Origin of the sequence: Promicromonospora sp. NFX87 (assembly GCF_048564965.1) — a bacterium.
Classification (GTDB): Bacteria; Actinomycetota; Actinomycetes; order Actinomycetales; family Cellulomonadaceae; genus Promicromonospora.
The window spans coordinates 2,450,113-3,347,149 of sequence record NZ_CP183413.1 but is presented as its reverse complement, the minus strand read 5'-3'; the positions used below and the strand labels follow the sequence as shown (position 1 = coordinate 3,347,149).

The 897,037-nt window shown below is 71.7% G+C and carries 830 protein-coding genes, 1 tRNA gene, 5 pseudogenes and 2 riboswitches (2 of these 838 running past the window's edge); of the genes and pseudogenes, 431 read left to right on the top strand and 405 right to left on the bottom strand.

Features of this window, described 5'->3' with window-relative positions:
- The 6 genes in view from ACNYC2_RS15100 to ACNYC2_RS15075 are tightly spaced (at most 2 nt apart) and all read left to right on the top strand, a layout consistent with a single transcriptional unit that may run on beyond the window.
- Window positions 1-1,241, top strand: the 3' portion of a protein-coding gene (locus ACNYC2_RS15100; RefSeq protein WP_419702581.1) for a fumarylacetoacetate hydrolase family protein. Its footprint begins 328 nt before the window's first position; the window shows 1,241 of its 1,569 coding nt (coding positions 329-1,569); its start codon lies off the left edge, out of view; the stop codon is at window positions 1,239-1,241.
- Window positions 1,238-1,996: a GntR family transcriptional regulator gene (locus ACNYC2_RS15095; RefSeq protein ID WP_419702580.1), complete on the top strand. Its 759-nt coding sequence runs from the start codon at window positions 1,238-1,240 to the stop codon at window positions 1,994-1,996. Before ACNYC2_RS15100 ends, ACNYC2_RS15095 begins: the two co-directional genes overlap by 4 nt.
- Window positions 1,993-3,528 (top strand): 5-carboxymethyl-2-hydroxymuconate semialdehyde dehydrogenase, encoded by a 1,536-nt coding sequence (gene hpaE, locus ACNYC2_RS15090; protein ID WP_419702579.1) that lies wholly within the window; start codon window positions 1,993-1,995, stop codon window positions 3,526-3,528. Before ACNYC2_RS15095 ends, hpaE begins: the two co-directional genes overlap by 4 nt.
- 2 nt (window positions 3,529-3,530) lie before the next feature.
- Window positions 3,531-4,643 (top strand): 3,4-dihydroxyphenylacetate 2,3-dioxygenase, encoded by a 1,113-nt coding sequence (gene hpaD, locus ACNYC2_RS15085; protein WP_419702578.1) that lies wholly within the window; start codon window positions 3,531-3,533, stop codon window positions 4,641-4,643.
- Window positions 4,640-5,446, top strand: coding sequence for a 2-oxo-hept-4-ene-1,7-dioate hydratase (gene hpaH, locus ACNYC2_RS15080; protein WP_419702577.1), 807 nt, complete (start codon window positions 4,640-4,642; stop codon window positions 5,444-5,446). The genes hpaD and hpaH overlap by 4 nt, the downstream gene beginning before the upstream one ends.
- The gene (locus ACNYC2_RS15075; protein ID WP_419702576.1) at window positions 5,431-6,234 is read left to right on the top strand and encodes an HpcH/HpaI aldolase family protein; all 804 of its coding nucleotides are present in this window, start codon (window positions 5,431-5,433) and stop codon (window positions 6,232-6,234) included. The genes hpaH and ACNYC2_RS15075 overlap by 16 nt, the downstream gene beginning before the upstream one ends.
- Here ACNYC2_RS15075 and ACNYC2_RS15070 read toward each other — a convergent pair.
- A complete protein-coding gene (locus ACNYC2_RS15070) occupies window positions 6,231-6,791 on the bottom strand; it encodes a TetR/AcrR family transcriptional regulator (RefSeq protein WP_419702575.1) in 561 nt (186 codons plus the stop codon). The genes ACNYC2_RS15075 and ACNYC2_RS15070 overlap by 4 nt on opposite strands.
- A gap of 136 nt (window positions 6,792-6,927) precedes the next feature.
- On the opposite strand from ACNYC2_RS15070, the gene ACNYC2_RS15065 reads away from it, so the two are divergent.
- Window positions 6,928-8,442 carry an MFS transporter gene (locus tag ACNYC2_RS15065; protein WP_419702574.1) on the top strand — a complete coding sequence of 505 codons (1,515 nt, stop codon included), beginning with the start codon at window positions 6,928-6,930 and terminating at the stop codon, window positions 8,440-8,442.
- A gap of 45 nt (window positions 8,443-8,487) precedes the next feature.
- On the opposite strand, the gene ACNYC2_RS15060 is transcribed toward ACNYC2_RS15065, so the two are convergent.
- Window positions 8,488-8,940: a zf-HC2 domain-containing protein gene (locus tag ACNYC2_RS15060; RefSeq protein WP_419702573.1), complete on the bottom strand. Its 453-nt coding sequence runs from the start codon at window positions 8,938-8,940 to the stop codon at window positions 8,488-8,490.
- A gap of 319 nt (window positions 8,941-9,259) precedes the next feature.
- Between ACNYC2_RS15060 and ACNYC2_RS15055 the strand changes: the two genes are divergently transcribed.
- Window positions 9,260-10,108 (top strand): glycosyltransferase family 2 protein, encoded by an 849-nt coding sequence (locus ACNYC2_RS15055; protein ID WP_419702572.1) that lies wholly within the window; start codon window positions 9,260-9,262, stop codon window positions 10,106-10,108.
- Between the two features lie 24 nt (window positions 10,109-10,132).
- Here ACNYC2_RS15055 and ACNYC2_RS15050 read toward each other — a convergent pair whose 3' ends face one another.
- Entirely contained in the window at window positions 10,133-11,275 is a 1,143-nt protein-coding gene (locus ACNYC2_RS15050) for an epoxide hydrolase family protein (RefSeq protein WP_419702571.1), read from the bottom strand.
- Window positions 11,276-11,336: 61 nt separating this feature from the next.
- On the opposite strand from ACNYC2_RS15050, the gene ACNYC2_RS15045 reads away from it, so the two are divergent.
- On the top strand, window positions 11,337-12,299 hold the full coding sequence (locus tag ACNYC2_RS15045; RefSeq protein ID WP_419702570.1) for a helix-turn-helix transcriptional regulator: 963 nt from the start codon (window positions 11,337-11,339) through the stop codon (window positions 12,297-12,299).
- Window positions 12,300-12,364: 65 nt separating this feature from the next.
- On the opposite strand, the gene ACNYC2_RS15040 is transcribed toward ACNYC2_RS15045, so the two are convergent.
- Window positions 12,365-12,910, bottom strand: a complete 546-nt coding sequence (locus tag ACNYC2_RS15040; RefSeq protein ID WP_419702569.1) for a ferritin — start codon at window positions 12,908-12,910, stop codon at window positions 12,365-12,367.
- Between the two features lie 72 nt (window positions 12,911-12,982).
- Between ACNYC2_RS15040 and ACNYC2_RS15035 the strand changes: the two genes are divergently transcribed.
- Window positions 12,983-13,378, top strand: a complete 396-nt coding sequence (locus ACNYC2_RS15035; protein ID WP_419702568.1) for an ArsR/SmtB family transcription factor — start codon at window positions 12,983-12,985, stop codon at window positions 13,376-13,378.
- Between the two features lies 1 nt (window position 13,379).
- Window positions 13,380-13,880: an SRPBCC family protein gene (locus ACNYC2_RS15030; protein ID WP_419702567.1), complete on the top strand. Its 501-nt coding sequence runs from the start codon at window positions 13,380-13,382 to the stop codon at window positions 13,878-13,880.
- A gap of 68 nt (window positions 13,881-13,948) precedes the next feature.
- Here ACNYC2_RS15030 and ACNYC2_RS15025 read toward each other — a convergent pair whose 3' ends face one another.
- A complete protein-coding gene (locus tag ACNYC2_RS15025; protein ID WP_419702566.1) occupies window positions 13,949-14,434 on the bottom strand; it encodes a MarR family winged helix-turn-helix transcriptional regulator in 486 nt (161 codons plus the stop codon).
- An 89-nt stretch (window positions 14,435-14,523) separates the two neighbouring features.
- On the opposite strand from ACNYC2_RS15025, the gene ACNYC2_RS15020 reads away from it, so the two are divergent.
- The 3 genes from ACNYC2_RS15020 to ACNYC2_RS15010 are packed head-to-tail and all read left to right on the top strand — an operon-like array spanning window position 14,524 to window position 16,949.
- The gene (locus ACNYC2_RS15020; protein ID WP_419702565.1) at window positions 14,524-15,588 is read left to right on the top strand and encodes an LLM class flavin-dependent oxidoreductase; all 1,065 of its coding nucleotides are present in this window, start codon (window positions 14,524-14,526) and stop codon (window positions 15,586-15,588) included.
- The gene (locus ACNYC2_RS15015) at window positions 15,588-16,247 is read left to right on the top strand and encodes an NADPH-dependent F420 reductase (protein ID WP_419702564.1); all 660 of its coding nucleotides are present in this window, start codon (window positions 15,588-15,590) and stop codon (window positions 16,245-16,247) included. Before ACNYC2_RS15020 ends, ACNYC2_RS15015 begins: the two co-directional genes overlap by 1 nt.
- A 57-nt stretch (window positions 16,248-16,304) precedes the next feature.
- The gene (locus tag ACNYC2_RS15010) at window positions 16,305-16,949 is read left to right on the top strand and encodes a GNAT family N-acetyltransferase (protein ID WP_419702563.1); all 645 of its coding nucleotides are present in this window, start codon (window positions 16,305-16,307) and stop codon (window positions 16,947-16,949) included.
- A 43-nt stretch (window positions 16,950-16,992) separates the two neighbouring features.
- Here ACNYC2_RS15010 and ACNYC2_RS15005 read toward each other — a convergent pair whose 3' ends face one another.
- The gene (locus ACNYC2_RS15005; protein ID WP_419702562.1) at window positions 16,993-18,165 is read right to left on the bottom strand and encodes a MarP family serine protease; all 1,173 of its coding nucleotides are present in this window, start codon (window positions 18,163-18,165) and stop codon (window positions 16,993-16,995) included.
- A 301-nt stretch (window positions 18,166-18,466) separates the two neighbouring features.
- On the opposite strand from ACNYC2_RS15005, the gene ACNYC2_RS15000 reads away from it, so the two are divergent.
- Window positions 18,467-19,990, top strand: coding sequence for an alanine/glycine:cation symporter family protein (locus ACNYC2_RS15000; RefSeq protein ID WP_419702561.1), 1,524 nt, complete (start codon window positions 18,467-18,469; stop codon window positions 19,988-19,990).
- 76 nt (window positions 19,991-20,066) lie between these two features.
- On the opposite strand, the gene ACNYC2_RS14995 is transcribed toward ACNYC2_RS15000, so the two are convergent.
- From ACNYC2_RS14995 to ACNYC2_RS14970, 6 genes are all read right to left on the bottom strand, one after another.
- Window positions 20,067-21,017 carry a 3-hydroxyacyl-CoA dehydrogenase family protein gene (locus ACNYC2_RS14995; protein WP_419702560.1) on the bottom strand — a complete coding sequence of 317 codons (951 nt, stop codon included), beginning with the start codon at window positions 21,015-21,017 and terminating at the stop codon, window positions 20,067-20,069.
- Window positions 21,014-21,481 carry a ribose-5-phosphate isomerase gene (locus ACNYC2_RS14990; protein ID WP_419702559.1) on the bottom strand — a complete coding sequence of 156 codons (468 nt, stop codon included), beginning with the start codon at window positions 21,479-21,481 and terminating at the stop codon, window positions 21,014-21,016. The genes ACNYC2_RS14995 and ACNYC2_RS14990 overlap by 4 nt, the downstream gene beginning before the upstream one ends.
- Entirely contained in the window at window positions 21,478-23,256 is a 1,779-nt protein-coding gene (locus tag ACNYC2_RS14985) for a dihydroxyacetone kinase family protein (protein WP_419702558.1), read from the bottom strand. The genes ACNYC2_RS14990 and ACNYC2_RS14985 overlap by 4 nt, the downstream gene beginning before the upstream one ends.
- Window positions 23,253-24,218 carry a sugar phosphate isomerase/epimerase family protein gene (locus tag ACNYC2_RS14980; RefSeq protein WP_419707837.1) on the bottom strand — a complete coding sequence of 322 codons (966 nt, stop codon included), beginning with the start codon at window positions 24,216-24,218 and terminating at the stop codon, window positions 23,253-23,255. The genes ACNYC2_RS14985 and ACNYC2_RS14980 overlap by 4 nt, the downstream gene beginning before the upstream one ends.
- 138 nt (window positions 24,219-24,356) lie before the next feature.
- Window positions 24,357-25,409 carry a LacI family DNA-binding transcriptional regulator gene (locus ACNYC2_RS14975; RefSeq protein ID WP_419702557.1) on the bottom strand — a complete coding sequence of 351 codons (1,053 nt, stop codon included), beginning with the start codon at window positions 25,407-25,409 and terminating at the stop codon, window positions 24,357-24,359.
- 114 nt (window positions 25,410-25,523) lie between these two features.
- Window positions 25,524-26,117, bottom strand: coding sequence for a TetR/AcrR family transcriptional regulator C-terminal ligand-binding domain-containing protein (locus ACNYC2_RS14970; RefSeq protein WP_419702556.1), 594 nt, complete (start codon window positions 26,115-26,117; stop codon window positions 25,524-25,526).
- Between the two features lie 116 nt (window positions 26,118-26,233).
- Between ACNYC2_RS14970 and ACNYC2_RS14965 the strand changes: the two genes are divergently transcribed.
- Window positions 26,234-27,154, top strand: a complete 921-nt coding sequence (locus ACNYC2_RS14965) for an alpha/beta hydrolase (RefSeq protein WP_419702555.1) — start codon at window positions 26,234-26,236, stop codon at window positions 27,152-27,154.
- A gap of 32 nt (window positions 27,155-27,186) precedes the next feature.
- On the opposite strand, the gene ACNYC2_RS14960 is transcribed toward ACNYC2_RS14965, so the two are convergent.
- The 6 genes from ACNYC2_RS14960 to ACNYC2_RS14935 all read right to left on the bottom strand — a co-directional run bounded on the left by ACNYC2_RS14960 (window position 27,187) and on the right by ACNYC2_RS14935 (window position 35,607).
- Entirely contained in the window at window positions 27,187-27,981 is a 795-nt protein-coding gene (locus ACNYC2_RS14960; RefSeq protein ID WP_419702554.1) for an SDR family NAD(P)-dependent oxidoreductase, read from the bottom strand.
- Between the two features lie 338 nt (window positions 27,982-28,319).
- The gene (locus ACNYC2_RS14955; protein ID WP_419702553.1) at window positions 28,320-30,344 is read right to left on the bottom strand and encodes a zf-HC2 domain-containing protein; all 2,025 of its coding nucleotides are present in this window, start codon (window positions 30,342-30,344) and stop codon (window positions 28,320-28,322) included.
- A gap of 118 nt (window positions 30,345-30,462) precedes the next feature.
- A complete protein-coding gene (locus ACNYC2_RS14950; protein ID WP_419702552.1) occupies window positions 30,463-30,981 on the bottom strand; it encodes a mycothiol transferase in 519 nt (172 codons plus the stop codon).
- 86 nt (window positions 30,982-31,067) lie between these two features.
- Window positions 31,068-32,960 carry a PhoX family protein gene (locus tag ACNYC2_RS14945; protein ID WP_419702551.1) on the bottom strand — a complete coding sequence of 631 codons (1,893 nt, stop codon included), beginning with the start codon at window positions 32,958-32,960 and terminating at the stop codon, window positions 31,068-31,070.
- A 197-nt stretch (window positions 32,961-33,157) separates the two neighbouring features.
- Window positions 33,158-34,195 (bottom strand): L-idonate 5-dehydrogenase, encoded by a 1,038-nt coding sequence (locus ACNYC2_RS14940; protein WP_419702550.1) that lies wholly within the window; start codon window positions 34,193-34,195, stop codon window positions 33,158-33,160.
- A complete protein-coding gene (locus ACNYC2_RS14935) occupies window positions 34,192-35,607 on the bottom strand; it encodes an MFS transporter (protein WP_419702549.1) in 1,416 nt (471 codons plus the stop codon). Before ACNYC2_RS14935 ends, ACNYC2_RS14940 begins: the two co-directional genes overlap by 4 nt.
- A gap of 176 nt (window positions 35,608-35,783) precedes the next feature.
- Here ACNYC2_RS14935 and ACNYC2_RS14930 point away from each other — a divergent pair, with 176 nt between their 5' ends.
- Window positions 35,784-36,494: a GntR family transcriptional regulator gene (locus ACNYC2_RS14930; RefSeq protein WP_357506879.1), complete on the top strand. Its 711-nt coding sequence runs from the start codon at window positions 35,784-35,786 to the stop codon at window positions 36,492-36,494.
- Between the two features lie 247 nt (window positions 36,495-36,741).
- Here ACNYC2_RS14930 and ACNYC2_RS14925 read toward each other — a convergent pair whose 3' ends face one another.
- The 7 genes from ACNYC2_RS14925 to ACNYC2_RS14895 all read right to left on the bottom strand — a co-directional run bounded on the left by ACNYC2_RS14925 (window position 36,742) and on the right by ACNYC2_RS14895 (window position 44,098).
- Window positions 36,742-38,586 (bottom strand): DUF222 domain-containing protein, encoded by a 1,845-nt coding sequence (locus ACNYC2_RS14925; RefSeq protein ID WP_419702548.1) that lies wholly within the window; start codon window positions 38,584-38,586, stop codon window positions 36,742-36,744.
- Window positions 38,587-38,897: 311 nt separating this feature from the next.
- Window positions 38,898-39,659 (bottom strand): ABC transporter permease, encoded by a 762-nt coding sequence (locus ACNYC2_RS14920; RefSeq protein WP_419702547.1) that lies wholly within the window; start codon window positions 39,657-39,659, stop codon window positions 38,898-38,900.
- Between the two features lie 11 nt (window positions 39,660-39,670).
- The gene (locus ACNYC2_RS14915; RefSeq protein WP_419702546.1) at window positions 39,671-40,486 is read right to left on the bottom strand and encodes an ABC transporter ATP-binding protein; all 816 of its coding nucleotides are present in this window, start codon (window positions 40,484-40,486) and stop codon (window positions 39,671-39,673) included.
- A gap of 167 nt (window positions 40,487-40,653) precedes the next feature.
- Entirely contained in the window at window positions 40,654-41,496 is an 843-nt protein-coding gene (locus tag ACNYC2_RS14910; RefSeq protein WP_419702545.1) for a DUF4097 family beta strand repeat-containing protein, read from the bottom strand.
- 92 nt (window positions 41,497-41,588) lie between these two features.
- Window positions 41,589-42,149 (bottom strand): histidine kinase, encoded by a 561-nt coding sequence (locus tag ACNYC2_RS14905; protein WP_419702544.1) that lies wholly within the window; start codon window positions 42,147-42,149, stop codon window positions 41,589-41,591.
- A 117-nt stretch (window positions 42,150-42,266) separates the two neighbouring features.
- Window positions 42,267-42,935 (bottom strand): response regulator transcription factor, encoded by a 669-nt coding sequence (locus tag ACNYC2_RS14900; RefSeq protein ID WP_419702543.1) that lies wholly within the window; start codon window positions 42,933-42,935, stop codon window positions 42,267-42,269.
- Window positions 42,932-44,098, bottom strand: coding sequence for a sensor histidine kinase (locus tag ACNYC2_RS14895; protein WP_419702542.1), 1,167 nt, complete (start codon window positions 44,096-44,098; stop codon window positions 42,932-42,934). The genes ACNYC2_RS14900 and ACNYC2_RS14895 overlap by 4 nt, the downstream gene beginning before the upstream one ends.
- Window positions 44,099-44,307: 209 nt before the next feature.
- Between ACNYC2_RS14895 and ACNYC2_RS14890 the strand changes: the two genes are divergently transcribed.
- The 3 genes from ACNYC2_RS14890 to ACNYC2_RS14880 all read left to right on the top strand — a co-directional run bounded on the left by ACNYC2_RS14890 (window position 44,308) and on the right by ACNYC2_RS14880 (window position 47,653).
- On the top strand, window positions 44,308-45,003 hold the full coding sequence (locus tag ACNYC2_RS14890; RefSeq protein ID WP_419702541.1) for an ABC transporter ATP-binding protein: 696 nt from the start codon (window positions 44,308-44,310) through the stop codon (window positions 45,001-45,003).
- Window positions 45,000-46,283, top strand: a complete 1,284-nt coding sequence (locus tag ACNYC2_RS14885; protein ID WP_419702540.1) for an ABC transporter permease — start codon at window positions 45,000-45,002, stop codon at window positions 46,281-46,283. Before ACNYC2_RS14890 ends, ACNYC2_RS14885 begins: the two co-directional genes overlap by 4 nt.
- Before the next feature lie 179 nt (window positions 46,284-46,462).
- Window positions 46,463-47,653, top strand: a complete 1,191-nt coding sequence (locus ACNYC2_RS14880; protein WP_419702539.1) for a zinc-dependent alcohol dehydrogenase — start codon at window positions 46,463-46,465, stop codon at window positions 47,651-47,653.
- Between the two features lie 37 nt (window positions 47,654-47,690).
- Here the strand turns inward: ACNYC2_RS14880 and ACNYC2_RS14875 are convergent, their stop codons facing one another.
- Window positions 47,691-48,356: a UdgX family uracil-DNA binding protein gene (locus ACNYC2_RS14875; RefSeq protein WP_419702538.1), complete on the bottom strand. Its 666-nt coding sequence runs from the start codon at window positions 48,354-48,356 to the stop codon at window positions 47,691-47,693.
- A 177-nt stretch (window positions 48,357-48,533) separates the two neighbouring features.
- Here ACNYC2_RS14875 and ACNYC2_RS14870 point away from each other — a divergent pair, with 177 nt between their 5' ends.
- The 5 genes from ACNYC2_RS14870 (at window position 48,534) to ACNYC2_RS14850 (ending at window position 57,217) form a co-directional block, all read left to right on the top strand.
- On the top strand, window positions 48,534-49,955 hold the full coding sequence (locus ACNYC2_RS14870) for a BadF/BadG/BcrA/BcrD ATPase family protein (RefSeq protein ID WP_419702537.1): 1,422 nt from the start codon (window positions 48,534-48,536) through the stop codon (window positions 49,953-49,955).
- A gap of 417 nt (window positions 49,956-50,372) precedes the next feature.
- Window positions 50,373-51,422, top strand: a complete 1,050-nt coding sequence (locus ACNYC2_RS14865; RefSeq protein ID WP_419702536.1) for a DUF4037 domain-containing protein — start codon at window positions 50,373-50,375, stop codon at window positions 51,420-51,422.
- Window positions 51,423-51,496: 74 nt separating this feature from the next.
- Window positions 51,497-53,104, top strand: coding sequence for a DUF3375 domain-containing protein (locus tag ACNYC2_RS14860; protein WP_419702535.1), 1,608 nt, complete (start codon window positions 51,497-51,499; stop codon window positions 53,102-53,104).
- On the top strand, window positions 53,097-53,831 hold the full coding sequence (locus ACNYC2_RS14855) for a DUF4194 domain-containing protein (RefSeq protein ID WP_419702534.1): 735 nt from the start codon (window positions 53,097-53,099) through the stop codon (window positions 53,829-53,831). Before ACNYC2_RS14860 ends, ACNYC2_RS14855 begins: the two co-directional genes overlap by 8 nt.
- Window positions 53,828-57,217, top strand: coding sequence for an ATP-binding protein (locus ACNYC2_RS14850; protein ID WP_419702533.1), 3,390 nt, complete (start codon window positions 53,828-53,830; stop codon window positions 57,215-57,217). Before ACNYC2_RS14855 ends, ACNYC2_RS14850 begins: the two co-directional genes overlap by 4 nt.
- Window positions 57,218-57,323: 106 nt before the next feature.
- Here the strand turns inward: ACNYC2_RS14850 and ACNYC2_RS14845 are convergent, their stop codons facing one another.
- The 5 genes from ACNYC2_RS14845 to ACNYC2_RS14825 form a co-directional block, all read right to left on the bottom strand.
- Complete coding sequence (locus ACNYC2_RS14845; RefSeq protein WP_419702532.1) at window positions 57,324-57,989, bottom strand: M15 family metallopeptidase; 666 nt, start codon at window positions 57,987-57,989, stop codon at window positions 57,324-57,326.
- Window positions 57,990-58,121: 132 nt separating this feature from the next.
- A complete protein-coding gene (locus ACNYC2_RS14840) occupies window positions 58,122-59,228 on the bottom strand; it encodes a sensor histidine kinase (protein ID WP_419707836.1) in 1,107 nt (368 codons plus the stop codon).
- Window positions 59,229-59,253: 25 nt separating this feature from the next.
- Window positions 59,254-59,946: a response regulator transcription factor gene (locus ACNYC2_RS14835; protein ID WP_419702531.1), complete on the bottom strand. Its 693-nt coding sequence runs from the start codon at window positions 59,944-59,946 to the stop codon at window positions 59,254-59,256.
- A gap of 103 nt (window positions 59,947-60,049) precedes the next feature.
- Entirely contained in the window at window positions 60,050-60,757 is a 708-nt protein-coding gene (locus tag ACNYC2_RS14830) for an SDR family oxidoreductase (RefSeq protein WP_419702530.1), read from the bottom strand.
- Window positions 60,754-62,010: an MFS transporter gene (locus ACNYC2_RS14825; RefSeq protein ID WP_419702529.1), complete on the bottom strand. Its 1,257-nt coding sequence runs from the start codon at window positions 62,008-62,010 to the stop codon at window positions 60,754-60,756. The genes ACNYC2_RS14830 and ACNYC2_RS14825 overlap by 4 nt, the downstream gene beginning before the upstream one ends.
- An 82-nt stretch (window positions 62,011-62,092) precedes the next feature.
- Between ACNYC2_RS14825 and ACNYC2_RS14820 the strand changes: the two genes are divergently transcribed.
- On the top strand, window positions 62,093-62,566 hold the full coding sequence (locus ACNYC2_RS14820; RefSeq protein ID WP_419702528.1) for a winged helix-turn-helix transcriptional regulator: 474 nt from the start codon (window positions 62,093-62,095) through the stop codon (window positions 62,564-62,566).
- Window positions 62,567-62,638: 72 nt separating this feature from the next.
- On the opposite strand, the gene ACNYC2_RS14815 is transcribed toward ACNYC2_RS14820, so the two are convergent.
- From ACNYC2_RS14815 to ACNYC2_RS14780, 8 genes are all read right to left on the bottom strand, one after another.
- Window positions 62,639-64,408: an ABC transporter ATP-binding protein gene (locus ACNYC2_RS14815; protein ID WP_419702527.1), complete on the bottom strand. Its 1,770-nt coding sequence runs from the start codon at window positions 64,406-64,408 to the stop codon at window positions 62,639-62,641.
- A gap of 125 nt (window positions 64,409-64,533) precedes the next feature.
- Entirely contained in the window at window positions 64,534-66,882 is a 2,349-nt protein-coding gene (locus ACNYC2_RS14810; protein WP_419702526.1) for a PQQ-dependent sugar dehydrogenase, read from the bottom strand.
- 105 nt (window positions 66,883-66,987) lie between these two features.
- Window positions 66,988-68,001, bottom strand: coding sequence for a ThuA domain-containing protein (locus ACNYC2_RS14805; RefSeq protein WP_419702525.1), 1,014 nt, complete (start codon window positions 67,999-68,001; stop codon window positions 66,988-66,990).
- A 96-nt stretch (window positions 68,002-68,097) separates the two neighbouring features.
- Window positions 68,098-68,868 (bottom strand): ABC transporter ATP-binding protein, encoded by a 771-nt coding sequence (locus ACNYC2_RS14800; RefSeq protein WP_419702524.1) that lies wholly within the window; start codon window positions 68,866-68,868, stop codon window positions 68,098-68,100.
- Window positions 68,858-69,613, bottom strand: a complete 756-nt coding sequence (locus ACNYC2_RS14795; protein WP_419702523.1) for an ABC transporter ATP-binding protein — start codon at window positions 69,611-69,613, stop codon at window positions 68,858-68,860. The genes ACNYC2_RS14800 and ACNYC2_RS14795 overlap by 11 nt, the downstream gene beginning before the upstream one ends.
- On the bottom strand, window positions 69,610-70,650 hold the full coding sequence (locus ACNYC2_RS14790) for a branched-chain amino acid ABC transporter permease (protein ID WP_419702522.1): 1,041 nt from the start codon (window positions 70,648-70,650) through the stop codon (window positions 69,610-69,612). The genes ACNYC2_RS14795 and ACNYC2_RS14790 overlap by 4 nt, the downstream gene beginning before the upstream one ends.
- Window positions 70,634-71,518 carry a branched-chain amino acid ABC transporter permease gene (locus ACNYC2_RS14785; RefSeq protein ID WP_419702521.1) on the bottom strand — a complete coding sequence of 295 codons (885 nt, stop codon included), beginning with the start codon at window positions 71,516-71,518 and terminating at the stop codon, window positions 70,634-70,636. The genes ACNYC2_RS14790 and ACNYC2_RS14785 overlap by 17 nt, the downstream gene beginning before the upstream one ends.
- Window positions 71,519-71,522: 4 nt before the next feature.
- Window positions 71,523-72,764 carry an amino acid ABC transporter substrate-binding protein gene (locus ACNYC2_RS14780; protein ID WP_419702520.1) on the bottom strand — a complete coding sequence of 414 codons (1,242 nt, stop codon included), beginning with the start codon at window positions 72,762-72,764 and terminating at the stop codon, window positions 71,523-71,525.
- A gap of 150 nt (window positions 72,765-72,914) precedes the next feature.
- Here ACNYC2_RS14780 and ACNYC2_RS14775 point away from each other — a divergent pair, with 150 nt between their 5' ends.
- Window positions 72,915-73,952 carry a LacI family DNA-binding transcriptional regulator gene (locus ACNYC2_RS14775; RefSeq protein WP_419702519.1) on the top strand — a complete coding sequence of 346 codons (1,038 nt, stop codon included), beginning with the start codon at window positions 72,915-72,917 and terminating at the stop codon, window positions 73,950-73,952.
- A 290-nt stretch (window positions 73,953-74,242) separates the two neighbouring features.
- Here ACNYC2_RS14775 and ACNYC2_RS14770 read toward each other — a convergent pair whose 3' ends face one another.
- The 3 genes from ACNYC2_RS14770 to ACNYC2_RS14760 form a co-directional block, all read right to left on the bottom strand.
- Window positions 74,243-75,064: an alpha/beta fold hydrolase gene (locus ACNYC2_RS14770; protein ID WP_419702518.1), complete on the bottom strand. Its 822-nt coding sequence runs from the start codon at window positions 75,062-75,064 to the stop codon at window positions 74,243-74,245.
- Window positions 75,061-75,573 carry a PadR family transcriptional regulator gene (locus ACNYC2_RS14765; RefSeq protein ID WP_419702517.1) on the bottom strand — a complete coding sequence of 171 codons (513 nt, stop codon included), beginning with the start codon at window positions 75,571-75,573 and terminating at the stop codon, window positions 75,061-75,063. The genes ACNYC2_RS14770 and ACNYC2_RS14765 overlap by 4 nt, the downstream gene beginning before the upstream one ends.
- 93 nt (window positions 75,574-75,666) lie before the next feature.
- Entirely contained in the window at window positions 75,667-77,043 is a 1,377-nt protein-coding gene (locus tag ACNYC2_RS14760; protein WP_419702516.1) for a serine hydrolase domain-containing protein, read from the bottom strand.
- Between the two features lie 133 nt (window positions 77,044-77,176).
- Between ACNYC2_RS14760 and ACNYC2_RS14755 the strand changes: the two genes are divergently transcribed.
- Window positions 77,177-77,902 (top strand): TetR/AcrR family transcriptional regulator, encoded by a 726-nt coding sequence (locus ACNYC2_RS14755; protein ID WP_419702515.1) that lies wholly within the window; start codon window positions 77,177-77,179, stop codon window positions 77,900-77,902.
- A 146-nt stretch (window positions 77,903-78,048) separates the two neighbouring features.
- Window positions 78,049-79,323, top strand: a complete 1,275-nt coding sequence (locus tag ACNYC2_RS14750; RefSeq protein ID WP_419702514.1) for an ATP-grasp domain-containing protein — start codon at window positions 78,049-78,051, stop codon at window positions 79,321-79,323.
- Between the two features lie 96 nt (window positions 79,324-79,419).
- Here the strand turns inward: ACNYC2_RS14750 and rpmF are convergent, their stop codons facing one another.
- From rpmF to rpmB, 6 genes are all read right to left on the bottom strand, one after another.
- A complete protein-coding gene (gene rpmF, locus ACNYC2_RS14745; protein WP_116674867.1) occupies window positions 79,420-79,590 on the bottom strand; it encodes a 50S ribosomal protein L32 in 171 nt (56 codons plus the stop codon).
- A 91-nt stretch (window positions 79,591-79,681) separates the two neighbouring features.
- On the bottom strand, window positions 79,682-79,849 hold the full coding sequence (gene rpmG / locus ACNYC2_RS14740) for a 50S ribosomal protein L33 (RefSeq protein ID WP_419702513.1): 168 nt from the start codon (window positions 79,847-79,849) through the stop codon (window positions 79,682-79,684).
- Window positions 79,849-80,166 carry a type B 50S ribosomal protein L31 gene (locus tag ACNYC2_RS14735; protein ID WP_419702512.1) on the bottom strand — a complete coding sequence of 106 codons (318 nt, stop codon included), beginning with the start codon at window positions 80,164-80,166 and terminating at the stop codon, window positions 79,849-79,851. The genes rpmG and ACNYC2_RS14735 overlap by 1 nt, the downstream gene beginning before the upstream one ends.
- Before the next feature lie 16 nt (window positions 80,167-80,182).
- Window positions 80,183-80,305, bottom strand: coding sequence for a type B 50S ribosomal protein L36 (gene ykgO / locus ACNYC2_RS14730; protein ID WP_189671490.1), 123 nt, complete (start codon window positions 80,303-80,305; stop codon window positions 80,183-80,185).
- A gap of 67 nt (window positions 80,306-80,372) precedes the next feature.
- A complete protein-coding gene (gene rpsN, locus ACNYC2_RS14725; RefSeq protein WP_419702511.1) occupies window positions 80,373-80,678 on the bottom strand; it encodes a 30S ribosomal protein S14 in 306 nt (101 codons plus the stop codon).
- Window positions 80,678-80,914 (bottom strand): 50S ribosomal protein L28, encoded by a 237-nt coding sequence (gene rpmB / locus ACNYC2_RS14720; protein ID WP_129787203.1) that lies wholly within the window; start codon window positions 80,912-80,914, stop codon window positions 80,678-80,680. The genes rpsN and rpmB overlap by 1 nt, the downstream gene beginning before the upstream one ends.
- A 129-nt stretch (window positions 80,915-81,043) precedes the next feature.
- Here rpmB and ACNYC2_RS14715 point away from each other — a divergent pair, with 129 nt between their 5' ends.
- On the top strand, window positions 81,044-82,267 hold the full coding sequence (locus tag ACNYC2_RS14715; RefSeq protein WP_419707745.1) for a GTP-binding protein: 1,224 nt from the start codon (window positions 81,044-81,046) through the stop codon (window positions 82,265-82,267).
- Window positions 82,268-82,355: 88 nt separating this feature from the next.
- Here ACNYC2_RS14715 and ACNYC2_RS14710 read toward each other — a convergent pair whose 3' ends face one another.
- Window positions 82,356-82,871 (bottom strand): GNAT family N-acetyltransferase, encoded by a 516-nt coding sequence (locus ACNYC2_RS14710; protein WP_419707744.1) that lies wholly within the window; start codon window positions 82,869-82,871, stop codon window positions 82,356-82,358.
- A 74-nt stretch (window positions 82,872-82,945) separates the two neighbouring features.
- On the opposite strand from ACNYC2_RS14710, the gene ACNYC2_RS14705 reads away from it, so the two are divergent.
- The 5 genes from ACNYC2_RS14705 to ACNYC2_RS14685 all read left to right on the top strand — a co-directional run bounded on the left by ACNYC2_RS14705 (window position 82,946) and on the right by ACNYC2_RS14685 (window position 86,321).
- Complete coding sequence (locus ACNYC2_RS14705; RefSeq protein ID WP_419707743.1) at window positions 82,946-83,113, top strand: hypothetical protein; 168 nt, start codon at window positions 82,946-82,948, stop codon at window positions 83,111-83,113.
- Between the two features lie 277 nt (window positions 83,114-83,390).
- Window positions 83,391-84,710 (top strand): ricin-type beta-trefoil lectin domain protein, encoded by a 1,320-nt coding sequence (locus ACNYC2_RS14700; RefSeq protein WP_419707742.1) that lies wholly within the window; start codon window positions 83,391-83,393, stop codon window positions 84,708-84,710.
- 163 nt (window positions 84,711-84,873) lie between these two features.
- Window positions 84,874-85,488, top strand: a complete 615-nt coding sequence (locus tag ACNYC2_RS14695) for a DUF4291 domain-containing protein (RefSeq protein WP_419707741.1) — start codon at window positions 84,874-84,876, stop codon at window positions 85,486-85,488.
- A gap of 28 nt (window positions 85,489-85,516) precedes the next feature.
- Window positions 85,517-85,858: a hypothetical protein gene (locus tag ACNYC2_RS14690; protein ID WP_419707740.1), complete on the top strand. Its 342-nt coding sequence runs from the start codon at window positions 85,517-85,519 to the stop codon at window positions 85,856-85,858.
- A 124-nt stretch (window positions 85,859-85,982) separates the two neighbouring features.
- A complete protein-coding gene (locus ACNYC2_RS14685; RefSeq protein ID WP_419707739.1) occupies window positions 85,983-86,321 on the top strand; it encodes a YciI family protein in 339 nt (112 codons plus the stop codon).
- Between the two features lie 9 nt (window positions 86,322-86,330).
- Here the strand turns inward: ACNYC2_RS14685 and ACNYC2_RS14680 are convergent, their stop codons facing one another.
- From ACNYC2_RS14680 to ACNYC2_RS14670, 3 genes are all read right to left on the bottom strand, one after another.
- Window positions 86,331-86,462 carry a hypothetical protein gene (locus tag ACNYC2_RS14680; RefSeq protein WP_419707738.1) on the bottom strand — a complete coding sequence of 44 codons (132 nt, stop codon included), beginning with the start codon at window positions 86,460-86,462 and terminating at the stop codon, window positions 86,331-86,333.
- Window positions 86,459-86,737, bottom strand: coding sequence for a VOC family protein (locus ACNYC2_RS14675; RefSeq protein ID WP_419707737.1), 279 nt, complete (start codon window positions 86,735-86,737; stop codon window positions 86,459-86,461). The genes ACNYC2_RS14680 and ACNYC2_RS14675 overlap by 4 nt, the downstream gene beginning before the upstream one ends.
- Window positions 86,738-86,837: 100 nt before the next feature.
- Window positions 86,838-87,446 carry a TetR family transcriptional regulator gene (locus tag ACNYC2_RS14670; RefSeq protein ID WP_419707736.1) on the bottom strand — a complete coding sequence of 203 codons (609 nt, stop codon included), beginning with the start codon at window positions 87,444-87,446 and terminating at the stop codon, window positions 86,838-86,840.
- Window positions 87,447-87,538: 92 nt separating this feature from the next.
- Between ACNYC2_RS14670 and ACNYC2_RS14665 the strand changes: the two genes are divergently transcribed.
- From ACNYC2_RS14665 to ACNYC2_RS14650, 4 genes are all read left to right on the top strand, one after another.
- Window positions 87,539-88,477 carry an aldo/keto reductase gene (locus ACNYC2_RS14665; protein WP_419707735.1) on the top strand — a complete coding sequence of 313 codons (939 nt, stop codon included), beginning with the start codon at window positions 87,539-87,541 and terminating at the stop codon, window positions 88,475-88,477.
- A 606-nt stretch (window positions 88,478-89,083) separates the two neighbouring features.
- Window positions 89,084-90,334: a hypothetical protein gene (locus tag ACNYC2_RS14660; RefSeq protein WP_419707734.1), complete on the top strand. Its 1,251-nt coding sequence runs from the start codon at window positions 89,084-89,086 to the stop codon at window positions 90,332-90,334.
- Window positions 90,325-91,095, top strand: a complete 771-nt coding sequence (locus ACNYC2_RS14655) for a glycerophosphodiester phosphodiesterase (protein WP_419707733.1) — start codon at window positions 90,325-90,327, stop codon at window positions 91,093-91,095. Before ACNYC2_RS14660 ends, ACNYC2_RS14655 begins: the two co-directional genes overlap by 10 nt.
- Before the next feature lie 197 nt (window positions 91,096-91,292).
- Window positions 91,293-91,841 carry a DUF1062 domain-containing protein gene (locus ACNYC2_RS14650; protein ID WP_419707732.1) on the top strand — a complete coding sequence of 183 codons (549 nt, stop codon included), beginning with the start codon at window positions 91,293-91,295 and terminating at the stop codon, window positions 91,839-91,841.
- A gap of 72 nt (window positions 91,842-91,913) precedes the next feature.
- On the opposite strand, the gene ACNYC2_RS14645 is transcribed toward ACNYC2_RS14650, so the two are convergent.
- Window positions 91,914-92,507: a TetR/AcrR family transcriptional regulator gene (locus ACNYC2_RS14645; protein ID WP_419707731.1), complete on the bottom strand. Its 594-nt coding sequence runs from the start codon at window positions 92,505-92,507 to the stop codon at window positions 91,914-91,916.
- 105 nt (window positions 92,508-92,612) lie between these two features.
- Here ACNYC2_RS14645 and ACNYC2_RS14640 point away from each other — a divergent pair, with 105 nt between their 5' ends.
- Window positions 92,613-93,239 (top strand): FMN-dependent NADH-azoreductase, encoded by a 627-nt coding sequence (locus ACNYC2_RS14640; protein WP_419707730.1) that lies wholly within the window; start codon window positions 92,613-92,615, stop codon window positions 93,237-93,239.
- Window positions 93,240-93,252: 13 nt separating this feature from the next.
- Here ACNYC2_RS14640 and ACNYC2_RS14635 read toward each other — a convergent pair whose 3' ends face one another.
- On the bottom strand, window positions 93,253-94,149 hold the full coding sequence (locus ACNYC2_RS14635) for a hypothetical protein (RefSeq protein WP_419707729.1): 897 nt from the start codon (window positions 94,147-94,149) through the stop codon (window positions 93,253-93,255).
- Window positions 94,150-94,223: 74 nt separating this feature from the next.
- Here ACNYC2_RS14635 and ACNYC2_RS14630 point away from each other — a divergent pair, with 74 nt between their 5' ends.
- From ACNYC2_RS14630 to ACNYC2_RS14620, 3 genes are all read left to right on the top strand, one after another.
- Window positions 94,224-94,562, top strand: a complete 339-nt coding sequence (locus ACNYC2_RS14630; protein ID WP_419707728.1) for a nucleotide pyrophosphohydrolase — start codon at window positions 94,224-94,226, stop codon at window positions 94,560-94,562.
- Window positions 94,563-94,657: 95 nt separating this feature from the next.
- On the top strand, window positions 94,658-95,176 hold the full coding sequence (locus ACNYC2_RS14625) for an N-acetyltransferase family protein (protein ID WP_419707727.1): 519 nt from the start codon (window positions 94,658-94,660) through the stop codon (window positions 95,174-95,176).
- Between the two features lie 98 nt (window positions 95,177-95,274).
- Complete coding sequence (locus ACNYC2_RS14620) at window positions 95,275-95,562, top strand: DUF1330 domain-containing protein (RefSeq protein WP_419707726.1); 288 nt, start codon at window positions 95,275-95,277, stop codon at window positions 95,560-95,562.
- A gap of 71 nt (window positions 95,563-95,633) precedes the next feature.
- Here the strand turns inward: ACNYC2_RS14620 and ACNYC2_RS14615 are convergent, their stop codons facing one another.
- The 6 genes from ACNYC2_RS14615 to ACNYC2_RS14590 form a co-directional block, all read right to left on the bottom strand.
- A complete protein-coding gene (locus tag ACNYC2_RS14615) occupies window positions 95,634-95,933 on the bottom strand; it encodes a hypothetical protein (protein ID WP_419707725.1) in 300 nt (99 codons plus the stop codon).
- Between the two features lie 118 nt (window positions 95,934-96,051).
- Entirely contained in the window at window positions 96,052-96,756 is a 705-nt protein-coding gene (locus tag ACNYC2_RS14610; protein WP_419707724.1) for a DUF6998 domain-containing protein, read from the bottom strand.
- A gap of 4 nt (window positions 96,757-96,760) precedes the next feature.
- Window positions 96,761-98,002 carry a hypothetical protein gene (locus ACNYC2_RS14605; RefSeq protein WP_419707723.1) on the bottom strand — a complete coding sequence of 414 codons (1,242 nt, stop codon included), beginning with the start codon at window positions 98,000-98,002 and terminating at the stop codon, window positions 96,761-96,763.
- A 350-nt stretch (window positions 98,003-98,352) separates the two neighbouring features.
- Window positions 98,353-99,027, bottom strand: coding sequence for a GNAT family N-acetyltransferase (locus ACNYC2_RS14600; protein WP_419707722.1), 675 nt, complete (start codon window positions 99,025-99,027; stop codon window positions 98,353-98,355).
- A gap of 243 nt (window positions 99,028-99,270) precedes the next feature.
- Window positions 99,271-100,320 carry a protein-L-isoaspartate O-methyltransferase family protein gene (locus tag ACNYC2_RS14595; RefSeq protein WP_419707721.1) on the bottom strand — a complete coding sequence of 350 codons (1,050 nt, stop codon included), beginning with the start codon at window positions 100,318-100,320 and terminating at the stop codon, window positions 99,271-99,273.
- A gap of 118 nt (window positions 100,321-100,438) precedes the next feature.
- Window positions 100,439-101,290, bottom strand: a complete 852-nt coding sequence (locus tag ACNYC2_RS14590; protein WP_419707720.1) for an HAD family hydrolase — start codon at window positions 101,288-101,290, stop codon at window positions 100,439-100,441.
- Window positions 101,291-101,479: 189 nt separating this feature from the next.
- Here ACNYC2_RS14590 and ACNYC2_RS14585 point away from each other — a divergent pair, with 189 nt between their 5' ends.
- Entirely contained in the window at window positions 101,480-102,799 is a 1,320-nt protein-coding gene (locus ACNYC2_RS14585; RefSeq protein WP_419707719.1) for a hypothetical protein, read from the top strand.
- On the opposite strand, the gene ACNYC2_RS14580 is transcribed toward ACNYC2_RS14585, so the two are convergent.
- Both ACNYC2_RS14580 and ACNYC2_RS14575 read right to left on the bottom strand, forming a co-directional pair.
- Window positions 102,783-103,604 (bottom strand): alpha/beta hydrolase, encoded by an 822-nt coding sequence (locus tag ACNYC2_RS14580; protein WP_419707718.1) that lies wholly within the window; start codon window positions 103,602-103,604, stop codon window positions 102,783-102,785. The genes ACNYC2_RS14585 and ACNYC2_RS14580 overlap by 17 nt on opposite strands.
- A gap of 188 nt (window positions 103,605-103,792) precedes the next feature.
- A complete protein-coding gene (locus ACNYC2_RS14575) occupies window positions 103,793-104,179 on the bottom strand; it encodes an HAD family hydrolase (RefSeq protein ID WP_419707717.1) in 387 nt (128 codons plus the stop codon).
- A gap of 253 nt (window positions 104,180-104,432) precedes the next feature.
- On the opposite strand from ACNYC2_RS14575, the gene ACNYC2_RS14570 reads away from it, so the two are divergent.
- The 4 genes from ACNYC2_RS14570 to ACNYC2_RS14555 all read left to right on the top strand — a co-directional run bounded on the left by ACNYC2_RS14570 (window position 104,433) and on the right by ACNYC2_RS14555 (window position 110,393).
- On the top strand, window positions 104,433-106,142 hold the full coding sequence (locus tag ACNYC2_RS14570; protein WP_419707716.1) for an Eco57I restriction-modification methylase domain-containing protein: 1,710 nt from the start codon (window positions 104,433-104,435) through the stop codon (window positions 106,140-106,142).
- The gene (locus ACNYC2_RS14565) at window positions 106,139-108,499 is read left to right on the top strand and encodes a sensor histidine kinase (RefSeq protein WP_419707715.1); all 2,361 of its coding nucleotides are present in this window, start codon (window positions 106,139-106,141) and stop codon (window positions 108,497-108,499) included. The genes ACNYC2_RS14570 and ACNYC2_RS14565 overlap by 4 nt, the downstream gene beginning before the upstream one ends.
- Window positions 108,496-109,641: a hypothetical protein gene (locus tag ACNYC2_RS14560; protein ID WP_419707714.1), complete on the top strand. Its 1,146-nt coding sequence runs from the start codon at window positions 108,496-108,498 to the stop codon at window positions 109,639-109,641. Before ACNYC2_RS14565 ends, ACNYC2_RS14560 begins: the two co-directional genes overlap by 4 nt.
- A gap of 131 nt (window positions 109,642-109,772) precedes the next feature.
- Window positions 109,773-110,393, top strand: a complete 621-nt coding sequence (locus tag ACNYC2_RS14555) for a hypothetical protein (RefSeq protein ID WP_419707713.1) — start codon at window positions 109,773-109,775, stop codon at window positions 110,391-110,393.
- Window positions 110,394-110,603: 210 nt separating this feature from the next.
- Here the strand turns inward: ACNYC2_RS14555 and ACNYC2_RS14550 are convergent, their stop codons facing one another.
- The 4 genes from ACNYC2_RS14550 to ACNYC2_RS14535 form a co-directional block, all read right to left on the bottom strand.
- Window positions 110,604-111,080: an epimerase gene (locus ACNYC2_RS14550; protein ID WP_419707712.1), complete on the bottom strand. Its 477-nt coding sequence runs from the start codon at window positions 111,078-111,080 to the stop codon at window positions 110,604-110,606.
- Window positions 111,077-111,157: a hypothetical protein gene (locus ACNYC2_RS14545; RefSeq protein WP_419707835.1), complete on the bottom strand. Its 81-nt coding sequence runs from the start codon at window positions 111,155-111,157 to the stop codon at window positions 111,077-111,079. Before ACNYC2_RS14545 ends, ACNYC2_RS14550 begins: the two co-directional genes overlap by 4 nt.
- A gap of 409 nt (window positions 111,158-111,566) precedes the next feature.
- Window positions 111,567-112,205 (bottom strand): response regulator transcription factor, encoded by a 639-nt coding sequence (locus ACNYC2_RS14540; RefSeq protein ID WP_419707711.1) that lies wholly within the window; start codon window positions 112,203-112,205, stop codon window positions 111,567-111,569.
- The gene (locus ACNYC2_RS14535; RefSeq protein ID WP_419707710.1) at window positions 112,196-113,386 is read right to left on the bottom strand and encodes a sensor histidine kinase; all 1,191 of its coding nucleotides are present in this window, start codon (window positions 113,384-113,386) and stop codon (window positions 112,196-112,198) included. The genes ACNYC2_RS14540 and ACNYC2_RS14535 overlap by 10 nt, the downstream gene beginning before the upstream one ends.
- A 128-nt stretch (window positions 113,387-113,514) precedes the next feature.
- Here ACNYC2_RS14535 and ACNYC2_RS14530 point away from each other — a divergent pair, with 128 nt between their 5' ends.
- On the top strand, window positions 113,515-114,168 hold the full coding sequence (locus ACNYC2_RS14530; RefSeq protein WP_419707709.1) for a DedA family protein: 654 nt from the start codon (window positions 113,515-113,517) through the stop codon (window positions 114,166-114,168).
- On the opposite strand, the gene ACNYC2_RS14525 is transcribed toward ACNYC2_RS14530, so the two are convergent.
- The gene (locus ACNYC2_RS14525; RefSeq protein ID WP_419707708.1) at window positions 114,110-114,757 is read right to left on the bottom strand and encodes a TetR family transcriptional regulator; all 648 of its coding nucleotides are present in this window, start codon (window positions 114,755-114,757) and stop codon (window positions 114,110-114,112) included. The genes ACNYC2_RS14530 and ACNYC2_RS14525 overlap by 59 nt on opposite strands.
- 9 nt (window positions 114,758-114,766) lie before the next feature.
- Here ACNYC2_RS14525 and ACNYC2_RS14520 point away from each other — a divergent pair, with 9 nt between their 5' ends.
- The 7 genes from ACNYC2_RS14520 to ACNYC2_RS14490 are packed head-to-tail and all read left to right on the top strand — an operon-like array spanning window position 114,767 to window position 120,862.
- Window positions 114,767-115,474: a biotin transporter BioY gene (locus ACNYC2_RS14520; protein WP_419707707.1), complete on the top strand. Its 708-nt coding sequence runs from the start codon at window positions 114,767-114,769 to the stop codon at window positions 115,472-115,474.
- Window positions 115,471-116,679, top strand: a complete 1,209-nt coding sequence (locus ACNYC2_RS14515) for an AMP-binding protein (RefSeq protein ID WP_419707706.1) — start codon at window positions 115,471-115,473, stop codon at window positions 116,677-116,679. Before ACNYC2_RS14520 ends, ACNYC2_RS14515 begins: the two co-directional genes overlap by 4 nt.
- Window positions 116,669-117,838, top strand: coding sequence for a thiolase family protein (locus ACNYC2_RS14510; RefSeq protein ID WP_419707705.1), 1,170 nt, complete (start codon window positions 116,669-116,671; stop codon window positions 117,836-117,838). The genes ACNYC2_RS14515 and ACNYC2_RS14510 overlap by 11 nt, the downstream gene beginning before the upstream one ends.
- The gene (locus tag ACNYC2_RS14505) at window positions 117,835-118,521 is read left to right on the top strand and encodes an energy-coupling factor ABC transporter ATP-binding protein (RefSeq protein WP_419707704.1); all 687 of its coding nucleotides are present in this window, start codon (window positions 117,835-117,837) and stop codon (window positions 118,519-118,521) included. The genes ACNYC2_RS14510 and ACNYC2_RS14505 overlap by 4 nt, the downstream gene beginning before the upstream one ends.
- Window positions 118,515-119,111 carry an energy-coupling factor transporter transmembrane component T family protein gene (locus ACNYC2_RS14500; RefSeq protein ID WP_419707703.1) on the top strand — a complete coding sequence of 199 codons (597 nt, stop codon included), beginning with the start codon at window positions 118,515-118,517 and terminating at the stop codon, window positions 119,109-119,111. Before ACNYC2_RS14505 ends, ACNYC2_RS14500 begins: the two co-directional genes overlap by 7 nt.
- Window positions 119,108-119,422: a CHY zinc finger protein gene (locus ACNYC2_RS14495; protein ID WP_419707702.1), complete on the top strand. Its 315-nt coding sequence runs from the start codon at window positions 119,108-119,110 to the stop codon at window positions 119,420-119,422. Before ACNYC2_RS14500 ends, ACNYC2_RS14495 begins: the two co-directional genes overlap by 4 nt.
- A gap of 27 nt (window positions 119,423-119,449) precedes the next feature.
- Window positions 119,450-120,862, top strand: a complete 1,413-nt coding sequence (locus ACNYC2_RS14490) for a serine hydrolase domain-containing protein (protein WP_419707701.1) — start codon at window positions 119,450-119,452, stop codon at window positions 120,860-120,862.
- Window positions 120,863-120,959: 97 nt separating this feature from the next.
- Here ACNYC2_RS14490 and ACNYC2_RS14485 read toward each other — a convergent pair whose 3' ends face one another.
- The 4 genes from ACNYC2_RS14485 to ACNYC2_RS14470 are packed head-to-tail and all read right to left on the bottom strand — an operon-like array spanning window position 120,960 to window position 124,466.
- On the bottom strand, window positions 120,960-122,150 hold the full coding sequence (locus ACNYC2_RS14485; protein WP_419707700.1) for an ABC transporter permease: 1,191 nt from the start codon (window positions 122,148-122,150) through the stop codon (window positions 120,960-120,962).
- Complete coding sequence (locus ACNYC2_RS14480; protein ID WP_419707699.1) at window positions 122,147-122,899, bottom strand: ABC transporter ATP-binding protein; 753 nt, start codon at window positions 122,897-122,899, stop codon at window positions 122,147-122,149. Before ACNYC2_RS14480 ends, ACNYC2_RS14485 begins: the two co-directional genes overlap by 4 nt.
- Entirely contained in the window at window positions 122,896-123,963 is a 1,068-nt protein-coding gene (locus ACNYC2_RS14475) for an efflux RND transporter periplasmic adaptor subunit (RefSeq protein WP_419707698.1), read from the bottom strand. The genes ACNYC2_RS14480 and ACNYC2_RS14475 overlap by 4 nt, the downstream gene beginning before the upstream one ends.
- A complete protein-coding gene (locus ACNYC2_RS14470) occupies window positions 123,960-124,466 on the bottom strand; it encodes a hypothetical protein (RefSeq protein WP_419707697.1) in 507 nt (168 codons plus the stop codon). Before ACNYC2_RS14470 ends, ACNYC2_RS14475 begins: the two co-directional genes overlap by 4 nt.
- Before the next feature lie 225 nt (window positions 124,467-124,691).
- Here ACNYC2_RS14470 and ACNYC2_RS14465 point away from each other — a divergent pair, with 225 nt between their 5' ends.
- From ACNYC2_RS14465 to ACNYC2_RS14450, 4 genes are all read left to right on the top strand, one after another.
- Window positions 124,692-125,363, top strand: coding sequence for a response regulator transcription factor (locus ACNYC2_RS14465; RefSeq protein WP_419707696.1), 672 nt, complete (start codon window positions 124,692-124,694; stop codon window positions 125,361-125,363).
- Entirely contained in the window at window positions 125,360-126,556 is a 1,197-nt protein-coding gene (locus ACNYC2_RS14460) for a HAMP domain-containing sensor histidine kinase (RefSeq protein WP_419707695.1), read from the top strand. Before ACNYC2_RS14465 ends, ACNYC2_RS14460 begins: the two co-directional genes overlap by 4 nt.
- A 9-nt stretch (window positions 126,557-126,565) precedes the next feature.
- Window positions 126,566-127,456: a neutral zinc metallopeptidase gene (locus ACNYC2_RS14455; protein WP_419707694.1), complete on the top strand. Its 891-nt coding sequence runs from the start codon at window positions 126,566-126,568 to the stop codon at window positions 127,454-127,456.
- 156 nt (window positions 127,457-127,612) lie between these two features.
- Window positions 127,613-129,322 (top strand): aminoacyl--tRNA ligase-related protein, encoded by a 1,710-nt coding sequence (locus ACNYC2_RS14450; RefSeq protein ID WP_419707693.1) that lies wholly within the window; start codon window positions 127,613-127,615, stop codon window positions 129,320-129,322.
- Between the two features lie 441 nt (window positions 129,323-129,763).
- On the opposite strand, the gene ACNYC2_RS14445 is transcribed toward ACNYC2_RS14450, so the two are convergent.
- On the bottom strand, window positions 129,764-131,026 hold the full coding sequence (locus ACNYC2_RS14445; protein WP_419707692.1) for an MFS transporter: 1,263 nt from the start codon (window positions 131,024-131,026) through the stop codon (window positions 129,764-129,766).
- A 161-nt stretch (window positions 131,027-131,187) separates the two neighbouring features.
- Window positions 131,188-133,494, bottom strand: coding sequence for a family 43 glycosylhydrolase (locus ACNYC2_RS14440; RefSeq protein ID WP_419707691.1), 2,307 nt, complete (start codon window positions 133,492-133,494; stop codon window positions 131,188-131,190).
- Between the two features lie 320 nt (window positions 133,495-133,814).
- Between ACNYC2_RS14440 and ACNYC2_RS14435 the strand changes: the two genes are divergently transcribed.
- Window positions 133,815-135,413, top strand: a complete 1,599-nt coding sequence (locus tag ACNYC2_RS14435; protein ID WP_419707690.1) for an ABC-F family ATP-binding cassette domain-containing protein — start codon at window positions 133,815-133,817, stop codon at window positions 135,411-135,413.
- Window positions 135,414-135,532: 119 nt separating this feature from the next.
- On the opposite strand, the gene ACNYC2_RS14430 is transcribed toward ACNYC2_RS14435, so the two are convergent.
- From ACNYC2_RS14430 to ACNYC2_RS14420, 3 genes are read right to left on the bottom strand one after another with little or no spacing between them, the layout of a single operon-like run.
- Window positions 135,533-136,468 (bottom strand): SURF1 family protein, encoded by a 936-nt coding sequence (locus tag ACNYC2_RS14430; protein WP_419707689.1) that lies wholly within the window; start codon window positions 136,466-136,468, stop codon window positions 135,533-135,535.
- Window positions 136,465-136,716 carry a hypothetical protein gene (locus ACNYC2_RS14425; protein ID WP_419707688.1) on the bottom strand — a complete coding sequence of 84 codons (252 nt, stop codon included), beginning with the start codon at window positions 136,714-136,716 and terminating at the stop codon, window positions 136,465-136,467. The genes ACNYC2_RS14430 and ACNYC2_RS14425 overlap by 4 nt, the downstream gene beginning before the upstream one ends.
- An 11-nt stretch (window positions 136,717-136,727) precedes the next feature.
- Window positions 136,728-137,090 (bottom strand): DUF3099 domain-containing protein, encoded by a 363-nt coding sequence (locus ACNYC2_RS14420; RefSeq protein WP_419707687.1) that lies wholly within the window; start codon window positions 137,088-137,090, stop codon window positions 136,728-136,730.
- Window positions 137,091-137,339: 249 nt separating this feature from the next.
- Here ACNYC2_RS14420 and fabG (ACNYC2_RS14415) point away from each other — a divergent pair, with 249 nt between their 5' ends.
- The 3 genes from fabG (ACNYC2_RS14415) (at window position 137,340) to ACNYC2_RS14405 (ending at window position 139,575) form a co-directional block, all read left to right on the top strand.
- Entirely contained in the window at window positions 137,340-138,086 is a 747-nt protein-coding gene (gene fabG, locus ACNYC2_RS14415) for a 3-oxoacyl-ACP reductase FabG (RefSeq protein ID WP_419707686.1), read from the top strand.
- Window positions 138,087-138,247: 161 nt separating this feature from the next.
- Complete coding sequence (gene fabI, locus ACNYC2_RS14410) at window positions 138,248-139,018, top strand: enoyl-ACP reductase FabI (RefSeq protein ID WP_419707685.1); 771 nt, start codon at window positions 138,248-138,250, stop codon at window positions 139,016-139,018.
- Between the two features lie 17 nt (window positions 139,019-139,035).
- Window positions 139,036-139,575: a SixA phosphatase family protein gene (locus tag ACNYC2_RS14405; RefSeq protein WP_419707684.1), complete on the top strand. Its 540-nt coding sequence runs from the start codon at window positions 139,036-139,038 to the stop codon at window positions 139,573-139,575.
- Between the two features lie 94 nt (window positions 139,576-139,669).
- Here ACNYC2_RS14405 and serB read toward each other — a convergent pair whose 3' ends face one another.
- Both serB and glgC read right to left on the bottom strand, forming a co-directional pair.
- Window positions 139,670-140,296, bottom strand: coding sequence for a phosphoserine phosphatase SerB (gene serB / locus ACNYC2_RS14400; protein WP_419707683.1), 627 nt, complete (start codon window positions 140,294-140,296; stop codon window positions 139,670-139,672).
- 174 nt (window positions 140,297-140,470) lie between these two features.
- The gene (gene glgC, locus ACNYC2_RS14395) at window positions 140,471-141,712 is read right to left on the bottom strand and encodes a glucose-1-phosphate adenylyltransferase (RefSeq protein ID WP_419707682.1); all 1,242 of its coding nucleotides are present in this window, start codon (window positions 141,710-141,712) and stop codon (window positions 140,471-140,473) included.
- Window positions 141,713-141,787: 75 nt separating this feature from the next.
- Between glgC and glgA the strand changes: the two genes are divergently transcribed.
- Entirely contained in the window at window positions 141,788-143,110 is a 1,323-nt protein-coding gene (glgA, locus tag ACNYC2_RS14390) for a glycogen synthase (protein ID WP_419707681.1), read from the top strand.
- 22 nt (window positions 143,111-143,132) lie between these two features.
- On the opposite strand, the gene ACNYC2_RS14385 is transcribed toward glgA, so the two are convergent.
- Window positions 143,133-143,894 carry a hypothetical protein gene (locus ACNYC2_RS14385; RefSeq protein ID WP_419707680.1) on the bottom strand — a complete coding sequence of 254 codons (762 nt, stop codon included), beginning with the start codon at window positions 143,892-143,894 and terminating at the stop codon, window positions 143,133-143,135.
- Between the two features lie 43 nt (window positions 143,895-143,937).
- Here ACNYC2_RS14385 and ACNYC2_RS14380 point away from each other — a divergent pair, with 43 nt between their 5' ends.
- The 9 genes from ACNYC2_RS14380 (at window position 143,938) to ACNYC2_RS14340 (ending at window position 153,264) form a co-directional block, all read left to right on the top strand.
- The gene (locus ACNYC2_RS14380) at window positions 143,938-144,723 is read left to right on the top strand and encodes an ABC transporter ATP-binding protein (protein WP_419707679.1); all 786 of its coding nucleotides are present in this window, start codon (window positions 143,938-143,940) and stop codon (window positions 144,721-144,723) included.
- A gap of 271 nt (window positions 144,724-144,994) precedes the next feature.
- Window positions 144,995-145,423, top strand: a complete 429-nt coding sequence (locus ACNYC2_RS14375) for an NfeD family protein (protein ID WP_419707678.1) — start codon at window positions 144,995-144,997, stop codon at window positions 145,421-145,423.
- Window positions 145,424-145,558: 135 nt separating this feature from the next.
- Complete coding sequence (locus tag ACNYC2_RS14370) at window positions 145,559-146,725, top strand: SPFH domain-containing protein (RefSeq protein ID WP_419707677.1); 1,167 nt, start codon at window positions 145,559-145,561, stop codon at window positions 146,723-146,725.
- 148 nt (window positions 146,726-146,873) lie between these two features.
- Window positions 146,874-147,650: a TetR/AcrR family transcriptional regulator gene (locus tag ACNYC2_RS14365; protein ID WP_419707676.1), complete on the top strand. Its 777-nt coding sequence runs from the start codon at window positions 146,874-146,876 to the stop codon at window positions 147,648-147,650.
- Window positions 147,651-149,426 (top strand): ABC transporter ATP-binding protein, encoded by a 1,776-nt coding sequence (locus ACNYC2_RS14360; protein ID WP_419707675.1) that lies wholly within the window; start codon window positions 147,651-147,653, stop codon window positions 149,424-149,426.
- Window positions 149,427-149,512: 86 nt separating this feature from the next.
- Window positions 149,513-151,438, top strand: a complete 1,926-nt coding sequence (locus ACNYC2_RS14355) for an ABC transporter ATP-binding protein (protein ID WP_419707834.1) — start codon at window positions 149,513-149,515, stop codon at window positions 151,436-151,438.
- 176 nt (window positions 151,439-151,614) lie between these two features.
- Window positions 151,615-152,208: a hypothetical protein gene (locus tag ACNYC2_RS14350; RefSeq protein ID WP_419707674.1), complete on the top strand. Its 594-nt coding sequence runs from the start codon at window positions 151,615-151,617 to the stop codon at window positions 152,206-152,208.
- Complete coding sequence (locus ACNYC2_RS14345; protein ID WP_419707673.1) at window positions 152,208-152,438, top strand: helix-turn-helix domain-containing protein; 231 nt, start codon at window positions 152,208-152,210, stop codon at window positions 152,436-152,438. Before ACNYC2_RS14350 ends, ACNYC2_RS14345 begins: the two co-directional genes overlap by 1 nt.
- Before the next feature lie 22 nt (window positions 152,439-152,460).
- On the top strand, window positions 152,461-153,264 hold the full coding sequence (locus ACNYC2_RS14340; RefSeq protein ID WP_419707672.1) for an endo-1,4-beta-xylanase: 804 nt from the start codon (window positions 152,461-152,463) through the stop codon (window positions 153,262-153,264).
- On the opposite strand, the gene ACNYC2_RS14335 is transcribed toward ACNYC2_RS14340, so the two are convergent.
- The gene (locus ACNYC2_RS14335) at window positions 153,261-153,575 is read right to left on the bottom strand and encodes a hypothetical protein (RefSeq protein ID WP_419707671.1); all 315 of its coding nucleotides are present in this window, start codon (window positions 153,573-153,575) and stop codon (window positions 153,261-153,263) included. The two genes, ACNYC2_RS14340 and ACNYC2_RS14335, sit on opposite strands and share 4 nt — an antisense overlap.
- Before the next feature lie 63 nt (window positions 153,576-153,638).
- On the opposite strand from ACNYC2_RS14335, the gene ACNYC2_RS14330 reads away from it, so the two are divergent.
- Window positions 153,639-154,400: a helix-turn-helix transcriptional regulator gene (locus tag ACNYC2_RS14330; protein ID WP_419707670.1), complete on the top strand. Its 762-nt coding sequence runs from the start codon at window positions 153,639-153,641 to the stop codon at window positions 154,398-154,400.
- Window positions 154,397-154,729 carry a PCC domain-containing protein gene (locus ACNYC2_RS14325; RefSeq protein ID WP_419707669.1) on the top strand — a complete coding sequence of 111 codons (333 nt, stop codon included), beginning with the start codon at window positions 154,397-154,399 and terminating at the stop codon, window positions 154,727-154,729. Before ACNYC2_RS14330 ends, ACNYC2_RS14325 begins: the two co-directional genes overlap by 4 nt.
- A 51-nt stretch (window positions 154,730-154,780) precedes the next feature.
- On the opposite strand, the gene ACNYC2_RS14320 is transcribed toward ACNYC2_RS14325, so the two are convergent.
- From ACNYC2_RS14320 to ACNYC2_RS14260, 13 genes are all read right to left on the bottom strand, one after another.
- Complete coding sequence (locus ACNYC2_RS14320; protein ID WP_419707668.1) at window positions 154,781-156,244, bottom strand: hypothetical protein; 1,464 nt, start codon at window positions 156,242-156,244, stop codon at window positions 154,781-154,783.
- Between the two features lie 477 nt (window positions 156,245-156,721).
- Window positions 156,722-157,069 (bottom strand): hypothetical protein, encoded by a 348-nt coding sequence (locus ACNYC2_RS14315; RefSeq protein WP_419707667.1) that lies wholly within the window; start codon window positions 157,067-157,069, stop codon window positions 156,722-156,724.
- Between the two features lie 533 nt (window positions 157,070-157,602).
- Window positions 157,603-158,769, bottom strand: a complete 1,167-nt coding sequence (locus tag ACNYC2_RS14310) for a hypothetical protein (protein ID WP_419707666.1) — start codon at window positions 158,767-158,769, stop codon at window positions 157,603-157,605.
- A complete protein-coding gene (locus ACNYC2_RS14305; RefSeq protein ID WP_419707665.1) occupies window positions 158,766-159,467 on the bottom strand; it encodes a hypothetical protein in 702 nt (233 codons plus the stop codon). Before ACNYC2_RS14305 ends, ACNYC2_RS14310 begins: the two co-directional genes overlap by 4 nt.
- 162 nt (window positions 159,468-159,629) lie before the next feature.
- On the bottom strand, window positions 159,630-161,084 hold the full coding sequence (locus ACNYC2_RS14300; protein ID WP_419707664.1) for a hypothetical protein: 1,455 nt from the start codon (window positions 161,082-161,084) through the stop codon (window positions 159,630-159,632).
- Window positions 161,085-161,630: 546 nt separating this feature from the next.
- Window positions 161,631-162,035, bottom strand: coding sequence for a hypothetical protein (locus tag ACNYC2_RS14295; protein WP_419707663.1), 405 nt, complete (start codon window positions 162,033-162,035; stop codon window positions 161,631-161,633).
- A 1-nt stretch (window position 162,036) separates the two neighbouring features.
- Window positions 162,037-162,444, bottom strand: coding sequence for a hypothetical protein (locus tag ACNYC2_RS14290; protein ID WP_419707662.1), 408 nt, complete (start codon window positions 162,442-162,444; stop codon window positions 162,037-162,039).
- Window positions 162,444-162,767 (bottom strand): hypothetical protein, encoded by a 324-nt coding sequence (locus tag ACNYC2_RS14285; protein ID WP_419707661.1) that lies wholly within the window; start codon window positions 162,765-162,767, stop codon window positions 162,444-162,446. The genes ACNYC2_RS14290 and ACNYC2_RS14285 overlap by 1 nt, the downstream gene beginning before the upstream one ends.
- A 66-nt stretch (window positions 162,768-162,833) precedes the next feature.
- On the bottom strand, window positions 162,834-164,354 hold the full coding sequence (locus tag ACNYC2_RS14280) for a hypothetical protein (protein WP_419707660.1): 1,521 nt from the start codon (window positions 164,352-164,354) through the stop codon (window positions 162,834-162,836).
- A gap of 3 nt (window positions 164,355-164,357) precedes the next feature.
- Complete coding sequence (locus ACNYC2_RS14275; RefSeq protein WP_419707659.1) at window positions 164,358-165,428, bottom strand: phage portal protein; 1,071 nt, start codon at window positions 165,426-165,428, stop codon at window positions 164,358-164,360.
- A 132-nt stretch (window positions 165,429-165,560) separates the two neighbouring features.
- Window positions 165,561-166,211, bottom strand: a complete 651-nt coding sequence (locus ACNYC2_RS14270) for a hypothetical protein (protein ID WP_419707658.1) — start codon at window positions 166,209-166,211, stop codon at window positions 165,561-165,563.
- A 347-nt stretch (window positions 166,212-166,558) separates the two neighbouring features.
- Entirely contained in the window at window positions 166,559-167,701 is a 1,143-nt protein-coding gene (locus ACNYC2_RS14265) for an AAA family ATPase (RefSeq protein WP_419707657.1), read from the bottom strand.
- A gap of 490 nt (window positions 167,702-168,191) precedes the next feature.
- Window positions 168,192-169,646: a recombinase family protein gene (locus ACNYC2_RS14260; RefSeq protein ID WP_419707656.1), complete on the bottom strand. Its 1,455-nt coding sequence runs from the start codon at window positions 169,644-169,646 to the stop codon at window positions 168,192-168,194.
- A gap of 135 nt (window positions 169,647-169,781) precedes the next feature.
- On the opposite strand from ACNYC2_RS14260, the gene ACNYC2_RS14255 reads away from it, so the two are divergent.
- Window positions 169,782-170,219: a hypothetical protein gene (locus ACNYC2_RS14255; RefSeq protein ID WP_419707655.1), complete on the top strand. Its 438-nt coding sequence runs from the start codon at window positions 169,782-169,784 to the stop codon at window positions 170,217-170,219.
- Window positions 170,220-170,279: 60 nt separating this feature from the next.
- Here the strand turns inward: ACNYC2_RS14255 and ACNYC2_RS14250 are convergent, their stop codons facing one another.
- A complete protein-coding gene (locus tag ACNYC2_RS14250; RefSeq protein ID WP_419707654.1) occupies window positions 170,280-171,047 on the bottom strand; it encodes an SDR family oxidoreductase in 768 nt (255 codons plus the stop codon).
- A 101-nt stretch (window positions 171,048-171,148) separates the two neighbouring features.
- On the opposite strand from ACNYC2_RS14250, the gene ACNYC2_RS14245 reads away from it, so the two are divergent.
- The gene (locus ACNYC2_RS14245) at window positions 171,149-171,982 is read left to right on the top strand and encodes a helix-turn-helix transcriptional regulator (RefSeq protein ID WP_419707653.1); all 834 of its coding nucleotides are present in this window, start codon (window positions 171,149-171,151) and stop codon (window positions 171,980-171,982) included.
- Window positions 171,983-171,989: 7 nt separating this feature from the next.
- Here the strand turns inward: ACNYC2_RS14245 and ACNYC2_RS14240 are convergent, their stop codons facing one another.
- Both ACNYC2_RS14240 and ACNYC2_RS14235 read right to left on the bottom strand, forming a co-directional pair.
- Window positions 171,990-172,853, bottom strand: a complete 864-nt coding sequence (locus ACNYC2_RS14240; protein WP_419707652.1) for a haloalkane dehalogenase — start codon at window positions 172,851-172,853, stop codon at window positions 171,990-171,992.
- The gene (locus tag ACNYC2_RS14235) at window positions 172,846-173,331 is read right to left on the bottom strand and encodes a MarR family winged helix-turn-helix transcriptional regulator (RefSeq protein ID WP_419707651.1); all 486 of its coding nucleotides are present in this window, start codon (window positions 173,329-173,331) and stop codon (window positions 172,846-172,848) included. The genes ACNYC2_RS14240 and ACNYC2_RS14235 overlap by 8 nt, the downstream gene beginning before the upstream one ends.
- Window positions 173,332-173,375: 44 nt before the next feature.
- On the opposite strand from ACNYC2_RS14235, the gene ACNYC2_RS14230 reads away from it, so the two are divergent.
- Window positions 173,376-173,813 (top strand): YchJ family protein, encoded by a 438-nt coding sequence (locus ACNYC2_RS14230; protein WP_419707650.1) that lies wholly within the window; start codon window positions 173,376-173,378, stop codon window positions 173,811-173,813.
- Window positions 173,814-174,066: 253 nt separating this feature from the next.
- Here the strand turns inward: ACNYC2_RS14230 and ACNYC2_RS14225 are convergent, their stop codons facing one another.
- Both ACNYC2_RS14225 and ACNYC2_RS14220 read right to left on the bottom strand, forming a co-directional pair.
- Window positions 174,067-174,678, bottom strand: coding sequence for a DNA-binding response regulator (locus tag ACNYC2_RS14225; protein ID WP_419707649.1), 612 nt, complete (start codon window positions 174,676-174,678; stop codon window positions 174,067-174,069).
- Window positions 174,675-175,880 (bottom strand): sensor histidine kinase, encoded by a 1,206-nt coding sequence (locus tag ACNYC2_RS14220; protein WP_419707648.1) that lies wholly within the window; start codon window positions 175,878-175,880, stop codon window positions 174,675-174,677. Before ACNYC2_RS14220 ends, ACNYC2_RS14225 begins: the two co-directional genes overlap by 4 nt.
- A 187-nt stretch (window positions 175,881-176,067) precedes the next feature.
- Here ACNYC2_RS14220 and ACNYC2_RS14215 point away from each other — a divergent pair, with 187 nt between their 5' ends.
- Complete coding sequence (locus ACNYC2_RS14215) at window positions 176,068-176,976, top strand: hypothetical protein (protein ID WP_419707647.1); 909 nt, start codon at window positions 176,068-176,070, stop codon at window positions 176,974-176,976.
- Window positions 176,977-177,092: 116 nt separating this feature from the next.
- Here ACNYC2_RS14215 and ACNYC2_RS14210 read toward each other — a convergent pair whose 3' ends face one another.
- On the bottom strand, window positions 177,093-178,595 hold the full coding sequence (locus ACNYC2_RS14210; protein ID WP_419707646.1) for an RICIN domain-containing protein: 1,503 nt from the start codon (window positions 178,593-178,595) through the stop codon (window positions 177,093-177,095).
- A 116-nt stretch (window positions 178,596-178,711) separates the two neighbouring features.
- On the opposite strand from ACNYC2_RS14210, the gene ACNYC2_RS14205 reads away from it, so the two are divergent.
- The gene (locus tag ACNYC2_RS14205; RefSeq protein ID WP_419707645.1) at window positions 178,712-181,585 is read left to right on the top strand and encodes a hypothetical protein; all 2,874 of its coding nucleotides are present in this window, start codon (window positions 178,712-178,714) and stop codon (window positions 181,583-181,585) included.
- On the opposite strand, the gene ACNYC2_RS14200 is transcribed toward ACNYC2_RS14205, so the two are convergent.
- Window positions 181,560-182,189: a sigma-70 family RNA polymerase sigma factor gene (locus tag ACNYC2_RS14200; protein WP_419707644.1), complete on the bottom strand. Its 630-nt coding sequence runs from the start codon at window positions 182,187-182,189 to the stop codon at window positions 181,560-181,562. The genes ACNYC2_RS14205 and ACNYC2_RS14200 overlap by 26 nt on opposite strands.
- Before the next feature lie 362 nt (window positions 182,190-182,551).
- Here ACNYC2_RS14200 and ACNYC2_RS14195 point away from each other — a divergent pair, with 362 nt between their 5' ends.
- The 4 genes from ACNYC2_RS14195 (at window position 182,552) to ACNYC2_RS14180 (ending at window position 185,669) form a co-directional block, all read left to right on the top strand.
- Window positions 182,552-183,634, top strand: a complete 1,083-nt coding sequence (locus ACNYC2_RS14195) for a DNA polymerase IV (RefSeq protein ID WP_419707643.1) — start codon at window positions 182,552-182,554, stop codon at window positions 183,632-183,634.
- A gap of 80 nt (window positions 183,635-183,714) precedes the next feature.
- Window positions 183,715-184,557, top strand: a complete 843-nt coding sequence (locus tag ACNYC2_RS14190) for a TrmH family RNA methyltransferase (protein ID WP_419707642.1) — start codon at window positions 183,715-183,717, stop codon at window positions 184,555-184,557.
- A 110-nt stretch (window positions 184,558-184,667) separates the two neighbouring features.
- Complete coding sequence (locus ACNYC2_RS14185; protein WP_419707641.1) at window positions 184,668-185,429, top strand: SDR family NAD(P)-dependent oxidoreductase; 762 nt, start codon at window positions 184,668-184,670, stop codon at window positions 185,427-185,429.
- Window positions 185,430-185,474: 45 nt separating this feature from the next.
- The gene (locus ACNYC2_RS14180; protein WP_419707640.1) at window positions 185,475-185,669 is read left to right on the top strand and encodes a CGNR zinc finger domain-containing protein; all 195 of its coding nucleotides are present in this window, start codon (window positions 185,475-185,477) and stop codon (window positions 185,667-185,669) included.
- A 223-nt stretch (window positions 185,670-185,892) separates the two neighbouring features.
- Here the strand turns inward: ACNYC2_RS14180 and ACNYC2_RS14175 are convergent, their stop codons facing one another.
- The 3 genes from ACNYC2_RS14175 to ACNYC2_RS14165 are packed head-to-tail and all read right to left on the bottom strand — an operon-like array spanning window position 185,893 to window position 188,770.
- A complete protein-coding gene (locus ACNYC2_RS14175) occupies window positions 185,893-186,654 on the bottom strand; it encodes a glucose 1-dehydrogenase (RefSeq protein ID WP_419707639.1) in 762 nt (253 codons plus the stop codon).
- Window positions 186,651-187,679, bottom strand: a complete 1,029-nt coding sequence (locus ACNYC2_RS14170; protein WP_419707638.1) for a zinc-dependent alcohol dehydrogenase — start codon at window positions 187,677-187,679, stop codon at window positions 186,651-186,653. Before ACNYC2_RS14170 ends, ACNYC2_RS14175 begins: the two co-directional genes overlap by 4 nt.
- Entirely contained in the window at window positions 187,676-188,770 is a 1,095-nt protein-coding gene (locus tag ACNYC2_RS14165; RefSeq protein WP_419707637.1) for a C-terminal binding protein, read from the bottom strand. The genes ACNYC2_RS14170 and ACNYC2_RS14165 overlap by 4 nt, the downstream gene beginning before the upstream one ends.
- A 149-nt stretch (window positions 188,771-188,919) precedes the next feature.
- On the opposite strand from ACNYC2_RS14165, the gene ACNYC2_RS14160 reads away from it, so the two are divergent.
- From ACNYC2_RS14160 to ACNYC2_RS14140, 5 genes are read left to right on the top strand one after another with little or no spacing between them, the layout of a single operon-like run.
- Entirely contained in the window at window positions 188,920-190,296 is a 1,377-nt protein-coding gene (locus tag ACNYC2_RS14160; protein WP_419707636.1) for an ABC transporter substrate-binding protein, read from the top strand.
- Window positions 190,293-191,255: a carbohydrate ABC transporter permease gene (locus ACNYC2_RS14155; RefSeq protein WP_419707635.1), complete on the top strand. Its 963-nt coding sequence runs from the start codon at window positions 190,293-190,295 to the stop codon at window positions 191,253-191,255. Before ACNYC2_RS14160 ends, ACNYC2_RS14155 begins: the two co-directional genes overlap by 4 nt.
- Window positions 191,242-192,150: a carbohydrate ABC transporter permease gene (locus ACNYC2_RS14150; protein WP_419707634.1), complete on the top strand. Its 909-nt coding sequence runs from the start codon at window positions 191,242-191,244 to the stop codon at window positions 192,148-192,150. Before ACNYC2_RS14155 ends, ACNYC2_RS14150 begins: the two co-directional genes overlap by 14 nt.
- The gene (locus ACNYC2_RS14145; protein ID WP_419707633.1) at window positions 192,147-192,995 is read left to right on the top strand and encodes an amidohydrolase family protein; all 849 of its coding nucleotides are present in this window, start codon (window positions 192,147-192,149) and stop codon (window positions 192,993-192,995) included. Before ACNYC2_RS14150 ends, ACNYC2_RS14145 begins: the two co-directional genes overlap by 4 nt.
- The gene (locus ACNYC2_RS14140) at window positions 192,992-193,987 is read left to right on the top strand and encodes an aldo/keto reductase (RefSeq protein WP_419707632.1); all 996 of its coding nucleotides are present in this window, start codon (window positions 192,992-192,994) and stop codon (window positions 193,985-193,987) included. Before ACNYC2_RS14145 ends, ACNYC2_RS14140 begins: the two co-directional genes overlap by 4 nt.
- A 107-nt stretch (window positions 193,988-194,094) precedes the next feature.
- Here ACNYC2_RS14140 and ACNYC2_RS14135 read toward each other — a convergent pair whose 3' ends face one another.
- Window positions 194,095-195,264 carry a mandelate racemase/muconate lactonizing enzyme family protein gene (locus tag ACNYC2_RS14135; protein WP_419707631.1) on the bottom strand — a complete coding sequence of 390 codons (1,170 nt, stop codon included), beginning with the start codon at window positions 195,262-195,264 and terminating at the stop codon, window positions 194,095-194,097.
- A 111-nt stretch (window positions 195,265-195,375) separates the two neighbouring features.
- Here ACNYC2_RS14135 and ACNYC2_RS14130 point away from each other — a divergent pair, with 111 nt between their 5' ends.
- The 4 genes from ACNYC2_RS14130 (at window position 195,376) to ACNYC2_RS14115 (ending at window position 201,385) form a co-directional block, all read left to right on the top strand.
- Complete coding sequence (locus tag ACNYC2_RS14130; RefSeq protein WP_419707630.1) at window positions 195,376-196,152, top strand: FadR/GntR family transcriptional regulator; 777 nt, start codon at window positions 195,376-195,378, stop codon at window positions 196,150-196,152.
- A gap of 195 nt (window positions 196,153-196,347) precedes the next feature.
- Entirely contained in the window at window positions 196,348-198,375 is a 2,028-nt protein-coding gene (locus tag ACNYC2_RS14125; protein ID WP_419707629.1) for a right-handed parallel beta-helix repeat-containing protein, read from the top strand.
- 118 nt (window positions 198,376-198,493) lie between these two features.
- Window positions 198,494-200,599, top strand: coding sequence for a beta-galactosidase (locus tag ACNYC2_RS14120; RefSeq protein WP_419707628.1), 2,106 nt, complete (start codon window positions 198,494-198,496; stop codon window positions 200,597-200,599).
- A gap of 255 nt (window positions 200,600-200,854) precedes the next feature.
- Entirely contained in the window at window positions 200,855-201,385 is a 531-nt protein-coding gene (locus ACNYC2_RS14115) for an AAA family ATPase (protein WP_419707627.1), read from the top strand.
- 43 nt (window positions 201,386-201,428) lie between these two features.
- On the opposite strand, the gene ACNYC2_RS14110 is transcribed toward ACNYC2_RS14115, so the two are convergent.
- Entirely contained in the window at window positions 201,429-202,130 is a 702-nt protein-coding gene (locus ACNYC2_RS14110; protein ID WP_419707626.1) for a FadR/GntR family transcriptional regulator, read from the bottom strand.
- Window positions 202,131-202,363: 233 nt separating this feature from the next.
- Between ACNYC2_RS14110 and ACNYC2_RS14105 the strand changes: the two genes are divergently transcribed.
- From ACNYC2_RS14105 to ACNYC2_RS14090, 4 genes are read left to right on the top strand one after another with little or no spacing between them, the layout of a single operon-like run.
- Window positions 202,364-203,500, top strand: coding sequence for an aminotransferase class V-fold PLP-dependent enzyme (locus ACNYC2_RS14105; protein ID WP_419707625.1), 1,137 nt, complete (start codon window positions 202,364-202,366; stop codon window positions 203,498-203,500).
- A 53-nt stretch (window positions 203,501-203,553) separates the two neighbouring features.
- On the top strand, window positions 203,554-204,858 hold the full coding sequence (locus ACNYC2_RS14100) for an ABC transporter substrate-binding protein (protein ID WP_419707624.1): 1,305 nt from the start codon (window positions 203,554-203,556) through the stop codon (window positions 204,856-204,858).
- A gap of 1 nt (window position 204,859) precedes the next feature.
- Window positions 204,860-205,801, top strand: a complete 942-nt coding sequence (locus ACNYC2_RS14095) for a carbohydrate ABC transporter permease (RefSeq protein WP_419707623.1) — start codon at window positions 204,860-204,862, stop codon at window positions 205,799-205,801.
- Entirely contained in the window at window positions 205,798-206,616 is an 819-nt protein-coding gene (locus tag ACNYC2_RS14090) for a carbohydrate ABC transporter permease (RefSeq protein ID WP_419707622.1), read from the top strand. The genes ACNYC2_RS14095 and ACNYC2_RS14090 overlap by 4 nt, the downstream gene beginning before the upstream one ends.
- A 58-nt stretch (window positions 206,617-206,674) precedes the next feature.
- Here the strand turns inward: ACNYC2_RS14090 and ACNYC2_RS14085 are convergent, their stop codons facing one another.
- Window positions 206,675-207,496 (bottom strand): MHYT domain-containing protein, encoded by an 822-nt coding sequence (locus ACNYC2_RS14085; protein ID WP_419707621.1) that lies wholly within the window; start codon window positions 207,494-207,496, stop codon window positions 206,675-206,677.
- A 222-nt stretch (window positions 207,497-207,718) separates the two neighbouring features.
- Window positions 207,719-208,540 carry an MHYT domain-containing protein gene (locus ACNYC2_RS14080; protein WP_419707620.1) on the bottom strand — a complete coding sequence of 274 codons (822 nt, stop codon included), beginning with the start codon at window positions 208,538-208,540 and terminating at the stop codon, window positions 207,719-207,721.
- 306 nt (window positions 208,541-208,846) lie between these two features.
- Between ACNYC2_RS14080 and ACNYC2_RS14075 the strand changes: the two genes are divergently transcribed.
- From ACNYC2_RS14075 to ACNYC2_RS14065, 3 genes are all read left to right on the top strand, one after another.
- Window positions 208,847-209,824, top strand: a complete 978-nt coding sequence (locus tag ACNYC2_RS14075; RefSeq protein WP_419707619.1) for a siderophore-interacting protein — start codon at window positions 208,847-208,849, stop codon at window positions 209,822-209,824.
- Window positions 209,825-210,469: 645 nt separating this feature from the next.
- Window positions 210,470-211,927 (top strand): VWA domain-containing protein, encoded by a 1,458-nt coding sequence (locus tag ACNYC2_RS14070; RefSeq protein ID WP_419707833.1) that lies wholly within the window; start codon window positions 210,470-210,472, stop codon window positions 211,925-211,927.
- Between the two features lies 1 nt (window position 211,928).
- Window positions 211,929-213,419: an extracellular solute-binding protein gene (locus tag ACNYC2_RS14065; RefSeq protein WP_419707618.1), complete on the top strand. Its 1,491-nt coding sequence runs from the start codon at window positions 211,929-211,931 to the stop codon at window positions 213,417-213,419.
- 15 nt (window positions 213,420-213,434) lie between these two features.
- Here ACNYC2_RS14065 and ACNYC2_RS14060 read toward each other — a convergent pair whose 3' ends face one another.
- Together ACNYC2_RS14060 and ACNYC2_RS14055 are read right to left on the bottom strand one after the other, a co-directional pair.
- Window positions 213,435-214,013, bottom strand: coding sequence for a YbaK/EbsC family protein (locus ACNYC2_RS14060; RefSeq protein WP_419707617.1), 579 nt, complete (start codon window positions 214,011-214,013; stop codon window positions 213,435-213,437).
- Window positions 214,014-214,023: 10 nt separating this feature from the next.
- The gene (locus tag ACNYC2_RS14055) at window positions 214,024-214,560 is read right to left on the bottom strand and encodes a YbhB/YbcL family Raf kinase inhibitor-like protein (RefSeq protein ID WP_419707616.1); all 537 of its coding nucleotides are present in this window, start codon (window positions 214,558-214,560) and stop codon (window positions 214,024-214,026) included.
- Window positions 214,561-214,656: 96 nt separating this feature from the next.
- Between ACNYC2_RS14055 and ACNYC2_RS14050 the strand changes: the two genes are divergently transcribed.
- The gene (locus ACNYC2_RS14050) at window positions 214,657-215,415 is read left to right on the top strand and encodes a GNAT family N-acetyltransferase (protein ID WP_419707615.1); all 759 of its coding nucleotides are present in this window, start codon (window positions 214,657-214,659) and stop codon (window positions 215,413-215,415) included.
- 160 nt (window positions 215,416-215,575) lie between these two features.
- On the opposite strand, the gene ACNYC2_RS14045 is transcribed toward ACNYC2_RS14050, so the two are convergent.
- The gene (locus ACNYC2_RS14045; RefSeq protein ID WP_419707614.1) at window positions 215,576-216,199 is read right to left on the bottom strand and encodes a QsdR family transcriptional regulator; all 624 of its coding nucleotides are present in this window, start codon (window positions 216,197-216,199) and stop codon (window positions 215,576-215,578) included.
- A 151-nt stretch (window positions 216,200-216,350) separates the two neighbouring features.
- Between ACNYC2_RS14045 and ACNYC2_RS14040 the strand changes: the two genes are divergently transcribed.
- The 12 genes and pseudogenes from ACNYC2_RS14040 (at window position 216,351) to ACNYC2_RS13985 (ending at window position 228,620) form a co-directional block, all read left to right on the top strand.
- A complete protein-coding gene (locus ACNYC2_RS14040; protein ID WP_419707613.1) occupies window positions 216,351-217,166 on the top strand; it encodes an SDR family oxidoreductase in 816 nt (271 codons plus the stop codon).
- A 41-nt stretch (window positions 217,167-217,207) separates the two neighbouring features.
- Window positions 217,208-217,822: a TetR/AcrR family transcriptional regulator gene (locus tag ACNYC2_RS14035; protein ID WP_419707612.1), complete on the top strand. Its 615-nt coding sequence runs from the start codon at window positions 217,208-217,210 to the stop codon at window positions 217,820-217,822.
- 3 nt (window positions 217,823-217,825) lie between these two features.
- Complete coding sequence (locus ACNYC2_RS14030; protein WP_419707611.1) at window positions 217,826-218,845, top strand: NADPH:quinone oxidoreductase family protein; 1,020 nt, start codon at window positions 217,826-217,828, stop codon at window positions 218,843-218,845.
- The gene (locus ACNYC2_RS14025) at window positions 218,842-219,600 is read left to right on the top strand and encodes an SDR family NAD(P)-dependent oxidoreductase (RefSeq protein ID WP_419707610.1); all 759 of its coding nucleotides are present in this window, start codon (window positions 218,842-218,844) and stop codon (window positions 219,598-219,600) included. The genes ACNYC2_RS14030 and ACNYC2_RS14025 overlap by 4 nt, the downstream gene beginning before the upstream one ends.
- 105 nt (window positions 219,601-219,705) lie before the next feature.
- Complete coding sequence (locus ACNYC2_RS14020; RefSeq protein WP_419707609.1) at window positions 219,706-220,512, top strand: ABC transporter ATP-binding protein; 807 nt, start codon at window positions 219,706-219,708, stop codon at window positions 220,510-220,512.
- Window positions 220,398-221,003: pseudogene (locus tag ACNYC2_RS14015) on the top strand (ABC transporter ATP-binding protein); the annotation flags it as partial. The gene ACNYC2_RS14020 and the pseudogene ACNYC2_RS14015, both read left to right, overlap by 115 nt.
- 255 nt (window positions 221,004-221,258) lie before the next feature.
- A complete protein-coding gene (locus tag ACNYC2_RS14010) occupies window positions 221,259-222,158 on the top strand; it encodes a branched-chain amino acid ABC transporter permease (RefSeq protein WP_419707608.1) in 900 nt (299 codons plus the stop codon).
- A gap of 11 nt (window positions 222,159-222,169) precedes the next feature.
- Entirely contained in the window at window positions 222,170-223,237 is a 1,068-nt protein-coding gene (locus tag ACNYC2_RS14005; protein WP_419707607.1) for a branched-chain amino acid ABC transporter permease, read from the top strand.
- 5 nt (window positions 223,238-223,242) lie between these two features.
- A complete protein-coding gene (locus ACNYC2_RS14000; protein WP_419707606.1) occupies window positions 223,243-224,517 on the top strand; it encodes an ABC transporter substrate-binding protein in 1,275 nt (424 codons plus the stop codon).
- Window positions 224,518-224,584: 67 nt separating this feature from the next.
- A complete protein-coding gene (locus ACNYC2_RS13995) occupies window positions 224,585-225,682 on the top strand; it encodes a phosphotransferase family protein (RefSeq protein WP_419707605.1) in 1,098 nt (365 codons plus the stop codon).
- Window positions 225,682-226,971 (top strand): acyl-CoA dehydrogenase family protein, encoded by a 1,290-nt coding sequence (locus tag ACNYC2_RS13990; protein WP_419707604.1) that lies wholly within the window; start codon window positions 225,682-225,684, stop codon window positions 226,969-226,971. The genes ACNYC2_RS13995 and ACNYC2_RS13990 overlap by 1 nt, the downstream gene beginning before the upstream one ends.
- Window positions 226,968-228,620 (top strand): AMP-binding protein, encoded by a 1,653-nt coding sequence (locus tag ACNYC2_RS13985; protein WP_419707603.1) that lies wholly within the window; start codon window positions 226,968-226,970, stop codon window positions 228,618-228,620. Before ACNYC2_RS13990 ends, ACNYC2_RS13985 begins: the two co-directional genes overlap by 4 nt.
- Window positions 228,621-228,702: 82 nt before the next feature.
- Here ACNYC2_RS13985 and ACNYC2_RS13980 read toward each other — a convergent pair whose 3' ends face one another.
- On the bottom strand, window positions 228,703-229,122 hold the full coding sequence (locus ACNYC2_RS13980; RefSeq protein WP_419707602.1) for an acyl-CoA thioesterase: 420 nt from the start codon (window positions 229,120-229,122) through the stop codon (window positions 228,703-228,705).
- A gap of 142 nt (window positions 229,123-229,264) precedes the next feature.
- Here ACNYC2_RS13980 and ACNYC2_RS13975 point away from each other — a divergent pair, with 142 nt between their 5' ends.
- The 5 genes from ACNYC2_RS13975 (at window position 229,265) to ACNYC2_RS13955 (ending at window position 234,160) form a co-directional block, all read left to right on the top strand.
- Window positions 229,265-230,464, top strand: coding sequence for an acyl-CoA dehydrogenase family protein (locus ACNYC2_RS13975; protein ID WP_419707601.1), 1,200 nt, complete (start codon window positions 229,265-229,267; stop codon window positions 230,462-230,464).
- 71 nt (window positions 230,465-230,535) lie between these two features.
- Complete coding sequence (locus ACNYC2_RS13970; protein ID WP_419707600.1) at window positions 230,536-231,759, top strand: acetyl-CoA C-acetyltransferase; 1,224 nt, start codon at window positions 230,536-230,538, stop codon at window positions 231,757-231,759.
- On the top strand, window positions 231,759-232,886 hold the full coding sequence (locus ACNYC2_RS13965; RefSeq protein WP_419707599.1) for a zinc-binding dehydrogenase: 1,128 nt from the start codon (window positions 231,759-231,761) through the stop codon (window positions 232,884-232,886). The genes ACNYC2_RS13970 and ACNYC2_RS13965 overlap by 1 nt, the downstream gene beginning before the upstream one ends.
- 51 nt (window positions 232,887-232,937) lie before the next feature.
- Window positions 232,938-233,687, top strand: a complete 750-nt coding sequence (gene fabG, locus ACNYC2_RS13960) for a 3-oxoacyl-ACP reductase FabG (RefSeq protein ID WP_419707598.1) — start codon at window positions 232,938-232,940, stop codon at window positions 233,685-233,687.
- Window positions 233,684-234,160, top strand: coding sequence for a MaoC family dehydratase (locus tag ACNYC2_RS13955; protein WP_419707597.1), 477 nt, complete (start codon window positions 233,684-233,686; stop codon window positions 234,158-234,160). Before fabG (ACNYC2_RS13960) ends, ACNYC2_RS13955 begins: the two co-directional genes overlap by 4 nt.
- A gap of 385 nt (window positions 234,161-234,545) precedes the next feature.
- Here ACNYC2_RS13955 and ACNYC2_RS13950 read toward each other — a convergent pair whose 3' ends face one another.
- Window positions 234,546-235,172: a hypothetical protein gene (locus ACNYC2_RS13950; protein ID WP_419707596.1), complete on the bottom strand. Its 627-nt coding sequence runs from the start codon at window positions 235,170-235,172 to the stop codon at window positions 234,546-234,548.
- Between the two features lie 256 nt (window positions 235,173-235,428).
- Between ACNYC2_RS13950 and ACNYC2_RS13945 the strand changes: the two genes are divergently transcribed.
- Entirely contained in the window at window positions 235,429-236,301 is an 873-nt protein-coding gene (locus tag ACNYC2_RS13945) for a TIGR02391 family protein (RefSeq protein WP_419707595.1), read from the top strand.
- A gap of 160 nt (window positions 236,302-236,461) precedes the next feature.
- Here the strand turns inward: ACNYC2_RS13945 and ACNYC2_RS13940 are convergent, their stop codons facing one another.
- From ACNYC2_RS13940 to ACNYC2_RS13925, 4 genes are all read right to left on the bottom strand, one after another.
- The gene (locus ACNYC2_RS13940; protein ID WP_419707594.1) at window positions 236,462-237,265 is read right to left on the bottom strand and encodes a hypothetical protein; all 804 of its coding nucleotides are present in this window, start codon (window positions 237,263-237,265) and stop codon (window positions 236,462-236,464) included.
- A gap of 267 nt (window positions 237,266-237,532) precedes the next feature.
- A complete protein-coding gene (locus tag ACNYC2_RS13935) occupies window positions 237,533-238,102 on the bottom strand; it encodes a hypothetical protein (RefSeq protein WP_419707593.1) in 570 nt (189 codons plus the stop codon).
- On the bottom strand, window positions 238,099-239,526 hold the full coding sequence (locus tag ACNYC2_RS13930) for an SIR2 family protein (RefSeq protein WP_419707592.1): 1,428 nt from the start codon (window positions 239,524-239,526) through the stop codon (window positions 238,099-238,101). Before ACNYC2_RS13930 ends, ACNYC2_RS13935 begins: the two co-directional genes overlap by 4 nt.
- A gap of 517 nt (window positions 239,527-240,043) precedes the next feature.
- Window positions 240,044-242,419, bottom strand: a complete 2,376-nt coding sequence (locus tag ACNYC2_RS13925) for a P-loop NTPase fold protein (RefSeq protein ID WP_419707591.1) — start codon at window positions 242,417-242,419, stop codon at window positions 240,044-240,046.
- 843 nt (window positions 242,420-243,262) lie between these two features.
- Between ACNYC2_RS13925 and ACNYC2_RS13920 the strand changes: the two genes are divergently transcribed.
- Together ACNYC2_RS13920 and ACNYC2_RS13915 are read left to right on the top strand one after the other, a co-directional pair.
- Entirely contained in the window at window positions 243,263-244,069 is an 807-nt protein-coding gene (locus ACNYC2_RS13920; RefSeq protein ID WP_419707590.1) for a hypothetical protein, read from the top strand.
- A 130-nt stretch (window positions 244,070-244,199) separates the two neighbouring features.
- Window positions 244,200-245,000 carry a hypothetical protein gene (locus ACNYC2_RS13915; protein WP_419707589.1) on the top strand — a complete coding sequence of 267 codons (801 nt, stop codon included), beginning with the start codon at window positions 244,200-244,202 and terminating at the stop codon, window positions 244,998-245,000.
- Window positions 245,001-245,480: 480 nt separating this feature from the next.
- Here ACNYC2_RS13915 and ACNYC2_RS13910 read toward each other — a convergent pair whose 3' ends face one another.
- Entirely contained in the window at window positions 245,481-245,951 is a 471-nt protein-coding gene (locus ACNYC2_RS13910) for a hypothetical protein (protein WP_419707588.1), read from the bottom strand.
- Window positions 245,952-246,175: 224 nt separating this feature from the next.
- Between ACNYC2_RS13910 and ACNYC2_RS13905 the strand changes: the two genes are divergently transcribed.
- Window positions 246,176-246,679 carry a hypothetical protein gene (locus ACNYC2_RS13905; RefSeq protein ID WP_419707587.1) on the top strand — a complete coding sequence of 168 codons (504 nt, stop codon included), beginning with the start codon at window positions 246,176-246,178 and terminating at the stop codon, window positions 246,677-246,679.
- 96 nt (window positions 246,680-246,775) lie between these two features.
- Here ACNYC2_RS13905 and ACNYC2_RS13900 read toward each other — a convergent pair whose 3' ends face one another.
- Together ACNYC2_RS13900 and ACNYC2_RS13895 are read right to left on the bottom strand one after the other, a co-directional pair.
- Entirely contained in the window at window positions 246,776-247,225 is a 450-nt protein-coding gene (locus ACNYC2_RS13900; protein WP_419707586.1) for a hypothetical protein, read from the bottom strand.
- Window positions 247,226-247,525: 300 nt separating this feature from the next.
- A complete protein-coding gene (locus ACNYC2_RS13895) occupies window positions 247,526-247,654 on the bottom strand; it encodes a hypothetical protein (protein WP_419707585.1) in 129 nt (42 codons plus the stop codon).
- A gap of 219 nt (window positions 247,655-247,873) precedes the next feature.
- Between ACNYC2_RS13895 and ACNYC2_RS13890 the strand changes: the two genes are divergently transcribed.
- The 5 genes and pseudogenes from ACNYC2_RS13890 (at window position 247,874) to ACNYC2_RS13870 (ending at window position 253,497) form a co-directional block, all read left to right on the top strand.
- Entirely contained in the window at window positions 247,874-248,146 is a 273-nt protein-coding gene (locus ACNYC2_RS13890) for a hypothetical protein (protein WP_419707584.1), read from the top strand.
- Complete coding sequence (locus tag ACNYC2_RS13885; RefSeq protein WP_419707583.1) at window positions 248,143-249,795, top strand: DNA polymerase Y family protein; 1,653 nt, start codon at window positions 248,143-248,145, stop codon at window positions 249,793-249,795. The genes ACNYC2_RS13890 and ACNYC2_RS13885 overlap by 4 nt, the downstream gene beginning before the upstream one ends.
- Window positions 249,788-252,868, top strand: coding sequence for a PHP domain-containing protein (locus tag ACNYC2_RS13880; RefSeq protein ID WP_419707582.1), 3,081 nt, complete (start codon window positions 249,788-249,790; stop codon window positions 252,866-252,868). The genes ACNYC2_RS13885 and ACNYC2_RS13880 overlap by 8 nt, the downstream gene beginning before the upstream one ends.
- A gap of 25 nt (window positions 252,869-252,893) precedes the next feature.
- A pseudogene (locus ACNYC2_RS13875) lies at window positions 252,894-252,941 on the top strand (hypothetical protein); the annotation flags it as partial.
- 343 nt (window positions 252,942-253,284) lie between these two features.
- The gene (locus ACNYC2_RS13870; protein WP_419707581.1) at window positions 253,285-253,497 is read left to right on the top strand and encodes a hypothetical protein; all 213 of its coding nucleotides are present in this window, start codon (window positions 253,285-253,287) and stop codon (window positions 253,495-253,497) included.
- 64 nt (window positions 253,498-253,561) lie between these two features.
- Here the strand turns inward: ACNYC2_RS13870 and ACNYC2_RS13865 are convergent, their stop codons facing one another.
- Window positions 253,562-255,454, bottom strand: a complete 1,893-nt coding sequence (locus ACNYC2_RS13865; RefSeq protein ID WP_419707580.1) for an RICIN domain-containing protein — start codon at window positions 255,452-255,454, stop codon at window positions 253,562-253,564.
- A 141-nt stretch (window positions 255,455-255,595) separates the two neighbouring features.
- Here ACNYC2_RS13865 and ACNYC2_RS13860 point away from each other — a divergent pair, with 141 nt between their 5' ends.
- From ACNYC2_RS13860 to ACNYC2_RS13810, 11 genes are all read left to right on the top strand, one after another.
- Window positions 255,596-256,219 (top strand): TetR family transcriptional regulator, encoded by a 624-nt coding sequence (locus ACNYC2_RS13860; RefSeq protein ID WP_419707579.1) that lies wholly within the window; start codon window positions 255,596-255,598, stop codon window positions 256,217-256,219.
- Between the two features lie 224 nt (window positions 256,220-256,443).
- Window positions 256,444-258,177 (top strand): LamG-like jellyroll fold domain-containing protein, encoded by a 1,734-nt coding sequence (locus ACNYC2_RS13855; protein ID WP_419707578.1) that lies wholly within the window; start codon window positions 256,444-256,446, stop codon window positions 258,175-258,177.
- A 260-nt stretch (window positions 258,178-258,437) separates the two neighbouring features.
- The gene (locus ACNYC2_RS13850; protein ID WP_419707577.1) at window positions 258,438-258,572 is read left to right on the top strand and encodes a hypothetical protein; all 135 of its coding nucleotides are present in this window, start codon (window positions 258,438-258,440) and stop codon (window positions 258,570-258,572) included.
- 128 nt (window positions 258,573-258,700) lie between these two features.
- Window positions 258,701-258,934 carry a hypothetical protein gene (locus tag ACNYC2_RS13845; RefSeq protein WP_419707576.1) on the top strand — a complete coding sequence of 78 codons (234 nt, stop codon included), beginning with the start codon at window positions 258,701-258,703 and terminating at the stop codon, window positions 258,932-258,934.
- An 11-nt stretch (window positions 258,935-258,945) separates the two neighbouring features.
- On the top strand, window positions 258,946-259,419 hold the full coding sequence (locus ACNYC2_RS13840; RefSeq protein ID WP_419707575.1) for a hypothetical protein: 474 nt from the start codon (window positions 258,946-258,948) through the stop codon (window positions 259,417-259,419).
- A gap of 87 nt (window positions 259,420-259,506) precedes the next feature.
- Window positions 259,507-259,821 (top strand): ankyrin repeat domain-containing protein, encoded by a 315-nt coding sequence (locus ACNYC2_RS13835; RefSeq protein ID WP_419707574.1) that lies wholly within the window; start codon window positions 259,507-259,509, stop codon window positions 259,819-259,821.
- 213 nt (window positions 259,822-260,034) lie between these two features.
- Window positions 260,035-262,575 (top strand): malto-oligosyltrehalose synthase, encoded by a 2,541-nt coding sequence (gene treY, locus ACNYC2_RS13830; protein WP_419707573.1) that lies wholly within the window; start codon window positions 260,035-260,037, stop codon window positions 262,573-262,575.
- The gene (gene treZ, locus ACNYC2_RS13825) at window positions 262,572-264,410 is read left to right on the top strand and encodes a malto-oligosyltrehalose trehalohydrolase (protein WP_419707572.1); all 1,839 of its coding nucleotides are present in this window, start codon (window positions 262,572-262,574) and stop codon (window positions 264,408-264,410) included. Before treY ends, treZ begins: the two co-directional genes overlap by 4 nt.
- A 73-nt stretch (window positions 264,411-264,483) precedes the next feature.
- Window positions 264,484-265,431 (top strand): phosphotransferase family protein, encoded by a 948-nt coding sequence (locus ACNYC2_RS13820; protein WP_419707571.1) that lies wholly within the window; start codon window positions 264,484-264,486, stop codon window positions 265,429-265,431.
- 130 nt (window positions 265,432-265,561) lie between these two features.
- A complete protein-coding gene (locus ACNYC2_RS13815; RefSeq protein ID WP_419707570.1) occupies window positions 265,562-266,332 on the top strand; it encodes a hypothetical protein in 771 nt (256 codons plus the stop codon).
- Between the two features lie 127 nt (window positions 266,333-266,459).
- Window positions 266,460-268,229: a thiamine pyrophosphate-requiring protein gene (locus ACNYC2_RS13810; protein ID WP_419707569.1), complete on the top strand. Its 1,770-nt coding sequence runs from the start codon at window positions 266,460-266,462 to the stop codon at window positions 268,227-268,229.
- A gap of 55 nt (window positions 268,230-268,284) precedes the next feature.
- Here ACNYC2_RS13810 and ACNYC2_RS13805 read toward each other — a convergent pair whose 3' ends face one another.
- Both ACNYC2_RS13805 and ACNYC2_RS13800 read right to left on the bottom strand, forming a co-directional pair.
- Window positions 268,285-269,730 carry a dihydrolipoyl dehydrogenase family protein gene (locus tag ACNYC2_RS13805; RefSeq protein WP_419707568.1) on the bottom strand — a complete coding sequence of 482 codons (1,446 nt, stop codon included), beginning with the start codon at window positions 269,728-269,730 and terminating at the stop codon, window positions 268,285-268,287.
- 2 nt (window positions 269,731-269,732) lie between these two features.
- The gene (locus tag ACNYC2_RS13800) at window positions 269,733-270,290 is read right to left on the bottom strand and encodes a hypothetical protein (protein ID WP_419707567.1); all 558 of its coding nucleotides are present in this window, start codon (window positions 270,288-270,290) and stop codon (window positions 269,733-269,735) included.
- A gap of 151 nt (window positions 270,291-270,441) precedes the next feature.
- On the opposite strand from ACNYC2_RS13800, the gene ACNYC2_RS13795 reads away from it, so the two are divergent.
- Together ACNYC2_RS13795 and ACNYC2_RS13790 are read left to right on the top strand one after the other, a co-directional pair.
- On the top strand, window positions 270,442-271,029 hold the full coding sequence (locus tag ACNYC2_RS13795; protein ID WP_419707566.1) for a TetR/AcrR family transcriptional regulator: 588 nt from the start codon (window positions 270,442-270,444) through the stop codon (window positions 271,027-271,029).
- Window positions 271,030-271,087: 58 nt separating this feature from the next.
- Window positions 271,088-272,494 (top strand): threonine/serine ThrE exporter family protein, encoded by a 1,407-nt coding sequence (locus ACNYC2_RS13790; protein WP_419707565.1) that lies wholly within the window; start codon window positions 271,088-271,090, stop codon window positions 272,492-272,494.
- A gap of 22 nt (window positions 272,495-272,516) precedes the next feature.
- On the opposite strand, the gene ACNYC2_RS13785 is transcribed toward ACNYC2_RS13790, so the two are convergent.
- Both ACNYC2_RS13785 and ACNYC2_RS13780 read right to left on the bottom strand, forming a co-directional pair.
- A complete protein-coding gene (locus ACNYC2_RS13785; protein WP_419707564.1) occupies window positions 272,517-274,937 on the bottom strand; it encodes a protein kinase domain-containing protein in 2,421 nt (806 codons plus the stop codon).
- A 153-nt stretch (window positions 274,938-275,090) separates the two neighbouring features.
- The gene (locus ACNYC2_RS13780; protein WP_419707563.1) at window positions 275,091-275,450 is read right to left on the bottom strand and encodes a MerR family transcriptional regulator; all 360 of its coding nucleotides are present in this window, start codon (window positions 275,448-275,450) and stop codon (window positions 275,091-275,093) included.
- 52 nt (window positions 275,451-275,502) lie between these two features.
- On the opposite strand from ACNYC2_RS13780, the gene ACNYC2_RS13775 reads away from it, so the two are divergent.
- Window positions 275,503-276,531, top strand: coding sequence for an aldo/keto reductase (locus ACNYC2_RS13775; RefSeq protein ID WP_419707562.1), 1,029 nt, complete (start codon window positions 275,503-275,505; stop codon window positions 276,529-276,531).
- Between the two features lie 108 nt (window positions 276,532-276,639).
- Here ACNYC2_RS13775 and ACNYC2_RS13770 read toward each other — a convergent pair whose 3' ends face one another.
- The gene (locus tag ACNYC2_RS13770) at window positions 276,640-277,104 is read right to left on the bottom strand and encodes an HtaA domain-containing protein (protein ID WP_419707561.1); all 465 of its coding nucleotides are present in this window, start codon (window positions 277,102-277,104) and stop codon (window positions 276,640-276,642) included.
- 146 nt (window positions 277,105-277,250) lie between these two features.
- On the opposite strand from ACNYC2_RS13770, the gene ACNYC2_RS13765 reads away from it, so the two are divergent.
- The gene (locus ACNYC2_RS13765; protein WP_419707560.1) at window positions 277,251-278,324 is read left to right on the top strand and encodes a glycerophosphodiester phosphodiesterase family protein; all 1,074 of its coding nucleotides are present in this window, start codon (window positions 277,251-277,253) and stop codon (window positions 278,322-278,324) included.
- Between the two features lie 109 nt (window positions 278,325-278,433).
- Here the strand turns inward: ACNYC2_RS13765 and ACNYC2_RS13760 are convergent, their stop codons facing one another.
- Window positions 278,434-278,895, bottom strand: a complete 462-nt coding sequence (locus ACNYC2_RS13760) for an ArsR/SmtB family transcription factor (RefSeq protein ID WP_419707559.1) — start codon at window positions 278,893-278,895, stop codon at window positions 278,434-278,436.
- Entirely contained in the window at window positions 278,896-279,540 is a 645-nt protein-coding gene (locus tag ACNYC2_RS13755; RefSeq protein WP_419707558.1) for an SRPBCC family protein, read from the bottom strand. It abuts the gene before it with no gap.
- A 171-nt stretch (window positions 279,541-279,711) separates the two neighbouring features.
- On the opposite strand from ACNYC2_RS13755, the gene ACNYC2_RS13750 reads away from it, so the two are divergent.
- A complete protein-coding gene (locus ACNYC2_RS13750; RefSeq protein WP_419707557.1) occupies window positions 279,712-280,356 on the top strand; it encodes an N-acetyltransferase family protein in 645 nt (214 codons plus the stop codon).
- A gap of 41 nt (window positions 280,357-280,397) precedes the next feature.
- Here the strand turns inward: ACNYC2_RS13750 and ACNYC2_RS13745 are convergent, their stop codons facing one another.
- Window positions 280,398-280,793 carry a hypothetical protein gene (locus ACNYC2_RS13745; protein ID WP_419707556.1) on the bottom strand — a complete coding sequence of 132 codons (396 nt, stop codon included), beginning with the start codon at window positions 280,791-280,793 and terminating at the stop codon, window positions 280,398-280,400.
- A gap of 80 nt (window positions 280,794-280,873) precedes the next feature.
- Window positions 280,874-282,031, bottom strand: a complete 1,158-nt coding sequence (locus tag ACNYC2_RS13740) for a trans-sulfuration enzyme family protein (RefSeq protein ID WP_419707555.1) — start codon at window positions 282,029-282,031, stop codon at window positions 280,874-280,876.
- 59 nt (window positions 282,032-282,090) lie between these two features.
- Here ACNYC2_RS13740 and ACNYC2_RS13735 point away from each other — a divergent pair, with 59 nt between their 5' ends.
- Entirely contained in the window at window positions 282,091-282,561 is a 471-nt protein-coding gene (locus ACNYC2_RS13735) for an Lrp/AsnC family transcriptional regulator (protein WP_357447876.1), read from the top strand.
- Window positions 282,562-282,614: 53 nt separating this feature from the next.
- Here ACNYC2_RS13735 and ACNYC2_RS13730 read toward each other — a convergent pair whose 3' ends face one another.
- From ACNYC2_RS13730 to ACNYC2_RS13720, 3 genes are all read right to left on the bottom strand, one after another.
- On the bottom strand, window positions 282,615-283,682 hold the full coding sequence (locus ACNYC2_RS13730; RefSeq protein ID WP_419707554.1) for a serine protein kinase RIO: 1,068 nt from the start codon (window positions 283,680-283,682) through the stop codon (window positions 282,615-282,617).
- A gap of 257 nt (window positions 283,683-283,939) precedes the next feature.
- Window positions 283,940-286,195: a serine/threonine protein kinase gene (locus tag ACNYC2_RS13725; RefSeq protein ID WP_419707553.1), complete on the bottom strand. Its 2,256-nt coding sequence runs from the start codon at window positions 286,193-286,195 to the stop codon at window positions 283,940-283,942.
- Between the two features lie 101 nt (window positions 286,196-286,296).
- Complete coding sequence (locus ACNYC2_RS13720; protein WP_419707552.1) at window positions 286,297-287,547, bottom strand: hypothetical protein; 1,251 nt, start codon at window positions 287,545-287,547, stop codon at window positions 286,297-286,299.
- A gap of 198 nt (window positions 287,548-287,745) precedes the next feature.
- Here ACNYC2_RS13720 and ACNYC2_RS13715 point away from each other — a divergent pair, with 198 nt between their 5' ends.
- The gene (locus ACNYC2_RS13715; RefSeq protein ID WP_419707551.1) at window positions 287,746-289,575 is read left to right on the top strand and encodes an ATPase; all 1,830 of its coding nucleotides are present in this window, start codon (window positions 287,746-287,748) and stop codon (window positions 289,573-289,575) included.
- 103 nt (window positions 289,576-289,678) lie between these two features.
- Here the strand turns inward: ACNYC2_RS13715 and ACNYC2_RS13710 are convergent, their stop codons facing one another.
- Window positions 289,679-290,497 carry a metal-dependent hydrolase gene (locus tag ACNYC2_RS13710; RefSeq protein ID WP_419707832.1) on the bottom strand — a complete coding sequence of 273 codons (819 nt, stop codon included), beginning with the start codon at window positions 290,495-290,497 and terminating at the stop codon, window positions 289,679-289,681.
- 169 nt (window positions 290,498-290,666) lie between these two features.
- Window positions 290,667-291,152 carry an N-acetyltransferase family protein gene (locus ACNYC2_RS13705; RefSeq protein ID WP_419707550.1) on the bottom strand — a complete coding sequence of 162 codons (486 nt, stop codon included), beginning with the start codon at window positions 291,150-291,152 and terminating at the stop codon, window positions 290,667-290,669.
- A 160-nt stretch (window positions 291,153-291,312) separates the two neighbouring features.
- Here ACNYC2_RS13705 and ACNYC2_RS13700 point away from each other — a divergent pair, with 160 nt between their 5' ends.
- Window positions 291,313-292,374, top strand: coding sequence for an LLM class flavin-dependent oxidoreductase (locus tag ACNYC2_RS13700; RefSeq protein ID WP_419707549.1), 1,062 nt, complete (start codon window positions 291,313-291,315; stop codon window positions 292,372-292,374).
- A gap of 79 nt (window positions 292,375-292,453) precedes the next feature.
- Here ACNYC2_RS13700 and ACNYC2_RS13695 read toward each other — a convergent pair whose 3' ends face one another.
- Window positions 292,454-292,924 carry an HNH endonuclease gene (locus ACNYC2_RS13695; protein WP_357506283.1) on the bottom strand — a complete coding sequence of 157 codons (471 nt, stop codon included), beginning with the start codon at window positions 292,922-292,924 and terminating at the stop codon, window positions 292,454-292,456.
- Between the two features lie 579 nt (window positions 292,925-293,503).
- Entirely contained in the window at window positions 293,504-294,781 is a 1,278-nt protein-coding gene (locus ACNYC2_RS13690) for an arginine deiminase (RefSeq protein WP_357506281.1), read from the bottom strand.
- Between the two features lie 181 nt (window positions 294,782-294,962).
- Here ACNYC2_RS13690 and ACNYC2_RS13685 point away from each other — a divergent pair, with 181 nt between their 5' ends.
- Entirely contained in the window at window positions 294,963-295,112 is a 150-nt protein-coding gene (locus ACNYC2_RS13685; protein ID WP_419707548.1) for a hypothetical protein, read from the top strand.
- A gap of 46 nt (window positions 295,113-295,158) precedes the next feature.
- Here ACNYC2_RS13685 and ACNYC2_RS13680 read toward each other — a convergent pair whose 3' ends face one another.
- The 4 genes and pseudogenes from ACNYC2_RS13680 to ACNYC2_RS13665 all read right to left on the bottom strand — a co-directional run.
- Complete coding sequence (locus ACNYC2_RS13680) at window positions 295,159-295,860, bottom strand: DUF1684 domain-containing protein (protein WP_419707547.1); 702 nt, start codon at window positions 295,858-295,860, stop codon at window positions 295,159-295,161.
- A gap of 42 nt (window positions 295,861-295,902) precedes the next feature.
- Window positions 295,903-296,445 carry an intradiol ring-cleavage dioxygenase gene (locus ACNYC2_RS13675; protein ID WP_419707546.1) on the bottom strand — a complete coding sequence of 181 codons (543 nt, stop codon included), beginning with the start codon at window positions 296,443-296,445 and terminating at the stop codon, window positions 295,903-295,905.
- Between the two features lie 396 nt (window positions 296,446-296,841).
- Complete coding sequence (locus ACNYC2_RS13670; protein WP_419707545.1) at window positions 296,842-297,009, bottom strand: nitroreductase/quinone reductase family protein; 168 nt, start codon at window positions 297,007-297,009, stop codon at window positions 296,842-296,844.
- Window positions 297,010-297,112: 103 nt separating this feature from the next.
- Window positions 297,113-297,178: pseudogene (locus ACNYC2_RS13665) on the bottom strand (nitroreductase/quinone reductase family protein); the annotation flags it as partial.
- Window positions 297,179-297,402: 224 nt separating this feature from the next.
- On the opposite strand from ACNYC2_RS13665, the gene ACNYC2_RS13660 reads away from it, so the two are divergent.
- On the top strand, window positions 297,403-297,795 hold the full coding sequence (locus ACNYC2_RS13660; protein WP_419707544.1) for a VOC family protein: 393 nt from the start codon (window positions 297,403-297,405) through the stop codon (window positions 297,793-297,795).
- Window positions 297,796-297,834: 39 nt separating this feature from the next.
- On the opposite strand, the gene ACNYC2_RS13655 is transcribed toward ACNYC2_RS13660, so the two are convergent.
- Together ACNYC2_RS13655 and ACNYC2_RS13650 are read right to left on the bottom strand one after the other, a co-directional pair.
- Window positions 297,835-298,764, bottom strand: a complete 930-nt coding sequence (locus ACNYC2_RS13655; RefSeq protein WP_419707543.1) for a M23 family metallopeptidase — start codon at window positions 298,762-298,764, stop codon at window positions 297,835-297,837.
- A 149-nt stretch (window positions 298,765-298,913) separates the two neighbouring features.
- A complete protein-coding gene (locus tag ACNYC2_RS13650) occupies window positions 298,914-299,252 on the bottom strand; it encodes a PEP-utilizing enzyme (protein ID WP_419707542.1) in 339 nt (112 codons plus the stop codon).
- Between the two features lie 66 nt (window positions 299,253-299,318).
- Between ACNYC2_RS13650 and ACNYC2_RS13645 the strand changes: the two genes are divergently transcribed.
- A complete protein-coding gene (locus ACNYC2_RS13645) occupies window positions 299,319-299,966 on the top strand; it encodes a transcriptional regulator (protein ID WP_419707541.1) in 648 nt (215 codons plus the stop codon).
- A gap of 45 nt (window positions 299,967-300,011) precedes the next feature.
- Window positions 300,012-300,605, top strand: a complete 594-nt coding sequence (locus ACNYC2_RS13640) for a histidine phosphatase family protein (protein WP_419707540.1) — start codon at window positions 300,012-300,014, stop codon at window positions 300,603-300,605.
- A 13-nt stretch (window positions 300,606-300,618) separates the two neighbouring features.
- On the opposite strand, the gene ACNYC2_RS13635 is transcribed toward ACNYC2_RS13640, so the two are convergent.
- Window positions 300,619-301,068: an NUDIX hydrolase gene (locus ACNYC2_RS13635; protein ID WP_419707539.1), complete on the bottom strand. Its 450-nt coding sequence runs from the start codon at window positions 301,066-301,068 to the stop codon at window positions 300,619-300,621.
- 183 nt (window positions 301,069-301,251) lie between these two features.
- On the opposite strand from ACNYC2_RS13635, the gene ACNYC2_RS13630 reads away from it, so the two are divergent.
- Genes ACNYC2_RS13630 through ACNYC2_RS13620 form a run of 3 tightly spaced genes read left to right on the top strand, consistent with a single transcriptional unit; the run spans window position 301,252 to window position 303,941 of the window.
- Window positions 301,252-302,028, top strand: a complete 777-nt coding sequence (locus ACNYC2_RS13630) for a hypothetical protein (protein ID WP_419707538.1) — start codon at window positions 301,252-301,254, stop codon at window positions 302,026-302,028.
- Window positions 302,029-302,082: 54 nt separating this feature from the next.
- Window positions 302,083-303,267 (top strand): sensor histidine kinase, encoded by a 1,185-nt coding sequence (locus ACNYC2_RS13625; RefSeq protein WP_419707537.1) that lies wholly within the window; start codon window positions 302,083-302,085, stop codon window positions 303,265-303,267.
- Complete coding sequence (locus ACNYC2_RS13620) at window positions 303,264-303,941, top strand: response regulator (protein ID WP_419707536.1); 678 nt, start codon at window positions 303,264-303,266, stop codon at window positions 303,939-303,941. The genes ACNYC2_RS13625 and ACNYC2_RS13620 overlap by 4 nt, the downstream gene beginning before the upstream one ends.
- A gap of 26 nt (window positions 303,942-303,967) precedes the next feature.
- Here the strand turns inward: ACNYC2_RS13620 and ACNYC2_RS13615 are convergent, their stop codons facing one another.
- Complete coding sequence (locus tag ACNYC2_RS13615; RefSeq protein WP_419707535.1) at window positions 303,968-304,669, bottom strand: TetR/AcrR family transcriptional regulator; 702 nt, start codon at window positions 304,667-304,669, stop codon at window positions 303,968-303,970.
- Between the two features lie 125 nt (window positions 304,670-304,794).
- On the opposite strand from ACNYC2_RS13615, the gene ACNYC2_RS13610 reads away from it, so the two are divergent.
- A complete protein-coding gene (locus tag ACNYC2_RS13610) occupies window positions 304,795-306,039 on the top strand; it encodes an FAD-dependent monooxygenase (protein ID WP_419707534.1) in 1,245 nt (414 codons plus the stop codon).
- Window positions 306,040-306,128: 89 nt separating this feature from the next.
- Here ACNYC2_RS13610 and ACNYC2_RS13605 read toward each other — a convergent pair whose 3' ends face one another.
- From ACNYC2_RS13605 to ACNYC2_RS13595, 3 genes are all read right to left on the bottom strand, one after another.
- Window positions 306,129-306,770 carry a cation transporter gene (locus ACNYC2_RS13605; protein WP_419707533.1) on the bottom strand — a complete coding sequence of 214 codons (642 nt, stop codon included), beginning with the start codon at window positions 306,768-306,770 and terminating at the stop codon, window positions 306,129-306,131.
- Window positions 306,771-306,872: 102 nt separating this feature from the next.
- Window positions 306,873-307,694 (bottom strand): ABC transporter permease, encoded by an 822-nt coding sequence (locus tag ACNYC2_RS13600; RefSeq protein WP_419707532.1) that lies wholly within the window; start codon window positions 307,692-307,694, stop codon window positions 306,873-306,875.
- Complete coding sequence (locus ACNYC2_RS13595; RefSeq protein WP_419707531.1) at window positions 307,691-308,749, bottom strand: ATP-binding cassette domain-containing protein; 1,059 nt, start codon at window positions 308,747-308,749, stop codon at window positions 307,691-307,693. Before ACNYC2_RS13595 ends, ACNYC2_RS13600 begins: the two co-directional genes overlap by 4 nt.
- A gap of 115 nt (window positions 308,750-308,864) precedes the next feature.
- Here ACNYC2_RS13595 and ACNYC2_RS13590 point away from each other — a divergent pair, with 115 nt between their 5' ends.
- Together ACNYC2_RS13590 and ACNYC2_RS13585 are read left to right on the top strand one after the other, a co-directional pair.
- On the top strand, window positions 308,865-309,881 hold the full coding sequence (locus ACNYC2_RS13590) for a helix-turn-helix transcriptional regulator (protein ID WP_419707530.1): 1,017 nt from the start codon (window positions 308,865-308,867) through the stop codon (window positions 309,879-309,881).
- 72 nt (window positions 309,882-309,953) lie between these two features.
- Window positions 309,954-310,490, top strand: a complete 537-nt coding sequence (locus ACNYC2_RS13585; protein WP_419707529.1) for a hypothetical protein — start codon at window positions 309,954-309,956, stop codon at window positions 310,488-310,490.
- Between the two features lie 40 nt (window positions 310,491-310,530).
- Here ACNYC2_RS13585 and ACNYC2_RS13580 read toward each other — a convergent pair whose 3' ends face one another.
- Together ACNYC2_RS13580 and ACNYC2_RS13575 are read right to left on the bottom strand one after the other, a co-directional pair.
- Window positions 310,531-311,226 (bottom strand): response regulator, encoded by a 696-nt coding sequence (locus ACNYC2_RS13580; protein ID WP_419707528.1) that lies wholly within the window; start codon window positions 311,224-311,226, stop codon window positions 310,531-310,533.
- A complete protein-coding gene (locus tag ACNYC2_RS13575; RefSeq protein ID WP_419707527.1) occupies window positions 311,223-312,938 on the bottom strand; it encodes an ATP-binding protein in 1,716 nt (571 codons plus the stop codon). The genes ACNYC2_RS13580 and ACNYC2_RS13575 overlap by 4 nt, the downstream gene beginning before the upstream one ends.
- A 128-nt stretch (window positions 312,939-313,066) precedes the next feature.
- Between ACNYC2_RS13575 and ACNYC2_RS13570 the strand changes: the two genes are divergently transcribed.
- Together ACNYC2_RS13570 and bla are read left to right on the top strand one after the other, a co-directional pair.
- Window positions 313,067-314,479: a cation:dicarboxylate symporter family transporter gene (locus ACNYC2_RS13570; RefSeq protein WP_419707526.1), complete on the top strand. Its 1,413-nt coding sequence runs from the start codon at window positions 313,067-313,069 to the stop codon at window positions 314,477-314,479.
- Window positions 314,480-314,614: 135 nt separating this feature from the next.
- Window positions 314,615-315,577 (top strand): class A beta-lactamase, encoded by a 963-nt coding sequence (bla, locus tag ACNYC2_RS13565; protein ID WP_419707525.1) that lies wholly within the window; start codon window positions 314,615-314,617, stop codon window positions 315,575-315,577.
- Between the two features lie 32 nt (window positions 315,578-315,609).
- On the opposite strand, the gene ACNYC2_RS13560 is transcribed toward bla, so the two are convergent.
- The 5 genes from ACNYC2_RS13560 to ACNYC2_RS13540 all read right to left on the bottom strand — a co-directional run bounded on the left by ACNYC2_RS13560 (window position 315,610) and on the right by ACNYC2_RS13540 (window position 322,099).
- Window positions 315,610-316,818, bottom strand: a complete 1,209-nt coding sequence (locus ACNYC2_RS13560) for an adenosylhomocysteinase (RefSeq protein ID WP_419707524.1) — start codon at window positions 316,816-316,818, stop codon at window positions 315,610-315,612.
- Between the two features lie 267 nt (window positions 316,819-317,085).
- Window positions 317,086-318,414: an enolase C-terminal domain-like protein gene (locus tag ACNYC2_RS13555; protein ID WP_419707523.1), complete on the bottom strand. Its 1,329-nt coding sequence runs from the start codon at window positions 318,412-318,414 to the stop codon at window positions 317,086-317,088.
- Window positions 318,411-320,030, bottom strand: a complete 1,620-nt coding sequence (locus ACNYC2_RS13550) for an aldehyde dehydrogenase (NADP(+)) (RefSeq protein WP_419707522.1) — start codon at window positions 320,028-320,030, stop codon at window positions 318,411-318,413. The genes ACNYC2_RS13555 and ACNYC2_RS13550 overlap by 4 nt, the downstream gene beginning before the upstream one ends.
- Window positions 320,031-320,095: 65 nt before the next feature.
- Complete coding sequence (kdgD, locus tag ACNYC2_RS13545; RefSeq protein WP_419707521.1) at window positions 320,096-321,016, bottom strand: 5-dehydro-4-deoxyglucarate dehydratase; 921 nt, start codon at window positions 321,014-321,016, stop codon at window positions 320,096-320,098.
- A 198-nt stretch (window positions 321,017-321,214) separates the two neighbouring features.
- A complete protein-coding gene (locus tag ACNYC2_RS13540) occupies window positions 321,215-322,099 on the bottom strand; it encodes a LysR family transcriptional regulator (protein ID WP_419707520.1) in 885 nt (294 codons plus the stop codon).
- 197 nt (window positions 322,100-322,296) lie between these two features.
- On the opposite strand from ACNYC2_RS13540, the gene ACNYC2_RS13535 reads away from it, so the two are divergent.
- From ACNYC2_RS13535 to ACNYC2_RS13520, 4 genes are read left to right on the top strand one after another with little or no spacing between them, the layout of a single operon-like run.
- Complete coding sequence (locus ACNYC2_RS13535; protein WP_419707519.1) at window positions 322,297-323,316, top strand: tripartite tricarboxylate transporter substrate binding protein; 1,020 nt, start codon at window positions 322,297-322,299, stop codon at window positions 323,314-323,316.
- 6 nt (window positions 323,317-323,322) lie between these two features.
- On the top strand, window positions 323,323-323,832 hold the full coding sequence (locus tag ACNYC2_RS13530) for a tripartite tricarboxylate transporter TctB family protein (RefSeq protein WP_419707518.1): 510 nt from the start codon (window positions 323,323-323,325) through the stop codon (window positions 323,830-323,832).
- A gap of 41 nt (window positions 323,833-323,873) precedes the next feature.
- The gene (locus ACNYC2_RS13525; protein ID WP_419707517.1) at window positions 323,874-325,415 is read left to right on the top strand and encodes a tripartite tricarboxylate transporter permease; all 1,542 of its coding nucleotides are present in this window, start codon (window positions 323,874-323,876) and stop codon (window positions 325,413-325,415) included.
- The gene (locus ACNYC2_RS13520; RefSeq protein WP_419707516.1) at window positions 325,412-325,807 is read left to right on the top strand and encodes a universal stress protein; all 396 of its coding nucleotides are present in this window, start codon (window positions 325,412-325,414) and stop codon (window positions 325,805-325,807) included. Before ACNYC2_RS13525 ends, ACNYC2_RS13520 begins: the two co-directional genes overlap by 4 nt.
- A gap of 61 nt (window positions 325,808-325,868) precedes the next feature.
- Here the strand turns inward: ACNYC2_RS13520 and ACNYC2_RS13515 are convergent, their stop codons facing one another.
- Together ACNYC2_RS13515 and ACNYC2_RS13510 are read right to left on the bottom strand one after the other, a co-directional pair.
- Window positions 325,869-326,570 carry a FadR/GntR family transcriptional regulator gene (locus ACNYC2_RS13515; RefSeq protein WP_419707515.1) on the bottom strand — a complete coding sequence of 234 codons (702 nt, stop codon included), beginning with the start codon at window positions 326,568-326,570 and terminating at the stop codon, window positions 325,869-325,871.
- Between the two features lie 133 nt (window positions 326,571-326,703).
- A complete protein-coding gene (locus tag ACNYC2_RS13510; RefSeq protein ID WP_419707514.1) occupies window positions 326,704-327,837 on the bottom strand; it encodes an L-talarate/galactarate dehydratase in 1,134 nt (377 codons plus the stop codon).
- An 80-nt stretch (window positions 327,838-327,917) separates the two neighbouring features.
- On the opposite strand from ACNYC2_RS13510, the gene ACNYC2_RS13505 reads away from it, so the two are divergent.
- From ACNYC2_RS13505 to ACNYC2_RS13490, 4 genes are read left to right on the top strand one after another with little or no spacing between them, the layout of a single operon-like run.
- Entirely contained in the window at window positions 327,918-328,859 is a 942-nt protein-coding gene (locus ACNYC2_RS13505) for an NAD-dependent epimerase/dehydratase family protein (protein ID WP_419707513.1), read from the top strand.
- 19 nt (window positions 328,860-328,878) lie between these two features.
- Complete coding sequence (locus tag ACNYC2_RS13500) at window positions 328,879-329,283, top strand: ArsR/SmtB family transcription factor (protein ID WP_419707512.1); 405 nt, start codon at window positions 328,879-328,881, stop codon at window positions 329,281-329,283.
- Complete coding sequence (locus ACNYC2_RS13495) at window positions 329,280-330,059, top strand: cation diffusion facilitator family transporter (protein WP_419707511.1); 780 nt, start codon at window positions 329,280-329,282, stop codon at window positions 330,057-330,059. Before ACNYC2_RS13500 ends, ACNYC2_RS13495 begins: the two co-directional genes overlap by 4 nt.
- Entirely contained in the window at window positions 330,052-330,984 is a 933-nt protein-coding gene (locus ACNYC2_RS13490; RefSeq protein WP_419707831.1) for a cation diffusion facilitator family transporter, read from the top strand. Before ACNYC2_RS13495 ends, ACNYC2_RS13490 begins: the two co-directional genes overlap by 8 nt.
- A gap of 35 nt (window positions 330,985-331,019) precedes the next feature.
- On the opposite strand, the gene ACNYC2_RS13485 is transcribed toward ACNYC2_RS13490, so the two are convergent.
- Window positions 331,020-331,628 carry a TetR/AcrR family transcriptional regulator gene (locus ACNYC2_RS13485; RefSeq protein ID WP_419707510.1) on the bottom strand — a complete coding sequence of 203 codons (609 nt, stop codon included), beginning with the start codon at window positions 331,626-331,628 and terminating at the stop codon, window positions 331,020-331,022.
- A gap of 84 nt (window positions 331,629-331,712) precedes the next feature.
- Here ACNYC2_RS13485 and ACNYC2_RS13480 point away from each other — a divergent pair, with 84 nt between their 5' ends.
- A complete protein-coding gene (locus ACNYC2_RS13480; protein ID WP_419707509.1) occupies window positions 331,713-332,144 on the top strand; it encodes a nitroreductase/quinone reductase family protein in 432 nt (143 codons plus the stop codon).
- A gap of 97 nt (window positions 332,145-332,241) precedes the next feature.
- On the opposite strand, the gene ACNYC2_RS13475 is transcribed toward ACNYC2_RS13480, so the two are convergent.
- Entirely contained in the window at window positions 332,242-333,354 is a 1,113-nt protein-coding gene (locus tag ACNYC2_RS13475) for an epoxide hydrolase family protein (protein ID WP_419707508.1), read from the bottom strand.
- Window positions 333,355-333,559: 205 nt separating this feature from the next.
- Here ACNYC2_RS13475 and ACNYC2_RS13470 point away from each other — a divergent pair, with 205 nt between their 5' ends.
- Window positions 333,560-335,476: an HNH endonuclease gene (locus tag ACNYC2_RS13470; RefSeq protein ID WP_419707507.1), complete on the top strand. Its 1,917-nt coding sequence runs from the start codon at window positions 333,560-333,562 to the stop codon at window positions 335,474-335,476.
- A 36-nt stretch (window positions 335,477-335,512) separates the two neighbouring features.
- Here the strand turns inward: ACNYC2_RS13470 and ACNYC2_RS13465 are convergent, their stop codons facing one another.
- From ACNYC2_RS13465 to ACNYC2_RS13425, 9 genes are all read right to left on the bottom strand, one after another.
- Window positions 335,513-338,287, bottom strand: coding sequence for a beta-L-arabinofuranosidase domain-containing protein (locus tag ACNYC2_RS13465; protein WP_419707506.1), 2,775 nt, complete (start codon window positions 338,285-338,287; stop codon window positions 335,513-335,515).
- Window positions 338,280-339,728 (bottom strand): aminopeptidase P family protein, encoded by a 1,449-nt coding sequence (locus ACNYC2_RS13460; RefSeq protein WP_419707505.1) that lies wholly within the window; start codon window positions 339,726-339,728, stop codon window positions 338,280-338,282. The genes ACNYC2_RS13465 and ACNYC2_RS13460 overlap by 8 nt, the downstream gene beginning before the upstream one ends.
- Window positions 339,725-341,065 (bottom strand): alpha/beta fold hydrolase, encoded by a 1,341-nt coding sequence (locus ACNYC2_RS13455; protein WP_419707504.1) that lies wholly within the window; start codon window positions 341,063-341,065, stop codon window positions 339,725-339,727. The genes ACNYC2_RS13460 and ACNYC2_RS13455 overlap by 4 nt, the downstream gene beginning before the upstream one ends.
- A complete protein-coding gene (locus ACNYC2_RS13450) occupies window positions 341,062-341,925 on the bottom strand; it encodes an ATP-binding cassette domain-containing protein (RefSeq protein WP_419707503.1) in 864 nt (287 codons plus the stop codon). Before ACNYC2_RS13450 ends, ACNYC2_RS13455 begins: the two co-directional genes overlap by 4 nt.
- Complete coding sequence (locus ACNYC2_RS13445; protein WP_419707502.1) at window positions 341,922-342,806, bottom strand: ABC transporter ATP-binding protein; 885 nt, start codon at window positions 342,804-342,806, stop codon at window positions 341,922-341,924. The genes ACNYC2_RS13450 and ACNYC2_RS13445 overlap by 4 nt, the downstream gene beginning before the upstream one ends.
- Window positions 342,803-343,795, bottom strand: a complete 993-nt coding sequence (locus ACNYC2_RS13440) for an ABC transporter permease (RefSeq protein ID WP_419707501.1) — start codon at window positions 343,793-343,795, stop codon at window positions 342,803-342,805. Before ACNYC2_RS13440 ends, ACNYC2_RS13445 begins: the two co-directional genes overlap by 4 nt.
- Window positions 343,795-344,730 carry an ABC transporter permease gene (locus ACNYC2_RS13435; RefSeq protein WP_419707500.1) on the bottom strand — a complete coding sequence of 312 codons (936 nt, stop codon included), beginning with the start codon at window positions 344,728-344,730 and terminating at the stop codon, window positions 343,795-343,797. The genes ACNYC2_RS13440 and ACNYC2_RS13435 overlap by 1 nt, the downstream gene beginning before the upstream one ends.
- A gap of 4 nt (window positions 344,731-344,734) precedes the next feature.
- The gene (locus ACNYC2_RS13430; protein WP_419707499.1) at window positions 344,735-346,441 is read right to left on the bottom strand and encodes an ABC transporter substrate-binding protein; all 1,707 of its coding nucleotides are present in this window, start codon (window positions 346,439-346,441) and stop codon (window positions 344,735-344,737) included.
- Window positions 346,442-346,530: 89 nt separating this feature from the next.
- Window positions 346,531-348,429 (bottom strand): glycoside hydrolase family 127 protein, encoded by a 1,899-nt coding sequence (locus tag ACNYC2_RS13425; protein WP_419707498.1) that lies wholly within the window; start codon window positions 348,427-348,429, stop codon window positions 346,531-346,533.
- A 238-nt stretch (window positions 348,430-348,667) separates the two neighbouring features.
- Here ACNYC2_RS13425 and ACNYC2_RS13420 point away from each other — a divergent pair, with 238 nt between their 5' ends.
- From ACNYC2_RS13420 to ACNYC2_RS13390, 7 genes are all read left to right on the top strand, one after another.
- Window positions 348,668-349,348 carry a GntR family transcriptional regulator gene (locus tag ACNYC2_RS13420; protein WP_357506185.1) on the top strand — a complete coding sequence of 227 codons (681 nt, stop codon included), beginning with the start codon at window positions 348,668-348,670 and terminating at the stop codon, window positions 349,346-349,348.
- A 96-nt stretch (window positions 349,349-349,444) separates the two neighbouring features.
- On the top strand, window positions 349,445-350,620 hold the full coding sequence (locus tag ACNYC2_RS13415) for an NAD(P)/FAD-dependent oxidoreductase (protein WP_419707497.1): 1,176 nt from the start codon (window positions 349,445-349,447) through the stop codon (window positions 350,618-350,620).
- Complete coding sequence (locus ACNYC2_RS13410) at window positions 350,617-350,934, top strand: (2Fe-2S)-binding protein (protein WP_419707496.1); 318 nt, start codon at window positions 350,617-350,619, stop codon at window positions 350,932-350,934. The genes ACNYC2_RS13415 and ACNYC2_RS13410 overlap by 4 nt, the downstream gene beginning before the upstream one ends.
- Window positions 350,931-352,391 (top strand): FAD-dependent oxidoreductase, encoded by a 1,461-nt coding sequence (locus tag ACNYC2_RS13405; protein WP_419707495.1) that lies wholly within the window; start codon window positions 350,931-350,933, stop codon window positions 352,389-352,391. Before ACNYC2_RS13410 ends, ACNYC2_RS13405 begins: the two co-directional genes overlap by 4 nt.
- Entirely contained in the window at window positions 352,388-353,305 is a 918-nt protein-coding gene (locus ACNYC2_RS13400) for a dihydrodipicolinate synthase family protein (protein WP_419707494.1), read from the top strand. Before ACNYC2_RS13405 ends, ACNYC2_RS13400 begins: the two co-directional genes overlap by 4 nt.
- 75 nt (window positions 353,306-353,380) lie before the next feature.
- On the top strand, window positions 353,381-354,382 hold the full coding sequence (locus ACNYC2_RS13395; RefSeq protein ID WP_419707493.1) for a proline racemase family protein: 1,002 nt from the start codon (window positions 353,381-353,383) through the stop codon (window positions 354,380-354,382).
- Window positions 354,383-354,449: 67 nt separating this feature from the next.
- Window positions 354,450-355,967 (top strand): aldehyde dehydrogenase (NADP(+)), encoded by a 1,518-nt coding sequence (locus ACNYC2_RS13390; protein WP_419707492.1) that lies wholly within the window; start codon window positions 354,450-354,452, stop codon window positions 355,965-355,967.
- A 25-nt stretch (window positions 355,968-355,992) separates the two neighbouring features.
- Here the strand turns inward: ACNYC2_RS13390 and ACNYC2_RS13385 are convergent, their stop codons facing one another.
- Together ACNYC2_RS13385 and ACNYC2_RS13380 are read right to left on the bottom strand one after the other, a co-directional pair.
- On the bottom strand, window positions 355,993-356,991 hold the full coding sequence (locus ACNYC2_RS13385) for an aldo/keto reductase (protein ID WP_419707491.1): 999 nt from the start codon (window positions 356,989-356,991) through the stop codon (window positions 355,993-355,995).
- Between the two features lie 56 nt (window positions 356,992-357,047).
- Window positions 357,048-358,217 (bottom strand): epoxide hydrolase family protein, encoded by a 1,170-nt coding sequence (locus ACNYC2_RS13380; protein WP_419707490.1) that lies wholly within the window; start codon window positions 358,215-358,217, stop codon window positions 357,048-357,050.
- Between the two features lie 113 nt (window positions 358,218-358,330).
- Here ACNYC2_RS13380 and ACNYC2_RS13375 point away from each other — a divergent pair, with 113 nt between their 5' ends.
- Both ACNYC2_RS13375 and ACNYC2_RS13370 read left to right on the top strand, forming a co-directional pair.
- Entirely contained in the window at window positions 358,331-358,960 is a 630-nt protein-coding gene (locus ACNYC2_RS13375) for a TetR/AcrR family transcriptional regulator (RefSeq protein WP_419707489.1), read from the top strand.
- Window positions 358,957-360,561 (top strand): CocE/NonD family hydrolase, encoded by a 1,605-nt coding sequence (locus tag ACNYC2_RS13370; RefSeq protein WP_419707488.1) that lies wholly within the window; start codon window positions 358,957-358,959, stop codon window positions 360,559-360,561. The genes ACNYC2_RS13375 and ACNYC2_RS13370 overlap by 4 nt, the downstream gene beginning before the upstream one ends.
- A gap of 191 nt (window positions 360,562-360,752) precedes the next feature.
- On the opposite strand, the gene ACNYC2_RS13365 is transcribed toward ACNYC2_RS13370, so the two are convergent.
- On the bottom strand, window positions 360,753-362,360 hold the full coding sequence (locus ACNYC2_RS13365; RefSeq protein ID WP_419707487.1) for an ABC transporter permease: 1,608 nt from the start codon (window positions 362,358-362,360) through the stop codon (window positions 360,753-360,755).
- On the bottom strand, window positions 362,357-363,253 hold the full coding sequence (locus ACNYC2_RS13360) for an ATP-binding cassette domain-containing protein (protein ID WP_419707486.1): 897 nt from the start codon (window positions 363,251-363,253) through the stop codon (window positions 362,357-362,359). The genes ACNYC2_RS13365 and ACNYC2_RS13360 overlap by 4 nt, the downstream gene beginning before the upstream one ends.
- Window positions 363,254-363,368: 115 nt before the next feature.
- On the opposite strand from ACNYC2_RS13360, the gene ACNYC2_RS13355 reads away from it, so the two are divergent.
- Complete coding sequence (locus ACNYC2_RS13355; RefSeq protein ID WP_419707485.1) at window positions 363,369-364,694, top strand: histidine kinase; 1,326 nt, start codon at window positions 363,369-363,371, stop codon at window positions 364,692-364,694.
- Window positions 364,691-364,900 carry a response regulator gene (locus tag ACNYC2_RS13350; RefSeq protein ID WP_419707484.1) on the top strand — a complete coding sequence of 70 codons (210 nt, stop codon included), beginning with the start codon at window positions 364,691-364,693 and terminating at the stop codon, window positions 364,898-364,900. Before ACNYC2_RS13355 ends, ACNYC2_RS13350 begins: the two co-directional genes overlap by 4 nt.
- A gap of 651 nt (window positions 364,901-365,551) precedes the next feature.
- Here the strand turns inward: ACNYC2_RS13350 and ACNYC2_RS13345 are convergent.
- Window positions 365,552-365,773 carry a hypothetical protein gene (locus ACNYC2_RS13345; RefSeq protein ID WP_419707483.1) on the bottom strand — a complete coding sequence of 74 codons (222 nt, stop codon included), beginning with the start codon at window positions 365,771-365,773 and terminating at the stop codon, window positions 365,552-365,554.
- Window positions 365,774-365,940: 167 nt separating this feature from the next.
- Between ACNYC2_RS13345 and ACNYC2_RS13340 the strand changes: the two genes are divergently transcribed.
- The gene (locus tag ACNYC2_RS13340) at window positions 365,941-369,153 is read left to right on the top strand and encodes an efflux RND transporter permease subunit (protein ID WP_419707482.1); all 3,213 of its coding nucleotides are present in this window, start codon (window positions 365,941-365,943) and stop codon (window positions 369,151-369,153) included.
- A gap of 19 nt (window positions 369,154-369,172) precedes the next feature.
- Here ACNYC2_RS13340 and ACNYC2_RS13335 read toward each other — a convergent pair whose 3' ends face one another.
- The 4 genes from ACNYC2_RS13335 to ACNYC2_RS13320 all read right to left on the bottom strand — a co-directional run bounded on the left by ACNYC2_RS13335 (window position 369,173) and on the right by ACNYC2_RS13320 (window position 377,258).
- On the bottom strand, window positions 369,173-369,778 hold the full coding sequence (locus tag ACNYC2_RS13335) for a dihydrofolate reductase family protein (RefSeq protein WP_419707481.1): 606 nt from the start codon (window positions 369,776-369,778) through the stop codon (window positions 369,173-369,175).
- A complete protein-coding gene (locus tag ACNYC2_RS13330) occupies window positions 369,775-370,653 on the bottom strand; it encodes a metalloregulator ArsR/SmtB family transcription factor (RefSeq protein ID WP_419707480.1) in 879 nt (292 codons plus the stop codon). Before ACNYC2_RS13330 ends, ACNYC2_RS13335 begins: the two co-directional genes overlap by 4 nt.
- Window positions 370,654-370,709: 56 nt before the next feature.
- Window positions 370,710-376,805 carry an Ig-like domain-containing protein gene (locus ACNYC2_RS13325; RefSeq protein WP_419707479.1) on the bottom strand — a complete coding sequence of 2,032 codons (6,096 nt, stop codon included), beginning with the start codon at window positions 376,803-376,805 and terminating at the stop codon, window positions 370,710-370,712.
- A gap of 126 nt (window positions 376,806-376,931) precedes the next feature.
- Window positions 376,932-377,258, bottom strand: coding sequence for a hypothetical protein (locus ACNYC2_RS13320; RefSeq protein WP_419707478.1), 327 nt, complete (start codon window positions 377,256-377,258; stop codon window positions 376,932-376,934).
- Window positions 377,259-377,455: 197 nt separating this feature from the next.
- On the opposite strand from ACNYC2_RS13320, the gene ACNYC2_RS13315 reads away from it, so the two are divergent.
- The 7 genes from ACNYC2_RS13315 (at window position 377,456) to ACNYC2_RS13285 (ending at window position 387,597) form a co-directional block, all read left to right on the top strand.
- The gene (locus tag ACNYC2_RS13315) at window positions 377,456-378,445 is read left to right on the top strand and encodes a heavy-metal-associated domain-containing protein (protein WP_419707477.1); all 990 of its coding nucleotides are present in this window, start codon (window positions 377,456-377,458) and stop codon (window positions 378,443-378,445) included.
- Between the two features lie 10 nt (window positions 378,446-378,455).
- The gene (locus ACNYC2_RS13310) at window positions 378,456-380,810 is read left to right on the top strand and encodes a heavy metal translocating P-type ATPase (RefSeq protein WP_419707476.1); all 2,355 of its coding nucleotides are present in this window, start codon (window positions 378,456-378,458) and stop codon (window positions 380,808-380,810) included.
- A complete protein-coding gene (locus ACNYC2_RS13305) occupies window positions 380,807-381,016 on the top strand; it encodes a YHS domain-containing protein (RefSeq protein WP_419707475.1) in 210 nt (69 codons plus the stop codon). Before ACNYC2_RS13310 ends, ACNYC2_RS13305 begins: the two co-directional genes overlap by 4 nt.
- 104 nt (window positions 381,017-381,120) lie before the next feature.
- The gene (locus ACNYC2_RS13300; RefSeq protein ID WP_419707830.1) at window positions 381,121-381,429 is read left to right on the top strand and encodes a metal-sensitive transcriptional regulator; all 309 of its coding nucleotides are present in this window, start codon (window positions 381,121-381,123) and stop codon (window positions 381,427-381,429) included.
- A 154-nt stretch (window positions 381,430-381,583) separates the two neighbouring features.
- Window positions 381,584-383,707 carry a heavy metal translocating P-type ATPase gene (locus ACNYC2_RS13295; RefSeq protein ID WP_419707474.1) on the top strand — a complete coding sequence of 708 codons (2,124 nt, stop codon included), beginning with the start codon at window positions 381,584-381,586 and terminating at the stop codon, window positions 383,705-383,707.
- Window positions 383,708-383,829: 122 nt separating this feature from the next.
- On the top strand, window positions 383,830-386,544 hold the full coding sequence (locus ACNYC2_RS13290; RefSeq protein ID WP_419707473.1) for a glycoside hydrolase family 97 catalytic domain-containing protein: 2,715 nt from the start codon (window positions 383,830-383,832) through the stop codon (window positions 386,542-386,544).
- Window positions 386,545-386,643: 99 nt separating this feature from the next.
- On the top strand, window positions 386,644-387,597 hold the full coding sequence (locus tag ACNYC2_RS13285) for a DUF808 domain-containing protein (protein ID WP_419707472.1): 954 nt from the start codon (window positions 386,644-386,646) through the stop codon (window positions 387,595-387,597).
- On the opposite strand, the gene ACNYC2_RS13280 is transcribed toward ACNYC2_RS13285, so the two are convergent.
- Both ACNYC2_RS13280 and ACNYC2_RS13275 read right to left on the bottom strand, forming a co-directional pair.
- A complete protein-coding gene (locus ACNYC2_RS13280; protein ID WP_419707471.1) occupies window positions 387,587-388,297 on the bottom strand; it encodes a GNAT family N-acetyltransferase in 711 nt (236 codons plus the stop codon). The two genes, ACNYC2_RS13285 and ACNYC2_RS13280, sit on opposite strands and share 11 nt — an antisense overlap.
- Before the next feature lie 84 nt (window positions 388,298-388,381).
- The gene (locus tag ACNYC2_RS13275; protein WP_419707470.1) at window positions 388,382-388,876 is read right to left on the bottom strand and encodes a DoxX family protein; all 495 of its coding nucleotides are present in this window, start codon (window positions 388,874-388,876) and stop codon (window positions 388,382-388,384) included.
- Between the two features lie 144 nt (window positions 388,877-389,020).
- On the opposite strand from ACNYC2_RS13275, the gene ACNYC2_RS13270 reads away from it, so the two are divergent.
- Window positions 389,021-389,902 carry a sigma-70 family RNA polymerase sigma factor gene (locus ACNYC2_RS13270; RefSeq protein WP_419707469.1) on the top strand — a complete coding sequence of 294 codons (882 nt, stop codon included), beginning with the start codon at window positions 389,021-389,023 and terminating at the stop codon, window positions 389,900-389,902.
- A gap of 10 nt (window positions 389,903-389,912) precedes the next feature.
- Here ACNYC2_RS13270 and ACNYC2_RS13265 read toward each other — a convergent pair whose 3' ends face one another.
- Window positions 389,913-390,980 (bottom strand): LacI family DNA-binding transcriptional regulator, encoded by a 1,068-nt coding sequence (locus ACNYC2_RS13265; protein ID WP_419707468.1) that lies wholly within the window; start codon window positions 390,978-390,980, stop codon window positions 389,913-389,915.
- A 133-nt stretch (window positions 390,981-391,113) separates the two neighbouring features.
- On the opposite strand from ACNYC2_RS13265, the gene ACNYC2_RS13260 reads away from it, so the two are divergent.
- From ACNYC2_RS13260 to ACNYC2_RS13245, 4 genes are read left to right on the top strand one after another with little or no spacing between them, the layout of a single operon-like run.
- Window positions 391,114-392,430, top strand: a complete 1,317-nt coding sequence (locus tag ACNYC2_RS13260; protein ID WP_419707467.1) for an ABC transporter substrate-binding protein — start codon at window positions 391,114-391,116, stop codon at window positions 392,428-392,430.
- A 7-nt stretch (window positions 392,431-392,437) separates the two neighbouring features.
- The gene (locus ACNYC2_RS13255) at window positions 392,438-393,334 is read left to right on the top strand and encodes a carbohydrate ABC transporter permease (RefSeq protein WP_419707466.1); all 897 of its coding nucleotides are present in this window, start codon (window positions 392,438-392,440) and stop codon (window positions 393,332-393,334) included.
- The gene (locus ACNYC2_RS13250; protein WP_419707465.1) at window positions 393,331-394,170 is read left to right on the top strand and encodes a carbohydrate ABC transporter permease; all 840 of its coding nucleotides are present in this window, start codon (window positions 393,331-393,333) and stop codon (window positions 394,168-394,170) included. Before ACNYC2_RS13255 ends, ACNYC2_RS13250 begins: the two co-directional genes overlap by 4 nt.
- Window positions 394,171-394,181: 11 nt before the next feature.
- Entirely contained in the window at window positions 394,182-397,028 is a 2,847-nt protein-coding gene (locus ACNYC2_RS13245; protein WP_419707464.1) for a family 78 glycoside hydrolase catalytic domain, read from the top strand.
- A gap of 24 nt (window positions 397,029-397,052) precedes the next feature.
- On the opposite strand, the gene ACNYC2_RS13240 is transcribed toward ACNYC2_RS13245, so the two are convergent.
- Window positions 397,053-397,808, bottom strand: a complete 756-nt coding sequence (locus tag ACNYC2_RS13240) for an SDR family NAD(P)-dependent oxidoreductase (protein ID WP_419707463.1) — start codon at window positions 397,806-397,808, stop codon at window positions 397,053-397,055.
- Between the two features lie 173 nt (window positions 397,809-397,981).
- Here ACNYC2_RS13240 and ACNYC2_RS13235 point away from each other — a divergent pair, with 173 nt between their 5' ends.
- From ACNYC2_RS13235 to ACNYC2_RS13205, 7 genes are all read left to right on the top strand, one after another.
- Window positions 397,982-399,931, top strand: a complete 1,950-nt coding sequence (locus ACNYC2_RS13235) for a glycoside hydrolase family 76 protein (RefSeq protein ID WP_419707462.1) — start codon at window positions 397,982-397,984, stop codon at window positions 399,929-399,931.
- Window positions 399,928-401,259, top strand: coding sequence for a glycoside hydrolase family 125 protein (locus ACNYC2_RS13230; protein WP_419707461.1), 1,332 nt, complete (start codon window positions 399,928-399,930; stop codon window positions 401,257-401,259). The genes ACNYC2_RS13235 and ACNYC2_RS13230 overlap by 4 nt, the downstream gene beginning before the upstream one ends.
- On the top strand, window positions 401,256-402,143 hold the full coding sequence (locus ACNYC2_RS13225) for a carbohydrate ABC transporter permease (protein WP_419707460.1): 888 nt from the start codon (window positions 401,256-401,258) through the stop codon (window positions 402,141-402,143). Before ACNYC2_RS13230 ends, ACNYC2_RS13225 begins: the two co-directional genes overlap by 4 nt.
- Window positions 402,140-403,012 carry a carbohydrate ABC transporter permease gene (locus ACNYC2_RS13220; RefSeq protein ID WP_419707459.1) on the top strand — a complete coding sequence of 291 codons (873 nt, stop codon included), beginning with the start codon at window positions 402,140-402,142 and terminating at the stop codon, window positions 403,010-403,012. The genes ACNYC2_RS13225 and ACNYC2_RS13220 overlap by 4 nt, the downstream gene beginning before the upstream one ends.
- 32 nt (window positions 403,013-403,044) lie before the next feature.
- Window positions 403,045-404,298 carry an ABC transporter substrate-binding protein gene (locus ACNYC2_RS13215; RefSeq protein ID WP_419707458.1) on the top strand — a complete coding sequence of 418 codons (1,254 nt, stop codon included), beginning with the start codon at window positions 403,045-403,047 and terminating at the stop codon, window positions 404,296-404,298.
- A 47-nt stretch (window positions 404,299-404,345) separates the two neighbouring features.
- On the top strand, window positions 404,346-405,389 hold the full coding sequence (locus ACNYC2_RS13210) for a glycoside hydrolase family 76 protein (protein WP_419707457.1): 1,044 nt from the start codon (window positions 404,346-404,348) through the stop codon (window positions 405,387-405,389).
- Between the two features lie 88 nt (window positions 405,390-405,477).
- A complete protein-coding gene (locus tag ACNYC2_RS13205) occupies window positions 405,478-406,572 on the top strand; it encodes a GntR family transcriptional regulator (protein WP_419707456.1) in 1,095 nt (364 codons plus the stop codon).
- A gap of 98 nt (window positions 406,573-406,670) precedes the next feature.
- On the opposite strand, the gene ACNYC2_RS13200 is transcribed toward ACNYC2_RS13205, so the two are convergent.
- Window positions 406,671-408,605 carry an HNH endonuclease gene (locus ACNYC2_RS13200; RefSeq protein WP_419707455.1) on the bottom strand — a complete coding sequence of 645 codons (1,935 nt, stop codon included), beginning with the start codon at window positions 408,603-408,605 and terminating at the stop codon, window positions 406,671-406,673.
- Window positions 408,606-408,980: 375 nt separating this feature from the next.
- Between ACNYC2_RS13200 and ACNYC2_RS13195 the strand changes: the two genes are divergently transcribed.
- A complete protein-coding gene (locus tag ACNYC2_RS13195) occupies window positions 408,981-410,882 on the top strand; it encodes a glycoside hydrolase family 76 protein (RefSeq protein ID WP_419707454.1) in 1,902 nt (633 codons plus the stop codon).
- Between the two features lie 50 nt (window positions 410,883-410,932).
- On the opposite strand, the gene ACNYC2_RS13190 is transcribed toward ACNYC2_RS13195, so the two are convergent.
- Window positions 410,933-411,358 (bottom strand): ANTAR domain-containing protein, encoded by a 426-nt coding sequence (locus ACNYC2_RS13190; RefSeq protein ID WP_419707453.1) that lies wholly within the window; start codon window positions 411,356-411,358, stop codon window positions 410,933-410,935.
- A 123-nt stretch (window positions 411,359-411,481) separates the two neighbouring features.
- On the opposite strand from ACNYC2_RS13190, the gene ACNYC2_RS13185 reads away from it, so the two are divergent.
- The gene (locus ACNYC2_RS13185; protein ID WP_419707452.1) at window positions 411,482-411,958 is read left to right on the top strand and encodes a heme-degrading domain-containing protein; all 477 of its coding nucleotides are present in this window, start codon (window positions 411,482-411,484) and stop codon (window positions 411,956-411,958) included.
- Window positions 411,959-411,994: 36 nt separating this feature from the next.
- Here ACNYC2_RS13185 and ACNYC2_RS13180 read toward each other — a convergent pair whose 3' ends face one another.
- Window positions 411,995-412,636 carry a ricin-type beta-trefoil lectin domain protein gene (locus tag ACNYC2_RS13180; RefSeq protein ID WP_419707451.1) on the bottom strand — a complete coding sequence of 214 codons (642 nt, stop codon included), beginning with the start codon at window positions 412,634-412,636 and terminating at the stop codon, window positions 411,995-411,997.
- Between the two features lie 177 nt (window positions 412,637-412,813).
- Between ACNYC2_RS13180 and ACNYC2_RS13175 the strand changes: the two genes are divergently transcribed.
- The gene (locus ACNYC2_RS13175) at window positions 412,814-413,545 is read left to right on the top strand and encodes an SDR family NAD(P)-dependent oxidoreductase (RefSeq protein WP_419707450.1); all 732 of its coding nucleotides are present in this window, start codon (window positions 412,814-412,816) and stop codon (window positions 413,543-413,545) included.
- 79 nt (window positions 413,546-413,624) lie between these two features.
- Window positions 413,625-414,884: a hypothetical protein gene (locus ACNYC2_RS13170; protein WP_419707449.1), complete on the top strand. Its 1,260-nt coding sequence runs from the start codon at window positions 413,625-413,627 to the stop codon at window positions 414,882-414,884.
- 19 nt (window positions 414,885-414,903) lie between these two features.
- Here ACNYC2_RS13170 and ACNYC2_RS13165 read toward each other — a convergent pair whose 3' ends face one another.
- On the bottom strand, window positions 414,904-415,557 hold the full coding sequence (locus ACNYC2_RS13165; RefSeq protein WP_419707448.1) for a hypothetical protein: 654 nt from the start codon (window positions 415,555-415,557) through the stop codon (window positions 414,904-414,906).
- Window positions 415,558-415,622: 65 nt separating this feature from the next.
- Between ACNYC2_RS13165 and ACNYC2_RS13160 the strand changes: the two genes are divergently transcribed.
- Window positions 415,623-416,321 carry a hypothetical protein gene (locus ACNYC2_RS13160; protein WP_419707447.1) on the top strand — a complete coding sequence of 233 codons (699 nt, stop codon included), beginning with the start codon at window positions 415,623-415,625 and terminating at the stop codon, window positions 416,319-416,321.
- A gap of 16 nt (window positions 416,322-416,337) precedes the next feature.
- Here the strand turns inward: ACNYC2_RS13160 and ACNYC2_RS13155 are convergent, their stop codons facing one another.
- Window positions 416,338-416,640, bottom strand: a complete 303-nt coding sequence (locus ACNYC2_RS13155) for a hypothetical protein (RefSeq protein ID WP_419707446.1) — start codon at window positions 416,638-416,640, stop codon at window positions 416,338-416,340.
- Between the two features lie 94 nt (window positions 416,641-416,734).
- Entirely contained in the window at window positions 416,735-418,591 is a 1,857-nt protein-coding gene (recQ, locus tag ACNYC2_RS13150) for a DNA helicase RecQ (protein WP_419707445.1), read from the bottom strand.
- Window positions 418,592-418,655: 64 nt separating this feature from the next.
- On the opposite strand from recQ, the gene ACNYC2_RS13145 reads away from it, so the two are divergent.
- From ACNYC2_RS13145 to ACNYC2_RS13135, 3 genes are all read left to right on the top strand, one after another.
- Entirely contained in the window at window positions 418,656-421,148 is a 2,493-nt protein-coding gene (locus tag ACNYC2_RS13145) for a DUF1963 domain-containing protein (protein ID WP_419707444.1), read from the top strand.
- A complete protein-coding gene (locus ACNYC2_RS13140) occupies window positions 421,043-422,278 on the top strand; it encodes a DNA polymerase IV (RefSeq protein WP_419707443.1) in 1,236 nt (411 codons plus the stop codon). Before ACNYC2_RS13145 ends, ACNYC2_RS13140 begins: the two co-directional genes overlap by 106 nt.
- Before the next feature lie 178 nt (window positions 422,279-422,456).
- Window positions 422,457-424,244, top strand: coding sequence for an RICIN domain-containing protein (locus tag ACNYC2_RS13135; RefSeq protein WP_419707442.1), 1,788 nt, complete (start codon window positions 422,457-422,459; stop codon window positions 424,242-424,244).
- Between the two features lie 15 nt (window positions 424,245-424,259).
- Here ACNYC2_RS13135 and ACNYC2_RS13130 read toward each other — a convergent pair whose 3' ends face one another.
- Window positions 424,260-425,426 carry an aminotransferase class I/II-fold pyridoxal phosphate-dependent enzyme gene (locus ACNYC2_RS13130; RefSeq protein ID WP_419707441.1) on the bottom strand — a complete coding sequence of 389 codons (1,167 nt, stop codon included), beginning with the start codon at window positions 425,424-425,426 and terminating at the stop codon, window positions 424,260-424,262.
- Between the two features lie 190 nt (window positions 425,427-425,616).
- Here ACNYC2_RS13130 and ACNYC2_RS13125 point away from each other — a divergent pair, with 190 nt between their 5' ends.
- The 3 genes from ACNYC2_RS13125 (at window position 425,617) to ACNYC2_RS13115 (ending at window position 430,205) form a co-directional block, all read left to right on the top strand.
- Entirely contained in the window at window positions 425,617-427,683 is a 2,067-nt protein-coding gene (locus tag ACNYC2_RS13125; protein ID WP_419707440.1) for a family 43 glycosylhydrolase, read from the top strand.
- A 50-nt stretch (window positions 427,684-427,733) separates the two neighbouring features.
- The gene (locus ACNYC2_RS13120) at window positions 427,734-429,425 is read left to right on the top strand and encodes a glycoside hydrolase family 27 protein (protein WP_419707439.1); all 1,692 of its coding nucleotides are present in this window, start codon (window positions 427,734-427,736) and stop codon (window positions 429,423-429,425) included.
- 198 nt (window positions 429,426-429,623) lie between these two features.
- Complete coding sequence (locus tag ACNYC2_RS13115) at window positions 429,624-430,205, top strand: response regulator transcription factor (protein WP_419707438.1); 582 nt, start codon at window positions 429,624-429,626, stop codon at window positions 430,203-430,205.
- Here the strand turns inward: ACNYC2_RS13115 and ACNYC2_RS13110 are convergent.
- From ACNYC2_RS13110 to ACNYC2_RS13030, 17 genes are all read right to left on the bottom strand, one after another.
- The gene (locus ACNYC2_RS13110) at window positions 430,145-430,321 is read right to left on the bottom strand and encodes a hypothetical protein (RefSeq protein ID WP_419707437.1); all 177 of its coding nucleotides are present in this window, start codon (window positions 430,319-430,321) and stop codon (window positions 430,145-430,147) included. The genes ACNYC2_RS13115 and ACNYC2_RS13110 overlap by 61 nt on opposite strands.
- Window positions 430,318-434,487, bottom strand: coding sequence for a hypothetical protein (locus ACNYC2_RS13105; RefSeq protein ID WP_419707436.1), 4,170 nt, complete (start codon window positions 434,485-434,487; stop codon window positions 430,318-430,320). The genes ACNYC2_RS13110 and ACNYC2_RS13105 overlap by 4 nt, the downstream gene beginning before the upstream one ends.
- A gap of 48 nt (window positions 434,488-434,535) precedes the next feature.
- Complete coding sequence (locus ACNYC2_RS13100) at window positions 434,536-435,588, bottom strand: hypothetical protein (RefSeq protein ID WP_419707435.1); 1,053 nt, start codon at window positions 435,586-435,588, stop codon at window positions 434,536-434,538.
- 49 nt (window positions 435,589-435,637) lie between these two features.
- Window positions 435,638-436,252: a hypothetical protein gene (locus ACNYC2_RS13095; protein ID WP_419707434.1), complete on the bottom strand. Its 615-nt coding sequence runs from the start codon at window positions 436,250-436,252 to the stop codon at window positions 435,638-435,640.
- On the bottom strand, window positions 436,245-439,364 hold the full coding sequence (locus ACNYC2_RS13090; protein ID WP_419707433.1) for a LamG-like jellyroll fold domain-containing protein: 3,120 nt from the start codon (window positions 439,362-439,364) through the stop codon (window positions 436,245-436,247). The genes ACNYC2_RS13095 and ACNYC2_RS13090 overlap by 8 nt, the downstream gene beginning before the upstream one ends.
- Window positions 439,361-440,668, bottom strand: coding sequence for a baseplate J/gp47 family protein (locus ACNYC2_RS13085; protein ID WP_419707432.1), 1,308 nt, complete (start codon window positions 440,666-440,668; stop codon window positions 439,361-439,363). Before ACNYC2_RS13085 ends, ACNYC2_RS13090 begins: the two co-directional genes overlap by 4 nt.
- A gap of 5 nt (window positions 440,669-440,673) precedes the next feature.
- Window positions 440,674-441,153, bottom strand: a complete 480-nt coding sequence (locus ACNYC2_RS13080; RefSeq protein WP_419707431.1) for a hypothetical protein — start codon at window positions 441,151-441,153, stop codon at window positions 440,674-440,676.
- On the bottom strand, window positions 441,150-441,497 hold the full coding sequence (locus ACNYC2_RS13075; RefSeq protein ID WP_419707430.1) for a hypothetical protein: 348 nt from the start codon (window positions 441,495-441,497) through the stop codon (window positions 441,150-441,152). Before ACNYC2_RS13075 ends, ACNYC2_RS13080 begins: the two co-directional genes overlap by 4 nt.
- 7 nt (window positions 441,498-441,504) lie before the next feature.
- Window positions 441,505-443,226, bottom strand: coding sequence for a hypothetical protein (locus ACNYC2_RS13070; protein WP_419707429.1), 1,722 nt, complete (start codon window positions 443,224-443,226; stop codon window positions 441,505-441,507).
- Window positions 443,223-443,636, bottom strand: coding sequence for a hypothetical protein (locus ACNYC2_RS13065; RefSeq protein WP_419707428.1), 414 nt, complete (start codon window positions 443,634-443,636; stop codon window positions 443,223-443,225). Before ACNYC2_RS13065 ends, ACNYC2_RS13070 begins: the two co-directional genes overlap by 4 nt.
- On the bottom strand, window positions 443,633-444,154 hold the full coding sequence (locus ACNYC2_RS13060; RefSeq protein ID WP_419707427.1) for a hypothetical protein: 522 nt from the start codon (window positions 444,152-444,154) through the stop codon (window positions 443,633-443,635). The genes ACNYC2_RS13065 and ACNYC2_RS13060 overlap by 4 nt, the downstream gene beginning before the upstream one ends.
- A 2-nt stretch (window positions 444,155-444,156) precedes the next feature.
- A complete protein-coding gene (locus tag ACNYC2_RS13055) occupies window positions 444,157-444,435 on the bottom strand; it encodes a hypothetical protein (protein WP_419707426.1) in 279 nt (92 codons plus the stop codon).
- A gap of 16 nt (window positions 444,436-444,451) precedes the next feature.
- A complete protein-coding gene (locus ACNYC2_RS13050; protein ID WP_419707425.1) occupies window positions 444,452-444,847 on the bottom strand; it encodes a hypothetical protein in 396 nt (131 codons plus the stop codon).
- An 11-nt stretch (window positions 444,848-444,858) separates the two neighbouring features.
- On the bottom strand, window positions 444,859-445,977 hold the full coding sequence (locus tag ACNYC2_RS13045) for a hypothetical protein (RefSeq protein WP_419707424.1): 1,119 nt from the start codon (window positions 445,975-445,977) through the stop codon (window positions 444,859-444,861).
- Window positions 445,978-446,062: 85 nt separating this feature from the next.
- Complete coding sequence (locus tag ACNYC2_RS13040) at window positions 446,063-446,884, bottom strand: hypothetical protein (RefSeq protein ID WP_419707423.1); 822 nt, start codon at window positions 446,882-446,884, stop codon at window positions 446,063-446,065.
- A 93-nt stretch (window positions 446,885-446,977) separates the two neighbouring features.
- A complete protein-coding gene (locus ACNYC2_RS13035; RefSeq protein ID WP_419707422.1) occupies window positions 446,978-447,766 on the bottom strand; it encodes a hypothetical protein in 789 nt (262 codons plus the stop codon).
- Window positions 447,767-447,825: 59 nt separating this feature from the next.
- Window positions 447,826-449,067, bottom strand: a complete 1,242-nt coding sequence (locus ACNYC2_RS13030; RefSeq protein ID WP_419707421.1) for a PA2928 family protein — start codon at window positions 449,065-449,067, stop codon at window positions 447,826-447,828.
- Between the two features lie 184 nt (window positions 449,068-449,251).
- Here ACNYC2_RS13030 and ACNYC2_RS13025 point away from each other — a divergent pair, with 184 nt between their 5' ends.
- Genes ACNYC2_RS13025 through ACNYC2_RS13010 form a run of 4 tightly spaced genes read left to right on the top strand, consistent with a single transcriptional unit; the run spans window position 449,252 to window position 454,357 of the window.
- On the top strand, window positions 449,252-450,511 hold the full coding sequence (locus ACNYC2_RS13025) for a hypothetical protein (protein ID WP_419707420.1): 1,260 nt from the start codon (window positions 449,252-449,254) through the stop codon (window positions 450,509-450,511).
- A complete protein-coding gene (locus ACNYC2_RS13020; protein WP_419707419.1) occupies window positions 450,508-451,527 on the top strand; it encodes a hypothetical protein in 1,020 nt (339 codons plus the stop codon). Before ACNYC2_RS13025 ends, ACNYC2_RS13020 begins: the two co-directional genes overlap by 4 nt.
- The gene (locus ACNYC2_RS13015; protein WP_419707418.1) at window positions 451,524-453,161 is read left to right on the top strand and encodes a tetratricopeptide repeat protein; all 1,638 of its coding nucleotides are present in this window, start codon (window positions 451,524-451,526) and stop codon (window positions 453,159-453,161) included. The genes ACNYC2_RS13020 and ACNYC2_RS13015 overlap by 4 nt, the downstream gene beginning before the upstream one ends.
- A complete protein-coding gene (locus ACNYC2_RS13010; protein ID WP_419707417.1) occupies window positions 453,158-454,357 on the top strand; it encodes a CHAT domain-containing protein in 1,200 nt (399 codons plus the stop codon). Before ACNYC2_RS13015 ends, ACNYC2_RS13010 begins: the two co-directional genes overlap by 4 nt.
- A 247-nt stretch (window positions 454,358-454,604) precedes the next feature.
- Here ACNYC2_RS13010 and ACNYC2_RS13005 read toward each other — a convergent pair.
- Window positions 454,605-454,689 (bottom strand) — tRNA-Leu (locus ACNYC2_RS13005).
- A 154-nt stretch (window positions 454,690-454,843) separates the two neighbouring features.
- Here ACNYC2_RS13005 and ACNYC2_RS13000 point away from each other — a divergent pair.
- The 16 genes from ACNYC2_RS13000 (at window position 454,844) to ACNYC2_RS12925 (ending at window position 472,144) form a co-directional block, all read left to right on the top strand.
- Window positions 454,844-455,395, top strand: a complete 552-nt coding sequence (locus tag ACNYC2_RS13000; protein ID WP_419707416.1) for a GNAT family N-acetyltransferase — start codon at window positions 454,844-454,846, stop codon at window positions 455,393-455,395.
- 99 nt (window positions 455,396-455,494) lie between these two features.
- The gene (locus ACNYC2_RS12995) at window positions 455,495-456,682 is read left to right on the top strand and encodes an AI-2E family transporter (protein ID WP_419707415.1); all 1,188 of its coding nucleotides are present in this window, start codon (window positions 455,495-455,497) and stop codon (window positions 456,680-456,682) included.
- 4 nt (window positions 456,683-456,686) lie between these two features.
- Window positions 456,687-457,853, top strand: coding sequence for an AI-2E family transporter (locus ACNYC2_RS12990; RefSeq protein ID WP_419707414.1), 1,167 nt, complete (start codon window positions 456,687-456,689; stop codon window positions 457,851-457,853).
- A 50-nt stretch (window positions 457,854-457,903) separates the two neighbouring features.
- A complete protein-coding gene (locus ACNYC2_RS12985; RefSeq protein ID WP_419707413.1) occupies window positions 457,904-459,313 on the top strand; it encodes a replication-associated recombination protein A in 1,410 nt (469 codons plus the stop codon).
- Window positions 459,314-459,524: 211 nt separating this feature from the next.
- Entirely contained in the window at window positions 459,525-460,151 is a 627-nt protein-coding gene (rpsD, locus tag ACNYC2_RS12980; RefSeq protein ID WP_275004421.1) for a 30S ribosomal protein S4, read from the top strand.
- Between the two features lie 239 nt (window positions 460,152-460,390).
- Window positions 460,391-460,780 (top strand): DUF948 domain-containing protein, encoded by a 390-nt coding sequence (locus tag ACNYC2_RS12975; RefSeq protein WP_419707412.1) that lies wholly within the window; start codon window positions 460,391-460,393, stop codon window positions 460,778-460,780.
- The gene (locus ACNYC2_RS12970; RefSeq protein WP_419707411.1) at window positions 460,777-461,031 is read left to right on the top strand and encodes a hypothetical protein; all 255 of its coding nucleotides are present in this window, start codon (window positions 460,777-460,779) and stop codon (window positions 461,029-461,031) included. Before ACNYC2_RS12975 ends, ACNYC2_RS12970 begins: the two co-directional genes overlap by 4 nt.
- Window positions 461,032-461,222: 191 nt before the next feature.
- Window positions 461,223-463,919 carry an alanine--tRNA ligase gene (gene alaS, locus ACNYC2_RS12965; protein ID WP_419707410.1) on the top strand — a complete coding sequence of 899 codons (2,697 nt, stop codon included), beginning with the start codon at window positions 461,223-461,225 and terminating at the stop codon, window positions 463,917-463,919.
- An 80-nt stretch (window positions 463,920-463,999) separates the two neighbouring features.
- Entirely contained in the window at window positions 464,000-464,509 is a 510-nt protein-coding gene (ruvX, locus tag ACNYC2_RS12960) for a Holliday junction resolvase RuvX (protein WP_419707829.1), read from the top strand.
- A gap of 170 nt (window positions 464,510-464,679) precedes the next feature.
- The gene (gene mltG, locus ACNYC2_RS12955) at window positions 464,680-465,696 is read left to right on the top strand and encodes an endolytic transglycosylase MltG (RefSeq protein WP_419707409.1); all 1,017 of its coding nucleotides are present in this window, start codon (window positions 464,680-464,682) and stop codon (window positions 465,694-465,696) included.
- 278 nt (window positions 465,697-465,974) lie between these two features.
- Complete coding sequence (locus ACNYC2_RS12950) at window positions 465,975-467,087, top strand: endolytic transglycosylase MltG (protein ID WP_419707408.1); 1,113 nt, start codon at window positions 465,975-465,977, stop codon at window positions 467,085-467,087.
- Between the two features lie 2 nt (window positions 467,088-467,089).
- Window positions 467,090-467,971, top strand: a complete 882-nt coding sequence (locus ACNYC2_RS12945; protein WP_419707407.1) for a shikimate dehydrogenase — start codon at window positions 467,090-467,092, stop codon at window positions 467,969-467,971.
- Between the two features lie 53 nt (window positions 467,972-468,024).
- Window positions 468,025-469,269, top strand: a complete 1,245-nt coding sequence (gene aroC, locus ACNYC2_RS12940; RefSeq protein ID WP_419707406.1) for a chorismate synthase — start codon at window positions 468,025-468,027, stop codon at window positions 469,267-469,269.
- A gap of 32 nt (window positions 469,270-469,301) precedes the next feature.
- Entirely contained in the window at window positions 469,302-469,856 is a 555-nt protein-coding gene (locus tag ACNYC2_RS12935) for a shikimate kinase (RefSeq protein WP_419707828.1), read from the top strand.
- A 5-nt stretch (window positions 469,857-469,861) separates the two neighbouring features.
- A complete protein-coding gene (gene aroB, locus ACNYC2_RS12930; protein ID WP_419707827.1) occupies window positions 469,862-471,025 on the top strand; it encodes a 3-dehydroquinate synthase in 1,164 nt (387 codons plus the stop codon).
- A 360-nt stretch (window positions 471,026-471,385) separates the two neighbouring features.
- Complete coding sequence (locus tag ACNYC2_RS12925; protein ID WP_419707405.1) at window positions 471,386-472,144, top strand: excalibur calcium-binding domain-containing protein; 759 nt, start codon at window positions 471,386-471,388, stop codon at window positions 472,142-472,144.
- Window positions 472,145-472,206: 62 nt separating this feature from the next.
- Here ACNYC2_RS12925 and ACNYC2_RS12920 read toward each other — a convergent pair whose 3' ends face one another.
- Together ACNYC2_RS12920 and ACNYC2_RS12915 are read right to left on the bottom strand one after the other, a co-directional pair.
- Window positions 472,207-472,980 carry a glycerophosphodiester phosphodiesterase gene (locus ACNYC2_RS12920; protein ID WP_419707404.1) on the bottom strand — a complete coding sequence of 258 codons (774 nt, stop codon included), beginning with the start codon at window positions 472,978-472,980 and terminating at the stop codon, window positions 472,207-472,209.
- Between the two features lie 82 nt (window positions 472,981-473,062).
- Window positions 473,063-474,073 (bottom strand): alpha/beta hydrolase, encoded by a 1,011-nt coding sequence (locus ACNYC2_RS12915; RefSeq protein ID WP_419707403.1) that lies wholly within the window; start codon window positions 474,071-474,073, stop codon window positions 473,063-473,065.
- A gap of 109 nt (window positions 474,074-474,182) precedes the next feature.
- Here ACNYC2_RS12915 and ACNYC2_RS12910 point away from each other — a divergent pair, with 109 nt between their 5' ends.
- A complete protein-coding gene (locus ACNYC2_RS12910; protein ID WP_419707402.1) occupies window positions 474,183-475,568 on the top strand; it encodes an alpha-hydroxy-acid oxidizing protein in 1,386 nt (461 codons plus the stop codon).
- Between the two features lie 108 nt (window positions 475,569-475,676).
- Window positions 475,677-477,119, top strand: coding sequence for an MFS transporter (locus tag ACNYC2_RS12905; RefSeq protein WP_419707401.1), 1,443 nt, complete (start codon window positions 475,677-475,679; stop codon window positions 477,117-477,119).
- Between the two features lie 57 nt (window positions 477,120-477,176).
- Here the strand turns inward: ACNYC2_RS12905 and ACNYC2_RS12900 are convergent, their stop codons facing one another.
- Entirely contained in the window at window positions 477,177-478,304 is a 1,128-nt protein-coding gene (locus tag ACNYC2_RS12900; protein ID WP_419707400.1) for a sigma-70 family RNA polymerase sigma factor, read from the bottom strand.
- Window positions 478,305-478,434: 130 nt separating this feature from the next.
- Between ACNYC2_RS12900 and ACNYC2_RS12895 the strand changes: the two genes are divergently transcribed.
- Window positions 478,435-478,797, top strand: coding sequence for a YrdB family protein (locus tag ACNYC2_RS12895; RefSeq protein WP_419707399.1), 363 nt, complete (start codon window positions 478,435-478,437; stop codon window positions 478,795-478,797).
- Between the two features lie 82 nt (window positions 478,798-478,879).
- Here ACNYC2_RS12895 and ACNYC2_RS12890 read toward each other — a convergent pair whose 3' ends face one another.
- Window positions 478,880-479,236, bottom strand: coding sequence for an iron chaperone (locus ACNYC2_RS12890; protein WP_419707398.1), 357 nt, complete (start codon window positions 479,234-479,236; stop codon window positions 478,880-478,882).
- A 220-nt stretch (window positions 479,237-479,456) separates the two neighbouring features.
- Here ACNYC2_RS12890 and ACNYC2_RS12885 point away from each other — a divergent pair, with 220 nt between their 5' ends.
- On the top strand, window positions 479,457-481,376 hold the full coding sequence (locus ACNYC2_RS12885; protein WP_419707397.1) for a DUF222 domain-containing protein: 1,920 nt from the start codon (window positions 479,457-479,459) through the stop codon (window positions 481,374-481,376).
- Between the two features lie 177 nt (window positions 481,377-481,553).
- On the opposite strand, the gene ACNYC2_RS12880 is transcribed toward ACNYC2_RS12885, so the two are convergent.
- Window positions 481,554-483,032 carry an MFS transporter gene (locus tag ACNYC2_RS12880; RefSeq protein ID WP_419707396.1) on the bottom strand — a complete coding sequence of 493 codons (1,479 nt, stop codon included), beginning with the start codon at window positions 483,030-483,032 and terminating at the stop codon, window positions 481,554-481,556.
- Window positions 483,029-484,078 carry an alcohol dehydrogenase catalytic domain-containing protein gene (locus ACNYC2_RS12875; RefSeq protein WP_419707395.1) on the bottom strand — a complete coding sequence of 350 codons (1,050 nt, stop codon included), beginning with the start codon at window positions 484,076-484,078 and terminating at the stop codon, window positions 483,029-483,031. Before ACNYC2_RS12875 ends, ACNYC2_RS12880 begins: the two co-directional genes overlap by 4 nt.
- Before the next feature lie 125 nt (window positions 484,079-484,203).
- On the opposite strand from ACNYC2_RS12875, the gene soxR reads away from it, so the two are divergent.
- The 3 genes from soxR (at window position 484,204) to ACNYC2_RS12860 (ending at window position 485,953) form a co-directional block, all read left to right on the top strand.
- Window positions 484,204-484,692, top strand: a complete 489-nt coding sequence (gene soxR / locus ACNYC2_RS12870; RefSeq protein ID WP_419707394.1) for a redox-sensitive transcriptional activator SoxR — start codon at window positions 484,204-484,206, stop codon at window positions 484,690-484,692.
- Window positions 484,693-484,849: 157 nt separating this feature from the next.
- Window positions 484,850-485,446, top strand: coding sequence for a hypothetical protein (locus ACNYC2_RS12865; protein WP_419707393.1), 597 nt, complete (start codon window positions 484,850-484,852; stop codon window positions 485,444-485,446).
- Window positions 485,447-485,482: 36 nt separating this feature from the next.
- Window positions 485,483-485,953 carry a type II 3-dehydroquinate dehydratase gene (locus ACNYC2_RS12860; protein ID WP_419707392.1) on the top strand — a complete coding sequence of 157 codons (471 nt, stop codon included), beginning with the start codon at window positions 485,483-485,485 and terminating at the stop codon, window positions 485,951-485,953.
- Window positions 485,954-485,977: 24 nt separating this feature from the next.
- Here the strand turns inward: ACNYC2_RS12860 and ACNYC2_RS12855 are convergent, their stop codons facing one another.
- A complete protein-coding gene (locus ACNYC2_RS12855; protein WP_419707391.1) occupies window positions 485,978-486,787 on the bottom strand; it encodes a hypothetical protein in 810 nt (269 codons plus the stop codon).
- 7 nt (window positions 486,788-486,794) lie between these two features.
- Entirely contained in the window at window positions 486,795-487,445 is a 651-nt protein-coding gene (locus ACNYC2_RS12850) for a hypothetical protein (protein WP_419707390.1), read from the bottom strand.
- A gap of 265 nt (window positions 487,446-487,710) precedes the next feature.
- On the opposite strand from ACNYC2_RS12850, the gene ACNYC2_RS12845 reads away from it, so the two are divergent.
- The 18 genes from ACNYC2_RS12845 (at window position 487,711) to ACNYC2_RS12760 (ending at window position 507,396) form a co-directional block, all read left to right on the top strand.
- Window positions 487,711-488,220, top strand: coding sequence for a hypothetical protein (locus tag ACNYC2_RS12845; protein ID WP_419707389.1), 510 nt, complete (start codon window positions 487,711-487,713; stop codon window positions 488,218-488,220).
- A gap of 140 nt (window positions 488,221-488,360) precedes the next feature.
- Window positions 488,361-488,924, top strand: a complete 564-nt coding sequence (gene efp, locus ACNYC2_RS12840) for an elongation factor P (RefSeq protein WP_357452682.1) — start codon at window positions 488,361-488,363, stop codon at window positions 488,922-488,924.
- Between the two features lie 91 nt (window positions 488,925-489,015).
- Window positions 489,016-489,432: a transcription antitermination factor NusB gene (gene nusB, locus ACNYC2_RS12835; protein ID WP_377131284.1), complete on the top strand. Its 417-nt coding sequence runs from the start codon at window positions 489,016-489,018 to the stop codon at window positions 489,430-489,432.
- Window positions 489,433-489,469: 37 nt separating this feature from the next.
- Window positions 489,470-490,669 (top strand): MFS transporter, encoded by a 1,200-nt coding sequence (locus ACNYC2_RS12830; protein WP_419707388.1) that lies wholly within the window; start codon window positions 489,470-489,472, stop codon window positions 490,667-490,669.
- A 124-nt stretch (window positions 490,670-490,793) separates the two neighbouring features.
- Complete coding sequence (gene pyrR / locus ACNYC2_RS12825; protein ID WP_419707387.1) at window positions 490,794-491,459, top strand: bifunctional pyr operon transcriptional regulator/uracil phosphoribosyltransferase PyrR; 666 nt, start codon at window positions 490,794-490,796, stop codon at window positions 491,457-491,459.
- The gene (locus ACNYC2_RS12820) at window positions 491,456-492,496 is read left to right on the top strand and encodes an aspartate carbamoyltransferase catalytic subunit (RefSeq protein ID WP_419707386.1); all 1,041 of its coding nucleotides are present in this window, start codon (window positions 491,456-491,458) and stop codon (window positions 492,494-492,496) included. The genes pyrR and ACNYC2_RS12820 overlap by 4 nt, the downstream gene beginning before the upstream one ends.
- Entirely contained in the window at window positions 492,493-493,848 is a 1,356-nt protein-coding gene (locus tag ACNYC2_RS12815; RefSeq protein WP_419707385.1) for a dihydroorotase, read from the top strand. Before ACNYC2_RS12820 ends, ACNYC2_RS12815 begins: the two co-directional genes overlap by 4 nt.
- Window positions 493,845-494,429 carry a hypothetical protein gene (locus ACNYC2_RS12810; RefSeq protein WP_419707384.1) on the top strand — a complete coding sequence of 195 codons (585 nt, stop codon included), beginning with the start codon at window positions 493,845-493,847 and terminating at the stop codon, window positions 494,427-494,429. The genes ACNYC2_RS12815 and ACNYC2_RS12810 overlap by 4 nt, the downstream gene beginning before the upstream one ends.
- A gap of 8 nt (window positions 494,430-494,437) precedes the next feature.
- Window positions 494,438-495,730, top strand: a complete 1,293-nt coding sequence (carA, locus tag ACNYC2_RS12805) for a glutamine-hydrolyzing carbamoyl-phosphate synthase small subunit (RefSeq protein ID WP_419707826.1) — start codon at window positions 494,438-494,440, stop codon at window positions 495,728-495,730.
- On the top strand, window positions 495,730-499,134 hold the full coding sequence (gene carB / locus ACNYC2_RS12800) for a carbamoyl-phosphate synthase large subunit (protein ID WP_419707383.1): 3,405 nt from the start codon (window positions 495,730-495,732) through the stop codon (window positions 499,132-499,134). Before carA ends, carB begins: the two co-directional genes overlap by 1 nt.
- Window positions 499,131-500,042 (top strand): orotidine-5'-phosphate decarboxylase, encoded by a 912-nt coding sequence (gene pyrF / locus ACNYC2_RS12795; protein ID WP_419707382.1) that lies wholly within the window; start codon window positions 499,131-499,133, stop codon window positions 500,040-500,042. The genes carB and pyrF overlap by 4 nt, the downstream gene beginning before the upstream one ends.
- Before the next feature lie 267 nt (window positions 500,043-500,309).
- Complete coding sequence (gene mihF, locus ACNYC2_RS12790; RefSeq protein ID WP_116675126.1) at window positions 500,310-500,621, top strand: integration host factor, actinobacterial type; 312 nt, start codon at window positions 500,310-500,312, stop codon at window positions 500,619-500,621.
- A gap of 31 nt (window positions 500,622-500,652) precedes the next feature.
- Window positions 500,653-501,234 (top strand): guanylate kinase, encoded by a 582-nt coding sequence (gmk, locus tag ACNYC2_RS12785; protein WP_377131267.1) that lies wholly within the window; start codon window positions 500,653-500,655, stop codon window positions 501,232-501,234.
- Between the two features lie 129 nt (window positions 501,235-501,363).
- Window positions 501,364-501,699, top strand: coding sequence for a DNA-directed RNA polymerase subunit omega (rpoZ, locus tag ACNYC2_RS12780; protein WP_357508611.1), 336 nt, complete (start codon window positions 501,364-501,366; stop codon window positions 501,697-501,699).
- A gap of 14 nt (window positions 501,700-501,713) precedes the next feature.
- Window positions 501,714-502,988 carry a bifunctional phosphopantothenoylcysteine decarboxylase/phosphopantothenate--cysteine ligase CoaBC gene (gene coaBC / locus ACNYC2_RS12775; protein WP_419707381.1) on the top strand — a complete coding sequence of 425 codons (1,275 nt, stop codon included), beginning with the start codon at window positions 501,714-501,716 and terminating at the stop codon, window positions 502,986-502,988.
- Window positions 502,989-503,079: 91 nt separating this feature from the next.
- Window positions 503,080-504,270, top strand: a complete 1,191-nt coding sequence (gene metK / locus ACNYC2_RS12770; RefSeq protein ID WP_377131262.1) for a methionine adenosyltransferase — start codon at window positions 503,080-503,082, stop codon at window positions 504,268-504,270.
- Window positions 504,271-504,358: 88 nt separating this feature from the next.
- A complete protein-coding gene (locus tag ACNYC2_RS12765; RefSeq protein WP_419707380.1) occupies window positions 504,359-506,734 on the top strand; it encodes a primosomal protein N' in 2,376 nt (791 codons plus the stop codon).
- Window positions 506,731-507,396, top strand: coding sequence for an HAD family hydrolase (locus ACNYC2_RS12760; RefSeq protein ID WP_419707379.1), 666 nt, complete (start codon window positions 506,731-506,733; stop codon window positions 507,394-507,396). Before ACNYC2_RS12765 ends, ACNYC2_RS12760 begins: the two co-directional genes overlap by 4 nt.
- A gap of 41 nt (window positions 507,397-507,437) precedes the next feature.
- Here ACNYC2_RS12760 and ACNYC2_RS12755 read toward each other — a convergent pair whose 3' ends face one another.
- Window positions 507,438-508,187: a hypothetical protein gene (locus tag ACNYC2_RS12755; protein WP_419707378.1), complete on the bottom strand. Its 750-nt coding sequence runs from the start codon at window positions 508,185-508,187 to the stop codon at window positions 507,438-507,440.
- 107 nt (window positions 508,188-508,294) lie between these two features.
- On the opposite strand from ACNYC2_RS12755, the gene fmt reads away from it, so the two are divergent.
- Window positions 508,295-509,242 carry a methionyl-tRNA formyltransferase gene (fmt, locus tag ACNYC2_RS12750; protein ID WP_419707377.1) on the top strand — a complete coding sequence of 316 codons (948 nt, stop codon included), beginning with the start codon at window positions 508,295-508,297 and terminating at the stop codon, window positions 509,240-509,242.
- Window positions 509,243-509,295: 53 nt separating this feature from the next.
- Complete coding sequence (locus tag ACNYC2_RS12745; RefSeq protein WP_419707376.1) at window positions 509,296-510,840, top strand: RsmB/NOP family class I SAM-dependent RNA methyltransferase; 1,545 nt, start codon at window positions 509,296-509,298, stop codon at window positions 510,838-510,840.
- On the opposite strand, the gene ACNYC2_RS12740 is transcribed toward ACNYC2_RS12745, so the two are convergent.
- Window positions 510,837-511,184 (bottom strand): hypothetical protein, encoded by a 348-nt coding sequence (locus ACNYC2_RS12740; RefSeq protein ID WP_419707375.1) that lies wholly within the window; start codon window positions 511,182-511,184, stop codon window positions 510,837-510,839. The two genes, ACNYC2_RS12745 and ACNYC2_RS12740, sit on opposite strands and share 4 nt — an antisense overlap.
- A gap of 282 nt (window positions 511,185-511,466) precedes the next feature.
- A complete protein-coding gene (locus ACNYC2_RS12735; RefSeq protein ID WP_419707374.1) occupies window positions 511,467-511,895 on the bottom strand; it encodes a DUF1761 domain-containing protein in 429 nt (142 codons plus the stop codon).
- A gap of 79 nt (window positions 511,896-511,974) precedes the next feature.
- Here ACNYC2_RS12735 and rpe point away from each other — a divergent pair, with 79 nt between their 5' ends.
- From rpe to ACNYC2_RS12675, 12 genes are all read left to right on the top strand, one after another.
- A complete protein-coding gene (gene rpe, locus ACNYC2_RS12730; RefSeq protein ID WP_419707373.1) occupies window positions 511,975-512,637 on the top strand; it encodes a ribulose-phosphate 3-epimerase in 663 nt (220 codons plus the stop codon).
- A gap of 205 nt (window positions 512,638-512,842) precedes the next feature.
- Window positions 512,843-514,012, top strand: a complete 1,170-nt coding sequence (locus tag ACNYC2_RS12725) for a sensor histidine kinase (protein ID WP_419707372.1) — start codon at window positions 512,843-512,845, stop codon at window positions 514,010-514,012.
- Entirely contained in the window at window positions 514,009-514,695 is a 687-nt protein-coding gene (locus ACNYC2_RS12720) for a response regulator (protein ID WP_419707371.1), read from the top strand. Before ACNYC2_RS12725 ends, ACNYC2_RS12720 begins: the two co-directional genes overlap by 4 nt.
- A gap of 101 nt (window positions 514,696-514,796) precedes the next feature.
- Window positions 514,797-515,450 (top strand): DUF2306 domain-containing protein, encoded by a 654-nt coding sequence (locus tag ACNYC2_RS12715; RefSeq protein WP_419707370.1) that lies wholly within the window; start codon window positions 514,797-514,799, stop codon window positions 515,448-515,450.
- Between the two features lie 58 nt (window positions 515,451-515,508).
- A riboswitch (FMN riboswitch) is annotated at window positions 515,509-515,643 on the top strand.
- Between the two features lie 117 nt (window positions 515,644-515,760).
- Window positions 515,761-516,915, top strand: a complete 1,155-nt coding sequence (gene ribD, locus ACNYC2_RS12710; RefSeq protein WP_419707369.1) for a bifunctional diaminohydroxyphosphoribosylaminopyrimidine deaminase/5-amino-6-(5-phosphoribosylamino)uracil reductase RibD — start codon at window positions 515,761-515,763, stop codon at window positions 516,913-516,915.
- Complete coding sequence (locus ACNYC2_RS12705; RefSeq protein ID WP_419707368.1) at window positions 516,915-517,556, top strand: riboflavin synthase; 642 nt, start codon at window positions 516,915-516,917, stop codon at window positions 517,554-517,556. Before ribD ends, ACNYC2_RS12705 begins: the two co-directional genes overlap by 1 nt.
- A gap of 23 nt (window positions 517,557-517,579) precedes the next feature.
- Complete coding sequence (gene ribB / locus ACNYC2_RS12700) at window positions 517,580-518,977, top strand: 3,4-dihydroxy-2-butanone-4-phosphate synthase (protein WP_419707367.1); 1,398 nt, start codon at window positions 517,580-517,582, stop codon at window positions 518,975-518,977.
- A complete protein-coding gene (gene ribH / locus ACNYC2_RS12695; RefSeq protein WP_419707366.1) occupies window positions 518,974-519,459 on the top strand; it encodes a 6,7-dimethyl-8-ribityllumazine synthase in 486 nt (161 codons plus the stop codon). Before ribB ends, ribH begins: the two co-directional genes overlap by 4 nt.
- 127 nt (window positions 519,460-519,586) lie before the next feature.
- The gene (locus ACNYC2_RS12690) at window positions 519,587-520,258 is read left to right on the top strand and encodes a hypothetical protein (protein WP_419707365.1); all 672 of its coding nucleotides are present in this window, start codon (window positions 519,587-519,589) and stop codon (window positions 520,256-520,258) included.
- A 65-nt stretch (window positions 520,259-520,323) separates the two neighbouring features.
- On the top strand, window positions 520,324-520,587 hold the full coding sequence (locus ACNYC2_RS12685; protein ID WP_108494143.1) for a phosphoribosyl-ATP diphosphatase: 264 nt from the start codon (window positions 520,324-520,326) through the stop codon (window positions 520,585-520,587).
- Between the two features lie 56 nt (window positions 520,588-520,643).
- The gene (gene hisG, locus ACNYC2_RS12680) at window positions 520,644-521,507 is read left to right on the top strand and encodes an ATP phosphoribosyltransferase (RefSeq protein ID WP_419707364.1); all 864 of its coding nucleotides are present in this window, start codon (window positions 520,644-520,646) and stop codon (window positions 521,505-521,507) included.
- Between the two features lie 5 nt (window positions 521,508-521,512).
- Window positions 521,513-522,016: a PH domain-containing protein gene (locus ACNYC2_RS12675; protein ID WP_419707363.1), complete on the top strand. Its 504-nt coding sequence runs from the start codon at window positions 521,513-521,515 to the stop codon at window positions 522,014-522,016.
- A 93-nt stretch (window positions 522,017-522,109) separates the two neighbouring features.
- Here the strand turns inward: ACNYC2_RS12675 and ACNYC2_RS12670 are convergent, their stop codons facing one another.
- Together ACNYC2_RS12670 and ACNYC2_RS12665 are read right to left on the bottom strand one after the other, a co-directional pair.
- A complete protein-coding gene (locus ACNYC2_RS12670) occupies window positions 522,110-523,189 on the bottom strand; it encodes an IS30 family transposase (protein WP_419705570.1) in 1,080 nt (359 codons plus the stop codon).
- Between the two features lie 218 nt (window positions 523,190-523,407).
- Window positions 523,408-525,420 carry a DEAD/DEAH box helicase gene (locus tag ACNYC2_RS12665; protein ID WP_419707362.1) on the bottom strand — a complete coding sequence of 671 codons (2,013 nt, stop codon included), beginning with the start codon at window positions 525,418-525,420 and terminating at the stop codon, window positions 523,408-523,410.
- A gap of 363 nt (window positions 525,421-525,783) precedes the next feature.
- Here ACNYC2_RS12665 and ACNYC2_RS12660 point away from each other — a divergent pair, with 363 nt between their 5' ends.
- From ACNYC2_RS12660 to ACNYC2_RS12620, 9 genes are all read left to right on the top strand, one after another.
- Window positions 525,784-526,338, top strand: a complete 555-nt coding sequence (locus tag ACNYC2_RS12660) for a CDP-alcohol phosphatidyltransferase family protein (protein ID WP_419707825.1) — start codon at window positions 525,784-525,786, stop codon at window positions 526,336-526,338.
- Window positions 526,335-527,273 (top strand): DUF881 domain-containing protein, encoded by a 939-nt coding sequence (locus tag ACNYC2_RS12655; protein ID WP_419707361.1) that lies wholly within the window; start codon window positions 526,335-526,337, stop codon window positions 527,271-527,273. Before ACNYC2_RS12660 ends, ACNYC2_RS12655 begins: the two co-directional genes overlap by 4 nt.
- The gene (locus ACNYC2_RS12650) at window positions 527,270-527,602 is read left to right on the top strand and encodes a small basic family protein (protein ID WP_108494149.1); all 333 of its coding nucleotides are present in this window, start codon (window positions 527,270-527,272) and stop codon (window positions 527,600-527,602) included. Before ACNYC2_RS12655 ends, ACNYC2_RS12650 begins: the two co-directional genes overlap by 4 nt.
- A 2-nt stretch (window positions 527,603-527,604) precedes the next feature.
- On the top strand, window positions 527,605-528,363 hold the full coding sequence (locus ACNYC2_RS12645) for a DUF881 domain-containing protein (protein WP_419707360.1): 759 nt from the start codon (window positions 527,605-527,607) through the stop codon (window positions 528,361-528,363).
- A gap of 257 nt (window positions 528,364-528,620) precedes the next feature.
- Window positions 528,621-529,094: an FHA domain-containing protein gene (locus tag ACNYC2_RS12640; RefSeq protein ID WP_116675148.1), complete on the top strand. Its 474-nt coding sequence runs from the start codon at window positions 528,621-528,623 to the stop codon at window positions 529,092-529,094.
- Window positions 529,091-529,921 carry a MerR family transcriptional regulator gene (locus ACNYC2_RS12635; RefSeq protein WP_419707359.1) on the top strand — a complete coding sequence of 277 codons (831 nt, stop codon included), beginning with the start codon at window positions 529,091-529,093 and terminating at the stop codon, window positions 529,919-529,921. Before ACNYC2_RS12640 ends, ACNYC2_RS12635 begins: the two co-directional genes overlap by 4 nt.
- A gap of 133 nt (window positions 529,922-530,054) precedes the next feature.
- Window positions 530,055-530,564, top strand: coding sequence for a bifunctional nuclease family protein (locus ACNYC2_RS12630; RefSeq protein WP_357508774.1), 510 nt, complete (start codon window positions 530,055-530,057; stop codon window positions 530,562-530,564).
- Between the two features lie 122 nt (window positions 530,565-530,686).
- On the top strand, window positions 530,687-531,277 hold the full coding sequence (locus ACNYC2_RS12625; RefSeq protein ID WP_116675150.1) for a MerR family transcriptional regulator: 591 nt from the start codon (window positions 530,687-530,689) through the stop codon (window positions 531,275-531,277).
- 125 nt (window positions 531,278-531,402) lie between these two features.
- A complete protein-coding gene (locus tag ACNYC2_RS12620; RefSeq protein WP_419707358.1) occupies window positions 531,403-532,080 on the top strand; it encodes an MBL fold metallo-hydrolase in 678 nt (225 codons plus the stop codon).
- A gap of 12 nt (window positions 532,081-532,092) precedes the next feature.
- On the opposite strand, the gene ACNYC2_RS12615 is transcribed toward ACNYC2_RS12620, so the two are convergent.
- Window positions 532,093-533,322, bottom strand: coding sequence for a phospholipase D-like domain-containing protein (locus ACNYC2_RS12615; protein WP_419707824.1), 1,230 nt, complete (start codon window positions 533,320-533,322; stop codon window positions 532,093-532,095).
- Window positions 533,323-533,654: 332 nt separating this feature from the next.
- Here ACNYC2_RS12615 and ACNYC2_RS12610 point away from each other — a divergent pair, with 332 nt between their 5' ends.
- Complete coding sequence (locus ACNYC2_RS12610) at window positions 533,655-535,292, top strand: FAD-binding oxidoreductase (RefSeq protein WP_419707357.1); 1,638 nt, start codon at window positions 533,655-533,657, stop codon at window positions 535,290-535,292.
- A gap of 12 nt (window positions 535,293-535,304) precedes the next feature.
- On the opposite strand, the gene ACNYC2_RS12605 is transcribed toward ACNYC2_RS12610, so the two are convergent.
- Together ACNYC2_RS12605 and ACNYC2_RS12600 are read right to left on the bottom strand one after the other, a co-directional pair.
- Window positions 535,305-536,336 carry a tyrosine-type recombinase/integrase gene (locus ACNYC2_RS12605; protein WP_419707356.1) on the bottom strand — a complete coding sequence of 344 codons (1,032 nt, stop codon included), beginning with the start codon at window positions 536,334-536,336 and terminating at the stop codon, window positions 535,305-535,307.
- A 79-nt stretch (window positions 536,337-536,415) separates the two neighbouring features.
- Window positions 536,416-537,003: a TetR/AcrR family transcriptional regulator gene (locus ACNYC2_RS12600; RefSeq protein ID WP_419707355.1), complete on the bottom strand. Its 588-nt coding sequence runs from the start codon at window positions 537,001-537,003 to the stop codon at window positions 536,416-536,418.
- A 55-nt stretch (window positions 537,004-537,058) separates the two neighbouring features.
- On the opposite strand from ACNYC2_RS12600, the gene ACNYC2_RS12595 reads away from it, so the two are divergent.
- Window positions 537,059-538,147 carry an FAD-dependent oxidoreductase gene (locus tag ACNYC2_RS12595; RefSeq protein WP_419707354.1) on the top strand — a complete coding sequence of 363 codons (1,089 nt, stop codon included), beginning with the start codon at window positions 537,059-537,061 and terminating at the stop codon, window positions 538,145-538,147.
- Window positions 538,148-538,214: 67 nt separating this feature from the next.
- Window positions 538,215-539,261 (top strand): zinc-binding dehydrogenase, encoded by a 1,047-nt coding sequence (locus ACNYC2_RS12590; protein ID WP_419707353.1) that lies wholly within the window; start codon window positions 538,215-538,217, stop codon window positions 539,259-539,261.
- Window positions 539,262-539,304: 43 nt separating this feature from the next.
- On the opposite strand, the gene ACNYC2_RS12585 is transcribed toward ACNYC2_RS12590, so the two are convergent.
- Window positions 539,305-539,883 (bottom strand): TOPRIM nucleotidyl transferase/hydrolase domain-containing protein, encoded by a 579-nt coding sequence (locus tag ACNYC2_RS12585; RefSeq protein WP_419707352.1) that lies wholly within the window; start codon window positions 539,881-539,883, stop codon window positions 539,305-539,307.
- 544 nt (window positions 539,884-540,427) lie between these two features.
- Here ACNYC2_RS12585 and ACNYC2_RS12580 point away from each other — a divergent pair.
- The gene (locus ACNYC2_RS12580; RefSeq protein WP_419707351.1) at window positions 540,428-541,366 is read left to right on the top strand and encodes a hypothetical protein; all 939 of its coding nucleotides are present in this window, start codon (window positions 540,428-540,430) and stop codon (window positions 541,364-541,366) included.
- Between the two features lie 131 nt (window positions 541,367-541,497).
- On the opposite strand, the gene ACNYC2_RS12575 is transcribed toward ACNYC2_RS12580, so the two are convergent.
- From ACNYC2_RS12575 to ACNYC2_RS12565, 3 genes are read right to left on the bottom strand one after another with little or no spacing between them, the layout of a single operon-like run.
- Window positions 541,498-541,872 carry a nuclear transport factor 2 family protein gene (locus ACNYC2_RS12575; RefSeq protein WP_419707350.1) on the bottom strand — a complete coding sequence of 125 codons (375 nt, stop codon included), beginning with the start codon at window positions 541,870-541,872 and terminating at the stop codon, window positions 541,498-541,500.
- A 13-nt stretch (window positions 541,873-541,885) separates the two neighbouring features.
- Complete coding sequence (locus ACNYC2_RS12570; protein WP_357508681.1) at window positions 541,886-542,266, bottom strand: MmcQ/YjbR family DNA-binding protein; 381 nt, start codon at window positions 542,264-542,266, stop codon at window positions 541,886-541,888.
- Window positions 542,267-542,322: 56 nt separating this feature from the next.
- Window positions 542,323-542,982 carry a DNA-binding response regulator gene (locus ACNYC2_RS12565; protein WP_419707349.1) on the bottom strand — a complete coding sequence of 220 codons (660 nt, stop codon included), beginning with the start codon at window positions 542,980-542,982 and terminating at the stop codon, window positions 542,323-542,325.
- Between the two features lie 107 nt (window positions 542,983-543,089).
- Here ACNYC2_RS12565 and ACNYC2_RS12560 point away from each other — a divergent pair, with 107 nt between their 5' ends.
- Together ACNYC2_RS12560 and ACNYC2_RS12555 are read left to right on the top strand one after the other, a co-directional pair.
- Window positions 543,090-544,046, top strand: coding sequence for an oxidoreductase (locus ACNYC2_RS12560; protein ID WP_419707348.1), 957 nt, complete (start codon window positions 543,090-543,092; stop codon window positions 544,044-544,046).
- 52 nt (window positions 544,047-544,098) lie between these two features.
- The gene (locus ACNYC2_RS12555) at window positions 544,099-544,998 is read left to right on the top strand and encodes an NmrA family NAD(P)-binding protein (RefSeq protein WP_419707347.1); all 900 of its coding nucleotides are present in this window, start codon (window positions 544,099-544,101) and stop codon (window positions 544,996-544,998) included.
- Window positions 544,999-545,013: 15 nt separating this feature from the next.
- Here the strand turns inward: ACNYC2_RS12555 and ACNYC2_RS12550 are convergent, their stop codons facing one another.
- Complete coding sequence (locus ACNYC2_RS12550; protein WP_419707346.1) at window positions 545,014-546,111, bottom strand: acyl-CoA desaturase; 1,098 nt, start codon at window positions 546,109-546,111, stop codon at window positions 545,014-545,016.
- Between the two features lie 98 nt (window positions 546,112-546,209).
- Entirely contained in the window at window positions 546,210-547,499 is a 1,290-nt protein-coding gene (locus ACNYC2_RS12545; RefSeq protein WP_419707345.1) for a sensor histidine kinase, read from the bottom strand.
- A gap of 103 nt (window positions 547,500-547,602) precedes the next feature.
- Here ACNYC2_RS12545 and ACNYC2_RS12540 point away from each other — a divergent pair, with 103 nt between their 5' ends.
- Entirely contained in the window at window positions 547,603-548,292 is a 690-nt protein-coding gene (locus tag ACNYC2_RS12540) for a response regulator (RefSeq protein ID WP_419707344.1), read from the top strand.
- A 33-nt stretch (window positions 548,293-548,325) separates the two neighbouring features.
- Here ACNYC2_RS12540 and ACNYC2_RS12535 read toward each other — a convergent pair whose 3' ends face one another.
- On the bottom strand, window positions 548,326-550,728 hold the full coding sequence (locus ACNYC2_RS12535) for an ATP-binding cassette domain-containing protein (protein ID WP_419707343.1): 2,403 nt from the start codon (window positions 550,726-550,728) through the stop codon (window positions 548,326-548,328).
- 124 nt (window positions 550,729-550,852) lie between these two features.
- Here ACNYC2_RS12535 and ACNYC2_RS12530 point away from each other — a divergent pair, with 124 nt between their 5' ends.
- Window positions 550,853-551,776 carry a PhzF family phenazine biosynthesis protein gene (locus ACNYC2_RS12530; RefSeq protein WP_419707342.1) on the top strand — a complete coding sequence of 308 codons (924 nt, stop codon included), beginning with the start codon at window positions 550,853-550,855 and terminating at the stop codon, window positions 551,774-551,776.
- A gap of 31 nt (window positions 551,777-551,807) precedes the next feature.
- On the opposite strand, the gene ACNYC2_RS12525 is transcribed toward ACNYC2_RS12530, so the two are convergent.
- The 3 genes from ACNYC2_RS12525 to ACNYC2_RS12515 all read right to left on the bottom strand — a co-directional run bounded on the left by ACNYC2_RS12525 (window position 551,808) and on the right by ACNYC2_RS12515 (window position 553,213).
- Window positions 551,808-552,221, bottom strand: a complete 414-nt coding sequence (locus ACNYC2_RS12525; RefSeq protein WP_419707341.1) for a VOC family protein — start codon at window positions 552,219-552,221, stop codon at window positions 551,808-551,810.
- A gap of 20 nt (window positions 552,222-552,241) precedes the next feature.
- Window positions 552,242-552,751 carry a helix-turn-helix transcriptional regulator gene (locus tag ACNYC2_RS12520; RefSeq protein WP_419707340.1) on the bottom strand — a complete coding sequence of 170 codons (510 nt, stop codon included), beginning with the start codon at window positions 552,749-552,751 and terminating at the stop codon, window positions 552,242-552,244.
- 90 nt (window positions 552,752-552,841) lie between these two features.
- Window positions 552,842-553,213, bottom strand: a complete 372-nt coding sequence (locus ACNYC2_RS12515) for a hypothetical protein (protein ID WP_419707339.1) — start codon at window positions 553,211-553,213, stop codon at window positions 552,842-552,844.
- A 251-nt stretch (window positions 553,214-553,464) separates the two neighbouring features.
- Between ACNYC2_RS12515 and ACNYC2_RS12510 the strand changes: the two genes are divergently transcribed.
- Complete coding sequence (locus tag ACNYC2_RS12510) at window positions 553,465-554,133, top strand: AAA family ATPase (protein WP_419707338.1); 669 nt, start codon at window positions 553,465-553,467, stop codon at window positions 554,131-554,133.
- Window positions 554,134-554,160: 27 nt separating this feature from the next.
- Here ACNYC2_RS12510 and ACNYC2_RS12505 read toward each other — a convergent pair whose 3' ends face one another.
- The 3 genes from ACNYC2_RS12505 to ACNYC2_RS12495 all read right to left on the bottom strand — a co-directional run bounded on the left by ACNYC2_RS12505 (window position 554,161) and on the right by ACNYC2_RS12495 (window position 556,918).
- Window positions 554,161-554,859: a GAF and ANTAR domain-containing protein gene (locus ACNYC2_RS12505; protein ID WP_419707337.1), complete on the bottom strand. Its 699-nt coding sequence runs from the start codon at window positions 554,857-554,859 to the stop codon at window positions 554,161-554,163.
- Complete coding sequence (locus ACNYC2_RS12500) at window positions 554,856-555,677, bottom strand: GAF and ANTAR domain-containing protein (protein WP_419707336.1); 822 nt, start codon at window positions 555,675-555,677, stop codon at window positions 554,856-554,858. Before ACNYC2_RS12500 ends, ACNYC2_RS12505 begins: the two co-directional genes overlap by 4 nt.
- Window positions 555,678-555,895: 218 nt before the next feature.
- A complete protein-coding gene (locus ACNYC2_RS12495; protein WP_419707335.1) occupies window positions 555,896-556,918 on the bottom strand; it encodes an LLM class flavin-dependent oxidoreductase in 1,023 nt (340 codons plus the stop codon).
- A 112-nt stretch (window positions 556,919-557,030) separates the two neighbouring features.
- Here ACNYC2_RS12495 and ACNYC2_RS12490 point away from each other — a divergent pair, with 112 nt between their 5' ends.
- Entirely contained in the window at window positions 557,031-557,210 is a 180-nt protein-coding gene (locus ACNYC2_RS12490) for a hypothetical protein (protein ID WP_419707334.1), read from the top strand.
- A gap of 72 nt (window positions 557,211-557,282) precedes the next feature.
- On the opposite strand, the gene ACNYC2_RS12485 is transcribed toward ACNYC2_RS12490, so the two are convergent.
- Window positions 557,283-558,659, bottom strand: coding sequence for an NAD-dependent malic enzyme (locus ACNYC2_RS12485; RefSeq protein ID WP_419707333.1), 1,377 nt, complete (start codon window positions 558,657-558,659; stop codon window positions 557,283-557,285).
- 570 nt (window positions 558,660-559,229) lie between these two features.
- On the opposite strand from ACNYC2_RS12485, the gene ACNYC2_RS12480 reads away from it, so the two are divergent.
- A complete protein-coding gene (locus ACNYC2_RS12480) occupies window positions 559,230-559,730 on the top strand; it encodes a GNAT family N-acetyltransferase (protein ID WP_419707332.1) in 501 nt (166 codons plus the stop codon).
- Here the strand turns inward: ACNYC2_RS12480 and ACNYC2_RS12475 are convergent.
- The 3 genes from ACNYC2_RS12475 to ACNYC2_RS12465 form a co-directional block, all read right to left on the bottom strand.
- Window positions 559,681-560,493: a tyrosine-protein phosphatase gene (locus tag ACNYC2_RS12475; protein ID WP_419707331.1), complete on the bottom strand. Its 813-nt coding sequence runs from the start codon at window positions 560,491-560,493 to the stop codon at window positions 559,681-559,683. The genes ACNYC2_RS12480 and ACNYC2_RS12475 overlap by 50 nt on opposite strands.
- Window positions 560,494-560,590: 97 nt before the next feature.
- Complete coding sequence (locus ACNYC2_RS12470) at window positions 560,591-561,547, bottom strand: ribonuclease Z (protein WP_419707330.1); 957 nt, start codon at window positions 561,545-561,547, stop codon at window positions 560,591-560,593.
- Between the two features lie 80 nt (window positions 561,548-561,627).
- A complete protein-coding gene (locus ACNYC2_RS12465) occupies window positions 561,628-561,966 on the bottom strand; it encodes a hypothetical protein (protein WP_377131149.1) in 339 nt (112 codons plus the stop codon).
- Window positions 561,967-562,171: 205 nt separating this feature from the next.
- On the opposite strand from ACNYC2_RS12465, the gene ACNYC2_RS12460 reads away from it, so the two are divergent.
- Window positions 562,172-563,536 (top strand): hypothetical protein, encoded by a 1,365-nt coding sequence (locus tag ACNYC2_RS12460; protein WP_419707329.1) that lies wholly within the window; start codon window positions 562,172-562,174, stop codon window positions 563,534-563,536.
- 16 nt (window positions 563,537-563,552) lie between these two features.
- Here the strand turns inward: ACNYC2_RS12460 and galE are convergent, their stop codons facing one another.
- Window positions 563,553-564,575 (bottom strand): UDP-glucose 4-epimerase GalE, encoded by a 1,023-nt coding sequence (gene galE / locus ACNYC2_RS12455; RefSeq protein WP_419707328.1) that lies wholly within the window; start codon window positions 564,573-564,575, stop codon window positions 563,553-563,555.
- A 78-nt stretch (window positions 564,576-564,653) separates the two neighbouring features.
- Here galE and ACNYC2_RS12450 point away from each other — a divergent pair, with 78 nt between their 5' ends.
- The gene (locus ACNYC2_RS12450; protein WP_419707327.1) at window positions 564,654-565,358 is read left to right on the top strand and encodes a LysE family translocator; all 705 of its coding nucleotides are present in this window, start codon (window positions 564,654-564,656) and stop codon (window positions 565,356-565,358) included.
- Here ACNYC2_RS12450 and ACNYC2_RS12445 read toward each other — a convergent pair.
- Window positions 565,270-566,211, bottom strand: a complete 942-nt coding sequence (locus ACNYC2_RS12445) for a redoxin domain-containing protein (protein WP_419707326.1) — start codon at window positions 566,209-566,211, stop codon at window positions 565,270-565,272. The genes ACNYC2_RS12450 and ACNYC2_RS12445 overlap by 89 nt on opposite strands.
- 117 nt (window positions 566,212-566,328) lie before the next feature.
- Between ACNYC2_RS12445 and ACNYC2_RS12440 the strand changes: the two genes are divergently transcribed.
- From ACNYC2_RS12440 to ACNYC2_RS12420, 5 genes are all read left to right on the top strand, one after another.
- Entirely contained in the window at window positions 566,329-567,588 is a 1,260-nt protein-coding gene (locus ACNYC2_RS12440; RefSeq protein ID WP_419707325.1) for an MFS transporter, read from the top strand.
- Between the two features lie 31 nt (window positions 567,589-567,619).
- Window positions 567,620-569,080 (top strand): tyrosine-type recombinase/integrase, encoded by a 1,461-nt coding sequence (locus tag ACNYC2_RS12435; RefSeq protein WP_419707324.1) that lies wholly within the window; start codon window positions 567,620-567,622, stop codon window positions 569,078-569,080.
- 177 nt (window positions 569,081-569,257) lie between these two features.
- Complete coding sequence (locus ACNYC2_RS12430) at window positions 569,258-569,674, top strand: YciI family protein (RefSeq protein ID WP_419707323.1); 417 nt, start codon at window positions 569,258-569,260, stop codon at window positions 569,672-569,674.
- Window positions 569,675-569,719: 45 nt separating this feature from the next.
- Window positions 569,720-570,877, top strand: coding sequence for an RNA polymerase sigma factor (locus ACNYC2_RS12425; RefSeq protein ID WP_419707823.1), 1,158 nt, complete (start codon window positions 569,720-569,722; stop codon window positions 570,875-570,877).
- Window positions 570,878-571,025: 148 nt separating this feature from the next.
- Window positions 571,026-573,191 carry an MMPL family transporter gene (locus ACNYC2_RS12420; protein ID WP_419707322.1) on the top strand — a complete coding sequence of 722 codons (2,166 nt, stop codon included), beginning with the start codon at window positions 571,026-571,028 and terminating at the stop codon, window positions 573,189-573,191.
- 34 nt (window positions 573,192-573,225) lie between these two features.
- On the opposite strand, the gene ACNYC2_RS12415 is transcribed toward ACNYC2_RS12420, so the two are convergent.
- Window positions 573,226-573,999 carry a TioE family transcriptional regulator gene (locus ACNYC2_RS12415; protein ID WP_419707321.1) on the bottom strand — a complete coding sequence of 258 codons (774 nt, stop codon included), beginning with the start codon at window positions 573,997-573,999 and terminating at the stop codon, window positions 573,226-573,228.
- A gap of 58 nt (window positions 574,000-574,057) precedes the next feature.
- Here ACNYC2_RS12415 and ACNYC2_RS12410 point away from each other — a divergent pair, with 58 nt between their 5' ends.
- The 4 genes from ACNYC2_RS12410 (at window position 574,058) to ACNYC2_RS12395 (ending at window position 578,843) form a co-directional block, all read left to right on the top strand.
- On the top strand, window positions 574,058-575,278 hold the full coding sequence (locus tag ACNYC2_RS12410) for an erythromycin esterase family protein (protein WP_419707320.1): 1,221 nt from the start codon (window positions 574,058-574,060) through the stop codon (window positions 575,276-575,278).
- 287 nt (window positions 575,279-575,565) lie between these two features.
- Complete coding sequence (locus tag ACNYC2_RS12405; RefSeq protein ID WP_419707319.1) at window positions 575,566-576,537, top strand: DNA-binding protein; 972 nt, start codon at window positions 575,566-575,568, stop codon at window positions 576,535-576,537.
- A 93-nt stretch (window positions 576,538-576,630) separates the two neighbouring features.
- Complete coding sequence (locus ACNYC2_RS12400; protein ID WP_419707318.1) at window positions 576,631-577,050, top strand: VOC family protein; 420 nt, start codon at window positions 576,631-576,633, stop codon at window positions 577,048-577,050.
- Window positions 577,051-577,190: 140 nt separating this feature from the next.
- Window positions 577,191-578,843, top strand: a complete 1,653-nt coding sequence (locus ACNYC2_RS12395; RefSeq protein ID WP_419707317.1) for a DUF222 domain-containing protein — start codon at window positions 577,191-577,193, stop codon at window positions 578,841-578,843.
- 17 nt (window positions 578,844-578,860) lie between these two features.
- Here ACNYC2_RS12395 and ACNYC2_RS12390 read toward each other — a convergent pair whose 3' ends face one another.
- Complete coding sequence (locus ACNYC2_RS12390; RefSeq protein WP_419707316.1) at window positions 578,861-579,826, bottom strand: virginiamycin B lyase family protein; 966 nt, start codon at window positions 579,824-579,826, stop codon at window positions 578,861-578,863.
- Window positions 579,827-580,038: 212 nt separating this feature from the next.
- Between ACNYC2_RS12390 and ACNYC2_RS12385 the strand changes: the two genes are divergently transcribed.
- Together ACNYC2_RS12385 and ACNYC2_RS12380 are read left to right on the top strand one after the other, a co-directional pair.
- On the top strand, window positions 580,039-581,961 hold the full coding sequence (locus tag ACNYC2_RS12385; RefSeq protein WP_419707315.1) for a S9 family peptidase: 1,923 nt from the start codon (window positions 580,039-580,041) through the stop codon (window positions 581,959-581,961).
- 21 nt (window positions 581,962-581,982) lie between these two features.
- The gene (locus ACNYC2_RS12380) at window positions 581,983-583,260 is read left to right on the top strand and encodes a CehA/McbA family metallohydrolase (protein ID WP_419707314.1); all 1,278 of its coding nucleotides are present in this window, start codon (window positions 581,983-581,985) and stop codon (window positions 583,258-583,260) included.
- Here the strand turns inward: ACNYC2_RS12380 and ACNYC2_RS12375 are convergent.
- The 6 genes from ACNYC2_RS12375 to ACNYC2_RS12350 form a co-directional block, all read right to left on the bottom strand.
- A complete protein-coding gene (locus ACNYC2_RS12375; RefSeq protein ID WP_419707313.1) occupies window positions 583,250-584,644 on the bottom strand; it encodes an MFS transporter in 1,395 nt (464 codons plus the stop codon). The two genes, ACNYC2_RS12380 and ACNYC2_RS12375, sit on opposite strands and share 11 nt — an antisense overlap.
- A gap of 14 nt (window positions 584,645-584,658) precedes the next feature.
- Window positions 584,659-585,471: a ChbG/HpnK family deacetylase gene (locus tag ACNYC2_RS12370; RefSeq protein ID WP_419707312.1), complete on the bottom strand. Its 813-nt coding sequence runs from the start codon at window positions 585,469-585,471 to the stop codon at window positions 584,659-584,661.
- A 50-nt stretch (window positions 585,472-585,521) separates the two neighbouring features.
- Window positions 585,522-586,091, bottom strand: coding sequence for a hypothetical protein (locus tag ACNYC2_RS12365; protein ID WP_419707311.1), 570 nt, complete (start codon window positions 586,089-586,091; stop codon window positions 585,522-585,524).
- Window positions 586,092-586,354: 263 nt separating this feature from the next.
- On the bottom strand, window positions 586,355-587,005 hold the full coding sequence (locus ACNYC2_RS12360) for a hypothetical protein (protein ID WP_419707310.1): 651 nt from the start codon (window positions 587,003-587,005) through the stop codon (window positions 586,355-586,357).
- Window positions 587,006-587,132: 127 nt separating this feature from the next.
- Window positions 587,133-587,804, bottom strand: a complete 672-nt coding sequence (locus ACNYC2_RS12355) for an FMN reductase (protein WP_419707309.1) — start codon at window positions 587,802-587,804, stop codon at window positions 587,133-587,135.
- Window positions 587,801-588,979, bottom strand: a complete 1,179-nt coding sequence (locus ACNYC2_RS12350) for an LLM class flavin-dependent oxidoreductase (RefSeq protein ID WP_419707308.1) — start codon at window positions 588,977-588,979, stop codon at window positions 587,801-587,803. Before ACNYC2_RS12350 ends, ACNYC2_RS12355 begins: the two co-directional genes overlap by 4 nt.
- A gap of 330 nt (window positions 588,980-589,309) precedes the next feature.
- Between ACNYC2_RS12350 and ACNYC2_RS12345 the strand changes: the two genes are divergently transcribed.
- Window positions 589,310-589,654 (top strand): RNA polymerase-binding protein RbpA, encoded by a 345-nt coding sequence (locus ACNYC2_RS12345; RefSeq protein WP_026365682.1) that lies wholly within the window; start codon window positions 589,310-589,312, stop codon window positions 589,652-589,654.
- 88 nt (window positions 589,655-589,742) lie between these two features.
- Here ACNYC2_RS12345 and lnt read toward each other — a convergent pair whose 3' ends face one another.
- From lnt to ACNYC2_RS12305, 8 genes are all read right to left on the bottom strand, one after another.
- Complete coding sequence (gene lnt / locus ACNYC2_RS12340; protein WP_419707307.1) at window positions 589,743-591,389, bottom strand: apolipoprotein N-acyltransferase; 1,647 nt, start codon at window positions 591,387-591,389, stop codon at window positions 589,743-589,745.
- Window positions 591,390-591,451: 62 nt separating this feature from the next.
- Entirely contained in the window at window positions 591,452-593,248 is a 1,797-nt protein-coding gene (locus tag ACNYC2_RS12335; protein ID WP_419707306.1) for an amidohydrolase, read from the bottom strand.
- Window positions 593,249-593,319: 71 nt separating this feature from the next.
- Window positions 593,320-596,268, bottom strand: coding sequence for a DEAD/DEAH box helicase (locus tag ACNYC2_RS12330; protein ID WP_419707305.1), 2,949 nt, complete (start codon window positions 596,266-596,268; stop codon window positions 593,320-593,322).
- 65 nt (window positions 596,269-596,333) lie between these two features.
- Window positions 596,334-597,107, bottom strand: coding sequence for a twin-arginine translocase subunit TatC (gene tatC / locus ACNYC2_RS12325; RefSeq protein WP_419707304.1), 774 nt, complete (start codon window positions 597,105-597,107; stop codon window positions 596,334-596,336).
- A 3-nt stretch (window positions 597,108-597,110) separates the two neighbouring features.
- Window positions 597,111-597,410, bottom strand: coding sequence for a Sec-independent protein translocase subunit TatA (gene tatA / locus ACNYC2_RS12320; RefSeq protein WP_419707303.1), 300 nt, complete (start codon window positions 597,408-597,410; stop codon window positions 597,111-597,113).
- Between the two features lie 138 nt (window positions 597,411-597,548).
- Window positions 597,549-597,881 (bottom strand): hypothetical protein, encoded by a 333-nt coding sequence (locus ACNYC2_RS12315; protein ID WP_419707302.1) that lies wholly within the window; start codon window positions 597,879-597,881, stop codon window positions 597,549-597,551.
- A 66-nt stretch (window positions 597,882-597,947) separates the two neighbouring features.
- Window positions 597,948-598,913, bottom strand: a complete 966-nt coding sequence (locus ACNYC2_RS12310; protein WP_419707301.1) for a helix-turn-helix transcriptional regulator — start codon at window positions 598,911-598,913, stop codon at window positions 597,948-597,950.
- Window positions 598,906-600,048 (bottom strand): helix-turn-helix transcriptional regulator, encoded by a 1,143-nt coding sequence (locus ACNYC2_RS12305; protein ID WP_419707300.1) that lies wholly within the window; start codon window positions 600,046-600,048, stop codon window positions 598,906-598,908. Before ACNYC2_RS12305 ends, ACNYC2_RS12310 begins: the two co-directional genes overlap by 8 nt.
- Before the next feature lie 34 nt (window positions 600,049-600,082).
- Between ACNYC2_RS12305 and ACNYC2_RS12300 the strand changes: the two genes are divergently transcribed.
- Genes ACNYC2_RS12300 through ACNYC2_RS12265 form a run of 8 tightly spaced genes read left to right on the top strand, consistent with a single transcriptional unit; the run spans window position 600,083 to window position 606,693 of the window.
- The gene (locus ACNYC2_RS12300) at window positions 600,083-601,270 is read left to right on the top strand and encodes a DUF3866 family protein (protein ID WP_419707299.1); all 1,188 of its coding nucleotides are present in this window, start codon (window positions 600,083-600,085) and stop codon (window positions 601,268-601,270) included.
- On the top strand, window positions 601,267-602,010 hold the full coding sequence (locus ACNYC2_RS12295) for a DUF4129 domain-containing protein (protein WP_419707298.1): 744 nt from the start codon (window positions 601,267-601,269) through the stop codon (window positions 602,008-602,010). The genes ACNYC2_RS12300 and ACNYC2_RS12295 overlap by 4 nt, the downstream gene beginning before the upstream one ends.
- A complete protein-coding gene (locus ACNYC2_RS12290) occupies window positions 602,007-602,504 on the top strand; it encodes a hypothetical protein (RefSeq protein ID WP_419707297.1) in 498 nt (165 codons plus the stop codon). Before ACNYC2_RS12295 ends, ACNYC2_RS12290 begins: the two co-directional genes overlap by 4 nt.
- Entirely contained in the window at window positions 602,497-603,507 is a 1,011-nt protein-coding gene (locus ACNYC2_RS12285; protein WP_419707296.1) for an AAA family ATPase, read from the top strand. Before ACNYC2_RS12290 ends, ACNYC2_RS12285 begins: the two co-directional genes overlap by 8 nt.
- Complete coding sequence (locus ACNYC2_RS12280; RefSeq protein ID WP_419707295.1) at window positions 603,504-604,877, top strand: DUF58 domain-containing protein; 1,374 nt, start codon at window positions 603,504-603,506, stop codon at window positions 604,875-604,877. Before ACNYC2_RS12285 ends, ACNYC2_RS12280 begins: the two co-directional genes overlap by 4 nt.
- Window positions 604,874-605,482, top strand: a complete 609-nt coding sequence (locus tag ACNYC2_RS12275) for a hypothetical protein (RefSeq protein WP_419707294.1) — start codon at window positions 604,874-604,876, stop codon at window positions 605,480-605,482. The genes ACNYC2_RS12280 and ACNYC2_RS12275 overlap by 4 nt, the downstream gene beginning before the upstream one ends.
- 25 nt (window positions 605,483-605,507) lie before the next feature.
- Window positions 605,508-606,020 carry a Dps family protein gene (locus ACNYC2_RS12270; RefSeq protein WP_419707293.1) on the top strand — a complete coding sequence of 171 codons (513 nt, stop codon included), beginning with the start codon at window positions 605,508-605,510 and terminating at the stop codon, window positions 606,018-606,020.
- A gap of 40 nt (window positions 606,021-606,060) precedes the next feature.
- A complete protein-coding gene (locus ACNYC2_RS12265) occupies window positions 606,061-606,693 on the top strand; it encodes a GNAT family N-acetyltransferase (protein WP_419707292.1) in 633 nt (210 codons plus the stop codon).
- A gap of 58 nt (window positions 606,694-606,751) precedes the next feature.
- On the opposite strand, the gene ACNYC2_RS12260 is transcribed toward ACNYC2_RS12265, so the two are convergent.
- Entirely contained in the window at window positions 606,752-607,357 is a 606-nt protein-coding gene (locus ACNYC2_RS12260; protein ID WP_419707291.1) for a tyrosine-type recombinase/integrase, read from the bottom strand.
- A 90-nt stretch (window positions 607,358-607,447) separates the two neighbouring features.
- On the opposite strand from ACNYC2_RS12260, the gene ACNYC2_RS12255 reads away from it, so the two are divergent.
- The 6 genes from ACNYC2_RS12255 to ACNYC2_RS12230 all read left to right on the top strand — a co-directional run bounded on the left by ACNYC2_RS12255 (window position 607,448) and on the right by ACNYC2_RS12230 (window position 615,270).
- Entirely contained in the window at window positions 607,448-608,122 is a 675-nt protein-coding gene (locus tag ACNYC2_RS12255) for an IMPACT family protein (protein ID WP_419707290.1), read from the top strand.
- A gap of 64 nt (window positions 608,123-608,186) precedes the next feature.
- Window positions 608,187-609,578, top strand: coding sequence for an ABC transporter substrate-binding protein (locus ACNYC2_RS12250; RefSeq protein WP_419707289.1), 1,392 nt, complete (start codon window positions 608,187-608,189; stop codon window positions 609,576-609,578).
- A complete protein-coding gene (locus ACNYC2_RS12245) occupies window positions 609,575-610,525 on the top strand; it encodes a carbohydrate ABC transporter permease (protein ID WP_419707288.1) in 951 nt (316 codons plus the stop codon). Before ACNYC2_RS12250 ends, ACNYC2_RS12245 begins: the two co-directional genes overlap by 4 nt.
- A 40-nt stretch (window positions 610,526-610,565) precedes the next feature.
- Window positions 610,566-611,414 carry a carbohydrate ABC transporter permease gene (locus ACNYC2_RS12240; RefSeq protein ID WP_419707287.1) on the top strand — a complete coding sequence of 283 codons (849 nt, stop codon included), beginning with the start codon at window positions 610,566-610,568 and terminating at the stop codon, window positions 611,412-611,414.
- Entirely contained in the window at window positions 611,411-612,877 is a 1,467-nt protein-coding gene (locus ACNYC2_RS12235) for a Gfo/Idh/MocA family protein (protein ID WP_419707286.1), read from the top strand. Before ACNYC2_RS12240 ends, ACNYC2_RS12235 begins: the two co-directional genes overlap by 4 nt.
- Complete coding sequence (locus ACNYC2_RS12230) at window positions 612,874-615,270, top strand: alpha-N-acetylglucosaminidase TIM-barrel domain-containing protein (protein WP_419707285.1); 2,397 nt, start codon at window positions 612,874-612,876, stop codon at window positions 615,268-615,270. The genes ACNYC2_RS12235 and ACNYC2_RS12230 overlap by 4 nt, the downstream gene beginning before the upstream one ends.
- A gap of 75 nt (window positions 615,271-615,345) precedes the next feature.
- Here ACNYC2_RS12230 and ACNYC2_RS12225 read toward each other — a convergent pair whose 3' ends face one another.
- Genes ACNYC2_RS12225 through ACNYC2_RS12215 form a run of 3 tightly spaced genes read right to left on the bottom strand, consistent with a single transcriptional unit; the run spans window position 615,346 to window position 618,467 of the window.
- Window positions 615,346-616,773 carry a UTP--glucose-1-phosphate uridylyltransferase gene (locus ACNYC2_RS12225; RefSeq protein WP_419707284.1) on the bottom strand — a complete coding sequence of 476 codons (1,428 nt, stop codon included), beginning with the start codon at window positions 616,771-616,773 and terminating at the stop codon, window positions 615,346-615,348.
- Window positions 616,774-616,811: 38 nt separating this feature from the next.
- A complete protein-coding gene (locus ACNYC2_RS12220; protein ID WP_116675226.1) occupies window positions 616,812-617,432 on the bottom strand; it encodes an L-threonylcarbamoyladenylate synthase in 621 nt (206 codons plus the stop codon).
- 39 nt (window positions 617,433-617,471) lie between these two features.
- Window positions 617,472-618,467 (bottom strand): threonine ammonia-lyase, encoded by a 996-nt coding sequence (locus ACNYC2_RS12215; RefSeq protein WP_419707283.1) that lies wholly within the window; start codon window positions 618,465-618,467, stop codon window positions 617,472-617,474.
- A gap of 95 nt (window positions 618,468-618,562) precedes the next feature.
- Between ACNYC2_RS12215 and ACNYC2_RS12210 the strand changes: the two genes are divergently transcribed.
- Together ACNYC2_RS12210 and ACNYC2_RS12205 are read left to right on the top strand one after the other, a co-directional pair.
- Entirely contained in the window at window positions 618,563-619,483 is a 921-nt protein-coding gene (locus tag ACNYC2_RS12210) for a LysR family transcriptional regulator (RefSeq protein ID WP_377131048.1), read from the top strand.
- 48 nt (window positions 619,484-619,531) lie between these two features.
- Window positions 619,532-619,990, top strand: coding sequence for a VTT domain-containing protein (locus ACNYC2_RS12205; protein WP_419707282.1), 459 nt, complete (start codon window positions 619,532-619,534; stop codon window positions 619,988-619,990).
- A gap of 63 nt (window positions 619,991-620,053) precedes the next feature.
- On the opposite strand, the gene ACNYC2_RS12200 is transcribed toward ACNYC2_RS12205, so the two are convergent.
- Together ACNYC2_RS12200 and ACNYC2_RS12195 are read right to left on the bottom strand one after the other, a co-directional pair.
- Window positions 620,054-620,638 carry a DinB family protein gene (locus ACNYC2_RS12200; protein WP_419707281.1) on the bottom strand — a complete coding sequence of 195 codons (585 nt, stop codon included), beginning with the start codon at window positions 620,636-620,638 and terminating at the stop codon, window positions 620,054-620,056.
- A complete protein-coding gene (locus tag ACNYC2_RS12195) occupies window positions 620,635-621,531 on the bottom strand; it encodes a class I SAM-dependent methyltransferase (protein ID WP_419707280.1) in 897 nt (298 codons plus the stop codon). Before ACNYC2_RS12195 ends, ACNYC2_RS12200 begins: the two co-directional genes overlap by 4 nt.
- Before the next feature lie 131 nt (window positions 621,532-621,662).
- On the opposite strand from ACNYC2_RS12195, the gene ACNYC2_RS12190 reads away from it, so the two are divergent.
- The gene (locus tag ACNYC2_RS12190) at window positions 621,663-622,796 is read left to right on the top strand and encodes a hypothetical protein (protein ID WP_419707279.1); all 1,134 of its coding nucleotides are present in this window, start codon (window positions 621,663-621,665) and stop codon (window positions 622,794-622,796) included.
- 4 nt (window positions 622,797-622,800) lie between these two features.
- Here ACNYC2_RS12190 and ACNYC2_RS12185 read toward each other — a convergent pair whose 3' ends face one another.
- The gene (locus ACNYC2_RS12185) at window positions 622,801-623,724 is read right to left on the bottom strand and encodes an EamA family transporter (protein WP_419707278.1); all 924 of its coding nucleotides are present in this window, start codon (window positions 623,722-623,724) and stop codon (window positions 622,801-622,803) included.
- A 771-nt stretch (window positions 623,725-624,495) separates the two neighbouring features.
- Between ACNYC2_RS12185 and ACNYC2_RS12180 the strand changes: the two genes are divergently transcribed.
- On the top strand, window positions 624,496-626,430 hold the full coding sequence (locus tag ACNYC2_RS12180; RefSeq protein ID WP_419707277.1) for an HNH endonuclease: 1,935 nt from the start codon (window positions 624,496-624,498) through the stop codon (window positions 626,428-626,430).
- 223 nt (window positions 626,431-626,653) lie between these two features.
- On the opposite strand, the gene ACNYC2_RS12175 is transcribed toward ACNYC2_RS12180, so the two are convergent.
- Window positions 626,654-627,334 (bottom strand): pyridoxamine 5'-phosphate oxidase family protein, encoded by a 681-nt coding sequence (locus tag ACNYC2_RS12175; RefSeq protein WP_419707276.1) that lies wholly within the window; start codon window positions 627,332-627,334, stop codon window positions 626,654-626,656.
- 106 nt (window positions 627,335-627,440) lie between these two features.
- On the opposite strand from ACNYC2_RS12175, the gene ACNYC2_RS12170 reads away from it, so the two are divergent.
- Window positions 627,441-628,886 (top strand): PLP-dependent aminotransferase family protein, encoded by a 1,446-nt coding sequence (locus ACNYC2_RS12170; RefSeq protein WP_419707275.1) that lies wholly within the window; start codon window positions 627,441-627,443, stop codon window positions 628,884-628,886.
- A gap of 28 nt (window positions 628,887-628,914) precedes the next feature.
- On the opposite strand, the gene ACNYC2_RS12165 is transcribed toward ACNYC2_RS12170, so the two are convergent.
- The 9 genes from ACNYC2_RS12165 to ACNYC2_RS12125 form a co-directional block, all read right to left on the bottom strand.
- Window positions 628,915-630,768, bottom strand: coding sequence for an ABC transporter ATP-binding protein (locus ACNYC2_RS12165; protein WP_419707274.1), 1,854 nt, complete (start codon window positions 630,766-630,768; stop codon window positions 628,915-628,917).
- Entirely contained in the window at window positions 630,765-632,633 is a 1,869-nt protein-coding gene (locus ACNYC2_RS12160; RefSeq protein ID WP_419707273.1) for an ABC transporter ATP-binding protein, read from the bottom strand. The genes ACNYC2_RS12165 and ACNYC2_RS12160 overlap by 4 nt, the downstream gene beginning before the upstream one ends.
- Window positions 632,634-632,709: 76 nt before the next feature.
- Window positions 632,710-633,501, bottom strand: a complete 792-nt coding sequence (gene ddaH / locus ACNYC2_RS12155) for a dimethylargininase (protein ID WP_419707272.1) — start codon at window positions 633,499-633,501, stop codon at window positions 632,710-632,712.
- Between the two features lie 9 nt (window positions 633,502-633,510).
- Window positions 633,511-636,108 carry a GNAT family N-acetyltransferase gene (locus ACNYC2_RS12150; RefSeq protein WP_419707271.1) on the bottom strand — a complete coding sequence of 866 codons (2,598 nt, stop codon included), beginning with the start codon at window positions 636,106-636,108 and terminating at the stop codon, window positions 633,511-633,513.
- 23 nt (window positions 636,109-636,131) lie between these two features.
- Window positions 636,132-638,597 carry a GNAT family N-acetyltransferase gene (locus tag ACNYC2_RS12145; protein ID WP_419707270.1) on the bottom strand — a complete coding sequence of 822 codons (2,466 nt, stop codon included), beginning with the start codon at window positions 638,595-638,597 and terminating at the stop codon, window positions 636,132-636,134.
- Window positions 638,594-639,973 carry a lysine N(6)-hydroxylase/L-ornithine N(5)-oxygenase family protein gene (locus tag ACNYC2_RS12140; RefSeq protein ID WP_419707269.1) on the bottom strand — a complete coding sequence of 460 codons (1,380 nt, stop codon included), beginning with the start codon at window positions 639,971-639,973 and terminating at the stop codon, window positions 638,594-638,596. The genes ACNYC2_RS12145 and ACNYC2_RS12140 overlap by 4 nt, the downstream gene beginning before the upstream one ends.
- The gene (locus ACNYC2_RS12135) at window positions 639,970-641,577 is read right to left on the bottom strand and encodes a pyridoxal phosphate-dependent decarboxylase family protein (RefSeq protein WP_419707268.1); all 1,608 of its coding nucleotides are present in this window, start codon (window positions 641,575-641,577) and stop codon (window positions 639,970-639,972) included. The genes ACNYC2_RS12140 and ACNYC2_RS12135 overlap by 4 nt, the downstream gene beginning before the upstream one ends.
- 189 nt (window positions 641,578-641,766) lie before the next feature.
- Window positions 641,767-645,537 carry an Ig-like domain-containing protein gene (locus tag ACNYC2_RS12130; RefSeq protein WP_419707267.1) on the bottom strand — a complete coding sequence of 1,257 codons (3,771 nt, stop codon included), beginning with the start codon at window positions 645,535-645,537 and terminating at the stop codon, window positions 641,767-641,769.
- A 53-nt stretch (window positions 645,538-645,590) separates the two neighbouring features.
- Window positions 645,591-646,475: a glycoside hydrolase family 16 protein gene (locus ACNYC2_RS12125; RefSeq protein ID WP_419707266.1), complete on the bottom strand. Its 885-nt coding sequence runs from the start codon at window positions 646,473-646,475 to the stop codon at window positions 645,591-645,593.
- A gap of 211 nt (window positions 646,476-646,686) precedes the next feature.
- Between ACNYC2_RS12125 and ACNYC2_RS12120 the strand changes: the two genes are divergently transcribed.
- From ACNYC2_RS12120 to ACNYC2_RS12110, 3 genes are all read left to right on the top strand, one after another.
- A complete protein-coding gene (locus ACNYC2_RS12120) occupies window positions 646,687-647,073 on the top strand; it encodes a hypothetical protein (protein ID WP_419707265.1) in 387 nt (128 codons plus the stop codon).
- Window positions 647,074-647,162: 89 nt separating this feature from the next.
- Complete coding sequence (locus ACNYC2_RS12115) at window positions 647,163-647,903, top strand: alpha/beta fold hydrolase (protein ID WP_419707822.1); 741 nt, start codon at window positions 647,163-647,165, stop codon at window positions 647,901-647,903.
- Window positions 647,900-649,543: a SpoIIE family protein phosphatase gene (locus tag ACNYC2_RS12110; protein ID WP_419707264.1), complete on the top strand. Its 1,644-nt coding sequence runs from the start codon at window positions 647,900-647,902 to the stop codon at window positions 649,541-649,543. The genes ACNYC2_RS12115 and ACNYC2_RS12110 overlap by 4 nt, the downstream gene beginning before the upstream one ends.
- An 11-nt stretch (window positions 649,544-649,554) precedes the next feature.
- Here ACNYC2_RS12110 and ACNYC2_RS12105 read toward each other — a convergent pair whose 3' ends face one another.
- Window positions 649,555-649,926, bottom strand: coding sequence for a VOC family protein (locus ACNYC2_RS12105; protein WP_419707263.1), 372 nt, complete (start codon window positions 649,924-649,926; stop codon window positions 649,555-649,557).
- A gap of 69 nt (window positions 649,927-649,995) precedes the next feature.
- On the opposite strand from ACNYC2_RS12105, the gene ACNYC2_RS12100 reads away from it, so the two are divergent.
- Entirely contained in the window at window positions 649,996-650,442 is a 447-nt protein-coding gene (locus ACNYC2_RS12100; RefSeq protein WP_419707262.1) for a MarR family winged helix-turn-helix transcriptional regulator, read from the top strand.
- Between the two features lie 79 nt (window positions 650,443-650,521).
- On the opposite strand, the gene ACNYC2_RS12095 is transcribed toward ACNYC2_RS12100, so the two are convergent.
- Entirely contained in the window at window positions 650,522-652,747 is a 2,226-nt protein-coding gene (locus ACNYC2_RS12095; protein WP_419707261.1) for a carbohydrate-binding protein, read from the bottom strand.
- 240 nt (window positions 652,748-652,987) lie between these two features.
- A complete protein-coding gene (locus ACNYC2_RS12090) occupies window positions 652,988-654,004 on the bottom strand; it encodes an NADPH-dependent oxidoreductase (protein WP_419707260.1) in 1,017 nt (338 codons plus the stop codon).
- Between the two features lie 113 nt (window positions 654,005-654,117).
- Here ACNYC2_RS12090 and ACNYC2_RS12085 point away from each other — a divergent pair, with 113 nt between their 5' ends.
- Together ACNYC2_RS12085 and ACNYC2_RS12080 are read left to right on the top strand one after the other, a co-directional pair.
- On the top strand, window positions 654,118-654,489 hold the full coding sequence (locus ACNYC2_RS12085; RefSeq protein ID WP_419707259.1) for a hypothetical protein: 372 nt from the start codon (window positions 654,118-654,120) through the stop codon (window positions 654,487-654,489).
- Between the two features lie 120 nt (window positions 654,490-654,609).
- Complete coding sequence (locus ACNYC2_RS12080; RefSeq protein WP_419707258.1) at window positions 654,610-655,293, top strand: DsbA family protein; 684 nt, start codon at window positions 654,610-654,612, stop codon at window positions 655,291-655,293.
- Window positions 655,294-655,428: 135 nt separating this feature from the next.
- Here ACNYC2_RS12080 and ACNYC2_RS12075 read toward each other — a convergent pair whose 3' ends face one another.
- On the bottom strand, window positions 655,429-655,599 hold the full coding sequence (locus ACNYC2_RS12075; protein WP_419707257.1) for a hypothetical protein: 171 nt from the start codon (window positions 655,597-655,599) through the stop codon (window positions 655,429-655,431).
- Between the two features lie 96 nt (window positions 655,600-655,695).
- Here ACNYC2_RS12075 and ACNYC2_RS12070 point away from each other — a divergent pair, with 96 nt between their 5' ends.
- Together ACNYC2_RS12070 and ACNYC2_RS12065 are read left to right on the top strand one after the other, a co-directional pair.
- On the top strand, window positions 655,696-657,699 hold the full coding sequence (locus tag ACNYC2_RS12070; protein ID WP_419707256.1) for a Hint domain-containing protein: 2,004 nt from the start codon (window positions 655,696-655,698) through the stop codon (window positions 657,697-657,699).
- Window positions 657,696-658,235, top strand: a complete 540-nt coding sequence (locus ACNYC2_RS12065) for a hypothetical protein (RefSeq protein ID WP_419707255.1) — start codon at window positions 657,696-657,698, stop codon at window positions 658,233-658,235. Before ACNYC2_RS12070 ends, ACNYC2_RS12065 begins: the two co-directional genes overlap by 4 nt.
- A 19-nt stretch (window positions 658,236-658,254) precedes the next feature.
- Here ACNYC2_RS12065 and ACNYC2_RS12060 read toward each other — a convergent pair whose 3' ends face one another.
- Together ACNYC2_RS12060 and ACNYC2_RS12055 are read right to left on the bottom strand one after the other, a co-directional pair.
- Window positions 658,255-658,941 carry a PAS and ANTAR domain-containing protein gene (locus ACNYC2_RS12060; RefSeq protein ID WP_419707254.1) on the bottom strand — a complete coding sequence of 229 codons (687 nt, stop codon included), beginning with the start codon at window positions 658,939-658,941 and terminating at the stop codon, window positions 658,255-658,257.
- A 129-nt stretch (window positions 658,942-659,070) separates the two neighbouring features.
- The gene (locus ACNYC2_RS12055) at window positions 659,071-659,430 is read right to left on the bottom strand and encodes a winged helix-turn-helix transcriptional regulator (protein ID WP_419707253.1); all 360 of its coding nucleotides are present in this window, start codon (window positions 659,428-659,430) and stop codon (window positions 659,071-659,073) included.
- Between the two features lie 64 nt (window positions 659,431-659,494).
- On the opposite strand from ACNYC2_RS12055, the gene ACNYC2_RS12050 reads away from it, so the two are divergent.
- Window positions 659,495-660,145: an NADPH-dependent F420 reductase gene (locus tag ACNYC2_RS12050; protein ID WP_419707252.1), complete on the top strand. Its 651-nt coding sequence runs from the start codon at window positions 659,495-659,497 to the stop codon at window positions 660,143-660,145.
- Between the two features lie 56 nt (window positions 660,146-660,201).
- On the opposite strand, the gene ACNYC2_RS12045 is transcribed toward ACNYC2_RS12050, so the two are convergent.
- Both ACNYC2_RS12045 and ACNYC2_RS12040 read right to left on the bottom strand, forming a co-directional pair.
- Entirely contained in the window at window positions 660,202-660,663 is a 462-nt protein-coding gene (locus ACNYC2_RS12045) for a hypothetical protein (RefSeq protein ID WP_419707251.1), read from the bottom strand.
- An 86-nt stretch (window positions 660,664-660,749) separates the two neighbouring features.
- Entirely contained in the window at window positions 660,750-661,979 is a 1,230-nt protein-coding gene (locus ACNYC2_RS12040; RefSeq protein WP_419707250.1) for a hypothetical protein, read from the bottom strand.
- 21 nt (window positions 661,980-662,000) lie between these two features.
- On the opposite strand from ACNYC2_RS12040, the gene ACNYC2_RS12035 reads away from it, so the two are divergent.
- The gene (locus ACNYC2_RS12035; protein WP_419707249.1) at window positions 662,001-662,240 is read left to right on the top strand and encodes a hypothetical protein; all 240 of its coding nucleotides are present in this window, start codon (window positions 662,001-662,003) and stop codon (window positions 662,238-662,240) included.
- On the opposite strand, the gene ACNYC2_RS12030 is transcribed toward ACNYC2_RS12035, so the two are convergent.
- From ACNYC2_RS12030 to ACNYC2_RS12010, 5 genes and pseudogenes are all read right to left on the bottom strand, one after another.
- Complete coding sequence (locus tag ACNYC2_RS12030; RefSeq protein ID WP_419707248.1) at window positions 662,235-662,756, bottom strand: flavodoxin family protein; 522 nt, start codon at window positions 662,754-662,756, stop codon at window positions 662,235-662,237. The genes ACNYC2_RS12035 and ACNYC2_RS12030 overlap by 6 nt on opposite strands.
- 726 nt (window positions 662,757-663,482) lie before the next feature.
- Window positions 663,483-664,298, bottom strand: a complete 816-nt coding sequence (gene pflA, locus ACNYC2_RS12025; RefSeq protein ID WP_419707247.1) for a pyruvate formate-lyase-activating protein — start codon at window positions 664,296-664,298, stop codon at window positions 663,483-663,485.
- Window positions 664,298-666,111 (bottom strand): annotated as a pseudogene (locus ACNYC2_RS12020) (pyruvate formate lyase family protein). The gene pflA and the pseudogene ACNYC2_RS12020 overlap by 1 nt, the downstream one beginning before the upstream one ends.
- Window positions 666,112-666,137: 26 nt before the next feature.
- Window positions 666,138-667,148, bottom strand: a complete 1,011-nt coding sequence (gene adhP / locus ACNYC2_RS12015) for an alcohol dehydrogenase AdhP (RefSeq protein ID WP_419707246.1) — start codon at window positions 667,146-667,148, stop codon at window positions 666,138-666,140.
- A gap of 212 nt (window positions 667,149-667,360) precedes the next feature.
- Window positions 667,361-668,263 (bottom strand): Acg family FMN-binding oxidoreductase, encoded by a 903-nt coding sequence (locus ACNYC2_RS12010; RefSeq protein WP_419707245.1) that lies wholly within the window; start codon window positions 668,261-668,263, stop codon window positions 667,361-667,363.
- Window positions 668,264-668,586: 323 nt separating this feature from the next.
- Here ACNYC2_RS12010 and ACNYC2_RS12005 point away from each other — a divergent pair, with 323 nt between their 5' ends.
- Window positions 668,587-669,219 (top strand): hypothetical protein, encoded by a 633-nt coding sequence (locus ACNYC2_RS12005; RefSeq protein WP_419707244.1) that lies wholly within the window; start codon window positions 668,587-668,589, stop codon window positions 669,217-669,219.
- A gap of 104 nt (window positions 669,220-669,323) precedes the next feature.
- Window positions 669,324-670,205: a universal stress protein gene (locus tag ACNYC2_RS12000; protein WP_419707243.1), complete on the top strand. Its 882-nt coding sequence runs from the start codon at window positions 669,324-669,326 to the stop codon at window positions 670,203-670,205.
- Window positions 670,206-670,264: 59 nt separating this feature from the next.
- Here the strand turns inward: ACNYC2_RS12000 and ACNYC2_RS11995 are convergent, their stop codons facing one another.
- The 3 genes from ACNYC2_RS11995 to ACNYC2_RS11985 form a co-directional block, all read right to left on the bottom strand.
- Window positions 670,265-671,200 carry a universal stress protein gene (locus tag ACNYC2_RS11995; RefSeq protein ID WP_419707242.1) on the bottom strand — a complete coding sequence of 312 codons (936 nt, stop codon included), beginning with the start codon at window positions 671,198-671,200 and terminating at the stop codon, window positions 670,265-670,267.
- 78 nt (window positions 671,201-671,278) lie between these two features.
- Window positions 671,279-673,189 (bottom strand): heavy metal translocating P-type ATPase, encoded by a 1,911-nt coding sequence (locus tag ACNYC2_RS11990; protein WP_419707821.1) that lies wholly within the window; start codon window positions 673,187-673,189, stop codon window positions 671,279-671,281.
- A gap of 73 nt (window positions 673,190-673,262) precedes the next feature.
- Window positions 673,263-673,790: a flavodoxin family protein gene (locus tag ACNYC2_RS11985; RefSeq protein WP_419707241.1), complete on the bottom strand. Its 528-nt coding sequence runs from the start codon at window positions 673,788-673,790 to the stop codon at window positions 673,263-673,265.
- Window positions 673,791-673,994: 204 nt separating this feature from the next.
- Between ACNYC2_RS11985 and ACNYC2_RS11980 the strand changes: the two genes are divergently transcribed.
- Window positions 673,995-674,954, top strand: a complete 960-nt coding sequence (locus tag ACNYC2_RS11980; RefSeq protein WP_419707240.1) for an Acg family FMN-binding oxidoreductase — start codon at window positions 673,995-673,997, stop codon at window positions 674,952-674,954.
- A gap of 83 nt (window positions 674,955-675,037) precedes the next feature.
- Here the strand turns inward: ACNYC2_RS11980 and ACNYC2_RS11975 are convergent, their stop codons facing one another.
- From ACNYC2_RS11975 to ACNYC2_RS11965, 3 genes are all read right to left on the bottom strand, one after another.
- Window positions 675,038-675,568, bottom strand: coding sequence for a flavodoxin family protein (locus ACNYC2_RS11975; RefSeq protein ID WP_419707239.1), 531 nt, complete (start codon window positions 675,566-675,568; stop codon window positions 675,038-675,040).
- 107 nt (window positions 675,569-675,675) lie between these two features.
- Entirely contained in the window at window positions 675,676-675,930 is a 255-nt protein-coding gene (locus ACNYC2_RS11970) for a tryptophan 7-halogenase (protein ID WP_419707238.1), read from the bottom strand.
- A 106-nt stretch (window positions 675,931-676,036) separates the two neighbouring features.
- Window positions 676,037-677,806, bottom strand: coding sequence for an FAD-dependent oxidoreductase (locus ACNYC2_RS11965; RefSeq protein WP_419707237.1), 1,770 nt, complete (start codon window positions 677,804-677,806; stop codon window positions 676,037-676,039).
- A gap of 75 nt (window positions 677,807-677,881) precedes the next feature.
- On the opposite strand from ACNYC2_RS11965, the gene ACNYC2_RS11960 reads away from it, so the two are divergent.
- Together ACNYC2_RS11960 and ACNYC2_RS11955 are read left to right on the top strand one after the other, a co-directional pair.
- Window positions 677,882-678,046, top strand: coding sequence for a hypothetical protein (locus ACNYC2_RS11960; protein ID WP_419707236.1), 165 nt, complete (start codon window positions 677,882-677,884; stop codon window positions 678,044-678,046).
- Between the two features lie 11 nt (window positions 678,047-678,057).
- On the top strand, window positions 678,058-678,318 hold the full coding sequence (locus ACNYC2_RS11955) for a metal-sensitive transcriptional regulator (protein ID WP_419707235.1): 261 nt from the start codon (window positions 678,058-678,060) through the stop codon (window positions 678,316-678,318).
- A 16-nt stretch (window positions 678,319-678,334) separates the two neighbouring features.
- Here the strand turns inward: ACNYC2_RS11955 and ACNYC2_RS11950 are convergent, their stop codons facing one another.
- Window positions 678,335-681,205: a cation-translocating P-type ATPase gene (locus ACNYC2_RS11950; RefSeq protein ID WP_419707234.1), complete on the bottom strand. Its 2,871-nt coding sequence runs from the start codon at window positions 681,203-681,205 to the stop codon at window positions 678,335-678,337.
- Window positions 681,202-681,483 (bottom strand): dsRBD fold-containing protein, encoded by a 282-nt coding sequence (locus tag ACNYC2_RS11945; protein ID WP_419707233.1) that lies wholly within the window; start codon window positions 681,481-681,483, stop codon window positions 681,202-681,204. The genes ACNYC2_RS11950 and ACNYC2_RS11945 overlap by 4 nt, the downstream gene beginning before the upstream one ends.
- A gap of 210 nt (window positions 681,484-681,693) precedes the next feature.
- Between ACNYC2_RS11945 and ACNYC2_RS11940 the strand changes: the two genes are divergently transcribed.
- From ACNYC2_RS11940 to ACNYC2_RS11930, 3 genes are all read left to right on the top strand, one after another.
- Complete coding sequence (locus ACNYC2_RS11940; RefSeq protein ID WP_419707232.1) at window positions 681,694-682,464, top strand: SDR family oxidoreductase; 771 nt, start codon at window positions 681,694-681,696, stop codon at window positions 682,462-682,464.
- Between the two features lie 147 nt (window positions 682,465-682,611).
- On the top strand, window positions 682,612-683,193 hold the full coding sequence (locus ACNYC2_RS11935) for a hypothetical protein (protein WP_419707231.1): 582 nt from the start codon (window positions 682,612-682,614) through the stop codon (window positions 683,191-683,193).
- Between the two features lie 95 nt (window positions 683,194-683,288).
- Window positions 683,289-683,942, top strand: coding sequence for a response regulator transcription factor (locus ACNYC2_RS11930; protein ID WP_419707230.1), 654 nt, complete (start codon window positions 683,289-683,291; stop codon window positions 683,940-683,942).
- 60 nt (window positions 683,943-684,002) lie between these two features.
- Here ACNYC2_RS11930 and ACNYC2_RS11925 read toward each other — a convergent pair whose 3' ends face one another.
- The gene (locus tag ACNYC2_RS11925) at window positions 684,003-685,685 is read right to left on the bottom strand and encodes a GAF domain-containing protein (protein ID WP_419707229.1); all 1,683 of its coding nucleotides are present in this window, start codon (window positions 685,683-685,685) and stop codon (window positions 684,003-684,005) included.
- A gap of 139 nt (window positions 685,686-685,824) precedes the next feature.
- Here ACNYC2_RS11925 and ACNYC2_RS11920 point away from each other — a divergent pair, with 139 nt between their 5' ends.
- A complete protein-coding gene (locus tag ACNYC2_RS11920; protein ID WP_419707228.1) occupies window positions 685,825-686,703 on the top strand; it encodes a universal stress protein in 879 nt (292 codons plus the stop codon).
- Between the two features lie 87 nt (window positions 686,704-686,790).
- Here ACNYC2_RS11920 and ACNYC2_RS11915 read toward each other — a convergent pair whose 3' ends face one another.
- Window positions 686,791-689,280 (bottom strand): phosphoketolase, encoded by a 2,490-nt coding sequence (locus ACNYC2_RS11915; protein ID WP_419707227.1) that lies wholly within the window; start codon window positions 689,278-689,280, stop codon window positions 686,791-686,793.
- 180 nt (window positions 689,281-689,460) lie between these two features.
- Between ACNYC2_RS11915 and ACNYC2_RS11910 the strand changes: the two genes are divergently transcribed.
- Window positions 689,461-690,417, top strand: coding sequence for a universal stress protein (locus ACNYC2_RS11910; protein WP_419707226.1), 957 nt, complete (start codon window positions 689,461-689,463; stop codon window positions 690,415-690,417).
- Between the two features lie 25 nt (window positions 690,418-690,442).
- Here the strand turns inward: ACNYC2_RS11910 and ACNYC2_RS11905 are convergent, their stop codons facing one another.
- From ACNYC2_RS11905 to ACNYC2_RS11875, 7 genes are all read right to left on the bottom strand, one after another.
- On the bottom strand, window positions 690,443-691,159 hold the full coding sequence (locus tag ACNYC2_RS11905; protein ID WP_419707225.1) for a helix-turn-helix transcriptional regulator: 717 nt from the start codon (window positions 691,157-691,159) through the stop codon (window positions 690,443-690,445).
- Window positions 691,160-691,195: 36 nt separating this feature from the next.
- Window positions 691,196-691,606, bottom strand: coding sequence for a nuclear transport factor 2 family protein (locus tag ACNYC2_RS11900; protein WP_419707224.1), 411 nt, complete (start codon window positions 691,604-691,606; stop codon window positions 691,196-691,198).
- 116 nt (window positions 691,607-691,722) lie between these two features.
- Window positions 691,723-691,956, bottom strand: coding sequence for a hypothetical protein (locus tag ACNYC2_RS11895; protein ID WP_419707223.1), 234 nt, complete (start codon window positions 691,954-691,956; stop codon window positions 691,723-691,725).
- On the bottom strand, window positions 691,931-693,460 hold the full coding sequence (locus tag ACNYC2_RS11890; RefSeq protein WP_419707222.1) for a hypothetical protein: 1,530 nt from the start codon (window positions 693,458-693,460) through the stop codon (window positions 691,931-691,933). Before ACNYC2_RS11890 ends, ACNYC2_RS11895 begins: the two co-directional genes overlap by 26 nt.
- A gap of 23 nt (window positions 693,461-693,483) precedes the next feature.
- On the bottom strand, window positions 693,484-693,900 hold the full coding sequence (locus ACNYC2_RS11885; protein ID WP_419707221.1) for a FixH family protein: 417 nt from the start codon (window positions 693,898-693,900) through the stop codon (window positions 693,484-693,486).
- On the bottom strand, window positions 693,897-695,351 hold the full coding sequence (locus tag ACNYC2_RS11880; protein ID WP_419707220.1) for a hypothetical protein: 1,455 nt from the start codon (window positions 695,349-695,351) through the stop codon (window positions 693,897-693,899). The genes ACNYC2_RS11885 and ACNYC2_RS11880 overlap by 4 nt, the downstream gene beginning before the upstream one ends.
- 197 nt (window positions 695,352-695,548) lie before the next feature.
- Window positions 695,549-696,250, bottom strand: a complete 702-nt coding sequence (locus ACNYC2_RS11875; RefSeq protein WP_419707219.1) for a TetR/AcrR family transcriptional regulator — start codon at window positions 696,248-696,250, stop codon at window positions 695,549-695,551.
- A gap of 131 nt (window positions 696,251-696,381) precedes the next feature.
- On the opposite strand from ACNYC2_RS11875, the gene ACNYC2_RS11870 reads away from it, so the two are divergent.
- The 4 genes from ACNYC2_RS11870 (at window position 696,382) to ACNYC2_RS11855 (ending at window position 698,375) form a co-directional block, all read left to right on the top strand.
- The gene (locus tag ACNYC2_RS11870) at window positions 696,382-696,813 is read left to right on the top strand and encodes an Rrf2 family transcriptional regulator (protein WP_419707218.1); all 432 of its coding nucleotides are present in this window, start codon (window positions 696,382-696,384) and stop codon (window positions 696,811-696,813) included.
- 14 nt (window positions 696,814-696,827) lie between these two features.
- A complete protein-coding gene (locus tag ACNYC2_RS11865) occupies window positions 696,828-697,439 on the top strand; it encodes an NADPH-dependent F420 reductase (protein ID WP_419707217.1) in 612 nt (203 codons plus the stop codon).
- Window positions 697,440-697,486: 47 nt separating this feature from the next.
- The gene (locus ACNYC2_RS11860) at window positions 697,487-697,915 is read left to right on the top strand and encodes a nuclear transport factor 2 family protein (RefSeq protein WP_419707216.1); all 429 of its coding nucleotides are present in this window, start codon (window positions 697,487-697,489) and stop codon (window positions 697,913-697,915) included.
- Between the two features lie 79 nt (window positions 697,916-697,994).
- Window positions 697,995-698,375, top strand: a complete 381-nt coding sequence (locus tag ACNYC2_RS11855; RefSeq protein WP_419707215.1) for a nuclear transport factor 2 family protein — start codon at window positions 697,995-697,997, stop codon at window positions 698,373-698,375.
- Window positions 698,376-698,445: 70 nt separating this feature from the next.
- On the opposite strand, the gene ACNYC2_RS11850 is transcribed toward ACNYC2_RS11855, so the two are convergent.
- The gene (locus tag ACNYC2_RS11850) at window positions 698,446-698,916 is read right to left on the bottom strand and encodes a MarR family winged helix-turn-helix transcriptional regulator (RefSeq protein WP_419707214.1); all 471 of its coding nucleotides are present in this window, start codon (window positions 698,914-698,916) and stop codon (window positions 698,446-698,448) included.
- Window positions 698,917-699,035: 119 nt separating this feature from the next.
- Here ACNYC2_RS11850 and ACNYC2_RS11845 point away from each other — a divergent pair, with 119 nt between their 5' ends.
- A complete protein-coding gene (locus ACNYC2_RS11845; RefSeq protein ID WP_419707213.1) occupies window positions 699,036-699,980 on the top strand; it encodes an alpha/beta fold hydrolase in 945 nt (314 codons plus the stop codon).
- Window positions 699,977-700,474 (top strand): ester cyclase, encoded by a 498-nt coding sequence (locus ACNYC2_RS11840; RefSeq protein ID WP_419707212.1) that lies wholly within the window; start codon window positions 699,977-699,979, stop codon window positions 700,472-700,474. Before ACNYC2_RS11845 ends, ACNYC2_RS11840 begins: the two co-directional genes overlap by 4 nt.
- On the opposite strand, the gene ACNYC2_RS11835 is transcribed toward ACNYC2_RS11840, so the two are convergent.
- The 4 genes from ACNYC2_RS11835 to ACNYC2_RS11820 all read right to left on the bottom strand — a co-directional run bounded on the left by ACNYC2_RS11835 (window position 700,423) and on the right by ACNYC2_RS11820 (window position 703,337).
- The gene (locus ACNYC2_RS11835) at window positions 700,423-700,779 is read right to left on the bottom strand and encodes a VOC family protein (RefSeq protein ID WP_419707211.1); all 357 of its coding nucleotides are present in this window, start codon (window positions 700,777-700,779) and stop codon (window positions 700,423-700,425) included. The two genes, ACNYC2_RS11840 and ACNYC2_RS11835, sit on opposite strands and share 52 nt — an antisense overlap.
- Before the next feature lie 196 nt (window positions 700,780-700,975).
- Complete coding sequence (locus ACNYC2_RS11830; protein WP_419707210.1) at window positions 700,976-701,494, bottom strand: hypothetical protein; 519 nt, start codon at window positions 701,492-701,494, stop codon at window positions 700,976-700,978.
- A 209-nt stretch (window positions 701,495-701,703) separates the two neighbouring features.
- Window positions 701,704-702,321, bottom strand: coding sequence for a hypothetical protein (locus ACNYC2_RS11825; protein ID WP_419707209.1), 618 nt, complete (start codon window positions 702,319-702,321; stop codon window positions 701,704-701,706).
- A gap of 152 nt (window positions 702,322-702,473) precedes the next feature.
- Complete coding sequence (locus ACNYC2_RS11820) at window positions 702,474-703,337, bottom strand: helix-turn-helix domain-containing protein (protein ID WP_419707208.1); 864 nt, start codon at window positions 703,335-703,337, stop codon at window positions 702,474-702,476.
- 142 nt (window positions 703,338-703,479) lie between these two features.
- Between ACNYC2_RS11820 and ACNYC2_RS11815 the strand changes: the two genes are divergently transcribed.
- Window positions 703,480-704,250, top strand: coding sequence for an SDR family NAD(P)-dependent oxidoreductase (locus tag ACNYC2_RS11815; protein ID WP_419707207.1), 771 nt, complete (start codon window positions 703,480-703,482; stop codon window positions 704,248-704,250).
- A 207-nt stretch (window positions 704,251-704,457) separates the two neighbouring features.
- Window positions 704,458-707,430, top strand: a complete 2,973-nt coding sequence (locus tag ACNYC2_RS11810; protein ID WP_419707206.1) for a glycosyl hydrolase — start codon at window positions 704,458-704,460, stop codon at window positions 707,428-707,430.
- Between the two features lie 14 nt (window positions 707,431-707,444).
- Here ACNYC2_RS11810 and ACNYC2_RS11805 read toward each other — a convergent pair whose 3' ends face one another.
- Window positions 707,445-708,020: a TetR/AcrR family transcriptional regulator gene (locus ACNYC2_RS11805; RefSeq protein WP_419707205.1), complete on the bottom strand. Its 576-nt coding sequence runs from the start codon at window positions 708,018-708,020 to the stop codon at window positions 707,445-707,447.
- Between the two features lie 67 nt (window positions 708,021-708,087).
- Here ACNYC2_RS11805 and ACNYC2_RS11800 point away from each other — a divergent pair, with 67 nt between their 5' ends.
- The 4 genes from ACNYC2_RS11800 to ACNYC2_RS11785 all read left to right on the top strand — a co-directional run bounded on the left by ACNYC2_RS11800 (window position 708,088) and on the right by ACNYC2_RS11785 (window position 711,806).
- Entirely contained in the window at window positions 708,088-708,963 is an 876-nt protein-coding gene (locus tag ACNYC2_RS11800) for an MBL fold metallo-hydrolase (protein ID WP_419707204.1), read from the top strand.
- An 11-nt stretch (window positions 708,964-708,974) separates the two neighbouring features.
- A complete protein-coding gene (locus ACNYC2_RS11795; protein ID WP_419707203.1) occupies window positions 708,975-710,153 on the top strand; it encodes a hypothetical protein in 1,179 nt (392 codons plus the stop codon).
- Window positions 710,154-710,357: 204 nt separating this feature from the next.
- Window positions 710,358-711,287, top strand: a complete 930-nt coding sequence (locus tag ACNYC2_RS11790) for a hypothetical protein (protein ID WP_419707202.1) — start codon at window positions 710,358-710,360, stop codon at window positions 711,285-711,287.
- Window positions 711,288-711,323: 36 nt separating this feature from the next.
- Complete coding sequence (locus ACNYC2_RS11785) at window positions 711,324-711,806, top strand: GNAT family N-acetyltransferase (protein WP_419707201.1); 483 nt, start codon at window positions 711,324-711,326, stop codon at window positions 711,804-711,806.
- A 58-nt stretch (window positions 711,807-711,864) separates the two neighbouring features.
- On the opposite strand, the gene ACNYC2_RS11780 is transcribed toward ACNYC2_RS11785, so the two are convergent.
- Both ACNYC2_RS11780 and ACNYC2_RS11775 read right to left on the bottom strand, forming a co-directional pair.
- Window positions 711,865-712,299 carry a hypothetical protein gene (locus ACNYC2_RS11780; protein ID WP_377130919.1) on the bottom strand — a complete coding sequence of 145 codons (435 nt, stop codon included), beginning with the start codon at window positions 712,297-712,299 and terminating at the stop codon, window positions 711,865-711,867.
- Between the two features lie 193 nt (window positions 712,300-712,492).
- A complete protein-coding gene (locus tag ACNYC2_RS11775) occupies window positions 712,493-713,107 on the bottom strand; it encodes a CGNR zinc finger domain-containing protein (RefSeq protein WP_419707200.1) in 615 nt (204 codons plus the stop codon).
- A gap of 133 nt (window positions 713,108-713,240) precedes the next feature.
- On the opposite strand from ACNYC2_RS11775, the gene ACNYC2_RS11770 reads away from it, so the two are divergent.
- The 5 genes from ACNYC2_RS11770 to ACNYC2_RS11750 all read left to right on the top strand — a co-directional run bounded on the left by ACNYC2_RS11770 (window position 713,241) and on the right by ACNYC2_RS11750 (window position 718,118).
- Window positions 713,241-714,173, top strand: coding sequence for a pyridoxamine 5'-phosphate oxidase family protein (locus tag ACNYC2_RS11770; RefSeq protein WP_419707199.1), 933 nt, complete (start codon window positions 713,241-713,243; stop codon window positions 714,171-714,173).
- A gap of 102 nt (window positions 714,174-714,275) precedes the next feature.
- Window positions 714,276-714,788, top strand: a complete 513-nt coding sequence (locus ACNYC2_RS11765) for a CGNR zinc finger domain-containing protein (RefSeq protein WP_419707198.1) — start codon at window positions 714,276-714,278, stop codon at window positions 714,786-714,788.
- A gap of 100 nt (window positions 714,789-714,888) precedes the next feature.
- Window positions 714,889-715,941: a transporter gene (locus tag ACNYC2_RS11760; RefSeq protein WP_419707197.1), complete on the top strand. Its 1,053-nt coding sequence runs from the start codon at window positions 714,889-714,891 to the stop codon at window positions 715,939-715,941.
- Between the two features lie 269 nt (window positions 715,942-716,210).
- Window positions 716,211-717,176 carry a pentapeptide repeat-containing protein gene (locus ACNYC2_RS11755; protein ID WP_419707196.1) on the top strand — a complete coding sequence of 322 codons (966 nt, stop codon included), beginning with the start codon at window positions 716,211-716,213 and terminating at the stop codon, window positions 717,174-717,176.
- 141 nt (window positions 717,177-717,317) lie between these two features.
- The gene (locus ACNYC2_RS11750) at window positions 717,318-718,118 is read left to right on the top strand and encodes a hypothetical protein (RefSeq protein WP_419707195.1); all 801 of its coding nucleotides are present in this window, start codon (window positions 717,318-717,320) and stop codon (window positions 718,116-718,118) included.
- A gap of 1 nt (window position 718,119) precedes the next feature.
- On the opposite strand, the gene ACNYC2_RS11745 is transcribed toward ACNYC2_RS11750, so the two are convergent.
- The gene (locus ACNYC2_RS11745) at window positions 718,120-718,350 is read right to left on the bottom strand and encodes a hypothetical protein (RefSeq protein ID WP_419707194.1); all 231 of its coding nucleotides are present in this window, start codon (window positions 718,348-718,350) and stop codon (window positions 718,120-718,122) included.
- Window positions 718,351-718,432: 82 nt separating this feature from the next.
- Here ACNYC2_RS11745 and ACNYC2_RS11740 point away from each other — a divergent pair, with 82 nt between their 5' ends.
- Window positions 718,433-719,188 carry an alpha/beta fold hydrolase gene (locus tag ACNYC2_RS11740; RefSeq protein WP_419707193.1) on the top strand — a complete coding sequence of 252 codons (756 nt, stop codon included), beginning with the start codon at window positions 718,433-718,435 and terminating at the stop codon, window positions 719,186-719,188.
- Here ACNYC2_RS11740 and ACNYC2_RS11735 read toward each other — a convergent pair.
- Window positions 719,157-719,708, bottom strand: coding sequence for a DUF1990 family protein (locus ACNYC2_RS11735; protein ID WP_419707192.1), 552 nt, complete (start codon window positions 719,706-719,708; stop codon window positions 719,157-719,159). The two genes, ACNYC2_RS11740 and ACNYC2_RS11735, sit on opposite strands and share 32 nt — an antisense overlap.
- Before the next feature lie 68 nt (window positions 719,709-719,776).
- On the bottom strand, window positions 719,777-721,024 hold the full coding sequence (locus tag ACNYC2_RS11730) for a hypothetical protein (RefSeq protein ID WP_419707191.1): 1,248 nt from the start codon (window positions 721,022-721,024) through the stop codon (window positions 719,777-719,779).
- A 175-nt stretch (window positions 721,025-721,199) separates the two neighbouring features.
- Between ACNYC2_RS11730 and ACNYC2_RS11725 the strand changes: the two genes are divergently transcribed.
- Complete coding sequence (locus tag ACNYC2_RS11725; protein WP_419707190.1) at window positions 721,200-722,309, top strand: pectinesterase family protein; 1,110 nt, start codon at window positions 721,200-721,202, stop codon at window positions 722,307-722,309.
- Here ACNYC2_RS11725 and ACNYC2_RS11720 read toward each other — a convergent pair.
- Complete coding sequence (locus ACNYC2_RS11720) at window positions 722,306-723,547, bottom strand: hypothetical protein (protein ID WP_419707189.1); 1,242 nt, start codon at window positions 723,545-723,547, stop codon at window positions 722,306-722,308. The two genes, ACNYC2_RS11725 and ACNYC2_RS11720, sit on opposite strands and share 4 nt — an antisense overlap.
- 211 nt (window positions 723,548-723,758) lie before the next feature.
- Between ACNYC2_RS11720 and ACNYC2_RS11715 the strand changes: the two genes are divergently transcribed.
- The 3 genes from ACNYC2_RS11715 to ACNYC2_RS11705 all read left to right on the top strand — a co-directional run bounded on the left by ACNYC2_RS11715 (window position 723,759) and on the right by ACNYC2_RS11705 (window position 728,036).
- Entirely contained in the window at window positions 723,759-724,781 is a 1,023-nt protein-coding gene (locus ACNYC2_RS11715) for a hypothetical protein (RefSeq protein ID WP_419707188.1), read from the top strand.
- Between the two features lie 73 nt (window positions 724,782-724,854).
- Window positions 724,855-725,499, top strand: coding sequence for a C39 family peptidase (locus ACNYC2_RS11710; protein ID WP_419707187.1), 645 nt, complete (start codon window positions 724,855-724,857; stop codon window positions 725,497-725,499).
- A 152-nt stretch (window positions 725,500-725,651) separates the two neighbouring features.
- Window positions 725,652-728,036, top strand: a complete 2,385-nt coding sequence (locus tag ACNYC2_RS11705) for a glycoside hydrolase family 3 C-terminal domain-containing protein (RefSeq protein WP_419707186.1) — start codon at window positions 725,652-725,654, stop codon at window positions 728,034-728,036.
- A 13-nt stretch (window positions 728,037-728,049) separates the two neighbouring features.
- Here ACNYC2_RS11705 and ACNYC2_RS11700 read toward each other — a convergent pair whose 3' ends face one another.
- The 3 genes from ACNYC2_RS11700 to ACNYC2_RS11690 form a co-directional block, all read right to left on the bottom strand.
- A complete protein-coding gene (locus ACNYC2_RS11700) occupies window positions 728,050-728,661 on the bottom strand; it encodes a TetR family transcriptional regulator (RefSeq protein ID WP_419707185.1) in 612 nt (203 codons plus the stop codon).
- A gap of 7 nt (window positions 728,662-728,668) precedes the next feature.
- On the bottom strand, window positions 728,669-729,556 hold the full coding sequence (locus ACNYC2_RS11695; protein WP_419707184.1) for a hypothetical protein: 888 nt from the start codon (window positions 729,554-729,556) through the stop codon (window positions 728,669-728,671).
- A gap of 123 nt (window positions 729,557-729,679) precedes the next feature.
- A complete protein-coding gene (locus ACNYC2_RS11690) occupies window positions 729,680-730,708 on the bottom strand; it encodes a peptidoglycan recognition family protein (RefSeq protein ID WP_419707183.1) in 1,029 nt (342 codons plus the stop codon).
- 135 nt (window positions 730,709-730,843) lie between these two features.
- On the opposite strand from ACNYC2_RS11690, the gene ACNYC2_RS11685 reads away from it, so the two are divergent.
- From ACNYC2_RS11685 to ACNYC2_RS11675, 3 genes are all read left to right on the top strand, one after another.
- A complete protein-coding gene (locus tag ACNYC2_RS11685; RefSeq protein ID WP_419707182.1) occupies window positions 730,844-731,203 on the top strand; it encodes a GntR family transcriptional regulator in 360 nt (119 codons plus the stop codon).
- A 123-nt stretch (window positions 731,204-731,326) separates the two neighbouring features.
- Window positions 731,327-732,115 carry a DUF899 family protein gene (locus tag ACNYC2_RS11680; protein ID WP_419707181.1) on the top strand — a complete coding sequence of 263 codons (789 nt, stop codon included), beginning with the start codon at window positions 731,327-731,329 and terminating at the stop codon, window positions 732,113-732,115.
- Between the two features lie 96 nt (window positions 732,116-732,211).
- Window positions 732,212-732,940 (top strand): alpha/beta fold hydrolase, encoded by a 729-nt coding sequence (locus ACNYC2_RS11675; protein ID WP_419707180.1) that lies wholly within the window; start codon window positions 732,212-732,214, stop codon window positions 732,938-732,940.
- A gap of 22 nt (window positions 732,941-732,962) precedes the next feature.
- Here the strand turns inward: ACNYC2_RS11675 and ACNYC2_RS11670 are convergent, their stop codons facing one another.
- From ACNYC2_RS11670 to ACNYC2_RS11660, 3 genes are all read right to left on the bottom strand, one after another.
- The gene (locus tag ACNYC2_RS11670; protein WP_419707179.1) at window positions 732,963-733,436 is read right to left on the bottom strand and encodes a hypothetical protein; all 474 of its coding nucleotides are present in this window, start codon (window positions 733,434-733,436) and stop codon (window positions 732,963-732,965) included.
- Window positions 733,437-733,532: 96 nt separating this feature from the next.
- A complete protein-coding gene (locus ACNYC2_RS11665) occupies window positions 733,533-734,438 on the bottom strand; it encodes a serine hydrolase (RefSeq protein ID WP_419707178.1) in 906 nt (301 codons plus the stop codon).
- Window positions 734,435-735,409 (bottom strand): LysR family transcriptional regulator, encoded by a 975-nt coding sequence (locus ACNYC2_RS11660; RefSeq protein ID WP_419707177.1) that lies wholly within the window; start codon window positions 735,407-735,409, stop codon window positions 734,435-734,437. The genes ACNYC2_RS11665 and ACNYC2_RS11660 overlap by 4 nt, the downstream gene beginning before the upstream one ends.
- Window positions 735,410-735,505: 96 nt before the next feature.
- Between ACNYC2_RS11660 and ACNYC2_RS11655 the strand changes: the two genes are divergently transcribed.
- Together ACNYC2_RS11655 and ACNYC2_RS11650 are read left to right on the top strand one after the other, a co-directional pair.
- Entirely contained in the window at window positions 735,506-736,534 is a 1,029-nt protein-coding gene (locus ACNYC2_RS11655) for an MBL fold metallo-hydrolase (RefSeq protein ID WP_419707176.1), read from the top strand.
- Between the two features lie 29 nt (window positions 736,535-736,563).
- Window positions 736,564-736,995, top strand: a complete 432-nt coding sequence (locus ACNYC2_RS11650; protein ID WP_419707175.1) for a hypothetical protein — start codon at window positions 736,564-736,566, stop codon at window positions 736,993-736,995.
- Window positions 736,996-737,026: 31 nt separating this feature from the next.
- Here ACNYC2_RS11650 and ACNYC2_RS11645 read toward each other — a convergent pair whose 3' ends face one another.
- The gene (locus ACNYC2_RS11645) at window positions 737,027-737,830 is read right to left on the bottom strand and encodes an SDR family NAD(P)-dependent oxidoreductase (RefSeq protein WP_419707174.1); all 804 of its coding nucleotides are present in this window, start codon (window positions 737,828-737,830) and stop codon (window positions 737,027-737,029) included.
- A 111-nt stretch (window positions 737,831-737,941) separates the two neighbouring features.
- Between ACNYC2_RS11645 and ACNYC2_RS11640 the strand changes: the two genes are divergently transcribed.
- Window positions 737,942-738,652 (top strand): TetR/AcrR family transcriptional regulator, encoded by a 711-nt coding sequence (locus ACNYC2_RS11640; RefSeq protein ID WP_419707173.1) that lies wholly within the window; start codon window positions 737,942-737,944, stop codon window positions 738,650-738,652.
- 296 nt (window positions 738,653-738,948) lie between these two features.
- Here the strand turns inward: ACNYC2_RS11640 and ACNYC2_RS11635 are convergent, their stop codons facing one another.
- Both ACNYC2_RS11635 and ACNYC2_RS11630 read right to left on the bottom strand, forming a co-directional pair.
- Window positions 738,949-739,878: an aminoglycoside phosphotransferase family protein gene (locus ACNYC2_RS11635; protein ID WP_419707172.1), complete on the bottom strand. Its 930-nt coding sequence runs from the start codon at window positions 739,876-739,878 to the stop codon at window positions 738,949-738,951.
- A 68-nt stretch (window positions 739,879-739,946) separates the two neighbouring features.
- Entirely contained in the window at window positions 739,947-740,843 is an 897-nt protein-coding gene (locus ACNYC2_RS11630) for an NADP-dependent oxidoreductase (RefSeq protein WP_419707171.1), read from the bottom strand.
- Window positions 740,844-740,981: 138 nt separating this feature from the next.
- Between ACNYC2_RS11630 and ACNYC2_RS11625 the strand changes: the two are divergent.
- A pseudogene (locus tag ACNYC2_RS11625) lies at window positions 740,982-741,269 on the top strand (MarR family winged helix-turn-helix transcriptional regulator); the annotation flags it as partial.
- 181 nt (window positions 741,270-741,450) lie between these two features.
- On the opposite strand, the gene ACNYC2_RS11620 reads toward ACNYC2_RS11625, so the two are convergent.
- From ACNYC2_RS11620 to ACNYC2_RS11605, 4 genes are all read right to left on the bottom strand, one after another.
- A complete protein-coding gene (locus ACNYC2_RS11620) occupies window positions 741,451-742,677 on the bottom strand; it encodes a YibE/F family protein (RefSeq protein ID WP_419707170.1) in 1,227 nt (408 codons plus the stop codon).
- A 57-nt stretch (window positions 742,678-742,734) separates the two neighbouring features.
- The gene (locus tag ACNYC2_RS11615) at window positions 742,735-743,568 is read right to left on the bottom strand and encodes an HAD family hydrolase (protein WP_419707169.1); all 834 of its coding nucleotides are present in this window, start codon (window positions 743,566-743,568) and stop codon (window positions 742,735-742,737) included.
- 118 nt (window positions 743,569-743,686) lie between these two features.
- Entirely contained in the window at window positions 743,687-744,277 is a 591-nt protein-coding gene (locus ACNYC2_RS11610) for a putative glycolipid-binding domain-containing protein (RefSeq protein WP_419707168.1), read from the bottom strand.
- Window positions 744,278-744,287: 10 nt separating this feature from the next.
- Window positions 744,288-744,818, bottom strand: a complete 531-nt coding sequence (locus ACNYC2_RS11605) for a TetR/AcrR family transcriptional regulator (protein ID WP_419707167.1) — start codon at window positions 744,816-744,818, stop codon at window positions 744,288-744,290.
- Window positions 744,819-744,914: 96 nt separating this feature from the next.
- Here ACNYC2_RS11605 and ACNYC2_RS11600 point away from each other — a divergent pair, with 96 nt between their 5' ends.
- Complete coding sequence (locus ACNYC2_RS11600) at window positions 744,915-745,370, top strand: DoxX family membrane protein (protein ID WP_419707166.1); 456 nt, start codon at window positions 744,915-744,917, stop codon at window positions 745,368-745,370.
- 16 nt (window positions 745,371-745,386) lie between these two features.
- On the opposite strand, the gene ACNYC2_RS11595 is transcribed toward ACNYC2_RS11600, so the two are convergent.
- Both ACNYC2_RS11595 and ACNYC2_RS11590 read right to left on the bottom strand, forming a co-directional pair.
- Window positions 745,387-746,148: a MerR family transcriptional regulator gene (locus tag ACNYC2_RS11595; protein ID WP_419707165.1), complete on the bottom strand. Its 762-nt coding sequence runs from the start codon at window positions 746,146-746,148 to the stop codon at window positions 745,387-745,389.
- 106 nt (window positions 746,149-746,254) lie between these two features.
- Window positions 746,255-747,214 carry a D-alanyl-D-alanine carboxypeptidase family protein gene (locus ACNYC2_RS11590; RefSeq protein ID WP_419707164.1) on the bottom strand — a complete coding sequence of 320 codons (960 nt, stop codon included), beginning with the start codon at window positions 747,212-747,214 and terminating at the stop codon, window positions 746,255-746,257.
- A gap of 12 nt (window positions 747,215-747,226) precedes the next feature.
- Here ACNYC2_RS11590 and ACNYC2_RS11585 point away from each other — a divergent pair, with 12 nt between their 5' ends.
- From ACNYC2_RS11585 to ACNYC2_RS11575, 3 genes are all read left to right on the top strand, one after another.
- Entirely contained in the window at window positions 747,227-747,838 is a 612-nt protein-coding gene (locus tag ACNYC2_RS11585) for an RNA polymerase sigma factor (RefSeq protein WP_419707163.1), read from the top strand.
- A 1-nt stretch (window position 747,839) separates the two neighbouring features.
- The gene (locus tag ACNYC2_RS11580; RefSeq protein WP_419707162.1) at window positions 747,840-748,793 is read left to right on the top strand and encodes a hypothetical protein; all 954 of its coding nucleotides are present in this window, start codon (window positions 747,840-747,842) and stop codon (window positions 748,791-748,793) included.
- Window positions 748,794-748,995: 202 nt separating this feature from the next.
- Window positions 748,996-750,159, top strand: coding sequence for a Cmx/CmrA family chloramphenicol efflux MFS transporter (locus ACNYC2_RS11575; protein WP_419707161.1), 1,164 nt, complete (start codon window positions 748,996-748,998; stop codon window positions 750,157-750,159).
- Window positions 750,160-750,280: 121 nt separating this feature from the next.
- Here ACNYC2_RS11575 and ACNYC2_RS11570 read toward each other — a convergent pair whose 3' ends face one another.
- Together ACNYC2_RS11570 and ACNYC2_RS11565 are read right to left on the bottom strand one after the other, a co-directional pair.
- The gene (locus ACNYC2_RS11570) at window positions 750,281-751,186 is read right to left on the bottom strand and encodes a LysR family transcriptional regulator (protein ID WP_419707160.1); all 906 of its coding nucleotides are present in this window, start codon (window positions 751,184-751,186) and stop codon (window positions 750,281-750,283) included.
- An 81-nt stretch (window positions 751,187-751,267) separates the two neighbouring features.
- Complete coding sequence (locus tag ACNYC2_RS11565; RefSeq protein WP_419707159.1) at window positions 751,268-751,972, bottom strand: type 1 glutamine amidotransferase domain-containing protein; 705 nt, start codon at window positions 751,970-751,972, stop codon at window positions 751,268-751,270.
- A 268-nt stretch (window positions 751,973-752,240) separates the two neighbouring features.
- Window positions 752,241-752,343: riboswitch (SAM riboswitch) on the top strand.
- 8 nt (window positions 752,344-752,351) lie between these two features.
- On the opposite strand from ACNYC2_RS11565, the gene metE reads away from it, so the two are divergent.
- Window positions 752,352-754,748 (top strand): 5-methyltetrahydropteroyltriglutamate--homocysteine S-methyltransferase, encoded by a 2,397-nt coding sequence (gene metE, locus ACNYC2_RS11560; RefSeq protein WP_419707158.1) that lies wholly within the window; start codon window positions 752,352-752,354, stop codon window positions 754,746-754,748.
- A gap of 96 nt (window positions 754,749-754,844) precedes the next feature.
- Here metE and ACNYC2_RS11555 read toward each other — a convergent pair whose 3' ends face one another.
- The 6 genes from ACNYC2_RS11555 to ACNYC2_RS11530 all read right to left on the bottom strand — a co-directional run bounded on the left by ACNYC2_RS11555 (window position 754,845) and on the right by ACNYC2_RS11530 (window position 761,955).
- Window positions 754,845-756,452: a ricin-type beta-trefoil lectin domain protein gene (locus ACNYC2_RS11555; RefSeq protein ID WP_419707157.1), complete on the bottom strand. Its 1,608-nt coding sequence runs from the start codon at window positions 756,450-756,452 to the stop codon at window positions 754,845-754,847.
- Window positions 756,453-756,597: 145 nt separating this feature from the next.
- Entirely contained in the window at window positions 756,598-757,602 is a 1,005-nt protein-coding gene (locus ACNYC2_RS11550; protein WP_419707156.1) for a LacI family DNA-binding transcriptional regulator, read from the bottom strand.
- Window positions 757,603-758,796 (bottom strand): sugar ABC transporter permease, encoded by a 1,194-nt coding sequence (locus ACNYC2_RS11545; protein WP_419707155.1) that lies wholly within the window; start codon window positions 758,794-758,796, stop codon window positions 757,603-757,605.
- Window positions 758,793-759,608 carry an ATP-binding cassette domain-containing protein gene (locus ACNYC2_RS11540; protein ID WP_419707154.1) on the bottom strand — a complete coding sequence of 272 codons (816 nt, stop codon included), beginning with the start codon at window positions 759,606-759,608 and terminating at the stop codon, window positions 758,793-758,795. The genes ACNYC2_RS11545 and ACNYC2_RS11540 overlap by 4 nt, the downstream gene beginning before the upstream one ends.
- Window positions 759,605-760,723: a substrate-binding domain-containing protein gene (locus ACNYC2_RS11535; protein ID WP_419707153.1), complete on the bottom strand. Its 1,119-nt coding sequence runs from the start codon at window positions 760,721-760,723 to the stop codon at window positions 759,605-759,607. The genes ACNYC2_RS11540 and ACNYC2_RS11535 overlap by 4 nt, the downstream gene beginning before the upstream one ends.
- A gap of 113 nt (window positions 760,724-760,836) precedes the next feature.
- Entirely contained in the window at window positions 760,837-761,955 is a 1,119-nt protein-coding gene (locus ACNYC2_RS11530; protein ID WP_419707152.1) for an ROK family transcriptional regulator, read from the bottom strand.
- Window positions 761,956-762,292: 337 nt separating this feature from the next.
- Here ACNYC2_RS11530 and ACNYC2_RS11525 point away from each other — a divergent pair, with 337 nt between their 5' ends.
- From ACNYC2_RS11525 to ACNYC2_RS11495, 7 genes are all read left to right on the top strand, one after another.
- Window positions 762,293-763,582: an ABC transporter substrate-binding protein gene (locus tag ACNYC2_RS11525; protein WP_419707151.1), complete on the top strand. Its 1,290-nt coding sequence runs from the start codon at window positions 762,293-762,295 to the stop codon at window positions 763,580-763,582.
- Between the two features lie 111 nt (window positions 763,583-763,693).
- Window positions 763,694-764,596 carry a carbohydrate ABC transporter permease gene (locus ACNYC2_RS11520; protein ID WP_419707150.1) on the top strand — a complete coding sequence of 301 codons (903 nt, stop codon included), beginning with the start codon at window positions 763,694-763,696 and terminating at the stop codon, window positions 764,594-764,596.
- Window positions 764,593-765,486, top strand: a complete 894-nt coding sequence (locus ACNYC2_RS11515; protein WP_419707149.1) for a carbohydrate ABC transporter permease — start codon at window positions 764,593-764,595, stop codon at window positions 765,484-765,486. Before ACNYC2_RS11520 ends, ACNYC2_RS11515 begins: the two co-directional genes overlap by 4 nt.
- 39 nt (window positions 765,487-765,525) lie before the next feature.
- Window positions 765,526-765,942 carry a GNAT family N-acetyltransferase gene (locus ACNYC2_RS11510; protein WP_419707148.1) on the top strand — a complete coding sequence of 139 codons (417 nt, stop codon included), beginning with the start codon at window positions 765,526-765,528 and terminating at the stop codon, window positions 765,940-765,942.
- Between the two features lie 32 nt (window positions 765,943-765,974).
- Window positions 765,975-766,982, top strand: coding sequence for a helix-turn-helix transcriptional regulator (locus ACNYC2_RS11505; protein WP_419707147.1), 1,008 nt, complete (start codon window positions 765,975-765,977; stop codon window positions 766,980-766,982).
- Window positions 766,983-767,096: 114 nt separating this feature from the next.
- Window positions 767,097-771,524 carry a S8 family serine peptidase gene (locus tag ACNYC2_RS11500; protein WP_419707146.1) on the top strand — a complete coding sequence of 1,476 codons (4,428 nt, stop codon included), beginning with the start codon at window positions 767,097-767,099 and terminating at the stop codon, window positions 771,522-771,524.
- A gap of 129 nt (window positions 771,525-771,653) precedes the next feature.
- Window positions 771,654-772,940 (top strand): amidohydrolase, encoded by a 1,287-nt coding sequence (locus tag ACNYC2_RS11495; RefSeq protein WP_419707145.1) that lies wholly within the window; start codon window positions 771,654-771,656, stop codon window positions 772,938-772,940.
- A 2-nt stretch (window positions 772,941-772,942) separates the two neighbouring features.
- On the opposite strand, the gene ACNYC2_RS11490 is transcribed toward ACNYC2_RS11495, so the two are convergent.
- On the bottom strand, window positions 772,943-773,878 hold the full coding sequence (locus ACNYC2_RS11490; RefSeq protein ID WP_419707144.1) for a TIGR03619 family F420-dependent LLM class oxidoreductase: 936 nt from the start codon (window positions 773,876-773,878) through the stop codon (window positions 772,943-772,945).
- Between ACNYC2_RS11490 and ACNYC2_RS11485 the strand changes: the two genes are divergently transcribed.
- Complete coding sequence (locus ACNYC2_RS11485) at window positions 773,868-774,341, top strand: hypothetical protein (protein WP_419707143.1); 474 nt, start codon at window positions 773,868-773,870, stop codon at window positions 774,339-774,341. The genes ACNYC2_RS11490 and ACNYC2_RS11485 overlap by 11 nt on opposite strands.
- Before the next feature lie 14 nt (window positions 774,342-774,355).
- Here ACNYC2_RS11485 and ACNYC2_RS11480 read toward each other — a convergent pair whose 3' ends face one another.
- The gene (locus tag ACNYC2_RS11480; RefSeq protein ID WP_419707142.1) at window positions 774,356-774,988 is read right to left on the bottom strand and encodes a TetR family transcriptional regulator; all 633 of its coding nucleotides are present in this window, start codon (window positions 774,986-774,988) and stop codon (window positions 774,356-774,358) included.
- A gap of 65 nt (window positions 774,989-775,053) precedes the next feature.
- Here ACNYC2_RS11480 and ACNYC2_RS11475 point away from each other — a divergent pair, with 65 nt between their 5' ends.
- Window positions 775,054-775,902, top strand: coding sequence for an SDR family NAD(P)-dependent oxidoreductase (locus ACNYC2_RS11475; protein WP_419707141.1), 849 nt, complete (start codon window positions 775,054-775,056; stop codon window positions 775,900-775,902).
- A gap of 16 nt (window positions 775,903-775,918) precedes the next feature.
- Here ACNYC2_RS11475 and ACNYC2_RS11470 read toward each other — a convergent pair whose 3' ends face one another.
- On the bottom strand, window positions 775,919-776,359 hold the full coding sequence (locus ACNYC2_RS11470) for an ACT domain-containing protein (protein ID WP_419707140.1): 441 nt from the start codon (window positions 776,357-776,359) through the stop codon (window positions 775,919-775,921).
- Window positions 776,356-776,829: an OsmC family protein gene (locus ACNYC2_RS11465; protein ID WP_419707139.1), complete on the bottom strand. Its 474-nt coding sequence runs from the start codon at window positions 776,827-776,829 to the stop codon at window positions 776,356-776,358. Before ACNYC2_RS11465 ends, ACNYC2_RS11470 begins: the two co-directional genes overlap by 4 nt.
- Window positions 776,830-776,893: 64 nt before the next feature.
- Between ACNYC2_RS11465 and ACNYC2_RS11460 the strand changes: the two genes are divergently transcribed.
- Entirely contained in the window at window positions 776,894-777,607 is a 714-nt protein-coding gene (locus ACNYC2_RS11460) for an ArsR/SmtB family transcription factor (RefSeq protein WP_419707138.1), read from the top strand.
- Window positions 777,608-777,611: 4 nt separating this feature from the next.
- Here the strand turns inward: ACNYC2_RS11460 and ACNYC2_RS11455 are convergent, their stop codons facing one another.
- Window positions 777,612-778,367, bottom strand: a complete 756-nt coding sequence (locus ACNYC2_RS11455; RefSeq protein WP_419707137.1) for a hypothetical protein — start codon at window positions 778,365-778,367, stop codon at window positions 777,612-777,614.
- Window positions 778,368-778,440: 73 nt separating this feature from the next.
- Window positions 778,441-778,848: a winged helix-turn-helix transcriptional regulator gene (locus tag ACNYC2_RS11450; protein WP_419707136.1), complete on the bottom strand. Its 408-nt coding sequence runs from the start codon at window positions 778,846-778,848 to the stop codon at window positions 778,441-778,443.
- 91 nt (window positions 778,849-778,939) lie between these two features.
- Here ACNYC2_RS11450 and ACNYC2_RS11445 point away from each other — a divergent pair, with 91 nt between their 5' ends.
- Both ACNYC2_RS11445 and ACNYC2_RS11440 read left to right on the top strand, forming a co-directional pair.
- Window positions 778,940-779,797 carry an SDR family oxidoreductase gene (locus tag ACNYC2_RS11445; RefSeq protein WP_419707135.1) on the top strand — a complete coding sequence of 286 codons (858 nt, stop codon included), beginning with the start codon at window positions 778,940-778,942 and terminating at the stop codon, window positions 779,795-779,797.
- Between the two features lie 109 nt (window positions 779,798-779,906).
- The gene (locus tag ACNYC2_RS11440) at window positions 779,907-780,920 is read left to right on the top strand and encodes a zinc-dependent alcohol dehydrogenase family protein (protein ID WP_419707134.1); all 1,014 of its coding nucleotides are present in this window, start codon (window positions 779,907-779,909) and stop codon (window positions 780,918-780,920) included.
- Between the two features lie 118 nt (window positions 780,921-781,038).
- On the opposite strand, the gene ACNYC2_RS11435 is transcribed toward ACNYC2_RS11440, so the two are convergent.
- On the bottom strand, window positions 781,039-781,443 hold the full coding sequence (locus ACNYC2_RS11435; protein WP_419707133.1) for a RidA family protein: 405 nt from the start codon (window positions 781,441-781,443) through the stop codon (window positions 781,039-781,041).
- A 141-nt stretch (window positions 781,444-781,584) separates the two neighbouring features.
- On the opposite strand from ACNYC2_RS11435, the gene ACNYC2_RS11430 reads away from it, so the two are divergent.
- Window positions 781,585-782,250 carry a TetR/AcrR family transcriptional regulator gene (locus tag ACNYC2_RS11430; RefSeq protein WP_419707132.1) on the top strand — a complete coding sequence of 222 codons (666 nt, stop codon included), beginning with the start codon at window positions 781,585-781,587 and terminating at the stop codon, window positions 782,248-782,250.
- Between the two features lie 7 nt (window positions 782,251-782,257).
- Here the strand turns inward: ACNYC2_RS11430 and ACNYC2_RS11425 are convergent, their stop codons facing one another.
- From ACNYC2_RS11425 to ACNYC2_RS11415, 3 genes are read right to left on the bottom strand one after another with little or no spacing between them, the layout of a single operon-like run.
- Entirely contained in the window at window positions 782,258-783,976 is a 1,719-nt protein-coding gene (locus tag ACNYC2_RS11425; protein ID WP_419707131.1) for a SulP family inorganic anion transporter, read from the bottom strand.
- Entirely contained in the window at window positions 783,973-784,416 is a 444-nt protein-coding gene (locus ACNYC2_RS11420) for an ArsR/SmtB family transcription factor (protein ID WP_419707130.1), read from the bottom strand. The genes ACNYC2_RS11425 and ACNYC2_RS11420 overlap by 4 nt, the downstream gene beginning before the upstream one ends.
- Window positions 784,417-784,459: 43 nt before the next feature.
- The gene (locus ACNYC2_RS11415; RefSeq protein ID WP_419707129.1) at window positions 784,460-785,167 is read right to left on the bottom strand and encodes a FadR/GntR family transcriptional regulator; all 708 of its coding nucleotides are present in this window, start codon (window positions 785,165-785,167) and stop codon (window positions 784,460-784,462) included.
- Between the two features lie 189 nt (window positions 785,168-785,356).
- Between ACNYC2_RS11415 and ACNYC2_RS11410 the strand changes: the two genes are divergently transcribed.
- Window positions 785,357-786,010: a gluconokinase gene (locus ACNYC2_RS11410; protein WP_419707128.1), complete on the top strand. Its 654-nt coding sequence runs from the start codon at window positions 785,357-785,359 to the stop codon at window positions 786,008-786,010.
- Window positions 786,010-787,461, top strand: a complete 1,452-nt coding sequence (locus tag ACNYC2_RS11405) for a gluconate:H+ symporter (protein WP_419707127.1) — start codon at window positions 786,010-786,012, stop codon at window positions 787,459-787,461. The genes ACNYC2_RS11410 and ACNYC2_RS11405 overlap by 1 nt, the downstream gene beginning before the upstream one ends.
- Window positions 787,462-787,483: 22 nt before the next feature.
- Here ACNYC2_RS11405 and ACNYC2_RS11400 read toward each other — a convergent pair whose 3' ends face one another.
- The 4 genes from ACNYC2_RS11400 to ACNYC2_RS11385 form a co-directional block, all read right to left on the bottom strand.
- A complete protein-coding gene (locus tag ACNYC2_RS11400; protein ID WP_419707126.1) occupies window positions 787,484-788,479 on the bottom strand; it encodes a hypothetical protein in 996 nt (331 codons plus the stop codon).
- Between the two features lie 41 nt (window positions 788,480-788,520).
- Entirely contained in the window at window positions 788,521-789,492 is a 972-nt protein-coding gene (locus ACNYC2_RS11395) for an alpha/beta hydrolase (RefSeq protein WP_419707125.1), read from the bottom strand.
- Between the two features lie 130 nt (window positions 789,493-789,622).
- A complete protein-coding gene (locus ACNYC2_RS11390) occupies window positions 789,623-790,276 on the bottom strand; it encodes a response regulator (RefSeq protein WP_419707124.1) in 654 nt (217 codons plus the stop codon).
- A gap of 1 nt (window position 790,277) precedes the next feature.
- Complete coding sequence (locus ACNYC2_RS11385) at window positions 790,278-791,669, bottom strand: sensor domain-containing protein (RefSeq protein WP_419707123.1); 1,392 nt, start codon at window positions 791,667-791,669, stop codon at window positions 790,278-790,280.
- Between the two features lie 131 nt (window positions 791,670-791,800).
- Here ACNYC2_RS11385 and ACNYC2_RS11380 point away from each other — a divergent pair, with 131 nt between their 5' ends.
- Window positions 791,801-793,417: a glycosyltransferase family 2 protein gene (locus ACNYC2_RS11380; protein WP_419707122.1), complete on the top strand. Its 1,617-nt coding sequence runs from the start codon at window positions 791,801-791,803 to the stop codon at window positions 793,415-793,417.
- A 130-nt stretch (window positions 793,418-793,547) separates the two neighbouring features.
- Here ACNYC2_RS11380 and ACNYC2_RS11375 read toward each other — a convergent pair whose 3' ends face one another.
- The 7 genes from ACNYC2_RS11375 to ACNYC2_RS11345 form a co-directional block, all read right to left on the bottom strand.
- Entirely contained in the window at window positions 793,548-797,498 is a 3,951-nt protein-coding gene (locus tag ACNYC2_RS11375; protein ID WP_419707121.1) for a LamG-like jellyroll fold domain-containing protein, read from the bottom strand.
- Between the two features lie 577 nt (window positions 797,499-798,075).
- Complete coding sequence (locus ACNYC2_RS11370; protein ID WP_419707120.1) at window positions 798,076-800,310, bottom strand: TIM-barrel domain-containing protein; 2,235 nt, start codon at window positions 800,308-800,310, stop codon at window positions 798,076-798,078.
- On the bottom strand, window positions 800,307-802,421 hold the full coding sequence (locus tag ACNYC2_RS11365; RefSeq protein ID WP_419707119.1) for a glycoside hydrolase family 127 protein: 2,115 nt from the start codon (window positions 802,419-802,421) through the stop codon (window positions 800,307-800,309). Before ACNYC2_RS11365 ends, ACNYC2_RS11370 begins: the two co-directional genes overlap by 4 nt.
- Window positions 802,422-802,453: 32 nt before the next feature.
- Window positions 802,454-803,296, bottom strand: coding sequence for a carbohydrate ABC transporter permease (locus ACNYC2_RS11360; RefSeq protein ID WP_419707118.1), 843 nt, complete (start codon window positions 803,294-803,296; stop codon window positions 802,454-802,456).
- Complete coding sequence (locus ACNYC2_RS11355; RefSeq protein ID WP_419707117.1) at window positions 803,293-804,243, bottom strand: carbohydrate ABC transporter permease; 951 nt, start codon at window positions 804,241-804,243, stop codon at window positions 803,293-803,295. The genes ACNYC2_RS11360 and ACNYC2_RS11355 overlap by 4 nt, the downstream gene beginning before the upstream one ends.
- A 95-nt stretch (window positions 804,244-804,338) precedes the next feature.
- Window positions 804,339-805,640, bottom strand: coding sequence for a sugar ABC transporter substrate-binding protein (locus tag ACNYC2_RS11350; RefSeq protein WP_419707116.1), 1,302 nt, complete (start codon window positions 805,638-805,640; stop codon window positions 804,339-804,341).
- Window positions 805,641-805,703: 63 nt separating this feature from the next.
- Entirely contained in the window at window positions 805,704-806,726 is a 1,023-nt protein-coding gene (locus ACNYC2_RS11345) for a LacI family DNA-binding transcriptional regulator (RefSeq protein WP_419707115.1), read from the bottom strand.
- 190 nt (window positions 806,727-806,916) lie between these two features.
- On the opposite strand from ACNYC2_RS11345, the gene ACNYC2_RS11340 reads away from it, so the two are divergent.
- From ACNYC2_RS11340 to ACNYC2_RS11330, 3 genes are all read left to right on the top strand, one after another.
- Entirely contained in the window at window positions 806,917-808,620 is a 1,704-nt protein-coding gene (locus tag ACNYC2_RS11340) for a hypothetical protein (protein ID WP_419707114.1), read from the top strand.
- 170 nt (window positions 808,621-808,790) lie between these two features.
- Window positions 808,791-809,879 (top strand): LacI family DNA-binding transcriptional regulator, encoded by a 1,089-nt coding sequence (locus ACNYC2_RS11335; protein WP_419707113.1) that lies wholly within the window; start codon window positions 808,791-808,793, stop codon window positions 809,877-809,879.
- 36 nt (window positions 809,880-809,915) lie between these two features.
- Window positions 809,916-812,042, top strand: a complete 2,127-nt coding sequence (locus tag ACNYC2_RS11330; protein ID WP_419707112.1) for a beta-galactosidase — start codon at window positions 809,916-809,918, stop codon at window positions 812,040-812,042.
- Here the strand turns inward: ACNYC2_RS11330 and ACNYC2_RS11325 are convergent, their stop codons facing one another.
- Window positions 812,043-812,606 carry a MarR family winged helix-turn-helix transcriptional regulator gene (locus ACNYC2_RS11325; RefSeq protein WP_419707111.1) on the bottom strand — a complete coding sequence of 188 codons (564 nt, stop codon included), beginning with the start codon at window positions 812,604-812,606 and terminating at the stop codon, window positions 812,043-812,045.
- 119 nt (window positions 812,607-812,725) lie between these two features.
- On the opposite strand from ACNYC2_RS11325, the gene ACNYC2_RS11320 reads away from it, so the two are divergent.
- Together ACNYC2_RS11320 and ACNYC2_RS11315 are read left to right on the top strand one after the other, a co-directional pair.
- Window positions 812,726-813,172: a pyrimidine dimer DNA glycosylase/endonuclease V gene (locus ACNYC2_RS11320; RefSeq protein WP_419707110.1), complete on the top strand. Its 447-nt coding sequence runs from the start codon at window positions 812,726-812,728 to the stop codon at window positions 813,170-813,172.
- Complete coding sequence (locus tag ACNYC2_RS11315) at window positions 813,169-815,319, top strand: MMPL family transporter (protein WP_419707109.1); 2,151 nt, start codon at window positions 813,169-813,171, stop codon at window positions 815,317-815,319. The genes ACNYC2_RS11320 and ACNYC2_RS11315 overlap by 4 nt, the downstream gene beginning before the upstream one ends.
- A gap of 86 nt (window positions 815,320-815,405) precedes the next feature.
- Here ACNYC2_RS11315 and ACNYC2_RS11310 read toward each other — a convergent pair whose 3' ends face one another.
- Together ACNYC2_RS11310 and ACNYC2_RS11305 are read right to left on the bottom strand one after the other, a co-directional pair.
- Entirely contained in the window at window positions 815,406-816,200 is a 795-nt protein-coding gene (locus ACNYC2_RS11310) for a ferredoxin reductase (protein ID WP_419707108.1), read from the bottom strand.
- A complete protein-coding gene (locus ACNYC2_RS11305) occupies window positions 816,193-816,855 on the bottom strand; it encodes a sulfite oxidase-like oxidoreductase (protein ID WP_419707107.1) in 663 nt (220 codons plus the stop codon). Before ACNYC2_RS11305 ends, ACNYC2_RS11310 begins: the two co-directional genes overlap by 8 nt.
- A 143-nt stretch (window positions 816,856-816,998) precedes the next feature.
- Here ACNYC2_RS11305 and ACNYC2_RS11300 point away from each other — a divergent pair, with 143 nt between their 5' ends.
- The 7 genes from ACNYC2_RS11300 to ACNYC2_RS11270 all read left to right on the top strand — a co-directional run bounded on the left by ACNYC2_RS11300 (window position 816,999) and on the right by ACNYC2_RS11270 (window position 823,341).
- Window positions 816,999-817,775, top strand: coding sequence for an NPP1 family protein (locus ACNYC2_RS11300; protein ID WP_419707106.1), 777 nt, complete (start codon window positions 816,999-817,001; stop codon window positions 817,773-817,775).
- Window positions 817,724-818,404, top strand: a complete 681-nt coding sequence (locus ACNYC2_RS11295) for an alpha/beta fold hydrolase (protein ID WP_419707820.1) — start codon at window positions 817,724-817,726, stop codon at window positions 818,402-818,404. The genes ACNYC2_RS11300 and ACNYC2_RS11295 overlap by 52 nt, the downstream gene beginning before the upstream one ends.
- A gap of 92 nt (window positions 818,405-818,496) precedes the next feature.
- Window positions 818,497-819,933, top strand: coding sequence for an NAD(P)/FAD-dependent oxidoreductase (locus ACNYC2_RS11290; protein WP_419707105.1), 1,437 nt, complete (start codon window positions 818,497-818,499; stop codon window positions 819,931-819,933).
- Window positions 819,923-821,497: a cytochrome b gene (locus ACNYC2_RS11285; protein ID WP_419707104.1), complete on the top strand. Its 1,575-nt coding sequence runs from the start codon at window positions 819,923-819,925 to the stop codon at window positions 821,495-821,497. The genes ACNYC2_RS11290 and ACNYC2_RS11285 overlap by 11 nt, the downstream gene beginning before the upstream one ends.
- 4 nt (window positions 821,498-821,501) lie before the next feature.
- Entirely contained in the window at window positions 821,502-821,996 is a 495-nt protein-coding gene (locus tag ACNYC2_RS11280; protein ID WP_419707103.1) for a MarR family winged helix-turn-helix transcriptional regulator, read from the top strand.
- A 110-nt stretch (window positions 821,997-822,106) separates the two neighbouring features.
- The gene (locus tag ACNYC2_RS11275; RefSeq protein ID WP_419707102.1) at window positions 822,107-822,913 is read left to right on the top strand and encodes an MBL fold metallo-hydrolase; all 807 of its coding nucleotides are present in this window, start codon (window positions 822,107-822,109) and stop codon (window positions 822,911-822,913) included.
- A complete protein-coding gene (locus ACNYC2_RS11270; RefSeq protein WP_419707101.1) occupies window positions 822,904-823,341 on the top strand; it encodes a nuclear transport factor 2 family protein in 438 nt (145 codons plus the stop codon). Before ACNYC2_RS11275 ends, ACNYC2_RS11270 begins: the two co-directional genes overlap by 10 nt.
- Window positions 823,342-823,405: 64 nt before the next feature.
- On the opposite strand, the gene ACNYC2_RS11265 is transcribed toward ACNYC2_RS11270, so the two are convergent.
- Window positions 823,406-823,681: a DUF1905 domain-containing protein gene (locus ACNYC2_RS11265; RefSeq protein WP_419707100.1), complete on the bottom strand. Its 276-nt coding sequence runs from the start codon at window positions 823,679-823,681 to the stop codon at window positions 823,406-823,408.
- A 99-nt stretch (window positions 823,682-823,780) separates the two neighbouring features.
- Between ACNYC2_RS11265 and ACNYC2_RS11260 the strand changes: the two genes are divergently transcribed.
- The 4 genes from ACNYC2_RS11260 to ACNYC2_RS11245 all read left to right on the top strand — a co-directional run bounded on the left by ACNYC2_RS11260 (window position 823,781) and on the right by ACNYC2_RS11245 (window position 828,181).
- Window positions 823,781-824,434, top strand: a complete 654-nt coding sequence (locus ACNYC2_RS11260) for a TetR/AcrR family transcriptional regulator (RefSeq protein ID WP_419707099.1) — start codon at window positions 823,781-823,783, stop codon at window positions 824,432-824,434.
- On the top strand, window positions 824,431-825,780 hold the full coding sequence (locus tag ACNYC2_RS11255) for an FAD-binding oxidoreductase (RefSeq protein WP_419707098.1): 1,350 nt from the start codon (window positions 824,431-824,433) through the stop codon (window positions 825,778-825,780). Before ACNYC2_RS11260 ends, ACNYC2_RS11255 begins: the two co-directional genes overlap by 4 nt.
- 135 nt (window positions 825,781-825,915) lie before the next feature.
- A complete protein-coding gene (locus ACNYC2_RS11250; RefSeq protein ID WP_419707097.1) occupies window positions 825,916-827,277 on the top strand; it encodes a jacalin-like lectin in 1,362 nt (453 codons plus the stop codon).
- Between the two features lie 328 nt (window positions 827,278-827,605).
- Window positions 827,606-828,181: an SgcJ/EcaC family oxidoreductase gene (locus tag ACNYC2_RS11245; RefSeq protein WP_419707096.1), complete on the top strand. Its 576-nt coding sequence runs from the start codon at window positions 827,606-827,608 to the stop codon at window positions 828,179-828,181.
- On the opposite strand, the gene ACNYC2_RS11240 is transcribed toward ACNYC2_RS11245, so the two are convergent.
- Genes ACNYC2_RS11240 through ACNYC2_RS11230 form a run of 3 tightly spaced genes read right to left on the bottom strand, consistent with a single transcriptional unit; the run spans window position 828,144 to window position 831,175 of the window.
- On the bottom strand, window positions 828,144-829,565 hold the full coding sequence (locus ACNYC2_RS11240) for an ATP-binding protein (protein WP_419707095.1): 1,422 nt from the start codon (window positions 829,563-829,565) through the stop codon (window positions 828,144-828,146). The genes ACNYC2_RS11245 and ACNYC2_RS11240 overlap by 38 nt on opposite strands.
- Window positions 829,562-830,272, bottom strand: coding sequence for a response regulator transcription factor (locus ACNYC2_RS11235; RefSeq protein ID WP_419707094.1), 711 nt, complete (start codon window positions 830,270-830,272; stop codon window positions 829,562-829,564). The genes ACNYC2_RS11240 and ACNYC2_RS11235 overlap by 4 nt, the downstream gene beginning before the upstream one ends.
- A gap of 57 nt (window positions 830,273-830,329) precedes the next feature.
- On the bottom strand, window positions 830,330-831,175 hold the full coding sequence (locus tag ACNYC2_RS11230) for an SDR family oxidoreductase (RefSeq protein ID WP_419707093.1): 846 nt from the start codon (window positions 831,173-831,175) through the stop codon (window positions 830,330-830,332).
- Between the two features lie 111 nt (window positions 831,176-831,286).
- On the opposite strand from ACNYC2_RS11230, the gene ACNYC2_RS11225 reads away from it, so the two are divergent.
- Entirely contained in the window at window positions 831,287-832,189 is a 903-nt protein-coding gene (locus tag ACNYC2_RS11225) for a helix-turn-helix transcriptional regulator (protein WP_419707092.1), read from the top strand.
- A gap of 53 nt (window positions 832,190-832,242) precedes the next feature.
- Complete coding sequence (locus ACNYC2_RS11220; protein WP_419707091.1) at window positions 832,243-833,046, top strand: DUF4184 family protein; 804 nt, start codon at window positions 832,243-832,245, stop codon at window positions 833,044-833,046.
- A 402-nt stretch (window positions 833,047-833,448) separates the two neighbouring features.
- Here the strand turns inward: ACNYC2_RS11220 and ACNYC2_RS11215 are convergent, their stop codons facing one another.
- From ACNYC2_RS11215 to ACNYC2_RS11190, 6 genes are read right to left on the bottom strand one after another with little or no spacing between them, the layout of a single operon-like run.
- Complete coding sequence (locus ACNYC2_RS11215; protein WP_419707090.1) at window positions 833,449-835,173, bottom strand: ABC transporter ATP-binding protein; 1,725 nt, start codon at window positions 835,171-835,173, stop codon at window positions 833,449-833,451.
- Complete coding sequence (locus ACNYC2_RS11210; protein WP_419707089.1) at window positions 835,170-836,807, bottom strand: ABC transporter transmembrane domain-containing protein; 1,638 nt, start codon at window positions 836,805-836,807, stop codon at window positions 835,170-835,172. Before ACNYC2_RS11210 ends, ACNYC2_RS11215 begins: the two co-directional genes overlap by 4 nt.
- Complete coding sequence (locus tag ACNYC2_RS11205) at window positions 836,804-837,631, bottom strand: ABC transporter ATP-binding protein (RefSeq protein ID WP_419707088.1); 828 nt, start codon at window positions 837,629-837,631, stop codon at window positions 836,804-836,806. Before ACNYC2_RS11205 ends, ACNYC2_RS11210 begins: the two co-directional genes overlap by 4 nt.
- Window positions 837,628-838,674 carry a FecCD family ABC transporter permease gene (locus ACNYC2_RS11200; protein WP_419707087.1) on the bottom strand — a complete coding sequence of 349 codons (1,047 nt, stop codon included), beginning with the start codon at window positions 838,672-838,674 and terminating at the stop codon, window positions 837,628-837,630. Before ACNYC2_RS11200 ends, ACNYC2_RS11205 begins: the two co-directional genes overlap by 4 nt.
- Window positions 838,671-839,684: a FecCD family ABC transporter permease gene (locus tag ACNYC2_RS11195; RefSeq protein WP_419707086.1), complete on the bottom strand. Its 1,014-nt coding sequence runs from the start codon at window positions 839,682-839,684 to the stop codon at window positions 838,671-838,673. The genes ACNYC2_RS11200 and ACNYC2_RS11195 overlap by 4 nt, the downstream gene beginning before the upstream one ends.
- The gene (locus tag ACNYC2_RS11190) at window positions 839,684-840,724 is read right to left on the bottom strand and encodes an ABC transporter substrate-binding protein (RefSeq protein ID WP_419707085.1); all 1,041 of its coding nucleotides are present in this window, start codon (window positions 840,722-840,724) and stop codon (window positions 839,684-839,686) included. Before ACNYC2_RS11190 ends, ACNYC2_RS11195 begins: the two co-directional genes overlap by 1 nt.
- 130 nt (window positions 840,725-840,854) lie before the next feature.
- Between ACNYC2_RS11190 and ACNYC2_RS11185 the strand changes: the two genes are divergently transcribed.
- The gene (locus ACNYC2_RS11185) at window positions 840,855-841,661 is read left to right on the top strand and encodes a helix-turn-helix domain-containing protein (RefSeq protein ID WP_419707084.1); all 807 of its coding nucleotides are present in this window, start codon (window positions 840,855-840,857) and stop codon (window positions 841,659-841,661) included.
- 28 nt (window positions 841,662-841,689) lie between these two features.
- On the opposite strand, the gene ACNYC2_RS11180 is transcribed toward ACNYC2_RS11185, so the two are convergent.
- The 6 genes from ACNYC2_RS11180 to ACNYC2_RS11155 form a co-directional block, all read right to left on the bottom strand.
- Window positions 841,690-842,520, bottom strand: a complete 831-nt coding sequence (locus ACNYC2_RS11180) for a transglutaminase-like domain-containing protein (RefSeq protein ID WP_419707083.1) — start codon at window positions 842,518-842,520, stop codon at window positions 841,690-841,692.
- Window positions 842,521-842,570: 50 nt separating this feature from the next.
- The gene (locus tag ACNYC2_RS11175; protein ID WP_419707082.1) at window positions 842,571-842,903 is read right to left on the bottom strand and encodes a hypothetical protein; all 333 of its coding nucleotides are present in this window, start codon (window positions 842,901-842,903) and stop codon (window positions 842,571-842,573) included.
- Window positions 842,904-842,992: 89 nt separating this feature from the next.
- Entirely contained in the window at window positions 842,993-845,017 is a 2,025-nt protein-coding gene (locus tag ACNYC2_RS11170) for an HNH endonuclease (protein ID WP_419707081.1), read from the bottom strand.
- 438 nt (window positions 845,018-845,455) lie between these two features.
- Complete coding sequence (locus ACNYC2_RS11165) at window positions 845,456-846,388, bottom strand: DNA-3-methyladenine glycosylase family protein (RefSeq protein WP_419707080.1); 933 nt, start codon at window positions 846,386-846,388, stop codon at window positions 845,456-845,458.
- Window positions 846,389-846,418: 30 nt separating this feature from the next.
- On the bottom strand, window positions 846,419-847,135 hold the full coding sequence (locus tag ACNYC2_RS11160) for an esterase/lipase family protein (RefSeq protein ID WP_419707079.1): 717 nt from the start codon (window positions 847,133-847,135) through the stop codon (window positions 846,419-846,421).
- Window positions 847,132-847,932 carry an alpha/beta fold hydrolase gene (locus ACNYC2_RS11155; protein WP_419707078.1) on the bottom strand — a complete coding sequence of 267 codons (801 nt, stop codon included), beginning with the start codon at window positions 847,930-847,932 and terminating at the stop codon, window positions 847,132-847,134. Before ACNYC2_RS11155 ends, ACNYC2_RS11160 begins: the two co-directional genes overlap by 4 nt.
- 84 nt (window positions 847,933-848,016) lie before the next feature.
- On the opposite strand from ACNYC2_RS11155, the gene ACNYC2_RS11150 reads away from it, so the two are divergent.
- Window positions 848,017-849,612, top strand: a complete 1,596-nt coding sequence (locus tag ACNYC2_RS11150) for an NAD-dependent epimerase/dehydratase family protein (RefSeq protein WP_419707077.1) — start codon at window positions 848,017-848,019, stop codon at window positions 849,610-849,612.
- Here the strand turns inward: ACNYC2_RS11150 and ACNYC2_RS11145 are convergent.
- The 5 genes from ACNYC2_RS11145 to ACNYC2_RS11125 all read right to left on the bottom strand — a co-directional run bounded on the left by ACNYC2_RS11145 (window position 849,609) and on the right by ACNYC2_RS11125 (window position 852,912).
- Window positions 849,609-849,860 (bottom strand): CDGSH iron-sulfur domain-containing protein, encoded by a 252-nt coding sequence (locus ACNYC2_RS11145; protein WP_419707076.1) that lies wholly within the window; start codon window positions 849,858-849,860, stop codon window positions 849,609-849,611. The two genes, ACNYC2_RS11150 and ACNYC2_RS11145, sit on opposite strands and share 4 nt — an antisense overlap.
- A gap of 10 nt (window positions 849,861-849,870) precedes the next feature.
- Complete coding sequence (locus ACNYC2_RS11140; RefSeq protein ID WP_419707075.1) at window positions 849,871-851,025, bottom strand: YihY/virulence factor BrkB family protein; 1,155 nt, start codon at window positions 851,023-851,025, stop codon at window positions 849,871-849,873.
- A 69-nt stretch (window positions 851,026-851,094) separates the two neighbouring features.
- On the bottom strand, window positions 851,095-851,721 hold the full coding sequence (locus ACNYC2_RS11135) for a DUF3618 domain-containing protein (protein ID WP_419707074.1): 627 nt from the start codon (window positions 851,719-851,721) through the stop codon (window positions 851,095-851,097).
- A complete protein-coding gene (locus tag ACNYC2_RS11130) occupies window positions 851,718-852,167 on the bottom strand; it encodes a phage holin family protein (RefSeq protein WP_419707073.1) in 450 nt (149 codons plus the stop codon). The genes ACNYC2_RS11135 and ACNYC2_RS11130 overlap by 4 nt, the downstream gene beginning before the upstream one ends.
- Window positions 852,151-852,912, bottom strand: coding sequence for a hypothetical protein (locus ACNYC2_RS11125; RefSeq protein ID WP_419707072.1), 762 nt, complete (start codon window positions 852,910-852,912; stop codon window positions 852,151-852,153). The genes ACNYC2_RS11130 and ACNYC2_RS11125 overlap by 17 nt, the downstream gene beginning before the upstream one ends.
- Window positions 852,913-853,154: 242 nt before the next feature.
- Here ACNYC2_RS11125 and ACNYC2_RS11120 point away from each other — a divergent pair, with 242 nt between their 5' ends.
- From ACNYC2_RS11120 to ACNYC2_RS11095, 6 genes are all read left to right on the top strand, one after another.
- The gene (locus tag ACNYC2_RS11120; protein WP_419707071.1) at window positions 853,155-854,336 is read left to right on the top strand and encodes an iron-containing redox enzyme family protein; all 1,182 of its coding nucleotides are present in this window, start codon (window positions 853,155-853,157) and stop codon (window positions 854,334-854,336) included.
- A gap of 119 nt (window positions 854,337-854,455) precedes the next feature.
- Window positions 854,456-855,244, top strand: coding sequence for a PAS and ANTAR domain-containing protein (locus ACNYC2_RS11115; RefSeq protein WP_419707070.1), 789 nt, complete (start codon window positions 854,456-854,458; stop codon window positions 855,242-855,244).
- 253 nt (window positions 855,245-855,497) lie between these two features.
- Window positions 855,498-856,757, top strand: a complete 1,260-nt coding sequence (locus ACNYC2_RS11110) for a sugar ABC transporter substrate-binding protein (RefSeq protein ID WP_419707069.1) — start codon at window positions 855,498-855,500, stop codon at window positions 856,755-856,757.
- Window positions 856,754-857,635 (top strand): carbohydrate ABC transporter permease, encoded by an 882-nt coding sequence (locus tag ACNYC2_RS11105; RefSeq protein ID WP_419707068.1) that lies wholly within the window; start codon window positions 856,754-856,756, stop codon window positions 857,633-857,635. Before ACNYC2_RS11110 ends, ACNYC2_RS11105 begins: the two co-directional genes overlap by 4 nt.
- Entirely contained in the window at window positions 857,632-858,498 is an 867-nt protein-coding gene (locus ACNYC2_RS11100; protein WP_419707067.1) for a carbohydrate ABC transporter permease, read from the top strand. Before ACNYC2_RS11105 ends, ACNYC2_RS11100 begins: the two co-directional genes overlap by 4 nt.
- 35 nt (window positions 858,499-858,533) lie before the next feature.
- Window positions 858,534-859,778 (top strand): enolase C-terminal domain-like protein, encoded by a 1,245-nt coding sequence (locus ACNYC2_RS11095; RefSeq protein ID WP_419707066.1) that lies wholly within the window; start codon window positions 858,534-858,536, stop codon window positions 859,776-859,778.
- Between the two features lie 14 nt (window positions 859,779-859,792).
- On the opposite strand, the gene ACNYC2_RS11090 is transcribed toward ACNYC2_RS11095, so the two are convergent.
- Genes ACNYC2_RS11090 through ACNYC2_RS11075 form a run of 4 tightly spaced genes read right to left on the bottom strand, consistent with a single transcriptional unit; the run spans window position 859,793 to window position 863,669 of the window.
- Window positions 859,793-860,545 carry a succinate dehydrogenase/fumarate reductase iron-sulfur subunit gene (locus ACNYC2_RS11090; protein WP_419707065.1) on the bottom strand — a complete coding sequence of 251 codons (753 nt, stop codon included), beginning with the start codon at window positions 860,543-860,545 and terminating at the stop codon, window positions 859,793-859,795.
- Window positions 860,542-862,536, bottom strand: coding sequence for a fumarate reductase/succinate dehydrogenase flavoprotein subunit (locus ACNYC2_RS11085; protein WP_419707064.1), 1,995 nt, complete (start codon window positions 862,534-862,536; stop codon window positions 860,542-860,544). Before ACNYC2_RS11085 ends, ACNYC2_RS11090 begins: the two co-directional genes overlap by 4 nt.
- An 18-nt stretch (window positions 862,537-862,554) precedes the next feature.
- Complete coding sequence (locus ACNYC2_RS11080; RefSeq protein WP_419707063.1) at window positions 862,555-863,379, bottom strand: hypothetical protein; 825 nt, start codon at window positions 863,377-863,379, stop codon at window positions 862,555-862,557.
- Window positions 863,376-863,669 (bottom strand): hypothetical protein, encoded by a 294-nt coding sequence (locus ACNYC2_RS11075; RefSeq protein WP_419707062.1) that lies wholly within the window; start codon window positions 863,667-863,669, stop codon window positions 863,376-863,378. The genes ACNYC2_RS11080 and ACNYC2_RS11075 overlap by 4 nt, the downstream gene beginning before the upstream one ends.
- 132 nt (window positions 863,670-863,801) lie before the next feature.
- On the opposite strand from ACNYC2_RS11075, the gene ACNYC2_RS11070 reads away from it, so the two are divergent.
- Together ACNYC2_RS11070 and ACNYC2_RS11065 are read left to right on the top strand one after the other, a co-directional pair.
- A complete protein-coding gene (locus tag ACNYC2_RS11070) occupies window positions 863,802-864,833 on the top strand; it encodes a protein kinase family protein (protein ID WP_419707061.1) in 1,032 nt (343 codons plus the stop codon).
- A gap of 56 nt (window positions 864,834-864,889) precedes the next feature.
- Entirely contained in the window at window positions 864,890-865,384 is a 495-nt protein-coding gene (locus ACNYC2_RS11065) for a hypothetical protein (protein WP_419707060.1), read from the top strand.
- 459 nt (window positions 865,385-865,843) lie between these two features.
- On the opposite strand, the gene ACNYC2_RS11060 is transcribed toward ACNYC2_RS11065, so the two are convergent.
- Both ACNYC2_RS11060 and ACNYC2_RS11055 read right to left on the bottom strand, forming a co-directional pair.
- Complete coding sequence (locus tag ACNYC2_RS11060; protein WP_419707059.1) at window positions 865,844-866,719, bottom strand: oxygenase MpaB family protein; 876 nt, start codon at window positions 866,717-866,719, stop codon at window positions 865,844-865,846.
- 33 nt (window positions 866,720-866,752) lie between these two features.
- Complete coding sequence (locus tag ACNYC2_RS11055) at window positions 866,753-867,619, bottom strand: formate/nitrite transporter family protein (RefSeq protein WP_419707058.1); 867 nt, start codon at window positions 867,617-867,619, stop codon at window positions 866,753-866,755.
- A 246-nt stretch (window positions 867,620-867,865) separates the two neighbouring features.
- Here ACNYC2_RS11055 and ACNYC2_RS11050 point away from each other — a divergent pair, with 246 nt between their 5' ends.
- Window positions 867,866-869,257 (top strand): pyridine nucleotide-disulfide oxidoreductase, encoded by a 1,392-nt coding sequence (locus ACNYC2_RS11050; RefSeq protein ID WP_419707057.1) that lies wholly within the window; start codon window positions 867,866-867,868, stop codon window positions 869,255-869,257.
- Here the strand turns inward: ACNYC2_RS11050 and ACNYC2_RS11045 are convergent.
- Genes ACNYC2_RS11045 through ACNYC2_RS11030 form a run of 4 tightly spaced genes read right to left on the bottom strand, consistent with a single transcriptional unit; the run spans window position 869,254 to window position 872,512 of the window.
- Window positions 869,254-870,192, bottom strand: coding sequence for a Ppx/GppA family phosphatase (locus ACNYC2_RS11045; RefSeq protein ID WP_419707056.1), 939 nt, complete (start codon window positions 870,190-870,192; stop codon window positions 869,254-869,256). The two genes, ACNYC2_RS11050 and ACNYC2_RS11045, sit on opposite strands and share 4 nt — an antisense overlap.
- Window positions 870,193-870,229: 37 nt before the next feature.
- Window positions 870,230-870,664, bottom strand: coding sequence for a VOC family protein (locus ACNYC2_RS11040; protein ID WP_419707055.1), 435 nt, complete (start codon window positions 870,662-870,664; stop codon window positions 870,230-870,232).
- Window positions 870,665-870,716: 52 nt separating this feature from the next.
- Window positions 870,717-871,823 carry a Gfo/Idh/MocA family protein gene (locus ACNYC2_RS11035; protein ID WP_419707054.1) on the bottom strand — a complete coding sequence of 369 codons (1,107 nt, stop codon included), beginning with the start codon at window positions 871,821-871,823 and terminating at the stop codon, window positions 870,717-870,719.
- A complete protein-coding gene (locus tag ACNYC2_RS11030) occupies window positions 871,808-872,512 on the bottom strand; it encodes a ThuA domain-containing protein (RefSeq protein ID WP_419707053.1) in 705 nt (234 codons plus the stop codon). Before ACNYC2_RS11030 ends, ACNYC2_RS11035 begins: the two co-directional genes overlap by 16 nt.
- Before the next feature lie 164 nt (window positions 872,513-872,676).
- Between ACNYC2_RS11030 and ACNYC2_RS11025 the strand changes: the two genes are divergently transcribed.
- Window positions 872,677-873,717 carry a LacI family DNA-binding transcriptional regulator gene (locus ACNYC2_RS11025; RefSeq protein WP_419707052.1) on the top strand — a complete coding sequence of 347 codons (1,041 nt, stop codon included), beginning with the start codon at window positions 872,677-872,679 and terminating at the stop codon, window positions 873,715-873,717.
- Between the two features lie 3 nt (window positions 873,718-873,720).
- On the opposite strand, the gene ACNYC2_RS11020 is transcribed toward ACNYC2_RS11025, so the two are convergent.
- Window positions 873,721-875,403 carry an acyltransferase gene (locus tag ACNYC2_RS11020; RefSeq protein ID WP_419707051.1) on the bottom strand — a complete coding sequence of 561 codons (1,683 nt, stop codon included), beginning with the start codon at window positions 875,401-875,403 and terminating at the stop codon, window positions 873,721-873,723.
- Window positions 875,404-875,419: 16 nt separating this feature from the next.
- Entirely contained in the window at window positions 875,420-876,457 is a 1,038-nt protein-coding gene (locus tag ACNYC2_RS11015) for a DNA topoisomerase IB (RefSeq protein ID WP_419707050.1), read from the bottom strand.
- A gap of 77 nt (window positions 876,458-876,534) precedes the next feature.
- Here ACNYC2_RS11015 and ACNYC2_RS11010 point away from each other — a divergent pair, with 77 nt between their 5' ends.
- Both ACNYC2_RS11010 and ACNYC2_RS11005 read left to right on the top strand, forming a co-directional pair.
- Window positions 876,535-877,794 (top strand): immunity protein Imm33 domain-containing protein, encoded by a 1,260-nt coding sequence (locus ACNYC2_RS11010; RefSeq protein ID WP_419707049.1) that lies wholly within the window; start codon window positions 876,535-876,537, stop codon window positions 877,792-877,794.
- 47 nt (window positions 877,795-877,841) lie between these two features.
- The gene (locus ACNYC2_RS11005; RefSeq protein ID WP_419707048.1) at window positions 877,842-878,291 is read left to right on the top strand and encodes an SRPBCC family protein; all 450 of its coding nucleotides are present in this window, start codon (window positions 877,842-877,844) and stop codon (window positions 878,289-878,291) included.
- Window positions 878,292-878,323: 32 nt separating this feature from the next.
- Here the strand turns inward: ACNYC2_RS11005 and ACNYC2_RS11000 are convergent, their stop codons facing one another.
- A complete protein-coding gene (locus ACNYC2_RS11000) occupies window positions 878,324-879,790 on the bottom strand; it encodes a non-reducing end alpha-L-arabinofuranosidase family hydrolase (RefSeq protein ID WP_419707047.1) in 1,467 nt (488 codons plus the stop codon).
- A 431-nt stretch (window positions 879,791-880,221) separates the two neighbouring features.
- Between ACNYC2_RS11000 and ACNYC2_RS10995 the strand changes: the two genes are divergently transcribed.
- Entirely contained in the window at window positions 880,222-881,208 is a 987-nt protein-coding gene (locus tag ACNYC2_RS10995; RefSeq protein WP_419707819.1) for a TerC/Alx family metal homeostasis membrane protein, read from the top strand.
- A gap of 123 nt (window positions 881,209-881,331) precedes the next feature.
- On the top strand, window positions 881,332-881,817 hold the full coding sequence (locus tag ACNYC2_RS10990; protein WP_419707046.1) for a hypothetical protein: 486 nt from the start codon (window positions 881,332-881,334) through the stop codon (window positions 881,815-881,817).
- Between the two features lie 22 nt (window positions 881,818-881,839).
- On the opposite strand, the gene ACNYC2_RS10985 is transcribed toward ACNYC2_RS10990, so the two are convergent.
- Window positions 881,840-883,906 carry an MDR family MFS transporter gene (locus tag ACNYC2_RS10985; protein WP_419707045.1) on the bottom strand — a complete coding sequence of 689 codons (2,067 nt, stop codon included), beginning with the start codon at window positions 883,904-883,906 and terminating at the stop codon, window positions 881,840-881,842.
- Window positions 883,907-884,084: 178 nt separating this feature from the next.
- On the opposite strand from ACNYC2_RS10985, the gene ACNYC2_RS10980 reads away from it, so the two are divergent.
- The gene (locus ACNYC2_RS10980) at window positions 884,085-887,375 is read left to right on the top strand and encodes a family 78 glycoside hydrolase catalytic domain (protein WP_419707044.1); all 3,291 of its coding nucleotides are present in this window, start codon (window positions 884,085-884,087) and stop codon (window positions 887,373-887,375) included.
- Between the two features lie 64 nt (window positions 887,376-887,439).
- Here ACNYC2_RS10980 and ACNYC2_RS10975 read toward each other — a convergent pair whose 3' ends face one another.
- Window positions 887,440-887,634, bottom strand: a complete 195-nt coding sequence (locus ACNYC2_RS10975) for a CsbD family protein (RefSeq protein ID WP_419707043.1) — start codon at window positions 887,632-887,634, stop codon at window positions 887,440-887,442.
- Between the two features lie 66 nt (window positions 887,635-887,700).
- Entirely contained in the window at window positions 887,701-888,552 is an 852-nt protein-coding gene (locus tag ACNYC2_RS10970; RefSeq protein ID WP_419707042.1) for an endonuclease/exonuclease/phosphatase family protein, read from the bottom strand.
- A 79-nt stretch (window positions 888,553-888,631) separates the two neighbouring features.
- On the opposite strand from ACNYC2_RS10970, the gene ACNYC2_RS10965 reads away from it, so the two are divergent.
- On the top strand, window positions 888,632-889,216 hold the full coding sequence (locus ACNYC2_RS10965; RefSeq protein ID WP_419707041.1) for an iron transporter: 585 nt from the start codon (window positions 888,632-888,634) through the stop codon (window positions 889,214-889,216).
- Here ACNYC2_RS10965 and ACNYC2_RS10960 read toward each other — a convergent pair.
- From ACNYC2_RS10960 to ACNYC2_RS10950, 3 genes are all read right to left on the bottom strand, one after another.
- A complete protein-coding gene (locus ACNYC2_RS10960; RefSeq protein WP_419707040.1) occupies window positions 889,213-893,067 on the bottom strand; it encodes a S8 family serine peptidase in 3,855 nt (1,284 codons plus the stop codon). The genes ACNYC2_RS10965 and ACNYC2_RS10960 overlap by 4 nt on opposite strands.
- An 86-nt stretch (window positions 893,068-893,153) precedes the next feature.
- Window positions 893,154-893,837 (bottom strand): PAS and ANTAR domain-containing protein, encoded by a 684-nt coding sequence (locus ACNYC2_RS10955; RefSeq protein ID WP_419707039.1) that lies wholly within the window; start codon window positions 893,835-893,837, stop codon window positions 893,154-893,156.
- 144 nt (window positions 893,838-893,981) lie between these two features.
- Window positions 893,982-894,878, bottom strand: coding sequence for an SDR family oxidoreductase (locus ACNYC2_RS10950; protein WP_419707038.1), 897 nt, complete (start codon window positions 894,876-894,878; stop codon window positions 893,982-893,984).
- Between the two features lie 96 nt (window positions 894,879-894,974).
- Between ACNYC2_RS10950 and ACNYC2_RS10945 the strand changes: the two genes are divergently transcribed.
- Window positions 894,975-895,544, top strand: a complete 570-nt coding sequence (locus tag ACNYC2_RS10945; RefSeq protein WP_419707037.1) for a TetR/AcrR family transcriptional regulator — start codon at window positions 894,975-894,977, stop codon at window positions 895,542-895,544.
- Here the strand turns inward: ACNYC2_RS10945 and ACNYC2_RS10940 are convergent.
- Both ACNYC2_RS10940 and ACNYC2_RS10935 read right to left on the bottom strand, forming a co-directional pair.
- Window positions 895,531-895,917: a VOC family protein gene (locus tag ACNYC2_RS10940; RefSeq protein ID WP_419707036.1), complete on the bottom strand. Its 387-nt coding sequence runs from the start codon at window positions 895,915-895,917 to the stop codon at window positions 895,531-895,533. The genes ACNYC2_RS10945 and ACNYC2_RS10940 overlap by 14 nt on opposite strands.
- A gap of 118 nt (window positions 895,918-896,035) precedes the next feature.
- Window positions 896,036-896,440, bottom strand: a complete 405-nt coding sequence (locus ACNYC2_RS10935) for a nuclear transport factor 2 family protein (RefSeq protein WP_419707035.1) — start codon at window positions 896,438-896,440, stop codon at window positions 896,036-896,038.
- A gap of 133 nt (window positions 896,441-896,573) precedes the next feature.
- Here ACNYC2_RS10935 and ACNYC2_RS10930 point away from each other — a divergent pair, with 133 nt between their 5' ends.
- On the top strand, window positions 896,574-896,912 hold the full coding sequence (locus tag ACNYC2_RS10930; RefSeq protein ID WP_419707034.1) for an Imm51 family immunity protein: 339 nt from the start codon (window positions 896,574-896,576) through the stop codon (window positions 896,910-896,912).
- 26 nt (window positions 896,913-896,938) lie between these two features.
- On the opposite strand, the gene ACNYC2_RS10925 is transcribed toward ACNYC2_RS10930, so the two are convergent.
- Window positions 896,939-897,037, bottom strand: partial view of a DUF4240 domain-containing protein gene (locus ACNYC2_RS10925; protein WP_419707033.1) — the end only. Its footprint extends 690 nt past the window's final position; the window shows 99 of its 789 coding nt (coding positions 691-789); the start codon falls outside the window, past its right edge; the stop codon is at window positions 896,939-896,941.

Genomic DNA, 897,037 nt, shown 5'->3' with positions numbered 1-897,037 from the left:
ACGACCTCGGCGTCTACGACCTGCGCTGGGCCGACAAGGGCTCGAACGTGCGCTCCAAGGGCCGCGACGGCTACACGCCCGTCGGCCCGGCGCTCATCGACGCCCGCACGGTCGATCCCGCCGGGCTGCGCGTCCGCACCTGGGTCAACGGCGAGCTCGTGCAGGAGGACACCACGGACGAGGACGCGCTGCTGTTCCCGTTCGCACAGCTCGTGGCCGACCTGTCCCAGCACCTCACGCTGGAGACCGGTGACGTCGTGCTCACGGGCACGCCCGCCGGTTCGAGTGTGGTGGTGCCGGGCGACGTCGTCGAGGTCGAGGTGGACGCCCCGGCGGCCCCCGGCGCGCCGACGTCGGGCCGCCTGGTCACGACGGTGGTGCAGGGCGACGTGCCGTTCTCCGACGTCGGCGCAGGACCCAAGGTCGACGACACGCAGCGGGCGGAGGCGTGGGGGAGCCGCGAGGCGGCGGGCCTGGCGCCGGAGCCGGGTGCCGGGACGGATGCCGGGACGGAGCCGTTCGCGCTCACCGACGAGCTCGCGGACAAGCTGCGGCGTGCGCCCGTCGCGGGGCTCTCCGCCCAGCTGCGCAAGCGCGGCCTGGACAACGTGATCATCGAGGGCGTGCGGCCCAACGTGCCCGGCGCGACGATCGTCGGCCGCGCGCGGACCCTGCGGTTCGTGCCGAACCGGGAGGACCTGTTCGCCGCGCACGGCGGCGGTTACAACGCCCAGAAGCGGATGTTCGACACCGTCGGCGCCGGCGAGGTCATCGTGATCGAGGCGCGCGGCGAGAAGGGGTCGGCGACCCTCGGCGACGTCCTGGCCCTGCGCGCGCAGGTGCGCGGGGCGGCGGGCGTGGTCACCGACGGCGGCGTGCGCGACTTCGAGGCCGTGGCCGCGACGGGGCTCCCCGTCTTCTCGGGCGGTCCGCACCCGGCCGTGCTCGGCCGCCGGCACGTCCCCTGGGACACCGACGTCGCGGTCGCCTGCGGCGGTGCGACGGTGCTGCCCGGTGACATCGTCGTGGGCGACGCGGACGGCGTCGTCGTCGTGCCGCCGCACCTGGCCGAGGAGGTGGCCGACGCGACGATCGCCCAGGAGGAGCAGGACACCTGGGTCGCGCAGCAGGTGGCCGCCGGCCACCCCGTGGACGGGCTCTTCCCGCCGAACGCCGAGTGGCGGGCAAAGTACGAGGCGTCCCGGGCCCTGGCCCCTGACGAACAGGGGGAGTCGCGATGACCGGCGGCGACGGGACGGCGTCGGCTGTCGAGACCGCGTTCGCCGGCGCGCTCAGCAAGTCCCAGCTCGCGTACGACTACCTGCGCGACCGCATAGCGCTGCACGAGCTCAGTCCCGGCTACCGCCTCGTGCTGCAGAGCATCGCCGACGAGCTGGCGATGAGCGTCGTGCCGGTGCGCGAGGCGATCCGGCGGCTGGAGGCCGAGGGCCTGGTCACCTACGAGCGCAACGTCGGCGCGCGGGTCGCGATGGTCGACGAGCACGGTTACGTCGACGCGATGCAGGCCCTGGGCGTCGTCGAGGGGGCAGCCACCGGCCTGTCCGCGCCCGCCATCTCGGCCGCGGACCTCCAGCGGGCGACCGAGGTGAACGACCACCTGCGCGCGGTGCTCGACCACTTCGACCCCCACGCGTTCACCGCACTGAACCGGCAGTTCCACTCCGTGCTGTTCGAGTCGTGCCCCAACAAGCTGCTGCTCGACATGGTCCACAAGGGCTGGGCCCAGCTGTCCGGCCTGCGGGACTCCACGTTCGCGTTCGTCCCCGGCCGGGCCAGGGACTCCGTGGCAGAGCACACCCACATCCTCGACCTGATCGCCGGCGGTGCCGACCCGCTCGAGGTCGAGATCGCCGCACGCGACCACCGCTGGGCGACCATGCAGGCCTTCCTGGACGCCCGCGCCGACAGGGCAGACAGGGCAGGCAGGGCCGACAGAGCAGTGCCCCGCCCGACACCACTCAGGGAGACACCGTGACCGACGCGCCGACCAACCAGCCGACCCGCCACGTGCCGGCCGACCTGCCCGGCCGCATCCAGCACTACATCGGCGGAAAGTTCGTCGACTCCGCCGACGGCGACACGTTCGACGTGCTCGAACCGGTGACCAACGACGTCTACCTGCAGGCGGCGGCGGGAAAGCAGGCCGACGTCGACCTGGCCGTCGCCGCGGCGCGCGACGCCTTCCTGAACGGGCCCTGGCCCAGGATGCTGCCGCGCGAGCGCTCGCGGGTCCTGCACCGGATCGCGGACATCGTCGAGTCCCGCGACGCCCGGCTCGCCGAGCTGGAGAGCTTCGACTCGGGCCTGCCGATCACGCAGGCGCTGGGCCAGGCCCGCCGTGCCGCCGAGAACTTCCGGTTCTTCGCCGACCTGGTGGTGGCGCAGGCGGACGACACCTTCAAGGTTCCCGGTCGGCAGATCAACTACGTCAACCGCAAGCCGATCGGCGTCGCGGGCCTCATCACGCCCTGGAACACGCCGTTCATGCTCGAGTCCTGGAAGCTCGGGCCGGCGCTCGCGACGGGCAACACCGTGGTGCTCAAGCCCGCCGAGTTCACGCCGCTGTCGGCGTCGCTGTGGGCGGGCATCTTCGAGGAGGCGGGACTCCCGGCAGGCGTGTTCAACCTGGTCAACGGCCTCGGCGAGGAGGCTGGCGACGCCCTGGTCAAGCATCCGGACGTACCGCTGATCTCGTTCACGGGGGAGAGCAGCACCGGCCAGCTCATCTTCGCCAACGCCGCCCCGCACCTGAAGGGCCTGTCGATGGAGCTGGGCGGCAAGTCGCCGGCCATCGTCTTCGCCGACGCCGACCTGGGCGCCGCGATCGACGCGACGATCTTCGGCGTCTTCTCGCTCAACGGCGAGCGCTGCACCGCGGGCAGCCGCATCCTCGTGGAGCGGGCGGTCTACGACGAGTTCGTCGAGCGCTACGCCGAGCAGGCGAAGCGGGTAGTCGTCGGTGACCCGCAGGACCCGCGGACCGAGGTGGGCGCGCTGGTGCACCCCGAGCACTACGACAAGGTGATGTCCTACATCGAGATCGGTAGAGGCGAGGGCCGGCTCGTGGCGGGCGGCGGCCGTCCGGAGGGCTTCGAGACCGGCAACTACGTGGCGCCGACGGTCTTCGCCGACGTGCCGCCGTCGGCCCGGATCTTCCAGGAGGAGATCTTCGGCCCGGTCGTGGCGATCACCCCGTTCGACACCGAGGGGGAGGCGCTCGCCCTGGCCAACGGCGTGAGGTACGGGCTGGCCGCCTACGTGTGGACCAACGACCTGAAGCGCGCGCACAACTTCTCGCAGGCCGTCGAGGCGGGCATGGTCTGGCTCAACTCGAACAACGTGCGCGACCTGCGCACGCCGTTCGGCGGGGTCAAGGCGTCCGGTCTCGGGCACGAGGGCGGCTACCGCTCGATCGACTTCTACACCGACCAGCAGGCCGTGCACATCACGCTCGGCAAGGTGCACAACCCGACTTTCGGCAAGCAAACTTTCGGCAAGGGAGCCTGAAGATGACCGACCCGATCCCCACGCCTCTGGCGCCCGCGCCGGACATCCTGCGGTGCGCCTACATGGAGCTCGTGGTCACGGACCTGGCTGCCTCGCGGAGCTTCTACGTCGACGTGCTCGGCCTGGTCGTCACCGAGGAGGACGACGACGCGGTCTACCTGCGCAGCCTCGAGGAGTTCATCCACCACAACCTGGTGCTGCGCAAGGGTCCGGTGGCCGCCGTCGCCGCCTTCTCGTACCGGGTGCGCAGCCCCGAGGAGCTGGACCGCGCGGTCGCGTTCTACACGGAGCTCGGCTGCCGCGTCGAGCGTCGCGCCGAGGGCTTTACGAAGGGCATCGGGGACTCGGTGCGGGTGATCGACCCGCTCGGCTTCCCGTACGAGTTCTTCTACGACGTCGACCACGTCGAACGCCTCGCGTGGCGGTACGACCTGCACACCCCTGGCGCGCTGGTGCGCCTGGACCACTTCAACCAGGTGACGCCGGACGTGCCGCGCGCCGTGAAGTTCATGGAGGACCTCGGCTTCCGCGTCACCGAGGACATCCAGGACGCCGAGGGTACGACGTACGCCGCCTGGATGCGCCGCAAGCCGACGGTGCACGACACGGCGATGACGGGCGGCGACGGCCCGCGCATGCACCACGTCGCGTTCGCGACGCACGAGAAGCACAACATCATCGCGATCTGCGACAAGCTCGGCGCGCTGCGGCTGTCCGACCACATCGAGCGTGGCCCCGGCCGGCACGGCGTCTCCAACGCCTTCTACCTCTACCTGCGCGACCCGGACGGGCACCGCGTGGAGATCTACACGCAGGACTACTACACCGGCGACCCGGACAACCCCGTGGTGACCTGGGACGTGCACGACAACCAGCGCCGCGACTGGTGGGGCAACCCGGTGGTGCCGTCCTGGTACACCGAGGCGTCGCTCGTCCTGGACCTGGACGGCAGGCCCCAGCCGGTCGTCGCGCGGACCGACACCTCCGAGATGGCCGTGACCATCGGGGCCGACGGGTTCTCCTACACGCGGCCGGAGGACTCCGCCCGCGCAGGTGACGACGACGTGCTGCCGTCGTGGAAGCAGGGCGAGTACAAGCTGGGACACCAGCTGTGACGGGCGCGGGGGAGCGCACGCTGGACGACGCGACGATCACCACCATCGCCGACGAGCTGGCCCGCGCCGAGGCCGAGCGCACCACCGTGCCGCTCCTGACGGCGCGATACCCCGGCATGACCGTCGAGGACTCCTACGCGGTGCAGAACACGTGGCGCCGGCGCGGCATCGAGGCCGGACGGCGCCCGGTGGGCCGCAAGATCGGGCTGACGTCGAAGGTCATGCAGGCCGCCACGGGCATCACCGAGCCGGACTACGGCGCGATCTTCGCCGACATGGTCTTCGACAACGGCTCGGTCATCGAGCACTCGCGGTTCTCGAACGTGCGGATCGAGGTGGAGCTGGCCTTCGTGCTGCGCGAGCGGCTCAAGGGGCCGGACGCCACGGTGTTCGACGTCCTGCGCGCGACCGAGTACGTGGTGCCGGCCCTGGAGATCCTGTCGTCGCGGATCGAGATGTCCGGGCGCACCATCGTCGACACGATCAGCGACAACGCGGCCATGGGCGGCATGGTCTACGGCGGCAACCCCGTGCGCGTCGGCGAGACCGACCTGCGCTGGGTCTCGGCGCTGCTCTACCGCAACGAGACCATCGAGGAGTCCGGTGTGGCCGCCGCGGTGCTCAACCACCCGGCCACCGGCGTCGCCTGGCTGGCGAACAAGCTCGCCCAGCACGACGACGCGCTGGAGCCCGGGGAGATCGTCCTCGCCGGCTCGTTCACGCGGCCCGTGTGGATCGAGCCCGGCGACACCGTGCTTGCCGACTACCGAGAGCTGGGGACCGTCTCGTGCCGATTCGTCTGACCCTCCCGCCCACGTTCCGCGACCGCATCGCCGGCTCCGACCGGCCGCAGATCGGCATGTGGGTGTGCACCGGCAGCCCGCTCGTGGCGGAGATCTGCGCGGGCGCAGGCCTGGACTGGCTGCTGATCGACGGCGAGCACTCGCCGATCGGCCTGGAGACGACGTCGGCGCTGCTCCAGGCCGTGGCGCCGTACCCGGTCACGCCGGTCGTGCGGGCGCCGTCGGACGACGCGGTGGTGCTCAAGCAGCTGCTCGACCTGGGGGCCCAGAACCTGCTGGTGCCCATGGTCGACACGGCCGAGCAGGCGGCCGCCGTCGTACGGGCGGTGCGCTACCCGCCGCGCGGCATCCGCGGCGTGGGCAGCGCGCTGTCCCGGGGCGCGCGCTGGAACCGCGTGGAGGGCTACATGGCCGACGCCGACCAGCACGTCTCGCTGTTCGTGCAGGTCGAGTCGGTCACCGGCGTCGAGAACGCGGCACAGATCGCGGCGGTCGACGGGGTCGACGGCGTCTTCGTGGGCCCCTCCGACCTGGCCGCCTCGATGGGCGTGCTCGGGCAGCAGACACACCCCGACGTCACAGCGGCGGTCCGGGCGACCTTCGAAGCGGTGCGCGCCGCGGGCAAGCCGGTCGGCGTCAACGCCTTCGACCCGGCGGTGGCCCGGTCGTACCTGGAGGCGGGGGCGTCCTTCGTGCTGGTCGGGGCCGACGTGGCGCTGCTGGCCCGCGGGTCGGAAGCCCTGGCGGACACCTGGATCGGCAGCGGCGAGGACGAGGCAGCCGGCTAGCGGTCGACGAACGTCAGCGCCAGCAGGTGTTCGCGGAGCCGCGTCAGCTCCTCCGGCGCGGGCTCCATGCCCCAGACCGGCTGGGCGCTGACGCCGTCCGCGGCCGCGAGGACGAGCGAGAGGACGTCCTCGGGGAGGCCGTCGGCCCGCAGGTCCTCCTGCCAGCGCTGCGCGTCGGCGCGTGCGAGCTCGGTGACCGCGTCCACCGTCGACAGGTGCGCGATCACCACCAGCGCGTCGCGCGACGCCGCCGGGTCCAGCGCACCCTCGATCGACACCCGCACGTAGCCGCGCACCAGGCGCCCGGGAGCGTCGTCGTCCGAGGGGACGGCGGCCAGCACCGCGACCCGGAACCGCTCGAGCCAGTCGGCGGCCATCGCCAGCAGGAGCTCCTGCTTGCTCGCGAAGTGGTAGAGCAGCCCGCCCTTGGAGACCCCCGCGCGGCGTGCGACGTCGTCGAGGGTCGCCGAGATCCCGCGCTCGCGGACCAGGCGGCTCGCCGCGTCCAGCAGCGCGGCGCGCGTCTGCTCCGGGTCCCTGCCCGCCGTCCGACCCACTGACCAGCACCCCACCGTCTGCTCTCGACACGCATCTCGACACGCACTGCTCGGCATGGACTATAGGGCCCACCGACCGGACCCCCGACCAGAGCCTGCGACAAGAACTGTACCGGCTGGACGGTACAGTAGTCAGGTGACCGCTTCATCTCCCGCCCTCTCCACGCGCCGCCGGTGGGCCGCCCTCGCCGTCCTCGTGCTGGCGGTCGGCCTGCTCGCCATCGACGGCACCGTCCTCTACCTGGCGGTCCCGTCACTGACCCGCGACCTCGCACCGACCGCCACCCAGGTGCTCTGGATCGGCGACATCTACTCGCTCGCCATCGCCGGGCTTCTCGTCGCGATGGGCACGCTGGCCGACCGGGTCGGGCGCAAGCGCCTCCTCCTCATCGGGTCGACGGCGTTCGGCGCGGCCTCCGCGCTCGCGGCCTTCGCGCCTAGCGCCGAGATCCTCATCCTCGCCCGCCTCCTGCTCGGCGTGGCGGGCGCGACGATCATGCCCTCGACGCTCTCGCTCATCCGCACGCTGTTCCCCGAGGCGCGCGAGCGCAGCCGGGCCATCGCGGTGTGGTCGGCGGCGGCCGGTGGTGGCGCCGCGGTCGGGCCGCTGGTGGGCGGTGCGCTGCTCGAGCACTTCTGGTGGGGTTCGGTCTTCCTCGTGAACGTCCCCGTGGTCATCGTGCTGGTCATCGCGGGCGCGGTGCTGCTGCCCGAGGCGAAGGACCCCGAGCCCGGGCGCCTCGACGTCCTGTCGGTCGTGCTGTCGTTCGCGGCGGTGATGCCGCTGGTGTGGTCGATCAAGCACGCGGCCTCCGAGGGCGTGGACGCGCTGGCGGTCGGGGTGCTGGCGCTCGCGGTGCTCTCCGGCCTCGGTTTCGTGCGGCGTCAGGCCCGGCTGGTCGCCGACGGGCGCGGTCCGCTGCTCGACGTCGGGCTCTTCAAGATCCCCGCGTTCAGCGGAGCCGTGGCGGCGAACCTGATAGCGATCTTCGCGCTCACCGGCATGCTGTTCTTCTTCTCGCAGTACCTCCAGCTCGTGCGGGGCTACTCGCCGCTGGTCGCCGGAATCGCCGAGCTGCCGGCCACCATCGCGTCCATCGTCGTGGTCGTGGTGGTGGGCTGGTCCATCACGCGGTTCGGCCGGGGCCCCGCCATCGCCCTCGGCCTCGGGGTCACGGCGCTCGGCATGGTCGCGATCGCGGTGGCCGAGGGCGCGGACCACTACGCGTGGCTCGCGCTCGCCCTCGTGCCCGCCGGCCTGGGGGTCGGTCTGGCGATGACCCTGACCACCGACGCCGTCGTCTCCGCGGTGCCGCCCGCGAAGGCGGGCGGGGCCTCGGCGATCTCCGAGACCGCCTACGAGCTCGGGGTCGCGCTGGGCGTCGCGGTCCTGGGCTCGCTCGTCACGCTCGGCTACCAGGCGCGCGTCGCGCTGCCCGCCGACCTGACGGCAGATGACCGGGCGCAGGCGAGCGACTCGCTCGCCTCGGCAGTAGCGGTCGCGGGCGACCGGGCGGACGTCCTCGACGCGGCCAGGGAGGCGTTCGTCGCCTCCCTGCAGGTCGCGTGCGTGGTGGCGGCCGTGCTGACCGCGGTCGCCGCCCTGGTCGCGTGGCGGCTCATCCCGGCAGAGGGCAAGAACGCCGGGTGAGCCCTGCGGGCCCGGTCGTTGTCGACCCTGCGAAGCTGCGTCGGCTCAGTCCTGTGTGTCGACGCCGGCCCGCGGCGCGCGGTGCCGCCCGCCCCGGTGGCCGTCGGCGACCAGCCGTCGCCTGAGTCCGCGCAGCGTCCAGGAGACCTGGCGGACGTCGATGAACGCACGCGTGCAGCCGGCGCAGCCGTCCAGGTGGAGCTCGACACGGTGACGCCGGCTGGGCGCGAGGCGTCCGTGGAGGTAGTCGTGCAGGGCGGCGCGGGCGACGCGGCACTCGGGCCGGCGTGCGTTCCTGGCGCGGGTGGCGGCGGACCGTCCGGGAACCTCGACGGTGTCGGCCTGATTGGCGGGGTCGGACAGGTCGGCGAGCGCGGAGCGGAGCTGGGCGACGGCGGTCGGCTGGGCGGCGGCCGGCTTGGTGACCGGCCTGCCGACCGGTGCGGCGCCCGGCTCCGCGCGCAGCTCGTCGACCCGAGGATCGCCCGTGGTCGTCATGCGAACCTGTCCCTCTCGATGCCTGGTGTTCCGACCTGGTGACTCGGCCTGGTGATTCAACCCGGTGTGCCGACTGCCTGGTGTTCCGACCCGCTCGGCAAGAGTTCCACGAGTCGGGCGTCCCGCAACTCGGGCACGATGCCCGACGCTATCTCCGCAGGCCCTGCGCCCGGCTCACGCCATGCCGATGCCATGCCGACGCTTCGGCGATGTCTCGTCGATTCCCGGCCGACGCCCCCGCCGTCGTCCCAGATGCGGCTGGGCGGACCCGTGCCCAGGCTGGTGGTGCCCGACGAGTCGAAGCGCTGAGAGGACCACGGTGGAAGCCGAGGACGATCGTGTCACCATCGTGGTCGCGAGCCGGAACCGGCGCAGCGACCTGCTCGCCTCCCTGCCCCGCCACCGGGCGCCGGTGATCCTGGTGGACAACGGCTCCGCGGACGGCAGCGCCGACGCCGTCGCGGCAGCGCACCCGAACGTCACGGTGATCCGGCTGCCCCGGAACCTCGGGGCCGCGGCCCGGACCGTCGGGGTACGGGCAGCGACCACGCAGTTCGTGGCGTTCGCCGACGACGACTCGTGGTGGGCGCCCGGCGCGCTGCGGGCGGCGGCGGACGCGCTCGCCGAGCACCCACGGCTCGGCCTCGTCTGCGCCAAGATCCTCGTGGGCCCGGAGGAGCGCGTCGACCCGGTCAGCGAGCTGATGGCGGCGTCGCCCCTGCCGCGTGTCGGCGCCACACCCGGGGAGCCGCTGCTGGGGTTCGTCGCCTGCGCCGCGATGGTGCGCCGCAGCGCGTTCCTCTCCTCGGGCGGGTTCGACACGGTCGTGCGGTTCCCCGGCGAGGAGGAACGGCTGGCGCTCGACCTCGCGGCCGGCGGCTGGGCGATGTCGTACGTCAGGGACGTGGTGGTGCACCACCACCCGTCGCCGAGCCGGCAGCCGCCGGGCAAGCGGCAGCACGGGATGGCCCGGGCGGCGACGCTCACGGCGCTCATGCGGCTGCCGTGGCGCGACGCCGTCGGCCGGATCCGGCACGTCGCGGCGCAGGGCCCGGACCACCGGTCCGGCGTGGTCCGGGGCCTGCGGGAGGCACCGGCGGCGCTCCGCCACCGCCGTCCGATCCCGGGCGAGGTGGCCGCCATGCGGAAGCTCCTGGCTCGGTGGTGACTGACCGGTGGTGACCGGCCGCGCTCAGCGCAGTCGGCGGAAGAACCCGCGGATGTCGTCGATCAGCAGGTCCGGTGCGTCGTGCGCCGCGAAGTGGGAGCCCGTGTCGTAGACGTTCCACGACACGATGTTCTTGTGGTCCCGCTCCGCGAACGCGCGGATCGAGTGGAAGTCCCAGGCGAAGTTGGCCAGCCCGATCGGCACGGTGGTCGGCTCGGACGGCTTGTCCGTGGCGTGGAAGTCCTCGTAGTAGAGACGCGCCGACGACGCCGCCGTGTTCGTGAGCCAGTAGATCATCGTGTTCGTGAGCACGTAGTCCGGGTCGAGGTTCGGGCCGAGCAGCTGCGCGTTCCAGCCGAGCTGCCCCACCGGCGAGTCCGCCAGCGCGTGCGAGAGCGTCTGCGGGGCGGTCGACTGCAGCTTGTCGTACGCGCCGCCGTTCTCCAGCCACCACGCCAGGAACTCGACGTTCTTCTGGTCCTCCGGTGACAGGCCCTCCAGCTCGGCGGGATCGCCGGACGGGAACGAGAAGATCTGGGTCACGTGCACCCCGAGCACGTGCTCGGGGTCGTGGCGCCCGACCTCCGGCGAGATGAGGGAGCCGCCGTCGTTGCCGTGCGCGCCGTACCGCTCGTACCCGAGGCGGCGCATCAGCTCGGCCCACGCCTTGGCGATCCGGTACCGGTTCCAGCCCTTGTCGGTGGTGTGGCCCGAGAAGCCGAAGCCCGGCACCGACGGGATCACCAGGTGGAACGCGTCCGCCGGGTCACCGCCGTGGGCCCGCGGGTCGCTGAGGCGGTCGACCACGTCCAGGTACTCGACGACCGTCGTCGGCCAGCCGTGCGTGAGCAGCAGGGGAGTCGCGTCCGGCTCGGGGGAGCGGACGTGCATGAAGTGCACGTTCTGCCCGTCGATGGTCGTGGTGAACTGCGGGTACCCGTTGAGCCGCGCCTCCCAGGCGCGCCAGTCGTACTCCTCGCGCCAGCGCCGGACGAGGCCCTGCAGGTAGTCGAGCGGGACGCCGTAGTCGCCTCCGGCGTCCGGCAGCTCGTTGGTCCAGCGCACGCGGGAGAGGCGCTGGTCGAGGTCGTCGAGGTCGGCCTGGGGGATGTCGATGCGGAACGGGTGGATGGCCTGCTCGTTGATGTCGCGCTCGTTGGTGTCCATGTCTCCACTCTGACGGCCCATTAGGAAGACCTGCTTCCTCATAGCGTGCGAATCTTGGGCCATGTTGGAAACCTCGGCGCGGCTCCTGCGCCTGCTCTCGCTCCTCCAGCTCCCGCGCGACTGGACCGGTACCGAGCTGGCCCAGCGGCTCGGGGTGAGCGGGCGGACCGTACGCACCGACGTCCAGCGCCTGCGCGACCTCGGCTACCCGGTCGCGGCCACCCGCGGGAACGTCGGCGGCTACCGCCTCGGCGCCGGTGCGGACCTGCCGCCGCTGCTGCTCGACGACGACGAGGCGGTAGCGGTCACCGTCGGGCTCCGGACGGCGACGGGCGGCGCCATCGCGGGGATCGAGGAGGCGTCGCTCCGAGCGCTGGCCAAGCTGGAGCAGGTGCTGCCGTCCCGGCTGCGCCGCCGGGTCAGCGCGCTGCAGACCTTTACGGTGCCGGTGCCTCGCGACGACGCGGGACCGTCCGTCGACACGGAGATCCTGACAGGGCTCGCCGCCGTCTGCCGCGACCGCGAACGGCTCCGGTTCGACTACGCGGACCACTCCGGCGCGGACACCGTGCGCGCCGTCGAGCCGTACCGGCTGGTCAGCTGGGGCCGCCGCTGGTACCTCTTCGCGTGGGACCTGGACCGGGAGGACTGGCGGACCTTCCGCGTCGACCGGATGCGGCCGCGCATCCCTACCGGCCCGCGGTTCGCTCCACGCGAGCTGCCCGACGACGTCGCGGCGTACGTGTCGAGCCGGGTCTCCGCCGCCGCGTGGCGCTACCGGGCGCGCGTCACCGTGCACGCCCCTGCCGAGGTGGTGGGCGAACGGATCAGCCCGGCGGTCGGCGTCGTCGAACGCGTCGACGAGCACACGTGCGTGCTGGACACCGGCGCCGACACCGTGGAGACGCTCGGCGCGCACCTGGGACTGCTGGACGCGGACTTCGAGGTGACGGGCCCGCCGGAGCTCGTCACCCACCTCCGCCGTCTGGCCGCCCGCTACGCCCGCTCGACCCCGGACCGTTGAGTGCTGGGTATTTGCCCTTCCCGAGCAAGAAAGGGGGCAAATATCCAGCACTCAACGGGAGGTGGTCAGAGGGATCCGCCCGCGGCCTTCGGGGCGGCGGCGGACTCGCCCGCGTCGCCGATCGTCTCGCGCGCCACGTAGTTCTCCAGGTCGAACAGGTTGTCGCCGGCGCGCTTGGCGACGGTGACGAGAGTGGTCGCCGATGCGACCTCCTCGACCTGCTCCTCGAGGAACCACATGAGGAACTGCTCGCCCAGGGCGTCGCCCTCCTCGCGCGCCGCGCGGAAGATCGCCTCGATCTGCCGCGTGACCTGCTGCTCCTGGTCCAGCGCGAGCTGGAGCGGCTCGATCACGTCGGCGAAGTCGTTGCGCACCGCGGGGGTCCCGGGGATCTGCACGGGCAGGCCGCGGTCCAGGTGGTACTGCACGATCATCATCCCGTGGTTGCGCTCCTCGAGCGCCTGCCGGTAGAAGTGCGCGGCCAGCTGCGGCAGGTCGTGGCTGTCGAACCAGACAGCGATCGCCACGTACTGCAGGTGCGCGGCCAGCTCGTGGCCCACCTGCTCGCCCAGCAGGCGCAGGTACTGCGAATTCTCCGAGGTCGTCGTCATGCCCCTCACGCTACCCGGGGTCGGGGACACTCCGCGTCTTGACGCATGCCGATATGGGTATATGTTTGAGCCATGGCACGAGCAGCGACCACAACCGACGCGTTCAACGCGGTGGCCGAGCCGCGCCGCCGCGAGATCCTCGACGCCCTGGCCGGCGGCGAGCTCGCGGTGGGCGACCTGACCGAGCTGCTCGGGCTCGCCCAGCCGCAGGTGTCCAAGCACCTGCGGGTCCTGAGGGAGGTGGGGCTGGTGGACGTGCGCGACGACGGGCGCCGGCGCCTGTACCGCGTGAACGCCGCGCCGCTGCGCGCGGTCCACGACTGGGTGGTCGGGTACGAGCGGCTCTGGAACGAGCGGTTCGACCTGATCGACGACGTCCTCGACGAGCTCACCCGAACGACGTCCGACGCATCCGAGTCATCTGAGTCAGCAACGGCAACCGAAAATGAAACGGGAAGAGGAGATTGACATGGCAACCACCACCAAGGGCAGCGCGGTCCTGACGCTGCCCAGCGACACCGAGATCCTGGTCACCCGGGAGTTCAACGCACCGCGCCACCTCGTGTGGAAGGTGCTCACCGAGCCCGACCTGATCAAGCGCTGGTGGGCCGGGCAGCGCGGGACCGTGACGAGCGCGTCGGTCGACCTCCGGGTCGGCGGCACGTGGCGGTACGTCATGACGGCCGACGGCGGGTTCGAGGTGGGCTTCCACGGCGAGTTCCGCGAGATCGACGCGCCGGCGGGCATGGTGCAGACGGAGGTCTACGAGGGGGCGCCGGACGGCGACTCGGAGCCCACCCTGAACCACTACACGCTCGTCGAGCGGGACGGGCGCACCACGCTCACGGTCCGCACGGTCACCTCCAGCAAGGAGCTGCGCGACCTGATCGTCGACTCGGGCATGGAGGGCGGCATGCAGGAGGGCTACGACCTCCTGGAGGAGCTGGCGGTCGCCCTGGCGGGGTCCTGACCCCGCCACGTCGTTGAGTGCTGGGTATTTGTCCCCGCGCGAGCCGGAACTCGACAAATATCCAGCACTCAACGGAGGGCGGTTCGGAGGGCTGCCGTCAGCTCCTCGACCTGGGTCAGCTGGGCCGGGGTCAGGGCGTCCACGAACAACTCGCGGACCGCGCGCAGGTGCGGGACCGACGCGCTCCGGAAGGCGCGTGCGCCCTCGTCGGTGAGCACCACCTCGGCGCCGCGGTAGTCGACGGCGCAGTCGTCGCGGCGGATGAGGCCGCGCCCCTCCATGCGCCGGATGTGATGGGACAGCCTGCTGCGCTCCCAGCCGACGGCGTCCGCGAGCTCGGAGGAGCGCAGCCGGCGCCCGTCCGCCTCGCTCAGGGCGAGCAGCACCGCGTAGTCGCCGGGCGACAGCGCCGACTCCTCGTGCAGACGGCTGCTCAGCCGCGTGTTCAGCGCCTGCGCGGTCTCGATGAACCCGCGCCAGATGCGCAGCTCGTCCGCCGTCGGCGACTGCCGGGTGCCGGCCCGGCCCGGGCGGAGCGGCGTGTCCTGCGTCACGGTGACCTCCAGTGATTGACGTGTCAACCATATCGGGTACATGATTGACACGTCAATCAAATGTGCAGGGCAGTCGTGGAGGAGTCCTTATGGGCGACATCGAGATCGAGTTCGGCATCGACACTTTCGGCGACCTGCCGCGGAACGACCGCGGCGAGGTCATGTCCCACGGCGCGGCCATCCGCAGCACCGTCGAGGAGGCGGTGCTCGCGGACCAGATCGGGATCGACGTGATCGCCGTCGGCGAGCACCACCGGCCCGAGTTCGCGATCTCCACGCCGGAGACGGTGCTGGCCGGCATCGCGACCGCTACCTCGAAGATCAAGCTCGCCTCGGGCGTGACCGTCCTGAGCTCCGACGACCCGGTGCGGGTCTTCCAGCGGTTCGCGACCGTCGACGCGCTGTCCAACGGCCGGGCCGAGGTCATCCTCGGACGCGGCTCGTTCACCGAGTCGTTCCCGCTGTTCGGCTACGACCTGCGCGACTACGACCAGCTGTTCGAGGAGAAGATCGACCTGTTCGTGAAGCTCCTCGACGAGAAGCCGGTCACCTGGGAGGGCAAGCTGCGGCCCTCGCTGGAGAACGCCGACGTCTTCCCCAAGACGGACTCGGGCCGCCTGACCACCTGGGTCGGCGTGGGCGGCTCGCCGCAGTCGGTGATCCGCACCGCCCAGTACGGGCTGCGGCTGATGCTCGCGATCATCGGCGGCGCGCCCGAGCGGTTCGTGCCGTACGTCGACCTCTACCGCCGGGCGACCAGGGAGCTCGGCACCACCGCCTACCCCGTGGGCATGCACTCGCCGGGCTTCGTCGCCGAGACGGACGAGAAGGCGATGGAGCTGTTCTACCCGGGGTACAAGGTGATCCGCGACCGCATCGGCGCCCTGCGCGGCTGGCCGCCCCTGCGCCGCGAGGAGTTCGAGGCGGACGTCGCCGAGGGCTCGCTCTACGTGGGCTCGCCCGAGACCGTCGCCCGCAAGATGGCCCGCGCCATCGGCGCCCTCGACGTCGGCCGGTTCGACCTCATCTACTCCTCGGCGGGCACGGTGCGCGCGAGCGACCGGCTCCGCGCCGTAGAGCTCTACGGCACGCAGGTCATCCCGATGGTCCGCGAGCTGCTCGCCGAGCAGCCGGCGAAGGTCGAGGTCGCGTGATGGCGGCGGCTCCCGTGCGCACCCTCGGGATCCTCGGCGCCGGCAAGGTCGGCACCGTGCTGGCCCGCCTCGCCGTCGCCGCCGGATACCGCGTGCTCGTGGCGGGCTCCGGCGACCCGGCCCGGATCGCGCTCACCGTGGAGGTCCTCGCTCCGGGGGCCCGCGCGGTCGACGGGGAGACGGCGGCCCGCGAGGCGGACGCCGTCGTCCTCGCCCTGCCGCTCGGCAAGTACCGGTCGATCCCGGCCGCTGCGCTGGAGGGCAAGCTCGTCGTCGACTCGATGAACCACTGGTGGGAGATCGACGGGCCCCGCGACGGGATCCTGCCGGCGGGGGAGTCCACGAGCGAGCTCGTCCAGGCCGCGCTCCCGGGCACGCGCGTCGTCAAGGCGTTCAACCACATGGGCTATCACGACCTCGAGGACGGAGCCCGGCCGGCCGGCGCGCCCGGCCGCAAGGCGATAGGGATCGCCGGCGACGACCAGGCCGACGTCGCGGCGGTGGCAGAGATCGTCGACGCGCTCGGCTTCGACCCGGTGGTCGTCGGAAAGCTCGCCGAGGGGGTCCGCATGGAGCCCGGCACGCCGGCCTTCGGCGCGAACGTCGATGCCGGGCGGCTCGGGGAGATGCTGGACGGCGACCGCTCGACCGCTCGGTAGCATCAGGCTGCCGCCGGTCAGGTCGGCACCGGACGCACACTGGGCGCAAGGGGAGTGATGGTGACGCGGCTCGCACGCCAATGGGTGCTCGGCTGGGCGGTCTCGCGGGGGACCGAACCGCCCGTCGAGCAGGCGGAGGGTTTCTTTATCGACGTCGGCCTGCCGCACCACGTGGCACGGCACGTGCTGCTCGACGCCGACGAGGCCGCCGTCGAGCCCGCCGTCCGCAAGGTCGCCGGATCGGTCACGGTGCCGAACACGTGGCTCAAGGCGTTCGTCGCGCCGGAGCTCGTCACGTCCTGGCTCCCGCCGGGCTGGACGTCCGGGCCGCCGACCTTTCTCATGGCCACGGAGCTGCGTCCGGCGGAGGTGCGCGCCCCGGACGGGTACACGCTCACCTCCGAGAGCAGCGCGGGCGTGACCTTCGTCCGCGTGCTCTCCACCGACGGCGCGGTCGCCGCCCGCGGACAGATCGCGGTGACCGGCGAGAGCGCCGTCGTCGACCAGGTGGAGACCGATCCCGCTCACCAGCGCCGCGGCCTGGGCAGCCTGGTGATGCGCACGCTGGCGAACGACGCCGTGGCACGAGGTGCCTCGACGGGTGTGCTCGGCGCGAGCGCCGAGGGGCGTGCCCTGTACGAGGCGCTGGGCTGGCAGGTGCACGCGCCGCTCGCCGGGTTCGTCTACCGGGCGACGGCCTGAGCCGGCGCGGTCGTACTCTCCTCAGCGGCCGCCGTTCAGGCGGTCAGCTCGCGCACTGCCCCGTCGACACCGCGGTGTCCAGCTCGGTGGCCCGGTCGGCGACCGGGAGCAGCTCGGCGCTCGTCATCGCGTAGCCGATGTTCTCCTCGGAGACGTCGCGCGCGAAGATGACGCCGGCCACGTCGCCGCCGGTGGTCAGGAGCGGGCCTCCCGAGTTGCCGGGGCGTACCTCGGCGGCCAGGGAGTAGACCTCGCGGTCGTTCGCGCCGCGCCCGTACGAGTCCGGCACGCGGGTGGTGCTGACGCTGAGCACCCCGGCGCTGCCCGAGGTGAACGGGCCGCCGTAGGGATACCCCTGGACGACGGCGCGGTCGCCCACCGAGAGGGTCGGCGCGATGTCGAGCGGGTCGGCGGCCAGCCCGTTGACGGCGATCACCGCGAGGTCGTCGACGGGGTCGTAGTAGACGACCCGGCCCTCCCGGACCTCGCCGCCGGGCAGCTCGACGACCGGAAGGTCCACGCCCGCGACGACGTGGGCGTTGGTCACCAGGCGGTCGGGCGCCACGACGAAGCCCGACCCGGTCGAGCTCTTCCCGCACGCGTACGCGATGCCCGAGATCCGGGCGACCGACTGCGCGGAGGCCTCCAGCTCGGCGTTGTCGAGGTCGACGGCGGGCACCACGGGCGTGTCGCGCGGCACCATCAGGATGTTCAGGCGGGGCAGGCCGTCGTCGAGCACGATGGAGCGCATCTCGGCGAGCGGCCGGCCCACGGCGGGCGGCGTCAGCTCGTCGATGGTGCGCAGGACGGTGGACGACGAGACCGCCGAGGCGACGCCGGGCGCGCCGGTGGCGCTCACCGCGTTGCCGACGAACGAGAGCGCGAGGGCGACGACGCCCACGTTCGCAACCCCGCCCAGCAGCCGTTCGAGCGGGCGGAGCGACGTGCGGTCCACGCCCTGGCGCAGGCTCCGGCCCATCCCCGCCCCGACGGACGCGCAGAACAGCGGCAGCAGGATGGCCACGGCGACGGAGACCGGCCCGCGCCACTCGGACGTGGGCAGCAGGTCGTTGACGGCGGGGACCGCCCAGAAGGCGGCGACGCCGCCGACGATGAGGCCGATCAGGCCGCCGAGCGTGGCCAGGAGGCCACGGCTCAGACCCGCCATGAGGGCCAGGAACAGCACCACGAGAAGCACCAGGTCGAACAGCTGCACGGGGCTCCTTCGGGGGCGGTGGCCTGCGGGCGGTCGGGCGGGATGAGATGACCGTAAGCGCTGAACCTGCGAGCCGCGGCCCGCGACGCACGTCCATCACCCGATCCGCCGATTTGCGGTGAGAAGTTCACCGCCACTTTCACCTTTCTTTCGGCGGTCCGGTGCGCGGTGGTGCGCGTGGCGCACGCATGTTCGTGCGCGCGCGTTCGTGGAGGAGCGCGCACGCAGGTTAGTGTGCCGCCCGCGGGCGGAGGACTTTTCACCCGCGCGTTTGTCCGAATCCTCCTACCCTGGAGCACGTATGAGCTTTGCTGACCGCATAGTCGCCGCCAACGAGCTGATCTGGTCGATCCCGCTGATCGCCCTCTGCCTCCTCGCCGGTCTGTACTTCTCCCTCCGCACCGGGTTCCTCCAGGTCCGGCACATCCCCGACATGCTCAGCCAGCTCAAGAGGGGCGAGAAGTCGGAGAACGGCACCTCCTCGTTCCAGTCGCTGATGATGTCGCTCGCGGGTCGCGTGGGGATGGGCAACATCGGCGGTGTCGCGACGGCGATCGCCTTCGGCGGTCCCGGCGCGGTGTTCTGGATGTGGACGTCGGCGTTCCTCGGCGCCGCGACCTCGTTCATCGAGTGCACCCTCGGCCAGATCTACAAGGAGAAGGACCCGGACACCGGTGAGTACCGCGGGGGCCCGGCGTACTACTTCGAGAAGGCGTACAAGCACAAGGCCCGTGGTCTGTCGCTGACCTACGGGATCGTCTTCGCGGCCGTCACCATCCTCGCGATGAGCTTCTTCCTGCCGGGCGTCCAGGCCAACGGCATGGCCTCGGCCATGAACAACGCGTGGGGCGTGCCCACCTGGGTCACCGCCGTCGGCCTGGTGATCCTGCTGGCGTTCATCGTCATCGGTGGCGTCAAGCGCATCGCGCACTTCGCCGTGATCGTGGTCCCCACCATGGCCCTGCTCTATATCCTCATCGCCGCCGTCGTGTTCTTCATGAACTTCAGCGAGATCCCCCGCGTGTTCGAGCTGATCTTCGGCAGCGCCTTCGGCGTCCAGCCGGTGTTCGGAGCGATCCTCGGCCTCGCCGTGAGGTGGGGCGTGCAGCGCGGCATCTACTCCAACGAGGCCGGCCAGGGCACCGGCCCGCACGCCGCTGCCGCCGCCGAGGTCTCGCACCCCGCCAAGCAGGGTTTCGCGCAGTCCTTCGCGGTGTACGTCGACACCCTGTTCGTCTGCTCGGCGACCGCGTTCATCATCATCTCGACCGGCATGTTCAACACCTTCGCCGGGGAGACCTGGCCGAGCGAGACGATCCACGAGGGCCACGGCGGCCTGAGCGTCGACGTCGAGCCCGGACCGGGCTTCGTGCAGCAGGGCCTGGACTCGGTGTTCCCGGGCGCCGGCCCGTCGTTCATCGCCATCGTGCTCGCGTTCTTCGTGTTCACCACGATCGTCGCGTACTACTACATGGCCGAGACGAACCTGACCTACCTCACCCGCAAGATGAAGAACCGTCTCGTGGCGCGGGGCCTGCTGCGGGTGCTGCAGGCTCTGGTGCTGGTCTCGGTGGCCTACGGCGCCGTGACCACCGCCGGTGCGGCGTGGGGTCTCGGCGACATCGGTGTGGGCTCGATGGCCTGGCTGAACATCGTCGGCATCCTGTTCCTCCAGGGCCCCGCCCTGAAGGCGCTCAAGGACTACCGCGAGCAGAAGAAGCGCGGCCTGGACCCGCAGTTCGACCCGCGCCGGCTCGGCATCGAGAACGCCACGTTCTGGGAAGACCGCGCCGACCACCACCTCCAGGCCACGGCCAGCAAGTAGCCCGCCCGAGATCGTTGAGTGCTGGGTATTTGCCCTTCTGGGGCGTGAGAAAGGGCAAATACCCAGCACTCAACGGTCAGTCGTCGAGGGGGGAGGGGCCCAGGTCGTCCAACAAGCCCTGCATGCGGGCGTAGGCCTTGTTGCGGTAGGCCACCAGCTCCGCCGTCCGGGCCGGGTCGATCTCCCGGAAGCCGCCGCCGCTCTTGGTGCCCAGGTGTCCCGAGTCGACCCGTTCCTGGAGGATCGGCGGCGTCGCGAACCGCTCGGGGAACGTCGTCTGCAGCGAGCGGTAGCAGAACGCGTACACGTCGAGCCCGGCCATGTCGGCGATCGCGAACGGCCCGAAGAACGGGAGCCGGAAGCCGAACGTGGTCCGGGCGATCATGTCGATGTCCTCCACCGAGGCGACGCCCTCGTCCACGAGCTTGGTCGCCTCGTGGAACAGGGCGTACTGCAGGCGGTTGAGCACGAACCCGGTGGCGTCCGTCAGCCGCGCGCTGCGCTTGCCGACCTGCGCCAGCAGCGCCTCGACCGGTTCGAGCACCGCTTCGTCGGTCCCGGCGTGCGGGATCAGCTCGACGCCGGGGATGAACGGCGCCGGGTTGCTGAAGTGCACGCCCAGGAAGCGCTCGGGCGCGCTGACCTGCTCGGCGAGCTGCGTGATCGAGATCGTCGACGTGTTGCTGCCGATGATCGCCGTCGGGTTGGCCGCGCTGATCCGGGCGAGCGTCGCGTGCTTGAGCTCCAGGATCTCCGGCACCGCCTCCTCGACGAACCGGGCGCCCTCGACCGCCTCCTCGACGGACGCCGCGGCGCTCAGCCGGGCCCGGACCGTCTCCGTGGCGCCCTCGGGGAACAGCCCCTCCGCCTCGAACTCCGCGGTCTCCTTCAGGATCCGCTCCAGGTTCCCGGCCGCCACCTCCGCCGAGACGTCCGCGAGCCGCACCTCGTTGCCCGCCAGCGCGAGCACCTGCCCGATCCCGCCCCCCATGTACCCCGACCCGACGATAGCGATGTGCTCGCTCATGCGTTCTCCTCCTCGTACGTTCCGATGGACGCCACCTTCCGGGCCGACGGCGAGGCCTCGTCGAACCGGTAGCCGAGCCACTCGGCGACCAGCCGCTTGGCGAGCTCCAGCCCGATGACGCGCTGCCCCATGGTCAGCACCTGGGCGTTGTTGCTCAGCACGGCACGTTCCACCGAGTAGCTGTCGTGCGCGGTCACCGCGCGGATGCCCGGCACCTTGTTCGCCGCGATGGCGACGCCGAGGCCCGTGCCGCAGAACAGCAGGGCCCGGTCGGCCTCACCCGCGGCGACCCGGCGGGCGGCGTCGACCGCGACGTGCGGGTAGTCCGTGTGCTCCTCGCCGCTCACCCCGACGTCGGTCACCGACTCGACCCGCGGGTCGGCCAGGAGCTGCGCCTTCAGCGCGTCCTTGTACTCGAGGCCTGCGTCGTCGCTGCCGACGACGAGGCGCAACCGGTCGGTCATGAGGTACGTCCTTCTGTCCGGGCGATGTGGGTCTGGGTGATGCTGGTCGGGGTGACGCTGGTCTGGGTGATGGCGGTCAGCACGAGCGCCAACGAGGTGGCGCCCGCGTCGGGATGGCCGAGGCTTCGTTCGGCGAGCGGCCGGGCCCGGCCGAGCGCGGGCCGCAGCTCGGACGTCGCCCGAGCGGCCGCCGTGGCGTCCTCGGCCGCAGCGGCGAGCGCATCGGCCAGCGGCAGGCCGTCGGCGGCAGCGGCCTCCAGCCGCTCGACGTACGGCACGAGCGCGTCGACCATGGTCTTGTCGCCGACCTTCGCCCGGCCCAGGCGCACCACCGTGTCCAGGGCGGCGCGTGCGGCGGCCGCTACCTGGGTGGCGTCCACGTCGTCCTGGTCGAGCGCGGGCGCGATCGAGGTCAGCGCGGCGCCCCACAGTGCGCCCGACGTGCCACCGGCGATCTCGCTCCAGCCCTCGCCGGCCGCTCGTAGGACGGCGCTCAGGCCGGAGTCCCGGGCCACGGTCGCCGCGTCGAGCGCGGCGTCGATCCCGCGGCGCATGCCGACGCCGTGGTCGCCGTCGCCCGCTATCGCGTCGATGCGGCCCAGCTCGTCCTCGTGCTCGTGGAGCGTCGCCTGCGTCGCCGCCAGCAGGACCAGCGCGCGGTCGGCCCGCGCGACCGACGCCGGTGAGGCGGTCCTGACCGGCTCGGAGCCGGACGACGCCGGGCCGGGGCTCGCGGCGGCGCGGGCGCCGTCGTCCGACCTGTTGGGGGAGTTCTGTTCGACCCGCCCCTTGCGGTACGCGGGCGTGTACGCGGGAGCCCGCCAGAGCTCCTCGAGCTTCTCGGTGAGCCAGAACAGCGTCACCGACACGCCGGCCATGTCCAGGCTCGTCACCAGCTCGCCGCACTCCGGCTCGACGACGGTCAGGCCCACGTCCCCGAGCCGCGCGGCCACCTGGCCGTAGAGCACGAAGAGCTCCTCGTACTTGACGGTGCCCAGCCCGTTGACCAGGACGGCGACCCGGTCGCCGCGGTCCTCCGGCACGTCCGCCAGCAGCTCGGAGACCAGGATCTCGGCGATCTCGGCGGCCGAGCCCATCGGCACGTCCCGGATCCCCGGCTCGCCGTGGATGCCCAGCCCCACCGACATCATGCCCTCGGGCACCGTGAACAGCGGGCCGTCGGCCCCGGGGAAGGTGCACCCGCCGAACGCCACCCCCAGGGTCCGCGTGCGGTGGTTCGCCGCGATCGCGAGCCGCTCCACCTCGTCGAGCGAGTCCCCACGCTCGGCGGCCGCGCCGGCGACCTTGAACACCACGAAGTCACCCGCGATGCCACGCCGGTCGGCGATCCGGTCGGCCGGGGCGCTCGCGATGTCGTCCGTCACCAGGAGGGTGCGCGTGTCGATCCCCTCGGCGCGCAGCCGCTCCTGCGCCGCGCCGAAGTGCAGGACGTCGCCCGCGTAGTTGCCGTAGCTGAACAGCACGCCGCCGCCGGCGTCGGCCCCGCGGGCCACCCGGTAGGCCTGCCCCGCGGACGGCGACGTGAAGATGTTGCCGCAGACGGCGCCCGCGGCCAGTCCCGCGCCGACCACGCCGGCGAACGCCGGGTAGTGCCCCGAACCGCCGCCCACCACGACCGCGACGTGGCCGTCTGCGAGGGGGTCGGCGCGCACCACACCGCCGTCCACCCTGCGGACCAGGTCGCCGTGCACGGCGGCGAACCCGGCCAGGGCGTCCTGGACGAAGCCCTCCGCCGTGTCGAGCACCCGCGTCATCGGGCCGCTCCGGTCAGGTCGGGCTGGCGCACCCGGCTGGTGCCGAGCGCGTAGCCGTGCCGCTTGGGCAGCACGTGCCGGCGCAGGTAGTCGCGGTTGGCCGCGCACACGCTGAGCCCGTCGCCGCCGTAGTTCTCCGTGCAGATCACGCCCTGGAACCCGTTGGCGAGCGCCGTCCGGAACGCGGACCGGTAGTCGATCAGGCCGAACTGCATGGGCGCGGGGACGGAGAAGTAGGCGTCGCGCTCCAGGTCCTCGTCGCGCGAGTAGTTCTTGACGTGCCAGAAGTTCGTGTACGGCAGGGTCTTCTCGACCAGCTCCTGCCACGGCTCGACCGGCCGGTGGAGGCGGACCAGGTTGGCGATGTCCGGGTTGAGGCCCACCTCCGGCAGGCCGATGTCCTCGACCAGCCGGACGGCGGAGTCGGCGGTACCCAGGAACGTGTCCTCGTACATCTCCAGGGACAGCAGCACACCCACCTCGGCGGCGTGCCGGCCCAGCTCCTGGAAGCGGGACACGGCCAGGGGCCGGTCGTCCGGGTCGTCGTGGTGCCCGGGGGCGGTCCAGAACCACAGCTGTTCCTTCTGCTGCGCGGTCAGCGCCTGGTGCAGGCCGACCGAGACGACGCCGATGCCCAGCGCGGCCGCCGCGTCGATCGTGCGGTGGCTGTAGGCGAGGTTCGCCGCGCCGTCCTTGGCGTCGATGACGCTGCGCCGGATCGCCGAGACCGAGGCCAGGCCGAGGCCGAGGTCCCGCGCCGTGCCGGCGAGCCGGTCCAGCGACGGCCCGTCCAGGTCGCCCGGCCGCAGCCAGGAGTCCGTCAGGTCGACGTGGTCGAACCCGGCGTCGGCGATGTCGGTGAGCACCTCGTGCCACACCGCGGGGTCGTCCTGGGCGGGGCCGTCCGGCGTCACCGCGGGGAACGGCAGGGTGCTGGCCGCGATCGGCCAGTCGGCCGCCAGGAGGCGCCCGGCCGGCTGCTCGGTGCCGCCGGACGCCGTCCGGTCAGCCGTGGTGGTCTGTTCCGTGGTCAACTCTGACCTCCGTCCTGGGCACGCCGGTCTCCGTTGAGCCGGGTCGTGCCCTCGTTGGTGAAGTGGTTACTGCTCGGCGGGCGGGCTGGTGGACCCGCGGACCACCAGCTCGGTCGCGAGCTCGATGTGGCGCGAGACCGGCTCCTGGCCGCCCGCCAGAGCCAGGACGCTGTCCAGCGCGACGCGCCCCATCTCCCACAGCGGCTGCCGGACGGCAGTGAGCGGTGGTGTGGACCATGCCGCGAGGTAGGTGTCGTCGTAGCCGACGACGCTCAGGTCGCGCGGCACGTCGAGCCCGTGCCGGCGCGCCGCCGCCAGCACCCCCATGGCCTGGGTGTCGCTGGCGGCGAAGACCGCGGTCGGCCGGAGGCCGGACCGGAACCAGCGGTCGGCGACCGCGAAGCCGGAGTCGTAGTCGAAGCCCGTGAACTCCACGAGCTCCTCGTCGACGGGGACGTTCGCCGAGGCGAGCGCGGCCCGGAACCCGTGGACGCGCGCGGTCGCCGCGACCGACTGCGGGCGCCCGCCGAGCGCGGCGATCCGCCGGTGGCCGAGGCCGAGCAGGTGCTCCGTGGCCGACATGCCGCCGGTGAAGTTCGTCGAGCCGACGCTCGGGACGTCCGGGTTCGTCAGGTCGAGCGGGTCGATGACGACGACGGGCAGGTGCTCCTGGCTCAGCCCGGAGACGTGCTCGGGGCTGAGGTCCGCCGTGAGGATGATCGCCCCGGTACGGCCGGCGCCCGACAGACGGCGAGCCCAGTCGCCCGGCGCCAGCCAGCCGGCGTCGGGTGCCGCCCGGTGAAAGCGGCTGACCACGATGTCGGCGTCGGCCGTCTCGGCGGCGTCGGTCACCCCGCGCAGCACCTCCATCGCGTACGGGGTGGTGAGCTGGTCCGCCATCACCTCGATGCTGCGCTGCGCCAGCGGTCCGCGCGTGCCACGGCGCACGTAGCCGAGCTCCTCGATCGCCGCCTTGACCCGTGCGCGGGTCTCCACGGCGACGTCCGTGTGCCCGTTGAGGACCTTGGACACCGTCGGCATCGAGACGGCGGCGGACCCGGCGACGTCCGCGAGGGTGGGACGTTTGCCCGCAGTTCTTTCGAAATGTTTCGCTGGCACGCCTTCGAATCTAGCCCAGTCCCGGGCGGATGGGCAACGTTTTCGACGAAGAGAACAGTGCCGTTGGTCAGGGCGAGCGATGGGGTAGTTCCGTCGAAATATTTCGACGGACTGCTACGAGGAGGACGGCGGGGCGGTGGGAGCCAGGAGGGCGTCGATGATCCCGGCCATGGTCTCGGGCATGGGCAGCCGGGCGAGCGTCCTGAAGAGCAGGGTGCCGAGCAGGGCGTCGGCCACGGACTCGGGGCTGACGGCGGGGCTGAGCTGGCCGGCGTCCTGCCCCTGCCTGAGCCGGGCCACCAGGGACTCGTAGGTGGGCCGCATGATGTGTTCGTAGAGCCGGCTCGCGTCCTGCTCGGGGCCGGTCGCCGCGGTGACGAGCGCCCGGACGACCTGCAGGAAACGCGAGTCGTTCATCTTGACGGCCGAGGTTGCGGACCACGCCTTCAGATCGTCGCCGAGGTCGCCGGTGTCGGGGAGGTCCAGGGCGGGCAGCCGGAGGAGGCCCTCGATGACGGCGTCCGCGACGACCATCGACTTGGCCGACCACCAGCGGTAGATCGTCTGCTTGCCGGCCCCGGCGCGCGAGGCGATCGCGTCGATCGTGACGTGGTCGTAGCCCAGCTCCGTGGTGAGGGCCGCGGCGGCCTCGAGGATCGCCAGCCGGGTCGCCTCGCTGCGCGGCCGGCCGATCCTCGTGCCTGTCATGTGCCGATCCTATGGGCTAGTCTGCATTTACGAGACATGAAGTCTCGATAGTCGCGAGGGAGCACCATGGCTGACGAAGTGGTTGACGTTGTGGTTGTCGTGATCGGCGCGACGACATGAAGCTCTCCGAGGTGAACCCGGAGCTCCGGCGTGCCTACCGGTTCATGCGGACGACGCCGGTGAGCAACCCGCTGCTGCTCCGGCTCATGCAGCGCCTGACGCCGCTGATGCCCGATGCCAGGGCGCCGCAGGGCGCGACGCTGGAGAAGGTCCGGTTCGGCGACGCGGATGGTGTGCGCGTCTACACGCCGTCGGGCGGAGGCTCCGGTGCTGCGTTGCTGTGGATCCACGGCGGCGGCCTGGTGATCGGCGCGGCGGCCATGGACGACCGCAGATGCTTCGCCATCGCCGAGGAGCTCGGCGTGGTGGTCGTGTCGGCGGAGTACCGGCTGGCGCCCCAGCATCCGTTCCCGCTGCCGCTCGACGACTGCCTGGACGCCTGGGACTGGCTGCAGCAGAACGCGGCCGCGCGCGGGATCGACCCCCGGCGTGTGGCGGTCGGCGGCCAGAGCGCGGGCGGCGGGCTGGCCGCGGCGCTCGCGCAGCGTCTTCACGATCGGGGCGGCGTGCAACCGGTCGCACAGTGGCTGTTCTGCCCGATGCTCGACGACCGGACCGCGGCGAACCGTGAGCTCGACGCCGTCCGGCACATCGTCTGGCACAACCGGTCCAACCGGACCGGCTGGAGCGCCTACCTCGGGACCGCGGGTGCCGCGGAGGTGCCCGACTACGCCGTGCCCTCCCGGCGGACGGACCTCACGGGCCTCCCGCCCGCGTGGATCGGTACAGGCGACATCGACCTCTTCCACGACGAGAACAAGGCGTACGCGGAACGGCTGACGGCGGACGGCGTCCCCACGACGTTCGACGTGGTCTCCGGCGGCCCGCACGCCTTCGAGTCGCTCGGCGCGGGCGCCGACGTCTCGGTGGCCTATCTCAGCCGGGCGCACCGCTGGCTGCGGGAACGCCTCGGCTGAGACGCCGGGCCGGGCCGGGCTGCCCGAGGGGGTCAGGGGACTATCGAGTCCACGTAGCCGCCGTCGACCCGGACGGCGGCGCCCGTCGTCGCCGAGGCGAGCGGGGAGCTGAGGTAGGCGACCATGTTCGCGATCTCCTCCGGCTCGATCAGCCGCTGGAGCAGCGACTGCGGGCGGTGCAGCCGCATGAACTCGCGCTGTGCCTCGTCCCAGGGCAGGGCGGGGTCCACCAGCTCGTACACGAACTTCTCGACCCCGCCGGTGTGCGTGGGACCGGCGATGACGGAGTTGACCGTGACGCCGGTGCCCGCGGCCTCCTTCGCGAAGCCGCGGGAGACGCCCAGCAGCGCCGTCTTGGAGACGCCGTAGTGGATCATCTCGGCGGGGATGACTATCGCGGAGTCGCTCGCGATGTTGAGCACGCGCCCCCAGCCGCGCGCCGTCATGCCCGGCAGCGTGGAGCGGATCAGGCGGACGGCGGCGAGCACGTTGACGTCGAAGTACCGGCGCCACTCGTCGTCGTCGATCTCGAGCGGCGGCATGCTGCCGAAGATGCCCAGGTTGTTGACCAGGATGTCGACGTCGCCGGTGGCGGCGAGCACCTCCGCGGCGCCGGACGCGGTGGTGACGTCGCCGACCGCGGCGACCAGCTCACGGTCCGCGGACTCCGTCCGGAGCTCGCCGATCGTGTCCGCCACGCCCTCCGCGCGGCGCCCGTTGATCGCCACCCGGGCGCCCGCGTCGGCGAGCGTGGCGGCGATCGCGCGGCCGATGCCCTGCGTCGAGCCGGTCACGAGCGCGGTCTTGCCGGTCAGATCGATGCGCATGTTGTCCCCTTGCTGTGTTGTTGCCGCCCGGCGCGCGGCTGCGTCGTCTCGCGCGTGACCGGGCTGTTCTGCAGGTGACTGGGTCGTCCTGCACGTGGTTCGGTCGGTGAGGTGAACCCGTGGAGCAGGTGCCAGGCCTGTTGAATTTCGTCCAGCCTGGCCCGCCCCAGTTCACCCAGGCTGAACGATTCAGCACAGCCCGCAAAACCGGTCCCCAGCCGAACATATTCCGGCCTGGCTGGCACCTTCGGAAACGGTGCACCTCGCCAGAGAGGCCGGGGACGAGACGGCTGTCGACGCCGTCGTCGAACCGGTCGTCGCCGCTGTGGACCGACTCCCTAGCCCTCTTCGGCGCGGGTCCACCGCTCCCAGAGCCACAGGATCAGGACGATCAGCAGAAAGCCGGGTATCCCGATGACGCCGAGCTTGGCGAGCCAGCTCGTCACCTCGGCTCCGATGCCGATCTCCCCGCCGTCGGCGGTCGTGGTGCCGTCGCCGTTGCCGCCATCAGCGCCGGTGTCGGTGCCGGTGCTGTCGCCATCACGACTGCCGTCGCCAGTGCCGTCTCGGCCGCCCGTGCTCGGATCGCCTCCCGCAGCGGGCCGGCCGCCTGTGTTGCTGCTGCCTGTGTCGCTGCTGCTCGTGTCGCTCCGGCCTGTGTCGCTTCCGCCTGTGTTGCTCCGACCTGTGTTGCTCCGGCCTGTGTCACTTCCGTCCGCGTCGCTCCAGCCTGTGTCACCGCCGTTGGCGGAGCCAGTTCCGGGGTTGTCCGATCCGCCGTTCTGCCCGTCGGACGGCTCCCCGCCGATGCCGAGCCAGGCGATCCAGTCGGTCACCGCCGCGCCGATATCGGGAAGCGGGTCGTCGGCAGTTCCGGGACCTTCAGCGCCGCCACCTTCGACGCCGCCGCCGTCGAAGGAGTTGGTGCCAGGTCCGGGGTCCGACCCGGCTCCGCCTTCGGATGGGTTGTTCGCACCGTTCGCTGAGTCGCTGCCGCCACTGCCCGTGTCGCCGGACCCGCCTGCTCGGTTGCTTCCACTTGCGCCATCGTCACCTGCGCCGGCTCCATCGTCCGCACCGCCATCGCCCGCTGCACCGTCACCAGTGCCGCCCTCTGCACCGCCACCGGTGCCGGAGCCGGCATCGCCGCCGTCACTGCCCGGGTCTTCGCCGCTGCTGCTGGGATCGCCGCCCTCACTGGAACCATCGCCCTCATCGGAACCATCGGCGCCAGCGCCAGCGTCATCGCCAGCATCACCGCTCCCGGCACCAGCACCAGCCTCGCCGCCAGCACCTTCGCCGGCAGCCCCTTCGCCGCCAGCACCCTCACCGCCAGCCCCCTCGCCCTCACTGCCAGCGCCCGCGCCACCACCCTCGCCGCCCGCGCCACCGCCCGCGCCAGCACCACCGCCCTCACCACCACCGGGAATCGGAGCAGACTCAGCCGCAGGCGGATCAGCAGCCTGGTTCGCGACGAGCGCGGCGGCGCCACCTCCGAGGGCGAGCGCCGCGAGGACCCCCGCGGCGATCGCCGCCTCCTTCTTGCCGAACGGGCGCGGTGCGCCCGCCCCAGCTGCGCCTGCTCCACCCGCACCCGCCGCTCCGCCGGCAGCTCCGGCCGCCGCTCCGCCGACCGCAGCGCCGAGGGCTCCGGTGGCGATTGCCCCAGCGATGACGTGCTGTCCGAGGTCGCGGAGCATCCACGAGACCTCGCGGACGTCGACGAACGCCCGGGTGCACTCGGCGCACCCGTCCATGTGCGCCTCGAACCGGTTGCGGCGGCGGGGGAGCAGCCGGTCCTTGAGGTAGTCGTGCATGGCGGCGCGGGTAGTCCGGCACTCGGGTTCGTTGACGCCCTGGGCGTGCGCTGCGGCAAAGGCGCCGGCGAGGCGTTCCTCGGCGCGACGCAGCCGCATGGTCACGGCGTGGGGCCGCACGCCGAGGTTGGTCGCGATGTCGGCGACCGCTCGGTCGTGGACATGGCGTTCTAGCAGGAGCTGGCGGTCGTCGTCGGCGAGGTCGGACAGTGCGGTGCGCAGCATGGAGACGTCGGCGTGGCGTTCGGCGTCGAGCTCTGCTCCGGCGACAGGCGGCGTCAGGCCGTCGAGGGTGTCGTCCTCGACGGGGTGGGCGCGGCCGGCCTCACGGGTCATGGAGATCGCTTCGTTGACCGCCGCTCGTCGCCAGTACGGTGCGGGGTCGTCGATCGTGCCGCCGGTGGACACGATCCGGACCATCTTCTCCAGGGCGCGGCTGGCGGCTTCCTCGGCGTCGATGCCGGGCACGCGTGCGGCGACCGAGCGTACGACGTTGGGGCGATGCACCATCCAGTCGTCGATCTGCAGTGCGCGTGCCGCCGTCATCTCGGATGCCCCCTTCCGATCCGCGATAATTCCACCGCGATCAGGAGGACGCACGACGAATCACACGATGTGCGTCAACGCACCGATTGGCCGGTAAGCGCCGTTTCCTGCCCGCCGGTCACCGCACGCGTCGGCGCAGCACGACGCCGCGGAGGAAGCCCGCCTGGCCGGCGTGCTGCATGTCGTCGTTGATCACGCTGACCAGCCGGACGCCGAGGGTGACCGGCGGGTCCCACGACTCGTCGATCACCCGGTCGAGGTCGTCGTCGGACAGGGTGCTCAGGTACCGCAGCGTGCGCTCGTGGACGGCGTCGTGGTAACCCGTGAGCAGGTCGCCCGACGGGACGCGGACGGCGGAGACCTCGTCGGCGTCGTGCCCGTACCCGGTCTCCTCGGCGGGGAAGGGCAGCCCGAAGCGGCGGTCCCACCCGTCGTCCGACCAGACCTGGCTGGTGCCCGCGGCGTCCGCGACGTGGTCGTCCTGGACCCGGGTCAGGTGCCAGACGAGCCAGGTGATCGAGTTCGAGTCCTCGTCGAGACGGAACGCGAGCTCCTCGCCCGACAGTCCGATGACCGAGCGGTGCACCGTCTCCTTGATCCGGCCGAACGCGTCCGCGAGCAGATCCGTACCACGCATAACGAGCCCCTCCTGTGCCTTGCCGTCCCGGCCCACGATGCCACGGGCCACGATGCCATGGCGCCGCGGGCCTCGCGCAGAGAGGGCTAGGCGCCGACCACCCCGCCGTCCTCCCGGGTGATGACGATCGTGGCGGACCGCGGGCGGCCGGTCGGGCTGTAGTCGGGCCAGCTCGAGCTGGCGCGCGGGTTCTCCGGGGTGCCCGTGTCGCCGGGGTGCTGGATGTTGACGAACAGGGAGCGGCCGTCCGGGGTGGCGGTGATGCCCGTGATCTCGCAGCGCGGCGGACCGACCAGGAACCGGCGGATGTCGCCCCGGCGGGTGTCCGCGACGAGCATCTGGTTGTTCTGGCCGGCGCCGTCGACCAGCGGCTGGGTGCCGTCGGTGAGGATCCAGAGCCGGCCCACGGCGTCGAACCAGAGGCCGTCGGGGGAGCCGAACGCCTGGTCCGGCGGCACGGTGGCGCCGCTGGCCTGGTCCCCGGCCAGGAGGAAGATGTCCCAGTCGAACCGGACGGCGCTCGGGTTGCCGTTCTCGTCGATCTTCATGATGTGCCCGAACCGGTTGTTCAGCCGGGGGTTCGCCGCGTCCACGGTCTCTGTGCGGGCGGTGTTGTTCGTGCAGGTGAAGTAGACCGCGCCGGTGCCCGGCTGCACGGTGCACCACTCGGGCCGGTCCATCGGCGTCGCGCCGACGGCGTCGGCCGCGAGGCGCGTGTGGATCAGCACCTCGGCCTGGTCCGCGAAGCCGTCCGCCGCGGTCAGGCCCGGCTCGCCGTGCACCAGGGGGAGCCACCGGCCGGAGCCGTCCTCGTCGAACCGGGCGACGTACAGCGTGCCCTCGTCGAGCGGGCTGCGCCCGGCCCGGCGCGCCTTGGCGATCGGCTCCGCGCCCACGAACTTGTAGAAGTAGTCGAACTGCGTGTCGTCACCCATGTAGACGACGGCCTCGCCGCGGCGCCCCCGCACGACGACGGCGTTCTCGTGCTCCATGCGGCCCAGCGCCGTGCGCTTCTTCGGCGTCGACTCCGGGTCGAAGGGGTCGACCTCCACCACCCAGCCGAACCGGTTGAACTCGTTGGGCTCGGTCCGCATGTCGAACCGGCTCTCGGTGGTGTGCCAGGGGTACGGGCTCTCCGAGCCGATGCCGTAGCGCTCCTCGACCGACCCGGCGGGCGGCGGCTGCTCGCCGTAGTAGAAGTACTTGTTGATCGTCTCCTCGCACGTCAGGTACGTGTGCCACGGGGTGGGGCCGCTGGCGCAGTTGTTCAGGGTGCCCAGCACCCGCACACCCTCGGGGTCCGCGCTCGTGCGCATCAGGGAGTGCTTGGCCGCAGGGCCGGTGATCTCGATCGGCGTGGTCATGGTGATCCGGCGGGCGAACCTCGACTCGGCGACCTCCCAGCCGCCGTCGCGGTCCTCCTCGACCTGGATGACCGAGACGCCGTGGGCCGCCATCGACTTGGCGGTCTTCTCGGGCGACCAGGCCGCGCGCCCGTCCGTGTGCAGCAGGTTCTCGGTGGTGGCCTCGTGGTTGACGCAGAGCAGGCCGGAGCGGCGGTCCCGGAGCGGGAAGAACCACATGCCGTCGTGGTGGTCGCCCGCCTGCTGGGCCTGGTCGGCGGCGGTGTTGCTCGCGTCCTCGGCGAAGGCCGGCCCGGAGGGGACGATCGGGTGGCCCCACGGGTAGAGCACCTGGTAGCGGTAGCCGGGCGGCAGCACGACGGCGTCGGCGGTGCTGGGCGCGACGGCGGGGAAGCCGAGCAGCGGCCGCCCGGGGCCGTGCCCGCCGCCATGCCCGCCGCCATGCCCACCACCATGGTCCGTGCTCTCCAGGACGCCGGCCGCGGCGTCCGGCGCGGGGGCCCCGAAGAATGCCGCGGCCGCGGCGGCCAGGCCGCCGGCCATCGCGGTCCGGCGGGACAGGCGGAGCTCGGCGAGCTCGGAGATCGACGGCGGACGGGGCATGTCGGCGTTCACTGAGGCTCCAACCTTGGGGGCGCGGACCGCTGGGCGGCCGGGACGCGTGCCACGGTAGGTAGCCGAGATGGCCGGGTCCCCACACCCATGTGAACGACGGCGAAAGACGGTCCGAGCGCAGGTCAGGCCCGAGTGCGGGTCAGGCTCGACCGCACTCGGAGCCTGACCCGAACTCGGAGGCCATGCCCACGCCGGGCTCAGCCCTCGGACAGCCGGATCAGCACCTTGCTGCTGCCCTGGCCGGCCGCGGCGGCCAGCGCCTCGCCCGCCTGCTCGATGCCGAAGCGGTGCGTGACCACCGCGGACACGTCGAGCCCGTCGCCCAGGGCGGCGAGGGCGTCGCCGATCTCCTCGACGAACCGGTAGGCCCCGACCCACGTGATCTCGCGGGTGACGAGGTCGCCGAGGGCAGCTGGGACAGGTGTGCCGGGCAGGTTGCCGACCTGGACGAGGGTGCCGCCGCGCGCGGTGGCCCGCAGCACCCCGCCCAGCGCCGCCGGCGCGCCCGAGGCCTCGAAGACGAGCTCGCAGTCCTCGGGCAGCCGGTCGCCCGAGCCGATGTCGAGAACCCGGTCGGCGCCCAGCTCCTTGGCCACGGCCAGCGACGACGCGGAGAGGTCGGCCGCGGTGACCGACGCCGCGCCCGCGTGCTTCGCGGCGGCGACGACAAGGCAGCCGATGGGGCCTGCGCCGTTGACCAGCACGTCACGTCCACGGACACCCGTGCCGATCCGGCCCGCGCGGTTGACCGCGTGCATCGCCACGGCCAGCGGCTCGGCGAGGGCGCCCTGCTCGGTGCTCACGCCGTCGGGCAGCCGTCGCAGCTGCTCGGCCCGGACCGCCCGCAGCTCGCTGAACCCGCCGTCGGTGTGCGGGTGGAAGGCCGCCGAACCGAAGTACCGCACCTGCGAGTGCAGGTTGGTCCGACCACCCAGCCGTCGTGGCAGGACGGAACCGTCGGCGGCCTGCGCCGGGTGCACGGTGACCGGCGTGCCGGGCTCCCAGCCGGTGACGTCGGGCCCGCTCGCGACCACCCGGCCGGCCACCTCGTGGCCGAGGACCAGGGGGTCGCGCAGGACGGCGGTGCCGGAGGCGCCGTTCTTCCAGTAGGACACGTCCGACCCGCAGACCCCGCCCCACTCCATCGCGACGACCACCTCGCCGGGCCCGGCGACGGGGTCCGGGCGCTCCTCGACCCGCAGGTCGCCGGCGCCGTGGACGACTACCGCCCTCATACGGCGTCCTCCAGCCGGACCAGGTCGCGGCCACGGGTCTCGGGGGCGAGCCGGGCGGCCACCAGGGTGATGAGGGAGTAGACGATGAGCATCGCGGCGATCGGCCACCAGCTGCCGGTCGCCGCGGTGAGCGACGCGGCGATGACCGGACCGATGGCGGTGGCGAGGATGCCGCCGATCTCCTTGGAGAGGGCCAGCTGCGTGAACCGGGTCCGTGCGCCGAACAGCTCGGCCATGGTCACGCTCTCCAGTGCGAACAGGCCGAGGACGCCGAGGTTGAGCCCGGCGATCATGCCGAGCATCAGGCCGGTGGTGGTGCCGCTGGTGATCAGGAGCATCATCGGGAAGGCGAGCGCGATGGTGATCAGGGACAGCGCGGTGTACATCGAGCGCCGGCCGAACCGGTCGCCGAGCATGCCGATCAGGGGCACCGTCGCGAAGCCGATGATGGAGCCCCACATGATGGCCTCGGTGGCCAGCGCGCGGTCCATCGTGAGCGTGGTGGCGACGTAGCCGACCAGGAAGGTCTGCACCAGCCCGGAGTTGCCCGCCTGGCCGAACCGCAGGGCCAGCGCCAGGAAGAACGCCTTGCCCTTGCGCTGCTTGAGGGCCGCCTGGAGCACGGGCTCCGCGGTGGCGGTCCTGGCGTCGTCGTGGGAAGGCTCGTTGTTGCGGGAGAGCTCGTCGCGGGAGAGGGCGACGCCGTCGACGACGTCGGCGCGGGCCTCGAAGACCGGGCTCTCCTTGACGTTGGTGCGGATCCAGACGGCGAAGATCATGAGCACGAAGCTGAGCAGGAACGGCAGCCGCCAGCCCCAGCTCAGCAACTGCTGCTCGCTGAGCACCGCAAGCAGCAGCGCCCACAGGGCCGACGCCGCCAGGGTGCCGGAGTTGGTCCCGAGCGAGACCAGCGAGGCGACGAGGCCGCGACGTCGGACGGGCGCGTACTCGGCGAGCAGCACCGTGGCGCCGGCGATCTCGGCGCCCGCGCCGAAGCCCTGGACCAGCCGCAGCACCACGAGCAGGATCGGCGCCAGGATGCCGACCGTCTGGTACGTGGGCAGGACGCCGATCAGGGTCGTGGACACGCCCATGAGCGCCACGGTGATGAACAGGACCTTGCGGCGGCCGAGCCGGTCACCCATGCGGCCGAAGTAGATCGCGCCCGCGAGCCGCGCCACGTAGCCGACGCCGTAGGTGGCCATCGCGGCGATCAGGCCGATCGCGGGGCTGACGTCGGGGAAGAAGATCTGGTTGAACACGATCGCCGCCGCCAGCGAGTACAGCTGGAAGTCCATGAACTCCATGGCCGTACCGAGCCAGCCGGAGACGGCGGCCTTGGTGAGGTCCTTGGTCGACCGGGTGACGGTCTTGTCCGGGGGAGTGCCCGACGGGCTACCTGATGGGGTCATAGCTGTTTCCGCCATTGGAAGAGTGCTCCTTGCCTTCTTGACTTGCCTTGGCTGACGTCGCTGTCTGGAATGCCGGTCAACGATGTGTGGCAGTTCTTGTATGTAAGCAGCGTCGACAAGGAGGTGTCAACTGTCGTGGTGTGGAAGTGCGCCGCCTCTCGCCTAGACTCGCAGGCATGGGGGAAGCCTCGAACCGGTCCAACAGGCGAGTCGTCTACGAGACGCTGCGCCGCAAGGTGCTCACCCTCGAGCTGCCGCCTGGCGCCTCCCTGTCGGAGAACGAGCTCGCGGCCTCGCTCGGCGTCAGCCGGACGCCGGTGCGCGAGAGCCTGATCCTCCTCGGCGAGGAAGGCCTGGTCAGGGTGTTCCCCAAGGTCGGTTCCTTCGTGTCCCGGGTGGACGCCGAACGTGTGGCGGACGCGCAGTTTCTCCGCGAGGCGGTCGAGCTTGCCGCGTTCGACGACATCCCGGAGACCCTCGACCCGGACCTGGTCGCCGAGCTGCGCGCCAACCTGGAGCAGCAGCGGGAGGCGCGGCACGACCTCGAGAAGTTCTTCGAGCTGGACGAGGCGTTCCACCACGGGCTCCTGCGCCTCAGCGGGCACGGCAGGGCGTGGTCGACGGTCGTCGCCGCCAAGGGCCACCTGGACCGCGCGCGCCGCCTCGGCCTGCAGGAGACGAACGGCATGGGCCGCTTCGTCGACGAGCACCACTCCATCCTCGACGCGGTGGTCGCCGGTGACATCTCCAGCGCCCGCGACAGCCTCCGGGGTCACCTCCGCGCCGTGTTCGACGACATCGAGAAGACCCGGCAGCGCTCGCCGGAGCTCTTCGCCGCGGACGACGGGTCCGTCCCGGTGCGCCGGAGCATCGCGGTCTGGGAGTAGAGGGCGGCCAGGGGCTGGCACGGCCGGGTGAGCACGCCCGGACCATCGCTGGCCGGCCTGGCGGGCGCATTGGGACGACGTGGTTCGACCTGAGCTGGGTGGCCTGCGTTGGGCGTCCTGATGCGGCCGTCCTGATGCGGCCGATCTGAGTCGGGCGACCTTGCTCGGTCTGCGGGCTCGTGTGGCCAATCAGGTCTGACGGGGTCGGACCCGATTGGCGAGTTCGGCCGGCTGCGGGTTCGCCGGGTCAGGCGGCTTCGGTGGTGGGTGGAGGTTGGGCCCCGATGGCTTCGGGGAGGCGGATGCGGTGCCCGCGGGCGTCGGTGAAGGCCCACCCGGTCTCCAGCAGTGCACCGGCTGTGGTGTTCGTGGCCGGCTTGCCGGTCCAGTGCATGGTGATGCCCTTGGTGTCGACGAGCTGGTGGTGGTACCAGCACAGCAACGCACTGTTGGTCACCGCCGTGTCGCCGCCGTCGGCCCAGTGGGTGAGGGCGTGGTGGACCTCGCACCGCGACGGCGGCTGATCGCACCCTGGGTAGACGCAGTGCTGGTCTCGGGCGATGACGGCGCGGCGCATCTGCCCTGACACGGTGCGTTGGGCGCGTCCGACGTCAAGGACTGCGCCGTCGGGTCCGAACACGATCCGGGTGATCGCGCTGTGACACGCCAGGCGGCGTACGAGTGCGCGTGGGGCGCGACCCCCGGTCTCGGTGAATACCGGGCCACCGGAGGACAAGAACCCGGACACGGTCGTAGCCGCGGTGCTCCAGCCACCCGGACCTCCGGTCGGACTTTCGGTGAGGCTCCCGCCAGGGCTTCCACTCGGGCTTCCACTCGGGCTTCCCGCCGGGCTTCCGGCCGCTGGGCCGGTGCTCACCGGCCCTGCACCGACATCCGCACCCGCACCCGTGCCGGTGCCGCTGCCGGTGCTCGTGCCGGTGCTGGTGCTCGTGCCTGTGCTGGTGCTGGTGCCCGGCATGCTCGGACCCACGCCCGGGCGGTTGCCACGTGCTGGTGCGGCCTGTCCGCAGGTCAGGCACAGGCCGTCCCGGGTCCGGGTGACCTGGGTGACGAACTCGTCCCAGGACACCGTGACGTTCAGGTGCGGTGCGATCGCCGCGCCCGGGGAGGCCTGGTTCGTGTCCAGCACCACCCGCGCCACATCCGCGAGGCCTTGTGCCCGGCGCTGGGTCGTCGTCCGGGTGTCTTCTGCTGACGGGGCACCCAGGACGGCGTTGATCGCGGTCGTGAGCTGCAGGCCGTGCTCGTCGGTCAGGAACCCGGCGACGTGGTATCCGCCGAACGTCTTGGCCAGGTCGAAGAACTCGCCCTGGGCGGCCTTGTCATCGTCCACATCGTCGGTGTCGGGGTCGATGATGGTCGCGAACCGGCGCGCCACCTTGCGGAACTGGTCCGCGTTCAACACATTGGCTTCGCGCAAGACGACGCCTTCACCGGTGACCAGGTTCCCCTCGGTGACCGCGCCCTCCAGGACCTGGGTGACCAGCTCACGGGTGGTGGTGCCGTCGGGGTCGTCTACTGGGTCGGGGAAGTCGACCGCAACAGACTGGACGAACTGTTCCGGTGTCGTGGTGTGACCCGTGCGGGTGTCGATCAGCCAGGCCAGTGCGTCGGTGCGGGTCTCGCTGGTGGGTGCGACCTCGGTCATCACCCGGGCGTGGTCGACACCCAGCGTTCCCGCGACCAGCCGCTCCCGCGTCACGGGCAGCGCGGTCGCGAGACGCCGGGCGATCGTCATGTCCTTACCCGCGGTCGACGCGGAGATCCCCTCGCGCAGCCGCAGCCAGGTCGTGAACGTGCGAGCCGCGCCACCCGAGCGCCAAGAGCCCTCGTTCTCGATGCGGGGCAGCAGGGTGTAGCGGACCCCGTCCAGGCGGCCGGTCAGCCGGCGGATCCGGGTGTGCGCATCAGCCAGGCGAGTGACCGTCGGCGCGTCCCACCCGGTCAGGGTCTCGGGGTCCGTCAGGGCGGTGAGGTGGTCTATCTCGTTCTCGATCCGAGCCAGCACGTCCTCGATCGAGGCGGCAGCGGGCAGGCCACCGGCAGGTCCGCTGTTCGTTGTCTGCTCCACCGTGCCCACCCCCGCCCGACTCGCTCACTTGCCTCTAGTTCTGACTTCCTCGCTGTACCTATTATCTCGAACACTCGTGCCATTTGCTCGCCCGATTTCAAATCTGTGGATAACTTCTGACCGCCTCAAAGCGGGCTCCCGAAGGCCGTCGTGGAAGCCCTGGAAGTACTCCCACGCTCAGGTCGTCGATCAGGCCTCGGACGGGAGGGCTCACTCGCACCGCAACGAAGAACGGTCCTCGACCGCACACCGGACGGTGCGCGGTCGAGGACCGTGGTCGAGTTAGCTCCGTCGTCGTGAGGAGTCCGCCGTCAGGAGATCTTGCGGCGGTACGTGGCGGTGGCCAGGACGAAGGCGACCGCAAGGATGCCGACGCACCAGCCGAGCGCCACCCAGATGTCCGTGCCCACCGGCTGCTGGGCGAGGAGGTCGCGGATGGTGTCGACGATCGACGTCACCGGCTGGTTCTCCGCGAACCAGCGCACCGGTCCGGGCATCGTCTCGGTGGGCACGAACGCCGAGCTGACGAAGGGCAGGAAGATGAGTGGGTAGGAGAACCCGCTGGCGCCGTCCACGGTCTTGGCCGACAGGCCGGCGATGACCGCGAGCCAGGTCAGAGCCAGCGTGAAGAGAACCAGGATGCCCGCGACGCCGAGCCAGGCCAGCACTCCTGCTCCCGAGCGGAAGCCCATGAGCAGGGCCACCAGCACGACGATGGTCACCGAGACCAGGTTGGCGACCAGCGACGTCAGGACGTGTCCCCAGAGCACCGCCGAACGCGCGATCGGCATGGACTGGAACCGCTCGAAGATGCCGCCCTGCATGTCCAGGAACAGCCGGTAGGCCGTGTACGCGATACCTGACGCGATGGTGATGAGCAGGATGCCGGGCAGCAGGTAGTTCACGTAGCTGCCGGTGCCGGTGTTGATCGCGCCGCCGAAGACGTAGACGAACATCAGCATCATCGCGATCGGCGTGACCGCCGTCGTGATGATCGTGTCCGGGCTGCGGAGGATGTGGCTCAGGGATCGCCCGGTCAGTACGGCGGTGTCGCCGAAGAAGTGCTTGCTCATGGTCTCGTTCCTCACTTGTCCGTGCTGACGGGGCTGCTGGCGGTGTCGCCGGCGGTGTTCTCGCCGACGACGGCGAAGAACACGTCCTCCAGGGTGGGCTGCTTCTCGACGTACTCGACCTTGGCCGGCGGCAGCAGGGCCTTGAGCTCGGCGAGCGTGCCGTCGACGATGATGCGGCCCTGGTGCAGGATCGCGATCCGGTCGGCCAGCTGCTCGGCCTCGTCGAGGTACTGCGTGGTCAGCAGGACCGTCGTGCCGTTCCGGGCGAGCTCCTTGACGGCCTCCCACACCTCGATGCGGGCCTGCGGGTCGAGGCCGGTGGTGGGCTCGTCGAGGAAGATGATCGGCGGGTTGCCGATCAGGCTCATCGAGATGTCCAGCCGGCGCCGCATGCCACCCGAGTAGGTGCCGGCCTTGCGCCCGCCGGCCTCCGTGAGCGAGAACCGAGCCAGGAGGTCGTCGGCGATCTTGCCGGGGTTCGCCAGGTGCCGCAGCCTCGCGACCAGGATCAGGTTCTCGCGACCGGTGAGGACCTCGTCGACCGCGGCGAACTGGCCGGTCAGGCTGATCGACTCGCGCACGTCGGCGGCCTGCGTGGCGACGTCGTACCCGTTCACGCTCGCGGTGCCGGCGTCGGCCTTGAGCAGGGTGGACAGGATCTTGACGACCGTCGTCTTGCCCGCGCCGTTGGAACCCAGCAGGGCGAAGATGCTGCCCCGTGCGACCTCGAGGTCCACGCCCTTCAGGACGTGCAGGTCCTTGTACGACTTCTCGACGTTGCGCACTCGGATCGCGGGCTCGCGGCTCCGCTCGGTGTTCGTGCTCATGTTCTTCCCTTTCTGGGGAACGCTGGGGAACGGTTTTTGGGTAGGAGGTAGCCAGGAAGGTGGTTCGGGTTGGTTCTCGGGCCGACGACGCAGGCCCGGGCCTCAGGTCAGGCGGGGCTCACGCCCGGCCGGTGCTCGATGAGTTCGGGAAGGAAGTTCAGGGAGCCTCAGGGCCGCCGGACGATGACGTCGCCCCAGCCCGTGCTGGCGTGGATCTCCGCGGTGGCCTCGTTCTCGACGGGGCCGTCCGTGGGGGTGAGCTGGTTGCGGACGGTTCCGTGCTCCGACGCGATGTCGAGCCACGCGGCCGTGCCCTCGGGTACATCCACCTCGATCGAGCCGTAGGACGTCGTGAGCGTGACGCTGCCCGACTCGACCCGGTCGACGCGGATGCCGGCATGCGCCGACTTCACGCTGAGGGTGCCGTGGACGCGGCCCACGGTGATCTCGGAGTGCGCCCCGACGACGTCGAGCGTTCCCGTCACGGACCCGACGGTCGTCGTCCCGTTGCTGGCGCGGACGGTGCCCTCGCCGGAGAACTCCGTGATCCGGACGCCGCCGGCGCTCACCTTCATGGAGGTGGGTCCGGTGGCCCGGCCGACGACGACCGATCCGGCTGAGACCTTGAGGTCCAAGCGGGCCGCCTCGTCGATCCGGACGTCGCCGCCGTTGAGGGTGAGGTCGACGTTGCCGAGCAGGCCCTCGGAGTAGAGGGAACCGGCCTTGCCGCTGAGGTGCGAGCCGATCGGCAGCTCGATGCTGACCTTCGCGCCGCCGGCCGCGAACGGAAGGACGTACTGCTTCCAGGAGGACGGGTAGATGATCGTGACGGCGTCACCGTCACGCTGGACGCGGGTCTCCTCGGCGGCGCGCACCGAGCCCGACTTGGCGGGGTCGGCGGGCAGGACGGTCACGACGACGTCGTCGCGCTCGGAGGCGACCACGTGCAGGTTGCCGAAGGGCACGTCCACGACGACCGGGACGGGGCTGGTGGCGGGGAAAGTGGGCATGACGGCTCCAGGTGAGGACAAGGGCGGGAAGGTGAGAGGGCAGCGTGCGGGCTGCGGGGTGAGTGGTGTCCAAGTGGTGTCGCGACGGCGGGTCAGCGCACCCAGCCAGTGAGGCGGTTACCGCTCGGCAGCCCGGGGCCGGGCTGCGGGGCGGGACGCCCGGTGGGCTGGTCGAGCGCGGCGGCGACCGCCCGCACCAGCCAGGTGTTGACCGAGACGCCGTCACGGGCGGCGGCAGCCTCGGCCTGCGTCTTGAGGTGGTCGGGGAGGCGCAGGGTGGTGCGCGTGGTGGCGCCCGCGTCGGCGTCGGCTGCCGCGGTACCTGCCGACCCGGTCGGGTTGGGCGACGTCGCAGCCTGCTCGGCGACGGCGGTGGTGACGGCGGTGGGCACCGAGGCGGGCGCGGCGGCCGCGGGTGCCGCGACGACGAACTCGGGCTCGCCGCCGCGCAGCCGTACGTCGACCGAGCCGGGTGCGAGCTCCGCGGAGATCTCGCCGGCCGCGGCGGACAGGGCCTCGAGCAGGACGAGCCGGGCGGCGGCGTCGAGCGGAGCGGTCAGCCGTCCGGCGATCTCGCGCACCTCTTCCCCGCCCGCGGCAGCCGCGGTGGAGAGCTGGCGCTGCAGCTCGTCGACATATCTCGTGAGGTCCATGACCCCACTATGACACCACCCGTGGTGTCAGTGCAAGGTCTATGACGTCATCTGTGACACCAAAGCGGTGTCACGTGGTGTCGCAGGGATAGAACCGCAGGTCAGAGGCGTGATGCCTCAACGACCGCCCGGCTGGACGAGCCCGTTCTCGTACGCGGCGATGACGAGCTGCGCGCGGTCGTGCGCGTTCAGCTTGGTCATGACCCGGTTCACGTGCGTCTTGGCGGTGTGCGGGGAGATCGCCAGCAGCTCCGCGATATCGGCGTTGGAGCGGCCGGTACCGACGAGCGCCAGCACCTCCGACTCGCGTTCGGTCAGGTCGTGCAGCGCCCGCGACGGCTCGCTGGTGTGCAGCCGCTCGGACCGCACGTACCTGTCGATCAGCGTCCGGGTGGCGACGGGGGACAGCAGGGCGTCCCCGCGGTGGACCGCCCGGATCGCTGCGGCGATGTCGTCCCGTTCCGCCCCCTTGCCGATGAAGCCGCTCGCCCCGGCGCGCAGCGCGCCGACGATGTACTCGTCCTCCTCGAACGTGGTCAGCACGAGCACCCGGACCGCCGCGAGGTCCGGGTCCGCGCAGATCTCCCGCGTCGCGGAGATGCCGTCCATACCGGGCATCCGGATGTCCATCAGCACGAGGTCCGGACGGCGCTCGCGGGCCAGCGCGATCGCCTCGTACCCGTCGGCCGCCTCCCCGGCGATGGACAGGCCGTCGCTGTGCGTGATCAGGTCGGCGATCGCCGAGCGGATCAGCGCCTGGTCGTCGGCGATGAGCACGGAGATCACTGGTGGCTCCCTGGTACTGGGGTGGGCAGGTCCGCGTCCAGCGCCCACGAGCCGACGCCGGACCTGCCGTGGGTGAGCGTGCCGCGGACGGCCTCGACACGCTCGCGCGCCCCGGTGAGGCCGTGCCCGGCGGCGGCACCCGTGACCCGCGCGGGGACGGGGTTGACCACCGTGACGTGCAGCCGGTCCGGCAGGTACTCGAGCACCACGTGCGCACGGTGCTCGACGCCGTGCTTGTGGGCGTTGGTCAGCGCCTCCTGGATGACCCGCAGCGCGACGACGTCGACCGCGGCGGGCAGCTCGCGCGCCTCGCCGATCCTGCGCACCGTGACGTCGAGGCCGTGGCCCCGGAACTGCCGCAGGACGTCGTCGAGCTGGGCCAGGCCGACCGGTACGGCGCCCGGCCCGGCGCCGGGCGAGCCGGGGTCGCGCAGCGTGGCGAGCAGGTCGCCGATCTGGGTGAGCACGGTTCGCGAGGCCTGGCGGATGACGGAGAGCGAGTGCTCGGCGTCGTCGGGCCGCTCGCGCAGCGCGGAGCCCGCGACGCCCGCGTGCAGGTTGATGACCGCGATCTGGTGCGCGACGGCGTCGTGCAGGTCGCGGGCGATCGCGAGCCGGTCCTCGGCGACGCGCTGGTTGGCGAGGGCCTCCCGCGTCGCCTCGGCGCGCTCCGCGCGTTCGGTGATCGCCACGAACTGCTCGCGTTGCACCCGGATCACGTCGCCGAGCGCGCCGAAGAGCAGGATGAGAAGCATGAACTGCCCGAAGCCGCGGCCGATCGCGACGGCGGCCGCGGAGCTCACGAGGACGCCGGCGCCGAGCACCAGCCACAACGCACGACGGCGGGTCAGCGCGCCGCTCGCCGTGAACGCGGCGATCGCCACCGCGAGCACCACCCCGGGATTGAACAGCCCGGTCGGCACGCTGAGCCACACGAGGGCCACCGTCGTCGCGACGGTCAGCACCGGCCGTCGTCGGCGCAGCAGGAGCAGCACGGCCGCCACCAGTGCGATGGCGAAGAAGCCGCCGTGCCACTCCGGCATCCGGGCTTCCTCGACCGGGAGCGGGCTCGTCAGCAGTACCGCGAAGGATGCCGCGGCGTGACCGGCCCACGCGGGGATCCGGTGGGTGTGGCCGAGCTGCACGTCGTCGTTCCGTAGCATCTCGTCCCCCTGTCCGCAGTCCGCCCTTTGCCGGCTGCGCCCCGCCAAGCATCCCGTACCCGGCGGGTGCGCGCGTCCCGCCCAGGGGGTATGGGGGAGTACTACCAGCGCGGTACTCAAGAGTCATCGTCAGGGCGATTCGCGCGGGGGCGCCGTCGCCGAGAGTTGGTCACGTCAACAACTCCGGCACCACGAGAGAGGCGGCCGACGTGGTCTCCCCACTGCTCTCCGTCAGCAACCTGCACAAGACCTACGGCTCCGGCCCCAGCGCCTTCGAGGCGCTCCGGGGCCTGGACCTGGACATCGCCGAGGGCGAGTCCCTGGCGATCATCGGCAAGAGCGGCTCGGGCAAGTCGACGCTCATGCACCTGCTCGCGCTGCTCGACCGGCCGACGTCGGGCAGCATCACGCTCGACGGGACCGACACGTCGAAGCTCTCCGCCAAGCAGCTCAACCAGACCCGCAACAGCGCCTTCGGGTTCGTGTTCCAGCAGTTCTTCCTCAATGCCCAGGCGAGCGTGCTGGACAACGTGACCCTGCCGCTGAAGATCGCGGGCGTCGCCCGCCGCGAGCGCACCGCCCGTGGGATGGCGGCCCTGGCGCAGCTCGAGCTCGACGACAAGGCCGACAACAAGGCGAACGACCTGTCCGGCGGCCAGAAGCAGCGCGTGGTCATCGCGCGGGCGCTGATCAACGAGCCGCGCGTGATCTTCGCCGACGAGCCGACCGGCAACCTGGACACCGCGACGGGCACCGTCGTCGAGGACATCCTCTTCGACCTCAACCGCAGGCGGGGCATCAACCTGGTGGTCGTCACGCACGACGAGGACCTGGCGTCCCGCTGCGACCGCAGCATCTTCATCCGCGACGGCCTGATCGCCGCGCGCGAGGCGGTGGCGGCATGAAGATCGTCGACGTCGTGGGCACAGCCTTCCGCAACGCCTTCCGCTCCCGCCTGCGCACCAGCCTGACGGTGCTGGCCATCTTCATCGGAGCCTTCACGCTCTCCCTGACCAACGGCCTGGGCACCGGCGTCAACCGGTACCTCGACGACACCGTCGCCTCCGTGGGGGTCGACGACGTCATGACGGTCACGAAGACGAACGAGGACGCGCCGACCGACGGCGGTCCCACCGAGTACGACCCCAACCAGATCGAGGCGGACGGCCCGCCCGGGACGACGACCACCGCCCTGACCGACGACGACATCGACACGATCGCGGACGTCGACGGCGTGCTGAGCGTCGACCCGACCAAGAGCGTCCTGGCGGACTACGTCCAGCACGACGACGGGACGAAGTATCAGCTCTCGATCTCCCAGTTCGTGCCGGGGATGGAGGTCGAGCTCGCGTCCGGCCAGCAGGTCGACCTCGACGCCGCCGACCCCGAGCTCGTGCTGCCCGAGAGCTATGTCGAGCCGCTGGGCCTGGGCTCCGACGCCGACGCCGTCGGGCAGACGGTCACCCTGGCGGTCACCGACGGCACCGGGAAGCAGGTGACGACGGACGCGACAGTCGTCGGCATCGCCGAACCCGGCGTGGTCACGATGAGCGGCGCGATCCCGAACGACGTCCTCACGGAGAAGCTCTACGACCTGCAGACGACGGGGGCGCCCGAGGCCGAGACGGCGCGCTACGCGCAGGCCTCCGTGTCGTTCGACGCCGCGGCCGGCGAGGAGGCGACCACCGCCCTGCAGGACCGCCTCGAGGACGCCGGCTACACCGCCAGCACCCTGGAGGACCAGCTCGGCGCGCTCACCTCCGTCATCGACGGCATCGTGCTCGTCCTGAACGGGTTCGCCGTGATCGCCCTGATCGCGGCCGGCATCGGGATCGTCAACACGCTGTTCATGGCCGTCCAGGAGCGCACCCGCGAGGTCGGGCTGATGAAGGCGATGGGCCTGTCCAGCGGCCGCGTCTTCTCGCTGTTCAGCATCGAGGCCGTGGTCATCGGCCTGATCGGCAGCGCGGTGGGCGTGCTCGGCGCGATCGGCGTCGGACAGCTCGTGAACAGCGTGGCCGGGGACCTCCTGGTGGACCTGCCGGGCCTGACGCTCGTCGCGTTCGACCCGGTGAGCGTGGCCACGGTCGTGCTGGGCGTCATGGTCATCGCGTTCCTCGCGGGCACCCTGCCGGCCCTGCGCGCGGCCCGCCAGGACCCGATCTCGTCCCTCCGCTACGAGTAACGGTCACCGAACCGCTCAACCGTTGGCCGAGCTTGTCGAGACCCCGCGAGTCACTCGGGAGGTCTCGACAAGCTCGACCAACGGTTGAGCGGTGTGTTCGGGCAGAGATGCGGGTGGGGGCGGCCGGTGCCAGCGTGGACGTGTTGCCAGACCCCTACTGCACGGACGAGGAGCGGACGATGAGAGCACTCACATGGCAGGGCCGGGAGAACGTCAGCGTCGAGACGGTTCCCGACCCACGGATCGAGGAGCCGAACGATGCGATAGTGCGCGTGACCTCGACGGCCATCTGCGGGTCCGACCTGCACCTGTACGGCGTCCTTGGCGCGTTCCTCGACTCCGGTGACGTGCTCGGGCACGAGGCGATGGGCATCGTGGAGGAGGTCGGCTCGCTCGCGGGGAACCTCCGCGTCGGCGACCGCGTGGTGGTCCCGTTCGGGATCGCCTGCGGCCAGTGCTGGATGTGCACGCACGGCCTGCAGTCGCAGTGCGAGACCACGCAGGTCACGGCCGAGGACAGCGGGGCGGCGCTCTTCGGCTACACCAAGCTCTACGGGCAGGTTCCGGGCGGCCAGGCCGAGTACCTCCGGGTGCCGCAGGCGCAGTACGGCCCCGTCGTCGTGCCGGACGACGGCGCGCCCGACGAGCGGTACCTGTACCTCTCGGACGTGCTGCCCACCGCGTGGCAGGCCGTCGAGTACGCACAGGTGCCCGACGGCGGGTCGGTGGTCGTGCTCGGCCTCGGACCGATCGGCCAGATGGCCGCCCGCGTGGCCGCCCACCGCGGCGCCGGGCTCGTCATCGGCGTCGACCTGGTGCCGGAGCGGCTGGCGATGGCGGCCAGGCACGGCGTCACGGTCCTCGACTCCGAGCGCGACGACGTCCTGGCCGCCGTCCGCGACCTCACGCAGGGGCGCGGTCCCGACTCGGTGATCGACGCCGTCGGCATGGAGGCGCACGGCTCGCCGGTCGCCGAGACCATGCAGAAGGCTGTCGGCTTCCTGCCGGACGCCGTCAGCAAGCCGCTCATGGAGCGCGCGGGCACGGACCGCCTCGCCGCGCTGTACGCGGCGATCGACCTCGTGCGCAGGGGCGGCGTCATCTCCCTCTCCGGCGTGTACGGTGGCGTGCGGGACCCGCTGCCGATGCTGCGGCTGTTCGACAAGCAGGTGACGATCCGGCAGGGACAGGCGAACGTCCGGCGCTGGACCGACGAGCTGCTGCGGCTCGTGGCCGACCCCGCCGACCCGCTCGGCGTGCTCGACCTGCGGACACACCGCTGGCCGCTCGAACGTGCTGCCGAGGCCTACGCCATGTTCCAGCGCAAGGAGGACGGCTGCGTGAAGGTGGTGCTCGACCCAGCGGCCTGAGCGGCTCGCGCGGCTCGGTCGTCAGGCTGCAGGACTGTCAGGCGGCAGCGTCAGCCGCGGTCCGCAGGTCGGCGACGAACGCGTCGAACGTGGCGCCGAACTCCGCGCGGTCCCGCAGCCGCAGCAGCGCCGACGGGTGCGTGGTGATCAGCACGTCGTGCGGCTCGCCGTCGAGCAGCTGTCCGCGCTCGGCGCCGATCCGGACCGGGCGGCCCAGTACCGCTCGCCCCGCCGTCGCCCCGAGCGCCACCACCACCCGCGGCCGCACCGCCGCCAGCTCGGCCTCCAGCCACGGCACGCACGCGCGAATGTGCGCGACGTCGGGCGTCTTGTGCAGCCGTCGCTTGCCCCGCTCCGTGAACCGGAAGTGCTTGACGGCGTTGGTCAGGTACACCTCGTCGGGGTCCAGGTCCGCCGCGTGCAGCGCATCGGCGAGCACCCGGCCCGCCGGGCCGACGAACGGCTCACCCTCCCGGTCCTCACGGTCGCCCGGCTGCTCACCGACCAGGACGAGTGCAGCGTCGGCCGGTCCGGACGAGAACACCGCCTGCGTCGCCGGCCCCCACAGCTCGCAGCCCCGGCAGTCGTGCACCGCCCGGGCGAGCGACTCGACGTCGGCGCTCGCGGGCACCCACTTCTCGGCCCCGGGGCGGGCCGGCTTCGTTCCGGCAGTCGTGCTACCTGCAGTCGTGCTACCTGGCACGGGACACCTCCTCGCATCGGTGTCTCCAGCCTGTCCCTACCCTGGTCCGCTCGCTCTGCGTATGACACTCCACGCATAGCGGACCGGGTGATATCGAGGCACTATGACCCGGTGCCGATGGTCACTGGACAACAACATAGAGCTGAGATCCCCGGAGCGGACGCCGGGGTAGCTGGTGTGGACATCGGCGGGACGGGGTCGCGCCTGCGGGTCGACAACGGACGGCCCGGCGGGGTCTACGAGCTCACGGGCCCGCCCGCGACCATCGTGAACGGGCGCTCGACGGTGCCCGACGTGGTGCGGGGCCTCTGCCGCGAGTTCGCGGCCGAGTTCGGCGGGCGGCCCCGGGTCGCGGCGGCCGCCGTCGGGATGCGGGGGTTCCGGTCGCAGACGCAGTCGGGGAGCCTGGACCCGAACCGCGTGCACGACATCCTGGCCGAGGAGCTGCGCACCGACTCGACAGCGGTGTCGAGCGACGCGGTCACGGCCCACCTGGGTGCCCTCGGCCCCGGACCGGGCGCCACGCTCGCCGTCGGGACGGGCGCCGTGGCCGTGGCCTGCGACGACGTCGGCAGGTGGCACCTCGCGGACGGTATGGGCCCGCACGTGGGGGACAACGGCGGCGGCGCCTGGATCGGCCGGCGCGGGCTCGACGCCGCGGCCCGGGCGATGGACGGCCGCAAGATGGGTGCGTCGCCCGGTCTGGTCCAGTCCGCCGAGCGGCACTTCGGCCGGCGCGAGCAGTGGACGACGGTCAACGACGTCTCCCTGTTCGCCGGGTTCGCGCCGCAGGTCATCCAGGCGGCGAGCCGCGGCGACGGGGCCTGCCGCGAGATCCTCGACGAGGCGGCCCGGTCCCTGGCGGACGGGCTGTGCGCGGTGCTGAGCCACCCCGGCGTCGAGCCGGTCGCGGTGACCACGGGGAAGCTCCTGATGCATGCGCCGTCGTTCCGGTCCATGGTGCTCCAGCAGCTCCTGGAGAAGCGCGACGACGTCCGCGTGCAGCCGAGCGCCGGGCTGCCGCTCGACGGCGCGCTGAGCCTGGCCAGGATGCTGGCCGCGCACCCGGCCGTCGTCCGGGAGCACGTACCCCTGCTGGCGGTCCGGATCGGCGCCTCGGACTGGCTGGACGACTCCATCACCATGCCGCGCGTGGTGCTCCCGGTCGTCCGGCCGCAGCGCGCGGAGGGCGAGCCCAGTGCCTGGGCCGTCGAGATCCGCTCCGACTTCGAGTGGTCCGCCGACGAGCTCCTGGAGGACGTCGTCGGACCGGCGACACCCACCGCCGCCGTCGTGCCGCTGACCGGAGCGCGCCTCGTGGTCGGCCGGGCGTCGCGCAGCCGCGGCGTCGTGCCGGACATCGTGTGCGAGGACACCGGCGTGTCCCGCAGGCACTGCGAGATCAGCTGGGTCGACGGCGGCTGGAGCGTCGTCGACCTCGGCTCGGCCAACGGAACCTACGTCGCCCCGCGCGGCGAACCCGTCCCGGCGGAACCGCTGCGGTCGGGGGAGCGGCGCTGGCTGTCCGACGGCGACCGCATCTACGTCGGCGGCTGGACCTGCCTCACGGCGCGGGTCGTCACCGCGAACGTGCACTGAGCCGGTGCGCCGGGCTGAACCTGCTGAGCGGAGCCATGCCGCGGGCGAGGTAGTGCCGGGGAGCAGGTGCCAGGCCTGCTGAACTTCGTTCACCTGTGCCTTGGAGAATTCACCTGAGCTGAACAGTTCAGTACAGGTGACAAAGGTCACCATCGCTTCGGCGCTGGCTCGCGGCCCCAGGCTTGGTCGCCGAAGTAGAGCGCGTGTCCGGACACGCGCTCTACCTCGCCGTCTACTTGTCGGCGAAGTAGAGCGCCTGTCCGGACAGGCGCTCTACTTCGGCCGTCAGAAGCCTGGGGTCGGTGGCTGAGCCGAACGTAGATCGGCTCACCTGGCACGTGCTGCAGGGGTACGCCTTGCCTCGTCCGTCGGCGGATTCATCTGGACCGCTCCCGGCGCTGCTCCTAGGTTTGCGGCATGTCCGGCATCGAGCTCGCCCGCGCCTACTGGGCCGACGTCGTCCGCCCGATCCTGGACCGCAAGCTGCCCGACCTGCCGCGCGCCGCCGGGCGACTCGGCACCGGGTCGGACGTGCTGGGGCTCGACGACGAGACGTCCCGCGACCACGACTGGGGGCTGCGGCTGACCCTGCTGGTCCCGGCGGACCGGATCGCCGAGGTCGACCGGGTGCTGGCCGCGTCGCTCCCAGCGTCCTACCGCGGATCGCCGACGGCCTTCCCGCTCACCTTTGACATGACGGTCCGGCACCGGGTCGAGATCGCGGCGCCGGCCCAGTTCGTGCGGTCGCGCACCGGGCTCGACCTCACGGGTGGCGAGAACGGCGAAGGCGGCGGCGAGAACAGCGCTCTGCGCCTCACCGACTGGCTGTCGCTCACCGGCCAGTCGGTGCTGGAGGTCACGGCCGGGCCGGTGTTCGAGGACACGTCCGGCGAGATCACCGCGCTGCGCGACCGGCTGGCCTGGTACCCCCACGACGTGTGGCTGCACGTCCTGGCGGCGGACTGGACGCGGATCGCGCAGGAGCTGCCGTTCGTGGGCCGCACCGGGCAGCGCGGCGACGACCTCGGCTCACGGCTGATCGCGGCCCGGCTGGTCACTGCGCTCGTCCGGCTCGGCTTCTTGCTGGAGCGGCGCTGGCCGCCCTATCCCAAGTGGGCGGGGACGCTGTTCACGTGGCTGCCCGTCGCGCCGTCCGCGGGCGGACCCCTGGCGGAGGCGCTCGCGGCGGCGACCTGGCAGGAGCGGGAGGCGGCCCTGCACGCGGCGTGCGAGGTGCTGCACGAGCGGCAGCGCGCCGTCGGCCTGCCCGCGCTGGACGGGGCGGCCTGCGAGCCCTTCTACGACAGGCCCTTCACCGGGCTGCGTGACGTCGCGGGCGTGCTGCGCGCGGCGGTCACGGACCCGGAGGTGCGGGCGCTGGCGCACCGCGGGGGAGTCGAGCAGTGGGTGGACGACGTCGGGACCCTCACCGATCCCGGCGCGCGGCGGCGGCTCGCCTCGTCCTGACCGGCCCGCCGCGGACGACGACCTGTGGATGGCGGGACGGTAGATGTCACCGGTCCGACGTACTCTGACCGGCGATGATTACTCGTGCAGAGAGTGCGTACCTTGGCGCGCTCCGGGCCTTCCAGGAGCCGATGCTCGACCTGCTTCACCGCAGGTACGCGCCGCTCGTCGTGTCGCTGCTGTCCCTGGTGTTCACACCCGAGCGTCCGACGGTCCCGGTCGCGGAGGCGCACACCGAGATCGGTGACGCGCTCGACCAGCTGCGGGCGCAGGGCTACGAGCTGAACGCCGACGGCACGCGCGCCATCCCGCTCGGCAGCGCGCGGGAGCTGTGCAGGCAGTGGTCCGACGTCGGCTGGCTGAAGCGCCAGATCGTCGACGGGGACGTCGAGGTCTACCAGCTCTCGGCACATGCGGTCGGCGCGCTCGAGGTGGCCGGGCGGGCCGGCGGCGCCCGGGCGCGGGTCTCGGAGTCGCGGGTCCGGACGCTCCTGGACGCCGTGGAGCGGCTGGCGCAGGACGCCGACCCGGACGTGGCGGTCCGCATGGCCCGGCTCCAGACGCAGATAGACCGGCTGCAGGCCGAGCTGCTGCGGCTCGACCGGGGCGGGGTGGTCGACGAGGTCGACGACGAGGAGCTGCTGGAGGAGGCCGAGAACGTCCTGCACCTGGTGCGCGAGCTCCCGGCGGACTTCGCGCGTGTGGCGGAGTCGATCAAGGCCATGCAGCGGGACGTGGTGACCGCGCTGCGCCAGGACGAGCGGCCCTCCGGTGACGTGCTGCGCGAGTACCTGGAGCGCGGCGAGCAGGTGATGACGACGACGCCGGAGGGCCGGGCCTTCGCCGGGGCGCTGCGGCTGATCGGTGACCCGCAGCAGATCGACGAGCTGTCGCTGCAGCTCGACACGGTGCTGCGCCACCGCTTCACGGGGCGGCTGCCGGGGCAGCAGCGCACCGAGCTGCGCGACGTCGGGCGGCGGATCGAGCAGGGTGTCGCCGAGGTCATCAAGGCCCAGCGCCAGGCGTCGCACGTCATCACCACACAGGTGCGCAACCACGACCCGCTGCGCGACCGGCAGGTGGACGAGCTGCTGCGCGAGGTGATGATCAGCTTCCAGACATGGATGCCGACGACGCGCCGCGGCCAGGAGGTGGACCCGTTGCGCAGGCTGCCGGTGGCGGACGTCGCGCACCTGCGCCAGTCGACGAGCGACCTGAGCCCGCCGCAGCCCCCGGCCCCGCTGCAGGCAGCGGACGACGGCGCGGACACCGACCTGGAGGACGGCGCCCGCGAGTGGGGCGGACCCCACTACGCCGAGCTGCGCGAGCACCTGGCGTCGTTCGCGGGTGCGCCCGGTGCCGACGGCGACCCCGGCCGCGCCGACCTCGCCGAGGTGTTCGGCGCCGCGCCCGAGTCGATCCGGCGGCCGGTGGACCTGCTCGGCCTGCTGGAGCTCGCGGACCACGAGGGCATGACCGAGACCGACGAGGTGGCGGTCGTCGAGGCGATCCGGCCCGACGGCACCCGGCGGCGGTTCGCGTTCGGCGGCGTCACGGTGCGGACGGGGCCGAACACAGAGCAGGACACAGAGCAGGACGTAGGCACCGAGCAGGACACAGATACAGAGCCGGACACGAAGCTGAACACCGAATCACGCACGAAGGACTACGCACATGAGTGAGACCGCCGTCGAGGAACACATCGAAGAGATCGACGGCGGGGCAGAGACCGACGGCGAGGCAGGGACCGACGGCGGGTTCATCGAGCCGGTGCCGATGGAGGAGGACCCGGAAGGGCTGTTCGCCGGCGACTCCGGGACGCTGGACGCCGCGGTGCGCCGGGTGCTGGTGCGGCTGCTGCGCGGCAGGTTCCTCGTCGCGGACCGCAACAGGGCCCAGTGGAAGGTCCTCCTGGAGAACCAGCAGCTGATCGAGTCCCGGCTGCACGACCTCTTCATCCACCTCGTCGTGGACCACGACCGGGGGATCGCGTACAAGAGGCAGGTCCGTCCCGCCGAGCTGGACGTCCCGATCCTGCTGAAGGACGACCCGTACACCCGCGCCGAGACGCTGGTCCTGGTCCACCTGCGCACGGTCTTCCAGCGGGAGCAGGGCGCGGGGGAGTCCTCGGCCCGGGTGGACGTCGAGGAGGTCGAGCAGACGGTGCTGACGTTCTTCGACCCGGACGACAAGAACCTGGCCGCGCGGCAGACGGAGATCCGCACCGCCGTCCGGCGGCTGGAGAAGGAAGGGCTCATCGAGGAGGAGTCCGAGGGACGGTTCCGCGTCACGCCGCTGGTCGAGATAGTGCTCAGCAACGAGCGGCTCGGCGAGCTCCGGGAGTGGCTGCGCACGCAGAACGAGCAGAACCAGCAGAGCCAGCAGGAGAACCAGGAGAACCAGCGATGACGATGATCGACACCCTGTTCGGGATGATCCCGGCGGCGTCGACCGGGCAGCAGTGGGTCGCGCGCGACCTCCAGCTGGTCAACTGGGGCGGATATGACGGCTACCACCAGGTGCGCCTGGCGACGACGGCGACCCTGCTCTCCGGCGGCTCCGGCTCCGGCAAGTCGACGCTCATGGACGCCTATATCGCGCTCCTCATGCCGCACACCACGCCGTTCAACGGCGCGTCCAACGGCAGCGTCGTCGGGCGCCCGCGCGGCAAGGACCAGCGCAACATCCTGTCCTACGCGCGCGGCAAGATCGACGAGTCCCGGACCGACGACGGCACCCGCCAGCGCGTGCTGCGGGGCGACGGCCGGGACACCTGGTCGGCGATCGCGATGACGTGGGTGGACCAGTCCGGCACGAGCTTCACCGCCGTCCGCGCCTGGTACGTCCCGTCCGCCGCACGCACCCTCGAAGAGGTGGTCCCGCTGCGCGCCACGTGCGACGGCGCCTTCGACCTGCGCGGCCTGGAGCGGGCGGCCGCCCAGCGCCTCGCCCGTACGGAGGTCACCGAGGCCGGGCTGACGTGCTTCGACACCGACCGGGAGTTCACGGCCCGCCTGCACTCGACGCTCGGCATCGGCGCGTCCGGCGACGGCAACAAGGCGGTGGCGCTGCTCGGCCGCATCCAGGCAGGCCAGCAGATCACCACCGTGGACGCCCTCTACAAGGCGATGGTCCTCGAGGAGCCCGAGACCCTGGCCAAGGCGGACGAGGTCGTCGAGCACTTCGACAAGCTCGCCGGCACCCGTGAGCAGATGATCACGGCCCGCCAGCAGGTCAACGCGCTCTCCCCGATCCGCGGCTACCACGCGGCCATCGCGGGTGCGGTCGAGCGGCTGCGGGTCATCGACGAGATCGGTTCCTTCGCCGACGCCGCCTCGCCCGCGGCGCTGTGGCGCAACGGACGGCGCCTCGGCCTGCTGCGCGCAGTCGAGCACGACCTGCAGGCCGAGCACCGTGCGGCGCTGGGGCGCGCCGAGGAGACCAGGGTCCGGATCACCGCGGCGAAGTCCGAGCTGGACGGCGTGCTGGAGACCCTCCGTGCGTCGGGCGGCGACCGGCTGGCCACCGCGCAGCGCGAGCTGAAGGGCGTCGACTCGCGGCTGGCCGAGGTCGAGCGCGCCCGCGGCCGGCTGGACGACGCCCTGGGCGTGCTGGAAGCGGAGGCGGGTTCGGAGGCCGAGTTCTCGGCGGTGGCCGCGCGCGCCGGTGCCGCCCTGGCCGACGTCGGCACGAAGAAGGTCGCGCGCGACGCGTTCGGCGAGGCGATGTCGGCGCGGAACGCCGCGCGCGCCGAGCTCGCGGAGCTCGAGGCCGAGCGGTCGGCGGCCGCCGAACGGCGCGGCAACATCCCCGACCACCTGCACCGAGCACGTGCCACGCTGGCCGAGGCCGCCGGGCTGACCCCCGAGGACCTGCCCTTCGTGGGCGAGCTGCTGGAGGTCCGCACGGAGTTCGAGCCCTGGCGCGGGGCGTTCAACCTCGCGCTGGGCGGCTTCGCGACCAAGATGCTCATCGACTCGGCGCGCATCCAGGCGTTCCGCAAGGCGATCGACGCCGTCCCGACGTCCACCCGGATCCGGTTCGAAGGCGTGCCCACCGGGATGCGCGACGAGCTGGGCCTCGACAAGCGGACCCTCCCCGGCCGGCTCGACGTCCGCGGCGGACCCTTCGCCGGCTGGCTCAAGCACGAGCTGGCGCAGCGCTTCGCCTACGTCTGCGTGGACACCCCGGGGCAGCTGGGGCAGCACAAGATGGCGCTCACCCGGTCGGGCCAGCAGTCCGAGGGCCACCGCGGCGCGCACGGCGGAAACCTCAGGTCCAACGTCCTGGGCTTCACCAACGGCCGCGCGCTGGCCGACCTCGACGAACGCATCGCCCAGGCCCGCGAGCGGCTCGCCGAGGCCGAACGCCGCGTGGCGGACGCCGACGCGCGCCTCAACCGGCACGACGACGAGCTCGCCGCATACCGCACGGTCAGCGACCTGACCTGGGACGAGGTGGACGTCGCAACCGTCCAGGAGGAACGGTCCCGCTGGACGCAGGTCATCCACGAGGTCACCGCGGGGAACCCCGAGATCACGCGCCTGCGGGACCAGTCAGGCGCGCTCGAGAAGCAGATCGACGCCCTCAACCAGGACCTCGGCAAGACGACGGCGCGCGCCGACGCGCTGGAGGCGCGCTGGACGGCCGTCACCGACGACGTCGACGCCGCCCAGCAGGCGCTCGACGACGCCGAGGCGGCCGAGGTCGCCGTCGGGCCGGAGCAGGGGGAGTACCTCGACGCGCTGTTCCGGGCCGCCGACCTCGACGCCACGAGCGGTGGTGCGGCGGCCGCCGCAGCACTCGAGGCGTTCGACGGCGCGCTGCGGCAGGCCACCGAACGGCTCAAGGCGGACCGGGAGGCCGCGCAGACCGCGCTCGGCACGGCCCGGGACGCGCTGCGCCGGACCTTCGAGAACTTCCACGAGCGCTGGCACGACCCGAACCTCGGGACCGACCCGGAGGAGTCCTACGGCGACTACGACCGGATCCTGACCGACCTGGAGACCAGCGGGCTCCACGAGCTCGAGACGGACTGGCGCAACAGCCTCCTGCGCCTGTCCGGGAACGACCTCACCGACCTGTACCGGGCGCTGGCCGGCTCGGTCCGCGAGATCAAGGAGCGGATCGGCCCGGTCAACGACATCCTCGCGAACCTCCCGTTCGCGGACGACGAGCACCGTCTGCGCATCGACGCGCGCGACAACCAGTCCACGGTTGTCAGCGCGTTCCGCAAGGAGCTGCGCAACCTCCGCGAGTCGCTGACCCGCGAGGCGACGGACGCCGAGCGCGAGCGGCGGTACCTGCGGATGGCCAAGGTGATCGACCGGATCCGGCGGAACGCGCCCGACTTCGCCGACCTCGTCGACGTCCGGCGGCACGTGCGGCTCAGCGCCGAGAAGGTCGATCTGGACGGCAACCACGTCGCGCACTACGACGGCATCGGCGAGAAGTCGGGTGGCGAGTCCCAGGAGCTCGTCGCGTTCATCGTCGGCGCGGCCCTGCGCTACCAGCTCGGCGACGCCGGGGCGGAGCGTCCGCGGTACGCGCCGGTGTTCCTCGACGAGGCGCTCATCAAGGCCGACGCCCGGTTCACGGGGCGGGCCGTCGGCGCGTGGCGCGGCCTCGGCTTCCAGCTCATCATCGGTGCGCCCAACGACAAGTACAGCGCCCTGGAACCGCACGTCGACATGAAGTACGTGGTCCTCAAGGACGCCTCGGGCCGGTCCCGGACCAAGGCGGTGGCGGGCGTGGCCGAGCCTGCCGGCCAGCTGGTCACCACCAGCGCCGACTGACCGCGATTCAGCAGGCCGGGGCGAACCACAATCCTCGCGATTACGGTTCTCCCTGGCCTGCCGAGCTCGGTCAGTCGGTCGGTCCCTTCAGCGGCAGAGTGCTGGCTCAGCCTGCCGCGTCCGTCAGCATCGGCGGGCAGGTGCCGCCCGGCTCGGTCAGCAGCTCGAAGTGCCAGATCTCGTTCTCGTACACCTGGCACAGCCCGTAGTCGGTGCCGTGCTGGATCATCCAGTAGTCCGCTTCGGTCGGCCCGATGTCGACGGCCTTGCCGCCGATGTGCCTGGACTCCTCGGGCGTGGCGACCTCGCGGCGGGCTGCCTCCAGGCTGCCGTGCTTCCGGACCGCCGCGTCCAGCAGCTCCTGCTGGTAGGCGGGGCTGCGCCAGCCGCTCGTGATCCAGAAGTCGATGTCGTCGGCCGCCGCGTCGGCGGCGGCCTGGCGGACGGCGTCGGCGAGCGCCGGGTCGAGGCCCGTGATCGCGGGAAGGTCGTCGTCGAGCGTCGCGGCGCCGTCGGGTATCTCGCCGCCTTCTACGCCGATCGGGCCGGACGCGGTGCTGCCCTGGCCCAGTGCGTCGTCGACCGCCTGGACGACCGGCGAGTCGACGCGGTCGAGCAGGGGGTAGACGCCGAAGAGGGCGGCCAGCAGCACAGCCGCGACCACGAGCACGGCCGGTGCCCGGCGGACGCCGGAGCGGCGGCGGGCGGGGGCGCCCGCGTGCGCCGGCGGGAGGTGCGCCGGCGGGAGCTGGATGAGGTCCTGTCGAGTCATGTCCCCAGCCCATCGCGGACGACGTTGCCAGGGTGTCTCCGTTTTTCGATATGCGCGCGATACACCAGGCGAGGACACGCACAGGGACGGGCACAGGGACGGGCACAGAAACACGCACGGGAACGGCCGTCGTCACACCCGCGGAGCGGCTCCCCAGGCATGCACGACGGGTAGCTGGACCGTGACCCGGAGCCCGCCGTCCGCCCGGGCGGCGAGGGCGAGGGTGCCGCCGTGCGCCGTGGTGATGCTCCGGACGATCGCCAGCCCGAGGCCGACCCCCGCGTGGTCGCCGCGTACCCGACCGGTGCCGCGCTGGAACGGTTCGGTGAGGGTCGAGACGAGCTCTGGTGCGAGCGTGTCCCCGGTGTTCTCGACGGTGAGCGCCACCGTTCCGGCACGGACGCTGGTGGTGACCCGGACGCTGCCGTGGTCGGGAAGGTTGTGGACTATCGCGTTGTGGACGAGGTTGCTGGTCAGCTGCAGCAGGAGCGCGTACGAGCCGAGTGCGGGGGCGACGTCGCCCGAGGTCTCGATGGTGAGGCCGTGCTTCTCCGCCAGGGGCAGGAGGGTCTCCGTGGCTTCCTCCGCGATGAGGGACAGGTCGACGGGCTCGCGGGTGAAGGACCCCCGGTCGGCGCGGCTGAGCACGAGCAGCGCCTCCGTGAGGTCGATCGCCCGCGTGTTGACGTGCCGGAGGCGGTCGATCAGCTCGTCGGCGTCGCGCGCCGGATCGTTGCGGGCGACCTCGAGGAGGGTCTGCGTGATCGCCAGCGGGGTGCGCAGCTCGTGGGAGGCGTTGGCGGCGAATCGCTGCTGTTCGGCGATGTGCGCCTCGAGCCGCGCGAGCATGGCGTCGAAGGTGTCGGCCAGCTCGCGGAACTCGTCCTGGCGGCCCTCGAGCCGGATCGGGTGGGGCAGCGACCCGGTCGTGCGGCGGGCGGCTTGGGTGATGCGCCGCAGCGGGCTGAGCATGCGGCCGGCGAGGACCCACCCGCCCAGGAGCCCGAGCACCAGCAGCAGCGCGAGCGCCACCGTCGCCCGGGGGAAGAAGGCGCGCGCCAGGTCGCCCTGGTTCGGGATGAACGTCGATCCGAGCCCGCCGGGCGCGGAGCTCCCGGGGGCGTAGGTCTGCTCGGGCACGTAGCGCAGCAGGAAGACCCACACGACCGCGAGCAGCAGGACGCCGGTGACCATGAGGAACCCGGCATAGCTGAGGGTGAGCTTGAGGCGGACGCTCATCCCGGGCTGCCTGCCCACGGGCTCCCTATCCACGGTCGGCTCCAGGGCCAGGCCCAGGTGACGTCTCGATGCGGTAGCCGACGCCGGGCACCGTGGCGATGATCCAGGGTTCGCCGAGCCGCTTGCGCAGCGCCGAGACGGTGATGCGCACCGCGTTGGTGAACGGGTCGGCGTTCTCGTCCCAGGCCCGCTCCAGCAGCTGCTCGGCGCTGACGACGCCGCCGTCCGCTGCGACGAGCACCTCCAGGACGGCGAACTGCTTCCTGGTCAGCGCGACGTAGCGGCCGTCCCGGTAGACCTCCCGGCGGAACGGGTCCAGCCGGAGCCCCGCGAGCTCGCTGACCGGGGGCCGGGTGTGCCCGCGCCTGCGGTCGAGCGCCCGCAGCCGCAGCACGAGCTCGCGGAGCTCGAACGGCTTGGTGAGATAGTCGTCGGCGCCGAGCTCGAACCCCGAGGCCTTGTCGTCGATCCGGTCGGCGGCGGTCAGCATCAGGATCGGGATGCCGCTGCCGGAGGCGACGATGTGCCTCGCGACCTCGTCACCGGACGGGCCGGGGATGTCGCGGTCGAGGACCGCGAGGTCGTAGGAGTTGACGCCGAGCAGCGCCAGGGCGGAGTCGCCGTCGCCGGCGATGTCAGCGGCGATGGCCTCCAGCCGCAGTCCGTCCCGGACGGCCTCGGCGAGGTAGGGCTCGTCCTCCACGATCAGCACACGCATACCGGCACCTTAGGCCGCGGGCGCCGCACACGGCCGGACGCCCGACGCCGTCGCACCGAGGGTGCGGCGACGGCGTCGGGCGGGAGCCTCCCCGCCGTGCGTCCTAGCCGGCCGCCTGCAGCTGCGGGTACAGCGCGGACAGCGGCCCGGACAGCGCCTGCTTGACCTGGCGGCTCGTGTCGTCCGCGAGGACCTCGGGCTCGCCGGCCTCCAGCCCGTCGTAGATCGCCGCGACGATGTCCCGCGGGTCCTCCTTCGGCACGTCGAGGGCGGCGATCATCGGCGTGTCCGTGTAGCCGAGGTGCGCGCCCAGCAGGTGGGTCTTCTGGTCCAGCAGCTCCACGCGCAGCGCGTTGCTGAACGACCAGAAGGCGGCCTTCGTCGCCGAGTAGGTGCCGACGCCGAGCCAGCTCAGCGCGGAGTGCACGTTGATGACGGCGCCGCCGTCGTTCCCGGCCAGGACCGGCGCGAACGCCTGGGTGACCGCGAGCTGCGCGAACACGTTCGTCTCGAACACCGAGCGGACGGCGTCCAGCGGCGTGCTCAGGACCGGTTGCCCGGAGTCGGAGATCCCCGCGTTGTTGATCAGGACCGTCGTGTCAGCGGCCTGCTCGGCCACAGCGGCCACCGACTCGGGGGAGTTGATGTCGAGGGCCAGCGGCACCACGCGGGGGTCGGTCCACTCCTGCGGCGTGCGGGCGGTGGCGTAGACCTTGGCGGCGCCGCGCTGGAGGGCCTCGGCGACGAACGCGCGGCCGAGGCCGCCGTTCGCGCCGGTGACCAGGACCACTGCGTTCTTGAGGGTAGTCATCGTGACGAGCTCGCTTTCATGAGGTTGTCGTGCGAGATGGTGGCTTGGGACGGGATGGGGAGGGCAGGGACCGCACCGGGCGCGGACGCCCGGGAACGGAGGGTGAGGAGGGCTGCGAGCGTGAGCGCGACGACGGTCGCGCTGCCCGCGACCAGCGCGGTCTGCAGGCCGACGGCGGTGCCCAGGGCACCCACACCGAGCGCGACCACCGCCTGGACGAGGTAGGCGACCAGGTAGGCCGACGACGTCGTCGCGGCCCGGTGCTCCGCCGCCGCGCTCTGGGTGACGAGCGTGATGCCACCGGAGAAGAGGAGGCTGTAGCCGGCGCCGCCCACCAGCGAGTACAGGACGAGGAACGGCATCGAGTGGGTGGCGCCCGCCGTGACCATCAGCGCCTGCCCGGCCACCGCGGCGAGCGCGCCGAGGCGGAGGGCCGTGGCGGCCCTGAGCCTTCCTGCGAGGAGCGCGACGGCGCCGATCGCCGCGGCGGAGATCGCCAGCACCACGCCGTTGACGAAGGCGTCGTCGGAACGCACGGTGTCGCGCGCGAACTGGGCGCCGACGCCGAGGAAGATCGCGCCGAGCGCATAGGCGGCGGAGACGCCGAACGTTCCCGCCAGGAACGGCATCCGGCGCTGGGGCACGGCCAGCCGGCGCGGGCGCCAGCGGCCTGCGGTGGTGCTGGGCAGGGCGCGCGGCAGGAACCAGACCGCGAGCACCGCGACGACGACGCCCGCGAGCAGGACGCCGTAGGCGGAGTGCAGCGGGCTGGGCCCGAACTGCACGGTCGCGCCGCCGACGAGCAGGGCCGTGATGATGCCTACCGAGCTCGCCCCGGCGGTGATGGCGCCGGTGCGGTCGCGGACGCCGTCGCGCCCCGCGGACGCGATGACGCTCGTCGCCGGGCCCAGGCTGAGCCCCACCCCGATGCCCATGAGCGCGCGGCCGGTGAGCAGGAGCGCCAGGTTCGGCGCGAGCAGGAAGGTGAGGGCGCCGAGCCCCAGGAACCCGAGGCCGGCGAGGATCGCGTTCCGGCTGCCCACCGTCTCCGCGAACCCGCCGAGCAGGAGCAGCGTCCCGATCAGCGCGACCGGGTAGGCGGCGAACACGGTGGTCGTGACGGCGGTCGTCAGGTGCCACTCGGCCGCGTACGCCGGGTAGACGAGCGTCGGCGCGGCCGAGGCCCAGAGTGCGAGTGCCACGGCAGAGGCAGCGGCCCAGCGACTGCCCCGCGGCGCCCAGGTGAAGGCCATGGAAGAGCTCCCGTCTGAGTTGGAAATGCCAACTTAGCAAGTCTAAGTTTGGATCGGCAACTCAGGTTGGTAGGATGTGGGCATGAGCACAACGTCCCGCGAACGAAATGCCCGCTGCTCCGTGGCCCGGAGCCTTGAGGTGCTGGGGGAGAAGTGGACGCTGCTCGTCGTCCGGGAGGCGTTCTTCGGGGTGACGAGGTTCGCCGACTTCCGCGCGCGCCTGGGGGTAGCCCCCGACGTGCTGACCGCCCGGCTGGAGACCCTTGTCGAGGGCGGCGTGCTGGAGCGCCGGCCGTACCGGGACGAGGGGCAGCGGCAGCGGGAGGAGTACGTGCTCACCGAGGCCGGGGCGGAGCTCAAGACCGTCCTGGCGGCGTTCGTCGCGTGGGGCGACGTACACCGGCCCTCAGGGTTCGGGCCGTCGATCGCCTACGTCGACCGGGAGACGGAGGCGCCCGTGCGCCTCGCCTTCGTGGCCGAGGACGGACGCGAGCTCGCGCCGGAGGACGTCGACGTCGTCGCAGGGCCGGGGGCGCTGGTGGCCGCCGCTGGTTGAGCTCGCCTCCGCTGGTTGAGCTTGTCGAAACCAGGTCTCGACAGGCTCGACCAACGGGGTGGGGTCGGCGGGTCAGCTCGCCTGCGTTGCGTGCAAGGTCGCGTAGCGGCCACCGCGCGCGACGAGCTGGTCGTGCGTGCCCTGCTCCACGATCCGGCCGTGCTCCAGCACGACGATCCGGTCCGCCTGACGGATCGTCGACAGGCGGTGGGCGACCACCAGCGTCGTCCGACCGCGCATGAGGCGGCCGAGCGCCTCCTTGACGAGCAGCTCCGACTCGGTGTCCAGGGCGCTGGTCGCCTCGTCGAGCAGGAGGATGCGCGGGTCGCGCACCAGGGCGCGGGCGATCGCTATGCGCTGCCGCTGCCCGCCCGAGAGCCGGGCGCCGCGTTCGCCGACGACGGTGTCCCACCCCTGCGGCTGGGCCTCCACGAAGTCCAGCGCGTTGGCGTCCCGCAGCGCGGTGCGGACGACGTCGTCGGGCGCGTCCGGGAGGCCGTAGGTGACGTTCTCGCGGATGGTGCCCTCGAACAGCACCGACTCCTGCGGCACCACCGAGACGTGGCGGCGCACCGTGCGCAGGTCCAGCTCCTGCGCGTCGGCGCCGTCGACGAGCACCCGGCCCGACGTCGGGCGGATGAAGCCCAGCACCAGGTTGAGCAGCGTGGACTTGCCCGACCCGGACGAGCCGACGAACGCGACGGTCTCGCCCGCCGGGACCGTGAGCGTGACGTCGTGCAGGGCGTCGTCGTCGGAGCCGGGGTAGCGGTGGTGCACGTGGTCCAGCGCCAGCTCGCCGGCGACGGCGTCGACGGTGCGGCGGCCCGCGTTCTCCTCGAGGTCGGGCTCCTCCAGCACCTCGGCGATGGAGCGCACGGACTCCATGCCGCGCGCCGTGACCGGGATCAGCATGAGGAGCTGGGTGAGCCCCTGGGTGAGCAGCGTGAAGTAGCTCGACAGCAGCACCACCTCGCCGGGCGTGACCGGCAGGAAGCCCGTGAGCGAGAAGATCGCGGCCAGCGCGAGGCATGTCACGCCGAGCAGCTGCATCGTGACCCACGAGAGCGACGCGACGCGGCCGTTGAGCATGTCGAGGTGCAGGCCCGCGCGGCGGACGCCGTCGGCGCCGTCGGCCAGGCGGTTGACCGCCGTCTGCTCCAGGCCGTGCGCGCGGGTGATCGGGATGAGCGAGGCCATCTCGCCCACGCGGGACGCGAAGCCCTCGACCTCGCGGCGGAAGTGCTCGTTGCGGTCCCGGGACCGGCGCGCCGTCGCCCAGCGCATGCCGAGCGCGAGCGGTACGGCGAGCAGGTAGACGGGCAGGAACTCTGGAACCTTGACGGCGGTCATGGTCAGGGCGCCCGCGAGCACCATGAGCGACGAGAGCAGCGGGTGCGTGACCTGCTGGAGCATCACCTCGATGTTCTCGACGTCGCGCACCACCTTGGACTGCACCACCGACGAGCTGGCGCGCGTGTGATACCCGATCGACAGGCTCTGCAGGCGGGCGGCGAGCGCGTTGCGCAGGCCGGCGCCGGTGTCCCGGACCACCGTCATGAAGTTGCGGGTGTAGACCAGGTGGTTCGGGAAGTTCTGCAGGAGCAGCGCGGCGGCGATCGCGAACCAGGCGAGGACGTCGCGCACCGGCCCGCCTGTGGCGACGATGTCGATGACGGACGCCGTGACGACCGGCAGGAACCACATCGGGATCTCTTTGAGCGTGAACGCCCCGATCGCCACCGACATGCGCCCGGGCCGCCGGGCGAGCAGCCGCAGGACCGACCTGGCGGGCCGTGAGCTGTCGATGCGGATCGGGATGGTAAGCGCTTTCTCGGCAGCCATGGACCACATGCTATGGCCCCCTGCAGGCCGGGGCAGCGGGAGGTCCGCCTTGACCAAGCGGTTGCGCATGCTCCGGGGCCGGAAACCATGCGCAACCGCTTGGTCGCAGCGGACCTTCACGACCGTCAGCGGGTCATCAGGTTGTACTGGGCCGCCACCTCCCTCGGGGTGATCGCGCGGTCCAGCAGCTCGATCGTGTCCATCGTGCAGTCGCAGGGGTTCCGCTCCTGCGTGTCCTGGGGGAAGCTGCCGCCGATCTTGATCCCGCGGGGCGTCGTCGCCGAGGCGCCCGTACCGTCCACCTGCCACGGGTCGCCGTCGACCGCGTAGAAGCCCGGTAGCCGCTCGCCGTCGCGGTACAGGGCCATCCGCCCGGTCGTGTAGTCGAACGTCGCGGCCAGGTGCACCCATTCGTCCTGCGGCAGCAGGGTGCGCCAGTCCTCGTGCGCGGCGAAGATCTGCGACTCGCCGCCGTCGAGCCGCCGGCCGAGCGCGACGAGCCGCAGCTCGCCGTCCACCTCGATGATCTCCAGGAGGGCGCGCACGGCGTGCCCGTCCGAGTCGCCGCTGAGCACGCCCGCCAGGCCGACCGCGCCGTAGCGGTCGTCGGGGTCGGCGGTGTTCGTGTTCGGGCTCGGGTTCTGGCCGGTCATCCGGACCCAGCCCATGACCGTCATCCCGTCCACGCCGCTCAGGGCGGACAGGGTGTCCACGCCGTCGGCGTCGTACACGCCCGCCTTCCAGTCGTCGTTGCCCGCCGCCAGCGGGTCCACCTGGCCGAGCTGGATCGAGTTGTTGCTGCCCGGGTAGGCGCCGTCGGCCACGCGCATGTCCTCGCCGCCGTTGATGAGGTTCAGGTACGTGCGGGACGCGCCGCGGTCGATCTCCACCGCACCGTCCTGCTGGAACGGGTGCTCGAAGTCGTAGAAGCTGACCACGTTCCCTCGCAGGGAGCGGGGGACGTCCTGCGGCACGGGCGTGCGCACCGTGTCGACTACCTTCCAGATCTTCCCGTTCGCCTTGGCGATCAGGTACAGGTCGCCCGACGCGTCCCGGCCCATCCGCAGGTCGGCCCGCTCGTCGCCCGTGAAGTCGGGCATCCGCTTGCGGGTGCCGTCGGTGTCGTAGAGCGCCAGCTCGTACATCTGCGCCTCCGGGCCGCCGCGCCGCATCCGCGACTCCTCGGCGTAGAACACCCGCCCCTCGACCAGGTCCGTGAACAGGTACTTGCCGCTCAGCGCGGGCAGGTCGCGCCCGCGGTAGACGAACCCGCCGCTGATCGCGTAGCCGCTGTCCGACGTGCACGGCCAGCCGGGCGGCGGGTCGTGGTCGTAGGCGACGACCGGATACGTGAAGCCGAGGTCGGCGTCGTTCTCCGGGAGCGGGTAGAGGTTGCAGCGGTCGGCCGGGTCGAAGACGTACCGGCCCTCCCGGTCGCCCCAGCCGAAGTTGTCGCCGGCCTGGACGTCGTAGACCGCCTCGATCGCGTGCTCGCCGATGTGGCCGAGGAACATGCGCGGCTCACCCCGCCGGCCCTGGCCCCAGCTGAACCGGTGCGGGTCGCGCATGCCGACGGCATAGATCTCGCCCAGCGCGCCGGCCGTCCCGACGAACGGGTTCGACGGCGGGATGCCGTACGTCCCGCCCGGCCCGTCGGTGCCCGCCGGGTCGATGCGGAGGATCTTGCCCGCCGGCGTCCCCATGTCCTGCGGGATACCCGTGCCCACGCCGCGGCCGCCGTCGCCCACGGCAAGGTAGAGCAGGCCGTAGTCCTCGCTGCCGGGCCGCGCCGTCGGGTTGAAGTCGATCTGCTGGATCGCGTGGACCTGCCCCGCGAAGCCGAGGCGCAGCACCTCGCGGCTCGTCCCCGAGAACGTGTCGGACGCCGGGTCGTCGGCCACCCACTCGGTCACCACCGAGTGCAGGAACGTGGGAACCTGCGGCGGGTAGGTGGTGGGGTCGGACGGCGGACCCGCGTTGCCCGGCCGCTCGGTGTGCACCGTGTAGAACGTGCCGTTGTCCTCGAAGTCCGGGTGGAACGTCGCGAACCCGAACCCGCTGCCCATGCCGCGCCCCGAGAAGAACTCCGGCGCGAACTCGGCCGCCACGTCCAGGTAGACCCGCGGCTCGCCGTCCTCCACGAAGTAGAGCGGGCCGTTCAGGTCTGGCACGTAGGTGCGGCCCGATCCGTCGGGCAGCTCGCCCAGGCCGTTGATCCGGGCGTGCCGCATCAGCCGGCGGTCGATCGGCGCGGGGATCGGCTCCGTCTTGGGGAACTGGGCGTACTCCTGAAGGACCAGGCCCAGCGTGGACTGGATCTCCTCGGGCGCCGGGTCGGTGATCGGCCCGGGATCGGCTGCCGCGGTCGCCGTCGTCATGGACGCCGTGGTCAGTCCGGCCAGCGCGGTAGCGGTGACCGCCAGCGCGGCCACCGCCGACCGCCATCGTCTCGTGCTCGTGGTGCCTCTGCTCATGGTGCCTCCGTAAGGTGTCGTCGTCGTCGCCTTCGTTGGTCGAGCGTCTTCGTTGGTCGAGCCCGGTCTCGACAGGCGCGACCAACGGTTTTGTCAACGGTGGCGTCACCGGCAGAACGGCTGCGCCCCGGCCGCGCTCAGGATGCCGCCCACCACGTGCTTCTCGAACGACTCCGCGCCCGCGAGCGCCGAGTCCTCCGTCCAGGCGGCGGGGTCGTGGCCGAGCGTGGTGACCCACGCGCGTCCGCCGTCGTAGTACTGGCACCACGAGACCGGGTGGTCGCCCGCGTGGCCGGGGTGCCCGTTGAACCCGGTGTGGTCGCCGATGGTCGCGGTGTCCACCTCGGCGAGGAACCGCACACCCGTGGGGAAGGGCTCGAGGTGGTACCACTCGTCGCGGAAGTCCCACCGGCGCGGCAGGTCGCGCGTCGAGGCGTCGCGGCGGCTGGTCGTGAGGACCTGCCCGTCGCGGTGCGGCCCGTGGTCGTAGAAGTTCGCGCCGCCGAGCAGCCCCTGGAACCACGGCCAGTGGTACATCGCGCCGAGCGTGTTGTGGATCGCGACGAAGCCGCCGCCTGACCGGACGTACTGCAGCAGCGCGGTCTGGGACGCGTCGTCGAGCATGGTGCGGGAGTTGCTGAGGAACACGACGGCGTCGTACGGAGCGAGCTTGGCGGGGGCGTCGAGCTGGCGCACGTCCTCGGTCCAGTCGACGTCGAACCCGTGCTCCTGCCCCCATCGGACGACGGCGTTCTGCGCCACGTGCGCGTCCGTGAGCGGCGGGTTCATGCCTGCGGGCAGCAACGGCCCGAGGTGGGCGTGCCGGGAGCTGCCGGTCGCGGTGAGGACGAGCACGCGCACGACGCCGTCGTCGTCACGCGGCAGGTCCCAGTCGTTGTAGCAGTCGGGGTTGATGCCCCGGCAGACGCCGTAGTCGGCGAGCTTGTCCTGGTAGGGATCCTGGCGGCCCGCGGACGACGGCGATGTCGCGCCGGACGAGCCCCCGCCGACGGCGGGCGTGAGATGCAGCCCGGCGAGCAGCGCGGCCAGGATCGCCAGGCCGAGCACCACCTGTCCGGCACTGCCGAGCGACTTTCCCAGGGCGGATCGAAGCGACATGACAGTTCTCCTTTGAACGGCCGGCAGTCAGTCCTGTCTCGTTGAGTGCGGGGTATTCGCCCTTTCACGGGGCGCAGAAGGGCGAATACCCAGCACTCAACGGTGGGTCAGGGGCGGCCCGCCCAGGTAGAGCTGGGCCAGTCTCGGGTCCGCCAGGAGGGTCGGGGCCGGGCCCGTGATGTGGACGCGGCCCAGGTCGAGCACGCAGCCGACGTCGGCCGACTCCAGCGCCCGCCGCGCGTTCTGCTCGACCAGGAGCACCGCCGTACCGGCGTCGCGCATGCGCCGCACCTGCTCGAACACGATGGCCGTCGCCTTGGGGTCCAGCCCCATCGACGGCTCGTCGAGCAGCACGACCTTGGGCCGCACCATGAGCGAGCGGGCGAACTCGACCTGCTTCTGCTGCCCGCCCGACAGCGCGCCCGCCAGCGCCGTCCAGCGCTCGCCGACCAGCGGGAACAGCTCCGTGACGAACTCCGTGCGCTCGGCGACCAGCGCCTTGTCGCGCACCGTGTAGGCGCCGAGCAGCACGTTCTCCGCGACTGTCATCTCGGGGAACACGCTGTGCCCCTGCGGCACGTGGGACAGCCCGGCGGCCAGGAGCTGCTGCGGGGTGCGCCCGGTGACGTCGACGCCGTCGACCACCACGTGCCCGGAGCGCGGCCTGAGCATGCCGCTGGCGACCTTGAGCACCGTCGACTTGCCGGCGCCGTTCGGCCCGACGAGGCAGACCACGCTGCCCGGCGCGACCGACACGGACAGCCCGCGCAGCACGAGCGCGGCGCGGCCGTAGCCGGCCTGCACGTCGGTCAGGCGCAGGAGAGGTTCGACGGTGGGCACGGGTCCGGGTGCCGGTTCAGACGCCAAGGTATGCCTCCAGGACCAGAGGATCGTCCTGCACGACGGCGGGGGCGCCCTGCGCGATCGGCCGCCCCCTGTCGAACACGACCACGTGGTCGCTCAGACCCATGACGAGCTCCATGTTGTGCTCCACGATGATGAAGGTGCGCCCCTCGGCGTTGAGCTCCCGCACCAGGTCGGCGATGCGGTCCACGAGCGCGGGGTTCACGCCGCCGGCCGGCTCGTCGAGCATGATCGTGCGAGGGTCGCCCATGAGCACCCCGGCGAGCTCGAGCAGCTTCTGCTGCCCGTAGGAGATGTCGCGCGCCTCGGCGTGCTCCAGGTGGTCGATGCCGACCCGCGCCAGCAGCTCGCGCGCCCGTCCGACGTCGGCGGGGTTGCGCGACCCGCGCAGCCGCTCCAGCAACCCGTGCGGCTGCACCGCGACCAGCATGTTCTCCAGCACGGTGAGCCGGGGGAAGACCCGGCAGAGCTGGAAGCTCCGGCCGATCCCGGACCGGGCGATCCGGTGCGGCGGCAGACCCGTCACGTCCCGGCCCTGATAGGTAACTGTCCCGGAGTCGGGCTTGATCATGCCGGTCACGCAGTTGAAGAACGTGGTCTTGCCGGAGCCGTTGGGGCCGATCAGGGCGTTGATCCTCCCCTCGTGGAAGGCGACGGACGCGCCGTCGATCGCCCGGACACCGCCGAACGACTTGGTCAGGTCCTGCGTGCTCACCGAGCCTGTCGAGCTGTCCGCTGCACCGCTCATCGGGCCGCCTCCTCGCGTCGCTTGTCGTCGCGTCGCTCAGCCAGCTCCTCGGCGCTCACCTCGCGGATCGACGCCGCCCCGCGCCGCCGGTTCAGGGCGGAGGTTAGCGCCGGGATGACGCCGTCCGGCATGAACAGGACGACCAGGCCGAGCAGGATGCCCGTGGCGACCAGGTGGAACTGCGTGTCGCCGTACTGGGACTTGAACACCTCGACCGCGTACCCCACGACGACGGCGCCCAGCAGCGGCCCGAAGAGGCTGCGCACCCCGCCGAGCAGCGACATGAGCACCATGTACGTGCCCACGAGGATCGAGAACTGGAAGATCGGGTCGAGGTAGCCGAACCACAGCGCGTACAGGCCGCCGCCCAGCGCGGTGAAGAACGCGCTCACGACGAGCGCCGTCAGCTTGTACGCGAACGTGGGCACGCCCAGCGCCTGCGCCTTGTCCTCGTCCTCGCGGATGGCCTTGAGCCCGGCGCCGAGCCGGGACCGCTCGATCGCCCACCAGGTCAGCAGCGCGAGCGCGAGCAGCACGGCGTGCAGGTAGAAGAACCGCTCGTGCTGCTCGGGCCGCAGCACCTCGGTCCCGAACGGACGCGGCACCCGCAGCCCGTTCGAGCCGCCGGTGAACGTGTGCCAGCTCTGGAAGGTGAGCTGCAGGATCAGCACCAGCGCGATCGAGGCGATGACGAACGACGCGCCCCGTACGCGCAGCGACGCGATACCCACGGGGACCGCGATGACGGCGACGATCAGACCGCCCGCGAGCAGCGCGAGCCACGGGTCCATCCCGGTACGGAGGATGAGCAGCGCCGTCGCGTAACCGCCGAGGCCCGAGTAGGCGGCGTGGCCCAGCGAGATGTACCCGGTGAACCCGCCCACCAGGTTCCAGGACGTCGCGAGCACCGCGTAGCTGAGGATCACCACGCCGACGGACAGGATGAACGGGTCGGGGGCGAGGGACGGGAACAGGAGCACCACCGCCACGAGGGCGAGCAGGGCGGCGATCCGGAGGAACCTAGAAGCGTTGGGCAAGGCGACCTCCGAAGAATCCCTGCGGACGGATCATGAGGGTCACGAACAGGGCCAGGTAGAAGACGGTCTGCGCCCAGGTGGTGCCGAGCGGCACCTGCAGCAGGCTCGCGGCAACACCGAGCAAGAGGGCCGCGATGGCGGCCCCAGGGATGCTGCCCAGCCCGCCGACGACGATGATCGCCATCAGCGGACCGATCCAGTGCCAGTGCAGCGACGGGTAGATCGTGTAGTCGAGCGCGAGCGCCGTCCCGCCGATGGCGGCCGTGGCCAGGCCGAGGCCGAAGCCGAGCCCGGCCACGCGGTCGGTGTCGATGCCGACGAGTCGCGCCGCCTCCGGGTGCTGGGTGGTCGCGCGCAGGGCCCGACCGAAGGAGGTCTTGCGCAGGATGACGAACAGAGCGCCGAGCGAGAGCGCCGCCAGCGCGAACGCGATGAGCTTGACGACGGCGATGCTGACGCCGAGCACCTCGATGCTCGTGCCCGAGTACGCGAGCTGGACGCGGCGCTGCGTGCCGGTCCAGACGAACCCGAGCAGTCCCTCGATGGTCAGCGCCACCGCGAACGTCAGCAGCACCGACATCGTGGTGAGGCTGATGGGCCGCAGCCGCGACACGAGGAACCGCTGCATCCCGTACCCGACGACGAAGAACAGCGGCACCGTGATGACCAGCGACAGCAGCGGGTCCAGGCCCGAGGTCTCGTGGAAGAACCAGGCGAGGTAGGCGCTGAGGATCAAAAACGCCGAGTGGGCGATCATGACCACCCGCATGACGCCGAAGTAGAGCGTCAGTCCCGCCGCCAGGAGGGCGTAGAGCCCGCCGAGCAGGATCCCCAGCACCAGGCTCTGCGCGAACAGGGCGCCCGTCACGCGATCACCACTCGGGCTTCGGGTGGACGAGGTCGGCTTCCTTGACGTCGTCGGGCAGGACGATCTTGATCTCGCCGTCGACGTACTGCTGGATGAGGTGGGCGCTCTGCGGACGGCCCTGGGCGTCCCAGCTCAGCGGGCCGACGACGGTCTCGACCTCGTTCCCGTGCAGCCAGTCGATGAGCTGCTGCTGGCACTCGGGCGACGGGTCGGCGCAGCCCGCGGCCTCGACCGCCGCGGCGACGACCTGTCCGGTGGTCCAGGCGTTCGCCTCGTCCTCGGCGGGCGGGGCGTCGTGCTCGGCCGTGTAGGCCTCGACGAACTCCTCGTTCGAGGGGTAGGGCGCCGTCGTCGTGTAGCCGGTGGGCGCGAGGATGCCCTCGGTCTTGTCGCCGATCGCGGCGGGGAACTCGGCGTTCGTGGGCGCGCCGGAGATCGCCGCCATGTCGGGCTGGTAGCCCTGCTGCTGCAGCGCGACGACGAGGTTGACGCCGTCCTGGTACTGCGACCCGACGATGAGCAGGTCCGCCTCGGAGTCCGCGATCTTCGCGGCGATGCCGCTGAAGTCCGTGGTGTTCGGCGGGTAGACCTCGTCCTCGACCACCTCGATGCCCTCGGCGGCGAGCTTGTCCCGCAGGCCGTACGCGGTGCCCTGGGCGAACGGGTCGTCCATGGAGGCGACGGCGACCGTCCGGGGCCGTTCGTCCTCGGGCAGGGCGAGGATGTGGTCGGCGAGGTGGTCGTAGTGGTCGTCGGCGATGGCCGGCGCCGCGTAGAAGAGGTTGTCGAACCCCTGCTCGAACACCTCGGCGGCGGCCCCGGCGGGCTCCACGAAGAGGAAGCCGTAGTCCTGTGCGACCTGGGCGGCGGGGATCACGAGCCGGGTCGAGAACGGCCCGAAGACGAGGTCGACGCCGTCCTGGTTGATCAGCCGCTCGTAGTCGGAGGCGACGCGGTCCGCGTTGGACTGGTCGTCGACGATGATCAGCTCCACCTGGCGGCCCAGCAGCCCGCCGTTCTCGTTCACGTGCGCAGCCCAGGCCTCGTAGCCGCGCTGCACACCCTTGCCGGGTTCCGCGAAGTCCCCGGTCAGCGGCAGCGAGACGCCGATGACTATCGGGTCGTCGGGGCCGCCGGACTCACCGCCCTGGCCCCCGCCCCCGCCGGGGCTCGCCAGACAGGCGGACAGGGTAATGGTCGTGGTCGCGGCGACAGCCGCTACCGTCAGGCGTCGGGTTGCTCTCATGGTCCACTCCCTTGTGGCAAGCGCTTCCGTAACCGCTTACGGCACTCTAGGAACTGGGACGCTGGGTGACAAGGGGTTTGGCACCGTCCATTACGTATCCCGTTCATCACGTACCGCTGTGCCCGTGCCTACATCTGGCGAGGAGATCTGATGCGGAAGCACACCGCCGGGCTGCGCCTGGTCGACGTCGCCGAGCAGGCCGGCGTGTCCATCGCCACCGCGTCGCGCGCGCTGTCCGGTGCGGCGGGCGTGTCCGAGGCGCTGGCCGAACGGGTGCGGGCCGTGGCGCGCGACCTGGGCTACGTGGCGAACGTGCACGCGCGGTCGCTCGCGAGCGGTGCGAGCCCCGGCGTCGGGCTCGTGGTGCACGAGATCGGCGACCCGTACTTCGCCGAGATCGCCAGCGGTGTGCTGGAGGTCGCGGGCACGCACGGCCGCATGGTGCAGATCTGCCACACGGGCCGCGACCCGTTCACCGAGGTGGCGCAGCTGCGGGCGCTCGTGAACGCCCGCGTCGGGATCATCGTCGTCGCGGGGTCCGGGCACCTCGACCGCGACGTGCAGTCGCGAATGAAGGCCGAGGTGCAGGCCTTCGAGTCGGTCGGCGGGCGGGTCGCCGTCATCGGCAGGCACCCCCACCTGGGCGTCGACGCCGTGGTGCCGGCCAACGTCGAGGGCGGCCGCGCGATCGCCGAGCACCTGCTCGGGCTCGGGCACCGCCGCATCGGCATCGCGGCCGGCTCACGCAGGCTCGCCACCATGGCCGACCGCCTCGACGGCGTCTCGCGTGCGCTGGGCGAGTACGGGCTGACGCTCGACGACCTGCCGCTGGTCGAGGCGGAGTTCACGCTCGACGGCGGCAAGGAGGCCGCCCGCCGCATCCTCGACGAGCACCCCGACGTCACGGCGATCCTTGCGCTCAACGACGACATGGCGGTCGGCGTGCTGTCGGTGCTGGGGGAGCGCCGCGTCGCGGTCCCCGGCGACGTGTCGGTGACCGGGTTCGACGACGTCACCGTGGCCGGACACCTGTCGCCCGCCCTGACGACGGTGCGCCTGCCGATGAAGGACATGGGACGTCAGGCGCTCGAGCTCGCGCTCCTGCCGCGGGCCGCGCGCCCCCGGCGGCGGACCGCGGAGCAGAAGCTCATGGTGCGGGCCTCGACGGCTGCGGTGCGCGGCCGCTGAGGTTGAGCGGCGTGGAGCGGCGTGCGGCTCGCCCAGGCGAGGGAGCCCGACTCGACGTAGCCCCGAGGCAAGGTAGCCCGATTCGACGTAGCCCCCAGGCAAGGTAGCCCCGAGTGAGAGGTGCCAGGTCTGCTGAATTTCGTTCGGCGTGGCCACGCCTGATTCACCCTGGCTGAACAGTTCAGCTCAGCCCGCAAAGACGTGTCTCAGGCGAACGAAATTCAGCAGACCTGGCACCTTCCACAACGGCTCACCGTCCCAACCGAGCAGCCCGCGAACGGCCCGGGCACTCACCTCGCTGCAGGCATGCCCCGTTCCCGTGGCGCGACGGGGAGCAGCGCGGGGGAGGGTTCGCCCGTCGTCAGCCAGTGCGCGAGGGTGTCGTGGAACAGGTCGGGGGCCTCGACGTCCCAGACGTGGTGCATCCCTGGCGCGAGCCGCGCGAAGGCGTGGGGCACGCGGGAGGTCACCTCGTCCAGCGCGTCCCGGATGACGCGAGGCTCCTTCTCGCCGACGATCGCGAGGAACGGGCCGGTGAACCGTCGGAGGCCGTCGAGGTCGCCGGCCGGGACGCCGTCGTAGATCTCCGGGACCATCCGGCGGATCGAGTCGCGGTCGATCCCGAGCCCTGTCGTGACGAACTGGTCGATCGAGTCTTGTGGCAGGCGGTACACCCGCGCCATCGTCTTCCAGTACCCGGGGCTGCCGAAGAGGCGCATCTGCGCCAGCCCGGCCCGGCGGGCGAACCCGTGGACACCCTGCAGGATCGCTCCGGTCACGAACACGCTCCGGATCACGTCCGGGTGGCGCGCCACGAGCGCGGTCCCGACGACGCCGCCGAGCGACAGCCCGACCACGTGCGCCCGCCCCCCGTGCCCGCGCTCGCGGACGAGGTCGGCGAGCTCGTCCGCCGTCGTCGAGAGGTCGGTCCAGGGATGCCCTGCCGAGGCGCCGAACCCGGGCAGGTCCGGCAGGAGGGAATGGTGGTCGGGGAGTGCCTTGGCCTGCTCGGTCCACGACCAGCCGGCGACGCTGCCGCCGTGCAGGAACAGCACCGACTCGTCGGCGTCGGGGTGGTGCTCGGTGAACTGGATGTTCGAGGGGCTGTTCACAGCGCGGCCTCCAGCTCGTCGAGCCACGTGAGCTCGGCCTGGACCTCGAGGATCCCCTTGCGCAGCGTCGCCGATCGGAGCCGGGCGGCCAGGTCGCCGTCCGCCACCGGGAGGTTCTCCAGCGTGGTGAGTAGACGACGCGCCGCGTCCCGGCGCTCCGCGAGGAGCGCCCGGACGAGCTCGGGGTCGTCCTCCCGCCCGACGAAGAAGAGCCTGCCGAGGAACGGCTCGCGGGGCTTCTCGTCGGGCAGGGGGGACCGCAGCCACTCGGTGAGCTTGGCCCGGCCGCCGTCGGTGAGCCGGTGCTCGCGGCGGTCGGGCTTGCCCGCCTGTGGCACGACACGGACGTCGACGAGGCCGTCCTGCTCGAGGCGGGCAAGCGTGCGGTAGATCTGCGACTGGTCGGCGGACCAGAAGTGGGCGACGGTGCCGTCGAACGCCTTCTTGAGGTCGTAGCCGGTCATGGGGCGTAGGTCGAGCAGGCCGAGGATCAGGGCGTCGAGTGCCATGCCGCATACCCTACATCACATATATGGGACGACGCATATATGAGGCGGTGCATATATAAGGCGTTGCGCCCGTGCCGCAGGGCCGGCGAGTGGTCACGCCACCTTGGGGCCGCAGCGCATGCCGATGTAGACGCAGGACGTGCCGTCCGGCAGCGTGGAGAAGACGACGGGGATGTAGTCCTCGCTGAACGCCGCGCCCACCCCCGTCCCGGCGAAGACTGTCTCCGTCACCGGCACGAGGTCGCACTCCAAGGGGTCCGAGAAGTCCTTCATGCCGCCGACGAACTCGTACACCAGATGGCCCGCGCCGTCCCGCTCGGTCACGGTGATGACCACGCCCTCGCGCTGGTAGGTGCCGACGAGGGGCCCGTAGTCCACGACCGGCGGTTCGGCCGGCGGTGCGAAGGGTTCGGGCATCGTCACCCCGGCGAGCTCGGCGAGGAGCTCCCGGTAGAGCGCCGCGTACAGCTCGCGCGCGCCACCGCCGTTGGTCAGCAGCGCCACCGCGACGCCCGCCGACGGCACGATGCGCAGGTAGCCGTACTGCCCGATCGAGGCGCCGTCGTGCCCGTAGCCCTGGACGCCGTTCCAGTCGTACAGGGTCCAGCCCAGGCCCCAGCCGTCCGCGCTGACCGTCCACTTGTCGGGGGAGTCCACGACCCTGCGCTGCATGAGTGCGACCGTCTCCGCGGAGAGCACCTGTGCGCCGTCCTGTGCCACGCCGCCGTCGAGGTGCAGGCGCGCGAGCCGGGCGAGGTCCCCGGCGCTGGCGATGACCCGGCCGTACGGGCCCGCCGAACGCGGCATCAGGTCCCAGGACGGTGCCGGGTCCGGGTCCTGGCCGGCCTCGCCCAGGTGGCTCATCGCCGCGCGGAACCGGAGCGCCTCCTCGGGCAGTGTCATGGTGTGCGTGAGGCCGAGCGGGGTCAGGAGCAGGTCCTTGAGCGCCTCGTCCCAGACCTTGCCGGTCACCACCTCGATGATGCGGCCGAGCACGTTGTAGCCGATGCCGCTGTAGGAGATCACCGTGCCCGGCGGGCAGTCGAGCGCCACGTCCTTCGCTGCCTCGACGTACTTGGCCAGGCAGTCGTCGCCGCGTCCGCTGTCGTAGTTGAAGTCGCAGGTGAGGCCGCTCGTGTGGCTGAGCAGCTGGCGCGTGGTGATCGTCTTGGTCGCCTCGGCGTCGGCCACCGAGAACTCCGGGAGCACCTCGACGACGGGAGCGTCCAGGTCCAGCTCGCCGGCCTCGACGAGCCGCATGATCGCGGTGGCCGTGTAGACCTTGGCGATCGAGCCCATCTGGAAGACCGAGTCGGTGGTTGCCTCGACGCCCGTCCCGCGGTGCAGCACGCCGCTGGCCAGCTCGTGGACGGTCCCGTCGACGAGGAGGGCCAGGGATGCGCCGGGGACGTGGTGCGCGGCGCGCAGCTCGTCGAGGCGGGCCTGCCAGTGGGCGAGGTTCACGGTCATGTCGTCTCTCCTTGGATGCGTACGGTGTTCCGGTAGTGCGAACACTGTACGCATGACGGAACGCCGTACGCAAGACGCGTACGGTGTGCGCTAGCCTGAGGTCGAAGAGAAGCGACGAGAGGAAGTGGGCCGCATGCCGGTCGACCCGAAGGCGCCCGGATCGGTATGGACCCGTCCGAGCCGCCCGCAGCGTGAGCAGCTGACGCGCGAGCAGATAGTGGCCGCCGCGATCGAGATGCTGGACGCCGAGGGCGTCGGGGCGCTCAGCATGCGCAAGCTCGGCACGCGCCTGGACGCCGCCGCGACGTCGCTCTACCGGCACGTGGCCAACAAGGACGAGCTCATGGAGCTCGTCGTGGACGACATCTACGGCGAGCTGGAGATCCCGGTGGCCGACGGTCCCGCCGACTGGCGTGCCGCCGTCGCCCGCGCAGCGGCCGACCTGCGGGCGATGGCCCTGCGGCATCCCTGGATCGCGTCCGAGCTCGGCCATGCCGGCCTGACCCACGTCGGCCCCAACACCATGCAGGTGTCGTCGGAGCTGCTCGCGCTGTTCGAGGCGGCCGGCTTCCCGGCGCAGGAGAAGGACCGGGCGATGGGGACGCTGATGGCCTACGTCATCGGCATCGCGACCTCGGAGGCCGCGTACCTCTCGCTGATCGCCCGCAGCGGCAGGACCGAGAGCGAGTGGGTGGCGGACCAGCGGCCCCGCTTCGACGAGGCGTCTGCGGAGCACCCGCGGCTGCGTGAGGGGGGCTCCGCCCGGCAGGACGTGGACCCGGAGAAGATTCGCGACGACGACTTCACGTACGGGCTCGACCGGATCCTGGACGGCCTGGCGGCCCGGCTCGACGCCTGAGCGATTCCGCGGTCGCCGCGTCCCTCCGGTCGTGCTTTTCCACAGGCATCGCCGGGTGGATGAGAACGCCCCGGCGATCCGTGGCAGGCTGTGCGCCATGTTGAGAACGACTCTCGTTCGCGCCCGCCTCGACGGAGGGCGCTGACGTGGCGAACCTGCTCATGATCGAGAGCTGGCTGCAGTCCACCGGCCTCATGCTCCCGCCCCTGCTGCGCGACGGCGGCCACCGCTACGTCCTGGTGACCCGCGACCCCGACCTCTATCGTCTGTCCGACGGCGAGCCCCATCCCGTCCTGGCGCTCGCCGACGAGGTCGTGGTGGCCGAGACCAACGACGCAGCCGCGCTCGTCGCCGCGGCCCGGGCGGTTGCGGCCCGGCGGGGGATCGACGGCGTGCTGACGACCTGCGACTACTACCTGCCCGCCGTCGCGCTGGTCGCCGAGGAACTGGGCCTGCCCGGCGCGCCGGCCGGCGTCCTGCACACCGCCACGCGCAAGCACCTGGTGCGCCAGGTGCTCGCGGCCAAGGGCGTGCCGGACGTGCCGTACGCGGTGGCGTCCACCTGGGCGCAGGCGCACAAGGCGGCCGCCGATCTCGGTTACCCGCTGGTGGTCAAACCCGTCGACATGAACTCCGGGACCGGCGTGCGCAAGGTGCACGACGAGGCGGGGCTGGCCGTCGCCTTTGCCGAGGCGACGGCGCCCGAGCGCAACACCCGCGACCAGCCGCTGGAGCGGCTCGCGCTGCTCGAGCGGGTGCTGGAGGGGCCGGAGTTCAGCGTGGAGTCCGTGACCAGGGACGGCGTGACGCGGGTCCTGGGCATCACCGCGAAGTCCGTGGCGGAGCCCGGCGTCGAGGCCGGGTCCGGGTTCGTCGAGTCGGGGCACCTGTTCCCGGCGCCGCTCTCGTCCGACGAGCGTGCCGCGATCGAGCGGCACGTCGTGGCGGTGCTCGACGCCGTCGGGCTCACGCACGGGATCAGCCACACGGAGGTGCGGGTCACCGCAGCCGGGCCGCGCCTGATCGAGCTGAACCCCCGGCAGGGTGGCGGCTACATCTTCGAGCTCGTGCGCCTGGTGACCGGGTTCAACCCGCTGCAGGTGCTGGTGGACCTGGCGCTCGGCCGGGAGCCGGTGCCCGGGCCCTCCGTCGCGGCGAGTGCGGCGGTGACGTTCCTGCTGCCGCCGTCCGACGGCGTCGTGCGCGAGGTGGTGGGCGCGGAGCGCCTGGCCGCGGACGACCGCGTGGTCGGCTACGGGACGCCGTCGGCGGGCCGCGAGGTGCGGCCCGGCGACAACAACGAGCGGATCGGGCACGTGCTGGTCGCGGACCGGCGGGGTCAGGACGCGAAGACCTGGGCCGACGAGCTGGCGGCGGCCCTGGACGTCAGAATCGACACCGCGCTCCCGGCCTCAAGGTAGTTCGCCGAAGTAGAGCGCCTGTCCGAGTCTTCCCGGTGACACAGGGGAGACCCGGACAGGCGCTCTACTTCGGCGAACTCCACCGGGCGGGTGGTGTCAGTCCGGGACGATCAGGCCGCGCCGGACGGCGGGGACCAGCCGGGCCGGGACCTTCACCTGGCGTCCGTCCACGGTGGTCACCGGGACGAGCTCCGGCACCTGGGCCTTCCACTGCGAGCGCCGGGCTCGCGTGTTGGATCGGGACATCTTTCTCTTGGGGACCGCCATGACGGCCTCCTTTCTCTACGCGCGGCTAGGGCTGTCCTCTCCGCTGGTCGAGCTTGTCGAGACCCTCGCAAGCCCGACCGACGGGTAGGGGTCAGCGCTCCTCGCGGAAGTCCACGTGCTTGCGGAGCACGGGGTCGAACTTGCGCAGGATGAGCCGGTCGGGGGTGTTGCGCCGGTTCTTGCGGGTCACGTAGGTGAAGCCGGTGCCCGCCGTCGAACGCAGCTTGATGACCGGTCGGAGGTCAACGCGTGAGGCCATCAGTGACCGCCCTTGCTCTCGTCGGTGCTGCTGTCGGTGCTGCTGTTGCCGTGCTTGGCGTAGCGCTGGCGGAACTTCTCGATGCGGCCGGCGGTGTCGACCACGCGGGCCGAGCCGGTCCAGAACGGGTGGCTCTCGCTGCTGATCTCGATGTCGACCACGGGGTACGTGTTCCCGTCGGACCACTCGATGGTGGCCGTTGGGCGGCCCGGGCCGCCGGCGGTGTCACCCGCGAGCGTCGAGCGGGTGAGGAACGTGAAGCCCGCGCTCGTGTCCCGGAACACCACGGGGCCGTAGGTGGGGTGGATGTTCTTCATTGCTGGCTCCTTCCGCTCAGCCCTGGCGCGCCTTCCAGCGCGGGTTGAGCTTGTTGATCACGAACGTCTTGCCGTGCCGGCGCACTACCTTCGCGCCGGGCTTGTTCTTCAGGGACCGCAGGGACGCGCGAACCTTCATGTGTCACTCCTTCGATGTGGGGGCCTGGGACCTGAGCCGGCATCCCGGGTGGGTCGCCGGCCGGCTGTCACCAGCTCGACTTCGTCACGCCGGGCAGCTCGCCCCGGTGTGCCATGTCGCGCAGCCGGATGCGGGACAGGCCGAACTTTCGCGAGTACGCGCGGGGACGGCCGTCGACCACGTCGCGGTTGCGCAGCCTCGTCGGGCTGGCGTCGCGCGGCTGCTTGGCCAGCTCGCTGACGGCGGCGGCGCGCACCACGGCGTCGAGCTTCAGGTTCCGGATGATCCCGCGCAGCTCGGCGCGACGCTCGGCGTACCGGGCGACCACCTCGCGACGTCGGGCGTCGGCGGCGATCTTCGACTTCTTGGCCATCAGACCTTCTCCCCTCGGGCAAGGATCTGGGCCACGACCACGTCGATGCCCTTGCGATCGATGGTCTTGATGCCCTTGGCACTCACGCGGAGCGTGACGTTGCGGCCGAGCGACGGAACCCAGTAGCGCTTCTTCTGGATGTTCGGGTTGAACCGGCGCTTGGTCCGCACGTGGGAGTGCGAGACCGAGTGGCCGAAACCTGGCACGGTGCCCAGCACCTGGCATCTGGCTGACACATGACCTCCTACTGTTGCGACGGCGACCTGGCCGCCGCGTGTGAGAACGGTTCTCATAACGCGCTACAGTGAACCAGAACTGAGAACGGTTATCAATAATTCCCGGCTGGACCGGGGCGAGGAGGCAGCATGTACCGAACCGGCAAGAACCGCGGAACCATCCCGGTGAGCGTCCTGGCCACGACCGACCCGGTGCTGCGCGACTCCGCGCTGTTCGGCCTCCTCATGGACGCGCCAGGGGTCGTCGCCGTACGGCACGACATCCACCCCGAGCACCTGCGCCGCGTCGTCCTGGACGCCACCGGCGTCATCGAGGACGTGATCGTGCCGCTCGAGCACGCCTGCCTCTCGTGCGCCGTCCGCGAGGACGCCGTCCCCACCATCGCCCGCCTCGCCCGCGACGCCCGCTGGGCCCAGGTGCTGCTCGCCCTGCCCGTCAGCGCCGAACCCCTCCCCGCAGCCCGCGCCCTCGCGATCGCGGCCGAACCCGGGGGAGCGCTGGACCACACCCGCGTCGCGACGTCCTTCACCGTCGTCGACCTCGACGCGCTCCAGCAGGACCTCTTCGGCGACGACACCCTCGCCGAACGCGGCCTCGAGCTCACGCCCGACGACGAACGCTCGGTCGGCGAGGCGCTCGCGGCCCAGATCGAGCAGGCGGACCTGGTCGTGACGAGCTCGTCGTCGACCGCGCCGTCGTCGCAGGTCGCGCCCACCCCGCTGGTCGAGCCTGTCGAGACCCCGCTCGCCGAGACCGAGTCCGTCGAGGCCTGGCCGGCGACGTCGTCCGGCCTGCTCGACCGCCTCCGTGGCGCCGGGACGCGGCGCGTCGACGGCCTGCACGCGCTCTCGGCGTCGCACCTCGCCGCGGCCACACACTCCCCGGCACGCGCCGAGCGCCGGGCCCACCCCCTGGGCGCGGTGGTGTTCACCGGTCCGGGCATGCCCGGCGACCGGAGCTGGACGCTCGAGCTGCGCTCGACGCTGCCCTTCCACCCGGAGCGGCTGCTCGACCACATCGAGGAGCTGAGCGCGGGCGGCCTCCGGGCACGCGGTGTCTTCCACGTCGCCGACCGGCCGGGTCTCGCGTGCCTGTGGGACGGCGCGGGCGGACAGCTGGCGTTCGCCGACCTCGGACCGTGGCCGGAGGTGTGCGCGGGCACGAAGCCGCACACCCGGATCGTGGTGGTCGGCGTGGCCGACGACCGCAACCTCGGCCTGGCCGGCGAGCGGCAGCGGCTGCGCGACGCCTTCCACGCCGCGCTGTGCACCCCCGAGGAGCTGGCCGCCGGCGTCGAGTGGCTGTGGCGCGAGGACCACCTGGCCCCGTGGCTGGGCGCCCGCTCCGTCTAACCCTCCGCTGAGTGCTGGGTATTTGCCCTCTCGGAACGTTTCGACAGGGCAAATACCGAGCACTCAGCCGGGCGGGCGGGGAAGGGGGTCAGCGGGGGGAGAGGTAGGCGGCAGCCTGCGGGCGCACGCCCGACGGGTCGGTCCAGCTGGCCGGGCCGGCTGTTACCCGGGTCCAGCCCAGGCGTTCGTAGAGGCGGACGGCGGGGCCGCCGTCGTCCACGACGTCGAGGACGAGCCGGCGTCCGCGGCGGGGCGGGAGGTCCTCGACCCGTTCCAGGAGCGCGGTGGCCACGCCCGTGCCGCGGGCTGCCGGGGTGACGAACAGGCGGCTGACGCCGGCGAGGCCGGTGACCGGGACCTTGGCGGCCTCCGCCAGCTCGGCGGCGTACTCGACCTTGCCGCCCTCGACGATCATCACGTGGCCGACGATCTCGCCGTCGGCGAGCGCTACCCACGCGCCCAGCGTGCCGTCGGGCGTGAGCCAGGCGATCGGGTCCTCGGGCCAGACCATCGGGTAGCCATCGCTCTCGTGGACCAGTCGCAGTGCGTCCGCCACCCGGTCGAGGTGGGCGTCGTGGCGCGGGGCGATCATGAGGGCGGGCACGGGGCTCAAGGTATCCGACGCCGGTTGCGCTGGTGTTGCGGGGGCCTGGGCGGGGCAGAGTCATCGACGCGAACGTGACCAAGCAGACGGTGAAAGTCCACCGCCCCACTCGTCAGGCCCTCGGCACTGCGACCGGCCTCGCTCGCCGGTTTCACGAGGCCGAGGAGCCTGATCCTGACGTCGAGTTCGCGTTCGGGCCGCTGGACCGCGTGCTCGACGGTCTGGCGGCCCGGGTGGGCTGATGGGTCAGCCGCGAACGCCTGCCCGGGCCGCTTGGCGCGCCGAGACGCTGTCGAGCATGTGTGATGTCTGACGTGTTACTGCAAGGACACCCTAATCGTTTAGGTCCCCCCGAGTAATTGGGACTGTCCTTGATTTTCAAGGCCACGCACGACAGGATTCCCCAGCGGCTGGAAGCGCTTCCAGTGGCGCCCAGACGTGCCCTCCGCGGCAACCGACCTTTCATGCGATGCCGCCCCACAGGTCTCCAACGATGCTGACCACAAGGAGTTTCGTCCTATGTCGAGATTCAGATCCGCTCTTGTATGCCTCGCGACCGCGATCGTTGTGGCGACGTCCGGGGGTGTGACGGCGCAGGCCGCCGAGGCGTCCCAGGCCGGCGCCTCCAGCGCCGCCGACGTCACCGCGGCCGCCAGCTCCGGCTGCGGGAAGGCCCCGACCCTCAGCAGCGGCAAGCACAACATCCAGAGCAGCGGCCAGAACCGCAGCTACATCCTCAAGGTCCCCGCGAACTACGACCGCAACAAGCCGCACAAGCTGATCTTCGGCAACCACTGGCTGGGCGGCACCGCCGAGCAGGTCGCCGGCGGCGGCTCCGACGGCGCCGTCTACGCGCACTACGGGCTCGACGCCCTGTCCAACGGCTCGGCGATCTTCGTCGCGCCGCAGGGCCTGAACAACGGCTGGGCCAACTCGAACGGCCAGGACGTCGTGTTCTTCGACGACATGATCCGGACCGTCGAAGCCGCCCTCTGCGTCGACGAGTCGCAGCGGTTCTCCCTGGGCTTCAGCTATGGCGGCGCGATGAGCTACGCGCTGGCCTGCGCCCGCCCGAACGTGTTCCGCGGGGTCGTCGCGATCGCCGCGCCCGGCGGGATCAGCGGCTGCAGCGGGGGCACGGGAGCCGTGGCCTACATGGGCATCCATGGTGTCTCGGACAACATCGGCGCCGGGCGCGGCATGCGCGACCGGTTCCTCTCCAACAACGGCTGCGCCGCGCAGAACGCGCCGGAGCCTGCGGCGGGCAGCCTGACCCACACCCTCACGACCTACTCCTGTCGCGCCGGCTTCCCGGTCGTGTGGGCGCCGTTCGACGGCGGCCACCAGCAGGGACCGGTCGACGGTTGCCGCGGTTGCGAGAGTGGCGCACGCAGCTGGGTGAAGGGCGAGATGTGGCGCTTCATCAGCCAGTTCTCCTCCACGCCGCCCGCCGACAGCGGACAGGTGCGCAACAGCGGTGCCAACCGCTGCCTGGACGTCTCGGCGCAGTCGCAGTCGAACGGTGCGGTCGTGCAGCTGTGGGACTGCCACGACGGGGCGAACCAGCAGTGGTCCGCCACCGCTTCGAAGCAGCTCTCCGTCTACGGCGGCAAGTGCCTCGACGCCGAAGCCGGCGGGACCTCACCGGGGACCAGGGCCATCATCTGGGACTGCCATGGCGGCGCGAACCAGCAGTGGAACGTGAACGCCAACGGCACGATCACCGGCGTCCAGTCGGGACTGTGCCTGGGCACGACCAACAACGGGACAGCCAACGGGACCGTGGCGGTCCTGGCGACCTGCAACGGCTCGACGAGCCAGAACTGGGCGCTGAGCTAGCCCGCTGACCGGCGCACGCGCTGCGCCGCGCAGAAGTGGACGGGCCTTCCGCGAGGGAGGCCCGTTCCGCTGCGCCCTTGAACCGGGATCGCTTCGTCGCCGCCGGTCCTGGCGGGTCAAATCGCTTGGGTCGATGCCGACCAGGTGACTACGGTCAGCGCCGATGAACACTCCGCAACGACAGGTCCGTGCCGTCCACGACGCCGACACGATCACCGTCTACCAGGCCTATCCACCCGCGATCGCCGACGCCGCCGTGCGCGCCGGCCGGTTCGTCCCGCCGTTCAAGCGTGAGCGGATGACCTGGGTCAAGCCGTCGTTCTGCTGGATGATGTACCGCTGCGGCTGGGCGACAAAGCCCGGTCAGGAGCGCGTGCTGGCCGTCCATATGCTGCGCACGGGCTTCGAGCAGGCGCTGGGCATGGCGTCCCTGAGCCACTTCGACCGCAAGCTGCACGACGACGCCGTTGCGTGGGCCGCGCAGAAGGCGGCCAGTCCCGTTCGGGTCCAGTGGGATCCGGAGCGCACGCCGACCGGCGTCGCGCTGGAGCACCGGTCGTTGCAGGTCGGGATCGGTGGCGTAGCGGTGGCCGCGTACGTGGACGAGTGGGTGGTCGGGCTGGAGGACATCACCGATCAGGTCCGAGCCTGGCGGGCCGAGCTGTCCGACGGCGTCGTGCCTGCGTTGCCGGACGAGACGCCGTACCCGCTACCGGCGTCGGTCGGGGCCCGGATCGGCGTGGACGCCGTCGCGCCGTCGCTATTGACCTCGAAGTGAGCGGCGCGATCGTGTCAGGATCCGCCCCATGAAGACGGTGACACTGTGGCGGCCGACCGGACCTGCCGAGCTGGCCCTGATCGAGGAGGCGAACTGGCGCGCCTGGCCGCCACGTCTGCCGGACCAGCCGATCTTCTACCCCGTGCTGAACGAGGACTACGCGACCCGGATCGCACGTGACTGGAACGTGAAGGCAAGTGGCGCCGGGTACGTGACGCGGTTCGACGTCGCCAAGGATTTTCTCGACCGGTACGAGGTCCAGCAGGCCGGTGGGCAGACGATCCTCGAGTACTGGATCCCCGCGGAGGACCTCGACGAGCTCAACGAGAACATCGTTGGCCGGATCGAGGTCGTGGCGGAGTTCCGGTGATGCGCGCGCACGAGTAGGCGCGGCACCCCACGGAGGAACGGGTGCGAGGCGTTCGTCGCAGGCCGCGCTCGCTCTACGCTGGGCTGAGCAGCCGAAGGATGCCTCAGGACAAAGGAGTCGTGAGATGACGCGATACCTGATCTCGTTCGAAGACGGCGCGATGACGTTCCCGGAGGCGGACCTGCCTGACGTCGCCAGGGCCGCGCACCACGTGGTCCAGCAGGCCAAGGACGAGGGCGTGTGGATCTTCGGCGCAGGCCTGAACGTCCACGAGGGGAGCGTCGTGGCCATTGACGGTTCGGTGACTGACGGCGTGCCCCCGCGCAGCACCGAACGCCTCGGCGGGTTCTCGATCATCGACGTGCCCAGCCGCGAGGAGGCCAACGCGTGGGCCGCCCGGTTCGCCGTCGCCTGCCGGTGTGCCCAGGAGGTCCGGGAGCTGATGTCCGACCCGGAGTTCTGAGCGCTCCGGTTACGCGCGGGTCGAGATCTGCTGGACGGCCCAGGCGTTGCCGTCGGGGTCGCTGAAGAAGCAGAACCCCACGTTGTCGAGCGGTTCCGGCGTGGGCGAGGGGCTCTCTCCGAGCACCTGGACGGCGCTCACGTCCACGCCTCGTCCCGCCAGCTCCGCCTGCGCGCTGTGACGTCGCTGACGACGAGCTGCAGGCCCTTGAGCGAACCGGCAGGCATCTCCGCGACAACTCCTTCGCCGATGACTATCGAGCATCCCGATCCGGGTGGCGTCAGCTGGACGAGCCGCTTGCCCTCACCGATCTTGACGTCGTGGTCGACATGGAAGCCGACCTTGTCGCTGTAGAAAGCCTTGGCGCGGTCGACGTCGGATACCGGGACGACGACGACTTCGAGGGTCCACTTCATGGCTGCTCCTCCTGCGGGTGAGTGACTTCCGGGCCCTCCTGATGTTCGACCAGAAATCCTGATCGACGGCGCGACGCGCCCGGCCGGCCAGGGGTGACTCTCAGTCCGTGGGCCGGAGCATCGCGAAGCTGCGTTCAAGGAGCTCGGCGATCGTGGTGTCGTCGTCGACGTTCGCCCAGGTGGTGAACGCGACGTCGAGGCAGGCGAGCGCCGCCTGGACGATGATCTCGGCGCGGAGTGCGGCGTCGTCGTCGTCGGCCAGCCGCGCTGCGACGAGAGGGGCGAGCATGCGTCCCCACAGCTGGTGCTTCTCGAGGTTGCGGGCGCGCAGGGACGCGGTGCTGACGAGTATCCGCATGGCTACCTTGCCGCGCTGGTCGCGGCCGCTCTCCGCCAGGAAGGCGATGAAGGCTTCGAACGAGGCCAGGAGAGAGTCCCACACGGGCTCGTCCGCCGGGCGGGCCGCGAAGGCGTCGCGCACGAACCCGCCCCACTGCTCGGGCTCGCCGACGACGACGTCCTCCTTGGCGGGGAAGTAGCGGTGGAACGTGCGCCCCGACATGCCCGCGGCGGTGGCGATCTGGTCGACGGTGACCTGGTCGAAGCCGTGCTCGGCGAACAGGTCGAGCGCGATCTCGGTAACGCGTGCGCGCACGGCGTCGCGGCCTATCTCGCGCAGGCTCGGCCCGCTGCTCGTCGTGCTCGACATGGCTCCAGACTACCGTCGATGTCATTTGTGTCAGAGACTGACAGAAGTGTCGTATGCTGACAGGTATCGCCTCACAGCTAAGGAGTCTCATCATGGAGACGCGCACACTGGGCCGGCAGGGCCTCACCGTTTCGGCGCTGGGTTACGGCGCGATGGGGACGGCCGCGTTCTACGGACCCACCGACGACACCGAGTCGATCGCCGCCATCCGCCGCGCCCACGACGAGGGCGTCACCTTCTTCGACACGGCCGAGCTGTACGGCTGGGGAGAGGGGGAGAAGCTGCTCGGCCACGCGCTCGCACCGATCCGCGACGAGGTGGTGATCGCCACGAAGTTCGGCTTCACCGAGACGTACGGGTCGGACTCGCGGCCCGGCCACGTCCGCGAGGTGGTCGACAACAGCCTGCGGAACCTGAACGTCGACACCATCGACGTGCTCTACCAGCACATCCCGGACCCGAACGTCCCGATCGAGGACGTCGTGGGCGTGATGAAGGAGTACGTGGACGCCGGCAAGGTCAAGTACCTCGGCCTCTCGAACGCCGACGAGGACACGATCCGGCGGGCGCACGCGGTGCACCCGATCTCGGTGGTGCAGGAGGAGTACTCGATCTTCGACCGGGAGTCCGAGGCTCTGCGGCCGGTGCTCGAGGAGCTCGGGATCGGGTTCGTCGCCTACTCGCCGCTGGCGCGCGGCTTCCTGAGCGGCGCGACCAGGCCGCGCGACCAGTACGAAGCCGACGACGTGCGCCAGATGATCGGCTGGTGGGCTCCCGAGAACTTCGACGCCAATGTCGAGATCTCGCGGCGGCTGGGGGAGCTGGCCGCGAGCAAGGGCATCACGCTTGCGCAGCTTTCGCTGGCCTGGCTGCTGGCGCAGAAGGACTACGTCGTGCCGATCCCGGGGTCGCGCAACCCTGGGCGGGTGGCGCAGAACGTCGCTTCGGTCGGCGTCGTTCTGACCGACGACGACCTGACGCGGATCGCGGAGATCGTGCCGGATGGGGCGGTGGGGAGCCGGGGCGTGTGACGCTGCGCCTCACAGGGCTCGCGGCGACGAGATGACCATGCGGTTGCTGCCAAGATGCTGCGCGTCCTGGCAGCAACCGCATGGTCATCTCGCTTGAGGTGGGGAAGGGCCTACATGTCTGTCAGGCCAGGAGAGTTTCGATGAAGGGGCCCGGGTGGAACGACCGCCACACAAGGAACATCGCACCGCCGACGGCGCAACCGGCTAGCCAGAACCAGTCCGACGGCGTCGCACCCTGGGCGTGGTGGTCGTGGCAGCGTTCCATCGGCCCCTTCCGGCCGCGGATGCAACGTGTGCCGTTCTTGTTCCTCGCTCCGCACGGGTAGGTCGCGGCGAAACCTGCGGCGACCGGAGTCACGACGAGGAGCAGGAACAATGCTAGGGAGGACACACTCCCGATCCTCACTTCTGTCTCCCGCGCTCCGCCAATCACGAGCGGTGATTCACCGGCGGGGGAGTCCTGCTTGCTGTGTGGGGGCGCTTCGGTCGTAGGCGGGGCCGCCATCGTGCCTGGATGACAGGTGCATTGCGTTCGCGGCGTGGGAGCGGGAAGTGGAGTGCTGAAGAGCATCCGCTTAGACCCTCTCACGTGGCACGATGCCGCTTATGGCCCGCATCGTGCACATCTTCACGTTTCGCGCTTTCCCGTCCGTCGCCGACGGCGTCCCGCTGACCGAGGCTTATGACTTCGGGCGGTTCAGCCCGCACCTGGTGAACCGCCCCGGCGACACCTTGAGGGTCAAGAGCCTCGGTCAGCACGACGACGTCCGCGTCGCCACGGACGAGTCCACCCTCGCGCCGCTCGACATCACCGCACGGCTGTGGTCGGACGAGGCCTCGCTGGCCCAGCTGCACCTGTCGTACGAGCTCGATGCCCCGACCGCGCACGAGGTCGCGAACCACCTGGCGGTCTTCTGCCACGAACGGACCTCGCTGTCGCTGGACGGCGTCCCGCTGGTCGAGTGGCTCGTCAACAAGGCGAACGTCGGCGGGACACCGCGGCTTGGCCAGGACGTCCTGCAGTTCGTCGAGCTCGACGACGCCACCGGCCTGGTCACCGACACGGGCGAGCCCAGCAACGACGCCATCGCGATGATCTACCGCACCGCTGAGCGGCTGCCGGACGGCGGCGTCCCGGCCAGGGTGCCGACCGCGCTCAACTCGCTGGCCGGCGCGTTCGCAGCCCACGGGCGCGGTGTCGTCGTGCTCGGCGGGCAGAGCCTGGCGACGGCGGCGACCGTACGGCTGACCGCCTGCGAGCTGCTGTTCGCCGTCGGGCGGGCCCGGCATGCGCGAGCCAAGATCGAGAAGCTGCTCGAAGGATCGCGCACCCGGGACGAGGCCGCCGGGATCTGGGACGACGCGGAACGCCTGAGCGAGGTCGCCCGGGAGGTCCGCAGACAGCGCACCATCATGGCGCTCGACGTGCAGGGCTACGCCGACGGGCTGTTCATGCCCGAGCTCGTGATCGACAGCTTCCGCACCAGCTTCTCCGAGGCGCTCCGCCTCAGCGAGCTCACCGACTCGACCGTCGGGCTCATGGACGCACTCAGCGACGTGATCGGCTCCAGCCTCGCCGACATCCAGCTGCGCGCCGCCAAGCTCGCCGACACCCGGGAGCGCCGCTGGCAGCTCGGGGTCGGCATGGCGTCCGGGATCGCGATCCCCGTCGCGCTGCTCCTGTCGTACTTCGGCGTCTCCAGCGAAGCCACCATCCCCGCTGACCGGTCGATCTACGACCTCACCGTCTACGGTCTGGTGTGGGCGCTCGCGGTCGCCTCCGCAGTGGCTATCGCCGCGATGACGCTCAAGCAGTACTTCCGCACGAAGAACGGGGACAGCACGACATGGCGATGATCAGCGCCCACCGGTGCGGGGCAGGGAGCGACCTGGACCTGGAGAACACCAAGACCGCACTCGACAGGGCCCTCACCCTCGACGTCGACTACGTCGAGTTCGACGTCCAGCGGCTCGGTGACGGCACCTTCGTGCTCTTCCACGACGACTTCGTCGAGCTCGACGGTCGGACCGTCCCGATGGCCGGCCTCACGTTCGAGCAGTTCTCCGGCATGGCGGACCACTTCATGCGGTACGACGACGTGCTCGCCGCGCTCAAGGGCGTCAAGCACGCGCACATCGACCTCAAGTTCGTCTCGCCCGAGTCGTCGTATGCGGACCCCGAGTCCACCTACGAGGTGGCTGCGACCAAGCAGGCGCTGGAGATCCTCGGGGCCGGCCATTTCATCATCACGACCCTCGAGGACCGGTCTGTTCGCGCGGTGCGGGACTGGGCGGACGGCGTCGGGCTCGACCTGCTCGTGGGGCTCTCGCTGGGGCGGGACATCACGGAGATGTCGCTGGTCGAGGCCGTGCGGACCCGGCTCTCGGAGTTCTTCCCCGGGGCGCGTATCCGTGACTCGCGCGCGAACCTCGTCGTCTGCCACCAGAGGATCGCCCGGTACACGGTGGCGCGCTTTGCGCGACGGCGGGGGCTGCCGCTGCTGGTGTGGACCGTGGACGAGCCGGACGCGCTCGCGTACTGGCTGTCGCCGGATGCGGCGTGGCTCGTGACCACAAACTATCCGGAGCGGGCGATCGGGCTCGTCAAAACTGCTTAGTTCCCGTCAGGGTGCTCGAAAAGCAGTGGATCGGCGCTGCTGTGCGCCATTAGCGTGCTGCTGAACCCAAGTCGTCGAGCCAAGGTCGTGCCGTTGTACACCCTGTGAGATTTCCCGAGTGCTGATGTGTCGCGCGTCGCGAATGTGCGCCGCGCACCTTTTTGCTGCGGACCTCTCACTGAGACCGGTGTACTTCTATGCTCAAAACCTGGGCAGTCGTGCCCACCTGCCTGCCGCTCGTCCGCCGCCGTTGTCACGCGTGCGATTCCGAGCGCTTCCGGGCAAGCGGAAAATTCCGCGTCAACGCTCACCACAAGCTCATCGATGCCTGGCTTCTCGCGCTCTGTGCCGTCTGCGAGGAGACCGTCAAGCTCACCGTTCTGGAACGGGTCAAGGTGCGTTCCATCCGGCCGGAGCTACTGGACCGGCTGCACAACAACGATCCTGGCCTGGTACCTGAGTTGCTCCAGGATCCGGCGGTGCAGCGCCGCAATCGCATCACCCTCGACTGGGACGGCGCCTGGCGTCTCGACACCTGCGGATCGGACGACCTGGACCACGAGGTGCTCGACATCTCGGTCCGGTTCGCGGCGCGGATCCCAGTCCGGCCGGTGCGACTGATCGCAGAAGGTTGCGGTCTTTCGCGGGGCGAGGTGGAGAGGCTGCTCGTGGCGGGGAAGCTCGTCTCGGCAGTCCGGTTGAGCGGCAAGCTCTCCGGCGACTTCACCTTCACGCTCAAGCGCTGAACCCTGCTTGGGATTGCGGCCTGTCCGGCATGATCTGCCGGGCAGGCCGTGTTAAGGCGCAGTGAGTCCGGGTCACTCGGAGACGAACGCCCGAGCCAACTCCACCATCGCCTCCGTGACCTCGGCGAGGTCTCTGCCCTCCTCGGTCAGCCAGTGCGCGATCATCTCGCCCGACAGCGCCGCCAGGAGCGCGTCCGCGCGCAGCACGGGGGAGGGTGCGCCGGCGAGGCTCAGCAGGTGACGGCAGTGCGTGCGCCAGAGGGCGTGCGCCCCGCTGCGGAATCGGGCGCCCGGGGCCGCCGTCTGCGACAGCAGGACCAATTCCAGCTGCTCGGCGACGAGCTCGGTGTACCCGGCGACGAACGCCGTCAGCCGCTCGACTGGCTCCGCTCCGGGGCCCAGCGGGGGCGGCCCGGAGATCATCAGTTCCTGAAACTGGCGCTCGCGCTCGCCGAGCAGGGCCATCGCCAGCCCGGCCTTGTCGCCGAAGCCGCGGTAGAGCGTCCCGACGCCGACGCCAGCCTCCTTGGCCACGGCCTGCATGGTCACGCGCTCCACGCCGTCGCGGGCGAAGAGCCGTTCCGCCGCGTCGAGGACCTTGCCCTGGTTGCGGGCGGCGTCGACGCGCTTTGAGCGCGGCGCGTCGGCCTCGGGCTGGCCGTGCACGGGCAGGCTCGTTGACAAAGCGGAATCAGTTCCGCTAACTTCTTTCATGAAGCGGAACCTATTCCGTTTTCGCGTTGCCGTCGATCCGACACACCGGAGCTGACCATGACCCGACTGTTGCACATCAGCGCTTCCCCACGTGGCGAGGCGTCCGAGTCCCTGGGCCTCGCCACCGCGTTCCTGGACACGTACCGCCAGGCCAACCCCGGTGTCGACGTCGAGCACTTCGACCTGTGGGACGGCACGCTGCCGGAGTTCGGCCCCGCTGCGGCGAAGGCGAAGATGGACGTCTTCGCCGGCGTCGAGCCGAGCGGGGAGGGCGTCGCCGCGTGGGCGGCGGCCAAGGCGACCTTCGCCCGGTTCGACGCCGCCGACCGGTACCTGTTCAGCGTCCCGATGTGGAACTCGGGCGTGCCCTACGTCCTCAAGCAGTTCATCGACGTCGTCTCGCAGCCGGGCATGGTGTTCGGCTTCGACCCGGTGACGGGCTACGAGGGTCTGCTGACGGGCAAGAAGGCCGCGGTGATCTACACCGGTGCGGTCTGGGGTGAGGGCCGCGGCCCGGAGTTCGGCAGCGACTTCCAGAAGCCGTTCTTCGAGGGCTGGCTGCGGTGGGCGGGGATCGACGACATCACTAGCGTGCGGTTTCAGCCGAACCTCGCCGCGGCCGACGTCGACCTGGCGCGCAAGAAGGCGCATGCCGCGGTGCTCGACGTGGCGGGGTCGTTCTGATCTGCGTGCGCTGTCAGCAGGTGGTGCGCCAGGGTTCGGCGACTACCTGGACGTCATCGGCGTAGAGGATGTGCCCCGGGTCGTAGGTGCGAAGCTCGCGCCAGTCGACGTCGTACCGGTCGAGCAGGTGGAGGTAGCCGCGAGTGATCCGGAGCAGGTCGTGGGCGTCGGCGCGGAAGTACGCGCGGGCGCCGGGGTGTTGGCCGCGGTCGTAGACGCTCGGGTTGGTTGATGCGGGGTCGGGGTAGGTGTCGTTCATGAGGTCGTTGTGGGCGCGCCACCAGGCCAGGTCCTCCGGCGTCAGCCGCTTGGCGTGGGCTAGGCCGTTGGCCAGCGCGAAGACGCCGGGGTAGGTCATGCGGCGGTTCGGCTCGGTGGCCTCGTAGCGGACGTACTCGACGAGGGGTTGTAGTTCGTCGAGCTTTGGGATGACGGCTGCCCAGGCGTCGTCGATGGTGTCGCTGAGCTCTCTGTACCGGGGGCCGAACACGAAGTCCTCGAGGAACGTGGCCAGGTTGTCGGTGAGGCGGCGGTAGGCGGTGCCGTCCTGCCAGCTGCCGCCTGGGGTGTCGTCGACTAGCCAGATGGAGTTGTCGTCCTCGTTGAGGACGAGGAGGCCGACGGCGGCCACGTTGCCGACTACGTACCAGGTTCCCGGTGGCGGGTCCTGGTCCGGGGCGAGCCTGGCGAAGGGGTTCCAGTCCGAGAGTGGCGGGCCTTCGTTGAGGCGGACGGCGCCGAGGACGAAGCCGTTGGCGGCTTGGAGGACTTCGGCGTGGTCGGGGTGGACGTTTGTGGGCGGCTCGGTGGCTGGGTCCCGGACCTGGTTCTCCATCGCTAGTTCTGGGTTGCCGGCCAGGAGGTGGCGGGCCTGGATGAGGCGGTGCGCGACGGGGTCGGGGAGGGGCACGGGGTGAGCGTAGTCAGGCAGTGTTGGGCGCGAACGGGAGTTCGAGGCGTGGGTGCCCGGGGCATCATGAGCGCATGAACGACGACGCCACGATCGAGTCCGTACGCGCCCGGCTCCGCGACTTCGCTGTTGCCCGGGACTGGGGCCAGTTCCACAAGCCCAAGAATCTCGCGATGGCGCTCGCGGGCGAGGTGGGCGAGCTTCTCGCCGAGATGCAGTGGCTGACGGACGACCAGGTCCACGAGAAGTTGGCGGACCCCGAGACTCGAAACGGTGTCGAGGAAGAGTTCGCTGACGTCTTCCTCTATCTAGTCCAGCTGGCCGACGTCTGCGGGGTGGACCTGATCCAGGCGGCGCACGCGAAGATCACGAGGAACGACCAGCGATTTCCGCCCGGGCAACCGGTGATCTGACTGCGCCTCTGTGACGGGCATCGTCTAGACCGTCGAGCGGCTGCGGCTCACGAATAACATCGCCGCCGTCACGGCTGAATGCCATGGTGGGGCGCATGACTGAGCCACGGGTGCGGCCCGCGATCCTCGACGACGCTGAGGCGATCGCCGCGGCGCACCACAGCGCGTGGGTGCAGACGTACTCCGGCCTCCTGCCCGCAGAGCACTGGGAGCGGGACACTGTCGCGCGACGGCGGGAGCGTTGGCGTGACAGGCTCTCGCGGGAGGCTCCAGGACACCCGCTCGTGGCCGTCGTCGATGAGCGGGTAGTGGGCTTTGCGCAGTCTGGATCGACACGCAGCAAGGGTGGAATACCAGCCGTTCGTCCTGACGAGTTGTGGTCGCTATACGTCCTGCCGGAGCAACACGGGACTGGCATCGGGGTGCTGCTGCTCAATGCGGTGCTCTTGCCGGATTCGCTGGCGGAGCTTTGGGTCGCTGAAGCCAACCCGAGGGCACGCCGGTTCTACGAGAAGCACGGGTTCGTTCCAGACGGTGCCCGTTTCACCGATGATCTCGAGATCGCCGAGATCCGAATGGTCCGGGCGCGCGATGAGGCCGCGAGTCCTCCGTGACCGGGCACTATGCTCGTGGCCGACGGAATGAAGTGGTCCATCGGCCAGCCGTCCCCGCCCATTCGCTGCGCTAGAAAATCATTCGAAGGAGCCTCGTCATGAGTGCCTACATTGTGTTCCTCAAAGAGAGCACGCATGACCAGTCTGAGGTGGACAACTATCTGGAGAACGTCGGCAAGACGTTCGAGGGGCATTCTGCGAAGATCCTCGCCGCGTACGGTCCGCAGCAGGTGCTTGAAGGTCCTGAGCCGGAGGGGGTCGTGGTGATTGAGTTCCCCACCATGGACGAGGCGCGTGCGTGGTACGACAGCCCTGCCTACCAAGTTGCGGCGAAGCACCGTTTCAACGGAGCAACCTTCCGTGTCGTTCTCGTAGAGGGCGCCTGAGAGCCGTCGGGCGGTCCTCCCGAGACCTCCTCGTCGGGACCTCGACGAGGAGGTCTCGGTGCATTTGGTAGTTAGCCCTTCTGCCAGGACGGCTTGCGCCAGTGCACTCTGGAGATCTTGTCGATTCTGTTGCCGGACAGGTTCCTGACAACCTTGGCCCGCTCAATACTGTTCCATCTGAGTTTGAACTGCCCCTGGTTGCGGAAGAACTTCACAAGGTCGTCGGCCGCTGAGACGACCTCTGCCTTCTTCCGCTCGATGTCATTCAGTCGTGTGCGTTCGTACTCGCCGATCACCTGGTCGCCGTCGCGGATAGTCAGGTGAAACAGGAGCGTGCCGGGGATCGGCTCCACATCAAAAGCCAAGGTCACGAGCGTCTCCTTCTGGCCTCGTAGCGTGCACTAACCCAAACGTGTGGAACTGCCGTACTAGGTACGGCTCCATGGTCATGATCCGCTACCTGCCGGCGGCAGGGGGCGTGGCCAGCGGCTACCGACACTGTGCCAGCATGGCTTGCCATGTGACGTCGAACTCCCCGGTGCGGTCAACACCGATCGCCGTGGCCGCCCGCACCTGCGCCACTCGCACGACGGTTCCGTTGGTGTGCGTTCGGTGCCGGCCGTGTTCGCGTACCTGGTGGGTCGTCCACTCGCGAGCGGCGAGAACGAGGCTTCGCTCGTTGTCGATCAATAAGAACAGGCAAGCGTCGAACTCGAACGATCGAATCGGTGAGAAGACAGCGGCGGGACTGGTGCCAGTTCGGATCAACCGCACTTTGACCTGGATCTTCGATCCGTCGGCCGCGATGAGGTCGTATGACTTCTCTGAGTTTGGAGCGAGGAGCCCGTCGTACACGCTGGCCGCGCAGTACTCGGCCAAGTCTCCGATCGGCGCGTTATTTGTCCGGACGACGTTGCGCAGACGGAGCTCTGCCAGAACCCGGCTGTAGGTGGTCAGCAACTCGCCGACGGTCAAGGCCCCGAATCCGGGGTCATCGTCCGTGGATGCTGGTGCCACTGTCGACCTCGAGAAGTGCATGTGCAACTGCTCGACTTGCTCAGCGGTGAGCGTCCAGGGGCTGCCAAGTTCCACGGGATGCCGCCAGCCTTGCCGCCGCATCCAGCCCCGCATTGTCTTCGCGGTTACACCAAGCTCCACCGCGAGCTCTGAGACAGTAGGCGTGGTCCCATCCATTCCCTTAGCCTTCCGTGTCGTTCCCTCGCCGACGGAGCGCTCGCTCGGCAATCCCACTGGATAGCTTGCCCGTCACGGACCGCGCCTTGTCGAAGGTTTCGTTCCCGAGGCGCCTAGCTGTGCCGACGCCCTCAGCTCCGGTCTCGAGCGCCTTGTCCTTCACCTCTGTGGCTGCATCGACCCACCGCTTCGCCTCTAGCGCCTGTCGATCGCCCTCGATCCCGAGCAGCCCATGGAAGTCAACGACGGCGGTCGCGACGCGGCTGCTCGAATACACCACAGCTCGTGACGCGGTCGGGTGCAGCAGCACTTTCGCGTTCGCAATGCCAGCCGTCGCCTCGATTCGGTCCATCAGATGCTTGGTGCTCCGCGAGATGAGATCCAGACGGTTGCGGCGGGCGACCCTCAGCGCGAGACGATGCCGATCTAGTTCATCCGGCGATGCATCTAGCACGCGGTCCAGTTCGAGCACGGCGATCGCATCCTGCAGCTGGAAACAACGAGCCAGAACGGCGAGCCACTCCAGAACCTTGGACTCGGCTTCCTTGGATGTCTTGGCGAGATCGCCGACGTTGGCCTTGTGCTCCAATTTCTCCGCGAGGGCGTCAAGTTGACGCAACACATACGCCTGAGTTCGCGCGATCGTCATCGGTGTGGCCTGGACCTTTGACCAGGTGACCTCGGAGACCCGACCCACATGCTCTCGGACGGTCATGGCTTCTTCGATAACGAGGTTCACGCCGATCATGTCCGCCAACACGGCGTCCTTCTGGGCGCGGAGCACGTCGTCGACTTTCTCGTCGATCGTTGCGAGGTAGTCGGTGATCTCGTCCATGGCCTGTTGCATCGCGAGCTGTGCCATGATCCCCGCGGCACCAGCAAGGATTGCCGGGTTGGTCAGAAGAGACCCGGGCCCCTTCGCGAATTCGACGAACCCCTTAATCTGGCCGCTGTTCCCCTTCAGTACACCTGAGCTGAGTCCCGTTTTCGAACTCGTCCTCAGCCCGTGTTCGGTGACAAGCCGAGCCGACTCCTCAGTTAGCTTGAGCCAGCGACCGGAGTTGGCTGCGATCTCGGAACTTGCCTGCGCGGCCCCAGCCGCGGCGCCAAGGACCGGCCGCAGCCGGTGCAGTCCGAGGTCCTTCGACGGCAGCCCGTTAGAGTCCAGGAAGCGTTCGACAGCCATCGGATCGCCGATGAGCGCTAGACCATCGCCGTCACTGATCAGCTGAATCTCGTGGTCCACCGTTGGCTCCTGAGATTTGAAGGTAGTGGTCTGCGATGAACCTGGACTACTCGGTGGGTCGCTCGGCCCCATTGGAAGCGCGCGGCGCTGCTCATCTGTATCGACAAACAGGACGCCAAGTCCTGTTCGAACCTAGCGGCTGAATGGGCGCTGCCTACGGATCAGGGCGGGTGAACCTGCCCGACGACAGCGGGCCGTACGACGTAGTGCCTCCACTACGACAAAGGAATCGAAACACCACCCAAGGTTCAGAACCGGTGCAGGTGGTGGGTGTCTCCTCTCCATCGTGTCTGGCGCGGCGCAGCGTCGGTAAGTGGACAGGGCGCCACGACGACGGTCACGCCAGCCAGTTAGACGCCGGGGGAGTCGTGCGTCGACGACGAGGAGTGCTTCGACGGATCGATCCCGAACAGCTGGCGGACGGGCGGCACACCTTCGAGCGTGATCTCGGCGCGGAGATCGTTCGGGCGGGAGTCCCATAACTCTCGAGTCATGCGGTAGCTGTTCTCGATGACAGCGTGGTCTTCTCGGGCGACGACCCGCGCCCCGTTTGTCGCGTACCCAACGCGTCGGGAGACGGCGTTCGAAGCGGGATTGTCGTTGTACGCCTCGCTGAGCATCTCCGCGGCATCGAGCCCCTCGAAGGCCAGGTGCAGCGCCATGAGCCGCATCTGGGTGCCGATGCCTTGGCCGTGGTGTCGAAGCCCGAGCCAGGATCCGGTAAGTCCCGAGCGGGTGACCTGGAAGTTCTTCGCGGAGATCTGTTGCTCCCCGACGATCTCGCCGTCCCAGACCACGGCAAGTGAGAGCGTCCAGTCGTCGGGTGCGGTCCGGCTACGGTTCTTCCACTGATGCGCGAGCACATGCCGCATGACGTCTTCGCGTGTCCATGACCAGGAGAACGGGGCGACCTCGGGGTCGTGCACGCCATCGGCTGCGAGGCCGGCGAGCGCGAGCACCTCTGTATCATCGGGCAGGCGAAGCTCCAGGTCATCCCAATGGACGCGAAGCCCGAACGTCGGCATGACGGCGCTCAGAGCGGCCCTGGCCGGCCCGGTCAAGAGGCAGCCCAGCGCGCGTTGCGGTCGCTCCACTTGAGCCTGGCCGGCCGATTGGTGAGTGCTGTTATTGCCTTCAGCTGTCGCTCCATCATTCGAGGGTCGACGTGACGAGTCAGTGGCTACCAACGGGTGGTACCTCGGGAACCGAGGTGGCCAGGGTCTTGGTCTACAGGCCAGTCAGTTACCGGTCCAGGACAGGTCGAAGTCTTACTGCGTCATCGCTTCAACGCCTTCGCCCAAGTTCGCGGGCTGGAGGGTTAGCCGAATTCCCCAACCCTCGGCGGTCGGAACGACGACTCCAGCCACGGTGGACCAGCCCGGTCGGCCCTCGTCGCGCCACTGGTTGATCCATGCGGTGAGGACGCGGGCTGCGTCGGGGCTGCCGGAGGTGACCAGTTCGTCGTCGGTGAGGAACGCGGCACCGGTCTGGGTGGCCGCGCCGATGGCGGCGAAGCGGTCGGAGAGCCCGGCTGTGGCGAGCTCAGCGGGAACGGTGGCGTAGAGCCAGGCCGTGAAATCTTCGAGGTCCTCTGTCTCAGCAAGCGGTGCGGGCGAAGAGCCGGGTGCGGACCTGAGCAGTTCGAGCAGCCGTCGTGCTGCGTCGGGGTCCTCGCGCAGTGCCGGGCTGCTGAGCCACCACGGCTCGGCGCCATCGGGAACGTGGGCGGCATCGACGTAGCGCAGCGGCAGCCCGAAGACCGTGACGGGCTCGGGGTGCATCTCGATGTAGCCACCGGGCCGTGCCGAAACGGCCATCTGCCGGCCGCCCGTGACAGTGATGGTCACGATCGCGTGCGCCCGGGCGAGGCGGGCGACCTTGACCGGCGCCACGATCACTGCGTCCTGCGCGATCTGGTCGATCCAGGCGGACGGGATGAGGTGCGGCGTGGCCCAGGCCACGACACGGTCGTACGGGGCCCTAGCCGGGTCACCCGCGTACCCGTCGTTGTTGGTCACGGTCGCCGTGGTGACGCCCGCGGCTGCCAGGCGGGTCTGGGCGCGGGGGACGAGGTCGGCGAATACCTCGACCGATCGCACGAGTCCAGCCGCACCCACGAGGTTGGCGAGGAGTCCGGTTGTGTAGCCGGACCCGGTGCCGATCTCCAGGACGTGGTGCCCGGGTCGGACATCGAGGGCTTCGAGCATCTGCTGGATCGAGCTGATGCTTGAGGACTGGGGGAGTGTGGACCCGTCGGGCTCGGTGACGAAGTGGTCGTAGTCGACAGCGGCGACAGCGTCGGTGACAGAGGCGGTCATGGGTGGCTCCTTGGAGTCCGGGCGGGGATCGTCATTGTGCGGAGGAATGAGGACGTGGCCGCGGGTTCGCCGACGGGCAGGCCGTCAGCTTCCACCCACTTGTGGAACGTGTAGGGATCTAGCGACTGGCAACGTCCCGCGCCGTGATCGACCGGAGGACGTCGACGACGCCGCGCTCATCGATGGTGCCGGTGACCTCGTCCGCGATGGACCTGAGCCGCTCGGGTGCATGTCCCATCGCAACTCCGCGTGCGGCCCACGTCAGAAGCTCGATGTCATTCATACCGTCGCCGACAGCGACCGTCGCTTCGGGGACGATGCCCAGTGCGCTTCGAACGAGTTCCAGGCCGCTCGCCTTGGAGAGCCCGACGGCGGTGATGTCGATCCAGTCGGTACCGGCCGGGGTGGCAGTGACGCCGGTGGATCGGATGTCCTCGAGCAGCTCGGTCACGCCTTCGGCCTGGACTACCGCGCGGGTGGTGGGCTGTCCCCAGAGGTCCCGCTCACGCACGATCCGCTGCCGCCCGTTGAGCAGTCCTGGCGCGAAGCGGTGACTGACGCGCCACCCGTATCCGACGACCTCGACCGCGACCATGGCGCCGGGCATCGCCGCCCAAGCCCGTCGTATTGCCGCCGCGGGATCGAAGGTCCGGACGTCTTCCAGGAGCAGGCTGTGCCGCCTGGTGATCCGGGCGGTGACCGCGCCATTCGAGGCCACGACCCAGCCGTCCCGCAGCCCGAGCCGGCGCACGATCGGGTCGACGCCAACCAGGGAGCGTCCCGTCGCAAGAACTATGTGGTGTCCGGCGTCGATCGTGTCCGCCACCGCGCGGACCGTGACCTCTGGGATGTCACGCCCGGAGGCTGTGAGCGTGCCGTCGATGTCGAGCGCAATGAGCATGGGTGAGTAGTCCGCAGCGGATGTCGACATGCGGTCGGCGGGGGTGGATGCCTGGGGCGGCGTTGTCACGGTGACTCCTGGTCGTTGCTGAGAGGCGTTGCCCTTACCGTCGCCCCACACCGTGCCCGGGCACCCCGCGCCGGGTGGAAAGTTCGACGTCCCGTGAACTTCCAGTTCCTGGAAGTTTCTATGAGACAGCGAGCGGCCGGCGCTCGTGTCAGTAGCCTGGGCGGGACCTCAAGCGGGCGAGGACGGGTGGTGGACGCGATGGCCGCAGCACGCAGTGCGAAGGCGGAGCGCGAGCGAGTTCGGGAGTCGCTCTTCGCTCGTGGGTGCACGACGGCGCAGGTCGCCGTCGAGCTGGTGCGCCGATTCAGAACGCGTCCGCGGCTGGCATGGCGTCATGCACTGGGCTGGGCGCAGTGGAAGTTGGTTCAGGAATACCTGGCGGCCAACCCCGAGGCACGGCTGACCGAGTCGAGGGTCTCGGAGTATGAGTCGTGGCCGTTCGGCGGGGTCAAGCCGCCGATGGAGTACCTCGCCGGGCTCGCCGTCACGTTCCGTTGTCAGATCACGGATCTGGTGGACGGCGCCGATCGTGAGCACCTGACTGCCGCGGAACTGTTGCTGGTCGGAGAGCCGCAGGTCTCCGCAGCACCCGTGGTGTTGTTGGTGCCGCTGCATGATGAGTGGTCGGCTCGGGTGACGGCGGCGGTCGCGGATCCGGCCCGCTACTGCGACGCACAGGTGGTGTCGATGCTGCGTACGCAGCTGGAGACGTTCAAGGCGATGGACGGGCGCCACGGCCCGGCCGCCGCGTTGCCCGGCGTGCTGGGAGTTGTGTCGGCGGTTTGGGCGATGGCGCAGGAGGCACCCGAACGGATGCGAGTCCTGCTGTTGTCGCTCGCGGCGGAGGCTGCGGAGTTCACTGGATGGCTATACCGGGATCTGGCCGATCCGAAGCGAGCTGGCGTCTGGTACGACCGGGCGATGGAATGGGCGCAGGCGGCGGGCGACCGGGGAGCACAGGGCTTCCTGCTCATCCGTAAGTCGCAGATGGCCTATGACGCTTACGACGGTCGCCGGGTTCTTCTACTCGCCCGCACCGCGCTGGACGGGCCATGGAAGCTCGACCCATGGTTGCGAGCCGAGGCGCTGGTTCAGGCAGCCAAGGGGCAGGCCATGATGGGGCAGTCGGTGCAGCTCAATGCGGTGACTGATCAGGCGTACCCGCTGGCCGCAGGGCGAGAACGGACACTGGATCTTCGTGTCGCGACAGCTTGGTCGGAGGCCGGCGAGCCCGAGCGTGCCGCTGCTCTGTATGCGAGTGCACTGGCCAGCGGAGAGCTGTCCCGCCGGGATATGGGGTTCTTTGGTGCACGCCGCTCCTCAGCGCTCGCTCGGGCCGGGGAGCCCGAACCGTCGGCCGTTCAGGCGATCAAAGCGCTCGCAGAGGCTCGGGAGATCGGCTCGGCCCGGACCGGAGCCATCGTGCGTGACACGCTCACCGCGTTGCGGCGATGGAGCAGGAACCCGGTCGTGGCGGACCTTGAGGCTGCCGTCAGTTCTCGGCCGTGATCCATTCGGCGACCTGTTGGATGACGTGTGCCTGCCAGGCCTGGGACTGGGGGTCGGCGTAGGTCGGGTCGCCGTCGACGGCGAAGCCGTGCTGGGCACCGTCGATCTTCTCGAGCCGTGACCGGTCGTTGAGCACGTCCATCGCGGCCAGGGAAGTGTCGATCGGCACCAGAGTGTCGGCGGTGCCGTGCACGATGAGCGTGGGTGCCTGGATCTCGTGCAGGACGGTCTGGGGCTGGAGCCAGAACACCTCGTTGTAGATCGCGCGGCCGTGCCGGAAGGTGGGGGAGTGCTGGATATATCCCTGTTCTGTCAGCACCCTGGCCTTGTCGGATGACAGGTGGCCTCCGGCCCAGTACGCGCGGGAGTCGATGGTGCGCTTCTTGTAGTTGAGTTGGGGGCACAGGAGCACGAGGCGTTCCACTTCATCGGGCCGCTTGGCCGTGTAGTAGGCGCAGATTCCGCCGCCGAAGCTCTGTCCGACCAAGGACGTGCGGGTGACGCCGGTCCGGGCACGGAGCTCCTCAAGTGCGACCTGGATGTCATTCAGGACGCCGGCCAAGGTGAGGTCTTCCTGCTTGCCACCTGACTCGCCATGGCCCCGCAGATCGAATCGGAGCGCTGTGATACCGGCCGCTGCGAGGCCGGCGGCTTTGCGGTCGAAGAATCCTGCCTCGTGCCGGGTGACTCCGCCGCCGTGGACCTGCACGACGCCGAGGTCCGTGGGCGAGTCGGGGATGGTCAGGTCACCAACCAGGTCCAGACCGTCGAGCGAGCGGAACGTGATCGTGGACTCTGACGGCATGTGCCCTCCCAGGTCGACGGGTAATCCGGCCATCGTGGCAGATCTGCGGGCAGGGCGTTAGCAATCCGACGGATCGGTCACCCTTCGTCATGCACGTGCGCGCGGCTCGTCCAGCCTCCGGAGGTCGACGACCAAGTCGAACGCGCCCGATAAGAACGGCAGCGGCGGTGGCCTGCGTGGATGTCCTGTCAGGCTGACCGCTTGGTCGGTTGCCTGGCGGGAGCAGAGACGCCGGTACCGTCGCGGCGCCGTCCTCGTCGATCGTGCCGCTGATCTCGTCGGCCGCTTCGCGCACAGCCTCCCTCGGCAGTGGGACCCGTCGCTACACCTCGGCCGGCCCAGGGTAGGGCTTCGATGTCGTTGGTACCGTCGCTGATCGCGACGGTGTGCTCGATCGGAACTTCGAGCTTGGTTCGAAGTCGCTCGAGCGTCGTGGCCTTCGAGATGTCCGAGCCAGTCACGTCCAGCCAGTCCGGCCCGCGGTCGTGACCGTCATTCCCGTCGCCTGCAGTGCTTCCGGGTGCACTCGGATCCCAGGTGCAGACAGCGAGATCCGGCAGGCGGGCCCCGTGCACAGATACACCACGGTGGCCTGCATCTGATTGCCGTTGGCAGGCTCGGGTCGAGCGGGCGGTTCAACTTCCAGTCCTTGACGAGTTCCTCGACCCCGACGAGAACGCCGGGGCGAGTGAGAGGGCTACTTGGATCACTGGTTTTAACGTGACCTATATCGACGGGGCTGTGATGGCCGTCGCCCCGCGATACCCTGCACGAACAGTTTCGGCGGGTCACGCGACACGTCATGGGTCTCGTGGTGGAGAGTTGAGTATGGCTGACGCCGAAGCGGCGCTGTTGGAGGTCCTAGCGTGGGTTCGCGACGTAACCCCAGATTCGCCTGCGCTCAGGCCGATCGTCGGCGTCAGCGATTCGGAACTCAGGCAACTTGCGCGTCTCGCCGCGCTGCTCCGCGGTCGACTGGCGGACGATGCGCCCGCAGACCTGGTCGCAGCGCTTACCGCAGATGCCCCGATCGAGCCGTCGGCCGCAGCTGTCTCGTCGTTTGACCGGCTCGTCAAGGACGACGCGGTGGACAAGCTCGCCCATCTGTATGCAGTCGTCGTCAAGCCTGCAAATCGCCGTCCACTTGGTACCTTCTTTACTCCACGCAGCTCCGCGAAAGCGATTGTGGACAGCTATGCGAGCCGCCACGATGCGCCCGCAGAGGTTGTAGACGTTGGTGCGGGTGTTGGCATTTTCTCGGAGATCGCTCGTGCCGCGTGGCCGAACGCTGGCATTCACGCGATCGATATCAACCCGCTCACACTCGGCCTTCAGGCCGTCGCTGCTGCCGGTCGTCCGGAATGGAACGTGCGGCTTGAACTAGCGGACTACAGGCTCTGGCTGGACTCGAACACTCTTACGCGACCAACGCTCTACCTCGGCAATCCGCCTTACACTCGGTGGCAACTGCTCGACGGCGAGGCTCGTGTCACCCTGCTTGAGGCAACTAAGGGGCTGGTCGGTGCGCGGGCGAACCTCTCGACGTTGTTTCTCGCGATGACGCTAGCAAAACTTCGACGCGAGGATTCGCTGGCGATGATCATCCCGGCAGGTTGGATGCGAGCTGATTATGGGAAGAACTTGAGATCTCACCTGCGAGCAGCAGGTCACCGGCGTGTATCGCTCCGACTCGCGGACTCGTGGCGCTTCGACCGAGCTATCGTTGACGCCGTGCTCGTTGAGATTGGACCGGAGGCATTGTGCCCGCAGCCGATCGAAGTCTCGGACTGGTCGGGCTCGGAGCAGTTGACTGTCAGCCGCTCTGATGGCCAAGCAGTGTTTCCTGCGCCGGGGCGAACGCATCCTGCAGCGCCTTCTCTGGACTCGAATGTGGTCCGGCTGGGTGAGTTCGCCCGAGTGACACGTGGCACGGCCTCTGGAGCAAACGGCTTCTTCGTAAAGCCGGCATCCGACTGGGACCGCATGGGGATACCGGCAACCTTCCGGCGGGCACTTGCGCGAAGACTGCGTCCAGGTGCGGGGACAGTGCCCCTACTGGAGGTTTCCGAACTTCTCGTTCTCGGTGGGTACGAGCGAGATGCTGACCCATGCGTTCAGGCATGGATTGATGAGGCCGAGACTGCAGGCATCCACGAACAACATCTTTGCGCGAAACGGGCTCGTTGGTATGACCTCTCGGCCGAGGTGAAGATACCTGAAGTGATCATCTCAGCACTTGCCCGGGACGTCTTTCACGTGTTCCCGAACACGGAAAAGCTGGCGATAACCAACAACCTGTTCGGTCTCTATTGGGCGGCCACGGTTGATGGAGCGACCAAGGCGGCTCTCGTTGACTGGCTTCGCAGTGATCAGGGACAGGCCGCTCTCAAAGCAAGTTCTTCGGTCGAAGCGAACGGTCTGCATCGTCTCAGCCCAAAGGCCATTGCCGAGATTGAGATATCCTGCTTGGAGCCGGTCGCTGTTGGTTCTGATCGAGGATTCGCGGGAACTCTTGCCATCGGAAAGAGGTCAAAGTGAGTCAATACGGCTTTGTCGTTGACACGCATCTTTTACGCGAACTTGGTGACCTTCTAGTCGGACGTGACAGCACGGCGATCCTTGAACTTGTCAAGAATGGCTATGATGCCGACGCGACGATCGTTCGGATCGACGCCCAGGATCTGTCCGAGCCGGGCGAGGCTGTGCTAACCGTTGAGGACAACGGCAACGGGATGACCGCTGATAGATTCCGCTCTGCCTTCCTGCGAATCGCGGGCCGCGACAAGGAGGGCGGCGAGCGTGTTTCAGCGAAGTACCGTCGCGCGTACACCGGTCAGAAGGGTATTGGACGTCTTGCTAGTCAGAAGTTGGCGGAGGTGTTGGAGGTGCGGAGTGTCCCAGACTCCGCGGTGCCCGGGGGAGAGGGGCCGGGGGTTGAGGCCCGCATCGAATGGGAGGTTATCGATCAGCAGGAGGATCTCCACGATCTAAAGGATGGGCTTTCTGTTGTCGACGTTCCAGTAACGCAGGGAGCCGTTCCAGGCACCGTTCTTTCGATGCGGTCACTTAAGAGGATCTGGTCAGCAGCCGAAATTGGCAAGTTCATCGACGAGCTTCAGTCGGCACAGCCGCCTTCCATGCTTATCGGTGCGGATCCAGCCACTCTTGCAATCAGCGGTCCTACGCTTATTGGCTCACCAATTGTCCGCGGCACCGGGAGCATTGATCCCGGATTTGAGTTGGAACTTGCAGGGGAGTTAGCACCTGGCGACGACTTGTGGCTGAAGGCGGCGGAGGAGTTTCAATGGTGCGTTGAAATCGACGTTTCCGATGGGCGCACACGCTACCGAGTTTCGCCGACAGTCACGTACATGCGAACGGAGCCCCTCGCTCGCACATACTCGTTCGAAGCCCAGGCTGACCTGGGGTTGCGTTTTCAGGTGCGCTTCTATGTTATGGCGGGTGCTAGCACTCGGCGTGGTCCGCTCAAGGGATTCGTTCGGTCAACAAGTGGCATTCGCGTCTATCTTGAAGGTTTCCGTGTGTTGCCGTACGCCGAATATGGCGACGATTGGCTTGAGATCGACCGCGAGTACCGGTCCGGTCCGCGCTACTACACGATCGACTTTGACGGTTCGGCGAGCGATGAGCTGGACGTCGACAGGCGGGAAGGGCTGAGCGCTCTCCCCAGCAACGCATATTTCGGAGCGGTGTTTCTTACCACGGCGGGAGCTCCTGGGCTGGAAAGCCTTGTCAACCGCGAGGGGTTCGTTCCCGGACGAACTTTCAAGGCAATCCGCCAGATTGTTCAGGACGGCGTGCGCCTAAGCGTCCGTGCGCGTCGGTCGATTTTTAATCAGCGCGAACGTCTCGATGCTGTTGCTGTTGTCTCAACAACGCGAGTTGAGCCCGTCTCTAAGGGTTCTAGCGACGAACCCACCAAGCCACCGACCTTCGATCCTGCGGGCCGGACCCCGTTCGAGGTGTTGGCACCACACGGTAGCACTGCGGAGGACGAGCGCAAGATCGCGGCTGCGGCTGCGGCTGCGGCTGCGTTCGCTGCCAGCGCGGAGGATGGCCAGGTCTCGAGTGGCGACGAGTCGCCGGTTAGCCAGTTAGTCGACGGTTTCCAAGCGGCGCGGGTTGCGCTTCAAGCGGTCCAAAGCTTTCAGCCCGAGCTTCGGATCCTCGCAGGGGTCGGGCTCCAACTTGGTGCATTTGTGCACGATATCAATGGCATGCTCGCAGCGAGCACGACGGTCCGAGAATTACTGAGGGGGCTGCTTGACAGCGTTGCGGATCCCAAGCATCGGAACACTTTGCGGGTGGTGCTGCGGACGGCCGACGAGTTGGCGCACACGCTTGCGCGACAGAGTTCCTATCTGACCGATGTGCTCAGTGCGGATCCGAGGCGCCGGCGATCTCAGATCAAGGTTCAGGAGCGAGTGGACTCGGTACTCCGGTTCCTTGCAGGTCGACTGGCCTCAAGAGATGTCTCAGTCCACGTTAATTTAGCATCGAATCTGCGTACTGACCCGATGTTCCCAGCGGAACTGACGGTCATGCTTACCAACATTCTCACCAATGCTGTGAAGAATGCCGCTGAAGGCGGAAACATTTGGATTGACGGCGCAGACCTTGGTGGTGCCGTCGAAATCATTGTTAGCAACGATGGAACGGTGGTGGACCTCAACGAGGCAGAGCGATGGTTTCTCCCATTCGAGAGCACGACCACTACGGTCGACGATGTCCTCGGTCAGGGTCTAGGACTCGGTCTTCCGATTGTCAGAGCATTGACGGACGACTATCGCGGTGACGTTCGGTTTGTCTCGCCAACTCATGGGCCAGGTACCGCCATCAAGGTGGTACTTCCAAGGAAGGGAACAACGAAATGACGGGCAAGCCCTTCGTTCTGATCGTGGACGATGATCCTACACAGGAAGCCTTCGCGCTCCTCCTTAGCCAGCACGATGTTGACGCGAAGCATGTGCTCCCCGATGACCTCACTGCCACAGACCTTGAACGGGCGAGCTTGGTTCTCATCGATGAGTTCATCGAGAACTGGTCTGCGCGCGAGGCGGTGAGCGGCCACCTCGGTCTGTTCGTTCGGGATGGAGTTGCTCTTGCTGGTGTACTGCGAGCCGCTCTTGAGGGGCGGGGACCAAGCCATGAGATTTCACCGACTCCGAAGAACACCGCTCTGGTGCTTCGGACTGGGCATCTCGGCGTACTTGCAGCGGGTACCCCGGCCTTCATTCGACCGATCGCAATCGCAAGTCGCCATGACCTGGAATGGGTAGCGGAAAAGGCGGACAGGGCGACAGGCTCGGCTGAGGCTTTCGCGTCGCTGGCGACCGCTGCCGCGGAATTGCCTAGTGACTGGTCTAACCCTGCCGATCCCTCGTTGCAACTTGAATGGCTTGATCTGGGGGAGCGGCCATGGCGTGACGAGGCGGTTGCGCAGATCGAACTCTGCCGACCTCCATGGTCGGTCCTCGCTGCGACGTCTGCGGGGCGACGATGGTTGGCGTGGTTCATGCAGAGGGTTCTGCCGTTCCCGACGTTCCTTGTCGACGATCTCCGAGCCGCAAGTTACCTGGGCCTCGAGCCGCACGCCCTGGATGAGCTCATGGGTGGAACTGGTCCCATTGCAGAACTTTTGAAGGGAACGGTTTATTCGGGGCAACTTGCTTCCTTCGCTGGCCGACGTTGGTGGCGCGCCGGTATCACCGCTGTAAAGAAGCTTGCGCTTGAGAGCGCGACCGGAAGGACGGCTGATGATATCGCCCGCGCCGTGATCCTCCTCCACGGGTCGGATCTGGGCGTACTAGAGCTTCGGCATCCGGTGTTTCAGATCGACGCAGACTACAAGGTGATCGTCGAGCCGCTGGAAATCACCGACGCGGTTCGACTCCAGCCGGACGACTGGCCGACTTATGCCGATGATCCGTGGCTTGCCTCCGACGCGATCGGCTCGGAGCCAGCGCTTGCTGCCCTCATCGTGATTGACGACCGATATGGCGAGGCGCGTGAGTAGCCACGCTTGGCGCCCGCACCTCGCTGATGTCGGCGCATGCTGTATCTCGGTCGGTTATCGGGCGGTAGCTGATCCCTGCCCAGGCGTTGTCGACAATTCCATTTTGGACCTTCGATGAAAGGACTTCGCGAGTGACTGCGCCGATGCGCCCCCGGATCGGGGACCATTATCTCGACTCAGGACCGCTGTTCTGCCTCGGCGGGTCAGGTGTGCTTGCCGACCTCTTCGATGCGGACCTGCTCCTCAATTCGCGGGTGGCAGCTGCTGTAGTCGGCGAAGTCCATCGGAACGCGGCGCTGGTCCTACCGCCTGTAGGTCCGCACCCGAAGCGGCGGATTCACCACGCCGCCCGCGTTGTACGTAGCCGCTACAAGCCGCTGCTCGAGTCGGCGCCGCCGGTTCCGGCTCCCGCACCGCAGCTCCTCGCATCGATCAAAGCTGATCTCACCGCACGCGCTGTGGCAAAGCTGAGGCCCGGGCAGCACCTGCATCCCAGCGCTAACGACGGTGAAGCGGAGTCGGTGTACTGGGCTGCGACCCAGTCGGTCGAGGTGGTCACGAACGACAGCGACGCTCATCAACTTGCACGGAAGCACCAGGTCACGAGCAGCACATTCGTCGAAGTCGTTCGACACTTGGTGAAGGCTCAGAAGGTGGTATCTCGGCGGACAATCTTTGGTGAGTTAATGACTCTTAGCCGCCGCGACATCTTCCCAGGCGAACACATAACCAGCGAATTGGACCTGGTCTGACGCGGAGAGGCGATTTACCTGGAGTCGATGTGCTATGCCTTGTGGGGCGTGATGCGAGATTGCATAGGCGGAGGTCGGGCCGCTGGCTGTTTGGGGTGTGACGACAGTCAGCGCCCCACCATGCTGCTCGCCTCCGGCAAGGGCGACGGCTTCATCTCGTTCGCAGCCGCTTCCGGTGCGGCCTACTGCCTGACGTGACGGGCAGCTAGGTCAGCTCTCCGGATCGGCAAGCACAACAACCCCGGGAGCCGCCACCACCAACAAAACCGTCCGCTGAGCGGCATCGCTCACGTGGATCCGCGGGTGCGCAGGCGGCTCCGTCTCGTAGTGCGTCCCAGGACCGTAGAACTGCCCGTAACGAACCACGACCCCACCTGCATCCAGCACGGCAGCCTCGTGCCACGCGACGGCGTCAGCCCGCCCGAGCGGCGTCCAGGCGATCGACTGCCCCAGCATCCGCGCGCTACCTGTCGCCAATGTCGCCGCGAGCAGATTGGCCGTCCCCTCGGTCCGTATCCGCGAGTTCCCGGCAGCCCGCGCCGGGATGTCCGCGACATCGTCGGGTAGATCCGTGAGCTGATGCATCACTAATTCAGGCCGGGATTGGACGACGGCGGCGGTGAGCGCCTCGACGTCGTAGACGTCCACGACGACCGGAGTGCCGCCGGCGTTTTCGATCGTGCTCACGCGCTCGGCGAGCGCGTCGTCCCTGTGACGTCATGGCCGGCGGCAACGAGCAGCGGCAGTAGTCGGGACCCGATCACACCGGTTGCCCCGGCGAGGAAGATGCGCACCGGATCACCCTATGAATGCGCCATGTCCCGATGCAAAGCCACCCGCCCGCAGTCTGCGTCCCGGGATGCACCGTGGGGATGATGTCAACCGTGCGGCGTGTGATTCACGTGGCCAGCACGTATACATAGCCTTGAAGCCTGTTCGTACGCGAGGAGGTCGCTGATGGCTGGTCTATGGGGTAGGAAGTCTCGCGCGAAGAGCTTGAAGCGAGGCGCGTGGGGAAGCACGACAAAGGGCCGCAGCAAGAGCCTGTTCAAGAGGCTGTGGGGGAGCAGCAACAGCAAGCGCCGCAAGGGCGGCGGCCTGTGGTGAACGCATAAAGCGAATGGCCTGGACCGTCGGGATCGACGGTCCAGGCCCTTATTCGATCCCAGGGCGTCACGACTCCAGATACCGCAAGATCGCCTGCACCCGCCGGTTGTACCCGTCCTCGGCCAACAGCCCGAGCTTGTCGAAGATCGCGTTCGAATGCTTCTCCACCGCCGACGTCGACACGTACAGTGCCGCAGCGATCCCCGCATTAGTCCGCCCCTCGGCCATCAGCCCCAGCACCTCCCGCTCCCGTTCGGTCAGCATCCCGAGCGGATGCGACGTGTCCCGGAACATCTGCCGCACGACGTCCGGATCCAGCACCAGCCCGCCGGCCTGCACCCGGTCCAGCGCGTCGAGAAAGTCGTCGACGCCCATCACCCGGTCCTTGAGCAGGTACCCGACGGCGCGGGCGTCGTCCCCGAGCAGCACCTGCGTGAACTCCCGCTCGACGTACTGCGACAGCACGAGGATCCCCACCTCCGGCCAGCGCGTCCGGATCTGTACCGCCGCGCGGACGCCCTCGTCGGTGTGAGTGGGCGGCATGCGCACATCCAGCACTACGACGTCGGGGCGCTCGGCCTCCAGCCGCTGCATCAACCCTTCAGCGGAGCCGTACGCCGCGACGACGTCGTGCCCCTCGTCCGTCAGGAGGCTACGGATGCCTTCGCGGAGCAGGGCGGAGTCCTCGGCCAGCATCACTCGCACGGGAGGGTTACCTCGATCTTGGTCGGGCCGCCTGGTGGGCTGTCTACGGTGAGGGTGCCGCCGGCCGTGGCTACTCGGCTGGTGAGGCCGGCCAGGCCGTGGCCGGGGTGGGGGAGGGCGCCGCCTGTGCCGTTGTCGGTGATGGTGACACGGACGTTGTCGGTATCGGGGTCTCGACGAGCTCGACCAACGGACGCGGCAGCTCGACCGACGTGGATGCGCACCTTTGCCTTCGTGGCACCCGAGTGTTTGGCCACGTTCGTCAGAGCCTCCGACACCACGTAGTAGATCGCCGTCTCCACATCCGCCGGCAGGCGCTCAGGAGATTCCCACTCCAGCACCGTCGGCGGCTCAGCACGCGACACCAGCTCCGCCAGCACCGGCGCCAACCCATGTGTATCCAAAGTCGTCGGCCGCACCCGCCACGCGACATCCCGCAGGTCCGTCACCAGCAGCTCCGCCTCCCGCGCAGCCTGCTCCAACAAGAGAGAACCAGACGAAGCACCAACAGCCCGTCGCGCCCGATTCACCAGCAACCCCAGCGCCACGGCCCGCTGCTGCACCCCGTCGTGCAGATCCCGCTCGATCCGCCCCCGCTCCGCGTCCAGCGCGGCGAGCAGATCAGCCCGGCTCACCGTCAGCGACTCCACCTGCGCCGCCAGCCGCTCGCTCCGGCTCGGCGCCAGCCACCTTGCAGCCGCCGACCGGTCCAGCAGTGCCACCCCGATGAGCCCCATCAAATCCAGGTACAGCAGGATCGCGCCGACCGGGATCATCCCGAGCAGGCCGGCCGTCGACAGCCCGTCGCCCTGGAACGCCTCGTCGACGGTGAGCCGCACGTCGAACATCCACGACGCCAGCCCCGCGACCACCGCGAACATCCCGTACGCCAGCAGCCCGAGCACCAGCGTGCCCACGAAACCGACAACAGCCCGCGCAGCGAGATACCGAGCAGCCCGCGGAGAAGTGAGCACAACCCCGTCGTCCGCCCACCCGAGAAAACGCACGGTACGACGGCGGTGCCAGGCGACCAGCGACCGAACCGGCCCGAACGGCGTCGGCCCGCGCAGCAGCGAAGCCACGGAAAAGACCAGGTCGACAGGCCAGGTCACCGCGCCGAGGGCCGCGCCCCACAGCATGCGGGCAGCGGAGCTGCGCAAGATGGCGAGGGCGGGGTCCACCTCGCCAGAATAGATACGCCGCAGGACGAGCGAACTGCGGAAAACCACACCCCACCTGCGGCATACCCGCACGACCCGACGGGGAACCGCAGTCAACCGACCCCCTCGCAGTCAAATAGCGTAGGGGCATGACGACACAAAGCTTCGCCACGACCGTCGCCGACTGGGCCGTCGGGCTCATGGAGACCCTCGGCGCACCGGGCGCTGGCGTAGCAATCGCCCTCGAGAACCTGTTCCCGCCCCTGCCGAGCGAGGTGATCCTGCCGCTGGCAGGCTTCACCGCCGCGCAGGGCACCCTCGTCCTGTGGCACGTGCTCATCTGGACGACGGCGGGCTCCGTGGTCGGCGCCGTCCTCCTGTACAGCCTGGGCGCGTGGCTGGGCCGCGACCGCCTGCGCGCCATCGTCGACCGTATGCCGCTCGTATCGCTGGAGGACGTCGACAAGGCCGAGGCCTGGTTCACCCGGCACGGCGACAAGGCGGTGCTCATCGGCCGGCTCATCCCCATCGTGCGCAGCCTGATCTCCATCCCCGCGGGCGTGGAGCGCATGTCGATCTGGCGGTTCCTCGCCTTCACGACGCTCGGCTCCGGCGTGTGGAACACCCTGCTCGTCGGCGCGGGCTACCTGCTGGGGGACCAGTGGCACATCGTCGAGGAGAGCGTCGGCGTGTTCCAGAAGGTCGTCATCGTCGTGGTGGTGGCGGCGGTCGTGTGGTGGCTCGTCAAGACGCTGCGCGGTCGCCAGGACCAGGACTCGCCCCGGCACGTGCGGAAGCGCTGAGCGTCTCCAGGCCCTCGGCGATCATCCGCAGGGCCTCCTCGAAGTCCCCGCTCTGGGCGGGCTGCTCGCTCGCGGTCTCCGGGTCCAGTGACTCGGCCGCGGGCAGCAGCCCGAACGAGTCGGCGCTCAGCCGCTGCTGCTCGTGGAACGTGTACCCGACGACGAAGTGCATCACGGCCTCCGCGGCGACTCGCGACAGCGAGTCCGGCACGCCGTCACGGCGCGTGACCGCCAGCAGCTGCGGGCGGACCGGCGAGTCGACCAGCCCGAGCGCCAGCGAGCTCGACACCAGCTCTGCGGCGTCGCGGTAGGCGAGCAGGCATTCCCGCAGCCGCGCGCCCAGCCCGCGGACGGCCTCGGACACCGTCATGTCCTCGACGCGCACGTCCGCCATCGGCCCGAGGATCCGCGCGCTGACCGAGGCCAGCAGCGCCTGCTTGTTCGGGAAGTGCCAGTACAGCGCACTCGCCCGCACCTCGAGCGCCGTGGCGATGTTCCGCATCGTCAGGTCGGGCAGCCCGTACTCGTCCAGGAGGCGGAGGGCCATGTCCGACACGTCGTCACGGCTGTGTCTTGGTGATCCGCTCATCGCCACAGTATGGTGCAGAACGCCGTTCAGGTGAACACCGTTCAGGATGAAGCGAGGACTCAAGTGCGAGACGACCACGGAACACCGCGCAGAGCGTTCGAGGCGAGCGACCTCGCCCGCGTCGCGGTCTTCGCCGCCCTCATCGCGGCCCTCGGCCTGCCGGGCAGCTTCAGCGTCTTCGGCGGCGTGCCGATCACCGCACAGACCTTCGGCGTCATGCTCGCCGGCGCGATCCTCGGGCCGCGTCTCGGGGCGCTCGCGGTCGTCGCGCTGCTCACGCTCACCGCGGCCGGGCTCCCGTTGCTGGCCGGCGGACGCGGCGGCATCAGCGTCTTCGTCGGACCGTCCGCGGGCTACCTGATCGGCTGGATCGCGGGGGCGTTCGTCGTCGGCCTGATCGTGCACTCGTCCGCCCGCAAGCCGACTGTCTGGCGGACGGCGCTCGCGATGGTCGTCGGCGGCATCCTCGTGATCTACGCCTTTGGCCTGCCCGTCCAGAGTTTGGTGACCCGGCTGTCGCTCCCGCAGACGGCGGTGGCGAGCCTCGTGTTCGTCCCCGGCGACCTGGTGAAGGCCGTGCTGGCTACGGTCACCGTCTCCACGCTTCTGCGCGCGTATCCGCGCGCGTTCCGGCGGAACTGGCGGTCGGTCGAGAGCTTGGAAACCCGGGAAACCGAGAGCCGGGGAGCCGACGACCGGACACCGCCGGCCCCATGAACCCCCGCATAGTCGTGCTGGACGGCGCCACGCACGGGCTGGTCGACCGCCTGCGTGCGGTGCGCGCGGCCGGGGATATCCCGCTCGTCGACGACGTCCGCCGGCCCGAGGCGGAGCGGGAGGCCGTACGCGCCCTCGTGCGGGACGCACGGCCGCACGCCGACGCCGCCTGGGCGACGCTCACCTCCGGGAGCAGCGGCACGCCGCGCATCGTGCTGCGCACCGCCGCGTCCTGGGCGGAGTCGTTCCCGGCTGTCTCGGCGCTCCTCTACGACGACGCCGTGCCGGACGGCGAACGGGTGGTCGCCCTGCCCGCGCCGCCGTCGTCCTCGCTCACGCTGTTCTCCCTGGCGCACGCGCTGGGTGGCGGCCCGCGTCCGGTGTTCCCGGGGCAGGGCGAGGGGGACGGCGACAGCTTCGCCGAGGCCACCTCGTTCCACGGCACGCCCCAGGCGCTGCGCGCCCTGCTCGACGGCGGAGGGCTCCCGCGCGTGCGGACGGCGCTCGTCGGCGGCTCCCACCTGGACGAGAACCTGCGGGCGGACGCCGAAGCCCGGGGCATCCGGGTCATCGCCTACTACGGCGCGGCGGAGCTCTCGTTCGTCGCGGTCGACGACGGCACCGGCCTGCGCCCCTTCCCCGGCGTGGACATCGACGTGCGCGACGGCGAGCTGTGGGTGCGGTCGCCGTACGTGGCCCTCGGGTACCTCGGGGCCGGCGGGCCGCTGCGGCGCGACGGGGACTGGGCGACGGTCGGTGATCTGGCCGAGCTCGATTCCGGGCTCGATTCCGGGCTCGACTCCGTGACCGATCCAGGGAACGCGAACGCGGACGGCGCCCAGGCCCGCACGCTCCGCCTCCGCGGCCGCGCCGACGGCGCCATCATCACTGCCTCGGCGACCGTGATCCCCGAGGAGGTCGAGGCCGAGCTCCGCCGGCTTCCCGCTGTCGCGGACGCCGTCGTCTTCGGACTTCCCGCAGGAAACGTCGGGTCGCTCGTCGCCGCGATGGTCGAACCGACGCCCGGTTCTCCCGAGATCACCGCCGGCACGCTGCGCGGCAGCACGTCGTCCCGGCTGGGCCCGGCACACCGGCCCCGGATCTGGTTCACCGGCGAGCTGCCGCGCAACGCGTCGGGCAAGCCCGCACGCGCCGAGATCGTCCGCCGAGCGCTCGCCGGGGAGGTGACCAGGGTTGCCGGATGAAGCGGTAGTCATCGCGGCCCGCCGGACGCCGATCGGCACCCGCGGGCGGGCGCTCGCGGCCCTGAACGTCGAGCAGCTCGCCGCGCCCGTCCTGCGCGCCGCGCTCGCCGACGCGGAGGCCGCGGTCGGACGCCGGCTCACCGTCGCCGACGTCGTGCTCGGCAACTGCATGGGCCCCGGCGGCAACCCGGCCCGCGTCTCCGCGCTGGCGGCCGGCCTAGGCGTCGAGGTTCCCGGCGCGACTGTGGACCGGCAGTGCGGCAGCGGCCTCGCCGCGGTGCTCGACGCCGCGACCGCGATCCGTGCGGGGGACGACCGGCCGCGGATCGCGGGCGGCGTCGAGAGCCCGTCGACGGCACCGGTCCGCTCGCTCGACGGCGTGCCCTACGAACGCGCCCCGTTCGCCCCGCAGGGCTGGCCGGACCCGGACATGGTGCGCGCCGCCGAGGATCTGGCCACGGCCGACGGCATCAGCCGGGAACGGCAGGACGCCCACGCCGCCCGCAGCCACCAGCGGGCACGCGCCGCGCGAGATGCCGGAAGCTTCGCGGAAGAGCTCGTCCCGCTCGCGGGACTGACCGCCGACGACTCCATCGGCGTCGCCGAGCCGCTGCTGTCCCGGCTGCCCGTGCTTTTCGAGGGCGGCACCCTCACCGCCGGGACGGCTACGCGGATCAGCGACGGGGCCGCGGTGGTCGCCGTTGTGCCTCGCAGACTCGCGGGCCAGGCGCCGGGCCTTCTGCTGCGAGGCCATGCGGTGGTCGGATGCGACCCCGCGCTGCCCGGAATCGGTGCCGCGCCGGCGGTGCGCGCGGCCCTCGACTCCGCAAACGCCAGCCTCGGCGACGTCGCGGCGTTCGAGATCGTCGAGGCGTTCGCTGCCCAGTCCCTGGCCGTGCTCGGCCGCCTCGGCCTCGACGACGACGACCCGCGCGTGTGCGCCGACGGCGGAGCCCTGGCGCTGGGCCATCCGTGGGGCGCGAGCGGCGCGATCAGCGTGGTGCGCCTGTTCGGGCGACTCGTCCGCGCGGGCGCCCCTGCCGGGACGCCGGGCGCCCCTGCCGGGACGCGGGGCGCCCCCGCCGGGACCCTCGGCGTCGCGGCGGCGTCGGTGGGCGGCGGGCTGGGTGTCGCGGCGGTCTTCGAGGTGATCCGGTGAGCGGTATCGAGCTCAAGGGCGCGGGCGTGCGCCTGGGCGACACCGAGGTGCTGCGCGACGTCACGCTGTCGCTGGACGCGCGGACGATCGCCGTCATCGGCGAGAACGGTTCGGGCAAGTCGACCCTCGGGCGCCTGCTCAGCGGCCTGGTCCCCGCCACCGCCGGCACGGTGCGCGTCCTCGGGCTGGATCCGGTGCGCCAGGCCGCCGAGCTGCGCCGCCGCGTCGCGGTGATCTTCAGCAACCCGGACGCGCAGATCATCATGCCCACGGTGGCGGAGGACGTCGCGTTCTCGCTGCGCACCGAGAAGCTGCCGCGCGCCGAGAAGGCAGAACGGGTCACCGCCGCGCTCGAGGAGTTCGGCCTGGCCGAGCTCGCCGAACGGTCCTCGCACGACCTGTCCGGGGGCCAGAAGCAGCTGCTCGCCCTCTGCGGCGCGTTCGTCCGGCGTCCGGACCTGGTGGTCGCCGATGAGCCCACCGCCTACCTGGACGCGCGCAACGCCCGCCGGGTCGCCGACCACCTGCTCGCGGACGCGTCCCACCGCCTGGTGCTGGTCACGCACGACCTCGGGCTCGCGGAACGCTGCGACACCGCGGTGCTGATCCAGGACGGGAGGGTGGCCGAGGTCGGGGCACCCGGCCAGGTGATCGCCACGTACGAGGCAGGCATCAGATGGTGACCCTCTACCGCCCCGGCAACGGCCCGTGGCACCGCCTCCGGGCCGCTCCGAAGACCGCCCTGCTCCTGCTGATAGTGCTCGGCGTCTGCCTGCTGCCGGTGACGTGGTGGGCCGCCGGGGTCATGGTCGCCGTCTGCCTCGCGTGCTATGCGGTGCCGGGCGCGGGGCTGCGCGAGCTCGGCCGGCAGCTCGTCGCGATCCGCTGGGTGATCGGCCTGACCCTCGTCGGCCAGCTCGTCTTCCTCGGTCCGGAGAGCGCGGCGGCGAACACCACGCGGGTCGCCGTCGCCTGTGCGCTCGCCGCGCTGCTCGCCCTGACCACCCCGGCGACCGAACTGCTGGAGGTCATCGAGCGGGCGATGCAGCCGCTCGCGTGGCTGCGGATCGACCCGCGGCGCGCGGCGCTGACGCTGTCCGTGACGCTGAGCACGCTGCCCGTGCTCGCCGGCCTGGCCCGGGACGTCCGCGAGGCGCAGCGCGCCCGCGGCGGCGGACGGAGCCTTCGGCACTTCGCGATGCCGTTCCTCGTCATGGCGCTCAAGCACGCGGACGAGCTCGGCGACGCCCTCGCTGCCCGGGGCGTGCGATGAGGCCCGTGGTGCTCGGCCCCACGGTCGACGAGCAGACCAGGTGCATCCACTACCGGACGCCGCTCGACATCATCGCCATCCGGTTCGCGTGCTGTGGCCGGTACTACCCGTGCCACCTGTGCCACGACCAGACCGCCGACCACCCGTCGCGGCCGTGGCCTTCGGGTGCGGACGACGAGCGGGCGGTGCTCTGCGGGGCGTGCTGGACGGAGCTGACCGTCACCCAGTACGTGGGCGCCGGGAGCTGCCCGGCCTGCGCGGCCCCGTTCAACCCCGGCTGCGCCCGTCATCATTCAATCTACTTCGGATAGTCGCGCCGACCTGAGAGAGTCGTCCCCGTGACTGACGACCGCACCGCGCAGACCCTCCGCTCCATCGCCCCCTACCTGGCCGACTGGGCCTCGTTCCAGGCCGCCTACCACGGCATGCCCGGCCTACAGCTGGCCGTCGGCCGCCGCGGCGAGGTCTTCGTCGACCTCGCGTGGGGCACGGCGAACCTGGAGACGGGGGAGGCCATGACCAGCGACCACCTGTTCCGCGTCGCCTCCCACTCCAAGACGTTCACGACCGTCCTGGTCATGCAGCTCGTCGAACGTGGCGAGCTGCGCCTGGACGACGTCGTCGGCGGGCTCGTCCCGGAGCTCGACTCGTCGAAGGCCGCCGAGATCACCGTCCGCGAGCTGCTCGGCCACCAGGCGGGCATCATCCGCGACTCCTCGGACGGCGACTTCTGGCAGTACGAGCGCCCCTTCCTCGACCGCGAGCAGGTGCTGGAGTGCGTACGCACCGAGGGCGTCGTGTTCGAGCCGAACGAGCACTTCAAGTACACGAACATCGGCTACAGCCTGCTCGGCATCATCATCGAGCGCGTCACCGGCAAGACGTACGACGAGGTGGCGCGCGCCGCCGTCGTCGAACCGCTGGGCCTGACCCGGACCGGGACCGAGCTCGACCCCGCCCGCGCGGACGAGTACGCGGCAGGCCACACCGGCCGCATCTCGCACGACGACGCCCGCCGCGTCATCCCGCACGTCGACACCCGCGCCATGGCCGCGGCTACCGGCTGGTACTCCACCGCGCTCGAGATGGTCCGCTACGGCGCCACCCACGTGCTCGGCGACACCACGCTGCTCACCGACAAGAGCAAGCGCCTGGTCCAGCGCGAGGAGTCGACCGTGGCGGTCCGAGGCCGTGAGCTGGGCCGGTACGGCGTCGGCATCGAGCTCGGCAAGGTCGGCGACCGAGAGCTCGTCGGACACTCCGGTGGCTACCCCGGCCACATCACGCGCACCTGGATCGACCCCGTCGACGGCCTCGTGGTCTCCGCGCTGACGAACGCCGTCGACGGCATCGCCAACCAGATCGCCAACGGCGTCATCCAGATCGTCAACCTGGCGCTCGCGGCGGCGGACGAGGTCGCGGCGGCCGAGACCGGCGGGAACCCGGTGCCGCCCGTCCCGGCGGACGCGCCCGTCGGGCGGTTCGCCAACCTGTGGGGCGTGTTCGACGTCGCCGACCTCGGCGGGATCCTGCACACCATCAACCCGCGCCTCCCGCAGCCGGCCGAGGCGGCGCAGCGGCTCGTCGTGTCGGACGGGCGTCTCGTGCAGGAGCCGGTCGCCGGGTTCGGCGCGGTGGGCGAGCCGGTGCAGGTCGAGCGGGACGCGGGCGGCGCCGTGGTCGCCGCCCGCTTCGGCGCGATGACGGCGTGGCCGGTCGAGGAGTACCGCACGCGCGTCCTGGGCGGGTAGAAGCGCGCGGCCCCACCAACCGTTGGTCGAGCTTGTCGAGACCCCGTGGGTCGCTCGCGAGGTCTCGACAAGCTCGACCAACGGGTGCTCGGGCGCCCTAGGAGTTCAGCGCCGCCGTCGGCGGCGTCCGAGCCGCCCGGATCGACGGGTAGAGGCCCGCGACCGCGCCGATCAGCACGGTCGCCGCCACAGCCGCGACCAGCACGAGCGGCGGCAGCGCGAGCAGCCACCCGTTCACCACGGTGAAGACGGCGGTCACACCCAGCCCCAGCACCGCCCCGCCGATGCCGCCCAGCAGGGTGAGCAGCACCGCCTCCGTGAGGAACTGCTGCCGGATGTGCGCGCGGGTGGCGCCCAGGGCCCGGCGCAGCCCGATCTCCCGGCGGCGTTCCAGCACCGAGATGATCATCGTGTTGGCCACGCCGACGCCGCCGACCAGCAGCGCCACCGACCCGAGCCCGACGAGGAGCCCGGCGAACGTGGTGTCGGCCGCGTACTTCGCGGCGAGCGCGTCCGACGGTCGGCTGACGCTCACCTCCTCCGGCGCCTCGGGACGCACGGTGGCGGGCAGCAGCTCGCGCACCTGGGCGACCGACTCGTCGGTGGACCGCTCGTACACCGTGGTCGGCTCGCCCGTGTGGCCGAGCCGTTCCTTCGCCACGTGCGTCGAGACCAGCACGGACCCGTCGAGCTCCGGCGCCAGCGGCACGGGCCGCAGGATCCCGATGACGGTGAACTTCTCGCCGCCGAGCACGATCTGGCTCCCGACCTCGGTGATCGCCAGGCGCGCCGCGGCGTCGCTCCCGAGCACCACGGTGGGGAAGCGCTCCTGCGCGGCGTCGAACCAGAGGCCCGCCGCCAGCTTCCCGCCGGTCACCGACAACAGCTCCTGGTCGGCGGCCAGCACGCCGAGGCCGTTGGTGTTGCGCGGGTCGATGAACTCGCTGCGGTACACCGCGAGGTCCTCCAGCCGCGCGACCGAGCTCGCCCCGAGCACGCCCGAGATGCGGCGCACCTGGTCCACGGTCTGCGGCGGCAGCGTGGCGTCCCGCCCGTCGAGCGTCTGCCCCGGCGTGACCGTGAGCAGGTTGGTGCCGAGCTGCGAGAGCTGCTGGGCGAACCGCGCCTGGCTCGACGTCGAGATGCCGACCACCGCCACCATCGCGGCGATGCCGATCGCGATCCCGAGCGCGGACAGGACCGCCCGCGTGGGCCGGGACCGGAGCCCGGCCGACCCGAGCCGCAGCACGTCCCGCCCGAGCAGCCGCGACCGCGGATCCCGGCTCATCCGGCACCCCCGCCCGAGCCCGCACGGCCGCTCGCCGGCCGGCCTGCCAGGCCGCCCGCGGGCACACCGGCCGGCAAGTCCTCCGGACAGATCCGCCCGTCCTTGAGCGCCACCTGACGCGGTAGCGTCGCGGCGAGCTTCGGGTCGTGCGTGATGACGACGACGGTCGTGCCCGCCTCGTTGAGGTCGAGCAGCAGCCCCAGGATCGCCGCCCCGTTGACGCTGTCCAGGTTCCCGGTCGGCTCGTCCGCCAGCAGCACGGACGGATTGCCCACGACGGCGCGCGCGATCGCCACCCGCTGCCGCTCACCGCCCGAGAGCTGGTGCGGCCGGTGCCGCGCCCGTCCGGCGAGCCCTACGCGCTCCAGCGCGCCGAGGGCCCGCCGTCGGCGCTCCGCCTGCGGCACCCCGGTGTAGAGCAGCCCGTCCGCGACGGCGTCGACGGCCGGGATGCCCTCGGTGAGGTGGAACTGCTGGAACACGAACCCGATGCGGTGGGCGCGCAGCGCGGACAGCTCGTCGTCGCTGAGCGTGGCGACGTCGACGCCGTCGATCACCGCCTGCCCGCTGCTGGGCCGGTCCAGCGTGCCCATCAGGTTCAGCAACGTCGACTTGCCGGAACCCGACGGCCCGACGACGGCGACGAGCTCGCCTCGCGCGATGCCGAGGTCCACGCCGTCCAGCGCCCGGACCGGCGGGTGCCCGTACTCGCGCACCACCCCGCGCAGCTCGATCACGGGCGCGCTCATCCGGGCACCACCACGTGGTCGCCCTCGGCGAGGTCGCCGCCGGTGATCTCCACGAAGCCCTGCACGAACGCGCCCGTCTCGACCGGCGTGGGCACGACGTCGCCGTCCGCGCCCTGCTTCTCCACGCCCAGCCCGCCGCCCGGCAGGGCGATGAGCGCCGTGACCGGCACCGCGAGCACCTGCTCGTGCACCTCCTCGCGGAACCCCACGGTGACCGAGATGCGCTGCAGCTCGCCCGCGGCGTCGGGGTCCTCCAGGGCGACCGTCACGGGCACCACCACGGACTTGTCGCTGCCGTTCGGCACCTCGACCGGCGAGCCGACGGCGGTCACCTTGCCCGGCGTCTCGGTCCCGCCCGGGATCCGCACGGTCACCGCCGAGCCCTTGCGGGCCACGCGCTGGTCCGCCACCGGGAGCTGCACGCTCACCGTCCGGTCCCGGCCCGTCAGGGTCAGCACCTCGGTGCCGGGACCCGTGCGGTCGCCGACGGCCCCCACCACCGCGCCGACCCGCCGCGACCCGGGCTCGAACACGATCCGCCCCAGCTCGACCGCCCCCGTGCGCGGCATGCCCAGCGACTCCTCCCAGTCCCGCACGGCCTCGCGCGTCACCCAGTCGAACCGCTCGTCCGGCGTCCCGTCGAAGAACCCCAGGTCGTGCAGGTTCTCCTCGAGCTGGACCACGTCCTTGCCCTTGCTCATGGTGACGTCGAACCCCCGCCACGGCGGCAGCTCGCCCCGCAGGAGGATCACCGGCGTGTTGTCCACCCGGTACAGCGCCCCACCCGGCTCGATCACGTCGCCGACGTCGGGCAGCCCGGTCAGCGTCCCGCTCAGGCCGCTCTGCAACGGCTGCGGGTCGGCGTAGTCGAGCTCGCCCGGCGTCGTCGTGACGTCGGCGAGATCCTGCCGCTCCACCTGCGCCAGCTCCACCGATGGGCGGCCGGTGGGCTGGTCGTCGTCGCGCGCGGAGCCCTGGGCCAGGACGAGCCCCGTCGCGGTGCAGCCGCCGGCGACCACCAGCGCCGTCACGCCGAGCACGACCCCTGTGCGTCGCCTGGTCACTGGGCCGGCACCCCGCTGGTGACGTCCATGTCGCACTCCTTGAGGGCCTCCTCGGTGATACCTCCCGGCATGCCCAGGCCCTCGCCGGGCGCGGGGTCCTCGACGTCGTACCCCTGCTCGCGGAGACACGCCGCCAGGTCGAGGAGGTTCTCGCGCATCTCCTCGGCGTCGGGACCGCCCGAGCTGCCCGACGAGCCGGAGCCGACCGGCGACGGCCCGAGCTTCTCGAGGCACGCCTCGGTCGCCTCCTGCCGGGCGGGCGTCTCGTCCTGGGGGCGGGTGGCGACGGACCCGCCCTCCGCGTTCGGGTCCTCCACGTCGATGCCGTGCTCGCGCATGCACGCGGCGTAGTCGAGGCCCCACTGCTGGGCGTCGGTCTCGACGACCTCGCCGCCCTGGCCGCCCTGGCCGGACGGCGCGGTGTCCGGGGTGGGGGTCTGGCTGCACGCGGCGAGGCTCACGGCCAGCAGCGGCACGGCGAGCAGCGCTGTCAGGCGGGCCACAGACTGGTGCCGGATCGTTCGGGGTCGGATGCGCACGGGCTTCGTCCTCTCGTGATGGTCGGCGGTCCGGTGCGGGCCGCCGCGGCACCAGTCAGCCCGAGCGGGGGTTAGGTCAGCGTCAGCGAAAACGCAGAGGTTCTCTTTATCCCCGTCGTGCTTGACTCGCCGCACGACCCCGCGCGTCCGCCCACCGCGGCCGGGGTCCGGGCGTGCGAGAGGAGAGTCATGCGAGTGCTTGTCGTGGAGGACCAGGTGTTCCTCGCCGAGGCGGTCCAGACGGCGCTGCGCCGGGAGGCGATCACGGCCGACGTCGTGCACGACGGCGACGCCGCCCTGGCCGCGGTCGACGTGCACGCCTACGACGTCGTGGTGCTCGACCGCGACCTGCCCGGCACGCACGGCGACGAGGTCTGCCGGGTCCTCGCCGCCCAGGACGACGGCCCCCGCGTGCTCATGCTCACGGCCGCCTGGCGGCTGGAGGAGAAGGTCTCGGGGTTCGAGCTCGGCGCCGACGACTACCTCGCCAAGCCCTTCGAGCTCGCCGAGCTCGTCGTCCGGCTCCGCGCGCTGAACCGGCGCGGCGGCCCCGCCCAGCCGCCCGCGCTGGACCTGGGCGGCGTGGTGCTCGACCCGTTCCGGCGCGAGGTGTACCGCGACGGGCGGCTGGTGCGGCTGTCCCGCAAGGAGTTCGCGGTGCTGGAGCTGCTGATGCGGGCGCGCGGGGGAGTGATCAGCGCGGAGACGCTCCTGGAGAAGGCGTGGGACGAGCACACCGACCCGTTCACCAACGCGCCCCGGGTCACGATCAGCACGCTGCGCCGCAAGCTCGGCACCCCGGCCGTCATCGCCACGGTGCCGGGTGTGGGGTACCGGATCGAGACGGGGGCGGCGTCGTGAACGGGCGTGGGTCCGGGGAGCGGACGGCGCGGCGCCAGGGGCGCCTCAGGCGGCCGAGGCTCCGGCTCGGCACCGTGCGGGCCCGGTTCACGCTCGCCTACGCGGGCCTGCTGGGCGGCACCGGGGTCGCGTTGGTCGTGCTCTTCTACGCCTACCTGGACGTCGCGAACCTCGTGCAGGTCGGCATACGGCCCACCGAGGCGGACGGCGGAAGCGGTGTGCCGCCGGAGCCCTGGCCGGACGGCGAGATGGCGTCCGCGGAGAGCCGGACCGTCGCCAACGCGGGCCTCATCGCCCTCGTCCTCGTCGTGGTGCTGATCGCGATGTGGATCGGGTGGCTGATCGCGGGCCGGCTGCTGCGACCCCTGGACGCGATCAACGACACGGCGGTCCGGGTGGGGCACGGCGACCTCAGCCGCCGCGTGGAGCTGACCGGTCCGGACGACGAGTTCGCGAACCTCGCCCGGGTGCTCAACGCGATGCTGGACCGCATCCGCCAGTCCGTGGAGGCGCACCGCCGGTTCGCGGCGAACGCCTCCCACGAGCTGCGCACACCGCTCGCCACGAACAAGGCGATGCTGTCGGTCGCGCTCGACGACCCGGCGGACGCCGACCTGGTGCGGCTGGCGAGCCGCCTGCAGCAGGTCAACGAGCACAGCATCGAGACCGTCGAGGCCCTGCTCGACCTGGCCGACATCGGCCAGGCGCCCCTCGACCTGGAGGCCGTGGACCTGGCCCGGATCACGGCCGGCCAGGTCGAGGACCTGCGGGGCGAGGCCGGGGCGCGGTCCGTCACCGTGACCACGGACCTGCGTCCCGCGCCCGCCTACGGCAGCCCGGTGCTGCTGACCCGGCTGGTGGCGAACCTCCTGCAGAACGCCACGCGGCACAACCACGACGGCGGCGAGGTCTGGGTCCGGACCGGGGAGCGTGACGGCGCGGCGTGGGTGGAGGTGGCCAACACGGGCGCCGTCGTGCCGCCCGAGGTAGCGCCCACGCTCGTGGACCCGTTCGTGCGGCGGCAGGGCCGCACGGAGGGTCGCGCCGGGGGTCGCACCGGGGGCCCGGAGCATGCCGGGCGCGGGCTGGGCCTGGCGATCGTCGACTCCATCGCGACGGCGCACCGCGCGCGGCTCGACGTGGTGCCGCGGGACGGCGGCGGCCTGCGGGTGAGCGTGCTCCTGCCGCGGTAGCGTTGGCAGGTGACTTTCAACGAGGGCGGTCAGTTCGAGGGTGGTCGGGTCCGCAAGGGCGGCGGACGCCGGGGCGCCGTCGCCGTGGGCGGTGGCGGCGGCGTGGCGCTCGTCATCGCGCTGGTCTACATGCTCGTGACCGGCAACAGCCCGCAGGACATCCTCGGCGGCACCACGTCGGGCGGCGGGGACACCGGCGAGGCGGGCTACATCGGTCAGTGCACGGCCGAGCAGGCCAACACCGACCAGGAGTGCCGCCTGAACGCCGCGGTCCAGTCGCTCGACGCCTACTGGGCGACGGCGCTCCCGGAGCAGGGCGGGGTCGAGTACCAGATGCCCGAGGTCGTGAGCTTCACCGACGCCGTCGACACGGGCTGCGGTTCGGCGACGTCGGCCACCGGGCCGTTCTACTGCCCCGCCGACACCACCGTGTACGAGGACCTCGCGTTCTACGACCAGCTCTCCAGCCAGTTCGGCGCCGAGGGCGGGCCGCTGGCCGAGATGTACGTGACGGCGCACGAGTTCGGGCACCACATCGAGAACCAGCTCGGGCTGTTCGAGCGGGCCGACCGGTCGGGCACCGGTCCCGAGTCCGACTCGGTGCGCATCGAGCTGATGGCCGACTGCCTCGCCGGCATGTGGGCGGGCACCGCCGCCACGACCGAGGACCCGGACACGGGCGTCCCGTTCCTCGAACCGATCGAGCGGGCGGAGCTGGAGCAGGCGCTCTCGGCCGCAGCCGCCGTCGGCGACGACAACATCCAGCGGCGGTCGGGCGGCGACGTGAACCCCGAGGCCTTCTCGCACGGCTCCAGCGAGCAGCGCGTCAAGTGGTTCAGCATCGGCTACAACGGCGGCACCATCCAGGACTGCAACGCGCTGGACGCGTCGTCCCTCTGACCGTACGGTTGGCGCATGCACCTCAGCGCACGCACGACGACGCCGGACCCCTCCGGCGCGCGCTGACCCTGCACTCAGCAACCCAAGCCCCGGAGCTCGCTCCGGGGCTTTTGGTTTGCCCGGCACCGGGGCGGTTCCTCCACCGAAGGAGCAACCATGAACGACGTCGCCATCACCGACCGGAGCGAACCGGTCCTCGACCACCGCGAGCTCGGCCGCGACATGCGGATCTTCGAGTCGAGCCCGCTCGTCGGCCCCGGCCTGCCGCTGTGGCTGCCCGCCGGCGCGGCCGTGCGGTACGAGCTGGAGCAGTACGCCCGCGAGGTGGCGCTGCGCACCAGCTGCGAACCCGTGTACTCGCCGGTGCTCGGCAAGCGGTCGCTGTTCGAGCGGTCGGGTCACTGGGCCAAGTTCGCCGACGACATGTTCCCGCCCATGGCCATGGGCGACTCCGACGTCGACCCGCTCGTGCTGCGCCCGGCCAACTGCCCGCACCATGCGCAGATCTACGCGTCCGAGCCGCGCTCGTACCGCGACCTGCCCGTGCGGTACTCGGAGCTCGCGCCGATGTTCCGGGCGGAACGGTCCGGCGTGCTGTCCGGGCTGAGCCGCGTGCGGCAGATCAACCTCGACGACGCGCACGTGTTCTGCCGTCCCGACCAGGTGGCGGACGAGGTGCACGTCGCGCTGGCCGCCGTCCTGGAGGTGCTCGACACCCTGGGGATCGAGGTGTCGTACCTGCGGCTGTCCGGCCGGGACGACTCCGGCAGGTGGCTCGGCGCGCCCGAGCAGTGGGCGGCCGCTGAGGGGGCGCTCCGGGCGGTGCTGACCCGGCTCGCGGGCGGGCTGGACTGGCGCGCCGAGGCGGGGGAGGCGGCGTTCTACGGGCCCAAGATCGACGTCCAGGTGCTCGACGCGCGCGGGCACGAGGAGACCCTCGCGACCGTGCAGCTCGACTTCAACCAGCCGGAGCGGTTCGACCTGACCTACGTGGCGGCGTCCGGCGAGCGGGAGCGGGTGGTGATGATCCACCGCGGCACCGTGGGCGCGATGGAGCGGATGGTCGCCTTCCTCCTGGAGCGGCACGCCGGCCGGCTGCCGTTCTGGCTCGCGCCGGTGCAGGTCTGCCTGCTGCCGGTGGGTGGCTCCGGGGCCGACGGCGGGGCGGGTGACGGCTCTGCGGGTGACGGCTCTGCGGTCGACGGCGGCGCCGCGGACCAGGTCGATGAGCTGGCCGCCGAACTGCGCGCCCGGGGGCTGCGCGTGCGGGTGGAGCGGGACGGGTCGCTCGGCAACCGCATCCGGCTCGCCCGTCAGCGCCGGGACGCGCTGCTGGGGGTGCTCGGGCCGCGCGAGATCGAGGCGGGGGGTGCTCGCGGTCACCGACCCGGCGTCGGGCGTGAAGTCTTCCGTACTGCTCTCCGAGCTGGGGGACAGGCTGGCGGAGGCGGCGCGGAAGCGGGTGGCGCGGGTCGGGTGGTGAGGGTCTCGACAGGCTCGACCAGCGGTATCGGGCTTGACCAGCAGGGGGTCTCGGCAAGCTCGACCGGCGCAGGAGGCGGGGTCAGGGGGGCCCAGGTGCGGTGGTCCCGGGCGGCCAGGTGGATGATCTCCAGCTCGCGGTCGGTGAGCATCTGCCGCCGGCTCTCGAGCCACGGCACCAGCTCGTCCGCCGTGAGCACCTCGACGCCGTCGCGCGGACCCTCCACACGGGGCTGGTCCGTCCGGACGAAGACGATGAGCGCCTGCACGCTGATCGGCACGCGCGTCGCGCGGCCCAGGATCTCCTGGGTGCGGCGCGCGGCGTCCCGGGCGAGGTCGGCGGTCACGTCCTGGGTGGGGCGGTACACGGAGTGGATGGTGTAGACGCCGGACGGCCCGATCACGAGCTGGTCGAGCTCGAGCTCGGCGGGCCGCTGCCCCGAGCGTGTCGTGGGGGCGGAGCGGACCGACTGGAGGACGCGCCAGACGGGACGCTTGGCCACGAGCTCCCAGAGCTCCTGGGCGACGGCCCGGACGCCGGCGATCCGGCGGCTCAGTGCCCGGTGCCGCTCGTCGGGCTGTCCGGTGAGCCGGCCGCGCACCACCGACGTGAAGTGCTGCCGGGTGTAGGCGCGGCGTTCGTCGAGGAGGTGCTTGGCCGGTCGGTTGTTCGTCAGGTCATCTCCGCGGGCCAGGCGGCCGGTGCGGAGATTGGGTAGTGCGTCGGCGACGGTGACGGGAACGCTCGGGGAGTCTGTGCCCATGGGCGGACCGTACGTCCGGGACGGTTTCACCGCGCGCTCTGGCGGTGAAACGTCCGCTCTATCACCCGCCGGGCCGTCCGTGGCCTCCGCGAGCGGCCCGGCGTCCTACTCCGCCGCGTCCTGCTCCACGGCGGGCCCCGCCGGGAACGCGCGGCGGGCCACGAGCACCACCACCAACGCCGTCAGGACAAGGGCCACGCCGACGTAGGGCACGGCGGCGAGCCCGACGCCGTCGAGCACCAGCGCCCCGAGCGCCGCCCCGCCGCCGATCCCGATGTTGGCGGTGGAGTTGACGAGCGCCCCGACGACGTCGGGCGAGGCCCCTCGGGTGCGGATCGCCGCCGTCTGGAAGACGGCGGCGACCGCGCCGAAGCCGATGCTCCACACCGCGGCCGCCGCGAGCGTGCCCACGGTGCCGGGGAAGGTGAGGCCGAGCGTCAGGATCCCCGGCCGCGACGACCCCGAGCGTGACGACGGTGGTCTGCCGGAGCCGCACGTCGAGCCGGGCTGCGGCGTACCAGGCGCCGATGAGGCCGAGCGCCCCGATCAGGAGGAGCGCGGGGCCGAGCGCCGCCGTCGCGAGGCCGGCCGCCAGCAGCAGCACCGATACATAGGTGTAGACCGTGTAGTGGCCGAGGTAGACGAGGGCGTTCGCTGACGTGACCTGGGCGAGGGCGGTGCGGCGGGCGCCCCGGGCGGCGTCGGCCGGGGGAGTGCCGCCGCCAGCGACGGACGGCAGCAGCAGCGCGGTGAGCACCGCGGCGAGCGTGCATGCCCCGGCCAGCACCAGGAACGAGGTGCGCCAGCCGACGGCGGTGCCGAGCGACGTCGTCAGCGGCACGCCGAGCACGAAGCCCGCGGACGCGCCCAGCGTGACCAGTGCGAGCGCGCGGCCCGCGAGGTGCGGGCGCACCAGCCGGGACGCGTACCCGATGCTCACCGAGAAGAAGACCGCGTGGGCCGCGCCGCCCAGCGCCCGGGCCACCGCGACGAGCGCGAACGTGGGCGCGACCGCGACGATCACGTTGCTCAGGACGTAGACCCCGAGGGTGGTGAGCAGCAGCGTCTTGCGGGGCAGCCTGCGCGTGGCCGACGTCAGCGGCACGGCGAGCACCGCGACCATGAACGCGTAGGCGGTCACGAGCAGCCCGGCGACACCTTCGGAGACGTCAAGATCGTCGCTGATCAGGGGCAGCAGCCCTACAGGAACCAGCTCGGTGGTGATGGCGACGAAGGTAGCGAGCGCCAGGGCGAACAACCCGCCGGCCGCCTCGCGGACGTCGCCAGGCTGCCAGGACGCGGTCCGGTGGCTCGGTGAAGGCATGGGCTCCATCCCAGACCAGGCCGAGCCCCGCTGGCAAGGCGACCGGCCGACATGTGACCAGACGCCTCCGCACGTGTCAGACGCTCAGATCACTCGAGTGACCTGAGCGTCTGACACATGCCGGAGCGTCTGACAGGTGCGCCCGGCGGCCCGCGCGGGGGTCAGCCAAGCTCGCGGAGTTGCACCTTGTCGAAGGTTGCCGTTATCGGCGGGGTGGGGCCGCCGCCCGCGTAGATGCCTACCTTCGGGGTGGTGTTCGCCGGGAGGGTCCAGGTGGCGCCGAAGCGCCAGGTCCGGCCGTCGCGCGAGGACGCAGCCCGGTACTCGTGCTCGCCGGTGTCCGGGTCGGTGGTGTGGAACAGGCGCAGGTGCATCGTGTCGGCGACCGGCCCGGAGACGTGTCCGCCGAACCAGGTACGCCCGTCGGCCGTGAGCTCCTTGCCGAACTCCACCTGACGGGTCTGCCAGATCGACACGGGCGCGAGCCGCAGGAAGTCGTCGTCGCCCGCGTGCACCAGCAGGCCCGCCTGCTGGTAGTTGCGCACTGTGTTCTCGCCCAGCGGCAGCGTGACGGTGGCCTCCAGCACGAAGTCGCCCTCGGGCGCGTCGCGCAGCAGCGCGGGCGCGTCGTTGGCCGACCCCACCAGGTCGTGTCCGGTCAGCGGCCAGGACAGGGCGCCGCCCGCGATCTCGACGCCGTCCGGCCCGGTCGACGGGGCGTGCAGCCAGCTCCAGCCCGGGTCCAGGTCGCCGTCGAACTCCTCGGCGAACGTGACGGCACCCGCCCGCGGCTCGTCGACCCGCCGGGTCACCGGCTCGTGCGCCGGCACGACGGTCAGGTTGTCGAGCTGCGCCTCGCCGCCGTCGGCCGCCAGGCTCACGGGAGCCCGCCGGGGGAGCGCGGTACGCGGTTCGAACCGCACCTCGGCGTCGACGTCGCCCAGACCGCTCGACGAGAGCCGGGCGGCGACCGCCCCGTCCCGCGCCTCGACGGTCAGCACGTGCCAGTCGCGCAGGTCCGCGTTCGTGGGCAGCGCGGCCCGCACCTCCCGCCGCCCCTGTCCGACGACGAGCTCGCGCGCCTCGGCGTCCAGCCGCACCGACACGGCGGCCCGACCGGACCCGCCCAGGGTCGCCGTGAACGAGGCGTCGGTGCCGGGCAGCCGCACGTCCGCCTCGATCCGCACGTCACGCGGCGCAGGAGCCGTCCGCACGACGGCGGCGTCCCGCCGGCCCGGCACCAGCCGGGCGAGCGCGCCCGCGTCGCCGGCGTCGTCGAAGCCCCGGGCGAACGTGCCAGAGACCCGCCGCAGACCGGATCCCGACGCCGGGTCGCCGCTCACGATGCCGAGCCCGCTCGCGGCGACCGGCCCCGGCTGCGGGCCCTCGCTCGGCCCCGCCCCGGCGTTGACCACCGGCCAGCCGTCTATCCAGTCCATCCGGTCGATCAGCGTGGGGCGCCGGTTCACGCCGCCGGGCTGCTCCAGCCACGCGTCGTCCTTGTCGATCGCGTGGTACAGCATCCAGTCCTGCCCCGCGGCGTCGGTCAGCACCGCGTGGTGCCCGACGCCGATCCACCGGTTCCCGTTCTGCGCCACCACCTGCGTGCCGCCCACCCGCGACTCGTTCAGGCTCACGCCCTCGTGATCCGTGAACGGGCCCAGCGGCGACCGCGCCCGCCCCGCGTAGACGCTGTACCCCGTGACCGGCCCGGCGCAGCAGTTCGCCGACGACCCCATCAGGTAGTACCAGCCGTCCCGCTTGACCACGAACGCGCCCTCGTACCGGTCCGCGACCGTCACCCGCGTGAGCTCACCCACCGCCCGCGTGCCGGTCTCGTCCAGCCGCGTGACCCAGAGGCCGCCGTTGAAGCCGCCGAGGTAGAGGTAGCGCGACCCGTCGTCGTCGGTGAACAGAGCAGGGTCGATGGTGTTCAGATAGGTGTCGCCGCCCGCGGGGCGCGGGTCCAGGACCGGCCCGCCGGAGTCGGTCCACGGCCCCGTCGGCGTCGGCGCGGTCGCCACGCCGATCGTGTAGTCCCACGGGTCGGAGTTCGCCGCCGTGTCGGTCACCGTGTAGTACATGACGTACCGGCCGTCCACGTACCGGATGTCCGGCGCCCAGAAGTACGAGGCGCTCGCGGCCCAGGAGGGCCGGTTCTCGTCGTCGAAGATCGTGCCCACGTACTCCCAGGACTCCAGGTCCCTCGACCTCGAGACGTGCATGTTGCCGAACGGCCCGCCCGAGACCAGCGGGTCGCTCGTCGCGTACAGGTACCACCAGCCGTCCTTGCCGCGGATGATCGCGGGATCGGCATAGGTGTCGGCGAACGGCTCGGTGATCGGGTTCGTGAAGGTGGTGGCGGGCGGCTGCGCGCTGCCCGACGGCGGTGGCGCCGCCGCGGCCGGGGCCGTGGCACCCAGGGCCAGCGCGAGCGAGGCGAGCACGGCGACGAACCGTATCTCCATGTGTCTCATCCCTTCGGCGGTCGCGCCACGTCACCGGCGACGTGGCCGCCGCATCGTCACCACGGAGTACCTGGTACAACGTAGTACCAGACGTGAAGGTACCGTCGCCGAGCGGTCCCGTCCAGGGCCGGAGCGACGACCCCGACACGACGCACGCGACACGCCGACGATTCCGTGCAGCGTGTCGGGGTCGCCCGGGTGCCCGGCGTCCGAGTGAGGCAACGCACCGTAATCCCTGGCCCCGACCCCGTAGACTGAAAGGGCCCCCGCCGCTGTGGGCCGAACGACCAACCACCACCCCAACCGTGAGGAACACCTGCGTGATCACTGCCCATGGCGTCGAGCTGCGCGTCGGCGCGCGCGTGCTGCTGAGCGAGGCGAACTTCCGGGTTGCCTCGGGCGACCGGATCGGTCTGGTGGGCCGTAACGGTGCAGGCAAGACCACGCTGACCAAGACCCTCGCGGGCGAGACCCTCCCCTCGGGCGGGCAGATCGTGCGCGGTACCGACATCGGCTACCTGCCGCAGGACCCCCGCACCGGCGACCTCGAGGTCCTCGCGATGGACCGCGTGCTGTCCGCGCGCGGCCTGGACAAGGTCATCTCCAAGATGCGCCAGGCCGAGGGCGAGATGGCGTCCCTCGACGAGGCGACGCAGAACGCCGCGATGGAGCGCTACCCCAAGCTCGAGGCGCGCTTCCTGGCGGCCGGCGGCTACTCCGCGGAGTCCGAGGCGCAGATCATCACCGCGAACCTGGGCCTGGACGAGCGCGTCCTGGCGCAGCCGCTCAGCACGCTCTCCGGTGGCCAGCGCCGTCGGATCGAGCTGGCGCGCATCCTGTTCAGCGGCGTCGAGACGCTGCTCCTGGACGAGCCGACCAACCACCTCGACGCGGACTCCATCATGTGGCTGCGCGACTACCTCAAGGCGTACAACGGCGGGTTCATCGTGATCAGCCACGACACCGACCTGCTGCGCGCCACCGTGAACAAGGTGTTCCACCTGGACGCCAACCGCGGCGAGCTCGACCAGTACAACCTCGGCTGGGACACGTACCTCGAGCAGCGCGAGACGGACGAGCGGCGTCGTCGGCGGGAGCGGGCGAACGCCGAGAAGAAGGCCGGCACCCTGCTCGCCCAGGCCGAGAAGATGCGCGCCAAGGCGACCAAGGCCACCGCCGCGCAGAACATGATCAAGCGCGCCGAGAAGATGCTCGGCGGGCTTGAGGCCGAGCGCGTCTCCGACCGCGTGGCCAACCTGCGCTTCCCGACGTCGGCGCCCTGCGGCCGCACGCCGCTCACCGCCAACGGCCTGTCGAAGGCGTACGGGTCCCAGGAGGTGTTCGCCGGGGTCGACCTGGCGATCGACCGCGGGTCCCGCGTCGTCATCCTCGGTTTCAACGGTGCGGGCAAGACGACGCTGCTGCGGATCCTCGCGGGCGTCGAGGCGGCCGACACCGGCGAGGTGGTGCCCGGGCACGGGCTCAAGCTCGGCTACTACGCCCAGGAGCACGACACGCTCGACATGAACGTGACGGTCGTGGAGAACCTGCGGCACGCCGCGCCCGACCTCACGGACACGCAGGTGCGGTCGGTGCTGGGCTCGTTCCTGTTCAGCGGGGACGACGCCTACAAGCCGACCAACGTGCTGTCCGGCGGCGAGAAGACGCGGCTCGCGCTCGCGACGATCGTCGTGTCCGGCGCGAACGTGCTGCTGCTCGACGAGCCCACGAACAACCTCGACCCGGCGTCGCGCGCCGAGATCCTCGGGGCGCTCAAGACGTACGAGGGCGCGGTAGTGATGGTCACGCACGACGACGGCGCCGTGGAGGCCCTGGAGCCGGAGCGCGTGCTGCTGCTGCCCGACGGCGACGAGGACCTCTGGAACGACAGCTACCAGGAGCTGGTCTCCCTCGCCTGACCCCGACCCGGCTTTCGCCGAAGTAGAGCGCATGTCCGGACGCACGCTCTACTTCGGGAACGTCCGGCACGCGAGATAGAGGGTGTGTCCGGACACACCCTCTACTTCGGCGACAGGGGTCAGCGGAGCTGGGCCTCTATCAGCGCGTCTTCCTCGTCCTCGGCCGTCTGACGCCGTTCCCGGGCCGGACGTCGCGCCCGCACGCCCTCGCCGTCCGCCGCTTCGCCGGTGGCCAGCAGCAGGTCGCCCGCCGACACCGACTCGCCCCGCAGCGCCCCCCGCTCCCGGCGCCACAGCAGCACGTACCCGCTGATCGCGCCGATCGCAAAGATGCACCACTGGAACGCGTACGACAGGTGCGACCCCGGGTCGGTGTCCGGCTTGGGCAGGGAGGCCAGCCCGGTCTGCGGCGCCGGCTCCTCGGCCCGCAGCGCGCCGTACGCGCCCACGGTGCGGCCCTCGGCCCAGGCGGCGCCGTCCGGCCCGGCCGCGAGCACCTGCTCGGTCGAGATCGCCTGCACCTGCCCGGGCGGCGCGTCGCGGTCGGAGGCGGGCTCGTCGGCCCGCAGCGACGCCACGACGGTCACGGTGCCCGACGGCGGCGCGGGGACGGCGTCGGGCCGCGACCCGTCGGCGCCGAGCGGCACGAACCCGCGGTCGATCACGATGACGACGTCCTGCCCGCCGACCCGCGCCTCGAACGGGACCAGCACGTGGTACCCGCCCTGTCCGCCCACGGGCCGGTTGCGCAGCAGCACCGTCGCGTCGGCGACGTACTCGCCGGTGAGCTCCACCCGCTGCCAGACCTCGTCCTGCGGCACGACGGCGCCCGGCCCGGGCAGGACCTCGTCCACGGGCACCACCGGCGCCGACCAGTTGGCGTTGACGAGGTCGATCTCGGCGTTGCGCGACTCGGCGCGGTCCCACTGCCAGCGGCCCGCGACCAGGCACAGGGCGGCGAGGACCACGGCGGCCACCGCCAGGATCACCCACTGGCGCGTCGTGCGCGGACCGCGGGACTCGTCGCCCCGGGCGCTGGCGGCGCCGTCGCTCACGACACCCGGTCCAGTTCCGCCACTGCCACCGTCTGCTTCCAGAACGACCGCGACGCGAGGAACTGCTCGAGGTGCTCACGGTGCTCGTCGCACGCGAGCCAGACCTTGCGGCGTTCGGGCGTGTGCAGCTTGGGGTTGTTCCACAGCAGCCCCCACGCGGCTTGCTCGCGGCAGCCCTTGGCGCTGCAGACGAGCTCGCCCTCGGGCACGGGGTCGGGTGCTGGGCCGGAGAGGCCGAGGAGGTCCATCGGTAGTTCCCTCAGTCGTCGACGTGGTCGATGACGCGCCCGGCGCCGGGCGCGTCCGGGGCGGAAGCCGGGGCCCGCGGCACGTCGGGGGCGGCGTCGGACAGCTCGGTGAGCGCGGGCGCCGCGGCGGGCGTCACGGGCGAGGTGTTGTGCGTGACCTGGTCCCGCCCGGAGTTCGCGATGAGCACCGCCGAGTAGGGCAGCACCACGGCGGCGGCGACGAGCGCCCAGCGGACCCAGCCGTCCACCAGCACCGCGCCGATGATGCACACCACGCGGATGGACATCTGGATCAGATAGCTGCGCGTGCGGCGCGCCTGGTCCACTGCCAGCGGCTCGGGGGCCGAGGTGATGGACGGAACCGGCTCGCTCATCTCGCCAGTCTACGTCCGGGACGTGCACGTCAGACACGCCGCCGGACGTCCGGACGCGCGGCGTTGCTCACAGGTTGTTGTAGAAAACCGACAAGGACCGGTGGATCCCTGTGGGCCCGCCGCGCGCGGCGTCCGCCCGACGCGCGGGGTAGCGTCGCAACGGACCCGGATCGAGCCAGGTACCGGCCGCCGCCCCAGCCTCGCGCGGCCTCATGCGAACGTGCATCATCACAGCATCGAGGAGTTCAGGTGACCACCACGCCCGACACACAGAGCATCGCCGCAGGTCCTACCGGCCGGGTAGTCGTCGTGACGGGCGCCGCGCGCGGCATCGGCCGCGCGATCGCCGAGCGTTTCGTGGCCGACGGCGACCGTGTCGCCACCATCTACCGTGGTGGCGACCTGCCGAAGGGCGTCGAGGCCTATGTGGCCGACGTCACCGACTCCGCCGCCGTCGACGCCGCGTTCACCGCCATCGAGAAGGACATGGGTCCCGTCGAGGTGCTCGTGGCCAACGCCGGCGTCACCAAGGACCAGCTCCTGATGCGCATGAGCGACGACGAGTTCGAGTCCGTGGTCGACGTCAACCTCACCGGGACGTTCCGCTGCGTGCGCCGCGCGTCGAAGGGCATGATCCGGGCCCGCAAGGGCCGCATCGTGCTGATCGGCTCGATCGTCGGCATGTCCGGCGGCCCCGGCCAGGTCAACTACTCGTCGTCCAAGGCCGCCCTGGTCGGCATGGCGCGGTCGATCACGCGCGAGCTCGGGGCGCGCGGCATCACGGCGAACGTCGTGGCGCCGGGCTACGTCGAGACGGACATGACCGCCGCGCTGTCCGAGGACGTGCGCGCGGGCTACCTCAAGACGATCCCGGCTGGGCGCTTCGCCTCGGCGGACGAGATCGCGTCCGTGGTGTCGTTCATCGCTTCCGACGCCGCGGGCTACGTCTCCGGCGCGGTCATCCCGGTCGACGGTGGTCTCGGGATGGGGCACTGAGCCGTACTCTGGCCGCCGCGGCCTGCGGTTTTGCCCGAACATATCCACCACTTTTGCCATGAGGCACGGCGCGGAGTTTCGTTCCACGCCGTAACTCGCACTACGCTCGCACCCAGCGCAGGGGTTGCTTCGGCACGCCTGCGCCCGAACGGAAGGACAACATGGGTCTCCTCGAAGGTAAGAAGCTGCTCGTCACGGGCGTGCTGACGGACTCGTCGATCGCATTCCACGCAGCCCGGCTCGCTCAGGACGAGGGCGCCGAGGTGATTCTCTCGTCCTTCGGGCGGCAGATGAAGCTCACGCAGGCCTTCTCGAAGCGGCTGCCGGTCGAGGCACCGGTGGTCGAGCTGGACGCGACCAACCAGGAGAACCTCGACGCGCTGGCCGACGCCGTGCGCGCGGAGGGCTTCGACAGGCTCGACGGCGTGGTGCACTCGATCGGGTTCGCCCCGCAGTCCGTCATGGGCGGCAACTTCCTCACGGGTACCTGGGAGGACGTCGCCACCGCGCTGCACGTCTCCACGTTCTCGTACAAGTCGATAGCCGTTGCCGCGCGTGAGCTGATGACGGACGGCGGCGCCGTCGTCGGGCTGACGTTCGACGCGCAGTTCGCCTGGCCGGTCTACGACTGGATGGGTGTGGCCAAGGCCGGCCTGGAGTCCGCGAACCGCTACCTGGCGCGCGACCTCGGCCCCGAAGGAATCCGCTGCAACCTCGTCTCGGCAGGGCCCATCCGCACCACCGCCGCTAAGTCCATCCCGGGCTTCGCGACGATGGAGGACGCCTGGCCGACCCGAGCCCCGCTCGGCTGGGACCAGACCACGGCTGAGCCGGCGGCACGTGCCGTGTGCGCGCTGCTGTCGGACTGGTTCCCGGCGACGACCGGCGAGATCGTGCACGTCGACGGCGGCGTGCACGCCATGGGTCAATAGATGGGCAGGAGGCACTGATGGGCAGAGCGTCGGGCACGGAGCCCACTACGTCGCCGGTGCGGCGACTGGTGCTGCTCCGGCACGCGAAGGCGGAGCCGCCGTCGGAACTTCCCGACGAGCAGCGGCCGCTCGCGTTGCGTGGCCGGGACCAGGCGGCGAAGGTCGGTGCGGCATTGGTCGCGTCCGGCCTCGTGCCCGACGCCGTCCTCGTCTCCGGGGCGGTGCGCACCCGGCAGACGTGGGACCTCGCGCGCAAGCACCTGGGGGAGCCGCCGGTGGCGTACACCGACGAGCTCCTGGGAGCGATGCCGCGCGGCGTCCTCGCGCTCGTGCGCGAGCTCGACCCCGCCAGCCGGACCGTGCTCGTGATCGGTCACGAGCCCGCGATGGCGGGCACCGCCGAGCTGCTGGCCGGCCCGGGGTCGGAGGACGGCGCGCTCGCGCAGGTCCGCGTCGGCGTCCCGACGGCGACGTACTCCGTCCTGGAGGCCGACGCCCCGTGGTCCGACTGGGACCGGAAGCTGGCCCGCCTGACAGAGGTAACCCGCCCCGCCTGACCTGACGTGTCAGAAACCAACGGACGTGTCAGACGTACAAGTCACCCCGGTGACCTGAGCGTCTGACACGTCCGTCGGTTTCTGACAGGTGGGCTCAGAGGAGGTCCAGGACCTTGTCCAGACGGTCCTCGATCGAGTGGGGGGCCTGTTCCCGCACTACCGGCTTGGCGTTGAAGGCCACGCCTACGCCCGCGATCTCGATCATGCCGAGGTCGTTCGCGCCGTCGCCGACGGCGACCGTGTGCTCCAGCGGGATGTGCAGGTCCTTGGCCCACTCGCGCAAGGTCGCGGCCTTCGCCGCGCGGTCGATGACGGGGCCGACGGTGCGGCCGGTCAGCACGCCGTCCGCGACCTCGAGGCGGTTGGCGCGGAGCAGCGTGATGCCGAGCTCCTGCGCGACCGGCTCGACGATCTCCGCGAAGCCGCCGGACACCAGCCCGAACGCCCAGCCGCGCGCCTGGCACTCGGCCACGAGCTCGCGCGCGCCCGGCGTCAGCTCGACGGCGGCGCGCACCTTGTCCAGCGCCGCGACGGGCACGCCCGCGAGGGTCGCGACGCGCTCCCGCAGGGACGCCGCGAAGTCCAGCTCTCCGCGCATCGCCCGCTCGGTCACGGCCGCGACCTCGTCGCGGGTGCCGGCATGCTCGGCGATGAGCTCGATGACCTCCTGGCGGAAGAAGGTCGAGTCCACGTCGGTCACGATGAGTCGCTTCACGGGCACCAGTGTGCCGGACTACCTCGTCGCTCCGCCGAGCGGTCCACGTACCGCGGTAACCCACGCCGAACGTAGGCCCGGTCGCCGTCCCGCAGGCGAACGTAGGGGTGGTCGCCGTCCGAAGGCTCGGACAGCGACCACCCCTACGTTCGGCGCCTCACGCTCGGGCGTCTCGCACCGTCAGTCGACGACCGTGCCCTTCGGGACCACCGTCAGGCCCGACTCCGTGACCGTGAAGCCCCGCGCGCGGTCCTCGTCGTGGTCCACGCCGATCCGGGCCCGCTCGTTGACGATGACGTTCTTGTCGACGATCGCCCGGTGCACGTGCGCGTACCGGTGCACCTGGACGTCGTCCATCAGCACCGAGTTCGACACGTTCGAGTACGAGTGCAGGTGCACACCCGGCGAGAGCACCGACCCCGCGGCCTGCGCCCCCGAGATCAGCACGCCCGGCGACACGATGGACTCCGCCGCGTGCCCCATCCGGCCCGGACCGGCATGCACGAACTTCGCCGGCGGCAGGCCGGTGTAGCCCGTGTACAGCGGCCAGTCGTAGTTGTAGAGGTTGAAGATCGGGTGCACGGCGATGAGGTCGACGTGGGCGTCGTAGTAGGAGTCGATGGTTCCGACGTCCCGCCAGTAGCCGCGGTCCCGGTCGGTGGACCCGGGCACGTCGTTGCGGATGAAGTCGTACACGCCGGCCTCGCCCTGCGCGACGAACGCCGGGATGATGTCGCCGCCCATGTCGTGCCGGGAGTCCGGGTTCGCCGCGTCCTTCGTGACGGCCTCGACCAGCGCGTCGGCGTCGAACACGTAGTTGCCCATCGAGGCGAGGATCTCGCCGGGGGAGTCGGGCAGACCCGTGGGATTGGTCGGCTTCTCCAGGAACTCGCGGATCTTCGTCGGGTCCGCGGGGTCGACGTCGATGACGCCGAACTGGTCGGCCATGCCGATCGGCTGCCGGATCGCGGCCACCGACGCCCGCGCCCCCGACTCGATGTGCGCGTCCACCATCTGCGAGAAGTCCATGCGGTAGACGTGGTCGGCGCCGACCACGACCACGATGTCGGGCCGCTCGTCGTCGATGATGTTGAGGCACTGGTAGATCGCGTCGGCGCTGCCGAGATACCAGTGCTTGCCCACACGCTGCTGCGCGGGGACGGGCGCCACGAAGTTGCCCAGCAGCGGCGACATGCGCCACGTCTTGGAGATGTGACGGTCCAGGGAGTGGGACTTGTACTGCGTCAGCACGACGACGTGCAGGTAACGCGAGTTGACGATGTTGGAGAGAGCGAAGTCCACCAGACGGTAGATGCCGCCGAAGGGCACTGCGGGCTTGGCGCGGGCGGCGGTCAGCGGCATGAGCCGCTTTCCCTCGCCGCCGGCGAGGACGATCGCTAGGACGCGAGGAGCGGAAGCCATACGGGTGACATTAGGCCCTTTTGCGCTGGTCCGTCATTTGGCACGCTGAGAGTTCGCGCACGCTAGGTTGGCAAGATGTCCGACGTCGCTGCCGCCCCAGGCTTCGCCCCCCGTTCCGTTCCCGCCCCGGGCCCCGCGCCCCGCACCGCGCAGCGGCCCGCCGACAGCCTCCGGGTCGACCTGCTGACCCGCGAGTTCCCGCCGCACGTCTATGGCGGTGCGGGCGTCCACGTGGCCGAGCTCGCCGCGGTGCTCGCGCAGCACGCCGACGTGCGGGTGCGCTGCTTCGACGGCCCGCGCGACGCCGCGACCGAGGCGTCCGGCGTCACCGGGTACGTGACCCCGAAGGCGCTCGCGGGCGCGAACGCCGCACTGGCCACGCTGGGCACGGACCTCGTCATGGCCGACGACGTAGCGGGCGCCGACCTGGTCCACTCCCACACCTGGTACGCCAACATGGCCGGCCACCTGGGCGGCCTGCTGCACGGCGTGCCGCACGTGGTCACCGCGCACTCCCTGGAGCCGCTGCGCCCCTGGAAGGCCGAGCAGCTCGGCGGCGGTTACGCCCTCTCATCGTGGGCCGAGCGCACCGCCTACCTGGGCGCGGCTGGCGTCATCGCCGTCTCGGCGGGCATGCGGGCCGACATCCTGCGCGTCTACCCGGAGCTCGACCCCGAGCGCGTGCACGTGGTGCACAACGGCATCGACCTGTCGGGCTGGCGCCGCCCCGCCGCGGACGACGATGCCGCGCAGACCGCCGCAGAGGCGACCGTGCGCCGCCACGGCATCGACCCCGACCGGCCGGCCGTCGTGTTCGTCGGCCGCATCACCCGGCAGAAGGGTCTGCCGTACCTGCTGCGCGCCGCCGCCGAGCTGCCCCCGGAGGTTCAGCTCGTGCTGTGCGCGGGCGCACCCGACACCCCGGAGATCATGGCCGAGGTCCTGCGCTTGGTCGAACGCCTGCGCGAGTCCCGGACCGGCGTCGTCTGGATCGAGGAGATGCTGCCGCGTCCCGACCTGGTCGCGGTCCTGGCGGCCTGCACGGTCTTCGTCTGCCCGAGCGTCTACGAGCCGCTCGGCATCGTGAACCTCGAGGCCATGGCCGTGGGCCTGCCCGTGGTCGGCACGGCGACGGGCGGCATCCCCGAGGTGGTCGACGACGGCGTCACCGGCCTGCTGGTCCCCATCGACCAGTCCGACGACGGCACGGGCACGCCGCTCGACCCCGACCGCTTCGTCGCCGACCTCGCGGGGGCGCTGACCCGCGTCGCCACCGATCCCGAGGGGGCAGCGGCGATGGGGGCCGCCGGACGCCGTCGGGCCGAGGAGCGCTTCACCTGGTCGGCGATCGGCGAGCGCACCATGGACGTCTACCGGCAGGTGCTGGGCCGGGCCTGACCGCCCGCCCGCGGCGAGGCGGTCAGCGGACCTCGCCGTAGGTGGCCGCGCTCATCGCGTGGCGGGCCGTACGGTCGACCTCGCGCAGCGCCGTGGAGCGCTGGTCGACCTGGAAGACGTTCACCGCGCCGCCGTCGTCGACCGTGCCCAGGGCGACGATGGCGCGCAGGCGGCTGGCCAGGTCCAGCACCCGGGCGCGCCGCCCGTCGAGGTGCGGGACCGGCCAGGACGACGTGCTGGCGGACCGGATCCGCTCGATGGCGTCGGCGGCGTCGTCGCGCCAGCGGGCGACGTCGAGCTGGTCGAGGGCGTCGGTGGCGGTCATCAGGCTCGTGCGGAGCTCACGCTCGGCGTCGGCGACCGAGCCGATGGCGCCGAGCACGAGGGTGGTCCACGCGGGGACCTCCAGCACCTGCCACGTCACCATGTGCCCGGGCTCGATATGGCTGCCGAACGCCTGGACCTTCGGCACCGCCGCCCAGCTCCCGTCCGGCGTCGTGACCACCACGCACTCCCCGGCGTCCGTCGCCTCGAGGTTGGCGGCCGCGGGCACACCCGCCGGGTCGCCGGGCGCGGGCAGCAGCGCGCAGACCTCGCGCGGGCCCGTCGTCCAGGCGGTGAAGAGCGTGTCGAGGTCGGTGCCGTCGGTAAAGCCGGGTAGCCCCTCCACGGTGTGCGGCTCGTCGTCGCCCACCACGGACTTCACAGCGTCCGAGGTGTCGCCTATGCCCTGCAGCCACAGGGCGAGCAGCACGCTCCGGGGGAGGTCCTGATCGGTGTCCACCGCAGAACTGTAAATGACTGCTCCTCAGGTAAGGTCGGGACCCATGAGCTCGGTTCTCCAACTCACGGGCGTCACCGTCCGTCGCGGCACCTCGACCATCCTCGATTCCGTGGACTGGCAGGTGAACGAAGGAGAACGGTGGATCGTGCTCGGCCCGAACGGTGCGGGCAAGACCACTCTCCTCCAGATCGTCGCGGCGCGCCTCCACCCGACGTCGGGTACGGCGAAGATCCTCGACTCGACCCTCGGCCGGGTCGACGTGTTCGAGCTCCGCCCGCGCATCGGTATCTCGAGCGCGGCGCTCGCCGAGCGCCTCCCGACGGCGGAGTCGGTGCGCGACGTCGTGCTGACCGCCGCCTACGGCGTGACCGGACGCTGGCACGAGACCTACGACGAGCTCGACGAGCAGCGCGCGAAGGACCTGCTGGCGCTGTTCGACGTCGACCACCTCGCCGACCGCACCTACGGCACCCTGTCGGAGGGCGAGCGCAAGCGCGTGCAGATCGCCCGCGCCCTCATGACCGACCCGGAGCTGCTGCTGCTCGACGAGCCCGGCGCCGGGCTCGACCTGGGCGGCCGTGAGGAGCTGGTGGGTGCGCTGTCCGAGCTTGCGAACGACGAGCTGTCGCCCGTCCTCGTGCACGTGACGCACCACGTCGAGGAGATCCCGCCGGGCTTCACGCACCTGCTGCTGATGAAGAAGGCGGGCATCCAGGCCGCCGGCCCGATCGAGGAGGTCCTCACAGCGGACAACCTGTCGGCGGCGTTCGGGCTCCCGCTCCTCGTGGCGCACGGCGGCGGGCGCTGGCTCGCTCGCGCGGCCCGCTGAACCGCGGTCCGATCCGGCCGCCCACCGGTCCGCCGATCCGGCCTCGAATCGCGCGTTCTCAATACGTCTCGGCCGGCGTCGACGCTGAAAAATTCAGCGCCATAAAGAAACCAAGTTGAAACACTGGTTTTGCTACCGCAGTGTCAGTGGACCTTGGTAAAGTCCGGGCAAAGGTCCGAGGTGGCGGTAGATTCACCGCGAGGACCCGTCGACGGAGAGGTTCCGTCGACGACCGGTCACCAGCCGGAGTGGAAGCTCGGAGGGAGCACCCATGGCCTGGTTGTGGTGGGTAGGCGCAGCGCTGATATTCGCGTTGATCGAACTCTTGTCACTGGATTTCGTCTTCATCATGTTCGCGGGCGGCGCGCTGGCCGCAGGCGTGGCGAACGCGGCCGGTACTCCGCTGTGGGTGCAGGCGATCGTCTTCGTCGTGGCATCCGTGGTGCTGCTCGTGACGCTGCGGCCCACGCTCATTCGTCACCTGCGCAACAGCACGCCGAAGGCGCCCACCAACGCCGAGGCGAACGTGGGGCGCACCGCGTCGGTGGTCCAGGAGGTCAGCACCGCGTCCGGGCTGATCAAGCTCAGCGGAGAGGTGTGGAGCGCGCGAGCCGTACCCGGGTCGCCTCTGCTGGCTGCCGGCACTAGCGTTCGTGTGGTCCAGATCGACGGCGCGACCGCCGTCGTCGAGCCGGCCTGACCGCTTGGCGCCTGGCGCCAGGCGCGACCTTCTTTGTCGCGGTCCCAGCGTGTGTCGTAGTCCCAGCGTGAAGCAGTCCCAGTCAGAAGCTTGAAACATTCCGTGCGGGCCTAGGTGCCCGCGTAAGGAGACGTCGTGGCAGCATTCGGGCAAGTCCTGCTCTATCTGATCATTGCCCTGGTCGTGATCGTCGGCATCGTTGCGGTGATCCGTGCGGTGCGGATCGTTCCTCAGTCGGTGGCGCTCGTGGTCGAGCGCCTCGGTCGGTACTCGAAGACCCTCGACCCCGGCCTGCACGTGCTGGTGCCGTTCGTCGACCGGGTCCGCGCCGGCGTCGACCTGCGTGAGCAGGTCGTGTCGTTCCCGCCCCAGCCGGTGATCACCAGTGACAACCTGGTCGTCGAGATCGACACCGTCATCTACTTCCAGGTGACGGACGCCAAGTCCGCGGTCTACGAGATCGCGAACTACATCACGGCGATCGAGCAGCTGACCGTCACGACGCTGCGTAACGTCATCGGCTCGATGGACCTGGAGCAGACGCTCACCAGCCGTGACCAGATCAACGGCCAGCTCCGTGGCGTGCTGGACGAGGCGACCGGGCGCTGGGGTATCCGCGTCAACCGTGTCGAGCTCAAGTCGATCGAGCCGCCGCCCTCGATCCAGGGCGCGATGGAGCAGCAGATGCGCGCCGAGCGCGACCGCCGTGCCGCGATCCTGACCGCGGAGGGCATCAAGCAGTCCGCGATCCTGACCGCCGAGGGTGAGAAGCAGTCCGCGATCCTCACCGCCGAGGGTGCCGCGCAGTCGCAGATCCTGCGGGCCGAGGGTGAGTCGCGCGCGATCCTCCAGGTCTTCGACGCCATCCACCAGGGCGACGCGGACTCCAAGCTGCTGGCCTACCAGTACCTGCAGATGCTGCCGAAGATCGCGCAGGGCACGTCGAACACGACCTGGGTCATCCCCACCGAGTTCACCGCGGCGCTGGGCAGCATCGCCCAGGGCTTCGGCGGCACGCCGGGCACGCCGGGCATCCCGACGCCTCCTGGCGGCGGCAGCCCGTCCGACGGCCCGCGCCCGACCGCGGCGCCGGTCCTCGACAAGCCGCTGCTGCAGGACCCGAGCGAGGCCCTCGCCGAGGCGCAGCGCCAGGCGGAGGCCGCCGTGGCCGACGCGACGAGCGCAGGCACCCGGTCGGGCGAGCCGTTCGACCCGAGCCACGAGCGCGGGCAGCGACCGGCCGGTGGCACGACGCCGCCCCCGCCGGTGCCCCCGGCCCCGCCGGCCCCGCCGGCCGGCTGACCCCGAGCGTAAGAACGACGAAGTAGAGCGCCTGTCCCGCTCTCCCTGGTGTCACGAGGGAGAGTCGGACAGGCGCTCTACTTCGTCGTTCTTACGCTCCCCGGATAACGAGTTGCGGAGTGAGTGCTCACTCATTTAACGTCCTGGCATGGACAACGCACGACGGCGGGCAGCCCCGATGGCGCCCGAGGACCGCAAGGCGGCCATCGTCGACTCGGTGCTCCCGCTGGTCGGGGAGCGGGGGGTCGACGTCACCTCGCGCGAGCTGGCGCAGGCCGCCGGCGTCGCGGAGGGCACCCTGTTCCGGGCGTTCGGCGACAAGACGGCGCTGGTCGGGGCGGTAGCGGTCGAGGGGCTGCACCGCGCGGCCGGGCCGGAGCAGGCGCTCGCCGAGCTCACCGCCATCGACCCCGGCCTCCCGCTGGAGCGGCGGCTGGAGCTCGTGATCGAGACGGGCCGCGGCCGCGCTGCGGAGGCTATGCGGTGGATGTCCGTGCTGCGTCACCTGCAGGCAGCCCTGCCCCCGGTCGACGATGACACCTCGCGCCAGCGGATGACCGCGTTCCGTGACAAGTTCATGGCCCAGCGCCTGAGCCAGCACGAGGCTACCGTCGCGGGCATCACGGCAGTCCTGGCGCCCGACCTGCACCGCCTGCGCGTCCCTGTCGACGTGGCGATCTCGCTCATCGAGTCGGCCATCGCGGGCGCGCACATGCGGTTCGACAACCTGTTGCCGACGATCCCCGCCGACGTCCTTGCCGACGCCCTCGTGAACGGCCTCGCCGGTCCACCGAACGAGCCGGCGAAAAAGTCTGGCCCTGAGCTCCCGGACGCAGCAGCCTCCAGTACTGCGGTCAGTACTGCGGCACCGGGCGCCCCAATCCCTGGTTCTCCAGCCCCCAGCCTCGAAGGGAACTGTCTCTAAATGCTTGTCACGCTTGCCCGAAAGTACTTGGGCCCGTACCGCTGGGCGGTGGTAGCGGTGCTCGTCCTGCAGCTGGTGCAGACGCTCGCGGCGCTCTATCTGCCCAGCTTGAACGCAGACATCATCGACGACGGAGTGGTGGCCGGCGACATCGGCCACATCTGGCGCACCGGCGGCTGGATGCTCGTCGTGTCGCTGGGCCAGGTCGTGGCCTCCGTCGTCGCGGTCTACTTCGGCGCGCAGGTCGCCACGGCCTTCGGCCGGGACCTGCGACGCGACCTGTTCCACACCGTGCAGACGTTCTCCGCGCGGGAGATGGCGCAGTTCGGCGCGCCGACCCTCATCACGCGCGGTACCAACGACGTGCAGCAGGTCCAGATGACCGTGCTCATGACCTTCACCATCATGGTGATGGCGCCGATCATGCTGGTCGGCGGAGTCATCCTGGCGCTGTCCGAGGACGTCACGATGTCCGCCCTCCTGCTGGTCATCGTGCCGGTGTTGGCCGCGACGGCTGGCGTCATCGTGTGGCGGATGGTGCCGCACTTCCGGCGCATGCAGAAGCGCATCGACGCCATCAACAGCGTGCTGCGCGAGCAGATCACCGGCCTGCGGGTCGTGCGCGCGTTCGTGCGTGAGCGCCGCGAGAAGGAGCGCTTCGGCGTGGTGAACGAGGAGCTGTACGACACCTCGCTTCGCGCCGGCCGCCTGATGGCGCTCACGTTCCCCGTGGTCATGCTCATCATGAACATGTCCTCGGTGGCGGTGCTGTGGTTCGGCGCGCGGGAGATCGAGGCGGGGGGCATGCAGATCGGCTCGCTGACGGCGTTCCTGAGCTACCTCATGTACATCCTCATGGCCGTGATGATGTCCACGATGATCTTCATGATGATCCCGCGTGCGGCCGTCGCCGCGGAGCGGATCGGGGAGGTCCTCGAGACGACGTCGTCGGTGGTCGATCCGGAGAATCCGGTGCGGTTGGTCTCGACAAGCTCGACCAGCGAGGACGAAGGCCCGCGCGGCCGCATCACCTTCGAGGACGTCGAGTTCCGCTACCCGGGCGCCGAGGCGCCAGTGCTGCACGACCTGACGTTCGCCGCCGAGCCGGGCCAGATCACTGCGATCATCGGCTCGACGGGCGCGGGCAAGTCGACGCTGCTCAACCTCGTGCCACGCCTGTTCGACGCGACGGGCGGCACGGTCCGCGTCGACGGGATCGACGTCCGCGACGTCACGCAGCGCGACCTGGGCTCGCTCATGGGGCTGGTGCCGCAGAAGGCGTTCCTGTTCACCGGGACCATCGCGGACAACCTCCGGTACGGCAAGCCCGACGCCACCGAGGAGGAGATGTGGGCGGCGCTCGAGGTGGCGCAGGCCCGTGACTTCGTCGAGGCGCTGGGCAACGACGAGAACGGCAGCGGCCTCGAGGCGGTGGTGGCGCAGGGCGGTGCCACGTTCTCCGGCGGGCAGCGGCAGCGGCTGGCGATCGCGCGTGCGGTGATCCGCAGACCGCGGATCTACCTGTTCGACGACAGCTTCTCCGCGCTCGACTACGCGACCGACGCGCGGCTGCGGGCGGCCCTGCGGCCACAGGCCCGGGACGCGACGACGATCATCGTGGCCCAGCGGGTCGCGACCATCCGCGATGCCGAGCAGATCCTGGTGCTCGACCACGGCCGCATCGTCGGCAGGGGCACGCATGCGGAGCTGCTGGCCGACAACCCGACGTACCAGGAGATCGTGACGTCCCAGATGAGCCTGGAGGAGGCAGCGTGAGCGGCGTGAGCGGGGAAGAGAAGACGACCAAGGCCGCGCCGTCGGCGCCGCCCGGCCCGCCCAACCCGCGCCCGGGACCCGGGCCGATGGGCAACATGGGCATGCCCGTGCAGAAGCCCATGGACTTCAAGGGTTCGCTGCGCCGGTTCGCCGGCTCGTTGCGGCCCGAGCGGCTGAACGTCGTGGTCCTCATGGTGTTCGGGATCGGCTCGGTGGCGCTCACCGTGCTCGGCCCCAAGCTGCTCGGCGACGCGACGAACGTGATCTTCGCGGGCTTCGTGGGCGCGCAGCTACCCGCGGGCGGGACCACCGAGCAGGCGATCGCGGCGCTCCGGGCCCAGGGCCAGGACCAGATGGCCGATCTCCTGTCGGGTGTGCCCGGCGTCGTGCCCGGGCAGGGCATCGACTTCGCGCTGCTGGCGCAGACGCTCGGCTGGGTGGTCGCGGCGTACGTCGGGGCGTTCCTGTTCGGCTGGCTGCAGGCGCGCATCACCACCGGCGTCGTGCAGCGCACCATGCGGGACCTGCGGGACCAGGTGGAGGCGAAGCTGCACCGCATCCCGCTGTCGTACGTGGACGCCAAGCAGCGCGGCGAGATCCTGTCGCGCGTCACCAACGACATCGACAACGTGGCCCAGACGACCACGCAGACCCTCGCGCAGCTCGTCACGGCGGCGCTCACCGTGGTCGGCGTGCTCTTCATGATGTTCTGGATCTCGCCGATCCTGGCGCTCGTCGCGCTGGTGACCGTGCCGCTGTCCGTGGTCATGACCATGCAGATCGCCAAGCGCAGCCAGCCGCAGTTCGTCGAGCAGTGGGCGGCCACGGGGCGTCTCAACGCGCACATCGAGGAGTCGTTCACGGGCCACGCGCTCGTGAAGGTCTACGGGCACCAGGAGTCCACCGCCGAGGCCTTCGCCAAGGAGAACGCCTCGCTGTACGGGGCGAGCTTCAAGGCGCAGTTCATCTCGGGCACCATCCAGCCCGCCATGGGGTTCCTCGCGAACCTGAACTACGTGATCGTGGCGGTCATCGGCGGGCTCCGCGTGGCGTCGGGCACGCTGTCGCTGGGTGACGTGCAGGCGTTCATCCAGTACTCGCGCCAGTTCACGCAGCCGCTCACGCAGGTGGCCTCGATGATGAACCTGCTGCAGTCCGGCGTCGCCTCCGCGGAGCGGGTGTTCGACCTCCTGGACGCGCCGGAGCAGACCGCCGACCCGGCAGAGTCGCAGAAGGTGGAGCCCGTGCGCGGACGGGTCGCGTTCGAGGACGTCTCGTTCTCGTACACGCCCGACCAGCAGCTCATCACCGGGCTCAACCTGGTCGCGGAACCGGGCCAGACCATCGCCATCGTCGGTCCCACGGGCGCCGGCAAGACGACGCTGGTCAACCTCCTCATGCGGTTCTACGAGGTGGACGGCGGGCGCATCACCCTGGACGGCGTCGACACGCGCGACATGTCGCGCGACGACCTGCGCTCGTCCGTCGGGATGGTGCTCCAGGACACCTGGCTCTTCAAGGGCACCATCGAGGAGAACCTGCGGTACGGGGTGGCGGACGGCGCCACGGTGGACGAGGAGCAGTTCCTCGCCGCCACCCGGGCGACCCACGTGGACCCGTTCGTGCGGACCCTGCCCGACGGTTACGACACCGTCGTGGACGAGGAGGGCTCAAGCGTCAGCGCGGGGGAGAAGCAGCTCCTCACCCTCGCGCGGGCGTTCCTCGCCGACCCGGCGATCCTGGTGCTCGACGAGGCGACGTCGTCCGTGGACACCCGCACCGAGGTGCTGGTGCAGGAGGCCATGAACCGGCTGCGCAAGGACCGGACGTCGTTCGTGATCGCCCACCGGCTGTCCACGATCCGCGACGCCGACGTGATCCTCGTGATGGAGCACGGCGACATCGTGGAGCAGGGCTCGCACGAGGACCTGCTCGCGGCGAACGGCGCGTACGCGCGGCTGTACGCGAGCCAGTTCGCGGCCCCGGCGGTGGAGGAGCCGGCGGCGACGTAACCCCGACCGGCCCGTTGGTTGAGCCCCACCCCGTTGGTCGAGCTTGTCGAGACCCCCGCCGTGACACGACGGGTCTCGACAAGCTCGACCAACGGGGCGGGGCTTTTGTTGACCGCGTCGACATATCGTGTTTCGATAGTATCGATAAACGATATGTCGACGAAGAGGAGACGACGATGGTTCAGCGCTGGCTCAGCAATCCGAGACCGGACTTCGTGGTGCTGGCGCTCGCCGGCGGCCTGATGGTTGCCGCGGGGATCGTGGAGATCGTCCGGGATCTCGTGCGGATCCTGCCCAACCGGGACGTTCCCGTGACGGTCGACCTCGCCGGCGTGCCGCACGAGCTGCTGGTGAACGGCACGGTCGGCGCGGAGGCCACCGAGGCGGTGGTCCGCGTCTCCGGCCTCGGCCCCGCGCCGTTCGCGGTGGTGCTCGCGGCCGCGCTGCTGCCGGCGATCACGCTGCTGGTGGTCGCGGCCTGCTTCACGTTGCTCGGCGGGTCCTTCTTCCGGGGCGAGTTCTTCACCCGGGCCAACCTGGTGGCGATCAATACTGCTGCGGCGACCCTGGTGCTGGCCTCGGTGCTCACCCCGTCGCTGGCGGGCACGGCGGCGAGCAGCGCCCTGGAGAGCCTCGACGCCATCACCGGTCAGTCGGTGGTGCTGGGGCTCGACATGCCGTTGTTCCTGGCGGGCTTCCTGCTGGCCGCCGTCGGCTACGCGTTCCAGCGCGGCGCGCGCCTGAAGCGTGACACCGAGGGCCTCGTCTGATGCCTGTCGACGACGACGAGGCCCGCGTCCACTGCCGGCTCGACGAGCTGCTCGACGAGCGCGGCATGACGCTCGCCAGGCTCGCCGAGCTGGTCGGCGTCACGGTGGTGAACCTGTCGGTGCTCAAGAACGACCGTGCCCGGGCGATCCGGTTCTCCACGCTGACGGCGGTCTGCGACGTGCTGCAGTGCGACGTGGGTGATCTGCTCGTGGTGACTCCACGGGAGTGAGGGCCGCCGCTAGGGTCGGCGCGTGACCTCTCTCTTCACCGCGCCCGACGAAGGACGCACACCTGACCCGAGCCTGGCGCACCGCCGCGCCGAGGCCACCGTCACCCTGCGCGGGCCGGACGGCGCCCCGCTGGCCGACCACGACGTCGTCGTGCGGCAGACGCGGCACGCGTTCCTGTTCGGCTGCATCGGGTTCGACCTGATCGACCTGGCGAACGGCACCTCGCAGGACTCGGATTACGACGGCCGCCTCGCCGACGCGTGGTTCGACGTCTTCAACCAGACCACGCTCCCGTTCTACTGGGGCACGTTCGAGCCCGAGCGCGGGGCGCCGCGGACGGAGCCGCTGCTCGGCGCGGCGCGCTGGTTCGCCGAGCGTGGCGTCGTCGTCAAGGGGCACCCGCTCGTGTGGCACACGGTCCAGCCGGGCTGGCTCCGCGGTCTGCCCGACGCCGAGGTGGAGCGGCTGCAGCGGGAACGTATCCGGCGCGACGTCGGGGCGTTCCGCGGCGTGATCGACACCTGGGACGCGATCAACGAGGTGGTGATCATGCCCGTGTTCACCGCCGAGGAGAACGCCATCACGCCCCTGGCCCGGGTCAAGGGCCGCGTGGAGATGATCCGGATGGCGTTCGAGGAGGCGCGTGCCGAGAACCCGGGTGCGACGCTGCTGCTCAACGACTTCGACATGTCCACCGCGTACGAGTGCCTCATCGAGGCGGTGCTGGAGGCCGGGATCCGGATCGACCGGCTCGGCCTGCAGAGCCACATGCACCAGTGGTTTGCAAAAAGAGACCAGACTGCAACCCTCGCGCTAGCGGCCTAGAGCGTCCCGACCTTCTCTGTCCACGCCGCTGTGACCTGCGCTAACGCCTCGTCGCGCGTGTCGGCCGTGCCGTCCGCGATCTCGTCCAGGAACGTCCCGACGCGGCGGCCCTTGTGGGCGGTGCGGCGGTAGATGAACCAGGCGTACACCTCGCGTACTGGGATCTCGGCGTCCGTGTAGCTGTAGGACAGCTCAATGATTCCGTAGACGTCCGTCGTCGGCTGCGGACCATGGACCTCCCACCAGCCCACACGCGGGGGATCGTGCGGCCCGTCGTCGAGCCGCAGCGTGACCTGTCGAGTCAGTTCCATGTGCGCGACCGTAGGCGGCTGGAAACCTCGCCGGAGGGGCATCCAAGGGGGCACTATTGACCCGTGGCGATACACGACCTGATCCGGGACCGGCGGACGGCGCTGGGCTTGACTCAGGCGCGCCTAGCCGAACTGCTCTGTGTGTCGGCGGAAGACCCTTCCGGAGCGCCAGGGCGAGACGCTGTGAAGCGTTGGGAGGCAGGCAAGGTAATTCCCGGCGTGTACTGGCAGGACCACCTGTCCCAGGTGCTGGAAGTGCCCCTAGACGCTGTCAGGGAGGCCGCTAGCCTGAGTCGCGTGAACAGGCGAAGCTTCCTCGGTCTATCGGCCATGGTCGCTGTCCACGGCGTCGTGGCAAAGGACCTTGTCGCCTCGATTGCCAGTGGTGACGCAGACACGCTTGCCATGGTCCAGACGACTCACCAAACCGACATCGTGACCGCGTCGTTTGCCGACCGGTCCGCTATCGCCCGGCTACGTCAGTGGTCCGACGGCGACGATAACGCTGTGCTGCGTGTGAACGCCGTGGGAATCCTTGCGAAGCTTCCCCGCACGGACTACGCCAGTCAGGTAGCCGCATCCCTCGTGAGTGATTCCGAGATGCGCGGGCTATACCTAACGGCCGTCACAGCCCGCGTGTGCGCCGTCGATTGGGCAGTGGCGGAGTCGATCACCGCGAACCCTCAGAGCCACGCGAAAGACGCTCACTATCTGGCCACGCGGTTCGCTCAAGAGACCGTTAACCCGCGCGACGTCGGCGCACGTTGGTGCTCCGCTCATATGCTCCGCGAACTCTCTCCGCTACTACAGACAGGCGCACAGTGATCGTTCTGGAAGTCCGCGACGACGAACTAGTTTCCTCACTCCAGCGACAGGTCAAAGAGGCGGGAATCGAGAACGCTGCCATCGTTTCCCTTATTGGCGGAGTGGAAGACTTCACAATTTCGACGATGCCCCTGAACGACGCCACGAGCGACACGATTACCACGTATCACGTTACGGCCGAAATGACCGGCAACGGGGAAGTAGTAGACGGCAAGGTCCACCTACACGCCGTGATGGGCGTTCAAGGCGACGAAGCTAAGGCGGGGCATCTTCACCAAGCTACTGTGAAGACACATTTTGCCCGCGCCTACGTGATTCCTACCGTCTGAGCCGAGACGAGAAAAGGGCCGTACCCGGATTGGGTACGGCCCTTCGCCTTGCTAGTCGAACATGCCCGACATTGCACTACCGCCACGCTTCACGATGTCCGTGTCGTAGTAGTGCAGAGCCTCAGCAGCAGCTACAGCGGGCGCAATGTCATTCGTGCTCGCTTTCCTGCCCCACAGCCGCCCGCCGTCCAGGTTGCGCCACACAGCTCCGTCAAGAGCCGTCGTGAGGGATGCCTGCCCGGAGTGACGCACACGGCCTGCATTCAGCTCACGAATGAACCCCGCCTGAGACGGCATCATGTCAAACTTGAACGTCATGGACTTTGTCTTCACACGCGGCTTGAGCGCTTCCATCCTGTTCGCCGGTTCGTGGTTCGCGCCGATCCCGTCGAACGCAAACGCATGCCGGTACCCGGAGTCCCGGATGCCCTTGGCGAAACCGGGCAGCCAGTCCGTACCGGCCGCGTACTGGAGCACTTCCAGCCACGCGTTTCCGTCGTCATCCCGCCATGCCGCACAGACGGCAGCAGCAGAGCCGTCAGGGGCCACGTCATACGCCACGGCGTACTTGGTCGGCAGTTCCGGGGCAGGCTGCTCAGCAGCCGCCCAGGCGCCCATATCGACCGCCTTAGTGTGCGAGTCGGCAGGCCAGATACACAGGTACTCACGCGCGAACTGAGGCCACGGCATTTTCTTGCGTCGCTTCTCCAGCGTGCGAATGCTGGTCAGTGTCGAACCGTCTGACTTAACCGACGTCGGCCCCGGATGCACACGGCGCCAGAGTTCCCGCTCCGCTTCCTGCTCTTCGTCGCTCAGCTCTTCCCACGGCTTTGCCGTGAGTTCGCCTGCCTCGACGTCCGAGACGCTGTAATCCACAACGCCGTCGTCAGGGTCCTCGCCTTTACGCACGGACTCCAGCGCATCCCAGAACATTCCCACACGCGCTATCCCGGGAGTTCCGGAAAGGATCAGTTGGGCGAGTTCGCCTCTCGTGTCCATAAGCGGACGCACGCCGTCAAGGAACGCCTGCCCCTTTTCCGAGTCGTGCTCTCCGCCCTCATCAATCCAGATATCGTCAGCAGCCTTTGAACGGACCGCCGCCGCTGTAGGAGGGACACACCAAATCACAGACTTGTTCGAGAACTCGATACGCTCACGTCCGCCGTTCCTCAGCAGACGCATGGTTCCGTCACCGTCTATGTCGTCCGAGGTTCGGCGCTTGTATCCGGCGTATCCGTTGTTCTCTAACATCTCGCCATGCTCGAGAACGATCGATGACGCAATGGTCCCTGACTGAGCCGTGATTACGGCTTTGTAGCCGGGTCGATTCATGGCCCGACCAATGAGCGTCGCCATGATGGATGTGGACTTCACGCCACGTCGGCCGACTTCAACAACGACCGTCTTGTAAAGCGACCCGCCCTCAGGATCTCTCGCACCCAGGACACGCCCAATGTTGAGCACCTGGGGGAACAACCCACCTTCGCCGTCGGCCTCAAGTCCGAGCATTTCCATGCCGAGCTGAGTATCGACAACCGACGTTCCGTCAGGGACGACAGACATAAACCGTGGTGTTGCGGGCATGACAAGTCACCCCTTCCGGGGAATTAGTTGCTTAAGGAAACGAATTACACGCACATTGGGAGGGGCAGACATGCGAGGGCTCTCAGCCACGTCAAAAAACTCAGCGAACTTGAGTCCAGTCGCGGAATTCGCGGCGATCGTGAGCCGTGGTCGCACTCTTGATCTTGTGTGCGAGTTGTCCACCACTTGAGTCACTACATGTGCGGTGGGATACCCATTGGTTCGTGCGGTCGGTGAGTGATCCACCCATCGATCGGGGGACGATGTGCTCAACCACCCACTTATCTGGGGGGAGTACCGGCCGCTTGCACAGCCAGCACGGCAGAGGCAGCAGGGCCGCCCAGTACTTGCGGGCAGTGGTGACCTTTGCCCCTGACCACCCGTTGCCGTGCCCTGCCTGCCCCGTCATCACCGACGCCAGAACGGGCGGGCTATGTCCGCACGGAGGGCAGCCTCCCGAGTGTCTATCTCGGCGCGCACTGACGCTTTGAATTCTTCGGACTCGGTGAGGTGTGTATCGAGCTTGGCGGCTAGGTCTGCAACCGCTGTCTCTGTCCGGTCTACCGCGTCTTTCATCGTCGAGCCAGAGTTGTTCTGTGTCTCGTGGTGAACGGCTTCGGTCTTGTCTCGGATGTCCTTCAACAGCGGCAGAGCCTTGTACGCGATGAACCCGATTACTCCTGCGATCACTACCAGTGCGGCAGGCCATGAGTCACCGATAGCGGCAAGGATGACCGCCGCATCTTCGGCATTCATTACGGAACCATCCACGACACGTCGAGCACCACGTTTGACGTATAGGTGCTCGTATTGCAGCGAACGGTAACGCTGCCTGTTGACGTCACAGTCACGCGGAAGAATGTTGCTACTGTGCCCGCAGCCGTCGGGACCAGAAACGACTTGTTCGCCGCAGGTGCGCAGTCCGCCGGGATGCCGCCCGCCAGGACCGGCGTGCTGCTGGTCGAGTTCGCGGTGCCCCAGTTTGCATTTGGAGCGAGTGCGCCTGTGGCGTAGACCATTCGCCCGACTCGCTCAACTGTCAGGGTGGACGCGTAGCCTGCCGCAGCAGCTACCGCGTGCGGGCCGGACACGGTCACGAGTGGCGCGACTGCATCACTTACCGAGTCGGCAAGCCGGTTGAGCAAGGTCGAGACTGGAGCTGCCGTCTCGCTTTCGGTGTACTGCCATATCCCATTACTATCTAATGTCATGGTCTTTCCAATCTCTTTTGGACATGCCTATAAGCCGACTCCCTGAGGGGGAGCCGGCAAGGCACATAAGGTCAAGCTTTAGTAGCGCTGTTCTCCGCGAATGGACATGGTCCCCGCGACCAAGTCATAGGTCACGGACTTGACCGCCCACTGGTAGTCAGGGCCGGGGGTTGCGCCAGTCGGTAGGTACGTGAACTCGTCGCGCATGAACACGCCCAAGTGAATGGGCACAACGAGATCGATGAACCTTCCTCGGTTCTTTGTTCGACGCCAGATGTTCTGTGCCATCGAACTCGACGGCTTACGTCCGGCCCAGCTCTCCAGGTACGTACGCGAGTGCGTACCGGATGTGGGATAGCCGTAGGAATTACCCTCAGTAGACGGCCGGTGAAGTTCAACGGAGTCGTACCATTCACCGCTACGTGTAACGACTCGCTTTGCTGAAATGACGTCGTCTTCCAGAAACAGCCACGAATGGTGAGCAGGGTTGTTGATGTAGTTCTCTGGCCTCTGCAACGTGAAGCCCCGACCGGACGGATTGACACGTAGCTTCAGGTCCGTGTCTTCCAGGAAGGGCCGCAGGTAGTCCAGCGCGTTCGTCTCCCGAATCGGAGTCAATAGGTCCGAGTACGGCACAGACAGTGACGTCGTGTCGTAGACCGTTGGGTCTAGCCCGTAGCCGAGCACAACCCTTAGGACCGGATCGACCCAAGCCAAAATCTCGGTCTCGTCCATGCCGGACCGGATTTCGAGGAACGCGTCCGTGTCGTTAGACGACGTCGCAGACCAGTCCTGAAGCAACGCTTCGTCCGATGCAAGCTCTATGACCATCTCGAAGTCGTCCGTTTTGATTTCCCGGACGTGCAGGTCCAGAGACATCGCTTGCAACTGGTCATTATCAATGGCAGTCGGATCGAGCGGGCCGCCGAACATTGCAGACACGTCCCGTACCTCTAGGCCCGCCCACGCGATAGTCAGGTCAGCAAGGGTTCCGCCCGCTGTGGTGGCTTGGGTAGACATGGCGGATACCGGCAGCGAATACCACTGAGTGAGTGTGCCGTTCAGCTTGACGCGGGGCACTGGAGTTTGCCTTGGGTCGAGCCCTTCAAACAGTGTTTCATCGAAGGGCACAGACACACTCGCCATGATCGCTACCCGGTTTTGGTCATCGATGTTGATGGACCCGGCAGTAACGGGCAGCGTCGTATCCAGGGCGCGAATGTCCCAATTGAGAATTCCGATCACAGGGATTCCACCTCTCGGAACTCAGCGCCCACGGTCCAGTAGTTGACACCCTCGACCTTGGCCACGGTGACATTGCCTGTGATGATGAAATGCCAGTTTTCCCCTACTTCCGGTTCCTCGAAATGGAACCGGTCAGCCGCACCGAACGCGGTCTCTGCGTTTCGTGCGTCGTCGGCAGAACCGAATAGCAGCGAGAGTGTGCCTGAACGGCTCTGAGCGGGCCGCAGAAAGACTGTTGGGTATCCAGAGCCCAAGAGCTCTAACACGACGTTCCTAGAGCCTCTGGTGAAGCCGTAGTCCAGGACAGCAAGCGGAGTGATGGTCTTGTTGTCGGTGAAGTCGGTAACGGTGGTGCCCAACTCGAACTGCGCCTCGGCTAGGTCGAGCTGCTGGCCGATCGACGCTATGCCGGACCACAGCAGCAGCGGCGTAGCGAACGCCGCACTAGCGGGTGCCGTGAATGCCTGCGTGTACCGCGCCCAAGAGGTCGTGGCGAACGTCGATCCGGTAGTGGTGGACAGCAGCGCGCCTGAGCCGTCATACCAACGGCAGTCCATACGCGAGTTCGGCCCACCTGTGGGGTTCTTACGCGCGTACCAGGACCCTCGGAACGCCTGACCGGCTGACACTGGGATACCCGCCGTGCCGGTGGGCCCAAGGGGCATCGACATGGGCGAGGTGGTGTTCGCCGTCGTCATCACACGGTGCATGTACGGACCACTGAGCGGTCCACCCACGGTCGGGCGAGTGTCGGTCACCGTCGAGCCCTGAAGAGACATGACGGTCGCTGTGAGGTGAGGATCTGCTAGGAGATTCCTACTGCCCACAATGGGCAGTGAGGTTGTAATAGTGCCCATCGTCTACACCGCCCTTAGTTGGATAGTGGCTGGAATGCTGTACGTCCTGTGTCGGAAGGTCGCAACCGAACTGTCGGCAGACGACGTGTCAGCATTAACGCCGATAGAAACGTTCTTGCCGTCAATGCGATTGATCTCGCGCTGTGTCAGCCGTGAAGTTCCCTCGTCGGAAACATCAATGACCTTGCCGTTCGGCATGACCTTTAGAGCGTGGGTAGCGCCATCGATCGTGACCTCGAAGTTCTGAGCCTCACCCGAGGAACGCGCTAGCCCTTTAGCTACGTCGATTTGCCTGTCGGCGCTAATCTTGTCTTGCTCGTTCTTGGCTTTCATTGCGTCGGTAGCGGCATTGATGCTGTCCGAGTTTGTGCCGTAAGAGTCCGTCGTCTCGTCCAGGGCGTTACGCGCGGCTTCACGGGCGTCTAGCAGCTCGTCGTACTCGCGCTGCTCGGCCTTTGTCAGACCGCCCTGAAACAGCATCTTGTTGGCGAGTTCGTCATACCGCTCGTTCGTGCTGTCCAACACGCCGTTACCTGCTGAAAGAACTCCCTGATATGCCGCTTCGTCTCCTGCTAGAGCACGCAGCACATTTCCACGGTCAACACCTAGATCGTTCGCGACCTTGGTTGCCTCAGCTAGCTTCTCGGAGTCCTGAAGAATCGCGTTGACGTTCGAGTTGATCGTCAGCTCTTCACCCATGGCGACACCCGCAGTAGTGATGTTTTCAAAGGCGGTCTTGTACGCGCTCTCGTACCGCTGGGCCTTTTCCTCGGCCTCAGCAGCAATCTCCTCTTGAGTCTTTTTCGACTCTCCAACCAGACCAGCGAGACCGACAATGACGGCCTGTGCAGCGAGGCTCCATGGCCCGGGAATGAGGGATGCGGTTTCGGAAGAGACCTCGAGAACGCCGTCAAAAGCGTCCTCCATATTGAAACCATTTTCCGCGAACGTGCCAGCAAGCTCGCCCATGGTCTCGCCAAGAGACGCCTTGATCTCGTTACCAAGATCCTGCACCTTCGTGAGTGCAGTATCGGTGTCCGCCTCGACCTTTATCTCAGGGTCCGTGTCGTCGACTCTCTTTGCTTCGTCACGCAGTTCCTTAAGCGCGTTGACGGTCTGCTGTACATTGCTCTCACCTTGGCTAGCAATACGGTGCAGGGCCTCAAGCACACCCTGATCAATCGCCTGTCCGGCATTCTCAGCAGCCGCCTTGAGGTCGTCCAGCGCTTCCGTCTTGGACTTACCCGACGCCTTGGCTAGGTCGTCCAGCGAGCGGGCTAGTGCCTTGAACTCGGTGTTAGTCGGACGCGCCTTTGCTTCCATGTCTTTGAGCGATTGTTCGATCTTCGCGCCCATGGATTCGCCGTTGTCCGCGACGTCATCCAGAGTCGTGCCAAGTCCCTTAAGGTCCTTGAGGTCCGCCTGAGCGACTACATCGATCTTGATTGGCTTTGTCATGGCTTACCTTCCTCCGAATGCTTCGTGGATAGAGCGAACAACGGTCTGGACGTAGAGCGAGAGAACTCGTGGAATGGCTTTCTTGAACGCGGGATGTACTACTCGCCCGCCGCGAACTGGACCGGGTAGCTGTTCCTGTGTGCGCCGTGTGACCGGATGCCCCTTGCGGGTATAGGTCGTGTACGTCTTGTTTGGATCGCCGAACTCGACTGCTCCGGCAATGTCTGCCGCAATGGTCGGCGAGGTGCCTGCCTCAAGGGACACACGCGTGGAACTTGCCTTGACGCGCGTTCCGTTGAACACGGCGACATCCATTCGAGTTCGCGCGAACCTGTCTACGGCTGCCTTGTTCCAGATATTCGGAGTGGAACCGCTCATAGCTCGGCTTAGCTGTGCCTTAGCGTCCCTGTCGAGGGCCTTAACGGCGGTAGCTGCCGCTGTGACTTCCCGGACTCCGTCAATCTTTACGCGCGCCATGTCGTGTGTACCTTCCGTGCATACGAGAAAGGGCCACCCGTGCGATGACGGATGGCCCTTTCGTTTAGATCAGACAGCCGGGGTGAATACCGGCTTGGTGCAGCCGAGCGTGACAGTCGCGACGGCGAATGCTCCGGCGACTCCACCAATTGCACCCGGGGTAGGGGTGATCGTTGACGCGAACGAACCCTGTCCGTCGGCGGGGGTAAAGGTGCAGGCGACCGGGATACCTTCGTTGTCCATGAGGTACTGGGAAAGGGAATCCGGGGTATCCCAGTCCTGCGCCAGGGCGAGTGTGCAAACCCATGTGGCGGTGGTCTGGGAAGTCACAGTGTTGTTCCCGAGTCCGGTCCAAGAGACCTGGGACGCGGTCGGAGTGAACTCAACCTGCGAAGTGTGCGTCTCGTAATTGTCTGTTCCGATTAGGAGCGTGACATCACGCAGAATGAACGGTGAAACGGCAATAGCGGCCATGTCAGGCCTCCTCAAGATCTGCCGGTACATCCGGCGTATGGGAACTCGCGATAGTTAGCGAAATGGTGTAGCACCACAAAACGTCGTTGTAGCGCTCGAAAACAGCTTCGGTCCACTCCAGTGACTGGTCTGTTTCCAGAGCGTCTAGAACGGCATCCAGGGCGTCATTCAGTTCGGCCTGAGCAGTCACCATGTTCGCCAACGGAGAGATGACGTGAACCATGAAAGTGTTGTTGCGGATGTTCCCGTTGCCGAGAAGCCCGATAAGCGGATTAACCGTCGACCGGTACGGCATGACGCCGTGCTTTCCGGTAGGAATAACGGGTGACGCCGAGAGAGGCAGGATGACGAATGTGTCATCTAACTCGAATTCGAGAACCGCCCGGAGGTGATTGGCTGGTGTGGTCATCAGAAGCCCGGCCGACCCTTCTTGGGACGCAGTAACTGTTTGACCTGCCAGTCCAAAGGAAAGATTGTCAATGACAGCTCGGCCGTGCCGCCGCCCTCACTGCCACCTAGAAGGGCGTTGTATCGAGACTTAGCCTGATACGCCTGAGCGAGCATGCGGTTTGGCGTGCTCTTGTCCGCGTAGTCCTCGCCCTCAGGCAAGGCAGGAAGGAACTCCACACAGTCCGTATAGGCGCTGTTCAAGAGCAGAGCTAGGACGTCCGGATCCATAGTGGCGGCGTCTGCCCATAGGGCAATCGCCTGCTCGTCAGTAAGCCACGTCATGCGTTACCCCTTTCCGTGGGTTGTGGCGCGCGGGATTTGATTACCGCGCGCCACAGCTAGAAGGACTCAGGGGGTGAGGTCGTCCGCGACCAGGACAATGCCGTCCTCGGTCAGGTCCTGGAAGGACGTGTAACCGAATACGGCGAGGTCAACGCCACCGTTGGCGACGTGCTGAGCCTCGACACGCACAGGGGTGCCGCCACCGAATTCCTTGAACTTGACCGTGCTCTTGTCCACGACAAGGGACTTGCCGACGAGAGCGGCATTCGCGGATGGAACGATGCGGAAGCCCGCAAGCGAACCCTCTTCCAGGCCCATGCCCTGTGTCAGGAACTCAAGGACTAGGTCCTTGGGGGAGAGCAGAAGCGAGCGGTAGCCAGCTAGGCCAACAACGGCACCAGTGGGTGTTCGGTCGTTTCCGATAAGCGCTAGTGCGCCGTCAACGATCTGAGTAATGGTGTTGTTGACACCTGCCACAGCCGGTCCACGCTCAACGTCGGTCGCAGCGGCAATAGCCTGTGCGAGCGAGTAGGCGTCGGTTACCTCGAGGTAGGACTCAATCTGAGCCTCGACAAAGGCGCGTAGAACGTCCTGGTCACCGAAGTCAATGAACCGGCGGTCCAGGTCGGCACCGTGTGCCCAGCGCTGCGTCCCGTAGGTCACAGGCTCAGCGGTGATGCCACCCGTAGGAATCTCGGCCTTGTTACCCGCGTACTGGGCAACGGTCGGCTTGGACGACCAGCGGAAACCAGCCTCTCGGTAAGAGGTCAGGCTGCCCGGAGTGAACAGCGACACGTACTTGCGGTTGTAAGCCGCTTCCTTGTAGACCTCGCCAAGCCAGCCGGGAGCGGCAGCGATCTCGCCTACGCCGTCGCCGTCATTGTCGCCGTCATCGTGTGTGACGTTGGCAAGTGCAGCTTGCAGGTTGTTAGTCGCGGCGCCCTTAGCAATGGCGCTGAACGCCTTTGCAGCGGTGAGCGGAGCGCCCTTGTCCTTGTTGGCGTTTCCAGCGAACGCGGCGGAAAGATCCACCTTGGCGTTTTCGTCAAGCTTGTTATCAGTAACCACGGGGGTACCTTCCTTTTCGGACTCGTCGTCCTGTGAAATAGTGCGGGTGTACGAAACTCCGTCGATAACGAGTTCCTCGGGAATCTCTCCCGTGTCTTCTGCCATCAGGTCGCTTTCGCTTGCCTGCATCGCAGAAGGGAACGCGGGTCGAACGACAGCGGCGACCGCGTTGATAAGTCCGGCGAGGATCTTTCCGCCGCGAATGATGGGCTCCGGAATCTCGATAGAGAATCCGTTGCGCTTTCCTTCGGATGCCTCTAGAAGAACGGCGTCACCCATCGGCGACTCGTCCACTCGGAACATTCCGTAAATGCCGTCATCCCTTTTTGCGAGGATTCCGGAACCAATGTCGATCGTGCCGCCGTTGTGCTCCAGGTTGAGCGTCACAGTCTCGGCAAAGTCCAGTTGGGAATCTCTTGACGCCTGTACTGCCCCTAGGTTCGTGAACCCAATTTCGTCAAAAGGCAGCACCAGGCCGGCAAGGGTCCTATCGGCAAGATTTGCTGTAAGTACGGTCATGAATCAATCCTCGGTAGGGGCGCTCACGCCGTCGTCGGGAACCTCGGAAAGATCCGAGAAATCAAAGGCAATCCGTGTACCGGATGCGGTGATGTCGTCCAGAGAAAGGCGCGAGTTGAAGGTGTTTGCCCAGAGCTGGAGTCCGTAGTCCTTGAGTTCTGAACGCTTACCTTCGGACGTCGAATACGTCAGTGACGCGGTAGACGTCGAACCCTCAAGAAGCGACGCGGGTACCTGCATCAAATTCGCGATGTCGAGACGGGAACCGTTACGGGCTGCCGTGAGGAAGTCGTTTGTTCCCTCAGCACCTAGCGGCTTTGCCTCTACGTTGTGCGGCGTCGTCGCGACCGAACCGTCAGGGTCTCTCAGTGCCGCGTTCCATTCGCGGCGCATGAGCGCCTTTTCGTCGCTGGTGAGTTCGACGTCATCCGTAATGTGGAGGTCGAGAAGGGGAACCGGAGACTTGGCCCGTGCCGCAACGGAACGTTGGATGTCCCGGGCCGCTCTCAAGGCCGGGGCGCCGATAGTGCAGACGCCCTCCTGGAATCCTTGGAAATGGATAACGGACTTTGGGTCGGTAACCGGCTGCCACTTGCCCTCAGCAACGTTGACCTCAATGGTGCCGTCAACAGCTACACGCCACTTCTCAAACGGCATCCGCACTGCATCCGTGATTGCGCCGGAGCTGTTGCGCGCGACAACCCACAGGGATTCACCGTGGAAAATAAGGTCGTCCATGGTCGCGACAATGCGTGCCTGAGGGCTCACGGAAGTGTCAGTGCGGTTCAGCCATCCGGGCTGTCTGGCAAGCCGCTCAGAGCCCTTGTACGCAATGAGAGGCTGCGACGCAATGATCATGAGGATGCCGCGTGCTCGGATGAGCGACGGAATCGTCATTGCCTCAGCTCGGCTGATAGGCGCGTCGTAGTCAACGTCGGTTTGGTAACCGAAGATGTCCCCGACGATTGCCTGACTCAGCGAGTCAGTAGGACTGAACGGGGAGACGTATCCGGTGTTGGCTGCGTTCGGAGCGGTGGCGAATTCGGCGAGTGCCTTGAAGTTGAACAAGCCCATGACGCCACCTTTCAGTTTGGTACCGGTACCCCGTATGGGTATTGAGCGAAGACAAAAGAGAGCCCCCGCCCGGACGGCTGCGCTACGTTCGCGCCATCCTTGGACGGGGACTATTGGAAGGGTATTGCTCCCCTACTTACTAAGGGGTACAGCGGGGAGCAATTCAATATCGATAGGCTCTCGAACAATTCGTTCCCGCGAGCCGTTCTTTCTTGGCGGCTGAGGGTCCGTCTCGTCCCGCTCTTTGGCGTCTGCCATGTAGTCGGCGCATCGCCGGATCACATCGGCGGGGGAGTCGCCGTCGGCTGTGTGGGTGGCTATGTAGATCCACCCGTCAGACCAGAACTCGGAAGCCGGGATGTTCTCCCCGGACTGGCTCCGGACCGTGGCGACCGTGCCCCACAACTTGATGTTCTTCCGTCGGCGCACGATGCCCTCAGCACGCCTTGCAGAGCGCTGTAGGAGATCCATGAGCAGATCTGCCGGAATGTCCCGTACGGGCGGCAGAGGGGCGGCTACGTGCTCACGTCGGCCCTTCTCGACCGTCTTGCCCATCCACTTGTACATGGCGTTCGAGATCCGCCGCCGGACTTCCTGTGGCTCCAGTAGCCGGAGCTCCGGGAGGCGAGTCTCCACCCAGCTACAGCAGAAGTCCCGGGGGAGTACGTAGTCCTCGGTGACAATCCCGGCCAGTGGCTCTACCTCGGTGAGCCAGTAGTCCCGCTCCTCCGCCGCTGCACCGATGTCCCATGCCATCTCGGCGATGGCCTGTACCTCGATCACAGACCCGCCGCTTCTAGTGCTGTCCTAATCTCCGGCGTGACCTTGACCCATGACTCGCCGTCTATGTACAACGTGTCGACTGCCTCCGGGATGATCCGCTCTCCTGTGGAGGGCACCGTTCGCGAACGGTTCTGGTCATCCATCCAATCCATTTGCTCTGTAGTCATCTGCTCTTCCTTCTAACTTCCTTAGCTCCCACGCCGCTGTGGCGTGGGTTTGGTCTGCTCTTAGTCCTACAGATTGCCTTGTTGCCTTGCTGCGCATATAGACATATGCGCAAGGCAACAAGCAAATCTAGGCCGCTGCACCCTTGCATGTTGCTTGCGTGCAAGGCGTGCAACAAGCACTCACATATTCGCCTTGACGGTGTCGATCCACTGGTTCTGACGTGGATTGTCAGTCACGTTGGTGTTCTCCACCATTCCCGCAGCAGCAAGTTCGTCTAGAAACCTCTGTACCTTGTTGCGGTTCCAGTCCGCCCCGAGGTGCTTGGCAATGCCGGACGCCGAATCCTTGCCGTCCTTGACGGCCTGTAGGACACGCTCCCTCAGCACGCGGTCTACTGATTCCTTCTCGTCTTCTCGACCGGACTTTGTCTGTGAGTCATCCCGGTAGGCATACGCGCCGGAACCAGAGCCGTGGGGGATGGGCAGCCGGGCAATGTTGTAGCCGAGTGGTTCCGGCTGTATCTCGCCCTTGACCTTCTCGAACGAAATCTCGCCGCAACCCTTACCGGTCATCTTGAGAGCGATCATTAGGTCTAGTGCGCTGCCCTGTGAAGAGGCGCCACGTCCACGCGACTTGTCGTGTCCTGTGTGGTGAACCAGTAGGACAAGGCACTCGAGCGTTTCGGCCCATGACTTTAGGAACGAATAAACCTGGACCATTTCTATGTTCGAGTTCTCGTCCACCGTGTACATGGTGTTGAGCTGTGGATCGATAACCACGATTGTCGGGTCGATTCCCTCGAACGCCATTTCGGTTCGTAGCCGCTGCATCGAATCCTCGAACGGGATTGCGTGTTCTTTGGCGTTCGGCGCTTCGATGCCTAGCCTGTCGCCCTCTGCCGAGTCCAGCACGTGAAGCCCTGACAGGTCCGAATCGGGATGTGCCTCTAGCCATGCCTCTACGGCGTCCCAAAAAACCTGGCCACCTTCCGAGGCGATGTAGACGACGGTCTGTGGTCCGTCGAGATTGAGTGGCAGTCCGAACCATTCCTTGTGTCCTGCGCATACCGCTAGGACGAGAGACAGGGTTACGTACGTCTTGCCGGAGTAGCTAGGTGCGTAGATCTGCCCTAGTCCGTATCGAGGCATGTAGCCCGTGATGAGTGCCGGTACGGGCTTGCGTAGCGGTAGCCAATCCACACCCTTTAGACGCGGCGGGTGAGCCTCGTAGAATTCGTGTCTAGCGTGTTCCTCTGCTACCTCCGCCTTTTCCTCGTCTGTCAGCATGTCCACTAGGTTGATCTCTTTCACTGTGTCTGGCACGTTCACTGGGATACCTGCTTCCTCATTACGAATGCGGCGGTTCTCTTACCGGCGAGTGTCGCGCCGGTTACTACGATCATTAGTAGTGCTGCGGTAATCACGATTCCGCCGCCTTATCTTCTAGCCTTGCTAGAACAACCTGCGCGGTAGCCCACTTGTCGAGAGCTTCCTCTAGTTCCTTCTCCAGCCGGTCTACCTTCTTACTCGCCCACGTTTCCGCGTGACGTGCCCTGCCTAGGTCTGAATCCCAGTAAGCCATTTCCTTGCCTCTTCTCTGTTGATACCTCTAGTGTGGCATAACCTTCAAAGAATTAGCCTCTTTAATTGTGAATGTATTTAGCATATCGCTTTTAGCATTCCGTATACCCCTTCCGACCTGCCTCTTTTTACAGTTGAACGTCTCAGCGGGAGCATGAAAAGAGCCTCAACCCTTGGTAGGGTTGAGGCTCCGGGTTAGGCCCGTCGTCCAGATGGCGGCGGGCCGTCCCGTTTACTGCGTCCGTTCGACCAACTCGACGACGTCTTCCACGGCGGGCATGTGCCACCTGTTGCCGTGCGACGGAAGCAACGTGATGCTCTCCCAGATTGCCGCCAGGATCGCCCGCTTACGAGCCAGCGGCAGGACGTCCCAGCGCTCCCACAGAGCCGCCTTAGCCATAAGACCGGTCCAGCCCGTTCCGCCGAACGTGAGCCCTTCCAACAGGTCACGCATGGCGGGGGTCTGCAACTTCTCCTCGACGTCCGACAGGGCCGCTCTGAGAGGCTGTGTGACGCGCAGATACTCGCTAGGTCCGATAGACGCTCCCGCGCTCTCCCACTCGCCCAGGGCGTCACGTAGACGCTTCCTCTCGGCTACCAGCTCCGCGCGTTCCGGCTGCGTCAGGCCTGCACTAAAGATCACGTGTTCGCCCCGTTCGATCACGGCGAGTGTCCGGTCAACGACGTACTCGTCGATTCCCTCGGTGACTCCGTTCTCGTCGGGGCGGCGAGTGTTCCGGTGCGAGTTGTGCCCGTGGACGCCGCACTGATACTTCGCGTGCCTGCCGTCCGCGTACTTTCCCTTACCGGCTCGAACGGTTGTCTTCCCGTCGTTGCACTCGCCGCATAGGGCAAGCCCGGTCAGAAGGTTGCGTGCCTTACCTCCGCCTGCCGCCTTTGCGTCATTGCCCGAGAGGATGCCTTGCAGCTCCGCGAACGTCTCTTCCGAAATGATCGGCTCAATCCGGGAGAGCGGCATCCGCTCTCCCTTGAACGCGAGAATCCCGGCAATGCGCGGCGAACGGAGAATGACCGAGATTGCGACGCTCGTCCACTTGGGCGCACCTTGCGGATTGGGCACGCCGTTCTCGTCAAAGGCGCGGGCGATGTTCGCTAGCGTCTCGCCGTCGAGAAGTGCCTTTGCCGCCCACGCCACAGACTTGGCGTGCTCGGTCTTCTCGCCCTTGGACGTGTGGCCCAAGGGTGCGCGGCGCCAGAACGGATAGCCCTGCTCCGCTAGCTGTTGGTTCCTAGCTCGCTGGCGTTCCGCCTTGTGTTCGCCCTCGTACTGGTTAACGGCGACAACCTGACGTGCCGCCATTCGACCGGCCGGAGTCGCTAGGTCGAACTGTCCCGAGAACACAGACCGAACGTCCATGTTTTCGTTGGTCGAGATGACTACCTCTAGCTCGGCAGACATGCGAATGAACCGGTCCATGTGCCATGTGATTGCACGTGCGGGCTTTGTTGCGAGTAGCCGCAGGAACTCCGGCCGGTCCTTGCCCTTAGTGGCACTGATCCCGAGATCTTTGAAGGTCTCGCCAACGCGCCAACCGAGACCGTCCGCGAGACGGCGACAGTCCTTCTCCTGCCGGTCGAGAGCGTCCGAGATCGTCTCGCCCTCCTTGAGGTCAGACTGAGATATACGCAGGTAGAGCGGCACCGTAGGCCGCTGTTCGATGTCCATACGGGCAACCTACGCGCTAGGTCCCTCTAGCGGAACCACTGGCACCAGGGCTACTGGGGCGAGGAGAGGACCCTCGCGGTCCTGGACCGGTTCTCCCGGTACAACATCCCGATCCACTTCACGGAGACGACGCTCATGTCGGGCGACGTGATGCCCGCGCACATCGAGGACCTCAACGACTGGCAGGTCGAGTCGTGGCCGTCGACGCCGGAGGGCGAGGCGCGCCAGGCCGACGAGGTGGAGCGGCACTACCGGACGCTCCTGTCGCACCCGGGCGTCGAGGCGATGACGTACTGGGGTCTGTCCGACCGGGGCATGTGGCTGAACGCCCCGGGCGGGCTGCTCCGGGCGGACGGTTCGCGCAAGCCCGCGTTCGACCGGCTGCGGGAGCTCGTCAAGGGCGAGTGGTGGCTCTCGCCCGCCACGCTGCGCACCGACGCCGAGGGCCGCGTGCGGTTCGGCGGCTTCCTCGGTGACTATCGCATCGAGGCGGCCGACGGCGGTGGGGTGGCCGAGGTGACGCTGGACGCGCCGGGGACTGCGGACGTGAGCGCGGTGCTCTCGGGACGGTAGAGGTCTCGACAGGCTCGACCAACGGAACCCGCTGGTCGAGCCTGTCAAGACCCGGTGGGGTCAGCTCGCGGGGGCCGCGATCGGTTCCGACGCGTTCAGGGCGTCAACGACCTGGTCGTAGTCGCCCCGGACCTCGCCGTAGCGGAGGAACTTGACCCGCTCGACCTGGATCTCGTGCGCGTCGGGCTGGGCCGCCAAGAGGCTGATCGTCTCGTCGGCGTACTCGGCCAGCGGCATGGCGTGCGGGTCCTCGTCGTGGCCCGGCATGAGCGTGGTCTGCACGGACGGCGGCACCAGCTCCGTGACGGACACGCTGGTGCCCGCGAACTGCAGGCGGATCGACTCCGACAGCATGTGGATCGCGGCCTTGCTCGCGTTGTACGTCGGGGTGACCCGCAGCGGGGCGTGGGCCAGGCCCGAGGACACGGTGAGGATCGTCGCGTCCGGCCGGGACTGCAGGTGGTTGGTGAACGCGGCGATCAGCCGGATCGGGCCGAGCACGTTGGTGGTCACGACGGCCTCGGCGTCCGCCAGGAAGCCCGGGGTGCGCCAGTTCTCGGCCCGCATGATCCCGGCCATCGGCACCAGCACGTTGACGTCGGGGAACCGCTCGATCACCTCCGCGGAGGCGGTCCGGATGGACTCGGCATCGTCCGTGTCGATGCGGACGACGGCGAGACCGTGGTCGGCGGCGAGGGCGTCCAGCGTCTCGGCGCTGCGCCCGCCGACGATCACGGTGTTGCCCCTGGCCTGGAGCCGCAGGGCGAGGGCGAGGCCGATACCGCGGGTGCCGCCGGGAATGAAGATGGTGTTTCCTTCTGTGTTCATGGCTCCACCGTGCGCCGCCCGGGCCGACGGCGGGAGAGACCCGGTGAACCAGGGACCCGCGATCCCTGGCTCCCGTGCGCGGCGCGGCGCACGATAGGCAGATGAACCGTGCAGCCCTCGCCGACTTCCTCCGCCGACGCCGGGAAGCCCTGCGCCCGTCCGACGTCGGGCTGGTGCCGGGGCCCCGCCGTCGGGCACCGGGACTGCGCCGCGAGGAGGTGGCGGCCCTGACCGGGATGTCCGTGGACTACTACGCGCGGCTGGAGCAGCAGCGCGGGCCGCAGCCCTCCGAGCAGATGCTCGCGGCGCTCTCCCGCGCGCTACGCCTGACCGTCGAGGAGCGGGACTACATGTTCCGCCTCGCCGGCCACGGGGTGCCGCGGCGCGTGCCGCTCGAGTCCCACGTGGCGCCCGCCCTGCTGCGTGTGCTGGACCGGCTCGAGGACACCCCGGCGGTCATCCTGTCGGGGCTGGGGGAGCCGCTGGTGCAGAACCGGCTCGCCGAGGCGATCTTCGGCACGCCGCCGGAGACAGGCCTGGCCCGCAGCTCCGTCTACCGCTGGTTCATGGAGCCCGACTCCAGGAACGTGTACCCGCCCGAGGACCACGAGCGGCAGGGCCGCAGCCAGGTCGCCTCGCTGCGGGCCGCCCACGGCGCGGCCAGGCCGGGCTCGCCCGCCGACGAGATGCTGCGCGTCCTGCTGCGGGAGAGCCCGGAGTTCGTCCGGATGTGGGAGCTGCACGAGGTGTCGCGGCGCTTCGAGGAGCACAAGACGCTGGTGCACCCCGAGCTCGGCCGCATCGACGTCGCCTGCCAGGCGCTGTTCACCGAGGACCAGTCACAGGCGCTCCTGGTGCTGACGCCCGAGCCGGGCAGCGAGGCCGAGGAAAAGATCCGCCTGCTGGCGGTGCTGGGGCACGAGACGTTCGCGTAGCCGCGGATCAGCCCAGCGCGTGCCGGTCCAGCCAGGCCCCGACCGCCCGGCCGATCTCGGCGGGCCGGTCCTCGGTCGCATGGTGGCCAGCCGGCCCGAGCGGTTCGATCTCGATCGCGGCCAGGTGCTCGCGCGCCCAGGCGACCGCGCGGTCGTCGATCAGCAGGGTGGGCGAGCCCTCGAACGTGAGCAGCAGCTTCGGCACGTCCGACGACGCCGCCAGCCAGGATCCCGCCCGCTCGAGCCGCTCGACCAGCTCGGCGGGCGGCTCGGCGAGCTGGCGTGCCCAGGCGAGCAGCGGGCGACGGCTCTCCCGGGAGGGGTAGGGCGCCAGGTACGGAGCGAGATCCTCCTCGGCCACCGGGTTCAGCACGCCGCGGGTGTACGCCTGCCGGATCGCGGTGTCGTGGTCCAGGAACAGGACCTCGCCCTCCGGAGAGGCGATCAGCTCGCTCCGGGCGCGCGCCTGAGGAGACAGGTGCTCGCGTCGCACCGGCCGGAGCACGGCCTCGAACAGGGCAGTGCCCCGCACCCGGCCGGGGAACCGGGCCGCTCGGTCGATCGCCAGGGCGCCGCCCCAGTCGTGCCCCACGAGGACAGCCGGCTCGTCCCCGAGCACCGCGTCGAACCAGGCGTCGAGATAGCGGGCATGGTCGGCGAGCGTGTACGCGAGGTCCGGCTTGCCGGACCCGCCCATCCCGATCAGGTCGGGCGCCAGCAGGCGTCCCCGTCCGACGGCGGGCAGCACGTCGCGCCAGGTGTGCGACGAGGACGGGTTGCCGTGCAGGAACACGACCGGCGTCGCGCCAGGAGCTCCGTCCCTGGTCGCCTCGAAGTGCATGGTCGAGTCGAGAACTGTCACATCAGGCATCGGTGGCTCCAGGATCGAGGGGTGCGTCGAGCAGCTCGGTGAGGGTGGCGGCGAACTCGGCGGTGCGCTCGCTGCCGCGCCCGCCGAGAGGAGCGAGCAGCTGGTCCAGGAGGGTCTGTACCGTGCGCATCGCCGGGCGGACGACGGCCAGGCCCGCGTCGGTGATCTCCAGCCGGACGACGCGCGTATCGCGTTCGTCCCGGGTGCGGACGACCAGCCCGTCGGACTCCAGCGAGCGGATCAGCCGCGAGACGTACATCGGTTCCATGCCTGACGCGTCGGCGAGGGCGCGCTGGCTGGGGGCGGGTGCGTCGTCGGCCGAGCCGGCGCCGGCGCGTAGCGAGTAGAGCGTGGTGAGCGCCACGTAGGTGGCGTGCGTGAGGTCGTGCACGCCTACGGCGCGGTCGACGGCGGTGCGCCACCGGTTGGCGAGACGCCAGACGAGGGCACCGGCCATGGCGCCGGGGGGAGTCTGCATGCCGGTTAACATACATGGCGATAATAGCTATGACAACTATCTGAATGCCCCTCTCCTCCGGTGGATGGGAGGATCACCTGGTGCACGACGACGAACGCTGCCCCTGCCTCTCCGGCGACACCTACGGCGCCTGCTGCGGGCGCTACCACTCCGGCGCCGCCACCGCCCCGACCGCCGAGGCCCTGATGCGCTCGCGGTACTCGGCGTTCGCGGTCGGGGACGAGGCCTACCTGCTGGCCACCTGGGCGCCCCGGAACCGGCCGGACACCGCCGGGCTGGGCGACGAGCAGTGGCGCCGCCTGGACGTCCACCGCACCGAACGCGGCGGCCCGTTCGACACCACCGGTGTCGTCGAGTTCACCGCCTTCTACCGCTACCCGGCCACCGGCGCTCGCGGCAGCCTGCACGAGACCAGCCGCTTCGTCCGCGAGGGCGGCCGCTGGTACTACGTCGACGGCGACCGCGAGGCGAACGACCGCTAGGCGAACGACCGCCAGGCCGGGTCGAGCCAGGTCCCAGGCCAAGGTAGTAGCGGGGAGCGGGTGCCAGGTCTGCCGAATTGCGTTCAGCCTGGCCCTGCCTAGTTCGGCCAGGCTGAATTGTTCAGCAGAGCCCGCAAACCCGTGGCGCAGCCGAACGCAGTTCAGCCCACCTGGCACCTGTCAAAACAGCACACCTTGCCCGACGGCGGCGGCCGGCTGATGGCGAGCCGCCCGCCCCCGGTCGCCGCGAGCCCTAGATCCAGCCCTCTTCCCAGGCGCGGTGCGCCGCGGCGTGGCGGGTGGCGACCCCGAGCTTGGCCATCGCCGACGACAGGTAGTTGCGTACCGTCCCGGGCGCGAGGTGTACGGCTGCCGCGATCTCGGAGACCTGGGCGCCCGTGCGTGCCTCGCGCAGCACCTCCAGCTCGCGGTCCGTCAGCGGGCACTCGTTCTCCGTGAGCGCCGACGCGGCGATCTCCGGATCGACGTAGCGGCGTCCGACGGCGACGTCGCGCACGATCTGCGCCAGCCGCGCCGCCGGCGTCGACTTCGGTACGAACCCGCTCACGCCCGCGGCGAGGGCCCGGCGCAGGACCGCGGGCCGGGCGTGCCGTGTCACGATGATGACGCGGGGCGGCGTGCCCTCGGCCCGGGCCAGGATCTGCGCGGCCGCGTGCAGCCCGTCGGTGGGCGGCATCTCGAGGTCGAGCACGGCGACGTCGGGGCGGTGCTGCTCGGCGAGCCGCACGGCGTGCGTGGTGGTGGCGGCCTGAGCCACTACCTGGAGGTCGTCCTCGAGGTCGAGGAGGGAGCAGAGGGCTCCGCGCAGCAGCTCCTCGTCGTCGGCCAGCAGCAGGCGGATCATCCGGTCACCGTAGCCGTGACCACGAACCGGTCGCCCTCGCAGGTCCACGAGAGGTGCCCGCCGACGGCGTCGAGCCGTTCCGCGAGGGACACCAGGCCCGTGCCGTCACCGCCTCCAGCGGAGTCGCTGCCGAGCTTGGCCGGCCCGCTGCCGAGCTCGGCCGGCCGGACGCCGTCGTTGTCGATGACGAGGCGGGCGCCTGCGCCGTCGGGCACCAGGACCATCGCCGCGCGCGTGGCCCGGCTGTGCCGCAGCAGGTTGGTGGTGGCCTCGCGCACGACCAGGCCGAGGAGGCTGCGGGGCCCTTCCGGAAGGCTCGCGGCGAGGTCGGCGTCGACGTCGGCCAGGACCTCCACGCCGGCGGCCGCGAGGACCTTGGACGCGTTGGCGATCTCGGCGTCGAGGGTGGTGCGCCGGTAGCCCTGGACCAGGGAGCGGGTCTCGCGCAGGGCGTCCCCGGCGAGCTGCTGGACCTCGCGCATCGTAGCGGCGGCCCGGGCGGGGTCCGCCTCCGCGAGCCGCGCCGCGAGCTCGCTCTTGAGGGCGATCACCTGGAGGTGGTGCCCCTGGATGTCGTGCAGGTCGGCGGCGAACCGGAGGCGCTCGTCGGCCACGGCGAGCTGGCCGGCGAGCCGCCGGGCGTCGTCGAGGCGGGCGGCGACCTGCCAGGCGTGGAGCATGCCGACCATGGCGGGGCCGAATGCCAGGACCATCAGGGCGGGCATCCACGCGGCGTGCGCGACGTTGGGCTCGCCCATGGCCAGGGCCGCGATCAGTCCGATGGCCGGCAGCACGAGCAGGGCGGTGCCCAGCGTGAACCACGCCCGGCGGGCGGGCAGGAACGTGACCAGCACCGAGATCGTGGCGGCGGGCGCGATCGGCCAGATGCCGAACTCGCCCAGGGCGAGCGGTATCGCGGCGGCGACCGCCGTCGAGCCGCCCGCGGTCACGAGCCAGACGGCCGACGTCGTCTCGTCCCGGATCCGCCGCGCCAGGAGGACACCGCACGACACGATCGTCGTCACCGTCGCCAGACCCGTGAGGGCGCGCAGACCCGCCTCGACGTCCGGGTCGAGCACCCAGTCGCCGACCGAGAAGCCCAGCACGCACGCCACCGTCCCCGCGAGGACCCACCACGTGTTGCGGCGGAAGCTCGCGAGGCCGCTGCCGTCGTCGTCCACGACGGTCGGGGTGCTGCTCATGGCGCCATCCTGCCAGCGCCGACGCCGCGGCGGGGCGGGCTGCCGGGCCCTGATGACATCTGTCATACGAGGTAGTGACATGTGCCCGTGCCCGGGTGCGGTCCGGCACTACTGGCAGCGGTCGCCGTCGGACAGCGTGGATACCGGTGCGGCGAGGGACGCCGTCCGCAGCGAAGGAGACGGAGACATGGCGGAGACGACGGCGGAGACGACGATCCACCCGACGAACCACGGGGGAGCGCACACGGGAACCCACCCGACGACCCACCACCTCGCGCCCACGACACGGTGGCGGAAGGTGCTGCGGTTCCACGCGCACCTGGTCGAGATGGTCGTCGTGATGGTGCTCGGGATGATGCTGCTGGCCCCGGCCTGGGACTGGGCGGGTGCGGTCGTGGGGATCGAGGCGCTGCTGGCCCGGCCCGACGTAGGCGCGGTGGTGATGGTCCTCGACATGGTGGCCGCGATGACCGTGTGGATGCGGGTGCGGCGGCACGGCCGGCCCGCGATCTGGGAGATGAACGCGGCGATGGCGGCGCCGTTCGCGGTGCTGCTGGTGCTGTTCTGGGCAGGCGCCATCGGAGCGGGCGACATGATGCTCTGGGGTCACGTGCTGATGGTTCCGGCGATGGCGGGCGCGATGCTGCTGCGGCCGGCCGAGTACACGGAGCACGTCCACGGGTTCGACCTGGTCTGGCTGCGCGACCGGTGGCCGGTGCTCGTCGGGCTGCTGCTCCTCGTCGGCACGCTCGCGGGAGCGGGCGCCGGCTCCGGCGTGCCGACGTGGCTGGTCTTCGCGATGGCCCTGGTGTACCCGGTCGTGGGACTGCTCCGGAACAGCATCCGGGGACGGTCGATGGTGCTGCTGCAGGCCGCCGGGCTCGTGGTGTTCGGGGGGATCAGCCTGCTGGCAGGCGTTCTCGTGGGGCAGGACGTCGGCGCATACGTGCTCGCGGCCGGCCTCGTGGGGCACGGCGTCTGGGACGCGTTCCACCACCGGGCGAACGCGGTCGTGTGGCGCTGGTACGCCGAGACCTGCGTGGTCTACGACGTGCTGCTGGCCGCGGCGGTGCTGGCATCGACGCTGGTCTCCTGACCCGGGCCACAATCGCCGAAGTAGAGATTCGCGAAGTAGAGCGCCTGTCCGGGTCTCCCTGGCGACACCAGGAATCTCGGACAGGCGCTCTACTTCGCGGATCTCTATTTCACCGACTAGAGGGTCCAGTGCTGGTTCGCGCCGCCGTTGCAGGTGTACTGCTTCAGCCGGGTGCTGTTCGCCGTCGACGAGGCGGGCACGTCGAGGCACTTGCCCGAGTGGCGCGCCACGAGCTCGGTGTAGCCGCCGCTCACGCTGCGCAGCTGCCACTGCTGGTTGGTGCCGCTGCCGCAGGTGTACTGGATGATCGCGGCGCCGTCGGTGGTCGCGGCGTTGTTCACGTCCAGGCACTTGCCCGAGTGCTGCGCGACGAGGTTGTGGTACCCGTTGCCGAGGTCGCGCAGGGCCCACTGCTGGTTCGACGCCCCTCCGCAGGTGTACTGGGCGACCTCGGCGGCGTCGGCGGTCGACGCGCTCACCACGTCCACGCACTTTCCGGAGGCCTGGTTGACGATGTCGGTGACCGTCGACGTGGTGCCGCCGTTGCCCGCGTTGGGGTCGACGTTGTCGCCCCACGCCCAGCGCAGCCGGTTCGCGCCGGAGACGCTCCGGATCGCGAGCGAGAGGTTGGTGCCGCTGCCGCTCTTGACGTACATCGAGTACCCGTCGTACCCGATGTTGCCGGTCTTGCCGCCGATCCCCGGCCAGTAGGTGCCGCCCATCCCGGTGTCGCGCATGACCTGCGTGACGGCGCGGATGTGGCGCACGAAGTTGTTGGTGCTGCCGGCGTCGCCGTAGTTCAGGCCCTCGTTCATCGCGGCGCCGAACTCCGTGACGACGGTCCGGGAGGCGCAGTTGCCGAGGCGGGTGGTGACGTGGCTGCGCCAGCCGTCGTAGGTGTTGTCGCCGTAGAAGAACGCGTAGTGGTGGAAGGACAGCAGCGTCGCGTTGAAGCGGCTGTCGTTGCAGATGTCCCGCAGGTCCTGGCTGTAGCCGGTGCCGCCGATCAGGACGCGGGCCGGCACCGCCGAGTAGTGGTAGCTGAGCCAGTTCGCGGCGACGTCGCGCCACTCCGCCGAGCTGTAGCCGTGCGGCTCGTTCATGGGCTCGAAGTACACCCGGGTGTTGGAGCCGTACTGGTTGGTCACGGTGGACCACATGGTGTTGAAGGCGGCCATGTCGGTGATCCGCCCGCCGGAGGCGGCGCCGTCCTCCCAGTAGGCCAGGATGACCTTGAACCCCCGGGCGGTCGCGGCGTCGATCGCGCCCCGGTAGTTGTTCCACCAGGCGGTGCCCACCGTGTGCGTGTTGATCGGCAGGCGCACGGTGTTGATGCCGAGGGTCGACTCCATGTCGTCGTAGACGGCGTTGGCCTTGGCCTGCACCGTGGCGTAGCTGTCGGAGCTGCTGAGGCCGTCGAGCACGAGCGGTCCGGTGCTGAAGTTGTCGCCCAGCACCGCCCAGTTCATGCCGCGGAACTGGCTGGTCGCGGCGGTGGCGGGTGCGGCGGTGGACAGCGCGGTGACCGGCAGCAGGACGAGGGCGGCCAGCAGGCTCACCAGGATCCGGAAGGGCCGTCGAGCGGGCGGAGTGGTGCCATGACGATGACGTGCGCTCATGGTGTTGACCTATCTCGTGCTTCGTTGCACGTAGCAGGGCTGCGGATGAAATTCGCAGCCCGATATTAACGTTAACATCGGAAGAATTGCTACCTTGCGCGCTACTTTTGGGCGCTATGGAGAGCGCGCCGTCCGGCACCCCCACCAGCCCGCAACCCCACATCCTCGAGCTACGGATCCATGGCATCGCGAACGCGCTGCCGTACGGGTCGCTCGACCTGCCGCAGGGCGAGGTGGTCCAGTCCGACGGCGACGCCCTGGGCAGCTTCTGGACCCCGAGGCCGGACGCCGAGGCGCGGGACAAGGCGCTCCCGCCGGGCCACGTCCGCGCCATCCGGCCCGACGTGCGCCGCGAGGCCTACTCCTGGAGCGCGATGGCGCGGCTCGGCGGCCTCCCGTTCGGTGGTGTGCTCGGCGTCCTCGGGACCGTGGCGGTACGGCTCCTGTGGGCGGCGATGATCCCGTTCGGCCTGGCGAACGCCGCGTACTGGGCGCGGCGCATCCCGGCCCCGGAGGCCGGTGCGCACGAGGCCGGCACGACCGAGGCCGGCGCCCGCCGTCCGACGTCCGGCACGCTGAAGCCCGAGGCGACCGCAGCGCTGACCCGGGTGTTCGCGCTCGGCCTGACGCTCCTGTTCGTGTCCGCGGTGGCGACGGTCGCGCTGTCCTTGATCGGCACGCGGTGCATCGGCCTGGCGACGGCGGCGCCCGACTCCGTGGTCCCCGTCTGCGCGCGCATCCCGAGCGCGCTGTACGGCCTGGCGCGGATGGACGTCGGCGACCGGCTCGCCCTCCTGTCGCTCGTGCCGGTGCTCCTGGTCACGGTGCTGGTCCTCGTGGCGCACAGCGGCCAGGTCCGGTTCGAGTCGAAGTTCTCGGTGATGCGCGCCGGGCGCACGGTTCCGCCGTCGGGCCCGCCGCTGCACCGCGCGGGCTTCTGGTCCCAGCGCACCGGCTCGGGTCTGCTGTGGGCGCACCTCGGCGCGGCCCTCGCCCTGACCGGGCAGTACCTCACCTGGACGCGGTACGCCGACGCCGGGTTCCCGATGCCCGGTCTGCCCGTGGCCGGCCTGGTGGTGATCCTCGGCGCGTGCGTGTTCGTCGCCCTGCGCACGGACGACGACGGCGTCCAGGCCGTGGCGCCCCGCGCGAAGGGCAGGGCCGGGCTCGCGGTGTTCGCGGCCGGGCTGCTCGTCTGGCTGCTGGCCTGCTGGGCGTGCCTCGCCGGTCCGAAGCCCCCGAAGATGCCCGCCCTCATCGGCCTGGACCTGGTGCCCGCCCTGCTCGGCGTCGGGCTGTGCGGTATCGCCGCGACCGGCCTGGCCTGGCGCACCACCCGCAGCGTCCGGGGCGTCGCCGCGTGGAGCGTCGTGCCGGTGGTCGCCACGGCGTGCGTCGCGTTCGTGCTGGTGACCGAGCCGGACGGCCCGCTGCGCCACCTGCTCGTCGCGGTGGCGGTGCTCGCGATCCTGAGCCCGGTCGCGGTGGTGCTGGCGGCCGTCCTGCTGCGGCGTCGTCGGTACGAGGGCTGGAACGGCGCGGGACCCGGCGTGTTCCTGCTGGTCTCCGCCGCGGCCGCGGCCGTGTACTCGAGCCTGCTGGTGCTCGGCGTGCAGTGGTTCCTGCGCAGCGGCGAGGCGGCGCCGCCGAAGCCGCTCGGCAACGGCCTGGTCGGCCTGCCCCGCGACGTGCCCGAGATCGATCTCGTGCGGGTGCCGCCGATCTACACGGAGTTCGGCACGGCGTCGGTGGTGATCGCGCTGGTGTTCGTGGTGCTGGTGGGCGTGGCGCTGGCCGGCCCGTACGTGATGGACGCCGTCCGCTCCAGGGACCTGTGGATCCCGAGGGCACCGCGCACCGCGGGCCTGCCGTACGGTCCCGCGGTCCCGGCCTGGCGCGCGGTCGCCGACGCCCCGGACTCCGACGGCGGCCCGAACCCCGTCCTGGAGCGGGTGCTGCGCGGCCGGAAGGTCGCCGCGATGTCGCACCGGGCGGAGCTGGCCGGGGGCGCGCTCGCCGCGGCGTGCTACGTCGCGGCCCTGCTGGCGCACGTCCCGCTGATCACCCAGCACAGCGACACGGGCACCTACCAGACGCCGCTGTGGCTGTCCGGCCTGGCGATGCCGGCCCTGGGCGTGCTCGCGGCGACCCTGGTGGCCAGCGCCCTGGCGGGCACCACGGGCGGCGGACCGTCGCGTCCGTGGGGCCTGGTGTGGGACCTGATGTGCTTCCTGCCGCGCAGCGCCCACCCGTTCGGCCCGCCGAGCTACGCCGAGCGCGCGGTGCCCGAGGTGCGCTCGCGGGTGGACGCCTGGCTCACGGGCGCCGACATCGCCGACGACGCCGAGCGCGAGCGGGTGGCCCCGACCCGGCGCGTGGTGCTGTCCGCGCACTCGATCGGTGCCGCGCTGGCCACGGCCGTGATCATGATCCGCGCGGGCAACCCGGTGCCCGACACGGTCGACGGCCGCCTCGGCCTGCTGACCTACGGCACGCAGCTGCGCCCGTTCTTCGGGCGGTTCTTCCCCAACCTCCTGGGCCCGACGACGACCGGCACGCCGCCGTGCACCGGGCCCGCCTGGTCGGCGGATCCGTGGGGCGGGCAGGTGCAGGCCGCGCGGGTGCCGGTGGGTTCCGGACCCGGGGCGGTCCCGGCGGCGCCGTTGACGCCGGAGCGCCCCGAGCCCGGTTCGGGGGAACAGGTCACGCTGATGTCACTGCTGACCTGCGGTGCGAAGCCCGCGTGGGTGAACCTGTGGCGGCGCACCGACTTCATGGGCTTCCCCGTGGTGGGTTACGGGTCGAACGAGGTGGACCGCGGGGCGGAGGAGATGGACCGGTCGGCCTATCTCTTCGCCGTGGCCGCCCACTCGGGCTACCAGTCGTCGTGGGCGTACCACCTGGCGCTGGACGAAGTCGTCTCTCGGCTGACGCCGGCTGGGCCTTCGGGTGCCCAGCCGGCGGTCACGCGGCGAGGGGAACCGGGCTGACGACGTCGCGCAGCCTGGCCAGTGCGCTCTCGAGGATCTGAGCGACGCGCTCCTTGGTCACGCCGAGGCGGCGGCCGATCTCGTCGAGGGTCCGCGTGGTGCCGTCGAGGAGACCGAAACGCATCTCCAGGACCCGGGCCTCCACGGCGTCGAGATGCCGCAGGGCCTGCCGGACACGGCGGCGCAGCATCGTCTGCTCGGGGGTGGGTCCGCTCTCGCCCGGCGACTCGGCGTGCTCGGCGGCGGCAACCGCGCGCACGATCGAGCGGCGTACCCAGCGGGTCGCGTAGGCGGCGAACGTGCCGTGCGCGGGGTCGTACGAGTCGGCGGCGCGAACCAGGCCGACGTTGCCCTCCTGCACGAGGTCCATGAACGGCAGGCGGCCCGAGTAGGTGCCCGCGACGGCCGGGACGAGACGCAGGTGGGCGAGGACGAGACGCTCCTTCGCGTATTGCCCGTCCTTGACCCGCGCTTCGAGCTGCATGCGGAAGCTGGGGGAGACCGCTGTGGAGTGGAGGGTGCGTGCGGCGTCTGCTCCGGCGACTGCTCGCTCGAGGAGAGACTCGAGCTGCGCGTCGTCCAGCGACGGCGTCCGCTCGATCATCGCAGCGTAGGACTGGGGCAACGCGGGGTGCGGACTGTGTTCCTTGCTGCGGCGTGCACGGGATGACCGGGCAGTTCGGGTAGTTCTCATCGCAACTCTCCTCACGAGCGGGACGAACTTTCCTTGCCCGGAGCATATGGAGTCTTGGGGCTCGGGGGAAGCGGAGAGGATTTCGCTCTCAGAGATAACGGGACGATAACGGCATGCCACGGTCTTCCCGCGCGCAACCCGCGTTCCAGCCATGTTTCAGGCGCGTTCCGACCGCATTCCGGGCCGGTGTCGGAACCGGGTGTCGGAACCGGGTGTCGGTACCGCGTGTCGGAACGGGTGACAGCACGAGAACGCCCCGGGAGACTCGTGCCATGGGCCCGCACGCCTTCCGCTGGGTGTTGCACGTCGACCTCGACCAGTTCCTGGTCGCGGTCGAGCTGCTGCGGCGCCCGGAGCTCGCCGGAAAGCCGGTGATCGTGGGCGGGCGCGGTGACCCGACCGAGCGGGCGGTGGTCTCCACCGCGTCGTACGAGGCGCGGAAGTTCGGCGTCGGGTCCGGCATGCCGCTGCGGATCGCCGCCCGCAAGGTCCCGGACGCGATCATCCTGCCCGTCGACCAGGAGGCCTATCTCGAGGCGTCCGGGCACGTGATGGACACGCTGCGCGGGCTCGGCCTGGTGGTGGAGGTGCTCGGCTGGGACGAGGCGTTCCTTGGCTGCGACGCCGACGATCCGGAGGCGGTCGCCCACCGGGTGCAGGAGGCGGTCCTCGCCGCCACAGAGCTGCACACCTCGGTCGGCATCGGCGACAACAAGATCCGCGCGAAGATCGCCACCGGCTTCGGCAAGCCCGCGGGCGTCTTCCGCCTCACCGCGGAGAACTGGTTCGAGGTGATGGGGGAGCGGCTCACCATCGACCTGTGGGGCGTCGGCTCCAAGGTGTCCAAGCGCCTCGCCGCACACGGCGTCACGACCGTGGCGGAGCTCGCCGCGGCCGACGGCGACGTGCTGGTCGGCGAGTTCGGGCCCCGCATGGGCGCCTGGTACGGCGACCTCGGTCGCGGGCACGGCTCCGCCGTCGTCGACGACGCGCCCTGGGTCGCGCGCGGGCACAGCCGCGAGACCACCTACCAGCAGAACCTCACCACGCCCGAGCAGGTGGAGGCGGCCCTGCGAGAGCTCGTCACGCAGGTGCACGCCGACACGGTGGCCGAGGACCGGCCCGTCTTCCGGATGGGCCTCAAGGTGCGTTACGCGCCCTTCTTCACGCAGAGCTACTCGAAGAAGCTCCCGGCGCCGACGCGGTCGCTCGACGACCTGACCACCGCCGTCCTCGCCCTCGCGGAAGGCATGGAGCCGGGCCGGGAGGTGCGTCTGCTCGGCGTGCGTGCCGAGATGGTGATGCCCGACGGCGGCGACCCGGTCGAGCGCACGCCCGTCCGCGGGCGGATCTGACGGCCGGATCTGACGGCCGGATCCGACGGGCGGACCGGACCCGGCCCGACAAGGGCTCGCCGGTCAGGGAGAATGCACGGGTGACCACCCTCGACGTCGTCCGCATCGACGACCCCGCCGACGAGCGCCTCGCCGACTACAACAGCCTCACGGACGTCGTCCTGCGCTCCAAGCACGAGCCGGCCAAGGGGCTGTACATCGCCGAGAGCTCGACGGTGATCCGGCGGGCGCTGGCTGCCGGGCACCGGCCGCGGTCGTTCCTCATGGCGCCGAAGTGGCTGGACTCGATGAGCGACCTGATCGCCGAGACCGGCGCGCCCGTCTTCGTCGCCGAGGAGCCGCTGCTCAAGGAGATCACCGGCTTCAACCTGCACCGCGGCGCGATGGCGGCCATGCACCGGCCGCCGCTGCCCGGGGTGCACGAGGTGCTCGCCGGTGCGCGCGGGGGAGCGGGGGCGCGGCGCGTGGTGATCTTCGAGGACATCGTCGACCACACGAACGTCGGTGCCGGGATGCGCGCGTGCGCGGCCCTCGGGGTCGACGTCGTGCTATTCACGCCGAGCTGTGCGGACCCGCTGTACCGCCGAGCCGTCCGGGTCTCCATGGGGACCGTCTTCCAGATCCCGTGGACGCGGATCGATCCCTGGCCCAGCGGGATCCAGACCTTGCACGAGCACGGCTTCGAGGTGGCGGCGCTCGCGCTGGAGGACGACTCGATCTCGCTGGACGACCTGGTGGCAGATCCGCCTGAGAAGCTCGCGCTGGTTCTCGGTACCGAGGGCGACGGACTGAAGGCCCGGACGATCGCCGAGTGCGACATGACGGTCCGGATCCCGATGTCCGGGGGAGTGGACTCCCTGAACGTGGCCTCGGCGGTGGCGGTCGCTGCGTGGGCCACCCGCGTGCCGGCCGGCGATCAGTGAAGGTCCCGTTCCGGGCGACCAGGTAGTGGTGCCGTGGCACCGACTGATCAGTGTTTTGATACTGGTCCACCCGCCTGGGCCGCCCGGGTGGGTTCACGGAAGGTGGGCTGATGGCGAACGTTCTGGTGACTGGCGCCTCCCGAGGGATCGGGCGTGCGATCGCGGTGGCTCTTGCCGGTCGTGGTGATCGGGTCGCCGTCCACTACGGCTCCGATCGCACGGCCGCTGAGCAGACTCTCGAACTGCTGGCCGGCACAGGTCATACGGTCGTGGGTGGAGACCTGAGCCGGCCGGAGGGCGCCGAGGCCATCGTGACGGCGGCGGCACAGGCGCTCGGAGGGATCGACGTCCTCGTCAACAACGCGGCGCTCGCGCCCAGCGCGCGTCACCATCACCCCATTGCGACCGTGAGCTACGAGGACTGGCAGCGAAGCTGGCGGGAGATGATCGATGTCGACCTCATCGCGGCGGCGAACGTGACATACCTCGTGGTGCGCCAGCTCATCGCCAGGGGCTCCGCGGGGGTCATCGTGAACATCGGCTCCCGGGGTGCCTTCCGTGGTGAGCCGGAATTTCCCGCGTACGGGGCGGCGAAGGCCGCGCTGCATGCTTTCGGGCAGTCGATGGCGGTCGCCCTCGCGCCGCACGGCATCGCGGTGGCGTCGGTCGCTCCAGGATTCGTCAGCTCCGAACGCCAGGCCGAGAAGCTGGCAGGCCCCACGGGTGACTCCGTGCGCTCGGAGAGCCCGTTCGGGCGGGTGGGGACGCCGGAGGAGGTCGCGCACGCGGTGCTGTACCTGACCTCGCCCGAGGCCGCCTGGGCGTCAGGGGCGATCCTCGACCTCAACGGCGCCTCCCACCTGCGCACCTGAGGATCCGCCGCACGCCCGGCCTCACACCGGGCCCCTGCTCAGCGGGTGAGGGTCGCCGCGAGGAAGTCGCGGATCAGTGCGGCGGCCTCGTCGAGGTGCGACTCGAGGAGGAAGTGCCCGCCGGGCCGCTTCCTGCACGACCGCAGCAACGCGAACACCGCTCGGTGGTGCTCGATGGCGCTCTGCGGCAACCGGTTCAAGGCGAGGCGCCACTACCAGCGCACGCGGAGCGCGGACTGATCGTTCTACGGGACTTCGCACGCGGGCACCGCGAGTCGGGCTGCCCAGCCGTCGAGCGGAGAGCAACGGAGCGATGGCGCCGAGTCATGACCCCGCGTGCCACGGGCCTAAGCAAGGCGCTCGGCCGGGAAACCCCAGCCGAGCGCCTAGTTGCGTTTGTCGCCATACGTCAGTGACCGCGACGCGACGGGGTGGCACTCCGATGGTCGCGGGGGACAGGCGGTCAGCGTCCCATCCACCCACCGTCGACAGCGAGCACCTGCCCGTGCACGTACCCGGCGGCGGCCGAGGCGAGAAACACCACGACGTTCCCGATGTCCGCCGGTGTGCCCCATCGGCCCGCGGGGATCCGGGTCGAGAGCTGCTCGAGCCGCACCGGGTCCGCGAGCAGGGCCTCGTTCATCTCGGTGGTCATGTAGCCCGGTGCCACCGCGTTGACGCGCACGCCTTGCCCGGCCCATTCGTTGGCCAAGGCCTTGGTCAGCTGGGCCACCGCACCCTTCGACGCGGCGTAGGCGGCGACGTTCAGGCCACCCTGGAAGCTGAGGAGCGAGGCGAGGTTGATGATCGCGCCGTCCCCACGCTCCAGCATCGGGCGACCGAACCGCTGCGCGAGCTGGAACACCGCGCGCAGGTTGACGTCGAGCACGCGGTCGAACGCGTCGAGCGGGAACTCGGCTGCCGGAAATCGGTCCTGCACACCCGCGTTGTTGACCAGCACGTCGACCTGGTGGCGGGCCAGCACGTCGTCGGCCGCCTCGTCGACGGCCTCGCGGTCGGCCAGGTCGACGGACACCAGCTCGACCGTGCGTCCCAGGGCGTCGGCCGTCTCCGTCAGATCCTGCGGCAGGTCGCGGCGGGCCAGCACGACGACATCCGCTCCGGCCTCCAGCAGCGCGGCGGTGATGCCGGCGCCGAGGCCGCGTCCGCCGCCTGTCACGACGGCGGTCCTCCCGGCCAGCGAGAACGGTGCCGCGGCGCTCATCGTGCACCGCCCGAACGCACCAGCACCTTGAGGTTGTCCTGTCCTGCCGCCGCGGACTCGAACGCCGCGGCCACATCCTCCAGCGCGAACTCGGCGACGGGGAGCCGCTCGAGCCCGAGCTCTCCGGACGCGACCAGGCTCACCGCCTGCGCGACGTCCTCGTGGGTGTACACGCGTACCCCCACGAGCGTCTGCTCCTTGAAGCAGATCGCCTGCAGGTCGACAGGGGCGGGCTGCTTGTGCACGCCCACGATCACGACGCGGCCCAGCACGCGGGTCACGCCGGGCAGCTGAGCGGCCACCGCGGGGTGTCCCGCGGTGTCGAACGTGACGTCGGCGCCCTCGCCGGCAGTCAGGGAGGCGAGGTGGGCGGCGGCGTCCACGCCGTCCGGCACCACGTCGAGGCCCAGCCCGGCGATCACCTCCCGCCGCCAGGTGCGCGGCTCCCCGACGACCACGCGCCCGGCGCCCGCGTGCGCTGCGACGAGCGCGGTCAGCACCCCGATCGGGCCGCCGCCGAGCACCGCCACGGTGTCACCCGCCCGCAGGCCCGAGCGGGCGACGGCGTGCACCGCCACGGCCAGCGGCTCGACCAGCGCGGCCAGCCGCGCCGGCACACCCGCCGGGACGACGTGCAGCGCCGAGGCAGGCAGGGCCACGTAGTCGGCCAGAGAGCCGGGCACGTCGATGCCGTACAGCTCGAGGTTGCGGCACACGTGCGTGCTGCCCGAGCGGCACGCCAAGCAGTGCCCGCAGGAGATGAGGGGCTCGGCCACCACCCGGTCACCCACGGCGAGCCCCGTGGTCCCGCCGTCGGCGACCACGCCGACGATCTCGTGCCCTGGCACGATCCCTGCCTGCGCGCGCGGGTGGGTGCCGTGCAGGATCGACAGGTCGGTGCCGCAGATGCCCGTGTACTCGACCTCGACCAGCGCCCATCCGGCCGGCACCTCGGGTACGGGGACCTGCTCGACCGTGATCGCGTCCGGTCCCTGCCACACCGCGGCCTGCATCGACGTCGTCATCGGGCCTCCTCCGTCACCACGTTGCGGGGCACCCGCCCGGCGATCGCCTCCACCGCGTTCTCGACGGTGCGGCGCTTGAGCTCGGTGTAGGACTCCTCCGTGTACCAGGCCAGATGGGGCGTGAGCGTCACGTTCTCGAGTCGGGTCAGCGGATGCCCCACCGGTACGGGCTCCTCCTCGTGGACGTCGATCCCGGCCGCCCGCAGGCGGCCCTCGCCCAGCGCCGCGACGAGGGCGTCGGTGTCGACGACGCCGCCGCGGCTGGTGTTGACCAGGACCGCCGTGGGCTTCATCAGCGCCAGCTCCCGGCGCCCGACCAGGTGGTGGGTCGCCGCTGTCAACGGGGTGTGCAGCGACACGACGTCGGCCCGGCGCAGCACCTCGTCGAGGGGCGCCACGGGCACACCGTGCACCTCGCCGTCGGCATCGGGCGCGAGCACGTCGAACCCGAGCACCTCGTATCCCAGCCCGCGTGCCTTGAGCGCCGTCGCGTGCCCGATGCGGCCCACGCCGATGACCCCGAACACCGATCCGCGGACCTGGCCCACCGGCCGCACCGCCTGAAGGTCGAACCGTCCCGCCCGGACACCGCGGTCCAGCCGGGCGACGCCCCGGGACGCGGTCAGCGCCAGCGTGATCGCGTGGTCGGAGACGGCCTCCGTGCCGTAGTCGGGCACGTTGCACACCGTGACGCCCCGCGCGGCGGCCGCGGCGACGTCGACCGAGTCGACTCCCACCCCGTACCGGGAGACCACCTGGAGCCCTGGCAGGGCGTCCAGCACCGCAGCGCTGATCTCGGCGTACTGCACCACCAGGCCGGCGGCACCGGCGGCCGCGGCTACGAGCTCCTCCGTCGTGTGCGCCTGCGCCAGGCGCAGCTCCACCCCGGCCTGCCGTGCGACGGCGATCTCCGCGTCGAAGGTGTCGTGGTCGCACTCGGTGATCAGCACCACCGGCGCGCCCGGTGCCCCCGGCGCGAGCACCTCCACGCCTGCCGGCGTCTGCGGCCGCGCGCTCGTGCGCGACACGGAGCCGGCTCCGGCGATGGGGTGATCCGCGTTCTCGACGCGGGGCTGTTCTGTTCTGGGCACTGGTGCCTCCTGGGCGGTCGGGTGGCGCAGCGGTGCGCTACACCCGAAGGGTAACGGGACTTGGAGGAAACGTAACATGTATGATCTACTTCAACGAGGCGCCGCCAGTGCGGTGCTGAGTGTTTCTCCGAGGAAGAAGGAACAGAGCCATGACTACACCGCACACTCGCGCGTGGTCGACAAGGATCCCGACGAGGTCGGTCGCGCTGGCCACGGTGCTCGGCGCATCGATGCTCGCCCTGGCCGCCTGCACACCCGGTGCGTCGACGGCCGAGGAGCCGGACTCGAAGTACGGGTTCCCGATCGTCGAGCAGGAGGCGGACGCCCCCATCACCGTCTGGGTCGACGCCTCACGGCAGCCTGCCGCGGACGCCTTCAAGGCGGCCTATCCCGAGATCCCGATCACGGTGGAGACGTACGACGGCGGGGCCGACGGCTCGGGCTCGTTCCAGACCAAGGTCCAGGCCTTCAACCAGGCCGGGAGTGGTTGGCCCGACGTCGTGTTCTCGACGCAGAACAACGACGCGGCCTGGGCCAGCCAGGGGGACGAGCCCTTTGCCGCGCCGCTCAACAAGGGCTACTTCGAGCAGTCGTTCCTGGACGGGTTCACCGAGGGAGCCCTCGCGCCGCTCACCGTGGACGACACGGTCTACGGCCTGCGCAACGACCTCGCGCCGACCGTGACGTGGTACGACCAGAGCCTCATGGACGAGTTCGGCTACACGGTGCCCACGACGTGGGAGGAGTACCAGGAGCTGGGCGAGAAGGTCGCGGCCGAGCACCCCGGCTACATCATCGGTGGTGTCGGTGACGCGTTCGCCGAGGAGATCTACTTCTGGGGTGCCAAGGCTCCGGTGAACACCGTGGTGGACGCCAACACCCTCAGCTCCGACGCGTCCGACCCGTACGCGCAGGACATGGCAGCGATCATCGACGACCTGCTCGATGCGGGCGTCCTCGCGCAGGAGAACGTCTTCAGCCCGGAGTTCGTGCAGAAGTACACCGGCAAGGTCCTGATGCTTCCCGGACCCGTCTGGTACTCGGGCGCGCTCTTCAGCAACCCGGACTCCCTCAACGCCAAGCCCGGCACGATCGCCGCGGGGCTGCCTCTCGCGTGGGAGGGTGAGGACGCGGTCGCCGGCAACGTCGGCGGCGGGACGTGGTTCATCTCGCAGCACTCCACGAACCTGGAGGCCGCCAAGAAGTTCCTCGAGTTCGTCACGAGCGACGAGCGCTACCAGGTGGACCTGGCGTCCGGGCTGCCGGCGTACCAGGACGCGTCCGACAAGTGGCTCGCCAAGCAGGCCGAGGCCGGCTTCTTCGCCGGCGACTTCGCGGAGAACGTCTCGACGGCGTCGACCCAGATCTGGGACGGCTGGGGTTACCCGCGATTCAGCCAGGAGGCGGTCTGGGCCAAGACGGTCACGCCGAAGCTGGCGGCCGGTGAGAGCCTCGTCGACCTCCTGCCGGAGTGGGAGAAGGCCATCGAGAACGAGGCCCAGGTGAACGGGTACGCGATCAAGTGACCACGTCATCAGCCCAGCTCTCGCTGACCGACGCCGCCGCCGGCTCCCCTCGCGGGGGCCGGCGACGGCGCCCGCCGAGCAAGCGGAGGACCGTCACCGGACGGTGGTCGCGGGTCAGCTACGTCTTCGTCTCCGGCTACACCCTGCTTGCCCTCGCGTTCGGAGTGCTGCCCACGCTGTACGCCGTGTTCATCGCGTTCCTGGACGGCGACGGGCGGTTCGCCGGGATCGCGAACTTCACGCGGGTGGTGGGCGACTTCAGGTTCTGGCCCGCCGTCCTCCACGTGGGCGCTTTCCTGCTGGTCTGGCTGGTCGCCCTGCTGGTGCTCGTCACGCTCCTGGCGCTGCTGGTCCACGGCATCGGGCGGCGCTGGCTCAGCTCGAGCATCCGGTTCGTCTACTACATCCCAGGGGCGCTGGCCGGAGCATCGTCCGTGGTGCTGTGGTTGTTCGTGCTCAACCCCTCCGTGAGCCCGGTATCGGCCGTGCTGCGCGCCTTCGGGTTCGAGACGTTCGTCCAGACGGTCTCGCCGGCCAACCTGCCGGTCGTCTTCGCGATCATCGCGTTCTGGACAGGGGCCGGTGGCTGGATCGTCGTCATGTACGGCGCGCTCAACAGCATCCCGAACGAGGTGCTGGAGGCCGCGCGCATGGACGGGGCAGGTGTGGTGCGCACCGCCTTGCACATCCAGCTGCCGATGCTGCGCAAGTGGATCTCCTACATGGCCGTCATGTCCCTGGCGGGTGGTGCGCAGCTGTTCGTGGAGCCGCGGGTGCTCTCCCAGGCCAGCCACGCGGTCGTACCTTCGGACTGGTCGCTGAACCAGCTCACCTACCTGTACGCGTTCAAGCAGCAAGATCTCAACGGCTCGTCAGCCATCGCCGTCATCCTGCTGGTGGTGTCGCTCGGCCTGAGCACGTTCTTCGTCATCCGAGGAGGCCTCTTTGAGCGCGATTAGCACGAGCACGCGACCCCGCCACGATCTCAGTCCGAGGGACTGGCTCGGACGCGCGTTCGCCGTCGTCGTCACGGTCTTCTTCCTTCTCTTCTTCGTCGTGCCCATGGTGTGGCTGCTGATCGCCTCCGGGAAGTCGCCGCACGACCTGATCACCACAGGGCCGTTCGTGCCGGGAACCCTCGGGGACCTCGCCGCCAACTGGAACGCGCTGGTCCACTTCCAGGACGGCATCATCCTGCGCTGGCTCGGGAACTCCGCGTACTACTCGCTGGCCGCCCTCGCGATCACCCTGGTGACCACGATCCCGGCCGGCTACGCCCTCGCCCTCGGCGACTTCCGGGGACGGAAGGTGCTCCTGACGACGACCCTGGTCGTGATGCTGATCCCCAACACCGCGCTGGTGCTCCCGGTCTTCCTCGAGCTCTCCGCCGTCAGCCTGATCGGGACTCCTCTCGCCGCGATCCTGCCGTTCTCGTTCTACCCGTTCGGGGTGTACCTGACGTACATCTACTTCTCCACGAGCGTCCCTCGCGACCTGCTCGACGCCGCGCGGATCGACGGCTGCGGGGAAGTTGCGGTGTTCCGCAGGATCGCGATGCCGCTCGCGCTGCCGGTGATCGCGCTGGTGGGGTTCTTCAGCTTCGTGGCCAACTGGAACAACTTCTTCCTGCCGTTCCTGACTGTGCCCGGACCGGCGGCACCCATCCAGGTGGGCCTCACCGAGATGCTCAGCAACGTGCCGGCCTTCAACCCGACGTCTGCCGGGATGAGCACGATCGAGCTGCCGGTGCTGGCGGTGGCGACCCTGGTCTCGGTCACCCCGGTGCTGCTGATCTTCCTGTTCTCCCAGCGGTTCCTCGTCGCGGGCCTGACGGCCGGGGGGACAAAGGAATGAGGCAGACCCTGGACGCCCACCTGCACGTGTGGGAGCGCGCGAAGCACCCGCAGCCCTGGATCGACCCCGAGACGATGGCGGGCATCGACAAGGACTTCCCCCCGGCGTCGGCGGTGGACGAGCTGGACCGCAGCGGTGTCGATGGATGCATCGTCGTCCAAGCCGTCAACGAGATCGAGGAGACGGCCGACCTGCTGGCCGACACCCGCGAGCTGGACGCCGTGGCCGGCGTGGTCGGCTGGGTCGACCTCACCGGTGACGTGCCCGCGCAGGTCGCCACGCTGCGGGCGGGGCCAGGGGGCGACAAGCTCGTCGGCATCCGGCACGTCACGTTCGAGGAGGACGACGAGCGTTGGCTCTCCCGCGACGACGTCGGGCGCGGGCTGGAGGCGCTGGCTCCGCTCGGGCTCACGTTCGACATCCTGGTGGGCCATCGTCAGCTGGCGCAGGCCGCCGACGTCGTGCGCGACCACCCGCGGACGACGTTCGTCCTGGACCATCTCGGGAAGGTGCCGCTGCGGAGCACGGAGCTCGTCGACTGGGCCCGGGACCTCGCCCTGCTCGCGGACCGGCCGAACGTCGTCGCCAAGGTGTCGGGGCTGGTGACGGAGGACGAGCCCGGCCGATGGACCGCCGCACGACTGCGCCCGGTCATCGACCACGCGCTGCGCACGTTCGGCCCCGGCCGCCTGCTGTTCGGCTCGGACTGGCCCCTCGCGGAGCTCGAAGGGGGCTACGGGGCGTGGCTGCAGGCCTACCTGAACCTCACCGACCACCTCTCGGCGCCCGACAAGGCCGCCATCGACGGGCAGAACGCCGCCCGAATCTACGGGATCTCACGATGACCCCTTTGCCATCGCGCCCCATCGGGGCCACGGGGCTGCGGCTGACCGAGCTCGGGTTCGGGGCCGCGACGCTCGGCAACCTCGGCCGCGCCATGACGGACGAGGAGGCTACTGCGACGGTCGACCGCGCGTGGGAGCGCGGCATCCGGTACTTCGACACGGCGCCGCACTACGGTCTCGGGCTGTCGGAACGCCGGCTGGGAGCCGCGCTGAAGGGCCGTCCCCGTGCGGAGTTCGTCGTCTCGACGAAGGTGGGGCGGCGGCTCGAGCCGAACCCCAGCCCGACCCCCCTGGACGACGACGGCTTCCTCGTCCCCGGCGACGTGCACCGCGTGTGGGACTTCAGCCGCGACGGCGTGCGGCGGTCGATCGAGGCCTCGCTGGAGCGTCTCGGGCTGGACCACGTCGACATCGCCTATGCCCACGACCCGGACCAGCACGCGCCGGAGTCGGGCCGCCAGGCGCTCGAGGCCCTCGCTGATCTGCGTGCGGAGGGAGTCGTGCGCGCCGTCGGCGTCGGCACCAACGCTCCGCACAAGGTGCCGGGGCTGTTCACGCCCGGGCTCGCCGACGTCGTGATGGTGGCGGGGCGGTACACGCTCCTCGAGCAGAGCGGGCTGCGGTCGGCGCTCGAGCCCGCTCGGGCCGGGGGCGTCGCCGTGGTCGTCGCCGCCGTGTTCAACTCGGGTCTGCTCAGCAGGCCCTGGCCCCCCGACGACGCCAGGTACGAGTACGGGCCGGCGCCGGCGGACATGCTCGCGCGTGCTCGCCGGCTCGCCGAGGTGTGCGAACGGCACGGGACGACGTTGCCCGCCGCTGCCGTCGAGCTGCCGCTGCTGCACCCCGCCGTCGCCGCGGTGGCGCTCGGTGCGCGCAATGCGGCACAGATCGACGCGAACCTCGACCGGCACGACAAGGGTGTGCCGGCCGAGCTCTGGTCGGAGCTGGTGGAGTCGGGCCTGCTGGACCCGGGAGCCGTAGCACTTCCCTGATGAGCCGCTGAGGAAGCCCGGCGGAGATGACGAAGGCCCCCGGATGCCGGGTGGTGCGAGGCGCACCACCCGGCATCCGGGGGCTCTTTCGGGCTCAGCGGCCGGGCTCAGCGGCCCTCGGACGACAGGCGGCCCGAGGCTTCCTCCGCGACGAGCCGCAGACCGGCGCGTGCCGGTCGGACGTGCGGCCCGGACGCCCTGGACCATCCCGCACGGCCGTGAGCCTCGGAGATGGCGTGCTCGTCGATCAAGAGGCCATTGCCTGGCTCGTCGCCGAGGACGACGCCGCCGTCGGCCACCTCGTGGTCGGTGTGCAGGCCCACGGGGTCGGTCAGGCTCTGCACCTCGAGCGCCAGATGGTTGGGGACGGCAGCGGCCGCGTGCCACACCGGGCTGGCGAGCGAGCCGACCGGGCTGACGGGCAGGTCGTGCGCATGGGCCACGAACGCGACGCGGAGGAAGTGCGTCACGCCCCACATGCTGCCCACCTGCACGATGTCGACCGCGCCGGCGTCCAGCAGGGGCCGCAGCTGCTCGAGGCCCGTCAGGTTCTCACCGGTCGCGACGGCCGCGCGGACCGAGCGCGTCAGCATCGCCATCCCTTCGGCGTCCCAGCGGCGCAGCGGCTCCTCGACCCACGTCAGGTCGAACTCGCGCTCCAGCTCGCTGATGTGACGGACGGCCTGCTTGCGGCTCCACGACTCGTTCGCGTCGAGCATGAGCGCCGGTCGCGGCGTGTTCTGGCGGAACAGGTCCCGGACCAGGCGGAGCCGCGCGGCGTCCCGGTCGAGGTCGAGGCCGCCCTTGAGCTTGACGCTGGTGAAGCCCCGGTCGACCCAGCCCTGGAGCAGCGCCCCGAGGTCCTCGTCCGGCACGGCGACCTCGAGGGCCGAGGCGTAGGCGGGGACGAAGCGGTCGGCGGCACCGAGCGTGCGCCAGAGCGGCTCCTCGGCCATCTTGGCCTTCAGGTCCCACAGCGCCATGTCGAACGCCCCGACGCCGCCGAACGTGGCGCCCGCGTGCCCGCTCTTGAAGACGTGCGCCAGCATGCGGTCGTGGAGGGTGGAGGTCGCCCGCGGGTCCTGGCCCTCGAGTGCGGGGAAGAGGCGGTCCAGGTCCGCGTGCGAGCCCACGCCGACACCCTCCAGCCCGCTGTCGGTCTCGATCACGACCAGGGGGACCTCGGTGATCCCGTCGTCGATGAAACCGTTGACGTCCCCCACCGGGCGCCCCCAGTCCTGGACAGTCGTGAGCGTGCGGAAGCCAGTGATCTTCATAGTTGCTGTCCTTCGGCGCGGGCCCGTCATCGGGTAGCGGCGCCGCCATGGCGCCCAAAACAGCATACATCACACGTCTGCTGGCTCAGCCTCCTTCGTTATAGTTCACGTATGACGGAACCCGATGGCGCTGACGACCAGATGACCGGAGCGCTCTCGCTGCCCATGCGGACGCCGGCCAAGCGTCTGGGGATCGTGGTGGTCGAAGCGCTCGTCGACCTGATCGTGTCCGGTCAGCTGGAGCCCGGAGACACTCTCCCGCCCGAGCTGCCGCTCGGCCAGCAGTTCGGCGTCAGCCGGACCGTCCTGCGCGAGTCGATCAAGAAGCTCGAGGAAAAGGGCCTCGTGACCGTCAGCCAGGGCCGCGGCACGGTCGTCCAGCCCACCAGGTCGTGGAACATGCTCGACCGTGTGGTGCTCGAGGCGCTGATCGCCCACGATCGCTCGCTGGGCGTCCTCGACGAGCTCACGGTGGTCAGGTCGCAGCTGGAGTCGGCGATGGCGCGGGAGACGGCGGCCACGCGCTCGCACGCCGAGCTCGAGGCGCTGCGCGACACCCTGGAGGAGATGCGGGCGTCCCTCGACGACGTCCCCCGCTTCCTGGCGGCCGACGTCGCCTTCCACGAGACCGTGATGGAGCTGTCGCACAACCGCCTGGCGGAGAGCATCGCGCGGTCGCTGTTCGAGCGGGCGCGGGAGAGCAGCCGGTACTCGGTCGACGTGCCCGCCACCTTCCACGAGCAGACCCTCCAGGAGCACGAACAGATCTTTGCCGCCATTGAGGCCGGGTCGCCCGAACGGGCGGCTTCGACCATGCTCTGGCACATCGTGGACGCCTGGACGCGCCGGCGGCCGGCTGACCATCGAGGGGCGAAGGGCGCCAGATAGGCCCGTTGCGAGCAGTGCTGATTCCTGCACCGGCGACTCTTGCGCATACGTCATACGTATGATTCCGTAAGGCCCGGGGCAAAGCAGCCCTGCTCAACATCACGGAAGCGAACAGCCATGACATTGATGTCACGCACGCGGGAAGTTTCTGTTCGAAGGAAGGGCCGGTGGCGAGCGGCTGCCGGATCTGTCGGCGTGGCAGCCCTGCTGCTGAGCAGTCTGGGCGCATCGGTCGCCCAGGCGGCACCACCGCAGAAGGACAAGGTCTACTACGCGTCACCCGACGGTCGCGACCACGGTCAGTGCCAGGAGCAGCACCCGTGTTCGCTGGAGCACGTGCAGGGCGTCGTGCGTCACACGGCCGCCAAGGGGAAGGGCGATGTCACCGTCGTCCTCGCCGACGGCACCTACCGCATCGACCGCCCGCTCGAGTTCCGTGCGCAGGACGGCGGCCGGGACGGGCACACCGTGCGCTGGACGGCTGCTGAGGGCGCGCACCCCGAGATCTCGGGCTCGACCCAGCTCTCGGGCTGGCAGAAGTACGACGAGGCCGCGAACATCTACGTCGCGGACACGCCGGCCGGTTTCGAGACCCGACAGCTCTACGTCGACGGCGTCGCCGCGCCGCGGGCCTCGACCAGCCTGGCGCTGACCGACCTGACGCTCACCCCGACGGGGATGACGATCGACAATCCTGACCTCGCCTACCTGGCGGACCTGCCGGACCAGGACCGGATCGAGTTCGAGTCGCTCGGCGACTTCACCGATCGCTACTCCCCGGTGCAGAGCATCGAGGGCAGCACGATCACGATGGCCCAGCCCGCCTGGGACAACAACACGTGGGGCTGGGACACGGTGCAGTACTCGCTGCTCGCCGAGTCGAAGTGGTTCCTGGCGAACTCGCTCAGCTTCCTGGACAAGGCGGGGGAGTGGTACGTCGACCCCGACGCGGGGAAGCTCTACTACAAGCCCGCGGACGGCGTGAACCCGCAGGACCTCGACATCGAGCTCCCGCGGGTGGAGACCCTCGTCAGCGTCGGCGGCACCTACGACGCCCCCGTCTCCAACCTGGAGTTCAGCGGTCTCACCTTCACCGGGACCTCCTGGCTCGGCCCCTCCTCGAACGAGGGTTACGTCAGCCAGCAGAACGGGGGCTACCTCAAGGGCGAGTACGACTACCGCCCCGCCGACTCCTTCACCAGCTGCAGCCGCGGCTGCGAGGCGTACGAGCGGACGCGCAACACCTGGTTCCAGGAGCCTTCCGCCGTGCAGGTGTCCGCCGCCGACCACATCACGTTCGAGCGGAACACCTTCCGTAACCTCGGGTCGTCGGGTCTCGGCATCGGCAACGACGACAACGCGACGCTCACCGGCATCGGGCTCGGCGCCAGCGACATCGACGTGAACGGCAACGTGTTCACCCATGTCGGTGGCCACGCCCTGTTCGTGGGCGGGCTCCGGGCGGACGCGCATCACCCCGGCGACCCCCGGATGACGAACCAGGACATCCGCATCGCGAACAACACCATCAGCCACGTCGCCGTGGAGTACCAGGACAACTCCGGCATCCTCAGCACCTACGTGACCAGGGCGCAGATCGTCCACAACGAGGTCGCGAACCTCCCCTACGCGATCGACACCGGTTTCGGCTGGGGGATCAACGACGCCGGCGGCTCCCAGGAGTACGTCCGCCGCGGGTACTACAAGCACAACCCGCTCTACCAGACGCCGACGACGCTCAAGGACAACCTGATCGCGGGCAACCTCGTGCGCGACATCAAGCCCGACTTCGCCGACTCCGGCAACATCTACAACCTCTCGGCGAGCCCGGGGACGGTGATCGAGGACAACTACATGTACAACGTCTCCGGCGTCGGCATCTATCTGGACGAGGGCAGCCGCTACATCCTCTCGCGGCACAACGTCCTGAGCGGCTCGAACCCGTGGGTGTTCACCAACGCGTACAGCGCCGGCAACGGCACGAACGACAACACGCTGCAGGAGAACTGGTACAACTCCGGCGGTGCTCAGATCCCGAACGCCGCGGAGCGCAACAACCGGCTGATCGACAACGTGAAGGTCAGCGGGAACAACTGGCCCAGCGCTGCGTGGGAGGTCATCTGCGCGTCGGGTGTCGCCCCCGAGTACCGCACGGAGCTCAACGCCAACCTCGGCGGTATCGACCCGCGGTGCGAGACCGTCGCCGCGACCGAGACCCCGTAACGGCGGCACCTAGCACTGTCGGCGACGGCGCCCCCGCCTCCGCGACCTCCTCGGCGCGGGGGCGCCGTCGCCCGTCCTACCCACCCCTCCAGATGAGGACCTCGTTGCCTTGACAGACATGAACGACCGCGTGCTCTTCGGTGCCGCGTACTACCACGAGTACCAACCTTCTCCCCGGCTCGACCAGGACCTCGACCTCATGCAGGAAGCCGGGTTCAGCGTGATCCGGGTGGGTGAGTCCACGTGGGCCACCTGGGAGCCGGAGGACGGGGTGTTCGACCTCGACTGGCTGCAGCCGGTCCTGGACGGCGCGCACTCGCGAGGGATCGCCGTCGTGCTGGGTACGCCCACCTACGCCGTACCGCCGTGGTTGACGCGCAAGTATCCCGAGATCGCCGGGGAGCGACGCACCGGAGAGCGCATCGGTTGGGGTGCCCGGCAGGAGATGGACCTGACGCACGCCGCCTACCGCTTCCACGCCGAGCGCGTGATCCGAGCGGTCGTCGGGCGCTACCACGACCATCCCGCGGTGGTCGGGTTTCAGGTGGACAACGAACCCGGTCTCGAGCTGCTGCACAACGAGGGTGTGTTCCAGGCTTTCGTCGACGACCTGCGCCGCACGTACGGCGACGTCGAGACCCTGAACCGGGAGTGGGGACTCGTCTACTGGTCGCATCGGCTCACCACCTGGGCGGATCTCTGGCGACCGGACAACAACGCCCAACCGCAGTACGACCTCGCCTGGCGGAGGTTCCAGGCCCGGCTGGTCACCGAGTTCATCGGCTGGCAGGCCGGGATCGTCCGGGAGATCGTAGGCGCCGAGAAGTTCGTGACCACCTGCATCGCCTACGACAGGCCAGGAGTGCAGGACCCGGAGCTGACGGCGGCGCTGGACGTGACCGCGGGCAATCCCTACTACGCGATGCAGGACGGCCTCGCTCTCCCCGCCGCAGAACAGCTCCCGCTGGGCTGGACCACGAGCGGGACCTGGGCGATATTCCACAGCGCGGACCGGATGTACTCCTCGAAGCAGGCTCGGTTCCTGGTCACCGAGACGAATGCCGGGGCCATCGGCGGCCCGGCCATGAACGCGCCCGCATTCGACGGCCAGTGGCGACAGGCCGCCTGGGCGATGATCGTCCGGGGCGCACGAATGATCGAGTACTGGCACTGGCACACACTGCACTTCGGTACCGAGACGTACTGGGTCGGGATCCTCCCGCACGATCAGCGGCCCGGACGGGCCTACGAACAGCTGGCCGCGCTGGGTGCGGAGATCAAGTCCGCCGAGGATCACCTGAGCGGACTCGTCCCGGACGCCACCGTGGGGCTGCTGTGGTCCAACGAGTCGATGTGGGGCCTCGCGGGTCAGCCGGCGCTCGCCCGCGACGACGGCTCCGCCGACCCCGGCAGCTACCAGCGGATAGTGCACGCCTTCTACCGGGGAGCGTTCGAGGCCGGTGCGCCGGTGCGCATCGTTCACGACGTCCAGCTGGTCGAACAGGGCGACGGCACGCGGCTGCGTGAACCGGCCGAGGTCGCCGCCGAGCTGCCCGTCCTGCTGGTGCCGGCGCTCTACCTTGCCGGCGACGCGCTGCTCGACTGGTTGCGCGACTACGCCGAGGCGGGCGGGCACCTGGTGCTCGGACCGCGCACCGGATATGCGGACACCGAGGCCCGAGCACGCACGGAGGTCAAGCCGGCGCGGCTCGCCGCCACCGCCGGCGTCAGCTACCAGGAGTTCAGCAACCTGGCGACACCGGTGCGTGTGACGGGCTCCGACGGCGTACTGGAGCTGCCCGACGCTGCCGCCGGCACAGCATGGGTCGACTACTTGCGGGTCTCGGACGACTCGGTCCAGATCCTCGCCCGATATCAGCACCCCGCGTTCGGCCCGTACCCGGCGATCACCACCGCTGAGGCAGGGCTGGGGCGCGTCACCGTCGTCGGCACCGTGCCCAACGCCGAGCTGGCGGCTGCGTTGGTCTCCTGGGCGGTGCCAGCTGACAGGGACGCCTGGAGCTCCCTGACGACCGGTTCGGTCACGGCGACCTCAGCGACGACAGCCGCAGGCCGTCGGCTGCGAGTCCTGCACAACTGGTCGTGGGAGGCCTGCTCGGTGCAGCTGCCGACCGACGTCACGGACCTCTTCTCCGCCGAGCCACTGGAGGCCGACGCGCTGGTCGAGCTGGGGCCGTGGGACGTCCGCGTCCTTCTGGAGTAGGAGCGAGGGCGCCGCACCCGCATGCTGGGAGAACCGGCCGCTGGAGCCGCTCGGTACCGAGGGCGACCGACTGAAGGCCCGGGCGATCGCGGAGTGCGACATGACGGTCCGGATCCCGATGTCCGGGGGAGTGGACTCGCTGACCGTGGCCTCGGTGGTGGCGGTCCCGGCGTGGGCGACGCGGGCGCCTGCCGGCAACAGCTGAAGCGTGACGCCCACGGCACGCTCAGCAGGTCGCCCAACTACGCTGACCGCGTGCCGACGCCGACTTCGCGAGCCCTGACCGGTAGCCCCAGGACCCGCCTGGTGATCGTGCGCGGCCCCTCCGGTTCCGGCAAGAGCACCATCGCCCGAAAGCTGCGCGAGCAGATGGGACGCGGCACCGCCCTCATCGAGCAGGACTACGTGCGCCGCACGCTGCTGTGGGAGAAAGACACTCCAGGAGCCCTCAACATCTCGCTCATCGACGCCGCGGCCCGCCATGCCCTCGACGCGGGGTACAGCGTCGTCGTCGAAGGGATCATGCACGAGGCTCGGTACGGCGACATGCTCCGTGGCCTCGTCGCCGACCACGCGGGAGAGAGCGCGGTCGGCTACCTCGACGTGCCGTTCGAGGAGACCGTGCGCCGGCACGCCGGACGGCCCCAGGCTACGCACTTCACGCCCGAGGAGATGGCCCAGTGGTGGGCACCGGACGACCGCCTCGGCCTCGACCACGAGATCGTCCTCGGACCGGACGTCACCGCCCAGGATGCGATCGATCGACTCCTCGGCGCCCCGGTGTAGCCACACCACTCACCCGGACGTCGTTGCCGACGCCGGGCGCGCCTCACGCCTCCGGCCCCACCATCGCCTCCGGTGCCGGACGACGCTCGCGCAGCCACACCTCGCTCTGGGCGACGTGGGCCGCCGCCGCGACCGACGCGGCCACGGGATCACGTGACACGAGCGCACGCAGGATCGCCCGGTGCCCCGCGTCGGAGACTCGCTTGGTCTCCGGGGTGAGGACCGGGTAGGCGCGCGACCGTGACCTGAGCACCGCCACCATCGACGCGAGCGACTCGTTGCCGCAGAGCCGTGCGATGCCCATGTGGAACTCGTGGTCGAGCGCCGACTGCTCGTCGACGTCCTCGCTCGCCTCCAGCCGGTCGAGGAGATCGCCGAGCCCGGCGAGCGTCGCGTCGTCGCAGCGCGCGGCGGAGAGGGCGACGGCGTGCGCCTCCAGCACACGGCGCAGCTCGTACAGCTCGAGGATCGACTCCAGCGGCAGCAGCCCGACGGTCAGCGACAGCGTGCGGATCATGTCGGCGGCGCGCAGCTCGCCGACGTAGGTACCCGCACCCCGCCGGGTCTCGACGACGCCGAGAGCCGAGAGCGTACGGATCGCCTCGCGGATCGAGCCGCGCGAGACGCCGAGCCGCTCGCTCAGCTCACCCTCGCTCGGCATCCGGTCGCCCGGCTGGAGCGAGCCGTCGGCGATCAGGGTACGCAGCCCGTGCAGGGCCGTCTCGACTGCGCTCACCTCGTGCATCCCACCAGCATGTCAGGTCCCCGCCAGTGCGGCGGAGATTTCACGCCCGTAAAACCTGTCCTACAGATCTGTGTCATTTCCCGCGAATCCCTGGTGCGGGCCGGTCCGACCTGCCATGGTTGTCCGACAGATCGATGGGAAGGTGTTGATGGACCAGATACGCACAGCTCCGGCGCCCGTCCAGCTCGCGTCCGGGGGACCGGCGCGAGGCGTGGCCGCTGGACGGGTCGGTCGTGCACCTCAACCACGGCTCCTACGGCGCGGTGCCCACGGAGGTGGTGCGCCACCAGGACGAGCTGCGCAGGCAGGCCGACCTGAGCCCCGTCGCCTGGTTCCCCCGCGCGCCCGGGCTCATCGCCGCCGCCCGCCGTGAGGTCGCGCCCTTCGTCGGCGCCCGCGCCGAGGACACGGCATTCGTGCCGAACGCCTCCGGGGCAGCGACCGTCGTCCTCAACTCCCTGCGGCTGGAGCCCGGCGACGAGATCCTCGTCACCGACCACGGCTACGGCGCGGTCACCATGGGCGCCCGCCGGCTCGCCCGCCGCTCCGGCGCCCGGGTGCGGACAGTCGCGCTCCCGCTCGCCGCGACGGCGGACGACGTCGTCGAACGGTTCCGGACCGAGCTCACCGACGCCGTGCGCCTCGTCGTCGTCGACCAGATCACCTCGCCCACCGCGCGCCTGCTCCCGACCGCGCGGATCACCGAGCTCGCCCATGAGCGCGGCGCCCGCGTGCTCGTGGACGGCGCCCACGCCCCGGGCCTCGTCGAGAACGCCGCCGCCGTCGCCGGCGGGGACTGGTGGTTCGGCAACCTGCACAAGTGGGCCTGCGCGCCCCGCGGATCGGCCCTGCTCGTCACCCAGGCCGCCGACCGGGACGACCTGTGGCCGCTCATCGACTCCTGGGGCGCCGAGGACCGCTACCCCGAGCGGTTCGACTCCCAGGGCACCATGGACACGACCGGCTACATCGCCTCGCCCCGGGCCATCGACCTCGTCGAGCGCGAGCACGGCTGGGCCCGGACCCGCGCGACCATGACGGCGCTCGCGGACCACGGCGCCGCCGTCATCGGCGCGGCCCTCCAGCCCTTCGTGGACGCCCCGGTCGCGACCGACGTCGCCATGCCCGTGGTCTCGATGCGCCTGCTGCGCCTGCCCGAGGGGCTCGGGCGGGACCGCACGGACGCCGACGAGCTGCGGCTGCGCCTGCTCGACCTCGCCGGCGTCGAGTCAGCCTTCACGAGCGTCGCAGGGGTCGGCTACCTGCGCCTCTCGGTGCACCTGTACACGGAGCCGCGCGACTTCGACGCGTTCGTCGAGCGGGCGGTTCCCCAGATCCTGGCGTTCGCCGAAGAGCGCCGAGGCCGCTGACCCAGCGGCACACCACAGTCATCAGTCGAACGAGAAGAAGGAGAGGTGCGCACATGAACCGCACCCGAACTGCCGTCACCGCGGGCCTGGCCACGATCAGCCTGCTCGCGCTCACCGCGTGCACCGGAGCCGGATCAGCGCAGGACGGCACAGTCCGCCTGCAGATGGTCGAGAGCCTCACCAACCCGGCCCGGACGGCGCTCGTCCGCGAGCTCCTGGACGAGTTCGAGGCGGAGAACCCCGGCGTCACCGTGGACCTCGTCTCCCCGCCCACCGACCAGGCGGACCAGAAGCTGCAGCAGATGCTGCAGTCGGGCCGGGGTGTCGACGTCCTCGAGGTGCGCGACAGCACGGTGGGGGCGTTCAGCAACAACGGCTGGCTCTACGACCTGTCGGACGACGTCACCGGCTGGGCCGGCTGGGACGCCCTCACCGACAACGCGCAGGCGGTCACCGCGCAGGACGGCGCCCGCTACTTCGTGCCCTACGGCTTCTACGGGCTGTCCCTGTTCTACCGCACCGACCTCGTCGAGGAGGCCGGCTTCGACGGACCGCCGGCGTCGTGGGAGGAGCTGCTCGAACAGGCCTCCGCGATCCAGGACCCTGCCCAGAACACGTACGGCTACGCGTTCCGCGGCGGCCAGAACGGGTTCAGCAACGTCGTCGCCGCCGTCGAGGCGTACACGATCGACGACCTCGACGTGGAGAACGCGTACCTGCTCGAGGACGGGTCGACGATCTTCGCGGCGCCCGAGGCGCAGGACGCCGTCGACACCTACTTCTCCCTGTTCGAGGAGGCGGCGCCGCCGTCGGCCGTGTCGTGGGGCTACCCCGAGATGGTGGAGGGCTTCACCAACGGGTCGACGGCGTTCCTGCTGCAGGACCCGGAGGTCATCGCCACGGTGGCGGAGTCGACGACGATCACCCAGGACCAGTGGTCCACCGCTCCGCTGCTGACCGGTCCGACGGGCAAGGCGGCGCAGCCGCTCGCGACCGCGGGCTGGGGCGTGGCCGAGGCGAGCGAGCACCAGGAGGAGGCGGTCGCGCTCGTCGAGTTCCTCTCGGGCGAGGAGCCCGCCACCCGGTTCGCCCAGGAGAACAGTCTCGTGCCGATCATCGACGGCGCCGGTGAGGACCCCTTCTACTCCGAGGGCCCGTGGACGAGCTACGTCACCATGACCGAGGACCCGGACACCTACGTCAACGTGGTGCAGCCGCGCGGCGAGAGCTGGTGGACCGAGTGGGAGCAGAAGGCGGACCAGGACGTGCAGGCGGTCCTGCTCGGTGACATGACGACGAGCGAGCTGCTCGGGGAGTGGGACACGTTCTGGACCGAGAAGTACGCGGCGGAGCAGTGACGTGACAGCAACCACCCTCCCTCCGGCGCGGGTCGGGACCGCACGCCCGACCCGCCGCCGCACGGCCTTCGGTCGCCGGCACGCGCTGACGATCCTCGGGTTCCTGACCCCCGCGATCATCTTCGTCTGCTGGTTCACGTACTTCCCGATGCTGCAGGGCGTCCAGATGGCGTTCCGGGACTGGAACCTCTGGGACCTCACCTCGACGCCCTGGGTGGGTCTGGCGAACTTCGCCACGATCCTGGGCGACCCGGTCTTCCCCGTGGTCGCCGGTAACACGGTGGTGTGGGTCGTCGGCTCGATAGTGCCGCAGCTCGTGATCGGGTTCCTCGTCGCGCTGGGGCTGTGGCGCCGGTTCCGCTTCCGCGCGCTCTACCAGGCGCTCGTGTTCTACCCGTGGGCGGTGTCGGGCTTCCTCGTCGGCATGCTGTTCCGCTGGATGTTCAACGCCGAGTTCGGCGTGGTCAACGACCTGCTGATGAGGTCGGGCGCCATCGAGGCGCCTCTGCCGTGGCTCGCCGAGCCGCGGCTCGCCATGGTCGCCGTGATCGTCGCCAACGTCTGGTACGGCGTGACGTTCTTCGCGATCATGATCCTCGCGGCCCTCCAGTCGGTACCCGACGAGGTCCTGGAGGCCGCCGCCATCGACGGTGCGGGCACGGTGCGCAGGCTCTTCTCCATCGTCGTCCCGTACATCTGGACGACGCTGGCGCTGACCGTGCTGCTCCGCGCGATCTGGACGTTCAACTCGCCCGAGATCATCTACGCGATGACGGCCGGCGGACCCGCCGGGCGGACGCACATCGTCACCACGTGGATGATCGAGTTCACGCAGCAGGGCAGCTACGGCCTGGCCAGCGCCATCGGGCTCGTCGTGATGGTCGTCCTGTTCGTGTTCTGCGCCTTCTACCTGATGGCGATGAGGCGGGTGAACCAGCGATGACGATGCGCGTCGCCAGGGTCACGGGACTCACGCTGTGGCTGGTCATCACCCTGTTCCCGCTCTACTGGGTGGTCGTGACCTCGTTCAAGTCGCCGGGCTCGATCAACCGGTGGCCGCTGGAGTACTGGCCGTCCGAGCCCTCGACCGGCAACTACACGGAGCTGTTCGCGACCTCGAGCTTCGGCACGTTCATCGGCAACTCGCTGGTGGTCGCCCTGACCGCCGGGGCCACCGCGACGCTCATCGCGCTGCTCAGCGCCTACGTCCTGGCCCGGTTCGAGTTCCGGGGCAAGGGCGCGGTGCTCGTGGCGTTCCTGCTGACGCAGATGATCCCGGCCTTCATCGCGCTCGGGCCGCTGTACGCGATGCTCTCCGATCTCGGCCTGGTCGACACGAAGCCGGGGCTCGCCCTCGTCTACGTCGCGATGTGCATCCCGTTCTCCACCGTGATGCTGCGGGGGTTCTTCGAGAACATGCCCGACGCGTTGGAGGAGGCGGCGATGATCGACGGGTGCTCCCGGCTGGGCGCGCTGTTCCGGGTGCTCGTGCCGGTCATGGCACCGGGGATCGTCGCCGCGTTCATCTTCAACTTCGTGAACTGCTGGAACGAGCTGTTCCTGTCGGTGGTGCTGATCAACTCCGACGCGAACAAGACGATCCCGGCCGCCCTGAACGGCTTCATCTCGACGTTCAACATCGCCTGGGGGCCCATGTCGGCCGCCGCGGTGCTCACGATCCTGCCGACCATGGTCCTGTTCGCCCTGGCCAGCCGCTGGATCGTCGAGGGCCTGACGGCAGGGTCGGTCAAGGAGTAGCGGACGCCGTCTCCCTCGTGCGCAGGGGGACGGCGACCCGCCGGCGCCGCACCAGTCCTCAGAGCAGCTGGGACCTGTGCCGTGGCTCGGCCGTCTCGCGCTGGATCTCCTCCTGCCGCGCCTGCCAGTCCCGGAACTTCTCCTGCGCCTCGCTCTCCTCGGCGCTGGGCGCCAGGCCGACCACCAGGACCAGCAGGATCGTGCTGACGGTGACGCCGATGATCAGCGGGCCGAGGAGTGCGGCGACGGACACGCCGACGTCCGGCGTGACGATGGTGCCGCGAACCACCTCTGCCTGCATGGCGGCCATGCCCGTGTAGTGCATGCCGGAGACGGCGATGCCCATGATGAGCGTCGCCGCGATACCGGCGCCGATGGTCTGTACCTTCGCGGAGAGCCAGAGTCCGGCGGTCGCGGCGACGACGGCGATGGCCACCGACAGGATGACGGTGACGGGTGCGTAGGTGATCTCGACGCCCACGTGCACGGCGCGCATTCCGAGGTAGTGCATGACGGCGACACCCAGGCCGGTGACCGTGCCGCCCGCGAGCAGCGCGAGGGGGCCGACGCCTGCCGCGCGGATGATGAAGAGGCCGAGGCCCACGACGACGATGGCGATGAGCCCGCTGGCGATCGTCAGGAGGACGTCGTAACGGGTCTCGGTGCCGCGCACATGGAACCCGAGCATGGCGACGAAGTGCATGACCCAGATGCCGGTGCCGCCGATGGAGACGGCGCCGATACCGAGCCAGACAGTGCTTGCCAGGCCGTGGGAGGTGCGTGCGCGAGCTGTGCAGGTCAGGCCGACGGCGCACCCGGCGCACGAGAGCAGGAAAGAGAGGATGGGCGTGATCCAGCCCAGCGCGAAGTGATCGATCATGGTCGCTTTCTCCAGTGCGGTGGGGCACATACGGAATCCGCTGCGGACTGTTTCTGTCCGATCGGCACGACCCTGGCCATAGGCAGGGCCTATGACAACAGTCAATTGGACAGATGCATCCGGATGCATCTAAAGATCCGGGCTAAATGTCCAATTCATGGGGTGATCTCTTCGAACCCTGGGTGTTCCGTCCTGTGAACATCACGGTTCACGGACTTGCTGTCAGAGCAGCTGGGACCTGCGCCGCGGCTCGGCCGCCGCGCGCTGGATCTCCTCCTGCCGCCCCTGCCAGCCCTTGAACTTCTCCTGCGCCTCGAGCTCGGCGGCGCTCGGCGCCAGGCCGACCACCAGGAGCAGCAGGATGGTGCTGATCGTGACCCCGATGATCAGCGGGCCGAGCAGCGCGGCGACGGAGACGCCGCCGTCCGGCACGATGACGGTGCCGGTGACCACCTCCGCCCGCATGGCGGCCATGCCCGTGTAGTGCATGCCGGAGACGGCGACACCCATGATGATCGTGGCGCCGACGCCCGCGGCGAAGTTGTGCACCTTCGCCGAGAGCCAGAGGCCCGCGGTGGCCGCGACGATACCGACGAGCACCGACATGAAGACGGTGGGGATGTCGTAGGTGACCTCGACGCCCACGTGCAGGGCGCGCATGCCGAGGTAGTGCATCGCCGAGATGCCCAGCCCGGTGACGATGCCGCCGGCGACGAGCGTGAACGGCCCGACGCCCGCCGTCCGGATGATGAAGAGGCCCAGCCCCACCACCGCGATGGCGAGCAGGCCGCTGGCGATCGTCAGGGGGACGTCGAAGCGGGTCTCGGTGCCCCGGATGTGGAAACCGAGCATGGCGACGAAGTGCATCACCCAGATGCCGGTGCCTCCGATGGAGACGGCGCCGAGGGCGAGCCAGCCGATGCTCGCGAGTCCGTGGGAGACACGCGCGCGCGCCGTACAGGTCAGGCCCACGGCGCACCCGGCGCACGAGAGCAGGAACGAGAGGATGGGCGTGACCCAGCCCAGCGCGAAGTGATCGATCATGGTGAGGCTCTCCAGCGAGTACGAGGGAAGCGTGCGGCCTGCCGTGACGATGGGCGGCCGACAGCGCGGCGGCCAGATCGTCGTTCAGGCCGATCGGTACCAAGTAAAGAGGTCAGAGGGGCAAGATGCACCCTTTGTACAGGGTTAATTTCCAACTGACAGGGGTGATCTTCCCGCGACTTGGTCATCCTGTTTCACGCTCGTGAACGATCCGTGGTAAACGGCGTCGGGATGCCTTCCCAAGGTGCTGTCCGTTGCCCGGAAGGGCTGGCACAGGGCGCACAAAGTTAGGTTAGGCTCACCGTCGTGACCACCCAGACCGAGGGGCTCGAAGCCAAGCCCTCGCGAATGTTCGACGTCGAGGTAGCGCGTGTGACGCGCCTGTGCCCGTCCTTCGTCCGCTTCACGTTCCGCGGGCCGGACCTGGACAAGTTCGCGGACAACGGCCGCGACCAGCGCATCAAGCTCCTTCTCCCGTCCCCCCGTGGCGGCTGGGACGGCCTGCGCCGCGACGACCCCGACTGGTACGCCGCCTGGCGCTCGCTCCCGGACGAGCACCGCAACCCGATGCGCACCTACACGGTCCGCACGGTGCGCCAGGACCTGCGTGAGGTCGACGTCGACGTCGTCATGCACGGTGACACCGGGCCGGCGTCGCGCTGGGCGCTCAACGCGGCCGCGGGCGACCCGCTGGTCATCATGGGCCCCAACGCCGAGTACGACGGCATCCACGGTGGCGTCGAGTTCGCCCCGCCGTCGTCCAGCCACGCGCTGCTGCTGGCCGGTGACGAGACCGCCGTGCCCGCCATCGCCGCGATCTGCGAGTCGCTGCCCGCCGACGCCGTCGGCGAGGTCTTCCTCGAGGTGCCGCACCCCGAGGACGGCTGGGCGCTCGGCGCCCCCGAGGGCGTGCGCGTGCACTGGCTGGCGCGTGACGGACGCGAGCACGGCGAGGTGCTGATCCCCGCGGTGCAGGACGCCGCCGACCGGCTGCTCGCGATGGGTGTCCGCCCGTCGTCGGACACCACGCCGGCGCTGACCGCCGCCGGGGTGGACCTGTCCGGCGAGGTGGAGGACGTCGACATCGACACCGGCATCCTCTGGGAGGTGCCGGTCGACGAGGCGGGCCGCCCCCTGGCGCAGGACACCGTGCTGTACGCGTGGCTCGCGGGCGAGGCCGGCGTCATCAAGACGCTGCGCCGCTACCTCGTGAGCGAGTGCCAGGTGGACCGCAAGTCCGTGGCCTTCATGGGCTACTGGCGCAAGGGCCGCGCGGAGAACTGACCCCGGTAAGCCCCGATACTGCGCTGACCCCGCAAAAGGCGAGGTCAGTGTGGTAGATATCGGACCCTGACGTTCGGGAGGACGTATGGGTGCGACGGGGCAGCCTGCAAGGAGGACCGAACGCCGGGAGGGTTCCCGGCCGTGGTGGGGGGGACCACCGGACGACGGTGTTCGCCGTGTTCGGGACGGTCGCCGGCATCTGCACCGCCGCGATGGGTGTCGTCGACCGCGGCACGCAGATCGTCCTGCTGGTCGTCTCCGTCGGGCTCTTCCTGGCGGGGCTGGCCGCGCTCGTCCGGGTGCGGACGTACGCGCGCTGGTTCCGGGCGGCGTGGACGTGGGCGAAGGGCCACCGGATCCTCGTCGCCGCGGTGACGGTGGTCGTGCTGGCCGGCTCGACGGGCGCGGCGGTGGCGCTGCAGTCGGCCCGGTCGTGCGAGGACCCGACCGAGGTGGCGGTCATGGTCCCGGAGGAGGGCGCCGCCGGCTTCGCGGCGGTGGCGGACGCCTTCGAGCGGGACTCGGTCACGCCGTTCTCCTGTCCCCGGTACCACGTGACCACGTTCGGCATGGGATGGCCCGCGCTCCGCGCCGCCCTCGGGTCAGGCTGGGGGCGCCGCGGCGGGCCAGGACGGCGCGGCCTCGCTGGACCTCGGTCCCCGGCCCGACGTGTGGCTGGCGGAGTCGATGGCGCAGGCGGACATCGTGGCCCCGCGCGGCACGGGCAACGGCTTCACCGTCTCCGACCCGACGCTCGTGGCGGGCTCGCCGCTGGTGCTCGCGGTGCCGGAGCCGCACGCGCAGGCCCTGAGCGCGACGACGAAACCCGGCGACACGATCCAGGAGCTGATGGCGGCGGCCGGGGCGGCTGGGCTCGACGTCGTCCGGGCCAACCCGGACGCGTCCTTCGCCGCCGCGCTGCACACCGAGCGGCTCTACGCCGCGTCCGGGAGCGGCGCCGAGGGCGAGGCGCAGGTGGCAGAGGCGCTCAAGGCGCTGGAGCTCGACCTGGGGCACGCCCTCGAGCGGGCGGGGCTGCCGCCCGGGACCGACGCCGCGCTCCTGTGCCGGCTCGACGAGCTGTCCGCGGCCGAGCCGCCCCGCGTGGCGGTGCTGACCAGCGAGCGCGCGATGGTGCACCGCGGCACCGCGTGCCCGGCCTCGGCCGCCGGTGGGGACGCCGCCCTGGTCCCGTTCTACCCGGAGTCCGCCGTGGGCCTCGACTACCGGGCCGTGCGGCTGACCTGGGCCGACGCCGCGCCGTCCGGGCGCAGGGCCGACGCGGCGGCGGCCTTCGTCGAATGGCTCGGGACGAGCGAGGGGCAGGAGGCGCTCGACCGGCGGGCGGGCGTGCGCGGCGTGGACGGCCGCCCGCCGACGGGCGACGATGGGCCGCTGCCCGGGCTGCCGGACACGGTGGTCGAGCCCGGTGCCGGAATCGTCGCGGACACCCGCGTGGAGTCGATGGAGGAGCAGTACCGTGCGGCTCGTCGTCCGGCGCGGGTCCTGGTGCTCGTGGACTCGTCGGGTTCCATGGGCAGGCCGGCGGACGGCGACCGGCTGCGCATCGACGTCGCCGAACGCGGCGTGCTGGGTGCGCTCAGCCATCTCGGCGGCTCCGACGAGGTGGGTATCTGGTCGTTCTCCGGGAACGCCGGGTCGAGCCCGCGGGCCGTCCTGGACGTGACCGGGAGCGAGGAGGCCGAGCGCGAGGCGCCGGACCTGCTGCGCGACGAGCTGCGGCCCGACGGCGCGACCCCCCTCTACGACGCGATAGCCGCCACGACGTCGGAGCTGGTCCGGCTGGACCCGGACGGCGCCTCCCGCAGGCACCTCACCGCGCTGATCGTCCTGACCGACGGGGAGAACCACCCGGGTGCCGGACCCGGTGCGGAGCTGACGGCGTCGGACCTGATACGTTCCGCCCGCGCGGAGGACGCCGCGGGCGTGCGCGTCTACGTCGTGGCGGTGGGGGAGGCGTCGTGCCAGGTGAGCGACCTGCGGCGGATCGCAGCGGAGTGGGACGGCGAGTGCTGGGACAGCTCGTTCGGCGAGCTGGAGGGCACGCTGGCGGGCCTGTTCGGGCAGCTGGGAGGTCGGTGACGTGACGGGTAACGGGGCTGGCAACGGGACTAACGGGACGGGTAACGGGACGCACGCCGGGATCACGCGCAGGGGCTTCATCGTGGGCGGCGCGGCGGGGCTCCTGGCCGGGGCCGGGCTCCCGCTGGGCCTGGAGCAGCTGTTCGGCGGCACCGCCGACCTGGAGACGTTCTCCCCGAGCGACCAGCTCACCATCCTGAGCGGCCGCGACGAGACCGACGGCGGGCAGCGCCGTCTGCTCGTGGAGCTCTGGAACCGCGTGCACGAGAAGCACCCGGCGCAGATCGTCGAGGTGTCGAGCAACGCCGACCGCGCCTACAGCACCATGCTGTCGGCGGCGCAGGCGCGCGAGCCCGGCTACGACGTCTACAACCTCGACATCCCGTGGGTGCCGCAGTTCGCGCAGAGCGGCTACCTCCGGGTGCTCGACGACGCGACGGCCGACGGGTTCCTCGGCGAGCCGTGGGCGGCCGGCACCTGGGAGGGCGCGGCGTACGCGCTGCCGTTCAACTCCGACGTCGGCCTGCTGTACTGCAACCTCGACCTGATCGCCGAGTACTACGAGCAGGAGGTGCCCGCGACCGACCCGATCCCCTTGGACGGGGGATGGGCGGGCCTGGACACGTTCGCGCACGACGTGCTCGCCAGGGTGGACGGCGGTGACGGGCTGAGCCGCCCGCCCGTCGACACCGCGATCGCCCTGCAGCTCGCCGACTACGAGGGGTTCACGGTCAACCTGTGGGAGATCCTGCTGGGGGCGGGCGCCGTCTCGGTGGACGCCACGGGGCGACCGGTCTTCGGAGACCTCGACAAGATCGGCGACACGGTGGAGAACCTGGCGCGGCGGCTGAGCGTGTCGACCGACGGCCCGAGCGGCACGGCGGCGTCGCTCGCGTTCGACGAACAGGGTTCGCTGGCGGCCTTCGCCGCGGGCCGGGCGGTGTTCCTGCGGCACTGGCCACGGGCCCTGCGCCTGCTGCGGGGCGAGGACGCGGTGCCCTTCCGGGTGGGCTTCATGCCCGTTCCGGGAGGCGGCGTGCTCGGCGGGCAGAGCCTCGCGGTCGCGGCGGCCTCCCGGTACCCGGTGGCGGCCCGGCGCCTGGTCGAGTTCCTCACGAACGAACGCAGCCACCAGCTCATCTTCGAGCGCGGCGGTTTCGCCGCGAGCCGGGAGGCGCCGTACCGCGACCCCGAGGCGCCCTGGGCGCGCGAGCCGGAGACGGACGGTCTCGCCGCCTCCCTCGTGGACTACGCGACCGGGAAGGGTGTCGAGGGCACGAACGACCCGGAGCGCAAGGCCAACGACGCGCTGCGCCTGGCCATGGTCGGGGCGTCGCCGCGCCCGCGCCTGCAGCACTACGTGGAGCTCAGCGAGGAGTTCCGGCGCTACGTCCGGCCGGCCTTGTCACCCGGCGGCGGCGCACAGTTCAAGGCCGCGGAGTTCGCCGAGCGTATGGAGGCCGCGATGGACGGCAAGATCACGCCGGGCTGACACCGGCCAAGGGGGTCAGCGCTCGATGCCGAGGTCCTCGATCACCTCGACACCCGGCATCGCGCACAGCAGCGGCCCCGGCATGAGCAGCTTGGACCGGCGGACACCGGAACCCATGAGCGCCATCGTGCCCTCCTCGGTGAACCGGGAGTCGACCAGCACGCGGTAGCCCGCGGGCAGCCCGACGGGCGTGATGCCGCCGTACTCCATGCCGGAGTCGGCCACCGCGCGGTCCATCGGCAGGAACGACGCCTTGCGCACGTCGAGCAGCTTGCGCACCCGCTTGTTGACGTCGGCGAACGTGCTGGCTGCGACGACGCAGGCCGCGACCCGCTCGTCCTCGCCCCGCTTGCCGGCCACGAGCACGCAGTTGGCCGACGCCTCGGGCGGCAGGCCGTGCAGCTCGTTGAGCGTCGCCGTCTCGGCGTGCTCTGGATCGATCTCGGTGACGGCGACCAGGCTCGCGACCCGGGGGTCGGCGTCGGCCCAGGCGGTCAGGGCGGCGAGCACCGGCTCGGCCAGCAGCTCGGGGTGTTCCAGCGCGGGCGCCCAGACGAGGTCGCCGAGCGTGGGCAGGGTGGCGTTCTCGTTCATCGGTCGCCCCTCACCGGCTGTACGTCGCCGTGAGCGTGGCGCGCCCCAGCAGGTGGAAGTACACGTTGAACGCCACCTGCGCGTTGGTGTTGTCCGGGCCCAGCCCCAGCTCGCCCGGCTCCACGTCCAGCGCGTGCACGGCGAAGATGTACCGGTGCGGGTGGTCGCCGGGCGGCGGGCCCGCGCCCTCGAAGCCCGGGGTGTGGCCGTCGCTGTACGTGTGGAACGCCCCGGCGGGCAGGCCGGAGCCGTCGGGGGTGCCGGCTCCCGTGTCGAGGGACGTCACGGAGGCCGGGAGGTCGACGACGGTCCAGTGGTGGTAGCCCATCGGCGTCGGCGCGTCGGGGTCGTAGCAGGTCACCACGAACGACTTGGTGCCCTCGGGAAAGCCGCTCCACTCGAGCGCGGGGGAGATGTTCTGGTCGTGCGCGGCGTGCGCGTCCGGCATGCGCTCGCCGTCGGTCAGGTTGCTGCTCGTCAGCGAGAAGGTCGCGGGAGCAGGCAGCAGCGTGTAGGGGTCCGGCGGGTAGGGGCGAGTGAAGTCCATGCCCCCACTCTGCCGAATCGCCGAGCCGGTTGCCAGCGACCGCGGCCGAGCCGGTGATGCTGGTCCGGACCCGGACCGGTACAGCATGATCGGCGCATGATCATCAGATCCTCCACCGCGCTGGTGCGGCCGGGCATGCTCGACGAGTTCCGCGCCTTCATCGAGGCCGGCGTCACGGCGTTCGCGACGCTCGACGGATTCCTGGGCGACGAGATCGTCGTCGGACCGGACACCCTGACCTACGTCAGCCGCTGGCGGGACGCAGCGGCGCTCGTCGGATTCGCAGGCCCGGGCTGGCGTACCGAGCCGGTGGTGCTGGAGGACGAGGACCGGTTCCTGGTCGCGCCCCTGCGCGTGCGGCACGTCGAGCTCCGGCAGGCGGTGCCGGACGACGCTCCCGGCATCGCCGACGTCTGGCACGCCGCCTGGGGCGACGGGCACCACGGCCTCGTGCCGCCGGAGCTCGAGGCGGTCCGCACGCGCGAGTCGTTCGGGCCCCGTGCGGCGAGCCGGGTGCCGCACACGACGGTGGCAGTGGCCGACGGCGGCGTCGTCGGCTTCGTCGCCGTCGACGACGACGAGGTCGAGCAGGTGTTCGTCTCCGCGACGCACCGCGGCTCCGGCCTCGCCACGCACCTCCTGTCCGACGGCGAGGACCGGGTCGCCACGGCGGGGCAGGCAGAGGCGTGGCTCGCCGTCGTGGAAGGCAACGCGCGGGCGCGCCGGTTCTACGAACGCCAGGGCTGGTCGGACGCCGGACCGCTCGACTACCAGGCGGAGACCGAGGCGGGCCCGGTGCCGGTTCCGGTGCGCCGCTACGTGAAGCGCCTGGCGGGCAACGGCGTCGGCCGGTAGGCACGGCCGAGCAACTGACCGAACTCGCTGACTTCGGTCCGTTGCTCTGAGATCGGTCAATCAACCGACCGATCTCAGGGCAACTGACCGATCTCGGCGGGCGGCCCGTGCAACGGACCGATCTCACCAGGCAGCGGCCCCCACCAGCCGTCCGGCCCGGTCAGTTCACCCGGAGCAGGTGGCGGAACGCCGTCCTTGCGCGCTCCGGGCTCGGGTCGTCGCCCGTGATGAGGTCCGCGTACGTGAGCGACTCCGAGACCCGCACCAGCAGGTAGGCGAGCTCCCCGGGAGTGATGGTGCCGCCGAAGGGCTTCTCACCGAGGTCGCGCACCACCAGCCACTCGACGGTCGCGACGAACCGCTGCTGGATGGGGCTGTCGGCGGTGGTGAGCAGCCGCAGGGAGCGGGCGGGCTCCCTGCGCAGGAACGCGCGGAAGTAGTCGGCGACGATGAGGTCGTGCGCGAAGGTGGTCAGCGTCCCCGCGAGGCGTTCGGCGCCGGTCAGGTGCTCGTTCGCGCGCTCGGCCTGCACCAGCGTCGGTACGGCGAGCGACCACAGCACCTCGCTGAGCAGCGCGTCCCGGTTGCCCACCCAGCGGAACACCGACGTGCGGTCGACGCCGAGCTGCGCGGCCAGCGGACCCATGTCGATGCGGTAGCCCTCGATGAAGGTGTCGCGCGCGAGGTCCAGCACCCGCTGCGCCTCGGGGCGCGTGGCCAGCCGAGCGGAGAGGGGGCTCGGCGCGGCTTCCAGTCCGACGGTCGCGATCGACGTCGTTGTCATGGCGGCTATCCAACCGCTACCAGGGCCCCGGTGCAACAATATGCAGAACGATGCATACGGGACATCTGTGGAAGTTACGCACTCTATCCCGCTGGAGCGAGGGCGTGCTACGGTGCAGTTCGCAAACCGACCAGACGGTACGGAGGAATGTGTGGCTGACAACGTCGTCGCCGGTGGGGCCGGGAACGGCCCAGGACAGAGGTTCGAGGGCAGGGTCGCCCTGGTCACGGGCGCGAGCCGCGGGATAGGCCTCGCGATCGCCCACCGCATCGTGGCCGAGGGCGGCCGGGTGGTGATCACCGGACGCCGCGCCGAGACCCTCCAGGAGGCGGTCGCCGAGCTCGGCCCGGACCGCGCCCTGGGCATCGCGGGCAAGGCGGACGACGCCGGGCACCGCGCGGACGCCGTCGGCCGGACGATCGAGCACTTCGGGCGCCTCGACCATCTCGTGAACAACGCCGGGATCAACCCCGCCTACGGGCCGCTCACCGAGCTCGACACGGATGTCGCCCGCAAGATCCTCGAGGTGAACGTGATCGCGGCCCTGGAGTGGACCCGGGAGGCGGTCGCCGCGGCCGCAGGGGCGGCGGCCGCAGACGGCTCAGCGAGCCCGCTCCGCTCGATAGTCAACATGGCGTCGGTGGCCGGAACGGCGTCCGGCCCGAACATCGCCTTCTACGGCGTCTCCAAGGCGGCCCTCATCAACCTCACGGTCCAGCTCGCCGACGAGCTCGCCCCGACCACCCGCGTCAACGCGCTCGCGCCCGCCGTGGTCAAGACCCGGCTCGCCCGCGCCCTGTACGAGGGCCGCGAGGAGGAGGCGGCGGCCGCCTACCCGCTGCGCCGGCTCGGGGTCCCGGACGACGTCGCCGGCCCTGCGGCCTTCCTCCTGTCCGACGACGCCGCGTGGGTCACCGGCCAGACGCTCCTGGTCGACGGCGGCGCGAGCGTGCGGACCGCCCTGTGAGCCGGCCGGTGAATGTGGTGGCGACGGTGAAGGATGAGCCCATGCGCACCATGAACGTCCAGGACCAGGTCCTGCGAGCGGCTCTCGACCTCTTCTCCACGCGGGGCTACGCGACCACCAGCGTCCAGGAGATCGTCGCGGCGGCCGGCGTCACCAAGGGGGCGATGTACCACTACTTCGCCTCCAAGGACGACCTGCTGTTCGCGATCTACGACCGGCTGCTGTCGCTGCAGAAGGCCCGCCTCGACGAGATCGTCGCGGCGGGCACCGAGCGGGGCGACGGCGTCGAGGACGTGCTGCGGGCCGTCTGCGTGGACGTGATCTCGACGTCCATCGAGTTCCTGCCCGAGGGCACCGTCTTCACGCGCAGCCAGCACATGCTCATGCCGGACCGCCAGGCGGAGGTCAAGCGGCGCCGTCGCGAGTACCACGAGGAGTTCGAGGCGCTGCTCCTGCGCGGCATCCAGGAAGGGGTGTTCCGCGACGACGTGCCCACGGCCATGCTCATCGCGCACTTCTTCTCCGACGTGCACTACCTCTCCCAGTGGTACTCGCCCGCGGGGCCGCTGACGGCGGGCCAGGTGGCGGAGCAGCTCACCGAGCTGTTCCTGCGGGGCATCAGAGCAACGACGGCACAGGGATCAGGGAAGGACTGACACGTGAGCGTACCCACGGCGATGAAGGCGTGGCGGGTGGTCTCCCACGGGGAGCCCGAGCAGGTCATGGAGCTGCACGACGTCCCGGTCCCCGAGCCGGGGCCCGGTGAGGTGCTGGTGCGTGTGCGGGCCGTCGCGGTGAACTTCCCCGACGTCCTGCTGGCGCGCGGCGAGTACCAGGAGCGGCCCGAGCTGCCGTTCGTGCCGGGGATCGAGCTGTGCGGCGACGTCGTGGCGCTCGGCGACGGTGTGGTCGAGGGCGAGCGGGTGCGGGTCGGCGACCGCGTCGTCGGCTCGAAGATCGGGGTGCTCGCGCAGTACGCGACGGTGCCGGCCTCGGCGGTGCACCCGGCGCCGTCGGCCCTGGACGACGCGCAGGCCGCCGCGCTGACGATCGCGTACCAGACGGCGTGGTTCGGGCTGCACCAGCGGGGTGGGCTGCAGGCCGGCCAGACGCTGCTGGTTCATGCCGCCGCGGGTGGAGTCGGCACCGCCGCGTGCCAGCTCGGCAGGGCGGCCGGCGCGCGCGTGGTCGGCGTGGTGGGCAGCGCGGCAAAGGTCGCGGCGGCCCGCGACGCGGGCGCCGACCAGGTGTTCCTGCGCGACGACGACTGGGTCGCCGAGCTGCGCAAGCCCGGCGTCGACGTGGTGTTCGACCCGGTCGGCGGCGACTCGTTCGAGCGCTCGACCCGCTGCGTCGCGTTCGAGGGCCGGATCGTCGTGGTCGGGTTCGCGAGCGGGCAGACGCCGAAGGTCCGGGCCGACCTCGCGCTCGTGAAGAACTACGGCGTGCTCGGTCTGCACTGGGCGCTGTACCAGCAACGCCGTCCCGACCTGGTGGACGCCGCCCATGCCGAGCTGGACAAGCTCGCCGCCTCTGGTGTGGTGCGCCCGGTGCTGAGCGGCGTCGTCGGGTTCGACCAGGCGCCCGCCGCCGTGGCGCGGCTGGCCGGCGGCGCGACGACGGGCCGGCTCGTGGTCCGGGTGGCGGACGACGCGGTGACCGGGGAGGTGACCGCATGACCGGGCCGAGCGTCGCCGCGATGCACGACCTGACCGGGCGGGTGGCGCTCGTGACGGGCGGCGCTCGCGGTATCGGCGAGGCGTACGTGCGCATCCTGCACGACGCCGGGGCGAGCGTCGTGGTCACCGACGTCCTCGACGCCGAGGGGCAGGCCCTGGCCGACGCACTGGGGGAGCGGGCGCGGTTCGTGCACCTGGACGTGACCGACGAGGAGGCGTGGGACCGGGTGGTCGGCCAGGTGGTCGACGACCTCGGGGGCGTGGACGTGCTGGTCAACAACGCGGGCATCGCGAACGCCGCGCCGATCGAGCACTTCACGCTCGCCAAGTGGAACGCCGTGATGGCGGTCAACGCGACCGGCGTGTTCCTGGGCTGCCGTGCGGTGGTGCCCACGATGAAGGCGGCCGGGAGCGGCTCGATCATCAACATCTCCTCGGTCGAGGGTCTGCGCGGGAGCTGGAGCCTGCACGGGTACACCGCCTCCAAGTTCGCGGTGCGCGGGCTGACCAAGTCGCTCGCCGTCGAGCTCGGCAAGGACGGGATCCGCGTGAACTCGGTGCATCCCGGCCTGATCCTCACCGAGATGAGCGTGAAGATCGACCCCGACGCCCTGGTGATCCCGCTCGGCCGGCCGGGCGTGCCCGACGACCTCGCCGGGACGATCCTGTTCCTCGCGAGCGACGCGTCGGCGTGGATCTCCGGGCAGGAGATCGTGGTGGACGGCGGTATGACGAGCGGGATCCCGCACCGATGACGGGCGGCTGAGCGACGGGTAGGCGCTGGCGGGCCGGCCTGGGTGTCCCAGGACCGTGTCATACCGGCCGGTCGGTTTATTCCACGACGACACATGGAGGTGTCGATGACAACGACGTCGAGCAGCACAGCGCCCGACAGTGCAGTAGACAGCCCGCCCCGGCTGGACGTCTCGGGGCTCACCGTGACGTTCGGCGGCCTCACCGCGCTGGACGACGTGTCCTTCACCGTCGCCGACGGCGAGACCGTCGCCCTGATCGGTCCCAACGGGGCCGGCAAGACCACCGTGTTCAACGCGGTGTGCGGCCTGGTGCGCACCCGGCGGGGCAGGATCCGCGTGGGTGGCGCGCCCGCGCCGTCGTCGGCGACCGGGCTGCTCGGGGCCGGGGTCTCCCGGACCCTGCAAGGCCTGGGGCTGTTCGACCACCTCACCGTGCTGGAGAACGTGCTCGTGCCGCTCACGAGCGTCCGGCGGGACGGCGACGCGAGCGCGGACGCCGTCCAGGAGGTGCTCGGCGCCCTCGGCCTGGGCGCTCTGGCCGGCGTCCCCGCCGGGACGCTGCCCTACCCCGAGCGCAAGCGCGTGGCCCTGGCCCGCGCGCTGGTCACCCGGCCGCGGCTCCTGCTGCTGGACGAGCCCGCGGGCGGGCTCGGGGCCGGCGACATCGACCAGCTCGCGCAGACCGTGCGCACCGTGTCGGACGGCGGGTGCGCCGTGCTGCTCGTGGAGCACCACGTCGACTTCGTGATGGACGTGGCCGACCGTGTGGTGGTGCTCGACTTCGGGCACATCATCGCGTGCGGGACGCCGGACGAGGTGCGGCGGGACCCCGCGGTCGAGGAGGCGTACCTCGGGGTGCCGGTGTCGGAGGTCTCGACAAGCTCGACCAGCGGGCGGGAGCAGAGCGCGTGAGCACCCTGACGATCGAGAAGCTCACCGTCGGCTACGGCGACGGCGCCCCCGTGCTGGACGGCCTGGAGCTGGAGGTGCCCGACGGCGGCGTCGTCGCCCTGCTCGGGGCCAACGGAGCCGGCAAGACGACGCTGCTGCGGGCCCTGCTGGGACTGGTGCCCGCGCGCAGCGGGCGCGTGCTGCTCGACGGCGCGGACCTGACGCGCCTGAGCACCGAGGACCGGGTGCGGCGCGGCCTGGCCCTGGTCCCTGAGGGCCGCAGCGTGGTGGTCGAGCTGACCGTCGCGGAGAACCTGCGGCTCGGCGCGCTCTGGAAGCACAAGGGTCCGGCGCGCGACGCCGCCGTCGGGCAGATGTACGAGCTGTTCGAGCCGCTGGCCCGACGCCGCGACGCGGCAGGCCACACCCTGTCCGGCGGCGAGCGGCAGATGCTCGCGCTCGCGCGGGCCCTGGTCGGCCAGCCGGACGTGCTCCTGCTCGACGAGCCGTCGCTCGGTCTGGCGCCGCTCGTCGTGGCCCAGCTGCTCGGCGTGCTCCGCGACCAGGCGGAGGCCACCGGCCTCACCGTGCTCCTGGCCGAGCAGAACGTCACGGGCGCGCTGTCGGTCGCCGACCGCGGCGTCGTCCTGTCCCTCGGGGAGGTCGTCGCCGACCGCCCGGCCGCCGAGCTGGCCGCCGACCCCGCCCTCCGCCACGCCTACCTGGGCTTCTGACATGGCTTCTGACATGGCTACTCAGGTGGCGACATGACCGAGATGGATCCCGCCGTGGAAAGACTCGTGTTCCTGATGTCGACCGGGCTGGCGCGCGGCGCCGTCCTCGCGCTCTTCGCGCTGTCGCTCGTGATCGTCTACCGGGCCGCGCGGGCGGTGAACTTCGCCCAGGCCGCGATGGCGATCGTGCCCGTGTACGTGGCGTTCGCCGTGACGACGGCGAGCGGCTCCTACTGGCTCGGGCTGGCCTGCGCCCTCGTGACCGGCGCGCTGCTCGGCGCCGTCGTCGAACGATGGCTCCTGCGCCTGGTCCCCCAGGACAACCCGCTGCCCGGCATCATCGTGGCCATCGGCCTGGTCATGGTGCTCCAGGCCGGGCTCGCCATCGCCTTCGGGCCCGACCACCGGCCCGTGCACGCGCCCTTCTCGCAGCGGCCCTTCGACGTCGGCGGGGTCAGCGTGCTGAGCCCCTACGACCTGTTCGTGCTGGTCGTGGCCGCCGTCGTGATGGGCGGGTTCGCGATCCTGTTCAACCGCACCTCCATCGGCCTCCAGCTGCGCGCCGCCGCCTTCGCCCCCGAGACCTCCCGGCTGCTCGGCGTCCGCGTGCCCCGCATGGTGACCCTCGGCTGGATGCTCTCCATCGCGACCGCGGCGCTCGCGGCCCTCCTGCTGGTGCCCACCGGGCTCGGCCTGGACCCGCACGCCGCCGACGTGCTGTTCGTCAACGCCTTCGCCGCCGCCGTCATCGGCGGGCTGGACTCGCCGGTCGGGGCGCTGGTCGCGGGCCTGGTCGTCGGCGTGCTCGCGAGCCTCGTGACCGGGTACGCGTCGGCCGCGACGGCGCCGCTGGCCGTGCTCGCCCTGCTCACGGTCGTGCTGCTCGTGCGACCGCACGGACTCTTCGCGGCGAGGGAGGCACGAGCAGCATGAGGACTCACGGTATGAGGCTCCTGCTGCGCGCCGGCCTGCTCACCCTGCTGGCCCTGGGCGCCACCTTCCTGCTCGACCCCTACCGCAACTACCAGCTCGCGACCTCCGCCGGGGTGTTCGCCGCCGTCGCGGGCCTCACCCTGCTGGTCGGCCTCACCGGGCAGCTCTCCCTCGGGCACGCGGTGCTCATGGCCGCCGGCGGGTACGGGTACGCCCTGACCGCGACCTGGGTGGCGGACGCACTGGCCGGGGCCGGGGGAGAGGTGGCAGACGGCGTCGTCGGCTGGCTGCTGCCCCTGCTCGCCGGGGTGGCCGGGGCGCTCGTCGCCTCGGGTGCGCTCGGCCTGCTGCTCGGGCTCGCGGCGGCCCGGCTGCGCGGTCCCTACCTCGCGGGCCTGACGCTCGCCCTGGTGATCGCGCTGCCCTCGGCGGCGAGCACGATCCCGGGACTGTCGGGGGCGCAGGGCATCAGCGCGCCGTTCGTGCCCGTGCCCGACGCGCTCGCCGCCCTCATCGCGGTCGAGCAGTGGCACGCCTGGCTCGCGATCCTTGTGACCGCCTGCGTCGTCACGCCCCTGGTCGCCCTGCGCGCGGGACGCGCCGGCCTGCGCATGCGCGCGGTGCACGACGACGAGACGGCGGCCCGGCTCGCCGGCGTCGACCCCGGCCGCGTCAAGGCCGGGGCGTTCGTGATCAGCTCGCTCGCCGCGGGCCTGGGCGGCGTGGTGCTCGCGATAGTGACGCAGCAGGTCAGCCCCGGAGCCTACGGACTCGGGTTCTCGCTGCTGCTCGTGGTCGCCGCCGTGGTCGGCGGGCTCGGCTCGCTCGGGGGCGCCGCCATCGGGGCGGTGCTCGTGACGCTGCTGCCCTGGGTGGTCGACCAGGCCACCGCACCGCTGCCCGCCGACCTCGGGCACCGACTGCAGGGGAACCTCGAGATCGTCCTGTTCGGCGTGGTGGTGGTCGTCGTCACCGTGCTCTGGCCGGGCGGGCTCTCGCGACTTCTCCGGACCAGAAAGCTTTCCAAGAACGCCCGACTTTCCCAGAACACGCAGCTCTTCCAGAACACAGAGAGGTGATCGGAATGCGCACCACACGATCCACTGCACGGTCCACCGCCATCGCGGCCACGATGGGCCTGGCCGCCGCCACTGCCCTGTCGGCCTGCTCCACCCCCGCGGCCGCCGAGGTCCCCGGCGTCGCCGACGACAAGGTGGTCATCGGCACGCACCAGCCGCTCACGGGACCGGCTGCGGCAGGCTTCGCGTCGATCTCGGCGGCCACCGCCGCGTACTTCGAGTACGTCAACGCGAACGGCGGCATCCACGGCCGCGAGATCGAGTACATCGTCAAGGACGACGGCTACAACCCCGCCAACACCCAGACGGTGGTGCGCGAGCTGGTCCAGGAGGACGAGGTCTTCGCGATCGTCAACGGGCTCGGCACGCCCACGCACTCCAGCGTGCTCGACTACCTGGACCAGAACGGCGTGCCCGACCTGTTCGTCGCGTCGGGCTCCCTCACCTGGAACGAGCCGGAGGAGTACCCGAACACGTTCGGCTTCAACGCCGACTACGTGACCGAGGGCGCGGCCCTCGCGCAGCATGCGCTCGACACCGACCCGGACGCCGTCGTCTGCGTGCTGGGGCAGGACGACGACTTCGGCGCGGGCATCCTCCAGGGCGTCGAGCTCGTGGTCGGCGCGGGCGAGGTCGCGACCAACCAGACCTACTCCACGGCCGACCAGGACGTCACCGCGCAGCTCGGCGCCATGAAGGAGGCCGGCTGCACGCACAACGTGCTCGGCACCATCAACGGCTTCACGGCGCTGGCCGTCGGCACGGCCGCGCAGATGGAGTGGTTCCCGAAGTGGCACGTGTCCTCCTCGGGCGCCGACTACCCGACGCTCGCGGAGTACCTGGGCGAGGAGGGCACGCCGGCGCTGGAGGGTCTGGTCTCGGTGAACTACCTGCCCAACAGCCCGTCGTCGGAGTGGTACGAGCTGTTCTCCCAGATCAACGAGGAGTACAACGACGGCGCGCCCTACACGGGCAACACCACCTACGGCATGAGTGTGGGTTACCAGTTCGCCGAGGCGCTCGCCGCGGCGGGCGAGAACCCGACGAGGGAGTCGATTGTGGCGGCGGTGGAGTCCGGTGACCTGAAGGGCAACGGCATCGCGCCGCTGACCTACTCCGCGGACGACCACTTCGGGCACCGCACCGTCCGGATCGCCGTCGTGGCCGACGGCGCGCAGGACTTCACCGACAGCGCCTACGAGGTGTCCGAGGCGGGCGCCACCGCCGTCGAACCGGAGCAGGCGCCGCTCGAGAACGAGGGCGTCCCGGCCACTGAATGACCCCGCCCCGGGCAGGGGGCACCGGAGACATCGCGCACGACGACCTCGGGCGCACGAGAGGGGAACCATGACGCACGAACTACCCGGCCTGGACGTCGCGGGCCTGGCCGCCTGGCTGGCCCGGGAGCACCCGGAGCTGGCGGATCCCGCCGGCCCGGGCCTGACCGCGAGCCTCATCACCGGCGGGCGCAGCAACCTCACCTATCGGGTGGACGGCGCCGCGCTGCCGCTCGTGGTGCGGCGCCCGCCGCTGGGGCACGTGCTGTCCAGCGCGCACGACATGCGGCGCGAGCACCGGGTCATCACCGCCCTGGCGGGGACCATCCCGGTGCCGCGCACCGTCGCGGTGGTGGACGACACGGAGCGGGCCGAGGTCACGGGCACGGTGTTCTTCGTCATGGAGCACGTGGCGGGCACGGTGCTGGCCCGCCCGGAGCACAACGCGGCCTGGACCCGCGAGGGGCTCGGCCGGCTCGGCGTCGAGCTGGCCGAGGTCCTCGCGGACCTCCACGCCACCGATCCGGCGGCCGTGGGGCTCGCCGACTTCGGCCGGCCCGCCGGGTACCTCGGGCGCCAGATGAAGACCTGGCGGCGCCAGTACGACGCCTCCCGGTCGCGGCCCCAGCCGCTCCTGGACACGCTCCAGGAGCGGCTGGAGGCGGCGGTGCCCGACGACGCCGGGCGCACCGCCATCGTGCACGGCGACTACCGGCTCGACAACGCGCTGGTGGCCGGCCCGCCCGATGCTCCGCGGATCGCGGCGGTGCTCGACTGGGAGATGGCGACCCTCGGCGACCCGCTCGTGGACCTCGGCATGCTCGGCATGTACTGGCGCATCCGGGAGCTGACCACCTCCGCCGGGATCGACGTCGTGCCGGGGGCGATCGTGCCCGGCGCCGGCTACCCCGACTTCGACGAGGTCATCGACACCTACGCCGCCCGCGCCCGGATCGCCGTGCCCGACCTCTCCTGGTACCGCGCGTTCGCCTGCTACAAGCTCGCGGTCATCCTCGAGGGCATCCACTACCGGTTCACCGGCGGGCAGACCGTCGGCGACGGGTTCGACCGGATCGGGGAGCTGGTTCAGCCGCTGGCAGCCGAGGGGCTGGACCGGCTCGCCGACACCCCGCCCGGGACCACCACCACGACAGCAGGAGGAGCCTGATGGACTTCGCCCCCGACGCCACCACGCGCGAGATCACCCGGCGGGTCAGGGTCTTCGTCGCGGACGAGGTGCTGCCCGCCGAGCCCGTGCTCGCCGGCCAGCTCGCCGCCACCCCCGGCGACTGGTCCTTCCGGCCGGTCGTGCGCCACCTGCAGGCCACCGCGCGCGAGCGCGGGCTGTGGAACCTGTTCCTGCCCCCGGGCGGGCCCGTCGGCGCACGCGGCGGCGGCCTGACCAACCTGCAGTACGCGCCCGTCGCCGAGCTCACCGGGTACAGCCCCAAGCTCGCGCCCGTCGCCATGAACTGCGCCGCCCCCGACACCGGCAACATGGAGCTGCTCGCGCACTTCGCCACGCCCGAGCAGCGCGAACGCTGGCTCGACCCGCTGCTGGACGGCACCCAGCGGTCCGCGTTCTGCATGACCGAGCCCGCCGTCGCGTCGTCGGACGCCACGAACATCGCGACGAGCATCGTGCGCGACGGCGACGACTACGTCATCACCGGCCGCAAGTGGTTCGCCACCGGCGCCATGAACCCCGACTGCGGCCTGCTGATCGTCATGGGGAAGACGGACACCGGCGAGACAGGCGCGGCCGCGCCCCGGCACCGGCAGCAGTCCATGGTGCTCGTGCCCCGCGACACCCCCGGCGTCACCGTCGTGCGCGGCCTGACCGTGCTGGGCTACGACGACCGCGACCACGGCGGCCACGCCGAGATCGTCTTCGACGACGTCCGCGTGCCCGCCGCCAACCTGCTGGGCGGCGAGGGCGAGGGGTTCGCGATGGCGCAGGCCCGCCTCGGCCCGGGCCGCATCCACCACTGCATGCGCGCGCTCGGCATCGCCGAACGCGCGATGGACCTCGTGCGCGAGCGGGCCGGCGAGCGGGTCGCGTTCGGCGGGCCGCTCGCCGACCGGGGCGTCGTGCGCGAATGGCTCGCCCTCTCGCGCATCGAGATCGAGTCCCTGCGCCTGCTCGTGCTCAAGACCGCCTGGCTCATGGACACGGTGGGCAACAAGGCCGCCATGACCGAGATCCAGGCCATCAAGATCGCGGTACCCCGCGCCGTCGGGCAGATCCTGGACCGCGCCGTCCAGGTCTTCGGCGCCGCGGGGGTCTCCGGCGACCACCCCCTGGCCGAGCTGTTCGCGGGCGTCCGCACCCTGCGCCTGGCCGACGGCCCCGACGAGGTGCACCTCGCGTCCCTCGGCCGGGCCGAGCTCCGCCGTCGCGCACCGTTCCTGACCCAGCCCGCACCCCACCCCTCCCCGGAAGGAGATCCGACATGACGCACACCCCAGGCGTCCTGCCCGAACCCGTCGCTCGCCGCGCGGCCGACCGCGCCGTCGACCGCGCCGTCGACGGTCCTGGCTACGGCACCCTCTCGATCGCGAGCATCCTCGCCGAGACCGCCGGCCGGTTCCCCGAACGCACCGCGCTGTACTTCATGGGCCGGCCCACCACCTACGGCGACCTCTGGGACCAGACCCGCGCGTACGCGGGGGCGCTCGCGGCCCGCGGGATCGGGCCGGGCTCGCGCGTGGCGATGATCGTGCCGAACGTCCCCGACTTCGCGCGCGTCTACTACGCGACGCTCGCGCTCGGCGCCGTCGTGATCCCCGTGCACCTGCTGTTCCGCAGCGACGAGATCGAGTTCGTCCTGAGGGACGCGGGGGCCGACGTCGTCGTGGTCGCCGCCCCGATGCTGGCGGAGGCCGCGCCCGCCGCCGCGAAGGCGGGCGTGCCGCTGGTCACGGTGCTGATGCCCGAGGGCACCGCCCGGCAGCTGGAGGTGGCGCGCTTCGAGGACGAGGCGGCCGCCGCGACCCCGATCGAGCGGCACGTGGGCACGAACCCGCTGGCCGCCGCCACGATCCTGTACACGAGCGGCACCACGGGCACCCCGAAGGGCGCGGTGGGGTCGCACCTGGCGATGGTCGAGCAGGTGCACTGCTCGCTGATCGACTCGTTCGACCTGCGGCCCGACGACGTCGTCTACGGCGGCCTGCCGTTCTTCCACTCGTTCGGCCAGATGGCGGTGCTGAACATGGCCTTCCGGCGGGCGGCGTCCATCATCCTGCTGCCCAAGTTCGACCCCGACGAGGCCCTCGAGCTGCTCGTGGCCCACGGCGCCACGGTGTTCACGGCGGTGCCGACCAACTTCGCCGGGATGGTCGAGGCGGCCCGGCGCTCGGCGGCGCGGCCCCCGCTGCGGTACGCGGTGTCCGGCGGAGCGGCCCTGCCGGTGGCGCTGCTGGAGGCGTTCGAGGAGGCGTACGGCGCGCAGGTGCACGAGGGGTACGGGCTGACGGAGACGTCGCCGTCGTGCACCTTCAACGTGACCTCCGAGCCGATCCGGCCCGGGACCGTTGGCCGCTCGATGTGGGGCGTCGACGTCGCGGTGGCGGTCGCCGAGGTGGAGGACCGGGTGGAGCTGTTGCCTGCGCCGTCGGCCGGTTCAGGGGAGACCAGCGAGCTGGGCGAGATAGTGGTCCGCGGGCACAACCTGATGAAGGGGTACCTGGGCCGGCCGGACGCCTCGGCGGCGGCCGTCGTGGACGGCTGGTTCCGCACGGGCGACCTCGGGACCGTGGACGCCGACGGCATCGTCACGATCGTGGACCGCAAGAAGGACATGATCATCCGCAACGGCTACAACGTGTATCCGACGGAGGTCGAGGCGGTGCTGGCCCGCTACCCGGGTGTCGCCATGGCGGCGGTGTTCGGCGTGCCCGACGAGGTGCGCGGGCAGGAGGTGCACGCCGCCGTCGTGCCGTCCTACGGGGCGGACGTCGACCCGGACGCCCTGGTCGCGTACATGAAGGAGCACGTGGCGGCGTACAAGTACCCACGCGTGGTGCACGTCTCCCCGGACCTGCCCCTGGGCCCGAGCGGCAAGGTCCTCAAGCGCGAGCTGACAACCAGATACTCGTCGTGACGTGGACGATGGTCCGCCACGATCAAGCGGTTGCGCCTGGAAACCCGGTGTTCTCCAGGCGCAACCGCTTGATCACGGCGGACTATCGCGCCAGCGGGGGCAGGTGTTCCGCGACCGCCTCGCGGATTCCGACCGGGACCGGGACCGGGCGGCGGGCCGTCTGGTCGACGAACACGTGCGTGAAGCTGCCCGTCGCGTACGGCTCGCCGCGGTCGGGCGCGCCCGCGCGGAGGATCGCCAGGTCCCAGGTGAGCGACGTCCGCCCGAGGCGCCCGACGGCGACGTCGACCTCTATCTCGTCCGGGAACGACACCGGCGCCAGGAACTCGCACGACGACGCCCGGGCGAGCCCGATCACGTCGCCCGCGGGGTCCATGCCGGCCTGCCGGATGAGCCACGTGTTCACCGCCGTGTCCATGGCCACGTAGTAGACGGCGTTGTTCATGTGCCCGTACTGGTCGTTGTCGTTCCAGCGCAGGGGGAAGGGGTGTCGATAGCCCATATCGGCAGCGTAGCGCGGCTCAGGGGAAGGGGTGCAACATTTTCGTGATTGATGCATACTGGACACCGACTGGTCGGTCGGTGCTGACCGCCAGTGCCGTGACCAGTACCGACCAACCAGATCGACGACGATCGGAGGACCGATGACGCTCGTACCCGAGTCGCCCCGCACGGACATCCTGGAGGCCGACTTCTACTCGTTCCAGGACCTGCTCACCCCGGCCGAGCAGAAGAAGGCGCTGGCCGTCCGCGAGTTCATGGAGCGCGAGGTGCGCCCCATCGCCGACGACTACTGGGAGCGCGCCGAGTGCCCCGTGCACCTGTTCAAGCCCTACGCGCAGCTCGGCACCATCGGGTCGGGCTGGGCCGAGACGCAGGGCGAGGAGACCTCCGCCGTCTTCCGCGGCTGGGTCGGCATGGAGACGGCCCGCGTGGACTCGTCGTTCTGCACCTTCATCGGGGTGTCCGGCGGCCTGGCGATGACGTCGATCGGCGTCGGCGGCTCCGCCGAGCAGCGTGAGAAGTGGCTCCCGCCCATGGCGAGCGGCGACCTCATCGGCGCGTTCGGGCTCACCGAGCCGCTGGCCGGCTCCGACACCGCCAAGGGCCTGCGCACCACCGCCACCCGCACGGGCGACACCTGGGTGCTGAACGGCGCCAAGCGCTGGATCGGCAACGCGACGTTCGCCGACGTCGTCGTCATCTGGGCCAAGGACACCGCCGACGACCAGGTCAAGGGCTTCCTGGTGCGCAAGGGCACGCCGGGCTTCACGGCCACCAAGATCGAGCGCAAGCAGTCGCTGCGCATCGTGCAGAACGCGGACATCGTGCTCGACGGCGTAGAGGTGCACGAGGCCGACCGCCTGGCGCACATCAACAACTTCCGCGACCTGGCCAAGGTGCTCCGGATCACCCGCGACGGCGTCTCCTGGCAGGCGCTCGGCACCATGGTCGGCGCCTATGAGGCCGCCGTGGCGTACACCAAGCAGCGCGAGCAGTTCGGCAACCCGATCGCGAGCTACCAGCTCATCCAGGACAAGCTCGCCACCGCGTACGCGAACGTCACCGCGGGCTTCGCCATGTGCGTGCGCGTGGCCCAGCTCCAGGACAACGGCACCCAGACCGACGCCCACGCCGCGATGGCCAAGGCGTTCGTCACCACCCGTATGCGGGAGACCGTCGCGCTGTGCCGCGAGGCGTGCGGCGGCAACGGCATCACGCTGGACCACGGCGTGGCCCGGTTCTTCGCCGACGCCGAGGCCGTGTACACGTTCGAGGGCACCAAGGACATGAACCAGCTCATCGTGGGCCGGGCGATCACCGGCCACGCGGCGTTCGTCTGAGCCGGGCTGTTCTACCGTCGCACCGTCGCCGTATCGTCACACCACGGCTCAGCACAGCTCAAGGAGGAGTTATGACCGAGGCCTACATCGTCGCGACCGCCCGCTCGCCCATCGGGCGCGCGCACAAGGGGTCGCTCAAGGACGTCCGCCCCGACGACCTCGCCGCCATGATGGTCGCAGCCGCCGTCGAACAGGTGCCGGGCCTGGACCCGGGTCGGATCGACGACCTGCTGCTCGGCTGCGGCCTGCCCGGCGGCAAGCAGGGCATGAACATGGCCCGGATCGTCGCGGTGCTGTGCGGCTGGGACACCGTGCCCGGCGCGACCGTGACGCGCTACTGCAGCTCCAGCCTGCAGACCACGCGCATGGCGTTCCACGCCATCAAGGCGGGCGAGGGCGACGTCTTCGTGTCCGCGGGCGTCGAGTCCGTGAGCTCGTTCGCCACCGGGTCGAGCGACTACATCCCGGGCGTGGACCTGCAGAATCCGGTGTTCACCGACGCCCTGGCCCGCACGGAGAAGCGCGCCGGGTCGGGGACCGGGCTGTGGACCGACCCGCGCCTGGAGGGCGTGCTGCCCGACGCGTACATCAGCATGGGCCAGACCGCGGAGAACGTCGCCGCCCTGCGCGACGTCACGCGCGCGGACCAGGACGAGTTCGCCGCCCGCAGCCAGCAGCGCGCGCAGGCAGGGATCGCGGCGGGATTCTGGGCCCGGGACATCACGCCGGTCACCCTCGCCGACGGCACGGTGGTCTCCGCCGACGACGGCCCCCGGGCCGGCACCACCGTGGAGACGCTCGCGACGCTCGAGCCGGTGTTCCGCCCCGACGGCACCGTCACCGCGGGCAACGCCTGCCCCCTGAACGACGGCGCCGCCGCTCTCGTGATCGTCTCGGACCGGATCGTGGACGAGCTGGGCCTGCGGCCGCTGGCCCGCATCGTGTCCACGGGGGTCAGCGGGCTGTCGCCCGAGATCATGGGCCTCGGTCCCGTCGACGCCAGCCGGCAGGCGCTGCGCCGCGCCGGGCTCACGGTCGACGACATGGACCGGGTCGAGATCAACGAGGCGTTCGCCGCCCAGGTGATCCCCTCGGCGCGCGAGCTCGGCGTCGACGAGGAGAGGCTGAACGTCAACGGCGGCGCGATCGCCGTCGGGCACCCGTTCGGGATGACCGGGGCGCGCATCACGTCCACCCTGATCAACGCGCTCGCGGACGCCGGAGGCCAGTACGGTCTGGAGACGATGTGCGTGGGCGGAGGTCAGGGCATGGCGATGGTGCTGGAGAGGCTTTGATGCGGATCACCGGTGCGGTGCTGGAGCGCTGCGGCGCGCCCGCGCCCTACGCGGAGTCCCGGCCGGTGACGGTCGGGCCGCTGGAGCTCGGCCCGCCGCAGGACGGCGAGATCCTGGTGCGGATCGAGGTGGCCGGGCTGTGCCACTCCGACCTGTCGGTCGTGGACGGCAACCGCGTGCGGCCGGTGCCGATGCTGCTCGGCCACGAGGCGGCGGGCATCGTGGAGGGTGTCGGCGCGGGTGTGCGCCTCGCCGTCGGGCAACGGGTGGTCATGACGTTCCTGCCGCGCTGCGGGGAGTGTGCCGAGTGCGCCACCGACGGTCGCCTGCCCTGCTCCGTGGGGTCGGCGGCCAACGGCGCCGGGACGCTCGTGGGTGGCGGACGGCGGCTGAGCCGTTCCGTCCCGGCCGGCGGGGTCCCGGCCGGCGGGGTCCAGGAGGTGCACCACCACCTCGGGGTGAGCGCGTTCGCGACCCACGCCGTGGTGTCCGAGACCTCGGTGGTGCCCGTGGACGACGACGTCCCGCCCGACGTCGCCGCCCTGCTCGGCTGCGCGGTCCTGACCGGCGGCGGCGCCGTCGTGAACGCCGGGCGGCCGACGCCGGGGGACCGCGTGGCCGTCGTGGGCCTGGGCGGCGTCGGCATGGCGGCGCTCCTGGTGGCCGTCGCGCTCGGGCACGAGGTGATCGGCGTCGATGCCGTGCCCGCCAAGCTGGAGCTGGCGCGCGAGCTGGGTGCGGTGGCCGCCGTCGGGCCGCAGGAGGCCGTCGAGCAGGGGCTGCGTGCGCCGGTCGTGATCGAGGCCGCGGGCTCGGCCCGGGCCTTCGAGACCGCGTACGCCCTCACCGCGCCCGGCGGGACCACCGTCACGGTGGGGCTGCCGCACCCCGACGCCCGGGCGAGCATCTCGCCGCTCAGCCTCACCGCCGAGGCCCGCACGGTCGTGGGCTCCTACCTCGGATCGGCGGTGCCCAGCCGCGACATCCCGCGCTACGTCGAGCTGTGGCGCGCCGGACGGCTGCCCCTGGACCGGCTCGTCTCCGACCGCATCACCCTGGACGACCTGCCCGCCGCGCTCGACCGCCTCGCCTCCGGTGCGGCGCTGCGGCAGCTCGTGACCTTCTGACCTGTCATCCCTGGCTTACCTGCCATCGTTCGCAACGAGAGGAAACACCTCATGACCCGCACTGCCATCGTCACCGGAGCGGCCCGCGGCATCGGCGCCGCCACTGCCCGCCGGCTCGCGAAGGACGGCTACGCCGTCGCCGTCCTGGACCTGCTGGAGGAGCAGGCCAAGGCCACGGCGGAAGCCATCGTGGCCGACGGCGGCCGCGCGCTCGCCGTGGGTGTCGACGTCGCCGACGAGCAGTCGGTCGCGGACGCCGTCGCCCGCGTCACCGCCGAGCTCGGCGCGCCCACCGTGCTCGTGAACAACGCCGGCATCCTGCGTGACAACCTGCTGTTCAAGATGTCCGTAGGCGACTGGGACTCCGTGCTCGGGGTGCACCTGCGGGGCGCGTTCCTCATGACCCGGGCCGTGCAGGCGCACATGGTGGAGGCCAAGTTCGGGCGCATCGTGAACCTGTCCTCGACCTCGGCGCTCGGCAACCGCGGCCAGGCCAACTACTCGGCCGCCAAGGCCGGCATGCAGGGCTTCACCAAGACCCTGGCGATCGAGCTCGGCAAGTTCGGCGTCACCGCGAACGCCGTCGCCCCCGGGGTGATCGAGACCGACATGATCCGCGAGACGGCCGAGCGCATCGGCATGCCGCTGGCCGACTACCTGGGCGTGGCGGCCAAGGACGTGCCCGTCGGTCGTGTGGGTCAGCCCGAGGACATCGCCAACGCCGTGTCGTTCTTCTGCGCGGAGCAGTCCGGGTTCGTGTCGGGCCAGGTGCTGTACGTGGCGGGCGGGCCGAAGGCATGAGCGTCGACGGGAGCGGCGTCATCACCGTCGACTCGCCGGCGGCGCTCGCGGACGCCGTGGGGCGGACGGCCACGGGTGACTGGTTCGAGATCACCCAGGAGCGGATCAGCGCGTTCGCCGACGCCACCGAGGACCACCAGTGGATCCACCTCGACGCCGAGCGGGCGGCCGCCGGGCCGTTCGGCTCCACCGTCGCGCACGGGTACCTCACGCTGTCGCTGCTGTCGCACCTGGCGGCGCCGCTCATCTCGGTCTCCGGCGCCGCGATGGTGATGAACTACGGCCTGGACCGGCTGCGGTTCCTCGCCCCGGTGCCGGCCGGCTCGCGCGTGCGGGCCCACACCGAGATCCTCTCCGCCGACCCGGCGCCCACCGGTGTACGCCTCGCGGCCAAGGTCACCGTGGAGATCGAGGGCTCCGAGAAGCCGGCGTTGGTCGCGCACACGCTGTCGCTCTACGTGCCGGAGGCCTGAGCGCCGCTGTCGGGGCTGCCGGACTGTCGCGAGCGGGTTCGCCGGCCCGGCAGTCCGGAGACGAGGCCCAGAAGTGAGGTAGCCCCGGGTGGCAGGTGCCAGGTCCGTTGAAATTTGTTCGCCCTGGCCCCGTGTAATTGACGTGAGCTGAGTTGTTCGGCTGCGCCCGCAAACCCAGGGCGCAGTCGAACGTGGTTAACCCTGCACTTCCGGCACATTGACCCGTTGGCCCGTGGTCGGTGAGGGGCGGCGCGACGGCCCGCGTGACCCTTTCGTGCAGCAGTCCCGAGTGAAGTCCTTGGTCTAGTCCTTCACGAGGCCGAAGTCTGCGACGAGCACGGCGCCGGCGCCGAATTCCTTCAACGGGATGCTCTGAAGGCTGATGTCACGATGCAAGGCCGCCGCGGGCTCGGATTGACTCGCGGAGCTCTTCGATCGCTTGGTCGAGCGCCGTGGTGTTCGGGTCGAGTGTCATGATCTGGGTGTCACGGAACCTCATGAACCCGAGTGATCCCCAGACCTCGAGAAGCTTCGCCTCGCCCGCTCGAATCGTCTCCTCATCCCCCGAGTACGCGTACTGGTAGGGGTGGGCGTGAAGCGCGACGGCGCCGACACCTGCCGTGAGCTCCCGCAAGATGAGTCCGATCAGGTAGCGTCCGACACCACCGAGATGCTGCCAGTCAGGCAGGGTTGAACCGCGGTCCACGAGGAGCAGGTCGCTCCACGGTTCGACCAGTTCGAGCTCGTCGCGTAGGTCGTCGGAGTCGTTGAGCAGCGGCAGGAACCACGCAGTGTCGACGGATGGAGCATCGAGGGCGTGGCGGAGGTTGAAGTCCCGGCTCATACGGAACCCGGAGACTTCGGCCGGGACGCTTAGATCCTGGGGTATCGCTTCGTGCTCGACAAGGGCCTGCCCGAACCATGTCATTGGATGATCGAGGGTTTCGGATCCCCCGAAGAGCGTGCGTCTGATGTCGATCGTAATCTCGACGTGATCGAGAGCATCGATCATCTGCTGAGTGTCCATGCTTCGCCTGCCTCCCACCGAAACCGTACGTGATCACTATCTGAACGAGGGTTGGGGTGAGGCCAGAATAGGGAAGTGTGTATGCGAGCGGCGACAGCACTGGGCTCGCGCGTTCGCACCCACCCCTAGCGCCCACTTCGCACCCGCGCCTCTCACGGCGACTTGCGGCTGGGAGAGCGGCGTGAGTTCTTCACCCGCTCCTTTTGCGGTCAAGTGGAAGACGCAGCTGTGATCATGGGACATGGCTGAATACGGTGTCGACTATCTCTCGCGTCTCCTTGAGGCAGTGGGAGACTTCGAGGTTGCCTTCGACGCATGGATGGGCACCCAAGTCGAATCGGATCATCTCTCTGCGCGCGGGATCTTCCCTACGGCCTGGGTGAAGGACGGTCAGGATGACGCGGAGGTCCGCAAACTGGAACTTGTGGTCGCTGAAACCGCTGGTCGTGCGGCGAGCGCAGTTGCTGTGACTGGCGCTTACATCGCGGTACAGGGCAGAGGCACTATCGATCCGATCTCGAACTGGTGGCTGGTCCAGAGTCCGAAGGCACCGTTGAGCCCTCGCGACATCAGGGCAACCGCAGCCAGTGTGAGAGGACGGCTGCGGGCCAAGATCGTCGATGCTGAGGCTAGGGCCGACTCTGACCTGCCGGCCTTCTCTCCTGCGCAGCTCCATCCAGTGGTCTGGTCGGCTGCGGCGGTGCATTGGACGACACACCAACGGAGGGTGGCGGTGCGCGAAGCTGCTGAGGGTCTGACGATTCACTGGAAGCAGCGGCTCGATAGGCATGACGTCGATGACACGGTCTTCTGGCAGCAGACGCTCTCTCCTGGCGACCCGGTGCCTGGCAAGCCCAAGCTGGTCTGGCCGGGTCCTCCTGACGCGAAGACCTCGAAGAGCATGCGTGGTGGGCTTGAACCGATGGCGAAGGCGCTCGTGCAGCTAGCCACTGGTGCCAACCTGACGATCCGCAATGTCACCACCCACATGCCTGACGAACTCTCAGAGCAGGAAGCAATGGAGCGGCTGTCGACATACAGCTATCTGGCTCGCCTTCTCGACAAATGTCAGGTCGCCAGGGTCGACGAGGAGTCCTTGGAGGACCAGGCCTGAGGTGATTGCAGCCGAGGCTTGAGCGAGGTCGAGCTAGCGGTCCGTCCGGCTTCCACTGTCCGGATTGCTCGCTACGGGAGATAACGGCAATTAACGGCTAACGTCCGACGTGCTATAGCGGCCGTGGTGCAGGACCTAGACCGCGAGGACTGGTCTCTCCCTATGATCGGTTGAGCACTCGCCAGCCACTCGTCGAGGACCAGCGAACGTACACTGGCGCGAACGGTGTGAGGAGCCAAAGGTCGGTAAGAGCGCCGGCCTGGAGTGTGGACGTCTGGTCGACGGTCGTCGCCTTCATGAAGCTGATCAGCAGGTCCTCGGGCACCGCAACGTCATGGAGGGTGACTGCCAGATGCAGTTCGGTGAGGCCTGAACGCTCGAGCTTCTTAACGTTCGAGGTGAACCAGTCTTCAGTGACCTGGGTGTTTATCCATGCGTCGAGACCGCGGAGGTTCACGCTGGCTACGCCTCCGGCGCCCCGTGCCCAGAAGATCTGGGCTTGCGCGTCCCTCGCCGGTCCGACACGACCCATGGTGAGCCCAGCGTTGCGCGCGGCGTAGAACCAACTGGCCAATGGGGAACTGGTGGGGCCGGGGTACCAATTCTGTACCGCCTGCAGGTCGTCTGGCCTGTCGACACCTGCCTGGTCGCATTCTGCGATGAGGGCCGGGACGCGCTGCTTCAAATCGTCCAGCGTGAGCCCTGCCGGAACCTGAACAGCCCAGTCACTTGCTCCTGCGACACGTTTGGGACTTGAGCAATATGCATCGAGCTGGAAGGAGTCGGTATCGGCGACACGGCTGATCTCGAGCGCCGCTTTGCGACCGTCGGGGTACTCGAGGTCGACGTCATACATGCCATCGGCGCTGTTGTCGTCGTGCTGCTTCCAGGTAGCTCCGATCTCTGCCGAGATGATGCCGGAGATGGATGCCTCGTGGTTGTCCATGCTCTTGGTCGACGTCATGCTATGAGCCTACCGATGCACGCTCGAGCAAGCCCATCGCACCCAGCCACTGCTGAGGGTGTTCGCCTGGCCGGCCAACACGGGTCGAGGCTGACGTGTCGTCCGTGCTTTCACGCGTACCGAGCACTGCTGTCACATCTGACACGTGGTAAACACTGCAATTCCGGCACATTTAGCCGTAGGCACGTGGTCGGCGAGGCGGGTGCGACGGCCGGTGCGACCCGTTCATGCACCAGTTGCGAATCGCCTCGCAGATGTGCAGCTCGCTCAAAGACGTGGTGTGTCGCCGGAGTCGAGCCAGAGATAACCGGGGACGATTCCGCCGCCTTGGGGGGCAACCTTTTGCCAGGCTACGTTCTCACCGGCCCGACCAACACTCACTGAGGTCGCAGCAAGTGCACGGCGCAACTTCTCCCAGCTGGCCAGACCGAACCCAGCCTCGACCAGCGGGTGGAGATCTCGGTCGCGGTCGATTTCCTCAAGAATCGCCTCTGCCCGGGTGGCCCTGCTGGCCCGGAAATCGGTCCGGCCTACGCGGATGTGGTGACCCTGTGCCGAGATCAGGTCGGCGATACTGCCGAGTGCTCGTCCTTCGGACTCTGTCGCCACACGCAACGCTTCTCGATCGCTCTGATCGGCGTCGCCAGTCGCAATCTTCTTCTCTAGGGCCGCGCGCTTTAGTTCTGCAACGCTGTGATCCACCGAGAGTCTTTCGAACCTCTCGTTGCTTGTTACCCCTTCGATCAAGACCAGGAGGTCGAACAGCTCCCACGCCTCCTCGAAGGTGTGCTCACCGAGTGCAAGATTCTCGACGAAGACCGACTTGAGTGCATTCAAGACCGCCACCGACGGCTTGGCCGCATATCCCGCTGTCGCGTGCAAACGTTCAGGTAGGCGTCCTTTGGTCCGTTGTCGGGGGCGGCGTGTGCAGTGAGCAATGCGCGAGCTGTTTCGAAGCGGCCTGCTGCAACGGCAGCCACGCCCGCGGCATGGAACAGAACAGTGCCGACGACACGGGGCAGTTCCAGCAGCCTCGTACTGCCACCGCCTCGGAAGCCCGTGGAGAAACGAACTACCTCAGGCATCCACCAAGAGTCTGTGCGTGCGTCGCCCCAGTAGCTGGTGGCAGCGATCAGGGCCGCAGCCGTCATTGCCGCTTCTGTGACACGGGCTTCGACCTGCTCAACCGGCTCTGCATTGTGCTGGAAGTCGATCAGATTCAAGTCTGGATGAGCCCAGATCTCGGCCAGTGACGTTCGTAGCCGGTCATGAACACCGATCGCCACCGGACGGCCCGCGATCTCTCGCTTGGCTGCTCCCACGGCGTCAGCCAGCGTGAGCGGATGCCGAGCACGACGAGCATCGAGGGCGTCGACGGCATCTGCGAGGCGAGCAAGCGCCACATCCGCGGTCGCGGCGACGTGGACGACCCGCTTTGAAGTTGCCAGTTCGGCCGCCGTCGGGCCGAGCGTGGACGGTGTTACCCAGTAGGAGGTGTAGCGCTCCAGCAGACTGCGACTGATTTGCTCTCTCAGGGCGCGGTCATACTGTGCGGACCAGCCGACGATGAGCAGTGCGTGGTCGTGGAGCATCCGCTGGAGGAAGTCGACGACGGCCGGCTCGTACTCGGCGAGCTCGCTCACCGTGTTTCTCATGGCCGTCGCGGTCAGGTAGTCGCCGTGCAGTTGCACCACCAGGCAACGAATCGTATGCAGTGGTGCCAGACCTTCCAGACTCTCGAGGCTGTGCACCACCGTGGGCTCGACACCCGCCGCGCGCAACGCGCGCTCCATCAGATGATCGAAATTCAGCGTCACGAACACCCGCAGGTGACCGGACTTCGCCAGCCGTGCCAGGGCTATATGGGCCTGGCTGGGCTCATGAGGCTCTGCATCTCCGTCCCGGGGATCAGGCTCGAAGAAGCTCCGCAAGATCGCTTGCCGCTCATGCTGGGTTGGAGCAAGCTCCTCCAGCAGCCCCTCGTATGTTGCGTCCGCACTATAGGTGTCTCGGTACCAGTCGTGCGGCGCAATCGGTACCTCGTCGCCTCGCGCAGCAGCAATCCGACGGATCAGCTCCTCCTGCACACCCCAAGCCGAGGGAACGCCTGCCGCAATCGATACACCTGCCCCGAGTACAACCGCGTGCGACCCAGGCACCGCTTGCAAGGCACTCGCGAGCATCAGTACTGGGTCGAACGAAGAACCCGTGTCTGCCCGTTGCAGCGCATCGCTGGTGGGGGCCAATCCACTCGTCGTCATGGCGTAGACGGTACGACCAGCCACCCACACTGCCATGCCTGCTGGGACGGCATCTGTCCGAAAGGCGGCCGAGCACAGCGACGACAGCGGGGGCCGCGTTCGTGGCTTGGATCATTGGGTGAATCCAGAGTCGGCGACGTCAGAGGCGCGCCTTCGCGAAGCACTGCCAGCGCTCGGTGTCCCAATAGGAGCCCGAACCTGTGGTCCGGGTGCTCATGAGCCACACAAGAGTCAGGCTGGTCGGCAGACTGCGCGCGGCTGACGGTATGGCGGGTTTGGCCTGCGACCTTGCCTAGTGAGCTGAGGTATTGCTGTCAGACCTGACAGGTGGTGAACGCAGCAATCCCGCACATTGACTCGTGTACCTGATGTTCGGGCCGAGGGGTGTGGCAGCTGGCGTCACCCATCCCTTCAGCAACCCCTAGGTCCGAGGTGCGGATCGTCCGCCACGCGAGGTTCGGAACCAAGGTGGTGAATCTTTCGCATCGTCCGAATTGCGAGCAGGCGGGAACTGCAGTTAGGGCAGCGACGCGTCCGTGCCGGAGGTCCGCGCTCCGCCGGACTGTCGCACGCCACGACAAGTGGAGCATGTGGGCTGCAGGCCGTCCTGCCCCCAGCGCTCCCACCTGTCCATGCCAACTGCAGCCATTGCATGCGCGAGGGTCCGTGCGTTCTGAAAGTCTTCGTCACTTGGCCTCCAAGCTGCTGTCCGCGGCAACAGCGCGAACTCGGCCCAGATGCGCGCCACGGTGTGGAGGTAATCAGAAAGGCTCCACCTCACGACTTCTGGCAGATCACTCGACGAACCGATCTGGCACGCGGCAATGTCCCAATGGTGCTCGTCGAGCGCTATCCGGACAGCTTCAAGATTGCGTGCCGTAGAGGGGTCGAGGTGCTCGCCTGCCAAGCGCAAAGATCCTTGGACAGCCGCTGTCAGCCCGCGCAACATTACGGCCTGGATCACGTCCGCAGTTGTGGGCTGCTGTCCTTGATGCCGCCGGAATTGGTCGAGGCATTCACGGCCGGCTCTTATGACGTCCCTCGCTAACCCTCCCGCCCACGTGTGGCAAAACAGTGCCAGCGACGTAGGGAATCCGGTTGAGCGGCTTTTGAGCAGGGCGATGGACTCGTCGACTGTCAGACGCGACATGTGAATAACGTCATCGAATGCCGAGTCGAATGCGTCGCGAGCCGGGACGCCGCGCGAGGCAAAGGAATCAAGCGCCTCCGTTGACACTGACACGATGAAGTGAACACCGCGAATATGGAAGAGATCCTTGAGATGGTTGATGATGTCCACCGCATCTGACGGGTCACTCAACTTATCGAGTTCGTCTATTGCGATTACGGCCCGGTCGTACCGGTCGCTCTCGCTAACTGCGAGGCGCAGTAACGACTCCAGGCGTGAAACCAGATCGTGCCGGTTAGAGTCGCGCTCGGACCGCGTAACTGATCGGTCCGAAGTGGCCTCGAAGAGGAGCGATAGTCCCTTGAATGTTGCGGATTCCGTTCCACTCTCCTCGCGGTGATACTGGAGTCGCTCAAGTTCCTCGCGTGCAACCTGTTGGAGTAGGGAGGATCTCCTAGGTGCGCGTCGAAGCTCTCGCGCAGGAATTGTGACACCAACAACGCAGAGTACGATCGCAATAAGGATCGGTGTAGGGACCGTGAATTCGTCAACGCCGAGCGAACGGAACCAGACGGCCGACAATGTGATACCAAACGCAAATAAGGTCGCGCCGACGAAGACCCGTGGTGTGAGCGGGCTTCGGAAACCTCGAAACCTTGCCGCTTTAGCGCCCGTGCCGTCCAGGACGCGCATGCAGACATCACGCAGGATGCGTTCAGTAAGCGCGCTCCCTTCATACCGTACAGGTGCAGGAATGTAGATGCCTAGAGTTCGAGGCTGGCTTGATGCGCGGCGAAGAACAGTAGTTTTACCCGATCCGCGGGGGCCCGCTACACCCAGCGCAGAGGCATCGTGCGTGCGGATGAAGAGCTCAACTCGATCTGTCGACCTGGAAGGGGTGTAGTGCGCTGAATCGAGCTCGACCAGCGAAGGAGCTGGCCCTCCAAGCCGCATGATAATCTCGCTCGACAGGCTTTTATCGATCGATCTACGAATTGCCTCGCTAGCGGCCATGGCGACAATCTCGCCTACTCGTCCCCGCTCCCGTGCGAGCTCCAGTTCCCGATCCCTAGCATGTGCAATCGAAAGCCAGCTCGCAATTGTGGCGAAGAAAAAGACGAAAATGAGTAAGAAGCACACACCCATCAGGTCATAAATGGAAAACGCGTCATTTGCGGGCTGTGCGCTGAGGAGCGAGGTCTGTGGGTCCTTCTCTTCCGAGAGTCCAGCGAAAAACCAGAATTGCGACCCGATGTTCGTCTCAATTCCGGCAAGGATCGAAACGATCAGAGCTGCGGACGTGACCACTGCGCACGTGGCCGTAGCCGCTCTTGCTGCTCGCAAGGTCCAGTTTGCCACACCTTTCTGAAGGCCTCGCAGTCCTTCAAGTTCGGTCGAAAGGCTTAACGCAATGTCCAGGGTCGCCACGTCCAGATCTGTGCGCAATTGAGCAGCGTGCCCTTGATACTCTGCAAACTCGGCGCGCGTAGTGAAGGCGTCGTCTATTGCGTCCGCAACCTTCCTGCGGTCGTCTCCCGCGTCCAAGTCTCGGCTCCCCAATCGATTCGCCTCATCGGAGGATTGCACGATTCTCTGCTCGTCTGGGATATGCCGACAGAAGTTCACCCGGCAGTCCTCGACGCGCAGAGCTGTCACGGAGGAAGCTAGGACGGAGAGGTCAGCCTCGCTGTGCAGGCTCGCCAGTCCGGATAGCGTCCTGATCATGACCGAGGCACCCGACGAAAACGCCGAAGGCAAGCGCATCGTGCAGATCCCCGCTGACGGGTAGATCACCGTCTACCAGGACGCGCCTAACCTCTACGTGCCGCTGGCGCCCTGGGGGCTGCGGAGTATCGGCCAGGGCGTGCTGCTAGCCGACTACGACGACGTCGCGGATCCTGAACGATGGTGAACTTTGTCCGCCTTGAGCGGGCCGACGTGGTCGACGCCGAATAGCGCGGCGTCGGCCTGGTGCAGTTCGTCGACACTGACGAAGCCGGGCGTTCGTCGACGGACAGTTGGAGAGCTGGCCCCCAGGGGCTGGATCCCAGCCGGCGTGAGAACGGGGGACTCATCGATGAGGAGCTAGTTGATCGTGCGGAGTACTTCATCGGGGTCGCCGACCGCGCAGTTGCTGGAGTCCATCACTGCACACCATCCGCTTGGCGAGCTCCCGCCCAGCAGTTGTGCGACCTCTACGTTGATACTGAACGCCTTGAGCATGCGCAGTTCGATGACTAGGACTATGCGTGGCGAGCGAAGCTGGCCGAAGCGTGACTGCTCGTACACGGACCCTCGCGCACCTGATTCTCGGGCGGTCGCTATGAGCGAGCACTACCGACGGTGGATGTCTTCGTTGCGAGCACGTCGACGATCCGACTCCGATGCTGGGCTCTCTGCAGCGGCTGAAGACTGATCTCTCACCTGACCTGCCCAGGCACTGCTGTCACATCTGACACGTGGTAAACCCTGCAATTCCGGCAACATCGACTCGTGCGCGGGTGAAGTCCGGGACTGGCTGCTGTCCCATGGGCGGCTGCGCCCCGGTATCAGCAGTCGCGCGGCTGCCCTCCCTCCAAGTGCTCGTGTGCGGGAGAGGAGCTGACCATGAGCTCGTTCAGCGCCCGGGGATTTCGTGCCCTCGGCTTGGCTGCCGTGCTCGCTCTGCTGGCGGCTGCGTGCGCGCCGTCCGGGTCCGAGCCGTCCCCGTCAACGAGCCGAGGAGGCGTACCGACGACTGAGCCCACGACGGGCCAGTCCGGCCGCCAGAAGGAGACGCGCAGCCCCGGACCGGAGACGCAGACGATCGAGGTCGCCGGGCCGACGATCGCCGGCTCCTACCCCAATCACTTCGAGAACCTGGTATCGCCCGAGCCGGACGGCTACGGCTGCGGTGGTTTTCGGTTCTCGCTCACCTATCGGGTCGTGATCGTCGCGACGAGCACGGATCCGCCGCTCGAGGTATACGCCAGCGACTGCGAGCTCGACACGAAGGAACCGTCCGCTGGTCCGTGTAGGGCCGGACAGACCCTCGAACCTGGAACTCTCTGCGGCATGAGGGCCCGCATCAGCGCCGAGGCGGCGACCAACCGCGACTACCCGCGCATGGTCCAGGTCTTCCGGGTCGCCGTCGAGTGCACCGACACTGCCGATCCGCCGTGCGACGACGCCGCGGTGGTCGCCGCGCAGCCCGCCCCGTCGTCGCCGGTGACCGTCCACTGGACCCGGACCAACGTCTACCGCTACTGCGGCGCGACGGGAGCCAACTACGGTCTGCCAGCGATCACTGGATGCCCTCCGCTGGGCTCGTCCCCGACGCCCGGCGACGGTTCCACGCCCGACGACAGCTCGTCTCCGCCGCCCGACGACGATTCCTCCCCGACGCCCGATGTCGGCACATCCCCGGCACCCTGACGCATGGCGCAAGCGCCGCCCGCGCCCGGCAGGCACCCGCCCGGGTGGGCGCCCACGGGACCACGCCGACGCTGGGGCGGTCGTCGAACGTCGCGTCCGAATCGTCACGAGTGTCCTTGCGCAGGCCACCGTGCTCGCGGCGCTCCTGTTCTACTTCGGCTACGTCGCACTCACGGCAGAGTATGGGTACTTCGGCCTGACGCTCAGCACCCTCGGCTTCACCTACCAGGAGGTGCTGCTACGCAGCGTCGAGGTGATCTACGTGCCTCTCGGCGCCATCCTGGTCGTGACGCTGGCGGCAATTTGGCTGCACGCGGGTGTTCGGCGCGCCCTTGCCGCCGAGCAGTCCGCCCGGCTGCTGGCCGTGGCGGGCTGGGTGCTCGTCGGAGTCGGGCTGCTCGCCTTTGCCCGCGGGGTCGTGGGCGTCGTCATACCAAACATCGCCCGGACCGAGTCGATCGCCACCACTCCGCTGAGCCTCGGGTTCGGCGTCGGCGCGGTCGCCTATGGACGCCACCTGATCACGGTCCTGTCCCGCAAGAAACGGTCGCCCGCCGGCTGGGGCCGCTCGGTGGCGCTGTCGGCAGTGGCGTCCCTGCTGATCCTCAGCCTGTTCTGGGCCGCCAACAGCTTCGCCAGTGCCTACGGTCGAGGGCGTGCCATGGCCGCCGCCGTCGGTCTCGACGGTCAGCCAGGCGTCGTGCTCGACACGACCGAGCCGCTCTACGCGGACCTCCCGGACATGGACGTTCAGACACTGCCGAGCACCGACGGGCAGCGGTTTCACTTCCGTCACAACGGGCTACGGCTGCTCGCGGTGAGCGGCGGTCGACTCTTCCTCGTCCCGAGGGAGTGGGATTCGAGCACTTCCGTCGTCCTGGTGGTGCCCGTTGCGGAGGCGCGGCTGCAGTACTACCCGGGCAGCGGCTAGGTCAGGCCCCCCTGTACGGCCCGGGACAGTTAGCAGGGACCCATTCGACACGTGGTAACCCTGCAAACCCGGCACGTTTCCCCAGGCGGCCCGGCCGGGACTCGGTGCTGATCGCGCTGGTCAGCGCCGCGCCCTACTGCATGTCCCTGGCTTCACCAGGATGTGGTCCCACCGACGCGCCGGGGCGCAGCGTCGCGGGCTGGTGCAACTTCCAGACGCTCTGGGCGTCGAGGTCGGCTTCAGCGGGCAAGGGCCAGCCCATGGAGTGGCGTTGGCATCTGACGCCACGCAGTCGCGAGCACGATGCCCGGCGGGGGAGTGTCGACACTTCGACCCGGAAGCCGAGGCGTCGGTCCTGCCGGACGCGGTGGCGTCGCCGCGGAACATAGCCACTGTCTGGATTGCTCGCTACGGGACGTAGGGACACATACTGGCCAAAACGTCGGACGTCCTGTAGCGGCCGTGACCGAGGTGCGGAACCTAGACTGCGAGGACTGCAGCGAGTCCACCCAAGACGATGCCCACAACCAGCAGCCCTGGACCAAGCCGCCAAGGACGCCACCAGGGGCGTGCGCCGAGCCCCGCGAGATAGGCCAGGGTGTCGGCGACAAGCAGCTGCAGCCTTGCTTCCACTTCAGCGGCTGCGCGCTGCGCTTCCTCGGGGATCGTCGCGGTCTCAAGCCTGCGCACGGCCTCCGCCAGATTCTTGGCGGTTTCACGCTGCTGACTCTCAAGCCTGTCCAGTCGCTGCTCCAACGTCTCGCCGGGCGGGCCGGACACCCAACCGGCAGTGAACATTCGCGAGGGCGGCAAGACGCCGTTCAACTGTCCGGTGACGCGTGGCTGTCGGAATTTAGCCACCCAGCGAGCGTGTGCGGCATGGACCTCGATTGCGAGGATGCCGGTGCCAACAACCTGGAACGCGACGGCAACGATGAGGATGGCGACCATCGGCTCAGTATGGGGCGGGAGTTCTCTCGCTACCGGGCATTGGGTGCACCGTTTGTCACGTGCCGACGCACCAGTCGACCCGAGCGCGTCAGGGCACGGACTGGCGCGGGGCCTGCTGGACGCGGCGGCGTGGCAGGCGAGCAGGCGCCCACCCGGTTTGCCCACTATGGGACGTCACGAGCCTGTCGGGTGGCCTGTCAGTGGTGCTCCATATTCTGGCCGGTATGACAATGGAAATCCTGGCCGTTCTCCTTGGCGGGGTCGGCGCCGCACTAATAGGCCTGTGGGGTCCGGTCCTTCTGCTGGCCCTGACGCGGCGCGCTGAGCGCCGGGACGCTCTCGATGCTCGCACAGCTGGCGGTGTGGCATCGATCAGCCGCGCCGCGGCGGCGCTCCGAAATCGTCTCGCCCAATCCCGATTCGGGCATGCCAATGCCGAGCTGCTAACCCTCGTCGACGCCATCACCGACTTTGCGAGCGTTGAGATGAAGGCCCATCGAGAGGTCTGCCTATGGCTCCTCGACCAGATGGCGTTGGTGAGCAATGCCATGATGGAGCTCGAGCGAGCCCGCTGGTCCATTCGCTACGTGGCGAGAGTCGAGCACGCGACCCTCCTTGTCGCCGCACTTGTCGGCACTCTCGCCGCCTGGCATCAAGGTTTCGTCAGCCCAGACAGGCTGAGGAAGGTCAGCGAGGCACTGTTGGCTGGATCCCCCGCTTCACGGTAGGACGTCGTCGGCGACGGCACCCCGCTCCTGGGCTTCGTCGACCCCGCCCAGCACGTACCAGGGGTATCGGAGCGACTGAAGGCCCGATCTGCCGCCTCACCAGCGCGGATACCGAACGGGCTGCTGGATCTGCTCGACACCCGACCAACGCGAGTGGAGACCGTTCAGGGTGGTGGGTTTGACCTCAACGCGCATGAGGGGCGTTTGATCGCTCGACAGCGCGGAGGCGCCGCAGTGTTGCGAGGTCGATGGTTTGACAGGCGCGGCCCGCGAGAGGTGTACTGGTGTTCTATCGAACAGGCGTTCGATGGGGTGCTCGACCGATCCGGTCACCACCGGCAGACACCATCGCTGGAGGGTCATGACCGTTGTAACAGCGTCCTCGGAGGCGATCGCCCTCGACGCCGACGACGTCGATGCCGCCGACATCGACACCGACGACGCCGAGGACACCGCCGCGACCCGGCACGCACGGGCGCTCGCAGCCCTGCGGTCCGCCGAGGTGCGCACCGGCGTACGAAAGCAGGCCACGGCCGCGCGGACCATCCAAGCAGTCCGCCTCGAGCCACTCCCCGCCGGGCCCGCCGACCGCCCAGTTGACGGGCCTGCCGGCCGCCTCACCGACCGGCCCGCAGTCCTTCCAGCGAACCGGTCTGTTGATCGACCTGCCGACCGCCCCGCCGACGGGGATACCCGGATCCTGCCCGTGGACCCGCGCCTCGCGTCCCTCCTGCCGGACGGCGGCCTGCGTACCGGCACGACGGTCGTGATCCAGGGTTCGACGTCGCTGCTGCTCACGCTGCTCGCCGAGGCGTCTCGCGACGGCGCCTGGACGGTGCTGGTCGGTTACCCAGCCGCCGGGATGGCCGCAGCGGCCGACGCCGGGTGCGACCTGTCGCGCACCCTCGTGGTGCCGCTGCCGGCCGGGTCGGGCGTCGACGCGCCCGCAGTGCTCGCCGCGCTGATCGACGGCATGGACATCGTGGTGATCGGGCCGGAGGTCGCGCTGCTGGATCAGGACCGCCGTCGGCTGACCACCCGGGCCCGCGACCGGGGAACGGTCCTGGTAGCTGCCCTCCCCACCCCGGCCGGTTCGTTGAGTGCGGGATATTCGCCCCTCCACCGGCCCTCAGCGGGGCGAAAGTCCAGCACTCAACGAGGGGCGGGGGTGTCGGATGGGCCGGGGCGCACGTGGTGCTCGAGGCGACCGAGGGGGACTGGTCGGGGGTCGATCACGGGGCGGGCTGGCTGCGGCGTCGGACCCTGCGGGTGCGGCGCACCGGGCGGGGGAACGCGGCGCGGCCCCTGCACCTGGACGTCGAGGTGCCGGTGTGTCGGGCGGCCGACGGTGGAACAGCCGGCGTCGGAGCGGCCGGCGTCGTCGAGCCTTCCGGTGACCGGGACTCCGTGGCGGGGACACCGGGCGAGGAGTCCGAGCGCAGTCCGCGGCTGGAGCTCGTCGGATGACCGACCGCTCCGGCCCCACGACGGCGGGAGCGGCTACCCGCACCGCCTGCCTCTGGGTGCCCGACTGGCCGGTCGTCGCGGCCCTGGTCGTCGCCGGTCTGGGTCCCGAGACTCCCGCGGCCGTCACGGGTGGGCCCGGCGGGCGGATCGTCGCGGTGTCCGCACCCGCCCGCAGCGCCGGGGTGCGCCGCGGCATGCGCCGTCGTGAGGCCCAGGGCCGCTGTCCCGACCTGCAGCTCTGGACCGTCGACGACGCCCGCGACGCCCGCGAGTTCGAGCCGGTCGCCGTCGCCGCGGAGACCGTGGTCTCCGGGCTGGAGATCGCTCGCCCCGGCCTGCTCCTGCTGCCGTCGGGCGGGGCGGCGCGGTACCACGGCTCGGAGCGTGACCTGGCCCGCGAGCTGACCGAGCAGGTCGCCGTCCGCACCGGCCACGAGTGCCAGGTCGGGGTCGCCGACGGGTTCCTCGCCGCGGTGCTCGCGGCCCGCGAGGACGCCGTCGTGCCGCCGGGTGCCTCGCGGGACTACCTCGCACCACGGCCGGCGGCCGTGCTCGTGCACGCCCGGCCCGGGGACCGCACGCTGACCGAGCTCGTGGACCTGTGGCGCCGCCTCGGCATCCGCACCCTGGCTGAGCTGTCCGCGCTGCCCGACGCCGCCGTCGCCGCCCGCTTCGGCGACCTCGGCGTCTGGGCGCAGCGTCTCGCCAGGGGGCAGGACGTGCGGCCGCCGGCCCGGCGTCGGCTCGAGGAGGACCTGACCGTCACCGAGGAGCTGGACCCGCCGGCGCACCGGGTCGACGTCGCCACGTTCGCGGCCCGCCGCCTGGCCGAACATCTGCACGACGACCTGAGCCGGAGCGGCCTGGCCTGCGGGCGGCTGCGGATCACGGCGCGAGCCGTCGACCCGGTCACGGGCGAGGCCCGCACCCTGGAACGGTTGTGGCGCACCGACGACACGCTCGGCGGGCTGTCGGCGGCCCGGATCACCGACCGGGTGCGCTGGCAGCTCGAGGGTTGGCTCACGGCGTCGTCCCTCGGCAAGGGCGAGGCGCCCGCCCCGATCGCGGGCCTGACCCTGGCCGCCGAGGAGGTCGCGCCCGCCGGGGCGCTGCAGCCGCGCCTGTGGGGGCCCGGCGCGGGCGAGGACCTGCGCGCCCGCCGCGCCGTCGAGCGGGTGCAGGCGCTGCTCGGCGGCGACGCCGTGCTCACCGTCCGGCTCCAGGGCGGCCGCGACCCCCGCGACCGCGTCCAGCTCGTCCCGTACGGCGAGCAGGTCCCGCCGGAGCGTGACCCCGACCGGCCCTGGCCCGGTGCCCTGCCGCCGCCCGCGCCGTCCGTCGTGCTGCCGGAGCCGGTCCCCGCACGCGTGCTCGACGACGCCGGGCGCCCCGTCGTCGTCGACGTGCGGCTCGCGGTCAGCGGGGACCCGGCGCGCGTCGTCGTGCCCGGTGAGGGGGCGTGGGGCGGGATCGACGCCGTCGTCGTCGACTGGGCGGGGCCGTGGCCGGTCGCCGAGCGGTGGTGGACGCCCCAGGGCAGGCGCCGCGTGTTCCTCCAGGTGGTGGCGGACGGCGTGGAGGCCCCGACGCTGGGCCTGCTGCTGTCGTCGTCGGCGGGGGCATGGTCCCTGGAGGCGCTCTATGACTGACGACGTGCCGACCGGCGCAGTGCCGTACGCCGAGCTGCACGCGCACTCCGCGTTCAGCTTCCTGGACGGTGCCTCCCACCCCGAGGAGCTCGCGGCCGAGGGCGCGCGGCTCGGGCTGACGTCGCTCGCGATCACCGACCACGACGGGCTCTACGGGGTGGTGCGGTTCTCGGAGGCGGCGAAGAAGGTCGGGCTGAAGACCTCGTTCGGGGCGGAGCTGCACCTCCCGGCCTCGGCGGGCGCGAACGGCGCGCCGGTACTCGATCCGCCTACCGGGACCCCCGACCCGCGCGCCACGCACCTGCTCGTGCTCGCGCGCGGCGAGCACGGCTACCGCAACCTGTCGAGCGCGATCGGCACCGCGCACCTGGACGCGGGCGTCAAGGGCGCGGCCAACTACACGCTGGAGGCCCTGGGTGAGGCATCAAAGGGCGAGTGGCTCATCCTGACAGGCTGCCGCAAGGGCGCCGTCCGCCAGGCCCTGACGGCCCCGTTGAGTGCTGGATATTTGTCCCCTCGAAACGTTCCGACAGGACAAATACCCAACACTCAACGGTTTGGGGAGAGCCGGGGCGATCGGTTGGACCGTGCGCGGTGGGAGCTGGGGCGGTTGGTTGGGGTTTTTGGGCGGGAGAATGTTGCCGTCGAGATCACCGCTACCGGCGACCCGCGCGACGCCGACCTGCACGCCGCGCTCGCCCTGCTGGCCGAAGAGGCCCGCCTGCCGCTGGTCGCCACCACCGCCGCGCACTACGCGCGCCCCCGGGACGCCGACCTCGCCGGGGCGCTCGCCGCCGTCCGGGCCCGCTCCTCCCTGGACGACCTGGACGGCTGGCTGCCCGGCGCGCCCACCGCCCACCTGCGCAGCGGCGCGGAGATGGCGCGCCTGCACCACAGGCACCCGCAGGCCGTGCCGACGGCGGCCGCGCTGGGGGCGGAGTGCGCGTTCGACCTGGACCTCATCGCGCCGAACCTGCCGCCCTACGACGTACCGCCTGGACACGACGAGAAGTCCTGGCTTCGGGAGCTCACCTACCGCGGCGCGGAGGGGCGGTACGGCCCCCGGACGGGCAACAAGAAGGCCTGGAAGCAGATCGAGTACGAGCTGGAGATCATCATCCGCCTCGGTTTCCCCGGCTACTTCCTGGTGGTCTACGACATCGTGGAGTTCTGCCGCCGCAACGGGATCCTCGCGCAGGGCCGGGGCAGCGCCGCGAACTCGGCGGTCTGCTACGCCCTGGGGATCACCGCGGTGGACGCGGTGAAGTACGGCCTGCTGTTCGAGCGGTTCCTCGCCGAGGCGCGCAACGGCCCGCCGGACATCGACGTCGACATCGAGTCGGTGCGCCGCGAGGAGGTGATCCAGCACGTCTACGAGAAGTTCGGGCGCACGCACGCGGCGCAGGTCGCGAACGTCATCTCCTACCGCCCGCGCTCCGCGGTGCGCGACGCCGCCCGCGCGCTCGGCTACGACATCGGCCAGCAGGACGCGTGGTCCAAGTCCATCGAGCGCTGGGGATCGCTCAAGCCCTCGGCGCCGTCGGCCGGCACGGTGTCCGACGGCGGGGCGGTGGCCGGGTCGTCGGCGCCGTCAGCAGAACCGCCGTCGGCCGGACCGCAGAACAAGACCGCGGCCAAGGACGCCCGGATGACCGCGCTGTGGGGTCCGCGGGAACCGCGCCCACATGCCGGGCACCTCGGTCCGGGGCGTACGAATACGGGCGGTCCCGGGATCTTCGTCGACGTGCTCGCCGAGGAGCCGCGCTCTCCCGGCGACCCTCGGCCAGCCCGGGCCGACGACACTCACGACGTCGTGCCGTTCCGCACGCCGCCGTCGGCCGCGGAGGAGGGGGAGATCCCCGACGACGTGCTCGACCTCGCCGACCGGATGCTCCGCCTGCCCCGCCACCTGGGCATCCACTCGGGCGGCATGGTGATGTGCGACCGCCCCGTGATCGAGGTGGTCCCCGTGGAGTGGGCCCGCATGGAGGGGCGCACGGTGCTGCAGTGGGACAAGGAGGACTGCGCCGACGCGAAGCTGGTGAAGTTCGACCTGCTGGGTCTCGGCATGCTGACCGCCATCCGGTACGCGTTCGAGTTCATCGAGGAGCACACGGGCGAGACACTCACGCTGCACGGGCTGCCGCAGGACGACAAGCTCGTCTACGACCTGCTGTGCGCCGCCGACACCGTGGGTGTGTTCCAGGTGGAGTCGCGTGCCCAGATGGCGACGCTGCCTCGCCTTCAGCCGCGCAAGTTCTACGACATCGTCGTGGAGGTCGCGCTCATCCGCCCCGGGCCCATCCAGGGTGGGTCGGTGCATCCGTACATCGAGCGGGCCCGTCATCCGGAGCGGAAGATCGAGTACCCGCACGAACTGCTGAAGCCCGTGCTGGAGCGCACCTTGGGCGTGCCGTTGTTCCAGGAACAGCTCATGCAGATGGCGACAGCGATCGCCGGGTTCACCCCAACGGAGTCTGACCAGCTCCGTCGCGCGATGGGATCCAAGCGGTCGCAGGAGCGCATGGAGGAGCTGCGCGGGCGGTTCTACGCGGGAATGGCGGCCAACAAGGTCGAGCCCGACAAGCAGGACGAGATCTTCGAGAAGCTCAAGGCCTTCGCCGACTTCGGCTTCCCCGAGTCGCACGCCTACTCCTTCGCCCACCTCGTGTATGTGAGCTCGTGGCTCAAGGTGCACCACCCTGCAGCGTTCTACGCGGGGTTGCTCGCGGCCCAGCCCATGGGGTTCTACTCGCCGCAGTCCCTGGCCGCCGACGCCCGCCGGCACGGGGTGCGTGTGCTGCGGCCATCGGTGACGCAGTCGCGGGTGCTGGCGTCGGTCGAACGGCTTCCGGGGGCCGAGCCGCCACCGTTGGTCGAGCCTGTCGAGACCCCCGTCGCCCACCTAGTACGTGCCGACCCGGCGCTCGCGGTCCGCATGGGCCTGGAGTCCGTGCGCGGCATCGGCAAGGACAAGGCGGAGGAGATCGTCGCGGCGCGGGTCTCGACAGGCTCGACCACCGGGGGGCTCGACCAGCGAAGCGGAGGTCTCGACAGGTTCGGCCAACGGTGACGGCTCGACCACTGGCTTCCGGGACCTGCGAGACCTCGTCCGGCGGGTCGAGCTGTCGACGGCGCAGCTCGAGGCGCTCGCCACGGCCGGCGCGCTGGAGTCGCTCGGCATCGACCGGCGGGAAGGTCTGTGGGCGGCGGGCGCGCTCGGCCAGGAAGGGCCGACGACGCTGCCCGGCGTCAGCGTCGGCGTCGACGCCCCGATGCTGCCCGGGATGAGCGAGATCGAGCTGTCCCAGGCCGACGCGTGGGCCACCGGCGTCACACCCGACTCCTACCCGACGCAGCACGTGCGCCCCGGGCTGGAGGCGGCGGGAGTGCTCACCGTGGCGCAGGCGATAGCTACCGAGCAGGGGCGCCGGATCGCCGTCGGCGGGGTGGTGACGCACCGGCAGCGGCCGGGCACTGCCGGGGGGAGTGACCTTCCTGTCCCTGGAGGACGAGACGGGGCTGCTCAACGTGATCTGCAGCGTCGGGCTGTGGCAGCGGTTCCGCAAGGTCGCGCGGTCGGCGCAGGCCATGGTGGTGCGCGGCCGGATCGAGGCGGCCGACGGTGCGGTGAACCTGGTGGCGGAGCACCTGGCGACGCTGACGCTGACCGTCCCGGCGCGGTCGCGGGACTTCCAGTAGGCGGCGGCGCGATCCGTGCGGGAGCCAGGCCGGGCTCCCGCACGGATCGTGGGACGGTGCGGGCTCAGCCGACCTTGGTGAGCCGGAAGACCTGCGTGGCCGCGCCCGTGCAGGGCTGCTGGGTCAGCCGCGTGCCGTCGGTCCCGGTCGCGGAGCCGAGCGTCAGGCACGAGCCGCTGTGCCGGGCGGTGAAGCTGAGGCCGCCACCGGTCGCCGTCGGCCGCCACTGCTGGTTGGTGCCGCCCACGTAGGACCACAGGTGCACCGCGGCCCCGTTGGCGACGGCGCCCGGGCCGCCGTCGACGTCCCAGACCTTGCTGGCGTGCTGGTTGGTCACCTGGTAGTAGCCGCCCGTGGTGGGGGTGAAGCGCCAGCGCTGGTTCGCCTGCGCGGCGTCGCCGCAGGCCCACTGCTGCAGCGCGGTGCCGTCGGTGGTGCCCCAGCCGGCGGCGTCGAGACACTTGCCGCTCGCCGACGACGCGACCTGGTACCAGGACGCCGGGTCAGGGTCGGTCGGGGTGGTGGTCGACCGCGGGTCCCACGTGTACGTGGCGACCGCCCGGCCGGGCAGGGTGTGGGTCAGCGAGCGGCCCTCGTCGGTGATCGAGAAGGTGCGGCTCCCGGACGACGCGTTCACGACGTAGGCGACGCGGGTGCCGTCCGGGTTCTGGTAGACGACGTTCTGCAGGCCGCCGGACTGCTCGCTGGTCGAGCCGATGCGCCGGGCGCCGGCGTCGATGAACTTGCTCAGGTGGCCCAGCACGTAGAACTCGGCGTTGCGGGTGACCGTGCCGCCGGCGATCTCGACGACGCCGTTGCAGCGCGTGCCGCAGTGACCCTGGTGCGGGCCGCCGCTCTGGTTGAGCGCGAGGTTCCAGTTGATGGTCGTCTCGCCGCCGTTGCGCATGTTGCGCACCACGAGGTTCTCCGCGTGCCAGATGAGCGTGTCCCCGAAGGTGGTCGCCGCGTTGTCGCTGTCGGTGCCGGAGCACTCGGTGAAGTAGACGCGCTTGCCGGCCGCCACGACCTGCGCCTGGGCCTCGGGGGAGCCGCCGTAGCAGTGGAAGGCGGCGCCGACGACGCGGGAGATGCCCTGGGTGCCGTTGAACACTTCCAGCGGGTAGTCGGGCCGGTCCCAGTTGTGGTCGTAGGCGAAGAGCTGCGTGCCCAGGCCGGCGCTGGTCAGCCGGGCGTCGAGCACCCGGAAGAACTGGGCCTGCTCGGCGGCGGTCATGCTCATCGAGGGGTAGCTGGTGGCGAAGAGCGGTTCGTTCGCCACCGTGAGGTCGCTGAGCGTCACGCCCTGCTGCGCGTACGCCTGGATCGTCCGGACCAGGTAGTCGGCGTACTCGTCGTAGTTCTCGGCGCGCAGGCTGCCGCCGTTCAGCGAGCCGCCCGTCTTCATCCAGGCGGGCGGCGACCACGGGCTGCCCATGAACCGGATGCCGGGGTTGATCGACAGCGCCTGGCGCAGCACCGGCAGGATCTGCTGCTGGTCGCGGGCGATGCTGAACTGCCCGGGGGTGTCCTCGTAGGTGTAGAAGCCGCCCGAGTTGAAGTCGGTGCTGCCGAGCGGCTGGCGCAGGTAGTTCAGGCCGATGCCGTCGCCCGCGCGGGAGAACAGCGACCGCATCAGGCTGTCGCGGGTGCCCGCGGGCAGGCTGCTGATCAGCGAGGCGGAGGCTTCGGTGACCGAGGCTCCGGCGCCGGTGAAACGCTGGGCGACCTGGCCAGGGTTCACGCGGATGTCGAGCGCCTGCGGGCCGGTGTCGAAGTTGAGCGTGCCGCCGTCGGCGAGCTTGCGGCTGCCGTCGGCGGTCGTGACCCAGACGTGTGCGGTGGTCGGTGCGGCGGCCGCCGGGGCTGCCGCTGGGCCGATGCCGGCGGCGCCGACGGCCAGGAGGCTGAGCGTGGCGAGCGTCGTCCGGACTGATCCCGTGTGGGTGGTGCGCGTCATTGCGACTCCCTCGATGGGTGGATTTTGCGGTGAGCCTACTCCTACCTACCGAGTGTTCGGTAGGTAGTGTTTTCCGCAGTGCTGATCGCTGACTCGGAGGGTCGTGCCCGCCGGTCCTGGCCGGTCCGTAGACTCGCTCGGATGACACGAGAAGGCGGGCGAACCAGGGTGCGGCGTCCTCCCGTGGAGCGCCGGGCGGAGATCCTGCGCATCGCCATGGAGACGTTCGCGGAACGTGGTTACCAGAGCGCCTCGCTGGCGGAGATCGCCGACCGGGTGGGGCTGACCCAGGCCGGCGTGCTGCACTACTTCTCGTCGAAGGCCGGCCTGCTCACCGGGGTGCTCGACCTGCGCGACTCGACCGACATCGAGGAGCTCGGCGACGAACGTCCCCGTGGCCTGGCGTTCCTGCGGCACCTGGTCGAGACCACGCGGCGCAACGCCGAGCGCGAGGGGATCGTGCGGCTGTACACCGTGCTCGCCGCGGAGAGCGTGACCGCGCGGCACCCCGCGCAGGACTGGTTCCGGGACCGGTACCAGGGGCTGCACGCTCTGGTGGTCGAGGCGCTCGACGAGGCGCAGAAGCTGGGCGAGGTGGGAGCCGACGTCGACACCGGGACGACGGCCCGGGTGATTGTCGCGACGATGGACGGCCTGCAGCTCCAGTGGCTCCTCGAGCCTGGATCGGTCGACATGGCGGGGGCTACCGAGGTGGCGATCTCCCGGCTGATCGGCAGGGAGTTGCCGCCGGCTGAGCAGCGCTGACCGGTCGTCAGAGGGTGAAGTCCGGATTGTTTCATTGACGTGCTTTGCGTGCCAATGGTTGGGTCTTGGTCGACATGGTGTGGTGTGGGCGATCGGGAGTCAACATGCGGGTACCAACCGCTGGCAGGGCGCGCCGGATCTGGGCGTCGGTTCTATCGCTCAGTCTCGTAGGGGTCAGCCTCAGCGCGGCGGGTGGTGTGGCGCAAGCGGATGATGTGCTCCCGGTGGACGACCCGGTCGAGTGCGTTGATGTGCTGACTGATCCAGGTGTGGACCCGGTTCAGGTCGCGCCAGCTTGCGGCCACGACGTAGAGATCGCTGCGGCATCCGGCGAGATCGTGACCGACCTGGGGGAGCCTGGCGAACCGTTCGCTGAGCTGTCGGACCCGTCGGGTACGGGCGATCGAGCGAAGTGGCAGCGGTATGTCGCGAACACCCTGAACGGCTCATCGCACGAGGCCCAGTTCACGGTGACGTTCAACAGGCCGCCCCTTATGCCCTCGACTGCGTCGATGCGGACGAAGGTTTCGACGACGGGCGACGAACTGGCGTGCGTGACGTCCTCGAGTTCTCCCACCGTCGTCCGCACCACGCAGCCGTACTTCCAGGCCCGAGGCACAGACCCGGAAGGCGAAGCCCCTTGGAATCAGTCTGTGCAACTGAAGTTCCGGGTGATCGACCACATCGTCGGAACCGTCCTGTGGGAGTCGAGCTGGACGGATCTTCAAGCCAGCACGTCTACGCACCGGGTGCGTGTGCCTGAGAGTAAGCAGCTGACCAGCCAGCGAACGTACCGGTGGCAGGCGGCCGCGAGGGACTCATCGGGCAAGTCGACCGGCTGGTCTGACACGAACTGCTATGTCCGTCCCGATGTGACAGGGCCGAACACGCCCGAGGTGAATTCGCCGGAGTACCCGGAGTGGCCTGGGGGCGTCGCGGGTGGTGTTGGTCAGGCTGGCACCTTCACGTTCTCGGCGAATGGCTCCACCGACCTGAAGCTGTACAAGTACTCCTTCAACGACGGGCAGGAGGCCGGCACGATCACGACGTCGGGCAGCAGCTCGCGGTCCGTGTCGTTCGCGCCGAGCGGGTCGGGCTACAACGAGGTGGTGGTCCAGTCGCAGGATGTGGCTGGGAACTGGTCGCCGGAAGAGAAGTATGAGTTCTGGGTGGGGTACCCCGCTCGGGACGGTCTGTGGCATCTGGACGAGGGCACGGGTACGACGTCGCTCAACGAGGTGACCAGCGACCCGACGGCAGGGAACCTGACCTGGTCATCCGGCGTGTCGTGGGGTACGGGTGCGCTCAGGGAGATGTTCGCCGATCCCAATGATCCGGATGACCCCCGGTTTGTCGGTGACAAGTCTTTGGTGTTCGACGGGACGGGCGTGGCGCGGACCAGTGGGCCGGCCGTGGCCATCGACAAGTCCTACACGGTCATGGCCTTCATCAAACCGGCAGCCAATTTCTCCGGTGTCGGCGCGGCGATCTCCCAGGAAGGTGACATCCGTAGCGCTTTCCACCTGGGGTACACCGACAGCGCGGACTGCGGTACGGAGACCGATGAGGCGGACCGGCAGTTGCCGTGCTGGGGACTGTGGGTCAACGACGCTGATACCACGGACGCGGGCCATGCGGCAGCATGGTCCGACGTGCCGGCCCTAGCCGGGCAGTGGGTGCACGTCGTGGGCACCTATGACGCTTCGGACCCCGCGAATCCGACGTTGAGCGTGCGGGTGTGCGATCCGTCCGCGCCGTTGGAGACGCCAGAGCCGGTCACGGTTGAGATCGATCCTGTGGCGTGGACCGCACCCGGTCCGATGCGTCTCGGCTCCGGTGTGCGCGCAGGCGTCCCCGAGTGGCCGTTCCGTGGTGCAGTTGACGACGTGAGGGTCTACAGCCAACTGGTCGAGACCGAACGGCTTGACCGCATCTGCTCGGGGGCAGGCGCGTCATGAGGGTCTGACGCCAGGCATCGCGACCAGATCCTTCGGTTGTGGGACATTGGAGGCGGACACGCGGGATCGTTGGCCCGACGTGCCGCAGGAGCAGCTGTGCTCGATCGACGCCGATACATGCGCGAGCCGTACTGCGCCGACGTTCTTCACCCGCAAGAGGCTGACCGGGGTGGAAACCAAGATCCTCAAAGCAGATGGCACCTACCGTGCGGTCGACTCCTGGGCGCTGACGCACTCGTTCCCCGACGCCGGCGGCCCGGGTGATCGTCGCGACGACGGACGGCCTGCAGCTCCAGTGGTTCCTTGAGCCAGGTTTGGTCGACATGGCCGAGGCCACCGAGGTGGCGATCACCAGGCTCATCGGCAGGGATTTGCCGCCGGCTGAGCAGCACTGACCCTTGGTGGAGAGCCCATTCTCGTGAACCTAAACTTTCCGGATCGCCGGTTTCAGCTGTGGGAATACCGCGTGAGCCACGGTGGCCTTCTGATCCGCAGCCCGAAAGGTCCGAACGAGGTTGTCAACGTGGACCTGGTGTTCGACGGTGTCGTTTTCATCTCGTGTCCGCGGTTGATGCGGGGGCTCCGGCTCGACGCTCCGGGTGCGGACGACATGCGTCGCGTCCGAAACGCAGGACACGAGATCGGTCCGGCTGACGAAGTATTCGTGCTGGTGTCGCGAGGTTTCCGGCACCTGGTCGTCGCATCATCGCTGCGGATGAACGAGCATGACGGCGATATCTTCGACAGTCCGTTCTAGGTGTGAGTTAGTTGCTTGCAGAGAAGCAGTTGCACTTGGTGCCATGGAGCGATCTTCGCGCTGGTGGCGGCAACGCCGGCCACGTCGGTGAGGACCTTCGGATGCTCCTGTTTGCCGAGGGTGACGCCGACGACGGCGCCTACGAGCGGCTGGAGAACGAGCTCGAAGCGCAGGGCGATCTCTTCCAGTGCGCACCAGCGGCGGTCGCGACGATCGTCGCTGCAGTCGCTGAAGGATCGATTCCGGCAGCGAACCTCGCGACCGTGCTTGACGTTCTGGGGCGGATCGTGGCGGGGCATGCTGACTCGTCGGAGATTGCGTTAGGAAATGGCGATTTGCGCGAGCAGTGTCACGCCGAAGCGATGAAGGGGTACTGGTCCTTGCTGCAGGTCGCGATCGAGCGGGACCCGTTCAATGCCTGGCAGGCTGCGCGAGCCGTCCTGGCGGTTCTCGACGAGGAAAACTCGAAGCGGATCTTGGAGTAGGAGCTCGCCGTACCTTTTCGACAATTCAAGGCTTTCTCACATCCAAATGTCGCTCTGAACGTAACCACGGGCTAGGAAAGGGTCTCCGTGACACCTGCGCACGATGCTGTCGAGAACGAGGACTTGCTGCAACTACGCGCGTTGCTGGATGGCGGCGTTGACGTCGAAGAGGTTGACGGCGGTCTGACCTTGTTACAGCATGCGATCGACATCGAGATTGACGGGCACGTGCAGACTAGGAAGCCGCTGCACGTCGATATGACTGCATACCTGTTGGCGCGGGGAGCTGATCCACTGGCGTCGTCGATCGGCGGTGGAGGGTCGGCGCTTCATATGGCACGGCTCGGAGGGCATTGGCTCGCCGTCGCGTTGATCGGCGCCCATATACGACGGCGCGAGTAACACCGCTATCCAGGGCTTGGCGTGGTCGAGGCGAAACGTGGCTTGGTGATCCAAGTCGTACCAGGGCGACCTTGACGGGTCCTCGACGCAGCACCTCGCGCGGTCGGACTTCGCACCAGGGTCGCCGAGTCCGGACATTGATCCAAGCGCCAGGCGAGTGTCAGTCCCCCCGCCTACGGTGAAGCCCGAGAGACCACGAGCGACGGAGGCACAGTGCATTCCCATCTCCCCGGACCAGGCCGCCGCACCCCGGTCAGCACCTACCGCCTGCAGCTCGGCCCCGACCTGACGTTCGCCGAGGCCGAGAAAGCACTGCCCTACCTCGACACCCTGGGGATCACCGACCTCTACCTCTCGCCCGTCCTGCAGGCCGCGCCGGGTTCCACGCACGGGTACGACGTCGTCGACCACACCCGGATCAGCGACACGATCGGTGGCAGGGAAGGGCTCGAACGGCTCGCCGCCGCGGCGCATGCGCGCGGGATGGGCGTCGTCGTCGACGTCGTGCCGAACCATATGGCGGTGCCCACTCCCGCCTGGCACAACCGCGCCCTGTGGTCCGTGCTGAAGTACGGGCCCGAGTCCCCGTACGCGAAGTGGTTCGACGTCGACCTCGCCGAGGGCGAGGGGCTGCTCATGCCGGTGCTGGGTGCGCGGATCGGGACGGTGCTCGCCGCTGACGAGCTCGTGCTCGACCACACCGTCGTGCCGGGGGATGCCGGCACCGACGAGGAACAGCCGGTCCTGCGCTACTTCGACCACCTGTTCCCCGTCCGGCCGGAGACCGAGCACCTGCCGCTAGCGGAGCTCGTGGGCCGTCAGCACTACCGGCTCGCGTACTGGCGCGTGGCCGACGAGGAGCTCAACTACCGCCGCTTCTTCGACGTCGGCACCCTCGCGGGCATCCGCGTGGAGGACCCGGGGGTCTTCGACGCCACGCACGCGCTGCTGCTCGAGCTCTTCGAGGCGGGCGTCATCGACGGCTTCCGGATCGACCATCCGGACGGCCTGGCCGATCCCCGTGGGTATCTGCGCAGGTTGAGCGAGGCGACCGGCGGCGTGTGGATAGCGGCGGAGAAGATCCTCGAGGAGGACGAGGACCTGCCCGACGACTGGCCCGTCGCAGGCACCACCGGCTACGACACGGCGTGGCGGCTGCACGCGCTCCAGGTCGACCCGGACGGCGCTGCCCCGCTCGCCGGCCTGCTGCACGAGGTGACGGGCGAGCACACCACCCTCGACGACCTCATCGAGGAGGCCAAACGGCAGATCGTCGAGACCTCGCTGTACGCGGAGACCCACCTTTTGACCACCATGCTCGCCGACATCTGCCGCGAGGACGTGCGGCTGCGCGACCACACCTTCCGGTCCCTCCAGGACTGCGTCACCGAGCTCATCGTCGCGTTCGGCCGGTACCGCGCCTACGTCGTGCCGGGGGAGGCAGCACCGCCCATGGCCGAGCGGGTGGTGCGTGAGGCTGCCGACGTCGCCCGGTCGCGGCTCGACCCGGACCGGCACGACACGCTGGACGTCGTCGTCGACCTGGTGCTCGGGCGGGAGGTCGGTTCCGCCGGCCGCCAGAACGAGGAGCGGCGGGCCGAGCTCGTCGTGCGGTTCCCCCAGGTGTGCGGCGCCGTCATGGCCAAGGGCGTGGAGGACACCGCGTACTACCGCTGGACGCACCTGGTGAGCCTGTGTGAGGTAGGCGGCGCACCGGACCGCTTCGGTGTGGGCCCGGACGAGCTCCACGCGCTCGCGCGGCGCACGTCCGAGTCGTGGCCCGCGACCATGACCGCGGGCTCGACGCACGACACCAAGCGCGGCGAGGACGTGCGCTCCCGCATCGGGGCGATCGCCGCCCACGCGAGCGCATGGACCGCGCTCGTGCGGCACCTGCGCGAGGCGACGGCGGACCTGCGCCCCGCCGACCTCGACGGCCGCACCGAGAACCTGCTGTGGCAGACGCTCGCCGGCACGTGGACCCCGGCCGGGCCGATCGAGGCCGACCGCCTCACCGCGTACCTGGTCAAGGCGTCGCGCGAGCAGAAGGCGTGGACCACCTGGACCGCGCCCGACGAGGCCCGCGAGGAAGGCCTGGTGCGGTACGCGACCGAACTGCTCACCCACCCCGACGTCGTCGACGGTTTCACCGGCTGGGTCGAGCAGGTGACGCCGACCGTCCGGCGCTCGGTGCTCGCGACCAAGCTGCTCCAGCTCACCGTGCCCGGCGTCGCCGACGTCTACCAGGGCACCGAGGTCACCGGGACCTCGCTGGTCGACCCCGACAACCGGCGACCCGTCGACCTGGAGGCGCTCGCGAGCACGCTCGCCGCGCTCGACACGGGCCGGACGCCGTCGGACCTCGCGGAGGAGAAGCTCGCGGTGACGGCCGCGGCGCTGCGCGTCCGGCGGGCGCATCCCGACGCGTTCGTCGGGGAGGACGCCGGCTATGAGCCGCTGCCTGTGACCACGGGCCGCGCTGTGGCGTTCGCCCGGCGGGACGCCGCGGGGCCACGGGTCGCAGTCGTCGCGACACGGCTCGGCGACGCGCCCGGCCAGGCGGAGGCGACGGTCGTGCTGCCCGAACCGAATCCGGGCGAGGCGTGGCGGTCGCTGCTCACGGACTCGACCGCCGACGGCGGCGCCGTGCACCTCGGCGACCTCCTCGGCGCCTGGCCGGTGGCCCTGCTCGTGGCGGAGCCCGTCGACAGCGCCGGGTCTGCCGACGTGACGGCGGACGGAGCAACCGCATGACCGCGCCCCTGCGCGTCTGGGCGCCGCGCGCGTCCCGCGTCGATCTCGTCCTCCCGGCGACCGGCACCACCGAACCCATGTCGGCCGACGGCGACGGCTGGTGGCAGGCCCCGCACCCCCTGTCACCCGGCACCGACTACGCGTTCTCGCTCGACGGCGGACCACCCCGCCCCGACCCGCGCAGCCCCCGGCAGCCCGCCGGCGTGCACGGTCCGTCACGCACGTTCGACGCCGCAGCGCACGCCTGGGCAGACGGAGACTGGCCCGGCCGCGACGTGCGCGGCGCCGTCACCTACGAGCTGCACGTCGGCACGTTCACGCCCGAGGGCACGTTCGACGCCGCGGTCGGGCGCCTCGACCACCTCGTCGACCTGGGCGTCGACGTCATCGAGCTCATGCCGGTGGCCGCGTTCGGCGGACACCACGGCTGGGGGTACGACGGCGTCGCCCTCTGGGCGGTGCACGAGCCGTACGGCGGCCCGGCCGCACTGCAACGCTTCGTGGACGCCGCCCACGCGCGTGACCTCGCCGTCTGCCTCGACGTCGTCGACAACCACCTGGGGCCGTCGGGCAACTACCTCGCCGAGTTCGGCCCCTACTTCACCGACCGGCACCAGACGCCCTGGGGCGTGGCAGTGAACCTCGACGGCGAAGGCACCGGCGAGGTGCGCGCCTTCGTCATCGAGAAGGCACTGCGCTGGTTCCGCGACTTCCACGTCGACGCGCTGCGCCTCGACGCCGTGCACGCCCTGGTCGACGACTCGCCCCAGCACCTGCTGGCCGAGCTGTCCGACGCCGTCGCGACGCTGGCCAAGGAGGTCGGGCGACCGCTCTCGCTGGTAGCCGAGTCCGACGCCAACGACCCCCGTACAGTCACGCCCACCGGCGAGGCGTTCGAGGGCCGCCCCGGGTACGGCATGACCGCCCAGTGGGCCGACGACGTCCACCACGCTCTGCACGCCCTCATCACCGGCGAGCGGCAGGGCTACTACGACGACTTCGGCGCGCCCGAGACGCTCGCCAAGGCGCTGACCGGCGCCTTCGTGCACGACGGCGGCTGGTCCACCTTCCGCGGCAAGCCCTGGGGCGCGCCGGTGCCGCCCGGGACCGACGGGCGCCGCTTCGTCGTCTGCTCCCAGAACCACGACCAGGTAGGCAACCGGGCGCTCGGCGACCGGCCCTCCCGGGTGCTGGCACCCGGGGCGCTCGCGGTGAGCGCGGCCGTCGTGCTGCTGGGGCCCTTCACGCCCATGCTGTTCATGGGGGAGGAGTGGGGCGCGACCACGCCGTTCCAGTACTTCTCGGACCACGAGGAGCCGGAGCTCGCTGAGGCGATCTCACGCGGGCGTGCGCGGGAGTTCGGCGGGCACGGCTGGGCCGAGCTGTACGGGGCCGACGTCGTGGTGCCCGACCCGCAGGCGCGCGAGACGTTCGAGGCGTCCCGGCTCGACTGGGCGGAGCCCCGCTCTGACGGCGGACGCCGGATGCTCGACCTGTACCGGGCGCTGGTCCGGCTCCGGCACACCGAGCCCGCGATCGCGTCGGGGGATCGGCGGGCCACGACGGTGCGGGTCGAGCAGGGCGCGATCGTGCTGACGCGCGGCGCGGTCGACGGAGGCAGCCGCATCGACGTGGTGCTCGCCCTGGAGGAAGGCCCGGTGTCAGTGGTGGTCGAGCACGACGGCGAGCCGCCGTCGATTGCGCTCGACTCCGCGGCGGTGCTCGGGATGGATCCGGCGACGCTGGAGAGCCGCCCCGGCGCGACGACCGTGACGGTGCGGGGACCCGGCGTCGTCGTGCTGGGCTCCGGTCCGAAGGAGTCGACCAGCCGCTGACAAGTCGTCGCTTAGCCTGCCACGTCGGTGAAAAGCTTTGCGTGCACCATCGTCCGGATGCTGGGCTGGCACGGTGACCAACCGCAGCGAGCCAACGGACCTCCGGCCGTCGACCCTGGCCTGGGTGAGCCGGCACCTGGTGGCGGGCGAACGGATCGTCAAGACAGAGGCGCTGCACGGCGGCATCACCGCCGAGATGCGGAAGCTGACGGTCGGCGCGCGGAATGGCGGCACCCGGGACCTGGTACTCCGGACCTTCGTCGACACGGAGTACGCCGAGGACTGGCTGAGCAGAGAGGCCGACGCACTGACCGCCCTCCCAGGAACCGGCGTGCCGGCTCCTGGACTGGTCGCGGTCGATCCGACGGCCGAGCACTGCGAGTACCCGTCTCTCCTCATGACCCATCTGGAAGGCCGGCCGGTCCTCGATGACCAGGGACTGGAGGCGCGCCTTCCTCTGCTGGCCCGGCAGTTGGTGGCGATCCATGCGGTGCGGCCCGTCGAGCGGCCTCGGGAGTACATGACGCTGACGACCCCTGAGACGGTCGTGACCCCGAGGTCCGCCGACGCCGTCGTGTGGGCGGCGGCGATCGACGTGATCCGGCGGCCCGTACCGTCTTATGAAGGGCGGTTCCTGCACCGGGACTTCCAGCCTGGAAACGTGCTCTTCGAGGTGTCGGTGTCAGCAGGCGCCCGGATCACCGGTGTCGTCGACTGGGCGGCCGCCTCCTGGGGCCCGGCCGACCTGGACGTGGCGCACTGCTCCACCAACCTCGCGCTGCTGCACGGTCCGGCGTGGGGTCTGCGGTTCGCAGAGGCGTACGAAGAGGCCGGCGGGGTGTTGGCCGCGACCGCGAGCGACCGCCTGTACTGGCAGGTGCGGGACGGGCTGGCCGCCTCGGAGGAGCTGGAGCTCGTGGCGCAACCGTGGCGGGAAGCCGGTAGGGCGGGGCTGACGACGCAGGTTGTCGAGGAGCGGCTGGACACCTACGTCACCGCGTTGATGGACGCGCGGGGTTGATCCGACCGCTTCCATGCCGTGGTGGGATGTCGCTATCGACTTGTCTCTGGATCGACGTCGACCCAGCCGTCTCGGGTTAGCCACTTGAATATTCACGCGTCGCTGTAGCGGCTGTCACGAAAGGAACGATGTGGAGCAGCCGGATGCCGAGCTTGCTCGTACGTGGCTGGCGGATGGCGGGGTCCGGCAGACAGCGCCCGACCTCTGGGCTTACGACGACGAGCCCGAACGTCCGCTCACGAAGAACGATGTGGCACTGGAATGCTCCGCCTGGATCTTCGCGGACGAGGACCTGGACGAACCGGGAAAGATCCGGGTCGCGTTCGGGATGCTGGATCTGCTGGATGAGTTGTGGACGGCTGAGGAGCTCCACTTCCCGTACTGCACGAACGGCTCCGTGGCCCCGCCCGAGCTCTGGTCAGGTCTTCGGGAACGGCTCGAGTCGGAGTCCGTGTCGAAGGTCATCGATCTCTCGGTCTGGCACAGCTGGTTCGAGTGTCGAGCGACGTCGGACGGAGCGTTCATGGCCCTGCTCGGTGACGAGCTGGGGCATGAAGACATCGTCGAGCGAGCAAGCAACGCCACCTCCGAGGATCAGTTCCTGCGCCGAGCGCGCCGCGTTCTCGACCTGTCCGGCCCGGTGTCGTGGGCGGTGAAGGAGAGCTCGTACCATTCCGCGTCTCGGATCGACGCCCTTCGCCCGGCCGTCTTCAAGGGCATCCTGGCGAGCTATCACGACTTCTTCGGGCAGCTCGAACCCGGTCCGGCGCTCGATCTCCTCGGCCGACTCGACCTTCCCGACGACACCGAGCATCTGAGCCCGCTGCGCGTCGTGCTGGCGGCCGGGCACAGGAAGCATTACGCCGACCCTGATGCGTGGAAGCGTGCCACCACCGCGTAGCTCGGGTTCAGCCCGCCCCTGCGAGCACAGCCCCACCCGTCCAGACTGAGACGAGGGCGCCCCCGGTGGAGCCGACGCCGGCGCCGGTGCCCGCCGCCGTGAGGCGGGCGAGTACGGGGGAGAACGAATGAGCTCCACCACCGTGGCAGACGGCGTCGTCGACCGGCTGGTCGACTGGGGCGTCGAGCGAGTCTTCGGGTACGCGGGCGACGGGGTCGATCCGATCCTCGCGGCCCTGCGCAGGCAGGAGGTCCGGATCGAGCTGGTCACGGCACGCCACGAGGAGATGGCGGCCTTCATGGCGGCCGGCCACGCGAAGTACGGCGGCGGGGTCGGCGTCTGCCTCGCCACGCAGGGGCCGGGCGCGGTCCACCTGCTCAACGGGCTGTACGACGCCAAGCTGGACCGCAGGCCAGTGGTGGCCATCGTGGGGCAGGTGGTCACGAGCGCGCTCGGCGCCGGCTACCAGCAGGAGGTCGACCTGCACACGCTCTTCAAGGACGTGTGCGCGCAGTACCTCCAGGTCGTGTCGTCGCCGCAGGCGCTGCCGCACGTCCTGGACGACGCGTTCCGCACCGCCCTGGCGACGTCCAGCCCCGTGTGCGTCATCGTGCCGCACGACGTCCAGCAGGCCGAGGCCCCCGACGAGGACGAGCAGGGCCACGGGATCGTGCGGTCCTCGACGGCCTACGCCCACCCCCGGACGGTGCCCGACGACGCCCAGCTGCGCGCCGCGGCCGACGTGCTCGGTTCGGGCGAACGCGTCGCCGTCCTCGTCGGACAGGGCGCGGCGGGCGCCGAGCGGCAGGTGCGCGACGTCGTCGAACGCCTCGGTGCGGGGCTTACCACCTCGCTGCTCGGCAAGCCGCTCCTCGACGAGTCGCTGCCGTACCACTGCGGCGTCATGGGACACCTCGGCACCACGGCCTCGGCCGACCTCATGTCCGGGTGCGACACCCTGCTCATCGTCGGCAGCAACGACCCCTGGACCGAGTACTACCCGGCGCCCGGCCAGGCCCGCGCCGTGCAGATCGACGTGACGGCCCGCAACATCGGCACCAAGTTCCCGGTCGAGGCGGCCCTGCCCGGCGACGCCGCCGCCACGCTCGACGCACTCCTGCCCCTGCTTCCCGAGCGGGACGGCTGGCGTAAGGACGTCCAGGGCTTCGTCGCCACCTGGCACGACGTCGCCGAGCGGCGCGTCGCCCAGCGGACCGGCCGGCTCAACCCGCAGCTCGTCCTGAGCGAGCTGTCCGCACAGCTCCCGGCCGATGCCCAGGTGGCCGTGGACGTGGGCTCCGTGACCTACTGGTACGCACGGTTCCTCCGGCTGCCGTCCGGCGTCCCGGCGCACCTGTCGAGCACGCTCGCCTCGATGGGTTCCGCCCTGCCGTACGGGATCGCCGCGAAGCTGCTCCGTCCCGACCGCCCGGTAGTGGCGCTCGCGGGCGACGGCGCGATGCAGATGAACGGCCTGTCCGAGCTCATCACGGTCGCCCACCGCTGGCACGAGTGGGCCGACCCACGGTTCGTCGTCCTCGTGCTGAACAACGGCGACCTCGCGGAGGTCAGCTGGGAGCAGCGCGAGATGGAGGGCGACCCCCGGTTCCCGACGTCGCAGACGGTGCCCTCGTTCCCGTACGCCGACTACGCGAAGCTGCTCGGGCTCGACGGCATACGCGTCGAGGATCCCGGGCAGGTCCGCGAGGCATGGACGACGGCGCTCCTGGCCGACCGTCCGGTGGTCGTCGAGGCAGTCGTCGACCGCGACACCCCGCTCCTCCCGCCGCGTCAGCCGGACGAGAAGGTCGAGCAGACCCTGGAGGCCATCGGGCACGAGCGGGACGGCGACCAGGCGGCCGACCTGCTGCGCGAGCAGCACGACGACGAGCGGTGAGACCGGCCGCCGGCCGCTCGGTGCGGCCGGCGGCGGTGGGGGTCGCCCATGCGCTCTATGCGGCCCGGCCGTAGGTCTCCAGCAGCCGGAGCCAGATCTCGCTGATCGTGGGGTAGGCCGGGACGGCGTGCCACAGCCGGTCGATCGGCACCTCAGCGGCGATGGCGATCGTCGCGGCGTGCAGCAGCTCGGCGACGTCGGGGCCGACGACGGTGAAGCCGACCAGCACCTTGCGGTCCTCGTCCACGACCATGCCCGCCCGACCGGTGTACCCGTCGGCGTGCAGGGAGGCGCCGGCCACGGCACCGAGGTCGTACTCCACCGCGCGGACGCGCAGCCCGGCCGCCTCGGCAGAGGCTGCGGTGTGGCCCACGGACGCGATCTCCGGGTCGGTGAAGATCACCTGCGGGACGGCGCGGTCGTCGGCCGTGGCCGCGTGCCGGCCCCAGGGCTCGAGGTCCACGGGCTTGCCGCCCGCGCGGGCGACGAGGGTCTCGCCCAGCGCCCTGGCCTGGTACTTGCCCTGGTGGGTCAGCAGCACGCGGTGGTTGACGTCGCCCGCGGCGTACAGCCAGCCGTCGCCGATCGGCGTGCCGTCGCTGCCGAGGACCCGCAAGGACTCGTCCACGCGCAGCCAGTCGCCCGGGGTCAGCCCCACGTGCTCCAGGCCGATGGCGGTCGTGTTCGGCGTGCGGCCCGTGGCGACCAGCACCTCGTCGGCGGCGAACGTCGTGCCGTCGACCAGGCGCACGTGCACCGTCCCGGCCTCGTCGCGGCGGACGCTCTCGGGTTCGGTGCGCAGGTGCAGGGTCACGCCGTGCGCCTTGAGCGTCTCGGCCACCAGGTCGCTCGCGAACGACTCCACGGTGGGCAGCAGCCCGTCGCGGGCGATCATCGTGACCTGTGCGCCGAGGGCCGCGTAGGCCGTGGCCATCTCGGCGCCCACCACGCCGCCGCCGATGACCGCCAGCCGGCCGGGGACCGCCTGGGCGGACGCGGCCTCGCGGCTGGTCCACGGTGCGGCGTCGGCCAGGCCGGGGACGTGCGGGATCCGCGCGCTGCTGCCGGTGGCGACGACCACGGCGTGCCGGGCGGTGAGGACAGTGGTGCTGCCGTCGGCGCCGGTGACCTCGACGGTGCGCGGCGCGCTGATCCGGCCGACGCCGCGCACCAGCTCGATGCCGGCGCCGTCCAGCCAGGCGACCTGGCCGTCGTCGTGCCAGTGGGAGGCGAAAACATCGCGGCGGGCGAGGACCGCAGCGGGGTCGAGCTCGCCGGTCACCGCCGCGTTCGCGCCGGGGAGGTGACGGACCGCGCGCAGCGCGGCGGCGTCGCGCAGCAGGGCCTTGGTGGGCATGCAGGCCCAGTAGGAGCACTCCCCGCCGACCAGCTCGCTCTCCACGACGGCGACGCTGAGGCCGCCCTTGACCGCGCCGTCGGCGACGTTCTCGCCCACGGGGCCCGCGCCGATGACGACGACGTCGAAGGTGTTCCCGGTCATCGTCAGCTCTCCTTCTTGGCGACGCGGTGCAGGCGCAGCGCGGAGGCGAGGAAGAAGATGCCGCCGAGCGTGGCGTACCCGGCCAGCGAGGTCAGCATGGCGTTCGGCCCGCCGGCCATCAGGAAGAAGCCCGTGCCGGCGAACACGGAGATGCCGCCGCTGAGGATCATGGCCCACTGCCCGCCGAGCCGGTAGCGGCGCACGGCCACGACGAGCTGCACGATGCCCGCGGTGATCGCCCAGACGCCCCAGACGCGCAGGACGGCGGGGATGCCCGAGGTCACGGCGACGGCCAGGCCGATGGCGGTGAGCAGGCTCAGGGCCATGTTGAGGTACAGGCCCACCGTGGGTCGCGCGGTCTTCGAGGACCGGAAGTCGACGACGGCGGCTGCGACGTCGAACAGCGGGTAGAGCACCAGCAGGCCGATCGTGGCCGGGCCCAGGCTCTTGCCGACGACGACCAGCAGCACCGCCCAGACGATGGCGAAGCCGAACCGGACGAAGTAGAGGTTCCGCAGCGAGACGGCGGCGGCAGTCGGTGAATCCGTAGCGGTTGTCATGAGGTTCCTTGTGATCGAGGCCGCGGTCCGGGAGCGGGTGCGCCCTTCCCAGCGGCGATATGTCTAGGTAGAATGACTAGTAACTCCACCTGTCTGGACAGTACACATCCATCAGCGCCGGGCGCAAGGGGAGCGAGGAGAGGAGCCACGTATGATCGCGACCGTGCAAGGGTCCATGCGAGAACGCCTGATCGAGGCGGCCAACGAGCTGTTCTACGCGCAGGGGCTGCGCGCCGTGAGCGTCGACAAGGTCATCGAGCGCGCGGGCACCACGAAGGTGACGTTCTACCGGCACTTCCAGAGCAAGGACGACCTGATCGTCGCCTACCTGGAGTCCCGCGCCGAGCTCGAGCGCAACGGCGTCGACGCGGCGATCGCCTATGGGAAAGGCGACGTGGACGTGTCGCTGGGTCTGATGGCCGACCACACCGGGGCGGCGGCATGCAGCCCCGGGTTCCGCGGCTGCCCGTTCATCAACGCGGCCGCCGAGTACCCGGACCCGGAGAGCGCCGTCCGCAAGCTGGTCGACGCGCACCGCGACTGGTGGACGAGCGCTTTCGAACGGCTCGTCGCGCCGCTCGGGCTGGCCGACCCCGCTGCCATCGCCGACGACCTGATGCTGCTGCGCGACGGCATCATGGTCGCCGGCTACCTCGGGGAACCCACCAAGGTCGCCGCCTCGTTCCTGCGCAGCTGCCAGGCCGTCATCCGGTGCGCGCCCCGCGCGTCGGGCGGGTAGCCGCCGGCGTACTTCCGGCCGCGTGCCGGTGGCGGCGTCCCTCAGCACAATGGGGTGCATGCCTCAGCCAGCTCGTCGAAGCCTGTACTCGTCGGTGCGCAGGGCCCTGCGGACCGACCCTTCGGACGCTCCGGCCACCGAGGTGCATCCCGCCGTCGACGACACGATGGTCATCCGGTCGCTGGACCTGGCGATGCGCATCGGCGAGTCGATGTTCGCCGTCGGGGCGTCCGCCCACGAGGTGACCCTGGCGATCACGCGCGTGGCCGACGCGTACGGGCTCCGGGGCGTGCACGCGGACGTCACCTACACGTCGATCGCCCTGTCGTACCAGGCCAGCGGCGAGGGCTGGCCGCACACGCTGCTCCGCGTGGTGCGCGTCGCGGCGCCCGACCACATGAAGCTGCAGCGGCTCCAGGCCCTGCTGGTCGACATCGACGAGGGCCTGGACCTCGACGAGGCGCGGACCGCGTTCCGGGCGATCCGCCGCGTGCCGTTCCGGTACCGGCAGCCCGTCGTCGTGACCGCGCGGGCGCTGCTCGCGGTCGGCGCGAGCATCCTCTCCGGGGGATCGCCGGTGGTCGTGGCGCTCACCTTCGTCGCGGCGCTCGGGGCCGCCGCGACGCAGTCCGGGCTCGCCCGGCTCCGCGTGCCGTCGTTCTTCAGCCAGATCGCGGGCGCCTTCGTCACCACGGCGGTCGCGGTGGTCGTGTCCGCGCTCGCGGCGGCGGACGTCGAGCCGTTCGCCGGCGTGCAGCCCTCCATCATCGTCGCGTCCGGGATCGTCCTCATGCTCTCCGGCCTCACCGTGGTGGGCGCGGCGCAGGACGCTATCGACGGCTTCGCGCTGACGGCGGCCGGCCGCATCCTCGACCTCACGCTGCAGACGCTCGGGCTGGTCGTGGGGATCCTGGCCGGGCTGGAGCTCGGCAGCATGCTCGGGTTCCGGATGGCCCTGCCGGACGGCCCACCGCCGCTGGGTCCGCTGCCGGACCAGGTCTGCGGAGCGGTGATCATCGCGGTGGCCGTGGCGCTGTTCAACGGCGCGGGCCTGCGGATCATCGCCGTCAGCGGGGTGCTGGGCGCGGTCGCGGCGCTCGGTTACGCCGTCGCGCAGACGGCGGCGGGTCTGCACCCGGCGGCCGCCAGCGGCATCGCGGCACTGCTGGCCAGCTTTGTGGGCGTCCTGATCGCCCACAACCTGCACGTCCCGTCCGTCGCGGTGACGACGGCGGCCATCGTGCCGCTCGTGCCCGGCGGCGCCGTGTTCTACGGGCTGCTCGGCATGGTCCACGCCGACCCGACGTCGGCGCCGGCAGCCGACGGCGGGGCCGGCTCCCTGGTGCTCGCGGCATCGGTGGGGATCGGGCTGGCGGCGGGCGCGTCGCTGGGGATCTATCTCGGGACGCCGGTACGGGCCACGCTCGCCGGCGTCGCACGCTCCCGGGCGCGCGTCCGCCGCTGAGCGCGGCTCCGTCAGCGCTTCGTCAGATCCCCAGGTACAGCAGGTTGGAGCTGGTCGCCCACAGCACCGCCGAACCCGCTCCCACGAGCAGCACGGAGACCACGTAGAACCAGATCCGCATCTTGTGCCCGAGGATGCGCAGCAGCGCCGCCAGGCCGAGGGCGGCGATCGCGAACGCCGGCGCGGCCAGGAACGGATCGCCCGCCTGCGGGTCCTGCGTGACCAGCAGGTACACGGCTCCCACGAGCAGCAGTCGCGGGACCCAGCGCAGCAGGGCGCCGAGCAGGCGCAGCGGCCACGGCCTCTTCTTGCGCTGCGGCGCGGCGGCCTGAGCCGGAGGCCTCTGCTTCGCGGCCGGCTGGCCCGTCGGCTGCACCCTCTGCTGCGCACCGGGCCGGACGCCCTGCTGGACACCCGGCCGGACGCCTTGCTGCACAGCCGGACGGACACCCTGCTGCACGGCGGGGCGGACGCCCGGCTGCATGCTCGGCGGACGCGTCGCGGGCTGCTGCCGGGCGGGCGGCGGCTGCGTGACCGGCATCGGGCGCGTGGCGTGCGTGACCTGCTTCACCGGCGGTTGCTTCGGGGATGGGCCGAGATGCTTGACGGGGCTCTTGCGCGGCTCGAACGACTGCGGCGCCGGGGCCAGCTTCCGCACGACCTGGGTCGCCGCGGCCGGCGAGGCCGCGGGCGACCCGGGCAGGACGGCCGGGGGAGCGGGCGCACGCCTGCCGCCGGCGGGGGCCTGCTCGACCTCCCGGACGGGTTCGGGGCTGCGGAACGCGCGCCAGCCGCGGAGCGTGTCCGCGTGGCCCTCGGGCGGAGACGCGCTCTGCCAGCGCATCGCCTGCCAGATCCAGTCCTTGATCTCGGCGGGAGTGCGGCCTTCGGCGACGTGCGCGCCGATCTCCGCGACGTGGTCGGCGACGACCTGCTCGGCGGCGCCGTCGAAACCGTCCGCGTGCACCTCGGTCAGGACGCTCATCAGTGCGCGGTCGTACACGAGGGCGTGCCAGGGCTCCGTGACGCGCGAGGAGGGCGTGGCGGCGTCGGACAGCGGGCGGCCCGGCTGGAACAGCTTCGTGTGGCCGCGCCCGGTCAGCACGTCGGTCGCCGGGACGGCGGCCGCCTCGGCCGCCGTCACGCCGGCGCTGAGGACCTGCGAGGTGAGCATCAGCGTCGGGTCGGGTGTCGCGCTCGCGAGGCGGGCGCGCACGACACCCGCGATGTTCTCCAGCGGCGGCCGGTGGTCCGGCTGGTACCGGGTCATGGCGAGCACGAGCGACCGCACGTGCCTGTCGATGACGGGCGGTGCGGGCAGGGGCTCCGTGTCGGGGACGACACCGGCCGGCTCCTCGTCGACGAGGTCGGTGGCCACCAGGTCGCGGCCCAGGAAGTTCAGGTCCAGCGGCAGCGTGCCCGTGCTCGCGTACAGGAGCAGCAGGCCGAGGCTGTACACGTCCGACCGCGGGTGCACCCGGCGCCCGAACAGCTCCGGCGCCATGTAGGACACGGTTCCGGCGGGCTGGGTCGACGTCGCGGCGTCGAACACCTTGGCGATGCCCAGGTCGATGAGCACGGCGCGGTCGCCGTCGACCATGATGTTCGCCGGCTTGAGGTCGCGGTGCAGTGCGCGCTGCTCCTGCAGCACGAGCAGCGCGTCGACCAGCTGCTTGGCCAGGCTCAGCGCCTCGCTCCCGGACAGCGGACCCTCCTCGCGCACCCGGTCCCGCAGCGTGGTGCCGGGTACGAGCTCCATCGCGAACCAGGGCTGCTCCGCGTCCAGGCCGGACTCCACGAAGCGCGGGAAACCCCTGCCGTCCAGGCGTTCGAGGAGGTGGGCCTCCTGCGCGAAGCGGTCCCTGGCGTCGTCGTGCAGGCCGGTCAGGACCTTGAGGGCCACCTCGGAGTCGTCGTCGGCCACCGCGCGGTACACGTGCGCGAAACCGCCGTGGCCCAGGGCCTCGGCGAGCGTGAACCGGCCCATGCGTTCCCCGCTCGCGGGGATGCGCCGGACCGGGCGCACGGGGAGCGCTCCGGCGAGCGGGGTGCGCCGGACCGGTGCGACGTCGGGTGCGGGCTCGGGTGCGAGGACCGGGACGAAGTCGGACGGCGGGACGGGGGCCTGAGCTTCGTCCGGAGCCGGAGCCGGAGCCGGAGCCGGAGCCGGGTCGGGTGCGGGGGCCGAGGCCGGTGCCGGGTCGGGTACGGGTGCCGGGTCGGCTGCCGGGGCTTCGTCGACGACCGGGTCAGGGTCGGACGGCGGAGGCGGTGGAGGCTCAGCAGCCGAGGCCTGATCGGTCGCCGGGGCCGGAGCCGGCTCGGGGTCCAGGACGGAAGTTTTTGCGGCTGCGGCTGCGAGCTCAGGATCAGGCAACGGGACCGGACCGGGGCCGACGGCCGCTGGCGCGACCTCGCCGACGCCTGGCGCTGGTGACGTCATGCGGGCAACCTACCAGCGCCTTCGCGCCGGTCCCAGAAAAGTCCCAGTCTGCCGCCGACGGATATTTCTGGTAGTGGTCGGCCAACCTTCAACCAGCAGTTGAGCCTCGACCTCAACTTGAGGTTGAATCTTCGGCCCGGCCGTCGCGGCGCCTCACACACCCTGCTCCCGGTACCACGCGATCTTCTCCCGCAGTCGCTCCTGCTGGCGGCGGAGCGTGTCTATCGACTCCTGCACGCGCCGGTCGTGCTCGTCGAGCAGCGCTACCCGAGCGGCCAGCGTGGCCTCGTCGAGCGACAGCTCGGCGTACCGCTTGAGGTCGGCGATCGGCATGCCCGTGTCGCGCAGGCAGTGGACGAGGTCGAGCCAGCCCAGGTCGTCGTCGGTGTAGGTGCGGTGCCCGCTCGACGTGCGCGCGATGGGGCGCAGGATGCCTTCCCGCTCGTAGTACCGCAGCGTGTCGATGCTGAAGCCGGAGACCTCGGCGGCCTGCGCGGGCGAGTATGTGGTCATGCTCAGATCTTGCCCTTGACCTGGAGTGCGCTCCAGGGTTTTGGCTCGTTCCATGACCACGTCGCAGACCACCACCAGCACGTCACCGGCCACCGAGCCCACCACCGAGCCCGGCAACGTCCACGACACCCCGCCCGCCGAACGCCTCGTGCTCGGCGCCATGATGTTCGGCACGGCGGTCGACGAGGCGACGTCGTTCGCCGTCCTCGACCGGTTCGTCGACGCCGGCGGCCGGTGGATCGACACCGCTGACTGCTACGCCTTCTGGGCGAGCGAGTCCGGCTACGGTGGGCAGAGCGAGGAGCTGCTCGGCCGCTGGTTCGCGGCGCGCCCCGGCGTCCGCGACAGCATCCTGCTCGCCACGAAGTTCGGGGCCGAGCCGCGCGACGCGGCGAGCTGGCCCGCCTCCCGCACCGGGCTGTCCGCGACGGCGATCCGTGAGCAGATCACCGGCAGCCTGCGCCGCCTCGGCACCGACCACGTCGACCTCGCCTGGGGGCACATGGAGGACCGCTCGGTCCCGGTCGAGGAGACCGCCGACGCCTGCGCGGCCCTCGTGTCCGACGGCGTAGCGGGGCGCATCGGCCTCTCCAACCACCCGGCGTGGCGGGTCGAGCGTGCCCGGCAGCACGCCGTCGCCCAGGGGGTCGAGCCGTTCAGCGTGCTCCAGCACGCCTACAGCTACCTCCAGCCCCGCCCCGGGACGCTCACGGGGAACCACCGGTTCGGCTGGCTGAACGACGAGCTGGCCGACCTCGCCGCCGTCGAAGGCCTGGACGTGTGGGCGTACACGCCGCTGCTGTCCGGGGCGTACGACAACCCGGCGAAGCCGATCCCCGAGATCTTCGACCACCCGGGCAGCACGCGGCGCCTCGCGGTGCTCGACGAGGCGGCGGCCGAGGTCGGGGCGTCACGCGGTCAGGTGGTCCTCGCCTGGCTGGTCGCGCGCGGCATCCGGCCGATGCTGGGCGGCAGCAAGGTGCACCAGCTGGACGCGGCGGTCGAGGCGGTAGCCCTGGAGCTCCCGCCCGAGCTGCTGGAGCGTCTGAACGGTGTGGACGTCACCCCACCCTCCGCCTGACCGTTGAGTGCTCCCACCGTTGGTCGAGCTTGTCGAGACCCTGTCCCGAAGCGGATCAGGTCTCGACAAGCTCGACCAACGGGGGAGCGCTCAACCAGCAGGGGTGGGTCAGGTGAGGTCGATCGTGACCGGCTCGAAGGGGGTGGCTGTGGGGTAGCTGCCGCCCCAGAGCTTGGCGCCCTCGTCGGTCAGCTCTACCTGCTGCCAGGTGAGCCGCGTGCCGTCGTCCGACCGCTCGGGCGCTCCCGCGAGCCGGAACGCGTCCGTGCGCACGTCCGCGTCGCGGTCCCGGATGGACATGGTCCAGTCGGGGCCGCCGTCGGCGGGGGCGGTGACCTCGATGTCGGCGACCTCGCCGACGAACGAGCCGAAGTGCCCGATGAAGACCACCGACCCCGTGAACGCGAACAGGCCGGAGTCGGCAGTCGGGTCCGGGCTGCGTTCCGGGTCGAGCGGGAAGTGGAACGAGGCGCCGCTGCCGCCGACGGCGTCGTCCTGCACGATGCGGCCGCCAGGCGCCCCCATCACGTACATCAGCAGGCTTGCCTTGATCTCCCAGTCCAGATGAGCCACGCGAGAACGGTACTCCCACGTGCGGGTTCGTGGTGCTCGGCACCGGGGAGCGGTCATCGGGCGGACGACGCTCGTTCACACGGGCTTCGACGGGACGACGGCGTGGCGCCATACCGCCGACACCGGACGTGGCCAGGCTCGGGCGCATGAGAACCACCCCACGTAGTACCACCGCAGCACTTGCCGTGACCCTCGCGACCACGCTCGCCCTGGGCGCCGCGCCGGCGTCCGCCGCGCCGGAGGGCCACCCGCGCGCCTTCGACCTCCAGGCCCACCGGGGCGGCATCGCGCTCACCGTCGAGAACACGCTCCCGGCCTTCGACAACGCGCTCGCGCTCGGCGTGAGCACGCTCGAGCTCGACGTGCAGATCACGCAGGACGGGTACGCCGTCGTCACGCACGACCGCGACCCGAGCCCGGCCAAGTGCGTCGACACCGAGCCCGCCTTCCCGGGCGACCCCGAGTTCCCGTACGTGCCCGACAAGACGTACATCAAGGACCTCACGCTCGCGCAGGTCCGGACCCTGGACTGCGGTTCGCTGCGGCAGCCCCAGTTCCCCGGGCAGGAGCTGCACCCGGGCGAGCGCATGCCGCTGCTGTCCGAGGTGCTGCGGCTGGTCAACCGGCACCGCGCCCACCAGGTCACGCTCAACATCGAGACCAAGGTCGAGGCCGGCGCCCCCGAGCAGACGGCGCCGCGCGAGCAGTTCATCCAGGTCGTCACGCGCGAGGTCCGCAAGGCGCACCTCGTGGACCAGGTCACGATCCAGAGCTTCGACTGGGGCTCGCTGATGCGGATGAGCGAGGTCGAGCCCCGGTTCCCGCTGGTCGCGCTGACCAACGGCCAGCAGTTCCTCCAGGTGGGCGCGCCGGGCGCGTCGCCGTGGCTCGGCGGCCTCGACATCGACGACTTCCAGGGCTCGATCCAGGAGAAGTTCGTCGCGGCCGCCGCCTCGTTCGGGGCCGACGCCGTCTCGCCCGTGCACGGCGACCCGCAGGGCGGCACAGTGACGGACCCCGGCTACGTTCCCTTCACCACGCCCGAGCTCGTCGACGCGGCCCACGACGCCGGCATGGACGTCATCCCGTGGACCATCGACGACCGCGCGACCATCGAGTCGCTCATGGACATCGGCGTCGACGGCATCATCACCGACCGCCCCGACCTGCTGCGCACCATCATGGCGGAGCGCCACCTCAAGCTCCCCAAGCGCTACTGACCGGCGGCGGGGTGCGAGACACCGTGCCGGACGATCGGTAGTACGTCAGGAGATCGGCAACCCGGGTTGCCGATCTCCTGACCTTTTGCCGATCACACGCGCTCGGGCGTCAGCCCGCCGCCTCGTTCCCAGGGGCCGCGGCGTCCGGGGGTGTTCGACGGCGTTCCCGGCGGCCGCGGGCCAGCTCCGTCGCCAGGGCGTCGAGCGGCTGGGCGAACGTGTCCTCGAACCGGGCGAGCCAGGCGCGGGCCGCGGCGGTCCCGGCGTCGTCCACGGCGTAGAGGCGGCGCGTGCCCTCGGCGCGCACCTGGACGAGGCCCGCCTCGCGCAGCACCCTGAGGTGCTGCGAGACCGCCGGCTGCGTGATGCGCACGCGGGCCTGCAGGGCGGTGACCAGGGCTCCGGCCGGCTGCTCGCCGGGGATCAGGAGCTCCAGCAGCCGACGTCGCACCGGGTCGCCGAGCGCCTCGAACACGCCCGCGCGCGCGGAGTCGAGGGCGTCGGCACCGTGTGCGTCGTCGGCGGCCGCCGCGTTACCGTCCGGGACCGGCGCGCGGCGCGCCGACGGCACTCAGGACTCCGGCGGCGTGGTGTAGAACGCCAGCGTGCGCTCTCCGGCCGCGCGGGCCTGGTCGGCGTCGTCCCCGGCGGCGATGGCGGCGTCGACCCAGCCGGTGTTGGCGAGCCGCGCGAACTCGATGCCCTCGGGCGAGAGCGACCACTCCTGGACCTCGGCGGGGTCCAGGGCCGCCCCGCTGGCGAGGTGCAGGCCGAGCCCCATCAGGCTGAGGTCCCAGCCCACGCCCGTGGCGCCCGGGCCGTACTGCTTCCAGAGGTCGGGGTCGACCCCGGCCTCGTGCACGAGCTCGAGGGTGGTACCGCCGTCGGCCGGGGTGAGGTGGACGGTGAGCCAGGAGACGGTGTCGCCGAACTCCCAGGTGACCGCGAAGTTGTCCGGCGCGGCGCAGCGCTCGACGGTGCCGCCGGCGTTGCCCTCGAGCTGGTAGCGGCCGCCGACGGTGAGGTCGCCGCTGACGGGAAGGAACCAGCGGGGGAGGCGGTCGGCGGACGTGAGGGCCTCCCAGAGGTCGTCGCGCTCGGCGGCGTAGGTGCGGCGGGCGACGGCGACCTTCGTCGGGACGCCGTCCCGGCTGCTGTCGCGGACCTCGCGGGTCACGAGGCCGGCTGTGGTGGCGGGGTCGATCAGGGTGGGCATGGTGTCTCCTTCTATAAGTGGCTACTTATGTTAGTCACGAGTTCGCGCTGGGGGCAAGGAATCGTCTCTGTGCCGTCCGGAGCGGCGTCCCGAGCTGCGAGATGGCGCGCATAAAAAGTGTGCCAAGCGCACCAATCCGCGAGTGTCGGTGAGGCGGAGTAGGTTCCGAACATGGCCCAGATCGCCGTGGTTCCCGCGACTGCCGACCGGTTCGACGACATCGCCCGCGTCATCAACCCCACCGGTCGCGAGCAGGCGTGCTGGTGCATGCACTGGCGGGCGCCGGCCAAGGAGGAGGTCACGACGCGTGGGGCGCGGCTGCGTGAGCTGACCGAACGTGAGCCGGCGCCGGGCATGCTCGCGTACCTCGGGGACTCCGGTGGGGCCGGCATCGGCACGGGGAAGTCCGGCGCCGAGGTGGCGGGCTGGCTCGGCTTCTCGCGCCGCTCGGACGCCGGATCGCTGCAACGGTCCCGGGTGCTGCCCGTGGGCGAGCCGGAGACGTGGCCCACGACCTGGGTGTTCATGTGCGTGACGGTGCGCGCCGGCTTCCGCCGGCAAGGGATCGCCCAGGCCCTCCTCGACGCCGGGGCCGACTACGCCGCGCGCCACGGGGCGACGGCGCTCGAAGCGTTCCCTGTCGAACCCGAACCCGGTCGCCGGGTGCCCGTGAGTGCGGCGTTCGTCGGTACCGTCGGGATGTTCGAGCGTGCCGGGTTCGACCGGCTGGCGCCCACGGGTGCCACGAGCGGCCGGCTGCCCCGCTGGCACATGCGCCGTGAGCTCACGCCGGGGCGGGAGCACGCGCCGGGCTGACCACCGCACGCCTGAGCCGATCGCCGCACACCTGGCGGGCGCTACTCCTCGACCGGCACGACCACGCACAGCTCGAACGTCTCCCGGCCCCGGCGAAGCAGGTACCGCACACGCTCCGCCGTCGCCTCCGACGCGTTCTCGTCCTTGTAGCTCCAGCGCACGTCGACCCAGAGCAGGGCGTCGCCGACCTGCTCCACCGTGCGCACCTCCGGGACCGCGGCGACGAGCCCCTGCTCCCGGTAGGCGGCGAGCATGCCGCCGAGGGCGTCCCGCGCCGCCTCGGCATCGGGCACGACGAGGGACCGTCCGGCCTCCACCACCACCGACGGGTAGGCGAGGCTCTCGGTCACGGTCTCCAGGTCGCCCGAGCCGAGCGCCACACCGTAGTCGACGAAGAACTTGACCAGGTCGTCCTGGTCATAGGGAGTGCTGCTCATCCCCTCACGTTAGGCCGACTCCCCGTTGAGTGCTGGGTATCTGCCCCCTCAGCGCGGCCAAGAGGGCAAATACCCAGCACTCAACGTGCCGCGTGGGTGAGGGCCGCCAGCAGGTCTTGCCAGAGGTCTTCTGCGTCCTCCAGGCCTACCGACAGGCGGACCAGGTCGGGGGAGATGCCCGCGTCCTTGCGGGCCACCTCGTCCATGATCCGGTGGGTCAGGGAGGCGGGGTGCTGGATGAGGCTGTCGACGCTGCCGAGGCTCACGGCCGGCGTGATCAGCCGGACGGCGGAGACCAGCGCCACCGGGTCCACGGACGTCTCGAACGAGACCATCGCCCCGCCCACGCGGGGGTAGTGCACCCGCGTCACCCGGGGGTGCTCCGCCAGCCGGCGCGCCAGCTCGGCCGCAGTGGCCGACGCTGCGCGCACCCGCACCGGGAGGGTCGCCAGCCCGCGCAGGAGCTCGTAGCCAGCCATCGGGTGCAGCATGCCGCCCGTCATGAACCGGACCTGCCGCAGCGACCGGGCGAACTCCTCGGAGCAGGCGATCACGCCGCCCATCACGTCGCCGTGCCCGCCCAGGTACTTGGTGGCGCTGTGCAGCACCAGGCTCGCGCCCAGCGTCAGCGGTCGCTGCAGCACCGGAGTGGCGAACGTGTTGTCCACCAGGAGCGGCGCGGTGCCGCAGGCGTCGGCCAGCGCGCGCAGGTCCACCTCGGTGAGGGTCGGGTTGGCGGGGCTCTCGACGACCACCAGTCCGGTCCTGTCGGTGACGGCCGACGCCACCTCGTCCGGCGTCACCCACCGCACCGAGTTGCCGAGCAGGCCGGACTCCAGCAGGTGATCGGTGGTGCCGTACATCGGCCGGACGCCGACCACCTCCGGCTTGCCCGCCGCGACCTGGGCCAGCACGCAGGCCGACAGCGCCGCCATACCGCTCGCGAACGCGACGGCGGCCTCCGCCCCCTCGAGCTCGGCGAGCGCGTTCTCGAAGCGGCGCACGGTCGGGTTGGCGACGCGGCCGTACACGGGCGGGCCGCCGTCGTCGTGCCCCGCGGCGAACTCGTCCAGGCGCTCGGCCTCGCCGACGACGTCGTACGACGGGTAGGTGGTGGACAGGTCGATCGGCGGGGCGTGCAGGCCCAGCGCGGCGAGGTCGTCCTTGCCGGCGTGGACGGCGCGCGTGTTCCAGGAGTGGGTGCTCCCTGCGAGCGGGGTCTCCGCGTGCGTGGTCATGGAGGACTATCGGCACCCTGGACCTCGCATACCGGTCAGGCATGCTAGAAATTCGGCCTATGGGCCAGAACGTGATCCTGGATTCGGTAGATCGTGCGCTGCTGGACGAGCTGCAGAAGGACGGTCGACTCTCGAACAAGACGCTCGCGCAGCGCGTGGGCGTCGCGCCCTCGACGTGCCTGGCCCGCACGCAGCGGCTGCAGAACGCCGGGGTGATCCGCGGCTACCGCGCCGAGATCGACCCGGCCGCCGTCGGGCGCGGGCTGCAGGCCATGCTGATGGTGCGGCTCACGACCCACTCCCGGCCGCTGCTGGGCCCGTTCGTCGAGTGGATCCGGCGGCTCCCGCAGACGCGAGCCGTGCACCACGTCTCCGGGCCCGACGACTTCCTGATCCACGTGGCCTGCGTCGACACCGACGAGCTGCAGCGCGTGGTCCTCGACCTCACGGCCCGCGGCGAGGTGGGCCGCGTCCAGACCGACCTGGTGTTCTCCTCCTGGACCTGCGGCCCGGTCACCCCAGCGAGCTGACGTGTCAGACGTACAGGTCACCGGAGTGACCTGTACGTCTGACACGTGGGGGGTCAGAGGGCCTGGCCCAGCAGGTCGGCGAACAGCGCTTCCGCGTCGACGTCCAGGCCCCTGGCCGTGAACCAGGCGCACACCGTGCGGCAGTCCCGCAGCAGCACGTCGCTCGCGAACGGGTTCGCCACCAGGTCCACGACCTGCGGGAGGTCGATGATGACCAGCCGCTCGCCGTCGGCGAGGATGTTGTACGGCGACAGGTCGCCGTGCGCGAAACCGAGCCTGGCCAGCACGGACATGCCGTGCGTCAGCTGCTCCCAGTAGGACTCGAGCAGGTCGTCCGACGGACGTTCCCGGGTCAGCCGAGGCGCGGCGACCGCCTGGACGCCGCCGGCGTCGTCGACCACCTCGGTGCCCACGAACTCCATGAGCACCTCGGTGCCGTCGATCTGCACCGGGTAGGGCACCGGCGCACCCGCCGACCAGAGGCTGCGCAGGGCGACGAACTCGGCGTCGGCCCACTGCGTGGCCGAGACCGCGCGGCCCCACGCGGACTTCCGGTCCTCCATGGCGCGCTGGTCGCGGGTCCGGCGCGTCCGGCGCCCCTCGGTGTACTCGGTACCGCGGTGGAACTGCCCGTGCTCCAGGCTGCGGTACCGCTTGGCCACCAGGAGGCAGCGTTCGGCGCCCCCGGACGATCCGCCGTCGGACGATCCGTCGTCGGACGGCGTGATCGCCCCCGGCGGCACGGCGCGCTCGATCAGGAAGGCGTCCGCCTCCTTGCCGGTCTTGAGGATGCCGAGCTCGGTGTCGAACGCGGCGTCCCGGGTGACCAGCCAGTCGGGCAGAGGCTCGGGTCCGCGCTGTCCCTTGGCGACGGATCGCCAGGTGGACCAGCGCTGTCCGGGTCCGGGTTGGCTGAGGTCCGGGGTGGGATCGGCGGGACCGGCTTCGGACAGGCCTGCCCCGAGCGTGCTCGGGTGCGGGCCCTCCAGCTCCTCGCGACCGACCTGAGCGCGCCGGGCGGCGCGCAGGTCGTCAGCGGTCGGGCGGGTGCCGGGCTGGTTGGTGCTCCTGTTCGCGGCGTGGACCAGGAGGGACTTCGGTGCTTCGGGAAAACGGGGCAAGTGGGTGCTCCTTGATGCTGGAGCACTACCGGATCAGTCCCGGGTGCTCCTGGTGACAGTGGCGTCTGCTGCCGCGAAGGCAGCCGCGCGAACGACGTCGTCCATGACTGCCTCCTTTACTGTCCGCACTCCCCGAGTGCCTGTGTTGGCCGGTCAACAAGCCGCCTCGAAGTGCAGGCTCGGTGACCGTGCGCCGAGCATGTCACTACCCGGCGGCGGGCCGCACCTTATTTATGCCGCAGCTTCCCGGGAGCCGCTCAGCTCCAGGGCAGGGCGTCCTCTATCGACTGCCACACCGAGTCGCGCACGTCCTCGGTGGTGTCCTGGACCCCCTGCTCGAGGTCGTCCTGGATCTGCTCCCGCTGCTGCTCGAACGAGTCGCGCGCGTCCTGCGTGACCTGCTGCGCGTAGCCGACGACGCCCTGCACGGCGATCACGATCACCCACACCACGACGACGAGCCAGAACGGCCACGTACGACCACCGCGGCGCGTCCGGACCGCCCGGAAGAGGTTCACGACGGCCGAGGTGACGATGCCGAGCAGCGGGATCGACAGCTCCGCCATGCGCGGCAGCCACACCGGGTCGAGGTTCAGCGCGGAGACCGTGATGCCGCCGAGCGCGGTGAACAGCGGCAGCCCGGCCGCACTCGGCATCGCGTCGAAGCCGGGGACGAGCCGCACCAGCTGGTAGAGCGCGAGGGCGAGCAGGATGCGCGGGATCCAGCCGAGCAGGGCGGCCAGCACGCCCAGACCACCGTCGGAGTCGCGCTTCGCATCGCGGTCCCGGGCATCCTGAGCGCCCCGGTCGTCGCGTCGCGGCATGGGCGCTGCCGGCTGGACCGGAGGCTGGGCGGGCGACTGCGGCGGCAGGTTCGGCTGCGTGCGGGCCGGGGCGGCGGGCCGCTGGGCGGGCGCGGGCGCCAGGCGTGTGTCGGACGCCGGAACCGGGCGGAACGCGGGCGCCACCTGCGTGGCCTGCTGGTTCGACACAGGTACGGGTACCGGCGCCGTCCGCTCTGTCCGCTGGGGCGGCCGGCCGGACTGCCGCCGGAGCGGGGGAGCCGCCGTCGGGCTGCCGGGGAGCGGCAGGCCGTGGCGCTGCCGGTAGGCGATCCAGCCGTCGAACGTGTCCGGGTATCCCTCGGGAGTGAAGGCCGGGGCCCAGCGCATGGCGGCCCACAGGTAGTCCTTGATCTCGGCGGGCGCGCGCCCGCCGGCCCGCTGCGGCCCGACGGCGGACAGGTAGGTCGAGATGACCTCCTCCGCCGCGCCGTCGAACCCGTCACCGTGCACCTGGTGCAGGCGGCCCATGAGCTGCTGGTCGTAGACCAGGTTGGTGACGGGCTCGCCGTGCTGCACCGGGTTGTTCGCGAGCACGCTGGTCGGCGGGACGGCGGCCGAGGGGGCCCCGCTCCCCGTGAGCACCTCGGTGACAAGGCCGCGCTCGATGGTGGTCGCGCCCGCCGCGGCGAGCAGCGCGGGGTCGAGCGCCGCGCTGTCGTTGGCGAGCTGGGCCACGGTGCCGATGAGGTTGTGCAGCGGCGGGCGGTCCTCGGGCTGGTGCCGGGTCATGGCCAGGACGAGCGGCAGCAGGCGCCGGTCGACCGGTCCGACGTCGGCCGCCGTCAGGTCGCGGCCCACGAAGTTGAGGTCGTTGGGCAGCTGGCCCGTGGCGAGGAAGATCAGCAGCAGGCCCAGGCTGTACACGTCGGAGCGAGCGTGCGGCTTGCGGACGAACAGCTCGGGCGCCATGTACGAGATGGTGCCGGCGGCGTGCGTCGACGTGCTGGTGCCGTGGCCCTTGGCGATGCCGAGGTCGATGAGCACGTACCGGTCGGGCGCGGCGATGATGTTGGCCGGCTTCACGTCCCGGTGCAGGAAGTGCTCCTCCTGGAGCACCGCGAGCGCGTCGAGGACGTCGTCGGCCACGCGCAGCACGTCCCGCGTCGGCATCGGCCCCTCGGCGGACACCCGCTGGGACAGGGTCGGGCCCGGGACGAGCTCCATGGCGAACCACGGCGTGGGCGACTGCAGGTCGGCGGTGACGAGCCGCGGGAACCCGCGCCCGGCCAGCCGTTCCAGCAGCGCGGCCTCGCCGACGAACCGGTCCAGCGCGCCGAACTCGGAGTTGGTGAGCACCTTGAGGGCTACCTCGCCGCCCTGCCCGACGGCGCGGTAGACGTGCGCGAACCCGCCGTGGCCGAGCGAGCCGACCAGCTGGAACGGGCCGAGGACCTCACCGGTGGCCGGGATCCGCTGACCCGTGGCGGGTGCGGCACCCGCGTATCCCGCAGACCCGTACGCCGGGGCGGCGCCGGAGGGCTGCACGACGCGCGTCGCGGCGGTCGGCGGTGGCGTCGTCAGCGGTGGTGCGGCCAGGGGTGGTGCGGCGGGCGACGTCAGTACCCGTGTCGGTGCCGGAGGCGGCGGGACGGCAGCGGTCTGGTCGCCACCTCGAGCCGGCTGACCGGCGGGGCGTGCGGCCGTCGTGCGGGTGGTCTCGTCGGACAAGCAAGGACTCCTCAGCAGCGCACCGGCACAACCGGCTGGACCAGAGAAAATCTATCAGCGTCCCGCCACACCGCTCAGTAAAGAGGCTGACCCGTGACCTGTCAGCCGTTCCCGCCGGGCAGGGCGTCCTCGAGCTGGCCGGTCGCGTTCTGCTTGGCGTCGTCCACGCCCTGCTGGATCTGCTCCTCGACGGAGTCCTGGGCGTCCTTCTTGGCGTCCTCGACCGTCTCGTCGACAGAGTTCTGGACGTCCTGCTTGATGTTCTCGGTGGCCTCCTGCGCGTAGCCGACGATGCCGCCGACGGCGAAGACCACTATCCAGGCGACGACCGCGAGCCCGTAGGGCCAGATCGCGATCGACGTACCCAGCGAACGGATCGTGTTGAGCAGGCCGGCGAGCGCGATGCCGAGCGCCGGGATCGTCATGTTGGCGGCCTGGTCGGACCACTCCGGGTTGAGGTTGAGCAGGCCGAGCACACCGTCGCCGATACCGCGGAACAGCGGGAACTGCGAGACGTCGGGCATGACGTCGAACCCGGGGATCAGCCGGACGAGCTGGTAGACGCTCAGCGCGAGCAGGATCCGCGGGATCCAGGCCAGGGCGGCGCCCGCCGCGGAGCCGCCGGGGGAGTCGTCGTCCCGGTCCCGCTCGCGGCGCGGGATCGGCGGTGTCGGGGGCGTCTGCTGCGGTGCCTGCGGGCTGAAGGCCTGGTCGAAGGACTGCGGCTGGCCGTAGCCCGGCTGCTGGCCGGCCTGGCCGTAGCCCGGCTGCTGGCCCGCCTGGCCGTACGCCTGCGTCGGCTGGACCGGCGGCTGACCGTAGGCCTGCGTCGGCTGTCCGTAGCCTGCCTGGCCCTGTCCGTAGCCCGGCTCGCCCGGGAAGGTGGCTGCCTGCGGCTGCGTGGGCTGCACGGTCTCGTACGGGCGGTACGGCCGCGCGGGCGGCGGGGTGGCGGCCCGGTAGTCCCGGCCCTGGTCGGCACCCTGCTGCGGCATGCCCGACGGCGGTATCACCTGGGTCCGGTCGCCGTACTGGTCGCCGTACTGGTTGCCGTAACCGGAACCGGCCTGCGGAGCGCCCGACGGCGGAATGACCTGGGTCCGGTCGTCGTACCCCGCGTTGCCCTGCGGCGCTCCGGCCGGGGGCATCATCTGGGTCCGGTCGCCGTAGCCCGCCCCACCCTGGCCCGGCCGGGCCGCCTGCCCCGGCTGCCCGTCCTGGACCGCGTCCATCCACTGCGTGGCGGCATACGATGACGGGGCGCCCGGCTGCGTGACCGGGCGAGCGGGTGGCCGCTGGATCTGCGTGGGGTCGTCCGCCGGAGGAATACGGCGGGTGGGCTCGTCGGACACGCGAAGGCTCCTCGGTTGTGGTCCCGGCTTCGACACCTGCACTACGGCGCCCGATCGCACTGTGGCACCTGATTGCGCGAGAACTTACCAGGTGGCGTGATTGCCCCGTTGGGGTGGCCAGGCGGACAAACATGTCCGACCCTTGCTTCGGGGGCGATCCACGCAATGCCGCCTGCCCAGGAACTTCGGAGGAAACGTATGAGCTCTGACACCGTGCCCCGCTGGCCCCGGATCGACGCGATAGTCCGGGAAGACGGTTCCGGTGAGGTGACGATCGACGGGACCTTCCACCCCATCACCGCGGGCAGTCTGGAAGAGGCGCGCGTGGAGGTGCTCCGCAAGGTGACGGAGAACGCCGCGAGGGTCGGTCGTCCCGTGCGGGCGTCCGCGACAGGGCCCGAGGGGCTGTGGAACCTGATCGTGCACCCGGACGGGACGGTGGTGCCGGAGGAGGACGAACCCACGCCGTCGGCTCCGACGCCGCAGGCGCCGCCGGCCACCGCGCCGGCGGGCGAGGCACCCGGCGGGACGCCGGTGACGGCGCCCGGGGCGATGCCCGGCCCGACGGCGGAGCACGAGCCGGCGTTCGAGGACGCACAGCCAGTGGATCTGCCGCCGCGCGGCGGCGAGCCAGCTGACGTGACCGGCGGCGTGGAGCAGGACTTGTACGGCACGGCGGTCGAGGCCGACCCGGAGGACACGGTGCGCCGCCTCCCGCGGACCCCCGAGGCCACTGACGCCGGAGGGCTCGGTGCTGCGGAACCTGAGCCAGCGGCGCCCGGCTCCACGTCGGCCTACGCGCCGAGCGGGGCGAACCCTGAGGCGGGCAGCGAGCTTCCGGTCGCGGACCAGGTGGGTGAGCACGCGACGGACCACACGAGGAGCGGCACGGTCTCCGGCCCGCCGAGCACCATCCAGGGCGGCATGCCCAACACCATGCCGGGCAGCATGCCGAGCGCGATGCCGGGCAGCACGCCGGCCCTGCCGGCGAGCCCTCCGTCCGGCCCGATCCACGCGGTGCCGGGCGCGAGGAGCACCGGCGGTGGGCTGTCCGCACCGCCGTCGGACCCGATGCCGGTGACCGACGGGGAGACCCCGCGCTCGCGGCGCGAGGCGCGCGAGTCGTTCCTCACGCACCAGCAGGACGAGGAGCCCGCGACGCGCGGGTTCCGCGGGATGCTGACGCGGATCGGCATCCGGGTCGGGCCGAGCGAGGCCGAGCGGGCGGAGCGCGCCGACGAGCGCGCCGTCAGCCAGCACTGGCCGGGGCCGCGCACGATCTCGATGGTGAACGGCAAGGGCGGCGCGGGCAAGACGCCGTCGACGGTGCTGCTCGCGGCGGTCTTCGCGCAGTTCGGCGGCGCGGGCGTCGTCACATGGGACAACAACCAGACCCGCGGCACGCTGGGCTGGCGCACCGAGCAGGGTCCGCACGAGTCCACGCTGCTCGACCTGCTGCCGCAGACGGACCGCCTGCTCGGTCCGTCGGCGCAAGCCGCGGACCTCGCGCGGTACGTGCACCACCAGACGCGCGACCGGTTCGACGTGCTGCGGTCCAAGCCGATCGCCATGGCCAACGAGCAGCGCATCGAGCCGCAGGACGTGGACGCCATCCACTCCGTGCTCTCCAAGTACTACCGGATGATCCTCATCGACTCCGGCAACGACGAGTCCGACCCCATGTGGCAGCGGATGATCGACCTGACCGACCAGCTGGTCGTCGCCACGACCACGCGGGACGACCACGCGGAGGCCGGGGCGCTGCTGCTGGAGGCGCTGTCGACCCGTGACGGCCGGTCGGCGTACCTGGCGCAGCAGGCGGTCGTCGTCGTGAGCCAGGCCGACCAGAAGGAGCCCGCGAGCGAGCTGGAGAAGGTCGCGGACGGGTACCGGTCGCTGGCCCGCGCGGTGGTCACCATCCCGTTCGACCCGGCGATGGTCGACGGCCACCTCCGCTACGGCCCCCTCCGTCCGGAGACGCGCCGGGCCTGGCTGGCCGCGGCCGCGGCAGTAGCGGGCGGCCTCTGACCCACCCGAACCAGGACCGCGAGGTAGAGCGCCTGTCCGAGTCTCCCGTGGTGTCATCAGGGAGACTCGGACAGGCGCTCTACTTCGCGGTCCCTGGTTCCGGTCAGGCGGGGAAGAGGGCCACCAGGTCGTACCAGACCGACATGGTGTCGAAGCCCATCTGGTCCAGCATGGCCCAGACGATGCCGACGATCGCGTACAGCGACATCGGGATGAGCAGGATCCACTCGCGCACCGACCCGGCGTCGCCGAGGATCGGGATCGACAGGTTGCCGCCGGTCCGCCACATCCAGTCGAGCTCGATGCCGCGCTTGTTGCGCATCCAGTACGGGGACCGGAACTTCAGCGGCCACAGCAGCGGCACACCGGCGGTCGTGATGAGGTCGCCGAGGATGTGCACGACGCAGCCGAGCGCAACGCTGAACGGCATCCAGTACCACTCCTCGGGCGCGAAGATCGCGATGAGGACCGCCAGCGTCACCGACATCGTCCACGGGAAGATCTTCGTGTCGCGCGTGATCTTCAGCGCCTTCAGGGCGAACGCGACGAGCAGCACGCACATGATGCCCGGGCCGATCAGGATCGCCCCGAACTCCTCGGTGCCCGTGTCGATGCTCAGGAAGCTCAGCGCCCAGGCGATCGCCGTGAACACGGCGACGCCCAGGATCGAGTGCGTGCCCTTGCGGTGCCCGCCCGACACCGCCTCGATGCCCTTGACCACCACGTTGGACACGGGCTTCAGCGAGTTCGCGATCGTGCCGGAGTGATGGTCGGCGTCGGGCAGCAGCGCCGCACCCGCGCAGACGAGGGCTCCGGTGAACACGCTCGCGTCCGACACGGGGTACCAGCCGAAGGCGATCGGCGTCGAGGCGGTCACAGCTATCCAGGCCGCGGCTCCTGACGCGGCGTGGTGGCCTCCCATCATGGTGGTGTGCGCTCCAGTTCCCGGGTCTCCCCGGATAGACAGATGTTGTGGCAGATGGCCCGCCGGCCTCCGGCCGGGCAGGCCGAAGTCCCTGGTGGCAGGGCCGAGCCAGGGCATTGAAGCAGGTGAGAGCGGTGGAGCGGGGGAGGGCGCGCCGATCCGGCGGTCAGGCGCCCGTCACGTACGCGTAGTGGTGGAAGTGCTGGTCGCGGACGAAGCCCTCGGACTCGTACAGCCCCTGCGCCGCGACGTTGTCCCACGCGGTGGCCAGGGAGACCCGGATGGCGCCGGCTTCCTTGGCCCGGCGGCACGTCTCCCGCACGAGAGCACGCGCCGCGCCCGTCCCGCGGGCCTCCGGAGCGACGAACAGGTCGTTGAGGACCCAGGAACGGCTCAGGCTCACGGACGACCAGGTGGGGTAGCTCTGGGTGAAGCCGACCACCTCCTCGGCGGCCGAGGCGTCGGGCTCCGTGCCCTCCGGCCGCAGCACGGCGATCAGGAGCACGCAGTCGCCCGCGTCGCGGCGGGCGGTCAGATAGGCGCGCGCTTCGGCGTCGGGCACCTCCTGGTCGTAGAACCTGAGGTACTGACGGAATAGGTCGACCACGGCATCGACGTCGTCGTCGGTCGCGGGGCGCACATCAACAGACACCTCGCGATCATGTCAGGCCCAAGGGGGTGGGCGCCATGACCTTCGGCGATACCGCGACGATCCCAAGGGTGATAGATGCGCGCGGCGCGCGAGCCCGCATGGGCGAACACGGCGCCCCCGCTCCGGAACACGCCAGGCCCTCAGGCGGTTGACAGAGGCGATGAATACCCAGCCACGCTTGTCCGTCCTTGACCTCGTGCCCGTCCGTTCGGGCCAGACCAGCGCTCAGGCCCTGTCGGCCTCGCTCGAGCTGGTGGCGCTCGCCGACCGCCTCGGCTTCGAGCGCTACTGGTTCGCGGAGCACCACAACATGGCGGCCGTCGCGGCGTCGTCGCCCCCGGTCATGATCGCCGCCGCTGCCGCGCGGACCGCCCGGATCAGGGTCGGGTCGGGCGGCGTGATGCTGCCGAACCACGCCCCGCTCGTGGTCGCCGAGCAGTTCGCGGCGCTGGAGGCCATCGCGCCCGGGCGGATCGACCTCGGCATCGGCCGTGCCCCGGGCAGTGACCCGGTCGTCACGTCCCTGCTGCGCGCCACCGGTCCGACGGCGGACGTGGACCGGTTCCCGCAGCACGTCACCGACATCCTGAGCCTGATGGGCCCCGACGGCGCCCGCCTGCGCCTGGTCTCCGGCGACATCTACGACGTGCGGGCCACGCCCGCCGCCGGCAGCGTCCCGACCGTGTGGCTGCTCGGCTCCAGCGACTACTCCGCGCGCCTCGCCGCCGAGCTCGGCCTGCCCTACGTGTTCGCCAACCACTTCTCCGGCCATGGCATGGACCAGATCCTCGCCCTGTACCGGGACGGCTACCGGCCGTCCGAGGAGCATCCGGAGCCGCGTACGTTCATCACGTCCAACGCGGTGGTCGCGCCGACGTCCGACGAGGCGCACGACCGTGCCCTGCCGCAGCTGCGGCAGATGGCCAGGCTGCGGTCCGGCCAGAAGCTCGGCCCGCTCGAGACCGTCGAGGACGCGGTGCGTGCCACCGCCGACGAGCCCGCCGGCGGGCTGCTCGCCCAGTCCATCGAGGCGATGCGCGCCCGGTGGCTGATCGGCGACGCCGAGCACGTGGCGGCCGAGGTGCGCGGCCTGGCCGAGCGGCACGGCGTCGAGGAGGTCATGCTCGTCCCGGTCGCCGGCTCGCGGGCCGACGAGCCTTTGGACGCGACGCCCGGCCGTGCCCAGACCCTCGAGCTCCTGGCGAAGGCGCTGGCCTCCTGAGACGCGGGAAAAGGGTCAGGTGATCGGCGCTTCGCAGTTGCCGATCACCTGACCCTTTGCGTACCTCACCGTGCCCTGGCTACGCCGCTCGGGCCGCCCGGTGCCGGATCGCGCGTGCGTACTCCGCCCGCGGGACGTGTGGCGTCACGTAGAGGACCATGCCGGCCTCGGCCGGCGTGCGGTCCGCCTTGAGCGAGTTGCACTCGTAGCAGGCGGCCACCAGGTTCATCCACGTCGAGGGGCCCCCGCGCGACCGCGGCAGGATGTGGTCCACCGTCTCGGCAGGACCGCCGCAGTAGGCGCAGATACCGTCGCGCCGCTTGACGCCCAGCTTGGTGCAGGCGGGCGCCCCGTCCGACTTGTAGAGCCACCGCATCGTGACGTACCGGACCAGCCGCAGCACGCGCGGTAAGGGGAACGGCCCGAAGGAGCGGCCGTCGACCGCCTCCTCCACTACCGCGACCTCGCGCACGAGCATGTGGATGGCGTGCCGGACCGATACCCGGTGCAGCGGCTCGTAGCCGGCATTGAGGACTAGGACGTCGGCCACGGGCCTGCTCCTTCCGGTGAGCTTCTCGTTCTCGTTCTTCTCGTGATCGTCGGGTGGTGCTGTTGTCTCGCGCCGTTCTGTACGACTACTCACGGGACGATTCCCGCCCCGGGACGAAAAGAGCCGCCCGGGAAAAGGCATCCCGAGGCGGCTCACAGCGCTGGTCCGGCATAACCGGATCAGCGGCGTATGGCGCCTCGTATGGCCTCACGGCCGTCTCGCAGGTGCGTCGCAGTGGTCGGGTAGGACGAAGCGGTGGTCGCACTGACCTTGCACAGGCCCGAGGCCTGGAGCGCGATGCTGATGCGGACCATCGTGGGTTTCGTCCTTCCGTCTGGTTGTGATCTGACTGTATGAACATGGCTTGTGTTGTTACCCCGGCAGGTAGCAAAGGCACACAACCTGCCGCCACGGCGCGAGTCCGTGTGTGAAGAAAGGTACAACGAGGACTTGGTAGCGTCTATGGCTTTTCCGGAACTGCAACCCAAGGATGCATCAAGTCTCCGGCGTGGCGCTGCACGACGGCGTGTCGCGCGCCTGCTGCCGCCGGAGGGGGGGCGGCGGCAGCGGACGTGCGACCTACCAGCTGACCGGCTCGCGGATGATCGGGCACGTCATGCAGTGGCCGCCGCCGCGGCCGCGGCCCAGCTCGCCGCCCGCGATCTCGATGACCTCGACGCCCGCCTTGCGCAGCAGGTCGTTGGTGGTGGTGTTGCGGTCGTAGGTGAACACCACGCCCGGCTCGACGGCGACCGAGTTGTTGCCGCTGTCCCACTGCTGGCGCTCCGACTCGTACACGTCGCCGCCGGTCTCGATGACCCGCAGCTCGCCCAGCCCGGACGCCTGGCCCACGACGTCGAGGAACGACGACCCGCCGGCGTCCGTGACGGACACACCGAGCGGTCCGGAGTCCGGGCGCAGCACGAACGGGTGCACCCGGTCCACGATCCGCGGGTACACGGTGACGGTGTCGACGTCGACGAACGTCATGACCGTGTCCAGGTGCATCGCCGCGCGCAGCCGCGGCATGCCGGCCACCACGATCTGCTCGGCCGCGCCCTGCTCGAACAGGGACGCCGCGACCTGCGTGATCGCCTGGCGCGAGGTGCGCTCGCTCATGCCCATGAGGACCGTGCCGTTGCCGATCGGCATGATGTCGCCGCCCTCGAAGGTCGCCTCGCCGTGGCTGGTCTCCGGGTCGCCCCACCACACGCGGCTGCCGACGAAGTCGGGGTGGAACGCGTAGACCGCCTTCATGAGCAGGGTCTCGTCGCGGCGGGCCTGCCAGTACAGCGGGTTGAGCGTGAGGCCGCCGTAGATCCAGCAGGTCGTGTCGCGCGTGAAGAGGGTGTTCGGCAGCGGCGGCATGAGGTACTCGCGGGCGTCCGGGCTCATGTCCGCGAGGGCCCGGAAGCCCGGCGGCAGCTCGGGCACGTCGGCGACCGCGAGGCCGCCGATGAGGTACCGGGCCAGCTCGTGCTCGGGCAGCGACTCCAGGTACTCCCGCGTCGCGTCGACCAGGCCGTTGCCCACGATCTCCGGGACGATCTTGCGGTCCAGGAGCCAGTCGCGTGCGCCGGGTACGCGCAGCGTCTCGGCGAGGAGGGCGTGCAGCTCGACGACGTCGACGTCGCGGCTGCGGAGCTCGCTCACGAAGTCGGCGTGGTCCTGCTGGGCGCGTTCCACCCACAGGACGTCGTCGAACAGCAGGCCTGCCGAGTTGGACGGGGTGAGGCGCTGGTGCGCCAGGCCCGGCGCGCAGACCAGGACCTTGCGCAGGCGGCCGACCTCCGAGTGGACGCCGTACGCCGACGAGGGTGAGCCGGCAGGGGGCGGTGTGATGTCGATGGTGTTCATCGGGCGCTAACGGTACTCATCTGGTTGCCGTCGTGCCGAGCAGAGATCTGATCGCGGCACGGCGCCTGTTGCATATATGCACTGATCAGCCTCATCGACTGCGAAATAGCACTCCGAGTGGCAAAGTCGGACCATCGCAAGGGTCCGGGTTTCCGGTGAGTAAGGCGAGGAGGTGTGACAGATGGCCCGTTCATGGGACAAGGTCAAGGCGGACGCCGTCGCGACCGGGCTCGACGAGGGGCGCGTGGCGGAGATCATGGCCGAGATGTGCGAACAGGTGCGTGCGCACAGGCCCGCCGAGATTCGTCGGTCGCAGCACATGACCGGCTGACCTCGTCGACACCGGCTGGGCTACCCGGCGAAACCCGCTCTGACACCTACTTCGTGGTTCGCTCGCCGACCGGTACCTCGATGTCGAGCGTGTTGCCAGGCTGTGCGAGCGGGCAGGTCCACGCCGGGTCGTAGGCGCAGGACGGGTTGTAGGCGAAGTTGAGGTCGAGCACCAGGTCGCCGACGCCGTCGTCGTCCGGCCCACCGCCCGCGCCGCCGTCGGACCCGTCGGTGTGGCCGAGCCAGGCGCCCTTGATGGTGTCCAGGAGGTAGCGGCCGCCGCCGTAGGTGCCGCCGGGCGGCCCGGCGAGAGCGTCCTTGATCGGCACGAACAGGCCGCCGCCGTAGGACGCGAGCCGCCAGACGTCGAGCGAGCCCAGGCCGGGCAGCACCACCTTGCCGAGCAGCTCGAACGGTACGACGCCGTCGGTGCCGGTGGGGACGTCGAGGCGGCGCGGGGCGCCGTCGGGCCCGGGCTCGGCGGGTACCACCGGGGCGGTCAGGCGCCAGGCCGGGTCGTACGGGGTGACGGACAGGCCGGTGAAGCCGGGCTTGTCCTCGGGCAGGATGGGCGACGCCGGGTGGGTCGCGAAGAGCTCGTCCCGGGCCGCGACCCACCCTGCGTGCGCGGCCGCCGGGTTCACCACGGCGCGGGCACGGACGTCGGTGTACAGCGCGAAGACGCGCCGCCGCCAGTCCGCGGTCTGGAGGGCTGTGGTGACCTTGGACGTGGTGGCAGCGTGCGTCATGCGTCCGACACTACCCACGCCCACCGACATTCACCCGGGCGCTCACACGGGCACACGGAGCGTGGCCGTGTAGCCCTGGTCCACCGAGCCCGACGTCTTCGCCATCTGCAGCGCGTACCCGTCGGAGAACACCATGTCGGAGTCGAGGGTCACGCCCTGCAGGTTCGCGACGCTCTGCTCGTAGCCCGCCGTCGCGTACACGGCCTCGCTGACGGCCTGGGGGAGGGCGAGCTGCGAGGTGCGCATCCGGTTCGTGGCGCTGGTGGCGTCCTCCAGCGAGGGGTAGACCTCGAAGTGGACGTGCGGCCAGCGGCCCGGGTAGCAGGCGGGGAAGATCGACGTGAAGGTGACCGTGCCGTCGGCGTCGGCCTCCTGGACCCCGCGCAGGTAGTTCTGGTCCGTGATGTCGTACATCGAGTACTGGCCGTCGCGGTCGCAGTGCCACGCGTAGACGGCGGCGCCCGCGACGGGGCTCCCGGCGTCGCCCTCGCCGGAGACGTCCACGACGGTCAGCGAGAAGGTGAGCGGGATGCCTTCCGCGGTGCCGGACGAGTCGCCGAAGCTGGTGGTGATGTCGCTGCGCACGACGCCCGTCGTCGTCAGGATGTTGGGGCCGTTCGTGCCGTCGGCGGGGTAGGGGCCGTTCGTCTCCTCGGGGATCTCGCCCGCGCCGGCCTCCGCGGTGTCGTCCGGTGCGCCGCCGCCGGTACCCCCCGGTCGGCGCCCCGGTGGGCGAGCCGTCGCTCGCGCCGGTGGTCGGGGAACAGGCGGCCAGCGCCGCCACCAGGCTGCCGGCGGTCAGCAGGCCGATGGCGTGCCGCCGGTTGAGGAGGGTGGGGAGGTCGTGGGAGAGCCCGAGGTCGTGCGGTTCGGGCTCCTCGTGCTCCCCGGGGCGGCCGGGCGCGGTGCTGTGGGTGCTCATGGGCCGAACGTAGGCCCGGCCGCTGGGGTGCGCCCGTGGGAATCCTGGGAGGGCGCTGGTCAGCGCGGCGCGAGCCGGATGACGGGGAGCAAGCGGTCGGTGGTCTCCTCGTACTTGCGGAAGTTGTCCGCCGCGGCCTTGATCTGCTGCCAGGCCTGCTCGCGCTCGGCCCCGTGCAGCTCCTCGGCGGTCACGGCGACCTTGCGGCCGGCCTGCTCGACGGTCACCTGGTCGGGGTGGGCGGCGAGGTTGAGGTACCAGGCGGGGGTTGGCCGGTGCGCCGTTGGCCGACGCGACGACGAGCCAGCTGCCGTCGGGTCCCGGGAACCATGCGAGCGGCGTCTGGCGCTCCTGCCCGCTCTTGCGGCCGACGGTGGTCAGGACCAGGAGGTTCATCCCCATGGTCTTCCCCTCGGTGCGCCGGGCGCGCCCCATGATCAGGCGGTTCATCCAGCGGAAGGAGCGGCCGGGCTGCTTGGCGCCGCGGGTGCCGGTGGGGTGGGTGAAGCTCATGGTGGGTGCCTTCCCGGCAGACGACTGTCGTGGCCACAGATGGTTCGCACCACCGACTATAGGGGCGTGGACCGGGCACGGCGTGCGGCGGCGCTTAGGATCTTCGGGTGCTGCGACTCTCCGATGTCACCTATCTCGTCCTCGACCACGACGAGGCGATCACCTTCTTCGTCGACGCCCTCGGGTTCGTCGTCCGGGAGGACGAGACGAACGAGTCCGGCCGGCGCCGGGTCGTCGTCGGCCCCGCGGACGGGGGGACCGGGTTCGTGCTGGCCGTGACCGCCGACGCGGGCGCTGCGGGCGCGGTCGGGCGGCAGGCCGGCGGGAAGGTCGCGTTCTTCCTGGAGACCGACGACTTCGCCGCGCAGCACGCGCGGATGACGGCGGCCGGCGTGCGGTTCCGCGAGGAGCCCCGCCACGAGGTCTACGGGACGGTTGCGGTGTTCGAGGACCTGTACGGGATGCCGTGGGACCTGATCCAGCCGCCTGCGCAGGGCTGACGCGCGCCCTGCGCAGGCGAGGAGGCGCAGGCGGAAGGGTCAGTCGCAGTGCTCGAACGGGCTGGTGTAGCTGGTGCCGCCCACCGAGCCGCCCCACTTGACGCAGGTGCCGGGCGCGGACCGCTTGACCGGGCCCGCGTAGTACGAGTAGCTGCCGGAGTCGGTGGTGCGCGACGAGCCCTCGGGCTCCAGGAAGGCCGAGACCGCGCTCGGCGTGCCGAGGTTCGTCGACTTCAGGGTGACCACGCAGTTGGCGCCGGTGCCGGAGTTGTACAGCAGGTAGGTGCGGCCGACGGTGCCGAGCGCCGCCTGGTCGATCACCGAGAAGCCGCTGCCGCAGACCTCGGTGGGGGTGTACGGGTTGGAACCGCCGCCGCACGCGTTGGTGCTCGTGACGGCCTTCTTCTGGCCGACCGACACGGTCACGCCCTCCACGGTCGGGCTGGTGTCGACGACGCCGGTCGAGCCGCGCTGCTCGTAGTGCAGGTGCGGCGCCTCCGAGCCGCCGGTGGACCCGACCGTCCCGATGGCCGTGCCCTGGCTGACCGACATGGTCTGTCCCGGGGCCCGCACCATGGTGGCCAGGTGCGCGTAGCGGGTGCGGGTGCCGTCGCTGTGCACGATCTGCACCCACTTGCCGTAGCTGGTGCTGCCCTCGTCGTCGAAGGTGGCGGTGCCCGCGGCCGTGGCCCGGACGGTCTCGCCGTTGATGGCGTCGCCGTCGTAGCTCTGCCAGTCGATGGAGCCGTTGGGGTTGTGGCCGCCGCTCCAGTTGTTGGCGTAGAAGGTCTTGCCGCAGCTGAACGGTGACTTGTGCGAGGTCGCCAGCACGCCGGCGTCGGACGTTGCCGGTGCAGCAGCCGCTGCCGCGGGTGCGGCGACGAGCGTGAACGCGGCCAGGGCGGCGAGCGCCCAGCGCCTGGTCCGGCTGGGGGTCGTGGTTCTGCGGAACGGGGAGGTGACTGACATGGTGCTCTCCATCCAGGTGGTCCGACTCTTGGTCTGACGCTGGAAGGCTGGCACGTCCCGTATGCGCTGCCCATGGGTAGGGCTCCCCTGGACGGCGCCGGTCCCGGTCTGCTTTGCCGGGCGGCCGGTCTGCTGTGCCGGGCGGTGGGTCAGGCGGTGGTGACCCGCCCGGCCCCGCCGTCGACGGTGACGGTGTCGCCGTCGCGCAGGGTGGTCATGGCGGCGGGGACCGCGAGCACCGCGGGGATGCCGTACTCGCGGGCCACGATCGCGGCGTGCGAGAGCACGCCCCCGGTCTCGGTGACGACGGCGGCGACGACGCCGAACAGGGCGGTCCAGGCCGGTTCGGTGAACCGGCACACGAGGACGTCGCCGGGCAGCACCCGCCCGAAGTCGTCGGGGCTGTGCACGACGCGCGCCGGGCCGGACGCACGCCCCGGACTACCCGGTGTCCCCGTGATGCTCGTGGCGGCGGAACTGTCCGACATGTCTTCCTCCCTGGGCGTACCTGCCTGCGTTGACATCAGCCACCGGGAGGATGCACGGTGAAAAATATGACGCACAACCCGGTGCTCGGCCGATCCTCTCAGCCCGAGCTGCTCGTCCTCCACTCGGTCCGGATCCAGGGCATGGCCGACGACGACGCCGTCGCCGTGCGGTTCGGCCTCGACGAGGCGGACACCCGCGAGACCTTGCTCGACGACGAGGCCTACGGCTGGATCAGGAAGGCCGCGTTCGGCGCCACCGCGGGCTGGTCGATGACGGACCGTGGCCGGGCCGAGGACGACCGGCGGCTGGCCGAGGAGCTGTCCGAGACGGCCGGGCGGCCCGTCGTCGAGCAGGTGCACGAGGCGTTCCGGCCGCTGAACGCGCGCCTGCTGCAGGCGTGCACCGACTGGCAGCTGCGCCCGGAGGACGGCGACCGGCTCAGCGTCAACACCCATACCGACCCGGAGTGGGACGCGGCAGTCCTCGCGGAGCTCGAGGTGCTGGACGACGAGCTGGCCCCGCTGGTGGCAGAGCTGAGCTCGCGTCTCGCGCGGTTCGAGGGGTACGACGAGCGCTTCTCGACGGCGCTCGCGCACGTCCGGTCCGGGCGTGGCGAGTGGGTGGCGGGGACCGGCGTCGAGTCGTGCCACGTCGTGTGGATGGAGCTGCACGAGGACCTGATCTCGACCCTCGGGATCCAGCGCGGCGCGTGACGGCGCTGCGCGTGATCGCGTCGTGCGGGCAGTAGGTTCGTGCGCATGGCGACCAGACATCTCTACCTGGCCAGGCACGGCGCGGCGGACGCGTTCGGCGAGCTCACCGAGATCGGGCACCGGCAGGCCGGCCTCCTGGGCGAGCGGCTCGCCGAGCTGCCGGTCGACGCCGTCTGGCACTCGCCGTTACCGCGTGCGGCGGCGACCGCACGGGTGATCGGCGAGCACCTGCCGGGCGTCCCCGTCGCGGTGGCCGCGGAGCTCGTCGACCACGTGCCGTACATCCCCGCCGCCACCGACCTGCCGCCCGCCTGGACCGGGTTCTTCGACGGGTTCGACGACGCCGAGCGCGCCCCGGGGGAGCGGCTCGCCGCGGCGCTCGTCGACCGGTTCGCCAAGCCCGCCGAGTCCGAGACGCACGAGGTGCTGGTGACCCACGCGTTCCAGGTGGCCTGGCTGCTGCGGCACGCGCTGGACGCGCCGCCCGCCCGGTGGCTGGGGCTGAACAGCGGCAACACGGCGCTGACGGTCATCGAGTACCGGGACGGCCTGCCGCCGACGGTGGTGCTGTTCAACGACATGGGGCACCTGCCGCAGGACCTGCGCTGGACGGGCTTCCCGCCGTCGGACCTGCCCTGAAGGGCGGCCCCGCTCAGCTGATCAGGCCCGCCCAGCGGCGGGACAGGTCCACCAGCGGCACGCGGTCCAGCGCGTCGATCTCCTCGGGCGTGTGCCAGGCGACGTCGTCCGTGGTGCCATCCTCCTCGACACGCAGCTCGCCGCCGACGATGTGGGCGCGATACACGATCCGGAGCGCCTGCACGGGGCGTTCCGACGGGCGCACGCGCTCCGCGGCGGGGATCACGAAGCTGTCGACGCCGAGCAGGCCGTCCAGCTCGACGTGGTAGCCGGTCTCCTCGAGGACCTCCCGGACGGCCGCGTCGGCGGGGTCCTCACCCGGGTCGAGCCCGCCGCCGGGCATGGTCCAGCCGCTGTGCGCGTACTCGCTCCAGTGCGGCAGGAGCATGCGCCCCTGGTTGTCGGTGATGACGGCATAGGCGGCGACCCGCAGGTCGATAGCGGCCTCGATACTGGTGAACATAGTCCCCATCCTCCCGCCCACCGCCCGTTGGGTGCTGGGTATTTGTCCTTCGAAACCGATTCCGCACGACAAAAACCCAGCACTCAACGGAGGGGAGGGTGGGCGGGTCATACCCAGGTATGACGGCGAGGTTCGGAGGGTGGGGTGACTACTTCTCTTGGCCGGCGCGGGAGGGTCAGGGGTATGAGAATCTCCCCAGAAATCGGCACAGTGGTCAGCACAGGTACCGACAGCGCGACGGCGCGGGCGGGCGAGGCTCCCGACCTCCTTCCCGGGCGGTGGGTCGGTGGTGTGGCCATGGTGGCCGGACCGCTGCTCCTGCTCGCCGGAGCCCTGCTGCGGCTGCCGTTCGACTTCTTCTTCCCGGCACAGCTCGCGGCCTTCGAACGGCACCCGGGCCTCGTGGCCACCTCGTACGCACTGTTCGCGGCGGGAAACCTGGTGCTCCTGCCCGCCGTGCTGCTCCTGGCCGGACGGGTAGCTGCCCGCAGCCCTGGCTGGGGCCTGTGGGGCGGGCTGCTCGTCCTCTCCGGGACGGTCGCCCGGGTGTTCCACTCCGGGATGGACCACATGGCCTTCCGGTTCGCCGACACCCTGGGCGCGCGGGTCACCGAGGAGGCGGTCGCGTCGACGTACGGCTCGTTCCAGATCTTCTCGGTGCTGAACGTCGCGATCCTGGTGGGATGGATCGTGCTCGCGATCGGTGCCCGGCGCACCCGGGTGCTGAGCCTCGCGGCGGCCGTCGCCCTGGCCCTGACCAGCGCGCTGCCGCTCGGCCTGCTGAAGGGGACGACGGTGCTGTCCCTCGTCGCGCTCGGCGGCCTGGCCTTCGCGCTCGTGCCCATGGGCGTGCGCGAGCTGCTGCGGCGCCCGCGCCCGCGTCCGGCCGTCGTGCTGCGCTGGACGGCCCTGGCAGTGCTCGTGCTCGCGGCGATGTTCGCGCTCGGCCAGGCCGGCTGAGGACTCCGTGAGTATCCCGTGGGCGTCGATGCCGGCAGCGGATACGGTCACGCCATGAACGACGCGACGGGCAGAGGGCTCCGGGCCGCCGACCTCCTGGCAGCCCTCGCTCTGACCGCCGCCTACATCACCACGGCCGGGCTGCCCGGCGCCGAGGGCCAGCCCACCTACGACGGTCCCGCGTGGCTCGCCTGGCTCGTCGCGGTCGGCGTCGGGATGCCCGTCGCGCTGCGCCGGCGACTGCCGGTCGCGGTCCTCGGCACCGTCGTCGTCGCCCTCACCGCCGCCACGCTCCTCGACATCACGCGCGAGCCCTATGTCGCCGCCGGGCTGGCCGCCTACCTGGTGGGGCTGGCCACGCCGACCCGCCGCTCGGTCGTGGCGCTCGCGGTCACCCTGCCCGTCGCGGTCGGCGGGGTGTACGTGGGCGAGGCGGTGCACACGCCGTCAGGGCCGCCGGAGGACGCCGTCGGCGTGGCCACCCTGGTGCTGCTGGTCGTCAGCGGCTCGTGGGTGGCGGGCCGGATCGTCCGCGGCAGGCGTGCGGCGGCGGAGCGGGAGGTGCGCCGCCAGGCGGAGCGGGCGCTGGACGAGCAGCGCCTGCAGATCGCGCGCGACCTGCACGACATCGTGTCGCACAACCTCAGCCTGATCGCGGTCCGTGCGGGCGTCGCCGCCCACGTCGCCGACGCCGATCCGCAGGAGGCGCGCGCCGCGCTGCACGCCATCGAGGAGACCAGCCGGGCCGCACTGACGGAGATGCGCCGCACGCTCGGCGTCCTGCGCACGGGTGACGCGCCGCTCGGCCCGGCGCCGGGCATCAGCGACCTCGGCCGGCTGGCAGACGACGCGCGGCAGGCCGGGGTCGACGTCGACCTGGAGGTGCACGGAGCGGGTGCGCTCACCGAGGGGGACCAGCTCACCGTCTACCGGGTGGTGCAGGAGGGCCTGACCAACGCCGTCCGCCACGCGGGTCCCACGGCCTGCCGGGTCTCGGTGGTCGTGGACGGCGGGGAGCTCCGGGTCGAGGTGGTCGACGACGGGCCGGCGTCCGGCGCCCCTGGGCCGGAGCCGACGCGGACGCCGACGCGGGCGCCGTCGTCGTCGGGCGGGCACGGCCTGAACGGGATCCGGGAGCGAGCGCGCCTGTACGGGGGCACCGTCGAGGCGGGGCCGCGGCCCGACGGCGGGTTCGCGGTCCGTGCGCGGCTCCCGCTCGGACGGGAGGGACGCGCATGACGCCGGACCCGGTCCGCGTCCTCGTGGCCGACGACCAGGCGATGCTCCGCGGGAGCTTCCGCCTGCTGATCGAGCACACCCCCGGGATGACGACGGTCGGTGAGGCCTCGGACGGCGCCGAGGCGGTCGCGCTCGCCCGGCGCGAGCTGCCCGACGTCGTGCTCATGGACATCCGCATGCCCGGCGTCGACGGGATCGAGGCCACGCGCGAGATCTGCTCCAGCGCGGAGCTGGCCGACGTCCGCGTGCTGATCCTGACGACCTTCGACCTCGACGAGTACGTCTACGCGGCGCTGCGCGCGGGAGCCGCGGGATTCCTGCTCAAGGACACGCCGCCGGCGGACGTGCTGCACGCGATCCGGGTGGTCGCGGCGGGGGAGGCGCTCCTGGCGCCGTCGGTCACGCGCCGGCTGATCGCCGAGTTCACGAGCCGCCCCGAGCCGGGCAGGCCGCCCGCGCGGACGCTCGACGGCGTCACCGACCGCGAGCTCGAGGTGCTGCGCCTGATCGCCCAGGGGCTGTCCAACGACGAGCTGGCGGACCATCTCCGGCTCAGTCCCGCCACCGTCAAGACGCATATCGGCCGGCTGCTGGCCAAGCTGCACGCGCGGGACCGCGCGCAGCTGGTGATCGTCGCCTACAACACCGGGCTGGTCGGCCGGCGGGAGGGCTGACGGCGGAGGGGCGCGCCCCGGGGCGGTCAGGCGTCCGCGGCGACCGGGCGTTCCCGGGGCCGGAGCACCGCCGTGGTGGGCCGGTCCGGTGCCGCGGCCTCGACGAGCTGGTCGATCGTGTCCTCCAGGGCGTCGAGCACCTCGGGGAGGGCCGCGGCGACGTCGGCCGGGGCCACATCGGGGCGGGTGTAGGTCGAGTCGAGCAGGCGTTCGGCGGCGTCCAGGATTGTCTCCAACCGCTCCGGGCTGCCGTGCCCGAACGCGACGGACCCCTTCATCACCACCTCGAAGCCCACCGCTATCTCGTGGGTGGGAGCATCCCGGACCAGACCGTGCGCCTGCATGATGGTGATGATCCTGTGCAGCGCTCGCCCGGGGAAGTCGCCCGGGTCGGTCGACGGGTCCGGCCCACCCAGCGTGTGCGGGGTGAGGTCGGGGTTGGACAGGACCGCCGAGATCTCTCGCCGGACGACGCGTCCCACGCTCAGGCGGGTCGCACCGCTGCGCAGGTCGTCCGCGAGCGCGGCGAGCTGTCCGGCCATCTCCAGCCGCAGGACGGCGTCCCGGAGCCGGGCCTTGGTCGGCCAGTACAGGAAGACGGTGCCCTTGCCGACGCCGGCGCGCGCGGCGACGGCGTCCACCGTGGTGTGCTCCGCGCCGTCCAGCCGGAACTGGGTCCGGGCCGCGGCGAGGATCGCCTGCGCGCGGTCCTGCACCGGACGTGCCATCGTCACCCTCCGCTCGCCCACCCCTCGGCCGGGGCTCGGTCCGGATCATCGTAGTCCCGCGTTCTTGACTGGCGCTTCCCGGTGAGTCAATAATCGGGGCACGACATCCGAGAAGAGGGATTCACATGAGCAAGCCGCGCGCACTGGTCGTCGGGACGGGTATCGGGGGACTGGCCACAGCCCTGCGACTGCATGACGTCGGCTGGGAGACCGTCCTCGTCGAGCGGGCAGCCGAACGTCGGGGAGCCGGATACTTCGTCGGGATGTTCGGCACCGGGCAGGCCGCGGCCGCGCGGCTCGGGGTCCTGGACGCGATCGGGAACCGCACCGATCCGGCGTCGATCACCTACGACGTCGAACGGGACGGCCGCCGCCGTCCGGGCATGGGCTACGGCGACCTGCCGGGCAACCCGCAGCTCATCCTGCGCGGCGACGTCGAGGCTGCCCTGTACGACCGGGTGGTGCCGCTCGCGGAGATGCGGTTCGGCACGACGCCGGTGGCCGTGGACGAGAGCGCCGACGGCGTCGACGTCACGCTGCGCAGCGCCACTGGTGGGCAGGCCGGGGAGCGGGCGGGCGAGCATGTCGGCGAGCGCAGCACCGAGACGACCGAGCGGTTCGACCTCGTCGTCGGCGCGGACGGCCTGCGGTCGACGGTGCGCCGTCTGGTGTTCGGCCCCGACAGCGACTACCTCAACCCGTTCGACCACATCATCGGCGCGACGACCCTCAAGGAGCCCGCCCCCGGCTTCACGGCGATGGACGGCCTGGTCCTCGCGGAGCCGGGCCGGTCGGCGTGGGTCTTCCCGTTCGCCGACCACCAGCCCGGGATCCTGTTCAACTACCGCACGGACGACGAGGACGCGCAGTTCCGGCGTCCGCCCATCGAGTCGCTGCGCCTGGCCTTCGGGCCCGAGCCCACCGGGCCGGTGCTCGGCAACCTCCTGGACCAGTTCGAGGCGGCCGACGACTTCCTCTTCGACTCCGTGCACCAGGTGGTGATGCCGAGCTGGCACACCGACCGTGTGGTGCTGCTCGGCGACTCGGCCTGGTGCGTCACGCTCTACTCGGGCATGGGCGCGTCCAGCGCGCTGGCCGGAGCCGACCTGCTCGGCACGGTGCTGCAGCGCAACCCTGGCAACCCGGCTCGGGCGCTGCGCGAGTGGGAGATGCGGCTGCGCCCGTTCATCGCGGACCACCAGAAGAACGGGCGCAGGGACCTCGTGATGTTCGTCCCGCAGTCCCGCCGCGACAAGGCGAGGCGGACGATGACCCAGACGCTCCTGGGCAACGGCACCACCAAGCGGCTGATGCAGCGGGCCCTGGCGGGCCAGTTCAAGGAGAAGTCGACAGACGTCGCGGCCGCCTGACCCCCTCCGCTGAGTGCTGGGTATTTGTCCCTCGAAACCGTTTCACCAAGACGAATGCCCAGCACTCAACGGTCCGAGAGGGGGCGGGGTCAGTCGATTTTTTCGTTGTTGAGGGCCTTTGTGGCCAGGCGTTCTTCTTCGCTGACCTCCCATACCTCGTGGGCCGCGTGCAGGGCCAGCAGGATGATCGCGCAGCCGAGGACCAGGTCGGGCCACCCGGAGCCGGTCCAGGCGGTGACCAGGCCCATCGCGATCACCGCGACGTTGACCAGCACGTCGTTGCGGGCGGACAGGAACGCGGCACGGCCGAGCGCGCCGCCGCCGTGGTGGACCCGGGCCAGCAGCCAGGCGCTGGTCCCGTTGACGGCTATCGCCCCGAGGGAGGCCAGCACCAGCGGGACGACGTCGGGCGCCGTCGGGCCCCCGAACCGCTGCGCCGCCTCCCAGGCCGCCACCGCGGCCGGGACCAGGATGATCAGCGCCATGGCCTTGCCCATCGCCGCCCGTCGCGCCAGCGGCCAGCTGAGCGCGACGAGGATGAGCACGTTGATCGCCGTGTCCTCGAGGAAGTCGACGCTGTCGGCCAGCAGCGCGACCGATCCGGCGGCGAGCGCCACGGAGAGCTCGACGAAGAAGTAGGCGAGGTTGAGGGCCGCGACGACGGCCACGGTCCGGCGCAGCCGGGCGGCGTGCGGATCGTCGGCGGGGCGGGGGTCCTGGCTCGGGTTCACGGTCACCCATTGTCCGGCCCGAGACGGGGAGCGCCCTACCCAGGGATCTGGCCCGTAACTCACGTGAGTTCCGGGCCAGATCCCTGGGTAGGGCGCAGTGGCTCAGTCCGCCGAGCGGATCATCGCGCGGACGCCCACAGCGAGGCCCAGCGCGGCCGTGGCGAGCGCCGCCACCCAGCCCCAGGCGACCGTCGAGGACAGGAGGTCGCCGGCGAAGGCGGCCCGGCCGGAGTCGACGACGTAGCGCAGCGGGTTCAGGGCAGACGCCGCCCGCATCCACGCCGGGCCGTTCTCCAGGGGCAGCAGCATCCCCGACAGCATCATCACCGGGAACAGGAACGTCTGCTGCACCACCCAGAACATCCACTCCTGCTTGCGCACCGCGAGCGCCAGCGCGTACGACAGCGAGCCGACGCCGATGCCGAGCACCGCGAGCTGCAGCAGCGTGAGAACGGTCCCGATCGGGTCCGGCCGCAGGCCGAACGGCAGCATGACCAGGACGACGATCGCCGACTGGACGATGATCGGCACCATCTCCTTCAGGGCCCGCCCCACGAGCTGCGCCGGGCGGGACAGCGGGGTCACGAGCATGCGCTCGTGGACCCCCGACGAGAGATCGAGCTGCAGGTTCGATCCCGTCACCGACGTGCCGAACAGCGTCGTCATCGCGAGCACGGCGGGCACGAACCACAGCCAGACGTCGCCGCCGAGCGCCTCGCCGGCCGAGCCGGCCAGGAGCGGGCCGAACAGCCCGAGGAAGACCAGCGGCTGCACGAGCCCGAAGACGAGGGAGAACGGGTCGCGCACCACCGGCTGGAGCTCGCGGACCAGGACGATCCGGGTGTCGCGCAGGAAGCTGCGGCGGGGGAGCGGCCGGGCGGTGCCGGATGTGGTAGGGCCGGGGGTCAGGGTCGCGGCGCTCATGCCATGACCTCCTTCTTGTCGGTGCTGGTGGTGTTGGTTTCGACAGGCTCGACCCGCGGGGATTCGGCGGACCCGCCCGTCGAGCTCTCCCGCAGGCTGCGTCCGGTGAGGTTCAGGAAGACGTCGTCGAGCGTGGGCCGCGTGACGTCGACCCGGCTCACGGAGACGCCCGCGGCGTCCGCCGCGCGGAGCAGCCCCGGGGTGGCACCGGGTCCGTCGGCGGTGCGGATCTCGACCGTCCTCGCCCTGCCCGACGCGCCGGCCTCGACCCGTACGGAGCGCGTTCCGGGCGCCCGCTCCGCGATGGCGGCCAGCGCCGCCGCGTGCTCGGCGGCCACGCCGAGGGTGACGAGGTCGCCCGCGAGCTCGGCCTTGAGCGCGTCCGCGGTGGCGTCCGCGATGACCTGCCCGTGGTCCACCACGATCACCCGCTCGGCGAACGTGTCCGCCTCGTCGAGGTAGTGCGTGGTGAGCACGATGGTCATGGGCTCGGCCGCCGCGGTGCGCATGCGGAGGATGTGCTCCCACAGGTTCGCGCGGTTGTGCGGGTCCAGGCCCGTCGACGGCTCGTCGAGGAACAGCAGCGACGGCTGGTGGACCAGGCCGACGGCCACGTCGAGGCGGCGCTTCTGCCCGCCCGACAGGCTCTCGATCTTGCGGTCCGCCTGCTCGGTCAGGTCCAGGGCCTCGACCAGCTCCGCGGCCCGGCTCCGTGCCGTGCGCCGGTCCAGGCCGTAGATCTCGCCCTGGGTGACCAGCTCGTCGCGGACGAGCTGGGACGCCCCGCCGGCGCCGCCCTGGCCGACGTAGCCGATGGCGGCACGGACGCGGTCGGGCCGGGTGGCGACGTCGTACCCGGCGACCTGCGCGGTGCCCGACGTCGGCGGGATGAGCGTCGTCAGCATGCGCAGCGTGGTGGTCTTGCCCGCGCCGTTGGGGCCGAGCACGGCCACCAGCTCGCCGGGCTCGACGTCGAGCGAGATGCCGCGCACGGCGTGCACTGTGCGGGTACGGCTCACCACGAAGTCCTTGGTGAGCGCTTGGGTGCGGATCACGATGTCTCCTCTTTGCGATCTGGCGTGCGGTCTGGTTCATCCGGCTGGCTACGTGTCCCACTCTCTCGGTAGTAGCGGTCAGGTTCTGGCCTCTACCCCGTGCGATGCTGAACTCATGCTCGAGACCTCCGGACGCCTCCTCGCTCTCCTGTCGCTCCTCCAGGCCCGCCGGGACTGGCCGGGCGCGCTCCTGGCCGACAGGCTGAACGTGAGCCCGCGCACCGTGCGGCGCGACGTCGACCGCCTGCGCGAGCTGGGCTACCCCGTCAACGCCACCAAGGGGCCTGACGGCGGCTACCGCCTCGACGCGGGCGCCGAGCTCCCGCCACTGCTCTTCGACGACGACCAGGCGGTCGCCGTCGCGATCGCGCTCCGTACCGGCACCATCCCCGGCGCGGAGGAGGGGGCGCTGCGGGCCCTGGCCACCATCCGGCAGGTGATGCCCGCGCGGCTCCGGGCCCGGCTGGACGCGCTCGAGGTGACCACGGTGCGGCGTCGGCGGGCCGGAGCGGCCGGGGCCGCCGAACCGGTGGTCGACCCCGACCTGCTCCTCTCCCTCGGCTCGGCGTGCCAGGCCCGCGAGGTGGTGCGCTTCGACTACGAGGGCGGCACGATGGCCGCGATCGGCGAGGGAGACAAGGCCTTCCGGCCGCCGCGCCGGGTCGAGCCGCACCACCTCGTGACGTCGGACGGGCGCTGGTACCTCGTGGCGTTCGACCTCGACCGCGACGACTGGCGCATGTTCCGCGTGGACCGGATGCGGCTCCGCACCGGGACCGGGCCGCGGTTCACGTTCCGGGAGGTGCCAGGTGGGGACGTGGCGACCTTCGTCGGCTCCCGGATCAGCGGGTCGCCGTCACCGATTCACGGCGAGGCGGTGCTCCACGCACGGGCGACCGACATCGCCCCATGGGTCAACGGTCAGGGCCTGTGCGAGCCCTTGCCGGACGTCGACGGCGTGCCCCGCTGCCGCGTGGGACTCGGTTCGTGGTCGTGGGGCGGTCTGGCCGCGCGGTTCGGCGCCTTCGACGTGCCCTTCGAGGTGGAGGGTCCGCCCGAGCTGGTGGCGGCGACCCGCGAGCTGGCCGGCCGGTACCGCGCCTCGCTGCCGGACGACGTCCCCAGCCAGTAGGTTGTGTGCGTTCCCAGAAACGGACACAGCAGACACTGTCACAACAGACACAGCAGACGAGAGAGCGTGCGCATGACGAACCTGTCCGACTTCAGCGACGACGAGCTGGGCCAGATCCTGGACGCCCCGGGAGCGGTGCTGAAGGGTGCCACCCTGGCGGACGGCCGGCCCGGCGCGATCCGGTTCATCCGGGAGACCGCGACCGGCGCCAAGGTGTTCCGGGAGGCGCAGCAGCACGAGAACGACTTCATCCAGTCGGTGGCGCTCGCGCTGCGGGACAGGATCAAGGACGAGGAGGAGGCGGCCGAGCAGTCCCCGGCCGCCAAGGTGGGCACGCCGCAGGGTGTCGCCGTGCCGGAGGACCTGCGTCCGGACCCGGAGCGCGACACGGCGAAGGCGGTCGAGCTGACCGCGGCCTCGATAGCGCTGCTGCGGGAGCGGGCGGACCAGGAGGACCTCGCCGCGTACGGCGAGTGGCTGCTCCGGATCGCCACGGAGGTCGTCAAGGCGACCAAGTCCAAGGAGGGCGGCTTCTTCAGCAAGCGCCTCGCGGTCAGCGAGGGCGAGCAGGACTACCTCGACCGGCTGACGGCGGCGATCGGCCGCTGAGCAGTGCCCTGAGCACCGCCCGGGGCTGCGCCCGGCCCGCTCAGACCGGGCGCTCCCGGGCGTACTCGAGCTCGGGCCGCCCGCGTGCCCCGTACCGGGGCGCCCGGGACGCGACCCCGGCGTCGGCCAGGAACTCCAGGTAGCGGCGTGCGGTGATGCGAGCGAGGTGGAGCTCGTCCGCCACCTCGCTCGCCGACAGCGCGCCGGGCCGCCGGGCCAGCAGGTCGGACACGGCGTCCAGGGTGTCCTGGGACAGCCCCTTCGGCAGCCCCGCCGCGTTGGAGGTCCGCAGCGCCGCGAACGCCGTGTCCACCTCGCGCTGGCTGAGGGTCGAGACCGGCGAGCGCATCTGCTCGAAGTACTTGCGGTACGCGCCGAGCTTCTCGGCGAACAGCCCGAACACGAACGGCTTGATCAGGTACTGCACGACGCCGATGGCGACGGCCTCGCGCACCGTCTCGAGCTCGCGGGCCGCCGTCACCGCGATCACGTCCACGACCAGGCCCGCCGCGCGCAGCTGCCGGCACAGGACCAGGCCGTGCAGGTCCGGCAGGTTCATGTCGAGCAGGAGCAGGTGCACCTCCTCGCCCGCGGCCTGGGCGTCACGCAGCGCACGCACGGTCTCGCTCGCGGTGTGCACCACGCCGGCCAGCTCGAAGCCCTCGACCCGGCGCACGTACTCGCCGTGCGCCTCGGCGGTGCGGTGGTCGTCCTCCACGACCAGTACCCGGATCATGGTCGGCCCACCTGTGCTCCGGCGGTGCCGGCCGCCCGCACCCGCGGCGCGACGGCGGCCGGGCGGGGCAGCGTGACCGTGAAGACCGCCCCGGTGCTCGCCCCGGCCCCCTGCGAGACCTCGACGTCACCGCCGAGGCTCTCCACGACCTGGCGCACGAGCGCCAGCCCGTAGCCCCGCCCACCCGCCGTCGCGTCCTTGGTGCTCCAGCCGTGCTCGAAGATGTGGTCGCGGTCCGTGTCGGCGATGCCGCTCCCGCTGTCGGAGACCTGGAAGACCAGCGAGCCGTCGTCGCCGTTGGCGAGGTACACCTCGACCCACGCCTCGGCGGCCGGCTCCGTGGTGTCGTCCACCGTGTTCCCCAGGGTGCGGGCCGCGGCGGCGTCGATCGCGTTGTCGATCAGGTTGCCCAGGATCGTGACGACGTCGACCGGCTCCAGCCAGTGCGTACCCGGCGCGAGGTGCGTCTCGAAGTGCATCTCCACCGCTCGTTCGCGTGCCTGCGCCGCCTTGCCCAGCACGAGCGCCGCGATGACGGGCTCCTCGATGGCCTGCACCACGCGGTCCGTGAGCCGCTGACCGAGGTCGCGCTCGCTCGCGACGAAGCGCAGCGCCTCGTCGCTCTGGCCCAGCTCGATGAGGGTGGCGATCGTGTGCAGGCGGTTGCTGAAGTCGTGGGTCTGGGCGCGCAGCGCGTCCGAGATGGTGCGCACCGACGACAGCTCGCCGGTGATCCGCTGCAGCTCCGTGCGGTCGCGCAGGGAGATGACCTCGCCGACGTTCCGGCCCGACGCCGCCGCGGTGTCCCGGCCCACGAGTAGCACCCGGTCGCCCACCCGGACCGGCCCCTCCGGCGTGCCGCCGCAGAGCACGTCGCGGACGGCGGGGGAGAGGCGCGGATCGGCGACGGCGAACGGGGCCGCGAGGTCGGGCACCCCGAGCAGGCGCAGCGCCTCGTCGTTGGCGAGCACCACCGTGCCGTCCTCGACGAGCAGCATGCCCTCCTCGACCGAGTGCAGCACCGCCTCGTGCGCGGTGAAGAGATGCGCCAGCTCGTCCGGTCCCTTGCTCTCGGTGATCCGGTCCAGCCGCCGCGCGAGCAGCGCCGCGGCGACGGCGCCCGCGCCGAACGCCAGGAGCGTCCCGACACCGACGATGACCAGGCGCGGGACGATGCTGTCCCACAGCCGGTCGAGCGTCACCCCGGCCGACACCATGCCGACGACCTCGCCGTCGTCCGTCAGGACCGGGACGACCGCCCGGACCGACGGGCCGAGCGTGCCGTCGTAGACCTCCGTGAACGTCTCGCCGCGCAGCGCCGGAGCGGTGCTGCCCACGAACGCGCGGCCGATCTGCCACTCGTTGCGGTGCGTGTACCGGGTCCGGTCGGTGTCCATGACCGTGAGGTAGGCGATGTCGGTCGCCTCCATCACCCGTTCGGCGTACGGCTGCAGCGCGCCGGACGCCTCGGCCACCGAGCCCGCACGGTCGGTGGCGGCGTCCGCGTGCGCCCGGGCGACCGTGTCGATCACCAGCGACTCGGCGGCCACCGTGGCCGCGACGTCGGTGCTCTCCTGCGCCGCGTGCGTCTGGGCGGTGGACCGGGCGTCGAGGACCAGCAGCCCGAAGACGACCATCGCGCCGACGAACAGCAGGGTCGTGTGCACCGCGAGGAACCACCTCGCGATACTCGCACCCCGTCGCTGCGCCACGGACCCATTGTGGCCCCCGCCGCCGGCCGGCCCGACCACCTGGAGAACACTATGTACGCAATGGCGGGATTCACCGTTCCTCCCAGCACTCTTGCAGCTGACCACACAGCGTTGTGAGAGGAAAAACCATGGCGGTAACGAAGCCCGCCGGCACCGGGAGCACCCCGCGCCGCCGGCTCGACAAGAGTCACTACCTGTACATCGCGGTGATCGTCGCCGTCGTCGCCGGCGTCATCGTGGGCCTTGCGTCCCCCGACACCGGAGTGGCGCTGAAGCCGCTCGGCACCGGGTTCGTCTCCCTGATCAAGATGATGATCTCGCCGGTCATCTTCTGCACCATCGTGCTGGGCATCGGATCCATCGCGAAGGCCGCGACGGTCGGCCGCGTCGGCGGCCTCGCGCTCCTCTACTTCCTCGTCATGTCGACGTTCGCGCTCTTCATCGGCCTCGTCGTCGGCAACCTGCTGCACCCGGGCGAGGGCCTGTCCATCGCGGGCACCACCTACGAGGCGGAGGGTGAGGCGTCGTCCCTGGTCGACTTCGTGCTCGGGATCATCCCCACCACGCTCGTCTCGCCGCTCAGCGGCGAGTCCGTGCTGCAGACGCTCTTCGTGGCGCTGCTCGTCGGGTTCGCCATCCAGCAGCTCGGCGCTCGCGGCAAGCCCGCCCTCGACGCGATCCGGCTGATCCAGGGGATCGTCTTCCGGGTCCTGACGATGATCCTGTGGGTCGCGCCGGTCGGCGCGTTCGGCGCCATCGCGGCGGTCGTCGGCGAGACCGGCTGGGGCGCCGTCGTCCAGCTCGGCACGCTGATGCTCGGGTTCTACGTGACGTGCATCCTGTTCATCGTCATCGTGCTCGGCACCGTGCTGCGGCTCGTGTCCGGCGTGAACATCTTCCTGCTCATGAAGTACCTGGCGCGCGAGTACCTGCTGATCGTCAGCACGTCCTCGTCCGAGGCGGCCCTGCCGCGCCTGATCTCCAAGATGGAGCACCTCGGCGTGTCCAAGCCGGTGGTCGGCATCACGGTGCCGACCGGGTACTCGTTCAACCTGGACGGCACCGCGATCTACCTGACGATGGCGTCGCTGTTCATCGCCTCAGCCATGGGGACGCCGCTGTCCGTGCCCGAGCAGATCGGCATGCTCGCCTTCATGATCATCGCGTCCAAGGGCGCGGCGGGCGTCACCGGTGCGGGTCTGGCGACCCTCGCCGGCGGCCTGCAGACCTACCGCCCCGACCTGGTCGACGGCGTGGGGATCATCGTCGGCATCGACCGCTTCATGTCCGAGGCTCGTGCCCTGACCAACTTCACCGGCAACGCCGTCGCGACGGTGGTCATCGGCACCTGGACCAAGGAGATCGACCGCGAGCGCGTGACCCAGGTGCTCGCGGGCGACCTCCCGTTCGACGAGAGCGCGATGGACGACCCGCACGGTGCCCCGGCCGACAGCGATTCCGACAACGACTCCGCCGGCGGCGACGCCGACGGGCGAGCAACCGGCTCCCGGGAGAAGGTGGTCGAGCCGGCCGCGGTCTGAGACCGCGGATATGACCGACGGCGGTCCGGGCACTCTGGGGGTGCCTGGACCGCCGTCAGCTTTTCGGACGGACGACTTCTCGGGCGGACGACTTCTCGGACGGACGACGGCGGCGGGGAGCAGCAGACTGGGCGCATGCCTCGGAACCTGCGACGGCCGGCGCTCCTGCTCGCCTCGGCCGCACTCGTCCTGACCGCCTGCACGCCCGGCAACGCCGAACCCGCGCCGGGACCGACACCCCCGGCGTCCGCCGGCCCCGCCACCTCCGGCCCGATGGCGCGCGAGAAGGCGACCACCCCGCCGTCGCCGGCACCCGACGTCGCCGCGGAGATCCGCCGCCTCGAGAAGAGGTACGGCGCGGTGGTGGGGCTCTACGCGGTGGACACCGGCACCGGTGTGGCAGTGACGCACCGCGCGGACGACCGGTTCGCGTACGCCTCGACGTTCAAGGCGCTCGCGGCGGCAGCGGTCCTCGACCGCAGCACCCCGAAAGAGCTCGAGCAGGTCGTCACGTACGGCGCCGACGACCTCCAGGCGCACTCGCCGGTCGCCGAGCGGCACCTCGACGAGGGCATGACGATGCGCCAGATCATCGACGCCGCCGTACAGGAGAGCGACAACACGGCGGGCAACCTGCTGCTCGACGAGCTGGGCGGACCGCCGGGCCTCGCGGACGCGCTGCGCGCGATCGGCGACGAGACCACCATGCCGTCGCGCTACGAGCCCGAGCTGAACGACGTCGCCCCCGGGGAGGAGCGCGACACCAGCACCGCCCGGGCGCTCGCCCGGGACCTGCGCGCCTACGGCCTGGGAGACGTGCTCGACGACGACGCCAGGGCGACCCTCGTCGAGGCGCTGCGCGGCAGCGTCACCGGCCCCGAGACGATCCGGGCCGGCGTGCCGGACGGCTGGGTGGTCGGCAACAAGACCGGCACCTCGGGGCGCGGCGGCCGTAACGACATCGGTCTGCTCTGGCCGCCCGATCGCGAGCCGGTGGTGCTGGCGGTCCTGACCCAGACCGAGGACCCCGACGCGGAGCCCGACGACGCCCTCCTGGCGGAGGTGACGACGGTGGCCGTCGAGGCCCTCGGCGGCTGAGCCTTCCGGGGCGGTCCCGCGGTCTGCGCCGGTTACCGCCCTCCGGACAGCAGCCCGACCAGGGACGTGGCCAGCACGCGGTCGACCGGCTCGGGTACGGCGGACACCCCCGCCGGCCCGGCCTGTCCGGCCACGATCGCGGCCAGGCTGCGGGCCTGCAGCGCGAAGCCGAGGTCCATCGCCTGGATCGGGTTGCCCGACGCCGCGGTGAGGTTGAGCATGTGCGTGTCGTGCAGGAGCACGATCTCGCGCCCGTCCCGCAGGCGGTACAGGACGCGGGCGTCCCGGTCCTGGCCGGCGGCGGACAGGGTCGAGGTTTCGGCTGTCGCGGCGGTCAGCGCCACTCGGTCGATCTCCCGGCCATCGTGGCCGACGCCGGCCAGCACCGCGCCGTCGCGCAGGTGCTCGAGCTCCGCGGCGCCGATCACGTCGCGGGCGCCGGTCGCGAGGAACACGAGGTCGCAGGCCGCGAGCAGGTCCGGCAGGTCCGCGACCTCGTGGCCCCGCAGGAGGGCGTCGAGCGCGCGGAACGGGTCGAGCTCGGCGACCGTGACCCGGGCGCCGAGAGCCCGGAGCGTGTCGGCGACGCCCTTGCCGCACGGTCCGTAGCCGACGACGCCGGCGCGGGCGCCGGGCACCATGAGGTTCGTGGCGTTCATGAAGCCCTGCACGATGCTCTGGCCCACGCCGAACTCGTTCTCGACCAGCAGCTTGAGCCTGCTGTCGTTGATGACGACGACCGGGAAGTCGGGCAGCGAGGCGAGCTGCCGCAGGCGGAGGCCGCCGGTCGTCGTCTCCTCCGTGGCCCCGAGGAACCGGGGCGAGCGCGGTGCGCCCTGCGTCAGGCGGGTGATGAGGTCGCCGCCGTTGTCGAGGATCAGGTCGGGCTCGGCCGCGAGGATTCGTTCGAGGTGCTCGGCGCGCTGGGCCGGGGTGTCGTCCCGGCCGCCCAGGACGGTGGCGCCGAGGTCCCGGAGCGCCTCGACGGTGTCCGGCACGGTGGTGCCGATGTTGCCCGTGATCGTGACGCGGGCACCCGCGGCGAGCAGCCGCCGGCACAGCACGGCGGTCTTGGGCTCGACGTGGATGGAGACGCCCAGATGGAGGCCGTCGAACAGGTGCCCGACGTCGGCGAAGCTCGCGTCGAGCAGCGGCATGTGCCGCGCGGCCCAGTCGATCGCCGGGTGGCCGGTCGGGGGCAGGGCAGAGGGCAGGACAGAGGACAGGTCGGAAGAGCGCATGGTGGTTCCCTGGTGGTCGTGACGGGCGGGCGGCGGTGCGCCGGCACGACGGCGTGCGGGCGCGGGCGTTCCGTCACTCAGGGATGCAGCTCGCGGCGGTCCTCGTCCGCGCCGTACAGCGGGGCGCGACGACGCGAGCGCGTCGCCTCCATGCTGTAGCTCTCGGCTGCGGTCCAGACCCCCCCCCGAATCTAGCAGCGTTGAGTGCTGGGTATCTGCGGGTCTCGGGCCCGAAAGCGCACAGATACCCAGCACTCGACGGGGCGGTCAGCGCACCAGGCAGGGGCGCTTCGGGTCGAACGCCCATCCCTTGATCAAGTACTGCATCGCGAGCGCGTCGTCGCGGGCGCCCAGGCCGTGCTCCAGGTACAGCTCGTGCGCGGCGGCCAGGCGCTCGCGGTCCAGCTCGACGCCGAGGCCCGGGGTGGTCGGCACCGCGATGGCACCGTCGCGGATCCGGGGCGGCGCCGTCGTCAGGCCCTGTCCGTCCTGCCAGATCCAGTGCGTGTCCAGCGCCGTGATCGCGCCGGGCGCCGCTGCGCCGACGTGCGTGAACATCGCCAGCGAGACGTCGAAGTGGTTGTTGGAGTGCGACCCCCAGGTCAGGCCGAACTCGTGGCAGAGCTGCGCCACGCGGACGGAGCCGGCCATGGTCCAGAAGTGCGGGTCGGCCAGCGGGATGTCGACGGCGCCCGCACGCACGGCGTGCGCCATCTCGCGCCAGTCCGTGGCGATCATGTTGGTCGCGGTCGGCAGGCCGGTCGCCCGGCGGAACTCCGCCATGACCTCCCGGCCGGAGAACCGGCCCTCCGCGCCGCACGGGTCCTCGGCATAGGCGACGACGCCGCGCATCCGTCTGCCCAGCCGGATCGCGTCGGCCAGCGGCCAGCCGCCGTTCGGGTCGAGCGTGATCCGGGCGTCGGGGAACCGCTCCTTGAGCGCCACGACCGCGTCGACCTCCAGGTCGCCCGCCTGCACGCCGCCCTTGAGCTTGAAGTCGGTGAAGCCGTACCGCTCCTGGGCTGCCTCGGCCAGCCGCACGACGGCGTCCGGCGTCAGGGCCTGCTCGCGGCGCAGCCGGCCCCACGCGTCGGACTCGTCGTCCCCGCGCAGGTACGGCAGGTCGGTCGCGTCCGGGTCGCCCACGTAGAAGAGGTAGCCGAGCATCGGCACGCTCTCGCGCTGGACGCCGTCGCCGAGGAGTTCCGCGACGGGCACGCCGAGGTCCTGGCCGTGCAGGTCCAGCAGCGCGGACTCCAGGGCCGTGACGGCGTGCACGGTGGTGCGCAGGTCGAACGTCTGCAGGCCGCGCCCGCTCGCGTCGCGGTCGGCGAACGCCGTGGAGACGGTGCGCAGCAGGCTGCGGAACCGGGCCACCGGCTGCCCGACGACGAGCCGCCCCGCCTCCTCGATCGTGGCCCGGATCTTCTCCCCGCCGGGTACCTCGCCCAGCCCGGTGCGACCGTCGGAGTCGGTGACGATCGCGATGTTCCGCGTGAAGAACGGGGCGTGCGCGCCGGACAGGTTGAGCAGCATCGAGTCGTGCCCCGCGACGGGCACCACCTCGACGCGCGCGATGGTGGGGTGGGCGCTCACCGGGCGGCCCCGGTTTCCGTGGCGCCCAGCACCACGTCCAGCACGCCGTCGACCCGCCGCGTCAGGTGCCACGGGTTGTCCGACCGGACCGGCTCGGGCAGCAGGTACTCCGGCAGGTTCTGATAGGCGACCGGGCGCAGGAACCGCTCGATCGCGAGCGTCCCCACGGACGTGCTGCGGGAGTCGGACGTCGCGGGGAACGGACCGCCGTGCACCATCGCGTGCCCCACCTCGACGCCGGTCGGCCAGCCGTTCGCGAGGATGCGGCCCGCCTTGCGCTCCAGGACGGGCAGCAGCGCCGTGGCGGTCTCCCGGTCGGCCTCGGTCAGGTGCAGCGTCACGGTGAGCTGCCCCTCCAGCCGCTCGACGGAGGCGAGCAGCTCGCCGGCGTCGGCGTACCGGACCACCAGCGAGGCGGCGCCGAAGATCTCGGCCTGCAGCACCGGGTTGCTCAGCAGGGTAGGGACGGCGCTCGCGAACACGGCCGGCGCGGGCGCGTTCTCGGTGCCACCGGGAGAGCCCGCCCCGACCAGGCGCACGCCGTCCTGCGCGGCGAGCGTGTCGACGCCTTGCTGCCAGGCCTCGGCGATGCCGGCCGTCAGCATGGTCTGGCCGGCGGCGGCAGCGGCGGCGCGCCCCGCGGCGTCGACGAACGCGTCGCCGCGCTCGCCGTCCGGCACGAAGACGAGCCCGGGCGCGGTGCAGAGCTGGCCCGACGAGCCCGTCACGGACGTGAGGTACGCGGCGGCGAGGGAGTCGACGTCGCCGGCCAGGGCGCCGTCGAGCAGGATCGTCGGGTTGATCGAGCTCATCTCGGCGTACACGGGGATCGGCACGGGGCGGGCCGCCGCCGCGGCGACCAGCGCGAGGCCGCCGCCGCGGGAGCCGGTGAAGCCGACGGCCTGGATCACGGGGTCCGTCACCAGGGCCTTGCCTATGGCGTTGCCCGGACCGTAGACCAGGGAGAACACGCCGGGGTGCAGGCCGGACGCCGCGACGGCGTCGGCCACCGCGCGGCCCACGAGCTCCGCCGTGCCGGGGTGCGCGTTGTGCGCCTTGACGACCACCGGGCAGCCCGCGGCGAGCGCCGAGGCGGTGTCGCCGCCCGCGGTCGAGAAGGCCAGCGGGAAGTTGCTCGCGCCGAACACGGCGACCGGGCCGAGTGGCACCTTGCGCTGCCGGATGTCGGCGCGGGGCAGGGGAGTGCGGTCGGGCAGGGCCGGGTCGATCCGCACGCCGCGGTGGTCGCCCTGCCGCACGACCTGGGCGAACAGGCGCAGCTGGCCGGTGGTCCGGGCGACCTCCCCGGTCAGGCGGGCCGCCGGGAGGCCGGTCTCTTGCATGGCGCGCGCGACGACGTCGGGCCCGATGGCGTCGATGTTGTCCGCGATCTGCTCCAGGAACCGGGCGTGCGGCTCCGGGGCGAGCGTGGAGAAGGAGGCGAAGGCCTCCTGCGCGGCGGCGGTCGCCCGGGCGACCTGGGCGTCGTCGAGCAGCGAGTAGGCGGGCTCGAGGGCCTGCGCCGTCGCCGGGTCCTGGCCGGCGAAGGTGCCCGCCGCGCCCGCCAGGGGCGCGCCGGCGACTATCGAGTGTCCGGTGAGCTCGGTGGTGGTCATCGTTTCTCTCCCGTGCTGTTTCAGTCGATCGTGCGTCGGCGGGCCGTGCGTCGGCGGGTCTTGCTTCAGCGGACGCCGGCGTCGTCGATCAGGGTGCCCAGGTCCTTCAGGTCCCGGTCGGTCAGGTCCTGCAGCGGCGGGCGGACGCTGCCCATGTCCCGGCCGACCGCCTTCAGGCCACCCTTGACTATCGACACCCCATAGCCCTTGGCGCGGTCGCGGATGTCGAGGTAGGGCAGGACGAACCGGCGCAGCTTCTCGGTCACTGCCGCGTGGTCCTGGGCCCGCACGTCCCGGTAGAAGTCGAGTGCGAACTCGGGCACGAAGTTGTACATGGCGGACGAGTAGGTGCTCATGCCCAGCTGGAGCAGCGGCAGCGCGAAGGTCTCCGCGGTGGGCAGCCCGCCGAGGTAGAAGAGCCGGTCGCCGTTCGTGGCGTAGACGCGGGTGAGCTGCTCGATGTCGCCGATGGCGTCCTTGAACCCGATGAAGTTGGGGTGCCGCTCGGCGAGCCGGGCGACGGTCTGTGCGGAGTAGACGGCGTTGCCGCGGTTGTAGACGATCACGCCGAGGCTCGTCGAGCCGCACACCGCGGAGGCGTGCTCCAGGAGCCCGTCCTGGTCGCACTCGGTCAGGTACGGGGGCAGCAGCAGGATGCCTTCCGCGCCTGCGGTCTCGGCGGCCTGCGAGTTCTGGATCGCCTGGGCGGTGTTCCCGCCGGCGCTGCCGAGCACGGGGGTGCGTCCGGCGGCGGTCTCGACGGCGAGCCGGACCACGCGGGCCGACTCCTCGGGGGTCAGGCTGAAGCCCTCACCCGTGCCGCCGGCGGCGAACAGGCCGCCGATCTCGAAGCTCGACTGCCAGTCGATGTGCTCGCGGTACCGCTCCTCGTCGATGTTCCCGTCCCCGGCGAACGGGGTGACGGGGAACGAGAGCAGCCCGTCCTTGAGGGCGACGGCGAGCTCCTGGGGTGCGTACGTGGCCAAGGGGGCCCCTCCTGTGACAGACGTCGGCGATGGCGTGCTGGTCGCCAACCTAGAAACGTCGAACGATGCCTGTCCAAGCCCCATCGTGCATCGGCTGATACCCCAACAACATCACCAACCCTCCCGACTTCGCTGAGTGCTGGCTTTTCGCCCCCCAGCAGGCGCTGGAAGGGCGAAAAGCCAGCACTCAACTTGGGGTTAGTCGTGGGGTGGGTGGAGGAAGGTCAGGAAGCTGTGGAGGGCCGGGTTCTTCGACGTGCGGTTCCAGATGGCGTGGAGCTCGACGACGCCGTGCGGGACGTCGCCCAGCTCCACGAACGTCACGCCCGGCAGGCCCAGGAGGCGGGCCGACTCGGGGACGAACGCGACGCCACGGCCCGCGGCCACCAGCGAGCACATGGTCAGGATCTGGCTGACGACGTGCACGACGTTCGCGTGCTCGACGTCGATGTAGCGCACCACCATGTCGTAGAAGTAGCGGGCCTTGGTGGGGTGGTGCCCGATCAGCGCCTGGTCGCGCAGGTCGCCGACGACGACGGGGCGGTCCAGCCGGGCGAACGGGTGCCCGTGCGGCACGGCCAGGACCAGGTCCTCCGAGAGGAGCAGGCGCGAGTCGAAGCTCTCCTGGTCGAACGGCGGCCGGCCGAGGGCGAGGTCCAGCTCACCGCGCCGGATCGCCTCGATCTGCTCGATCGTGACCAGCTCCTGGAGATCCAGGTCGACGTCGGGCATGAACTCGGCGATCTCCTGGACGAGCGTGCCCAGCAGGCTGAAGCCGGACGCGGCGGTGAACCCGAGGCGCAGCACGCCCGCCCGGCCCGCGGCGATCTTCCGGGCGAGCGCGGGGGCGGCGTCGGCGGCGGTCAGCAGGCGGCGGGCCTCCTCCAGGAAGACGGCGCCCGCCGTCGTCAGCTCGACGTGCCGGTTGTCCCGCTCCAGGAGCGGCACCCCCACCGCGCGTTCGAGCTTCTGGATCTGGCGGCTCAGCGGGGGCTGGGTCATGTTCAGCCGCTCCGCGGCGCGGCCGAAGTGGAGCTCCTCCGCGACGGCCTGGAAGCAGCGGACCTGATCGAGGGTGTACACGATGGCCTTTCCGGGGCTCGATGCATTCAGAGAATCAAGCAATGCAGTAAGAGGCTTAGACAGGCATCGTAGGGGCTTCCTATGCTCAACGACCTACCGGGACATGGCTTCTCGTGCCGATCCCGGCACCCGATCTCTGTGTCCCAATCTCCGTGTCCCGATCTCTGTGTCCCAATCTCAATGAGGAGAGAGCTGCGATGACAACTCGTGCCCACAGGACCCCGCGCACCCGCAGGGCCTTCCTCGGAGCCGGCGCGGCGTTCGCCGCCCTGACCCTCGCCGCCTGCGGCGGGAACGTGGCCGGAGGGTCCGCCGCCGACGGCGCCGACTTCCCGACCGGACCCGTGACCCTCACCGTGGGCCAGGACGCCGGAGGCTCCACCGACCTGATCGCCCGCGCCGTGGCCGAGGGCATGGCCGAGGACCTCGGCGTCTCCGTCCCCGTGGTCAACCGGGCCGGCGCCAACGGTGCGCTCGCGACCGAGGAGGTCGCCGCCAAGCCCGCCGACGGCCACGAGCTGATCCTGCTCAACGCCTCCCTCATCACGATCACGCCGCTGGCGGTGTCCGAGGACGAGGCGGTGAGCCTGGACAACCTCGAGGTGCTCAAGGGCCTCTCCCAGGACGACTACGTGCTGCTCGCCAGCGCCGAGTCCGGCTTCGAGACCTTCGACGACCTCAAGGAGGCGTCCGGCGACGTCACGTACGGCACCACCGGCGTGGGCACCGGCTCGCAGCTCGCGCAGGCGGTCCTGTTCGCGCAGGCCGACGTCGAGGGCACTGCGGTCCCGTTCGACTCCGGCTCGCCCGCGCTGACCGCCGTCGTCGGCGACCAGGTGCAGTTGGCCACCGTGCAGCTTGGCGAGGCCAAGCCGCAGATCGACGCCGGCAAGGTGGTGCCGCTCCTGGCCTTCTCGGCCGAGCGCAACCAGTTCCTCCCGGACGTGCCGACCGCCGTCGAGGAGGGGTACGACGTGCCCGTCTCGCAGTACCGCGCCGTCGCCGCCCCGAAGGGCCTGCCCGAGGACGTCAAGGCGCGGCTCGTCGAGTCGATCGACGCCGCCATCGCGACCGACACGTACCAGTCGTTCAACGAGAACAACCTGCTCACGCCGCACGAGATCTCGGGCGAAGAGGTCACCGCGGAGTGGACGGAGCTCGCCGAGAAGTACCAGGCGCTCACCGACGAGTACGACATCAGCCTCGCGGAAGGCTGACCGGTCGTGGAGAGCCCAGCCGTGACGGCCGCCGAGCCGGTCGAGCCCTTCGAGTCCGTGGACGACGTCGCGCCGCCCGTCGCCGGCCCGGTCGCGAACCTGGCCGCGTGCCTGGTGACCGCCGGTGTCGGCGTGGCGGGCGCGGTGGCGGCGGTGGCCCTGGGCCTCGGTACGCCGTCGCGGCCCGGGGCCGGGCTCTGGCCGCTCGCGGTCAGCGTCGCTGTCGTCGTGCTGTCCCTCGCCCAGGTGGTCGTCGGACGGCGGGGCGGGGACGGCGAGAAGTTCTCCCGGTACTCGTGGCTCTCGCTGGCCGGCCTCGCGACGCTCCTGGGGCTCGTGGCCCTGCTACCGGTGATCGGCTTCGAGATCCCCGCGCTCCTGCTGAGCCTCGTCTGGATGAAGTTCCTCGGCGGGGAGTCCTGGCGGTCCACCGTCCTGTACTCGGTGATCGTCGTCGGCGCGCTCTACGCGGTCTTCGTCGGGGCGCTCGGTACGAACGTCCCGCACCTCTTCTGATCTGACCGCCCACTCGATCTGACTGCCCATAAGGGACTCACGTGGAATCGCTGCAGAACGTCCTGGCCGGCTTCGCCGTCGTGCTGGAACCGACGAACCTCCTGTACTGCCTCATCGGGGTGGTCATCGGCATGCTGATCGGGGTGCTGCCGGGCCTCGGCCCAGCGGCCACCATCGCCATCCTGCTGCCGCTGACCTACGGCGTGGAGCCGGTCACGGCGATCATCATGCTCGCCGGGATCTTCTACGGCGCCCAGTACGGCGGCACCATCACCTCGGTGCTGCTGCGCCTGCCGGGCGAGGCCAGCTCGGTGGTCACCGTGCTGGACGGGCATGCGCTCGCCAGGCAGGGCCGCGCGGGGACGGCGCTCGGTGTCGCCGCCATCGGCTCGTTCGTGGGCGGCACGGTCGCCATCATCGGGCTGACGTTCCTCGCGCCGGTCGTGGCAGGGTTCGCCCTCGACTTCGGGCCGCCCGAGTACACGGCGCTCGCGCTGCTGGGCATCCTGCTGGTCTCGACCATCGCGTCCGGAGCCAAGCTCAAGGCGCTGATCGCCGCGGCGATCGGGCTGCTGCTCGCCACCATCGGCCGCGACGCGTTCACGGGCGCGGAACGGTTCACGTTCGACAGCCTCAGCCTGGCCGACGGTATCGACTTCGTGCCCGTCGCCATGGGCCTGTTCGGCCTCGGCGAGATCCTCTACAACCTGGAGGAGCGGCACCGCGCCGTGCACGCGCCCGGCAAGATCGCGAACGTCTGGCCCTCGCGGAAGGATCTGCGGGAGTCCTCAGGCGCCGTGACTCGCGGGTCCGTGCTCGGGTTCTTCCTCGGCATCCTGCCCGGTGGCGGCGCGACCATCGCCTCCATGGCGGCCTACGCCGCCGAGAAGAAGCGCGCTAAGGACCCCAGCCGGTTCGGCAAGGGTGCCATCGAGGGCGTCGCGGGCCCGGAGACGGCGAACAACGCCGCAGCCACCAGCTCCTTCATCCCGCTGCTCACGCTCGGCATCCCCGCCAACGCCACCATGGCGCTCATGTTCGGCGCGCTGCTGATCCAGGGCATCACGCCGGGCCCGCAGCTCGTCACCGAGCACCCCGAGCTGTTCTGGGGCGTCGTCAACTCGATGTACATCGGGAACGTGCTGCTGCTGATCATGTCGATCCCGCTGGTGGGCGTCTTCGTCCGCATCCTGCGGGTGCGCTCCGCGATCCTCGCGCCGGTCACCGCGCTGATCACGATGATCGGCGCGTACACGATCAACAACTCCGTGTTCGACGTGCTCCTGGTCGTCGTCTTCGGGGCCATCGGCTACCTGATGAAGAAGTTCGGGTTCGAGCCCGGGCCGCTCGTGCTCGCGTTCGTGCTGGGCTCGCTGCTGGAGTCCAGCCTGCGGCGCTCGCTGCTCATGTTCGACGGGTCGGCCGCAGGCTTCTTCACCAGGCCCATCTCCGCGACGCTGCTGGTCGTGTTCGTGGTGGTCGCCGTGCTGCCCCTGGTCCGGTCCGTCCGCAACCGGCGGGCGGCGCAGGACTCATCCGCGCAGGGCTCGTCCGCGCAGAACCGAGAGGAAGAGTCAGTATGACCATCGTCGTTGGCTACGTGCCCACACCCGCGGGGGAGGCCGCCGTGCAGGCGGCGATCACCGAGGCCCGGCTCCGGGACGAGGACCTGCTCGTCGTGAACTCGGCGCGCGAGGGGTCGGTCGTGGAGACCACCGTCGCGACGACGGAGGACCTCTCCCGGATCCTCACCCTGGCGGACGACGCCGGGGTGCGGGCCGAGGTGGTGCGCGGCACGCACCGCGACGACTTCACCGACGAGATCCTCGACCTGGCCGAGAAGCACGACGCCTCGCTCATCGTGATCGGACTGCGCCGCCGCAGCACGGTGGGGAAGTTCATCATGGGGTCGGTGGCGCAGCGCATCCTGCTGCAGGCGGACCACCCGGTGCTGGCGGTCAAGCCGCCGCGGTAGCCGAACGCCTGACCGTGCAGTTCCTGCCAGGGCACGCCCCGGTCTGGCAGGAACTGCGTGGTCACGTTGCGCCGTCTGCCTTGGCCGCGCCCGACTCCTCCAGCAGTCGGCGGCGCGAGCCCGCCAGGTGGACCCGCATCGCCGCCGCCGCGGCCAGCGGGTCCTGCGACTCCAGCGCCGCGAGCACTGCCCGGTGCTCCTGCACGACGGCGGTGAAGCGGCCGCCGTCGTGCCGGTCGAGGCGGCCGCGCGGCATGGCGATCATCTGCGGGCCGAGCCGGTCCAGGGCCTCCAGCAGAAACCTGTTCCCCGCGGCCTCGGCTACGAGCCGGTGGAAGGCGAAGTCGTGCTGCATGGCGGTCGCGGGGTGTCCGTCGGAGGACGCGAGCGCGTCCAGGCGGTCGGCCAGGGCCGCGAGCTGGGCCGGCGTCCGGCGGGTCGCGGCCAGCGCGGCGGCCTCGGCCTCCAGCGCCAGGCGGTACTCGACCAGGGCGAGCCGGTCGGCCAGCGAGCGGGCGAGCGGCGGGGCGCCGTCGGCGTCGTCGGCCGGGGGAGTGAGCGCGTAGCTGCCGCTGCCCCGCCGCGTGTGGACCAGGCCCTCGAGGTTCAGGCGCGCTATCGCCTCGCGGACGACGGTGCGGCTCACCCCGTGCTCGGTCGCCAGCCGCGGCTCGCTGGGCAGCTTCTCGCCGGGTGCGATGTCGCCGTTGACGATGCGAGTCCGCAGCGCCTCCACGAGGTTCCCGCTCAGTGTCTGAACCATGCGCTCATGCTTCCATCTCCCGATCTCCCGCGAAGTAGAGCGCCTGTCCGTACCCACGCTCTACTTCGCCGACTGGGGAACGCCGAGGTAGAGCGTGGGTCCGGACACACGCTCTACCTCGCGGACCGGCGGGTCAGTTTCCGGTGAAGGTCGCCGTGTCCTTCGTCCAGGCGCGGGCCTGGTCGCTGAACGTGACGCCCAGGCCCGGGCGGTTCGGGACGAGCATGCGGCCGTCCTTCGTCTCCAGACGCTCGTTGAACAGCGGGTCCAGCCAGTCGAAGTGCTCGACCCACGGTTCGCGCGGGTACGTGGCGGCCAGGTGCAGGTGGATCTCCATGGCGAAGTGCGGCGCGAGGTCCAGCCCGGCCTGGTCCGCGAGCGTGAGCAGGCGCAGGAACTGCGTGATCCCGCCGACGCGCGGGGCGTCCGGCTGGATGATGTCGCACGCCCGCGTCGCGATGAGGCGCTCGTGCTCCGCGACCGAGGCCAGCATCTCGCCCGTGGCGATCGGGGCGTCCAGGGCGGCGGCGAGCGCGGCGTGGCCCTCGGCGTCGTACGCGTCCAGCGGCTCCTCGATCCAGTCGAGGTCGAACTGCTCCAGCCGGCGCCCCATGCGCAGCGCCGTGGTGCGGTCCCACTGCTGGTTGGCGTCGACCATGAGCGGCACGTCCGGGCCGATGTGCTCGCGGACGGCGGCGACGCGCGCCAGGTCCGTGGCGCCGTCCGGCAGGCCTACCTTGATCTTGATGCCGCCGATGCCCTCGGCGATCGACCGGCTCGCGCGCTCCTTGACCTCCTCGATGCTCGCGTTGAGGAAACCGCCGGAGGTGTTGTAGGTGCGCACCGAGTCGCGGTGCGCACCGAGCAGCTTCGCCAGCGGCAGGCCCGCGCGCTTGGCCTTGAGGTCGTACAGCGCGATGTCGATCGCGGCCAGCGCCTGGGTCGCGACGCCGGAGCGGCCCACGGACGCCCCCGCCCACAGCAGCTTCGTGTACAGCTTGGCGATGTCGTTCGGGTCCTCGCCGACGGCGGTCTGCGCCACCTCCTTCGCGTGCGCGTACTGCGCGGGGCCGCCCGCACGCTTGGAGTACGAGAAGCCGAGCCCCTCGAAACCCTGCTCCGTGGTGATCTCCGCGAGCAGGAACACGACCTCCGTCATCGGCTTCTGGCGGCCGGTGAAGACCTTCGCGTCGGAGATGGCGGTGGTCAGCGGCAGCGTGAGGGTCGAGAGCTGCACGGTCCGGATGGCGTCGGGCTGGTACGTCATGGCGCTCCTTTGCGGCGAGTGTTCAGGCGATCATACAAGTAGCGAACCTGTATGACGAATATGGATGGCACCCTGAGCCCATGACCACGCATCTCGTCGTCGGCGCCGGACCCGTCGGCGCCGCTCTCGCGCGCCGGCTGTCCCAGGCCGGCCGCACCGTCCGGGTGGTGACCCGCTCCGGCGGCGGCCCCGACCTTCCCCGCGTCCAGCGGATCGCCCTCGACGCCACGAACGCGACGGCGCTCGCCGACGCCGCCCGCGGGGTCGGCGTCGTCTACAACTGCGCGAACCCCGGGCCGTACCCGGCATGGGAGCGCGGCTGGCCGCCCCTGGCGGCGTCGGTGCTGCACGCGGCCGAGAGCTCGGGCGCGGTGCTCGTCAGCCTCGGGAACCTCTACGGCTACGGGCCGGTCGACGGGCCGATGACCCGCAACCTGCCGCTCGCGCCGTCGAGCACCCTCGGTGAGGTCCGGGCACGGGTCTGGCAGGAGGCGCTCGCGGCGCACCAGGCCGGACGTGTGCGCGTCACGGAGGCGCGCGCCTCCGACTACATCGGGCCGACCATCCCCGAGTCGCACGGGTTGCTCACGACGTACGCGGCGGCGACGCTCGCGGGCAGGACGGCGTCCGTCATGGCGGACCCGGACCAGCCGCACACGTGGACCGCCGTCGAGGACGTGGTCTCCACCCTCATCGCGCTCGGTGCCGACGACCGGGCCTGGGGTTCGCCGTGGCTCGTGCCGTCCAATCCGCCGGCGACCGTGCGTGAGGTGCTGCGCGAGCTCGGGGTGCGGGCCGGAACGGGTGAGCCGCGGCTGCGGCGAGTGCCGCGCATCGCGCTGCGGGCCGGAGGCCTCGCGGTGCCGCTGGTGCGGGAGGCGCTGGGCGTGCTCTACCAGTTCGACCAGCCGTTCGTCGCGGACGCGGCCGAGACCACCAGCGTGTTCGGCGTCCGCCCGACGCCGTGGTCGGCAGTCCTGGACACGACGGCTGCGGCCTGGCACGCGCGGGCGGTCGCGTAGCGGCTGCTAGCATCGCCGTATGGCGATGATAAAGACGGTCGGCGATCGTGCCCCGGACGGGCCCGCGGCGATGGCGGTGGCGGCGTGTCTGTTCCACGGGTTCTCGGACCCGTCGCGGCTGGCGATCCTGCGGCACCTCGCCCTCGGTGAGCATCGCGTGGTCGACCTGACCCGGCACCTGGACCTCGCGCAGTCGACGGTCTCCAAGCACCTGGCGTGCCTGCGGGACTGCGGTCTCGTCGAGTCCCGGCCGGAGGGCCGGGCCTCCGTGTTCTCGCTGACCCACCCGGAGGCGACGCTCGCGGTGCTCGAGTCCGCCGAGCGGCTGCTCGCGCTGACCGGGGACGCCGTCGCGCTGTGCCCGGTCTACGGGGTCGACGGTTCCGCCGCGCACGCGTCCGCGCCGGAAGCGGTGGCGTCATGAGCGCGCAGCAGGGTGCGGAGACGCCGGAGCAGGGTGCGGAGACGCCGGAGCGGACGACGGAGCGGTTGACGCGGCGGGGTCTGCGGCTGGCCAAGTTCACCGTCGCGTACAACGTCGTCGAGGGCGTTGTCGCGATCGCCGCCGGCATCGCGGCGGGGCTCGTCTCGGTGATCGGTTTCGGCATCGACTCCGGCATCGAGTCGATCTCGGCGGTGCTGGTGGGTCTTCGGCTCTCCGCCCGTCTGCGGCACGGCGAGGCGGACGAGCGCAAGGAGCTGATCACGCTCCGGCTCGTCGCGATCACGTTCTTCCTGCTCGCGGGCTACGTCACCGTCGAGGGTGTGCGCAGCCTCGTGGTCGGCGACACGCCGGAGAGCTCTCCGGTCGCGATCGGGCTCCTGATCGCGTCGCTCGTCGTCATGCCGCTCCTGGCCGAGGCCAAGCGCCGTGTCGGGGTGGCTCTCGGCGACCCGCTGATCCTGGCCGACGCCGCCGAGACGCGGATCTGCGTGCTGCTCTCCCTGTCGACGCTTGTCGGTCTCGTGGTGTTCGCGCTGACCGGTGCGGGCTGGGTGGACGCCGTCGCCGGGTTCGTGATCGCGGCGTTCGCCATCCACGAGGGCCGCGAGGCGTGGGAGGGCGAGCTGGCGCACGACCACGGTCACGCCGACGGCGATCATCACGACCACGACGCGCACGGACATGACGAGCACGGACATGATGAGCACGAGCACGACCGCGATGGCGACCAGCGAAAGGCTGCAGTCGATGGGTGACCACCAGCACCACCACGGCGCCCACGGCGGCGCCGGCGACGAGAGCAACCGGCGACGGCTGGCGGTCGCGTTCGGGATCACGGCGGCCGTGTTCGTGGCGCAGGCGGTAGGCGCCGTGCTCACGGGCAGCCTTGCGCTCCTGGTCGACACCGCGCACATGCTGACCGACGTCGCAGGCCTGGCCATCGCGCTGTTCGCCGCGTCGCTCGCGCTGCGGCCGCCGTCGCCGCGCCGGACGTGGGGGTTCCGGCGGGCCGAGGTCCTGGCCGCGCTGGCCCAGGCCGTCGTGCTGCTCGCCGTCGGCGTCTACGCCCTGGCCGAGGGGGTGAGCCGTCTGGTCGGTCCGGCCGAAACTCCTGGGCCGGGACTGCTGGTGTTCGGCATAGTGGGCCTGGTCGGGAACGTCGTGGCGCTGCTGGTGCTGGCGGGCGGACGGTCGGCGTCGCTCAACCTGCGCGCCGCCTTCCTGGAGGTCGCCAACGACGCGCTCGGTTCGGTCGCGGTGATAGTGGCGGCCGTCGTGATCGCGACCACCGGGTGGCAGCGCGCCGACGCCGTCGCCGGGCTCGTCATCGCTGTGCTGATCCTGCCCCGTGCGGTGAAGCTCCTGACCGACTCGGCGAACGTGCTGCTGGAGTCCACTCCTGCCGGGATCGACCTGGACCTGGTGCGGGCCCGGCTGCTGGAGGTGGAGAACGTCGAGTCGGTGCACGACCTCCACGCCTCCCTCGTCGCCACCGGCCTGCCGACGATCAGTGCGCACGTGGTGGTGCGGGACGCCTGCTTCCGCGACGGGCAGGCGCCCCCGGTCCTCGACGCCCTGCAGCGCTGCGTCGCCACCGAGTTCGACGTGTCCGTCGAGCACTCGACCTTCCAGCTCGAGCCCGCCGAGCACGCACGCCACGAGGCGCCGACGCACGCGTGACGGTGCCAGGTGGTCGCCGGTCGGCGAGGCGCCCGTCAGGCCGCCGGCAGGCAGACGCGCTCGACCAGGTAGCGCCAGCCGGCCTCGAAGCGGTCGGTGAGCTGCGACCGGTCCGGCTCGGGGCCGTCGAAGAGCCGGAGCAGGAGCGGACCCTCCAGCGCGGACGTGAGCTGCCCGGCGAGCAGGTCGACGTCGGCTCCGGGCAGGTCGAGCTCGCGGAGCAGGACCCGGATGTGGATCTGGGACAGCGGCGGGCGGCGGCCGTTCGTCGGACGGCCCTCGATCGCGGACCGGGCGATCTCGTGGTTCTCCGCGAGGAAGCGGATGCGCGCGGATCCGTAGGCGACGAGGCGGTCGACCGGCGGCGCGCCCGGGCCGAGCGGCGGCGACCCGGAGAGGATCTCCTGCTGCAGGGCGCGCTCGTTGTCGTCCAGCAGCGCCTGGAAGATCCCGGCCCGGGTGCCGAACCGCCGGAACACGGTGCCCTTGCCGAGCCCGGAACGTTCGGCGAGCCGGTCCATCGTGAGGCAGTCAGGACCGTCCGCGGCGATGAGCTCGCGGGCGGTGGCGAGCAGCAGCTGACGGTTCCGGGCGGCATCGGCCCGTTCGGGGTGCGGGGTGCCCCAGGTCAGCGATGTACTCATCTTCGGATGCTACCGGGAATCGCGTAAGCGGGGTAAAGTCCGGTTAGTCGACCGGAGCGGCCGACCAAGACTGCGGAGGACAACATGGCAGACATGAACGAGGGCGTCATCGAGGCGTTCCGGGCCAACGCCGGTGTGCTGGGCGACGACGTCGTGGGCGGGCACTTCACCGGCAAACGCCTGGTGCTGCTGCACCACGTGGGGCGGGTCAGCGGCAAGGAGTACGTGACGCCGCTCGTGGCCGCGGCCGACGGCGACGCCTACGTCATCTGCGGCTCGCTCGGCGGTGCTCCGAAGGACCCGGCCTGGGTCGCGAACGTCGAGGACGGCCCCGGCGACGTCACGATCGAGCTCGGCGACAAGACGCTCCGCGCGAGCACCACCGTGGTCCGGCCGGGGCAGCCCGACTGGGAGCGGCTCTACGGCATCTGGGCCGAGTACTGGCCGGACGCCAAGGAGTACGAGAAGAACACGGACCGCAAGTTCCCGGTGATCCGGCTCGAGCCGAAGGCCTGAGCTCCGGTTCAGGCTCTAGGTGTATCGGCTGAGTCTGCGGTTCCGCTTCGGGCGCGCGCCTCGTTCCTCGGCCCGCACCCTGCGCTGCACCTCCGGCTCAGCCGACCGAGCGGACGAACCTCCGGATGCGCGCCGCCATCTCGGCAGGCACCTCGGCCACCGTGAAGTGCCCGCCCTCCTCGAGGCGGTCGAACTCGCGAAGGTCGAGGTAGTGGCGGCGCGCGAGCGCCTCGGGATAGGCGGCCTCGTGCCGCTGGATGAACACCGCCGCGGGCACGCTGGTGGGCGGGATCGGGTCCGGCTGGTCGGCACCCTCGTAGTAGGGGCGGAACGATGACCCGATCGTCTGGGTCGCCCAGTAGATGGTCGCCTCCGTGAGGATGCGGTCCCGCGAGATGCGGCGCTCCACCGCGCGGGGGTCGCCTGGTGGCGTGTCGCTCCACTCGACCAGCTTCTCGGCGAGCCACGCCAGCAGGCCGGCGGGGGAGTCGTTGAGAGCGGACGCGAGGGTGTCCGGCCGGGTTGCCTGCACGTGGCCGTAGGCGCCGTCGGTCTGGTGCTTCGCGGCGATGCCGTCGAAGAACTCCTTGACCTCGGGGTCGTCGAGGACTGCGCGTTCGTCGCTGGTGGGGAAGTGCGCGTGGGTGGCCACGATCCCCGCCACCTGCTCCGGGTAGCGAGCGGCGATGAGGTCGCTGACGTTCGCCGTGACGTCCTCCCCGTACGTGAAGTACCGGTCGTAGCCGAGCACCTCCGTCATCAGCGTGTGCATGGTGGAGGCCAGCCGCTTCTCCGACATCGGCCCCTCGGCGTACGGCGAGGAGAACCCGAACCCGGGCAGGCTCGCGACCACGACGTCGAAGTCGGGAAGCAGGTCGGCGAAGTCGAGCTGGAGCGCGAACGTGTGCGGCCAGCCGTGCAGCACCAGGAGCGCCGGTGCGTCGGGCCGGTCCGAGCGCAGGTGGACGAAGTGCAGGTCGACGTCGTCGATCTCCGCGATGAACTGCGGATGCTCGTTGAGCCAGGCCTCCCGGGCGCGCCAGTCCCAGCTGATCCAGTGGTCGACCAGCTCGCGCAGGTACGTCGCGGTCATGCCCGACGCCGGCCGCCGGGGCGAGTCGTCCGGGATCCGGCTGCGCGCCAGTCGCTCGCGCAGATCGGTGAGGACCTGGTCTGGGACGTGGACTGTGAAGGGTCGTGGCTCGCTCATGGCAAGACGTTATGCCAAGCCACTGACATGGACGCCGACCGTCGAATGCGGCCCTGGCCTCCGCATCCTGTGATCTGGACGGCGACCGAGTCGAGTGTGGGTGGTCGGTTGTAGGGTCGAACAAAGGTCCGCAGGAATGGCTGCTTCAATGAGTCTTGGCCCTGGATGGTTCCTGATCTCAGATCCCGGTGAGGAGTGTGCTCGCATGCGTGAGACCCTGTCCGACGACGTCATGCCCGACGGTGCGCCGGTCGACGAGGCGGACTGGTCGCCGGAGGTGCCGGCCTGGCTGGACTCGATGCCGGACTGGCCGCCGGATGCGGTGCCGGTCGTGCTGTGGCCAGTGGAGACACTGCGGGCGGCGCTCCGCGGTACGCCAGGCGCAGAGCTGGCGCGGGTGGTCGCGGAGGCGGCCGGCGTAGGCGTCGGGGCGAGCGCGGTCCCGGACGAGGACCCACTGAAGGATCTTCCGGACGGCGCGCTGAGTGACATGGTTGCCGCATGCGGCCACCTCCAGTCCTGGGCCGCAGGTGTGCAGGCGCGGGTCGTGGCCGAACGTGCTGCCCGGGAGACCGATCCGCTCGCACACGGCTCGCTGGTCGGGCAGGTCACCAGTGAGCTCGTGGTGACCGGGTCGGAAGGTACCGAGGTCGTCGTGCGTGCCGAGTCCGGTGCTCGGCACCCGAGTGTGATCTCGGCCCTGGCGACGGGGCGGATCGACGTCCGCAAGGCGCACACCCTGCTGCGCTCCGCGTCTCAGCTGACCGAGGCCGAGCGGGCGGAGGCGATCGAGCGGTATCTGCCGCAGGCCCCGCATCGGACCTGGCGGTGGCTGCAGGCCCGGATGCTCGCGTTCGCCAAGGCTCGCCACGGCGCGGCGGACACCGCACAGGCCGAGGCACAGCGCCGCTGCGTCCAGCTCGACCGGGCCGAGAACGACATGGGCTGGGTGTCGGCCTACCTGCCGGCAGCCGACGCGGCGGCGGTATGGGGTGTGGTGGACGACATGGCCCACCAGCTGCGCCGCACCAGCGGCGAGGAACGCAGCTTGGGACAGCTCCGAGCGGACTCGTTGACCGGGATCGTCACGGGCCGGCTCCTGCCCGCTGACCGCTTCGCCGGCACGACCGAGACCACTGAGATCACCGGGACCACTGAGACCACTGAGGCCAGCGGGGCCAGTGGCACCACCGAGACCGGCCAGACCACCGAGACCGGCCAGACCACCGAGACCGGCGGGACCGGTGAGACCGGTGAGAACAGCGAGGCCAGCGAGACCAGCCAGGCCAGCGGGACTACAGCGAAGACCGACCGCGCCGAGAGCGATACGGGCCCGGCGGCCGATGGGGCCGACCGTGTGGAGGTGTCGGTCTGCTCTTGCGGTGGCCGTGCCCCCGTCCAGCAGGTGGTGCGGCCGGTGCGGATCACGCCGACCCGCCCGGTGGTCCGGGTGACGGTCCCGGCCAGCGTGCTCCTGGGCCTGGACGAAGCACCCGGCGACCTGAAGGGATTCGGACCCATCCCGGCAGAGACGGCCCGGCTCATCGCGCAGGACGCGACCTGGCAACGCTTGGTGACCGACCCGGTCACCGGGGTGCTGGTCGACTACTCCACCACCACCTATCAACCGGGCCGGGTCCTGCGGGCCGCGGTCGAGGCCAGGGACGACACCTGCACCTTCCCTGGCTGCGACACCCCGGCCGAACAGTGCGACCTGGACCACATCGAGCCCTTCGACCACGACACCGCCGGCACGGCCGGGCGTGGGCAGACCAGCGCATGGAACCTGCACGCCCTGTGCCGTCGGCATCATCTGCTCAAGACGCACGCGGGGTGGGGCGTCGCGCGCGACCCCGCGACCGGAATCACTACCTGGACCACTCCCACCGGCCGCACCCACCACCGACCGCCGACCGTGCTGGATACTCACGTCGACATCGGCCAGGTCGACCCGGATACCAGCTATGACCTGAGCCTGCGTGCCCTGACCGGCCGGCGCCTGCCACGGCAGTACGCCACCAGCGAGCCGGGCGCCATACCCGGCCAACCCGGCGAGCCCGGCCAACCCGGCGAGCCCGGCGAGGCCACCGGCTCGCCGGGCCCCGGCGATCCACCTTTCTGAGGCGGTGCGTGTGCGGCGAGTTGTCTCGCGTCGCGGTCAGCCGGCGGGCGGGAGCTCGAGGGTCCGCACAGGCTCCTCGTTGCCCGCCCGGTCGGTGGCGGTGAACTCGATGACCTGCGGCTCGTCGCCCAGGGCGCGCGTGAACGGTTCGCGGAAGGTCGCCCAGAACGTGTCCGGTCCCTTCCACCGGATGCTGTCCACGCCGGAGACGTCGTCGGTGGCGGCGAGGTTGATCTCGACGCCGTGCGGGCCGAGGCGCCGGGCCGTCGCGGTGGTCACGGGCGGCGCGGTGTCGACGCTGACCTCGGTGACGACGTGCCGTTCCCGCCCCTCGGAGTCGACGGCGCGCGCCGTGACGGTGTGCACGCCGTCGCCGAGCCGCAGCGGTTCGGTTCCGGTCGGCTGCCACGGCCCGTCGCCGACCCGGACCTCGACGGTGGGCTCGCCGGCGTCGGCGCGCGCGGTGACGGTGAGGTCGGCGGCCTGGTGGTACCAGCCCGTGACGCTCGGCGCCGTGGCCGGCACGACCTCGACGCGGGGCGCCGAGCCGGTCGAGGCGGCTGTGGGTGCCTCGGCCAGGAGAGCGGCTTCTTCACGTGCGGCTTCCTCACGTGCGCTCTCCTCACGAGATACCTCTTCACGCGATACCTCCTCACGTGCGGCCTCCGCCACGCCAACCGTCCCGCGGGCGTCAGAGTCCGCGTCCCGTCCGACACCTGAGCGCGCGGCGGCCCGCAGGACGTCGCGCGCCTCGGCGGCGCTCAGCAGCCCCAGCCCGACGAACTCGTGAGCGGTGCGCAGCACGGCACGGAGGAACTCGGGCCGGGAGGCGAAGCCGCCGTCCGACCAGAGGACGTCGAGGAAGGTGCTGCCGTCCCGCCTGGCGACATTGGGCACGCCCGAGTCGGCCGGTTCCGTGTCTGCGTCCGGCCCCGCGCTCGCCCCCGCGAACGCGATGCGGGCATCGGCCCGCCGCAGATACATGTGGTAGCGCGCGTCCGACCCGGACCACGCGGGCTCCAGGACGAGGTCGCCCAGCCGCCACGTGCCGTCGTCGGCCCTGTTCAGAGGTGCGTCGAGCGTCCCGTCCAGGCGCCGCCAGGTCGCGGCGGCGACCGGGAGCCAGGTCGTGGCGGCGCTGCGGGCCAGCAGCACCGTCGGCCCGAGCTCGAGCGTCACCAGGGACGCGTCGTCGGGCGCCGGCACCTCGCGCAGCGCCAGCGGCATCCTGATCTCGACCACCGTGCCCGGCACCCAGTCCCGCCGCAGGGAGACGTACTGCCCGGGGACGGGGTCCACGGCCACGGGCGAACCGTCGACGGTCACGGCGAACTCACCAGTGACCCAGCCCGGAACCCGCAGCCGGAGGTCGAGGTCGCCGGTGGCGTCGACCAGCAGGCGGCTGCCGCCCTCCAGCGGGTACGCGGTCTCCTGGACGAGGCGTACGTCCTGCTCGGCCCACCGCAGCGTGGAGGCCACGTAGAGGTTCACCCAGAGAGCGCGCTCGCCGCCCCGCACCGACCGGAAGTAGACGGAGTCCTGGTACTTGACGTGGTTCTCGAGCCCGGTGCCGCCGCAGCACGTGCCGACGTTGTCGTACTCGCGCAGCGCCCCCGGATTGACCGGGAACATGTACGTGACCTCGGGCGAGTCGTCCGAGTCGACGTCGTGCCGCGAGCCGAGTACCTGGTTGGTGACCGCCCGCTCGTAGTAGTCGGCGTACCGCGGGTCACCGGTGCGCCCGAACAGGGCACGGGCGAGCTTGAGCATGTTGTAGGTGACGCAGGTCTCGGCGTTCCGGTTGCCGATGTCGCCCGCGACGGCGCCCGCCGGACCCCACAGCTCGTTCTCGCCGGAGCCCCCGTGCGCGTACGTGCGCCCCGGGACGAGCATGTCCCAGATGTTGACCACGGCGTCGAGGTAGCGGGCCTCGCCCGTCAGGTCGTGCAGCGAGAGGTAGCCGAGCAGCGTCGCGGCGTGCTGGTTGGCGTGCATGCCGTCCAGCACGTCCCGGCCCGACGCCGTCGCGTCCAGCAGCGAGTCCAGGTCGAAGAGCCGGGCCGTCTCGACGAACTGCTTGTCGCCGGTCAGGACCGCGAGGTCGCACAGCACCTCGTTCATGCCGCCGGCCTCGCCCGCGATGTACAGGGCCCACATGTCCCTGCGCTGGTCCGCGGACAGGACGGACAGCCGGCCGTGGACCCAGCGCCCCATCCCGGCGGCGATCTCCAGCGCCGTCCGCGACCCCGCGTGCCGGTACGCGTCGAGCAGGCCCGCCATGATCTTGTGGCAGGTGTAGTACGGCGCCCAGATCTCGCCGTACGGCGCCAGGCCTTCCAGCCGGGAGAACTGCCACTCGCCGTACGCCGCGAGAAACCCCGGATGGCTGTAGCGGCCCGATGCCGCGAGCGCCTCCTGGACCTCCCGCAGGCCCTCGACCATATCGTCGACCTTGCCCTTGAGCGCCGCCTTCAGGCCGGCCTCGGGTGCACCGGCGTGGGCCAGCGCGAGCATGGACAGGAAGTGCCCCGCGTAGTGGCCGCGCAGCAGGTTCGCCGTGGGTGCCGCCTCACGTCCCGGGTACTCGTCGGGTCCCCAGGCCTGCTCGTCCGGGTGGCCGAAGTCCTCCCACCCGCCGGGCGGCAGCGCGCCCCGCGTGTCGAGGCCTGCGTTCGCGCGGAAGACGGCGAGCAGCCGGTCGACGGGGTAGGCGTGCGCCAGGTGCAGCATCTGGTCCCGGGCCCGCGTGAAGATGCTGTCGTTCAGCGAGACGGCGTCCAGCGGGAACGGTTCGGCGATCGGCTCAGGCATCCGGCATCCGCTCCTGGGTCCAGCGCTCGATACCCGCGGCGTCGATCGGCAGGGCGTCCGAGAGCACCTCGGCGCCGTCGGCGGTGACCAGCAGGTCGTCCTCCAGGCGGACGCCGATCCCGCGCAGCTCGGGCGGCACCGTCTCGTCGTGCGCGTGGAAGTACAGCCCGGGCTCGACGGTCATGACGACGCCCGGCTCCAGGGGCGCCGCCTGGTAGGTCGGGTAGTCGGAGTGTGCGCAGTCGTGCACGTCCAGGCCCAGGTGGTGGCCGATGCCGCAGACCAGCCAGCGGCGGTGCTGCTGCCCGCCGGGGGACAGCGCCTCGTCGACCGAGACGTCCAGCAGTCCCCAGTCGTGCAGGCCCTGCGCGATCACCTCCATGGAGGCGAAGTGGAAGTCGAGGTACTCGACGCCGGGCCGGATCTGCGCCATGCCCGCGCGGTGCGCCTTCTCCACCAGGTCGTGCACGTCCCGCTGCAGCGCGCTGAAGCTGCCGGACGGCGCGATGGTCCGCGTCACGTCGGCCGTGTACAGCGAGTTCGCCTCGACGCCCATGTCGAGCAGCAGCGGCATGTCGGGGAGCACGGGGCCGTCGCAGCGCACCCAGTGCAGGGTCGGCGCGTGCGGGCCGGAGCCGACGATCGTCGTGTACCCGGGCCCGTTGCCGAACGTGCGCGCGTGCCGGTCGAACGTGCCCTGCAGCCAGCGCTCGCCCAGCCCGCCGACCGCGCGCGGCAGCTCCGCGACGACCGCCTCGAAGCCGGTGACCGTGTGGTCGACCGCCTCGCGCAGCTGCGCGATCTCCCAGTCGTCCTTGATCATCCGCAGGTCCGACAGCGCCCGGGCGAGGTCCTCGGACGGCTTCAGGCCGAACCGGCGCACCAGCTCCTCGTCGACGGACGGCGACGCGAGCGCCCCGTCCAGGGTGTCCAGCACCGCGTCGAGCGCGGCCAGCGGTTCGACGGCGATGCCGAACGCCTCCGCCCAGTCGCCCAGGTCCGGCGACGGCCCGACCCAGAGCTCGCCGTACGCCGCGTTCCCGAAGAACGCGCTGTCGCCCGGCTTGGCCGGCGGCGGCAGGTAGAGCGTCGCGTCGTGGCTCCCGCCGCTCGCCCGCAGCACGAGCACGCCGTCCTCGGCCTGCGCGCCGGTGAGCCAGACGAAGTCGCTGTCCGCGCGGAACCCGTACTGCACGTCGCCGTTGCGCAGGCTCGCGCGCCCCGCGCCCACCACGACGTCGCTCGCGCCGATCCGCTCCGACAGCCGACGGCGGTGCTCGGCAGCGGCGGCGGGCGCCCCGGGCGTCATCGGCACGACGACGGCGGGGGCGCCCCACCCGCGTGCCATGTGGGCGTTGAACGCCTCGCTCTCGACCAGCCGGGGGGCACGCGTCCCCGCGTACGGGGGACGTCCTGGGTTGGTGCCGTGGCTCGTGCTCATCGAATCTCTCCTACTCGGTCGCGGACCAGCTCACGGAGGCGCTCCAGCACGCGCCCGTCGCCGATCCCGTCGTGCTCGTACTCGTTGGTCACCCACGCCTGGGACGACCCGACGCGCGAGAGCGTGTCGAGCTGCAGGCCCGAGTCGACGAACATGTCGTCGTGATAGACCACCGCGGCGACCGGCACCTCGTTGGCGGCCAGGCGGTCCAGGTCGTACAGCGGCGACCACTGCGTGCGCGCCGCCAGCTCGTGCACCGCGGGCGCGAACGGCCGCAGCAGCCGGATCTCGTCGAACATCCACGGGAAGGCCATCTCACCCGTGAACAGCAGCGGACGGCGGTCTGGGCCGAACTCCGGACGCCGGTCCCGCTCGGCCTGCGCCGCCCAGCCCGTCGGGCCGTTGGCCCCGTGCCCGTAGATCGACTCCTGCAACGTCCAGAACAGCGGGCCGTCCGCCTGCGACGTGCGCACCATCGCCTCCTGCAGGAACCCCGCGGAAAGCCGCCCCGGCCGCGCGAACGCCTTCTCGACGAACCAGTGCATGCGCTCCGTCCCCGGCTTCATGCCCAGGTCGATGCCCATCGACTGGAACCGGTGGGTGGTCAGCACGTCGCCGTCCGGCAGCAGGACGTCGCCCTCGGCGAGCCGGTCCGCTATCGCCGCCACCGCGCCGACGTCGGCCGGGTACCGCTCGTAGTACTCGCGCGTGCGGCCGGCCACCCGGCCGAACGTCCGGCGGTACACCTCGGCGGCCGACGGCGGCGTGCCGGGCACCCCGCCCGCGATATAGCAGGCCCGCAGTGCCTCGGGCGCGACCGAGAGGTAGGTCAGCGTGATCCAGCCGCCGAAGCTCTGCGCGAGGGTCGTCCACGGCCGGCCGCCGTAGATCTGGGCTCGCACGTCCTCCAGGTCCGCGACCAGCGAGTCCGCGCGGAAGCACGCCAGGAGGTCGGCACCTTCGCGCGCGCCCATCTCCGCCAGCACCTCGCCGTCCAGCGGCGTGCTGCCACCCGTCCCACGCTGGTCCACCAGCACCACTCGGTAGTCGCGCAGCGCCACGTCCAGCCAGCCGTCCCGCCGCAGCGGGCGCGGGTTCGCCCCGCCCGGGCCACCTTGCAGGTACACCAGCAGCGGCAGGTCGTCGTCCCGCCGCGTCGGGTCCACGAGCTCGCGGACCAGCAGCTCCACCTCCCCGGCCAGCCGGCCCGACCGGTCGAGCGGCACGACGAGATGGCGCTCGCGGACGCCGATACCGGGCAGCAGGTACGACGTCCAGCCGGATCCGCTGCCCGCGCTCGTACCGGAGACGCCGCTCGTGCTCGCGACCGCGCTCATGCCTGCGCTCCCGACCGGGCCCCGGACGTCCGGGCGGCGTTCGCCCGTCGCTGCCGCTCCCACTCGGGGCGGATCCGCGGGACGGCGTCGAGCAGCTTGCGCGTGTACTCGTGCCGGGGCGCGCCGAACACACCGTCCCGGTCGCCCTCCTCGACGATCTGCCCCTGCGTCATCACCGCGACCCGCGTGGCGATCTGCCGCACCACCGCGAGGTCGTGCGCGATGAACAGGTACGTCAGCCCCTCCTCGCGCTGCAGGTCCCGCAGCAGGTTGATGACCTGCGCCTGGACCGACACGTCGAGCGCCGAGACCGCCTCGTCGCACACCACCACACGCGGCCCGACGGCGAGCGCGCGGGCGATCCCGATGCGCTGCGCCTGCCCGCCGGAGAACTGCGCCGGATACTTCTGCGAGTGATCGGGGTCGAGCCCGACCCGCTCCATGAGCGCGCGCGTGAACGCGCGGGCGCCGCCCGGGACCGGCCGCCCCTGGTAGACCAGGGGAGCGGTGACGATCCGCTCGACGGTGTGCCGCGGGTTGAGCGAGGAGTACGGGTCCTGGAAGACGACCTGCACCTCGCTGCGGAAGCGGTTCAGCGCGGACCGCCTGAGCGTCGTGACGTCCTCGCCGTCGAGCTCCACGGTGCCGGACGTGACGTCCAGCAGGCGCGCGGCGAGCCGCGCGGTCGTCGACTTGCCCGAGCCGGACTCGCCCACCAGGGCGAGCGTCTCACCCGCGCGGAGCTCGAAGCTGACGTCGTCGACGGCCCGGAACCGCTCCGGGGGACGCAGCAGGCCGCCGGTGCCCAGCACCGGGAACTCCTTGACCAGGTTGGTGGCTCTCAGGAGCGGCTCGCTCATGCGGCACCTCCGTTCGTGGGGGCGTGCTCGGGGACGACGGCGGAGCCCGGCGCCACCGCGCGCAGCTCGCCGATCTCGTCGTCGATGCGCGGGACGGCGTCGAGCAGCGCCTGGGTGTACGGGTGCTGCGGGCTGGTGAAGATCTGCTCGACGGCGCCCCGCTCGACGCACACGCCGTCCTTCATGACGACTATGTGGTCGGTGATCTCGCTGACCACCGCCAGGTCGTGCGTGATCAGCACCAGGCCGGTGCCGGTCTCGCGGCGGATCTCCTGCAGCAGGTCCAGGATCTGGGCCTGCACGGTGACGTCGAGCGCCGTGGTCGGCTCGTCCGCGATCAGCAGCTCGGGCTCGGTGCTGAGCGCCATCGCGATCATCACGCGCTGGCGCATCCCGCCCGAGAACTGGTGCGGGTAGTGGTCCACCCGCACCGCGGCGTCCCGGATGTGTACCCGTTCCAGGGCCGCGATCGCCACCTTGCGCGCCTCCCGGCGGGTCACGCCGGGACGGTGGGCGCGGTACGCCTCCTCGATCTGCAGCCCGACCGTGTAGTACGGGTTCAGCGAGGACAGCGGGTCCTGGAACACCATGGCGATGCGGTCGCCGCGCACACGCCGCAGGTCGGCTTCGGACATCCCGACCAGCTCCTGCCCGCGCAGCTTCACGCTGCCCGTGCGCCGCGCGGCCCTGGGCTGCAGGCCCATGATCGCGAGGCTGGTCATGGACTTGCCGGAGCCGGACTCACCGACGATGCCCAGCGCGCCGCCGGGCTCCAGGTCCAGGTCCAGCGAGCGGACGGCGTCGAGCGGGCCGCGCGGCGTCTGGAAGGTGACCGTGAGGTCGCGCACCTGGAGGAGCGCTTCGGAGCGTGTCTCGGTCATGCGTTCACCCGCACTCTCGGGTCGATGGCGCTGTACACGACGTCGACCACTATGTTTCCGACGACGACGAGGAACCCGGCCAGCAGCGTGACGCCCATGATCACCGGCTGGTCGTTGCGGGCGATGGAGTCGGCGGCCATCTTGCCGACGCCGTTGATCCCGAAGACCGTCTCGGTGATGAGCGCGCCGCCGAGCAGCCCGGCGAAGTCCATGCCGAAGATGGTCACCACCGGCGTCAGGGCCGGCCGCAGGGCGTGCCGTCGCCAGATCAGCGACTGCGGCAGCCCCTTCGCGTAGGCGGTCCGCACGTAGTTCTCGCGCAGCACGTCCAGCACGTTCGCCCGGGTCAGCCGCGTGTAGGCGGCCGCGTACCCGATCGCGAGAACTATCCACGGCATCACGAAGTTGAGGAACCACTGCACGGGGTCGTCCGCGAAGGCGACCGCCTGGGGGAACGGCAGCCACTGGAGCTGGACCACCAGCACGTACTGCAGCACTAGGGCGAGCACGTAGTTGGGGATCGACATGCTCGTCAGCGTCAGCCCGGTGGTGAACCGGTCGAGGAACGTGCCCTCCTTGACGGCGCTGAGCAGGCCGCCGACCACTCCCGCGAGCAGCCACAGCACCGCGGCGCCGATGGCGATCGTCGCGGAGACGGGCAGCCGCTGCACGATCATGTCCCAGACCGCCTGGCTGGACTGGAACGAGTAGCCGAGGCACGGCGCCGCGCAGTCGACGGCGCTCGCGCCCTCGCCGTAGGTGCGGCCCGCGAAGATGCCGACGACGAACAGCAGGAACTGCGTCCAGAAGGGCTGGTCCAGCCCGAGGTTGCCGCGGATCTGGTCGATCACCTCGGGCGTGCAGTTCTTGCCGCAGATCTGCACCGCAGGGTCCGGCGAGAGCGCGAAGAAGATGAGATAGGTGAACAGGCACACCAGCAGCAGGACCACGAGACCCGACGCGATGCGCGTGACGAGGAACCGGAGCATCAGCGACCCTCCTGGGCGTCGACGACGGCGCGCAGCCGGTCACCGAGCACGGTGAACGAGAGCACGAGCAGGAACAGGCACACGCCCGGCACCACGAAGTACGCGGGGTCGACGGCGTACCACTTCACGGAGGCCGCGATCATCTGCCCCCAGCTCGGGGCGGGTGGCACGACGCCGACGCCGAGGAACGACAGGCCCGCCTCGGTGCCGATGTAGCCGGGCACCGCGAGGGTCGCCATCACGATGATCGTCGAGCGCAGGTTCGGCAGGATCTCGCGGAACACGATGCGCGTGCCGCTGGCCCCGGCCGCCCGGGCCGCCTCGACGAACTCGCGCTGCGCGAGCGACATGGTCTGCCCGCGCACGATGCGCGCCAGGTAGGGCCAGCCGAAGACCGAGATCACGACCACGAGCAGCGCCGACCGGTTGCCCGCCGGCAGGGCGGAGAGCACGGCGATCATGAAGATCAGCGCCGGGAAGGCCATGAGGAAGTCCATGACGCGCGAGATGACGAGGTCCACCCGCCCGCCGAAGTAGCCCGCCACGAGCCCGAGCGACACACCCAGCACGGTGGTCAGCGCGGTCGCCGACAGCGCGATGCTCATCGAGACCCGCGCGCCGTAGACGATGCGCGCGAAGATGTCGCGCCCGCTGCCCGGCTCGACGCCGAGCCAGTGCTCGGCGCCCATACCGCCCCACGCCCCGATCGGCATGCCACCGAGGTTGGGGTCGATGGCGCTCTGGTCGAACTCGTACGGCGTCCAGCCGCTGATCGACGTGAGCACGGGCGCGAAGACCGCGACGAGCGTGACCAGGGCGATGTAGCCGAGGCCGAGCATCGCGCCGACGTCGCGGCGCAGGGTCTGCCAGGTCCCGCCGGCACCGTCGCTCTGCGCGACGGTGCCGGCCGTGAGGTCCGTCTGGGACGGCATCATCGGGTCAGCCCTTCTCGGGGTCCTTGAGACCGACGCCGACGTAGTCGATGCCGCCGGTCGCGGCGTTCGCCGAGGAGAACAGGCCGGTCACGTTCTCGCCCGGCAGCATGACGCCCTTGGCGACCATGAGCGGGACGACCGGGGCCAGCTCGAGGATCTGCTCGTCGAGGTCGCCCCACTGCTCGTTGGCGGCGTCGATGTCCGTCATCGCCCCGATCTCGTCGATCCGCTCGTTGATCTCCGGGTCGTTGATCTGGGCGATGTTGCCGTTGCCCTTGTCGTAGATGTTGCGGCCGTCGAACAGCGGCGGGATGAACGTCGCGGCCGACGAGGCCCAGTCCGGGCACCAGCCGGTGATGGCGGCGTCGTGCTGCTGGGACGGGGTGCCGATGGTCTCGTAGTAGGTGGAGGTGTCGATCAGGTTGAGCTCGACGGTGATGCCCACCCGCTCGAGCGCCTGCTGGACGGCCTCGGCCTGGGCCTGCATGGACTCCTGGGCGCGGATGTCGAGGGTCATGGTGAACCCGTCGGACAGGCCCGCTTCGTCCAGCAGCTTCTTGGCGGCCTCGACGTCGCCCGTGCCGTCCTCGGAGGGGTAGAGGTCGAAGTCCTTGTGGCCCGCGACCGACGGCGGCAGGATCGTCGTGGACGGGTCACCGAGCTGCGTGCCGCCGCTCGCGTTCACGATGGTGGTGCGGTCGATCGCGTAGCTGATCGCCTGCCGGACGCGGACGTCGTCCAGGTGCTTCTTGGTGGTGTTCAGGCCCATGTACGTGGTGCAGATGCCGGGGAACTCCAGGACGCGTTCCTTGAGTTGCGGCGTCTGCAGGCGCGGGAGCGTGGCGGGCTGGATGTTGCCCGCGATCGCGTTGACGTCGGCGCCCTGCCCGGCGATGAGCCGCTCGTCGATGGTGGCCGGGTCCAGGCCGATGGTGAACTCCCAGGCGTCCGGCTTGGCGGCGCGCACCTCGTCCGTGGCCGGGTCCCAGCTCTCGTTGCGTGTCAGCTTGATGGTGCTGCCCGGCACGTACTCGGCCAGCTTGTACGGTCCCGAGGCGATGATCTCGTGGATGAACTCGTCGCCCGCGCCGCTGTCGACGGGGAACGGCGTCGCGTTCACCTGGGAGAGCACGGCGTCGAACTCGGGGAACGGCTTGATGAGGTGGAAGACGATTGTCTTGTCGTCGGGCGTCTCGATGGTCGGCAGGTCGCCGCTCTTGTACGGGCCCTCGTAGTCCTCCGGGGCGTCGATGACCTGCTTGAGGTACGGCGAGCCGATGCCGAGCTCGGGGTCCCAGGCCCGGGAGATGCCGAACTTGACCTCGGCCGACGTGATCGGGTCGCCGTTGTCGAACTTGAGCCCGTCCTTGAGCGTGTAGGTCCAGGTCAGGCCGTCGTCGGACGCCTCGCCGAGGCTCTCGGCGAGGTCCGGGACGATCTCCGTCGGGTTCTCGGACGAGCCGGGCGCCGACGTCGTGAGCTGCCGGTAGACGAGGCGGTAGAAGTTGTTCACGCCGCCGTCCCAGCCGCGGGCCGGGTCGAGGTACGAGAAGTCGGCGGTCTGCAGGACGTGCACGGTGCCGCCCACCGCGGGCTCCGCCGTGAACCCGCCACCCCCGGAGGAGTCGGCCGGGGCGCCGCCGCCGCAGGCGGCGAGGGCGAGGGTCGTGGCGGCAGCGAGGACGGCTGTCGTTATCCGATGGAGCTTCACGATGTGGCCTCTCGGTTGATGACGCCGGAGCGTCGAGGGTCGTACGGGTAGGGGCGTGCGGGCAGGAGCCCACGGGCGGGTCGGTCCGGTCAGGTGTGCCGGAGCCAGACCCGCATCGCCCCGGGTTCGCGGTTCGCCCAGAGGTGGTAGGGCACCAGCGGTACCTGCGTCGTCGTCGACGAGGTAGATGGGTCGGTCCGGTTCGCGGCCGGGTACGGGTCGTCCGACGGCGCGGGCCGCCGGCTCACGTGGGCGGTCAGGGCATGCCGCAGCACGAGGTCGCCGGGCAGCGGATCGTCGGACGGCGGTGGCGCGTCACCCACGGCGTGCACGACGAGCTCGTCGACGGGCGCGGGGGAGTCGGCCTGCTCCAGGCAGTGCACGACCGGCCCGCGCACGGCGGCGACGGCGCCGCGGGTCGCGTCGACGGCGGGGTGCGAGACGACGAGCGCCGGGCGCATCGGCAGGTCGAGCACGATCTCCTGGCCCGGCCGCCACACGTCGGTCAGGTGCAGCCAGCCGTCCGTGGCTGCGGCGTCGACCGCTTCGGTCACCGGCTCGCCGTCGACGGTGACCCGCGGCGTCGTCGCCCAGCCGGGGATGCGGAGGGTCAGCGTCGACGGCTCGTCGCGGGCGTCGAGCACGGTGACCGTGACGCGACCGTCCCAGGGGTAGTCGGTCACGACGTCGACCGAGAGCACGGCGGAACGCACACGGCACGCGGTGAGCAGCGCGATCGTCAGGCCGTCCGGCTTCTCGAGCGCCACGTGGTCCTGGAGCGCGCTGATCCAGCGCGTCGCGTTGGGCGGACAGCAGGCGCAGCCGAACCATCGGCGGCGCAGCGGCTCCGCCGGATCGACCGGCCGCCCGTCGGTGTGGTCGGGACGGCGCTGCAGCGGGTTGTCGTAGAAGAAGCGGGTGCCGTCCAGCGAGACGCCCGCGGCGAACCCGTTGTAGAGGACGCGCTCGACGTGGTCCAGGACGGCGGCGCTCCCGGTGGCCAGGAACAGCCGCCAGCCCCACTGCATGGTGCCGATGGCGGCGCAGGTCTCGGCGTAGGCGCGTTCGGACGGCAGCTCGTACCGGTCGCCGAACGCCTCGTCCGAGTGCCGCGACCCGATCCCGCCCGTGACGTAGGACTTGGTGCGCACCATGTCCTCCCACAGGCGGAGCAGGTGGTCGATCCGCGCCGTGTCGCCGCGCTCGATGGCGACGTCGGTGGCGCCGGCCGCCAGGTAGACCATGCGCACGGCGTGCCCGGTCACCGTGTCCAGGTCGCGCAGCGGCGCGTGGTCCGCGTAGTACGCGGGCCCGAACGGCGCCTTGGCGAAGAGCCCGGAGCCGCGCCGCTCGACGAACAGCTCGGCTTGGCGCAGGTACGGCTCGTGTCCCGTCTCGCGGTACAGCTCGACGAGCGCCGCCTCGATCTGCGGGTGGCCGCAGTACTCCGCGCGGCCGTCCTCGCCGAACCGGTCCACCACGAGGTCCGCGAACCGGCGGGCGACCGCGAGCAGCCGGTCGTCGCCCAGCCCGCGCGTGGCGGCGAGTGCGCCCTGGATCAGGTGGCCGAGGTTGTACAGCTCGTGCCCGCCGGCCAGGTCGGTCCACGGCGGGACCGACGTGTCGGGGCCCTGGTGGAACGTCGACAGGTACCCGTCGTCGGCCTGCGCGCGCTCGACGAGGGACACGGCCTCCTCGTAGAAGGCGCGCACTGCTGCGTCCTCGGGCACGCGGGCCAGCTCGTACGCGGCCGCCTCCAGCGTCTTGTAGACGTCGGTGTCCATGAACGGGTACCCGCCGCGGAACGGCCCGCCGGTCTGCTCGGCGATCCGACGGAAGTTGTCGAGGACGCCGGAGGCCCGTACCTGCTCGACGACGTGGGGGAGCGTCGCGCCGGTGTTGCGCTGCTGCCACCGGCCCAGCAGGCCATCGGTGAGCGCTACCCGGGCCGCGCGCTGCTGCGCCCCTGTCCTGGTGTCGTTCCGCATCGTCCTCCGCCCTTGGTTCCTTGATCAGAGGTATGTGATGCGTGATATTCTACTGATCGACGGCGGCGGTGTCGATGGGGTGAATGTAAACGACGCGTTTCGGCTTCTCCTGGCCGTTCCCGGCCGCTACCTCCCGGCCGGCCCGCACTGCCTCAGGTACCCTCAGGCGCCATTGACGACGGGGTTCGCATCCCGTGTAATATACTACTAGCGTTGCCTGACCACCCAGGAGTGCAGCATGAGCGCAACAACACCCACCCCGTCGGTCCGTCGTCTACCGCCGGTCGCGAGCCTGCGCGAGCAGGTCCACCGCGCCCTCGTGGCGGCGATCGTCGCCGGTGAGCTCGAACCCGGGGAGCTCGTCTCCGTGCCGACGCTCGCCGCGCGGTTCGACGTGTCGGCGACGCCGGTGCGCGAGGCGGTGCTGGACCTGGAGCGGCGCGGGTTCCTGGAGGCGGTCCGCAACAAGGGGTTCCGTGTCACCCGCGTGAGCGACCAGACCCTGCGGCACGTCGCCGCCGTCCGGCTCGTGATCGAGCCGGTCTGGATGGAACGGCTGGCCAAGTCCTTCCCCGTCGGGCAGCTCGCGGAGTTCCGCGCGCTGGCCGACGAGATCGTCGAGGGCGCGCGCACCGGCGACCTGGTCGCGTACCTGCAGGCGGACCAGACGTTCCACCTGCGGCTCATGGGCCTGCTGGGCAACCCCGTGGCCGGCGAGATCGTCGCCGACCTGCGCGACCGGGCCCGCCTGCTCGGGCTGTCGACGATGGTCGCGAGCGGCACGCTCGCCAGCTCGGCCCAGGAGCACCACGAGCTGCTCGACCTGCTCGCCGCCGGCGACGGACCGGGCGCCAAAGCACTGATGGAGCGGCACATCGGGCACTCGCTCGGCACGTGGGCGGGCAAGCCGGAGGACTGACGCCGTCGTCGCTCGTCGAGCGCCGTCGTTGGTCGAGCCTGTCGAGACCGCCGAGCTCTTTGAACCGCAGAAAACGAACTGATCGAGGGGGTGGATGTGGCAGCGGACGTCGTGATCGTCGGCGCCGGGATAGTCGGCGCGGCCTGCGCGCGAGCCCTCGCCCGGGCCGGCGCCCGGGTGACCGTGCTCGACCGCGGGGCGGCCGCCGCCGCGACCAGCGCCCACGGCGAGGGCAACCTGCTGGTCTCCGACAAGGGTCCCGGCCCGGAGCTGGAGCTCGCCAAGGTGTCGCTGCGCCGGTGGGTCGCGCTCGCGGACGAGCTGGCCGACGAGCTCGGGCCCCGGTTCCCCTCCGTCGAGCACGAGCCCAAGGGTGGCCTGGTCGTCGTCACCTCCGCCGACGGTCTGGCCGGACTGCGCCGGTTCGCCGAGGCGCAGCGGGCGTCCGGCGTCGACGCGGTCGAGGTGACCGCCGAGGAGGCGCGCGAGCTCGAACCCGACCTGGCGCCCGGCGTCGTGGGCGCCGTCCACTACCCGCAGGACGCCCAGCTGCAGCCCGTCGCGGCCGCCGAGGCGCTGCTCGCGTCCGCGCGTCGCGCCGGGGCGGAGGTCCGCACCGGCGTCGAGGTGACCGGCCCGCTGCTCAGGGCCGACGGCTCTCTCGCCGGCGTCGTCACGTCACAGGGGGAGGTGGCCGCGGGCGCCGTCGTCGTGGCGGCCGGTCCCTGGTCGGCGGAGGTCGCCGAACGGCTCGGCTCCTGGCTCCCCGTGCGGCCCCGCCGCGGGATGGTGCTCGTGACCACGCCCATGCCCCAGCGGATCCGGCACAAGGTCTACGACGGCGACTACTTCGCCGCGACGCAGTCGGCGGGCGCCGAGCTGCAGACCTCCGCCGTCATCGAGTCCACACGCGGCGGGACGGTGCTGATCGGGTCCAGCCGCGAGCAGGTCGGGTTCGACGAGCGCTTCCGCGCCGAGGTGCCCGCCGAGATGGCGCGGCGCGCGGTGGCGGTGTTCCCGTTCCTGGCGCGTACCCAGGTCATGCGGTCCTACCTGGGCTTTCGCCCGTACATGCCCGACCACCTGCCGGTGATCGGCCCGGACCCCGCTCGTGCCGGGCTGTGGTTCGCGACGGGCCACGAGGGCGCCGGCGTCGGCCTGGCTCCCGCGACCGGCGACCTGCTCGCCGCGCAGCTGCTCGGGTTCGAGCCGCCCGTGGACCCCCGCCCGTACGCCGCCGACCGGCAGACGCTCCTGGAGATCCGACCATGACCTCGTACCGCGTGCCCGCCGAGCGCGATCCCGCCCGGCCGGGCGCCGACCGGCCGCTGACCGTCGTCGTGGACGGCGAGCCCGTCACCGGGACGGCCGGTCAGACGATCGCCGGCGTGCTGCTGGGTGCCGGACGGCGCGAGTGGCGCACCACCACGACGGGCGGGGCGCCGCGCGGCGTGTTCTGCGGGATCGGCGTGTGCTTCGACTGCCTCGTCGAGGTCAACGGCCTGCGGGACGTGCGTGCCTGCCTGCGGCGTGCGCAGGACGGCGACGTCGTGACCCGGCAGGGCGGACCGGGGGAACCTCGATGAGCGGCGCGACGAGACACGTGGTCGTCGTCGGCGCGGGCCCGGCCGGGCTCGCCGCCGCGCGAGCCGCCGGAACCGCGGGTGCGCGGGTCACGCTGCTCGACGCCGCCGACGGGCTCGGCGGACAGTACTGGCGCCACCTGCCGGCGGAACGTCCGGCCGGCCGGGAGGGCCTGCTGCACCACAGGTGGGCGACCTTCGGTGAGCTCGACGGTGCCCTGCGGGCGCACCGGGACGTGACGGTGCTGCCCTCGGCCCAGGTCTGGTCGCTCGAACGGCTCGACTCCGGCATCCGGCTCAACGTCCTGATCGGGGAGCCCGACGGCGTCGGGCGCGAGCCGCTCGTGCTCGAACCGGACGCGCTGGTGCTCGCCACCGGCGCCCACGACCGCACCCTGCCGTTCCCCGGCTGGCAGCTGCCCGGCGTCTACTCCGCGGGTGCGGCGCAGGCGCTGGCGAAGGGAGAGCGGGTGGCGGTCGGACGGCGCGTCGTCGTCGCCGGGGCCGGGCCGTTCCTGCTGCCCGTCGCGTCGTCCCTGCTGCAGACCGGCGCCGACGTCGTCGGCGTGCACGAGGCGGGCCGGCTCGGATCCCTCGCCCGCGGCTGGCTGGACCGGCCGTGGGAGCTGGCCGGGGCCGCGGGCAAGGCGGGCGAGCTGGCCGGGTACGTCCGCGACCTGGTGCGCCACCGCGTGCCGTGGCGGCCCGGCGAGGCGGTGGTGGCCGCGCACGGCGACGGGCGGGTCGAGGCGGTGACCGTGGCGCGCCTCGACGAGCGCTGGGCACCGGTCGCCGGGACCGAGCGGCGCGTCGAGGCTGACGCGGTGTGCGTCAGCCACGGCTTCACGCCGCGCCTGGAGCTGGCGATCGCCGCCGGGTGCGACCTCACGCCGAGCCGGTTCGTGGTGGTCGACGACCGTCAGGCCACGTCCGTGCCCGGGGTGTGGGCCGCCGGCGAGGTCACCGGCATCGGTGGCGCCGACGCGGCACTGGCCGAGGGCACGGTGGCCGGGACTGCGGCGGCAGGCGGCGACACCGGCACCGGAGCGGCCCGCGCGGCCGGCCGGGCACGCACCCGGGCGCGCGGCTTCGCGGCGCGCATCGAGGCGGCACACGGGATCCGCGGTGGCTGGACCGGCTGGCTGCGTGACGACACCGTCGTCTGCCGCTGCGAGGAGACCACCTACGGACGCGTGCGCGAGGTCGCCGAGCTGACCGGATCGCGCGAGCCGCGCTCCGTGAAGCTCACCAGCCGCGCCGGGCTCGGCCCGTGCCAGGCGCGGATGTGCGGCCGGACCCTCCAGGAGCTCCTGGCCGGCCCGGAGGCTGCGGCTGCCGCGGCGCCGACCGTGGACCGCCGTCCGTTCGTCGTCCCCGTCCGCCTCGGTGACCTCGCGGCCCTGCCCACAACTTCCCGACCCACAGCATCAGCATCCCAACCCGGAGGAGACCGGACATGAACCAGCGTTTTGACCTCGGCGGCGTGATCGTCGCTACCACCCTCGCCTTCAAGCCGGACGCGTCCGCGCCGGCCGGGCTCGCCGTCGACTACGAGCGGTTCGCCGCGCACTGCGAGTTCCTGATCGACAACGGCTGCCGCGGCGTCGGCCCGAACGGCTCGCTCGGCGAGTACTCGTCCCTCACCGACGACGAGCGCCGCAAGGTCGTGCAGACCGCCGTCGCGACGGTCGGCGACCGGGGGCTCGTCGTGGCCGGCGTGCACGGCGTCGGCTCGCACCAGGCCAGGCACTGGGCAGAGCTCGCGAAGGAGGACGGCGCGGACGCCGTCCTGCTGCTGCCGCCCACCCTCTACCGCGCGAACCGGTCCGAGGTGATCGCCCACTACGCCGCCGTCAACGAGGTCGGCCTGCCGATCATGATCTACAACAACCCGATCGACACGAAGGTTGACCTCACGCCCGACCTCCTCGCCGAGCTCGCCCAGCTGGAGAACGTGGTCGCCGTCAAGGAGTTCTCGGGCGACGTGCGGCGCGTGCTGGAGATCAAGGAGCTGGCCCCCGACCTCGACGTCATCGCCGGCGCCGACGACCTGCTCTTCGAGTCGCTGGTGGCGGGCGCCACGGGCTGGTTCGCCGGCTACCCGAACGCGTTCCCGCGCGAGGCGGTCGAGATCTACACCCTGGTCACCGAGGGCAAGATCGCCGAGGCCCGCGAGCTGTACAAGCACCTCGTGCCGGCGTTCCGCTGGGACTCCCGCACCGAGTTCGTGCAGGCGATCAAGCTCTCGATCGACATCACCGGACAGAGCTACGGTGGCCCCACCCGCCCGCCGCGCGGCCCGCTGACGGCAGAGCACGAGGCCCAGGTCCGCAAGGACACGGAGTCGGCCCTCACCTACATCGCCTCGCGCTGAGTGCTGGGTATCTGTCCCTTCGAAAGGATTCGACAGGGCAAATACCCAGCACTCAACGGACCAAGGAGAGAGAGCATGCGTACCAGTCGGACCATTAGTGCCGTCGACTCGCATACCGAGGGGATGCCCACGCGGGTCGTGACCGGGGGTGTCGGGGTCATACCCGGGGACACCATGAACGACCGGCGGCTGTACTTCATGGAGCACATGGACGACCTGCGGCTGTTCCTCATGAACGAGCCGCGGGGGCACGCCGCGATGAGCGGCGCCATCCTCCAGCCGCCGACCCGGCCCGACTGCGACTGGGGCGTCGTCTACATCGAGGTGTCCGGCTGCCTGCCCATGTGCGGGCACGGGACCATCGGCGTGGCGACGGTCCTGGTCGAGACGGGCATGGTCGACGTCGTCGAGCCGGTCACCGAGATCCGGCTCGACACGCCCGCCGGGCTCGTCGTCGCCAGGGTGGCCGTCAGCGACGGCCACGCCGACGCCGTGACCATCGAGAACGTGCCGAGCTTCGTGACGGCGCTCGACCAGGTGATCGAGGTGCCCGGCTACGGAACGGTCCCGTACTCGATGGCGTTCGGCGGCAACTTCTACGCGCTCGTCGACCTCGACGATCTCGGCCTGCCCTTCGACCGGGCGCGTCAGCAGGACCTGCTCACCGCCGGGCTCGCGATCATGGACGCGATCAACGAGACCGCCATGCCGAAGCACCCCTCGCTCGACGGCGTGGAGGGCTGCCACCACGTCGAGCTGATCGCCCCGGGCTCCGACGCGCGGCACTCCCGACACGCCATGGCCATCTACCCGGGCTGGTTCGACCGGTCGCCCTGCGGCACCGGGACGTCGGCCCGCATGGCCGAGCTCTGGGCCCGCGGCGAGCTCGCCCTGGACACCGACTTCGTCAACGAGTCGTTCATCGGCAGCCGGTTCGTCGGCCGCCTGGTCGCGGAGACCGACGTCGCGGGCGTGCCCGCCGTCGTCCCGACCATCACCGGGCGTGCCTGGGTGACCGGGACCGCCAACTACGTGCTCGACCCCAGCGACCCGTTCCCGACGGGCTTCGTCTTCTGACTCTGCCTGCTTGACCTGTCTGCTCGACCCGCCCGCCCGATCCCGCCACCCGCTGAGGAGCCGACCCATGACCGCCACCGCGGCACCCGACCTCGACCGCACCGTCGACGACGTCGCCCGCCGGGCCGCCGACGCCTTCGACGAGCTCTCCCGCACGGCGCCCGACATCCGCGCCGAGGGTCTGCGCAGGGCCGCCGCCGCCCTGGCCGACCACACGGACGAGCTGGTCGCCATCGCCCAGGAGGAGACCGGCCTCGCCGAGGCCCGCCTGCGCGGCGAGCTCAAGCGCACGGGGGTGCAGCTGCGCCTGTTCGCGCAGGTCGTCGCCGACGGCGCCTACCTCGACGTACGCCTCGACGAGGCAGACCCTGACTTCGTCCTCGGCCCCCGGCCCGACCTGCGCCGCAGCCTCTGGCCCGTCGGACCCGTGCTGAACTTCGCGGCGAGCAACTTCCCGTTCGCGTTCTCCGTCGCCGGCGGGGACACGGCCGCGGCGCTCGCGGCGGGCTGCCCCGTGATCGTCAAGGCGCATCCCGGGCACCCGCTGCTGTCCGAGCGGGTGGCGGAGCTGGTCTCGGCCGCGCTGGCCGGGGCCGGCCTGCCGGAGGCGACGCTGCAGCTCGTCACCTCGCAGGAGGCCGGGATCGCGCTGGTCGAGCACCCGGCGGTGCGAGCCGCCGCGTTCACCGGGTCGCAGCGGGTGGGGCAGCTGCTGGCCGCCCGGGCCGCCGCGCGGCCCGACCCGATCCCGTTCTTCGGCGAGCTGGGCAGCGTCAACCCGGTGCTCGTCTCGCCCGAGGCGCTCCGCGAGCGGTCGGACGACCTGCTCGCGGGGTACGTGGCGAGCGTGTCCGGTTCGGCGGGCCAGCTCTGCACCAAGCCCGGCTTCCTCCTCGTCCCCGAGGGCACCCGGTACGACGACGTAGTGGTCACCGCCGCGGCGCTGGTGCCGGAGCACCGGCTGCTGAACCCGTCGATCGCGGACGGGTACGAGCGGCGGGTCGGGCAGGTGCTCGGAGTCGACGGCGTGCGGGTCGTGCACGCCGGCGGGTCCCGACGCGACGCGGACGGACAGGCCTGGGTGACGCCGACGTTCGTCGCCGTCCCGCTCGACCTGCTCCGGAGCGCCGGTCCGGCTCTCCTCGACGAGGTGTTCGGGCCGTTCTCCGTGATCGTGGAGTACCCGGTGGGTGCACGCTCGACCGGTGAGCTGATGGCCGAGCTGGCCGCGGCGGTCGCCGAGCTGTTCCCGGGCAACCTCACGCTGACCCTGCACCTGGGCTCCGGAGAGACAGATGGGGAGTGGGCAGGCCTCGTGGCCCGGCTGGCGCGGCACGCCGGCCGGATCCTGCTCGGCGGCTGGCCGACGGGCGTGGCTGTCACCCCGGCGATGCAGCACGGCGGGCCGTGGCCGGCCACGACGACCGACGGGACGTCCGTCGGCACGGCGGCGATCGGGCGCTTCCTGCGCGGGGTCGCCTTCCAGGACGCCCCGCAGGAGCTGCTGCCCCCGCCGCTGCGCGACGACAACCCGTGGGACGTGCCCCGGACCGTCGCCGCGCGCGGCGAGTCGTCGCTCTGGTGACCGGCCCAGCCGATCAGCAGCGGACCTACAGCCCCGTCATGCGGAGCATCGCCTCGGTATAACGCTCGCCGCTGACCTGGATCTTCTCGGCGCCGGCCGAGATCTCGGCCAGGTCGGCGGCGGTGAGCTCGACGTCGGCGGCGCCGATGTTCTCCTCGAGACGGCTCGTCCGGCGGGTCCCGGGGATCGGGACGATCCACGGCTTCTGGGCGAGCAGCCAGGCGAGCGCCACCTGCGCGGTCGTGCAGCCCTTGCGGGCCGCGACGGCGTCGAGCAGCTCGACGAACGCCTGGTTGGCGTCGCGGTTCTCCGCCTTGAAGCGGGGGAGCCCGGTGCGCATGTCGCCCTCGGCGAGCTGGGTTGCCGAGGTCAGCGCGCCCGTCAGGAACCCCCTGCCGAGCGGGCTGAACGGGACGAACCCGATGCCGAGCTCCTCGAGCGTCGGCAGGATCTCGGGCTCGGGGTCCCGGGTCCACAACGAGTACTCGCTCTGCAGCGCGGTGACGGGCTGGACCGCGTGCGCGCGGCGGATGGTGTCGGTCCCCGCCTCGGACAGCCCGAACCGGCGCACCTTGCCGGCCTGGATCAGCTCGGCGACCGTACCCGCGACGTCCTCGATCGGGACCTGCGGGTCGACGCGGTGCTGGTAGAAGAGGTCGATCACGTCCGTGCCGAGGCGGCGCAGCGCGGCGTCGGCCACCTCCCGGATGTGCTCGGGGCGACTGTCGGTCCCGACGCTCCGGCCCTCCTCGTCGAGCTTGAAGCCGAACTTCGTGGCGATGACCACCTGGTCACGCACCGGGGCGAGTGCCTCGCCGACCAGCTCCTCGTTGACGAACGGGCCGTACGCCTCGGCCGTGTCGAAGAGAGTGATCCCGCGGTCGACCGCGCCGCGCAGGACCGCGATCATCTCCTCGCGGGTTCCCGGGTTGGGGCCGTAGCCCTGGCTCATGCCCATGCAGCCCAGCCCGATGGCCGAGACCTCGAGGCTGCTCGTCCCGGATCCCAGTGTTCGTGTCTGCATCAGTGACTCCTCGGTCGGTCGGTCGGATCGGGCGGCCCGTGCCCGACGCGCAGGCGTCAGGCAGGGCCGCTCTCGCCGCGGTACGGGCGGAAGAAGTCGCGCAGCTCCTGTGCGTAGAGCTCGGGCTCCTCGAACGCTGCGAAGTGCCCGCCCCGCTCGGGTTCCGTCACGCGGACCGTGTTGGTGGTGCGCTCGAGCCAGGCCCGCGGCGGGCGGACGACGTCGCCGCGGAACACCGAGAACCCGGACGGCACCTCGACCCGGCGGGTGAGCTGCTCGGCGGGGATGGCCGAGTTCGCGTTGTACATCCGCATGGACGAGGCGATGGTGCCCGTGAACCAGTAGATGGTGATGTTGGTGAGGATCTCGTCCCGGGTGTAGCGCTCGACGCCGCCGTCGCTCCACGACTGGAGCTTCTCGACGATCCAGGCGGCCAGGCCGGCAGGGGAGTCGTTGAGCGCCGCGGCGACGGTCTGGGGCTTGGTGCGATGGATCGCGCCGTAGGCACCCTCGGTCGCGCCCCACGTCGCGGCCTCGGCGAACCATGCCCGCTCTGCGGCGGTGAGAGTTGCGGGGTCACCGGCGAAGACGGGCAGGCCACCGTCCGTGCGGTGCACCGCGGCGACCCGGTCCGGGTGGTCGAGCGCGAGGTAGCGGCTCACGTGGCTGCCCATGTCCCCGCCCGCGGCGCCGAACCGCTCGTAGCCGAGGGTCCGCATGAGCTCGGCCCAGAGCCCGGCGACGGCGACGGAATTCAGCGGCGGCCCGGTCGGCCGGTCCGAGTACCCGAAGCCAGGCATGTCGGGGACGACCACGTCGAATGCGTCGGCCGGGTCGGCGCCGTGCGAGCCCGGGTCCGTCAGGACCGAGACGACCTTGGAGTACCGCCAGAACGAGTCCGGCCAGCCGTGGCAGAGGACCAGGGGAAGCACCGGGCCGGCCGGAGCCGCGGCGCGGGCGTGCACGAAGTGGATCCCGAGCCCGCCGACCTGGGTGCGGAACCGGGGGAGCCGGGCGAGCGCGGCCTCCTGCGCCGGCCAGTCGAACCCGTCCGCCCAGTAGGCGACCAGCTCGCGGAGGTAGTCGAGGTCGGTGCCGAGGGACCATCCGGCGTCCTCGGGAGCGTCGGGCCAGCGGGTCGCCCGCAGCCGCGCACGGAGGTCTTCGATCGCCTCGGGGGCCGTCCGAGGGGCGAACGGCTCGGGGGCAGCAGGGGTGTCCGGCACGGACCTCACTTTACGTGGACGGTCGTTGTGAGGCGACGGCGATGAGGCCCCCGGGTGGCATCCTCAGCAGCAGACGCTTGTTCAATAATTGACACCTGTCTATGATCAGCGGCATGAAGCTCGACCTGGGTCCGTCGGCGCCCGTCAAGGACCGGCGCGTGCGGCGGTCGCGCGCGGCGCTCACCCGGGCCGCCGTCGCGCTCGTGACGGAGCGGGGCACGGCCGCCGTGCCGCTCTCCGACATCGCGGCCGCCGCCGACGTGAGCCGGCAGATCGTCTATCAGCACTTCGGCGACCGGGACACGTTGCTGCTGGAGGCCGCGCTGGACCTGATCCGGACCGAGCTGATGCCTTGGCTCGCCGAGGGCGACCCAGAGGCAGACGCCCGGGATCAGGTGCTCCTCATGACGCGCCACTTCGCGCAGCACCGTGTCTTCTACCGCGCGATGCTGAACAGCTCCAGCGCCTCAGCGCTGACCGAGGCGCTCGGCGGACTGTTCGGCGCGGTGAACCGGCGCGCGCTCCACGAGCGCTTCGCCGGCATGTTCGACCCCCAGCAGATCGAGGACCTCACGGTGTTCGTGACCGGGGGCAGCGCGAGCATCGTCAACGCGTGGGTCACCACGGGCGACGAGCCGCTCGACCCGGAGGACCTCGCCGACCGGATGATCGGCCTGGCCGGCATCTTCACAGCGGCGCTGGGTCAGGTCACCGCCACCAAGACCAAGGAGTCCGGCCGATGAGCCTCATCAGTCACGTGTTGCAACGCCGGCAGAAGCTTCCGGACCCGCAGACCCGGCGGCTCCGGGTCGAGAGGAACCTGCGCGTCCCGATGCGGGACGGCGTCGACCTGCTGGCCGACCGCTGGGCACCGCGGGAGGGCGGCGAGGGCCTGCCCACCGCGCTGATCCGCAGCCCGTACGGGCGCTCGGGCGTGTTCGGCACGATCATGGCCCGGCCGTTGGCGGAGCGCGGCTACCAGGTGCTGATCCAGAGCGCCCGCGGCAGCTTCGGCTCCGGCGGCGTCATGGATCCGCTGCGCCAGGAGCGCGAGGACGGGCTGGACACGCTGGACTGGGTGGTCGAGGAACCCTGGTTCGGCGAGGCGCTGGTCCTGTTCGGGATGAGCTACATGGGCATGGTGCAGTGGGCGGTGGCCGACAGCCTGCCGGCGCAGGTCAAGGCGATGATCCCCGTGGTCACCGAGTCGGCGCTGACCAAGGAGTTCCTGCGCGCCGACGGCCGGTCCCTGGAGCTGCCGCTCGAGTGGGGCGCCATGGTCGCCACCCAGGAGCGGCCCCTCAGGCTGCTGCGCATGAACGCCCAGACCAAGAAGACCGCCCGCGCGTTGAGCACCCTGCCGCTGAGCGGGTTCGACGTCGCGGCGACGGGTGCGCGGTCGCAGTACGTCCAGGACGTCCTGGCGCACGACGCCGCCGACCCGCACTGGGACCGCCTCGACCACACCCACCGCGTCGCGGCCACGAGCGTTCCCGTCAGCTCGGTCGCCGGCTGGTACGACGTCTTCCTGCCGGGGCAGCTCCGGGACTTCACGATCCTGCAGGACGCCGGCCGGACCGCCCGCCTCACCGTGGGCCCGTGGACGCATACGGAGCCGGCGGCCGCGACGTCCGAGGCCCTCGGTTTCGGCCTGGCGTACGCCCGCGGCGAGGAGCCGGCCGAGCGCGCGCCGGTGCGGCTGTTCGTGATGGGTCAGGACGAGTGGCGCGACTTCGAGAGCTGGCCGCCCGCCGGCTACGAGCCGCAGCGGTTCCACCTCCAGGCCGGCGGCGGGCTCGCGGCGGACCCGCCGACGCCGTCCGCCCCCGACGAGTACCGGTACGACCCCGCGGACCCGACCCCGGCGGCCGGAGGTATCAGCATCAGCAGCGGCGGCCGCGTCGAGAACGGCGCCCTGGAGGCCCGGCCGGACGTCCTGACGTACACGACAGAGGTGCTCGCGGAGGACGTCGAGGTCGTCGGCGAGGTGAGCGCGGAGGTCTGGTTCCGCTCCAGCCTCGCGCACGCCGACGTGTTCGTGCGGCTGTGCGACGTCGACGCAGAGGGCCGGTCGTTCAACGTCTGCGACGGCCTGGTCAGCCTGACCGGCGCGGACGAGCTGTCGCAGGCCACGGTGACCCTGTGGCCGACGGCGCACCGGTTCGAGCGCGGTCACCGCATCCGCGTGCAGGTCTCCAGCGGCGCCTTCCCGCGCTTCGCCCGCAACACCGGGACCGGTGAACCCCTCGCGTCCGCGACGACGCTCCTCGCCGCGGACCAGGCCGTCCACCACGACCTGGGCCACCCCTCGGCGGTGATCCTGCCGGTCCGGTCGGCGCGCTGACGGTCCCTGCCCAGCCTCGGTTCAGTCCCGGGGCCGCAAACGGAGCGTCTCGCCGACGGCGTGCGCGCCGGTGACGGTCGCCCTGTCCGCGGACGACGTCACCGACCTGGACGGACTCGTCGCCCGGCTCGGCGTCGCGGGCAACCGGTACGACGACGCGGGCATGGCCGCCGTCGGCCGCTGACCCGGTTTCAGCGCCGCACGTGCTGGACGCGCCGGACCGCGAGCGCGGCCGCCGTCAGGCCGAGCGCGGCACCGCCCACGGCGACGGCGCTCGCGCCCGCCGGGTGACCCGCCGCGTCCAGCACGATGCCCATGTGGTCGAACGCCGCGACGTCGTTGATCGCCATGTACCAGGCGATCAGGTACAGCACCTGGAACACGCGCGGGGTGCGCGTGACCGTGCCGAGCAGCAGCGCGAGCGACGGGATGAACAGCGCGCCGGCGGCCCAGTGTGCGGCCCGCACGGCGTCGCCGTCGAGCAGGATGCTCGCCAGCGGCCCGACGGCGGTCGCCGCCGTGAGCGCCACCCCGGCCAGCCACTGCGCGAACGTCCGGTCCAGGCTGCCCGGGTAGGCGCCCAGGAGGGTGTCCAAGCCGTGCTCGAGGTGCTGCGTACCCAGCCGCGACCAGACGAGGACCGGCCAGATCCAGGCCGCAGCCAGCATCGCCGTCCCGGGTCCGTCCCAGGCCACTGCCGCGACGTTCAGCCCGGCGACGACGAGCCACCACCACCAGGACAGGTCCGACGTCAGGACCCGCAGCTCGCCGGCGACCATCCGGGCCAGTGCGGGTCGCCGTCCGGCCGGGGCAGCGGTCAGCGAACCGACGGTCAGTGAAGCGACGCGCGCTGAACCGACGCCCACTGAACCGACGACCTGCGGCGCCGCGGCGGCGCTCGCCGGGAGCTCCCCGGCGCGTACCAGCCCCGCATCAACCGCGACCCGCGTTGCCCCCGCCGCCCGGGCCACGTCGAACCGGTCGAACCACAGCGCGGGGAGCACCGCGACGAGGACCGCGGCCAGGAGCACCAGAAGGCGGCCGGCCACGAGCTCGCCGGTCGGTGCGAGCCCGTCCCAGTCGAAGACCCGCAGCGGTTCGTCGATGCCGGTCAGGCCCAGGCTGAACCCGCCCGCCGGCGGCAGGCCCTGCTCGACGACGGACGCCCGCATCGACTCGACCACGAGCCCGAAGCCGCCGAACGGCACCCCGCCGCTGCCGAGCAGCAGGAACGTCCACACGAAGAACCAGACGATGTTGCCCAGGCCCGCGCGCAGCGGCCGGACCGTCTCGAACAGCACCGCGGCGGCCGACGTCACCGCCAGCACGGGCAGCGTGAACAGCGCGAAGGGCGCCAGCAGCGCCACCGGGTCCACCGCGTACGACTCGCCCCGCGCGATCTGGAGCGCGAGCGCCGTCCCGGCGAGCACGCCCGCCATCGACGCCAGGACCAGGAAGTTGCTGAGCAGCTTGCCCAGAAGATAGGTGGGACGGGACAGCGGGGTGGCGGCGAGCACCTGCCCCACACCGGTGAGCCGGTCGCGCGTGATCGTGCCGCGCACCACGTAGAACCCGCCGAGCATGAGCCACAGCCCGCCCGCGAGCGCCGTGACGGTGCCGACCCAGGCGCCGTCGTACAGCCCCCGGTAGCCGCCGGCGTTCATGACCACCCACACCGAGTCGGCGGGCGGGATCGCCAGCCACCCCAGCCCGATCGCCGCGGCCAGCGTGACCAGGTAGGCGGGCCGTCGGGTGCGCTCGCGGAAGTCGGCGACGGCGATCCCCAGCAGGGCGCTCATCGGACGACGTCCGTGTTCGCGGCGGAGCCGTGCACCACGGCGAGGTAGGCGTCCTCGAGGTCCGGCGCGACCGGGACGGCGTCCGCGACCGGCGCCGAGGCAGCGAGCACGCGCACCCGCATCCCGGCGGGAGTGCGTACCTGCTTGCTGATCACGTGGCGCTCGCGGAGCAGCTGGAGCGTGTCGGCGGGGACGGTCACCTCCCACACCTGCCCCTGGGCAAGCCGCAGCACGTCGTGCGGGGCGCCCCGCACGAGGAGCCGGCCGCGTGCCATGACCGCGATGTCGGAGGCGACGGACTCGATGTCGGACGCGATGTGCGTGGAGAGCACGACCACCCGGTCCGTGGCGAGGTCGCTCAGCAGGTTGCGCAGCACCACGCGCTGCTCGGGGTCCAGGCCGGCCGACGGCTCGTCGACGACGAGCACCCGCGGATCGGTGAGCAGCGCCTGCGCGATGCCGACCCGGCGGAGCATGCCGCCCGAGTACGCGCCGAGCGGCCGCTTGCCCGCACCGGCGAGGTCGAGGAGCTCGAGCAGCTCGGTGATCCGGGCGCGGGCGGCACGGGCGCCGACGCCCTTGACCGCGGCCAGGTAGGACAGGAACTCGGGGGCGCTCAGGTGCGGGTACACGCCGAAGTCCTGCGGGAGATAGCCCAGGCGACGGCGGAGCGCGTCGGGCCGGCGCACCACGTCGGCGCCGTCGAACAGCACCTGCCCGCTGCTGGGCCGGGTCACCGTGGCGGCGATCCGCATGAGGGACGACTTGCCGGCGCCGTTCGGACCGAGCAGCCCGATCAGGCCGGTGCCGAGGCGCAGGGTGACGGCGTCGACGGCGCGCGGGCCGCCGCGGTACTGCTTCATGACGTCCACGAGCTCGAGTACGGGTTGCATGTGCTGATGGGACCATCCGGGCTGGTGGGAGGTCATGACCACCAGGCGGTGAACCTGAGGTAGGGCTAGTACTACCTTCCGCGCCGGTCTCCTGGCTGCCGTCTAGCATGACGGCGTGCGAGAGACAGGCCCGCGGACGGCGCTGGAGGCCGTCACCTGGCCGCGGCTGCTGCTGAGCCGGTGGCCGTGGCGGTCCCTGGCGTACCTGCTGAGCACCCTGCCGCTCGGCGCCGTCGCCGCTGCCCTCCTGACCATCCCGGCGGTGATGGCCGTCACCGGCTGGGCCGCCGGCACCCTCGCGCCGGGCACGGCGGTGGTGCTGATCGTGCTCGAGCTGCTGCTCGTGGTGGGGCTCGGGCCCTGGTTCGCCCGGCTGCTGGCGGCGACGGAGCGGCGTCGGCTCGCCTGGGTGGACGGCCGCCCGACGCCGGAGCGACGGCCGGCCCTCGCGCTCTACGCCGATCCGGCGACCTGGCGGGAGGTCGGCTGGCTGCTCGTCCTCGCCACGCTCGCGCCGGCTGTGTCGGCGACTGCGCTCCTCCTCGGGCTGCTCGTCGGTCTCTACGCGGTCAGCCCGTTCGTGCTGCTGGCGCAGGGCCCGGGCGACGGGCCGGTGGCCCTGGGGCCGTGGTCGGCCTCCACGGTGGCCGGGTCGGTCCCGTTCGCGGCAGCCGGGATCGTGCTGCTGCCGGTGGTCGGGTACGTCTGGACGGTGGTGGCCGGAGGCCTGGCCGAGGTCGCGCGCCGTCTGCTGGTCGGCGCCGAGAGCGAGATCCGGGCCGAGCTGGTCGAGGTGTCGCGCTCGCGCGCCCGCCTCGCCGACGCGTTCGACGCCGAGCGCCGCCGGATCGAGCGGGACCTGCACGACGGCGCCCAGCAGCGCCTCGTGAGCCTGACCCTGCAGCTCGGCCTGGCCCGGCTGGACGTGCCGCCGGACTCGCCCGCCGGGCGGTCCCTCGCCAGCGCCCACGACCAGGCCAAGGAGCTGATGACCGAGCTGCGCGAGCTGATCCAGGGCATCCAGCCGCAGACCCTGACCGACCTGGGCCTGCCGGCCGCGCTCGGCGAGCTCGCCGACCGCTCGCCCGTGCCGGTGCACGTCGACGCCGCGCTCGGCTTCCGCCCCGAGCCCAAGGTCGAGTACACCGCCTACTTCGTCGTCTCGGAGGCCCTGGCCAACGTCGCCAAGCACGTGGGCGCCGCGGGCACCGCCCGGGTGACGGTGCGCCGCGCCACCGGGTCCGGCACCCGAGGCGACACCCTGACGGTCGAGGTGACCGACGACGGTCCCGGGGGAGCGGACCCCGCGCGCGGCACCGGGCTGGCGGGGCTCGCCGACCGGGTGGCGGTCATGGGCGGGCGGATGCTCCTGTCCAGCCCGGCCGGCGGGCCGACGACGGTGCGCGCCGAGCTCCCGTACGGTCCGGACGGTGCGCCGTGAACGGCGCGATCAGCGTCGTCGTCGCCGAGGACGGCGTCCTCCTGCGCGTGGGGCTGGTCGGCCTGCTCGAGCGGTTCGGGTTCGAGGTGCGCGCGGCAGTGGAGGACGCCGACGCGCTGCGCGCGGCCGTCGAAGCCCACGACCCCGACCTGGTGATCACCGACATCCGGATGCCGCCCACGCACACCCACGCAGGCTGCAGGTGATCAGACTCATGGCGCACCGGGGCTCGCCGTGATGTGCTGGTGTTTTGTCACCGCTCCCTGCCTGGCCCTCTGTCCCCTTCTGTTGTTTTGGTATGTGACATCAGCTTTCCTCCTCAGACAGGGCGTGCGTGGGCAGTGATTCTCCCCGTCAGCTCATGCTGCATGTCTGCCAGCAGGACCTGAGGCTGGACACCCCGTCCCTGATGGGTGGCCTGTGCAGAAGGACAGCCCACCTCCGCAGCTCCACATGCCTGAGCTGCAACCTTTGTTCCTCTGGGCCTCCCAGGGGGGTAATCAGATCCTTCCAGCAGCCATTGTGCAGGTACAGCCAGGCAGCTGTGGAAAGACATCTTGTCAGCCTTCCTCCCACCTGATGAGGCCTTCATTCCTGGGTCCCATGTGTTCCTCCTGCTGAGGCAGGCACTGCGTGATGTGCTCCTCCCCATTTGGCACCCACAGCAAACATGTCCCCCCAGTTTCAGTGTGCACATGAATAATCATCAAGTGAAGTAAAGTCAGCAGTATGGAGGAATACCAAATGTGCAGGCACTCAGGCACTGGGTCCTCATTGCCTACGTCACTGACTCCCCTTGTTCCCAGCTCCATCAGCAAGGTCATTTGTCCCCTTTGATCATGCAGCATATCAGTAATCTAGGATCTGCTGAATATGTGACGAACGCCTATGCGAGCCTCGGCGAGCCGCTGCGGCGTCGACTCGCGGTCGACCTGGACCAGTGCCAGCGCCCGCAGCTGCTGCACGGTCAGGTCCGTCTCCAGCAGAGGACGCAGCCGTGCGGCGAAGAACTCCTCGCCGAGCAGGCGGTGCAGGTCGGCGAGCTCGGCGACGAGCTGGTCGCGGGTCTGGTCGGTCACGGAGCGACTGTAGTCGGCAACTTCACCCGCCGAGCACCCGCCCCGAACCGGAGTTGCGAGGCGGGAACCCGGGCCGGATCCTTTGCGTTAGGCAAAATACTGCGCCGGAGGGGTAGTGGGCCCGGCGCGTCCCCAGATCTGGAGGCAGTGTGTTCCGTCTTGCCCGTATGTCGCTCGCGAACCGTGCGCTCGTCGCGCTCGCGACGATCGCCGTCTTCATCGTCGGCATCTACAGCATGGGGCAGCTCCGGCAGGAACTCATCCCGTCGCTGAACGTACCCGTCGTGGCGGTCACCGCCGCGGACCCGGGCACGTCGCCCGAGATCGTCGCCGACCGGGTCACCGGCCCGATCGAGACGGCGGTCGAGACCATCGACGGCGTCACGGGCGTGACCTCCACGGTCTCCACGGGCGTCTCGATGACGACGGTCGAGCTGGAGTACGGCACCGACGCCGACGCGATCGAGCAGGAGATCACCTCCGCGGTCGACGGCCTCCGCGACCTGCCGGAGGACGTCGAGCCCCAGGTCATCGCCGGCTCCCTCGACGACCTGCCCGTGGTGCAGCTCGCGGTCTCCGGCGACGGCACCGAGCAGGAGCTCACCGACGCGATCGAGTCCGCCCTGGTGCCCGAGCTGTCGGGCATCGCGGACGTCCGCGACGTCACCGTGACCGGGACCACCGAGCGCCAGGTCGTGATCGAGGCGGACGACAAGAAGCTCGCCGCGGCCGGGCTCAGCGCCGCGCAGCTCTCGTCACTGCTGCAGGAGAACGGCACGGTCGTACCGGTGGGCGAGGTGACGGACGACGGCGAGACGAGCAGCGTCCAGGTGGGCACGTCCGTCAGCTCCGTCGAGGAGCTCGAGAAGCTCCCGATCGTCCCCGCCGCGGGTGCCACGGGCACCCCGGGCGGCGCCGCGGGCGCACCCCAGGCCCCCGGCGCCGCTCCGGAGGCCGAGCCCGCCCCCGAGGTCGTGCACCTGGGCGACGTCGCCGAGGTCAGCGTGCAGGACGTGCCGCCCACCTCCTTCTCGCGCCTGGACGGCGAGCCGTCGCTCGCCATCGCCCTGACGAAGACGCCGGACGGCAACACGGTGGACGTGTCGCACGCGGTGCACGACGTGCTGGCCGACCTGCGGGACGAGCTCGACGCCGACGGCGTGAGCACCGCCGTCACGTTCGACCAGGCGCCGTTCATCGAGGAGTCGATCGAGGGCCTGACGACGGAGGGCGGGCTCGGCCTGCTGTTCGCGGTGCTCGTGATCCTCGTGTTCCTGGCGTCGATCCCGGCCACGCTGGTCTCGGCGATCTCGATCCCGCTGTCGCTCGCGGTGACGTTCGCGGCCATGAACCTGACCGGCTACACGCTGAACATCCTCACGCTCGCGGCGATGACCATCTCGATCGGGCGGATCGTCGACGACTCGATCGTCGTGATCGAGAACATCAAACGACACCTGTCCTACGGCGAGGACCGGGTGGACGCCATCGTCACGGCGGTGCGTGAGGTGGGCGCCGCCATCACCGCCTCGACGGTGTGCACGGTGGCGGTCTTCGCCCCGATCGCGCTGGTCGGCGGCATGGCCGGCGAGCTGTTCCAGCCGTTCGCCGTCACCGTCGCCATCGCGATGGGCGCGTCCCTGGTCGTGGCGCTGGTCGTCGTGCCGGTGCTGGCCTACTGGTTCATCAGGGTCCCGGCCTCGGCCGACGGCGGCGTCGCCATGCGCGAGGCGGCCGAGCTCAAGGAGCGCCGCGGCGCCTGGCAGCGTGCCTACGTGCCGTCCCTGTCCGCCGCGCTGCGCCACCCGGCGATCACGCTCGGCGTCGCGGTCGCCCTGCTGGCCGGCACGGTGGCGCTGGTGCCGCGCATGGAGACCAACTTCATCGGCAACGCGGGCCAGGACACGCTCACGGTCACCCAGGAGTTCGCGCCGGGTACCTCCCTGGCGGCCCAGGACGAGGCCGCCAAGGAGGTCGAGGACGTCCTCGCCGGCGTCGGCGACGTCGAGACCGTGCAGACCACCGTCGGGTCCGGGGACGGGGCGGCCGCCGCGTTCGGCCAGGGCGGCGGCGCCGGCAGCGCGTCGTTCGCGCTCACGCTCCAGGACGACGCCGACGGCGAGGCCGTGCAGGACGACGTGAGCGAGGCGCTCGACGAGGCGGACCTGACGGGCGAGGTCAGCGTGGCCGCCGGCGACTCCGGCTTCGCCGGCAGCACCGTGGACCTGGTCGTCACCGCCGCCGACGCCGACGGGCTGGCCGAGGCCGCGAGCACCGTCGAGGACGCCGTGACGGGCCTGGACGGCGTGGAGGACGTGACGAACAACCTGGCCGCCGAGCAGACCGGCGTCCAGGTGACCGTCGACCGGGACGCCGCGGCGGAGGTCGGGCTCACCGAGGCCACGGTCTCCGGGCTGCTGGCCGGTGCGATGAACGAGTCGAGCATCGGGACGGTCGACCTGCGCGGTTCGACGCTCGACGTCGTGGTGGCCGGCGACCAGCCGGCGACGGCGGCCGAGATCGAGGACATCGAGGTGCCGACGGCGGCGGGTGTGCTCCCGCTGAGCGACCTCGTGACCGTCGAGGAGGTGTCGGCCCCGGCGTCGATCACCCGGCTCGACGGCGAGCGCAGCGCCACCGTCGCCGTGACCCCCTCCGGGGAGGACCTGGGCGCGCTGTCCCGGACGTTGACCGAGGAGATCGACGGCCTCGACCTGCCGGACGGCGCCGAGGTGAGCGTGGGCGGCCTCGCGGCCGACCAGGCCGACGCGTTCGAGGACCTCGGCCTCGCGCTGATCGCGGCGATCCTCATCGTCTACCTGGTGATGGTCGCGACGTTCCGGAGCATCGGGCAGCCGCTGATCCTGCTGGTCTCCGTGCCGTTCGCGGCGACCGGCGCGCTCGGTGCGCTGCTCCTGACCGGCACGCCGCTGGACGTCGCCGCGCTGATCGGTGTGCTGATGCTGGTGGGCATCGTGGTGTCGAACGCGATCGTGCTGATCGACCTGATCAACCAGTACCGGGCCGACGGCCGGCCGCTCGACGAGGCGGTCAAGGAGGGTGCGCGGCAGCGGCTGCGGCCCATCGTGATGACCGCCGCCGCGACGATCCTCGCCCTGACGCCGATGGCGTTCGGCCTGACGGGCGGCGGGGCGTTCATCTCGCAGCCGCTGGCGCTCGTGGTGATCGGCGGCCTCGTGTCCTCGACCCTGCTCACGCTGTACGTGGTGCCGGTGATCTACACGCTGTTCGAGCGGCGCACCGAGGACCGGGCACCGAAGCGTGCCGCCCGGGCGGCACGCCGCGCGGAGAAGGCCGAGGTCAAGGCCAGGCACGCGGCCCGCGTCGCGGAGGAGCTGGCGGCGGGCACCGCGCGGTAGGCGCGGCGCCCGCCGGGGCTCAGCGCACCCGGTCGTAGACCAGCACGAGGGTGCCGTGCTCGCCCGCCGTCTGGCTGACGAGGTCCCACTTCCCGGCGGGCAGGCCGTCGTCGAAGAGCCGCGGGCCGCCGCCGAGGAAGATCGGGAAGACGGTGAGGGCCAGCCGGTCGACCTGGTCGGCGGCCAGCAGGTCCTTGATGACGCTCGCGCTGGAGAGCACGAGGACGTCGCCGCCGTCCGTCGCCCTGAGGTCCGCCACCGCCTCGGCGGTCGGCTTGTCGACGACGGTCGTGCGCTCCCACGGAGCCCGGTCGGGGTCGAGGGTGGAGGAGAGGACCACCTTGTCGACGTCGACCAGCCAGCGTGCGAAGCCGACGTCGCGCGGGTCTGCCCCCTCCATGTCGATCACGCCGGGCCAGAACCCGAGGAACCCCTCGGCGTTCACCCGCCCCAGGAGGGCGGTGGTCGCCGACTCCCAGAGGCTGGTCAGGTGGTCGCGGGCGACGTCGGTGATCGCGTACGGCATGACCCAGCTCATGTCCAGGGGGTCGGGCCCGGCGTAGCGGCCGTCGAGGGAGATGCTCATGTTGGTGACGACCCTGCGGCCGCCGGTCTGCTCGTTCACTGGATGCTCCTCGTATTGTCGGTGCTGGTCGTGGGCTTGGTCCTGTCAGGTGAAGCCGCGAGGATCGTCGCGAGCTTGTCGAGGCTCTGGCCGAAGCCGATCTCGATGCCCGCGACGAAGTCGGCGGAGTCCACGGTGCTGTCCGTGATGCCGTACCGGACGTCGAGCTCCGTGCCCGAGCCGTCGCCCCCGTCCGCGGGCCGGAGCGCGAGGTCGACGTGGGAGGTGAAGGCGGTTCCGCCGTCGGGGAGCAGGGGGGAGGAGCGGTAGGTGAGCCGCTCGGCGGGCCGCGCGACGTCGACCACACCCTCCGCGCGCCCGACGACCGCGTCGGAACCGCCGGCGTCCTCGATGTCGCGGTACTCCAGGACCACCCGCCCGCCCGGCCGGGCCTCGAAGACGAGCTCGGAGACGCGCAGGTCGTCGGGCGCCCACCACCGGGCGAGGAGGGACGGCTCCGTCAGGTGGCGCCAGACCTGCTCGGGGCTGCCGGCCAGCGACCGGTGGAACGTGAACGAGCGGTCGTCGGCCCACCCCGGTCCCTGTGCGGCGCCGCGCTCCGCGTGCAGGCTCCGGCCGTAGCGGTCGAAGGTCTCGCGTGCGCCGCCGGCGGTGTCCGCGGTGTCGGCGAGCCGGTTGAGCTCGGCGGCCAGGTCGCGCAGCGGGCCGGGCTCCAGGGCGTAGACGCGGCGCTGGCCGCTGCGCTGCGACGTGACGACGCCGGCTCGCTCAAGGGTCTGCAGGTGCTTGGTCGTCTGCGGCTGGCGCGCGCCGGCGAGCTCGGCGAGCACGCCGACCGGGCGCGGCCGCTCGGCCAGGAGGGTGACGAGCCGCCAGCGCGCCGGGTCGGCGAGTGCGGTGAGAAGTGCGTCCATGAACACGAGTATTCTCCATAGAGAATATTCGTGTCAAGGAATAAGTGGTTCGAGTGTCAGCCGATGTTCCAGGTGCGCCCCGTGTAGAGGTCGTCGGGGGTCTTTACGCCGACCTGCGTGCCGTTGTAGCTCTGCCCCATGAAGCAGCTCACGCGTTGTGAGCCGCTGTCCCCGCTGATGGTGTACTTGGTGCTGCCTCCCCAGGAGGTCGGGTGCGGCGGGTGGATGTCGTGCCACACGCGCGGGCCGCCGTTGTTCGACGTGTCGCCCGCCCAGCAGGCGACCTGGTGGCTACCGCTGCCCATGTTCCGCCAGTTGATCATCCAGTACTCGCATCGTTCGTTCGCGCAGCCGGCGGACACGCCTGACGACGTCACCCACAGCTCCGGCTTGGGCCTCGCGTCCGTCCGTCCGGTCGCGCTGGACCAGGCGCTCCAGCCAGCGGCGTTGTGGGCGCGGGCCTGCAGCGTGAAGCTCTGGTCGTAGTCGTTCCCCGCGTTGACGTTGAACGGCCACGACCTGCGTGTGCCGGAGCCGCTGGAGCTGCCGGAGAGCCGGTACTCGATGCTGTCGACTGCCCGCCCACCGTTGCTGCCCGGACCGGTCACGGTGAAGTACCCGCTCCTGGCGTCGGACCGGTGGTAGGTGATCCCCGGGCTGCCGGGCACCGTGTACGGCGTCACGGCGTTCGACGGCGCCGACCAGTCCGAGCACACGTGCTGGTTGCAGGCCTTCACACGGAAGGTGTACGACTGCCCGTTGCTCAGGCCCTTGTACGTGGTCGAGGTCGTGTTGCCGACGTTCCTCGCGTCCAGGCCGCTGGCCTCCACCTCGTAGCTCGGCCCGGCGCCGCGGAACTCGGGGATACCGCCCCACGACACGTCGGCCTGGCCGCTCGTCGTGGACCCGATCCTCGCCGTCGGCGCGTTCGGGGTGTCCGGTACGCCGTGCGGGATCACCTCGTTCGAGAACGGGCTCGCCAGGCCGGGGCCCGCCTTGTTGGTCGCCCGGACGCGGAACTTGTACGCGGAACCGGTCGAGAGGTTCTCCACCGTCTCCGTCGTCCTGGTGGTGTCGATCGCCTTCACCAGCTCGCCGTTCGTGTACACGCCCAGCCAGTACTTGTCGATGGAGTCACCGTTGTTCGCGGGCGGGTCCCACGTCACGGTGATCTGGCCGCCCTCGAACGCGTCCACCCGTGCCGCCTCCGGCGCGAGCGGTGCCTCCGGGGGAGCTGCCGGGATCTCCTCCGCGGACGGCTCGGACCAGTCGGACGGGTCGGGGGCGTCGTTCTTGGCCTGCACCCGCACCGTGTACGCGGTGCCGTTCTCCAGCCCCTTCCAGACGGTCGTGCTGTTCTGGAGGCACTCCTTCTGGGTCACCCCGTCGTTGGGCGGCGGGCTGATCTCCAGGTTCACACAGGTGATCGCGGACCGGTCGGTGTAGGCCCGGTTCTTCCAGGTCACGGTGAGCTCGCTGTCGCCGAACTCGAGCGTCGGCGGTACGGGCTTGTCGGGCTTCTCGTCAGGTCGCGCCTCGCGCGACGGCGGCGACGGGTCCGACTCGTTCACCTCGTTGGTCGCGGTGACCGTGAACGTGTACTTCACGTTGTTCTTCAGCCCGTCGAACGTGCAGGTGGTCGTGGTGCACCCGTGCTCCTGACCGGTGTTCGTCCGCAGGGTGTAGCCCGTGATGTCGGCGCCGTTGTTGTTCGGCTGCTCCCAGCTCAGCACCACCGTCTCGGAACGGACCTCCTCGATCCGGGGCGCCCGCGGGGCGTCCGGCTTGCCGAGCACGGTCAGCTTCGCGATGCCGTCGACCTCCCGGTCGGGGTCCTTCGTGCCGTCCTGCACCCGGTAGCGCACCATCAGGGTGCCGGTGAAGTCCGCCGCGGGCGTCACGACCAGCTGGTCGCCGCGGTACGACGGGACGCCGTCACCGGAGTCGACGGTCGGCGCGCCGACCAGCCTCAGCGGCTCGCCCGGGAACGGGTTGACGTCGTTCGCGAGCACCGGGATCGTGGCCGCCTTGCCCTGGTGCGCGTCCAGCACCAGGTCCTGGGCCGTCTGCACCAGCGGGCGCGTCGAGGGCACCACCTGGACGACCAGCTTGGCCGAGACCGCCGGGTTCTGCCCGTCGGACACCGTCATCGGCAGCTCCCGCCGGGTGCCCTTGGGCACCGACATCTCGACCTGGCCGGTCACGGTGGCGCCCGACGTCGACGCCGCGATCCCGTCCTTGCCCACCACCTCGAACGTCAGGGGGTCCTTGTCCGGGTCCTTGACGTACCGCGACAGGTCGACCGAGGCGTCCTCGCCGGCCGCCACCTGGAGCACCGGGGTGTCGATGATCTTCGGTGGCAGGTTCTTGCCGGGCGTCACGTCGATCGGCAGGGTCAGCACCGCGGTCAGGCCGTCCGGGTCGTCGAGCTCCGGGCTGTCGGTGACCTCGAAGCTGACCGACGCGGGACCCGCGTAGTCGTCGGCGGACGTGTAGACGACGGTGTTCTCGTCGGTCACGCTGACGTCGCCCTCGACCGCCTTGACGGTGCGCTGGGTGGTGATGCGCGGCTCGTGGTCCTCCCGCACCACCACGTAGTCCGCGAGGTCGATCGTGAGGGGTTCCCCGCTCGTGGCCTTCAGCGGGTCGAGGCCGGGCCTGACGTGCGGCCGCGACTGGTTGCCCGGCACCCGGACGAAGGCCTTGGCGGTCTGGTCGTCCATGTCGGTCACCGTGTAGGTGATGACGCGTGCCTTCGACGTGAGCTGCACCTTGATGGCCTTCGACCCGGTGACCGTCACACCCTCCAGGCCCTCTTCCACGGCGACCTCGAGGTCGGCCGCCACGCCGTCGGGGTCGACGTCGTTCTCCAGGACGTTCACCGTGACGGCGGCGGTGCCCTTGACGTCGTCCGCCGTCACCACGTCGTCGTGCGCGACGGGGCGCAGCAGCGGGGCGTCCTTGTCCACCTTCACGGTGATGGCGCCCGTGGCGCGGGCCTTGAAGCTGTCCTGGATGCCGTAGAAGAAGGAGTAGACGTTCTGCTCGTCGGGCGCCGTGACGACGACGTCGTCGTCCACGGCCTTGGGCGTCATGTCCTCGGTGCCCTCGAAGCTCCTGGCCGTCAGGCCGATCTGGTTGCCGTCCGGGTCGGAGTCGTTGTCCAGGGCGGCGATCGCCACCGTGCGGCCCGGCCGGACCGTCGTCTCGTCGTCGGCGGCGTGCGGGTTCTGGTTGCTCGGGGAGGGGGCCGCGATACCCACCCGGACGGTGCCCTCGGCGACCGCCCCGCGCGTGTCCAGGACCTGGTAGGAGAAGCTGTCGAGCCCCGTCGACTCCGGGCCGGCGTGGTAGTCGACGAAGCCGTCCACGATCGTGGCGGTGCCCTTGGACGGCGCCCCCGAGATCGAGCTCAGGGTCACGTGGTCGCCGTCGGGGTCGGTGCCGTCCAGCGGCAGCGGGATCCGGACGATGCCGTCGCTCAGCACGCGCGCCTCGACGTCCGGCAGCTGGGGCGCGCCGTTCTCCGGCGCGTCCACCACGTTGATGGTGATCTGCGCGGAGTCCTGCTGGCCGTTCGCGTCCTCCACCTCGTAGACCGCGAAGAACGTCCCGGCCTCCTTGCCGGCCCGGTACCGGACGGTGTCCTCGGACACGAACGCCTCGCCGTCCGACGGCGACTCCTGCAGCTCGTCCGTGACCGTCATCGTGAGGCCGTCCGGGTGGGAGTCGTTCTTCAGCACCGGGATCGTCACCACGTCTCCGACGCGGACCCTGGCGGTGTCGGGACCGGCCTCGGGCGGTCGCAGCTGGTCCGACGCCGGGATGGGCACCACGCGCAGCTGGCCCTCGACCGTCCCGGACCCGTTGGCCACCGTGTACTCGATGATCACCGGGTCGTCGAGGCGCTTGATCTCGGAGACCTTGAGGATGTGGTGGTTCAGCACCGAGACGCTGACGGGGGAGCCGGACGGTTCCGTCACGTCCCGCACCACGAGCACGCCGCCCGCGGGGTCGGTGTCGTTGGCCAGGACGTCCACCAGGGCCGAGCCGCCGGTCGGCAGCAGCACCTGGTCGGAGACCGCCACGGGCGCCCGGGCCTCGTCGGGCGGGCTGGTGACGTCCACGCGGACGAGGCCGAGGCTCGGGTTGGGGCCGTCGGACACCTGGTACGTGACGTCGTACGAGCCCGGCTCGTCGCTCTCGAACTTGAACGTACCCGCCGTCTGGTTCGGGGTGACCGTCGCGTCCTTCGGCCCGTCCACCCGCGTCAGGCGCAGCGTGTCGCCGTTGGGGTCGCGGTCGTTCCGCAGCGGGCTCACCGTCACCGGGTCGCCCGCGAGGACGGTCACGTGGTCCTGCACCGCGAGGGGCTTCACGTTGGTCGCCACGACGTTGACGATGAGCTTGCCCTCCACGGGCATGCCCTCCGAGTCGGACACGGTGACCTCGACGATCTTGTGGCCCGTCGTGGTGCCGCCGTCACGGAACTCCACCGTCCCGTCGGGACGGAACCGGACCTCGTCGAGCTTGTTCACCGTGCTCGCGTTCGACAGGAACAGGTCGTCGCCGTCGGGGTCCTTGAAGTAGGGCAGGATCTTGATCCGCCCCATGCCTTCCTGGCCCACCTGGAGCACGGGCTCGCCCGTCTGCGTCGGCGGGTTGTTCTCCTCAGGCGGCACCACCTTGACCGTCACCGACTCGGTTGCGGTGCCGTTCTCGCGGCCGTCGTCGACCTCGTACTCGAAGGTCGTGGTCCCCTTGGCGTCCTCCGGCACGTTGGCCTGCAGGGCCGCGCCGTTCAGCACGCGGTCGACGCTGATGTCGCCGTCCGGCTCGGACGCGACCTTCGCCGTCATGACGTCGCCGTCGGGGTCCATGTCATTGCCCAGCACGTTCAGCACGGTGGTGCGCCCCGGCCGCACGCCGAACGTGTCGGCCTTGGGCTTGGGCGGACGGTTCGCCTGGTCGCGCGGGGTGACGACCGTGTCGACCTGCTTCGGGGTGACCTCCTCCGACTCGGTCTTCTTGCCCTCACCGTCGTCGGGCGTCTCCAGGTCCCAGTCGTCGACCTTCTCGAAGTCGTCGGCGGCCATCCACAGGGCGCCGCCTGCGATGTCGTTCAGGACAATGACGTCGCGGTTGACCCGGTAGGCCAGGGTCCCGGAGCTCTCCAGCCCCTCCAGCACCTCGTCCACGTCGTGGTCCTGCCCCGGGCAGTTGCGCAGGACCTGGCCCGAGCCGGACCAGGCACCGTAGGTGCACTCGCCGAGCTGCACCGGCGCGGCGGGCTCGCCGGACGCGGCCCCCTCGGCGGCCTGGGTGGTCAGGACGGCGCCGCCCAGCGGCTGGGAGACCAGGCCCTTGGCGGTCGCCACGACCACGTCGTCGGCCTCGCCGGAAGGCTGCTGCAGCGCGCCCTGCGCACCGCCCTCCACCTCGACGGTGTCGCCGCCCGGCAGCACCAGGTTCCCGGTCGACTCGTCCAGGACCACCGGCTCCTCGCCGACCGCGGTGACCTGGATCTCGGCGTCCGCCTGCACCGGCAGGTCGGACTCCTCGGGCTTCTGCGCGACGCCCTGCGCGTCGGTCGGGATCGTGTACAGCTTGCGGTCGGACGGCACCGCGAGGAACACGGTCCCCTCGGTGCTCACCGTGAGCTCACCGTTGGTGCCGGCCTTCCGCGGCTTGAGCTCGTCCTCGTCGAACGCGACGGCGCCGTCGAACGGCAGGACCCAGATCCGGCCGGTCTCGCCGTCGTACACCGCGGTGGTGGCACCACCGGCGGCGACCTGCGCGCCCGGGGGGAACTTCATCGTGCCCCGCAGCACGAGCTGCGCCGGGTCGACGGGGCTCGCCGAGGAGTTGCTCACGGCGTCCAGGAGCACCCGCTGCGCGTCCTGCTCGACGTCGAAGTCGGTCGAGTCGGTCAGCAGGGTCCCGTCCAGGGCCCTCGCGTCGTAGTTGAACCGCCCGAGCTTGCCGTCGGCCGTCTTGGTCACCCAGACGCCGGAGTCGTTCAGCTCGACGTCGGCCGTCGCCTCACCCTCGTAGAGGAGCGCGAAGCCGACCAGCCCCGCCGCGAAGAGGGTCACCGCCCCGACCGACACGGCTGAACGGCGATTCTCGTACACGCGCGAGACCAGGCTCATGCGTCCTCCACTCGGTCAATCCCACCCCGGAACGCCCGCCCGATCACGACGCCGGCGTGGCGGGGGGATTCTATCGAGGCAGGTGGGGGCCTGTCCCCGAAAAACGGGCGGGGAATGCCGGGGTGATCAGTACGACGCGGCGCGCCGCTCGACCCATTCCTTCGCCTGGGCCGCGGTGTGCCCGGTCGCCTCGCGGTACAGACGGACGGCCTCGGCCCGCCGGTCGGACCAGAGGCACCTGTCGATCTCGGCGAGGGCGTCCGGCGCGATGCCCACGGCGGCGGAGTCCTCGATGTCGAGGCGCTGCATCACGAGGTCCAGCTTCCGCTCGACGCGCTCTACGGCGCGGCCCGTCGCGCGCATGCTGCCGACCGCGGTGATCAGGAGCACCAGGACGACGACGAAGGCGACGACAGGAACGAGCTGTACCAGGAGAGCCGCGGGGAGGGACATGACGGAACCGTAGCCGGAGCAGGCGTTGAAGTGGGCGCGAAAGGGAGCGGGCGCCTTGACCGGAATACACCCGGGGGGTATATGGTTGGCGACATACGGTTACCCCCTAGGGGTAGTGATCGATCGGAACGTCGAGCGAAAGGAACGACAGTGGCGACCAGCGAGTACGACGCCGCGCACGAGGCGGAGCGCGCCTCATGAACGTCCCGCAGCGGCTCGGCGCCTTTGGAGCAGGCCTGGCGGCGCTCTTCGTCGCCGCCTTCGTCGTCGCGGGGGCCGTGGTCCCGCAGAGCACCGTCGCGGCCTGGTCCGGGGCGGCACAGGACGAGAAGCACGAGGAGCCTGAGATGGACATGAGCGGGACGACCACGGTGGCGACGCCGGTCCGCGGGCTCGCCCTCGAGCAGGACGGCCTGCTCCTGAGCCCGGTGAGCGCACCCGGTGAGGTCGACGAGGCGGGCATGCTCTCCTTCTCGATCACCACCGCGGACGGCGTAGCAGTGACCGACTTCGAGACAGCGCACGACAAGAAGCTGCACCTCATCGTGGTGCGTGCGGACGGATCGCAGTTCCGGCACGTCCACCCCACGATGTCGGCGGACGGCGTCTGGTCCATCCCGTGGACCTGGGACGAGGCGGGCACCTACCGCGTGTTCACCGACTTCGTCCCCGGGGCGACCGGCGAGAACCTGACGCTCAGCCGCACGGTCGACGTCGCGGGGCCCCTCTCGCCCGAACCTGCCACGAAGGTCACCGCGAGCGACACCGTCGACGGGTACACCGCCACGCTCACGGGAGACCTGAGCGCGAACGGCGGCTCCACGCTTACCGCGACCGTCACGAAGGACGGCGAGCCGGTCACCACGCTGGAGCCGTACCTCGGCGCCTACGGGCACCTGGTCGCGCTGCGCGACGGCGACCTGGCCTACCTGCACGTGCACCCCGAGGGCGACGAGCCGGAGCCCGGATCGACGTCGGGCCCCGACGTCGAGTTCATGACCGAGGCACCCACCCCCGGCCGGTACCTGCTGTACCTCGACTTCAAGGTCGACGGGGAGGTGCGCACGGCCGAGTTCGTCCTCGACACGGGGGCGGCGCCGGCCGCTGACGAACCCAGCGGCGAACCCACCGAGGAGCCCACTGACGAGCCCGCCGCCGGGCACGGCGACTCCGGCCACGACCACTGAGAGGAGCACCATGTCCGACACCACGGCAACGACCGTCGACCTCGACATCGGCGGCATGACCTGCGCCTCCTGCGCCATGCGGATCGAGAAGAAGCTCAACCGCCTCGACGGGGTGAGCGCCACCGTCAACTACGCGACGGAGAAGGCCAAGGTCACGGCCCCCGCCGGGTACGACCTCGGCGCCATCGTCGCCGAGGTTGAGAAGACCGGCTACACGGCGACCCTCCCGGCGCCGAAGAACGCGCCGGAGCCCGGCGGCGACGCCGTCGGCCCGCAGGACCTGGAGCTGCTGTCGCTGCGGAACCGGCTCATCGCCTCCGTGGTGCTCGCCGTCCCGGTGATCGTGCTCGCCATGGTCCCGGCCTGGCAGTTCACCTACTGGCAGTGGGCGTCGCTGGCGCTCGCGGCCCCGGTGATCCTGTGGGGGGCGTCGCCGTTCCACAGGGCCGCGTGGACCAACCTGCGGCACGGCGCCGCGACCATGGACACGCTCGTCTCGCTCGGTGTCCTGTCCGCCTTCCTCTGGTCCCTGTACGCGCTGTTCCTCGGCACGGCGGGGGAGCCGGGGATGACGCACGGCTTCGAGCTGACCATCGCGCCGTCCGACGGCGCGGCCAACATCTACCTCGAGGTCGCCGCGGGCGTCACCATGTTCGTGCTCGCCGGGCGCTACTTCGAGAAGCGGTCCAAGCGGCAGGCCGGTGCCGCGCTGCGGGCGCTGCTGGAGCTGGGCGCGAAGGACGTCGCCGTGCTGCGCGGCAGCACCGAGACCCGCATCCCGGTCGGGGACCTGGCCGTGGGCGACGAGTTCGTCGTCCGGCCGGGGGAGAAGATCGCCACCGACGGCGTGGTGGTCGCCGGATCCTCTGCCGTCGACGCCTCGATGCTGACCGGCGAGTCCGTGCCCGTCGAGGTGGGGATCGGTGACACGGTCGCCGGGGCGACGGTGAACGAGGGCGGGCGGCTCGTGGTCCGCGCCACGCAGGTGGGCGCAGGCACGCAGCTCGCGCGCATCGCGCGGCTCGTCGAGGACGCGCAGTCCGGCAAGGCCGACGTCCAGCGTCTCGCCGACCGGGTCTCCGGGATCTTCGTCCCGGTGGTCATCGCGATCGCCGTCGCGACCCTCGGGGTCTGGCTGGGCGGTGGGTTCCCCGCCACCGCGGCGCTGACCGCCGCCGTCGCGGTGCTGATCATCGCCTGCCCCTGCGCGCTCGGTCTCGCGACGCCTACCGCGCTGCTCGTCGGCACGGGACGCGGGGCGCAGCTCGGCATCCTGATCAAGGGTCCGGAGGTCCTGGAGTCCACGCGCAAGGTCGACACCGTGGTGCTCGACAAGACGGGCACCGTGACGACCGGCCGGATGACGCTGCTCGACGTCGTCCCGGCCGCAGGCACCAGCCGCGCCGAGCTGCTCCGCCTGGCCGGCGCCCTGGAGGACGCCTCCGAGCACCCCGTCGCGCAGGCGGTCGCGAAGGGCGCGACCCAGGAGGTCGGCGACCTGCCCACGGCGGAGTCGTTCGAGAACGTCCAGGGTCTGGGCGTGCAAGGCGTCGTCGACGGGCACGCCGTGGTCGTCGGCCGCGAGGCCCTGCTCGCCGACTGGTCGCTGTACCTGCCGTCGGTCCTGGCCGAGGCCAAGGTTCAGGCTGAGGTTGAGGGTAAGACCGTCGTCGCGGTCGGCTGGGACGGCGAGGCCCGGGGCATCCTCGTGGTCGCCGACCAGGTCAGGCCGACCAGCGCGGCCGCCGTCGCGCAGCTCGTCGCGCTGGGGCTCACGCCGGTGCTGCTCACCGGCGACAACCGCGCGGTGGCCGAGCAGGTGGCGGCGGCGGTGGGCATCACGGAGGTCATCGCCGAGGTGCTGCCGCAGGACAAGGCCGACGTCGTGGCCCGGCTGCAGGCCGAGGGCAAGGTCGTCGCGATGGTCGGTGACGGCGTGAACGACGCCCCCGCCCTCGCGCAGGCCGACCTGGGCCTCGCGATGGGCACCGGGACTGACGCGGCGATCGAGGCGGCGGACATCACGCTCGTGCGCGGGGACCTCACCTCGGCGGCCGACGCCATCCGGCTCTCCCGCCGGACCCTCGGCACGATCAAGGCGAACCTCTTCTGGGCCTTCGGGTACAACGTCGCGGCGATCCCGCTGGCCGCCCTCGGTCTGCTCAACCCCATGCTCGCCGGCGCGGCGATGGCGTTCTCCAGCGTCTTCGTCGTCGGCAACAGCCTCCGGCTGCGCTCGTTCCACCCATCACCGACGAAAGGACCCAGCACATGGGACACGACCACTCGCACGACGATCACACGCGCGATGATCACGCGCCGGCCGAAGGCGGCCACTGCGGCGGCCACGGAGGCCCGGCCGTGACGAGCCACCACGGCGCCAACCTGCTCGGCCCCTCGGCCGACGAGCTCGCGGAGTGCCCGGTGATGCGCGGCAGCACCGTCGTCAAGGCCGACGCCGAGGCGAAGGGACTGTTCCGTGACTACGAGGGCCAGCGGTACTGGTTCTGCTGCGCGGCGTGCGAGGCCCCGTTCGACGCGGACCCCGCCAAGTACGTGACGGCCGCCTGACCGAAGGGCGGCGGCCATTTCGCCCGCCCCACCAGGGCGCTTGACCAGATGGAGATGAGATCATGGGAACCATGACGGAATCAGGATCCCCTGCCGACCCGGACATGGTCGGAGAGGGTGAAGCGCCCACCGCCCACGGCTACATCACCGACAAGGACAGGTACCTCGCGCGGCTCAAGCGCATCGAGGGCCAGGCACGCGGGATCCACCGGATGGTCGACGAGGAGCAGTACTGCATCGACATCCTCACCCAGGTGTCCGCGCTTACGAAGGCGCTGGAGAGCGTCGCGCTCGGTCTGCTCGACGACCACCTCAAGCACTGCGTGGTGGACGCCGCCCGGATGGGCGGCCCCGAGGCAGACGCCAAGGTCAAGGAAGCCTCGGACGCGATAGCGCGGCTCGTCCGCTCCTGACGAGAGGAAGGTCCGCTTCGAGAACGCGATCGGGCACCGGTTTCGGCTGAAACCCGTGCCCGATCGTGTTCTCGGGGCGGACCTTTTCGCGTGCGTTGCAGGCGGGTGGTCCGAACACTTGACGTTGGTACCCCCTAGGGGTATATCTGGTTCTATGAGCGAGTCACACCAGCACCCCACCGAGCCCCACGGCGCGACGCGTGCGGCGGCGCCGCACGAGCACGGCTCGGCCGGCCACGAGATGCACGACGAACACGCCGGCCACGAGATGCACGGCGGTCACGCGGGCCACGCCGGTCACAGCGGTCACGGCGACCACGTCGGCCAGTTCCGGCGACTGTTCTGGATCATGCTCGTCCTCGCCGTGCCGGTGGTCGCGTTCTCGGACATGTTCGCGATGATCCTCGGCTACATGCTGCCCGACACGACCCCGGTGAACGCGATCTCGCCGCTGCTCGGCACCGTCATGTACGCGTGGGGCGGCTGGCCGTTCCTCACGGGAGCGGTCAGCGAGCTCCGCTCCCGCAAGCCGGGCATGATGCTGCTGATCGGGCTCGCGATCACCGTCGCGTTCGTCGCCTCGCTCGGCGCGAGCCTCGGCCTGCTCGACCACCAGCTCGACTTCTGGTGGGAGCTCGCGCTCCTGATCGTGATCATGCTGCTCGGCCACTGGATCGAGATGCGCTCGCTCGCACAGACGACGTCCGCCCTGGACTCCCTGGCCGCGCTGCTGCCCGACGAGGCGGAGCGCGTGGACGGCGACCAGATCGTCAAGGTCTCGCCGGCCGAGCTCGCGGTGGGCGACGTCGTGGTGGTCCGGCCGGGCGGCAGCGTCCCCGCCGACGGCCGCGTCGTCGACGGGCGCGCCGAGATGGACGAGTCCATGGTGACGGGGGAGTCGCGCACCGTCCCGCGCGGCCCGGGCGAGCCCGTGACCGCCGGAACCGTCGCCACGGACTCCGGCCTGCGCGTCGAGGTCACCGCCACCGGCGACGACACCGCGCTCGCGGGCATCCAGCGGCTCGTCACCGAGGCGCAGAGCTCGTCGTCGCGCGCGCAGCGCCTGGCCGACGTCGCCGCGGGCTGGCTGTTCTGGTTCGCGCTGGCCGCCGCCGCGGTCACCGCCGTCGTCTGGTCGCTCGCTGGGATGCCCGACGACGCCGTCGTCCGGACCGTCACCGTCCTCGTGATCGCGTGCCCCCACGCGCTCGGCCTCGCCATCCCGCTCGTCGTGTCCATCGCCACCGAACGGGCCGCCCGCGGCGGCGTGCTCGTCAAGGACCGCCTCGCGCTCGAGAGCATGCGCACCGTGGACACCGTGCTGTTCGACAAGACCGGCACCCTCACCAAGGGCGAGCCGACGGTCGCCGACGTCCAGCCCGCCGGTGACACAGACGGCGACACAGACGGCGACACCCTGCTGGCGCTCGCCGCCGCCGCCGAGTCGGACAGCGAGCACCCGCTGGCCAAGGCAGTGGTCCGCGCGGCACACGAGCGCGGCCTCACGGTCCCGCGCGCGTCCGGATTCAGCTCCTCGCCCGCCGTCGGCGTGACCGCGACGGTCGACGGCCACGAGATCCGGGTCGGCGGCCCGCGGCTGCTCGAGGAGAGCGGCCAGGACGAGCTCCCGGTCGCGGACGCGTGGCGTGGTGACGGCGCGATCATCCTGCACGTCCTGCGCGACGGCGCCGTCGTCGGCGGCATCAAGCTCGCGGACGAGGTGCGCGCCGAGTCCGCGGACGCCGTCCGGCGGCTGCACGACCTGGGCGTCCAGGTGGTCATGATCACCGGCGACGCCGAGGCGGTCGCCCGGTCGGTGGCCGAGGAGATCGGCGTCGACCGGTACTTCGCGGGTGTGCGGCCCGAGGACAAGTCCGCCAAGGTGCAGCAGCTCCAGGGTGAGGGCCGCAAGGTCGCGATGGTGGGCGACGGCGTCAACGACGCCCCGGCGCTGGCGCAGGCCGACGTCGGCATCGCCATCGGCGCGGGCACCGACGTGGCCATCGCGTCCGCGGGCGTCATCCTCGCGAGCGACGACCCTCGTTCGGTGCTGTCGGTGATCGAGCTGTCCCGGGCCAGCTACCGCAAGATGAAGCAGAACCTCTGGTGGGCCGCCGGGTACAACCTCATCTCGGTGCCGCTCGCCGCGGGTGTCCTCGCGCCCATCGGGTTCGTGCTGCCGATGTCGGTGGGGGCGGTCCTGATGTCGCTCTCGACGATCGTGGTCGCGCTCAACGCCCAGCTTCTGCGCCGGCTGGACCTCCGCCCGGGCAGGTAGTTCTGACCCGATATCGGACCCAATATTGCCCATATTCCCTATAAGGGTATTGACCCGGTCTGGGGTGTTCCCTAACCTGACGGACGGCGCACCGGGCGCCCGTCGGAGTCAAGGGAGACCTCGTGAAGCTGTTCGCTGCGCCCCGTCCTGCACTTCTCCTGGTATCAGCGGTGTCGGCGGTCGCGCTGGTGGCGAGCGGGCTGGTGCTCGGGGGCGGCCCCGCGAGCGCCGCCCCGGCCCGCGGCCCCGCCGACACCACGAGCTGGCGGGTGGACGGCCCGCGCGGCTCGGCCCTGGACGGCGTCGTGCGGCTCGACGACGCCGGCGAGGTGGCGCTGGACGTCGTCGCCGACGGCGACACGGTGCTCTCGGCCATGCGCCTGGGGCTGCGCGGCAGCGACGGGGACCTCACCGCCGGCCTGACGTTCGTGGACCGGCGCGACCGCAGGGTCGCCGACTCGTACACCATGACGACCGGCAAGAGCGTGCGGCGGTCCTACGTCCACACGGAGTCGGTCTTCACGTTCGCGGACGCCGCGGGCGCCCGCCTCGGGATCGCCGTGCGGGTGTCCCGCGACGGCGTCGCCTACCGCTACCTGCTCGACGGCGCGGGCGAGCACCGGGTGGACGACGAGTCGGGCGCGTGGGAGCCGGCGTCGGACGGGCCGGCCTGGATGCAGCGCTCGTACGCCGTCAACTACGAGGCCGAGTGGACCACCACGACGGCCGCCGCGGGCAACGGCGGCGGCAGCGTCGGCTTCCCGGTGCTGTTCCAGCAGGGTGACCGGTACGCGCTGGTCACCGAGGCTGACCTGCACGGCGACTACTCGGGCGCGCACCTGACGCACACGGCGGGGTCGCTGCGCTACGACGTCGACCTGTTCGAGGGGCGCCCGGTCACGGCGGCCGGGCCGCTGTCGACGCCGTGGCGGGTGGCGATCGTCGGCGACCTGCCCGCCGTCGTCGGCTCGAACCTGGTCGACGACCTGGCCACGCCCAGCGCCCTGGACCCGGGCACCGACTGGATCAAGCCGGGCCGGTCGAGCTGGAGCTGGCTCACCGACTGGGACAGCCCGCGCGACGAGGCCCGGCAGCGCGACTTCGTCGACCTGGCCGCGCGGAACGGCTGGGAGTACGTGCTGCTGGACGAGGGCTGGAACGCGAGCTGGGTGCCGCGCACCGTGCGGTACGCCCACACGCAGGGCGTGGACGTCATCGCCTGGTTCCACAGCCGCGACCTGCGCACGCAGGAGCAGCGCGACGAGTGGTTGCCGCGCCTGAAGTCGTGGGGGGTCAGCGGCATCAAGGTCGACTTCATGGACTCCGACTCGCAGGAGATCCACCGCTGGTACGACGACGTGGCCCGCGACACCGCGCGGTACGAGCTGATGATCAACTTCCACGGGTCCGCGCTGCCCACGGGCATGCAGCGCACGTGGCCGCACATCATGAGCTACGAGTCCGTGCGCGGCATGGAGAACGGGATCAGCCCGGAGCGCAGCCTCGTCGTGCCGTTCACGCGCAACGTCGTGGGGTCGATGGACTTCACGCCCGTGGTGTTCTCGCGCGACAACGACAGGACGTCCAAGGCGCAGCAGGTCGCGATGAGCGTGGCCTACGAGTCGGGCTGGCAGCACATCTCGGACAAGCCCGAGGGCTACGCGGCCGAGCCGAACGCCATGCCGTTCCTGCAGAACCTCCCCACCACCTGGGACGAGGTGCGGCTGCTGAGCGGCACGCCCGGCCGCGACGCCGTGCTGGCGCGCCGGTCGGGGGACCGCTGGTTCGTGGGCGGTCTGCGCGCCGGCTCCGGCGACCCGCTGGCGCTCCCGCTGGAGGGTCTGACGCGCGGCAAGCGGGTGCTGGTCGACCTGCTGACCGACGACGGCGCGAACGGCTCGGCGACCGTGCACACCACCGTCCGGGCCGGGGCGGGGGAGACCCTCTCGGTCCCGACGGCGAACAACGGCGGGTTCGTGGCGGTCGTGTGCGAGGCGACCCGGCACCGTGAGTCCTGCCTGGAGCCCGTCGTGGACCGGCCGGACGCGACGCTCGCGATCGACCCGGCGGAGGCCGACGTCGAGCCGGGCGCCACCGTCGAGGTCCGGGCCACGTTCACCGTGGCCGACCGGGACGTCACGAGCGTGCGGCTGACGCCGGAGCTGCCCGCCGGCTGGACCGCCGACCGGGGCACGCAGACGGTCGCGCGCCTCGCCGCGGGCCGGAGCGCGGAGGTGACCTGGCAGGTCCAGGTGCCCGCCGACGGGGCCACCGGCACGTTCGAGGTGCCGATCAACGTCGGCTACCGGGCCGTCGGTGGGCGCTACACCGCGGCGAGCCAGGCCACCCTCTGGGTCACGCCGCCCGCGCTGACCGGCGACCAGCACGTCTCCGACCTCGACTGGCTGGAGGAGTCCAACGGCTACGGCCCGATCGAGCGCGACCGGTCCAACGGCGAGGCCGCGGACGACGACGGCCGGCCGATCACCATCGCCGGGGTCGCCTATGCCAAGGGCGTCGGCATGCACGCCACCGGCTCGCTGACCACGTGGCTCGGTGGCACGTGCACGGCGTTCCGGGCGGTGGTCGGCATCGACGACGAGGTCCTGAACAAGCCGGGCGACACCGGCGTCGGCTCGGTGCGGTTCCGCGTCTACGGCGACGGCGTCCTGCTGACCGAGACGCCGGTGCTGTCCAACGACGACGGCGGCGTCCCGCTCGACGTCGACGTCACCGGCGTGCGCCGCCTGCGCCTGGTGGCCGACGAGGGCACCGACGGCAAGAACTTCGACCACGCCGACTGGGCGGACGCCCGTGTGACCTGCGAGGAGGGCTGACCCGCCGGACCGCATGCCCGCTCATCGGCTCAAGTTGCATAGGCTGCGGGTCATGACGACACATCGCTCGGAGACGGGGGCGGCGCCGTGGGTGGCCTGATGGGACTGCTGGACGACATTGCCGCGCTGGCGAAGCTGGCGGCGGCCTCGATCGACGACGTCGGGGCCGCCGCCGGACGCGCGACGGCCAAGGCGGCGGGCGTCGTCGTGGACGACACCGCCGTGACGCCGCAGTACCTGCGCAGCGTCGCGGCCAAGCGTGAGCTGCCGATCGTGTGGAAGATCGCCAAGGGCTCGATCCGCAACAAGCTGATCTTCATCCTCCCGGCCGCGCTGCTGCTGAGCCAGTTCCTGCCGTGGCTGCTGCCGATCATCCTCATGATCGGCGGCACCTACCTGGCCTACGAGGGTGCGGAGAAGATCTGGCACAAGGTCTCCGGCCACCACGACGCCGAGGTCCCGGCCACCGAGATCAGCCCCGAGGCCGAGAAGAAGATGATCGCGGGCGCCGTGCGCACCGACCTCATCCTGTCGGCCGAGATCATGGTGATCGCGCTCGCCGAGGTGGCCGACGAGGCCTTCTGGTCCCGGCTCCTGATCCTCGTGGTGGTGGCGTTCGTCATCACGATCATCGTCTACGGCATCGTCGCTGCCATCGTGAAGATGGACGACGTCGGACTGCGGCTGGCCCAGTACGAGTCCGGGTTCGCCAAGGCGTTCGGCCGCGGGCTCGTCCTGGCCATGCCGCGGGTGCTCGCTGTGATCTCCGTGGTCGGCACCATCGCCATGCTCTGGGTCGGCGGCCACATCCTGCTCGTCAACCTCGGCGCGGACGGAACCGGCTGGATCCCCGCACCGTACGAGTGGGTGCACCACCTCGAGGTGGAGATCCACGACGGCACCGGCGCGCTCGGCGGCACCCTCGGCTGGCTCTTCAACACGCTGTGCTCGGCGATCGTCGGCCTGGTCGTCGGCGCCGCCGTGGTCGCGGTGCTCCACCTCCTGCCCTCACGTAAGAAGGATCAGGAGAAGGAGGAGCCGGTCAGCCACTGACCGGGGTGCGCACGGAGCCGAACGCCACGCGCTGACGCAGCGTGAAGCCCAGGTGCTCGTAGAGCCCGATCGCGTGCGTGTTGCTCGCCGCGGCGTGCATCATGGCGCGAGCGCCGCGCTCGTGGATGTGGTGGACGACATCCAGCACGAGGCGCGTGGCCAGGCCCTGCCCGCGGTACCGCTCGTCGGTCGCGACCGCGCTGATCTCGGTCCAGCCGGCGGGCTGCAGGCGCTCGCCGGCCATGGCCGCGAGGCGTCCGTCGCGCCGGATCCCGACGTACCGGCCCAGCAGGTGGGTGCGCGGCAGGAACGGCCCGGGCTGGGCGCGCGCCACGAGGTCGAGCATCTCGGGGACGTCGGCGGTGCCCAGGAGCACCGCCTCCTCGTCGGGCCGGCCGTGCAGGCGTTCGGTCTCGACGAGCTGCACGCCCTGGAAGGGCTCGCCGCGTACCCAGCCGGGCGGCAGCGCGACCGACGCGGGCGGCCCGGGGAACTCGGCGTCGTACCCGACGAGCTCGATCACCGCGTCCCAGACACCTGGGTCGTCCCAGCTCCGGACGGCGGCGAAGGGCGAGACGTCGGCGGGGTACCGGCGGGCGAGGTCGTTGCCCTCCGCCAGGTGCGCGTGCGCGCCGGTGAGGGCGGACCATGCGGGGTTGTCGAGCACCGCGTAGTCGGGTGCCGTGTCGATGACGCTCATACGAGGGTTCCGTACGTGAAGTTCACGTCCATCTCCAACGGGCGCCCGGCCGGTCGCATTCCGGCCGGGCGCCCGTCGTCGCCGTCACCGCAGCGCCGGCTCCGGGGTGCGTGCGGGTGCCGGTGTCCGGAAGATCGCCACGATGTTGACCACCAGGGCCACGACGAGCACCCCGATGACGGGCACCAGCAGCTCCGCCGCCAGGGTCGGGCCGGTGCCGAGGAGGCCCCAGCGGCCGACCGCGACGGCCCCGGCGAGCGCGGCCCACAGGGCCGTCTCGAGCGCGGGCAGCCACTCGCCGGCCCGGACGTGGAACCCGCTCGCCATCAGGGTGACGACGGCGAGACCGGCCGCGGCGAGCGGCGTCGTCCACTCGAGGCGCCCGAGCAGCATCGGGAGGACGAGCGCGACGGGCGCGGCGACCTCCGCGATCCCGATCAGCACGGTGAGCGGGCGGGGGACGTCGTCGAAGCCGATCCAGCGGTCGATACCGCGGCCGACGATCTTGGGCAGGCCCGCGAACAGGAAGAACAGTGCGAGGACGGCCTGCGCCGCCCAGAGGGTGGTGGTCAGCATCATGCTCCTTGGGGAGTGAGTTCGGTCCGGTCCGGACGGCGGTAGGCGTCCGGTGCGGGACAGGACGAACGAGCTGACGGGTGTGTGACGCCGGCACGCCGCCGCACCGCGCCGTCACACGGAAGCGGCCCGGATCGTCGTGTGTGCATGACCGAGATCGAACCCACCGCGGCCCGCCGCGTCGCAGCGGCCTCGCGCGACGACCGCTCCTACCTGCTCGCCGTCGCGCACCGGATCCTCGCCGACCGCACCGAGGCCGAGGACGTGGTGCAGGACGCGTTCGCCCGCCTCGCGGCGCAGGACGTCGCGCAGATCCGGGACCTGCGGGGCTGGCTCGTCGTGGTCGTGCGCCGGCTCGCCCTGGACCGGATCGGCTCGGCGCACGGACGCCTCTCCGCACCCCACGACCCGGCGGCGCCGGGCCTCGACCTCGCGGCCGACACGCCCGACCCGGCCGACCGCGTCACCCTCGACGACGAGATCCGGCGCGCCCTGGCGGTGGTGCTCGACCGGCTCACCCCGGGCGAGCGAGCGGCCTTCCTGCTGCACGACGTGTTCGGCATCCCGTTCGAGAGCGTCGCCGAGCTGGTCGGTCGCAGCCCCGCCGCGTGCCGGCAGCTCGCCAGCCGGGCGCGGCGCGCGGTCCGGGACTCCGGCCCGGCGCCGGCCGCACCACCCGTCGACCCCGGGCTGCAGCAGGTCGTCGAGAGGTTCGTCGCCGCGTGCGCCGGGGGAGACCTCGACGCCCTGGCCCAGGTCCTGCACCCGGACGTGTCCGGCTGGGCGACCCTCGGCGGCGAGCGCGTCGGGTCCGACACCGGCGCCGCGAGCGTGGCAGCCGGCTCGCTGCGCTACCTCGGCCCGCACTCGGGCTGGGAGCTGGCGCCGCTGGCCCTCGACGACGGGACGGCCGTCGTCGCCACCCGGGACGGCGATCCCGTGGCGCTGATCCGGCTCCTGGTCGTCGACGGGCTGGTCGCCGAGATCCACACCGTGCTGCTTCCCACGGTGCTGATCCCGCCGCGCTAGCCCAGCCTGGCTAGCCCCGCCGCGGTGGAGCGCTCGACCGGCGCTCGCGGAGGGTCGCCTCGATCTGCGACTGCACGGCCTCGGTGCGGCCCGCCAGCCGTTCGAGGAGGAGGCGCGCCGCCTCGCGTCCCATCAGCACACCGCTCTGGTCGACGCTGCTCAGCGAGACCAGGGGATGGCCGGCGATCGGGATGTTGTCGTAGCCGACCACCGAGACGTCGCGCTCGTCGAGTCCTGCCTCCGCGACAGCGCTCAGCACGCCGATCGCCAGGGTGTCGTTGCCCGCGAAGATCGCCGTCGGCCGTTCGGGCAGGGCGAGGAGCGCGCGGGTCGCCTCGTGGGCCTCCGACCCGTCGAACAGGGTGTGCACCACCGACTGCTCCAGGCCGAGCGCCGTCATGCGCTCGCGGTAGACGGCGGCGCGGATGACGTGCGGCTCGTCGCCCGCCTGGCCGGCCCACGGCGGCTCGGGGCGCGACGGGTGGATGGTCAGGTGGGTGATCCGCCGGTGGCCCTGGTCGAGAAGGTGCGACATGACCTGCTCGGCGCCCGACCGGTCGTCGCCGGTGATCGTGTCGTAGTGGTCGGACCGGTCGTGGCGCCCGATCATCACGACGGGAGTGCGTTCGGCGATGCGTTCGATCCAGGCCGGGTCGACGCGCGGCGAGATGGCCACGATGCCGTCGACCTGACGGTCCACGAGGCTGTTGATGGCCATGTCGCCCTTCTGGTCCCGGCCCAGCGGGGCGATGATCATCTGGTACGGGGTGCCGGCGAGGGCCGCGGTGGCGCCGTCGACGATCATCGTGAGGAAGTCGTTGCCGACCTGCGGGATCTCGAACCCGAGCGTGAAGCTCGCGCCGCGCATGGCGCGCGCGGCGACGCGCGGCCGGTACCCGAGGCGTTCGATCGCCGCCTCGACCTGCGTGCGCATCCGGTCGCTGACGCCGTACGCGTTGCGGATCACCTTGGACACCGCGGCCCGGGAGACGCCGGCCTCGCGGGCGACGTCCTCGATCGTCGAGGGCCGCGGGCTGCCCGCCCGGGCGCCGTCGGGCCGGGGTTCTGCTGGGGTCACGGCTCTGTTCCCGATTCTGTAGACCGGTTGACACTCTACAGGGGCCCTCGCTAGCGTGAGGGCGCTGAAAGGATTCATTCGTTGAGTGTGTAGATCGCTCTACGATCCTTTCGCTCTACAAGGAGGTAGAGAGATGTCCATCAGTCATCGCCGTCCCCGCCGGCCCGGCGCGGCACTGGCCGCCGCGGCCGTCCCGCTGCTCGCCCTCACCGGTTGCTCCTCGTCCGGCGCGGCCGACGGGACCACCGAGATCACCTTTCTCACGACCAACGACGCGCCGAACCCCGAGGTCGCCGACGCGCTGGTCGCGGCGTTCGAGGCCGAGAACCCCGACGTCTCCGTCACGGTGGAGATCCGCCCCGGTGGTACCGAGGGGGACAACCTGATCAAGACCCGGCTGTCCACCGGCGAGATGGCCGACGTGTTCTTCTACAACTCCGGCTCCCTGCTCCAGGCGCTCAACCCCGACTCGTCGCTCGTCGACCTGAGCGACCAGGAGTGGGTCGGCTCGCTCACCGAGGAGTTCGTCCCCGTCGTGAGCACGGAGAACGGCACCTACGGCGCACCGCTGGGCGCGTCCTTCGCTGGCGGCATCGTCTACAACAAGCCGCTCTACGAGGAGCTCGGGCTGACCGTCCCGACGACCTGGGACGAGTTCATGGCGAACAACGAGACGATCGCCGCCGAGGGCGACGGCGTCGCGCCGGTCGTCCAGACGTACGGCGAGACCTGGACGAGCCAGCTCTTCGTGCTGGGCGACTTCGCGAACGTGCTCGCCGTCGACCCCGAGTGGGCGGAGCAGTACACGGCGCACCAGCGCTCCTACGCCGAGGAGCCCGCCCTCCTGGGGTTCCGGCACCAGCAGGAGGTCGCGGAGGCGGGGCTCTTCAACGAGGACTTCGCGTCCGCGACGTTCCCGGACGGCGCCCGGATGGTCGCGGAGGGCGAGGGCGCGCACTACCCGATGCTGTCGAACGTGATCCAGACGGTCATGCAGAACACGCCCGACGGCGTCGACGACCTCGGGTTCTTCGCGCTGCCCGCCGAGGAGGCCGAGAACACCCGGGCGACCATCTGGCAGCCGAACGCGCTGTACGTCCCGCGGTCTACCGAGGGCGCCGAGCTCGATGCGGCGAAGGCGTTCGTCGCGTTCGCCAACAGCGATGCCGGGTGCGAGATCCAGAACGAGATGCTGCCGCCCGCCGGCCCGTACGCGGGCACGTGCGAGGTGCTGGACTCCGCCCCGCCGCTGCTCGCCGACATCCAGGCGTACTTCGACGAGGGCAGGACGGCGAACGCGCTGGAGTTCCTCTCACCGGTCAAGGGCCCGAACCTGGAGAAGGTGACGGTCGAGGTCGGGTCGGGCATCCGCAGCGCGGAGGACGCCGCGGCGTTCTACGACCAGGACGTCGAGAACCAGGCCAAGCAGCTCGGCCTCGAGGGATGGTAGGCGAGGGATGAGGCGAGGGACGGTAGCGGCGGGCTCCACCTCGGCCACCCAGCGCAGCATCTACCCGTCGTGGTTCTACCTGCCGGCCGCTGCGCTCTACCTGGTGTTCTTCGCAGTGCCGACGTTCGCGTCGTTCTGGTTCAGCCTCACGCGCTGGACCCTGTTCGACACGGAGTTCATCGGCCTGGAGAACTACGTCCAGTTCTTCTCGGAGCCACAGCTCTCGCAGGGTTTCGTGAACACGCTGGTCTACGGCTTCGTGACGTCGGGCGCCAAGGTGGTGCTCGGGCTCGCGCTGGCCGTGCTGCTCACCTCGCAGCTCGTGGGTCGCGGGTACCTGCGGTCGGTCGTGTTCTTCCCGGTGCTCGTGTCCACCATCGGCGTCGGCATCACGTTCAAGGCGCTGCTCGACCCATTCGACGGCGTCGTCAACACGATGCTCGCCGCGTTCGGCATCGAGGGACCCGGGTGGTTCACCGACCCGAACCAGGCGCTGCTCACGATCGCCGCCGTCGACGTCTGGAAGGGGCTCGGCATCGCGACGCTCATCTACATCGCGGGCATCGTCGCCATCCCGCAGGAGTACTACGAGGCCGCGCGGGTCGACGGCGCGAGCCGCTGGCAGCAGTTCCGCTCGATCACGCTGCCGCTGGTCCAGCCGGCCACGGCGACCGTCATCATCCTGTCGCTCATCGGCGGGCTGCGGTCGTTCGACCTGATCTGGGCGACCACGGGCGGCGGGCCGGGCTTCACCAGCGACGTCATCGGGTCGGTCATCTACAAGCAGTACCAGGCGGGTTTCTACGGGCTGTCCACCGCGGGCAACGTGATCCTCTTCCTGGTCGTGACGGCGGTCATGGTGCCGGTCTCGATGCTGCTCAACCGGAAGGAGGTCGACCGATGAGGCGCACCGGATCCAGAGCCGGCTCCTTGGCCGCGGGCGTCGTCGCCATCCTCGCGTCCGTGGTGGTCTTCCTCGTCCCGTTCGCGTTCATCTTCCTCACGGCGGCCAAGGACGCGTCGGACGCCTCGCGGCTGGAGTTCTCCTGGCCCAAGGACTGGGCGTTCGGCGAGAACCTCGCCGAGGTGCTCGCCACGCGCGACGGGGTGGTCGTGCGGGCCTTCGTGAACAGCACCGTGCTCACGGTCGTCAGCGTCGTGATCATGGTGATCCTCGCGGCGATGGTCGGCTACCTGCTGCAGCGCCGTCGCTCCCGGCTCAACCCCGTCGTGAACTTCTTCGTGCTGGCGGGCCTGATCGTGCCGCCCGCCGTCGTCCCCACGATCTGGGTGCTGCAGCGGCTGGGGCTGTTCAAGACGATGCCCGGCCTCATCCTCATCGAGGCGACGTTCGGGCTGTCGTTCTGCGTCCTGCTGTTCCGCGCGTTCGTCGCGACCATCCCGCGCGAGCTGGACGAGGCGGCGGTCATCGACGGAGCGGGGCCACTGCGGCTCTTCTTCTCCGTGATCCTGCCGCTCCTACGGCCGGTGATCATCACCGTCGTCGTGGTGCAGGCGGTCGCCGTGTTCAACGACTTCACCAACCCCCTGTACTTCCTGCCGGGGGACGAGAACGCCACGGTCCAGCTCACGCTCTACAACTTCCAGAGCCAGATGGTCAGCCAGTTCAACCTGCTGTTCATGGACATCCTGCTGATCACCGTCCCGCCCCTGGTCATGTACATCTTCTTCAACCGCCAGATCGTCGCCGGCATGACGTCCGGCGCGGTCAAAGGCTGAAAGGCTCACCTGTGAACAACGAATCCCCGACGTCGGTCGGCCGGCTGCGCGTCGAGCGCCGCACCGACGGCGACTTCGCCGACAACCCCGCTCCACGTCTGAGCTGGACCGTGGAGTCCACCGTTCCCGGCTGGTGGCAGGCGGGCGCCGAGGTGCGGCTCGACGGCGGACGCGCCGGCGAGCGGGTGGCGCGCCTGGACACCGACGAGTCCCGGTTCGTCGCCTGGCCGTTCGACCCGCTGCTGTCGCACGCCCGGCACACGCTGGAGGTGCGGGTCACGGGCGTCGACGGCGCGGTGTCGCCCTGGAGCGCCCCGGTCACCGTGCGCTCGGTGTTCCTGGCCGACGGCGAGTGGGTAGCGCCGTTCGTGGGGCTCGCCGACCCTGCCGAGGTCGCGGTGCCCGGCCTCCTGCGCACCGAGCTCGACCTCGGCGCAGAGGTCGCCCACGCCACCCTCTACGCGTCCGCCCACGGCGTCTACCAGGTGGAGATCAACGGGCAGGACGTCGACGACGCTGTCCTCAAGCCGGGCTGGACGGCCTACCAGCACCGTCTCGTGCACGAGGCGACCGACGTCACGGCCCTCCTGCGATCGGGGGCGAATGCCGTGGGGGTGCGGCTGGCCGGCGGCTGGTGGACCGAGCGGTTCGGGTTCCACGGCGCGGCCAAGCCGTTCTACGGGGAGCAGCCCGCCGTCGCGGTGCAGCTGCACGTGGTGCTGACCGACGGGACCACCAGGGTGCTCACCACCGGGCCGGACTGGCGCGGCGCCGCGACCGGGCCCGTGGTGACGAGCGGCATCTACGCGGGCGAGCGGATCGACGCCCGCCGCGCCGTACCGGGCTGGAGCCTGCCCGGCTTCGACGACTCGGCGTGGCCCGCCGTCCAGGTGCACACGCCGGCGGACGAACCGGATGCGGTGCCCGAGCCCGCGATCGCCGAGCCCGTACGCCGGGTCGACGAGCTCGCGGTCCAGGACGTCATCACCACGCCGTCCGGGCGGACGGTGCTGGACTTCGGGCAGAACCTCGTGGGCAGGCTCCGCGTGCGGGTCGCGGGGGAGAGCGGCCGGGTGGTCACTCTGCGGCACGCCGAGGTGCTGGAACACGGGGAGCTCGGCGTCCGGCCGCTGCGGGCCGCGGCCGCCACCGACCACCTGGTGCTCTCCGGGGGCGACGACGTCTTCGAGCCCGAGTTCACCTTCCACGGGTTCCGGTACGCCGAGGTCGACGGCTGGCCGGGCGAGCTGGACCTCACCGCGGCGCGGGAGGCGGTCACCGCCGTCGTCATCAGCAGCGACATGCGCCGCACGGGCTGGTTCGAGTGCTCGGACGAGCGGGTCAACCGGCTGCACGAGAACGTGGTCTGGGGCATGCGCGGCAACTTCGTGTCGCTGCCGACGGACTGCCCGCAGCGCGACGAGCGCCTCGGCTGGACCGGCGACATCCAGGTCTTCGGCCCGACGGCGAGCTACCTGTTCGACAGCGACGCCTTCCTCGCCTCGTGGCTGCGCGACGTCGCCGCCGAGCAGGCCGCGCGCGACGGCGTCTGCCCGATCGTCGTGCCCATGGTGCTGCCCTTCGGGGCGAAGCCGGCCGCCGCGTGGGGTGACGCCGCGACCGTCGTGCCGACCACCCTGCTGGAACGGTTCGCCGACCGGCGGGCCCTGGCCGAGCAGTACCCGAGCATGCGGGCCTGGGCCGACGCGCTGCTGGCCGTGGCCGGCGAACGCCTGCTGTGGGAGGGCATGTTCCAGTTCGGGGACTGGCTCGACCCGGACGCGCCGCCGGACGACCCGGCGGGCGCGAAGGCCGATCCCGACATCGTCGCGAGCGCCTACCTGGTGCGCTCGCTCCAGCTCGTCACCGCCGCCGCGCGCGAGCTCGGCGACCCCGATGCCGCCGCGCGGTACGGCGACCTCACGGAGCGGGCCCGGCAGGCGTGGGTCCGCGAGTACACGACGCCGGCCGGGCGGGTGGTCTCCGACGCGCAGACGGCATACGCGCTGGCGATCACGTTCGACCTCGTGGACGAGGCGACTCGGGCGGCGATGGGCGACCGGCTCGCCTGGCTGGTGCGCCGGGCCGGGTACCGCATCGGCACCGGGTTCGTGGGTACGCCCATTATCCAGGACGCGCTCACGGAGACCGGCCATGCCGACGTCGCGGCGCGCCTGCTGCTGCAGACGGGCGTGCCGTCCTGGCTGTACGCCGTGACGATGGGGGCCACGACGATCTGGGAGCGGTGGGACAGCATGCTGCCGGACGGCAGCATCAACCCGGGCGAGATGACGTCGTTCAACCACTACGCCTTCGGCGCGGTCGCCGACTGGCTGCACCGCACGGTCGCCGGCCTGGCCCCGGGCACGCACGGCTACCGCAGGCTGCGAGTGGCGCCTGTGCCGATCGCGGGTCTGGACCGGGCCGCCGCCCGGTTCGAGACGGCCTACGGCATGGCCGAGGCGGGCTGGACGGCCCAGGACGGGCAGCTGGTCGTGCGCGCGGTCGTGCCGCCGAACACCACTGCGGTGGTGGTGCTGCCCGGCGGAGACGAGACCGAGGTCGGCTCCGGCCACCACGAGTGGACGGTTCCCGACCCGCGCGAGCGGGTGGAGCCGCGGGCCGTCACGCTGGGCTCGACGCTCGGCGAGATCGCCGACGACCCGGAGGCCTACGAGGCCGTGCTGGCCGCCGTCGACGCGCTCGGTGCGGAGTGGGGCGGAACCCTGCGCTCCCTCAAGGAGTGGACCGACCAGCGCACCCTGGACGACGAGCTGGTGCGGCTGTCACCCGCCGCGAGGGAACGCCTGCGGGAGGCGCTCGACGGGCTCAACTCCCGGCGGGTGGTGCGGGTCTAGCGGTACCGGTCTAGCAGTGCCGGTCTAGGCGGAGTCCTTGGTGATGCTCCAGCCGCCGTCGACCGGCAGCTCGACCCCGGTGACGTACGACGCCCGGTCGGAGCAGAGATACGTGATCGCATCGGCCACCTCGGACGCCCGGCCCAGGCGTCCGAGGGCGGTCGCGCCCGCCGCGCTCGCCCGGTCCGCCTCGCTCGTGCCGTCCCAGTGCGGCGTGAGAACCGGGCCGGGCAGCACGCTGTTGACCCGCACCGCGGGGGCGTACTCGGCGGCGAGCTGCCGGGCGAGCCCGGTCATCCCCGCCTTCGCCGAGGCATAGGCGGCCCGGCCCGGCAGCCCGAAGCGCGCGTGGACCGACGAGACCATGACTATCGCGCCCCGCCCGGACGCCGTCAGGTCGGGCAGCAGCTCACGCGTCCCGAGGTAGGCGCCCGTGAGCGAGACCCGGAGCTGGTGCTCCCAGCTGTCCAGCGGCGTGTCCTCGAGGGACGCGATCGTGGTGGCGTACGCGTTGTGCACCAGGATCTGCGGCCGGCCCAGCTCCGCCCGGCAGGCGTCGGCGGCGTCGGCCCAGGCGGCCTCGTCGGCGACGTCCGTCACGGACGCGGCGGCGACGTGGCCGGCGTCGCGCAGCTCGTCGCGGAGGTCGAGCACCGTGGGGGAGACGTCCAGGAGGAGGAGCCGGGCACCCTCCTCGGCGAGCCGCCGCGCGGTGGCGGCGCCGATACCCCGGGCGGCGCCGGTGACCACGGCGGTGCGGCCCTCCAGGTCACGCGTCATGGCTGGTCCTCTCGTCGAGCGGCGGTTCACGGGCAGGCTACCCGCGGACACCTTCCCGTTATTACACCTATTGCAATACGTTGACATGGAGGTAATCGTGCTCCTACGCTCCGCTACAGGGTCAGGCCAACGACGGCAGGACCGAGCGGACGACGGACGATGGAGTTCGGACCATGAGCTGGAAGAGCTTTACGGCGACGCTGACGGCGGCCGCCCTCGCACTCGGCACCTTCGGCGGTGCGGTCGGCGCAGCGGCGCCGGCGACCGCCGCGACCCACCGCGACGCGGACGCGGCGATGGACGCCTTCGTGGAGACGTTCTGGGACCCGTCCCGGAACTACTTCTTCACCTACAGCGACCGCCAGATCCACGAGGAGCACGCGCACGGACCCGAGGAGGGCCTGTACACCGACTTCTGGTGGGAGGCGCAGCTCTGGGACCTGGTGATGGACGCCTACGAGCGCACCGGTGACGAGCGGTACCGCGAGATGCTCGACGACGTCTACGACGGGTTCGTCGCGTACTACCCGTCCTTCGAGAACGACTTCAACGACGACCAGGGCTGGTGGGCCAAGGGCTGCGTCCGCGCCTACGAGATCACCGGCGAGGACCGCTACCTCGACTGCGCCGAGGACCTGTTCGCCACCATCTGGGCCGACCAGGACGACACCTACGGCGGCGGCATCTGGTGGCGCAAGTCGGTGCGCGACCAGAAGAACGTGGCGACCAACGCGACCGCTGCCTGGACGGCGGCGTGGCTCTACGAGGCCACCGGCGACGCCCACTACCTCGCCGCCGCGGAGACCCTCTTCGACTGGGTGGACAGCCACCTGCACGAGGACGGCCACGTCTACGACCACTTCGAGGGCGACCCCGCGCGGCTCGTGAAATGGGACTTCACCTACAACTTCGGCACCTACATCGGCGCGGCCGCGCAGCTGGCGTCGGTGACCGGCGACGACACGTACCTCGACAAGGCGACGGCCGCCGCCGACTGGTCGACCGAGCACCTGACGAACGGCGGCACCTTCGTCTCCGAGGGGATCAACGACGGCGGCGGGTTCAAGCCGGTCCTGGTGCGCACCCTCATGACCCTGGTGAACGAGCACGGCCAGGACCAGTACCTGCCCATGCTCCAGGCGAACGTGACCCAGGCGTGGTCGCACCGCCGTCCGTCCGACGACCTCATGGGCCCGAACTGGTCGGCCCCGACCGGCGCCGAGCCGCTGCAGAGCCTGACGGCGGCCGCCGCCGTGTCCGGGCTCCAGTTGGTCACGCCGAACCGGTGGTCCGGTCCCCAGCCGGGCACCGGCATCCACGACGCCGAGAACGGCCGCGCCGTCGGCTTCGGCGCGGAGAGCAGCCAGCCGGGCTTCCTCGGCCGCGGCTACCTCGCGGGCTGGAACGCCGACGGGCAGGCGGTGACGTTTGACGTCGTCACCGCCTCCGGAGGGCCGCACCAGCTCAGGTTCCGCTACGCCGCGGCAGCCGGCGACGCCGTACGCCGCGTGCTGGTCGACGGCATCCCCGTGGCCGACACGCTGACCTTCCCCGGCACGGGCGCCTGGTCCAGCTGGTCCGAGGTGGTGCTCGACGGCGTCCGCCTCGGCGCCGGCCACAACACCGTGACCGTCGAGTACTCGTCGGCCGCGGGGAGCGCGAACTACCTGAACCTCGACCGGATGACGGTCTCCCGGCAGGTGGAGGCCGAGTCCGGGCGCCTGAGCGGCGTCCGCGTCGAGACCACCCGGCCCGGCTTCACGGGGACGGGCTACGTCGCGGGCCGCGACGCTCGCAGCCAGCGGATCGACCTGCCCGTCACCGTGACCAGGCCCGGCGCCTACGACCTCACCCTGCGCTACGCGGCGGGGGCCGGTGACGCGGCGCGGAACGTGCTGGTCAACGGGTCGCGCGTCGGGAACCAGCCGTTCCCGGGTACGGGCTCGTGGGGCGTGTGGGAGACGGTCACGGTGCCCGGCGTCGAGCTGAAGGCAGGCCGCAACACGGTCTCCATCGCTCTCACGAAGGGCCAGGGCGGCGCGAGCCACCTCGACCTCGACCACGTCACCCTGCGCTACACGCTCGGCGACACCGGTCGCAGCACCACGGAAGCAGGATCATGACCAGCACACCTTTCCCGCACGAGGCCCCGCACGAGGCCCTGTACGACCCGGACGTCCTCGCGGACCTCGTCGCCGCGGTGGCCGACCGGCTCGGCGACCGGGTGGCCGACGCCGTCGAGCGCTGCATGGCGGACACGCTCGCCCGGACCATCACCCCGCACCCGGACGGCACGGCCTTCGTGATCACCGGCGACATCCCGGCGATGTGGCTCCGGGACTCCACGACGCAGCTCGCCCCGTTCCTGCACCTCGCGGGCGCCGACCCCCGGCTCGCGGACACGATCGCGGCCGTCTCGCGGCGGCAGCAGGACTCGATCCTGCACGACCCCTACGCCAACGCGTTCAACGACGGCCCGACCGGGGCCGGGCACCGCGACCGCACGGGAGAGCCCGGCACCGGCCAGTCGCCGTGGGTGTGGGAGCGCAAGTACGAGATCGACTCTCTCGCCTACCCAGTGCAGCTCGCCTACGACCTGTGGCGGATCACCGGTCGCACCGACCACCTGGCGCGGTTCGGCGAGGTGGCGCGCACCGTCGTCGACCTGTGGCGTACCGAGCAGCGGCACGAGACGTCCCCGTACGCGTTCGAGCGGACCGACTGCCCGCCGTCCGACACCCTGGTGCGGGCCGGGCGCGGCCCCGAGGTCGCGTTCACGGGCATGACGTGGGCGGGCTTCCGGCCCAGCGACGACGCGTGCCGCTACGGCTACAACGTGCCGGGCAACGCGTTCGCGGTAGTGACCCTCGGCTACCTCGCCACGCTGGCGACCGAGGTGCTGCACGACGCCGTCCTGGCCGGCGACGCAGCTGTCCTGCGCGCGGACATCGAGCGCGGCATCCGGGTGCACGGCGTCGTCCCCGGGCCGTCGGGCGAGCCGGTGTACGCGTACGAGGTCGACGGGCGCGGGGGAGCGCTCCTGGCCGACGACGGCAACTCGCCGAGCCTGCTGTCCCTGCCGCTGCTGGGCTGGTGCGCCGCCGACGACCCGCTCTACACCGCGACCCGCGCGATGATCCTCAGCGACGCGAACCCTTACTACTACAGCGGTTCGCCGGCGTCCGGGATCGGCAGCCCGCACACGCCGGAGCGGCACGTCTGGCCCATCGCGCTCGCGATCCAGGGGCTGACCAGCACGGACCCGGACGAGCGCCGGGAGCTGCTGGACCTGATCCTGGCGACGGACGCCGGGACGGGCGCGGTCCACGAGTCCTTCCACGTGGACGACCCCGCCGTCTACACGCGCGAGTGGTTCTCCTGGGCGAACGCGATGTTCTGCGAGCTCGCGCTGGAGACCGCCGGGCTGCGCACGTACCGGCGTCCGCGATGAGCGCCGCCGTGAGCGGCACCCGCCGTCAGCAGACCATCAGCGCGTGGATCTTCCTCGCCGTGCCGGTGGCGCTGTTCGCGGTCTTCCTGCTGCTGCCGGTCGTCATGGCGATCGGCCTGAGCCTCACCGACTACGCGGTGATCGGCGACTTCGAGTGGGTGGGCCTGGCCAACTACGCGCGCATCGTCGACGACCCGATCTTCTGGGTGGCCGTGCGCAACACCGCGCTCTACACCGTGCTGTACGTGCCGGCCGGGGTCCTGGTCGCGCTCGGCACCGCGTTGCTGCTCAACCGCAGCAGCCGCACCTCGCGCGTGTTCCGCACGCTGTTCTACATCCCGGTGGTTTCCTCGACGGTCGCCACCGCGGCCATCTGGTTCTGGCTGCTCAACCCGCAGTACGGCCTGCTCAACGTGGTGCTCGGCTGGTTCGGCATCGACGGTCCGGCGTGGCTGTACGAGTCCCGCTGGGCGATGATCGCCATCGTCATGATGAGCGTCTGGGCCGGGTTCGGCGCCAACATGATCATCTACCTCGGCGCGCTCCAGGGCGTGCCGGGCGAGCTCGTCGACGCGGCCCGGGTCGACGGCGCCGGGGCGTTCCGCGTCTTCTGGCACGTCACGCTGCCGTCCATCTCGCGGGCCACGTTCCTCATCCTCACGCTGCTCCTGATCGCCGCCTTCCAGGTGTTCGACCAGGCGTACGTGCTCACCAAGGGCGGGCCGGGCAACTCGACGCTGACCCTCGTCTACTACATCTACGACCGCGGGTTCGGCCGCCTGGAGATGGGCTACGCCTCGGCGCTCTCGTTCGTGCTGTTCCTCGTCATCCTCGTGTTCTCGGTCGCCAACGCCCGTGCCACCGGACGGGAGCGGGACCGATGAGCGCGCAGGCCCGCAGGGTGCTCGGCCGGTCCGTGTGGACGCTCGCGGTGGTGCTGATCAGCCTCACCACGGTGATGCCGCTGGTCTGGACCCTGTCGACGTCGCTCAAGCCGGAGGGCGAGATCCTCTCGTCCTACCTGCAGCTCGCCCCCGAGAACCCGACGCTCGCCAACTACGTGACCCTGTTCACCGACGGCCCGTTCGGGCAGTACCTGGCAAACTCGGCGATCATCGCGCTCGGCGGGGTCGCCACCAACCTGTTCTTCGGCGGCCTGGCCGGGTACGCGCTGGCCAAGCTGAGCTTCCGCGGCCGCGGCGTGGTCTTCTCGCTGTTCCTCGGCTCGATGATGGTGCCGGGCATCATCACCATGGTCCCCACCTTCCTGGTGCTGCGCCGGTTCCCGCTGGTCGGCGGGAACGACCTCTTCGGCGAGGGCGGCGCGGGCTTCATCAACAGCTACGGCGCCGTGCTCATCCCGTTCGCCGCCGGACCGTTCGCCGTCTTCTTCATGCGGCAGTTCTTCCAGGCGCTGCCCGACGAGCTCGGCGACGCCGCCCGCATCGACGGCGCGAGCGAGTTCCGCATCTTCTGGAACATCTACCTGCCGCTGGCCAAGGCCGGCCTGGCCGTGCTCGGCGTGCTCACGTTCCAGGCCGGCTGGAACAGCTTCCTGTGGCCGCTGATCGCCCTCAACGACCCGGAGATGCTCACCGTCCAGGTCGGCCTGGCCGGATACGTCAACGAGTACCAGACGCAGTACGGGCCGCTGCTCGCCGGCACGATCCTCGCGAGCCTGCCCGTGCTGGTCGTCTTCATCTTCGCCCAGCGCTACATCATCGAGAACTTCGCCCACACGGGGACGAAATGAACGTCCGAGAAACTCTGCAAAGGAGCAGCGTCATGAAGCGTGCGACACGAATGGCCGGGGCACTCGCCGCGGCGGCGGTACTGGCCGGGACCCTGAGCGCCTGCGGCGCCGCGGCCGACGGCGGTTCGGGCGGCGGCCCGGAGGAGGTCACCTTCTGGGGCTCCTGGTCCGGGGACCAGGCCAAGCAGCTCCAGGCGCAGGCGGACGCCTTCAACGAGTCCCAGGACGAGTACGAGGTCAAGTACGTGGGCCAGGAGCTCGTCGAGGAGAAGCTGCTCACGGCGCTCGCGTCCGGCAGCGTGCCCGACGTCGTCCTGTGGGACCGCTACAACACCCCGCTGTACGTGCCCAAGAACGCGCTGGCGCCGCTCGACGAGTACATCGAGGCCGACGGCGTCGACACCGCGCAGTTCTACGACCAGGCGATGGGCGAGCTCGTCGTCGACGGCGGGACCTACGGCCTGCCGCTGCTGGTGGACAACCGGTCCCTCTTCTACAACACCGACCTCCTGGGGGAGGCGGGCGTCGAGCCGCCGACCGACTGGGACGGGCTCAAGGCCGCCGCCGAGGCCGCCACCCAGCGTGACGGCGACAAGCTGAGCGTCGCCGGTTTCGCGCTGGACGACCCGGGCCTGTTCAACATCTGGCTCAAGCAGGCGGGCGGCCAGATGTTCAGCGACGACGGCGCCACCACCGCGTTCAACAACCCGGAAGGCCTCGAGGTGCTCGAGTTCTGGCAGAGCCTGCTGGACGCGGGCGTGTACGAGCCCGGCTTCGGCGAGGGCGTCGACTCGTTCGCCGAGGGCAAGCTGGCGATCAAGTACGACGGGCCGTGGGCGCTGACCGCGCTGGACGAGGCCGACGTGGACTACGGCATCGTGCAGCCGCCGGTGGGCCCGGACGGCGACCAGGGCGCGGGCATGGGCGGGTTCGGCCTGGTCATCCCGGAGGGCGCCGAGAACCCCGACGGGGCCTGGGAGTTCATGAAGTGGTGGACCACGCAGCCGGCCAACGGCGTCGACTTCGCGAAGATCTCCGGCTGGATCCCCGCGAACATCGAGGCCGCGAACGACCCGTACTTCACCGAGGACGACCGGTACCAGGCCTTCATCGAGACCATGGAGTACGCCGAGGTGCGCTCCAACATCCCCGGCGCCTCCGACGTCGAGGGCAAGGCGCTCATCCCCGCGCTGGAGAAGTTTCTCGGCGGCGAGACCGACGCGCGGACGGCGCTGGCCGAGGCCCAGGAGCTCGGCGACCGCATCCTCGCCGACAACGCGCAGTGACCCGGACCCCGCAGTGACACCGACCCCGCAGTGACCCAAGGAGCCACATGACGACCCCGAACCCCTGGCCGGACCGCGCCGACCTGGCGCAGCGCAGTCTCGACCACTTCTTCGGCACTGCCGAGCCGCAGCTGCTCGACAACACCTACCCGGTCGGGGACAACTCGACGTTCAACTACTGGTGGCTCGCCCACGTCATCGACGTGCGCCTCGACGCGTTCGAGCGCACCGGGGACAACGTGTGGCTGACGGCGGCGGAGGCGACGAGCGCCAACCTGCGCGCTCGCAACGACGGGTCCCTGTTCAACGACTACTTCGACGACATGCTCTGGTACGCGCTGGCCCTGGAACGGCTGGCGCGTGCCACCGGGCGCCAGCAGCCCCTGGACGACGCCCGCGCCCTCTGGGAGCACGTCGTCGAGCACGGGTGGAACGAGACGCTGGGTGCGAGCGTGGCGTGGCGCAAGCAGCAGCTGTACTACAAGAACACGCCGGCCAACGGGCCGTTCGTCATCCTGTCCGCCCGCCTGCACCAGCACGACCCCGACCCGCGGTACCTGGACCACGGCACCGCGGCGTTCGACTGGATCGCCGCGACGCTCGTGGGGCCCGACGGGTTCGTCGAGGACGGCATCAACCGCGAGGGCGACGGCCGCGTCGACACGCAGTGGCGCTTCACGTACAACCAGGGCCTGTACATCGGGGCGGCGGTGGCGCTCGACGCGGTGGTGCACGAACCGGAGCTCATCGCCCGCGCGCTGCGCACCGCCACGACGGCGCTGCGCGAGCTCGCGCCGGACGGCGTCGTCGGCAGCGAGGGCGGCGGGGGAGACGAGGGTCTGTTCAAGGGGGTGCTCTACCGCTACCTGGGCACGCTCCTGGGCCGGCTCGGCACGACGTCGCCCGACGCCGGCCCGCTGGTCGAGTTCGTCCGTACGAGCACCGACCGGCTGTGGGAGACGAGCCTGCGGGACGGGTACCTGCTGGCGGGCGGTGACTGGCGCCGTCCGGCCGAGCTGCCGGTGTTCTACTCGACCCAGCTGAGCGCGGTCATGGCGCTCGAGCTGCGCGCGTCGCTCGAGGCGCGGTGATGACCCGCCGCATACGGTGGGCCATGCTGGATTCAGCGGAACCATTGGTCATACTGATTGGCCACGTCCGATCGGTGAAGGGGCATCAGTGAGCCAGCCGCTCTACCTCGAGGTGTACGAGAAGCTCCGTGACGCCATCCATGCGGGCACCTACGGTGTCGGCGACCGGATGCCCGCAGAGGCGGAGCTGACCAGGCAGCTCGGGGTCAGCGCCATCACGCTCAAGCGGGCGATGGACCTGCTGCGCGCCGACGGCTACATCACCCGCCGGCCCCGGCTGGGCACCGTCGTCGTCAGCGAGACCGCCACGAACGCCGTCAGCACCGGGAGCGGACCCACCCCGCTGATCGGCTGCGTGCTGACCGACTTCGACGACACCTTCGGCACGCGGGTGCTGGCCGGGCTGCTCGACGCGTCCAGCACCGTCGCGAACCTCGTCGTCAAGCGGAGCCTCGGCAACCGCGAGGCGGAGGACGACATGGTGCGGGCGCTGGTCGCCGACGGCGTCCAGGGGCTGATCCTCGAGCCGAGCTCGTCGCAGTACGTGCCCCCGGCGGTGCTCGAGCTGATCACCCAGTCGTTCCCGGTAGCCATCGTGGACCGCGTGTTCGACGGCGTCCCGGTGTCGTCGGTCTGCTCCGACAACGTCTCCGCGGGCCGCCAGGCCGCCGACGTCCTCTTCGCCTCCGGATACGACCACGTCGGCCTGGTGTCGGCGTCGAGCACCGTCTCGACGGTGCAGGACCGGCTCGACGGCGTCGTCGCCGCGCACGCGACCCGCCACATCCCGTTCGACCCGGCGCACCAGTTCCGCCAGGTCCGTTCCACGGTCCCGGGCAGCGGCGTCGCGCCCGACGACGACATCGCCGAGCTCGAGAAGTTCCTCGCGACCAACCCCGACCTGACGGGCCTGGTCGCGACCGAGTACAACATCGCCGTCCTGCTGCGCGAGGCCGCGCAGCGGGCCGGGCGGACCGTCCCCGGTGACCTCGGCATCGTCTGCTTCGACCACCCGGACGCGTTCTACGACAAGGCGCGCTACCGGTTCACCCACATCCGGCAGGACGAGTCGCGCATGGGGCACGAGGCGGTGGACCTCGTCCTCGCCCAGATCCGCGAGGCCGGACAGGTCACCAAGGTCACGCTGCCCACCGAGCTGGTGCCGGGCAGCTCGACGCGCTGAGGCCGCTGCTCGCTCAGAACGGTGGCTCGTCGGATTGAGCTCGGCCCGTCGCGTGGGTAGCGGCGGTCGAGCCGCCCGAGTCCGGACGCATCTACGGATCAGAAGGGTGGTGCGTCTGGGTGGGCGTGGGCCGTTGAGCCGGTCGGGCTCGCCGAGTCGGTCGGGTGGTTCGGTACAGAGCCCGGTTCGGTGGTGGCGTAGGTGCGGGGTAGGCGTTGTCCGGTCAGGGCGCGGAGGGACAGGTCGTGGCTGGTGTCGGGGTCGATCTCGTCGAGGTCGATGTGGGTGTCGAGCACGGTGGGTGGTCGGGTGTGGGTGCGGCCGGTGGGTGTGGTCCAGGTCGTCATCCCGGTGTGCGGGTCGCGGACGATGTTCCAGCCGGCGTGGGTCTTGAGGAGGTGGTGCTTGCGGCACAGGGCGTGCAGGTTGTGGGCATTGGTCTGTCCCCGCCCGGTGGTCGCGCTCCCCAGGGTGTTCTTGCGGTTGCTGGTGTCTTTTGCGTCGTTGTGGTGGTGGTCGAAGGGTTGGATGTGGTCCAGGTCGCACCGCTCGGCCGGGGTGTCGCAGCAGGGAAAGGTGCACGTGGCATCCCTGGCCTCGATCGCGCCGCGCAGGGTCTTGCCGGGTTGGTAGGTGGTGGTGGAGTAGTCCCGGAGGATCCCGGTGGCGGGGTCGGTCAGCAGGCGTTGCCAGGTCGCGTCGGTCGCGATGATCCGTGCGGTCTCGGCGGGGATGGGCCCGAAGCCGGTGAGGTGCCCGGGGGTGTTGTCCAGGCCGAGCAGTGCGGTGGCGGGGATCGTGACTCGGACGACGGGGCGGGTCGGGATGATCCGTACCGGTCGCACGATCTCCTGCACCACTTCCTGCACGGACGGGCGGCCACCGCAGGTGCAGACCCGCGTCGATCCGTCCTCTGCTCCGGTCTGTGTGTCCGTGGTGCTCCCTACGTCTGCAGTGGTCGTGGGGCCGGTCGCCGTCGCCGTGTCAGTTGCGGTGCCGGAGCCGGTTGTGCCGGAGCCGGTTGTGCCGGAGCCGGTTGTGTCGGAGCCGGTTGTGTCGGTGGTGTCGGGGTTGGTGTATCGGTCGGCGGGTAGGAGGCGGCCGGTGATGATCCCGGTCAGGGAGTCGGCGCGTAGCTGGCTCAGGGTGCGTTCCTCGCCCGTGACGTGGCGTAGTTGGTGGGCCATGTCGTCCACGACGCCCCAGACGGCGGCGGCGTCCACGGCCGGTAGGTACGCGGATAGCCAGCCCATGTCGTTCTCTGCCCGGTCGACCTGCACGCTGCGGCGTTGTGCTTCGGCCTGTGCGGTCGCGGAGGCGCCGTGCAGGTTCTTCGCGAACGCGAGCATCCGGGCCTGTAGCCATTTCCATGTTCGTGCCGGTGCCTGGGGCAGGAACCGGCGGATCGCGTCGGCGCGTTCCGTGACCGTCAGCCGGGACGCGCAGCGCAGCAGCGTGTGTGCCTTGCGGGTATCGATCCTGCCTTGGAGCAGGGCGGTGATCACGGTGGGGTGCTGGGTGCCGGACTCGGCCCGGACCACGACCTCGGTCGCTTCCGGGGCGGTGACCACGAGCTCGCCCGTGACCTGTCCGACCAAGGAGTTGTGTGCCAGCGGGTGGGTCTCGCGTGCGGCGCGTTCTGCTACGACCCGTGCCTGGACACCGGCTACCCAGGACTGCAACCGGCTACACGCGACGACCATGTCGGCCAGGGCCTCGTCGGACAGGTCAGCCAGGACACTGAAACCCACACCCGCACCACCGCCCACACCCGCACCGCCCATGGCCGTGTCACCGTTCGTGGTCTCTCCCGCGTCTGTGTCCGCGCCGATGTGCGCAGAGGTGGTGGTGTTCGGGGGCATGCCGATCTCCAGGTTCCCGTCTACGTCGAGAGCCTCAGCGACCACGCGCGCCAGCCGTGCACCGGGCGCTTCCTGCAACGCACGGCGCAGGACGTCCTGCGGCCAGAACGCGACCGGCACGACCTCCGGAGGCCAGTCCGGCGCGATGTCCCCCGACATGTCAGGCGACATCTCAGGCGGCATCTCAGACGACACGCCAAGCGGCATCTCGAATGGCGGCCCCGCGTCAGGGAACGTAGCGGGCATCCGGTCGTGAAACGGTCCCTCGTGCATTCCGGCCCGCCTCCTCACGTCGTGCTGCTCAGCACCCATGTCTATCCACCCCCTCCAAACAACAAACTATCCCTACTGCCCGATTGCTGCGGACGTTTGTTCGACCCATCCCTCGCCTCTGACGCCCACCCGAACATCGCCATCCGTAGAAGGACGGGCGGACGTGGATCCCGCCTGCATCACCTGTCGACGGACGGGTGCATTTAACCCTTTGCTCCTATATGTTTGGTATGAATCCAGATGCAACGTTGCGCCTGGGGGAGGAGCTCATCGATGACGATGCTGCGTCGCATCCGCCTTGTCCTGATCAGCCTCGCCGTGGTCGCCGGCCTGCAGCCGGTGGTCGCGGTGCAAGCCGCCCCACCTCCCGGAGATCCGGCGACCGCCGGCTCCACCGAGGTCGCCCGCGCCCGGGTCGCCACCGAGGTGCTGCTGGACTCCTACGACGAGGAGAAAGCCTGGTTCCCCTCGAGCTGGTGGAACTCCGCGGTCGCCCTGCAGACCATCGGCGACTACATGGAGCGCACCGGGGACCGGAGCTATCTCGGCGTGCTGGACCACAGCTTCGAGACCAACAAGGGACCGTTCCCGGCCGGCGAACGCTCCACCGACGAGATCTACGGCAACTTCACGAGCCGTGCGATCGACGACGCCGGCTGGTGGGCCCTGAACTGGGTGACCGCCTACGACCTGACCGGTGACCAGAAGTACCTCGACATGGCGGGCACCATCGCGGACTTCATGCACGGGTTCTGGGACCCGAGCACGTGCGGCGGCGGGATCTGGTGGAACGAGGAGCGCACCTACAAGAACGCCGTCACCAACGGCCAGTGGATCCGGCTGACGGCCGAGCTGCACAACCGCATCCCCGGCGACACCGCCTGGCTCGACCGTTCCCAGGAAGCCTGGGACTGGTACGCCGCCAGCGGCCTGATCAACTCCGAGGGTCTGGTCAACGACGGGCTGACCGACGCCTGCGCCAACAATCGCGACACGGTGTGGAGCTACAACCAGGGCCTCGGCATCGGCGCGGCCCTGGAGCTGTACCGGGCGACGGGTGACGCCGAGCTGCTCGCCGCCGCGCGGCGCCTGGCCGACGCGGCGCTCGACTCTGACGCGCTGACGACGGACGGGGTGCTGACCGAGTCCTGCGATCCGCTCGGCCGCACCTGCGACGACAACCAGAAGCAGTTCAAGGGCATCTTCATGCGCTACTTCACGGAGCTGGCCGACGCCACCGGCGACGCGCGCTACGCGCAGTTCGTGGACCGGCAGGCGGAGACGATCTGGGCGAACGACCGCGACTCCGCCGAGCGGCTCGGCCTGCGCTGGTCGGGGGCCGGCACCACGGCTTCGCCGAACGTCTTCGACTGGCGCACCCAGGCCAGTGCGCTCAGCGCGCTGATCGCCGACGTTCCGCAGGACGCCCCGAGCCGGTCGCTGTCCGCGACGATGTCGCCGACGCAGCTGGTGGTGATGCCGAGCCGGGGCGCCACGTCGTCAGCGCGGACCGAGGTGGAGGTGGCCGCGACGTCGGAGGGGCGCCGGCCCGTGCGGGCGGACGTAAGGGTGAGCGGTCCGCGCGGCTGGACCGTGGATCCGGCCCGCAGCCGGGTCCGGCTGGTCCCGCCGGGCCACGGCACGCCCGCGCGGGCGAGCATCCCGCTGGACGTCACGGTGCCCGCGAACGCACCGGACGGCAGCTACCCGCTCACCGTGACCGTCACGGCGAGTCCCGGCCTCAGCTACACCACCCGGGTCACCATCCAGGTGGCGAGCACCATCGACTTCGACGCCGGGTCGACGCAGGAGCTCGCCTGGCTCTGGGACGCGGGCGGCTCCGGGCTGAGCCACGTCGGGAGCCGGTTCGCGGACGGCACCAGCCACTTCGTTTACCGGTTCCCGTTCCCCGCCGAGGCCACGTCGGCCGAGGCGACCCTGACCATCGACAACCAGTACGTCGTCCAGGTCGGGCCCGACGGCGAGAGCTGGACCACCGTGCTGACGGAGGACGAGCCGATCAGGGACAGCTCCAACAAGGCCGACCACACCCTCGACCTGACGCCTCATCTCGGCCCGGACAAGGCCGTGTACATCAGGGTGACCGACGCCTTCCCCGAGGACGGCTGGGGCGGCGGGGTCTACCACGTCGCCGCGGAGTTCGGCACGTCCTGACTGACCTGGCCGCCATCCGGTGGGCCCCGGCGACGGGCCCCCGGATGGGGTCAGGCCGCCTGGGGCGCCGGGTGGCCCGCCGGGTCGGCCGGGTCTGCCGGTCCGGACTGCACGGTCGGCACGGGATCCCCGCTCGGCGCAGTTTCCACCGGTCGGACGCAGTCCAGCGCGTGCACCAGCATGTCCGGCGTGATGCCGTCGCGTACGTCGTCCTGCTCCAGGGCGGTCATGACCTGATCGGCCGCCACGCGGACCGGGACGTTGGCCTTGTCGGCGGCGTCGAGCAGGATCTGGGCCGCCTCGTCGTCGTCGACGCGCTTGGCCACGACCACGAAGCTCTTGGCTCGCTCGATCATCGCCTCGCCCACGAGGGCCGGTGAGACGACATCGTCCACGCGGCTCGGGGAGCTGGTGTCGGGGTCGAGGCCGCCAGCGGCATCGTCGGCGAAGGTGGTTCGAGTCTCGTTGAATCGCATGTGAACCTCCCAGATCCGCTGCGGACCGGGAGCCGCTTCATGACTCCGACATCCCGAGCATAGAGCACTTCGGACGATTCGGACAGGCCCTCATCGCTCGCGGATATTGGGCAGTATGGGGGCATGACCGAATCGGATGTCAAAACAGCCGTCGCCGAGGTCGAGGCGCAGGAGGCTGAGCTTGTCCTGACCACGTTCACGCATGAGGAGGCCTGGCGCCTGGGTTCCCGGCTCGTCGAGCTGGCGACCGAGCGAGACCTGCCCGTCGTCGTCGACATCCGCAAGGGCACGCAGCAGGTGTTCCACGCGGCAATGCCGGGCACGACGCCCGACAACGACTCCTGGATCAAGCGCAAGGTGCGGGTCGTCTACCGGTTCGGGGCGTCCTCGTACCTGGTGGGGCTGCGGGCCAGGGCGAAGGGGGTCGACTTCAACGCCGACCACGGCCTGCTGTTCCAGGAGTACGCCGCGCACGGCGGAGCCTTCCCGGTGCGTGTCGCGGGAGTGGGCATCGTCGGCGTCGTCACCGTGTCCGGCCTGGCGCAGCAGGACGACCACGCCCTCGTCGTCGAGGCGCTGCGGGAGCTCGCGGCGTCCTAGCCGGCGGCGTGGCCACCGGTCGTCGGCCTCAGGCGATCACGACGTCGACCACCGCTGGTTGTCACCGGCATGGCAGTCGTAGACGATGACGGGCGTCGCGTTCTCCGTGCCCGCCCCTGAGACGTCCAGGCACAGACCCGTCGCGACGTTGCGCACCGTGCCGTCGGCCTGCGGGGCCCACTGCTGGTTCGCGCCGCCGTGGCAGGTCCAGACGGCGACGGCGGTGCCGGCCGCCCCGCCGCTCTGGTCGTCCAGGCACATCGTTCCGAGGGCGCGCAGCTCTCCGGAGCTGGACACTGTCCACTGCTGGGCCGCGCTGCCGTTGCAGTCGTAGATCTGCAGGGCGGCGCCGTCGACGGGGGCGCCCCCGGGCACGTCGAGACACCGTCCGGACGCGGAGCCCTGCACCGCGACGACCGTCGGCTCCGGGGGAGCCTCGCTCGGGGTGGGCGACGGGTCCGGGCTCGCGGAAGCCTCGGACGGGCTCGGGCCCGGCGCGTACGCCGTCGTGCCCTGGGCAGGGCTCTGCGTGGGCGCGCTGCGCGGATCGGCGACGTCGCGGGTCAGCACCCAGACCGTGCCGATCACCGCCGCGAGCCCCAGCAGGACGGCGAGCACCCACACGAGTACCGCCACCGGCACGCGCCGGCGTGGTGCGACCTGGTCGTACACCCTCACGTTTCCTTTCGTGCCCGACGGCGTCCCGGGCCGACGGCGCCACCGCCCGCCGGAGTCAGCATGGACGAGCCGCACCCTACTGGGTCGCGGGCACCGCCTGACCCGACAGGGGGTTGCCGACGACTGTAGATTCGGCGATCGGGGGCACCGAGTACGCGTCGTCGGAGGTGAAGGGCCGTGCGTTCGTTCGTGGTGACCGGCGGCAGCCAGGGTGTGGGGCGCGCCATCGTGGAGCGGCTCGCCGCGGAGGGGCCCGTCGTGGTGCTCGACCTGGCCGCCACGCTGACCTGGGCGGCCCCGGACGTCACGCTCGTCAGCGGTGACGCGGGCGATCCTGCGACAGCGCGGCGCGCCGCGGAGGAGGCGGAGGCCAGGGCGCCACTCGCGGGCTGGGTCAACAACGCCGCCGTCTTCCGGGACGCGCCCGTCACCGCCCCGCCGTCCGACGTCCTCGCGGCGATCACCGCGAACCTGTCGCTCGCGATCACCGGCTGCCACACCGCCGTCGGCCACTATCTGCGGCACGGGCGGGCCGGGGCGATCGTCAACGTCTCGTCCCACCAGGCCCAGCGCCCCGTGCGCGGCGCCCTGCCGTACGCCACCGCTAAGGGCGCCGTCGAGGCGCTGACCAGGTCGGTCGCCGTCGACCACGGGCCCGACGCGATCCGCACCAACGCGGTAGCCCTCGGGTCCGTCGAGACCGCGCGCTACGAGGAGTACCGGCACGAGCATCCCGAGGTCGACCGGCAGATGGCCGCCCTGCACCCGCTCGGCCGGGTCGGTACGGGCCGCGAGGTCGCCGAGGCCGTGGCGTTCCTGCTCTCCGACCAGGCGGCGTTCGTCAACGGCGCCGTCCTGCCGGTCGACGGCGGGCGCGCGGCCCAGGGCGCGGACCCGGAGGCCACCTGAGCCGGTCGCCAGCGAGCGCGTCCCCTAGAACTGTGGATGAACATGCTTGTTGGCGTGGATGGTGTCTGATGATGTTCGTATGGAACCAGAAGAGACCACCGAGTCCGCACCGACCGAGTCCGCGTTGCGGCACGCGTCCGGGCTGTACACGAGGCTGCTGGAGTACGCGACGAGCCCGCCGTTCGGCGAGCGCACCGCCGCCAACTTCCGCCGCGTGACGGCGATGACCGAGCAGCACGACGGCGGAAAGCTGTGCGGGCACCATCACGCGGGTCGCGCGCAGGCCCTCGCGACGGCACAGATCGTCTTCGACGCACCCCCGCGGGGGATGCGCCTGATCGACCGCTACGCCGACTGGTCCGCGGAGCTGACCGACCGGGACCGCAGACTGCTCGACACGTGGCGCGCCGGCGGTATCCACGCCGTCTTCGAGATCGTGCGTCGCGCCGGCAGCGGGGTGCGGGTGCGCTGCCTCGGCGACGACCTGGAGTACACGCTGCACGTCGACCCGAAGGCTCCGCTGCCCCGCGCGGACCTGCGGACCGGGCGGTTCCTGGCCGGGCACGCCCTCCCGGTCGGTGAGTTCTGGATGCTGGTGGGCGCCGTCGACCTCTACGCGCAGGGAGAGCGGAAGGCGATGCTCGGCCTGATGGCCGAGCTGGTCCGGAGCGCACCGGCGCTGCCGTTCCGCAACCCCGCGATCCTCGAGCGGGCACACGTGGCCCTCGCGGCGCAGCACCAGGAGTTCCTGCGCCTGTTCGGCGGGCAGGGCGTGGCCGGGGTGGCGTCCCGGCTCGTCGAGGACCTCGACCGGCTGTGGGAGATGTCGGGCACGTGGGAGTCGTGGTGGCCGAGCCTGCCGCTGGAGCGCGACCTCTGCGCCCTGCGCGAGGCCCTGGACCAGGGGCGGTCCGACGGCGGGACGTGGTACCCCGTGCACCACCCGGTCCACGGGCTACGCGTACTCGGGGCCTGCTACGGGATGCTCGCGGACCTGCACGGCTCGACGTCGCCGATCAGCCCGGCGACCGTGCGCCAGGTCTCCGAGCTCCTGGACACGGGCGACGTCCCCGACTTCGCACTCCGCGACCTCGCGGAACGGCACCCCGTTCGCGCCGGCGAGATCTACCGCGCGGCCCTCGGGCGGCCCGGGTTCACGTGGGCGCAGGAGGGCGCCGCATGGCTCCGGGACCGCACCGGCGACGCCCCCGCCCGTCCGGCGCTGGTCTGGATGCCGGGCGGTGCGAGGCCCGCGGGGTCCGGGAAGCCCGACCGCGCCATCGCGGTGCCGCATCCCCTGGCAGTCACGTTCCCGCCGGTTCCGACGCCGTCGGGATGACGAGTGCCGGGCACCGACGTCAGCGCCCGCTCTCCACCACGACGTCCCGCACCCACGCCCCGCCGTCGGGGCCCTCGGGGCGGAAGCCCACGCTCCGCAGGTACGCGAGCTCCCCGGGTCCGACCTGCGGCACCACGACGCGCCGGAACCCCTTCGCGGCGAAGATCCCGCTGCGCCGGTACACGAACTCGCCGGGAGTGAAGTCGCGGAACCGCTTGGTCACCCAGTCGAGCTCGACGACGCCGGTGCCGTCCCCGGCGTCGCGCACCTCCACGACCCCGACGGTCTCGTCACCACGCTGCACGAGGAACGCCGAACGCTCCTCGCCAGGTCCGGGCAGCGCCACGAACCCCGGTGCGACGCCCGCGATGTCCGCGGCGTGGGTGCGGAGCACGTGCAGCAGGTACGCGTCGTCGGGTGCCACCTCGATCACCTCGTACACCGCGGCGTCGTGGCGCTCGCGGTTCAGGCGCCACAACCAGTAGATGTTGATGAGGCTGATCGCGGCGTTCATGGCGGCGAACGGCCAGATGCCCACTATCGCGTTGTAGGCGGTCGCGACGAGCGAGCCGATGAGGTTGAGCCAGCGGAAGCGGAGCACACGCGCCTGCGTGAGGGAGAGCACGACGAGGATGGAGCCGGTCCACCCGGCGATCTCGAGCCAGGGAAACATTCCTTGACTCTAGGCGCGGTCGTGCGTGTCCGCGGACCAGCCAACCGGGCGCTAGCCTCGGGCTCGTGCAGAACGTCTGGTTGGCTCCAGTGCCTGGCTTCTTTCTGGGCCTCGTGTGGGTCATCGGGAGGTCGGGCTCGGTGCTCATTCCTCTCCTGGAAGAGGGGTGGTCCGCCGCCGCCCAGCGGTCGGTCGTCGTGATCGATCCGGGCACCGACCCATCCGAGGCCGAATGGATTCGGACACGGCTCGGCGAGATGGCGGGGACAGCCCGGGCCTGGCTGCGGCGGTCCCGAGTGGCCAACCTGCTGCTCTGCCTGTCACCGGCCGTCCTGTTCGCCGTCTGGTCGTGGGCGAACCGCTCGGGGGATCTGACAAGGGATCCATTGTCGGACGTCGCCGTGCCCGCCACGTTGATCTACGCGGTGATCGTCCTGGCCTTCGTCGTACCGTTCGACAGGCGAGCACAACGAGCGGTCCAGCAGTTCCAGCGGTTCGAGACGCCCGATGCCCTGGGGAGCGCACGGCTCGGCGCCGACAAGCTGGTCGTACGCCTGATCACCCGGGCCGAGAAGAGCTCGGCCGGCGAGCAACGGCTGCTCACTGAGCACCTCTGGCGCATCGCAGTGGCTGACCGAGCGCGCCATGAGTACCTGCACTCCGGCGATGAGTTCGAGGACGCGGAGTTCTCGGTGCTGCTCGGTCAGTTCGAGACCGCACAGCGAGACCTCAAAGCCTGGGCCGGAACGCTGCCCCCTCTATGAGGCGCGAGAGGCCTTCTCACCACGACCAGCCGCGCGAGCTGAGCTCCAGCTCCTCTCGCAGGCGCTCGCCGGCCCCGGCACGCTCGTCCGCGCGCAACGGTGCCGTCTCGGTGGGCAGCCCCGCGAGGTGGCACGCCTCGCGCAGCAGCGCGTCGTAGGCGCCCTGGACGGCGAACCAGTGATGGGCCCGCGCGTACACGTCGGGGTCCTCCTCGACGCGGCGCAGCTCGGCCGCGAGCTCCCCGAGCCGGATCTGCAGGCGCAGCGTCACCAGCGGGTCGGGCGCACGCGCCGGACGCGGTAGGAAGTTCCAGGTCATGACGCGTCACCGCCACGTCGTCGTCGCAGGACTGGGGACATGACCAGCGTAGGTCCGCGGGGCGGCGATGGCCATGGGATTGGCCCTCGCGGCTTTAGTCGGAGGCGTGCAGCGCCGTCAGGATCCCCTCGCCGTAGCGTTCCAGCTTCGCCTGGCCGACGCCGCTGATCCCGCTCAGCGCGTCCAGGTCCGCCGGCCGCTCGGCGACCACCGCGCGCAGCGTCGCGTCGTGGAACACGACGTAGGCCGGTACGCCCTGCTCCTTGGCCGCCGCGGCCCGCCAGGCCCGCAGGCGTTCGAAGACCGGCTGGTCGACGTCCGAGAGCGGGGCCGCCTCCGGGCGTGCGCCGCCGGACCGCGCGGGCTTGCGTGCGCTGCGCGCCGTCGGGGCCGGGTCACGCCGCATCCGCACCTCGCGCTTGCGGCCCAGCACCTCAGCGCTGGCCTCCGTGAGCACGAGCGTGCCGTGGTTCGAGTCCACCTCCAGCAGCCCCTGGGCCAGGAGCTGGCGCGCCACCGACCGCCACTCGCCGTCGGACAGGTCCTCGCCGACACCGAACACGGTGAGGCTGTCGTGCCCCCACTGCGTGATCTTCGGCGTCGACTTCCCGCGCAGGATGTCGACCACGTGCCCCACGCCGAAACGCTGGTTGCGCTCGCGGTCCAGGCGGAAGACCGCGGACAGCAGCTTCTGCGCCGGGACGGTGCCGTCCCAGGCCTCGGGCGGGTTCTGGCACGTGTCGCAGGCGCCGCAGCTGCCCGGGTGGCTCTGGCCGAAGTAGCGCAGGAGCTGGGCGCGGCGGCACTCGACGGTCTCGCACAGGGCGAGCATCGCGTCGAGGTGCGCCGAGAGCTTGCGGCGGTGGCTGAGGTCGCCGTCGGACTCGGCGATCATCTTGCGCTGCTGCACGACGTCGGCCAGGCCGTACGCGAGCCAGGCCGTGGACGGCAGGCCGTCGCGGCCGGCGCGGCCGGTCTCCTGGTAGTAGCCCTCCACCGACTTGGGCAGGTCGAGGTGGGCGACGAACCGGACGTCGGGCTTGTCGATGCCCATGCCGAACGCGATGGTCGCGACCATGATGACGCCGTCCTCGCGCAGGAACGTCGACTGGTTGGCCGACCGCACGTGGGCGGGCAGGCCCGCGTGGTACGGCAGGGCGCGGATGCCCTGGTCGGTGAGCTGCTGGGCGGTCTTCTCCACCGAGGCGCGGGACAGGCAGTAGACGATCCCGGCGTCGCCGGGGTGCTCGGTGCGCAGCAGGTCCAGCAGCTGCTTGCCGGGGTTGTCCTTGGGTGCGACGCGATACGTGATGTTGGGGCGGTCGAAGCTCGCGACGAAGTGCCTGGCCTCGGTCAGTCCCAGGCGGGTGGCGATCTCGTCGCGGGTCTGGTGGGTGGCGGTGGCGGTCAGCGCGATGCGGGGGACACCCGGCCAGCGTTCGGCCAGCTCGCTCAGGCGCAGGTAGTCGGGCCGGAAGTCGTGGCCCCACTGGGACACGCAGTGCGCCTCGTCGATCGCGAACAGGGCGATGGTGCCCTGGTCGAGCAGCCGCGCGGTGGACTCGACGCCGAGCCGTTCCGGGGCCAGGTACAGCAGGTCGAGCTCGCCCGAGCGGTAGGCCTGCTCCACCGCGCGGCGCTGGCCCGGGTCCTGCGTGGAGTTGAGGAAGCCGGCCCGGACGCCGAGCGCGTCCAGCGCGTCCACCTGGTCCTGCATGAGCGCGATCAGCGGCGAGATCACCACGCCGGTGCCGCGCCGGACGAGCGCCGGGATCTGGTAGCACAGCGACTTGCCACCGCCCGTCGGCATGAGCACGAGGGCGTCGCCGCCGCCGGCGACGGTGTCGATGATGTCCTGCTGCTCGCCGCGGAAGGCGTCGTACCCGAAGACGTCACGCAGCACGTCGAGCGCGGTGGCGGTCGGGGCGGGGGCGACGTCCGGAAGGGTCATGGCCGCCAGTGTGCCAGGGACCGCTGACACCGGGCGTGTCAGACCCCGCCCATAAACTCCCGGTATGTACACATTTGACGAGGAAACGGCGGCCGCGGTGCGGGAGGCTCTCGCGCCGCTCCGGGTCGCGCAGGTCTTCGACCCCGCGGTCGAGCACGTGCTGCGCGGCGCCGGACCGGGCGTCCTGGAGCTGCTGCGCGAGCGGCCGCCCGGCACGAAGATGGTCGCCGAGCCGGACGGCTACCAGCCGGCCGAGCTCACGGACGCCGTCGTCGAGCTGCATCCCGGGTGGACCCGGAGGGGCGCCGAGGCCGCGCGGCGCACGGTCTACCAGGGCGCGCCGGTGGACCTGCTCGCCCGGTTCGGGCAGGTCCTGCACGCGTCCTCCGGCCGGGGGCCGGAGGACGGTGAGCCCTCGTGGCTGGTCGCGCTGGCCCACGACGCGGGGCGGGCGAGCACGTCCACGGACGCGGCCGACGCGGCGAACCTCCGGCTGCGGTGGAACCCGGACCTCGTCGAGGAGATCGCCCGGGCCGGCGACGCACCCGGCCGGTCGGCAGCGCACGCCACCCTGTCGGCGCTGCTGTACGTGGACCACCAGCACTGGGCGCGCAGCCGGCACCACATGCTGGAGAGCGACACGGGCGTCGCGTACCTCGCCCGGCACACCGACGCGCTCGCGGAGGTCACCACCGGGTCGGAGTTCCACGTCCGGAGCTATGTGGCGGCCCTGTGTGCGCGCAGCCCGGAGGCGCACGCGATCCTGGTCGCCGAGCTGGCCGCCGACGTCGACGCCGGCGTTCGCGCCCAGGCGCTGGCCACGCTGTCCCGGCTCGACGGGCCCAGGCAGGTCGACGCGCTCAGAGAGCACCTCAGGACCGCACCGCCGGACCGGCTGCCGGACGTCGTCGCGCGACTGGGCGACCTCGACCCGGACGGCGGCGGCGTCGCGATCGAGAAGGCCCTGTCCGGCGGCGAGGCCGACGGCGGGCCGCTGGACCCGGACCGAGAGCGACTGCTGCGCCGGGCCGTCTTCCGCGCGCGGGTGCTGCGCTCGGCGGGGGCAGCCGTCCCCTTGCCTCCCGTCGCGGCGCCGCGGGACGCGGCGCTCGCGGAGGAGCTGCGTGCGCTGCGCGGATCGCGGCCAGGGAGCGGGAAGGACGAGGACCGCGCCTGGCAGGTCGCCGAGAGCAGGCTCGCGTTGCTGCCCGACGTGCGCGCCCTGCGGGACGCACGGCGCGCCGCCGGGATGGCCGACGCGGACCGCTGGACCGCCGAGCTCCTCATCACCCGCGTGGACGGCGAGGGCCGGAAGATCGGCGCCGGCCTCTCGCCCGAGGACGCCGAGCGCTGGTGGCCGCTGTTCGCCGAACGCCTCGACCTCGCGGACGAGTACCTCGACGGCGGCGACGGGAAGCGGCACCCGCACCACTACGCCGTCGACACGAGGACGATGATCCTGACGATCCTCGAACGGTTCGCCGCGGCCCCCGAGGCGCTGGTCCCGCGCCTCGCCTCGTTCGCGCTGGGCGCGGACCGCCATCGCCTGCTGGCCCGCCGGGTACTTGGTGAGCACCCGGATGCCCGGGCCGCCGCGCGGGCCGCGCTGTCCGACGGCGACCCGAGCACGCGCGCGTCCGCCGCGGAGTGGCTCGCGGAGCTGGGCGAGCCGGGGGTGACCGCACCCGAGCCGGGCTGGGAGTTCGGGGAGGGGGTGCTGCCCGCGTCCGTCCGGAACCTGCCCGCCGCCACGCTGTGGTGGCTCGACCGGTTCCGGGAGCAGGCACGCGAGCGGGGCGTCCCCGCGGACGACGTCGACCGCTGGCTCGGGCTCGCGCGACCGGCACTGCGTACGGCGCCCGACGGCGGTGGCCCCGTCGTCGGCCGCCTCGGCAGCCCGCTGCTGCTCCCACCGGACGTACCCACCCCTGCCACGGTCTTCGAGCCCGACTACCGTGCCGAGCAGCAGCTCATCGTGACGCTCGACCTGGCGGCGATCCCGCCAGGTGCCACCGACCTGCCGCTGCCGCCCGACGGTCAGGTGCTCCTGTTCGCGAACGTCGAGCTGGAGGACGAGCTGCTGGCAGGCGGCGCCGTGTACGTGCCGGCGGGGACGCCGGTCGAGGAGCGGGAGGCCTCGGTCGACTACGAGGCCTACGGTTACGGCTCTCCCGAGGACCTGGACGAGTCCCTGCGCCACAGCCCTGATCTGCGCCTGGTCCCCGGCGTGTCCCTGCCGTCCTGCCCGCTCGACGCCGAGACCCGTGCCGCGCACCCCCACGCCGAGACGCTGCAGGCCGTCTGGTCCGAGCAGTCCGACGAGGGCGGCGAGTGGCAGCTCGGCGGCCACGCCTACGACTTCGACGGCATGGGGGACCCGGCCCGTGAGTCGGCGGGCCAGGAGCACGGCGGCCACGACTCCCGCCCGGAGGACTGGGTGGTGCTCGCGCAGTGGGTAGGGGTGCCGATGGGGATCCTGTACTGGACCATCACCCGCCAGGACCTCGAGGAGCGGCGGTTCGACCGGGTCGTTGTGCAGATGTACGCGAATCCCTGAGCGGCCGCCCGGTCGCTGTCGGCGGCGGGCCGCGCGGGGGAGTGGTCCTCGCGGCCTCGTACGAGGCCAAGGCGCATGGGGTGCAGGGCGGGATGCCCGGCTGGCGCGCGGTTCGGCTCTGCCCGGACCTGGTGTTCGTCGGAGGTCACTTCGGCGAGTACCAGCGGCTGGGCGACGCCGTGATGGCGGTCCTGGCGGACGTCACGCCGACGGTCGAGCGGATCTCCATCGACGAGGCCTTCCTCGATGTCGCCGGTGCGACGCACCTGTTCGGCCCGCCCACCGCGATCGGCGCGCGGATCCGCGCCGCGCGGACCAAGCACCTCGCGAAGATCGCGTCCCAGGTGGCCAAGCCGGACGGCCTGGTCGTCGTCGACCCCGGCGCCGAGCGGGCCTTTCTCGACCCCCTGCCGGTCGGCCTGATCTGGGGCGTGGGCCCCGTGAACGAGCAGCGCCTCGCCGACCTGGGCATCCGGACGATCGGTGAGCTGGCGCGTACCCCGTCGTCGGCGGTGGAGCACATCCTCGGGCAGGCCGTCGGGCACAAGCTCAGCGCGATGGCGCACGACGAGGACCCCCGCCGCGTCGTCACCAGCCGCCGCGCGCGCTCCGTGGGGGCACAGTCCGCCCTGAGCCGGCGCAGGCCCGAGGCTGACGACGTCCGGGCGGTCCTGGCACACCTGTCCGACCGGGTGTCCCGGCGGCTGCGCGCCAAGGAGCGCGCGGGCCGCACCGTGACGGTCGCGGTGCGGTTCGCGGGTATGCGGCGGGCGACGCGGTCCCTGACGCTGCCCGTGCCGGTCGCGGCCACGCTCACGCTCACCGAGGTCGCCGAGCGGCTCGCCTGGTCGGCGATCGAGGACGCGGCACCGTGCGAGATCACGCTGCTCGGTGTGTCCGTCTCGAACCTTGCCGAACAGCGGGCGATCCAGCTCGAGCTCGACCTCGAGCCGACGGACCTGTGGCGGCCGGGCTCCGCGCAGGGGGCGGCACGGCGCGCCGTCGACGAGTCGATGGACGCGATCCGCACGCGGTTCGGCGGCGACGCCGTCGGCTACCTGCCCGTGGTGCTGCGCCGCGGCGGTGCCGTGCCGGACGAGTTCCGGGAGCTGGCCGAGCACGATCTGTGACCGGGACTCCGGCGTATGACGTCAGACCCTTGACGTGTGACGTTGTTAGCGCTCACAATTCCGGCATTGATCAAGGAGGATCATGTCTGCCCTTTCCAGCTCACCATCGATTTCTGGTTCTCGATCGACTCGAACAGGGAAACTCACCCTTCAGCGGTCATCGAGACGCGTCCTCGCCTTGACGTCGATCCTCCTGTGCCTGGCGGCATCGCTCTCGCCCGCGGCCCAGGCGGACAACCCGATCGTGCAGCACATCTACACGGCCGACCCGTCACCGCTGGTCCATGACGGCCGGGTCTACCTGTACACCGGACACGACGAGGACAACTCGACGACTTTCACGATGCGTGACTGGCGGGTGTCGTCCTCGTCGGACATGGTGAACTGGACCGATCACGGCTCGCCGATGAGCCTGGAGACCTTCAGCTGGGCCAGCGCGGACGCCTGGGCGGGACAAGCCATCCAGCGCAACGGCAAGTTCTACTGGTACGTGCCGGTGCGGATGGCCAACGGAGCGGGAGCCATCGGGGTCGGGGTCTCGGACAGCCCCACCGGACCGTTCCGCGACGCGATCGGCGGTCCGCTGATCCAGAACGCCGAGATCGACCCCACCGTCTTCATCGACGACGACGGCCAGGCGTACCTCTACTACGGCAACCCGAACCTCTGGTACGTGCGGCTCAACGCCGACATGATCTCGTACTCCGGCAGCCCGACGCAGATACCGCTCACCACCGCGGGGTACGGCACCCGCACGGGAGACGCGAACCGCCCCACCCTGTACGAGGAAGGCTCGTGGGTCTACAAGCGAGGCGGCCTCTACTACAACGTGTTCGCGGCGAAGTGCTGCTCCGAGTTCATCGCCCACTCCACCTCGCCCGGCCCGACCGGACCGTGGACGTATCGCGGCACCGTCATGCCCTCGCAGGGCAGCAGCTTCACCAACCACGCCGGCGTCGTCGACTTCAACGGCAGCTCGTACTTCTTCTATCACAACGGCGCCCTCCCGGGCGGCGGTGGCTTCACCCGGTCGGTCGCGGTGGAGAAGTTCAGCTATAACGCCGACGGCACCATTCCGACGATGAACATGACGACGGCGGGGGCGCCGCAGGTCGGCACGCTCAATCCGTATGTCCGCCAGGAAGCCGAGACCATCGCGTGGGGCAGCGGCATCGAGACCGAACCCTCCAGCGAGGGCGGGATGAACGTCAGCTGGATCGAGAACGGCGACTACATCAAGGTCAAGGGCGTGGCCTTCGGCTCCGGTGCCGGCTCGTTCACCACCAGGGTGGCCTCGAACACCAACGGCGGCCGGGTCGAGCTGCACCTGGACAGTCCTACCGGGCCGACGGTCGGGACCTGCACCGTGCCAGGCACCGGAGGCTGGCAGACCTGGAGCACGGTCTCGTGCCCTGTCACCGGTGCGGCCGGGACCCACGACCTGTACCTGCGCTTCGCGGGCGACAGCGGGTTCCTGTTCAACATGAACTGGTGGCAGTTCGCTTCCGGTCAGACCGCCTTCTCGTCCACCGCCGTCGCCCAGCACAGCGGGCACTGCCTGGACGACCCCGACCAGAGCACCGCCGACGGCACCCAGTACCGGCAGCACACCTGCGGCACCGGTGCGGAACAGCGGTTCGACTTCCGCCCCGTGTCAGGGGTGGCGGACACCTACTCCCTGGTGAACCGCCACAGCGGCAAGTGCCTCGACATCGGCGGCGTCTCCACCGCCGACGGCGCGGCCGTCACCCAGTGGACCTGCCACGGCGGCACCAACCAGCAGTTCACGCTGCGGCAGGTCGCCGGCAACGACTACCAGCTCGTCGCGGTGCACAGCGGCAAGTGCGTGGACGTCAGCGGGATCTCCGCCGCCGCCGGAGCACTGGTCCACCAGTGGACCTGTGACTCCGCCGGCGCGTTGGCCACCAAGAAGAACCAGGTCTGGCGCCTGGCCGGCAAGAGCTGAACCGGCCGGCCGGTCTCAGCCGGGGCCCAGCGCACGCAGGGCCGGGAGCGCCCGCTCGAGCATGGGTGTCGTGGCAGTCAGGCTGATCCGGAAGTAGCCCGGGCTGTCGAACACGGTGCCCGGCAGCACGAAGACGCCGCGTTCGGCGAGCGCGGCGACGAAGGCGGTCGCGTCGCCGCCCGGCGCCGCGCCCCACAGGTAGAACGCGCCCTCGGGGACGGTGAGTGCGTACCCGGCGTCGCCGAGCGCACCCACCATGAGGTCGCGGCGCCGTTCGAGCTCCGCCACGTCGATCGAGACGGTCTCCAGGGCGGGCGCGGCGTACTGCATGAGGGCGTCCGGGAAGCCCCAGCCCATCCCCATCTGGAGCGGCAGCATCGCGGCCCGCAGCTCGGCCCGCTCCGCGTGGGGGATCAGTGGCGAGAGCGCGAGGTAGCCCAGGCGCTGGCCCGGGGCGAGCAGCACCTTGCCGTAGCTGTAGTCGATGAGGGTCCACGGGTAGCAGGCGGCGGGGCTCGTGAAGCCGGTGCCGCCGAACCGGATCCGCCGGTAGGGCTCGTCGGAGAGCAGCCAGATCCGCCTGCCGCCTCGTACCGACGCCGACTCGAGCACCTCCGCGAGCTCGGCCAGCCGGTCCCTGCTGTAGACGCGGCCCGTGGGGTTCGCCGGCGAGTTGACGACGACGATGCGCGTGCGGGGCGTGATCGCCCGGGCGACGGCGTCGACGTCCAGGTCGAAGGTGTCCGGGTCGAGCGGCGCCCTGACGGCGACCAGGTCCGCGGCGCCGAGCATCGGGGCGTAGAACCAGCCCGGCTGCGGGATCACCACCTCGTCGCCCACGTCGGCGACGAGCCGGAAGGCGACCGAGATGGCACCGAAGGCGCCCTGGGTCATGGCGATGTCGTCCGGTTCGAAGGGCAGCCCGAGCTCGTCCCGCAGACCGGCGGCGACCGCCTCCTGTGCCGGCGCCTGGCTGCTCTTGTAGGCGAACCAGTCCTCGGCGCGCGGCTCGAGGTTCGCCCGCAGCGCGTCGACGAACGCGGGCAGCGGCATCTCGTGCGGGTCGCCGAACGTCAGGTCCACGACGTCGGGCATGCCGTCCCTCGCGCGCAGCGAGAGGAAGAACGACGTGACGGGTTCGATCGCGTCGCGTGCCGCGAGGGCTCGTTTCGACAGCTCCATGCCGCAGTTCCTCTCGCGAGATACCGGCCGCCCCCCGACGCTCCTCATGATGCCCCCGAACTGGGGGCGCCGCCAGGAGCAGATGCGGGGTGAAGCAAAATCGTTTAACTCCTCGTCTGACCATTGCCCTCAGGGTGAGCGCCTGCCAGTATCGCCCTGATGTTAGCGCTCACACAGTGAGAGGAAGTCAATGATGCCTTCCCGAAGTGCAGCTCGGTTCCGGCGTCCCACCGCCGCGTTCGTCGCCTCGGCCGCCGTCGCGTTCGTCGGCCTGGCTCTGCCGCTCGCGCCGTCGCCGGCGGCCTCGGCTGCCGATGTCGATCCCACGGCGTGGTATCTGCTGGTCAACCGGAACAGCGGCAAGGCCCTGGACGTGTACAACCGCGCCACCGACGACGGCGCGCGCGTCACCCAGTGGTCCCGCAACGACGGCGACCAGCAGCAGTGGCAGTTCGTCGACTCCGGCAACGGCTACTACCGGCTCAAGTCACGCCTGTCCGGCAAGGTCCTGGATGTCTCCGGCCGATCCACCGCCGACGGCGCCTCGATCGTCCAGTGGACCGACAACAACTCCACCAACCAGCAGTTCAGCCTCCAGGACACGGACGGTCACGTCCAGCTGATCGCCCGCCACAGCGGCAAGGCCGTCGAGGTCCAGGGCGCGTCCACCACCGACGGCGGCAACATCGTCCAGTACACCGACTGGAACGGCAGCAACCAGCAGTGGCAGCTGGTCAAGGTCGGCAGCGGGCCGGGCACCAGGACCTATACCAACCCTGTCGTCTGGCAGGACTTCGCCGACGGCGACATCATCCGGGTGGGCGACGCGTACTACTACTCCGCCTCCACGATGCACTACTCCCCGGGCGCGCCGATCCTGCGCTCGTACGACCTCGTCAGCTGGGAGTACGCCGGCCACTCCGTGCCGAGACTGGACTTCGGGTCCAGCGCGTACGACCTCGCCGGTGGCCGGGCCTACGTCAAGGGCATCTGGGCGTCCGCGTTCGGCTACCGGCCCAGCAACCAGACCTACTACTGGATCGGCTGCGTCGAGTTCAACCGCACGTACGTCTACACGGCCACTGCGGTGGACGGCGCCTGGACCAAGCGCGCCCAGATCAACGGGTGCTACTACGACGCCGGGCTGCTCGTCGACGACGACGACACCATGTACGTCGCCTACGGCAACGGCACGATCCACGTGGCCGAGCTGTCCGACGACGGGTTCAGCCAGGTGCGCAGCCAGCAGGTGTTCAGCACGCCGTCGAGCGTGGGCACGCTGGAGGGTGCCCGGTTCTACAAGCGGAACGGCTACTACTACATCTGGCTGACCCGGCCGGCCAACGGGCAGTTCGTGCTGCGGTCCACCTCCCCGTTCGGGCCCTACGAGATGCGCCAGGTGCTGCTCGACCTGCCCGGCCCGATCCCGGGCGGCGGCGTGCCGCACCAGGGCGGCCTCGTGCAGACCCAGAACGGCGACTGGTACTACATGGCGTTCGTCGACGCGTACCCCGGCGGCCGGGTGCCGGCCCTCGCCCCGATCAGCTGGAGCGCCGACGGCTGGCCCACCGTGCAGACCGTGAACGGCGCCTGGGGTACGACGTACCCCAGGCCGAACATCACGACGTCGCGCACCGTGGCGTCGATGATCGGGCCCGACACGTTCGCCGGTCCCGCGCTCGGCCCGCGCTGGGAGTGGAACCACAACCCCGACCCGAACAGGTTCACGGTGAGCAACGGGCTGCGGCTGCGCACCGCCACGGTCACGAACGACCTCTACAACGCCCGCAACACGCTCACCCACCGCATCCAGGGCCCGTCGTCCACCGCGACGATCGAGCTCGACCACAGCACCATGCGCGACGGCGACCGGGCCGGGCTCGCGATGCTGCGGGACTCCTCGGCGTGGATCGGGGTCAGGCGCGACAACGGCGTCACCCGGGTCTCGATGACCAACGGCCTGTCGATGAACAGCAGCTGGAACACCACGGGCACCGGCACCGAGGCCGCGAGCGCGGCCGTCAGCGGCGGCCGGATCTGGCTGCGGGCCACCGCCGACATCCGGCCCGGCTCCGGGCGGCAGGCCACGTTCTCCTACAGCACCGACGGCGTGACGTTCACCCGGCTCGGCCCCGGCTTCACGCTCGGCAACTCGTGGCAGTTCTTCATGGGCTACCGCTTCGGGATCTTCAACTACGCCACCAGCTCCCTCGGCGGAGAGGTCACCGTGCGGCGGTTCGACCTGACCGCCCCGTAGCTCACCACTCAGCGCCACCGCCCACATCACCACCGCACGAAGGAGTGCTCGTGAAGAACCCGTCTCGTCGCCGCCTGCTCTCGTTGCTCGCCGCGACCGCGCTGACCACGTCCATGCTCGCCGTCGTACCGGTGGCTGGTGCCGCCGCTCCGGCCACCACCGCTGCGGTTGCCGCGGCCGCTGCCGCGCCCGACCCGACCGTCGACGAGCCGGCGCCGTTGCCGCCCCTCGGCTGGAACAGCTGGAACAGCTTCTACTGCAACATCAACGAGCAGATGGTGCGGGAGACGGCGGACGCCATGGTGAGCTCGGGGATGGCCGCCGCCGGGTACCAGTACGTCGTCGTGGACGACTGCTGGATGCAGGACACCCGCGACGCGGCAGGCAACCTGCGCGCCCGGACGGACCGCTTCCCGTCGGGGATGAAGGCGCTGGGCGACTACATCCACGCCCGCGGGCTGAAGTTCGGGATCTACCACGCGCCGCGGGAGAAGACCTGCAACCAGTACTTCGCGAACCTCCCGGGGACGTCGTCGAACGGGTACGAGACCCGGGACGCGAACCTGTTCGCCTCGTGGGGCGTCGACTACGTCAAGCACGACTGGTGCGACCCGCGCGGCACCGTGACGGAGCAGGCCGCGCTGTTCAAGAAGTTCGGCGACGCGCTGAAGGCCACCGGCCGCCCCATCGTCTACTCGATCAACCCGAACAGCGCCCACTCGAACACCGCCCCGACCTACTCCGGCTGGGGCGACTTCTCGGACATGTGGCGTACCTCCGAGGACCTGGACGACGCCTGGTCGACGGGCTGCTCGCCGTCGGCCGACTGCTTCGTCGGGATCACGGAGGCCCTCGACATCATCGAGCCGATGCGCGAGTGGACCCGGCCCGGGCGGTACAACGACCCCGACATGCTCATGGTCGGCGTGCGCAACACGCTCACGCCCACGGAGAACCGCGCGCACCAGAGCATGTGGGCGATGCTCAGCGCCCCGCTCGTCGCGGGCAACGACCTGAGGAACATGAGTGCCGACGTGCGTGCGGTGCTCACCAACCGCGACGTCCTCGCGATCGACCAGGACCCGCTGGTGCGCCAGGCGGACCGGGTGCGTGACGACGGTGACGCCGAGGTCTGGGCCAAGCCGCTCGACGACGGCTCCGTAGCGGTCGCGCTGCTCAACCGCGGCTCCGGCAGCCGGCAGATCTCGACCACGCTCGGCCAGGTCGGGCTCGGCTCCGGCACGCACTCGCACCGCGAGCTGTGGACCGGCGCCACGGGTACGACCACCGGGCAGCTCACCGCACAGGTCGCCGCGCACGGCGTCGCGCTGTTCAAGGTGAGCCCCGGCGGCACGCCCCAGCCGCCGGCCGGCACGCTCGTCAGCTCCGCCTCGGGCCGCTGCCTCGACGTGCCGGGCAGCGCCACGGCGAACGGCACCGGCCTGGTGATCTGGGACTGCGGCTCGGCGCCGAACCAGACGTGGACCCCGACGGACGGCACGCTGCGGTCGCTGGGCAAGTGCCTCGACGCCCCGCTCGACGCCACGGCGGGCACCCGGGTGCAGCTCTGGGACTGCAACGGCGGCAACAACCAGCAGTGGACCCATCAGGGCGACGGCACGATCCGCGGCGTGCGGTCCGGCCTGTGCCTGGACGTCGACCGCAACCTCACCGCCAACAACACCGCGGTGCTGCTCTGGACGTGCACGGGCGCGGCGAACCAGCTCTGGACGCGCCGGTAGCCGGCAGCACAGCTAGCAACACAGAAGGCCCCCGACGCGCAGGTCGGGGGCCTTCTGGCACCGGATCCGGTGTTCACCCGCTCCGGGCGTACCAGTCGGCCCGTCCCCGCAGTCCGTATCGGTAGAGAAATCGCTAGAGAAGTCGCTGGAGAGATCGGCAGGGACAGGATCCGAGACGGTGCGGTCACGGAGGTCGGGATGGTCGGGTACCGCGTACTGGGCGTCAGCCTGGTCGGCCGCGCGCTGGGCTGCCGCCTGATCTCGCTCGTGCGTCAGCACGTCAACGGCGCCGTCGCCGTCACGACCTGGGACGTCGGCTGCGCGGCCCGGGAGTGCGGCTGGGTGGGCGTCGGCGCCGTGCTGGCCGAGCTGGCGAGCCTGCCTCTGCTGCGCCCCGCGCTGGCCGCCGATGGCGCGATCCTGCTGGCCGTGCCGCCCGGCGTCGAACGGCTGGCGGGCTGGCGCCTGGTGTCCGACGCCGGCTTCGGTGTGGCGGACCTGGAGGCGGCCGCGCGCATGGCGCCCATGCTGGCGGACCCGGCGATGGTGGCGACCGACCACCCGGCCAGGTCAGTGGCGGGTCCGATGACGCGTCGTGAGACGGAGGTGCTCACCCTGGTGGGCGAGGGCCTGACCGCGGCAGCGGTGGCCCGGCGGGCGGGGATCAGCGTCCGCACCGTGCACAAGCACCTGGAGCAGGCCTATCGCAAGCTCGACTGTCACGACCGGCTCAGCGCCGTGCTGGTCGCCCGCTCCACGGGCCTGCTCGGCGCGACCTGACCGCCGCCGTCGGACAGCGTGCTCAGCTCGGCCGCCAGGGCGGCCAGGACGGCGGTGGCCACCTGGGCCGCCTCCTCGGGTGCCTCCACGGTGGGCTCGTGCACGACGACCCTCATCGGGGAACCGCCTTCCCGCCCGCGGTGCGGGCCGTGAACTCCAGGGTGCGCCCCGTGCCGGGGACGATGAACTCGTTGAGCTCTGCCGCGATCGCCCCGTCCAGCTGGAGCTGGTCCGCCGCCTGCCGGGTGTCCACGTAGCGGCCGGCCCCCTGGACGTCGGCGATCCGGCCCGGGGTAGGTGCCGCGGTGCCGGGGACGGCCTTGCCCGCCGCGTCGACGTCGGCCAGCCACGTCGGGTGCCCCTGCTCCGGGGTGAGCACCGAACGCAGGTTCTTCAGGTACGTCGCGTCGATCTCGAACAGCTTGAGCCGCGCGCCCGGCCTGGCCTCCAGCAGGAACTCGACCGCACGGTCGAACGAGCCGACGTTGATGTTGAGCTTCTGCCCACCCGTGCGCACCCGGGCGTTGCCGAGGGCGTCGACCGAGATGAACTCCTTGGACCGCTGGCCGACCCCGGCGGTGCCGCCCTCGATGCGGAAGACCACCGGGTTGCCGCTGCGCGAGCTGAACAGCACCCGGCTCAGCGCCTTGGTGTGCTCGGGGCCGAGCTGCCGTGCCCGCAGGTTGATCCACACCGCGTGCACGGGCCCGCCGGTGCCGGCCTCCAGCGCGTCGAGGGCCGCGTCCAGCTCGGCCGCGAGCGCCACCGGGTCGTCGCCGGGCAGGTCCTTCGGAATGGTGCCGGGCGGGGCGGGGCGGGAGAGGTCGGTCCGTCCGGCGGCCAGGTCGTCGGCGAGCTGGAGCGCCCTGGCCGCCTCGGCCTCCCGGGCCACCGCCTGGTCCAGCAGGACGTCGGCCCGGGCCTTCTTGCCGACCCGGTCCGCCACGACGGCGTCGTCGAGCAGCTCGTGCGCCTGCCGGCGCAGCCGGACGGCGTGGAGCCGGGCGGACTCGGCCTGCAGCCGCAGGGCGCGCTCGAACTGGGTGTCGATCACGGCCTGGGCGGCCGAGCCGCCGCCGGGCGGCCGGGCGACGAGCCCGGCCTCTGCCAGCAGCGCGAGGACGCCGCGCTGCTGGTCGGGGGTGTAGTGGGCGATCCGGGACAGGAACGCGGAGAGGTCCTCCGCGGTGGTGAACGTGCCGCTGAGCAGGTGCTTGGCCTGGGCCGGTTCCAGGGCGGCGAGCACCTCCATCAGGTGCACGGCCTGCTGCGGGCTCTTCGCGAAGGTGAGGGCCAGGCGGCGGGCGGCCTCGCTGGAGGCGGGGTCGTCGGCGGCCTGGAGGAACAGCTCGAGCCCCTGGACGGCCTGCCGGGAGAACTTGGCCCCGGACAGCTCGAGCACGCGACGCGCCGTGGTCTGGGCCAGGAACCGCGAGAACACGGGGGCCACCTGCTTGGTCATCGCGGCAAGGAGGCCGCTGACGGCCGCCTCGCCGGCGAACACGGTGACGGCGCCCCGCAGGGAGGCGAGCGCCTCGGCCGTTCCCGCGCCGAGCTGGGCGAGCGTGAACCCCTCGGCCCGGAGCTGCGTGACGAGGTCGTCGACGGCGCCGACCGCGGTGCGGCCCCCGGAGCCGAGGGCGCGCAGCACGGGGGACAGGCCGAACTCGGCGAGGAGCCCGAAGGCCGCGCCGACGGTCATGCGCTCGACGTAGGTGGTCCAGCTCGACAGCGTCCCGTCGCGGACGGCGATCTCGACGACGTCGTGCGCGAACTGGGTCAGTGCGCCGGACACCGTCCCGCCGACGACGGCGACGGCCAGCTTCTCGACGACGATCCCCGCCCACACCCGGCTCACGGACGCGGCGCCGACGCCGGTGACGGAGCGGCCGAGCCTGGCGCCCAGCAGCCCGCCGGCCCGGAAGCCGAGGGCGTTGAGGTACCCCTCCACGGCGGCGAGGAGGAACCCTTCGAGGGAGAGCTTGGCGTCGAAGAACAGCACCCGCACGATGTAGATGAGCTCGGAGATCGCGATGGAGGCGAGCACGATCTTCGCGCCACCCGCTGCGGAGAGCAGCGCCGCGATGATGCCGGCCTCCCACGCCACCGCCACGACGCCGATGATCACGATGGCCAGCCCGAACGCCTGGTAGAACTCGCCGGCCTTGCCGAGGCGGGCGTAGGTGATCGACGCCTCGAAGTCGTCGTCGGACCTGGTGAACGTCTCGCCCACGCGCGTCCAGGGGCCGTCCTCCCCGCGCCGCTCGACCCGCACGAGGGTGACCCGCCAGCGGGGCAGGCCGTACTGCGGGGTGAAGGCGACGTCGACGAGCTGCAGGCTCGACTGGACGGTGACCTCCTCGAAGTCGTCCTCCGAGAGATGGGCGCTCTCGCACGCGGCCGCGACCACCGCGCGCAGGAACTCGTCGTCCGACAGGCCGGGCGCCTTGCCCGCGGCGACCTGGGCGACGATGGTCCCGCGCTGCGCGAGGATCGCCGCCTTGAACCGCGCGGCGGCGTCGGCCTTCAGCTCGTTGACGGTGCGTTCGTGCAGGAACGCCGAGCTGAACGAGCCGAGCACGTCCGACCCGCCGACGGTGAGCCGGAAGTCCTCGTCCCGGTCGACCGCCACCGATGCCGCCACCCCCGGACCGGAGGCCGTGTAGGAGTTGGCGCGCGTGTCCAGCCAGTGCTGGGTGGCCTTCGCGAACAGGGCGGCCACGAGCGGGTGGTTCGCGTACGACGTCGCGCGGCTGTGCTGCAGCAGCGGAAGGGTCAGCGCCCACCACTTGTGGTACGCGACGGCGTCGAACAGCGCGACCAGGTGCCCGGAGGCCGCGAGCTCCCCGAACGTGTACTCCCACGCCGTCCCGCCGTCGGGCCGGGCCTCCGGCGCCGCGCCGAGCCGGCCGAACCACGTGTTCAGCAGGTACTTCCACTCCCGGTCCTCGGTGTCCTTCCTGAGCAGCGCCCTCAGCTGCTCGGCCCACACGCGGCCCACCGGGCGCAGCCGCGCGGCGCCGAGCGTCTCCGCGTCGAACGGCAGGTGCACCCGGCAGGCGACGGCGATCGCGCCCGCCGCCGCGCGCGGGCTCGCCGGCAGCAGCGCTCTGTCCTTTGCTGAGTCCCTCGCCGAGCCCTTCGCCGGTGGCGCCAGCGGTGGCAGCGCCGCAGACCAGGCGGCGACGGCGTCGCGCACGGCCGCCGGGACGACGGGTGCGTCGCCATGGGCGACGAACGCCGCGGGGACGACGCCGGGAGCCGGCGGGGGCAGCGCGACGGCGTCCAGCAGCTCACGGCCCGCGTAGTCGGCGGCGATCTCGGTCAGGCTCCGGCGGGCCCGCAGCGGCAGGTAGTCGACGCGCACCGCCCGGCCGCCCGCCTCGTCGAGCATCGCCTGCCAGGTCAGCCCGTGCCGCCTCTCGAAGGCCACCGGATCCACGTCCGTACCGGCCTCCGTGAGGGGCACGTGCACCGTGCCGGAAGGCCCGGCCTCGAACAGCGCCCCGGAGGTGATCTCCGGCAGCTCCATGCCCGCCCACACGACCCGCGCCCTGCGCAGCAGCTTCGTCGTCGGACCGCTGCCCACCACCCGGCGCGCGTTCGTCCGGTACAGCAGCGGCAGCTGGGCGATCCGGCCCTCCGTGTCGAAGGCGGCGAGCTCGGAGACGTGGTCCTCGACGAACGTGGCGGCGTGCAGCATCGTGCGCCCGCGGCGGCTGCCGAGCAGCTCCCGCGCACGCGCGCTGACCAACGCCGTGAGCTCGCTCAACGTGGTCGGCGCGAGGACCTCGACCACCCAGACCGCCACGTAGTGCTCACGCAGGCTCAGGTCCTCGTAGAGCGCCCGCTGCGGCAGGGCCGCGCCCCACTCGGCCTGCCCGCGCGTCGCGACCTGCTCGACCCAGTCGAAGAACTCCCCGGTCGCCGCCCGCACGTTCGTGCTGTGCAGCACCCGCCAGGCCCGTCCCGGGGGAGGCCCCGTGACGGGCACCGGGATGAAGCGGCCCTTCCCGTCGTACGACGGGATCGCGTACCCCTCGGGCAGGTCACGACCGTCGTCCCAGGGCTCGGCGACGTCGTCGCCCGACGACGCCCCGGCGGCCCGGTCGCCCCCGGCGGCCGGCGCGGCGACCACCCGCTCGGCGACCACCCGCTCCGCCTGGGCGAGGCGCTCGCGGACCGCCCGGCCCACCGTCTCGCACAGGGCCTCCAGCGCGGCGTCGTCGGGGACACCGTGCAGCCGCACGGTGACGGGCACGTGGCAGTGGACCAGCTGCACGGCGTCCTCCTTCCCGTCCTGCTTCTGCGGGTCCTGCTTCTTCAGGTCCTACTTCTGCAGGGTGAGCATGCGCAGCCCGCCGAGCGACCTGCCCGCGGCGTCGCGGACCACCGCGTCGAACCCGAGCAGCGTGCCGGGGGCGTCGTCGCGCTCGACCGCGACGGTGGCCGTCAGGCCCTTCGGCCCCGCCTGGAGGACGAGGCGGCCGTCGCCCCAGTCCCGCAGGGCACCGGGGCGCTCCGCGAGCGCGGCCTTGACCTGGCCGCCGACCCTGGCCAGCCCGGCGAGGTCGTGCGTGCCGGCCTGGCCCAGGTCGAGCTGCCCCCGCAGGCCCTTGCGGCTCTGCGTGAGGGGGATGTCCTCGACGCCCTTGCGGCCGGTGAGGAACAGGCGCTGGCCGCCCCGTGGCACCGCCTTGACGTTCGCCAGCGACGTGAGCAGCCAGCGTTCGGAGGCACCGAACTCCTTGGCGCCGAACTGCTGGATGTCCAGGGCGAACTTCTCGCCGTCGGCCGGACCGAAGACCTGGAAGGTGAACGCCTTGAGGGACTTGTCCTGGAGCACGCTGATGTTGCGCTGTCCCTGGTGCGGGTCGTTGACGACGTCGAAGGGCGTGGCACCGGGCACGGTGGCGCCGTCGACCGGCTCCTCGGCGTGGGCGTTGGCGATGAGGCAGAAGTGGCCGTTGGTGGTCCGGTCCATGTCCGCCTGGGTGGGGGTCCACGGGACGCCACCCAGGACCGGGTCCTGGATGAGGCAGGTGACCACGTGGGGGTCGAGCGGGTTGGGGGCGCCGGAGCCGGGGGTGATCTGCCCGGCGAAGCCCTGCAGGGTGCGCACGGCGGCGGCCGGGGTGAGCGGCCCGGCGAACGGCGCCATGACGTAGGCGTCGACGGTGACGAAGTTGCGTGCCTCGCCGGCCGAGGACACGCGCACCTTGACCGACGTCGGGGTGCCGACCTTGGTCTGGGTCTGGCTCGGGCCGCCGTCGATGAAGATGCTCGAGTTGTTCCAGAGCGGGTTGGGGCCGGTGTACGGACGCGCGCCTTGCGTGTCGACGGCGCCGGGTAGGCCGAAGTCGATGCTCAGGAAGAGTGCCACGGTTGTGCTCCTTAGGTCTTGGACCGGCAGTGTTGGTGAGGTATGCCGGTCAGGCGAGATAGCTGATCTGGAACCCGGACAGGCTGACGCTGTCCGCCGCGCCCGCCCCGTTGAGGAGGGCGAGCACGAAGTACCGGAACGTCGCGTTGTCGACGACGGCAAGCCCGGCCGTGGCGGCGACGGTGGTGTCGAACGGGGCGGCGTCACCCACGACACGGGCGACCCGGTCGGCGGGCGCGTTCCCCGCGAGGGGCGCCCGCATGAGGTCGATCCGCAGCGCGCCGCCCCCGGAGTTGGTGCCGATCACGCGCAGGCTGGAGAGGGTGACGCCCTGCGGCAGCACGACGGCGGCGATCCCGGAGAGCGAGGTCAGCGCGCCCGCCCGGAACGCGTTGCCCGCTGCGTCGTGCGTCCAGCTCCCGGTGCCGCTGATCGGCGCCAGCACGGGGGCCTGCGTGACGACCCGGGTGCTGGTGCCGGGCCCGGCCTCGAGGATGTCGAGGGCGCTGTCGATCTGCTGCACCACGGCCGACAGGTTGCCGAGGTCGGACTGCAGCGCGGCGAAGCGGACGTTGAAGCCGTTGGGCCCCGACGCCTGGACGCGGTCGCGGTTGTCCACCCACGGGGTGTGGGTGAACGCGGGGGTGAAGCTCACGTTAGCCATGGGGAGTCTCCTTGGTCAGCGACCGGACGGGCCGGTGCATGCGGAACGTGGGATAGGTGAAGCTCGGGTCGATGCCGCCCGGCGCAGTGCTGAGCTCGACGACGGCGGTGCGGAGCTTCTCGGTGAGCACCTCCACGCCGACCGGGTGCAGGGTGTGCAGGGCGTTCATGAGCAGGAAGTACTGGTCGAGGGAGAGGTGGGCGGCGGCCAGCTCGGGCCGCAGCCGCACCTCGAAGGCGTACGGCCCGGCCGCCCCGGCCTCGCGCAGGGTGGCGCGCACCCAGGTGCGGCCCGGCGAGCTGCCGGTCACGCTGACGGCGGGTGCCGTGGTGGACAGCAGCCGCACGCCCTGCCGGTCGGGGGCGGTGGGCACGACCTGGGCGCTGGACCAGCCGAGCCGGGTGGTGGCCGAGACCACCGCCGGGTCGGGGTCGACGGTGAGGCCGATCGTCTCGTCCACCTCCAGCTCCAGCGGTCCGGTGACGCTCACGGGGTCGCCGGGCGGGGTGGCGACGGCCACCTGGTCGCCGTCGCGTTCGACGTAGGCGAACCCGGCGGCGTGGGCGGCGATCGCCAGCCGCCCGCCGCCCAGCACCGTGTGGTCGAGCACCAGCCGCCGACCCTCCCGGGCCAGGTCCCCGGGAGGCGCCGCGGGCCGGAAGGCGGAGACCACCGCCAGGCTGCCCACCTGTCCGTCCTCGTCGAAGGCGTCCAGCAGGGCGGCGAGCGGGGCGAGCAGGCCGCGGTCCACGCGCGCGTCGTCGGGGGAGGGCCCGAGGGTGACTCTCGGGTCCGTGATCGTGCCGAGGTAGGCCGGGTCGAAGCCGGGATGCGTCCCGACGACGTCCTCGCTCACCCCCGGGGTGCCGTCGGCGGCGACGGACGCCCCGTCGGGCAGCGGGGTGGGCAGCACCTGGAGGGTGACGGTGGTGGTCGTGGTGCGTCCGGCGAGGGTGACGTCGGCGGAGAGCGTGAGCGGTCCGGCCGCGGCGGGGGTGAGGGTCGCGCTGTGGGCGCCGGCGACCTGGTCCAGGACCGTGCCGGGAGCGGCGCCCAGCAGGGAGAACCGCACGAACGCCTCCGCGGGCAGGGTCGCGCCGTCGAACAGGGCGGTACCCAGCGAGGCCTCGACGGTCACGGCGGTGCCCGTCTCGACGCGCGGGGTGCGGCCCTCCTGGAGCTGCGCGCCGCTGCCGGACGGGCCGAGCAGCAGCGCCCGCCCTGGTGCGACCGCCGCGTACACCTCGTTGCGCGGCCGGTGCTCGACGAGGTCGAAACCGGCCCGGTGCGCGAGCGCGGCCAGCCGGCCCGGCCCGACGCCCGGCGCCGCCAGGAGCACCGCGCGGCCGTCGGCCCGCGCGCCCGGCGCGGCGGCGTCCCAGCCGGCCGCCACGGTGACACCGGCGAGGCCCTGGGCGGCGAACAGGTCGGCCAGCCTGGTCAGCGCGGCGGCCACGGCCGGTCGCATCCGGCGCGGGGCCGGGTCCGGCAGGCCGGGGGCACGGTCCGGTTCGACGGCGACCGGCGCGAAGGCAACGCGCGGGTCGGCGCAGCGGCCCAGCAACGCCTGCTGCGCGGCGCCGTCCACCCGCGGCCACATCTCCTCCTCGCGCACGCCCGGACGGCCGTCGCCGTCCATGGACTCCATCAGGGCCAGGGCGCGCGGCCATACCCGCAGCACCACCCCTCCGCCGCGGGCGGCACCGTCGGTGTCGTCGACCACGAGCGGCTCCGGGACGCCGTCGAGCACCGGGACCAGACGGTTGAGCGCCGCCTGCAGGCCCGAGGGGGTGGGCAGCTCCCAGCGGCGGAACAGGGTCAGCCGGGCCCGGTAGCTCTCGTCCGACTCGCCGAGGGCCGGGTGGAAGTGGGTGCGCGCGACGGTGCTGAACCGCACCTCGTCGAGCGTGCCGCGAAAGCCGGTGCCGCCAGGTCCGAGGCGGACGGCGCCGCCGCCGGTCACCGCGCCGAGCGGTCCGGCGTCGACCGCCCGCTCGAGGCCGTCCACCACGACCGACAGGCGCGCGGTGCCGCCGTCGCGGGCGAGGACTGCCGCGACGTGGCTGAACCGGTCGGTCGGCAGGTCGACGGCGGCGGTGGCGGACAGGCTCGTCGCGCCGTCGGACACCGTGGCGCGCACCGAGTTCGCCCCGCCCAGCCCCGTGTCACCGATCTCCACCGCCCAGCGCTGCGATCCCGGCCCGCGGAACACCACGGTGCCGAGGGTCGAGCCGGGGTCGGGGCGCACGAAGAAGTCGACGGTCCAGCCTCGGGTCGCGCCGATGTTGAGGTCGGTGTGCGCGGCCAGGGTGACCTGGCTGCCGGCGCCGAAGTGCAGGCCGGTCCGCCAGCGGCCGGGCGCCGCGGTGGGCAGGGCGGTGGGCGGTGTGCCGGACAGGGCGCCGTGGTGCGGGTTCCGCCCGGGGAACAGCGCGGCGGCGTCGGCGACCTGGGGGGTGGCGCCCGGCTCGTCGTCGAGGTGGAACAGCGCGATCGTCGCGTCGTCGACCGAGTACGGCGTGGGCGGGAACCGCGGCACCGCCAGGTCGGCGCCGACGAGGTCGAGGGCCGCCGTCCCGGTCCGGGCGACGGTGCGCTGGTCGTACACCTCGCGCTCCAGGCGGGCGAGCCGGTCCCGTTCGGCGCCGATCACCCAGAGCATCCGGGCGGTGGTCCCGAGCAGCGCGGTCAGGGCCCAGCGCGTCTCGGCCCGGTCGCCGGCGGGGACCGCCGCCTCCGTGAGGCTGGTCAGGCGCGCGGCGGCGGTCGCACCGGGGGGCAGGGAGACGGCGAAGCTGTCGCCGTCGCCCGCCGCACCCGGCGTGACGGTCACCGTGAACGGGCCGACGACGGGGTCGGTGCCGGTGACCTGGACCGTGGTGCCGTCCACCACCGGGACCACGGCGCGCAGCACGTAGCTCGGCTGCGGCTCGCGCCCGTACAGCGCCAGGTACTCGCCGAACCCGTAGGGCACCACCACCGCATCCGACGGCGTGGCCCCGGCGGCGAGGATCAGCTCGCGGAGCTCGGCGCCGCGCGCGAACGGCAGCGTCAGCCGGTCCCGCAGGGCGGACAGGGCGGGCGGGGCGAGCAGGGCCGGGAGCGTGGTCATGGCAGCACCACCTCGAGGTCGTTGAGGCCGGAGTCGGGCCGGAACACCGCGAGCTCTGTCGGTCCCATCTCGAGGTTCTCCCCGACCCCCGCCTCGTGGGCCACCGAGCGGTAGCCCACCGGCCCCAGGCTGAACCGGCCGAAGACGGCCGGGCCACGGCGCAGGTGCATCGCCTGCACGTCGACCACGCCGGGCTCGGTGGTCAGCGCCCGCATCACCTGCGCGAAGAGGACGTCGCCGCCCAGGCGCAGCGCGGCGGTCTCGGCGCCGATGCGCTGCATGGCCCGGGCCAGCAGGGCGTCCTGGTCGGTGCCGGGCTGCACCACGAGCCGCGCGCGTACGCCGACATCGACGTGGTCGGCCTCGATGACGTTGGGGTGCACCCCCGGCGGCCGGACCAGGTCCAGCGCCGCCCGCACCCGCTCGGAGACGCCGGGCACCGGGCCCGCGGTCTCCCACGGCCAGCGGAACTCGTGGGCGACGACCACGTCGAACAGGTACGGCTCGCCGAACCGCCGCTCGGCGGCGAACAGCCGCCGGCCGAAGTCGAACAGCCCGAAGTACGACTGGGTCACGTCCACCCCGCCGAGCGGGTCGGAGATGAGCACGTCGATCACGCCGTCGACGGCGAGCACCGACTGCTGGACGGCCTCGATGGTCCAGAGCGTGCGGGCGGTGCCGACCAGCCGCCCGCGATAGGCGTCGTCCTCCTCGGCGGCGAGCCCGCCCGACGTCGCATCGGCGTTGGTCACGGTGATCGTGGCCGGTCCCAGGTCGGCGAAGTAGACCGCGACGTGGGCGGCGTCGATCGCGGAGATCGCGCCGGCGGCGACGTCCCCCGTGCTGCCCCGCACCAGCGCCCGTACGCCGACGACGGCGACGGGGGAGCCGGCGGTGAGGGTCACCGCGCCCACCGTGGTGAACAGCGGCCCGCCCGGACCGGTCGCGAGCACCGTCGCCTCGTTGACGAGGTAGGAGCGGCCGGGCACGCCGCCGCCCAGCGTGAGCGTCACCTCGCCCGTGGCGTGGAGCGCGAGCCGGTCCACGCCGACGTCCTCGCCGAGCAGGTCGAGCGTCCCGCCGTCCGCGGTCGAGGCGAACAGGGCGTAGTAGCTCGCCTCCAGCCGCTTCCACAGCTCGGCGTCCTCCTGCGCAGTGACCTCGAGGATCTTGCGCAGCGGGCTCGTCGGGGTCAGGTCGACCTCCGGCCCGAAGGCCTCACGAGCCCGGGTGAACGCCTCGGACAGGACTACGTCGAGCCCTTTGACCACGTAGCCGTCCGGCGTCACTCCGTACTGGGGCACGGTCCTCACCACCTCACGTCGGCCAGGATCTGGACTCGGGTGTCCGCGATCGAGGCGGGTTCTGACACGGACAGGACGAGCGGCACCGGGGTCAGCGTGATCTCCACCAGCGCGCTGCGCGTGGCGGGGTCCGGCCGGGCGCCGGGGTGCGCGGCCAGGAACTCCGGGTCGTCGTCGAACTGGACACGCTCGATGGTGGAGACCCGCCGGTCGGTGGCGATGGTGCGCACGATGTTCATCCGCAGCACCTCCTTGACCAGGTGCCGCGGCAGGGCGGAGGTGAGCGCGTCGCGCAGGTCCAGCCCGTAGCGCACGTCGAGACGGTCGCCGGCCAGCGGGGTGGCGAGCAGCGCCTGCAGGTCCTGGCGCAGCGTGGCCAGGCCGGACGTCTCGGCGAGCCGCCCGTCGGTCAGGACCAGGTCGCCGTCGTCCAGCGCCAGGCCGAACCCGTAGGTCGCCCGCTCGCGTTCCGCCCGGGTGCTCATGACGCCTCCAGCGACGTGTGTCCTGCGGACTGCACGGACCACTGCACGGGGCCGCCGGCCAGGCCGTCGGTGAGGCCCTGGGCGTCGGTGGTGAGCACCGGCATCCCGCCCACGGACAGGTGCCCCGCCTCCCCGGCGAGGACCGACGCCACCGTCAGGCACTGCTTGGTGCCGGCCTGCGGGTTGGTGACCGTGGTGCAGCCGGAGACCGGCTTGCCCACGACGTCGGCCTTGGCCAGCACGGGGTTGCCTGCCACGGTGAGCCGGGTGCGTCCGGCGCTGAGCTGGACGGTGCCGCCGTGCGGGCAGGTGAGCTTCGAGCCGGTGGTCAGGATCGTGGCCATGGTCGCCTCACTCGACCTTCACCGCGGCGCCGTCGAGCGCGAGCGTCACCTGGCCGTTGCCCAGGGTGATCTTCTTCTGCTTGGTCGTCACGGAGACGGCGCCGTCGGCGTCGATGGTGATGGTGGCGCCCTTGGCGTGCTCGATGGTGATCGTGTCGTCAGCGGGCACCGTGGGCCGGGTGCCGACGTCCGGCAGCGCATCCGCGCCGACGACGATGTGCAGGGCGCGCGCCTGGATCACCCGCGCCCCGTGGGCGTCGGTGAGGTCGTTGACCCCCTTGCCGGTGGGCCTGCCGTCCGAGCCCAGCCCGGTGGGCAGGGCCAGCCACCAGTCGCCGGGCTCGTTCGGCGGCGGGCTGCTCGCCGTGGGCTTGGTGGGCCACAGCCACCCGGCCACCACCGCGTCGTTGGTCAGGGAACGGTTGTGCGCCAGCAGGGCGCGCATCCCGGGGTAGACGGGGGTCACCAGGCCCACCTTGTCGAAGGCGAAGACCGCGGCCACCGGCTTCTTGACCAGCACGTCCTCGGTGGACACCGGTGAGTCGACGCTCGGGGCCTTGACGTCCTTCTCGGGCGCCTGGGAGTAGCCGAGGGTGACACGGTGGGCCTCTCCGGAGGCCGCGCCGGAGCCCGCGGTGTAGGCGGAGACCTCCCCGACGTCGACGGCGGGATGGTCCTGCCGCGCGGCGAGCAACTTCTTGTTGAACTCGTCGACCACCTTGCCGGCAGGGGTGGCGGCCTTGCTGCGCGTGCCGTCCTTCTCGTCGGTGACGACGAGCTCGCACACGTACCCCGTCTTCATGGAGTAGCTCACGGCCAGCGACACGATGCGCCGCAGCCCGGCGAGCTTGGGCACGTCGGAGACGATGGACTGGCCCACCCGCAGGCCCGGGTGCCCGAGCACGGTGACGGTGCCCTTCTTGACCAGCTCGGTGGCCTCCTCGCCGGCCGCCGGGTCGTCCTTCTTCTCCTCCTTCTGCACGGTGCCGAGCTGGACCAGGTTCTCCGCGGCGAGCAGCTCCACCGGAGCCTTCTGCGTGCCGACGGCGGGTCCGATGGCGACGACGCCGTCGCCCACCACCAGCGCCTTGCCCGCCTGCTCGGTCAGCTGCGCCAGGGCGGAGAGCACCGAGCCGCTGCGGACCGTGAAGTCCTTGGTCGTGGTGCCGAGCGTCGAGCCGGGTGCCAGCCGGATCCCGCCGGTCGCGGTGGCGGGCACGTCGGCGAGCAGCTTCCGGACCAGGTCGTCGAGGTTGCCCGAACCGTCGAGCTTCGCGGTGGCGGTCGCCTTGAGGAGCAGGTAGCCCGTCTCCTCCTGGCCCTTGAGCACCAGCCGGTGCCGCCCGTCGTCGCCGATCTCCGGCTCCACCGAGGTGACCCGGCCGCGCAGCACCGGCTTGCCCGCCCACGTGTAGAGGAACTTGTCGAGGTAGCCGAGGGAGATCTCGGCCCGCAGGGAGCCCTTCTTGTCCTTGGAGGTCTCGGCCTCGATGAGGCCGACCGTCTTCTCCGGCACGTCGTAGACGGTGACGGTGAACGCGGTGGCGTTGGCGCCCTCCTGCGCCGTGATCTTCACGTCCGCGTCCAGCACCAGGCCGAGGCCGTAGACGCTGTTGCTGATCGTGAGGGGCAGGCCGAGCCCGAAGGCGCTCGCGACCGCCGCCAGCGCACCGGCGGGCGGGCCGGCGGGGGTGAGCGTGATCTTGTGCCACAGCACGAAGCCCTTCATCGCGCACCTACCCGGGCCCGCAGCACGGAGCCGAACGGCCCGGCCCCGTTGAGGTTCCCGGCGGCGACGTACACCTCGTCCACGACGAGCAGCAGCTCGCGGGCCGTGTACAGCAGGCCGGGCAGCAGCCGGCGGCGCAGCAGGGACACCAGGGTGCCGTCGGGCTCCTGCCGGGCGATCGCGGCGACCAGCAGCCCGATGGCGGGGCCGGCGGCGCCGCCCACGACGTCGACGCTCTCGCGCTGGCCGGGCTCGCGCGGCAGGAGGTGCTCCGGCACGTCCACGTAGAGCTCCACCTGGTAGGTGCGGCCCGCCAGGGCGAGCAGGAACGACTGCGGGAACCCCTCGTCGGGGTTGACCGGAAGGCTGGTCAGGCCGGCGACCGGCTGCGCCAGGGCGGACACGGTCATGGTCCCTCCTCGGGCGTTCGGGTGACGGGGTTGGGTGGACCGGGGGTGGGCAGCGCGGCCGTGGCGATGGCCAGGGCCAGGTCGAGGCCCACCCCGACGAGGTCGCCGATCGCGGTGCGGGAGACGTGGACCAGGGTGATACCCACGTCCAGCGCCTCGCGCTTGGTCACCGAGTGCGTGAACTTCAGGTCGGTGATCTGCATGTCGGTGGCGACGGTCATGCCGGAGACCACCGGGATCCCCGCCACGGCGAGCAGCGGCGCGGCGGCCGCCGCCGCCCAGCGGGTGGCGAGCGCCAGGTCCTCGAGGAAGTGCTTGAGGAGCAGCCGCTCCGGGCCGGCGAGGGTCGCCTCGATCTGGATGGTCTTCGCCGTCGGCATGAGTGCCTGGGAGAAGCGGCTGCCGTAGACGCGCTCGATCTTGTAGCCGTCGGTGAGCACCATCGACTGCACGGCGAACAGCGGCACCGGGCCCACCATGACCGGGAAGTTGGTCGCCTGCTCCGAGAACACCCCCATGGTCAGCCCCGGTTCTCGAGCTCGCGCCCGAGCTCCTCGAAGACCCGGTTCACGACCGCTCCGGCGGTCGCCTCGTCGAGGCCGACCACCTCGATCTGCACCGGGAACCAGTAGTGCACCTCGGTGGGCCCTCCGCCGTCGCCCTCGCCGTCGCCCCCGGGCCCGGAGAAGCCGGCCCGGGCGCCCGGCGCGGGCACCACGAGCTCGCCCTCGTGGACGAGGGCGATGCCCGTCTGCTCGACACGTGCGGCGCCGGAGAGGTCGACGTCGTCGGAATCCATACCAGACCTCGACATGTCAGGCCTCGATGCCGAGGTCCAGCGAGGTGACCGTGAAGCTCGCCTGCGGCACGTTGTCGACCACGATGTTGCTCGGTGCCGCGCTGGTGACGAAGCAGCGCCGGAACTTCAGCGCCTTGAACACCCAGTCGTCGCCCTCTTTGTCCACGACGGCGACGTCGAACTCCCCACCGGTCAGGGCGAGCTCGGTGAGGTCGGCCACCGCCGTGGCGATCGCGGGGATCGCCATGACGAACGTGACGGTGAAGGGCTGGCGGATGATGCCGACGTTGTCGGCCTCGATGCTGTGCAGCACGGTGTGCGGCACGTTGAAGGTGGGGGTCAAGCTCGTGATCGGCGAGATGGTCTTGCCGTCGAGCTGGACCTCCAGCCGGCTACCCCAGCTGTCGGCCATGGCTGCGTCTCCTATTCGAACTTGAGGGTCAGGGCGATGCGGTGGATCGCGCCGGCGTAGTCCACGGCGACGAGGACCTCCACGACGCGCTCGGACTGGGCGTTGTTGACCTGCTGGTCCTCGGCGGGTGTGCGCTGCGGCTTGTCCAGGAGGGTGAGCAACGGGATGACGATGGTGTAGCCCTCGATCACGCCCTGGCGGATCAGGGGTTCGAGCACCGACTCGATGGTGGCGCCGAGGCCGCGCAGCCCGGAGCGGGAGATGCGCACGTTGCCGATCGACCGGATCAGCCGCGCCTTGAGCTGGAACGTGACGCTGTCGATCGTCCGGACGATGTCGACGTACTTCTTGCCGCCGGGGTTGCCGGTGTAGCCCTCGCCCATGAACACGGCCTGGCCGGGGATCAGGGGCGGGTCGACGAGCCAGTTCACGCCCTTGCCCGCCGGGCCGGAGGCGAAGGTCTCCGAGCCGTTCAGCTCGCCGATCTCCGCCGAGGTGAACGGCGCGCTGGACACTGCCACCGACTTGAACAGCAGGGAGATGTGCGGCTCGTGCCCTGCGATGGTGCCGGCCACGGCGGCCGCCACGTCCTCGTCGGACTTGTGCGCGACGTAGACCATGCGTTCGCTGGCCAGCGCACCCGAGACGATGGTCGGGTCGGTGGCGTCCTTCTCGAGCATGGCGACGCCGATGCGTTCCATGCCGTCGCCGCCGGTGCTGGAGACCGCCGCCACGTGGTCGGCGAGCGTCCGCACGGAGCCGTTGGCTCCGCCGGACGTCGCGTCGAGCGGCTCGGCGGCGAGCGCGACGATCTGCACGTCCAGTGTCGCGAGGACCTCCAGGGCCGCCTCCCAGTCGGGCGCACCGCCGTCGACCCGGACTCCGGTGACCAGCGTCGGGCCGGGGGACTGCGTGAAGGCGAGGGCGATGGCCTCGCCGAGGTCGCCGGGCGCGCGACGGCGCGCCTCGGCGGGATCGGTGAATGCGGCCGACTCGCCCACGGCGAGCAGGTCGGCGGGGGCAGGCGTCGGCGGCGTGACCTTGCCGACGATTGCCACGTTGCCGTTGGCGCGCACTGCCGGCGCGAACATATCGGCGACCGGGTTCACCCGGACGTACCGGACGGTCATGGTCAGGTCCTTTGCTCGGTGGGTGTCTCGATGGGTTTCTCGACGGGTGTCGCGACGGGGGACTGCTGAGCGCGGAGCGCGGAAGCTACGGCGGGTCGGCGAAGAGCGGCAGCACGCCGGCCGCGGAGAACAGGGCGTCGACGGCGGTGTCGTCGGGGTCGCCCGCGGCGGCCGTCGGCAGCACGACCGCGAGGGCGTACGGGTTGCGCGCCGTGCCGAAGACGGGATCGGTGCGCCCGGGGTCCGCTGCGGCTCCCGCGGCGCGCAGACGGCGGGCGGCACGCAGCCCGGCGGCGAGGTCGCGCTGGTCGAGGACGGCGAGCGCCAGGTCCACGGTGACCGAGCCGGCGTTGGCCGGGTCGTCCGGGTCGAACGGGGGCAGCGGCCGGAGCCGCACCTCCGTGAGGACGTACTCGGCGGACTCGCGCAGCTCCTGGACGGTGGAGATCCGCATCCGGGCCAGGAAGTCGTCGAGGTCGAGGAACCGGAACCGGGACCGGAAGTCGGCGAGGGACGCGATGTTGTCGATCGACGTGCTCACCGCCGACTCGATGCCGCCGGGGTCGACCTCGGCGACCAGGTCGAGGCGGACCTTCGCGTACAGGTCCGCCCAGACCTCCGACCCGGTGCGGGTCAGGGTGCCGCGCAGGTCGGCGAGCTCGAACCCGGGCTGGGTGCGCTGCCAGGTGAGGCTGAGCCGGTCCGCCCCCGCCAGCGGCCGCATCGGGTCGACGTCGAGCACCGTCGCCCCGGCGACGCGGTCGAGCTGCACGCCGTCGGGCGAGTAGACGGCGGCCACCAGCCGTTCGAGGTGGGGAAAGACAGGTGCGTCCGGGCCGCGCAGCAGCTCACCCAGTGTTGCCGGGTCGTTGAGCCACACTAGTGCGCGGTCGGTGAACGTCGCCATGGACCCACTCTGGGCGCGAGGCGGCGGTTCCCGACATACGCACTAGTGCGTAGGGATCCGGGTATCAGCCCGCCGGCCTGCCCGGCTAGGGGATCAGAGGGTGGCGCTGGTCAGGACGACCACCTCGGACTCGTCGGACGGCAGGTACTTGACCCGCACGACCATGCCCGGCTGGACCTGGGGCACGGCGCTCGCGTCCATCGGCTTGCGCTGCCTGAGGTCGAAGACGGAGCCGTCGGGGCGGGTGATCCGCAGGTCGATGTCCATGACAGCCCGGTCACCCTGGATCTCGCCGGTCGGGGCGAGCGTGAGCACGACCGCGCGGCCGTCGACGCCCTGTTCGGAGATCTGGAGCTGCCGAGGAGTGACCAGGCCCTTCGCGAGCCGTACCCGGTCGAGCGCGGCCTGCATCTCGGAGTGTGCGGCGTCGACGGCGAGGACGACGCGGCCGTCGGTGCTGCCGGGGCGGTACCGGACGGGCAGCACGGCGCCGGGGACGACCGCGGACAGCTCGGTGAGATCGACGAGGTTCCGGGCGACGGCTCGGAACGCCTGGCCGTCAGGGGTGTCGACGTCGAAGAGGATCTCGAGCTGCGGCTGGTCGTTCACGGTCAGGCCGGTGCGGGAGACCGAGACGACCGTGCCGATCGCCAGGGGAGCACCCTCGAAGTCCTTGGGCACCATGCCCCTGAGCTCGCGGAACGTCCCGCCCAGGCGGCTCATCGTGGCGGTGAACGGCAGGACCAGCAGGAGGATGATCGGGCCGGCCAACCAGCCGTTCCCCCAGGCGGCGGGGTCGTCGCCGGCGAGGCCGGTGGCGACGTAGACGACCGTGGCGGCGAGGCCGGCGAGCAGCAGGACGATGTTGAGGAGCTTGAGCATGGTGGTGTTCCTTTCTCGGGTGGCGCTGATCAGTGTTCGGGTGGGTCGGCGGCTACCGATCACAGGTTCCGGCCCAGGTCGGGTCTGCCGAGGAGGTCGAGGTCGCCGAAGCCGGCACGGTCGATCGAGCCGTCGGGGGCGACGATCACGAGCTCGCTGAGCCAGACGCCGTCGGCCGCGGCGGCGAGGACGACGGTGTGGCCGCCGGGACCGGTCAGGCTGCGGCCCAGGTGGTTCGCGGTGGCGACGGACGCCGTCGCCCGGCCGGTCTCGAGGTCGACGACGGTGAGGGCGAAGCCCTCGGCGCCGGGGTCGGGGCTGTGCTCGACGAGCGCGTGTCCGGTGGTGGCACCCGCGGCGGCGTTGTCGGGAAGCGCGAGGTCGACGGCGGCGGCCGGGTCCTCGAGGATGTCCTGGACGAGGCCGTCGACGTCGATCTCCCCGGGGGCGGCGGCCGCGGTGTGGTCGAGAACGATCCCGGCTCCGTAGTAGGCGCGAGTGCCGAGGACGCGCCGGCCGCTCTTTCCTTCGGTGCCACGGCTTTCGGCGCCACGGCTCTCGATGACGAGGACGCCGCCGAGCGCGTCCTCGGCGGTCGGCTCGACGCGCAGGGTGCGTTCCTCGCCGAGGGACGCCTCGGTGGAGGTCATGCCGCCGAGCTCGGGGAGGGTGCCCTCGGCGGAGAGCCGGCCGGTCCACGCCTCGGTGACGGCCTCGCCGGCTGGTACCGCTTCGAGTGCGTCGAGGTCGATCGTGTGGAACCCGCCGTCGACGTCGAGGGCCACGACCGCACCCGCTGCGGGGTCGAACCCGTAGGCGGCCGTGCCGGGACCGGCGGACTCCAGGCCCGGTACCGCACCGCCCGCGGTGACGAGGGAGCCGTCGTCGAGGTCGCGGATCTGGAGGCCGTCCTCGGTCGCGACGTAGGCGTACTCGACGCCCGCGGCCACGACGGCCGCGTCCCACGCGAGCTCGTCGGCGAGCCGTACGTCCCACCGTGTCTCGCCCGAGGCAAGGTCGACGGCGGCGAGGCGGGCCGTGAACATGCCGCCCGTGGCCTCGGCGACGAGGCCGCCGGGACCGTTTCGGTCGTACGGGACGAGCACGAGGCCGTCGGCGGAGAAGGCGAGACCGGTGCCGAGCACGACGTCCGGTTCGGGCGCGGTGAGGTGCTCGCCGATGATCGAGGTGCCGCCGATCCCCAGGGCGAGCAGCAGCATCATCGGGAGCAGACCCAGGCCGCCGGTGCGGCGTCGCCTGGGGTGGAGCGGGTGCTCAGGGGTGCCGTAGGGCGAGCGCACCGGTCGCGAGCGGGCAGGGAGTGAGCGGGCAGGGAGCGAGCCGAAGGCAGGGTCTTCAGGGTCTTCGCGGAACACAGGGGGCCGCCTTTCCTTGGGTGTTCGACGACGTCAGCGTCGCCCCACGCGGGTCCCTACCGATCACAGGTCTCCCCGGAGCCCGTGTCGCCCGACTACGCTTCGCGACATGGTCCATGGCCTCGCTGTCCCGGCGGCCGTCCCCCGGGGAATGCTCGTCGCCGACGCCTGGTCCGAGCTCGGCGACGCCGTGGCACCCCTGAGCAACGCCTCCGGGCGCCCGCTCGCGCGCACCGTGAAGCTCCTCCTCGACCCCCTCGTGCTGCGCCCGGCCCAGAACCCCCGGTTCTCCGGCGGTGTCGTCGACGCCAGGCACGTCGACGAGCTGCGCCAGGCGATCCTCGACGCGGGCCCTGCCCTCGCCGCGACCGCCGCCTGGTTCCAGCTCGTCAAGGGCGCCCGGCGCCGCGCCGGCATCACCGAGGGGCACCCGCAGGACCTGTACTTCCAGCGCTGCTTCGAGCTCGCACACCTCCACGGCGACCCCGGGGTCCTGGCGGGGGCAGCCGACATCGCGGCCGACACGGTGGCCGACGTCCACACCGAACGCGGTGAGGTCTCGGTCGACCGCCTGCGCCGCTTCCTGACCGACCCGGACCGGAGCGCCGAGCTGACCGGGCTGCTCCACGAGGCGTGGTCTCGCCGGCCCGAGCTCCCGGAGCCCGGACCCGGCCCGGGCCTGCGCGCCTTCCTCGACGACTGCGCGACCGCCCCCGACCCGCGCCTGTGGCAGGCCCTGGCGGACACGGCGGCCGGCACCGCCGAGGCCGCAGATCTCGACCGCCCGGGTGTGGCCCTCGGTCACGGCCTCACCTCGCGCGACCGCCCCGCGGCCCCCGAGCTCGGCGAGCGGGCCTCGAAGCGCGACCTGCCCCGGCCCTTCGACCGGACCGTCATGGAGCGACTCTTCGCGGCCCTCACCGCCGGCATCCGGCGCACGTCGACGGCCGGCGTCCCGACCCTGGTGACCGAGGAGATCCGGCGCACCGCAGCCCCCTGGCAGCTCGCCGAGGAGCCGAGCCGCGTCGCGATGGCCCTCGGCCGCGACGCCAGCGCCGGGCTCGGCGCCGACCGGCCGGAGCCCGGGTCGGACGCCGGCGCGCGCCTGCTGAACCGGTGGCGCCGCGAGCCGTACGTGCACCGCGTGCTGCGCCTGCCCGACGCCACCGCGCTCGGCATGGAGGTGCGCGGGGTCAGGGGCGCCTACCTGAGGCGGCTGTGGGTGCGGTTGCACGGCCGCGAGCTGCGCGGTGAGGCGACGGCGGCCGGCGAGGTGTGGGACCTTCTCGACGGGGCGCTGCGCTCGGTCGTGATGGACCAGCGGCACCGGCTCAAGCGTTCCCTCGTGCGCGGGGAGGACGGGTCATGACCGCTCTCGTGGTCGAACGGACCGTCGGGGGGATCCGGGTCGGCGTCCGCCCGCCGCACCCGGAGCGGACCGCGTTGCTCGAGGCCCGGGGAGCGTGGCTGTTCTGGGACGTCCTCGATCAGCAGCCGCATCCTGCCGCCGAGATCTTCGACGCCCGGGCCGCCGCCGACTGGCTGTGGGAGATGTACGGTCCGGACGCGGCGGCGGCGGTCCTGGAGGGTGCGGCGCAGGTCGAGACCGCATGGGAGTCACCGGTCCTCGACGCGGCCCGGGACCTGGCGCACCTGCGCTGGGCCGAGGCCTGGTGGCCTGCCTCGTATGCCGCGAGGATCCCTGCGCTACCGGGCGGGCTCCTGCGGGCCGAGATCGCCTGGCGCGCCTCCGGGACCGAGCACCTGCTCGACGACGAGGCGGCGGTGGAGCGAGCCCTGTCCGTGGTCGACCTCGGCGCGCTGGAGGCGTTCGAAGGAGCCGGAGCGCTGCGGTCGAACCTGGCGGACCTCGCCGAGGACTACGGCGCCGAGCCGGTCCGGCGGGTCGCGCCGCACCCCGAGGACTACGCCCTGGCTGCCGGCAGCGACCACGTCGCCGGCCGCACGCTCGCCTCCGGCAGCACGCCGGTGGACTGGGGCCGCGTGCCGCAGGGCCGGGTCGATGCGGCAGCGGACGCGCACTGGAAGCTGGTCCGGCGGAGCGGTGACCTGGTTGTCGTCGTCGAGGTACCCGCCGCACCGGGCACCGACCGGGGCCCGCTCGGCGCACGCATCGGCGGCGCCGCTCTCGACGTCCGGCTCGACCTCCGGTACGACCCGTCGACCAACACGTACACCGGCGAGACCGACGTGCCGCAGAGCTTCTTGATGCTGCGCGCCGCAGAGCGTCGCGTGGAGGTGCACGAGCCCGGACTCAGCGAAGCCGTTCCTGTCGAACGGCACGCGGCGATCATCGCGTACGCCCGCGGCCGTCTCACCGCGCCGGACGCGACGGTCACCGAACGCGCAGCCGGGTCGGCATGACCGACGACCTGGCCGGCATCCGCGGCAAGGCGTCCGGCGGGCCCCGATGGGCCCGTGTCAAGGAGCTGAACAACACGGCCGCGCGGCTCGCGAGCACGGGACGGGTCACCGAGGCGACCGCGATGCTCGAGGAAGCAGTCGCCCTGACGCGGGTCGACGACGCAAGCGCGGCCGGCCTCGACCACCGGGCCCGCGCGCTCGGGAACCTCGCCGCCCTCGCTGAGGGACGGGGCGACACCGGCGCAGCCCTGCGCCTCGCGGAGGAGGCCCTGGCGGCCTGCCTCGCGGCGGAGGCCGAAGCGGGCGACCGCTACGGGACGGTCGCGGTCCGCGCCTCGGTGCTCGTCAACCGTGCCCAGACGCTCCAGCTCCTGGGCCGCCTCGACGGCGCCCTGGCGGACCTCGACGGGGCGCTCGGCCTCGTGGGCGCCGCGGGCGACACGGGCGACTCGTCCGACGGCGACGGCGACGGCGGCTACCTGGCGGTCACGATCCACAACTCCCGCAGCGTGCTGCTCATCGCCCTCGAACGCTGGGAGGAGGCCGAGGCGGCCGCGCAGCTGACGCTTCGCCTCGCCGCCGAGCACGACCCACGCCTCACCGGCCACCCGTACTCCAACCTCGCCGTGATCGCCCAGACGCTCAACGACCACGACGCGGCCATGGAGTACCTCCGGCTCGCCGAACAGGTCCACGTCATGTCCGGCGACCAGGTCGCCGCAGCGCTCGCGGTGGCCAACCAGGGCCGCGCGGCCCTGCGGGCGGGGGACGTCGAGGAGGGCAGGCGGCTCCTCGCGGCCGCCGAACGGGCGCTCGACGCCGTGGAGCAGCCGCTGCGGGCCGCGGAGCTGCGCTACGCCCGTGCCCACGCGGCGTTCCAGGCCGGCGACGCGGATGCCGCGCGGGATCTGCTCGAACCCGCGATCACGGTCCTGCGCGACGCCGGGCACGCGACGATGCTCGCCGAGGCGCTCGCCCTGCGCGGCGACCTGTTCGCCGACCTGGCCGAGCTCGGCGAGGCCGAGGAGGCGTACGCCGAGGCCTGGCGGGTCCACGAGGCCGCCGGGGCCCGGTACCACCTCACGCGGATCGACATGCGCCGGGCGTTCGCCGTCGCGGCGTGGGCCGGGCTCGCCGAGGCCGAGGCGGATCGCGAACGGCTCCTCCGGTCCGCCCTCGACCTCTCGCTGCCCTCCGCCCTCGCGGCCGACGCGATCCGCCACGGCTTCGCCCCCGGCCGGTCCCGCGAGCGCTGGGCGGCGACCGTGGCGATCCCGGCGATGGCTCACGCGCTGAGCCTCGCGACGGCGCTCCGTGACGGGGCGCTGGTGTCCGAGCTCCTGGAGCACATGAGTGCCACGGTGTCCCTCCGGGTGCCGGCCACGGCCGACGTCGAACCGCCCGTCGAAGCGCCTGAGTGGCTCGGTCCCGTGGCCGGCGAGGAAGTGCTCTCCTTCACCGCTTCCGCGCTCGTCCCCGGCACCTCGGGCGACTTCCCGGCGACGCGCTTCGCGCTGCCGCCCCGGCTCCGCGTGAACCCGTGGCGTCCCTCGCTGCTGGAGCCCTGGATCCAGGAGGCGGAGCGCCGCTACGGATTCCCGATCCGGTCCGACGAGGTGATCGACACGTGGTGAGCCGCCCGACCGTGCAGCTCAAGCTCGTCGACGCCGACGGGCTGTACTACTCCTGGCGCTGGGAGCACGACCTCGGCGCGATCCAGAACGTCATGGTCGAGACCGGCCGGGTGCGACCGGCCCTGGACGCGCTCGCCGAGGCACTGCCGACACCGCTGCCCGGCGAGACCGTGGAGCAGGCGCTCCGACGCTCCCTGAACGGCCCGCTCACCGACCGCGACCGAGAAGCCGGGCTCGCCACCGCCCTGGCCCGCTCCCTGATCCCGTACCGGCTCGCGGGGGAGCTGAACGCGTACCTCGAACAAGGCCTCCGTCCGCACGTGCGCATCCAGCCCTCCGCCTCGACAGCCCAGGTGCCCTGGGAAGCGCTGCGGGTCGACGAGGGCGAGCGCTTCGTGACGAACGCCGACCTCTCGGTCCTGCCCCCGGCGACGGTGCGCAACGCGCCGGACCGCCGCAGGTCCGGGTGGAACCCTTCCGGCCCCGTCGTGGCGGTCCTGGACCCGAGGGTCCCCGGAGCGGGTCTGGAGCTCGGCTCGGTGCTGGGCCAGGTCACGGACGACTCCCCGCTGGCCGCGCTGGCCGTGCACCTGGGAACCCGGCTGAGGCCTGCCGGCCCGCCCTACTGCCGGGGCGACCTCGACCGCGACATGATCGAACCTCTCCTGGCCGACGCCGCGCGCTTCCTCTACGTCGGCCACGTGACCACCACGAAGCACGGTCTGGACGCCCGGCTCCACCTGAGCTGCGGCCCGGCGACCACCGGCCGAGCCGCGCTGGTGAACGGCCACCGGCCGCTCACCGCCGCGGACATCCTCCTCGGCCACCGCCCTGGCGCTGCCCGGGGCTGGTCGATGCCGGACCGCGTTGCGCTCATCGCGTGCGAGAGCGGCGGCGAGGTCGGCTTCGCCGAACCGGTCGGCCTGGTTGCCGCCGCCCTCCACGGCGGTGCCCGCTACGTGACCGCGACCCGCTGGACCCTTCCCACCGACGAGGGCCTGCGCCGCTTCGCCCCGACCCCGCTGCCCCCGCTCCTCCAAGAGGCGATCATCGCGGTCGACGCCGCCCACGACGCCCCGGACCCCGTCGCCGCCCTCAACGCCTGGCAGCGCGCCAAGGCCGCCGGCTGGGAGGCCGACGGCCGCCCCGAGGACAACCCCATCGTCTGGGCGGCCCTCGCCACGACCTTCGGTTGACGGTTCGGCGCTCGGCGTCCCTGTCGCCGCGGCATGTAGCATTGCGAACATACTTCCGGCGCCTGCGGGTGCCGGCGGGTCCGAATGAGACAGCGGACTGCGAGCGGCTCCCAGCCTCCACAGCTGGGAGCCGCTCGTTCTTTTTGCCGCACAGGGCGAGTCGGCCGGGGGAGGCCCGGGTCAACTCGGGCCCAAAACAAAATCGCCACGCCCCCTCGATACTTCGAGGGGAGCGTGACGATGAATGTGTCCGGAGGGGGACTTGAACCCCCACGCCCGATAAAGGGCACTAGCACCTCAAGCTAGCGCGTCTGCCATTCCGCCACCCGGACAGGTGGACCGTTCCCGGCGTTTCCGCCTTCTCGGTGCGTGGAAAAACATAGCACGCAGGTCGGGTGGGTTCCGAATCGAAAAGCGTGTGACCTGGGTCGCGTGCGATCCGCCGTACGTGCGAGCACCCGACACCGGCTGGCAGACTCGCAAGACGTGACTACCCCGCACTGGCCCCTGACCACCGAACGGCTCGAGCTGCGCCCGGTCACCCCCGCGGACGCCGACGCGTTCTACGCGTGGCGCTCGCTGCCGGAGGTGGCGCGCTACATGTTCCAGCCGCCGTGGACGCCCGAGCTCGCCGCGCGCAAGCTCGTCGACTGGTCGGGCGCCCCGTTCACCATGCCGGGTGACGTGCTGGTGATGGCGGTGACCCTCCGTGAGAGCCGGGACGTCATCGGCGAGGTGCTCCTGAAGTGGGCGCCGGGCACCGGGCAGGTGGAGGTGGGCTACGGGTTCCACCCGGACGTGGCGGGACACGGTTACGCCACCGAGTCCGTCCGCGCGGCGCTCGGCCTCGCGTTCGACGTCTACGGCTTCCACCGGGTCTTCGCGCGCATCGACGAGGAGAACACGCCGTCGGCAAGGGTGTGCGAGCGCCTCGGCATGCGGCTGGAGGCCCGCCTGGTGGAGAGCGACATCCGGCCCGACGACGGCGCCTGGGCCACCGAGGTGAACTACGCGATGCTCGCGCACGAGCACCAGTAACCCTGCTAGTCGTGATGCCGGCTGTGGTGCGGTTGTGGGGAGATGCGCCCTGCCGCTAACGTCCGCCTGGACAATTCGCCCAAAAACAATAGTGGGAGCATGGCGATGACGGTTGACGCGCCGACGGTAGCGCCGACGACAGCGGCGGAGTCGCCGACCACCCCGCAGCCCCTGACAGGGCAGCCTCTGGCGGGGGCAGGTTTCGGGGCACCCTGGATCCGCTCCACCGGCGACCTGGCGTGGAAGCTGATCGGCATCGGGCTCGCGGTGGCCCTGATCTTCTACGTGGTGAGCCTGGTCCAGCTCGTGTTCGTCGCGCTGTTCCTCGCCCTGGTCTTCACCTCGGTGCTGCTCCCGCTGGGGGACCTGTACGACCGCGTGATGCCCCGCGGGCTGGCGATGGCCGCGTCCCTGCTGACCGCGGTGCTCGCCGTCGGCGGGCTCGTAACCTACGTGGTCTCCTCCGTCGTGAGCCGGTGGGAGGAGCTCGCCACGGAGTTCGGCACGGGCCTCGAGGACCTCTCGGCGCTCGTCACCGATATCCCGCTCGTGGCGAGCCTGGGTACGCCCGGCCAGTGGCTGCATGACGGCGGCGCCTGGCTCCAGGAGAACGCCGGCTCGTACGCGGGCACCGCCGCGCAGAGCGCCGGGATCATCGGTGAGGGCGCGACCGCCGTCGTGCTCGCGATCTTCTGCACGGTGTTCTTCCTGACCCAGGGCGGCCGCATGTGGCGCTGGGTGCTGTCCCTGGTCCCCGCCGACCGGCACGACCGCTGGGAGAGCGCCGCGGTCGCGGGCTGGACCGCGTTCTCCGGGTTCACGCGCGGTATGTTCTTCGTCGCCCTGGCCGACGGCGCGCTGGCCGGCATCTTCCTGACGGTCGTGGGGGTGCCGCTCGCGCTCCCGCTGTCCGTGGTGGTGTTCCTCGGGGCGTTCGTGCCCATGATCGGCCCGGTCGCCGCCATCGTCGTCGCCGCGCTCGTTGCCCTCGCCGCCAAGGGCCCCGTGCTGGCGCTCGTCGTGCTCATCGGCATGGTGGTCGTGGCGCAGATCGACGCCAACGTCCTGCAGCCGCTGATCACCGGCAAGCAGGTCTCGCTGCACCCCGTGGTGATGGCGCTCGTCGTGGCTGGGGGCTCCGTGCTCGGTGGCCTGCTCGGCGCCGTCGTCGCAGTGCCTCTCACCGCCGTGACGTGGGCGGTGATCAGCACGCTGCGCAAGACGCCGGCACTGGTCACGACGTCGGGCACGGCGCCGGGCACGCTGTCCGGCGATGGGGCAGACTGACTCGGTGCCTGACCCCGTCCCACCACAGCACAGCGAGCCCAGCGACCCGGCGCCGGCCGAGAACGCACCACCACCCTGGTTGCGCACCTCGGCCGGCTGGTCGTGGCGCCTCATCGTGCTCGTCGCGGGCATCGCCCTGGTCTTCTGGGCCGTCACGCAGGTCCTGATCGTCTTCGTCGCCGTGTTCCTGGCACTCGTCATCACGGCGGTGCTCAACCCGCTGACCGACCTCTACCACCGGGTGATGCCCCGCGCCCTGGCCACCGCCGCCGCCATCCTGTCCGGCGTGCTGGTCATCGGCGGGCTGCTGACGTACGTCGTCGTCTCGGTCGCCGGCCAGTGGGAACGCCTCGCGGGGGAGTTCAACACCGGTATCGACCAGATCGTCGACCTGATCGAGAACAACCCGCTCCCGGTCAACGTCGAGGTGGACACGCGTGACCAGTGGATCGACGACGCCGCCGACTGGATCCAGGAGAACTCCCAGACCCTGGTGAGCCGGGCGGCAGAGAGCGCCGGATCGATCGTCGAGGGCGTCGCCGTCCTCGTGCTGGCGATCTTCTGCACCATCTTCTTCCTCGCGTCCGGCGCCGCCATGTGGCGCTGGTTCATGACCCAGGTGCCCGCCCGCACCCGGAGCAGATGGCACGCCGTCGCGGGCGCCGGCTGGTACACCTTCTCCGGCTACACCCGCGGCATCGTGCTCGTCGCGATCAGCAACGGCATCCTGGCCGGGATCTTCCTGTCGATCCTCGGGGTCCCGCTCTCGGCGCCGCTCGCCGTGCTCGTCTTCATCGGTACCTTCATCCCGCTGATCGGCGCACCCCTGGCCATGATCATCGCGGCGGTGGTGGCGCTCGCGGCCGACGGGCTGCTCACCGCCCTCATCGTCACGGTCGGCATCGCGGGCATCGGCCAGCTCGAGGGGCACGTGCTGCAGCCGCTCATCATGGGCAAGCAGGTCTCGCTGCACCCGGTGGTGGTCGCGCTGGGCGTCACCTGCGGCACCGTGGTAGGCGGCATCCTCGGCGCGATCGTCGCCGTCCCGCTCATCGCGGTCGCGTGGTCCGTGTACAGCACGCTGCGCAAGGACCCGGACGGCGTCCTGCCGGACGACGCGACCGGCCCGCCCGGCGACCTCGACCCGCCCCACGAGTCGCCGGCGACGTAGGACCGCGCCGGCTGTCCCGGCGTGTCAGTGAGCGTCCGTAGGCTGGGGGCATGGTCGATCTCTTCGATGCCGCGACTACCGACACGGCCGGCACCCCGGCAGCTCGGTCGTCGTCACCCCTCGCCGTGCGCATGCGCCCGGCCACCGTCGACGAGATCGCCGGGCAGCAGCACCTGCTGGAGCCCGGGTCCCCGCTGCGCCGGCTCATCGAACCCGCGGCGGGCGGCCGTGCGGCGCCGTCGTCGGTGATCCTGTGGGGTCCGCCCGGTACCGGCAAGACCACGCTCGCCTACCTCGTCGCCACCGTGTCCGGGCGCCGCTTCGTCGAGCTGAGCGCCGTCACCGCGGGCGTCAAGGACGTGCGCCAGGTGGTGGAGGACGCCCGGCGCCGCCTCGCCACGGGCGGCGACGAGACCGTGCTCTTCGTCGACGAGGTGCACCGCTTCTCCAAGTCCCAGCAGGACGCCCTGCTGCCCAGCGTCGAGAACCGGTGGGTCACGCTCGTCGCCGCGACCACCGAGAACCCCAGCTTCTCCGTGAACTCACCCCTGCTGTCCCGCTCGCTGCTGCTCACGCTCCGTCCCCTGGAGGCCGAGCACGTCCGGGAGCTGATCCTGCGGGCCGTGACCGACGAACGCGGCCTCGGCGGGTCGGTGGAGCTCGACGACGAGGCGACCGAGCACCTGCTGCGGCTCTCCGGCGGCGACGCCCGCAAGGCGCTCACCATCCTGGAGGCCGCCGCGGGCGCCGTGCTGTCGGACGACGTCGCGCCAGGTCCCACCAGCGGGGACCCGGCCGGCGCCGACGGCGACACCGTGCCCCGTATCCGCCTGGCCGACGTCGAGCGCGCCGTCGACGTCGCCGCCGTCCGCTACGACCGCGACGGCGACCAGCACTACGACGTCATCTCCGCCTTCATCAAGTCCATCCGCGGGTCCGACGTCGACGCCGCCCTGCACTACCTCGCCCGCATGGTCGCCGCGGGGGAGGACCCGCGCTTCATCGCCCGGCGCCTGGTCATCTCCGCGGCCGAGGACGTCGGCATGGCCGACCCCTCCGCCCTGCAGACCGCCGTCGCCGCCGCACAGGCGGTACAGCTCATCGGGATGCCCGAGGGGCAGCTCGTGCTGGCCGAGGCCGTCGTGCACCTGGCCACCGCACCGAAGTCGAACGCCGCCTACGCGGGCATCAACGCGGCGCTCGCGGACGTCCGCGCCGGGCGGATCGGCACCGTACCGCCGCACCTGCGCGACGCGCACTACTCGGGCGCGAAGCAGATGGGGCACGGCGACGGCTACCGCTACGCGCACGACTGGCCGCACGGCGTCGCGCCGCAGCAGTACCTGCCCGACGTCCTGGCCGGCTCGCGCTACTACGACCCGAGCGACCGCGGCTACGAGCGGCAGGTCTCGGAGCGGCTGGAGCGCATCAGGGGGATCCTCGGCAGCGAGGGGAAGTGACGGGCCCCACGGCAGGCCGATCGCCTGACGTGCGCTAAGATAGCCAGGTTGCCTATGGCGACCCCTGGGACCTCGGCCCCGCGAACGGGATGGTCGGATCTCTGATCCAGCCGCCCGTTCCATCGGCTGGTCCCGCACCCGGTGTGGTTCCCCTTCGCGGGAGAGCTGTGCGCGGGTGTGACCTTCATTCACTACAGGACAGGAATTCACAGTGACTTCTGTGACCCGTGCGCGCCGTCAGGTGCGCCTGAGCCGCAAGCTGGGCCTCGCGCTCACGCCCAAGGCCGTCAAGCACTTCGAGAAGCGCCCCTACCCGCCCGGTGAGCACGGCCGTGCCCGTCGCCGCACCGAGTCGGACTACGCGGTGCGTCTCCGCGAGAAGCAGCGTCTGCGTGCGCAGTACATGCTCCGCGAGAAGCAGCTGCTCAAGGTGTACGAGAACGCCCGCAAGCAGGCCGGCCTGACCGGTGAGGTCATGGTCGAGGACCTCGAGACCCGTCTCGACGCCGTCGTGCTGCGTGCCGGCTTCGGCCGCACGATCCTGCAGGCGCGTCAGCACGTGACGCACCGCCACATCCTCGTGGACGGCAAGATCGTGGACCGTCCCTCGTTCCGCGTGAAGCCGGGCCAGACCATCCAGGTCAAGCCGAAGAGCCAGGCCACCGTGCCGTTCCAGGTCGCCGCCGCCGGTGCGCACCGCGACGTGCTGCCGGCCCTGCCGGGCTACCTGGACGTGCAGCTCGAGAAGCTGTCGGCCACGATGACCCGCAAGCCGAAGCGCGCCGAGGTCCCCGTGACCTGCGACGTGCAGATGGTCGTCGAGTTCTACGCTCGCTGATCCGGCCTGCTCGGTAGTACAGGACGCCCCGTCCGCGCTTCGGCGCGGACGGGGCGTCCTGTTTTCTTTCTCGCGGCACCTGTCTTTCTCACGGCGCGCTGACGTCGCGGGGCGCGGGCGGCGGCGTCCGGGATAGGGTGACAAACGGTTCCGGCAGTGACATCAGGCAGAGACATCGAGCAGATCGTCCGGCCGGGCACCGGCTGACCACCAGCGGACCTTCAGGTAGGAGTTTGCGCATGACCTTCGGCGACCTCGGAGACGTGGCGGGACTGATCGCGGCCATCGCGTTCGTGCTCCTCGTGGGCTTTCTCGCCGTTCCCCTGTGGAAGCTGGGCAGGCTCCTCGACGAGGCACGGTCGAGCGTCCGTGACGTCACGGAGCACTCGGTGCCGATCCTCGACGAGGCAGCGGCCACCGTCGCGTCCGCGAACACCCAGCTCGTCAAGGTCGACACGATCACGACGTCGGCGGCGTCCGTCAGCGAGAACGTGTCCGCCCTGACCGGGCTGTACGCGGCGACGCTGGGCAAGCCGCTCGTCAAGGTCGCCGCGTTCTCCTACGGCGTGCGCCAGGCCTTCGGCCAGGCCAAGGGCCGGTCCGGCAAGCACACCGAGGCCGGAGCATGATCCGCCGGCTGTTCTGGGTGGGTGTCGGGGTGGCCGTCACGGTCGTCGTCATCCGCAAGGGCCGCCAGGTCGTCGCGCGCTACACGCCCGAGGCGGTGAGCGAGCGCGCCGCGGCCGCCGTGGACGAGGCAGGCGTCCGGCTGAACCGGATGGCGCACAGCTTCCGGTCCGACTTCGCCACGGCGCGCGCCGAGCGCGAGGCCGAGCTCATGGCGGCCCTCCGGGGCGAGCTGCCGGGCCACGCGCGCTAGCCCGCTCCCAGCCGGACGTCATCATTCAGTTTCCGTCCGTGGCACTACCAGCGGCAGAATAGAGTCGCGTCCGGATCCGGACGCGACTCGCGCGTCCCACCCGCGAATCACCGCACCTCCGCACGACCAATTTCCCGTACGACCACCGTACGACCAGTTCCGTACGACCGAGAAGAAGGATCACTGACCTCATGCGCACCGCCGAGATCCGCAAGCGTTGGCTCGACTACTTCGAAGCTCAGGGTCACGCGGTGGTGCCGTCTGCGTCGTTGATCTCCCCGGACCCGTCGACGCTGTTCACCATCGCGGGCATGGTGCCGTTCATCCCGTACATGACGGCGCAGCAGACGCCGCCGTGGAAGCGCGCCACGAGCGTGCAGAAGTGCGTACGCACGCTCGACATCGACGACGTGGGCAAGACGACGCGCCACGGCACGTTCTTCCAGATGAACGGCAACTTCTCGTTCGGCGACTACTTCAAGGCCGACGCCATCCGCATGGCCTGGGACTTCCTGACCGGCTCGCTGGACGACGGCAAGCTGGGCATCGACCCCGACAAGCTGTGGGTCACCGTCTACTACGAGGACGACGAGGCCCGCCAGCTCTGGAAGGACATCGTCGGCCTGCCCGACGAGCGCATCCAGGGTCTCGGCAAGAAGGACAACTACTGGTCCACCGGCCAGCCCGGCCCGGCCGGCCCGTGCTCGGAGATCTTCTACGACCGCGGCGCCGCCTACGGCCCCGACGGCGGCCCGCTGATCGACGAGGGCGGTGACCGCTTCGTCGAGATCTGGAACCTCGTGTTCATGCAGTACGAGATCGACGAGGTGCGGTCCAAGGAGGAGTTCCGCATCCTCGGGGAGCTCGCCAACAAGAACATCGACACCGGCATGGGTCTCGAGCGTGTTGCCTTCCTGCTGCAGGGCAAGGACAACATGTACGAGATCGACGAGGTCTTCCCCGTCATCGAGGCCGCCCAGAAGCTCAGCGGCAAGGTCTACGGCGAGAACCGTGACGACGACGTCCGCATGCGCGTCGTGGCCGACCACGTCCGCTCGGCCCTGATGATCATCGGCGACGGCGTCCGTCCCTCCAACGAGGGCCGGGGCTACGTGCTCCGCCGGCTGCTGCGCCGCTCCGTGCGCGCCATGCGCCTGCTCGGCGTCGACGGCCTCGCCCTGCCGTCGCTGCTGCCCGTCTCCAAGGACGCGATGGCTGCCTCCTACCCGGAGCTCGCAGAGAACTTCGACCAGATCTCCGCCGTGGCCTACGCCGAGGAGGAGGCCTTCCGGCGCACGCTGGCCTCCGGCACCACGATCCTGGACACGGCAGTGGCGAACCTGAAGAAGAGCTCGGGCGGCGAGGGCGGCGTGCTGCCGGGCGAGGCCGCCTTCCAGCTGCACGACACCTACGGCTTCCCGATCGACCTCACCCTCGAGATGGCCGCCGAGCAGGGCGTCCAGGTCGACGAGCAGGCCTTCCGCTCCCTCATGCAGGAGCAGCGCACCCGCGCCCGCGCCGACGCGCTGGCCAAGCGCACGGGCGGGGCCGACGTCGCCGCGTACGAGGCCCTGGAGAAGGAGCTGACGGCTCCCGTCGAGTTCCTCGGCTACACGCAGACCGACGCCTCCGTCCGCGTGACGGGCCTGCTGTCGGGCGGCATGCCCGCCCCCGCCGTCAGCGCCCCGGCCGAGGTCGAGGTCATCCTGGACCGCACCCCGTTCTACGCCGAGGCCGGTGGCCAGCTCGCCGACCACGGCACCATCGTGCTCGACGGCGGCGCCACCATCGAGGTCGACGACGTCCAGCGGCCCATCAAGGGCCTGAGCGTGCACCGCGGACGCCTCGTCGAGGGCACCGTGGCGCTGGGCGACCCCGGCACCGCGCAGATCGACACGGAGCGCCGCAAGGCCATCAGCCGTGCCCACTCGGCCACGCACATGATCCACAAGGCGCTGCACGAGCTCGTCGGCCAGGACCGTACGCAGGCCGGGTCGGAGAACGCCCCGAGCCGCATCCGGTTCGACTTCCGCTCGCCGTCGGCCGTGCCGGCCTCGGCGCTGTCGGAGATCGAGGAGCGCGTCAACGTGCGCCTCGCCGACAACCTCGAGATCACCGACCAGCTCATGCCCATCGCCCAGGCCCGCGAGGCCGGCGCCATGGCGCTGTTCGGCGAGAAGTACGGCGACGTCGTGCGCGTCGTCTCCATCGGCGACGACTGGTCGCGCGAGCTGTGCGCCGGTACGCACGTCAGGCAGACGGGTCAGCTCGGCCGCGTGACGCTGCTGGGTGAGTCGTCCATCGGCTCCGGCGTGCGCCGGGTCGACGCCCTCGTGGGCGACGGCGCGTACGGGTTCCAGGCCAAGGAGCACGCCCTGGTGGGCCAGCTGACCGGGCTGCTCAACACGCGCGCCGAGGAGCTCCCCGACCGCGTCGGCTCGCTCGTGGCCCGTCTCAAGGAGGCCGAGAAGGAGCTCGCCGGGCTGCGCCAGGGCCAGCTCCTGGCCACGGCGGGCAAGCTCGCCGCCGAGGCGCCCCGCGTGGGAGACGTCCGCGTCATCGCGCACGACGCCGGCGAGGCCCAGGCCGACGACCTGCGCGCCCTCGTGCTCGACGTGCGCGGACGCCTCGGCGAGGCCGAACCCGTCGTGGCCGCCGCCGGCGGCGTGTCGGGCGGCCGGCCGGTCGTGGTGGTCGTGACCAACGCCGCCGCCCGCGCGGCCGGCTACAAGGCCGGCGACCTGGTCCGCACCGCGGCCCAGACGCTCGGTGGCGGTGGCGGCGGCAAGCCGGACATGGCCCAGGGCGGCGGCACCGACCCGGCCAAGCTGGGCGAGGCGCTGGCGGGTATCGCCGAGAGCGTCCGCCTGGCCGCCGTCGGCGCCTGACGACTGTGCCTTCGTCGGTCGAGCCGGTGACCGCAGAGCCGGGCCTCCCCCGGGGGGCCCGGCTCGGGGTCGACGTCGGCATGGCGCGGATCGGTCTCGCCGCGAGCGACCCCGACGGCCTCGTCGCCACCCCGGTGGAGACGGTGCCGCGGGTGCTCGCGCCCGGGGGCAAGGGCAGCAGCGGCAAGGGCACCAAGAGCGCCCGCGGCACCACCGCCGACGTCGCCCGGATCGTCGCCGAGGCGGAGGAGCGCTTCGCCGCCGTCGCCTACGTGGGGCTGCCCAGGCACCTGTCCGGCAAGGAGGGCGCCGCGACGGCCGACGCGCGGGCCTTCGCGGCCCGCCTGGTCGTCGCGCTCGCCGCGGCCGGTCAGGCAGCGGAGGTCCGTCTCGTGGACGAACGGATGACCACCGTGTCGGCGCACCAGGCGCTCCACGCGGCCGGTCGCAAGTCCAAGCGGCACAGGTCTGTGATCGATCAGGCCGCTGCCGTTATCATTCTGCAATCTGCACTCGACGCGGAGCGGGCGAAGGGGGAGCGCGCCGGCGAGCTCGTCGAGGCGCGGACCGTGCCAGACACGCACGAATGACCATGCACGAATGACCCAGTCGCCCCCCAACGAAGGACAGTGAGTCTCCGGTGACGGACCTCTTCACGGCGCCCCCGCGTAACCAGGAAGACCCCGCGTTCCCTGAACCCAGATCGAGCAGAAGGGCACAGCGCCGCCGACGGCGGAACCGGCACGGCCGTTCCCTCGTCGTGCTCCTGATCGCCCTCGTCCTGGTCGGCGGGTCCGGCTACGCCGTCTGGCTGAACCTCGAGTCCCTGACCGGCCTGTCGAACCCGCTCGCGTCCAAGGACTTCCCCGGACCCGGCGGCGACCAGGTCGACGTCAAGATCCCCGAGGGTGCCTCCGGCACCGCCATGGGCGAGGCGCTCTACGACGCCGGTGTCGTGGCGAGCGTCGCCGCGTTCACCGCCGCGTTCGAGGCGAACCCGGACTCCGTGATGATCCGCCCGGGCACCCACACCATGCTCGAGGAGATGCCCGCGAGCGACGCGGTGGCACTGCTCGTCAAGAACGACACGGTCGACCTGCAGCTCACGATCCCGGAGGGCTACACGGCCGACCAGGTGGTGGAGCGCGCCGTGCAGGTCAGCGGGCTGCCTGCCGAGGACTTCGAGGCGGCGCTGGAGGACCCGGCGGAGATCGGGCTGCCCGACCAGGCCGACGGCAAGGTCGAGGGCTGGCTGTACCCGGACACCTACACGCTGGAGCCGGACGACACGGCCGCGGGGCTGCTCTCGCAGATGGTCGAGCGCACCAAGAGCGAGCTGGAGGAGAAGGGCGTCTCCTCCAAGCAGTGGCAGACGGTGCTGACCAAGGCGTCCCTCGTCGAGCGCGAGGGCCTGCACAGCGAGGACAAGCCCAAGATCGCTCGGGCCATCGAGAACCGGCTGGACGACGACATGCGGCTGGAGATCGACGCAGCGGTCGCCTACGGCGCGCGGAAGTCGGGCACCGAGCTGACGAACGCCGACCGCGACAACACGAAGAACCCGTACAACACCTATCGCCACGCCGGCCTGCCGCCGGGCCCGATCGCCAGCCCTGGTGAGGTGTCCGTCGACGCGGTCCTCGACCCGACGCCGGGGGACTGGAAGTTCTGGGTGACGGTCAACCTCGACACCGGCGAGACGAAGTTCGCCGATGACTTCGAGGAGCACCAGCGGAACGTCCAGGAGCTGCGTGACTGGCAGGCCGCGAACGGGTGAATTCCCAGGTAGCGGGCGTTCTTGACGGTCCGGTGCGGTGAGTTCGGGAGTTGGCCGCGGACGTGCCGATCGGGGTAGCGTTCGCGGCACCCGGGCTGTGATGCGATCGTGACATGCGATCGCCATGTCGCGCGCCCGGGTGTGACCAGGCATGGATCAACCGAGATCCAGGCAGCGCAGAGGATGGAGCGAGCGTGACCGAGGCCCTTCCCGGAGTGAGTTATGAGGGGCCACCGCGACACGCCAGCGGCTCTCGCGGCCGACGCGGGGATCGGGACATGTCCGGAGGCAGGCACGACGGCGGCACCCGGAGCGACCGGCGCGGCGGCAGGCGGGACAGGCGGCAGAAGCGGTCCAGGCGACCGCTGGTCATCGCGGTGGTCGCCGTCCTGCTGGTCGTCGGCGCCCTGGGCGCGTGGACGGTGGTGAACGACGGCTACCTCTTCGGCATCCGCACCCCGCTGGCCGCCCCGGACTACGAGGGCACGGGCGGCGAGGCGATAGTGGTCGAGGTGCCCCAGGGCAACGGCTACACGATCGGCGCGGAGCTCGCGGAGCAGGACGTGGTCGCCAGCGCCGAGGCGTTCGTGCGGGCGTTCAACGCGAACCCGGACGCCTCCTCGATCCAGCCCGGCACCCGTGAGATGAAGCTGCGGATGAGCGCGGCGTCGGCCGTGGCGCTGCTGGCGGAGAACAACGTGGACCGGGCGGGCCTGACCGTCGTCGAGGGCAGCACGGTCGCGCAGATCCAGCAGACGATGATCGAGACGGGGTGGCCGGAGGCGGACGTCGAGGCGGCCATCGCGGACCCCGGCGCCCTGGGGCTGCCGGCCGAGGCCGGGGGCAAGCTGGAGGGCTGGCTGGCGGCCAGCACGTACGAGGCCAGGCCTGACTCGACGAGCGCGGCGGACGTGCTGAAGGAGATGGTCGCCCTGACGGTCCAGGAGCTCAGCGAGCTGCAGGTCCCGAAGGAGAGGTGGCGGGAGGTCATCATCACGGCGTCGATCGTCGAGCGCGAGGCGCCCGACGACTACCGGGGTGAGGTCGCCCGTGTCATCCAGAACCGCCTGGACACCAGCGAGGTGCTGGGGATGGACGCGATCGAGTCGTACTACTGGGGCAAGCCGGCGCACGAGCTGACCCGGGAGCAGCTGTCGAACACCACGGACGTCCCCTTCAACTCCCGACGTATGGACGGCCTGCCGCCGACCGCGATCGGTGCGCCGAGCCGGGCGTCCGTGCAAGCCGTGATGGACCCGCCGGCGGGCAACTGGATCTACTACGTGACGGTGAACCTCGAGACGCAGGAGACCAAGTTCACGGCGAGCGCCGAAGAGTTCCAGATCTTCAAGGCGGAGTACCAGACCTGGGCAGCGGAGAACGGGTACTGAGCATGAGCACCACGACCACCCGCCGGGCCGCCGTGCTCGGCCACCCCGTCGCGCACTCGCTGTCCCCGGTGCTGCACGGCGCGGCCTACCGGGCCCTGGGCCTGGACGGCTGGCAGTACGGCGTGCACGACGTCACGGAGGATGCCCTGGAGGGCTTCCTGAGCGACGTCGACGCCGGCTGGGCGGGCCTGAGCCTGACCATGCCGCTCAAGCAGGTGGTGATCCCGCTGCTGGATCACGTGGACCCGCTCGCCGAGGCGGTGGGCGCCGTCAACACGGTGCTGTTCTCGGCGGCGGGGGGCTCCGGCAGCGGCGCCGTGACCATCACCGGCACGAACACGGACGTGCACGGCATCGTCGCGGCGCTGCGCGAGGGTCTCGGCGTCCGCGGCGTCGCCGACGCGGTGATCCTCGGCGGCGGCGCGACGGCGGCGTCGGCCCTCGCGGCGGTGGCCGAGCTCGGCTGCGTCTCGCCGCGTGTCTTCGTGCGCTCCCTGGACCGGATCGGGCCGCTGCGGGCGGCCGTCGCGCGGATGGGGGTCAGCCCCTCGTTCGAGGTGTTCGACGAGCAGGCGACGACGTCGGCCCTCGCGGTCGCGGACGCCGTCGTCTCGACGACGCCGAAGTACGCCGCCGACCAGTGGGCGCCGCTGCTGACGGGGCTGCTGACCGGCGCGGGGGAGAAGCCCCGCGGCGTGCTCCTCGACGTCGTCTACGACCCCCGTCCCACTGCCCTGCAGTCCGCGTGGGCGGCGCTGGGGGCCGACGCCGTGGGCGGCGAGCGCATGCTCCTGCACCAGGCCGCCGAGCAGGTGCGCCTGATGACCGGGCGCCCCGCGCCGCTCGCCGCGATGGACGAGGCCCTGCGGAGGGCGCTGGCCTGACGGCCTGTGGACAGCGGGCGCCGGGTGCGTCACGCGCGTGAAACAATCGCGCCATGCTGCGTTGGTTGACATCGGGTGAGTCGCACGGTCCTGCCCTCGTGGGCGTGATGGAGGGTCTGCCCGCTGGGGTGGAGCTGACCACGGAGGACATCCAGGGTGCGCTCGCGCGCCGCCGTCTCGGTTACGGCCGGGGCGCGCGCATGAAGTTCGAGCAGGACGAGGTGCGGGTGCTCGGCGGGCTGCGCCACGGGATCACGCAGGGTGGTCCGCTCGCCATCGAGATCGCCAACACCGAGTGGCCCAAGTGGACCGACGTGATGTCGGCCGACCCGGTGCCGCCGGAGGCGCTCATGGTCGACGCCGGCACCGGCGACGAGCGCGAGGTGGCCCGCAACCGGCCGCTGACGCGCCCGCGCCCCGGCCACGCCGACCTGATCGGCATGCGAAAGTACGGCTTCGAGGACGCCCGGCCGGTCCTGGAGCGCGCCTCGGCCCGCGAGACGGCGGCCCGCGTGGCGCTCGGCGTCGCCGCCGCTAAGTTCCTGGAGCAGGCCCTCGGCATCCGCCTGGTCTCGCACGTGGTCGCGATCGGCGGTGCCGCGGTGCCCGACGACTCCGCGCTCCCGACCCCCGACGACCTCGCCGCGCTCGACGCCGACCCGGTGCGCTGCCTCGACGCCTCCTCCTCGAAGCTCATGGTCGAGGAGATCGACCTGGCCAAGAAGGACGGCGACACGCTCGGCGGCGTCGTCGAGGTGCTCGCCTACGGCGTGCCGTCCGGGCTGGGCACCTACGTGCAGGGCGACCGCCGGCTCGACGCGCGCCTCGCCGCCGCCCTCATGGGGATCCAGGCGATCAAGGGCGTCGAGGTCGGCGACGGCTTCCGCACCGCGCGCCGCCGCGGCACCGTGGCCCACGACGAGATCGTGCGCGAGGCCGTGGCCAGGCCTGACGGTGCCGCCGCGCCCGGGCGGATCCGCCGCACGACCAACCGTGCCGGCGGCATCGAGGGAGGCATGTCGAACGGCGAGGTCGTGCGCGTCCGTGCGGCGATGAAGCCCATCTCAACGGTGCCGCGCGCGCTGCCGACCGTTGACACCGCGACCGGTGAGCCCGTCACAGCGCACCACCAGCGGTCCGACGTGTGCGCGGTGCCGCCCGCCGCCGTCGTTGCCGAGGCGATGGTCGCGCTGACCCTTGCCGAGGCCGCGGTCGAGAAGTTCGGCGGCGACTCCGTGGCCGAGGTGCGTCGCAACATGGAGTCCTACGTCGCGGCCATCCCGGAGCTGCTGCAGTGAGCGGCCCTACCCACACCGGCCCCGTCGCCGTGATGATCGGCCCGCCCGGCTCCGGCAAGTCCAAGGTCGGCCGCATCCTCGCCGCGGGTCTCGGCGTCACGGTCCGCGACACGGACGCGGACATCGAGGAGAGCGCGGGCAAGCCCGTCAGCGAGATCTTCGTGGACGACGGCGAGCCCCGCTTCCGTGAGCTGGAGCGCGCGGCGGTGCTCACCGCCCTCGCGGGGCACGACGGCGTCCTGTCCCTCGGCGGCGGCGCGGTCATGAACCCCGCCACGCAGGAGGCGCTCGAGAAGTACACGGCGGACGGCGGGCAGGTCGTCTTCCTCGACGTGCCGCTGGCGATCGCCGCCCAGCGGGTGGGCATGAACCAGGCCCGGCCGCTGCTGCTGGGCAACCCGCGCGCGCAGTGGCAGAAGCTGATGACCGAGCGGCGCCCCACGTACGAGCGGCTCGCGACCCTGACGGTCGTCTCGAGCGAGCGGCCCGGCGAGCAGGTGGCCGCCGAGATCATCGAGGCGCTGGGCCTGGAGGCGACCGCGGGCGAGCTGATCGACCCCAAGAAGAACGAGGAGAGCACCACGTGAGCACCATGAGTGCCTCGAGCCAGACCGTCCCCACGCGGGTCACCGTGCGGGGAGACGCCCCCTACGACGTCGTCATCGGCCGCCACCTGCTGGGCGAGCTGCCCGCGCTGGTCGGCCCGGCCCGCAAGGTGATGGTGGTCCACCCGGCCGCGCTGTCCGCGACCGCGGACGCGATCGCGGAGGACCTGAAGGCCGGCGGGTACGAGGCGTTCGTGGCGGAGGTGCCGGACGCCGAGGAGGCGAAGACGCCACAGGTCGCGGCGTTCCTGTGGGGGCTGCTGGGCCAGCTCGACTTCACGCGGTCGGACGCGATCATCGGGGTCGGCGGCGGAGCCACCACCGACCTGGCGGGCTTCGTGGCCGCCACCTGGCTGCGCGGGATCCGCGTGGTGCACGTGCCGACCACGCTGCTCGCGATGGTCGACGCCGCGGTGGGCGGCAAGACGGGCATCAACACCTCGGAGGGCAAGAACCTCGTCGGCGCGTTCCACCCGCCGGCGGGTGTGCTGTGCGACCTGGCGGCCCTCGGCTCGCTCGACAAGTGGGACCTGGTCGCGGGCCTGGCCGAGGTCGTCAAGACCGGCTTCATCGCCGACCCGGTCATCCTGGAGCTGGTCGAGGCGCACGTCCACGAGCTGCGGAACTGGGCGGGCACCGAAGCGACCGACGAGACCTGGGCCGTCATCGCCGAGCTGGTCGAGCGGTCGGTCCGGGTCAAGGCGGAGGTCGTCGGCGAGGACCTCAAGGAGGCGGGCCTGCGGGAGATCCTGAACTACGGGCACACCCTGGGGCACGCGATCGAGCTGGCCGAGCGGTACCAGTGGCGCCACGGCGCCGCGGTGAGCGTCGGCATGGTCTTCGCCGCCGAGCTCGCGCGCATGGCCGGCAAGCTCCCCGACGACGTCGCGGACCGCCACCGCGAGATCCTCTCGTCGCTCGGTCTGCCGGTGCACTACCGGGGCGACCGCTGGGACCAGCTGCTTGCCGCGATGCGGCGCGACAAGAAGACCCGCGGCGAGCTGCTGCGGTTCGTCGTGCTGGACGACGTCGCCAAGCCCGTCCGCCTGGAAGGCCCCGACCCGACGCTGCTGGCCGCCGCCTACGCGGAGGTCTCGAAGGAGCCGCCGACCCAGGGCCCGGGCACGCCGGTCACGCTGACGCTGGGCTGAGCCGCTGGGCTGGGCTGATTGAGCAGGGCCGGGTTCCGGGCTGCGGTGATGGCAAGGTGACCCCGATGGGAGGGTGCCAGGCCTGCTGAATTCCGTTCGGCCTGGACCCGCCTGATCCGCCCCTGCCGAACTGTTCAGCAGAGCCCGCAAACTCGTGCGCCAGCCGAACGAAGTTCAGCCCACCTGGCACCTACCACCGGGGTGGTGGTAGGTCGGGGGACAAAGGCTCGAGGAGTAGACGCCGCGGGCGGGTGATCTTGCCCCGCTCGGTGCGCAGCGCGAGGTGAACGGGCCTACCGTCCGACGCACAGGGGCAACCCGCGTGCGGCTCCGGTCGCACGCCGACCGGAAGGCGCCATCGTGCGTAAGGTCTACAACTTGCCGCCAGGCTGGCCCGCTCCCCCCTCGGAGTGGACACCCGATCTGCAATGGGAACCCAATCCCGAGTGGTCGAAGCCTGATGGCTGGCAGCTCTGGGTCGACGTACCCGACACGGCGCTGATCGGCGAGGGCGCCGTTGTCGTGGACGTACCGGACGAGGAGGCGCGCAAGCAGTCCGGGCGCAGGCTGCTGCTGTTCCTCGGTGGGGTGGCGGTGACAGCGGTCGTCTTCCTCCTCGGGGTCGGCGCGGGCGGAGGATCGGGTGCGGCCGCTGCGGCGGAGGCCGAGGCGTCAGCCTCCGCGGCGTCGTCCGCCGCGGCCGCCGAGCGCGCGGAAGTGCAGGCCGAGACGGAGGCGCTCGCCGGGGCGCAGGAGCTGCTCGCGGCGGACGAGGCGCAGGTGGCGACCGACCAGAAGAGCCTCACCACGCAGACGGCCGACATCAAGCAGAAGGCGGAGAAGGTCAGGGCACGGGAGGCCGCGGTCAGGTCCACCGAGACGGACCTGGAGGCGCGAGAGTCCGACGTCGCGGACCGCGAGGCAGCCGTCGAGTCCGCGGAAGCCGCAGGCACCGCGGAGGAGGAAACCGCGGCCGAGGAGCCCGAGGACACGGGCGGCACGGTCTACTACGAGAACTGTGACGCCGCGCGAGCCGACGGTGCCGCACCTGTGTACGCAGGTGACCCTGGTTACGCCTCGCACCTGGACCGAGACGGTGACGGCGTCGGTTGCGAGTGACCCGGATGCCCCGTGTCAGACGCTCGGTTCACTGGAGTGACCTGAGCGTCTGACAACTCTGGTCACTCCCAGAGGCCCCGCTCGATCAGCAGGTCCTTGAGCAGGTCCGCACGGTCCGTCACCAGGCCGTCGACGCCCAGGTCGATGAGCTGGGCCATCTCGTCGGGGTCGTTGATGGTCCAGACGTGCACCTTCTTGCCGAGTGCGTGCGCCACCTCGATCGACGCGGCGTCGACCACGGTGACGGACTTCTCGCGCACGGGGACCTGCAGCGCGTCGACGTCGCGCAGGGAGCGGCGGGCCAGCGGGCGGGTGCGCAGCCGCACACCGGCGAGGAAGCCCCTGATCTCGTTGCGTCCGGCGGACGTGGCCACCGGGCGGGAGAGCTTGGCGAGCGTGGCCCGGCGCCGGGCGGCGTCGAAGGACGTGACGCACACGCGGTCCCAGGACGACGTCTTCTCGACGGCGCGGGCCACGGGGCCCACGCCGGAGGCGTGCTTGACGTCGATGTTCACGCGCAGCTCCGGCCAGCCGCCCAGGACGTCCTCGAGCAGCGGTACGGGCTCGACACCGCCGATGCGGGCCTCGCTGACGTCGGACCACGGCAGCTCGGCCACGAGGCCGGCGCCGTCGGTGGTGCGGTCGAGGGACTCGTCGTGCAGCGCGACCGCTACGCCGTCGGCGGTGCCGTGCGCGTCCGTCTCCACGTACCGGAAGCCGAGGTCGACGGCGGCGCCGAACGCGGCCAGCGAGTTCTCCAGGCCCTCGGTACCGACCGAGGCGTGTGCGAATCCGCGATGGGCGAGGGCTTGGAACGGCCCCTCGAAATAGGTCACTGGCTGTCCCTCGTGTCTCGGTACTGAGTGGTCCTGCGGGTGGTCCTGCGGGTGGGTCGTGCGTGCGTCCTGCGGCGGGACCTCAGGTCGCGTCCCGGGCGCCGACGACGGCGCCCACCCGGCTGTTCGTCCATTTCAACATGCCGTCGAGGTAGGCCTCGCGCGGCCCGCTGGCCGACAGCGTCAGGTCGTGCACCGCGCCGGGGACGACGAGCTCCGTGACGTCATGCCCCAGGGACGGCGCGAGCGCGGCCATCTGGTCGACGTCGAGCACCGTGTCCTGCGCGTCGAGGAGCGGGTTGTCGAGCGCGTCCGGGCCGGAGGAGTCGGACCGCGCGAGCAGCACCGGGCACGCGATCTCCAACCCGGCGGCGACGCGCGCCTGGCCGCGCCGGACCGCGACGAACCACCCGACACGGCTGGGCAGCCCGTGGGGCCGCTTCAGCGTCGTGTCGAACTCCCAGCGTCCGCCGTTGGCGGCCAGGAGATGCTCCGCGTACCGCGAGGGGCTGTCCTTCACGACCGCGGTCGCGGCGAGGCGGCCGACGGTGTCCAGCAGCCGCGTGCCGACGCCGCGTTGGAACTCTGACGCCCAGAGGTCGAGGAACGGGGAGTCGAGCACGAGCGCGTCGGGTCCGGCGTCGGCGCCCACGGCGTTGCGGTGCGCATGCGCCCACAGCGCCCCGGTGAGCCCGCCTGTGGAGTGGGCGTGCAGCACGAGCGGCAGCCCCGGCTCCAGCGCGCGGACGGTCCGGGCGGCTGCCGAGATGTCCGTTGCCTGCTCGCGCAGGTCCATCACGAAGTGCGGGATCTGGTCGGGCTGCAGGGACCGCCCGGCCGCGCGCAGGTCGAGGGCGTAGAACGCGTAGCCCGCCGCGGCGAACGCGCGCGCCAGGTGCTCCTGGAAGAAGTAGTCGTTGTAGCCGTGCACGTGGACGGCGGCGGCGTGGGGCTCGGGTGCGTCGTCCGGGTGCGGGTAGCGCACCAGCGTGGCGGGCCCGAGCGGGGCCTCCTGGAACGGTTCGCCGAGCAGGTGGTCGGTCCGCCAGTCGAGCACTACCTGCTGCGGGTCGGGCAGGGGCGGTACGGGCACGAACGGATCCTAGCCCGGCGCGCCGACGCCGTCGGCTCATGCCGCGCACTTACTGGGCGGGCGGGGCACTTACTGGGCGGGCGGGCACCGGGGTGACAGGATGTCCGGCATGCGCAATATCGGCCGGACGGTGCAGTCGTCGATCTACCGCGACGGGGTGTTCGGCCGCCGGCCGGCGGTTCCCACCGACCCGGACGCGCTCGCCGAGAGCGCCCGGCGCCGGATGACCCGCACGGGCTGGTCCTACGTCGCCGGGGGAGCCGGGGCGCAGCGCACCGTCGACGCGAACCGGGAGGCGTTCGGCAGGTACCGGATCGTGCCCCGGCAGATGGTCGACGTCGGCGAACGGTCACTGGCTACCACCCTGCTCGGGCGGGACCTGCCCGCACCCGTGCTGTTCGCGCCCGTGGGGGCCCTGGAGCTCGCCGTGCAGCACCAGCTCGGCCGAGGAGGCAGGCGAGCCGCACCCCGCAACGCCGAACCCGCGCTCGCCCGGGCCGCCCGCGACCTCGGCCTGCCCGTCGTCATCTCCACGCAGGCGTCGACGCCCATGGAGGACACCGCCGCGGCGCTCGGCGACAGCCCGCGCTGGTTCCAGCTCTACTGGTCGTCCGACGACGCCCTGGTCGAGTCCTTCGTCAGCCGCGCCGAGGCAAGCGGCTGCGAGGCGATCGTCGTCACGCTCGACACCCACGTGCTCGGCTGGCGCACCCGCGACCTCGACCTCGGCTACCTCCCGTTCGCCCGGGCCGAGGGCATCGCCCAGTACCTGAGCGACCCCGTTTTCCAGGAGCTGGTCGAGGCTCGCGTCCGCGCCGCGGGCTCTGCTCGCTCGGACACGGCCGGCCCGGGTACCGCCGGCTCGGGGACGACGTCGCCCCGGCCCACCGTCGCCGCCGTCCGCTCCCTGCTGTCCATGGCCCGCCACCACCCCGGACCCACCTGGCGCAACCTGACCCAGCCCTCCGCGCGCGCCGCCGTCGAGACCTTCCTCGACGTGTTCTCCCGCTCCACCCTGACCTGGACCGACCTCGCCTGGCTCCGCGAGCGCACCACGCTGCCGATCCTCGTCAAGGGCATCCAGCACCCCGACGACGCCCGCGCGGCCCTCGACCACGGCGCGGACGGCATCATCGTGTCCAACCACGGCGGCCGGCAGATCGACAACGCCGTCGCCTCGCTCGACGCCCTGGGGCCGGTGGTCGACGCGGTGCGCGCCCACGCTGGTACAGATACCGGCCCGGGTGTCGGCACGGCGGGGGTCCCCGTCCTGTTCGACTCCGGGATCCGTACCGGCGCCGACGTCTTCACCGCCCTCGCTCTCGGTGCGGACGCCGTCCTCCTGGGCAGGCCCTGGGTCTACGGCCTCGCCCTCGCGGGAACCGACGGCGTCCGCGCCGTCACCGAGCACGTCCTGGCCGAGCTCGACCTCACCATGGCGCTCGCGGGTGTGTCGGCCATGGAGCAGATCGGGCGGCACAACCTGGCGCTGTGACGTGCGCTGCGTCGTGCCGTGTGACCTGCGGCTCCGGCCCGGGCGTCGGTATCAGATCGTGACCGCCTTCGGCACCCGCCGTTCACCGGATCCGGGCAGACTGCCGCCATGACCGACGCCGCTCGCGGACCCGAGACCCCGGATCCCACCACTGACGCCCCTCCACCCCCGAGGACGGGCCTGGAGCTGCAGGAAGGCGTCAAGGTCCCGCGCCGCCAGGTGGTGTCGTGGGCGCTGTGGGACTGGGGCACGCAGCCGTTCAACACGGTGATCCTGACGTTCGTGTTCACGGCCGTGTACCTGACCACCGAGGCCTTCCTGGACCCCGCCGTCGTCGCGCTGGGCAAGAGCGACCCCGCCTACCAGCGTGGCCTCGCGGAGCTGACCAGCGGCGTCGGCCTGTGGAACACCCTCGCCGGTCTGCTCATCCTCCTGCTCGCCCCCGTGGTGGGGCAGCGCGCCGACGCCACCGGCCGGCGCAAGGTCTGGCTGGCCGGCGGCACCGCGGGCATGGTCCTGTGCATGCTCGCGCTGTGGTTCGTCGAGGCCGACCCGATGTACTTCGTGCTCGGTGCCGCCCTGATCGGCCTGGGCAGCGTGCTCAACGAGATCGCGGGCGTGAACTACAACGCCATGATGGTCTCGGTCGCCACGCCGCGGACCGTCGGCAAGGTGTCCGGTCTCGGCTGGGGCCTCGGCTACGTCGGCGGCATCCTCGCGCTCCTGTTCGTGGTCATCGCCGACGGCGCCAACTGGTGGGGCATGCCCACCGACAACGGGCTCGCCTTCCGCGTGATCGCGGTGGGCTGTGCCCTCTGGACGATCGCCTTCGCCTGGCCGATCCTGGCCTTCGTGCCGGAGCTTCCGGCCACCAAGGGCCGCCCCAAGGTCGGCTTCTTCGCCAGCTACGCCGTGCTGGTCCGTGACGTGCAGGGCCTGTGGCGCACCTCGCGCCGCACCTTCTGGTTCCTGCTGGCCAGCGCGGTGTTCCGGGACGGCCTGAGCGGCGTCTTCGCGTTCGGCGCCATCATCGGCGGCGTCAGCTTCGGGTTCTCCTCGCAGGAGGTGATCATCTTCGGGATCGCGGCCAACCTCGTGGCCGGGATCAGCACCGTGGCCGTCGGCTTCGCCGACGACCGCTTCGGCCCACGCTCCGTCATCCTCACCACGCTCAGCGTCATCGTGGTGGCCGGCCTCTCCGTCGTGTTCCTGCGCGACCTCGGCCCCAGCGTCTACTGGGCGGGCGGGCTCGTCCTGTCGGCCTGCGTCGGCCCGGCACAGGCCGCTTCACGGTCCTACCTCGCCCGGGTGACCCCGGTGGGCAGGGAGTCGGAGATCTTCGGGCTCTACGCCACCACCGGCCGCGCCGCGTCCTGGATGTCCAGCGCCCTGTGGACGATCGCCATCGCCGTCACCGGTGCGACCATCTGGGGCACGCTGGGGATCGTCGCCGTCGTGCTCGTCGGCCTGGTGCTCATGTGGTTCGTGCCGGACGCAGCGGCGTCCGAGAGCCGGTCCGAAGCGGTGCCCGGGACCAGCGCCGGCGCGTGAGAGTGCTGGTGCGTGCGCGGTCGCCGCGCACGCACCAGGGAGACCCGCCTGGGAGGACTAGCGGGCGCCCCTGCGCTGCCGGTCGTTCATCAGCCACTCCCGGAGCCGCTCCAGGTCCGCCTGCGGTCCCAGGTGCCGCAGCTTCTCCGGGTTGATGACGCCGCGGATACCCGCGACCTGCCCGTCGACCACCTCGAACGACCAGGTACCGATCAGGCCGCCGCCGATGACGTCGTCCGCCACGATGAGCAGACCCGGCTCCCCACCCACCAGCGCGGGCTCGAAGTGGATGGGCGCGCCACGGCGCATGAAGACCGCCAGGAGACGCGCCACCGTGTCCCGCCCCGAGACCGGCCGGGCGATCGAGAAGCCCGGCGGCACCTTCCCGCCGCCGTCGCCGGTGAACACGACGTCCTCGGCGAGCAGCTCCAGGAACGGGTCCACCGCACCCTCCTCGCACGCGGCCAGGAACCGGGTGACGAGCTCCTCCGCGCGTACCCGTGTTGTACGGGCGGGTGCTGTGCGGCCGGGTGTTGTGCGGCTGGCTGTTGTACGGGAGGGTGCTGACCGTGCGGCGTCGTCGCGCTCCCGTGCGATCCGCCGCCGGGCACGGGACGCCAGCTGACGTGCGGACACCTCGCTCGTGCCGATGACGCCTGCCGCCTCGGTGTGGGAGTAGCCCAGCACGTCGTGCAGCAGGAAGGCCGCACGCTCCGTAGGGGTGAGCCTCTCCAGCAGCACGAGGAACGCCGTCGAGAGGTCGTCTGCCAGCTCGGCGTGCGCCGCGGCGTCCGGCGGCGCGGACGCCATGGCGACCGGCAGGTTCGACTGCACAGGACCCACCAGAGGCTCCGGCAGCCACTCACCGACGTAGGACTCACGCCGCACCCGGGCCGAACGCAGCACATCGATGGCGATCCGCGTCGTCACCGTGGTCACGAACGCGTCTGGGTTACGCACCCCCTCGGTCTGCGACAGCCGCAGCAACGCCTCCTGGACGACGTCCTCCGCCTCGGCCACGCTGCCGAGCATCCGGTAGGCGACGCTGAACGCCAGAGGGCGCAGCCGGTCCAGGGCGGCGCCGTCGAGCCGCGTACCGGGCGGCTGGGGCGAGTCCTGTGCGTGACTGTCCTGCGTGTGACTGTCCTGCGGGTCGCCGTCCTGGGAGGTCTCCGGGTCCGTCATGAGCACATGCTCTCGCGTCATACCCCCTATGACGAGGGACGGTCGCCAGATGTGACAGCGACAGCGCACAAGGCCTCGCGCCGGGCATTATGCCCTGGGCCGTACTCACCGAACGCCATACTCTGCGCCCGTGAGAACAACCGCGCTCCTCGTCCGTCTCCTCCTCGAGCTCGCCCTCTTCGCCGGCGCCGGCTACGCGGGCTGGACCCTGTCCGACGGCGGATGGCGGATCCTGTTCGTCATCCTCGCCCCGGCCACCGTCATCGCGATCTGGGGCACGTTCCTCTCGCCCAAGGCCCGGGTCACCATCCCGCCGTCGGCCCGCGTCACACTCGAGGCACTCCTCTTCGGCGGCGTCAGCTACCTGCTCTGGCAGGCAGGGGCACCGACGATCGGGACGGCGCTCGCGGTCGTCTGGGTGCTTCACCGCGTGGTGCTGGCGCTGACCGCGGGCGCGCCGAGCGTCCTGGAGACGGGCGGGACGCCGCGCTGACCAGCTGGGTGACGGGCGCGGTGACGGGCGCGGTGACCGGCGGGGTGCGGCACCCCGTCGGTCACCGCGGCACGACCGATCGTCAGCGCGAGTGCATCGCGTCTATCTCGTCGCGGCGGAACAGGATCAGCCGGTCCAGGACGTCGTCGGGCAACGGACGGTCGGACGTGAACCGGATGGTCCCCTTCGACGTCGAGAAGCCGGCCAGGTCGGGTTCGAGCGCCTCGATCGCGGGAGGGCTGAACGGATACAGCCCGATGTGCTTCGCCGTGGCCCGGGCCGACACGAGCGGGCTGCCCCGATAGCGCAGCGCGGCCATGCCGTAGCTCATGCCTTCCTCGGCGTCGGGCACGAGCTCCAGCGCCCTCGCCCGCACATGCTCGACGGCGTCCCGGACCGCGCCGTCGAGGCTCGCGATGTAGTCGGTGAACTCGTCCATGAGCACAGCCTCGCCCGAAGGAGGGCGGGACGCGAGGTCGCGCCTGAGGGTGGGCGCCTGCGGGGTCTCCGGTGGGGTGGTTGAGGTCCGGGGTGGCCTTCGAAGAGTTATCCACAGATTTGAAATCCGGCAAGCAGACCGCACGTGTGTTCGAGATAATGGGTGCAGCGAGGAAGTCAGAACTAGAGGCAAGTGAGCGAGTCGGGTGGGGGTGGGCACGGTGGATCAGACGACGAACAACAGGCCCACCGGTGGCCTGCCTGCTGCCGCCTCGATCGAGGACGTGCTGGCTCGGATCGAGAACGAGATAGACCACCTCACCGCCCTGACGGACCCCGAGACCCTGACCGGGTGGGACGCCCCGACGGTCACTCGCCTGGCCGAGGCGCACACCCGGATCCGCCGGGTGACCGGCCGGTTGGACGGGGTCCGCTACACCCTGCTGCCCCGCATCGAGAACGAGGGCTCGTGGCGCTCCGGTGGCACGGCCCGCACGTTCACGACCTGGCTCCGGCTGCGCGAAGGCATCTCCGCCTCCACCGCGGGTAAGGACATGACGATCGCCCGCCGTCTCGCGACCGCACTACCCGTCACCCGGGAGCGGCTGGTCGCGGGAACCCTCGGGGCGGATCACGCCCGGGTGATGACCGAGGTCGCACCGACGAGCGAGACCCGCACGGATGCACTGGCGTGGTTGATCGACGCCCGTACCGGGCACACCACGACACCCGAACAGTTCGTCCAGTCCGTGCCGGTCGACTTCCCCGACCCGGCAGACGACCCCGACGGTGCCCAGACCCGTGAGCTGGTCACCCAGGTGCTGGAGGGCGCGGTCACCGAGGGGACCCTGGTCACGGGTGAGGGCGTCGTCCTGCGTGAGGCAGGTGTGCTCAATGCGGACCAGTTCCGGAAGGTGGCGCGCCGGTTCGCGACCATCACGGACCCCGACACCGACGACCTCGATGACGACAAGGCCGCCCAGGGCGAGTTCTTCGACCTGGCCAAGACGTTCGGCGGGTACCACGTTGCAGGGTTCCTGACCGATGAGCACGGCCTGCAGCTCACGACCGCGATCAACGCGGTCCTGGGTGCCCCGTCAGCCGGGGACACCCGGACCACGACGCAGCGTCGCGCACAGGGCCTGGCCGATGTGGCGCGGGTGGTGCTGGACACGAACCAGGCCTCCCCAGGTGCTGCTATCGCACCGCACCTGAACGTCACGGTGTCCTGGAACGAGTTCGTCACCCAGGTCACCCGGACCCGGGACGGCCTGTGCCTGACCTGCGGCCAGGCGACACCCACCCGCGGCAATCGCCCGGGCGTGGGTCCAAGCATCCCGGGCGCGGGCCCGAGCATCCCGGGCACTGGCACTGGCACTGGCACTGGCACCAGCACTGGCACCAGCACCAGCACCAGCACCAGCACTGGCACCAGCACCAGCACTGGCACCAGCACCAGCACTGGCACTGGCACTAGCGCTGGCTCGGGTGCGGATGTCGGTGCAGGGCCGGTGAGCACCGGCCCAGCGGCCGGAAGCCCGGCGGGAAGCCCGAGTGGAAGCCCGAGTGGAAGCCCTGGCGGGAGCCTCACCGAAAGTCCGACCGGAGGTCCGGGTGGCTGGAGCGCCGCGGCTACGACCGTGTCCGGGTTCTTGTCCTCCGGTGGCCCGGTATTCACCGAGACCGGCGGTCGCGCCCCACGCGCACTCGTACGCCGCCTGGCGTGCCACAGCGCGATCACCCGAATCGTGTTCGGACCCGACGGCGCCGTCCTCGACGTCGGTCGGGCCCAACGCACCGTGTCGGGACAGATGCGCCGGGCCGTGATCGCCAGAGACCAACACTGCGTCTACCCGGGTTGTGATCAGCCACCGTCACGGTGCGAGGTCCACCACGCCCTCACCCACTGGGCCGACGGCGGGGACACCTCGGTGACGAACAGTGCGTTGTTGTGCTGGTTCCATCACCAGTTGGTGGATGCCAAGGGCATCACCATGCACTGGACCGGCAAGCCGGCCACGAACACCACGGCCGGTGCCCTGCTGGAGACCGGGTGGGCCTTCACCGACGCCCGCGGCCACCGCATCCGCCTCCCCGAAGCCATCGAAGCCTCACCACCACACGCCACCGAAGTCGCCTGAGTCGCCAGCCGGACCCGGCAACCCACCGAAGCCGCCTGACCCGCCGAGTCCACCGAGAGCAGACCAGGCCCACCGAATGCCTCTCCGCGACGGACGGCACCCACTCCACGGGATCCGCCGCAGCAGGCGGTCCGCTGAGGCGGCCTGGCCTGGATTGGCCAGGCCGCCTCGCTCCGCTCATTGCCTGACGAGTCGTGTCCGGCCCGCCAGGAGCACTGTCATCAACGCGAGCAGACCGGTAAGCCCGAGCACCGCCGCGTAGGCGGGCAGCCCCACGATGTCGTGCAGGGCCCACAGGAGCGCCCCGGTCGCGGTGGACGCGATCGCGGCGGCGACGGCGTCGGCCACCTGGAGCGCCGACGAGGCCGAGCCCTGCTCGTGCGGCGCCGCCAGCTCGAGCGTCAGGACAGACAGCGTGGGGAAGACCAGGCCCATCCCACTGCCGGACAGCACCCAGAACGCCATCCCGACCCCGGCCGGCACAGCGGGCAGTACGAGGACGGTCGCGCCGATCATCCCCAGGGCGAGCAGGCCTCCGCCCAGCCGCACGTAGCCGGCGTGGCTCAGGTGCAGAAGGTCGCGGCCGCGCACCCAGGATGCCCCGGACCAGCCGAGCGCTCCCACCGTCAGGATGAGGCCGGCGCCGCCTGGGCTCAGGTGCCGCTCGTGCACCAGGAGCAGGGGCAGCAGCACCTCCGCGCCGACGAACGCCGCCGACACCAGGGCCCGCACCGACACGACGGCCGGCAACCCGCGCCCGGCCCGCAGCACGGCCAGGATGAGACGCAGCGCGTGCAGCGGAGGAGGCCCCGGTTGCCCGACGGCGGCCGCGTCGCGCCGGTCGCCATTCATGTCCTTCGGGTTCGGGCCGGCCGGAGCCAAGTCCTCCGAGACCGCGCTGTCCGAGGCTGTGCCGTTCGAGGTCGCGACGCCGTCCGAGACCCCACCGTCCGAGACCCCGCTACCCGAGACCCCGCCATCCGCGGGATCCACCCGGTCGCCGCGGGCAGCCGTGAGGCCAGGGCGCATCAGGAGTGCCGCCGGCACCGTGAGCGCGGCGGCACCCAGGAACACCCAGCGCCAGCCCACGTGGTCCACGAGGAGCCCGGCGAGTCCCGGCCCGACGATCGCGGGCACGACCCACGCCGCGGCGAACGCCGAGAAGACGGCGGGGTGCCGTTCGGCGGCGAACACGCGAGCGACCAGGACGTACAGCGCGACGCCGTACAACCCGTTGCCGACGCCCTGCACAGCGCGCCCCGCGACGAGGGTGCCGATGTCGGTGGCCGTCCCCGCGACGACGAGCCCGACCACGAAGAGTGCCACGCCGGTCCACATCGCGGGCGTCGGGCCGCTGCGGTCGCACCAGCGCCCGGCCGTGAGCATCCCGACCACGCTGGTCGCGAAGGTCACCGCGAACGCGAGCGTGTAGTACCGCAGCCCGTCCAGCTCGACGGCGACGGTCGGCATCGCCGTGGACACGGCGAGCGCCTCGAACGCCCCGAGCGAGCAGAGTGCGACCATCCCGGCGAGGACGAGGCGCTGTGCCGCCCGGCCCAGCGTGCCCGACGGCGCAGGCGGCGTCGGAGCCGGTGACGTGGCTGAGGGACTGACCGAGGAAGAGCCCGTCGGCGACGGGGGAACGGTCGCGGTCACACCAGCACCACCTTGCCGGTGGTGCGACGCTCCTCGAGCTCGCGGTGGGCTCGCGCGGCCTCGGCGAACGGCACGCGGTGCGTCGCGACCCGCCACCGGCCGGACGCCGCCCGGGCCAGCGCTCGCTCCTGGTAGGGGCGCTGGTCGGGCATCGAGGGAGCGTCGGGCCCGACGGCGTAGCGCACCTCGATCGGGGAGTCGATCTGGTCGGCCTCCGCCCAGGACGTGTACCGGTTGGGCTCGCCGGACGCCCAACCGTAAGCCACGAGCCGCGCGGGAGCGGAGGTGGCGGCCGCTCCGCCGTCGTCGAGCAGGTCCGTGGCGGCGGTGCCGAGGTCGCCGCCGACGCCGTCGAGCACGAGCGTCGCGGGGGAGTCGCAGAGGGCGGCTCGTGCGACGTCCGTCCACCCCGGGACGGAGTAGTCGACGAGGGCGAGCCGCGCACCGGCGTCCGCTCCTGCCAGCAGGTCTTCCAGGACCTTCAGCCGGGCCCCGCTGCTCGCCAGGGCGACGACACGCGCCCCGGCAGCGAGCGCCTCCTGCACGAATAGTGTGCCAAGCCCGCCTGCGGCACCGGTGACGACAACGACGTCGGCGGCCGTCACGGCCGCGATGTCGAGGGTGTAGACCGCCATGCGGCCCGTGCCGATCATGGCTATCGCGTCGGCGGGGTCCAGGGGAGTGCCGTCCGGACCGTCGGGGATCGCGTGCAGCTTGTCGGTTCCGACGACGACGCGTCGGGCGTACCCGCCGCCGTCGGGCACGCGGCCGAGGTGCGCCGCGACGCGACGTCCGGTCCACGAGGGGTCGACGCCCGGTCCGACGCCGGAGACGGTGCCCGCGATCTCCCGGCCCGGGACCGTCGGGAGGCTCGGCAGGGGGAGCGGAGGGCCCTCCTCGCCGCGGCGGATGCTCGTGTCGACGAGGTGTACCCCGTGCGCTACCGCGTCGACGAGCACCTCGCCGGGGCCGGGTACGGGGTCGGGGATCTGCTCGAGCGTGAGTACCTCGGGCGGGCCGAAGGAGTGGTGTCTGATGGCGTCCATGCGGTCATCCTCTAACCTGAACCAAAGTTGAGGTCAATCGCGGCTCGTGCGGCCGGCCCGACGGCGTCCGCGGGCGTCGTCGGAGCGTCGTCGCCGGAGTCCTGGAGAGCCTGAGGAGGCCACCCGTGGAAGCACCCAACCCTGCCGTCCCGTGGGACCGTGACGAGCTCACGGTCGGTGATCTCGCCGCGCGCAGCGGCGTGTCGGTGTCAGCATTGCACTTCTACGAGCGCAAAGGCCTGATCACGAGCCGTCGGACGTCCGGCAACCAGCGCCGATACCGGCGCGAGACGCTGCGACGCGTGGCGTTCATCAGGGTGTCGCAGCGCGTCGGGATACCGCTCGCGGACATCGGTGCCGCACTCGGGACGCTCCCCGGCGACCGCACGCCGACCGCGAAGGACTGGCGGCGCATCTCGCAGGCCTGGCACGACGATCTTGACGCGCGGATCGAGCAGCTCTCCCGGCTCCGTGACCATCTCACCGACTGCATAGGCTGCGGCTGCCTCTCGCTGCGTCGCTGCACGCTGACCAACCCGCACGACGAGCTCGCCGAGGCCGGCCCAGGGCCGCGGACGCTCCTCGTGGAGGGGCTGGAGCCGGAAGGGCCGTGATGTCGGCGCCGGTGAAGGTCGACTTTGCGGGCGGTCCCGGCGGTGGCTCTGGTAGAAAGCCGCACGGACGGGAAGCGCCGACGGCAAGCGTCGGCAGCAAACGCCAGCGGGAAACAGTAGAGAGCGGCACCGGTGCGGTGCCGGGCGAGGGAGAGCTGTGGGTACGTACTACGAGTGGGTCGCCGACCTGGACGTGACCGAGCACGACGCGCCGGAGGTCGGCCGGCGGGTGGTGGAGGCACTGGTCGCACGCGGCGTGATCCTTCCGGAGCTGTCCCCGGACGCGGCACTCGGGGGCGACGGCCATCCGGCGGGACCTGCGTGGGCCGACACCGTGGAGACGTCGGTGTCGGGAGAGTCGCCGTGGGGTGTCCAGGTCCGGGTCGGTCGTGCGGTGCAGGACGGCGGGCAGTTCGACGTCGGCTCGGTGACGTGCCCGCGCTGCTCGGCCACGAGGGAGTTCTTCGGGCCGCCGGAGGAGTTCGGTCCGACCTGTTCGGACGAGGAAGGCCTGGGGCGGTTCTACGCCGCGGCGGAGGCCTGGAGCGAGGGGGACGAGGGGAGCGAGGCGGACCTGGAGTGCCGGGCGTGCGGCGTCGCCACGCCGGTCGTCGGGTGGCGGGCCGGTGGCGCGGCGCTCACCTGCCTGGCCTTCGTCTTCTGGGGCTGGGACGAGCTTCGTCCCGAGGCGCTGCGCTGGGTCGCCGACGCGACGGGCGGGCACCGGATCGCCAGCGGGAGCGGCAAGATCTGACGACGCCGTGCCGCTGTGCCGGTTAGGCTCGCGGCCATGGCTTCTGCGCTGCCCCGTGTCCTGGTGCTCAACGGTCCGAACCTCGGCCGGCTCGGCGTCCGCGAGCCCGAGATCTACGGCCATGCCTCCATGGCGGACCTCAAGATCGCCGCCGCGGAGTGGGGCGAGGAGCTGGGGCTGGAGGTCGAGGTGCGGCAGACCGACGGCGAGTCGGAGATCGTCGGCTGGCTCCACGAGGCGGTCGACGCCGGCGCCCACGTGGTGCTCAACCCGGCTGCGTTCACGCACTACTCGTACGCGCTGCGCGACGCCGCCGCCCAGGTCACCACCGCGGACCTGCTGCTCATCGAGGTGCACCTCTCGAACCCGGCCACGCGGGAGTCGTTCCGGCACTACTCGGTGGTGGCCGGGATCGCGACGGGCACCATCGCGGGGTTCGGTTTCGACTCCTACCGGCTGGCGCTGTCGGCCATCGAGAGCCGCCTTCGTAGTAAGTCCGGGGCTTAATTTCCCTGATCTGAAGCCGGAGCCTTAACCGAGCATCAGAAGTGCGAGGCCGAGCCCTGCGAGCGCGAGCAGCCAGCTGGCGAAGCTGCCGATCAAGAAGTACTCAGTTACGGGATTCGGACCTTGGTGGATCGGTGGGGTCTCGACGGCCGGGCTCGGAGTATTGCCTGTGGCGGACTGGACGATGATCGGCGACGGCGTTCTGGAGCTTGATTCGCTCGCGGCCAGCTCGGGAAAGCGAAGCAAGCCCTTCGCTCCGACGACGACTGCGGCTGCGGTCAGGTTCCCGGCGAGGCCGAGGCCCAGGATGAAGAGCCGCTCCATGGGCCCGAGCACGCGCCCGCTTCGGAGTCGGTCGGAGCCTTCTTTGGTCGGGACGTTGACGGCGTCGAGGATGAGCCGGACAAGCACGTTGGCCGTGGTGACCTGCGCGAGAGCAATGCCGACCACGAGGATCACGCGCGCGGGCGGGAAATCTGACAGAGGGCCGGGAATCCAGCTCGGCCATGCGGTGGATCCGTCGTCCGCGAGCAGGAGTGCAATGGTGATGCCTGCACCGATCGACAAGAACGCTGCGTAGCGCGCCGCCGTTGCTCCGATCGCACGGGTGATGACGTCGAGGAGGGCCCAGACGGCAAGGAGTAGCGCGAGCGATATGCCGAGGCCTACCTTGGTGGCCACAGGGGCGCCGCTCGTAGCCAGCAGCGCTATCAGGGTGGCGAGACCTGCGGCCAGTGCGGTGTAGCGCCGGCGGGCCGAGATGCCCGACGGGTGCGTGTCACGGAACGCGTCCGTCACGCCCAACGCGGCGAGGAACGCACCGAGGATGATCATCCGTCTGTCACGCCTTTCCGAACAGGTCTTGTGCGTCACGAACGGCACTCACGCCCCTCGCGAACGCCTGGCTCACCGCCGATTCCGAGATGCCCTCCCGCGCCGCGACGGCCTTCTGGGGCTGACCGTGGAGCGCGGACAGGAGCATCCGCCGTTGGCGGTGGTTGAGTGTATCGACGAGGCCGTCACGCGCAACGAGGAACGCGTTGACGGCCGCGGGCTCTGGCCATCCGGCGCCTGCGGGGCCGACGTACCTCGCGCCGGACTTCTTGCCCAGTGAATCGATCGCCTCCCTTGCCGCGTGCCAGCCCGGGCCGTCCTGGCGAATCGGTTGGGACTCGAGCTCGAACACGCGCACGTCGCCATTGCCGATCCCGAATCGCATCACGACGAGCTCAGGTCTGGGCCCCGCGTCCGTATCGGTCTGAGACGGGAAGGCGAGGCGGTGCAGTTCGAGCTGGATCAACAGCGTTGCGAGCGTTGCGTCAGCGACGGTCTCGAATCCGCCCTGGATCTCGTCACCGAAGGTGGGCTCGAGCCGCTGTACGGGGCGAATGCGCTCGGCCGCGCTCGAGAGGGCGTCCATGATCGCTCGCTGCGCCCGTGCCCGATCCTTGAGCGCGCGGGAGCCGACCACATCGCCGATTACGGTAAACATGGGTTAAGCCTAATCCTTAATTTCGTGAGAAATTAGCCTTGAGCTTAACTCGATGGTCCTTGGTCCTGGTGGCCTGTCCAGCTTGTCCGAGATCGAAGGGATATGGTGATTTCGCTGACGGTAGGGCGAGCCCGATGTCCGAGAGGCGGGGCCGTGCACGTCGGTAGGCTTGGCCGCGGGTGCGGCGGCAGGCGGAGAATCTGGAGGTTGTATGGGGCTGTGGGGTGGTGGTCGTGTGCAGCGCGACTCGGTTCGGTTGACCCGGATGCCAGACGCCGACGGCGGCGCTGCGGACGCTCAGTTCATCCAGTCGATGCTCCAGCTCACGATCACCAACGCGGACCTCAAGACGAGCGTCCTTGTGGGTGCGATCGCGTTGACCTTCGGCGTCGGTACCCCAGCGCTCCCGCTCTTCGAGGCCCTCGAACCGGGAGCATGGCTTGCGGTGGTGGGGGCTGCGATTGGGATCGTCGCGATCGTGCTCTGCGGCATCGCCGGTGTGTACCTGGTGCTCTCGCTCCGACCTCGGATGAAGCAGCGGGAGTTCTCCCGCTACTCCTTGCCGGACATCGTTGGCTCATCCGTCGATGAGCTCGCGGCGACCAGTCCGGGGAACGATCGGCGCGAGGCGTGGGTGCAGGTAAAGAACCTTGCCGATATCTCGGCGCAGAAGCACGCGCATATCCGCCGAGCCCTGATCTTCTACCCCGTGTCAGTGATCCTGATGGTGATCGCTGCAGCGATCGGCGTCATCGTCCGTGCGGGCGTCAGCTAGGCCTCCATGATCTGCGTCGTCCGTTAGACTTGACCGCTGCTGCTTGACACCTGCTTGATCACCCAGCTCGATCACCCCAGCCGCCGGCCTCCCGTCGGCGCGCCCTGGGTGCAAACCTTCACCGACACAGGAAGACGAACGTGGCTACCTCCAACGACATCAAGAACGGCACTGTGCTCCGCATCGACGGCAACCTTTGGTCCGTCATCGAGTTCCAGCATGTCAAGCCGGGCAAGGGTGGAGCGTTCGTCCGAACGAAGATGAAGAACGTGCTGTCCGGCAAGGTCGTCGACAAGACGTTCAACGCGGGCATCAAGGTCGAGACGGCCAACGTCGACCGTCGTGACTTCCAGTACCTGTACATGGACGGCGAGGACTTCGTCTTCATGGACAACGACACGTACGACCAGGTGAACGTGCCCGCGGCGACCGTCGGCGACGCCAAGGACTACATGCTCGAGGGCATGAGCGTCATGCTCGCCTCGAACGACGGCACGCCGCTGTACATCGAGCTGCCGACGTCGGTCGTCCTCGAGATCACCTACACCGAGCCGGGCCTGCAGGGCGACCGGTCCACCGGTGGCACCAAGCCGGCGACGCTCGAGACGGGTGCCGAGATCCAGGTCCCGCTGTTCCTCGAGCAGGGCGTCAAGGTGAAGGTCGACACGCGCACGGGCGACTACCTCGGCCGCGTCACGGAGTGACGTGCGGCTGACGGGCAACCGGCGCACGACAGCCCACCAGCAGGTTTCGTAGCAGAGCTCCAGTAGCGAACTTCAGTAGAGATAAGAGACCATGGGCGCACGCACCAAGGCGCGCAAGCGCGCCGCCGACATCCTCTTCGAGGCGGAGCAGCGGGGCATCGACCCGCTGAAGCTCCTCGCCGACCGCGTGGCGGTGCCGCACACCGAGGCGGCCGTGCCGCAGTACACGGTAGACATCGTCGAGGGTGTGGTCGAGCACCGCGACCGCATCGACGAGGTGCTCGAGACGTACTCGCAGGGCTGGACGCTCCAGCGCATGCCGGCTGTCGACCGCGCACTGCTGCGGATCGGTTCCTGGGAGGTCCTGTTCAACGACGAGGTGCCCGACGCCGTAGCGGTCGACGAGGCGGTCGACCTCGCCGGCGACCTGTCGACGGACGACTCGCCCGCCTTCGTCAACGGCCTCCTCGGCCGGGTCAAGGACCTGAAGCCGACCCTGCTGGCGTGAGAGCCCGCGCGGGAACGGGCGCAGGTGCGCGGCACGCGTGAGCACCGGTCCCGGCGCTGAACGGTTCGACGAGCGACGTCTGCTCGTCGCCCTGTTCGGTGCCGGGACCGCTGCGTTCGCGCAGCTCTACGCCCCGCAGTCCGTGCTGCCCGACGCCGCCCGTGAGCTCGCGACGTCCGCCTCCGCGACGGCGCTGCTCGTCTCCGCCGCCACGCTCGGCCTGGCCGTCGGCGTGCTGCCCTGGGCCTGGGTGGCCGACCGGGTCGGCCGGGTGCGGGCGATGGCCTTCGCGATGCTCGGCGCGACGGCGGTCGGGCTCGCGGTGCCCTTCGCGCCGACGTTCGGCCTGATGGTCGCCGGACGGGCGGTGGAAGGGCTGCTCGTCGCCGGGGTGCCCGCCGTGGCGATGGCGTACCTGACCGAGACGCTCATCGACGCCGGGTCGGCCTCCGCGGTGCCCCGCGCTGCGGGGACCTACGTGGCGGGCACCTCGATGGGCGGGCTCCTGGGCCGGCTCGTGGCGGGTGGAGTCGCCGAGCTCTTCGGCTGGCGCGCCGGCGTGGGTGCCGTTGCGGTCGCCTGCCTGGTCGCGACGGGCATGTTCATCTGGCTGGCGCCGCGGGACCGGAAGGTCACGAAGGGCGACAGCGGGCCTCATGCGCCGGACGGCGGCCGGGCGAGCCGCCTCAAGGTGCTGCTCAGCCCGCGCCTCCTCGCCCTCGACGCACAGGGGCTGCTGCTCATGGGCGGGTTCGTGGCCGTCTACAACTACCTCGGCTTCCGCCTGGTCGACGAGCCGTTCGGGCTGTCGTCCGGCGTGGTGAGCCTCGTGTTCCTCGCGTACCTGGCCGGCACGTGGTCGTCGGCGCGGACGGGCCGCCTGGTGGTGCGGCACGGGCGGCGCCGGGTGCTGATCGCCTCGACCGGTGTGATGGCGGTCGGCGTGGCGGCCACGCTGTCGGGTTGGCTGCCGGTGGTGCTGGCGGGCCTGGTCGTCCTGACGGGCGGGTTCTTCGGAGCGCATGCGGTGGCCAGCGGCTGGACGCCGGTCGCCGCGCCGCAGGCGCGCACCCAGGCCGCTGCGGTCTACAACCTGGCGTACTACGCGGGGTCGAGCGTGTTCGGGTGGCTCGGCGGCGTCGGGTTCGCGCTGGCAGGCTGGCCGGGGACGGTCGGGATGGTGCTCGCGCTGGTGGCCGTCGCCGCGAGCCTGGCGGCCGCGGTGCTGCGGGACTGAGGTGTGAGCAACACCGCTCCGGCGGGCGGCGGCCCCGGCTCTCGGCGCAGGGGCGGCGGGTTAGGGTGGTGGCTGTCAGACTCCCTTTAATCCCGTCCCGTGAGGCGGAGAAGGAGGTCGCCAGATGAATCCTGGCAGCCGCATGCCCGAAACCAGCGCCACTCCCAGCAGCCCCCGAGACGCGGAGCCCAGCACGGACCCCGGCACCGCCGCACGGACGGTGCTCGGCGAGGCCGACATCGCCCGGGCCCTGACCCGCATCGCCCACGAGATCGTGGAGCGAAACAAGGGCGCCGCCGACCTCCTCCTGCTCGGCATCCCGACGCGCGGCGTGCAGCTCGCGCACCGGCTCGCCGAGCGCCTGACGCAGATCGAGCCCTCGTTCAACGGCGAGTACGGCACCCTCGACGTGACCATGTACCGCGACGACCTGCGCCGTCAGCCCACGCGCGCCGTCGGGCAGACGGTCCTGCCGGGCAGCCTGGACGGCACCATCGACGACAAGGTGGTCGTCCTGGTCGACGACGTCCTGTTCTCCGGCCGCACCATCCGCGCCGCGCTCGACGCCCTGAACGACCTGGGCCGCCCCCGCGTGGTGCAGCTCGCCGCCCTGGTCGACCGCGGCCACCGCGAGCTCCCGATCCGCGCCGACTACGTGGGCAAGAACCTGCCCACGTCGCGCAGCGAGCGGGTGCGGGTCCGGCTGTCCGACGTCGACGGGGGAGCCGACTCCGTCGTCATCAGCGGGGTCTCGACAGGCTCGGCCAGCGAGAGCGGGGTCGCGCGGTGAAGCACCTCCTGACAACCCAGGGCATGTCCAAGGACGACGCGATCCTGCTCCTGGACACCTCCGCGCAGATGGCCGCCACGCAGTCCCGCGAGAACAAGAAGCTGCCGACGCTGCGCGGGCGCACCGTCGTGAACCTCTTCTACGAGGACTCCACGCGCACCCGGATCTCGTTCGAGACGGCGGCCAAGCGCCTGTCCGCCGACGTCATCAACTTCTCGGCCAAGGGTTCCAGCGTGTCCAAGGGCGAGTCCCTGAAGGACACGGCGCTGACCCTGCACGCCATGGGCGCCGACGCCGTGGTGGTGCGCCACTCGGCCTCGGGCGCCGCGCACCAGCTGGCCCATGCCGGCTGGCTCGACGCCGGCGTGCTCAACGCGGGCGACGGCATGCACCAGCACCCGACGCAGGCGCTGCTGGACGCGTTCACGATCCGCCGGCACCTGGTGGGCAACGTCGGCGAGGACGGTCGCGGCACCGACACCTCGGCGGGCGCGGACCTCTCCGGGCTGCGCATCGCGATAGTCGGCGACGTGCTGCACTCCCGCGTGGCCCGCTCGAACGTGTACCTGCTGCACACCCTCGGCGCCGAGGTGACGCTGGTCGCGCCGCCCACGCTGGTCCCGGTCGGCGTGGAGACGTGGCCGTGCCGCGTCTCGTACCACCTGGACGAGACGCTCGAGCAGTGGCAGCCCGATGCGGTCATGATGCTGCGGGTGCAGCGCGAGCGGATGTCGGGCGGGTCGGGTTCGTTCTTCCCGAGCCCCATGGAGTACAGCCGCAAGTTCGGGTTCGACGCCCGCCGTCTCGCGGTGCTGCCCGACCATTCGATAGTGATGCACCCCGGTCCGATGAACCGCGGCCTGGAGATCTCCGCGGCCGCCGCCGACCACCCCCGCTCCGTGATCGTGGAGCAGGTGGCCAACGGCGTCGCTGTCCGGATGGCCGCCCTGTACCTGCTGCTGTCCGGTGACACCGGCACCAGCACCGAGAAGACCAGCACCGAGAAGACCAGCACCGACGAGAGGAACACTCTGTGAGCGCCCCTTCAACCACGACCTACGTGCTGCGTGGGGTGCTTCCCTACGGCGCGGACGCGGTCGACGTCGTCCTGGCGGACGGAGTGATCGCCGCGATCGGGGCCCCCGGCTCTGTCGACGTGCCCGAGGGCGCCCACGAGGTCCGTGCGGAGGGGCACGTGCTCCTGCCCGGCCTCGTCGACCTGCACACCCACCTGCGCGAGCCCGGCCGGGAGGACGCCGAGACGGTGTTCTCCGGCACCCGGGCCGCCGCCGCAGGCGGGTTCACCGCCGTGCACGCGATGGCCAACACGACGCCGACGCAGGACACCGCGGGCGTCGTCGAGCAGGTGTACCGGCTGGGCCAGGAGGCCGGCTGGGTCGACGTGCACCCCGTCGGCGCGGTGACCGTGGGCCTGGACGGCGAGAAGCTCGCCGAGCTGGGCGCCATGGCCGACTCCGCGGCCCGCGTCCGGGTCTTCTCGGACGACGGCAAGTGCGTGCACGACCCGGTCCTGATGCGCCGCGCGCTGGAGTACGTCAAGGCGTTCGACGGCGTCGTGGCCCAGCACGCGCAGGAGCCGCGCCTGACCGAGGGCGCGCAGATGAACGAGGGCGTCGTCTCCGCGCAGATCGGCCTGACGGGCTGGCCGGCGGTGGCCGAGGAGTCGATCATCGCGCGCGACGTGCTGCTGGCCGAGCACGTGGGCTCGCGCCTGCACGTGTGCCACCTGTCGACGGCAGGGTCCGTGGAGATCATCCGCTGGGCCAAGGGCCGGGGCATCGACGTCACCGCCGAGGTGACGCCGCACCACCTGGTGCTGACCGACGAGCTCGCCCGCGACTACGACCCGGTGTTCAAGGTCAACCCGCCGCTGCGCACCGCGAAGGACGTCGAGGCGGTCCGCGAGGGCCTGGCCGACGGCACCATCGACATCGTCGCCACCGACCACGCCCCGCACCCGGTCGAGGACAAGGACTGCGAGTGGGCGTCGGCCGCGTTCGGCATGACCGGCCTGGAGACCGCGCTGTCCGTGGTGCAGCAGACCATGGTCGACACGGGCCGCATGACCTGGGCCGACGTCGCCCGCGTGCTCTCGGAGAACCCCGCCCGGATCGGCCGGATCGAGCAGAGCCAGGGCCGCCCGGTCGCCGTCGGCGAGCCCGCCAACCTGACCCTCGTCGACCCGTCCGCGACCCGGGCGATCGACGGCCGCACCCAGGTCACCGCGAGCGACAACACGCCGTTCACGGGCATGGAGCTGCCGGGCCGCGTGGTCGCGACGTTCCTGCGCGGCCGCGCGACGGTGCTCGACGGCACAGTCGTTGACCGAGCCGTCGAGAGCACGCCCTTCGAAGGAGCCACCCGATGAAGTTCCTGGCCATCGCCCTGCTGGTCCTCCTGGCGATCTTCCTGGTGCTGTACGTGACGCTCATCGGCCGACGCCGGCTCGCGCAGCGCACCACCACCCTCGTGCCGCGGCCGCCCGAGGTCCCCGGCGCGGACCACGTGGGATCCGTGCGGTTCGGCCCGCTGGAGGCGGTCTACGTCTCCACCACGCTGCACGGCGACTGGCTCGCCCGCGTCGGCGCACACGGGCTCGGCGACCGGTCCAACTCGATCGTCTCCGTGCACGACGGCGGCGTCCTGGTCGAGCGCGAGGGCGCCGACGACCTCTGGGTTCCCGTGCACGCGATCCGCAGCACGAGCCTCGCCCCGGGCATGGCCGGCAAGTACGTCGGCGCCGACGGGCTCGTCGTCCTGACCTGGGCGGTCCCGGAGGCCGACGACGTCGCCGCCGCACTGGTCGACACCGGCCTGCGCACGCGGCGCGCCGAGGACCGCGGCGCGCTCGTCGACGCCGTCCGGCAGCTGCTGGCCGACCAGCAGCCCCAGCAACACGTTCAGCAAGACCCGCACCAGCAGTACCCGCACCAGCAGGAGGCCCGGTGACCATCCCGATGACACCCGCAGCACAGACCGCCGCGGAGTCCGCAGCGCTCGTCCTCGAGGACGGCACGACCTACCGCGGCCGCGCGTACGGCGCCACCGGCACCACGTTCGGCGAGATCGTGTTCTCCACCGGCATGACCGGCTACCAGGAGACGCTGACGGACCCGTCCTACCACCGGCAGATCGTCGTCATGACGGCGCCGCACGTCGGCAACACCGGCGTGAACGACGAGGACCCGGAGTCCGGCCAGATCTGGGTCTCCGGCTACGTGGTCCGCGACCCCGCGCGGCGCGTGTCGAGCTGGCGCGCGCAGCACTCGCTCGGCGAGGAGCTCGCCGAGCAGGGCATCGTCGGCATCTCCGACGTCGACACCCGCGCCCTGACGCGCCGGCTGCGCGAGGAGGGCGTGATGCGCGCCGGCATCTTCTCGGGCGAGGACCTGGTCCGCGACGGCTACCCGCGCTCCGTCGAGGAGCTCGTGGCCCAGGTGCAGGCCTCCCCGCAGATGGCAGGCGCCGACCTGGCCCGCGAGGTCTCCACCAAGGAGGCCTACACCGTGGAGCCGCAGGGCGAGTGGCTGGAGAACAACCCCGGCGCGGCCCCCGTCGCCACGGTGGTCGCCGTCGACCTGGGCATCAAGACCATGACGCCGGTCCGCCTCGCCGAGCGCGGCGTACGCGTCGTCGTCGTGCCGCAGGCCTCCACCGTCGCCGACATCGAGGGTGTGTTCGCCGGGCTGCCCGACGACGCCCCGCGCGGCGTCTTCTTCTCCAACGGCCCCGGGGACCCGGGCGCTGCCGGCCACGAGGTCGAGCTGCTGCGCGAGGTCCTGGACCGCAGGATCCCGTTCTTCGGCATCTGCTTCGGCAACCAGCTCCTGGGCCGCGCGCTCGGGTACGGCACCTACAAGCTGGACTACGGGCACCGCGGCATCAACCAGCCGGTGCTGGACCGCACCACCGCGAAGGTCGAGGTCACCGCGCACAACCACGGCTTCGCGGTCGACGCCCCCCTGGACGAGGCAGGCTCGACGGCGCCGCACGACGGCGGCCGCTACGGCCGCGTCGTCGTCTCCCACGTGGGCCTCAACGACCAGGTCGTCGAAGGCCTCACCTGCCTGGACCTGCCCGCCTTCTCGGTGCAGTACCACCCGGAGGCGGCCGCCGGCCCGCACGACGCCGCGTACCTGTTCGACCGGTTCGTCGGCCTGCTGACGAACCCGGCGGCCTGGCCGCCGGCTCTCAAGACCGCTCCCACCGCACCGATCAACACCGCCATCAACACCGAGGAGAACCACTGATGCCTCGCCGTTCCGACATCTCCTCGGTCCTCGTCATCGGGTCCGGCCCGATCGTCATCGGCCAGGCCTGCGAGTTCGACTACTCGGGCACCCAGGCCTGCCGCGTCCTGCGCGAGGAGGGCCTGCGGGTCATCCTCGTGAACTCGAACCCGGCCACGATCATGACCGACCCCGAGTTCGCGGACGCCACGTACGTGGAGCCCATCACGACCGAGGTCCTCACCACGATCATCGCCAAGGAGCGCCCCGACGCGCTGCTGCCCACCCTCGGTGGCCAGACGGCGCTCAACGCCGCCATCGCGCTCGACGAGGCCGGCGTGCTGGAGAAGTACGGCGTCGAGCTCATCGGCGCCAACATCCCCGCCATCCAGAAGGGCGAGGACCGCCAGCAGTTCAAGGACGTCGTCGAGAAGTGCGGCGGCGAGTCGGCGCGCTCCGAGATCGTGCACACTATCGACGAGGCCCTCAAGGCGGCCGAGATCCTCGGCTACCCGATGGTCGTGCGCCCGTCGTTCACGATGGGCGGCCTGGGTTCCGGCCTGGCCTACGACGAGACGGACCTGCACCGCATCGTCGGGCAGGGCCTGCACTACTCGCCCACCACGGAGGTGCTCCTGGAGGAGTCCATCCTCGGCTGGAAGGAGTACGAGCTCGAGCTCATGCGCGACCGCAACGACAACGTCGTGGTCGTCTGCTCCATCGAGAACGTCGACCCCGTGGGCGTGCACACCGGCGACTCCGTCACCGTGGCCCCTGCGATGACGCTGACGGACCGCGAGTACCAGAAGCTGCGCGACATCGGCATCGCCGTGATCCGCGAGGTCGGCGTCGACACCGGCGGCTGCAACATCCAGTTCGCCATCGACCCGGAGAACGGGCGGATCATCGTCATCGAGATGAACCCGCGCGTCTCGCGCTCCTCGGCGCTGGCCTCCAAGGCGACCGGCTTCCCGATCGCGAAGATCGCCGCCAAGCTCGCCGTCGGCTACACGCTGGACGAGATCCCGAACGACATCACCAAGGTGACTCCCGCGAGCTTCGAGCCCACGCTCGACTACGTCGTGGTCAAGGTCCCGCGGTTCGCGTTCGAGAAGTTCCCCGCCGCCGACGACACGCTGACCACCACCATGAAGTCGGTGGGCGAGGCCATGGCGCTCGGCCGCAACTTCACCGAGGCGCTCGGCAAGGCCCTGCGGTCCATCGACAAGGGCGGCGTCCAGTTCCACTGGGACGGCGACGCGCCGTCGGGCGAGGAGCTGGCGACGCTGCTCAAGGAGATCGAGCGGCCCACGGAGGGCCGGATGGTCGCGGTCCAGCAGGCGCTGCGGGCGGTCGCCACCGGCGAGACGACGCTCGAGCAGGTCTTCGACGCCACCAAGATCGACCCCTGGTTCCTCGACCAGATCCAGCTCGTCAACGAGGTGGCCGCCGAGGTCGCGGCCTCGCCGACGATCACTGAGGACGTGCTGCGGCACGCCAAGCGGCACGGGCTGTCCGACGCCCAGGTCGCGCGGCTGCGCGGCATGGGCTCCTCGGGCGAGGTGACGGTCCGCGAGATCCGGCACGCGCTCGGCGTCCGCCCGGTCTACAAGACCGTGGACACCTGCGCCGCCGAGTTCGCGGCCAAGACGCCGTACCACTACTCGAGCTACGACTCCGAGACCGAGGTGGCGCCCCGCGAGCGCGAGGCGGTGATCATCCTCGGCTCCGGCCCCAACCGCATCGGGCAGGGCATCGAGTTCGACTACTCGTGCGTGCACGCCACCCTGGCGCTCAAGGACAAGTACGAGACCGTCATGGTCAACTGCAACCCGGAGACCGTCTCGACGGACTACGACACGGCCGACCGCCTGTACTTCGAGCCGCTGACCTTCGAGGACGTCCTGGAGGTCTACCAGGCCGAGCTCGCGGCCGGGCCGGTCAAGGGCATCATCGTGCAGCTCGGCGGGCAGACGCCGCTGAGCCTCGCGCGGCGCCTCGCCGAGGCGGGCCTGCCGATCCTCGGCACCAGCCCCGAGGCGATCGATGCCGCGGAGGACCGCGGCATCTTCGGGCAGGTCCTGCTCGACGCCGGTCTGCCCGCCCCGGCCTTCGGCACCGCCCGGTCGCTGCCGCAGGCCCGCGAGATCGCCGACCGCATCGGCTACCCCGTGCTCGTGCGCCCGTCGTACGTGCTGGGCGGCCGCGGCATGGAGATCGTCTACAGCGAGGACCAGCTCACCGGCTACGTGGAGCGCGCGCTGGAGGCGGCCGCCGTCTCCCACGCGGACTCCGGCGCGCACGGCACGCTCGCCGCGCCGCTGCTGATCGACCGCTTCCTCGACGACGCGATGGAGATCGACGTCGACGCCCTGTTCGACGGCGAGGAGATGTTCCTCGGCGGCGTCATGGAGCACATCGAGGAGGCCGGCATCCACTCGGGTGACTCGGCCTGCGTGCTGCCCCCGGTGTCGCTGAGCGAGACCGAGATCGCGCGCATCCGCCGCTCCACCGAGGCCATCGCCCGGGGCGTCGGGGTGCGGGGCCTGCTCAACGTCCAGTACGCGCTCGTGAGCGACGTCCTGTACGTCCTGGAGGCCAACCCCCGCGCGTCGCGCACCGTGCCGTTCGTCTCCAAGGCGACGGGCACGCCGCTCGCCAAGGCGGCCGCGCGGGTCATGGTCGGTGACTCGATCGCCGACCTGCGCGCCGAGGGCCTGCTCCCGGAGCACGACGGCGCCACGCTCGACCTGGGCGCCCCGCTCGCGGTCAAGGAGGCGGTGCTGCCGTTCAAGCGGTTCCGCACCCGCGAGGGCCTGGTCGTGGACTCGGTGCTCGGCCCGGAGATGCGCTCCACGGGCGAGGTCATGGGCTTCGACAAGGACTTCCCGCACGCGTTCGCGAAGTCGCAGGCGGCGGCGTTCGGCGGGCTGCCGACGTCGGGCACGGTGTTCGTCTCCGTGGCCGACAGCGACAAGCGGCACGTGGTCTTCCCCGTGAAGCGCCTGGTGGAGCTCGGCTTCAAGGTCCTGGCGACCGAGGGCACCGCCACGGTGCTGCGCCGCAACGGCATCGAGGCGACGGTGGTGCGCAAGCACACCGAGGGCCGCGGGCCGGACGGCGAGCTCACGGTCGTGGGGCTCATCACCGAGGGGCAGATCGACCTCGTGGTGAACTCGCCGTCGGGCCAGGGTGCCCGCGCGGACGGCTACGAGATCCGCGCGGCCACGACGGCGGCGGACAAGCCGATAGCGACCACCGTGGACCAGCTCGCCGCGGCCGTGCAGGGGATCGAGGCGGTGCTCGCGGGCCCGTTCGAGGTGGCGAGCCTCCAGGAGCACCAGGCCGCGACGGTGGCCCGCCTGGCGGCGGCCGAGGCAGCGGCGGCCGAAGCAGCGGTGGCCGAAGCAGCGGTGGGCGTATGACCGGCGTCGTGCCCTTCGGTGCCCGGCTCGCCGCAGCGATGGACGAGCACGGTCCGCTGTGCGTCGGCATCGACCCCCACGCGTCGCTCCTTCACGCCTGGGGCCTGCGGGACGACGTCGACGGGCTGCGCGAGTTCTCGCTGCGGGTCGTGGACGCGCTCGGGGGCAGGGTCGCGGCGTTCAAGCCGCAGGCGGCCTTCTTCGAGCGGCACGGCTCGCGCGGCCTGGCGGTGCTGGAGGAGGTGATCGCGGCGGCTCGCACGGCAGGTCCCGGCGGTGCCGGCACGCTGACGATCGTGGACGCCAAGCGCGGCGACATCGGCTCGACGATGGGCGCCTACGCGGAGGCGTTCCTCGCGGACGGCTCGCCCCTGGCGGGGGACGCCCTCACGGTGTCGCCGTACCTCGGGTTCGGCTCGCTCGCGCCGGCCGTCGAGCTGGCCGCTGCTACCGGTCGCGGGCTGTTCGTGCTGTGCCTCACCTCCAACAAGGAGGGCTTCGAGGTGCAGCACGCCCGCACCGGGAGCTCCGGGCAGCTGGGCCCGGATGGAGTCCCGGACGGTGTCGGTGGCGGCACGGTGGCCGCCCTCATGGCCGCGCGCGCGGCGGTGCTCAACGCGGGGGCGGAGCCCATGGGTTCCGTCGGCCTCGTGGTGGGCGCGACGATCGGTGACGCCGTCGCTGCCACGGGCACCGATCTCGTCGCCGTCAACGGACCCCTCCTGGCGCCGGGTGTGGGTGCGCAGGGGGCGGGGGAGCGCGAGCTCGCCACGACGTTCGGGGACGCCCGGCGGAACGTGCTGGCGTCGTCGTCCAGGGGGGTGCTCGCTGCCGGACCGGTCCCGGACGCACTGGTGAGAGCCGCACGAACGGCCGCGCAGGAGGCGAAGACCGCGCTGCGGAGCTGAAACTCGTCCGCAGGACAAAGCGCCCTCGATCGCTATGTATCGAGGGCGCTTTGTCATGGAATGCACCAAATGCGTAAAAGCCCATGTGCATGAGTTTTCACGAAGTGGCGTTCTGCGATTGCCGACCGGTGGGGCGGTGGCTACTTTCGATGCAGCAGTTCACACCAGACCGGTCGCGGACCAGGTCACGGACTTGGGCATCCTGCCCGAGCGAGGACCGGACGTCCTAGCCCAGGAGGCCGGTCGAGACACGAGTAGGTGACTTGCGTGGCACTACCTCCCCTCACCCCCGAGCAGCGTGCGGCAGCACTCGAGAAGGCCGCCGAGGCGCGTCGCGCTCGGGCAGTGATCAAGAACAAGCTCAAGTACTCGCAGGGCTCCCTCAAGGAGGTCATCGAGCAGGGCCAGAAGGACGACGTCGTCGGCAAGCTCAAGGTCGTCTCGTTGCTCGAGTCACTGCCCGGGGTCGGTAAGGTTAAGGCCAGGGCGATCATGGAAGAGATCGGGATCGCCGAGACCCGCCGCGTCCGAGGCCTCGGACCGCACCAGTCGGCGGCGCTCATCGAGAGGTTTGGCTGAGATCAGTACGTCACAAACGGCACGGCTGACCGTGCTCGCAGGACCCACCGCGGTGGGCAAGGGGACGGTCTCCGCCGATGTGCGGGACCGTTACCCCCAGGTCTGGCTCTCCGTGTCGGCGACCACCAGGTCGCCGCGCCCGGGCGAGGTGGACGGAGTGCACTACCTGTTCGTGTCGCCGGAGGAGTTCGACCGTATGGTCGCCGCCGGTGAGATGCTCGAGTGGGCAGTGGTGCACGGCCACAACCGTTACGGGACGCCACGGCGGCCGGTGGAGCAGAAGCTCGCCGCCGGGGTGCCCGTCCTCCTGGAGATCGACCTCCAGGGTGCACGCCAGGTGCGTGACGCGGTGACGGCCTCGGGTCTTGAGGCCCGATTCGTCTTCCTCGCCCCGCCGAGCTTCGACGAGCTGGTCCGCCGGCTCGTCGGGCGCGGTACCGAGGACTCCGAGGAGCGCGAGCGCCGGCTCGCCACCGCGCGGGTCGAGCTCGCCGCGGAGGAGGAGTTCGACGTCACGATCGTGAACGACGACGTCCACCGCGCCACGGACGCGCTCGTCGCTGTGATGGGTGTGGGGATGGGTGTGGGTTCCACCACACCTGTCGCCGGCTAGCAGGCCCGCGCAGGCCAGAGCAGACCACGGCAGGCCGGAGCAGGTCCGGCCTGCCGCGTCCGAGCGATCGAGCAGGTAGACTCGTCCCTCGGACTTTCCCCCCGTCACTCAGACTTCTGGAGCTTCACCATGGCCGGAACCGTCGCCGCCCCCGAGGGCATCACCGACCCGCCGATCGACGAGCTGCTCGAGCGCATCGACTCGAAGTACGGCCTCGTGCTGTACGCCTCCATGCGCGCACGTCAGATCAACGCTTACTACTCGCAGCTCAACGAGGGCCTCCTGGAGAACGTGGGTCCGCTCGTCGAGACCCGCAACCAGGAGAAGCCGCTCTCCATCGCGATGCGCGAGATCACCCAGGGCCTCCTCACGATCGAAGAGGTCGACCCGGCGGAGGTCCAGGCGCAGGCCGACGCCGCCGCTGCGGCCAAGGCCGAGCAGCCGCTGCCCGACTTCCCGGCCTGACCGGACTCGTTGTCATGAGGATCCTCCTCGGCGTGACCGGGGGGATCGCCGCGTACAAGGCGGTCCTCCTGCTGCGCCTGCTGCGCGAGCAGGGGCACGCCGTGCGGGTGATCCCCACCAGGGCCGCCCTCGAGTTCGTGGGCGCGCCGACCTTCGAGGCGCTGTCGGGCGAGCCCGTCAGCACCGAGGTGTTCGACGACGTGCCCGGCGTCCAGCACGTGGCGCTGGGCAAGGGCGCCGACCTCGTGATCGTCGCCCCGGCGACCGCCGACTTCATGGCGCGCGCGGTCGCCGGCCGCGCCGACGACCTGCTGACCACCACGCTGCTGGCGGCCCGCTGCCCCGTGGTGTTCGCGCCGGCGATGCACACCGAGATGTGGGACCACCCCGCGACCCGGTCGAACGTGGCGACGCTGCGCGAGCGCGGCGTGCACGTGATCGAGCCCGCGTCGGGCCGGCTCACCGGCACGGACACGGGTCCCGGACGCCTGCCGGAGCCGGAGGACATCGCGCGCGAGGCGTTGGCACTGGTCGACGCCCCGTTGGTCGCCCTTCGACAGGCTCAGGAACCGCTTGTCGAGACCCAGGACCTGACCGGACGCCGCGTGGTCGTCTCCGCGGGCGGCACACGCGAGCCGATCGACCCCGTCCGGTTCATCGGCAACCGGTCCAGCGGCCGGCAGGGTGTCGCGCTGGCCCAGGCGGCCGCCGCACGCGGCGCGGACGTGACGCTGGTCGCGGCGAACCTCGCCCAGGACGTGACCGACCAGGTCGAGTCCGCGCGCGGTGCGGCTGGCCGGCTCGCCTGCGCCGTCGTACGGGTCGAGTCGACCGCCGAGCTGCGCTCCGCCGTGCGGGCCGCCGGCGCGGAGGCTGACGTCGTGGTGATGGCCGCCGCCGTGGCCGACTTCCGGCCCGCCGTCACGCCGGACGCCAAGATCAAGAAGGTGCCGGGCCAGGGGCCCGCGCCGATCGAGCTCCTCGAGAACCCGGACATCCTGGCCGAGCTCGCGCACGAGCGCCTGCGCCCCGGCCAGGTGGTGGTCGGCTTCGCCGCCGAGACGGGTGACGCGTCCGGCAGCGTGCTCGACCACGGCCGCACCAAGGCGCGGCGCAAGGGCGCCGACCTGATAGCGGTGAACGCCGTCGGCTCCGGGCGCGGATTCGGTACGGACAGCAACGAGGTCACGCTGCTCGACGGCATCGGCGAGGTGGTCGGTGCGGCCTCGGGGACGAAGCGTGAGGTGGCGGACGCCGTCTGGGACGCCGTCGTCAAGCTGCTGCCCTGAGCCGCTGCTGTGCTGATCGAGCCTCGGCCGTGATCCCCGTCTCACCTTTCAGGATCGACTGTTCGCTGTGCGAGACAGTAGGCTGGGGCTCATGAGCGAGCTGCGTCTGTTCACGTCCGAGTCCGTGACCGAGGGTCATCCGGACAAGGTGTGCGATCAGATCAGTGATGCGATCCTCGACGCGCTCCTGGAGCAGGACCCGACGTCGCGCGTCGCGGTGGAGACCATGGTCACCACCGGCCTGGTGCACGTCGCTGGTGAGGTCACCACCGAGGCCTACGTCGAGATCCCGCAGATCGTGCGGGACGTCGTGCGCGGGATCGGCTACACGTCCTCCACCATCGGGTTCGACGCCGACTCGTGCGGCGTCTCCGTGTCGATCGGCCAGCAGTCGCCCGACATCGCGCAGGGCGTCGACAAGGCGCTGGAGATGCGGGACGACACGAGCGACCTCGACCCCCTGGACGCCCAGGGCGCTGGGGACCAGGGGCTCATGTTCGGCTACGCCTCCGACGAGACACCGTCCCTGATGCCCGTGGCCGGCTGGCTGGCCCACCGCCTGTCGGAGCGGCTGGCCGCGGTCCGCAAGTCCGGCGAGGTGCTGGGCCTGCGCCCGGACGGCAAGACCCAGGTCACCGTCGGGTACGACGGCGACCGGCCCGTCGCGGTGGACACGGTGGTGCTCTCCACGCAGCACGACGCCGACGTCCTGCAGGAGAAGCTGCACGTCGAGGTCGCCGAGCACGTCATCGCGCCCGTGCTGGAGTCCGCGGGGCTCGAGTGGTCGGGCGCCAAGAAGTTCGTGAACCCGACCGGCAAGTTCGTCATCGGCGGGCCGCAGGGCGACGCCGGGCTGACGGGCCGCAAGATCATCGTCGACACCTACGGCGGCATGGCGCGGCACGGTGGCGGCGCGTTCTCGGGCAAGGACCCCTCCAAGGTGGACCGGTCCGCCGCGTACGCGATGCGCTGGGTCGCCAAGAACGTGGTCGCGGCGGGGCTGGCGCGGCGCTGCGAGGCGCAGGTCGCCTACGCGATCGGCAAGGCGCACCCCGTGGGCCTCTACGTCGAGACGTTCGGCACGGAGACGGTGCCCGTGGAGCGGATCACCGCCGCCATCCGCGAGGTGTTCGACCTGCGCCCGGCCGCGATCGTGCGGGACCTCGACCTGCTGCGGCCCATCTACCGCGCCACGTCGACGTACGGGCACTTCGGGCGCGACCTGCCCGACTTCACGTGGGAGCGCACGAACCGCGTCGAGGACCTCCTGAGCCTGTTCTGAGGATGTTCTGACGGCGGTCCGCTCCGGCGGTGGCCGACCACCAGCGGGCCCGGGCTCGGATGTCGGTGGCGCGTGGTGGGATAGGCACGTGAACGGGGACACGGAGCAGGAGACGCTGCCGGATGGAGCGCTGCTCGGGCTGGACGAGGTGGGTGCTGTGCCCGCGGGTCGCCGTGGGCGTGGTGGGCAAGGCAAGGCCGGGTCCAGGAACCCGCTCGACAACGCCGAGACCAACGGCGTGCCGATCACTCGGACGCTCCCGGTGGCGCACGTCGTGCTCGACCTGCAGCCCGCGCACCTCGACCAGGCGTACGACTACCTCGTCCCGGTCACCATGGCCGACGACGCCCAGCCCGGCGTCCGCGTCAAGGCCCGCTTCGGGCGGCAGGACGTCGCTGGATACGTGGTGGCCCGCCAGGAGACCTCCGACCACGACGGCCGCCTCGTGCCGCTGCGCAAGGTGGTGTCCGGCGAGCAGGTGCTGACGCCGCAGGTGCTGGACCTGTGCCGCGCCGTCGCGAACCGTTACGCGGGCACGCTGGCCGACGTGCTGCGCCTCGCCCTGCCGCCGCGGCACGCACGCGTCGAGAAGGAACCGGTGCAGGCACCCTCGCTGGCCGAACCCGCCGATCCGCCGGTCGAGCCCGGCCCCTCGGTGGTCGAGCCTGTCGAGACCCCCGACCCCGCCACCTCGTCGGTCGAGCCTGCCCCACCGCTGGTCGAGCCTGTCGAGACCTCGGAACCCGCCACCCCGCCGTCGTCCATAGCCTGGGCCCCGTACCGCGGGGGAGAGGCGTACCTGCGCCGGATCATGGCGGGCGAGGCACCGCGTGCCGTGTGGTCGGCGCTGCCGGGCGTGGGCATCGACACGGATGCGGGTACCGATACCCGAGCCGGCAGCGCGAGCACGCCGCACTGGGCAGCCGCCGTCGCACAGGCCGTCCTGGCATGCGTCGCGGGCGGCCGCGGGGCGCTGGTGGTCGTACCCGACGCCCGGGACGCCGCGCGCGTGACCGCGGCGTTGGAGCTCGCCGGCCTCGCGGCGGACGACGTCGTGCGGCTTCTCGCGGACGACGGCCCGGCCCCCCGCTACCGCGCGTTCCTCCGTGCCCTGCGCGGCGCCGCGCGCGTGGTGGTCGGTACCCGGGCCGCGATGTTCGCCCCGGTCACGGACCTCGGGCTGGTCGTCCTGTGGGGCGACGGCGAGGAGACCCTCGCCGAGCCGCACGCCCCGTACCCGCACGCCCGCGACGTGCTGGCGCTGCGTGCGGAGCGGGAGAACACGGCGTTCCTGCTGGGCTCACCGGGGCGCACGGTGCAGGCGCAGGCGCTGCTGGCCTCGGGCTGGGCCCGTGAGCTGGCGGCGCCCAGGGACGTCGTCCGGGCCCGCGCCCCGCGCGTCCGGGCGCTGACCTCCGTGGAGCTGGCGCGGGACGGCGCCGCCGCGGCGGCCAGGCTGCCGTCCGTGGCCTGGAAGGCTGCCCGCGACGCCCTGGAACGCGGCCCCGTGCTGGTGCAGGTGCCGCGGTCGGGCTACCTGCCGGTCGTGGCGTGCTCACGCTGCCGGGTCGCTGCCCGCTGCGGCCACTGCCACGGCCCGCTGGGTCTCCCGCACGCCGACGGCGCCCCGCAGTGCTCGTGGTGCGGCCGGCTGGCGGGCGGGTGGCACTGCGAGGAGTGCGGCTGGACCGGCCTGCGGTCGGTGCGTGTCGGCTCCGCGCGCACCGCGGAAGAGCTCGGGCGGGCGTTCGCCGGTGTGCCGGTGCGGCTGTCCTCGGCCACCGCACCGGGCGGTGTGCTCGACGCCGTCCCCGGCACGCCCGCGCTCGTCGTCGCGACGCCCGGCGCGGAGCCGGTAGCCGAGTCCGGTTACGCGACGGCCCTCCTCCTCGACGCGGCAGTGATGACGGGCGGCACCGGCCTCGCCTCGGGTACGGAGGCCCTGCACCGCTGGCTGGCCGCCGCCTCCCTGGTCCGCCCCGGGCCTCAGGGGCAGGTGCTGCTCGTCGGCGACGGCGCCCCCGGCCCCACGCAGGGCCTGGTGCGCTGGGACCCCGCCGGCTTCGCGGAGCGCGAGCTCGACGAGCGGGCCGAGCTGCACCTCCCGCCGGCTGTGCGCGTCGCGGCGGTGACCGGGGACCGGACGGCTGTCGAGGCCGTCGTCGCGCGGATCGGGCTGCGCGAGGACCCAGGGGCAGGTTCGGGCGTGCTGGGCCCGGTCGAGCTCGACCCGGACGCCGCCGGGCGTGGGCCGGGAGGGCGGGGCGCCGGGGCGCCGTCGTCGGGCCGGGGCGGAGCGGCCGGTCTACAGGCGCTGGACCTGCCCGTGCGGACCGTGCTGCGCGTACCGCTCGCCCAGGGCGACGAGCTCGCCCGTAGGCTCAAGGCGAGCCTTGCCGTCCGCTCCGCACGCCGTGAGGGCGGGACGGTGCGTGTCCAGCTCGACCCGAAGGAGATGCTGTGAGCTCTGCCGACCCTGTCATCGCACCCGGGGACCAGTCCGCGGTCCCGCCCGAGACCGTCATCGACACGGTCGTGTACGACTTCGGGAACGTGCTGGTCGGCTGGAACCCGTTCGGCCCGTACCCGGGGCGCCCCCGGGCCGAGATCGAGGCCTTCTTCACGGCGGTCGACTTCCACTCCATCAACCACGCGGCCGACGCAGGGACGCCGTACTCGGTGCTGCTCCAGCGCGTGGAGCGCACCCGCCCGGACCTGGCCCCGGACCTGCGCCGATACATCGAGAACTACGAGCTGTCGCTCACCGGACCGATAGCGGGCTCGGCGGAGCTGGTCGCCGAGCTGAAGGGCCTGGGGCTGCGGCTGTACGGGCTGACGAACTGGCAGGCCGAGACGTTCCACAGTGCCGAGCCCGCCGCGCCGGCGATCGGCCTCATGGACGACGTCATAGTGTCCGGCCGTGAGGGCATGGCCAAGCCCGACCGGCGCATCTTCGAGCTGGTCGTGGAGCGGTTCGGCGTCGACCCGGCCCGCGCCGTGTTCATCGACGACAAGGACGTGAACGTGGACGCCGCACGCGGCGTCGGGTTCCACGGCGTCGTGTTCACGACCACGGAGGCCCTGCGCAAGGACCTGCGAGCGCTGGGGCTCCCGGTGGCGGAGTAGCGTCGCCAGGCCTGCGTCGATAGGCGAGGGCCCAGCGGGGCTCAGCCAGCGGTCAGATCGACGGTGCGGTCCTCCGTCGCCGCCGTCCGGAGATCCGCCAGCGTCGCCGCGTCGGCCTCGGGGTGGGCGTCGGCGGGGTTGTTCGCCGCTATCGCGTCCGCGACGGGCCAGGTGACCGCGCCGTCGTCGTGCACATCGCCCAGGAAGGCACCGCCGAAGACGTTGATCCACTCCGGCGGCGGCCACGGCTCGGGACCCACGTGGTTCAGGAACAGCACCACGTCACCCAGCCCGAGGAGCTCGTCGGCCACGCGGCCGACGTCCGCGCAGGCGTTGACACCGACGTGCACCATGACGGTGCCGCCCTCCAGCATCGACAGGTCACCCAGGGCGTCGACTACCTCGTCGACCTCGAAGGTCAGGTCGATCGTCGAGACGGTCGGATATTCCCGCTCGCCCTCTTCCCAGGAGGTGAACCGGCCGACGGCGGCCAGCTCCGAGGCGTGCGCGTCCCCGGAGGCGCCCGTGTACGTGACCGACGGCAGGGCGGAGGTCACCGTCTTCGGGTACCACGCGTAGTCGGCGGTCGGCGCGGACCAGGCGAGCACCTCGGCATAGCCGGCGTCGCCCGTACGGGCACCCGCGCCCGTCCCGCAGCCGGCGTCGCTGCCCGGACCGGCGGCGCACCCGGCGAGCAGGACGGCAGCGAGCATGCCACCGACGAGGCCACCAGCGAGCCACCGGCTGGCGGGCAGAGGGACCATCCAGGGGACGAGCACGGTTCGACGCATCAGGGTCCTCCGACCGGTGGGAGCTGCTGCTACGTCTCTGTGCCAAGAGCCACGGCACTTGCAGGCCGCGGGAGCACGGCACCAGGCACCGAACCTAGAATGACCCGGTGCGTCTTCTCTTCGCAGGAACCCCCGAACCCGCCGTCGCCTCACTGGAGGCACTGATCGGCTCGCGCCACGAGGTCGTCGCCGTCCTGACCCGCGCCGACGCGCCGTCGGGCCGCGGCCGCAAGCTCACGCCGAGCCCCGTGCGCGCCCGCGCCGAGGAGGCCGGGATCCCCGTCATCACGGACGTCCCGCGCGGTGACGAGTTCATCGAGCGGCTGCGGGCCCTGGAGGTCGACGCCGCCCCCGTCGTCGCCTACGGCCACATCTTGCGCCCGGCGGTCCTGGCAGTGCCTCGCCTCGGGTGGATCAACCTGCACTTCTCGGTGCTGCCCGCCTGGCGCGGTGCCGCACCGGTCCAGCGCGCGGTGATCGCGGGCGACGAGGTCACGGGCGCCACCACGTTCCTGCTCGACGAGGGCATGGACACCGGCCCTGTGCTCGGCACGGCCACCGAGACCATCCGGCCCACCGACACGTCGGGCGACCTCCTCGGCCGCCTCGCGGTCTCCGGCGCCGAGCTGCTCGTAGCCACCCTCGACGCCCTGGAGGACGGCGCCCTCCAGCCCCAGCCGCAGCCCGCCGACGGCGTGTCCGTGGCCCCCAAGCTCACCACCGACGACGCCCGCGTCGCCTGGACCGACCCGGCGCTCGCGATCGACCGCCTGGTGCGGGGCTGCACGCCCGCGCCCGGTGCGTGGACCGTGCTGCCGGACGGCACGCGCCTGGGCCTCGGGCCGGTCGCGCCGCGCCCAGAGGTCACCGACCTGCGCGCGGGCGAGGTGCGCGCGCTGAAGCACGAGGTGCTGGTCGGCACGGCCACGCACGCCGTCGCGCTCGGCGAGGTGCGGCCCGTCGGGAAGAAGGCGATGCCCGCGCCCGACTGGGCACGGGGCGGCGGCCGACAGCTCGTGGAGGCGGGCCTCGTGCTGGGCGGCGCGGCCGTCTGACCGGCCGAGTCGTCTGAGACGGCTGACCAGCCGCGTCAACGTAGGATCGGGTAGTGCCGAACACCTCTTCTCACCCGCCCCAGGACGATCCGCGCCGCGACGACCCGCGCCGGAACTCTCGAGGCCGGGAACGCAGCGCGGCGCGGTTCCGGGCCGGTGACCGTCCCCGCACGTCGCAGGCGCCGTCGGAGCGTCGCAAGCGCACCGACCCGGCCCGGATGGTCGCGTTCGACGTGCTGCGTGAGGTGGACGAGTCCGACGCGTACGCGAACCTCGTGCTGCCCCCGCTGCTGCGCGAGCGGCAGATCCGCGGGCGGGACGCGGGCTTCGCGACCGAGCTGACCTACGGCACGCTGCGCCTGCGCGGCCGGTACGACGCGATCCTGGCGACGTTGGTGGACCGCCCGCTGCCGGGGCTGGACCCGGCGCTCCTCGACGTCCTGCGGCTCGGTGCCCACCAGGTCCTCGGTATGCGGGTGCCCGTGCACGCCGCCGTCTCCGAGACGGTGGGCCTCGCGCGCAACCGCGTGGGCGCCGGGCCCGCGCAGATGGTGAACGCGGTGCTGCGCCGGGTCTCGGAGCGTTCGCTCGACGAGTGGCTCGCGGTGCTCACGAAGGAGGCGCCGGACGCCCTGGCCGGCCTCGCGGCGACCGAGTCGCACCCGATGTGGATCGCCCGGGCGATGCGCGAGGCGCTGGCCGGCAACGGTCGCGACGTCGACGAGATCGGTGCCCTGCTGGCCGCGGACAACGTGCCGCCGCGCGTCACGCTGGTGGCGCGGCCCGGCCTGGTCGACGTCTCGGACGAGGCTGCGTGGGGCGACGCCGAGCTCGTGCGCGGGCGCTGGGCATCGACCGCGCTGCGCCTGGAGGGCTCGGACCCCGCGGGGATCCCCGCGATCCGGGAGGGCCTCGCCGGCGTGCAGGACGAGGGCTCGCAGCTCGTGACCCTCGCCCTCGCGGACGCGCCCCTGGAGGGCCGTGACGAGCGCTGGCTGGACCTGTGCGCAGGCCCGGGCGGCAAGGCGGCCCTGCTGGCGGCGCTGGCCGCCCAGCGGGGCGCGACGCTGGTCGCCAACGAGGTGGCGCCGCACCGTGCCCGCCTCGTCGCGAACGCCCTCGCGGCCATGCCGGAGGGCGTCGTCGAGGAGGTGCGCACCGGCGACGGGCGTGAGGTGGGTGCCGACGAGCCCGGCGTCTACGACCGTGTGCTCGTGGACGCTCCCTGCACCGGGCTGGGCGCGCTGCGCCGTCGGCCCGAGAGCCGGTGGCGGCGGACGCCGTCGGACCTCGCCGAGCTCACCGGCCTGCAGCGCGAGCTGCTCGCCTCCGCGCTGGACGCCGTCCGGCCCGGGGGAGTGGTGGCGTACGTGACGTGCTCGCCGCACCTCGCCGAGACGCAGCTCGTGGTCTCCGACGTGCTGAGGAAGCGCGACGACGTCGAGCGGCTCGACACGGCCGCCGCCGTGCGGTCCGTGGTCAGCGCCGGGGGCGTCAGCGAAGAGATTCCGCTGTCGGACCGCGACGACGTCCAGCTGTGGCCGCACGTGCACGGGACCGACGCGATGCATCTGACGCTGCTGCGCAAGAGAGCCTAGCGAGGGGACCCGTCGGGGCCCGGCGTTCGATTGCCACGCAGGCGTGCCCACGCGCGCCGGACGAGTTCGGCGGCTGCCGCGATGGCAAAGAGCAACGCCAGGAGGCTGAGCAGGTCGAGGCCCGCGACGACGAGGACGGAGCCGTTGATCAGCGGCCCGTCGACAGCGGCGATCCGTGCCGGATTCTGTGGATCGAAGACCACGTCGAGTCGATCACCGACACCGACATCCGGGAAGCGGTAGAGCGTCGACTCGAAGTACGGCGGATCAACCGGCCTGACGACCACAGTGTCGGAGCCCCTGCGCGACCAGTGGGCCTCGGTCACCGTCGCGACGATCTGCACCCCGCGTTCCGCGAGGATCTGTCTGTCCTGGAAGTACCCGAACGTGAGGTAGCCGGGTAAGGCTGACAGCACGACGATCCAGCAGATGGCGGATACAAGTCCACCTGTCGTTGAACGCCCCAGCTCACGGACGAGGGTACCCAGGCGCGTCCCTGCTGCGCGCCCCTGCTGCTGTGCCACACACGGAGGCTAGCGGTGCGGTTCGACGTCGGACCACGACCTCTGCGACACGGGCCGGGTGATCTTCGCCGAAGCTGGAGACTTCCCGTCAGGCCTGCGGCGTCAGACACCCGCCGGCGGCCACACCCCGATGATCACTGCCATGACCAGGATCGTCACGAGCTCGTGGGCCAGGTTCAGGGTGGTGAGCGCCGGGGGACGGCCCTCGAAGGCGTCGTGCGTGATCATGCGCGCGGCGGTGAACCCGATCCAGAGCAGGACGGCGGTCACGACGGACGCCGTCAGGAAAGCGCCCTGGTAGAACTCCCACGAGATGTAGACGGCGCCGGCCAGCACCCACGCCGTCAGGAAGCTGACGACGACGGTGACGACGATGGGCCAGATGCCCGCCGCCTCGGCGGCCTTGGGGTCCACCTTCGCCAGCCGCATCCAGCGGGTGCCGAACACCTTCGGCGTGTACCAGAGGGAGCCCACGACAAGCGTGGACAGCGTGGCTACGATCACTGCCCAGTAGTTCACTTCGGGGATCATCGTCGCTCCCGGACTGTGGGGACTGCGCGGTTGGGTATGCGGTTCGGTGGTGCGGAGAATCGCGCTCTACGCTGGCATCATGGCAGCCCTCATCGCCCCGAGCATCCTGTCCGCCGACTTCGCGAACCTGGAGCGCGACCTCGGCCGGATCGCCGACGCCGACTACGCGCACGTCGACGTCATGGACAACCACTTCGTGCCCAACCTGACGCTGGGGCTGCCGATCTTCGAGCGGCTCGCGAAGGTGTCGCCCGTCCCGCTCGACGCGCACCTCATGATCGAGAACCCCGACCGGTGGGCGCCCGCGTTCGCGGAGGCGGGGGCGGCGTCGGTCACCTTCCACGCGGAGGCGGCGCAGGCGCCGGTGCGTCTGGCGCGGGAGCTGCGGAAGCTCGGGTCGCGGGCGGGCGTCGCACTGCGCCCGGCGACGCCGGTGGAGCCCTACCTCGACCTGCTCGCCGAGATCGACATGATCCTGGTGATGACCGTCGAGCCGGGGTTCGGCGGGCAGTCGTTCATCGAGGGCACGCTGCCGAAGATCCGCCGTGCGCGGGAGGCCGTGAGCGAGTCCGGTCTGGACGTGTGGATCCAGGTCGACGGGGGAGTGTCGCGAGAGACGATCGAGCGTGCGGCCGACGCCGGGGCGAACGTCTTCGTGGCGGGTTCGGCCGTGTACGGGGCCGAGGACATCCCGGCCGAGATCGCGACGTTGCGCGAGCTGGCGAGCAAGCACACGCACTGACCTGCGCGGAGCCACGGCTGGTCCGGCGGCCCGGGCTCGCCGGTCGCCGGCGGCGGTTCGCTTCGACACTCGGGCAAAAAAGTGTGCCAAGCGCGTACAACGCACCACTCGGCCCGGAGGTACGTCGCCAAAAGCCAGGAGTCGGGGGGCCGGCTCGTACTTTTGCCTGATCCGGCGGTGCCCCTGGTCCTCGTAGCATGAGCGCGTGTCCGCTATCCGCTCGGTCTGGGACGAACCGCGGCCCGCCGATCCGCCAGTGCGCGTGTGGCGGGACTGGGTGCTCGTCGCCGTTGTCGTGGCCGGAGCCATGATCGAGGCGGTCGCGCGGTCGGACGTCCAGGGACGGTGGCTGGAGCTCGCCACCGTCGTCGTGCTCGCGCCCACGCTGCTGTGGCGCCGGACGCACCCGCTGGCGACGGTCGTCGTCGCGTTCGTCGCGTCGACGGTGCCGGCGCTCGTGCTCGGCCGGGACCTGGCCTTCGCCTCGAACGTCTTCATGCTGGTCCTGGCGTACGCGCTGTTCCGGTGGGGGAGCGGGCGGGCGATGGTGCTCGGCACGGCGGTGGTCCTCGCGAAGATGGGGGCGAACGCGGCGCTCGGCTTCCTCACGCTCGCCGACGTGGGCATCGGCTGCCTGATCCTCGGCTCGACGTTCGCGCTCGGCCTGGCGCTCCGGTACCGGTCCGGCGCGCGCCGGCGCGAGCGTGAGCAGGTGGTGCTGCTCGAACGGGAGCGACTGGCCCGGGACCTGCACGACGTCGTCGGGCACCACATCTCGGCCGTCGCGGTGCGAGCACAGGCCGGGCTCGCCGTGTCGCAGACCGATCCCGGAGCGGCGGCCGACTCCTTGCGGGTGATCGAGGAGCAGGCCTCCCTTGCGCTGGCCGAGATGCGCATGCTGGTCCGCGTCCTGCGGTCGGACGAGCTCCGCCCGGCCGAGGGTGGCGGCGACCGAGCGGACGAGGCGGACGAGCTCGCTCCGGGGCCCACGCTGGCCGACGTCGAACGCCTCGCCGACCCCACCACGCCGCGCGTCGAGGTCGACCTGGAGGGCGACCCCGCCCGGGTCTCGGCGGCCGTGGGCGGCGCGGTGCAGCGCATCGCGCAGGAGTCGGTCACGAACGCGCGCCGGCACGCCCGGGGCGCCACGCGGATCACGGTCCGTGTCACCGTGGGTGAGACGTCCGTCCGGCTCCGGGTGTCCGACGACGGCGGTGCGCCGGTCCCTCCGAGTCACGGCGGGTACAGGCACGGCGGGTACGGGCTCGCCGGGATGCGCGAGCGTGCGGCGCTGCTGGGCGGCACGCTCGACGCCGGGCCCGACGCGGCCGGCTGGACCGTCGAGGCGGTCCTCCCGATCTCGGGCGCCGCATGACAGGCAGAGACATCAGGGTCCTCGTGGCCGACGACCAGGAGATCGTCCGTACGGGCCTCACGATGATCCTGAACGCCCAGGAGGGCATCGAGGTCGTCGGGCAGGCCGCCGACGGTCGGGCAGCGGTCGAGCTCGCGCAGCGGCTGCGCCCCGACGTCGCCCTGCTCGACATCCGGATGCCGGACGTCGACGGTATCGAGGCGACCAGGCTGCTCGCGGGCCCCAGCGTCGCGGACCCGCTCGCCGTCGTCGTGATCACCACGTTCGACCTGGACGAGTACGTGTACGCAGCTCTGCGCGCCGGGGCTCGAGGGTTCCTGCTCAAGGACGCCGGCCCGGCGCTCCTGGCCCAGGCGATCCGGGCCGCCGCGTCGGGCGACGCCCTGATCGCCCCGAGCGTCACCACGCGGCTCCTGAGAGCCTTCACCGACGCCGGTCCCCGCGACCTGCCCGCGCAGCCGCTGGACCCGCTCACGGCACGCGAGGAGGAGGTTCTGCTGGCGGTGGCCACCGGCCGGACGAACACCGAGATAGCGCGCGAGCTGTTCGTCACGCTGAGCACCGTGAAGTCCCACGTCGCGAACCTGATGACCAAGCTGGGTGCGCGCAACCGCGTGGAGGTGGCGCTCTGGGCGTACGACACGGGGCGGCTCCGTCCCGTGCGCCCCGCGCACGAGCCCTGACGCGGGCTGCACCCGTCCTTTCGGCGACTCGTACTTTTGGCCAGGCCGAGACCGGTCTGCGGGCCCATGACCTGCGGGGGCCGGCGGGGCAGGCTCGCACCATGACCACATCCCAGGTGCGGACCAAGCCCACCAGCCGCCGCCAATGGCTCGTTCCCGCGGGCCTCCTCCTGCTCGCGCTCGTCCCCGCGCTCGGCGGCGCCGCGCGCGTCTCCGAGCTGGCCGCCGACCCCGTGCTCACCGCTGACAACGCGCGGTTCGTGACCCAGCCGATCCCGGTGCTGGTCCACATCGTCTGCGTGACCGTCTACAGCATGCTGGGGGCGTTCCAGTTCGTCCCGAGCCTGCGACGACGCAGCTGGCACCGGCTGGCGGGCCGCGTCCTGTTCCCCGCCGGGCTCGGTGTCGCGCTGACGGGGCTCTGGATGACCGCGTTCTACGACCTGCCCGACAAGGACACCGTGGTCGTCAACGGGGTCCGCTACGTGGTCGGCGTCGTGATGGCGGTGTCGCTGGTCCTGGGCGTGCGCGCGGCGCTGCGGCGCGACTTCATGACGCACCGGGCCTGGATGATGCGGGCGTACGCGCTGGCCATGGGCGCGGGCACGCAGGCGCTGCTGATCGGCCCGTACATCGCGCTCGCGGGCATGCCGGGGCCGGTCGTCAACACGGTGCTCATGACGGCGGCGTGGGTCATCAACGCGGCGGTGGCCGAGTGGGTGATCCGTCGGCGGCGGATCGCCGCCCGGGTGTGACGCAAGCCATGCCGACGGCCGCGAGGTTTATGGCATGCTGGCAAGCAGCAGTACGCACACACGTGCTCCGGGGTCGGTGTAATTCCGAGCCGGCGGTTAAAGTCCGCGACCCGCGTCCTCCGCAAGGAGGACCGGTTGATCTGGTGAAACTCCAGGACCGACGGTGAAAGTCCGGATGGGAGGAAGCACGTGCGGCGTCGCCGTCCCCTGGGGCGTGCGTCGTCGTGACGTCGTGCGCGCGGGCAGGGCCGGTCGGCCTCGTCCGCGCCCCGTCGTCCACCCCGGAGCACCGAAGCTCGGGGAGGACAGCATGAACCAGCCACCGCTGGGCCGCGACGCGGCGTATGCGGCCACGACGCTCCAGGCCGCCATGCGCCGCGCTCTCGCGCTGGCCGCGCAGGGCCCGGCGTACGGCCCGAACCCGCGCGTCGGCTGCGTGCTCCTCGACCCGAGCGGCCAGCCGGTCGCCGAGGGCTTCCACCGCGGCGCCGGCACGCCGCACGCGGAGGCGGCGGCGCTGGCCGCCGCGCGCTCGCGCGGCGTCGACCCGCGGGGCACGACAGCGGTCGTGACGCTCGAGCCCTGCGCCCACCACGGCCGCACCGGGCCCTGCGCCGACGCCCTGATCGACGCCGGTGTGGCCGCGGTGCACGTCGCGGTCGCCGACCCGAACCCGGTGGCGACCGGTGGCGCGGCCAAGCTGCGCGCCGCAGGGATCGAGGTGACGACCGGCATCCTCGCCGAGGAGGGCGAGGAGCTGCTGCGCCAGTGGCTGCACGCCGTCCGGACCGGACGCCCCTACGTCACCCTCAAGCTTGCGACCAGCCTCGACGGGCGGGTCGCCGCCGCGGACGGTACGAGCCGCTGGATCACCGGCCCGCAGGCACGAGCCCACGCCCACACGATCCGCGCGCAGGTCGACGCGATAGCCGTCGGCACGGGGACTGCCCTGACCGACGACCCGTCGCTCACCGCACGGACGATCGACGGCGGCCTCTTCGAGCACCAGCCGCTCCGGGTGGTCGTCGGCCGCCGCGCGGTGCCCGAGGATGCTCGCCTGCGCGGGCCGGGCGGTGCGCTGCTGCACCTGCCCGAGCACGACCTCGGCGCCGTCCTGCGGGAGCTCGCGGAGCGCGAGGTGCGCCATCTCCTCGTGGAGGGCGGCCCCACCCTGGCCACCGCGCTGCTCGCCGCCGACGCGGTGGACGAGCTCCACGCGTACGTCGCACCGGTGCTGCTCGGCGCGGGCGCGACCGCCGTCGGCGACCTGGGCGTCACCACGATCGGCGACGCCGCACGCTTCACCACCCACGACGTGACCCGGCTCGGCGACGACGTGCTGTTGGTAGCGCGTCGCGTCCAGCCTGCCCGGCCCACCGAGCCCACGGCGGCCACCGCGGCCACCGAGTCAGTCCAGCCAGTCCAGCACGGTCGGCTCAGCCGGCACACCAAGGAGGAGATCTGATGTTCACCGGAATCATCGAGGAGCTCGGCTCCGTCGTCGCGCTCGACCGTCCTGACGGTGACGACGGCGCGGACGCCGTCGTCACCGTCGCGGGCCCGCTCGCCGCGTCCGACGCCCGGCCCGGTGACTCGATCGCCGTCGACGGGGTGTGCCTCACCGTCGTCTCCGTGGCGGACGGTTCGTTCGTCGCGGAGATCATGCCCGAGTCGCTGGGCCGCAGCTCGCTCGGGGGCCTCGTCCCGGGTTCCGTGGTGAACCTGGAGCGCGCACTGCCCGCGAACGGCAGGCTCGGCGGGCACGTCGTCCAGGGACATGTCGACGGCATCGCGACGCTGGTGCGCCGCACGCCCGGACCGCGCTGGGACGACCTGGAGTTCTCCGCGCCCGCTGCCCTCACCCGGTACGTCGCGGAGAAGGGCTCCATCGCGCTGGCGGGAGTCTCGCTGACGGTCACGTGGGTGTCGGACGGCGGCTTCGGGGTGTCGCTCATCCCGACCACGCTCGCCGCGACGACGCTCGGCAGGCTGGTCCCGGGCGACGTCGTGAACGTGGAGGTGGACGTGCTCGCGAAGTACGTCGAGCGGCTCCTCGCGGCGGATGCGACTACCGGCGTCGGCGACCTGACCGGGGCCGCACGATGAGCGCGGGCGGGACGGTGCACGTCATGCACCAGGACGCCGTGGACACGAGCCTCGTCGAGCGGGCCCTCGCCGAGCTCGCCGCCGGCCGCCCCGTCCTCGTGGCGGACGACGCGGGCCGGGAGAACGAGGTCGACGTGGTGCTCGCGGCGAGCGTCGCGACCGCCGAGTGGGTGGGCTGGACGGTGCGGCACTCCTCGGGCTACCTGTGCGCGCCGATGCCCGCGCACCGTGCGGACGCGCTGGAGCTTCCGCTGATGGTGGAGCGGAGCGAGGACCCCCGGAAGACGGCGTACACGGTGTCCGTCGACGCCGCGGTGGGTGTCACGACCGGCATCTCGGGTGCGGACCGGGCGCGGACGCTGCGCGTGCTGGGCGACCCGTCCTCCGGCCCGCAGGACCTGATCCGGCCGGGGCACGTGCTGCCCCTGCGGGCGCGGCCAGGCGGCGTCCTGGAGCGCACCGGGCACACCGAGGCAGCTGTGGACCTCGTGCGGCTGGCGGGCCGTGCGGGACAGGACCTGGGCGAGGTGGGCGCCATCGCCGAGCTCGTCCGGGACGACGGTGCCGTGATGCGCCTGGACGAGGCGTACACCCTGGCCGAGGAGACGGGGCTCGTGGTGCTGACCGTCGCGGACCTGGTGGCGTGGCGCCGGGTGCACGACCCTGCGCCACAGGCCGGCGACCCGGCGGTCGAAGGCGCCGGCGCCCCGGACGCGCGGGTGCTCCGGGCAGGGGAGGCGTCGCTGCCGACGCGGCACGGGAACTTCCGGGTGGTGGCGTACCGGGACCTGCGGTCGGGTGCGGAGCACCTGGCGCTGACACCCGTGGCGCTGTCCGGCCCGCGCCGTACGGGCTCCGTGCAGGAGGAGACGATGCGTGCGGGCTCCCTGGTCCGGGTGCACTCCGAGTGCCTGACGGGTGACGCGCTGGGCTCTCTGCGGTGCGACTGCGGTCCGCAGCTGGAGGCCTCGCTCGCGGCGGTCGCCGCGGAGGGCGGCGCCGTCGTGTACCTGCGGGGCCACGAGGGCCGCGGCATCGGCCTGGCGGCGAAGATCCAGGCGTACGCGCTGCAGGACGGCGGCCGGGACACCGTGGAGGCGAACGTCGACCTCGGGCTGCCGGTGGACGCGCGGGAGTACGGCGCGGCGTCGGCCATCCTGGCGGACCTCGGGCTCGACGGCGTGACGCTGCTGACGAACAACCCGGAGAAGGTCGCGGGCCTGCGGGCGGCGGGCACCGACGTCGTCGGGCGCCGGGGGCTCGTCGTGGGACGCGGCGTGCACAACCACCGGTACCTGGAGACGAAGCGCGTGGTCATGGGCCACCGCATCGAAGAGCTGGACCTTGATCTCGAGCTCGAGCCGAGCCTTGAACCGAGCTTTGAACGAACGATGAACGAGGACGAAGGAGCATGCGCATGAGCGGCGCTGGAGCACCGAAGGTGACTGTGGACGGTAGCGGCCTGCGGGTCGTCGTGATCGCGGCGAGCTGGCACGAGCAGGTGATGGACGGGCTGCTGGCGGGTGCCCGGAGGGCGCTACGGGAGTCGGGCGCCGACTGGACCGAGGTGCGCGTGCCCGGCTCGTTCGAGCTGCCGGTCGCGGCGGCGCGGGCGGCAGCCGGGGGAGCGGACGCCGTGGTGGCGCTCGGAGTAGTGATCCGTGGCGGCACGCCGCACTTCGAGTACGTGTGCTCCGCGGCGACGACCGGCCTGACGGACGTGAGCGTCCGCACCGGTGTTCCCGTCGGGTTCGGTGTGCTGACGTGCGACGACGAGGCACAGGCGCTGGACCGGGCGGGCCTGGAGGGCTCGAGCGAGGACAAGGGTGCCGAGGCGGTGGAGGCTGCCGTCGCCACGGTGGTGACGCTGCGCGACCTGACTCTCGCTCCAGTCCTGCATTAATAGTGTGCCAAGCGTCTAGAACATCACCCGCGCCTCGCAAACAGGCCAACCAGAGCCTGAAAGAACGGGGGCCTCGGCACATGTACGGGGTATGGGAACCACACGTACTCAGCGGGCGGCAGCACGGTTGATCTCACGATCGGCGTTGCGGACGGCGGTCGTCAGCGCCTCCGTCGCAGCGGTCACGGCAGGCGGGCTCGCCGGCTGCTCGGCGGCGCAACCGGCCGGGGGAGCGAAGCCCTCGGGCACGGCGGAGACCGCGGACTCGACGCGGGAGACGCAGGAGTCGCAGGATCAGTCGGGCGGGTCCGCCTGCGTCGACTGGGTCTTCTTCGACACCCCGGCGGAGGCGGCGTCCGACGCGGGCGCCGTGCTCCGGGGGACCGTGGTGGAGCAGGACGGCACGGTGCGGATGTACGGCGTCGAGTCCAACCGCTGGCTGGTCACAGTCGAGGAGGTGCTCGAGCGGCCGGATCCGCCGTCGGGCCGCACGCAGACGCAGCCCGAGCTCGACGTCTCGCCCGGGGAGCAGATCGCCGTCGTCTCGACGCCGCAGACGTGCAGCGGGGAGGCGTATAGCGGGGGTGACCCGCTCGACCCGGCGAGCGGTCTCGGCGGCGCGGACGGCTCCGTGATCATCCTCCTGTCCGCCGCCTTGGGAGACGGTATGGGCGACGGCTTCGGCGACGGCTCGGCGGAGGGCAACGCCGCCGACGGCTTCCACCTCATCACGCCGTATCAGGGCGTGCTGACCCCGGCCGAGGACGGCGCGCTGCCGTCGAAGTGGCCCGCGTCATAGCGGCGAGTGGCCACCACGTGGGACGGCGAGGGCCGGCGCCCCCGTCGCCCGACTAGGCTGGGCCCGTGAAGACCTTCGAGACCTTGTTCGCCGAGCTGACCGAGAAGGCCGAGACCCGTCCTGCGGGTTCCGGCACCGTGGCCCAGCTGGACGCCGGCGTCCATGCGATCGGCAAGAAGGTAGTGGAGGAGGCCGCCGAGGTGTGGATGGCGGCCGAGTACCAGTCGGACAGCGAGACCGCTGAGGAGATCTCCCAGCTCCTGTACCACCTGCAGGTCCTGATGGTCGCCAAGGGACTGACCCTCGAGGACGTGTACACGCATCTGTAGCGGGACCTTGTGTCTCGCGCCCAGATCCGTCGTACACCCAGAGAGGAATCAACCACATGCTGCGCATAGCCGTCCCCAACAAGGGTGCCCTGTCCGGCCCCGCCTCCGACATGCTGCGCGAGGCGGGCTACCGCCAGCGCCGTGACACCCGCGAGCTCGTGCTCGCCGACCCTGAGAACGACGTCGAGTTCTTCTTCCTGCGCCCCCGCGACGTCGCGGTCTACGTGGGCACCGGAACGGTCGACGTCGGCATCACCGGCCGTGACCTGATGCTCGACTCGGGCGCGGACGCCGTCGAGCACCTCGGCCTCGGGTTCGCCCGGTCCACGTTCCGGTACGCGGCACCCGCGGGCCCGGGCGAGACCGACCCCGTGACCGACGTCAGCCAGATCGCCGGGCGGCGCGTGGCGTCGTCGTACACGACGCTCGTGGCTCAGCACCTGGCCAAGCAGGGTGTCGAGCCCGCCGCGATAGTGCACCTGGACGGCGCGGTGGAGTCGAGCGTGCGGCTCGGCGTCGCGGACGTCATCGCCGACGTCGTCGAGACGGGCACCACGCTGCGGGCCGCGGGCCTGGAGGTCTTCGGCGAACCGATCCTGCGCTCGGAGGCCGTGCTCATCCGGCAGTCCGACGCCGAGCCGCCCGCCGGCCTCGACATCCTGACCCGCCGCCTGGAGGGCGTGATCACCGCCCGCGAGTACGTGCTCATGGACTACGTGGTCCCCGCGTCGCGGCTGGAGGAGGCGGTGGCGATCACGCCGGGCAAGGAGTCCCCGACCGTCTCGGCGCAGCACCACAGCGATGCCTGCGCCGTGCGCGTCATGGTCCCGCGCCGGGAGACCAACCGCATCATGGACGCCCTGTACGACGTCGGGGCACGCGCCATCATCGTGACGTCGATCCACGCCTCGCGGTTGTAGGCCTCATGGGTGCGGGGGCGGGCACGGGTCGGGGGGCAGCGGGCAACGCCCCTCGCCGTGACCGTGACCGCTTCCGCACCTTCCGGGGGCGCTTCGGCACGCCGACGGCGTACGGACTGGCGGTCCTGGCCGGCGGCGGCTGCACGTTCGTCGCGCTGGCGTCGGGCACGGCGGACACCGCCAACCGCGTGGCGATGATCGTCTTCGGGCTGGTGGGCGCCGTGATCGCGTGGCGCTTCGGCGCCGTGCGCGCCGTCCCGGACCCGGGCGGCCTCACCGTGGTCAACTACGCCACGAGCCGCCGGCTCGTCTGGGCCGAGATAGTGACCGTGCGGTTCGGGCCGAACGATCCGTGGGTGCACCTGGACCTGGCCGACGGCGACGTGCTCGCCGTGATGGGCATCCAGCGGGCGGACGGCGAGCACGGCATGGCCGAGGCGCGCCGCCTGGTGGCGCTCATCGCCGAGCTGGGCGAGGCCGAGGAACCCGACCCCCGTTCGCCGAGATAGAACTCTGGCGAGATAGAACCGCAAGTTCTGCGGTTCTATCTCGCCAGAGTTCTACTTCGCCAGGGTTCTATCTCGCCCTGGTTCTAGGCGGATTCAATCGGTGGTCGCAACACCGGTCGTGTCCGCTGACAGTAGCTTGCTCATTGCTTCGTAGGGTGTGTGCCAGTCCAGGACCTTGCGGGGTCGTCCGTTCATCACGAGGGCGACGTCCGCGAGGTCCTGGGCTGTGTGGACTCTCAGATCGGTGCCCTTGGGGAAGTACTGGCGCAGCAGGCCGTTGGTGTTCTCGTTCGTGCCGCGTTGCCAGGGCGAGTGCGGGTCGCAGAACCACAGATCCAGGTCCTCGACGATCTGGATGCCCGCGAACGGGGTCATCTCCCGGCCCTGGTCCCAGGTCAACGAGCGGCGCAGGTGAGCCGGCAGGCGGGTGATCTGTTCGCGCATCGCGGTGGCGACCTGCTGCGCGCCGTGCCCGTCGGGCAGGTGCAGCAGCATCAGGTACCGCGTCTGACGTTCGACCAGGGTTCCGATCGCTGAACTGTTCCGGGTGCCGGTGATCAGGTCGCCTTCCCAGTGCCCGGGCACGGCCCGGTCCTCGATCTCCTCGGGACGCTCCGAGATCATGACCTCGGGTGGTAGCACGTGGGCACCACCGGCGCGTTGAGCACGGGTCACTGCCTGCGGGCGGCGGACCGCGCGCCCCGACCGCAACGCGGTATGCAGCTCTTTGCGCAGCCCACCGCGGCCCAGGACGTAGAGCGACTGGTAGATCGCTTCGTGGCTGATGCGCATGTTCTCATCATCGGGGAACTCGACACGCAGGTGGCGGGAGATCTGCTGCGGGCTCCACGAGCGGGCCTTACCCGTGCCCGGCTCGTGCCCTGCCAGACGCTCACCGATCCAGGCGGCCAGGGCCGGATGGGTGGCCAGCTTGCCGGGCTTGGGCCGGGCCAGGCGTTGCTCGGCCCGGCGGTGCGCGACCGAGGCCTTGTAGCGGCGAACGTCGGGATGCGTGCCCGCGGCCAGCTCCCGGGTGATGGTCGACGGCGCCCGCCCCAGCACCCTCGCGATCTGACGGGCGCTGGCACCCTCAGCGCGTTGCAGCGCGATCTCCTCGCGTTCGGCGAAGGACAGCAACCGGCCCGTGGGCTTGGTCAGGGACACGTCGGGCATCCCGCCAGCCTTACGGATCCAGGCCTGCGCTGACCAGGTCGTGATCCCGGCAGCCTCAGCGGCTACCGGGATCCGACCATGAGCGCGTAACTCAGACCAGAAGGCCCGCCGGTGCTCCCGCGGCACGGGTAGACGACTCCAAGACTTCATCGAACACCCCGATCATCAAGGGGTGTTGCGACCACCAGTTGAATCCGCCCTACTTCGAGGGCCGCTGGTCAGCGGCTGGTGCGCGCGTCCCAGTGCGGGGTGGTGCGGGCACGGGGGCCACGCTCGCCGTCGGGACGGCGGTGGTCGCCACCGCTCCGGGGGGCACGGTCACGGTCGCCGCCGGTGGTACGCGCGGGGCCGCGGTCGAGCGTGATGCGGAGCGGCTTGCCGGCCACGCGGGCGCGGCCCAGACGGTCCAGCGCCTCGGTGTCCAGCGGCGCGATGATGTCCACCAGCGAGAAGCTGCCGAAGATGTCGATCTTGCCGACGTCGGCGCCGGTGATGCCGCCCTCGCCGGTCAGCGCACCGACGATCCCGCCCGGCTGCACGCCGTGCGTGTGGCCGACGGCGATGCGGTAACGCGTGCCACGGGCCGGACGGCGGATGCCGCGGTCACCCTCGGACCGGCCGCGCGGAGCGCCGCGGTCGCCGGACCGGTCGTGCCGGTCACCGTCGCGCGTGGTGCGCCTGGCGGCCGCCGACTTGGCCTCGGCCTGCTCGCGCTCGTACTCCTCCTGCTCGGCGCGGGCACGGGGGCCGTCGTCGCCGACCGCGAGCGCCGCCATGGCGGCTGCGATCTCGATGGGGTCGGTGCCGGTCTCCTCCGCGTAGGCGCGGATGAGGTCGGTGTACATCTCCAGGCGGCCGGCTTCGCGGCGGGCCGCTACCTTGCCGAGTGCGCTCTTGACCTGGTGGGCCGAGACGTCGCGGGGGGAGGGGATGGCGACCTCTTCGAGCGAGGCGCGGATGGTGCGCTCGATGCTGCGGAGCTTGCCGCGCTCGTGGGGGGTGACGAAGGTGAGTGCTTCGCCGGTGCGTCCGGCGCGGCCGGTGCGGCCGATGCGGTGGACGTAGGCCTCGGGCTCGCCGGGGACGTCGAAGTTGACGACGAGTCCGATGCGGTCGACGTCGAGGCCGCGGGCTGCGACGTCGGTGGCGACGAGGACGTCGAGGGCGCCGGAGCGGAGTCGCTCGACGATCTTCTCGCGTTCCTTCTGGGCGACGTCGCCGGAGATGGTGGCGGCGGAGATGCCCTTCTCGATGAGGGCGGAGCCGACGTCTTCTGCTGCGCCGCGGGTGCGGGTGAAGACGATGGCGGCGTCGGCGTCGGAGGTGGCGAGGACGCGGGCGAGGGAGCCGACCTTGTGGCGGAAGGGCACGACGGCGTAGGTCTGGCGCACCGCGGTGACGGTGGAGGCCTGCCGGGTGACGGCGATCTGCACGGGGTCGGTCATGTGGTGGTCGGCGACCTTGCGGATGGCCGGCGGCATGGTCGCGGAGAAGAGAGCGACCTGGCGCTTGGTGGGTGCCTGGCCGAAGATCTCCTCGACGTCCTCGGCGAAGCCCATGCGGAGCATCTCGTCGGCCTCGTCTAGGACGAGGAAGCGGATGTCCTCGAGCTTGAGGGCGCCGCGGTCGAGGTGGTCCTTGATGCGGCCGGGGGTGCCGACGACGACGTGGACGCCGTCGCGCAGGGCGCGCTGCTGGGGGATGTAGGGGGCGCCGCCGTAGACGGGCAGGACGCGGACGTCGTCGAGCTCGGTCGCGAAGGACTCGATGGCGTCGGCGACCTGCATGGCGAGCTCACGGGTGGGGGCCAGGACGAGGGCCTGGACCTTGCGGAGCTTGGGGTCGATGGCGGCGAGCAGCGGGAGGCCGAAGGCTGCGGTCTTGCCGGTGCCGGTCTGGGCGACGCCGGTGATGTCGCGGCCGGCGAGCAGCTCGGGGATGGCGCGTGCCTGGATGGCGGAGGGCGTGACGAAGCCGAGCTTGTCGACGGCTGCCATCAGCTGGGCGGGGAGGCCGAGGCTTGCGAAGGTCGGGCCGGTGGGCTCGGGCTCCGGGGCGGGCGCTGCCGGCTCGGCGGCCTGCTCCGGGGCGGGTGCCCCGGGGGCCGTGGTCTCCGGGGTGGTGTCCTCGGAGGTGACGGCCGCGGGGGCCGTCTGGTCGCCGGTGTCGGCGGTGGCCTGCTCGGTGTCCTGCTCAGCAGGCGCGATCAGGTCATGGGTGTCGATAGACATGCAGTGATGCACCGTTCGTCGTCGCGGGCGGAGTCAGGGCCGAGGTGAGGGCCCTCGCGTCGCTCGCTCCCGAAACACCTTCCCCGCAGCCGAGGCTGCGGGCCTGTCTCGCACGTTCTGTGCACACACGGGAAGACGACGAACTCCATGGGGATGTGGCACCACCCTATCCGCTGCTGGGCCTGTCGGCACAGACTGCGGGAGCGTGACGTGCAGCACGCGGGTGATGTTGTGCGTGGTGAGAGGCGTTGTCGGGCCGTCGGACGGCGCGCCAGTGCGGATACGCAACGCTCTCCCCGTAGTATGGCGGCCGAGACGAAACCGGCGTGAGCAAGGGCGGTGAGCGTGTCCACTGGGGCGGAGATGAGCTCCCGGGTCCTGACCGTGCCCAACATGATCAGCCTGGTGCGGCTGGCGCTCGTGCCGGTCTTCGCGGTGCTGATCGTCGTGGGCGAGGACGGCTGGGCCCTGCTGGTGCTCGCTGTCTCGGGTGCCTCGGACTGGCTCGACGGTGTGCTTGCCCGTCGCCTGAACCAGGTCACCCGGCTCGGCCAGATCCTTGACCCGTTCGCCGACCGGCTCTTCATCTTCGTGACGCTGATCGGTCTGGCGTGGCGCGAGGTGGTCCCGCTGTGGCTGGTGCTGGCGATCGTGGCGCGGGACGTGCTGCTCGCGCTGACGGTGCCGATCCTGGCCCGCCTGGGCTACGGGACGCTCGAGGTAACGCTGGTCGGCAAGGTCGCGACGTTCGCCCTGCTCTACGCGTTCCCGCTGCTGCTCCTCGCCGCGGTACCCGGCTGGCTGGGCGCCGCGGCGCACGTGGTGGGCTGGGCCTTCACCTGGTGGGGAGTCGGCCTGTACTGGCTGGCAGGGCTGCAGTACGTGGCCCAGGTGCGGCGCCTGGCGGCCGCGGCATGACCGCTCCGCACGCCCCCGCCCCGCACACCAGCACCCCCCGCCCCGCAGGACGGCGTCCCGACGAGTCGATGACCCTGCTGCGCGAGGTCACGGATCGGCCGCTCGACCCGGGCTACGCGCAGATGGCGCGGCGACGCGCGGAGGCGGGGGAGACGACGTCGCGCCGCGGGACGGTGGGCAGCCTGGGCCTGCTCCTGGTCGCCGTGCTGCTCGGTGCCGCGACCACCGTCGCCGTCCTCGACCTGCGAGCGCCGCAGCCGTTGGTCACGAAGGGCCGTACGGTGCTCATCGAGCAGATCCAGGAGCGCAGTGCCGTGGTGGAGTCGCTGTCGCGGCGTTCCGCGGAGCTCAGCGCGGAGGTGGACGGGCTGCAGGGTGCCGCGTTGCTGCCGTCGGCGCTGGTGGAGATCAACGAGCTGGACCGGTGGGTCAACGGTGCGGTGCCGGTGCGGGGCCCTGGCATGGTGGTGGAGCTGACCGACGGCGCGGGTGGTGGGCTGGTGGATCCGGGGGACGCGCCCGCGGAGTCCCGGGTGCGGGACGCGGACGTGCAGTTCGTCGTCAACGAGCTGTGGGCGGCGGGGGCGGAGGCGATCGCGGTGAACGATCAGCGGCTGACGTCGTTGTCGGCGATCCGGAACGCGGGGGACGCGATCCTGGTGGATCTGCAGCCGTTGAACGGGCCCACGTACACGGTCGAGGCGGTGGGTGACCCGGAGGACATGCAGGTCGAGTTCGCGCGTTCGGCGGGCCTGGGGTTCCTGCAGCTGCTGAGCGCGGAGTACGGGATCGAGCACGAGGTGAGCGCGAGCGAGGGGATGCACCTGCCGGGTGCGGGTTCCCCGACGCTGCGGTACGCGCAGACAGCGCAGTCAAGGCAGGCAGGACAGGCAGGACAGTCAACGCAGGACCGATCCGAGGAGGACAACGGATGATCGCGATCGTCGGGCTCGTGATCGGGGTGGTCGCCGGTCTCGTGCTGCAGCCGACCGTCCCGCTGATACTGCAGCCGTACCTGCCGATCGCGGTGGTCGCAGCCCTGGACGCCCTGTTCGGGGGTCTGCGGGCGATGCTCGACGGGCTGTTCGACGACAAGGTCTTCCTGGTCTCGTTCCTGTCGAACGTGGTGGTGGCGGCGTTCATCGTGTTCCTGGGTGACCAGCTCGGCGTGGGCGGGCAGCTGTCGACGGCGGTGGTGGTGGTGCTGGGTATCCGCATCTTCTCGAACGCCGCCTCCATCCGCCGGCACATCTTCAAGGCGTGAGCATGGGCGACGAGCGCGACAGGACCGAGCAGGACATCCCGCCGGCGTCGGGCTGGAAGCGTGTCGTGCAGCTGCTGCGACCCCGTGGCACCCGCTCCGAGCTGCTCACCGGCCTGCTGTGCCTGGCGCTGGGCTTCGCGCTGGCCGTCCAGGTGGGGCAGTCGACGGGGGACCAGCTCAGCAGCCTGCGCCAGGACGAGCTCGTGCGGCTCCTGGACGAGGTGACGCAGCGCGCCGACCAGCTCGACGCGCAGGTGGCGGACCTGGAGGACATCCGGGACGACCTGCGCTCGGAGGACGGCCGGGACCAGGCCGCGCGGGACCTCGCGCGGCAGCGCGCCGAGCAGGAGGGGATCCTCTCGGGCCGGCTTCCCGCCCACGGTCCGGGCGTGCAGGTCCACGTGGCCGACGGCGACCGGCCCCTGGAGGCGCAGGTGCTGTTCAACCTCCTGGAGGAGCTGCGCAACGCCGGCGCCGAGGCGATCCAGGTCAACGGCGTACGGCTCGTCACCACCAGCTACTTCGTCGACTCGGGCGGCGGCGTCGTGCTCGACGGCGCCGCCATCGCCTCCCCGTACGAGTGGACCGCCATCGGCAACCCCGAGACGATCGACCGCGCCCTCGAGATCCCCGGCGGCGCCCTGCCCCGGATCCGGGAGGAGGGCGGCGAGGCGACCACCACCGTCCTTGACCAGGTCAGCGTCGATGCCGTGCGCATCCCCGGCGAGCCCGAGCACGCCGAACCGGCCCAGGAGAAGTGACCGGAGAGTGACTCGCGCCACGTTTGCGCCGGTTCCTGGCGGAGATCACCGCCACATCGGGCCGAGCTGTGAAAACTGGCATGCGGAACGGCCGTGACCTGGGTAGTTTTATCCGGGTTGGTTCCCTTCTATGGTTCCCGCCTCGAACCTGATCGAGGTAGGTTGAGTGGAACCCGGACGCGGTCCCGACCGTTGTCCGAACGTAGCGCCCCGCCTTGTGACCGACGCAGTATCACCACCGCACCCGAGGAGACCTGATGACGGACCCCAGCGCCCATCCGGTCGGGCCCGATACCACGGCCAACCTGGGTCGGATCGCGTTCCCGACCTCAGACGAGCAGGCGCCCCGCACGGCGCTCAGCCCCGAGGAAGCCGCCGCCGTCGCCGCCCTGCCGCGGCACTCCGCACTGCTCATCGTGCAGCGCGGCCCGGGATTCGGCGCCCGCTTCCTCCTGGACACCGGCCGCAGCGTCGCCGGCCGCAGCGAGCAGGCCGACATCTTCCTCGACGACGTCACGGTCTCCCGCAAGCACGCCGAGTTCGTCCGCGAGGGCGACTCGTTCGTCGTGCGCGACATCGGCTCCCTGAACGGCACCTACGTCAACCGCGGCCGCATCGACGCCGCGACACTGGTGACCGGCGACGAGGTGCAGATCGGCAAGTTCCGCCTCACCTTCCACGCCAGCCCGCAGTCGCCGGCGCAGTGGGGCGCGGGGACGCCCGCCCCGTGACGGCCGGAGCCGCACGCGACCATCGTGGGGTCCACGGCGGCACCGAACCGCGTCATGACCGCGCCCACGAGCGCAACCGTGACGACGAACGCGACGACCAGCAGGGTCAGGAGCACGGCGCCGCGCAGGACGACCTCGACGCGCCCTGGCCCCGCGGGATCTCCCGCCAGGCCACGATGCGCATCAGCGACGTCCTGCGGGCGCTGGGCCAGGAGTTCCCGTCCGTGTCGCACTCCAAGCTCCGCTTCCTGGAGGAGCAGGGCCTGATCGATCCGGTGCGCACGCCGTCGGGCTACCGCCAGTACAGCCAGGCCGACGTCGAGCGCCTGCGATTCGTCCTCACCGAGCAGCGCGACAGCTACATGCCGCTGAAGGTGATCAAGGAACGCCTCGCCGCGATGGACGCCGACCCAGACTCGGCCGAGCACCCCGCGCCCCGCCTCGCCGGCACGGGCGCGCCCGCCCGGCGCCGCTGGACCGCGCAGGCCGTGGCCGACGCCGCCGGCGTCACCGAGGAGTTCGTGCAGGACCTCGCCCAGGCAGGGCTCCTGCCCGCGTCGGGCGGCACGTTCGGCTCGGGCGCCGTCGAGGTGGCCCGGATCGCGGGCGCACTCGCCGAGTTCGGCATCGAACCGCGCCACCTGCGTTCCTACCGCACTGCCGCCGACCGGCAGGTAGCGCTCGTGGACCAGGTCGTCGCGCCCCTGCGCAGCCAGCACGCCAGCGCGGCCCGCGGCCGCGCCGCGAGCATGGCCAGCGACATGGGCGAACTGTTCACCCGCTTGCACGCCGCATGGGTCCGGCAGGGTATCGACGACCTCGGCTGAGCCGTAACCGCCACAAAAAATCACCCACCATTGCCACCGGGCGACCGGTCCGTGACCAGAAATTTGTCCCGAGCGCGCGACGAGCGACCATCAATGGCCGTACGGTGAAAGCGTGAGGCCGGACGACGTGCCGATGGTCCCCGTGGAGATCCTCGGCGTTCGACAGCAGCAGCGCGATCAGGAGATCGTCGTGCTGCTGCTCGACAGCGCCGCCGACCTGGCCATCCCCATCGTCATCGGAGCGCGCGAGGCCAGCGCCATCGCCATGGCGCAGGCCGGGCTGGCCACCCCACGCCCCATGACACACGACCTCCTGCGCGACGTGCTCGGCGCAGTGGGCGTCGCGCTCGAACGAGTGGACATCGTCGCGCTGGAAGGCGGCATCTACTTCGCCGAGCTCGTCCTGAGCAACGGCGTCCACCTCGACTCCCGAGCCTCCGACGCGATAGCGCTGGCCGTCCGCACCGGCAGCCCCGTCCTGTGCTCCGCCGAGATCGTCGCACTGGCCGGCGTAGAGATCGTCGACGTCGACCAGCAGGCCGAGGTCGAGCGGTTCCGCGACTTCCTCGACCACGTCACACCCGAGGACTTCCTGGGGCCGCCGGGAGGTGGAGCTCAGGGCGGTGGTGGTCGAACCGGGTGAAAAGGGATCAATCTGGTGGGTGAAAACCCACCAACTCGCGACACGCCGAACCTTTCACGGCGCGCATCTTTGAAATCACCTTCGACGCGCCTTAGCGTGGCCACGACACCCCAGGAGGCACAGTGAACACCAGCGGTGAGAGAGCCACACGCGCTACGGTCCCGCACGGCGCGCAGGGTCTCCTCTTCGGTGAGGACCTGACGGAGCAGGACGCCACGACGGGCTACCGCGGAACCACGGCATGCCACATCGCCGGCATCACGTACCGTCAGCTCGACTACTGGGCCCGTACCGGCCTCGTCGAGCCGAGCATCAAACCGGCCACCGGCTCCGGCACGCACCGGCTGTACAGCTTCCGCGACATCCTCGTGCTCAAGGTCGTCAAGCGACTCCTCGACACAGGCGTCTCCCTGCAGCAGATCCGCACCGCGGTCACTGCCTTGCGCGAGCGCGGCGTGGACGACCTGGCGCAGATCACGCTGATGTCCGACGGCGCGAGCGTGTACGAGTGCACCTCGCCCGACGAGGTGGTCGATCTCGTCGCCGGCGGCCAGGGCGTGTTCGGCATCGCGGTCGGACGGGTGTGGCGCGAGATCGAGGGCCACCTGGCCCAGATGCCGACCGAGACCCTCGACCAGGGCGAGACCGGTGAGGTCCCCACGGTCGAGGGCGACGAGCTCGCACAGCGGCGAGCAGCCAGGTCCGCCGTCTGACAGCCGCTGTCACACCCACCATCGCACCGACCGACACACCGTTCGAACCAGCCGTCTGGGACGGGGCGCCACGCACCCCGACCAGGCGGTCTGCCGTATCCAGGGGTCAGGCGTAACCTGCGAGCATGCAGCTCACCTTCCACGGCCACGCGTGCGTCTCCCTCGACCTGCCCGACGGCGGCGGCACCCTCGTGCTCGACCCCGGCACCTTCAGCGACACCGCCGCCGCGCTCACGCGCGCGGTGGCCGTGCTCGTCACGCACGACCACCCCGACCACGTGGACGTACCCGCCGTCGTGGAGCACCTCGGCTCCGCACCGGACGCCCAGGTGTGGGCCACCGCGCCGGCAGTCGACGCCCTGCGGGAAGGTGGCGCACCGGCCGACCGCGTGCACGAGGTGACTCCCGGCCAGGTGCTCGAGATCGCGGGCGCGCGCGTCACGGTGGGCGGCGGCGGCCACGCCCTGATCCACCCGGAGATCCCGCGTGCGGTCAACGTGACCTACCTCGTGGAGGCCGACGGGGCCAGCGCGTTCCACCCCGGCGACTCCTACGACGCCCCTGCGGCCCTGCCGGCCGCCGGGCTCGACGTGCTCCTGCTGCCCGTGGCGGGCCCGTGGATGAAGCTCGCCGAGGCCATCGACTTCACGCGGTCGGTCCCGGCCCGTACCGTCGTCCCGATCCACGAGGCGCTGCTCTCCGAGATCGGGCTCAACATCGTCGGAGCGCGGCTGGACACGGCGCGGCTCAGCGGCGACTACACGTACTCGCGGCTCCGGACGGGGGAGTCCCTGAAGGTCTGAGCCGGCGGCTCGTCACAGCAGGGGGCGCAGCGGGATCAGGAGGTACTCGCCGATCTTGGCGAGCGCGCCGCGTTCCTCCCACTGCGCGAGCGTGAGCTCCTGCGCGTTGGACAGGTCCATGGCGAAGATGTCCTCCATGCGGCCGGCGAGGCCCGGGTCGACGACCTCGAGGTTGATCTCGTAGTTGCCGGTGAGGCTGAGCCGGTCGATGTTGGCGGTGCCGATGGTGGTCCAGCGGCGGTCGATGGTGGCGGTCTTGGCGTGCACCATCGCGCCCTGGTACAGGAAGATCCGCACCCCGCCGCGCAGCAGGGAGGCGTACTGGCCGCGGGCGAGCCAGTCGGCCACCACGTGGTTGGAGCGGTGCGGCACCAGGACGCGGACGTCGACGCCGCGTGCGGCGGCCGCCAGCAGCCCGGCGTGGATGTCGTGGTCCGGGATGAAGTACGCCTGGGTGATGTAGACGTGGCTGATGGCCCGGTCGATGGCGTCGAGGTAGATGCCCCGGATGGGGAACACGAGCTCGGAGGGCGCGTTGCGCGCGGCCTTGAGGTGGGGCAGCCAGGTCCCGGACCCGGCGTCGGCCAGGACGGGGTGGCGCTGCTTGCGGTGCCGGTTCCAGAAGTCGACGAAAGCGTTGCGCAGCTCCCACGCGGAGGGCCCCTGGAGGCGGACGTGGGTGTCGCGCCAGTGCGTCGCGTACAGGGAGCCGATGTTGTACCCGCCGACGAACCCGGTCTCGTCGTCGACCACGAGGATCTTGCGGTGGTCGCGGCCCGAGGTGCGGATGTTGAGGTAGGCCATCCCGGGGCGCAGCACGGGGAAGCGCAGCACGTGCACGGCGGGCGGGAAGCGGAAGAACGAGTACGGGACGACGAGGTTGGCGAAGCCGTCGACGATGACGTACACCTCGACGCCGCGCGCGGACGCGTCGATCAGGGCCTGCTTGAACCGCTGGCCCATCTCGTCGTTCTTCCAGATGTACGACTCGAGCATCACGGTCCTGCGAGCGCCGGCGATGGCCTCGAGCATCGCCTCGAACAGGTCGGCGCCGTACGTGTAGACCGTGGTGGCGGTCTCGTCGATGTGCTCGGTGAGCGGCTTCTCCGTGGGGAACTTCGACGTGAGCGGGTGCAGGCGCTGCCGGATCTTGTCCGTGACGGTGAGCGCCACCGCCGCTCCTACCGGTACCGCTGCCGCGATGATCGCGGCCCGGGTCGCGAACGTGCGGGCACGCTGCATGAAGTCGGTCGGCACGTCGAGCGTGAGCTTGGGCAGGTTGCTGGGGAGGTTACCGGGGACCTTGCGAGACGCCACGGGTTCACGGTACCCGGTCTCACATCCAGGATGGCGGAATTACGTCTCGCCCGGCGCCGTCACGCGGTCGGCGCACGCGGGCGAGACGTCGTCGCGTGCTGCCGCCGTCGTTATTCGAGCGAATTTCGCCCCGCGTGTCCCTATGCTCACAGCGACGACACCGATGCCCGCCGTGGTGCCGGCGGCAAGGCTCCTCGGTCACGAGGTCCCCGACCGGACCATCTGTCGTGAACGGTGGCCCGACGGAGGGACTTTCCATGTCAGGACCGGGTCCCGCGCGCCGGGTACGGCGTCGGATGCAGAGCGTGCGGCGCTGGGTGCTGGGCGTCGTCCTCGTCACGGTGCTCGTCGTCGGCATCCTCGCGGGCGACCGGTACTCGTCCGCACCGGACGGACCTCGTGCGTGCACGGCCGAGGTGCGGCCCGTCAGCTTCGGGGATCCGGGTGTCGGCCCTACTGTGCCGGCGCCACCGGAGACGATCCCGGACCTGAGGGGCCTGAGCCAGGTCGGCGGCGTCGTGAACGATGCCAGCTGCCTGAACGAGGTCCCCGTGCACGGTGTCGTGCGTCCCGGTACCGAGGGGGACGTCGTGGCGGCGGTCGCGTACGCGCGGCGGAACGACCTGGCGGTATCGGTGTCGGGGACGCGGCACGCGATGGGCGGGCAGGCGTCCTACCCGGGTGGCCTCGTGCTCGACATGCGCGGGCTCGACACCGTGACCGTGGACGCCGCGGCGGGCACGGTGCGGGTGGGAGCCGGTGCGACCTGGCGGAGCGTCCTGGAGACCCTGCACGCCCAGGGCCGGGCCGTGGCCGCGATGCCGAGCATCGACATCCTCAGCGTGGGCGGCACGGTCTCGGTGAACGCGCACGGGGTCGACTTCCGGCGGGGATCGATCGCCGGGACGGTACGGTCCCTGCGGCTCGTGTCCGCGGACGGCACGGTGCGCGACGTCGACCGAACGAGCGACCCGGACCTGTTCGCCGCGGTGATCGGTGGCTACGGGCTGTTCGGAGTGATCACCGAGGTGGAGCTGGAGACCGTGCCGGACACCGTGTACCGGCTGGAGCAGCGCGTGATCCCGACCGCGGACCTCGCGCGGACCTACCTCGAGGAAGTCGTGCCCGACGAGGACGCGCGCCTGATGTACGCCCACCTGTCCACGGCGCCGTCGTCCTTCCTCTCCGAGGCCATCCTCTACACGTACAGCGACGCCGGGACCCCCGGGAGCGCCGCCGAGCCGATCGGGCTGCTGAAGGACACCCAGAACTCCCGTGTGGGGCGGTTCGCGCTGAACCTCGCCAGGCACGGCGGCTTCTTCCAGGAGGCCCGCTGGGCCGCGCAGAAGCACGTGCTGCCGAGCTTCCAGCCCTGCGCCACCTCGCGCAACGCGGCGCTGCGCGACGCCGAGGCCTGCATGGTGGCCCGGACCCAGGCCACGTACAACGGGCTCGGGCTGCTCAACCACAAGCTGCCGGACCGCACCGATGTCCTGCACGAGTATTTCGTGGAGCCGGACCGGCTCGGCGAGTTCCTCCAAGCCGCGGCGCCCGTGCTGCGTGACCACGACGCCGAGCTGCTCAGTGCGTCCGTCCGGGTGGTGCACCGTGACGAGGTGCTCCTGTCCTACGCGCGGGGCACCCGGCTGTCGGTGGTCCTGTACCTCAGCCAGGACCTGTCCGACGCCGGGAACGCCGACATGGCGGGGCTGACACGACGGCTGGTGAAGCTCGCCCTGGAGCACGACGCCACGTTCTACCTGCCGTACCAGCCGCACTACACGCGCGAGCAGGTGGCGCAGGCGTACCCGACCCTTGATGAGTTCTTCGCGCTGAAACGGCAGCACGATCCCGAGGAGCGGTTCCGCAACGCGTTCTACACGCGGTTCTCCTGATCAGCCGAGCGATCAGTCGAACGCCCCCGCCAGGGGGTGGGACCGGATGGCGGCGGCGAGCTCGCCCTCTATGCGGTCGAGGTAGACGCCGGTGGTGGCGATCGAGGCGTGCCCGAGGAGCTCGGCGACGACCTTGACGTCCCAGCCGTCGGCCACCAGCAGCGTCGCCGTGGTGTGCCGCAGGGCGTGCGGGGTGGCCTCGCGCTGGTAGGGCGCGGGCATACGCCGCACCGCACGGGAGAGCAGGGCGCGGATCGCCTGGGTGTCGATACGGCGCCCGCGCCAGGACAGCAGGAGGGCGCGCTGCGCGTCGGTGTCCTGCGGGCGCTTGGCGGCCAGGGAGGGGCGCAGGTGGGTGAGGTAGTCGTCCAGGGCGCGGGCCAGGGGCGGGGACAGCGTCACCGTGCGGGTGTTGCCGCCCTTGCCGCGGATGCGCCAGGTGGTGCGTTCGGGCTCGCGTGCGACGTCGTCGACGTCGGTGCGGGCCAGCTCCGAGACACGCGGGCCCAGGACCAGGAGCAGCGCGACCACCAGCCGGTCGCGCAGCGCGAGGTCCTGGTCGGTGCGGGCGGGGGTCTCGGCCGGGCCGGTGGTCAGCAGGCTGCGCGCCGCGCCCGCGGACAGCGCCGTCCGGGCGGTGCGCAGGGTGCCACGCACCTTGGCCGGCGGCGCGGCCCACTGCATGGGGTCGGCCTGTACCCAGCACTCCCGGGCCGCGTACGCGAAGAACCGGGTGACGGACTGCCGGAACCGGTTGACGGTGGCGGTGCTGCGCCCCGGCCCGGGTTTGCGGTCCGGGTCGGTGTAGCGGGCGTCGGGCGCCGACTGGTAGCGCACCAGGACGGTGTCGACGTCGGCACCGGTGACGTCGTCGAGGATGCGCTCCCGCCCCGTCAGGCGGCCGAACTCGGTGACGTCGCGCGTGTAGCTGCGCGCCGTGGCGGGTGACAGGACACCACGGATCGTCTCGACCTCGACCGCGGCGAGATAGCGGCGGGTGGCTTCGGCGACGGTGATGCGCTCGAGGCGCGGGGGAGCGACCATGACCGCCACCCTAGGCGGGACCACTGACACTCCCGATATGCCGGAATGTGGCGCTGACCTGCGGCGCGACCCGCACCTCTCAGTCGGCACCCGGGATGAGGGCGCGCAGGAGAGTCGTCAGGCCGGCCGCTGCGGCGTCCGACCCGGGCGGGGTGTCGGGGAAGGCGAGCCGGTGCACCACCAGGCCGTCCAGGTGTGCCATGACCAGTGCGGTGTGGGCGTCCGGGTCGGTGGAGCCGGCCGCTGTCAGCCACTCCCGGCCGATGGCGGCCACGCGCTGCGCGCCGCGTCCCATCTCGGCCTGCAGCGACTCGTCGCGTGCCGCCTCCATGAACAGCGAGTAGCGCGCGACCGTCAGGGTGCGCAGGGGGCCCGTGAGGGTCTCGACCATGGTGCCGAGCATCGCGGCCAGGGCGTCCGGGGTGGTGGGGGACGCCGCACCCGCCAGACGGCTCCAGCCCTCGGCCTCGGTGTCGATCATCCGCACCACCATGGCCCGTAGCAGTGCGTCCCTGGTGCGGAACAGGTTGGACGCCGAACCCGTGGGCAGGCCGGCCGAGGTGTCGACCGCACGGTGGGTGAGGGCGCGTATGCCGTCCGTCCCGACCACATGGATCGCGGCGTCGAGCAGGGTCTCTGAACGGGTGGGCGCAGAACGGGTGGGCACCCCCACACACTACGGCTGTAGTCAACCGCACTACACCTGTAGTACCGTCGTTGGCATGCCCCACGCCACCATCATCGGAGCCGGCATCGCAGGCACCGCCACCGCGATCGGCCTCACCCACGCCGGCTGGCACGTCACCCTCCACGAACGCGCCACCCACCCCGAGACCAGCGGAGCAGCCCTCGGCATCTGGCCGACGGCGCTCGCGGCCCTGGACGAGCTCGGCGTGGGGGAGGCGTTGCGTGCGGTGGCCACGCCCCAGGCGGCGGGCAGCATCCGGCGGCCCGACGGCGCGGTGCTGGCCGCCCTCAGCGCCGAACGCATCACGCGCCGTGCCGGCGACCCGGTGCACCTGATCGCCCGCCGTGACCTGGCCGAGGTGCTGGGCGCCGCGCTGCCGGCCGGCGCCGTCCGGTACGGCTCGAAGGCCGATCCGTCGGGAGCGGGCCTCGACAGCCTGGCCGGCCTGGAGGGCAAGGCGGGCGAGCCACGGGCTGACGTCGTCGTCGTGGCGGACGGCGTCTTCAGCACCTACCGCACCGCGCTCCTCGGCGAGCGGTACCGCGCCCGCTACACGGGGCAGAGCGGGCTGCGCGGCCGGGTGGCGGTCACCACGCACGAGGTGACGGAGACCTGGGGACCGGGCCGCCGCTTCGGCGTCACGCCCTATCTCGACGGCACCACCAACTGGTACGCGTCGCTCGACGCGCCACCCGGGCAGCGTGCCGCCGGGGGAGAGCTGGCGATGCTGCGCGAGCTGTTCGCCGGCTGGCACGACCCGATCGGGCGGGTCCTGGACGCGATCACCGAGGACGACGTCATGCGCCACGACATGTACGACGTCCACCCGCACCTGCCCAGCTACGTCGTGACCGGGGGAGCCCGCAGCGCCGTCCTGGTCGGTGACGCCGCGCACGGCATGACGCCGGACCTCGGCCGCGGCGCGTGCGAGGCGCTGGTCGACGCCGTCACGCTGGCCCGCTGCCTCGCGCCCGGCCGGGTGGCCGAGGGGCTCGTGCGCTACGACCGCCTGCGCCGCCGCCCGACCCAGCGTCTCCAGACCCTCGCCCGGAACGTGGGCCGGATCGCGCACGCGCGGCGTCTGACGGGGGCGCGCGACCTCCTGCTGCGTGCGGCGCGGTGACTGACCTGCCCTGAGCCGGGCCGGTGGGATGCGGCCGGGACGCGGCCGGTCGTGATTCAATCCGCTCGTGCGCGCCATCGTCTTCGACCAGTTCCAGGGCCCCGTCGACGTCCGCGAGGTGGCCGACCCGAGTGCCCCCGACCGGGGCGTGGTCGTGCGCGTGCACGCGACCGGGCTGTGCCTCAGTGACTGGCACGCCTGGGCCGGACACGACACCGACATCACCACCCTGCCGCACGTCCCCGGACACGAGCTCGCCGGCACCGTCGCCGCGGTCGGCGCGGGTGTCACGAACTGGCAGGTCGGGGACCGCGTGACGGTTCCGTTCGTCAGCGGCTGCGGCGCGTGCGGGTGGTGCCGTAGCGGGCAGGCCCAGGTCTGCCCGGACCAGACCCAGCCCGGCTTCACGCACTGGGGCTCGTACGCCGAGCTGGTGGTGCTGTACGCGGCAGACGCCAACCTGGTCGCGATCCCCGACGGCGTCTCCTTCGAGACCGCGGCGAGCCTCGGCTGCCGCTTCGCCACTGCCTACCGTGCGGTGGCCGGACGTGCGCGCGTCCAGGCAGGGGAGTGGGTGACGGTCGTCGGCGCGGGCGGCGTCGGGCTCAGCGCCATCATGATCGCCGTCGCCCGCGGTGCCCGCGTCGTCGCCGTCGACCGGTCGGAAGGGGCGCTGGAGGCGGCCCGCCGGGCCGGCGCCGAACGCACGGTGCTCGCGGACGGGGTCGACGTACCTGCCGTCGTGCAGGAGCTGACCGACGGCGGCGCGCACGTCGCCGTCGACGCCGTCGGGAGCGAGCGGACGTGCGCCGACGCGATCGGGAGCCTGGGCCGCCGCGGGCGCCACGTGCAGGTGGGCCTGTTCGCACCGGTCGACGGCGGCCCGCGCGTACCCATGGCCCGCGTGATCGCCTGGGAGCTCGACGTGCTCGGCAGCCACGGCATGGCGGCCGCCGACTATCCCGAGATGCTCGAGCTCGTCGCCTCCGGGGCGCTGCGGCCGCAGGACCTGCTGGACCGCGTCATCGGCCTGGCCGAGGCGGCAGCGCTCGTGCCGACCATGGACACCGCACCGCGTGCGGGGATGGTGGTGCTCGACCCGCGGCGGGACTGACCCTCTTCGTGGGTGGGCGCTGGGCTCGGGTCTTGGGCGCGGGTCAGGTCGCCCAGTGCAGCACCGCGTCGAGCGGGGCGGGCACACGGTCCAGCGGCAGCACCTCCGCCAGGCGCCGCCCGTAGCGTTCCTTGCGCCCGCCCTTGGACCCGATGAACCGGTGCAGCTGCTGGGTGGTCGTGCGTTCACGCTGAGCGGGCTGGCCCTGCAGCCGTTCGAAGCTGCGCAGCTCGCCCTCGGCGTCGATCAGGGCCAGGAACCCGTCGATGCCGATGGCCCGGATGAGCTCGTCCTCGAGGTCCCGGTCGCAGCGGAAGAAGCCGAGGTCGGTCAGGGGAGTGGTCGCCGCGAACGAGCGCAGGCCCACCCGGTCGAGCCCCTTGATGACGAAGCGCTCCTCTGCGGCGTCGTACAGGCCGCCCAGACGAACGCCCTGGCCACCGAGCGCCACCAGGTGATGGCCGATGTTGGTGATGCCGCCCATCGCCAGGATCTGAACCCCGAGGTCGTCGAGGGGGAGGCCCAGTCGTGCGGCCAGCATCTCGACCGCCGCACGGTCGCTCTCGCCCTCCACGAGCAGCACGGTGCTCGTGGAAGCGGCAAGGACTCCTGCGAGGTTCATGGTTCCCGGATGGTATGCCTCGGCCAGGGGGACGGGCCGCAGGATTTTCGGACTGCTACCGTGTTGATCTCGCTTCATGGTGGAAGACCGTTGTGTTGTGCTATACACAATGCTATAGATGTCTTGCCGGTCGGGGTTGGCGGGGAGCGGGGTGTCGCTTGGGCCTTGGGGCTTGGGCGGCTTCCGGAGCGGATCGTTGATCCCTGAGATCGGTAGGTTGCACGGCGTTTCTCGTGTGCCGTGAGATCGGTCCGTTGATTGACCGATCTCACGGCAACCGACCGAAGTCGCTCAGTACACCCAGCAATGGACCGAAGTCAGGGAGTGCGCCGAGGGTGCTCGTGCGCGGCGGCGCCAATCGTGTGCCGGGGCGTGCGACAGGTGTGGCGGGTCCGGCGCGGCACGACCAGGGTGAGCAGGGCAGGAGCTCCAGGCCGTTTCCTCGCCGTAATGACATAATGTGCATTATCGGTTCTAGCCTGATCTGGCTGCACAGGCCGATCCACGACGCGAAGTCGGCGCATTCCCGTGCCAGACTGCGGCCGTGGCTCAGCACACGTCGTCGCCATACGAACCAGCATCAGCCGAACCAGCACCAGGATCTCCAGCAGGATCGTCACCAGGGACAGAGCTGCCGGCGGAGCCAGAGCCGTCGACGCCGCTGTCCTCGGTACAGCCGGCGTCACCAGCGCCATCCTCCGCAGCGCCACCACTTTCGCCAGGACCGGCCGAGCTCGTCGAGATCCTGACCGCCTGGGCGCGTGAGACCCCGTGGGTCGAGTGGCTCGAGCTCGCTGGTTCCCTGGGACGAGGCGCCGGAGACGAGCACTCGGACATCGACGCCGGCGTCGGCCTGCTGGATGGCGGCGACCTGGACGCCGTCGAACAGGCGGTGACCGAGTTCGCTCCGACGGCCGCGGTGCTGCGTCAGCCGTTCGGGCCGGAGACGACACACCTGGTCTGCATCTACCAGGACGGACGACAGCTCTCGCTGGTCGTCATGTCGTCGGCGACGCGCACCGGTCTCGCACCCGAAGCCGTCGCCCTGGTGGACAAATTGGACAGGCTCTCCACCTCGCTCGATCGGGCCACGTGGGACCCCGATGCCGACCGACGGCGCGAATGGGCCTTCCTCGCCTGTATCGCCGCAGGTGACGCACTCAAACATGCCGGCAGGGGCACGTACTGGAGAGCACTGCGCAGCCTGACCGAGGCCCGCGACCTCTATCTTCAGCTGGTCGCCGCACAGGAACAGGTGATCTTCCCGCAGTTCGGGGCCGTCAGCCTGGAGAACGCCGGCCGGCCCGTACCCGACGGGCTCGCCGCCACCCTCGTCGGCTCCCCCGACCAGCGTTCGATCACCGACGCCGTCCAGGTGCTCCTGTCGCTCCTCGCACCGTTCGTCGCGGAGCACGGGCTCGAGGAGCTCTGTCGCGCCCTTCGCCTGGACGTCCGCCACGAGGAACCGGAGTCACCGCGATGACTGCTCACCACCATGACCTCTGAGGGCGCCGTCCGCGAGCTCGCCGAAGCGCTCCTCGCCAGTCCCACGGGCGCTTCCTGGGTCCACTCCCCCGTCGCAGGTGTAGAGCAGCCAGGGTCGCTGAGACAGGGCTACTGGGACGCCCGGTCCGGGGCGATCGGCCACTCCTCGAAGGAGGTGCACCGGCCGTCGTCGTCGAGCTCGATGATCCAGAGGTCGAGCCAGCGATCGCCGGACCCGCCGTACTCGACGCTCACGCGGACGACCGCCCTCGGACCTTCCACCGCCACCACTTCGGAGGACATGGTGAACGACTCGTCCGGGCCGTCACGATGGGACTCCCAGAACTCCGCGAGCGCCGGCAGGCCGACGATGGGTGCTGCCCAGGGTGAGGTCTTGTAGGTGGCGTCGGTGGTGAACAGGTCGGTGAGGGTGTCGGTGCCTGGTGTGCGCCAGAGGCGTTCGTAGTTATGGATCCAGGTCTGGACGGTGGTGTGCTGGGTCATGTCTCGAGGTTAGTCAGCCGGCTTGGGGTGCGGGCCGGTCGACCTGGGCGGCGAGGTCTTGTGGTGCCTGGATGCAGTAGGAGTCGGTGAGGAGCTCGGCGAGCTCGTCCCAGTCGGTGTGCTGGTCGAGGATGAGGCCGACGACGTTGGTGCCCCAGCTGGCCTTGAAGTACTGGGGGCCGAGGTGTGGGAAGGCTTCTACCTCGTCGGGTTCGGCGCGGAAGGTGATGCGGACGAGGCCGTCCTCTCCCCCGAAGACGTGCCCGATGGTGGCGTCTCGGACCTTCCAGGCGACGCCGGTCCAGGCGTCGTGCTCGGCGCACTCCGGGAGGGGTTCCAGGATGGCGGCGAGGCGCTGGACGGTGTCGGTCGGGACGGGGGCTCGTTCGCTCACGGCAGGAGTCTTGCACCAGTCACTGACACGGTCCTTGGACGGAGCCGGCAGGGTGGTCAGACGAGGCCGAGCTCTCGTGCGCGTACGCCGGCCTGGAAGCGGGACTCGGCGCCGAGGGCGTCCATGAGCTCGGCGACGCGGCGTCGGTAGGTGCGTACGCCGAGGCCGAGGGTTCGGGCGGCGGCCTCGTCCTTGGCTCCCTGGCTCAGCAGGTCGAGGACCTGGGGTGCGAGGTGGCGGATCTCGGCGATCTGGGTGTCGTAGACGTCGAGCTCGGTGGCTGAGTGCCAGGCGGCGTCGAACAGGGAGGTGACTGCCTGTACTGCTTCGCGCTGGGTGATGACGGTGTAGCTGCGCCGGCCGGCGGTGAGGTCGCCGGCGAGGATCACCAGGCGGCGGTCGAGGATGATCGTCTCGTTGATCTCCTGGGTGGTGACGCGGACGTGTGCGCCGTGCCGGTCGCGCTCGTGGGCGAGGTTTCGTGCGGCGACCTGGTCGAGGAGGAGTGCGGACCGGTACATCTTGCGCAGGCGTGAGCCGGCCGGTCGTCGTTCGCGGACCATGCCGGTGAACTCGGGTGCGGACTGTGCGGTGGCCCAGGTGGCGAGGTCGTTGGCCGCGCAGGCGACGTCGGTCGCGGTGGTGAACAGGTGCCTGGTCCGCTCGAAGAGCTCGTGCTCGCCGTGCACGATCGTGACGGCTTCCCCGGTCTGCATGTGTTCGATTATGGGCTCGTTTCCGCGGGCAGCGCTCCCCCGCGCCGGGCTCGGCAGCTTGTTGCCATCGTGCCGGCTCCTGGTCCGGGCGGCGTGATGCTGGCTGCATGACGACAGAGACGACAGACGTGAACACGACAGCAGCGAGCGCCCCGGCCACCCCCGATGCGGCGGCGGCCGGCACCTGGCGGCTCGGGGACCGCACGGTCAACCGGGTGGGGCTCGGCGCCATGCGGTTGGTGGGTATGCCCGGGGACGAGGTGCCGCGTGGCCGGGACGGTTCGACGGCGGTCCTGCGCCGGGCCGTCGAGCTCGGGGTGAACCACATCGACACCGCGGCGTTCTACTTCATGCCGCTGCGTTCGGCCAACGAGCTGATCAGCACTGCCCTGCAGCCCTATGGGGAGGACCTGACGATCACCACGAAGGTCGGGCCGTCCCGGGCCCGGGACGGCGGGTTCGAGCACATGGCGCGCCCTGAGGAGCTGCGCGCCCAGGTCGAGGAGAACATCCGCCAGCTCGGCCGTGACCATCTCGACGTCGTGAACCTGCGGTGGGGTACGCGGATGGCCGGTGAGGGGCGCGAGCCGGAGTCGGTCGCCGAGCACTTCGGGGCGCTCGCGGACCTGCGTGACGCGGGTCTGGTGCGGCACCTCGGTATCTCGAACGTGCTGCCGGAGCAGCTGACCGAGGCGATGTCCGTCGCACCGGTGGTGTGCGTGCAGAACCAGTACGGCCTGACCAGCCGGGAGGACGATGCCGTGCTCGACCTGTGCGGTGAGCACGGCATCGCGTTCGTACCGTTCTTCGCGGTCGGGGCGGCGGTGCCGGGTGCAGCCCTGCACGGTGGTCCCGACGTGACCGGCCAGGCGGAGGTGGCAGCCGTCGCCGCCGCGCACGGTGCGACGCCGGCGCAGGTCCGCCTGGCGTGGACCCTGCACCGGGGGCCGCACGTCCTCGCGATCCCGGGTACGGGGAACGTGGCGCACCTGGAGGAGAACGTCGCGGCGGGAGCCCTGCGGCTGACGGACGACGAGCTGGCGCTGCTCGACGGCATCAGCTAGGACAGCGCGGGAACGGGAACGAACGCACCCGCGTCCCGGTAACCTGACCGCCGTGAGAATCGCGGTCACCGGCTCGACCGGCACGCTGGGGAGCCAGGTCGTCGACCTCCTGGCCACCACAGGACACGGCACGCACGACGGCCCCCAGGACGTCCCGCACGAGGTCCTGGCGCTCGCCAGGAGGCCCGGCGCCGTCCCGGCCCTGCTGAGCCCCGCAGCGCGCGCCTCCGGCGTCGTCGTGCCGGTCCGTGCCGACTACGACGACGCCGGCTCGCTGCGCGCGGCCCTGCGCGGGGTCGACGTCCTGGTGTTCGTGTCCAGCGACGGCGAGGCCGCGCGGATGCTGGTCCAGCACGAGAACGTGGTGCGGGCCGCGAGCGCCTGCGGGGTGGGGCACGTGGTGTATCTGAGCGGGGTGGACGCTGATGTGGCGTCGCCGTTCTGCTACGCGTTCACCAACGGGCGTACGGAGGCGCTGCTGGCGGAGAGCGGGTGCGGTGTGACGTTCGCGCGGGCGTCGTTGTTCACGCAGTTCTTCGCGGGGTTCCTGCGTCCGGCGCTGCTCTCGGGTGAGCTGCGGGTGCCCGCGGGGAGCGGGCGGGTCGCGCTGGTGTCGCGGGCCGACGTCGGGCGGTGCCTGGCGGCGCTCGCGCTGCTGCCGGCGAGCGGGCGGCACCATGATCTGACGGGGCCGGAGTCGTTCACGTTCGAGGGTCTCGCGGGTGTGCTCACCGGGATCGCGGGGATCCCGGTGAGCTACACCGACGTGCCGGAGGGGGTGCTGGTCGAGACGCTGGCCGGGTCCGGGGAGGACCCATGGTGGACGTATGCGTACTCGACGATGTTCGCGTCGGTCCGTGAGGACCGCTGGGGTGCGGTGTCGGGCGAGGTGCTGGGGCTCACGGGACGGGCGCCGTCGTCCGTCGCGGAGGTCCTGGCGGGTACCGCCTGACCGCTGCCTGACTGCTTACCGGTACTGCGCGACGATCGGGCAGTCCATGGGGTTGGCCTCGCCGAGCCCCACGCGGTTGAGGTAGGCGGTGATGATGCCGTAGGACTCGAACAGCCCGGTCTCGGTGTAGGGGATGTCGCGCTCGGCGCAGAACGCCTGCACGATCGGCCGGACCTGCTTCAGGTTGACGCTGGCCATCCGCGGGAAGATGTGGTGCTCGATCTGGTAGTTCAGGCCGCCCATGGCGATGTCCGTGAACCAGCCGCCGCGGATGTTGCGGGAGGTGAGCACCTGGCGGCGCAGGAAGTCGATCTTGAGGTCCTTGGGCAGCAGCGGCATGCCCTTGTGGTTCGGTGCGAAGGTCGCGCCCATGTACAGGCCGAACGTCGCGAGCTGCACGGCCATGAACGCGGCGCCGAGCGCGGGCCCGAGCGTGAGGAAGACGAGCGTCGGGAACCCGATGAGCCGGACGCCGACGAGCACGCCCTCGGTGGCGCGGTGCTTGATCGCGGGCGTGGTGGCGAGGCTCTGGATGGCGGTGAGGTGCAGCGCCGGGCCGAAGAGCGTCAGCAGCGGGAAGAACAGCCAGCCCTGGCGGCGGGTGAACCAGCGCATGAAGCCGGTGCGCCCGACCTCCTCGCCCGGTACGAACACGAGCGTGCCGGTGGCGATGTCGCCGTCCTTGCCGATCACGTTGGGGTTGCCGTGGTGCTTGTTGTGCTTGCGGGCCCACCAGCCGTGGCTGAGGCCGACGACGAGGTTGGCGATGATCCGCCCGGCCCACTCGTTGTGCCGCCCGGAGCGGAAGATCTGCAGGTGCCCGGCGTCGTGGCCGAGGAACGCGCCCTGGGTGAACACGACGCCGAACAGGACGGCCACCGCGAGCTGCCACCACGTGTCGCCCAGCGTCAGCAGCAGCGTGAACGCGAGCGCGAAGCCCGCGACGAGGAACGCGGCGCGGGCCGCGTACCAGCCCAACCGGCGCCCCATCAGGCCGGCGGCGGTGGCACGCTCGGCGAGATCGAAGTAGTCGTTCGTCTGCTGGTTGCGTGCCGTACGTGCTGGGCGGGTCCGCTGGGCCGAGCGAGGCGGCGCTTCGGTCGTGGTCGTCATGGGTGTCAACCTAGGAACCGGGTTGTCGGTCGCGCGTCCCCCGCGGGAGCCAACCTCACCCCCTACGTGAGTAGTGGGTCTCGCCCATGCGGGCAGCACTATGCGAGCAGGGGGTGCTCGTCCTCGCCGACGGGGAGGGTCGCGGAGAGCTCGAAGCCGCCGTCGGGGGTGGGGCCGGAGGTCACCGTGCCGCCGAGGGCGGCCGCGCGCTCGCGGATGCCGGCCAGGCCCAGCCGGGCACCCGGTGTCGGGTCGTCGCTGCGTGCGGGGGGCGTGTTGGTGATGCGGACGTGCAGGTCGTGCCCGTCGTCGGTCACGGTGACGGTGATCGCCGAGCCGGGAGCGTGCCGCAGGGCGTTGCTCAGGGCCTCCTGGACGACGCGGAAGCCGGTGAGCCCCACCGCGTCGGGGACCACTGCCTCGGTGCCCTTGTAGGCGATCTCGGCGCCGGACGCGCGGGTGGACCTGACGAGCTCGGCGATGTCGGACAGCCCGGGCATGGGGGCGGTGGGCGCGGTGTCGTGGCCGCGCAGGATGCCGAGCAAGCCGCGCATCTCGCTCAGGGCGCGCCGGGAGGAGGAGGCGATCTCCTCGAACTCCTGCTGGATCGTCTCGTCGAGGCCGGGCTGCCGGTAGCGCGCGGTCGAGGCCTGCACGGTGATGACGGACATGCTGTGCGCGACGACGTCGTGCAGCTCGCGCGCGATCCTGTTGCGCTCCTCGAGCTCCCGGCGCCGGCCGGCCTCGGCGGCGCTGAGGCGTTCGGCCTGCTCCATGCGGATGACGCTGAGGATCCACAGCCGCGCGAGCACACCGACCAGGGCCATCCCGCCGCTGAGGGAGACCAGCACCACGCCGTTGGCGACGGCGGACGGACCTGCGTCGTCGACGATCAGCTCGGGTGCGAGGACCGTCAGCATGGCCCCCGCGAGCCAGAGGGACGCGGCCCAGTACCAGGAGTGGCGCAGGGCGAGGACGAACACCGTCAGGCAGTGCGCGAGCAGCACGGTGACGGGCCACGGCCACGGCCACTCGGGCGCCGCGTTCGCGGTCACGATCATCAGCCCCAGGGCGGCCGGGACGGATGCGCCGAGCCCCGCCCAGGCCCAGCGCGCCGCGAGGATCGCGGCGGCGCAGTGCACGATGGTCAGGGCCATGGCGGCCGCCGGGTGGGTGTCGTACCCGGACGCGGTCACCGGCCAGCCGACGGCCAGCAGCGCCACCGCGGCGACGGAGACCACCGTCCACAGCCAGACGACCTCGCGCCGGGCGATCGAGAACGTGCTGAGGTCCAGGCGGGTCAGTGCTCGCAGCCGCCAGTACCGGGCGCCACGGCTGGCCGCGGCGAAGGCGCCCGGTATCTGCGGAGGAACATGTGGGTGGTCCATTCTCTGCAGGCTATGCGGCGCGCGTGTGCGGCGCGTCACCCGCGAGGGGGAACCGGCGTCATACTTTCGGGTCTCCTTGTCCCGCGTCGGCTACGTTGGTCCCATGCCCCCAGCCCCGGACGTTGCCGACAGTGCGATCCGGGTGCTGATCGTCGACGACCAGTCGATGATCCGGGCCGGGTTCGCCGCCCTCCTGGACGCGCACGAGGGGATCCACGTCGTCGGCACCGCCGAGGACGGCGACGGGATCTCCGACGTCGTGCGCCGCACCCAGCCCGACGTCGTGCTGATGGACATCCGCATGCCGAAGGTCAACGGGCTGGACGCGACCCGCACGATCATGGCCATGCCCGGCACACCCCCGAAGGTGATCATCCTGACCACCTTCGACGCCGACGACTACGTGTTCTCGGCCCTGCGCGCCGGGGCGAGCGGATTCCTGCTGAAGGACTCCCCGCCCGAGGAGCTCACCCAGGCCGTCCGCGTGGTCGCCGCGGGCGAGGCACTCCTGTCCCCGAAGATCACGCGGGCGCTGATCGCCGACTACGCGGCCCGCCCGGAGCGGCCCGCCTCGGCGGACGCCAGGCTGTCCGCGCTGACCGACCGCGAGCTCGACGTCATGAAGCTGGTCGCCGCCGGCCAGTCCAACGCCGAGATCGCCACCGAGCTGTACCTGGCCGAGCAGACGGTCAAGACGCACGTCTCACGCATCCTGAACAAGCTCGAGCTGCGCGACCGGACCCAGATGGTGGTCTGCGCGTACGAGTCGGGCCTGGTACGCGCAGGCCACTGACCCGCCACGGGGCTCTACCTGTCAGAGCGCGGGCTACTCCCCCACGTACTGCGCCAGGTGCTCGCCGGTGAGCGTCGGCCGGCCCGCCCGCGCCTGCGCCACGAGCTCGGCCGGGGTGCCCTCGAAGACGATGCTGCCGCCGTCGTTCCCGGCGCCCGGACCGAGGTCGATGATCCAGTCGGCGTGCGCCATGACCGCCTGGTGGTGCTCGATCACGATGACCGACTTGCCCGACTCGACGAGGCGGTCCAGGAGGGCGAGCAGGTTCTCGACGTCCGCCAGGTGCAGACCCGTGGTGGGCTCGTCGAGCACGTAGACACCACCCTCGCGAGCCATCTCGACCGCCAGCTTGAGCCGCTGCCGCTCTCCCCCGGACAGCGTCGTCAGCGGCTGGCCGATACCCAGGTACCCGAGGCCGACGTCGGACAGCCGCTCCAGGATCTTGTGCGCGGCCGGGACCGGAGCGGGGCCGTCCTTGGCGAAGAACGCGGTGGCCTCGGCGACCGGCATCGCGAGCACCTCGCTGATGTCCTTGCCGCCGCCCTCGCCACCGCCGTCACCGCCGAGCGTGTAGACCAGCGCCGACGCGTCGAACCTCTTGCCGCCGCAGTCCTCGCACGTGGTGGCCACGGTGTCCATGAACCCGAGCTCGGTGTAGATCACGCCGGCGCCCTTGCAGGTGGGGCACGCACCCTCCGAGTTCGCGCTGAACAGCGCGGGCTTGACACCGTTGGCCTTGGCGAACGCCTTGCGGATCGGGTCCAGCAGGCCCGTGTACGTCGCGGGGTTGGACCGCCGCGAACCCCTGATGGCGCCCTGGTCGACCGTCACGACCCCCGCGTCGGCCGGGAGCGACCCGTGGATCAGCGAGCTCTTCCCGGACCCCGCGACCCCCGTGACGACGGTCAGCACGCCGAGCGGCACGTCGACGTCGACGTCGCGCAGGTTGTGCGTGCTCGCCCCGCGGATCTCCAGCTTCCCCGAGGCCGGGCGCACGGAGTCCTTCAGGCGCGAGCGGTACCCGAGGTGGCGGCCGGTGAGCGTGTCGCTCCCGCGCAGCTCCTCGACGGTGCCCTCGAACTGGATGGTCCCGCCCGCGGAACCTGCGCCCGGCCCCAGGTCGACCACGTGGTCGGCGATCGCTATCGCCTCGGGCTTGTGCTCGACGACGAGCACCGTGTTGCCCTTGTCCCGCAGCTCGACCAGCAGCCGGTTCATCCGCTGGATGTCGTGCGGGTGCAGCCCGATCGTCGGCTCGTCGAAGACGTAGGTGACGTCGGTCAGCGCCGAGCCGAGGTGCCGGATCAGCTTGGTGCGCTGCGCCTCGCCCCCGGACAGCGTCCCCGAGGGGCGGTCGAGCGAGAGGTAGCCCAGGCCGATCTCGGCGAACTTGTCGAGCTGGAGCTGCAGACCCGTCAGGAGCGGGCCCGTGGACGCGCCCTCGTCGGTGGCGGCGAGCTTGCGCACCCACGCGGCGAGGTCGCTAATCTGCATGGCGCACGCGTCGGCGATGTTGATGCCGTCGATCCTGGAGGACCGTGCCGCCTCCGCCAGCCGGGTGCCCTCGCACTCCGGGCAGGTCACGAACGTCACCGCCTGCTCCACCCACGCCCGGATGTGCGGCTGGAGCGAGTCGACGTCCTTGCTCAGCACCGACTTGCGGACCTTCGGGATCAGGCCCTCATAGGTGAGGTTGATGCCCTTGGCCTTGATCTTGGTGGGCTCCTTGTGCAGGAAGTCCGCGAGCTCCGTCTCGGTGTAGTCGCGGATCGCCTTGTCCGGGTCCACGAAGCCCGACTCGATGTACGTGGCGACCATCCAGCCGTCCGCGTTGTAGCCAGGGATCTTGATCGCACCCTCGTTCAGCGACTGCGAGTCGTCGAAGAACTTGGTCAGGTCCAGGTCGGAGACCTGCCCGCGGCCCTCGCACCGCGGGCACATGCCACCGTGGTAGACGGCGTTGCGCACTATCTGCTTCTCGCCCGTGGCCGACGTCATCACCCCGCTCGCCTTGCGCGCCGGGACGTTGAACGAGAACGCGATGGGCGGCCCCACCTGCGGCTGACCCAGCCGGCTGAACAGGATCCGCAGCAGCGCGTTGGTGTCCGTGACGGTGCCGAGCGTGGAGCGCGGGTTGGACCCGAGGCGCTCCTGGTCGACGACGATCGCCGTGGTCAGCCCGTCGAGCTGGTCCACCTCCGGGCGGTCCAGGGACGGCATGAAGCCCTGCACGAACGCGCTGTACGTCTCGTTGATCATGCGCTGCGACTCCGCGGCGATGGTCGCGAACACCAGCGAGCTCTTGCCCGACCCGGAGACGCCCGTGAAGACGGTGAGCCGCCGCTTCGGGATGTCGAGGCTGATGTCCTTGAGGTTGTTCTCCCGAGCGCCCTTGACGCGGATCAGGTCATGGCTGTCGGCGGGGTGGGTGTCCATGGCAGCCAGACTAGGCGGGGTGCCGCGAGCGCCGCTTCTCGATATCTGATCGGTTGTCGCCGAGCGGTCGTCCCTGATCGTGGTGTGTCCGAGCGGTCGTTTCCCGCACCCCTACAGTTGCGCTGTGAATGATGCGAGCAATGCCGCGAGCAAGGTGCCGTTCGTGCTGGTCGACGTCTTCGCCGGTCGGCCGCTGGCCGGAAACCCGGTGTCCGTGGTCCCGGACGCGGACGGCCTCCCCGTGGAGACGATGCGGGCCATCGCGCGGGAGTTCAACCAGTCGGAGACGACGTTCGTGCTCGGGGCCTCGGACGGGCGGGCGGACGTCCGGTTCCGTTCGTTCACGCCGACCGGCGAGGAGGTCGGCGGGGCCGGGCACAACATCGTGGGCGCGTGGATCTGGCTCGCGGGCGCGGGCCGGCTGCCTGTGGGGCAGGAGTCGTTCGTGCAGGAGATCGGCGACGACCTGCTCCGGGTACGGGTCACGCGGGCGGACGGTGTCGAGGTGACGATGACCCAGCTCGCGCCGGTCGCGGGCGGGGTGCTGCCCGCGGGCGCGCGAGGCGGGCTGGCGGGCGCGCTCGGGATCCGGTCGGCCGACCTCGCGGAGAGCTCGCCGCGAGTGATCTCGACCGGTGCCGGTCACCTGCTGACCGAGGTGCGGTCGCGGGCCGTGGTGGACCGGGTGTCGCCGGACTCCAAGCGGCTGGCCGACGCGCTGCGGGCGGTCGGCGCGGAGGGCTGCTACGTGTACACGCTCGAGGCCGGTGCGCAGGAGGACCGGGTGGCCCCGTACGCGCGGTTCTTCAACCCGATCATGGGTATCCCGGAGGATCCGGCGACCGGCACGGCGGCCGGGCCGCTGGCGGCGCGCCTGGTCGAGGAGGGCGTCCTCGCCCCGGGGGCGACCGTGGAGATCGAGCAGGGTACGGCGCTGGGCCGGCGGAGCCTGATCCGGGTACGCGCGCTGCCGGACGGCGTGGAGCTGACCGGCAGCGGCGTCGTCTCGGCGGAGGGCGTGCTGCACCTGTGGGCGGACCAGGTCTGACCCGGCCCGCCGGCGCGGTCCCGGACCGGAGTCAGAGCTGCTTGATGCGGACCGTGTTGCCCGCCGGGTCGCGGAACGCGCAGTCCCGGAAGCCGTAGGGCTGGTCGATGGGCTCCTGCATGACCTCGGCGCCGCTGGCCGCCACCCGTTCGAAGGTGCTGTCGAGGTCGCTGGCGCCCAGGATGACGGCGGCGTAGGTGCCCTTGGCCATCATCTCGGCCACGGTGCGCCGTTCGGTGTCGGTGACGCCGGGGTCGGCGGCGGGCGGGGTCAGGACGATGGACGGGCCGGACCCGCCGCCGGGACCCACGGTGATCCACCGCATGGCGCCCTGGCCGACGTCCAGGAGGACCTCGAAACCGAGCGCGTCACGGTAGAAGGCGAGCGAGGCCTCCGGGTCGGTGTGCGGGAGGAACGTCTGGTGGATGCTGATGTCTGTGCTCATGACAGTCACGCTAGAGCCGGTCAGGGGGTGCGCGCTTCTCGATTCCTGACCGGGTTCTTGGCCGGGTTCCTGATGGGCCTGGTGACCTGCTTCGCGATGCACGCCGGGAGGCCCGCCGTGTCGACCGACTCGGCCGCCAGCAGCGGGTCGTTGCGGTAGACGCTCGGCGGAACACCGACCAGCTCGGTGAAGCGGGTGCTGAAGGTCCCCAGCGAGGAGCAGCCGACGGCGAAGCAGACCTCGGTGACGCTGAGGTCCCCACGGCGCAGCAGCATCATGGCGCGCTCGATCCGCCGCGTCATGAGGTAGCTGTACGGCGACTCGCCGTAGGCGGCCTTGAACTGCCGCGACAGGTGGCCGGCCGACATGTGGACCCCGGCCGCGAGCGCCTCGACGTCCAGGGGCTGGGTGTACTCGCGGTCCATGCGGTCGCGCACCCGGCGCAGCAGGGTGAGGTCACGCAGGCGCTGGGCCTCGCGCTGGGCATCGGTGGCGTCGCCGGCGGAGGCATCGGGGGTGTTGCTGTTCACGGTGCGATGTTGCCACGGCACGGCGGTTCGCGACGGCGGACGGGCGCGGTCCTCCCCTGGTCAGTCCTGCCCTGGTCAGTCCTCCTCCGGTCAGTCCTCGCTGATGAAGTCGTCGGTGAGGATCAGCTCGGAGCCGTCGTGCCCGTGCACCACCAGGTGGTCGGGCTCGAAGGTCACCTCTATCTCCTCGGCGGTGTGGTGCTCGAGGTCGGTGAACGGGCTGGCGACGTAGCTGATGCGCGGGCCGAGCTCGGGGTCCTTGTGCGTGACCCACAGGACGCCGCCGGGCGAGCCGTCGTCGCGCAGCTGGACGCACAGCGGCCCTGCCGCCTGGTCCGGCTCCGGGTCGCACACCTCGTGCACGAGCCGGGGCCGGAGGTGGTCGGCCACCGCCGACCACGTACCGACGCCGACCACGGCGATCGCCGCACCGGACAGGACACCCAGGAGGAAGCGTTTCACGCGGCCGACCCTAGCGGCCGGAGGATCGCCGGGACCCGGGATATGTGTTCCCACCAGCCAGGATCCGTCGTCGGAACCGGGAACAAACGTGCCGGTTTCATCCGTTCTAGTCACTGGAATGAGCATCTGTAGGACGACCTGACTCGCTCCGGTCCGCGCGCCGGGTCCAGCACCCTCACAGGGTGTACCCGGTGTTTCCGGATCGGCTCGCGCGATGCTGCTCACCCGGCCCCCTACGAGTGGAGGACCATGTGACGACACCCGCTGTACTGCCCCGCCTGCGCCCCGTACCCGGCCCCGGCGAGACCCCGGGCCCGCTGATGATCGTCGTGGGAGGCGTGCCGGGAGCCGGCAAGAGCACCCTGCTGGCGAGGGTCGCCGACGACGCGCCCCGCACCGTCGTCCTCGACCCCGACCGCTACCGGCGGGCGATCGCCCGGCGGCTGCCGTCCTTCGTCCCCTACGTCGCCTACCGCTGGGCGGTGCACACGCTGCACGCCGTCGAGACGATGGCCCGTCTCGCGCGCGGCCCGCGCTCCGCCGCCCCGCTCCTGGTGCACGACACTGCCACCCGGGCCCGCCGCCGCGAGACCCTCGGCCTCCTGGCGCGGCTGCGCGGCTGGGACCCCGTGCTGGTGGCGGTGGACGTCTCCCTGGCCGAGGCGCTCGACGGCCAGCTCGATCGCGGCCGCGTGGTGCAGCCCGAGGAGTTCGTGCGGCACTGGGAGCGGTGGACGGCGCAGCGCTCGGCGCTCGCAGCGGCTGACGGCGGCCCGCGCGGCCCGTGGTCCGGCGTGTACCTGATGGCACGCTGCGACGCGTACCGGCGGGTCCGTGAGATGGCCAGGGCGCGGTCGCTGGTGCTCGCGGCCGCACGGCCCGGCACGGCCGGCGTCGTCGACCAGCCGTGCGCCGCGTAGCCGCCTAGGCGGCCCGCGCCGGCCCGATCAGCGCCGGTAGGCGGCCTGGACCACGTTCCGGGCCGCCACCGACAGGGCGTCGCCGTCCTGCGTCGCCCGGTCCACCAGCGCTGTGTACGCGGTCTCCATGTCGACGTCGAGCTGGTGGGCCAGCACGCCCTTCGCCTGCTCGACGACCACGCGTCCCTCCAGCGCGCGGGCGAGGCGGTCGGCGACGGCGCCCTGCTCGAGGCGTTCGGGCTGGACCAGGACGAGCGCCGCCATGTCCGCGAAGGACCGGGCGGTCGCCGCCTGCTCCTCGTCGTTGGCGCCGCTGCGGTGACTGAACAGGTTGAGGCCGCCCAGCACGCCGTCGCGCCAGCGCAGCGGGTAGGCGTGGACGGCGCCGAAGCCGGCCTGGACGATCGCGGGACCCACGGCCGGCCACCGGGCTCGCAGCGCGTCGGCCCCGACCTCCTCGACCGTCTCGCCGGTGCTCAGCAGGTCCACGCACGGACCCTCGTCGACCTGCGCCTGGTAGAGCTCGAGCTCGACGGCCGCGTGGGACGTGGCGCTCAGCAGCTCCAGCGCGCCGCCCGGTGTGCGCACGAGGAGCCCCGCCGCGTCGGAACCCGTGAACCGGGCGCTGTCCCGCACTATGCGATACAGCAGGTCCGTCACGTCGTGGTCGCCCAGCAGCGCGGACGTGGTCAGTGCCAGCGTGTCGGCGGGAGTGCGGGGGTTCATGGCTCCTCGGTTCGTGGTTGCTGGTTCGAGACGATGCCGTCGGAGGCCGTGCCGTCATCGGAGTCCTCGTCGTAGGAGAAGGACAGCTTGCGTGCCAGGACGTCGGCGACCACCGACTCCAGCGTGGACGCCCGGCCGAAGGCGTGCGCGCGCAGGACGGCCAGGGCGTCGGCGGGCGATATCCCGAGCTGGGCGACGACGATCCCGGTCGCCTGGTGCATGCGCGCTCGTTCCGGCCAGGTCGGCTGGGAGCTGACGTCCGCGGTGTCGGGGTCGCCGAGCAGGGCGGCGCCCGCCGCGTCGGCGAGGAACTCCGCCTCCTCCAGCGTCCTGGCCAGCTCTCCGTTCCTGAGGTAGAGCGTCAGGACGCCGACGACGCGGCCGCTCGGCCGCATGGGTACGGCGTACACCGTCACCGGTCCGTCGATGTCGGCCGCCATGGTGGCGAAGACGGGGTAGGCCGCGTCGTCGTCCTCGTCAGTACGGCTCTGCAGGTGACCCTGGTGCGTCCTGGACCCGGAGCGCCCCTCGTGGCCGTCGAGATGGGCGACGACGGTGCGGCCCTCGGCGAACGCGAGCGCCGCCGGACCCTCGCCGAGCACCATCTGGAGGTCTTCGAGCTGCGTGAACGCGGGCTCCGCGGTGTGGACGGTCAGCCGTTCGGTCGCCGAGGTGAGGGTCAGGATGCCGGCGTCGGCCCCGAGGATCTCGGTGCACGCGTCGCAGAGCCGGGCCGCCAGTGGCCCCGCTGGTTCGCCGGCGCTCTGCCCCCGCGCCAGCGTGCGCGCGAGCAGCGCCAGGATCTCGGCACTGTCCATGACCGTCGTCCTCCCCCCTGCCCGCAAGTCTGGCATCGTCTGCCCAGCTCGCAGCCTGACTCGCCGCTCGCACGCGAACTCGGGCACGGCGTGCGTCGTCACGTGCCGCGGGGACTTCGAGGTGACCATGCGCTCTGCCTCCGTCCGGCATGCACGCCGTAGACCATCCTCACGCTACACGCCGCTCCCCGACCTCCTCAGCCCCTCCGGGCCGGGCCTCACCGCCAGCCGAGGCCCGGGGCGACGTGCCGCAGGATGTTCTCGATGACGTGCGCGTTGTAGTCGACGCCGAGCTGGTTGGGCACGGTCAGCAGGAGCGTGTCGGCGGCCTGGACCGCCTCGTCCTCGCGCAGGTCCTCCACGAGCTGGTCGGGCTCGCCCGCGTACGTCTTGCCGAACCGCGCGGGGCCGGTGTCGAGGTGGCCGACCTGGTCCTCGCTGTAGACCTCCATGCCGAAGTACTGCCGGTCGCGCTGGTCGGTGATCGGGAAGATGCTGCGGCTGACCGACACCCGCGGCTCGAAGTCGTGCCCGGCCTCGGTCCAGGCGTCGCGGAACCGCTGGATCTGCTCGGCCTGGAGCCGGTGGAACGGCACGCCGGTGTCCTCGGTGAGCAGCGTGGAGGACATGAGGTTCATGCCCTGCGCCGCCGTCCACTCCGCGGTGGCCCGGGAGCCGGCGCCCCACCAGATACGCCGGCGCAGCCCCTCGGAGTGCGGCTCGACCCGCAGCAGGCCCGGCGGGTTGGGGAACATCGGCCGCGGGCTCGGCTCGGCGAACCCCTCGCCGTCGAGCACCTGAAGGAACCGGGCCGTGTGCTCCCGGGCCAGGTCGGCGCCACCTGCGTCCTTCGGCGCGGGCTCGTACCCGAAGTGCCGGTAGCCCTCGACGACCTGCTCGGGTGACCCGCGGCTGATGCCGAGCTGGAGCCTTCCGCCGGAGATCAGGTCCGCCGCACCGGCGTCCTCCGCCATGTACAGCGGGTTCTCGTAGCGCATGTCGATGACGCCGGTGCCGATCTCGATGCGGCTGGTGCGCGCACCGATCGCCGCGAGCAGCGGGAACGGCGAGGCGAGCTGGCGTGCGAAGTGGTGCACGCGGAAGTAGGCGCCGTCGGCGCCCAGCTCCTCGGCGGCCACAGCCAGGTCGATCGACTGCAGCAGCGCGTCCGACGCCGAGCGTGTGCCCGACTGCTGGTGCGGCGTCCAGTGACCGAAGGACAGGAACCCGATGTTCTTCACGCTGAGCTCAACTCCGTTCGTGGGGGTGGTCCGTCCCGTCACCGCGGGAACGTTCCCGAACCGTTATCGGCATGCGGGCATCGTTTCGTGCCTGCCGAGCGTCTCTATCTGTGTGAGCAACAGTGTGAACAACAACTTCTCGTACCGCACCGACGAGCGTCGCACCCAGCCGGACCCCGTCCGCTGGTGGATTCCCCTCGTCGCCTCCACGGGCGCCCTGCTCGTGCTCGTTCTCGGCACCGCCGCGATGGTCAGCACCGTCGTGAACTCAGCCATCAGCAACATGGGCTGAGCTGCGCGCTCGTCAGACATGGATCGGCCCGGACGTCGCTGACGTCCGGGCCGATCTGTGTTCAGGCCATGGTCAGGCCTGCTTGCGCACCGCGTCCGCCACGGCCTCGGCCACCCGGTGGTCGAAGACGCCCGGGACGATGTACGCGCTGTTCAGCTCGTCCGGCGCGACGACCTCGGCGATCGCCACCGCGGACACCCGCAGCAGCTCCGTCGTGATGTTCTTCGCGCCCGTGTCCAGCAGGCCACGGAACAGCCCGGGGAACGCGAGCACGTTGTTGATCTGGTTCGGGTAGTCGCTGCGCCCGGTCGCCACCACCGCAGCGGTCTCGGACGCCTCCAGCGGGTCGACCTCCGGCGTCGGGTTCGCCAGGGCGAACACCACGGCGCGTTCCGCCATCTGCGCGATGTCCGCCCCCGACAGGATCCCGGCAGCCGAGACGCCGATGAACACGTCCGCGCCCTTCAGCCCCTCCTGCAGCGTGCCCGCGAACCCGTCGACGTTCGTGTTGTCCACGATCCAGCGCCGGTGCGGGTCCTGCGTCACGACGCCGGGGTGCAGGGCGCCGTCCCGGCCGAACGCCACGATGTGCCGCGCACCCTGCGCCTTGAGCAGCCGGATGATCGCGTTGCCCGCCGCGCCGACGCCGGACACGACGATCCGCACGTCCTGAAGCTTCTTGTCGACCACCTTGAGCGCGTTGATCATGGCCGCGAGCACCACGATCGCCGTCCCGTGCTGGTCGTCGTGGAAGACGGGGATGTCGAGCTCCTCGCGCAGCCGCGCCTCGATCTCGAAGCAGCGCGGCGCCGCGATGTCCTCCAGGTTCACGCCCCCGTACACCGGCGCGATGGCCTTGACGATCCGCACGATCTCGTCGGTGTCGGTCGTGTCCAGGCACACCGGCCACGCGTCCACCCCGCCGAACTCCTTGAACAGGGCCGCCTTGCCCTCCATGACCGGCAGCGCGGCGGCCGGGCCGATGTCACCCAGGCCCAGCACCGCCGTGCCGTCCGTGACCACGGCCACCGTGTTCCGCTTGATCGTCAGCCGGCGGGCGTCCTCGGGGTTCTCCGCGATGGCCAGGCACACCCGGGCCACACCCGGCGTGTACGCCCGCGACAGGTCCCGGCGCGTCTTGAGCGGCACCTTGTTCGTGACCTCGATCTTGCCGCCCAGGTGCATCAGGAACGTCGAGTCGCTCGACTTGAGCACCTCCGCACCCTCTATCGCGTTCACGGCCGCCACGACCCGCTCACCGTGCTCCGCGTCGATCGTGTCGCACGTGACGTCCACGACCAGGCCGTGCGACGTCGAGTGCGCGATGTCCACGCCCATGACCGCGCCCCCGGCGTCGGCTACCGCCGCTACCACCGAGCTCGTGGCACGCTGCGACGCTGCCACCTCCACGCGCAGGGTGATCGTGTAGCTCGGGCTGGGCAACGACATCGTGGTTCTCCTCGGTGATCCGGTGCTACCGGGCGCGGCACTGCGCACGAGGAGATTCCTACCGCCACGAGGTGACGTGCGCCACACGGGCCCGCCATGCGGACGAGCTTCTGCCGCGGCACCGGTGCTCTCGCGCCAGCAGGTGACGGGCATCGTCGCGGTCCAGCAGGAAGTGCTCGGAAATGCCGAACGGCCCAACCAGTGAAACTGGAGGGGCCGCGGCCTTGCTCTAACCGGGAGACCTGCCCCGGCTCTCGCCACCAAGCCTAGTGTCCTGCGCCTGAAGTCACGCGGTAACCCCGAGGGCTCTGGATTGGCTCTGCTTCAGTAGGCGCCAGCGTGCCAGAACCCCGTGAGTTGTGGTCGTCTGGATCCTCCTGAACGGGACTCAGTTCGAGCTCGTGGGGGGCCGGTGCGGACTGGGTGCAACTGACCGATCTCGCGGCACCACAACGTGCACCGGCGAACTTCAGACGCAGGACACTAGACCACTCGAGGCCTGCCTCGCCGGGCGAACCAAGAGTGACCTCGCCGTTTCAGGCGGCGAGCGCGATCGCGCACACTACTGCCGTGAAGATCTCACTCGACTCCCCCGCCCGCGACGACGTCCGCCGGCTCCTCGACGAGCACCTCACCGACATGTTCGCCACCTCCCCCGCCGAGAGCGTGCACGCCCTCGACCACTCGGCGCTGCTCGCTCCGACGATCACCTTCTGGACCGCACGTGACGACGACGGCACCCTGCTCGGCTGCGGTGCGCTGAGCGAGCTCCGGCCCGGTACCGAGGCGTGCGAGGGCGAGATCAAGTCCATGCGCACCGCCGGCCAGGCCCGCGGCCGCGGCGTGGCCTCGGAGCTGCTGACCGAGGTACTGGCCGAGGCCCGCCGGCGCGAGTACGCCCGGGTCAGCCTGGAGACCGGGACGCAGGACTACTTCGTCGCCGCACGCAGGCTGTACGCCCGGCACGGATTCACCGAGTGCGGCCCGTTCGGGAGCTACACCCTCGACCCGCACAGCGTCTTCATGACCCTCGAGCTGCCCGCGCCGCAGCCCCGGACAGCGGCTCCGTAGCCCGCAGCCGGTCCCGCAGGGCAGCGATCTGCGCCTCGTCCAGCCCGGCGTACCGCAGGTAGGCGACCGGGTCCAGCTCCGCCAGCCAGCCCAGGAGCGCCGCGCGGCGCTCGCGGACGCGTACGTCGAGCTGCTGCGCGGTCCAGGTCTTCCCCGGGTGCTGGACCCAGGCGCCCTGCTCCTCGTCGTAGGTGACGCCGCCACCGCGGTGGGTGGTGCCGCGGAACGCCTGCACGTAGTCCTCGGCGATCGCCTCGTGCTCGACGCCCGTCAGGGACAGCAGCATCGCGGTGATCATCCCGGTCCGGTCGCGGCCGGCCGCGCAGTGCACCAGCGCGGGGCCCGTCGCGTCGGCGAGCGCCCGGAAGACGCCGCCGACCAGGTGCGGGTACATCGCGATGTTGGGCGCGTAGGAGCGCGGGTGGTCGAGCCACGGCCCGCAGGTCTCCAGGAAGTGGGGGTCGCCGGGGTCCTCGGTGGGGGTGCTGCGGGTGACGAGCCCGCTCGGCCGTGCGGAGCCGGGCATGCGGTCGCGGGCCTGCTTGATCTCGGCGGGGTTGCGCAGGTCGACGACGGTGGTCAGGCCCGCCTCGAGCGCTTCGGCCCAGCCCGTGGGGGTGATCGGTTCGGGTGCGCCGGAGCGCCAGACGCGGCCGGGCGCGGTGGTGCCGCCGTCCTCCAGCGGAAGGCCGCCCAGGTCGTGGAGGTTGACGGCGCCGTCCCAGGCTCCGGGGTTCGACCGGGGGTTCACCGGAATGCTCATGGGCGGCATCGTGGTTCGGGTCCAGGGGCAGGTCAACGGGGAGAACTGCCCCTGGACGCGGGCCGGCCCGCAAGGGGTGGCCGTCAGGCGGCCAGGCTCACAGCCTCCGGGGCACCGGGACGCGGTCCAGGTCGGCCGCGACGGTGAGCTCGCCGTCGAACACCGTGCGCGCCTCCTTCTCGAACTCCTCCGGGTCGGTGTACCGCTGCGAGAAGTGGGTGAGCACCAGGCTCCGTACGCCGCACTGCGCCGCGACGGTCGCCGCCTGCAGGGCCGTCAGGTGCCCGTGGTCGCGGGCGAGGTCCCGGTCGCGGTCCAGGAACGTCGACTCGATGACGAGGAGGTCGACGCCGTCGGCGAGGCTCCACACCGCCTCGCACAGCCGGGTGTCCATCACGAACGCGAACGACTGCCCCGGTCGCGGGTCGCTGACGTCCTCGACCCGGACGGTCCCGTGCGCGGTGTGCAGCTCACCCTCCTGGGCCAGCCGACCGACGTCGGGCCCGCTGATCCCCGCGGCGGCGAGCCGGTCGGGGTCCATCCGGCGGCCGTCCGGCTCGACGAGCCGGTACCCGTAGGCCTCCAGGGAGTGGTCGAGGCGGGCTGCCCGCAGGACCGCGGGCCCGTGCACCTCCCCCGGCACGCGCGGCACGACGCCGTCGTGCGACAGGCCTTGCAGCGCGAGGTGCTCCTGGTGGTAGTACGCGGTGGAGTCGCACAGCGCCTCGACCCAGCGCCTGCCGGACGCCGGGAACGTGACGGGCACGGTGTGCGGCACGCCGTCGAGGCTGATGCGCTGCACGACCCCGGCCAGGCCGAGGCTGTGGTCGCCGTGCAGGTGGGTGATCGCTATCCGCGTCAGGGCGGTCGCGGAGACGCCCGCGTGCAGCATCTGGCGCTGGGTGCCCTCACCAGGATCGAACAGGATCACCTCGTCGTCCCAGAACAGCGCGTAGCCGTTGTGGTTGCGGGTCCTGGTGGGCACCTGGCTCGCCGTGCCGAGAGCGACGAGCTCGCGGCTGGCGAGCCGGTGGTTAGCGGGTCGCTGGAACACGTTCGCATTCTGTCCCGAAGACACCGGAACCGGCACGAGAAAACTGCATGACGGAGGTGTTGGCACGCATTTTCAAAAGATCACCCACATCCGGGAAGCAGATTCACCGGGTCGCAGCCATACTTCGCCTGAGCCAGTACGAGGACGGCCCAGCCGAATCCGAGCAACATGGCTCCGCCAACAAGGATGTTGAGGACCGGATAGTTCCCGTCCTGCAGGACAGGAGCCAGCGCCAGGGCGGCCCCTGCAAGGAGGCAACCGAGTGTCACAATGGTGATTGGGCTGGTCAGAGCGTCGGAACCGGTCGGTGCGGACCAGCCGAACCGACCCCCGAAGAGCGTCAGAGCAACGTACGGAAGAGCGAAACCGAGCGCGGCGATCGCGCGCCAGTCCATGATCGAGAGCTTCGACAACACCATGACCTCCCCTTTTGACCCACCCCAGACGGTGGCCAAACACCCACCACAAGTGTTAATAATCAGGGGGCGGTCCGCTATCTTTGGTAGTGATTTTCACAAAATCCGACATATTCGTACGATCTCCACTTTCAGGACTCCCGCGCTGATGGCACCCTGTGGCGCGTCGTAGCGCCACTGGCGGCACGGCTGTCGAGAAAGGACGCGCATGGCGAGGGACGAACGCGTAGGCAAGCCCGCCTACGCAGCGGTGTCGACTCGGATCACCGGCATCCGGGTGGCTCGGGCGCGCTTGCGGGAGATCGCCGTCGTGCGGGTCGACGAGCGAGGTGCGGTCGTCGACGAGTGGTCGGCGGTCCTGCACCCGGACGGGGCGTGGATCGCGCTCGCCGACGTCGCCGCCACCCTGCGCGAGCGCCTCTCGCAGATGGCGATCATCACCCACAACGGCCGGCTCGGCATCGAGGTGCTGCGGGCCGAGCTGTCCCACCTGGGCTGGCAGCTGCCCGCGTTCGCGCAGCTCACGACGGTGGACGCGAGCTACCACTACCTGCCGGGCCTGGTGCACCGGCGGCTCTCGGACTGCTGCACCGCCGCAGGGGTCCCGTTCGACGGCGGCGGCGTCCCGCCGAACACGAGCCCCGTGAACGAGGCCCGCGCCACCGCGGGGCTGCTGAGCCGGTTCCTGCAGAGCGGGAACGGGACGTCCGACCTGCCGGAGCTGCTGCAGGTCACGCTGCGGGCCTGGGTGTACCCCTGGCCGGCGGCGCCCAGCCGGGCGGCCGAGCCGCCCCGCCCGTGGCCTGGCCGCCGGGGCCCCGGCATCCTCACGACCCTGGGGGGACAGCCGCTGGCCGACGCGATCTCCGCCGTCGCCGACGTGCACACCCACGGGTACCTGGCGCTCGTCGCGGAGCTGCTGCAGGACGGGCGCCTCACGCCGGAGACGTCCGCGGGGCTCGCCGACGCGGAGCCGCTCTACCGGCTCACGCCCGAGGCCGCCGCCGACATCCGCAGGAAGTTCTTCGACGCGCTGGTGCGCCAGGCGATCGCCGCCGACCGGTACCACCTGGAGGCCCGGCAGGAGCTGTGGCGGGTCGCGGACACGATCGGCTGCCCCCGGGACGCGGTGATCGAGCCGATCGTCGAGGCCACCCCCGTCGAGTTCCCCAAGCTGGACGACGACACGGGGGCCAAGAAGCCCACCAACGGACGCAGCGTGGCGACGCCGGCCCAGATGCGGGCCTGGGCCATAGCCAACGGGTTCGACGTCGAGGGCTACATCCGGCTCCCCTGGTCGATCGTGCGGGCCTTCGAGGAGGCACACGCGGAGCCGGTGGACCGGACCGCGCGTCCGGCGTCGTCGCACGACCTGCCGACGAACGAGCGGCCCACGCTCGACCAGTCGATGCTCGACCGGGTGGCCCGCGAGCGCCCGATCCTGCGATCGGGCGCGCTGCCGAACCCGCATCCTGCTCCCCGGCTGGGCCGGGCGCAGGACCTCGACGGCGAGGTACCCCAGCTCGAGTTCGACCGGCTGGAGACCCCGCCCATCGGCAACCCGGTGGTCTGACGCCGGGCCCGCCCGGTCAGGCGTCCGGGAAACCCTTCGGGTTCTTGGACTGCCAGCGCCAGGTGTCGGCGCACATGTCGTCGATCGTCCTGGTCGCGTGCCAGCCGAGCTCGGTGTTCGCGCGGGTCGGGTCCGCCCAGAACGCGGGCAGGTCACCGGCCCGGCGCGGGCCGATCTCGTAGGGCAGCTCACGGCCGACGGCCCGCTCGAACGCCTTGAGCAGCTCCAGGACCGACGTCCCCGTACCGGTGCCGAGGTTGAACGCGCGCGCCGGCTCCTTCATGTCGTCCAGGTGCTCGAGCGCCGCCACGTGCCCGGCCGCGAGGTCGGTGACGTGCAGGTAGTCACGCTCGGCCGTGCCGTCGGCCGTCGGGTAGTCGTTGCCGAACACCGTCAGCTTGTCCCGGCGCCCCACGGCGACCTGCGCGATGAACGGCATCAGGTTGTTCGGGATGCCCTGCGGGTCCTCGCCGATGTCGCCGCTCTCGTGCGCGCCGACCGGGTTGAAGTACCGCAGGAGCGCCACCTTCCAGCCCTCGGAGATCTGCGCGATGTCCGACAGGACCCGCTCGATCATGACCTTGGTCTGCCCGTACGGAGACGAGGACGACAGGTACTCGTAGTCCTCCCGGTACGGCACCGGGGCCTTCTCGCCGTACACCGTGGCCGACGACGAGAACACCAGCTTCCGCACGCCGTACTTCGTCATGGCCGCGGCCAGGGCGAACGTGGAGTCCAGGTTGTTGCGGTAGTACTCGAGCGGCTTCGTCATCGACTCCCCCACCGCCTTGTACCCGGCGAAGTGGATGACGGCGTCGATCTGCTCGTGCGCGAACAGCGCCTCGGTCTTGTCGATGTCGGTCAGGTTGAACGCGTGGACCGGGATCGCACGGCCCGCGAGCGCCTCCAGGCGACCCTGCACGGTGGGCTTGGAGTTGGAGAAGTCGTCGACGACCACGACGTCATGACCGGCGGCTACCAGGGCGAGGACGGTGTGTGAGCCGATGTAGCCGGCTCCACCCGAGACGAGAACGCGCATGTTCCCAAACTACCGGCTGGCCGGGCCTTCCCGGTTCGGGCCTTCCCGGTTCGGGCAGGCATGGGTAGCCTCCGGCCCGTGACGGTGCTCGAGGCGATGCTCCTGTTCGCGCTGGTCGCGATCCCGCTGACGGTCATGCCTGGCCTGGACAGCGCGCTCGTGCTGCGCACCGCCGTCGTGAGCGGCCGCAGGCACGCCTACGCGACGGCGCTCGGCATCAACGCGGGCGTCCTGGTCTGGGGAGTGGCCGCCGCGGTGGGAGCGACGGCGGTGCTCGCCGCCTCCGCGACCGCGTACCGCGCGCTCACCCTCGCGGGAGCCGGCTACCTCCTCCTGCTCGGCGGGCAGATGCTGTGGTCCAGCTTCCGCCCGGGCCGCTACGACGCGCTGCCCGCTGTCGCCCTCCGGGGTGAGGCGCCGGGCGGCGCGGACATCCCTGGTGACGACCAGGGCGGGCCACGGTCCGCCTGGCGGTCGTTCGCGGTGGGCGCCACGACGAACCTGCTCAATCCGAAGGTCGGCGTCTTCTACCTCGCGACCATCCCCCAGTTCCTGCCCGACGACGTGCCGCACCTGCTCATGGGTCTGCTGCTCGCGGTCGAGCACGACGTCCTCGGGTTCGTGTGGCTGGCCCTGCTGATCAACGCTGCCGCCCTGGCGCAGCGCTGGCTGTCCGGGCGTGCGATCGCGCGGGTCACCGACCGGGTGACGGGGGTGGTGCTGCTTGCGTTCGGCGGACGGCTCGGGTGGAACGTCCTGACCGGCCAGGCTCGTGTGATCTGACGGCGGCGAGCATCTCCTCCACGGATCCGGCGGGATCCGTCACGGGCGCCTGGACGTCGCGCACCGTGCCGTCGGGTGCGATCAGCAGCGTGGTCCGTTTGAGCCGGTCGGCGCCGCCGGCCCGGAACACCGGCAGGCGCAGGGCGGACGCGGCCAGGCCGTCCTGGTCCGAGGCCAGCAGGTAGGGCAGCTGAGCGTGCGCGGCGAAGGCGGCCAGCTGGTCGGGCCGCTGCGTGGAGACCCCGAGCACGCGCGCGCCGGCGTCGGCGAGGGCTGCGCTGCGCGCGGCGTAGGTGCGGCACTCGAGCGTGCAGCCCCGGGTGCCGGGGATGTCGCCCCAGCCGTCGGGGTAGCCGTTCGTCTCGGGGGCGTAGGCGCCGGGGAAGAAGAACAGGACGGTCCACCGGTCGGCGTCGGCGAGGGTGACCGTGCTGCCGTCGTGGGCCGTCAGTGCGACGTCCGGCACGCGTGTGCCCAGGAGGCCGTGCACGCGGCCGGACTCGGCGTCGCTCACCGCGCCCGAGACGGCGCCGTCGCCCATCACGAAGCGTGTCCCCCACTCCTGGAGCGCGACGAGGACCGGGAGAAGGCCCTCGCCGCGCCGGGTGAGCCGGTAGTCGAACCGGGGCGGGTGCTCGGAGTACTGCAGCCGCTCCAGGACCCCGTCCTCGACCAGCCGGCCCAACCGCTCGGTCAGGGCGCGCCTGCTGAGCCCGAGCTCGTGCGTGAACGCCTCGAAGCGTGAGACGCCGGCGGCCGCCTCGCGCACGATCAGCAGGCTCTGCCAGTCGCCCACGACGCCGAGCGACTGCGCGATGCCGCAGTCGGCGTCGGCCAGGTCCTCCTTGCGCATGCGGCCATCCTCTCGTACGCCGGCGCTCCGCCGCGTTGCTCTCTTGCCCCGTCGTCTGCCACTCTACCGCCAGTCAGTTCCAATTTGGAACTGACTACCCTCACGTGGAGGTACACCATGACGACGACGGCCCCGACCGCCACCCGCAGCTTCTGGACCTACTGGGCGGCCACGACCACCAGCAACATGGGTTCGGCGGTCACGGCGATCGCCCTGCCCCTGACCGCCGTGCTCGTGCTCGACGCCGGACCGTTCGAGACCGGGCTCCTGGCCGCGGCGTCCTACCTGGCCTGGATCGTCATCGGGCTGCCGGCCGGCGCCATCGTGCAGCGCTGGCCGCTGCGCGCCACCCAGGTCGTCACCGACCTCGTGCGGGCCGCCGCGATCCTGTCCGTCCCCCTGACGTGGTGGGCCGGACACCTCACCCTGGCGCAGCTGTTCCTGGTGGCGCTGACGCTGAACTTCGCCGAGGTGCTCTTCTTCAGCGCCAACACGACGTTCATCACCTCCGTGGTGCCCCGCGACCAGCTCACCGGCCGCAACTCCCTGATGTCCGGGACCCACGCCGTGACCGAGCTCGGCGGTCCGTCACTCGGCGGGCTGGTGGTCCAGCTCGCGGGCGCCGTGCCCGCGCTGCTGCTCGACGCGGTGTCCTACGTCGTCTCCGCCGTCCTGCTGCGCACCCTGCCCGAACGACACCAGCCGGGCGCGGACGACCCCACCCCCGTGCACCGCAGGATCGCCGAGGGCTGGCGGTTCGTCACCGCACACCCCGTCATGGCGCCGTGCACCTGGTGGGCGTGCGTGGTCAACACCGTCTGCGGCGCCCAGCACGCCCTGTTCGCCATCTACCTCGTCCGCGAGCTGCACGCACCGGCGGCCGTCGTCGGGCTGCTGCTGGCGACCGGCGGGCTGGGCGCGCTGCTCGCTGCCGGCGCCACACCCTGGCTCGTGCGGCGGTTCGGGTCGGCCCGCGTCGTGCTGCTCGTGGGGTTCTTCGGGTTCGCGGGGGCGCTGCTCCTGCCCGCGGGCACGGGTCACTGGGGCTGGGCGTGGTTCGCCGTCGGCAACGTCCTCTTCGCGGCCAGCGTGGTCCCCGGGAGCGTGGTCACCCGGACCTACCGGCAGGTCGCGAGCCCGCCCGAGCTCCTGTCCCGCGTCATGGGCACCGTGCGGTTCGTGTCCTGGGGCTGCATCCCCCTGGGCGGCCTGCTGGCCGGCGCGGTGGCCGAGGCCGCAGGAGCTCGCACCGTGCTCCTGGGCTCCGCCTTCGTGCTGCTCGCCGCCCCCGCCATCCTCGCGGCCAGCCCCGTGCGGCGGCTGCGGAATCTCGAGGACCACAACCTGGTGGACCACACGACAGCGCGGCAGCCGTGACCGCACCCGACGCCGCCACTACGCTGCCCACGTGGCCTACACCGAGCAGCGCACCGACTCCGAGGGCCGCACCGGCCACGTCGGCCGCTACCGCGTCGACGGGCGCCTGCGCAGCACCCGCCGCTTCGCCGCCAAGCGCGAGGCGCTCGCGGAGGCGAGGCGTCAGGAGGAGGCGGGCAAGCACGGCGAGTGGGTGGACCCGGGCGCCGGCCGGGTCACCGTCGCCGAGTGGTTCGCGATCTGGCAGGAGTCCCGCGTCGACCGTGCGCCCCGGACCATCGAGGCCGAGCGCGAGCGCTTCCGGTCCCTGGTCGCGCCCACGTTCGGTGACCGGCCGCTGCGGCAGGTCATGCACGAGGACGTCGCCCGCTGGGCCGCGACGATGACGTCGCCCACCACCGGCGAGACCGCCTCGCCGGCCCGGCGCCGGGACGCGGCCCGCCTGCTCGTGGCCCTGCTCGACGCCGCCGTCGACGCGCGGCGCCTGCGCACCAACCCCGCACGGACGCCGTCCGGCAAGGTGCCCGCCCTGCCGCGAGCGCCGAAGACCAAGCCGCATCGCTACCTCTCGCACGAGCAGCTGCGCCGCGTGGCGGACGCCACCAGGACGCCGCAGGCCCGCACCCTCGTGCTGCTGACGGCGCTGACCGGTCTGCGCTGGGGCGAGGTCAGCGCGCTCACGGTGGCCGACGTCGACCCGCTGCGCCGCCGCGTGCGCGTCAGCAAGGCCTACACCCGCCTCGACGACGGCACGCTCCTGCTCGGCGACACCAAGACCCACGCCCGGCGCGAGGTCCCGCTGCCCGCGATCCTCGTCGCCGACGTCGCCGCGCAGGCCGCGGGCCGGACTCCCGCCGACCTGCTGTTCACCGGGACCCGGGGCGGCCCCCTGCGCCGGGAGAGCTTCGACCGGTCGGCGTTCCGGCCCGCCGTCCTCGCGGCCGGCCGTGCGGTCCGCACGCTGCGCGAGGCCCTCGGCCTGCGCCCCTCCGGCCTGTACGACGACGGTGTGGTCGCCGCGGTCCGCCGGCTCCAGTCCGAGGCCGGGCTCGACCCGACCGGCGTCTGCGACCCGGCGACCTGGTCGGTGGTGGCCGACGCCGACCGGACGCGCCGGGAGGGGACCCGCGGCGAGAAGGTGAGCCGCACCAGGCTGCTCACCGCGCTGTCGGGCACGACGGTGGGGCCGGGCGCCGAGGACTTCGACACCCTCACCCTGCACGACCTGCGCCACACCGCCGCGTCCCTCGCCATCTCGGGCGGGGCGACGGTCAAGGCGGTGCAGCGCATGCTCGGGCACGAGTCGCCGGTGCTGACCCTGTCCACCTACGCGGGCCTGTTCGAGGACGACCTCGACGCGCTGGGCGACACGATGAGCGCGGCGTTCCAGGCGACGTCGTTCGAAGCCTCTGGACCATCCACGTCCACGGACTCGGACACACCCGCGAACGTCACCGCGATCGGCTCCGCGCGGGCCTGGGCGACGGGCTGACCCTGCCCTGCCCTGCCCTGCCCTGCCCTGCCCCGAAGAGAACTTGCCGCACAAGTTCTCGCGAATCCGGGATCCTGATGTCGAGAACGTGCGACCGGCTCCGTCCCAGGGGCGAGGGCGCGCACCGCGCCCACGACGGAAGGGCCCAGCGACGGGCCCCCGACCAGGGAGAACACCATGGCGAAGTACCTGCTGCTCAAGCACTACCGGCACAACGGCCCCGCGCCCGTCCCCGGCACCGAGGTCATGATGGACCAGTGGACGCCCGAGGAGATCACCGCGCACATCGACTACATGAGCCGGTTCGCCGAGAAGCTGACCGAGCGCGGTGAGTTCGTCAGCGAGGGCGCGCTCCTGCCGGAGGGCACGTTCGTCCGGTACGACGGCGAAGGCCGGCCCCCGGTGACCGACGGGCCGTTCGCGGAGACCAAGGACCTGATCGCGGGCTTCATGATCATCGACGTCGAGTCCCAGGAGCGGGCCTACGAGGCGGCGGCCGAGCTCTCCGCGGCACCTGGCCAGGGCGGGCGCCCGATCCACGAGTGGCTCGAGGTGCGGCCGTTCTTCGCCGAGCTGCAGGCATCCGCCGAGTAGGTCGGGACCAGGAGCGTGCACGAGGACCGGGTGGACGACGGCCAGATGGACGAGCTGATGCGGACGCTGGCGCCGCAGGTCCTGGGCGTCCTCGTCCGTCGCGGAGCAGACTTCGCGACGGCCGAGGACGCGGTGCAGGAGGCCCTGATCGCGGCGGTGCGCCACTGGCCCGAAAGCCTCCCGGACGAGCCGAAGGCCTGGCTCCTGCGCGTCGCCGGCCGCAAGCTGATCGACGCCCAGCGCGCCGAGGCGGCCCGACGACGGCGGGAGGAACGTGTGCACGACGAGCCCGCGCCCGGCCCTACCGAGCAGTCGGACGACACGCTGCTCCTGCTGAGCCGGTGCTGCCATCCGGCGCTCAGCCCGGCGTCGGCCATCGCGCTGACGCTGCGCGCCGTCGGCGGGCTCACCACCGCGCAGATCGCCCGCGCGTTCCTCGTGCCCGAGGCCACCATGGCGCAGCGCATCTCCCGGGCCAAGCGCACCATCACCGGTGAACGGTTCGACACCCCTGGCGACGTCCGGGCCGTGCTGCACGTGCTGTACCTGATCTTCAACGAGGGCTTCACCGGCGAGATCTCGCTCGCTGACGAGGCGATCCGGCTGACACGCCAGCTCGTTACGGCCGTCTCCCGGGACGCCGGAGACGTCGCGGACCCCGAGGTCCACGGCCTGCTCGCCCTGATGCTCCTGCACCACGCCCGGCGGGCCGCCCGGTACAACTCCTCGGGCGAGCTCATCCCCCTCGACCAGCAGGACCGGTCGCTGTGGGACACGGCGATGATCGCCGAGGGCGTCGACGTCCTGCAGGCGGCCCTGGCCGCCGACCGGCTCGGGCCGTACCAGGCACAGGCCGCGATCGCTGCGCTGCACGACGACGCGCCCACCGCCGAGGAGACCGACTGGACACAGATCCTCGAGTGGTACGACGAGCTCACCCGGCTCGCGGACAGCCCGGTCGTCGCCCTGAACCGGGCGGTCGCCGTCGGCCAGGTCGACGGCCCACGTGCAGGACTGGCCGTCCTGGCCGACGTCGACCCGAAGCTCGCGCGCTGGGACGCGGTAGCCGCCCACCTGTACGAGCGCGCGGACGACGCCGCCCGGGCGATCCGGCACTACACGATCGCCGCCGACAAGGCGACGAGCCTGTTCGAGCGGACCCACCTCATGAAGCAGGCGGCGCGGCTGCGCACCGGCGGATGACCTGTCTCCCCCCGTCCGGGGGAAGACCCGACCTGCACCACGGGGGCAGGCCCCCGGCGCGCCGTGGGTGTGCACCAGTGCGGACGACACCCCCTGACCAGCGACGCTGCTCGGGTCAGGATCATCGTCCAACCTGGAAGGACCCGTCATGTCGAACGGGACACAGTCAGTCACGGTGCGCGTGGCCCGGTGGTGCGCCACCCATCCCTGGCGCGCGGTGGTCGGGTGGCTGCTCCTCGTGGTGCTCTGCCTCGGCGCGGGCACCGCCGTCGGCACCAATTCGGGGACCATCGAGGACTTCTGGGTCGGCGAGGCCGGGCGCGCGGAATCCATGGCCGACTCCAGCGGGCTCACGCCCGCACCCACCGAACAGGTACTCATCACGGCCGACGGCGGCGACCAGCTCGACGAGGCAGCCGCGACGAGCGCCGCCGACGACGTGCGACGCCGCATGGCGGCCCTCCCCGCCGTCGCCTCCGTGGCAGAACCCGCCTGGTCCGCCGACCGGACCGCACTGCTCGTCGACATCACCCTCCGCGGGGACAACGAGACAGCGGAGGACGACGTCGCGACCCTCCTCGAACAGACCGCGGCCGCCCAGGCGGCGCACACCGACGTGACCGTCGAGCAGACCGGCAGCGCATCGATGTCCAACGAGGTCGACGAGTCGCTGGGCCAGAACCTGCTGCGCACCGAGGCGATCAGCCTCCCGGTGACCTTCGTGATCCTCCTGGTCGTGTTCGGCACCGTGCTCGCCGCCGGCATCCCGATCCTCCTCGCCCTCACCGCCTTCACGGGAGCAGTCGGGCTCTACAGCCTGGCGTCCTGGGTGTTCCCCGACGCGGGCGGCGCGGCGATGAGCGTGATCTTCCTGCTGGGCATGGCCGTCGGCGTCGACTACTCGCTGTTCTACCTCAAGCGGATCCGCGAGGAACGCACGCACCCGGACCACTCCGCCACAGGCCACCTCGACCGCACGGCAGCCATCGAGGCAGCGGCGGCCACGTCCGGCCGCGCCGTCCTCGGGTCCGGTATCGCCGTCGTGCTCGCACTCGGCGGGCTCTACCTCGCCGACGACGTCATCTTCTCCTCCGTCGCCACCGGAGCGATCCTGGTGACGGCGCTCGCGGTGGTCGGCTCCCTGACAGTGCTGCCCGCGCTGCTCGCCCTGCTGGGCGACCGGATCGACCGCGGGTTTCGTGAGCGGCGTCGTGCCGGCTCCGGTGCGGGCCGCGGCGAGAACGCGGTGTGGACCGCGGCGCTCCGTCCGGTGGTGCGCCGTCCTCTCGTCACGCTCCTGGTCGGTGTCGCCGTCACGGGCGCACTGGCGGCGCCCGCGCTGACCATGCGGCTGGGCACCGAGGGTGCGGAGACGTTCCCCGACACCCTGCCGTCGGTGGCCGCCTACGACCGGCTGACCGGTGCGTTCCCGTCCCAGGGGCCCGCACACCTCGTGCTCGCCCGCGGGGACGACCCCGCCGCACCGCTGCAGAGCCTCGCCGACCGGACGAGGGGCGACGCGCTCTTCGCGCAGGACCCGACACCCGAGGTAGTGGCCGCCGACGACGGCAGGACGGCGCTGCTGCGGCTCCCGGTCCCGTTCGGCGAGAACTCCGCCGAGGCACAGCGCTCGCTGGAACACCTGCGCACGGAACTGATCCCCGAAGCGGTGGGGGCCGGTACGCAGATCGCGGTCTCGGGCGATGTCGCCCGTGGTGCCGACTACGCAGCCCACCAGGCGGAGCGGCTGCCCTGGGTGATCGGGTTCGTGTCCCTGACCACGCTCGTCATCATGTTCGTCGTGTTCCGCTCCGTGCCCCTGGCGCTGCTGGGGGTGGTGCTCAACCTGGCCGCGGTGCTCGTGTCCTGGGGTGTGCTGACCCTGGTCTTCCAGGGCACCTGGGCGGAGAGCCTGCTCGGGTTCGAGTCGGTGGGCTTCGTCGGTTCGCGCACCCCGCTGATGGTCGTCGCGATCCTGGTGGGACTGTCCACGGACTACCAGATCTTCGTCGTCAGCCGGATCCGGGAGGCCGCACGTCGCGGAGTGCCCACCCAGCAGGCGGTGGTGGAGGGCATCGCCGGGTCCGCGAGCGTGGTGACGAGCGCCGCCGTCATCATGGTGTCGATCTTCGGCAGCTTCCTGTTCTTCGACCGGATCGAGATGAAGCAGATGGCCGTGGGGCTCACCGTCGCCGTCCTCTTCGACGCGATAGTGCTGCGCGCGCTCGTCCTGCCGTCCGTGATCACGCTGCTCGGCGAGCGCACGTGGTGGCCGGCCAGGATGCGGCCGAGCAGTGCGCCGGTCCGGCGCTGAGGACCTGCCCGGTTGACGAGCTGCCCAGGTCTCATCAGCTGCGCTGGAGGTACGCCTCCAGCGCAGCGGCGCCGGTCAGCATCGCCCGACCGCGCGCGGTCAGCCGGGCGTTCCAGCCGTGCAGCGTGGCTTCGAGGGGCTCGAGCCCGCCGGCGGAGCGCACCTGGGCGATCAGAGGAGCGATCTGCTCCAGGAGGTAGCCGCCGCGCCGGAGCTGGTGGGTCAGCCTGGCGTCTCGCACGGCTGCCTCGTCGTAGACGCGGTAACCGGTCTGCGGGTCGCGGCGCGGGCGCACCAGGCCTGCGCGCTCCCAGGTCCGCAGCGTCGCGGGCCGGATCCGGAGCTGTGCGGCGAGCGGGCCGATGAACGTCTCGCGCGGTCCGGTGCGGGTCGCTGACGTGGGGCGGGTCGCTGTGCCGGTCTCTGTGCCGGTTGCTGTACCCGTCGCTGAGTCGGCGGGATCCAGGTCACGCAGGGCGCTCTCGACCGCCTGGAGCGTCCGGCGATCGTCGAGAAGCTGGACGTGGCTCTCGTCGACGAGGCGGAGTGCGGTGGCGGTGTCGCCGTCGTTCACCGCTCGCATGATCGCCGTCGCGGTCTGGTGGCCGTGGCCCGGGATCAGGGCGAGGAACGCGCGCAGGGCACGCGCGTGCAGCGGGGTGTAGGTGCGATAGCCGGTCGGCGTGCGGACGGCGGCCGGGAGTACCCCCGCGTCCTCGTAGTTCCTGATCGCCTGGGTGGACAGGCCGTGCTCACGTGCCAGATCGACGGGCCTGAGGCGAACGCCGTTTTGAGGGTTCGAGCCCATCCGTACTCCTAACTCAGGCAGAAGTTTCAACCGAGCCTTCAACGATACCTTTGAGGGAATGACGACAGACCTCAAGGAGACCATCCGTACCGTCAACTCCGCAGCGGTCATGGGGCTACTCCCGGCCCGCCCGCGCATCCTCGCGCTGGGCGAGCCCGCCCACGGCGAGAGCACCCTGCACGCCGTGCGCAACGAGCTCTTCCGGCAGCTCGTGGAGGAGGAGGGCTATCGGACCTTCGCTCTGGAGAGCGACTGCCTGACGGGCCTGCTCGTGGACGACTACGTCACCGATCTCGACGGCACCGCTGGTGACGACGAGCTCGACGACGTGATGGCACGCGGCTTCAGCCACGAGTGGGGTGCGTTCCCCGGCAACCGCGAGCTGGTGCGCTGGATGCGCACCTTCAACGCGGGCCGGCCGGCGTCCGACCGGATCCGGTTCGCGGGCGTCGACGGCCCGCTCGAGATCACGGGCGCCGCGAGCCCTCGGCAAGCCCTGACCGCGCTGCACGGATTCCTGGCGGAGCGGCTTGGCACGGGCCTCCTCCCCTGCTCCGACGACGCCCTCGACAGCTTCATCGGCCCCGACGACCGATGGACCGAACCCGCCGCGATGATGGATCCCTCCCGTTCCGTGGGGCAGTCGGCGGAGGCGAGGGAGCTGCGGCTCATCGCTGACGACCTCGCGGCGCTGCTCGGCGCGCACACGCCTGGGCTGATCGCCGCGTCCACCGCGGCCGAGTGGGAGCGGGCCCGCCTGTACGGGCGTACCGCGACGGGCCTGCTGCGCTACCACTTCTGGATGGCGGACACCTCCCCGGGTCGCATGACCTGGCTGCTCGGCGTGCGGGACGCGATGATCGCCGCCAACCTGCTCGCTCTGGCCGAGCGGGGTCCGGTGCTGGTGAGCGCCCACAACAGCCATCTGCAGCGCACCCCGAGCACCATGCGTATGTGGGACTACCCGAGGCTGGAGTGGTGGGGCGCCGGGGCGCTGGTCGACGCCGAGCTCGGCGCGGGATACGCCTTCCTGGCCACGGCCGTCGGCACCATCCGGCACCGGGGTGTGGACGCTCCGCCGTCGGACAGCGTGGAGGGCCTGCTGTACGCGCTGCCCGGCGATCACCACCTGGTCGACGCAGGCCGGCTGGCCGCCTCGCTCGGGGAACGTCTGCCGGACGCTCGCGTGTCCCCCTGGTTCGGGTACGCCCCGCTTGACCCGGCACAGCTCGCGGCCCTTGACGGGATCGTGTTCGTCAAGGATGCCCAGGAGCGCTGAGCGCCGGCTCGGCGGTTCGTCGGCGGAGCTCGGCGCGCCGGTAGCGACGGAGCGCGCGTTCCGCAGCGCAGAGTCGCGGCATTCGGTGCTCACTATGTGCTCTTCGCGCTGACTTTCGAGCCCTCCAAGCGGCTTCAGATCGTTGATATCTAGCCATTTCTAGGTCCAGTACGCACCCGCTTCAGGAAAGCGGGTGCGTACTTTGTGGGACGAGAAGTAGTAGTAGTATTGTCGCACTACTCGTACTACTACGAGCGCGAAAACTGTGCGCGAAACTGTGGGCCGGAATGACTGATGGATCGGGGATCAACGTGCGGGACAAGGAACGGGTCTTCCAGGCAGCCGAGGCGCTGACGGCGGAGGGTGCTGCCGTCACGGTGACGAACGTGCGCGAGCGCGCGGGCTGCTCCAACGCGGCGGCGACGAAGTACCTGCGGGAGTGGCGAGACAGCAGAGCCGCGGAGAACGAAGCGCGGCAGGCGCTCCCCGAGCTGCCGGCGGCGGTCACCGCGCTGGTGGAGCGTGGCCTCGACGCGCTGTGGGGTGCGGCCGTCGAGGTGGCGCGGTCCGAGCACGAGGCAGCGGCCGCCGCGCAGGACGAGGCGCTGACCGCCGTCGTCGGCGAGGCGGATGCGCTGGCCGCGCGAGTGGACGAGGCTGACGCGGAGCTCGCGCAGTTCCGTGCGGTGCTGGAGTCGGCGCGCGAGCAGGCGCGGTCCGCCGAGGAGGATCGTGCCGCGGTGGAGAAGGAGCGGGCGGACGCCGTGGCGACGTCGGCCCGGCTGGAGAGCGACCTGGCCGCCGTGCGACAGGCGCTCGACGCCGCGCGGGACGAGCTCGCCCAGGAGCGGGCCGCTACGGCCGCTGCCGAACGCGCACGGTCCGACGCCGAGGCGGCCCGGGCGCAGGCAGAGGGCGCCGCCGTCGGGCTGCGGGAGTCCCTGGCCGACGTGCGCCAGGCGCTCGAGGCAGCCCGGACCGACGCCACCCAGGCACACCGGGACCAGGCGGCGGCCGAGACGGCCCGCGCCGTCGCAGACGCGTCGGTCGCCCGGCTGGAGGGCGAGCTGGTCGCATCGCGTGACGCTCTGGCGGCGGCGCGGGAGCAGGCGACGGAGGCGGAGCAGACCCGCATGGCGGCGATCGCGGCGCGGGCCCAGGCGGAGGGCACGGCGGCCGGGCTGCGGGAGGCGCTGGAAGCGGCGGCTGCGTCCGCTGCGATCCCGTCGACCGTTCCTGCCGGGGGCTCGGGCGGCTGATCGGCAGGCGGCGACGTCAGATCACCCCTGCCCAGCGGCGGGCCCCGCGCGTCGGCGGGCACGAGTGTCAGTGGGTGGTGCTGTGATGGCCTGATGAACCTTCGCGGATTTGCCACCATCAACTACTGGGCCGACGACGTCACCGCAGCCGCGGCCTGGTACACCGAGCTGCTCGGGGTGGAGCCGTACTTCCAGCGCCCCGGCCCGGACGGGGCGCTGGCCTACGCCGAGTTCCGGATCGGCGACAACGAGGCAGAGCTCGGCCTCGTCAGCCGGGCCTTCGCGCCGCCCGGCCTGCCCTCCGCGCCGGGCGGCGCGCTCATGTACTGGCACGTCGACGACCTGGAGGGCATGGTGGCGCGCCTGATCGAGCTGGGCGCCACCGAGTACCAGCCGATCACCCCGCGAGGCGACCTCGGCTTCGTCACCGCGGCTGTGGTGGACCCGTTCGGGAACATCCTCGGGGTCATGTACAACCCGCACTACGTGGAGCAGCACCCGCTCTCCAGCTGACGGTTCACGCCTCTGAGCCGGCTAAAAGGTTATCCACAGATTTCAAACAGCGCGCACCATGCGTACACACGTTCGATAGAATCGAGAGGTGAGGTACCCGCACCGGGAACCGCAAGAGACGAGGACGGAGGCGGCGCACCATGGCATTCACGATCCCGCCCCCGTCCGGTCAGGAGCCCGCAGTCCGCACCTTCGAAGAGGCGCTGACCGACCTGGAGTCCCTGACCGACGAGCTTGTCGTGTCGGCCGGTCCCGACGCGGTGGCTGGTATCGGCGGGCACGCCGCGGCAGGTGGCGTCGCCGCCTCCCGTCTTGCGTCCGCCGCACCCCGGCTCCGCGCACTCGGAACGCGGCTGGACACGCTCCGGCTCACCTGGCTGCCCGTCATCGAGGCGGAGCTCCCGTGGCAGACGACAGGCGCACGAAACTTCTCGGCCTGGCTGGCGCGGACGGAGAACGTCAGCACGACAACCGCGAAGCGTGAGACCCGGACCGGCCGAGCGCTGCGCGACCACCTGCCCTCCACCCTCACCACGGCGCTCGCGGGCGGTATCGGCGCCGACCACGTCCGCGCACTGGTGGACGTGGCTCCGACCAGCGACGCCCGCAAGGCCGCGCTCGCCGCACCGATCGAGCCGGATGATCTGCCGCCCGGCATGGTGCCGGCTGTAGTTCCCAGCCCGCCGGCCGGTCACGCTTCCGACTCACCCACCGGCGACGGGGCGAGCACCGACGAGGCGACCACCGGGCCGACGAACCAGGATTCGGTGGGGCCGGACTCTGCGGAGCCGGGCGTCGACAGCTCGACCGAGGACGGCAGCCCCGGTCCCCCGGCGATCACCGGCGAGGAATACCTGACCGGCCTGGCGGGCGCTTGTGACCCGTCGCGGTTCCGTCGGGTGCTGAGGCGGTTCGGGCAGGTCGTCGACCCGGACGCGGACGACCGCGGATACCGGAGAGCTACCGAGCGGGAGCACCTGGAGGTCTCCCCGACCTTCGGTGGCTGGCACGTCAACGGGTTCTTGACGGACGAGCACGGGCAGCTGCTGGCGACGGTGCTCGGCTCGATGATGGGCGCTCCGACGCCGGGCGACGACCGCACGCCGACGCAACGCCGTGCGCAGGCCCTGGCCGACGTCGCCCGGGACGTGCTGGACAACGGTCGTGTCGGCACGGGTGCCGCGGTGCGACCGCACGTCCACGTCACGGTCTCGCTGACGGAGCTGATCCGGTACACGGACCGAGCCGCCGCCACGCACACGGGAGCAGCCGCGCACACCGAAGCAGCGGTGCGCACAGGCACCGGCGGGCTCCGACCCGCGGACCTGACGTCCTTGACGGCCCAGCCCGCGACGTTCACCGGCGCTTCGGCGACGGGCAGCGTCGTCCCGCGTGATCTGCTGCGCCGGCTGACGTGCGATGCGGAGATCACGCGCGTCGTGTTCGGCGCGGACGGGACGGCTATCGACGTCGGTCGTGCGCAGCGCACGGTGACAGGCCAGATGCGCAAAGCGGTGATCGCGAGAGACCAGCATTGTGTCTACCCCGGGTGCGATCAGCCTCCGAGCCGGTGCGAGGTGCACCACGCACTACGGCACTGGGCCGACGGCGGAGAGACGTCCGTCGCGAACTCGGCGCTGTTGTGCTGGCATCACCACACGCTGGTGGACACCACCGGGATCACGATGGCCTGGGAGGCCGGCGCGAACCCGGATCAGCCGGGCCGGTGGACGTTCACCAGCCGGCACGGTCATCGGATCGAGCTGGGCCGCGCGTGGCCCAGGGCCGCGTGACCCGTACCCGGTCGGCGCTACGGCGCGGCCACGCGCGCGACTGCGCCGATCTCCAGGGCCGCCCAGAGTGCTCCGTCCGCGCCGACGGTGATGCCGTGCGGCTCGGACGACGGTGTGGGGAGCTCATGGCTGGTCACCGCGTAGCTGGTCGAGTCGCTGCCGGTCGCCTCGTGGCCGCCGGCGCTCTTCGGTGCATCGTTGGCCACATCGTCCGGCACGGTGATGTGGCCGATCCGGTTGGCGCCCCATTCCGTGAACCAGCAGTCACCGGTGCCGGTGGCGACGATGGCGTGGGGCTTGGCCGCGCGGTCGGGCAGCGGGAACTCCTGGATCGCGCCGTCGGTGGTGATGCGGCCGATCTGCCCCGCCATGATTTCGACGAACCACAGGGCGACTCCGTCGCTGGTGATGCCTACCGGCGCCGCGCCGGGGGTGGGCAGCGGGTGGACGGTGATGTCGCCCTGGACGGTGATCCGGCCTATCGCGTTCGCCTGGTTGAGGGTGAACCACAGGGCGCCGTCCGGCCCGGTGGTGATCGCCGAGGGCATGGCGCCCGTCAGCGGTAGGTCGAACTCCGTGACCCGGCCCTCGACGTCGATGTGCCCGACCTTGTCGGTGCTCATCTCGGTGAACCACACGGCGCCGTCGGGTCCGGCGGTGATGCCGTACGGGCCGCTGTCCGGCGTCGGCACGGGGTAGGACCGCATGACGCCCTCGGTGGTGATGCGGCCTATCCGGTGGTCCTTGGTGCGGGTGAACCAGAGCGCGCCGTCGGGACCGGGGGTGATGACCGTGGGCTGGCACTCGGTCGAGTCCAGGGCGTACTCCGTGACCTCGCCGTCCAGGCTGAGCCGCGCGATGCGACCGCTCTGCGCGAAGGTGAGCCACAGGGCGCCGTCGGGTCCGGCGGCCACACCGTACGGGCCATCCTTGGCCTCCGCGACGGAGACCTCCGTGATGACTGGGGCTTGGGAGTGGCGCACAGCAGCTCCTTGCTCGACAGCCGGGTCGACGGCTGGTTCGACGATTGGCTCACCGAGGGCGCCTGCCCCTGGCGGTCACCGCAGCCTGCCTGCGCCCGAGCGCGGGTGCAACCGTATTCCGGGCCACCCACGAGCCCACCAGCCACGACGATCCCGCCGGCGACCGCACCCGGCCGGGGACAACGACCGTGCTGTCCCGCTAGGTTGCTCGAGTGACTTCCGCACCCGTGACCTCCGTGCCAGAGATCATCAACGCCCTGCTCGACCTGACCGCCTGGGCGGTGTTCGACGTCGATCCCGAGGGCCGGATCCTCGCCGGGAACGACGAGTCCGGCAGCATGCAGCTCGTCGAGATCGCGCCCGACGGCACCCGGACCCAGCTCACCGCGCTGCCGTCCCGCTGCTCCGGCCGCTACGTCCCGGGCACGCGTCTCGTGGTGGTGCAGCACGACAACGGCGGTGACGAGCGGACACAGCTCAGCCTGCTCGACCTGGCGCCCTCCGACAGCATGGCAACCGCGACGCTGCCCGCCTCGCTGGAGGCGCTGGCGCCCCTGGTGCACGACCCCGAGTACAAGCACGACCTCGCCGACGTCTCCGCAGGCTCCGTGGTCTTCCTGACGAACCGGCGCGACGGCGTCGACTTCGACCTCGTGGTCCACGACCTGGCGACGGGAACCGAGACCACCCTGTACGACGGCGGAGGTTACCTCGCGGCCGCCGTCGCCTCCCACGACCGTCGCTCGGTCGCGATCACGGTGCTCAGCAGCCAGCCGCGCTCCACGCAGATCCTCGTCGCGGGCGACAGCGGAGACAGCGCCACCGCCCTCACGGCCCCGGACGAGCACGCCCATCACGCACAGGTCGCCTGGACCGACGACGACGACGCGCTCGTCATGGCGTCGGACCACGACCGCGAGTTCGCCGCCGTCGTCCGTGTGCGCCCGGCCGAGGCGAACAGCTCCGACGACACCGGCAGCCCCGAGGACACCGCCTGGCAGACCCTCGTCGAGGCCGACGACCACGACCTCGAGGTGGTCCTCTCCCCCGACGGCACGGCGATGGTCGTGGGCCACCACCAGGACGGCGTCACCACCCTGGCCGTGCACGAACCCGACGGCACCCACCGCTGCGACGTCGCCCTGCCCGACGCCGGGGTGCCCACCGTCGTCTGGGCCCCCGACTCCTCACGCTTCGCCATGCACCTCACCACCTCCGGCGACCCTGGCTCCGTCCACCTCGTCGACGCGGCCACCGGCGCCGCGACGACTGTCGTCGACGGACGTGCCGAGGTCCCTGACAGCGTCCCCGTCTCGCTGCCCACCGTGCACCGCGTCCCCGCCCCGGACGGCGAACAGATCCCCTGTTTCGTGTACCGCCCCACACCCACCGGCGACGGCATGAGTGGCGACGCCACAAATACCGGCGCCACGAGCACAGGCGCCGCACTCGACGGCGCCTCGGTGGTCCTCGTCCACGGCGGCCCCGAGGCCGAAGCCGCCCGCCTCTTCTCGCCGATCATCCAGGCGCTCGCCGCCGCAGGCCTCACCGTGCTCGTCCCCAACGTCCGCGGCTCCGCCGGGTACGGCAAGCGCTGGGTCAGCCTCGACGACGTCGACAAGCGGCTCGACTCCGTCGCCGACCTCGCCGCCCTCCAGGCCTGGCTGCCCGAGCTCGGCCTCGACCCCGCACGCAGCGCACTCTGGGGCGGCTCCTACGGCGGCTACATGGTCCTGGCCGGCACCACCATGCAACCCGACCTCTGGGCAGCCGGCGTCGACATCGTCGGCATGTCCTCGCTCGTCACCTTCCTCGAGAACACCTCCGAGTACCGCCGCGCAGCCCGCGAACGCGAGTACGGCAGCCTCGAGCACGACCGCGAACTCCTCACCGCCGCCTCCCCCATCACCTACCTCGACCAGCTCCGCGCACCCCTGTTCGTGATCCACGGCGCCAACGACCCCCGCGTCCCGCTGTCCGAGGCACAACAGATCGCGGCGGCGCTCGCGGAGCGCGGCATCCGGCACGAGCTGCGCGTGTACGACGACGAGGGGCACGGCCTGGCCAAGCGTGCCAACCGCAAGGACGCGTACCCGGCGGCCATCGAGTTCCTCGCCGAGATCCTCGGGCGCTGAGAACGTCACTACGCTCAAGGCGTGACCAGCGAGGAGCGCCGCCTGCGGCTGTCGATCGACGACCAGATCGAGAACCGGTACCTCGAGGTGCCGTTCGAGATCCAGCCCGGCCGCACCGCCGACGCACTGGAGGTCACCCTCGGCTTCGACCGGGACGCCGCGGTGATCGACCTGGGCTGCCGCGACCCGGAACGCTGGCGCGGGTGGTCCGGCGGCGCCCGGTCCCGCTTCGTGATCACGCCGGGCGCCGCGACTCCCGGGTACGAGCCCGGCGAGCTGATTCCCGGCCGGTGGGCGGTGGTGCTCGGTCTGCACGGGCTGCCGCCCGAGCCGGTCGACGTCACCGTCACGATCGCCACGGGGGTCGACGCCGGTGTGGTCGAGGACGAGCCGCCCGCCCCGCCTCCGCCGTCGGGCAGCGGGGTCGGTTTCAGGGCAGGGGCCGGCCGCACCCGCCTCGGGCGGGACCTGCCGGCGCCGGCAGGCCTGACCTGGTTCGCGGGCGACCTGCACGCGCACACCACGCACTCGGACGGGACGCTGAGCATCGCCCAGCTCACCGCGGCCGCGGCGGGCCGGGGCCTGGACTTCCTCGCGGTGACCGACCACAACACCGTCTCCCACCACGCGCACCTGCCGGGCGTGGGTGCCGCATACGACGTCTGCCTCCTGCCGGGCCAGGAGGTGACCACGCACGCGGGCCATGCGAACGCGTTCGGTGACATCGGCTGGGTGGACTTCCGGCGTCCGGCGGCGCAGTGGCTGTCCGACGTCGAGGAGCGCGGCGGCCTGCTGTCCGTGAACCACCCCGTTCAGGACGACTGCGGGTGGCTCCATCCCGTGCAGACCGGATTTCTCGAGCTGTGGCACATCTCGTGGTTCCTCGACCTGACGGCGACGGGCCCCTGGGCGTACCTGCAGGCGGCGGCCGGTGCCCCTGGCAGCGCGGAACGGCCCGTCCTGCTGGGCGGCAGCGACTTCCACACGCCCGACCAGGGTTTCCCTCCCGGCACGCCCACCACGTGGGTCGCCGCCGAGGACCGCACGCCAGAGGCGATCCTGGACGCCGTCCGGCACGGACGGACCGCCATCAGCCGCTTCCCCGGGCCGAGCGAGCCCGTACTGGTGCGGGTGGGCGGCGACCTGGTGGCCGTCGACGCGGACGGCACGGTGCTCGTGGACGCGACCGGACGACGGCGTCGCGTGCGCGGCGACCGGGTCGTCCTCCCCGCGCCGTCCGAGCCCGGGCCCTACCGGCTGGAGGCCCCCGACCGCACGCTGCTGGCGATCAGCGCGTGACGGGCTCCGGCCCGTACGAAGAGCCCGGGTCCGGCGAGCCGGTCTCCTCAGGTCCCGCCTCCGGCGAACTCGTCTCCTCCGGAGCCGCCGGCAGCCTGATGAACCGCGACACCGTCGTGCCGATCACGAGCAGCGCGAACGGGTACAGCGACAGGTAGACGCGGAACGCCTGCCCCGGGTCAGGCCCGGGGTCCGCTCCGGAGCGGTAGCCGAACCACAGCGCCAGCGATGCCAGCGCCCCGGCCGTCACCAGGCCGTTGAGCCGGCCCAGCACCCCGAACGACGCCAGGAAGAGGCCGCTGCGGTGCGTGCCGTGGCGGGCGGCGTCGGCGTCGAGCACCCGGGCGATCACCAGGTCGTTCGTCGCGAGCACACCCGAGTAGCCGACGGCGACCGCGAGCCCGGCGAGGATTCCCGTGAGCAGGTCGTTCGCGAAGTACATGGGCACGAACCCGACGGCCGCGACCGGCAGCGCGAGCCGCCACGTCCACGCGGCACCCTTGCGCCGCACGACGGCGGCCCACACGCTCAGCATCCCGATCGCCACCACGATCACCACGAGCTGCAGGATGCTCGCGTCCAGGGCCGAGCCCTGCAGCGTGTGGTGCACGTACAGCTGCAGGCCACCGAGGACCAGCGCCATCGCGGAGCCGTAGCAGGCGTTCACGATCCCGACCGTCCAGAACTGCGACGTCGACAGGATCTGCCGGACCGACCGGAAGAACAGCGGCTTCGGCTCCGCGTCGAGCGCGGGATCCTCCCGCACACCGAACGCCGTCCACAGGATCACGGCCGCCGCCACCACCGCGAAGATCACCGCCAGACGCCCGTAACCGACCGTCGAACCCTCGGTGCCCAGCACGTTCCGCGCCAGGACGGGCGTCAGCGCCAGCGCGATCACCAGCGCGATGAGCTGGGCGCCCTGCCGCACGGCGTTCGCCGTCGCCCGCCGCCGCTCCTGCGTGAACAGCTCGGGCAGCAGCGCCCCGTAGCTCGCGTTGATCAGGGAGTCGGCCATCTCGGTGGTGATCGCGAACACCGCGAACCACACCGCGAGCCCCACCGCGGAGTCGGCCACCGGCCCCGGCACGGAGAACAGCGCGACGGTCGTGACCGCCAGCACCAGCGCACCGGTCACCAGGTACGGCCGACGCCGCCCCCACCGCGACCGCGTCCGGTCCGACAGGTACCCGAACAGCGGGTTGTCCAGCGCGTCGAGCACCCCGTAGACCGCATACACGGCCGCGTAGACGACGGCGTCCAGGCCGAGCAGCTCCACGTACACGTAGAGCATCGAGCCCTTGACGAGGTTGATCGGCAGCGAGGTGCCGAACATGCCGATGCCGTAGCGCATCGGCGACGTCCCCGCAGGCTCGGCGTCCACGTCGGCGAGCCTACTCACCACCCGCTGACCAGGTCGATGCCCTGCCGCTCGATCTCCCGGATGAAAACCGGATCGCCCAGCAGCCGCAGCTCCCACGTCCGCTTGCGCCACCACCCCACCGACAGCTCCCGCAGGCGCGGCGTGTCCGGGGCCGGATGCAGGAAGATCTCGCTGGTCCCCTCGGGCAGCCGCCCCAACAGACGCAGGTAGTGGTCGCGCAACGCCGCGTAGTCGCGGGCCTCCGCGTCGCCGCCACGGTGCGTGGCGATGACCCGCGGCAGACGCACCCCCGCGGCGTCGGCCGCCGCCACGGCGCTCGCGTGCCGCTCCCGCACGACGCCCGTGGCCAGCAGGGGGTCGCCGTCCCCGTACAGCTCGAGACCGCGGGGCAGGCGGAGGGCCAGGCCGCGCCGCGCGCACACCGCTATCGCCTCGGCAAGGTAGGAGCGGCCCAGCAGCCCGTAGAGCGTGCCCTGGTGGGAGTCGAGGCGGTCGGGCGGGGGCGAGCCGACGGCGGACGTGGCGCGAGCCAGGGCGTCGATCTGGTCGCTGACCCGGTCGGCGACGTCGTCGAACCCGCCCACCGGCGCGGGTGCCGGGAGCACGACGTGCACACCGGGTGCGACGTCGGGTGCCGCGCGGGCGAGCAGCTTCACGGCACGCGCCGCGCCCGGGTTCTCGAGGCTGCCCGGCGGGTCCCCGTCGGCGTGTGCGGTGATCACGCTCGTCGCTGTCAGGGGCGAGCCGGCCAGCAGGGCGGCGATCTCGCGGTCGGCGTCGGGGTCGGTGCCTGCGTCGTCCGCGGTGAGCACGAGGCTGCGCGTCATACGCCCAGTCTGGCCCAGCCGGGGTGGGCAGGGTCAGTGGTCGGGCAGGCTCAGTGGCTGCCGATGATGCTCGTGCCGAGCGACTCCGCGGCCTCGCCGAGCTCCACCTCGAGAGCCCACGGCGTGGTCACGTGCGGGATGGCCGCGGGGACGGAGGGCAGCATCGTCGTGTGCAGGGTCAGGCTCGTACCCAGCGTGTCGGCGCGCCAGACGCCGGGGCCGACGATCTCGAACTCCCCCGCCCCGGTGCGGTGCAGCACGACCACGTACTCGTGGCCGTCCCGCAGGACGGCGGCCAGCCCGGCCCCGGGCGGTGACGCCGTGGACCCGACCTGGGTGACGGCGAGGTGCGCGTTCTTCGCCACCACGCCCAGCAGCACCTTGCGCAGCTTCAGCTCGGTGCGGGTGTACGGCACCTTGTCGACGACGTCGACCGCCTGGTCGCCCGCCTGCACGACGGCCACGACGTCGGCGTCCGACACGAGCTGCTCGACCGTCTCGTAGTCCTCGGGTGCGGTGAAGCCCGCGGCTGCCTGGTCGCTCATGCAGCCGCTGAGGAGCCCGATCGTGCTGACCACGCCGATCACGCCGAGGGCCGCGCCCACCTGTCGTCGCATCACTGGTGCTGCCCTCCCTCGTCCCGGCCGCCAGGTGCCTCGTTCGGCGCCTCCCCTGAAGGGAGGGACAGGACGCGGCGCGTGGTGCACTCGGTCACGAGCCCATGCCGCGTGCTCGTTCGTGCAACGAAATGTTCCTCCGCTGTACGAACGCGGGACAAGGGCGTACGGGGGCGAACAACGACGATCGAGCCAGGGAGATTGCCGCGATGCGGAAAAGCGCTGGGCACGCGGAGGAAAAGCCCGGTCCAGCGGGCTGTACCGGGTCAGGCGGCGTGCGCCCTACCGATCGCGCGGACGAGGCCCGACGTCGAGATGGAGCCCTTGCGATAGCGCTCCACCGCGGCGACGAGCGCCTCGCTGACATCACGCGGCACGTGCGACCGGCTGACGGGGTACCAGATCTCGCGTTCGAAGACGGCGGTCCGCCGGGCGGGCCCACGGAAGAGACGCCCGGCGAGGGCTGGGGGCGGCGGGACCGGACCCGCGGCCGGAAGTGCCGGAGGGCCGGGCGGGGCGGGCACCGGTGCCGGCGGGCCAGGTACGGCTGCCGGCACGGGTGCGGCCTGCGGCGCATCCGTCACGGGGCGGTCCGCGAGGCGCGACGCACGGTAACGGGCGCCCGGGTTCCAGCGCAGCGTGGGTACGGCCGGCTTGGTGGGCCTCACGCCGCTGGTCTCCCGGCGGGGTGCGGGAGCATCGGACAGCTCGGCGGTGTCCGTGCCCGTGTTCATGCCCGTGTTCATGCCCGTGTTCGTGGTGGAGCCGGCAGCCACCTGCTCCGCGTGGGCCTTGCGCAGCGCCGCCACTATCCGGGCGACGCGTCCGGTGTCGGCCTCCAGGTAGGGGGCGTGCGGTCCCTGAGGGCTGTTGGTGCTCGAACCGTCCGAGACCTGATTCTCCGTACCGTCCGCCATGACAGCTCCCTCACCCATCGTCCAGGCCACGACCAGCGGCGACCGCTGTCCCATATGTTCCCCGCCGGGCCCGGGGCATGCAAGCCCCGGGCGTGACTGCCGACCAGGGCTTCTGCCTGGTCGCTCCTCAGTTGCTGTCCCGGTCGCCGCCGAGCATGTCCAGGAAGCTCGGGGTGGTGGCGAACGGGTCGGTGGGCTTGGTGTGCTCGCCGCGGGCGAGCACGAGGGTCGCGAGGGCCCGGCCGGCGCGTTCGATGCGTTGCGGCAGGGAGCTGCCCCCGTCGTCGTGCCCGGTGCCCGCGCCCTGGGCCCAGTCGTCCGTGGCTGCGAAGACCGATGTGGTGACGACGTCGGCCCGCAGGTAGGTGAACAGGGGCCGCATCGAGTACTCCAGGGCGAGGGAGTGGCGGGGTGTGCCGCCCGTCGCGCCGAGTAGGACGGGCATGCCCGTGAGCGCTTCCTTGTCGAGGATGTCGACGAACGACTTGAACAGCCCCGAATACGTGGTGGTGAACAGCGGGGTGACGGCGATGACGGCGTCGGCCCGGGTGATCGTGTCGATCGCGTGGGCGAGGTCGCCGGTGGGGAACCCCGTGAGCATCGCGTCGATGATCGCGTGGCCGTGGTCACGCAGCTCGACGACCTCGACGCTCACGTCCTGGCCCAGGGCTTCCAGCTCGCGCACCGTGGCGTCCGCGAGACGGTCCGCGAGCAGGCGCGTGGAGGAGGGCTGTCCCAGCCCGGCGTGCACGACCGCGATCGTGCGGTGGGTCGATCCGTCGGTCTTGAAGTCGGTCATGACAGGACCTCTGTTTCCTCGGCCAGTGTTTCCTCGGCCAGCGTGCCGGTGTACTCGTCCCCGCCGTCACCGACGTGCGTGGCGCCGGTCGCACCCTTCGCGCGGGCCGCGGCGACCCGCTCGGCGTGCGTCGGGGGGTTGGCCGGGACGTCGGCGGGGCGCTTGGCGTCGGCGATCTTGCGCAGCTGCGGCACGACGTCGGAGGCCAGGAGGTCGATCTGCTCCAGGACCGTCTTCAGGGGCAGGCCCGCGTGGTCGACGAGGAAGAGCTGGCGCTGGTAGTAGCCGACGTCGTCGATGAACGACCCGTACCGGTCGATGACCTGCTGCGGGGACCCGACGGTCAGCGGGGTGTCGCGCGTGAAGTCCTCCATGGAGGGGCCGTGCCCGTAGACGGGCGCGTTGTCGAAGTACGGACGGAACTCGTCCCACGCCGCCTGGCTGTTCTTGCGGATGAACGCCTGCCCGCCCAGGCCCACGATCGCCTGGTCGGCGCGGCCGTGGCCGTAGTGCTCGAACCTTTGCCGGTAGAACGCGATCATCTGCTGGGTGTGGCTCATCGGCCAGAAGATGTTGTTGTGCAGGAATCCGTCACCGTAGTACGCGGCCTGCTCGGCGATCTCGGGGGAGCGGATCGAGCCGTGCCACACGAACGGCGGCACGCCGTCCAGCGGGCGCGGGGTGGCGGTGAAGCCCTGCAAGGGGGTGCGGAACTTGCCCTCCCAGTCCACGACGTCCTCGGTCCACAGCTTGCGCACGAGCGCGTAGTTCTCGATCGCGAGCGGGATGCCCTGGCGGATGTCCTGCCCGAACCACGGGTAGACGGGGCCGGTGTTACCGCGGCCCATCATCAGGTCCATCCGGCCGTCGGAGATGACCTGGAGCATCGCGTACTCCTCGGCGATCCGGACCGGGTCGTTCGTCGTGATCAGCGTCGTCGCCGTGGACAGGGTGATGTTCTTCGTCACGCCCGCGAGGTAGCCGAGCATCGTGGTCGGGCTGGAGGCCACGAACGGCGGGTTGTGGTGCTCACCCGTGGCGAAGACGTCCAGGCCCGCCTCGTCGGCGTGCTTCGCGATGGTGAGCATCGCCTTGACGCGTTCGGTGTCGTCCGGGGTATGTCCCGTGGTCGGGTCCGTCGTCACGTCGCTGACACTGAAGATCCCGAACTGCATGATGCCTGTGCTCCCAAGGTTGTGTGCTGCTGCTCTTCCAGATGTTCATGCAGATGCATGCACGTCGGCCTCAACCTGCTGCTAGTCTCGATTGTTCCCATCCGAGCCTGCTCCCACCGGCCGGGACGCACGTGAGATCGGGCACATCAGCGCCCAGTTTGCCCGGAGTGCGCTTGCGAGCGCACATCCGACGCGTAGCCTGATCAGACGGCTGGAAAATCGACGGCCGAAAAGCTTGAGCAATCACGGCTGGAACATCACAGAGGGTCCCCGCGTTGGCACTACGGACCTTTTTCCGCCCCAAATCCCGACAACCCTCTGGAGGACATCGTGCCCGACCGGTCCCTGCGCGGTATGAGCATCGGTAGTAAGAGCATGGAGTCCGACGAGGGCGTGGACTTCGCCCCTCGGTTCCAGGCCTACTACGACTGCCCCAATGGCCACACCATCATCCTGCCCTTCGCCACTGACGCGGACGTACCCCCGATCTGGGAGTGCCGCTGCGGCGAGGAAGCTCTCCTGCGCGACGCCGAGAAGCCGGAGCCCAAGGCGACGAAGCCCCAGCGCACCCACTGGGACATGCTCCTGGAGCGCCGCACGGTGAAGGAGCTCGAAGACCTGCTCGACGAGCGCCTCGAGCTGCTGCGCGCCGGCAAGCTCCGCCGCTCCGCCTGAGAGCAGCACTTGAAAGCAGTACCTGAAAGCAGCTGAACGACCGTCGGGTCCGGACCACATGGTCCGGACCCGACGGTCGTTCTGGCGTCTACCGGTTTCGCGCCTGCCGGTTCTTACGTCCACCGATCAGACCTGTCACGACCAGGGCCACCGCCAGACCACCGACCACCCAGCCCGGCCAGTACCCCGCGGCCACCGCCGGCGTGATCGAGGACCGCAACGGCAGGTGCGTCACGAACTCGTCAGCCGTGAACAACCCCGTACGCCGCACCACCGTGCCGTCCGGCGTGATCACCCCCGACACACCCACCGTCGAGATCTGCACCGCGGCCCGGCCCGTCGTGATCGCCTGCATCCGCGACATCGCCAGCTGCTGCGTCGACTCCGCCGTGAACCCGAACGACGCGTTGTTCGTCGGGATCACCAGCACCTGCGCACCCTCCAGGACCGCGTCCCGCACGATCTCGTCGTACGCCACCTCGAAACAGATGATCGTGCCCATCCGGTACCCGCCCTGCCCCAGCCGGCTCGGCACCTCCACGACCGGCGGGTTCACCCCCGCGATCATGTCCGTCGTCACCCGGTCCACCTGGTCCGACAGCAGCCGCAGGAACGGCCGCATCGGGATGTACTCACCGAACGGCGCCGGATGCTGCTTCGCGTACCGCCCGATCACACCGCTGCCCGCCTGCCACAGCAGCGAGACGTTGTACCGACCGCCCGACTCCGGGAACTCCTGCGCCCCCACCAGGATGGGCGCCCCCACCGCCGTCGCCGCATCGTCCAGCCCCCGTGCCACGTCCGGCGTCGTCTGCGGGTCCAGGTCGCTGCCGTTCTCCGGCCACAGCACCACGTCCAGCTCACCCGCGAAGTCCTCCGCCAGCGTGTACGTGCCCTCCAGATGGTTGTTCAGCACCTCCGCCCGGTTCGCGAAAGCACCAAGACCCGGCTCCCCCACGTTCCCCTGCACCGCGCCGGCCCACAGCGTCCCGTCCTGCGCCAGATCGCTCCCGGCGTCGTACACCTCTGCCCCGTCCGGCGTCTCGACGGCACCGGCGGTCGCGGACATCGCCAGCGGCAGCACGAGCGGCGCGACGGCGACCGCGACCCCCAGCGCGAGGGCTCCGGCGGCGCGGCCTACCTCGCGGCCGGGTGTGCTGCGCTGAGTGTTCCGGACCGCGCGGACCGCGCCGGCCACGGACAGGGCGAGCAGCACGCCCGCGAACGCGACGAGCAGGCTCACGGCGACGGTGCCGCCCAGCCAGGCGGCGCGTCCGGTGGGGGTGCCCGCCATCGTCCACGCGAGGCGGCCCCAGGGGAACCCGCCGAACGGAACCTCGGCGCGCCACTGCTCCACCGCGACGTAGAGCACGGCGAACGCCGCGGCGAGCCGCCAGCCGCGGCGGCGCAGGAACCTCGCGCGGCGTACCCAGGTCCACAGCGCGCCGAACACCGCGAGGAACAGGGCTTCGACCGTCGACATGGCGATCCAGGGCGCGGTCTCGGTCGACTCGTGCGCCCACCACAGGTGGGGCAGGAAGAAGGACAGGCCGAACAGCAGGCCGATCAGGAAGTTCCACCAGGCGCTGTCCCGCCCGAGCGCCCAGTACAGGACGGCGACCGCGACGAAGGCGGCGGGCCACGCTCCGGCGTCGGGGAACGCGGACCAGAGGAGGAGGCCGCCGGGCACCGCGAGGAACAGGGACAGCAGCCGGGACGGCTCGGGCAGACGCACGCCCGCAGCCTACCGCCGCCCCCGCCGCCGCCCTTGGTTGCGGCGGGGGCGGGCGCGGGCGCTCAGAAGGTGTCGTGGAGGATGACGCCGTCGCGCATCGTGTGCAGGCATTCCGGTTGGGCGGCGTCCGGGGCGAGGTCGGGCAGCAGGGGCGTGCCCGCGCGGGCCTCCTCGCTCCAGGAGCTGAGGCGGCCGGGTGCGGCCTGCACGCCGAGCCGTTCGGCGCGCCAGACGGCGAGGTGCGCGGGCGCGCCGACACGCAGCTGCCCGGCGCCCGTGTGGTCGAGGCCGGCGAGGCGCCAGCCGCCGCGGGTGTGGGCGCGGAACGCGGCGCCGGCGGAGATGCGCTGGTCGGGGTCCTCGTGGCTGGTCGCCGCGCGTACGCCCTGCCAGGGATCCACGGGGGTGACCGGGGTGTCGGACCCGAACGCGAGCGGTACCCCGGCCTGGGCGAGGTCGGCGAACGGCATGAGGGATCCGGCGCGCAGGGGGCCGAGGCGGGTGGCGTAGACGCCCTTGCTGCCGCCGAAGGACGAGTCGAACGCCGGCTGGACCGACAGGCCGACGCCCTGCGCGAGGAGTGCGGCGAGCGTCGCCGCGTCCACGAACAGCCCGTGCTCGATGCGGTGGTGCGCGGCGCGTACCGCGCTGTCGCCGGTCAGCTGGGCGGCGATCTGGAGTCCGAGGACCATGGTGTCCATCGCGCGGTCCCCGATGACGTGGAACGCGCCCTGCACGCCCGCGCCCTGGCCCCGGGCGTTCTGGACGGCGGCCAGGTGGTGGGCGATCTGCTCGGCGGTCAGGTACAGGTTGCCGGTCCAGGGGCTGCCGTCGGCGTGGGTCAGCGCGCCGGAGAAGGACGCGGAGGACGGGTCCAGCGGCAGGTCGGAGTAGGGGCTGCGCAGGGCGGCGGTGCGGGACCCGATGGAGCCGTCGACGTTCAGGTCCCCGCCGATACCGGTGAGGAACGGCAGCTCGGCGAGGAGCGCGCGGGCGTCGTCGGGGGTGCGGCAGAGCTCGCCGCGGTAGGCGACCAGGTGCGGCAGGGCGGGCGCGTCGGGATCGGCGACGGCTTCCGCGCTGACCGAGTCCGTCGTCATCGCGTACAGCTCGGCGAGGCCGGCCCGGGTGTCGAGGTGCGCGCCACTCATCTCGTGCACGGACACGATGCCGCGGGCCGCCCACGCGGCGAGGGTCTCGCGGTAGAGGCGGGTGCGGCGTTCGGGTGAGAGCGTGTGGGCGACGGCGCGCACCGTGTGGTGCAGGTCCGCGGTGACGAGGCCGGTGTCGACGGGCGCGTCGGACCAGCCGGAGCCGGACATTCCCATGCCGGTCCAGGCGGGGTCGCGTTCGATGCCGGCGCGGGCGGCCATCGCGCTGGAGACGACCGCCGAGTGCACGTCGACGCGTGCCGCGTAGACGGGACGGCCGCCGCAGGCGTCGTCGAGCTCCTGCCGGGTGAACGTGCGCTCCTCGGGCCAGGTCTGCTCGTCCCAGCCGAACGCGAGCAGCACCTGGTCGCCGGACGGGTCGGCGGCGGCCAGCCGCCGGGCGCCCTCGTGCAGGGCGGCCAGTGCGTCGGCGAGGGAGTGCACTCCCCCGGCGGGCGTGAGGTCCACGGCGTCGCTCGCCAGGCCGGTCTCCAGCACGTGGGCGTGCGCGTCGACGAATCCGGGGGTCACCAGCGCGCCGTCCAGGTCGATCACCCGGTCCGCGCGGGCGGCGAGGCCCGCGGCGGTGTCGTTCGCTCCGAGCCAGGCCACCACGCCGTCGTCGACGAGGATCGCCTCGGCGAAGGGGTCCGCCGACGAGTGGATGACGCCGTTGCGGTACAGGATGGATCGGGCGGGCTGGCTCACGTGGAAATCGTATGCGATCAGCCCGCCCGATGCGGTGCTCAGAGGCCTGCCCAGGACCGGTCAGCCGCTGGTCAGAGGCTCGAGTACGCCACCACCCCGCGCAGCACCGCGTCCTGCGCCTTGCGTGCCGTGCTGCGCAGCTTCTCCGACGGCGCCGCGCCGCCGAGCTGGTCGAGCACGTCGATGACCTGCTTGCACCAGCGCACGAAGTCGCCGGCGGCGAGGTCGGAGCCGCGCAGCACGCTGTCCAGCGTCTTGCCGGACGCCCACCGGTACATCGCACCGACCAGGCCTAGGTCGAGCGGGCCGGTGGCCTCGATGCCGTGCGCCTCCTCGAGGTCGTCGACCTCGGACCAGACCCGCTGGGTCTCGTCCAGCACGGCGGCCAGGCGCCCGGTGGGGCCGCCGGGGATGTACGGGTCGGGGGCGTCGTCACGCCGTGACTGGTACACGACCGTGGAGACGACGGCGGCCAGGCCCGCCGGGTCGAGGCCGTCCCACGCCCCGCGGCGCAGGCACTCGGCCAGGAGCAGGTCGTTCTCGGCGTAGAGGCGGCGCAGCCAGCGGCCGTCGTCGGTGACGCGGATCCTGCCGGACTCCTGCAGGCCGGTGCCTGCGTCGGTGCCCGTGCCGGTGCGCTGCAGGTAGCCGAGGGTCAGCAGCACGTCGAGGGTGCGGTCGAAGGTGCGTGCGATGGACCCGGTGCGGCCCTCGACGCGGCGCACGAGCTGGTCGTGCTCCCGCTTGAGCTTGTTCCAGCGTTCCGCCCACCGTGCGTGGTCGTCGCGTTCGGGGCAGGAGTGGCAGGGGTGCGCCTTGAGGGCCTTGCGCAGCCGGGCGAGCTCGGCGTCGGTGGCGGCGTCCGACCGTCGTCCGACCGGGGACCTGCGTGCGCGTGCGCCGGGCGGGGTGCTGGTGGAGTGGGCGGAGGGGACGTCGTCGGCGAGGGCGCCCAGTGCGTTGCGCATGGAGGAGACGAGGTCGCGGCGGGCGTCGGGCTTGCGGGGGTTGAACGCCTTGGGGATCTTGACGGTCGTGACGGTCTCCAGGCCGGCGGGCGCGTCGGCGAGGGTCAGCTTCTTGACCTGGCGTTCCTGGGTGAGCACCGTGGGGCGCGGCCCGTCGAACCCGCCGGGTTCGCCCGGGTCGAGGACGAGGACGTACCCGCGTCGTCGTCCGGTCGGGACCTCGACGACGTCGCCGCGGCGCAGCCCCTCCAGGGAGGCCACGATCTGTGCGCGTTCGGCGCCGGACGCGGCGCGCGACAGCTCCTTCTCGCGGTCCTTGATGGCGCGGCGCAGGTCCATGTACGCGCCGAAGTCTCCGACGTCGCAGGACATGGCCTTGGCGTACCCGTCGAGGGCCTCGGCGTGCGCCTGGGCCTGCTTGGCGAGGCCGACGACGCCGCGGTCGGCCTGGAACTGCGCGAAGGAGGTCTCCAGGACCTCGCGGGCGCGGTCGCGGCCGACCTGGGCGACGAGGTTGACGGCCATGTTGTACGTGGGCCGGAAGCTGGACTTGAGCGGGTAGAGCCGCTTGGACGCGAGGCCGGCCAGCGCCACGGGGTCCAGGGCGGGGTGGTCGACGACGACGGCGTGGCCCTCGACGTCGATGCCGCGGCGGCCGGCGCGGCCGGTGAGCTGCGTGTACTCGCCCGGCGTGACCGGGACGTGGCTGGTGCCGTCCCACTTGACGAGCTTGTCCAGGACGACGGACCGGGCGGGCATGTTGATGCCGAGCGCGAGGGTCTCGGTGGCGAACACGACCTTGACGAGGCCGCGCGAGAACAGCTCCTCGACGGTCTCCTTGAACACGGGGAGCATGCCGGCGTGGTGGGCCGCGACGCCGCGGGCCAGGGCCTGCGACCAGGCCCAGTAGCCGAGCACGTCCAGGTCCTCGGGCGGGAGGGCGGTGGTGCGCTCCTCCACGATGGACCGGATGGTCGCCTCCTCCTGCGGGGTGGTCAGCCGCAGCCCGGCCTTGAGGCACTGGTCGACGGCGGCCTCGCAGCCCGCGCGGGAGAACACGAAGTAGATGGCGGGCAGCAGGGCGTCGGCGTTGAGCGCGTCGATGACGATGAACCGCGGCGGGGTGCGCCGGCTCGGGCCGATGCCCCCTGAGCTGTCGTCGCTGCGGCGTGAGTCGCCGCCGCGGTACCCGCCGCGTCCACGACCTGCGCCGCGGCCGCGGCGTCCGCCGGGGCCGCCCCGGTAGTCGCCGGGACGGTTGCCGCCGCGCCCGGACCGGAACGCGGCGGACAGGTCGGGGTTGATGGGCGGGTTGGTGCCGGGGTCGGTCGGGTCGACGTGCCCGTCGTACAGGTCCAGGAGGCGCGGCTTGCCGCGCGGTTCCGGGGAGGACATGAGGACGTGCTGCCACAGGGGTACCGGCCGGCGTTCGGAGACGACGACGGCGGTGTCGCCGCGCACCATCTCGAGCCAGTCGCCGAACTCCTCGGCGTTGGACACGGTGGCGCTCAGGGAGACGAGCTGCACGTCGTCGGAGAGGTGGATGATGACCTCTTCCCAGACGGGGCCGCGGAAGCGGTCGGCGAGGTAGTGCACCTCGTCCATGACGACGTACGCCAGGCCGTCCAGGGTCGGGGAGCCCGCGTAGAGCATGTTGCGGAGGACCTCGGTGGTCATGACCACGACCGGTGCGTCGCCGTTGATCGTGGTGTCGCCGGTGAGCAGGCCGACGTTGTCGATGCCGTGGCGGCGCACGAGGTCGGCGTACTTCTGGTTGGACAGGGCCTTGATGGGCGTGGTGTAGAACGCCTTGCGGTCCGAGGCCAGCGCGAGGTGGACGGCGAACTCGCCGACGACCGTCTTGCCGGCTCCGGTGGGGGCCGCCACGAGCACGGCGCGGCCTTGTTCGAGGGCTTCGCAGGCCTGCACCTGGAAGTCGTCGAGCTCGAAGCCGATGACCTCCCGGAAGCGGGTCAGCTCGGGGTGCTCGGCCGCTGAACGGCTCTGGGTCCGGAAGGCCGTGTACCGCTCGGCGGGGCTCAGCTCGCTCATGGGCACAGCCTACGGTCACTCACCGACAGCCCCGGGCGCGACAGGCGCGCACCGGGGCCGTGGGGTCAGAGCTCGGCGGCCGCGAGCCGCTTCTCGACGCGCCGGTCGTGCAGCTCCGCGACGCCGACGGCGGCGAAGTAGAGCACGCAGATCGGCAGCGCGACGAGGATCATCGTCATGGCGTCCGGTGTCGGCGTGATGATCGCGGCGAACGTGAACGCGACGAGGATCGCCCACCGCCAGCCGGCCAGCAGCGCCTTGCCGGTCAGGATGCCCGCGAAGTTCAGGCCCACCAGCAGCACCGGGGACAGGAACGCGAGCCCGAACGCGATGAGCAGCCGCATCACGAGCGACAGGTACTCCTGCGCGTTGGTGAACGCGGTCGCGTCGTCCGGCAGGAACCCGGACAGGATCTCGATCGCGTGCGGGAACACGAGCCATGCCATGTACGCGCCGCCGAGGAACAGCGGGAACGCGGCACCGACGAACCCGTACGCGTACTTCTTCTCGTTCTTGTTCAGGCCCGGGGTGATGAACGCCCACACCTGGTAGAGCCACCAGGGGCAGGTGAGGAACACGGCGAGGAACAGGGACGACTTGATCTTCAGGTCCAGTGCTGCCATCGGACCGGCGAAGTTCAGGGTCATCTCGTTGCCCCGCATCTCCTCCGCCACCACGAGGGGACGTTGGAGCAGGACGAGCAACGGGTCGTAGAGCAGCCATCCGGCGACTGCTCCGACCACGAGGCCGACTGCTATCAGGACGAATCTCTTGCGCAGCTCGAGCAGGTGCGCGAGCAGAGGCATGCGGCCGTCGGACGGCCGCCCAGTGCGTGCCACCGATCAGGCCTTGGGGATGTCGCGGTCCCTGTTGGAGATCAAGCCCGGTACCTGGTCGGTGCTCGAGCTCGCGCCCGGTCCCGTCGTCGAGCTCGGGCTCGACGTGGTGGTCCCGCCGGGGGCGTCAGCAACGTTGCTGTCCGCGTTCCCGGAGCCGTCCTCGCGCAGGTCCTTGACCTCCTTCTTGAAGATCTTCATCGACTGGCCGACGCTCTTGGCCAGGCCCGGCAGGCGGGAGGACCCGAAGAGCAGCAGGACGACGACGAGCAGGACGATCCAGTGCCACGGCTGCATTGCGCCCATGGTGACTCCTTACGGTGCGGTACTGATACGCGGTGCGGTGCGGATATGACCGATCCTACGCGGACGCAGGGGGCACAAAGGTAGCCCTCCGGTGGACTGCAGGTGGCCGCGGCCGCGAACGCGCGTCAGGACGCCGGTTCACTCGTTGAAGTGCTTCCACTTCTGCCAGGTCACGACGTGTCGCGCCCGGCGTACGTCCTTGCGTCCGGCGCGCGCGGTGCGCTGCGCGTTGACGCGCTGGTAGTGGATCGTCACGTCGTCGAACAGGCTGGGCCCGGCGTGCCGCGTGGCCGCGGCCTCGCGTGCCCGGTCGGACAGCTCTTGCAACCGGTCGCTCGACTCGCCGATGCGGCGCGACGCTCGTCCCAGCTCTTCCATCAGACCCTTTGCCGACCGCCAGAGGGAGCGGGCGAGAAAGAACGCTCCGACGAGGCTGCCTACGATCAGCAGGGTCCATACCCAGAACCACATGGTCGCCAAGCCTAGTGCGAATTTGCCGATGTGGCTGCGTCTCGGGTCGGCGGACCTGCTTCGGGCCTAGTTTTCGTAGAGGGCCAGCGCCTCCGCGGCGGCCCCCGCGACGTCGTCGGCCAACGAGCTGGGCGAGACGGACCGCACGTACGGGGCCAGCTGGATCAGGGTGCTGCGCAGCCAGCCCGGGTTGGTGACGCGCAGGGTGACCTCGAAGTCCCCGTCGGGCAGGTTGCGTACCGACTCGACGGGGACCTCCTCGGCGAACCACCGGGCCCGCGGCGCGAACCGGATGGTCGCGAGCGGTGAGGACCCGCCGGCGAACAGGGCGGTGAAGTCGATCTCGGCCCTCACACCCGGGTGGTCCTGCACGGGGATGTCGGTCTCGACCGCCTCCAGGATGCGGTCCACCCGGAAGGTGCGGGGCGCTGCGGCGCGGTAGCACCAGGCGGCGAGGTAGGCGAACTCGTCCTGCGTGTGCAGCCGGACGGGGTCCACCTCGCGCTCGCTGACGACGTCCGAGGAGGTCACGTACCTGATCCGCAGGCGGTGGCGCGTGGTCAGCGCGGACGTGATCGCGGACACGACCTGCCGGTCCCCGCCCGGGGCGAGACGTACGTCGACGGCGTTCGCCGCCTCGCCGGTCGCGTCGGTGAGCTTGCGCAGCGCCGACTCGACGACGGCGGACCGGGCGGGGTCGGCCTGGACCGCGCCGGTGGCCTTCATGGCGCGTAGCGCCGCGACCAGCGCGACGGCCTCCCGGGTGCCGAGCCGCAACGGCCTGGTCATGCCGCGCGCCTCGGTGAGGTGCACGACGCCGCGGTCGATGGACGCCGCGTCGAAGTCGATGAGGTCGTCCGGCCAGTACCCAGGCGTGCCGGAGACCCACAGGGCGTCGACGTCCTTCTGGATCTGCGCGGGCGTCGTCCCGAACCGCCTGGCCAGGTCGGCCACGGACACCGGCCCCGCGCCGTCGAGGTAGGCGACGATGCCCAGCAGGCGCAGCAGCCTGTCGTCCGCGCGCTCAGCCACGGGACACCGCCTGCGCTCCCGTGCCGGCAGAGCCCGTGCCCAGTGCTGCCGCCGCGGTGAGCCTGCGCAGCGTCTCGTTCCGTACCGGCTCGGGTTCCAGCACCACCAGCGCCGCCCCGTAGCCCGCGGCCTCGGACGCCATCCCGGACAGCGACCGGTAGGGCACCTCGAGGATGTCCCACCCGGCGTGATCGCCGTCGCGGCCACCGGCCGCCACCCCGACGGGTCGGGGCAGGCGCTCGCTGTAGGCCTCGCGTTCGCCCTCGGGCACCGGTTTGGCGCGGGCGCGCAGCGCTCCGGCGCGTTCGGGGCGGACGGCGACCACCGCCGCACGGACCTCGCCGTGGGCCTTGCCGAGCATGACGTCGGTCTCGAAGTCGGGGATCTCGTACGCGCCGGCGGGGCCGGTGATGCGGACGCGGGACTCGATGCGGGACATGCGGAACACGCGGGGCGCCTGCCGGTCGCGGTCGAAGCACATGAGGTACCAGCCGCCGTCGCGCGCCGCTATGCGCCAGGGTTCGACGTGCCTGGTCAGCACCGCGCCGTTGTACGCGGCCCGGTAGCTGAACGTGACCGCGCGGCGGGCCTCGATCGCCTCCATGAGGGGGCCGTAGGCGTCGCCGACGGCGCGCACGGACGGCGCGAGGCCGGCCAGGGCGTCGACGGACGGATCTCCGGCGCCGGCGGCACGCAGCTTGACCATCGCCCGGTTGATGTCCGTCTGCAGGGTCTTGTCCTGCCAGAACTGGGCGGCCAGGGACAGCACACCCAGCTCGGCCGGAGTGAGGTCGATCGGCGGCAGCGCGTAGGCGTCCTGGTCGATCCGGTACCCGAGCTCGTCGGTGTGCCCACCGGTCCCGACCGTCACGACGGGGATACCCAGAGCGCGGAGCATGTCCTTGTCGCGCTCGAACATCCGCTCGAACGCCTCGTCGCTGGGCGCGTCGGCGTACCCGGCCACCGCGGTACGGACCTGTTGCTTGGTCATCGCGGCGTTCGTGTTCACGAGCGCGATGACAAGGTTCAGGAGCCGCTCGGCGGGGTTCAGGCCGGGCGGCTGACCGACCGGCTGAGCGGACGGCGGGGCGGGTGACGGCGCGGGCTGCGCGCTGGGGGGCGGATCGATGGACATCAGGACAACGGTAGCGTTCGGTAGCCTCCACCCTGTGATGACGTGGCGGATCGGGACCGTGATTTCCACAGGCAGGTCGTGGCGGGGCGCACGCGAGCTCGAGGTGACGCTCGACCGCCCCCTGCCGGGGCGTGACGCTGCCGGGCAGGTGACAGAGGCGGTGACAGGACCGGCGACGGTGCGCGCGCTCGCGTACACCGACCTGGTGGGCGACCCCGGACCGGGCGACGCCCTGCTCCTGAACGTCTCCGCGCTCGCCCGCGGGCTGGGCACCGGCGGGTACGCGCTCGTGGTGGGTCCGGCGTCGGCCGGCACCCCCCTGCCACCCGACCCGGAACCGGGTCCAGGACACCTCGTCAAGGCCCGGTACACACCCCTGCAGACGATGGTGCTCGGCGTCGACGAACAGGAGTCGCCCCACCACGCGACCCTGGCCGACGCCGACAGCCTCGACGGCATGCCCGTCGTCGTCGCGGACCTGCACTCCGCGCTGCCCGCCGTTGTCGCCGGGCTACGGCACGCCCACGCGGCCGCCGGATCCCCCGACAAGCTACGGATCGCCTACGTCATGACCGACGGCGGTGCGCTGCCCGCCGCGTTCTCCCGCACCGTAGCCGCCCTGCGCGACGCCGACTGGCTCACCACCTGCGTCACCGTCGGCCAGGCCTTCGGCGGCGACCTCGAAGCAGTGACCGTACACACCGGCCTGCTCGCGGCACGGCACGTCGCCGGGTGCGACATCGCCGTCGTCGCCCAGGGGCCCGGCAACCTCGGGACCGGGACCCGCTGGGGCTACTCCGGCGTCGCCGCCGGTGAAGCGGTCAACGCCGCCGCCACCCTGCACGGACGTCCCGTCGCCTCCCTGCGCGTGTCCGGGGCAGACCCCCGCGACCGCCACCTCGGCATCTCCCACCACTCCCTGACCGCGTACAGCAGGGTCGCCCTCGCCCCCGCCGACGTCCCCGTCCCCGTACCGGACACCGGCCTCGAGGACCTGCCGGCCTGGGGCGCGCCGCTGACCCACCGCATCCGCGAACAGGCGAAAACCCTCACCGACACCCGCCACACCCTCGTCGACGTCCCCACCGACACCACCCTCCTCGACACCCTGCGCACCGCACCCGGCGGACTGCGCACCATGGGCCGCGACCTCGACGCCGACCCCGCCTCCTTCGTCGCGGCAGCCGCGGCCGGCATCCACGCCCACCAGCTCACAGCATGAAACCCAGCACCCGCCTGACCATCACCCTCCTCCTGGTCACCATCGTCGTACTCGGCGCAGCCACCGCCACCCCCTGGCGCTTCAGCCCGCCCCACCTGCCCACCCCGGAGCTCTCCATGCCCCAACAACAGCCACCACCGAGCCCCGACGTCAGCGCCAGCCCACGACCCCAGCCCCTCGACCAACCCACCCGCGACAACCGCTGGGTAGTACTGGTCACCGCAATCCTCCTCGGCCTCCTCTTCGCAGCCCTCCTCACCCTCGCCGCCCGCAAGCTCCTCACCATCCTCCGCGGACAGATCGACACCACACCCGACAACCTCACCGCCGGCACCGGCACCGCAACCCCCGACGACGCCGTCGACCTCCCCGAGCTCCAGGACGCCGTCACCCGCGCCCTCGCCCACCTCGACGGACACGCCCGCCCCCGCGACGCCGTCGTCGCCGCCTGGGTAGCCCTCGAAGAAGCCGCCGCCCGCGCAGGCGCCCACCGCGACCCCGCCCAGACCCCCACCGAGTTCACCGGCACCGTCCTCGCCAACACCCCCGCACCACCAGCCGCCGTCGCCCGCCTGCGCACCCTCTACCAACGCGCCCGCTTCACCGACCGGCCCATCGACCGAACCGCAGTCACCCAGGCCCGAACGGCGCTCGCGGACATCGCACGCAGCCTCGACGTCGACGACACCACCGGCCCCAGCACCGGCCCTATCACCGGCAACGAACAAGGCCGCACGTGAGGACCTGGAACTGGCGGCGCATCACCACCGTCACCGTCATCGCAGGCCTCGCCGCCGCCGGACTCGCCTACTGGAACGTCATCGACCCCTGGCACGCCATCGCCGCGGCAGCCGTGGCCACCGCGATCAGCATCCTCTGGTCCGCCACCGACACCACCACCCCCGACCCCGAATGGCCAGACCTCCCCGTCCAGGCCCGCGCCGGCGGCCGCCACGACGTGTCCGACCTCGGCTGGTCCGTGTTCGGCCGCGACGGCCGCGTCACCGACCGGGTCGTCCGCCGCATCCGGGCGCTCGCCGCCGACCGGCTCCGCGCACACGGCGTCGACCCCACCGACCCCGCAGCCGAACCCGACGCCGAACGACTCCTCGGCGCTCGCGTCCTGCGCCAGCTCAAGTCCCGACAGCCTCCCACGGCGCGCACCGTACAGACCTGGCTCGACGCGATAGACCGCCTCGGCGCCGCACCCACCACCGAGGAGAACCATGCCTGACCGCACCGGCCCAGCGACCAGCCCAGAGACCGGCCCGGCACCGCTGCCCGTCGCCGACGTCGCGGCGCTGGGCGAACAGGTCCTCACCGAGGTGGGCACCGCCGTCGTCGGCATGCGTGACGCGCTCCAGGTGGCCCTCGCCACCATCCTCGCCGGCGGACACGTCCTCTTCGAGGACGTACCGGGCCTCGGGAAGACCCTCGCCGCGCGCTCGCTGGCCGCCGCCCTCGGCCTCGACTTCGCGCGCCTCCAGTGCACCCCGGACCTGCTGCCCGCGGACATCACCGGCTCCTCGGTCTTCGACCCGGCGACCCGCACCTTCGAGTTCCGCCCCGGACCGGTCTTCACCGGTCTCTTCCTCGCCGACGAGATCAACCGCACCGCGCCCAAGACCCAGTCCGCGCTCCTCGAGGCGATGGCCGAGCGGCAGGTGTCCATCGAGGGCACCAGCCGCCCCCTGCCCAACCCGTTCCACGTGCTGGCCACCTCCAACCCCGTCGAGTACGAGGGCACGTACCCCCTCCCGGAGGCTCAGCTCGACCGCTTCATGGTCCGCCTCGGCGTCGGCTACCCCGACCGCGCGCAGGAGGCCGAGGTCGTCACCCGCCGCCTCGCCCGCCGACAGGAGGCCACGTCCGTGCGCCGCGTCGTCGACCCCACCACCGTGCGCGCGATGCAGGCCGGGACCGAGCAGGTCCCCGTGGACCCGGACGTCGTCCGCTACTGCGTCGACCTCACCGCCGCCACGCGCGGCCACCAGGCCCTGGAGGTCGGCGCCTCCCCCCGCGGCTCGCAGAACCTCGTCCTCCTCGCCCGCGCCGTCGCCGTCCTCGACGGACGCGACTACGTGCTGCCCGAGGACGTCAAGCGCGTGGCCATACCCGTCCTCGCCCACCGCATCACCCTCACCCCCACCGCGTGGGCGTCGGCCACGCGGCCCGAGACCGTGATCGCCGACCTCCTGCACACCGTCCCCACGCCCGCCACGGTCCCCACCCGATGACGGTCGGCGGCATCATCGTCGCCGGCGGACGGACCTCCTACAGCAGACCCGTCGACGGCCCCCACGGCTGGCGCCCCACCTCGGCGTACACCGCCGCCGTCACCGTCGGCATCCTCCTGCTCGCCACGAGCGTCCTCGCCGGGCGCGCCGACATCGCGCTCATCGGCATACCCGGCCTCCTCGCGGCCACCTGGGCACACGCCGGCCGCCCCACCACACCCCTGCGCGCGGACCTCCACGAACCGCCGGGCCCCACCACTCCGGGGGAGCTCACCGCGACCCTCCAGCTCGCCGCCGGCCCTGGTGAAGGGGCCGACGTCGTCCACCTCCGCATCACCGCGCCCGGGCACCGCACCACCCACCTCACGCTGGCTGCCCGACCGCAGGGACAGGCCCGCGACGTACCGCTCGGCCTCTCGTCCGTCCGCACCGGCCCGCAGCAAACCTTCACCGTCGACCTGCGCGGGTCCCGGCACGGCACCTGGGAGGAGGAACCGACACAGGTCCGCGCCGCGACCCGCCTCGTCCTGCCCGGGGCCGCCCCGCTCGGCCGCCTGCCCCTGCCGCGACGGCTGCGCGGCCTCACCGGACCGCACTCGTCACGCCGCCTCGGCGACGGCACCGAGCTCCGCGACATCCACCCCTTCACCCCGGGCGACCGGCTGCGCCGGATCGACTGGCGCACCACCGCCCGGCGCTCCCCCGAGCTCGACACCCTCTACGTCCGCCGCACCTACTCCACCGCCGAGGCGACGGCGGTGCTCGTCGTCGACTCCCGCGACGAGGTGGGGCCCGACGTCCGCACCTGGCGCGGCTACGGCATCATCCGGGTCGACGAGCCGACGTCGCTCGACCTCGCCCGGCACGCCGCGGCCTCTGTCGCCACCGCCCTGGTCGAGGCGGGCGACCGCGTAGGCCTCGAGGACCTCGCCCGCCGGCGCCGCCCGCTCCCGCCGTCGGCCGGACGACGCCACCTCCGCCGCCTCGTGCACGGACTCGCGCTCGCCCACCCGAAGGACCTCGCGTCGGCACACCGCGTGCGCCCACCGCAGCTCCCGGCCGACGCCATCGTCTACCTGTTCACGACGCTCCTCGACGACGACCCCCTGCGCCTCGTCCGCACCTGGCGCACCGCGGGTCACCCCGTCGTCGTGATCGACACCCTCCCCGACGTCCACACCGTCATCGAGAGCCACCTCGCTATCGCCTGGCACATCGGCCGCCTCGAACGCGAGGACCGGATCGCCGCCCTCGACGTCGAGGGCATCCCCGTCGTCCGCTGGGCCGGATCCCAGCGGGACCAGGCCGCCGTCCGCTTCGAAGCCCTCGCCCACGCAGCCCGACGCCACACACCCGGACGCACCCCATGATCTCCAGCTCCCTCACCGAACGGCTCCGGCACCTCAGGCTCCGCCTCGACGACCCCGGCCGGCGCCCCCTGCCCGCCGTCACCGTCGAGACCGGACCCACCGTCCGCGGCTGGGTCTTCCGCCTCGCGCTCCTAGCGCTCACCCCGCTGCTGCTCTTCACCGCCGCCGGCCGCACCCCCGACGTCCCCCTCGGGGTCACCGGGACCATCGCCGTGCTCGCCACGGGACTCCTGGTCGTCCGCCCGACCCCCGCCACGGCAGGGGGCGTCGTCGTCGTCGCGGCCGTGCTGTTCTGGGGCTTCACCACCGAACCCTTCGACCCCTGGGCGCTCGTCGTCGCGCTGCTCGCCCACCTGCTCGCCCGCACCACCTGGTGGGCAGCCCACGTCCCGCCCGACGGCCACACCGAGCTCGCGGCCCTCCGCACCGGCTGGCGACGCGACGCCGCGGTCCTCGGTGCCACCGGCCTCCTCGGGGCCCTCGCCGTGCTCGCCTCCGGCACGACGACGACCACCGCCGTCCTGCTCGCGGCGCTCGCCCTGGTCGGGATCGCGCTCCTCGCGCTGGCGACCGGCCGCCCCTCGCGTGAGGATGGACCGAGCTGACCGATCGCCGGAAGAGAGGACCGACATGTCCCCGAAGCTGCCCCGCTACACCGTCCCGTCCCTCACCCCAGAGCAGGGAGCCGAGGTCGCGGAGCTCCTCCAGCAGCGGCTGCACGCGCTGAACGACCTGCACCTCACGCTCAAGCACGTGCACTGGAACGTCGTGGGACCGCACTTCATCGGCGTCCACGAGATGCTCGACCCGCAGGTCGACGCCGTGCGCGCGATGGTCGACCAGATCGCCGAGCGCATCGCCACCCTGGGCAGCGTCCCGGTCGGGACACCCGGCGCGCTCGTCGCGGCCCGGAACTGGGAGGACTACCCGCTCGGCCGCGCCACGACCACCAAGCACCTGGCCGCGCTCGACGAGGTCTACGAGTCCGTGATCACGGACCACCGCAAGGCCGCCGACGACACCGCCAAGCTCGACGACGTCACGAACGACCTGCTCATCGGCCACCTGCACGAGCTCGAGCAGTTCCACTGGTTCGTGCGCGCCCACCTGGAGTCGGCGTCCGGGGCGATCCCCGAGTCGTAGCCGGGACCGGCCCCCGGGCACCGCACGCTAGGGTGCCCGGGTGACCGAGCCCTTCATCCGCCCGTACAGCGCCGCCGACCGTGCCGACGTCGCCGACATCTGCGTCCGCACGGCCGCTGCCGGCGGCGACGCGCGCGGCGTCTACTCGTCCGACCTGCTCATGCCCGACGTCTACGCGCTCCCCTACGTGGAGCACTCCCCCGACCTCGCGTGGGTGGTCGAGCACGAGGGCCGTGCGGCCGGATACATCATCGGCATCGCCGACACCCAGGCCTTCGTCGAGTGGTGGGCCCGCGAGTGGACGCCAGGCTTCGTCGCCCGGCACCCCGCCCCCGGCCCGGCCACCGGCCGGAACCCGTCCTACACCGAGGCCCAGCTGCTGCACGACGGCGCGGACCCGGAGCGCATGGTCCGGGGCCTGCGGCACGGCGAGCTGACGACGCATCCCGCTCACCTGCACATCGACCTGCTGCCGGTGCTCCAGCGCCGCGGCCTGGGCTCCCGCCTCATCGACACGCTCCGGGGCGCTCTCGCCGAGCGCGGCGTGCCGGGCGTGCACCTGGGCTACGCGGCGGAGAACACCGCTGCCCGCCTGTTCTACGACCGCTACGGCTTCACGGAGCTCCCGTCGTCGACCGAGCAGGCCCCGCTGGTAGGCATCTCGACCACGTGACCGTTGAGTGCGGGCTATTCGCCCCTTCAGCAGGCCTGGAGGGGCGAATATCCCGCACTCAACTGGCCTGGGACGCTTCTATCCAGGCTCGCCGGATCTGCTCGAAGCGGGTGGGCAGCGGCGGGCGCAGGGCGCCGTAGCGCGCGTTGGTCCGGTGCACGAACCGCCGCCACGACAGCACCAGCCCCTGGCGGCTGATCGGCAGGCCCGACGCGACGGTCGTCCCGTTGTCGTGCGTGTGGTGGACCGTGAGCAGCAGCGCCCTCGGCACCGAACCCTCGAGCTCCGCCGCCAGCTCCTCGCGCACGATCATCCAGTGCTTCAGCAGCACCACCAGGTCGGCCGGCAACAGGTGCCGCCGCGGTGTGCGGTGCTTGCCGTGCCGCACGAGCACGCTGCCGTCCGAGGTCTTCGCCCGGGCCGGCCCCAGGTCGATGTCCTCGACACGTACCCGCAGCAGGTCCCCGTACCGCGCACCCGTCGCACGCACCAGGCCGGTGATCACGGCAAGCCGCACTGCCTCGGGCTTCGCGCCCGTGCGCATCGCCTCGGTGGAGAGCTCACGCCAGACCCACTCGGCCTCCTCGAGGCTCACGGGCGGCCGCGGATAGCGGGCGGGGTCCCCGCTCCCTGCCTGTGGTGACGTGGCATCGGTGCTGGTCATGGTGGAAATATACGCTTGGCACACTATTAATCGATGGAGAAGGCGCAGCGTGTCGTCGATCCGGGAAGGAAGTCCCCGTACCCTCGTGCGGTGGACCTCCCCAGCACCATCGCCCGGCCGATCGACCACGAGGTGGTCATCAAGAAGTCCCGGTTCCTGGCCCACCTCGCACCCGCCGCGAGCGTCGCGGAGGCCGACGCCGTCATCGCGCGCCTCCGCAAGGAGCTGTGGGACGCGGGCCACCACTGCGTAGCGATGGTCCTCGGGACCGGCGCCGACGGCGCGACCCAGACGGCCCGCTCCTCCGACGACGGCGAGCCCGGCGGCACCGCGGGCGTCCCGATGCTGGAGGTGCTGCGTCACCGCGACATGACGGACCTCGTCGCCGTGGTCACCCGCTACTTCGGCGGCGTGAAGCTGGGTGCGGGCGGGCTGGTCCGGGCGTACTCGGGCGCTGTGTCCGGCGCGCTCGACATCGCCTCCGGGGCCGGGGCGCTGCTCCGCCGGGAGCTCCTGTACGAGGTGGAGGTACCCGTCCCCCACGGCGACGCCGGCCGGATCGACAACGTGCTGCGCGACTGGGCCTCGTCGCACGGGTCGGTGATGGAGCCGCCCGCCTACGACGCCGTCGCGCACCTGCGGCTGCTGGTGCCGAGGGAGCAGCTGGACGCCCTGACCGCCGACGTCGCGGCCGCCTCCGCGGGTGCCCTCTCCCCCGCCGTCGGTGACCCGCGGGTCGTGGACGTACCAGCGCGTCGGCCTTGACTGGCTCCCTCCGCGGGTGAAGTCTCTGGGGCACCCGCACCGGCACAAACACCGAGGAGGGACCATGCACCGTCGCATCCGCTCGTCCGCCGTCGTCGTCGCACTGACCGCCGCCGCAGCCCTGCTCGCCGCTTGCGGCCCGAGCGCCGAGCAGGAAGGGCCGGCCGACGCCATCACCTTCTGGACACCCCAGTCGACGCCGGAGCGGGTCGCCGCCCAGGAGGCCGTGGCGGCGAGGTTCACCGCGGAGACGGGCATCGAGGTCGACGTCGTCCCGCTCGCGGCCGCCGACCAGGACCAGGCGCTGGTCACCGGTGCCGCCTCCGGCGAGGTACCGGACGTGATCCTCGCCGGCGCCTCGCAGGTCACCTCCTGGCAGGCCCAGGGGCTGCTCGACACGGACGTCGTGCAGGAGGCGATGGACACCCTGGACCCGGCGACCTTCAACGAGAACGCACTGGGCGCCGTCACGGTGCAGGACGACGACGGGGGCGGCAGCACGGTCGCCGCCGTCCCGAGCGACGGCTGGGTGCACCTCATCGCCTACCGCACCGACCTGCTCGAGGAGGCGGGGGTCGAGGTACCGACCAGCGTGGCCGAGCTCGCCGAGGCCGCGACCACCGTCAAGGACGAGCTCGGAATCACGGGCATCGCGCTCGGCACCCAGTCCGGCACCGCGTCGGGCACGGAGGGCATCGAGTCGATCTTCCAGTCGGCGGGCTGCGAGCTCGTGTCCGACGGCGAGGTCACCATCGACTCGCCGGAGTGCACCGAGGCCGCCGGATACTTCAAGGAGCTGCGCGACTCGTCGGTCGCCGGCGACTACGACGTCGAGTCCGCCCGGGCCGCCTACATGGCGGGGGACGCCGCCATGCTGCTCTTCTCCACGCACATCCTCGACGAGCTGGCGAACCTCGACGAGGCGGTGCCGCCGTCGTGCGAGCAGTGCGCCGACGACCCCACGTTCCTCGCGGAGAGCTCGGACTTCATCACGGTGCTGGACGAGAACCACCCGGCCCAGTTCGGCGCCACGCTCGCCTACGCGGTCCCCGCGCGCGCGAACGCCGACGAGGCGCGCCAGTACATCGAGTACGTGCTGGGCGAGGGCTACGCCGACACGCTCGCCGTCGCCACCGAGGGCCGCCTCCCGCTGCGCACCGGCACCCCCGAGAACCCGACGGAGTTCCTCGACGCGTGGGGCGGCCTGGGCTTCGGGCCCAAGGTCGAGTCCTCGGTCGCCGAGGTGTACGGCGACGACCTGGTCACCGCGATGGGCGAGGGCATGGCCGCCGTCTCCCGCTGGGGCCAGGGCACTCCCGATGCCACGCTCGCCGGGCTGGTCGCCACCCAGGGCACGCTCGCGCAGCAGCTCGACCCGCTGTACCGGGGCACCGATCCCGCCGAGGTGACCCAGCAGATGGCCGCCGAGGTGACGGCCCTGCAGCAGGACCAGTGAGGGCCCGCCCGACCACGATCGCCCGCCCGACGACGGCTGCCCAGCGCGCGAACCGCTCCGGGTGGCTGCTCGTCTCGCCGTCGCTCGCGGTCGTCGCCCTCGTCGTGCTGCTGCCGTTTGCCCTGGTGGTGGTGTTCGGGTTCTCCGAGATCCGCCTCGTCGACATCCCGTACCTCGGGACGGAGCCGATCGATTGGACGCTGGACAACTTCCGGCAGGCCGCGGCGTCGCAGGCGTTCTGGGGCGCCCTGTGGACCACGGTCCTGTACGCGGGTCTGACGGCGGTCGGGTCGCTCGCCGTTGGCCTCGCGCTCGCGCTGGCGCTGCGGCGGCCGTTCCCCGGACGTGGCCTGGTCCGCGCCCTGCTGCTCGTGCCGTACGTGCTCCCGGTGGTCGCCGCTGCCACCATCTGGAAGACGGCGCTCAACCCCCAGTACGGCGTGGTCAACGCGTTCGGCCGCGCGTACCTCGGGTGGGACACGCCGGTGGGCTTCCTCAGCACCACCACTGCGGACGTCTGGGGCATCCCCGTGCCGGTGGCGCTGCTCGTGGTCGTGCTGTTCGACGTCTGGAAGTCGGCGCCGCTCGCGTTCCTGTTCCTCACGGCCCGGCTCCAGTCCGTGCCCGGCGAGATCGAGGAGGCCGCCGCGCTCGACGGCGCGAACCGCCGGCAGGCCCTGCGGTTCATCCTGCTCCCGCAGCTGCGGGCGGTGGCCCTGCTGCTCCTGCTGCTGCGGTTCATCTGGTCGTTCCAGACCTTCGACGACGTCTACCTGCTCACCGAGGGCGCCGGGAGCACGCAGGTCATGGCCATCCAGGTGTACACGGAGCTGGTCACCAAGGCCGACATCGGCAGCGCCGCCGCGTTCGGCCTGCTCATGAGCCTCATCCTGTGCGTGCTCCTCGCGGGGTACGTGCTGCTCTCCCGACGAACCGACGAAGCATGAGAGGGCAGTTCATGAGGGGACAGTTCATGGGAGGACGGTCATGAGCGGTATCCGTCCGACCCGCGCCGCACGCGTCGGACGCGCCGTGGTGGTCGCCGTCGCGCTCCTGTGGTCGCTGGGGCCCGTGCTGTACGGCGTGCTGCTCTCGGTGCGGCCGTACGGCGAGGTGGTCCGCGACCCGCTCGGTCTGCCGTCCGGACTCGACCTGTCCGCCTTCACGACGGCGATGCGCGACGAGGCCGACGGCGGATTCGGGCTGGGCCGGTTCGTGCTCAACTCCCTCGGCGTCGCCGTGGGGACCGTCGCGCTGAGCATCCTGGTGTGCGTGCTGGGCGCCTACGCCGCCGCCCGCCTCCGGTACCGCGGCCGGGCGCTGACGAACGGCATCATCCTGGCGGTGTACCTGTTTCCGGGGATCGTGCTGGCGGTGCCGAAGTTCGTCATCCTGTCGCGGCTCGGCCTGACGAGCACCCTGGTGGGACTGCTCATCGTCTACGTGGCGGCCACGGTGCCCGTCGCGCTGTACATGATGCGGAACTTCTTCCTGGCGCTGCCGCAGAGCGTCGAGGAGGCGGCGATCATGGACGGCTGCACGCTCGGCCAGCTGCTGGTCCGGGTGGTGCTGCCGATCGCGATCCCCGGCGTCGTCGCCACCGCCATCTACGTGTTCATGATCGCCTGGAACGAGTACTTCTACGCCCTCCTGTTCCTGGTGCAGCACCGCGACCTCTGGACGGCGCCGCTCGGCATCGCGCAGCTCGGCGACTTCCAGGTGCCGGTCACCGTGCTCCTGGCGGGTTCGATCGCGGTGACCGTGCCCGTGGTGATCGTCTTCTTCCTCGCGCAGCGGTACATCGTGTCAGGCCTGGTCCAGGGGGCGGAGAGATGACGGCGCCTCCGGCCGGCGCTCCCGCCCGGCCCCCGGTCCGCCTGGCCGTCCTCGGAGCCGGCGGCCGCGGCGCCGACGCCTACGGCCGCTGGATCCGGGCGCACCCCGACCGCGCCCGGATCGTCGCCGTGGCCGACCCTGACCCGGCCCGCCTGGAGGCCCTGGCCGGCACGACCGCCGCCCGCTACGCCGACTGGACCGGCCTGGTCGCGGACCTCGGCCGCCTGCGGCCCGATGCCGTGATCGTCGCGCTGCCCGACGCGCTCCACGTCGCCGCGGCCACGGCGGTCGCGCAGCGCGACGATCACGGCGTCGGGCTGCCGATGCTGCTGGAGAAGCCCGCCGCGCCGACGCTCGCCGCCCTGACCGACCTCGCGGGCGTGGTGCGCCGGACGGGCGCGCGGATCGCCGTCGGGCACGTGCTGCGGTTCGCGCCGTTCTGGCGGGCGGTGCGGGCGGTCGTCGAGTCGGGTGCCCTCGGCAACCTCGCGACCATCGAGGTGCGCGAGAACATCGGGTTCTGGCACTTCGCGCACTCGTTCGTGCGGGGCAACTGGCGCAACGCCGCCGAGTCCAGCCCCATGGTGCTCGCCAAGACCTGCCACGACCTCGACCTGATCCGCTGGCTCGCCGGGTCGGCGCCCCGGACCGTGACGAGCGAGGGTTCGCTGCTGCACTTCCGCCCCGAGAACGCACCGGAGGGCGCCCCCGCCCGCTGCACCGACGGCTGTCCCGCCGCCGCTGACTGCCCGTTCTACGCGCCCCGCTACTACCTCGACGCGCTGCGCGACGTCACCGGTCATCCGGTCACGATGCTCGGCGGCGACCTGTCCCCCGCCGGCCGCCTCGCCGCCCTGCGGCGCGGGCCGTACGGGCGCTGCGTCTACCACTGCGACAACGACGTCGCCGACCACCAGCAGACCCTCCTGCGCTTCCCCTCCGGGCTCACCGCCACGCTCACGGCCAGCGCGTTCACCGCCGAGAACACGCGGCACCTGGCGATCACCGGCACGCGCGGGCAGCTGCACGGGCACATGGAGTCGGGCGAGATCCGGGTGGACCTGTTCTCGCCGTCGGGCCGCCTGCCGGACGCCGTCCTGGGCGCCCTGCCCGACGTGGAGCTCGTCGAGTCCGGCACGGACGGGCCGCTCGGCCACGCCAGCCACACGCTCGTGGCCCAGCCTGCGCCTGAATCTGGCTCGAGCGGCGTTCATGCCGGCGGCGACGACGGCCTCATGGACGCGTTCTGCCGGGCGGTGGTCGACGGCACCGTCGGTTCGGGCGAGCTGTCGTTCGCCACGGCGCTGGACAGCCACCTCATGGCGTTCGCCGCGGAGTGGTCGCGTTCGGGTGCGGGCGTGGTGGACTTCGGGCGGTGGTCCAGCGCCGCGCTCGGTTCTGCGGGCGCCGGCCTCGGCCCGGACAGCGCACCTCAGGACGGCACCGTCCGGCGGGTGCGATGAGCGCGGCGAACGCGTGGGCCGACGCCGTCCGCGGCGTCGCCGAGCGGGCAGGCCTGGACCCGCGGCGGGTCACCGTCGAGCACGCCGTGTTCGATGCCGACCGGCTCGATACCGACCAGCCCGACACCTCCCGACCCGACACCGCCGAGTACCGGGCCGAGGCCGGCCACCTGACGATCCGGGCGGCAGGCGCGGTGGCGGCGTCCGTCGCGCTGGCCCGGTACGTCCGCGACCACCTGGGGACGCGGCTGACCTGGCAGCGTCCGCGCGTCGGCCCGAGCACCGCCGGTTCGAGCACAGCTGGTTCGAGCACGGTCGGCACGACCCCGCTGCCGGACGCGCCCCGCACCACCGTCTCGTCGCCGCACGAGGTGCGGTACTACCTGAACGTCGTGACCTTCGGGTACTCGACGCCGTTCTGGGGCTGGGACCGCTGGGAGCGCGAGATCGACTGGATGGCGCTGCACGGCATCACGCACCCGCTCATGCTCGTGGCGCACGAGGCGGTGCTGGCCGAGACGTTCCGCCGAGCCGGTCTGCCCGACGCCGAGGCCGCGCGCTGGCTGGGCGGCGCCGCGCACTTCCCGTGGACGTTCATGGGCGGCATGCACTCGTTCGGCGGTCCGCTGCCGGCTCGCTGGGCCGAGCGCCGTCTCGACCTGGCCCGGCGCGTCCTGGCCCGGATGCGCGAGCTCGGCATGACGCCGGTGCTCCCCGCGTTCGGCGGGCATGTGCCGCCGGCCCTCGCGAGGCCCGCTCCCGACGGCGACGACCCGGACGGTGACGCCCCCGACCGCGACCACCCCGCCGGCGAGATCGAGTGGCAGGGCTGGCGCATCCCCCTCCTCCACCCGGAGTCGCGTCGTTTCCAGGAGCTGTTCGCGACCTTCGCGCACGTCCAGCGCGAGCTGCTCGGCCCGGGGTCCGGGCACTACGCCGTCGACCCGTACATCGAGTCGGTCCCGCCGTCGGGCGACGTCGAGTACCTGCGCGCCGCCGGCCGCGGCACCTACCGGGCCCTCGCCGCCGCGGATCCGGACGCCGTCTGGATGCTCCAGGGCTGGCCCTTCCACTACAAGGGCGCGTTCTGGACGCCCGACCGCGTGGCCGCGTACCTGCGGGACGTCCCCGTCGACCGCACGCTCGTCCTGGACCTCTGGGGCGAGCACGTGCCACTGCACACGGCCCTCCTGGCCGACGGCGCCCCGCTCGCCGGACGGCCCTGGGTCTGGTGCGCGCTGCACAACTTCGGGGGCCGGCCGGCGCTGTTCGGCGACCTGCGCGGCCTCGTCCGGGACTTCCGCGCCCTGCCCGACGGCGTACCCCACCTGCGCGGGATCGGTCTCGCCCCGGAGGCCATCGAGAACAACGAGGTCTTCTACGAGCTGGCGACCGACCTCGCCTGGGACGACGCTCCCCGCTCCCCCGTGGAGCTCGACCGCTGGCTGGAGCGGTTCGTGCTGGACCGGTACGGGCTGTCGGAACCGCATCCGATCACAGAACCGGGCAGAGCATCGGGCAGAGCACCGGGCAGAACATCGCTCACAGAATCGGGTGCAGGACCGGGCCTGTCCAGGCTGACTGGTGAGCTACGCGCGGACCTGGCACAGACGGCGCTACGCGCTTGGCACACTATTTATTCGACCCTCTACGGCGAGGGCCGTACCCGTTCCGTCCCGACGCCCGTGATCGCTCGCCCCTGGACCGCAGGCCTGCCGTTCCCCGCCCAGCGCAGCGCGGGCGAGGCGATCGGGAACGCGCCCCCGACGCCGTCGTCCAACATCGACGCCGAGAACGACCCCGCCGTCGCGACCGCGCTCCCCCGCCTCGACCAGGCGCTGCGGGAGCTGACAGCGGTCCGCGACACTCTCCCGGACGGTCTCGCGGACAGCCAGCCGCGCGACCTGCTCAGCGCCGACATCGCCGAGCTGGCGGGCCACGTCCTCGCCCAGGGCACCCGGGTGCACGTACGCGGCATCCTGGCGGCGGCCCGCGCGGGCGACCCGGACAGCGTCCGCGCCCACATGCGCCGCCTGCGCGCCGACCTGCTGCGGCTCGACGACCTGGCCGGCGCCCGCCCCGAGACCCGGGTCTCCACCTGGATCGACGCCGCCCGTGCTTGGGGCGACACCGACGCCGAGCGGGACGCCATGGAACGTGAGGCACGGAGCCTGGTCAGCGTCTGGGGCGAGCAGCACAACGGCCTGCACGACTACTCGGGCCGGCACTGGCAGGGCCTGGTCCGGGACCTCTACCTGCCGCGCTGGCAGGCCTGGGCGGACTGGCTGGCCGACACCGCCGCGCACGGCCCGGTCCCGCCCGACGCCGACCCGACCCCGCTGCGCGAACGCATCGTCGCACTGGAGGAGAGGTGGCGCGGACGCACGCGATAGTCGGTAGAACGTCAGGTGGTCGGCACCTCGGGATGCCGACCACCTGACGTTCTGCCGACCGCGCCAACCGCGCGCTCAGAAACCTTCCGGGCCCACCGTCGCGCCGTCGGGCACCGTGCCGCCGTCGCCCACGAGCTGCGCCTTGCCCTCCACCCGCACGCCGGACCCGAAGGTCCAGTCGCCGCGGACCGTCAGCGAGTCGGCGTCGCGCAGCGACGGCGCACCCGCGGCGAACCGCTCGGTGAAGGCGTCGATGAGCTTGTAGTGGTCCTTGTCGAGGTCCACGAGCGGCGCGAGGGCCTGCGCCTCGAGCCGGTAGTCGGGCGTCAGGTCGTAGACGTCCGACCGCAGCACGAGCAGGTCGTTGGTCGTCTTGACCGGCAGGAACCGCGAGCGCTCGACCTCGATCGCCGTCGCACCCTCGAAGACGGCGACCGCCGCGCCCATCGCGGACTCGATCTGCACGACCTTGGGCGACGACGCGTCCGACGGGTCGACGGTCTTGTCGTTGCGGATCAGCGGGAGCTCCAGCACCCCCGACGTCCGCTCGAGCTCGGCGGCCAGCGCCTCCAGGTTGAACCAGAGGTTGTTGGTGTGGAAGAACGGGTGGCGCGTGGCGTCCAGGGACGCGGCGACGTCGTCGGGGTGGGTCTGCGCGGTCTCGCGCTGGACCATCTGGCCGTCGGACTTGCGGATGACGATCTGGCCGCCCTTGACGTCGGCGGGCGTCTTGCGGCACAGCTCGGCGGCGTACGGGGCGCCGGATGCGGCGAACCAGCCGGCGATCGTGGCGTCCGGCGTGGCGCCGAGGTTGTCCGAGTTGGAGACGCACATGTACCGGAAGCCGGCCTCCAGCAGCGCGACGACGACGCCGGACGCGTGCAGCGCCGGGTAGAGGTCGCCGTGGCCGGGCGGGCACCACTCCAGCTCGGGGTCCTTCTCCCAGGTGACCGGCGTGAGGTCGTCCGCGAGCAGCTTGGGCTCGCGGTTCTGCAGGAAGTCGACGGGCAGCCCGTCGACGGCGAGGTCCGGGTAGCGCTCCAGCGCGGCGAGCGAGTCGTCGCGGGTGCGGAACGAGTTCATGAACAGCAGCGGCAGCCGGGCGCCGGTGGCCTCCCGGGCCGCACGCAGCTGGCCGACGATGATGTCGAGGAACGTGAGCATCTCGGGCTCGCCCGAACCGGCGCCCTCGGACGAGGCCGGCGCGACCCGCACCGGCAGCAGCGACTTCGCCTGGTCCATGCCCATGGACGTGCCGAGCCCGCCGTTGAGCTTGAGCATCGCGGTCTTCGCGAGGGCGGCGGCGGCTTCGTCGTCGTCGATGGTCAGCTCGGCGCGGTTCGGGATGTCGACCAGCGGGTCGATGTCGTCCTCGCGGATCATGCCGCTCGCACCCGACTGCAGCAGGTGGTAGAACCGCGCGAACGTCTCGATGGCGGCGGGCGCCACGCCTGCTTCGGTCATCTTGGTACGGGCCTGCTCGAGCCCGGTGGGGTCGGTCATGGGCACAGGTTATTCGACACCGCGGTCACTCGAAGCGGTCACTCGAAACGAGCGGGGTCCCCGGCTCCTACGCGCACGACGTCGGGGAAACCGTCGGACCAGTCGACGACGGTGGTCGGCTCGGTACCGGCGTCCCCGCCGTCGACTACGGCGTCGAGCAGGTGGTCGAGCTCTTCCTTGATGGTCCAGCCGTCCGTCATCGGCTCGGCCTGGTCCGGCAGGATGAGCGTGGACGAGAGCAGCGGCTCCCCCAGCTCGCGCAGCAGCGCCTGCGTGACGGCGGAGTCGGGGATGCGCACGCCCACCGTCTTCTTCTTGGGGTGGGCGAGCCGGCGCGGGACCTCGGCGGTGGCCGGGAGGATGAACGTGTACGGCCCTGGCGTGGCCGACTTGATCGCGCGGAACGCCGAGTTGTCGAGCTTCACGAGCTGCCCCAGCTGCGCGAAGTCCGAGCACACCAGCGTGAAGTGGTGCTTGTCGTCGAGCTTGCGGATGCTGCGGATGCGGTCCGCGCCGTCGTGGTAGTCCATGCGGCAGCCCAGCGCGTAGGAGGAGTCGGTCGGGTAGGCGACCAGGGCGTCGTCGCGCAGCATGGCGACGACCTGCGCGATGCTGCGCGGCTGGGGGTCGACGGGGTGGACGTCGAAGTAGCGGGCCATGCCGCCGAGCCTAGTCGGGCCCGGATCCCGACGCAGCGCTCAGAGCACAGACAGAGCCCGCCGCAGCTCGTCCCCGCTGGCGTTCCCGCCGGTGCACACGACGCCGACGTTCCGGCCGGCGAAGCGCTCCGGATCGGCGAGGACCGCCGCGAGCGCCGCGGCGCCGGCGCCCTCGGCGACGGTGTGCGCGCCGGTGAGGTACAGGTGCTGGGCGGCGGTGATCTGGTCGTCGGTGACGAGCACGAAGTCGGTGAGGTGCCGGCGCATGAGGGCCTGGGTGACCTCGAACCCGCAGCCGACGGCGAGGCCTTCGGCGCGGGTCGTGTTGGTGCGCTCGACGAGGGCTCCGGCGTGCCAGGAGTCGTGGGCCGCGGGCGAGGCGGCGGACTGGACGCCGATCACCGCGGTGCCGGGGGCGACGGCGGCGGCGACCAGGCTCGCGGCGGCGGCGCCGGACCCGCCTCCGACGGGTACGACGAGGACGTCGAGGCCGGGTGCCTGCTGGAAGAGCTCGAGGTAGAGGGTGCCGACGCCGGCGATGATGCCGGGTTCGTTGGCGGCGCCGACGAGGCGGGCGCCGGTGCTCTCGGCGAGGGCGGTGGCCTGGGCGCGGGCGTCGTCGAAGTTGGCGCCGTGCAGCAGCACGTCGGCGCCGAGGTCGAGGACTGCCCGGAGCTTGACCGGGTTGGGGTCGTCGGGCATGACGATGGTGCAGGCGGTGCCGGTGAGGCGGGCGGCGTAGGCGACGCCCTGGGCGTGGTTGCCGGTGGAGTAGGCGACGACGCCGCGGGCGCGTTCGGCGTCGGGCATGGAGAGCAGGAGGTTGCTGGCGCCGCGGGCCTTGAACGCTCCGGTGCGTTGCTGGTTCTCGTGCTTGACGACTATCGCGGCGTCGGTGGCGCGGTCGAGCTCGGCGTACTGCCCCACGGGGGTGCGGACGACGACGCCCTCCAGGCGGGCCTGCGCGGCGAGGACGTCGGCGATGGTCGGCGGTGCCGGTGCCGAGAGCCGGGGCGGGAGGGTCGCGAGCGTCATGGTTCCAGCGTGACCCCCGCATGACCCATAGGTCCAATACCTGTTACGAAGATCTTCGATCGATGACACCTATCTTTCTGGGCTAGCCTGGGGTCATGACCGCAGAGCTCGACCTGACCCGGCTGCGTGTCCTCGCGGCGGTGGCCCGTACGGGTTCCGTCACGGCGGCAGCGAAGGAGCTGCACTACGCGCAGCCGTCGGTGAGTCACCACCTGTCCCGCCTGGAGGCCGACGCGGGGATCCCGCTGCTCCAGCGCCACGGCCGCGGCGTCCGCCTCACCGAGGCCGGCCGCCTGCTCGCCACGCGCGCCGAGGAGATCCTGGGCCGTGTCGAGGGCGCGCGCCGCGAGCTCGACGCGCTCGCCGGCCTGCGCGCGGGCCGGGCGCGGCTCGCCGCGTTCCCCTCCGCGCTGGCCACCGTGGTGCCCGACGCCGTCGCCCGGCTCCAGCAGGAGCATCCGGGGCTCTCCGTGGGCCTCGTGGAGCACGAGCCGCCGGACGCCGTCGCCGCCCTGCAGTCGGGCGCCGTCGACGTCGCGCTGGTGTTCGAGCACACGGACGTGCGCCACGCGCGCTCCATGGACGACCTGTCCCGCTACGAGTCGACGACGATCCTCGACGACCCGGTCCACCTCGTGACGGCCGTCGACCTCGACGCGGCCCCCGTGCCGGGGTTCGTGCCGGACCTGAAGCTGCTCGACGACGCGGAGTGGATCGCCGGCTGCGAGCGATGTCGCGCCGACATGGTGGCCCGCTGCGCCGCCGTGGGGTTCGCGCCGCGCATCGCGTTCGAGACCGACGACTACGTGGCGGTCCAGGCCCTCGTGGCCGCAGGGGCGGGCGTGAGCCTGCTGCCGGGGCTCACGCTCCGCGCCCACCGCAACCCCGGGATCGCGAACGCTCCCCTGCCGGGCGCCGTGCGCCGGGTCATGGCGCTGACCGTCGGGCCGCCCGCACCGCCCGCCGCGGCCCTGATTCGGCAGCTCGTCGCGGCAGGCGCTAACGTCCCTCTGTGACCACGGCCACTTTCCCGCACGCGGCTGGCTGAGGACGGACCAGGCCCGATGCTCCTGCTGTCCACCTTCTTCTACTCCGCGGGCTCCGCCGTGGCGGCGTTCATGGCGCTCGAGGCCTATCTGGCCGTGGCCGCGACCAACGACACCTACCCGAGCGTGCTGCTGGCCGCCGTGGCCGCCGTCGGACAGATCACCGGCAAGCTGCTCTGGTACTGGGCCGGCGCAGGGACCACCCGCCTGCCGTGGCTGCGCCGCAAGCTGGAGTCCCCGAAGGCCGCCGCCGCGATGACCCGCTGGCGCGACCGCACCGACGGGCGCCCCGTCTACATGGGCCTGGTGCTGCTCGCCTCGGCGTTCGCGGGCCTCCCGCCGTTCATGGTGATGTCGGTGGTCGCGGGCGTGCTGCGCGTGCGGCTGTGGCTGTTCATCAGCACCGGCCTGGTCGGCCGGTTCCTCCGCTTCTGGATAGTGCTGGAGGCCGCCGACTACGCGTGGCTCCTGCTCTGAGCCGTCTGCTGCTCTGAGCCGTCTGCGCTGCGTGATCTGTGCTGAGCGAGCCGGCCCGGGCGGCTACAGGTCCGTCGCGCCGTCCAGGGCCTCGCGCAGCAGGTCGGCGTGCCCCGCGTGCCGGGAGTACTCCTCCACCATGTGCACGAGGATCCAGCGCAGGGAGATGTGCCCGTTGCGCCCGGGCCGCGCGGTGGTCCGGTCCAGGACGCCCGCGCCGGGCGGCGGCGTCTCGGCCAGCACCTCGTCGAGGATCCGCTCGGAGGCCGCGACCGCGTCGTCGAACAGGGCGGTGAGCTGCTCGGGCGTGTCTTCCAGGGCGCTGTGCCAGTCCCAGTCGGAGTCGGCCGCCCAGTCCACCGTGTCCCAGGGCGGGGCCGGCTCGTTGCCCGCCAGGCGCACGTTGAACCAGACGTCCTCGACGTACGCCAGGTGCTTGAGCATGCCCGCCAGCGTCATGGTCGACGGCGGGTGCGGCGTCCGCAGCTGCTCGACCGTCAGGCCCTCGCACTGGCGGCGGATCGTCGCGCGGTAGAAGTCGACGAACGACCGCAGGATGGTCAGCTCGTCGCCCACGATGGGCGGGTCGGTCCTCGGGACGGCGCTGCCCTCGATGACGCTCTCGGCGTCCGGCTGGGAGATGCTCATGGCGCGACAGTACCGATCGCCAGGATGTGCTGGCTCATGTCGGTGACCCCGGGCGTCGTCGACAGCGCGCGGGCGAGCGTGAGCGCGGCGTCGATCAGCCCGGGGGCCTCGGGGGCGTCGAGCCGCACCCGTTCCAGCGCTCCGCCGGCGGGTCCCTCGATGCCGTGCACGACGACGTCGGACAGCCCTGCCTCGCCGGCCTCCGCCGCGAGCTCCGCGGCGTCGTGGAAGTGCGCGGCGGGGAACCCGATGTCGGCGGGGACGTGGCCGTGCTCCAGGATCGCCTGCCAGGCCGACGGCGGGAAGAGCTCGTAGCCACCGCCGACCAGTCCCGCGAGCCGCGTGATCGCCGCCGCGGCGACGGTGCCGCCCGGCCGGGTCACGCGCACGGCCTCGCGCAGGGCGAGCAGCCGGTCCGCGCGGCTCGCGAGGTGGTAGAGCGGGCCGAGGAGGAGCACCGCGTCGAACTCGTCGTCCGCGAGGTCCAGACCTGGTGCGCCCAGGTTCCTGGCGTCGCCGACGCGCGCCTCGAACGTGCCGTGCCGCCCCGCGCGGGCGACCTGCGCGGCGACCGGGTCGACAAGCAGGACGTCGTAGCCGTCCTCCGCCAGGGGTGCGGCGTGCACCCCGGTGGCACCTCCGACGTCGAGCACCCGTGCGCCGGGCGCGAGCCGCTGCCGGACCAGCTCCTGGGTCCTGGTGTGCTCCACCCGGCCCTGCGCGGTGCCGACCGTCAGCCGGGCGTGCTCGTCCCAGCCCGTCCGGCCGGAGTAGTACTCCTGGACCCGGGTGTCCACCGCGCCCTGGTCGGTCGCGTACCGACCGGTCCGGCCGCCGTGCTGCCCGCCGTGCCGCCCGCCGTCTGGTCCGTCGCCGCTCGCCTCGCTCACCATGGCGAGACCGTAACGGCGCCCCGTGACCGCCCGCCACGTGTTTCCGGCACGAAAATACTTGCTCTTTTCACCCCGGACGAATCGTTACGTGTCCGGTACGCCTCTTTTGCTCGGAGTGTGAGCATGGCAACATGCGCAGGGTGCACCTGATCCGAGAATTCGCACCTGACGCCTACGAGTTCGCGCTGTCGTCCTGGTCGTGGATCGGAACCGGTGGCAAGACCCCGCGCTTCGCGTCCTGCTTCGGCGACATGTTCCTCGAGTCCCCCGACGGCTGGTGGTTCCTCGACACGGTGGAGGGCACGCTCGAACGCCGCTGGGACTCCATGGAGGGCATGTTCACCGACCTCCAGGGCAACGACGGCCGCGCGGAGTACCTCCTCGAGGAGACGTTGAACGCGGCCCTCGGACAAGGACTGAAGCTGGGCGAGGACGAGGTCTTCGCGTTCCTGCCGCCCCCGGCGGTGACGGGCACCATGTCCGTGAGCTCCCTGGCGCCGCTGCGCTTCGCCATCGCCGCGAACCTCGCCGGCCGCATCCACGGCGAGCTGAACGGCGTGCAGCCCGACGCCGGCGCGTCCGCCCTCTTCGCCGCCCAGCGGTACGCGGCGCAGCAGGCGGCCGCTCAGGCCGCTGCCGCGCAGGCCGCCGCACAGGACCAGGCGGCCAGGGAGGCTGCCGCGCGGGAGGCCGCGGCCCGGGCAGCGGTGGCCCGCGAAGCGGTGGCCCGGCAGGCCGCGGCACGGCAGGCGGCCGCACAGGAGGCCGCCGCGCAGCGTGCGGCGGCGCAGCGCGCCACGGCAGCCCAGGAGGCGGCGGCAGCGCGGTCGGCCCAGCAGGCGGCCGCACAGCACGCAGCCGCACAGCGAGTAGCCGCTGCTCAGGCCGTACCCGCCCAGCGGGCCGCCGCGGCGCCCACGTTCGACGCGCCCAACCCCCAGACCGACCGGTGGCAGCCGGCGGCGCAGCAGGTGATCACCGGCGCCTACCCCGTGTACCGGCCCGCCCCGGAGCCCGAGTACGCGGACTCCGGCTACGAGCCCCAGTACGCCGCGGGGTCGGAGCTGGAGTACACCGGGGGCTACGTCGCCCCGGGCGGGAACGCCGGGTACGACTACGTGGACAACTCCCACACCGCCGACTCCGGGCAGTTCAGCCAGTACATCGCCGACCAGTACAACACCGGCCAGATGGCCGCGATCGACCACACGTCCGTCCCGGCGCCGCGGGGGCCGCACCAGGACGGACGCTGGTCGTACGCCTGAGGCGCTACTCCTCCAGGCCCGCCACGGCGGCCAGGATCAGCACCGACCCGACGATCCCCAGGGGCCCCAGCCGCTCCCCGAGCAGGACCGCTGCCGCGACCGCAGCCGTCACCGGCTCCAGCAGCGTCGCGACGACCGCCGCTCCGCTGCGCGTGGTGCGCAACCCGGCGTAGAAGAGGCCGTAGGCCAGCGCCATCGTGAAGATCCCGAGATACGCGAGCGTGCCGAGCGCCGTCGGATCGCCCGTGACGAACGGTCCGCCGCCGGCCAGCGCCACGGGGACGAGGCCGACGGCGCCCGCCGTCGTCGCGACCGTCGTCAGGGCGAGCGGGTCCACGTCGCCGGACGCCAGCAGGGTGCTGCCGAGCGCCGTCGTCGCCGCGTAGACGGAACCTGACGCGATCGCCAGCAGCAGGCCGAGCACGGGCCGGGGCCCGACGGCGTTCACGCCCGCCCCTGCGCCGGACGCCATACCCGACGCCATGCTCACCAGCACGAGGCCGGACAGCGCTGAGCCCACGACGAGCGTCAGCCGGACGGTGCTCCTGGTCGCCGTCCGGCGCCGGGCCCGGACGAGGTCGACGACCGCGAGGAGGACCGGCGCCAGCCCCAGGCTGACCACCGTCGCGACGGTGACGCCGGCCGTGGCGACCGACCCGAAGTACAGCGCCTGGTAGGCGCCGGTCCCCAGGCCGACGACGACGGCGCGGGCCGGATGCGCCCGCACGAGCGCCAGGAGGTGCGGACCCCTGCGCAGGGCGAGCGAGGCCACGAGCAGCGCGGCAGCCGCGATGAGCATGCGGTAGGCGCTGACCGTGAGGACCGACATCGGCGAGTGGTCGCGCAGGATCTCAAGTGCGAGGCCGCCGGTGCCCCAGAGAACTCCGGCGAGGCATACGAAGAGCAGCCCGATACGAGTGGATGACATGTGTGCTCCTGGCCGGTCCCCGCGGGGCCCGGCCCGTTCCGAGGGAATTCCGAGGACAGGGAATCGTCGCGGAGCACGCCCCAGTACCGGCCCGCGTGGGCCGGTCGTAGTGCCGCTCCGGTCAGACGACCGGGGGCGGCAGGACGGAACGAGTGGGAGTCACGGTCGGGATGTTAGCAGCGCTTCTCGGGGTGGTGGCGGGGTGTCCGCTGGGGGCCGCTGGGGTGTCCGTTCGGGTCGACCTTCTGGGTCGGCGGGCGTGTCGGTGTCGCTGGGTAGGGTCATTGGTACCGGCTCCCGGGTGCGAGGCACGGCCGTTCAGCTGTCCCCGTACTTCCTGCCATATGGGTTGTCCACATCTTCGGATTCGGGGATGCGGAGCCAACCGATCGAACATATATTCGAGTGCAAGAGCGCTGTTGATTTGCGAGAGGGTGAGGTGAACGCATGCACCGATACGAGGACGGCAGGACCGGTCCCACCACGGTTGTCGAGGACCTCCTGCGCGATGCGCTGCGCTCTCCTGTCGGCCCGGTTCTCGACACATCTACGACCGCGTGCACCCTGACCTGGAACGCGATCCGCCACGATGGCGAAGGCAACCTACCGACCACCACGGTGACCTGGCCCGGACACGGCCTCGGCACGAGGGCCCGGAGCATCGCGGCGACGCCAGGTACATCGGCCGCTGACGGTGCAGACGACTCGAGCTCCGGCACACCGTTCGGTGGAGACGGTCTGGTCCGTGAAGACGAACCAGTCGATGGTGCCGTGCCGGTTGAGGATGGCGGGCGGGTCGGTGGTGATGCTGGCCTGGTCGGGCTCGACCGCCTGCCCGTCGGCGCGGCTCTGGTCGAGCTGCTGGCAGGTGTAGAGGTCGCTGATCTGGCAGACGATGTCCTGCTCGATGCCGCGGCACGTTGGCAGGACCTGATCTCCTGGGCCACCGCGATGCAGTCACGCGCGCTGGGCGAGATCGCTCGACGCCGCTCCTGGACGCAGGAACACAACGCCGCCGCAGCCGAGATCAGCGCCCGACTGCGAGTCCCGCAACACGAGGCGAACAAGCACCTCGCCCGCGGCGCCGGCCTGGCCGAGCACCCCCAGGTCATGAACGCCCTGCACGACGGCCTGATCGATACCGCCAAGGCCGACATCCTGCTGCGCTCCGGCAACCCCCTGACCCACGAGCAACGGGACGAAGCGATCACCCGATACCTACCCGAGGCACCCGACCGAACCCGTGGCTGGCTACGGAACAAGATGAACGAGTTCGCCCACCGCCTCAAGGGCGCGCTGGAGACGACCAAGCACGCCATAGCCCGCCGCGCGGTCTACCTCGACCCGGCTGACAACACGATGGCCTGGATCAGCGCGAACCTGCCCGCGCCCGACGCCGCAGCCGTGTGGGACGCGATCGAACAAGCCGCCCACGCCCTGCGCCGCACCCCGGGCACCACCCGGACCCTGGCCCAGGCCCGCGCCGACGCCCTCGTCGCGATCACCACCGGCCGCATCATCGTCCCGCCCCGCGCCGAGTGCGCCCCCACCACCACGCCAGCAACGGTGACGGCAGAGGCGGCGATACCGGAGGTGGCGATACAGGCGACGGCGATAGAGGCGACGGTCGCAGATGCGACCTCAGGACCGGTTCACCCCGGGAGCGAGCTGGAGCCCGCCGAGTCTTCCCCGGCCACGCCCGCCACGCAAGTGACCACCGCGCAAGACCCAGACGAACAAGCGCTACCTCGGACCACGGTCCCCGCGACGGGGTGCACCTGTGGCGGCTGTACCTGCGGCGGGACCGCGATACGAGTCATCCAGGTCAAGCCCCAGATCCGGGTCACGATCCCCGCCACCACGCTCCTGGGCCTGGACAACACACCCGGCCACCTCGACGGCTACGGGCCGATCCCCGCAGACACCGCCGCCCGGATCGCGACCGACGCGACCTGGCGCCGCCTGCTGACCGACCCCACCACCGGAATCCTCACGGACTACTCCACCACGACCTACCAACCCGGCAAGATCCTGCGCCAAGCGGTCACCGCCCGCGACCAGCACTGCACCTTCCTGCAGTGCGAACGACCCGCCCACTGGGCCGACCTGGACCACATCCAGCCCTTCGACCACGACCTCGACCCCACCAACCAGCCACCCGGCACTCCCGGACAGACGCGCGCCACCAACCTGCAACCCCTCTGCCGCGCCCACCACCTCGCCAAGACCCACCACGGCTGGACCCCCGTGCGCGACCCCACCACCGGCACCACGACCTGGACCGCGCCCACCGGACACACCTACACACGACCACCCACCCAGACCGGACAGATCAGCAACGACATCACCAGCCTGACCAACGACACCCGAGCGCGCCTCGGACAACCATCACTCACCGAACAACCCACCACCGGGCGACCTGTCACCGCAGGGTCGACGACTGCCGAGCGGCGCACCACCGAGCGGCGCACCACCGCAGGATCGACGACTGACGGGTCGACGACTGACGGGTCGAGCACCGAAGGGTCGAGCACCGAAGGGTCGAGCACCGAAGGGTCGAGCACCGAAGGGTCGAGCACCGAAGGGTCGAGCACCGAAGGGTCGAGCACCGAAGGGTCGAGCACGACATCGACCACGGAACGATCATCGGTCGAACCGACTACCGAACAGCGCCTACGCCGCTTCCCTGACGAGCCACCCTTCTGAGGTGTGGTCCGCCGACCAGGTTGCCCCTCAGGAAGGTCGCTCAGGAAGGTCGCTCAGAAAGCTCACAGAGCGGGTCGGCTGCTTGCTCAGCCTCGCCAGCAGTTCGGTTGACTGCTCGGCACGGCCGGATCGGACGGACGGTTGGCGTGAAGTCCGAAAGCGTCCGAGCCGAAGACCTCAGTCACCGCCCCCGTCGACGTCATGCACGGACCCCGCTGGCACGTCACGCCTTCCCGAGCTCCGCCGCGCGGCGCAGGATCAGCTCCGGCACCGGATCGGACACATAGTCCTCCGTCACGGGCTCCGACGCGACCCGGCGCACCGGAACGACCCCGGCCCAGCCCGTCAGGTCCAGGTCCCCCGGCTCGAGCGAGGCGCCGCCCGCGCGCTGCTTCATCGAGGCCTCGGCCAGCGGCAGCGCGATGACCACCGTCGCCGCGAGCTCCTTGCGCGTCGCGGGCGGAAGAGTCGCGGCCCGCCCGGGCATCATGTGGTCGACGACGAGGTCCAGCGCCCGGCGCCGCTCCTCCGGGTCGGTCACCCGGCGGGGTCGACCGATCACGACCGCCGACCGGTAGTTCATCGAGTGGTGGAAGCCGGTCCGCGCCAGGACCAGGCCGTCCAGCTCTGTCACGGTCACACAGACGTCCTGCTCCAGGGCCGGGGCGAGCCAACCAGCGGCGACAGACCCGTGCAGGTAGAGCGAACCGCCGTCGTCCGGCCCGGAGGCATCCACGGCGAAGGCCGTCGGCAGCACCACCGGATGCCCTCCGGCGACGACGCCCAGGTGCGCCACGAGCGCGTCCGAGAGCAGCGCCATGAGCTGACGCCGGTCCTCGACCTGGCGGTTGCGGCCGCGGGTCGGCGTGGTGCGTGGGGTCGGGGAGAGCTGCTGCGTCGTCATGCCGCTAGCCTGAACCGGAAGTGGCCGGTGCACACGGGCCAGTTCGCCGCGATTCAAACAAGCCACTTGTTGGTGACCAGCCCCCGCCCCAGCCGGAGAAGACCTCATGCTCCCCGTTCGTCTCGACCGCGCCCGGCCCGAGCCGCTTCCCGCGCAGCTCGCCGGCGCCGTCCGCGAGCTGGTGACCGGAGGCACGCTCGCCGCGGGCGACCGACTGCCCTCCAGCCGGGCCCTCGCGGCCGACCTGGGTGTGGCGCGCGCCGTCGTCGAGCAGGCGTACGACCAGCTCCTGGCCGAGGCATGGGTGGAGACGCGCCGCGGGTCGGGCACGTTCGTGGCGTCCGGCGGGGCGCTTCCGCCAGCCGCGCGCACGGCACACGCATCTGCACACGCAGGGGCACGCGCAGGGGCACGCGCAGGGGCACGCGCATCTGCACCGGCAGCGCCACACGCCTCCGCTGCCCCCAACCGGAACCGAACCGGAACCAGGACCCAGCCGGCCGCCCGCGAGCCGCAGCTCGTCCGCCTCGACGCGGGCACACCCTGGATCGACCCCAGGCACCTCGCGGGCTGGCGGCGCGCCTGGCGCGAGGTCTCCGTCGCCGTCGCGCCCCGGGGCTATCCCGATCCGCGCGGCCTTCCCGAGCTCCGCGAAGCGCTCGCCGAGCGGCTCGCCCGCACCCGCGGCGTGCCGGTGCGGCCCGACGAGATCCTGGTCACCGCCGGCTCCACCGACGGCCTGCGGCAGCTCCTGGGAGCACTAGGCCCGGGGGACGTCCTCATCGAGGATCCCGGCTACCGCGCGGCCGTCGAGATGGTCCGGTCGGCCGGGCGCGGCGTCGTGGACCACCCCGGCCTCGAGCCCGTCACGGACCTGGCCGGCTGCGCCGCCGCCTACGTCACGCCCGCACACCAGCACCCGCTGGGCCGGGTCATGCCGGCCGCGGACCGGCTCGCCCTGCTGGCGGCCGCCAGGAAGGCGGAGGCGGTGGTGGTCGAGGACGACTACGACTCGGAGTTCCGGTACGACGTCGCCCCCGTGCCCGCCCTCGCGGCCCTCGACCGGTCGCGGGTCGCCTACCTGGGCACCGCCTCGAAGTCGGTCAGCCCCAGCCTGCGGCTCGGCTGGCTCGTCGCGCCGCCGGAGATCCACGAACGCCTGGTCCGACGCCGCACGGTCACCCACGACACCCCGCCCTGGCCCACCCAGCGCGCCATGCTCACCCTCCTGCGCGACGGCTGGGCCGACAAGGTGATCCGCACCGCCCGCCGGGTCTACGCGGACCGGGCGCCGCGCGTCGCGGCCGCCCTGGCGCCGCATGCCGAGCTCGCCGGACCGCTGGCGGGGATGTACTCGACCTGGCTCACGGACCCGGCGTCGGCCGAGAGAGCACACGCAGCAGGGCGCGCCGCCGGCTTCGACGTCCCGCTCCTGGCCGACTACTGCCGCAGCGCCCGCCTGACCGGGCTGGTGCTCGGCTTCGGCGGCGTGACCGACGCGGAGCTGGACCGCGCGCTCGAGGCGATCGTCCGCGGCCTGGCTACGGGGTGACCCCCTTCGAGGTCGTCGGCGAGCCCGGTCAGACCAGCGAGTCCCGCCACGCCTCGTGCAGCCGGGCGTACCGCCCGTCGCCCGCGACGAGCTCGGCCGGCTTGCCGTCCTCGACGATCCGCCCGTGCTCCATCACCAGCACCCGGTCGGCGATCGCCACCGTGGACAGCCGGTGCGCGATGATGATCGCCGTCCGGTCCGCGAGCAGCGTCTGCAGGCCGCGCTGGACGAGCCGCTCGCCGGGCATGTCCAGCGAGGACGTCGCCTCGTCGAGCACCAGCACCGCCGGGTCGGCCAGGAAGGCCCGGGCGAACGACAGCAGCTGACGCTGACCGGCCGAGACCCGCCCGCCGCGCTTGTTCACGTCGGTGTCGTACCCGTCCGGCATGTTGAGCACGAACTCGTGCGCGCCCACCGCGCGGGCGGCGGCCTCGATCTCCTCCTGGGTGGCGTCCGGCCGGCCAAGCGCGATGTTCTCCCGCACCGAACCGCTGAACAGGTACGCCTCCTGGGTGACCATGACGACGGCGCGGCGCAGGTCGGCCGAGGCCAGGTCACGCACGTCGACGCCGTCCAGGCGCACCGCACCGTCGGACGCGTCGTAGAACCTGGTCACCAGCTTGGCCACCGTCGACTTGCCGGCGCCCGTGGTCCCGACCACCGCGACGGTCTGACCGGCGGGGATCGTGAGGTCCAGGTCGGGCAGCACCACCGGGCCGTCCCCGTACCGGAACCGGACGTGGTCCAGGCGCAGCTCACCGCGAGCCCGCCCGCCGTCCGCCAGCGGCAGCGGCGTCGGGTGCGCGGGCTCTGTGACGGTGGGCTCCTCGGAGAGCAGGCCGGACACCTTCTCGAGCGCCGCCGTCGCCGACTGGAACGAGTTGTAGAACATGCCGAGCTGCTGCACCGGCTGGAAGAACCGCTTGCAGTAGAGCAGCACGGCCGCCAGCACACCCACGGCCAGCGTGCCGCCCAGGACCCGCCAGCCGCCCACCGCGAGCGCCGCGACCACCGTCATGTTGCCGATCAGGATGAGTCCCGGCTGGAACCGGCCGTTGACGCCGAAGATCTGCAGGTTCGCGTCGCGGTACTCCTCGCCGAACTTGCGGTACTCGGCCTCGGTGGTGGTCTCGCGGCGGAACGCCTGCACGGCGCGCATGCCGGTCATCGTCTCGACGAACTTCACGATGAGCCGGGCGGACGCCGTCCGCTGCTCCCGGTAGAACCGCTGCGACATGCGCTGGAACCAGCGGGTGAGCAGCCAGGCCGGCACGAACGCGACGGCGAGCACCAGCCCGGACCGCCAGTCGATGAGCAGCAGGCTGACGAACGTGAACGCCATGAGCAGCACCGAGGAGACGACGCCGGTCAGACCGCCGTCGAGCAGCTCGCGCAGCGCCTCCAGGTCGGAGGTCTGCCGGGAGATGATCCGGCCCGACGTGTACGACTCGTGGAACTCCAGGGACAGGCGCTGGGTCTGGCGGAACACGCGGCGGCGCAGGTCGAGCAGCACCGCCTGGGCGATGCGTGCGGCGGCCCGCACGTAGGCGCCCGCGGCGACCCCGCCGAGGATCGCGGCGGCGAGGTACCCGGCGCCGCTGAGGACCAGCGGGGTGGCCGACCCGTCCTGCAGGGCGGGCACCGCCTGGTCGATGGCGACGGCGACGAGCCACGGCCCGGCGACCTGCCCGAGCGTGGACGCGACGACGAGCACCGCCGCCCAGGCCAGGGCCTTCTTGTGCGGGCGCAGCAGGTCGCCCAGCAGGCGCATCGACCGGCGCCGGACGCTGCGCGAGGCCTCTTTGTTGAGACGCGTCTCGTCGTCCGCCGCGGCGTCGGTGGGCCGACGGCGGGTCGTGGTCGGCTCGGTGGTGGCGGTCATGACAGCGCCTCCTGGCTCTCCTGGCCCTTCGCCACGTAGTCCTCCTCCAGGCTCGAGATGATGTACCGGTAGTGCGCGTCGCTCGCGAGCAGGTCGTGGTGCGTCCCGACGGCGGTGACCCGGCCGTCCTGGAGCACGGCCACCCGGTCCGCCAGCGCCACGGTCGACGGCCGGTGCGCGATGACGAGCGTCGTCGTGGCGACGAGCACGTCCCTCAGCCGGGCCGTGACCGCCTCCTCGGTGGTGACGTCGAGCGCGGAGAGCGGGTCGTCGAGCACGAGCACCCGCGGGCGGGCGGCGATGGCGCGGGCCAGCGCCAGGCGCTGCCGCTGGCCCCCGGACAGCGACAGGCCCTCCTCGCCGATGCGTGTGTCGACGCCTTCGGGCAGCTCGGCGACGAACTGCGCCTGCGCCACCTCGAGCGCCTGGGTCAGGAGCGCCTCGCGCTCGGCCGCCGGCAGGGTGTCGGGGACGCCGAGCAGCACGTTCTCGCGCACGGACGCGGAGAACAGCGTCGGGTCCTCGAACGCGACGGCGACCCGTTCCCGCACCTGGGCCCGGGTCAGGTCCCGGACGTCGACGCCGTCGACCTCGACCACGCCGTCGGTCACGTCGAAGAGCCGGGGCGGGAGCATCGCGAGCGTCGACTTGCCGGATCCGGTCAGCCCGACCAGGGCGGTAGTGGTGCCGGGCGGCAGCTCCAGGTCGACGTGCTCGAGGACGGGGCGAACGGCGTCGTCGTACCGGAAGGTGACGTCGCGGAAGGCGACGTGGCCGCCGGTCTGCCCGGCCCTCCCGGGGGTGACCGCGGGGAGGTCGGCGGGCGTCGCCGGGTCGGTCAGCGGGTTCGCGGTCTCCATGACCTCGAAGAACCGGTCGACGGCGGTGCGCGCGTTGAGCGTCATCGACAGGGTCATGCCGAGGTCGACGACGGGGCCGTTGATGACCTGGGCCGTGGCGAAGAACGCGACCAGGGCGCCGAGCGTCATGTCGCCCTGGGCCACGAGGTAGGCGCCCACCACGAGCGCCACGGCCTGCGTGACCTCCGGGATGGTGCGCAGCGCGGTGGTCAGGCCGGCGTCGGTGGTGGCCTTGCGGATCTCGGTCTCGCGCAGCCCCTCCGCCTGGTCGGTGAACTGGTCCAGCGCGTCCGGCCCGCGGCCGAACGCCTTGAGCACGCGGATCCCGTGCACGGACTCCTCGACGGTGGTGGCGAGGTCGCCGGACTGGTCCTGGGAGAGCCGCGAGATCTTGCGGTACCTGCTGGAGAACCGGAAGGCCAGGATGGTCACCGGGATGGACCCGCACAGGAAGATGATGCCGAGCCAGCCGCCCGTGGCGACGAGCAGGGCGACACCCACGATGATGGTCACGACGCTGACCACGAGCTGCAGGATGCCGAACACGAGCCACCGGCGGAGCAGGCCGAGGTCGCCCATGATGCGGCTCAGCAGCTGCCCGCCGGGCCAGCGGTCGTGGAACGCGATGGGCAGGTCCTGCAGGTGCGTGAACAGGGCCATCCGCATCCTGGCCTCGACGCGGGTGCCCGGGAACATCACCAGGGTGCGGCGCAGCAGGATGAGCCCGGCCTCCCCCACGCCGAGCACGGCGATGAGGACGACGGACCAGGCCAGGCCCGACCAGTCGTGCTCACGGACGCCCTCGGTGAGCGGGCCGTCGGTGACCCACCGGAGCACTGCGGGGATGGCGAGCGCCATGAGGCTGGCGCCGAGCGACGCGACCAGCCCGCCGACCAGGCGGGGCAGGGCGGTGCGGACGTAGGGGTGGAGACGACGGATCGAGGCGAAGGTGCTGCGCTCGGACGATGGATCGGATCGATTCGAACTATCGGCTGTTTGAGGCATCGGGTCCATTATCCCGCCGCCCGCAAGTTGTTAGTTTGGGTAAGCACCTAGTTGGAGCGTGACCTGCGTCACGCCCTCAGCGCACCCGCACCGACAGGCAGGTCACGCACCCCTCGAGCTTCTCGAACTCGGTGACGGGCGTGGTGAGCACCGTCAGCCCGCGCCCCCGCAGGAGCTCGGTGGTGGCGGGGGCGGCCGCGGACATCAGCACCGTGGACTCGTCCAGCACGACGACGGCGCTCCCCTCCGCCTCGGGCACCGGCACGAACGCGTCGAACACGCCGGTGTCCTCGACCAGCGGCGCGTACCCGATGACCGTGCCATCGGGCAGGGCGGTCACCGCGGACTTCAGGTGCAGCGCCCGGGTCACGGGCACCTCGACCACGCGCCACCCGCGCGGCTCGAGCAGCGCCCGGAGCTGGGCGGCGCCGTCGGCGTTCGTGCGCGCCGTCCGGCCGACGTACGCGGTGCGGCCCACCTTGAGGACGTCGCCGCCCTCGAGCGTGCCCGGCTCCGTGATCTGCGCGAGCTCGGTCACCACCGCCTCGGCCGCGGGCCGCACCGACTCCACCTCGCCCTGCCGGGTCAGCGCCCCCGGCCGGGTCAGGACCGCCAGGTCGTCGAACACGACCACCGCGTCCTCGACGAAGACCCCGTCGGGGTGCGCCTCGGCCGCCGGCACCACCCGCACGTCCCAGTCGTACCCGCGGAACACCTCCACGTACCGCTGCCACTGCTCGGCCGCCAGGTCCGCGTCGACGGGGACGCGTTCGAGGTGGGTGAGCTCGCCGTCGGCCAGCCGGGTCGACGGCGGGCGGACGAGCAGGGTGCGCCGCGGGCGCCCGGCAGCGGTCTGTTCAGTGGCCATGCGGCGACGCTAGCGGACCACCCGGCCGCGGGCCGACTCCTCGCGCCTCAGGTACGCCATCCGGGCCACCTTGGGACCCTGCGGCGAGTCGTACGACACCCGCTCGCCCGCGGTGAAGCCCATGGCGACCATCCGACTGATGGCTTTCTCGTTGTTCGCGTCCGGCTCCCCGACCAGCCGCCGGGTGCCCGGCCCGGCGAACAGGAACTCGTGCAGGGCCGGACCGAGGACTGTCCACGGGTTGTCGGGCGCGCCGTGCCGGGCGGTGGGCCCGCGGCTCCCGAGGAAGAAGTGCATGCCGAGGTCGCCCGGCTCGGCGTCGTAGGCGGTGGCGATCGGGTCGTGCTCGGGGAGGTACGCCTGCAGGAGCACCACGGGCTCGCCGTCCCACCGCACCAGGTAGGCGTGATGCGTGGGCAGGGACTCGACGAACGCGTAGGTGTCCCGCACCTCGTCCCGCGCATGGTCGCCCATGCCCCAGAAGCCGGCCCGCGGCTGGGTGAACCAGCCGTGCAGCACGTCGGCGTCGGCGTCCGGGTCGAGCATGTGCACCGTGATGAGGCCGGCCGCGCCGAAGTAGCTGCGCCACACCTCCGCCCCGCGCGGGCCGTTCAGCAGCCGCAGGGTCGTGTCCGCGGGGTGCAGCCGGTCCCAGTCGGTGACGACGGGGGCGGTGGCGGCGTCGGCCCAGGTGGCGTGCTGGTCGTCGAAGTGCGGGCTGCCAGGACGGCCGTCGGCGCCGAAGGGCACGCCCCAGCGGCTGTTGGCGCGGTCCGCCAGGTCCCAGACGTAGCGCGCGACGGAGCCGCGGTAGGCGGTGGCCGCCACGCCAGGCGACCCGCCGGTGCAGCGGACCGTGTCGTTGTTCCCGGAGACGGGCGCCGGGGTCACGCCGGCCGCCGGGTCGCCCGGACCCGGCACCGGGTGCAGCGGGGCGGGGACGTGCAGCTCGCCCCAGGTGGGCTCGCCCTCGGCGGACACCTCGGCCAGCGCCGCGCGCGCCTCGGCCGCGGAGTCGATCCGCAGCCAGTCGGCGGCAAGGATGTTGGCGAGCCCGGCCCCGACCGCCGTCGGCACGTCGAACACGCCGCCGAGCACCGGGGCGAAGGCAGGGTCCTGCCCGTGCGGCTCGTGCAGGGGCGCGAGCACGGGGTGCCGGGCGAGGCGGTGCGTCAGGGTGTCCCGCCACCGCATGTACAGGGCGGCGTCCGTCGAGCCGGCGTCGACGTGGGCGCCGTCCGCGACCCAGGCGCGCAGGCGGACGGCGGCCGGCGAGGCGTCGGCGGCGAGGTGCGCGACGAGCCCGGCCGCGCCGAGGTCGCGGGTGTCGCCGTGGATCCGCGCCTGCGTCGCGGGCGACTCCGGGACGGTCGCCGCGGCGAGCAGCTGCCGGATCCGCTCCGCGCGGTGCGGCGCGTACGACCAGCCGAGGTCGTGCGCCTCCCGGCCGGGGCGGACGTCGCGCGGGCCGAGGCCCGGGCGGCCGTCCAGCTCGGCGGGCGGCTGGGTCACGGGCCGCTCGTTCGCGTCGACGGCGACCTGGGTCACCGCGACCGGCGCGGGGAGGTCCACGTACCCGTCGGCGGGCTTGGCGGCGGACAGCGCGCGGTCGGCGGCGGCGGGGACCTTGCCCGCCGTCATGCTGAGCACCTCGCCGGTGCTGTCCGCGGCGAGGACCCGGTTGACCGGGTCGACCCAGCCGCTGAACGCCTCGGCCACTTCGCCGACGGTGCGGGCGTGCAGCAGGGCGCGCCAGGACGCGACGCCGGCGTCGGCCAGCTCGCGCGCCGGCCAGTGCAGGTGCCAGCCGTCGGCGCCGGCGCTGTCCGCGCCGTCGGCGACCACCTCGACATGGTGCGCGATGGCGTTGGTGATGCCCCAGGCGACGGAGCCCGTGTGGCCGAAGTGCGGGATGCCGGGCACCCCGGGGAAGGCGAAGCCGAGCACGTCGTACGGCGCGGCCGGGTCGGTGCAGGCGAGCCGGACCTGCTGGTAGGGGCCGGGGAGCTCGAGCGTGCGGTGCGGGTCCCCCGCGACGAGCGGGCTGCCCGACGAGGTGTTCGAGCCGTGCACCGCCCAGGCGTTCGAGCCGGACGTCGGCCCGGCGTCTGCCGCGAACAGGCCGAGCACCTGCTCCAGCGGCACGCCCGGCACGTGCAGGTGCCGGGCGACGTGCTCGCGCCACAGGATGCTCGGGAAGCCGTTGAACAGCACGTGCGCGGTGAGGAACACCCCGATCGGCGTCCACGGCTGCCAGGGCTCGTGCGGCACCCCGGCCAGCTCCGGCACGTCCCGCCCGCCGGCGAGCAGGCCGGCGCTCACGCCGTCCGCGTACGCGGCGAGCCACTCCTGCTCGGGCCGATCCAGGGCGTCGTAGATCTCGCGGGCCGTGGCGGCCAGCCGCTCCCGCGCCGCGAACCGGTCCCAGGCGTCGCCCGCCGCGCCGGCGAGCTGGGCGTAGCGCTCCTCGGCCCGCATCCGGTCGGCCTCGATCTGCAGGCCGCGGTCCTGGGCGGTCACCCAGCCCTGGCCGTAGGCCAGCGCGGTCTCGGAGGCGGCCCGCACGTGCGGGATGCCGAGGTCGTCACGGAACAGGTCAAACTCCACGTTACCCATCATCTCTCGAATCATCAGTGGGTTCTTCGCCCGGCCGGGTTGGCCAGGGTCCCGGCGTAGATCAGCGACTCCGACTGGTTCGTCAGGTCGACCATCTGGAGGGTGTTGCGCAGCTGCAGCCGGTTGAGGCACGAGTGCGCGAAGCGCGCGGCCCGCAGGTCGATCCCGAGCCCCGGCCCGCGGAGGGTCTCCGGGTGCTCCGCGGCGTGCCGGTCGATGGTCTCCGCGACGAGCGCCCAGAAGCGGTCCTCGCCCAGCACGCCGTCCTCGGCGAGGATGCCGGACAGGTGGCGCAGCACGCCGTCGAACACGTCGGTGAAGATCGCGAGCGCCTTCTCCTCGTCGTCGACCACCTCGCGGATGCGTTCGATCCGGTCGGGCAGGGGCTGGTCGCCGAGGACCACCACCTCCTCGCCGATGTCCTTCATGACGGCGCGGCGGACCACGCCGTCGTGCAGCACGAGGATGAGGTTCTCGCCGTGGGGCATGAACGCCAGCTCGTAGGTCAGCAGGCAGTGCACGAGCGGGTAGAGGTAGGCGTCGAGGTAGGCGCGCAGCCACTCCTCGGGCGCGATGCCGGACTCGCGGACCAGGGCGGTCGCGAACGCCTTCCCGGTCACGTCCCGGTGCAGCAGGCTGGCCATGGTCACCAGTCGCTCGCCCGCGGCGAGGCGCGGTACCGGCGACTCGCGCCAGAGGGCGGCGAGCATCTTGCGGTGCGGATTGGGCGCGGGCGTGCGGTGGTAGACGTCGCCCGTGTAGCCGATGGACGCGACCTCGCGCAGGACGCCGAACCCGGCGCCCTGCAGGGTCGCGTCGTTCGTCACCAGGTCCGCGACCCAGTCGTTGATCGACGGCGTGGCGCGCATGTAGGCGGGCGACAGGCCGCGCAGGAACCCCATGTTCTGGATGGCGAGCGCGACCTTGACGTAGTGCCGTTCGGGGCGCGTGCGGTTGAACATGGTGCGGATCGACTGCTGCGGCTGGTACTCGTCCGAGCCGGGGCCGAGCGGCACGAGGTCGCCGCGGGCGACGTCGGCGGCGAAGGTGATCGCGACGCGGTGCTCCCACTGCCAGGGGTGCACGGGCAGGTAGAGGTAGTCGGCGGGGTCGAGGCCGCGGGCGGCGAGCCGGTCGGCGAAGGCCGCGCGCTCGGCGTCGGACAGCTCGGCGCCGTAGTGGCCCTGCTCGCTCTGGTCTGCCGCGAGCGCGAGGTGGGTGTGCTCGCGGCGGGCGGCGAGCCACAGCATGCGCATGCGGGCGCCGCGTTCGGGCGCGTAGGCGCGGTAGTCGCTCAGGGAGAAGCCGATGCGGCCGTTGTTCGCGACGAAGCCGGGGTGACCCTCCGACATGGCTGCCTCGACCTGCTGGAAGGCCTCGGCGGCGGCCCGGGTGCCGGACGCCGTCCGCATCGCCTCGAGCAGGCCGCTCACCGACGGGGTGTGCCCGTCGAGCTCGCGCTCCCGCTTCGCGGCGGCGCTGGCCAGGGTGGAGGAGAGCTCTTCGAGGTAGGTCGCGAGCATGGCGTCGGGTACTTGCAGCAGGGGCTGCAGCTCGGTGACCAGCTCGAGCGCGTCGACGGGCAGCTCGACGTCGCCGCGCATCCCCGCGGTGGCCGTACGGCGGACCGACGCCGGGTCGACCACCCAGTGCTCCAGGGCGTACCGGCGGGCGGTGTACCGGTAGGTGACGCCGTCGAGCGCGAGGCGGAAGCCGTCCGCCGGGGCGCCGGGGGCGTCGTCGGGCTCCGGCTGGAACAGCCGCTCGTGCGCGAGCTCGGCGAGCGCCTTGGCCGCGAGGTGCCGGTGGGCGTGCTCCATGTGGTCGGCGGTCAGGTGGGTGGCGAGCAGGTCGGAGCCGGGGAGCGGGCCGTCGCCCAGGGCGGACGCCGCGAAGTCGGCGCGGGTGGCGACGCTCAGCGCGGCGCGCTTGGCGTGCGCGCCGCGGCCGAGGTCCAGCTCGCGCAGGACGCGGAAGCCGGCGGCGGCGTTCTTGTCGGCGATCTTCCGGTTGCCGACGTCGGGCTCGACGACGACGCGGGTGGCGCCCTGACCGCCGTGGCCGTCGGGCACGGCGTCGGTGAGGCAGAACCGCATGACCGCCGTCATGACGGCGTCGGTCATGCCGTGCCGCGGGTTGACGGGCGGGGCGACCAGCAGGTGCATGCCCAGGTCGCCGGGCAGGGCGTCGTGGACGTCGGCGAGCAGGACGTGCGCGGGGTCGTACGTCTCGGTCATGAAGACGGGCTCGCCGTCGAGGCGGCCGAGCCAGGCTGCCTCGTGGAGGCCTGCCTGGACGCCGGCGAGGTACTCGCGCACCTCGTCGACGCGCAGCTCTGCCATCTGCCAGTACGAGGCGGCGGGGTGCGCGAGCCAGCCCTGGACGAGCTCGGCGTCCCGGTCCGGGTCGATGGGCTCGATGGTGATCTCGCCGAGCCGGGTGGTCGTGGTGAACGTGTGCACGGTCGTTTGGGCGGTCACCGGGCGGCCTCCATCTCGTCGGGCTGGTTGGTCTTTGCCTCGGCGGCTACCGGCAGGCCGAACTGCTGGAACGCGATCCGGCGCTCCGTCGCGTACGGCTCGCGGCCCGTGACGTTAGCGAGGATCACGGAGTTGCGCCAGGGTCCGAACCCCAGGTCTGGCGCGGTGACCCCGTGGGTGTGCTCCTCGCCGTTGACGACGTGGATCCGCCGGTCGTCGTCGACCGTGTAGTCGCGGGCGACGGCGTAGCGGCCGCGGTGGTCGAGGTTGACCAGGCCGGGCGCCAGGAAGCCGGGCGCCGTCGGCGCGTAGCCGGTGGCGACGACGAGCGCCCGGGTGCGGTGCTCCGCCGTCGTGCCGAGCTGGGCGTGTCGCAGCGTCAGGACGTACTCGCCCGCGCCGTCGGCGTCGAACCGGGCGGCGGTCACCTCGGTGTCGGACAGGAGCGTGGTCGGCACCTCGGCACCCAGCGCGGACTTGCGGTACAGGGTGTCGTAGATGTCGTCGATCAGGTCGCCGCTGATCCCCTTGTAGAGGTTGCGCTGCTCGCGGGCCAGGACGTCGCGCTGCTCGATGGGCAGGGACACGTAGTGGTCGGTGTACTCGGGCGACGTCATCTCGAGCGTCAGCTTCGTGTACTCCATCGGGAAGAACCGCGGCGAGCGGGTCACCCAGTCCACCTGGTGCTCCCCTGGGCCCGTACCGCAGCCGTCCAGCAGGTCGCGGTACACCTCGGCGGCGGACTGCCCGCTGCCGACCACCGTCACGGAGCCGGACGCCGCGAGCTCCGCGCGGTGCGGCAGGTAGTCGCTGGTGTGCACGACGGGGCCCGCCCCCTCCAGGTCCTGGAGGTGAGCCGGGAGGCGCGGCTGCGTCCCGGTGCCGAGCACGATGTGCTTGGCACAGTATTTCTCGACAGACCTCTCGGCCCCCCGGACGGTCTCGGCGGTCACCTCGAACACGTAGCCACCGTCCGCCGCCGGGTCGGCGACCCGGACGATGCTCGTCACGCGCCGCCCCCAGCGCAGCGCCGGCAGCTGCTCGGCGACCCAGCGGCAGTACTGGTCGTACTCGGCGCGCAGCGGGTAGAACGACTCACGGATGTAGAACTGGTACAGCCGCCCCGTGGCCTTGAGCCACGCCAGGAACGAGTACGGCGACGTCGGGTCCGCCATCGTCACCAGGTCGGCCAGGAACGGCACCTGCAGCGTGGTGCCCTCGATGAGCATCCCGGCGTGCCAGGAGAACCCGTCGCGCTGGTCGAGGAACACCGCCTCGACGTCGTCGAGGGGGTCCGCGAGCGCCGCGAGCCCGAGGCCGAACGGGCCGATCCCGATGCCGAGCAGGTCATAGGTGGTGGTCGGGGCGGCGGTCATCGCTGCTCTCCGTCGGCATGCAGGTCGGTGCGGGCCAGCCGCGGGTGCACGTCGCGGCAGGGCGGCTCGTCGGCGTCCAGCAGCGCCTCCCCCGCGAGCAGGCCGTGGGCGGCCGAGCGGACGAGCTCGAGCACGCCGCGGATGTCGGCGAGCGTCGCGTCGGGGTTGAGCAGCGTGAGCTTGAGGCAGGGGCGGCCGTCGATGACGGTCTTGGCGACCAGGGCGCGGCCGGAGTCGAACAGCACGCGCCGCACCTGCGGCACGAGGGCGTCCGCGCGGGCGGCGTCGAGCCCCTCGGGCTGGTAGCGGAACAGGACGGTGGACAGCTGGGTGGTGCCGACCACCCGGAAGTCGTGGTCCGTCGCGAGGTCCTGGTGCACCGCGGCGGCGAGGTCGCAGACGGCGTCGACCATCGCGCCGACGCCGTCCGCGCCCAGGGCGCGCAGCGTGACCCAGAGCTTGAGCGCGTCGAACCGGCGGGTCGTCTGCAGGGACTTGTCGACCTGGTTGGGCTCGGCGTTCTCCTCCGGGTTGAGGTAGTCGGCGTGCCAGGCGACGGGCGCGAGGTCGGCCCGCTCCCGGACGACGAGCGCGCTGGAGGACACGGGCTGGAAGAACGACTTGTGGAAGTCGACGGTGACGCTGCGGGCGCGCTCGATGCCGTCCAGCAGGTGGCGGCGGCGCGGGCTCACCAGCAGGCCGCAGCCGTAGGCGGCGTCCACGTGCAGCCAGGTGCCGACGGCGTCGCACAGGTCGGCGATCGGGTCGAGGGGGTCGATGCAGCCGCGGTCGGTGGTCCCGGCGGTCGCGACGACGGCGATGACAGTGTCGCCGGTGCGCTCGATGTCGACGAGGGTCTGGGCCAGGGCGTCCGGGCTCATGCGGCCGTCGGAGTCGGTGCCGACGGTGACCACCGCGTCGTCCGGCAGGCCGAGCAGCAGGGCGGACTTGGCGATGCTGAAGTGGCTCACCGCGGTGGCGAGGATGCGCATGGACTCCAGCCGGGTCCCGGCGCGGCGCGACTTCTCGCGGGCCAGGAACAGGGCCTGGAAGTTGGACTGGGTGCCGCCGGACGTGAAGATGCCGTCGGCGACCGCCGCGTCGTCCTCCGCGCCGACCGCGAAGCCGATGCGGCCGGCGGTCCACTCGACCAGGCGGCGCTCCATGAACGTGGCGACGGTCGACTGGTCGTAGGTGTCCACGGACGTGTTGATGGCGGCGAGCATCGTCTCCGCGCCGATCGCGGGCAGCGCCACCGGGCAGTTCAGGTGTGCCGTGTACGTGGGCTCGTGGAACCAGATCGCGTGCTGCGCGTACAGGTCGCCGGCCTCGCGCAGCGCCTCCCGCGTGCCGGACGGCGGGCCGTCGAGGTCCACGGCGTCCACCAGGGCGCGCAGCTCGGAGCGGCTCGCGCCGGAGAACGGCTGCGTGACGGCGGCGAGCCGGGCGGCGACGTCGTCGGCGACCTCGCGGACCGTGTCCGCGTAGACGCTCGCGGTGGCCCCGCGCAACAGTGCTGTCGTGTCGTGGCTCGCGCCCGGGACGGGCGTCACGGTCACTGGCTGAGTCGCTGGCTGCGTCGCTGCGGGCAGGCGTGAGGGCATGCGGAAGGCTCCTCGAAAAGGGATGGGGAAGCGATGGGGAAGGTACCGGCGAAGTACCGCCACGCCGCCCGGAGTGGGCGACGTGGCGGTACTTAGGTTTGCCTGACCTAACTTAATCGTTCGGGGAGCCGCGTCAAGACGTGGGTGAAACGAGCTTCGTGGTACAGGTCACTCTGGTCACCCGGACCCTCAGCTTCCGTGCCCGGGCCGCACCACCAGCCGCAGGACGAGCTTCGTGCCCGAGGTCGTGCCACGCAGCACCAGGTCGTAGCCGCCCGGACGCACCCGCGGGACCACGAAGCGCGGGGTGACCGTGCCGCCGTCCGTCGCCGTCACCTCGCCCAGGGGCAGGGACGGGTGCGTCCGCAGCGTGACGGACACCGCCTCGCCGGGCGCGAAGCCACCCGCGGCGAACGTGACCTCCCGCCCGACGGCGCCGTGCACGGGCCACGGCGCGACGGTCACCGTGGCGACCGCGACCAGCCCGGTCCCCGCTACAGCGCCGCGCACGGTGAACGTCCCGGCCTCGGCGTACGCGGCCTCCTCGACGGCCTCCCAGTCGACGGCGGACGTCGTCCGGCCGCCCCCGGCGAGCGTCACGCCCACCGTCTCCGGGAGCACCGGCGCCCTGCGGGCCACCGTGCCGACCCCCACCGCGTCGACACTCTCCGGCTCGTCCCAGAACCGCGTGCGCAGGAAGGTCGCGGTCGACGTCGCGCGGGTACTGTTCGCCGTGGCGGTGACGCCCGCGTCGAGCTCGGCGTCGGCGCCGGTCAGCGGCGCGGTCCCGACCTGCGACCACGGCCGTTCGGGCGACGTGCGGTAGTAGCCCGTCATGGTGCTCTCGTCCGTCCGCTCGAGACGGAGCTCGACGGGCGCCGTCGCGAGCGCGACCTTGCTGCCCTCGCTGTCGAGCCAGCCGTCACCGTTCGAGTCCCACTGCAGGTAGGCGCCCGAGGGGCTGGTCACCAGGTCGACGTAGCCGTCGGCGCTCCCCTTGCCGGCCGCCGACAGGTCGTTGCGGACGACGAGGCCCGCGCGCGGGTCGGCGCTCGCCCCCCGGTCCAGGCCCGCCACATACGTCTGCACGGACCCGCCGACGGGCAGCCGGCCCGGCTGGTAGACGACGCTGAGGTTGTCCTTGTTGGTCCACAGCCCGTCGTCGGAGTCGGAGACACGGAACGCCGCCCCCTCCCCCTCGCAGGCCGACCCCGGACGGGTCGCCAGCGTGGCGAACCGCCACGGCGCGCTCACCGCGTCATCGACGCATCCCGTGGCGGCGAACGCGACCGTGTACGTCCGCGTCGTGCGCCCGTCGGGCGCCGTGACCGTCACCCGTGCGGCCGCCTGGTCGGCGCGGACGGCCACCGTCGCGTCGTCCTGGACCGGGTCGGCGGTCACCTCGGGGACGGGTCCCCACGGTCCCGGGTCCACCCGGTAGTCGAGCGTGGCGGCGTCGAACCCGGGGACGGCGTCGCCGTCGACCGCGAGGCCCGTCAGCCGGGCGTCGCTGCGGGGGTTCAGGACGCGGACGAGATAGACCCGTTCGGCGACCGCTTCGCCGCCCTCCCTGACCGTCACCGTCACGTGCGCCCACGGGCGCTCGGCGGTGGGCTGGTCCACGGTGACGGTCGCGGCGGGATCCGCCGCGGTCCCCGTGATGACCGGCTCGGAACCGGTGGTGACCACGGTCTGGTCCCAGTCCGCGGGATCGAAGCCGTCCACGGCCTCACCGTCGACGGCAAGGGTCGCGAGATCGGTGGCCGACGTCGGCGCGAGCCCGAGGATCTCCACCTCCGCGACCGCCTGCCACGTCGCGGCCTCGGTGGTCAGCCGCAGGCGGACGCCGGTCGTGGGCGGCACGGACGACGTGTCCAGCCGGACCACGGGCGCGGGCCCGGCGGCGTCCTGGGCGACGTCGGCCGCGACGTCGCTGCGCTGCCAGTCCCCGTTGGTGTCGACGTACTCCACCGCGATCCGCGACGGCCAGGTCGCGGTGGTGCCGTCCTTGTACAGGTGGGCCACGATCTCCTGCGGCGCGCGCAGCTCGGACCACGTGTAGTCGAGGGTGCTGCCCAGCGGGTAGTTGCCCCCGGCCGCCCAGTCGTCCCAGCCCTTGCCGATCCTCCCGTCCGTGGTGCTCGCCGCGAGCTCCTGCCGCACCGAGGCCGTGACCTCCGCAGTCGGCGCGAGGTTGTGCACGCCGTGCGCGACCACCTCGACGGTGCGCCGGAACGTCCGACCGGCCGTGAACTCGTCGTCGGCGGCAAGGGTGCCCGTGATCGTCTGGGGACCCGCCGACCGGATCGCGTCCGGGCTCCACGTGACGGCGACGTCGGTGGCGACGCCGTTCGCCGTGACCTCCACCGTGCCGGGCAGGGCCTCCGTGAGGTCGTCGTTGGTGCGGACGCTCTCCGGGAGCCGGTCGTCGCTGACCTCCCAGATGTACCGGCCCGCGCCCTTGTCGTCCCAGTACTCGCCGGTCCACCCGTCCGCCCAGCGGGCGTCCTCGACCGCGGGGTTGCGCATCTCCAGGCTCCCGCGCTCGCCGATGGTGATCGGCAGCCAGACGTACGTGGAGTCGGCGGCGCCGGCGTTCCAGCGGTCGCCCATGTAGACGAACCGGCCGGTCGACGCGTCGAGCGGGAACACGTTGGTGGACTGCGACCCGAAGCTCGTCCGGCGCGAGTCGCCGACCGAGAGCAGCCCGTCGCCGCCCTCGGGGATCGTGTTGTAGGCGACGTTCTCGTACCTGTCGTCCGGGTCGACGCCGCGGATCCACGTGCCGAGCATCGAGTCGGCCGTGTAGTAGGTCTCCGGGTTGGGCGACCAGCCGGTCGCGCCCGAGGCGACCGTGTAGTACCTGCCGTCGTGCACGAAGACCGCAGGCGCCTCCAGGATGCCGCAGCGGCGCACTATGCCGTAGTCCGCACCGGCGACGGGTGCGCCCTCGGTGCCGTCGGCCCAGATGCGGGGGTACCGGCCGTCGGCCGAGAACTGGATGCCCACCTCGTCCTCGGTGGTCGTCTTCTCGACGTTCGTGTACTCGTCGTCGAGCTTCGCGATGTAGAGGCTGCGGTTCTCCTCCGAGGAGTAGACGACGTAGGCGGTGCCGTCGGTGTCCTGGAACACGGTCATGTCGCGGGCCTGGCCGGGCACGGCGCTCGGCATATCGCAGGCCGTCTGGTAGGTCGGCTCGTTGTAGAGGCGGTACGCGCCCTGGAGCTCGAACGGGCCCGCCGGGGAGTCGGCGACGGCGACCGCCGCCAGCGACCGGGCGTAGTTGCTGCCGCCGGGCGTGATGCTCCCGTCGGAGTGCCACCACATCACCCACTTGCCGGTGCGCTCGTTGTGGAGCACCTTCGGCCGCTCGAAGATCGCGTTGAGCTGCGCCTCGCCCGCCTCCGTCGTCGCCTTGACGTTGAGGTGGTAGAACAGCTCGTCGATGCGCTCGGCGTCCGGCGTGCCGTCGTCGGCCACTGTGTCGTAGAGCGCGTCGAAGTACTCCGACTCCAGCTCCGCGCGCGACGTGACCGAGCGCAGCACCACGCCCTCGTTGGTCCAGTTGTAGGTGTCGGTCGAGGTGTACAACGAGACGCCGGGGCTCTCGTAGTAGCCGTTGGACCGGTCCTCGCCGTACCAGTGGTAGACGGTGGTGCCGTCCTGGTCGACGGCGGTGGTCTCGCTCGCCTCGACGCCGAGCTCCTCGGCGGTCCTCGTGACGATCTGGCCGCCGTGCGCCTGGACGTGGCGCCCGTCGGTGTCGTACCAGTGCGGCCGGAAGTAGCTGCCGGACGACGCACCGGGGTCGGCCACCGCCGGATAGGAGTCGTACTCGATCGGGTCGGGGACCGTCGGCACGTCGGCCGCGGCCGGCGCGGCGAAGCCGGCCGCGCCGGCCGCGAGCGCGAGGACCGTGGCGGCTGCCGCCAGTCCGCGCGAGGTACGTCGAATGCTCATGGGTGGAAGTTCCTCACGCGTCGTTGCGGTGATCGGCCGGCCCTGCGGACCGATCAGTTGGCGGTACGGCCCACGTAGACGTTGCGGGCCCGGAAGTGGGTGTCGGTGGTGGGCCCCGGCGAGCCCGACGCCCCCTCCATCTGCAGGTTGATGATCAGGTTCATCGGCTTGCCGACGAAGTTGGACCCGACGTGCCTGGCCTTCCACACGTCGTCGAGGTAGTAGTGGATCTCGACGTCCGTGGCGTTGATCTTGTTCATCCAGATGCGGTACTCGTGCCAGCTCCCCGGCGAGCCGACCGGGACGATCGTGTTGTCCCAGCCGCCGTCGTAGGTGTTGAACCAGTTCCGGGCGTCACCCTTGAACTCGAGGATGTCGCTCTCCGGCGGCCAGCTGTTCGCCCCCGTGATCCAGAACGCGGGCCACGTGCCCCGGGCCGACGGCGCCTGGAACTCGCCGCGGATCTCGTAGCTCGGGTAGGTGTCGTTGACGACTATCTGGTTCTTCGCGTGGATCGCCGCCGAGTGGTACCTGATCGGCAGGTGCGGGTCCTTGTTGCTGTTGCCCTCGTCCCAGGTGATCCGGGTCGCCTTGATGTTGAGCTGCCCGGCGGGCGACAGGAACAGGTGGTTGCTGTCGGTGGAGCTGGCGTACATGCGGGCGGTGCCGTTGTGGTCCGACCCCCACGGGTACAGGTAGTTCCACTCCGACTCCAGCGCGGCGCGGCTGGCGAACGAGTTCCCGTCGATCAGGGTCTCCCAGGCCATCGCCCCGGCCTCCGCGGGCGCGTTCTCGTCCGCGGGACCGGCCGGGGCCGAGGCCGCGGGGACGGACCCGCCGGCGAGCAGGAGGACCGCGGCGGCAGCAGTCGCGTACGCCGCACGCAACGGGCCGGGACGGTGTGGTGAAGGACGGCGGTTCGCGGCGCTGATCGGCATGATGTTCCCCTTTTGCTCGACTGTCGTCGTTGACTGTCTCTGTCGGGCGCTGGCCGGGCGATGGCTGCCCTGGGGGGTGCGAACTGCGATGTTAGCGCCACCATTTGGGGAGTTTGCCACCATCTGAGTGATTGGTCAAGATTGCGTCAAGTGCGGAAGATCCGGGCCGGCGAGGGGCGGAGCCGCTCCGGAAAAGTGCACTATGGGGTCCATGCCGCAGAACAGCTACCTGGTCGCTCTGTTCACCTTCGTCATCGCCGCGCTGACGACCGCCACGTGGTGGACCCTGGGCCGGGACACGACCCACGAGGTCGACGCCGCCACCGGCGCCGTCACCGGGCCCTACGAGACGCCTCAGGTGATCGCGTGCGTGGTGGTGCTCGTCGCTCTGGTGGTGGTCGGCGCCCTGGTGCTCCCGGCCTGGCTCGCGGTGCTCGCGGTCAGCCTGCCCTTCACGGCCGCCTGGACGCTCCACGCCTCGTCGACGGACGACTCGGGGCTCTGGGCGGTCGGCGCGATCCTCGTCCTGATCGGCACGCTCGTGGGCAGCACGGTGGTCACCGCGGTCACGCGCGCTCTCGTGCGCAACCGATCGTGAGCAGGTCCGGTACTCCCTAAACTGGGCCGGTGAGCATCTCCACCCGGCACAACACCAGGATCGCCGGCCGTCCGGCGGGCGCCCCTGCCATGGTCCTCGCCCACGGCTTCGGCTGCGACCAGTCCATGTGGCGGCTGGTGGCCCCGGCCTTCGAGGACGACTACCGGGTGGTCCTGTTCGACCACGTAGGCGCCGGCGGTTCGGACCTCACGGCGTACGACCCCGACCGGCACGCGTCCCTCCAGGGCTACGCGGACGACGTCGTCGAGCTCCTCGAGGAGCTCGCGCTCGGCCCGGTCGTGTTCGTCGGCCACTCGGTGAGCGCGACGATCGCGCTGCTCGCGGCCGCACGGCGGCCGGACCTCTTCGACCGCCTGGTGCTGGTCGGCCCCAGCCCGCGCTACATCGACGACGACGGCTACCGCGGCGGGTTCACGGCCGAGGAGATCGACGAGCTGCTGGAGACCATGGACGCCAACTACCTCGGCTGGTCCGCGTTCATCGCGCCGGTGATCATGGGCAACGCCGACCGGCCCGAGCTCGGCGAGGAGCTGACCAACTCGTTCTGCCGCACGGACCCGGCCATCGCCAAGCGGTTCGCCCGCACGACCTTCCTCTCCGACAACCGCGCGGACCTGGCCGCCGTCCGCACGCCGAGCCTCGTGGTCCAGTGCCGGGAGGACGCCATCGCGCCGGTCGAGGTGGGCGAGTACGTGCACGACCGGCTCGCCGACAGCAAGCTCACGCTCATCGACGCCGTCGGCCACTGCCCGAACCTCAGCGCTCCCGGGGAGCTGATCACCGCCATGCGCGAGTACCTCTCGCCGTGACTCCTCCGGGACGCGCCAGGTCGTGGGACTCCGCCCCCGTGGCCCTGCTCCGGCTCGACGGCGCGGGCGCGATCCTCGACGCCAACGAGACGTTCCGCGGCTGGTTCGCCGACGACGGCCGGGACCTGCGAGGCACCCGGCTGAGCGCCTTGCTGTCGGTGGGCGGCCGGATCTACTGGGAGACGCACCTCTCCCCGCTGCTGCACATGCAGGGCCGCGTCGAGGAGATCGCGGTCGAGCTGCGCGCGGGTGGCACCCGCCGTCCGGTCCTGCTCTCCGCCGAGCTGCACCGTGCCGTCGGTGCCGACAGTGCCGACAGTGCCGACAGTGCCGACAGTGACGCCGGCGACGTCCTCATCGACGTCGCCCTGTTCGACGCCCGCGAACGCTCACGGTTCGAGCGTGAGCTGATGGCGGCCCGCGCGGAGGCGGAGCGGGCCGCCGCGAGCGTCCGCACGCTCCTGACCACCACCACCGCCCTCGCTCGGGCCGCCGGCATCGAGGGCGTCTGCGAGGCACTCGTCCACGCGGCGGTCGACGAGTTCCGCGCCGGGTCCGCGTCGGTCTGGCTCGTCGACGACTCGGGGGCGCTCGTCCTGCGCGCACGGCTGGGTGACGGCCCGGCGGCGGACGTGTCGCCCGCGGCACTGACCGAGGTCAGGGCCGAGGTCGTGATCGCGCCCGACGGCCAGGTCACCGTCCCGTTGCACGGCGCGGACACCCTCCACGGCGTCCTGGTCCTGGCCCCGCGGGCGCACGCGGGCGACGACGCGCTCGACCGCGGCGCGCTGGCCGCCACCGGGCAGCAGGGCGGCGTCGCGCTCGACCGCGCGGTGCTGCACGAGCGCAGCGTGTCGGTCGCGTACGAGCTGCAGCGTGCCATGCTGACCGAGCACCTGCCGCAGCCCGACGGCGCCCGGATCAGCACCGACTACCGGCCCGCGGAACGCTCGCTCGAGGTGGGCGGCGACTGGTACGACGCCTTCTGGGTCGACGACACGATCCTCGCGCTGACAGTGGGTGACATCGTCGGGCACGGGCTGCGGTCCGCCACCACGATGGGACAGCTGCGGACCGTCGTGCGCAGCTACGCCGAGAGCGGCGTCGGCCCCGCCGGGGTGCTCGCCCGCGTGGACCGGTTCGTCCGGCGGCGCGGCGTCGGCTTCGGGTCCACGCTCGTCTACGCCGAGCTCGACGTCACGACGGGGCGGCTCGCCTTCGCGTGCGCCGGGCACCTCCCGCCCCTCCTGATGCGGTCCGACGGCAGCCCCCAGTTCCTGTGGCAGGGCCGCTGGATGTCGCTGGGGGTGGCCGACTCGACCGTCACGCCGGCCCGGCCCCCGGCCTCGATCGCGGCGGACCGGTCCGGCCTGCACGCCACCCTTCCCACGGGGCCGGAACCCGGCCAGGGAACCGTCGACCTCCGCGCCGGTGACGTGCTGTGGCTCTACACCGACGGCCTGGTCGAGCGGCGTGGCCGCAGCCTGCGCAAGGGACTGGAGGAGCTCGCCCGGGCGGCCGCCGGCGCACCCGGTAGCGCCGGCGACAAGCTCATCGCGTCGCTGCTCGGCGGCGACGTCAACGAGGACGACGACGCGTGCGTGCTCCGGTTGGAGTGGAAAGGCCCCGGAGCGCGCTGAGCGCTCCCGTGTCACGACGAGTGGATCGTGACCACGTAGCCGTCGGGGTCGCGGAAGGAGAACTGCGTTCCGAACGGTCCGTCGAACGGCTCCTGCACTATCCGCACACCGCTCGCAGCCAGGCGCTGGTGCAGTCCGGCGGCGTCCTCGTTGCGGAACCAGACGCCGATCCCGGAACCGAGGTCCCCCGCGGCGTCGAGGTCGACGCCCGGGAACGGGTCACGTACCGCGAACGCGGCTCCCCCGGCCGAGAAGACCACCGCCTGCGGGTTCGGGACCGGCAGGCGCTTCAGCCCGACCTGCTCCTCGTAGAACCGTGCGGAGACATCGCGGTCACGAACCTGGAAGGACACGAAGTCCGGGCCGCTCGTCGTAGTCGTCATGAGCTTCCTCCTGTGCGAACTGGTGTCAACATGCTGACACCGTCCACGTCCGTGTGTCAAACTGTTGACATGAACGTGGCAGAGCACACATCAGCCGAAGACCTAGGACTGCTCGTCAAGGAGACCCAGACGCTGCTGCATCAGCGGATGAGCGAGGCGCTGCGCCCGCTCGGGCTGAGCGTCCCGCAGTACGCCTGCCTCCAGGCGCTGCACGACACTCCTGGCATCACCGGCTCCGAGCTCGCACGCCGCGTGTTCGTCTCACGCCAGTCCATGAACGTCCTCCTCCAGGGGCTGGAGGGCCGGGGCCTCGTCGAGCGGTCGGACCGGCCCGGCCCACGCCGCGAGCGCGCGACGACGATCAGTGCCGCGGCGACCGAGACCCTGGCGCTCGGGCGTGCGGCCGTATCCGACGTAGCCGCCCGCATGGTGGGCGGCCTGGAGCAGGAGGACCGCGATCGGCTCCGTACGCTCCTGGCGGCATGCTCCGACGCACTCCTGCACGAGGAACGATGACGAGAACAGGATCAGGGGCGGGCGGGCCGCACGGTCCGCCCGCCCCTGATCCGGAGCCTGATCTCGAGCCGTCGCCCGGTTACGGGGTGTGGATGTTGGGCCAGGGGTAGCTGGTGACCTCGCTGCCGATGTGGAAGCTCGGGTGCGGCGGCTGGTTGTAGGCGGTGTTCTGCCAGGCGATCGCCACGCGGTACTGGACGTCGTGCATCAGCGTCGCGATGCGCAGGGTCGTCCTGTGGGGCGTGGCGTAGATGCGCAGCGCCGAGGAGTCGGCGGTCCGCCAGACGACCTCTTCGCGCCAGTCGCCGAACAGGTCCGCCGAGAGCGACGGCGTCGCCTTCGTGCCGTTGTTCGACGCGACGTTCGAGCCGGTCAGCAGCCGGCCGTTCTGGTAGTCGTCGATGGCGGTGCCGTCGAGCAGCTCCCGCTCGCCGTCGCCGTCCCACCAGGCCAGGAAGTTGATGGAGCTCGGCTTGGCGCCGACGGAGCTTCCCCCGGAGTTCCTGAGGTCCGTCACGTTCGAGGACCAGTACTCGCCCCCCGCGTTGCCGGAGGTGACGTTCGCGGCCACGCCACGGCCGTTGTCACCGCTGGGGCTCGTCTGGAACAGCACCGTGCCGTTCGAGCCGAGGAGGCTCGACGACGGGGCGGTGCCGCTCTCGTGCACCATGAACACCTCCTGACCCGCGCGGCTGGGCACGAAGTCCGAGACGTGCTGCGCGTCGCCGTGGCCCATGCGGGAGTTCCACAGCGGGTTGCCGTCCGAGCCGACCGCCATCGCCCCGTAGACCACGTCCTGCCGTCCGTCGCCGTTCAGGTCGGCGATCGACAGGCTGTGCGCGCCCTGGCCCTCGTACTGCGCGCCCCGGGTGTCGGAGTCGAAGATCCAGCGGGTCGTGAGGTCCCGGCCGTCGAAGTCCACCGCCCAGATCACCGAGCGCGTGTAGTAGCCGCGCGCGAAGATCATCGACGGCGTGGACCCGTCGAGGTACGCGGTACCGGCCAGGAAGCGGTCGACCCGGTTGCCGTAGCTGTCGCCCCAGTCGGCCACGGTGCCGCGCGGGGGCTGGTAGCTCACGGTGTCGACCGCGCCGCCGGTGCGGCCGTCGAAGATCGTCAGGTACTCCGGTCCCGTCAGGATGTAGCCGCCGCTGTTGCGGTGGTCGGCGCCGGCGTTGCCGATGACGACGCCGCGGCCGTCGCGCGTGCCGTCGGCGGTCTTCATGGCGATCTCGGCGTCGCCGTCGCCGTCGTAGTCGTAGACCTGGAACTGGGTGTAGTGCGCCCCGGACCGGATGTTGCGCCCCAGGTCGATCCGCCACAGGCGGGTGCCCTGGAGGGTGTAGGCGTCGACGATGGTGTTGTCGGTGACGCCGGACTGCGAGTTGTCCTTGGCGTTGGTGGGGTACCACTTGACGACGTACTCGTAGTCGCCGTCGCCGTCCAGGTCGGCGACGCTGGCGTCGTTGGCCTCGTGGATGCTGGAGGGCCGGCTGATCGGGATGTCGAAGTAGCCGCCCGAGCCGAACCTGACCTCGGCTCCCGAGCGGGCGCCCTCGGTGCCGCCGTTGACCGCCGCGACGGTGTAGGTCCCGTTGCCGGTGTCGAGGTAGTTCGTGGCGCCGGTGATCGGCGTCGAGTTGAGCTTCGTGCCGTCGCGGTAGACGTTGAAGCCGACGTTCTGGGCGTCGGTGCCCAGCAGCCGCCAGCTGACGAGGTTCCCGCTGCCCGAGGGCACGACGGTCACACCACGGGTGAGGTCCTCGACCTCGTAGACGCCGTTCCCGCCGCCGGGCTCCTCGGAGCCGCCGGTCGTGACGTCCAGGTAGTCGATGTTGGCCAGGCCGCCCGCGCCGGTGGCCCGCAGCCGGACGGTGTTCACCCCGGCGTTGAGCTGCGCGGTGACGGTCTGGCTCGCCCAGCTCGTCCAGGCGCCGGTGGCGCCGAACTGCGAGGTCCCCACCACTGCGCCGTTCACGAGCACCTCGCCCGGCCTGCTGTCCGTCCCGCCGTTGGCATAGCCGAACGTCAGGGTCGCCGGTCCCGCCGCGGCGGCGTCGACCCGGAACTCGACAGCGGCTCCGACGGCGTTGTCGGAGTTGCAGAACCCGCTGCCCGAGTGCCCCGCGTGGTTGGCCTCGACCAGGCCCCCGCAGACGGTGGGGGCGGTCTCCGCCTCGTGCCGGACCGTAGCGGCGTGGGCCGTGTTCAGCGCGACGACGCTCGACGCGACGACGGCGAGGCCGGAGAGCCCCGCCACGAGTGCCGCTCTGGTACTTCTTCGCCTCGATCTTGTCTCGGACATTGTTCGCTCCTCTGTGCGGTGGCTCGTCTTTGAGGTGGCTCGTCGTTGAGTTCGCTCGGCCGTTTGGGGCACGGGCTGAGGGCTGGCGAGGTGCGGTGACGACGGCGGGGCTCCATCGCCACGGTGTCGTCCACCACCGAACTTGAATCGATCTAATCGGCGTCGTCGACCGTAGGGTAAGCGTTTGCCCGGTGTCAACGAGCAGCACCTACTTAAACGATTCGTCGCGCTTCCGGGACGTCACCACGACGGCATGCCCAGCGCGGCCAGCGCCGAGCGCAGCCGTTCCCGTCCCCGCAGCGACCCGTTGCCGCGCATGCGGGTCAGAACGCGCCCGATCCACCCTCCCGTGAAGCCCTCCTCGCGGTAGAAGGCGGTCATGCGCCGCTCGTACGCGCCCAGCGACCGGAGCTGCCGCGCCATGTCGTAGGTCTCGTGGTGCAGGACGACGGCCTGCGGCAGACGGGGCTTGACCCGACCCGGGCATGCCGGGTCCGGGCTGCCCACGACCAGCCCCACGACCGGCGCGGTCCCCCGGGGCAGCTTCAGCTCGGCCGCGAGCGCCTCCGGGTCGTCCCGCACGCCGCCGAGGTAGACGGTGCCCAGGCCGAGGGACTCGGCGGCGACGACGGCGTTCTGGGCGGCGAGCGCGGCGTCGAGGAACGCGGTCATGGTGGTCTCGAGGTAGCCGGCGGCGTGTGCCGTCGTGCTCCGGCTCGCGGCGAGCGCGCGGACGCGGGCGAGGTCCGCGATCCAGACGAGCAGGAGCGGTGCGTCTCGCACGTGGTCCTGCTCGCCGGACAGGGTGGCGACGCGTGCGAGGCGTGCCGGGTCGTTGACGGCGACGACGCTCCAGAGCTGCAGGTTGGACGATGTCGGTGCGGACTGCGCGGCCGCGACCAGGGTGGGCAGCACGGAGGGTGCCAGCGGCCCGGGCAGGAACCGCCGGACGGAGCGGTGGCCGAGCTGGACCTCGAGCACCGATCGGGGCAGGTCGGCCGCGGCGGCGAGGGTCTCGGACACCTGCGGCGCTGCGAGGTCCGTGTGCCGGGCGTTCACGCCGTAGCGTGCGGCGACCTGGGTGCGGGCGGCGGCGAGCCGGCCGCGGTGTTCTCGCGGCCCGGGGTCGGCCTGGACCGTTCGTGCGGTGCGGGTGGTCCGGGTGGTCCGGGCCGGTTCCTGGACGGATCGGGTGGCGGGTGCGGAGGCGGTCTCGGTCGGTCGGGTGGCGACCGGAGAGGCGTCGATGGCTGTCATGAGAGCTCCGTAGGGTGGACGGAGGGCTACGCACTCATGCGGGGCGCCCCCTCGTCAAGACCCCTGGTCGTCGTCTCACGTTCCGGGCGTGCTCGACTACTGTTGGGCGCGCCATGGACGTGACTCGTCGCACTCGACCCTTCGCCGGTCTCCGACACGGGCTGGCGCGCGTCCTGGCGGCCATGTTCCTGGTGCTGGCCGTGGTCGGCGCGGGCGTGGTGTGCGGCGCTCAGCACGAGGCGACCGCCGTAGAGGCCGCAGCCGGGCCGGTCCACGACGGCCTCCGGGACTGCTCGGACCGCCACCCGCCGTCGGCGCACTGCGATCCGTTCCTGCCGGTCTCCTCCCCCGGGCCTGCCGCACCGCCCGTGCCCTCGACAGGTTGGCTGGTCTCCACCGTGGTGCACGGCGACACCCCGGTCCCTGCCAGTACGGCAGACGCAGCCGCACCGTCGCTGCACGCTCTCGGGATCTCCCGGACGTAGACCACCCCGCACCGCCGACGCGCCCTTGTGTCGGCGGCATCGGCGCGCCCTGACGTCGGGCGCGCTCCGCGTGGTTCTGCTCCGAGTCGACCGGCTTCGGCCTCCGCCCAAAGGAATCCCATGACTGCACAGCGCACGACCGCCCAGCGACCGATCACCCAACGCCTGACCTCACGCCGCCTGCTCCAGCTCGTGCTCCTGGTCGGGTTGCTCGGCCTGGTCGGCCTCCTGGTCGCGTTCATCCTGACCAGCCCCGAGCGCGACGCGGCCGGCGCCGACGTCGTGCGCGAGGACAGCCACGTCCTGAACCAGGCACCCGACGAGAAGGCGGTGCTGGTGGAGTTCCTCGACTTCGAGTGCGAGGTCTGCCGCGCCTACTACCCCACCGTCGAGCAGCTGCGCGCGGAGCACGGCGACGAGCTCACCGTCGTCATGCGCTACTTCCCGATCCCCGCGCACGCCAACTCCACCAATGCCGCCGTCGCGGTCGAGGCCGCCGCGGCACAGGGCCGGCTCGAGCCGATGTACCAGCGGATGTACGAGACGCAGGCCGAGTGGGGCGAGGCGCAGGAATCCAGGGCCGATGTCTTTCGCGGCTTCGCGCAGGAGCTCGGCCTGGACATGAACGCCTACGACGCCGCGGTCGCCGACCCGGCGACCACCGAACGGGTCCGGTCCGACTTCGACGAGGGCCGAGCGCTCGGCGTCGGCGGCACGCCGACCTTCTTCCTGGACGGCAAAAAGCTAGAGGTCACCAGCCCTGAAGCCCTGACCGAGGCCGTCCAGACCACCCTGTCCAGATAGAACCCTCGTTGAGTGCGGGCAATGTGTGTGTGGGCCAGACTGCCTCTGCCCACAAATAGCCCGCACTCAACGGGAACTGTGTTGTCAGGCTCGACCGGGACCCAGGCCACCGCGACGATCTCGGGGGCGGTGCTCCTAGCCCTCCGCGAGCCGGAGGGCCTTCTCGGTGAAGTAGGTGACCTCGCCGTCGGCGTCCTCGACCCCGAAGACGAACTTGCCCGAGTGAGTTGCCCGGACATCGACGACTGCGCCGCGTCCACGCGCGGTGACCACTTCGGCTCCTGGCGTGAAGATGCTTGTGCCCATACACCGAACTATGCGGGCGCCAGGCGGCAGCGCGCCTCCGCCGGGAGACGGATAGGGTCTTCGCCGGGGTCGTAGCTCGTGTCAGGAAGGTCGTACATGTTCGCTCGCGAGGCTCGCGCCTGGTCGGTTCGAGGGATCGCGATGGTGGCGATCACGGCGGTCGCCGTGGTCATGACTGGTTGCACAAGAGCGACGGACGCCCCGCCGCCGACGTCGACGGACGGCCGGGGCACGCCCGTGGTGGACGCCGCCTCGGAGCTGGAGAAGCTGCCCGACGTCGAACAGTTCCTGGAGCAGGCGGTCGCTCAAGTTCGGCAGAAGTACCCGGATCAGGTTCCAGAGGACTTCACGGCCGCCTCGATCATGGGCGAGCTGGACGCCATCGACGGGCACGTGGACGCCGACGGCGTGCTCGACTACGCCGCCGCGACGAGCAACCCTGCGATCACCGCGGACACGCTTGACCCGTATGCGCGAACCTACCGAGCCCTGGGCGGAGAGCTGACCGGTGTCGCGGCTGCGGACGCCGACGCGACAGGTGGCGATGACGCCGGCGCACCGGCCGAGGGTTCAGGTCGCGAGGACGCGTCACCGGCGTCGGTTGAGAACGCTTCGGTTGTCCGGTTCGACGTTGCTGACGAGAGCCAGAGCGAGGGGAAGAAGGACGATCCCCGGGTCGGTTATGAGGGACCGCGGCAGTTTGTTTCCATGACGCCCGAGTGGGTCGATGACTACAAGGCCATAGGCGACGAGATTCTTCAAGGCAAGGTTCTCTACTTCGAAGCCGAATACAATTTCGCACGCATGCGCTTCTCGGCAGAGCTGGACACCTACCTGAGCGAGCGCGCCGGCGAGGACGAGATGGTCGTCTTCTGGGGCGGGGCCATGGACGGCCCTCTTGGCGCGTGCATAGTGAATACCGAGGTCTTCCATGAGCAGGCATTCGAGCACGATGCGGAGGATTCGGAGATCTGCTTGACGCGGACGGTCAGCGGATCCACCGTTCCGGAACCGCTGCTCCCGCTCGACTCGGCCGCACCGGACTCCGCTCTGACCGTCGAAGCCGATGTCCAGCAGCTGATCATTCAGGAACTCTGGCCGATCATGAAGGACTTCATCGGCCTCACCGACCTGGAGAAGTGCTTCGCCGAGGCGGACATTCTCGCCTGCGTGATGACGCTGATCAACCTGCTGCCCGTCGGGAAGGCGATCAAGGTCGTCAAGGCGATCCCGGCGGTCGTCAGAGCTGTCGAGAAGATCGTCGCGTTCGTCGCGACGAAGGGAAAGAAGCTGCCGGTCGCGGTGCCGGCGGGGTGTTTCGCATCCTTCGCCGGATCGACACCCGTGCTGATGGCAGACGGCACGCACCAGCCCATCCGGGACGTCCGGCCCGGTGACTACGTCCACGCGACGGATCCGGTCTCCGGCGCGAACGGCCCGCGACGGGTGATCGACACGTTCGTCCACCCGGACACGCTCGTGGACCTCACGCTCGTCAGCGGGCACAAGATCACCACTACCGGCGACCACCCGTTCTGGTCCTCGACCGACCGCGCCTTCGAGTACGCGAAGGACCTCGCGCCTGGCGAGAAGGTCCTGTCGGCGGACGGAACCGAGCGGGCTGTCGGCGGCCTCGACACCGGGTCGACGCGTGAAGGGGCGGCCTACAACCTCGCGATTCTTGGTCTCCACACCTACCACGTGGGCGACGCCGAAGTTCTTGTTCACAACACTGGCTGCCTCGCGGTGCTGAAGAACTGGGAGCCGAAGACATTCAGGTATGGCAACACCACGCTCGTCCTGCAACGTCGCGGGATCCAGCACATCCTTGAAAGGCATCACCCGACGTACTTCGATCCGAAGCAGGCGAAGCAGAGCAACGATATGTTCAGGGAGTCCAGGACCATTGACGACATCGTTGACCTCATCGATCAGGTCGTCCGTCGGAAGACTGACGAACTTGAGGCAATTGCACGAAAGCCAAAACCGGAGCAGCAGGTTGGCAATGTCAAGGCTACGATCGACGGAGTGACGTACCGGCTTGGTGTGAACCAAGGAGCCATCGGCACGTTCCACCCTGTGGGGATGAGCGAACCGTGAGCGATATCACCATTCAGACTTACCTGTCCGACCGGCACGGATCTCCGAAGTTCGATCCGGTTCAGAATATTGATTCTTTTACTCAGGCGAGGTACGGGTACGTAGAAGGCTTCATAAGCATGACCATTGACGGGGTCGAAATGTTCGGCCCTGATCTTTGGGATGATGTCGGAGCACTGTGGCCGATGCTGACCAACATGCTCGACGACTGTCACGAAAACGGTCTGGGAGAGACGGGTCTCTTTGAAAGGGATATTCCGATACGTCTGGAATCCATTCGCGGCTGGCCGGGGTTCCTCCTACTTAAAGTTGGGCGGCCCGAAGGCGATCATTACGGCGTGAAGGCTCGGCGCACATCAGTTGAAGCAGCTGATTTATACCCAGCGATCGCGCGTGCCTATCTCGATACGTTCGAAAATTTCAGGCGGATCGATGCCCCGAAAGACATCGGAACGGTAAGTAAAATGATGGAAGATCACTTACGATCCTGGATCGAGGCGCCCCGAGAATCCTGGCTTCGGACCTTTCCCGGATGACCTGGCCGCCCGCCGTGCGTCAGAGGTCGTCCGACAGGACCGGGGCAGCCAGGAAACTGTCGATGATCTCGCTCGTCGGGAACTCCGTGACATCCGGCCCGGAGAACAGCTGCACCAGCGAGTAGGCGATGTCCCTCAGCGGGACGTTCGACTGGTTGGACGCCTCGCGCAGCCGGCTCATCGCCTCGTCCTCCTCGATGCCGTGGACGACCATGAGCACGCCTTTGGCCTGCTCGATCACCGCACGGCGCTCCGAGGACGCCTGGATCGAGGCCGACGCCTCGCGAGCCGCCGCCTCGCGCTGCGCCTTGGTCACGTCGATGAAGTACCCGAACAGCTCCGTCATCTGACCGGTGGCCGGGTCACGCCGGCCTTGACCGGTGACCGCCAGCGTGCGGGTCTTTCCTGCGGCGTCCACGATGCGGTGCACCGAGCTGAACGGCTGCCCCGTCTCCGCAGCGCGCTGGAGCATGCCGTCCACCCGGCCGCGGTCGTCCGGGTGCTTGTGCGACAGCATCAACGGCGTCGTCGGCACCACCTCGCCCGGCTGGAAACCGTGCATCACGTACACCTCGTCCGACCAGGCCCACTCCCCTGTCGCCAGGTCGAGCCGGTACCGACCGACAGGCGGCCGGACGCCACTGACGAGTACTTCCTCGATGTCGCTCGCGGACGGCGTCTGGCTGGTCCCTGGCCTGGGGTCCACGGGGTCCTCCTCTGGTACCGGCTGTCAGGGCTCTTTGCCCTGCTAGGGGAACGGAAACTGCGGTGGGAAGAATATCGCGATGAAGATACTTCATCGTCTAGCAATTTCACCCGGTACGGCCGAGTTGGTTCACTCGCAGGTCGCGCCGTCGAGGAGGCCCTCACCGTGCTCCTCGGCCCACGATGCCAGGGCTCGCAGAGGACCGTCGTGGAAGGTCTGACCGAGGGCGGTCAGCTCGTAGACGACGACGGGCGGCGTCCGGTCGCGGCGGCGCGCGATCAGGTTGGACGCCATGAGGCGCGCGAGCGATTCGGTGAGGGGCTTGTCCCTGATCTGCCCGATGACCGCACGCAGCTCGACGCGGCGGTGCGGCCCGGCCCCGAGCGCCGCGAGGACGACACCGTCCCACCGATGGCCCAGGACGTCCGTGGCTGCCCGGACGCGACAGTCCGCGACTCGCGCGTCCCCTTCGTCCGACCGATCCACCATGAGGCTCATTCTGACCGTTCGGCGCGCACCGTTCGGTGCACGCCGCGGTTCCTACCGTCGAGTCATGACCGACACGAATCACACCCCGTCCCCGGCTCGCAGGATCGCCGTTCTCGGGACCGGCAATGTCGCACTCGCCCTCGGTGCCCGGTGGGCCGCGCGGGGTCACACGATCGCCGTCGGCGGGAGGTCGCTCGTGAGTGCCCGGTCGCTCGCAGGAGAACTTGGGCACGACGCGGTCGCTTCGACGTTGCCCGAGGCAGTCGCCGGCGCGGACGTCGTGCTTCTCGCCGTCCCGTGGGCTGCGGTGGACGACGTGCTCTCGGCCGTCGACGCCGGAGCCGGCAGGCTGTCGGCCAAGACGGTGATCGATCCGACCAATCCCGTCGAGCACGGCCAGGGCCGGCACCTCCTCGACACCGGTTCGGCTGCCGAGCACATCGCGTCCCGCGCTCCTGGCGCGCACGTGGTGAAGGCCTTCAACGTCCACCCGGCGGCACACTGGGTACACGCGAGCCCCGAGGACGTGGTGACGATGGCCGGTGGCGACGCGACCGCACTGGACGTGGTGCATGGCCTCGTGCGCGACGTCGGCGCGACCCCGCACACGCTCGGCGACCTCGGCCGTGCACGGCAGATCGAGGAGCTGGCAGCTACGGTCATCGCCTTGGCCTTCGGCGGGGTCAGGCCACGGTCCGCGGTGCCGGAGGCGTAGGGCACCTGAGCGGGGCCGGGACGGCTACGCGCCGCACCCGGCCCCTGGTCCCTCGCTCAGACCTGACCGGCCGCCAGCTCCCGCTGCGGATACACCGCGACGTCCACCAGGGCCCGGGCGCCGAGCGGCTCGTCCAGCTCGACGGTGAAGGGTGTCGGCGGGTTGGACTGGCAGGTCTGAGCGCCCGGCAGGGCCTCGACGCCGACCACGACCTCCACCCGGTCCTCGTGCTCGACCAGGTGCGCCACCGCGACCCGGCCGTCGGCCGGCTTGCCGCCCGCGCAGGCGACCTCGGTGACGAGCAGGTGCACCCGCGAGGAATCGGGGTCCGGAGGGTTGTCGGGGTCGAGCGCAACTGTCGCCTCGCCGAGGTCCCCGAGGTCGTACCGCAACGCGCTCGCTCCCCCGGATGCGTCGCCGACGGGTGCCCCGCCGGCAGCATCCGCCTGGGCACAACCACCGGCCAGCATCACCAGGGCGACCGCCCCGCCCTGCACCAGCCTGCTCCGTCGCATCATGTCGGCTCCTCCGGTCAGAGCCGCGTCGTCAGCGGCGCTCTCCCGGAATGTGTGCGGTGCGGGCCTGGCCTTGCAGGCTCCCGGCGTCAGCCCTGCTGATCCGCCACCCAGGCCGCGATCTCGGACCCGGCCGCGCCCCCGTTCATGCTGATGACGTTCCCGTCCGGGTCGTACGTGACCGACGCGTCGTGGTAGGCCCCCGAACCCCAGATGCTGATCTGGTACGGGAGGTCGTCCTCGTTGAACGTGCGCGACGGCACGCTGACCGTGACGGACGGTGCTCCGTCGAGCTCGAAGCCGCCCTGCTCCGGCAGGCGGTCGGCGAGGCCCTGGAGCCCGGCCCAGTCGACGTCGGCGGCGTCGAAGGTCTGCAGCGGCAGCTCGTCGCCGCTCGGCTGGATGAGCGACGGCTCCCGGGACGTGACCGCGCCGTCCCGCCAGTCGATGTCGTCCGTCGTGTCGGCGTCCGGCGCGGTCGGTACGGTGCCGGACGCCGTCGTCGAGCCGAGGTGGACCTCTGTGAACCGGCTGTGTCCCGCCTCGGCGACGAAGTCGTCGATCGCCTCCTGGGCGCGCGCCGGGTCCAGGGTGCTCTCCGCCCGCTCGAGGCGGAGCGTCCGGGCGTCGGCCACCTCGGACGGCGAGGCGCCGGCGAGGATCTCGGCGAGCTCCGAGCGCACCGGGTAGAGCCGGGCGGCGAAGCCGACGACGAGCAGCAGCACGAGCACCGCGGCCGGGATCCGCAGGATCCCGCGCGCGTCGCGGGTCGCGCTCGGCTCCTGGGCCCACTCGGGTGCGAGGTCCGTCCGGCCCACGTGGGTGTCACCCGCGACCTTGTCGCGCCAGCGCTGCGGCGGCGACTGGACGAGCGTGACGGCGGGCTGGTCGGCCTTCTCCTGCAGCACCACCACCACGTTGCCCGGCTGGAACTGCGGCAGGCGCACCTGGTCGATCAGCGCCCGCGTCCGCGTCGAGTACGGCGAACGGGACGACGTCGCCACGACGAGCTGCAGCTCGGCCACCGGGTTGTCGTTGATCCGGGTCCCGGTCGAGGAGATGTCCACGACCCTGGCCAGGTGCAGCCGCCCCTCCCGCTCGGCGGTGGCGATCGCGTCGTCCGACGGCGCGGGCCGCAGCACGCTCCCGGCAGCGGTCGAGAGGCTCATCGCGACGGTCGAGAGGATGACCGTCAGGACGCCGATCGCCAGCGCCGTGGGCAGCCACCAACCCGGCGCACCGCCGTCCAGCCCGAGGGCGGCGAGCAGGAGCCAGCCGAGGAGGAAGCCGACCGACAGGGAGCGCAGGATCCGGATCACCTGGGAAGTATTCCGGTTCCGGTGCGTTCTGGGAATCACCCGGGGAGCGTCGTCCGGCTCCTGCCAAGGATTCCCGCCTACGGGCTGGTCCTGTCCGGGATCGCCCTGTTCTCGGATGCGGTCGGCGCAGGGTCCCTGCTCTCGGGACTGCTGGCCGGTGCACTGATGCAGTGGCTCGGCACGACGGCGACGCTGGGCGTCTGCGGCGTTCTCAGCCTGCTGGCAGGAGTGGTCCTCTGGATCGGACGACGACCCTCATGACCGACTGGCCTGACGCGCGGCGACCACGGTGCCCAGGATCACGCCCCATGCACGCGCCCGGTCGAGCTCACCGTCGATCAGGGGCCCTTTGACACCGGTGACGCGGAAGCCCTCGGGGACCGCCACGAGGGGGTAGTCCAGGCGGCCCAGCCGGCGGCTCGCCGCGCGCGCGGCGGAACCCGTGACGCGCGACGTCACGCGGGTGTCGAACGCGGCGGCCTGCGTAGCGCTCGTCCGGACCGGAAGGCCCTTGAGCCACTCACGGATGCCGCGCTCGAGCGAGATGATCGCGAGCACCTGACGCGCGGCATCGATCCGCGTCGCCGGACGCGACATCCCGAAGGCATGAGTCGGCCCGCCGACCACCAGCAGGGCGACGCCCTCGGGCACTGCGTCGGGTGCCGCGCCCGCCTCCACGACGTCGACCGCCATGGATTCCTGGATCCCTCCTGCGACGGCCTGGGCGACAGCTTCCGTGTTACCGAACATCGACTCGTAGACCACTAGTGCACGCATGGCTGCTTCCTGCCCGGGTTCGGTTGCCTGGAGGTACGAGGGAGTCTGCGCGTGGCAGGGACGAACGATCAGCGCCATCCGTGGCGACGGCGACGTGCCGGTGACCAGTGCGTCGAATCCCCCGGCATCGGTTCTTTCCGCGGTTCAGGGCCTTTTCAATGACGGGCTCCCTAAACTTCGGCAGCCTGGCTGTGAGGTGGTCTTGACGCGACGCCGGGATGCGGTCCACACCCCAGTGTTGAAGTCGCGTTCGCAACATATCACCCGCAAACTCACCCCCCTTTCAGAATGGCGGCCGAATTGGCGGCAATGTCGCATTGCTCCCACGGCTGGCCAAGGCTGTCCCGGGGGCCTCATTTCGGATGGCGAACACCGCGGTGCATACGTTCCCACAGTTGGGACGAGGTTTACGAGACAGTCCGTGCGACAAATCGGGCAGACTTTCCGGGCGGAGCGCCGCCCCTTGCGGCCCGAGATGCGGCGCAACGCGCAGCCGGCCAAAACCGCCCAAAAGCGCAAGACACTATTCTAGATAAATCCAATTCCGGACGCACAATCGTTCGTCCTGTACGTCGTGTCCAATGTATCCACAAAGCGCGATCGAGACTCCGGGATTCGGAGCATCGGAAGGGGTTTTCATGAGAAAACATAAAGTCCGGCACGCGGAGGCGCGCTCACCCTCGTGCTCGCGACACAGCAAGCCTGGGCGGGTGCACGGCACGACGATCAGTACGTCACGAGGCCGTGCGCCCGGAACTGGTCCCGCACGCGCTCGGTCAGCTCTGCCGACGGCGGCTGGGTCGACTCGAGCTCGTAGGTGCGCCCGAGCGCTGCCCACTTGTAGCGGCCCATCTGGTGGAAGGGCAGCACCTCGACCCGCGTGACGGCGCCCGGCCGGATCTCGTCGAGCTCGGCCACGTAGGCGGCGACCCGCTCGACGTTCTCGACGTCGTCGGTCAGCCCGGGGACCAGGACGAACCTGACCCAGACCTCGGGAGCGTGGCCGCCGTCCAGCCCGGCCCGGGCGAGGCGCCGCCCGAACTCGAGAGTCGGTGCCAGCGCGCCTCCCGTGACCCGGCGGTAGGTGTCGGGGTCACCGGACTTCACGTCGAGCAGCACCAGGTCGGTGTCGGCGAGCATCGAGTCGGTGAGGTTCGCACCGAGAAGACCGGAGGTGTCCAGCGCGGTGTGCACGCCCAGCTCCTTGGCGCCGCGCAGCAGGCGCGCCGCGAACCTGGGCTGCAACAGCACCTCGCCGCCGGACAGGGTCAGACCGCCCCCGGTAGCCTCGAACACCGGTAGGCAACGACGCACGCGCGCGAGGATCTGCTCGACCGTGACGGGCTCGCCGTCCTTCATCTCGAGCATGTCCGGGTTGTGGCAGTAGAGGCAGCGCAGCGGACAGCCCGCCACGAACACGGTGAGCCGGGTCCCCGGGCCGTCCACCGCGGTGACCAGCTCCCAGGAGTGCACCGAGCCCAGCTCACCGGACCGCGTCGCGGCCAGCCGCTGCGAGCGCAGGGGCGGGGCCTGGAGGGGCATCACAGCGACCCGTGGAAGGTCCTGCTGAGCACGTCGAGCTGCTGCTCGCGGGTCAGCCGGACGAAGTTCACGGCGTATCCGGAGACCCGGATCGTCAGCTGCGGGTAGTTCTCGGGGTGCTCCATGGCGTCCTCGAGGGTCTCCCGGTTCAGCACGTTGACGTTCAGGTGGTAGCCGTCCAGGCCCACCGAGGCGTCCAGCAGGCCTGCCAGGTTGGTGACCTGCTCCTCCCGCGTCCGTCCCAGACCGGCCGGTACGACCGTGCTGGTCAGGGAGATACCGTCCCGCGCCTCGTCGTACGGCAGCTTGGCCACCGACAGCGCCGAGGCGAGCATGCCGTGCGTGTCGCGACCGTTCATCGGGTTGGCGCCCGGTGAGAACGGCTCGCCCGCGCGTCGCCCGTCGGGTGTGTTGCCTGTGGCCTTGCCGTAGACGACGTTCGACGTGATCGTCAGGACCGACTGGGTGGGCAGCGCGTCCCGGTACGTGTTCTGGCGGCGGATCTTGTCCACTGCATCTGCTTGCCGACCGCCATCGGGGACACGCAGCAGGCGATGGCCGCGTCGTCTCCCCAGGCGGTCCGGATCTGCCGGTCGGACTCGTACTGCAGCGCGCTGGTGTCGATGGAGACGCGGGCGCAGAAGTCCTTGAACCCGCGGGGCAGGTCCTGGCTCCAGAGGACGGTGAGGTTGGGCTCGGGGGCCGGGCCCAGGTCGTACAGGGTCTGCAGGTAGCGGAACGACGTCCTCGTGACCAGGGTGCGTCCGTCGTCACCCATGCCACCCACGGTCTCGGTGACCCAGGTGGGGTCGCCCGAGAACAGGGTGTCGTACTCGGGCGTGCGCAGGAAGCGCACGATGCGCAGCTTGATGACGAGGTCGTCGACGAGCTCCTGGGCCTGCTCCTCGGTGATGCGGCCTGCCGCCAGGTCTCGCTGGAAGTACACGTCCAGGAACGTCGAGGTGCGGCCCAGCGACATCGCGGCCCCGTTCTGCTCCTTGACCGCGCCGAGGTACGCGAAGTAGAGCCACTGCACGGCCTCCCGGGCCGTCCTGGCCGGTCCGGAGATGTCGTAGCCGTAGGAGGCGGCCATCTCCTTGAGCTCGCCCAGCGCGCGGAGCTGCTCCGCGTGCTCCTCGCGCTCACGGACGACCTTCTCGCTGAACGGCTGCGTGTCGAGGCTGAGCTTGTCCCGCCTCTTGGCGTCGATCAGGGCGTCGACGCCGTACAGAGCCACCCGGCGGTAGTCGCCGATGATGCGGCCCCGGCCGTAGGCGTCCGGCAGGCCGGTGATGACGTGGCTCCTGCGGGCGGCGCGGACATCGGGCGAGTAGGCGTCGAAGACGCCCTCGTTGTGGGTCTTGCGGTACTTGGTGAACGTCTCCTTGACGGACTCGTCCACGTCGTAGCCGTAGGTGGCCAGCGAGGTCTCGACCAACCGCCAGCCGCCGTTCGGCATGATCGCGCGCCGGAGCGGCGCGTCGGTCTGCAAGCCCACGATCAGCTCGGCGGAGCGGTCGATGTAGCCCGGCGCGTGCGCGGTGATGGTCGCCGGGGTGTGCGGGTCGACGTCGTACACGCCCTTGGCACGCTCCTCCGGAAAGAGAGTGCTCACGGTGTCCCACACGTGCGTGGTGCGGGCGGTCGGTCCGGCGAGGAAGGCGGCATCACCCTCGTACGGCGTGTAGTTGCGCTGGATGAAGTCGCGCACGTCCACCTGGTCCTGCCAGGGTCCGCCGGCGAACCCCGCCCATGCGGAGCTCGGTTCGGTAGCCGGCAGGGGGACGGCCGGTGCGTCATGGACGGTGGTCATGGTTCGCTCCTGCGTGGTGGTCGGGCTCAGAAGCCGAAGACGATGCGGGCGGGCACCCGGCCGGCCAGCACGTCCGCGAAGGACTCGTTGACCTCCTCGAGCTTGCGCTCCACGGCCACGACCTCGGTACGTCCGGCCGCGTGCAGCGCGAACACGTCGCCGAGGTCGTTCCGGGTCCCGACGATCGAGCCGATCACCGAGATGCCCTTGAGCACCGTGTCGAAGATCGGCAGCTCGATCCGGCCCCCGGCGGGCAGCGCCACGCAGACCAGCCGGCCACCCCGGCGCAGCGAGTGGAAGGCCTGGTCGAACGAGGCCGACGACGCGGCCAGCGCCACCGCGACGTCCGCGCCGCCGAGCCGCTGGATGGCCTCGACCGGGTCCTCCCGGGCGGCGTTGACCACGTGGTCCGCGCCGAGTCGGGTGGCCAGCTCCAGCTTGTGGTCCTCGACGTCGACCGCGATCACGAACGCGCCGGCGATCCGCGCGTACTGGAGCGCGAGGTGGCCCAGCCCGCCGATGCCGAACACGACCACCGTCTCCGCGGGCGACACCCGGGCGACCTTGATCGCCTTGTAGGTGGTCACGCCCGCGCAGCTCAGCGGCGCGGCGTCCGCGGAGGACACACCCTCGGGGACGGGCACGGCGAAGCCTGCCCGGACCACCGCGTACTCGGCGAACGCGCCGTTGACGGAGTAGCCGGAGTTCTGCTGCTGCTCGCACAGGGTCTCCCAGCCGGCGACGCAGTAGCGGCACTCGCCGCACGCGCTGCCGAGCCAGGCGATCGCCACGCGCTCGCCGACGGAGCGGCTCGTCACACCGGAGCCGAGCTTCTCGATGCGGCCGACGCCCTCGTGCCCCGGGACGAACGGCGGGGTCGGCTTGACCGGCCAGTCGCCGCGGGCGGCGTGGATGTCGGTGTGGCACAGCCCGCTCGCCTCGATCCGCACCAGGACCTCGTCCGGGCCGGGCTCCGGGACGGGGATCTCCTGGATCTCCAGCGGGGCGGTGAAGTCGGTGACGACTGCGGCTCTCATGACAGCTCCGTTCGGGCGGTGATGCTGGACTGGCGGCCGCCTGGTGGCGGCAGTTCCAACATCTCTCCGCGCGGCGCGCACACGGCAGGGACGAAGGTCCCGCGTGCCGCCGAGAAGGTCCTGAGGGCGACGTGAGGTCGCCGGCGCTCGCACGAGCGGTGAGGACCGCGGGGCTGACGGCCGCCTGGCTCTCTGGCTACCCGGATCGCCGGCTACTGCGCGTGACGGGACGTGGCGTCTCGGAGTGCACTGGCCCGGCGGGGTGCGTTCGCGGGCCTCGGGTTGTTCCCGAGCCGCATGAGCATCTGCGGGAAGCCGCCGAGGGACAAGGCCTTGCGCAGGTCGTGACGCGTCGTGGGGTTCTCCAGGACGGTGGTCGCGAACGACGCGTGGACGAAGTGGGTGGTGGCAGCCAGCAAGGCGTGCTCGAGCGCCTGGCCGGCCGCGATCCACTCCCTGGGGGTGTCGCCGGTGGTGCTCAGGACCGCCAGCGTCGAGTCCCGCTCGAACCGTTCGCGGCCCACGCTGGCGGGGAACCGACGCACGGGCGCGTCAGGGTTGCTCGGCGCACGCCCCAGGAGGTGTACGGGTACGCCGTCGTCACGCCCCGGCCAGCTGGTCGTCCACGCCGCCTCCTCGTCGCGGCCGGCCATGTCCTCGGCCGCTATCGCCTCCGCCCTCCGCATGAGGCCGATCACCTCGGGACGCGAGGGGTCCGCGGGCTGGATCGTGCGCAGGCTCGCCCCTTCGGCGTTGGCGGCCCGCTGGATGACGACCAGGACGTCCCCGGGGAGGGGCCGGTCGTCAAAGGGCGTGCGGGAGGTCGCCCGGTGCTCGATCGCCAGGGCCAGCTCGAGCTCGTCCGAGCTCGGGTCGCCACCCGGCTCGAGCAAGAGCTCGGCGACGAGCAGCTCGTCCTCCGGATCGGGCAGCACCGTCACGACCGCGGTCAGCGACTCACGACGGGCCGCAGCTCTGGCGTTGAACAGGAAGGCCCCGCAGCTGATGAACATCTCACGGCCCTGCGGGTCGTTGTGCCGCAGCCGTCGCGACGGGTCGGCACGAAGGGTCAGGCCGGAACCCGTGACCGCCACCTGCCAGGGCTGGGTGTTCAAGACACTCGGGGCATCTCCGGCCGCTCTCAGGATCCTCTCGATCCGTGCGTCGACGACATCCATTTCTCGTCTCCTCGGTCCTCGCTCACTCGGGCGCCGGCCCGACCCGCCGGGGCCGGAATCGCCGTCCCGGCAGGGACCGGCTCGTGCTACTGCCCAGGACATCACCCGCTACCCCGCGCCGGGCAGGGTAGGTGGTCCTCGCCCCGCCTGACCTTCGTCCCGAACGGGACAGACCAAGGCCCCCCACCGGCCGGACGATCGCCTCTGCCGCCAGGGACCTGCCGGCTGGTGTCCTGGCGGCGAGCAGAAGGAGGGCGGTCATGAGGCATGATCGACGCCGGTGGATCCTGGCGGTCTCCGTGGGCGAGGGCGTCGGCTTCGCGCTCGCGACGTCCCTGGCGGTCCTCGCCCTCGTCGCCGGGATCGACGGTCCGGGCAGGTTGGCGCTCGCGATGGTCGGTGGCGCCCTGGAGGGTGCGGCCCTCGCGTCGGGGCAGTACCTCGGCATGCGCGCGGGTCGCCCTGTCGCATGGCGGTGGATCGGCGCCACGGCGCTCGCGGCGGCGCTCGCCTGGGCGCTCGGGATGATGCCGAGCACCCTTGGCGTGGACCTCGGCGAACCGGTCGCGCTGATCGCGCTCGGGGTCGGCGGGATCGTGCTGCTCGGGAGCATCCCCGTCGCGCAGTGGCTGGTGCTCGCGCGACCGGGCACGTTCCGGTGGGTGCCGGTGAATGCCGGAGCATGGCTTGTCGCGATCCTCTGGACCTTCGCACCGTCTCCGTTCATCGACGAGCAGAGCCCGGTCGTCGTGGTCGCCGCCCTCTACGTGGTGGCCGGGGTGCTGATGGCCGTCACCTTCGCGTCACTCACCGCAGGCGTCGCAGGTTCACTCTTCGTTCCCGACACGACGCACCGGGTCGGCCGGAGAGCCGGCCCAGACCCTGCCGGCTGACCTGCGCCCGATCGGGGGACGTTGGTCCCGCTCGTGCGGGCCGCTCGTCTCTGCCGCCGGAACCGGTCAGTTGGTGTCCTGGTAGTGAGCAGAGGAGGACGATCATGAACAACACCTGGTACCGGAGCGTCGTCGTAGGAGTCGACGGTTCGGACGAGAGCCTGGCGGCGCTGAGCTGGGCGACCGTCACAGCCGACCTGCACGGGGCCCGCCTCGTCGTGGTCGCGGCGCACCCCGCGGAGGCCGACGCCGACCCGGCTGCGGCGGGTCTCGCCGAGGAGGCGCGCGAGCGGGCGCACCGCGCGGCCCGCGCCGCCCGGGAGCGGCTCCACGGATGGCGCCCCGGGGGCAGGGACATCGAGATACGTGTGCTGCCGGGCAGCGCGGCCCGCGTCCTGGCCGCACAGTCGACCACCGACGACCTGGTCGTGGTGGGGCGCCGCGGGCTCCGCGCCTTCGACCGCGCGCTGCTCGGGTCGGTGTCCTCGGCGCTCGCGGCCGGCGCACCCGGGACGATCGCGGTGGTACCTGCCGGCGCGGCGACCGGCGAACCCCGGAAGATCCGGGTCGGGGTGGGTCCCACCGACGAGCCGGACGTCCTGGGCACCGCGTTCGCGGAGGCGGACGCACGCGGGCGTCCGCTCGAGGTGCTGCACGTGACGGGGACCGACCCGATCTCGTCGGCCCTGCTCGACATGGACCCCGTGGCCGCGTCATGGCACGAGGCCGCCGCGGTCGACCTCGCTGACCGGCTGGCGCGGTGGTCGGACAAGTACCCGACGGTCACCTACACCGTGGTGATCCGCCGCGGGGACCCGGTCACCGCCCTCGTCCACGGCCTGGTGCGGAACGACCTCCTGGTCGTCGGCGGACGCCGGCACTCGGCGGTCGCCGGGCGCCTGCTGCGCAGCGTGCCCGACTCCGTGGTCCGTGGCGCGCCGTGCCCGGTCCTCGTCGTGCACGCACACCGTCATCCGGTCGGCTGACCGGACCCGGTCCGAGCGGAAGGATAGGGTCGACGCCGGCGGTGCCGGCGTCGACCCCGTCAGCTCTTCAGGATCTCTCCCTCGCTCTCCAGCACGAGCGGTGCCGTGGCCGGTTCACGCCTCAGCGGGACCACCTCGACCGGTGTGTCCGAGACACCGAGCACGGCGCGCGGCGTCCGTCCCAGGCGCACTGGGTGCCGTAGGCCGCGGTGCGGCCGGGCGAGCATCAGGAGGTCCGCGTCGGCCGAGGCGGCGACGAGGGCGTCGGCCGGGCGGCCCTCGACCGCCGTCGTCTCCACCGTGACGTCCGGAAAGGCGTCCCGCCACTCGTGGGCAGCACTCTCCAGCATCCGTCTGCCGGAGCTGAGGGACTCGTCCGCGTAGGCGTCCGCGACGCCGATCTCGGCCGCGAGCTCGGGGATCTCTATGACATGCAGGAGGCGCAGGATGGCGTGCCGCGCGGACGCCATCGAGAAAGCGCGGCCCAGGAGCTCCCCGTCAGGCACCGCCGACTTGATCGCGACGACGATCCGCCCGTGCTCGCTCTCTCGCCAGCCCGCCGGGACGACCACCACGGGAGCTGCCGAACGGGCGACCACTCCAGCGGTCGTCGTTCCCGCGAGCAGCCTGTCCGCTCCCCGGCGGGTCTCCCTGCCGAGCACCATGAGCTCACCTGTGGCCGCCGCGGCGGCGAGCTCCGCCACCCGCGAGCCTCGGCCGAGCACCGACTCGAACCCGACGTCGGTCGCACCGGAGCGTGCTTCTGCCACCGCCCGCTCCAGGATGCGCTCTCCTGAGCTCCGCGGGTCTTCGACGTCGCGCCCCGCCGCGGGCCAGAGACCGCCCTCCGGAAGCGGGGTCGACGGGACGTGGACCAGCCGGACGGTGCGCTTCCGGGTGCGGGCCTCGTGCACCGCGTACCGGACGGCGCCGGCGCTGCGTTCACTGCCGTCGACGGCGACGACGATCGGGGCGGGTTGCCAGGTTGTGCTCATGACGATCTCCTCCTGTGCGCGCTGCGCTCTTCGAGTCGTGCTGCTCCTGAACTGCTCGTGCTCAGCCTGTCGGCGCTGTCACGTCCTGTGCAGGGTCGACGGTCTCCGGCTCACGGGACCTTCGCCCCGTGCGGCAGGGCCGAGCCCGCTGGGCGGTCCGCCCAGCGCACGGAGGGCGTACAGGATCGTCGCCAGGTCGACGAGCTCCTGCACCAGGGCACCGGCCACGGCGGGGATCGCCCCGGTCATGGCCACGAGCATGAGACCGGTGCTCAGCCCGATGCCGATCCAGATCGCGGTGAGCGCGACCCGCAACGTGTGCCGGCCGATCGAGACGGCGTCGACGACCTTGGCAAGTGAGTCGACGAGGAGCACCACACCGGCGGCGTCCCCTGCCGCGGTCGCGCCCTTCGCGCCCATGGCAACACCGACGTCCGACGCCGCCAGCACCGGGGCGTCGTTCACGCCGTCGCCGACCATCATCACCGGCCGCGGGCGCAGCTCCGCGGCGAGCCGCACCTTCTCGGGAGGGAGGAGCTCCGCGTGGACGTCGTCGATGCCGACCTGCCGGGCGATCGACTCCGCCGTCGGCCGGGTGTCCCCGGTCAGCATCGTGATGTGTTCGATGCCGTTCGCCCGCAACCAGGAGACGACCGCCGGTGACTCGGGTCGCGGGTCGTCCGCGACGACGACAGCGCCCGCGAAGCGTCCGTCGACGGCGACGTAGGCCGCCGCCTCTCCGGGGCCGAGGGCTACCCCGATCGTGTCCGGCGCGATCGACGCGACGTAGGCCGGCTTGCCGACGACGACGGTCCGGCCCGCGACGACGGCTGTCACGCCGTTCGTCGCGACCTCGGACGCGTCGGTGGCGGCCAGCAGGCCGAGGCCACGCTCGGTCGCGGCACGGCGGATGCTCTCGGCGAACACGTGCGACGAGTACTGCTCGGCCGAGGCCGCGAGCCGCAGCAGCTCGCGGGCGGTGAACCCGTCGGCGGGCCGGACGGCGACGAGGTCAGGGCGGCCCTTGGTCAGGGTTCCGGTCTTGTCGAAGGCGGCGGACCGCAGGCGTGCGAGCTGCTCGATGACCGTGCCGCTCTTCACGATCACCCCGCTCCTGGCCGCACGCGAGAGGCCACCGAGAAAGGCGACCGGTGCCGCGACGAGGAGCGGGCACGGGGTCGCCAGCACGAGCACCTCGGCGAAGCGGGTCGGGTCCCCGGAGATCGTCCACGCCGCGCCCGCCAGGACGAGCGCGACCGCCGTGAACGGGACCGCGAAACGGTCGGCGAGCCGGACGACCGGCGCGCGCGAGTCCTCGGCGGCCCGCACGAGCGCGACGATCTGCTGGTACTGGCTGTCCACACTGCGGCGTACGGCCCGGATCCGCACCGCCCGCGTCCCGTTCACGGCACCCGACAGCGCCTCCTCGCCGGCACCGCGGGTGACCGGCAGGCTCTCCCCGGTGAGCGAGGACTCGTCGAACGTCCCGCCGCCACCGAGCAGGACGCCGTCGACCGGTACGATCTCGCCCGGCCGCACGAGCAGCACGTCCCCGACGGCGACGTCGTCGACGGCTACATCTTCCAGCTCTTCGGCCCGGGATGCGCCCGGGGGCCGCAGCACGTGCGCGACCCGGGGCGAGCGATCGAGCAGGGCCGTCAGGTCCCGCTTGGCACGGCGCCCGGCGAAGTCCTCGAGCGCCTTGCCACCCGAGAGCATGAGCACGATGATCAGCGCTGCGACGTACTCCCTGACGGCCAGGGTCGCGACCATCGCCACGACCGCGAGGACGTCGAGCCCGACGTGCCCGCGGAGCACGTCACGCACCATCCCGACGAGCGTCCACACGATGAACGCGCCGACGTACGCGGTCGCGACCCACCGCGCGACGCCGCCGTCACCTGCCGCGCGGAGCAGGAGCACCGCCACCAGCGCCACGATCGCGACCGTGATCCCTGGATACTCCCGCAGGCCGCGGAACACCCGCATGGTCACGTGTACTGCGCGCCACGGCGCGGCCATGTCGTCGCCCTTCGCCGGCGAGGTCAGGAGCTCGGCGAGGTCAGGAGCTCGGTCTGCTGGGCCGGCGTGCCGCGACCTCGGTGCCCAGGGCCCTACCCCAGTCACGTGCGCGATCGACCTCGCCGTCGACGAGAGGACCGTCGACGTCCGTGACCCGGAAGCTGGTGAAGGCCGCAGTGAGGTGGTAGCCCAGCCGGGCCAGCCGGTGGCTCGCCGCACGCGCGGCGGAACCGGTGACCCGCGAGGTCACCCGGGTGTCGAACGTCGTCGCCGCCGTGTCTGCCGGCGCGGCCGGAAGGCTGCCGAGCCACTCGCGGATGCCACGGCCGCGGGAGACGAGGGTGATGGCACGCTGGGCGGCGTCGCGCCGGGTCGTGGGCCACGACATGCTGAAGGCGTGGGTCGGCCCACCGACGACCAGCAGTGTGACGTCGGCCGGCACCGTGTCAGGGGCAGCACCCACCTCGACGACATCGGCGCGCATCGACGCCCCGATCCCCTGCCCGATCGCCCGCGCGATCTCTTCCGTGTTGCCGAACATGGACTCATAGACCACGAGTGCACGCATCGCTGTTACCTCCTGTGCCTGTGCAGTCCACCTTCCTCGCCCGGCACCAGGGCGCATCAGGGCCGTCCGGCCCCGGGCGGCGGGACGTTCGGCCCTGCCTCGCGTGAACCGCCCGACGAAGACTGGGGTTGCCGGCCGCGACCGCGGTCGAGCGGCCCCACGAGATCTGTCCGGCCCGGACGGTCAGCTGGAGGGAGAGGCATCATGGACGTCGTCGACTCGCGGGTCGAGCGGATCTTGAGGGCAGCGGCGAGCGCCCCGAGCGTCTACAACACCCAGCCGTGGCAGGTGGACGTCACGGGCAGCACCGTGACCCTGCGCGCGGACGCCGCGCGTCAGCTGCGGCACTCCGACCCGCACGGCAGGGAGATGCTGATCAGCTGCGGGGCGTTCCTGTTCAACGCGAGGACGGCCGCTCGGCGGGACTCGCTGACCGCCGTCGTCAAGGTCCTGCCGGACCCGGACGACGAGCTCCTGGTGGCCGAGATCGCGTTCGAGCCAGGCCCTGTTCCCGACATGGACGAGCTCGAGCTGTCGGTGGCGATCGAGCGGCGCACGACGTCGCGGGTCCCGTTCGACGACCAGCCGCTGTTCACGGACGTGCTGATGTCCATCCTGCAGGCAGCTCAGGGCGAGGGAGCGGAGCTGCGGCTGGTCCAGCCCTCGGAGCCCGTACGCGAGGACGTGCTCGGGCTGGTCCGCAGGGCGGAGGCGCTCGCCGCCGAGGACCCCGCGGCCCGTGCGGAGGAAGCGGCGTGGACCACCACCGACCCCGGTCGTGACGACGGCGTCCCGCAGGACCTGCTCGGTCCTGCCGCCGACGACGAACGGGCTCCCGTGCGACAGTTCCACGCCAGCACCGGCAAGGCGCAGTTCGAGGAGCGGTCAACGCTGGCGGTTCTCTCGACCGCCGGAGACTCCGCCCGGGACTGGGTGGCGGCAGGCCAGGCGTTGCAGCATGTGCTGCTGGCCGCCACCACCTACTTCGTCCACGCGTCGTTCGCGACCACCGTCCTGGAGAACCCGACGACTCGCCATGACCTCCGTCAGGCCCTGTCGCTCGACGGGGCGCCGCAGATGCTCATGCGGCTGGGGTACAGCTCGGCGCAGAAGCGCACGCCTCGCAGGGCCGTTCCAGGGGCGGCCGCCCACGATCGCGGGTAGCTACGTCGGCGGCGCGTCGTGGCGGGCAGTCGTGGCGGGCACCGGACGGCCGCGCCACGACGTGCCGGGGCTCGTACCGGGGCTCAGGAGATGTTGCTGGCCCGGCGCGCCACGACCTCGACGCCCAGGTTCCTGCCCCATGCTCGGGCACGGCCGAGCTCCCCGCCGGCGAGGGGCCCGGTCAGGGTCATGACCCGGAAGCTCACGGGAGCGGCGACGAGGGGGTAGCCGAGCCGGTCGAGCCGGCGGCTCGCCGCTCGCGCGGCGGAACCGCTGAGATGCGCGGTCGCTCGTGTGTCGAACGTGGTGGCCTCGGTCCTCGACCCGGCCATCACGCCTGGAAGCCCCCCGAGCCACTCGCGGATGCCGCGGCCACGCGAGATGACGGATGGCGATCGCCCCGCGGCGTCCCGCCGGGTCGACGGCCAGGACATGCTGAGCGCGTGCGTCGGCCCGCCGACGACCAGCAGGGTGACGTCCTGCGGGACCGTGTCGTGCGCCGCACCCACCTCGAGGATGTCGGCATGCATCGACGCCTCGATCCCTTCCGCGACGGCTCGCGCGACAGCCCGGGTGTTCCCGAACATGGACTCGTAGACGATCAGGGCACGCATCGCGGTTTCCTCCGTCGAGATCGGGTCACGTGAAGACGATCTGGCCACCGGCCGCGAGGTCGTAGAACTCCCCGACGGTGATGACGTCCTTGACCTGGCCGATGAAGTCATCCCTGGCGAACCTGCCGGACGCCCGCGCGGTGGTAGCCGACGCCGGCGTGCAGCTGACGGCGGCGCGACCGGACGAGGCCGCCCGCGCCGGCCGGCCGGAAGGGGACGAACAGCAGTCCAGGTTGGTAGACGTGGTCGTCGTCCCGGTCGACGACGGTGATCTCCACGTCGTCGCCGAGCCTGCGCCGCAGCCGGTTGGCCGACAGCGTGCCGCCGGTACCTCCACCCAGGATCACGATGCGCTCTGTCATGCCTCCAGTCTTCGAGGGCCTGGCCCGGGCGTGCAGGGGCATTGGTCCCCCCGGCGCGGGCCGAAGGTCGCCGTCTTCGGCCTGTCGCCGGATCAGCCCTCCGTGATCACACCGTGGCTCGTCGTGCGCTCGACACAGTGGTGCCGGGCTCTTGCGACACCTCGTGGTCGTCGCGCGCGGGTGGCACCTTCGCCCGGACCGCGTCCCGCCAGGTGGCATAACCGCCGTCCAGGTTGCGCACGTCGTAGCCGAGCTGGGTGAGCAGCCGTGCCGCGGTGTGCCCGCGCTGCCCAACCTGGCAGTGCACGACCACGGACACCCCGGACGGGATCTCGGCGTGCGCGCGGGCGCGGAGCTCGTCGAGCGGGATGTTGTGCGCCTGGTGGCGCGCGCCGCCGACGGCGGTCTCGATGGTGGTCTCGATGGTGCCGCGCGCGTGCTCGGCGGCGGTCCGGACGTCCACGAGCGTTGCGCCGCGGCTGACGAGCTCGTCGAGCTCGTGCCACTGGAGGCTGCGGGTCTCGCCGGTGCGGAGGTTGTCCGCGACGTAGCCGAGCATGTTGACCGGGTCCTTGGCGGACCCGTAGGCGGGCGCGTAGGCGAGCTCGAGGTCCGCGAGGTCGGACGCGGTCAGTCCTCCGGCGATGGCGGTGGCCAGCACGTCGACGCGCTTGTCGGCGCCGTCACGGCCGACCGCCTGGGCGCCGAGGATCTGGTCGGTGTCCGGGTCGACCAGAAGCTTGAGCGCCAGCGGGACAGCGCCCGGGTAGTAGCCCGCGTGCTGGCCCGGGTGGGTGTGGATCGCGCGGTAGGGGCGGCCCTCGGCTCGCAGCCGCTTCTCGTTGCGTCCCACCGCGGCAGCCGTCAGGCCGAACACGCCCACCACGGCGGTGCCGATGGACGGTCGCATGCCGGTCCGGCCGAGGATCACGTCCGCGACGTGCCGACCGTGCCGGTTGGCGAGGTTCGCGAGCGGGATGAGCGCGAACGGCTCCGGCTCGCCCTGCACGGCGAACGCGTCACGCTTCACCGCGGCGTCACCGACCGCGAAGACGTCCGGCACCGACGTGCGCAGGTCCTCGTCCACCAGGATGCCGCCGCGCGGGCCTAGGGCGGCGCCGGCCAGGGTCGCCAGCTCCGTGTCGGGCCGGACACCGACCGCGGCCACGACCAGGTCCGCGGACACCTTGCCGGCGGCGGTCCCCGCGGTGTCCGCGAGGACCGCAGTGTCGGGCGTGAGCGCGGAGACCTGCGTGGACGTGCGGACGTCGACGCCGTGCGCCTCGAGCTCGTCGCGGACGCGCACGGCCAGCTCCGGGTCCAGCGGCGGGAGCACCTGGTCGCCGAGCTCGACGAGGGTGACGGTCAGACCGCGGCGGACGAGGTTCTCCACGACCTCGAGGCCGACGAAACCGCCACCGACGACCACGGCCGTGCGCGCGCCGTCCACCGCGGCGACGAGCCGGTCGGCGTCGGCGACGTCACGCAGCACGAGCGCACGCTCGATGCCGGGAACCGGCGGCACGACCGGTCGGGCACCGGGGCTCAGCACGAGGTGGTCGTAGGCCTCGACATACTCGTCACCCGTTCCGACGTCGCGCACGGTCACGGTGTGCGCTGCGGCGTCGACACCTGTCACCTGGCTGCGGACCCGCACGTCGAGGCGGAACAGCGCCGCGAGGGACGCGGGCGTCTGCAGCAGCAGCGCCTCGCGGTCCTCGATGACTCCGCCCGCGTAGTACGGCAGCCCGCAGTTCGCGTACGAGACGTGGTCGCCGGCCTCCAGGACGACGATCTCCGCGTCCTCGGCCAGGCGGCGCAGCCGGGTGGCCGCCGACATTCCCGCGGCCACTCCCCCGACGATGACGATCTTCATGTGGTCCTCCTTGGTTTTGACACGGACAATACCCCAGGGGGTATTCTTCCGGACAACCGAGCGAGGGAGAACACCATGTGCAGGGCTGTGACGTGCAAGACGTGCGGCAGGACGACGTGGGCCGGCTGCGGCCAGCACGTCGACCAGGTGATGGCCGGCGTGCCACGCCGTGACCAGTGCCAGGGGCATGCCGAGGAGCCCGCCAAGGGCTCGTTCCTGTCCCGGATCTTCGGGCGCTGAGGAGGCCGGTCGTGGAACTCGACCCGGACGAGATGCGGAAGGTCTCCAACCGGCTCAAGCGCGCCCAGGGCCAGCTCGCCGCCGTGGTGCGCATGGTGGACGACGGCGCGGACTGTGCGGACGTCGTGATGCAGCTGTCCGCCGTCTCGAAGGCGCTCGACCGCGCGGGCTTCGCCGTCATCTCCTCAGGGCTGAAGCAGTGCCTCGCCGACGAGGAGAACGGCACGGCCGACCTGCAGAAGCTCGAGAAGCTCTTCCTGTCCCTCGCATAGGTGTCGCCCGGTACACCTAGACCACCGCACCGGGGTGCCGCGCCCGCCACAGCAGCTTCCGGAGCTCGTCGAACCAGAGCACCGAGGACGCCATGGCGACCGCGACACCCCAGTGCGCGAGGTCGAGGCTCGCGGTGCCGAAGGCGACCTGGAGGAACGGCACCTGGACGACGGCGACCTGGAGCAGCACGCCCAGCCCGATCGCTCCCCAGAGCCAGCGGCCCGCGAACATCCGGTGGAACGCGCTCGTCGTCTCCGACCGGGAGTTGAGCACGTTGAACAGCTGGGCCAGGACGAGGGTGGTGAAGCCGGCGGTGCGAGCCACGGCGAGCGAGTCGGTCCCCTCGACCAGGCCGCCCGGCAGGAAGATGTCGATGGCCAGCAGGGTGGCGATGCCCATGACGAGGCCGATGCTCAGGACGCCGGTCCACATGCGCGCGTCGATGATGCGCTCGTGCGCTCCGCGCGGCGGCCGGGCCATGACGTCGTCGGTCTCCGGGTCCACGCCCATGGCCAGGGCCGGGCCGGAGTCCGTGACCAGGTTGATCCAGAGGATCTGGGTGGCCAGCAGCGGCACGACGACGGCCTCGCCCCCGGCGGCGCCCTCCAGGCCGACCACCCCGGCGAACAGCACGCCGAGCAGCACGGTGCACACCTCGCCCATGTTCGAGGAGAGCAGGTAGCGCAGGAACTTCTTGATGTTGTCGAAGATGACGCGGCCCTGGCGCACGGCCGCGACGATGGTCGCGAAGTTGTCGTCGCCGAGGATCATCTTCGCCGACTCCTTGGTCACCTCCGTGCCGGTGACGCCCATGGCGACGCCGATGTCGGCGGTCTTCAGAGCGGGCGCGTCGTTGACGCCGTCCCCGGTCATGGCGACCACGTGCCCGTCGGCCTGGAGCGCGTCGACGATCTGCAGCTTGTTCTGCGGCGCCACGCGGGCGTACACCGAGACCGTGCGCGTGGCCTCGCGCAGGCCCGGTCCGTCCAGGCCGTCCAGCTCCGTGCCGGTGACGGCTCGGGCCCCGCGCTCGACGATGCCCAGGTCGGTCGCGATCCGGATGGCGGTGACCGGGTGGTCGCCGGTGATCATCATGACGCGGATGCCTGCCCGGTGGGCCTCCGCGACCGCAGCCGTGACCTCGGACCGAGGTGGGTCGATGATGCCCACCACCCCGAGGTAGACCAGGTCGGACTCGTGCTCCTCCAGATGCTCGGGCACGAGGCCCTCCGCGACCCGGCGGTAGGCGACCCCGAGAGTGCGGTAGGCCCGGTCCGACAGCCGCTCGACCGCGTCGAGCGCCATTCCACGCCGCTCGTCGTCGAGCGGGACGGTCTCCTCGCCCACCTGCACGGCGGTGCAGCGTCCGAGCAGCACGTCGGGGGCGCCCTTGGTGACCAGCGCCCATGCGCCGTCGCCCGGCGGGTCCACCAGTGCCGACATCAGCTTGCGCTCGGACGTGAACGGGACCTCGCCATGGCGCTCGAAGGCGGCCACGCGGTCCACCGTGCCGGCGAGCTTGTGCGCGGCGACGAGGAACGCCGCCTCGGTGGGGTCGCCCTGCACCGTCCATTCGCCGTCGGCCTCGACGAGCTGGGCGTCGTTGGCGAGCGAGCCGCCGCCCAGCACCATGGTCACCTCCCGCAGCAGCCGTTCGTCCGTGAGCGGCCCCCCTTCGGCGTCCGGGCCGGTGCGGACCTCGCCGTCGGGCCGGTAGCCCACGCCGGTCAGAGTGACCTCGCCGGAGGCGGTGACGACCCGCTGGATGGTCATCTCGTTCCTGGTCAGGGTGCCGGTCTTGTCCGACGCGATGACGGAGGCCGAGCCCAGCGTCTCCGCGGAGTGCAGCTTCTTCACGACGGCGTTCCGGCGGGCCATCGTCTGCACGCCGACCGCCAGGACCACCGAGAGGATGGCGGGCAGCCCCTCGGGAACGGCGGCCACGGCGAGCGACACGCCGAGCAGGAGGACGGTGACGAGATCTTCCGCCGTGCGGACGTCGTTGACCAGTGCGGCGACGACCATCACGACGACGGCGATGCCGATCACCGTGAGGCCGAGCACCTTGCTCACCCGGGAGATCTCCCGCTGCAGCGGCGTGGTCTCCTCCTCGGTGGCGTCGAGGAGCCGCGCGATCGCGCCCATCTGCGTGCTCATGCCGGTGGCCACCACGACGGCTGTACCGACGCCCTGCGCGACGGCGGTGCCCTTGTGGACCATGTCGAACCGGTCGCCCAGCGGAGCGGGGGCCGGCAGGACCTTCGCGTCCTTGAGGACCGCCTCGGACTCGCCGGTCAGCGAAGCTTCCTGGACCCGCAGGGCGGTCGCGCTCACGAGGCGCGCATCGGCGCCGACGGCGTCGCCCTCGGCCAGCACGAGCACGTCCCCGCGGACCAGATCGGCCGACCGCACGGTGATCCGGCGGCCACCCCGGAGCACCGTCGACGTCGCCTCGGTCATCGACCGCAGCGCGGCGACGGCGTTCTCCGCCTTGCTCTCCTGGACCAGCCCGAGCACCGCGTTGAGCACGACGATCACGGCGATCACCACCGCGTCGACGGGCACGCCGTCGGCGCCCTCGACCCACCAGACGGTGACCGAGATCGCCACGGCGACCAGCAGCAGGGCTACCAGCGGGTCGCGGAACTGCTCGAGGACCTTGCGCCAGAGCGGCACGGGTGGCCTGGACCGCAGCTCGTTCGGCCCGTCGGCGGCCAGCCGGCGCGCGGCCTCGGCGTCGTCCAGCCCGACGGCGGGATCGACGCCGAGGTCGCGAGCGACGTCGTCCGCCTCCCGCAGCGACGGATCGGACGGATCCGAGGGATCCGAGTCCGTCGACGAGACGGACGACGGGCGGCCGGGCCGGGGCGCCGTACCCGAGGTCACAGGTGCAGCCGGACCGGGTGGTGCTCGATCTGCGCGATGTCGTCCGACGTCGCCCGCAGCAGCCGGTCGGCCAGGTCCCGCAGAGCGCGCGCGGCGGCCAGCTCCTCGCCGATCTCCCGGACCTGCGGGTCGTCCGGGTTGCGCCGGGCCCGCCCGTGGCCTTCGAGCGACGTCCCGCTGGACGTGGTCAGCACGGCGTGCGCGGCGGTGAGAGTGCCGTCCCGCTCGACGTCGTCCGCGTCGAACAGGCGGATGGCGACTTTCCAGGTGTGGGTCATGGCAGGGCTCCTGTCGGTCGGTCCCCCTCTCGGTGCGGGAGGGCGAGCGTGCTCCCAGCGTTGCGCGCGCGTGCGCGCGCACACCAGGGACCAACGACCCGAGGCATCGGGACCGACGGCACAGGACGGTGCCGGAACCGGCTGCCTAGCGTGAGAACCGCCCCGATGAGCTGCCGGGATCGGCACGACCCACGACACGGAGGAACCACCATGCGCACCATCGTCGTCACCGGCTCGGCCTCGGGAATCGGCCGCGCGACCCTGCGGCTGCTCGAACAGCGAGGCGACCGGGCCATCGGCGTCGACCTCCACGACGCGGAGATCAAGGCCGACCTGCGCACCCCGGACGGCCGGGCCACGATGGTCGAGGCGCTGCGAGCACGCCGGGACCACATCGACGGCGTCGTCGCCAACGCCGGCGTCGCGCACCAGACCCCGGACGACGTCGCGGTCAACTTCTTCGGCACGGTCGCGACGCTGGAGGGGCTGCAGCCCCTGCTCGCCGGCTCGCGAGCCCCTCGTGCGGTCGCGACGGCGTCGATGGCCGGCCTCATGCCGTCGGACGCCGAGCTGGTGGACCTGTGCCTGGCCGGCGACGAGGCCGGTGCGCTGGAGCGCGCCGCCAAGCTGGTCGAGGCGCGGCAGAACGACCTGATCTACGCCAGCAGCAAGGTAGCCCTGTGCCGTTGGCTGCGCCGCGCGGCTCCCGGGAAGGACTGGGCAGGCGCGGGGATCCCGCTCAACGCCATCGCGCCGGGAGTCGTGGAGACGCCCATGGTCGCGGGCATGATCGGCACGGAGATCCAGCGCGCGGCCATGTCCGCCCTGGTGCCGATGCCCCTGAACGGCTTCATGCGGCCCGAGGTCCCCGCACACCTCCTGGCCTGGCTCGTCAGCGAGAAGAACTCGCACCTGTGCGGCCAGGTCGTCTTCGTCGACGGCGGGTCCGACGCCGTCATCCGCGGCGACTCCACCTGGTAGACGCCGCCCAGGGCCATCGTCCCGTCCCGGCGCGGGACCAAGGTCCCACCGACAGGAGCCAGGTGGCCCTGCACCCGACCACACGGTCCGCGGGACGGTGGTACCAGGCAGCCGGAACCGTTCCGGCGCAGCCCCAGGAGGAAGATCATGAGCTCCATCAGCCATCACTCCGCACCGTTGGCGCACGGGCCGGTTGCGCGTGAGCGTGCCGCGTCCGCCGACACGGCCGCCACTACCGTCACGAGCACGGCAGTCGCCCGGTACAGCTTCGCGGGCGTCCGGCTGCTCCTCGCCGTCGAGTTCCTCTGGGCGTTCGGCGACAAGCTGTTCGGCTGGGGCCTGGGCACGCCCACCGAGCGCGCCTGGATCAACGGCGGCTCCCCGACCGAGGGCTTCCTCGGCGGCGTCGAGGGCCCGTTCGCCGGGTTCTTCGGAGCTCTGGCCGGCAACCCGGTCATCGACTGGCTGTTCATGCTCGGCCTGCTCGGCATCGGCCTCGCCCTCGCGCTCGGCATCGGGATGCGGATCGCGGCCGGCGCGGGTGCGCTGCTCATGCTCCTGATGTGGATGGCCTCGCTGCCGCTGGAGAACAACCCCTTCGTGGACTACCACCTGGTCGACGCGGTCCTGCTGATCGGGCTCGCCGCCTTCCTCGCCGGCGACACGCTCGGCCTCGGCAAGCAGTGGGCACGGCTGCCGCTGGTCCAGCGGTTCCCCGTCCTGCGATGACACAGCAATCCGCAGTGCCCGTCTCCGCGGTGCCCGTCCCGGAAGGACCCGGGACGGGCACCGCCATGGCAGAGCGCACCGCTACCGTAGGCCGCATGGACGTACGCGTGTTCCTCGTCGATGACCACGAAGTCGTGCGCCGCGGCGTCGCGGACCTGCTGGAGTCCGAGCCCGGGGTGACCGTCGTGGGTGAGGCGGGCTCGGCCCGCGAAGCGCTCGACCGGATCCCCGCGCTGGCCCCCGACGTCGTCGTCCTGGACGTGCGGCTGCCCGACGGCGACGGCGTCACCGTCTGCCGCGAGCTGCGCTCCCGCATGCCGGACCTGGCCTGCCTCATGCTCACCTCGTTCTCCGACGACGAAGCCCTCTACGACGCCATCCTCGCCGGAGCCGCCGGCTATGTCCTCAAGCAGGTCCGCGGCACCGACCTCGTCCAGGCCGTGCTGACCGTCGCCTCCGGCGGGTCCATGCTCGACCCACGGGCGGCGGCCCGCGTCATGGAACGCATCCGCGCGGGAGCCCACCACGAGCCCGACCCGCTCTCCGGCCTGACCGACCAGGAACGCCGCATCCTCGGCCTGATCGGGCACGGCCTGACCAACCGGCAGATCGGGGCCGAGCTGTTCCTCGCCGAGAAGACGGTCAAGAACTACGTCTCCAGCATCTTCACCAAGCTCGGCCTCGAACGGCGGGCACAGGCCGCCGTCCTCGCCGACCGCCTCGAGCAGGACGAGCGCCGGCAACACTGACGACACCGCCTCGGATATCCCTGACGGTGCCGGGGACGGCGCTCGAGTCAGATTCCCGAGTCAGATTCCCGAGTCGGGTTCCAGGGAGTCGTCGGTGGGCAGCGGCACGCGCCACACCAGACGTGTCCCGGCCCGGTCCGCACTCGGGTCCACGGGCTCGACGGCGAACGACCCGCCGAGCTCGTCCGCACGGTGCGCCAGGTTGCGCAGCCCGCTGCGTGCGGCCGTCGGTGGGATGCCCGCGCCGTCGTCGCTCACCACGAGCACAAGGTCGTCGGCCGCGGCCAGCCGGACCTCCACCCGGGAGGCGGACGCGTGCCGGGCTACGTTCGACAGCGCCTCACGCACCACCGCGACGACGTGGTGGGCGACGTCCGGCGGCACCAGGGTGTCCACGGGGCCCTCGAAGCGCAGCCGTGGCGCGAACCCGAGCGACACCGCGGCGGCGTCGACCTCCGTGATCACCTGGGAGCGCACGCCGATCCGCCGGGCGTCGGCACCCCCGGACCGCTCACCCGGCTGCAGCCGGTAGATCGTGGTCCGCACCAGGGCGATCGTCTCGTCGACCTCGTCGACCGCCGTCGTCAGCTGCGCGGCCACCTCCGGCGGCGCGGTACGTGCCACCCGCTGCAGCGAGAGACCGGTCGCGTAGAGCCGTTGGATCGCCAGGTCGTGCAGGTCCCGTGCGATCCGCTCGCGGTCACGCAGCAGGGCGAGCCGTTCGGCGTCCGCCCGTCCCTCCGCCAGCTCCATGGCGACGGCGGCCTGCGCCGCGAAGGCACCCAGCGCCTCCACCACCACCGACGAGAACGGCTGCCTGCCCTGCACGCGCGCCGCGGCAAGGACACCACGGACGCGACCGTGCTCGCCGAGCGGCCACACCGCCAGGGGGCCGAGCTCCACCGGCAGGTCCAGCGCGAACTCGGCGCGCTCGTCCTTCGAGGCGTCGTCGGTGACCATCGGCACCCCGGTGCGGAGCGTGAGCGCGGCGAACGTCCCGTCGGCCGACAGGACCGAACCCACCCGGTCCTCCGCCCCCAGCCCCGAGGCCGTGTGCAGCACCAGACGACCGGTGTCCGGGTCCGGTACGGAGACGGCGGTCAGGTCGGCGTTGGCGACCTCCCGTGCCTGGCTGCCGATGAGCTTCAGGACGTCGTCGGGCGATGCCCCGGCCAGGACCTGGCGGGAGATCCGGTCGTTGGCGCGCGCCCAGCGTTCACGCAGCTGTGCGACGTCGTACAGCCGCGCGTTCTCGATGGCCACGCTCGCAGCCGAGGCGAGCGCTTCCAGCACCCGCTCGTCCTCGGCCGTGAAGTCTCCCCCGTCGCGCTTGTCCGTGAGGTAGAGGTTGCCGAACGGCGCACTGTGCACCCGCAGCGGCATCCCCGCGAAGGTGTGCATCGGTGGGTGGTGGGCGGGGAAACCGACCGAGACGGGATGGGCGGACAGGTCGTGCAGGCGCAGCGGCACGGGGTGGCGGATCAGCTCGCCCAGCACACCGTGTCCCGTGGGGTAGGGGCCGATCGCGGCGATCTGCTCGTCGGACATGCCGACGGTCAGGAACCGGGCGATCCGGCCGTCGTCACCCAGCACGCCCAGCGCCCCGTACCGCGCATCGACGAGCTCGATCGCGGTCTCGACGATGTGGTGCAGCACCGTCTCCAGGTCCAGGCCGCGGCTGACCGTGACGACCGCTTCCAGCAGCAGGTCGGTGCGGTCACGCGGGGTGTTCGTCCGATCCATCGGTGCCTCCCGGGGTCACGGTAGCGCGCGCGAGCCGGGGCGAGCCTCCGGGGACCTTTGTCCCGCTCCCTCAGGCCTCCGGTCCCTGTCGGACGTCGCCGCCCTGCTGGTGTGCTGGAGCGGACGAAGGAGGACGATCATGAGCATCACCTGGTACGACGGCGTCGTCGTCGGGGTCGACGGATCAGCCGAGAGCCTGGCCGCCCTGGAGTGGGCCGCACGCGCCGCCCGCCTGCACGACACGCACCTCACCGCCGTGGTTACCTACGACGTGCCGGTCGCCCAGGACCCGGGGATCGGCGGACTGATCGGCGAGCTGCGGGACCAGGCCCGTCGGGCGGCCGAGGCGGCGCGCGGCTGGCTCGCCGAGCGGCACCCGGAGCAGGACGCCGAGGTGGTCATCATGGCCGGCGACGCCGCCTACGAGCTGAGCCGGCGGTCCAGGACCTGCGGTCTGGTCGTGGTCGGACGCCGCAGCCTCGGGAAGTTCGACCGCATGGTGCTCGGCTCGACCTCCTCCGCCCTGGCGGCGATCGCTCCGGGAGCCGTCGCCGTGGTCCCGGCCGGCGCGACCACCGGGGACCCGAGGCGGATCCGCGTGGGCGTGGACCGCGACGACGAACCGGACGTGCTGGGCGCCGCGTTCGCCGAGGCCGCCGCACGTGACTGCACCCTGGAAGTCCTGCACGTGACGGACACCGACGCGGTCTCGGCGGCTCTCCCGGAGTTGGACCCCGTCGCCGCTTCGTGGCGCGAGGCGGCCAAGGCCGACCTGGCCGACCGGGTGGCGCGCTGGTCGGAGAAGTACCCGCAGGTCACCTGCACGATCGTGATGCGTCGCGGGGACCCTGCCTCGGTGCTGCGGTACGGGCTCACCCCGGAAGACCTGGTCGTCGTGGGCGGACGCCGGCACCAGCCGCTGATGGGCCGCATCCTGCGCAGCATTCCCGACGCCCTGCTCCGCTCTGCGCCGTGCCCGGTCGTGGTCGTGCACGCACACCACGGTGCGAACCGATGATCCCGGCGAACGCGGGGAGAGGGTTCCGATGACCGGGACGGCGCAGCAGAGCTCCCTTCCCGCCGCCGCGATCATGACAGCCTGTCGCTACTCGTTGTCTCCGCCGGTGCCGAGTGTCGCGTCGACCTGGCCGCTGTCTGCCAGGTCCTGGGCGTCGGGCCAGACCCAGTCGCGTACCTCGGGGATGTCGTCGCCGTGCTCGCGGGTCCAGGCACGCGCACGAAGCCGCGCGTCCTGCATGCGCTGACGTAACCGGGCCTGGGCGCTGCCGAGCGAGGGAACCCGGTCGATGACATCGATCACAAGGTGGTACCGGTCCAGGTCGTTGAGCATGACCATGTCGAACGGCGTCGTCGTGGTGCCCTCCTCCTTGTACCCCCGCACGTGGATGTTCGGGTGGCCCGCACGCCGGTAGGTCAGGCGGTGGATGAGCCAGGGGTAGCCGTGGTAGGCGAAGATGATCGGCCCGTCGCTCGTGAACAGGCCGTCGAACTCCGGATCCGTGAGGCCGTGCGGGTGCTCCGTGGCGTCCTGCAGCCGCATCAGGTCGACGACGTTGATCACGCGAACCTTGAGGTCGGGCAGCTCGCGGCGCAGGATGCCGGCAGCGGCGAGCACCTCCAGCGTAGGCACGTCGCCTGCCGCCGCGAGCACCACGTCCGGCTTCTCGCCCGGTACCTCCGTGCCCGCCCACTCCCAGATCCCCAGACCGCGGGAGCAGTGCTCGACGGCCTGCTCCATGGTGAGGAAGTTGGGGGCGGGCTGCTTGCCCGCGACCACGACGTTGACGTACTGGCGGCTGCGCAGGCAGTGGTCGTACGTGCTGAGCAGGGTGTTGGCGTCCGGCGGGAGGTAGACCCGGACGATCTCGGCCTTCTTGTTCACGACGTGGTCGATGAACCCGGGGTCCTGGTGGCTGAACCCGTTGTGGTCCTGTCGCCACACGTGGCTGGAGAGCAGGTAGTTCAGGGACGCGATCGGTCGCCGCCAGGGGATGTCGTTGGTGACCTTGAGCCACTTCGCGTGCTGGTTGAACATCGAGTCGATGATGTGGATGAACGCCTCGTAGCTCGTGAACAGCCCGTGCCGGCCCGTGAGGAGGTAGCCCTCCAGCCAGCCCTGGCACTGGTGCTCGCTGAGCATCTCCATGACCCGGCCGGCCCGGGCCAGGTGCTCGTCGACGTCCTCGCCGAGGAAGTCGGCGTTCCACTGCTTGTCCGTGACCTCGAACACCGCCTGCAGGCGGTTGGACGCCGTCTCGTCGGGACCGAAGATGCGGAAGTTGGTCGGGTTGAGGCGGGTGACGTCGGTGAGCCACTGGCCGAGGACACGTGGTGCCTCCGAGACCGAGCCTCCCGGCGTGGGCACGTCGACCGCGTAGTCGTGGAAGTCCGGTAGGCGCAGGTCCTTGAGCAGCAGCCCGCCGTTCGCGTGCGGGGTCGCGCTCATCCGCAGCTCGCCCTCCGGGGCCAGGGCGGCGATCTCGGGCAGCACGCGGCCGTCCTCGTCGAACAGCTCCTCCGGACGGTACGACCTCAGCCATTGCTCGAGCACGCGCAGGTGCTCGTCGGTGTCGCGGGCGTTCGCCAGCGGCACCTGGTGGGCACGCCACGACCCGGTCGTCTTCTTGCCGTCGATCTCCGCCGGGCCGCTCCACCCCTTCGGCGTGCGGAACACGATCATCGGCCACGCCGGACGACTCAGGTCGCCCTGCGCTGCACGGGCCTTGATCCCGGCGATCTCGTCCAGCACCTCGTCCAGCAGTGTGGCGAACCGTGCGTGGAACTCGGCGGGCGACTCCTGCGAACCGTCTTCAACGGTGAAGAAGTACGGCCTGTGCCCGTACCCGACCATCAAGTCGCGCAGCTCGTCCTGCGGGATCCGTGCCAGGACGGTCGGGTTGGCGATCTTGTACCCGTTGAGATGCAGGATCGGCAGCACGACACCGTCCTGCGCCGGGTTGACGAACTTGTTCGAGTGCCAGGACGTCGCCAGCGGCCCGGTCTCCGCCTCGCCGTCCCCGACCACCGCCGCGACCAGCAGGTCGGGGTTGTCGAACGCGGCGCCGTAGGCGTGGCTGAGCGCGTAGCCCAGCTCACCGCCCTCATGGATCGAACCCGGTGTCTCCGGTGCGACGTGGCTCGGGATCCCGCCCGGGAACGAGAACTGCCGGAACAGGCGCTTGACGCCCTCCGTGTCCTGCGTGATGTCGCTGTAGACCTCGGAGTAGGTTCCGTCCAGGTACGCGGAGGCGACCAGGCCCGGCCCGCCGTGGCCCGGTCCGGTCACGTACACGGTCTGCTGCTGCCGTTCCTTGATCGCCCGGTTCAGGTGCGCGTACAGAAAGTTCAGGCCCGGTGTCGTGCCCCAGTGGCCCAGCAGGCGCGGCTTGACGTGGTCCCGGGTCAGCGGCTCACGCAGGAGCGGGTTGTCGAGCAGGTAGATCTGCCCGACCGAGAGAAAGTTCGCCGCCCGCCACCACGCATCGAGGCGCTCCAGCTCGGCGGGCTCCAGCTCGGTCACGCCGGTGGCGCGCCACGTGGCGACCGTGGAGTCGGGGACAGTGGTTGTCGTCATCGCGGCTGCTCCTGTTTGCGAGTTACGTGCGGGATCCGTGCCGGCTGAGATCTGCTTGATGCGGGACGTGATGAGGCGGCCGCCTGCGGGAACCGGCAGCAGGTCCAACCTCGCTCCGAAGGCCCGACCTGGGAAAGGGACGAAAGTCCCCCAGCGCGGCGGAGAACGTCCCGTCGATCCGTGACCCTCGACCCTGCCGACGACGGCTCACCCCGGGCACTCTCGAAGAAAACATCGGGGCAGATCGAGGCAAAAGGACGGTTCGTCATGGGTACCACGCAAAGATCGGCACCTACCGTCGCCGTCGCCGTCGACGGGAGCGGACAAGGTCTGGGAGCGCTACGGTTCGCGATCGACGAGGCCCGCGCCCGAGGCACCGGTGTGCGGATGGTCCATGTCCTGGACCGCGACGACACCGGTCAGATCATGGACCCGTACATGACGGAGGCCTGCGTCGCCGCGCCTGACGTCGAGTTCGACTGGCGTTTCGGGCGCGGCCCGCTGGCGGACGAGCTGGTCGCGGCCGCCGGTGCCGGCGACCTGCTGGTCCTGGGGCAGACGACACCGTGGAGCCCCGAGCGGCCCGGCGTCAGCGCTGTGATCACGGAGGTCGCCGCGCACACGGCGGCTGCCCTGGTGGTGGTTCCCGCCGACTGGCGAGCCCGGCACCATCACCGCATCGTCGTGGGGGTCAAGTCGTGCGCAAACGCCGGCGGTCTGCTGGCGCGTGCGTTCGCGGAGGCCTCCGCGCGAGGCGCGGCCCTGGAGATCGTCCATGCGTGCGACACCGCGGATCGCGCCGCCGTCGCCCGGGTCGATGCTCGCCGAGGCGACCGGCACAGGTCCGAGGGCAGGACGCTGGACGCGCTCGTGCGCGACTGGTCCGACGTCTTTCCCGGCGTCGCGGTGGAGACGTCGTTCACCCACGGACAGCCGGCGCGCGTCCTGATCGACGCCGCGACCGACGCGGACCTCCTGATGATCGCCCGGCACCAGCGGCACCTGGCCCGCCTCGGGCCGACGCCGCGGGCAGTCCTCGGGGCCTCGGACATCCCGGTCGAGGTGGTCCCGCTGACCGGCGCTCCGACCCCGGCACCGCTCGTGCTCACACGTTCGGGCACGATCCTGAAGAACTGATGGCAGGTTTGTGCTCTCGCACGGTTCAGGTGAGACGGCGCGTCGGCCATCGTGCGAGATCCGCCTCGAGCAGAGCCGGGTCCCGCCGCGGCGGGACCTCGTCGAGGATCTCCAGCCGCATGATCCGCTCGATGCGGAACCCACGGATCGCATCACGGAGCCGGCACCAGCCGGTGAGCAGCCACGTGTCAGCAGCGCGGAGCAGACCCATGGTCTCGACCTCTCGGACAGTCGTGACGGAGTCGTCCGGGCTGCCGTCGGCGCTCTCACCCAGGTACGTGAGTCGCACCACGCGGCGTGCGGCGATCGCGTCGGAGAGCATCCCGAGCGGCACGGTGCCGTCCGCCGGGGGGACGGCGTCGATGACGTGCATCGTCCCGAGCAGCTCCTGCACGGGCGCGCGATGCGCCTCGTCCATCACCGCAGCGATCTTGGCGCGTGCGCGGCGGGCAGCTCCCTGGTAGGGCGACGACTCGAGGAGTGCGAGCCCGGCGAGCACCGCCAGGGACTCGGGAGCGGTGAGATTGAGCGGCGGCAAGGAGTACTCCCGAAGGATCGAGTAGCCACCCGCCGCCCCGTGATCCGCGTAGATGGGGACCCCGGCAAGTTGTAGCGAACCGATGTCACGCTCGATGGTGCGCGAGGAGACCCCGAACTCCTGGGCGAGCCGAGCGGCAGACCACGGGCGACGTGCTCCGCGGAGGAGGTCGACCAGTGCGTACTGTCGCTCGGCTCGCTTCACGCCCTCATTTTCTCAGAGGCGTCCGGGTGCGGCGTGTCAGGTTCGCATGCTCCGCTGTCCGCCGACCGACCAGACCCTGCGGATCCTGCCGTCCTCATCGAAGTCGAACACATCGACGCCGCCGGCCTGGTGCCCGTCCATGTCGACGTCCCACAGCAGCCGGCCATGGGCACCGTCGATGGCATCGTCGATCTTGGTGAAGGCGACCCCCGGGTTCTGCTCGTGCCACCAGTCGAGGTACTTCGCGAAGCCATCGGCGCTGCGGATCTCGTCGGCGGGGGTCGACCCGTCGCGCTCGGTCACGGCGAAGTGGATGCGGAAGTCATCGGCACAGATCTGTCGTGCGATGCTGCCGTCGGAGTTCCACATCGTCAGCCATACATCGAGTGCATGCCGGGCGACGGACCTGGTCGGAGTGGTGGTCGTGGTGTTCGCGTCTTCGCTCATGCGTTCACTGTGGTCCGTCGCCGCGACAGCTGTATGTCGGTGTTCCCGGTACCGCGGTGCAGGTCCTCGCGGCGCACGTCCGGTGTTCGAAGCCGTCCCAGATCCGCAGCGCCATCTCAGAGGGCGGCGAGCTCCTCCCGAGGGATCCGGTTGCGGCGCCAGGCGATCGTGAGGACGGCGAAGAGCACGACCAGTGGGAGTCCCGCGACCGACCAGCTCAGGGCAAGCGGAGGGCCGGGCTGGGTGAGGACGGGAATACCGTTCAGCTCGCCTTCGCCTCGCCCGGCCGGGCCGTCCACGGTGAAGCGGAAGGTCCACGGCCCGTCAGCGGGGAGCGCCTTGATGTCCATACCCCAGACGTCGAGCTTGCGGGGGTGGCGGGCGAGGTCCCAGCGCTCTGCTGCGGAACGGTCGGGCAGGAATGCGTCCACGGTGCCGGACATGCCCTCCTGCCCGCCGTCGACGGCAAAAGGTGAAGTCGAGCGACTGCATGGCGCGGATCGGCCAACGGCTGAAACCGACGGTGATGCGGTACGGACCCGCCTCGACCCGCTCGGTGTGCACGATGGTGACCGGCTCGAAGGCCGACGCGGGCGCGGCGTTCGTGAGCAGGAGGGCGGCGAGCACGAGCAGGGTGCTCAGGATGCGGCTCATGCGGTGGCTCCTTGTATGCCTGTGTGAGGTATGCCTGCGTGAGTTCCGGGTACGTCTGTCCCGGTTCCTGCTGCGGGCGCCGCCTGGCGGTCGAGCATGCGCAGCATCAGCCCGAGGCGCCAGCCCGCCGTACCGCCAAGGGCTCCGAACGCGGCGGACACCAGAGCGACGGGCGCGAGGTAGAGGACGGTGCCCGAGAGCCCGGGGAGCGGGACGCTGTTGAGCAGCGCAGCCTGCAGCGGAACGAGCACGGCGAGAACCGCGGACGCCACGGCCCCCCCAGAGCGGCATGACGACGCGGGCCGACCACCGTCGCGAACGACCGAGCGCTCGGGCGCCCTCGAGGATCAGCGCCGCGACGACGACGCTCACCGGGATCCAGCTGGGCACGATCGGCACCGGCGCCACGAAGTCGCGCATCGGCAGCCCCACCGAGTCCGCATAGGCGTGGGTCGCCCAGGGCGTGAACAGCCACAGGACTACCTGCAGCGCGGCCACCGCCACCGAGACCAGCAGGGCGGCGCCGGTCCGCTGGAAGAGTGCCATCGCCATGACCAGCAGCAGCGCCGTCAGGCCAGCTACGCACACGGTGATCCAGTCGATCACTCCGGGGACCTGCTGGAACACGTCGGAGACGACCGGGATGAAGGTCACCATCATGCCCAGGGAGGCAACGACCCCGATGCGGCCCCAGCGCTCGTGCCGCGCCGCGGCGAAGACCATCGTCGCGCCGACGATCGTCGTGACGTTGCCGAGCAGCAGGCCGACGTGCGGCGGTGAGTTGAGCACGGCATCGAAGCCGTACAGGCCGTGCCACCACTGGTCCCACAGCCCGTAGAGCAGGAACACCGCCGCGGCCGACCCGGTGACCAGGTAGGCGACGGGCGCGAGGAACGCACCGCCGAACACCCTGACGGAACCTCCCCCGACCCCCGCGTCCACCGGTCGCCCCGAGCGCTGCGCCGCGGTGGTGCGCAGCACCACGGTCAGCGCGGTCAGGCCGCACAGGGCGCTACCGGTGTACAGGAACAGGTGCGGCAAGGTGAAGAACGTGTCGGGTCCGACGTCGTTGTGCCACTGGATGTCCCAGCTCCAGCCGAACAGGGACAACAACGCCCCGGCGAGCACGGCCCCCGCGGGTAACAGTCTTGCGGTCGTGGCGCGTGGTCGCGCCGTCGGTTCCTCGGAGCTCTGATTCATCGCGTTCCTTCTCTCCTCCGGTCTCATCCGTCGACGACCAGCGGGAACGTGACCCGCTGTGCGCCGTGACCGTCGTCGACGACGACGGTCAGCTCCCAGGTGCCCGACATGTCGAAGCGCACCTCGGCGCGATACGTGCCTGATCCATCGCTGCCCAGGAGGGGCTCGGCGGTGATCGGCGGGTAGGCGTGACCCATCTGCGTCATGGCAGGTTCCAGGCGGACCCGGGTCACATCGGCTGCTCCGCCCACCTCGATACGCACCTCGCTGGTACCGACGGCGGCCGGGTCGACGACCACCCGGACAGCGTGCCGGGCCGTGTCGGCCTCTAGCACGACCGGCTCGCTAGGAGCGCTGGCGGGCACGAGCAACAGGCCGGCCCCCAGAAGAACGGCCGCGACCGCTGTCGTCGCGAGGATCAGCCGCGTACGAGTCGTCACCGCCCACTCACCGGACCCGCGGCGATGTCCACCGTGACAGGCACTGTCAGCAGCCGGTAGTCGCGTTGGGCCTGGACCCACACCCGGTAGCGCCCGGGCAGCGGGAACGTATGGGTGAACGACGCCTCGGGTCCGTACGTCCCCACCGTCTCGTCGGGCTGCCCCGCGTCCGAGCCTCCCGCCGCCGAACCCTGCGCCCGCGGGGGCATCGCATGCACGTGTGCCCACGTCGGAGCACGCTCGACTGCCTTCGTGGACTCGCTGCCCGCCAGGGGTCCGACCGCGATCAGGTGGCCCACCATGCCCAGCCAGGGCTGCAGGTCCGCCTGGTCGCCGAACCGCGCGACGATCGTGGTCGGCTCCCCGGACCGGGCGCCGGTGACCGAGACGTGGACCGATGTGCCGGCGGCGTCCCGGACACCGGGGCCGGCGGGTCGGTGTCCCGGACCCAGGTCCGTCCCCGCGATGTCGAAGCCGATCGGTGACCGCAGCAGCTGCACTCCCCCGCCGCGCCGCACCACCTCCGCCGCGAGCGCGTAGTGGCCCGGCTCGGGATCGGCCAGGCGCACCCGGTACTCCCCCGGCGCGACCCGGACCGGGTGCAGGTGGCGCAGGGTCATGGACGGTGTGACCACGAGCAGATGCACGAACGCGCTGTCGTGGACGAGGAGGTCGTCGACCGGGCGCCCGCTGCTGCCGTCCGTCAGGAACAGCGCGACCTCCGCGGGACCGCCGGCTGCCGCCTCGGAGTGCACCACCATGGTCACCGGCGGGCGCGATGCCTGCCCAGGCGCGGGGTGCGGTACCGAGTAGGGGTCGAGCACCGTCTCGACCGTCGCATCGATGTCCTGACCGGCCACCGGGGGCGCGGGAGTCGACGCCGAGAGCACTGCCGCGCAGATCGCGACTGCCAGCGCCGCGACGACCCCGCACGCCGGTACGGCGACGAGCCAGCTCTGCCGCGCCGTCGCGGCGGCCACCAGCGCGGCGGCGAGCAGCAGTCCGGCCGCGGCGAACCCGGCGTATGCCATCTTCTCCGCCGGTGACATCACAGCGACCGGCACCACGAACGGGATCGACGCGACCGTCGAGCCGTCGTCGACGAGGAGCTCCTGCGGTCCCGGCTGCTGCACCCGCAACGTGCCACCGTACGTGCCGGGCGTCGAGCCCAGCCGCACCGTGGCCTCGCTCGCGCTTGCCGCGTGGCCGGTCGACGGCGTCGTGCTCGCCCCCGTCGGCGACAACCGCAGACGTAGCTGCCCGGGCGGACTTCCCACGTGCGTCACCACGTCGACCCGCAGCGGGCCTGGCACCGCGTCGACCCGACGCAGGACCACGGTCAGCTCGCGATCTCCGAGGCTCTGCGCGACATGCAGGTCGGCACCCGGCGCCGGGCCGTCGGCCGAGGCGATAGGTGCGTTCGAGAGGAGCACGGCAGTCACGAGGAGCAAGACCCCGCCTCGGCGGGCTGCGGCCGCGGCAACCGTCATCGACGTCTCCGATCACAAGGAACCAGCGCAGCCTTCGGGAGGCGGCAGCTTCGAGGCTAACGAACATGTTCGTTAGAAACAAGGTCTGGACGAACATGTTCGCCCGGAGATGCCGAAGCTCGGCGCGTCAGGGGCGCATGACCGAGGGGCGGAGGAGCCTAGCCCGCCGAGATGGGCGGGCCGGCGGCGAGGATGCCGTCGAGCAGGACGTCCAACGTCCAGTCGGCCCGCTCCGGGCCACTACCGGAGACGATCTCCTCGCCGAGCCGGGCGACGTGCGGGTAGCGCGTCGCGTCCGCGGCCGCGACCCGCGCCGCCAGCGCCGTCAGGTCATCGGCCTTCTGGGTGGCCGACTTCTGGCTGCCGTTCTCCACGGCGATCGCCGTGGGGTACAGCAACAACAGGTCGAGACCCCATGCCGCCGCACGGTCCGACACCCCACCTTCGACGAGCAGGCCGAGGATCCTGTCCCCCAGGGCCATGTAGTTCGGGCCGCTGGGCTGCGTCGACAGCGCCATCCGGGCGATCTCCGGATGCTGGAACAGGATGTCGCGATAGCCGGCCAGCAGGGCCTTCAGCCGGACCCGCCACGAGCCGGTCCCGGGCACCGCGGTGACAACGGGGGCCAGCAGGGCATCGAGGACCTGCGCGTGCAGGTCCTCGGTGTTGTGCACATATACGTACAACGACGCCGGCCCGGTATCGAGCGCAGCGGCGATCCGCCGCATCGTCACCCTGCTCAGACCCTCCGCGCGCAGGATCGCCAGCGCGGCCTCGATGATCCCGTGCCGGGTGAGCGCCGGCTTCGCGGGGCGCTCCCGACGACTGACAGGCACCCGGATGTTGTCATTGCCGACCATTCAGGCAACGTAACACGAACGTGTTCGTGCCCGGCTGGGCAGCGACCGCCCCGTAGCCCGCCCTCTTGCCATCCATTGATGTAACAACTAATGTTACGACTGCACGAAAACGACCGGAGGTGCGATAGAACGTGAGCGCCAACAGCAGGCTGACCATTGCGGCACACGCCCTGACCTGGATCGGGCTGTACCAGAGGCGCGGTCACGAGGTCGCCACGTCCGAGCAGATAGCGCAGAGCGTCAACACCAATCCCGTGGTGATCCGCCGCCTGCTGGCCGAGCTGCGCCATGCCGGCCTGGCCGACTCGCGACGAGGGGCGGGGGCGGGCTGGATGCTCTCCCGGGACCTTGGCGAGATCACCCTGCTTGACGTCTACCGTGCGATCGAGCCGGGCCCGGTCTTCGCACTGCATCGCTCGACACCGGACCAGGAGTGCGTCGTGGGCCACGGGATCGGGCCGGCACTGATCGGCGTATACGAGGAGGTGGAGGCCGCCATGTGCGAGGAGCTGGCAAAGACCACCCTGGACGACGTCCTGCGGGACGTCCTCAAAGCCGCCTAGCGGAGTACTGATTCATGGAGCTCAAGACCATCGGCACGATCGGTGCGGGAGCACCCGTACAGGCCATAGCCAGTCACGCCGCGCGCGCCGGGTATCCGGTGCTGCTCAGCAACAGCCGCGGTCCCGACACACTCGGTGACACCGTCGCCGCTATCGGGCCCGGCGCGTCAGCGGTCACGTTCGAGGAGGCAGCGGCGGCCGACCTGGTTCTGCTCGCCGTCCCGTTCAGCGCCGTTCCCGCGGTCGGGCAGCGGCTCGGGGACTGGACGGGTCGGGTGGTTGTCGACATGACCAATCAGTTCGCCGAGCCCGATCCCTACCGCGGCTTCGCCGACGTCGCACCTCTGACCGGCAGCGAGTGGGTCGCAGAGCAGCTGCCCGGCGTCACGCTGATCAAGGCATTCAACGCCATGTTCGCGACCTTCATGGCACGTGACCCCCGCCATGAGGAGGGCAACCAGGCCGTCTTCCTCGCCGGGGACGACGAGCCCGCGAAGCTCGCTCTCGCACAGGTGGTGGCCAGGCTCCGGTTTGCGCCGGTCGACCTCGGCGGACTGCGCGAAGGCGGCGCACTCTTGCAGCTCGGTGGGCCACTGAGCGGCAAACACTTCCTGCTGCAGGGCTGAGACCGAGCATCGCACCTAGTACCCACCAGAAGACAAGGACGAGAACAATGGCGACAACAAGGGCGACAGACACCCAGACCTCACGGGCCGTCGCCGAACAGTTCGTGGAGCGCCTGGGCCGGCAGGACCAGGACGGCATCCAGGAACTGTTCGCGGCAGACATCGACTGGTACGTCCCGGGCAGTGACGCACTGCCCTGGACCGGCCGTCGTACGCGCCGGGAGGAGGTCGCTCCCTACTTCACCACGATGTGGCCGTACTACGTGCACGGGAAGAGCAGGGTCGCACTGGAGCGGTTCATCGTCGACGGTGCTGACGTGATGCTGCTGGGAACCTTCACGCACACCGTCGCCGCCTCGGGCAAGGACTTCACCACACCGTCGGCCATGCACCTGGTGGTCGAGGACGGCCGGATCGTTCGTCTGCACCTCTACGAGGACACCCTGACTGTCGAGCAGGCGTTCGCAGCCGACTGAACACAAATGCGATTCCCGGGCATGCACACAACGGCCTGGGTCCAACTTCTCATCGGGCACCACAACCAGGAGGTCAGGCATGTCGAACGAACCAGAACCCGCCGAGATCGAGGCCCTGATGAGGGCGAACCTGCACGAGGTGTTCGGAGAGCGAGATCCCCAGCTCCGTGCCGTCGCAATCGGCAGGGCCTACGCCGAGGACATCGTCTTCTCCGATCCCGGCGAGGTCGCGATCGGCCGCGACGCGGTAGCCGCAAAGGTGCAGAAGCTGCTCGACGAGACGCCCGGCTTCACCTTCACGGAGGTCGGCCCGGTCTACGTCAGCAACGATCTGGGCACCCTCGCGTGGAGCTACGGGCCCCAAGGACAGCCGCCGGTCGTGACCGGATTCGACATCTGCCTCATCCGGGACGGGGTCATCGCCAGGCTGTACACGATCCTCACCCCGCCCAAGGCCTGACAAGCGGCCGGCTTCTCCCACCCCGAACCCGGCCGGATCCATCAGCTCGGCCCGGGACCGCGGGCGCGGCTCAGCCCTGGTCCTCCGCGACCCAGCCCGGCGCATCCGGGCGCACGGCCCCGTCGCCGACCAGCTTCGTGAGCTGGGCCTCGAGTGCCGCGAGCTCCGCAGCGCCGATCTGCCGCGCCCAGCTCTCTCGCAGCTCGTCGAAGATCGCCTCGCCCTGGCGCAGGACCTCGAACCCGAGCGGCGTCACCCGCAGCCGTTTGCGCCGCGCGTCGCCGGGGTCCGCGTCGCGTGACACGTAGCCGCGGTCGACCAGGATCGCGATGGTCTTCGCTGCCGCCTGCTTCGAGACCGAGGTACGCCGCCCCAGGTCGGCGGCGCTGTCGGCGCCTGCGGCGATGGCGCGCATCGCGAAGTCGTGGACCGGGCGGAAGTCGTCGTACCCGCGGGCGGCGAGCTCCACCGTCGCGGCGTCCACGAGCGTGCGGAAGCCGCCCAGCAGGAGGAGGGCGAGGTTGGCGCCGGATCGTGACATGCGATCAGCGTAGAGGGGGCGATCGGACCGGGCGTGCCGCAGAACCGCGGACCCTGGACAACGACAACCGTGTTGTCTATTATTAGACAACACGGTTGTCCATATGAGAGGCCATCAGCATGAGCGTCACGATGCCAAACACGTCGATCCCGGGAATCACGCACCACACAGCGCAGGTCGACGGCGCCGAGCTCCACTATGTGTCCGCGGGCGCCGAGGGCTCCCCGGTCCTGCTGGTCCACGGGTTCCCGGAGACCTGGTGGGCGTTCCACCGGCTCATCCCCCTGCTGGCCGGGCGGCACCGGGTCTTCGCCGTCGACCTGCGTGGCTTCGGCGACTCGAGCCCGGCAGACGCCAGCCACGACAGCACGACGGCGGCCGCCGACCTGCACGCCCTGATCGAGCACCTCGGTGTCGGCCCGGTGCATCTCACGGGCCAGGACATCAGCGGGGCCACCGTCTTCCGGCTCGCTGCCACGCACCCGGAGGACGTGCACAGCCTCACCGCCGTCGAGATGGGTCTGCCCGGGTTCGGGCTCGAGGGGCTGGGCGACGTCACGCACGGCGGCTCATGGCATATCGGCGTCCTGGCGGCGCCCGGTATCGCGGAGCTGCTGCTCGCCGGCCGCGAGCGGGAGCTCCTGGCCGAGTGGGCGTTTCCCAGCATGACCGCGGTCGACGGGGCGATCACCGCGGCCGACGTCGACGAGCTCGCTCGCACGTACGCACGGCCCGGCGGCTGGACCGGGGCTACCGGTCTCTACCGGTCGATGCTCGCGGAGGGCGACAGCATCCGGGAGCTGGCCAGGACCAGACCGCTGACGATCCCCGTGCTGGCCGTGGGTGCCGGCGGCGGGCCGTTCACCGAGCAGACGATGCGCCAGGTCACCGACGGCGCGGTCCGGTCCGTGCAGCTCGACGGCGTCGGTCACTATGCGGCACTGGAGGCGCCTTCGGCCCTGTCGGCCACGCTTCTCGACTTCCTGGCGGACGTCGATGCCCCGGCACGCCCGCGCAGGTCCTACGGTGGGCAGGAGACGACGACCTTGGAGGCGGAGACGTGACCGACGACCTCGAACCCGGCAAGCAGACCGGCAGACAGCCCGGCGTCTCCCCCGACCTGGAGTCCCGGTACCGCGCCTACCTCGCCGCGCTCAACGAGCGCCGGCTCGACGACCTCGTGGAGCACGTGCACGACGAGCTGACCTACAACGGTGAGCCGATGACGCGCCGGCAGTACCAGGAGCTGATCGCCGCCGACCTCGCCGCGGCTCCGGACCTCGTCTACGACGCGCAGCTCGTGGTCGCGGCGAACGACGCGGCCGGCGGCCAGGTGGCGTGCCGCCTGGTCTTCGACTGCGCGCCGCAGGGCGAGTTCCTCGGCTTCCGGCCGGACGGCGCGCGGCTGCGGTTCGCCGAGCACGTCTTCTACCGCTACGAGGACGGCCGCATCGCCGCCGTCCGGTCGATGATCGACCGTGCGGCCATCGCGGAGCAGCTCTCCGGTCAGGACGGGTTGCCGCCCAGCCCGATCTCGTTGCCCTCGGGGTCGCGGTAGATCAGCTTGCGGACCCCGTCATAGGTCTCGAGGTCACTCGGCTCGATGCCGCGGGCGGAGATCGCCGCGACCCGGGCGTCGAGGTCGCCCACGAACAGGGTGTGCGTCGCGTTGCCCGCACGTTCCGGGCGCTCCTCGAGCACGATCCAGCGGTGCGGCGCGACCTCCCACACCGCCTCGGTCGGCGTGGCCTTGAAGGACGGCGGCATCCCGAGAAAGGACTCCCACCACGGATACGCGGCCGCGTAGTCGGCCACGCAGCTCGCCGCGAACAGTTCGACACCATCGGAGAGGAATTCACTCATGCCGGTTCAGACGCTCCTGCGCTCCGGAAGTCATCGGTGCACACCAACGCGTCAGCCGTGCCGCACGCCGGCTACCGGCGCACCAGCGCGCGCTAGCTGCAGATCAAGCGCTGACTGGTGCCGCTGCGGCAGCCGTGGGCAGGTTGTCATCAGACCGCCAGAACGTCCACGTTCCTGCTCCACGCCATTCCCGCCGTCAGGTGCCGGCGCCGCTGTCGAGCAACCAGTGGTAGCGCATCCTGAGGGCTCGCTCGGTCGCACCGACCGCGGCCGCGACGCCGAGCGAGATGTTGAGCCACAGCGGCAGGTTCACCGGCGACTCGAAGGTGCCGAGCGTGTCCGCGATCGGCGGGATCTGCGAGATCGGTTCGGCGATCTGCAGCAGGTTCACCCCGACGCCGATGAGCAGCACGAGGATCGACACGGCACCGATCAGACGGCTGGCCCCGGGGTGCTCGCGTGCGAAGCGCATCCGGCGTCCCTCGGCCGATGCCGGGTCGGGCACGAGCTGCTGCTCGCTGCCGTCATCGGCGACGAACGCGCAGCGGCGCATGCCCGCCTCGCTCGTCCGGACCTCGATGACGCCGCCCTCGACGGGGAAGCGCGCCGGCACACGCGACTCCGCGTCGAGCCGGCCGTCACGGTAGAGCCGCGCCATCACCTCGCCCGTGGTGGCATCACCGCCGTGCATGACCTCGACGCTGTGCACGACCATCCGCCCGCCGGCCGGCAGGGAGATGGAGAGAACCGAACGCCTCAGTAGGTGCCACCAGCGAAAGGGTCGCAGGGGGCGCCCGTCGCCGGGCTTCACTCGTCGCGAGAGGCGCCGATCGTTCCAGCTGGACATAGCCGTCACCCTTTCTCAGTCAGATGCAATTCCGTGGTTCGCACCTCGGGACCCGAGGCGGACCGTCAGCCCCTCGCTCAGCCCTCCATGAGCAAGGGCACCAGGTAGACGATCGAGAACGACTCGTAGAACGCGAAGACCACGAGCAGCGCGAGCGCCGGCAGGCTCAGCACGCCGAGCTGACGTAGCCCGCTCACGTAGGCCTGCCGACGGTTCTCGGCACCGACCGTCCGTGGCCAGATCCATGCCCTGCCCAGGAGGTAGGCGCCGAGCGCGAGCAGCACGTAGGCCTGGACCTCCATGAGCACGGTGAGCGAGTGCGGGACGAGCACCAGCCAGCCGTCCCGGTCGGCCGGTGCGAGCAGCAGGCCGACCGTGAACAGGGAGTAGACGTACCAGACGACCCCAGCGAACGGCACGATCATCGACGGCAGGACGAGGTTGAGCAGGCCGGCTCGCAGGGCGTTGTTGGCCAGGATCGCGAGGGCGAACAGCCAGGGGTTCTCGAGCAGCGACCGCACCAGGTCGGCCTGACCGCCGGCCTCGAAGGACTCCTTCTGCGCGGCGGTCAGGCCGGGGAAGAGCAGGCCCGCCCCGAAGCCGGCGAGGACCGAGCCGTACAGGATCGCGTTCAGAACGAGGTACGCGCGACGATTCGCCTGAATCGTCTGAAGGGCGCGCCGGAAGAGTCGCATGTTCATGCTCCATGAGGTGATGGACGGGACCGCCGGACTTTCACGGTCGCGATCAGGTGAAAGTCTTCGCGGAACCCGGCACGTAGCCCAGTGGCGAGCCGTCACCGGCACCCGGGAGGTTCGTCGTCCGACCCATGACATGTGTCACGCCATCAGTTGACGAGGTCCTCCGGGCGGGCCGGTGGGCGGGCCGGCGCCGAGTACGAGGCCAGCATCTGGAGCTTGTCGGCAGCGGCGGTGCCCACGTCCGCGTGATAGACGACGAGCGTCAGCCCCGGCGCCCCGCCGACGGCGAGCTTCTCGCGGTTGAGGGCGAGCGGGCCGACCTCCGGGTGATCCAGCGTGACGGTCGCGCCCTCCCGCACCATGACGTCGTGCCGGGCCCAGGCCTCACGAAAGGCCGGGCTGGCCAGGGACAGCTCCCCCACCAGCTCGACCAGCCGGGGGTCGTCGGTCTCGGCGCCCACCACCTGCCGGAAGCCCGCAACCATCTCCGCGGCGACGAACGCTGGGTCGTAGCCCGCATAGAGCGCCTGCTCCGCAGGGTCCAGGAAGACGTCGCGCAGCCGGTTGCGACCGGCCACCAGCCGTGGTGACACGGCAGTGGCCAGCGGGTTGGCCGCGAGCACGTCGAGGTACCTGCCCTCGACGAACGCCGGCAGCCCGATCGTGCCGAGCAGCTTACGGGTCCCGGCAGGGACGGTCTCCCGGCGGGCAGGCCGCCGGCGGCAGCGCGGGCGGTCACCGGCCAGGCCCAGCAGGTAGGCGGTACCGGCGTCGTCCAGCTGCAGCACCCGGGCGACCGACTCCAGGACCTGGACCGACGGGTTGCGGTCGCGTCCTTGCTCGAGCCGCAGGTAGTAGTCGGCGCTGATGCCGGCCAGGAGCGCGACCTCCTCGCGGCGCAGGCCGGGCACTCGTCGCACGCCGCTGCGGGGTAGGCCGACGAGCTCCGGGCCGACGAGTTCACGCCGGGCACGGAGGTACTCCCCCAACAGGTTCCGCTCGTCAGTCATCCCCTCCACGGTAAGGCGGCCCCGCCGCCGCTGCCTGGTCCTGTCATCCCCAGGATGTGCGGGGCCCTTTCTCGGCCCGAGTCCCCGGCGCAGCCTGAGCACGAGGGCCCGGGACCGCCGGGCCGACAGGAAGGAAGAAGAGATGACCAAGCTGGCACTCGTCACCGGCGCGACGTCGGGGATCGGCCGTGCGTTCGCGGACCGCCTCGCGGCGCAGGGATACGACCTCGTCGCGGTCGGCCGTGACTCCGCTCGGCTCGACGCACTGGTCGCCGATCACCCCGAGGTCACGGTCCGCGCCGTGGTCGCCGACCTGTCGACCGCACGAGGTATCGACGCGGTGGCGGCCGTCGCCGCGGCCGAACCCGTCGACGTCCTGGTCAACAACGCGGGCGTGGCGCACTACATGCCGCTGGCGGACCTGCCGGCCGACAAGGCCTCCGAGCTCGTCCACGTCAAGGTGCTGGCCCCGACGCTGCTCGCCCGCGCGGTGCTCGGCGGCATGCTGGAGCGCGCCGACGGTGCGATCGTCAACGTCGCCGGGATGATCGCGTTCAGCGGTCCCGCACCGTCGTCGGTCATGCCGCGCCGGGCCGTGTACGCCGGCGCGCTGGCCGACCTGCTCGCGTTCTCCCAGACGCTGAGCGCCGAGCTGGAGGGGACGGGGGTACGGGTCCAGGCGCTGCTGCCCGGCGTGGTCGCCACCGAGTTCCACAGCCGTCAGGGTCTGGACCTCAGCTCCGTGCCGCGGATGTCGGCGCAGGACGTCGTCACGGCGAGCCTGCGTGGCCTGGAGCTCGGTGAGGTCGTCACCGCGCCGGGTGTGGAGGACACCGGCCTGCTCGACGCGGTGTTCACGGCGGACCTCGCCGCGTTCGGGGGCCAGAGCACGCAGCTCGCGTCCCGCTACTGAGCGGGGCCCGCCGGACCACGGCGCGGGCGAGCCCACGGACCGCGGGCGAGGCGCGTCCGCTCGGGCGGCTGGGCGCCCCGACCGGTTAAACGATTCGGACCTGCGTCGGCCACTGACCTGGGTGCGCCCGCGGCGCTACCTTGGGCCGGTCCCACCCAGCTGCGGCCGGCACCGACGCCTGTCCGCGAGGTGACCGGAGGTTCAGCGTTGCGCCCTTCTGCCCGAGCACGTGATCCTCGCCGGTCCACGCCGGACCCGACCGCACGGCACAGGCCGGCCCGTGCCACGCCGACGGCCGCACGCAGGCTGCTCGCGGGGGCGGCCGCCCTCGTGATGACCTGCCTGGGCGTGCCGCTCGCGACCACCGCCGCGGCCGAGCCCGTGCCGATCACCGACCCGGTCGTCGACCTGGTCGACGCGACGGCGACCGCCGAGACCCGGAGCCTCTTCGCCTACCTGCGCGACGTGCGCGGCCAGGGCCTCCTGTTCGGCCACCAGCACACGACCGACGTCGGCGAGACCTTCGCCTCGCGTGACGGCGTCTCGTCGGACGTGCTGGCCGCGACCGGTGACCACCCGGCCGTCTTCGGCTTCGACACCCTCGTCATCGAGGGGAACATCCCGCCCGGCGTCTACGGCGGGCCGCGCGAGGAGAACGCCCTGCTCCTGGCGCAGGGCATCCGGGAGGCGCACGACCTCGGCGGCATCAGCACCCTGTCGATGCACATGGAGAACGTGGTCACGGGCGGCGACTTCTACGACACCTCGGGCGACACGCTGCGCGCGGTCCTCCCCGGCGGCACTCACAACGCCGAGCTGCGCGCTTACCTCGACCTCGTGGCGCTGGCGGCTGACAACGCGCGCGACGCCGACGGGAACCGCATCCCGATCGTGTTCCGGCCCTGGCACGAGAACACCGGCTCGTGGTTCTGGTGGGGTGCCGCCTTCGCCACGCCCGGCGAGTTCAAGGAGCTCTTCCGGTTCACCGTGGAGTACCTGCGCGACGTCAAGGGCGTCGACAACCTGCTCTACTCCTGGTCGCCCAACGGCACCTTCGGCGGCGACGCGGAGACGTACCTGCGCACCTACCCGGGCGACGACTTCGTCGACGTGCTCGGCTACGACTACTACGACGACTCGGGCGCGTCACCGGACCGCCTCGCCACCGTCGTGGCGGACCTCGGCATGATCGCCGACCTCGCCGACGAGCGCGGCAAGGTCAGCACCTTCACCGAGACGGGCCCGACGGGTGGCATGAAGCCCGACGGCGAGAACCTCAACACCTCCTGGTTCACCGACCTGCTGGCGGCGATCGAGGCCGACCCGCGGGCGTCCCGGAGCGCCTGGTTGCTGACGTGGGCCAACTTCGGCGGGTCGAACGCGCCGTGGACGCCCACCGAGGGCGAGATGCTGCCCGACTTCCAGGCGTTCCACGCCGACCCGTACACGTACTTCGCGGACGAGGTGGAGGGGGCCTTCGACGCCGTCACCGAGCCCGTGGCCGCGGCCCCGGTGGCGCACCTCGCGTCGCCGTCGGACGGCTCGCGCGTCGCGTCCGGGCCGACGACGCTCCGCGCCACGATCTCCGGCGTCGACGTCGAGCACGCCTCGGTGACCGTGGGCGGCGCCGTGGGCGAGGTAGAGCTCACCCCGCCCGCCGCGGGCGAGCTGTGGTGGACCGGCGAGTGGGCGATCCCCGCCGACGAGCTCGGCAACTCGACCCGCGCACTCACCCTCCGCGTCGTCACAGCGGAGGGCGAGGTCACGGTGCCGTCGGCGGTGGTGCTCGGCCCCGAGCCCGTCTTCCCGCCCGGCGTGATGGATGACTTCGAGGGCTACGGCGACGACACCGCGCTGCGCGCCGAGTACGTGCAGCACAACGCCAGCACCGTCACGCTCGAACGGGCGGCGGCGGGCGGCTCCGTCGGGTCCGGCGACAACGCGATGCGCCTCGCCTACGACTTCGCGAACCAGTCGTACACCGGCGTGGGTCGCCAGGTCGGCGCCGACTGGTCGGGCAACTGGGACTTCTCGCTCTGGGTGGACCCGGACGCGTCGGGCAACAAGCTCGTGCTCCAGCTCGTCGCGGGCGGCGTCTCGTACGAGGCGTACCCCTCGCTCGCGGGCGACGCCCCGTACGTGGCGACCATCCCGTTCGCGGACTGGCGCCCGGCACCCTGGGACACCGGCAACGCCGACCGCCGGATCACGCAGGAGGACCTCGAGGACGTCAGCCAGTTCAACGTGTACGTCAACGCCACCGACGGCGGTGCATCCTCCGGCGCGATCGTCGTCGACGACCTGAAGGCCGTGCTCGGCACCCCGCCGCCGCCGGTCTTCCGCGACACGCCGCGCACGATGGCCGAGTACGAGGCGATCGAGTGGCTCGCCGAGGAGGGTCTCGCCGAGGCCGTGCGCTGGGGCGACAGCGGCGGCCGCTTCTACCCGACGCGCGCCGTCAAGGCGGGCGAGCTCGCTGCCCTCCTGCGGGCGTACGACCCGGAGGGCGACGTCGCCGTCCCGGCGGCGCCCCGTGCCGGGACGACCAAGCTGGCCGTCGCCGAGGCGTTCTGGCGCCTCTACGGCTCGCCCGCCACCGACGTCACCACGGTGTACGGCGACGTCCCGGCCGCCTCCGCCGAGGCCGTCGCGTGGGCGGTGGAGACCGGGGTGGTACCGGAGCCGTCGTCGACGTCGTTCGGGGCAGGGCACACCGTGAAGCGGTCCGCGCTCACCGCGATGCTGTTCCGGTTCGACGCGCTGCCGTCGCCGCTCCAGCCGGTCGTGATCGCCGACTTCGAGGCAGGAGACCAGGGCTGGGCCGTGCCCAGCTGGTCGGACGGGACGGCGACCGCGTCCGGCGGCATCCTGACCGTCGAGGCCGGGACCGACGGCGCCTGGCTGTCCGGCCCCGGCGGCATCGACCTCACCGGCCGCACCGAGCTCCGGCTCGACGTGGCAGGGACCAGCGGCTTCGACACCAAGGTGGCGCTCCAGCTCGGTCCCGACTGGACCTGGTGCGAGACGGGCCAGGCCGGCTGGGTGCAGGAGCCCGGTGAGGTGGTGGTCGACCTGACTACGCTGACGGACCAGTGCCAGGCGCTCGTCGGCACGGTCCAGGGCGTCAACGTGTTCCTGAACGGGGGAACCCACCGGCTGGACGCGATCAGCGTGCACTGAGCCCGCCGAGCGTCCTAGGTCGTTCGCGGCGTCGTGGTGGCCAGCACCCGATCGATGAGGTCGTCCAGCACCGCGGTGGTCGCCGGCCTGCCCTCGAACGTGACCAGCACGAGAACGGCCCCCGTCAGGAGCGCGAGCGCGGGCTCGACGTCGCGCTGTACGACGTGCGCCGCCAGGATCGCGCGCATCCCGCTCGTTCCCGTCTCGTACAGCCGTGTGCGCAGCGCGCCGACGACGTCGTTGTCGCGCGCCCGTTCGACGACGCCCGCCAGGAGGCGGTCGAGGTGGCGGTTCGTGAGGTCCTCGGCGAAGTCCGCGAGCGCGGCGCGGAGGTCGGCCCGCAGGTCGCCGGTCGGAGCCGGGTGGTCCGCCACGTCACAGATCTGCTCGATCGACGCGCGGATCAGGTCGAGTCGCGTCGGCCAGTGCGCGTAGACGGTGGCCTTGGAGAAGCCCGCGCGACGAGCCACCGCGGCGTGCGTGACGGCGTCCCAGCCCTCCTCGAGCAGCAACGCGCTGGTCGCCTCGACGACGTCACGCCGCGTCCGGGCGACGCGCGGGTCCAGCACCTCTGCGGTTTCGCTCGTCATGGCTTCGATCCTAGGAGTTGCTGAACTCCGTTGACACTGTTGAACATGAAGTTCAATACTGTCCACCATGACCAATAGTGATTCAGGGGTCGCCCGAACCCTTGCGACCGCTGGCCCGCCCCCGGAGATGGCGATCTTCCAGCTCCCGACCGGCACGTACGAGACCCCTGCCGCCCTGGCCTTCCAGGGAGGGTCGTTCCGGGACCGCCGCCAGTTCGCCGCGACCGCGGTACTCGTGCGGCACCCCGAGGGCGACGTGCTCATCGACGCCGGATTCGGCACGCAGGCCGAGGAGCACATCCGGATGCTGCCCTCGTTCCGGCGCTCACCGCACCGCCTCGGCTCGACGGTCAGCGACCAGCTGGACGCCGCCGGCTACGACCGCTCGCGGCTGTCCGGGGTGATCCTGACCCACTCCCACTGGGACCACGTCAGCGGGCTGGACTCCCTCGACGTGCCGATCCTCGTCACCGACGAGGAGCTGCGGTACGCGGACCGCAACCGCGGCGACCGCGTGTTCAGGCGGGTCGCCGCCGGTCACGACTTCCGCGGGTACAGCTTCGACGGCCCGGCCCACCTGGGCTTCCCGGCCAGCCACGACCTGCACGGAGACGGCTCCGTCGTGATCGTCCCGGCACCCGGCCACACCACCGGCTCCGTCGTGGTCCTCGTCACGGTGCGGCCGGACCAGCGCTTCGCCTTCATCGGCGACCTCGCCTGGCAGCTCGACGGGATCGCCCGCGGCGCGCAGCGGCCTCTGCTGATGCGCCTGCTCGCCGACAGCGACTCAGCGCAGGTCCGACAGGACCTCGCCCGGGTGACGGCGCTCGCGCAGCACATGCAGATCGTCCCCGCTCACGACGCACGAGCGTACGAGGGCATCCCCCTGCTCGTGCCGGACGCGGAACGCCGCGCGACCGGAGCAGTTCCGTCAGCGCTGTAGGGTCCGTGGCCATGAGCTCGACGAAGACGCCGCTGGTCGACGACGTGAACTGGTCGCGGCTGTTCCATGCCTACGGGGTCGCGTCGGACACGGCGCGGCACCTGCCCGGCCTCGTCTCCGACGACGATGCCGCATTCGACGAGGCTCTCGACCATCTCCACGGCGCCGTGCTGCACCAGGGCACCGTCTACCCGGCGACGGTGCCCTCGCTACGGATCGTGGCGGGGATGCTGCACGACCAGGGGCTGCGCCGTCGCGACGGGCACGGAAGGTCGCGCCTGGCCTCGCTGCTGGAATGGATCGACGCGGTGGGCGACAGCGCGTCCTGGTACGAGGACCCTGACGTGTCGGACACCGCCGAACCCACGGACGAGGACGTCGACGCCTTCTACCGTGCGATGGCGGCGGACGACGAGGAGGTGTGGGGTTCCGAGCTCAGCCAGTACCTGTGGGCCCGGTCGATCGCCGAGCTGCCGGCGGCGTGCCGCGAGGCGCTGACACCCGTCTCGGCGTTCTTGACCGACGAGGACGAGACCGTGCGCTCCGCCGCGCTCGACGCCTACGTCCGGCTCGCAGCGGTGCAGCCGGACCGCGCGACGCTGGCCGGGCCGCTGGCCACCGCAGTGGACGCCGCGTCCGGGCGCGACGAGCGCGCCGTGGTGGTCCTGGGCCTGGGTGACCTCGGATCGGACACCACCCGGTGGCTGTCCGACGACGACCCTGCGATCCGCGCCTGCGCCGCCCTGTCGCTCACCGGCTCCGCCGAGGCGACCGCCGTGCTGGTCGAGGCACTGCAGGACCCGCTGGCGGTGGACGAGTGGTTCACCCGCCGCCCGTCGAGGTTCGACATGCGTGTTCACTTCGGCCTGATGGCGAACCTCCTGGCCCGCGACGTCGACCTCGCCGAGATCCTGCCCGCGTGCCTGTCCGCGATCAGGGTCGCGCAGGGCGGGCTGTGGTCGGACATGACCTGGGGCCCGATCCTGCTCAGGACGTTTCCCGGCGTGGAGTTCCTGCCGGGCGTACGCCCCGACCCACCGCAGAACCTGGAGGAGGCTCAGAAGGCGGTGCTGCGCGAGATGGTCGCCAACGACGACCTGTGGGACCGGCGTGACGGCAACGCGAACCTGGCACGGATGCGTGTCGGCCTGCCCGACGATCGCGACGCGGTGGCCGGTCTCGCGTCCTGACCGACGGATGAGCGACGCCTCTGTAACGCTCCGGCACGTCGTGTCCAGGTAGACCTGCGTCGACACCAGCGTTCGCCGCGTCAGTTCACCCGCTGGTTCACCCCGGACTCCGTTGTGCCAGGTCGGCCGGCTCAATAACGTTCGATGCCACTCGCTGATGCGACACCGTCCCGGGGTATCCGAACCATGCGAGGAGCTCCAGTCATGCTCGAAGTTGTCAAAGCCTGGTTCGAGGGCATGGGCGTCGGATTCCAGCTGGCACGGAACGCCTGGACCGAGATGGTCCAGCCCACCTACAGCTTCTTCGACGGGCAGAAGGACCGAACGATGGAGACCGTCGCCGGGTTGCGCGGCACCGGCGGCATGCTGATCTTCCTCGCCCTGTGGTACTTCAGCGCCCTACCCCGGGACGCAGCCGAACGCACCGTCGAGGACTGGGCCGTCCTGGGCCCGCTGGAGACCATGGCCGATGGCGTGACCGCATTCCTCTTGGTACTCGTCGTGATGTGGATCGTCTCGATCTTCCTGCTCGTCGTAGCGCGGCCCGGGAACCGAAAGGCGGTGTACCAGTGCGCCCAGATCGCGTTCGCCCCGGCGCGCTGGATGATCATGACACCGTTGAAAGTGCTTCTCCCGCTTCTGCTGGTCGACGCCCTCGCGGCAGCTGCCCTCGCGAGCTTCCTCCTCCCCGAGGACTGGTGGCCGCTGAAGGTCCTGGCCGGCCTGGCACTGCTCCCGCTGGGGATAGCAGCCTGCGTGCTGCAGGGGATGCTGATCGGTCTGCTCTTCTACATGGGCTGGATCGTGCTCTCGGGTTCCGGATCGATCGCCACCAACTACTTCCGAGCCATCGACGGGCACCCGACGATGCGCGCGCTCATCGCCATCGGCGTCTTCGGCACCTACCTCGCCTTCGGCCTCCTCGGTTTCGAGATCTTCGATCTCGGCTTCACCGAGTCCGGCGACCTCGCGCCGACCTACTTCACGTTCTCTGGCGGCGGCGAGCTCGGCTGGTACCTGTTGACCGTGCCGGTGCCGCTGATCGGCGTCCTCATCGCGATCTGGGAACTGCGTCGGCTGCATCGCGTGCACGGCGCCACCGTGCGCTCCGAAGTGACCTACTACGAGGACTGAACAGATCCCGCGCTCACGTCCGCCAGGAAGGATCCCATGACCATCGCCGTCTCCCCGCTGATCGCCCCGATGATCGACGACGTCATGCACCTGATGGACCAGGGTGCGCCGTACGTCACGACGCGCACCGCGTCCGACTACTGGACCTACGCCACCCTGTTCTCCTCCACCTGCCACATCGCGCGCATCGACGGCGCGCTGGCCGGCACCGTGATCGCGTTCCGTAACCAGGACGACCCCGACGAGGTGTACGTCCAGGACGTGATGGTGCACCCCGCCTACCGGCGCACGGGCGTCATGACAGCGTTGCTGGCCGACGTCCGCGCCCCGGCAGAGCAGTGGGGGTGCCGCCGCCTGTGGCTCACCTCGGAACCGGACAACCGAGCCGCCGACGCCGCCTGGACAGCGCGGGGATTCTCCAACGTCCCCGGCGACCGGGAGGTAGACGGCATCCAGGTGGTCTCCGATCTCAAGGGACCGGGCAAGGAGCGCGCCGTCTACGAGCTGCTCCTGGCCTGACCTCGTACGGGGTTCAAGGCCGCTGCTCCGTCGGGTGCCACTGCAAGCGATACAACAGTCAGCCGCAGTTGCCCCAGGAACCCGTGCGCCCGCCGGTCCCGACGGCGCCGGAGGCATTCACGACCTCTCCCTTGTACTTGACGCAGATGCCGGCGGCGTTGCTGATCCAGGCCCCACCTGCGTAGCTGTTGTACGAGGCGGACGCGTCGTAGATCGACCGGCCGTCCTGCAGCCACAGGTACGCGCCGATGCCACCGGTGCTGCTGCCGAGGGAGCTGCGGGTGATGACGCAGTTCGTGCCACCGTTGGCGGACGAGTACCACAGCTCCACCCGACCGACCTGGGTCCCGTTGGGCAGCTTGACCGGGGCCTGGGCAACGATCGCCCCTGAGCAGCTGGGCGAGATGCCCTCCGCCGCGCTGGCGGGTGCGGCGAACAGGACGGTGGTGCAGATCGCGGCCATGACGGCAGCGACGGGACGGGTCAGTCGCACGAGGTCTCCTTTGATCAGTGCTTGGCCCTGACCAGGGCCGTTGCTGACGGAACCATAGCGCAAGGTAGTCGGCGGCCGCCGCTAATGAGGCCCACTCCGAGGACCACGCCGAGCCCGCAGCGCGCCAACTTGTCACCGTTCCAGTACGTCTGCTCCGGCGCTCATCTAGCGCACCGAACGTCCTACGAGATACCTACTCAGCCATGGGTGGTCCCTTCGCTTCGCGCGTCTTCCCGTAGTGCCGGGCCGCCCGGACGCGGTTTCCGCAGGCCACTGAGCACCACTCGCGTCGTGGGTGGGCCTTGACGAAGTACAGGACGCACCCGGGCGCGTAGCAGGCGCGCAGCCTGGCCGCTTCGCTACCACCGAGCAGGGCGATCGATTCCCCGGCCACGCGCGCCAGGCCGGCGGTCACGGCCGAGCCGTCGATCGCGAGGCCTTCACAGACCGCCTCCCCGTTGATCTCGAGCCGGGGTGCGGGAAGGCGTACCGCCGCCGCGTTGACGCGCTGCACGGCGGTGCCGACGTCGGGTACGGGAGTGATCGCGGCCTGACGCTCGTCGCCCGTCACCTGTGCCGCGAGAAACCGCACCGCGTCACGCAGCGCCCGTGCTGATGCCAGCTCGTCCGCGCTCGTGCGGGCGCCGTATCTGTCGACGCCTACGGCGTCGAGCCACGCGTCCACGTCGCTGGGCTCACGCAGGTCGTCATGGAGGCCCTCTACATCCGCCCAGATCGTCGACATCAGGCGGACGGGCAGCGGCTCGTCGGGGAGCATCCAGGCCCGGGGAACATCTCGATCGGCCATGGCGCTCAACTTATCACGGATGGAAACGCTTGCATCCGTGAGAAGATCGGTGTAGAACTTCTAACGGATGCAGGCGCATTCAACCGTTGGGCCTCACGCACCTGTAACCGCCAGGGCAGGAAAGGGCACGATCGTGATCAAGCTGAACCCGGCCGCGGACGCGGGCTTCCACGCGGGCGAGCTGGCCGTGCAGCGACAGGCCGGGGTGCTCCAGGACGTCGCTCGGATGTCCCGGATGCTCGAGCCCGTCGAGCTGTCCGGGGGCATCGCGGGCTTCCTCGCGGATCGCACCTTCCTGGTCATCACGGGCAGGGACGCGGGTGGACGGCTCTGGACCTCTCCGATCGTCGGCCCTCCCGGCTTCCTCGACGTGCGATCGCCGACCACGCTGGCCGTCCGCGCCCGGATCTCCGCCGGTGACCCGTTGCACGGGATCCCCGTGGGGCAGAAGCTGGGCATGACGGCCGTGGAGTTCGCCACCCGCCGTCGGGTCCGCATCAACGGCCTGGTCGTGGCAAGCACCGACGACCTGCTCGAGGTCGCGGTGGAGCAGGCGTACGGCAACTGCCCGCAGTACATCCAGCAACGGCTGCTCACCCCGGACGAGCCTGACCCCTCCGCGACGAAGGACGTCCGTCGCGGCACCGAGCTGTCGCCGGACGACATCCATCTGATCCGGTCGGCCGACACCTTCTTCCTTGGCACCGTGAACCCCGAGCGAGGGGCGGACGCCTCGCACCGCGGCGGGCCGCCCGGCTTCGTCCGGGTCGACGCCGGCGGCCTGTGGTGGCCCGACTACAAGGGGAACAACCTCTTCAACAGCTTCGGCAACCTCGCCGTCGACCCGGAAGCCGCGCTCCTGTTCTTCGACTTCCCGAGCGGCCGCACCCTGCACCTGTCGGGCACCACTCAGATCGAGTGGGGTGAGGTGCGCCGCGCGGGCGACGACGGCGGCACGGGCCGCATCGCCCGCTTCCACCTCGACAGGCTCGTCGCCGGGCGCCTGCTCGGCGCGCACGAGACCAGGCACCTCCCCTACTCGCGAAACCCCGCACTGACCGACTGACCAGGACTCCTGACGACCAGGACGGCGCTCAGGGCGCCTCTCGCCGCAGTCCTGTAACCAGCCAAGAGCGATATCATGGTTATCGAGAGGGAGTGGTACGACATGCAACAGACCACGACGCCGGAAGCCGGGCTGCTGGCAGTCATGAACAGCACGCCCGTCGTCGACGGCTCGCACCTCGACTACCTGGACGACGACGCCCGCGCAGCGGAGATCGTGCAGCCGTTCACCCGCGCCACCCCGTCGCCCGCGCAGCTCGCGAATCTCCGCAGCGCCAGGGACACCCTTCAGGCCGTCACCCGGTCCAAGGCGCCGGCGTCTGATCTGAACCGCTTCCTCGACGGGGTCACGAGTCGTCCTTCCATCGTGGACGGCGCCGTCCACTGGGAGGTCGACGCTCCCGCACCAGATCTGCCGGCAGCACGGCTCGTACTGGCGTGGAACGAGATCGCCGAGAAGATGCCAGGGCGCCTCCGGCCATGCGCGAACCCTGAGTGCACGAAGTTCCTCATCGACCACAGCAAGCCGAACACGGCACGGTGGTGCTCGATGTCCACGTGCGGCAATCGCCTGAAGGCTCGCCGCTACCAGGCGCGTCGCTCGGCGAGCGCCTGAGCGCTCACCTCGGAAGAGCCTGACAGCACGACGCGCTCGTGCTGGGCATGAAATCAGCCACGCCTGCGTTAACCACTAAACACGGTTTTAGGAGTTAGACATGTCCCAGGCCCACTCGACCGGTCGATCCGCCGTCACCCCCACCTCGCGCATACCTCTGAACACCTTTGCGATAGCCCTCGGAGTAGCTGGTGTCGCGGAGACCTGGTCCGCAGCCTCGGCCGTCGTCGAGCTGCCCACCGCGGTGCCCCAGATCTTCTGGGGCCTTGCTGCAGTCGCGCTGCTCTGGCTGATCACCGCCCACTCGGTGCGCGGTATCCGAACCAAGAGCCCGCTGGGGGAACAGCTGCGCCACCCCGCCCAGGGCCCGCTCGCGGCGATCGTGCCGGTCATCGGCATGCTGCTCGGTGGCGACCTGGTCGCCCGGTCCCCCGTCGCCGGGACCGTACTGGTCCTCGTGTCGCTGACGGCCGCGAGCGTGTTCGCGGGCTGGCTGGTCAGCACCTGGACCGCGGGACACGTCGAGCTGGGTGCTCTGCACGGCGGCTACCTCCTGCCCACCGTCGCCGGCGGCTTCGTCGCAGCCGGCGCGGCCGACGCCATCGGGCTGCGCGATCTCGGCTGGGCGGCGTTCGGGGTCGCGAGCCTGTTCTGGGTCGTGATGACGACCCTGCTGATCGCACGCCTGATCAGCCGCCCACCGCTGCCGGACGCACTGGTCCCGACGCTCACCGTCGTGGTGGCTCCGCCGGCAGTCGGCGGTCTCGCGCTCTTCGCGCTGACCGACCACGTCTCGACCCCTCTGTCGCTCGCGTTCGCGGGCCTCACAGCGATCCTTGCCATCGCTCAGATCGCCCTGATCCCCCGCTACCGCCGCCTGGCCTTCACGCTCGGGTTCTGGTCATTCACGTTCCCGGTCGCAGCCGTCGTGTCGTACACCATCACCTGGCTCGGAGTTGATGGCGTCCCTGGCGCCGGAGTCATCGCCGTGGTTCTCGCGGTCGCCACGACGGTGTTCGTCGGCGGGATGGGCGTGCGCTCGCTCGCCGCCCTGGTGGGCGCCAAGGCCCGCCGCCACGAGGAGGCAGTCCTCACCGACGCCGACGACGCCGACGCGGCGATGGCCCCCACGGGTGAACCGGTAGCACGGTAGTGAACGCTTCCACCGGCTCACCGGTCAGCCGATCCTGACGAGCGTCACCGCGCCCACGCTGACAGCCCCGTGACCCGCGAGTCTTGCCTTGTGTTCAGTAACACCTTTGGTCATGCTATGCCCGCTTTGCTCCAGTTGACCGAAGGACTTCGCACGCAATGGACACAGTTCTCAAGGAGGCTTCACCCCTGGTGGAGTCCTCGTCCGGGCCAGCCGGCACACCGCCGGCCAGCCCACCCGCCCCGCCACGACCGGACCGCCGATGGATCGTGGACGTCACGATCGGCGTCCTATCCAGTCTCGCCGTCGGCCTGCTGCTGGCCGGATACCAGGCGACGATCGACGACAAGCGGGAGCAGCAGACCCAGACCGTCGAGGCCGACCGCGCCGAGCGCGACCAGGTGCTGGCCAACGTGACATTCATCCGCGAGACCATCCGCGACGCCCCCGAGGGCCCCAAGCCGTTCCGCGGGATGAACCTGCGCGACGCCGACCTGTCAGGCCTGGATCTCGGCTGCCCCGTGCACTACGTACCGGACGACGGCTGGGCGAGGGACCACGCGGAGACCTGCGCCGACTTCACAGGTGCCGACCTGACCGGCGCACGGCTGGACGGCGCGAACCTCACGGGTGCGCTGCTGGTCGACGGCTCGCTCGAGCGGGCGTCCGCCGTCAACCTCTTCGCACCGGCCGCGTCGATCGGCGGCAACCTCGACGGCTCCCGGTTCGACGGTGCGGTCCTCTTCGGGTCGGTGTTCCGGTCGCCCGAGGGCGCAGCATCGTTCGTGGACACGAGCCTCGACGGGGTCCAGGTGAAGAGCGATCAAGGCTCTGGGTCGACCCTGGCCCTGACACGCGTCTCGATGACGGGTCTCCAGATCGGCTCGTCCGCCGACGACTCCGCGGCCGGCTGGGCCACGGTCGACTGCCAGGAAGGGTTCGCCCAGGCCCGCCGGGGCGGCGTGGTGCAGCAGGTCGCCGCCTACGGCGAGCTGACCGACGGGGGCCGCGTACGGTGCGGTGACTACGGGGAGCGCTGCGAGGTGGACCGGTTCCCCCAGGTCGGCGCGCAGCTAGTGGCTGGCGGCGTCTGGAAGATGCCCACCCCTGGCTGCGCGGAGGGATCCACCGGGCAGCCCCCGCAGGACACACCCGCCGAGGACGTCGCCGCCTTCTACGACGACCTGCTGCCCGACTGGACGCGCGAGGACATCGGGCTGGCTGAGAGCCTGTGACGGCCGACCTCGCGCCGACGTCGTGGAGCCATGGCCGCCGGGCAAGGCGGGCACGGGCAAACAAGGTGAAGCAACTACGGGCAGAACGCCGCGCCCACGGAGGTAGTCGACCTAGAACGGGCAGAGCAGTACCTTTTGCGCATGAGCAGCGACAGCGACGCGCCTCCGAGCGAGGGCGGCGAGAAGGCCGAGCGGATGGACCGCCTCCGGGCACTGTTGACCAAGCCCATCAAGATTCCCGAGTCCGCGTCGAACGACAGCGAGGACGCGGACTACTCCGCACCCGTGGCGGCTGCCGGAGCGCCCAAGGCGGCCAAGGGCGCCAAGGTGCCGGTCGAGACCCCGCCGGCGGTCAAGGCCGCGGCTGAGGCGCTCGATCGCCTCAGCGACGAGGAGAAGGAGCCTGCCGCGGACGAAGGCGCGCAGTCCGGCCGGCCGAGCAGGTCACGCCGCACCTGGGCGGACGCCTACCTCGCCAAGCCGGACAAGCCCCTGACCCCGGAGGAGGTCCGCGCCGAGCTGACCGTCAACCTCAAGGAACAGGCCACGGACCTGCGCGAGCTCATCGCCAAGGAGAGCGTCGCACAGGCGAAGGCGCACGAGCAGGCGCTCGCCCAGGCGATCGAGCAGGCGCGCGAGACCTCGGCGGGCGAGCTCGCCACCGCGATCGAGCAGTCCGCCGCCGCCCGCGAGGAGGCCGCGGGGCTGCGGGAGCGGATCGACGAGCTGACCTCGACCACCGGCGCGCTGCGCACCGACCTCGACTCGGCGCGCGCCGTCGCCTCAGCGGCTCAGGCCGCCGCGGACGCCGCGACGACGTCGGCTCACGCTGCACGCGAGGCCGCCGACGCCGCCACCAAGAAGGCCGCTACCGCCACCACGTTCGCTTGGGTGGGCATCGCTCTGGCCCTGGTGGCCGCGGTGCTCGCGGTGGTGCTGTAGCTCAGCGCGGATCGTCGAGATCGGCACCGGCGCGCAGCACGAAGCGCCGGTGCCGGCGACGCCCGTGCGCATGGCCCCCGTAGTACGTGGGCGACTCCCGCACCGGCGGGTACGTGACCCGGGGGCCGGTGAACAGCTCGTCGAGCAGCGCGGCGAACGCCGCGTCGACGGGCGAGCCCACCGCCTGCGCGCCCGGCCCGCCCGGCACCTGACCTTCCGATGATTCGTACATGTGTTCGATCCTACCCGTCGCCCGCACCGGCGTCCATCGAATGCGTTGGCAAGTTCCGCGCCGCCACGGCTACGGTCAGCGGATGACTCTCAGCCACGACGTCACGGGCTCAGGTCCCGCCGTCCTGCTCCTGCACGCCGGTGTCGCCGACTCCCGGATGTGGGACCCGCAGCGCGCCCCGCTAGCAGAGCACCACCGCGTGATCCGGTGCGACCTGCGCGGCTACGGCGCCACGCCACTGACCAGCGAGCCGTTCGACAACGCGGGCGACGTGCGAGCGCTGCTCGGCTCGCTCGGCGAGCAGCGGGTGGCGATCGTCGCGGCGTCGGCGGGCGGGAAGGTGGCGCTCCAGCTGGCCTCCGCATGGCCCGACCTCGTGTCCCACCTCGTCCTCCTGAACTCGGCCTTCGCACTGCCGCCCACACGCTCCGTGCAGCGGTTCGGGCGGCGCGAGGACGCGCTGCTCGAGGCGGGCGACATCGACGGCGCCACCGAGCTGAACGTCGCCACCTGGCTCGGGCCCGACGCCGACGACGACGCCCGAGCGCTGGTGCGCACCATGCAGCGGCGCGCGTTCGACGTCCAGCTCGCCGCCGGGGACGACGTCAACCAGGAGGCCGGGCCCGAGATCGACCTGGAGTCGATCACCGCCCACACCCTCGTCGTCTCGGGCGGCCAGGACCTCGACCACTTCCGCGCCATCGCGAACCACCTCGCCGGCCACATCCCCGGCGCGAAGCACACTCAGCTCGGCTGGGCCGGCCACCTGCCGAACCTCGAACGTCCGGACGAGGTGACGGCGCTGCTCACGGACTTCCTGGCCGAGTTCCGGGGCTGAGCCCGGCGGCACTCAGGTAGCCGCGCGTCACCCGGTCCTGGACGTGGTGGGCGACGCGCGGCAGGATCCGGGAGCCCCAGAAGTCGTGCCGGGCCACCGCGTGGATCTCGAAGACGAGCCGGTCGCCGTCGCGCAGCACGCGGAACGACTCGACACCCGTCTCCGGGTGCCGGGGCAGCGTCGCGTAGGTGAAGCCGGCCTCGTCGGGCGTCCGGACGACGTCGACCACCCGGCACGGCGCGGCGAACCAGAGCGGCCCCGCCCGCACGGCCTGCACCACGGTCACGCCGACGTCGGCCTGCCCGCTCGGGAGGACGACGAGCCCCGCGCCGCGGTGGATCCGCCAGCCGAAGAGCGCGTCGGCGGTGGCGGCCACCGTCGCGTCGGGGCCGAGCACCACCCGTTCGCGCAGCACGCGGGCGCGCGCGGGTGGTGCGTCGAGCCAGCCGAGCTCGGCGGTCGGCCGCTCGGCAGCCGAGCGGTCGAGGATCCGCGCGAGGTCGGGCCGGGTCAGCTGCACCCGAGAAGCCTACGGCCCTACCCGGGAAGCCTTCGGCTCCACCCGGGAAGCCTTCGGCTTTGGGGACGTCACCGCGCCGGGCGCTGCTCCTCGAAGCGGACCGGAAGCTCCCGCGGCACCGACGACCACAGCGTCCCGGTGGCGCGCAGCTCCTCGGGCGGGACCGTCAGCGTGACGCCGCCGAGGCGGCGCAGCGCGGCCCCTACCGCCACCTGCGCGATCACCGTGGCGGACCGGCGGGCGGGGCAGGCGTGCGGGCCGGCGCCCCACGTGAGGTAGGACAGGTTGCCCGACTCCATCCAGATGTCGTCGCCCGTGGCGCGCGACTCCGCGCTCGCGCCGAGGATGCCGGGCACCACCGCGTCGCCGGCCAGGATCTTCCGGCCGCCGAGCGTCGTGTCCGCGAGCGCGAAGCGGGGTGCGGCGTTGGGTGCGGGCGGTGCCGAGCCGAGGACCGCGGTCAGGGTGTCGGGCGCGGACAGGAGTCCTCCGGCCCGGCCGTCGAACCGGGGGTCGGTGAGCCGCATGCGCAGGGCCTGGGTGATCCACGCGACCTCGAACTCGCTGCCGAGGATCAGGGTCGCCGAGACGGCGCTCTGCGCGTCGAGGTCGGTGGGTGCGCTGGGGTGGTTCAGGATCGCCGAGGTCAGGTCGTCCGACGGCGCCGCCCGGCGGCTCGCGATGAGGTCGGCGATCAGGGCGCGCTGCGCGTTGAGCGACTCGCGGCCCGCCGCGCCCGTGGCCTGGAACACCCGCTGGGAGTGGCCGAGCATGGCGCGGGACTGCGGGGCGTCGAGGCCGAACATGGTGGACATCACCAGGATCGGGACGGCGCGCGCGTAGTCGCCCACGAGGTCGGCCTCGCCCTTGGCGAGCAGCCGGTCCAGCGCGATCCCGCACCACTGCTCGACGATCGTCGCGAGCCGGTGCTCGTCGACGCTCTCGAACGCGTCGTCGACGAGGCGGCGCAGGTGGCGGTGCCGCACGCCGTCGACGTAGTAGATCCCGTCGCGCGGGGCGAGGACGCCGCCGACGCCACGGTCCGGTCGGACGGTGCCGTCGACGAGCAGGCTCCAGTTGCGCGAGTCCCGCGCGAAGAGGCTCTCGTTGCGCAGCACGGTGACCAGCTCGCGGTGCCCGAGCACCAGCCAGGCCGGCACGCCGGGCTCCAGCAGCACGGGGGCCACGTTGCCCCATCGTGCCCGCAGCCGCTCGTAGACCTGCGCGGGGTCGGCGCTGGTGGTGGTCTCGATGAGCGGCGTCAGGTCGTCCAGGTCGATCAGGCGCTCCGACTGGGTCGTCGTCGTGACTGTCATGGCTCCCCGGGGATTTCGGGCGCGACAGATCGCGCATCACGGCTTTTAGGCGGAATGTACCTCATGTCTAATGCATCGTCATGAACCGGGAGCCTTGTCCCGGCGCCCGCCCTGTGCTTTCCTGTAACGAGAAACCGGTTTCTCGGTACAGGAAGCAACAGCCCTGGAGGCAACGATGCCCGCACCTCTCGCCCTGCCCGCGCTCGCCCTGGCCCTCTCCCCCACGCTCGCGTTCGCGCCGCTGCTGGGCGGCGCCGCGTCATCGGGGTGCGAGCCGTCCCCCGCCGACGACGTCGTCCGCATCGTCGTGGCGGCGGACGGCAGCGGGGACGCGACCGGCGCCCAGGAGGCCGTGGACCTGGCGCCCACGGACTTCGCGGGGCGGGTGGAGATCGTCTTCGAGCCGGGCCGGTACGCGGGACGCGTCGTGGTCGACCCCGCGCACCAGCGGCTCTCGTTCCTGGGTTCCACGGGCGATCCGGAGGACGTCGTCATCACCGACGACCGCGCGGCGGGCACCCCGAGGCCCGGCGGCGGCACGTGGGGCACGAGCGGCAGCGCGTCAGTGACGATCCAGGGCGCCGACTTCCGCGCCGAGGCCGTGACCTTCGAGAACGCGTTCGACGAGGCCGCCCACCCGGAGTTCACGGGCCACCAGGCCGTCGCCGTGAAGACCGCCGCCGACCGGGTGGCGTTCGACGACGTCCGGTTCCTCGGCAACCAGGACACGCTGTACCTGGACTCCCCCTCGGCGACCACGCCGGGACGCGTGTACGTGCACGACAGCTACGTGGAGGGCGACGTCGACTTCATCTTCGGGCGCGCCACCGCCGTCCTGGACGACACCACCATCAAGGCCCTGCCCCGCGCCTCGGACCCCAGCGGCTACATCCTCGCGCCGAGCACCTCGGCCGGGTTCGCCCGCGGGTTCCTCGTCATCGACAGCACCATCGTGTCCGACGCGCGCGACGGCTCCTACTACCTCGGCCGGCCCTGGCACCCGTCCAGTGCCCCGGACAACGACCCGCGCGCCGTCGTCCGGGACACGCAGCTCGGCACCTACCTCAAGAACGACCCGTGGACGACGATGTCGGGCTACGACTGGGCCGCGGACAGCAACGCCGAGCACGACAACCACGGGCCGGGCGCCGTGGTGAACGAGCACCGGCCCCAGCTGTCCGACGCCGAGGCCGCCGACCACGAGATCGACGACTACCTGGCGGGCGCCGACGGGTGGGCGCCCCAGACCAAGCAGGTCAAGCAGGCCAAGCAGGCCAGGCGCTAGCGCGGCACCTCGAACCGCACGGGGAGCTGCCACGGCATGGACGACCACAGGGTTCCCGTGACGGGCAGCGAGTCCAGGGGGACCGTGAGCGTGACCCCGCCGAGCCGGCGGAGCGCCACCTCGACCGCCACCTGGGCGATCACCCTGGCCGGGCGCCGCACCGGGCAGGCGTGCGGGCCCGCGCCCCAGGTGAGGTAGGCGAGGTTGCCGGGCTCGAGCCAGAGGTCGTCCCCCGCCGCACCCCGTGACTCCGCGCTGGCGCCGAGGATGCCCGGCACCAGGGCGTCGCCCGCCGCGATCCTGCGACCGCCCAGCATCGTGTCCGCCATCGCGTAGCGCGGACCGGTGTTGCTCGCGGGCGGGATGGAGCCGAGCACGGCCTCCAGCGTGTCCGACGCCGAGAGCATGCCACCCGACCGCCCGTCGAACCGCGGGTCCGTCAGCCGCATCCGCAGCGCCTGCGTGATCCACGCGACCTCGAACTCGCTGCCCAGGACGAGCATCGTGGAGACCGCGCTCTGCACGTCCTCGTCGGAGGGCTGGCTCGGGTGGCGCAGGATCGCGGAGGTCATGTCGTCCGACGGCCGCTCCCGGCGCCGGGCCACGAGGTCGACGATGAGGCGCTTCTGCGCGGTGAGCGCCTCGGCGCCCTCCGCTCCCTGGGCCCGGAAGATCCGGCGCGCGTGGCCCAGCATCGCCCGCGCCTCCTGGGGGTCGAGCCCGAACATCGTGGACATCGCCAGCAGCGGCACGGCCCACGCGTACTCGCTGACCAGGTCGGCCTCGCCCTTGGCCGCCACCCGGTCCAGCGTGCTCTCGCACCACTGCCGGACGGTGACGGCGAGGCGGCGCTCGTCGAACCCCTCGAACGCGTCGTCGACGAGACGGCGCAGGTGCCGGTGCCGCGTCCCGTCGACGTAGTAGACGCTGTCCCGCGGGGCGAGGACCGCGCCGACGCCGCTGCCGGGGTCCAGGCCTCCGGCCGCGACCAGGCTCCAGTTGCGGGAGTCGCGCGAGTACAGGCTCTCGTTGCGCAGCAGCGTGGCCAGCTCCCGGTGCCCCAGCACGAGCCAGGCCCGCACGTCGCCCTCCAGGAGCACCGGGGCGACGTTGCCCCACCTGGCGCGCAGCCGCTCGTACACCGCGGCCGGGTCGGGACTCCTGGTGGTCTCGGTCAGCGGCGTCAGGTCGGCCAGGTCGGTCAGGCGTTCGGCCAGGGTGGTCGTCGTGACTGTCATGGTTCTCGGTTCTCGACGCGCCAGAGGCGCACGGTACGTCGTCGTCGGTCGAAACGTATCGCATGTCCGACTTGCTGTAACGAAAAGTCCGGCGGCCCCTTGCCCCCGGCAAGTCGTCATCCGTTCGCCATGCGCTCGTTGCTCGTCGGCAATGCCCCGGGTGAAGCCTTCGGCGGGAAGATCGCCACCTGCTGACCGGAAGAGGGAAAACATGCCTGGACCTGCACGAACACTCAAGCTCGCGATGGGTACGACGGCGGCAGCGGTCGCCCTGGGCGTCACGGCCGCGGGATCCGCGGCGGCGGGTACGACGGCGACCACGCCGGTGCCCGCGGAGCTCTCCGCGGCGAGCAGCGCCGACCTGGCGCAGCGCTGGGCGCCGATCCACTACCAGGACGTCGACCAGACCGGCACCAACGCGCTGGGCGGCCGGTCGGACTACATCGCGGCCTACGACTTCGACGGCGACCTCGACGCCCGCAACAACTGGGAGAACACCGGCAACCACTCCCTGGCCGCGACCGCCTACTACTCGGTCCAGGAGACGGGCACCCACTGGTTCGTCACCTACATGTTCTTCCACCCGCGGGACTGGTCGGACTCGATCTTCGACACGGAGCACGAGAACGACGCCGAGGGCGTCATGGTCGCCGTCCAGAAGGACGGCTCGACGTACGGCGTCCTGCGCGCGGCCGTCACCGTCGCGCACACCGACTTCTTCTCGTACACGCCGGCGGGCAGCACGTGGGGCGCCGGCGCGGAGAGCATCGACGGCACCCTGCAGACGGCGACCAGCCCGCACGACGGACTGGCCCATCCCGTCACCGCCCAGGAGGCCAAGGGGCACGGCCTGAAGGCCCGCCCGGGCTACGACATCCGGGGTGACGGCGTCGTCTACTACCCGGCGGGCCGCGCCGAGGTGCCCGAGCACCCGGACGACCGCAACGTGTCCTACCGCCTGGTGGACGTGCAGGCGTCGGGCGGGCTCTGGTCGCAGCGCAGCAGCACGTCGCTGTTCGCGAGCCACGGCACGTTCGCGGGCGACGCCGGCGGAAGCTGCGGCGACGGCGGCATCTCCTGCTCGCAGAACTCCGCGAACGCACCGTGGGGCTGGGACGACGGCAACGACGGCCCGGGCCGTGGCGCCCTCGCGACCGACCCGGCGGGGCTCGCGGCGAACTACTTCCGCATCCCGGAGCCGCTGGACCGGGCCTACGTGAACAACCCGTACTGATCCCGCGACCGGCTCGTGTCAGACGCTCAGGTCACCGGGGTGACCTGAGCGTCTGACACGCGAGAATGGCTTGGTGACCGACTCCACCACCACCGTCCTGCAGCAGGTCCCGTACTACTCGCAGTGGGCCTCGCCCGAGCTCGTACCCGCGATCGTCGGCGGCACCATGCGCGCCGCCGACGACCCGCGATGGGCCGAGTACGGGGCGAGCACCCCCGAGGAGTACGAGTGGTGGGCCGTGCAGCTGTGCGGCGTCGCGTGCCTGCGCATGGCCCTGGGGGCCTGGGACCTGGACGTCCCGGACCCGATGCGGCTCGCCGCCGACTGCGTAGAGGTCGGCGCCTACGTCCACCGCGAGGACGGCGGCCTCGACGGCCTGATCTACGCTCCCTTCGCCGCCTACGTCCGGGCGCGGTGGGGCCTCGTCGCCGACGTCTACCCGGACCTTCCGATGGACCAGATCACCAAGCACATCGCCGCCGGGGACCTGGTGATGCTGTCGGTCCACCGGACGATCCGCGTGCTCGACCCGGCCCCGCCCCGTAAAGGCGGGCACCTGGTGCTCGCCGTCGGCGCCGACGAGCAGCACGTCGTGATCCACGACCCGTCCGGGTTCCCCGGACGGGCGGAGTACGCGAGCGTCCGCTGGTCCGATCTGGACCGCTTCTACGCCGGGCGTGGCATCGTCCTCGGCCGGCCTCGAGCGCCACAGAGCTGAGCGGCCTCGACGGTGTGCTGAGGTTCGAGTCGAAGTCGAGAGTTGCCCAACCTTCAAGTTCAGGTTGAGGCTCAGTCTTCGACGGGAGCGGCCCAATTACTACCACCTGGTAGGTTTGCGGCGCGAGGGTCGCGACAGCAAAGGAGCGCAGCATGTCCACCGAGGAATCCGTCGAGGAGCCGACCGCCCAGGGCCGCGTGCTCGACGTCGAGCACGTGCTGGCCGGGCTCACGCTCGAGGAGAAGGCGTCGCTGCTCTCGGGCCTGGACTTCTGGACCACGCAGCCGATCCCGCGAGACGGCGGCGTGGCCGTGCCCGGTGTGACGGTCACCGACGGCCCGCACGGCCTGCGCAAGCAGGCGGACTCCCCCGACCACATCGGCCTCGGCAACTCCGTACCCGCCACGTGCTTCCCCACCGCGGCCACGCTCGGCTCCACCTGGGACCCCGCACTGGTGCGCCGCGTCGGCGAGGCGCTCGGCCGGGAGACCCGCGCCAACGACGTCGCCGTGCTGCTGGGACCGGGCATCAACATCAAGCGGTCGCCGCTGAACGGGCGCAACTTCGAGTACCTGTCCGAGGACCCCGTGATCGCGGGCGAGCTCGGCGCCGCGCTGGTCGCCGGCATCCAGTCGCAGGGCGTCGGCACGTCGCTGAAGCATTTCGCGGCCAACAACCAGGAGGCCGACCGCATGCGCGTCTCGGCCGACGTCGACGAGCGCACCCTGCGCGAGATCTACCTCGCCGGGTTCGAGCGCGTCGTCAAGCAGGCGCAGCCGTGGACCGTGATGTGCGCCTACAACAAGATCAACGACGTGTACGCGTCGCAGAACCACTGGCTGCTGACCGAGGTGCTGCGCGACGAGTGGGGCTTCACGGGGCTCGTGATGTCCGACTGGGGTGCGGTCCGCGACCGGGTCGCCGCCGTCGCGGCGGGGCTGGACCTGGAGATGCCCGCCTCGGGCGGGCGCACCGACGCCGAGGTGGTCGCCGCGGTCCGTGCGGGTGAGCTGGACGAGGCAGTGGTGGACGTCGCGGCGCGGCGTGTGCTGCACCTCGTCGCGCGTTCGTTGCCGGCGCTGGACACCCCCGGGACCTACGACGCCGAGGCGCACCACGCGCTGGCGCGGGAGGCCGCGGCGGCCGGCGTCGTGCTGCTGAAGAACGCCCCCGTGGTCGAGACCTCACCGGGTCTCGACAGGCTCGACCAGCGCGGTGGCGGGCTCGACCAGCGGGGTGGTGCGCCGCTGCTGCCGCTCGCGTCGGGGGACGGTGTCGCGGTGGTCGGCGAGCTCGCCCGCACGCCGCGCTACCAGGGGGCCGGTTCCTCCCAGGTCAACCCCACGCGGCTCGACGACGCACTCACCGCGCTGCGCACAGCGACCGGTGCCGAGGTGCCGTTCGCCGCGGGGTACACGGTCGACGGCGCCGACCTCGGTTCCGGCACGGACGACGACGCGCTCCGCGCCGAGGCCGTCGAGCTGGCCCGCACGGCCGGCACGGTGCTCGTCTTCCTGGGGCTGCCCGCCTCCTACGAGTCCGAGGGCTTCGACCGCACGCACCTGGACCTCCCGGCGCAGCAGGTCACGCTCCTGGAGGCGGTCGCCGCCGTCAACCCCCGCGTGGTGGTCGTGCTGGCGAACGGCTCGGCGGTCTCCGTGGCCCCGTGGCAGGACCTCGCCCCGGCCGTGGTCGAGGGCTGGCTCGGCGGGCAGGCGGGTGGCTCCGGCGTCGTCGACGTGCTGCTCGGGGTGGTGAACCCGGCCGGGCGCCTGGCCGAGACGCTCCCCCTGCGCCTGGTCGACAACCCGTCCTACGGCAACTTCCCCGGCGAGCTGGGGCACGTCCGGTACGGCGAGGGCGTCCTGGTGGGCTACCGCTGGTACGACGCGCGGGAGCTCGACGTCGCCTACCCGTTCGGGCACGGCCTGTCGTACACGACGTTCGCCTACGACGGCGTCTCCGCAGAGGTGCTCGGCTCGGCCGCGGGGCACGTCGCCGACGGCGACCCCGTGGTCCGGGTGCGCGCGACGGTCACCAACACCGGCGAGCGGGCGGGGGCCGAGGTCGTGCAGGTGTACGTCGGCGACCCGGTGGCCCAGGTGCGGCGCCCCGAGCGCGAACTCAAGGCGTTCGCGAAGGTCTACCTCGCCCCGGGCGAGTCCCGCGAGGTCACGTTCGAGCTCACGGCGCGCGACCTCGCCTACTGGCACCCGGTGCTGCGCCGCTGGGTGGTCGAGGGCGGCGAGTTCGTGGTCGCCGCCGGCGCGTCGTCACGGGACCTGCGCGGCTCGGCGACGGTCGTGGTCGACGGCGACGACGTCCGCCTGCCCCTTGACGAGCTGTCCACCGTGGCCGAGGCGATCGACCACCCGGTCGTCGGCGCCCAGGTCGACGCCCTGGTGCACGGGGGCGCCGTCGGCGACGACCTGCTCGCCATGGTCGGCGACATGCCGCTCGCCGTCATCGCCGACTTCGGCCTGGCCGGCTTCAACCGCGAGCGCCTGGCGGCGTTGCTGTCCGAGGCGAACGACTGAGGTCGGCGCCCGGTCAGCGGAGGATGAGGGTCAGGTACGCCTTCAGGTCTGCGGCCATGTCCAGGCGGTCGGCCTCCGGGCGTTCCAGGGACAGGAGCCACTGGACCTGTAGCCCGTCCATGAGCGCCACCAGCGTGCGTGCCGCCTGCTCCGGGTCCACTCCGGGGGCGAGACCGCCGCGCGCGGCCCGTTCCCTGAGGTGGGCGGCCTGGTCGGCGACCAACCGGGTGTAGCGCCGCTGGAAGAAGGCGTGGGCGGGGTGGTCCGGCGACGTCGCCTCGGTGGACAGGCCCGCGAACAGCTCCACGAGCGGACGGCGCAGCCGGTTGCGCTCCACCACACGGACCAGGGCGTCGAACTCGTCGGCACCCCGCGCCAGGTCCTCGCGGATGGCCTCCTGGTCCACGGCGTCGCGGTACTCCAGCACCGCTTCCAGCAGGGCGGCCTTGTTCGGGAAGTGGTGCAGCAGGCCGGGGTGGGAGATGCCCGCGCGGGCGGCGATGTCCCGCAGCGAGGCGCCGTGGTAGCCGACGTCGGCGAACACGAGGATCGCCGTGCGGATGATCTCCTGCTGGGTCGCGCGGCCCTTCGCGTAGCCGCCGCGCGAACCGGTGGTGGTGTCCATGACGACGTCAGGCCAGCCTGGCGCTCACCACGAGCTCCTGGCCGACGTCGAGCCGCACGTCGGCCAGCCGGACGCCGTCGGGCAGCTGCTCGGCGAGGTCGATGTCCCGGCTCGTGGCGGCCTCCACCCGGCCCCTGATGGTGCCCAGGAGCGCGGCCACTATCGGGTTGCCGCTCGCGAGCTGCACGTCGCGGACAGCGAGCACCATGTTCTCGTCCACGCTGACCGACGCGGTGGCCTGCACCCGGGCCGAGAGGAACATGCCCTTCTTGATCGCGGCGTCGACCCGGAGCGCCGCCGCGCGCGGGCCCCGCGACACCAGGTCGACGTCCAGCCCGGTCAGCGTGACGCCCTGCTGCAGCAGCACCACCGTGAGCAGCCCGCGGGCCGTCGCGACCAGGCCCGCCTTGTCGACGGCGACGCGCGCGTGGCCCGCCACCGGATGCGCCTCGGTGGGCTCCACCGGCTGGACGCCGACCCGGCCGTCGGAGCCCTCGACCCAGTCGAACCGCAGGCCCTCGAGTTCGGCGGTGACGTCGACGGGCAGGTCCACCGCGACGAGCGGGTGGGCGTCCACGCGGACGCGGCGCAGGGTCGCGGGCTCGCGCCGGACGACCTCGGGGTCCCACCGCTTGGCGGCGGCGTCCGGTCCGCCCTGCCCTGCCGCGCCGTCCAGGCTGACGACCACGCCGGACAGGTCGATGTCCGCCGAGGCGACGTCGGCGCCGTCGAGCACCGCGGTGATCGACGCCTGGTCGAGCCCGGCCGCCTTGCCGCCGAGCCCGTCCGCGAGCGCCGCACGGATCCGGGCGGCCAGGTCGGCTCCGTCGGCGGGCCGGGGTGCGGGGCCGAGCGGGATCAGGTCCGGGGTGCGGTCAGCAGCGGCGTCGTTCATGAACGCGACCCTAACCGCTGGCGCGCAGGATCTCCGCGAGGGCGGTCGGCAGAAGGTCAGGAGATCGGTAGTCCGAGCTGCCGATCTCCTGACGTTCTGCCGATCGTTCGGGCGGGGTGCGGCTCAGACCCGCCCGTCGTTGAGGCGGCGCTGGAGGGCCATGACGGCCCGGGACTCGCGGGAGATGACGCCGTCGACACGGGTACCGAGGTAGCCCTGGAGCGCACGGATCGTCTGGGGGCCGATCTTGCCGTCGACCTGTCCGGACCGCATGCCGATCCGGCGCTGCAGGGTGGCGATCACGCGGGAGCCCCGCGCGTCGGACACCCACTGCCAGCCGGTGGTCAGGCCCGGGTTGGCGTCCCGCCACGCGATGCTCTGCGAGGAGACGACGCCGTCGACGGGGGTGCCGAGCTCCTGCTGCAGCCGGGTGGTCGTCGATCTGCCCCAGAACCCGTCGACCCTGATGCCGGCGGGCTCGCCCGGGCTCGGCGGCGTGGAGCCGGAGCCGGTGCGGATGTCGTCGAGGCGCGCGTACAGGTGCCGGCCGGGGCAGGCGGTCTGCGAGACGTCCCGGTGCCCGGCGAGCGGCGCGCCACGCGTCCACCAGCGGTCCTTGCCCGCGCCGAAGATGGCGGCGGCCGTCGAGATCTGGGCGGCCGTAGGTTCGCTCACCTCGTAGTTGCCTGCGAAGCAGATGGACCGCGAGGTGCTGTTGCGCCCGCCGGTGTGGGTGCCGCGGCGGTTCCAGCTCACGCCCTGGTACGCGCGGCCGGAGGGAAAGACGACCACGTTGTAGGAGATGCCGGTGCCGAACCGTGTCTGGCCGATGCTCTCCAACGTGCGCATCTGCTCGGCCTCCTCGGCGATGCTCGCGTCGGGTGAGAGCTGGGCGGTGACCGAGTGGTGCACGAAGACCTCGACCGCCAGGCCGCGCAGGGTGAGGTCGCCGTCGGGATACCGAGCGCCCCACGAGGCGCGCGACGCGATGCTCGGCGTGGCCAGGGGCACGGTGCCGGATGCGTCGGTGGGATCGACGTCGCCGGGTGTCTCGCCGGTGGGGCGGCCGCCGTCGCCCGCCGGCTCGTCGTCGGCGCCGAGCACCTCCAGCACCGTCCCGTCGTCGTCCTTGATCTCGTACAGCTCGGTCATGGTGACTCCCATGCTCCAGAAATGTCTCACATGTCTACCATCGGGCGTGGGCCGTGGCGACCCCCCGGTTGTGGTTCGAGAATCAGCCCCGCCGGGGCGACGATCCCCGCGTCGCGGAGGAGTGGCTCTTGTACTGTGGGTGGCGTGATCAGCATCGATGCCGACTCCCCCGTCCCGCCCTTCGAGCAGGTGCGCACCACGCTCGCGCAGCAGATGGCGGACCGGACCCTGCCCGTCGGCACGCGGCTGCCGACGGTGCGGGCGCTCGCGGCGGAGCTCGGGATCGCCGTCAACACCGTGGCGCGCGCGTACCGCGAGCTGGAGGCCGCGGGCCTGGTCGAGACCCGCGGCAGGGCCGGGACCTTCGTGAGCGCGGCCGGCGACCAGCGCCTCTCCCTCGCCCAGGGCGCGGCCTCCACGTACGCGGAGACGGTCCGCGCGCTCGGGATCGGCCGGGCCGAGGCGCTGGAGATCGTCTCGGCGGCGCTGCGGTAGCGGTGTCGATCTGCGGCGGGGCCGTTCGTCGAAGTGGTGGGCGCCCGACCGATGATCTTTTGTCCGGCCGGTCGTCAGTACTCCCGGAGAGGGAACCGACATCACGGCCAACGAGGAGACGTCATGACCGCAACGCACGAGAGCCACACCGACCAGGCCGGTACGGCCGCCGTCCCGCCCGTCGTCGACCGGGAGGCCTGGCAGGCGGCGCGCGACGAGCTGCTGGTGCGCGAGAAGGCGCACACCCGCGAGGGTGACGCGATCGCGGCGGCCCGGCGCCGGCTGCCGATGGCCGAGGTCGACGGTGCGGCGGTCGTCGTCGGCCCGGAGGGGCCGACCACCCTGCTGGACCTGTTCGAGGGCCGCGAGGAGCTGATCGTCTACAAGCACATGTGGCACCTGGGCGAGCCGTTCGAGAACCAGTGCCCTGGCTGCACGATGACCTACTACGCGGTGCAGGACCCGGCGTACCTGAGGGCGCGGGGCGTGTCGTTCGCGGTGTTCGCGAAGGCGCCGTACGCCGAGCTGGCGCCGTTCATCGAGTTCATGGGGTACCCGCAGGACTGGTACTCGGTCTTCGACTCCGACGACGAGACGGTGGCCGGCGACGACTTCGGCACCTGGGTGTCCTTCCTGCGCCAGGGGGACCACGTGTTCCTCACCAACACCGTCACGGGACGCGGGGCCGAGGCGACCATGCCGGCGCTCGCCCTGCTCGACATGACGGCACGAGGCCGCATCGAGGCCTGGCAGGACTACCCCGAGGGCTGGCCGGAGGGCAAGGCACCGGGCTGGTTCTGGCGTGCTGACGAGGACGGCGTCGGGAACAGCTGGAACGGCGGGCGGCCCGCCGTCCAGTGGGGCCGTCCGGGTGCGACGCCGGTGACGGCGGGCGAGCACCACCACCACTGACCGTCTCTGGCCGGGCCGTCACTGGCCGGGCCGGAGCCGGCGCGGGTCCGTGCGGTTCGTCGCGGGGACCCGCGCCGGGTCGGCATACTTGCGCGGATGACGATCGCGCCTTTTCACCCGGTCCACCATGTAGACGTCGGCGAGCTGCGCCTCGCGTACCGCGAGGCGGGCGACCCGGCGGCGCCCCCGCTGCTCCTGCTGCACGCCCTCGGCGAGAGCTCGCTCTCCTGGGACCCCCTGCTGGACGACCTCGCGGCCCTCGGCTATCACGTCCTCGCGCCCGACGCGCGGGGCCACGGCGACAGCGACCGTCCCGGCACGTACGGCTACGAGCTGCTGGCCGCCGACGCCGTCGCGTTCTGCGACGCGCTGGCACCGGCGCCGGCCGCGATCACCGTCGTCGGGCACTCGATGGGGGCCGCGACCGCCGCCCTGGTGACCACGCTCCTGACCGACGGCGCCCCCGGGCGCGTGACGCGCCTCGTCCTGGAGGACGCCACCCCGGTCCGCCCCGGCGGGCCCGCGTTCGAGCCGTTCGAGAAGCCGGACCACCCGGTGCCGTTCGACTGGCCGCTGGTCAACGCGCTGCGCGCCGAGCGCAGCGAGCCCGACCCCGAGTGGTGGGCCGCCGGGCTACGGATCGACGTCCCCGTCCTGGTCGTGGCGGGCGGCCCCGCGAGCAGCGTCGACCAGGCGGACCTCGTGGACTTCGCGGCGGGTGTCGCCGACGGGCGGCTCGTCGAGATCCGCGTGGGCCACATGGTGCACGACGAGGCGCCGGTCGAGTTCCTCGCCGCGGTGAGCGAGTTCCTCCGCCGGCCCTGAGCCGGCCCGACTCCCCCGCCGATCAGGCGTGACCGGGCGCTCGGGCCGCCGCGACGCGGTCCGGGCGCCCGGCCCCGTCCAGGCTCAGCCGCACGCGCGGCTGCAGCATGGTCACGACGCCGGCCACCACGAAGCCGATGTGCAGCACGCGGATCGCCGGCATCACCGGCGACACGTCGCCCCCGAGCGTGTGGTACCAGCTCGCGCCGCCGGCGAGGTCAGCCGCCATGGGCACGACCATCGAGGCCAGGCCGAGCACGCCGAGGCCGGCCAGGAGCGCCCACCAGGCCCAGCGACGTCCGGCCGCCAGGTACCAGGCGCACACGAGCGCCGCGGCGAAGATCAGGCCGCGGAGGGCCATCTGGGTGACGAGAGCGCCGTCGATGCCCTGCTGGGCGTGGATGGCCGCGACGGAGACGGCGCCCTCGGCGATCCCGGCGAGGACGGCGAGCGCGAAGGCGGCCGCTGACAGTGTGCGGAGCTTGGTTTCGGTCATACGTCCATGCTGGTCAGGACGCGGCCCCGGGAGAATCTGGCTGGCTCACGTCCTGGGCGGTGGGTTGTCCCGACCCTGCTTCGCTGTGGTACCTCGTCACCCTGTCTCGTCGTCGGGCATCCGCAGCGGCCTTGTCGCGAGGCGGGCCAGCTCGCCGATCGCGGCGTCCACACCCGGCAGGTGCCGCTCCGGCCGGGCGGCCCAGGTCAGCACGACGACACCCACCGGGTGCTCGTGCGGGAACCCGACCACCGCCGCCTCGTGCCGCAGCCTGCCGAGGGTCCCGGTCTTGCCGTGCAGCGCCACGTCGTCGTGCGGGAACCCGCTGCCGACCCGGTGCCGCCACGCCTGGTGCGCGAGCGCGTCCCGCACCAGGTCGTGGGCCGGGCCGCGGCGCGACCACAGGAGGCGCAGGACCTGAGCGAGCTCGGCTGCGGTGGCGGCGCTCGCGAGCGCCGGGTCGTACTGGCTGGTCCCGGCCGCGTGGTCCGGGTCGGCCAGGGCCCGCTGCGCGCCGGCCCAGGTCGTGGCGCCGGTGTCCCGCAGGAGCGCCCGCGTCTCGTCGGCGGAGCCCTGCCGCACCAGGGTCGCCGGCAGGCCCAGCTCCGCCAGCCGCTCGTGCGTGCGCTCGCGCCCCACGAGCGCCAGCAGCGCGTCGCCGCAGGCGTTGTCGGACACGGCGAGCATGAGGCGTACGGCGTCGCGCGCGGTCAGCACCACGTCGTCGAGCAGCATCGCCACACCCGTGGGGCCCGGCATGCGGGACGACGCCGGCAGCCGCACCGGCGCCTCCGCGGCGAGGCGCCCGGCCGTCACGAGGTCGGCCCAGACGAGCGCGAGCGGCAGCTTGTAGAGGGAGGCGATGGCGACCGGCTCCGTGTCGTCGAGCGCGACGGTCCCGGGCGGGCCCGTCAGGCGTGTCGCGTGGACGCGGGCCGTGACGCCGGCGTCGCGCGCCACCGCCCGCAGCGCGGCGATCACGGCCGGTTCGGGAGCGCTCATCCGGCGACGCCGTGCGGTGTGCGCCGTGCCGGGTCGGACGCCGGGTCGGACGTCGGGTCGGACGTCGGGGCCGACGTCGGGGACGACGCCGGGCTCAGCGCCGCGCGGATCGCGTCGGCTACCGCCTCGTGGTCGATCTCCGGCCGCCGCTGCGCCGCGAGCGGCAGGACCACCCGCAGCCGGAGCGGCGGTCCCGCTGGACCGTCCGCCGCCGCCCCCGAGGCCCCGGGTTCGTCCTGAAGCACCGGGCCCTGGAACATCGGGACGACGCCCGCCGCCAGTCCGGCCGCGACCAGCGCCCGGCGCTGGGCCGCGTCCCGCGCCTCGACCACCTCGCCGCTGTGCCCCGCGCGCCGCAGCGCATCGACGAGCTGGTCGTGCGCGGGCGGCTGGTGGTGCCGGGGCGGGACGGCGAGGGGCAGGCGCACGTCGGCCTGGACCAGCCGGGTCGGCACCACGAGCACCGGGCCCGCCGTCAGCCCGTCGAGCACACCCGGATGCCGCACGACGGCGACGTCGAGCAGGCCGTCCCGCAGGAGGTCGACCAGCTCGACGCTACCCGCGACGGTGGGCGCGATCGAGGTCCCGGCGGTGCGGGAGGTCTCGACAGGCTCGACCAACGGAGGCGGAGGTGCGGCGAGCGCGCGGAGCAGGTGCGGGACGCCGTCCTCCAGGTCGGCCGCGATACCGAGGCGGACCTGCTCGGGCAGGGCGAGGTCGCGGGCGGTGGACACGAGGTCGTCGGCGGCGTCGAGCAGGTCGCGCGCGGCGGGCAGGAGCCGGCGTCCGGCCGCGGTGATCCGCACGCCGCGCGCGTCCCGGTCGAAGAGCCGCACCCCGAGGTGGCGCTCCAGCCGGCGGATGCCCTGCGACAGCGGGGGCTGCGTCATGCCGAGGTCGGCCGCCGCGTTGCCGAAGTGCCGGACGTCCGCGACCGCCTTGAAGAAGCCGAGATGCTTCAGGAGGTCCACGCCCGGAGCCTAGCCGCGACCCATATCAAAAACGTCTCGGGTCACGTCCGCAAGACTCTTTGACTCTCGTCGCGGCGTCCCGCGAGGGTGTGCCGCATGACGAACCCCACGACCTCGAAGCGCGCGCTCAGCCGCCGCACCCTGCTGACCGGCGCCGGGGCGGCCCTCGGCGTGCTGGGCGGGGTGACCGGTGCCCGGGCCCTCGCCGCCGACCAGCCAGCGGTCCCTGTACCGGCCGCGACCACCGCGCAGTCCTCGGAGACCCCGGCCGGCTTCGCCTCGTTCGCCTGGCTCGGCACCTCTGGCTGGCGGATCCGCACACCCACCACGACCGTCCTGCTCGACCCGTACGTGACTCGCTTCGACACCGGGCTCGCCGCCGGAAAGTTCAGTGCGACCACGCGCCTGCGCGTCGACCCAGCAGCGCTCGACGCGGTCCTCGGCGCACCCGGGACGCCGGAGGGCGCTGTCGGCTCGATCCTGGTGACGCACACGCACTGGGACCACTTCGCCGACGTGCCGCACCTGGCCCGCACCCGCGGGGCCACCGTGTTCACCACCCTCACCGGGTACCACCTCGCCCTCGCCATGGGCGTGCCGCAGAAGCAGCTCGCGGTGGTGCGCGGCGGCGAGGAGATGCACCTCGGGGACCTGGTCATGCGCGTGGTGCCCGCTCTGCACAGCCGCACCGCGTCCGGCGCGCTCCTCTTCCCCGGCCTGCACACGACGGTGCCCGCGAGGCCACGGACGATCGCGGACCTGCCGGAGGGCGACACCCTGTCCTACCTGCTGCGCTCGCCGCAGGGCCGGTCGGTGCTGCTGCTCGGCGGCAGCGACTACGACGACCAGGCGCTGCGCGGGCTGCGCGTCGACACGGTGGCACTGCCGGTGCCGAGCACCGACGTCACCGCCGACTACGCGGGCCGTCTCCTGGCCGCCCTGGACAACCCCGGCCAGGTGGTCCTCGTGCACTGGGACGACTTCGAGTCACCGCTGGCGAACCCGCCCCTGGCGAGCGAGAGCACGCGCGACCGGATGGCCCGCCTCACCGAGCAGATCCGGCGGCTGTCGCCGGGTACCGAGGTGGTCGTCCCGGAGTACCGCACGCCGCTGCAGCTGCTCTGACGCCTTCCTGCTCTGACACACTTCCTGCCATGCGCGACGACGAGTGGTCCCAGCAGCGGGCGGAAGCGGTCCGGCTGCAGGCCGAGCGGCTCCAGGCGCGGCAGGACGCCGAGCACACCCGCGCCGAGGCCCTGCTGCGCGAGTTCGTGGCCGCGGCCCGGGACGCCGGGCTGCCTGCCGAGGACTTGCAGGTGCAGGGCTACGGCGGCCGCGGCACCGCACGCACGCCGCTGCAGGGCTGGTACCTGCGCGTGGACCGCACGTCCGGCATCAGTACCGACGGCGACTTCTACGTGCTCACCGCGCCCATCGGGCTGCTCGACCGGGTGCGCGGGGTGCGGCCGGAGCCGCGCCGTCCGCCGCTGCTGCTCGGCGCGGGAGGCAAGGACGGCGACTCCATCTCGCTGGCCGACGCCCTGGAACGCCTCCTGCCGGGCTGGCGGGCTCCCTCGGCCGGCTGATCCGGTCAGGACCTGGCTTGTCGACGGGCCGTCAGCCCGCGGACCGGCCCAGGTCCTCCCAGCGTCGCCAGCCCGCCAGCCGCTCCTCGGTCAGGGGCAGGACGGCGTCCGCCGCCAGGTCGCCCACCAGGATCCGCAGCGGCGGCTGGTCCGCGTCGACCACGGCGAGGACCACCCGGGCGACGTCCGCCGGGGACGACGAGCCGGGCGGATGCCACGCGGACGCCCGCAGCGCGTCGTACGCGGGCAGCGGCTCGGCGCGCACCGCCGACTCACCACGCCAGGCGGTGTCCACGGGTCCGGGCTCGACGAGCGTGACCCGGACCCCGAACCCGGCCACCTCCTGGGCGAGCGACTCGGACAGGCCCTCCAGCGCCCACTTCGACGCGCTGTAGCCCCCGAGCCCCGGCCAGGCGGCGACGCCGCTGGAGCTGGACACCTGCACCACGTGCCCCGAACCCTGCGCCCGCAGCACCGGGAGCGCGGCCTGGGTCACGTGCAGCACGCCGAAGAGGTTGACCTCCATCTGTTCGCGCAGCTGGTCGGGCGTGATCTCCTCGACGTACCCGAACAGCCCGTGGCCCGCGTTGTTCACGACCACGTCGATGCGGCCGAGCCGGTCGGCGGCCGCCCGCACCGCGGCCGTCGCCTGGGCCGGGTCGGTCACGTCCAGGCGCAGCGGCAGGACGGCGTCGCCGTGCTCGGCCACCAGGCCGTCCAGCGCGGCGACGTCGCGCGCGGTCGCCGCCACCCGGTCGCCGCGCTCCAGAGCCGCCGTGGCGACGGCGCGGCCGAGTCCGCGGCTCGCGCCCGTCACGAACCAGACCCGGCTCACCGGGCACCGCCCGCGGGGGCGACGTCCACATGCGCGCTCTTCGCCGTCATGGGCGACATCGTGCCAGGTGGGCGCCGCGTCAGCACCTGCCTTTGGCATTAGGCTCGCGACATGTCCGAGGACGACGACACCCGGCCCCTGACCCGGCGCGAACGGCTCCGGCGGCAGACCGTCGACGAGATCGTCGAGGCGGCACTGGGGCTCGTCGACGACGGTGGCGCGCACGGCCTGTCGCTCGCCTCGGTCGGCAAGGCGGTAGGCATGACGCCGCCCGCGCTCTACCACTACTTCGCGTCCCGCGAGGCGCTGCTCGACGCCCTGGTCCTGGCCGGGTACGCCGACCTGGGCACCGCCGTCGAGACCGCGGTACGACAGGCGCAGGACCGCTCCCCGGCGGACCGGCTGGCCGCCATCACGGGTGCCTGGCGCCGCTGGGCCCTGGACCACCCGCGCCGGTACTCGATGCTCTTCACCGGCAGCCGGCGCGAGGCGGTGGACCCCCTGGAGAGCGTCGGTGCGATCAGCCAGAGCATGGTCGCCCTGGTCACGACCCTCCAGGAGATCGCAGGCGACACGGGCGACGCAGGCGGCCACGCCGAGGGATCGGTGCTCGACCTGGATCTGGCCCGCTGGGGCAGGTCCGTCGACTTTCCGGCGGAGGCTGCACCGGCGACGCTCCGGCTCGCCCTGTCCACCTGGTACCGCGTGCACGGGCTCGTGTCCCTGGAGATCGTCGGCGCGTTCGGCACCATGGGGCTCGACGGCGAGCGCCTCCTGGCCGCCGAGCTGGAGGGCCTGGTCCGCGAGGCCGCACGCGCCTGACGCCGGTCCGGCGCCGGCCGATCGGTGAACCCGGCGGGACGGTGAACCCAGTACCGAGGTGCCAAGCGGCAAGGCGAACCCGGCGGCAAGGTAGACCCGGCGGGGAGGTGCCAGGTTTCCTGATCTGCGTTCGCCTCAGCCCTGCCAAGTTCAGCCAGGCTGAACAATTCAGTTCAGCCCGCATACCCGGTGCCCAGCCGGACACAGTTCAGCCCAGCCGGCACCCGCCAACCGGGTATGCCTTGCCGGCGGAGGCAGCGCGCATCGCCGGGTCCCTGGCGCCGAGCGACGCAGGGTCAGTCGCGGTCGAGCAGCGCGTCCGCCATGACGACGGAGGCGGGCGCCAGTGCGGTGGCGCCGTCCTCGACGTCCCACAGGGCGTTCTGCAGCAGCCGCCCCAGCGTCCAGCCCGTCGCCCGGAACCGGTCGAGCCCGAGGACCTCGGTGAGCAGGTCGAAGCGTCGCCGCACCACGCGCCGTGGGTCGCCGCTCGCGACGACGACGTCGGCCCACCGGCTGTCCAGGGCCGGCCACAGGTCGAAGCCCGGGTCCCCGGCTAGGGGCTCCGGGTCGATCGCGAGCCACGGTTCGCGCTCGCCGGCGAGCACATTGCCGTAGTGCAGGTCCCAGTGCAGCATCCGGTCGCCGGGCTCGTCGACCAGCTCGGCCACGACCGCGGCCCAGCCGAGCAGCACCTGCCTGTCCGTCGGATCGACCAGCCTCGTCACGGATCGGGGAACCTGTTCGAGCATCGCGGCCGCGACGTCGCCGAGGCTCCTGAGTTCGGGTGGCGCCGGGACGGCGACCAGCCGCGCGTGCAGCTCGGCGAGGGTCTGGATCGCCGTGTGGTCGTCCTCGACCGAGGTGAGGGTACGCGCGCCGTCGAGCCGCTCGAGGAGCATCGTGCCGCTGCCGGGGTCGTGATCGAGCAGCCGCACGACGCCGGCTCCGTCCCAGGTGCGCAGCCCGATGAGCGCGGCCTCGGTCTCGGCGCGGCGCAGCTGCAGCTTGAGGACCGCACGCGTGCCGTCCCGCCCCAGTACCGGCAGCACGAGCGAGGCCTCTCCGGCGGTGGCCGCACCGTCCCGGACGAGCTCCCACCGGTCCAGCAGATCGGCGACCAGCGCCGGTAGCCCGGCGAGCCAGGCGCGCCCCTCGTCGCCGAAGCTCCGGGCATACGAGGCGGCCAGTGCCTGCGGGACCTCGACCGGCTGCGGTGTGCTCACGGTGCGAGCGTACGTGGACGCGCCGCAAGGTCAGCCAGACCGAACAGTTCGGCACAGCACCGGATCCGTCACGGCACGAGAACGACCTTGCCGCCCGCGTGACCGCCGTCGACCAGTCTCTGGGCCCGTGCCGCGTCGGCGAAGGGCAGCACCTTCGCGACCGGCACGGAGAGCTCACCGCGGGCGACCAGCCCCATGACCTCCGCGAGGACCTCTGCCGAGTGCTCGGACTGCTCCGAGAACTCGACGCCCAGCTCGTGGGCCGCCGGGTCGGCGAGGGTCAGCACTCGGTCGGTGCCGCCCCGCAGCTCGATGCTGTCCGGCAGGACGCCCTTGCCCGCGGCGTCGAGCACCGCGTCGACGGTGGGCGTGAGCGCCCGGACCCAGTCGACGATCCCCACGCCGTAGACGATGGGCGTGGCGCCGTACATCGCGACACGCTCCTGGCCGGCCTCCGACGCCGTGCCGATCACGCGCACGCCCGCCGCCACAGCGAGCTGCGTCGCCAGCCCACCGACACCGCCGCTCGCGCCGTGCACCAGCAGCGTCTCCCCCGGCTTCAGGTCCAGGATCCGCAGCGCGCGCCGGGAGGTCTCGGCGACCACGGGCAGCGCCGCCGCCTGGGTGGCCGCCATCCCGTCGGGCACCGGCGCCCAGACGCGCAGGACTGCGAGCTCCGCGGCGCCGCGACCGGCCGGCCCGGCGACCCGGTCCCCGACGGCGACCCCGGCGACGTCGGCCCCCACCTGGTCGACGATGCCCGCCACCTCGAGGCCGGGGACCGCCGGGAGCCGCGTGCGGAACGCGGTCTCCATGGCGCCCGACCTGACCTTCCCGTCGAACGTGTTGAGGCCGACGGCCTCCACCCGGACGCGGACCTGACCGGGACCGGTCTCCGGCTCCGGCACCTCGCCCAGGTGCAGGACCTCGGGGTCGCCGAACTCGTCAAAGACCACTGCGCGCATCACGTTCTCCTTCGTCTCCGGCAGGCATCCGAACCGGAGGCTCGCCGATTTCACTGTTCGGGACAGGTAACCTCGGCAACCGTCTCCGCTATTCCGCCAGACGCCGTCCCTGCGACCGTCCCGGCACCGAGTCCTACGATGGAGCGCATGGCACCTGCCCCGGACAGTGAGTCGAACGCTTCAGCCGGACCGCTCAGCCTCGCGATCTTCTCGCTCGCGCGGGCGCACCGGGCGCTCGCCGCGGACCTGCTGCGCCCGCTCGGTCTCCATCCGGGCCAGGAGCTGCTGCTCATGTTCCTCTGGGAGCACGGACCCCAGCGGCAGACGGACCTCGCCGAGCACGTCGCGACGGACTCGGCGTCGATGACGCGGACGGTCCAGCGGCTGGAGCGGGCGGGGTTCGTCCGCCGTCGGCCCGGACCCGACGACCGGCGCGTCACCCTGGTGGAGCCGACGCCCGCGAGCCTGGCCCTGCGGCCGCGCGTCGCCGAGATCTGGGCCCGGCTGGAGCGGGCGACGGCGGGCGACCTCGACCCGGCGCGCCGCGACGAGGCGGCGTCGCTCCTGCGGGCGCTGGAGCAGAACGTGGGCAGCACCGCCGTGACCGTCAGGTCGCCGTCGTCCCGGGAGCGGGCCCCACGGCCCACGCCTCGGACACGGGCGCCATCAGCTCCGGGTCGGAGGCCGGCTCGGGCGTCGTCGAACCCTCCCCCGCCGGCCCGGGGACGGTGAGCGTCGCGATGGCGGTGGTGATCGGGATGGCGAGCACCAGACCGATCGAGCCGACGAGCGTGCGCACGACCTCCTCGGCGATCTCGCCGGAGGTCAGCGCGGTGGCCGGCGACTGGTCGACGAGCCAGACCAGCATCAGCAGCGGCAGCGCGGCACCGACGTAGGCGAACGCGATGGTGTAGACGGTCGACGCGATGTGGTCGCGGCCGATCCGCATGGCGCTGGTGAACAGCTCGGAGCGCGACGCCGCGGGCGCGACGGCCCGCAGCTCCCACACCGCGGACGCCTGGGTGATGGTCACGTCGTTCAGCACGCCCATCCCGGCCAGGACGATGCCGCACAGCGCGATCCCACGCAGGTCGGCGCCCGGCGCGCTGGACGGCAGGAACGCCGACATCTCGTCGTTCGTCCCGGTGATCTGCGCGGCCCCCGACGCCCAGGCGGCGAGCCCGGCGGTCAGCGCGAGGCCCACGAGCGTGCCGAGCAGCGCCGTCGAGGTGCGGGCCGACAGGCCGTGCGCCAGGTACAGCGTCACGAACATCACCAGGGACGACGTCACCAGCGCGACGCCGATGGCGGACTCCCCCGCCAGCAGCGCGGGCATGGTGAAGCCCAGGAGCACCACGAACGCGAGCCCCAGCCCCGCCATGGCGGCCAGCCCGCGCCAGCGCGCGACCAGCAGCACGACGATGGCGTAGACGATCGCCAGCAGCGCGATCGGCAGCTCACGCTGGAAGTCCAGGAACACCAGCGGGTCGACGCCGGGCTGCGAGACCGCGGAGATGTCGACGGCGGTGATCCGGTCCCCCTCGGCGAGCGGGACCGACGGCCCGGGCGACTGCATCCGGGACGCTTCGCCGCCGGGGAGCTCGACGGGGATGCTCCCGGTGGTGGGGTCGGCGGGCCCGGTGACGGTCACGTCGACGAACGAGGTGCCCTCGGCCCGCGCGGGCACCCGGTCGGGCACGTCCCCGGCGTTCGGCCACAGCAGCCAGAGCCCGGCCAGGGTCACCAGAAGGGCGGACACCAGGGTCACGACCAGCAGGAACGTCGTGCGTGGCGCGGCTGGGCCGGCCGAACCGTGCGAGTGAGCGTGCGCCATGCGCACATCCTCACCCAACGCCGCGCGGCGGGCGCGGCGAGCGGGACGGTCCCGCGATCAGGCGGTCGGCAGCCGGAGCGCGTCGACGAGCGCGGCCGCGGCGCCGTCCTCGTCCACCGTGCCCGTGATCCGGCCGGCGACGGCGCGGACCGTCGCCGGCGCGTGCCCCATCGCGATCGCCAGGGCCGCCCACCGAAGCATTTCGAGATCGTTTTCGCCGTCGCCGAGGGCGACCGTCCGGGAGGACGCGACCCCCAGCTCGACGCGGATGCGCTCGAGCGCCGTCGCCTTGGTGACCTCGGGAGCGGTGACGTCCACCCAGTCCACGCGAGCCGCGACCGCGGTGACGCCCGACGCGCGCAGCGCCGGCGCGAGCCGCAGCGCCCACTGCCCGTACACCACGACCCGCGGCGTCGGACGCGCCCAGATCTCCTCCAGCGCGCCCAGCACCTCCTGGTGCCCGTTGAGCAGGCGGTCGGGGAACCGCCTGGTCACGCGGTACCCGGTGCCGACCACCTCCGCGGCGATCCGCAGGTCGGGCCGCGTCCTGGCGACGAGCCGGCACACGGGCCCCGCGTCCAGGGCGGTGACGTCGACGACGGAGTACCCGTCCGGCCGCAGCCGCGCCGTCACCGCGCCGTTCGCCGCGACGACCCAGCCGTCGCCGATCCCGAGCTGGCGGGCCGCCTGCACGGCGCCCGACAGCGACCGGCCCGTGGCGACCACGAGATGGTGCCCGGCGGCGCGCACGGCGGCTATCGCATCGAGCACCGCGCCGGTCGGCCGCCGTCCGGCACGCACGAGCGTGCCCTCGACGTCGCAGGCGACGAGAGCCGGTGTGGACGTGGGCACGTCCGAGAGTGCTGCGGCCCGGGAGGTGGTCGCGGTCACGATATTCCCCTGGTGATAGGTGGTGGGAACATCATCACCCATACTGGGACATTTTGGAACTCGCGTCTCACCGGTCGGCGACCTGCTCACGCCGGTCGGGCCCCGGCCGATCCCCGCGTCAACGCTCCCGGACCGCGATCCCCGGATACTTCAGGACCAGGCCCGACGCGTCGTAGGTGAGCACGCACTCGAAGTCGAAGGTCGACGACGCGTAGTCGAACCGGATCGCCGTCGGCGTCCGGCTCCGGAGCCGGTACTCCTGCTCGAGCCGCTCGACCCCCAGGTCCCCCGCCCGGACGAAGACTGCGGGCACCTCGTGCGGCTCCCCCGGTGCGGGATCGAGCCGGTGGACCGGCAGCGTGTTCGTGACGGCCGACGACTCGAGGTCCACGTCGAGGCAGCCGTCGAGGTCGCGGCGCGGGACGCCGTCGACGATCCACCGGGCGTCGTCGCCCTGCCCGGTCCGGTCGAGGGTCGTCCGGACGGTCCCGACGGCCGAGACCGCCCGCACCTCGGCCCGGCGGGTGCACCACTGCGGGTCGACCTCGATCCGGTACCCGACGGACCACGCCTGCGGCCCCTCGACGGCGGTGGTGTGCCCGCGGAGCAGGTATCCGTCCGCCACCGGCTCCGCGAAGAGCACCTCGAAGCCTGCCCGGACCCCGCTGTGGGTCCAGGCGGACACGTCGGGTAACGGATCCAGCCGCACGGTCCGAACTCTATCCGCGACCCTGCCCGCGCGGGGGCGCCATCCGGCGGAGGACGGGCTCGGCGGCCGCGACGACGTCCGGCCCGGAGATCGCACCCGAGAGCCACAGGCTCGCGAAGCCGTGCGCCACGGACCAGGCGGCACGGGAGGCGTCGGCGTCGGGCGCGAGACCCGCGAGCGCCGCCGCGGACGCCTGCTCGGCCGCGCGCAGGCCGGCGTCGTCGGCGTGCAGGAGGCTGCGGTCGAACATGACGGCGAAGTGTCCGGGGTGGTCGACGGCGAACCGCACGTACGCGATGCCGGCCGCGAGCAGGTCGTCGCCGGCCTCCTTCAGGGCGTCGGCGAGCAGGGTGTACCCCTCGGTGGCGACCGCCGTGAGCACGCCGGCCTTGTCGCCGAAGTGGTGTGCGGGCGCGGCGTGGGACACGCCGGCGATCCTGGCCAGCTCGCGCAGGCTGAGCCCGGCCGGTCCCCGTTCGGCGACGGCTGTCGCGGCCGCGGCGGTCATCGCCCGCCGCAGGTCTCCGTGGTGGTAGCTCATCCCGCTCCCGATCCTCGACCAATCTATCCATTGACAAGATAGCACCGCGGGTGGTGGAGTGTCGCTCGAACTTGTCGCCGTCAAGATTGGGCCGTCATGCCTGTCCCGCTTCCCGTCCTCCTGCTCGGCGCCACCGCCGTGGCGCGCCTGCTCGGCCTCGTCGCGGTACCCGCCCTCGACTCCTGGCACGACGCCGCCCGCGTCGGCGCCGCGGCGGTCTACCTCCTCGCGGCGTCCGGCAGGCTCATCCCCCGGGTACGCCAGGACCTGGAACGCATGGTGCCGCCCGGGCTCCCCCGCCCCGACCTGCTCGTCGCCGGTACGGGGGTCCTGGAGCTGGCCGGAGCTGTGGGCCTGCTCGTCCCCGCGACGGCGCCCGCGGCCGCGATCTGCCTCGGGCTCCTCACGCTCGCCATGACGCCGGCCAACATCTCCGCGGCCCGGCGGGGCGTCCTGTTCGGCGGCAGGCCGGCCACCCCGGTCGGACGGCGCCTCGCGGAGCAGGCCCTCTACCTCGCGGCTCTCGCGGCCGTCGTCTGGCTGCCGTTCTGACAGGTACGGGCGAGCTTCAGCCCGTGCGCTGCTGGCGGGTCCAGCCCGACCAGCCGCGTTCCTCCAGCAGCTGCTCCAGGCGGCGGCCGGCGGGGAAGGAGTCGAGGGCCAGCGAGTCGAAGAGGTCGACGAGCCCCGCCTCCATCTCGCTCGCCGAACCGTCGGACCAGCCGGCGTGCTCGTCGAGCATCGCGGCCACCTGGTCCGCCAGGGCGGGCAGCCGTGGGTCGCCGGGCGCCCAGTCGACCGCCGCGCTGAGCCGCCGCAGGGTCTCGACGAACTGCTCGTCGTCCAGCAGCCTGCCCTTCAGCTCCATCGCCCCGGCGACCTGCTCCGGTGACAGCACCGCGAGGGTGAGGATCCAGCTGTCGCGCTCGATCTCGACCACGCGCTCGGGGAGGCCGAGCTCGCGCCACCGGTCCAGGTAGGCCGCGCCCTCGGGCGGCAGCGCGAGGCTGTCGCCCGCGGCGAGCCTGGCGATCCGCTCCCGGTGCCGCTCCCGCTCGTCGATCTCCGCACGGAGCCGCGCGTCGATCTCGGCGACGGCGGCCGCGAACTCGTCCGTCCCGGCGCGCAGCAGCTCCCGCACCCTCGCGAGCGGCACACCGGCTTCCGCCAGGACCCTGATCCGGATGAGGTCCACGGCGGCCTGGGCGTCGTACCGCCGGTAGCCCGAGTGGTCGCGCCCGGGCTCCGGCAGCAGGCCCTTGGCGTGGTAGTGCCGGACGGCGCGCGTGGTCACCCCGGCGTACGACGCGAGCTGGCTGATCGTCAGCATGTGGCCAGTCTCCTCCTGCTGCCTGCGGTCGTGCTGACTGCGGTCGTCATGCACGCAGGATGCAGGGTTGCCGCAGGGGCAGGGTCAAGCCCTCCTACCGCCGGACTCAGTCGGCGTAGTCCCCGCCCGGCACGTCGAAGGCCTCCTCCAGGGTCGTGACGCCGGTGGCCCGCATGTGCGCCGCCAGCTCCCGGCCGACCCAGCGCAGGTGCCAGGGCTCGGGGGCATAGCCAGTGACCGCGCTGTTCTGGCGCGTGTACCGCACCACCATGCCGAACTCGGCGGCGTGCTCGGCGACCCAGCGACCCTCCACGGTCTCGCCGAAGCAGGCCTCGAAGTCGCACGCCGGCCGGGTGGTGCCACCGACGTCCACCCCGAGACCCGTCTGGTGCTCGCTGTATCCCGGGCGAGCCGACACGTCGTCCGCCCGCTCGGCGCCGAGCTGCGCCACCCACCCCTCGTACACCTCCACCTGCTTGGGATATCCCCGGTAGGCGCTGCGCAGGGTGAGGCGCACACCGTCGGCGTCGGCGGCGTCGAGCAGCGCGGCGACGTCGCGGGCGGCATCCGTCCGGACGAGGTACCCGCGCACGACGGTGAGGTCGGGCTCGTGGTCGATCGGGTCGAGCGGCCTGCGCTTGTTGACGACCACCCAGGGACTCTCGGGATCGCTGGTCGAGTGCTCCGTCAGGTCGAGGCCGGTAGCCGGTCGCGGGGCCGGGGCGTCAACGGGACCCTCCGCGGGGGCCGGTACCGGGCTCGGCTCCGTCTGCGGCGCCTCGGCTCCTTCCTGCCTCGCTGCGGGCTTCTCCGCCGGCTTCTCCAGCGGTTCCTTCTCTGCCTGGAGGGACGCGGTGGCCTGCGGCTCCGTCCCGGTCGCGCCGCCATCGTTGCTGAGGTCCGCTGCGGCACAGCCCGCGAGGAGCAGGCTCGCGGCGAGGACGACACAGGCGGGGCCCGCCGGGCGGAACCGGGTGCGGGCACGGACGAAGGAGACGGTCACATCAGCGTTGGTGTGCACGGTCCGGGCCGCGATGTCAGCGGCGGGCTGTGACGTGGACAACATCCGCGAGGTGTCATGGGGACCGTCCTGCCGGACACACTGAGTCGGAAGCACGTCTCTTCGTCTGCGGAGCCCACCCTGTCCACGAACACCGAGCCACAGCGCCTCGAACCGGGCAGGCACTCGCCTGCCCACCTCACGCCTGCCCATACGGAGGCGCTGTTCGTCGCGCACGCGAGCGCCGTGTACCGGTACGCGCGCTCGCGGCTCCCGGCCGCCGAGGCGGAGGACGTGGTGGCCGAGGTCTTCGCCGTCGCGTGGCGCAAGGGCGAGCTGCCGGACAACCCGCGCGCCTGGCTCCTCGGGGTGGCCCGCCGCGTGATGGCGAACCAGGTGCGCGCCCAGCAGCGGCGCATCGCGCTGGTCGAGCGGGTCCGCGCGCACCCGGTCCCGGCGGGCCAGGACGGCGCGCGGCTCGTCGGCGAGCTGGACGAGCTGCGCCGGGCGCTCGCGCTCCTGCGCCCCGCGGACCGCGAGGTGATCGCCCTGCTCGCAGCCGCGGAGCTGTCCACTCCGGAGGTCGCCCAGGTCCTGGGCTGCACGACGGCGACGGCGGCCACCCGGGTGCACCGCGCACGGCGCCGTCTGCGTGCGGCCTACGAACAGCTCACCGAGGAAGGTTCCTGACGTGGAAGACGAAGAGCTGACCCGCGCCCGGCGCGCCCTGCGGGGGGTCGACCCGGAGCTCGACCTGGCGCGCGTGTACGCCGAGTCGCGGGCACGCGCGCACGGTGCCCGCGAGCTCCTGGACGGCGACGAGCACCTGTCCGAGCAGCCGCACGGACCCGCTCAGGACCGCTGGTCGACGGACGAGCGCGTAGTGGTCCTCCTGCACGACCTCGACGCGGAGCCCCGGCGCGGCCGGTCCCGCGCGCGCCGCGGGCGGGCGCTGGTGTGGGGCGTCGCGGCGGCGGCAGCGGCCGCCGTCGTGGTGACCGTCGTGAACCTGCCGGCGCCCGGCGTGCAGCCCGGCTCGTCGCCCGGCTCGTCGCCCGGCACCAGCTTCTCGACCCACGACCCCGAGCCGCGCCCGTCGCCGACCCTCGCGCTGACGCCGTCCGAGGTGGTCGACCGCACCGCGCCCGCGGTGGCCCGCGCTGGCTGCAAGGTGAAGACCCGCTCCACGCTCGGCGCGGAGTCGGCGACCCGCATCGACGGCGCCGCCGCGACGGACACCAGGACGCCGAAGCCGGTGCCGCTGAGCACTCGTCCGCTGGAGGTGCTGCAGCTGGCGACCATCGGGGCAGCCCTTGACCTGTCCGGTCTCGAGGGCAGGGACCACCGCCTGGACGACGAGTTCCTGCTGGAGGAGGCGGACGGCCGGACCATGGTCCGGATCCGGTTCACTCCCCCGAGCGAGCAGGTGCGCGGCGGCGAGCTGACCCGGATCGACATGATCGTCGACACGACCACCTGGCTCCCGTACACCGCGGAGGCCTGGGCGAAGTCCGACGACGGCATGGCGTACCAGGTGCACAGCGAGTTCAGCTGGGCGTCGTGCGCCGGCCCCAGCAGCCACCCGAGCCCGGCGGCCACCGACGGCGACCTGGCGCCCGCCGACACGGGGAGCCGCTCCCGGTAGCATTCCGGCGCACGGCTCGCGGCCGGATAGGCTCGGCACATGAGGTCTCCAGAAGCATCCAGGTTCGGGCTGCCGGTACTCCGGTAGCCCGAGATGCCCCTGTAGAGACCGCCGAGCCGTCGCCCGGCCGCTTTCCCGTGCATCCGAAGGGCCCCGTAGTGCCGCACAGGCCTACCCGTTCCCCCTTCCTTCGGAGGCATCCATGCCTGTTCTGCTCTACGTGCTCGCCGTCGCGGTCTTCGCGCAAGGCACGTCGGAATTCGTCCTCGCCGGGCTCGTGCCCGGCATCTCCGCCGACCTCGGCATCACCATCGCCCAGGCCGGCTACCTGACCTCCGGCTTCGCGGTCGGCATGGTCGTCGGCGCACCGCTGACGGCGGCGCTCGGCCGCCGTCTGCCACCGCGCTGGACCCTGACCGGCTGCCTGCTGGTCTTCGTCGCGGCCCACGCGGCGGGCGCGCTCACCGACCAGTTCGCGGTGCTGCTGGTCAGCCGGTTCGTGGCCGCCCTGGCCAACGCCGGGTTCCTCGCCGTCGCACTCTCGACCGTGACGGCGATCGTCCCGGCCGGCCGGCAGGCCAGGGCGCTCGCCGCGATCCTCAGCGGCACGACCCTCGCCCTGATCGCCGGGGTCCCGGCCGGGGCCCTCCTCGGCGAGCTCTGGGGCTGGCGGTCCGCGCTCTGGGCCATCGCCGGGGTCTCGGCGCTCGCGCTGGCCGCCGTCGCGGTCCTGACGCCGGGGCGGCCCGGTCCTCGCGTGCCGCACGCCCGGGTGGATCTCCGCGCCGAGCTCGGCACGCTCCGCTCCCCCGACCTGCTGGGCTACCTCGTGCTCGGGGTGCTGGTGAACGGCGCGACGTTCTGCGCGTTCACCTACCTGGCGCCGATCGTCACGGACGGCGCCGGGCTCGGCTCGGCGCTCGTACCGGTGGTGCTCGCGCTGTTCGGGCTGGGTGCGTTCGCCGGTGTCACGGCGGCCGGACGGCTCGCCGACGCGCACGGGCACCTGGTCCTCGGGATCGGTGTCCCGGTTCTCGTCGCGGGCTGGATCCTGTGGGCCGTTCTCGCGGGGACCCCGTCGGCGGTGTGGCTGCTCGCCCCGGTGCTGGGTGCGCTCTCGTTCGCGGTCGGCGGCACGCTGATCGCCCGCAGCATGGCGGCCGCCCAGGGCGCCCCGACCATGGGCGGGGCGTACTCCACGGTCGCGCTGAACCTGGGCGCCCTCGTGGGACCGGTGCTCGGCGGCCTGGCGATCGGCCCGCTGGGACTCGTCGGCCCGCTGGTGGTCAGCGTGACGCTGGCCGCGGCCGCCACCGCGCTCTGGTCCGCGACGAGCCGACGCCGGGCCACCGCTCCCCGGAGCTGACCGGGGCGCTCCGGGCTGACCGGGGCGCCTCGCTTGGCACACTTTTCTGACCATGCACCTGCTGCCAGGATCACGCGTCGTCTGGCAGCAGGTGCGTGGTCACCCGGCGGGCAGTGACCCGTCAGAGGCTTCCCCACTCGGCGGCGGCCTGGGTAAGTCGTGCGTGGACGGCGGCGAGGGCCTGGCTGGGCGGCGCGTCCCGCCGCACCGCCAGGTACAGCGTGTTCAGCGGCGGCGCCTCCGGCTGGTGGAGCTGGACGACCTGCCCGCTCTCCAGCGCAGGCGCGACGAGGTACCGCGGGAGCACGGAGACGCCCGCCCCCGCGATCACCGCGGCGAGCACCGCGCGCAGGTCCGGGACCACGAGGGACGTGGTGTTGGGCGGCCGCCGTCCGAACTCGCTGCGCCAGTAGCGCCGCACGATCGGGAGCTCCTCCGCGTAGGCGACCAGCGGCAGGTGCGACAGCGCGGCGACCGGGTCGGCGGCGAGCCGCACCGGGTCGACGGTGTGGGCCAGCGACGCCGGGCCCACGAGCAGGAACTCCTCGTCGACCAGCGGCGTCGCCACGACGGCGTCCTGCCGGGGGCGTACCGAGGACACGACCAGGTCGAGGTGCCCGGCGGCCAGCGCGGCCAGGAGCTCGTCCCCGAGGCCGAGCGCGACCCGGACCTGCAGCCCCTGGGCGACCAGGGGCGCGAGGGCGGGCAGCACCCGGACGGTCATCAGCTCCGCCGCACCGCCGAGCCGGACGAGCCCCCGGACCGCAGGGGCCTCGTCCGCGGGGCCCAGCGCGGCCCGGAGCCCGTCCACGTGCAGGCCCACCTGGGTGGCCAGCGCCACCGCACGCTCGGTGGGCTCGGCACCCCTGCGCGACCGGACGAACAGCCGCGCCCCGAGCTGTTCCTCGAGCCGCGCGAGCTGACCCGTGACGGCGGGCTGGCTCACGCCCAGCCGCTCCGCCGCGGCGGACAGCGAGCCGGTGCGGTAGACCTCCAGGAACGTCGCGACGAGGTCGAGTCCCGGCACGCGCGTCACCATCCGTCCCCCGAGGCTGTGGCCCAGCCTTGCCTGGTGCTCAGGCTAACCGTGTCGGCACGACGGCGGGCGTCAGCGGGCGGCGAGCGCCTCGAGCACCGCCTCGGCGGTCGCGGTGCTGGACTGGGGGTTCTGCCCGGTGATCAGGTTGCCGTCCTGGACCACGGTGCTGCTCCAGGGCGCGCCGGTCCTGATGACGGCGCCGCGTTCGCGCAGCGCGGTCTCCACGAGGAACGGCGTGGCGTCCCCGAGGCCGCCCTGGCGCTCCTCCTCGTCCGTGAAGGAGGTGAGCGCGCGCCCGGCGTAGGCGAAGACGCCGTCCGGGGTCTCGGCGCTCAGCAGCGCGGCGGCGCCGTGGCAGAGCGCGGCCACCGTCGCCTGCCGCGCGTTGGCGGCGACCAGCAGCCGGCCGAGGTCGGCGTCGGACACGAGGTCGGCCATGGGGGCGTGACCGCCGGGGATGTAGATCGCGTCGTAGTCGTCGGCGCGGACGTCGGCCAGCGCGAGCGGCTGGGCGAGCTCGTCCGCGATGGAGTCCAGGTAGGCCCGGTGCTCCGCGGCGTCGGCGTCGGCCACGCCGCCCCGTTCGTCCAGGCTGATCTCGTCGACGGTGGGCCGCACGCCGCCGGGCGTTGCGAGGTCGACCGTGGCGCCGGCCGCGGTCAGCGCGCGGTGCGACGCGGCGACCTCCTCGGCCCAGTAGCCGGTGGGGTGGGCGGTCCCGTCGGCCAGGCGCAGGCTGTTCGCGGCGGAGAGGACCATCAGGATCTTCGACATGGGTGGTTCCGACCTTCTCTGTGAGGGGGTGCTTGGTGAGGAGAACGCCAGCATCCATCACCGAATGCCGAGTCAGCCGCGCGCGGTCATAACTCTGCTTATGGCACCGATTTGACCATGCACCTGCTGCCAGATCGGGGCCTCGCCTGGCAGCAACCGCATGGTCAGCCGCTTGGCACACTTTTCGGCCGCTCACCAGCCACGATGCGATCGTCTTGAGGGGTGGACGCTTTTCCGCTCACATCGCGGTCACGCTTACGATCCAGGTCAATCATCCAGAGCGGTCGAGAGTCCTGGCTCAACGACACCGCAGCAACCTGCCTCCGGAGCGCCAATTCCGGGCAAGGTGCTAACGCCAGGTCCGATGGAGCTGATACGCATGGCAGTCGAGTTCACGCACCTTCCCCACGCCACGATCCTGGGCTACCCGCGCATCGGCCGACGACGCGAGCTCAAGCGCGCCGTCGAGTCGTTCTGGGCCGGACGCACCACCACTGACGAGCTGGAGACCACAGCCCGCGACCTGCGGCTGGCAACCGCCCGGCATCTCGCCGGACTGGGCCTGGACGGCGCGGCCGCCGTCCCCGGCTCGTTCTCGTTCTACGACCAGGTGCTCGACGCCGTCGCCCTGCTGGGCGCGGTGCCCGAGCGGTTCCGGGATCTGGTCTCGACAGGCTCGACCAGCGAAGGTGCGGGCGCACTCTCCCTGGAGGGCTACTTCACGCTGGCCCGCGGCGAGGGCGACAAGCCGCCGCTCGAGATGACCAAGTGGTTCGACACGAACTACCACTACCTCGTGCCGGAGATCGGGCCGGACACCCCGATCGGGTTCGTGGACGACCGAGTGGTGCGCCAGTTCACGGAGCTCGCCCGGCCCGCCGACGGCGGCCAGGCGGTCGTGACCCGCCCCGCGCTCGTGGGCCCGGTGACGTTCCTGCTCCTCAGCAAGCCGGCGGACGGCGCCCCCGAGGGCTTCCGCCCGCTCGACCGGCTCGACGACGTCGTCGCCGCCTACGCCGACGTGCTGCGCGCGCTGGCCGCCGCGGGCGCGCCCTGGGTGCAGCTCGACGAGCCCGCGCTGGTCACCGACCTGCTCGACGTCCCGTTCGACGAGGTGGCGGACGCCGTCCGCCGGGCCTACGCGCAGCTTGCCACCGACCTCTCCCCCGCCACCGGAGCGACCGGTACGGCCGAGCGTCCCGCGATCCTGGTCACCGCGCCGTACGGCGACCTGCGCAGCGAGGTGGGCGACGGGCTGGCCCTGCTGGCCGGCCTCGACGTCGAGGCGATCGCCGTCGACCTCGTCAAGGGCGCCGTCCCCACCGGCCCCGTCGCCGGCCTGAAGACCAAGACCCTGGTCGCCGGCGTCGTCGACGGGCACAACATCTGGCGTGCCGACCTCGACGCCCGCCTGACCACGCTGGAGGGCCTGACGGCTCTCGGGGCCGGCGCGGTCGCCGTCGGCACCTCGACCTCGCTGCTGCACGTGCCGCACGACGTCGCCGACGAGCCCCGCCTCGACGCCGGCCTGAAGTCGTGGCTCGCGTTCGCCGACCAGAAGGTCGCCGAGGTCGTCACCCTGGCGACCGGCCTGACCGGCGGGCGGACGGCGGTCGCCGACGCGCTCGCCGAGTCGACGGCCGCGGTGCGGTCCCGCGCGGAGGCGCCCGGCGTCGTCGTACCGGAGGTGCGCGAGCGGACCGCTGCCCTGACCCCCGCCGACGTCGAACGCGCGCCGTACGCCGAGCGGGCCGCGGCCCAGCAGGCCAAGCTCGACCTGCCGCCGCTGCCGACCACCACCATCGGCTCGTTCCCGCAGACGGCGGAGATCCGGACGACCCGGGCGGCCTGGGTGCGCGGCGAGCTGTCGGACGCCGAGTACACGACCGCCATGCGCGCCGAGATCGCGAGCACCGTGGCGCTCCAGGAGGAGCTGGGCCTGGACGTGCTGGTGCACGGCGAGCCCGAGCGCAACGACATGGTGCAGTACTTCGCGGAGCAGCTCGACGGCTTCGTGACCACGGTGCACGGCTGGGTGCAGTCGTACGGCTCGCGCTGCGTGCGCCCGCCGATCCTGTGGGGCGACGTGTCCCGGCCCGCGCCGCTGACCGTGGAGTGGACCGCGTACGCGGCGTCGCTCACGGACAAGCCGGTCAAGGGCATGCTCACAGGCCCGGTCACGATCCTCGCGTGGTCGTTCGTCCGCGACGACCTGCCGCTGGGCGACACCGCCGACCAGGTCGCCCTCGCGCTGCGCGACGAGGTGACGGACCTGGAGGAGGCGGGCATCGGCGTCGTGCAGGTGGACGAGCCCGCGCTGCGCGAGCTGCTGCCGCTGCGCCGGGCCGACCACCCGGGGTACCTCGACTGGTCGGTGCGCTCGTTCCGGCTCTCGACCGCCGGGGCCGCCACCGCGACCCAGGTGCACACGCACCTGTGCTATTCGGAGTTCGGCCAGGTCATCGGCGCGATCGACGGCCTGGACGCCGACGTGACGTCGGTCGAGGCGGCGCGGTCCCGCATGGAGATCGTGCCCGAGCTGGCCGACGCCGGCTACGGGCGCGGCATCGGGCCGGGCGTCTACGACATCCACAGCCCGCGCGTGCCGTCGGTCGAGGAGGTGACCGAGCTCGTGCGGCTCGCCGCCAAGTCGATCGACCCGCGCCTGGTCTGGGTCAACCCGGACTGCGGCCTCAAGACCCGCGCCTACGCGGAGACCAAGGAGTCCCTCCGCAACCTGGTGCGCGCAACCGAAGAGGTCCGCGCAACCCTCTGACCCGCCCACCCGGTTCGCCGAAGTAGAGCGCCTGTCCGAGTCTCCCTTGGGTCACCAGGGAGACTCGGACAGGCGCTCTACTTCGGCGTACCGACGTCAGCCGACGCGCCACTTCTGGGCCGCTGTGCCGTTGCAGGTCCAGATCTGCAGCTGCGTGCCGTTCGCGCTGTTGCCGTTCGGGACGTCCACGCACTTGTTCGCGAGGATCGAGACCAGGTCCCCCGCGCCGCTGAGCGTGAACCGCTGGGCGGCGTTGCCGCTGCAGTTCGCGAGCTGCACCGCAGTACCGTCCGCGGTGTTGGCCCAGGCGACGTCCATGCACTTGCCGCCGGCGCGCAGGGTGCCGTCGGAGTGGAAGGTCCAACGCTGCGCCGCCGTGCCGTTGCAGGTCCAGATCTGCAGGCGCTTGCCGTCGACGAACTCGGAGTTGGGGACGTCGATGCACTTGCCGCCCACGCCGATCAGGGCCTGCCCGCCGCCGCCCGACGTCGTCGTGAGCTGCAGCCCGTAGGTGCTCAGGATCGGGTTGAGCGGCTGGTAGATGAACCGGCCGCCCGAGGAGCAGTCGCCGATCCGGCCCGACGTGACGCCCTGCGCCTGGTCGCCCGACAGCACCGAACCGCCCGAGTCGCCGCCCTCGGCGCACGCCGAGCCCGTCGCCATGCCGGGGATGTCCCCGTTGCCGTAGTTGATGGTGACGTTCTTCTCCTGGATGACGCCGCAGCGCCAGCCCGTCGTGCGGCCCGAGCGGCACACCGTCGCGCCGATCCCCTGCTCCGCGGAGCCGGCGACCGCCGCCGTCCCGCCCGCGTAGTTGTTCACGCGCGGGGTGGGCGTCCAGTTGCTGTTGGTCGCCACCCAGGCCCAGTCGTGGCCCGGGAACGTCGACGCGCGGTAGGTGCCGAGCGCCGCGCCGTCGGGCGCGTTGACCGGGTTGCCGGCCGCGCCGCAGTGCCCGGCGGTGACGAACCCGCCCTGCACGGCGAAGCCGATCGAGCACAGCGTGACGAACCCGTCGCCCGTCGGGCGGTGGAACTCGTCGCCGCCGCGGATGTCGCGCGCGATCTCGGGTGCGACCTTCGACCTCTCGATCCGCACGACGTCGGCCGGCAGGTCCGCCTCGGCGACCATCGCCTTGGCCGCGGCGACGTCGGCGGCCTGGACGACCACCTCGTTGGTGGTCGGGTCCGCGTACCAGGCGTGCACCGACGGCGCGGCGCCCACCTTGTCCAGGGACTCCTTCCACGACGTGAGCGCCTCGAGGCTGTGCGGGACGACGACGGCGTCGGCTCCCGCCCGCTCCGCGATCTTGGCCGCCGCGGTGGTGGTGACGGCGACGCGGGGCGCGTCCGCGCCGTCGGGCAGCCAGGTGCCCGCGTAGGCGCCGCCGAGCCGGGCCGTGAGGTGGGCCTCGACGATCGCGGCCTCGGCGTCGAGGGCGAGCCGGTCGGGGATCTCGGCGCGGGTGAGGCCGAGGTCGCGCACCATCGCGCGGACCTGGGCGTCGGGCAGGTCGGCGCCGGTCCGGGTCGGGCTGGACTGCGTCGTGCTGAGCTGGGTCGTGCTGAGCTGGGTCGTGCCGGCCGACGTCTGCGAGGGCGGCGCTGCCCCCGCTGCGGCGGCTCCGGTGAACGTTGTACCGACGACGATCGCGGCGGCCGACAGCGCTATCAGAGAGCGAGAGGCTCTCAGGGATCGTGACATGGTGTGCTCCTCATCAGGCCTGGGGAACCGGGTGCCTGGGAGCGTATTGACGCCGAGTCGCCACCAGAACGGGTGGGACGGCGTCGTGTGGAAAGTACGTATCACCCCTTATGCGCCCCAGAGACGTGACCAGGGACGAGAACCGTCAGCGCGGCGGGCGCTCCCCGCTCCCCCGGGCGACCACCCGGGTCGGCAGCACCACGAGCTCGACGGGCCGCGCCGGGTCCGCCGACCGCGCGACGGCGAGCTCGGCCGCACGGCGGCCCATCTCCACGGCGTCGTAGGCCACGACGGTGATGCCCAGCAGGTCGGCGAGCTCGAAGTCGTCGAAGCCGACCACCGCCACATCGGAGCCGCCCGGCGCGTCCCGCAGCGCCTGGAGCGTCCCGACGGTCACGCGGTTGTTCGCGGCGAGCACCGCGGTGGGCGGCTCCGGGTCCGCGAACAGCTCCACCACCAGGTCGCGGGCGGCCGCGACGGAGTGCGCGCCCGAGCGGTGCAGCCGCTCGGCGTCGGGCACCCCGGCGTCGCGCATGGTCGCGAGGAACTCGGTGCTGCGTTCCTGGTAGGTCCACAGGTGCGGCTCGTCGCCCACGAACGCGATGCGGCGGTGCCCGCGCGCGAGCAGGTGGTCGACGGCGGCCCGCGTGCCGCCGCGGTTGTCGATGACCACCGTGTCGACGTCCATCCCGGCCGCCGGCCGGTCCACGGCCACCACGGTCAGCCCGGCGTCGATCTCGCCCTGCAGCGCCGAGTGGTCGGCGCCCGCGGGCGTCACGATCAGCGCGCCGACGCGCCGTTCGAGCAGCTCGCCGGTCAGCGACCCCTCGCGCGCGGGGTCCTCGTCGGACGACGCCGTGAGCAGCTGCAGCCCGTGCTCCCGCAGCTCCCGCTCGATGCCGCTGGCGAGGGCCGAGTAGAACTGGTTGGCGAGGTCGCCGGTGATGAAGCCGACCAGGCGCGAGAAGCCGCCGCGCGCGAGGTCGGCGGCCACCGCGTTGCGCCGGAAGCCCAGCGAGGTCGCGGCGTCCTGCACCCGCTCGCGCGTCGCGGCGGCCACGTTGGGCTCACCGTTGAGCACGCGGGACGCCGTCTTCAGGCTCACCCCCGCGGCCTCGGCCACCACTGCCAGCGTCGGACGACGGATCATTCAGGCCTCCCGGCGCTTGCGCAGCAGCATGTCGATGATGATCGCCAGCAGCAGGACGGCGCCGGTCACCATGTAGCGGGCCGCCTGGTCGACGTTCATCAGCGTGAGCCCGTTGGCGATGGACTGGATGACGAGCACCCCGAGCACCGCGGACCACGCGCTGCCCCGTCCGCCGAACAGGCTGGTCCCGCCGATCACGGCCGCGGCGATCGCCACGAGGTAGGTGTCGGCGCCGCCGGTGCCCTGGTTGGCGGCGCCCAGGCGGCCCGCCGCGAGCACCCCGCCGAGCGCGGCGAGGGTCGAGCAGGCCACGAAGCACAGCACCACCGTGCGCCGCACGGGTACGCCCGCGAGCATCGCGGCCCGCCGGTCGCCGCCGACGGCGCGCACCGACCGGCCCCACCGCGTGCGGCGCAGCAGCACGTCGGTGACCACCACGAGCAGCGCGAACAGGAGCACCGACCAGCCGATGCCGCGCGCGGTGCCTGCGTACAGGTAGGCCACGATCGCGGACAGCACAGCGGCCAGGACGAACGTGCGGACGACGATCTGCGGCACGCTCGCGCAGGCGAGGTCCGCGCGCCGCCGTCGGGCCCGGGCGGCGACCTGGAGGGCCGCCGAGGCGACCACCGTGACGGCGACCAGCGCCCAGGCCACGCCCGAGGGCAGGAACCCCTGCTGCACCGAGCGGACGAACCACGACTCGAACGGCAGGTTGATCGAGCCCAGCGGGCCGAGCACGCGCAGCTGCACCCCGGCGAGGAACAGCAGACCGGCCAGGGTGAACACGAAGCTGGGCAGCCCGAGCCGGGTCGAGAGCGCGCCGTAGCCCAGCCCGACCACGACCCCGCAGGCCAGGGCGGCGAGGATCGCGACAGCCACCGGCCAGCCCAGGGTCACGGAGCCGACGGCGACGACCGCCGCCGCGAGCCCGCTGAGCGACCCGACGGACAGGTCGATCTGGCCCACCAGCAGCACGAGCACGACGCCGAGCGCTATGACGCCGACGGGGGCGCTCTGCAGCGTGAGGTTGACGAGGTTCTCGGGCGCGAGGAACGCGGGGTTGACCGCGCCCAGGATCAGCCAGATGCCGGCGAGCGCTGCGACGATCGGCAGCAGGCTGTTGCGTCCGCGCATGCGCTGCCAGACGGCGCCCGACAGGCCCGCGCCGGCGACGCTCGGCCCCGCGCTCATCGGCGTGCCGCCCGGTCCGGTCCGGCCTGTTCGGCGCCGGTGCGTCTGGCGCCGACCGGTTTGGCGCCGCTCTGCTTGGCCCCGGGCCGGACGGCGCCCGTCATCGCCGCGAGCAGGTCCTCGTAGGACGCGTCGCCGTCGAACACGTCGTGCACGCGGCCCAGCCGCAGCACGAGGATCCGGTCCGCGACGGCCTGGAGGTCGCCGGCCTGGTGGCTGACCAGGACGACGGCGTGGCCGCGCTCCCGCAGGCGGACGATCAGGTTGAGCACCTCGGCGGTCTGACGCACGCCGAGGGACGCCGTCGGCTCGTCGAGGACGACCACGCGCGGCGAGCCGAGCAGCGCCCGGGCCACCGCGAGGACCTGACGCTGGCCGCCGGACAGCGTGCGCACCGGTTCGCGCAGGGTGGGCACGCTGGCGGCGAGCTGGTCGAGCAGGCGCCAGGCCTCGCGCTCCATGGCGACCTCGTCGAGCAGGGGTCCGCGCCGGGTCTCGTGCCCGAGGAACAGGTTCTCGACGACGTCGAGGTCGTCCACGAGGGCCAGCTCCTGGAACACCGCCGCGATCCCGAGCGCGCGGGCAGCGGCGGGCGAGCCCAGCACCACGGGGCGCCCGTCGAGCAGCACCTGGCCGGCGTCCGGCCGGTGGGCGCCCGCCAGGACGCCCGCGAGCGTGGACTTGCCCGCGCCGTTGTCGCCGACGACGGCGAGCACCTCGTGCTCGTGCACGTCGGCGTCGACGTCCACCAGGGCGCGGACGCCGCCGAACCGCTTGGACACGCCCCGCAGGGAGAGCACCGGGTCGCTCATGACTCCTCCTGCCCGATCAGGCCCGCACGCTCGCAGGCGGCCTCGTACGCGGGCACGCAGATCTGCTCGGTGGAGTAGACCCGCCCGTCGACGATCACGTGCTGGACGTCGGCGGCGGCGACCGCGCGGGGTGCCAGCAGCATCGTCGGCACACCCTTGATGACCACGCTCGCACGGGGGTCCTCGCCGCGCAGCACGCGCACGGCCAGCTCGGCGGCCGTCTGGGCCTGCTGGTCGGTCGCCTTGTAGACGGTCATGAACTGGTCCCCCGCGATGATCCGCTGGACGGCGGCGAGCTCGCCGTCCTGCCCGGTGGTGACGGGCACGGGGTCGAGCCCCGCGGCCTTCGCCGCGGCGATCGCGCCGCCCGCCATGCCGTCGTTGGCGGCGAGGATGCCGTCGACCTGGCCCGGATACCTGGTCAGCATCGCCTCGGTCCACTCGGTGGCCTTGTCGGGGCTCCAGTCGGGCGTGTAGTGCTCGGCGAGCACGTCGATGTCCTCTCCTTCGAGGGCGCGGCGGGTGCCGGCCGCGATCGCGAGCGCGTTGGGCTCGGTCGCCGAGCCGTGCACCAGCAGCACTCCTGGCCGTCCGTCGTCGGAGCCGTCGGAGCCGTCCGAGCCGTCGTCGGCCCGTCCTTCCGCTCGCTCGTCGACTCTCTCCTTGACCGCGCCGACCAGGGCCGAGCCCAGCAGGAAGCCGATGAACTCGTAGTCGTACGACACGTAGTAGTCCGCGCCGTCCACGAACCGATCGTAGGCGATGACCTGCGCTCCGAGCCTCTTGGCCTGCACCACGATCCCGACGGCGGCTACGGTGTCCACGGCGTCGAGCACCAGCACGTCGGCGCCCTGCGCGAGCATCGACTCGGCCTGCTGGAGCTGGGCGGCGGCGTCCTGCCCCGCGTTGGCGTACAGGACGGTGCAGCCGGGGCAGCGACGGTCGACGACCGAGACGAAGGTGGGCCGGTCCGATGCCTCGTACCGGGCGGTCTGTGCCTCGGGCAGCAGCAGCCCGATGGTCCCCTCGTGCGCGGCCCCCTCGGCCCCGGCCGACCCCCCGGGCCCACTGGCCCCACCCCCGCTACACCCCCCAACCAGAAGCCCGACCGCCACAACCCACCCCACAACCCGCTGAGCGCGGGTCCGCTGAGTGTGCGATATCTGCCCTCTCGAAACGGTTCGACGGGGCAGATACCCAGCACTCAACGGGCGAAGGGTCGGGACGGTCACTGGCCTACTCCTAAGGAGCCGAACATGCGGGCCTGGTCCAGGGCGGCCGCCAGGGCGCCGCGGACTCCCGCGTCCGCGCCCAAGGTTGACGGGATCACCTCGACGGGGCCGCGGGACGTCGCCACGATGCGCTGGCCGAGCGCGGTGCGCAGCGGGTCGAGCAGCACGTCCCCGGCCTCGGCGAGGGTGCCGCCGATGACCACGACGTCGGGGTCCACGAGGTTGCACAGGTTGGCCAGCGCGATGCCGAGGTGCCGGCCCGCGTCGAACACGACGCGGCGGCAGCCGGCGTCGCCGTCGAGCGCGCGGGCGACAAGGTCCGCGAGGGTGAGGTGCCCCGCCTCGGGCGGGAGCATCGACAGCAGGCTGGTGGCGCCCACCAGCATCTCGAGGCAGCCGCGGTTGCCGCAGCGGCAGACGGGTCCGTGCTCGTCGACGGACACGTGCCCGATCTCGCCTGCCACCCCGGACCTGCCGTGCAGGGCCCGGCCGCCGAGGACGAGCCCGCCGCCCACGCCGTGCGAGACCCGGACGTAGGCGACCGAGTCGTACCCCGCTCCGGCGCCGAACCGGGCCTCCGCGATCGCGGCGAGCGTCGAGTCGTTGTCGGCGGTCACGGGGACGTCGAGCTCGGCGCCAAGGATCTCGTCGACGTGCACGCCGTCCCAGCCGCGCATCATGCCGACGGTCACCACCTGGCCGGTGCGGATGTCGACGGGCGCCGGCACCCCGACGCCGACGGCGAGGAGCTCGGACGGGTCGGCGTCCACGGCCTCCATCATCTCCCTGACCAGCATCGCGACGCGCTGCAGGCCGGCGTCGGCGCGGTGGTCGGGGGCGAGCGGCATGCGCTGCTCGGCCAGGACCCGCATGGACGCGTCGGAGAGCGCGACGCTGAGCGAGCGCATGCCGAACCGGATGCCGGCGACGACACCGAGGTTGCGGGCGAGCGTCACCTGGAGCGCGCGCCGGCCGTTGCGCGTGGACTGCGCGGTGTGGAGCACGCCGGCGGTGGTGAGCTCCTTGACGATGTTGGAGATAGTGGCTGGGGACAGCCCTGTGACGCCGGCCAGCTCGATCTGCGTGAGCGAGCCACGCTGCTGGACGGCGCTCACGATACGAGCTCGGTTGGCCTCACGCAGTGAGGTCTGCGAGCCCGGGGTCACCCGATCCGCGCGCACAGCGCCCAGGGTAACCGCCTTCCAGGCGGTTTGACGGGTTTGGATACACGAACTGAACCTTGAGGTCACGATCCGGCGTCGCTTGCGTTCAATTCTTGACACCAACGTGGCCCGGTCGTTCGATAGGACCCGGGTTCACGGGCGTACAGGCGCGCCCGGCCGGTCGCGGTAACGATGTGGTCCTGGGCGCGAAGTGACTTCACCTTCGGCGCGCACCACGACGTCGTCCGGGTCGGTGCTCCAGCGACCGAGGAAGGTTGAGGGACCCCAGATGCGTTCGAACCGGAGGATCACCGCGACGGTGGCGACAGCCGCTGTTCTCGGTCTCACGCTGGCCGCGTGCGGCGGCGGCAACACGGGTGGCGACGGCGGCGGCGGCGAGGGTGGCGGCAGCCAGGTCGAGGTGTTCACCTGGTGGGCGGCCGGCTCCGAGAAGGCAGGACTCGACGCCCTGGTCGGCGAGTTCGAGAAGCAGCACCCCGGCATCGAGTTCGTCAACGGCGCCGTCGCCGGTGGTGCGGGCTCGGCCGCGAAGGACCTGCTCCAGACCCGTCTGCAGGCGGCGGACCCGCCGGACACGTTCCAGGCCCACGCGGGCGCGGAGCTGCAGGACTACATCGACGCCGCGCAGATCGAGGACGTCTCCGACCTCTACGACGAGTTCGGGCTGACGGACGCGTTCCCGGCCGACCTGGTCGACCGCCTCTCGTCGGACGACGGCGCGATCTACTCGATCCCGTCCAACATCCACCGCGCGAACGTCGTCTGGGCCAACCCGACGGTGCTCGAGGAGAACGGGATCGACCCTTCAGCCCAGTACGAGGACCTCGACGCGTGGATCACCGACCTCGAGACCCTCGACGCGGCGGGCGTCACGCCGCTCTCGGTGGGCACCACCTGGACCCAGGTGCACCTGCTCGAGACGGTGCTGCTCGCCAGCCTGGGCGCCGACGCGTACAGCGGGCTGTGGGACGGCAGCACCGACTGGGAGGGCGCCGAGGTCACCGCCGCGCTCGAGAACTTCGAGACGCTCATGGGCTTCACCAACGACGACCGTGACGGTCTCGACTGGCCTGAGGCCACCCAGATGGTGATCGACGGCGGCGCCGCGTTCAACGTCATGGGCGACTGGGCCGTCGCGGCCTTCGAGGAGCAGGACAAGGCCCTGGGCACGGACTTCACGGCGGCCCCGGTCCCGGGCACCGACGGGACGTTCGACTTCCTCGCCGACTCCTTCACGCTGCCGGTCGGCGCCCCCGACGCCGAGGGCGCCAAGGCGTGGCTGGAGACCGTCGGCTCGCTCGAGGGCCAGGTCGCGTTCAACAAGGCGAAGGGCTCCATCCCCGCCCGCACCGACGCCGACCCCGCGGACTTCTCCGAGTACCAGCAGACCGCCATCGAGTCGTTCGCGAACGACACGATCGTGTCCTCGCTGGCGCACGGCGCGGCCACCCCGGTCGCGACGCTCAACGCGATCTCCGACGCGACGAGCAAGTTCACCACCGGCGCGTCCGACCTTGCCGGATTCCAGTCCGAGCTGGCAGCCGCCGCACAGGGCTGACACCGCCGTAGGTCGCGCGCCGTCGGGACATCCCGACGGCGCGCGGCTGCGCCCACCGTCTCGCCCACCCGTCTCGCCCGTCCATCTCGCCCATCAATCTGGGGTACCCACATGATCAACAAGCTGCGACGACTCGGGCCACCGCTCCTCCTGCTCGCCCCGTCCCTGATCCTCATCGGCGTCTTCGTCTACGGGCTGATCGCGGCCAACTTCACGACGTCGCTGACGGACAACCACACAGCGGCGCAGGCCACCGGGCAGAAGCCCACCGCCTTCGTATGGTTCACGAACTACCTCGACCTGCTGGCCAGCGAGGACTTCCAGCACTCGCTGATGAACCTCGTCCTGTACACGGTCGTGTTCCTGGCCGGGACCATGGTCATGGGCTTCCTGTGGGCGTGGATGCTCGAGAAGCCGGTCAAGGGCGAGGGGCTGTTCCGCTCGGTGTACCTCTTCCCGATGGCGGTGTCGTTCGTCGCCTCGGGCGTGGTGTGGCGCTGGCTGCTCAACTCCAACCAGGACGACAAGGCCTCCGGCCTGAACCGCCTGTTCCAGATGGTCGGGCTCGACGCGCTGCAGAACAACTGGTGGAACAACGTCACGTTCGGCATCGTCGCGATCGCGATCCCCGCGATCTGGCAGCTGTCCGGCTACGTGATGGCGCTGTTCCTCGCCGGGTTCCGCGGCATCCCCGAGGAGCTGCGCGAGGCCGCGCGGATCGACGGTGCGAGCGAGTGGAAGCTCTACCGGTACGTCCTGTTCCCGCAGCTGTCCCCGGTCGCGCTGTCGGCGCTCATCATCATCGGCCACATGTCGCTCAAGGCGTTCGACCTCATCATGTCGATCTCCAAGCCGGCCAACTACCAGACCAAGGTTCCCGCCGTCGACATGTTCGTGTTCAAGTCGAGCTTCGACTACGCGAACGCCGCCGCCGTCGGCTCGATCCTGCTGATCATCGTCGCGCTCGTCATCGTGCCGTACCTGATCCGCACGAACCGCGAGGAGAAGCGATGACCGCCGCGACCAACGTGCTCGCCAGCCCGCGCACGCCCCCCAGCGGGCCCCCGCCGCGCGTCAGCCGGAGCCGCTACTCCCTGGCCCGCACCCTGAAGTACGCCGGGCTCATCTTCTTCCTGGTAGTCGTCCTCATCCCGGTGTACGTGCTGCTGGTGACCAGCTTCAAGGGCACCGGCGACGCCGACCCGAGCCGCGCCTGGGCGCTGCCCCAGCTCTGGACGCTCGACAACTGGGCCACCGCGTGGACCGCGCTGTCCCCCGCGATCCTGCGCAGCCTCGCGATAGTGGTGCCGAGCTCGATCATCTCGGCGTTCCTGGGCTCGCTGAACGGGTTCGTGCTGGCCCGGTGGAGCTTCCGGGGCGCGGACCTCGTCTTCACGCTGATCCTGTTCGGGATGTTCATCCCCTACCAGGCGGTGATGATCCCGCTGAACCAGCTGGTCCTGGACCTCGGTGTGCCCACGGGCGTGCCGACGCTGATCATGCTGCACGTCGTCTACGGCATCCCGATCACCACGCTGATCTTCCGCAACTACTACATGACGGTGCCGCACGAGCTCATCGAGGCCGGACGGGTCGACGGCGCGGGCATGCTCCGCACCTACTGGTCGATCGTCCTGCCGATCTCGATCCCGAGCTTCGTCGTGGTGCTCATCTGGCAGTTCACCTCGGCATGGAACGACTTCCTGTTCGCGGTGTTCTTCTCGTCGTCGCAGAACGGCCCGGTCACGGTCGCGCTGAACAACCTGGCCAACGGTGCGCTGCTGCAGAACTACGGCGTCTCGATGGCGGGCGCGCTGTTCGCGTCGCTGCCCACGCTGCTGGTCTACATAGTGCTCGGCAAATACTTCGTGGGCGGCCTGATGTCGGGCTCGGTCAAGGGCTGAGTCCCAGGGCCTCAGGGCGGCTCGTGTCATGATCGGCGCATGTATCGCCTCGTGGACGAGCCGCCCACCCTGGACGAGTACCTCGAGCTGCGCCGGGCCTCCGGCCTCTCGCCCAAGACGCCCGAGCAGGGCGCGCCGGCCCTGACCGGCAACTGGTACTTCTGTCACGTACGGACCGGCGCCGACCACGCCGACCCCGGCCGAGCCGTCGCGATGGGCCGCATCATCGGCGACGGCGGCTGGTACTTCCACATCGCCGACATCGCCACGCTGCCGGAGTTCCAGCGCCAGGGCCTCGGCCGGATGGTGATGGACCGCCTCCTCGACGAGATCCGCGCCAAGGCCCCCGCCGACCCGTACGTGACCCTCCTCGCGGACCCCCCGGGGCGCCGGCTCTACGAGAGCCTGGGCTTCGTCGACGCCGACCCGAGCCTCGGCATGCGCATCCGGCTGTGACCGGCCCGGCCGCGGCGTCCTACGCTGGGTCCATGACAGCGGAAGCCGGCAGCGGCGTCGATCCCGACAGCGGGTTCGGCGCCGTCGGGATCGACGACGACACCCGGCTCGTCTACCGCTACGTGCTCGCCCAGGGCACGGTCCGGGTGGACGACGTCGTCCGCGACGTCCCGCTGGAGGGGACCGACGCCTCCGGCATGCTGGCCCGGCTGCGGGCCGCCGGGCTGATCAACCGCACAAGCGGTGGGGAGGGCGAGTACACCGCCGTCGACCCGCGGATCGCGCTGCGCGCGCTGACGGAGCGCACGGAGACCCATCTCGACCGGATCCGGGCGTCGATCCCCGACCTGGCCGACCTGTTCGAGCAGACCGCCGACGCCGGCGAGTCCGCTGCCGGAGTGCACGTGATCGACGACCCGGCGCTGATCGGCGCCTGGTACACCCGCCTGGAGCACGAGGTGACGGCCGAGTTCATGGCGTTCGACCGGCCGCCCTACGTGCTGGCGGGCGAGAACCCCGTCGAACCGCTGGTCCTGGAGCGCGGCGTGCTGTGGCGCGCGGTCTACGCGGCGGAGGTGCTCGACCGGCCGGGCGCCTGGGCCGAGATGCGCTACGCCGCGAGCAAGGGCGAGCGGGCGCGTATCGCACGGACCCTGCCGACCAAGCTGGCTATCGCCGACCGGCGGACGGCGCTCGTCAGCTCCACGCTCGACCCGCACCGGCCGACGGCGATCGTCGTCGAGGGCGGGCCCCTCGTCGACCTGCTCTGCGCCGCCTTCGAGGCCGTGTGGGCCGACTCGATAGAGGTCCCGGAGAGCGACAGCCTGGAGGGCGCGGCTCCCCCGGACCGCGGTCCGGGCAAGGACGACCGGGCGCTGCTCGCCCTGCTCGGCTCGGGCGCGAAGGACGAGACGATCGCGCGCGAGCTCGGGCTGTCCGAACGGACGCTCCGCCGGCGCAGCGCGGACCTGCTGCGCCGACTCGGCGCGGCCAACCGCTTCCAGGCCGGGGCGCAGGCGGTCCGCCGCGGCTGGATCTGACGGATGACCCCCGCGTGACAGCCGTGTAAATACTTGCGGCCGGTACCGGCCAGTGGCCGGAACCGGCCATTACCGCCATTGCCGATCCGGTACGGCGGCGGCTAGACAGCCCTTATGCAACCTCGTTCCTCCGGCCGCCGCTGGGGTGCTCTCGTCACGGGTACCCTCGTCGCTGCCTCCGTGATCCTGTCGCCGGGCGCCGCCGTCGCCGCCCCGAAGCCCAGTTCCCCGAGCGACCCGGTCCGCGTGATCATCGAGCTCGACGCACCGAGCGCCGCCGAGGTGGTCGGCGCCGGGAAGGTCGCCGCCGCACGGTCCGGCACGGGCACCGCCAGGGCGCGCAGCGCCTTCGCCGCCGAGTACCGGGCCGCCGTCGAGGAAGTCGAGGACGCCCAGGGCGGCGTCACCTCGTGGGCCGCCCGCAACGACGTCGTGCTCGACGACCCGAAGTCGGTTACCGGCGTGCTCGACGCGCTGACCGCCACCGTCGACCCCGCGGACCTGTCGGAGCTGCGGGCGGCCCCCGGCGTCGCGCGCGTCACCGAGGACGCGCCCGTCCGCCTCCTCGGCGAGGCCAACATCCCCGCCACGGGCGCGCCGCAGGTCTGGGAGCGCACCGACGCCGACGGCACCCCGGTCAAGGGCGAGGGCCGCACCGTGGCGATCATCGACACGGGCATCGACTACACGCTGCCCGACCTCGGGGCTGGGTTCGGCCCGGGCCATCGGGTCGTGGACGGGTACGACTTCGTCAACGACGACGCCGACCCGATGGACGACCACATGCACGGCACCCACGTGGCCGGCATCGTCGGCGCGGGCGGGGACAACCTCACCGGCATGGCGCCCGAGGTCACGCTCACGGCGTGGAAGGCCATGGACGCGAACGGCGGCGGCACCACCGAGGACCTGCTGCTCGCGCTGGACGCCGCGATCGACCCGCTGGGCGACGCCCCGGCCGACGTCGTGAACATGAGCCTCGGCACGCCCGGCGACGGCACCGACCCGCTGGGTCGGGCGTCCACCGCCGCCGTCCGGCAGGGCGTCGTGGTCGTCGCGGCGGCGGGCAACTCCGGACCCTACGACCAGAGCGTCAGCTCGCCGGCAGCGGCCGAGGGTGTCATCGCCGTCGGCGCGAGCATGACCGGCGTCGCCGACCCGACCCTCAGGCTCGCCCCGGCCCGGAAGGGCGGCGAGCGCCGGCCCCTGGACGTGACCCGGTTCCCGCTGTCGGCGAACCCGCCCGCTGGTGGCCTCAAGGCCCGGCTGGTCGACGTCGGCGACGGGTTCGACGAGGAGGACTACGAGCAGGCGGGCGACGTGCGCGGCGCCGTCGTCGTCATGCAGAGCATGACCACGACCTCGCTGGGCCAGGTCCAGGGACCGCACCTGCTCCAGGCGCAGCTCGCCGAGGAGCACGGCGCCGTCGGCGCGCTGCTGTACTCGCCGAGCCCGACCGACCCGGCGGGCGACGACGGCGCCGGTCCGCAGGGCTCGGCCGGCATCCTGGCGGGCGGCGGCTTCGACCTGCGCCGCGAGCGCCTGGTCATGATGAACATCAGCTCGGCCGAGTACCAGACGTTCAAGAAGGAGGTGCTGGCCGGCACGGCGCGCGGCACCATCGGCTCGATCGACCGGACGGACACGGTCACCGGCTTCAGCTCGCGCGGACCGAGCGACGCCATGACGCTCAAGCCGGAGATCGTGGCGCCGGGCTTCGAGATCATGTCCGACATCCCCGCCGAGTTCGGCGTGGACGGCGACCAGTACCGGATGTCCGGCACCTCGATGGCCGCGCCGCACGTCGCGGGGGCCGCCGCGCTCCTGGCTCAGGCGCGCCCCGAGCAGTCCGGGGAGCAGCTGCGCGCGACCCTCATCGGCAGCGCGCAGGAGCTCCGGTCCGACGACGGCGACGCGTCGCCGTCGGCCCAGGGCGCCGGCAAGCTGGACGTGGCGGCCGCCGTCGACCAGCGGGTCACGGCGTGGCCCGACGCCGTCTCGCTGGGGCTGGCGGACATGGGAGCGAAGCCGGTCCGCACCAGCACCGTGGTGCTGCGCAACTCCGGGAAGAAGTCGGTGACGGTGAAGCTGGCGGCCGCGCCGGCCGAGGGCAGCACCGGCAAGGCCCAGCTCTCGGCGCGGCAGGTCAGGATCCCGGCCGGTCGCAGCGCCTCGGTCGACCTCACCGTCACGCCGGACACCGCGTCCCCGGAGGCCGGGTCGGTCGGCACCGAGACCTCCGGCGTCGTCGTCGGCAAGGTCTCCGACGGCAGCACCGTGCGGGTGCCGTACGCGGCGTACGTGCGCCCGCTGCAGGTCCAGGCCTCGCCGTCGCTGGCGACCGGGAGCACCGAGGTCTTCGTCCACGCGCCGATGGCGCCCGAGGCGGCGCCGACCGTGCGTGCCACGGCGCCCTCGGGCGACGTGTACACCGCGGCGCTGACCGCCGTCGGCACGAGCCCCGGCTGGTTCCGCGGCACGGTGCCGCTCGACGAGCCGGGCACGTACCGGCTCGACGCGCGGGCGACGGTCGCCGGGCGCACCCTCACGGGTTCGGGCGGCGTGCAGTCCGAGGGCGCCGACCAGCCGGGCGGGTGGGAGCAGGTGGGCCTCTCGGGCACGGCACGCGAGCTGGCCACCTCGCCGACTTCGCCGGGTACGGGCCTGGCGATGACGCCGACCGGCGTGCACCCGTTCGTGACCACCGACCACGGCGCCACCTGGCAGCGGGTGCGCAGCATGCCTGTCGCCGACGGCTGGGGCATCCCCGTGGCCGACACGGCGACCCCCGGCGGGTTCTACGTCGCGCTCAACGGCGCGTCCGGCCGGGTCGTCCTCGACCCGAGCTATTCCGGCCGCATCGTGCACACCCCGGACGCCGGGGCCACGTGGACGGTCCTGCCGTTCCCGGACGTCGCGATCCGTGAGCTCGTCGCGGACGGTGACGCGCTCGCCGCGGTCACGGACGACGGCCTCTACCTCAGCCAGGACGGCGGGCAGCGCTGGCGCCGCGTCGCCCCCACGTGGGGCAGCCTGGTCTACAACGCGGCGTTCGCGGGCGACGATCTGCTGATCGCCACCTACGAGGGCATCTACCGGATCGCCGACGTGCTGAGCGGCGGCAGCGAGGTCACGCAGCCCTACGTCACGACCGACTACATCGACCGGCCCCAGGGGGTCGTGGCCGAGGGCTCCACGGCGGTGCTGGTCCGCGGCGACGGCGTCTCGATGACCTCCACCGACTCCGGGGCCACCTGGACGGAGGGCGCCGACACCGGCCAGTCGTACGTCACCGTGACCACGCTGACCGACGGCACCGTGTACGCCTCGGGCCTGTCGTCCTACAGCACGAGCTCCGACAAGGGCGCGACGTGGCAGACCCACCCGCTGCCCGTCCACGGCCCGCTCGCCTCCGACGTCGACCACTGGCCGGGCGCTCCCGCAGGCCAGGTCGTCATGGCGATGGAGGGTGCCGGGTACTACACGACCGACGACGGCGAGGAGTGGACCAAGGCCGGGGTCTCCGGCAGCGACATCTCCGGCGTGCACGCCGGGTTCGACGACGCCGGCGAGCCCGTCGTCCGGGCGGTCGACTACGAGGGCCTGCACCAGCAGCCGCTGGCCGACACGGAACCGGGCGCGCAGGACTGGGGCTCTATCGGCGCCGAGGGCATCGTCGGGCGTCAGCTCACGCACGTGACCCAGTCCCCGCTCGGCGACCGCACCGTCTGGGCGGTCGGCACCAACGCGTTCGGCGGCGGCCGCATCCTCACGGCGGGCGCCGGCGAGTCCGACACCGACCTCGCGCAGGTGGGCCCGACCGGGGGCTTCAGCCCGACGGCGCTGGCGGTGTCCCCGCACGACGAGGAAACCGTGGCGGTGGGCTACACGTCGCTCGTCGACTCGGGCCTCATGGTGTCGCGCGACGGCTTCGAGACGTGGACCAGCTACGACCACGGCCTGCTGATCCAGCAGGTGGTGCCCGACCCGGTGGACGACGAACGGCTGTGGCTGGCGACGTCGGCCGGCCTGTACCGCTCGGACGACCTGGGCAGGACGATCACCCGGCTGACGCAGGACGAGGCCCGGTCCGTCTGGGTCGACCCCGAGGACACCGACCACCTGGTGGTCGGCGAGCTGCCGGGCATCCGGGTGAGCACGGACGGCGGCGAGTCGTTCCGGGCCGCGGAGGTGCCGAACACGTCCGCCGCGGTGGACACGTTCGTGGCCGTCGAGGTGCCGGACGGTCCGGCCGCCGGGACCCAGCTCCTGGTCGCGGGTGCCGCGCGGTGGCGGCCGTACGGGCTGGCGGCCAACGGCGCCGGGGTGCTCGTCTCTGGCGACGGCGGCGCAACGTGGACCTCGGCGTCGAGCGGTCTGACGGCGATGTCCGTGCGCTCCCTGGCCGTGAGCCCGGACGGCGCGTGGGTCTACGCGGGCGCCGACGAGGGCGGGGTGCACCGCACGCCGGTCGGCGCGCTCGTGCCGGACGACCTGCTGCCCGCGGCGACAAGCGCGGACCTGGAGGCCCGCCGCCGCTGAGGTACGCCCGACAGGGTGGTCGGTAGAACGTCAGGTGGTCGGCAGCCCGGGCTGCCGACCACCTGACGTTCTACCGATCACCCGGTCCGGCCCCGCGCAGCCCGCGCTCGCCGGTGGCATGGTGGGCGCATGACACATTCAGGGGTGGCCGCAGGGGTTGACGCCGTTCTTGCGCCGCTGGGCGGGCTGCGGCAGGAGCTGTACGACACCTATGTCGACCTGCACCAGCATCCTGAGCTGTCCTTCGAGGAGCACCGGACCGCGGCCGTCGCCGCCGAGCGGCTCGCGGCCCTCGGGTATGTGGTGCACTCCGGCCTGGGCGGGACCGGCGTCGCGGGCGTGCTCGGCAACGGCGACGGACCGTGCGTGCTGCTCCGCGCCGACATGGACGCGCTCCCCGTCACCGAGGAGACCGGCCTGCCGTACGCCAGCACCGTCCGGGCGACCACCGCCGACGGGGTCGAGTCCGGCGTCATGCACGCGTGCGGGCACGACGTGCACGTCGCCGCCCTGCTCGGCGCCGCCGACCTGCTGGCCCGGGGCCGGTCCGCGTGGTCGGGCACGCTGGTGGTCGTGTTCCAGCCCGCGGAGGAGCTGGGCCGCGGCGCCCGCGCCATGATCGACGACGGCCTGTACGACCTGGTGCCCCGCCCCGACATCGTGCTGGGGCAGCACGTGGCGCCCGTCTCGGCGGGCCTGCTCGGGGTCCATGCCGGCCCGGCGTTCGCCGGCACCGACGTCGTGAACATCCGGCTCGTCGGCCGGGGCGGCCACGGGTCGCGGCCGGAGGCGACCGTCGACCCGGTGGTCATGGCCGCCTCCACGGTGATGCGGCTGCAGACCATCGTCTCGCGCGAGGTCGCAGCCGGCGACGCCGCCGTCGTCACCGTGGGGACGCTGCACGCCGGGACGAAGGAGAACATCATCCCCGACGACGCGTCCCTCGGCGTGAACATCCGCTCCTACGACGAGGCCGTGCGGACCCGGGTCCTGACCGCGATCGAGCGCATCGTGCGGGGCGAGGCGGCCGCGGCGGGCGCGCCGGAGCCACCGACGATCACCACCGGCGACTCGTTCCCGCCGGTCGTCAACGACCCGGTCGAGACCGAACGCACGCGAGGCGTCCTCGCCGCCCGCTTCGGCGCCGAGCGGGTCATCGACCCGGGCCCGGTCGCGGGCAGCGAGGACGTCGGGCTGCTGGCCACCGCCGTCGGCGTGCCGATCGTGTACTGGCTGCTGGGCGGCTGGGACCCGGCCGCCTACCTGGCGGCGTTCGCCGCGGGCACGACGGACCGCGACATCCCCTCCAACCACTCGCCGCGGTTCGCGCCGGTGCCCCACCCGACGCTGGAGACGGGCGTCGAGGCACTCGTGGTCGCGGCCCTGGACCGCCTGGCGACGCCGGCGGCCGGCTGACGTCAGCGCGCGGCCAGCTCGTTCGCGAGCGCCGTCATCCGCGCCGCGGTGCCCTCGTGCTCCCCGAAGTGCACGGCGAGCTGGGCGGCCCCGGCCTCACGGTAGGCGACGGCGGCGTCCGCCACCCGCTCCACCGGCGTGCTGCCGTCCCATTCGATGCGGAGCGCGGGGACGACGGCGCGGTCGCCGGCCAGCCCGGCGAGCACACCTGCACGCTCGGCGAACGCGGCCGGGTCGGCGGGGATCCCCTGCCAGACGTCGCCGTAGCGGGCGGCGCGGCGGAGCGCGGCGTCGCTGTTCCCGCCCACCATGATCGGCACGTTGCCGTCGAGTATCGGCGCGAACACACCTTCCTCGTAGGAGAACCGCCGGCCCTCGTACGGCGCCGCCCCACCGGAGAACAGGTGCCGGAGCAGCGCGAGCATGTCGTCGGTGACGGCGCCGCGGTGCGCGTAGTCCGCCCCGACGGCGTCGAACTCGGGCACGTTCCAGCCGACGCCGACGCCGAGGACCACCCGGCCACCGGAGAGCTGGTGCAGGGTGGCGACCTGCTTGGCGAGCACGAACGGGTCCCGCAACGGCGCGACCAGCACCGAGGTGCCGAACCGCAGGTGCTCGGTGACCGCCGTGAGGTGCCCGATGGTCACCAGCGGCTCGTGGACGCCGCCGAAGGTGGCGCCGTACTCGCCGGGCGGCAGCACGTGGTCGGGTAGCCACGCCGTCGTGTACCCGAGGTCCTCGGCCGTCCGGGCCAGGTCGACGAGCGTGCGGGCCGGCATCGTCGGAAACTCGTTGGGCAGCACTACCTGAAGCTCCATGCCCTGGCGGACCGGCACGGCGGTGGCTGCATTCCCGCCCTGCTTCCCACCCGGCCGCGGCGAGGCGAGCGGACTTCTCAACGACGCCCCGTCGTGGTTGGCTTCGGCCGTGGAAATCATCGTGACCAGCGTCGTCGCCGTCCTCGGAACGCTGCTCGGCTCGCTCGCGACGCACTACTTCCAGCGGCGGAACCGGGCCGACGCCGAGCGCTTTGCGCGGGGCGAGCGCCTGCGCCAGGAGCGGGTCAGCGCGTACACCACGTACGGCGGCGCGCTCGTCAGCCTGCGCCGGGCGCAGATCGACCGCTGGTACGCGGAGCACGAGGGGCGCCGGCACGCCGACCCCGAGGAGTTCCGCTACGAGACCTACCGGCTGCGCACGGCTGCGCTCGAGGCGATGTTCCGGGTCCAGCTCGTCACGGAGTCCCGGCAGCTGATCGGGCTCGCGCAGCAGGCGATCGACAGCGTCGACCGGGTGAAGCTGCGTACCCCGGCAGAGGAGTTCAAGGACGCCCGCGACGTGTCCCGGCAGCACATCTTCGACTTCGTCGAGGCGGCGCGCAAGCACGTCGACGTGGCGTAGGACGCGCGGCGGCGTCAGGCAGGTTCCCGCGGCCCCACCGCGGCCATCGCCCGGTCGACGAGCACCGCCATCGTCTGCGTCGCGCCGCCCGCAAGCCAGGCGTGCTCCGCGGCCAGGACGCAGCCCAGCGCGGCCGCGACGACGGCGCGCGGCGCCGGGTCGTCCGCGGCCCACGGCTTGCCAGCGGCGTCGGCGCGCTCCCGCACGACCAGCTCCGCCGCGCTCTCGACCCGCTCGATCTTCTCCAGGTACTTCGCGCGCAGGCCCGGCGTCTCGAGGATGATGCGCTGCATCGGCGCCGCGAGACCGACGTTCCCCGCATGGTCGAGGTGCGCGATCATCCCGTCGAACGAGTGCCGCAGGGCGGTCCAGACCGGTTCGTCCGCGGGCCGTTCGCGCAGCGCCGCGAGCACCTCGTCCCCCACCACGTCGAGCTTCCCGAGCACCACGTCCTCGCGGGTCGAGAAGTACCGGTAGAGGGTGCGGCGCGACATCCCGACGGCCTCGGCGATGTGCCCGATCGTCGTCGCCTCGTAGCCGCGCTCGACGAACAGCCGCTCCGCGGCCTCGGTGATCTCCTTCTGGATCGCCCGGCGGGTGCGTTCCCGGAGGCCGGTGCGTGCCTGGTCGGTGTGCGCCTGGTCCATGCTGCGAGAGATTACACGATGTGTCGCTGTTGACACACTGTGCCACTGACTACATGCTGTGCAATATGGACACCACCTCCCCCAAGATCATCGTCATCACGGGCGCGAGCGACGGGATCGGCGCCGCCGCGGCCCGGCTGCTCAGCGCCGCCGGCCACCGCGTCGCCGTCGTCGGGCGTTCACCGGAGAAGACCGCCCACGTCGCCCGTGAGGTCGGCGGGGAGCACTTCGTCGCCGACTTCACGAACCTCGCCGACGTGCGTCGCCTGGCCGCCGAGCTCGACGCCGCCTACCCGCGCATCGACGTCCTCGCGAACAACGCCGGCGGCATCCTCGGGGGCGACCGCTCCAAGACCCTCGACGGCCACGAGCGGACCCTCCAGGTCAACCACCTCGCGCCGTTCCTCCTGACCAGCCTGCTCCTGGACAGGCTCCTCGCGAGCCGCGCCACCGTGATCCAGACGTCGAGCGTGGGCGCCCGGCTCTTCGGGCACCTCGACCTCGACGACCTGGGCCACGACCGGGACTTCACCCCGCACCGCGCGTACGGCACGGCGAAGCTCGAGAACATCCTGTTCACCACCGAGCTGCACCGGCGGTTCCACGATCAGGGGCTGTCGTCGGTGGCGTTCCACCCGGGCGGCGTCGCGACCAACTTCGGCGCCGAGAGCACCAGCTTCTTCCGGCCGCTCTACCAGAGCCGGATCGGCAAGATGGTCCTGGCCACCCCGGAGAAGGGCGCATCGCAGCTGGTCCGGTTCGCGCAGACGGAGCCCGGTGCCGGCTGGCAGCCGGGCGCGTACTACGAGGGCGGCCGGGTCGCCCGCCGCGTCAACCCCCAGGCGCGCGACGCCGACCTGGCCCGCCGCCTGTGGGACCGTTCGGCGGAGCTGGTGGGGGTCGACGCCCGCTGAGCCCAGGCCGCGCCCCTCATCGGCCGCCTGCGCGCTGCCCGCGGGCGGTGAGCCGGGCGCTCCCCCACCGTGCCACGACGTCCCGGCAGGCGGGCGCGTCCTCGTCGGCGACCAGGAGCACCAGGTTGCCGACGTGGTCGCTGTACTGGACCAGCACGTTGACCCCCGCGTCGCCCAGCCGGCGGGCGAGCGTACCGAGCTGGCCGGGCACCTCCTGGTCCAGCCGCGCGAGTACCACGTCGCGCACCACCGCCGGGCCCAGCCCGGCCGCGCGGACCGCCGCGAGCGCGCGGGCGCCGTCATGCACGAGGTAGTGCGCCACCGCGTGGCCGTCGTGGGTGAACACGCCACCACCCTCCAGGCTCACGCCCGCCTCGCCGAGCGCCTGGCCGAGGTCGGCGAGGGCTCCCGGACGGTCGGGCAGGTGGACCTCGAGGTCGTGGGTCGCGGCGCTCACCGGAAGGCCACCGTCATGCCGACCTCGACGGGCACCGCGAGCGAGCTGGCGACGTAGCAGGAGTGGTGGGCCTGCTCGGCCAGACGGTGCACGGCGGCCTCGTCCGTCCCCGCCGCGACCGTGACGGTCACCGCCAGGTGGATCGGCCCGAGCCGGGCCGGTGCGGCGGTGAGGTCGAGGTGGCTGGTCGCCTCGTCCTCGTAGGCGAGCACGTCGACGCCGGAGCGCGCGGCCGCCCCGAGGAAGGACAGCATCTGGCAAGACGACGCCGCCATCACCACGAGCTGCTCCGGGTTGAGCCGGTCGGGGTCGCCGCGGAAGGCCGAGTCGGCGCTCAGCGCGACCACGGCGGTGGCCGGCGCCGCGACCGCCACGTGGTCGCGGGAGTAGGAGCGGACGCCGTCGCCGGTGGAGCCGGACCAGCGCAGGCGGGTGAGGTAGGGATGCGTGACAGCAGTCGGACGGGTCATGCCGGGACCGTAGGTCCCCGAAGCTTCGGTGGACGCCGAAATGTCCCGGCCGTACCGTCGGCCCATGACCAGGGACCGCGACTTCACCGCCCTGGGCCGGGCACTGTCCACCCCGGCCCGGTCCACGTTCCTGAACCTGCTCATGGACGGCACGAGGCGGCCGGCGGGCGAGCTCGCCCAGGCCGCCGGGGTGAGCGCGTCGACCGCGTCCGAGCACCTGGGCGTCCTGGTCGACGCCGGTCTGGTCACTCGCGAGAGCCGCGGCCGGCACCGCTACTACGCGCTCGCCGGCCCGGAGGTGGCCGGCGCGCTGGAGTCGCTCGGCATGGTCGCCGACGCCGCGCCCGTCTCGGGGTACCGCCGCAGCCGGCGCGCGGAGTACCTGGCGGCGGCCCGGTTCTGCTACGACCACCTGGCGGGCCGGCTCGGCACCGCCCTGACCGACGCCTGGATCCGGGCGGGCTGGCTCGCGGGCCGCGACGAGCTCGCCCTGACGGACCCGGGCGCCGTCGGCCTGCGCGAGCTCGGGGTGGACGTCGACGGAGCCGTCGCCGCCCGCCGGCCCACCACGAGGGCGTGCCTGGACTGGACCGAACGGCGTCCCCACCTGGCGGGCGCGCTCGGCTCGGCGGTCGGCACGCGGTTCCTGGAGGCCGGCTGGGTCGTCAGGCACCGCTCGGGCCGTGGCCTGGACGTCACCGGAGCGGGCCGCGACATGGTCCGCGATCTATGGGGCATCGACCTGGCCGACGCCGATCCGGGTCACCAGGCACGCTGAGACGTCAGTCGGTCTCGCGGGCGCCGCGGCCCGCGCCGCCGGTCCACCGGCGACGGAACCAGCCCTCCCAGGTGAGGCCGCCGAACCGCTCGCCCGCGGCGATGAGGTCCGCGAACGAGTGGTAGCCGCCGGGCAGGCCCACGCGCAACCGCACCGGGGGCAGGCCGGGCAGCGGTGCGGGGTCCGTGGCTCGGTACCGCTTGAGGCGGGGCAGCTCGAGCAGGGTCTCCTCGCGCATCGGCACGATCTCCACCGCGATGCCCCGCTTGTCGGTGATGCGCAGCGCACCGTAGAGCCGGTCCTTGAGCCAGCCGCTCAGCTTCGCCTTGAGGTGGGCCGCGGGTCCGCCGATGGTCGGCAGCTCCGGCGGCATCTCGTACGCCAGGCCGACCCGGGCTGCCTGCGTCCACCGGACCAGGTCCCACGAGGTGCCGTGCCAGAACCAGATCCCCGCCGCGTCGACGACGACGCCGCGGGGCCGGGTGACGCGCCAGAAGTTCGCGATGAAGATGAACAGGACGCACAGCCCGCCGAACAGGAGCCCGAAGAAGCCGGCTATCGCCTTGGCGACGGGGTCAGGGTCGGTCACCACCGCGTAGCCGCAGGCCCACCCGAGCGGCCCGGTCAGCAGGATGCCGACGACCAGGGTGATCGCGCCGAGCCGTCCGAGATCGAGCCGGTGCGCGTCCGGCGAGAAGACCGGTTCGGCGGCCGGCGTCGGGCCGCCCTGCGCCGGGCCCATCATGTCCTGGTTCGTCACCCGCGCGATCGTAGCGGCTGGACCGGTCCCGCGGGCCGCCACCGCCCGGCGCAGCGGCCCGAACGCCGAACCGCTACGCGCGCTCCTCGCCGGGCTCCGCAGCAGGCTGCCCGAGGGCGCCCTCGGCAGCCGCGCCCTCGAGGAGGTCCGCGAGGGCTCGCAGCTTCTTCGCCACACCCTCGCCGAGCGGCGTCAGCGCGTACTCGACGCGCGGCGGGATGGTCGTGACGACGTCACGCGTCACCATGCCGTCCCGTTCGAGCGCCTGCAGCGTCTGGGACAGCATCTTCTCGCTGACACCCTGGACCCGTCGGCGCAGTGCGTTGAAACGGTAGCTCCCCTCGCCGAGCGCGAGCAGCGCGAGTGAGGCCCACTTGGAGGTGACGACCTCGAACGCGGCGCGCGAGTCGCAGTCGCGCGCGAAGACGTCAGCCACCAGCTCCTGCGCGGGGCTGTCGGATCCCAGGTCGGTGATGCTCACGGACCCAGGGTACCGCGCACGGCGGGAATGTGGTGTACTTTCGATTCGTTAGTGCTACCTGCTAGCAACTACCCGAGCAATGGAGAGCGTTATGACCACCTACGCCGTCACTGGAGCCACCGGCGGCCTCGGCCACCTCGTCGTCGAGGAGCTCCTCTCCCGCGGTGTTCCCGCCTCGGACGTCGTCGCGATCGTCCGCACGCCCAGCAAGGCCGCGGACCTCGCGGAGCTCGGCGTCGAGGTCCGCGAGGGCGACTACGCCCGGCCCGAGACCCTTCCCGCCGCACTGGCCGGGGTGGACCGCCTGCTGCTCGTCTCCGCGAGCGAGCCGGGCACGCGCGTCGCGCTGCACAGCGCGGTGATCGACGCCGCGAAGGCCGCCGGCGTGGAGCGCATCGCCTACACGGGGATCCTCAAGGCGGGCAACACCTCCAACCCGCTCGCGGGCGAGCACGAGGGCACCGAGGGTGCGCTGCGCGCGTCCGGCGTCCCGATCAGCATCCTGCGCAACGGCTGGTACTACGAGAACTACACGTCGCAGCTGGGCCAGTACCTCGAGCGGGGCGAGATCGCCGGCGCCACCGGGGACGGCAAGATCTCGGGTGCCGCACGCGCCGACTACGCCGCCGCCGCCGCGGGTGCGCTGCTGAGCGACGAGGGCGCCGAGGTCGTCCACGAGCTGGGCGGCCCGACGTTCACCCTCGCCGACCTCGCCGCGACGATCAGCGACGTCACCGGCACCAAGGTGGCCTACCGCGACCTGTCGGTCGAGGAGTTCCAGGCCGAGCTGCAGCAGGTCGGGCTCGACGCCGGCACGGCCGGCTTCGTCGCGGGCCTCGACGCCTCCATCGCCGCGGGCGACCTGGAGACCGACAGCGACGCCCTGACCCGCCTGATGGGCCGTCCGGCCACGCCGCTCGCCGACGCGGTCCGCGCCGCGCACGCCTGACCGGCGTCGGCAGTGACCTGGCTGCGGCCCCGTCGTCAACGGCGGGGCCGCAGCCAGACAGGTAACGGTGGACCCTCCCTCATCCCCGCGGTACGTGTTGAATGGGCACATGCGAGGAGCAATCATTCATGCGCCCGGTGACGTCCGCTTCGAGGAGCGGCCCGACCCCGTCATCGTGGAACCCACCGACGCCGTCATCCGGACCGTCGCCGCCTGCGTGTGCGGCTCGGACCTGTGGCGCTACCGCGGCATCTCCCAGGTCAAGCGGCCGACGCCGATCGGGCACGAGTACGTGGGCGTCGTCGAGCAGGTCGGTACCGCGGTCACGACCGTCCAGCCCGGTGACTTCGTCGTCGGCGGGTTCCTGCACAGCGACAACACCTGTGCCGTGTGCCGCAAGGGCATGCAGGCCAACTGCCTGCACGGGGGCGGCTTCGACGGCTGCCAGGCCGAGAAGATCCGCATCCCGAACGCGGACGGCACCCTGATCGCCACGCCCGGCGAGCCGGACGCCGACCTGATCCCGAGCCTGCTGAGCCTCTCCGACGTGATGTGCACGGGCTGGCACGCGGCAGTCTCCGCCGGCGTCGGACCGGGTTCGAGCGTCGTGGTGGTCGGCGACGGCGCCGTCGGGCTGAGCGGTGTGCTCGCCGCGGCGCAGCTCGGCGCGACGACGATCATCGCCATGAGCCGGCACGAGTCCCGCCAGAAGGTGGCGAAGGAGTTCGGCGCCACCCACGTCGTCGCCGAGCGAGGCGAGGAGGGGCTCGCCAAGGTCCTCGAGCTGACCGAGGGCATCGGCGCGGACGCCGTGCTGGAGTGCGTGGGCACCGAGGAGGCACGCGCGCAGTCGGTGGGCCTCGTGCGCCCCGGCGGGATGATCGGCCTGGTCGGCGTCCCGCACGGGGACCTGCCCACCGACACGCTGTTCTGGGGCAACAAGGGCGTCCGCGGCGGGGTCGCCCCCGTGCGCGAGTACCTTCCGCACCTGCTGGACCTGGTGTGGAAGCGTGAGATCGACCCGGGCAAGGTCTTCGACCTCACCCTGCCGCTGGCCGACGTGGCCGAGGCCTACCGCGCGATGGACGAGCGGCGCGCCATCAAGGTGCTGCTCCAGAATTGATCCGGGACTGTCCCGGCCGGCCCGCCGGCCGCCAGAGATGACCATGCACTTCCTGCCAGGATCCGGCCCGGTCTGGCAGGAAGCGCATGGTCATCTCGCGGCAGTGGCGGACGGCGGGTCAGCCCGCGAGCGCCGCCGTCAGGTCGACCTCGACGAGCTGACCGGGGAACCCGAGGGCGGCGACCCCCAGGAGGGTGCTCGTGGTGGTGAAGGCCTGCGCGAGCGGGCCTTCGTTGAGCCGCTGCCAGACGGCGGACAGGTCGGCCCGCTCGCCGCTCGCCACGTAGATGACGGAGCGGACGACGTCGCTCGGCGTCGCTCCGGCGGCCGACAGGGCGGCCAGGGCGTTGGTCACGACCTGGTCCGTCTGCGCCAGGAGGTCGCCGGGCCCGACGAGGGTGGCGGACTCGTCGAGCGGGCACTGGCCCGCGAGGTAGGCGGTCCGGCCTGATTCGACGATGGTCACGTGGTGGTAGCCCGGTGTGGGGTGCAGACCCTCGGGCTGCACTCGGTTGATATGCATCGTCGGAGTGTCGCAAGGCGCCGGGTGTCGTGCGATCTTTTTCGGCGGGCCGGAGCCCCGGTGCCTGTCCCGATGTCGGCCAGCCGTGGGAGCATGGTCGCGCGAGTGGAACACCCCGTCCGTTTCGGCGAAGCGAGAGACATGACCGAGCACCAGTCCGAGGCCGCGGGGACGACCGTCGCCGCGCCCACCGCGCACGAGCTGCGCTCCGACGCCCGCGACAACCGCGACCGCATCCTCCAGGTGGCGCGCACGATCTTCGCGGAGGAGGGCATCGACGTCCCGATGCGGGAGGTGGCCCGCCGCGCCGGCGTCGGCCCGGCGACGCTGTACCGGCGGTTCCCGACCAAGGAGGCGCTGGTCACCGAGACGTTCCGGGAGCAGATGGCGGCCTGCAACGCGCTGGTCGACGCCGCCGTCGCCGACCCGGACCCGTGGCGCGGGCTGCGTACGGTGATCGAGCAGGTGTCCGCCATGCACGCCGAGGACCGCGGCTTCACCGCCGCGTTCGTCTCGGCGTTCCCCCAGGCCGTCGACTTCGCCCAGGAGCGCAGCCGGGCCCTGCGGGCGCTGTCCGGGCTGATCCGGCGGGCCAAGGACGCGGGCGGTCTGCGCCGCGACTTCGTGCTGGACGACCTCGTCATGCTGATCATGGCCAACTCCGGCATCAGGGCGACCTCCCGCGAGGCGGTGGTGGCCGCCTCGCGCCGGTTCGTGGCGCTGCAGCTGCGGTCCATCAGCGCGCGGCCGGACGACGGCCCGCTGCCGCCCGCCGTCCGCCTCCCGCTGCTGGCAGCGCTGCGCTGACTCCTGGTCAGCGACGCCCGTCGAGCTGCGGTACGTCGATGCCCTGCGCGGCGCGGCGCACGTGGGAGCGGCCGTGTGCGACGGCGTCCCCCAGCGTGCTGAAGAGGTGGTTCTCGTGCCTGAGCTCGTCCAGCACGCCGACCGTGGTCATGAGCTTGCGGTGCCGGGGCTGCACGCCCTTGACCAGGACCGTGATGCCGCGCTGCTCGAGTGCCGCGACGAGCTCGGCGAGGGCTCGCGCTCCCGTGGCGTCGACCATGCCGAGCTGGGACAGGCGCAGGATGACGACCAGGACGTTCTCGCGTACCGAGGTGTCGGTGACCTCCCCGAGGATCCGGTCGGACGCCCCGAAGAACATGGCGCCGTCCAGCCGGAACAGCGCGATGTGCTCGTCCCCCTCGTGCGCGACGCCGGGGAGCGGCTCGCGGTGCACGGACGAGGCACGGGCCAGGCGTCGCAGAGCGAAGAACGCCGCGACGACCAGCCCGATCTGGACGGCCTCGATGAGGTCGAACGTCACCGTGATGACTGCCGTGACGACGAACGTGGCGGCATCGGACCGGGTCGAGCGCAGCACGGACCGGATGGTGCGCGCGCCGATCATGCGGAACGAGGTGACCATGAGGACGCCCGCGAGCGCGGCGAGCGGGATGCGGCTCACGGGTCCGGTCGCCAGGTAGATGACGGCGAGGATCACCAGTGCGTGCACGACGGCGGCCAGGCGGGTGCGCGCCCCGGAACGCACGTTGACCGCCGTGCGCGCGATGGCGCCCGTGGCGGGCATGCCGCCGAACACCCCGGAGGCGACGGACGCGAGGCCCTGCCCGACCAGCTCGCGGTCGGGTTCGTAGACCGAGCCGCCGGGGGACATCGACGCGGCGACCCGCGCGGACAGCAGCGACTCGATGGCGGCCAGGGCCGCGACAGCGACGGCAGCGCCGAGCAGGTCTCCGACGGCGGCCACGCTGACGCCGGGCAGGACCGGGACGGGGAGGGTGTCGGGCAGGGCGCCGATGTGGGCGACCGGCGCTCCCGTGGCCTCGGCGAGCGCCGTCGCGACCACGACGGCCACCAGGGAGGCGGGGATCGCGCCGTGCAGGCGGGGCAGGACGAGCATGATCGCGGCGACGAGCACCACGATCGCGAGCGACCAGAGCGTGGTCGCGTCCAGGGCGAGGGCGTCGAGGGCACCGGCCGCCTCCGCGACCGTGCGCAGCGCGGTCAGGAGGGTGTTGCCACCAGGGACCGCGTCCTGTCCGACGGCGGCGGGGACCTGCTGCAGGAAGATGATCGCGGCGATCCCGAGCGTGAACCCCTCGACCACCGGCCACGGGATGAACGTGACCGTCCGCCCGAGCCGCAGCAACCCGGCGGCCAGGACGATCAGCCCGCCGAGCACCGTGACCAGGGCGACGGAGGCGATTCCGTGCTCGGCGACGACGGGCGCGAGCACGACCGCCATGGCACCCGTCGGGCCGGACACCTGGAACCGGGACCCGCCGAACACCGCCGCGACGACCCCCGCGACGACGGCGGTCACCAGGCCCGCGGCCGGCCCGACGCCGGAGCTCACGCCGAACGCGAGCGCGAGCGGCAGTGCGACGACGCCCACGGTCAGCCCGGCGAGCAGGTCGGCGCCGACCGTCCGGAGCCGCAGCTCGTAGTCGTCGCGCCGCGGGAGCAGGTCGCGTACGTCCAGCCGGGCGAGCGCGCCGCGTAGGGTCACCGCTGCACCGGCTCGGCCGGAGCAGGCTCGATCGGAGCCAGCTCCGTGAGCGCCGCCTCCAGGACCGCGCGAGCACTCGCCCCGGGCAGAGCGGGCAGGTGGCGCGCGGTGGCGAGCCGGCCGTCGTCGGCGTCGAGGCCGGCGAGGCGCCGCAGCAGGAAGGCGCGCGCGACCACGAGCAGCTCGGCGACGAGCGGTTCGGCGAGCCGGTAGTGGACGGCGTTGCCCGAGCGGCTCGACTCGACGACGCCCACGCGCTTGAGGACGGCGAGATGCTGGGACAGCGCGGACGGTTCGGCGCCGGTCACCCCCAGCAGCCGCGAGACCGGCGCCGCCAGGCCCGGCTCGGCGGCGAGCACCTCGAGCACCTGGATGCGGACCGGATGGGCCAGGCTCTTGAAGAGCTCCGCCTTGATCGCGTAGAGCGGCTGCGTGTCCACCCCATGACTTTAGCAGTTGCTGAAACCACCGGAGTTGGAGCGGTCAGGGCTTGAGCGCCCGGCTCTCGCCGAGCGCGCCGCGCACCTCGCGCACGATCCGCGCCATCGCCTCCTCGGCGGCAGGGCCGTCGCCCCGGGCCACCGCGGCGGCGACCGCCTCGTGCGCGTCGAGTGCCTCCGGCTCGGGGTAGGCGGGCATCAGGCCAAGGTGGGTGCGTCCGGAGATGACGACGGCGACGACGTCGGCGAGCGCGCTGAACAGCTCGTTGCCGCTGGAGCGCAGGAGGAGCTCGTGCATCTCGATGTCCAGCGCCAGGAACTCCTCGCCGTCGCCCTTGCCCGCCTCGCCGAGCTCGCGCATCCGGCGCGCGATACCGACCAGCTCGTCGCGGACGGCGGCGGTGGCCGCGCGTGCGGTGCAGGCGGCGGCGAGCGGCTCGACCGCCTGGCGCAGCTCGGTGAGCGAACGCAGCTGCGACGCGCGGCCAGGCCCGGCCAGCCGCCACTCGATGACCCGGGGGTCGAGCACGTTCCACGCGTCGTGCGGCAGGACGACGATGCCGACGCGCGGCCCGGAACGAACCAGCCCGAGCCCTTCGAGGAGCCGCATCGCCTCCCGCGCCACGGTGCGCGACACCCCGAACTCCGCCCCGATCCCGTCCAGCGTCAGCGACGCCCCGGCAGGCAGCCCGCCTGCGGTGATGCGACGGCCCAGGGCGTCGAGGACGGGGCCGTGCAGCACTGGGGACATCCTCCAAGACTAGAGCGCTCCGCGGCCAGGCCGGGTGCGGCGCTCGTGAGCGGCGGCGACAGGGCCGTCGTCCGCTGCCGAAGTAGAGCGCCTGTCCGGACACACGCTCTACTTCACACATGCTCTACTTCGCCTATTGGTGACATTAATCACGCGTTAATGGTGTCATCAATGGGTGAGGATAGGGAGATGGACACAGACGTCACCGAGACAGCGAAGTTCTCGGCCCAGCCAACCAGCGGGCCGCTCAGTAGCGGAACAGCCACCAGCGGGACGGACCGCACACCCCGGGCGATCGTCGTCATGGGCGTGGCCGGATCGGGCAAGACGACGGTCGCGGCCCTCCTGGCCGGCCGGCTCGGCGCGTCGTTCGCCGAGGGAGACGACTTCCACTCCCCCGCGAACGTCGCCAAGATGGCCGCCGGGCACCCCCTGGTGGACGACGACCGCTGGCCGTGGCTGAACGGGATCCGCGACTGGTTCGCCAAGGAGCTCGCGGCGGGCCGGAGCGCCGTCGTGCCGTGCAGCGCCCTGCGCCGCAGCTACCGCGACCTGCTGGAGACCGCCGGCGACGGCACGGCGGGCACCGTGCAGTTCGTGCACCTCACCGGCTCCTACGACCTGCTGCGCGAGCGCATCCAGGGGCGGGCCGGGCACTTCATGAAGCCCGAGATGCTCGACAGCCAGCTCGCCGCCCTCGAACCCCTCGCGGACGACGAGCCCGGGTTCGCCGTCGACGTCACCCCGCGGCCGGACCAGATCGTCGAGGAGGCCCTCCGCCTGCTCGGCGAGCCCGCCGACGCACCTGCCACCGAAACCAGCACCGAGCACGAGGACCACTGATGTTCCACACCACCACCCTGCTCGCCCAGGGCGCAGCAGCCGCACTCCCCCAGGCCGCGGCAGCGGCCGAGCCGACCGCCTCGACGCCGCAGCTCGTCATCGCCGCCGTCGCCGGGATCGCCGTCATCATCGTGCTCATCGTCTGGCTCAAGGTGCACCCGTTCCTGGCCCTCGTGCTCGGGTCCGGCGTGCTCGCGGTCACGGCGGGCATCGGCCTCACCGACACGTTCACCAGCTTCTCCGCGGGCCTCGGGTCCACGGTCGCCGGCGTCGGCGTGCTCATCGCGCTCGGCGCGATCATCGGCAAGCTGCTCATCGACTCGGGCGGCGCCGACCGCATAGTCGACACGATCCTCGACAGGACGCCCGCGAAGCGGCTCCCCTGGGCCATGGCGCTCATCGCGTTCGTCGTCGGCATCCCCCTGTTCTTCGAGGTGGGCGTCGTGCTGCTCATCCCCGTGGTGATGATCGTGGCGCGCCGCATGCGCACCAACCCCGTGCTGGTCGGCATCCCGGCGCTCGCCGGCCTGTCCGCGCTGCACGGCCTGGTGCCCCCGCACCCGGGCCCGCTCCTGGCCATCGAGGCCCTCGGGGCCGACCTGGGCCTGACGCTCGGGCTCGGCCTGCTCGTCGCGGTCCCGACGGTGATCGTCGCCGGCCCGCTGCTCGCCGTCCCGCTCACCCGCTGGGTGCGGCTCGCGCCGCCCGTCAGCGTCCTGGGTATGTCCGACGGCGACGGCGCACCCGGTGACGGCGGCCCGTCGAACGCCACCGCGGGCCTGCGCAAGCCCACGTTCGGCATGTCCGTGCTGGTCGTGCTGCTGCCCGTGATCCTCATGCTGGCGCGGTCCGTCGTCGAGATCGCGGGCGCCACCGAGACGGGCTACGGGACCGTGCTGGAGTTCCTCGGCGAGCCGCTCGTCGCGCTGCTCCTGACCTCGCTGTTCGCCCTGTTCGCCTTCGGCACCGCCGTCGGGCGCACGCGCCAGCAGCTCGGCGACCTGGTCGGCTCGTCGTTCGCGCCGATCGCCGGCATCCTGCTCATCGTCGGCGCCGGTGGTGGCTTCAAGCAGACCCTCGTGGACTCGGGGGTCGGCGAGGTCATCGCCTCGGGCATCGCGGACGCCGGGATCACCCCGCTGCTGGCCGGCTGGATGGTGGCCGCCCTCATCCGGATCGCCACCGGGTCGGCCACGGTCGCGACGATCACCGCGGCGGGCATCATGGCGCCCCTGGCCGCCGGCCTCGAGCCGACGCACGCCGCCCTGCTCGTGCTCGCCATCGGCGCGGGTTCGGTCTTCCTCTCCCACGTGAACGACGCCGGGTTCTGGCTCGTCAAGGAGTACTTCGGCATGACCGTCGGCCAGACGTTCAAGACGTGGTCGCTCATGGAGTCGGTGCTCTCCGTGGTGGCGCTGCTGGTCGTGCTGCTCCTCGGGGCGTTCGTCTAGCGCCGACGTTGGTCTCGTCAGCTCAGTCGACGAGGCGCAGCAGCAGGCGCGCCAGCCGGAACCGCGCCCGTCCGTCCAGGGACCGCGGGTCGTAGCCGAGGTCGTTCGTCAGGGCGTCGTGGCGTGCCTGAAGCGTCGAGTGGTGCATGCCCAGCGCCGCCGCCGCGGCACGGACGCTCTCGGCCGCCGCGAGCTCGTCGAGCACCGCGCGGGCGCGCGCGTCGAGCCGCGCCAGCGCGACGACGTCCGGCTGCTCGGCGGCGACCGGCTCCAGCGCGCTGACGGCGGACAGCAGGATCCCGAGGGCGGCGGCGTCCACGACGGCGTCGCTCTCGGGAAGAAGCCGCAGCGCGAGGACCGCCGTCCGGAAGGACTCGGGGAGCTCGTCCGCGCGGAGCGGGACGCCCACCCCGGCCGGGCCGGAGACCTCCACGTCCCGGCCGAGGACCACCGCACGCACCAGGCCGCAGGGGGTCGCCACGATCGTCGACGGGGCCACCTCCGCCCGGTACGCGACCGGGTGGGCGACCGGGTGCGCCACCACGCGGACGAGGCGCGCGGGGTCGAGCCGGAGCCGGGACAGCGCGACCCGGCGCTCCTCGACGTCGCGGGCGGCGTCGAGGGCCGTCTCCAGGGAGCTGTCCCGGCGCCCCGGACGGCGCGCCTCGACGAGCTCGACCGCGAGCGCCAGCCGTTCGATGACCATCCCGTCGTTGGCGTGCGGCGAGCCGTCGCGCTCCAGCCAGACCTTTCCGGTGCTGGTGCTGCGCGTCGGCCAGTCGGGCCGAGGGCCGGCGGGCCCGGCGCCCTCGGCGGGCCGACCGCCGTCGGGCCCGATGCGATGGGTCCGCCGGCCGTCGAACGCGCCCACGACCGTCCCGCTGAGCACCGCCGCGCCGCGCAGCAGCGGCTGGAGCCCTACGCCGCCCGCGACCAGCACGTCGAAGTAGGCCACCACCTTGAGGGTCTCGCTGGCCTCGGGATCGAGTGCGGTCAGCCGTCCCACGAGCTCTTGCATAGTTCGCTCCATCGCGCGTGTGGGACAACCCTAGGCGAAGCTCAGGCGCCGAGCGTCCGTGCCACCCAGGCGTCCCGCGCCGCGCGTGCCGACTTGGCCAGCGCGCTGTGCGGCGCCATCATGTCGAAGCCGTGGAACCCGCCGGCCCAGACGTGCAGCTCGGCCTGCACGCCGGCGGCCCAGAGCGCGGTGGCGTAGGCGACGTCCTCGTCGCGGAAGACCTCGGCGCTGCCGCAGTCGATGAACGCGGGCGGCAGCCCGGACAGGTCGGTCGCCCGCGCGGGCGCCGCGTAGATCGAGACGTCGTCGGTGCCGCGCCGGTCGCCCAGGAGCGCCGACCAGCCGGTGACGTTCGAGCCGCGGTCCCAGACACCGATCCCGTCGATCTGCCGGGTGGAGACCGTCTGGTCCCGGTCGTCCAGCATGGGGCAGATCAGCAGCTGTCCGGCCAGGGCGGGGCCGTCCTCGTCGCGGGCGATCAGCGCGGTGCCCGCGGCCAGGCCGCCGCCCGCGCTGCCGCCGGCGATGATCAGGCGGTCCGGGTCGATGCCGAGCTCCTCGGCGTGCTCCGCCGTCCACACGAGGCCCGCGTAGCAGTCCCGGACCGGGTACGGGTCGGGGAACTCCGGCGCGACGCGGTACTCGACGGTGACCACGACGGCGTCGAGGTCGGTGATCCAGTCCAGCATCTGCTCCACGCCGAGGAACCGGCCGGCGAAGATCATCCCGCCGCCGTGCACGTGATAGATCCCCGGCCCGACGCCGGTACGGCCCGTGCGCCGCAGCACGCTGACCACTATCTCGTCGCCCTCGTGCCCGGCGATGGTCACGTCACGGCGTTCGACGTCCGCCTGGGCGATCAGGTCGTCCACGCCCGCGTCGGGCGCGAGAGCACCCTGCCGCATCAGCGGGATCATCTCGGGTGTGAAGGTCGGCGGCATCTGGTCGGCCAGCAGCGTGAGCGCCGCCTCGAGCTCCGGGTCGAACGGGGGCCTCTTCAAGGTCTCGGCCACGAGAACTCCTTCGTTCCATGCTGCGCACCAGGTTGTGCGCGCTCTCCCAGTCTCTGCCCCGGGGTGCGTGGAACACATCCGCCGAACGGTGCCGGCTCGGCGTCGATCCCCCGCCATCCGGCGGGTCCGGTCATCCGCGCAGGTACGCGAGCACCGCCCGGACACGCCGGTGGCCCGCGTCGTCCGTGGCGAGCCCCAGCTTGGCGAACACGTTGCCGATGTGCTTGGCGACGGCCGCGTCGCTCACGACGAGCCGCCGGGCGATCTCCGGGTTCGCCCTGCCCTCCGCCATCAGCGCGAGCACCTCGCGTTCGCGCGGCGTCAGGGTGTCGAGCGGCGACGAGCTCCGGTCGAGCAGCGACCGGACGATCTGCGGGTCGATGACCGTGCCGCCGGCCGCTACGACCTCCAGCGAGGTCATGACATCGCTCACGCGACCGATCCGGTCCTTGAGCAGGTAGCCGATCCCGCCCGAAGAGCCCGCGAGCAGGTCGCGCGCATAGGCGTCGGCGACGTACTGCGACAGCAGCACCACCGGCAGCGCGGGATGGTGGCGCCGGAGCTCCACCGCCGCGTCGATGCCGTCGTTCTGCAGCCGCGGCGGCATGCGGACGTCGGTGATCACCAGGTCGGGCAGCTCGCCGTGGGCACCGTCCGCCAGCACGAGCCGGACCAGCTCGTCGGCGTTGTCGGTCACGTGCACCACCTCGTGCCCCACCCGTTCGAGCAGCCCGACCAGGCCGTCGCGGAGCAGGATCGAGTCCTCGGCCAGCACTATCCGCATGTCACACAGTCTCCGTCACGTTCTGCGGGGCGGACGGCGGCTGGGCTGTTCGCGGCTCGGCCGTTCGCTGCTCGGCCGTTCGCGACTCGGCGTCCGGCGCGGCCGCCCGCGCGCGGGCCGGCAGGAGCAGGCCTACCGTTGTCGGCCCGCCGGGCGGGCTGGCCACCGTCAGACTGCCGCCCGCGGCCTCTGCCCGCTCGCGGAGCCCGACGAGGCCGGTTCCCGAGCCTGCGCCCGAGCTGGCGCCCGACCCGAAGTCGGCCCCGCCGAGGCCGTCGTCGTGCACCCGGACCGTCAGCAGCTCGCCGTCGCGAGCGAGCACCACCCGCGCCCTCCCCGCCTGGCTGTGCCGCGCGACGTTCGTCAGGGCCTCGCTGACGACGAAATAGGCGCAGAGCTCGATCTCTGGGTCGAAGCGGTCCTCGACGGTGCTCGCCAGCACCACCGGGACCGGCATCCGGGAGGTCAGCTCGTGCACGGCCGCCGTCAGGCCGTGGTCGGCGAGCACTCGCGGATGGATGGCGCGGACCGTCGAGCGGAGATCCTCGAGCGCGGCTTCGGCGAGATCGTGGGCGCGACTCAGGTGGCCGTGCAGGCGCCCGACGTCGAGGCCCTCCCGGGCCAGGTCGGCGGCGTCCAGCTCGGCCGAGCCCAGAGCGATCGTCAGCGTCACGAGCTTCTGCTGCACGCCGTCGTGCAGGTCGCGCTCGATGCGCCGCAGATCGCCCTCGAACGACCGGACCAGGCTCGTCCGCGAGGCAGTGAGCCGCTCGATCTGGTGACGCAGCTCGGGGCCGCGCGGCGCCAGGAGAGCCCGCGCCAGGGCCGCCTGCAGGAGCGCGAGCAGGCCGAGGACGTAGCCCATGGCCGGGATGGTGACGATCGCGGCGAGGAACCCGAGGACGACGCCGGACGCGTTGTCGACCCAGGCGGCGTCGCCGTTCATCCAGTACTGGGGAACCGCGAAGACCATGAAGATGGCCCACACGGCGGCTATGTGGGCCGCCGCGGCGGCCCAGCCGATCGGCAGCACGACTGCCACATAAGCCACCTCCCGCCAGGTCGCGGGCTCGCGCAGCCGGAACGCGACGCGGCGGAGCCCGCGGAGCTCGGTCGGCGAGTGCGGGTCCGCGATCTGCGTACCGCCCAGCCGACGCACCCGGCCACGGTCGAGCCGGGCGATCAGCGGGCTGAACATCAGCATGATCGCCAGGAGCACAGCGAATGACCCGAAGGACGTAGGCCACCGCATGGCGCCGCTCATGGCCGTGGCCCCCAGCGGGCTCGCGATGATCGCGGTCAAGGACGTGAACAACCACGCCTGCAGCAGCCACCTCGAGACGAGGTAGCCGGGCTGCCGCAGGGCGGGAGCGAGACGGTCTGGTTGGCGCATTCGATCAAGGTACCTGCGCGGAATCTTGACCGGGATAGCGCCCGCTCGACCTTCGGGGTAGTGCCTGGTCTACCCCCGGTCTCGCCCCCGCACCAGTGACCCGTGTGCCCGCCCCCGGTGGGATCAGAGGCATGCTGACCACCGGCCCAGACGACCCCAATCCCGACGAGCTCCGACCCCACCGCCGTCGCTCCCACGATCGCTCCGGACAGGGCGAAGGCAGGCCCGGACCGCTCTCCGCACTCGGTCCCGCGCTCGCACTCGCCGTGGCCTGGGCCGTCCTCGCGACGGTCGCGTGGCTCGTCCTGGTAGCGGCGACCCGCCCCGCGACGCCCATGACCTGGACGACGACCGCGCTCGCCGCCGCCGCGATCGCCGCGGCCTGGCTGGTCGGCATCCGAGCTGCCGTGCTCTTGGTCGCCGCGACCCGGCGTTCGCACCCCTCGGTCGGGATGCGAGCCCGCAGACCCCGCCCGGAACTCGACGACCTGGTGGTCGCCCTGCTCTGCACGACGGCAGACGACTTCCGCGCCGACGCCGTGGAACGCAGCATGCGCCAGACCCACCCGCGCACCCGGACCGTCGTCCTCGACGACTCGCGTGGCGCCGAGACCCGGGCCGCCGTGGACGCCTTCGCGGCCGGCACCGCCGCTGCCGGCTCCGCCGCAGGAGCCGTCCAGGTGGTCCGCCGCGCCGACCGCACGGGGTTCAAGGCCGGGAACATCAACAACTACCTGCGCCACCATGCGCAAGGCGTGGACGCCGTCGTGATCATCGACGCCGACCAGGAGATCGGGCCGGACTTCGTCCGGACGGCACTGCGCCATCTCCACGCAAGCCCTGAGGTGGCGGTGGTGCAGGGTGCCATCCGCTCGCGGCGGGGCGAGACACAGTTCGTCCGGGACTTCCGCGGGATGTTCGACGCCCACCTGCGCGCGATCTCGGCGGGCCGGGCCTGGTTCGGCATCGCCGCTTTTGACGGCCGGGGTGCGCTGCTCGACGTCGGAGCGGTGCGCGCCGCCGGCGGGTTCCCCGAGGTGGTCACCGAGGACGCCGCACTGACCCTCCAGCTGGCGCGCCGGGGACGCACCGTGCGCTACGTGCCCGATCTCGTCTCCGTCGAGGACGCCCCCACCGACTACACCGCTTTCACCACGCAGTTCGGCAAGTTCACCGAGGGTGCCATGCAGCTGCTCGGCCGCGACCGCGGCCTGCTCCTCGACACCCGGCTGCGCCCCGCACGGCGGCTGGACGTGTTCCTGAACCTGGCCTCGCCGCTCGTCGGCTCCGTCATGATGGTCGCGCTCTTCGGATTCGCCCTCGCGGCGGCGGCCGAACGGATGCCGGGAGTGCCAGTCGCACTCGGCGCCTCGCTCGGGATCCTCGGGTCCGTGCCCCTGCTGCCCGAGGCGATCCGCAGCAGTCGCCACAGCGGCCCGGTGACCGCGTGCCTGTTCCTGCTGCGCGGCGGCCTGCTCTACGCGTCCGTCGCGATCGTCACGCTCCGTGCGGTCCTGCGGGTAGGCCTCGGTGTCCGCGCACGGTTCGTGGTCACGCCCAAGGCGAACGACCGGACCGGTCTGGGCACCGCCGTCCGCCGACGGCGACCCGAGCTCGCCGCCGCTACCGCGTCGATCCTGGCGGCGGTCCTGCTGACCGGGACGGTCGCACCCGCGGGGGTGTTCTGCGTCGTGGCGGCCACCGCCGTCGGCTACACCCTCATCGGCGGACGCCCGGCCCGCTCGTGAACAGGCGACCTCGGTGCCCCCGCTACCCGGCCGACCCGTCGGTCGAGCTTGTCGAGACCCTCTCGCGGGGTCACCAGGTCTCGACAAGCTCGACCAACGCCGGGTCAGCTCGACCAGCGGAGCGTCAGCCCTACGAGCCGCAGGTCGTCCCCTCGTAGGCGTGCTCCGTCGCGATGCCCGCCGCAGTGACCGTCACCGATCCGGCCGCGAGCACCGACGAGCGGGTCGGGAAGGTCTGGCGCCAGGTGTCACCGGGCGCCAGGTCCGTCGTCGACCGCTTCCCGAGCTCGCTCGCGATCCGCACGTCGAGCGGCTCGTCCGAGACGTTCCGCGCGCTGACCGCGAGGAACGCGCGCGACCCGCGGCAGATCGCCTCGGCGGTCACCTCTGTGACTGCCTGGGCCTGCGGCACCGCGAGCGGCGACACCGTGATCCGGTCGACGACCGGCGCCCAGCGCGACCGCAGCGGGAAGTCCGGCCAGACGTCGGACGCGTAGGTGGTGCCGTCGAAGTTCGGCGCCTCCTCGGAGCTCAGCGTGATGCTGTTCGCCCCCTCCTCCAGGTCGAGCACCACGGTCTTCTCCCAGAAGTTGTTCGCGTGGAACGTGTGCGGGAAGAGCACCGGGGCCGACGCGCCACCGTTCACCGAGATGTCCGCCCGGCGGGCGATCGGGTCCGGGTTGTAGTGCGACGCCGGGGACTGCTCCGGGTTCGAGTACCGCAGGACGACGGCGTGCGGGCCGGACCGGTCGGCGTCGACCTGGAACGTCAGGGTGCTGTCGTTGCCCGGCTCTCCCCCGACGTCGGTCACTGCCTTACCGCTCTCGGCGAGCGAGAAGTCGGCGACCTTGGCCGAACCGGTCAGCTCGGCGGTCTCGGCCTGGTACTCGGTCGGCGCGAGCGCCCCGGTCCCGGGGGCCACGGTGAGCCGGTCGACGACGACGCCGTCGGCGCCGCCCGTGACGACCACCTTGTTCACGCCGCCGGTCAGGTGCGCGGCCACGTCGTGGGCCCGTGCCGAGCCGCCCTGGCCGAGGTCGAGGACCTCGCGGCCGTTGACAGTGAGCGTGCCGGTGCCGGTGCCCAGGGTGTCGACGCCGAGGGTCGCCTCGCCGTCGCGGGCGCCGTACACCCAGAACGTGGCGGTCTCGCCCTCGGCCAGCTCGACGCCGCCGGCGCCGGAGACCGTTGCCGGGTCGACGCCGTCGGGCGCCTCGTACAGCGAGCGCCCACCGTCGAGCGTGGCGTGCTCCGCCTCGTACACGGCGGTCCCGGCGTCGGGGTTCGGCAGGGCGAGGGTGATGCGGTCGAGGATCGCGTCACCCTTGGTGACGCCGGTGCCGTCGAGGCTCCGTGCCGCGAGCGAGATGGTGTGCGTGCCCGCCGTGAGGTCGACGGTCGTGTCGGCGTGGTCCCAGACCACCCACTTGTAGCCGAGCGGCAGGTGGAGCTCCTGCTCGGCGGCGCCGTCGACCCGGACGAAGACGTTGGTCGGGCCCTGCTCGGCCACCGCCTCGTACGTGTTGGCGCTGTTGGCGAAGACCGACAGGTCGTAGGTGCCGTCCTCGGGCACGGTGACCTCGAAGTCCAGGACGCCGTCGGAGCCGGTGCGCAGCCCACCGACGTCGTACCCGCCGGACGTGTAGAACTTGGCGACGTCGGACGGCGACCCCTCCGGACCGTTCAGGCTGTAGCCCGACCCGGTGTAGGTGGCGTCCTCCGCCTCGTAGCTGCCCTCCCAGGACGTGGGCGCCTTGCTGGTGCTCTCGCCGGCGCCCGCGGGCGTCACGACGATCTCGTAGGCGGACGACTCCCGCAGCAGCGGGAGGGTCTCGCCGTCGAACTCCACGGCTACCTTGCCGTCGGCGACCGGGAGGGTCAGCTCGGCAAGGTGGCGCGGCTGGGCGGAGTCGCCGAGCTGCCCGGTCCACGGGATCTCACGGACCGTGACGCGGACGTCGTCGCCGAACACGTCGCCGGGCACGTTCACGAGCTCGACGGGCGCTGCGCCGTCGGCCCCGCCGACGATGGTGCGCGACATGGCCCGCTCGGTGTTCAGGGTGGAGACGCCCTGCAGCGTGTAGTTCTCGCCGGGGAACGGCGGCGTGACCTTGACCGTGCTCCCGCTCAGCTGGGCGTACGCGTTGAACAGCCACCACTGCCCGTTGCCGCGGTCGGACTGGACCGCGGAGTCGGACAGGTTGCCGTCGATGTTCCAGTAGGCGATGTCGGCGTCGACCTTGGAGTCCTCGATGGCCGAGATCCACTGGATCATCTGGCCGGGCACCGACGTGTGGTAGTTGAACGCGTACTCGTTGATGTTGATCGGCAGCTCGGTGCCGGCCAGGTCGGTGCCTGCGAAGACCTCGGCCTCCCAGTCACGGTAGGTCGCCACGGACTCGCGGATCTTCTCCGGGTGGGACAGTTCGTGCCAGGTGATGACCTCGGGCACGGTCCCGACCTCGACGGTGTGCTCGAGGAAGCCCTTGACCTGGCTGTACAGGATGCTCGTGTTCGGGCCCGCGATGCGCGCGTCGGGCATGCGCTCCTTGATCAGGGCGTGCACCCGGTCCCAGGCGGCGAAGTAGTCGGCCGGGTCGTCGAGCCACGAGGTGCCGTCGTAGCTCCACTGTCCGGTCCCGAACATGTTGCCCTCGGGCTCGTTGAACGGGACGAAGACGACGTTGTCCTGGTACTCCTCCGGGAGCTGACGCACCTGGTCGACCTGGGTCGCGATCTTGTCCACGAAGGTGTCGAGCTTCTCCTGCGGGGTGTCGCCCGGCCACTCGTACGGGAAGCCGCGGTGGATGTCGGTCATGTAGATGTAGACGTCGCCGTCCGTGGCGTCGGCGAGCGGCCGCACCACCTCGAGCGCGTCGGCGCCCGGGTGCTGGGGGCCGTCCTGCGCCTTGGTCGAGACGGTGCGGACGCCCATGCCCTCGATCAGGTTGTCGCTCGGCAGCCCGTCGCCGTAAAGGCCGTACAGGGTGCCGGAGGCACCGCCGTGGAAGTCGCCGGTCTCGGAGCCGAGGTCGACCCGCAGCTCGCCCCGGTGCACCGTGACGGTGGCGGTCACGGGCGTGCCCGCGGCATCTCCCGTGACGGTGAACTCCCCCGGCTGCGCGTACTGCGCCGGGTCGATCTCGTCCCAGGTCACCGGCATGTCGCGGTCATAGTCGTCGGTGAAGACGGCGCGCACCGCCTCGGGCAGCTCGGGCGCCGCGGCGACCGTCGTGCGCACCTCGAACGTGTCCTTCGTCAGCTCCACCATGTCTGGCCTTTCCTCCACGAGCTGGGCCACCTGGTCCCCGCTCAGGGCCGCCCGGTACAGGCGGAAGTCGTCGATCGCGCCGTCAAGGAGCGGATCAGGATAGAACGACCGGCCGATGTAGCCGGCCGACTGCGCGGCGTCCGTGAGCAGGTCGCCGGCGGCCACCGTGGACCGGGCGCTGCCGACGGCCACGCCGTCCAGATAAGTGGTGAGCCGGTCGGCGGCCGTGTCCAGGGTGGCGGTGAGCGTCACCCAGTCGTCGGCACGCAGCGGGCCGTAGCCGCTGTTCTGCGCCTCGCCGCCCCCGCCGTTCGTCGTCAGCGCGGTGCGCAGGCGACCGTCACCGTTCGACGGCGTGGCGAACAGGTACCGCGAGGTGTCCGTCCCGAGGTCGAAGACCCGCTGCCACGCGCCGCCGGTGCCGCCCCAGCGCACGCGCGCCGACACGGTGACGTCGGTGGCACCCTCCAGGGCCCCACGTGGGATGGTCACGTAGCCGCCGCCGGACCCGCCGGGCAGGTCGAGCGCCGTGCCCCCGCCCTCGGCGTCGACCACGCTCGTGGTACCCGAGATCGCGCCGTCCAGCCCGTTCCCTGAGGAGTCGGGGACGACGGCGCCCGCGACGTCGTCCATCGTGTAGTGCAGGTCGGGCGCGGGGAGCTCCTGCGCGGTCGCCGGGGCGGCGAGCGCCGCGCCGAACGTGCTGCCGGCGAGCGCCAGGCAGGCGAGCGCCGCGACGGCGGAGCGCCGGGACCTGCGCCGGGCGGGTCCGCCGCGCGCGTCGCTACTGCTCGAAGGTGTCGTGCTCATCGTTGAGTGCCTTCCTTCTCATCGTGGGTAGAACGGGATTCGTGGTTGGAACGGGTTCGCGGGTGGAACGGGTTCGCGGGTGGAACGGGTTCGCGGGTGGAACGGGTTCGCGGGTGGAACGGGTTCGCGGGTGGAACGGGGATCGGTCACTTGGCCTGGAGCTTTGAGTTCGGTCGGTTGCTGGGTCCGGCTCCTCGAGTTCGGTCGGTTGCTGACCCGGATCTCCGAGATCGGTCCCTTGCTCTGAGATCGGTCGTTTGATTGACCGATCTCAGAGCAAGGGACCGATCTCACGGACTGGCTCGGTGCAAAGGACCGATCCCACGCCTGGACGGGGCGGCAGACCGGTCACGTCGAGAGACTTCTCCGTCAGTCGAACCGGTTCGACAATGCACAGCCGAACGGCGTACTGGGAAGTAAGCCCCCAGGTCGGTAGTCCGCTGCAGGCCGCCCGCGAGGTCGGCAGTCCGCATCGAGATCGGTCCAGCGCTGGACCGATCTCGATGCCGTGTGCCGACTTCGTGCGGGACTGCCGACCTCGCGGGACGAGGCGCCGGCCAGGTTCCAGCGGGGGCACTCAAGCCACCCCGGCAGCACTTGGCCCGGCAGCACTCGGCCCCGAACTGGACGACCCCGCGGCATCTGGCTCTGCAGCATCTGGCCCCGCGGCAGTCAGCCCCGCAGCAGCCGGCTCAGAACCAGTTAGCCCCGGACCGCCCGCCACCGCCGTCACCCCGCCGTCAAGCTCACCCGGCGCCACCCGCCCCGTCGTCCGACCGATCACATACGGCAGCGCACCGTCGCGCAGGAACACGGGCACGACGTCGAGCGGCGCGTCCGCGCGCACCGTGACCCCGCCGTCGTGCACCTGACCGGTGGCGGCGTCGGTCCAGCGAGCGCCCGCGGGCAGGTAGACGTCGCGCTCCCGCACGCCCGCCGCGAGCACCGGCGCGACCAGGACGTCCGGGCCCAGCAGGAACTGGTCGTCGACGTCCCACGCCCGGGAGTCCTCGGGGAAGTCGTGGAACAGGCCGCGCATCACCGGCTGGCCGTCGGTGTGCGCGGCGCGCATGGCGTCGCGCACGTAGTCGCGCAGTGTCTCGCGCAAGTGGACGTAGCGTTCCAGTACGCCGTAGACCTCCTCGCCGAAGCTCCACAGCTCGTTGGGCCCGCCCGAGCCCAACCGTGGCGAGCCGTCGGCCGCCACCACCTCGTGCCCCGGCAGCCGGTCGCCGTGCAGCCGCATCACGGGGCTGAACGCCCCGAACTGGAACCAGCGCAGGAGCAGCTCGTGGAACGCCGGGTCGGTGACGTCGCCGCGGTGGAACCCGCCGATGTCGGTGGTGAACCACGGGATGCCCGCGACGCCCATGTGGATACCCGCGGTGACCTGCCGCGCCAGGTCCTCGAACGTGGACGAGATGTCGCCGGACCAGGCCAGCGCGCCGTAGCGCTGGCTGCCCGCCCAAACGCACCGGACCAGGTTGACGACCTCGCTCTCGCCGTCCGCCACCTGGCCCTCGTAGAAGGCCCGCGCGAATGCCTGCGGGTACACGTTGCCCACGCGCAGAGCCGGGCCCAGGTGGTACCGGAAGTTGTCGTAGTCGTAGACGCCGTACTCGGGCTCGGCCTCGTCCAGCCAGAACGTGCGGATGCCGTGGGCGCCGTAGTTGCGCCGGCAGATGTCCCAGAGCCAGCGCCGCGTCTCGGGGTTGGTCACGTCGAGGAAGGTGCTGGGTCCCTGGAACGACATGTGGACGTCGAGCCCGCGGTCGGCGCGCACCAGCAGGTTGTTCCGCCGCAGGTACGAGTCGTTCTCCGACTCCAGCGAGACCTGCGGCCACACGGAGACCATGAGCTCGGCGCCGAGCTCGCCCAGCTCGGCGACCATGGCCGCCGGGTCCGGCCAGAACTCGTCCTCGAACCGGTAGTCGCCCATCTTGGGCCAGTGGAAGAAGTCGGCGACCATCACGTCGAGCGGCAGCCCGCGCCGGTGGTGCTCGCGGGCGACCTCCAGGAGCTGCTCCTGGTTCCAGTAGCGCAGCTTGCACTGCCAGAACCCGAGCCCGCGCTCGGGCATCATCGGGGCGTGCCCCGTCGCCTCGGCGTAGGCGCGCGAGATCTGCGCCGGGGTGCGGCCCGCCGTCACCCAGTAGTCGAGCTGCTTCGTGGACTCGGCGTGCCACTCGGAGCGGTTGCGCGCGAAGGTCGCGCGCCCGATCGCCGGGTCGTGCCACAGGAACCCGTATCCGCCGCTCGACATCACGAACGGCACGCTGGCCTGCGAGTTGCGGTGCGCCAGCTCGAACGTGGAGCCCTTGAGGTCAAGCACGTGCTGCTGGTACTGGCCCATCCCGTACAGCTTCTCGTCCGGGTCGGACTCGAACGACGCCGTCAGCGTGTGCCCGTCGTCGCCGAGCCGCGGGCGGAAGTTCCGGGCCCGCAGCTGGAGCGAGCCGCCCTGGCCGAGCTCGCGGAGCAGGAGCCGGCCGTCCGCGTCGTAGAAGGCCAGCTCGCAGCGCGCCACCTCGTAGCCGACGGACTCGTAGAACCCGCTGGTCGTGGTGAGCTCGACGCGGATGTCGCCATTGACGAGCGTCGCGCCGTCGGCCCTCAGCTCGACGCGCGCGGGGGCGTGGGCCTCGGGGTCGGGCGGCAGCAGGGCCCAGTCGGTGTCCTCGACGTCGCCCAGGACCGTCGCGCGTACCCGCACGCTGTCGCTGCCCCACGGCTCGACCACGACGGTCTCGCCGCCGCTCCGCCAGGTCAGGCGGGTGCCGTCGGCACGCACCGGCGTGATGAGGTCGGTCATCGAATCTCCTCGGGTCGGGCAGTCGGAACAAAGACGCGCATGGTCGACGGGCCGCGTTCGGCCCAGCGGTGGTAGGGCACCAGGGGCAGGTCGAGCGCGGCGGGTACGCCGGTGTCGGACGACGGTGCAGGCGCACCGATGTCGGACGTCGGCGCGCCGCCCAGACCGCCCGCGCCGAACGGCGGGGTGCCCGCCCCGCCCCCGGGCAGCGGCACGACGGCGGCACGGACCACCGCGCCGTCGCCCTGCGCACGGGGTGCGACCGCCGGGTCGAGCCGCACCTGGTCGAGCAGCACGCCGTCGGGCAGGTCCACCGACTCCAGCGCGAGCACGAGGGGGCCGCGTTCGACGGCGACGGTGCCGCGCACGGCGTCGACCCGCGGGTCGGGCCAGGTCAGTCGGGGGGCCACGGGTAGGTCTAGCGTCACCACGTCGCCGGGCGCCAGGGTGGCGGCGTCAGCCCACCCCGGGCGGACGGCGGTCGTAGCGCCGTCAGGGCCGGTGAGCGTGGCGCCGTCCGCCCAGTGCGGCACGCGCAGCCGCAGGGTGACCGGCCGCTCGGGGACGGCCGTGACCTCGACGCGGATGCGGCCGTCGTGCGGGTACTCGGTGGTCACGCGCAGGGCGAGCTCGCCGCCGGGCTGCCCGGGGTCGCGGTCGTCGACCGACAGCCGCAGGTCGCCCGCGGCGTACTGGGCCAGCGACACGACGACTCCGCCGTCGGCCGCGCCGCCGTCCAAGGAACCGCCGTCCGACGAACCGTCGTCCGACGAACCACCAGGCACCTCCTCGACGAACGCCGCGTACGCCTGCCACGAGGCCAGGGTGCGCGCCACGTTCGTGGGGCAGCACGACACGTCGAACCACGGCGCCCGGACGCCGCCCTCGGCGCGCGGGTTGACGGCGTCGGGCCGCACGTCCGCGCCGGGCTCGCGCTGCTGCAGCGGGTTGGCGTAGAAGAACGCGCGCCCGTCGCCGCGGGGCGACGTCGCCACGACGTTGTAGAGGGTGCGCTCGATGAGGTCGGCGTAGCGCACCTCGCCTGTCGCGAGCAGCAACCGCCAGGAGACCATCACCGAGGCGACGCCCGCGCACGTCTCGCAGTACGCGCGGTCGGGCGGCAGCTCCCAGTCGTCGCCGAAACCCTCGTCCTGATGCCGCGAACCCATGCCGCCGGTCAGATACGTGCGGCGCTCCACGGAGCGGGTCCACTGCCGTTCGACGGCGGCGCGCAGGTCGTCGTCCTGGGTGTCCACGGCGACGTCGACCGCCCCGGCCGCGAGGTACAGGGCGCGCACGGCGTGGCCGCGCCAGACGTCGGCGTCGCGCACCGGTACGTCGTCCTGGAAGTAGGCGGGGCTGAGCAGCGCGATCGGCGCGAGGGTGCCGTGCCCGCGCCGCTCGACGAAGAGCCGTGCCTGCTCGGTGTACCGCGGCTCGTCGAGCGCGCGGCCCAGCTCGGCGAGGCCGAGCTCGATCTCGGGGTGGCCGCAGATGCCCGGCTGCGCTCCGGCGCCCCGGCCGTCGGCGCCGAACTCCCGGCAGACGTGGTCGGCGGCGCGGCGGGCGACGTCGACCAGGGCGTCATCCTCCCCCACGGTCCGCACCCGCGCGACCGCTGCCTGCAGCAGGTGACCCGTGACGTACAGCTCGTGGCCGGCCGAGAGATCGGTGTACCGGCCGGCCTGCCCGGCGTGGCCGAAGCAGGTGTTGAGATAACCGTCCTCGTCCTGGGCGGCCGCGACCCGGTCCACCACCTTGCCCAGCAGGGCGTCGACGGCGGGGTCGCCCGTGCGGCCATACTCCCAGGCCAGCGCCTCGAGGAGCTTGTACACCTCGGAGTCGGAGAACTGCCAGCCCGGCCGCTCCCCGCCCGTGACGCCCTCCGCGACCCGGTCGAAGTTGCCGAGCCAGCCGAGCTGCTCCATCCAGTCCAGGCAGTGCTGCAGCGTGGCCCCGGCGTTCGTCTCCTGGAGCGCGCCCCAGAAGCCGCCGTCGAGCCGCAGCTCGCCGACGCCGAGCCCGCGGCGCGGGCCGCGCGGGACGACCGGACGCGCCCGGGCCGCCCGAAGCCGCGACGTGACGGTGCGCGTCGAGTGTTGCTCTGTCACAGGATTCCTTCGCCTCTGTCTCTCGGTGCTCATCAGTCCTTGACCGCGCCCGCGGTGACGCCCGCCGCCACGTACCGCTGCGCCACGACGAGCAGGATCGCCGCCGGCACCGACGCGACGACGGCGGTCGCCATGATCGCGTTCCACTGCGTCGTGTTGTTGCCGATGTAGTTGTAGATGCCGAGCGTGATCGGGATGAGCTCGCCGTTGCGGTTCAGGGTCGAGGCGAAGATGAAGTCCGACCACGCCCACAGGAACGCGAACAGCGAGACCGTGAGCGTCGAGTTGCGGCTCACCGGCAGCACTATCGAGCGGAAGGTGCGCCAGGCGCCCGCGCCGTCGACCCGTGCGGCCTGCAGCAGCTCACGCGGGATGCCCGACATGAACGCCGTGTACAGCAGCACGCCGAACGGCACCGCGACCGTCGAGTCGGCGATGATCAGCCCGCCGACGGTGTTGAGCAGGCCCAGGCTGTTGTAGACCGCGTAGAACCCCATGGCCATGACGACCGCCGGGATCATCTGCGCGACCAGCAGCAGGAAGTTCAGCGTGCGCCCGCCGCGCAGGTTGAGCAGCGCGAGCGCGTACCCGGCAGGCGCGGCGATCACCACGGTGAGCACCACGCAGCCGAGCCCCACCAGCAGGCTCGTGCCGAGGGCCGGGAGCTGCTGCTGGAACACCGCCGTGTACCCCTCGAACGTGGGGTCCCAGGGGAACCAGTGCGGCGGGTCCGACCGCAGGTCGCTCGTCTGCGTGAGGGAGACGTTCACCATCCAGTAGACGGGGAACAGCATGAACGCGGTGAGGACGAGGCCGAGGGCGGTCTTCCACCAGGGCTTCTGCGGAGTGCGCCGCATCGGACGAGGGCTGGTCATGAGTCCTCCTGGCGGCGCTGGAGCTGCAGGTGCAGGAATCCGAAGACGAGGGCGATGAGGATCAGCAGGTTGCCGACCGCCGCCGCGGGCGAGAAGTCCGGCTGCCCCGTCCCGAAGGCCTCCCGGTAGGACCAGATGGCGAGCGTCGTCGACGCGTCGCCGGGCCCGCCGGTGGTCATGATCCAGATGACGTCCACGACCTTGAGCGTGTAGATCAGCCCCAGCAGGATCGTGATGGCGGAGACCGGGCGCAGCAGCGGGAACGTGATGCTCCAGAACTGCTTCCACGGCCCGGCGCCGTCGAGCGACGCCGCCTCGTACACCTCGCCCGGGATGTTCTGCAGGCCGGAGTACAGGATCACGAGGTTGAACGGGATGCCCAGCCAGATGTTCGCGATCGTCACCGAGAGCAGCGCGGTGTCGGGCGAGGTGAGCCAGTTGATCTGCTCCAGCCCGAACGCGCCCAGCACCGAGTTCACGATGCCGTTGTCGCTGTTCAGCATCCACGCCCAGGTCGACGCCGACACGATCAGCGGCAGCAGCCACGGCACGAGGAACATCGCCCGCAGCAGGCCGGACAGCCGGAACCCGGAGCGGAAGAAGACCGCGAGCGCCAGGCCGATCGCGTACTGGAACACGATGGAGACGACGGTGAAGACCGCGGTGTTCCACAGCGCCGTCGGGAACGTCGCGGAGCTGAAGATCTCTGCGTACTTCTCGAACCCGACGAACTCGGCGTTGCCCTGCACGAACGCGCGGATCGTGTAGTCGTGGACGCTGAGGTCGATGTTGCGCCAGAGCGGGTAGAGGTAGAAGAGGATCAGGTACACGAGCAGCGGAGCGGCGAACCCGGCGGCGGCCCACTGGGAGGCGGCGGGCCCACGCCGCCGGCGCGGCGCCGCCTCCCGGTCCACGCCCGCCGCGGCCGCAACCTCGATGGCAGTCATCAAAAAGTCCTTAGGTCTTTCCGTTGAGTGCTGGGTATTCGCCCTTCAACGGGCAGTTTCAGGGCGAATACCCAGCACTCAACGACGGCGGGTGGTCAGTTGGTGGCCGATTCCGCCTCTGTCTGGGCCGTGGTGAGGGCCTCCTTCGGCGTGGCCGCGCCCGAGAGGGCGTTCTGGACTGCCGTCCAGAGGGCCTCGGAGATCATCGGGTAGCCGGCGCCCAGGTCGTCGCTCGTGCGGCCCTTGGCGTTGCGCACGGCCTCGACCCACGGCTCGAGCTCGGGCTTCTCCTCGACGAGCGCGGCCTGGCCGTCCGCCGTCGGCGGGACGTAGTACGCGAACGTGTTCGCGGTCTCGACGAAGCCCTCGGGCGTCGTCATGCACTCGACGATCTGGCGGGTGACGTCGTAGCGCGCGGTGTCCTCCTGGACGGGCGCCATGATGAACTCGCCGCCCGTCGGCGCCGGTGCGACGCCGCCGTCGCGTGCCGGAAGCTGCACGATGCCCGTCTCGAAGTCCGCCTCGGCCGCGCTGTTGACCTGCCACGTGCCGTTCTCCGCGAAGGCGAAGTCGCCGGTGAGGAACTCCTCCCACACGGTGTTCTGGGAGTTGTTGATCACCGAGTTGGGCGCGTAGCCCTCGTCGAGCCAGCCCTTCCACAGCTCCAGCGCCGCGACGGCCTCGGGCGAGTCGAGGTCACGCAGGTCGGCGCCAGCGCCCCAGAACCAGGGCAGGAACTGGAACGAGCCCTCCTCGGTGCCGATGCCGGCGAACGTGATGCCCTTGTCGCCGTTGTCCGTGACCGCCTTCAGGGCCGCCGTGAGCGAGTCCCAGTCAGTGATCGAGGCCGGGTCCACGCCCGCGTCCTCCAGCACCTCCGCGTTGTAGTAGAGCGACAGCGTGTTCGCGCCGATCGGGATGCCGTACGTGTCCCCGCCGACGACGCCGGCCGCGAGCAGGTTCTCGTCGATCGCGGAGGTGTCGAGGCCGAACTCCTCGACCGTGGTGAGCATGCCCGTGTCCGCGAGCGTGGACACCGCCGGGTTGTCGAGCAGGATGACGTCGGGCGATGTGCCTTCCTGCGCGGCCAGCAGCGCCTGGTTGGTCAGCGCGGTGGTGTCGTAGGCGGTGCGCTCGATGGTGACGCCGGCCTCCTCGCCGCACGCCTGGACCCGTCCGGCCCAGTCGGACGCGTCGTCGTGCTGGGGGTACGGGTCCCACCAGGTGTAGGTGCTGTCGTCGCCGCCGGTGCTGCCGCCGGCGGCCGCGCCGCCGGACGAGCAGGCGCCGAGCACGCCGACCAGGGCGAGCGCGGAGACGGCCGCGAGCGTGGTGGGCCTGCGCCGGGTGGTGCGGGAGAGGGCGGGCTGCGGGGTCTGGGCCGCGGTGTGGTGCATGGTTCCTCCTTGAACATGTCCGGCACGACGACGCCGTCGGCCGGCTGGGGGGGTGGGTAGCCGTCAGGCCGGCCGGGGCACGCCGGTGCTGCCGCGGTCGACCAGCTCGGGGGTCACGAACCGCACGACGTGCGCTTCGTCGGCCGCCACCTCGCCCTCGATCCGGCGCACGAGCTGGCGCACGGCCATGCGGCCGAGCCGGTCGGGTGCGCTCTCGATCGAGGAGTAGGGCAGCGAGAAGGTGCGGGCGAACTCGTCCGAGTACCGTCCGACGACGGACAGGTCGCTGGGCGCCGTCAGCCCGCGCTGGTGCAGGACGGTCGGCAGGGCTGCCGCCGCCGCCTCGTTGTTGATCAGGAGCCCGGTGACGGCGGGGTGGGTGTCGAGCAGGGCGTTCAGGTCCTGGCCGACGTCGGGCTGGTGCGACGACGCCGACACGGTGTGCAGCGTGATGCCGCGCGCCCGGGCCGCCTCGATCGCGGCGTTCTGCAGGCGCCACACGTAGGCGCCGCCGCGCTCGATCACGTGCTCGGGCTGCGACACGAGGGTCACCTCGCGGTGCCCGAGCCGGTGGAGGTGGTCCACCATGAGGCGGCCCGCCTCCTCGAAGTCGAGGTCGAAGACGTCGACGCCGGTGCAGTCGGCGGGCAGCCCGACGAGCGCGCCCGGCTGACCCGCGGCGCGCAGGATCGGCAGGCGCTCGTCCCGCTCGGCGACGTTGAGCAGCACGACGCCGTCGACCATCCGCGAGTCGGTGATGCGGCGCAGGGCGCGCGTGCCGTCCGCCTCGGTGACCAGCAGGATGTCGTAGCCGAGCTCGCGGGCCGTGTTGGAGACGCCCAGCATGTACTGGAGCATCGCGGGCGCGAACTCGTCCTCGAGGAACTGGGCGAGCAGCCCGATCACCATCGTCTGCGACGTGGCGAGGGCCCGCGCCCCCGCGTTCGGCGTGTAGCCGAGCTGCCGGACGGCGTCCTCGACGCGGCGGCGCACGTCCGCCGAGATCGCCCGCTTGCCCGACAGCGCGTACGACGCCGTGCTGCGGGAGACCCCCGCCGCCTGGGCGACATCCCCGATGGTGGCCACTCCGCCTCCTGTGCTGCTCGCTCCGTTGCCGAACCAGCTCGCTTCCGTTGCGAACCGGTTCGACTCTAACCACACCGCTCCGATGATCGCAAGAACGAATTTTTGGGACTCTTGCGCCGGACGGCGTTCGAAACTAGCGTCACCAGGGACGGAACGTCGAACCGGTTCGCAATCTCAACGAGGAGATTCCATGAAACGCACCCTGTCCCGCGCCAGCATCCTCGCCCTCGTCCTGGGCGTCGCGCTGGTCTCCCCCGCCGGCCCGGCCCAGGCCGCCGGCAACACCCTCACGGTCGACGTCGGCTCCGTCGTCCGGCCCGTGACGCACGTCGGTTCGGGCGGCCTGTACGGCGTCGGCTCGGACTCGAAGCCCACCACCGACCAGCTCCTGCCCCTGAGCCCCAGCGGGTTCACGCAGCCCGCGCCGGGCACCACGCACCTGGGCAACGGCGCGACCGAGCCGTGCTGCGACGCACTCGACGTCGCCGGCAACATCACGCGCGCCGGCGCCCAGCAGCTCGTCCGCATGCCCGACATCTACCCGTCGTTCCCCTACCAGTGGCAGGGCTGGGCGGACTGGGAGCAGAAGGTCCGCACCATGGTCCAGAAGCGCCTGGCGGCCACGTCGACGACGAACATCCGCGGCTGGGAGCTGTGGAACGAGCCCGACTGGACCTGGAACACTGCCGCCGCCGGATCCTTCAACGACGGCTGGACCCGCACGCACCGCCTGATCCGGTCGCTCGACCCGGTGACGCCGATCGTGGGGCCCAGCGACTCGCACTACAGCCACAGCCGGATGCTGTCGTTCCTGACCCACGCCCGGGACACGGGCACCGTGCCCGACGTCATCGTCTGGCACGAGCTCGGCGACATGGACTGGAACTCGTTCGACGACCACGTGGCCGACTACCGGGCCATCGAGAGCTCGCTCGGCATCAGCCCGCGCCCCATCGCGATCAACGAGTACAACTCGCTGAACCAGATGGACATCCCGAGCGTGGCGGTGCACTGGATCTCGGTGCTGGAGCGGCACGGCGCACGCGAGGCGCACCGCGCGTACTGGTTCGAGGCGGGCACGTTCGACGGCCTGTTCACGCTCCAGGGCCAGCCGACGGCCTCGTACTGGGCCTACCGCTGGTACGGCGCCATGGCAGGCAACGTCGTGCGCACCACCCCGCAGAGCTGGCTCGACGGCGTCGCGGCCTACGACTCGAGCCGCAAGATCGTGAACGTCGTGCTCGGCGGGGACAGCGGCAACAACAGCGTGCGGGTCAACGGGCTCGGCTCCTTCGGCTCGTCCGTCCGGGTGACGGTGAACGCGGTGCCCGGCAGCGGGCGGCACACGCACGTGGCGGCGCCGACGGTGCTGTCGACGTCGACCCTGGCCGTCACGAACGGTAGCGTCACCGTCCCGGTCAACGGGATGACGGCGGAGGGCGCCTACCAGGTGGTCGTCACCCCGGCCGGCGGCCCGACGTCGAGCTGGCAGCAGGTCTACGAGGCCGAGAACGCGAACGTCGTGAACGCGCAGACCCGGGGCTCCTCGGCGGCGTCGAACGGCTCGTACGTCGGCGGCATCGACGGCACCGCCGACATGCGCTCGCAGAGCTTCGTGGACTTCACGGTGAACGTGCCCACGGCCCGCAGCTACACGATGGCGATCCGGTACGCGAACGGCACCGGGTCGACGTCGACCCATGGCCTGGCCTACAACGGCGGCGCGTTCTCGACGGTGTCCTATCCGCCGACGGCGGGCTGGGCCCAGTTCGGGACGACGAACGTGACCGTCTCGCTGCGGGCCGGGTACAACGTGATCCGGCTGGCGAAGGGTTCGCCGAACTTCGGCGGCGGCACGGGCTACGCGGAGCTGGACAGCATCACGCTGTCCTGACCCGGCCGCGCGCCTACCCAGCGATTCGGCCCGGACTCGTGACGAGTCCGGGCCGAATCACTGGGTACGGAGGCGCGCCACTCGCGATGGGGCCCTTGACCACGCGGTCGGACCCGTGATGTGCTCTGCGGCGTTGACTACGTAGTCAAGCGTCGGCGAGGGAGCTGCACATGGGTGCCACGGGTGCCACACCACGGGTGTCGATGACCGACGTCGCCCGCCGCGCCGGCGTCTCCCAGAAGACCGTCTCCCGGGTCGTGAACGGCGAACCGCACGTCACCGAGGCGATCCGGGCCAGGGTCCAGGCGGCCATCGACGAGATGGGGTTCCGCCCGAACGCCGCGGCGCGCGCACTGGTGACCCGCCGCAACCAGCGCATCGGCATGGTCACCCCGAGCACGGCGCTGTACGGTCCGGCGTCGATCCTCGAGGGGGTCGACGGCGCCCTGCGCGGCTCCGGCTACCACCTGAGCGTCGCCCGCACGCGGGGCAACGGCGTCGCCGACCTGCAGGCCGCGATCGACGAGCTCGTCACCCAGGACATCGCGGGCCTGGTGCTCTCCGAGCCGATCGACCTGGGCCACCCCGACCTGCGCATCCCGCACGGGCTGCCCGTGCTCAGCTTCGGCTCCCCGAAGGCCGGCTCCCCCAGCGCCACCGACACGGTGGCGCACCCCGACGAGCTCGTGCTGGGCGCCGACGAGACGGCCGGGGCCAGGTCCGCGGTCGAGCACCTGCTCGCACTCGGGCACCGCACCGTGCACCACATCGGCGGCACGGAGGGCTGGTCGGCCACGGCGCGACGGATCGCGGGCTGGCGCGCCGCCCTGTCGGACGCCGGGATCGAGGCGCCGCCCGTCGTGCACGGTGGCTGGACGCCCGGGTCCGGGCACGAGGCCGCCGTCGGCCTGCTGCGCCGCGCCGGCGTCACCGCGATCTTCGCCGCCAACGACCACATGGCCATCGGCGCGATCCGGGCCGTCGAGCAGGCCGGCCTGCGGGTCCCCGAGGACGTCAGCATCGTGGGGTTCGACGACGCCCCCGAGGCCGAGTTCCTCTCCACCTCCCTGACGACGGTGCGCCAGGACTTCGCCGAGGTCACCCGCCTGGCGGTGCACCGCCTGGTCGGCACCATCGAGGGCCGCCCGCCCGCGGAACGCCACCGGCTCGTCCCCGCCCAGCTGATCGTCCGCGAGAGCACGGCACCACCCGCCATCCGCCACCCGCCGACGTGTCAGAACCACAGGTCACCGGAGTGACCTGCGTGTCTGACAGGTCCCACTTGAGAGGCAAGCATGAGCACACTGCAGCACCTGACCGACGGGGTCCTGTTCGGCGCCGCCTACTACTACGAGTACCACCGCCCGGAGCAGCAGCGCGCCGGGCAGCTCGAGCGGGACCTGGACCTGATGGTCGAGGCGGGCTTCACGGTGATCCGGGTCGGCGAGTCCGTCTGGTCCACCTGGGAGCCGGAGAACGGCCGCTTCGACCTCGACTGGCTCCAGCCCGTGCTCGACGGCGCCCACGAGCGGGGCATCAAGGTGATCCTCGGCACGCCGACCTACGCCGTGCCGATGTGGCTGGCCCGGCTGTACCCGGAGATCAACGTCGTCCGCCGTGACGGGACGGCGATGGGCTGGGGCTCGCGCCAGGAGATCGACTACACGCACCCGGCGTTCCTGTTCCACGCCGAGCGGATCATCCGCGCCGTCGTCGCCCGGTACGCGCAGCACCCCGCCGTCGTCGGCTACCAGGTGGACAACGAGCCGGGCAACGAGATCTTCCACAACCGGCAGGTCTTCGAGCGGTTCGTGGACCACCTCCGCGCCCGGTACGGCACGGTCGAGCGGCTGAACGACGAGTGGGGCCTGACGTACTGGTCGCACCGGCTGTCCACCTGGGCGGACCTCTGGACGCCGTCGGGCAACGGGCAGCCCCAGTACGCCCTGGCCTGGCGCGAGTTCCAGGCGCAGCTCACGACCGACTTCATCGGCTGGCAGGCCGACGTCGTCCGGGAGTACGCGCGCGAGGACCAGTTCGTCACCACCTGCATCTCCTACGACCGCCCCACCGTGCAGGACGACGCGCTCACCCGCGACCTCGACGTGACCGCCGGCAACCCGTACTACCGGATGCGGGACCACCTGGCCCTGCCCCTGACCGCCGCCCCGGACGAGTCCTGGATGGCCTCGGGCACGTGGGCGCTGTACGGGATGGCGGACCGCATGTACTCCTCGAAGCAGGCGCCGTACCTCGTCACCGAGACCAACGCGCAGGCGATCGGCGGACCCCACCAGAACGAGCCCGCCTACGACGGCCAGTGGCGCCAGGTGGCCTGGGCCCTGGTCTCCCGCGGCGCCACGATGATCGAGTACTGGCACTGGCACACGCTGCCGTACGGCACCGAGACGTACTGGGGCGGGATCCTGCCGCACTCGCTGGAGCCCGGCCGGACGTACCACCAGCTGGCGGCCCTGGGCGGTGAGCTGCGCACGGCCGGCGCGGCGGTCGCCAACCTGACCCCGGACGCCGACGTCGCGCTCGTGTACTCCACCGCCAGCAAGTGGTCGCAGGCGGAGTTCCCGCAGGTCGGCGGGGGCGCGGGGGCGGACAGGGGCGGCTACCACCGGATCTTCGACAGCTTCTACCGCGGGGCGTTCGACGCCGGCCTGCAGGCCCGCCTGCTGCACGACACCCGGCTCACCGAGCGCACGCCCGAGGAGGTGGCGGCCGAGCACCCTGTCCTGGTCGCGGCCGGCGTCACGATCGCCGACGACGCCTGGCTGTCGTGGCTGGAGCGGTACGCGGCGGCCGGCGGGCACCTCGTGCTCGGCATCCGCACCGGGTACGAGGACGAGGAGGCCCGCGCCCGCGCCGAGCGCAAGCCCGCGCACCTGAGCGAGGCGGCAGGCGTCTTCTACGACGAGTTCGCGAGCATCGACACGCCGCTGCCCGTGCAGGGCGCCGACGGCTTCGAGCTGCCCGACGACGCCCGCGCGACGAGCTGGGTCGACAGCCTCCAGGTGCTCGACGCCGACGTGCTCGTCCGCTACGACCACCCGCACTTCGGCCGGTGGCCGGCCGTGACCACCCGGGCGCACGGTTCCGGCCGGGTGACGACGGTCGGCACCATCCCCGGTCCGGCGCTGGCGCGTGCGGTGCTGGGGTGGGCGGCGGCGCAGGGGCGACCCGCTGCGGCGTCCGCCGGACCGGAGTGGCGTCCGCAGGGACCGTCGCAGACGGTCGCCGGCGCCACCAACCCCGCGGGCGAGCGCGTGCGGTTCGTGCACTCGTGGTCCTGGGAGCCGAGCACCTTCGTCCTGCCGGGCGCGGTGCGCGACCTGCTCAGCGGCGAGGAGCTGGCCGCCGGTGCGGAGCTGGCGCTCGGGCCGTGGGACGTGCGGGTGCTGCTGGAGACCTGATCAGGCCGTCTTGTCAGGCAGGTCCTGGTCGGACGCCGCCAGGTCGTCGAGGAAGCGGATCACCGTCTCCCGCTCCTCGGCGGTCAGGCGGGCCGCGGCGTCGAACCGTCGGGCGTGGCTGCGCCCGACGGTCTCGCGCGCGACGTGCCGCGTCTCCGGGGTGACCTCGATCGCGAGGCTGCGCCGGTCCGAGGCGTGCGGGGTGCGCCGCACGTGGTCGCCCGCGGCGAGCCGGTCGATGAGCTTGGTGGTCGACGCCGTCGTGATGCCCAGGTGCTCGGCGATGGCACCCGGCGTCACGACGCGGCCGTGGTTCTGCATGGCGATCAGGAAGCGCAGCGCACGCATGTCGGTGTCGCCGAGCTTCATGTAGCGCCGCGAGGCCTCGCTCATCCGGCGCTCGGTCTCGCGCCAGCGGCGCAGCGCCTCCAGGACGCGCACCACCTGGTCGATGTCGGCGTCCTCCAGGCCCGCGAGCCGCACGATCTCCTGGTCGGGATCCATGATGCGCGGATCCAGCATCGACGGCTCGGCGTCCTGGCGGGTCAGAGCTTCGGGATCCACGTTCGGATATTACCCCCTTGCCTTATTGCGTCATTTGCTTGCAGGTAGCCAGGCTAGCTAAATTGGCAGGCGGACGACCGGGCGCCCGACCCGGCCGACATCACAGGAGGTGCCGACGCATGCGGCTCTGGTCATTGGATCCGGCACTGCTCGACCGCCAGGGTCTCACCGCATGCTGGCGCGAGGCGCTGCTGGCGCAGGCCGTGCTGCTCGGCCGCACCCAGGGCTACACCGCGCACCCCCAGCTCGACCGCTTCCGCGAGCACCCGCAGCCGGCCGTCGCGATCTCGGCCTACCTGCACGGCGTGCGGGACGAGGCGACGCGGCGCGGCTACCAGTTCGACGCGCAGCGGATCGCCCAGCCGCTCGACCAGCTCACGCGCGACACGGCACGGATCGCCGTGACCGCCGGACAGCTCGACCTCGAGTGGCAGCACCTCCTGAGCAAGCTCGCGGTCCGCTCCCCCGAGCACCGCGCCCAGGTCGTCACGACCGGACCGCCGGCGGCCCACCCGCTGTTCGTGGTCGTCCCGGGCCCTGTCGCGAGCTGGGAGCGCGCCTCGTGAGCGCGGGTTCACGCGTGCCGCGCTGGCTCCGGGTGACGCTGCCGGCCGTGCTCATCCTGGTCTGGCTGGTGGGTGCGGCGATCGGCGGTCCGTACTTCGGCCGGGTCGACGAGGTCTCCTCCAACGACCGCACCGCCTACCTGCCGGAGACCGCCGAGGCGACCGAGGTGCAGGAGCGGCTCTCCGGCTTCACCGACGGCGACGCAGTGCCCGCGATAGTGGTCTTCGTCGCCGGGAAGGATGCCGGGCAGGGCGCTGCGGCCGAGCTCACCGACGACGACCTCACCGCGATCGGCGAGCGGCTCACGGCCGCCGGCGAGCTGGAGGTGGTGGACGGCGACGTCTCCCCGCCCATCCCCGCCGAGGACGGCGCCGCCGCACAGGCCTTCGTACCGCTCTCCGGCTCGGCGGACCTCGGCGAGGCCACCGGCGAGCTGCGGGACACGCTGAGCGAGGGCCTGCCGGCCGGCGTCGACCTCTACCTCACAGGCCCCGCGGGCTTCTCGAGCGACCTGGCGTCCGCGTTCGCCGGGATCGACGGCCTGCTGCTCGGCGTGGCGCTCGCGGCGGTGCTGGTCATCCTCGTGGTGGTCTACCGTTCGCTGCTGCTCCCGCTCGCCGTGCTCGCGACCAGCATGTTCGCGCTGTGCCTCGCACTGCTGACGGTCTGGCACCTCGCCAGGGCCGGGGTGCTGCTGCTCAGCGGGCAGACCCAGGGCATCCTGTTCATCCTCGTCATCGGCGCGGCGACGGACTACGCCCTCCTGTACGTCGCACGCTTCCGCGAGGAGCTGGTGCGCACCCCCGACCGGTGGACCGCCACCCTGCGGGCTCTGCGGGGCTCGTTCGAGCCGATCCTCGCCTCGGGCGGCACGGTCATCGCGGGCCTGCTCTGCCTGCTGCTGAGCGAGCTGCGCTCCAACAGCACGCTGGGCCCGGTCGCCGCCGTCGGCATAGCGTTCGCGATGCTCGCCGCGCTCACGCTGCTCCCCGCGCTGCTGCTCGCGCTCGGCCGTGCGGCGTTCTGGCCCCGCCGTCCGGCGTACGACCCTGCCGCCGAGCGGGCCGGCTCGGCACGCGGCGGCGAGCTCGGGCTGTGGGGTCGGGTCTCCCGCGCCGTCCGCACCCGGCCGCGGACCATCTGGATCACGACGGCGGCGGTCCTGGCCCTCGGCTGCGTGGGGATCACGCAGCTCCAGGCCTCGGGCGTACCGCAGTCGGAGCTGGTCCTCGGCGCGTCCGAGGCGCGCACGGGGCAGGACCGGCTCGCCGAGCACTTCCCCGCCGGGTCGGGGAGCCCGGTCTACGTCGTCGCGCCCGAGGACGAGCTGCAGCGCGCGGCCGACGTCCTACTGCGGGAGGACGGGATAGCGCAGGTGGCGATCTCGGCGGACACCCCGAGCGGGACCGCGCCGGTCACTGCCGAGGGCGTACCCGAGCCGACCGTCTCCGACGGCGAGGTCCTCCTCCAGGGCACGCTCGACGACGCCGCCGACTCGGCCGCCGCGGAGCAGACGGTCCGCGACCTGCGCGCCGCCTACGCCGACGCGGTCCCCGAGGCGCTGGTCGGCGGCGAGTCCGCGACCGACCTCGACACGAACGACGCGTCGATCCGGGACCGAACCCTCATCGTCCCGATCGTGCTGGTCGTGATCCTGCTGATCCTGATGCTGCTCCTGCGCGCCGTGCTCGCGCCGGTGCTGCTGGTCCTCACGACGGTGCTGTCCTTCGGGACGGCGATGGGTGTCTCCGCCCTGGTGTTCAACGACCTGCTGGGCTTCCCGGGCGCCGACCCGGCGGTGCCGCTGTTCGGCTTCGTCTTCCTCGTCGCGCTCGGGATCGACTACAACATCTTCCTGATGACCAGGGTCCGCGAGGAGTCGATCGAGCACGGGACACGTGAGGGCGTGCTGCGCGGGCTGCGGCTGACCGGCGGCATCATCACGTCGGCCGGGCTCGTGCTCGCGGCGACCTTCACGGCGCTCGCGGTGATCCCCGTGCTGTTCCTCGCGCAGCTCGCGTTCATCGTCGCCTTCGGCGTCCTGCTCGACACCTTCGCCGTCCGGTCATTCCTCGTCCCCGCCCTCGGGTACGACATCGGCCGGGCGATCTGGTGGCCCTCGAAGCTGGCGCGCGGCCAGAGGTAGCTCCTGACCAGGACTCAGGAGGACAGGCGGAGCCATAACTGGCCCAGTTATGGCTCCCCCTGGCGTTACGGTCCGGCCCAGCCTTCTCAGTCCCCCGCCGGGCCGAACCGCTCGGTCCGGACGCGGGCCGGGTCGTGGCCCTGGCCCACGATCATGCGCGAGACCGCCTCGACGAACCCCGTCGGACCGCAGACGTACACGCGCGGTTCGAACTCGGCCGGCCAGCCCCACGAAGCCAGCTCGGAGTCGGTGAGGCGTCGCGGACCGCGCAGCGCGGTGAGCGAGACCGCCCTGGTGTAGATGGTGCTGGCCTCGAAGCCGTCGCCACGGGCGACGAGCTGCTCCAGCTCCGTCGTGTACAGCCGGTCCTCGGGCGTGCGCACCGAGTAGATCAGCCGGAACGGCGTACGGTCACCGGCCTCGCGACGCGCCCGGGCCATGGCCATCACCGGGACCAGCCCCGACCCGCCGGCCAGGAGCAGGACGGGCGTACCGGCGTCGGACACGGGGTCCCAGACGAACCAGCCACCGATGGGGCCACGCACCTCGATCGCGGAACCGGGCGGGAACTGGTCGACGAGGTACGGGGAGACTTCGCCGTCCCGAACCCGCTGGACCGTCACCTCGACCCGGCCGCTGCCGACCGCCGTCGGCCCGCTCGCGAGGGAGTACGAACGTTCTGCCGTGTACCCGTCGGGCGCGGTGAGGCGCAGGTCCAGGTGCTGGCCGGCCAGGTGTCCTGGCCAGCCCGGGATGTCGAGCACGAGCGTCGTCGCGGTGGGGCTCTCGGCCCGGCGTTCGACGAGGGTCGCGACCTGCCAGCCCGACGGGACCGCGTACCTGTCGCCGAGCCGCGAACCAACCGCCCGCGCCTCAGTCACCCTGGTACCTCTGCTCGCGCCACGGGTCGCCGAGGTCGTGGTAGCCGAGCTTCTCCCAGAAACCGGGCCGGTCCGTCGGCATGAGGTTGAGCGAGCGCACCCACTTGGCCGACTTCCAGAAGTACAGGTGCGGCACCAGCAGCCGGGCGGGGCCACCGTGCTCGGGGTGCAGCGGCTTGCCGTCGAAGGTGTGCGCGATCCACGCCTTGCCGCCCAGGAGGTCCGCCACCGGGAGGTTCGTGGTGTAGCCGCCGTAGGAGCCCACCATCGCGAAGTCCGCGGTGGACTCCACCTCGGCGAGCAGCACGTCGAGGGAGACCCCGCGCCAGCGGGTGCCGAACTTGGACCAGCGCGTGACGCAGTGGATGTCCACGGTCGGGGTGTCCTGGGGCAGCGCCATCAGCTCGGGCCAGGTCCAGGACTTCGTGGCGCCCGCCTCGTTGGTGACGGTGAAGCTCCAGGTCTCCGTGCTCACGTTGGGCGTGGGGCCCGCGGAGAGCACGGGGAACCCCTCCTCCGCGTACTGCCCGGGAGGCAGGGTCACACCTTCGGGACGCGCACGTCCGTGGAAACCGGGGGTCAGGGTGGCGCCGAGGCCGTGGTCGAGTCCGGCAGGGTCGGGTCCGCCCGGTGCGGGCGGGGTCGCGCTGGTCATGCCTCAAGGTAGTGCGACGACGGGCACCGCGTCATGTACGGGATCACCCTCATTGCTCGGTCACGGACCCGCCCATAGCATCCAGCTGTCGCGATTTTCACCCGCCCTCGTCACACCCGGTCAGGCCCGACGGAAGGCCAGTCATGCACCGACCTCGCTCAGCGCGTCTCGTCGCCACGCTCGCGATCGCCGCGCTCGCCCTGACCGCACCCGCGGCCGTCGCGCACGCGGACCCGCCCCCCAACCTGCCGCAGAACGCCACAGGGATCGAGCAGAGCTTCTCCCCCGCCTACGACTACGACGGCGACGGCTGCTACGCCACGCCCGCCATCGGCCCCGACGGCACCATCGCACCCGGCCTGAACATCGGCGGGGCCGTCAACGGGAACTGCCGCGACCAGTGGGACCTGGACAACTCGCAGACCTACTCGCGGGAGAAGTGCAACAACGGCTGGTGCGCGGTGATGTACGCGAGCTACTTCGAAAAGGACCAGACGATGGACGGCCCCATCGCCATCGGGAGCCACAAGCACGACTGGGAGCACGTCGTCGTGTGGGTGAACCAGGCGTCGAACCAGGTCGAGCACGTCTCGATCACCGAGCACAGCGGGTCGGCCACCTATCCGCGGTCGCAGGTCCGGTTCGAGGGGACGCACCCCAAGATCGTGTTCCACAAGGACGGCCCGAGCACCCACCTGTTCCGGCTGGCGAACGGTAACGACGACCCGCCCGAGAACCACTACGGCAGCTGGCGCTACCCGCCCCTCGTGGGCTGGGACGGCTGGCCCAGCACGTCGCTCCGCGAGCGCCTCATGACCGCCGACTTCGGCGGGGCGACCATCAAGATCGACGACGGCGACTTCACCTACTGGCTGGAGAGGATGAAGCCGGCCGGGATCCCGTTCAACCCGACCGCGTAACACCCACCGGGCCCGCTGCGGCCAATCCGCTGCGCTCGGTCTCCGGCGACGCCCAGTACGTCCGCGACGTGATCGCGTCGATCGAGGGGCCGGTCGTCCTGGTCGGCCACTCGTACGGCGGCATGGTGATCACCGAGGCCGCGGCCGGCAACGACCAGGTGGTGGGCCTCGTCTACGTCGCGGCGTTCACGCCCGACACCGGGGAGGACGCGTTCACGCTGTCGGCCAAGTTCCCCGGCAGCACCCTCGGCGGGGCCATCGCCACCTACCCGGTCTCGACCGGCGGCAACGAGCTCGTCATCCGGCCGGAGGTGTTCGGCGAGCAGTTCGCCGCCGACGTCGACGGCGACCTCGCCGCGCTCATGGCCGCCACGCAGCGGCCCGTGACCGAGGCCGCGCTCACGGAGGACCTGCCCACGTCCAGCCCCGCGTGGCGGACGATCCCGTCCTGGTTCGTGTTCGGCGAGGCCGACCGCAACATCCCGGCCGAGCTGATCCGGTTCATGGCGGAGCGTGCGGGCGCCCGCACGGTCACCGAGGTCCCCGGGGCCTCGCACGCCCTGGCCGTGTCCCACCCGGTGGTCGTGGCCGAGACGATCTTCGCCGCGGTCCAGGCGACCAGGCGGTAGCGGTAGTGGCCGGAAGCCGGTGTGACCACCACCACGTCACATCCGATCGCGCTGCGTTGTCGATCAGGTAAGACCACCAGGAGGAGGTTGTGATGGGAAACATCTCGGGACAGACACCGGAGAAGATCCTGATCGTCGGCGGTGGCTACGCCGGCTTCTACACCGCGTGGGGACTGGAGAAGAAGCTCCGCCGGGGCGAGGCCGAGGTCACCCTCGTCGACCCGCACGGTTACATGACCTACCAGCCGTTCCTCCCCGAGGTCACGGCCGGTTCCATCGAGGCACGGCACGTCATGGTGTCGCTGCGCAGGCACCTGCGCCGCACCACAATCATCGCCGGCCACACGACGTCCATCGACCACGCGCACCGCACGGCGACCGTCCGGACCAACGACGGCGCGCTGCGCGAGATCGGGTACGACACGATCGTCGTGACCGCCGGGGCCGTGACCCGCACGTTCCCGGTCCCGGGGGTCGCGGACGAGGCGATCGGCCTCAAGCACGTCGAGGAGGCCGTCGCGATCCGCGACCAGCTCCTCACCGCATTCGACCGCGCGGCCCTGCTCCCGCCGGGCAACGAGCGCCGACGGCTCCTGACGGTAACCGTCGTCGGCGGCGGGTTCACGGGCGTCGAGGTGTTCGGCGAGCTGCTGTCCCTGGCCACGGGTCTGCTGCGCTCCTACCCGGAGCTCGGCCGCGACGACCTGGCCTTCCACCTCGTCGACGCGAACAAGCGCATCCTGCCCGAGGTCACCGACGAGCCCGGCCGGTGGGTGGTGGAGCACCTCAAGCGCCGGGGCGCGCGCATCCACCTGGGCACCCAGGTCGTCTCGGCCGCGGACGGCCGGATCCTGCTGTCCACCGGGGAGTCGTACGGCAACGGCCTGCTGATCTGGGCCGCGGGCAACGGCAGCAACCCCGTCGTCGCGCGGAACACGGACCTGCCGGTCGACGAGCGCGGCCTGGTCCGCGTCCGGGCCGACCTCCGCGTGGGAACGGACGAGGCGCAGGTGCCCCACGCCTGGGCCGCCGGCGACAACGCGGCGGTCCCCGACCTCGCCTCCCCCGTGCCCGGCGCACGGACGGTGCCCAACGCGCAGCACGCGGTGCGCCAGGGCAAGCTGCTGGCCGCCAACCTGGTCGCCGACCTCCGTGGCAAGCAGCCGCGGCAGTACCTCCACCACAGCCTCGGCGTGGTGGCCACCCTCGGCATCGGGCAGGGCATCTTCCAGTACCGCCGCCTGGTCATCAAGGGTTTCCTGGCCTGGCTCATGCACCGCGGCTACCACGTCCTGGCCGTCCCCACCTGGGAGCGCAAGGTGCGCGTGCTGCTCGTGTGGGTCTCGGCGGTGTTCTTCGGACGCGACATCATCCCGCTCGCCACCGTGCAGCGGCCGCGGGCCGCCTTCCTGGCGGGCGGCGACCCGTTCGCGGGGATCGACGGCGCACGAGCCGACCTCGCGCGAGTCGCCGACGCCCAGGCCACGGACGACCGGCCCGAGCTGAGCGTGGTGCGCGATGCCGGCTGACCCGGTCGGGCGCACCCTGGGCGCCGCCGTCCGCACGTTCGTCACCGACCTTGGCCAACGGCGGGTGTACCTGCGCTGGTCGAACCTCTTCGGCGTCGTGACGTTCGCCTGCCTGCTCGTCCTCGCCGTGACCGGGGTGCTGCTGGCGACCTGGTACACGCCGTCGAACGACCTCGTCACCTACGCCGGACCGTACGGGCCGTTGCAGGGCGCGACGGTCACCGAGGCCTTCGCCTCGACCATGCGCATCTCCTTCGAGCAGACCGGTGGCCTCCTGGTGCGCCAGACCCACCACTGGGCGGCGCTCGTCATGCCGGCGTCGATGATCATGCAGCTGCTGGTCACCTTCTTCACCGGCGGGTTCCGCCGTCCGCGGCAGCTGAGCTGGGTGCTCCTGGTCGTGGCCTTCATCCTGGTGCTCGCCGCCGGGTGGAGCGGGTACGCACTGCCGGACGACATGCTGTCCGGCACCGGCCTGCGCATCGTCGAGGGTGTGGTGCTCAGCATCCCGTTCGTCGGCACCTGGGTGGCCGGCTGGATGTTCGGCGGGCCGTTCCCTGGCCAGATCATCGAGAACCTGTACCCGGTCCACGCCGTCATCGCGCCAGGGCTGCTCGTGCTGGTCATGGCGGTGCGCGGCGTGCTCAGCCTGCGGCACGGGCAGGCAGCCCACCCCCGGCCGACGCCGACCCCGTCGCTCGGCCTGCGCCTCTGGCCCGACGCCGCCCTGCGCGCCGCCGGGATGACCGGGATGACGAGCGCGGTGCTGGTGCTGCTCGGGGCCACCTCGACGATCAGCCCCGTCTGGTCCTACGGGCCCGCGTCCGTGGGCGAGGTCGGCGCCGGGAGCCAGCCCGACTGGTACATGGGCTTCCTCGACGGCGCGCTGCGGCTCGTCCCCGTCGGCTGGGAGACCGAGTGGATGGGCTGGACCATCACCTTCGCGACCCTGGTGCCCCTCGTCGTGATCGGCGGCTACTTCGCGCTCCTGATCGTCTACCCGTACCTCGAGGCGTGGGTCGACCGGGACAGGGAGCTGCACCACGTGCTCGACCGGCCGCGGAACGTCCCGTTCCGCACCGGGGTCGGCGTCGCCGGCGCACTGTTCTACGGGATCCTGTGGGGCGCCGCGAGTGCCGACATCGTCTCCACGGAGTTCGGTGTGCCGTTCGAGACGATCATCACGACGCTGCAGGTGGCGCTGCTCGCGGGTCCCCCGCTGGCGTTCGAGGTGACCCGGCGGATCTGCATCGGCCTGCAGCGCAAGGACCGCGAGATCGCGCTGCACGGGCACGAGACGGGCCGCATCGTCCGGATGCCGAACGGCGGTTACGCGGAGATCCACCGGCCGGCGAGCGAGGACGAGCGGGCGCTGCTGTCCGTGGCCCCGGTACCGGCGGTGCCGGGTCGGCCCGACCAGCGCGGGCACCTCAGCGGGCGGGAGCGCCTGCGCGGGGCGCTGTCGCGGCAGTTCGGGACGGGACACGTCGCACCGGTACCCGAGCGCGACCCCGTCGGGGCGATCGGTCCGGGCCGGGAGGACAGCGCGTCTCACCTACGCTGAAGCGATGAGCCCCACGCCCGAGTTCTCGTCCCCGCGCGAGGCCGCGTACGACCCCCGGATCCTCGTCTTCGGCCGGCTCCTCGGCGCCGCGAACCGGCTCGACTACATCCTGGGCCGGGCGCTCGAGGAGCAGATCGGCCTGAGCCACACGGTGTTCGAGCTGCTGCTCGTCGTGGGTCGCGCGGGCCCCGACGGCGTCCCGGTGCGGGACATCGCCCAGGCGCGGGTCCTCACCTCGGGCGGCGCGACGCGCCTGGTCCAGCGGGCCGCCGACCAGGGGCTCATCGAGCGCGGCCCGTCCCCCGACGACGGGCGCGTCCAGCTGATCCGCCTGACCTCCGCCGGCGAGGAGCTCCTGCTCCGGGCGAGCGCCGTCCACGCGCGCAACATCGAGCAGTACCTGGTGGACGTCCTCCCGGCGGACCAGGCGGAGGTCTTCGCCGTCGCCATCCGCACCCTGAGCAAGAACGCGGAACAGCACCTCCCTGTCATGCCGTGAGCCAGGTTCCGCTCCTCGGGAATAGCTGACTAGTCAGCCTTTGTTCCACCTGTACGCGGCCACCACGCCGCGCCACCCGCCACCGGGCGCCCCGAGGTAAGGAACACACCATGTCGCTGTCCTTCGAGGTCTTCGACCTCGACTTCCCCGCCGGTTCGAAGAACAAGTCCGCGGTGCTCGTCACCGGCGAGAACGAGGCCCTGCTGGTCGACGCCGGCTTCACACGCGCCGACGGGCACCGGCTCGCCGCCGCCGTCCTCGACTCCGGCAAGACCCTGGGCACGGTGTTCGTCAGCCACGCCGACCCCGACTTCTACTTCGGCCTCGAGGTCATCGCCGACGCCTTCCCCGACGCACGGATCGTCGCCACGCCCATCGTCATCGAGCACATCGACGCCTCGTACGAGGGCAAGCTGAAGGCCTGGGCGGCCCTCGGCGCGAACCTGCCGACGCGGCTCGCGAAGATCGAGCCGCTCACCGACGACTTCATCGACGTCGACGGCGCACGCTTCGAGCTGCGCGGCGGCTCCGCCGTCCTGCCCGACCGCCACTACCTCTGGACCGCGGAGCACCGCGCGATCGTCGGCGGCGTGCTCCTCTTCCAGCAGGAGCACGTCTGGGTGGCGGACACCGCGACGCCCGAGCAGCGCGCCGCCTGGATCGAGCTCCTCGACCAGATGCAGGCGCTCGACCCCGAGCTCGTCGTCGCCGGGCACCGCCTGCCCGGCACGGCGAACGACGCGAGCGCCATCGACTACACCCGCACGTACCTGCGCGACTTCGAGCGCATCCTCGACGCCTCCGCCGACGGCGCGGCGACGACGGCCGCGCTGGTCGAGGCCTACCCCGCCTCGGGGATGCTGATCGCGGCCCAGCTCGGCCCGAAGGTCGCGAAGGGCGAGATGACATGGGGCTGACCGCGGGCACAGAGAGCACGACGGCGTTCGAGACGTCGGCGGCGCCCCGCGACGTCGTCCGCCGGCAGTACCTGGCCTCGGCGGCCGGTGACCTCGAGGCGCTGCGCGCCACGATGGCGCCCGACGTCGAGTGGACCGAGATGGCCGGGTTCCCCCTGGCCGGCACCTACCGCACGCCCGAGGGCGTCACGTCGAACGTCATGACGAAGCTCGGCCAGGAGTGGGAGGGCTGGGCGGCGCACGACGACAGCTACGTGGTCGACGGCGAGAACGTGGCGGTGCTCGCGCGCTACACCGCGACGCACCGGGGTACCGGCAAGGGCCTGAACGTCCGCGTCGCCCACCACTTCGTCGTGCGGGGCGGGCTCATCGTGCGCTTCGAGCAGTTCGTCGACACCGCGCTCGTGCGCGACGCGGCGACGGCGTAGGGACCGCCCACCAGAGGCCGACGACGGCGGGTCCGGAGCACCGCTCCCCGCGCCGGACCCGCCGTCACGCCTTCTCCAGAACCACCCGCACCCGGTCCCCCGCCGCCTTGCCGATCACCTTCCGGGTGGCCGCCTTGACCGGCCCCACGTGCGCGCCGTTACCGGTCGGCATCAGCGTGATGGCGACCGCATGGTCGTCGATCGTTCCGGTGACCCGCACCGGCTTGCCCGTCCCGAAGAACGCGCGCGACCCGGGCACGTCGAACACCGTCCACGAAGCGGCCTCGGGCGAGACCCGCAGCTGCGCCTCGAACGTGAGGGATTCCGAGCTGTCCACCATGTCGATCTCCTTTTCTCACCGGATGCATTTCTAGACTGACAAGTCCAATAACTAGACTCTAGACTGCTCGGTATGATGTTGCAAGGAGGTGCCCGTCCGATGCCGCAAGGTGACCGGCTGACGCGACCGAGCTCGCGCAAGAAGCACGACGCCGCGCTCGCGGCCGCGGAGGTCCAGTTCCTCGCCACCGGGTTCGAGTCGGTGACCATGGACTCCATCGCCAAGGAGTCGGGGGTCTCCAAGCAGACGCTCTACAGCTACTTCGGCAGCAAGCAGGACCTCTTCCTGGCCCTGGTCACGGAGAAGACCCGCGTCACGAGCCGTTCGGTGCTCTCCTCGGTGCCGCGGGTCACCGACGCCGGGACGGCGCGGGACGAGGTACGCGACCTGCTGGTCGCACAGCTGACGGCCGTCATGAACCCCGAGGTCCTGGCCCTGCGGCGCCTCGTCATCGGGGAGGCGGTCCGCTTCCCCGAGCTCGCCCGGGCGCTGTACGAGAACGGCCCACGCGTCGCGATCGCGTCGCTCGCCACCGTCATCGGAGACCTCGCGGACCTCGGGCTGGTCCGGATCGCCGGCCCCGACGCCGACGGCAGTACCGACACAGCAGCGACCCAGCTGAACTGGCTCGTCATGGGCGACCCGATCAACCGCGCGATGCTCCTGGGCGACGACGCGACACCGACACCGGCCCAGCTGCGCGCCCACGTCGATGCCGCGCTCGACATGTTCTTCGCGGCGTACGGCGCATGAGGCCCGCCTGGCAGGCACTCGGCGCGGGGATCGACGGCGAGGTCGTCCGGCCCGACGACGACGGGTACGCCGAGGCGAGCCTGCTCTTCAACCGGCGGTTCGACGACCTGCGGCCGGCCGCGGTCGTCTTCGTGACCTCGGCCGCCGACGTCGCGGAGTGCCTGCGGTTCGCCCGGGCGCACGGCATCCCGCCGGCGGTCCGGAGCGGCGGCCACTCGTACGCGGGCTGGTCCAGCGGGAACGGCCGGCTGGTCATCGACGTGCGACGGATGAACGACATCGCCGTCCGCCCGGGCGTCGCGCACATCGGCGCCGGGGCCCGCCTCGGCGACGTCTATGCGGCGCTCGCCGAGCACGGCGTCACGATCTCGGGCGGCACGTGCCCGTCCGTCGGCGTCTCGGGTCTGACGCTCGGCGGTGGGCACGGCCTGCTGTCGCGCGCGTACGGCCTCTCGTGCGACAACCTCGTCGAGGCGACGGTGGTGACGGCGGACGGCGCGATCCGGACCTGCGGCGCGGAGCAGGAACCCGACCTGTTCTGGGCGCTGCGCGGGGCAGGGAACGGCAGCCTCGGCGTCGTCACGGAGCTGCGCCTGCGCACCCACGCCGTCCACGAGTCCTCGTCCGCCGACCTGGCGTGGCCGTGGTCGCGCGCCGCGGCCGTGCTCGCGGCCTGGCAGGACTGGGCGCCCGACCTGCCGGACGAGATGTGGGCAGCCCTGCGGCTCCAGAACGACGCCGGCGACCCCTCCGTCTCGGTCGTCGCCTTCGCGCTCGGCGGCCACGAGCACCTCGCCGAGCAGCTGGCAGCCCTGCCCGACGGACGCACGCGTCACGAGATCCGCACCGAACCGCACCTGGGCACGGTCCGGCGGTTCGCCGGGGACACGTCCTCGCCCGCCGACCGGCCGTCCTACGACGTGCGGAGCGACTTCTTCGCGCGCTCGATGCCCGCCGAGGCGATCGGCGCCGCCATCACGACGGTGGAGAACACCCCCGCCGGCATCGCCGCCTCGGTGGCGGCCGTCGCGATGGGCGGCGCCGTGAACCGCCAGCAGGCGCACGAGACGGCGTTCGTCCATCGGCACCACCGTTTCCTCGCGCAGTACGAGGCGAGCTGGGACCACCTCGACGACGCGGGCACCGCCGCCGACGCCGAGGGATGGCTGGCCGCGATCCACTCCGCCATGCGGCCCTACGCGTCGGGCGAGGCATATCAGAACGACTTCGACCCGCGCCTGCCGGACTGGCGCCGCGTCTACTACGGGTCCGCCGCGGACCGCCTCGCACAGATCGAGCACCGTTACGACCCGGACCGGCTCTTCGACTTCCCGCGGACCCGCTGAGCCCGGGTACCCGCCGGTCCGTCACCTGCGGGCAATGGTGGCGTAAGCCGCAAGTAGTGACGAAGTCATGCATATCGGCCAGGCTGTACGACCATGCCGGATTTCACCCGGCACCCTCGACGACTGGAGCACGGTATGCGGACACGCAAGGTATTCGGCAGGACCGCACTCGCCGCGGCCGCACTGGCCACGATCGTCCCGCTCGTCGCCGCGGTCGGCCTCGCCGCCCCGGCGTCCGGATCGGCGTCGCCGTCCGCGGTCACGAGCGGATCCTTCTCGATCCTCAGCTACAACATCGCCGGGCTCCCCCTCGGGATCGGCGACGGCGACCCGGAGACCAACACCCCGATCATCGGCTCGCGGCTGGCCCCCTACGACGTCGTCCAGGTCCAGGAGGACTTCAACTACCACGCGGCGCTCTACGCGGCCGACCGTCATCCTCATCGGACGCCGACGAGCGGCGGCGTCCCGTTCGGCAGCGGCCTCAACACGCTCTCGGACCTCCCCTTCGAGGACTTCGAGCGCGTCGCCTGGGCCGACTGCTCGTCGGGATCCGGCGACTGCCTGACCCCGAAGGGCTTCACGTTCATGCGGGCCCGCCTCGCCGAGGGCGTGTGGGTCGACCTGTACAACCTGCACACCGACGCCGGCGTCGAGCCCGGCGACCTCGCCGCGCGGCGCGCCAACCTCGCGCAGCTCACCACGTTCATCCGGTCCCGCTCGGCGGGGAACGCGGTGATCGTCTACGGGGACACCAACACCCGCTACACCCGCGCCGACGACACGATCGCCGAGCTCGCGTCCGCGAACGGCCTGACCGACCCGTGGGTCGACCTCGTCCGCGGCGGCGACGCCCCCGACAAGGGCGCCCCCGCGCTCGTCTGCGACGACGCGACGGTGGACCAGACGTGCGAGGTGGTCGACAAGATCCTCTACCGCGGCGGAAGCCATGTCCGCCTCGACGCGGTCGAGTACCGCAACGACCACGCCGCCTTCCGCGACGCCGCCGGCAAGAACCTGTCGGACCACTACCCCATCGCGGTCGACCTCAACTGGTCCCTCAGCCCCGACTTCCGGATGAGCGACCAGTTCGGCGGACCGCACGGCACCTTCTTCACCGACGTCGACGACCTCACCGCCGGCGCCCGGCCCACAGAGCTGCGCGTGCGCGGCGGGTCCAGGGTGGACCAGATCGGCCTGACGCTTGCCGGTGGTGCCCGCCTCGAGCACGGGGGCAGCGGGGGCACCCTCGGGACGCTGGCCCTCGCCGCCGGCGAGTATCCGGTCAGCCTGCACCTGTGCCAGGTGAAGCACGACGACCACACCCGGATCGCCTACGCCCGCTTCACGACGAGCACCGGCCGGACGCTGGCGGGCGGCACCTCGACCAGCGACTGCACCACGTACACCGCCCCGTCCGGCTGGCAGATCGCCGGCTTCCACGGCCGTGCGGGCGACGAGGTCGACAAGGTCGGGGTCATCTACACCCGCCGCTGAGCCGAGTTGTGCCGAACTGACGACCCGAGGCTTCGGTCGTCGAAGTAGAGCGCCTGTCCGGACCCACGCTCTACTTCGCCGACAAGTAGACGGCGAGGTAGAGCGCCTGTCCGGACAGGCGCTCTACTTCGACGACTGAAGCCGGGGGCCGGCAGCCCTTCCTGAACTTCTTTCCCGAACGTTGTACGAGCGCTGGATCCGCGCTGCACAGCCCCTTCCCGGCGTACGGCGAGGGTGGGACCACTCCCGATCGAACCCGGGAGCGGCCCCACCGTCAGGATCGCACCAGGATCATGAGGGGCCACGACTTCCACGCATTGGAGCCGTGATGAACTCATCCACCCAGAAGCCCAGCCGGACCCGCGAGCGTGTCGGCCTCGTCGCGGTCACGGCGGTCCTCGCCGCCGCTGCCACCGTCGGCATCACCGGCATCGCCACGGCCGACGACAGGGCAGGCGCCAAGGAGACCGCCGGGCAGGCCGACGACGGGGCGGACAAGAAGAAGGACAAGGAGCCGAGCGAGCAGGAGATCGCCGCCCTGTTCGACGAGTGGAACGCCGCGCTGGGCACGGGCGACGCCGAGGTGGTGGCCGACCGCTACGCACCCGACGGCGTGCTGCTGCCCACGGTGTCCAAGCAGGTCCGGACCGACCGCGACGGGATCGTCGACTACTTCGAGCACTTCCAGGAGAACGACCCGGTCGGCGAGAAGACCGAGACCATCGTCACCGTGCTGGACGAGAACTCCGCCGTCGACGCCGGCACGTACGTGTTCACGCTCACCGACCCCGAGTCCGGCGAGGTGCGCGAGGTCGAGGCCCGCTACACCTACGTGTACGAGAAGATCGACGGCGACTGGCTGATCATCAACCACCACTCCTCGGCGATGCCGGCCGGAGACTGATCCGGACGCCGAGCCCACCAGGGCTCGGCGCGTCCCGGAGGGTCACCGCACCGCCGTCGTCGGTCACCAGCTGCTTGACGATGGCGAGGCCGAGGCCCGAGCCGGAGCGGCCGGTGAGCCCGGGGCCCCGCCAGAACCGGTCGAAGGCGCGGGCCTTGTCGGCGTCGGACATGCCGGGGCCCTGGTCGAGGATCTCCAGCACCACCTCGTCGTGGTGCGGCTCGCTCCGGACGGTGTCGGCCCGGACGGTGATGGCGCCGCCGTCCGGGGAGACCTCCAGGGCGTTGGACAGCACGTTGTCGAGCACCTGGTCGAGGTGACCGGGACTGGCCAGCACCAGCAGGCGGTCGTCGGAGGGCGCGGCCAGCGTGATCGTGACGCCGCGCTCGTCGGCGGCCGGCTGCCAGACCGTCAGGCGTTCCTCCAGGATGTCGCGCAGCGGCAGCGGCTCCGCGACGGTCGCCTGGGCCTCGGCGCGGGCCAGCACCAGCAGCCCGTTGACGAGGCGGCTCATCCGCACCACCTCGGCGGTGGCCTGCTCGACGTCCTCCGTGACGTACGGGTCGTCGACGCCGTCCGCGATGTTGTCCAGGGACAGGCGCAGGGCGGTGAGCGGCGTGCGCAGCTGGTGCGACGCATCGGCGACGAAGACCCGCTGCGCGGCGATCAGCGTGTCGAGGCGTTCGGCGCCCTGGTTGAGGGTGCGGGCGAGGGTCTGCGTCTCGTGCGGCCCGGTGACCGGGGAGCGCGCGGTGAGGTCGCCGTCGCTGAACCGGCTCGCCATGGCGTTGAGCTGGCGCAGGGGGCGGGTCAGCCAGCGGGCGGCCAGGTAGCCGAGGCCCGCGGCGATCACCAGCACCCCCACGGCCAGGATCGCGCGGAAGCCCCAGATCGTCCAGAACCGGTCGGTGAGCTCCTCGGTCGGGAAGATGATCCGGACGGCGCCGACGACGTCACCGCCGCTGTCGCCGGCTCCGGCCTGCGCGCGGGCCGGGACCGTGATCACGAGCTCGGTTCCCCAGGGCGTCGCCGATCCCCAGTCCGTCGTCGAGGTGTTCTCCCGCAGGGCCCGGTCGACCGCGGCGTCCGGCTCGGGCCGGGGCATGCCCGACACCGCGGCACCGTCGGCGGCAGTCCCCAGGGCGACGGCCTGGACCGTGCTGCCCGTCTCGACGGAGTACGCACCGGCCATCTGCACCAGCGCGTCGCGGGAGGCGTCGTCCCCGGCGCCGAGCAGCAGCGCCATGGTGGTCGCCTCCCGCCGGACGGAGGCGTCGGTGTCGCCACGGAGCTGGCTCGTGAGCGTCAGGGCCACCGGGACCGTGAACGCGGCGAGGGCGACCGCGACGAGCAGCACGTAGCTGACGATCAGCCGGCGGATCATGCGGGCAGCGCCCCGGCGTCCAGGATCTCCAGGCGGAACCCGACGCCGCGTACCGCCTCGATGGCGACCGCACCGGCCAGCTTGCGCCGCAGCGCGGCCACATGGACGTCGAGCGTCTTCGTCGGGCCGAACCAGTGGGCGTCCCAGACCGCTTCCATGATCTGCTCGCGCGACATCAGAGCGCCCGGCTCCTCGGTAAGGAAGCCGAGCAGGTCGTACTCCTTGGGCGTCAGCGCCACCGGGCTGCCGTCCAGGTGCACCCGGCCCGCGCGGCGGTCGATGGTCAGCCGCGGACCGTACCGGTCCGGGCCGCTCGGCGCGCGGCCCGCGTTCGCCGGCTGGGCGCGGCGCAGCACCGCCCTGATCCGGGCGATGACCTCGCGCATGCCGAACGGCTTGGTGACGTAGTCGTCCGCACCGAGCTCAAGGCCGACCACCCGGTCGGCCTCGTCGCTGCGCGCGCTGATCACGATGATCGGCACGGCGCTCCGCTCGCGCAGTGCCCTGCAGACGTCGAGACCCTCGACGTCGGGCAGCCCGAGGTCGAGGAGCACGACGTCGTAGGGTTCGGCGCCGTCGAGCTCGGCGGCCGCCGTCAGCGCCTCGCGTCCCGTCGGCACCCACTCCACCGTGAAGCCGTACCGCAGCAGCCCGCGCCGGAGCGACTGGGCCACCGGTTCGTCGTCTTCAACCAGGAGTACGCGCACGGGTGAACTTTACGGTCCGACGGCGCCGGATCCGTGCAGGTCCGGCAGCGCCCGCCGTCACGCCTCGTAGGCGAGCGACGCCGAGAGTCCACGGTTGGCGTCGATCTGGTCCCGGATCGCCGCGAGGTTGTCCTCGACCGCCCCCATCGCGTCCGCCCCGGCGACGAAGCGGAGCGGCAGCTTGCCGCCGTCCGACAGGACGACCAGGGCATCGGCGAGCTTCCGGGGGTCGCCGCCCTGCTGCCCGTTCATGCTCCGCCAGGTCGTGATGGTCCGTGCGGTGCGCTCGGCGTAGTCGTCGATGTCCACCGCGGGCCAGATCGTCGAGGCGCCCTCGACGAGGAGCTCGGTGCGGAAGAACCCGGGCTCGACGGCCATCGTGCCGATCCCGAAGGGTTCGACGTCGTGCCGCAGCGACTCCATCCAGCCCTCCAGGGCGAACTTCGACGCGGCGTACGCGGCGGTGAACTCCCCGCCCACCAGGCCCGCGGTAGAGGTGACGGTGATGACCTGGCCGCCGCGCTGCGCGCGCATGACCGGCAGCACCGCCCGGGTCACGTTCAGCGGCCCGAAGAAGTTGGTCTCCAGCTGCGCCCGGAACTGCTCGGGGCTGATGGTCTCGAAGTAGCCCGCGTAGAAGTTGCCCGCGTTGTTGACGAGGACGTCGATGCGGCCGAACCGGTCGCCGGCCGCCTGCGTCGCGGTGGTGGCCGCGTCGGGGTCGGTGACGTCGAGCGCCACCGCCAGCAGGTTGTCGTGCGCCCCGACCGCCGCCTCGACGCGGGCCGCGTCGCGGCCGGTCGCGACCACCGAGTGGCCGGCGGCGAGCGCCGCCTGCGCGATGTCGATCCCCAGGCCGCGGCTTGCCCCGGTGATGAACCAGACCTTCGTGTTGTTGTCCATACCTCCATGGAAGGCCGGTTCCCGTGGCGGAGGGAGTCCCGCTCTACAGGGTTAACACCAGTGACCCCATGAGCCCGGGACGGGTCGGATCGGGTGCCGTAACTTCGATGTATGAGCACCGGGCGCGACATCCCGCACGAGATCAAGCACGACCTCCGGGACGACATCCGTGAGTTCCTCACCACCCGGCGGGCCAGGCTCACCCCTGAGCAGGTGGGCCTCCCCGACTTCGGCGGACGGCGGCGCGTGCCCGGTCTGCGCCGCGAGGAGGTGGCGCTGGTGGCCGGGATGAGCGTCGAGTACTACGTGCGCCTGGAGCGCGGCAACGCGACGGGGGTCTCGGAGTCGGTCCTGGAGGGCATCACCCGCGCCCTCCAGCTCGACGAGGCCGAGCGTGCGCACCTCTACGACCTCGTCCGCACGGCCAACCAGGGCGCCGGCCCGCGACGCCGCCTCGCCCCGCCCCGGCCCGCGCGGGTCCGGCCGAACGTGCAGCAGCTGATCGACACCATGGAGAACGTGCCGGTCATCGTGCAGAACGGGCGGCTCGACGTCATCACGACGAACCGGCTGGGCCGTGAGCTGTTCTCGCCGGCGTTCGAGGCATCCAGCGAGCAGCGGCCCGTGAACCTCGCGCGGTTCGTCTTCCTCGGCGCCGGTGCCGGGCAGTTCTTCCGCGACTGGGACGACACCGCCCGGCAGACCGTCGCCATCCTGCGCACCGAGGCCGGCCGCGCGCCGTACGACCGCGAGCTCAGCGACCTGGTCGGCGAGCTCGCCACGCGCTGCGACGCCTTCCGTGTCCTGTGGGCGTCCCACGACGTCCGCATCCACCAGACCGGGAAGAAGAACGTGCACCATCCGGTGGTCGGCGACCTGGACCTCACCTACGAGGGCATGGCCCTCGCCTCCGAGCCGGGCCTCCTCCTGCTCGCCTACGGGGCCGCGCCCGGCTCGGCCACCGGTGACGCCCTCCGGGTGCTCGCGAGCTGGGCGGTCCCGCACGGCGTTTGACGGTACTGTCCGGCTGGCGCCACCACGCCCCGCCCAGCCCCGAAGGACGACCAGTGCCGTTCACGCTCTCCCACCCCGCCGCCGTGCTGCCGCTCCTGCGGCGCCCGTTCAGCGCCGCCGCCCTGGTCGCCGGGGCCCTGGCTCCCGACCTGCCGTACTTCGCCCGCAGCACGCCCGTCCCGGTGGGGGCGCAGTCCTGGTACGAGCCGTACATGAACGCCACGACGTCGCACACCCTGCTCGGCGCCCTGACCGTCAGCCTGCCGTACGCGGTGGCACTCTGGGGCCTGTTCCTGGTGGCCCGACGCCCGGTCGGGAGCCTGCTGCCCGCCCCTGCCGGCGCACGTTCGCCCGAGCGTGACAGCGGCGGCGCGGGCGCGCTTCTCCGGCGCGCCGGCTGGGTGCTGCTCTCCCTGCTGATCGGCATCGCCACGCACCTGGTCTGGGACTCGTTCACGCACAGCGACGGCTGGGTCGTCATGCACGTGTCCTTCCTGAGCACGCCGCTGGCCGGCGACCTCTCGTGGGCCCGGGCGCTGCAGCACGTCAGCACGGTCGGCGGGCTGGTGGTCATCGCGGTGTACCTGTGGCGCCGCCGCTCCCGGCTGCTGCCTGCCAGTCCTGCCGGACGGCGGAGGGCCTGGCGGCTCCTCGCGATCGTCGCCGGCATCGCCGCCGCCGGTGCGGTCGCCGGCACCCTCGAGTGGTGGGGCGGGGGTTCCGGGCTCGCGGCGCGGGACGTGGTCGAGGGTGTGCTCTCCGACGTCGCGACGGGCGCCGGCGCGGCGCTCATCGCGGCGGCGCTCCTCTATGTCGCCGGGTGGTGGATAGCGCGCGCGGTCGGCGGCCGTCGCTGAGCTCAGCCGGTCGGCACTGTCGGCCGGTTGGCGCTGCTGGCGGCGAAGCCGATCACGTGACCTCGAAGTCGGCGCGCCGGTCACGGTCGGCATGCCGGGTCAAGGCAGGCACGCCGGGTCGAAGTCGGCACGCCGGGTCGAAGTCGGCAGTTGGCATCGAGATCGGTCCAGCGCTGTGTCGACCTCGATGCCAACTGCCGACCTCGGTGAAGATCACCAGGGAGGTGCCGACCTCGGCGCGGGCGACTTCGGTCCCTTGCATCCGGCGTACCGCTGACTTCGGTCGGTTGCCCTGAGATCGGTCAGTCAACCGACCGATCTCAGGGCAACCGACCGAAGTCAGCACGGCAGCACCAGCAAAGGACCGAACTCAGCACCCGCCCTTGCTCCACCCGCACCGCGTCAGTCCCGGTGCCGGCGCCACGCCTCCCACAGCCGGGCGTAGCTTCCGCCCGACGCGAGGAGCTCCGCGTGCGTGCCCTCCTCCGCGATGCGGCCGCGCTCCATCACGACCACCCGGTCCGCCGCGGCGGCCTGGCTCAGCCGGTGCGCGACGACGAGGGCGGTGCGCCCGTCGATCACCGCCTGGGCCGCACGCTCGAGGCGGCCGGCGTCGCTCGAGCCCGCCTCGGCGGTTGCCTCGTCGAGGATCACGACACCGGGATCGGCCAGCAGCACCCGGGCGAGGGCGAGCTGCTGCGCCTCGGCCGGGGTGAGCGCCGAGCCGTCGAGGCGGGTGTCGAGGCCGTCCGGGAGCCGGTCCAGGAGCGGTCCGGCGCCCACGACGCCGAGCGCGTGCCGCAGCGCCGCGTCGTCGGCGTCGGCCCGGGCGAGCGTGAGGTTGTCGCGCAGGCTGGCGTCGAACACGTGCACCTCCTGCGTGACGAGCACGACGCCGTCCGGCGTCTCGACGGTGCCCGACGTCGCGTCGTGCACCCCCGCCGCGAGCGCCGCGAGCGTGCTCTTGCCCGCCCCCGAGGCGCCGACGACGGCAACCGTCTCGCCCGGCGCGACCCGGAGGTCGACGTCGACGAGGACCGGGTGGTCCGCAGAGTAGGAGTGACCGACGCCGCGCAGGCCGAGCCCGGCGCCGTCGGGGGCGCGGCGCCGCGACCGGCCGTCGTCCTCCCCCGCGACCACGTGCCCGGCCCCGACGACACCGGTGATCCGCGCGAGCGACGCCAGCGCCGACTGCATGTCGTCGATCACGAACAGCAGCTGGCCGATGGGGTTGAACAGGCGCAGGAACAGCAGCATGGCCGCCGTTGTGCCGCCGATGGTGCCTCCGCCGTCCCGCACGACGAAGAACCCGACGACGAGGAGCGTCGTCATGCCGGCGAGCTCGGCGGCGTTGATCCGCCCCGAGAACGCGTTCTGGACGGCGCGGGCGTGCATGGTCCACCGCACCACCGCCCAGGACGCCGCGCGGATCCGCACCAGGTGCCGGCCGGACAGGTCGAAGGCGCGCACCGTCTCGATCCCGCGGAGCGAGTCGAGCAGGTGCTGCGCGCGGTGCGCCATGGCGGCGCGCTCGCCCGCGTACAGCCGCGGGGCCCCGCGCAGGTACCGGCGCACCGCGAACGTGTGCACCGGCAGGATGACCAGCAGCGCCAGGGCGTAGCGCGGGTCGATCACCGCCATCCCGCCGAACGTCACCACGATCGTGAAGAACGATCCGGTGAGCGCGGGCACGACGGCGGGGATCGCCTCGGCGACCTCGGCGACGTCGTCCCCCGCGCGGGAGATGAGGTCGCCCGTCCCGGCGCGCTCGACCTGCGACTGGGGCAGCCGCAGCGCGGCCGCGACCATGTCCTCGCGCATGCGGGCGAGCATCCCCTCCAGCAGGCGGGACGCCCCGATCATGCCGACGGCGGCGAGCACCGCGCCGACCACCACGGAGCAGACCATGATGGCGCCGGCGATCCAGACGGTGCGTGCCTCCCCGCCGGCGGTGACGGCGTCGACCACGCGGCCGATCGCGAGCGACGGCAGGACCCCGGCCGCCGCCGTCGCGACGAAGACGACCACCAGCCCGGCGAGCCGCCAGCCGCGGCGGTCCAGGGCGCGCCACATCTCGCGCAGCACCGTGCGCCCGTCGGCGATGGGCAGGCTGTGGTCAGTGCTCATCGGTGCTCCCCCGCTGTCGCGTGCTCTCTGGGTGCTGCGTGCTCGACCACCCGGTCCGCGACCTGCAGCAGCGCCGGGGACCGCGTGAGGATCACGGTCCGCCGGCCCGCGCGTACGCGGCGCAGCCCCTCGGCGATGGCGGCCTCGGTGACGGCGTCGACGGCGGTCGTCGGATCGTGCAGGACGAGCAGCGGGGCGTCCGCGGCGAGCGCGCGGGCGAGCGCCACCCGCTGGCGCTGGCCGCCGGAGAGGGATGCGCCGCCCTCGCCCACTGGCGTGTCCCAGCCGTCCGGGAGGATCTCGGCGAGCTCCCCGCATCCCGCGGCGTCGAGCGCGGCGGCGACGCGGTCGACGTCGGCTCCGGGGAGCGTGACGTTCTCGCGCACCGTCCCGGCGAACAGGTGTGCCTCGTGCGGCACGACGAGCGCATCGGGCCGCGCGCCGCGGATCGTGTGGAGCAGGGCCCGGGCGGTACGTGCGTCGGCGGCCACGGCGACGAGCTCCCCGCCGGGCACGTCCTGGGCGAGCTCGGCGACCAGGCTCTCGGCCGCTCCGCGTTCGGCGACCGGTCCGGCCGGGGCGTCGTCGTCGTCCCCGGGCTCCTCCCGCAGCAGCTCGAGCAGCCGCGCGGCAGACGCGTTGGCCGACGCCCAGAGCGTGCCCGCGTTGCGGGCGAGCGACTGCAGCGGCTCCAGGAGGAACTGCGTGAGCCCGACGACCGTGACCAGCTCGACGATCCCGATCGCGCCCCGCACGGCGAGGATGCCCGCGGCCACCGTGATCGCCGTGACGAACAGCCCGGTGGTGAGGTCCATCGTGCCGACGAAGAGCCCCTCGGCCCGGCGCGCGCGCAGGGTGCTCTCGAGCGCTGTGCCGCTCGCGCGGCGGTAGCGGCGTCCTGCCTCGGCCTCGGCGTGGACGCCCTTGAGCACCCGGTAGCCGGACATGAGGTCGGCGGCCTCGCCCGCGGCGGCGGCTGCTGCCTCCTGCTCGTCGCCGCTGCGGCGGCGCAGCGACCCGCCGGTCCGGTCGGTGAGCCAGAGGACCACCGGCGCGCCGAGCAGGACGGCGAGGCCGAGCGGCCACGAGATGACGAGGAGCACCGTCCCGCCGAAGACGACCGCGGCGAGCTGCCCCACCGGGTACACGCCGATCGCGACCGCGGACGACAGCCGGCTCACGTCGGAGGTCGCCAGCGAGAGCGCGACCCCGGGTGCCGCCGACGCACCGCGCGACGGCGGCCGGGTGAGCAGGTGCGTGCTCACCATCGAGCGCAGCTGGTGCTGCACGACCAGCGTGCCGAGCTCGGCGAGGCGGGAGCCGAACCGCCAGGAGAACGACAGCAGCGCGAAGTCCGCGGCGAGCAGCGCGACCCACAGCACGAGCTGTGCGACGTCGCCGGTGCTGACCGCCCGCTCGATGGCGACCCCCATGAGCACCGGGACGAGCGCCTCGCCGAGCTGGTGGGTGACGCTCAGCGCCGCGGCGGGCACCGTGTACCGGCGCGCGCCGGTCATGACGCGCAGGGTGAGACGGCGGGGCGTGGTGCGCTCGTCGATGCGGATCTCGCGCGTGCGCACGGGTTCGGCGGGCGTCTGCAGCCAGGTCCGGTCCCGGCCGCTGCGGCGGCTCATCGGGCACCCCGCCGGTCCCGGGCGCGCCCGATGGGGGTCACCGACGGCGTGCCGGTGACCGGGTCGGGCACGACGACGCAGGCCAGCCCGAACACCTCCTCGACCAGCTCGGCGGTCACGATCTCGGCGGGCGGGCCCTGGGCGACCACCGCGCCGTCGCGCATGGCGATGAGGTGGGTGCCGTAGCGGGCCGCCTGGTTGAGGTCGTGCAGCACGGTCACGAGGGTGCGCCCTTCGTCGTTGAGGTCGGCCAGCAGCTCCATGAGCTCGATCTGGTGGGCGATGTCGAGGAACGTGGTGGGCTCGTCCAGCAGCAGGAGCGGCGTCTCCTGCGCGAGCACCATCGCCACCCAGACCCGCTGCCGCTGCCCGCCGGAGAGCTCGTCGACGAGGCGGCCCGACAGGTCAGTCACCCCCGTCGCCTCCATCGCGGCGCGGACCGCCTGCTCGTCGGCGGGCGACCACTGGCGGATCATGCTCTGGTGCGGGTGCCGGCCCCGGGCGACGAGGTCGGCGACGGTGATGCCGTCGGGCGCGAGCGAGGACTGCGGGAGCAGGCCCAGCACCCGGGCGACCTCCTTGGCGCGGTACGACGAGATGGCCCGCCCGTCGAGCACCACCTGGCCGGCGCTGGGCGGGAGCAGCCGCGACAGCGCGCGCAGGAGCGTCGACTTCCCGCACGCGTTGGGGCCGACGATCATCGTGAACGAGCCGTCGGGGATCTCGACGGACAGCTCCCGCGAGATGACCCGCTTGTCGTAGCCGAGCGTTATCGCGTCGGCGTGCAGGCGGTTGGCGGTGAGGGTTGGCGTATCGGTGTTCATGGTCGCTTCCGTGCTTCGCGGACGAGGAGCCAGACGAGGTAGCCGCCGCCGACGACGATCGTGACGATGCCCACCGGCAGCGGCTGCGGGAGGAGGTGCTGCGCGACGACGTCGGACACCACGAGGATCAAGGCGCCCAGGAGTGCCGCCGGGACGAGCGCCGTACCGGCGGAGCCGGTAAGGCGACGGGCGATCTGTGGCGCCGCGAGCGCCACGAAGGCGATGGGTCCGGCGAACGCGGTGACGGCGGCGGTGAGCGCGACCCCGCACAGGACGAGCGCGAGCCGGACGGGTTCGACCCGGATGCCGAGCGCGCGGGCCGCGTCGTCGCCGAGCTCGAGCTGCCGCATGGGGGCGGCGAGCCCGCCGATGACCAGGAGCACGACGGCGATGAGGAGCACCGACGGGAGGGCCTCGGCCCAGCCGATCCGGTTGAGCGAACCGGCGCCCCAGATGGCGGCGGTCATCGCGATCTCGAGGCGGGCGCGCAGCACGAGGAGGGTCGAGACGGCGCCCAGCATCGCCGACAGCCCGATGCCGACGACGATCAGGCGGAAGCCCTGGATGCCGTCCCGGTAGGCGAGCAGGTAGACCAGCGCCGCCGCGATCAGGCCGCCGACGAGCGCGCCGCCCGCGACGAGGTACGTGCCGCCGCCGAGGACGATGATGACGATCAGCGCGCCCGTGTACGAGCCGGCCGACAGCCCGATGATGTCGGGGCTGGCGAGCGGGTTGCGGGTGAGCGACTGGAAGAGCCCGCCGGAGACCCCGAGCGCCGCGCCGAACACGACGGCGGCGAGCACGCGCGGGGCGCGCCACTCCAGGACGACGGTCTGGACGATGCCGCTCTGCTGGCCGGCGAACGCGAGGAACACCTCGGGGACGGTCAGCGGCAGGTCGCCGAGGCAGAGCGCCACGAGCGCCCCGGCGAGCGTCGCGACGAGGAGCAGCGCGCTCACGACCACGGTGCGGACGTGGAGGCGCAGGGAGAGGCCGCCCCAGCGGATGACGGCGACGCGGGCGCCGAAGTCGATGGCGGTCACAGGGCGCTCGCCGTCCGCCGTCGGACCAGCCAGATGAGCACCGGAGCGCCGACGAACGCCGTCACGATCCCGACGGGCACCTCGCCTGGCCAGAGGACGACGCGGCCCACGACGTCGGACACGAGCAGCACGACCGGGGCGAGCACCGCCGAGTACGGGAGGATCCAGCGCTGGTCGGGGCCGACCAGCCACCGGGCGACGTGCGGCACCATGAGGCCGACGAAGCCGATGGGACCGGCGACGGCGGTCGCGGCGCCGGCGAGCAGGGTGATGGCGGTGACCGCGAGCGCCCGGGTGAGGCCGACGTGCGTGCCGAGCGCCGAGGCGAGGTCGTCACCGAGCCCGAGCGCGTTGAGCGAGCGGGCGCAGACCAGCGCGATGAGGAGCCCGGCGCCGACCACCGGGACGGCGGGGAGGACGACGTCGAGGTCGCGCTCGACGAACGTGCCCGCCGCCCAGCCGCGCATCTGGTTGAAGGTGACCGGGTCGAGCAGGGTGATGGCGGTGGTGATGCCGGAGAGCACCGCGGCGACCGCGACCCCCGCGAGGGTGAGGCGCACCGGGTCGGCGCTGCGGCCGGCCGCGCCGATGAACAGCACGACCACTGTCGCGACGAGGGCGCCGACGAAGGCGAAGCCGAGATGCTGCGCGGGCACGCTGGTGCCGAACAGCGCGATGCCGCACGCGACGCCGAGGGACGCCCCGGCGTTCACGCCGAGGATTCCGGGGTCGCCGAGCGGGTTGCGGGTGAACGCCTGGATGAGCGCGCCCGAGACGCCGAGGGCCGCGCCGACGACCACCGCGGCGAGCGTGCGCGGGAGGCGCAGCTCGAGGACTATCCGGTCGACGTCGGACCCGGTGGGCGCCACCAGCGCCTGCAGGATCTGTGCCGGGAGCAGCTGCTTGGAGCCCACCATGACGCTGAGCAGCGCCGCCAGGGCGAGGGCCGCCACCACGAGGGCTAGCCCGGCCGCCCGGCGGCGGCGCTGCTCCTGCTGCGTGCGGCTCATCACCCCTCGGTGCTGCGCGGGGCCTCGCCTGCGACAGCGCTCTCCAGGCGGGGCAGCAGCTCCTCGAGGACGTGCTTCTGGCTGAGCGGCGTCAGGAAGTAGATGGCGCCGGCGAGCTCGCCGTCGGTGTAGACGGCGCGGTTCTCCTCGACGGCGGGCAGCGTCGACAGGGTGCCGAAGTCCAGCAGGCCGTCGATGGCGTCCGGCTCCTCGGTCGCGAAGACCACGACGTCGGCCTCCAGCAGACCGGTGTTCTCCGCCGAGATCTGCGCCTGCACGCCCTCCTCGGGCGCGTGCTCCTCGAGACCCGGCGTGATGGTGAACCCGAGGTCGGTGAGGAAATCGGTGTTCAGGCCCTCGGGGTAGACCCACAGGTTGCCCTCCCAGGCGGCACCCTGCGAGAACGTCGCGGTGAGGTCGGCGAACTCGGGGTGCGCGGCGGCGGCCTCGGCGTACGCGGTCTCGACGCCGTCGATCAGGTCCTCGCCCTCGGCGGAGCGGCCGACCGCCGCGGCGACGACGCGGGTCTGCTCCTGCCAGCTGGAGAAGTACGGCTCCGAACCCTCGACGCTGGCGACGGTCGGCGCGATCTCGGAGAGCTTGTCGTAGGTGTCCTGCTCGAGGCCGGCGTTGGTGCCGACGATCAGGTCGGGCCGCAGCGCCGCGATCTTCTCGTACTCGAAGCCGTCGGTGGTGGTGAGTACCTCGGGCTCGGCGTCGCCGAGCAGGTCGGCGGCCCAGGGCCACACGGCGTAGGGCTGCTCGCCGTACCACTCGGTGGTCGCGACGGGGGTGACGCCCAGCTCCAGCAGGATGTCCTGCTCGGTGAGGCCGACCACGACCACCCGCTGCGGCTCCGCCTCGACCGTCGTCTCACCGAACTGGTGCTCGACCGTGACCGGGAACGTGTCGCTCGGCTCCGTCGTGTAGTTCGGGTTCTCGTCGGTGGCCGCGTCCGAGGGCGTGCAGGCGGAAAGGGCGGCGGCGAGCACCAGCGTCAGGGAGGCTGCGACGGCGCGGTGCGAAGGCTTGAGGTTCATGAGATCTTTCGGCCGTTATGGCGGATGGGCGAGGTCAGATTAGCCTTACCTAACCTGGCGCACCATGGCGCTCGGCGGACACGATCACTCTCGGAGGGACATCGCCATGTCGGTTGTGGAACATTCGGCGGTGGATGCGGCGCCCATCGGTGCTACCGATGCCGTCGAGGAGACATCGGCGATGTTCACGGTCTCCCGCGACGTCCTGAGCGCCGGCAGCCGGTTCGAGCGGCACTCCCACCAGGAGGACCAGGTCGCGTGGCTGGTGTCGGGCTCGGTCGAGCTGGAGGTGGTCGGCGAACGCTGGCACCTGCGGCGCGACCACCTGATGTGGATTCCGGCGGGCACCATGCACGAGATGGTCTTCCCCGAGGGCGCGGAGATCGTCAGCCTCTACGTCGACCCGCTCCTGCGGCCGGACGGCGACTGGGCGACACCGCGGACGCTCGAGTCCGATCCCCTGGTGGGCGCCCTCATGCTGCACCTCACCGAGGGCGTACCGACGCCGCGGCGACGGGCCCTGTGCCGCCGTCTGCTCGCGGAGGTGCTCGGTGACCTCGCAGTGGTGCGCGACGTGGTGGCGCTCCCCCGCGACCCGCGTGCGCGAGCCGTTGCCGCCCGGCTCCTCGAGGACCCGGCGGACGGTCGGGAGCTGGAGGCCTGGGCGGCCGAGCTCGGCGTGAGCACCAAGACATTGGCCCGCGCCTTCGTGCACGGCACCGGCTCCACGTTCCGCGACTGGAGGGTGCACACGCGACTGCACGCCGCGACGCGACACCTCGCCGAGGGCGCCGCCGTGCAGGAGGCGGCGCACCAGGTCGGCTACACGTCGGTGAGCAGCTTCATCGCCGCGTTCCGACGACGGTTCGGTGTGACCCCCGCGCGGTACGCCGCCGACCTGAGCCGTCCGACCGCAGGCGCTACGAGTGAACCGTGAGGGGCGCCCTGCCTCACCTCGATCCGCCTTACCGCAACAGACGTTCCGGAACCGCCAGATCGTCATGCAGCGACAGCTGGGCGATCGCCGTCGGGTCGCCCTGAGCACAGGTCTCGGCCAGCGTGTCGATGAGCTGGTCGTAGTCGGGACCGGTCTTGCCCTCGTAGGCGTCGGTCATCCGGCCCCACTCGTCCCAGGGCAGCATCTCCTGGTTGCGCAGCGCACCAAGATCGCGGACGGCGTTGCCGCTGATCTCGGCCGGCCCCCAGGCATGGTCCGTGCCGAAGACGCCGAACATCTGCGCGTCGATCAGACCGGCCCGGAACCGGACCCACGCCTCACCACCGGTCAGGAATTCTCCGGGGGCGAGATCCTCAGGGCGTTCGACGTGCCCCTTGCCGAGAAGCTCGGTGTCGACGCGCACCCAGCGGTTCTCGTCGGCCGCCCAGTACTCGGTGATCCAGTGATCGAAGCCGCGCCCCTCGACGAAGTACGTGCCGAAGCCGCAGCGCGCCCGAGCGGGTATGCCCCGAGACCGCAGGAACGCACAGGCGAGGACCGTGAAATGCCGACACGTCCCGACCACCCGCGCCGCGGGCTCCCTGGCGTGCTGCAGCGGAGAATCGTCGAGAGCCGCGAGCACGGCGACCAGTGCGCTCGCCGCCCGGATGTCCTTCTCCGCGATCCGGCCCTCGCCCAGCCCCGCCGCGGTGGCGTCATGCGGCTGGATCACGAGGCCCTGAGCGGCGGCACAGATCCCGACAGGATCGTCAGGCAACCCTTCGATCAGCGGGAGCTGCGCCGCATCGAGGGTGGTGAAGAGTCCAGGACGGGAGTAGTCGAGCACGCCATCGGCCATGATCCGGATGCTACGCGGGACCACTGACAGTGGATGCGCTGGTGGTTCCGTCAGCCCAGCGCCACTGCGTTCACCGATGAGATGAGGGTTCCACACGGCACGTCAGGTCTACTGAGCCCGAACAGCAAGACCATGAACTCGACCTCTTCCACGAGGTCGGGATCTGCCGGATAGTCGAGCTGCGCCCGGGCATAGTCCGCCTCACCGTCAGGCCGAACGAGCCTGGCGTCGAACGGAGTCGCACGCCCCGGCCTGAACCGCGGGCCGGAACCTAGTTCACCGAAGATCGCGATGAACTCGCCCGCTCGCCGACCCCCCGACTCATAGATGCGCCCGTCGGTCAAGAAGCGGATCGCGGGGCTCTCCTCGTACCCGGTGGCCACACGCAGAGCGTACGGCTACCGCCCCCGCCCGCTGCCGCCCCCCGCCCGCTGCCGCAACCCAGCCGGTCGAGTCCGGACGCCTCTACGGATCAGAAGGGTGGTTCGTCTGGGTGGGCGTGGGCCGTTGAGCCGGTCGGGCTCGCCGAGTCGGTCGGGCTAGCCGAGTCGGTCGGGTGGTTCGGTACAGAGCCGGGTTCGGTGGTGCTGTAGGCGCGGGGTAGGCGTTGTCCGGTCAGGGCGCGGAGGGACAGGTCGTGGCTGGTGTCGGGGTCGATCTCGTCGAGGTCGATGTGGGTGTCGAGCACGGTGGGTGGTCGGGTGTGGGTGCGGCCGGTGGGTGTGGTCCAGGTCGTGATCCCGGTGTGGGGGTCGCGGACGATGTTCCAGTCGGCGTGGGTCTTGAGGAGGTGGTGCTTGCGGCACAGGGCGTGCAGGTTGTGGGCATTGGTCTGTCCCCGCCCGGCAGGCTCACTCCCCTTGGTGTTCTTGCGGTTGCTGGTGTCTTTTGCGTCGTTGTGGTGGTGGTCGAAGGGTTGGATGTGGTCCAGGTCGCACCGCTCGGCCGGGGTGTCGCAGCAGGGAAAGGTGCACGTGGCATCCCTGGCCTCGATCGCGCCGCGCAGGGTCTTGCCGGGTTGGTAGGTGGTGGTGGAGTAGTCCCGGAGGATCCCGGTGGCGGGGTCGGTCAGCAGGCGTTGCCAGGTCGCGTCGGTCGCGATGATCCGTGCGGTCTCGGCGGGGATGGGCCCGAAGCCGGTGAGGTGCCCGGGGGTGTTGTCCAGGCCGAGCAGTGCGGTGGCGGGGATCGTGACTCGGACGACGGGGCGGGTCGGGATGATCCGTACCGGCCGCACGACCTCCTGCACCACAACCTCCTGGACAACCTGCTGCACCGGCGCGCGGCCGCCACAGGTGCACTCTGGTTCCGGCTCGCCTTCAGTGGTCCCGGCGCTTCCAGTGGTCGTCGCGTTGCCTGCGCTCGTCGCGTTGCCAGCGGTCGCCGTGTCGGCTCGCGTGCCGGTGTCCGGGCCGACACTTCCACAAGTCGCAGGGCCAGTCGCCGTGCCAGTCGCAAGGCCGGTCGCTTTGTCAGTCCCTGTGCCAGTCGCGAGGCCGGTCGCCTTGTCAGTCGCCGTGCCAGTCGTCTTATCCGAGTTCGAGTCCAAGTCCGAGTCGGGTTCGGTGTACCGGTCTGCGGGCAGGAGGCGGCCAGTGACGATCCCGGTCAGCGAGTCGGCACGTAGCTGGCTCAGTGTGCGCTCCTCACCCGTGACATGGCGCAGCTGGTGGGCCATGTCGTCCACGACACCCCATACGGCTGCGGCATCCACGGCCGGCAGGTACGCGGACAGCCACCCCATGTCGTTCTCCGCACGGTCCACGTGCACCGAACGGCGTTGCGCTTCGGCCTGGGCGGTGGCGGACGCGCCATGCAGGTTCTTCGCGAACGCGAGCATCCGGGCCTGCAACCACTTCCACGTCCGCGCCGGGGCCTGGGGCAGAAACCGGCGGATTGCCTCAGCGCGCTCCGCGACCGTCAGCCGGGACGCGGAACGCAGCAGGGTGTGCGCCTTACGGGTATCGATCCTGCCCTTCAGCAGGGCGGTGATCACCGTGGGGTGCTGGGTCCCGGACTCGGCCCGCACCACCACCTCTGTCGCCTCCGGCGCCGTCACCACCAGCTCACCCGTGACCTGCCCGACCAACGAGCTGTGCGCCAGCGGATGAGTCTCCCGACCAGCACGCTCCGCCACGACCCGGGCCTGCACACCCGCTACCCAGGACTGCAACCGGCCGCACGCGACAACCACATCGGCGAGAGCCTCGTCCGACAGCTCAGCCAGCGCACTGAACCCCACACCAGCACCATGGCCCACAGCCGGACCAGTACCCGCGCCCGGGTGCGGGTCCGGATCCAGGTCCGGGTCTGCGGCGACAGGCATGCCGATCTCCAGGTTTCCGTCCACGTCGACTGCCTCCGCCACCACCCGCGCCAGGCGCACACCGGGGGCTTCCTGCAACGCTCGGCGCAGGACGTCCTCCGGCCAGAACGCGACCGGCACGACCTCCGGAGGCCAGTCCGGCCCGAAGTCCTCTGAGATGGCAGACGGCATGGCAGACGACATCGCAGGCGGCATGGCAGACGACATAGGAGGCGGCATTTCCTGCAGGTCACTCGGCATCTCCACCGGCGGCAACACCGCGTCCGGATACGCACCGGGCGTGCGGTCGTCGAACGGTCCCTCGTACATACCGGCTCACCTCCCCTGTGGCTCATTACTCAAGAAGAGTAAACGCAGGCCCCCATCGATTCGGACCTTTGTTCGATCTTATGCTCAGCCACTGACACCGGCTCGTTCTTCTGCCATCTGCGTAGGGCGCGCGAACCTCGCCGCCCAGCTGTACACGGCCCGCCTACCTGACACGCTCGCCACGGTTGAACCCGCAAGACCCACCGCAAGACCCACCGCAACGGACCACCGCAAAGGACCAGCGCGCTGGTCCAGCACAGAGACCCAGCCGGCTCGTAGCCGCCCACCGACAGCTACCGGTCAGAACGCCCGGTAATCCGCGATCGGCGTCTTCGGCCCGCGGCGGGGCGCCTTGGCCCGCCCCTCGATCATGAGCAGCCGGACGACCCGGTGCCGGTGCGGGGCGTACGGCGCCAGCAGCCGCAGCATCCCGGCGTCGTCGGTGCGTTCGCCGGACAGCGCCCAGCCGACCGCCGCGGGCAGGTGGAAGTCGCCCACGGAGACGGCGTCCGCGTCGCCGAACGCGCGCTGCGCCACCTCCGCCGACGTCCACACCCCTACGCCCTGGACCTTCTCGAGCCGTGCGCGAGCTTCCGCGGGCGCCATCGCACACGCCTCCTCGAGACGCGGCGCCACCAGGGCGCACCGCGTCACCGTGCGGGCACGTCCGGGGTCGACGCCGGCGCGGTGCCAGTCCCACACCGGCACCCGCGTCCAGGTCTGCGCGTCCGGGACCACCCGCAGCCCGCCCCGCAGCCCCTCGGGCGCCGGGCCCGGCGCCCGCGTTCCGTACCGCCGCACGAGCCACTGCCACGCCCGGTGCGCCGTGACGGTCTGCACGCGCTGCTCCAGGACCGCGGGCACGAGAGCCTCCAGCACCCGGCCGCTGCGCACCATCCGCATCCCGGCCGCCCGACGGTGGGCGTCGCGGACCTGCGGCGGCGGCGCGAAGTCCGTGGCGTCGTCGTCCTCGCCGAGCAGCGTGGGCAGCGCGTCGGCGGCCTCCCTCGCGCCGTCGCCCCAGAGCTGCACGACCACCTCGTGCGGGCCCGCGGGCACGAATCGCTGCGTCACCGGGCCCGTGGGCAGCAGCGACGTCCGCCAGACCGTTCCGTCCGCGGCCCGGTGGAACGTCGGGTCCGCGGGCCCGTGCCCCAGCGGCCCGAGCGTCAGGGCGACGTCGGTCCGGCGCGGCGAGCTGTGGCGGACGGTGAGCACATCCCAGTTGACCACGCCCGGACCGGCGAACCGGAATCGCGGGCCTCACCGCACGGCACGCTCGGACTCCACCCGCGCCACCTCGCGCACCACCGTCTCCACGAGCAGGGGGTGTCCCAGCGGCCGGAAGTGCCCCGACAGCGGCAGCTCGATGTTCCGGGCGCCCTCCAGCCGGCCCGTCTCCGGGATGTGCGGGTCGAACCGCGGGTAGACGGCGGTGATGCACTCGTTGACGAGCAGCTCCCCGGCGAGCGCCAGCAGCACCGGGTCGCGGGGATCGAACGACCGCAGCGACCGCGAGAGCATGTACCGCGCCCAGCGGGAGCCGGTGAACGGTGTCGCGATCGCGACCATGCCGAGCACCCGGTCGCTCGCCCCGGAGAGCATGACCCGCTTGCCGATGAGGCCGCCCTTGCTGTGCGCCACGAGCACCACCCCGGTCAGGCCCGTGCGTTCGAGGTGCTCGGCCACTATCTCGGCCGACTCCGGGACCGGCCGGAGGTTGAGCTTGAGGCCCGCGACGGCGTGGACCGGATGTCCCGCGCTGGCCAGCGCCGTGGCCACCGGTTGCAGGAACTCCCACGTCTCGTAGATACCGGGCAGCAGCAGGACGGGGGCCCGCGGCGACGAGCCCGACACCCCGGGCAGCCTCGGCCGCCTGAGGAAGTGCCGCGCCTGCCGGTCCGTGGCCCACGCGTAGTCGGCGGCCCACGCGGCGAGCCGCGCGAGCACGCCGTCGGGCGAGCGCAGTCGGCCGCTCATCCGACGCCCCGGTCCGCCGCGGGCCAGGCGTCCAGGACGACCTCGGCGACGCCGGCGGGGTCCGCGTCCATGGCGTGATGCCGCCCGCCCACCGTGCGGTGGCGCCCGAGCGGGGCGCTCGCCGCGAGCGCCTCGACCCACCGCTCCGGGGCGACGGGGTCGCGCCTGCCCCGGACGACGACCACCGGCGCCGTGGTGCGGGGCAGCACGTCCTCCAGCCGGTGCTCGACGACGTGGCGCAGCTGCCGCAGGTAGTACGGCGCGCCGCAGCGCACCAGGGAGTCGAACAGGAGCGTGCCGATGGTGCGGGGCGACTCCCCCACGACGTCGATCGCGAGACGGACCGCCTGACGCGGGAAGGTACGTGCGCCGGGCTCCGCCGTCGGGCCGAGGAGGACACCCGCCGACGCGGCGTCGGGGTGGTCGGCGAGCACCTGGCCCACGATCTGCGTGCCCATCGAGTGGCCGACGAGGACCGGCGCGGGCAGACCGGCGTCGAGCACGTGCTCGCGGACGTACCGCGCGACGACTGCCGCGTGCTCGGGCACCGTGACGTCGCGGCGCGGATATGGGGACGCGCCGTACCCGGGCAGGTCCAGCGCGTGCACCTCGCCGTGGGCCACCAGGTGGTCCACGAGCCTGGCGTACGTGCGCGACGAGCAGCCCACGCCGTGCACGAGCACGAACGCCCTGCGCGTGTCGGCTCCGCGCGCGTCGGGCGGCGCCGAGACGTGCCCGACGACGGTGAGGCCGTCGTCCTCGAACCGGTGGGTCCGTCGCGAGCTGATCCGGGGCATATCGCCAGCATGGTGGAACACGCGCCGACACGCGAGGGCTTGCCGTCGAGTGCGAGTGCGCGGCGCCGGTGTGACGGTGTCCCCATGCGTGTAGTCGTCGTGGGAGCCACAGGGAACGCCGGTACCGCGCTGCTGCGGGCGCTGCACGCCGAGCCGCGGGTCACGTCCGTGCTCGGTATGGCCCGGCGGTTGCCCGACCGGAACGCCGAACCGTACCGGTACGCCGAGTGGGCGCCGGTCGACCTCTCGGCCGACGACGGCTCGAAGGACGGCACCGAGGGCGTCGTCGACCGGCTCACCGAGCACTTCCGCGGCGCGGACGCCGTGGTCCACCTCGCGTGGCTCGTCCAGCCCAACCGTGAGCGCGACCTGCTGCGCCGCACCAACGTGGAGGGCACCCGCCGGGTGGCCGACGCCGTCGCGCGGGCGGGCGTGCCGCACCTGGTGGTCGCGTCGTCCGTGGGCGCGTACTCCCCGGTCGACGACGACGCCCCGCGCCGCGAGGACTGGTCCACCGGCGGCATACCGACGTCGCACTACAGCGTGGACAAGGCGGCGCAGGAGCGGGTGCTGGACGAGCTGGAGGCCGAGCATCCCGAGGTCACCGTGGCACGCCTGCGCCCGGCCCTGATCTTCCAGGCGGACGCCGCCCAGTCGGTGGTGCGCTACTTCCTGGGCCCGCTCGTGCCGACGCAGCTGCTGCGGCACGGCCGCCCGCCCCTGCTGCCGCTGCCCGCCGGCCTGCGGCTGCAGGCGGTCCACGCGGACGACGTCGCCGACGCCTACCGGCGGGTCGTCGTCGAGCGGGCTCGCGGCGCGTTCAACGTCGCGGCGGACGACGTGCTGCGCGGTGCGGACCTCGCGCGGATCGTCGGCCACGGGCGGCTGGTCGAGGTGCCGCCCGCCGTCGTCCGCGCGACGCTGGCCGCCGCCTACGACGGCCGGATCGTCCGCGCCGACCCCGGCTGGCTCGACATGGCGATGGCCGTGCCGGTGCTGGACACCTCCCGGATCAGGGCCGAGCTGGGCTGGGCGCCCCGTCGCACGGCGGCGCAGGCCGTGGAGGACCTGCTCGACGGCATGGCGGCCGGGCAGGGCACGGGCTCGGCTCCCCTGCGCCCCGCGAGCCCTCGGCCGGCGGGGGCGTCGGTGCTGCCGCTGCGGGCCCGGGGCGAGCTGCGGATGCCGGCCACGATGGACCGCTACCTGTTCGGCCTCTATCTCTCCGAGCACCTCACCGCCTCCACGGCCGGTCTGGAGCGCCTGGAGCGCATGACCCGCGCCTACCGGGACACGCCCTTCCACGCCGAGCTGGCCGAGGTGACCGAGCAGCTGCGCGGCGAGCGGGAGCTCTACCGCGACCTGCTGGACCGGCTGGAGGTGCCGCGCCGCCGGTACCGGCAGGTCGCGGCGTGGGCGGGCGAGAAGGCGGGCCGGCTCAAGCTCAACGGCCGGGTGGTCGAGCGGTCCCCGATGACCATGGTGTTCGAGCCCGAGATGATGCGGGCGGCGGTCCTCGCCAAGATCGGTGGCTGGGAGACGCTGCGCGAGCACGCCGACGAGATCGGCCTGGACCCCGCACAGCTCGACGAGCTGATGACCCAGGCACACCAGCAGATCGACGTGCTCGCACGGTTCCACGCCTACGCGCGCGAGCGGGCGTTCCGGGTCCAGAGCTAGTCCGTCGAGCGGTAGCCGTTCACCTTGTGCGTCCCGTCGCACCACGGTGCGATGGCGGTGCCGCCGCAGCGGCACAGGGCCACGGTGGCCCGACGTCGCTCCACGGGCTCGCCGCCAGGACCGAGGATCGTCGCCGGGCCGCGCAGCAGCAGCGGGCCGTCGGGGCAGGCCGTGACCGTGACCTCGGGGGCTGCCCCGCCGGCTGCCTCCTCCGCACGGGTTGTCAGGGACTCGTCGAACGTCGTCATGCGGTCTCCCTCAGGTTGTGTGGTCGGGGCGGTCGTCGGCGCGCTGGTCCTTGCTCGAGCCGTCCCTGCTCGCGCCGGCCCGCGCGGCGGCGAGCCGCAGCTCCCGGCCGCGCTCGACCTCCTTGAGCCGCTTCGCCTCCCGCTTCTCGCTCGCGCGGGCGTCCTTGGGCGGCAGCTGCACCGTCTCCTCGGCGGCGATGCCGCCCTGGAGCTCGCGGCCCCGCTCCAGCTCGGCGTCCAGCTCCGCGCCGAACAGCAGCGCGAGGTTGGTGATCCAGAGCCACAGGAGGAACACGATGATGCCGGCGAGCGACCCGTACGTGGCGTCGTAGCTGGAGAACGTCGCGACGTACAGCGCGAACGCGGCGGACGCGAGCACCCAGACGAGGATCGCGACGAACGCACCGACACTGAGCCAGCGCATCCTGGGCTGCCGCACGTTCGGGGTGACGTGGTAGAGGATCGCCACGAGGACCACGACGAGCAGCAGCACCACCGGCCACTTGGCGATGCTCCAGACGGTCACGGCGGTCGAACCGAGGCCGACGGCGTCACCGACCGCCTGCGCGACCGGCCCGCTGAGCGCCACCGCCGCCACGATCAGCGCCGCTATGACGACGGCCACGAGCGTGACCAGCAGCATCACGGGGCGGAGCTTCCAGACCGGCCGGCCCTCGTCGATCTCGTAGATCCGGTTCATCGCGCGTCCGAAGGCGCCGACGTACCCGGAGGCGGACCACAGGGCCAGCGCCACACCGAGGAGCAGGGCGAACCCCGCCTTGCCGCCGCCCCCGGCGGCGTTCTGGACGAGCGGTTCGACCACGGACAGCACGTCGGGCGGCAGGACGCCGTCCATCGTGCCGATCACGCGCTCGACCGCCTGGCCCCCGTTGCCCACGAGACCGAGCACCGAGACCAGCGCGAGCAGCGCGGGCGCCGCCGCGAGGACCGCGTAGTAGGTCAGCGCCGCGGCCAGGTCCGTGCACTGGTCGCGCGAGAACTGCCGCACGCTGTTGCGCAGGACGTACGTCCACGTCCCGCCGTGCAGCGCCGGCGGGGACTCCGGCTTGCGCCGGTCGTCGGGCGCCGGGGCGTCGGTCCGTTCTGCCGTGTCGGTCCGGTTCGGGGCGCCGGTTCGAGATACCGCGTCGTTGCTGTCGCTCATGTCATCTCCCAGGACGAGGGCCGGCTGGTGCCGGCCGGTAGCACCGGCCGGCACCAGCCCGACGGAGGGTCAGCCGTTTCCGGTCGCCCGCGAGCGGACGTCGGCCGCGGCCTCACGCCCGTGCTGCCCGACCTGCTGCGCCGCATCCTTCGCGGCGTCCCGGACGGCCTCCATGCTCTCCCGCGCCGGCTCCTCGAGGTCGTGCACGACCTCGCTCGCCGTCGACTTGATGTCGTCGACCAGCGGCGCCGCCTTCTCCTTCGCGGCGGTCGCCGCGCGCTGCTCGGCGCGGGTCGCCGGGAGCAGCGAAGCGACCACGAGGCCGACGCCGAAGGCCACCAGGCCGACGGCGAGCGGGTTGCCCTGTGTCCGCTCCCGCACCGCACGCGGCGCCGACCGGACGGAGTCGGCGGCGGACGAGGCGGTGTGCCGGGCCGAGTCGGCGACCGACGACGCCTTCTCGCGCCCCTTGTCCGCCAGGTCGTGCGTCGTGCCGCCCGCGGAGTCCATGGTGTCGTGCGCCTTGCCCATCACCCGCTCCTTGACGTCGGTCACGCGCTCGCGGACCTTCTCCTTCTGCCGCTCCACGACATGGCTGGGCGTCACCCGGTCACCGAGCGTGTCGACGTCATGGCTCAGCTCCGCGCGCGTGCGCTCGATGTTCTCCCGGATCTCGTTGGGATCGCTGGTGCTCATGAGTTCTTCTCCTCGTGTCCTCGAAGTGCGTCGGGGATCTTCTTGACCGAGTCCGCGGTCTGCGGCAGCCCCTCCACCGCCTTGATCTCGCTGCGTCCGCGCGCGGCGAGCACCGCGGCGACCACTGCCCAGAGGGCGGCCACGACGAGCCCGGACCAGCCGCCGCCCATCACGGTGCCGAGCGCCCACCACAGGGCTAGCGACAGGAACAGCAGGACCATGTGGCCCGCCACCCCCGCGCCGCCGAACATCCCGGCGCCCTTCCCCGCACGCTTGGCGGACTGCGTCGCCTCGGCCTTCGCGAGCTCGATCTCCTGCCGGATCAGCGTCGAAAGATCACGGCTGACCTCGCTGACCAGCTCCCCGACGCTCCGGTCGTCCCGGCCGGAGGAAGTCGTCTGCGGCGCCACGCTGGACGCGGCGAACGGGTCACGGGAACTCGACATCGCGCTCACCCCCGAGGGTCTGCGGACGGGTGGCCTGCGGGTGGACGCCGTCGGCGGCCGGCGAGGCGAAGGCCGGCGGCGGCTCGCTCACGCTCGTGGCGGGCGTCCGGCCGGCGTCGGACCAGGCCGCCGCGCTGCCAGTACCAGGTGCGCCACCGGTAGGCGTGCCAGCGCTGGGCGCGTCACCGCTCGGCGCGTCCTTCGCGCCGCGCAGGAACCTCCCGACGAGCAGGCCCGCGCCCGCCGCCATCAGGATGAACATGCCCGGCCGGCGCCTGGCGAAGTCCTCGACCTCGTGGAGGACGTCGCCGGGCTCCCGGTCCTCGATCCACTGCGCGACGTGGCCGGTGGCCTCCCCGGCGCGCTGCACCAGGTCGGTCGCGTAGCCCGGGTCCTGGGTCCCGCTGGACATCTGGCTCAGCTCGTCCCCCAGAGCGCGCAGCCCGCCCGCGAGGTGCTGCTGCTGCGACGCCACCTGCGAGCCGAGCTCGTTCCTGGTGCGGTCGACGAGCCCACGCGTGCGGTCGCCCGCCTCGTGGGCGACGTCGCGCGCCCGCTCCTTCGCGTCACGAACCGTCTCGCGGCCCGCCTCACCCAGCTGAGACGCTGCCGCGCCGGCCCGTTCCTTGACGCCTGTCGTCTCCGTACTGGTCGGCTCCGTGCCGGCGCCGCCTGCTTCGCGACCGGGCTCCCAGGTTCGCTGCGAACCAGCCCCTGTGCCGTACGGAATGTCCGTTCCACTCATGTCGGACTCCTGTCGTCGTCCTCCTCGCCCGAGTGCGACCGGGCGGGGCGAGCACGAGCCTCGGCGGGTCCGTGCTCCACCGGTGCGGCCTCTTCCTGACCTCGGCCCCAACGTAGGACGGTGAGTCGCACTCGCAACCCGAAGCCCGTCCGGGTGCACACCTCGCGAGTCGACAGCATCATGCGCACTATGGGCGCGGCGTCGAGGAGAGGCGCGGCCGGTGCACGATGAGGAGCCTCCACATGACCTCCACCCCTGTGCGGGACCACCCGTCCACGAGCGACGCCGGCCGGCGCGCGGCGCATGCGACGTCCGAGCCGGCTCCGCCGTCAGCCACACGTGTGGCCGGCCGCCTTCCCCTCCCACGTCCACGCGGCCCCGTGAGCTCTGCGCTGGTCGCCACGCTCACCGCGGGGCCGCCCGCTGACGACACCCACGCCCGGCTCGAGCCGCTGCGTGCCGCGGCGGCGGACGCCCTGCGGAGGCACACCGACCCCGCCGATGAGCTCGCGATCCTGCACGACGGGGACCTGCAGCTCGCCCTCACCGTCATGTACGAGCTGCACCACCGCGGCGTGGACGGCGTCGACGACGCGTGGGAGTGGGAGCCGGCGCTGCTCGCGGTGCGGCAGTCGATCGAGCGCCCGTTCGAGGCGGCGGTCCGGACACGCGCCGGACGGCCCGTCTGCGAGGAGACCGACGCCGCCGACGTCGCCAAGCGGCTCTTCGAGCTGGCCGAGGCCGACGACAGCCCCAGCCTCTCGCGGTACCTCGCGAGGAGTGCCACCGCCGAGCAGGCCCGCGAGTTCCTGGCCCTGCGGTCGATCTACCAGCTGATGGAGGCCGACCCGCACACGTGGGCTATCCCCCGGCTGCACGGCGCGCCGAAGGCCGCGCTCGTGGAGATCCAGGCCGACGAGTACGGCGGCGGCCGGCCGGGCTACCTGCACTCCGAGCTCTTCGCCGCCACCCTGCGCAGCGCGGGGCTCGACGACGCCTACGGCGCCTACCTCGACGTCGCGCCCACGCCGGTGCTGGTCTCGGTGAACACCATGTCGCTCTTCGCGCTGCACCGGCGGCTCCGGGGCGCGATCGTCGGCCACCTCGCCGCGTACGAGATCACGTCGTCGATCCCCAGCCGCCTGTACAGCACCGGCTTCCGGCGCCTCGGGTACGACACCGGCACGACGCGGTACTTCGACGAGCACGTGGAGGCGGACGCGGTGCACGAGCAGATCGCCGCGCGCGACCTCGCGGGCAAGCTCGTCGAACAGGATCCCGCGATCCGCGACGACGTCCTCCTCGGAGCCGCCGCCTGCCTGGCCATCGAGGGCGACGTCGGCGCGTACGCGCTCGGCCGCTGGGAAGAGGGCGGTTCCGCCCTGCTCGGGCCCCTTGAGGACAGGACCGAGACAGGGGTCTGACCTGCGGTTTCGGCAAGAACCTTGAGACTCCGACTGTCCGAATCGTCCGAACCCCTCTATACTCTGAGACTCGGGGTCATGAAGCGGCTCCAGGTCCGCAGGGGATCTGGGAGGTTCATATGTCAACCGTCACTCAGCTCGAGACGGACTTCGCCGATGTGGCCGGGAACGACGCCGGAGCCAGCACGCAGGGCTTTTCCGCGGCAGATCTGACTCGCGCCCTCGGCCTGGGAACCAACCTTCTGGTCGGCCGGTACAGCGTCGACCTTGCCTCCGGCACCTGGTGGTGGTCCGACGAGGTCTACACCATGCACGGATGGAAGCAGAACGAGATCGAGCCGGGCCTCGAGGCGCTTCGCTCCCGCAAGCACCCCGACGACCGGGCCCGCGTGGTCCGGGCCGCCGGAGAGGCCCTCCGGCTCGGCAGGCCCTTCGCCTGCGCTCACCGGATCGTGGACCGGAGCGGCCGGACCCGGTCCGTGGTCGTCACCGGCCAGGGCTCGCAGAGCGCCCGCAGCCGGTCGCCGCAGCTGGTCGGCTACGTCGTCGACGTCACGCCGGTCCAGAAGGAGGCGCTCGACCGCCGGTCGGAGTCCGTGGTGAACCGCGCCTTCGTCAGCCAGGCCACGATCGAGCAGGTCAAGGGTGTCATCGTGGCGGTACGAGGGGTCGACGAGGCCAAGGCCACGGAGATCCTGGTCAGCGCGGCACGGGACGCCGGCGTGTCCCTGCGCCTGGCAGCGGAGCAGGTCATGACGGCGCTCCAGGCACGGGGCGACGGCACGATCACGACGCCGGAGGTCCTGGACGAGGCGTTCGCCGCCGTCCACCCGGTGAGCCGACCGCGGGGTCACGACCCCCTGCTGACCCGGCGGCCGCGCAGGACCGCGCGCAAGACCCAGGGCTGAACCGGCCGGGCAACCGGCGAGCGCCGTCGACACGTCCCACGTGTCGGCGGCGCTCGGCGTGCCGGGGGACGCACGACCCCCGGTAATGCAGTAGCGGCATCAGTGCATGCATTTCCGGTTCTGGACAGCATGGCCATGACGTTCCTACGGTGGCGATCACCTTTTCACCCCCTCATGAACGACGGAGCTCATGACCAGAGCAAAAGCACTAGCCGGTCTCGCAGCAGTCCTCGCTCTCGCGGGATGCTCCGGGATGACGGCAGCGGCAGAAGTGGACCAGGTGCCCGCCCAGGAGCAGTCGCTCGAGATCTGGCAGCGCAAGGGACCCGGCAGCCCCTCCGACCTCATCGGGCAGGAGCTCGTCCGCGAGTTCACGAAGGAGACGGGCATCCCGGCGACCATGACCTCGATCTCCGACAACTTCGAGATCAAGCTGCAGCAGCGCGCGGTGCAGCGGAACCTGCCGGACATCGTCATCAACGACACCGCCCAGCTCGGCAACATGCAGAGCCAGGGTTTCCTCCGCGAGATCGACCCGGAGCAGATCGAAGGTTCGAAGGACATCAACGAGCGGGCCTGGGACGGCGCCCGCTCCTACTTCGGCGGCTACTACGGCGTGCCGATGACCGCGCACACCGTCGCGCTCTTCAACCGCAAGGACTGGCGGGAGAACCTCGGGCTCCCGGTGCCCGACGACTGGGACTCCCTGGTCGCCATGTGGCGCGGCTACGTCGAGGACGACCCCACCGGTACCGGCGAGCAGGTCGCGGGCATCGCCGTCCCCGGGACCACCGAACGGGGCTACATCTCGTGGAACACCTCCACGTTCTTCTGGTCCGGCGGTGGCGAGTACTTCGAGGAGACCCCGGAGGGCTACCGCTCCGCCGTCGCAGATGACAGCGCTGTCGCCGCAGCCACGTGGATCCGGGACCTCGCCTGCACCGAGGGCGTGCTGCAGCCGGGCGCGAGCAGCCAGGACACGACGAACACGAAGGAGACGTTCCAGACGGGCGGCGCCGGGTCGTTCCTCGTCGCCCCCTACGAGCTGCCGGCGCTCGTCGACAGCCTCGGCGACGACCTCGAGGTCATCCCGCCGCCGCCCGGTCCGGCCGGGCTCATCACGCTCGCGGAGGGCAACAACGTCTACCTGATGGCGGGGTCGGCGAGTGAGAGCGCACAGGAGCGGTTCGCCGAGTACGTGATCTCGCCCGAGGGCCAGAAGATCGGCATGGCCGGGCACGAGGACGGCAACATCGTGCGGCTGCCCGTGAACTCGACGGTCGACATGGACGGCATGCGGGACCCGGAGGAGTGGGAGACGTTCCAGGAGCTGTACGACAACAACGGCAGGTACGTGCCCGCCGTGCCCAACTGGACGCCGTTCCTCACCGCGTCGGCGAACACGCTCAACGCCCTGATCAGCGACTGCTCGCTCGACGTCCGTACGGAGATGGAGGAGCTCGACGAGGTGTTCACGGCGGAGCTCGCCGACCAGGAGGTGCTCGCGCCATGACCGTGCAGAACCGCCGCCTCGGCGCCTGGTGGGTCCCGTGGGCCTTCCTCGCCCCGGCGCTCGTGCTGTTCGCCTACTTCAAGTTCATCCCGATGGGCCAGGCCTTCGTGATGAGCTTTCAGGACGTGCAGCCCTACCTCGGCAACTCGTGGGTGGGCTGGGACAACTACCGCGCCCTGGTCGCGACGGACGAGTTCCTCGCCGCGGCGGGCCACACCGCGATCATCGCCGTCGCCCAGACCACCGGCGCCGTCCTCGTCGGGTTCGCGCTCGCGCTCCTGCTCGAGGGACAGGCCCGCCGGCTCTGGTTCGTGCGCTCCGCGGCGTTCCTGCCCGTCGTCGTGCCGACGGCGGTGATCGCCGAGCTCTGGCGCATCATCTACCACCCGACCGACGACGGGCTGGCCAACAGCATCCTCGGCTTCTTCCTCGTCGAGCCGTCGCAGTGGATCAACTCGCCCGACACCTCGCTGCTGTCGGTGATCCTCGTGGGCATCTGGCGCGACGCGCCCTACGACATGATCATCATCATCGCCGGCCTGGTCGGCGTGGACCGGTCGCTCTACGAGGCCTCGGCGCTCGACGGCGCGGGCTGGGTCCGCCGGATCCGGTACGTGACGCTCCCCGCGCTGCGTCCGGCGCTCGCCATCCTGCTGACGCTCGCGGCGATCCGGGCGATGCGCATCTTCACCGAGGTGTACCTCCTGACCAACGGCGGGCCCAACGGGTCGAGCGAGGTGCTCATGACGCTGATCTACCGGCTCGGGTTCGAACGGGTGGAGCTCGGGGTCGCCGCCGCCGGCTCCGTGGTGCTCCTGCTGGCCACCATCGTCCTGACGCTTCTGGTGCGCTCCGGCGTCCGCAAGGGGGAATCATGAGCAAGAACCTCGACACGGCGCTGGGCCTGGGTGCCCAGAACAGCTGGTGGATCCGGGCGATCACGGCCCTGGTGTGCGCACTGGTCGTCCTGACCTTCGCCGGGCCGCTCATCGCGATCCTGGTCGGGGCGTTCGACGGCTCGCGCGACCCGTCCCGCCTCTCGCTGTTTCCCACGGACCTCACGCTGGACAACTGGCGGGCGGCACTCAGCCGCGACGTCCTGCGCTACCTGGCCAACTCGCTGTTCGTGGTCGGCGTCGGGCTGCTGCTGCAGATGGGCGTGTCGGTGCTGGCGGCCTACGCGCTGGCCCGCAAGAAGTTCCGCGGCGCCGGCATCGTGCTGGTCCTGATCCTGGCGACCATGATGCTGCCGGAGGAGATCCTCGCGATCCCGCTCGCGGTGGTGCTGTCCGACCTGCCGCTGCTGCACCTGAACCTGACCGACTCCCTGGCCGGGATGATCGTGCCGATCGTCGCGTGGGGTTTCGCGATCCTCGTCATGACCGAGTTCATGAAGGAGGTGCCCAAGGAGCTCGAGGAGGCCGCGCGGCTCGACGGCGCGGGCGAGTTCCGCGTCTTCTGGTCGGTGGTGCTGCCGACCGTCACCCCGGCCCTCGGCGTCATCGGCGTCTTCGGGTTCACGATGATCTGGGACCAGTACCTGCTGCCGCTGCTGGTGGCGTCGGACGCGAAGAACTACACCCTGCCGCTCGCGCTGAGCAGCCTGCGCGCGGACCCCGAGGTGGGCATCGGCGTCGTCCTCGTCGCCTCCACGCTGGCGATGGTGCCCGCCATCCTCGCCTTCCTCGGTTTCCAGCGGTCCTTCATGCGCGGTATCTCGGCGGGAGCGATCAAGGGATGAACCAGCAAGGGATGAGCCAGCAAGGGATGAATCAGATGACCTTCGTCGACGGCAGAATCACGGGCCTCACCGTCTACCCCCTCGCCTTCTCCGACCCGCCGCTCCTGAACGCCGCGGGGGTGCACGAGCCCCTGGCCCTGCGCACCGTCGTGCGGCTCGAGGTCGGCGACGTCGTCGCGTGGGGCGAGGGGCGCGGCGACGCGCTGCCCCCCGACGTCGTCCCCGCGCTGGAGGCGGAGCTGCTGGGGCTGGACGTGTTCGCGACGTCCCGCATCGAGTCGGTGGTCGACGGCGTGCTGCGGCGGCTGCGGCCCGACCTCGGCGCCCAGGCCCGCCTCATGACGTTCGCCCCGGTCGAGGTGGCGGCGCTGGACGCCCAGGGCAAGCTGCTCGGCCGTCCGGTGAGCGAGCTGCTCGGCGGCGCCCTGCGGGAGCGCGTCGACTACAGCGCGTACCTGTTCTTCAAGTGGGCAGGACACATCGGGGCCGACGACGACGAGTGGGGCGCCGCCCTCGACCCGGACGGCATAGTGGCGCAGGCCGAGCGGATGATCGACAGGTACGGGTTCCGGTCGATCAAGCTCAAGGCCGGGGCGCTGCACCCCGACGTCGAGGTCGACTCGCTCCTCGCTCTGGCCGAGGCCTTCCCCGGCCTGCCCCTGCGCATCGACCCGAACGGGGCCTGGACACACGCGACCGCCCTGGACGTGGCGCGCCGGCTGGACGGCGTCCTCGAATACCTCGAGGACCCCGTGCTGGGCATCGACGGGATGAGCCGGGTGCACGCCGAGACGGGGCTCCCGCTCGCGACCAACATGTGCGTGGTCGAGACCGCGCACATCCTTCCGTCGGTCCGGAGCGACGCCGTCCAGATCCTCCTGAGCGACCACCACTACTGGGGCGGCCTGCGCCGCACCAAGGAGCTCGCCGCGATCTGCGAGGCGACGGGCATGGGCGTGTCCATGCACTCCAACTCGCACCTCGGCATCTCGCTGGCGGCCATGACGCACGTGGCCGCGGCGATCCCCAACCTCGCCTACGCCTGCGACACGCACTACCCGTGGAACCGCGGGGACGACGTCGTGCCGGACGGCGGCATCGAGATCGTCGACGGCGCCGTGACCGTCCCGACCGGTCCCGGGCTGGGCGTGGAGGTCGACCCGGAGCGGGTCGAGGAGCTCCACGAGCGTTTCCTGCGGTCGGGCCGCGGGGCGCGGAACGACGGCGACTACATGCGCCGCCGGGACCCGGCTTTCACGGACGCGCTGCCGCGGTACTGAGCTGCGCCGGACGATCAGTCGCGGCGACGCGAGATCGTCCGGCCCAGCCAGACCAGGGGGTCGTACCGCCGGTCCGCGACGCGCTCCTTCATCGGGATCAGCGCGTTGTCGGTGATGTGGATGCCCTCCGGGCAGACGTCGGTGCAGCACTTCGTGATGTTGCACCGGCCGAGCCCGTGCTCCTCCTGCGCGGCGGGCACGCGGTCCGCGACGTCGAGCGGGTGCATCTCCAGCTCGGCGATCCGCATCAGGAAGCGCGGCCCGGCGAACGACTCCTTGTTCTCCTCGTGGTCGCGCACCACGTGGCAGGTGTCCTGGCACAGGAAGCACTCGATGCACTTGCGGAACTCCTGCGAGCGCCCGACGTCGACCTGCGCCATCCGGTACTCGCCCGGCCCCAGGTCGGCCGGCGGCGTGAACGACGGGATCTCGCGCGCCTTCGCGTAGTTGAAGGACACGTCGGTCACGAGGTCGCGGATCACCGGGAACGTGCGCATCGGCGTGATGGTCACGACGTCGTCGCGCTCGAACACCGACATCCGCGTCATGCACAGCAGGCGCGGTTTGCCGTTGATCTCCGCGGAGCACGACCCGCACTTGCCCGCCTTGCAGTTCCACCGCACCGCGAGGTCGGGGGTCTGCGTGGCCTGCAGCCGGTGGAGGACGTCGAGCACCACCTCGCCCTCGTTGACCTCCACCTCGAAGTCGGCCAGCGCGCCACCGTCGGCATCTCCGCGCCAGACCCGGAACGTGCCCGTGTAGCTCATGTGGTGCCTCCCACTGGATCTGGAGCTGCATCTGGATCTGGATCTGCCGGTTGCCCCGGGTGCGCCGCCAGCTCGGCCGGCGTGTAGTACTTCTGGAGCTCGGCGAGGTCGAAGAGCGCGAGCAGGTCCTCGCGCATCGGCACCCGTTCGGCGGGCTCGACGACGACGCGCGGCACCACCTCGTCGCTGTCCGCGCAGCGCGTCACCAGCACCCGGTGGCGCCACTCGGCGTCGAGCCCTGGATGGTCCTCGCGGGTGTGCCCGCCGCGGCTCTCGGTGCGCAGCAGGGCCGACGCCGCCACCGCCTCGCTGACCATGAGCATGTTGCGCAGGTCGAGCGCCAGGTGCCAGCCGGGGTTGTACTGCCGGTGGCCCTCGACGAACACCAGCCGGATCCGTGCGCGCAGCTCGCCGAGGCGCCGTTGCGCCTCGGCCACCTCCGACTCCGTGCGGATGATGCCCACCAGGTCGTTCATCATCCGCTGGAGCTCGGCGTGCAGGGCGTAGGGGTTCTCGGCTCCCGCGCCGCCGGTCCCGTCCTGAGGGGCTGACGGCGGGTCGAACGGGGCGAGCGTCATCTCCGCCGCCGCGTCGACGTCGGCCGCACGCACGGCGGGCCGGTGCTCCAGGCCGACGACGTAGTCCGCGGCGCCGAGCCCCGCACGCCGGCCGAACACCAGCAGGTCCGAGAGCGAGTTGCCGCCGAGCCGGTTCGAGCCGTGCATCCCGCCCGCGCACTCCCCCGCCGCGAACAGCCCCGGGACGCGCGACTGCCCCGTGTCGGGGTCGACCTGGATGCCGCCCATCACGTAGTGGCACGTGGGGCCGACCTCCATCGGCTCGGCGGTGATGTCGACGTCGGCCAGCTCCTTGAACTGGTGGTACATCGAGGGCAGGCGCCGCTTGATCTCCTCGGCCGGCATGCGGCTCGCGATGTCCAGGTAGACGCCTCCGTGCGGGGAACCGCGCCCCTCCTTGACCTCGGTGTTGATCGCGCGGGCCACCTCGTCGCGCGGCAGCAGGTCGGGCGTGCGGCGGTTCTTCTCCTGGTCGTCGTACCAGCGGTCCGCCTCCTCCTCGGTGTCGGCGTACTGGCCCTTGAAGACGTCGGGCACGTACCCGAACATGAACCGCTCGCCCTCGGAGTTCTTGAGCACCCCGCCGTCGCCGCGCACGCCCTCGGTCACGAGGATGCCCTTGACGCTGGGCGGCCAGACCATGCCCGTCGGGTGGAACTGGACGAACTCCATGTCGATGAGGTCCGCGCCCGCGCGGAGCGCGAGGGCGTGGCCGTCCCCCGTGTACTCCCACGAGTTCGACGTGACCTGGAACGACTTGCCGATGCCGCCCGTGGCCAGCACCACGGCGGGCGCCGAGAACACGACGAGCCGCCCCGACTCCCGCCAGTAGCCGAGCGCCCCGGCGATCGCGCCGTCGGGCCCCGCCGACGGATCCGTCAGCAGCTCCGTGACCGTGCACTCGGCGAACACCCGCAGGCGGGCCTCGTAGTCGCCGGTCTCCGCGAAGTCGTCCTGCTGGAGCGCGACGATGCGCTGCTGCATGGTGCGCAGCAGCTCCAGCCCGGTCCGGTCGCCGACGTGCGCGAGGCGCGGGTAGGTGTGCCCGCCGAAGTGGCGCTGGCTGATCCGGCCGTCCTTGGTGCGATCGAACAGCGCGCCGTAGGTCTCCAGCTCCCAGACGCGGTCGGGCGCCTCCTTGGCGTGCAGCTCCGCCATCCGCCAGTTGTTCAGGAACTTGCCGCCGCGCATGGTGTCGCGGAAGTGCACCTGCCAGGAGTCGTTCTCGTTGACGTTGCCCATGGCCGCGGCGCACCCGCCCTCGGCCATCACGGTGTGCGCCTTGCCGAACAGCGACTTGCAGACGATCGCCGTCCGCAGGCCGCGTTCCCGCGCCTCGATCGCGGCCCGCAGCCCGGCACCCCCGGCGCCGATGACGAGGACGTCGTACTCGTGCCGTTCGATCTCCGTCAAGACGGGGCTCCTGTCCAGTTAGCCGATGAGCCGCAGGTCGGTGATGGTGCCGCTCGCGACGAGCGCGACGTACAGGTCGGTCAGAATCAGGGAGGCGAGAGTCGTCCACGCGAACTGCGCGTGCCGCGTGTTGAGCGCGGACACCCACGTCCAGAGCCGGTACCGCACCGGATGCTTCGAGAAGTGCGTGAGGCGGCCGCCCATCACGTGCCGGCACGAGTGGCACGACGCCGTGTAGCACCACAGCAGCACCACGTTCGCGAGCAGCACGAGGTTGCCCACGCCCACGACGAACCCGTCCGTCGGATGCCGGAACGCGACCAGCGCGTCATAGGTGTTGATCACCGAGATGACCACCGCGGCGTAGAAGAAGTACCGGTGGGCGTTCTGCAGGACCAGCGGGAAGCGGGTCTCGCCGTTGTACGTCGCGTGCGGCTCCGGCACCGCGCACGCGGCGGGGGCCAGCGCGAACGACCGGTAGTACGCCTTGCGGTAGTAGTAGCAGGTCAGCCGGAACAGCAGCAGGAACGGCAGAGTCAGCGCCGCGTACGGCAGCAGGGGGTGGTCCGGCAGGAACATCCCGAAGTGCGACGAGCCCGGCTCGGACGCGCACCCGAACGACACGCAGGGCGAGTAGAACGGCGTCAGGTAGCGCTCGTCCGCGAAGAAGTACTGCTGCTGGAACGCCCGGACCGTGGCGTAGACGAGGAAGATCAGGATGCCGACCGTGGTCGCCAGCGGTGGCAGCCACCACCGGTCGGACCGCAGCGTGCGCGCCCCGATGGCGGCCCGGCCCGGGCTGTCCACGCCGCGTGCGCCGACGCCCCGCGCGGTGGTCGTCACGAGCGGTCGCCGTGGTAGCCGCCGAGCCCTTCGTCGTCGGCATCGCTGAACATCGTCTCGTCCAGCGGCGTGTCGGGCACGACGACGTGCTCCGGCACGCGCCCCGAGGTACTCACCTGCCGCACGGGCTCCGCCGACAGCAGCTCCGCCGCGTCGATCTCCAGCCGCTCGAGGTCGTTCATGAGCCGGCGCACCTCCGGCGCGTCGCCGAACGCGCTGCGTACCACGGCGACGCTCTGGCGCAGCTGCTCGATCGAACGGCGGAGCGTCGCAAATTCGGTGGTCGTCATCGGACACCTCCGTTGGCGACGCGCCCCACGACGGTGTGAGGTGCGTCACCACAGACTCTGCCGTGAACGCACCGGTTAGGCAAGGGCGGCGCGCGCGTCGGCGCCATCTCCGCACGTGAGAGGCTGGCGGCCATGTCCCGCACCGCCCGCCTCGCCGCCCACGGCGCCGCGTCCACGGCACTGTCGCTGTGCAGCGACCGCGGGCTCCGCGAGCTCGTGGACGCCGCCACGCCCATCGGTACCGGCATCGGCGGACAGACGCTTCTGCTGGAGGTCGAGGGCACCTCGGTGTTCGTCAAGCAGGTGCGCCTCACCGACCTCGAGCTCCGGCCCGAGAACGTCCGCTCGACCGCCGATCTCTTCGGCCTGCCGAGCTTCTGCCACTACGGCGTCGGCACCATCGGCGGACCGGGGTTCGGCGCCTGGCGGGAGCTGGCCGCGCAGATCATGACGACGAGCTGGGTGATCGCGGGCGACTACGACGGCTTCCCCCTGCTGCACCACTGGCGGGTGCTGCCCAGCGGCGGTCAGCCGCTCCCCGAGGAGCTGGCCGACGTGGACCGGGCCGTCGACTACTGGGGAGGCGGCCCGGAGATCCGGCGCCGGATAGAGGCCCTGCAGGAGTCCTCGGCGAGCCTCGTGCTGTTCCTGGAGTACATCCCGCAGAACCTGCACGACTGGCTGGGCGTGCAGGTCGAGGCCGGCGGCGAGGTCGCCGAGCGGGCCTGCGCCATGGTGGAGGACGAGCTGGACGCCGGCATCTCGTTCATGAACGCCCGCGGGCTGCTGCACTTCGACGCCCACTTCCAGAACATCCTGACCGACGGACAGCGGCTCTACTTCGCCGACTACGGGCTCGCGATCTCGTCCGGGTTCGAGCTCAGTCAGAGTGAGGCCGCCTTCTTCGACGAGCACCGCGCGTACGACCGGAACCTCGCCCTCACGCACCTGGTGAACTGGCTGGCCGTCGCGCTGTACGGCTACGGGCCCCAGGAGCGCAGGGAGTTCGTGCGCGCCTGCGCCGAGGGCGTGACCCCGGAGGGAGCGCCGGCGGGCATCGCGGCACTCCTGGTCAAGCACGCGCCGCTCGCCGCGGTCATCGGGGACTTCCACCGGCAGTTCCAGCGGGTGAGCCGGGCGACGCCGTACCCGCTGGTCACGTAGGGCTCGATCATTGCCCCGGCGACCGATCTGGTGTTAGGTAAGCCTTACCTGATCAGGTGGCGGCGCAGTCGGCCCGGCGCCGGTCGGGCGACCTGGAGGACTACGTGACGAACTACGGCGACCCTGCCGACGAGCACAACGACGGTTGGGGACTGCACATGCTCCTGGCGGGCGACGCCCACGACGCTCCCGAGCTCCAGAAGCTCCTCGGGCTCATGCCGCGCTGCGCCTACGGCCAGGTGTTCGTGGAGGTCGGCGCCACCGGCGGCCAGCCTGACGTCGACCCGACCGGCTGGGACATCCCGCCGGGCGTGAGCCTCACGGTCCTGCGCCGCACCCCGGGCTCGCCGCGCGCCCGGCGCGGCCGGCTGCTGGCCGCTGCCGTCTCCGCGTGGGCGGACGAGTGGCTGCCCGACGGCGGCTGCACGTGCGCCGGCCCGTTCGCCCTGTGGGTGGGCTGCGCGGCGAGCCCGGACGTCGAGAGCCTCTGCCGCGGCCTCAGCGGCCGGCTCGATCTCGCGCCGGCCCACCTGCACCGGCCCGGTCTCTGAGCTGTGCCCGTTCGGCGGGTGCCATGTGAGCTGAACTGCGTTCGGCCGCGCCCTCACTTTGCAGGCTGTGCTGAATGGTTCAGGTCAGGTGAACTAGGCAGGGCCAGGGCGAACGAGATTCAGCAGACCTGGCACCTACCACCGGGGCACACCTTGCCCGCGGACGCCGGCCCCAACGGCCCTTCACCAGCACCCGGCTTCAGGTGACGCCGTGGGACGATCGAAACCACGACGACCGGTAGCCCGCGAGGAGGGACCATGCCTGGTACATCCCAGCCTGTAGAAGGACCCGACGGCGGAGACGCGGCCTGCTGGCTCTCCGAGGTCTGTGCGGAGTGCGGCGCCCTCAACGAATCCCCGACGGGCCCCTGCTGGCGCTGCGGAACGCCTCGCGACACCGACCTCCGTCCGCCCGACGGCCCGGCAAACGGGCGTTGACCGCCTACCGGTCGGTCCGGGTCACCAACGGCGGCCCTGCCGGGAGACGCCGTCCATGCCCCAGCGCGCGGCCCGGACGGCGACTCCCCCTGCCGGGCCGCCCAGGACCCGGCTGAACCGGGTGTCCACGCCGAGCTCGGCGCGGGCCCAGTCGGGCAGCAGCGCCACGGCACCTGCCGCGAGCAGGCGGTAGGGAACGCGCGCCGCCCAGGGCAGCGGCGGCTCGCGCAGCAGGAACCGCGCCGTGTCGAGCGCCGCGGGCGTGACCTCCAGCTCGCCACGGTAGGACGCCAGGCGGTCGGCCAGCTCGGCCACCGTCTCCGGGACGTCCTCCGCGCCGAGCGCCCGCGCGACCCGGCCCGACTGCGCGACGTACTCGTCCGCCTCGGCCGGGTCGAGCGGCCGAACACCGTAGCGCTGGTGCGCGGTCAGGAACGAGTCGGCCTCCGCGACGTGCACCCACGCGAGCAGGTGCGGGTCGCTCGCGCGGTACGCGCGGCCGTCCGGCGCCTTGCCTCGCACCCGTGCGTGGACGGCGCGCACGCGGTCGACCATCTCCTGGGCGTGCTCCGCCGTCGCGAAGGTCGTGTAGCCGAGGAAGGTAGAGGTGCGCGCGAGGCGTCCCCACGGGTCCCCGCGATAGCCGGAGTGGCCGGCCACGCCTGCCATCGCGAGCGGGTGCAGCGACTGCAGCAGCAGCGCCCGCAGCCCGCCGACGAACGTCGCCGAGTCGCCGTGGACCAGCCGGATGGGGCTGTCGGGCGGGAACCAGCGGGGTCCGGGCGTGAGGTGGATCCGGTCACGCGCCTCGTACCCGCCGGGCCCGGCGACCCGCATGAAGAGCGCGTCCCCCACCCGGGCACGCAGGCGTTCGACGGGGTTCGTGACAACCGACATACCGCCAGTATCCGCCTCCCCGGACGGGGGCGGTCAGACCAGCTCGCGCTCGCGTTCCGGCGTCCGCTCGGCCGCGGTCTCGACGAGTGCGACCGGGCGTCGGCTCGGCGCCGTGCGGTAGTGCGTGGCGTACATGACCAGGCCGACGAAGGTGAGCCCGCCCACCAGGTTGCCGATGACCGTCGGGATCTCGTTCCAGACCAGGTAGTCCATGATCGTGAAGTCGGCGCCGAGCAGCAGGCCGGACGGGAACAGGAACATGTTCACGATCGAGTGCTCGAACCCCATGTAGAAGAACAGCATGATGGGCATCCACATGGCGGCGACCTTGCCGATCACGCTCGTGGAGACCATCGCGAACACGACGCCCGTCGACACCATCCAGTTGCACAGCACACCGCGCACGAACAGCGTGAGCATGCCGGCCGCGCCGTGGTCGGCGTAGCCGACGGTGCGGCCCTCGCCGATCACCCCGATCGCCTGGCCGACCTCGCTGGGCTCTGTTGAGAAGCCGTAGGTGAAGTAGATCGCCATGAGGACGGCGACCATGATCGCACCCGCCAGGTTCCCCACGAACACCAGGCCCCAGTTGCGCAGCACCGCGCCGACGGTGACCCCCGGCCGCTTGGCCAGCCACGCCAGCGGCGCGAGCGTGAAGACGCCGGTGAGCAGGTCGAACCCCAGGAGGTAGAGCATGATGAAGCCGACCGGGAACAGGATCGCGCCGAGCAGCGGCTCCCCCGTCTGGGTGGACACCGTCACGGCGAACGCGGCGGCGATCGTGAGCAGCGCCGCGCCCATGAACGCCCGGATCAGCGTGTCCCTGGTCGAGAGGTGCACCTTCGCCTCGCCGGCGTCGATCATGCGGGTCACGAGGTCCGCGGGCTTCACGTGGGTCATGGTTCTCCCAGTTCCAGGGGGCGGCTGGCATGGTCGGGCAAGTTGGTCAGAGCGCCACCATGCGGTGGCGCCCTTCCCCGGAAGGGTCGCGAACCGGGGTTTCGCCTCGCGAGCCGCGGCGTTACGTTCGCGGCGCTTTTTCCTCACCGCCCGCTGTCCGACGCCGAGAGCCGCCACCGGTTGGCCGGCCAGGTTCACCCGGGCCGCCGGTTGCTCCCCGGTCGGGACGGTGCTCCAGTGGACGGTATGGCTCACGCGACGGAGGCCGACTATCTGGTCGTGGGCGCCGGTGCCGCCGGGATGGCGTTCGTCGACGCCGTCATCGACCACGACCCCGAGGCGCGCGTCATCCTCGCCGACCGGCGTGTCGGCGCCGGTGGCCACTGGCTCGACGTCTACCCGTTCGTCCGCCTGCACCAGGCCTCGGAGTTCTACGGCGTCGCGTCGACGCCGCTGGGCACCGGGCAGCTCCAGACCGAGGGTCCGGAGGTGGGCCTGCACGAGCGGGCCACCGGCGCCGAGATCACCGCCTACTACGCGAAGGTCCTCGCCGACCGGCTGCTCGCCTCGGACCGGGTCACGTTCTACCCGGGACACGAGCACCTGGGCGGCGGGACGCTGCGTTCGCTCGACACCGGCGGGTTGGTCGACCTGCACGTCCGGCGTCGCGTCGTCGACGCGCGGTACCTCTCGCCCGGCATCCCGGCCACGACCCCGCCGCCCTTCGCCGTCGACGACGGCGCACGCGTCGTGCCGGTCGGCACGATGCCGTCGCTCGAGCTCAGCGGCATGCCCGACCGGTGGGTCGTCGTTGGCTCGGGCAAGACGGCGACCGACGCGTGCATCTGGCTGCTCGCCCAGGGGGTCGACCCCGACGCGATCTGCTGGGTGCGGCCGCGCGACCCGTGGATGCTCAACCGTGCGGTCATCCAGCCGGACCCCGCGATCTTCCTCGGCATGGCCGCCGACCTCCTGGGCGCGGCGGCGCAGGCGGCCACGCCCGACGACCTCTTCCTCCGGCTCGAGGACCTCGGCATCGTGCTGCGCATCGACCGCTCCGTGACGCCCACGATGGCCAAGACGCCGACCCTCGCGCGGTGGGAGCGCGACGAGCTGCGCACCATCGAGAACGTCGTCCGGCTCGGGCACGTCCGCCGCGCCGAGCCCGACCGCATAGTCCTCGACGGCGGTGACGTGGTCACGGGACGAGGCTCCGTCGTCGTGCACTGCGCCGCGCCGGGACTGAGGTATTCACCGCTGGTCCCCATCTGGGGCGAGACGATCACGCTGCAGCCGATCCGGACGGGGTTCCCGTGCTTCGGGGCCGCCCTCGCGGGATTCGTCGAGGCCACGCGCGGCGACGACGCCGAGAAGAACGCGCTGTGCCCGCCGACCCCGTACAGCAACACGCCGGCCGACTGGATGACGATGCAGGTGCTGGGCAACCGGGCGTCCCTGTCGTTCGGCGCCGTCCCGGAGATCCGCGCGTGGGCGAACACGACGGTCCTCAACCCCTCGCGGATCGGACCGGGCGACATGGACCGGGCCTCCGTTGCCGACGCCGTCACGCGGCTGAAGCGGAACGCACCCGCGGGCGTGGCACGGATGGCGCGGTTCGCCGGGCTGGGCGCGCCCTAGCCGAGGCGGACGTGCGGCATCTGGTCGAGCCGCTGCAGGATCACGCCCTCGCGCAGCGCCCAGGGGCAGATCTCGAGCTCGGTCAGATCGAAGACGTCCATGCACGCCTCCGCGACGAGCGCGCCGGGCACTATCTGGTGGGCCCGGCTCGGCGAGACCCCGGGCAGCCGGGCCAGGTCGTCGAGGCTCGTGCGCGTCAGCTCGTCGATCCTCTCCCGCAGCGCGTCGAGCGTCAGCACCCGGCGCACGAGCGGACCCTCGGCCGCCGGCGCCGCGCCGCAGATGCGCGCGAGCGAACGGAACGTCTTGGACGTCGCGGCGGCGCGGTCGGGCCGCCCGGCCCGCAGCAGCGTCCCGGCGTTCTGCGCTATCCCGGCGCGGAGGTCACGGCGCAGGGCGCGCAGCGCCTCGGCATCGGGCGCCACGCCGAAGTGGCTCCGGGCCAGCCGAGCCGCCCCGAGCGGGAGCGACCAGGCGGCGTCGGGCGCCTCGTCGGCGCCGCCCGCGATCTCGAGGGAGCCGCCGCCGATGTCGAACACGGCGAGCCGCCCGGCCGACCAGCCGAACCAGCGGCGCACCGCCAGGAACGTCAGCCGGGCCTCGTCCTCGCCGCTCAGCACCTCGAGCCGCACCCCGGTGCGCTCGTGCACCGTCTTGAGCACCGTCTCGGAGTTCACGGCGTCGCGCACCGCCGACGTCGCGAACGCCAGCGTCTCGGCGCAGCCCCGGTCCTCCGCCAGGCGCACGGCCTGTGCGGTGAACTCCACGAGGGCCTTGACGCCCGCCGGGCTGACGGCGCCGTCGTCGTCCAGGTGCTCGGCGAGCCGCAGCGGCTCCTTGTACGAGGAGGCAGGGAGCGGCGCCGCGCCACCATGGGCGTCGACCACCAGCAGATGTCCCGTGTTGGACCCGATATCGAGAACGCCCAGACGCATGGAGCAGACGGTACCCCGACGGGCGCCGGTCGAGCTGTCAGTCGATGCAGAACTCGTTGCCCTCGACGTCCTGCAGCGTGATGCAGGACTCGTTCTCCTCGTCGGCGAGCTGCGTCAGCACGTGCGTGGCGCCGAGCGCGATCAGCCGTGCGGCCTCGGCCTCGAGGACCGCGAGGCGCTCGTCACCCACGAGGCCCGTGCCCGCCCGCACGTCGAGGTGCACGCGGTTCTTGACGATCTTGCCCTCGGGAACGCGCTGGAAGTACAGGCGCGGCCCGACGCCGGTGGGGTCCTGGCAGGCGAACGCCGCCCCCCGCTCCTCGGCCGGCAGCGACTCGTTGTAGGCGTCCCAGGTGGCGAACTCCTCCGGAGGCTGCGGGACGACGTACCCGAGGACCTCGCACCAGAACCGGGCGACGCGCTCCGGATCCGCGCAGTCGAAGGTGACCTGAAACTGTTTGACCGATGGCATGGGCTCACCGTATCGGCGCAGGCCGGAGGGGCCCAACCTGATTTGCGCCGCCTCACCGACCGCTCGGCCGGGTCCCGCCCGGCGCGTCCGACAGCGGAACGGGTGCGGGCCGGTCGCACGTGCTCTCGACGGTCACGGCGGTTCCGCTGCCCGCCGACGCGAGCAGCGACGTCATGATGTCGAGCACGTGGTACGCGACGTCTCCGCTCGCCCGGGCGGCGGCGCCCGGCGGCGTGGTCGCGAGGTCGGCGACGCCGTAGCCGCGCCCCGCGTCCCGGTACCCCGCGCTGGGCGGCAGGGTCTGCCACTCGCCGTCGAGCACGTGGAGCTGGACGTCGCCGTCGAACCTGTTGGGGTCCGGGACGATCAGCGACCCGGTCTGGCCGTGGACCTCGATCTCGGCGGCCTGCGTGGCGACCGAGTCGAAGCTCATGACGAGGGTCGAGAGCACACCGGACTCGTGCCGGAGCACCCCGGTGACGTGCGTGTCGACGTCGACGGGGATGACGGCGCCCTGGCGCGGCCCGGAGCCGACGGTGCGCGTGGCGCGGGTGTGGCTCGCTGTGCCGACGACGGAGGCGACCGGGCCGAGCAGCGTGACCAGCGTCGTCACGTAGTACGGCCCCATGTCGAGCAGCGGGCCCCCGCCGGGCTGGTAGTAGAAGTCCGGGTTCGGGTGCCAGCGCTCGTGGCCGGGCGTCATCATCGTCGCGGTCGCGGCGACCGGCTCGCCGATCGCGCCGCCGTCGATCGCCGCCCGCGCCGTCTGCACGCCGGTGCCGAGCACGGTGTCCGGAGCGCAGCCCACGCGCACCCCCGCCGCCCGGCCCGCCTCGACGACCACGCGGGCGTCGTCCAGCGTAGCCGCCAGCGGCTTCTCGCCGTACACGTCCTTGCCCGCGGCGATCGCCTTGAGCGCGATCTCGGCATGCGCGGCGGGGATCGTGAGGTTCAGGACGAGGTCGACCTCGGGGTCGGCGACCAGCTCGTCGACCGTCAGCGCCCGCGCGCCCTGCTCCGCGGCGACCGCCTCCGCGCGGGCCGCGTCGAGGTCGGCGACCGCGACCACCCGCACGGCCTCGAGCCGCGCGAACGCGGACAGGTACTGGCCGGAGATCGCGCCGAGGCCGACGATCCCCACTCTCAACGGCTGGCCCACAGGATGCCCCTCTCGATGATGGTGCGGACGTTCGGGTCGCTGACCGTGGCGAGGTCGTGGCCGGGCGTGGAGACGAAGACGCGGCCGCTGCCCCACTGGCGGGTCCAGACGGCCGGGCTGGTGACCGGCCGGTGCCAGGCGTCGAAGTCGCGCGCGGCGACGGTGGTGGTCGCGAGGACGTCGTTGTAGTCGTCGGACAGCACCCAGTACTGCTCGGTCGTGAGCTCGAAGCTGGAGATCCCCGCGACGATCGGGTGGTCGGCCCGGTCCGGCACGATGTCGATCGTGTGCCGCAGGAAGTTGTCGGCGGCCTCGCCCGCCAGCTCCTCCGCGGGAGCCTTCGGCGGGTGCGTGGCGAACTGCCCGCCGATCAGCTGGAGGTAGTCGGAGCTGCTCCGGTAGGAGTCGGCGATCCCGCCGTGCCAGCCCGCGAGCCCCGTGCCGTTCCGCACGGCTGCGATCAGGCCGCGCAGCTCGTCACCCTCGATGGTGTTCATCGTGTTGGTCTGGACGACGACGTCGACGTCCGCCAGGTAGTCGGCGTCGGCGTAGACCGCCGTCGTCTCCTCGATCCGCACGTCGTACCCGTGCTCCTCGAGGAACGGGACGAACGAGTCGGTGGTCTCCACGGGCTGGTGCCCGTCCCATCCCCCGCGCACGATCAGGGCGCGCTTCGTCGAAGTATTCATGTACAGCTCGCTCCCATAGTTGCGCAACATTGAGCCCGGCGGAGTGCCATATCGATTGCCGAATCGCTTGCCAGATCGCTTCGACCCCTTTGATACAGCAACCGTCGAGCCGGATCAAGAGGCAGAATGTTGCGCAACTTTTACGACGTGGCTAGGGTCGCCGCATGGAGAAGTCACGTCGGACGACGCTCGCGGACGTGGCGGAGGCCGCGGGCACGACCGTGCCGACGGTGTCGAAGGTCCTGAGCGGCCGGTCCGACGTCTCCGCGGAGACCCGCACGCGGGTCATGGGCATCGTCGCGGAGCTCGGGTACCGCGGGCGGTCCGGCCGGGACGCGGCGACGCGCGGGACGCAGTCCCCGTTCGTCGACCTCGTGCTCAGCGGCGTCGAGGGCACCTGGGCCAACCGCGCGCTCAGCGGCGTCGAGCACGCCGCCGAGGAGGCGGGTGTCGACGTCGTCGTCTCCGTGGCCCGACCGCCGGACGACGCCTGGCTCACCCGCCTGCTCGCGCGGCGGCTGCGGGGCGCGGTGCTGGCCCTCGTCGACACCACCGGCGAGCAGCTCGCGACGCTCGCCGCGGCACGGGTGCCGATAGTCCTGCTCGACCCCGTCTCGCAGCCGCCCAGCACCGTCGCGAGCGTCGGGGCGGCGAACTGGGCGGGGGGCCGCGCCGCGGCGGAGCACCTGCTCTCGCTCGGCCACCGGCACTTCGCCGTGCTGGCCGGACGGCGCACGCACCTCTACAGCCAGGCCCGTATCGACGGGTTCCGCTCGGCGGTGACCCAGGCGGGCCACGAGCTGCCCGACGAGCGCATCGCGCACACCGACTGGCAGCGGGCGAGCTCCGCCGAGCAGGCGACACTGCTGCTGCGGGGCACCCCCGGGCCGACTGCCGTCTTCGCCTGCTCCGACACCATGGCGCTCGGGGTGTACGACGCCGCGGCGGCCCTGGGCCTGCGCATCCCCGAGGACGTCAGCGTCGTGGGTTTCGACGACTCCCCCGAGGCACAGTGGGTGACCCCCGCGCTCACGACCGTGCACCAGCCCATCGCGGAGATGGGGGCGGCCGCGCTGCGGATGCTGCTGCGGATCAGCGCCGGACCCCCGGACGCCGACCCGCCGGGCGTCGCGCCGCGCGAGGAGCTGGCCACGCGGCTCGTCGTCCGCGGGTCCACCGCCGCGCCGCGCGTGGCCGGCGCCTGAGCGTCAGCGCTCGCTGACCGGCGCGAGCCGGACCAGCGGATCCGGGCTGTGCACGCCGCGCGGCCGGTAGCCGAGCTCGTCCGCGAGGCCGAGGTAGTCGGCCAGCAGCCAGACGATGCTCAGCCACATCTCGGTGCCCTGGAGCCCGGCGACGGCGTCGGCGCCGTCGCTCGCGGGGGCGAAGGCGAACCCCGCGCCCTGGACCCAGCTGCGCAGCGCCCGCCGCAGCTGGCCGCGCGCCCACGCCTCGCCCTCGGTGCGGCGGTGCCCGGTCTGCCTGGCCGCGAGCCAGAGCGGGTGGATGACGTCGAGCACGTTGCAGGCGGTGTGCCCGTCGGGTGTCGCCAGGTAGGGGTCGGCCGCGTGCTCCAGGACCGTGTCGATCGCGGCCTCCGGATAGGGCAGCGGCAGCCCGAGCTGGGCGTACGAGCCGCGGGTCAGCCGGTAGAACCCGTTCACCGCCTGCAACCAGCGCGGCCCAGGCTGGGGTGCGCCCCACATGCCGGTCTCCGGGTTCGCGGAGGCGGACAGCCAGCCCATGAGCCCGTGGAGCGGGCCGATGCCGCCGTCGGCGAGCTCCGCGGAGAAGTCCGCGATGTTGAGGGCGCACGCCGTGGCGAGCGCGTCGACGGCGGCGCCGCTCCCCCACGCCTGCGCGCCCCAGTCGCGCGCCTCGAGCGCGCTGACGACGTCGCGGTCGCTCAGCGTGTGCACCGCGCGGATCGGGTGCGGCAGCCGCCCGCCGAGGAGCCGGACGGCGTAGCCGACGCTGAGGACGTGGTAGCTCGCGGGGCCGTCCATGGGGTCCAGCGGTTCGTCGCCCGCCGGGATCAGCCCGGTCGCGGGATCCTGCCGGGCCGTGAGGCGGCGGACCAGGTCCGCGGCGGAGAAGCCCGGCGGCGGCGCGTCGAGCAGCAGGTCGGCGATCTCGACGGCGTCGGCCCACGGCCGGACGGCGGGCTCGAGGGATCCCGCGAGCGCCGCGGGCCGGTCGACGAACCGGCCGTCCTCGAAGCAGCGGGCGAGCAGGTCGCCGGCCTGTTCGCGGGCCCGGTCCGCGAAGGCCCGCAGCTCCGTGGCGAGGTCGGTGGCGAGGTCCGGGGCCGAGTCGCCGCGGCTGTCCGTCCGGCGGTCGCGCAGGACGCGTGCCGGGTTGCCCGCGACGACCGCCCAGTCGGGCACGTCCTTGGTGACGACGGAGCCGGCGCCGATGACGACGTGGTCACCGACCGTGACGCCGTCCAGGATCGTGGCGTTCGAGCCGATCCAGACGTCGTCGCCGAGCGTGATGCCCTTGCTCCAGGTGCCCTGCTGGTGGATCGGCCGGTCGGTGGCCATGCTGTGGTTGAACCCGAGGATCGAGGTGTGCGCGCCGATCCTGACGCCGTCGCCCATCCGGATCTCGCCGCGGACCACCGCGTAGGGGTTGATCGAGCAGTCGGCGCCGATCGTCAGGTCGCCCGTGACGTAGGCGAGCGCCGCGATGTACGTGCGGTCGCCCACCGTGAGGTTGTCGCAGAAGACCGCCGCGTTCGGCGCGACGAAGACGCCGGTGCCGAGCCGCGCGCCGGCGGCGACCAGCTCGCTCTGGCGGGCGGCCTGTGCCGCACCCTCCGGGGACGTGGGGTCGTACTCCCAGGGATGGAAGTCGATTCGTCGGACGCCCTCGGCCATGGAGTGATGCACGTCCGCAACCCTAACCTCAGGCCGCAGGGGCCTCCCGGGTCTCCTCGGCGGCGGTCAGGAACTTCAGGAGCGCGCGCTCGTCGGCGTCCATCCAGCGCGACCCTCGGGAGCCATTCGCGCCGGACCGCTCGATCAGCTCGTCGAGCTCCGCGCGGTCGTCGGCGAGGATCGCGGGGTGGACGTAGCTCTTGCGGCACACCGCCGGGGTGTTGTGCAGGTGGGCGGCAGCGATCCGAACGGCCTCGGCACGCTGCGCGTCGTGCTCGCGCCGGGTCGCCGGTTCGAGGTGCCGCAGGTGGCCGAAGGCGACCGCGCTCGCGCCCCAGGTCCGGAAGGTCTTGGCCGTGTAGTCGGCCGACGTCACCCGGCCGAGGTACTCGTTGACGTCGCGTGACCCGATGCTCCGCACCTCGTCGCCGTCCACGTACTGCAGCAGCCGCTGACCGGGCAGCTCCCGGCAGCGGCGCACGATGTTCGCCACCCGCCGGTCGTGGACCACCACGTCGTGCGGCGTGCCCGACTTGCCGCGGAAGCGGAACCGCACCTCCGCGCCCTCCACGGTGGCGTGCCGGTTGCGCAGCGTGGTCAGCCCGAACGACTCGCCGGACCGCACGTACTCGTCGTTGCCGACCCGGATCAGCGTCTCGTCCAGCAGCCGGACGACGGTGGCGACCACCCGGTCCGCGCCGAGCTGCGGTGAGCGCATGTCGGCGTCCACGCGCTTGCGCAGGTCGGGCAGCATCGCGCCGAACTCCGCCAGCTCGTGGAACTTGGCGGCGGCGCGGTACTCGCGCCACCGGCGGTGATAGAGGTACTGCTTGCGGTTCTTGGCGTCGCGCCCGGTGGCCTGGATGTGGCCGGACGGGTCGAGGCAGATCCAGACGTCGGTCCAGGCGGGCGGGATGACGAGCGAGCGGATCCGCGCGAGCGTCTCCGGGTCGGTGACCCGGGAGCCGCCGTCGTCCACGTACGAGAACCCCTTGCCGCGCCGACGCCGCCGGATGCCGCCGTCGGCGTCGCAGCTGTGGGTGAGCGCGTCATCGATACCGCCCATCGTCTCCCCCTCCTCGTGCCTCCAGTCACTATGGACCGGGCGGCTCCTGCTGGCATCCCGCGCGTAGGCTGACCGCCGTGATCGATACAGACAAGCCGTCCGGTGAGCACTGGACCCAAGCGTTTCCCCAGGTCGCGGAGCGTGCCGCGGCACTGCTCGGCATCGATCTCGCGACGGTCGCGCGGCATCAGCACGTGGTGCCCGGCGGCTTCCACGTGTGGACCCCGGGCCGGGGCGGCGCGCAGGCGATCGTCGGGTTCGACGGCTCGGCCGTCGTGCGCGAGTCGGCGTTCACCGGCCAGGAGCTCCTGGCCGGTTTCGCCGCGGGCCAACGGAACGACGCGGCCGTCGGCCAGGCCCCGATCAACCACGCGGCGTCGGCGGTCGCGGCCATGATCGGCGTGCTGCGCGGGGAGCCGGCGCGTACGGCGACGCCGTCCGGGCCGAGCGAGCAGGAGCTCGCCGGACTGATCGGCGCACCCTTCCACCAGACCACGCCCGAGGAGCTGACCGCACGGCTGCGCGGCCGCGGCGCGGGGGCGTACTCGCTGGTGGGCATCGACCGCACGCACGGCCCGGGCCACTGGTACGTCGCGCACTTCGACGGGAACGACGTCCGGCTCCTCGACCCGATCGCGAACCGGGGCGTCGACTGGAGCTCGGCCGGCGCCGACGTCGTCCGGTGGTGGGCCGACGGCGAGCCGACGACGCCCCCGGCGACCGTCGTGCTCGACGCGCGCTCCGCCCACGGCCGGCGCGTCTGGCTCCGGACGACGCCCCTGCTCGCTCCGCGGGCCCGCGGCCTCGTGGACTGGTTCGCCGCGCAGCCGCCCGAACGCGTCACCAAGGGTCTCGGGGTGTGGCACGGCTTCTGGTGGTCCGCCCTGTCGCAGGACGGCGACGACCTCCGGGTTGCCGCGACCGACCTCACCAAGCCGGGGATCGAGACCATGACCTGGGACGTGGACCCGATGCTGGACGCGCTCCGGTACCAGGCCGAGATGGCGGCGTTCTGCAAGGTGACCCGCGAGTCGATCCGCTTCACCGCGAACGTCCGGGTCTACGACGGCGTCTTCGACGCCCCGGAGATCCACGTGCGCCGCTACGCCGCGTCCGACGACGCCTCCGGCTGGGTCATCACGCCCTTCGCCGAGCAGCCGCGCGGCGGCACCACGCTCGTGCCCGCGCACGAGGTCTGGCGCAGGGCCCCGCACCTCGTGCGCTACCTCGGCCTGCCCACGGGGTTCCACGCCGTGTGGTCGAACGGCGGCACCAGCCACATCTGGGACCCGGCCGGCGCCGTCGTCTGGGACGCCACGGCACGCGCCGCCACCTGACCCGCTGCGGGGTACGGTCGTGTCCGAGAGCACGACGGAAGGCAACGATGAGCACCGAGACCCCCCGCCACAGCGTCACCGCGACGACCCACATCGCCGAGCCGCCAGAGCGCGTCTGGGCCGAGCTCATGCACCCGGGTGCGCGGTGGATGCTCGGCGCCAACATCGAGACGGACTTCCAGCCGGGCAGCCCCATCACGTTCGAGGGGCACTTCTTCGGCCGCGTGTTCGCGGACAAGGGCACGGTCATCGCCGTCGAACGGCCGCGGCTGCTGCACTTCACGCACTTCGCGCCGCTGAACGGCCTGGACGACGTTCCCGGGAACTACCACGACATCCGCATCGTGCTGGAGCCCGACGACGGCGGCACGCTCGTGACCGTCGTCGAGGAGAACATCGACACCGAACGGCACGCGAGGGCCGCCGAGGGGTACTGGAAGGACGCGCTCGCCACGCTCGCGCACCGCGACGGCGGTACCCGCGCCTCGCACAGCTAGCGAGACGCGGGTACCGCGCGACGTGAACGCCCCTACCGCTGGAGCGTGAGCAGGCCCGGCCGGTACGGGAGCAGGCCGTAGTCCACCCCGTCCGAGCTCGGCGAACGGCCCTGGTACAGCAGCTGCAGGTTGCAGGGATCGACCGTCATGGTCTGGTCGGCGTTGGTGCGCAGGAGCTCACCGTGGCTGATGTCGTTGGTCCAGGTGGCCCCGCTGTTGGCCTTCCCGGCGAACGGGTTGCTCTCCGTGGCGGCCTGCGGCGTCCAGGAACCGGAGAGGCTGGTCGCCGTGAACGAGCGGAAGTACCTGCCGTTGGCGCCGATGGCCTCGACGATCATCAGGTACTTGTTCTGGTCCTTGAGCTTGTAGACCTGAGGGGCCTCGAACAGGTTGTTCGTGGTGTCGCTCATGATGGTCTGGTAGGAGCTGCCGAAGTTCCCCGGGAAGTTCCCGATCGGCATGCTGGCCCGGTAGATCTTCCCGTTGTCACCGGCGAAGAACAGGTACATGTTCGTGCCGTCGCCGATGATCGTCTGGTCGATGGGGCCCGTGCCCGAGCCGGTGATCGACCCCGTGAACAGCGGGCTCGCTGCCGACCAGCCGTTCGGGTTGGTGGGGTCGCTCGAGGTCCGGTACATGAACGGCGACGGGCCCCACTGGTAGGTCAGCACCCAGATGTTCCGCGGGGCGAAGTAGAAGAGCGAGGGCGCCACCGTCCCGGAGTTCATGGCGTTCTGCGAGGCGCTCCCCATCTGCGAGTAGCTGGAGAAGAGGCCGAAGTTCATCGAGCCCCAGGACGAGCCGAAGTCGTGCGTCGTCGCGTAGACGAGCTGCTGACCGTTGTACGGAGCCACGGTGAAGTCCTTCAGCGAGACCCAGCCGGACCTCGGGTTCGCCAGGACCCCGGTGGACGACCAGCGGTAGCTGGACGGCAGGTCGCAGGACGTCCCCGTGTTGCTGACGAGCGAGGCGTCGTCGATGTAGAGGTTGTCGGTACCGGCCGCCGTCTCCACGTAGTACGTGGCGGACGACAGCGTCCCGGACCAGGACACCGTCGTGGTGCCGGTGAGCTGCGTCCAGCCGGAGGAGCTCACGTTCCCCTGGGCCAGGTTGACGTAGCTCGTCGTGCCGCCGGCGGTCAGCGCCAGCGTGATACGGCCGGTCGGGGTGCCGCTCTGGGAGCGCACCCACACGCTCGCCGTATAGCTCGTGTTGTTCGTCATCGCGGACGTGACGGTCTGGGCGGGGCCGTTCCACGCGGCGGTCCGGCCCGTCCGCAGCAGGGCGCGAGCGCCGCCGTGGACCGGGCTGGTCGTGGACGCCACCGTCCCGGCGCCGAAGGCCGACCAGCCGGTCGTACCGTTCTCCAGGTCGCCGTTGGTGAGCAGGTTGGCGCTCGCGGCGGCGGCCGGGGCGACCTCGGACGGCAACGCTGCCGCCGGGGCCAGCACCAGGGCTGCGGTCAGCGCCAGTGCAATTCGTGCGATGGACTTCCTCATCCTTCGCTCCTCTTGTGTGAGGGCGCAGCCTGCGACGGCTGCGCCTGGGCAGTTCCGGTCAGTGCAGTGCCCTACCTGCGGCGTGATCAGGACCGCGGCTCATCGGGAGCCGCCTGCGTGGAGCCAATCGTGTGAGCGCTAACATCGTTGTCGCGGGGAGGGCTCTCACGCAGCGGTAGATTGTCGATAACGTTATCGAACTCCCACCTGGCATACAAGACATATCTCACCCAGAAATATGTCGTAGGATGCATGCTGCGAGGGGAGTACTTCCCTAACATCGTCCGGTCATTACGGCGCACCATGCGACCTCGGGCGGCGACCTTGCTCGGCAAGGTGAAGGAGACCTCGGAGCCATCTACCACGGAGACTCCTTGCTCGCCTTCACAGGTACTGCTCCTGCTGCCCTGACCTCTGTCGCCACCCCCACCATGTGGGCCGTGACCATCCTCGCCGTCCTGGCCCTGATCGCCGTGGACTTCCTCATCACCAGACGCCCGCACGAGGTGTCCATGCGTGAGGCGCTTAGCTGGAGCGCCTTCTACATCGCACTCCCCCTCGCCTTCGGCGGCTGGATCTGGGCCACGTTCGGCTCGGACATCGGCGTCCAGTACCTCACGGGGTACCTCGTCGAGAAGTCGCTGTCCGTCGACAACCTGTTCGTGTTCATGCTCCTGCTCACCGCCTTCGCCGTGCCGGCCGCGCTGCAGCAGCGCGTGCTCCTGCTCGGCATCGTCGGGGCCCTCGTGCTCCGCGGGGTGTTCATCGCGCTCGGGGCGGCAGTCCTGGCCAACCTCAGCTGGGCCTTCCTGCTCTTCGGCGCGATCCTCCTCGCCACGGCGGTCAAGATCCTCGTCGACCAGGTCCGCGGCAGCTCCCACCACGTCGAGGTCTCCGAGCTGCGCTCGGTCCGGCTGATCCGCCGCTTCATGCCCGTCACCGACGACTACCGCGGCTCCAGCCTCTCGGTCCGCGAGGGCGGACGGCGCATGCTCACCCCGCTCGCGGTGGTGGTGGTAGCGGTCTTCGCCGCCGACGTCGTCTTCGCGGTGGACTCGGTCCCCGCCGTCTACGGCATCACGAGCGACCCGTACCTCGTGTTCGCGACGAACGCCTTCGCCCTGCTCGGCCTCCGCGCCCTGTACTTCGTGCTCCAGGGCGCCCTGAGCAAGCTCGTCCACCTCGGGTACGGGCTCGCGACGATCCTCGCGTTCATCGGCGTCAAGCTCGTCCTGCACTGGGCCCACGGCATCTGGGCGGGCGTCCCGGAGATCCCCACGCTCGCCTCGCTCGGCGTCATCGTCGGCGTCCTCGCCGTGGTGACCGCCACCAGCCTGTACGCCACGCGCGGCTCCAAGGACTCGAAGGACCTGGAGGCGCCCGAGCGCGTCACAGCGGCCGAGACGGAACCGCGGTGAGCCCGCGGGCCGCCCGGAACCCGGGCGGCCCGTGAAAAAAAAGGCCACTCAGGCCCCCGAATCGCGACAAATCCGCTTTGATGGGTGGACACCACCGATTCGACGCCAAGGAGACCTCACCCGATGAGCCAGGTAGCCCAGGTCGGCACCGTCTACCAGACCAGCCAGGAGCTTCTCGCGGCCGACCTGCCGCACCTCAGCGTCGCGCTGGACGCCAGCGGGTACGCGGTCCAGCGCGACGTGGACGGCAACTGGTACAGCGTGTCCTCCGTCGGGCCGGCGGACCTCGCGGAGATCTACACCCTGATCCATCTCCCGGCCCGGCCGCTCCCCACGAGCTACGGGTCGGTGGTCATCATCGACAACGGCACACCGTTCATGCGCCGCTGGGACGCCGCGACCGACGAACGGTTCGGCAACGAGCACTGGATAGGGCCCGACGGCGCCACGGTGACCGGCGAGCACCTGCGCCGCCTCGGCATCGCACGGGCGTGGGACGCGGGTACGGGTACCAGCTCAGGCGCAAGTTCTGGTGTGAGCAACGGCGTCCCGACCGGTGCGGGCACGCGCTCCCGGTCCCGCGCGACGCGCCACTCCCCCACCCACTGACCGGCCGAGAAGGCCGACCGGGTCACGCCCGTTCGGCGCTGTCCGCCCTGTCGGCCATGAGCTCGTACGTCAGCTGGTCCACGAGCTGCGCGACCTCCGGCTCGTCGCCGTCGGGCCACTCGGCGACGTAGCGCCGCAGCCGTTCCCGCTCCGCCTCCCGGATGGTCTCGGCGAGGGTGTCCGTGGCGGGCAGCGCCCGGACCGCGTCGCCGTCGACCTCGACCAGCCCGCGGGCGGCGAGCGCGTCCGCGACGTCCCGCACCACCTGCTCGGACGTCGCCGCGCGCTCGGCCATGAACCGCACGGACCGCGTGCGCTTGAGGGAGACGCGCGTGACCATCCATGCCTCCGCCGGGGACAGGCCCACCTCCCCCGCTGTCATCTCGTAGACCCGCAAGGGGTCGCGTCGGCCCACGCGGCGCCAGAGGATCATGCGCAGCTCCTCGAGCGAGGTGCGCGACGACGGGAGGGCGAACGACGCGCCCGCCGCGTGCCCCGCCGTGCCGCCGTCGCCGCCCCGGGTCGCGGTGCGCAGCTCGACCTCGGGCAGCAGCCAGGTCAGGACGAACGCCAGCAGCGCCACCGGCACCGCCCCCAGGAAGACGACGTGCAGGGCGCCGGAGTAGGCGTCGAGGAACCAGTCCTGCACCTCGGGTGCGCACCGCGCGAGGGTCTGGGTGGACGCCGCGAGCGCCTCCGGCGCGCAGGTGCCCTGGGCGGTGCCGGGGACGTCGTCGGCCAGCTCGGCGGTGAGGCGGCCTGAGAAGACGGTGCCGAAGACCGCGACACCGATCGACGCGCCGATGGTGCGGAAGTAGGTGGTGCCGGACGTCGCGGTGCCGAGGTCGCGGTAGCCGACGTCGTTCTGCACGGCGATGACGAGCACCTGGGTGACCATGCCGAGGCCTGCGCCGAACACGAACATGCTCAGTCCGGCCTGGAGGGTGGTGGTGTCCTGGCCCATGAGGGAGAGCAGGTAGAGGCCGGCCGCGGTGATGGCGGTGCCGAGGACCGGGTAGATCTTGTAGCGGCCGGTGCGGGTGATGAGCTGTCCCGATCCGATGGACGTGATGAGCAGGCCGAGCATCATCGGCGTCATCTCGAGGCCGGACTCGGTGGGCGTCGAGCCCTTGACGGTCTGCAGGTAGAGCGGCAGGTAGGTGATGGCGCCGAACATCGCGAAGCCGACGGCGAACCCGATGACCGCCGCGGCGGAGAAGACCTTGCTGCGGAACAGGTGCAGCGGCAGCACGGGCTCGGGGGCGCGCCGCTCGACCGCGATGAACGCGAGGAGGGAGCCGACCGCGAGCGCTGCCATGGCGTACACGGGGGCCGAGCTCCACTCCCAGGTGGTGCCGCCGAGGCTGGTGACGAGCACTATCGCCGTCGAGAGGGTGGCCAGCAGGACGATGCCCGCGTAGTCGATGCGCGGCCTGGCCCCCGCGGCGATGCGCGGCAGGACGGACGCCACGACGATCAGAGCGAGAGCCCCGACGGGGATGTTGATGTAGAAGACCCAGCGCCAGTCGAGGTTGTCGACGAAGAACCCGCCGAGCAGCGGCCCGGCGACCGACGAGACGCCGAAGACGGCGCCGAACAGGCCCTGGTACCGGCCGCGTTCCCGCGGCGGCACGACGTCGCCGATGATCGCCTGGGACAGCACCATGAGCCCGCCGCCGCCCGCGCCCTGGACCGCGCGCCAGGCGATGAGCTGGCCCATCGTCTGGGACGTGCCGGCCAGGATCGAGCCCGCGAGGAAGATGACTATGCAGGCGATGAAGAGGGTCTTGCGGCCGAAGAGGTCGCCGAGCTTGCCCCAGAGCACGGTGGTCGCGGTGCTCGCCAGCATGTAGGCGGTCACGACCCAGGACAGGTGCTCCGCGCCGCCGAGGTCGGAGACGATGGTGGGCAGCGCGGTGGCGACGATGGTCTGGTCGAGGGCGGCGAGCAGCATCGCGAGCATGAGCCCGCCGAAGATCGCCCAGACCCTGGTCCGGGGCAGTACCTGCGGTCCGGCCTCCGCGCTCGGTGCGGTCATGCGGCGCCTCCCAACGTCCGGCGGACGGCGAGGTCCGCGCCCGTCACACACACTGGCACGGCCGGTTCGGGTCGGCGCGGGGAGCGGGTGTACGCAATTTCCCTCACCGTCGCGGGACTGGTTCCCGCCGCGAACGTGCACCTATGCTGGCCGCGCGTGGTTGAAACGTTGCAATGGAGCTCCCTCTCAACCGGCCGGTCGACGACGACCGGTCCCGCCTGGAGGCGTCATGACCCTGGACCGCAGACTGTTCCTCAAGACCGCCGGCGTCGCCTCGACCGCCGCCGCGCTGCCCGTGGGCGTCCCCGCCGTCGCGGCTGCCGCGGCGAGCGAGCCGCGGCACGGCGGCAGCGCCGTGCGGCTGACCGACCCGCTCGTCGAGAAGAAGACGAGCCCGCTCGGGATCGACGTCGACCGCCCGCGGTTCTCGTGGACCGTCGGGTCGGACCGGCGCGGCGTCGAGCAGACGTCCTACCGGCTGCGGGTCAGCACCCGCGGGCCGAGCGCCCGTGTGGTGTGGGACAGCGGCGTCGTGCCGTCCCGGGAGTCGGCGAACGTCGAGTACACGGGCCCGTCGTTGCGCGCCGCCACCGACTACGGCTGGCGGGTGGACGTGGCGACCACGCACGGGAGCAGCAGCACGACGTCGAGCTTCCGCACCGGCCTGTACGCCGAGAGCGACTGGGCCGGGGCGGCCTGGATCGGCAACGAGCGCCACCCGGACCAGGTCACCGACCTGACCTTCGCCGGCGCCTCCTGGATCTGGCTGGCGGCGGGCGAGCTGCCCGACCAGGACCGTGCCTTCCGGCTCACGCAGGCCGCTCCGGACGGCGCGTCCGTGACGAAGGCCGAGATCCTGATCACCGCCGATGACTCCTGCACGCTCTGGGTGGACGGCATCGAGGTCGGCGCCACCGAGCCCGTCGAGAACGGCTGGCAGGCCGCCCGCTTCTACGAGGCCGACCTCTCCGGGAACGCTGCCCGGGGCAGCACCGTCGTCGCGGTGCGCGGCACGAACGACGCGGTCAGCCCCGGCGCTGTGCTCGCCGTCGTGCGCCTGACCTGGTCCGACGGCACGAGGACCACCCGCACGACCGGGAGCGGCTGGAAGGCGGCGACGGACTTCCCGGCGGACTTCGCACGGCCCGACCTCGACGACTCCGGCTGGGACCCGGCCGCCGAGCTCGCCACCTACGGTTCGGGGCCGTGGGGCAACGGGGTGCGGCCGCCGACCCGGGACCCGCTGCCGGCGCCGCTGCTGCGCAAGGAGCTCGAGGTGGGGCCCCGCCTCGAACGCGCCACGCTCTACCTCGCGGCGGGCGGGTACGCGAACGTGTCGCTGAACGGCAGGCCGGCCGGCGACCAGGTGCTCGCGCCGGGCTTCACCGACTACGACGACACGGTCCAGTACACCGCCGTCGACCTCACGCGCGGCCTGCGGCGCGGGCGCAACGCGCTCGGCATCGAGCTCGGGCGCGGCTTCTACGGCATGACGGGCGGCAACGTGTGGCGGTGGGAGGCGCCGCCGTGGCACGACGAGCCGGTGGTGCGTGCGGTGCTGCACCTGGAGTACGCCGGTGGCGCCGTCGAGCGCGTGGTCACCGACGCGACCTGGCGGATCCACGACGGGCCCACGGTGTTCGACGACCTCTACGGCGGCGAGGCGTACGACGCGCGCCGGGAACTGCCCGGCTGGGGCAGCGTGGGGTTCGACGACGGCGGGTGGGCGCCAGCCTCGGTGGTTCCCGGCCCGCGCGGCGTGCTGGTCAACCAGCGCCAGCAGCCGATCGAGGTCACCGAGTCGCTGCCCGCGATCGAGGTCACCGAGCCGGAGCCGGGCGTCTACGTCGTGAAGTTCCCCCGGGTGATCGCGGGCTGGGTCGAGCACACCGCGACCGGGCCCGCCGGGGCGACGGTCCACGCCGCGCACGGCGAGAAGCTGACCACCTCAGGGCGCGTCAACCTGAGCAACAACGGCGGGTTCCAGGCCGGATTCCAGACCGACCGGTTCACCCTGGCCGGCACCGGCGAGCCGGAGACCTGGGAGCCACGGTTCTCATACAAGGGCTTCCAGTACATCGAGGTCACCGGCTGGCCGCAGGACGGGCCCCTTCCCCTGGCGGCCTTCACCGCGAAGGTCGTGCACACGGCCGCCGCGGAGACCGGCACGTTCGAGAGCTCCAGCGACATCATGAACCGGACCCACCGCGCCGTCGTCGACACGCTGAAGAACAACATCCACGGCATCCCGACGGACACGCCGATGTTCGAGAAGAACGGCTGGACCGGCGACGCCGCCATCGGCGCCGAGATGTTCCTGCTCAACCTCGACGTGCACGAGCTGTTCGCCAAGTGGCTGCGCGACGTGCACGAGACGCGCGACGCCCAGGGCCGGCCGCTCGTCATCGCGCCCAGCTCGGGCGACTGGGGCGAGTGGGGCGTGTGCCCGCCGTGGCACGCGGCCTACGTGATGATCCCCTGGTGGCTCTACCAGTACGGCGGCGACAAGCGGGTCCTGGCGGAGTGCTACGACGGCATGAAGCGGTACGTCGACCTGGAGCTCAGCCGGTCCCAGAGCGGCATCGTCCCCGACGCGCGGCTCGGCGACTGGGTCAGCCCCGAGGCGAGCCCCGCGGGCGGCAACGCGCCAGAGGACCTGCGGGTCTCGGCGACGGCCTTCCTCTACTCCATGACCGTCTTCATGCGGCGCAGCGCCGGGTTCCTCGGCAAGGCGGCCGACGTCGAGCACTTCGCCCGGAACGCCGCGACGATCAGGGGTGCGTTCAACGACGCCTTCCTCGACGCCGACGCTGGGCAGTACCGCGGGACCGGGGACCGCGGCTACCGGCAGACGCACAACGTGCTCGCCGTGGCCTTCGGCCTCGTACCCGACGCCGCGACGACGCAGCGCGTGGTGGACGGCATCGTGGCCGACGTGCGCGCCAAGGGCACGAAGCTCAACACGGGCGTGCTCGGCACCAAGTGGCTGCTGCCGGTGCTGACCCAGCACGGGTACGCCGACGTCGCCTACGAGCTCGCCGTGCAGACCGGCTACCCGAGCTGGGGCTACATGATCAACAACGGCGCGACCTCGATGTGGGAGCACTGGTCGCTGGAGGCGCGCTCCTACGGGCACTACTTCCTCGGCACCGTCGACGACTGGTTCTACCAGCACGTCGCCGGAATCCAGGCGTCACTTGAGACCGGCTACCGGGACATCACGATCGCCCCCGCGGTCACCCAGCACCTGGACCGGGCGAGGGCCAGCACCCGGACGCCGTACGGCACGGTCGCCAGCGAGTGGCGCCGCACGGGCGACAGGCTCACGCTCGGCGTGACGGTCCCCGTCGGGTCGACGGCGACCGTGCGGGTTCCCGCGCGTGACCCCGAGGCCGTCACGGAGCGGGGGCGCCGGCTGTCGCTCGCCGGGGCACCTCCGGAGGGCATCACCGCCGTGTCCGTCGAGGACGGCGCGGTGGTGGTGCGGGTCGGGTCCGGGCGGTACACCTTCGTCGCGTAGACAGATCGGGGCGAGGCCGCGGATCGCGGCCTCGCCCCGTGGAACCACTACCTGTCGAGAGCGGCTATCTGTCGAGTGCGTCCTTGGCGTCCTGCGCGGCGTCCTTGACGTTCTCGCCCGCGTCCTTCAGGTCGGCCTTGGCCTGGTCGGTCCGCCCCTCGGCAACGAGCTCCTCGTTGTCGGTGGCGTCCCCGACGGCTTCCTTCGCCTTGCCCGCTGCCTTCTCGGCTGCGTTCTGGACCTTGTCTCCGGCGCTCATCAGCTCACCCTTCTCTCGGTCCCTCCAGGCTCACCCGAACGCGCCCCACTCGCACGCGGTTCGGGATCACCCCCGTTCGGGGTAGGGCGCGAGATCCGTCATCAGGCCCGCGTGGTCGCTGGCCCAGACGCCGTCCACCGGCTCGACCCCCACCCGGTCGCACGCGACGACGTCGACCGGTGGCATACCCGTCGAGCCGCAGCGGACCAGCAGGTGGTCGATGCGCCGGTACGGCCAGCCCGGCATCGTGGCGCCGACGATCTCGTTGGCCGGGTCGAGGGTCCAGCCCGGCTCTCCGGGATGCGCCACCTCCCAGGCGTCGCGGTAGCAGACGCTCCATCCGTCGAGGGACTGCTTCCCGGTGAGGAACCGCAGGCTCGCCGCGTCCGGGTCGGCGTCCAGGTCGCCGCCGAGGACGACGAGGCGGTCGTCGTCGCCCACCATCTCCTCCACCGCTCGCGCCACCAGGACCGCCTGCCGTTCCCGGTCGGCCTCGCGCGGCGCGGCCGCCTCCGGGAAGTGGTTGACCACCAGCGTGCGGCCGAAGGGTTCGGGCGCGTCGACGCTGACCAGCAGCGCGGCCCACCGGAACTCGTAGACCGGCGGGCCGTCGGCCATCAGGTCGAGCTCACGGTGGTCCAGGACCGGCCACCGGCTCGCGACCGAGATGCCGCTGCGCTCGTCGTCGGAGCGGGCCCGCGAGTGCACCACCTCGTACCCGGCGCCGACGAGGTCGGCGGTCTGGTCGTACTCGTCGGTGACGATCCCCTCGGAGAACAGCACGACGTCGGGGGCCGAGTCCTTGACGATCTGCCGCAGCACGCGCCGCCGCGCGTCCCAGCCGGCCCGTCTGCCCAGGACGTTGTGGTTGTAGAGCCGCAGGATCGGTCGGCCGTCGGCCGCTCGGTGCGCCGTCATCCCGCCACGATAACTTCCCAGGTGCGAGCCCACGCGTGACGGCGGAGCATCGGAGGAACCGTCGTAGGAGGAGGCCAGGATGACCACCGCACACGCCAACCCGCCCATGGATCCCGGCTCGTCGGAGGCCGACGAGCGCCAGCTGCGGCTCGCCGTCGAGCAGGGAGATGCCTACCGGAAGGCGCTCGACCACATGGCGCACGACGTCGCCAAGGACGGGGGCACCCAGCAGGTCGGCGACTACCTGATCGGCTACGCCATCGAGGACGCCGAGGGCATGTACCACCTCCAGGACGGCGAGCTGGTGTGGCACAACCCCGGTGACACCAACGCGCACGTGGAGGTCGTCGTGTGCGACGCGGCCGACGGGCGCTTCGTCCCCGGCCTCGACGTGACCGCAACCCTCGTGACGCCCGGCGGGCAGGAGCTCGGGCCGTACCCGCAGGAGCTGGTCTGGCACCCGATGCTCTACCACTACGCGCGCAACTGGAACGTGCCGGAGGACGGCGGGTACACGCTGCGTGTGCACGTGGACCCGCCGACCTTCATGCGGCACGACGAGATCAACGGACGTCGTTTCACCGAACCCGTCGACGCCGAGTTCACCGGGGTGCGCATCGAGCGGGGCGCCGAGCCCGTCGACCCGCCGGAGGCCGACGGCTAGCTCTGACCGCCGACGGCGTACGCCCGGATCACCGTCTCCCGGACCGTCGAGCCCGCCGCGTCCCGCGCCTCGGCCCGGAGCGAGACGTGCTCGGTGCCGCGCGGCACCCGCACGGTCGCGGTGAAGTCGTCCGCGCCGCCACCCGTGACCGCTACCGGCTTCCAGGTCTTCCCGTCGTCGGCCGACGCCCAGAGCTTCATCTCCTCCACCGCCGACGGCGTGGACCCCGCCTGCTGAGCGGCCGACAGGCTGAGCACCTCGCGGAGGTCACCCTGGTTGCGGTCGTCGAGGGACAGCCCGTAGTCGATCTGCAGCAGCGGTAGCACCACGCGGTCGTCGGCGAAGCCCGAGGTGAACCGCCACTCGGTCGCCACGCGGGTGGACAGCGGCCACCACGGCGTGGACCGGGCGACGTCGGCCCGCATCCGGTACCGCTCCGGCTCCGCAGGCAGGTCGAAGACGTAACCGGAGGTGTGGTCGTTCTCGAACATCAGCTCGTCGCCCTGCCACAGCCGGAACCGGACGTCGGCCTCCTCCTCCCACGGCAGGGCGATCGGCACCGAGTGGCCCGCGTCGTCGACCCAGAACGGCAGCTCGAACGCGAACGAGTCCCACTCGCGCACGGCGGACGCCATGCCCATCTCTCCGTACCCGGCGACGCCCGGCGGCGTGAACCCGCCGTGGTGCACCTGGGCGAGCCAGACCTCGCTCGCCGTGTCCCCCGGCTCGAACTCGCGGATCTCCGACGCGAACCCGCTCGCCAGCAGCGCGTCGCTGTGCCGCGGCATCACCTCGTGGTACCAGCGGACGCCGTCGGCGGCGGTCACGTACTCGGTGCGGTCCAGCGGCGCGACGAGCCGGTTCATGAGGCCGTAGATCGCCTGCCGCCCGGCCCGCTCGATGATCGGCGTGACCTGGACCTGTCCCTCGGCGCCCAGCGCGCGGTAGTCCATGTCGAGCGTCGCGAGGTTACGGGGCCCGGCGCGCAGGGTGAGGTCCTCGTCGGGCACCCGCCCCTCCCGCTCGACCACCGTGTCGTAGGTGTAGGCCGCCTGGTCGCGCCCGACGACGCGCAGCCGCACCGGGCGGCTGCCCAGCTCGTCGCGGAGGTGGTCGCCGGTGGCCCGGTCGGTGGCGAGCACCGGGACCCGTGCGCCGTCCACCGCGCCCGGTACCGGGCTGAGACCGTCGCTGCGGACCAGCAGACCCGCCGCGCCGGCGGCCTCGGCAGCGGCGGCCTGCGCCGCGACGTCGCCCTGGCTCACGAGCGCGAACCGGCCCCGTGCGCCCGCGGCGGCCAGCTCCGCCGCGGACCCGTCGCCCGCGTCGACCAGGCCCACCCGCTTCGTGCCGGTCACCGGCGCGGACCCGGGTACCGCGGTGGCGGGCACGTCGCCGGCGCCGCCGTCGGCGGTGAGCTGGAGCACCGGCTGACGCTGCTGGGTGGCGGACACGAACTCGAACTCGACGCCGTCGCCCACCTGCTCGGTCGGCAGCACGTAGAAGTCCGGCGCGGCGACGTCGTCGGCGTACCCGCCGTACTGGGCGCTGACCGTGCTGTTGTACTCGCCGTCCACGAGCCGGTAGAAGAGCAGCTTCTTGCCGGCATCGTCCGTCGCACGGTGCGTCCTGACGTCCAGCGGCCGGGCGTCGCGTGCGTCCAGCTCGATGGTCATGTTGCCGTCCACCCGCACCAGCGGGTCGGACATCGCCGTGACGGCGGTGGGCCAGGACGAGCCCTGGTCGCGCGCCTCGAAGAACCCGGCGAGGTAGTACGAGCCGGGACCGACCCGCACGGTGGCCACGCCGTCCGTGAACTGCGGCTCGATCCACATCGGGTCCCACGGGTCCGTCGCGTTCTGCAGCACCAGGTGGTCGTCCGACGTCGCCGGTGAGCCGTCGACGTCGGTGGCCCGGATCGTCAGGTCGTACTTCTCGCTCTCGTTGACGAACCCGACGGCCGTGCGCACCTGCACGCCGCCCGGCGCCCGCGCGACCAGCCCGCCGCCGTACGCGCCGGGCGCCGCGGCGGCCGGGTCCAGGGTGAGGTCGACGCTCGCGGTGCCGCCCGCCGGGACGGACAGGCTCGTCGCCGACGCCGTGACCGTGCCCTCCGGCGCGGGCTCGCCCGCCTCGTCCCGCATCGCGAGGGTTAGGCCGAGCTCGACGGCGGCCTTTCCGGGGTTGCGGTAGGTGACGGTCCGGGTCGTCGGGTCCGCCCCGTCCTGCGGGTACGGCTGGATGCCGAACGAGAGGGACGGCGGGTCGGAGGTGACGCTCTGCTGCAGCGCGCGCGGGATCCAGACCCGGCCCGTGCCCTCCTGCCAGACCGAGTTCGGCCGCGTGTGCTGCGTGGACGCCATGAGCACGTCCTTGAGCTCCTGGCCGGTGAGGTCGGGGCGGGCGGACTGCAGGACGGCGGCGGCGCCCGCGGCGTGCGGCGCCGCCATCGAGGTGCCGCTGGCGGCGACGTGCAGGTCGTCGACCGGCTCGTCGAGCGTGGTGCCCTCGGCGCGCGCCGCCACGATGCCGACGCCGGGCGCCGCGATGTCGGGCTTGAGGGCGCCGTCGACGCGGGGGCCGACGCTGGAGAAGCCGGCGACCCGGTCGTCGTCGTCCACCGCGGCGACAGTGAGGGCGCTCGACGCGGTGCCGAACGTCGGGATCGTGCCGTGCTCCGGTCCCTCGTTGCCCGCGGCGGCGACGGCGAGCAGGCCGTACTGCTCGCTCAGGGCGTCCACGGCGAGCGAGGCCGGGTCGGTGCCGTCCGTGTAGTTGCCGCGCTGGCCCAGCGAGAGGTTGAGGATGTCGGCGCCCTGCTCGGCCGCCCACTCCATGCCGTCGATCACCCAGGACGTGTCGCCGCCCTCGGGCGTGAGCACCTTGGCGTCCAGGACGCGCGCGCCGTACGCCACGCCGCGGTTCACGCCGTCCGACGACTCGCCCGAGCCGGCGATGATCGAGGCGACGTGCGTGCCGTGCCCGACGTCGTCGGTGGTGCTGCCCGGGTCCTCCCCCGAGCCGGTGAAGTCCCGCGCGGCCGAGACGACGCCGTCGTCCAGGTCGGGGTGACCGTCATCGACGCCGGAGTCCACGACGCCCACCGACACGCCCTCGCCGGTGTGCCCGGCCGCCCAGGCCTGCGGGGCGCCGATCTGCGGCGTCGAGTCGGCGTCCTGCGGCTCGACCCGGCGGTCCAGCCACACCTTGGCGATCCCGCTGCCGGACGGCGCGGCCTTGGCGGCGGGACCTGTCCCCCGGGCGCCCAGCGCGCGGAGCAGCGCCCAGGACGACGCCGGCGCGCCGGGTCCCGCCGTCGTCTCCAGGTCGCCGGCCACCGCGCCGATGGACTCCAGCGTGCGCTCCGTGTCGACGCCGAGCGCCGCCCAGTCGGGCCGCGCCGCGCGGCCGTCACCGCGGACGCTGGTCTGGATGATGACCGGGAGGTCCTTCGTGCGCCCGTCGGCCACGAGCTGCTTGACGTCGAACAGGTCGCGGTCGAGCTTGTCCGGGACGAGCGGCAGGACGTCGGTCGGGATGACCAGGTGCCGCTCCTCGCCGGCGACCTCGTGGAACGCGACCGGCGCGCCGTCGGGGCGCTCGGCCGGGAGGATCCGGACGAGATCCTCGCCGTCCCGCTCGGTGACGGCTACCTGGTCGCCGGTGACCAGGGTGACGACCGTCGTGGTGGGCCGCTCCGGGGGCTTCGTGCGATCCGGCGCGGCGTCGTCGCCGGGCGCGAGCGCCGCGCCTGACGTCGCCACGAGCGCCACGGCCGACGCCGCCGCGACGACGATCTTGCTGACGGTCCGGCGGGCGGGCCTGGCCGTCCGACGTGCACGAGCCTTCATCACTGAACCCCGATCTGCGGTGAGAGACGCCTCTACCTGCTATGACGCGCTACGACCGGGATCAGTTGGGTATCGGTGGGGTGAGATCAGTCGTCCAGCTGGGGCCGGGGGTCGGCCAGGAACTTCTCTATCGCCTCGCGGGTCGGGACGTCGGTGACCTCGGGCCCGAAGAACAGGCTCACCAGGGTGGTCGCGATGTCCCGCACCGCGACGTTGGACCGGTTGGACGCCTCCCGCAGCAGGTCGAACGCCGCGGTGTCCTCCATGGCGTAGACCACCATGAGCACGCCCTTGGCCTGCTCGATCACGGCCCGCCGCTCGTCCGAGGCCTTGATCGAGGCGGTCGCGTCCCGCGCCGCGGCCGCGCGGTGGGAGTCGGTGACGTCGATGAAGTAGCCGAACAGCTCGGTCACCCGGCCGGTCGCGGGGTCTCGCTTGCCCTGGCCGGTGACCGCCAGCGTGCGGGTGCTGCCCTTGGCGTCGAGGATGCGGTGCACCGAGCTGAACGTCTGCCCGGTCTCGGCGGCACGCCGCAGGACGCCGTCCACCCGTCCGCGGTCGTCCGGGTGCTTGTGCGACAGCATCAGCGGCGTCGTCGGCACGATCTCGCCCGGCTCGAAGCCGTGCATCCGGTACACCTCGTCGGACCACGCCCACTCGCCGGTCGCGAGGTCGAGACGGTAGCGACCGACCGGCGGCCGGTCGCCGCCGTCGAGCGCCTGCTCGATCTTGCCGAGCGAGACGTCGCCGGGAATCTGTGCAGAGCTCACGGGCACCTTCCAGGGACGAGCCACCGAACCGATGCCTTGAACGATACTGGAAAGCTAGCCGGGCGAGGGGCTGTCCACAGGGGTGAGAAGCACTACCGGAATCTCAGTCCTACGGCGAGTCGACGGCGCGGTCCGGGCGGTGCGTCAGCGCGACATGTAGGCACCTGCGGCGATGTCCTCGACGAGCGTCGGGCCGGACGGCGCCCAGCCCAGCAGCTCGCGGGTGGCCCCGCTCACCGCGGACATCTCCGCACCGAAGAAACCGCCGATCCAGCCGAAGTGGCTCGCCGCGTCGTCCGGCGCGACCGAGGCCGCCGGGAGATCGAGCGCCCGGCCGATCGCCTCAGCGATCTCGCGGGTGGGCACCCCCTCCTCGGCGACGGCGTGCAGCCGCGCCCCGGCGGGCGCCTTGGCCAGGGCGAGGGCGACGAGCCGCGCGGCGTCGGACCGGTGCACGGCCGCCCACCGGTTCGTGCCGTCGCCCGGGTATCCCGAAAAACCGTGCCGCTTCGCGGCCGCCGTGATGACGTCGATGAACCCGTGGTCGCCGGCGCCGTGCACCGTCGGAGCGAACCGCAGGCTGACCACCCGGACGCCGCGGTCGACGAACTCCAGCGCGAGGTTCTCGGCGCCGCCGCGCGGCGAGTCGGGGCCGTGGTGCGGGGACGCGTCGCCCTCGGTGGCGGGCCGGCCCTGGGCCATCCCGGCGATCCCCGATGCGAGCAGGAACGGGCGGTCCGTGCCCGCCAACGTGTCCCCGAAGGTCTGCACGGCGGCGCGCTCGGCCGCGTTCGACACGGCCGGGTTCGTGAAGTCGTGCTTGTTCGCGAGGTGCAGCACCGCCTCGGCGGCGTCCGCGCCACGGCGCAGGCCGTCGAGGTCGTCCAGGTCGCCGCGCTGGACGCGGACGCCCTTCGCCTCGAGGGCCGACGCCGCGGCGTCGGACCGGGCGAGGGCCGTGACGGAGTGCCCGTCGGCGAGCAGCTCGTCGACCGCGGCGGAGCCGATCCAGCCGGATGCTCCGGTGACGAAGACATGCATGATGGAACCCTTCCGAGTGATGTCAGTGACTGTCGTCAGCCACTGACATCACCGTACACACCATGTCAGCGGCTGTCATCACCTAGACTCGGCGCCATGGTCCGATGGCAGCCCGGCACGCGCGAGCGACTTCAGGAGGCCGCGCTGGAGCTCTTCGCCCGTCGCGGCTACGAGCAGACGACGGCGGCGGAGATTGCGCAGTCCGTCGGCCTCACGGAGCGGACGTTCTTCCGCCACTTCAGCGACAAGCGCGAGGTGCTGTTCCAGGGCCAGGAACTGCTGCTCGCCGCCTTCCTCGACGGGATGTCGGCCGCCCCGGACGACGCGCCGCCGGTGGAGCTCATCGGCGCGGCGCTGGAGTCGGTGGCCGCCTTCTTCCCCGACGACCGGCGCGACCGCTCCCGGCTGCGGCAGTCGGTGATCGACCAGCACCCGGCGCTGCAGGAACGCGAACGGCACAAGCTCTCCACGCTCGCGACGGCGATCGGCGACGCCCTACGGACGCGGGGCGTTCCGGAGCCGGCGGCGACCCTGGCGGCCGAGTCGGCGATCACGGTGTTCAGCGTGTCCTTCGCCCAGTGGATCCGGGCGGGCGAGGAACGTTCGATCGCAGAGATCGAGCGGGCCGCGCTGGCCGAGCTCCGGGGCCTGGTCAGTCCTCGATGAGCGCGATGACGTTGCCTGCCGGGTCCGCGATCCAGCCGATCGTCGGGCCCTGGGACGGGTCGGTGCTGCGGGCGATCCCGCGCTCGTCCTGGTCGAAGTCGGGGTAGCGGATCAGGCTCACCCCTGCCTCCTCCAGCTCCGTCACCGCCTCGTCGATGTTCGGCACCACCAGGTTGAGCACCGTGTACGACGCCGGTGCGTGCGCCTCGCCCTTGCCGTAGACGAACACGGACGATCCCTCGGTGAGGTCGATCTCGAGCGCGCCCATGGCGTTGTCGCGCACGGTCAGGCCAAGGGTGTCGCGGTAGAAGTGGCGGGCGGCGTCGAGGTCGTCGACCGAGAAGCCGCTGAAGCTGCGGAGCGTGGTGACCATGATGAGTTCCTTTCCTCGGACCAGTCCTATGGCGGACGACGGTGCTGGGCGGAAGTCATCGGTGGTTGCTCGCCTGAACTGCGGTCACCGTTCCTGCGAGGCTCCGCCGGGTAGTGGACTACTCCTCGGCCGGGGCGGCACCGTCGGCGACGAACGCGGCATGCGCTGCGACGACCTTCCACCCTGCTTGGTCGTCGCGTGTCCAGGTCCGGGTGTAACGCATCCGGGCGGTCAAACGCTCACCGCCGAAGGTGCCTTCGAGAGTGCCGAGGAACCAGGTGACCCCGGTGCCGGCAGTCACCAGCACCCTGAGGTCCTCTTCGTCGACGCGACTCATCACCTGAAAACCGGATGCGTGTGCCTGCAGGTCGTCCTTCTTCGACAGGACGCTCCCGTCCGGCCCGGTGAACAGAGCCGCGTCCTCGATCAGGCTGTCCAGGGCGTCGACGTCGGACGCGAGCTGGGCGGCCTGCAGGCGCCTCTCCGTTGCACGGAGGCCTTCAGTGTGGTCAGCGATCGTCATGGACACAGCGTGTCGAGCGAACATGCCTCCCCACCAGGAGATTCGCTCATGGCAGATGCCGACCCCAAGGTGGGCGAGCAGCGTCCGATCGTCGAGCGCAGCAGTGTCGGTCACCGGTGCTAGGTTCCGGCACATGACGGTATCGAAGCTGGTAGAGACCACCCCCGGTAAGTTCTCGTTGCTGCTGAACGCCGGGACGACACCGGTCGACGCGCTCGTCGAGGAGCTCGGGCACGAGCCGAACGGATACTTCTGGGAGGGCGTCGCGCGCAGACTGGTCGCTACCGAGGCCCCTTCGCTCGAGAGCCGGTTCCGCTACGACCCGGAGGGCGACATGTTCTGCGCCTACGGCGAGGACCGAGCCGCGCTGGAAGCGTTGGGTGAGCTGATGGATGCTGTCGCCATGGACGGCAGCAGGATGCGGAACCTGGTCGCGGCAGCAGACGCGGACGGGTTCGACTTCGACGACTGATCGGCGACGCCGTCGCAAGCATTTCGTCACGAGTCGTTGTCGTGCCCCATCTCCCAGAAGGGCCGACCCCAACCCGGAACGAAGTGCTTGTTGCTCAGCTCCGGCGCTGCGGCGGCCGCACGGCC

Excerpts from the sequence above, each read along its gene's own strand:
- ACNYC2_RS11290 (WP_419707105.1), top strand. The coding sequence starts at position 818,497 with ATGGGAAACATCTCGGGACAGACACCGGAGAAGATCCTGATCGTCGGC.
- ACNYC2_RS11140 (WP_419707075.1), bottom strand. The coding sequence starts at position 851,025 with ATGAGCGACAGCAACGACGCGGTATCTCGAACCGGCGCCCCGAACCGG.
- ACNYC2_RS11160 (WP_419707079.1), bottom strand. The coding sequence starts at position 847,135 with ATGAGCGGCCGACTGCGCTCGCCCGACGGCGTGCTCGCGCGGCTCGCC.
- ACNYC2_RS11740 (WP_419707193.1), top strand. The coding sequence starts at position 718,433 with ATGACTCTCAGCCACGACGTCACGGGCTCAGGTCCCGCCGTCCTGCTC.
- ACNYC2_RS13395 (WP_419707493.1), top strand. The coding sequence starts at position 353,381 with ATGCGTACCAGTCGGACCATTAGTGCCGTCGACTCGCATACCGAGGGG.
- ACNYC2_RS14120 (WP_419707628.1), top strand. The coding sequence starts at position 198,494 with ATGAACGACCGCGTGCTCTTCGGTGCCGCGTACTACCACGAGTACCAA.
- ACNYC2_RS11665 (WP_419707178.1), bottom strand. The coding sequence starts at position 734,438 with ATGAGCGCTCCCGAACCGGCCGTGATCGCCGCGCTGCGGGCGGTGGCG.
- ACNYC2_RS14320 (WP_419707668.1), bottom strand. The coding sequence starts at position 156,244 with ATGGAAATGCTCGGACTTGAGGCCGACGGCGAAGGTGGGTTGTTCCCC.
- ACNYC2_RS14020 (WP_419707609.1), top strand. The coding sequence starts at position 219,706 with ATGACAACGACGTCGAGCAGCACAGCGCCCGACAGTGCAGTAGACAGC.
- ACNYC2_RS14500 (WP_419707703.1), top strand. The coding sequence starts at position 118,515 with ATGGTGACCCTCTACCGCCCCGGCAACGGCCCGTGGCACCGCCTCCGG.
- ACNYC2_RS11480 (WP_419707142.1), bottom strand. The coding sequence starts at position 774,988 with ATGGACCAGGCGCACACCGACCAGGCACGCACCGGCCTCCGGGAACGC.
- alaS (WP_419707410.1), top strand. The coding sequence starts at position 461,223 with ATGCGCACCGCCGAGATCCGCAAGCGTTGGCTCGACTACTTCGAAGCT.
- ACNYC2_RS11945 (WP_419707233.1), bottom strand. The coding sequence starts at position 681,483 with ATGACCCACACCTGGAAAGTCGCCATCCGCCTGTTCGACGCGGACGAC.
- ACNYC2_RS11000 (WP_419707047.1), bottom strand. The coding sequence starts at position 879,790 with ATGAGGAAGTCCATCGCACGAATTGCACTGGCGCTGACCGCAGCCCTG.
- ACNYC2_RS11045 (WP_419707056.1), bottom strand. The coding sequence starts at position 870,192 with ATGCGTCTGGGCGTTCTCGATATCGGGTCCAACACGGGACATCTGCTG.
- ACNYC2_RS11975 (WP_419707239.1), bottom strand. The coding sequence starts at position 675,568 with ATGCGTGCCCTGATCGTCTACGAGTCCATGTTCGGGAACACCCGGGCT.
- ACNYC2_RS13780 (WP_419707563.1), bottom strand. The coding sequence starts at position 275,450 with ATGACCACATACTCGCCCGCGCAGGCCGCCGAGGTCTCCGGCTTCAGC.
- ACNYC2_RS11935 (WP_419707231.1), top strand. The coding sequence starts at position 682,612 with ATGAGCTCCATCAGCCATCACTCCGCACCGTTGGCGCACGGGCCGGTT.
- ACNYC2_RS12535 (WP_419707343.1), bottom strand. The coding sequence starts at position 550,728 with ATGGACACCCACCCCGCCGACAGCCATGACCTGATCCGCGTCAAGGGC.
- ACNYC2_RS11730 (WP_419707191.1), bottom strand. The coding sequence starts at position 721,024 with ATGACAGTCACGACGACGACCCAGTCGGAGCGCCTGATCGACCTGGAC.
- ACNYC2_RS11375 (WP_419707121.1), bottom strand. The coding sequence starts at position 797,498 with ATGAGCACGACACCTTCGAGCAGTAGCGACGCGCGCGGCGGACCCGCC.
- ACNYC2_RS14990 (WP_419702559.1), bottom strand. The coding sequence starts at position 21,481 with ATGACCGACCGGTTGCGCCTCGTCGTCGGCAGCGACGACGCAGGCCTC.
- metK (WP_377131262.1), top strand. The coding sequence starts at position 503,080 with ATGAGCGAGCTGCGTCTGTTCACGTCCGAGTCCGTGACCGAGGGTCAT.
- ACNYC2_RS15015 (WP_419702564.1), top strand. The coding sequence starts at position 15,588 with ATGGCGGCGGCTCCCGTGCGCACCCTCGGGATCCTCGGCGCCGGCAAG.
- ACNYC2_RS14765 (WP_419702517.1), bottom strand. The coding sequence starts at position 75,573 with ATGGCACTCGACGCCCTGATCCTCGGCCTGCTCGACCTACGCCCCATG.
- ACNYC2_RS13080 (WP_419707431.1), bottom strand. The coding sequence starts at position 441,153 with ATGAGCACCCGGGCGGAACGCGAGCGGGCGACCTACGGGTTCGGCCTG.
- ACNYC2_RS15020 (WP_419702565.1), top strand. The coding sequence starts at position 14,524 with ATGGGCGACATCGAGATCGAGTTCGGCATCGACACTTTCGGCGACCTG.
- ACNYC2_RS14595 (WP_419707721.1), bottom strand. The coding sequence starts at position 100,320 with ATGACCGCCTCTGTCACCGACGCTGTCGCCGCTGTCGACTACGACCAC.
- ACNYC2_RS14185 (WP_419707641.1), top strand. The coding sequence starts at position 184,668 with ATGGCGAACGTTCTGGTGACTGGCGCCTCCCGAGGGATCGGGCGTGCG.
- ACNYC2_RS11130 (WP_419707073.1), bottom strand. The coding sequence starts at position 852,167 with ATGTCGAGTTCCCGTGACCCGTTCGCCGCGTCCAGCGTGGCGCCGCAG.
- ACNYC2_RS11805 (WP_419707205.1), bottom strand. The coding sequence starts at position 708,020 with ATGACGAGCGAAACCGCAGAGGTGCTGGACCCGCGCGTCGCCCGGACG.
- ACNYC2_RS14835 (WP_419702531.1), bottom strand. The coding sequence starts at position 59,946 with ATGCGTGTGCTGATCGTGGAGGACGAGCCCTACCTCGCCGAGGCCGTC.
- ACNYC2_RS11405 (WP_419707127.1), top strand. The coding sequence starts at position 786,010 with ATGTTCCACACCACCACCCTGCTCGCCCAGGGCGCAGCAGCCGCACTC.
- treZ (WP_419707572.1), top strand. The coding sequence starts at position 262,572 with ATGACCGCGCCCCTGCGCGTCTGGGCGCCGCGCGCGTCCCGCGTCGAT.
- ACNYC2_RS11940 (WP_419707232.1), top strand. The coding sequence starts at position 681,694 with ATGCGCACCATCGTCGTCACCGGCTCGGCCTCGGGAATCGGCCGCGCG.
- ACNYC2_RS13485 (WP_419707510.1), bottom strand. The coding sequence starts at position 331,628 with ATGAGTACATCGCTGACCTGGGGCACCCCGCACCCCGAACGGGCCGAT.
- ACNYC2_RS13685 (WP_419707548.1), top strand. The coding sequence starts at position 294,963 with ATGGCCCGTTCATGGGACAAGGTCAAGGCGGACGCCGTCGCGACCGGG.
- ACNYC2_RS13310 (WP_419707476.1), top strand. The coding sequence starts at position 378,456 with ATGTCCGACACCACGGCAACGACCGTCGACCTCGACATCGGCGGCATG.
- ACNYC2_RS14815 (WP_419702527.1), bottom strand. The coding sequence starts at position 64,408 with ATGGCTGCCGAGAAAGCGCTTACCATCCCGATCCGCATCGACAGCTCA.
- ACNYC2_RS11900 (WP_419707224.1), bottom strand. The coding sequence starts at position 691,606 with ATGAGCGAAGACGCGAACACCACGACCACCACTCCGACCAGGTCCGTC.
- ACNYC2_RS14580 (WP_419707718.1), bottom strand. The coding sequence starts at position 103,604 with ATGCCGTCAGAGTCCACGATCACGTTCCGCTCGCTCGACGGTCTGGAC.
- ACNYC2_RS14100 (WP_419707624.1), top strand. The coding sequence starts at position 203,554 with ATGAACCGCACCCGAACTGCCGTCACCGCGGGCCTGGCCACGATCAGC.
- ACNYC2_RS11320 (WP_419707110.1), top strand. The coding sequence starts at position 812,726 with ATGCGGCTCTGGTCATTGGATCCGGCACTGCTCGACCGCCAGGGTCTC.
- ACNYC2_RS12030 (WP_419707248.1), bottom strand. The coding sequence starts at position 662,756 with ATGCGTGCACTAGTGGTCTACGAGTCGATGTTCGGTAACACGGAAGCT.
- ACNYC2_RS12660 (WP_419707825.1), top strand. The coding sequence starts at position 525,784 with ATGAGCTCCCGGGTCCTGACCGTGCCCAACATGATCAGCCTGGTGCGG.
- ACNYC2_RS12000 (WP_419707243.1), top strand. The coding sequence starts at position 669,324 with ATGAACAACACCTGGTACCGGAGCGTCGTCGTAGGAGTCGACGGTTCG.
- ACNYC2_RS13800 (WP_419707567.1), bottom strand. The coding sequence starts at position 270,290 with ATGACAACCGCTACGGATTCACCGACTGCCGCCGCCGTCTCGCTGCGG.
- ACNYC2_RS11595 (WP_419707165.1), bottom strand. The coding sequence starts at position 746,148 with ATGCTGACGATCAGCCAGCTCGCGTCGTACGCCGGGGTGACCACGCGC.
- ACNYC2_RS11980 (WP_419707240.1), top strand. The coding sequence starts at position 673,995 with ATGGACGTCGTCGACTCGCGGGTCGAGCGGATCTTGAGGGCAGCGGCG.
- ACNYC2_RS13650 (WP_419707542.1), bottom strand. The coding sequence starts at position 299,252 with ATGTCGGACAGTTCCGCCGCCACGAGCATCACGGGGACACCGGGTAGT.
- ribB (WP_419707367.1), top strand. The coding sequence starts at position 517,580 with ATGCACCAGGACGCCGTGGACACGAGCCTCGTCGAGCGGGCCCTCGCC.
- ACNYC2_RS13435 (WP_419707500.1), bottom strand. The coding sequence starts at position 344,730 with ATGATGCCGTCCCAGACGGACCTCACGGCCGGCACCGTCGCGCAGAGC.
- ACNYC2_RS12485 (WP_419707333.1), bottom strand. The coding sequence starts at position 558,659 with ATGTCGTTGCCCAGCCCGAGCTACACGATCACCCTGCGCGTGGAGGTG.
- ACNYC2_RS13405 (WP_419707495.1), top strand. The coding sequence starts at position 350,931 with ATGAGCGGCGCGACGAGACACGTGGTCGTCGTCGGCGCGGGCCCGGCC.
- ACNYC2_RS11180 (WP_419707083.1), bottom strand. The coding sequence starts at position 842,520 with ATGGCCGATGGCGTGCTCGACTACTCCCGTCCTGGACTCTTCACCACC.
- ACNYC2_RS11380 (WP_419707122.1), top strand. The coding sequence starts at position 791,801 with ATGCTGACCACCGGCCCAGACGACCCCAATCCCGACGAGCTCCGACCC.
- ACNYC2_RS14380 (WP_419707679.1), top strand. The coding sequence starts at position 143,938 with ATGAGCTCGGTTCTCCAACTCACGGGCGTCACCGTCCGTCGCGGCACC.
- ACNYC2_RS12665 (WP_419707362.1), bottom strand. The coding sequence starts at position 525,420 with ATGTCTATCGACACCCATGACCTGATCGCGCCTGCTGAGCAGGACACC.
- ACNYC2_RS12330 (WP_419707305.1), bottom strand. The coding sequence starts at position 596,268 with ATGAGCGAGCTGAGCCCCGCCGAGCGGTACACGGCCTTCCGGACCCAG.
- ACNYC2_RS12720 (WP_419707371.1), top strand. The coding sequence starts at position 514,009 with ATGACAGGCAGAGACATCAGGGTCCTCGTGGCCGACGACCAGGAGATC.
- ACNYC2_RS14090 (WP_419707622.1), top strand. The coding sequence starts at position 205,798 with ATGACGATGCGCGTCGCCAGGGTCACGGGACTCACGCTGTGGCTGGTC.
- ACNYC2_RS12545 (WP_419707345.1), bottom strand. The coding sequence starts at position 547,499 with ATGGACCACCCACATGTTCCTCCGCAGATACCGGGCGCCTTCGCCGCG.
- ACNYC2_RS13480 (WP_419707509.1), top strand. The coding sequence starts at position 331,713 with ATGGCAGACATGAACGAGGGCGTCATCGAGGCGTTCCGGGCCAACGCC.
- ACNYC2_RS13900 (WP_419707586.1), bottom strand. The coding sequence starts at position 247,225 with ATGGTCCGCGCGGCCGTGGCCTGCTTTCGTACGCCGGTGCGCACCTCG.
- ACNYC2_RS13170 (WP_419707449.1), top strand. The coding sequence starts at position 413,625 with ATGGAACCAGAAGAGACCACCGAGTCCGCACCGACCGAGTCCGCGTTG.
- ACNYC2_RS13040 (WP_419707423.1), bottom strand. The coding sequence starts at position 446,884 with ATGGCGACGTTCACCGACCGCGCACTAGTGTGGCTCAACGACCCGGCA.
- ACNYC2_RS12970 (WP_419707411.1), top strand. The coding sequence starts at position 460,777 with ATGATCCGCCGGCTGTTCTGGGTGGGTGTCGGGGTGGCCGTCACGGTC.
- ACNYC2_RS11205 (WP_419707088.1), bottom strand. The coding sequence starts at position 837,631 with ATGAACACCGATACGCCAACCCTCACCGCCAACCGCCTGCACGCCGAC.
- ACNYC2_RS13910 (WP_419707588.1), bottom strand. The coding sequence starts at position 245,951 with ATGGTCGCCATCCTCATCGTTGCCGTCGCGTTCCAGGTTGTTGGCACC.
- ACNYC2_RS13195 (WP_419707454.1), top strand. The coding sequence starts at position 408,981 with ATGACGATGCTGCGTCGCATCCGCCTTGTCCTGATCAGCCTCGCCGTG.
- ACNYC2_RS13990 (WP_419707604.1), top strand. The coding sequence starts at position 225,682 with ATGGACTTCGCCCCCGACGCCACCACGCGCGAGATCACCCGGCGGGTC.
- ACNYC2_RS12130 (WP_419707267.1), bottom strand. The coding sequence starts at position 645,537 with ATGAGCATTCGACGTACCTCGCGCGGACTGGCGGCAGCCGCCACGGTC.
- ACNYC2_RS13975 (WP_419707601.1), top strand. The coding sequence starts at position 229,265 with ATGACGCTCGTACCCGAGTCGCCCCGCACGGACATCCTGGAGGCCGAC.
- ACNYC2_RS14880 (WP_419702539.1), top strand. The coding sequence starts at position 46,463 with ATGAGAGCACTCACATGGCAGGGCCGGGAGAACGTCAGCGTCGAGACG.
- ACNYC2_RS12250 (WP_419707289.1), top strand. The coding sequence starts at position 608,187 with ATGCACCGTCGCATCCGCTCGTCCGCCGTCGTCGTCGCACTGACCGCC.
- ACNYC2_RS15030 (WP_419702567.1), top strand. The coding sequence starts at position 13,380 with ATGGCAACCACCACCAAGGGCAGCGCGGTCCTGACGCTGCCCAGCGAC.
- ACNYC2_RS14970 (WP_419702556.1), bottom strand. The coding sequence starts at position 26,117 with ATGACAGGCACGAGGATCGGCCGGCCGCGCAGCGAGGCGACCCGGCTG.
- ACNYC2_RS13015 (WP_419707418.1), top strand. The coding sequence starts at position 451,524 with ATGACCGACGACCTGGCCGGCATCCGCGGCAAGGCGTCCGGCGGGCCC.
- ACNYC2_RS12260 (WP_419707291.1), bottom strand. The coding sequence starts at position 607,357 with ATGACCAGCACCGATGCCACGTCACCACAGGCAGGGAGCGGGGACCCC.
- ACNYC2_RS13930 (WP_419707592.1), bottom strand. The coding sequence starts at position 239,526 with ATGACGACGAGTGGATTGGCCCCCACCAGCGATGCGCTGCAACGGGCA.
- ACNYC2_RS11460 (WP_419707138.1), top strand. The coding sequence starts at position 776,894 with ATGACCAGGGACCGCGACTTCACCGCCCTGGGCCGGGCACTGTCCACC.
- ACNYC2_RS13280 (WP_419707471.1), bottom strand. The coding sequence starts at position 388,297 with ATGAGCGTCATCGACACGGCACCCGACTACGCGGTGCTCGACAACCCC.
- ACNYC2_RS13740 (WP_419707555.1), bottom strand. The coding sequence starts at position 282,031 with ATGACCACGCACGCGGAGACCCCGCTCGCAGGGAGCACCCACTCCTGG.
- ACNYC2_RS14080 (WP_419707620.1), bottom strand. The coding sequence starts at position 208,540 with ATGATCGATCACTTCGCGCTGGGCTGGGTCACGCCCATCCTCTCGTTC.
- ACNYC2_RS12190 (WP_419707279.1), top strand. The coding sequence starts at position 621,663 with ATGCGCAGGGTGCACCTGATCCGAGAATTCGCACCTGACGCCTACGAG.
- ACNYC2_RS12945 (WP_419707407.1), top strand. The coding sequence starts at position 467,090 with ATGAGCACCACGACCACCCGCCGGGCCGCCGTGCTCGGCCACCCCGTC.
- ACNYC2_RS11210 (WP_419707089.1), bottom strand. The coding sequence starts at position 836,807 with ATGAGCCGCCGCAGCGGCCGGGACCGGACCTGGCTGCAGACGCCCGCC.
- ACNYC2_RS13715 (WP_419707551.1), top strand. The coding sequence starts at position 287,746 with ATGAGCTCTGACACCGTGCCCCGCTGGCCCCGGATCGACGCGATAGTC.
- ACNYC2_RS13750 (WP_419707557.1), top strand. The coding sequence starts at position 279,712 with ATGGCCCAGATCGCCGTGGTTCCCGCGACTGCCGACCGGTTCGACGAC.
- nusB (WP_377131284.1), top strand. The coding sequence starts at position 489,016 with ATGGGCGCACGCACCAAGGCGCGCAAGCGCGCCGCCGACATCCTCTTC.
- ACNYC2_RS11600 (WP_419707166.1), top strand. The coding sequence starts at position 744,915 with ATGCCTGTCCCGCTTCCCGTCCTCCTGCTCGGCGCCACCGCCGTGGCG.
- ACNYC2_RS14405 (WP_419707684.1), top strand. The coding sequence starts at position 139,036 with ATGGGCAGAGCGTCGGGCACGGAGCCCACTACGTCGCCGGTGCGGCGA.
- ACNYC2_RS11155 (WP_419707078.1), bottom strand. The coding sequence starts at position 847,932 with ATGCCCCGGATCAGCTCGCGACGGACCCACCGGTTCGAGGACGACGGC.
- ACNYC2_RS11055 (WP_419707058.1), bottom strand. The coding sequence starts at position 867,619 with ATGACCCACGTGAAGCCCGCGGACCTCGTGACCCGCATGATCGACGCC.
- ACNYC2_RS13295 (WP_419707474.1), top strand. The coding sequence starts at position 381,584 with ATGAGCGAGTCACACCAGCACCCCACCGAGCCCCACGGCGCGACGCGT.
- ACNYC2_RS13980 (WP_419707602.1), bottom strand. The coding sequence starts at position 229,122 with ATGGGCTATCGACACCCCTTCCCCCTGCGCTGGAACGACAACGACCAG.
- ACNYC2_RS14290 (WP_419707662.1), bottom strand. The coding sequence starts at position 162,444 with ATGACCACACCAGCCAATCACCTCCGGGCGGTTCTCGAATTCGAGTTA.
- ACNYC2_RS13190 (WP_419707453.1), bottom strand. The coding sequence starts at position 411,358 with ATGCGATTCAACGAGACTCGAACCACCTTCGCCGACGATGCCGCTGGC.
- ACNYC2_RS14060 (WP_419707617.1), bottom strand. The coding sequence starts at position 214,013 with ATGAACGAGAACGCCACCCTGCCCACGCTCGGCGACCTCGTCTGGGCG.
- ACNYC2_RS11125 (WP_419707072.1), bottom strand. The coding sequence starts at position 852,912 with ATGAGTGGAACGGACATTCCGTACGGCACAGGGGCTGGTTCGCAGCGA.
- ACNYC2_RS12230 (WP_419707285.1), top strand. The coding sequence starts at position 612,874 with ATGAGCGCGGCGAACGCGTGGGCCGACGCCGTCCGCGGCGTCGCCGAG.
- ACNYC2_RS14335 (WP_419707671.1), bottom strand. The coding sequence starts at position 153,575 with ATGGAACTGACTCGACAGGTCACGCTGCGGCTCGACGACGGGCCGCAC.
- ACNYC2_RS12215 (WP_419707283.1), bottom strand. The coding sequence starts at position 618,467 with ATGACGCTCGCGACCCTCCCGCCCCGGCTCTCGGCACCGGCACCGCCG.
- ACNYC2_RS14830 (WP_419702530.1), bottom strand. The coding sequence starts at position 60,757 with ATGACTACCCTCAAGAACGCAGTGGTCCTGGTCACCGGCGCGAACGGC.
- ACNYC2_RS13985 (WP_419707603.1), top strand. The coding sequence starts at position 226,968 with ATGACGCACACCCCAGGCGTCCTGCCCGAACCCGTCGCTCGCCGCGCG.
- ACNYC2_RS10965 (WP_419707041.1), top strand. The coding sequence starts at position 888,632 with ATGACCACCGCACACGCCAACCCGCCCATGGATCCCGGCTCGTCGGAG.
- ACNYC2_RS14520 (WP_419707707.1), top strand. The coding sequence starts at position 114,767 with ATGGTGCAGAACGCCGTTCAGGTGAACACCGTTCAGGATGAAGCGAGG.
- ACNYC2_RS12080 (WP_419707258.1), top strand. The coding sequence starts at position 654,610 with ATGACTGCACAGCGCACGACCGCCCAGCGACCGATCACCCAACGCCTG.
- ACNYC2_RS13095 (WP_419707434.1), bottom strand. The coding sequence starts at position 436,252 with ATGGCTAACGTGAGCTTCACCCCCGCGTTCACCCACACCCCGTGGGTG.
- ACNYC2_RS12185 (WP_419707278.1), bottom strand. The coding sequence starts at position 623,724 with ATGTCATCCACTCGTATCGGGCTGCTCTTCGTATGCCTCGCCGGAGTT.
- ACNYC2_RS13365 (WP_419707487.1), bottom strand. The coding sequence starts at position 362,360 with ATGAGCGCCCTGCTGGGGATCGCCGTCGCCGACTTCCGCGAGCGCACC.
- ACNYC2_RS12675 (WP_419707363.1), top strand. The coding sequence starts at position 521,513 with ATGGGTGCGGGGGCGGGCACGGGTCGGGGGGCAGCGGGCAACGCCCCT.
- ACNYC2_RS11565 (WP_419707159.1), bottom strand. The coding sequence starts at position 751,972 with ATGTCGAAGATCCTGATGGTCCTCTCCGCCGCGAACAGCCTGCGCCTG.
- aroC (WP_419707406.1), top strand. The coding sequence starts at position 468,025 with ATGCTGCGTTGGTTGACATCGGGTGAGTCGCACGGTCCTGCCCTCGTG.
- ACNYC2_RS11195 (WP_419707086.1), bottom strand. The coding sequence starts at position 839,684 with ATGAGCCGCACGCAGCAGGAGCAGCGCCGCCGCCGGGCGGCCGGGCTA.
- ACNYC2_RS11865 (WP_419707217.1), top strand. The coding sequence starts at position 696,828 with ATGGAGCTCAAGACCATCGGCACGATCGGTGCGGGAGCACCCGTACAG.
- ACNYC2_RS13035 (WP_419707422.1), bottom strand. The coding sequence starts at position 447,766 with ATGCTCAAGCTCCTCAACATCGTCCTGCTGCTCGCCGGCCTCGCCGCC.
- ACNYC2_RS15035 (WP_419702568.1), top strand. The coding sequence starts at position 12,983 with ATGGCACGAGCAGCGACCACAACCGACGCGTTCAACGCGGTGGCCGAG.
- ACNYC2_RS13640 (WP_419707540.1), top strand. The coding sequence starts at position 300,012 with ATGGCGACCAGACATCTCTACCTGGCCAGGCACGGCGCGGCGGACGCG.
- ACNYC2_RS13145 (WP_419707444.1), top strand. The coding sequence starts at position 418,656 with ATGTACACATTTGACGAGGAAACGGCGGCCGCGGTGCGGGAGGCTCTC.
- ACNYC2_RS11680 (WP_419707181.1), top strand. The coding sequence starts at position 731,327 with ATGACCGCAACGCACGAGAGCCACACCGACCAGGCCGGTACGGCCGCC.
- ACNYC2_RS14560 (WP_419707714.1), top strand. The coding sequence starts at position 108,496 with ATGACGGGCAAGCCCTTCGTTCTGATCGTGGACGATGATCCTACACAG.
- ACNYC2_RS11360 (WP_419707118.1), bottom strand. The coding sequence starts at position 803,296 with ATGACCAGCCCTCGTCCGATGCGGCGCACTCCGCAGAAGCCCTGGTGG.
- metE (WP_419707158.1), top strand. The coding sequence starts at position 752,352 with ATGGCAGTCGAGTTCACGCACCTTCCCCACGCCACGATCCTGGGCTAC.
- ACNYC2_RS12445 (WP_419707326.1), bottom strand. The coding sequence starts at position 566,211 with ATGCGCAAGGAGGACCTGGCCGACGCCGACTGCGGCATCGCGCAGTCG.
- ACNYC2_RS13110 (WP_419707437.1), bottom strand. The coding sequence starts at position 430,321 with ATGAGGGTCGTCGTGCACGAGCCCACCGTGGAGGCACCCGAGGAGGCG.
- ACNYC2_RS14295 (WP_419707663.1), bottom strand. The coding sequence starts at position 162,035 with ATGGCCGCTATTGCCGTTTCACCGTTCATTCTGCGTGATGTCACGCTC.
- ACNYC2_RS13215 (WP_419707458.1), top strand. The coding sequence starts at position 403,045 with ATGAAGCGTGCGACACGAATGGCCGGGGCACTCGCCGCGGCGGCGGTA.
- ACNYC2_RS11850 (WP_419707214.1), bottom strand. The coding sequence starts at position 698,916 with ATGTCACGATCCGGCGCCAACCTCGCCCTCCTCCTGCTGGGCGGCTTC.
- ACNYC2_RS13925 (WP_419707591.1), bottom strand. The coding sequence starts at position 242,419 with ATGCGCTTGCCTTCGGCGTTTTCGTCGGGTGCCTCGGTCATGATCAGG.
- ACNYC2_RS13060 (WP_419707427.1), bottom strand. The coding sequence starts at position 444,154 with ATGGGGGTGTTCTCGGAGCAGGCGACCAACTTCCCGGTCATGGTGGGC.
- ACNYC2_RS12620 (WP_419707358.1), top strand. The coding sequence starts at position 531,403 with ATGCAGCTCACCTTCCACGGCCACGCGTGCGTCTCCCTCGACCTGCCC.
- ACNYC2_RS11630 (WP_419707171.1), bottom strand. The coding sequence starts at position 740,843 with ATGCGCGCAGTGGTCTTTGACGAGTTCGGCGACCCCGAGGTCCTGCAC.
- ACNYC2_RS12200 (WP_419707281.1), bottom strand. The coding sequence starts at position 620,638 with ATGAGCATCTCCCAGCCGGACGCCGAGAGCGTCATCGAGGGCAGCGCC.
- ACNYC2_RS11815 (WP_419707207.1), top strand. The coding sequence starts at position 703,480 with ATGACCAAGCTGGCACTCGTCACCGGCGCGACGTCGGGGATCGGCCGT.
- ACNYC2_RS13320 (WP_419707478.1), bottom strand. The coding sequence starts at position 377,258 with ATGTCCCTCCCCGCGGCTCTCCTGGTACAGCTCGTTCCTGTCGTCGCC.
- ACNYC2_RS14905 (WP_419702544.1), bottom strand. The coding sequence starts at position 42,149 with ATGGACCTCACGAGATATGTCGACGAGCTGCAGCGCCAGCTCTCCACC.
- ACNYC2_RS11115 (WP_419707070.1), top strand. The coding sequence starts at position 854,456 with ATGTCAACCGTCACTCAGCTCGAGACGGACTTCGCCGATGTGGCCGGG.
- ACNYC2_RS14215 (WP_419707647.1), top strand. The coding sequence starts at position 176,068 with ATGGCGGAGACGACGGCGGAGACGACGATCCACCCGACGAACCACGGG.
- glgC (WP_419707682.1), bottom strand. The coding sequence starts at position 141,712 with ATGGCTTCCGCTCCTCGCGTCCTAGCGATCGTCCTCGCCGGCGGCGAG.
- ACNYC2_RS13125 (WP_419707440.1), top strand. The coding sequence starts at position 425,617 with ATGATGCCTTCCCGAAGTGCAGCTCGGTTCCGGCGTCCCACCGCCGCG.
- ACNYC2_RS11605 (WP_419707167.1), bottom strand. The coding sequence starts at position 744,818 with ATGAGCTACCACCACGGAGACCTGCGGCGGGCGATGACCGCCGCGGCC.
- ACNYC2_RS14845 (WP_419702532.1), bottom strand. The coding sequence starts at position 57,989 with ATGACTCGACAGGACCTCATCCAGCTCCCGCCGGCGCACCTCCCGCCG.
- carB (WP_419707383.1), top strand. The coding sequence starts at position 495,730 with ATGCCTCGCCGTTCCGACATCTCCTCGGTCCTCGTCATCGGGTCCGGC.
- ACNYC2_RS13240 (WP_419707463.1), bottom strand. The coding sequence starts at position 397,808 with ATGACGCGTGACCTGGAGGGCCGCACCGCCGTGGTCACCGGCGCCGCC.
- ACNYC2_RS12275 (WP_419707294.1), top strand. The coding sequence starts at position 604,874 with ATGATCTCCAGCTCCCTCACCGAACGGCTCCGGCACCTCAGGCTCCGC.
- ACNYC2_RS14760 (WP_419702516.1), bottom strand. The coding sequence starts at position 77,043 with ATGACCGTGAACCTCGCCCACTGGCAGGCCCGCCTCGACGAGCTGCGC.
- ACNYC2_RS14840 (WP_419707836.1), bottom strand. The coding sequence starts at position 59,228 with ATGAGCGTCCGCCTCAAGCTCACCCTCAGCTATGCCGGGTTCCTCATG.
- ACNYC2_RS13370 (WP_419707488.1), top strand. The coding sequence starts at position 358,957 with ATGAGCCTCATCAGTCACGTGTTGCAACGCCGGCAGAAGCTTCCGGAC.
- ACNYC2_RS14025 (WP_419707610.1), top strand. The coding sequence starts at position 218,842 with ATGACCGGGCCGAGCGTCGCCGCGATGCACGACCTGACCGGGCGGGTG.
- coaBC (WP_419707381.1), top strand. The coding sequence starts at position 501,714 with ATGAGGATCCTCCTCGGCGTGACCGGGGGGATCGCCGCGTACAAGGCG.
- ACNYC2_RS10945 (WP_419707037.1), top strand. The coding sequence starts at position 894,975 with ATGGTCCGATGGCAGCCCGGCACGCGCGAGCGACTTCAGGAGGCCGCG.
- ACNYC2_RS14255 (WP_419707655.1), top strand. The coding sequence starts at position 169,782 with ATGTCGGGCGACGTGATGCCCGCGCACATCGAGGACCTCAACGACTGG.
- ACNYC2_RS11585 (WP_419707163.1), top strand. The coding sequence starts at position 747,227 with ATGGGGACCGTCCTGCCGGACACACTGAGTCGGAAGCACGTCTCTTCG.
- ACNYC2_RS14250 (WP_419707654.1), bottom strand. The coding sequence starts at position 171,047 with ATGAACACAGAAGGAAACACCATCTTCATTCCCGGCGGCACCCGCGGT.
- ACNYC2_RS11890 (WP_419707222.1), bottom strand. The coding sequence starts at position 693,460 with ATGAATCAGAGCTCCGAGGAACCGACGGCGCGACCACGCGCCACGACC.
- ACNYC2_RS11330 (WP_419707112.1), top strand. The coding sequence starts at position 809,916 with ATGAGCACACTGCAGCACCTGACCGACGGGGTCCTGTTCGGCGCCGCC.
- ACNYC2_RS14360 (WP_419707675.1), top strand. The coding sequence starts at position 147,651 with ATGCTTGTCACGCTTGCCCGAAAGTACTTGGGCCCGTACCGCTGGGCG.
- ACNYC2_RS13765 (WP_419707560.1), top strand. The coding sequence starts at position 277,251 with ATGAGAACCACCCCACGTAGTACCACCGCAGCACTTGCCGTGACCCTC.
- ACNYC2_RS12165 (WP_419707274.1), bottom strand. The coding sequence starts at position 630,768 with ATGACCGCCACCACCGAGCCGACCACGACCCGCCGTCGGCCCACCGAC.
- ACNYC2_RS11750 (WP_419707195.1), top strand. The coding sequence starts at position 717,318 with ATGAGCAGCGACAGCGACGCGCCTCCGAGCGAGGGCGGCGAGAAGGCC.
- ACNYC2_RS12855 (WP_419707391.1), bottom strand. The coding sequence starts at position 486,787 with ATGATCATCCTCGGTGCGTTCCTCGCCGCGTTGGGCGTGACGGACGCG.
- pflA (WP_419707247.1), bottom strand. The coding sequence starts at position 664,298 with ATGCCCCTCCAGGCCCCGCCCCTGCGCTCGCAGCGGCTGGCCGCGACG.
- ACNYC2_RS14825 (WP_419702529.1), bottom strand. The coding sequence starts at position 62,010 with ATGGCCTTCACCTGGGCGCCGCGGGGCAGTCGCTGGGCCGCTGCCTCT.
- ACNYC2_RS14480 (WP_419707699.1), bottom strand. The coding sequence starts at position 122,899 with ATGAGCGCGCCCGTGATCGAGCTGCGCGGGGTGGTGCGCGAGTACGGG.
- ACNYC2_RS12305 (WP_419707300.1), bottom strand. The coding sequence starts at position 600,048 with ATGTCCATCGATCCGCCCCCCAGCGCGCAGCCCGCGCCGTCACCCGCC.
- ACNYC2_RS13375 (WP_419707489.1), top strand. The coding sequence starts at position 358,331 with ATGAAGCTCGACCTGGGTCCGTCGGCGCCCGTCAAGGACCGGCGCGTG.
- ACNYC2_RS11415 (WP_419707129.1), bottom strand. The coding sequence starts at position 785,167 with ATGTCCCCAGTGCTGCACGGCCCCGTCCTCGACGCCCTGGGCCGTCGC.
- ACNYC2_RS14055 (WP_419707616.1), bottom strand. The coding sequence starts at position 214,560 with ATGGACTTCACTCGCCCCTACCCGCCGGACCCCTACACGCTGCTGCCT.
- rpsN (WP_419702511.1), bottom strand. The coding sequence starts at position 80,678 with ATGGCCAAGAAGTCGAAGATCGCCGCCGACGCCCGACGTCGCGAGGTG.
- ACNYC2_RS13810 (WP_419707569.1), top strand. The coding sequence starts at position 266,460 with ATGAGCTCCACCACCGTGGCAGACGGCGTCGTCGACCGGCTGGTCGAC.
- ACNYC2_RS14130 (WP_419707630.1), top strand. The coding sequence starts at position 195,376 with ATGACGGAACCCGATGGCGCTGACGACCAGATGACCGGAGCGCTCTCG.
- rpmF (WP_116674867.1), bottom strand. The coding sequence starts at position 79,590 with ATGGCGGTCCCCAAGAGAAAGATGTCCCGATCCAACACGCGAGCCCGG.
- ACNYC2_RS11105 (WP_419707068.1), top strand. The coding sequence starts at position 856,754 with ATGACCGTGCAGAACCGCCGCCTCGGCGCCTGGTGGGTCCCGTGGGCC.
- ACNYC2_RS13230 (WP_419707461.1), top strand. The coding sequence starts at position 399,928 with ATGACCAGCACACCTTTCCCGCACGAGGCCCCGCACGAGGCCCTGTAC.
- ACNYC2_RS14810 (WP_419702526.1), bottom strand. The coding sequence starts at position 66,882 with ATGAGCAGAGGCACCACGAGCACGAGACGATGGCGGTCGGCGGTGGCC.
- adhP (WP_419707246.1), bottom strand. The coding sequence starts at position 667,148 with ATGAGAGCCGCAGTCGTCACCGACTTCACCGCCCCGCTGGAGATCCAG.
- ACNYC2_RS14950 (WP_419702552.1), bottom strand. The coding sequence starts at position 30,981 with ATGCGTGGTACGGATCTGCTCGCGGACGCGTTCGGCCGGATCAAGGAG.
- ACNYC2_RS12125 (WP_419707266.1), bottom strand. The coding sequence starts at position 646,475 with ATGCCGATCAGCGCCGCGAACCGCCGTCCTTCACCACACCGTCCCGGC.
- ACNYC2_RS12475 (WP_419707331.1), bottom strand. The coding sequence starts at position 560,493 with ATGAGCATTCCGGTGAACCCCCGGTCGAACCCCGGAGCCTGGGACGGC.
- ACNYC2_RS11545 (WP_419707155.1), bottom strand. The coding sequence starts at position 758,796 with ATGAGCGCGGGGCCGAGCGTCGCCGGCGCGGGCCTGTCGGGCGCCGTC.
- ACNYC2_RS13165 (WP_419707448.1), bottom strand. The coding sequence starts at position 415,557 with ATGTTTCCCTGGCTCGAGATCGCCGGGTGGACCGGCTCCATCCTCGTC.
- ACNYC2_RS14465 (WP_419707696.1), top strand. The coding sequence starts at position 124,692 with ATGCGAGTGCTTGTCGTGGAGGACCAGGTGTTCCTCGCCGAGGCGGTC.
- ACNYC2_RS11400 (WP_419707126.1), bottom strand. The coding sequence starts at position 788,479 with ATGCAAGAGCTCGTGGGACGGCTGACCGCACTCGATCCCGAGGCCAGC.
- ACNYC2_RS14620 (WP_419707726.1), top strand. The coding sequence starts at position 95,275 with ATGAGTGCCTACATTGTGTTCCTCAAAGAGAGCACGCATGACCAGTCT.
- ACNYC2_RS12610 (WP_419707357.1), top strand. The coding sequence starts at position 533,655 with ATGTCAGGACCGGGTCCCGCGCGCCGGGTACGGCGTCGGATGCAGAGC.
- ACNYC2_RS12810 (WP_419707384.1), top strand. The coding sequence starts at position 493,845 with ATGAAGTTCCTGGCCATCGCCCTGCTGGTCCTCCTGGCGATCTTCCTG.
- rpoZ (WP_357508611.1), top strand. The coding sequence starts at position 501,364 with ATGGCCGGAACCGTCGCCGCCCCCGAGGGCATCACCGACCCGCCGATC.
- ACNYC2_RS14915 (WP_419702546.1), bottom strand. The coding sequence starts at position 40,486 with ATGAGCACGAACACCGAGCGGAGCCGCGAGCCCGCGATCCGAGTGCGC.
- ACNYC2_RS11340 (WP_419707114.1), top strand. The coding sequence starts at position 806,917 with ATGAAACGCACCCTGTCCCGCGCCAGCATCCTCGCCCTCGTCCTGGGC.
- ACNYC2_RS12050 (WP_419707252.1), top strand. The coding sequence starts at position 659,495 with ATGACCGACACGAATCACACCCCGTCCCCGGCTCGCAGGATCGCCGTT.
- ACNYC2_RS14960 (WP_419702554.1), bottom strand. The coding sequence starts at position 27,981 with ATGCGCATCGATCTGACCGGCAAGACCGCGCTCGTGACCGGCTCGACG.
- ACNYC2_RS15040 (WP_419702569.1), bottom strand. The coding sequence starts at position 12,910 with ATGACGACGACCTCGGAGAATTCGCAGTACCTGCGCCTGCTGGGCGAG.
- ACNYC2_RS11695 (WP_419707184.1), bottom strand. The coding sequence starts at position 729,556 with ATGAACGACGCCGCTGCTGACCGCACCCCGGACCTGATCCCGCTCGGC.
- ACNYC2_RS13505 (WP_419707513.1), top strand. The coding sequence starts at position 327,918 with ATGACCACGCATCTCGTCGTCGGCGCCGGACCCGTCGGCGCCGCTCTC.
- ACNYC2_RS11060 (WP_419707059.1), bottom strand. The coding sequence starts at position 866,719 with ATGTCGGTTGTCACGAACCCCGTCGAACGCCTGCGTGCCCGGGTGGGG.
- ACNYC2_RS14135 (WP_419707631.1), bottom strand. The coding sequence starts at position 195,264 with ATGAAGATCACTGGCTTCCGCACGCTCACGACTGTCCAGGACTGGGGG.
- ACNYC2_RS13410 (WP_419707496.1), top strand. The coding sequence starts at position 350,617 with ATGACCTCGTACCGCGTGCCCGCCGAGCGCGATCCCGCCCGGCCGGGC.
- ACNYC2_RS14600 (WP_419707722.1), bottom strand. The coding sequence starts at position 99,027 with ATGCCGACGTTCGGGCTTCGCGTCCATTGGGATGACCTGGAGCTTCGC.
- ACNYC2_RS10940 (WP_419707036.1), bottom strand. The coding sequence starts at position 895,917 with ATGGTCACCACGCTCCGCAGCTTCAGCGGCTTCTCGGTCGACGACCTC.
- ACNYC2_RS12395 (WP_419707317.1), top strand. The coding sequence starts at position 577,191 with ATGGCATTCACGATCCCGCCCCCGTCCGGTCAGGAGCCCGCAGTCCGC.
- ACNYC2_RS10995 (WP_419707819.1), top strand. The coding sequence starts at position 880,222 with ATGTGGGCCGTGACCATCCTCGCCGTCCTGGCCCTGATCGCCGTGGAC.
- ACNYC2_RS11855 (WP_419707215.1), top strand. The coding sequence starts at position 697,995 with ATGTCGAACGAACCAGAACCCGCCGAGATCGAGGCCCTGATGAGGGCG.
- ACNYC2_RS12220 (WP_116675226.1), bottom strand. The coding sequence starts at position 617,432 with ATGGCCCGCTACTTCGACGTCCACCCCGTCGACCCCCAGCCGCGCAGC.
- ACNYC2_RS12400 (WP_419707318.1), top strand. The coding sequence starts at position 576,631 with ATGAACCTTCGCGGATTTGCCACCATCAACTACTGGGCCGACGACGTC.
- ACNYC2_RS13970 (WP_419707600.1), top strand. The coding sequence starts at position 230,536 with ATGACCGAGGCCTACATCGTCGCGACCGCCCGCTCGCCCATCGGGCGC.
- ACNYC2_RS11270 (WP_419707101.1), top strand. The coding sequence starts at position 822,904 with ATGGGGCTGACCGCGGGCACAGAGAGCACGACGGCGTTCGAGACGTCG.
- ACNYC2_RS13300 (WP_419707830.1), top strand. The coding sequence starts at position 381,121 with ATGGTCGGAGAGGGTGAAGCGCCCACCGCCCACGGCTACATCACCGAC.
- ACNYC2_RS11675 (WP_419707180.1), top strand. The coding sequence starts at position 732,212 with ATGACGATCGCGCCTTTTCACCCGGTCCACCATGTAGACGTCGGCGAG.
- ACNYC2_RS11995 (WP_419707242.1), bottom strand. The coding sequence starts at position 671,200 with ATGAGCACAACCTGGCAACCCGCCCCGATCGTCGTCGCCGTCGACGGC.
- ACNYC2_RS13710 (WP_419707832.1), bottom strand. The coding sequence starts at position 290,497 with ATGGGAGGCCACCACGCCGCGTCAGGAGCCGCGGCCTGGATAGCTGTG.
- ACNYC2_RS11385 (WP_419707123.1), bottom strand. The coding sequence starts at position 791,669 with ATGCGCCAACCAGACCGTCTCGCTCCCGCCCTGCGGCAGCCCGGCTAC.
- ACNYC2_RS13050 (WP_419707425.1), bottom strand. The coding sequence starts at position 444,847 with ATGGCCGACAGCTGGGGTAGCCGGCTGGAGGTCCAGCTCGACGGCAAG.
- ACNYC2_RS12115 (WP_419707822.1), top strand. The coding sequence starts at position 647,163 with ATGGTCCTCGCCCACGGCTTCGGCTGCGACCAGTCCATGTGGCGGCTG.
- ACNYC2_RS13270 (WP_419707469.1), top strand. The coding sequence starts at position 389,021 with ATGACCGAGATCGAACCCACCGCGGCCCGCCGCGTCGCAGCGGCCTCG.
- ACNYC2_RS11505 (WP_419707147.1), top strand. The coding sequence starts at position 765,975 with ATGACAGCGGAAGCCGGCAGCGGCGTCGATCCCGACAGCGGGTTCGGC.
- ACNYC2_RS13680 (WP_419707547.1), bottom strand. The coding sequence starts at position 295,860 with ATGACGCACGCTGCCACCACGTCCAAGGTCACCACAGCCCTCCAGACC.
- ACNYC2_RS14860 (WP_419702535.1), top strand. The coding sequence starts at position 51,497 with ATGATTACTCGTGCAGAGAGTGCGTACCTTGGCGCGCTCCGGGCCTTC.
- ACNYC2_RS12595 (WP_419707354.1), top strand. The coding sequence starts at position 537,059 with ATGCCCCACGCCACCATCATCGGAGCCGGCATCGCAGGCACCGCCACC.
- ACNYC2_RS13455 (WP_419707504.1), bottom strand. The coding sequence starts at position 341,065 with ATGAGCGCGGTCGCGAGCACGAGCGGCGTCTCCGGTACGAGCGCGGGC.
- ACNYC2_RS11355 (WP_419707117.1), bottom strand. The coding sequence starts at position 804,243 with ATGACTGCCATCGAGGTTGCGGCCGCGGCGGGCGTGGACCGGGAGGCG.
- ACNYC2_RS11275 (WP_419707102.1), top strand. The coding sequence starts at position 822,107 with ATGTCGCTGTCCTTCGAGGTCTTCGACCTCGACTTCCCCGCCGGTTCG.
- ACNYC2_RS11550 (WP_419707156.1), bottom strand. The coding sequence starts at position 757,602 with ATGATCCGTCGTCCGACGCTGGCAGTGGTGGCCGAGGCCGCGGGGGTG.
- ACNYC2_RS14210 (WP_419707646.1), bottom strand. The coding sequence starts at position 178,595 with ATGAGCGCACGTCATCGTCATGGCACCACTCCGCCCGCTCGACGGCCC.
- ACNYC2_RS14610 (WP_419707724.1), bottom strand. The coding sequence starts at position 96,756 with ATGGATGGGACCACGCCTACTGTCTCAGAGCTCGCGGTGGAGCTTGGT.
- ACNYC2_RS14235 (WP_419707651.1), bottom strand. The coding sequence starts at position 173,331 with ATGCAGACTCCCCCCGGCGCCATGGCCGGTGCCCTCGTCTGGCGTCTC.
- ACNYC2_RS15045 (WP_419702570.1), top strand. The coding sequence starts at position 11,337 with ATGTTGGAAACCTCGGCGCGGCTCCTGCGCCTGCTCTCGCTCCTCCAG.
- ACNYC2_RS13965 (WP_419707599.1), top strand. The coding sequence starts at position 231,759 with ATGCGGATCACCGGTGCGGTGCTGGAGCGCTGCGGCGCGCCCGCGCCC.
- ACNYC2_RS13515 (WP_419707515.1), bottom strand. The coding sequence starts at position 326,570 with ATGGTTCAGACACTGAGCGGGAACCTCGTGGAGGCGCTGCGGACTCGC.
- ACNYC2_RS14995 (WP_419702560.1), bottom strand. The coding sequence starts at position 21,017 with ATGAGCGAGCACATCGCTATCGTCGGGTCGGGGTACATGGGGGGCGGG.
- ACNYC2_RS11525 (WP_419707151.1), top strand. The coding sequence starts at position 762,293 with ATGCGTTCGAACCGGAGGATCACCGCGACGGTGGCGACAGCCGCTGTT.
- ACNYC2_RS14955 (WP_419702553.1), bottom strand. The coding sequence starts at position 30,344 with ATGACGGCGGCACGCGCACTGCAGATCGACGACTGGATGGTGCATCGC.
- ACNYC2_RS13690 (WP_357506281.1), bottom strand. The coding sequence starts at position 294,781 with ATGAACACCATCGACATCACACCGCCCCCTGCCGGCTCACCCTCGTCG.
- ACNYC2_RS12095 (WP_419707261.1), bottom strand. The coding sequence starts at position 652,747 with ATGTCCGAGACAAGATCGAGGCGAAGAAGTACCAGAGCGGCACTCGTG.
- hpaD (WP_419702578.1), top strand. The coding sequence starts at position 3,531 with ATGACCGACCCGATCCCCACGCCTCTGGCGCCCGCGCCGGACATCCTG.
- ACNYC2_RS11230 (WP_419707093.1), bottom strand. The coding sequence starts at position 831,175 with ATGGACAACAACACGAAGGTCTGGTTCATCACCGGGGCAAGCCGCGGC.
- ACNYC2_RS12645 (WP_419707360.1), top strand. The coding sequence starts at position 527,605 with ATGGGCGACGAGCGCGACAGGACCGAGCAGGACATCCCGCCGGCGTCG.
- ACNYC2_RS12875 (WP_419707395.1), bottom strand. The coding sequence starts at position 484,078 with ATGGACGCCATCAGACACCACTCCTTCGGCCCGCCCGAGGTACTCACG.
- ACNYC2_RS14035 (WP_419707612.1), top strand. The coding sequence starts at position 217,208 with ATGCGCACCATGAACGTCCAGGACCAGGTCCTGCGAGCGGCTCTCGAC.
- ACNYC2_RS12140 (WP_419707269.1), bottom strand. The coding sequence starts at position 639,973 with ATGACCGCCGCCCCGACCACCACCTATGACCTGCTCGGCATCGGGATC.
- ACNYC2_RS11925 (WP_419707229.1), bottom strand. The coding sequence starts at position 685,685 with ATGGATCGGACGAACACCCCGCGTGACCGCACCGACCTGCTGCTGGAA.
- ACNYC2_RS12105 (WP_419707263.1), bottom strand. The coding sequence starts at position 649,926 with ATGACGACTACGACGAGCGGCCCGGACTTCGTGTCCTTCCAGGTTCGT.
- ACNYC2_RS14175 (WP_419707639.1), bottom strand. The coding sequence starts at position 186,654 with ATGAGCGCCGCGGCACCGTTCTCGCTGGCCGGGAGGACCGCCGTCGTG.
- ACNYC2_RS14495 (WP_419707702.1), top strand. The coding sequence starts at position 119,108 with ATGAGGCCCGTGGTGCTCGGCCCCACGGTCGACGAGCAGACCAGGTGC.
- ACNYC2_RS11745 (WP_419707194.1), bottom strand. The coding sequence starts at position 718,350 with ATGTACGAATCATCGGAAGGTCAGGTGCCGGGCGGGCCGGGCGCGCAG.
- ACNYC2_RS12295 (WP_419707298.1), top strand. The coding sequence starts at position 601,267 with ATGAAACCCAGCACCCGCCTGACCATCACCCTCCTCCTGGTCACCATC.
- ACNYC2_RS11225 (WP_419707092.1), top strand. The coding sequence starts at position 831,287 with ATGAGCACCGGGCGCGACATCCCGCACGAGATCAAGCACGACCTCCGG.
- ACNYC2_RS12270 (WP_419707293.1), top strand. The coding sequence starts at position 605,508 with ATGTCCCCGAAGCTGCCCCGCTACACCGTCCCGTCCCTCACCCCAGAG.
- ACNYC2_RS12350 (WP_419707308.1), bottom strand. The coding sequence starts at position 588,979 with ATGCAGTTCGGGATCTTCAGTGTCAGCGACGTGACGACGGACCCGACC.
- ribD (WP_419707369.1), top strand. The coding sequence starts at position 515,761 with ATGAACCAGCCACCGCTGGGCCGCGACGCGGCGTATGCGGCCACGACG.
- ACNYC2_RS12890 (WP_419707398.1), bottom strand. The coding sequence starts at position 479,236 with ATGGACGAGTTCACCGACTACATCGCGAGCCTCGACGGCGCGGTCCGG.
- fabG (WP_419707598.1), top strand. The coding sequence starts at position 232,938 with ATGACCCGCACTGCCATCGTCACCGGAGCGGCCCGCGGCATCGGCGCC.
- ACNYC2_RS11555 (WP_419707157.1), bottom strand. The coding sequence starts at position 756,452 with ATGTCACGATCCCTGAGAGCCTCTCGCTCTCTGATAGCGCTGTCGGCC.
- ACNYC2_RS11500 (WP_419707146.1), top strand. The coding sequence starts at position 767,097 with ATGCAACCTCGTTCCTCCGGCCGCCGCTGGGGTGCTCTCGTCACGGGT.
- ACNYC2_RS12205 (WP_419707282.1), top strand. The coding sequence starts at position 619,532 with ATGCTCCTGCTGTCCACCTTCTTCTACTCCGCGGGCTCCGCCGTGGCG.
- ACNYC2_RS13590 (WP_419707530.1), top strand. The coding sequence starts at position 308,865 with ATGCTCGAGACCTCCGGACGCCTCCTCGCTCTCCTGTCGCTCCTCCAG.
- ACNYC2_RS12670 (WP_419705570.1), bottom strand. The coding sequence starts at position 523,189 with ATGCCCGACGTGTCCCTGACCAAGCCCACGGGCCGGTTGCTGTCCTTC.
- ACNYC2_RS11920 (WP_419707228.1), top strand. The coding sequence starts at position 685,825 with ATGAGCATCACCTGGTACGACGGCGTCGTCGTCGGGGTCGACGGATCA.
- ACNYC2_RS12355 (WP_419707309.1), bottom strand. The coding sequence starts at position 587,804 with ATGACCGACTTCAAGACCGACGGATCGACCCACCGCACGATCGCGGTC.
- ACNYC2_RS12005 (WP_419707244.1), top strand. The coding sequence starts at position 668,587 with ATGAGGCATGATCGACGCCGGTGGATCCTGGCGGTCTCCGTGGGCGAG.
- ACNYC2_RS11440 (WP_419707134.1), top strand. The coding sequence starts at position 779,907 with ATGCGAGGAGCAATCATTCATGCGCCCGGTGACGTCCGCTTCGAGGAG.
- ACNYC2_RS12585 (WP_419707352.1), bottom strand. The coding sequence starts at position 539,883 with ATGAACCTCGCAGGAGTCCTTGCCGCTTCCACGAGCACCGTGCTGCTC.
- ACNYC2_RS14735 (WP_419702512.1), bottom strand. The coding sequence starts at position 80,166 with ATGAAGAACATCCACCCCACCTACGGCCCCGTGGTGTTCCGGGACACG.
- ACNYC2_RS14855 (WP_419702534.1), top strand. The coding sequence starts at position 53,097 with ATGAGTGAGACCGCCGTCGAGGAACACATCGAAGAGATCGACGGCGGG.
- ACNYC2_RS10935 (WP_419707035.1), bottom strand. The coding sequence starts at position 896,440 with ATGACGATCGCTGACCACACTGAAGGCCTCCGTGCAACGGAGAGGCGC.
- ACNYC2_RS13955 (WP_419707597.1), top strand. The coding sequence starts at position 233,684 with ATGAGCGTCGACGGGAGCGGCGTCATCACCGTCGACTCGCCGGCGGCG.
- ACNYC2_RS11030 (WP_419707053.1), bottom strand. The coding sequence starts at position 872,512 with ATGAATACTTCGACGAAGCGCGCCCTGATCGTGCGCGGGGGATGGGAC.
- ACNYC2_RS11930 (WP_419707230.1), top strand. The coding sequence starts at position 683,289 with ATGGACGTACGCGTGTTCCTCGTCGATGACCACGAAGTCGTGCGCCGC.
- ACNYC2_RS14350 (WP_419707674.1), top strand. The coding sequence starts at position 151,615 with ATGGTTCAGCGCTGGCTCAGCAATCCGAGACCGGACTTCGTGGTGCTG.
- ACNYC2_RS13785 (WP_419707564.1), bottom strand. The coding sequence starts at position 274,937 with ATGACGTCACCAGCGCCAGGCGTCGGCGAGGTCGCGCCAGCGGCCGTC.
- ACNYC2_RS14315 (WP_419707667.1), bottom strand. The coding sequence starts at position 157,069 with ATGAATGCCGAAGATGCGGCGGTCATCCTTGCCGCTATCGGTGACTCA.
- ACNYC2_RS11690 (WP_419707183.1), bottom strand. The coding sequence starts at position 730,708 with ATGACCGAGCTGTACGAGATCAAGGACGACGACGGGACGGTGCTGGAG.
- ACNYC2_RS12160 (WP_419707273.1), bottom strand. The coding sequence starts at position 632,633 with ATGCCTCAAACAGCCGATAGTTCGAATCGATCCGATCCATCGTCCGAG.
- ACNYC2_RS12075 (WP_419707257.1), bottom strand. The coding sequence starts at position 655,599 with ATGGGCACAAGCATCTTCACGCCAGGAGCCGAAGTGGTCACCGCGCGT.
- ACNYC2_RS12405 (WP_419707319.1), top strand. The coding sequence starts at position 575,566 with ATGACTGATGGATCGGGGATCAACGTGCGGGACAAGGAACGGGTCTTC.
- ACNYC2_RS14375 (WP_419707678.1), top strand. The coding sequence starts at position 144,995 with ATGGCCTGGTTGTGGTGGGTAGGCGCAGCGCTGATATTCGCGTTGATC.
- ACNYC2_RS11370 (WP_419707120.1), bottom strand. The coding sequence starts at position 800,310 with ATGACCGACCTCATCACGCCGGTGCGTGCCGACGGCACCCGCCTGACC.
- ACNYC2_RS14930 (WP_357506879.1), top strand. The coding sequence starts at position 35,784 with ATGGGGGAAGCCTCGAACCGGTCCAACAGGCGAGTCGTCTACGAGACG.
- ACNYC2_RS14920 (WP_419702547.1), bottom strand. The coding sequence starts at position 39,659 with ATGAGCAAGCACTTCTTCGGCGACACCGCCGTACTGACCGGGCGATCC.
- ACNYC2_RS13275 (WP_419707470.1), bottom strand. The coding sequence starts at position 388,876 with ATGATGCTGACCACCACCCTCTGGGCGGCGCAGGCCGTCCTCGCACTG.
- ACNYC2_RS14220 (WP_419707648.1), bottom strand. The coding sequence starts at position 175,880 with ATGAGCAGCACCCCGACCGTCGTGGACGACGACGGCAGCGGCCTCGCG.
- ACNYC2_RS11445 (WP_419707135.1), top strand. The coding sequence starts at position 778,940 with ATGACCACCTACGCCGTCACTGGAGCCACCGGCGGCCTCGGCCACCTC.
- ACNYC2_RS12975 (WP_419707412.1), top strand. The coding sequence starts at position 460,391 with ATGACCTTCGGCGACCTCGGAGACGTGGCGGGACTGATCGCGGCCATC.
- ACNYC2_RS13940 (WP_419707594.1), bottom strand. The coding sequence starts at position 237,265 with ATGACGTCGACCAAGAGCATGGACAACCACGAGGCATCCATCTCCGGC.
- aroB (WP_419707827.1), top strand. The coding sequence starts at position 469,862 with ATGAGTGCCTCGAGCCAGACCGTCCCCACGCGGGTCACCGTGCGGGGA.
- ACNYC2_RS12465 (WP_377131149.1), bottom strand. The coding sequence starts at position 561,966 with ATGGTGTTGTCGAAGCTCTCGATCATGGACTGGCGCGCGATCGCCGCG.
- ACNYC2_RS10970 (WP_419707042.1), bottom strand. The coding sequence starts at position 888,552 with ATGACGGCGCACCGAGCGGCCGACGGCCGACCGATCCTGCGGCTCTAC.
- ACNYC2_RS14805 (WP_419702525.1), bottom strand. The coding sequence starts at position 68,001 with ATGTCGCTTCGATCCGCCCTGGGAAAGTCGCTCGGCAGTGCCGGACAG.
- ACNYC2_RS13775 (WP_419707562.1), top strand. The coding sequence starts at position 275,503 with ATGACCACGTCGCAGACCACCACCAGCACGTCACCGGCCACCGAGCCC.
- ACNYC2_RS11960 (WP_419707236.1), top strand. The coding sequence starts at position 677,882 with ATGTGCAGGGCTGTGACGTGCAAGACGTGCGGCAGGACGACGTGGGCC.
- ACNYC2_RS14700 (WP_419707742.1), top strand. The coding sequence starts at position 83,391 with ATGTCGAGATTCAGATCCGCTCTTGTATGCCTCGCGACCGCGATCGTT.
- ACNYC2_RS11040 (WP_419707055.1), bottom strand. The coding sequence starts at position 870,664 with ATGCCATCGGTCAAACAGTTTCAGGTCACCTTCGACTGCGCGGATCCG.
- ACNYC2_RS12055 (WP_419707253.1), bottom strand. The coding sequence starts at position 659,430 with ATGGTGGATCGGTCGGACGAAGGGGACGCGCGAGTCGCGGACTGTCGC.
- ACNYC2_RS12525 (WP_419707341.1), bottom strand. The coding sequence starts at position 552,221 with ATGAGCACAGACATCAGCATCCACCAGACGTTCCTCCCGCACACCGAC.
- ACNYC2_RS15060 (WP_419702573.1), bottom strand. The coding sequence starts at position 8,940 with ATGACGACCACGGGCGATCCTCGGGTCGACGAGCTGCGCGCGGAGCCG.
- ACNYC2_RS14440 (WP_419707691.1), bottom strand. The coding sequence starts at position 133,494 with ATGGAGATACGGTTCGTCGCCGTGCTCGCCTCGCTCGCGCTGGCCCTG.
- ACNYC2_RS14885 (WP_419702540.1), top strand. The coding sequence starts at position 45,000 with ATGAAGATCGTCGACGTCGTGGGCACAGCCTTCCGCAACGCCTTCCGC.
- ACNYC2_RS14200 (WP_419707644.1), bottom strand. The coding sequence starts at position 182,189 with ATGATCGAGCGGACGCCGTCGCTGGACGACGCGCAGCTCGAGTCTCTC.
- ACNYC2_RS15050 (WP_419702571.1), bottom strand. The coding sequence starts at position 11,275 with ATGGACACCAACGAGCGCGACATCAACGAGCAGGCCATCCACCCGTTC.
- ACNYC2_RS11590 (WP_419707164.1), bottom strand. The coding sequence starts at position 747,214 with ATGTTGTCCACGTCACAGCCCGCCGCTGACATCGCGGCCCGGACCGTG.
- ACNYC2_RS13220 (WP_419707459.1), top strand. The coding sequence starts at position 402,140 with ATGAGCGCGCAGGCCCGCAGGGTGCTCGGCCGGTCCGTGTGGACGCTC.
- ACNYC2_RS10930 (WP_419707034.1), top strand. The coding sequence starts at position 896,574 with ATGACGGTATCGAAGCTGGTAGAGACCACCCCCGGTAAGTTCTCGTTG.
- ACNYC2_RS12845 (WP_419707389.1), top strand. The coding sequence starts at position 487,711 with ATGCCAGACGCCGACGGCGGCGCTGCGGACGCTCAGTTCATCCAGTCG.
- ACNYC2_RS13390 (WP_419707492.1), top strand. The coding sequence starts at position 354,450 with ATGACCGCCACCGCGGCACCCGACCTCGACCGCACCGTCGACGACGTC.
- ACNYC2_RS11965 (WP_419707237.1), bottom strand. The coding sequence starts at position 677,806 with ATGAAGATCGTCATCGTCGGGGGAGTGGCCGCGGGAATGTCGGCGGCC.
- ACNYC2_RS13635 (WP_419707539.1), bottom strand. The coding sequence starts at position 301,068 with ATGTTCACCAGTATCGAGGCCGCTATCGACCTGCGGGTCGCCGCCTAT.
- ACNYC2_RS14940 (WP_419702550.1), bottom strand. The coding sequence starts at position 34,195 with ATGAGGGCGGTAGTCGTCCACGGCGCCGGCGACCTGCGGGTCGAGGAG.
- ACNYC2_RS13225 (WP_419707460.1), top strand. The coding sequence starts at position 401,256 with ATGAGCGCCGCCGTGAGCGGCACCCGCCGTCAGCAGACCATCAGCGCG.
- ACNYC2_RS14660 (WP_419707734.1), top strand. The coding sequence starts at position 89,084 with ATGGCCCGCATCGTGCACATCTTCACGTTTCGCGCTTTCCCGTCCGTC.
- ACNYC2_RS13425 (WP_419707498.1), bottom strand. The coding sequence starts at position 348,429 with ATGCGGAACGACACCAGGACAGGGGCGCAGCAGCGCGCGGCCCGGGTA.
- ACNYC2_RS14225 (WP_419707649.1), bottom strand. The coding sequence starts at position 174,678 with ATGATCCGCCTGCTGCTGGCCGACGACGAGGAGCTGCTGCGCGGAGCC.
- ACNYC2_RS11265 (WP_419707100.1), bottom strand. The coding sequence starts at position 823,681 with ATGGTGGACAGCTCGGAATCCCTCACGTTCGAGGCGCAGCTGCGGGTC.
- ACNYC2_RS14305 (WP_419707665.1), bottom strand. The coding sequence starts at position 159,467 with ATGACGACGGCGAACACCACCTCGCCCATGTCGATGCCCCTTGGGCCC.
- ACNYC2_RS13790 (WP_419707565.1), top strand. The coding sequence starts at position 271,088 with ATGCCTCAGCCAGCTCGTCGAAGCCTGTACTCGTCGGTGCGCAGGGCC.
- ACNYC2_RS11650 (WP_419707175.1), top strand. The coding sequence starts at position 736,564 with ATGCGCGACGACGAGTGGTCCCAGCAGCGGGCGGAAGCGGTCCGGCTG.
- ACNYC2_RS14515 (WP_419707706.1), top strand. The coding sequence starts at position 115,471 with ATGAACCCCCGCATAGTCGTGCTGGACGGCGCCACGCACGGGCTGGTC.
- ACNYC2_RS12045 (WP_419707251.1), bottom strand. The coding sequence starts at position 660,663 with ATGATGCGACGGAGCAGGCTGGTGCAGGGCGGGGCGGTCGCCCTGGTG.
- ACNYC2_RS13260 (WP_419707467.1), top strand. The coding sequence starts at position 391,114 with ATGTCCATCAGTCATCGCCGTCCCCGCCGGCCCGGCGCGGCACTGGCC.
- ACNYC2_RS11640 (WP_419707173.1), top strand. The coding sequence starts at position 737,942 with ATGTCCGAGGACGACGACACCCGGCCCCTGACCCGGCGCGAACGGCTC.
- ACNYC2_RS13755 (WP_419707558.1), bottom strand. The coding sequence starts at position 279,540 with ATGCCCACCCTGATCGACCCCGCCACCACAGCCGGCCTCGTGACCCGC.
- ACNYC2_RS11245 (WP_419707096.1), top strand. The coding sequence starts at position 827,606 with ATGAACTCATCCACCCAGAAGCCCAGCCGGACCCGCGAGCGTGTCGGC.
- ACNYC2_RS13625 (WP_419707537.1), top strand. The coding sequence starts at position 302,083 with ATGAACGACGCGACGGGCAGAGGGCTCCGGGCCGCCGACCTCCTGGCA.
- ACNYC2_RS13470 (WP_419707507.1), top strand. The coding sequence starts at position 333,560 with ATGCGTGAGACCCTGTCCGACGACGTCATGCCCGACGGTGCGCCGGTC.
- ACNYC2_RS13045 (WP_419707424.1), bottom strand. The coding sequence starts at position 445,977 with ATGACCGTCCGGTACGTCCGGGTGAACCCGGTCGCCGATATGTTCGCG.
- ACNYC2_RS11300 (WP_419707106.1), top strand. The coding sequence starts at position 816,999 with ATGCACCGACCTCGCTCAGCGCGTCTCGTCGCCACGCTCGCGATCGCC.
- ACNYC2_RS14865 (WP_419702536.1), top strand. The coding sequence starts at position 50,373 with ATGTCCGGCATCGAGCTCGCCCGCGCCTACTGGGCCGACGTCGTCCGC.
- ACNYC2_RS14445 (WP_419707692.1), bottom strand. The coding sequence starts at position 131,026 with ATGCCTTCACCGAGCCACCGGACCGCGTCCTGGCAGCCTGGCGACGTC.
- ACNYC2_RS11510 (WP_419707148.1), top strand. The coding sequence starts at position 765,526 with ATGTATCGCCTCGTGGACGAGCCGCCCACCCTGGACGAGTACCTCGAG.
- ACNYC2_RS13805 (WP_419707568.1), bottom strand. The coding sequence starts at position 269,730 with ATGACCGGGAACACCTTCGACGTCGTCGTCATCGGCGCGGGCCCCGTG.
- ACNYC2_RS13025 (WP_419707420.1), top strand. The coding sequence starts at position 449,252 with ATGGTCCATGGCCTCGCTGTCCCGGCGGCCGTCCCCCGGGGAATGCTC.
- ACNYC2_RS11820 (WP_419707208.1), bottom strand. The coding sequence starts at position 703,337 with ATGACTGACGAGCGGAACCTGTTGGGGGAGTACCTCCGTGCCCGGCGT.
- ACNYC2_RS13905 (WP_419707587.1), top strand. The coding sequence starts at position 246,176 with ATGACAATGGAAATCCTGGCCGTTCTCCTTGGCGGGGTCGGCGCCGCA.
- ACNYC2_RS14755 (WP_419702515.1), top strand. The coding sequence starts at position 77,177 with ATGCCGGTCGACCCGAAGGCGCCCGGATCGGTATGGACCCGTCCGAGC.
- pyrF (WP_419707382.1), top strand. The coding sequence starts at position 499,131 with ATGACCGGCGTCGTGCCCTTCGGTGCCCGGCTCGCCGCAGCGATGGAC.
- ACNYC2_RS11335 (WP_419707113.1), top strand. The coding sequence starts at position 808,791 with ATGGGTGCCACGGGTGCCACACCACGGGTGTCGATGACCGACGTCGCC.
- rpmG (WP_419702513.1), bottom strand. The coding sequence starts at position 79,849 with ATGGCCTCACGCGTTGACCTCCGACCGGTCATCAAGCTGCGTTCGACG.
- ACNYC2_RS14005 (WP_419707607.1), top strand. The coding sequence starts at position 222,170 with ATGAGGCTCCTGCTGCGCGCCGGCCTGCTCACCCTGCTGGCCCTGGGC.
- ACNYC2_RS14300 (WP_419707664.1), bottom strand. The coding sequence starts at position 161,084 with ATGACAAAGCCAATCAAGATCGATGTAGTCGCTCAGGCGGACCTCAAG.
- ACNYC2_RS11350 (WP_419707116.1), bottom strand. The coding sequence starts at position 805,640 with ATGCACCACACCGCGGCCCAGACCCCGCAGCCCGCCCTCTCCCGCACC.
- ACNYC2_RS14625 (WP_419707727.1), top strand. The coding sequence starts at position 94,658 with ATGACTGAGCCACGGGTGCGGCCCGCGATCCTCGACGACGCTGAGGCG.
- recQ (WP_419707445.1), bottom strand. The coding sequence starts at position 418,591 with ATGACCCTTCCGGACGTCGCCCCCGCCCCGACCGCCACCGCGCTCGAC.
- ACNYC2_RS14050 (WP_419707615.1), top strand. The coding sequence starts at position 214,657 with ATGATCATCAGATCCTCCACCGCGCTGGTGCGGCCGGGCATGCTCGAC.
- ACNYC2_RS11190 (WP_419707085.1), bottom strand. The coding sequence starts at position 840,724 with ATGAACCTCAAGCCTTCGCACCGCGCCGTCGCAGCCTCCCTGACGCTG.
- ACNYC2_RS11520 (WP_419707150.1), top strand. The coding sequence starts at position 763,694 with ATGATCAACAAGCTGCGACGACTCGGGCCACCGCTCCTCCTGCTCGCC.
- ACNYC2_RS12905 (WP_419707401.1), top strand. The coding sequence starts at position 475,677 with ATGACCGACGCCGCTCGCGGACCCGAGACCCCGGATCCCACCACTGAC.
- ACNYC2_RS13880 (WP_419707582.1), top strand. The coding sequence starts at position 249,788 with ATGACTGACGACGTGCCGACCGGCGCAGTGCCGTACGCCGAGCTGCAC.
- ACNYC2_RS12550 (WP_419707346.1), bottom strand. The coding sequence starts at position 546,111 with ATGACGACCACGACCGAAGCGCCGCCTCGCTCGGCCCAGCGGACCCGC.
- ACNYC2_RS11845 (WP_419707213.1), top strand. The coding sequence starts at position 699,036 with ATGAGCGTCACGATGCCAAACACGTCGATCCCGGGAATCACGCACCAC.
- ACNYC2_RS14195 (WP_419707643.1), top strand. The coding sequence starts at position 182,552 with ATGGGCCCGCACGCCTTCCGCTGGGTGTTGCACGTCGACCTCGACCAG.
- ACNYC2_RS14985 (WP_419702558.1), bottom strand. The coding sequence starts at position 23,256 with ATGACGCGGGTGCTCGACACGGCGGAGGGCTTCGTCCAGGACGCCCTG.
- ACNYC2_RS14085 (WP_419707621.1), bottom strand. The coding sequence starts at position 207,496 with ATGATCGATCACTTCGCGCTGGGCTGGATCACGCCCATCCTCTCTTTC.
- ACNYC2_RS14140 (WP_419707632.1), top strand. The coding sequence starts at position 192,992 with ATGACCCCTTTGCCATCGCGCCCCATCGGGGCCACGGGGCTGCGGCTG.
- ACNYC2_RS13075 (WP_419707430.1), bottom strand. The coding sequence starts at position 441,497 with ATGGCCACGATCCTGACCACCGGCTCGAAGCTCACCTGCCCGCACGGC.
- ACNYC2_RS14160 (WP_419707636.1), top strand. The coding sequence starts at position 188,920 with ATGACTACACCGCACACTCGCGCGTGGTCGACAAGGATCCCGACGAGG.
- ACNYC2_RS12565 (WP_419707349.1), bottom strand. The coding sequence starts at position 542,982 with ATGCAGACCGGGGAAGCCGTCACGATCGTGCACGGCGAGCACGAGCTC.
- ACNYC2_RS13330 (WP_419707480.1), bottom strand. The coding sequence starts at position 370,653 with ATGGACGCACTTCTCACCGCACTCGCCGACCCGGCGCGCTGGCGGCTC.
- ACNYC2_RS13445 (WP_419707502.1), bottom strand. The coding sequence starts at position 342,806 with ATGACCGAGACACGCTCCGAAGCGCTCCTCCAGGTGCGCGACCTCACG.
- ACNYC2_RS11720 (WP_419707189.1), bottom strand. The coding sequence starts at position 723,547 with ATGACAGTCACGACGACCACCCTGGCCGAACGCCTGACCGACCTGGCC.
- ACNYC2_RS11830 (WP_419707210.1), bottom strand. The coding sequence starts at position 701,494 with ATGGTCGTGCACAGCGTCGAGGTCATGCACGGCGGTGATGCCACCACG.
- carA (WP_419707826.1), top strand. The coding sequence starts at position 494,438 with ATGACACCCGCAGCACAGACCGCCGCGGAGTCCGCAGCGCTCGTCCTC.
- ruvX (WP_419707829.1), top strand. The coding sequence starts at position 464,000 with ATGGCGCGGATCGGTCTCGCCGCGAGCGACCCCGACGGCCTCGTCGCC.
- ACNYC2_RS14655 (WP_419707733.1), top strand. The coding sequence starts at position 90,325 with ATGGCGATGATCAGCGCCCACCGGTGCGGGGCAGGGAGCGACCTGGAC.
- ACNYC2_RS11285 (WP_419707104.1), top strand. The coding sequence starts at position 819,923 with ATGCCGGCTGACCCGGTCGGGCGCACCCTGGGCGCCGCCGTCCGCACG.
- ribH (WP_419707366.1), top strand. The coding sequence starts at position 518,974 with ATGAGCGGCGCTGGAGCACCGAAGGTGACTGTGGACGGTAGCGGCCTG.
- ACNYC2_RS11215 (WP_419707090.1), bottom strand. The coding sequence starts at position 835,173 with ATGAGCACTGACCACAGCCTGCCCATCGCCGACGGGCGCACGGTGCTG.
- ACNYC2_RS15000 (WP_419702561.1), top strand. The coding sequence starts at position 18,467 with ATGAGCTTTGCTGACCGCATAGTCGCCGCCAACGAGCTGATCTGGTCG.
- ACNYC2_RS12950 (WP_419707408.1), top strand. The coding sequence starts at position 465,975 with ATGTCCGGAGGCAGGCACGACGGCGGCACCCGGAGCGACCGGCGCGGC.
- ACNYC2_RS13315 (WP_419707477.1), top strand. The coding sequence starts at position 377,456 with ATGAACGTCCCGCAGCGGCTCGGCGCCTTTGGAGCAGGCCTGGCGGCG.
- ACNYC2_RS11715 (WP_419707188.1), top strand. The coding sequence starts at position 723,759 with ATGCCTGGACCTGCACGAACACTCAAGCTCGCGATGGGTACGACGGCG.
- ACNYC2_RS13585 (WP_419707529.1), top strand. The coding sequence starts at position 309,954 with ATGACGAACCTGTCCGACTTCAGCGACGACGAGCTGGGCCAGATCCTG.
- ACNYC2_RS11250 (WP_419707097.1), top strand. The coding sequence starts at position 825,916 with ATGCGGACACGCAAGGTATTCGGCAGGACCGCACTCGCCGCGGCCGCA.
- ACNYC2_RS11390 (WP_419707124.1), bottom strand. The coding sequence starts at position 790,276 with ATGCGGATAGTGCTGGCCGAGGACTCGATCCTGCTCCGCGACGGCCTG.
- ACNYC2_RS12655 (WP_419707361.1), top strand. The coding sequence starts at position 526,335 with ATGACCGCTCCGCACGCCCCCGCCCCGCACACCAGCACCCCCCGCCCC.
- ACNYC2_RS13070 (WP_419707429.1), bottom strand. The coding sequence starts at position 443,226 with ATGAAGGGCTTCGTGCTGTGGCACAAGATCACGCTCACCCCCGCCGGC.
- glgA (WP_419707681.1), top strand. The coding sequence starts at position 141,788 with ATGTCCGACGTCGCTGCCGCCCCAGGCTTCGCCCCCCGTTCCGTTCCC.
- ACNYC2_RS11025 (WP_419707052.1), top strand. The coding sequence starts at position 872,677 with ATGGAGAAGTCACGTCGGACGACGCTCGCGGACGTGGCGGAGGCCGCG.
- ACNYC2_RS13560 (WP_419707524.1), bottom strand. The coding sequence starts at position 316,818 with ATGCGCTCTTCCGACCTGTCCTCTGTCCTGCCCTCTGCCCTGCCCCCG.
- ACNYC2_RS12120 (WP_419707265.1), top strand. The coding sequence starts at position 646,687 with ATGCCGCAGAACAGCTACCTGGTCGCTCTGTTCACCTTCGTCATCGCC.
- ACNYC2_RS12370 (WP_419707312.1), bottom strand. The coding sequence starts at position 585,471 with ATGACGCGCAGCCTCGTGCTCACCGCGGACGACGCAGGCACCGACCCC.
- ACNYC2_RS13155 (WP_419707446.1), bottom strand. The coding sequence starts at position 416,640 with ATGACCTGGAACTTCCTACCGCGTCCGGCGCGTGCGCCCGACCCGCTG.
- ACNYC2_RS11475 (WP_419707141.1), top strand. The coding sequence starts at position 775,054 with ATGGACACCACCTCCCCCAAGATCATCGTCATCACGGGCGCGAGCGAC.
- ACNYC2_RS13055 (WP_419707426.1), bottom strand. The coding sequence starts at position 444,435 with ATGGATTCCGACGACGTCGACCTCTCCGGCGCCGCACGTGTCGAGCAG.
- ACNYC2_RS11260 (WP_419707099.1), top strand. The coding sequence starts at position 823,781 with ATGCCGCAAGGTGACCGGCTGACGCGACCGAGCTCGCGCAAGAAGCAC.
- ACNYC2_RS12560 (WP_419707348.1), top strand. The coding sequence starts at position 543,090 with ATGACGACAGAGACGACAGACGTGAACACGACAGCAGCGAGCGCCCCG.
- ACNYC2_RS12995 (WP_419707415.1), top strand. The coding sequence starts at position 455,495 with ATGGCGATGACGGTTGACGCGCCGACGGTAGCGCCGACGACAGCGGCG.
- ACNYC2_RS13735 (WP_357447876.1), top strand. The coding sequence starts at position 282,091 with ATGGGCCAGAACGTGATCCTGGATTCGGTAGATCGTGCGCTGCTGGAC.
- ACNYC2_RS13490 (WP_419707831.1), top strand. The coding sequence starts at position 330,052 with ATGGGTGACCACCAGCACCACCACGGCGCCCACGGCGGCGCCGGCGAC.
- ACNYC2_RS13860 (WP_419707579.1), top strand. The coding sequence starts at position 255,596 with ATGACACGAGAAGGCGGGCGAACCAGGGTGCGGCGTCCTCCCGTGGAG.
- ACNYC2_RS13615 (WP_419707535.1), bottom strand. The coding sequence starts at position 304,669 with ATGGCACGTCCGGTGCAGGACCGCGCGCAGGCGATCCTCGCCGCGGCC.
- ACNYC2_RS12900 (WP_419707400.1), bottom strand. The coding sequence starts at position 478,304 with ATGACGGACCCGGAGACCTCCCAGGACGGCGACCCGCAGGACAGTCAC.
- ACNYC2_RS14795 (WP_419702523.1), bottom strand. The coding sequence starts at position 69,613 with ATGAGCGGTGCAGCGGACAGCTCGACAGGCTCGGTGAGCACGCAGGAC.
- ACNYC2_RS11075 (WP_419707062.1), bottom strand. The coding sequence starts at position 863,669 with ATGACGACCACCGAATTTGCGACGCTCCGCCGTTCGATCGAGCAGCTG.
- ACNYC2_RS11985 (WP_419707241.1), bottom strand. The coding sequence starts at position 673,790 with ATGCGTGCACTCGTGGTCTATGAGTCCATGTTCGGCAACACGGAAGAG.
- ACNYC2_RS14365 (WP_419707676.1), top strand. The coding sequence starts at position 146,874 with ATGGACAACGCACGACGGCGGGCAGCCCCGATGGCGCCCGAGGACCGC.
- ACNYC2_RS12360 (WP_419707310.1), bottom strand. The coding sequence starts at position 587,005 with ATGGCGGACGGTACGGAGAATCAGGTCTCGGACGGTTCGAGCACCAAC.
- ACNYC2_RS12575 (WP_419707350.1), bottom strand. The coding sequence starts at position 541,872 with ATGACCCAGCACACCACCGTCCAGACCTGGATCCATAACTACGAACGC.
- ACNYC2_RS13325 (WP_419707479.1), bottom strand. The coding sequence starts at position 376,805 with ATGAGCCTGGTCTCGCGCGTGTACGAGAATCGCCGTTCAGCCGTGTCG.
- ACNYC2_RS11790 (WP_419707202.1), top strand. The coding sequence starts at position 710,358 with ATGCTCGAAGTTGTCAAAGCCTGGTTCGAGGGCATGGGCGTCGGATTC.
- ACNYC2_RS12315 (WP_419707302.1), bottom strand. The coding sequence starts at position 597,881 with ATGTGGTTCTGGGTATGGACCCTGCTGATCGTAGGCAGCCTCGTCGGA.
- ACNYC2_RS13200 (WP_419707455.1), bottom strand. The coding sequence starts at position 408,605 with ATGTCGCCTGACATGTCGGGGGACATCGCGCCGGACTGGCCTCCGGAG.
- ACNYC2_RS14935 (WP_419702549.1), bottom strand. The coding sequence starts at position 35,607 with ATGACCCCATCAGGTAGCCCGTCGGGCACTCCCCCGGACAAGACCGTC.
- ACNYC2_RS11005 (WP_419707048.1), top strand. The coding sequence starts at position 877,842 with ATGAGCACCGAGACCCCCCGCCACAGCGTCACCGCGACGACCCACATC.
- ACNYC2_RS10980 (WP_419707044.1), top strand. The coding sequence starts at position 884,085 with ATGACCCTGGACCGCAGACTGTTCCTCAAGACCGCCGGCGTCGCCTCG.
- ACNYC2_RS11170 (WP_419707081.1), bottom strand. The coding sequence starts at position 845,017 with ATGCCGTCTGCCATCTCAGAGGACTTCGGGCCGGACTGGCCTCCGGAG.
- ACNYC2_RS11655 (WP_419707176.1), top strand. The coding sequence starts at position 735,506 with ATGACGAACCCCACGACCTCGAAGCGCGCGCTCAGCCGCCGCACCCTG.
- galE (WP_419707328.1), bottom strand. The coding sequence starts at position 564,575 with ATGCGCGTTCTCGTCTCGGGTGGAGCCGGCTACATCGGCTCACACACC.
- ACNYC2_RS11110 (WP_419707069.1), top strand. The coding sequence starts at position 855,498 with ATGACGGCAGCGGCAGAAGTGGACCAGGTGCCCGCCCAGGAGCAGTCG.
- ACNYC2_RS11435 (WP_419707133.1), bottom strand. The coding sequence starts at position 781,443 with ATGCATATCAACCGAGTGCAGCCCGAGGGTCTGCACCCCACACCGGGC.
- ACNYC2_RS12540 (WP_419707344.1), top strand. The coding sequence starts at position 547,603 with ATGCCCCCAGCCCCGGACGTTGCCGACAGTGCGATCCGGGTGCTGATC.
- ACNYC2_RS10990 (WP_419707046.1), top strand. The coding sequence starts at position 881,332 with ATGAGCCAGGTAGCCCAGGTCGGCACCGTCTACCAGACCAGCCAGGAG.
- ACNYC2_RS14850 (WP_419702533.1), top strand. The coding sequence starts at position 53,828 with ATGACGATGATCGACACCCTGTTCGGGATGATCCCGGCGGCGTCGACC.
- ACNYC2_RS12420 (WP_419707322.1), top strand. The coding sequence starts at position 571,026 with ATGTCGAACGGGACACAGTCAGTCACGGTGCGCGTGGCCCGGTGGTGC.
- ACNYC2_RS12850 (WP_419707390.1), bottom strand. The coding sequence starts at position 487,445 with ATGTTTACCGTAATCGGCGATGTGGTCGGCTCCCGCGCGCTCAAGGAT.
- ACNYC2_RS14685 (WP_419707739.1), top strand. The coding sequence starts at position 85,983 with ATGACGCGATACCTGATCTCGTTCGAAGACGGCGCGATGACGTTCCCG.
- ACNYC2_RS11465 (WP_419707139.1), bottom strand. The coding sequence starts at position 776,829 with ATGACCCGTCCGACTGCTGTCACGCATCCCTACCTCACCCGCCTGCGC.
- ACNYC2_RS11495 (WP_419707145.1), top strand. The coding sequence starts at position 771,654 with ATGACACATTCAGGGGTGGCCGCAGGGGTTGACGCCGTTCTTGCGCCG.
- ACNYC2_RS14630 (WP_419707728.1), top strand. The coding sequence starts at position 94,224 with ATGAACGACGACGCCACGATCGAGTCCGTACGCGCCCGGCTCCGCGAC.
- ACNYC2_RS10950 (WP_419707038.1), bottom strand. The coding sequence starts at position 894,878 with ATGCATGTCTTCGTCACCGGAGCATCCGGCTGGATCGGCTCCGCCGCG.
- ACNYC2_RS11490 (WP_419707144.1), bottom strand. The coding sequence starts at position 773,878 with ATGATTTCCACGGCCGAAGCCAACCACGACGGGGCGTCGTTGAGAAGT.
- ACNYC2_RS14145 (WP_419707633.1), top strand. The coding sequence starts at position 192,147 with ATGAGGCAGACCCTGGACGCCCACCTGCACGTGTGGGAGCGCGCGAAG.
- ACNYC2_RS11800 (WP_419707204.1), top strand. The coding sequence starts at position 708,088 with ATGACCAATAGTGATTCAGGGGTCGCCCGAACCCTTGCGACCGCTGGC.
- ACNYC2_RS13655 (WP_419707543.1), bottom strand. The coding sequence starts at position 298,764 with ATGTCAGTCACCTCCCCGTTCCGCAGAACCACGACCCCCAGCCGGACC.
- ACNYC2_RS13360 (WP_419707486.1), bottom strand. The coding sequence starts at position 363,253 with ATGCAACCCGTACTCGAGCTCGTGGACGTCATGAAGCAGTACCGCGGC.
- ACNYC2_RS12715 (WP_419707370.1), top strand. The coding sequence starts at position 514,797 with ATGACCACATCCCAGGTGCGGACCAAGCCCACCAGCCGCCGCCAATGG.
- ACNYC2_RS13500 (WP_419707512.1), top strand. The coding sequence starts at position 328,879 with ATGGCGATGATAAAGACGGTCGGCGATCGTGCCCCGGACGGGCCCGCG.
- ACNYC2_RS12985 (WP_419707413.1), top strand. The coding sequence starts at position 457,904 with ATGGTCGATCTCTTCGATGCCGCGACTACCGACACGGCCGGCACCCCG.
- ACNYC2_RS12135 (WP_419707268.1), bottom strand. The coding sequence starts at position 641,577 with ATGCCCTCACGCCTGCCCGCAGCGACGCAGCCAGCGACTCAGCCAGTG.
- ACNYC2_RS13995 (WP_419707605.1), top strand. The coding sequence starts at position 224,585 with ATGACGCACGAACTACCCGGCCTGGACGTCGCGGGCCTGGCCGCCTGG.
- ACNYC2_RS13460 (WP_419707505.1), bottom strand. The coding sequence starts at position 339,728 with ATGAGCACGAGCCACGGCACCAACCCAGGACGTCCCCCGTACGCGGGG.
- ACNYC2_RS12735 (WP_419707374.1), bottom strand. The coding sequence starts at position 511,895 with ATGATCCCCGAAGTGAACTACTGGGCAGTGATCGTAGCCACGCTGTCC.
- ACNYC2_RS13090 (WP_419707433.1), bottom strand. The coding sequence starts at position 439,364 with ATGACCACGCTCCCGGCCCTGCTCGCCCCGCCCGCCCTGTCCGCCCTG.
- ACNYC2_RS11515 (WP_419707149.1), top strand. The coding sequence starts at position 764,593 with ATGACCGCCGCGACCAACGTGCTCGCCAGCCCGCGCACGCCCCCCAGC.
- ACNYC2_RS13895 (WP_419707585.1), bottom strand. The coding sequence starts at position 247,654 with ATGCCGTCGATCAGCGCGGCGAGCACTGCGGGCGCGTCGACGCCCGAC.
- ACNYC2_RS10975 (WP_419707043.1), bottom strand. The coding sequence starts at position 887,634 with ATGAGCGCCGGAGACAAGGTCCAGAACGCAGCCGAGAAGGCAGCGGGC.
- ACNYC2_RS13795 (WP_419707566.1), top strand. The coding sequence starts at position 270,442 with ATGATCGCGACCGTGCAAGGGTCCATGCGAGAACGCCTGATCGAGGCG.
- ACNYC2_RS12285 (WP_419707296.1), top strand. The coding sequence starts at position 602,497 with ATGCCTGACCGCACCGGCCCAGCGACCAGCCCAGAGACCGGCCCGGCA.
- ACNYC2_RS14275 (WP_419707659.1), bottom strand. The coding sequence starts at position 165,428 with ATGGGCTTGTTCAACTTCAAGGCACTCGCCGAATTCGCCACCGCTCCG.
- ACNYC2_RS12280 (WP_419707295.1), top strand. The coding sequence starts at position 603,504 with ATGACGGTCGGCGGCATCATCGTCGCCGGCGGACGGACCTCCTACAGC.
- ACNYC2_RS13550 (WP_419707522.1), bottom strand. The coding sequence starts at position 320,030 with ATGACCACCACCGAGCTCACCGGACACTCGATAGTCGCCGGCGCGCCC.
- ACNYC2_RS12100 (WP_419707262.1), top strand. The coding sequence starts at position 649,996 with ATGAACGTGGCAGAGCACACATCAGCCGAAGACCTAGGACTGCTCGTC.
- ACNYC2_RS13600 (WP_419707532.1), bottom strand. The coding sequence starts at position 307,694 with ATGAGCGCCGCGACCCTGACCCCCGGCCCTACCACATCCGGCACCGCC.
- ACNYC2_RS12410 (WP_419707320.1), top strand. The coding sequence starts at position 574,058 with ATGACGACAGACCTCAAGGAGACCATCCGTACCGTCAACTCCGCAGCG.
- ACNYC2_RS14675 (WP_419707737.1), bottom strand. The coding sequence starts at position 86,737 with ATGAAGTGGACCCTCGAAGTCGTCGTCGTCCCGGTATCCGACGTCGAC.
- ACNYC2_RS11070 (WP_419707061.1), top strand. The coding sequence starts at position 863,802 with ATGTCCCGCACCGCCCGCCTCGCCGCCCACGGCGCCGCGTCCACGGCA.
- ACNYC2_RS12640 (WP_116675148.1), top strand. The coding sequence starts at position 528,621 with ATGACGGACCCCAGCGCCCATCCGGTCGGGCCCGATACCACGGCCAAC.
- tatA (WP_419707303.1), bottom strand. The coding sequence starts at position 597,410 with ATGGGCGCAATGCAGCCGTGGCACTGGATCGTCCTGCTCGTCGTCGTC.
- ACNYC2_RS14670 (WP_419707736.1), bottom strand. The coding sequence starts at position 87,446 with ATGTCGAGCACGACGAGCAGCGGGCCGAGCCTGCGCGAGATAGGCCGC.
- rpe (WP_419707373.1), top strand. The coding sequence starts at position 511,975 with ATGGCAGCCCTCATCGCCCCGAGCATCCTGTCCGCCGACTTCGCGAAC.
- ACNYC2_RS11280 (WP_419707103.1), top strand. The coding sequence starts at position 821,502 with ATGAGCCCCACGCCCGAGTTCTCGTCCCCGCGCGAGGCCGCGTACGAC.
- ACNYC2_RS14485 (WP_419707700.1), bottom strand. The coding sequence starts at position 122,150 with ATGAGCCGGGATCCGCGGTCGCGGCTGCTCGGGCGGGACGTGCTGCGG.
- ACNYC2_RS12935 (WP_419707828.1), top strand. The coding sequence starts at position 469,302 with ATGATCGGCCCGCCCGGCTCCGGCAAGTCCAAGGTCGGCCGCATCCTC.
- ACNYC2_RS13520 (WP_419707516.1), top strand. The coding sequence starts at position 325,412 with ATGACCATCGTCGTTGGCTACGTGCCCACACCCGCGGGGGAGGCCGCC.
- ACNYC2_RS13020 (WP_419707419.1), top strand. The coding sequence starts at position 450,508 with ATGACCGCTCTCGTGGTCGAACGGACCGTCGGGGGGATCCGGGTCGGC.
- ACNYC2_RS11895 (WP_419707223.1), bottom strand. The coding sequence starts at position 691,956 with ATGGACATCAAGGCGCTCCCCGCTGACGGGCCGTGGACCTTCCGCTTC.
- ACNYC2_RS11765 (WP_419707198.1), top strand. The coding sequence starts at position 714,276 with ATGCAACAGACCACGACGCCGGAAGCCGGGCTGCTGGCAGTCATGAAC.
- ACNYC2_RS14665 (WP_419707735.1), top strand. The coding sequence starts at position 87,539 with ATGGAGACGCGCACACTGGGCCGGCAGGGCCTCACCGTTTCGGCGCTG.
- ACNYC2_RS11100 (WP_419707067.1), top strand. The coding sequence starts at position 857,632 with ATGAGCAAGAACCTCGACACGGCGCTGGGCCTGGGTGCCCAGAACAGC.
- ACNYC2_RS14230 (WP_419707650.1), top strand. The coding sequence starts at position 173,376 with ATGCCCCTCTCCTCCGGTGGATGGGAGGATCACCTGGTGCACGACGAC.
- ACNYC2_RS13210 (WP_419707457.1), top strand. The coding sequence starts at position 404,346 with ATGACGACCCCGAACCCCTGGCCGGACCGCGCCGACCTGGCGCAGCGC.
- ACNYC2_RS11015 (WP_419707050.1), bottom strand. The coding sequence starts at position 876,457 with ATGGGCGGTATCGATGACGCGCTCACCCACAGCTGCGACGCCGACGGC.
- bla (WP_419707525.1), top strand. The coding sequence starts at position 314,615 with ATGCCTCGGAACCTGCGACGGCCGGCGCTCCTGCTCGCCTCGGCCGCA.
- ACNYC2_RS11240 (WP_419707095.1), bottom strand. The coding sequence starts at position 829,565 with ATGATCCGCCGGCTGATCGTCAGCTACGTGCTGCTCGTCGCGGTCGCC.
- ACNYC2_RS11145 (WP_419707076.1), bottom strand. The coding sequence starts at position 849,860 with ATGACGACGTTCGACGAGTCCCTGACAACCCGTGCGGAGGAGGCAGCC.
- ACNYC2_RS12225 (WP_419707284.1), bottom strand. The coding sequence starts at position 616,773 with ATGACCGACCCCACCGGGCTCGAGCAGGCCCGTACCAAGATGACCGAA.
- ACNYC2_RS11150 (WP_419707077.1), top strand. The coding sequence starts at position 848,017 with ATGCGTGTAGTCGTCGTGGGAGCCACAGGGAACGCCGGTACCGCGCTG.
- ACNYC2_RS11825 (WP_419707209.1), bottom strand. The coding sequence starts at position 702,321 with ATGCGACTCTTCCGGCGCGCCCTTCAGACGATTCAGGCGAATCGTCGC.
- ACNYC2_RS13535 (WP_419707519.1), top strand. The coding sequence starts at position 322,297 with ATGACAACTCGTGCCCACAGGACCCCGCGCACCCGCAGGGCCTTCCTC.
- ACNYC2_RS13420 (WP_357506185.1), top strand. The coding sequence starts at position 348,668 with ATGAGCGCAACAACACCCACCCCGTCGGTCCGTCGTCTACCGCCGGTC.
- ACNYC2_RS13865 (WP_419707580.1), bottom strand. The coding sequence starts at position 255,454 with ATGACGCGCACCACCCACACGGGATCAGTCCGGACGACGCTCGCCACG.
- ACNYC2_RS11860 (WP_419707216.1), top strand. The coding sequence starts at position 697,487 with ATGGCGACAACAAGGGCGACAGACACCCAGACCTCACGGGCCGTCGCC.
- ACNYC2_RS14650 (WP_419707732.1), top strand. The coding sequence starts at position 91,293 with ATGCTCAAAACCTGGGCAGTCGTGCCCACCTGCCTGCCGCTCGTCCGC.
- ACNYC2_RS14695 (WP_419707741.1), top strand. The coding sequence starts at position 84,874 with ATGAACACTCCGCAACGACAGGTCCGTGCCGTCCACGACGCCGACACG.
- ACNYC2_RS12430 (WP_419707323.1), top strand. The coding sequence starts at position 569,258 with ATGGCGAAGTACCTGCTGCTCAAGCACTACCGGCACAACGGCCCCGCG.
- ACNYC2_RS15095 (WP_419702580.1), top strand. The coding sequence starts at position 1,238 with ATGACCGGCGGCGACGGGACGGCGTCGGCTGTCGAGACCGCGTTCGCC.
- fabI (WP_419707685.1), top strand. The coding sequence starts at position 138,248 with ATGGGTCTCCTCGAAGGTAAGAAGCTGCTCGTCACGGGCGTGCTGACG.
- ACNYC2_RS14000 (WP_419707606.1), top strand. The coding sequence starts at position 223,243 with ATGCGCACCACACGATCCACTGCACGGTCCACCGCCATCGCGGCCACG.
- ACNYC2_RS12070 (WP_419707256.1), top strand. The coding sequence starts at position 655,696 with ATGTTCGCTCGCGAGGCTCGCGCCTGGTCGGTTCGAGGGATCGCGATG.
- ACNYC2_RS11410 (WP_419707128.1), top strand. The coding sequence starts at position 785,357 with ATGGACACAGACGTCACCGAGACAGCGAAGTTCTCGGCCCAGCCAACC.
- ACNYC2_RS13185 (WP_419707452.1), top strand. The coding sequence starts at position 411,482 with ATGACCGAATCGGATGTCAAAACAGCCGTCGCCGAGGTCGAGGCGCAG.
- ACNYC2_RS13065 (WP_419707428.1), bottom strand. The coding sequence starts at position 443,636 with ATGACCGTGTCCGCCCTGGCGCAGCCGGTCGCCGGCCTGACCAGCCTT.
- ACNYC2_RS13440 (WP_419707501.1), bottom strand. The coding sequence starts at position 343,795 with ATGCTCCGGTTCCTCGTCACGCGCATCGCGTCGGGTCTCGTGGTCCTG.
- ACNYC2_RS11050 (WP_419707057.1), top strand. The coding sequence starts at position 867,866 with ATGGCTCACGCGACGGAGGCCGACTATCTGGTCGTGGGCGCCGGTGCC.
- ACNYC2_RS11255 (WP_419707098.1), top strand. The coding sequence starts at position 824,431 with ATGAGGCCCGCCTGGCAGGCACTCGGCGCGGGGATCGACGGCGAGGTC.
- ACNYC2_RS12175 (WP_419707276.1), bottom strand. The coding sequence starts at position 627,334 with ATGACGACGCAGCAGCTCTCCCCGACCCCACGCACCACGCCGACCCGC.
- ACNYC2_RS13495 (WP_419707511.1), top strand. The coding sequence starts at position 329,280 with ATGAGCGCGCAGCAGGGTGCGGAGACGCCGGAGCAGGGTGCGGAGACG.
- ACNYC2_RS12705 (WP_419707368.1), top strand. The coding sequence starts at position 516,915 with ATGTTCACCGGAATCATCGAGGAGCTCGGCTCCGTCGTCGCGCTCGAC.
- ACNYC2_RS13630 (WP_419707538.1), top strand. The coding sequence starts at position 301,252 with ATGAGAATCTCCCCAGAAATCGGCACAGTGGTCAGCACAGGTACCGAC.
- ddaH (WP_419707272.1), bottom strand. The coding sequence starts at position 633,501 with ATGGCCACTGAACAGACCGCTGCCGGGCGCCCGCGGCGCACCCTGCTC.
- ACNYC2_RS13475 (WP_419707508.1), bottom strand. The coding sequence starts at position 333,354 with ATGAGCGAGCCACGACCCTTCACAGTCCACGTCCCAGACCAGGTCCTC.
- ACNYC2_RS14355 (WP_419707834.1), top strand. The coding sequence starts at position 149,513 with ATGGGCAACATGGGCATGCCCGTGCAGAAGCCCATGGACTTCAAGGGT.
- ACNYC2_RS14525 (WP_419707708.1), bottom strand. The coding sequence starts at position 114,757 with ATGAGCGGATCACCAAGACACAGCCGTGACGACGTGTCGGACATGGCC.
- ACNYC2_RS13580 (WP_419707528.1), bottom strand. The coding sequence starts at position 311,226 with ATGATCCGGGTACTGGTCGTGGAGGACGACCACCGCACCGCCGAGGCG.
- ACNYC2_RS11575 (WP_419707161.1), top strand. The coding sequence starts at position 748,996 with ATGCCTGTTCTGCTCTACGTGCTCGCCGTCGCGGTCTTCGCGCAAGGC.
- ACNYC2_RS11835 (WP_419707211.1), bottom strand. The coding sequence starts at position 700,779 with ATGAGTGAATTCCTCTCCGATGGTGTCGAACTGTTCGCGGCGAGCTGC.
- ACNYC2_RS14690 (WP_419707740.1), top strand. The coding sequence starts at position 85,517 with ATGAAGACGGTGACACTGTGGCGGCCGACCGGACCTGCCGAGCTGGCC.
- ACNYC2_RS13570 (WP_419707526.1), top strand. The coding sequence starts at position 313,067 with ATGGCGGTAACGAAGCCCGCCGGCACCGGGAGCACCCCGCGCCGCCGG.
- ACNYC2_RS11670 (WP_419707179.1), bottom strand. The coding sequence starts at position 733,436 with ATGACCGAAACCAAGCTCCGCACACTGTCAGCGGCCGCCTTCGCGCTC.
- ACNYC2_RS12210 (WP_377131048.1), top strand. The coding sequence starts at position 618,563 with ATGACCGCAGAGCTCGACCTGACCCGGCTGCGTGTCCTCGCGGCGGTG.
- ACNYC2_RS11540 (WP_419707154.1), bottom strand. The coding sequence starts at position 759,608 with ATGAGCGACCCGGTGCTCTCCCTGCGGGGCGTGTCCAAGCGGTTCGGC.
- ACNYC2_RS12650 (WP_108494149.1), top strand. The coding sequence starts at position 527,270 with ATGATCGCGATCGTCGGGCTCGTGATCGGGGTGGTCGCCGGTCTCGTG.
- ACNYC2_RS13450 (WP_419707503.1), bottom strand. The coding sequence starts at position 341,925 with ATGAGCGAGCCGCTCCTGAGAGCCACCAACCTGGTCAAGGAGTTCCCG.
- ACNYC2_RS10960 (WP_419707040.1), bottom strand. The coding sequence starts at position 893,067 with ATGAAGGCTCGTGCACGTCGGACGGCCAGGCCCGCCCGCCGGACCGTC.
- ACNYC2_RS13920 (WP_419707590.1), top strand. The coding sequence starts at position 243,263 with ATGAGCTCGTTCAGCGCCCGGGGATTTCGTGCCCTCGGCTTGGCTGCC.
- ACNYC2_RS14965 (WP_419702555.1), top strand. The coding sequence starts at position 26,234 with ATGAAGCTCTCCGAGGTGAACCCGGAGCTCCGGCGTGCCTACCGGTTC.
- ACNYC2_RS11620 (WP_419707170.1), bottom strand. The coding sequence starts at position 742,677 with ATGGCGCACGCTCACTCGCACGGTTCGGCCGGCCCAGCCGCGCCACGC.
- ACNYC2_RS13745 (WP_419707556.1), bottom strand. The coding sequence starts at position 280,793 with ATGAGCAGCACTCCCTATGACCAGGACGACCTGGTCAAGTTCTTCGTC.
- ACNYC2_RS11430 (WP_419707132.1), top strand. The coding sequence starts at position 781,585 with ATGACCGAGCACCAGTCCGAGGCCGCGGGGACGACCGTCGCCGCGCCC.
- ACNYC2_RS14045 (WP_419707614.1), bottom strand. The coding sequence starts at position 216,199 with ATGACAACGACGTCGATCGCGACCGTCGGACTGGAAGCCGCGCCGAGC.
- ACNYC2_RS14260 (WP_419707656.1), bottom strand. The coding sequence starts at position 169,646 with ATGGACATCGAACAGCGGCCTACGGTGCCGCTCTACCTGCGTATATCT.
- ACNYC2_RS14775 (WP_419702519.1), top strand. The coding sequence starts at position 72,915 with ATGCGGAAGCACACCGCCGGGCTGCGCCTGGTCGACGTCGCCGAGCAG.
- ACNYC2_RS12615 (WP_419707824.1), bottom strand. The coding sequence starts at position 533,322 with ATGCAGCGTGCCCGCACGTTCGCGACCCGGGCCGCGATCATCGCGGCA.
- ACNYC2_RS13945 (WP_419707595.1), top strand. The coding sequence starts at position 235,429 with ATGGCTGAATACGGTGTCGACTATCTCTCGCGTCTCCTTGAGGCAGTG.
- ACNYC2_RS11990 (WP_419707821.1), bottom strand. The coding sequence starts at position 673,189 with ATGCGGGTGTTCCGCGGCCTGCGGGAGTATCCAGGGATCACGGTCGCG.
- ACNYC2_RS12235 (WP_419707286.1), top strand. The coding sequence starts at position 611,411 with ATGACGGCGCCTCCGGCCGGCGCTCCCGCCCGGCCCCCGGTCCGCCTG.
- ACNYC2_RS13610 (WP_419707534.1), top strand. The coding sequence starts at position 304,795 with ATGAGCAAGCCGCGCGCACTGGTCGTCGGGACGGGTATCGGGGGACTG.
- ACNYC2_RS13950 (WP_419707596.1), bottom strand. The coding sequence starts at position 235,172 with ATGATCGATGCTCTCGATCACGTCGAGATTACGATCGACATCAGACGC.
- ACNYC2_RS11700 (WP_419707185.1), bottom strand. The coding sequence starts at position 728,661 with ATGGACACCACCACCGGTTCGCGCGGCGGCTACGCGAAGGGCCGCGCG.
- ACNYC2_RS14530 (WP_419707709.1), top strand. The coding sequence starts at position 113,515 with ATGACGACACAAAGCTTCGCCACGACCGTCGCCGACTGGGCCGTCGGG.
- ACNYC2_RS12085 (WP_419707259.1), top strand. The coding sequence starts at position 654,118 with ATGGACGTGACTCGTCGCACTCGACCCTTCGCCGGTCTCCGACACGGG.
- ACNYC2_RS12170 (WP_419707275.1), top strand. The coding sequence starts at position 627,441 with ATGCTCCCCGTTCGTCTCGACCGCGCCCGGCCCGAGCCGCTTCCCGCG.
- ACNYC2_RS11875 (WP_419707219.1), bottom strand. The coding sequence starts at position 696,250 with ATGGTCGGCAATGACAACATCCGGGTGCCTGTCAGTCGTCGGGAGCGC.
- ACNYC2_RS14450 (WP_419707693.1), top strand. The coding sequence starts at position 127,613 with ATGAACGACGTCGCCATCACCGACCGGAGCGAACCGGTCCTCGACCAC.
- ACNYC2_RS14910 (WP_419702545.1), bottom strand. The coding sequence starts at position 41,496 with ATGCCCACTTTCCCCGCCACCAGCCCCGTCCCGGTCGTCGTGGACGTG.
- ACNYC2_RS11760 (WP_419707197.1), top strand. The coding sequence starts at position 714,889 with ATGTCCCAGGCCCACTCGACCGGTCGATCCGCCGTCACCCCCACCTCG.
- ACNYC2_RS11090 (WP_419707065.1), bottom strand. The coding sequence starts at position 860,545 with ATGAGCTACACGGGCACGTTCCGGGTCTGGCGCGGAGATGCCGACGGT.
- ACNYC2_RS14285 (WP_419707661.1), bottom strand. The coding sequence starts at position 162,767 with ATGACGTGGCTTACTGACGAGCAGGCGATTGCCCTATGGGCAGACGCC.
- ykgO (WP_189671490.1), bottom strand. The coding sequence starts at position 80,305 with ATGAAGGTTCGCGCGTCCCTGCGGTCCCTGAAGAACAAGCCCGGCGCG.
- ACNYC2_RS11305 (WP_419707107.1), bottom strand. The coding sequence starts at position 816,855 with ATGACCAGCGCGACCCCGCCCGCACCGGGCGGACCCGACCCTGCCGGA.
- ACNYC2_RS13235 (WP_419707462.1), top strand. The coding sequence starts at position 397,982 with ATGAGCTGGAAGAGCTTTACGGCGACGCTGACGGCGGCCGCCCTCGCA.
- ACNYC2_RS14345 (WP_419707673.1), top strand. The coding sequence starts at position 152,208 with ATGCCTGTCGACGACGACGAGGCCCGCGTCCACTGCCGGCTCGACGAG.
- hisG (WP_419707364.1), top strand. The coding sequence starts at position 520,644 with ATGCTGCGCATAGCCGTCCCCAACAAGGGTGCCCTGTCCGGCCCCGCC.
- ACNYC2_RS13620 (WP_419707536.1), top strand. The coding sequence starts at position 303,264 with ATGACGCCGGACCCGGTCCGCGTCCTCGTGGCCGACGACCAGGCGATG.
- ACNYC2_RS12425 (WP_419707823.1), top strand. The coding sequence starts at position 569,720 with ATGGACGAGCTGATGCGGACGCTGGCGCCGCAGGTCCTGGGCGTCCTC.
- ACNYC2_RS11775 (WP_419707200.1), bottom strand. The coding sequence starts at position 713,107 with ATGGCCGATCGAGATGTTCCCCGGGCCTGGATGCTCCCCGACGAGCCG.
- ACNYC2_RS11785 (WP_419707201.1), top strand. The coding sequence starts at position 711,324 with ATGACCATCGCCGTCTCCCCGCTGATCGCCCCGATGATCGACGACGTC.
- ACNYC2_RS14420 (WP_419707687.1), bottom strand. The coding sequence starts at position 137,090 with ATGAGCGAGCCGGTTCCGTCCATCACCTCGGCCCCCGAGCCGCTGGCA.
- ACNYC2_RS13255 (WP_419707466.1), top strand. The coding sequence starts at position 392,438 with ATGAGGCGAGGGACGGTAGCGGCGGGCTCCACCTCGGCCACCCAGCGC.
- ACNYC2_RS13700 (WP_419707549.1), top strand. The coding sequence starts at position 291,313 with ATGAATACCCAGCCACGCTTGTCCGTCCTTGACCTCGTGCCCGTCCGT.
- ACNYC2_RS12605 (WP_419707356.1), bottom strand. The coding sequence starts at position 536,336 with ATGGTCGCTCCCCCGCGCCTCGAGCGCATCACCGTCGCCGAAGCCACC.
- ACNYC2_RS14170 (WP_419707638.1), bottom strand. The coding sequence starts at position 187,679 with ATGACGACGTCGATGCAGGCCGCGGTGTGGCAGGGACCGGACGCGATC.
- ACNYC2_RS13285 (WP_419707472.1), top strand. The coding sequence starts at position 386,644 with ATGGGACTGCTGGACGACATTGCCGCGCTGGCGAAGCTGGCGGCGGCC.
- ACNYC2_RS14820 (WP_419702528.1), top strand. The coding sequence starts at position 62,093 with ATGAGCACAACGTCCCGCGAACGAAATGCCCGCTGCTCCGTGGCCCGG.
- ACNYC2_RS12415 (WP_419707321.1), bottom strand. The coding sequence starts at position 573,999 with ATGGGCTCGAACCCTCAAAACGGCGTTCGCCTCAGGCCCGTCGATCTG.
- ACNYC2_RS12440 (WP_419707325.1), top strand. The coding sequence starts at position 566,329 with ATGACGACGACGGCCCCGACCGCCACCCGCAGCTTCTGGACCTACTGG.
- ACNYC2_RS13385 (WP_419707491.1), bottom strand. The coding sequence starts at position 356,991 with ATGCAGACACGAACACTGGGATCCGGGACGAGCAGCCTCGAGGTCTCG.
- ACNYC2_RS11795 (WP_419707203.1), top strand. The coding sequence starts at position 708,975 with ATGAGCTCGACGAAGACGCCGCTGGTCGACGACGTGAACTGGTCGCGG.
- ACNYC2_RS12910 (WP_419707402.1), top strand. The coding sequence starts at position 474,183 with ATGCGCAATATCGGCCGGACGGTGCAGTCGTCGATCTACCGCGACGGG.
- ACNYC2_RS12460 (WP_419707329.1), top strand. The coding sequence starts at position 562,172 with ATGGCGAGGGACGAACGCGTAGGCAAGCCCGCCTACGCAGCGGTGTCG.
- ACNYC2_RS11095 (WP_419707066.1), top strand. The coding sequence starts at position 858,534 with ATGACCTTCGTCGACGGCAGAATCACGGGCCTCACCGTCTACCCCCTC.
- ACNYC2_RS14895 (WP_419702542.1), bottom strand. The coding sequence starts at position 44,098 with ATGCTACGGAACGACGACGTGCAGCTCGGCCACACCCACCGGATCCCC.
- ACNYC2_RS11915 (WP_419707227.1), bottom strand. The coding sequence starts at position 689,280 with ATGACGACAACCACTGTCCCCGACTCCACGGTCGCCACGTGGCGCGCC.
- ACNYC2_RS12195 (WP_419707280.1), bottom strand. The coding sequence starts at position 621,531 with ATGGTGAGCGAGGCGAGCGGCGACGGACCAGACGGCGGGCGGCACGGC.
- ACNYC2_RS13340 (WP_419707482.1), top strand. The coding sequence starts at position 365,941 with ATGTCGCTCGCGAACCGTGCGCTCGTCGCGCTCGCGACGATCGCCGTC.
- ACNYC2_RS14425 (WP_419707688.1), bottom strand. The coding sequence starts at position 136,716 with ATGGACCTCCTCGGCCTCTCCGGCCCAGCACCCGACCCCGTGCCCGAG.
- ACNYC2_RS12090 (WP_419707260.1), bottom strand. The coding sequence starts at position 654,004 with ATGACAGCCATCGACGCCTCTCCGGTCGCCACCCGACCGACCGAGACC.
- ACNYC2_RS14240 (WP_419707652.1), bottom strand. The coding sequence starts at position 172,853 with ATGCCTGATGTGACAGTTCTCGACTCGACCATGCACTTCGAGGCGACC.
- ACNYC2_RS13115 (WP_419707438.1), top strand. The coding sequence starts at position 429,624 with ATGGTCGGGTACCGCGTACTGGGCGTCAGCCTGGTCGGCCGCGCGCTG.
- ACNYC2_RS11970 (WP_419707238.1), bottom strand. The coding sequence starts at position 675,930 with ATGACAGAGCGCATCGTGATCCTGGGTGGAGGTACCGGCGGCACGCTG.
- ACNYC2_RS14640 (WP_419707730.1), top strand. The coding sequence starts at position 92,613 with ATGACCCGACTGTTGCACATCAGCGCTTCCCCACGTGGCGAGGCGTCC.
- ACNYC2_RS11120 (WP_419707071.1), top strand. The coding sequence starts at position 853,155 with ATGACCTCCACCCCTGTGCGGGACCACCCGTCCACGAGCGACGCCGGC.
- ACNYC2_RS12755 (WP_419707378.1), bottom strand. The coding sequence starts at position 508,187 with ATGCGTCGAACCGTGCTCGTCCCCTGGATGGTCCCTCTGCCCGCCAGC.
- ACNYC2_RS14715 (WP_419707745.1), top strand. The coding sequence starts at position 81,044 with ATGTACCGAACCGGCAAGAACCGCGGAACCATCCCGGTGAGCGTCCTG.
- ACNYC2_RS12240 (WP_419707287.1), top strand. The coding sequence starts at position 610,566 with ATGAGCGGTATCCGTCCGACCCGCGCCGCACGCGTCGGACGCGCCGTG.
- ACNYC2_RS13130 (WP_419707441.1), bottom strand. The coding sequence starts at position 425,426 with ATGGAGCTGTCGAAACGAGCCCTCGCGGCACGCGACGCGATCGAACCC.
- ACNYC2_RS14205 (WP_419707645.1), top strand. The coding sequence starts at position 178,712 with ATGGAGAGCGCGCCGTCCGGCACCCCCACCAGCCCGCAACCCCACATC.
- ACNYC2_RS14280 (WP_419707660.1), bottom strand. The coding sequence starts at position 164,354 with ATGACCGTACTTACAGCAAATCTTGCCGATAGGACCCTTGCCGGCCTG.
- ACNYC2_RS13400 (WP_419707494.1), top strand. The coding sequence starts at position 352,388 with ATGAACCAGCGTTTTGACCTCGGCGGCGTGATCGTCGCTACCACCCTC.
- ACNYC2_RS14570 (WP_419707716.1), top strand. The coding sequence starts at position 104,433 with ATGGCTGACGCCGAAGCGGCGCTGTTGGAGGTCCTAGCGTGGGTTCGC.
- ACNYC2_RS13645 (WP_419707541.1), top strand. The coding sequence starts at position 299,319 with ATGACGCACAACCCGGTGCTCGGCCGATCCTCTCAGCCCGAGCTGCTC.
- ACNYC2_RS11705 (WP_419707186.1), top strand. The coding sequence starts at position 725,652 with ATGTCCACCGAGGAATCCGTCGAGGAGCCGACCGCCCAGGGCCGCGTG.
- ACNYC2_RS14245 (WP_419707653.1), top strand. The coding sequence starts at position 171,149 with ATGAACCGTGCAGCCCTCGCCGACTTCCTCCGCCGACGCCGGGAAGCC.
- ACNYC2_RS13885 (WP_419707583.1), top strand. The coding sequence starts at position 248,143 with ATGACCGACCGCTCCGGCCCCACGACGGCGGGAGCGGCTACCCGCACC.
- ACNYC2_RS11725 (WP_419707190.1), top strand. The coding sequence starts at position 721,200 with ATGCCCGCACCTCTCGCCCTGCCCGCGCTCGCCCTGGCCCTCTCCCCC.
- ACNYC2_RS13250 (WP_419707465.1), top strand. The coding sequence starts at position 393,331 with ATGAGGCGCACCGGATCCAGAGCCGGCTCCTTGGCCGCGGGCGTCGTC.
- ACNYC2_RS15010 (WP_419702563.1), top strand. The coding sequence starts at position 16,305 with ATGGTGACGCGGCTCGCACGCCAATGGGTGCTCGGCTGGGCGGTCTCG.
- ACNYC2_RS14010 (WP_419707608.1), top strand. The coding sequence starts at position 221,259 with ATGACCGAGATGGATCCCGCCGTGGAAAGACTCGTGTTCCTGATGTCG.
- pyrR (WP_419707387.1), top strand. The coding sequence starts at position 490,794 with ATGAATCCTGGCAGCCGCATGCCCGAAACCAGCGCCACTCCCAGCAGC.
- ACNYC2_RS13510 (WP_419707514.1), bottom strand. The coding sequence starts at position 327,837 with ATGACGTACCAGCCCGACGCCATCCGGACCGTGCAGCTCTCGACCCTC.
- ACNYC2_RS12500 (WP_419707336.1), bottom strand. The coding sequence starts at position 555,677 with ATGGACAGTGCCGAGATCCTGGCGCTGCTCGCGCGCACGCTGGCGCGG.
- ACNYC2_RS12630 (WP_357508774.1), top strand. The coding sequence starts at position 530,055 with ATGGTCCCCGTGGAGATCCTCGGCGTTCGACAGCAGCAGCGCGATCAG.
- ACNYC2_RS14780 (WP_419702520.1), bottom strand. The coding sequence starts at position 72,764 with ATGAGAGCAACCCGACGCCTGACGGTAGCGGCTGTCGCCGCGACCACG.
- ACNYC2_RS12860 (WP_419707392.1), top strand. The coding sequence starts at position 485,483 with ATGGCTTCTGCGCTGCCCCGTGTCCTGGTGCTCAACGGTCCGAACCTC.
- ACNYC2_RS11135 (WP_419707074.1), bottom strand. The coding sequence starts at position 851,721 with ATGAGCACCAGCGATCCCAACGAGATCCGGGAGAACATCGAGCGCACG.
- ACNYC2_RS13465 (WP_419707506.1), bottom strand. The coding sequence starts at position 338,287 with ATGCCTGAGCCGATCGCCGAACCGTTCCCGCTGGACGCCGTCTCGCTG.
- ACNYC2_RS14110 (WP_419707626.1), bottom strand. The coding sequence starts at position 202,130 with ATGCACGAGGTGAGCGCAGTCGAGACGGCCCTGCACGGGCTGCGTACC.
- ACNYC2_RS12505 (WP_419707337.1), bottom strand. The coding sequence starts at position 554,859 with ATGAACCCCCGCACTCCCGCCGACACGCTGGCACTGACCACGTCCGCG.